Annotated in this window: 789 protein-coding genes, 14 tRNA genes, 1 other RNA gene, 24 pseudogenes and 4 riboswitches (2 of these 832 running past the window's edge); of the genes and pseudogenes, 382 read left to right on the forward strand and 446 right to left on the reverse strand. The window is 70.2% G+C overall.

Annotated elements, in window-relative coordinates:
• The 6 genes from OG306_RS09435 to OG306_RS09460 all read right to left on the reverse strand — a co-directional run.
• On the reverse strand, positions 1-263 hold the 5' end (the start) of the coding sequence (locus OG306_RS09435) for a Na+/H+ antiporter (protein ID WP_266745644.1). The gene continues 1,324 nt to the left of window position 1, outside the view; only the first 263 of its 1,587 coding nucleotides appear in the window; its start codon is at positions 261-263; the stop codon falls past the left edge of the window.
• A 378-nt stretch (positions 264-641) separates the two neighbouring features.
• Positions 642-947, reverse strand: coding sequence for a hypothetical protein (locus OG306_RS09440; RefSeq protein ID WP_327349934.1), 306 nt, complete (start codon positions 945-947; stop codon positions 642-644).
• A gap of 103 nt (positions 948-1,050) precedes the next feature.
• Positions 1,051-1,527 (reverse strand): GNAT family N-acetyltransferase, encoded by a 477-nt coding sequence (locus tag OG306_RS09445; protein ID WP_266745646.1) that lies wholly within the window; start codon positions 1,525-1,527, stop codon positions 1,051-1,053.
• A complete protein-coding gene (locus tag OG306_RS09450) occupies positions 1,524-2,465 on the reverse strand; it encodes an RluA family pseudouridine synthase (RefSeq protein WP_266745647.1) in 942 nt (313 codons plus the stop codon). Before OG306_RS09450 ends, OG306_RS09445 begins: the two co-directional genes overlap by 4 nt.
• A 23-nt stretch (positions 2,466-2,488) precedes the next feature.
• Positions 2,489-3,079: a signal peptidase II gene (gene lspA, locus OG306_RS09455; protein WP_266745648.1), complete on the reverse strand. Its 591-nt coding sequence runs from the start codon at positions 3,077-3,079 to the stop codon at positions 2,489-2,491.
• A 58-nt stretch (positions 3,080-3,137) separates the two neighbouring features.
• Entirely contained in the window at positions 3,138-3,986 is an 849-nt protein-coding gene (locus tag OG306_RS09460) for a TraR/DksA family transcriptional regulator (RefSeq protein ID WP_327349933.1), read from the reverse strand.
• A 540-nt stretch (positions 3,987-4,526) separates the two neighbouring features.
• On the opposite strand from OG306_RS09460, the gene ileS reads away from it, so the two are divergent.
• Positions 4,527-7,676, forward strand: coding sequence for an isoleucine--tRNA ligase (ileS, locus tag OG306_RS09465; protein WP_327349932.1), 3,150 nt, complete (start codon positions 4,527-4,529; stop codon positions 7,674-7,676).
• A 204-nt stretch (positions 7,677-7,880) separates the two neighbouring features.
• Here ileS and OG306_RS09470 read toward each other — a convergent pair whose 3' ends face one another.
• The 16 genes from OG306_RS09470 to rsmH form a co-directional block, all read right to left on the reverse strand.
• The gene (locus OG306_RS09470) at positions 7,881-9,026 is read right to left on the reverse strand and encodes a DivIVA domain-containing protein (protein ID WP_266906948.1); all 1,146 of its coding nucleotides are present in this window, start codon (positions 9,024-9,026) and stop codon (positions 7,881-7,883) included.
• Between the two features lie 49 nt (positions 9,027-9,075).
• Positions 9,076-9,360, reverse strand: a complete 285-nt coding sequence (locus OG306_RS09475) for a YggT family protein (protein WP_266745652.1) — start codon at positions 9,358-9,360, stop codon at positions 9,076-9,078.
• 70 nt (positions 9,361-9,430) lie between these two features.
• Entirely contained in the window at positions 9,431-10,048 is a 618-nt protein-coding gene (locus tag OG306_RS09480) for a cell division protein SepF (protein WP_114244064.1), read from the reverse strand.
• A 126-nt stretch (positions 10,049-10,174) separates the two neighbouring features.
• Entirely contained in the window at positions 10,175-10,894 is a 720-nt protein-coding gene (locus tag OG306_RS09485; RefSeq protein ID WP_266745653.1) for a YggS family pyridoxal phosphate-dependent enzyme, read from the reverse strand.
• Between the two features lie 6 nt (positions 10,895-10,900).
• Entirely contained in the window at positions 10,901-11,662 is a 762-nt protein-coding gene (gene pgeF / locus OG306_RS09490; RefSeq protein ID WP_371665230.1) for a peptidoglycan editing factor PgeF, read from the reverse strand.
• Entirely contained in the window at positions 11,659-12,873 is a 1,215-nt protein-coding gene (ftsZ, locus tag OG306_RS09495) for a cell division protein FtsZ (RefSeq protein ID WP_266745655.1), read from the reverse strand. Before ftsZ ends, pgeF begins: the two co-directional genes overlap by 4 nt.
• A gap of 277 nt (positions 12,874-13,150) precedes the next feature.
• Positions 13,151-13,945 (reverse strand): cell division protein FtsQ/DivIB, encoded by a 795-nt coding sequence (locus OG306_RS09500; RefSeq protein WP_266745656.1) that lies wholly within the window; start codon positions 13,943-13,945, stop codon positions 13,151-13,153.
• A 50-nt stretch (positions 13,946-13,995) separates the two neighbouring features.
• Positions 13,996-15,090, reverse strand: a complete 1,095-nt coding sequence (murG, locus tag OG306_RS09505; protein WP_266745657.1) for an undecaprenyldiphospho-muramoylpentapeptide beta-N-acetylglucosaminyltransferase — start codon at positions 15,088-15,090, stop codon at positions 13,996-13,998.
• Between the two features lie 6 nt (positions 15,091-15,096).
• A complete protein-coding gene (gene ftsW / locus OG306_RS09510) occupies positions 15,097-16,545 on the reverse strand; it encodes a putative lipid II flippase FtsW (RefSeq protein ID WP_266745658.1) in 1,449 nt (482 codons plus the stop codon).
• Between the two features lie 113 nt (positions 16,546-16,658).
• Entirely contained in the window at positions 16,659-18,086 is a 1,428-nt protein-coding gene (gene murD, locus OG306_RS09515) for a UDP-N-acetylmuramoyl-L-alanine--D-glutamate ligase (protein WP_266752139.1), read from the reverse strand.
• Positions 18,083-19,153: a phospho-N-acetylmuramoyl-pentapeptide-transferase gene (gene mraY, locus OG306_RS09520; RefSeq protein WP_266745659.1), complete on the reverse strand. Its 1,071-nt coding sequence runs from the start codon at positions 19,151-19,153 to the stop codon at positions 18,083-18,085. Before mraY ends, murD begins: the two co-directional genes overlap by 4 nt.
• The gene (locus OG306_RS09525) at positions 19,150-20,556 is read right to left on the reverse strand and encodes a UDP-N-acetylmuramoyl-tripeptide--D-alanyl-D-alanine ligase (protein WP_266745660.1); all 1,407 of its coding nucleotides are present in this window, start codon (positions 20,554-20,556) and stop codon (positions 19,150-19,152) included. The genes mraY and OG306_RS09525 overlap by 4 nt, the downstream gene beginning before the upstream one ends.
• Before the next feature lie 4 nt (positions 20,557-20,560).
• Positions 20,561-22,282, reverse strand: a complete 1,722-nt coding sequence (locus OG306_RS09530; protein WP_266745661.1) for a UDP-N-acetylmuramoyl-L-alanyl-D-glutamate--2,6-diaminopimelate ligase — start codon at positions 22,280-22,282, stop codon at positions 20,561-20,563.
• Between the two features lie 18 nt (positions 22,283-22,300).
• Positions 22,301-24,283 carry a peptidoglycan D,D-transpeptidase FtsI family protein gene (locus OG306_RS09535; protein WP_266745662.1) on the reverse strand — a complete coding sequence of 661 codons (1,983 nt, stop codon included), beginning with the start codon at positions 24,281-24,283 and terminating at the stop codon, positions 22,301-22,303.
• A gap of 4 nt (positions 24,284-24,287) precedes the next feature.
• Positions 24,288-24,884 (reverse strand): FtsB family cell division protein, encoded by a 597-nt coding sequence (locus OG306_RS09540; protein ID WP_266745663.1) that lies wholly within the window; start codon positions 24,882-24,884, stop codon positions 24,288-24,290.
• A gap of 49 nt (positions 24,885-24,933) precedes the next feature.
• Positions 24,934-25,899, reverse strand: a complete 966-nt coding sequence (gene rsmH, locus OG306_RS09545) for a 16S rRNA (cytosine(1402)-N(4))-methyltransferase RsmH (protein ID WP_266745664.1) — start codon at positions 25,897-25,899, stop codon at positions 24,934-24,936.
• 379 nt (positions 25,900-26,278) lie between these two features.
• Here rsmH and OG306_RS09550 point away from each other — a divergent pair, with 379 nt between their 5' ends.
• From OG306_RS09550 to OG306_RS09565, 4 genes are all read left to right on the forward strand, one after another.
• A complete protein-coding gene (locus OG306_RS09550) occupies positions 26,279-26,848 on the forward strand; it encodes a beta-class carbonic anhydrase (RefSeq protein ID WP_266745665.1) in 570 nt (189 codons plus the stop codon).
• Between the two features lie 252 nt (positions 26,849-27,100).
• Positions 27,101-28,153 (forward strand): AAA family ATPase, encoded by a 1,053-nt coding sequence (locus tag OG306_RS09555; RefSeq protein ID WP_266745666.1) that lies wholly within the window; start codon positions 27,101-27,103, stop codon positions 28,151-28,153.
• Positions 28,153-29,547 carry a DUF58 domain-containing protein gene (locus OG306_RS09560; protein ID WP_266745667.1) on the forward strand — a complete coding sequence of 465 codons (1,395 nt, stop codon included), beginning with the start codon at positions 28,153-28,155 and terminating at the stop codon, positions 29,545-29,547. The genes OG306_RS09555 and OG306_RS09560 overlap by 1 nt, the downstream gene beginning before the upstream one ends.
• Positions 29,544-31,970 carry a DUF3488 and transglutaminase-like domain-containing protein gene (locus tag OG306_RS09565; RefSeq protein ID WP_266745668.1) on the forward strand — a complete coding sequence of 809 codons (2,427 nt, stop codon included), beginning with the start codon at positions 29,544-29,546 and terminating at the stop codon, positions 31,968-31,970. The genes OG306_RS09560 and OG306_RS09565 overlap by 4 nt, the downstream gene beginning before the upstream one ends.
• Before the next feature lie 170 nt (positions 31,971-32,140).
• Here the strand turns inward: OG306_RS09565 and OG306_RS09570 are convergent, their stop codons facing one another.
• From OG306_RS09570 to OG306_RS09580, 3 genes are all read right to left on the reverse strand, one after another.
• Positions 32,141-32,533 (reverse strand): DUF3040 domain-containing protein, encoded by a 393-nt coding sequence (locus OG306_RS09570; RefSeq protein ID WP_266745669.1) that lies wholly within the window; start codon positions 32,531-32,533, stop codon positions 32,141-32,143.
• A 320-nt stretch (positions 32,534-32,853) separates the two neighbouring features.
• Complete coding sequence (locus OG306_RS09575; protein ID WP_266745670.1) at positions 32,854-33,612, reverse strand: class I SAM-dependent methyltransferase; 759 nt, start codon at positions 33,610-33,612, stop codon at positions 32,854-32,856.
• A 102-nt stretch (positions 33,613-33,714) separates the two neighbouring features.
• Entirely contained in the window at positions 33,715-34,242 is a 528-nt protein-coding gene (locus OG306_RS09580; protein WP_266745671.1) for an SAV_6107 family HEPN domain-containing protein, read from the reverse strand.
• 167 nt (positions 34,243-34,409) lie between these two features.
• On the opposite strand from OG306_RS09580, the gene OG306_RS09585 reads away from it, so the two are divergent.
• From OG306_RS09585 to OG306_RS09605, 5 genes are all read left to right on the forward strand, one after another.
• Positions 34,410-35,198, forward strand: coding sequence for an ATP-binding cassette domain-containing protein (locus OG306_RS09585; RefSeq protein WP_266745672.1), 789 nt, complete (start codon positions 34,410-34,412; stop codon positions 35,196-35,198).
• A complete protein-coding gene (locus OG306_RS09590) occupies positions 35,170-37,257 on the forward strand; it encodes a YhgE/Pip domain-containing protein (RefSeq protein WP_266745673.1) in 2,088 nt (695 codons plus the stop codon). The genes OG306_RS09585 and OG306_RS09590 overlap by 29 nt, the downstream gene beginning before the upstream one ends.
• Before the next feature lie 29 nt (positions 37,258-37,286).
• Positions 37,287-37,898, forward strand: a complete 612-nt coding sequence (locus tag OG306_RS09595; protein ID WP_266745674.1) for a TetR/AcrR family transcriptional regulator — start codon at positions 37,287-37,289, stop codon at positions 37,896-37,898.
• 488 nt (positions 37,899-38,386) lie between these two features.
• Complete coding sequence (locus tag OG306_RS09600) at positions 38,387-39,004, forward strand: DUF4126 domain-containing protein (protein WP_266745675.1); 618 nt, start codon at positions 38,387-38,389, stop codon at positions 39,002-39,004.
• Positions 39,005-39,034: 30 nt separating this feature from the next.
• Positions 39,035-40,552, forward strand: coding sequence for a phytoene desaturase family protein (locus OG306_RS09605; RefSeq protein ID WP_266745676.1), 1,518 nt, complete (start codon positions 39,035-39,037; stop codon positions 40,550-40,552).
• A gap of 68 nt (positions 40,553-40,620) precedes the next feature.
• Here the strand turns inward: OG306_RS09605 and OG306_RS09610 are convergent, their stop codons facing one another.
• The 6 genes from OG306_RS09610 to OG306_RS09635 all read right to left on the reverse strand — a co-directional run bounded on the left by OG306_RS09610 (position 40,621) and on the right by OG306_RS09635 (position 46,987).
• A complete protein-coding gene (locus tag OG306_RS09610; protein WP_266745677.1) occupies positions 40,621-41,589 on the reverse strand; it encodes a hypothetical protein in 969 nt (322 codons plus the stop codon).
• 50 nt (positions 41,590-41,639) lie between these two features.
• Complete coding sequence (gene metF, locus OG306_RS09615; protein WP_266745678.1) at positions 41,640-42,557, reverse strand: methylenetetrahydrofolate reductase [NAD(P)H]; 918 nt, start codon at positions 42,555-42,557, stop codon at positions 41,640-41,642.
• A 141-nt stretch (positions 42,558-42,698) separates the two neighbouring features.
• Complete coding sequence (thiE, locus tag OG306_RS09620; RefSeq protein WP_266745679.1) at positions 42,699-43,352, reverse strand: thiamine phosphate synthase; 654 nt, start codon at positions 43,350-43,352, stop codon at positions 42,699-42,701.
• A gap of 104 nt (positions 43,353-43,456) precedes the next feature.
• Positions 43,457-43,822, reverse strand: a complete 366-nt coding sequence (locus OG306_RS09625; protein WP_266745680.1) for an Rv2175c family DNA-binding protein — start codon at positions 43,820-43,822, stop codon at positions 43,457-43,459.
• Between the two features lie 43 nt (positions 43,823-43,865).
• The gene (locus tag OG306_RS09630; protein ID WP_327259370.1) at positions 43,866-45,572 is read right to left on the reverse strand and encodes a peptide-N4-asparagine amidase; all 1,707 of its coding nucleotides are present in this window, start codon (positions 45,570-45,572) and stop codon (positions 43,866-43,868) included.
• A gap of 158 nt (positions 45,573-45,730) precedes the next feature.
• A complete protein-coding gene (locus OG306_RS09635; RefSeq protein WP_371665231.1) occupies positions 45,731-46,987 on the reverse strand; it encodes an NAD(P)/FAD-dependent oxidoreductase in 1,257 nt (418 codons plus the stop codon).
• A 458-nt stretch (positions 46,988-47,445) separates the two neighbouring features.
• Positions 47,446-47,560: riboswitch (TPP riboswitch) on the forward strand.
• Between OG306_RS09635 and thiO the strand changes: the two genes are divergently transcribed.
• The 5 genes from thiO (at position 47,556) to OG306_RS09660 (ending at position 52,749) form a co-directional block, all read left to right on the forward strand.
• Entirely contained in the window at positions 47,556-48,740 is a 1,185-nt protein-coding gene (gene thiO / locus OG306_RS09640) for a glycine oxidase ThiO (RefSeq protein ID WP_266745682.1), read from the forward strand. Its footprint overlaps the riboswitch before it by 5 nt.
• Before the next feature lie 104 nt (positions 48,741-48,844).
• Positions 48,845-49,033 (forward strand): sulfur carrier protein ThiS, encoded by a 189-nt coding sequence (thiS, locus tag OG306_RS09645; RefSeq protein WP_266752141.1) that lies wholly within the window; start codon positions 48,845-48,847, stop codon positions 49,031-49,033.
• Positions 49,034-49,035: 2 nt separating this feature from the next.
• A complete protein-coding gene (locus OG306_RS09650; protein WP_266745683.1) occupies positions 49,036-49,830 on the forward strand; it encodes a thiazole synthase in 795 nt (264 codons plus the stop codon).
• Between the two features lie 108 nt (positions 49,831-49,938).
• The gene (gene pknB, locus OG306_RS09655; RefSeq protein ID WP_266745684.1) at positions 49,939-51,852 is read left to right on the forward strand and encodes a Stk1 family PASTA domain-containing Ser/Thr kinase; all 1,914 of its coding nucleotides are present in this window, start codon (positions 49,939-49,941) and stop codon (positions 51,850-51,852) included.
• A gap of 6 nt (positions 51,853-51,858) precedes the next feature.
• On the forward strand, positions 51,859-52,749 hold the full coding sequence (locus tag OG306_RS09660) for a deoxyribonuclease IV (protein ID WP_266745685.1): 891 nt from the start codon (positions 51,859-51,861) through the stop codon (positions 52,747-52,749).
• Here the strand turns inward: OG306_RS09660 and OG306_RS09665 are convergent.
• A complete protein-coding gene (locus OG306_RS09665; RefSeq protein WP_266745686.1) occupies positions 52,716-53,348 on the reverse strand; it encodes a sulfite oxidase-like oxidoreductase in 633 nt (210 codons plus the stop codon). The genes OG306_RS09660 and OG306_RS09665 overlap by 34 nt on opposite strands.
• Positions 53,349-53,502: 154 nt before the next feature.
• Here OG306_RS09665 and bfr point away from each other — a divergent pair, with 154 nt between their 5' ends.
• On the forward strand, positions 53,503-53,982 hold the full coding sequence (bfr, locus tag OG306_RS09670) for a bacterioferritin (protein WP_266745687.1): 480 nt from the start codon (positions 53,503-53,505) through the stop codon (positions 53,980-53,982).
• 66 nt (positions 53,983-54,048) lie between these two features.
• On the opposite strand, the gene OG306_RS09675 is transcribed toward bfr, so the two are convergent.
• Entirely contained in the window at positions 54,049-54,357 is a 309-nt protein-coding gene (locus OG306_RS09675; protein ID WP_266745688.1) for a (2Fe-2S)-binding protein, read from the reverse strand.
• A gap of 169 nt (positions 54,358-54,526) precedes the next feature.
• The gene (locus OG306_RS09680; RefSeq protein ID WP_371665232.1) at positions 54,527-55,882 is read right to left on the reverse strand and encodes a class II 3-deoxy-7-phosphoheptulonate synthase; all 1,356 of its coding nucleotides are present in this window, start codon (positions 55,880-55,882) and stop codon (positions 54,527-54,529) included.
• Between the two features lie 214 nt (positions 55,883-56,096).
• Between OG306_RS09680 and OG306_RS09685 the strand changes: the two genes are divergently transcribed.
• Positions 56,097-56,153 carry a trp operon leader peptide gene (locus tag OG306_RS09685; protein ID WP_107408160.1) on the forward strand — a complete coding sequence of 19 codons (57 nt, stop codon included), beginning with the start codon at positions 56,097-56,099 and terminating at the stop codon, positions 56,151-56,153.
• A 94-nt stretch (positions 56,154-56,247) separates the two neighbouring features.
• Complete coding sequence (locus OG306_RS09690) at positions 56,248-58,257, forward strand: anthranilate synthase family protein (protein ID WP_266745689.1); 2,010 nt, start codon at positions 56,248-56,250, stop codon at positions 58,255-58,257.
• Positions 58,258-58,347: 90 nt separating this feature from the next.
• Here OG306_RS09690 and OG306_RS09695 read toward each other — a convergent pair whose 3' ends face one another.
• The 5 genes from OG306_RS09695 to OG306_RS09715 form a co-directional block, all read right to left on the reverse strand.
• Positions 58,348-59,346, reverse strand: a complete 999-nt coding sequence (locus OG306_RS09695; RefSeq protein WP_266745690.1) for a 2-hydroxyacid dehydrogenase — start codon at positions 59,344-59,346, stop codon at positions 58,348-58,350.
• A 125-nt stretch (positions 59,347-59,471) separates the two neighbouring features.
• Entirely contained in the window at positions 59,472-60,500 is a 1,029-nt protein-coding gene (locus OG306_RS09700; protein ID WP_371665233.1) for a 6-phosphofructokinase, read from the reverse strand.
• Positions 60,501-60,610: 110 nt separating this feature from the next.
• Complete coding sequence (locus tag OG306_RS09705; RefSeq protein ID WP_266745692.1) at positions 60,611-61,303, reverse strand: response regulator; 693 nt, start codon at positions 61,301-61,303, stop codon at positions 60,611-60,613.
• A gap of 96 nt (positions 61,304-61,399) precedes the next feature.
• Entirely contained in the window at positions 61,400-62,608 is a 1,209-nt protein-coding gene (gene macS / locus OG306_RS09710; protein ID WP_266745693.1) for a MacS family sensor histidine kinase, read from the reverse strand.
• A 61-nt stretch (positions 62,609-62,669) separates the two neighbouring features.
• Complete coding sequence (locus OG306_RS09715) at positions 62,670-63,413, reverse strand: lysophospholipid acyltransferase family protein (protein ID WP_266745694.1); 744 nt, start codon at positions 63,411-63,413, stop codon at positions 62,670-62,672.
• Between the two features lie 281 nt (positions 63,414-63,694).
• Here OG306_RS09715 and OG306_RS09720 point away from each other — a divergent pair, with 281 nt between their 5' ends.
• Both OG306_RS09720 and OG306_RS09725 read left to right on the forward strand, forming a co-directional pair.
• A complete protein-coding gene (locus tag OG306_RS09720; protein WP_266745695.1) occupies positions 63,695-64,474 on the forward strand; it encodes an alpha/beta hydrolase in 780 nt (259 codons plus the stop codon).
• The gene (locus tag OG306_RS09725; protein ID WP_266745696.1) at positions 64,467-65,180 is read left to right on the forward strand and encodes a hypothetical protein; all 714 of its coding nucleotides are present in this window, start codon (positions 64,467-64,469) and stop codon (positions 65,178-65,180) included. The genes OG306_RS09720 and OG306_RS09725 overlap by 8 nt, the downstream gene beginning before the upstream one ends.
• 51 nt (positions 65,181-65,231) lie before the next feature.
• Here OG306_RS09725 and OG306_RS09730 read toward each other — a convergent pair whose 3' ends face one another.
• From OG306_RS09730 to OG306_RS09755, 6 genes are all read right to left on the reverse strand, one after another.
• Entirely contained in the window at positions 65,232-65,990 is a 759-nt protein-coding gene (locus OG306_RS09730; RefSeq protein ID WP_266745697.1) for an endonuclease/exonuclease/phosphatase family protein, read from the reverse strand.
• A 79-nt stretch (positions 65,991-66,069) separates the two neighbouring features.
• Positions 66,070-67,011 (reverse strand): ROK family glucokinase, encoded by a 942-nt coding sequence (locus OG306_RS09735; RefSeq protein ID WP_266745698.1) that lies wholly within the window; start codon positions 67,009-67,011, stop codon positions 66,070-66,072.
• Positions 67,012-67,085: 74 nt separating this feature from the next.
• The gene (locus tag OG306_RS09740; protein WP_266745699.1) at positions 67,086-67,544 is read right to left on the reverse strand and encodes a DUF5304 domain-containing protein; all 459 of its coding nucleotides are present in this window, start codon (positions 67,542-67,544) and stop codon (positions 67,086-67,088) included.
• 83 nt (positions 67,545-67,627) lie between these two features.
• The gene (locus OG306_RS09745) at positions 67,628-68,944 is read right to left on the reverse strand and encodes an ArsA family ATPase (protein WP_266745700.1); all 1,317 of its coding nucleotides are present in this window, start codon (positions 68,942-68,944) and stop codon (positions 67,628-67,630) included.
• 4 nt (positions 68,945-68,948) lie between these two features.
• Entirely contained in the window at positions 68,949-69,398 is a 450-nt protein-coding gene (locus tag OG306_RS09750; protein ID WP_114244115.1) for an SRPBCC family protein, read from the reverse strand.
• A 107-nt stretch (positions 69,399-69,505) separates the two neighbouring features.
• The gene (locus tag OG306_RS09755; RefSeq protein ID WP_266745701.1) at positions 69,506-70,312 is read right to left on the reverse strand and encodes a metallophosphoesterase family protein; all 807 of its coding nucleotides are present in this window, start codon (positions 70,310-70,312) and stop codon (positions 69,506-69,508) included.
• Positions 70,313-70,592: 280 nt separating this feature from the next.
• On the opposite strand from OG306_RS09755, the gene OG306_RS09760 reads away from it, so the two are divergent.
• Positions 70,593-72,389 (forward strand): AMP-dependent synthetase/ligase, encoded by a 1,797-nt coding sequence (locus tag OG306_RS09760; protein WP_266745702.1) that lies wholly within the window; start codon positions 70,593-70,595, stop codon positions 72,387-72,389.
• Between the two features lie 90 nt (positions 72,390-72,479).
• Here OG306_RS09760 and OG306_RS09765 read toward each other — a convergent pair whose 3' ends face one another.
• Positions 72,480-73,622, reverse strand: coding sequence for a glycosyltransferase family 4 protein (locus tag OG306_RS09765; RefSeq protein WP_266745703.1), 1,143 nt, complete (start codon positions 73,620-73,622; stop codon positions 72,480-72,482).
• A 142-nt stretch (positions 73,623-73,764) separates the two neighbouring features.
• Here OG306_RS09765 and OG306_RS09770 point away from each other — a divergent pair, with 142 nt between their 5' ends.
• The gene (locus tag OG306_RS09770) at positions 73,765-75,015 is read left to right on the forward strand and encodes a glycosyltransferase family 87 protein (protein ID WP_266745704.1); all 1,251 of its coding nucleotides are present in this window, start codon (positions 73,765-73,767) and stop codon (positions 75,013-75,015) included.
• A gap of 55 nt (positions 75,016-75,070) precedes the next feature.
• Here OG306_RS09770 and OG306_RS09775 read toward each other — a convergent pair whose 3' ends face one another.
• The 5 genes from OG306_RS09775 to OG306_RS09795 form a co-directional block, all read right to left on the reverse strand.
• Entirely contained in the window at positions 75,071-76,327 is a 1,257-nt protein-coding gene (locus OG306_RS09775; protein WP_266745705.1) for a hypothetical protein, read from the reverse strand.
• A gap of 17 nt (positions 76,328-76,344) precedes the next feature.
• Positions 76,345-77,376 carry a C40 family peptidase gene (locus OG306_RS09780; protein WP_266745706.1) on the reverse strand — a complete coding sequence of 344 codons (1,032 nt, stop codon included), beginning with the start codon at positions 77,374-77,376 and terminating at the stop codon, positions 76,345-76,347.
• Positions 77,377-77,613: 237 nt separating this feature from the next.
• Entirely contained in the window at positions 77,614-78,642 is a 1,029-nt protein-coding gene (locus OG306_RS09785; protein WP_266745707.1) for a C40 family peptidase, read from the reverse strand.
• Between the two features lie 294 nt (positions 78,643-78,936).
• Positions 78,937-80,298, reverse strand: a complete 1,362-nt coding sequence (locus OG306_RS09790) for an NYN domain-containing protein (RefSeq protein ID WP_266752143.1) — start codon at positions 80,296-80,298, stop codon at positions 78,937-78,939.
• Positions 80,299-80,335: 37 nt separating this feature from the next.
• Positions 80,336-80,578, reverse strand: a complete 243-nt coding sequence (locus OG306_RS09795; protein WP_266745708.1) for a hypothetical protein — start codon at positions 80,576-80,578, stop codon at positions 80,336-80,338.
• 161 nt (positions 80,579-80,739) lie between these two features.
• On the opposite strand from OG306_RS09795, the gene OG306_RS09800 reads away from it, so the two are divergent.
• Together OG306_RS09800 and OG306_RS09805 are read left to right on the forward strand one after the other, a co-directional pair.
• The gene (locus tag OG306_RS09800) at positions 80,740-81,492 is read left to right on the forward strand and encodes a rhomboid family intramembrane serine protease (protein ID WP_266745709.1); all 753 of its coding nucleotides are present in this window, start codon (positions 80,740-80,742) and stop codon (positions 81,490-81,492) included.
• A complete protein-coding gene (locus tag OG306_RS09805; RefSeq protein WP_093543818.1) occupies positions 81,489-81,770 on the forward strand; it encodes an Lrp/AsnC family transcriptional regulator in 282 nt (93 codons plus the stop codon). The genes OG306_RS09800 and OG306_RS09805 overlap by 4 nt, the downstream gene beginning before the upstream one ends.
• A 73-nt stretch (positions 81,771-81,843) precedes the next feature.
• On the opposite strand, the gene OG306_RS09810 is transcribed toward OG306_RS09805, so the two are convergent.
• The 6 genes from OG306_RS09810 to ctaE form a co-directional block, all read right to left on the reverse strand.
• Positions 81,844-83,220 (reverse strand): aminotransferase class V-fold PLP-dependent enzyme, encoded by a 1,377-nt coding sequence (locus OG306_RS09810; protein ID WP_266745710.1) that lies wholly within the window; start codon positions 83,218-83,220, stop codon positions 81,844-81,846.
• A 175-nt stretch (positions 83,221-83,395) separates the two neighbouring features.
• Positions 83,396-83,513, reverse strand: a riboswitch (SAM riboswitch).
• A 123-nt stretch (positions 83,514-83,636) separates the two neighbouring features.
• Positions 83,637-84,701 carry an anthranilate phosphoribosyltransferase gene (gene trpD, locus OG306_RS09815; RefSeq protein WP_266745711.1) on the reverse strand — a complete coding sequence of 355 codons (1,065 nt, stop codon included), beginning with the start codon at positions 84,699-84,701 and terminating at the stop codon, positions 83,637-83,639.
• 124 nt (positions 84,702-84,825) lie between these two features.
• Positions 84,826-86,475: a cytochrome bc1 complex cytochrome b subunit gene (gene qcrB, locus OG306_RS09820; protein ID WP_266745712.1), complete on the reverse strand. Its 1,650-nt coding sequence runs from the start codon at positions 86,473-86,475 to the stop codon at positions 84,826-84,828.
• Entirely contained in the window at positions 86,472-87,524 is a 1,053-nt protein-coding gene (gene qcrA, locus OG306_RS09825; protein ID WP_266745713.1) for a cytochrome bc1 complex Rieske iron-sulfur subunit, read from the reverse strand. Before qcrA ends, qcrB begins: the two co-directional genes overlap by 4 nt.
• Entirely contained in the window at positions 87,521-88,330 is an 810-nt protein-coding gene (gene qcrC, locus OG306_RS09830) for a cytochrome bc1 complex diheme cytochrome c subunit (protein ID WP_266745714.1), read from the reverse strand. Before qcrC ends, qcrA begins: the two co-directional genes overlap by 4 nt.
• A gap of 62 nt (positions 88,331-88,392) precedes the next feature.
• On the reverse strand, positions 88,393-89,013 hold the full coding sequence (ctaE, locus tag OG306_RS09835; RefSeq protein WP_266745715.1) for an aa3-type cytochrome oxidase subunit III: 621 nt from the start codon (positions 89,011-89,013) through the stop codon (positions 88,393-88,395).
• Between the two features lie 187 nt (positions 89,014-89,200).
• On the opposite strand from ctaE, the gene OG306_RS09840 reads away from it, so the two are divergent.
• A complete protein-coding gene (locus OG306_RS09840; protein WP_266745716.1) occupies positions 89,201-89,602 on the forward strand; it encodes a hypothetical protein in 402 nt (133 codons plus the stop codon).
• Between the two features lie 57 nt (positions 89,603-89,659).
• On the opposite strand, the gene OG306_RS09845 is transcribed toward OG306_RS09840, so the two are convergent.
• From OG306_RS09845 to ctaC, 4 genes are all read right to left on the reverse strand, one after another.
• Complete coding sequence (locus OG306_RS09845) at positions 89,660-90,922, reverse strand: L,D-transpeptidase (RefSeq protein ID WP_266745717.1); 1,263 nt, start codon at positions 90,920-90,922, stop codon at positions 89,660-89,662.
• 118 nt (positions 90,923-91,040) lie between these two features.
• On the reverse strand, positions 91,041-91,439 hold the full coding sequence (locus tag OG306_RS09850; RefSeq protein ID WP_266745718.1) for a cytochrome c oxidase subunit 4: 399 nt from the start codon (positions 91,437-91,439) through the stop codon (positions 91,041-91,043).
• Entirely contained in the window at positions 91,436-93,172 is a 1,737-nt protein-coding gene (ctaD, locus tag OG306_RS09855; RefSeq protein ID WP_266745719.1) for an aa3-type cytochrome oxidase subunit I, read from the reverse strand. The genes OG306_RS09850 and ctaD overlap by 4 nt, the downstream gene beginning before the upstream one ends.
• Positions 93,169-94,131 (reverse strand): aa3-type cytochrome oxidase subunit II, encoded by a 963-nt coding sequence (ctaC, locus tag OG306_RS09860; RefSeq protein WP_266745720.1) that lies wholly within the window; start codon positions 94,129-94,131, stop codon positions 93,169-93,171. The genes ctaD and ctaC overlap by 4 nt, the downstream gene beginning before the upstream one ends.
• 270 nt (positions 94,132-94,401) lie before the next feature.
• Here ctaC and OG306_RS09865 point away from each other — a divergent pair, with 270 nt between their 5' ends.
• Positions 94,402-95,784, forward strand: coding sequence for a cysteine desulfurase/sulfurtransferase TusA family protein (locus tag OG306_RS09865; RefSeq protein ID WP_266745721.1), 1,383 nt, complete (start codon positions 94,402-94,404; stop codon positions 95,782-95,784).
• A 12-nt stretch (positions 95,785-95,796) separates the two neighbouring features.
• Here the strand turns inward: OG306_RS09865 and OG306_RS09870 are convergent, their stop codons facing one another.
• A complete protein-coding gene (locus OG306_RS09870) occupies positions 95,797-96,771 on the reverse strand; it encodes a carbohydrate kinase family protein (protein ID WP_266745722.1) in 975 nt (324 codons plus the stop codon).
• A gap of 159 nt (positions 96,772-96,930) precedes the next feature.
• Here OG306_RS09870 and OG306_RS09875 point away from each other — a divergent pair, with 159 nt between their 5' ends.
• Together OG306_RS09875 and OG306_RS09880 are read left to right on the forward strand one after the other, a co-directional pair.
• Positions 96,931-97,128 carry a hypothetical protein gene (locus OG306_RS09875; protein ID WP_266745723.1) on the forward strand — a complete coding sequence of 66 codons (198 nt, stop codon included), beginning with the start codon at positions 96,931-96,933 and terminating at the stop codon, positions 97,126-97,128.
• 142 nt (positions 97,129-97,270) lie between these two features.
• The gene (locus tag OG306_RS09880) at positions 97,271-98,746 is read left to right on the forward strand and encodes a hypothetical protein (protein ID WP_266745724.1); all 1,476 of its coding nucleotides are present in this window, start codon (positions 97,271-97,273) and stop codon (positions 98,744-98,746) included.
• A 79-nt stretch (positions 98,747-98,825) separates the two neighbouring features.
• Here the strand turns inward: OG306_RS09880 and OG306_RS09885 are convergent, their stop codons facing one another.
• Positions 98,826-99,182 carry a HesB/IscA family protein gene (locus tag OG306_RS09885; protein WP_107018256.1) on the reverse strand — a complete coding sequence of 119 codons (357 nt, stop codon included), beginning with the start codon at positions 99,180-99,182 and terminating at the stop codon, positions 98,826-98,828.
• Between the two features lie 222 nt (positions 99,183-99,404).
• On the opposite strand from OG306_RS09885, the gene nadA reads away from it, so the two are divergent.
• Positions 99,405-100,613 (forward strand): quinolinate synthase NadA, encoded by a 1,209-nt coding sequence (gene nadA / locus OG306_RS09890; protein WP_266745725.1) that lies wholly within the window; start codon positions 99,405-99,407, stop codon positions 100,611-100,613.
• 178 nt (positions 100,614-100,791) lie between these two features.
• On the opposite strand, the gene OG306_RS09895 is transcribed toward nadA, so the two are convergent.
• The 5 genes from OG306_RS09895 to OG306_RS09915 form a co-directional block, all read right to left on the reverse strand.
• Positions 100,792-103,947, reverse strand: a complete 3,156-nt coding sequence (locus OG306_RS09895) for an efflux RND transporter permease subunit (protein WP_266745726.1) — start codon at positions 103,945-103,947, stop codon at positions 100,792-100,794.
• A gap of 163 nt (positions 103,948-104,110) precedes the next feature.
• The gene (locus OG306_RS09900) at positions 104,111-104,806 is read right to left on the reverse strand and encodes a response regulator (protein WP_266745727.1); all 696 of its coding nucleotides are present in this window, start codon (positions 104,804-104,806) and stop codon (positions 104,111-104,113) included.
• Positions 104,803-106,062 (reverse strand): sensor histidine kinase, encoded by a 1,260-nt coding sequence (locus OG306_RS09905; protein ID WP_266745728.1) that lies wholly within the window; start codon positions 106,060-106,062, stop codon positions 104,803-104,805. Before OG306_RS09905 ends, OG306_RS09900 begins: the two co-directional genes overlap by 4 nt.
• Before the next feature lie 295 nt (positions 106,063-106,357).
• Entirely contained in the window at positions 106,358-106,636 is a 279-nt protein-coding gene (gene pspAA, locus OG306_RS09910) for a PspA-associated protein PspAA (RefSeq protein WP_266745729.1), read from the reverse strand.
• Positions 106,637-106,645: 9 nt separating this feature from the next.
• Complete coding sequence (locus OG306_RS09915; RefSeq protein WP_266745730.1) at positions 106,646-107,425, reverse strand: PspA/IM30 family protein; 780 nt, start codon at positions 107,423-107,425, stop codon at positions 106,646-106,648.
• Positions 107,426-107,721: 296 nt separating this feature from the next.
• On the opposite strand from OG306_RS09915, the gene OG306_RS09920 reads away from it, so the two are divergent.
• From OG306_RS09920 to OG306_RS09930, 3 genes are all read left to right on the forward strand, one after another.
• Positions 107,722-108,321: a DUF3043 domain-containing protein gene (locus OG306_RS09920; protein WP_266745731.1), complete on the forward strand. Its 600-nt coding sequence runs from the start codon at positions 107,722-107,724 to the stop codon at positions 108,319-108,321.
• 125 nt (positions 108,322-108,446) lie between these two features.
• Positions 108,447-109,181 carry a class I SAM-dependent methyltransferase gene (locus OG306_RS09925; protein ID WP_266752144.1) on the forward strand — a complete coding sequence of 245 codons (735 nt, stop codon included), beginning with the start codon at positions 108,447-108,449 and terminating at the stop codon, positions 109,179-109,181.
• Between the two features lie 96 nt (positions 109,182-109,277).
• A complete protein-coding gene (locus tag OG306_RS09930) occupies positions 109,278-110,354 on the forward strand; it encodes a S1C family serine protease (RefSeq protein WP_266745732.1) in 1,077 nt (358 codons plus the stop codon).
• Between the two features lie 290 nt (positions 110,355-110,644).
• Here the strand turns inward: OG306_RS09930 and OG306_RS09935 are convergent, their stop codons facing one another.
• Positions 110,645-110,854, reverse strand: coding sequence for a hypothetical protein (locus tag OG306_RS09935; protein ID WP_266745733.1), 210 nt, complete (start codon positions 110,852-110,854; stop codon positions 110,645-110,647).
• A gap of 128 nt (positions 110,855-110,982) precedes the next feature.
• Here OG306_RS09935 and OG306_RS09940 point away from each other — a divergent pair, with 128 nt between their 5' ends.
• From OG306_RS09940 to OG306_RS09960, 5 genes are all read left to right on the forward strand, one after another.
• Positions 110,983-112,185 (forward strand): bifunctional adenosylcobinamide kinase/adenosylcobinamide-phosphate guanylyltransferase, encoded by a 1,203-nt coding sequence (locus tag OG306_RS09940; protein ID WP_266745734.1) that lies wholly within the window; start codon positions 110,983-110,985, stop codon positions 112,183-112,185.
• 113 nt (positions 112,186-112,298) lie between these two features.
• Entirely contained in the window at positions 112,299-113,138 is an 840-nt protein-coding gene (locus tag OG306_RS09945; RefSeq protein WP_266745735.1) for a class I SAM-dependent methyltransferase, read from the forward strand.
• Positions 113,139-113,233: 95 nt separating this feature from the next.
• The gene (gene cobT, locus OG306_RS09950; protein ID WP_266745736.1) at positions 113,234-114,346 is read left to right on the forward strand and encodes a nicotinate-nucleotide--dimethylbenzimidazole phosphoribosyltransferase; all 1,113 of its coding nucleotides are present in this window, start codon (positions 113,234-113,236) and stop codon (positions 114,344-114,346) included.
• An 85-nt stretch (positions 114,347-114,431) separates the two neighbouring features.
• A complete protein-coding gene (locus OG306_RS09955; protein WP_266745737.1) occupies positions 114,432-116,321 on the forward strand; it encodes a phosphatidylglycerol lysyltransferase domain-containing protein in 1,890 nt (629 codons plus the stop codon).
• Positions 116,318-117,052: a hypothetical protein gene (locus OG306_RS09960; RefSeq protein ID WP_266745738.1), complete on the forward strand. Its 735-nt coding sequence runs from the start codon at positions 116,318-116,320 to the stop codon at positions 117,050-117,052. Before OG306_RS09955 ends, OG306_RS09960 begins: the two co-directional genes overlap by 4 nt.
• On the opposite strand, the gene OG306_RS09965 is transcribed toward OG306_RS09960, so the two are convergent.
• The gene (locus OG306_RS09965; protein ID WP_266745739.1) at positions 116,995-117,756 is read right to left on the reverse strand and encodes a hypothetical protein; all 762 of its coding nucleotides are present in this window, start codon (positions 117,754-117,756) and stop codon (positions 116,995-116,997) included. The genes OG306_RS09960 and OG306_RS09965 overlap by 58 nt on opposite strands.
• 88 nt (positions 117,757-117,844) lie before the next feature.
• Here OG306_RS09965 and OG306_RS09970 point away from each other — a divergent pair, with 88 nt between their 5' ends.
• Entirely contained in the window at positions 117,845-118,624 is a 780-nt protein-coding gene (locus OG306_RS09970; protein ID WP_266745740.1) for an adenosylcobinamide-GDP ribazoletransferase, read from the forward strand.
• Here OG306_RS09970 and OG306_RS09975 read toward each other — a convergent pair.
• Positions 118,621-119,493 (reverse strand): endo alpha-1,4 polygalactosaminidase, encoded by an 873-nt coding sequence (locus tag OG306_RS09975; protein WP_266745741.1) that lies wholly within the window; start codon positions 119,491-119,493, stop codon positions 118,621-118,623. The two genes, OG306_RS09970 and OG306_RS09975, sit on opposite strands and share 4 nt — an antisense overlap.
• 275 nt (positions 119,494-119,768) lie before the next feature.
• Here OG306_RS09975 and OG306_RS09980 point away from each other — a divergent pair, with 275 nt between their 5' ends.
• From OG306_RS09980 to OG306_RS10010, 7 genes are all read left to right on the forward strand, one after another.
• Entirely contained in the window at positions 119,769-121,313 is a 1,545-nt protein-coding gene (locus OG306_RS09980) for a leucyl aminopeptidase (protein WP_266745742.1), read from the forward strand.
• A gap of 380 nt (positions 121,314-121,693) precedes the next feature.
• Positions 121,694-123,082, forward strand: a complete 1,389-nt coding sequence (lpdA, locus tag OG306_RS09985; RefSeq protein ID WP_266745743.1) for a dihydrolipoyl dehydrogenase — start codon at positions 121,694-121,696, stop codon at positions 123,080-123,082.
• Between the two features lie 61 nt (positions 123,083-123,143).
• On the forward strand, positions 123,144-124,928 hold the full coding sequence (gene sucB, locus OG306_RS09990) for a 2-oxoglutarate dehydrogenase, E2 component, dihydrolipoamide succinyltransferase (protein ID WP_327259362.1): 1,785 nt from the start codon (positions 123,144-123,146) through the stop codon (positions 124,926-124,928).
• 146 nt (positions 124,929-125,074) lie between these two features.
• On the forward strand, positions 125,075-125,698 hold the full coding sequence (locus tag OG306_RS09995) for a GntR family transcriptional regulator (protein ID WP_266745745.1): 624 nt from the start codon (positions 125,075-125,077) through the stop codon (positions 125,696-125,698).
• A 352-nt stretch (positions 125,699-126,050) separates the two neighbouring features.
• The gene (gene aceE / locus OG306_RS10000; protein ID WP_266745746.1) at positions 126,051-128,720 is read left to right on the forward strand and encodes a pyruvate dehydrogenase (acetyl-transferring), homodimeric type; all 2,670 of its coding nucleotides are present in this window, start codon (positions 126,051-126,053) and stop codon (positions 128,718-128,720) included.
• Between the two features lie 104 nt (positions 128,721-128,824).
• On the forward strand, positions 128,825-129,796 hold the full coding sequence (locus OG306_RS10005) for a helix-turn-helix transcriptional regulator (protein ID WP_266745747.1): 972 nt from the start codon (positions 128,825-128,827) through the stop codon (positions 129,794-129,796).
• A gap of 61 nt (positions 129,797-129,857) precedes the next feature.
• Positions 129,858-130,379, forward strand: a complete 522-nt coding sequence (locus tag OG306_RS10010; RefSeq protein WP_266752145.1) for a DUF4240 domain-containing protein — start codon at positions 129,858-129,860, stop codon at positions 130,377-130,379.
• 87 nt (positions 130,380-130,466) lie between these two features.
• Here OG306_RS10010 and OG306_RS10015 read toward each other — a convergent pair whose 3' ends face one another.
• Positions 130,467-131,237 carry an SDR family NAD(P)-dependent oxidoreductase gene (locus tag OG306_RS10015; protein WP_266906906.1) on the reverse strand — a complete coding sequence of 257 codons (771 nt, stop codon included), beginning with the start codon at positions 131,235-131,237 and terminating at the stop codon, positions 130,467-130,469.
• A gap of 207 nt (positions 131,238-131,444) precedes the next feature.
• Here OG306_RS10015 and OG306_RS10020 point away from each other — a divergent pair, with 207 nt between their 5' ends.
• Positions 131,445-132,089 (forward strand): TetR/AcrR family transcriptional regulator, encoded by a 645-nt coding sequence (locus OG306_RS10020; RefSeq protein WP_266745749.1) that lies wholly within the window; start codon positions 131,445-131,447, stop codon positions 132,087-132,089.
• Positions 132,090-132,104: 15 nt separating this feature from the next.
• Here the strand turns inward: OG306_RS10020 and OG306_RS10025 are convergent, their stop codons facing one another.
• Entirely contained in the window at positions 132,105-132,641 is a 537-nt protein-coding gene (locus OG306_RS10025; protein ID WP_327259359.1) for a GNAT family N-acetyltransferase, read from the reverse strand.
• A gap of 484 nt (positions 132,642-133,125) precedes the next feature.
• On the opposite strand from OG306_RS10025, the gene OG306_RS10030 reads away from it, so the two are divergent.
• The 4 genes from OG306_RS10030 (at position 133,126) to OG306_RS10045 (ending at position 140,194) form a co-directional block, all read left to right on the forward strand.
• The gene (locus OG306_RS10030) at positions 133,126-134,025 is read left to right on the forward strand and encodes a TIGR01777 family oxidoreductase (RefSeq protein ID WP_266906902.1); all 900 of its coding nucleotides are present in this window, start codon (positions 133,126-133,128) and stop codon (positions 134,023-134,025) included.
• Between the two features lie 170 nt (positions 134,026-134,195).
• Complete coding sequence (locus OG306_RS10035; RefSeq protein WP_371665234.1) at positions 134,196-135,509, forward strand: NAD(P)/FAD-dependent oxidoreductase; 1,314 nt, start codon at positions 134,196-134,198, stop codon at positions 135,507-135,509.
• A gap of 193 nt (positions 135,510-135,702) precedes the next feature.
• Positions 135,703-137,931, forward strand: coding sequence for a family 20 glycosylhydrolase (locus OG306_RS10040; protein WP_327259358.1), 2,229 nt, complete (start codon positions 135,703-135,705; stop codon positions 137,929-137,931).
• A gap of 16 nt (positions 137,932-137,947) precedes the next feature.
• A complete protein-coding gene (locus OG306_RS10045; protein WP_266745754.1) occupies positions 137,948-140,194 on the forward strand; it encodes an alpha-L-fucosidase in 2,247 nt (748 codons plus the stop codon).
• A gap of 116 nt (positions 140,195-140,310) precedes the next feature.
• Here the strand turns inward: OG306_RS10045 and OG306_RS10050 are convergent, their stop codons facing one another.
• A complete protein-coding gene (locus OG306_RS10050; protein WP_266745755.1) occupies positions 140,311-142,101 on the reverse strand; it encodes a regulator in 1,791 nt (596 codons plus the stop codon).
• Positions 142,102-142,363: 262 nt separating this feature from the next.
• On the opposite strand from OG306_RS10050, the gene lipB reads away from it, so the two are divergent.
• The 4 genes from lipB to OG306_RS10070 all read left to right on the forward strand — a co-directional run bounded on the left by lipB (position 142,364) and on the right by OG306_RS10070 (position 145,531).
• A complete protein-coding gene (lipB, locus tag OG306_RS10055) occupies positions 142,364-143,176 on the forward strand; it encodes a lipoyl(octanoyl) transferase LipB (protein ID WP_266745756.1) in 813 nt (270 codons plus the stop codon).
• Between the two features lie 132 nt (positions 143,177-143,308).
• Entirely contained in the window at positions 143,309-144,274 is a 966-nt protein-coding gene (gene lipA, locus OG306_RS10060; protein ID WP_266745757.1) for a lipoyl synthase, read from the forward strand.
• A gap of 329 nt (positions 144,275-144,603) precedes the next feature.
• The gene (locus tag OG306_RS10065) at positions 144,604-144,804 is read left to right on the forward strand and encodes an SCO2195 family GlnR-regulated protein (RefSeq protein WP_266745758.1); all 201 of its coding nucleotides are present in this window, start codon (positions 144,604-144,606) and stop codon (positions 144,802-144,804) included.
• A gap of 19 nt (positions 144,805-144,823) precedes the next feature.
• Positions 144,824-145,531, forward strand: a complete 708-nt coding sequence (locus OG306_RS10070; protein WP_266745759.1) for a DUF4191 domain-containing protein — start codon at positions 144,824-144,826, stop codon at positions 145,529-145,531.
• A gap of 120 nt (positions 145,532-145,651) precedes the next feature.
• On the opposite strand, the gene OG306_RS10075 is transcribed toward OG306_RS10070, so the two are convergent.
• A complete protein-coding gene (locus tag OG306_RS10075; RefSeq protein ID WP_266745760.1) occupies positions 145,652-146,119 on the reverse strand; it encodes an RDD family protein in 468 nt (155 codons plus the stop codon).
• A 255-nt stretch (positions 146,120-146,374) separates the two neighbouring features.
• On the opposite strand from OG306_RS10075, the gene glnA (OG306_RS10080) reads away from it, so the two are divergent.
• Entirely contained in the window at positions 146,375-147,784 is a 1,410-nt protein-coding gene (gene glnA, locus OG306_RS10080; protein WP_266745761.1) for a type I glutamate--ammonia ligase, read from the forward strand.
• Between the two features lie 221 nt (positions 147,785-148,005).
• Here glnA (OG306_RS10080) and OG306_RS10085 read toward each other — a convergent pair whose 3' ends face one another.
• From OG306_RS10085 to OG306_RS10100, 4 genes are all read right to left on the reverse strand, one after another.
• Positions 148,006-148,797 carry an ABC transporter permease gene (locus OG306_RS10085; RefSeq protein ID WP_266745762.1) on the reverse strand — a complete coding sequence of 264 codons (792 nt, stop codon included), beginning with the start codon at positions 148,795-148,797 and terminating at the stop codon, positions 148,006-148,008.
• Positions 148,794-149,813 carry an ATP-binding cassette domain-containing protein gene (locus OG306_RS10090; RefSeq protein ID WP_266906896.1) on the reverse strand — a complete coding sequence of 340 codons (1,020 nt, stop codon included), beginning with the start codon at positions 149,811-149,813 and terminating at the stop codon, positions 148,794-148,796. The genes OG306_RS10085 and OG306_RS10090 overlap by 4 nt, the downstream gene beginning before the upstream one ends.
• 75 nt (positions 149,814-149,888) lie before the next feature.
• On the reverse strand, positions 149,889-150,731 hold the full coding sequence (locus OG306_RS10095) for a DUF4097 family beta strand repeat-containing protein (RefSeq protein WP_266745764.1): 843 nt from the start codon (positions 150,729-150,731) through the stop codon (positions 149,889-149,891).
• 126 nt (positions 150,732-150,857) lie between these two features.
• Complete coding sequence (locus tag OG306_RS10100; protein WP_266745765.1) at positions 150,858-151,376, reverse strand: toxin-antitoxin system HicB family antitoxin; 519 nt, start codon at positions 151,374-151,376, stop codon at positions 150,858-150,860.
• Positions 151,377-151,829: 453 nt separating this feature from the next.
• Here OG306_RS10100 and OG306_RS10105 point away from each other — a divergent pair, with 453 nt between their 5' ends.
• A complete protein-coding gene (locus OG306_RS10105; protein ID WP_266745766.1) occupies positions 151,830-152,573 on the forward strand; it encodes an SDR family NAD(P)-dependent oxidoreductase in 744 nt (247 codons plus the stop codon).
• Positions 152,574-152,688: 115 nt separating this feature from the next.
• Here the strand turns inward: OG306_RS10105 and OG306_RS10110 are convergent, their stop codons facing one another.
• Together OG306_RS10110 and OG306_RS10115 are read right to left on the reverse strand one after the other, a co-directional pair.
• Positions 152,689-153,171: a hypothetical protein gene (locus OG306_RS10110; RefSeq protein ID WP_266745767.1), complete on the reverse strand. Its 483-nt coding sequence runs from the start codon at positions 153,169-153,171 to the stop codon at positions 152,689-152,691.
• Between the two features lie 321 nt (positions 153,172-153,492).
• Positions 153,493-153,762, reverse strand: a complete 270-nt coding sequence (locus OG306_RS10115) for a hypothetical protein (RefSeq protein WP_266745768.1) — start codon at positions 153,760-153,762, stop codon at positions 153,493-153,495.
• 120 nt (positions 153,763-153,882) lie between these two features.
• Between OG306_RS10115 and OG306_RS10120 the strand changes: the two genes are divergently transcribed.
• The gene (locus tag OG306_RS10120; RefSeq protein WP_266745769.1) at positions 153,883-154,242 is read left to right on the forward strand and encodes an arsenate reductase family protein; all 360 of its coding nucleotides are present in this window, start codon (positions 153,883-153,885) and stop codon (positions 154,240-154,242) included.
• A 97-nt stretch (positions 154,243-154,339) separates the two neighbouring features.
• Here OG306_RS10120 and OG306_RS10125 read toward each other — a convergent pair whose 3' ends face one another.
• Complete coding sequence (locus tag OG306_RS10125; protein WP_266745770.1) at positions 154,340-155,251, reverse strand: Gfo/Idh/MocA family protein; 912 nt, start codon at positions 155,249-155,251, stop codon at positions 154,340-154,342.
• Positions 155,252-155,460: 209 nt separating this feature from the next.
• Here OG306_RS10125 and OG306_RS10130 point away from each other — a divergent pair, with 209 nt between their 5' ends.
• From OG306_RS10130 to OG306_RS10145, 4 genes and pseudogenes are all read left to right on the forward strand, one after another.
• A complete protein-coding gene (locus OG306_RS10130) occupies positions 155,461-156,948 on the forward strand; it encodes a hypothetical protein (protein WP_266745771.1) in 1,488 nt (495 codons plus the stop codon).
• On the forward strand, positions 156,945-158,081 hold the full coding sequence (locus OG306_RS10135; protein WP_266745772.1) for an ARPP-2 domain-containing protein: 1,137 nt from the start codon (positions 156,945-156,947) through the stop codon (positions 158,079-158,081). The genes OG306_RS10130 and OG306_RS10135 overlap by 4 nt, the downstream gene beginning before the upstream one ends.
• A 140-nt stretch (positions 158,082-158,221) precedes the next feature.
• Positions 158,222-159,264, forward strand: a pseudogene (gene glnII / locus OG306_RS10140) (glutamine synthetase).
• Between the two features lie 375 nt (positions 159,265-159,639).
• Positions 159,640-160,260 carry a winged helix-turn-helix domain-containing protein gene (locus tag OG306_RS10145; RefSeq protein ID WP_266745773.1) on the forward strand — a complete coding sequence of 207 codons (621 nt, stop codon included), beginning with the start codon at positions 159,640-159,642 and terminating at the stop codon, positions 160,258-160,260.
• 79 nt (positions 160,261-160,339) lie between these two features.
• Here the strand turns inward: OG306_RS10145 and OG306_RS10150 are convergent, their stop codons facing one another.
• A complete protein-coding gene (locus OG306_RS10150) occupies positions 160,340-162,496 on the reverse strand; it encodes an MMPL family transporter (RefSeq protein WP_266745774.1) in 2,157 nt (718 codons plus the stop codon).
• A gap of 266 nt (positions 162,497-162,762) precedes the next feature.
• On the opposite strand from OG306_RS10150, the gene OG306_RS10155 reads away from it, so the two are divergent.
• The 8 genes and pseudogenes from OG306_RS10155 to OG306_RS10190 form a co-directional block, all read left to right on the forward strand.
• Positions 162,763-164,031: a sensor histidine kinase gene (locus OG306_RS10155; protein ID WP_266745775.1), complete on the forward strand. Its 1,269-nt coding sequence runs from the start codon at positions 162,763-162,765 to the stop codon at positions 164,029-164,031.
• On the forward strand, positions 164,016-164,663 hold the full coding sequence (locus OG306_RS10160; RefSeq protein WP_266745776.1) for a LuxR C-terminal-related transcriptional regulator: 648 nt from the start codon (positions 164,016-164,018) through the stop codon (positions 164,661-164,663). The genes OG306_RS10155 and OG306_RS10160 overlap by 16 nt, the downstream gene beginning before the upstream one ends.
• Before the next feature lie 599 nt (positions 164,664-165,262).
• Entirely contained in the window at positions 165,263-167,128 is a 1,866-nt protein-coding gene (locus OG306_RS10165; protein WP_266745777.1) for a hypothetical protein, read from the forward strand.
• 136 nt (positions 167,129-167,264) lie between these two features.
• Positions 167,265-168,170 carry a metal-dependent hydrolase gene (locus OG306_RS10170; protein ID WP_266745778.1) on the forward strand — a complete coding sequence of 302 codons (906 nt, stop codon included), beginning with the start codon at positions 167,265-167,267 and terminating at the stop codon, positions 168,168-168,170.
• A 2-nt stretch (positions 168,171-168,172) separates the two neighbouring features.
• A complete protein-coding gene (locus OG306_RS10175; protein ID WP_266745779.1) occupies positions 168,173-169,255 on the forward strand; it encodes a PDR/VanB family oxidoreductase in 1,083 nt (360 codons plus the stop codon).
• Between the two features lie 66 nt (positions 169,256-169,321).
• Positions 169,322-169,414 (forward strand): annotated as a pseudogene (locus OG306_RS10180) (TetR family transcriptional regulator); the annotation flags it as partial.
• Between the two features lie 109 nt (positions 169,415-169,523).
• A complete protein-coding gene (locus OG306_RS10185; RefSeq protein WP_266745780.1) occupies positions 169,524-170,915 on the forward strand; it encodes an IS1380 family transposase in 1,392 nt (463 codons plus the stop codon).
• A 160-nt stretch (positions 170,916-171,075) separates the two neighbouring features.
• Positions 171,076-171,723 (forward strand): annotated as a pseudogene (locus tag OG306_RS10190) (TetR/AcrR family transcriptional regulator); the annotation flags it as partial.
• Positions 171,724-171,783: 60 nt separating this feature from the next.
• Here OG306_RS10190 and OG306_RS10195 read toward each other — a convergent pair.
• The 8 genes from OG306_RS10195 to OG306_RS10230 all read right to left on the reverse strand — a co-directional run bounded on the left by OG306_RS10195 (position 171,784) and on the right by OG306_RS10230 (position 187,704).
• On the reverse strand, positions 171,784-173,820 hold the full coding sequence (locus OG306_RS10195; RefSeq protein WP_371665235.1) for an ATP-binding protein: 2,037 nt from the start codon (positions 173,818-173,820) through the stop codon (positions 171,784-171,786).
• A gap of 120 nt (positions 173,821-173,940) precedes the next feature.
• Positions 173,941-179,253, reverse strand: coding sequence for a pullulanase-type alpha-1,6-glucosidase (gene pulA, locus OG306_RS10200; protein ID WP_266745782.1), 5,313 nt, complete (start codon positions 179,251-179,253; stop codon positions 173,941-173,943).
• Between the two features lie 291 nt (positions 179,254-179,544).
• Entirely contained in the window at positions 179,545-181,245 is a 1,701-nt protein-coding gene (locus OG306_RS10205) for a carbohydrate-binding module family 20 domain-containing protein (RefSeq protein WP_266745783.1), read from the reverse strand.
• Between the two features lie 431 nt (positions 181,246-181,676).
• Positions 181,677-182,735, reverse strand: a complete 1,059-nt coding sequence (locus tag OG306_RS10210; RefSeq protein ID WP_371665236.1) for a LacI family DNA-binding transcriptional regulator — start codon at positions 182,733-182,735, stop codon at positions 181,677-181,679.
• A complete protein-coding gene (locus OG306_RS10215; protein WP_371665237.1) occupies positions 182,720-184,396 on the reverse strand; it encodes a glycoside hydrolase family 13 protein in 1,677 nt (558 codons plus the stop codon). The genes OG306_RS10210 and OG306_RS10215 overlap by 16 nt, the downstream gene beginning before the upstream one ends.
• A gap of 101 nt (positions 184,397-184,497) precedes the next feature.
• A complete protein-coding gene (locus tag OG306_RS10220; RefSeq protein WP_266745786.1) occupies positions 184,498-185,391 on the reverse strand; it encodes a sugar ABC transporter permease in 894 nt (297 codons plus the stop codon).
• Positions 185,388-186,404: a carbohydrate ABC transporter permease gene (locus OG306_RS10225; protein ID WP_266745787.1), complete on the reverse strand. Its 1,017-nt coding sequence runs from the start codon at positions 186,402-186,404 to the stop codon at positions 185,388-185,390. Before OG306_RS10225 ends, OG306_RS10220 begins: the two co-directional genes overlap by 4 nt.
• Before the next feature lie 19 nt (positions 186,405-186,423).
• Positions 186,424-187,704 (reverse strand): extracellular solute-binding protein, encoded by a 1,281-nt coding sequence (locus OG306_RS10230; RefSeq protein WP_371665238.1) that lies wholly within the window; start codon positions 187,702-187,704, stop codon positions 186,424-186,426.
• A 357-nt stretch (positions 187,705-188,061) separates the two neighbouring features.
• On the opposite strand from OG306_RS10230, the gene OG306_RS10235 reads away from it, so the two are divergent.
• Positions 188,062-189,129, forward strand: a complete 1,068-nt coding sequence (locus OG306_RS10235) for a LacI family DNA-binding transcriptional regulator (RefSeq protein WP_266745789.1) — start codon at positions 188,062-188,064, stop codon at positions 189,127-189,129.
• A gap of 83 nt (positions 189,130-189,212) precedes the next feature.
• Positions 189,213-190,154, forward strand: a complete 942-nt coding sequence (locus OG306_RS10240) for a phosphatase PAP2 family protein (RefSeq protein ID WP_266745790.1) — start codon at positions 189,213-189,215, stop codon at positions 190,152-190,154.
• Between the two features lie 117 nt (positions 190,155-190,271).
• Here the strand turns inward: OG306_RS10240 and OG306_RS10245 are convergent, their stop codons facing one another.
• Positions 190,272-193,262 (reverse strand): bifunctional [glutamine synthetase] adenylyltransferase/[glutamine synthetase]-adenylyl-L-tyrosine phosphorylase, encoded by a 2,991-nt coding sequence (locus OG306_RS10245; protein ID WP_266906879.1) that lies wholly within the window; start codon positions 193,260-193,262, stop codon positions 190,272-190,274.
• Positions 193,263-193,396: 134 nt separating this feature from the next.
• Between OG306_RS10245 and OG306_RS10250 the strand changes: the two genes are divergently transcribed.
• Complete coding sequence (locus OG306_RS10250; RefSeq protein ID WP_266745792.1) at positions 193,397-193,909, forward strand: pyridoxamine 5'-phosphate oxidase family protein; 513 nt, start codon at positions 193,397-193,399, stop codon at positions 193,907-193,909.
• A gap of 108 nt (positions 193,910-194,017) precedes the next feature.
• On the forward strand, positions 194,018-194,314 hold the full coding sequence (locus OG306_RS10255) for a DUF6191 domain-containing protein (RefSeq protein ID WP_266745793.1): 297 nt from the start codon (positions 194,018-194,020) through the stop codon (positions 194,312-194,314).
• 34 nt (positions 194,315-194,348) lie between these two features.
• Here OG306_RS10255 and OG306_RS10260 read toward each other — a convergent pair whose 3' ends face one another.
• Both OG306_RS10260 and OG306_RS10265 read right to left on the reverse strand, forming a co-directional pair.
• Entirely contained in the window at positions 194,349-195,149 is an 801-nt protein-coding gene (locus tag OG306_RS10260; RefSeq protein WP_266745794.1) for a putative protein N(5)-glutamine methyltransferase, read from the reverse strand.
• 313 nt (positions 195,150-195,462) lie between these two features.
• Positions 195,463-196,962, reverse strand: a complete 1,500-nt coding sequence (locus OG306_RS10265; RefSeq protein WP_266752146.1) for an MDR family MFS transporter — start codon at positions 196,960-196,962, stop codon at positions 195,463-195,465.
• Positions 196,963-197,125: 163 nt separating this feature from the next.
• Between OG306_RS10265 and OG306_RS10270 the strand changes: the two genes are divergently transcribed.
• On the forward strand, positions 197,126-197,716 hold the full coding sequence (locus OG306_RS10270) for a TetR family transcriptional regulator (protein WP_266745795.1): 591 nt from the start codon (positions 197,126-197,128) through the stop codon (positions 197,714-197,716).
• A gap of 132 nt (positions 197,717-197,848) precedes the next feature.
• Here the strand turns inward: OG306_RS10270 and OG306_RS10275 are convergent.
• The 6 genes and pseudogenes from OG306_RS10275 to OG306_RS10300 all read right to left on the reverse strand — a co-directional run.
• Positions 197,849-198,379 (reverse strand): annotated as a pseudogene (locus OG306_RS10275) (SDR family NAD(P)-dependent oxidoreductase); the annotation flags it as partial.
• Positions 198,376-198,993, reverse strand: coding sequence for a carboxymuconolactone decarboxylase family protein (locus OG306_RS10280; protein ID WP_371665239.1), 618 nt, complete (start codon positions 198,991-198,993; stop codon positions 198,376-198,378). The pseudogene OG306_RS10275 and the gene OG306_RS10280, both read right to left, overlap by 4 nt.
• A 31-nt stretch (positions 198,994-199,024) precedes the next feature.
• Positions 199,025-199,999, reverse strand: a complete 975-nt coding sequence (locus OG306_RS10285; protein ID WP_371665240.1) for an isocitrate lyase/PEP mutase family protein — start codon at positions 199,997-199,999, stop codon at positions 199,025-199,027.
• Positions 200,000-200,178: 179 nt separating this feature from the next.
• Positions 200,179-200,340, reverse strand: a complete 162-nt coding sequence (locus tag OG306_RS10290; protein WP_266745798.1) for a hypothetical protein — start codon at positions 200,338-200,340, stop codon at positions 200,179-200,181.
• Between the two features lie 282 nt (positions 200,341-200,622).
• Positions 200,623-200,775: a hypothetical protein gene (locus OG306_RS10295; RefSeq protein ID WP_266745799.1), complete on the reverse strand. Its 153-nt coding sequence runs from the start codon at positions 200,773-200,775 to the stop codon at positions 200,623-200,625.
• Positions 200,776-200,920: 145 nt separating this feature from the next.
• A complete protein-coding gene (locus OG306_RS10300) occupies positions 200,921-201,442 on the reverse strand; it encodes a GAP family protein (protein ID WP_327259352.1) in 522 nt (173 codons plus the stop codon).
• Between the two features lie 422 nt (positions 201,443-201,864).
• Between OG306_RS10300 and OG306_RS10305 the strand changes: the two genes are divergently transcribed.
• From OG306_RS10305 to OG306_RS10315, 3 genes are all read left to right on the forward strand, one after another.
• Complete coding sequence (locus OG306_RS10305; RefSeq protein ID WP_266745801.1) at positions 201,865-202,455, forward strand: hypothetical protein; 591 nt, start codon at positions 201,865-201,867, stop codon at positions 202,453-202,455.
• A 115-nt stretch (positions 202,456-202,570) separates the two neighbouring features.
• Positions 202,571-203,923, forward strand: coding sequence for a Dyp-type peroxidase (locus OG306_RS10310; protein WP_266745802.1), 1,353 nt, complete (start codon positions 202,571-202,573; stop codon positions 203,921-203,923).
• A 53-nt stretch (positions 203,924-203,976) separates the two neighbouring features.
• Positions 203,977-205,107, forward strand: coding sequence for a catalase family protein (locus tag OG306_RS10315; RefSeq protein ID WP_266745803.1), 1,131 nt, complete (start codon positions 203,977-203,979; stop codon positions 205,105-205,107).
• 105 nt (positions 205,108-205,212) lie between these two features.
• On the opposite strand, the gene OG306_RS10320 is transcribed toward OG306_RS10315, so the two are convergent.
• Entirely contained in the window at positions 205,213-205,428 is a 216-nt protein-coding gene (locus OG306_RS10320; RefSeq protein ID WP_266745804.1) for a hypothetical protein, read from the reverse strand.
• A gap of 147 nt (positions 205,429-205,575) precedes the next feature.
• On the opposite strand from OG306_RS10320, the pseudogene OG306_RS10325 reads away from it, so the two are divergent.
• Positions 205,576-205,833 (forward strand): annotated as a pseudogene (locus tag OG306_RS10325) (tyrosine-type recombinase/integrase); the annotation flags it as partial.
• A gap of 84 nt (positions 205,834-205,917) precedes the next feature.
• Here the strand turns inward: OG306_RS10325 and glnA (OG306_RS10330) are convergent.
• Positions 205,918-207,279, reverse strand: a complete 1,362-nt coding sequence (gene glnA, locus OG306_RS10330) for a type I glutamate--ammonia ligase (RefSeq protein ID WP_072483343.1) — start codon at positions 207,277-207,279, stop codon at positions 205,918-205,920.
• 245 nt (positions 207,280-207,524) lie between these two features.
• On the opposite strand from glnA (OG306_RS10330), the gene OG306_RS10335 reads away from it, so the two are divergent.
• From OG306_RS10335 to OG306_RS10360, 6 genes are all read left to right on the forward strand, one after another.
• Positions 207,525-208,202, forward strand: a complete 678-nt coding sequence (locus OG306_RS10335) for a DUF3105 domain-containing protein (protein ID WP_266745805.1) — start codon at positions 207,525-207,527, stop codon at positions 208,200-208,202.
• A 2-nt stretch (positions 208,203-208,204) separates the two neighbouring features.
• On the forward strand, positions 208,205-208,933 hold the full coding sequence (locus tag OG306_RS10340; RefSeq protein ID WP_266752147.1) for a DUF305 domain-containing protein: 729 nt from the start codon (positions 208,205-208,207) through the stop codon (positions 208,931-208,933).
• Positions 208,934-209,060: 127 nt separating this feature from the next.
• Positions 209,061-209,489 carry a CBS domain-containing protein gene (locus OG306_RS10345; protein ID WP_266745806.1) on the forward strand — a complete coding sequence of 143 codons (429 nt, stop codon included), beginning with the start codon at positions 209,061-209,063 and terminating at the stop codon, positions 209,487-209,489.
• A 149-nt stretch (positions 209,490-209,638) separates the two neighbouring features.
• Entirely contained in the window at positions 209,639-209,809 is a 171-nt protein-coding gene (locus OG306_RS10350; RefSeq protein ID WP_266745807.1) for a hypothetical protein, read from the forward strand.
• A 64-nt stretch (positions 209,810-209,873) separates the two neighbouring features.
• Complete coding sequence (locus OG306_RS10355) at positions 209,874-211,640, forward strand: multicopper oxidase family protein (RefSeq protein WP_266906875.1); 1,767 nt, start codon at positions 209,874-209,876, stop codon at positions 211,638-211,640.
• Positions 211,641-211,717: 77 nt separating this feature from the next.
• The gene (locus OG306_RS10360) at positions 211,718-213,475 is read left to right on the forward strand and encodes an NAD+ synthase (protein ID WP_266745809.1); all 1,758 of its coding nucleotides are present in this window, start codon (positions 211,718-211,720) and stop codon (positions 213,473-213,475) included.
• A gap of 476 nt (positions 213,476-213,951) precedes the next feature.
• Here the strand turns inward: OG306_RS10360 and OG306_RS10365 are convergent, their stop codons facing one another.
• The 3 genes from OG306_RS10365 to OG306_RS10375 all read right to left on the reverse strand — a co-directional run bounded on the left by OG306_RS10365 (position 213,952) and on the right by OG306_RS10375 (position 217,711).
• A complete protein-coding gene (locus OG306_RS10365; RefSeq protein ID WP_371666224.1) occupies positions 213,952-214,902 on the reverse strand; it encodes an endonuclease/exonuclease/phosphatase family protein in 951 nt (316 codons plus the stop codon).
• 313 nt (positions 214,903-215,215) lie between these two features.
• Positions 215,216-215,953 (reverse strand): TetR/AcrR family transcriptional regulator, encoded by a 738-nt coding sequence (locus OG306_RS10370; RefSeq protein ID WP_371665241.1) that lies wholly within the window; start codon positions 215,951-215,953, stop codon positions 215,216-215,218.
• A 144-nt stretch (positions 215,954-216,097) separates the two neighbouring features.
• Positions 216,098-217,711 (reverse strand): MFS transporter, encoded by a 1,614-nt coding sequence (locus tag OG306_RS10375; protein WP_266745812.1) that lies wholly within the window; start codon positions 217,709-217,711, stop codon positions 216,098-216,100.
• Positions 217,712-217,885: 174 nt separating this feature from the next.
• On the opposite strand from OG306_RS10375, the gene panB reads away from it, so the two are divergent.
• The 3 genes from panB to OG306_RS10390 all read left to right on the forward strand — a co-directional run bounded on the left by panB (position 217,886) and on the right by OG306_RS10390 (position 220,806).
• Entirely contained in the window at positions 217,886-218,773 is an 888-nt protein-coding gene (gene panB / locus OG306_RS10380; RefSeq protein WP_266745813.1) for a 3-methyl-2-oxobutanoate hydroxymethyltransferase, read from the forward strand.
• Between the two features lie 165 nt (positions 218,774-218,938).
• Positions 218,939-219,961 (forward strand): ATP-binding cassette domain-containing protein, encoded by a 1,023-nt coding sequence (locus tag OG306_RS10385; RefSeq protein WP_266752148.1) that lies wholly within the window; start codon positions 218,939-218,941, stop codon positions 219,959-219,961.
• Positions 219,958-220,806, forward strand: a complete 849-nt coding sequence (locus OG306_RS10390; RefSeq protein ID WP_266745814.1) for an ABC transporter permease — start codon at positions 219,958-219,960, stop codon at positions 220,804-220,806. The genes OG306_RS10385 and OG306_RS10390 overlap by 4 nt, the downstream gene beginning before the upstream one ends.
• A 239-nt stretch (positions 220,807-221,045) precedes the next feature.
• On the opposite strand, the gene OG306_RS10395 is transcribed toward OG306_RS10390, so the two are convergent.
• On the reverse strand, positions 221,046-224,450 hold the full coding sequence (locus OG306_RS10395) for an AfsR/SARP family transcriptional regulator (RefSeq protein WP_266745815.1): 3,405 nt from the start codon (positions 224,448-224,450) through the stop codon (positions 221,046-221,048).
• 235 nt (positions 224,451-224,685) lie between these two features.
• On the opposite strand from OG306_RS10395, the gene OG306_RS10400 reads away from it, so the two are divergent.
• Positions 224,686-225,483 (forward strand): site-2 protease family protein, encoded by a 798-nt coding sequence (locus OG306_RS10400; protein WP_371665242.1) that lies wholly within the window; start codon positions 224,686-224,688, stop codon positions 225,481-225,483.
• A gap of 8 nt (positions 225,484-225,491) precedes the next feature.
• Here the strand turns inward: OG306_RS10400 and OG306_RS10405 are convergent, their stop codons facing one another.
• Together OG306_RS10405 and npdG are read right to left on the reverse strand one after the other, a co-directional pair.
• Positions 225,492-225,665, reverse strand: coding sequence for a hypothetical protein (locus tag OG306_RS10405; protein ID WP_266745817.1), 174 nt, complete (start codon positions 225,663-225,665; stop codon positions 225,492-225,494).
• A gap of 110 nt (positions 225,666-225,775) precedes the next feature.
• Positions 225,776-226,486, reverse strand: coding sequence for an NADPH-dependent F420 reductase (npdG, locus tag OG306_RS10410; protein ID WP_266745818.1), 711 nt, complete (start codon positions 226,484-226,486; stop codon positions 225,776-225,778).
• Between the two features lie 141 nt (positions 226,487-226,627).
• On the opposite strand from npdG, the gene OG306_RS10415 reads away from it, so the two are divergent.
• Both OG306_RS10415 and OG306_RS10420 read left to right on the forward strand, forming a co-directional pair.
• Positions 226,628-227,230 (forward strand): hypothetical protein, encoded by a 603-nt coding sequence (locus tag OG306_RS10415; RefSeq protein ID WP_266745819.1) that lies wholly within the window; start codon positions 226,628-226,630, stop codon positions 227,228-227,230.
• A gap of 118 nt (positions 227,231-227,348) precedes the next feature.
• A complete protein-coding gene (locus OG306_RS10420; protein WP_266745820.1) occupies positions 227,349-228,653 on the forward strand; it encodes an MFS transporter in 1,305 nt (434 codons plus the stop codon).
• A gap of 57 nt (positions 228,654-228,710) precedes the next feature.
• Here OG306_RS10420 and OG306_RS10425 read toward each other — a convergent pair whose 3' ends face one another.
• Complete coding sequence (locus OG306_RS10425) at positions 228,711-228,941, reverse strand: hypothetical protein (RefSeq protein ID WP_266745821.1); 231 nt, start codon at positions 228,939-228,941, stop codon at positions 228,711-228,713.
• A 58-nt stretch (positions 228,942-228,999) separates the two neighbouring features.
• On the opposite strand from OG306_RS10425, the gene map reads away from it, so the two are divergent.
• Together map and OG306_RS10435 are read left to right on the forward strand one after the other, a co-directional pair.
• A complete protein-coding gene (gene map, locus OG306_RS10430; RefSeq protein WP_266745822.1) occupies positions 229,000-229,857 on the forward strand; it encodes a type I methionyl aminopeptidase in 858 nt (285 codons plus the stop codon).
• A 280-nt stretch (positions 229,858-230,137) separates the two neighbouring features.
• The gene (locus OG306_RS10435; RefSeq protein ID WP_266745823.1) at positions 230,138-230,803 is read left to right on the forward strand and encodes a heme oxygenase (biliverdin-producing); all 666 of its coding nucleotides are present in this window, start codon (positions 230,138-230,140) and stop codon (positions 230,801-230,803) included.
• A gap of 302 nt (positions 230,804-231,105) precedes the next feature.
• On the opposite strand, the gene OG306_RS10440 is transcribed toward OG306_RS10435, so the two are convergent.
• Entirely contained in the window at positions 231,106-232,740 is a 1,635-nt protein-coding gene (locus OG306_RS10440; RefSeq protein ID WP_266745824.1) for an HtaA domain-containing protein, read from the reverse strand.
• Between the two features lie 64 nt (positions 232,741-232,804).
• Positions 232,805-234,232, reverse strand: a complete 1,428-nt coding sequence (locus OG306_RS10445) for an HtaA domain-containing protein (protein ID WP_266745825.1) — start codon at positions 234,230-234,232, stop codon at positions 232,805-232,807.
• A gap of 137 nt (positions 234,233-234,369) precedes the next feature.
• Here OG306_RS10445 and OG306_RS10450 point away from each other — a divergent pair, with 137 nt between their 5' ends.
• From OG306_RS10450 to OG306_RS10480, 7 genes are all read left to right on the forward strand, one after another.
• Entirely contained in the window at positions 234,370-235,464 is a 1,095-nt protein-coding gene (locus OG306_RS10450; RefSeq protein ID WP_266745826.1) for a heme/hemin ABC transporter substrate-binding protein, read from the forward strand.
• Positions 235,461-236,561 (forward strand): FecCD family ABC transporter permease, encoded by a 1,101-nt coding sequence (locus OG306_RS10455; protein WP_266745827.1) that lies wholly within the window; start codon positions 235,461-235,463, stop codon positions 236,559-236,561. The genes OG306_RS10450 and OG306_RS10455 overlap by 4 nt, the downstream gene beginning before the upstream one ends.
• Positions 236,558-237,397, forward strand: coding sequence for a heme ABC transporter ATP-binding protein (locus OG306_RS10460; protein WP_266745828.1), 840 nt, complete (start codon positions 236,558-236,560; stop codon positions 237,395-237,397). The genes OG306_RS10455 and OG306_RS10460 overlap by 4 nt, the downstream gene beginning before the upstream one ends.
• A 201-nt stretch (positions 237,398-237,598) precedes the next feature.
• Positions 237,599-238,735: an iron uptake system protein EfeO gene (efeO, locus tag OG306_RS10465; RefSeq protein WP_266745829.1), complete on the forward strand. Its 1,137-nt coding sequence runs from the start codon at positions 237,599-237,601 to the stop codon at positions 238,733-238,735.
• Positions 238,736-238,755: 20 nt separating this feature from the next.
• The gene (efeB, locus tag OG306_RS10470; RefSeq protein WP_266745830.1) at positions 238,756-240,033 is read left to right on the forward strand and encodes an iron uptake transporter deferrochelatase/peroxidase subunit; all 1,278 of its coding nucleotides are present in this window, start codon (positions 238,756-238,758) and stop codon (positions 240,031-240,033) included.
• Between the two features lie 30 nt (positions 240,034-240,063).
• Positions 240,064-241,038 (forward strand): iron uptake transporter permease EfeU, encoded by a 975-nt coding sequence (gene efeU, locus OG306_RS10475; RefSeq protein ID WP_266745831.1) that lies wholly within the window; start codon positions 240,064-240,066, stop codon positions 241,036-241,038.
• Positions 240,920-241,903: a hypothetical protein gene (locus tag OG306_RS10480; protein WP_266752149.1), complete on the forward strand. Its 984-nt coding sequence runs from the start codon at positions 240,920-240,922 to the stop codon at positions 241,901-241,903. Before efeU ends, OG306_RS10480 begins: the two co-directional genes overlap by 119 nt.
• 59 nt (positions 241,904-241,962) lie before the next feature.
• Here OG306_RS10480 and OG306_RS10485 read toward each other — a convergent pair whose 3' ends face one another.
• Positions 241,963-242,709 carry a bifunctional DNA primase/polymerase gene (locus tag OG306_RS10485; protein WP_266745832.1) on the reverse strand — a complete coding sequence of 249 codons (747 nt, stop codon included), beginning with the start codon at positions 242,707-242,709 and terminating at the stop codon, positions 241,963-241,965.
• Between the two features lie 259 nt (positions 242,710-242,968).
• Between OG306_RS10485 and ddaH the strand changes: the two genes are divergently transcribed.
• Entirely contained in the window at positions 242,969-243,856 is an 888-nt protein-coding gene (gene ddaH / locus OG306_RS10490; protein ID WP_353962460.1) for a dimethylargininase, read from the forward strand.
• Between the two features lie 15 nt (positions 243,857-243,871).
• Here the strand turns inward: ddaH and OG306_RS10495 are convergent, their stop codons facing one another.
• On the reverse strand, positions 243,872-244,867 hold the full coding sequence (locus OG306_RS10495) for a small ribosomal subunit Rsm22 family protein (RefSeq protein ID WP_266906859.1): 996 nt from the start codon (positions 244,865-244,867) through the stop codon (positions 243,872-243,874).
• Between the two features lie 141 nt (positions 244,868-245,008).
• On the opposite strand from OG306_RS10495, the gene OG306_RS10500 reads away from it, so the two are divergent.
• Positions 245,009-246,316 carry a hypothetical protein gene (locus tag OG306_RS10500; protein WP_266745835.1) on the forward strand — a complete coding sequence of 436 codons (1,308 nt, stop codon included), beginning with the start codon at positions 245,009-245,011 and terminating at the stop codon, positions 246,314-246,316.
• A gap of 98 nt (positions 246,317-246,414) precedes the next feature.
• Here the strand turns inward: OG306_RS10500 and OG306_RS10505 are convergent, their stop codons facing one another.
• Positions 246,415-247,752, reverse strand: a complete 1,338-nt coding sequence (locus OG306_RS10505; RefSeq protein ID WP_266745836.1) for a multidrug effflux MFS transporter — start codon at positions 247,750-247,752, stop codon at positions 246,415-246,417.
• Positions 247,753-247,838: 86 nt separating this feature from the next.
• Here OG306_RS10505 and OG306_RS10510 point away from each other — a divergent pair, with 86 nt between their 5' ends.
• The gene (locus tag OG306_RS10510) at positions 247,839-248,843 is read left to right on the forward strand and encodes a Gfo/Idh/MocA family protein (RefSeq protein WP_266752150.1); all 1,005 of its coding nucleotides are present in this window, start codon (positions 247,839-247,841) and stop codon (positions 248,841-248,843) included.
• A gap of 39 nt (positions 248,844-248,882) precedes the next feature.
• Here the strand turns inward: OG306_RS10510 and OG306_RS10515 are convergent, their stop codons facing one another.
• Positions 248,883-250,511 carry an alkaline phosphatase D family protein gene (locus OG306_RS10515; RefSeq protein WP_371665243.1) on the reverse strand — a complete coding sequence of 543 codons (1,629 nt, stop codon included), beginning with the start codon at positions 250,509-250,511 and terminating at the stop codon, positions 248,883-248,885.
• A gap of 262 nt (positions 250,512-250,773) precedes the next feature.
• Here OG306_RS10515 and OG306_RS10520 point away from each other — a divergent pair, with 262 nt between their 5' ends.
• The 3 genes from OG306_RS10520 (at position 250,774) to OG306_RS10530 (ending at position 253,213) form a co-directional block, all read left to right on the forward strand.
• A complete protein-coding gene (locus tag OG306_RS10520) occupies positions 250,774-251,547 on the forward strand; it encodes an SDR family oxidoreductase (RefSeq protein WP_266745838.1) in 774 nt (257 codons plus the stop codon).
• Between the two features lie 148 nt (positions 251,548-251,695).
• Positions 251,696-252,163, forward strand: a complete 468-nt coding sequence (locus tag OG306_RS10525; protein WP_266745839.1) for a lamin tail domain-containing protein — start codon at positions 251,696-251,698, stop codon at positions 252,161-252,163.
• Positions 252,164-252,286: 123 nt separating this feature from the next.
• On the forward strand, positions 252,287-253,213 hold the full coding sequence (locus tag OG306_RS10530) for a PhzF family phenazine biosynthesis protein (RefSeq protein ID WP_266745840.1): 927 nt from the start codon (positions 252,287-252,289) through the stop codon (positions 253,211-253,213).
• 132 nt (positions 253,214-253,345) lie between these two features.
• On the opposite strand, the gene OG306_RS10535 is transcribed toward OG306_RS10530, so the two are convergent.
• Both OG306_RS10535 and OG306_RS10540 read right to left on the reverse strand, forming a co-directional pair.
• Complete coding sequence (locus OG306_RS10535; protein WP_266745841.1) at positions 253,346-254,284, reverse strand: NAD-dependent epimerase/dehydratase family protein; 939 nt, start codon at positions 254,282-254,284, stop codon at positions 253,346-253,348.
• On the reverse strand, positions 254,281-255,312 hold the full coding sequence (locus OG306_RS10540) for a ScbA/BarX family gamma-butyrolactone biosynthesis protein (protein WP_266745842.1): 1,032 nt from the start codon (positions 255,310-255,312) through the stop codon (positions 254,281-254,283). Before OG306_RS10540 ends, OG306_RS10535 begins: the two co-directional genes overlap by 4 nt.
• A gap of 133 nt (positions 255,313-255,445) precedes the next feature.
• Here OG306_RS10540 and OG306_RS10545 point away from each other — a divergent pair, with 133 nt between their 5' ends.
• Complete coding sequence (locus tag OG306_RS10545; protein WP_266745843.1) at positions 255,446-256,108, forward strand: ScbR family autoregulator-binding transcription factor; 663 nt, start codon at positions 255,446-255,448, stop codon at positions 256,106-256,108.
• Between the two features lie 124 nt (positions 256,109-256,232).
• Here the strand turns inward: OG306_RS10545 and OG306_RS10550 are convergent, their stop codons facing one another.
• The gene (locus OG306_RS10550) at positions 256,233-257,138 is read right to left on the reverse strand and encodes a metallophosphoesterase family protein (RefSeq protein ID WP_266745844.1); all 906 of its coding nucleotides are present in this window, start codon (positions 257,136-257,138) and stop codon (positions 256,233-256,235) included.
• Positions 257,139-257,459: 321 nt separating this feature from the next.
• Positions 257,460-258,023, reverse strand: coding sequence for a hemerythrin domain-containing protein (locus OG306_RS10555; RefSeq protein WP_266745845.1), 564 nt, complete (start codon positions 258,021-258,023; stop codon positions 257,460-257,462).
• 250 nt (positions 258,024-258,273) lie between these two features.
• Between OG306_RS10555 and OG306_RS10560 the strand changes: the two genes are divergently transcribed.
• Positions 258,274-258,510: a hypothetical protein gene (locus tag OG306_RS10560; RefSeq protein WP_266745846.1), complete on the forward strand. Its 237-nt coding sequence runs from the start codon at positions 258,274-258,276 to the stop codon at positions 258,508-258,510.
• 22 nt (positions 258,511-258,532) lie between these two features.
• On the opposite strand, the pseudogene OG306_RS10565 reads toward OG306_RS10560, so the two are convergent.
• Together OG306_RS10565 and OG306_RS10570 are read right to left on the reverse strand one after the other, a co-directional pair.
• A pseudogene (locus OG306_RS10565) lies at positions 258,533-259,145 on the reverse strand (LysR family substrate-binding domain-containing protein); the annotation flags it as partial.
• Between the two features lie 176 nt (positions 259,146-259,321).
• Positions 259,322-259,855, reverse strand: a complete 534-nt coding sequence (locus OG306_RS10570; RefSeq protein ID WP_266752151.1) for a helix-turn-helix domain-containing protein — start codon at positions 259,853-259,855, stop codon at positions 259,322-259,324.
• Between the two features lie 197 nt (positions 259,856-260,052).
• Between OG306_RS10570 and OG306_RS10575 the strand changes: the two genes are divergently transcribed.
• The 5 genes from OG306_RS10575 to OG306_RS10595 are packed head-to-tail and all read left to right on the forward strand — an operon-like array spanning position 260,053 to position 265,428.
• Complete coding sequence (locus OG306_RS10575; RefSeq protein ID WP_266745847.1) at positions 260,053-261,510, forward strand: Na+/H+ antiporter NhaC family protein; 1,458 nt, start codon at positions 260,053-260,055, stop codon at positions 261,508-261,510.
• A gap of 52 nt (positions 261,511-261,562) precedes the next feature.
• Positions 261,563-262,501 carry a dihydrodipicolinate synthase family protein gene (locus OG306_RS10580; RefSeq protein ID WP_266745848.1) on the forward strand — a complete coding sequence of 313 codons (939 nt, stop codon included), beginning with the start codon at positions 261,563-261,565 and terminating at the stop codon, positions 262,499-262,501.
• Positions 262,494-263,696, forward strand: a complete 1,203-nt coding sequence (locus tag OG306_RS10585; RefSeq protein ID WP_266745849.1) for an NAD(P)/FAD-dependent oxidoreductase — start codon at positions 262,494-262,496, stop codon at positions 263,694-263,696. The genes OG306_RS10580 and OG306_RS10585 overlap by 8 nt, the downstream gene beginning before the upstream one ends.
• The gene (locus OG306_RS10590; protein ID WP_266745850.1) at positions 263,693-263,983 is read left to right on the forward strand and encodes a 2Fe-2S iron-sulfur cluster-binding protein; all 291 of its coding nucleotides are present in this window, start codon (positions 263,693-263,695) and stop codon (positions 263,981-263,983) included. The genes OG306_RS10585 and OG306_RS10590 overlap by 4 nt, the downstream gene beginning before the upstream one ends.
• On the forward strand, positions 263,983-265,428 hold the full coding sequence (locus tag OG306_RS10595; protein ID WP_266745851.1) for an NAD(P)/FAD-dependent oxidoreductase: 1,446 nt from the start codon (positions 263,983-263,985) through the stop codon (positions 265,426-265,428). Before OG306_RS10590 ends, OG306_RS10595 begins: the two co-directional genes overlap by 1 nt.
• Before the next feature lie 182 nt (positions 265,429-265,610).
• Here the strand turns inward: OG306_RS10595 and rnpB are convergent.
• The 3 genes from rnpB to OG306_RS10610 form a co-directional block, all read right to left on the reverse strand.
• Positions 265,611-266,012: RNase P RNA component class A (rnpB, locus tag OG306_RS10600), an RNA gene on the reverse strand.
• A gap of 54 nt (positions 266,013-266,066) precedes the next feature.
• Positions 266,067-266,636 carry a Uma2 family endonuclease gene (locus OG306_RS10605; RefSeq protein WP_266752152.1) on the reverse strand — a complete coding sequence of 190 codons (570 nt, stop codon included), beginning with the start codon at positions 266,634-266,636 and terminating at the stop codon, positions 266,067-266,069.
• Positions 266,637-266,838: 202 nt separating this feature from the next.
• Positions 266,839-268,281 carry an RNB domain-containing ribonuclease gene (locus OG306_RS10610; RefSeq protein ID WP_266745852.1) on the reverse strand — a complete coding sequence of 481 codons (1,443 nt, stop codon included), beginning with the start codon at positions 268,279-268,281 and terminating at the stop codon, positions 266,839-266,841.
• 179 nt (positions 268,282-268,460) lie between these two features.
• On the opposite strand from OG306_RS10610, the gene yaaA reads away from it, so the two are divergent.
• Together yaaA and eda are read left to right on the forward strand one after the other, a co-directional pair.
• Positions 268,461-269,261: a peroxide stress protein YaaA gene (gene yaaA, locus OG306_RS10615; protein WP_266745853.1), complete on the forward strand. Its 801-nt coding sequence runs from the start codon at positions 268,461-268,463 to the stop codon at positions 269,259-269,261.
• 125 nt (positions 269,262-269,386) lie between these two features.
• Positions 269,387-270,007, forward strand: a complete 621-nt coding sequence (eda, locus tag OG306_RS10620) for a bifunctional 4-hydroxy-2-oxoglutarate aldolase/2-dehydro-3-deoxy-phosphogluconate aldolase (RefSeq protein WP_266745854.1) — start codon at positions 269,387-269,389, stop codon at positions 270,005-270,007.
• A gap of 111 nt (positions 270,008-270,118) precedes the next feature.
• Here the strand turns inward: eda and OG306_RS10625 are convergent, their stop codons facing one another.
• From OG306_RS10625 to OG306_RS10640, 4 genes are all read right to left on the reverse strand, one after another.
• Positions 270,119-271,399 carry a bifunctional RNase H/acid phosphatase gene (locus tag OG306_RS10625; protein WP_266745855.1) on the reverse strand — a complete coding sequence of 427 codons (1,281 nt, stop codon included), beginning with the start codon at positions 271,397-271,399 and terminating at the stop codon, positions 270,119-270,121.
• Complete coding sequence (locus OG306_RS10630) at positions 271,399-272,142, reverse strand: zinc ribbon domain-containing protein (RefSeq protein WP_266752153.1); 744 nt, start codon at positions 272,140-272,142, stop codon at positions 271,399-271,401. The genes OG306_RS10625 and OG306_RS10630 overlap by 1 nt, the downstream gene beginning before the upstream one ends.
• Positions 272,139-272,981: a Nif3-like dinuclear metal center hexameric protein gene (locus OG306_RS10635; protein ID WP_266745856.1), complete on the reverse strand. Its 843-nt coding sequence runs from the start codon at positions 272,979-272,981 to the stop codon at positions 272,139-272,141. Before OG306_RS10635 ends, OG306_RS10630 begins: the two co-directional genes overlap by 4 nt.
• A 152-nt stretch (positions 272,982-273,133) precedes the next feature.
• A complete protein-coding gene (locus OG306_RS10640) occupies positions 273,134-274,171 on the reverse strand; it encodes an ABC transporter substrate-binding protein (RefSeq protein WP_266745857.1) in 1,038 nt (345 codons plus the stop codon).
• Between the two features lie 200 nt (positions 274,172-274,371).
• Here OG306_RS10640 and OG306_RS10645 point away from each other — a divergent pair, with 200 nt between their 5' ends.
• Entirely contained in the window at positions 274,372-275,661 is a 1,290-nt protein-coding gene (locus tag OG306_RS10645) for a hypothetical protein (RefSeq protein WP_266745858.1), read from the forward strand.
• A gap of 382 nt (positions 275,662-276,043) precedes the next feature.
• Here OG306_RS10645 and OG306_RS10650 read toward each other — a convergent pair whose 3' ends face one another.
• The 3 genes from OG306_RS10650 to OG306_RS10660 are packed head-to-tail and all read right to left on the reverse strand — an operon-like array spanning position 276,044 to position 279,038.
• Positions 276,044-276,997, reverse strand: coding sequence for a 3-oxoacyl-ACP reductase (locus OG306_RS10650; protein ID WP_266745859.1), 954 nt, complete (start codon positions 276,995-276,997; stop codon positions 276,044-276,046).
• 48 nt (positions 276,998-277,045) lie between these two features.
• Positions 277,046-278,122 carry a Zn-dependent alcohol dehydrogenase gene (locus OG306_RS10655; protein WP_266745860.1) on the reverse strand — a complete coding sequence of 359 codons (1,077 nt, stop codon included), beginning with the start codon at positions 278,120-278,122 and terminating at the stop codon, positions 277,046-277,048.
• Positions 278,123-278,165: 43 nt separating this feature from the next.
• Entirely contained in the window at positions 278,166-279,038 is an 873-nt protein-coding gene (locus tag OG306_RS10660; RefSeq protein WP_266745861.1) for a MaoC/PaaZ C-terminal domain-containing protein, read from the reverse strand.
• A 275-nt stretch (positions 279,039-279,313) separates the two neighbouring features.
• On the opposite strand from OG306_RS10660, the gene OG306_RS10665 reads away from it, so the two are divergent.
• From OG306_RS10665 to OG306_RS10685, 5 genes are all read left to right on the forward strand, one after another.
• Positions 279,314-280,300 (forward strand): ABC transporter ATP-binding protein, encoded by a 987-nt coding sequence (locus OG306_RS10665; protein WP_266745862.1) that lies wholly within the window; start codon positions 279,314-279,316, stop codon positions 280,298-280,300.
• Complete coding sequence (locus tag OG306_RS10670; RefSeq protein ID WP_266745863.1) at positions 280,300-281,022, forward strand: ABC transporter permease; 723 nt, start codon at positions 280,300-280,302, stop codon at positions 281,020-281,022. The genes OG306_RS10665 and OG306_RS10670 overlap by 1 nt, the downstream gene beginning before the upstream one ends.
• A gap of 65 nt (positions 281,023-281,087) precedes the next feature.
• Entirely contained in the window at positions 281,088-282,353 is a 1,266-nt protein-coding gene (locus tag OG306_RS10675; protein ID WP_371666225.1) for a sensor histidine kinase, read from the forward strand.
• A gap of 92 nt (positions 282,354-282,445) precedes the next feature.
• Positions 282,446-282,592, forward strand: coding sequence for a hypothetical protein (locus OG306_RS10680; RefSeq protein WP_266745865.1), 147 nt, complete (start codon positions 282,446-282,448; stop codon positions 282,590-282,592).
• A gap of 12 nt (positions 282,593-282,604) precedes the next feature.
• A complete protein-coding gene (locus OG306_RS10685; RefSeq protein ID WP_266745866.1) occupies positions 282,605-283,243 on the forward strand; it encodes a response regulator transcription factor in 639 nt (212 codons plus the stop codon).
• A 47-nt stretch (positions 283,244-283,290) separates the two neighbouring features.
• On the opposite strand, the gene OG306_RS10690 is transcribed toward OG306_RS10685, so the two are convergent.
• Together OG306_RS10690 and OG306_RS10695 are read right to left on the reverse strand one after the other, a co-directional pair.
• Positions 283,291-284,487 carry a lipid-transfer protein gene (locus OG306_RS10690; RefSeq protein WP_266752154.1) on the reverse strand — a complete coding sequence of 399 codons (1,197 nt, stop codon included), beginning with the start codon at positions 284,485-284,487 and terminating at the stop codon, positions 283,291-283,293.
• Positions 284,488-284,579: 92 nt separating this feature from the next.
• Positions 284,580-286,889, reverse strand: coding sequence for an acyl-CoA dehydrogenase (locus OG306_RS10695; protein ID WP_266745867.1), 2,310 nt, complete (start codon positions 286,887-286,889; stop codon positions 284,580-284,582).
• Positions 286,890-287,157: 268 nt separating this feature from the next.
• Between OG306_RS10695 and OG306_RS10700 the strand changes: the two genes are divergently transcribed.
• Positions 287,158-288,954 carry an MFS transporter gene (locus OG306_RS10700; RefSeq protein ID WP_371665244.1) on the forward strand — a complete coding sequence of 599 codons (1,797 nt, stop codon included), beginning with the start codon at positions 287,158-287,160 and terminating at the stop codon, positions 288,952-288,954.
• Here OG306_RS10700 and pepE read toward each other — a convergent pair.
• A complete protein-coding gene (gene pepE, locus OG306_RS10705; protein ID WP_266752155.1) occupies positions 288,917-289,645 on the reverse strand; it encodes a dipeptidase PepE in 729 nt (242 codons plus the stop codon). The genes OG306_RS10700 and pepE overlap by 38 nt on opposite strands.
• 29 nt (positions 289,646-289,674) lie before the next feature.
• A pseudogene (locus OG306_RS10710) lies at positions 289,675-289,995 on the reverse strand (IclR family transcriptional regulator domain-containing protein); the annotation flags it as partial.
• A 327-nt stretch (positions 289,996-290,322) separates the two neighbouring features.
• Between OG306_RS10710 and OG306_RS10715 the strand changes: the two are divergent.
• Positions 290,323-290,586, forward strand: coding sequence for a type II toxin-antitoxin system Phd/YefM family antitoxin (locus OG306_RS10715; protein WP_266745869.1), 264 nt, complete (start codon positions 290,323-290,325; stop codon positions 290,584-290,586).
• On the opposite strand, the pseudogene OG306_RS10720 reads toward OG306_RS10715, so the two are convergent.
• A pseudogene (locus OG306_RS10720) lies at positions 290,583-292,210 on the reverse strand (IS200/IS605 family accessory protein TnpB-related protein). The gene OG306_RS10715 and the pseudogene OG306_RS10720 overlap by 4 nt on opposite strands.
• 180 nt (positions 292,211-292,390) lie before the next feature.
• On the opposite strand from OG306_RS10720, the gene OG306_RS10725 reads away from it, so the two are divergent.
• A complete protein-coding gene (locus OG306_RS10725; RefSeq protein WP_266745871.1) occupies positions 292,391-292,849 on the forward strand; it encodes a type II toxin-antitoxin system VapC family toxin in 459 nt (152 codons plus the stop codon).
• Between the two features lie 303 nt (positions 292,850-293,152).
• Here OG306_RS10725 and OG306_RS10730 read toward each other — a convergent pair whose 3' ends face one another.
• Positions 293,153-294,085: a UTP--glucose-1-phosphate uridylyltransferase gene (locus OG306_RS10730; RefSeq protein ID WP_266745872.1), complete on the reverse strand. Its 933-nt coding sequence runs from the start codon at positions 294,083-294,085 to the stop codon at positions 293,153-293,155.
• Positions 294,086-294,444: 359 nt separating this feature from the next.
• Here OG306_RS10730 and OG306_RS10735 point away from each other — a divergent pair, with 359 nt between their 5' ends.
• From OG306_RS10735 to OG306_RS10750, 4 genes are all read left to right on the forward strand, one after another.
• Positions 294,445-295,032, forward strand: a complete 588-nt coding sequence (locus OG306_RS10735) for a class I SAM-dependent methyltransferase (protein ID WP_266752156.1) — start codon at positions 294,445-294,447, stop codon at positions 295,030-295,032.
• Positions 295,033-295,148: 116 nt separating this feature from the next.
• Positions 295,149-296,090 carry an N-acetylmuramoyl-L-alanine amidase gene (locus tag OG306_RS10740; RefSeq protein ID WP_266745873.1) on the forward strand — a complete coding sequence of 314 codons (942 nt, stop codon included), beginning with the start codon at positions 295,149-295,151 and terminating at the stop codon, positions 296,088-296,090.
• Between the two features lie 191 nt (positions 296,091-296,281).
• Positions 296,282-297,106 (forward strand): hypothetical protein, encoded by an 825-nt coding sequence (locus tag OG306_RS10745; RefSeq protein ID WP_266745874.1) that lies wholly within the window; start codon positions 296,282-296,284, stop codon positions 297,104-297,106.
• A 122-nt stretch (positions 297,107-297,228) separates the two neighbouring features.
• Positions 297,229-298,236 carry an LLM class F420-dependent oxidoreductase gene (locus OG306_RS10750; RefSeq protein WP_266745875.1) on the forward strand — a complete coding sequence of 336 codons (1,008 nt, stop codon included), beginning with the start codon at positions 297,229-297,231 and terminating at the stop codon, positions 298,234-298,236.
• 102 nt (positions 298,237-298,338) lie between these two features.
• On the opposite strand, the gene OG306_RS10755 is transcribed toward OG306_RS10750, so the two are convergent.
• Entirely contained in the window at positions 298,339-299,001 is a 663-nt protein-coding gene (locus OG306_RS10755; RefSeq protein WP_266745876.1) for a TetR/AcrR family transcriptional regulator, read from the reverse strand.
• A gap of 230 nt (positions 299,002-299,231) precedes the next feature.
• Between OG306_RS10755 and OG306_RS10760 the strand changes: the two genes are divergently transcribed.
• Positions 299,232-299,810 (forward strand): hypothetical protein, encoded by a 579-nt coding sequence (locus tag OG306_RS10760; protein WP_266745877.1) that lies wholly within the window; start codon positions 299,232-299,234, stop codon positions 299,808-299,810.
• A 72-nt stretch (positions 299,811-299,882) separates the two neighbouring features.
• Here OG306_RS10760 and OG306_RS10765 read toward each other — a convergent pair whose 3' ends face one another.
• The 6 genes from OG306_RS10765 to OG306_RS10790 form a co-directional block, all read right to left on the reverse strand.
• Positions 299,883-300,452: a VOC family protein gene (locus OG306_RS10765; protein ID WP_266745878.1), complete on the reverse strand. Its 570-nt coding sequence runs from the start codon at positions 300,450-300,452 to the stop codon at positions 299,883-299,885.
• Positions 300,453-300,456: 4 nt separating this feature from the next.
• A complete protein-coding gene (locus tag OG306_RS10770) occupies positions 300,457-301,536 on the reverse strand; it encodes a PHP domain-containing protein (RefSeq protein WP_266745879.1) in 1,080 nt (359 codons plus the stop codon).
• Between the two features lie 305 nt (positions 301,537-301,841).
• Positions 301,842-302,405: a hypothetical protein gene (locus OG306_RS10775; protein ID WP_266752157.1), complete on the reverse strand. Its 564-nt coding sequence runs from the start codon at positions 302,403-302,405 to the stop codon at positions 301,842-301,844.
• 161 nt (positions 302,406-302,566) lie between these two features.
• Positions 302,567-303,640, reverse strand: a complete 1,074-nt coding sequence (locus OG306_RS10780) for a prenyltransferase (RefSeq protein WP_266745880.1) — start codon at positions 303,638-303,640, stop codon at positions 302,567-302,569.
• On the reverse strand, positions 303,637-304,392 hold the full coding sequence (locus tag OG306_RS10785) for a class I SAM-dependent methyltransferase (protein WP_266745881.1): 756 nt from the start codon (positions 304,390-304,392) through the stop codon (positions 303,637-303,639). Before OG306_RS10785 ends, OG306_RS10780 begins: the two co-directional genes overlap by 4 nt.
• Positions 304,393-304,455: 63 nt before the next feature.
• On the reverse strand, positions 304,456-305,787 hold the full coding sequence (locus OG306_RS10790; protein ID WP_266745882.1) for a glycosyltransferase family 4 protein: 1,332 nt from the start codon (positions 305,785-305,787) through the stop codon (positions 304,456-304,458).
• A gap of 229 nt (positions 305,788-306,016) precedes the next feature.
• Between OG306_RS10790 and OG306_RS10795 the strand changes: the two genes are divergently transcribed.
• From OG306_RS10795 to OG306_RS10830, 8 genes are all read left to right on the forward strand, one after another.
• A complete protein-coding gene (locus tag OG306_RS10795) occupies positions 306,017-306,625 on the forward strand; it encodes a TetR family transcriptional regulator (RefSeq protein WP_266745883.1) in 609 nt (202 codons plus the stop codon).
• Between the two features lie 157 nt (positions 306,626-306,782).
• Positions 306,783-307,133, forward strand: coding sequence for a DUF4190 domain-containing protein (locus OG306_RS10800; RefSeq protein WP_327349892.1), 351 nt, complete (start codon positions 306,783-306,785; stop codon positions 307,131-307,133).
• Positions 307,134-307,358: 225 nt separating this feature from the next.
• Complete coding sequence (locus tag OG306_RS10805; RefSeq protein ID WP_371665246.1) at positions 307,359-308,606, forward strand: substrate-binding domain-containing protein; 1,248 nt, start codon at positions 307,359-307,361, stop codon at positions 308,604-308,606.
• Between the two features lie 3 nt (positions 308,607-308,609).
• Positions 308,610-309,410, forward strand: coding sequence for an ABC transporter ATP-binding protein (locus tag OG306_RS10810; RefSeq protein ID WP_266745886.1), 801 nt, complete (start codon positions 308,610-308,612; stop codon positions 309,408-309,410).
• Positions 309,407-310,150, forward strand: coding sequence for an ABC transporter ATP-binding protein (locus OG306_RS10815; RefSeq protein ID WP_266745887.1), 744 nt, complete (start codon positions 309,407-309,409; stop codon positions 310,148-310,150). Before OG306_RS10810 ends, OG306_RS10815 begins: the two co-directional genes overlap by 4 nt.
• A complete protein-coding gene (locus tag OG306_RS10820; RefSeq protein WP_266745888.1) occupies positions 310,150-311,037 on the forward strand; it encodes a branched-chain amino acid ABC transporter permease in 888 nt (295 codons plus the stop codon). The genes OG306_RS10815 and OG306_RS10820 overlap by 1 nt, the downstream gene beginning before the upstream one ends.
• Positions 311,034-312,179, forward strand: a complete 1,146-nt coding sequence (locus OG306_RS10825; protein WP_266745889.1) for a branched-chain amino acid ABC transporter permease — start codon at positions 311,034-311,036, stop codon at positions 312,177-312,179. The genes OG306_RS10820 and OG306_RS10825 overlap by 4 nt, the downstream gene beginning before the upstream one ends.
• A complete protein-coding gene (locus OG306_RS10830) occupies positions 312,176-313,081 on the forward strand; it encodes an alpha/beta hydrolase (RefSeq protein WP_266745890.1) in 906 nt (301 codons plus the stop codon). Before OG306_RS10825 ends, OG306_RS10830 begins: the two co-directional genes overlap by 4 nt.
• Before the next feature lie 107 nt (positions 313,082-313,188).
• Here the strand turns inward: OG306_RS10830 and OG306_RS10835 are convergent, their stop codons facing one another.
• The 5 genes from OG306_RS10835 to OG306_RS10855 all read right to left on the reverse strand — a co-directional run bounded on the left by OG306_RS10835 (position 313,189) and on the right by OG306_RS10855 (position 319,833).
• Positions 313,189-315,168 (reverse strand): helix-turn-helix domain-containing protein, encoded by a 1,980-nt coding sequence (locus OG306_RS10835; RefSeq protein ID WP_266745891.1) that lies wholly within the window; start codon positions 315,166-315,168, stop codon positions 313,189-313,191.
• Positions 315,169-315,198: 30 nt separating this feature from the next.
• Positions 315,199-316,041, reverse strand: a complete 843-nt coding sequence (locus OG306_RS10840) for a 3-hydroxybutyrate dehydrogenase (protein ID WP_266745892.1) — start codon at positions 316,039-316,041, stop codon at positions 315,199-315,201.
• A 272-nt stretch (positions 316,042-316,313) separates the two neighbouring features.
• Positions 316,314-317,069: a copper homeostasis protein CutC gene (locus OG306_RS10845; RefSeq protein WP_371665247.1), complete on the reverse strand. Its 756-nt coding sequence runs from the start codon at positions 317,067-317,069 to the stop codon at positions 316,314-316,316.
• Complete coding sequence (locus OG306_RS10850) at positions 317,066-318,589, reverse strand: M81 family metallopeptidase (protein ID WP_266745894.1); 1,524 nt, start codon at positions 318,587-318,589, stop codon at positions 317,066-317,068. Before OG306_RS10850 ends, OG306_RS10845 begins: the two co-directional genes overlap by 4 nt.
• A 23-nt stretch (positions 318,590-318,612) precedes the next feature.
• Entirely contained in the window at positions 318,613-319,833 is a 1,221-nt protein-coding gene (locus tag OG306_RS10855) for an ROK family transcriptional regulator (RefSeq protein ID WP_266745895.1), read from the reverse strand.
• A gap of 283 nt (positions 319,834-320,116) precedes the next feature.
• On the opposite strand from OG306_RS10855, the gene OG306_RS10860 reads away from it, so the two are divergent.
• The 6 genes from OG306_RS10860 to OG306_RS10885 all read left to right on the forward strand — a co-directional run bounded on the left by OG306_RS10860 (position 320,117) and on the right by OG306_RS10885 (position 328,165).
• Entirely contained in the window at positions 320,117-321,937 is a 1,821-nt protein-coding gene (locus tag OG306_RS10860) for a peptide ABC transporter substrate-binding protein (protein WP_327259341.1), read from the forward strand.
• A 50-nt stretch (positions 321,938-321,987) separates the two neighbouring features.
• Entirely contained in the window at positions 321,988-322,947 is a 960-nt protein-coding gene (locus tag OG306_RS10865) for an ABC transporter permease (protein WP_266745897.1), read from the forward strand.
• Positions 322,944-323,843: an ABC transporter permease gene (locus OG306_RS10870; protein WP_266745898.1), complete on the forward strand. Its 900-nt coding sequence runs from the start codon at positions 322,944-322,946 to the stop codon at positions 323,841-323,843. The genes OG306_RS10865 and OG306_RS10870 overlap by 4 nt, the downstream gene beginning before the upstream one ends.
• Positions 323,840-325,549, forward strand: coding sequence for a dipeptide ABC transporter ATP-binding protein (locus OG306_RS10875; protein WP_266906836.1), 1,710 nt, complete (start codon positions 323,840-323,842; stop codon positions 325,547-325,549). The genes OG306_RS10870 and OG306_RS10875 overlap by 4 nt, the downstream gene beginning before the upstream one ends.
• Positions 325,546-326,481 (forward strand): ROK family protein, encoded by a 936-nt coding sequence (locus OG306_RS10880; protein WP_327349889.1) that lies wholly within the window; start codon positions 325,546-325,548, stop codon positions 326,479-326,481. The genes OG306_RS10875 and OG306_RS10880 overlap by 4 nt, the downstream gene beginning before the upstream one ends.
• A gap of 208 nt (positions 326,482-326,689) precedes the next feature.
• Complete coding sequence (locus tag OG306_RS10885; RefSeq protein ID WP_371665248.1) at positions 326,690-328,165, forward strand: extracellular catalytic domain type 1 short-chain-length polyhydroxyalkanoate depolymerase; 1,476 nt, start codon at positions 326,690-326,692, stop codon at positions 328,163-328,165.
• Positions 328,166-328,339: 174 nt separating this feature from the next.
• On the opposite strand, the gene OG306_RS10890 is transcribed toward OG306_RS10885, so the two are convergent.
• Positions 328,340-329,038 carry a tectonin domain-containing protein gene (locus OG306_RS10890; protein WP_266745902.1) on the reverse strand — a complete coding sequence of 233 codons (699 nt, stop codon included), beginning with the start codon at positions 329,036-329,038 and terminating at the stop codon, positions 328,340-328,342.
• 363 nt (positions 329,039-329,401) lie between these two features.
• Here OG306_RS10890 and OG306_RS10895 point away from each other — a divergent pair, with 363 nt between their 5' ends.
• Positions 329,402-329,983 (forward strand): hypothetical protein, encoded by a 582-nt coding sequence (locus OG306_RS10895; RefSeq protein WP_371665249.1) that lies wholly within the window; start codon positions 329,402-329,404, stop codon positions 329,981-329,983.
• A gap of 58 nt (positions 329,984-330,041) precedes the next feature.
• Here the strand turns inward: OG306_RS10895 and OG306_RS10900 are convergent, their stop codons facing one another.
• A complete protein-coding gene (locus OG306_RS10900; protein ID WP_266745904.1) occupies positions 330,042-330,446 on the reverse strand; it encodes a nuclear transport factor 2 family protein in 405 nt (134 codons plus the stop codon).
• A 416-nt stretch (positions 330,447-330,862) separates the two neighbouring features.
• Here OG306_RS10900 and OG306_RS10905 point away from each other — a divergent pair.
• Positions 330,863-331,162 (forward strand): annotated as a pseudogene (locus OG306_RS10905) (glycosyltransferase family 2 protein); the annotation flags it as partial.
• A 449-nt stretch (positions 331,163-331,611) separates the two neighbouring features.
• Here the strand turns inward: OG306_RS10905 and OG306_RS10910 are convergent.
• Together OG306_RS10910 and OG306_RS10915 are read right to left on the reverse strand one after the other, a co-directional pair.
• Positions 331,612-331,845 carry a ferredoxin gene (locus tag OG306_RS10910; protein ID WP_266745905.1) on the reverse strand — a complete coding sequence of 78 codons (234 nt, stop codon included), beginning with the start codon at positions 331,843-331,845 and terminating at the stop codon, positions 331,612-331,614.
• Positions 331,845-333,305 (reverse strand): aldehyde dehydrogenase, encoded by a 1,461-nt coding sequence (locus OG306_RS10915; RefSeq protein ID WP_266745906.1) that lies wholly within the window; start codon positions 333,303-333,305, stop codon positions 331,845-331,847. The genes OG306_RS10910 and OG306_RS10915 overlap by 1 nt, the downstream gene beginning before the upstream one ends.
• 258 nt (positions 333,306-333,563) lie before the next feature.
• Between OG306_RS10915 and OG306_RS10920 the strand changes: the two genes are divergently transcribed.
• The 7 genes from OG306_RS10920 (at position 333,564) to OG306_RS10950 (ending at position 341,601) form a co-directional block, all read left to right on the forward strand.
• Complete coding sequence (locus OG306_RS10920; RefSeq protein WP_266745907.1) at positions 333,564-334,616, forward strand: MBL fold metallo-hydrolase; 1,053 nt, start codon at positions 333,564-333,566, stop codon at positions 334,614-334,616.
• Positions 334,617-334,799: 183 nt separating this feature from the next.
• Positions 334,800-334,873: riboswitch (cobalamin riboswitch) on the forward strand.
• 131 nt (positions 334,874-335,004) lie between these two features.
• Complete coding sequence (locus OG306_RS10925) at positions 335,005-336,279, forward strand: prenyltransferase/squalene oxidase repeat-containing protein (RefSeq protein WP_327259337.1); 1,275 nt, start codon at positions 335,005-335,007, stop codon at positions 336,277-336,279.
• Positions 336,276-337,019 carry an SCO2322 family protein gene (locus OG306_RS10930; protein ID WP_371665250.1) on the forward strand — a complete coding sequence of 248 codons (744 nt, stop codon included), beginning with the start codon at positions 336,276-336,278 and terminating at the stop codon, positions 337,017-337,019. The genes OG306_RS10925 and OG306_RS10930 overlap by 4 nt, the downstream gene beginning before the upstream one ends.
• Positions 337,016-338,170 carry an energy-coupling factor transporter transmembrane component T gene (locus tag OG306_RS10935; protein WP_327259680.1) on the forward strand — a complete coding sequence of 385 codons (1,155 nt, stop codon included), beginning with the start codon at positions 337,016-337,018 and terminating at the stop codon, positions 338,168-338,170. The genes OG306_RS10930 and OG306_RS10935 overlap by 4 nt, the downstream gene beginning before the upstream one ends.
• The gene (locus tag OG306_RS10940) at positions 338,167-339,897 is read left to right on the forward strand and encodes an ABC transporter ATP-binding protein (protein WP_327259336.1); all 1,731 of its coding nucleotides are present in this window, start codon (positions 338,167-338,169) and stop codon (positions 339,895-339,897) included. Before OG306_RS10935 ends, OG306_RS10940 begins: the two co-directional genes overlap by 4 nt.
• On the forward strand, positions 339,894-340,712 hold the full coding sequence (locus OG306_RS10945) for an ECF transporter S component (RefSeq protein WP_266745912.1): 819 nt from the start codon (positions 339,894-339,896) through the stop codon (positions 340,710-340,712). Before OG306_RS10940 ends, OG306_RS10945 begins: the two co-directional genes overlap by 4 nt.
• A 247-nt stretch (positions 340,713-340,959) precedes the next feature.
• On the forward strand, positions 340,960-341,601 hold the full coding sequence (locus tag OG306_RS10950; RefSeq protein ID WP_266745913.1) for a hypothetical protein: 642 nt from the start codon (positions 340,960-340,962) through the stop codon (positions 341,599-341,601).
• Positions 341,602-341,667: 66 nt separating this feature from the next.
• On the opposite strand, the gene OG306_RS10955 is transcribed toward OG306_RS10950, so the two are convergent.
• Positions 341,668-342,966: an alpha/beta hydrolase gene (locus OG306_RS10955; RefSeq protein ID WP_266752158.1), complete on the reverse strand. Its 1,299-nt coding sequence runs from the start codon at positions 342,964-342,966 to the stop codon at positions 341,668-341,670.
• 107 nt (positions 342,967-343,073) lie between these two features.
• Positions 343,074-344,243 (reverse strand): steroid 3-ketoacyl-CoA thiolase, encoded by a 1,170-nt coding sequence (locus OG306_RS10960; RefSeq protein ID WP_266745914.1) that lies wholly within the window; start codon positions 344,241-344,243, stop codon positions 343,074-343,076.
• A gap of 281 nt (positions 344,244-344,524) precedes the next feature.
• On the opposite strand from OG306_RS10960, the gene OG306_RS10965 reads away from it, so the two are divergent.
• Positions 344,525-345,784, forward strand: a complete 1,260-nt coding sequence (locus OG306_RS10965; RefSeq protein ID WP_327259335.1) for a cytochrome P450 — start codon at positions 344,525-344,527, stop codon at positions 345,782-345,784.
• 53 nt (positions 345,785-345,837) lie between these two features.
• Complete coding sequence (locus tag OG306_RS10970; protein WP_371665251.1) at positions 345,838-346,866, forward strand: AEC family transporter; 1,029 nt, start codon at positions 345,838-345,840, stop codon at positions 346,864-346,866.
• A 159-nt stretch (positions 346,867-347,025) separates the two neighbouring features.
• On the opposite strand, the gene OG306_RS10975 is transcribed toward OG306_RS10970, so the two are convergent.
• A complete protein-coding gene (locus tag OG306_RS10975) occupies positions 347,026-349,020 on the reverse strand; it encodes a bifunctional glycosyltransferase 87/phosphatase PAP2 family protein (RefSeq protein ID WP_371666226.1) in 1,995 nt (664 codons plus the stop codon).
• A gap of 428 nt (positions 349,021-349,448) precedes the next feature.
• On the opposite strand from OG306_RS10975, the gene OG306_RS10980 reads away from it, so the two are divergent.
• Complete coding sequence (locus OG306_RS10980; RefSeq protein ID WP_266745917.1) at positions 349,449-349,925, forward strand: GNAT family N-acetyltransferase; 477 nt, start codon at positions 349,449-349,451, stop codon at positions 349,923-349,925.
• 76 nt (positions 349,926-350,001) lie between these two features.
• Here the strand turns inward: OG306_RS10980 and OG306_RS10985 are convergent, their stop codons facing one another.
• Entirely contained in the window at positions 350,002-352,047 is a 2,046-nt protein-coding gene (locus tag OG306_RS10985; protein ID WP_266745918.1) for an MFS transporter, read from the reverse strand.
• Between the two features lie 338 nt (positions 352,048-352,385).
• Between OG306_RS10985 and OG306_RS10990 the strand changes: the two genes are divergently transcribed.
• Complete coding sequence (locus OG306_RS10990) at positions 352,386-353,048, forward strand: HAD-IA family hydrolase (protein WP_266745919.1); 663 nt, start codon at positions 352,386-352,388, stop codon at positions 353,046-353,048.
• 93 nt (positions 353,049-353,141) lie between these two features.
• Here the strand turns inward: OG306_RS10990 and OG306_RS10995 are convergent, their stop codons facing one another.
• Entirely contained in the window at positions 353,142-353,876 is a 735-nt protein-coding gene (locus OG306_RS10995; RefSeq protein ID WP_266745920.1) for an ABC transporter permease, read from the reverse strand.
• A gap of 267 nt (positions 353,877-354,143) precedes the next feature.
• On the opposite strand from OG306_RS10995, the gene OG306_RS11000 reads away from it, so the two are divergent.
• The 3 genes from OG306_RS11000 (at position 354,144) to OG306_RS11010 (ending at position 356,934) form a co-directional block, all read left to right on the forward strand.
• Positions 354,144-354,788, forward strand: a complete 645-nt coding sequence (locus OG306_RS11000) for an HNH endonuclease family protein (protein WP_266745921.1) — start codon at positions 354,144-354,146, stop codon at positions 354,786-354,788.
• 748 nt (positions 354,789-355,536) lie between these two features.
• Complete coding sequence (locus OG306_RS11005) at positions 355,537-355,926, forward strand: DoxX family protein (protein WP_266745922.1); 390 nt, start codon at positions 355,537-355,539, stop codon at positions 355,924-355,926.
• A 324-nt stretch (positions 355,927-356,250) separates the two neighbouring features.
• Complete coding sequence (locus OG306_RS11010) at positions 356,251-356,934, forward strand: DedA family protein (RefSeq protein ID WP_266745923.1); 684 nt, start codon at positions 356,251-356,253, stop codon at positions 356,932-356,934.
• Here OG306_RS11010 and OG306_RS11015 read toward each other — a convergent pair.
• The 4 genes from OG306_RS11015 to OG306_RS11030 form a co-directional block, all read right to left on the reverse strand.
• The gene (locus OG306_RS11015; protein ID WP_266745924.1) at positions 356,921-357,145 is read right to left on the reverse strand and encodes a DUF2277 domain-containing protein; all 225 of its coding nucleotides are present in this window, start codon (positions 357,143-357,145) and stop codon (positions 356,921-356,923) included. The genes OG306_RS11010 and OG306_RS11015 overlap by 14 nt on opposite strands.
• A gap of 61 nt (positions 357,146-357,206) precedes the next feature.
• A complete protein-coding gene (locus tag OG306_RS11020) occupies positions 357,207-358,559 on the reverse strand; it encodes a DUF1254 domain-containing protein (RefSeq protein ID WP_371665252.1) in 1,353 nt (450 codons plus the stop codon).
• 57 nt (positions 358,560-358,616) lie between these two features.
• Positions 358,617-359,051 carry a DUF7144 family membrane protein gene (locus OG306_RS11025; protein WP_266745926.1) on the reverse strand — a complete coding sequence of 145 codons (435 nt, stop codon included), beginning with the start codon at positions 359,049-359,051 and terminating at the stop codon, positions 358,617-358,619.
• A gap of 117 nt (positions 359,052-359,168) precedes the next feature.
• Positions 359,169-359,342: a hypothetical protein gene (locus OG306_RS11030; RefSeq protein WP_266745927.1), complete on the reverse strand. Its 174-nt coding sequence runs from the start codon at positions 359,340-359,342 to the stop codon at positions 359,169-359,171.
• Between the two features lie 206 nt (positions 359,343-359,548).
• Here OG306_RS11030 and OG306_RS11035 point away from each other — a divergent pair.
• From OG306_RS11035 to OG306_RS11045, 3 genes and pseudogenes are all read left to right on the forward strand, one after another.
• Positions 359,549-359,671, forward strand: a pseudogene (locus OG306_RS11035) (MerR family DNA-binding transcriptional regulator); the annotation flags it as partial.
• Positions 359,672-359,855: 184 nt separating this feature from the next.
• Positions 359,856-359,930, forward strand: a complete 75-nt coding sequence (locus tag OG306_RS11040; RefSeq protein WP_015034725.1) for a 50S ribosomal protein bL37 — start codon at positions 359,856-359,858, stop codon at positions 359,928-359,930.
• Between the two features lie 461 nt (positions 359,931-360,391).
• Positions 360,392-361,342, forward strand: coding sequence for an N-acetylmuramoyl-L-alanine amidase (locus OG306_RS11045; protein WP_266745928.1), 951 nt, complete (start codon positions 360,392-360,394; stop codon positions 361,340-361,342).
• 551 nt (positions 361,343-361,893) lie between these two features.
• Here OG306_RS11045 and OG306_RS11050 read toward each other — a convergent pair.
• On the reverse strand, positions 361,894-362,340 hold the full coding sequence (locus OG306_RS11050) for an SRPBCC family protein (RefSeq protein ID WP_266745929.1): 447 nt from the start codon (positions 362,338-362,340) through the stop codon (positions 361,894-361,896).
• Between the two features lie 567 nt (positions 362,341-362,907).
• Here OG306_RS11050 and OG306_RS11055 point away from each other — a divergent pair.
• The 5 genes and pseudogenes from OG306_RS11055 to OG306_RS40900 form a co-directional block, all read left to right on the forward strand.
• On the forward strand, positions 362,908-363,738 hold the full coding sequence (locus OG306_RS11055; RefSeq protein ID WP_266745930.1) for a hypothetical protein: 831 nt from the start codon (positions 362,908-362,910) through the stop codon (positions 363,736-363,738).
• Positions 363,735-364,097, forward strand: a complete 363-nt coding sequence (locus tag OG306_RS11060; RefSeq protein WP_266745931.1) for a transcriptional regulator — start codon at positions 363,735-363,737, stop codon at positions 364,095-364,097. The genes OG306_RS11055 and OG306_RS11060 overlap by 4 nt, the downstream gene beginning before the upstream one ends.
• Before the next feature lie 326 nt (positions 364,098-364,423).
• The gene (locus OG306_RS11065; RefSeq protein ID WP_327259333.1) at positions 364,424-364,897 is read left to right on the forward strand and encodes a hypothetical protein; all 474 of its coding nucleotides are present in this window, start codon (positions 364,424-364,426) and stop codon (positions 364,895-364,897) included.
• Between the two features lie 620 nt (positions 364,898-365,517).
• Entirely contained in the window at positions 365,518-365,814 is a 297-nt protein-coding gene (locus OG306_RS11070) for a GYD domain-containing protein (RefSeq protein ID WP_266745933.1), read from the forward strand.
• Positions 365,815-365,816: 2 nt separating this feature from the next.
• Positions 365,817-365,900 (forward strand): annotated as a pseudogene (locus tag OG306_RS40900) (tyrosine-type recombinase/integrase); the annotation flags it as partial.
• A gap of 1,227 nt (positions 365,901-367,127) precedes the next feature.
• Here OG306_RS40900 and OG306_RS11075 read toward each other — a convergent pair.
• Positions 367,128-367,202: transfer RNA gene (locus OG306_RS11075), tRNA-Val, on the reverse strand.
• Between the two features lie 265 nt (positions 367,203-367,467).
• Here OG306_RS11075 and OG306_RS11080 point away from each other — a divergent pair.
• The 4 genes from OG306_RS11080 to OG306_RS11095 all read left to right on the forward strand — a co-directional run bounded on the left by OG306_RS11080 (position 367,468) and on the right by OG306_RS11095 (position 370,809).
• On the forward strand, positions 367,468-368,232 hold the full coding sequence (locus OG306_RS11080; RefSeq protein WP_371665253.1) for a DUF4097 family beta strand repeat-containing protein: 765 nt from the start codon (positions 367,468-367,470) through the stop codon (positions 368,230-368,232).
• A gap of 71 nt (positions 368,233-368,303) precedes the next feature.
• Positions 368,304-369,725, forward strand: a complete 1,422-nt coding sequence (locus OG306_RS11085) for a hypothetical protein (protein ID WP_266746022.1) — start codon at positions 368,304-368,306, stop codon at positions 369,723-369,725.
• A 144-nt stretch (positions 369,726-369,869) separates the two neighbouring features.
• Positions 369,870-370,469 (forward strand): DUF4383 domain-containing protein, encoded by a 600-nt coding sequence (locus OG306_RS11090; RefSeq protein ID WP_266746023.1) that lies wholly within the window; start codon positions 369,870-369,872, stop codon positions 370,467-370,469.
• A 109-nt stretch (positions 370,470-370,578) separates the two neighbouring features.
• Positions 370,579-370,809, forward strand: a complete 231-nt coding sequence (locus tag OG306_RS11095; protein WP_266746024.1) for an FmdB family zinc ribbon protein — start codon at positions 370,579-370,581, stop codon at positions 370,807-370,809.
• 33 nt (positions 370,810-370,842) lie between these two features.
• Here the strand turns inward: OG306_RS11095 and OG306_RS11100 are convergent, their stop codons facing one another.
• The 4 genes from OG306_RS11100 to OG306_RS11115 form a co-directional block, all read right to left on the reverse strand.
• On the reverse strand, positions 370,843-371,502 hold the full coding sequence (locus OG306_RS11100) for an O-methyltransferase (RefSeq protein ID WP_266746025.1): 660 nt from the start codon (positions 371,500-371,502) through the stop codon (positions 370,843-370,845).
• Positions 371,503-371,583: 81 nt separating this feature from the next.
• Positions 371,584-372,462, reverse strand: a complete 879-nt coding sequence (locus OG306_RS11105; protein ID WP_266746026.1) for an HAD family hydrolase — start codon at positions 372,460-372,462, stop codon at positions 371,584-371,586.
• Entirely contained in the window at positions 372,459-375,092 is a 2,634-nt protein-coding gene (locus OG306_RS11110; RefSeq protein ID WP_327349880.1) for a phosphoribosyltransferase, read from the reverse strand. Before OG306_RS11110 ends, OG306_RS11105 begins: the two co-directional genes overlap by 4 nt.
• 178 nt (positions 375,093-375,270) lie before the next feature.
• Positions 375,271-376,434, reverse strand: a complete 1,164-nt coding sequence (locus tag OG306_RS11115; protein ID WP_266746028.1) for an HpcH/HpaI aldolase/citrate lyase family protein — start codon at positions 376,432-376,434, stop codon at positions 375,271-375,273.
• A gap of 219 nt (positions 376,435-376,653) precedes the next feature.
• On the opposite strand from OG306_RS11115, the gene OG306_RS11120 reads away from it, so the two are divergent.
• Positions 376,654-377,559: a TerD family protein gene (locus OG306_RS11120; RefSeq protein ID WP_266746029.1), complete on the forward strand. Its 906-nt coding sequence runs from the start codon at positions 376,654-376,656 to the stop codon at positions 377,557-377,559.
• 78 nt (positions 377,560-377,637) lie between these two features.
• Here the strand turns inward: OG306_RS11120 and OG306_RS11125 are convergent, their stop codons facing one another.
• The 6 genes from OG306_RS11125 to OG306_RS11150 all read right to left on the reverse strand — a co-directional run bounded on the left by OG306_RS11125 (position 377,638) and on the right by OG306_RS11150 (position 382,433).
• The gene (locus tag OG306_RS11125) at positions 377,638-378,372 is read right to left on the reverse strand and encodes a TerD family protein (protein WP_266746030.1); all 735 of its coding nucleotides are present in this window, start codon (positions 378,370-378,372) and stop codon (positions 377,638-377,640) included.
• Between the two features lie 177 nt (positions 378,373-378,549).
• Positions 378,550-379,695 carry a DUF475 domain-containing protein gene (locus OG306_RS11130; protein WP_266746031.1) on the reverse strand — a complete coding sequence of 382 codons (1,146 nt, stop codon included), beginning with the start codon at positions 379,693-379,695 and terminating at the stop codon, positions 378,550-378,552.
• Positions 379,696-379,765: 70 nt separating this feature from the next.
• The gene (locus tag OG306_RS11135; protein ID WP_266746032.1) at positions 379,766-380,341 is read right to left on the reverse strand and encodes a TerD family protein; all 576 of its coding nucleotides are present in this window, start codon (positions 380,339-380,341) and stop codon (positions 379,766-379,768) included.
• A 235-nt stretch (positions 380,342-380,576) separates the two neighbouring features.
• Positions 380,577-381,152, reverse strand: a complete 576-nt coding sequence (locus tag OG306_RS11140; RefSeq protein WP_266752161.1) for a TerD family protein — start codon at positions 381,150-381,152, stop codon at positions 380,577-380,579.
• Positions 381,153-381,340: 188 nt separating this feature from the next.
• Positions 381,341-381,799 (reverse strand): peroxiredoxin, encoded by a 459-nt coding sequence (locus tag OG306_RS11145; protein ID WP_093895495.1) that lies wholly within the window; start codon positions 381,797-381,799, stop codon positions 381,341-381,343.
• Positions 381,800-381,995: 196 nt separating this feature from the next.
• Positions 381,996-382,433 carry a DUF3052 domain-containing protein gene (locus OG306_RS11150; RefSeq protein WP_266746033.1) on the reverse strand — a complete coding sequence of 146 codons (438 nt, stop codon included), beginning with the start codon at positions 382,431-382,433 and terminating at the stop codon, positions 381,996-381,998.
• A gap of 467 nt (positions 382,434-382,900) precedes the next feature.
• Between OG306_RS11150 and aceE (OG306_RS11155) the strand changes: the two genes are divergently transcribed.
• Entirely contained in the window at positions 382,901-385,642 is a 2,742-nt protein-coding gene (gene aceE / locus OG306_RS11155; RefSeq protein WP_266746034.1) for a pyruvate dehydrogenase (acetyl-transferring), homodimeric type, read from the forward strand.
• Between the two features lie 66 nt (positions 385,643-385,708).
• On the opposite strand, the gene OG306_RS11160 is transcribed toward aceE (OG306_RS11155), so the two are convergent.
• Positions 385,709-386,098, reverse strand: coding sequence for a peptidase inhibitor family I36 protein (locus OG306_RS11160; RefSeq protein WP_266746035.1), 390 nt, complete (start codon positions 386,096-386,098; stop codon positions 385,709-385,711).
• Between the two features lie 176 nt (positions 386,099-386,274).
• Entirely contained in the window at positions 386,275-387,885 is a 1,611-nt protein-coding gene (locus tag OG306_RS11165; RefSeq protein ID WP_266746036.1) for an MFS transporter, read from the reverse strand.
• Between the two features lie 237 nt (positions 387,886-388,122).
• Between OG306_RS11165 and OG306_RS11170 the strand changes: the two genes are divergently transcribed.
• The 7 genes from OG306_RS11170 to OG306_RS11200 all read left to right on the forward strand — a co-directional run bounded on the left by OG306_RS11170 (position 388,123) and on the right by OG306_RS11200 (position 396,073).
• Positions 388,123-388,758, forward strand: a complete 636-nt coding sequence (locus tag OG306_RS11170; RefSeq protein WP_266752162.1) for a TetR family transcriptional regulator — start codon at positions 388,123-388,125, stop codon at positions 388,756-388,758.
• Between the two features lie 350 nt (positions 388,759-389,108).
• Entirely contained in the window at positions 389,109-390,329 is a 1,221-nt protein-coding gene (locus OG306_RS11175; RefSeq protein WP_266746037.1) for an alpha/beta hydrolase, read from the forward strand.
• A gap of 84 nt (positions 390,330-390,413) precedes the next feature.
• The gene (locus OG306_RS11180) at positions 390,414-391,424 is read left to right on the forward strand and encodes a DUF4429 domain-containing protein (protein ID WP_327259330.1); all 1,011 of its coding nucleotides are present in this window, start codon (positions 390,414-390,416) and stop codon (positions 391,422-391,424) included.
• Positions 391,425-391,571: 147 nt separating this feature from the next.
• Positions 391,572-392,957: a sensor histidine kinase gene (locus OG306_RS11185; RefSeq protein WP_327259329.1), complete on the forward strand. Its 1,386-nt coding sequence runs from the start codon at positions 391,572-391,574 to the stop codon at positions 392,955-392,957.
• On the forward strand, positions 392,954-393,637 hold the full coding sequence (locus OG306_RS11190) for a response regulator (protein WP_266746040.1): 684 nt from the start codon (positions 392,954-392,956) through the stop codon (positions 393,635-393,637). Before OG306_RS11185 ends, OG306_RS11190 begins: the two co-directional genes overlap by 4 nt.
• Positions 393,638-393,812: 175 nt before the next feature.
• Positions 393,813-394,859 carry an alpha/beta hydrolase gene (locus OG306_RS11195; protein ID WP_266906820.1) on the forward strand — a complete coding sequence of 349 codons (1,047 nt, stop codon included), beginning with the start codon at positions 393,813-393,815 and terminating at the stop codon, positions 394,857-394,859.
• Positions 394,856-396,073 carry an acyltransferase family protein gene (locus OG306_RS11200; protein WP_371665254.1) on the forward strand — a complete coding sequence of 406 codons (1,218 nt, stop codon included), beginning with the start codon at positions 394,856-394,858 and terminating at the stop codon, positions 396,071-396,073. The genes OG306_RS11195 and OG306_RS11200 overlap by 4 nt, the downstream gene beginning before the upstream one ends.
• A gap of 148 nt (positions 396,074-396,221) precedes the next feature.
• Here OG306_RS11200 and OG306_RS11205 read toward each other — a convergent pair whose 3' ends face one another.
• Both OG306_RS11205 and OG306_RS11210 read right to left on the reverse strand, forming a co-directional pair.
• Positions 396,222-397,238: an aldo/keto reductase gene (locus OG306_RS11205; RefSeq protein ID WP_266906818.1), complete on the reverse strand. Its 1,017-nt coding sequence runs from the start codon at positions 397,236-397,238 to the stop codon at positions 396,222-396,224.
• The gene (locus OG306_RS11210) at positions 397,238-397,699 is read right to left on the reverse strand and encodes a MerR family transcriptional regulator (protein WP_266746044.1); all 462 of its coding nucleotides are present in this window, start codon (positions 397,697-397,699) and stop codon (positions 397,238-397,240) included. Before OG306_RS11210 ends, OG306_RS11205 begins: the two co-directional genes overlap by 1 nt.
• 258 nt (positions 397,700-397,957) lie before the next feature.
• Here OG306_RS11210 and OG306_RS11215 point away from each other — a divergent pair, with 258 nt between their 5' ends.
• Together OG306_RS11215 and OG306_RS11220 are read left to right on the forward strand one after the other, a co-directional pair.
• Entirely contained in the window at positions 397,958-398,704 is a 747-nt protein-coding gene (locus OG306_RS11215) for a hypothetical protein (protein WP_266906816.1), read from the forward strand.
• A gap of 953 nt (positions 398,705-399,657) precedes the next feature.
• Positions 399,658-400,479, forward strand: a complete 822-nt coding sequence (locus OG306_RS11220; RefSeq protein ID WP_266746046.1) for a serine hydrolase domain-containing protein — start codon at positions 399,658-399,660, stop codon at positions 400,477-400,479.
• Here OG306_RS11220 and OG306_RS11225 read toward each other — a convergent pair.
• Complete coding sequence (locus tag OG306_RS11225) at positions 400,439-400,930, reverse strand: ATP-binding protein (RefSeq protein ID WP_371665256.1); 492 nt, start codon at positions 400,928-400,930, stop codon at positions 400,439-400,441. The genes OG306_RS11220 and OG306_RS11225 overlap by 41 nt on opposite strands.
• 87 nt (positions 400,931-401,017) lie before the next feature.
• Between OG306_RS11225 and OG306_RS11230 the strand changes: the two genes are divergently transcribed.
• From OG306_RS11230 to OG306_RS11240, 3 genes are all read left to right on the forward strand, one after another.
• On the forward strand, positions 401,018-401,866 hold the full coding sequence (locus OG306_RS11230; protein ID WP_266746048.1) for a helix-turn-helix domain-containing protein: 849 nt from the start codon (positions 401,018-401,020) through the stop codon (positions 401,864-401,866).
• Positions 401,826-402,092, forward strand: coding sequence for a DUF397 domain-containing protein (locus OG306_RS11235; RefSeq protein ID WP_266746049.1), 267 nt, complete (start codon positions 401,826-401,828; stop codon positions 402,090-402,092). Before OG306_RS11230 ends, OG306_RS11235 begins: the two co-directional genes overlap by 41 nt.
• Before the next feature lie 137 nt (positions 402,093-402,229).
• Complete coding sequence (locus OG306_RS11240; protein WP_371665257.1) at positions 402,230-402,820, forward strand: GNAT family N-acetyltransferase; 591 nt, start codon at positions 402,230-402,232, stop codon at positions 402,818-402,820.
• A gap of 26 nt (positions 402,821-402,846) precedes the next feature.
• On the opposite strand, the gene OG306_RS11245 is transcribed toward OG306_RS11240, so the two are convergent.
• Positions 402,847-403,512 (reverse strand): pirin family protein, encoded by a 666-nt coding sequence (locus OG306_RS11245; RefSeq protein WP_371665258.1) that lies wholly within the window; start codon positions 403,510-403,512, stop codon positions 402,847-402,849.
• 146 nt (positions 403,513-403,658) lie between these two features.
• On the opposite strand from OG306_RS11245, the gene OG306_RS11250 reads away from it, so the two are divergent.
• From OG306_RS11250 to fabF, 5 genes are all read left to right on the forward strand, one after another.
• On the forward strand, positions 403,659-404,858 hold the full coding sequence (locus OG306_RS11250) for a PucR family transcriptional regulator (protein ID WP_266746052.1): 1,200 nt from the start codon (positions 403,659-403,661) through the stop codon (positions 404,856-404,858).
• An 89-nt stretch (positions 404,859-404,947) separates the two neighbouring features.
• Positions 404,948-405,862, forward strand: a complete 915-nt coding sequence (locus tag OG306_RS11255) for an ACP S-malonyltransferase (protein WP_266752163.1) — start codon at positions 404,948-404,950, stop codon at positions 405,860-405,862.
• 13 nt (positions 405,863-405,875) lie between these two features.
• A complete protein-coding gene (locus tag OG306_RS11260; protein ID WP_266746053.1) occupies positions 405,876-406,877 on the forward strand; it encodes a ketoacyl-ACP synthase III in 1,002 nt (333 codons plus the stop codon).
• A 63-nt stretch (positions 406,878-406,940) separates the two neighbouring features.
• Complete coding sequence (locus OG306_RS11265) at positions 406,941-407,189, forward strand: acyl carrier protein (protein ID WP_014045780.1); 249 nt, start codon at positions 406,941-406,943, stop codon at positions 407,187-407,189.
• A 77-nt stretch (positions 407,190-407,266) separates the two neighbouring features.
• The gene (gene fabF, locus OG306_RS11270; protein WP_266906810.1) at positions 407,267-408,529 is read left to right on the forward strand and encodes a beta-ketoacyl-ACP synthase II; all 1,263 of its coding nucleotides are present in this window, start codon (positions 407,267-407,269) and stop codon (positions 408,527-408,529) included.
• Positions 408,530-408,712: 183 nt separating this feature from the next.
• Here the strand turns inward: fabF and OG306_RS11275 are convergent, their stop codons facing one another.
• Entirely contained in the window at positions 408,713-409,207 is a 495-nt protein-coding gene (locus OG306_RS11275; RefSeq protein ID WP_266746056.1) for a DUF3145 domain-containing protein, read from the reverse strand.
• 350 nt (positions 409,208-409,557) lie between these two features.
• Here OG306_RS11275 and OG306_RS11280 point away from each other — a divergent pair, with 350 nt between their 5' ends.
• Positions 409,558-410,475, forward strand: a complete 918-nt coding sequence (locus tag OG306_RS11280) for an SGNH/GDSL hydrolase family protein (protein WP_266746057.1) — start codon at positions 409,558-409,560, stop codon at positions 410,473-410,475.
• An 11-nt stretch (positions 410,476-410,486) separates the two neighbouring features.
• Entirely contained in the window at positions 410,487-411,485 is a 999-nt protein-coding gene (locus OG306_RS11285; RefSeq protein WP_266906808.1) for an aldose epimerase family protein, read from the forward strand.
• 80 nt (positions 411,486-411,565) lie between these two features.
• Here OG306_RS11285 and OG306_RS11290 read toward each other — a convergent pair whose 3' ends face one another.
• A complete protein-coding gene (locus tag OG306_RS11290) occupies positions 411,566-414,127 on the reverse strand; it encodes a beta-glucosidase family protein (RefSeq protein ID WP_327259324.1) in 2,562 nt (853 codons plus the stop codon).
• Positions 414,128-414,278: 151 nt separating this feature from the next.
• Here OG306_RS11290 and OG306_RS11295 point away from each other — a divergent pair, with 151 nt between their 5' ends.
• On the forward strand, positions 414,279-414,875 hold the full coding sequence (locus OG306_RS11295; protein ID WP_266746060.1) for a TetR/AcrR family transcriptional regulator: 597 nt from the start codon (positions 414,279-414,281) through the stop codon (positions 414,873-414,875).
• 118 nt (positions 414,876-414,993) lie between these two features.
• Entirely contained in the window at positions 414,994-416,952 is a 1,959-nt protein-coding gene (locus tag OG306_RS11300; RefSeq protein WP_266746061.1) for a flavin monoamine oxidase family protein, read from the forward strand.
• 21 nt (positions 416,953-416,973) lie between these two features.
• Here the strand turns inward: OG306_RS11300 and OG306_RS11305 are convergent, their stop codons facing one another.
• From OG306_RS11305 to OG306_RS11315, 3 genes are all read right to left on the reverse strand, one after another.
• Entirely contained in the window at positions 416,974-417,582 is a 609-nt protein-coding gene (locus OG306_RS11305) for a LysE family translocator (RefSeq protein WP_266746062.1), read from the reverse strand.
• 22 nt (positions 417,583-417,604) lie between these two features.
• Positions 417,605-418,396, reverse strand: a complete 792-nt coding sequence (locus OG306_RS11310; RefSeq protein WP_266746063.1) for an EI24 domain-containing protein — start codon at positions 418,394-418,396, stop codon at positions 417,605-417,607.
• 189 nt (positions 418,397-418,585) lie between these two features.
• The gene (locus OG306_RS11315) at positions 418,586-419,605 is read right to left on the reverse strand and encodes an NADP-dependent oxidoreductase (RefSeq protein WP_266746064.1); all 1,020 of its coding nucleotides are present in this window, start codon (positions 419,603-419,605) and stop codon (positions 418,586-418,588) included.
• 96 nt (positions 419,606-419,701) lie between these two features.
• Between OG306_RS11315 and OG306_RS11320 the strand changes: the two genes are divergently transcribed.
• Positions 419,702-420,145 carry a MarR family winged helix-turn-helix transcriptional regulator gene (locus OG306_RS11320; protein ID WP_266746065.1) on the forward strand — a complete coding sequence of 148 codons (444 nt, stop codon included), beginning with the start codon at positions 419,702-419,704 and terminating at the stop codon, positions 420,143-420,145.
• A gap of 143 nt (positions 420,146-420,288) precedes the next feature.
• On the opposite strand, the gene OG306_RS11325 is transcribed toward OG306_RS11320, so the two are convergent.
• The gene (locus tag OG306_RS11325; protein ID WP_266746066.1) at positions 420,289-421,089 is read right to left on the reverse strand and encodes an SCO2400 family protein; all 801 of its coding nucleotides are present in this window, start codon (positions 421,087-421,089) and stop codon (positions 420,289-420,291) included.
• A 78-nt stretch (positions 421,090-421,167) separates the two neighbouring features.
• Here OG306_RS11325 and OG306_RS11330 point away from each other — a divergent pair, with 78 nt between their 5' ends.
• From OG306_RS11330 to OG306_RS11340, 3 genes are all read left to right on the forward strand, one after another.
• A complete protein-coding gene (locus OG306_RS11330; protein ID WP_266746067.1) occupies positions 421,168-421,734 on the forward strand; it encodes a hypothetical protein in 567 nt (188 codons plus the stop codon).
• Between the two features lie 145 nt (positions 421,735-421,879).
• Positions 421,880-422,917, forward strand: coding sequence for a rod shape-determining protein (locus OG306_RS11335; protein WP_266746068.1), 1,038 nt, complete (start codon positions 421,880-421,882; stop codon positions 422,915-422,917).
• A 124-nt stretch (positions 422,918-423,041) separates the two neighbouring features.
• Positions 423,042-424,562: a sensor histidine kinase gene (locus OG306_RS11340; RefSeq protein WP_266752164.1), complete on the forward strand. Its 1,521-nt coding sequence runs from the start codon at positions 423,042-423,044 to the stop codon at positions 424,560-424,562.
• Between the two features lie 59 nt (positions 424,563-424,621).
• Here OG306_RS11340 and OG306_RS11345 read toward each other — a convergent pair whose 3' ends face one another.
• Positions 424,622-425,053, reverse strand: coding sequence for an Lrp/AsnC family transcriptional regulator (locus tag OG306_RS11345; RefSeq protein WP_266746069.1), 432 nt, complete (start codon positions 425,051-425,053; stop codon positions 424,622-424,624).
• Positions 425,054-425,213: 160 nt separating this feature from the next.
• Here OG306_RS11345 and OG306_RS11350 point away from each other — a divergent pair, with 160 nt between their 5' ends.
• The gene (locus OG306_RS11350) at positions 425,214-426,665 is read left to right on the forward strand and encodes an acyl-CoA synthetase (RefSeq protein ID WP_266746070.1); all 1,452 of its coding nucleotides are present in this window, start codon (positions 425,214-425,216) and stop codon (positions 426,663-426,665) included.
• Positions 426,666-426,785: 120 nt separating this feature from the next.
• Here the strand turns inward: OG306_RS11350 and OG306_RS11355 are convergent, their stop codons facing one another.
• The 4 genes from OG306_RS11355 to OG306_RS11370 form a co-directional block, all read right to left on the reverse strand.
• Positions 426,786-428,069 carry an MFS transporter gene (locus tag OG306_RS11355; RefSeq protein WP_371665259.1) on the reverse strand — a complete coding sequence of 428 codons (1,284 nt, stop codon included), beginning with the start codon at positions 428,067-428,069 and terminating at the stop codon, positions 426,786-426,788.
• A 114-nt stretch (positions 428,070-428,183) separates the two neighbouring features.
• Entirely contained in the window at positions 428,184-429,968 is a 1,785-nt protein-coding gene (locus tag OG306_RS11360; RefSeq protein ID WP_266752166.1) for an ABC transporter ATP-binding protein, read from the reverse strand.
• Positions 429,969-430,585: 617 nt separating this feature from the next.
• Positions 430,586-431,311, reverse strand: coding sequence for a DUF4328 domain-containing protein (locus OG306_RS11365; RefSeq protein WP_266746071.1), 726 nt, complete (start codon positions 431,309-431,311; stop codon positions 430,586-430,588).
• 94 nt (positions 431,312-431,405) lie between these two features.
• Positions 431,406-431,702 (reverse strand): SHOCT domain-containing protein, encoded by a 297-nt coding sequence (locus OG306_RS11370; protein ID WP_266746072.1) that lies wholly within the window; start codon positions 431,700-431,702, stop codon positions 431,406-431,408.
• Between the two features lie 197 nt (positions 431,703-431,899).
• On the opposite strand from OG306_RS11370, the gene OG306_RS11375 reads away from it, so the two are divergent.
• The 5 genes and pseudogenes from OG306_RS11375 to OG306_RS11395 all read left to right on the forward strand — a co-directional run bounded on the left by OG306_RS11375 (position 431,900) and on the right by OG306_RS11395 (position 436,219).
• On the forward strand, positions 431,900-432,325 hold the full coding sequence (locus OG306_RS11375; RefSeq protein ID WP_266746073.1) for a hypothetical protein: 426 nt from the start codon (positions 431,900-431,902) through the stop codon (positions 432,323-432,325).
• A 129-nt stretch (positions 432,326-432,454) separates the two neighbouring features.
• Entirely contained in the window at positions 432,455-433,627 is a 1,173-nt protein-coding gene (locus OG306_RS11380; RefSeq protein WP_266746074.1) for a PLP-dependent cysteine synthase family protein, read from the forward strand.
• Between the two features lie 50 nt (positions 433,628-433,677).
• Positions 433,678-434,895, forward strand: a complete 1,218-nt coding sequence (locus OG306_RS11385; RefSeq protein WP_371666227.1) for an MFS transporter — start codon at positions 433,678-433,680, stop codon at positions 434,893-434,895.
• Between the two features lie 185 nt (positions 434,896-435,080).
• Positions 435,081-435,224: pseudogene (locus OG306_RS11390) on the forward strand (MBL fold metallo-hydrolase); the annotation flags it as partial.
• A gap of 251 nt (positions 435,225-435,475) precedes the next feature.
• The gene (locus tag OG306_RS11395) at positions 435,476-436,219 is read left to right on the forward strand and encodes a sulfite exporter TauE/SafE family protein (RefSeq protein ID WP_266746076.1); all 744 of its coding nucleotides are present in this window, start codon (positions 435,476-435,478) and stop codon (positions 436,217-436,219) included.
• A gap of 34 nt (positions 436,220-436,253) precedes the next feature.
• Here OG306_RS11395 and OG306_RS11400 read toward each other — a convergent pair whose 3' ends face one another.
• The gene (locus tag OG306_RS11400; protein ID WP_266746077.1) at positions 436,254-436,532 is read right to left on the reverse strand and encodes a metal-sensitive transcriptional regulator; all 279 of its coding nucleotides are present in this window, start codon (positions 436,530-436,532) and stop codon (positions 436,254-436,256) included.
• Positions 436,533-436,613: 81 nt separating this feature from the next.
• Here OG306_RS11400 and OG306_RS11405 point away from each other — a divergent pair, with 81 nt between their 5' ends.
• Complete coding sequence (locus OG306_RS11405; RefSeq protein WP_266746078.1) at positions 436,614-437,186, forward strand: rhodanese-like domain-containing protein; 573 nt, start codon at positions 436,614-436,616, stop codon at positions 437,184-437,186.
• A 659-nt stretch (positions 437,187-437,845) separates the two neighbouring features.
• Here the strand turns inward: OG306_RS11405 and OG306_RS11410 are convergent.
• The 3 genes from OG306_RS11410 to OG306_RS11420 form a co-directional block, all read right to left on the reverse strand.
• A tRNA-Ile gene (locus OG306_RS11410) sits at positions 437,846-437,919 on the reverse strand.
• Positions 437,920-438,176: 257 nt separating this feature from the next.
• Positions 438,177-438,249, reverse strand: a tRNA-Asn gene (locus OG306_RS11415).
• 5 nt (positions 438,250-438,254) lie between these two features.
• Positions 438,255-438,327: transfer RNA gene (locus OG306_RS11420), tRNA-Asn, on the reverse strand.
• Positions 438,328-438,508: 181 nt separating this feature from the next.
• Between OG306_RS11420 and OG306_RS11425 the strand changes: the two genes are divergently transcribed.
• The 4 genes from OG306_RS11425 (at position 438,509) to OG306_RS11440 (ending at position 444,169) form a co-directional block, all read left to right on the forward strand.
• Positions 438,509-438,817 carry a YtxH domain-containing protein gene (locus OG306_RS11425; protein ID WP_266746079.1) on the forward strand — a complete coding sequence of 103 codons (309 nt, stop codon included), beginning with the start codon at positions 438,509-438,511 and terminating at the stop codon, positions 438,815-438,817.
• A 72-nt stretch (positions 438,818-438,889) separates the two neighbouring features.
• Complete coding sequence (locus OG306_RS11430; RefSeq protein ID WP_266746080.1) at positions 438,890-440,335, forward strand: FGGY family carbohydrate kinase; 1,446 nt, start codon at positions 438,890-438,892, stop codon at positions 440,333-440,335.
• A 169-nt stretch (positions 440,336-440,504) separates the two neighbouring features.
• A complete protein-coding gene (locus OG306_RS11435) occupies positions 440,505-442,238 on the forward strand; it encodes an ABC transporter ATP-binding protein (RefSeq protein WP_266746081.1) in 1,734 nt (577 codons plus the stop codon).
• Complete coding sequence (locus tag OG306_RS11440) at positions 442,238-444,169, forward strand: ABC transporter ATP-binding protein (RefSeq protein WP_266746082.1); 1,932 nt, start codon at positions 442,238-442,240, stop codon at positions 444,167-444,169. Before OG306_RS11435 ends, OG306_RS11440 begins: the two co-directional genes overlap by 1 nt.
• Before the next feature lie 67 nt (positions 444,170-444,236).
• Here OG306_RS11440 and OG306_RS11445 read toward each other — a convergent pair whose 3' ends face one another.
• The 4 genes from OG306_RS11445 to OG306_RS11460 form a co-directional block, all read right to left on the reverse strand.
• Entirely contained in the window at positions 444,237-445,331 is a 1,095-nt protein-coding gene (locus OG306_RS11445; RefSeq protein ID WP_266746083.1) for an RNA polymerase sigma factor, read from the reverse strand.
• A 349-nt stretch (positions 445,332-445,680) separates the two neighbouring features.
• Positions 445,681-447,588, reverse strand: a complete 1,908-nt coding sequence (gene dnaG, locus OG306_RS11450) for a DNA primase (RefSeq protein WP_266746084.1) — start codon at positions 447,586-447,588, stop codon at positions 445,681-445,683.
• A 113-nt stretch (positions 447,589-447,701) separates the two neighbouring features.
• Positions 447,702-448,961: an NAD(P)/FAD-dependent oxidoreductase gene (locus OG306_RS11455; protein ID WP_266746085.1), complete on the reverse strand. Its 1,260-nt coding sequence runs from the start codon at positions 448,959-448,961 to the stop codon at positions 447,702-447,704.
• Positions 448,962-449,161: 200 nt separating this feature from the next.
• Positions 449,162-450,508: a deoxyguanosinetriphosphate triphosphohydrolase gene (locus OG306_RS11460; RefSeq protein ID WP_266746086.1), complete on the reverse strand. Its 1,347-nt coding sequence runs from the start codon at positions 450,506-450,508 to the stop codon at positions 449,162-449,164.
• A 262-nt stretch (positions 450,509-450,770) separates the two neighbouring features.
• Here OG306_RS11460 and OG306_RS11465 point away from each other — a divergent pair, with 262 nt between their 5' ends.
• Positions 450,771-451,505: a SanA/YdcF family protein gene (locus OG306_RS11465; protein ID WP_266746087.1), complete on the forward strand. Its 735-nt coding sequence runs from the start codon at positions 450,771-450,773 to the stop codon at positions 451,503-451,505.
• A gap of 55 nt (positions 451,506-451,560) precedes the next feature.
• Here the strand turns inward: OG306_RS11465 and cutA are convergent, their stop codons facing one another.
• Both cutA and OG306_RS11475 read right to left on the reverse strand, forming a co-directional pair.
• The gene (gene cutA / locus OG306_RS11470) at positions 451,561-451,902 is read right to left on the reverse strand and encodes a divalent-cation tolerance protein CutA (protein ID WP_266746088.1); all 342 of its coding nucleotides are present in this window, start codon (positions 451,900-451,902) and stop codon (positions 451,561-451,563) included.
• Positions 451,903-451,986: 84 nt separating this feature from the next.
• Positions 451,987-452,604, reverse strand: coding sequence for an NADPH-dependent FMN reductase (locus OG306_RS11475; protein ID WP_371665260.1), 618 nt, complete (start codon positions 452,602-452,604; stop codon positions 451,987-451,989).
• Positions 452,605-452,692: 88 nt separating this feature from the next.
• On the opposite strand from OG306_RS11475, the gene OG306_RS11480 reads away from it, so the two are divergent.
• The 4 genes from OG306_RS11480 to OG306_RS11495 all read left to right on the forward strand — a co-directional run bounded on the left by OG306_RS11480 (position 452,693) and on the right by OG306_RS11495 (position 455,936).
• Positions 452,693-453,493, forward strand: a complete 801-nt coding sequence (locus OG306_RS11480) for an aminotransferase class IV family protein (RefSeq protein WP_266746090.1) — start codon at positions 452,693-452,695, stop codon at positions 453,491-453,493.
• Positions 453,494-453,612: 119 nt separating this feature from the next.
• The gene (locus tag OG306_RS11485; RefSeq protein ID WP_266746091.1) at positions 453,613-454,092 is read left to right on the forward strand and encodes a DUF5990 family protein; all 480 of its coding nucleotides are present in this window, start codon (positions 453,613-453,615) and stop codon (positions 454,090-454,092) included.
• Between the two features lie 402 nt (positions 454,093-454,494).
• The gene (locus OG306_RS11490; RefSeq protein WP_266746092.1) at positions 454,495-455,184 is read left to right on the forward strand and encodes a hypothetical protein; all 690 of its coding nucleotides are present in this window, start codon (positions 454,495-454,497) and stop codon (positions 455,182-455,184) included.
• A 128-nt stretch (positions 455,185-455,312) separates the two neighbouring features.
• On the forward strand, positions 455,313-455,936 hold the full coding sequence (locus tag OG306_RS11495; RefSeq protein ID WP_266746093.1) for a class F sortase: 624 nt from the start codon (positions 455,313-455,315) through the stop codon (positions 455,934-455,936).
• Positions 455,937-455,961: 25 nt separating this feature from the next.
• On the opposite strand, the gene OG306_RS11500 is transcribed toward OG306_RS11495, so the two are convergent.
• Complete coding sequence (locus OG306_RS11500) at positions 455,962-456,750, reverse strand: sulfite exporter TauE/SafE family protein (protein WP_266746094.1); 789 nt, start codon at positions 456,748-456,750, stop codon at positions 455,962-455,964.
• A gap of 90 nt (positions 456,751-456,840) precedes the next feature.
• Between OG306_RS11500 and OG306_RS11505 the strand changes: the two genes are divergently transcribed.
• Positions 456,841-457,770 carry an oxidoreductase gene (locus OG306_RS11505; protein ID WP_266746095.1) on the forward strand — a complete coding sequence of 310 codons (930 nt, stop codon included), beginning with the start codon at positions 456,841-456,843 and terminating at the stop codon, positions 457,768-457,770.
• A gap of 34 nt (positions 457,771-457,804) precedes the next feature.
• Here the strand turns inward: OG306_RS11505 and OG306_RS11510 are convergent, their stop codons facing one another.
• The 4 genes from OG306_RS11510 to dusB form a co-directional block, all read right to left on the reverse strand.
• A complete protein-coding gene (locus OG306_RS11510; protein WP_266746096.1) occupies positions 457,805-458,218 on the reverse strand; it encodes a VOC family protein in 414 nt (137 codons plus the stop codon).
• 103 nt (positions 458,219-458,321) lie between these two features.
• Positions 458,322-459,296, reverse strand: coding sequence for an ArsR/SmtB family transcription factor (locus tag OG306_RS11515; protein ID WP_266746097.1), 975 nt, complete (start codon positions 459,294-459,296; stop codon positions 458,322-458,324).
• A gap of 524 nt (positions 459,297-459,820) precedes the next feature.
• Positions 459,821-462,568, reverse strand: a complete 2,748-nt coding sequence (gene ppdK, locus OG306_RS11520; RefSeq protein ID WP_266746098.1) for a pyruvate, phosphate dikinase — start codon at positions 462,566-462,568, stop codon at positions 459,821-459,823.
• A 686-nt stretch (positions 462,569-463,254) separates the two neighbouring features.
• Positions 463,255-464,403, reverse strand: a complete 1,149-nt coding sequence (gene dusB, locus OG306_RS11525) for a tRNA dihydrouridine synthase DusB (RefSeq protein ID WP_266746099.1) — start codon at positions 464,401-464,403, stop codon at positions 463,255-463,257.
• 70 nt (positions 464,404-464,473) lie between these two features.
• Between dusB and OG306_RS11530 the strand changes: the two genes are divergently transcribed.
• Positions 464,474-465,958 carry an MFS transporter gene (locus OG306_RS11530; RefSeq protein ID WP_266746100.1) on the forward strand — a complete coding sequence of 495 codons (1,485 nt, stop codon included), beginning with the start codon at positions 464,474-464,476 and terminating at the stop codon, positions 465,956-465,958.
• Between the two features lie 125 nt (positions 465,959-466,083).
• Here the strand turns inward: OG306_RS11530 and OG306_RS11535 are convergent, their stop codons facing one another.
• The 3 genes from OG306_RS11535 to OG306_RS11545 all read right to left on the reverse strand — a co-directional run bounded on the left by OG306_RS11535 (position 466,084) and on the right by OG306_RS11545 (position 468,240).
• A complete protein-coding gene (locus OG306_RS11535) occupies positions 466,084-466,350 on the reverse strand; it encodes a DUF6243 family protein (RefSeq protein ID WP_266746101.1) in 267 nt (88 codons plus the stop codon).
• A gap of 187 nt (positions 466,351-466,537) precedes the next feature.
• Positions 466,538-466,741, reverse strand: coding sequence for a hypothetical protein (locus tag OG306_RS11540; protein ID WP_266746102.1), 204 nt, complete (start codon positions 466,739-466,741; stop codon positions 466,538-466,540).
• 116 nt (positions 466,742-466,857) lie between these two features.
• The gene (locus OG306_RS11545) at positions 466,858-468,240 is read right to left on the reverse strand and encodes a glycine--tRNA ligase (protein WP_266746103.1); all 1,383 of its coding nucleotides are present in this window, start codon (positions 468,238-468,240) and stop codon (positions 466,858-466,860) included.
• A gap of 208 nt (positions 468,241-468,448) precedes the next feature.
• Between OG306_RS11545 and OG306_RS11550 the strand changes: the two genes are divergently transcribed.
• The 4 genes from OG306_RS11550 to OG306_RS11565 all read left to right on the forward strand — a co-directional run bounded on the left by OG306_RS11550 (position 468,449) and on the right by OG306_RS11565 (position 471,619).
• The gene (locus OG306_RS11550) at positions 468,449-469,402 is read left to right on the forward strand and encodes a metal ABC transporter substrate-binding protein (RefSeq protein ID WP_266906782.1); all 954 of its coding nucleotides are present in this window, start codon (positions 468,449-468,451) and stop codon (positions 469,400-469,402) included.
• A gap of 38 nt (positions 469,403-469,440) precedes the next feature.
• Positions 469,441-470,223, forward strand: a complete 783-nt coding sequence (locus OG306_RS11555) for a metal ABC transporter ATP-binding protein (RefSeq protein WP_266746105.1) — start codon at positions 469,441-469,443, stop codon at positions 470,221-470,223.
• 2 nt (positions 470,224-470,225) lie between these two features.
• A complete protein-coding gene (locus tag OG306_RS11560) occupies positions 470,226-471,119 on the forward strand; it encodes a metal ABC transporter permease (RefSeq protein ID WP_266906780.1) in 894 nt (297 codons plus the stop codon).
• A gap of 65 nt (positions 471,120-471,184) precedes the next feature.
• Complete coding sequence (locus OG306_RS11565) at positions 471,185-471,619, forward strand: Fur family transcriptional regulator (protein ID WP_266746107.1); 435 nt, start codon at positions 471,185-471,187, stop codon at positions 471,617-471,619.
• Between the two features lie 72 nt (positions 471,620-471,691).
• Here OG306_RS11565 and OG306_RS11570 read toward each other — a convergent pair whose 3' ends face one another.
• The 8 genes from OG306_RS11570 to leuA form a co-directional block, all read right to left on the reverse strand.
• The gene (locus tag OG306_RS11570) at positions 471,692-472,246 is read right to left on the reverse strand and encodes a YcxB family protein (RefSeq protein ID WP_266746108.1); all 555 of its coding nucleotides are present in this window, start codon (positions 472,244-472,246) and stop codon (positions 471,692-471,694) included.
• 44 nt (positions 472,247-472,290) lie between these two features.
• Positions 472,291-473,115 (reverse strand): isoprenyl transferase, encoded by an 825-nt coding sequence (locus OG306_RS11575; RefSeq protein WP_266906779.1) that lies wholly within the window; start codon positions 473,113-473,115, stop codon positions 472,291-472,293.
• 35 nt (positions 473,116-473,150) lie between these two features.
• Positions 473,151-473,897: a DNA repair protein RecO gene (gene recO, locus OG306_RS11580; protein ID WP_266906777.1), complete on the reverse strand. Its 747-nt coding sequence runs from the start codon at positions 473,895-473,897 to the stop codon at positions 473,151-473,153.
• A 58-nt stretch (positions 473,898-473,955) separates the two neighbouring features.
• Positions 473,956-474,639 carry a response regulator gene (locus OG306_RS11585; RefSeq protein WP_266906775.1) on the reverse strand — a complete coding sequence of 228 codons (684 nt, stop codon included), beginning with the start codon at positions 474,637-474,639 and terminating at the stop codon, positions 473,956-473,958.
• Complete coding sequence (locus tag OG306_RS11590) at positions 474,636-475,817, reverse strand: sensor histidine kinase (RefSeq protein WP_266907722.1); 1,182 nt, start codon at positions 475,815-475,817, stop codon at positions 474,636-474,638. The genes OG306_RS11585 and OG306_RS11590 overlap by 4 nt, the downstream gene beginning before the upstream one ends.
• An 89-nt stretch (positions 475,818-475,906) precedes the next feature.
• Positions 475,907-478,009 (reverse strand): MMPL family transporter, encoded by a 2,103-nt coding sequence (locus tag OG306_RS11595; protein ID WP_266906773.1) that lies wholly within the window; start codon positions 478,007-478,009, stop codon positions 475,907-475,909.
• Between the two features lie 181 nt (positions 478,010-478,190).
• Positions 478,191-478,868: a TerB family tellurite resistance protein gene (locus OG306_RS11600; protein WP_266752168.1), complete on the reverse strand. Its 678-nt coding sequence runs from the start codon at positions 478,866-478,868 to the stop codon at positions 478,191-478,193.
• A gap of 206 nt (positions 478,869-479,074) precedes the next feature.
• On the reverse strand, positions 479,075-480,871 hold the full coding sequence (gene leuA, locus OG306_RS11605; protein WP_266746113.1) for a 2-isopropylmalate synthase: 1,797 nt from the start codon (positions 480,869-480,871) through the stop codon (positions 479,075-479,077).
• Between the two features lie 295 nt (positions 480,872-481,166).
• On the opposite strand from leuA, the gene OG306_RS11610 reads away from it, so the two are divergent.
• Together OG306_RS11610 and OG306_RS11615 are read left to right on the forward strand one after the other, a co-directional pair.
• Positions 481,167-482,243, forward strand: coding sequence for a M4 family metallopeptidase (locus tag OG306_RS11610; protein ID WP_327259317.1), 1,077 nt, complete (start codon positions 481,167-481,169; stop codon positions 482,241-482,243).
• Positions 482,244-482,291: 48 nt separating this feature from the next.
• On the forward strand, positions 482,292-482,558 hold the full coding sequence (locus tag OG306_RS11615; protein WP_266746115.1) for a protealysin inhibitor emfourin: 267 nt from the start codon (positions 482,292-482,294) through the stop codon (positions 482,556-482,558).
• Between the two features lie 266 nt (positions 482,559-482,824).
• Here OG306_RS11615 and OG306_RS11620 read toward each other — a convergent pair whose 3' ends face one another.
• The 9 genes from OG306_RS11620 to OG306_RS11660 all read right to left on the reverse strand — a co-directional run bounded on the left by OG306_RS11620 (position 482,825) and on the right by OG306_RS11660 (position 491,404).
• Positions 482,825-483,853, reverse strand: coding sequence for a GTPase Era (locus OG306_RS11620; RefSeq protein WP_371665261.1), 1,029 nt, complete (start codon positions 483,851-483,853; stop codon positions 482,825-482,827).
• Positions 483,854-483,915: 62 nt separating this feature from the next.
• Positions 483,916-484,860, reverse strand: a complete 945-nt coding sequence (locus tag OG306_RS11625) for a WxL protein peptidoglycan domain-containing protein (protein WP_371665262.1) — start codon at positions 484,858-484,860, stop codon at positions 483,916-483,918.
• Between the two features lie 92 nt (positions 484,861-484,952).
• Positions 484,953-486,335 (reverse strand): beta-xylosidase, encoded by a 1,383-nt coding sequence (locus OG306_RS11630; RefSeq protein ID WP_371665263.1) that lies wholly within the window; start codon positions 486,333-486,335, stop codon positions 484,953-484,955.
• A gap of 216 nt (positions 486,336-486,551) precedes the next feature.
• Positions 486,552-486,905, reverse strand: coding sequence for a cytidine deaminase (locus OG306_RS11635; RefSeq protein ID WP_266746118.1), 354 nt, complete (start codon positions 486,903-486,905; stop codon positions 486,552-486,554).
• Between the two features lie 57 nt (positions 486,906-486,962).
• Positions 486,963-487,316: an MmcQ/YjbR family DNA-binding protein gene (locus tag OG306_RS11640; RefSeq protein WP_266906769.1), complete on the reverse strand. Its 354-nt coding sequence runs from the start codon at positions 487,314-487,316 to the stop codon at positions 486,963-486,965.
• Complete coding sequence (locus tag OG306_RS11645; protein WP_266746120.1) at positions 487,313-488,605, reverse strand: hemolysin family protein; 1,293 nt, start codon at positions 488,603-488,605, stop codon at positions 487,313-487,315. The genes OG306_RS11640 and OG306_RS11645 overlap by 4 nt, the downstream gene beginning before the upstream one ends.
• On the reverse strand, positions 488,602-489,099 hold the full coding sequence (gene ybeY / locus OG306_RS11650; RefSeq protein WP_266746121.1) for an rRNA maturation RNase YbeY: 498 nt from the start codon (positions 489,097-489,099) through the stop codon (positions 488,602-488,604). Before ybeY ends, OG306_RS11645 begins: the two co-directional genes overlap by 4 nt.
• A gap of 12 nt (positions 489,100-489,111) precedes the next feature.
• A complete protein-coding gene (locus OG306_RS11655) occupies positions 489,112-490,140 on the reverse strand; it encodes a PhoH family protein (protein WP_371665264.1) in 1,029 nt (342 codons plus the stop codon).
• A gap of 139 nt (positions 490,141-490,279) precedes the next feature.
• Positions 490,280-491,404, reverse strand: a complete 1,125-nt coding sequence (locus tag OG306_RS11660; RefSeq protein ID WP_371665265.1) for a carbohydrate kinase family protein — start codon at positions 491,402-491,404, stop codon at positions 490,280-490,282.
• Between the two features lie 363 nt (positions 491,405-491,767).
• Between OG306_RS11660 and OG306_RS11665 the strand changes: the two genes are divergently transcribed.
• Positions 491,768-493,123, forward strand: coding sequence for an MFS transporter (locus OG306_RS11665; protein ID WP_371665266.1), 1,356 nt, complete (start codon positions 491,768-491,770; stop codon positions 493,121-493,123).
• On the opposite strand, the gene OG306_RS11670 is transcribed toward OG306_RS11665, so the two are convergent.
• From OG306_RS11670 to hrcA, 9 genes are all read right to left on the reverse strand, one after another.
• Positions 493,087-494,079 (reverse strand): adenosine deaminase, encoded by a 993-nt coding sequence (locus OG306_RS11670; protein ID WP_266746125.1) that lies wholly within the window; start codon positions 494,077-494,079, stop codon positions 493,087-493,089. The genes OG306_RS11665 and OG306_RS11670 overlap by 37 nt on opposite strands.
• A gap of 38 nt (positions 494,080-494,117) precedes the next feature.
• The gene (locus OG306_RS11675) at positions 494,118-495,026 is read right to left on the reverse strand and encodes a ribonuclease Z (RefSeq protein WP_266746126.1); all 909 of its coding nucleotides are present in this window, start codon (positions 495,024-495,026) and stop codon (positions 494,118-494,120) included.
• 18 nt (positions 495,027-495,044) lie between these two features.
• Positions 495,045-495,404 carry a histidine triad nucleotide-binding protein gene (locus OG306_RS11680; RefSeq protein ID WP_266746127.1) on the reverse strand — a complete coding sequence of 120 codons (360 nt, stop codon included), beginning with the start codon at positions 495,402-495,404 and terminating at the stop codon, positions 495,045-495,047.
• A gap of 262 nt (positions 495,405-495,666) precedes the next feature.
• Entirely contained in the window at positions 495,667-498,900 is a 3,234-nt protein-coding gene (locus OG306_RS11685) for a S41 family peptidase (RefSeq protein WP_266746128.1), read from the reverse strand.
• A gap of 80 nt (positions 498,901-498,980) precedes the next feature.
• Entirely contained in the window at positions 498,981-499,514 is a 534-nt protein-coding gene (locus tag OG306_RS11690) for a hypothetical protein (RefSeq protein ID WP_266746129.1), read from the reverse strand.
• Between the two features lie 84 nt (positions 499,515-499,598).
• On the reverse strand, positions 499,599-500,345 hold the full coding sequence (locus tag OG306_RS11695) for a 16S rRNA (uracil(1498)-N(3))-methyltransferase (RefSeq protein WP_371665267.1): 747 nt from the start codon (positions 500,343-500,345) through the stop codon (positions 499,599-499,601).
• Positions 500,342-501,415, reverse strand: a complete 1,074-nt coding sequence (locus OG306_RS11700) for a nitronate monooxygenase (protein WP_327259314.1) — start codon at positions 501,413-501,415, stop codon at positions 500,342-500,344. Before OG306_RS11700 ends, OG306_RS11695 begins: the two co-directional genes overlap by 4 nt.
• A 172-nt stretch (positions 501,416-501,587) precedes the next feature.
• Positions 501,588-502,724, reverse strand: a complete 1,137-nt coding sequence (dnaJ, locus tag OG306_RS11705; RefSeq protein WP_266746132.1) for a molecular chaperone DnaJ — start codon at positions 502,722-502,724, stop codon at positions 501,588-501,590.
• Positions 502,725-503,741, reverse strand: coding sequence for a heat-inducible transcriptional repressor HrcA (gene hrcA / locus OG306_RS11710; protein ID WP_266746133.1), 1,017 nt, complete (start codon positions 503,739-503,741; stop codon positions 502,725-502,727).
• 196 nt (positions 503,742-503,937) lie between these two features.
• On the opposite strand from hrcA, the gene OG306_RS11715 reads away from it, so the two are divergent.
• Both OG306_RS11715 and OG306_RS11720 read left to right on the forward strand, forming a co-directional pair.
• Positions 503,938-504,660, forward strand: coding sequence for an MBL fold metallo-hydrolase (locus tag OG306_RS11715; protein WP_266906767.1), 723 nt, complete (start codon positions 503,938-503,940; stop codon positions 504,658-504,660).
• A gap of 25 nt (positions 504,661-504,685) precedes the next feature.
• The gene (locus tag OG306_RS11720) at positions 504,686-505,522 is read left to right on the forward strand and encodes a DUF3097 domain-containing protein (RefSeq protein ID WP_266746135.1); all 837 of its coding nucleotides are present in this window, start codon (positions 504,686-504,688) and stop codon (positions 505,520-505,522) included.
• A gap of 45 nt (positions 505,523-505,567) precedes the next feature.
• Here the strand turns inward: OG306_RS11720 and hemW are convergent, their stop codons facing one another.
• The 4 genes from hemW to lepA form a co-directional block, all read right to left on the reverse strand.
• Positions 505,568-506,809 (reverse strand): radical SAM family heme chaperone HemW, encoded by a 1,242-nt coding sequence (hemW, locus tag OG306_RS11725; protein WP_266746136.1) that lies wholly within the window; start codon positions 506,807-506,809, stop codon positions 505,568-505,570.
• Between the two features lie 111 nt (positions 506,810-506,920).
• Complete coding sequence (locus OG306_RS11730) at positions 506,921-508,846, reverse strand: ATP-binding SpoIIE family protein phosphatase (protein ID WP_266907720.1); 1,926 nt, start codon at positions 508,844-508,846, stop codon at positions 506,921-506,923.
• A 210-nt stretch (positions 508,847-509,056) separates the two neighbouring features.
• Positions 509,057-510,946, reverse strand: coding sequence for an AMP-dependent synthetase/ligase (locus tag OG306_RS11735; RefSeq protein ID WP_266746137.1), 1,890 nt, complete (start codon positions 510,944-510,946; stop codon positions 509,057-509,059).
• Positions 510,947-511,354: 408 nt separating this feature from the next.
• Positions 511,355-513,229, reverse strand: a complete 1,875-nt coding sequence (gene lepA / locus OG306_RS11740; protein WP_266746138.1) for a translation elongation factor 4 — start codon at positions 513,227-513,229, stop codon at positions 511,355-511,357.
• A 215-nt stretch (positions 513,230-513,444) separates the two neighbouring features.
• Here lepA and rpsT point away from each other — a divergent pair, with 215 nt between their 5' ends.
• Positions 513,445-513,711, forward strand: a complete 267-nt coding sequence (gene rpsT, locus OG306_RS11745) for a 30S ribosomal protein S20 (protein ID WP_124717766.1) — start codon at positions 513,445-513,447, stop codon at positions 513,709-513,711.
• Positions 513,712-514,038: 327 nt separating this feature from the next.
• Here rpsT and holA read toward each other — a convergent pair whose 3' ends face one another.
• Positions 514,039-515,025: a DNA polymerase III subunit delta gene (gene holA / locus OG306_RS11750; protein WP_266746139.1), complete on the reverse strand. Its 987-nt coding sequence runs from the start codon at positions 515,023-515,025 to the stop codon at positions 514,039-514,041.
• 339 nt (positions 515,026-515,364) lie between these two features.
• Here holA and OG306_RS11755 point away from each other — a divergent pair.
• Positions 515,365-516,283, forward strand: a pseudogene (locus tag OG306_RS11755) (aldo/keto reductase); the annotation flags it as partial.
• An 83-nt stretch (positions 516,284-516,366) separates the two neighbouring features.
• Positions 516,367-516,612, forward strand: a complete 246-nt coding sequence (locus OG306_RS11760) for a hypothetical protein (RefSeq protein WP_266746140.1) — start codon at positions 516,367-516,369, stop codon at positions 516,610-516,612.
• Positions 516,613-516,636: 24 nt separating this feature from the next.
• Here the strand turns inward: OG306_RS11760 and OG306_RS11765 are convergent, their stop codons facing one another.
• The 9 genes from OG306_RS11765 to OG306_RS11805 all read right to left on the reverse strand — a co-directional run bounded on the left by OG306_RS11765 (position 516,637) and on the right by OG306_RS11805 (position 528,889).
• Entirely contained in the window at positions 516,637-517,521 is an 885-nt protein-coding gene (locus OG306_RS11765; protein WP_266746141.1) for a YceI family protein, read from the reverse strand.
• A 210-nt stretch (positions 517,522-517,731) separates the two neighbouring features.
• Positions 517,732-520,335 (reverse strand): ComEC/Rec2 family competence protein, encoded by a 2,604-nt coding sequence (locus tag OG306_RS11770; protein WP_266746142.1) that lies wholly within the window; start codon positions 520,333-520,335, stop codon positions 517,732-517,734.
• A complete protein-coding gene (locus tag OG306_RS11775; protein ID WP_323183848.1) occupies positions 520,332-520,766 on the reverse strand; it encodes a ComEA family DNA-binding protein in 435 nt (144 codons plus the stop codon). Before OG306_RS11775 ends, OG306_RS11770 begins: the two co-directional genes overlap by 4 nt.
• A gap of 857 nt (positions 520,767-521,623) precedes the next feature.
• Positions 521,624-522,469 (reverse strand): DegV family protein, encoded by an 846-nt coding sequence (locus OG306_RS11780; RefSeq protein ID WP_266746144.1) that lies wholly within the window; start codon positions 522,467-522,469, stop codon positions 521,624-521,626.
• 108 nt (positions 522,470-522,577) lie between these two features.
• A complete protein-coding gene (locus OG306_RS11785; RefSeq protein WP_266746145.1) occupies positions 522,578-523,333 on the reverse strand; it encodes a hypothetical protein in 756 nt (251 codons plus the stop codon).
• A 175-nt stretch (positions 523,334-523,508) separates the two neighbouring features.
• A complete protein-coding gene (gene leuS, locus OG306_RS11790) occupies positions 523,509-526,382 on the reverse strand; it encodes a leucine--tRNA ligase (RefSeq protein WP_266906765.1) in 2,874 nt (957 codons plus the stop codon).
• A 289-nt stretch (positions 526,383-526,671) separates the two neighbouring features.
• Positions 526,672-526,744, reverse strand: a tRNA-Ala gene (locus OG306_RS11795).
• A 200-nt stretch (positions 526,745-526,944) separates the two neighbouring features.
• Positions 526,945-527,178: a hypothetical protein gene (locus OG306_RS11800; RefSeq protein WP_015608461.1), complete on the reverse strand. Its 234-nt coding sequence runs from the start codon at positions 527,176-527,178 to the stop codon at positions 526,945-526,947.
• Positions 527,179-527,437: 259 nt separating this feature from the next.
• Complete coding sequence (locus tag OG306_RS11805; protein ID WP_266906763.1) at positions 527,438-528,889, reverse strand: MFS transporter; 1,452 nt, start codon at positions 528,887-528,889, stop codon at positions 527,438-527,440.
• A gap of 102 nt (positions 528,890-528,991) precedes the next feature.
• Between OG306_RS11805 and OG306_RS11810 the strand changes: the two genes are divergently transcribed.
• Positions 528,992-529,855: a helix-turn-helix transcriptional regulator gene (locus OG306_RS11810; RefSeq protein WP_266906761.1), complete on the forward strand. Its 864-nt coding sequence runs from the start codon at positions 528,992-528,994 to the stop codon at positions 529,853-529,855.
• A gap of 150 nt (positions 529,856-530,005) precedes the next feature.
• On the opposite strand, the gene OG306_RS11815 is transcribed toward OG306_RS11810, so the two are convergent.
• From OG306_RS11815 to OG306_RS11845, 7 genes are all read right to left on the reverse strand, one after another.
• Positions 530,006-530,078: transfer RNA gene (locus OG306_RS11815), tRNA-Ala, on the reverse strand.
• A 160-nt stretch (positions 530,079-530,238) separates the two neighbouring features.
• Positions 530,239-530,892 carry a histidine phosphatase family protein gene (locus OG306_RS11820; RefSeq protein WP_266907718.1) on the reverse strand — a complete coding sequence of 218 codons (654 nt, stop codon included), beginning with the start codon at positions 530,890-530,892 and terminating at the stop codon, positions 530,239-530,241.
• Positions 530,889-531,320 (reverse strand): ribosome silencing factor, encoded by a 432-nt coding sequence (rsfS, locus tag OG306_RS11825; protein WP_266746149.1) that lies wholly within the window; start codon positions 531,318-531,320, stop codon positions 530,889-530,891. The genes OG306_RS11820 and rsfS overlap by 4 nt, the downstream gene beginning before the upstream one ends.
• Positions 531,321-531,434: 114 nt before the next feature.
• Positions 531,435-533,213, reverse strand: a complete 1,779-nt coding sequence (locus OG306_RS11830) for an LCP family protein (RefSeq protein WP_371665269.1) — start codon at positions 533,211-533,213, stop codon at positions 531,435-531,437.
• A 19-nt stretch (positions 533,214-533,232) separates the two neighbouring features.
• Positions 533,233-533,850, reverse strand: coding sequence for a nicotinate-nucleotide adenylyltransferase (gene nadD, locus OG306_RS11835; RefSeq protein WP_266746151.1), 618 nt, complete (start codon positions 533,848-533,850; stop codon positions 533,233-533,235).
• A 38-nt stretch (positions 533,851-533,888) separates the two neighbouring features.
• The gene (locus OG306_RS11840) at positions 533,889-534,053 is read right to left on the reverse strand and encodes a hypothetical protein (protein WP_266746152.1); all 165 of its coding nucleotides are present in this window, start codon (positions 534,051-534,053) and stop codon (positions 533,889-533,891) included.
• A gap of 84 nt (positions 534,054-534,137) precedes the next feature.
• Positions 534,138-534,290 carry a hypothetical protein gene (locus tag OG306_RS11845; RefSeq protein WP_266746153.1) on the reverse strand — a complete coding sequence of 51 codons (153 nt, stop codon included), beginning with the start codon at positions 534,288-534,290 and terminating at the stop codon, positions 534,138-534,140.
• 110 nt (positions 534,291-534,400) lie between these two features.
• Here OG306_RS11845 and OG306_RS11850 point away from each other — a divergent pair, with 110 nt between their 5' ends.
• Positions 534,401-535,567, forward strand: coding sequence for a M48 family metallopeptidase (locus OG306_RS11850; RefSeq protein ID WP_266746154.1), 1,167 nt, complete (start codon positions 534,401-534,403; stop codon positions 535,565-535,567).
• Here OG306_RS11850 and OG306_RS11855 read toward each other — a convergent pair.
• The 17 genes from OG306_RS11855 to rplU all read right to left on the reverse strand — a co-directional run bounded on the left by OG306_RS11855 (position 535,479) and on the right by rplU (position 555,583).
• Positions 535,479-536,621 (reverse strand): hypothetical protein, encoded by a 1,143-nt coding sequence (locus OG306_RS11855; RefSeq protein ID WP_266746155.1) that lies wholly within the window; start codon positions 536,619-536,621, stop codon positions 535,479-535,481. The genes OG306_RS11850 and OG306_RS11855 overlap by 89 nt on opposite strands.
• A 448-nt stretch (positions 536,622-537,069) precedes the next feature.
• Complete coding sequence (locus tag OG306_RS11860) at positions 537,070-537,672, reverse strand: hypothetical protein (protein WP_266746156.1); 603 nt, start codon at positions 537,670-537,672, stop codon at positions 537,070-537,072.
• Positions 537,673-537,739: 67 nt separating this feature from the next.
• Positions 537,740-539,023 carry a glutamate-5-semialdehyde dehydrogenase gene (locus tag OG306_RS11865; RefSeq protein WP_266746157.1) on the reverse strand — a complete coding sequence of 428 codons (1,284 nt, stop codon included), beginning with the start codon at positions 539,021-539,023 and terminating at the stop codon, positions 537,740-537,742.
• 175 nt (positions 539,024-539,198) lie between these two features.
• Positions 539,199-539,714 (reverse strand): hypothetical protein, encoded by a 516-nt coding sequence (locus tag OG306_RS11870; protein WP_266746158.1) that lies wholly within the window; start codon positions 539,712-539,714, stop codon positions 539,199-539,201.
• Positions 539,715-539,859: 145 nt separating this feature from the next.
• A complete protein-coding gene (gene proB, locus OG306_RS11875) occupies positions 539,860-540,945 on the reverse strand; it encodes a glutamate 5-kinase (RefSeq protein WP_266752172.1) in 1,086 nt (361 codons plus the stop codon).
• Positions 540,946-541,110: 165 nt separating this feature from the next.
• On the reverse strand, positions 541,111-541,707 hold the full coding sequence (gene rfbC / locus OG306_RS11880; RefSeq protein ID WP_266746159.1) for a dTDP-4-dehydrorhamnose 3,5-epimerase: 597 nt from the start codon (positions 541,705-541,707) through the stop codon (positions 541,111-541,113).
• Between the two features lie 138 nt (positions 541,708-541,845).
• Complete coding sequence (locus OG306_RS11885; protein WP_266746160.1) at positions 541,846-543,828, reverse strand: glycosyltransferase family 2 protein; 1,983 nt, start codon at positions 543,826-543,828, stop codon at positions 541,846-541,848.
• A 136-nt stretch (positions 543,829-543,964) separates the two neighbouring features.
• On the reverse strand, positions 543,965-544,759 hold the full coding sequence (locus tag OG306_RS11890) for a class I SAM-dependent methyltransferase (protein ID WP_266746161.1): 795 nt from the start codon (positions 544,757-544,759) through the stop codon (positions 543,965-543,967).
• A 156-nt stretch (positions 544,760-544,915) separates the two neighbouring features.
• On the reverse strand, positions 544,916-545,800 hold the full coding sequence (rfbD, locus tag OG306_RS11895; RefSeq protein WP_266746162.1) for a dTDP-4-dehydrorhamnose reductase: 885 nt from the start codon (positions 545,798-545,800) through the stop codon (positions 544,916-544,918).
• A complete protein-coding gene (gene rfbB, locus OG306_RS11900) occupies positions 545,797-546,783 on the reverse strand; it encodes a dTDP-glucose 4,6-dehydratase (RefSeq protein WP_266746163.1) in 987 nt (328 codons plus the stop codon). Before rfbB ends, rfbD begins: the two co-directional genes overlap by 4 nt.
• Complete coding sequence (locus OG306_RS11905; RefSeq protein WP_266746164.1) at positions 546,780-547,850, reverse strand: glucose-1-phosphate thymidylyltransferase; 1,071 nt, start codon at positions 547,848-547,850, stop codon at positions 546,780-546,782. The genes rfbB and OG306_RS11905 overlap by 4 nt, the downstream gene beginning before the upstream one ends.
• 147 nt (positions 547,851-547,997) lie before the next feature.
• Positions 547,998-549,224 (reverse strand): glycosyltransferase family 2 protein, encoded by a 1,227-nt coding sequence (locus OG306_RS11910; RefSeq protein ID WP_266746165.1) that lies wholly within the window; start codon positions 549,222-549,224, stop codon positions 547,998-548,000.
• A 141-nt stretch (positions 549,225-549,365) separates the two neighbouring features.
• Complete coding sequence (locus tag OG306_RS11915; RefSeq protein WP_266746166.1) at positions 549,366-551,390, reverse strand: hypothetical protein; 2,025 nt, start codon at positions 551,388-551,390, stop codon at positions 549,366-549,368.
• A 153-nt stretch (positions 551,391-551,543) separates the two neighbouring features.
• The gene (locus OG306_RS11920; protein WP_266746167.1) at positions 551,544-553,043 is read right to left on the reverse strand and encodes a bifunctional cytidylyltransferase/SDR family oxidoreductase; all 1,500 of its coding nucleotides are present in this window, start codon (positions 553,041-553,043) and stop codon (positions 551,544-551,546) included.
• A 349-nt stretch (positions 553,044-553,392) separates the two neighbouring features.
• Positions 553,393-554,829 (reverse strand): GTPase ObgE, encoded by a 1,437-nt coding sequence (gene obgE, locus OG306_RS11925; protein ID WP_266746168.1) that lies wholly within the window; start codon positions 554,827-554,829, stop codon positions 553,393-553,395.
• A 161-nt stretch (positions 554,830-554,990) separates the two neighbouring features.
• On the reverse strand, positions 554,991-555,248 hold the full coding sequence (gene rpmA, locus OG306_RS11930) for a 50S ribosomal protein L27 (protein WP_018103204.1): 258 nt from the start codon (positions 555,246-555,248) through the stop codon (positions 554,991-554,993).
• Positions 555,249-555,262: 14 nt separating this feature from the next.
• The gene (gene rplU / locus OG306_RS11935) at positions 555,263-555,583 is read right to left on the reverse strand and encodes a 50S ribosomal protein L21 (protein ID WP_030921216.1); all 321 of its coding nucleotides are present in this window, start codon (positions 555,581-555,583) and stop codon (positions 555,263-555,265) included.
• 243 nt (positions 555,584-555,826) lie between these two features.
• Between rplU and OG306_RS11940 the strand changes: the two genes are divergently transcribed.
• Entirely contained in the window at positions 555,827-556,096 is a 270-nt protein-coding gene (locus tag OG306_RS11940) for a hypothetical protein (protein ID WP_266746169.1), read from the forward strand.
• Positions 556,097-556,443: 347 nt separating this feature from the next.
• Here OG306_RS11940 and OG306_RS11945 read toward each other — a convergent pair whose 3' ends face one another.
• The 14 genes from OG306_RS11945 to OG306_RS12010 form a co-directional block, all read right to left on the reverse strand.
• On the reverse strand, positions 556,444-560,577 hold the full coding sequence (locus OG306_RS11945; protein WP_266746170.1) for an Rne/Rng family ribonuclease: 4,134 nt from the start codon (positions 560,575-560,577) through the stop codon (positions 556,444-556,446).
• 232 nt (positions 560,578-560,809) lie between these two features.
• Positions 560,810-561,592, reverse strand: coding sequence for a TIGR03936 family radical SAM-associated protein (locus tag OG306_RS11950; RefSeq protein ID WP_266746171.1), 783 nt, complete (start codon positions 561,590-561,592; stop codon positions 560,810-560,812).
• Between the two features lie 122 nt (positions 561,593-561,714).
• The gene (locus OG306_RS11955; RefSeq protein WP_266746172.1) at positions 561,715-562,905 is read right to left on the reverse strand and encodes a hypothetical protein; all 1,191 of its coding nucleotides are present in this window, start codon (positions 562,903-562,905) and stop codon (positions 561,715-561,717) included.
• An 89-nt stretch (positions 562,906-562,994) separates the two neighbouring features.
• Positions 562,995-564,920 (reverse strand): TIGR03960 family B12-binding radical SAM protein, encoded by a 1,926-nt coding sequence (locus tag OG306_RS11960; RefSeq protein ID WP_266746173.1) that lies wholly within the window; start codon positions 564,918-564,920, stop codon positions 562,995-562,997.
• 50 nt (positions 564,921-564,970) lie between these two features.
• Positions 564,971-566,491 carry a CYTH and CHAD domain-containing protein gene (locus OG306_RS11965; protein ID WP_266906750.1) on the reverse strand — a complete coding sequence of 507 codons (1,521 nt, stop codon included), beginning with the start codon at positions 566,489-566,491 and terminating at the stop codon, positions 564,971-564,973.
• A 51-nt stretch (positions 566,492-566,542) separates the two neighbouring features.
• Complete coding sequence (rodA, locus tag OG306_RS11970; RefSeq protein ID WP_266746175.1) at positions 566,543-567,733, reverse strand: rod shape-determining protein RodA; 1,191 nt, start codon at positions 567,731-567,733, stop codon at positions 566,543-566,545.
• Complete coding sequence (gene mrdA, locus OG306_RS11975; RefSeq protein WP_266746176.1) at positions 567,733-569,907, reverse strand: penicillin-binding protein 2; 2,175 nt, start codon at positions 569,905-569,907, stop codon at positions 567,733-567,735. The genes rodA and mrdA overlap by 1 nt, the downstream gene beginning before the upstream one ends.
• Before the next feature lie 61 nt (positions 569,908-569,968).
• Entirely contained in the window at positions 569,969-570,628 is a 660-nt protein-coding gene (gene mreD, locus OG306_RS11980) for a rod shape-determining protein MreD (protein ID WP_266746177.1), read from the reverse strand.
• A gap of 11 nt (positions 570,629-570,639) precedes the next feature.
• On the reverse strand, positions 570,640-571,680 hold the full coding sequence (gene mreC / locus OG306_RS11985; RefSeq protein ID WP_371665270.1) for a rod shape-determining protein MreC: 1,041 nt from the start codon (positions 571,678-571,680) through the stop codon (positions 570,640-570,642).
• A 124-nt stretch (positions 571,681-571,804) separates the two neighbouring features.
• Entirely contained in the window at positions 571,805-572,824 is a 1,020-nt protein-coding gene (locus tag OG306_RS11990; protein ID WP_266746179.1) for a rod shape-determining protein, read from the reverse strand.
• Positions 572,825-573,114: 290 nt separating this feature from the next.
• Complete coding sequence (gene ndk, locus OG306_RS11995; protein ID WP_266746180.1) at positions 573,115-573,528, reverse strand: nucleoside-diphosphate kinase; 414 nt, start codon at positions 573,526-573,528, stop codon at positions 573,115-573,117.
• Between the two features lie 96 nt (positions 573,529-573,624).
• Positions 573,625-573,984 (reverse strand): DUF4233 domain-containing protein, encoded by a 360-nt coding sequence (locus OG306_RS12000; protein WP_266746181.1) that lies wholly within the window; start codon positions 573,982-573,984, stop codon positions 573,625-573,627.
• A gap of 5 nt (positions 573,985-573,989) precedes the next feature.
• Positions 573,990-575,513, reverse strand: a complete 1,524-nt coding sequence (folC, locus tag OG306_RS12005; RefSeq protein ID WP_266746182.1) for a bifunctional tetrahydrofolate synthase/dihydrofolate synthase — start codon at positions 575,511-575,513, stop codon at positions 573,990-573,992.
• 140 nt (positions 575,514-575,653) lie between these two features.
• Positions 575,654-578,302 (reverse strand): valine--tRNA ligase, encoded by a 2,649-nt coding sequence (locus tag OG306_RS12010; RefSeq protein WP_266746183.1) that lies wholly within the window; start codon positions 578,300-578,302, stop codon positions 575,654-575,656.
• 153 nt (positions 578,303-578,455) lie between these two features.
• Between OG306_RS12010 and OG306_RS12015 the strand changes: the two genes are divergently transcribed.
• On the forward strand, positions 578,456-579,469 hold the full coding sequence (locus OG306_RS12015; protein ID WP_371666228.1) for a hypothetical protein: 1,014 nt from the start codon (positions 578,456-578,458) through the stop codon (positions 579,467-579,469).
• Between the two features lie 80 nt (positions 579,470-579,549).
• Here OG306_RS12015 and clpX read toward each other — a convergent pair whose 3' ends face one another.
• The 5 genes from clpX to OG306_RS12040 form a co-directional block, all read right to left on the reverse strand.
• A complete protein-coding gene (gene clpX / locus OG306_RS12020) occupies positions 579,550-580,848 on the reverse strand; it encodes an ATP-dependent Clp protease ATP-binding subunit ClpX (protein ID WP_266746184.1) in 1,299 nt (432 codons plus the stop codon).
• Positions 580,849-581,005: 157 nt separating this feature from the next.
• Positions 581,006-581,686 carry an ATP-dependent Clp protease proteolytic subunit gene (locus OG306_RS12025; protein WP_323183850.1) on the reverse strand — a complete coding sequence of 227 codons (681 nt, stop codon included), beginning with the start codon at positions 581,684-581,686 and terminating at the stop codon, positions 581,006-581,008.
• 81 nt (positions 581,687-581,767) lie between these two features.
• Positions 581,768-582,376, reverse strand: coding sequence for an ATP-dependent Clp protease proteolytic subunit (locus OG306_RS12030; protein ID WP_266752174.1), 609 nt, complete (start codon positions 582,374-582,376; stop codon positions 581,768-581,770).
• Positions 582,377-582,639: 263 nt separating this feature from the next.
• The gene (gene tig / locus OG306_RS12035) at positions 582,640-584,055 is read right to left on the reverse strand and encodes a trigger factor (RefSeq protein ID WP_266746186.1); all 1,416 of its coding nucleotides are present in this window, start codon (positions 584,053-584,055) and stop codon (positions 582,640-582,642) included.
• A 169-nt stretch (positions 584,056-584,224) separates the two neighbouring features.
• Positions 584,225-584,301, reverse strand: a tRNA-Pro gene (locus tag OG306_RS12040).
• 166 nt (positions 584,302-584,467) lie between these two features.
• On the opposite strand from OG306_RS12040, the gene OG306_RS12045 reads away from it, so the two are divergent.
• Positions 584,468-584,541, forward strand: a tRNA-Gly gene (locus tag OG306_RS12045).
• Between the two features lie 126 nt (positions 584,542-584,667).
• On the opposite strand, the gene OG306_RS12050 is transcribed toward OG306_RS12045, so the two are convergent.
• Entirely contained in the window at positions 584,668-584,862 is a 195-nt protein-coding gene (locus OG306_RS12050) for a hypothetical protein (RefSeq protein WP_266746187.1), read from the reverse strand.
• A 479-nt stretch (positions 584,863-585,341) separates the two neighbouring features.
• Between OG306_RS12050 and OG306_RS12055 the strand changes: the two genes are divergently transcribed.
• A complete protein-coding gene (locus tag OG306_RS12055) occupies positions 585,342-586,496 on the forward strand; it encodes an acyltransferase family protein (protein WP_266746188.1) in 1,155 nt (384 codons plus the stop codon).
• Positions 586,497-586,506: 10 nt separating this feature from the next.
• Here OG306_RS12055 and OG306_RS12060 read toward each other — a convergent pair whose 3' ends face one another.
• Genes OG306_RS12060 through OG306_RS12070 form a run of 3 tightly spaced genes read right to left on the reverse strand, consistent with a single transcriptional unit; the run spans position 586,507 to position 590,363 of the window.
• Complete coding sequence (locus tag OG306_RS12060; protein ID WP_266746189.1) at positions 586,507-587,013, reverse strand: HD domain-containing protein; 507 nt, start codon at positions 587,011-587,013, stop codon at positions 586,507-586,509.
• A 9-nt stretch (positions 587,014-587,022) separates the two neighbouring features.
• A complete protein-coding gene (locus OG306_RS12065) occupies positions 587,023-589,503 on the reverse strand; it encodes an ABC transporter permease (protein WP_266746190.1) in 2,481 nt (826 codons plus the stop codon).
• On the reverse strand, positions 589,503-590,363 hold the full coding sequence (locus tag OG306_RS12070) for an ABC transporter ATP-binding protein (protein ID WP_266746191.1): 861 nt from the start codon (positions 590,361-590,363) through the stop codon (positions 589,503-589,505). The genes OG306_RS12065 and OG306_RS12070 overlap by 1 nt, the downstream gene beginning before the upstream one ends.
• Positions 590,364-590,608: 245 nt before the next feature.
• Here OG306_RS12070 and OG306_RS12075 point away from each other — a divergent pair, with 245 nt between their 5' ends.
• Positions 590,609-591,811, forward strand: a complete 1,203-nt coding sequence (locus tag OG306_RS12075; RefSeq protein WP_266906738.1) for a cation:proton antiporter — start codon at positions 590,609-590,611, stop codon at positions 591,809-591,811.
• Positions 591,812-591,944: 133 nt separating this feature from the next.
• On the opposite strand, the gene OG306_RS12080 is transcribed toward OG306_RS12075, so the two are convergent.
• Complete coding sequence (locus OG306_RS12080; protein ID WP_266746193.1) at positions 591,945-593,090, reverse strand: PP2C family protein-serine/threonine phosphatase; 1,146 nt, start codon at positions 593,088-593,090, stop codon at positions 591,945-591,947.
• Positions 593,091-593,194: 104 nt separating this feature from the next.
• On the opposite strand from OG306_RS12080, the gene OG306_RS12085 reads away from it, so the two are divergent.
• Entirely contained in the window at positions 593,195-594,427 is a 1,233-nt protein-coding gene (locus tag OG306_RS12085) for a GNAT family N-acetyltransferase (RefSeq protein ID WP_266746194.1), read from the forward strand.
• A gap of 82 nt (positions 594,428-594,509) precedes the next feature.
• Here OG306_RS12085 and OG306_RS12090 read toward each other — a convergent pair whose 3' ends face one another.
• Together OG306_RS12090 and OG306_RS12095 are read right to left on the reverse strand one after the other, a co-directional pair.
• A complete protein-coding gene (locus OG306_RS12090; RefSeq protein ID WP_266746195.1) occupies positions 594,510-595,319 on the reverse strand; it encodes an Fpg/Nei family DNA glycosylase in 810 nt (269 codons plus the stop codon).
• A 97-nt stretch (positions 595,320-595,416) separates the two neighbouring features.
• Entirely contained in the window at positions 595,417-595,905 is a 489-nt protein-coding gene (locus OG306_RS12095) for a ribose-5-phosphate isomerase (RefSeq protein ID WP_266746196.1), read from the reverse strand.
• A gap of 256 nt (positions 595,906-596,161) precedes the next feature.
• Here OG306_RS12095 and OG306_RS12100 point away from each other — a divergent pair, with 256 nt between their 5' ends.
• Positions 596,162-597,613: an amino acid permease gene (locus tag OG306_RS12100; RefSeq protein ID WP_266746197.1), complete on the forward strand. Its 1,452-nt coding sequence runs from the start codon at positions 596,162-596,164 to the stop codon at positions 597,611-597,613.
• Positions 597,614-597,717: 104 nt separating this feature from the next.
• On the opposite strand, the gene OG306_RS12105 is transcribed toward OG306_RS12100, so the two are convergent.
• On the reverse strand, positions 597,718-598,314 hold the full coding sequence (locus OG306_RS12105) for a biotin transporter BioY (RefSeq protein ID WP_266746198.1): 597 nt from the start codon (positions 598,312-598,314) through the stop codon (positions 597,718-597,720).
• Positions 598,315-598,768: 454 nt separating this feature from the next.
• Between OG306_RS12105 and OG306_RS12110 the strand changes: the two genes are divergently transcribed.
• A complete protein-coding gene (locus OG306_RS12110) occupies positions 598,769-600,196 on the forward strand; it encodes an amino acid permease (protein WP_266746199.1) in 1,428 nt (475 codons plus the stop codon).
• A 149-nt stretch (positions 600,197-600,345) separates the two neighbouring features.
• A complete protein-coding gene (locus OG306_RS12115) occupies positions 600,346-600,987 on the forward strand; it encodes a superoxide dismutase (RefSeq protein WP_266746200.1) in 642 nt (213 codons plus the stop codon).
• 131 nt (positions 600,988-601,118) lie between these two features.
• Here the strand turns inward: OG306_RS12115 and OG306_RS12120 are convergent, their stop codons facing one another.
• Positions 601,119-601,991 carry an alpha/beta fold hydrolase gene (locus tag OG306_RS12120; RefSeq protein WP_266746201.1) on the reverse strand — a complete coding sequence of 291 codons (873 nt, stop codon included), beginning with the start codon at positions 601,989-601,991 and terminating at the stop codon, positions 601,119-601,121.
• A 58-nt stretch (positions 601,992-602,049) separates the two neighbouring features.
• Entirely contained in the window at positions 602,050-602,718 is a 669-nt protein-coding gene (locus OG306_RS12125) for an O-methyltransferase (RefSeq protein ID WP_266752175.1), read from the reverse strand.
• A gap of 82 nt (positions 602,719-602,800) precedes the next feature.
• On the opposite strand from OG306_RS12125, the gene OG306_RS12130 reads away from it, so the two are divergent.
• Both OG306_RS12130 and OG306_RS12135 read left to right on the forward strand, forming a co-directional pair.
• Positions 602,801-603,451 (forward strand): CatB-related O-acetyltransferase, encoded by a 651-nt coding sequence (locus OG306_RS12130; protein WP_266746202.1) that lies wholly within the window; start codon positions 602,801-602,803, stop codon positions 603,449-603,451.
• Positions 603,448-604,287, forward strand: coding sequence for an MOSC domain-containing protein (locus tag OG306_RS12135; RefSeq protein WP_266746203.1), 840 nt, complete (start codon positions 603,448-603,450; stop codon positions 604,285-604,287). The genes OG306_RS12130 and OG306_RS12135 overlap by 4 nt, the downstream gene beginning before the upstream one ends.
• Here OG306_RS12135 and OG306_RS12140 read toward each other — a convergent pair.
• Both OG306_RS12140 and OG306_RS12145 read right to left on the reverse strand, forming a co-directional pair.
• The gene (locus OG306_RS12140; RefSeq protein ID WP_266746204.1) at positions 604,277-604,486 is read right to left on the reverse strand and encodes a DUF397 domain-containing protein; all 210 of its coding nucleotides are present in this window, start codon (positions 604,484-604,486) and stop codon (positions 604,277-604,279) included. The genes OG306_RS12135 and OG306_RS12140 overlap by 11 nt on opposite strands.
• Complete coding sequence (locus OG306_RS12145; RefSeq protein WP_266746205.1) at positions 604,483-605,340, reverse strand: helix-turn-helix domain-containing protein; 858 nt, start codon at positions 605,338-605,340, stop codon at positions 604,483-604,485. The genes OG306_RS12140 and OG306_RS12145 overlap by 4 nt, the downstream gene beginning before the upstream one ends.
• A 236-nt stretch (positions 605,341-605,576) precedes the next feature.
• Here OG306_RS12145 and OG306_RS12150 point away from each other — a divergent pair, with 236 nt between their 5' ends.
• Both OG306_RS12150 and OG306_RS12155 read left to right on the forward strand, forming a co-directional pair.
• The gene (locus OG306_RS12150; RefSeq protein WP_266746206.1) at positions 605,577-605,981 is read left to right on the forward strand and encodes an ATP-binding protein; all 405 of its coding nucleotides are present in this window, start codon (positions 605,577-605,579) and stop codon (positions 605,979-605,981) included.
• The gene (locus tag OG306_RS12155) at positions 605,978-606,322 is read left to right on the forward strand and encodes a hypothetical protein (protein ID WP_266746207.1); all 345 of its coding nucleotides are present in this window, start codon (positions 605,978-605,980) and stop codon (positions 606,320-606,322) included. The genes OG306_RS12150 and OG306_RS12155 overlap by 4 nt, the downstream gene beginning before the upstream one ends.
• Here the strand turns inward: OG306_RS12155 and OG306_RS12160 are convergent.
• Together OG306_RS12160 and OG306_RS12165 are read right to left on the reverse strand one after the other, a co-directional pair.
• Positions 606,279-607,250: a hypothetical protein gene (locus tag OG306_RS12160; RefSeq protein ID WP_327259307.1), complete on the reverse strand. Its 972-nt coding sequence runs from the start codon at positions 607,248-607,250 to the stop codon at positions 606,279-606,281. The two genes, OG306_RS12155 and OG306_RS12160, sit on opposite strands and share 44 nt — an antisense overlap.
• Positions 607,251-607,292: 42 nt before the next feature.
• Positions 607,293-608,288, reverse strand: a complete 996-nt coding sequence (locus tag OG306_RS12165; RefSeq protein ID WP_266746209.1) for an ArsR/SmtB family transcription factor — start codon at positions 608,286-608,288, stop codon at positions 607,293-607,295.
• A gap of 61 nt (positions 608,289-608,349) precedes the next feature.
• On the opposite strand from OG306_RS12165, the gene OG306_RS12170 reads away from it, so the two are divergent.
• Together OG306_RS12170 and OG306_RS12175 are read left to right on the forward strand one after the other, a co-directional pair.
• Positions 608,350-609,564, forward strand: coding sequence for an MFS transporter (locus OG306_RS12170; protein ID WP_266746210.1), 1,215 nt, complete (start codon positions 608,350-608,352; stop codon positions 609,562-609,564).
• Positions 609,565-609,638: 74 nt separating this feature from the next.
• Positions 609,639-610,565: an NADP-dependent oxidoreductase gene (locus OG306_RS12175; RefSeq protein ID WP_266746211.1), complete on the forward strand. Its 927-nt coding sequence runs from the start codon at positions 609,639-609,641 to the stop codon at positions 610,563-610,565.
• Between the two features lie 53 nt (positions 610,566-610,618).
• Here the strand turns inward: OG306_RS12175 and OG306_RS12180 are convergent, their stop codons facing one another.
• Together OG306_RS12180 and OG306_RS12185 are read right to left on the reverse strand one after the other, a co-directional pair.
• Positions 610,619-611,077 (reverse strand): GNAT family N-acetyltransferase, encoded by a 459-nt coding sequence (locus OG306_RS12180; RefSeq protein ID WP_266746212.1) that lies wholly within the window; start codon positions 611,075-611,077, stop codon positions 610,619-610,621.
• Between the two features lie 114 nt (positions 611,078-611,191).
• The gene (locus tag OG306_RS12185; protein ID WP_371665271.1) at positions 611,192-611,842 is read right to left on the reverse strand and encodes a DsbA family oxidoreductase; all 651 of its coding nucleotides are present in this window, start codon (positions 611,840-611,842) and stop codon (positions 611,192-611,194) included.
• A gap of 132 nt (positions 611,843-611,974) precedes the next feature.
• Here OG306_RS12185 and pepN (OG306_RS12190) point away from each other — a divergent pair, with 132 nt between their 5' ends.
• The 5 genes from pepN (OG306_RS12190) (at position 611,975) to pepN (OG306_RS12210) (ending at position 623,406) form a co-directional block, all read left to right on the forward strand.
• Entirely contained in the window at positions 611,975-614,590 is a 2,616-nt protein-coding gene (pepN, locus tag OG306_RS12190; RefSeq protein WP_266746214.1) for an aminopeptidase N, read from the forward strand.
• Positions 614,591-614,872: 282 nt separating this feature from the next.
• On the forward strand, positions 614,873-615,931 hold the full coding sequence (locus OG306_RS12195; RefSeq protein WP_266746215.1) for a hypothetical protein: 1,059 nt from the start codon (positions 614,873-614,875) through the stop codon (positions 615,929-615,931).
• Positions 615,932-616,111: 180 nt separating this feature from the next.
• On the forward strand, positions 616,112-619,423 hold the full coding sequence (locus tag OG306_RS12200) for a S8 family serine peptidase (protein WP_266746216.1): 3,312 nt from the start codon (positions 616,112-616,114) through the stop codon (positions 619,421-619,423).
• A 229-nt stretch (positions 619,424-619,652) separates the two neighbouring features.
• The gene (locus OG306_RS12205) at positions 619,653-620,681 is read left to right on the forward strand and encodes an aspartate-semialdehyde dehydrogenase (RefSeq protein WP_266746217.1); all 1,029 of its coding nucleotides are present in this window, start codon (positions 619,653-619,655) and stop codon (positions 620,679-620,681) included.
• A 160-nt stretch (positions 620,682-620,841) separates the two neighbouring features.
• Positions 620,842-623,406 (forward strand): aminopeptidase N, encoded by a 2,565-nt coding sequence (gene pepN, locus OG306_RS12210; protein ID WP_266746218.1) that lies wholly within the window; start codon positions 620,842-620,844, stop codon positions 623,404-623,406.
• 302 nt (positions 623,407-623,708) lie between these two features.
• Here the strand turns inward: pepN (OG306_RS12210) and OG306_RS12215 are convergent, their stop codons facing one another.
• Positions 623,709-626,885: a DNRLRE domain-containing protein gene (locus OG306_RS12215; protein ID WP_266746219.1), complete on the reverse strand. Its 3,177-nt coding sequence runs from the start codon at positions 626,883-626,885 to the stop codon at positions 623,709-623,711.
• Positions 626,886-627,383: 498 nt separating this feature from the next.
• On the opposite strand from OG306_RS12215, the gene OG306_RS12220 reads away from it, so the two are divergent.
• Positions 627,384-635,228 carry a polymorphic toxin-type HINT domain-containing protein gene (locus OG306_RS12220; RefSeq protein ID WP_371665272.1) on the forward strand — a complete coding sequence of 2,615 codons (7,845 nt, stop codon included), beginning with the start codon at positions 627,384-627,386 and terminating at the stop codon, positions 635,226-635,228.
• 84 nt (positions 635,229-635,312) lie between these two features.
• Entirely contained in the window at positions 635,313-636,065 is a 753-nt protein-coding gene (locus OG306_RS12225) for a hypothetical protein (RefSeq protein WP_371665273.1), read from the forward strand.
• A 502-nt stretch (positions 636,066-636,567) separates the two neighbouring features.
• On the opposite strand, the gene alc is transcribed toward OG306_RS12225, so the two are convergent.
• The 5 genes from alc to OG306_RS12250 all read right to left on the reverse strand — a co-directional run bounded on the left by alc (position 636,568) and on the right by OG306_RS12250 (position 641,688).
• Positions 636,568-637,707: an allantoicase gene (gene alc / locus OG306_RS12230; protein ID WP_266746221.1), complete on the reverse strand. Its 1,140-nt coding sequence runs from the start codon at positions 637,705-637,707 to the stop codon at positions 636,568-636,570.
• A 55-nt stretch (positions 637,708-637,762) separates the two neighbouring features.
• Positions 637,763-638,686, reverse strand: coding sequence for a LysR family transcriptional regulator (locus tag OG306_RS12235; RefSeq protein ID WP_266746222.1), 924 nt, complete (start codon positions 638,684-638,686; stop codon positions 637,763-637,765).
• A 108-nt stretch (positions 638,687-638,794) separates the two neighbouring features.
• The gene (locus OG306_RS12240; protein WP_266746223.1) at positions 638,795-639,025 is read right to left on the reverse strand and encodes a hypothetical protein; all 231 of its coding nucleotides are present in this window, start codon (positions 639,023-639,025) and stop codon (positions 638,795-638,797) included.
• Between the two features lie 56 nt (positions 639,026-639,081).
• On the reverse strand, positions 639,082-641,415 hold the full coding sequence (gene malQ / locus OG306_RS12245; RefSeq protein WP_371665274.1) for a 4-alpha-glucanotransferase: 2,334 nt from the start codon (positions 641,413-641,415) through the stop codon (positions 639,082-639,084).
• Positions 641,416-641,688: a hypothetical protein gene (locus OG306_RS12250; RefSeq protein ID WP_266746225.1), complete on the reverse strand. Its 273-nt coding sequence runs from the start codon at positions 641,686-641,688 to the stop codon at positions 641,416-641,418.
• Positions 641,689-642,000: 312 nt separating this feature from the next.
• Here OG306_RS12250 and OG306_RS12255 point away from each other — a divergent pair, with 312 nt between their 5' ends.
• From OG306_RS12255 to OG306_RS12270, 4 genes are all read left to right on the forward strand, one after another.
• Positions 642,001-645,069 carry a beta-N-acetylglucosaminidase domain-containing protein gene (locus OG306_RS12255; RefSeq protein ID WP_266746226.1) on the forward strand — a complete coding sequence of 1,023 codons (3,069 nt, stop codon included), beginning with the start codon at positions 642,001-642,003 and terminating at the stop codon, positions 645,067-645,069.
• A gap of 119 nt (positions 645,070-645,188) precedes the next feature.
• Positions 645,189-645,746 carry a PadR family transcriptional regulator gene (locus OG306_RS12260; protein ID WP_266746227.1) on the forward strand — a complete coding sequence of 186 codons (558 nt, stop codon included), beginning with the start codon at positions 645,189-645,191 and terminating at the stop codon, positions 645,744-645,746.
• Entirely contained in the window at positions 645,743-646,543 is an 801-nt protein-coding gene (locus tag OG306_RS12265; protein WP_266746228.1) for an ABC transporter ATP-binding protein, read from the forward strand. Before OG306_RS12260 ends, OG306_RS12265 begins: the two co-directional genes overlap by 4 nt.
• Positions 646,533-647,876, forward strand: a complete 1,344-nt coding sequence (locus tag OG306_RS12270; RefSeq protein WP_266746229.1) for an FtsX-like permease family protein — start codon at positions 646,533-646,535, stop codon at positions 647,874-647,876. The genes OG306_RS12265 and OG306_RS12270 overlap by 11 nt, the downstream gene beginning before the upstream one ends.
• Positions 647,877-647,930: 54 nt before the next feature.
• Here OG306_RS12270 and OG306_RS12275 read toward each other — a convergent pair whose 3' ends face one another.
• Positions 647,931-648,467, reverse strand: a complete 537-nt coding sequence (locus OG306_RS12275) for an HNH endonuclease (RefSeq protein ID WP_266746230.1) — start codon at positions 648,465-648,467, stop codon at positions 647,931-647,933.
• Between the two features lie 365 nt (positions 648,468-648,832).
• Here OG306_RS12275 and OG306_RS12280 point away from each other — a divergent pair, with 365 nt between their 5' ends.
• From OG306_RS12280 to OG306_RS12325, 10 genes are all read left to right on the forward strand, one after another.
• On the forward strand, positions 648,833-649,900 hold the full coding sequence (locus tag OG306_RS12280) for a mechanosensitive ion channel family protein (RefSeq protein ID WP_266746231.1): 1,068 nt from the start codon (positions 648,833-648,835) through the stop codon (positions 649,898-649,900).
• A gap of 278 nt (positions 649,901-650,178) precedes the next feature.
• A complete protein-coding gene (locus tag OG306_RS12285) occupies positions 650,179-651,402 on the forward strand; it encodes an ROK family transcriptional regulator (RefSeq protein WP_266746232.1) in 1,224 nt (407 codons plus the stop codon).
• A 54-nt stretch (positions 651,403-651,456) separates the two neighbouring features.
• Positions 651,457-652,794, forward strand: a complete 1,338-nt coding sequence (locus OG306_RS12290; protein WP_266746233.1) for an ABC transporter substrate-binding protein — start codon at positions 651,457-651,459, stop codon at positions 652,792-652,794.
• Between the two features lie 103 nt (positions 652,795-652,897).
• Positions 652,898-653,779: a carbohydrate ABC transporter permease gene (locus OG306_RS12295; RefSeq protein ID WP_266752177.1), complete on the forward strand. Its 882-nt coding sequence runs from the start codon at positions 652,898-652,900 to the stop codon at positions 653,777-653,779.
• Between the two features lies 1 nt (position 653,780).
• A complete protein-coding gene (locus OG306_RS12300; RefSeq protein ID WP_266746234.1) occupies positions 653,781-654,683 on the forward strand; it encodes a carbohydrate ABC transporter permease in 903 nt (300 codons plus the stop codon).
• A 3-nt stretch (positions 654,684-654,686) separates the two neighbouring features.
• Entirely contained in the window at positions 654,687-655,976 is a 1,290-nt protein-coding gene (locus OG306_RS12305; RefSeq protein ID WP_266746235.1) for a 6-phospho-beta-glucosidase, read from the forward strand.
• Positions 655,967-656,941: an N-acetylglucosamine kinase gene (locus OG306_RS12310; RefSeq protein WP_266746236.1), complete on the forward strand. Its 975-nt coding sequence runs from the start codon at positions 655,967-655,969 to the stop codon at positions 656,939-656,941. Before OG306_RS12305 ends, OG306_RS12310 begins: the two co-directional genes overlap by 10 nt.
• A gap of 353 nt (positions 656,942-657,294) precedes the next feature.
• The gene (locus tag OG306_RS12315) at positions 657,295-658,686 is read left to right on the forward strand and encodes a hypothetical protein (protein WP_371665275.1); all 1,392 of its coding nucleotides are present in this window, start codon (positions 657,295-657,297) and stop codon (positions 658,684-658,686) included.
• An 11-nt stretch (positions 658,687-658,697) separates the two neighbouring features.
• Positions 658,698-659,753 (forward strand): glutamate ABC transporter substrate-binding protein, encoded by a 1,056-nt coding sequence (locus tag OG306_RS12320; RefSeq protein ID WP_266746237.1) that lies wholly within the window; start codon positions 658,698-658,700, stop codon positions 659,751-659,753.
• A 103-nt stretch (positions 659,754-659,856) separates the two neighbouring features.
• The gene (locus OG306_RS12325) at positions 659,857-661,182 is read left to right on the forward strand and encodes a hypothetical protein (RefSeq protein ID WP_266746238.1); all 1,326 of its coding nucleotides are present in this window, start codon (positions 659,857-659,859) and stop codon (positions 661,180-661,182) included.
• A 99-nt stretch (positions 661,183-661,281) separates the two neighbouring features.
• Here OG306_RS12325 and OG306_RS40905 read toward each other — a convergent pair whose 3' ends face one another.
• Complete coding sequence (locus OG306_RS40905) at positions 661,282-661,632, reverse strand: hypothetical protein (RefSeq protein WP_432762231.1); 351 nt, start codon at positions 661,630-661,632, stop codon at positions 661,282-661,284.
• On the opposite strand from OG306_RS40905, the gene OG306_RS12330 reads away from it, so the two are divergent.
• From OG306_RS12330 to OG306_RS12345, 4 genes are all read left to right on the forward strand, one after another.
• The gene (locus tag OG306_RS12330) at positions 661,610-664,126 is read left to right on the forward strand and encodes a tetratricopeptide repeat protein (RefSeq protein WP_432762232.1); all 2,517 of its coding nucleotides are present in this window, start codon (positions 661,610-661,612) and stop codon (positions 664,124-664,126) included. The two genes, OG306_RS40905 and OG306_RS12330, sit on opposite strands and share 23 nt — an antisense overlap.
• Entirely contained in the window at positions 664,123-665,505 is a 1,383-nt protein-coding gene (locus tag OG306_RS12335; RefSeq protein ID WP_371665277.1) for a protein phosphatase 2C domain-containing protein, read from the forward strand. Before OG306_RS12330 ends, OG306_RS12335 begins: the two co-directional genes overlap by 4 nt.
• A 108-nt stretch (positions 665,506-665,613) precedes the next feature.
• Positions 665,614-666,972: a vWA domain-containing protein gene (locus tag OG306_RS12340; protein WP_266746241.1), complete on the forward strand. Its 1,359-nt coding sequence runs from the start codon at positions 665,614-665,616 to the stop codon at positions 666,970-666,972.
• 107 nt (positions 666,973-667,079) lie between these two features.
• Positions 667,080-668,216, forward strand: coding sequence for an FHA domain-containing protein (locus OG306_RS12345; protein ID WP_266746242.1), 1,137 nt, complete (start codon positions 667,080-667,082; stop codon positions 668,214-668,216).
• Between the two features lie 50 nt (positions 668,217-668,266).
• Here the strand turns inward: OG306_RS12345 and OG306_RS12350 are convergent, their stop codons facing one another.
• Entirely contained in the window at positions 668,267-669,250 is a 984-nt protein-coding gene (locus OG306_RS12350; protein WP_266746243.1) for a methyltransferase domain-containing protein, read from the reverse strand.
• 166 nt (positions 669,251-669,416) lie between these two features.
• Here OG306_RS12350 and OG306_RS12355 point away from each other — a divergent pair, with 166 nt between their 5' ends.
• Positions 669,417-669,821, forward strand: coding sequence for a globin (locus OG306_RS12355; protein ID WP_266746244.1), 405 nt, complete (start codon positions 669,417-669,419; stop codon positions 669,819-669,821).
• A gap of 109 nt (positions 669,822-669,930) precedes the next feature.
• Here OG306_RS12355 and OG306_RS12360 read toward each other — a convergent pair whose 3' ends face one another.
• The 7 genes and pseudogenes from OG306_RS12360 to OG306_RS12390 all read right to left on the reverse strand — a co-directional run bounded on the left by OG306_RS12360 (position 669,931) and on the right by OG306_RS12390 (position 679,060).
• Positions 669,931-670,623 carry a hypothetical protein gene (locus OG306_RS12360; RefSeq protein WP_266746245.1) on the reverse strand — a complete coding sequence of 231 codons (693 nt, stop codon included), beginning with the start codon at positions 670,621-670,623 and terminating at the stop codon, positions 669,931-669,933.
• Positions 670,620-671,042: an acyl-CoA thioesterase gene (locus OG306_RS12365; protein ID WP_266746246.1), complete on the reverse strand. Its 423-nt coding sequence runs from the start codon at positions 671,040-671,042 to the stop codon at positions 670,620-670,622. Before OG306_RS12365 ends, OG306_RS12360 begins: the two co-directional genes overlap by 4 nt.
• Positions 671,043-671,047: 5 nt before the next feature.
• Positions 671,048-672,712 carry an energy-dependent translational throttle protein EttA gene (gene ettA, locus OG306_RS12370; RefSeq protein WP_266746247.1) on the reverse strand — a complete coding sequence of 555 codons (1,665 nt, stop codon included), beginning with the start codon at positions 672,710-672,712 and terminating at the stop codon, positions 671,048-671,050.
• A gap of 247 nt (positions 672,713-672,959) precedes the next feature.
• Positions 672,960-674,381 (reverse strand): LAETG motif-containing sortase-dependent surface protein, encoded by a 1,422-nt coding sequence (locus OG306_RS12375; protein ID WP_266746248.1) that lies wholly within the window; start codon positions 674,379-674,381, stop codon positions 672,960-672,962.
• A gap of 563 nt (positions 674,382-674,944) precedes the next feature.
• A pseudogene (locus OG306_RS12380) lies at positions 674,945-675,337 on the reverse strand (single-stranded DNA-binding protein); the annotation flags it as partial.
• A 100-nt stretch (positions 675,338-675,437) separates the two neighbouring features.
• Positions 675,438-677,411 (reverse strand): GTPase, encoded by a 1,974-nt coding sequence (locus OG306_RS12385; RefSeq protein ID WP_266906700.1) that lies wholly within the window; start codon positions 677,409-677,411, stop codon positions 675,438-675,440.
• Positions 677,408-679,060 (reverse strand): ATP-binding protein, encoded by a 1,653-nt coding sequence (locus OG306_RS12390; RefSeq protein WP_266752179.1) that lies wholly within the window; start codon positions 679,058-679,060, stop codon positions 677,408-677,410. Before OG306_RS12390 ends, OG306_RS12385 begins: the two co-directional genes overlap by 4 nt.
• A gap of 329 nt (positions 679,061-679,389) precedes the next feature.
• Between OG306_RS12390 and OG306_RS12395 the strand changes: the two genes are divergently transcribed.
• Positions 679,390-679,462 (forward strand) — tRNA-Arg (locus tag OG306_RS12395).
• 167 nt (positions 679,463-679,629) lie between these two features.
• On the forward strand, positions 679,630-680,025 hold the full coding sequence (locus OG306_RS12400; RefSeq protein WP_266746251.1) for a TOBE domain-containing protein: 396 nt from the start codon (positions 679,630-679,632) through the stop codon (positions 680,023-680,025).
• 316 nt (positions 680,026-680,341) lie between these two features.
• On the opposite strand, the gene OG306_RS12405 is transcribed toward OG306_RS12400, so the two are convergent.
• A complete protein-coding gene (locus OG306_RS12405) occupies positions 680,342-680,812 on the reverse strand; it encodes a molybdopterin-dependent oxidoreductase (RefSeq protein ID WP_266746252.1) in 471 nt (156 codons plus the stop codon).
• Positions 680,813-680,950: 138 nt separating this feature from the next.
• Here OG306_RS12405 and OG306_RS12410 point away from each other — a divergent pair, with 138 nt between their 5' ends.
• Genes OG306_RS12410 through OG306_RS12425 form a run of 4 tightly spaced genes read left to right on the forward strand, consistent with a single transcriptional unit; the run spans position 680,951 to position 684,121 of the window.
• On the forward strand, positions 680,951-681,337 hold the full coding sequence (locus tag OG306_RS12410) for a TOBE domain-containing protein (RefSeq protein WP_266746253.1): 387 nt from the start codon (positions 680,951-680,953) through the stop codon (positions 681,335-681,337).
• A 35-nt stretch (positions 681,338-681,372) separates the two neighbouring features.
• On the forward strand, positions 681,373-682,191 hold the full coding sequence (gene modA / locus OG306_RS12415; RefSeq protein WP_266752180.1) for a molybdate ABC transporter substrate-binding protein: 819 nt from the start codon (positions 681,373-681,375) through the stop codon (positions 682,189-682,191).
• The gene (gene modB, locus OG306_RS12420) at positions 682,188-683,048 is read left to right on the forward strand and encodes a molybdate ABC transporter permease subunit (RefSeq protein WP_266746254.1); all 861 of its coding nucleotides are present in this window, start codon (positions 682,188-682,190) and stop codon (positions 683,046-683,048) included. Before modA ends, modB begins: the two co-directional genes overlap by 4 nt.
• Positions 683,045-684,121, forward strand: coding sequence for an ABC transporter ATP-binding protein (locus OG306_RS12425; protein WP_266746255.1), 1,077 nt, complete (start codon positions 683,045-683,047; stop codon positions 684,119-684,121). The genes modB and OG306_RS12425 overlap by 4 nt, the downstream gene beginning before the upstream one ends.
• A gap of 334 nt (positions 684,122-684,455) precedes the next feature.
• Here the strand turns inward: OG306_RS12425 and OG306_RS12430 are convergent, their stop codons facing one another.
• Entirely contained in the window at positions 684,456-685,961 is a 1,506-nt protein-coding gene (locus OG306_RS12430) for an FG-GAP and VCBS repeat-containing protein (protein ID WP_371665278.1), read from the reverse strand.
• 294 nt (positions 685,962-686,255) lie between these two features.
• On the opposite strand from OG306_RS12430, the gene OG306_RS12435 reads away from it, so the two are divergent.
• Both OG306_RS12435 and OG306_RS12440 read left to right on the forward strand, forming a co-directional pair.
• On the forward strand, positions 686,256-686,570 hold the full coding sequence (locus OG306_RS12435; RefSeq protein ID WP_266746257.1) for a hypothetical protein: 315 nt from the start codon (positions 686,256-686,258) through the stop codon (positions 686,568-686,570).
• A gap of 33 nt (positions 686,571-686,603) precedes the next feature.
• A pseudogene (locus tag OG306_RS12440) lies at positions 686,604-686,840 on the forward strand (rhamnose ABC transporter substrate-binding protein); the annotation flags it as partial.
• 106 nt (positions 686,841-686,946) lie between these two features.
• On the opposite strand, the gene OG306_RS12445 reads toward OG306_RS12440, so the two are convergent.
• From OG306_RS12445 to OG306_RS12475, 7 genes and pseudogenes are all read right to left on the reverse strand, one after another.
• Positions 686,947-687,405, reverse strand: coding sequence for a DUF1772 domain-containing protein (locus tag OG306_RS12445; protein ID WP_266746258.1), 459 nt, complete (start codon positions 687,403-687,405; stop codon positions 686,947-686,949).
• A 183-nt stretch (positions 687,406-687,588) separates the two neighbouring features.
• A complete protein-coding gene (locus OG306_RS12450; protein ID WP_266746259.1) occupies positions 687,589-689,181 on the reverse strand; it encodes a vWA domain-containing protein in 1,593 nt (530 codons plus the stop codon).
• A gap of 132 nt (positions 689,182-689,313) precedes the next feature.
• Complete coding sequence (locus tag OG306_RS12455) at positions 689,314-690,189, reverse strand: ABC transporter permease (RefSeq protein ID WP_266746260.1); 876 nt, start codon at positions 690,187-690,189, stop codon at positions 689,314-689,316.
• A complete protein-coding gene (locus tag OG306_RS12460; protein ID WP_266746261.1) occupies positions 690,186-692,894 on the reverse strand; it encodes an alpha/beta fold hydrolase in 2,709 nt (902 codons plus the stop codon). The genes OG306_RS12455 and OG306_RS12460 overlap by 4 nt, the downstream gene beginning before the upstream one ends.
• A gap of 150 nt (positions 692,895-693,044) precedes the next feature.
• The gene (locus tag OG306_RS12465) at positions 693,045-693,767 is read right to left on the reverse strand and encodes a DUF981 family protein (protein WP_371665279.1); all 723 of its coding nucleotides are present in this window, start codon (positions 693,765-693,767) and stop codon (positions 693,045-693,047) included.
• Positions 693,768-693,894: 127 nt separating this feature from the next.
• Positions 693,895-694,329 (reverse strand): annotated as a pseudogene (locus OG306_RS12470) (DUF4291 domain-containing protein); the annotation flags it as partial.
• A gap of 119 nt (positions 694,330-694,448) precedes the next feature.
• Positions 694,449-694,949: a hypothetical protein gene (locus OG306_RS12475; RefSeq protein WP_371665280.1), complete on the reverse strand. Its 501-nt coding sequence runs from the start codon at positions 694,947-694,949 to the stop codon at positions 694,449-694,451.
• 380 nt (positions 694,950-695,329) lie between these two features.
• Between OG306_RS12475 and OG306_RS12480 the strand changes: the two genes are divergently transcribed.
• Complete coding sequence (locus OG306_RS12480) at positions 695,330-696,250, forward strand: phosphotransferase enzyme family protein (protein WP_371666229.1); 921 nt, start codon at positions 695,330-695,332, stop codon at positions 696,248-696,250.
• A 6-nt stretch (positions 696,251-696,256) separates the two neighbouring features.
• On the opposite strand, the gene OG306_RS12485 is transcribed toward OG306_RS12480, so the two are convergent.
• The gene (locus OG306_RS12485; RefSeq protein ID WP_371665281.1) at positions 696,257-697,630 is read right to left on the reverse strand and encodes a sporulation protein; all 1,374 of its coding nucleotides are present in this window, start codon (positions 697,628-697,630) and stop codon (positions 696,257-696,259) included.
• A 523-nt stretch (positions 697,631-698,153) separates the two neighbouring features.
• Between OG306_RS12485 and OG306_RS12490 the strand changes: the two genes are divergently transcribed.
• From OG306_RS12490 to OG306_RS12500, 3 genes are all read left to right on the forward strand, one after another.
• Positions 698,154-698,498 carry a hypothetical protein gene (locus OG306_RS12490; RefSeq protein WP_371665282.1) on the forward strand — a complete coding sequence of 115 codons (345 nt, stop codon included), beginning with the start codon at positions 698,154-698,156 and terminating at the stop codon, positions 698,496-698,498.
• Positions 698,495-698,767: a hypothetical protein gene (locus tag OG306_RS12495; RefSeq protein WP_371665283.1), complete on the forward strand. Its 273-nt coding sequence runs from the start codon at positions 698,495-698,497 to the stop codon at positions 698,765-698,767. Before OG306_RS12490 ends, OG306_RS12495 begins: the two co-directional genes overlap by 4 nt.
• 225 nt (positions 698,768-698,992) lie before the next feature.
• Entirely contained in the window at positions 698,993-699,283 is a 291-nt protein-coding gene (locus OG306_RS12500) for a hypothetical protein (RefSeq protein ID WP_371665284.1), read from the forward strand.
• A gap of 182 nt (positions 699,284-699,465) precedes the next feature.
• Here OG306_RS12500 and OG306_RS40910 read toward each other — a convergent pair whose 3' ends face one another.
• From OG306_RS40910 to OG306_RS12510, 3 genes are all read right to left on the reverse strand, one after another.
• Positions 699,466-699,627, reverse strand: coding sequence for an Imm32 family immunity protein (locus tag OG306_RS40910; RefSeq protein ID WP_432762252.1), 162 nt, complete (start codon positions 699,625-699,627; stop codon positions 699,466-699,468).
• Between the two features lie 7 nt (positions 699,628-699,634).
• Positions 699,635-699,760: a hypothetical protein gene (locus tag OG306_RS12505; protein ID WP_371665285.1), complete on the reverse strand. Its 126-nt coding sequence runs from the start codon at positions 699,758-699,760 to the stop codon at positions 699,635-699,637.
• A gap of 179 nt (positions 699,761-699,939) precedes the next feature.
• Positions 699,940-700,368 (reverse strand): hypothetical protein, encoded by a 429-nt coding sequence (locus tag OG306_RS12510; protein ID WP_371665286.1) that lies wholly within the window; start codon positions 700,366-700,368, stop codon positions 699,940-699,942.
• A 106-nt stretch (positions 700,369-700,474) separates the two neighbouring features.
• Here OG306_RS12510 and OG306_RS12515 point away from each other — a divergent pair, with 106 nt between their 5' ends.
• The 4 genes from OG306_RS12515 (at position 700,475) to OG306_RS12530 (ending at position 707,218) form a co-directional block, all read left to right on the forward strand.
• Entirely contained in the window at positions 700,475-702,571 is a 2,097-nt protein-coding gene (locus OG306_RS12515) for a site-specific DNA-methyltransferase (RefSeq protein WP_371665287.1), read from the forward strand.
• A complete protein-coding gene (locus OG306_RS12520; RefSeq protein WP_371665288.1) occupies positions 702,571-705,123 on the forward strand; it encodes a DEAD/DEAH box helicase family protein in 2,553 nt (850 codons plus the stop codon). The genes OG306_RS12515 and OG306_RS12520 overlap by 1 nt, the downstream gene beginning before the upstream one ends.
• A gap of 531 nt (positions 705,124-705,654) precedes the next feature.
• A complete protein-coding gene (locus OG306_RS12525; RefSeq protein WP_371665289.1) occupies positions 705,655-706,215 on the forward strand; it encodes a flavoprotein in 561 nt (186 codons plus the stop codon).
• A 61-nt stretch (positions 706,216-706,276) separates the two neighbouring features.
• Positions 706,277-707,218 carry a hypothetical protein gene (locus OG306_RS12530; RefSeq protein ID WP_371665290.1) on the forward strand — a complete coding sequence of 314 codons (942 nt, stop codon included), beginning with the start codon at positions 706,277-706,279 and terminating at the stop codon, positions 707,216-707,218.
• Between the two features lie 402 nt (positions 707,219-707,620).
• Here OG306_RS12530 and OG306_RS12535 read toward each other — a convergent pair whose 3' ends face one another.
• Positions 707,621-708,394 (reverse strand): GntR family transcriptional regulator, encoded by a 774-nt coding sequence (locus OG306_RS12535; protein ID WP_371665291.1) that lies wholly within the window; start codon positions 708,392-708,394, stop codon positions 707,621-707,623.
• A gap of 167 nt (positions 708,395-708,561) precedes the next feature.
• Between OG306_RS12535 and OG306_RS12540 the strand changes: the two genes are divergently transcribed.
• From OG306_RS12540 to OG306_RS12560, 5 genes are all read left to right on the forward strand, one after another.
• Complete coding sequence (locus OG306_RS12540) at positions 708,562-708,924, forward strand: hypothetical protein (protein WP_371665292.1); 363 nt, start codon at positions 708,562-708,564, stop codon at positions 708,922-708,924.
• Positions 708,924-710,228, forward strand: a complete 1,305-nt coding sequence (locus OG306_RS12545) for an FtsK/SpoIIIE domain-containing protein (protein WP_371665293.1) — start codon at positions 708,924-708,926, stop codon at positions 710,226-710,228. Before OG306_RS12540 ends, OG306_RS12545 begins: the two co-directional genes overlap by 1 nt.
• Positions 710,221-710,415 carry a hypothetical protein gene (locus tag OG306_RS12550; RefSeq protein WP_371665294.1) on the forward strand — a complete coding sequence of 65 codons (195 nt, stop codon included), beginning with the start codon at positions 710,221-710,223 and terminating at the stop codon, positions 710,413-710,415. Before OG306_RS12545 ends, OG306_RS12550 begins: the two co-directional genes overlap by 8 nt.
• Positions 710,416-710,702: 287 nt before the next feature.
• The gene (locus OG306_RS12555) at positions 710,703-712,112 is read left to right on the forward strand and encodes a replication initiator (RefSeq protein ID WP_371665295.1); all 1,410 of its coding nucleotides are present in this window, start codon (positions 710,703-710,705) and stop codon (positions 712,110-712,112) included.
• The gene (locus OG306_RS12560; protein WP_371665296.1) at positions 712,109-712,249 is read left to right on the forward strand and encodes a hypothetical protein; all 141 of its coding nucleotides are present in this window, start codon (positions 712,109-712,111) and stop codon (positions 712,247-712,249) included. Before OG306_RS12555 ends, OG306_RS12560 begins: the two co-directional genes overlap by 4 nt.
• A 46-nt stretch (positions 712,250-712,295) precedes the next feature.
• Here the strand turns inward: OG306_RS12560 and OG306_RS12565 are convergent, their stop codons facing one another.
• The 3 genes and pseudogenes from OG306_RS12565 to OG306_RS12575 all read right to left on the reverse strand — a co-directional run bounded on the left by OG306_RS12565 (position 712,296) and on the right by OG306_RS12575 (position 714,656).
• The gene (locus tag OG306_RS12565) at positions 712,296-713,804 is read right to left on the reverse strand and encodes a recombinase family protein (RefSeq protein ID WP_371665297.1); all 1,509 of its coding nucleotides are present in this window, start codon (positions 713,802-713,804) and stop codon (positions 712,296-712,298) included.
• An 18-nt stretch (positions 713,805-713,822) separates the two neighbouring features.
• Positions 713,823-713,984 (reverse strand): annotated as a pseudogene (locus tag OG306_RS12570) (DUF4291 family protein); the annotation flags it as partial.
• Between the two features lie 201 nt (positions 713,985-714,185).
• Positions 714,186-714,656: a transglycosylase SLT domain-containing protein gene (locus tag OG306_RS12575; RefSeq protein ID WP_266746264.1), complete on the reverse strand. Its 471-nt coding sequence runs from the start codon at positions 714,654-714,656 to the stop codon at positions 714,186-714,188.
• Between the two features lie 486 nt (positions 714,657-715,142).
• Between OG306_RS12575 and OG306_RS12580 the strand changes: the two genes are divergently transcribed.
• Positions 715,143-715,562, forward strand: coding sequence for a hypothetical protein (locus OG306_RS12580; RefSeq protein WP_327259270.1), 420 nt, complete (start codon positions 715,143-715,145; stop codon positions 715,560-715,562).
• An 88-nt stretch (positions 715,563-715,650) separates the two neighbouring features.
• Here OG306_RS12580 and OG306_RS12585 read toward each other — a convergent pair whose 3' ends face one another.
• Genes OG306_RS12585 through iolC form a run of 5 tightly spaced genes read right to left on the reverse strand, consistent with a single transcriptional unit; the run spans position 715,651 to position 721,867 of the window.
• On the reverse strand, positions 715,651-717,150 hold the full coding sequence (locus tag OG306_RS12585; protein ID WP_266746266.1) for a CoA-acylating methylmalonate-semialdehyde dehydrogenase: 1,500 nt from the start codon (positions 717,148-717,150) through the stop codon (positions 715,651-715,653).
• A 24-nt stretch (positions 717,151-717,174) separates the two neighbouring features.
• Positions 717,175-719,055 carry a 3D-(3,5/4)-trihydroxycyclohexane-1,2-dione acylhydrolase (decyclizing) gene (gene iolD, locus OG306_RS12590; protein WP_266906696.1) on the reverse strand — a complete coding sequence of 627 codons (1,881 nt, stop codon included), beginning with the start codon at positions 719,053-719,055 and terminating at the stop codon, positions 717,175-717,177.
• Positions 719,052-719,933, reverse strand: coding sequence for a 5-deoxy-glucuronate isomerase (gene iolB, locus OG306_RS12595; RefSeq protein WP_266746268.1), 882 nt, complete (start codon positions 719,931-719,933; stop codon positions 719,052-719,054). The genes iolD and iolB overlap by 4 nt, the downstream gene beginning before the upstream one ends.
• Positions 719,934-719,942: 9 nt before the next feature.
• Positions 719,943-720,872, reverse strand: a complete 930-nt coding sequence (locus OG306_RS12600) for a Cgl0159 family (beta/alpha)8-fold protein (protein WP_371665298.1) — start codon at positions 720,870-720,872, stop codon at positions 719,943-719,945.
• Positions 720,869-721,867 carry a 5-dehydro-2-deoxygluconokinase gene (gene iolC / locus OG306_RS12605; protein WP_371665299.1) on the reverse strand — a complete coding sequence of 333 codons (999 nt, stop codon included), beginning with the start codon at positions 721,865-721,867 and terminating at the stop codon, positions 720,869-720,871. Before iolC ends, OG306_RS12600 begins: the two co-directional genes overlap by 4 nt.
• Positions 721,868-721,998: 131 nt before the next feature.
• Between iolC and OG306_RS12610 the strand changes: the two genes are divergently transcribed.
• The 5 genes from OG306_RS12610 (at position 721,999) to OG306_RS12630 (ending at position 727,311) form a co-directional block, all read left to right on the forward strand.
• Entirely contained in the window at positions 721,999-722,949 is a 951-nt protein-coding gene (locus OG306_RS12610; RefSeq protein ID WP_371665300.1) for a sugar phosphate isomerase/epimerase family protein, read from the forward strand.
• Between the two features lie 92 nt (positions 722,950-723,041).
• Positions 723,042-723,461 (forward strand): peptidoglycan-binding domain-containing protein, encoded by a 420-nt coding sequence (locus OG306_RS12615; protein ID WP_371665301.1) that lies wholly within the window; start codon positions 723,042-723,044, stop codon positions 723,459-723,461.
• Positions 723,462-723,677: 216 nt separating this feature from the next.
• On the forward strand, positions 723,678-723,875 hold the full coding sequence (locus OG306_RS12620) for a helix-turn-helix transcriptional regulator (RefSeq protein ID WP_266746273.1): 198 nt from the start codon (positions 723,678-723,680) through the stop codon (positions 723,873-723,875).
• 588 nt (positions 723,876-724,463) lie between these two features.
• The gene (locus tag OG306_RS12625; protein ID WP_266746274.1) at positions 724,464-724,772 is read left to right on the forward strand and encodes a heavy-metal-associated domain-containing protein; all 309 of its coding nucleotides are present in this window, start codon (positions 724,464-724,466) and stop codon (positions 724,770-724,772) included.
• Between the two features lie 130 nt (positions 724,773-724,902).
• Positions 724,903-727,311, forward strand: coding sequence for a heavy metal translocating P-type ATPase (locus tag OG306_RS12630; RefSeq protein WP_371665302.1), 2,409 nt, complete (start codon positions 724,903-724,905; stop codon positions 727,309-727,311).
• A gap of 482 nt (positions 727,312-727,793) precedes the next feature.
• On the opposite strand, the gene OG306_RS12635 is transcribed toward OG306_RS12630, so the two are convergent.
• The 5 genes and pseudogenes from OG306_RS12635 to OG306_RS12655 form a co-directional block, all read right to left on the reverse strand.
• The gene (locus OG306_RS12635) at positions 727,794-729,092 is read right to left on the reverse strand and encodes a citrate synthase (RefSeq protein ID WP_266746276.1); all 1,299 of its coding nucleotides are present in this window, start codon (positions 729,090-729,092) and stop codon (positions 727,794-727,796) included.
• A 129-nt stretch (positions 729,093-729,221) separates the two neighbouring features.
• Positions 729,222-731,522: an SF1B family DNA helicase RecD2 gene (gene recD2 / locus OG306_RS12640; protein WP_371665303.1), complete on the reverse strand. Its 2,301-nt coding sequence runs from the start codon at positions 731,520-731,522 to the stop codon at positions 729,222-729,224.
• 193 nt (positions 731,523-731,715) lie between these two features.
• Complete coding sequence (locus OG306_RS12645) at positions 731,716-732,099, reverse strand: 2'-5' RNA ligase family protein (protein ID WP_266746278.1); 384 nt, start codon at positions 732,097-732,099, stop codon at positions 731,716-731,718.
• A 5-nt stretch (positions 732,100-732,104) separates the two neighbouring features.
• A pseudogene (locus OG306_RS12650) lies at positions 732,105-733,730 on the reverse strand (IS200/IS605 family accessory protein TnpB-related protein).
• A 197-nt stretch (positions 733,731-733,927) separates the two neighbouring features.
• On the reverse strand, positions 733,928-734,371 hold the full coding sequence (locus tag OG306_RS12655; protein WP_266746280.1) for a hypothetical protein: 444 nt from the start codon (positions 734,369-734,371) through the stop codon (positions 733,928-733,930).
• Between the two features lie 175 nt (positions 734,372-734,546).
• On the opposite strand from OG306_RS12655, the gene OG306_RS12660 reads away from it, so the two are divergent.
• On the forward strand, positions 734,547-735,053 hold the full coding sequence (locus OG306_RS12660) for a DUF6584 family protein (protein WP_327349830.1): 507 nt from the start codon (positions 734,547-734,549) through the stop codon (positions 735,051-735,053).
• Between the two features lie 192 nt (positions 735,054-735,245).
• On the opposite strand, the gene OG306_RS12665 is transcribed toward OG306_RS12660, so the two are convergent.
• The 3 genes from OG306_RS12665 to OG306_RS12675 all read right to left on the reverse strand — a co-directional run bounded on the left by OG306_RS12665 (position 735,246) and on the right by OG306_RS12675 (position 736,627).
• Positions 735,246-735,899, reverse strand: a complete 654-nt coding sequence (locus tag OG306_RS12665; RefSeq protein WP_266746282.1) for a hypothetical protein — start codon at positions 735,897-735,899, stop codon at positions 735,246-735,248.
• A gap of 87 nt (positions 735,900-735,986) precedes the next feature.
• Complete coding sequence (locus tag OG306_RS12670) at positions 735,987-736,340, reverse strand: hypothetical protein (RefSeq protein ID WP_266746283.1); 354 nt, start codon at positions 736,338-736,340, stop codon at positions 735,987-735,989.
• Positions 736,337-736,627 (reverse strand): hypothetical protein, encoded by a 291-nt coding sequence (locus OG306_RS12675; protein ID WP_266746284.1) that lies wholly within the window; start codon positions 736,625-736,627, stop codon positions 736,337-736,339. The genes OG306_RS12670 and OG306_RS12675 overlap by 4 nt, the downstream gene beginning before the upstream one ends.
• Positions 736,628-736,767: 140 nt before the next feature.
• On the opposite strand from OG306_RS12675, the gene OG306_RS12680 reads away from it, so the two are divergent.
• Positions 736,768-737,592 carry a helix-turn-helix domain-containing protein gene (locus OG306_RS12680; protein ID WP_266906688.1) on the forward strand — a complete coding sequence of 275 codons (825 nt, stop codon included), beginning with the start codon at positions 736,768-736,770 and terminating at the stop codon, positions 737,590-737,592.
• The gene (locus OG306_RS12685; protein WP_266746285.1) at positions 737,579-737,803 is read left to right on the forward strand and encodes a DUF397 domain-containing protein; all 225 of its coding nucleotides are present in this window, start codon (positions 737,579-737,581) and stop codon (positions 737,801-737,803) included. Before OG306_RS12680 ends, OG306_RS12685 begins: the two co-directional genes overlap by 14 nt.
• Before the next feature lie 53 nt (positions 737,804-737,856).
• Here OG306_RS12685 and OG306_RS12690 read toward each other — a convergent pair whose 3' ends face one another.
• On the reverse strand, positions 737,857-738,063 hold the full coding sequence (locus tag OG306_RS12690; RefSeq protein ID WP_266746286.1) for a hypothetical protein: 207 nt from the start codon (positions 738,061-738,063) through the stop codon (positions 737,857-737,859).
• A gap of 136 nt (positions 738,064-738,199) precedes the next feature.
• On the opposite strand from OG306_RS12690, the pseudogene OG306_RS12695 reads away from it, so the two are divergent.
• Positions 738,200-738,361, forward strand: a pseudogene (locus tag OG306_RS12695) (alpha/beta fold hydrolase); the annotation flags it as partial.
• Between the two features lie 238 nt (positions 738,362-738,599).
• Positions 738,600-739,310 carry a hypothetical protein gene (locus tag OG306_RS12700; protein ID WP_266746287.1) on the forward strand — a complete coding sequence of 237 codons (711 nt, stop codon included), beginning with the start codon at positions 738,600-738,602 and terminating at the stop codon, positions 739,308-739,310.
• Between the two features lie 160 nt (positions 739,311-739,470).
• Here OG306_RS12700 and OG306_RS12705 read toward each other — a convergent pair whose 3' ends face one another.
• Positions 739,471-740,013 carry an HNH endonuclease gene (locus OG306_RS12705; RefSeq protein ID WP_266746288.1) on the reverse strand — a complete coding sequence of 181 codons (543 nt, stop codon included), beginning with the start codon at positions 740,011-740,013 and terminating at the stop codon, positions 739,471-739,473.
• A 396-nt stretch (positions 740,014-740,409) separates the two neighbouring features.
• Here OG306_RS12705 and OG306_RS12710 point away from each other — a divergent pair, with 396 nt between their 5' ends.
• Positions 740,410-740,880: a transglycosylase SLT domain-containing protein gene (locus tag OG306_RS12710; RefSeq protein WP_266746289.1), complete on the forward strand. Its 471-nt coding sequence runs from the start codon at positions 740,410-740,412 to the stop codon at positions 740,878-740,880.
• A gap of 218 nt (positions 740,881-741,098) precedes the next feature.
• On the opposite strand, the gene OG306_RS12715 is transcribed toward OG306_RS12710, so the two are convergent.
• The 3 genes from OG306_RS12715 to OG306_RS12725 all read right to left on the reverse strand — a co-directional run bounded on the left by OG306_RS12715 (position 741,099) and on the right by OG306_RS12725 (position 744,336).
• Positions 741,099-741,926, reverse strand: a complete 828-nt coding sequence (locus OG306_RS12715) for a sugar phosphate isomerase/epimerase family protein (RefSeq protein WP_266746290.1) — start codon at positions 741,924-741,926, stop codon at positions 741,099-741,101.
• The gene (locus OG306_RS12720; protein ID WP_266906686.1) at positions 741,923-743,071 is read right to left on the reverse strand and encodes a dihydrodipicolinate synthase family protein; all 1,149 of its coding nucleotides are present in this window, start codon (positions 743,069-743,071) and stop codon (positions 741,923-741,925) included. The genes OG306_RS12715 and OG306_RS12720 overlap by 4 nt, the downstream gene beginning before the upstream one ends.
• A gap of 113 nt (positions 743,072-743,184) precedes the next feature.
• Positions 743,185-744,336 (reverse strand): Gfo/Idh/MocA family protein, encoded by a 1,152-nt coding sequence (locus tag OG306_RS12725; protein ID WP_371665305.1) that lies wholly within the window; start codon positions 744,334-744,336, stop codon positions 743,185-743,187.
• 130 nt (positions 744,337-744,466) lie between these two features.
• Between OG306_RS12725 and OG306_RS12730 the strand changes: the two genes are divergently transcribed.
• Together OG306_RS12730 and OG306_RS12735 are read left to right on the forward strand one after the other, a co-directional pair.
• Entirely contained in the window at positions 744,467-745,546 is a 1,080-nt protein-coding gene (locus tag OG306_RS12730; protein WP_266906682.1) for a LacI family DNA-binding transcriptional regulator, read from the forward strand.
• A 673-nt stretch (positions 745,547-746,219) separates the two neighbouring features.
• Positions 746,220-748,997: a CDP-glycerol glycerophosphotransferase family protein gene (locus OG306_RS12735; RefSeq protein ID WP_266746294.1), complete on the forward strand. Its 2,778-nt coding sequence runs from the start codon at positions 746,220-746,222 to the stop codon at positions 748,995-748,997.
• Positions 748,998-749,081: 84 nt separating this feature from the next.
• Here the strand turns inward: OG306_RS12735 and OG306_RS12740 are convergent.
• Positions 749,082-749,561, reverse strand: a pseudogene (locus tag OG306_RS12740) (RNA-guided endonuclease TnpB family protein); the annotation flags it as partial.
• Between OG306_RS12740 and tnpA the strand changes: the two are divergent.
• Both tnpA and OG306_RS12750 read left to right on the forward strand, forming a co-directional pair.
• Positions 749,551-749,874, forward strand: a pseudogene (tnpA, locus tag OG306_RS12745) (IS200/IS605 family transposase); the annotation flags it as partial. The pseudogenes OG306_RS12740 and tnpA overlap by 11 nt on opposite strands.
• A gap of 102 nt (positions 749,875-749,976) precedes the next feature.
• Complete coding sequence (locus OG306_RS12750) at positions 749,977-750,765, forward strand: sugar phosphate isomerase/epimerase family protein (protein WP_266746295.1); 789 nt, start codon at positions 749,977-749,979, stop codon at positions 750,763-750,765.
• A gap of 10 nt (positions 750,766-750,775) precedes the next feature.
• Here the strand turns inward: OG306_RS12750 and OG306_RS12755 are convergent, their stop codons facing one another.
• Complete coding sequence (locus tag OG306_RS12755; RefSeq protein WP_266746296.1) at positions 750,776-751,735, reverse strand: EamA family transporter; 960 nt, start codon at positions 751,733-751,735, stop codon at positions 750,776-750,778.
• Between the two features lie 99 nt (positions 751,736-751,834).
• Here OG306_RS12755 and OG306_RS12760 point away from each other — a divergent pair, with 99 nt between their 5' ends.
• Complete coding sequence (locus OG306_RS12760) at positions 751,835-752,746, forward strand: LysR family transcriptional regulator (RefSeq protein WP_266746297.1); 912 nt, start codon at positions 751,835-751,837, stop codon at positions 752,744-752,746.
• A gap of 248 nt (positions 752,747-752,994) precedes the next feature.
• Positions 752,995-754,860 carry a glycoside hydrolase family 3 protein gene (locus tag OG306_RS12765; protein WP_266746298.1) on the forward strand — a complete coding sequence of 622 codons (1,866 nt, stop codon included), beginning with the start codon at positions 752,995-752,997 and terminating at the stop codon, positions 754,858-754,860.
• 82 nt (positions 754,861-754,942) lie between these two features.
• Here the strand turns inward: OG306_RS12765 and OG306_RS12770 are convergent, their stop codons facing one another.
• Positions 754,943-756,412 (reverse strand): S28 family serine protease, encoded by a 1,470-nt coding sequence (locus tag OG306_RS12770; protein WP_266746299.1) that lies wholly within the window; start codon positions 756,410-756,412, stop codon positions 754,943-754,945.
• A gap of 99 nt (positions 756,413-756,511) precedes the next feature.
• Positions 756,512-757,012 carry a hypothetical protein gene (locus OG306_RS12775; RefSeq protein ID WP_327259263.1) on the reverse strand — a complete coding sequence of 167 codons (501 nt, stop codon included), beginning with the start codon at positions 757,010-757,012 and terminating at the stop codon, positions 756,512-756,514.
• Positions 757,013-757,176: 164 nt separating this feature from the next.
• Between OG306_RS12775 and OG306_RS12780 the strand changes: the two genes are divergently transcribed.
• Positions 757,177-757,683, forward strand: coding sequence for a hypothetical protein (locus tag OG306_RS12780; protein WP_266746300.1), 507 nt, complete (start codon positions 757,177-757,179; stop codon positions 757,681-757,683).
• A gap of 21 nt (positions 757,684-757,704) precedes the next feature.
• Here OG306_RS12780 and OG306_RS12785 read toward each other — a convergent pair whose 3' ends face one another.
• From OG306_RS12785 to OG306_RS12805, 5 genes are all read right to left on the reverse strand, one after another.
• Positions 757,705-761,478 (reverse strand): ABC transporter ATP-binding protein, encoded by a 3,774-nt coding sequence (locus tag OG306_RS12785; protein WP_371665306.1) that lies wholly within the window; start codon positions 761,476-761,478, stop codon positions 757,705-757,707.
• 210 nt (positions 761,479-761,688) lie between these two features.
• The gene (locus OG306_RS12790) at positions 761,689-762,672 is read right to left on the reverse strand and encodes a serine hydrolase (protein WP_266746302.1); all 984 of its coding nucleotides are present in this window, start codon (positions 762,670-762,672) and stop codon (positions 761,689-761,691) included.
• Positions 762,673-762,916: 244 nt separating this feature from the next.
• Positions 762,917-764,602 (reverse strand): thiamine pyrophosphate-binding protein, encoded by a 1,686-nt coding sequence (locus OG306_RS12795; RefSeq protein ID WP_266746303.1) that lies wholly within the window; start codon positions 764,600-764,602, stop codon positions 762,917-762,919.
• Complete coding sequence (gene speB, locus OG306_RS12800; RefSeq protein WP_266746304.1) at positions 764,599-765,567, reverse strand: agmatinase; 969 nt, start codon at positions 765,565-765,567, stop codon at positions 764,599-764,601. Before speB ends, OG306_RS12795 begins: the two co-directional genes overlap by 4 nt.
• Before the next feature lie 195 nt (positions 765,568-765,762).
• Positions 765,763-767,241 (reverse strand): sodium:solute symporter, encoded by a 1,479-nt coding sequence (locus tag OG306_RS12805; RefSeq protein WP_371665307.1) that lies wholly within the window; start codon positions 767,239-767,241, stop codon positions 765,763-765,765.
• Between the two features lie 123 nt (positions 767,242-767,364).
• Here OG306_RS12805 and OG306_RS12810 point away from each other — a divergent pair, with 123 nt between their 5' ends.
• From OG306_RS12810 to OG306_RS12845, 8 genes are all read left to right on the forward strand, one after another.
• Positions 767,365-768,882 carry a PucR family transcriptional regulator gene (locus OG306_RS12810; RefSeq protein WP_266906678.1) on the forward strand — a complete coding sequence of 506 codons (1,518 nt, stop codon included), beginning with the start codon at positions 767,365-767,367 and terminating at the stop codon, positions 768,880-768,882.
• A gap of 121 nt (positions 768,883-769,003) precedes the next feature.
• Complete coding sequence (locus tag OG306_RS12815) at positions 769,004-769,384, forward strand: hypothetical protein (RefSeq protein ID WP_266746307.1); 381 nt, start codon at positions 769,004-769,006, stop codon at positions 769,382-769,384.
• A 204-nt stretch (positions 769,385-769,588) separates the two neighbouring features.
• Positions 769,589-770,005 (forward strand): peptidase inhibitor family I36 protein, encoded by a 417-nt coding sequence (locus OG306_RS12820; RefSeq protein ID WP_371665308.1) that lies wholly within the window; start codon positions 769,589-769,591, stop codon positions 770,003-770,005.
• Between the two features lie 482 nt (positions 770,006-770,487).
• Positions 770,488-771,627: a Dyp-type peroxidase gene (locus OG306_RS12825; protein ID WP_371665309.1), complete on the forward strand. Its 1,140-nt coding sequence runs from the start codon at positions 770,488-770,490 to the stop codon at positions 771,625-771,627.
• A 163-nt stretch (positions 771,628-771,790) separates the two neighbouring features.
• Positions 771,791-772,756, forward strand: coding sequence for a cytochrome D1 domain-containing protein (locus OG306_RS12830; RefSeq protein ID WP_371666230.1), 966 nt, complete (start codon positions 771,791-771,793; stop codon positions 772,754-772,756).
• Positions 772,757-773,013: 257 nt separating this feature from the next.
• Positions 773,014-773,850, forward strand: coding sequence for an alpha/beta fold hydrolase (locus OG306_RS12835; protein WP_266906674.1), 837 nt, complete (start codon positions 773,014-773,016; stop codon positions 773,848-773,850).
• A 296-nt stretch (positions 773,851-774,146) separates the two neighbouring features.
• Positions 774,147-775,304, forward strand: coding sequence for an acyl-CoA dehydrogenase family protein (locus tag OG306_RS12840; RefSeq protein WP_266906672.1), 1,158 nt, complete (start codon positions 774,147-774,149; stop codon positions 775,302-775,304).
• Positions 775,305-775,323: 19 nt separating this feature from the next.
• Entirely contained in the window at positions 775,324-776,238 is a 915-nt protein-coding gene (locus OG306_RS12845) for an acyl-CoA thioesterase (protein ID WP_266746312.1), read from the forward strand.
• 46 nt (positions 776,239-776,284) lie between these two features.
• On the opposite strand, the gene OG306_RS12850 is transcribed toward OG306_RS12845, so the two are convergent.
• The 4 genes from OG306_RS12850 to OG306_RS12865 form a co-directional block, all read right to left on the reverse strand.
• Positions 776,285-777,064 carry a phosphatase gene (locus tag OG306_RS12850; RefSeq protein WP_266746313.1) on the reverse strand — a complete coding sequence of 260 codons (780 nt, stop codon included), beginning with the start codon at positions 777,062-777,064 and terminating at the stop codon, positions 776,285-776,287.
• Positions 777,065-777,139: 75 nt separating this feature from the next.
• The gene (locus tag OG306_RS12855) at positions 777,140-778,681 is read right to left on the reverse strand and encodes a DUF6056 family protein (protein WP_266746314.1); all 1,542 of its coding nucleotides are present in this window, start codon (positions 778,679-778,681) and stop codon (positions 777,140-777,142) included.
• Positions 778,682-778,758: 77 nt separating this feature from the next.
• Positions 778,759-780,228 carry a glycosyltransferase gene (locus OG306_RS12860; RefSeq protein ID WP_266746315.1) on the reverse strand — a complete coding sequence of 490 codons (1,470 nt, stop codon included), beginning with the start codon at positions 780,226-780,228 and terminating at the stop codon, positions 778,759-778,761.
• A 193-nt stretch (positions 780,229-780,421) separates the two neighbouring features.
• Complete coding sequence (locus OG306_RS12865; protein ID WP_266746316.1) at positions 780,422-781,030, reverse strand: SACE_7040 family transcriptional regulator; 609 nt, start codon at positions 781,028-781,030, stop codon at positions 780,422-780,424.
• A 97-nt stretch (positions 781,031-781,127) separates the two neighbouring features.
• Here OG306_RS12865 and OG306_RS12870 point away from each other — a divergent pair, with 97 nt between their 5' ends.
• The 4 genes from OG306_RS12870 to OG306_RS12885 are packed head-to-tail and all read left to right on the forward strand — an operon-like array spanning position 781,128 to position 786,985.
• Positions 781,128-782,750, forward strand: a complete 1,623-nt coding sequence (locus OG306_RS12870; RefSeq protein WP_327259258.1) for a carboxyl transferase domain-containing protein — start codon at positions 781,128-781,130, stop codon at positions 782,748-782,750.
• A gap of 7 nt (positions 782,751-782,757) precedes the next feature.
• On the forward strand, positions 782,758-784,851 hold the full coding sequence (locus tag OG306_RS12875) for an acetyl-CoA carboxylase biotin carboxylase subunit (protein ID WP_266746318.1): 2,094 nt from the start codon (positions 782,758-782,760) through the stop codon (positions 784,849-784,851).
• Complete coding sequence (locus OG306_RS12880; protein ID WP_266746319.1) at positions 784,848-785,789, forward strand: hydroxymethylglutaryl-CoA lyase; 942 nt, start codon at positions 784,848-784,850, stop codon at positions 785,787-785,789. The genes OG306_RS12875 and OG306_RS12880 overlap by 4 nt, the downstream gene beginning before the upstream one ends.
• A gap of 29 nt (positions 785,790-785,818) precedes the next feature.
• Positions 785,819-786,985: an acyl-CoA dehydrogenase family protein gene (locus OG306_RS12885; protein ID WP_266746320.1), complete on the forward strand. Its 1,167-nt coding sequence runs from the start codon at positions 785,819-785,821 to the stop codon at positions 786,983-786,985.
• A gap of 33 nt (positions 786,986-787,018) precedes the next feature.
• On the opposite strand, the gene OG306_RS12890 is transcribed toward OG306_RS12885, so the two are convergent.
• From OG306_RS12890 to OG306_RS12900, 3 genes are all read right to left on the reverse strand, one after another.
• Positions 787,019-787,570, reverse strand: coding sequence for a GNAT family N-acetyltransferase (locus OG306_RS12890; RefSeq protein WP_266906666.1), 552 nt, complete (start codon positions 787,568-787,570; stop codon positions 787,019-787,021).
• A 189-nt stretch (positions 787,571-787,759) separates the two neighbouring features.
• Entirely contained in the window at positions 787,760-788,770 is a 1,011-nt protein-coding gene (locus tag OG306_RS12895; RefSeq protein WP_266746322.1) for a 1-aminocyclopropane-1-carboxylate deaminase, read from the reverse strand.
• A gap of 93 nt (positions 788,771-788,863) precedes the next feature.
• Positions 788,864-789,547 carry a GntR family transcriptional regulator gene (locus OG306_RS12900; protein WP_371665311.1) on the reverse strand — a complete coding sequence of 228 codons (684 nt, stop codon included), beginning with the start codon at positions 789,545-789,547 and terminating at the stop codon, positions 788,864-788,866.
• A 477-nt stretch (positions 789,548-790,024) separates the two neighbouring features.
• Here OG306_RS12900 and OG306_RS12905 point away from each other — a divergent pair.
• From OG306_RS12905 to OG306_RS12940, 8 genes and pseudogenes are all read left to right on the forward strand, one after another.
• A pseudogene (locus tag OG306_RS12905) lies at positions 790,025-790,396 on the forward strand (YdcF family protein); the annotation flags it as partial.
• Positions 790,397-790,618: 222 nt separating this feature from the next.
• Positions 790,619-792,592 carry an Ig-like domain repeat protein gene (locus OG306_RS12910; RefSeq protein ID WP_266906664.1) on the forward strand — a complete coding sequence of 658 codons (1,974 nt, stop codon included), beginning with the start codon at positions 790,619-790,621 and terminating at the stop codon, positions 792,590-792,592.
• Between the two features lie 113 nt (positions 792,593-792,705).
• Positions 792,706-793,116: pseudogene (locus tag OG306_RS12915) on the forward strand (GNAT family N-acetyltransferase); the annotation flags it as partial.
• 137 nt (positions 793,117-793,253) lie between these two features.
• Positions 793,254-794,105 (forward strand): siderophore-interacting protein, encoded by an 852-nt coding sequence (locus OG306_RS12920; RefSeq protein WP_266746326.1) that lies wholly within the window; start codon positions 793,254-793,256, stop codon positions 794,103-794,105.
• Positions 794,106-794,301: 196 nt separating this feature from the next.
• Positions 794,302-795,750, forward strand: coding sequence for a pyridoxal phosphate-dependent decarboxylase family protein (locus tag OG306_RS12925; protein WP_266752183.1), 1,449 nt, complete (start codon positions 794,302-794,304; stop codon positions 795,748-795,750).
• Positions 795,734-797,029, forward strand: a complete 1,296-nt coding sequence (locus tag OG306_RS12930; RefSeq protein ID WP_266906662.1) for a lysine N(6)-hydroxylase/L-ornithine N(5)-oxygenase family protein — start codon at positions 795,734-795,736, stop codon at positions 797,027-797,029. The genes OG306_RS12925 and OG306_RS12930 overlap by 17 nt, the downstream gene beginning before the upstream one ends.
• On the forward strand, positions 797,026-797,571 hold the full coding sequence (locus OG306_RS12935; RefSeq protein ID WP_266746328.1) for a GNAT family N-acetyltransferase: 546 nt from the start codon (positions 797,026-797,028) through the stop codon (positions 797,569-797,571). Before OG306_RS12930 ends, OG306_RS12935 begins: the two co-directional genes overlap by 4 nt.
• Complete coding sequence (locus OG306_RS12940; RefSeq protein WP_371665312.1) at positions 797,571-799,349, forward strand: IucA/IucC family protein; 1,779 nt, start codon at positions 797,571-797,573, stop codon at positions 799,347-799,349. The genes OG306_RS12935 and OG306_RS12940 overlap by 1 nt, the downstream gene beginning before the upstream one ends.
• A gap of 56 nt (positions 799,350-799,405) precedes the next feature.
• Here the strand turns inward: OG306_RS12940 and OG306_RS12945 are convergent, their stop codons facing one another.
• A complete protein-coding gene (locus tag OG306_RS12945; RefSeq protein ID WP_266746330.1) occupies positions 799,406-801,040 on the reverse strand; it encodes a beta-N-acetylhexosaminidase in 1,635 nt (544 codons plus the stop codon).
• Between the two features lie 422 nt (positions 801,041-801,462).
• Here OG306_RS12945 and OG306_RS12950 point away from each other — a divergent pair, with 422 nt between their 5' ends.
• Both OG306_RS12950 and glmS read left to right on the forward strand, forming a co-directional pair.
• Positions 801,463-801,738 carry a hypothetical protein gene (locus tag OG306_RS12950; RefSeq protein ID WP_266746331.1) on the forward strand — a complete coding sequence of 92 codons (276 nt, stop codon included), beginning with the start codon at positions 801,463-801,465 and terminating at the stop codon, positions 801,736-801,738.
• 43 nt (positions 801,739-801,781) lie between these two features.
• On the forward strand, positions 801,782-803,611 hold the full coding sequence (gene glmS, locus OG306_RS12955; protein WP_266746332.1) for a glutamine--fructose-6-phosphate transaminase (isomerizing): 1,830 nt from the start codon (positions 801,782-801,784) through the stop codon (positions 803,609-803,611).
• Between the two features lie 116 nt (positions 803,612-803,727).
• On the opposite strand, the gene OG306_RS12960 is transcribed toward glmS, so the two are convergent.
• Positions 803,728-804,300, reverse strand: coding sequence for an acetate uptake transporter (locus OG306_RS12960; RefSeq protein WP_327349819.1), 573 nt, complete (start codon positions 804,298-804,300; stop codon positions 803,728-803,730).
• A 186-nt stretch (positions 804,301-804,486) separates the two neighbouring features.
• Positions 804,487-805,008 carry a universal stress protein gene (locus OG306_RS12965; protein ID WP_266746334.1) on the reverse strand — a complete coding sequence of 174 codons (522 nt, stop codon included), beginning with the start codon at positions 805,006-805,008 and terminating at the stop codon, positions 804,487-804,489.
• A gap of 932 nt (positions 805,009-805,940) precedes the next feature.
• Here OG306_RS12965 and OG306_RS12970 point away from each other — a divergent pair.
• From OG306_RS12970 to OG306_RS12990, 5 genes are all read left to right on the forward strand, one after another.
• Entirely contained in the window at positions 805,941-807,176 is a 1,236-nt protein-coding gene (locus tag OG306_RS12970) for a helix-turn-helix domain-containing protein (protein WP_327349818.1), read from the forward strand.
• A 10-nt stretch (positions 807,177-807,186) separates the two neighbouring features.
• Entirely contained in the window at positions 807,187-807,789 is a 603-nt protein-coding gene (orn, locus tag OG306_RS12975; protein WP_327349817.1) for an oligoribonuclease, read from the forward strand.
• A 126-nt stretch (positions 807,790-807,915) separates the two neighbouring features.
• A tRNA-His gene (locus tag OG306_RS12980) sits at positions 807,916-807,988 on the forward strand.
• Between the two features lie 143 nt (positions 807,989-808,131).
• Positions 808,132-808,362, forward strand: a complete 231-nt coding sequence (locus OG306_RS12985) for a hypothetical protein (RefSeq protein WP_327349816.1) — start codon at positions 808,132-808,134, stop codon at positions 808,360-808,362.
• Between the two features lie 697 nt (positions 808,363-809,059).
• Positions 809,060-810,232: an RNA-guided endonuclease InsQ/TnpB family protein gene (locus OG306_RS12990; RefSeq protein WP_266752184.1), complete on the forward strand. Its 1,173-nt coding sequence runs from the start codon at positions 809,060-809,062 to the stop codon at positions 810,230-810,232.
• A 60-nt stretch (positions 810,233-810,292) separates the two neighbouring features.
• On the opposite strand, the gene OG306_RS12995 is transcribed toward OG306_RS12990, so the two are convergent.
• The 10 genes from OG306_RS12995 to OG306_RS13040 all read right to left on the reverse strand — a co-directional run bounded on the left by OG306_RS12995 (position 810,293) and on the right by OG306_RS13040 (position 822,129).
• Positions 810,293-811,039, reverse strand: coding sequence for an SDR family oxidoreductase (locus OG306_RS12995; RefSeq protein ID WP_266746338.1), 747 nt, complete (start codon positions 811,037-811,039; stop codon positions 810,293-810,295).
• A 96-nt stretch (positions 811,040-811,135) separates the two neighbouring features.
• Entirely contained in the window at positions 811,136-812,047 is a 912-nt protein-coding gene (locus tag OG306_RS13000; protein ID WP_266746339.1) for an ABC transporter substrate-binding protein, read from the reverse strand.
• A 157-nt stretch (positions 812,048-812,204) separates the two neighbouring features.
• Positions 812,205-812,963: an SDR family NAD(P)-dependent oxidoreductase gene (locus tag OG306_RS13005; RefSeq protein WP_266746340.1), complete on the reverse strand. Its 759-nt coding sequence runs from the start codon at positions 812,961-812,963 to the stop codon at positions 812,205-812,207.
• A gap of 593 nt (positions 812,964-813,556) precedes the next feature.
• Positions 813,557-814,588, reverse strand: coding sequence for a LacI family DNA-binding transcriptional regulator (locus OG306_RS13010; RefSeq protein ID WP_266746341.1), 1,032 nt, complete (start codon positions 814,586-814,588; stop codon positions 813,557-813,559).
• Positions 814,589-814,882: 294 nt separating this feature from the next.
• A complete protein-coding gene (locus OG306_RS13015; RefSeq protein WP_266906650.1) occupies positions 814,883-816,346 on the reverse strand; it encodes a GH1 family beta-glucosidase in 1,464 nt (487 codons plus the stop codon).
• A gap of 121 nt (positions 816,347-816,467) precedes the next feature.
• Positions 816,468-817,385, reverse strand: coding sequence for a carbohydrate ABC transporter permease (locus OG306_RS13020; RefSeq protein ID WP_371665313.1), 918 nt, complete (start codon positions 817,383-817,385; stop codon positions 816,468-816,470).
• A 15-nt stretch (positions 817,386-817,400) separates the two neighbouring features.
• Entirely contained in the window at positions 817,401-818,399 is a 999-nt protein-coding gene (locus tag OG306_RS13025; protein ID WP_266746344.1) for a carbohydrate ABC transporter permease, read from the reverse strand.
• A gap of 147 nt (positions 818,400-818,546) precedes the next feature.
• The gene (locus tag OG306_RS13030; protein ID WP_266746345.1) at positions 818,547-819,875 is read right to left on the reverse strand and encodes an ABC transporter substrate-binding protein; all 1,329 of its coding nucleotides are present in this window, start codon (positions 819,873-819,875) and stop codon (positions 818,547-818,549) included.
• A gap of 752 nt (positions 819,876-820,627) precedes the next feature.
• Positions 820,628-821,569 carry a spermidine synthase gene (locus tag OG306_RS13035; RefSeq protein ID WP_266746346.1) on the reverse strand — a complete coding sequence of 314 codons (942 nt, stop codon included), beginning with the start codon at positions 821,567-821,569 and terminating at the stop codon, positions 820,628-820,630.
• A 110-nt stretch (positions 821,570-821,679) separates the two neighbouring features.
• Positions 821,680-822,129: a hypothetical protein gene (locus OG306_RS13040; RefSeq protein WP_266746347.1), complete on the reverse strand. Its 450-nt coding sequence runs from the start codon at positions 822,127-822,129 to the stop codon at positions 821,680-821,682.
• Between the two features lie 242 nt (positions 822,130-822,371).
• On the opposite strand from OG306_RS13040, the gene OG306_RS13045 reads away from it, so the two are divergent.
• Positions 822,372-823,721, forward strand: a complete 1,350-nt coding sequence (locus OG306_RS13045; protein WP_266746348.1) for a tetratricopeptide repeat protein — start codon at positions 822,372-822,374, stop codon at positions 823,719-823,721.
• Positions 823,722-823,868: 147 nt separating this feature from the next.
• On the opposite strand, the gene OG306_RS13050 is transcribed toward OG306_RS13045, so the two are convergent.
• Entirely contained in the window at positions 823,869-824,465 is a 597-nt protein-coding gene (locus OG306_RS13050; protein ID WP_266746349.1) for a histidine phosphatase family protein, read from the reverse strand.
• A 252-nt stretch (positions 824,466-824,717) separates the two neighbouring features.
• Between OG306_RS13050 and OG306_RS13055 the strand changes: the two genes are divergently transcribed.
• From OG306_RS13055 to OG306_RS13085, 7 genes are all read left to right on the forward strand, one after another.
• Complete coding sequence (locus tag OG306_RS13055) at positions 824,718-825,710, forward strand: phosphatase PAP2 family protein (RefSeq protein ID WP_371665314.1); 993 nt, start codon at positions 824,718-824,720, stop codon at positions 825,708-825,710.
• Complete coding sequence (locus tag OG306_RS13060; RefSeq protein WP_266746350.1) at positions 825,595-826,782, forward strand: hypothetical protein; 1,188 nt, start codon at positions 825,595-825,597, stop codon at positions 826,780-826,782. Before OG306_RS13055 ends, OG306_RS13060 begins: the two co-directional genes overlap by 116 nt.
• A complete protein-coding gene (locus tag OG306_RS13065; RefSeq protein ID WP_371665315.1) occupies positions 826,773-828,386 on the forward strand; it encodes a hypothetical protein in 1,614 nt (537 codons plus the stop codon). Before OG306_RS13060 ends, OG306_RS13065 begins: the two co-directional genes overlap by 10 nt.
• Positions 828,383-829,717 (forward strand): AAA domain-containing protein, encoded by a 1,335-nt coding sequence (locus tag OG306_RS13070; protein WP_266746352.1) that lies wholly within the window; start codon positions 828,383-828,385, stop codon positions 829,715-829,717. Before OG306_RS13065 ends, OG306_RS13070 begins: the two co-directional genes overlap by 4 nt.
• Before the next feature lie 92 nt (positions 829,718-829,809).
• Positions 829,810-830,151 carry a hypothetical protein gene (locus OG306_RS13075; protein ID WP_266746353.1) on the forward strand — a complete coding sequence of 114 codons (342 nt, stop codon included), beginning with the start codon at positions 829,810-829,812 and terminating at the stop codon, positions 830,149-830,151.
• 211 nt (positions 830,152-830,362) lie between these two features.
• Complete coding sequence (locus OG306_RS13080; protein WP_266746354.1) at positions 830,363-831,070, forward strand: bifunctional DNA primase/polymerase; 708 nt, start codon at positions 830,363-830,365, stop codon at positions 831,068-831,070.
• Positions 831,061-831,134, forward strand: a tRNA-Lys gene (locus OG306_RS13085). Before OG306_RS13080 ends, OG306_RS13085 begins: the two co-directional genes overlap by 10 nt.
• A 117-nt stretch (positions 831,135-831,251) precedes the next feature.
• On the opposite strand, the gene OG306_RS13090 is transcribed toward OG306_RS13085, so the two are convergent.
• A complete protein-coding gene (locus OG306_RS13090) occupies positions 831,252-832,418 on the reverse strand; it encodes a M6 family metalloprotease domain-containing protein (protein ID WP_266746355.1) in 1,167 nt (388 codons plus the stop codon).
• 457 nt (positions 832,419-832,875) lie between these two features.
• On the opposite strand from OG306_RS13090, the gene OG306_RS13095 reads away from it, so the two are divergent.
• Positions 832,876-834,753 carry a putative bifunctional diguanylate cyclase/phosphodiesterase gene (locus tag OG306_RS13095; RefSeq protein ID WP_266746356.1) on the forward strand — a complete coding sequence of 626 codons (1,878 nt, stop codon included), beginning with the start codon at positions 832,876-832,878 and terminating at the stop codon, positions 834,751-834,753.
• A 64-nt stretch (positions 834,754-834,817) separates the two neighbouring features.
• Here the strand turns inward: OG306_RS13095 and OG306_RS13100 are convergent, their stop codons facing one another.
• Both OG306_RS13100 and OG306_RS13105 read right to left on the reverse strand, forming a co-directional pair.
• Positions 834,818-835,930 (reverse strand): LLM class flavin-dependent oxidoreductase, encoded by a 1,113-nt coding sequence (locus tag OG306_RS13100; RefSeq protein ID WP_371666231.1) that lies wholly within the window; start codon positions 835,928-835,930, stop codon positions 834,818-834,820.
• A gap of 75 nt (positions 835,931-836,005) precedes the next feature.
• Positions 836,006-836,812 carry a maleate cis-trans isomerase family protein gene (locus OG306_RS13105; protein WP_266906640.1) on the reverse strand — a complete coding sequence of 269 codons (807 nt, stop codon included), beginning with the start codon at positions 836,810-836,812 and terminating at the stop codon, positions 836,006-836,008.
• A gap of 211 nt (positions 836,813-837,023) precedes the next feature.
• On the opposite strand from OG306_RS13105, the gene OG306_RS13110 reads away from it, so the two are divergent.
• The 8 genes from OG306_RS13110 to OG306_RS13145 all read left to right on the forward strand — a co-directional run bounded on the left by OG306_RS13110 (position 837,024) and on the right by OG306_RS13145 (position 844,213).
• Complete coding sequence (locus OG306_RS13110) at positions 837,024-837,983, forward strand: D-2-hydroxyacid dehydrogenase (RefSeq protein WP_266746359.1); 960 nt, start codon at positions 837,024-837,026, stop codon at positions 837,981-837,983.
• Between the two features lie 256 nt (positions 837,984-838,239).
• On the forward strand, positions 838,240-839,142 hold the full coding sequence (gene ehuB / locus OG306_RS13115) for an ectoine/hydroxyectoine ABC transporter substrate-binding protein EhuB (RefSeq protein WP_266746360.1): 903 nt from the start codon (positions 838,240-838,242) through the stop codon (positions 839,140-839,142).
• An 18-nt stretch (positions 839,143-839,160) separates the two neighbouring features.
• Positions 839,161-839,904, forward strand: coding sequence for an ectoine/hydroxyectoine ABC transporter permease subunit EhuC (ehuC, locus tag OG306_RS13120; protein ID WP_266906636.1), 744 nt, complete (start codon positions 839,161-839,163; stop codon positions 839,902-839,904).
• A complete protein-coding gene (gene ehuD, locus OG306_RS13125; protein WP_327349809.1) occupies positions 839,901-840,542 on the forward strand; it encodes an ectoine/hydroxyectoine ABC transporter permease subunit EhuD in 642 nt (213 codons plus the stop codon). The genes ehuC and ehuD overlap by 4 nt, the downstream gene beginning before the upstream one ends.
• Entirely contained in the window at positions 840,532-841,380 is an 849-nt protein-coding gene (ehuA, locus tag OG306_RS13130) for an ectoine/hydroxyectoine ABC transporter ATP-binding protein EhuA (RefSeq protein ID WP_266746363.1), read from the forward strand. Before ehuD ends, ehuA begins: the two co-directional genes overlap by 11 nt.
• Positions 841,381-841,545: 165 nt before the next feature.
• Positions 841,546-842,304, forward strand: coding sequence for an IclR family transcriptional regulator domain-containing protein (locus tag OG306_RS13135; protein WP_266746364.1), 759 nt, complete (start codon positions 841,546-841,548; stop codon positions 842,302-842,304).
• 186 nt (positions 842,305-842,490) lie between these two features.
• Positions 842,491-842,564: transfer RNA gene (locus tag OG306_RS13140), tRNA-Lys, on the forward strand.
• Between the two features lie 131 nt (positions 842,565-842,695).
• Positions 842,696-844,213: an MFS transporter gene (locus OG306_RS13145; protein ID WP_266746365.1), complete on the forward strand. Its 1,518-nt coding sequence runs from the start codon at positions 842,696-842,698 to the stop codon at positions 844,211-844,213.
• A 305-nt stretch (positions 844,214-844,518) separates the two neighbouring features.
• Here the strand turns inward: OG306_RS13145 and OG306_RS13150 are convergent, their stop codons facing one another.
• From OG306_RS13150 to OG306_RS13160, 3 genes are all read right to left on the reverse strand, one after another.
• Positions 844,519-845,109 carry a lytic polysaccharide monooxygenase auxiliary activity family 9 protein gene (locus OG306_RS13150; RefSeq protein WP_266746366.1) on the reverse strand — a complete coding sequence of 197 codons (591 nt, stop codon included), beginning with the start codon at positions 845,107-845,109 and terminating at the stop codon, positions 844,519-844,521.
• Positions 845,110-845,268: 159 nt separating this feature from the next.
• Entirely contained in the window at positions 845,269-846,675 is a 1,407-nt protein-coding gene (locus OG306_RS13155; protein WP_432762233.1) for an SPFH domain-containing protein, read from the reverse strand.
• Between the two features lie 371 nt (positions 846,676-847,046).
• Positions 847,047-848,489 carry a peptidoglycan-binding protein gene (locus tag OG306_RS13160; protein ID WP_371665316.1) on the reverse strand — a complete coding sequence of 481 codons (1,443 nt, stop codon included), beginning with the start codon at positions 848,487-848,489 and terminating at the stop codon, positions 847,047-847,049.
• Positions 848,490-848,671: 182 nt separating this feature from the next.
• Here OG306_RS13160 and OG306_RS13165 point away from each other — a divergent pair.
• From OG306_RS13165 to OG306_RS13175, 3 genes are all read left to right on the forward strand, one after another.
• Positions 848,672-848,745, forward strand: a tRNA-Lys gene (locus OG306_RS13165).
• A gap of 556 nt (positions 848,746-849,301) precedes the next feature.
• Positions 849,302-851,236: a glycosyltransferase family 2 protein gene (locus tag OG306_RS13170; RefSeq protein ID WP_266746369.1), complete on the forward strand. Its 1,935-nt coding sequence runs from the start codon at positions 849,302-849,304 to the stop codon at positions 851,234-851,236.
• Positions 851,233-853,170, forward strand: a complete 1,938-nt coding sequence (locus OG306_RS13175; protein WP_327349807.1) for a galactose oxidase-like domain-containing protein — start codon at positions 851,233-851,235, stop codon at positions 853,168-853,170. The genes OG306_RS13170 and OG306_RS13175 overlap by 4 nt, the downstream gene beginning before the upstream one ends.
• Before the next feature lie 147 nt (positions 853,171-853,317).
• Here the strand turns inward: OG306_RS13175 and OG306_RS13180 are convergent, their stop codons facing one another.
• The 3 genes from OG306_RS13180 to OG306_RS13190 form a co-directional block, all read right to left on the reverse strand.
• Positions 853,318-854,370 carry a glycoside hydrolase family 6 protein gene (locus tag OG306_RS13180; RefSeq protein ID WP_266752186.1) on the reverse strand — a complete coding sequence of 351 codons (1,053 nt, stop codon included), beginning with the start codon at positions 854,368-854,370 and terminating at the stop codon, positions 853,318-853,320.
• A gap of 288 nt (positions 854,371-854,658) precedes the next feature.
• Positions 854,659-855,342 carry a class F sortase gene (locus tag OG306_RS13185; RefSeq protein WP_266906630.1) on the reverse strand — a complete coding sequence of 228 codons (684 nt, stop codon included), beginning with the start codon at positions 855,340-855,342 and terminating at the stop codon, positions 854,659-854,661.
• 1 nt (position 855,343) lies between these two features.
• Entirely contained in the window at positions 855,344-855,913 is a 570-nt protein-coding gene (locus OG306_RS13190; protein WP_266746372.1) for a hypothetical protein, read from the reverse strand.
• Between the two features lie 254 nt (positions 855,914-856,167).
• Here OG306_RS13190 and OG306_RS13195 point away from each other — a divergent pair, with 254 nt between their 5' ends.
• Positions 856,168-856,947 (forward strand): HAD-IIA family hydrolase, encoded by a 780-nt coding sequence (locus tag OG306_RS13195; protein ID WP_266906628.1) that lies wholly within the window; start codon positions 856,168-856,170, stop codon positions 856,945-856,947.
• An 88-nt stretch (positions 856,948-857,035) separates the two neighbouring features.
• Here the strand turns inward: OG306_RS13195 and OG306_RS13200 are convergent, their stop codons facing one another.
• The 9 genes from OG306_RS13200 to OG306_RS13240 form a co-directional block, all read right to left on the reverse strand.
• The gene (locus OG306_RS13200) at positions 857,036-858,097 is read right to left on the reverse strand and encodes a 2-aminoethylphosphonate ABC transporter substrate-binding protein (RefSeq protein ID WP_266746374.1); all 1,062 of its coding nucleotides are present in this window, start codon (positions 858,095-858,097) and stop codon (positions 857,036-857,038) included.
• A gap of 174 nt (positions 858,098-858,271) precedes the next feature.
• On the reverse strand, positions 858,272-859,069 hold the full coding sequence (locus tag OG306_RS13205) for an ABC transporter permease (RefSeq protein WP_266746375.1): 798 nt from the start codon (positions 859,067-859,069) through the stop codon (positions 858,272-858,274).
• Positions 859,056-860,081, reverse strand: a complete 1,026-nt coding sequence (locus tag OG306_RS13210) for a 2-aminoethylphosphonate ABC transporter permease subunit (RefSeq protein WP_266906626.1) — start codon at positions 860,079-860,081, stop codon at positions 859,056-859,058. The genes OG306_RS13205 and OG306_RS13210 overlap by 14 nt, the downstream gene beginning before the upstream one ends.
• Before the next feature lie 85 nt (positions 860,082-860,166).
• The gene (locus OG306_RS13215; protein WP_266746377.1) at positions 860,167-861,294 is read right to left on the reverse strand and encodes an ABC transporter ATP-binding protein; all 1,128 of its coding nucleotides are present in this window, start codon (positions 861,292-861,294) and stop codon (positions 860,167-860,169) included.
• Positions 861,291-862,007 (reverse strand): phosphonatase-like hydrolase, encoded by a 717-nt coding sequence (locus tag OG306_RS13220; protein ID WP_371665317.1) that lies wholly within the window; start codon positions 862,005-862,007, stop codon positions 861,291-861,293. Before OG306_RS13220 ends, OG306_RS13215 begins: the two co-directional genes overlap by 4 nt.
• Positions 862,004-863,128: a TIGR03364 family FAD-dependent oxidoreductase gene (locus tag OG306_RS13225; RefSeq protein WP_266746378.1), complete on the reverse strand. Its 1,125-nt coding sequence runs from the start codon at positions 863,126-863,128 to the stop codon at positions 862,004-862,006. The genes OG306_RS13220 and OG306_RS13225 overlap by 4 nt, the downstream gene beginning before the upstream one ends.
• A gap of 219 nt (positions 863,129-863,347) precedes the next feature.
• Positions 863,348-864,118, reverse strand: coding sequence for a GntR family transcriptional regulator (locus tag OG306_RS13230; protein WP_266746379.1), 771 nt, complete (start codon positions 864,116-864,118; stop codon positions 863,348-863,350).
• A gap of 45 nt (positions 864,119-864,163) precedes the next feature.
• Complete coding sequence (locus OG306_RS13235) at positions 864,164-865,567, reverse strand: hypothetical protein (protein WP_371665318.1); 1,404 nt, start codon at positions 865,565-865,567, stop codon at positions 864,164-864,166.
• 369 nt (positions 865,568-865,936) lie between these two features.
• Positions 865,937-867,103 (reverse strand): ROK family protein, encoded by a 1,167-nt coding sequence (locus OG306_RS13240; RefSeq protein WP_371665319.1) that lies wholly within the window; start codon positions 867,101-867,103, stop codon positions 865,937-865,939.
• 56 nt (positions 867,104-867,159) lie between these two features.
• Between OG306_RS13240 and OG306_RS13245 the strand changes: the two genes are divergently transcribed.
• Positions 867,160-868,356 carry a Gfo/Idh/MocA family protein gene (locus OG306_RS13245; RefSeq protein ID WP_371665320.1) on the forward strand — a complete coding sequence of 399 codons (1,197 nt, stop codon included), beginning with the start codon at positions 867,160-867,162 and terminating at the stop codon, positions 868,354-868,356.
• Entirely contained in the window at positions 868,353-868,832 is a 480-nt protein-coding gene (locus OG306_RS13250; RefSeq protein WP_266746383.1) for a heme-degrading domain-containing protein, read from the forward strand. Before OG306_RS13245 ends, OG306_RS13250 begins: the two co-directional genes overlap by 4 nt.
• Before the next feature lie 241 nt (positions 868,833-869,073).
• Here OG306_RS13250 and OG306_RS13255 read toward each other — a convergent pair whose 3' ends face one another.
• The 6 genes from OG306_RS13255 to OG306_RS13280 all read right to left on the reverse strand — a co-directional run bounded on the left by OG306_RS13255 (position 869,074) and on the right by OG306_RS13280 (position 874,049).
• Positions 869,074-869,934, reverse strand: a complete 861-nt coding sequence (locus OG306_RS13255) for a fumarylacetoacetate hydrolase family protein (RefSeq protein WP_266746384.1) — start codon at positions 869,932-869,934, stop codon at positions 869,074-869,076.
• A gap of 136 nt (positions 869,935-870,070) precedes the next feature.
• A complete protein-coding gene (locus OG306_RS13260) occupies positions 870,071-870,841 on the reverse strand; it encodes a YidC/Oxa1 family membrane protein insertase (protein ID WP_266746385.1) in 771 nt (256 codons plus the stop codon).
• 224 nt (positions 870,842-871,065) lie between these two features.
• A complete protein-coding gene (locus OG306_RS13265; RefSeq protein WP_371665321.1) occupies positions 871,066-871,398 on the reverse strand; it encodes a DUF6412 domain-containing protein in 333 nt (110 codons plus the stop codon).
• Between the two features lie 140 nt (positions 871,399-871,538).
• Complete coding sequence (locus OG306_RS13270; protein ID WP_371665322.1) at positions 871,539-873,095, reverse strand: sodium:solute symporter family protein; 1,557 nt, start codon at positions 873,093-873,095, stop codon at positions 871,539-871,541.
• Positions 873,092-873,250, reverse strand: coding sequence for a DUF3311 domain-containing protein (locus tag OG306_RS13275; protein WP_323184045.1), 159 nt, complete (start codon positions 873,248-873,250; stop codon positions 873,092-873,094). Before OG306_RS13275 ends, OG306_RS13270 begins: the two co-directional genes overlap by 4 nt.
• Before the next feature lie 55 nt (positions 873,251-873,305).
• On the reverse strand, positions 873,306-874,049 hold the full coding sequence (locus OG306_RS13280; RefSeq protein WP_371666232.1) for a class E sortase: 744 nt from the start codon (positions 874,047-874,049) through the stop codon (positions 873,306-873,308).
• A 138-nt stretch (positions 874,050-874,187) separates the two neighbouring features.
• Between OG306_RS13280 and OG306_RS13285 the strand changes: the two genes are divergently transcribed.
• Entirely contained in the window at positions 874,188-875,189 is a 1,002-nt protein-coding gene (locus tag OG306_RS13285; RefSeq protein WP_371665323.1) for an SEC-C metal-binding domain-containing protein, read from the forward strand.
• Between the two features lie 174 nt (positions 875,190-875,363).
• Here OG306_RS13285 and OG306_RS13290 read toward each other — a convergent pair whose 3' ends face one another.
• Both OG306_RS13290 and OG306_RS13295 read right to left on the reverse strand, forming a co-directional pair.
• On the reverse strand, positions 875,364-876,176 hold the full coding sequence (locus OG306_RS13290) for a hypothetical protein (protein ID WP_371665324.1): 813 nt from the start codon (positions 876,174-876,176) through the stop codon (positions 875,364-875,366).
• Positions 876,173-876,724: a SigE family RNA polymerase sigma factor gene (locus tag OG306_RS13295; RefSeq protein WP_266906610.1), complete on the reverse strand. Its 552-nt coding sequence runs from the start codon at positions 876,722-876,724 to the stop codon at positions 876,173-876,175. Before OG306_RS13295 ends, OG306_RS13290 begins: the two co-directional genes overlap by 4 nt.
• A 577-nt stretch (positions 876,725-877,301) precedes the next feature.
• On the opposite strand from OG306_RS13295, the gene OG306_RS13300 reads away from it, so the two are divergent.
• The gene (locus tag OG306_RS13300; protein WP_371665325.1) at positions 877,302-880,442 is read left to right on the forward strand and encodes a DUF3427 domain-containing protein; all 3,141 of its coding nucleotides are present in this window, start codon (positions 877,302-877,304) and stop codon (positions 880,440-880,442) included.
• Here the strand turns inward: OG306_RS13300 and OG306_RS13305 are convergent.
• The 3 genes from OG306_RS13305 to OG306_RS13315 form a co-directional block, all read right to left on the reverse strand.
• Positions 880,439-881,422, reverse strand: coding sequence for a YDG/SRA domain-containing protein (locus OG306_RS13305; RefSeq protein ID WP_371665326.1), 984 nt, complete (start codon positions 881,420-881,422; stop codon positions 880,439-880,441). The two genes, OG306_RS13300 and OG306_RS13305, sit on opposite strands and share 4 nt — an antisense overlap.
• Positions 881,423-881,598: 176 nt before the next feature.
• On the reverse strand, positions 881,599-881,973 hold the full coding sequence (locus OG306_RS13310) for a hypothetical protein (protein WP_371665327.1): 375 nt from the start codon (positions 881,971-881,973) through the stop codon (positions 881,599-881,601).
• On the reverse strand, positions 881,970-882,626 hold the full coding sequence (locus OG306_RS13315; RefSeq protein ID WP_371665329.1) for an ATP-binding protein: 657 nt from the start codon (positions 882,624-882,626) through the stop codon (positions 881,970-881,972). Before OG306_RS13315 ends, OG306_RS13310 begins: the two co-directional genes overlap by 4 nt.
• A 201-nt stretch (positions 882,627-882,827) precedes the next feature.
• Here OG306_RS13315 and OG306_RS13320 point away from each other — a divergent pair, with 201 nt between their 5' ends.
• Complete coding sequence (locus tag OG306_RS13320; protein ID WP_371665330.1) at positions 882,828-883,673, forward strand: helix-turn-helix domain-containing protein; 846 nt, start codon at positions 882,828-882,830, stop codon at positions 883,671-883,673.
• Positions 883,673-883,858 (forward strand): DUF397 domain-containing protein, encoded by a 186-nt coding sequence (locus OG306_RS13325; RefSeq protein WP_371665331.1) that lies wholly within the window; start codon positions 883,673-883,675, stop codon positions 883,856-883,858. Before OG306_RS13320 ends, OG306_RS13325 begins: the two co-directional genes overlap by 1 nt.
• Positions 883,859-883,886: 28 nt before the next feature.
• Here the strand turns inward: OG306_RS13325 and OG306_RS13330 are convergent, their stop codons facing one another.
• Positions 883,887-884,774 (reverse strand): helix-turn-helix domain-containing protein, encoded by an 888-nt coding sequence (locus OG306_RS13330; RefSeq protein ID WP_371665332.1) that lies wholly within the window; start codon positions 884,772-884,774, stop codon positions 883,887-883,889.
• 129 nt (positions 884,775-884,903) lie between these two features.
• On the opposite strand from OG306_RS13330, the gene OG306_RS13335 reads away from it, so the two are divergent.
• Positions 884,904-885,884: an MBL fold metallo-hydrolase gene (locus OG306_RS13335; protein WP_371665333.1), complete on the forward strand. Its 981-nt coding sequence runs from the start codon at positions 884,904-884,906 to the stop codon at positions 885,882-885,884.
• A 272-nt stretch (positions 885,885-886,156) separates the two neighbouring features.
• Here OG306_RS13335 and OG306_RS13340 read toward each other — a convergent pair whose 3' ends face one another.
• Positions 886,157-886,549, reverse strand: a complete 393-nt coding sequence (locus OG306_RS13340) for a winged helix-turn-helix transcriptional regulator (protein ID WP_371666233.1) — start codon at positions 886,547-886,549, stop codon at positions 886,157-886,159.
• Positions 886,550-886,669: 120 nt separating this feature from the next.
• Between OG306_RS13340 and OG306_RS13345 the strand changes: the two genes are divergently transcribed.
• The gene (locus tag OG306_RS13345; RefSeq protein ID WP_266906575.1) at positions 886,670-886,849 is read left to right on the forward strand and encodes a hypothetical protein; all 180 of its coding nucleotides are present in this window, start codon (positions 886,670-886,672) and stop codon (positions 886,847-886,849) included.
• 154 nt (positions 886,850-887,003) lie between these two features.
• On the opposite strand, the gene OG306_RS13350 is transcribed toward OG306_RS13345, so the two are convergent.
• Positions 887,004-887,453, reverse strand: coding sequence for a DUF2871 domain-containing protein (locus OG306_RS13350; RefSeq protein WP_266746399.1), 450 nt, complete (start codon positions 887,451-887,453; stop codon positions 887,004-887,006).
• 970 nt (positions 887,454-888,423) lie between these two features.
• Here OG306_RS13350 and OG306_RS13355 point away from each other — a divergent pair.
• The gene (locus OG306_RS13355) at positions 888,424-889,395 is read left to right on the forward strand and encodes an NADP-dependent oxidoreductase (protein WP_371665334.1); all 972 of its coding nucleotides are present in this window, start codon (positions 888,424-888,426) and stop codon (positions 889,393-889,395) included.
• Between the two features lie 521 nt (positions 889,396-889,916).
• Here the strand turns inward: OG306_RS13355 and OG306_RS13360 are convergent.
• Complete coding sequence (locus OG306_RS13360) at positions 889,917-891,260, reverse strand: endonuclease domain-containing protein (RefSeq protein WP_371665335.1); 1,344 nt, start codon at positions 891,258-891,260, stop codon at positions 889,917-889,919.
• 309 nt (positions 891,261-891,569) lie between these two features.
• Complete coding sequence (locus tag OG306_RS13365; RefSeq protein WP_266906569.1) at positions 891,570-892,388, reverse strand: LPXTG cell wall anchor domain-containing protein; 819 nt, start codon at positions 892,386-892,388, stop codon at positions 891,570-891,572.
• Positions 892,389-892,644: 256 nt separating this feature from the next.
• Here OG306_RS13365 and OG306_RS13370 point away from each other — a divergent pair, with 256 nt between their 5' ends.
• The 3 genes from OG306_RS13370 (at position 892,645) to OG306_RS13380 (ending at position 895,412) form a co-directional block, all read left to right on the forward strand.
• Entirely contained in the window at positions 892,645-892,956 is a 312-nt protein-coding gene (locus OG306_RS13370; protein ID WP_266746404.1) for an ArsR/SmtB family transcription factor, read from the forward strand.
• Positions 892,957-893,102: 146 nt separating this feature from the next.
• A complete protein-coding gene (locus OG306_RS13375) occupies positions 893,103-894,329 on the forward strand; it encodes an MFS transporter (RefSeq protein ID WP_266746405.1) in 1,227 nt (408 codons plus the stop codon).
• A gap of 228 nt (positions 894,330-894,557) precedes the next feature.
• Positions 894,558-895,412 carry a hypothetical protein gene (locus OG306_RS13380; RefSeq protein ID WP_266746406.1) on the forward strand — a complete coding sequence of 285 codons (855 nt, stop codon included), beginning with the start codon at positions 894,558-894,560 and terminating at the stop codon, positions 895,410-895,412.
• A 176-nt stretch (positions 895,413-895,588) separates the two neighbouring features.
• Here the strand turns inward: OG306_RS13380 and cpt are convergent, their stop codons facing one another.
• From cpt to OG306_RS13395, 3 genes and pseudogenes are all read right to left on the reverse strand, one after another.
• Complete coding sequence (gene cpt / locus OG306_RS13385; RefSeq protein WP_266746407.1) at positions 895,589-896,122, reverse strand: chloramphenicol phosphotransferase CPT; 534 nt, start codon at positions 896,120-896,122, stop codon at positions 895,589-895,591.
• Between the two features lie 9 nt (positions 896,123-896,131).
• Positions 896,132-896,476: a hypothetical protein gene (locus OG306_RS13390; RefSeq protein ID WP_266746408.1), complete on the reverse strand. Its 345-nt coding sequence runs from the start codon at positions 896,474-896,476 to the stop codon at positions 896,132-896,134.
• Between the two features lie 146 nt (positions 896,477-896,622).
• Positions 896,623-896,787, reverse strand: a pseudogene (locus tag OG306_RS13395) (alpha/beta hydrolase-fold protein); the annotation flags it as partial.
• Between the two features lie 170 nt (positions 896,788-896,957).
• Here OG306_RS13395 and OG306_RS13400 point away from each other — a divergent pair.
• Entirely contained in the window at positions 896,958-897,305 is a 348-nt protein-coding gene (locus tag OG306_RS13400; protein WP_266746409.1) for a hypothetical protein, read from the forward strand.
• A gap of 153 nt (positions 897,306-897,458) precedes the next feature.
• A complete protein-coding gene (locus OG306_RS13405; RefSeq protein ID WP_266746410.1) occupies positions 897,459-898,013 on the forward strand; it encodes an NADPH-dependent FMN reductase in 555 nt (184 codons plus the stop codon).
• Between the two features lie 89 nt (positions 898,014-898,102).
• Here OG306_RS13405 and OG306_RS13410 read toward each other — a convergent pair whose 3' ends face one another.
• From OG306_RS13410 to OG306_RS13420, 3 genes are read right to left on the reverse strand one after another with little or no spacing between them, the layout of a single operon-like run.
• Positions 898,103-898,591 (reverse strand): hypothetical protein, encoded by a 489-nt coding sequence (locus OG306_RS13410; protein ID WP_371665336.1) that lies wholly within the window; start codon positions 898,589-898,591, stop codon positions 898,103-898,105.
• Between the two features lie 60 nt (positions 898,592-898,651).
• On the reverse strand, positions 898,652-899,260 hold the full coding sequence (locus OG306_RS13415) for a TetR/AcrR family transcriptional regulator (protein WP_371665337.1): 609 nt from the start codon (positions 899,258-899,260) through the stop codon (positions 898,652-898,654).
• A complete protein-coding gene (locus OG306_RS13420; protein WP_266746413.1) occupies positions 899,257-900,831 on the reverse strand; it encodes an MFS transporter in 1,575 nt (524 codons plus the stop codon). The genes OG306_RS13415 and OG306_RS13420 overlap by 4 nt, the downstream gene beginning before the upstream one ends.
• Positions 900,832-901,034: 203 nt before the next feature.
• On the opposite strand from OG306_RS13420, the gene OG306_RS13425 reads away from it, so the two are divergent.
• On the forward strand, positions 901,035-901,337 hold the full coding sequence (locus OG306_RS13425; RefSeq protein WP_266746414.1) for a hypothetical protein: 303 nt from the start codon (positions 901,035-901,037) through the stop codon (positions 901,335-901,337).
• Between the two features lie 105 nt (positions 901,338-901,442).
• On the opposite strand, the gene OG306_RS13430 is transcribed toward OG306_RS13425, so the two are convergent.
• Positions 901,443-902,825 (reverse strand): DUF445 domain-containing protein, encoded by a 1,383-nt coding sequence (locus OG306_RS13430; RefSeq protein WP_266746415.1) that lies wholly within the window; start codon positions 902,823-902,825, stop codon positions 901,443-901,445.
• Between the two features lie 146 nt (positions 902,826-902,971).
• Between OG306_RS13430 and OG306_RS13435 the strand changes: the two genes are divergently transcribed.
• Positions 902,972-904,222 carry an SGNH/GDSL hydrolase family protein gene (locus OG306_RS13435; protein ID WP_266746416.1) on the forward strand — a complete coding sequence of 417 codons (1,251 nt, stop codon included), beginning with the start codon at positions 902,972-902,974 and terminating at the stop codon, positions 904,220-904,222.
• A gap of 35 nt (positions 904,223-904,257) precedes the next feature.
• Here OG306_RS13435 and OG306_RS13440 read toward each other — a convergent pair whose 3' ends face one another.
• The 4 genes from OG306_RS13440 to OG306_RS13455 form a co-directional block, all read right to left on the reverse strand.
• Positions 904,258-904,953, reverse strand: a complete 696-nt coding sequence (locus tag OG306_RS13440; RefSeq protein ID WP_266752190.1) for a DUF1707 SHOCT-like domain-containing protein — start codon at positions 904,951-904,953, stop codon at positions 904,258-904,260.
• 60 nt (positions 904,954-905,013) lie between these two features.
• Positions 905,014-906,012, reverse strand: a complete 999-nt coding sequence (locus OG306_RS13445; protein WP_371665338.1) for an ABC transporter ATP-binding protein — start codon at positions 906,010-906,012, stop codon at positions 905,014-905,016.
• Positions 906,013-906,074: 62 nt separating this feature from the next.
• Positions 906,075-906,920 (reverse strand): ABC transporter permease, encoded by an 846-nt coding sequence (locus tag OG306_RS13450; protein ID WP_266752191.1) that lies wholly within the window; start codon positions 906,918-906,920, stop codon positions 906,075-906,077.
• Positions 906,921-906,966: 46 nt separating this feature from the next.
• Positions 906,967-907,767 (reverse strand): ABC transporter permease, encoded by an 801-nt coding sequence (locus OG306_RS13455; protein WP_266746418.1) that lies wholly within the window; start codon positions 907,765-907,767, stop codon positions 906,967-906,969.
• A 169-nt stretch (positions 907,768-907,936) separates the two neighbouring features.
• Here OG306_RS13455 and OG306_RS13460 point away from each other — a divergent pair, with 169 nt between their 5' ends.
• Positions 907,937-910,495: a transglycosylase domain-containing protein gene (locus OG306_RS13460; protein ID WP_266906555.1), complete on the forward strand. Its 2,559-nt coding sequence runs from the start codon at positions 907,937-907,939 to the stop codon at positions 910,493-910,495.
• Here the strand turns inward: OG306_RS13460 and OG306_RS13465 are convergent.
• From OG306_RS13465 to OG306_RS13475, 3 genes are all read right to left on the reverse strand, one after another.
• Positions 910,492-910,812 carry a DMT family transporter gene (locus OG306_RS13465; RefSeq protein ID WP_266746420.1) on the reverse strand — a complete coding sequence of 107 codons (321 nt, stop codon included), beginning with the start codon at positions 910,810-910,812 and terminating at the stop codon, positions 910,492-910,494. The two genes, OG306_RS13460 and OG306_RS13465, sit on opposite strands and share 4 nt — an antisense overlap.
• A gap of 36 nt (positions 910,813-910,848) precedes the next feature.
• Positions 910,849-910,909: riboswitch (guanidine-III (ykkC-III) riboswitch) on the reverse strand.
• A gap of 125 nt (positions 910,910-911,034) precedes the next feature.
• Positions 911,035-911,373: a GroES family chaperonin gene (locus OG306_RS13470; protein WP_030923137.1), complete on the reverse strand. Its 339-nt coding sequence runs from the start codon at positions 911,371-911,373 to the stop codon at positions 911,035-911,037.
• Positions 911,374-911,449: 76 nt separating this feature from the next.
• Entirely contained in the window at positions 911,450-911,770 is a 321-nt protein-coding gene (locus OG306_RS13475) for a DUF3618 domain-containing protein (protein ID WP_327259205.1), read from the reverse strand.
• 130 nt (positions 911,771-911,900) lie between these two features.
• Between OG306_RS13475 and bcp the strand changes: the two genes are divergently transcribed.
• The 4 genes from bcp to OG306_RS13495 all read left to right on the forward strand — a co-directional run bounded on the left by bcp (position 911,901) and on the right by OG306_RS13495 (position 913,887).
• On the forward strand, positions 911,901-912,368 hold the full coding sequence (bcp, locus tag OG306_RS13480; RefSeq protein WP_266746422.1) for a thioredoxin-dependent thiol peroxidase: 468 nt from the start codon (positions 911,901-911,903) through the stop codon (positions 912,366-912,368).
• A 372-nt stretch (positions 912,369-912,740) separates the two neighbouring features.
• Positions 912,741-913,046 (forward strand): hypothetical protein, encoded by a 306-nt coding sequence (locus OG306_RS13485; RefSeq protein ID WP_266906553.1) that lies wholly within the window; start codon positions 912,741-912,743, stop codon positions 913,044-913,046.
• Between the two features lie 47 nt (positions 913,047-913,093).
• Positions 913,094-913,759 (forward strand): HNH endonuclease, encoded by a 666-nt coding sequence (locus tag OG306_RS13490; protein ID WP_266906551.1) that lies wholly within the window; start codon positions 913,094-913,096, stop codon positions 913,757-913,759.
• 44 nt (positions 913,760-913,803) lie between these two features.
• Positions 913,804-913,887, forward strand: a tRNA-Leu gene (locus OG306_RS13495).
• A 64-nt stretch (positions 913,888-913,951) separates the two neighbouring features.
• Here the strand turns inward: OG306_RS13495 and rdgB are convergent.
• The 4 genes from rdgB to OG306_RS13515 form a co-directional block, all read right to left on the reverse strand.
• On the reverse strand, positions 913,952-914,554 hold the full coding sequence (rdgB, locus tag OG306_RS13500) for an RdgB/HAM1 family non-canonical purine NTP pyrophosphatase (RefSeq protein WP_266906549.1): 603 nt from the start codon (positions 914,552-914,554) through the stop codon (positions 913,952-913,954).
• A gap of 21 nt (positions 914,555-914,575) precedes the next feature.
• Positions 914,576-914,974, reverse strand: a complete 399-nt coding sequence (locus OG306_RS13505; protein WP_266746425.1) for a hypothetical protein — start codon at positions 914,972-914,974, stop codon at positions 914,576-914,578.
• A 102-nt stretch (positions 914,975-915,076) separates the two neighbouring features.
• Positions 915,077-915,814 (reverse strand): ribonuclease PH, encoded by a 738-nt coding sequence (gene rph / locus OG306_RS13510; RefSeq protein WP_266746426.1) that lies wholly within the window; start codon positions 915,812-915,814, stop codon positions 915,077-915,079.
• A 204-nt stretch (positions 915,815-916,018) separates the two neighbouring features.
• Positions 916,019-916,276, reverse strand: coding sequence for a PTS glucose/sucrose transporter subunit IIB (locus OG306_RS13515; RefSeq protein WP_266746427.1), 258 nt, complete (start codon positions 916,274-916,276; stop codon positions 916,019-916,021).
• A 198-nt stretch (positions 916,277-916,474) separates the two neighbouring features.
• On the opposite strand from OG306_RS13515, the gene OG306_RS13520 reads away from it, so the two are divergent.
• Together OG306_RS13520 and OG306_RS13525 are read left to right on the forward strand one after the other, a co-directional pair.
• Complete coding sequence (locus tag OG306_RS13520) at positions 916,475-917,785, forward strand: PTS transporter subunit EIIC (RefSeq protein WP_266746428.1); 1,311 nt, start codon at positions 916,475-916,477, stop codon at positions 917,783-917,785.
• A 260-nt stretch (positions 917,786-918,045) separates the two neighbouring features.
• Positions 918,046-919,311 (forward strand): PTS transporter subunit EIIC, encoded by a 1,266-nt coding sequence (locus tag OG306_RS13525; RefSeq protein WP_266746429.1) that lies wholly within the window; start codon positions 918,046-918,048, stop codon positions 919,309-919,311.
• Between the two features lie 93 nt (positions 919,312-919,404).
• On the opposite strand, the gene OG306_RS13530 is transcribed toward OG306_RS13525, so the two are convergent.
• The gene (locus tag OG306_RS13530; protein WP_266746430.1) at positions 919,405-920,157 is read right to left on the reverse strand and encodes an MBL fold metallo-hydrolase; all 753 of its coding nucleotides are present in this window, start codon (positions 920,155-920,157) and stop codon (positions 919,405-919,407) included.
• A 177-nt stretch (positions 920,158-920,334) separates the two neighbouring features.
• On the opposite strand from OG306_RS13530, the gene OG306_RS13535 reads away from it, so the two are divergent.
• Positions 920,335-920,841 carry a type II toxin-antitoxin system PemK/MazF family toxin gene (locus OG306_RS13535; protein ID WP_266746431.1) on the forward strand — a complete coding sequence of 169 codons (507 nt, stop codon included), beginning with the start codon at positions 920,335-920,337 and terminating at the stop codon, positions 920,839-920,841.
• A gap of 105 nt (positions 920,842-920,946) precedes the next feature.
• Here OG306_RS13535 and OG306_RS13540 read toward each other — a convergent pair whose 3' ends face one another.
• The 4 genes from OG306_RS13540 to OG306_RS13555 form a co-directional block, all read right to left on the reverse strand.
• Positions 920,947-921,897, reverse strand: coding sequence for a PLP-dependent cysteine synthase family protein (locus OG306_RS13540; protein WP_327349782.1), 951 nt, complete (start codon positions 921,895-921,897; stop codon positions 920,947-920,949).
• Complete coding sequence (locus OG306_RS13545) at positions 921,897-922,175, reverse strand: MoaD/ThiS family protein (protein WP_327349781.1); 279 nt, start codon at positions 922,173-922,175, stop codon at positions 921,897-921,899. The genes OG306_RS13540 and OG306_RS13545 overlap by 1 nt, the downstream gene beginning before the upstream one ends.
• A 117-nt stretch (positions 922,176-922,292) precedes the next feature.
• Positions 922,293-922,418 (reverse strand): putative leader peptide, encoded by a 126-nt coding sequence (locus OG306_RS13550; RefSeq protein ID WP_266752738.1) that lies wholly within the window; start codon positions 922,416-922,418, stop codon positions 922,293-922,295.
• Positions 922,419-922,575: 157 nt separating this feature from the next.
• A protein-coding gene (locus tag OG306_RS13555) for a M67 family metallopeptidase (RefSeq protein WP_266746434.1) crosses the window boundary here: on the reverse strand, positions 922,576-922,746 show its end. The gene runs 261 nt beyond the window's last position; the window shows 171 of its 432 coding nt (coding positions 262-432); its start codon lies off the right edge, out of view; the stop codon is at positions 922,576-922,578.

A 922,746-nucleotide genomic window follows, 5' to 3' on the forward strand; every position in this document is an offset into this window, starting at 1 on the left:
ACGGCCAGCAGAAAGATCGGTCGTTTATTGGCGGCGAACTGCCGCCAGGAGGTGCGCTGTACCGAGGCGTAGAGCAGTGGCGGCAGCAGCGCGGGAAGAATGATCTCGGGCGGGATGTTCACATTCGGCACGAAGCTGAGGAACGCCATGCCGACTCCGGCCAGCGTCATCAGCACCGGCGCGGGCAGTCCGAGACGCTCCCCCAGTGGCACCGTGACCACGGCTCCGAGCAACAGCAGGAGGAGCAGCGCCATTTGGTCCACGAGGTGCCTTCCGGAACACGGTGAGCCGACCTCTTTGGTCGGCCGACCTGGACTTCAAGCCTGCCACGTAAGGCCCGCAATCCAGACAACACCCCCTCTGCATCGCCTCCCTGAGCGACCATTCCTCCGATGTTTATGCGGTCAGCCCCCTTCCGCACCCTCCCCGCGGCAGGCAGTATGCGGCGTGCGTCATTCAGGGAGGACTACACGCCCAACCCGGACCCGCGCGTCGGCGGCGGGTTCGGCGAGCAGCCGCTGCTCGCGGGCGGCGGCTGGACCACCGCCTGGCGCGAGCGGCGCGAAGGCGCCGGCCGACTGCTCGCCGCACGCCTCGTGTTCCGCTTCCCCGGCCAGGATTCCAGGGCGACGACCGACGCGCTACGAGCCGTGGACCGCACCCTCGCCACCGCCCCGGACCGGCTGGCGGACGCGTCGATCGCGTCGCTGCGCGTCCAGGGCGCCTTCCTCGTGGACGCGGATCGCTCCGGCGGTGCCACGCGCTGGGTACGGGTGCACAGCGAGGCGGGCGTCCCGCTGACCCCGGACCACTCCATCACGGGCGGGATCGACGTACAGGACGCGCACGGGCGCCCGCTGCCCCGGCGGGTTACCGATCCCGCCCGGATCACGGTCGCTCTGCCGCGCGGTGGCACGGCGGTGGTCACCCCGCACGGCACGCGCCATCCGGGGACGGGCCCGCGCGACGTGCCGTCGAACGGGACGTGGACGCGCCAGGGTCTGTCGGACTGGAACCGGTCCGCCCGGCTCCACGGGTACGGGCCGTCGGCTACAGGGCGCGCCGCATCGCCCGGTGGGCGATCCCCGCGTCCGGGAACTCGGGGCCGTACGCCGCATACCCGAGCCGCTCGTAGAAGCCGAGCGCATGGGTCTGGGCGTGCAGGTCGACGGCCGCCAGGCCGAGGTCCCGGGCCGCGTCCTCGATGGCCCGGACCAGCGCCACGCCGACGCCCAGACCGCGCGCCCGCTTGATCACCGCCAGCCGGCCGAGCGAGCCGACGGTGGGATCGCCGCCGGTCCTGTCGGCTGCGGCGGGGCCGTGCAGCAGCCGTCCGGTGCCGAGCGGCGAACCGTCCGCCGCGACGGCGATCACATGCACCGCGTCCGCGTCGTGGGCGTCGTACTCGATCTCCTCGGGCACGTTCTGCTCACCGACGAAGACGTCCTTGCGGACCTGGAAACAGGCGGCGCGGTCCTGCTCGTCGACGACGGTACGGGTGGTGTACGAACCGGGCGTGCCGGTCATTCGCTCTCCGCCGCGATCGTGTCCAGGGCGTGCCGGAGATCGTCCGGGTACACGCTGGCGAACTCCACCCAGCTGCCGTCGGACGGGTGCTCGAAGCCGAGCCGGACGGCGTGCAGCCACTGCCGCGTCAGGCCGAGCCGCTTGGCGATCGTCGGGTCGGCGCCGTAGGTGAGGTCACCGACGCAGGGGTGCCGGTGCGCGGACATGTGCACCCGGATCTGGTGCGTGCGGCCCGTCTCCAGCTTGATGTCCAGGAGGCTGGCGGAGCGGTAGGCCTCGATGAGGTCGTAGTGCGTCACGGAGGGCTTGCCCTCGGCCGTGACGGCCCACTTGTAGTCGTGTTGGGGGTGGCGCCCGATGGGGGCGTCGATGGTGCCGCTCATCGGGTCCGGGTGGCCCTGCACCAGCGCGTGGTACTTCTTCTCGACGACCCGGTCGCGGAACTGCGCCTTCAGCAGGGTGTAGGCCCGCTCGGACTTGGCGACGACCATCAGGCCGGAGGTGCCGACGTCGAGGCGGTGGACGATGCCCTGGCGCTCGGCGGCGCCGGACGTCGAGATCCGGTACCCGGCCGCGGCGAGACCGCCGATGACGGTCGTGCCGGTCCAGCCGGGGCTCGGGTGGGCGGCGACCCCGACCGGCTTCATGATCACGACGATGTCGTCGTCGTCGTGCACGATCTCCATGCCCTCGACGGGCTCGGCGACGATCTGCACCGGAGCGGCCGCCTGCGGCATCTCGACTTCCAGCCAGGCACCACCCCGTACCCGCTCGGACTTTCCGACCACCGCACCGTCCACCTGTACCTTCCCGGCAGCGGCCAGGTCGGCGGCCTTGGTGCGGGAGAAACCGAACATCCGGGAAATGGCGGCGTCGACACGCTCGCCTTCCAGACCGTCGGGTACGGGCAGGGTGCGGACCTCGGGATACGTACTCACCTGTCGAGTATGCCTTGCGCCCGCTAGTCCTTGTGCACGGTGCCGTCGGGGTCCAGGCCCTTGAAGGAAAGGATCACGATCAGGATGCCGCCGCAGACGATCGCGGAGTCGGCGAGGTTGAAGACTGCGAAGTGCGCGGGCGCGATGAAGTCCACCACCGCGCCCTGGAAGGTGCCGGGAGCGCGGAAGATGCGGTCGGTGAGGTTGCCGAGCGCACCGCCCAGCAGCAGGCCGAGCGCGATGGCCCACGGCAGGCTGTAGAGCTTGCGGGCGAGACGTGCGATCACCACGATGACCGTCGCCGCGATGAAGGTGAAGATGATCGTGTAGGCCTCGCCGATTCCGAACGCGGCGCCCGCGTTACGGATCGCGTCGAGCCTCAGCCAGTCGCCGATGATCTCGACCGGCGGATGGTGCTCCAGCTTCGCGACCACGATCATCTTGCTGATCAGGTCGAGCAGATAGGCGAAGACGGCCACGCCGAAGAGCACCATGATCTTCCGCTTGCCCCTGCTCGGGGCCGTCTCCTCGCCCCGGCCCTCGACCTCGTCCCCTTCGGTCCCCTCAGCATCGGGGATGTCCGGCGTACCGATGATGCGCTCCGCCTCTGCCACGTGAATCCCTCAACCTAGGTTCCTGACTGAGGACGAGGGTACGACACACGGCCCCGGATCAACCGCGGCGCTCCTGCTTCTGTTTGTCCTCGACACAGAGCGTCGCCCGGGGGAACGCCTGCATCCGTGCCTTGCCGATCGGATTGCCGCAGACCTCGCACAGTCCGTACGTCCCGGCGTCGAGGCGGGCCAGCGCCCGCTCGGTCTGGTCGAGCATCTCCTGGGCGTTGGCGGCGAGCGACATCTCGTGCTCGCGGGTGATGTTCTTGGTGCCGGTGTCCGCCTCGTCGTCACCCGCCCCGTCGCCGGAGTCACGCATCAGCCCGGCGAGCGCGGCACCCGCTGCCTCCAGCTCACTGCGCAGCCGCGTGATCTCGCTGCTCAGCAGGGCCCGGGCTTCCTCGACCTCCTGCGGCGTCCAGGGATCCTCGCCCGGCCGGACCGCCAGCTCGCCGGGGGCTGTCGTGACGACTCCACGGGCCGGGGGCACGGGCGCCGCGCCCTTGCCGGCCGTGCGGGTCCGGGCCGCGCTCTTCTTGGCTACCACCGTGTGGGCTCCCGTCTGCTCGGCGGCCTCGGCCGCCACCATGGCCGCCGCGGCGGCCTTCTTGGCCGCGGTCTTCTTCGCAGCTGTCTTCTTGGCCGGCGCCGTGTGCCCGGCGCCCACGTGTGCGGCGGGCACCGCCTTCTTCCTGGCTGCGGTCTTCTTCTCCGCGTCCTTGCCGGCCGGGGCCTTCCTTGCCGGCACCTTCTTCTCAGCCACTTTCTTCACAACAGCCCTCTTCACAGCAGCCTTCTTCGCCGCCTTCTTCACGGCCGTTTCCGTCACGGCCGTCTTCTTTCCGGCCGCCGCACCCGTGGATTCCGCCGACGCCGACTTCTTCTCGGCAGTCTTCTTCACCACCATGGCCGCGGCCCCTTCACATATTGTGATCTTGCACGCGAATCGTGCTGGGACGATAAATCGACTCCAGCGCCGCGGCAACGGGGCACGCCGCCGGATCGCCCCTCCCCGTGCCCGATGCCGACGCGCCTGAATCCGTTGTGCCCAGCTCCGCGCCGGGTAATCCGCCTCCCGGCCGCCCGCCCGGAGTCCGTACGTACGCGTCTGCCCAATCGGGTCACGACCCGCCCCACGGGTTAAACCGGTCGGCCGTCGCCCGTACGGGCCCGTACACTGGCCTGAGCGAGAGGCGTGGATGGGACGAGTAGCGTCGTACGCAGCCAGGAGCGACCCGGGGACGGTGGGAGCCCGGGGGCGAGCGCGTCGTGAAGATCACCCGGAGCCGTCGGAAGAACGCCGCAGGGCAAGTAGAACCGGCATCGCGACCCCAATGAGGGGGTCACGGGCGCACGCCCGGGGCCAAGGAGGGTGGTACCGCGGGAGTCGATGAGGCTCTCGTCCCTCCGACGGAAGTGGAAAACGTCCGCCGGAGGAAGTCCGCCCATGACATCGCCGCAGTACCGCCAGGTACCCGCCCAGGTCGACCTGCCCGCGCTGGAGCACGCCGTGCTCGATTTCTGGCGCGAGAGCAAGGTCTTCGCCAAGAGCCTCGAACAGTCCGAGGGCCGCCCCGAGTGGGTCTTCTACGAGGGCCCGCCCACCGCCAACGGCATGCCCGGCGCCCACCACATCGAAGCCCGCGTCTTCAAGGACGTCTTCCCCCGCTTCCGCACCATGCAGGGCTACCACGTCGGCCGCAAGGCCGGCTGGGACTGCCACGGACTGCCGGTCGAGCTCGCGGTCGAGAAGGAGCTGGGCTTCAACGGCAAGAAGGACATCGAGGCGTACGGCATCGCCGAGTTCAACGCCAAGTGCCGCGAGTCCGTGACCCGGCACACCGACGCGTTCACCGAGCTCACGACCCGGATGGGCTACTGGGTCGACCTCGACGACGCGTACCGCACGATGGACCCCGAGTACGTCGAGTCGGTGTGGTGGTCGCTGAAGGAGATCTTCAACAAGGGCCTGCTGGTCCAGGACCACCGCGTCGCCCCCTGGTGCCCCCGCTGCGGCACCGGCCTCTCCGACCACGAGCTGGCGCAGGGGTACGAGACGGTCGTCGACCCGTCGGTCTTCGTCCGCTTCCCCCTCACCTCGGGCCCGCTGGCCGGTGACGCCTCGCTCCTCGTCTGGACGACCACACCCTGGACCCTGGTCTCCAACACCGCCGTCGCCGCGCACCCTGACGTCACCTATGTCGTCGCGACGAACGGCGAGGAGAAGCTCGTCGTTGCGCAGCCGCTCGTCGAGAAGGCGCTGGGCGAGGGCTGGGAGCCCACCGGCCAGACCTTCACCGGCCGCGAGATGGAGCGCTGGACGTACGAGCGCCCGTTCACCCTCGTGGACTTCCCGGCCGAGGCGCACTACGTCGTCAACGCCGAGTACGTGACGACCGAGGACGGTACGGGTCTGGTCCACCAGTCCCCCGCCTTCGGCGCCGACGACCTCGTCGTCTGCAAGGCGTACGGCCTGCCGGTCGTGAACCCGGTCCGCCCCGACGGCACCTTCGAGGAGGACCTGCCGCTGGTCGGCGGCGTCTTCTTCAAGAAGGCCGACGAGGCGCTCACCGAGGACCTGGCCGCCCGCGGCAAGCTCTTCCGGCACGTCCCGTACGAGCACAGCTACCCGCACTGCTGGCGCTGCCACACCGCGCTCCTCTACTACGCGCAGCCGTCCTGGTACATCCGTACGACCGCCATCAAGGGCCGGCTCCTCGAAGAGAACGAGAAGACGAACTGGTTCCCGGACTCGGTCAAGCACGGCCGCTTCGGTGACTGGCTGAACAACAACGTCGACTGGGCGCTGTCCCGCAACCGCTACTGGGGCACCCCGCTGCCGATCTGGCGCTGCGAGGACAGCCACCTCACCTGCGTCGGCTCGCGCGCCGAGCTGAGCGGGCTCACCGGCACCGACCTCTCCGGTCTCGACCCGCACCGCCCGTTCATCGACGAGATCACGTTCACGTGCTCGCACGAGAACTGCCAGCTGGAGGCGTACCGCGTCCCCGAGGTCATCGACGCCTGGTACGACTCGGGCTCGATGCCGTTCGCGCAGTGGGGCTACCCGTACAAGAACAAGGAGATCTTCGAGAGCCGCTACCCGGCGCAGTTCATCTCGGAGGCCATCGACCAGACCCGCGGCTGGTTCTACACGCTGATGGCGGTCGGCACGCTGGTCTTCGACAAGTCGTCGTACGAGAACGTGGTCTGCCTGGGCCACATCCTCGCCGAGGACGGCCGCAAGATGTCCAAGCACCTCGGGAACATCCTGCAGCCGATCCCCCTCATGGATCAGCACGGCGCGGACGCGGTGCGCTGGTTCATGGCGGCGGGCGGCTCCCCGTGGGCGGCGCGCCGCGTCGGCCACACCACGATCCAGGAGGTCGTCCGCAAGACCCTCCTGACGTACTGGAACACGGTCGCCTTCCAGGCCCTGTACGCCCGTACGTCCGGCTGGGCGCCGTCCGCGGCCGATCCGGCCCCGGCGGACCGCACGGTCCTGGACCGCTGGCTGCTGAGCGAGCTGAACGCCCTGGTGGACCAGGTCACGCAGGCTCTGGAGGGGTACGACACCCAGCGCGCCGGCAAGCTGCTGTCGTCGTTCGTCGACGACCTGTCCAACTGGTACGTACGCCGCTCGCGCCGCCGCTTCTGGCAGGGCGACAAAGCGGCGCTGCGCACGCTGCACGAGGTCGTCGAGACGGTGACCCGGCTGATGGCCCCGCTCACCCCGTTCATCACCGAGCGGGTCTGGCAGGACCTGGTCGTTCCGGTCGCTCCGGACGCCCCCGAGTCGGTCCACCTCTCCGGCTGGCCCAAGGCCGACCTCGCGGCGATCGACCCGGCGCTCTCCACCCGGATGGCGCTGGTGCGCCGCCTGGTCGAGCTGGGCCGGGCCACCCGTGCCGAGTCCGGCGTCAAGACCCGTCAGCCGCTGTCCCGCGCCCTGGTCGCGGCGGCGGGCTTCGAGTCCCTCTCCCCCGAGCTGCACGCCCAGATCACGGAGGAGCTGAACGTCTCCTCGCTGGCCTCGCTCTCCGAAGTCGGCGGCTCGCTGGTCGACACGACCGCGAAGGCGAACTTCCGGGCGCTCGGCAAGCGGTTCGGCAAGGGTGTCCAGGCGGTGGCCAAGGCGGTCGCGGACGCCGACGCGGCGGCCCTGTCGCTGGCCCTGCGCGAGGGCACGGCGTCGGTCGAGGTGGATGGCGAGACGGTCACCCTCTCCCCCGACGAGGTGATCATCACCGAGACGCCGCGCGAGGGCTGGTCGGTGGCGTCCGACTCGGGCGCGACGGTCGCCCTGGACCTGGAGATCACCCCGGAGCTGCGCCGTGCGGGCCTCGCCCGTGACGCGATCCGCCTCATCCAGGAGGCCCGCAAGAACAGCGGCCTGGACGTCGCGGACCGCATCGCCGTCCGCTGGACGTCGGCCTCCCCCGCCACGGTGGAGGCCCTGACCGAGCACGCGACCCTGATCGCGGACGAGGTCCTGGCCCTGGACTACGCACAGGGCGAGGCGGACGCGGCGTACGGCGCCCCGTTCGAGGACGAGGGCCTGGCCCTGACGTTCCGCCTGCGCAAGACGGAGCAGTAGCCCAAGCCCATCGGAGGCCCGCCCGGAACCCACGTTCCGGGCGGGCCTCCGGCACATCCGAGCCCCTCCGGCGATGGAAACGGTCCCGCCGCAGGCGCGCGCCACGCCCACACCCACCCACGGCAAAAGGGCCGGGCCCCGGGGAAACCCCGGGGCCCGGCCCTCAGCCTGCCGACGGCTACGCGCTCACCGCGCGCACGCGTCTCAGTTGTCGTCCTCGTCGATCAGGAACCCGCGCATCGGCGAAGGAGCCTGCTGCATCGGCTGCGGCGCCTGCGGCCGCACCGGCGCCATCGGCTGGGTCATCGCCGGCGACATCTGCTGCTGGCCACCGTACGAGGGGCCACCGCCCATCGACGGGTTGCCGCCCATCGGCTGGCTGCCGTGACCTCCGTGGTTGCCGCCGCCCATGGTGTGACCCATGGCACCCGCACCGGCCGGAGCCAGCGAGGGCGACGGCGGCAGGGAAGCGGTCGCCGGGGTCCGCGGCGGGGCCAGCGAGTCGTCGGCCTGGGTCTCCAGCTGACGCAGCTGGCTCTCCAGGTAGGACTTCAGCCTGGTCCGGTACTCGCGCTCGAAGCCGCGCAGGTCCTCGACCTTGCGCTCCAGCGTCGCGCGGGCCGACTCCAGCGAGCCCATCGCCACGCGGTGCTTCTCCTGCGCGTCCCGCTCCAGCGCGTCCGCCTTGGCACGTGCGTCGCGCTCCAGGCCCTCGGCACGGCTGCGCGCCTCGCCGACGATCTTGTTGGCCTCGGAACGGGCCTCCGCGATCGCCTGGTCGGCGGTCTGCTGCGCGAGCGAGAGGACACGGGCGGCGCTGTCGCCGCCGGGGCCCTGACCGGGCTGCTGCATCTGCGGCGGCTGCTGCATCTGCTGCATCTGCTGCTGCGGGGCGTGACCGCCCATCGGGCCGCCCATCGGGCCACCCATGGGACCGCCCTGCATCGGACCGGGGCCGTGCGGGCCCTGCGGACCGGGGCCGTGCTGACCCTGGGGACCGGGACCATGACCGCTGGGACCGGCGGGCAGCTGCGGAGCACCACCAGGCAGCTGGGGCGGACCCATCTGCGGGGGCTGCTGCTGGACCGGCGGACCCGATATGGCGGCGGGCACAGGCGCCCCGGGCCGGTCCTGCGGCTCCGGCTTGCGCATCCCCTGCTGCTGGTTCTGCGCGGCTGCACGCGTGGCGGCGGCCAGCTTGGCGCGCAGGTCCTCGTTCTCACGGAGCAGGCGGGTCAGCTCGGACTCGACCTCGTCGAGGAAGGCATCGACCTCGTCCTCGTCATAGCCTTCTCGGAGGCGGACGGTCGTGAACTGCTTGTTCCGCACGTCCTCGGGGGTCAGCGGCATCTCTTCTTCACCTCTACGTAGTCGTCGGCAGTCGGCAAGACCGTATCGCTCACAGCCTGGTCACAATGCTGATCAGGATGTAGACGATGATCATCAGAACGAAGAAGGACAGGTCGAGTGCCACGCCCCCGAGACGCAGCGGCGGGATGAACCGCCGCAGAAGCTTGAGCGGTGGATCCGTGACAGTGTAGGTGGCCTCAAGTATGACCACCATCGGCTTGCCGGGCTGCCATGAACGTGCGAACTGGAAGACGTAGTCCATGACCAGCCGGAAGATCAGCACGATGAGGAAACACATCAACGCGATATAGACAACTTGCAGTACGACGCCCATTTCGCGCTTCCCTCTCCCCTGACTCTCGTAGCTCCGGCCTTACGGCCGGGTTGTTCCCGGTGTCGCGTTCTCAGCTCTGGTTGAAGAATCCGCCCTCAGCGATGCGGGCCTTGTCCTCCGCCGTGACATCGACGTTAGCAGGCGACAACAGGAACACCTTCTGCGTCACGCGCTCAATGCTGCCATGGAGACCGAAGACGAGTCCCGCGGCAAAGTCGACAAGTCGCTTCGCGTCCGTATCGTCCATCTCCGTGAGATTCATGATCACCGGAGTGCCCTCACGGAAGTGTTCCCCGATGGTACGGGCCTCGTTGTAGGTCCTGGGGTGCAGCGTGGTGATGCGGTAGGGCTCCCGCTCGGACACAACCTTGGGCATGATCACCGGCGCGTTCTTCTCCATGTTCGGGCGTTCAGGTGTGATGGATGCCACGGGGGCGATTCGGGCGGGTCGCTCCCTTTCCGCCGGGATCTGAACCGGTTCCCGCTGCGCGGGAGGCTGCACCACTCGTACCGGTTCGTCCCGTTCCCGGTCCCGCTCCACCTGATGCGCGGGCTGGTGCCGCCGCCGGTCGCGCTCGGGCTCCGGCTCGGGTTCGAATTCGTCGTCGGGGTCGAACCCCGGACCGTCGTACCCATCGTCCTCCACGAGGCCGAGGTAGACCGCCATCTTGCGCATCGCGCCGGCCATGCTCTGAGTCCTCCGCTCTGTGGTGGATCGGCATCTGTCACCAAGTGCCCCGCGATCCACTGAGGCCTGCCCGCCATAGGCGGGAATGACCATATTTTCTGCTGTGGTCCGACCTGCTTGGCGACGTTACCCGAGCCTCGGTCGGACTCCGAGTACCGCCGTACCGACGCGCACATGTGTCGCTCCGGCCGCAACGGCATCCTCGAGGTCCGTGCTCATCCCCGCGGAGACCATGTTCGCAGCCGGATGGTTCCCGCGCAGGCGGGATGAGAATTCCATCAGCCGGTCGAAGGCGGCGCGTTGCCGTCCCGCATACGGTCCGGCGAGCGGCGCGACGGTCATCAGACCGCCGAGCCGCAGTCCGGGCGCGGCTTCGACCGCCGCGGCCAACTCCTCGATCCCGTCCGGCGCGACGCCGCCCCGGTCACCCCGCTCACCGCTCTCCGCGTCGAGCGCGACCTGGACGAGACAGCCGAGTTCGCGCCCTTCGCGCACGGCCGCCGCCGAGAGAGCCGTGACCAATTTGGTCCGATCCACCGACTGTACGACGTTTGCGTAACTCGCCACAGAGCGAACCTTATTGGTCTGCAACTGACCGACAAAGTGCCAGGTGAGCGACAGATCCGCACATTCGGCTGCTTTGGGCGCCGCGTCCTGGTCACGATTCTCTGCGACATGACGCACACCGAGTTCATGCAGAATCCGCACATCGCTCGCGGGATAGGTCTTGGTGACCACGATGAGGGTCACTTCTTCCCGATTGCGGCCGGCGGCGATACAGGCGGAAGCAATGCGTTCTTCCACCTGTGCCAGATTTTCGGCGAGTTGAGTCTTACGGTCCGTCATGCCCTATCAGTCCAACCAGACATATCCGGCGAGCCGCCCGGTGATGCGGTCGCGGCGGTACGAGAAGTGGTCGCCCGATTCGAGAGTGCAGACCGGCGATGCGAGCCGGTCCTCGACCCCGAGGGCTTCGAGTTGCGCGTGGACCCCCGCGGTGACGTCCACGGCCGGGGTGCCCCAACTGGTCTCGGACCAGGAGGCCGGGACGCTCTCGGCGACCTCGGCACGCATCCGGGACGGGACTTCGTAGCACCGTCCGCAGACCGCCGGTCCGGTACGGGCGACGATCCGGGAGGGTTCGGCGCCCAGTCCGGTCATGGCCTCGACCGTGGCCGGAACGATTCCGGCGACGAGGCCGGGACGGCCCGCGTGCGCGGCCGCCGCGACCCCGGCGACCGGGTCGGCGAGGAGTACGGGGGTGCAGTCGGCGGTGAGCACGGCGAGCGGGAGTCCGCGCCGCGCGGTCACCACCGCGTCCACCGCGGGGATCTCCGAAGCGTCTCCCCACGGGCCGTCGACGACCGCGACGTCCCGCCCGTGCACCTGGTTCATCCAGACGACCTGCGCCGGGTCGAGACCGAGGGCCCCGGCGGCCCGCTCCCGATTGGCCAGAACGGCGGCGAGGTCGTCTCCGACCGCGCCGCCGAGGTTGAGCTCCTCGTACGGAGCGGCGCTCACCCCGCCCCACCTGTCGGTGAAGGCGAAGTGCGCGCCGCGGCCCCCCGAGGTTACTGAGGACACTGCGGGAACTGCGTGATGCCGACCTATCACTTCAAGAAGTCCGGAACATCCAGTTCCTCGGCCTGGGAGTCCTGGTAGGGACGGGCCGGCGGGATGTGCGGCGGAGTGACCGGCGGCAGGTGGCTCTCGCCGACCGCCGATACGGGCTCGGCCTGGACCGGGGGCTCCTCGCGCGGGATCACGGAGCCCAGTCCGCCGCTCTGGCGCACGGGCTCGGCGGTCCGGACCGGCGGAGCCGGCTCCTCGCGCTTGGTGGAGTTCGCGCCCAGGACGTTCTCGCGCCGGGCCGGCGGCTGTCCGCCGTCGAAACCCGCCGCGATCACGGTGACGCGGACCTCGTCGCCCAGTGCGTCGTCGATGACCGCACCGAAGATGATGTTCGCCTCGGGGTGAGCCGCCTCGCTCACCAGCTGGGCGGCCTCGTTGATCTCGAAGAGACCGAGGTCGCTGCCGCCGGAGATGGAGAGCAGGACACCGCGGGCGCCGTCGATGGACGCCTCCAGGAGCGGCGAGGAGATCGCCATCTCCGCGGCGGCCACGGCGCGGTCGTCGCCGCGGGCCGAGCCGATGCCCATGAGTGCCGATCCGGCCTCGGACATGACCGACTTGACGTCGGCAAAGTCGAGGTTGATCAGGCCCGGGGTCGTGATGAGGTCGGTGATGCCCTGGACGCCCGAGAGCAGCACCTGGTCGGCCGACTTGAACGCGTCGAGCACGCTGACCTGGCGGTCCGAGATGGACAGCAGTCGGTCGTTGGGAATGACGATGAGGGTGTCGACCTCTTCGCGGAGCTCGGCGATGCCGTCCTCCGCCTGGTTCGCGCGCCGCCGGCCCTCGAAGGTGAACGGGCGGGTGACCACGCCGATCGTGAGGGCGCCGAGCGAGCGTGCGATGTTGGCGACGACGGGTGCGCCGCCGGTGCCGGTGCCGCCGCCCTCTCCGGCGGTGACGAAGACCATGTCGGCCCCCTTGAGGACCTCCTCGATCTCCTCACGGTGGTCCTCTGCCGCTTTGCGACCGACGGCCGGGTTGGCCCCGGCGCCGAGGCCGCGGGTGAGTTCGCGGCCGACGTCGAGCTTGACGTCGGCGTCGCTCATCAACAGGGCTTGCGCATCCGTGTTGATCGCGATGAACTCGACGCCCTTGAGACCGACCTCGATCATTCGGTTGATGGCATTGACACCACCGCCGCCGACACCGATGACCTTGATGACTGCGAGGTAGTTCTGCGGTGCTGCCACGTCGAAGGCCTCTCGCCTCGAGTTACGTGTCGTCGCTGTGCGGGGGTCCCGCCGCGACGACGGATGCCGATTGGGACGGTCCGAAACGCCGACCCAAACCCTAACGTTGAAGTTTAGGGTTACCAGTGTGTCTGTTTCATGGACTCTTCCGAACAGGACACTAAGTCGACAAGTGGCGCACGTTCAACGAACACGCCGAACCTCCCGTTTTTCTTTTCACCCTATGTGATCACCCGTAGCGCTGACCAACCAGGGTGCTGGCCAGGCCAAATGTGCGTCAACTACCGGACACGGCAGGGGCGGTGGGTGCACTCACGTCGAAGTGTCCCGCTTTGGGAGCGGCTTTCATGAGAGCGGTGAGGACTTTCGCCTTCGCCGGCCCGTCTTTGCCACTGCCCCAGATCACCGTGCGACCACGGGTGAGTTCCAGGGAGATCGAGTCGTACGAGGTGACCCGTACGACCTGGGTGTCCTTGGCGACGCCCACCGGAAGCCCGCCCGCGACCCGGACCGCTTCCCGCACCAGCCGGGCGCTGCCGAAGCGGCGCAGACTTGCCGACCGACCGGGCGCCAATTCAAGCAGAGGTACCTGCCCGGGTGATTTGTCCACCGTCGCGAAACGCACTCCTTTCGCGTCCACTTCGGTAAACTTTGTACCCTTTTTCATCAACAGGACCGGCTGCCGTTCGGTCACCTCGAGTCCGATTCCATGCGGCCATGACCGTACGACATCCACCGAGTCGATCCGTGGCAGCTTCCGGCGCAACCGGTCGGCGATGGCATCGGTGTCCACGGAGATCAGGGGAGCACCGATCGGTACGGCCGCGGCGGCCTTCACCTCGGCCGGTGTCAGCACGTCGAGGCCGGTGATCCTGACCTGTTCGGCCCGGAGCCAGGAGGAGCCGTAGAGCGCCCACACGGCGCCGGAGCCGAGCAGGAGCACCAGCGCGCCGATGACGATCAGCTGTCCGCGGCTGGGCCGCCTGCGGCCTTCGGGGTGCGGGCGCGGCGGGCGGGCCGGGGAGTCCTCCTGCTGCGCTGCACCGCGCTGGGCGGTCGTCGGTCCGGCCACGCTCGCTCCTTACGCCGGGTCCGGGGGCATCGCCCCCGGACCCGTCCGCCTCACGCGCCTCGGCGTGCGGCAATCGCCTCGTACACCATGCCGACGAGCAGATCGTCGGCGTCCCTGCGGCCGAACTCGGCGGCGGCGCGGGACATCTCGTACAACCGGTGCGGATCCGCGAGCACCGGCAGGACGTTGCCCTGCACCCACTCGGGGGTGAGCGCCGCGTCATCCACCAGCAGACCGCCGCCGGCGTTGACCACCGGCTGGGCGTTGAGCCGCTGTTCGCCGTTGCCGATGGGCAGCGGTACGTAGGCGGCGGGGAGCCCGACGGCGGAGAGTTCGGCGACGGTCATCGCGCCCGCACGGCAGAGCATCATGTCGGCCGCAGCGTACGCGAGGTCCATCCGGTCCACGTACGGTACCGGGATATAGGGCGGCATACCGGGCATGTTGTCGATGCGCGGCAATTCGTTCTTCGGGCCGACCACGTGCAGGATCTGGATCCCGGAGCGCTGCAGCAGCGGGGCGACCCGCTGGACCACCTCGTTGAGATGGCGGGCGCCCTGCGAGCCGCCGGAGACCAGCAGCGTCGGCAGGTTGGGGTCGAGGCCGAAGGCCGCACGCGCCTCGGGACGGACCCGGGCCCGGTCCAGGGTGGCGATGGTCCGGCGCAGCGGGATGCCGATGTAGCGGGCACCGCGCAGCTTGCTGTCGGGGGTGGAGACGGCGACCCCGTGGGCGTACCGGGAACCGATCTTGTTGGCCAGGCCCGGCCGGGCGTTGGCCTCATGGACGACGATCGGCACACCGGCCCGCTTGGCGGCGAGGTAGCCGGGCAGGGCGACGTAGCCGCCGAAGCCGACGACGCAGTCCGCCTTGGTGCGCTCCAGGATCTGCTCGGCGGCCTTGATGGTGCCGCGCAGCCGTCCCGGGACGGTGATCAGTTCCGGGGTGGGCTTGCGTGGCAGCGGCACGGCCGGGATCAGGGCGAGTTCGTACCCCCGCTCGGGTACGAGCCTGGTCTCGAGTCCGCGCTCCGTGCCGAGGGCAGTGATTCCCACGCTCGGGTCCTGCCTGCGCAGGGCGTCCGCGAGGGCAAGCGCGGGCTCGATGTGGCCGGCGGTCCCCCCACCGGCGAGTACGACATGCACCGAAATTCACCGCTCTCCGGACGGACGCTTCTTGACGCGCCGTCTCATCGTCTTCCATCTCACCCCGGGCCTCCGCATGGCCAGGGCCGCCTTCGCGGCGGGATCCTCTCGCGCGAACGCGATCAGCAGCCCGACAGCGAACATGGTCGGCAGCAGGGCCGATCCTCCGTAGGAGAACAGCGGGAGCGGGACACCGGCGATCGGCAGCAGGCCGAGCACCGCACCGATGTTGATCACGGTCTGCACCATGATCCAGGTGGTCACACCTCCCGCGGCGTACCTCACGAAGGGGTCCTCCGTGCGTCCGGCCACGCGGATACCCGCATAGCCTAGAGCCGCGAAGAGGGCGAGTACCGACAGCGTCCCCGCCAACCCCAGTTCCTCCCCGGTGATGGCGAAGATGAAGTCCGTGTGCGGTTCGGGTAGTTGACCCCATTTTTCCACACTCGCGCCGATCCCGGAACCGAACCATCCGCCGGACGCCAGGGCGTAGATTCCGTGCACGGCCTGCCAGCAGGAGTCCCCGGGCCCGGGATCGCTGGCGCCGACGCAGGCGAGCCTGGACATCCGGTTCGGGCTGGTCTTGATCAGCACGAAGGCGATCACCCCGGCGAAACCGAGCACCCCGGCGAAGAGCCGGGTGGGGGCCCCGGCCAGCCAGAGCAGTCCGAACAGGATCGCCGTGAGAATGATCGCAGTGCCCATGTCGCCGCCGAGCATGATCAGCCCGAGGAGCAGGAAGGCGACCGGGACGAGCGGCACGAGCATGTGTTTCCACTGCGTCAGCAGCTGTTTGTCCTGTTTGCGGGCGAGCAGGTCCGCGCTCCACAGAACCAGGGCCAGTTTCCCGAACTCACTGGGCTGGAGAAGGAAGGGACCGCCCAGGGAGAGCCAGTTCTGGTTGCCGTTGATCGACATTCCGATCCCCGGCACCTGAACCAGCACCATCAGGAAGACGGTCCCCGCGAGCAGCGGGTAGGCGAACGCCCGGTGCAGTTTGGTGGGCATACGGGCGGCGATCGCCATCAGTCCGCCGCCGATCACGGCGGCGAGGAGCTGTTTGCGGAAGAAGTAGGTGCCGGGTTTATCCAGCTCCAGGGCCTTGATCATCGAGGCGGAGTAGACCATCACCAGGCCGAGCACGGTGATCAGCAGGCCGGCGCCCAGGATCAGGTAGTACGCGGTCAGAGGGCGGTCCCAGGTCCGGCGTGCCTGCTCGTACATCCGGCGCGCGCCGCCGCCGCGCGGGGCACGGGGGGTGCCGGTGGAACGCCCCTTGGAACGGGGCACGGAGGGGCGCCGGGAGCCGGTGACCGGCCGGACACGCAGGGCGGGGCCCAGCGGCGCCGGGACGGCCGCGCCGGCGAGGAGGGGCCGTGCGAACGCCCGGCTGATCGCCACGGTGGCCCGTGAGCGGTCCTCACGGGGTGCGGCGGAGCTCTCTTCGGCCGGCATTGTCGCTGTCCCCTCCACTGCTCGTGCCCGGGGCCGCAGCCGAGGGCCGCGGCCCGTGGCGCGGCCGCCCGCACCCGGTCGTCCGGGACGGTACGCTGCGGAGGCCGGGCCCGTCAGGCGCTCTCGGCGGCGAGTGCGCGGACCGCGTCCGCGAACGCCTCGCCCCGCTTGTTGTAATTGGCGAACATGTCCATCGAGGCGCAGGCCGGGGCCATCAGTACGGTGTCTCCCGGCCGGGCGAGCCGTGCCGCCTCGCGGACCGCCTCGGACATCGCCCCAGTGTCGGTCCGGTCGAGGTCGACCACCGGGACTTCGGGGGCGTGTCGCGCGAGGGCTTCGCGGATCAGGGCCCGGTCCCGGCCGATCAGTACGACGCCCCGCAGCCGCCCGGCGGCCCCGGTCACCAGCTCGTCGAACGTGGCGCCCTTGGCGAGGCCACCGGCGATCCAGACGATCGGATCGTAGGCCGCGAGGGAGGCCTCGGCGGCATGGGTGTTGGTGGCCTTGGAGTCGTCGATGTACGCGACCTGGTCGATGTCCTCGACGTGCTCGATGCGGTGCGGGTCGGGGCAAAAGGCCCGCAGTCCGTCCCGTACGGCCGCGGGCTCGACACCGAAGGCGCGGGCCAGGGCCGCGGCCGCCAGGGCGTTGGCGATGTTGTGCGGGGCCGGCGGGTTGACGTCGGTGACCTCGGCGAGCTCCTGGGCCTGCTTCTGCCGGTTCGTCACGAAGGCGCGGTCGACGAGGATGCCGTCGACGACGCCCAGTTGGGACGGGCCCGGTGTGCCCAGGGTGAAGCCGATGGCGCGGCAGCCCTCCTCGACGTCGGCCGCGCGGACCAGGTCCTCGGTCGCCTTCTCGGCCGCGTTGTAGACGCAGGCGACGCGATTGCCCTCGTAGATCCGGCCCTTGTCCGCGACGTACGCCTCCATGGAGCCGTGCCAGTCGAGGTGGTCGGGGGCCAGGTTGAGGACGGCCGCGGAGTGGGCGCGCAGCGAGGGCGCCCAGTGCAGCTGGTAACTGGACAGTTCGACGGCGAGTACGTCGTACTCCTCGTCGCCGAGGACGGCGTCGAGGAGGGAGACGCCGATGTTGCCGACCGCGGCGGTGCGCAGCCCGGCCGCCTCCAGGATGGCGGCGAGCATCCGTACGGTCGTGGTCTTGCCGTTGGTGCCGGTGACCGCGAGCCAGGGCGCCGGTTCCCTGCCGCCGTGGCCGCGCAGCCGCCAGGCGAGTTCGACGTCGCCCCAGACCGGGACGCCCGCCTCGGCGGCTGCGGTGAAGAGCGGCTTGTCGGGCTTCCAGCCCGGGGTGGTGACGATGAGCTCGGTGGACTCGGGCAGGGTCGCCCCGTCGCCGAGGCGCACGGTGATGCCCTGCGCCTCCAGCTCCGCGGCCTGCGTACGGGAACGCTCGTCGTCCCCGTCGTTGACCACCGTGACGACGGCGCCCAGGCCGTGCAGCACCGTGGCCGCCGGGATTCCGGAGACTCCGAGTCCCGCGACGGTGACGTGCTTGCCCTGCCAGTCCTGGTTGCTCACTTCTCGGCTGCCCATCCCGCGTAGAAGAGACCGAGTCCGACGATCACGCACATGCCCTGGATGATCCAGAAGCGGACCACGACAAGGACCTCGGACCACCCCTTGAGTTCGAAGTGGTGCTGGAGCGGCGCCATCCGGAAGACTCGCTTACCGGTCATCTTGAAGGAGCCGACCTGGATGACCACGGACATGGTGATCATCACGAAGAGTCCGCCGAGGACGGCCATCAGGAACTCCGTGCGGGAGCAGATGGCCAGACCCGCGAGGGCGCCGCCGAGGGCGAGCGAGCCGGTGTCGCCCATGAAGATCTTGGCGGGCGAGGTGTTCCACCACAGGAAGCCGAAGCAGGCGCCCATCAGCGCGGAGGCGACGACCGCCAGGTCGAGTGGATCTCGTACCTCGAAACAGGCGTTGGGGTTGGTCAGGGTCGTCGCGTTGGCGCAGGACTCCTGGAACTGCCACAGCCCGATGAAGGTGTACGCGCCGAAGACCATCACCGACGCGCCGGTGGCCAGGCCGTCCAGACCGTCCGTCAGGTTCACGCCGTTGGACATGGCGAGGATCATGAACAGCGCCCAGACGACGAACAGCACCGGGCCGATCGACCAGCCGAAGTCCGCGACGAACGACAGCTTGGTGGAGGCAGGGGTGTTGCCACGGGCGTCGGCGAACTGGAGCGAGAGCACCGCGAAGGCGATACCCACGATCAGCTGGCCCGCCATCTTCGCCTTGGCCCGCAGACCCAGCGAGCGCTGCTTGACGATCTTGATGTAGTCGTCGAGGAAGCCGACGAGACCCATGCCGGTCATCAGGAAGAGCACCAGCACACCGGAGAAGCGCATCTCCTCACCGGTGATCACCTTCGCCAGGACGTACGCGATGATCGTCGCCAGAATGAAGGCAATACCGCCCATGGTGGGCGTGCCCTTCTTGGACCCGTGGGTACGCGGGCCGTCGTCCCGGATGAACTGCCCGTATCCCTTGCGGGCCAGCAGTTTGATCAGCAGCGGAGTTCCGACCAGGGTCAGGAAGAGCCCGATGGCCCCCGCGAAGAGGATCTGCCTCATCGGCCGGCGACCTCGCCCTCGGACGCGTTCTCCAGCAGTGCCATGGCGACCTGCTCCAGGCCGACCGACCGGGACGCCTTCACCAGCACGACGTCTCCCGGGCGCAGTTCACTGCGCAACAGGTCGACGGCAGCCTGCGCGTCGGACACGTGCACCGACTCCTCACCCCACGAACCCTCGTTGTATGCGCCCAGTTGCAGCCAGGAGGCCTCTCTGCCCCCGACCGCGACGAGCTTGCTGACGTTGAGCCGGACAGCGAGCCGTCCGACCGCGTCGTGCTCGGCGAGCGAGGCGTCTCCGAGCTCGGCCATGGGGCCGAGCACCGCCCACGTACGCCGGCCCTTCCCCATGGCGGCCAGCGCGCGCAGCGCTGCCTTCATGGATTCGGGGTTCGCGTTGTAGGCGTCATTGACGAACGTCACGCCGTCCGGACGCTCGGTGACCTCCATGCGCCAGCGGGAGAGGGTGCCCGCCTCGGAGAGCCCTTCGGCGATCTCGTCTGCGGACAGGCCCAACTCATGGGCGACGGCGGCCGCGGCGAGCGCGTTCGACACGTGGTGCTCACCGTACAGGCGCATGGTCACGTCGCTGCACCCGGTGGGTGTGTGGAGCGTGAAAGCGGGACGGCCGTCGTCGGTGAGACGGACGTTCTCTCCCCGTACGTCCGCTTCCGCGGCTTCACCGAAGAGCAGCACCCGGGCTTTCGTACGGGAGGTCATGGCGCGCACGAGCGGGTCGTCGGCGTTGAGCACGGCGAGGCCGTCCTGTGGCAGCGACTCGACCATCTCGCCCTTGGCCTTGGCGATTTGCTCGCGGCCGCCGAACTCGCCGATGTGGGCGGTGCCGACGTTGAGGACGAGACCGATCCGGGGCGGGACGAGGCCGGTGAGGTAACAGATGTCGCCGACGTAGCGTGCGCCCATTTCGAGGACGAGGTGCTGGGTGTCCTCGGTGGCGCGCAGGGCGGTGAGCGGCAGCCCGATCTCGTTGTTGAGGTTGCCCGCCGGGTAGACCGTGGGCCCCTTGCGTTCGAGGAGCTGGGCGATGAGGTCCTTGGTGGAGGTCTTGCCCGCGGAGCCGGTGAGGGCGACGACGGTGGTGCCGAGGCGGCCCACGACGGCGCGGGCGAGCGCGCCGAGGGCGGCCACGACGTCATCGACGACGATCGCCGGAACACCGACGGGGCGGGCGGCCAGCACGGCTGCCGCGCCCGCCTCGACGGCGCGCTGCGCGTAGTCGTGGCCGTCGACCCGCTCCCCGGCGAAGGCGACGAACAGGCTGCCTTTCTTCACCTCTCGGGAGTCGATGACGACGGGACCGCTGACGGTTGCTGCCGGATCGGGTATGTCGTACGACTGCCCGCCGACGATTTCGGCGATCTCGGCGAGGGAAAGGGCGATCACTTGGTCATCCCTGACTGTTCTCGTGGGTGTGGGCGTGGGCGGTGTTGTCGGTACGGCTGTGCCCCAGGGAGCGTTCGATGGCCGCGCGCAGAACCACGCGGTCGTCGAAGGGGCGTACCACGCCGTGGATGTCCTGGCCCTGCTCGTGGCCCTTGCCGGCGATGAGCACGGTGTCACCGGGCTCGGCGCGGGCGACCACGGCGGCGATGGCGGCGGCCCGGTCGGCGTCGACCAGGACGTCGCCCCGCTCGTGGACGGGCACCTCGGCGGCGCCCGCGAGCATGGCGGCGAGGATTCCGAGGGGGTCCTCGGAACGGGGGTTGTCGGAGGTCAGTACGGCGGTGTCGGCGAGGCGGGCCGCCGCGGCGCCCATCGGGCCGCGTTTGGTGGTGTCGCGGTCGCCGCCGCAGCCGAGGACGACGTGCAGCCGGCCTTGGGTGACCTTCCGCAGGGAGCGCAGCACGGATTCGACGGCGTCGGTCTTGTGCGCGTAGTCGACGACCGCGAGGTACGGCTGTCCGGCGTCGACGCGTTCCAGCCGGCCGGGGACGCCCGGAACGGCGGCGACGCCATCGGCGGCGGTCTGCGGGTCGAGGCCCGCGACGGCGAGGGTGACGATCGCGGCGAGGGTGTTGGCGACGTTGAACGGGCCGGGCAGCGGGGCCCTGGCGGCGATCCGCTCGTTCTTGGGGCCGACGACGGTGAAGGTGGAGCCCTGCGGTCCGACTTCGACGTCCTCGGCGCGCCAGTCGGCGTCCGGGTGGCCCTCGGCGGAGAAGGTGACGACGGGGACACTCGCCTGCGCGATCAGCCTGCGGCCGTACTCGTCGTCGAAGTTGACGACGCCCTGCCGGCTGCGCCGGGGGGTGAAGAGCTGTGCCTTGGCCTGGAAGTAGTCCTCCATCCCGGTGTGGAACTCCATGTGCTCCGGGCTGAGGTTGTTGAAGACCGCGACGTCGAAGACGCAGCCGTCGACCCGGCCGAGCACCAGGGCGTGGCTGGAGACCTCCATGGTCACCGAGTCGACCCCGCGTTCGCGCATGACGGCGAACAGGGCCTGCAGATCGGTGGCTTCGGGGGTGGTGCGCTCGGACTTGATGCGCTCGTCGCCGATCCGTGTCTCCACGGTGCCGATCAGCCCGGTGGCGCGCCCGGCGCCGCGGAAGCCGCCCTCGATGAGGTACGCGGTGGTGGTCTTCCCGGAGGTTCCGGTGATGCCGATCTGGAGAAGGTCACCGCCGGGCCGTCCGTAGATCTCGGCGGCGAGTTCGCCCATCCGGCCGCGCGGGTCCTCGGTGACCAGCACCGGCAGTCCGGTGGCGGCGGCGCGCTCGGCGCCCGCCGGGTCGGTGAGGACGGCGGCCGCGCCGAGGCCGGCCGCCTGGGCTGCGAAGTCGGCGCCGTGGAAGCGGGCACCCGGCAGGGCCGCGTACAGGTCGCCGGGGCGGATCGCCCGCGAGTCGTGGGTGATGCCGGTGACCTCGCCGGTTCCCGGCGGTTCGACTCCCAGCCGGGCTGCCAGATCGCCGAGGGGCGTCGGTCCGATCCGGTCCGGGCGGGGCGCTCCCGGGTAGTTCACAGGCGCGTCCTTCTGGGTGGTTTGGAACTGATCAGCGTGGGGCACGGCGGTGAGCGTACCGGGCGCACCCGGCCTCTCGCGAAGTGAGGGGGCGGCGTTCCGGTGGTTCCCGTTCCGGTTCCCGGGATCGGGGGTGATGGTTGTCACTGGTCGGTCTCCCCGTGTTCACTCGCCGGGCTGGAAGGACACCGGCAGCCGGGCTGGCTCGCTGCCGGACGGTGGGGTCTGGAGGGTCTTCAGCGCGAACTCCATGACCCGTTTGTAGATCGGTCCACAGATCTGACCGCCGAAGTAGCTGCCCTTGGTGGGGTTCTGGATCGCGCAGTAGACGGTGATCTGCGGGTCGTCGGCGGGTGCGAAGCCCGCGAAGGACGCGGTGTAGCCGTGGTAGCCGCCGCGTACGGGGTCGACCCGGTTGGCGGTACCGGTCTTGCCCGCCACCCGGTAGCCCGGGATCTTGGCCTTCGTTCCGGTGCCCTCATCGTCTCCGACCACCGATTCCAGCATCGTGGCGAGCGTCTTGGCGGTCTTCTCGCTGACCACCCGGCTCCGTTCGGGAGCGGGGGCGGCCTTGAAGTGGCCGTCGGGGCCCTTGGTGCCGCGTACCAGCGTGGGTGCGATGCGCACCCCGCCGTTGGCGATCGTCGAGTAGATGGAGGCGGCCTGCATGGCGTTGAGCGAGAGGCCCTGGCCGAACGGGATCGTGTACTGCTGCGAAGTCGACCAGCTCTCGGGCTTGGCCAGGATGCCGGGGGTCTCGCCCGGGTAGCCGAGGCCGGTCGGCGAGCCGATCCCGAACTTGCGCAGGTAGGAGTAGAGGACCTTGTTGGCCTGGGGTTGGGTCCTGCCCAGTTCCCCGGTGGCCAGGATGGTGCCGATGTTGCTGGACTTGGCGAGTACGCCGTTGAGCGTCAGGTACCAGGTGGGGTGGTCGATGTCGTCCTTGAAGAGCCGGTCGCCGCGGTGCAGCAGGTTGGGGACGGTCACATGGGTGCCGGGGGTGGCGACGCCCTCCTCCAGCACTGCGGCCATGGACATGACCTTGCTGGTGGAGCCGGGCTCGTACGCGTCCTGGAGCGCCGCGTTGCCCAGCGACGCCGCGTCGGCCTGCGAGAGGTCGTTGGGGTCGAAGCCGGGCGCGTTGGCCATGGCGAGGACCTCGCCGGTCCTGGTGTTCTGCACGACCACGTAACCGCGGTCCGCCTTGGACTTCTTCACCTGGTCGGTGATGGCCTGCTGGGCGGCCCACTGGATGTCGCGGTCGATGGTCAGCTCGATGTCGGACCCGGCGACGGCCGGGACCTCCTTGGTGCCCGCGGTGGGCACCCGCCGGCCGCCGGACTGGGCGTACTTGATCTTGCCGTCCTCGCCCGCGAGCTCCTTGTCCAGCTGCGATTCGAGGCCGCCCGCGCCCTTGCCTTCGGCGTTGACATAACCGAGTATCCCGGCGGCGAGCCCTCCGTTGGGGTAGACCCGTTTGGTGGTCGCCTCCTGGAAGACCCCGGCCAGCACGTTGGCTCCGGGACCGCCGGCCGCCTTGTCCTTCGCCGCCTTCCTGGCGAAGACGGACTTGAGGTCCCTGATCTGATTCCAGACCTGCGGGGTCTGCCGGCGGGCCAGGACCGTGTAACGGCCCTCCTTGGAAAGTTTCGCGGTGAGCTCGGCGGTGTCGGCGCCGAGGATCGGGGCGAGGAGCGCCGCCGCCTGCCGTGGCGCGTCGGGGGCCTTGCTGAATTCGGGCGTGAACATCGACGGGTCGGCGGTGATGTCGTACGCGTCGACGCTGGTGGCCAGCGCGATACCGCTGCGGTCGGTGATCTCGCCGCGCTCGGCGGAGATCGTGTAGCTGAGGTAGCGGTTCTCCTTGGCCTTGGCCGCGTACGCGTTGGCATCGACGGCCTGGACCTGGAGCAGCCGGACGACGAACACCAGCATGACGAGCGTCAGGGCGACGCCGACCAGGCGGAGCCGGGGGCGCGGGCTGCCGAGACGGAGGGGGCGCGCGGGCCGGTTGCGGGGCGCGCGGGCGCGTGGCGCCGGGGACGGCCGGCGGCGGGCGGCGGGCCGGGGGCGCCCCTGGCCGCCTACGGCGTTGCGGGGGCGCGCGGGGCCGGGGACCCGGCGGCGCGGTGGTTCCTTGGGAGACACTGCGTCACCTGCCGGGGCTCGTCGAAGGCTGGACTGCCGGAGTACGCGGCCCGGCATGCGGGGCCGCGGAGGTGCTGGGCTTCACGGCGGCGCCCGAAAGAGTGGCCGGGGGAGAGGGAGAGGGCAGGTTCGAGGGCGGACCGGTTGCCGGCGCCGGGGCGCCGGTGGACGGGGCGGTCGCGGGGGGCTTCTCGGGGGTGCCGGGCTTCCGCGGCGGCGCGGGGGCCGGCTCGGCGGTGGACTGTGCGGGGACGCCGCGGACCTTGCCGTCCAGGTCCAGGAAGGCGGGGCTGCCCCCGGGCACCATGCCCAGTTTGCGGGCGCGCCGCTCCAGGGCGTTCGGCTCGGAGTAGCTGTCGACGTCACGCTGGAGGGCCTGCTGCTCGTCGGTGAGCTCGGTGGTCCGCTTCTTCAGCTCGCTCAGCCTGAACGATCCTTCATTGAGGGCCGAGTTGAGCACCAGGAGCGTGATCAGGCCGCCACCGAGGAGCAGCACGACCAGCAGGACGAAGGGGGTACGGGCCGCGTTGCTGGGCCCGGCGGGCATCAGCCGGGCAAGCCGCGCCGCCCGCCCCTTCAACTGCCCGGCCGCTTTGCTCACCGCGCCGCCCCGGGCGTCGCCGGTGTCCGCGTTCCCGGAGACCCGACGCTCATCGTTCCTCCTCGCGGATCCGCTGGGCGCCGCGCAGCCGGGCGGGAGCGGCACGCCGGTTCTCGGCGACCTCTTCCTCCGTGGGCAGCTCCGCGCCGCGGGTCAGCAGCTTCAGCCGGGGCTGATAGCGCTCGGGGACGACCGGCAGTCCGGGCGGCGCCGTGTTCGCTGCGCCTGCTGCGAAGACCTGCTTGACCAGCCGGTCCTCCAGCGAGTGGTACGAAAGGACGGCGATACGGCCGCCGACCGCGAGGCTCTGCACGGCGGCCGGAATCGCCCGCTCCAGGACGGCGAGCTCGCCGTTGACCTCGATGCGCAGCGCCTGGAACGTGCGCTTGGCGGGGTTGCCGCCGGTGCGCTTGGCGGCCTGCGGCAGCGAGTCGCGGATCAGCTCGACAAGCCGGGCGCTGTTGCTGAACGGCTCCTTCTCGCGCTCGCGCACGATCGCGGAGACGATCCGCTTGGCCTGCTTCTCCTCGCCGTACGCCCGCAGGATCCGTACCAGTTCGCCCGGCGGATAGGTGTTGAGCACCTCGGCCGCGCTGATACCGGCCGTCTGGTCCATGCGCATGTCGAGGGGGGCGTCCTGGGCGTACGCGAATCCGCGCTCGGCCTCGTCCAGTTGCATGGAGGAGACGCCGAGGTCGAAGAGGATGCCCTGGACCTTCGGGATGCCGAGCCGGGCGAGCACCTCGGGCAGTTCGTCGTAGACCGCGTGCACCAGGGTGGCCCGGTCGCCGTACGGGGCGAGCCGCTCGCCGGAGAGCCTCAGCGCCTCCTTGTCGCGGTCCAGCGCGATGAGCCGCACGGAGGGGAAGGCGGAGAGCAGCGCCTCGCTGTGTCCACCGAGGCCCAGGGTGCAGTCGACGACCACGGGCTGCTGCGGGCCCGGCGCCTCCAGAGCCGGGGCCAACAGGTCCAGGCACCGCTGGAGCATCACCGGGACGTGTCGGGTCTGGCTCATGCGCCCTCTCAGGCTCAGGTCCCGTGCGGTGGCACGTACGGCCTGGTCCCCGCCCGCTCAGAAGGGGAGGGCGGCCGGCGCCGGAGAAGAGGCGTCGGCCGACCGGCGAGCGGGAGAGGGCCGGACCGTACGTACGCCGCACACGGGGGAAATCTACGGAATGTGCAGGGTGTCGGTAACTTCCCGTCACTTTAGTCCACCCTGCCATTCGATCGATTCCCGATCAATCAACAGGGCAGCGCGTCGCCCCGCCCCCTGTGCGCCCGGCCGAATGAACAAGGTGTGAGGCTTGTGGGTTACCTCACAACAAGCATCGTTGACGTTCTTTGTCCCTTCTCACAGCGCGACGCGACCACTGCCGAGAGCTAACGTCATAACCATGTCGACTTCCGCACACTCCCCCGCCGGGCCTTCCGCGCCCTCTGCCGACCGGGCCCGCACCGGGGGCACGGTCACCGACCGCCTCGTCGAGGCGAATATCCGGTACGCCGCCGGATTCGAGGACCCGGGCATGGACGCCAAGCCGGTGCTGCGCGTCGCCGTGGTCGCCTGCATGGACGCCCGGCTCGACCTGCACGACGCTCTCGGTCTGTCGCTCGGCGACTGCCACACCATCCGTAACGCGGGCGGCGTGGTCACCGATGACGTGATCCGTTCGCTGACCATCAGCCAGCGGGCCCTGGGCACCCGCAGCGTCATACTCATTCATCACACGAACTGCGGCCTGGAATCGATCACGGAGGAATTCCGCCAGGAGCTGGAGGTCGAGGTCGGCCAGCGTCCGGTCTGGGCCGTCGAGGCGTACAAGGACGCGGACCAGGACGTACGGCAGTCGATGCAGCGCGTGCGCACCTCGCCGTTCCTGCTGCACACCGATGACGTCCGCGGCTTCGTCTTCGATGTGACCAGCGGCTTGCTGCGCGAGATCTTTTCCGCCTCCGCGTCCTGACCGTCGGCCCGGACGGCGCCCACCGGGAGCCGATATACCCACCGAACCCGACATATCGCCGCGACTTATCCACAGGCGAGTGACACGAAGCGGTAACGGCAACAAGAATGCGCATGTGGCATCTCGCCGGACGTTTCGCTTCCGGCAGAGTGTCCGTGTTTCGGGGTGGGCCGGGCCGCTGCGCGCGCGTCGGTCCGTGACTGGGGAATCCCCTGCTCCTGGTGAGCGTGGGGCAGGGCCGAGGAGGGCCGGGTGACGACCTATGACGATCGAGCGAGCCTCACAGATCTGACCACGACTGCGGAGCGGGTGCGCAGGTCGGTGGAGAGCGTGATCGAGGGCAAGCCCGAGGTCGTACGGCTTTCGCTGACCGTGCTGCTGGCGGAGGGGCATCTCCTCATCGAGGATGTCCCCGGCGTCGGCAAGACAATGCTGGCCAAAACGCTGGCGCGGTCGATCGACTGCTCGGTGCGGCGTATTCAGTTCACGCCGGACCTGCTGCCCTCGGACATCACCGGTGTGTCCATCTTCGACCAGCAGCGGCGCGACTTCGAGTTCAAGCCGGGCGCGATCTTCGCCCAGATCGTGATCGGCGACGAGATCAATCGGGCCTCGCCGAAGACCCAGTCGGCGCTGCTGGAGTCGATGGAGGAGCGCCAGGTCACCATCGACGGGCACACGTACGAGCTGCCCGACCCGTTCATGGTGGTGGCCACCCAGAACCCGGTGGAGATGGAGGGCACCTATCCGCTGCCCGAGGCCCAGCGGGACCGGTTCATGGCGCGGGTGTCGATCGGCTATCCGAACGCGGAGGCCGAGCTGCGGATGCTCGATGTGCACGGCGGGATCTCGCCGCTCGACGATCTTCAGCCGGTGGCGCACGCCCACGACATCGTGAAGCTGATCGAGGCGGTACGGACGGTCCATGTGGCCGACGCCGTGCGGCGGTACGCGGTGGAGCTCGTCGGGGCCACCCGCAGCCATCCCGATCTCAGACTCGGCGCCTCGCCGCGGGCCACCCTGCACCTGCTGCGCGCGGCGAAGGCCTCCGCGGCACTGAGCGGCCGGGACTACTGTCTGCCGGACGACGTGCAGGCGCTGGCGGTGCCGGTGCTCGCGCACCGGCTGCTGCCGACGGCCCAGGCCCAGCTGAACCGCCGTACGGCCGAGCAGGTCGTGCTGGAGATCCTCCAGCAGACACCGGTGCCGACGGCCGACGGCGGTGGCGTCCCACGGGTGCAGCCCCAGCATCAGCCGGGCCGTCCGGTGTACGGCCGGCAGCAGCCCGGCGTACGGCGGGTGTGATGAGCCCCGGGGGGCCGGCCTCGTTGGACAACGGCGACGGCAAGGGCGCGCTGCGGGCCGCTCTGAGCGGACTGACCACGCGTGGGCGGTCCTTCCTCGCGGCCGGTGTCGCCGCGGCGGTCTGCGCCTATGTGCTGGGGCAGGCGGATCTGCTGCGGGTCGGGCTGCTGCTCGCCGCGCTGCCACTGGTCTGTGTGGTGGCGCTCGTCCGCACCCGTTACCGGGTCACGGGCACCCGGCGGCTCTCGCCCTCCCGGGTGTCCTCGGGCACGGAGGCACGGGTTCATCTGCGGATGGAGAACGTGTCCCGGCTGCCGACCGGGCTGCTGATGCTGCAGGACCGGGTGCCTTACGTGCTCGGGCCGCGGCCCCGGTTCGTGCTGGACCGGGTGGAGGCGGGGGGGCGTCGCGAGGTGTCCTACCGGGTGCGGTCGGATTTGCGCGGGCGTTATCCGCTGGGGCCGCTGCAATTGCGGCTGAGCGATCCGTTCGGGATGTGTGAGCTGACGCGTTCGTTCAGCGCGTACGACACCCTCGTCGTCATTCCGCGGACCGAGCCGCTGCCGCCCGTACGGCTGGCGGGCGAGGCCTCGGGGTACGGCGAGGGACGGCAGCGTTCGCTGGCGCTGGCCGGTGACGACGACGTGATTCCGCGCGGTTACCGGCACGGCGACGATCTGCGCCGGGTCCACTGGCGCTCCACCGCGCGGTACGGCGAGTTGATGGTGCGCCGTGAGGAGCAGCCGCAGCGGGCCAGATGCACGGTGCTGCTGGACACCCGGCGGATCGCCTATCAGGGGTCGGGGCCCGACTCCGCCTTCGAGTGGGCGGTGTCGGGGGCCGCGTCCACGCTGGTGCACATGCTGGAGCGCGGCTTCGCGGTCCGGCTGCTGACCGACGACGGGAACGCGGTGCCGGGCGAGGGTGAGGGCGGCTTCGCCGGGTCGACGCAGGAGTCCGCCGACTCCGCAGGGCTGATGATGGACACCCTGGCGGTGGTCGACCACTCCGAGGGGGGCGGTCTGTCGCGCGCGTACGACGTACTGCGTGGCGGCAACGAGGGGCTGCTGATCGCGTTCTTCGGCGATCTGGACGAGGATCAGGCGGCGGTGGCGGCCCGGATGCGGCAGCGCAGTGGCGGCGCCGTCGCGTTCGTACTGGACAGCACTGCCTGGGGACTTGACGACGTCCCGTCCGCGGGGGCGGACGCGGCGTTCGAGCGGCGGCTTCGGCTGATGCGCGAATCGGGCTGGACGGCGGTGGCCGTGGCGCCCGGGACCGGTCTCGCCCGTTATTGGCAGCAGGCGGCGGGACACCCGGGTGTGACGACGCGGTCGGCTGCCGTCGGCGGCACCACAGGTGGCACGACAGGTTTCTCCGGGGGATGGTCATGAGTGGTCGCGGTCGGCTGACGCTGTGCGCCTTTGCGGCGACGCTCATGGCGGCGGGCTCGATGCTGCCGCTGGTCGAGCCGGCCGGGTGGATCCTGCAAGCCGCGTTCCTGCTGGCGGTCCAGAGCGGGATGGGCATGCTCGCCCGCCGGACGCCCATGCCCCGGCTACTGGTCGTCGTGGCGCAGACGCTGGTCACCCTCGTCCTGCTGACGGTCGTCTTCGCCAGGGGGCAGGCTCTGGTCGGGGTCCTGCCGGGCCCGGAGGCCGTCCAGCGGCTCGCTGATCTGCTGATGTCGGGTGCTGACGATGTCGGAAGGTACGCCGCTCCGGCGCCCGTGACGGACGGCATTCGGCTGATGCTGATCGGCGGTGTCCTGCTGGTCGGCCTGGTCGTGGACGCCCTCGCTGTGACGTTTCGCAGCGCGGCCCCGGCCGGTCTGCCGCTCCTCGCGCTGTACTCGGTCGCCGCGGGGCTGTCCGAGGGCGGAACGGACTGGCTCTGGTTCCTGCTCGCGGCCGGCGGCTATCTGCTCCTTCTGCTGGCCGAGGGCCGGGACCGGCTCTCCCAGTGGGGGCGGGTCTTCAGCGGCGCGGCCGGATCCCGGGGCGGTGCGACAGCCGGTGCGGCATTCTCCGCTGCCCGTCCGACGGCACCGGTCCGCACCGGCCGCCGCATCGGCGCGCTGGCGCTGGGAATTTCGCTGTTCGTACCGGCGGCACTGCCCGCGCTCGACAGCGGACTGCTGGCCGGTACGGGGAGCGGGAACGGCAAGGGAAACAGCGGCGGGGGCACCATCTCGGCGGTGAACCCGCTGGTCTCGCTGCAGAACAACCTGAACCAGCCGGAGAACCGGGAGGTGATGTCCTACCGCACCAATTCCACCGACCTGCAGGGCTTCTACCTGCGGATCCTGGCCCTGGACCAGTTCACCGGGAACGAGTGGCGGCCCTCCACGCGCCGCCTGGAGGGTGTGCCGAAGCGGCTCCCGGCCCCGGAAGGTCTCGGGCCGGACGTCATGTCCACGGAGATCATCACGAACATCTCCGCGTCGAGCTCCTACCAGCAGACCTATCTGCCGCTCCCCTTTCCCGCGACCGAGGTCAGGATCGGCGGACGCTGGCGGTACGAGCCGATGGGACGGACCCTCGTCGGTGACGGCGGGGAGACGACCCGCGGTGCGCAATACCAGGTCTCCAGTCTGGTGGTCCAGCCGACCGCCGATCAGCTGGCCGTGGCGGGTCCCGCGCCGGTCGCTCTGCAGCGCGAGTACACCCGTGTTCCCGACTCCCTGCCGAAGGTGGTCGGGCAGACCGCGGACCGGGTGACGAAGGGTGCGAGCAACGATTACGAGCGGGCGGTGAAGCTGCAGGACTTCTTCGCCTCGGACGGTGGCTTCAGCTACGACACCTCGGTGAACTCGGGCACCGGGAGCGCGGCGATCAGCCGGTTCCTGAAGGAGAAGCGGGGCTTCTGCGTCCACTTCTCGTTCACGATGGCCGCGATGGCGCGCACGCTGGGCATTCCGGCCCGGGTCGCGGTGGGCTTCACTCCCGGCACCACTCAGTCGAACGGTTCGGTATCGGTGGGACTGCGCGATGCGCATGCCTGGCCGGAGCTGTACTTCGAGGGTGTCGGGTGGACCCGTTTCGAGCCGACCCCGACGCGGGGCACCGCCCCGTCCTACACCCAGCCGGACGCCCCGTCGGGCGGCACGTCCGACCCGGCCCGGCCGGAGAAGGGCGCCTCGGCCGCTCCGACGGTCGCACCGTCCGTCGCGGAAAGCTGCCCGGTCCAGCTGCGCAAACAGGGCGAGTGCGGCAGCTCGGCGGCGCCGGGAGTGGTGGCCCCGACGGATTCCGGAACGCCCACGGGCACCGTCCTCGGCGTGGTGCTGGGCGCGTTGGTGATCCTGGTGCTGCCGTTGCTGCCGATGCTCTGGCGGTTTCGGGCCCGCAAGCACAGGCTGAGATTCTCCGCGGGACGTACACCGGCGGACGCGACGGCGAGAACGCTGGCGGCCTGGCGGGAGATCATCGACACCGCGTGGGATCACGGCATCGAGCCGGACGATTCCCGGACCCCGCGCACGACGGCGGCCAGGGTGGTGCGGCTGGGACAACTCGAACCCGACGGGGCCGCCGCTGTCCACCGAGCGGCGGGGGCGGTGGAGCACGTGCTCTACGCCCCGGAGCCCCGGTCGGGTACCGGGCTCGCAGAGGACGTGGAGGCGGTACGGGCGGGTCTGCGGGCGTCGTCCGGCCGGTTCGCCAGGGCCCGCGCGATCGTGGCACCGCGCTCGGCCGTTCGGGTGATCTGGGCGGCGTCCGACCGCTGGGCCGCGTTCACCGGCACGTGGGCGGCGCGGTGTGGCCGGGACCGGTGGACGGGGTGGCTGCGGCGACCGTCCCGCCAGCAGGGGTGAACGGGCGGGACGTGAGCGAGCCAGACCTGAGCGGGCGGGACGTGAGCGGGATGCCCGCAAGCATGGTGCGCTCCGGCTCCGGCGCGGTCGTCCGAACGGTCCGGCCCGGGCACGCGTGAGGGGCGGCCGCGTAAACGCGGCCGCCCCTCACCCGAAGACTGTCCGGGGGCCTATTGGCCCTGCTCGTCACGGCGGCGCTGCCACCGTTGCTCGATCCGGTTCATCACGGTCCGGCGCTGCCTGGGCCGACGGCTGTCACCGCCGCCTCCGACTGCCGGCCGTTCGCCCGGTTTGGGCGCCTTGCGCCAACCAGTGACCGCAAGGACCGCACAGCCGAGCATGACGAGGAACCCCACCACGCTGATCCAGATCTGCTGGGCGACCATTCCGGCCATGAGGAGCGCGATACCCACCAGGAAGCCTGCGACCGCCTGGTAGACCCGTCGCCGGGTGTACGTACGCAGCCCGCTTCCCTCGAGCGCTGTCGCGAACTTGGGATCTTCGGCGTACAGCGCTCGCTCCATCTGCTCGAGCATTCGCTGCTCGTGCTCCGAGAGCGGCACGGAGTCCTCCTCGTCGTCGGCCGCGGGGGGCGGCCGGTATGCGGCCCTTCCAGGATAGGCAGGGATTCGCCCCCGTGAAACCCGCCCTCTTTGCCAATCAGCCAGTCCGGGCCGCCACGACGGCTCAGCTGCTGAGGCGTTGATTCCCCAACCTCCGATCCGTCATGCCGGATGGTGTCCCCCGATCATACGGGGCGAAGCCCCCGATCGGGGGTCTCGGGGCGTACTCCATCTGCGGCTGCGTCCCTGATCAGCCGCGCTACAGCCGCGCTACCAACGGCACCCGGCCACGCACGGCCGCGCTTCGCACCCAGAACGTCTCAGGCGCGCTTCGTGCCCAGTACGTGCAGCTGCGTCGCGACCGAGTGGAAGGCGGGCAGTTCGGCCGCGGCCGCCTCCAGCTTGAGCAGGGCCTCCATGGCGCCGGGCTCGGTGTCCACCAGGGCGCCCGGTACGAGGTCGGCGAAGACCCGTACGCCGTGGACCGCGCCGACCTCGACGTCCGCTGCGGAGACCAGCTCGGTGAGTTGCTCCGCGGTGTAGCGCCGGGGTACCGGGTCCCCCTCGCCCCAGCGGCCCGCCGGGTCGCCGAGCGCCTGCCGGGCCTCGGTGAAATGACCGGCGAGCGCCCGGGCCAGGACGGCACCGCCGAGCCCGGCGGCAAGCAGGCTGAGCGCACCGGCCGGACGGAGCGCCTCGACCGCGTTGCGCACACCCTCGGCGGGGTCGTCCACGTACTCCAGGACTCCGTGGCACAGCACCGCGTCGTAACCACCGCGCTCGACCACCTCGAACAGGCCGTGGATGTCGCCCTGAACGCCGCTGACCCGGTCGGCGACCCCGGCCTCGGCGGCGCGGCGCTCCAGGGCGAAGAGCGCGTTGGGGCTGGGGTCGACGACGGTGACCCGGTGGCCGAGACGGGCCACCGGCACCGCGAAGTTGCCGGTGCCGCCGCCGGTGTCCAGGACATCCAGGGCGTCCCGGCCGGTCGCCTTGACCCGGTGGTCGAGGGCGTCCTTCAGGACCTCCCAGACCACAGCGGTACGGAGGGAGGCGCGGGGGCGCAGCTGGTCCGACACGGCAGATGACTCCTCGACACGGTGCCGCCACTGACGGCGGAGCGTGAACAGTGCAGGTGGTACACGTGCTGTCCACCCTATTGCCTCGCGCCACCGTCTCCGTCATCCCGCGTCGGGCCGCTCCTTCCGGGCCTGTGGGAGCACCGGCTGAAGCACCAGCAGCCGCTCGACCATGCGCAGGAACATCTCCGCGTCACGCAGCAGGTCGTCGGCGTCCCGTCGGCTGGCCGCACCCGGTATGCCGGCTTCCGCGCGGGCCCTGCGGCGGGCGCCGGAGGCGAACAGCGCACTCCATTCGGTCAGCTCGGGGGCTATTTCCGGGAGGACCTCCCAGGCGCTGCGGATCCGCTCCCGGCGCCGCTTGGAGGTCTCGGGGCGGGCCCGGGCGGCGAGCACGGCGGCGGCGGTGCGCAGTGCGGCGAGGTGGGCGGTGGCATACCGCTCGTTCGGCACATCGAGAACGGCGGCCTCGTCGAGGCCGGTGCGGGCCTGGGCGAGCAGATCGAGGGCGGCGGGCGGCGCCGTGGTGCGGCGCGGAACGGGATGGACATCGCTTGCCGGGCCGGTCAGTGAGGGGGCAGGGCCGTCTGCGCGGCGCCGGGGTGCGGCTGCTGCGGACGAGTGGGCCATGACGAAACCTCCTGTCTCGTGTAACGGCTCCGTGGCCGTATGTATCCATCGTGGCGGGCGCCACTGACAATCGACCCCACCTCCACCCTGACCTGCGCCTTTGCTTCGATCGCGAGTTCGGACTAGATTTTTGAACTGACCAGTCAGTTCAAAACGAGGGAGAGTCTGTGGACAGCCCGCACGGGGCAGCCGTCACCGCCGAGGATTTCGGGCTCAGGGGACCGCGCGGCTGGGCCTTCCGGGGCGTGCGCATCGAGGCCGGGCCCGGCTCGCTGGTGGCGATCGAGGGCCCCTCCGGTTCCGGCCGGACCTGCCTGCTGCTCGCGCTCACCGGCCGGATGCGCCCCACCGAGGGCCTGGCGGAGATCGGCGGACTGCGTCTGCCGCGCAAGATGGCCGCCGTACGCCGCATCAGCGCACTGGGCCCGGTGCCCGGGGTCAACGAGCTCGACCCGGCCTTCACCGTCGCGGAGCACCTGCGCGAGCGGGCTCTGCTGCAGCGCCGCTTCGGCGGTTCGCTGCGCGCTCTGCTGCGTCCGCGCGCCGAGCGCGTCGCCGCCGCGCGGGGACGGATCGACGCCGCGCTGGATGCCGCCGGACTCGACCTCGCCACCCTGCCCAAGGCCGAGCGGACCTCCGTACGGGATCTGGAACGGCTGGAGGCGCTGCGGCTGGCCATCGCCCTCGCGCTGCTCGGCCGGCCGCGGCTGCTCGCGGTGGACGACGCCGATCTCAAGCTCTCCGACGCCGAACGCGCCGAGGCCTGGGAGCTGCTGCGCTCCGTCGCCGACAGCGGCACGACCGTGCTCGCCGTGTGCAGCCAGGCGCCCGAGGGCGCCATCACCGTACGTACCGACACCACGGCCGCACCGGCGGACACGCGGGATGCCGCGGCCGAGGAGACCACGACCGAGGAGGGACCGGCCGATGCGTTCGCCGAGACTGGCCGCGCTTGAGCTGAAGCGTTTCGGCAGGGGAAAGCTGCCGGTCGCCGCGCTGATCGCGCTCCTGCTGCTGCCGCTGCTCTACGGCGCCCTGTATCTGTGCTCCTTCTGGGACCCGTACGGCCGCCTCGACAAGATCCCGGTGGCCCTGGTCAACAACGACAAGGGCGCCACCGCCGCCGGGAAGCGGATCACGGCAGGCGACGAGATCACCGGCAAGCTGCTCGACTCCAAGACCTTCGAGTGGCACGAGGTGAGTTCCGCCGAGGCGCACAAGGGCGTCGAGGACGGTACGTACTACCTCTCGCTCACCATGCCGTCGGACTTCAGCCGGCGGATCGCGTCCAGTTCGGGCGACTCCCCCGAGACCGGCGCGCTCCAGGTGCGGACCAACGACGCGAACAACTACATCGTCGGGCAGATCTCCCGCTCGGTGTTCTCCGAGGTGCGCACCGCCGCGTCGACCAACGCCTCACGCGGCTTCCTCGACCGGATCTTCATCAACTTCTCCGACCTCCATGACGCCACCGCGAAGGCGGCCAAGGGTGCCGACGACCTCAAGGGCGGTATCGGCAAGGCGAAGAAGGGGTCGCAGGATCTCGCGGACGGGCTGAAGGACGCCAAGGACGGCAGCAGCAGTCTGGCCGGTGGGATCGTCAAGCTGAACAAGGGCGCGGGTGACCTCGAAACCGGCTCCCGGCAGGTCGCCGACGGCACTCAGCTGCTCGCCGACAAGGTCAACGGGGTGGCGGCCGACGTCCGCCCGTTCCTGAAGGACAACGGCACGTCCATCGGCGACACCGCCCGGCTGGTCGCCGACTCCTCGCAGACCGTGCGGGACAACCTCGACCTGATGGTGAAGACGGCGCCCACCGCGGCCACCGCCGCCCACACGGCCTCCGGCGAGCTGACCGAGGTCTACCGCACCCGTTGCACGGAGCAGCCGCCCGCCGACCCCACCGTCTGCCCGCCGCTGAAGCGCGCGGAGACCGCTGCGGCCGATGTCGCGAAGGTCGCCGACGATGTGAACATGCTGGTCACCAACCAGAACGGGGATCTGAGGAAGCTGCGCGACCGGCTGACCACGCTGCAGCGGCAGGCCGATGACCTGGCCAAGAACGCGCCGCACCTGGACGAGGACCTGAAGTCCGCCGTGGAGAAGGTCAACGCGCTGAACACCGGCGCCCACAAGGTCGCCGAGGGAGCGAACGAACTGCACACCGGCCTGGCCACGGCCAGGACGGGCTCCGCGAACCTGGACACGGGCGTGAGCGATCTCAAGAAGGGCGCGACCGACCTGGACGGCGGGCTGATCCGGCTCGGCGACGGCTCGGCGACCCTCGCCGAGGGACTCAACGACGGTGTCGGCAAGATCCCCGACTACGACAAGAAGGACCGCGACGCGCGTACGGAGGTCATGTCCGACCCGGTGCGGCTGGCCTCCGAGTCGCTGCACGCGGCCCCCAACTACGGCACCGGCTTCGCCCCATACTTCATCCCGCTCTCCCTCTGGGTCGGCGCGATGGTGGCGTACATGCTGATCCAGCCGCTCAACCGGCGCGCACTCGCCGCCGGGGCCTCCGCCTGGCGGATCGCCTTCGCGGGCTGGCTGCCGGTCGCCGCGCTCGGACTGCTCCAGGTGGCCGCCCTGATGTCCGTACTGCACTGGGGGCTCGGGCTGCAGATGGCCCGCGCCGCCGGGACGATCGGCTTCCTCGCGCTGACGACCTGCTGCTTCGCAGCGATCGTGCAGTGGCTCAACGCCCGGTTCGGGGCCTCGGGTCGCATCCTCGTGCTGGCCGTGCTGATGCTCCAGCTGACCTCGGCCGGGGGCACGTATCCCGTACAGACCAGCCCCGGGTTCTTCAACGCGATCCACCCCTACCTGCCGATGAGTTACATCGTCGAGGGTCTGCGCCGGCTGATCACGGGCGGCGGCCTCGGCCCGGTGTGGCAGGGGAGTGCGGTGCTGCTGGCGTTCACGGCGGGGGCGCTCGCCCTGACCGCGGTCGCCGCGCGCCGCAAGCAGGTGTGGACCCTGGAGCGGCTGCATCCGGAGCTGAGCCTGTGAGCGCGCCCGGACCTGTGAGAATCAGGGGCATGGAAAGCAGTAGCACCACGCGCCGCCAGGCCACCCGGCAGAAGCTCTACGAGTCGGCCGTGACACTCATCGCCGAGAAGGGCTTCTCGGCGACCACGGTGGACGAGATCGCCGAGCGCGCCGGGGTCGCCAAGGGCACGGTCTACTACAACTTCAAGAGCAAGACCGAACTCTTCGAGGAGTTGCTGCGCCACGGCGTCGGGCTGCTCACGGCATCGCTGCGCTCCGCGGCCGAGGACACCGAGGAACGCGGCGGCACCCGGGTCGAGGCCCTGGACGCGATGATCAGGGCCGGTCTGGTCTTCATCGACCGCTACCCGGCCTTCACCCAGCTGTACGTGGCGGAGCTGTGGCGCACCAACCGGGCCTGGCAGTCGACCCTCCTGGTGGTGCGTCAGGAGGCCGTCGCCGTGGTCGAGGGGGTGTTGCGCGAGGGAGTGAAGAACGGCGAGCTCAGCGAGGAGATCGATGTCCAGCTGACGGCCGCGGCCCTGGTCGGCATGGTGCTCGTGGCCGCGCTGGACTGGCAGGCGTTCCAGCCGGAGCGGTCGATCGACGATGTGCACTCGGCGCTCTCGCTCCTGCTGCACGGCCGGGTCAGCGGGCGCTGACCGGGCGGCGTGGGCCGACCCGGCGGGCGGCGTCGGCCGACCCGGTGGCAGGGGCTGACCTCGGCGGGCGGCGTCGGCTGAGCCCGGCGGCGTCGGCTGAGCCACGCTGCCGGACTGCCCCTGAGCCGGAACGGCCCGACGTACGGACACGCGAAGACGCCGGTCCGGTGAGGCTCGATCCCCCCGAGCCTGCGCCGGACCGGCGTCTCCTGCGCTGTCGGAGAGCCTTCCCCCGTGACCCCTGTTTCCCCCGTGGCCCCCGGGCTCTCCGCCGTACTCCCCCATTCCGGAAAGAGTTGCCGCACCCGCTCCGCCGCCCCGTGTCGGCGGTGCCGGTGCCGCGCCTCTCCCCGTGGGCTCCACTCTCCCGTCCGCGCAGGTCGGAGCCCATCCGCGCATCTACTCATCTCATCGCCTAGGTACGGATACTCAGGGCTGCGCACCGATCCCCACCCCGGGTCCTGCTCCATCTGGTTACGATCGCATCCGTGTCCGTACTCCCCCTGGTGTTCACAAGCGGCTGGGCGAGCGGGATCAACGCCTATGCGGTGGTCCTGTTGCTCGGTGTCTTCGGCGCGACCGGTCTCAGCGACGAGGTGCCCGCGTCGCTGCAGCGCACCGATGTCCTCGTCGTGGCCGGCGTGCTCTTCCTGTGCGAGGTGGTGGCGGACAAGATCCCGTACGTGGACTCGGTCTGGGACTCGGCGCACACCGTCATCAGGCCGGTCGCCGGGGCCGTCGTGGCGGCGCTGCTGGCCGGCGGGAGCGGTTCGCTGCCGGAACTCGCGGCCGGGGCCGTCGGCGGTTCCACCGCTCTGATGAGTCATCTGGTGAAGGCGGGCACCCGGATGGCGGTCAACACCTCCCCCGAGCCGTTCAGCAATATCGCGATGAGCACGGCCGAGGACCTGGGCGTCGCGGGAATCGTCACCTTCGCGATATTCCATCCGCTGGTGGCCGCGTCCATCGCCGGGACCCTGCTGCTGCTCGGCATGGTGGTACTGGTCTTCCTGGCCTCCCGGATCCGCCGGTTCCTGCGCCGCAGGGCGCAGCGCCGCGCGGAGAAACGCCTGGTGGGAGCCGGTTCGCCCTGGCCGCCGGGCTGAGTGTCAGAGGTGGCCGTTAAGGTCACTGACATGGCACGTATTGCGGTGATCGGCGCCGGGATGGGCGCGATGGCGGCGGCCGCCCGGCTCGCCGTGGCAGGCCACCGGGTGACGGTGTACGAGCGGTCGGACACCTTCGGCGGCTCGGTCGGCCGGTACGCCCATGACGGCTTCGCCTTCGACACCGGTCCCACGCTGCTGCATCTGCCCGCGGTCTACCGTGACTTGTTCGTGAAGACGGGCAAGGAGCCGCTGGAGCGGTGCGTCACGATGACCCAGGTCGATCCGGCGAGCCGCCACGTCTTCGCGGACGGCACGGCGGTCTCGCTGCCGAATGCGTCACGGGCCGGGGTCGTCGCCGCTCTGGACACGGCGCTCGGGGGCGGCGCGGGCGCGGCCTGGGGCGAGTTCCTCGACCGGGCGCGCGACGCCTGGGACCGGTCCCGGCGTCCGCTCCTGGAGGAGCCGTTGCGCTCCGACTGGCAGGTGCTCGGCCGGGATCCGTATCCGGCGCTCCGGCGGCGCCGCCTGTTGCGCCCGGCCCGTCGGGCGGACACGGTGGCGGAGATCGGCGCGTGGGAGCTGCCGGACCCCCGGCTGGCCGCGCTTCTCGACGGGTACGCCCTGTCGTACGGGCTCGACCCGCTGCGCGCCCCGGCGGCCGCCGCCCTGCTGCCGTACATGGAGGAGACCTTCGGCAGTTGGTACGTCTCCGGCGGGATCCGGGCCCTGGCGCGGGCGGTGTACGAGCGGTGCCTGGCCCGGAAGGTGGAGTTCGTCTTCGGCGGCGAGGTGGCCCGGGTCGTGGAGAAGGACGGCCGGGCGGCAGGTGTCGAGCTCGTGGACGGGACGGTCGCCGAGGCCGCCCATGTGGTGCTGGGCGCCCGTCCGCATTCGGGCCTGGTGCCCGGTCAGGAGCTGTGGCGGGACGGCGATGTGGCGGTTCAGCCGCGGCCGGGGCACGGGGTGGTGCCGGGCCGGTTCCTGGTCCTGCTGTCGCTGCGCGGCGCCCGGCCGGGGGACGCCGTGCACCGGACCCTGGTCCACCCGGCGGACGGCGCGGCGGAGCGCGCGGCGGTGTTCGGCGGCCGGCTCGCCGACCGTCCCACGGTGACGGTGCTGCGCCCGGACGACCCGTCGACCCGCCCCGACGACGCCCACGAGGCGGTGACGCTGATGGCGACGGTCGCCCCGCACGGTGCGGTCGACTGGACGGACCAGGTGTTGCGCGAGCGGTGTGCCGACGCGCTGATCGAGGCGGCCGGCGCGGCCGTGCCCGGCCTGCGGGAGCGGCTGCTCCACGCCGAGGTGCGGACCCCGGCCGAGACGGCGGACGACACCGGCGCAGAGGGCGGTTCGGTGCCCGCGCCCGCGCTGGCCGGAGCACAGGGCGCGTATCTGCATCCGGGCAATCGCACCCGGCTGCCGGGGCTCTACGCCGCGGGCGGCTGGTCGCACCCGGGCGGCGGGCTCGCCCACGCGGGGATGTCGGGGGCGCTGGTCGCCGGGCTGATCGTGGAGGGGGACGGGTTCCGGGGCTCGCAGTGATCCCAGAAGCCGCCGGCCGGGCCCGTCGTCAGTAGAAGCTGTCTGCCCCGACTGCCGGGCCCGTGTCGTCAGTAGCGGTACTGCTGTTCGTCGTAGCCGTTGCCGTTGGCGTAGCCGTTCGGGTACGGGGCGGGCTGCGCGGGCTGCTCCGGAGGCGTGGGCGGGTACTGCTCGCCCTCTCGCTGCTGCGGCACCCAGACACCGCCGGGCGGGGTCTCGGGGGCGTACTGCTGGGCGTACGGGTCCGCGGTGTACTGCTGCTGGCCGCCGTAGCTGTCATAGCCGTTGCCATAGCTGTCGTACGCGGCGTACTGCGTGGAACCGCCGGTGGTGCCGGTCCCGATGTACGGGTCGGAGTACGCGGCGTACTGCTGCTGACCGGTGCCGTAGTCGTACTGCCCCTGCCCGGCGAAGGAGTCCTGGCCGGCGAAGGAATCCTGGCCCGCATACGGATCCTGGCCCGGCGTGCTGTGCGTGGAGTGGCCGGCGTAGGGGTCGTACGCGGCGTACTGCGGCTGCTGTTCCGCCTGCCTGCCCTGGCCCTGCTGCGGCTGCTGGTGATCGCTGTAGATGCCGTACTGCCCGGTGTCGTCGGGCAGCGGCTCCGGCTCGTAGACCGCGGTCCGCTGCTCCGGAGTCCCCGGTGCCGCGGACGACGCCGCCGCGGCGTCCGCCTGCGCCGGGACCCGCTCGCCGTGCTCCAGCTCCGGGTCCGACACTTCGAGCGTGGGCTCGCGGCCGTCCCGGTCGCCGCCGCCCCGGCGGCGACGGCTCTCACCGGGGCTGCCCCCTATCGCCCAACCGGTGGAGAAGCCGCGCCGGAAGGACAGCGTGACGTACGTCTGACCGGTCGCGAACGCGATGGCGCCGACGGCGATGACGAACACGGACGGCATCAGCACGCCGACGACCACGCAGCCGAAGCCCGCGAAGGCGAGCAGCCGCCAGCGAAGGCGTGCCTTGTACTGCAGGAGCACCTCACCGAGCAGCCACAGCGCGACGATTCCGAACGCGATGTAGAGGACCGTCCAGCCCATGCCCGCCCCCTCCTACGGCCACCGCCCCGGGTCGTGGCGGGTACGGCCGGTCACGACTGCTTGTGCAGTCCGAGATTCTCGTAGATTTCGAGCGTCGCCGTCGAGTTGTTGAGCGTGATGAAGTGCAGTCCGGGCACACCCTCGGACCGCAGCCTCGCGCAGAACTGCGTTGCGAAGTCGATACCAATGGAGCGTACAGCGGCGGGATCATCCTTGGCGGCGAGGATGCGTTCTTTCAGGGAGGAAGGAAAAGACGCGTTGCTGAGCTGCGCAAACCGTTCCAACTGCTTGACACTGGTCAGCGGCATGACCTCGGGGATGATCGGGGTTTCGCAACCCGCAGCGACCACCCGGTCACGCATCCGCAAATAGTCCTCCGGATTGAAGAACATCTGCGTGATCGCATAGTCGGCACCGGCGCGGCACTTGTCCACGAAATGCCGGATGTCGGTGTCCCAGTCGCTCGAGCGCGGGTGCATCTCGGGAAATGCCGCGACGCCGACACAGAAATCTCCGGATTCCTTGATGAGCCGGACGAGATCTGCGGCGTACCGCACGCCCTGCGGGTGCTTGACCCACTCGCCCATCGGGTCGCCGGGCGGGTCTCCGCGCACGGCGAGGATGTTGCGGATTCCGGCGTCGGCGTACTGCCCGATCATGTTGCGCAGCTCGGCGACGGAGTGGTTGACCGCCGTGAGGTGCGCGACCGGAGTGAGGGTGGAATCGGCGGCGATCTGCTCGGCGACCCTGACCGTACCCGCCCGGGTGGAACCACCCGCTCCGTACGTCACGGAGACGAAGCTCGGCCTCACCGCCTCGACGCGGCGCAGCGCATTCCAGACGTTCCGCTCGCCCTTCTCGGTCTTGGGCGCCCAGAACTCGAACGAATACGAAGTCTTGCCGGTCGCGAGGAACTCACGCACCGTGTGTGCGTGATCCGTCCTGGTAGATGGTGTGCCAAGAGCCATACCGGCAGGTTAACCAGAGCACGACGACCCCCGGACCAGACCAACAGCAATTGTCCGAATTGACCGGTTGTTTGTCCATCCTTCGGACAGCCGGCTTCGGACAGCAGGCATCGGGCGCCCGGCTTCGGGTGCCCGGTCGGATCACGTCCCGGCGCGCGCCCGGATTCGCTCGGCCAGCCCGGCGGTGGCGGCGGCCGGGTCGGTGGCCTCGGTGATCGCCCGTACGACGACCACCCGGCGCGCTCCGGCATCCAGCACCTCGTCGAGATTGCCCGCGTCGACCCCGCCGATGGCGAACCACGGGCGTCGGGTGCCGAGCGAGGCGGCGTACCGCACGAGGTCCAGGCCCGGGGCGTGCCGACCGGGCTTGGTCGGGGTGGGCCAGCACGGGCCGGTGCAGAAGTAGTCCACCCCGGGCTCGGCCACGGCCGCGTCGACCTCGGACTCGGCGTGGGTGGAGCGGCCGATCACCACGTCCTCACCGATGACGGCGCGGGCGGCGGGGACCGGCAGGTCGCCCTGGCCGAGGTGCAGTACGTCGGAGCCGATGGCGTGGGCGACATCGGCCCGGTCGTTCACCGCGAGGAGCCTGCCGTGGCGCCTGCAGGCTTCGGCGAAGACCGCCAGGTGTTCGAGCTCCTCGGCGGCTTCCATGCCCTTGTCGCGCAGCTGGACGATGTCCACCCCACTGGAGAGGACGGCGTCGAGGAAGGCGGGGAGGTCACCCTGTCGCCTGCGGGCGTCCGTGCACAGATACAGCCGGGCATCGGACAGCAGCGCGCGAGGCGTGGACATGGCGCGGTTCCCCCCTGGAAAGCGTTGCGGAACGGTTGTCGGTACGGCGCGGGGGTGCGGGCCGCGCACTGCTGCGCGGCCCGCCCCTCACATACGGCCTGCGGTCAGACGGCCAGCGCCTGGGCGCGACGCTTCACCTCCGTGCCGCGATTCTCGCTCAGTGCCTGGGCAGGGGTGCCCGGCAGGGTCGGGTCGGGGGTGAAGAGCCATTCCAGCATCTCTTCGTCGGTGTAGCCGTCGTCCCTCAGGAGCGTCAGGGTGCCGGAGAGGCCCTTGACCACCTTGTCGCCGTCGATGAAGGCGGCAGGCACCTGGAGCGCCCGGTTCTCACCACGTCGCACGGCAATGAGCTGGCCCTCCTTGACCAGCTGCCGTACGCGCGTCACCTCGACACCGAGCATTTCGGCGATGTCGGGGAGGTAGAGCCAGGCGGGGACGAGAGCATCGATCTTTGCGTCAATCTCGGTCACGGGGACAAGCCTGCCATCCCGGACTGACAGCCGATACCCGGACTCAGCCCTTCAGGGCGTCGCGGACCACGTCCGCGACGCGGCAGTGGCTCTGCTGGTCGCCGGTGACCCAGCCGTGCGCGGTCGTCAGGGAGCGCGAGTAGCAGGCTCCGGTGTCCGTGGTGCCCCGGTACGTCTCGGTCGAGGCTCCGTCGGCGGACTGGACGACACCGTTCGTGCGGGCGATGCTGCCGGTCGAGTCCACGGTGTCGTCCGTGACCGCGTCCGTGTGCCACGCGTGTGCGGAGCCCTTGCGGGACGTGTCGACGAGCACCCGGCGCTGGGTGACGGCGGCCTTCATGTCGTAGTTGTTGTAATCGCCGTACAGCGGGATGTCCATGTCCACGTCGATGGGGTAGGACCAGGTGTGCCGCTGCGCGTCCGTGCGCCCGTGGAGCTGGGTCGTCACCGTGGTGGAACCGTGGTCACGCTGGTGCATCACCTGGTGGCTGCCCGTGCGGGAGACGTTGTCCGTGTTGGTGTACGCGAACTCCTGCTCGACGGTGGTGGTGACCCGGCCCTTCGAGGTCTCGACATAGCCCGAGATCTTCCAGGAGCGGCCGGTCGACACGGAGACGTCCGTGGAGCCGTCCTTGCCCGGGGTCTGGACGGTCTTCACGACCGGGGTGTGGCTGAGCGTGTTGGCGGTCACCTTGCCGCTCGTGCGGGACGCGTGCGCGTCCGTGTCGAGGAAGAGCGAACCATCGACGTTCCAGCCGTCGGCCGCGCCGTACGGGGTGATGCTGATGGCGTGCGGCTTGCCGTCGGCCAGCAGACCCGCGAAGGGGGTGAGGTCGATGTCGTACGCCTCGGTCTTGAACTGGTCGATGGCCGGGATCGGACGCCACAGGGTCGGCACGATGCCGCCGGAGTACACCACGGGGTACGGCTGGGCGAGGCCGGCGGGCTGTCCGTCGACCGCGACCTGCACCTCACGGTAGGGGCCGCCGCCGCAGAGGTAGTCGGGGGCGGTTTCCGCCAGGTCGCTGGGGACCGCGTCGAACCACTGCTCGTCGCAGCCGCTCCCGCGCGCGTAGACCTCCAGCCGCGCCTTGGTCAGATTGCGCGGGAAGGTGACCTCGGTGCGGGTGGAGCCGCCCTTGCCGATGTCCATCCAGGGGGCGCCGGTGGAGCCGGTGTTACCGAGCGGGACGATGCGGTCGGCCGTGGCGGCGGCCGGGTGACGCTTGTCGGCCTGGTAGTACGTGATCTTCAGGTTGATCCTGTACACGCCGGTGTACGTGTCGTTGACGACATTGCCCAGTTCGAGCTGGAGCTTCTGCGGGTCCTTGAGGAGCGGCGCGAAGTCGGTGATGTCCTTGGCGACGTGCCAGCTGATGCCGTCGTCGTCGGGCTCGGCGGTGCTGGTGCGGAAGACCTCCGCGCCACCGATGAAGACCGCGGCGAGGCGGTCGTACTGACGCCCCTTCACGCTGCCCGACCAGTCGAGGACGACCTTGTTCCACGGACCCTTGCACTTCTCGGGCGGGGTGAGCGTGGTGGTGTACGGCGGTCCGCCGAGGGTGTAGCCGAAGTCGTGGTCGACGGCCGTCACCGAGCAGCTCTTGGTGTCCGGGCGGGAGACCGGCGGCAGCGCGTCGATCGGATCCTGGTAGTCGACAGCCGGGTTGGAGCCGGGCTTGGGAGCGGCGCCCGCGTACGCCGGGGCGGCGAGTGCGCCTCCGACGAGGGCAATCGACGCCGAAGCCATGGAGATTCCGCGCAGCGCGCGAGCCCATCTGTGTCGAAACATGCGCATCCTTCGAAGAGTATGAAATGAGCACTCTAAAAGATGCACAGTGCACTAACTTCTACCTCCCCCCAAGGGGTTGTCCACATAGCGGACACCAACGTCCGTTGCCTGTACGCCTACTGACGAGTCGCCGACTTCAGCGGTACGGAGGGGTCGGCGGCCCGTGCCGGATCGAGCCGCACCCCCGCCTCGATGAGCTTGCGCCCCTGCGCCAGATCGCGTGGCCGGCCGACGGCGAGGACCGCGACCAGGACGCCGTCGCGCAGCCAGCACACCGACCAGGCGGGGCCGGCGGGGTCGCCGCGCCACAGCAGGGTGTCGGCGCTCCCGTGGTGGCCCGCGTACTGCACGAACCGGTCGAACTGCTCGGACCAGAAGTACGGCACGGGGTCGTACGTCAGAGGCGCGGATTCACCGTCGGCAGCGGCGGCGATGATGTTGGCGGCGGCGGTCCGCGGGCCCTGGAGGGCGTTGTCCCAGTGGTGGACGAGAAGGCGTTCGCCGTACCGGGCGGAGGGGAACGAGGCGCAGTCGCCGACCGCGTACACATCGGGCTGCGAGGTGCGCAGCGCCCCGTCGGCGGTCACCGATCCGTCGGGGCCGAGCGCGATGCCGGAGCCGGCCAGCCAGTCGGTGGCGGGCCGTGCGCCGATTCCGACGACGACCGCTCCGGCCGGGATCGTGCGGCCGTCCGCGAGGATCACCCGGCCCGGCTCGATGCGGGCGACCCGGGCTCCGGTGAGGAGTTCGGCGCCGCTCTCGGCGTACCAGGCGGCCATCGGGGCGGCGACCTCGGCGGGCATCGCTCCCGCGAGGGGCCGGTCGGCGGCCTCGACGACGGTGACCTCGCAACCCGCGGCGCGGGCCGCGGTGGCGAACTCGGCGCCGATCCAGCCCGCGCCGACGACCACGACGCCGTGCCGCTCGTCGAGAACGGGACGCAGCCGCGCCGCGTCGTCGAGGGTGCGCAGCAGATGGACGCCGGGCACTCCCTCGGCGCCGGGCAGGACGACCGGTTCGGCACCGGTCGCGATCACCAGCACGTCGTAGGGCACGGGTCCCGACGGGGTGTCCAACTCATGCGCGCCGGGGCGCACGCTGGTGACTTCGCGGCCCAGTTGCAGATCGATGTCCAGCGCATCGAAATCGACGTCGAAGGCGGAGTCCTCGGCCTTGCCGAGCAGCACCGCCTTGGACAGCGGGGGCCGGTCGTAGGGCTGGTGCGGTTCGGCGCCGATCAGGGCGACGGAGCCGGTGAAGCCCTGTTCCCGCAGGGCCACCGCCGTCTGCACACCGGCCATGCCCGCGCCGACGATGACGACGCGGCGCCCCGCGTGCCGGTCCGGCTGCTCTGACTGCTGCTGCTCGCTCACCCGTACACCTTAAGCATCTGACGACCCATCAGGAAAGCGGGATCTCTTCCACCGTGCTCGCCCCGCTGCCCTCCTGCAACTGGGCACACAACTGCTCTGCCAGTACCCTGATTTGGCGAACATGGGCACGATTGAGTGAACGGCGTGACGTTCTGTGGGTATGCCTGGTGAGGTGTGCGTATCGCATGTAAAGCGATCTGGGACGCCGCGTGTGGTGTCAGCAGTCGGGGCCCCCGTTCTACCGGAGTGATGGTTCGGAGCCTCCGCGTCGCCTCTGGCCACACCCACATGGCCAGGTCGCAGGGATTCCGCCCACGTGGAACGCACCCATACGTGATATGCGTCGCCGCCCAGGAGGCGAAAGCGGAGGACCAGTGCGCCCAAGACCGTTCGGGGCGTACCGGTGAGACAGGACCCGTTCCTGCTCACTGCCCAGGAACGGTTTAGGGTGGCCAACGTAAAACACTCGCGGGAGTCCGGACGCACCGGGCTGAGAGGGAGGCTGGGGCGGCCTCCGACCGTACGAACCTGATCCGGGTCATGCCGGCGAAGGGAGGGGTTGGCACCCATGCGTTCTTCTCGGAACGGAAAAGGATCCGACGTCCTCGTCATCGGGGGCGGGATCATCGGTCTGGTGACCGCCTGGCGGGCCGCGCAGCGCGGACTGCGCATCGCGGTCGCCGACCCCGAACCGGGCGGCGGGGCCGCCCAGGTGGCGGCCGGCATGCTGGCCGCCGTCACCGAACTCCACTACGGCGAACAGATGCTGCTGGCCCTCAATGTCGCCTCGGCCGCCCGCTATCCGGCCTTCGCGGCCGAACTGGAAGCGGTGAGCGGGCGGGAGACCGGCTTCCGCGCCTGCGGCACCCTGGCCGTCGCCCTGGACTCCGACGACCGCGCCCATCTGCGGGAACTGCACGCCCTGCAGCAGCGTTCGGGCCTGGAGTCGGAGTGGCTCACGGGCCGCGAATGCCGCCGTCTGGAGCCGATGCTCGCGCCCGGCGTCCGCGGCGGTCTGCGGGTCGACGGCGACCACCAGATCGATCCGCGCCGGCTGGCCGCCGCGCTGCTGACCGCCTGCGAGCGGGCCGGGGTGGTCTTCCACCGCGACCGGGTGGAGCGCCTGACGGTCGTACGCGACCGGGCCGCCGGAGCCGTGCTCGCCGCGGGCACGCAGCTCGGCGCCGACCAGGTCGTGCTCGCCGCGGGCAGCCTCAGTGGCCGGCTGCCGGGGCTGCCGGACGAGGTCGTGCCGCCGATCCGGCCGGTGAAGGGGCAGGTGCTGCGGCTGACCGTGCCCGCCGCGTACGCCCCCTTCCTCACCCGGACGGTCCGGGCCATGGTCCGGGGCAGCCACGTCTATCTCGTACCGCGCGAGAACGGCGAACTGGTCGTCGGCGCCACCAGCGAGGAAATGGGCTGGGACACCACTGTCACCGCGGGCGGCGTCTACGAGCTGCTGCGGGACGCCCACGAGCTGGTGCCCGGCATCACCGAGCTGCCGCTCACCGAGACCCGCGCCGGTCTGCGCCCCGCCTCCCCCGACAACGCCCCGCTGCTCGGCCCCACCGCCCTGCCCGGTCTCCACCTCGCCGTCGGCCACCACCGCAACGGAGTGCTGCTCACCCCCGTCACCGGCGACGTCATGGCGGCGCTGCTGGCCGACGGCGAGCTGCCCGAGCCGGCCCGCCCCTTCACCCCGCACCGCTTCCCGCCCGCCGCCGCCCCCGTACGTCAGGAGCAGCCCGCATGACCGAGCCCGCAGCCCTCTCCGAGCCCGCGCCCCACCCCCGGCCCGCATCGCCCTCCGAGCCCGCACACCTCTCCGCACACGTCCCCGTACCCGTCTCCGTCTCCGTGAACGGCGAGGTCCGTCTCCTCGCCGCGGGCACCACCCTGGACGCCCTTGCCGCCACCCTGACCACGGCACACTCCGGCGTCGCCGCCGCCCTCAACGAGACCGTCGTCCCGCGCGGCCGGTGGTCCGCCACCGTGCTCGGCGACGGTGACCGCGTCGAGGTCCTGACCGCGGTCCAGGGAGGCTGACGGTGGCCGACGACCTCTTCGCCCTCGGCGACACCTCCTTCGGCTCCCGGCTGATCATGGGAACGGGCGGGGCACCCGGCCTCGACGTGCTGGAGCGTGCCCTGACCGCCTCCGGCACCGAGCTGACCACCGTCGCGATGCGCCGCCTCGACCCGACCGTGCAGGGCTCGGTGCTCTCCGTCCTCCAGCGGCTCTCCATCCGCGTCCTGCCGAACACGGCGGGCTGTTTCACCGCGGGCGAGGCCGTGCTGACCGCCCGGCTGGCCCGCGAGGCGCTCGGCACCGACTGGATCAAGCTGGAGGTGGTGGCCGACGAGCGGACCCTGCTGCCCGATCCGATCGAGCTGCTGGACGCCGCGGAGACCCTGGTGGACGACGGCTTCACCGTGCTGCCGTACACCAATGACGACCCGGTGCTGGCCCGCAGGCTCCAGGACGTGGGGTGCGCGGCGGTCATGCCGCTCGGCTCCCCCATCGGCTCCGGCCTCGGCATCCGCAATCCGCACAACTTCCAGCTGATCGTCGAGCAGGCCCGGGTTCCGGTGATTCTCGACGCGGGCGCCGGGACGGCCTCGGACGCGGCGCTCGCGATGGAGCTGGGGTGCGCGGCGGTGATGCTGGCGTCCGCGGTGACCCGGGCCCAGGAGCCGGAGCTGATGGCCGCGGCGATGCGGCACGCGGTGGAGGGCGGGCGGCTGGCGTACCGCGCGGGCCGGATCCCGCGCCGCCACTTCGCCGAGGCCTCGTCGCCGGTGGAGGGGCGTGCGGCGCTGGACCCGGAGCGCCCGGCCTTCTGACCCGCCGGGACGCCGTGGACCGCATGTTCCTGTCACGGCTCGGCTGCAGTACGGCCCCGGGACCGCTCCGGCCCGTGGGAGTCCATGGCGGCTCGTAGACTCGCATGCGTGGATACGACCCTCCAGGACCCTCTTGTCGGGCAGCTGCTCGACGGCCGCTACCGCGTCGATGCCCGCATCGCCGTGGGCGGCATGGCCACGGTCTACCGGGCCGTGGACACCCGGCTCGACCGGGTGCTCGCCCTCAAGGTGATGCACCCGGCGCTCGCCACCGACGCCTCGTTCGTCGAGCGCTTCATCCGCGAGGCGAAGTCCGTGGCCCGGCTCGCGCACCCCAATGTGGTCGCGGTATTCGACCAGGGCGCCCAGGGCCAGTACGTGTACCTCGCGATGGAGTACGTCGCGGGCTGCACCCTGCGTGACGTGCTGCGCGACCGCGGCGCCCTGCAGCCGAGAGCCGCGCTGGACATTCTGGAGCCGGTCCTCGCCGCCCTCGGTGCCGCGCACCGGGCGGGCTTCGTGCACCGCGACATGAAGCCGGAGAACGTCCTCATAGGGGACGACGGCCGGGTCAAGGTCGCCGACTTCGGTCTCGTACGGGCGGTGGGCGCCGTCACCAGCACCACCGGGTCGGTCCTGGGCACCGTCTCCTATCTCGCCCCCGAGCAGATAGAGCACGGCACGGCGGACACCCGTACCGATGTGTACGCCTGCGGTGTCGTCCTGTACGAAATGCTGACCGGCGCCAAGCCGCGCGCCGGAGACACCCCCGCCCAGGTCATCTACCAGCACCTCAACGAGGACGTCCCGGCCCCCTCGGCCGTCGTCCCGGGGCTTCCCGTCGCGCTCGACGACCTGGTGGCGAGCGCCACCGCCCGCAATCCCGAGGTCCGTCCGTTCGACGCGGTGGCGCTGCTCGCCGAGGCCCGTGAGGCCCGCTCCGGCCTGACCGACGCCCAGCTGGACGCCGTACCGCCGCAGGCCCTCGCCGAGGCGCACGACGCCGCCGAGGACCTTACGAGCGTGATCCCCCGGCTGATCCCGGCCGATCCGGGCGTCGCCCATCACACCAGCCGGCTGGAGATGCCCGCGCCGATGCCGCCGCCCGCGCCGCGCGGACCGTGGCGCTTCGGTCCGCGGCGCTCCGTCATGGCCGCGGTCCTCGCCGTGCTGCTGGTGCTGGGCGTCGGCACCGGTGTCTGGTACATCAACTCCGGGCAGTTCACCCGGGTGCCCTCACTGCTCGGCCAGACCGAGAAGACCGCCCAGCAGCGGCTCTCGGACGCAGGTCTGGAGCTCAAGGGCGTCAAGCGGTCCTACAGCGACACCGTGGAACGCGGCAAGGTCATCAGCAGCGACCCCGAGTCCCGTGCCCGCATCCGGAGGAACGACGCGGTGACGCTGGTCGTCTCGCGCGGCCCCGAGATCGTGAAGGTGCCCGATCTGCAGGGCCTCTCGGTCGCCGATGCCAGCCGTGCGCTGAAGAAGGTTGGCCTGGTGCCCGGCATGGTCACCAAGGAGTTCAGCGAGGAGACGGTACGGGGCGACGTGATCCGTACGGACCCCGCGGCCGGCGCCGAGCGCCACCCGGACTCCGCGGTCGCCCTGGTCGTCAGCAAGGGCGCCCCGGTCGACGTCCCCGATGTCACCGGGCTGTCCGTCGTGGACGCCACCGCCGCGCTGGACGAGCAGGGCCTGAAGGCCAAGGTGCTGCCCGACCGGGTCAACTCCCCCGAGGTCGCGGGCGACATCGCCCATCAGTCACCGGCCCGGGGCAGCCAGGCCGCCGAGGGCGACACCATCACGCTCACGGTCTCCAAGGGACCGCGGATGATCGACGTCCCGGACGTCACCGGCAAGGACGTCGACGCCGCCAGGAGCGAACTGGAGAACGCGGGTTTCGAGGTCAAGGTCGACCGCCCGTTCCTCTCCTTCAGCAACACCATCGCGCGCCAGTCCGTCGATGGCGGAAAACAGGCCCCCGAGGGCAGCACCATCACCATCAGGACCAAGGGGCTCTAGATCCATATGCGCAACCCCGTCGGCGGCCATGTTCCCGTGGCCGGAGGCCTCGCCAAGGTCGGCCTCCCGTACGCCCGCGAGATGGCGGCGGAGGCCGTCCAGGTCTTCGTCGCCAACCCGCGCGGCTGGGCGACGCCCGTCGGCAACCCGGCCCAGGACGAACAGTTCCGCGCCGAGTGCGCCGCCGAGTCCATACCGGCGTACGTCCATGCCCCGTACCTGATCAACTTCGGCTCGCACACCGGGGCCACCGTCGAGAAGTCCGTGGACTCACTGCGCCACTCACTGCGCCGGGCCCGCGAGATCGGCGCCCTGGGCGTCGTGGTGCACACCGGATCGGCGACCGGCGGCCGCCCGCGCGAGCAGGCCCTCGCGCAGGTCCGCACGCACATGCGGCCGCTCCTGGACGAGCTGACGCACGACGACGACCCGTATCTGCTGCTGGAGTCGACCGCCGGACAGGGCTCCTCGCTCTGCTCACGGACCTGGGACTTCGGCCCGTACTTCGAGGCGCTCGACGCCCACCCCAAGCTCGGCATCTGTCTCGACACCTGCCACATCTACGCGGCGGGCCACGATCTGACCGGCCCGGCGGGCATGCGCCGAACCCTGGACCTCCTGGTGGACACGGTCGGCGGGGGACGGCTGAAACTGATCCATGCCAACGATTCCAAGGACGTGGTGGGCGCCCACAAGGACCGCCACGAGAACATCGGCGCCGGGCACATCGGCGAGGAACCGTTCCGGGAACTGTTCGCCCACCCGGCCACCGCCGGCGTGCCGCTGATCATCGAGACGCCGGGCGGCAAGGACGGCCACGCGGCGGACGTGGCGCGGCTGAAAGGGCTGCGCGGGCGCCAGGGTCAGAGCTCGGGGCCGTCCCCCGGCTCCTCCTGATACGAGTAGCGCTGCTCGCGCCACGGATCGCCGATGTTGTGATAGCCGCGCTCCTCCCAGAAGCCGCGGCGGTCGGCCGTCATGTACTCGACGCCGCGGACCCACTTGGGCCCCTTCCAGGCGTAGAGGTGCGGCACGATGAGCCGCAGCGGGAAGCCGTGCTCGGCGGTGAGCAGCTCGCCACCTTTGTGAGTGGCGAAAAGTGTTCGGTCCGAGGCGAAGTCGGAGAGCCGCAGGTTCGAGCTGAACCCGTACTCGGCCCAGACCATCACATGGGTGACGTTCGGCGCGGGCGGTGCGAGTTCCAGGATCGTACGGGCGAGCACGCCGCCCCATTCGGCGCCGAGCATGCTGAATTTGGTGACGCAGTGCAGGTCGGCGACCACCGAGGTGAACGGCAGCACCGAGAATTCCTCGTGGTTCCAGCAGTGCTTCTCGCCGTCCGCCGTGGCACCGAAGACCCGGAACTCCCAGCGGTCGGGCTTGAACTTGGGCACGGGCCCGTAGTGGGTAACCGGCCAACCACGCTGGAGTCGCTGTCCCGGCGGAAGCTCGGACTGCTCTGACGCGCGGTTTTCCCGGCTTTCCGGCTGACCCATGACTCCATGGTGACAGACAGGCAGGGGTGGTACCGACCAGGGCCCGGGCAATTCGGACAACTCGTACTAAGCATGTACTTACTGGACGAGCACCGGGTGCGGTGCGAGGATGCGGCCAACTTGACCAGTTCACCGGTTGGAAGGAGCCTCTGCGATGCAGGGCGACCCCGAGGTCCTTGAGTTCCTGAACGAGCAGCTGACCGCCGAATTGACTGCCATCAACCAGTATTTCCTGCATGCAAAGATGCAGGACAACTTCGGCTGGACGAAGCTCGCGAAGTACACCCGCTCCGAGTCGTTCGACGAGATGAAGCACGCGGAGATCCTCACGGACCGCATCCTCTTCCTCGATGGACTTCCCAACTACCAGCGGTTGTTCCATGTACGGGTGGGCCAGACCGTCACCGAGATGTTCCAGGCGGACCGTCAGGTCGAGGCGGAGGCGATCGACCGCCTCAAGCGCGGGATCGAGCTGATGCGCGGCAAGGGTGACATCACGTCCGCAAACATCTTTGAGTCGATCCTGGAGGACGAGGAGCACCACATCGACTACCTCGACACCCAGCTGGAACTGGTCGAGAAACTCGGAGAGGCGCTCTACATCGCCCAGCAGATCGAACAGCCGGACAGCTAGGAGGGTGCTCGATCCATGCGGACCAGACGGATCAGGCCGGTCCGGACCGGATCGTGCCGGGTCGGATCAGGCCGCTTCGGAGAGCCGGATGCCCGGGGTCACGCCCGGGACGTCGCCGGGATCGATACCCGGAGCGGCCTCGGGGGCGCTGCCCGTCCCGGCGTCGCCCGTGGTGCGGGGTGTCCGCTTCCGGTCGAGCAGTTCGCGGCGCGGACAGGCGCCCCGGCCGAGCACGGCCTGGATGGCGCGGACGCAGCCGCCGCAGTCCGTCCCCGCCTTGCAGGCGGAGGCTATCTGCCGGGGTGTACACGCCCCGGCGTCCGCATGTTCCTTGACCTGCTTCTCCGTGATGCCGAAGCACGAGCAGACGTACACGCGGTTCACCTCCCGGCGGGATCGGTCGTTGCTGCCACCCCGTTGATCGGTGAGGCTAACCTAACCTTACCCGGCGCCGTGGGCCCTTGAAAGCCTCCGAACGCCCTGTGGGGCACGGATCACATCGATCCGTGCCCCACAGTCATACGCGTACCACCTGCGGTGATGCCTACTGGTCCCGGTACATCTCGGCGACCAGGAACGCCAGGTCGAGGGACTGGCTGCGGTTGAGCCGCGGGTCGCAGGCCGTCTCGTAGCGCTGGTGCAGATCGTCGACGAAGATCTCGTGTCCGCCACCGACGCACTCGGTGACATCGTCACCGGTGAGCTCGACGTGGATGCCGCCCGGGTGCGTACCGAGGCCCTTGTGGACCTCGAAGAAGCCCTTGACCTCGTCCAGGACGTCGTCGAAGCGACGGGTCTTGTGACCGGAGGCGGCCTCGAAGGTGTTGCCGTGCATCGGGTCGGTCACCCACGCCACGGTGGCGCCGGAGGCGGTGACCTTCTCGACCAGGTCGGGCAGCTTGTCGCGGACCTTGTCGGCGCCCATGCGGACGATGAAGGTCAGCCGGCCGGGCTCGCGCTCGGGGTCGAGGCGTTCGATGTAGCCGAGTGCCTCGTCGACGGTGGTCGTCGGGCCGAGCTTGATGCCGATCGGGTTGCGGATCTTCGAGGCGAACTCGATGTGCGCGCCGTCCATCTGGCGGGTGCGCTCACCGATCCAGACCATGTGGCCGGAGGTGTCGTACAACTGGCCGGTGCGCGAGTCGGTACGGGTCAGCGCCGACTCGTAGTCCAGCAGCAGGCCCTCGTGCGAGGAGTAGAACTCGACCGCCTTGAACTCGGCCGGGTCCGTACCGCACGCCTTCATGAAGTTCAGCGCGTTGTCGATCTCGCGGGCGAGCGCCTCGTAGCGCTGGCCGGACGGCGACGACTTCACGAAGTCCTGGTTCCAGGCGTGCACCTGGCGCAGGTCGGCGTAACCGCCGGTGGTGAAGGCGCGGACCAGGTTCAGCGTGGAAGCGGATGCGTGGTACATCTGCTTCAGCCGCTCCGGGTCCGGGACGCGGGACTCCTCGGTGAAGGCGAAGCCGTTGACGGAGTCGCCGCGGTAGGTCGGCAGGGTGACGCCGTCGCGGGTCTCGGTCGGCTTGGAGCGCGGCTTGGAGTACTGGCCGGCGATCCGGCCCACCTTGACGACGGGCACGGAGGCCGCGTAGGTCAGGACGGCGCTCATCTGGAGCAGCGTCTTCAGCTTGGCCCGGATGTGCTCGGCGGACACGGCGTCGAATGCCTCGGCGCAGTCGCCGCCCTGCAGCAGGAACGCCTCGCCCTTGGCGACGGCTCCCATGCGGGCACGCAGCTGGTCGCACTCGCCCGCGAAGACGAGCGGCGGATACGACGCGAGGTCCGCGAGCACATCGCGCAGAGCCTCGGCATCGGGGTACTCGGGCTGCTGCGCCGCGGGAAGGTCTCGCCAGGTCGCCTTGCCGGCGACACTCTGGGATTCAGCGTTCACGATCACGTCAGCAAGAATACGGGGTCGGCGCTCCCCTACCGGTACTCGACCGCCTGGTGAGACGGACCCATCGGCCTTGTCTCACCGGACGACCCCTCGGCGGCGGGGAACAAAGTGGCCGCGTCCGCGAGAAGGCCCCGGCACCGCAGCAGCGGGGAACACCCCCTGTCGACGGACTCGCGCCCCGCCGGTCACGCTGCCATGCGCTACGATCCACGGCATGTTCGCGCAGACAAACCAGAACTGGTGGTGGACCGCTCATCCGGCGGCCCACTGATCGATCGCGCGCTACAGACCACGCGAAGGCCGCCCGAGGGGCGGCCTTCTCTGCGTTTCGGGAGCCGTTCCTCCATTCCGGAAGGAATACCCCCATGTCTCAGCCGCACCGCACCGACCTCGTCATCGAGCGGCTGCTCCGTGCCGACAGCCCGCCGTTCGCGCTGCTGCGCAGGCGCACTCCCGGCCGCGATCAGGACACCGTCGAGGTACTGATCGGCCGGGTACGGGAAGTGGACCGGCTCGCCGGTCTCCCGGTCGGCGAGCTGCCGTCGCTCGCCCTGGTGCCGTTCCGGCAGATCGCCGAGCGCGGCTTCGACGTGCGCGACGACGGGACGCCGCTGTCCGTGCTGGTCGCCGAGGAGACGTACGAGCTGCCGCTCGCCGAGGTGCTGGACCACTTGCCGGTCCATGACGTGCAGGTCGAGGGCGGCCGGTTCGACGTTCCGGACGAGGAGTACGCCGGGATCGTGCGGCGGATCGTCGAGGACGAGATCGGGCGGGGCGAGGGCGCGAACTTCGTCGTCCGGCGGACCTTCCGGGGCGAGATCCCGGGCTTCGGGCGGGCGGACGCGCTGGCCCTCTTCCGGCGGCTGCTGGCCGGTGAGCGGGGCGCTTACTGGACGTTCGTCGTCCACACGGGGGACAGCGGGCCCGAAGGGCCTTCCTTCTCGGGGCGGCGGCGGGCGACGGGGGACAGCGGGGCCGCAGGCCCCTCCTTCTCGGGGCGGCGGCGGGCGACGGGTGGGCGGACCCTCGTCGGGGCGAGTCCCGAGGTGCATGTGCGGATGTCGGGCGGCACGGTCGTGATGAACCCGATCAGTGGCACGTACCGCTACCCCGCCGAGGGCCCGGGCGTCGAGGGGCTGCTGGCCTTCCTCGCCGACCACAAGGAGCGGGACGAGCTCTCCATGGTGGTCGACGAGGAACTCAAGATGATGTGCACCGTTGGCGACATGGGCGGGGTGGTGGTCGGGCCGCGGCTCAAGGAGATGGCCCATCTCGCGCACACGGAGTACGAGCTGCGCGGGCACTCCTCGCTGGATGTGCGCGAGGTGCTGAGGGAGACCATGTTCGCGGCGACGGTCACCGGTTCCCCCGTGCAGAACGCCTGCCGGGTCATCAAGCGGTACGAGCCCGGCGGGCGCGGCTACTACGCGGGCGCGCTGGCGCTGCTGCGGCAGGAGCCGGGCGGGGCGCAGTCCCTGGACTCGCCGATCCTGATCCGTACCGCCGACATCGCGGCCGACGGACGGTTGCGGGTGCCGGTCGGGGCGACGCTGGTACGCCACTCCGACCCGGACAGCGAGGTCGCCGAGACCCACGCGAAGGCGGCCGGAGTGCTGGCCGCGCTGGGGGTGCGGCCGGGCCGCCCGCGCGACCGCGCGATGCGTCCGCAGCCGGCCGGCGATCCGCGGGTGCAGGCGGCGCTGGACGCCCGGCGGGACGGTCTGGCGCCGTTCTGGCTGCGGATGCAGGAGCGTACGCACGAGCTCTCCGGCCATGCGCTGGTGGTCGACGGGGAGGACACCTTCACCGCGATGCTGGCGCATCTGCTGCGCTCATCGGGTCTGGACGTGTCGGTGCACCGCTACGACGAGCCGGGCCTGCGCGAGCGCGTACGGGCGCACGCGGGCCCGGTCGTGCTGGGCCCCGGGCCCGGGGATCCGGGCGACACGGCCGATCCGAAGATGCGGCTGCTGCGCGAGTTCGCCGCCGAGCTGGTCCGTGACCACCGGCACGGGCTGCTGGGGGTCTGTCTCGGCCATGAGCTGATCGCGGCGGAGCTGGGTCTGGAGATCGTCCGCAAGACCGTGCCGCATCAGGGCGCGCAGACCCGGATCGAGCTGTTCGGGCGCCCCGAGACGGTCGGCTTCTACAACAGCTTCACCGCGCGCTGCGACGACGGTGCGGTCACCGAACTGGCGGCGCACGGTGTCGAGACGAGCCTGGACGCGGCGACCGGGGAGCTGCACGCGCTGCGCGGGCCGGGCTTCGCCTCGGTGCAGTTCCACCCGGAGTCGGTGCTGACCCTGCGCGGCGCGACGATCGTGGCCGAGCTGCTGGCGGGGCTGCCGCTCGCCGGCCGAGAGGCAGTCGGGTGACCTACGACAGGGCGTGGCTGCCCGGCCGGAGGTCACCCGACTGCCTCTGAAGGGGCGGCGGGACCCCGGAGGGGATCCGGGGTCTCAGCCCTACGGGAGCGCCGGGACGAGGACGTTCTCGCTGCGGCGGCCCGCCAGGTAGTCGGCGACGTTCCGGACGGTGGCGTCGATGATCTGGGCCACGGCCTCCTGGGTGTAGTACGCCTGGTGCGAGGTCACGATGACGTTCGGGAAGGTGACGAGCCGGGCGAGGGTGTCGTCGTCGATGCCCTCCAGGGACTTGTCGAGGAAGAACAGCCCGGCCTCCGCCTCGTACACATCGAGCCCGACGCCCAGGAGGCGGCCCGCGCGGAGTTCGGCGACCAGTGCCGTCGCGTCGATGAGCCCGCCGCGGCTGGAGTTGATCAGGATCGCGTCGTCCTTCATCCTCGCCAGGGCGTCCGCGCCGATGATGTGGCGGGTCGCGGGCAGCAGCGGGACGTGCAGGCTGACCAGGTCGGACTCGACGAGGAGCCGCTCCTTGTCGACGTACTCCATGCCGAGGCCGACGCAGGCGGGATTCTCGGCGACGTCCCAGCCGAGCAGCTTCATGCCGAATCCGTGGGCGATACGGGTGAAGGCCTCGCCGATCTTGCCCGTACCGATCACACCGGCCGTGCGGCCGTGCATGTCCCGGCCGAGGAGGCCGTCGAGCCGGAAGTCGAAGTCACGGGTACGGCTCGCGGCCCGGATGATGCGGCGGTTGACCGCCATCGCGAGGGTCCAGGCGAATTCCGCGACCGAGTACGGCGAGTAGGACGAGACCCGGGCGACCCGCAGGGCGAGCCGTTCCGCGACGTCGAGGTCGATGTTGTTGAAGCCGGTGGAGCGCTGGGCGATCATCTGCGTGCCGCCCGCCGCGAGGGTCTGCAGGACGCCGCTGCCCAGGTCGGCGTTGACGCTGGTCGAGATGACCTCGTATCCCGTGGCGATGGCGGCGGTGTCCTTGGTGAGGAAGACGTCCAGGCAACGGACCTCGTGCTCTTCGGCGAAGGCCTTCTCGATCAGCGGCTTCTCGTCGGACTGCACACCGAATGCCAGGATTTCCACGACGTCTCCAGCCTTCTTGATGCGCGTTTCCTGATGTGCGCGAAAAGCGGCGTTATGTACCGGATGTTCGCGAATATACGGCCCGCGCCCCTGGCCCGCCGCTCGGCCGAAGAGGGCTGCGCCGCTCAGCCGAAGAAGACACCGGCCTCCGCGTAGAGGGCCGGATCGACCGTCTTGAGGCGAGCGGTCGCCTCCGCGATCGGCACCCGCACGATGTCGGTGCCCTGCAGGGCGACCATCATGCCGAAGTCGCCTTCCCGCACGGCGTCGATGGCGTGCAGGCCGAAGCGGGTGGCCAGCCAGCGGTCGAAGGCGCTGGGAGTACCGCCGCGCTGGACATGGCCGAGGACGGTCGTTCTGGCTTCCTTGCCGGTGCGGCTCTCGATCTGCTTGGCCAGCCATTCACCGACGCCGGAGAGCCGGACATGGCCGAAGGAGTCGTGCGAGCCGTCCTTGAGGATCAGCTCACCCTGTGTGGGCATGGCCCCTTCGGCGACCACCACGATCGGTGCGTAACTGGCCCCGAAACGGGAGGTGACCCAGGAGCAGACCTGGTCGATGTCGAAGCGCTGTTCCGGGATGAGGATGACGTTCGCACCGCCGGCCAGCCCCGAGTGGAGCGCGATCCAGCCCGCGTGGCGGCCCATCACCTCGACGACGAGGACCCGCATATGGGATTCGGCCGTGGTGTGCAGGCGGTCGATCGCCTCGGTCGCGATGGAGACGGCCGTGTCGAAGCCGAAGGTGTAGTCCGTGGCGGAGAGGTCGTTGTCGATGGTCTTGGGTACGCCGACGCACTTGATGCCGTGCTCGTCGGACAGGGTCGCCGCTACCCCGAGGGTGTCCTCGCCGCCGATCGCGATGAGCGCATCGACCTCGTACGCGGCGAGACTGTCCCTGATCCGGCGGACGCCGTTTCCCGCGCCGAGCGGATTGGTGCGCGAGGAACCGAGGATGGTGCCGCCGCGCGGCAGGATGCCACGCACCGCCGGGATGGAGAGCGGCACCGTCTCGCCCTCCAGCGGGCCGCGCCAGCCGTCCCGGAATCCGATGAAGTCGTAGCCGTACTCCTGCACGCCCTTGCGGACGACGGCGCGGATGACCGCATTGAGTCCGGGGCAGTCGCCGCCCCCGGTCAGTACCCCGACCCGCATGGACGCATCCCTTCGCCGACGTGAGCCCGCCATCGACCACGCTAAGGGTGATCCAGGTCACTCAGGAATGGGTCGGATGGTCAAACTCCGTGCAAATCGGGCGGGTTGAGTCAGGCGTCGTCGAGACCGCGCTCGATCGCGTACCGCACGAGCTCCACCCTGTTGTGCAACTGGAGCTTGCCCAGGGTGTTCTGGACGTGGTTCTGGACAGTGCGGTGCGAGATGACCAGGCGCTCGGCGATCTGCTTGTACGAGAGCCCCTTGGCGACCAGCCGCAGCACCTCGGTCTCGCGCTCGGTGAGCTGCGGGGCCTTGGGTTCGTGGGACGCGACGGGGGTGGGGTCCGAGGCGAGCCTGCGGTACTCGCCGAGGACCAGTCCGGCCAGGCCCGGGGTGAAGACGGGGTCGCCGACGGCAGTGGACCGCACGGCCTCGGTCAGCTCCTGCGTACTGGCCGACTTGAGCAGATAGCCGGTGGCGCCGGACTTGACCGCCTCCAGTACGTCGGCGTGCTCGCCGCTCGCGGAGAGGACCAGCACCCGCAGCCCCGGGTGGGAGCCGACGAGCTCCTTGCAGACCTGTACGCCGGGCATGCCGGGCAGGTTGAGATCGAGTACGAGGACGTCGGGGGTGGCGGCCCTGGCCCGGCGCACGGCCTGCGGTCCGTCACCCGCCGTCGCCACGACCTCGAAACCGGACTCGGAAAGATCGCGGGCCACCGCGTCGCGCCACATCGGGTGGTCGTCGACCACCATCACCCTGATGGCCCGCTCCTCGGCGCCCCGGGTGTTCTCCGTGCTCATCTGCCTGATCCTGCCTTCCCCCGCGAACCTACAAATCCTGTGAAGCGTTGAAGCGTTGAAGCGTTGAAGCGTTTGAAACCTACGGGACTTACGGGACTACGCGACCTTCGGGACCTTCAACTCGACCTCGGTGCCCTGGCCGGGCACCGAAATCAACTCCGCTGTGCCGCCCAGGTCACGCAGCCGCCCCCGGATCGACAGGGCGACCCCCATGCGTCCCTCCCCCTCCGCCTGGGCGAGCCGCCCTTCCGGGATGCCCGGGCCGTCGTCCCGGACCGTCACGATCACCTCGTCCGGCCAGTCCTCGACGAGGATCCAGGCCTGGGCGGTCTCCCCCGCGTGCACCCTCACATTGTCCAGGGCAGCACTGACAGCGGCCGCCAGCTCCTTCGCGGCCGCGGGAGCGAGCAACACCGGAGCGCCGGGCTCCGCGAAGCTGATCCGGGAGCCGGCGTGCGGGGCGAGCAGGGAGCGCAGATCGCAGCCGGCCCGCCCGGACGATCCGTCCTCCTCGTCGTCCACCTCGACGCTGCGGACCACGGCGCCCTCGGCGGCGTCCTCGGAGACCCGGGTGGTGGGCACGAGCCCGCTGGAGACCAGGGTGCGCAGGGCGACTTCCTGCTCCCCGGCCATCCGGCCCAGTTCGGCGGCCTCACCGCCCAGCGCGGTGCCGCGGCGCTGCACCATCGCTAGGACCTGGAGCACGCTGTCGTGGATGTCGCGGGCCAGCCGTTCCCGCTCGCGGGTGGCGGCCTCGATCTCCAGCGCGCGGGCGAGGGTGCGCTCACTGGCCCTGGCCACCTCGACGACGTAACCGATGGCGATGGAAGCCACCCAGACCAGCAGGACGTTGTGGAAGGTGTCCCGGCTGGGCTCGCCGCGCTCGATGATGTTGGCGACGGCGACGAAGGTGGAGGCGAAGGCCGCCCAGCGCCAGCCGCCCTTGATCGCGAAGGCCAGCACGGAACCCGCGGTCCAGATCGACGGCAGCGTCGGACCGTCGATCTGCTGGGCCTCGAAGTCGGCGAGCGGAGTGAGGAGGATACCGGCGAGGGCGACCGCCAGGTCGGCGCCGAGGAAGCGCCTGGTGCAGGCGACGGCGCCCGCAACCTTCGGGAGAGTGGCGAGCGTCCAGGCCGACATCACCACCAGGAAGGCCACGGCCACCCACGGCCGGTCGTACCTGTCCCGGCCGAAGACGGCGAGCAGCACCGCGTAGAGCATCGTCAGAATGCGGTACGCCGTCAGCGCACGCCACAGCGGCTGCTCCACCGACATCCGTACGACCCGCTCACGCTTGGCCATGTCCCCACCCCCCGGACGGAAACGACGCGGTTACGCGCCGAACCGTTCCGTCACTCCTGCGTCACTCCTGCGTTCCGGACTCTCTGGCCGCGCGCTTCTCCTCCTCGGCGCGGCGCTTCGCCTCGTCCGCGATCTGCCGCTTGGCGGCGGTCGCGTAGATGTCGACGTACTCCTGGCCGGAGAGCTTCATGATCTCGTACATCACCTCGTCGGTGACCGAGCGCAGGATGAAGCGGTCCCCCTCCATGCCGTGATAGCGGCTGAAGTCGAGCGGTTTGCCGATCCTGATCCCGGGACGCATCAGTTTGGGCATCACCCGACCGGGCGGCTGGATCTTCTCCGTGTCGATCATCGCGACGGGGATGACGGGCGCTCCGGTGGCCAGCGCCACCCGGGCGAGCCCGCCGGGCTTGCCGCGGTAGAGACGGCCGTCGGGCGAGCGGGTGCCCTCCGGATAGATGCCGAAGAGTCCGCCGCTCTCGATGACCTCGATGCCCGCCTTGATGGCCGCCTCACCGGCGCCGCGGGCACCCGAGCGGTCCACCGGGAGCTGGCCCACGCCCTTGAAGAAGGCGGCGGTCAGCCTGCCCTTCACCCCGGGTGCGGTGAAGTACTCGGACTTGGCGATGAAGGTGACCTTGCGGTCCAGGACGGCCGGGAGGAAGAAGGAGTCGGAGAACGACAGATGGTTGCTCGCGAGGATCGCCGGTCCCTGCGCGGGGATGTTCTCCAGGCCCTCCACCCACGGCCGGAAGGCGAGCTTCAGACCCCCGCCGATGGAGAACTTCATTGCGCCGTAGATCAACTCGGGTGCCTCCTGTGTCCTGTCGCAACGACCTTAACCCGTGTGGCCGTCCGCGCTCCCGCCCGGCGTGGACCGGAAACGGCGGACGCGGCCACGCCCATGGCGGCTGCCGGTGTCGGCCACCCGGCCGGTCTCGCTGACCGCCCCGCCCGGTCTCGGTGACCGCCCCGGCCGGTGTCAGTGACGACCCTGGTCGGTGTCAGTCCGGTCGCGTACGGTGAAGTAATCCTTCCGCGCTCCCCCTTTCGCTCCCCTGCGAGCCTCACGAACAGGAGACCCCGGTGCCGGTCCTGCCTGGAGCCGAGCCGTTCCGCCACGAGGGCGGAGAGGTCGGCGTCCTTCTCTGTCACGGATTTACCGGTTCCCCGCAGTCGCTGCGCCCCTGGGCCGACCATCTGGCGGAGCGCGGGCTCACCGTGTCACTGCCGCTGCTGCCCGGGCACGGCACCCGCTGGGAGGACATGCAGCTCACGGGCTGGCAGGACTGGTACGCGGAGGTGGACCGGGAACTGCGCGCCCTGCTGGAACGGTGCCGTCAGGTCTTCGTCTTCGGCCTCTCCATGGGAGGTGCGCTGACGCTGCGGCTGGCGGCGAAGCACGGGGACGCGATCAGTGGTCTGGTCCTCGTCAATCCGGCGAACAAGGTGCACGGCCTGTCGGCGTACGCGCTGCCGGTGGCCCGCCATCTGGTGCGGACGACGAAGGGGCTGGCGAGCGACATCGCCCTGCCGGGCTCCGCCGAGGTGGGGTACGACCGGGTGCCGCTGCACGCGGCGCATTCGCTGCGGAATTTCTTCCGCCTGGTCGATGCCGAGCTGCCGCAGGTCACCCAGCCGATCGTCCTGCTGCACAGCCCGCAGGACCATGTGGTGCCGCCCGCGGACTCGGCCCGGATCCTCAGCCGGGTGTCCTCGACGGACGTCGAGGAGATCCTGCTGGAACAGAGCTACCACGTGGCGACGTTGGACCACGATGCGGAGCGGATCTTCGACGAGAGCTACCGGTTCATCGGCCGCCTCGCTCCGAGCGTCGGAATGAAGGGGAGCACGTCAGGTGGCTGAGCACGACGCGGAGCGCGCGGGCAGTGAAGAGGGGCGCGAGCCCCTTCCCGCGGAGGGAACGGCCGTTCCCGAGGACGGTACGGGTACCGGTGCGGGCACGGGCCCGCAGGACGCCGCTGCCGCCCGGACGGCGCCACAGGGCGGCGACGGCGGCGACGAGGGCGACGGATCCGACCGGTCGATCGACGAGAAAGCCGCCTGGGAGGCGATCGTCGCGGGGTACGGCGAGGAGCCGGCGGACCCGCCGGGCGCCAGGCCGTTCAGGTCGATCGAGGATCTCGCCCTGCTGGAGGACGATCAGTCGGGCGTCCTGGACCCGGACAAGGGGGTCGGGAAGAAGTCCCCGAAGCCGCCGGAGAAGCCGCTCGGCAGCTCGATCGTGTTCGCGCCCGGCGTCGCCGGCCCGCGCGACTACGAGGTCGCGGAGCCGAAGGACGACGACCTCGACGACAGCGACGAGGGGCATTTCGTTCCCCCGGAGCCGCCCCCGTTGCCGGAGGCCGATGTCACGGCGAAGTTTGCCTGGCTCGCGGTCGTCGGCGGCCCGGTGCTGATGCTGATCGCGGTGCTGCTGCGGTGGGACATGACCTGGTGGCTCACGACGATCTGTGTCGGCGGCTTCCTGGGCGGCTTCGTCACGCTGGTGGCGCGCATGCAGGACGACGACGAGGACGGCGACGACCCGGGCCGCGGCGCGGTGGTCTGAGACCGGTCCGGCGGGGGTACCCCTGATGCCCTGAGCCGCTGCCGCCGCGGCTCAGGGCCTGGTCGCGGGCACCCGTAGCGCTGCCAGCACCGGCAGGTGGTCCGTGGCCGCTCGCAGGTCCGCGTCGGTGACACCGGGCAGCCCCGCCGGGACACCGCAGCCGAGCACCTCGATCCCGCTCGTCGCGAAGACCGCGTCGATGCGCCGCCGCGGCTCGTCCGGCGTGAAGGTGTGTTCGCCGCCCCACGGCCGGACGGCCCAGCAGTCCTGGAGACGCCCGGCCAGCCGCCTGAAAGCGGCCCCGGTCGGTACGTCGTTGAGGTCGCCCGCCACGATGGTGTGCTCGACACCCATCGCGTCCAGCCGGTCCAGCAACATGTCGGCCTGGGCCAGGCGTTCGTCGCGCCGCAGGCTCAGGTGGAAGCTCAGCAGACCGATCCGGGTGCCCGCGATCCGTACCACCGATGTGGCGAAACCCCGGCGGTGCAGTCCGGGGGTGAGCGGCAGCAGGACGTCCTCCGTGCGCTCCACCGTGGCCCGCAACGAGCAGAGCAGCAGCGGACCGGCCGCCGTGGCGCCGCCGCCGAGGACGACGAGGTCGGTGCGGGCCGCGAGCCAGGCGGCGCGCTTGCGCCACCGGAAGAAGCGCGGGGCCTCCTGGATGAGGACGAGGTCGGGGGCGCAGGCGCTGATGACGCGGGCCAGCGCCGCGCAGTCGTCGCGCATCGAGCGGATGTTGTAGCCGAGCACTCTGATGACGGCCGAACCATCCGGCTCGGTACGGGAGTCGGGCAGTGGCGTCAGGACCATGCGTCTCACGATACGACGGACGCCCGCCGCACCCCACAGGGGCGCGACGGGCGTCCGGTTCTGTCCGGTTCCGGCCGGCTCAGCCCTGGCGGGCCAGGTCCGCCGCGCCCACCAGCCCTGCCTTGCCGCCCAGTTGGGCCGCGAGCACCTGGGCGTGCGGGCGCCACTCGCCGCCGATCAGCCAGCGCCGGAACGACTTGCGGATCGGGTCGAGGACGAGCTCGCCCTCGTCCGACACGCCACCGCCGACGATGAACGCGGACGGGTCGAACAGCGAGGCGAGGTCGGCGAGTCCGGCGCCGGCCCAGCGGGCCAGCTCGTGGAACGAGTCGATCGCCACCGGGTCGCCCTGCCGGGCGGCCACGCTGATGTGCTTGCCCTCGATGCCATCCACCGTGCCGTCGCCGAGGGACAGCAGGATCGTGGCGTTCTCGGGGGTGGCGTTGGCGCGCTGCTTCGCGTACCGGACAAGTGCGCGCCCGGAGGCGTACTGCTCCCAGCAGCCCTGGCTGCCGCAGCCGCAGAGGAGGCCGTCCGGGACGACCCGGATGTGGCCGAACTCGGCGGCCACGCCGAAGCGGCCGCGGCGCAGCTTGTTGCCGATGATGATGCCGCCGCCGAGACCGGTGCCGAGCGTGATGCAGATGACGTCGTCATGCCCCTGCCCGGCGCCGAAGCGGTACTCGCCCCAGGCCGCGGCGTTGGCGTCGTTCTCGACGACGACCGGAAGGCCGACGCGCTGTTCGACCTTGTCCTTCAGCGGCTCGTACCGCCAGTTGATGTTGGGCGCGAACAGCACGGTGGCGCGCTTGTCGTCGACGTATCCGGCAGCGCCGATGCCGACGGCCTCGATCTGGTGGCCCTCGCTCGCGCCGGACACCGCCGACGCGATCGCGTCCACGATGCCGTCGGCCGTCGGCGGGGTCGGCACCTTGAACGTCGAGAGGATCCGGCCCTCTTCGTCGACCACTCCAGCTGCGATCTTCGTGCCGCCGATATCGACGCCGATGGTGAGTCCCATGAATCCCTCAGTTTCGGTCGAGCCCCGCTGTGGCCAACGGTACCCGAGCCGGGGGCCCGGCCCCTCCGTGCCGGTCAGTCCAGGTCGATGTGCTCGCCTGCGGCGGGGCCCTCGTCGCGGGGGTCGGTGGGGTCGTCGGCCTTCTTTTCGGTGCCCGCGGGGTCCCCGGCTCCCCGGGTCCAGCGGCGTTCCTGGCCTTCCACCGCGGAGCGGTAGGCGGCGAGCAGTTCACTTCCGGCCGCGGCGATGTGGTCGAACACGTCCGGATTACGTTCGATGACGGGCTCGACGGCGGACTTCGCCTGCTTGATGATCTGCCGCACGGTGCCCTGGGCCGCCGCGCCGAGGAGCGGCGTCTGGAGGGAGGAGATCTTGTCGGCCACGGCGTCGACCAGCTTGCGCAGCTCGTCGGCGGCGGCGCCGGGCGGCGGGCCGTGCTGGGCGCGGCGGCGGGCCTGCTCCGCTTCGAGGTCCTCGGCGCAGGCCTTCGCCCACGCGTCGTCGTCGGCGGGACGATCGGTGGCTTCGCTCATGGCGGACTCCTGCGACGTGGTGTGCCTGCGGTGCGTATCAGGGGGTACGCACTACCGACGTTACCGGAACCGTGACGCGCCGTTCAGCTCGTCCGGGGCCACAGCCCGGGGTCCGGCGTGAACCTGACGCGGAGCACCCCGTCGGTGAGGGCGGCGCCGGATACGGTGCAGCGGCGCAGCCCGGACTCCAGGGGAACGATCCGGTGGAACGGGCCCACGGTGAGGAGCAGTTCGTCGCCGCGGCGCACCAGTTGGAGGTCCGTCTTGACGGCGCCGGGCAGGGGCAGGCACCAGACGAGCACCGGGTCGCCCTCGCCGGACCGCGGGGCGGTCACGATCCGGGAGCCGGGCAGCAGTCTGTCCAGGCCGTCCGGGGCGTCCGGGTCCTCGATCCACCAGGGGTCGTCGGCGCGGCCCGGCCCGCGGTCGTCCAGTTCCGCGGCGAGTCCGTCGCCCTCGAAGAGGCCGCCGCCGGTGCCCGCCACCTCGAAGACGGTGCTGCTGGCGCCGGTGTCGAGGAGGATGAGGTCGTCCGGGCCGCGCGGGTCGCGGCCGAGGTGGGGCACTTCGCACAGGGCCGCCGCGGGCACCCATTCCACGTACCAGTGGTCGATGGTCTTCTCCTGCTGCGCGGCGAGGGCCGCGAACCAGGGGTCGCCGGAGTGCCTGGGCAGCACCCGGTTCACCACCAGGGTGTCGACGCGCAGTCCGTGCAGGGCGAATCCGGTGCGGGCGGTGCGCAGGGCGTCCTCGGCGGCGGGGCCGGGCTCGGCGACCAGCCGGAGCGTGGTGTTGCGGTCCTCGATCAGTGCCTGGACGGCGGCCAGCTCGGCGTCCTTGCGGGCGGCGGCCTCGTACAGCCACTGGGCGGGCATGGGTACGCCGGCGAGCTGGGCGAGCATCGGGCGCAGGGCGCGGGCGGCCTGGCGTTCCTGGGGCAGCAGCCGGCGCAGATAGCGGCGCAGCTGTTCGGGCAGGGCGAGCACGGCGAGCGCTTCGCGCAGCGGCGGCAGGTCGACGACGAGGAGTTCGTAGCCCTCGTGCGACCAGTCGCCCTCGGCGGCGCGGCGCAGGGCGTGCAGGAGGGCGAGCTGGGCGCTGCCGGGGAGTTCGGTGAGTTCCTCGGCGTCCAGCCGGTTCCCGCCGAGCAGGTCGAGCACGCCGGAGGCCCGCTCCTGGAGGGTGAGGAGTTCGCCGCGGAAGTGCTCGCCGGAGTCGATGCGGGCGGACCACAGGTTGTCGGTGACCTCGGTGGGTTCCGTGCCCGCGGGGAATCCGGGTATCGCGTCGGGGGAGAGCAGCAGGGTGCGGCGGCCCCGGCGGGCCGCGGCCAGGGCGGTCGCCGCCGCGACGGTGGTACGGCCCGCGCCGCCGGGGCCGGTGACGAGAACCGTCCGCACCGGGTCAGGCCTTCGGGACGGACTCGACGCGCTTCTTCAGACCGGCCAGGGCGCGGTCGATGATGACCTTCTCCGCCTTGCGCTTGATCATGCCGAGCATCGGGATCTTGACGTCGACGGTCAGCCGGTAGGTGACCTCGGTGCGGTCGCCGTCGCCGAGCGGGGCCAGTGCGTAGGAGCCGTCGATGGCGCGCAGCATCTGGGACTTGACGAGGGTCCAGCTGACCTCGTAGTCGCCGATCCAGGTGTACGCGAGGGTGTGGTCGTCCTTGATCGCTCCGGCGTCGAGGACGAGGCGGACCTTCTCGGCGCGGCCGCGGTCGTCGGTGGAGAGGACCTCGGCCTCCTTGACCTCGCCGGTCCACTCCGGGTAGCGGGCGAAGTCGGCGATCACTCCCATGACGTCGGCCGGCGCCGCCTCGATCGTGATGCTCGAGCTGGTGTGTTCAGCCATCGCCGTGGCTCCTCCAGTGCGGTGTACCGGTGCGTCGGCAGATGCCTGCCGTCAGAAGGCTATCGCGTGCGCGTGGCGCCCCGGTCCAGGGTCCGGCGCCGGTGCGGTCACCATTCCAGGGCCCAGGGCCTGCCGGTGGACGCGAAGTGGCCGACGTTCACGCACTCGGTGACACCGATCCGCATCCGGCGCACCAGGGGCTGGTGGACATGGCCGAACAGCGCGTACCGGGGACGGTTCCTGCGGATGGCGTCGAGCAGGGCCCGGCTGCCGCGTTCGAAGCGGCGCGCGACCGTGTCGTATGTCAGTTCCGGCACGTCGGGCGGGATGTGCGTGCACAGGACGTCGACCGGGCCGATCGCGTCGATCTTGGCGGCGTACTCCTCGTCGCTGATCTCGTACGGGGTGTTCATCGGGGTCTTCAGCCCGCCGCCGACGAAGCCGATCACCCGGCCGCCGATCTCGACGCGCTCGCCGTCCAGGACGGTGGTGCCCGGGCGTGCGTATTCGGGCCACAGGTGGGGGATGTCGACGTTGCCGTAGGTGGCGTACGTCGGGGTGGGGAACGCGGCGAAGAGCTCGGCGTACTGCTTGCGCACCGCCGAGACGATCGCGGCGTTGCGGTCCTTGCCCGCCCACAGGCCGCGGCCGAACTCCCGGGCCTCTTCGAAGCGGCGCGCGGTGCGCAGCGCGACGATCCGGTCGGCGTTCTCCACCCCGAAGAGGTCGGGGAAGATGCCGCGCGAGTGATCGGCGTAATCGAGGAAGAGCACCAGGTCACCGAGGCAGATCAGGGCGTCGGCGCCGTCCCCGGCGCGGGCCAGGGCCTCGGTGTTGCCGTGCACGTCACTGACCACATGAACGCGGGTGCGCCGCGAGGTCGGGGTTCCTTCGCTATTCGGTCCGGCTGGCATGACGATCACCCTAGGACCCCGCCGTGCACCTGGGTAGAGGCCGCCGGACCTGCTATTACCTCCGGGCGGTAACGGTGGTGGACTACTGTGCGCCCAAGGATCACGGTTGTATGTGACGCATAAGACATCTGGCCGGAACCCCCTATCGGGAACCGAGTACCGGTGGGTAACGTCCGGGCAGTCCAGTCGTGCTCACCCCACTGAGCATCAGCCATTCTCGGACCGCAGCCGGTGCGTCACACAGAGCCGTGGCACCGGAGCCCGATGAGGAGCAGCAGTCTTGCGCGAGTTCAGCCTTCCGGCCCTGTACGAGGTCCCTTCGGACGGCAACCTGACGGATCTCATCCGCCGCAACGCCGCTCAGCATCCCGATGTCGCGGTGATGAGCCGCAAGGTGGCCGGGGTGTGGACCGATGTCGACGCCACACAGTTCCTGGCCGAGGTCAGAGGCGTCGCCAAGGGTCTGGTCGCTGCGGGTGTCGAGGCCGGCGACCGGGTGGCCCTGCTCTCCCGTACCCGCTACGAGTGGGTGCTGCTCGACTTCGCGATCTGGAGTGCGGGCGCGGTCACCGTCCCGGTGTACGAGACGAGTTCGCCCGAGCAGATCCAGTGGATCCTCGGGGACTCCGGCGCCACGCTGTGCATCGTGGAGTCCCAGGCGCATCAGGACTCCGTGGCCTCGGTCCAGGCGGATCTGCCGGACCTGAAGGGCATCTGGCAGATCGAGGACCGGGCGGTCCCCCGGCTGACGGCGATCGGCGAGGACGTCTCGGACGAGATCCTCGACCTGCGGATGGCGTCCGCCAAGGCCGACGACCCGGCCACCATCGTCTACACCTCGGGCACCACCGGCCGCCCCAAGGGCTGTGTGCTCACGCACCGCAGCTTCTTCGCGGAGTGCGGCAATGTGGTGGAGCGGCTGAAGCCCCTCTTCCGTACCGGTGAGTGCTCGGTGCTGCTCTTCCTGCCCACCGCGCATGTCTTCGGACGACTGGTCGAGGTGGCCTCGGTGATGGCCCCGATCAAGCTCGGATGCGTACCGGACATCAAGCTCCTCACCGATGAACTGGCCTCGTTCCGGCCGACGTTGATCCTCGGTGTGCCGCGGGTCTTCGAGAAGGTCTACAACGCGGCGCGCGCCAAGGCGCAGGCCGACGGCAAGGGCAGGATCTTCGACAAGGCCGCGAACACGGCGATCGCGTACAGCCGCGCGCTGGGTACCGCTCAGGGCCCGTCCATGGGCCTGAAGTTCAAGCACAAGGTCTTCGACCGGCTGGTCTACGGCAAGCTGCGGGCGGTACTCGGCGGCCGCGGCGAGTACGCGATCTCCGGCGGCGCACCGCTGGGCGAGCGGCTCGGCCACTTCTACCGCGGCATCGGCTTCACCGTCCTGGAGGGCTACGGCCTCACCGAGACGTGCGCGGCCACCGCCTTCAATCCGTGGGACCGGCAGAAGATCGGTACGGTCGGCCAGCCGCTGCCCGGCTCGGTCGTCCGGATCGCCGACGACGGAGAGGTGCTGCTGCACGGCGAGCACCTGTTCACCGGCTACTGGAACAACGAGGCGGCGTCGGCCGAGGCGCTGGCCCACGGCTGGTTCCACACGGGCGACATCGGCACGCTCGACGAGGACGGCTATCTCGCGATCACCGGTCGCAAGAAGGAGATCATCGTCACGGCGGGCGGCAAGAACGTCGCTCCCGCGGTGATCGAGGACCGTATCCGCGGGCACGCCCTGGTCGCCGAGTGCATGGTGGTCGGCGACGGGCGGCCGTTCGTGGGCGCGCTGATCACGGTGGACGAGGAGTTCCTGGGCCGCTGGGCACAGGAGCACGGCAAGCCGGCCGGCTCGACGGCCGCGTCGCTGCGCGAGGACCCGGAGCTGGTGGCCGAGGTACAGCGGGCGGTGGACGACGGGAACGCCGCGGTGTCCAAGGCCGAGTCGGTACGCAAGTTCCGCATCCTGTCCTCCCAGTTCACCGAGGAGGCGGGCCACATCACGCCGTCGCTGAAGCTGAAGCGGAATGTGGTGGCGAAGGACTTCGCGGACGAGATCGAGGCGATCTACCGGGGCTGACGGACGTCGGCCGGGGGCCGTTGGCCGGCTACCGGAACCGACCGACGGCCGCCGGAACCCGGCCCGGCCCCGGCGGCGCTCCGGGCCGGTTCAGAGCAGCGCCTTGAGCCTCTCGGCCAGCAGGTCCCAGCGCCACTTCTCCTCGACCCAGGCCCGGCCCCGCTCCCCCATCCGCTGCCGCAGCTCCGGGTCGCGGAGCAGGGTGACGATCCGGTCGGCCGTCTCCTGCGCCGAGCCGCCGCGCACCACCCACCCGGTCTCGCCGTCGAGCACGGCGTCCGGCGCGCCGCCCGAGTCGCCCGCCACCACCGGCAGTCCGGTCGCGGACGCCTCCAGGAAGACGATGCCGAGGCCCTCCACGTCGAGGCCGCCCCGACGGGTCCGGCACGGCATGGCGAAGACGTCGCCGGCGCCGCAGTGGCCGGGCAGCTCGTCCCACGGCACCGGCCCCGTGAAATGCACCGAGCCGGCGACCCCGGTCCGTACGGCCAGTTGCTCCAGCTCCTTGCGGTACGGCCCGCCGCCCACGATCAGCAGCACCGCGTCCGGCACCCGCTCCAGGATCGCGGGCATCGCGAGGATCAGCGTGTCCTGGCCCTTGCGTGGCACGAGACGTGACACGCAGACGACGACGGGCCGGTCCGAGAGCCCGAGCCGGGCCCTTATCAGGTCCCCGCCGGAGTCCGGGTGGAAGGTCTTCTCGTCGACGCCGGGCGGCAGTTGGACCATGCGGTCCGCAGCCTCGGGGGTGAGTACGGCGGCGATCCGGGAGCGGGTGTACTCCCCCAGGTAGGTGATCGTGTCCGTGGTCTCGCCGATCCGGCCCAGCAGCTGCCGGGCCGCGGGCAGCTGGGCCCAGCCCGCCTCGTGACCGTGCGTGGTGGCGACCAGCCGCCGGGCGCCGGCCCTGCGCAGCGCCGGTGCCATCAGCGCGAGCGGGGCCGCGGCGCCGAACCACACGGACGTGCAGCCGTGTATGCGCAGCAGCTGCGTGGCACGCCGGGTGACCCGAGGGGTCGGCAGCAGCATCGTCGTCCGGTCGCGGACGACGGTGAAGGGCTGCTCGGCGTCGAAGGCGGCGGTGGCCGCGATGCCTTCGGGGCTGCGCTTCCAGGTGGAGGCGTATACGACGATCTGTCCGGGGTCCAGGCGCAGTGCCATGTTGTGCAGAAACGCCTGGATACCGCCGGGGCGGGGCGGGAAGTCGTTGGTCACGATCAGGGTCTTGTCCATCCCGGCCGACAGTACCGGGCGGCCGAATGGCTCCCGCACAGGCCGGGCGGGCATCATGGCTCCCCGTACCACCGGCTGCGCCGGTGGGTACCCCACCGGCGTACCCACCGGCGTACCCACTGACGAAACGGATGAGGCGGTCATGACCGGATCGACCGGCACGCGGCTCGCTCTCGCGGTCTGGGCCCTCACCAGGGTCGCGCTGCTGCTCTGCGTCACCAAGGTGATCACCCTGTCCGGACCGGACGTGACCAGCGATGTCTCGGTGATCTACCACGGCTGGTCCGAGGTCCTGAAGACCGGTACGTACCCGCGGTCCGACGTCACCTGGCAGTACCCGCCCCTCGCCGCGCTCGCCGTCCTCTCCCCCGCCCTGCTGCCGTTCCTGGACTACGCCTCGGCCTTCTTCGTCCTCGCATTCCTGTGCGACGGGCTGGTACTGGGGCTCCTGCTGTACGCGAGCCGCGGGACCGGCCGGTGGACGGCGGGCGCCTGGGTGTGGGTGGCCGGCGTGCCGCTGCTCGGTACGACCGCGTACGCCCGTTACGACGTGATGGTGACGGCGGCGGCGGTGGCGGCGCTGCTGGCGGGCGTGCGGCATCCGCGGGTGCTGGGCGCGCTGGCCGCCGTCGGTGCGCTGCTGAAGGTGTGGCCGGCGCTGATCCTGGCCGGTACCGCGCGCGGGCCGTGGACGCGCCGGGCCTGGACGGCCGCGGCGGTGACGGCGGCCGGGCTGCTGGTGGTGTGCACCATGGCGATGCCGGGTGCGCTGGCCTTTCTCGGCTTTCAGCGGGACCGCGGCATCGAGGTCGAGTCGCTGGGAGCGCTGGTCTTCCACGTGTGGCGGAATTTCGGCTGGCAGGGCCGGGTGGAGCTGCACTACGGCTCCCTGGAGTTCCTGGGTCCGCATGTGCCCCTGGTGAGCACGCTCTCCCTCGGTCTGTCCGTCGTCGCGTTCGGCTGGCTGCTGGTGTGGCGGCTGCGGGCCCGCGACTTCCGGGTGAGCACCCCGGCCGACGCGGCGTTCACGGCGGTGCTGCTGTTCACGACCACGAGCCGGGTGATCAGCCCCCAGTACATGCTCTGGCTGGTCGGCCTGGCGGCGGTCTGCCTGGTCTTCCGCGAGAGCCGGATGGTGCTCCCGGCCGCTCTGGTGCTGCTCGCCACGGGCATCACGCAGGCGGAGTTCCCGTTCGGGTTCGTCCACGTGGTGAGCAGTGACGCGACGGGCGTGACGCTGATGTTCCTGCGCAACGGCCTGCTGGTCGCGGCGACGTTCATCGCCTGTCGGCGGCTGTGGCGGCAGCCGGTGTCCGGTGCGCCGCGCGACGGCGCCGAGCCCTCGGCCGCCGAATCCGACGCCGGCCGTGCGGCGGAACCGGTCGGTTCCTGAACCACGCGCTGCGCTCAGCAGCCGTGTGGCGGGCGCGGCGGGCAGCGCGCCGCGGTCAGCCGAGCCGGGAGCGCAGATACTCCCTCCAGAGCGCGGTGAACTCCTGCGGAGTCGTGCCGAGCACCTCCTGCAGGGCCTGCTCCACCGCCCCGTCCCGCCCCGAATACCCTCCGACGGCCCGGTAGAAGGCGAACAGCTTCTTCTCGCCCCAGTGGTCGGCGATCAGCTCGCAGGCCATCCAGCCGCCCTCGTACGCCTTCGCCAGGCGCGCCGAGTCGCCGGCGAAACCGAAGTCCTCGTCCGTGGGGAGTCCGGCGGGCAGTTCGCCGTGCGCGACGGTGTCGGCCAGTTCGGGCGCGGCCCGGGCGGCGGTACGGTCCTCGGCGCGGTAGGCCGCCCAGTCGGCGAAGCCCTCGGAGAGCCAGGTGGGGGTGGCGGCGGATGTGCGGGCGCGGGTGGCGACATGGGCGATCTCATGGGTGAGGACGATGCGCTGCCCGAGGGTGCTGAGCACGTCGTACGCCTGCGGGTTGACGATCACCCGGTCCGCGGGCGCCCGGTCGAGGCCGCCGGTCCGCCCGGTGGTCACGGCCGCCATGCCCCGGTAGTTCGCCGCCGGTGACCCCAGCAGCCCCGCCATGTCCTCCACGGTGCGCGGTACGAGCACCAGCACGCGGCCGGCCCAGCGTTCCGGCCAGGCTCCGGAGACGGCGGGCACCGCCCGGTCCGCGGCCCTGGCGATCCCGCGCAGCTCCTGCTGCGTGCGGCCGACCCCGAGGACGAGGCTGTGCTCTCCGCGTACCACCCGCACGTCGCCCTGCTGCCAGAGCTGTCCGGCGCCGTCCTTGCCCGCCCGGTCGCCGATGAGGTACCAGCGGCCGTCCGCCCGGTACCGTCGCAGATCGAGCACCCGGTCCACGGAGACCGGGGCGGCGTCGTACCCCTTGATCGCGTAGCGCAGCTGGACATCGGCGGTGGCCCGGTCGGTGCCCTGCGCGGTCACGTCCGTCAGCCGGTACGTCCACGAGCTCAGCGGTACGTCCGCGAGGTTGTCCAGTTCCCGGCGCTGGGCCGTGCGCAGCCCGGTGGCCCGCGGGTCCACGACGGCCAGGTAGGCGTCCGTGTCGTGGGCCGGGACGGCGGCCGCACGGCGCTCCAGGGTGGCCCGGACACCGCGGGTGGTGGAGGCCGGGACGGCGTCGTCGTCGGGGGCCGCGCAGCCGGAGACCAGCAGCAGCCCGGCGAGCAGCACGCCGGCCGCGCGCCGTCCTCCGTCACATCCCCGCCGTGCGGTACGCCGTCTGTGGGTCACCCGGTCGAGCGTACGGGTCAGACGCGGGTGACCGACGAGACGGGCATCATGCCGACGGGGTCGTAGCGCACCGGGGCGCCCGGGTACGGGGCGTGGACGACCTGGCCGTTGCCGACGTACATGGCGATGTGGCCGGCGTCCGCGCGGTAGGCGACCAGGTCGCCGGGCCGGGCCTCGGAGAGCGGCACCATGCGTCCCGCGTACCGCTGGGCCTGCGAGGTGCGCGGCAGGCTGACCCCGGCCCGGGCGTACGCCCACTGCATCAGCCCGGAACAGTCGAATCCGGCGGGTCCGTTGGCCCCCCAGATGTACGGGCGGCCCAGTGCCTGGCGAACCGCCGCCACGGCCGCGGCCGCCCGTGCGGAGCCGGCCGGGAGGTCGGCCGTCGCCGGGAACACGTCGTAGCCGCCGGAGCGCGAAACCTGCTCGAAGTCCGCCCGGTCGGCGGCGGGCAGCGCCGCCAGCACCTGCTTGGCCTGGGCGAGCTTGCGCTCGACGGTCCGTTTATGACGGGTGGCGGCCGCCCGGTTGCGCTCCAGCTCGGCCAGCGCCCGGGCGGCCTCCGCGCGGATCTGCGCGAGTCCGCGCTGCGTCTGCTGGAGTTCCCGCAGCTCGTCGCTCCGGCGCTCGGTCTGACGGTCCAGGGTGGCCGCCCGGTCGAGGTAGGTGTCCGGGTCGGAGGAGAGCAGCAGGGCGAGTGAGGGGTCCAGGCCGCCCGAGCGGTACTGCGCGCTCACCACCGAACCGAGAGCCGTACGCAGCCGGTTGAGGTGTTCCTGGCCGCGGGCCGCCCGGTCCCGGGCCCGGTTCACCTCGCCGCGCAGCCGGCCGGCGTTCTCGCCGGCCGCGTTGTACTGCTCGATGGCCCGCTCGGCCTCGCCGTACAGCCGGTCGACCCGGGCCTTGGCGTTCCGGGAGGTGTCCTGCGGGTCGGCGTTCGCCGTGGCCGCCCCGAGAGTGGCGGCCGCGGTGGCCGCCGCGGCCGACAGAACGGTGATCCGGGCACCCCGGTTGAGTCCGGGCTGTGTGGAACGGCGATGGGACACCACAGGACGCCGTACTCCCTTCCGCTGTACGCAGATGTGCGCAGCCCCTGCCGCCCGGGGCGGGCGGACCGACGACCGGGAGCTGCACAGCAGGCAGACAGTAGTCGGACGGTCACGGAGCGGCCAAAGGCCGCGCCGGGCAAAAGGGAGGCCCGAACGGCAGCGCCCCGCCGGTGACCTGTGGTCTCCGGCGGGGCGGACTGTCTGCGCGGGCGCGGGAATTCGCCCGTTCGGGCGTCGTCAGCCGACGCGCACGCCGAACTGGAAGCTGCCGATGGTGTTCATCGACTCGTAGCGCACCACCGCACCCGGCTTCGGGGCGTGCAGCACGGTGTTGTTGCCCGCGTAAAGGGCCACGTGCGAGGTGTTGTTGAAGAAGACCAGGTCGCCCGGCTTCAGCTGGCTGCGCCCGATCCGGGTGCCGTCGTTGATCTGGGTGTACGTGGTGCGGGTGATGTGCACGTTGGCCTGGGCGTAGGACCACTGGGTCAGGCCCGAGCAGTCGAAGGAGTTGGGGCCGGTGCCGCCGGAGACGTATGGCTTGCCCAGCTGGGTGGCGCCGGCCCGGAGGGCCGCGGCGCCCCAGGCGGACGCGGGGACCTCGTTGCCCAGGTCGACCCGGTCGCCGGCGTCGCGGCTGGCGCGGATGTCGTCCTGCCGCATCTTCTCGCGCTCGGCGGCGGTCAGCGTGTTGAGCAACTGCCGCGCGTCGGCGAGCTTGCCCTGGAACTTCTGCTTCTTCTCGCCGAGCGTCTTGCGGACGTCCGCGAGGTCGCCGAGCTTGTCCTGGGCCTCCTTGCGCTCCTGCGCGAGGACCCGCTGCTTCTCCTGGATCTTCGCCAGGGAATCGGTCTGCTTGGCCGTCAGCTGGTCGAGGGCCGAGGCCTCGTCGAGGAAGCTGTCGGGGTTCGAGGCGAGGAAGAGCTGCACCGACGGGTCGATGCCTCCGGAGCGGTACTGCGCGGCGGCGAGCGAACCGAGGCCGGAGCGGAGCGTGTTGATCTCCTGCTGACCGCGGGCCACCTTGTCCTGCAGGGCGCTGACTTCCTTCTCCAGCTTCTCCTGCTTCTCCTTGGCCCCGTTGTACTGCTCGGTGGCCGCCTCCGCCTCGTGGTAGAGCTTGTCGACCTTCGCCTTGACCTCGCTCTTGGAGGGCTTGGGGTCGGCCTGGGCCGCCTGGGAGGTCAGGGCCACGGCCGCAGCGGCGGTCGCGGTGAGCACGGTCACGCGGGCGCGGCTCGGCTGCTTGGGACGACGGTGGGACGCCACGAAGGCGAGCTCCTTCTTCCTCCAGCCGCCTACCGGGCTGTGGGGGAGACGAATCCCCGGCTCCGTGCACGTCACGGACTCGGCGGTGCCTTCGCCGTCACCCCGGATGGGTGATCAACCGTGCGAAGGTTCGAGGCCCGACCCTAGTGACCAACTTGTGATCAGTTCAAATCCTCATCAGAAAAATCTCGTCACAGGAGGTACTTCTTTGCCCACAGCACACAGGGCGTAGCAGCGGCTTGACGGTCCGTTCCCTGATTTCCGCCGAGTTCCGCCGAGTTCCGACAAGCGTCACTAGACGCGCGAAAGGCGCTTCAGGAGCAAGACGGACGCAACGGGCCTGGCGCCCGCCTTCGCCACTCCATCGGCGACTTCACGGTCGGTGGAGACCACCACGACCGGCCGACCCGGCGGTTCGGCGCGCGCCAGCTGGCGAATGAGTTCGTCCGCGGTCACACCGGGCTTGCTGAACAGCACCCGGACCCCGCGCGGCGGTGCGAGCAGTACCGGGGCGGCCAGTTCGGCCCCGTCGAAGACGCAGGTCATCTCCGCGCCGGTCTGTGCCGCGAGCACCGCGAGACCGCCCAGCAGCCGCAACCGCTGCTTCTCCAGCGGCAGCTGCGGATAGCCGGTCTTGGTGACGTTGTAGCCGTCCACGATCAGATGCGCCTGCGGCAGCGCGAGCAACTGGTCGAGCAGGGCCGGATCGGTCTCCGAAAGCGCCCTGACCGCAATGTCCTTGGGCGACATCCGGCCGGGCTCGACCGCGTCGACACTGTCCGCGGGGCGGATCGATGAGGGGGGCAGGGCCAGTTCGCGACGGAGCCCACGGGCCGCGTCGAGCACCGTGTCCAGCAGCAGCCGCAACCGCATGTCCTCGACCGAACGGCCTTCCCTGGCGGCCCTGCGCCCCGCCTCGACGGCCGCCTCGGCCTCACCGAGCCGCGCCTTGAGCCGACGGGTCTCGCTCTCGGCCGCAGAGACCTGGGCCGCCGCCTCGGCCCGCGCGGCATCGGACTCGGCCCGGCTGCGGCGCAGCGCGGCCTCGCCGCGCTTGACCTCGTTGACGGCGCTGCGCAGTTTGCGCTGGAGGGAATCGGCCTCCTTGCGGACCGCGTCCAGCTCGCCGCGGAGCCGTTCGGTCTCGCTCTTCGTCTGGGCGCGGGCGTGCGCGAGTTCCTCGCGCAGCCGTTCCAGTTCGCGGCGGCTCTCCTCGTCGGCACGCTCCGCGTCGGCCCGATGGGCCTCCTCGCCCGCGGCGGCGACCAGCTTCACCCAGCCGGCCGGGCGCAGCACGTAGGCCGCGGCGGCCACATCGACGGGGTCGGCGGCGGCAGGCGGCGAACCCGCCTCCAGCGCGGCGGTCAGCTCCGGCTGCCCCTCCTTGAGCCGTTCACCGATCCGCTGACGGAACAGCGCGTCGCCCTCCAGGGCGGCCGCCATCGCGTTCCCGGCGAACTTGGCGCGCCGGGTCGGGGTGAAGCGGGCGTACTGTCTCAGCTGGGCCGGGAGTTCGGTGATCGTCAGGCCACCGAACGCGTCCGATACCAGCGCGACAACCCGTCGCCGTACAGCTTCGGGCAGCGGGCGGTCGAGCGCCTCGACGGCTTCGCCGGCCGCCTCGGCCGGTTCTGCGCCGCTAGCGGGCTGCTCCACCATCCGTCACCCCAAATTGTCTGTACGCACGCCTCCGTCAGGAGTCGGCACCCGGCCTGGCCACCAGTTCGATCTGATCCACCGCGTTGCACCAACGGCAGCGAACCGACTCGATGGTCTCACTGACCACCTCGCGCTCCTCGACGGTGGACTCCCCGGCCAGGTCGAGATGGACGTACTCGACGACCTTGGACGAGCGCGTCACGTCGAAGCGCGTGAGATTTCCGCAGAGCGTGCAACGCCAGCGGGTCCCGTCGGTCGGCTGGGGAACCGTCGTCATCGTGCGTCCTCTTTCGTCGAGCCTCGTGCCGTCTGCTTCAAGGATCTCGCGGTGCGCCGTCGAACTGCGGATGTCCTGCCGTAACCCTACGGCCTCGGTGCGTCCCCCGGACACGGCGAGGCGGTCTGTCCCGTTCCCTCCGCTTGCGTCATGCTCTGTTCATGATCGATCGGCGTGCCGCGGCCGGCAGACTGACCAGTGGACTCCTGCGGACTGTCACCTCGGGCGGACCGTCCGTGACCCACGCCCTGATCGCCCTGTGCTGCCTGGTCTTCCTGATCAGTCCGCTCTCCGGCTTCAATCCGTCCTACGGCAACGCCGACGCCCTGCTCGCCGCCCAGGCGGGGTACTTCGAACAATGGGGCGTGATCCCGAGCGAGCTGTGGGACGGCTCCGGACGCGCCCTGCTCACCCCGCTCACCGCCCTCTTCGTGCACGGCAGCTGGCTGCATCTGCTCGGCAACATGCTCTTCCTGTACGTGTTCGGGGTGATGACCGAGGAACGCATGGGCCGTACCGAGTTCACCTTCTTCTACGTCGCCTGCGGCTACCTCGCCCTGGTCGCCTACGCCGCCGCGCACGCCACGTCCGACGAGACGCTCGTCGGCGCGTCGGGGGCGATCTCGGCGGTGCTCGGGGCGTTCCTCTACCTGTTCCCCAGGGCCCGGGTCACGAGCCTGTTCCCGTTCCTCTTCTTCCTGCCGCTGCGCTTCCCCGCCTGGATCGTGCTGATCTTCTGGTTCGCCCTGCAGTGGCTGGCGGTCCAGCGCGCGGGCAGCGGAGGGCCGGGGGTGGCGTATCTGGCCCATGTGGTCGGCTTCGCCCTCGGCTTTCTCTACGCCTGGGGGCGTTACCGGCGTACGGATAGAGTGAAGTCACCAGCCAGGGCCACCGAGGGAGAAAGTCAGCCGTGATCACCGCGATCGTGCTCATCAAAACCAGCGTGGACCGGATTCCCGAGATCGCCGAAGCCATCGCCGCGCTGGACAGCGTCAGCGAGGTCTTCTCGGTCACTGGTACCTACGACCTGATCGCCATGGTCCGGGTGGCCAAGCACGACGACCTGGCGGACGTCATCCCGGGCCGGATCAGCAAGATCCCCGGCGTCGAGGCCACCGATACGCATGTGGCGTTCCGTACGTACTCGCAGCATGACCTGGAGGCCGCCTTCGCCATCGGCCTCGACGCGTAGGTGCGCCCCGCGTTACGGCGTAACACTTCGGAGGGGGACGGGCTCGGACGCCCGTCCCCCTCCTAGGTGCCCGTCAGAGCTTCGCTGCGCCCCGGTCCGGGACGCATCGGCCGTCCTCGGTGCGGTACTTCCACTGGGCGCCCTCGCTCACCAGCTCCTTGACCGCGCGGACGAAGCGCTCGATGTGCTCGTCCGGCGTACCGGCCCCGAAGCTCACGCGGATCGCGTTCAGTGACCGCTCGCCCGGCCCGGCCTCCGGCGCGCCGCACTCGCCGGCCTCCTGCGGGTCGCTGCCCAGCAGGGTGCGGACCAGCGGGTGTGCGCAGAACAGTCCGTCGCGGACCCCGATGCCGTACTCGGCGGAGAGCGCGGCGGCGAAGTGCGAGCTGTTCCAGCCCTCCACCACGAAGGAGATGACGCCGACCCGCGGGGCGTCGTCGCCGAACAGCGAGAGCACCTTGACCTCGGGGACCTCGGCGAGACCGGTCCGGACCGCGGTGACGAGGTGCTGCTCCCGGGCGACCAGGTTGTCGAAGCCGGCCTCGGTGAGCGCCTTGCAGGCGGAGGCGATGGAGTACACGCCGATGACGTTGGGGGAACCGGCCTCGTGCCGGGCCGCGGTGGTGTGCCACTCGACGTCCACACCGCCGTCGCCGCGCCGGGCGACCCTGCGCGAGGCGCCGCCGCCGGCCAGGTACGGCTCGGCGTCCCGCAGCCAGTCGGCCCGGCCCGCGAGCACGCCGGAGCCGAACGGCGCGTACAGCTTGTGCCCGGAGAAGGCGATCCAGTCGACGTCCAGGTCCGTGATGTCGACGGGGTGGTGCGGGGCGAGCTGCGCGGCATCCAGCACGATCCGGGCACCGTGCGCGTGCGCGGCAGCCGCCAGCTCCTTGACCGGCCACAGCTCACCGGTGACGTTGGAGGCCCCGGTGACACAGACCAGCGCGGGGCCGTAGGGGTCGCGGTCGGCGAGCGCCCGCTCCAGCGTCTCGACGGCCTGGGCCGGGGTGCGCGGGGCGTTCAGGTAGGTCACCTGGGCGTCGCGCCAGGGCAGCAGCGAGGCGTGGTGCTCAGTCTCGTACACGAAGACCTGGCAGTCGGCGGGGACGACGGCGGCCAGCAGGTTCAGGGAGTCGGTGGTCGACCGGGTGAAGATCACCTGGTCCTCGGCGCGGCATCCGAGGAACTCCGCGACCGTCGCGCGGCTGTTCTCGAAGAGGTCCGTGGAGAGCTGCGAAAGGTACCCGGCACCGCGGTGGACGCTGCCGTAGTACGGGGCGTACGCGGCGACGTCGTCCCAGACCCGCTGCAACGCCGGGGCGCTGGCGGCGTAGTCGAGAGCGGCGTACGTGACCTCGCCACCCGTGACGAGCGGAACCGATACATCCTTACCCAGAACCGGCAGAGGGGTACAAAGCGACTGGTCGGCGGCAGCGGCGAAGACAGACATGGCGAACTCCCGTAACAGGCAGGCGAATCGCGTACGCCGGCGGATACGCGGCAGCGCAGCGGAAAGAGAAAAAGGGGGTGCGGAGGAGGGCCGAGAAGCCCTATCGCATTCGCTTGCTCACAAGAGACTCCCTAGGGACCAGGACCCCGGGGGCTGGCATTCACAGATGCCGAGGGGCCCGCGCTTGCCGCAGACCTCGCTGCCTACGGCCTGGTCTTCACCCGGGGCACCCCGCCACGGACGGAGGGTTGCCGGACAGCGGGCCGGGGCCGTAGTCGCTGTCACTCATGACCTGCGCAGCATCTTGCCATACGTCCGTCGGCGCGCAAGGCGCGGTCCAGGATCCGGACCGCACCCCGCGTCACCTTCCGTCCGTTCAGAGGCTGTCGGGCGACCGGAGGTCGTCCGACAGCCTCTCAGGCGTTGCTGACCGCCACCCAGCGCTCCAGTGCCTGCCGGGCCGCTCCCGAGTCGATGGACTCGGCGGCCTTCTCGATCCCGGCGGCGATCTGCTCGTTGAGCCTGCCGTCCGTCGGGTCCAGGGCCACCAGTGCCGCCGCGGAGTTGAGCAGCACGGCCTCCCGCGCCGGCCCGTGCTCGCCCGCCAGCACCCGGCGGGCCACGTCCGCGTTGTACGAGGGGTCGCCACCGCGCAGCGCCTGTGGCGGCACCAGTTCCAGACCGACGTCGCGCGGGTCGAACGCCTCCTCGCGCACCGATCCGTCCCGGACCACCCAGACGCGTGACGTCGCGGTCGTCGTCAGCTCGTCCAGGCCGTCGTCACCGCGGAAGACCAGCGCCGAATTGCCGCGCTCGGCGAGGACACCGGCGACGATGGGCGCCATCCGCAGATCGGCGACGCCGATGGCCTGCGAGCGCACCTTCGCCGGGTTGGTGAGCGGCCCCAGGATGTTGAACGTCGTCGGGGCACCGAGTTCCTTGCGGGCCCTGGCCACGTAGCGCAGAGCGGGGTGGAACTTCACCGCGAAGCAGAGGGTGATGCCCGCTTCCTCGGCGACTTCGACGACCCGCTGCGCACTGAGCTCCAGGTTGACGCCGAGTCTCTCCAGCACGTCGGAGGAACCGCTCGCCGACGAGGAGGCGCGGTTGCCGTGCTTGACGACCTTGGCGCCGGTGCCCGCGATGACGATCGCCGACATCGTGGAGATGTTGACCGTCTTGGCGAGGTCGCCGCCGGTGCCGACGATGTCGACGGTACGACCGGGTACGTGGATGGTGTGGGCGTGCTCGTACATCGCGCGCACCAGGCCGGACACCTCGCCGACCGTCTCGCCCTTGGCCCGCAGGGCCACCGCGAAACCGGCGATCTGCACATCGCTCGCCTCACCGCTCATGATGCGGTCCATCGCCCACGCGGTGTCGTCCGCGGTCAGGTTCTCGCCACGCAGCAGCGGGTTCAGCAGGCCGGGCCAGGAACGGTCCGCCACGCTGTCGCCGCCGACCGGGGTCACAACGTTCATGGTCCGCTCCTGGGGTCCACAGCCGATAAAGGGGATAGCCCCCACCCTATCGAGGGCCGGGGACAGCGAAGAGCCCCGTCCATCGGATGGACGGGGCTCCTGCTGTGGCGATCAGTTCAGGCGATCAGTGGTGACCGTGGCCGCTGGTGATCTCCTTGTACTCCTCGACGGTGGGCTTGGCGATCTGGTTGTCCTCGCCGTAGTACCCCTTGCTGAGCTTGGCACGCAGCTTCTGCAGGGCGGACACCTTGCGCTCGACACCGTTCTCGTCGACCGTCGGGCCGATCTCGACCGGCTTGTACTGCTCGTGCGCGGTGAGCGTGTGCAGCTGCTCGGGGCCGAGCGGCTCGTGGATCTCGACGAACTCACCGTGCGGCAGGCGCTTGATCATGCCGGACTCACGCCCGTGCAGCACCTTCTCCTTGTCACGGCGCTGGAGGCCGAGGCAGATCCGCCGAGTGGCGATGAACGCGAGGACCGGTCCCACGAAGATGAAGATCCGGATGAACCAGGAGATGGCGTTCAGCGACAGGTGGAAGTGCGTGGCCCACAGGTCGTTGCCACCGCCGATGAAGACGATGACGTACTCGGTGATCCAGGCGACGCCGAAGGCCGTCCGGGTCGGGGCGTTGCGCGGGCGGTCCAGGATGTGGTGCTCGCGCTTGTCCCCGCTGATCCAGGACTCGATGAACGGGTAGACCGCGATGACCGCGAGCACCAGCCCGAAGACCATCAGCGGGATGAACACACCCAGGACGAGCGTGTGACCCCAGAGGTTGATCTCCCAGCCGGGCATCACTCGGATCAGACCCTCGGCGAAGCCCATGTACCAGTCGGGCTGGGCGCCGGTGGACACCTGGTCCGGGCGGTACGGGCCGATGGCCCAGATCGGGTTGATCGAGGCGATGGCCGCGATGATGGCGATGATGCCGAAGACCAGGAAGAAGAAGCCACCGGCCTTCGCCATGTACACCGGCAGCAGCGGCATGCCGACGACGTTCTTGTTGGTGCGGCCGGGACCCGCGAACTGCGTGTGCTTGTGGTAGAAGACCAGGATCAGGTGCGCCACCAGCAGGCCGAGCATGATGCCCGGCAGCAGCAGGATGTGGATCGAGTAGAACCGGGCGACGAAGTCGTGGCCGGGGAACTCGCCGCCGAACAGGAACATCGAGATGTACGTGCCGACGACCGGCATCGACAGGATCGCGCCCTGGGTGAAGCGGACACCCGTACCGGACAGCAGGTCGTCCGGGAGCGAGTAGCCGGTGAAGCCGGTGAACATACCCAGCACGAACAGCAGGAAGCCGAACAGCCAGTTGATCTCACGCGGCTTGCGGAACGCACCCGTGAAGAAGACGCGCATCATGTGCACGAACATGCCGGCCAGGAAGATCAGCGCGGCCCAGTGGTGGATCTGGCGAACCAGCAGGCCACCGCGGACGTCGAAGCTGATGTCCAGTGTCGAGGCGTAGGCCTCGGACATCTTGATGCCCTGCATCGGCTCGTACGAGCCGTGGTACACGACCTCGTTCATGCTCGGGTGGAAGAACAGCGTCAGATACACACCCGTGAGGATGATGATGATGAAGCTGTAGAGGGCGATCTCACCGAGCATGAAGGACCAGTGGTCCGGGAAGATCTTGCGCATGTTGGCCTTGGCCAGGGAGTAGATCCCGAGCCGGCCGTCCGCCCAGTCGGCCACCCGCTCGCCGGCGGGCGCCTTGCGATTGCCCGGTGCGGCGGCACCGGGTGTGTTCGTGGTCGCAGTACTCATCCGCGCTCCCAGAATGCAGGACCGACGGGCTCTTCGAAGTCACCGAGCGCCTCGAGGTTGCCCTCGCTGTTCACGCCGATCCGCAGCTGCGGAAGGGCATGACCGGCCGGACCGAAGATGACGCGGGCGCCGTCGGAGAGGTCGAAGGTGGACTGGTGGCACGGGCAGAGCACGTGGTGCGTCTGCTGCTCGTACAGGCTGATCGGGCAGCCGACGTGGGTGCAGATCTTGGAGAAGGCCACGATGCCCTCGTGGGCCCACTCGCGCTCGCGCTTGTCCTTGATGTTCTTCGGCTCGATGCGGATGATCATCAGCGCGGCCTTGGCGATCTGGTTCTGGAAGTCCTCCGCTTCCTCCGTCAGCCCCTCGGGCATGGCGAAGGTCAGCGAACCGACGGCGACGTCCTCGGGACGCAGCGGCAGCATCGTGTTCATGTTGATGAGCTGCTTGCCCTTGGCCCACAGGGTGTTGCGGAGCTTCTTCTCCGGCAGCGGACCGAGGTCGCGCAGCAGCACCACACCGGAGAGCGGCACCAGGGCCAGCGCGCCGAACATGGTGTTGCGGATCAGCTTGCGCCGACCGAGCGCGGACTCCTGGGCACCTGCCGCGAAGTCGGCGAGAACCTTCGCCTTGACCTCGGGCTCGGCCTGGATGGCGTGCCGGTCGTCGGCGACCTCCACGTCGGACATCAGGGTGCGCGCCCAGTGGACGGCACCTGCGCCGATCGCGAAGAGGGCCACGCCCAGGGTCAGACCCAGGGAGAAGTTGAGCGCGCTCACATGGCCGAAGGGCCAGATGTACACGATCTTGTCGACCGGGAAGATGACGTAGGAGGCGATGAAGCCGACCGTCGCCAGCATGGACAGCGTGAACATGAGCGCGACGGTGCGCTCGGAGCGCTTCGCGGCACGTTCGTCGATGTCCTGGATGCGCGGCTTGTGGGCCGGCAGCCCCGGGTCGGCGAACGGGTCGTCCGCGACCGCTACCGCGCCGTGCGCGTGGTCCTGCTCAGCGGGCAGGTTCTCGTCTGGAATCTCTTGGCTACTCATGACTTCTTGGCCTTAGCGGTGTGGGCCGCGACCCAAATGGCAAGTGCGATCAGGGCGCCGAGCCCGAAGATCCAGGCGAACAAGCCTTCGCTGACCGGCCCCAGGCCGCCCAGCGAGAGACCGCCCGGGTTCTCGGTCTGGCCGCTGTTCACGGTCTGGACGTAGGCGATGATGTCGCGCTTCTGCTGCTCGGGCATCGTCGTGTCCGGGAAGGACGGCATGGCCTGCGGGCCGGTCTGCATGGCCTCGTACATGTGCTTCGGGTCCACGCCTTCGAGGCTGGGCGCGTACTTGCCGTTCGTCAGCGCACCGCCCTGACCGGTGAAGTTGTGGCACTGCGCGCAGTTGGTACGGAACAGTTCGCCACCCTTGGCGATGTCCGCGCCGGCAGGGTTGACCTGGCTCTTGGTCGGAACGATCGGACCGGCGCCGAGCGACGCGACGTACGCCGCGAGCTGGTCGATCTCGGCCTGGCTGTAGATGACCTTCTTCTTCGGTACCTGGGCACCCGGCTGCTGCGCCGGCATGCGGCCCGTGCCGACCTGGAAGTCCACGGCGGCAGAGCCCACGCCCACCAGGCTCGGCCCGTCGGTGGTGCCCTGACCGCCGATTCCGTGGCAGCTGGCGCAACCGACGGAGTACAGCTTCTTGCCCTCGTCGATGGCGAGGGACTGGGCGGTTTCGTCGGCCTGCGCCTTACTCGCGGGCGCAAACGCGGCGTACAGCCCCCCGGTAGCCGCCAGCGCGAGGAGTAGTACGACGACCGCCGCCAACGGATGGCGTCGTCGTGCGGAGAGCTTTTTCACGGATTACCCCGGTGTCAGGATCTTCTGCGTCGATGCTGGATGTGGTTCGGGTTCGAGCCCGGTTACTTGATCATGTAGATCGTGGCGAAGAGGCCGATCCACACGACATCGACGAAGTGCCAGTAATAGGACACGACGATGGCTGCGGTGGCCTGTTCGTGGGTGAACCTCTTGGCTGCGTATGTCCTGCCCAGAACGAGCAGGAAGGCGATGAGACCGCCTGTCACGTGCAGCCCGTGGAAGCCGGTCGTCAGGTAGAACACCGAGCCGTACGGGTCGGAGGACAACGAGAGGCCGTCCACCTTCACCAGCTCGGTGTACTCGAAGATCTGGCCTCCGATGAAGATCGCACCCATCACGAAAGTGATCACGAACCAAGTACGGAGCTTCTTCACATCGCCCCGCTCCGCGGCAAAGACGCCGAGCTGGCAGGTGAGTGAGGAGAGCACCAGGATCGTGGTGTTCGTCGCAGAGAACGGGAAGTTCAGGGCCGAAGCCATTTCCTTCCAGTGCGCTGGTCCCATCACCGATCGCAGGGTGAAGTACATCGCGAAGAGGGCCGCGAAGAACATCAGCTCGGAACTCAACCAGATGATGGTTCCGACGCTGGTGAGGTTCGGTCGATTGACCGACGGGTGCGCGTGCCCGGTTTCTACTGTCGTTGCTGTCGCCACGCTCGACATTATGTCGGTCCCTTATCCCGCCCTCACCCCGGGGGGTGCTGTTCGGTGTGTCAACAGGGTGTGCCTTCCCCGAACGGCCCATGAATCCGCTGTCCCGGGCGGTGCTGACAGCCCATCGGGCGGAGTACGATCCGCGCATCGGTTCATGCCCGGCAAGCCCCGAAGACACAGATGTCACGGAGGAACAATGCAGCCGACCGCCACGGTCCTGGTCTACAGCGACGACGCCAACACCCGTGAGCAGGTGAGGCTGGCAGCCGGGCGCAGGCCCGCGGCCGATGTGCCACCGGTGGAGTTCCTGGAGTGCGCCACGCTGCCCGCCGTCCTGGAGGCGCTGGACAACGGCGGCATCGATGTCTGCGTCCTGGACGGCGAGACCGCCCCGGCGGGCGGCATGGGCGTCTGCCGGCAGATCAAGGACGAGATCTTCCAGTGCCCGCCGGTACTGCTGCTCATGGGACGCCCCCAGGACGCCTGGCTGGCCACCTGGAGCGGCGCGGACGCCGCGGTGACCCTTCCGGTCGAACCGGTCGAGTTCGCCGCCGCCCTGGCCGCCCTGCTGCGCAGCAGGGACTGCGTGGACGCCTGACGCGCGCCGCGGCCCTGTCCGCGGTTGTGCCGAGGGGCAGCGCACTCCCGGGGCCGGTCAGACCTCGGGGCGCAGTCGCGCCGCCTGGATCGTCTCCGTGCGGTCCGGCGCGTCGCTCTTCTGCAGGGCGCTGCCCTTCTGCCATTTCGCCCAGGACAGGTTCCAGTCGCCGAAGCCGTTGTCGAACGGCGTCATCGTCTCGCCCTGGCTGCCGACGACCTGGACGATGTCGCCCGTGTGCACGGTGTTGAAGAACCACTCGGCCAGGCTGGTGCTCATGCCCGTGCAGCCGTGGCTGACGTTCGCGTACCCCTGCGATCCGGTGGACCAGGGGGCCGCGTGCACGTACTCGCCGCTCCAGGTGACCCGGGTCGCGTAGTAGACCATCAGGTCGTACCCGTCGGACGAGTCCTGCGAGATGCCGATCGTCTCACCGCGCATGCGTACGGCGTACTCCTTGCTCAGCACGACCTTGACGCCGTTTCTGGTGGCGAAGCCGGGCTTGCCGGTGGTCACCGGAATGGTGTTGATCACTTTCCCGTTGCGCTTGACCGTCATCGTGTGCGCGGCGGCGTTGGTGATGGCCTCGATGCGGTCGCCCGTGGTGAGCTTCAGCGCCTTCGCGGGTGCTCCGTACAGGTTGTCGCTGACCTTGATGCCTTCCAGGCCGCTGGTGACCTGGATGGTGGCTCCGGCGGGCCAGTAGTCCTTGGGGCGGTAGTGCAGCGTCTTGTCGTCGACCCAGTACCAGGAACCGGTCACGGCGGGCTTGGAGCGGACGGTCAGGGCGCGCTCCACGGTGGCCCTGGACGCCTTGTCCTTGACCGGAGCGCTGAGTTGCGCCGTGATGGGCTGTCCTACGCCGTAGGTGCCCGACTGAGGGCCGAACTCGACCTTCAGGAGCTTCTTGGCCCGGACGGAGGCGGTCTCGAACGAGAGCGTACGGCCGCCCGGGTCGCCGTCGCCGTCCTCCATGCTGACCTGGACGGTGTAGCGGGTGCCGGCGGCGAGCGGGGAGGTGGAGTGCCAGCGTCTCCCGTCGGCGTCCAGTTCGCCCGCCAGATGGCGTCCGGTCGTGTCCGTGGCCGTCACGTCCGTGATCCGGCCGTCGTCGTCCTCGACGTTGACTTCGAGCGGCTTGTCGGGGTCGGTCTTCTCGTCCCCCGCGGGAACGTTGGCGGAGATCTCGTCCGTCGCGTCGTACGGTTTCGCCGCGAGCGGGTGGCCGTCGGACCCCCCACAGGCGGTCACACCTGCGACCAGGGTCATGACCAGCAGGGTGCTGCTGACTACGGGGCTGAAGCGCGGTGTGTGGCTCATGAACACACGCTAAGGAAGTTCATCCTTATAAGCGCGCGATGTGACTGCAAACGGGGGACCCGTACTTCTTTTGGTGGAGAAGTACGGGCCCCCCGTCAGGTGGAGCGGTGACGCGAGGTCACTGGGTGCGGTTCTCACCGCGGTAGTACTCGAAGACCCAGCCGAACAGGCCGATCAGGATCGCCGGGATCGCGTAGTAGAACAGCCACCAGCCGAAGACGATGCCCAGGAAGGCGAGGGCGCCGCCGAGGGCCAGTGAGAGCGGCTGCCAGCTGTGCGGGGAGAAGAACCCCACCTCGCCGGCCTCGTCCGCGACGTCGGCTTCCTTGTTGTCCTGAGCCATGGCGTCGACCCGCTGCGCCGTGAAGGCCAGGTAGAAGCCGATCATGACGCTCAGGCCGAAGGCCAGGAAGAGCGCGGTGGTACCGACCGGCTCCTTCGACCACACGCCGTACGTGACGGCCAGGGCGACGAAGAAAACGCTCAGCCAGAGGAACAGCTTGCCCTGGATCTTCACTTGCCGGCCTCCTTGCCACCAGTGAGCGCCTTGTCAGCCTCGGAGTGGGGCTCCAGCAGCTCGAGCGCCGCGATCTCCGGGTGATGCAGGTCGAACGCCGGGGATTCGGAACGGATCCGCGGCAGGGTGAGGAAGTTGTGCCGCGGCGGCGGGCAGGACGTCGCCCACTCCAGCGAACGGCCGTAGCCCCACGGGTCGTCGACCTCGATCTTCTTGCCGTACTTGGCGGTCTTCCACACGTTGTAGAAGAACGGCAGCATCGACAGGCCGAGCAGGAACGAGGAGATCGTCGAGATCGTGTTCAGCGCGGTGAAGCCGTCCGCGGCGAGGTAGTCCGCGTAACGACGCGGCATGCCCTCGGCACCCAGCCAGTGCTGCACCAGGAACGTGCCGTGGAATCCCACGAACAGCGTCCAGAACGTGATCTTGCCGAGCCGCTCGTCCAGCATCTTGCCGGTGAACTTCGGCCACCAGAAGTGGAACCCGGAGAACATCGCGAAGACCACGGTGCCGAAGACGACGTAGTGGAAGTGCGCGACGACGAAGTACGAGTCCGAGACGTGGAAGTCCATCGGGGGCGACGCCAGGATGACACCGGTCAGACCACCGAAGGTGAAGGTGATCAGGAAGCCGACGGCCCAGAGCATCGGTGTCTCGAAGGACAACGACCCCTTCCACATCGTGCCGATCCAGTTGAAGAACTTCACACCGGTCGGTACCGCGATGAGGAAGGTCATGAACGAGAAGAACGGCAACAGCACACCGCCGGTGACGTACATGTGGTGCGCCCACACGGTCACGGAGAGGCCTGCGATGGCGATCGTCGCGGCGATCAGACCGATGTAGCCGAACATCGGCTTGCGGCTGAACACCGGAATCACTTCGGAAATGATTCCGAAGAATGGCAAGGCGATGATGTACACCTCTGGATGGCCGAAGAACCAGAAGAGGTGTTGCCAGAGCAAGGCGCCGCCATTGGCCGCGTCGAACACATGCGCACCGAACTTGCGGTCGACCTCCAGCGCGAAGAGCGCGGCGGCGAGGACCGGGAAGGCCAGCAGGACCAGTACAGCGGTCAGCAGTACGTTCCAGACGAAGATCGGCATGCGGAACATCGTCATGCCGGGGGCGCGCATGCAGATGATCGTGGTGATGAAGTTGACCGAACCGAGGATCGTGCCGAAGCCGGAGAAGGCCAGACCCATGATCCACATGTCGGCGCCGATGCCCGGCGAACGGACCGCGTCGGTCAGCGGGGAGTAGGCGAACCAGCCGAAGTCCGCCGCGCCCTGCGGGGTGAGAAAGCCTGCCACCGCGATGAGCGAACCGAAGAGGTACAGCCAGTACGCGAACATGTTCAGCCGCGGGAACGCCACATCGGGCGCGCCGATCTGCAGCGGCATGATCCAGTTCGCGAATCCGGCGAACAGCGGCGTCGCGAACATCAGCAGCATGATCGTGCCGTGCATCGTGAACGCCTGGTTGAACTGCTCGTTCGACATGATCTGCGTGCCGGGACGGGCCAGTTCGGCGCGCATGATGAGCGCCATCAGACCGCCGATGCAGAAGAACGCGAACGATGTGACCAGGTACATCGTGCCGATCGTCTTGTGGTCAGTGGTGGTCAGCCACTTGATGACGACGTTTCCCGGCTGCTTGCGCCGGACCGGCAGCTCGTCCTCGTACGAGTCGTCTGCTGCCGCGGCACCCTGAGGTTCGTTGAGGATGCTCACAGTTTGTTCGTCTCCGCATTCCTGGCCGGGTCAGTCTGCGCGATGCCGGCCGGCACGTAGCCCGTCTGGCCCTTCTTCGCCAGCTCCTTGAGGTGCGCCTGGTAGCGCTCCGGGGAGACGACCTTGACGTTGAAGAGCATCCGGGAGTGGTCGACGCCGCAGAGCTCGGCGCACTTGCCCATGAAGGTGCCCTCCTGGTTGGGAGTCACCTCGAAGGCGTTGGTGTGGCCCGGAATGACGTCCTGCTTCATGAGGAACGGCACCACCCAGAAGGAGTGGATGACGTCACGGGAAGTCAGAACGAAGCGGACCTTCTCGCCCTTCGGCAGCCACAGGGTCGGACCCGGGTTGCCGTTCTGCGGGTTCCGGGTTCCCGGAATGCCGAAGTCGTAGACGCCCTCCGCACCCTTGGGGAAGTCATCCCGGAACCTGTCCGGGATGGCGTCCAGTTCCTTGGGGATCTTGCTGCCCGTGGCGGCGTTGCCGTCCACGTTCTCGATGTAGTTGAACCCCCAGCTCCACTGGTAGCCGACCACATTGATGGTGTGGGCGGGCTTCGGGGAGAGCGAGAGGAGCTTCGATTCATCGCGCGCGGTGAAGTAGAACAACACCGAGACGATGATCAGAGGGACCACGGTGTACAGCGCCTCGATGGGCATGTTGTACCTGGTCTGCGGAGGAACCTGGACCTTGGTGCGGCTGCGCCGGTGGAAGATGACGCTCCACAGGATCAGGCCCCAGACCAGCACGCCCGTGGCGAGCGCTGCCGCCCACGAGCCCTGCCAGAGGGAAAGGATCCGTGGTGCCTCTTCCGTTACCGGCGTAGGCATACCAAGGCGGGGGAAGTCCTTATATGTGCAACCGGTTGCGGTCGCCAGGATCAGGCCCGCAGTCAGCACCTGCGGCAGCTTCCGCCGCATCGGGCGCCGCGACGAGCGGTCGGAGCCGTTGGGACTCACGTAGCGCCTTCCCGAGAGTCTCGCCCGCGCGGTCGGCGCGGCCGTGTCTCTGGTCGGTCGCCGCCCTGACGCGGGCAGGGGTTTGGATGTTTATGCGGACCAAACCCTACTGGACGCCATTTGGGGCCGCGCGGGGAGGGTGCCCAACGCGCCGTCCGACTCCCCGAAGGGGTGGAATACGGGCCTCCGGCCGCCATCTGACGCCCCCTCTCCTGCCTGTGCGGGCGGCCCGTCCACAGGCCCGGGCCCCGGGCGGGCTAGCGTGGATGTGTGCCCTACTTCGACGCCGCTTCCTCCGCTCCCCTGCACCCCGTCGCCCGTCAGGCGCTGCTTGCCGCGCTGGACGAGGGGTGGGCCGACCCGGCCAGGCTCTACCGCGAGGGGCGGCGGGCCCGCCTCTTGCTGGACGCGGCCCGGGAGGCCGCCGCGGAGGCCGTCGGGTGCCGTCCGGACGAGCTCACATTCACTCCTTCGGGGACATGGGCGGTGCACTCCGGAATTTCCGGAGCTCTCGCGGGGCGTCGGCGTGTCGGCCGCCACCTGGCCGTCTCCGCGGTCGAGCACTCGTCGGTACTCCATGCGGCGGCCGCCCATGAGGCGCAGGGCGGATCGGTCTCAAAGGTCGCGGTGGACCGGTCGGGGGCGGTGAGCGCGGCGGGGTACGCGGACGCGCTGCGCGAGGACACCGCGCTGGCCTGTCTGCAGTCCGCCAATCACGAGGTCGGCACCGAGCAGCCGGTGGCCGAGGTGGCGGAGGTCTGCCGGGCGGCGGGGGTGCCGCTGCTGGTGGATGCCGCGCAGTCGCTGGGCTGGGGGCCGGTGCCGGACGGCTGGTCGCTGCTGGCGGCCAGCGCGCACAAGTGGGGCGGGCCCTCGGGGGTCGGGCTGCTGGCGGTACGCAAGGGGGTGCGGTTCGCGGTTCAAGGACCGGCCGACGACCGGGAGTCCGGGCGGGCCGCGGGGTTCGAGAACCTTCCGGCGATCGTGGCCGCGGCGGCATCGCTGCGGGCGGTGCGGGCACAGGCGGCGGCCGAGTCCGTACGGCTGCGGGCCCTGGTGGACCGCATCAGGGCCCGGGTGCCCGAGCTGGTGCCGGATGTGGAGGTGGTCGGCGATCCGGTGCGGCGGCTGCCGCATCTGGTGACCTTCTCCTGTCTCTATGTCGATGGGGAGACACTGCTCCATGAGCTGGACCGGGCGGAATTCTCCGTCTCGTCCGGTTCCTCCTGCACCAGCAGCACGCTGATTCCGAGCCATGTGCTCAAGGCGATGGGGGTGCTGTCGGAGGGGAACGTACGGGTGTCGCTGCCGGCCGGCACGGCGGACGAGGACGTCGACCGCTTCCTGGACGTGCTGCCCCGGGTGGTGGCGGAGGTACGGGAGAGGCTGGGCGCGCCCGTACCGGCACCGCCCTCGCCCGTCGCGGCCGCGTCCCTGGTGGTCGATGCCCTCGGGAAGCGGTGCCCGATCCCGGTGATCGAGCTCGCGAAGGTGATCGGGGAGGTGCCGCCGGGCGGGACGGTGACCGTGCTCTCCGACGACGAGGCGGCCCGGCTGGACATTCCGGCCTGGTGCGCGATGCGTGAGCAGGAGTACGTGGGCGAGGAGCCGGCGGACCGCGGCTCGGCCTATGTGGTCCGCCGGCTGACCTGAGGTGCCGCGGGATCAGCCCAGGTGCGCGCGGACCTCGGCGGCGGCGTCGTGGCCGTACGCCTTGGTGAAGCGGTCCATGAAGTGAGCGCGGCGCAGGGTGTACTCCTGGGTGCCGACGGTCTCGATGACCAGCGTGGCGAGCATGCAGCCGACCTGGGCGGCGCGCTCCAGGCCGACGCCCCAGGCGAGACCGGAGAGGAATCCGGCGCGGAAGGCGTCGCCGACACCGGTCGGGTCGGCCTTGAGCTCCTCCTCCGGGCAGCCGACCTCGATCGGTTCCTGGCCGACCCGCTCGATCCGGACACCGCGGGCACCGAGCGTGGTGACCCGGTGGCCGACCTTGGCCAGGATCTCCTCGTCGGTCCAGCCGGTCTTGGACTCGATGAGCCCCTTCTCGTACTCGTTGGAGAAGAGGTACATGGCGCCGTCGAGGAGGATCCGGATCTCGTCGCCGTCCATCCGGGCGATCTGCTGCGAGAAGTCCGCGGCGAACGGGATGCCCCGGGTGCGGCACTCCTCGGTGTGGCGGAGCATCCCCTCGGGGTCGTCGGCGCCGATCGAGACGAGGTCGAGGCCGCCGACCCGGTCGGCGACGGCCTTCAGCTCGATGAGGCGGGCCTCACTCATCGCACCCGTGTAGAAGGAGCCGATCTGGTTGTGGTCGGCGTCCGTCGTGCAGACGAAGCGGGCGGTGTGCAGGACCTCGGAGATCCGGACCGATCCCGTGTCGACGCCGTGGCGGTCGAGCCAGGCGCGATACTCGTCGAAATCGGCGCCCGCGGCACCGACCAGGATCGGGCTGGTGCCCAGCAGGCCCATGCCGAAGCAGATATTGGCGGCAACACCGCCCCGGCGCACGTCGAGATTGTCGACCAGGAAGGAGAGCGAGACCGTGTGCAGCTGATCCGCGACCAGCTGGTCGGCGAAACGGCCGGGGAAGGTCATGAGGTGGTCGGTGGCGATGGAGCCGGTGACTGCGATTCGCACGGGGAGACTGCTCCTGCGGAGATCGAAGGGAACGGGTGACTGTGTTCCCTGGGCGGCGTGACAGTCCACGCTACCTCTCCCCGCACTCACCCCGAAGGGGTGAAAACTACCCGATAGTAGGTCTTTCTTCCCGGGGTGCGTGGTGCCTACGGTGCCGTTATGTCGAACCACAGCGCTACGCGCGAGTCCGAGATCAGCCTGGCCGAGCTGCGCGGTGACTGCGCGCGGATGGCTCCGCACTGGGTGGTCCCCGCGAAATCCGCCCCCGCTCGCATCGCGCCGTCCCTGATCCACGGTGTGACGGTGCCGGCCGCCTCCGCCCGGCTGATCGACGCCATGTCCGAGTACGGCGACTGAGAACGGCACCGATCGCCTCCGGCGCCCCCTGAAGGGAACCGAGCGCTCCTGTGCCCCGTCCCACGGTTGTCCCCGAACCTGTGGGACGGACGGCAGGCCGGGTGAGGCCTGTGACGGCAACGCAGGCAAAGGAGCGGATCCGGTGAGCACCGAGCGACCCGACAACGACGTGACGAGCCCCCGGCGGCGTTCTCCGCTCGCCGTGGCTTCGGTGGTGGCTGCCGTCCTGCTGGCCGGGGGCGGCGGCGCGTACTGGGCCGCGACCGCGGCGGACGGCGACGGCAGGAGCGGCGACAGTACGGCGGGCAGCGGGAAGCCCGCCCCTCCCCCACTGGCCCTGGACGGGCGCGTGGACGGCCCGGCGACGCCCGGCGGGTCCTCGTCGGACGGCGCACCGGGCATCGCGCCGGGCGAACCCGACCCGAACGGCGGCCGGACGGTCTACCGCGCGTCCGGCGAGCTGCCCGAGGGGCCGCGTACGGCGGCAGTGCAGCGCGCGGAGGGGACCGTTTCCGCGGCGCAGGTGGCCCGGCTGGCGAAGGCGCTGGGCCTGGAGGGCACGCCGCGGACGGAGGGCACGTCCTGGAAGGTGGGGTCCGACGGGGACGGCTCGGGCCCGGTCCTGCGGGTGAACAAGCAGGCTCCCGGCACCTGGAGTTTCGCCCGGTACGGCTCCGGCGGTACGGACAACTGCGAGGGCATCGCGGCCTGTTCGGACCGGAAGGCGGACCCGGACGGCAGCGGCTCCCCGGCGAGCGAGAGCGCCGCCAGGGCTGCCGCGACGCCGGTCCTGAAGGCGGTGGGCCAGGACGACGCCGCGCTCGACGCCCGCCAACTCATGGGTTCGGTACGGGTGGTGAACGCCGACCCGCAGGTGGACGGCCTTCCCACCTACGGCTGGTCGACCGGCATCCAGATCGGTCCGGACGGTGAAGTGGTCGGCGGCAGCGGCCAGTTGAAGGCACCGGCGGAGGGGGACAGCTATCCGGTGATCAGTGCGGGGGAGGCGCTGAAGCAGCTGAACGGGTCGGCGTCCCGGACGGACGGGCGCGCGGACATCGGTGGCTGCGCCGATCCCGTACCGCTGCAGGATGGCTTGAAATCGCCTGGGGTCCACTGCGGGACGCGGACCGGCGCGGAGCCGACGACGACCACCGTAACGGTCGACAAGGCGGTGTTCGGACTGACGAGTCAGTACGTGGCGGGCAAGCGGACGCTCGTACCGTCCTGGCTCTTCTCGGTGCGGCCGGCCGCGCCCGGCGTGGGCAGCACCGTGTCGCAGGTCGCCGTGGACCCCGCGTACCTGACGAAGGACGCACCGTCGACGACCCCGCCCCCAGGGGACGCGGAGAAGTCCTCGCGGCAGGTCCTGTCGTACAGCACCGACGGACGGATCCTGTCGGTGACGTTCTGGGGCGGGGTGTGCAGCACGTACGCGGCGAGCACGACCGAGGACGGGAATTCGGTGCGGGTGACGGTGACGGAGTCGAAGCAGGCCGGCAAGAAGGTCTGCATCATGATCGCCAAGGAGCTGACCCGGACGGTGACGCTGGACGCGCCGCTCGGTGACCGGAGGGTGGTCGACGCGGCGTCGGGCGGCACCGTGCCCCGCGCCTGACGCGCGCCCGCGCATACGACGACGGTGGCGGTCCCGGATTCCGGGCCGCCACCGTTCGTTCTGCCGGTTCCGTCAGGTTTTAGCTGAAGGAGTCGCCGCAGGCGCAGGAGCCCGTGGCATTCGGGTTGTCGATCGTGAAGCCCTGCTTCTCGATGGTGTCGACGAAGTCGATGGAGGCGCCGCCCAGGTACGGAGCGCTCATCCGGTCGGTGACGACCTTGACGCCGCCGAAGTCCTTCACGACGTCACCGTCGAGGGAACGCTCATCGAAGAAGAGCTGGTAGCGCAGGCCCGAACAGCCGCCGGGCTGGACGGCGACGCGCAGCGCCAGGTCATCACGGCCTTCCTGCTCCAGCAGGCCCTTGACCTTGGCTGCGGCGGCGTCGGACAGGAGGATGCCGTCGCTCACGGTGGTGGTCTCGTCCGATACGGACATCTGCTTCTCTCCCGGGTTGTACGGAGACTGCTTGCCGACGTTGCAACCGACGGGACCGCGGATTCATTCCGGGCCGAGCGCTTGCCTGTTCCATTCATGCTCGCACACCGGCCACCCGGCGGTATGCGTCACATCGACACTATGGACATCGTCAAAGTGACGTGAACCGGATATGATAGATAACGTCAATTCGACGAAAAGGCTTTCCGCAGAAAAGAAAGGGTGCGTGACGTGACCACGGCCCACCCCGTCCAGGATCTCGACGTCCAGCCGACGCCCCTCGCCCTCCTCCTGCTCGGCCGCGAGGCCGACCCGAAGAGCGAGCGCGGCGTCGAGTGTCCCGGCGACCTGCCCTCCCCGTCCGACCCGGACCTGGTGGAGCGCGCCCGCGCGGCCAAGGAGAAGCTCGGGGACAAGGTATTCGTCCTCGGCCACCACTACCAGCGCGACGAGGTCATCCAGTTCGCGGACGTCACCGGCGACTCCTTCAAGCTCGCCCGGGAAGCGGCGGCGCGCCCGGAGGCGGAGTACATCGTCTTCTGCGGCGTGCACTTCATGGCCGAGTCCGCGGACATCCTGACCACCGACGACCAGAAGGTCGTGCTGCCGGACCTGGCGGCGGGCTGCTCGATGGCCGACATGGCCACCGCCGAGCAGGTCGCCGAGTGCTGGGACGTGCTGACCGACGCCGGGGTCGCCGAGCAGGTCGTCCCCGTCTCGTACATGAACTCCTCCGCCGACATCAAGGCTTTCACCGGCCGGCACGGCGGCACGATCTGCACCTCGTCCAACGCGAAGCGGGCGCTGGAGTGGGCGTTCGAGCAGCGGGAGCCCTCTGCGGGCAAGGTGCTCTTCCTGCCCGACCAGCACCTGGGCCGGAACACCGCGGTCCGGGACATGGGGATGACCCTGGAGGACTGCGTCCTCTACAACCCGCACAAGCCGAACGGCGGCCTCACCGCCGAGGAGCTGCGCAACGCCAAGATGATCCTGTGGCGCGGGCACTGCTCGGTGCACGGGCGCTTCTCGGTCGACTCCGTCAATGAGGTGCGCGAGCGCATTCCGGGCGTCAATGTGCTGGTGCACCCGGAGTGCAAGCACGAGGTCGTGGCGGCGGCGGACTACGTCGGCTCGACGGAGTACATCATCAAGGCCCTGGAGGCGGCGCCGGCCGGCTCGAAGTGGGCGATCGGCACCGAGCTGAACCTGGTACGCCGCCTGGCGAACCGGTTCGCGGCCGAGGACAAGGAGATCGTCTTCCTCGACAAGACGGTGTGCTTCTGCTCGACGATGAACCGGATCGACCTGCCGCACCTGGTGTGGGCCCTGGAGTCGCTGGCCGAGGGGAACCTGGTCAACCGGATCGAGGTCGATCCGGAGACGGAGAAGTACGCGAAGCTGGCGCTGGAGCGGATGCTGGCGCTGCCGTAGGGGGTTCGGCGGGGGCGGTGGTGGGGCGCCTGCGGCGGGCCTGTTCCCCGCCCCGTCCCTTCCCGTAACGGGGGCTCAGCCCCGGCCCCCGCGCCTCGAACGCCGACGGGCTGAGCAGCGGACCAACGGAGAAGGCCCCGGCACCGAACCACGGTGCCGGGGCCTTCCGTCTGCCGGGTCAGGCCTTTGCGGGCTCCGGCTCCTCGACGGTGGCGTCCACCGCCTCGTCCGGCGTCGGCATACCCGCCTTCTTCGCCCGCTTGATGGCCTTCTTCTTCGCGCGGCGCTCCTTGCGGAGCTCCACCATCGCGTAGAGCGTCGGCACGAGCAGCAGGGTCAGCAGGGTCGAGGTGACCAGGCCGCCGATCACCACGACGGCGAGCGGCTGCGAGATGAAGCCGCCCTCGCCGGTGACGCCGAGCGCCATCGGGAGCAGCGCGAAGATCGTCGCCAGGGCGGTCATCAGGATCGGGCGGAGCCGGTGACGGCCGCCCTCGATGACCGCTTCGACGACTCCCATGCCCTGCGTCCGGTACTGGTTGATCAGGTCGATCAGCACGATCGCGTTGGTGACCACGATGCCGATCAGCATCAGCATGCCGATCATCGCCGGTACGCCCATCGGCGTGCCGGTGACCAGGAGCAGACCGAGCGCGCCGGTTGCCGCGAACGGGATGGAGACCAGCAGGATCAGCGGCTGGATCAGCGACCGGAAGGTCGCCACCAGCAGCATGAAGACGATCGCGATCGCGGCCAGCATGGCCAGGCCGAGCTTCAGGAACGCGTCGTTCTGGTCCTCGGAGACACCGCCGATGGTGGCGGTGGCGCCGTCCGGGAGCTTCAGGGCGTTGATCTTCGTCTGCAGCGCGGCGCTGACCGCACCGGTGTTGTCACCGGTGGGCCTGGCGGTGATGGTCGCGGCGCGCTGACCGTCGATCCGGGTCATCGAGACCGGTCCGGGGACCAGCTCGACGTCGGCGATCGAGCCGAGCTTGACCGGGCCGAGCGAGAGGTCCTTCAGCTCGGCCATCGTGGTCGCCGGGTGGGCGGACTTGATGACGACGTCACGCTCGGTGTCGTCCATGATCGCCTTGCCGGACGGGGTGCCGTGCACCGCTCCGGCGACGGCCGCGCCGAGCGTGGCCTGGTCGAAGCCGGCGTCCGCGGCCTTGGCGTTGGCCTTGACCGAGATCCGCGGGATGCTCTGCGCCAGGTCGCTCTGGACGTCGGTGACATCCTTCAGCTTGGCCACCTCGGCCCGCACCTCTTCGGACGCCTTCTTCAGGACGTCCGCGTCAGCGGCCTTGACCACGACGCTGAGGTCCTGGCTGCCGAAACCGCCGCCCGCGGAGATGGTGGTGTCACCGATGTCGTCGAGCTTGCCGAACTCCGCTTCGAGGCGCTTCTGCACGGCCTCGGAATCACCCGCGTCCTTCAGGGTGATCTGGTACGAGGCCTGGTTGGAGCCCGTACCGCCGCCGAAGGCCGCCATGAAGCCGGAGGAGCCGACGGTGACCTGGTAGTCCTTGACACCCTTGTCGCCGACGAGGACCTTCTCGACCTTCTTGGCCGCCTCGTCGGCGGCCGCCAGGCTGGTGCCGGGGGTCAGCTCCTGCTTGACGGAGAGGACTTCCTGCTCGCCCTGGTCGAAGAAGTTGGTCTTCAGCAGCGGGGCCATGCCGAAGGTGCCGAGCAGCACCACGACGGCGATGACGATGCTGGTGATCCTGCGCCGGGTCGCGAAGCGCAGCACCGGAACGTACAGCCGCTGGAGCCGGCTGCGGGCCTCCTTCTCCTCGGCCTTGCGACGGGCCTCGTCCGGGTTCTCCGCGCTGCCCTTCGGGGCGCGCAGGAACCAGTACGACAGGACGGGCACGACGGTCAGCGAGACCAGCAGGGAGGCCAGCAGGGCCGCGGTGATGGTCAGCGAGAACGAGCCGAAGAGCTCGCCGACCATGCCGCCGACGAGGCCGATCGGCAGGAAGACGGCGACCGTGGTGAGGGTCGAGGAGGTGACCGCGCCGGCCACTTCCTTCACCGCGGTGATGATCGCCGACTGGCGCTCCTCGCCGTAACCGAGGTGCCGCTTGATGTTCTCCAGGACGACGATCGAGTCGTCGACGACGCGGCCGATCGCGATGGTCAGCGCGCCGAGCGTGAGCATGTTGAGCGACAGGTCGCGGGTCCAGAGCACGATCAGCGCGAGGACCACGGAGAGCGGGATGGAGACCGCGGTGACCAGGGTCGAGCGCAGCGAGGCGAGGAAGACCAGGATCACGATGACCGCGAAGAGCAGACCCAGCGCACCCTCGGTGGTCAGACCGGAGATCGCCTTGGAGACGGCGGGGCCCTGGTCGGAGACGACGGTCAGTTCGGCGCCGGCGCCGAGGTCCTTGCGGAGGTCGGGGAGCTTGTCCTTGACCGCGTTCGAGATGGCGACGGCACTGCCGTCCTTGTCCATCGTGGCCATCACGGCGAGGCTCGGCTTGCCGTTGGTACGGGTGATGGAGACCGCGGTGGACGGCTCCTGCTTCACCGTGGCGACGTCACCGATCCGGACCGGCTTGCCGGTCTTGCCCGTCGCCGGGTCCTTCGCGGCGACCCGCAGGTCCTCGATCTGCTTCAGCGAGGTGAAAGCGCCACCGACCTGGACGGTGCGGCTCTTGCCCGACTCGGAGAAGGAACCGGCGGGGACGGTCGCGCCGCCCGACTTGAGCGCCTCGGAGAGCGTCATGGTGTTCAGGCCGGCCGCGGCGAGCTTCTTGTCGTCGGGCGTGATGGAGACCTGGAGGTCCTGCACGCCGTTGACGGAGACCTGGCCGACGCCGTCGATGTCCTCCAGTGCGGGGACGACGGTGCGGTCCAGCTGGTCGGCCAGCGCCTGCTGGTCCTTGTCGGAGGTGACGGCGAGGACGACGGTCGGCATGTCGTCCGTCGAGCCGGCGACGACCTGCGGGTCCACGCCGTCGGGAAGCTGGACGCGGGCGCGGTTCACCGCCTGCTGGATGTCGGCGACGAGCTGCTTGGTGCCCTCGCTGCCGAAGTCGAAGGACGCCATGATGACGGCGTTGCCCTCGCTGGCGGTCGAGGTGACGCCGGTGACCCCGTCGACGGCCTTGATGGAGTTTTCGAGCGGCTCGACGACCTGCTTCTCCACCACATCGGGCGACGCACCCTGGTAGGGGGCGAGCACCGACACCATCGGGAGTTCGATGGTGGGCAGCAGCTGCTGCTTGAGCTGCGGGATCGCGATCGCTCCGAATACGAGGGCGACGATCGAGATCAGTCCGATCAGGGCCCTTTGCGCGAGGCTGAATCTGGACAGCCAGGACATGGGTGGGTCTCTCTTCTGTGGCTTAAGCGGCAGATGGGCGGGTAGCTGGGGACAGACCCGGCCCAGCTATACGATCACCCATCCGCAAGGCCGGAAGCGTCGGCCCAAGGTCGCTTTCTTACGCCGCGCATACCGCAGGTGGAGTACGCCGAATCTCCACCCGTCACTCCACCCTGGGGCGCACCAGGCCCGATTCGTACGCAATGACCACCAATTGCGCCCGGTCCCGCGCGCCGAGCTTCGCCATCGCCCTGTTCACATGCGTCTTGACGGTGAGCGGGCTGACGGCGAGCCGTTCGGCGATCTCGTCGTTGGAGTGGCCGCCCGCGACCAGGACCAGCACCTCGCGCTCGCGGCCGGTGAGCGCGTCGAGCCGCGCGGAGTGCTCGGCGGCGCCCAGCCCGGCGCCGCCCGAACTGCCGCCCTGCGCAAGGAAGGTGGCGATCAGCCCCTTGGTCGCGGCGGGCGAGAGCAGCGCCTCGCCGCCCGCGGCGATCCGGATGGCGTTGAGGAGTTCCTCCGGTTCCGCCCCTTTTCCGAGGAAGCCGGACGCCCCGGCCCGCAACGACTGCACCACGTACTCGTCCACCTCGAAGGTGGTGAGCATGACGACCCGCACGTCCGCCAGTTCGGGATCGGCGCTGATCATGCGGGTCGCGGCAAGTCCATCCGTACCGGGCATCCGGATGTCCATCAGCACCACGTCGGCGCGGGTCGACCGGGCGAGCTCCACGGCCTGTGCGCCGTCCGCCGCCTCGCCGACCACCTCCATGTCGGCCTCCGAGTCGACCAGCACCCGGAACGCGCTGCGCAGCAGCGCCTGGTCGTCGACGAGCAGCACCTTGATGGGCGGTGTCATGCGTTCTCCCCCGTCCGGTCCGCCGCGCCCGGCTCCTCGGGCTCTGCCGTACGGGCCTTGACGGGCAGGATCGCATGGACCCGGAACCCGCCCCCGTAGCGGGGGCCCGCGGTGAGGGAGCCGCCGAGTGCGGTGACGCGTTCGCGCATGCCGAGGAGGCCGTGGCCGCCGCCGTCCCCGTTGTGGCCGCCCCCGCCCGAGCCGTTGTCGATGACGGTGATCTCGGCGGTGGCCCCGACCCGTACGACGCTCACTTCGGCCTTCGCGCCGGGGCCCGCGTGCTTGCGCACATTGGTCAGCGCCTCCTGGATCACCCGGTACGCGGCCAGGTCGACGGCCGCGGGCAACGGGGGCCGCCGGTCGGTGCAGGCCACCTCGACCGGGAGCCCGGCCCGCCGGACGGTGTCCACCAGTTCGTCGAGGACGGCGAGCCCCGGCGCCGGTTCGGTCGGCGCCTCCGGGTCGCCGGACTGGCGCAACAGCCCAACGGTGGCCCGCAGTTCGTTGAGCGCGGAGCGGCTGGCCTCCCGGACGTGGGCCAGTGCCTCCTTGGCCTGGTCGGGGCGCTTGTCCATGACGTGGGCGGCCACCCCAGCCTGGACGTTGACCAGGGCGATGTGGTGGGCGACGACATCGTGCAGATCGCGGGCGATCCGCAGCCGCTCCTCGGCGACCCGGCGCCGGGCCTCCTCGTCGCGGGTGCGCTCGGCCCGTTCGGCGCGCTCCCTGATCGCGTCGACGAAGGCGCGCCTGGAGCGGACGGCGTCCCCCGCCGCGCCGGCCATGCCGGTCCAGGCGAAGACGCCGAAGTTCTCCTGGCTGTACCAGGGCGCCCAACCGAAGAACATCGCGGCGGCCGTCAGCACGGCCATGGTCAGCAGCCCGACCCGCCAGGTGGTGGACCGGTCGGTGCGGGCGGCGACCGTGTAGAGCGCGATGACGGTGCTCATCACCACGGGCGCGGGCGGGTCGAATCCCACCAGCTCGACGACCGTCAGCCCGGCGGTGGCCGCGAGCACCGCCATGGGATTGCGCCGCCGCCAGATGAGCGCCACGGCACCGAGCACCATCAGGAGCACGCTGCCCGCCTCGGGAGCGCGGGTACCGAAGGAGGGCCCGTTCGGCACGCCCGGGTGGACGAACGAACCGATCGTCATGGCCACGAGTACGGCCAGGGCGAGCGCGGAATCCAGCGCGAGGGGATGGTCGCGCAGCCAGTGCCGGACGCGCAGAACCCCGGTTCCGAGGGTGGTCACGTCAAGCTACGTTACGGCGTGTCGCGCGGCAATCGGTCCGAGTCGTACGGAGAAATCGGTCGTAGCGGTCGTACCGGCAGTACTAGCCGTGCCGGCAGGACCGGCAGGACCAGCAGGACCAGCAGGACCGGCCGCACCGGTCGCACCGGTGACTCGGAGAAGCGCTCAAGCGCGGGGACACGGCTGTGCCCCGTGACCGGCGGACCGGTCACGGGGCACAGGGGCACGGACGCGTGCGAGTGCTCGCGGGTGCGTGCAGGTGCTGGAGTGCGGGCGGCGTCGACCGGGAATGGCGTCAGCCGGGGATCAGCCCGTCGTCCCGGAGCATGGCGCGCACCTCTTCGAGGGTCGCGTCGGACGACGGCAGGATCAGCTCGGACGGCTCCAGGGAGTCGTCCGGCAAGGGTTCACCGAGCTCGCGCACCCTGGCGAGGAGCGCGTGGAGAGTGGAGCGGAAGCCGGGGCCGTCGCCGCTCTCCATCTCGGCGAGCAGTTCGTCGTCGAGCTTGTTGAGCTCGGCGAGATGGCTGTCGGCCAGGGCGACCTGGCCCTCCCCCATGATCCGTACGATCATGACGCCGCCTTAACTCTTGTCGAACTTGTGCGGGGACTGGGACGACTGCTGCTGCGCCGCGTCCTGCGGGCCGCCCTCGATCGCCTGCTGGGTGGGGCCGCCGGCCAGCTCGGCCTTCATGCGCTGCAGCTCCAGCTCCACGTCCGAACCACCGGAGATCCGGTCGAGCTCGGCGGCGATGTCGTCCTTGGCCGTACCCGTCGGGTCGTCCAGGGCGCCGGAGGCGAGCAGCTCGTCGATCGCGCCGGCCCGGGCCTGCAGCTGCTGGGTCTTGTCCTCGGCCCGCTGGATCGCCAGGCCGACATCGCCCATCTCCTCCGAGATCCCGGAGAAGGCCTCGCCGATCCGGGTCTGCGCCTGGGCGGCGGTGTAGGTGGCCTTGATGGTCTCCTTCTTGGTACGGAAGGCGTCGACCTTGGCCTGGAGCCGCTGGGCCGCGAGAGTGAGTTTCTCCTCCTCGCCCTGCAGCGTGGTGTGCTGCGTCTCCAGGTCGGTGACCTGCTGCTGGAGTGCGGCGCGCCGGGACAGCGCCTCGCGGGCCAGGTCCTCGCGGCCGAGCGCGAGCGCCTTGCGGCCCTGGTCCTCCAGCTTGGACGACTGGCCCTGCAGCTGATTCAGCTGCAGCTCCAGCCGCTTGCGCGAGGTCGCCACATCGGCGACACCGCGGCGTACCTTCTGAAGCAGCTCCAGCTGCTTCTGGTACGAGTAATCGAGGGTCTCGCGCGGATCCTCGGCCCGGTCAAGGGCCTTGTTTGCCTTCGCGCGGAAGATCATCCCCATACGCTTCATGACACCGCTCATGGGCTTCGCGCGCCCCCTTCTGACGGACTGAACTCCAGCACTCCAACAGAACCCACAGTACGGGCCCTGCCTCTATTACCGCACTGTTCGCGCACAGATGTGCTCCTCCCCAAGGACGACTGCACCCGGTCACCACTCCGGCCCAGGGAGTAGGTGGCGGTCGGGGAGACCTGCGGCGTCCACCGTGCGCAACACCCGGGGACACCTGCGAGGACGCGGGCCGTTGCCGGATCGTTCCCGACCGGCCTGGGGTCGCGGGAAACGAACCCGTACCCTTGGGCCTTGTGTTCCGTAGCCGTTCGAAGGAAGAGAAGGCGTCCACCGGCAAGGTGACGGCCGACCTCTCCAAGCAGCCCCGCGACCCGCAGGCACCCAAAGGTCGCCCCACCCCCAAGCGCAGCGATGCCCAGTCGCAGCGCCGTCGCGCCTCCAGTGGCGCGCCGCTCGATCGCAAGGAGGCCATGAAGCGGCAACGCGAAGCGCGCCGTGTGGACATGGCCAAGCAGCGTGAGGCGCTCGCCAGTGGCGACGAGCGCTATCTGCCGGTGCGCGACAAGGGCCCCGTGCGGCGCTTCGTCCGCGACTTCGTGGACTCGCGCTTCTGCATCGCGGAGTTCTTCCTGCCGCTGGCCGTGATCATTCTGATTCTCAGCGTGATCCAGGTGCAGAACATCCAGACCATCTCGCTGCTGCTCTGGCTGATCGTGATCGTGCTGATCGTCATCGACTCGATCGGTCTCGCGTTCCGCCTGAAGAAGCAGCTGAACGCGCGCTTCCCTGATACGCCGAAGCGTGGCGCGGTCGCCTACGGCCTGATGCGTACGCTTCAGATGCGTCGGCTCCGGCTGCCGAAGCCGCAGGTCAAGCGCGGAGAGCGGCCCTGAGCACGGATGTCTCCGGCTCGGTCGGCGGTCCGTCCGCCGACCGGCCGGGCCGCACTGCCCCTGTCGCCGCTCCCGTCACTGGATTCTCGGGAGCCTCTTCGGCGTGGCTGAAGGGGCTCGGCGGGCTGCGCAACACGGTCCGCCAGGAGCTGGTCGCGCGCCAGCTCGACGAGCAGATCGCCGCCCGCTTCCCGGTCGGGCAGCGGCTGCGCGTCCTCGATGTCGGCATGGGCCAGGGCACCCAGGCGCTGCGTCTGGCCAGGGCCGGGCACTCCGTGACGGGCCTGGAGTCCGACGCGGAGATGCTGCGGGTGGCCCGTGAGTCGCTCGGCGCCGAGCCCGCGGGCATCCGCGAGCGGGTCCGGCTGATCGAGGGCAACGGCCTGGACACGGGGGTGCACTTCCTGCCCGGCAGCTTCGACGTCGTGCTCTGCCACGGTGTGCTGATGTATGTCCGGGAGCCGGACGCGATGGTGGCCGGTCTGGCCCGGATGCTGGCCCCGGGCGGGCTGCTCTCGCTGCTCGTACGGAACGCCGACGCGCTGGCGATGCGGCCCGGGACGGCCGGGGACTGGGACGCGACGTCGGCCGCCTTCGACACGGACACGTACACGAACCGGCTGGGCCTCACGGTGCGGGCCGACCGGCTGGACGCCCTGACGGCCACGCTCGCCGGGATCGCGGCGCCCCTGCACGCCTGGTACGGGGTGCGCGTCTTCACGGACAACGTGAGCAACGACGTGGAACTGCCGGCCGCCTCCGAACTGGAACGACTGCTGGCCGCGGAGGACCGGGCCGGGCGGACTGATCCGTACCGCCGGGTGGCCGCCCTGCTGCATCTGTGCGGGGTGCGGGGCTAGGAGGCTGCTGAAGATCTCGGCCGGAGCCGTCCGGCGGCTTACCCGATCGGCCGCATCCAGCGGGCCACCGGATGCCGCGAAAGCAACAATCCGGACATGGATGCATTCCACTCCCCCAGCCACATACGCCGGCTGCTGCTGCCTCTGACCGCGGGTTTCTGTGCGGTCGCCCTGGTGAGCGGCTGTTCGGGCGCGGCCCCCGCTTCGCCCAAGACCGGCCCCACCGCGTCGCCCTCCACCGCCCAGGCCGCGGGCGATCTGCAGAGCGAATACCAGGCCGTGATCAAGAACGTGCTGCCGTCGGTCGTTCAGATCGAGACCTCCAGCGGTCTGGGCTCCGGTGTCGTCTACGACGCCAAGGGCCATATCGTCACCAACGCTCATGTGGTCGGCAGTGACACGACGTTCAAGGTCACCGTCGCCACCGGCGAGAAGGTGCTGAAGGCCTCGCTGGTCGCCTCCTATCCGGAACAGGATCTGGCCGTCCTCAAGCTCGACACCCCCCCGGACGGGCTGAAGCCCGCGAAGTTCGGCAACTCGGAAAAGGTCGAGGTGGGACAGATCGTGCTGGCGATGGGCTCGCCGCTCGGACTGTCCTCCAGCGTCACCCAGGGCATCGTCTCGGCGCTCGGCCGGACCGTCAGCGAGAGCCAGGCGGGCGGCGGCACGGGCGCGACGATCGCGAACATGGTGCAGACCTCGGCGGCGATCAACCCGGGCAACAGCGGCGGTGCGCTGGTCAACCTGGACAGCGAGGTGATCGGTATCCCGACGCTGGCGGCGATCGACACGCAGATGGGTGACACAGCGGCGCCCGGCATCGGGTTCGCGATCCCCGTCTCGATAGTGAAGACAATCGCCGATCAGATCATCAAGAGCGGCAAGGTCACGGACTCGGGCCGGGCGGCGCTGAACATCACCGGGCGCACGGTCGTCGACCAGAACTACCAGCCGGCCGGGGTGGCGCTGGTCAGCGTGACGAAGGGCGGTGCCGCACAGAAGGCGGGGCTGCGGGCCGGCGACATCATCACCAGGATCGGCGATCAGCCGGTCACGACGATCACGTCCCTGTCGGAGGCGCTGGCCTCGGACAAGCCCGGCCAGAAGGTCACTGTGACGTATCTGCGCAATGGGGCGGAGAAGACGGTGCAGGTAACCCTGAGTGAGATCTAGGGTGAGATTCCGGGTGAGGTCCGGGGTCCGTCCGGCCCTGATCCGCCGGACAGTCCCAGGGCCGTGGCCGGCGACGGTTACCGGTCACGGCCCTGCTTCCTGCCCGTACGGGCGAAGGCATCGGCGTACGGGCCGGGGCCTCAGCCGCACGGGCCCTGTGCCCGGACCCTGAGCCCGTACCGCTGACGCGCGCATGGACAGGGGTATCAGCCCTCGCCCGGCCCGTGCGGGGACACCGGTGCGGGGACGTGGAGATCAGCCCTCGTCCGACGCGTGCAGGAACGCGGAATTCAGGCCTCGTCGGCCTGAAGGCTCATCGGGCCGTAGATCTTGGTCGTGTCCTCGAAGAGCGTCACCTGGTCCGCCCCGCCGTCGAGGAGTTCCTTCCAGTACTCGCCGATCCAGGACTCCGCGTCACCCTGTGTAGTGAATTCCTCCGGCTGCAGGGCCGGCTCCGTCTCCGTACCGTCGGACTTCTCGAACCGCCACGTCCATGCCATGTCCGCCTCCTGGGTCGCTTCGCTGTCCGCAGCCTAGTGCCTACGGCCAGTGCCGGTACGGGCCCTGCGCCTGCCCGGACGCCCCCCAAGTCGCGCACCGGTTGCGCGGACGCGGGAGGATCGGAGGCGTGGAACTGACTCTGCTCGGCACCGGAGCCCCCGACGGGCTGCCGCGCCCCGAATGTCCCTGCGCCGCCTGCGCCGCCGCCCGCGGAACGGCCTCGCGGGCCGCGACCGCGTTGCTGGTGGACGACGCGCTGCTGCTCGATCTCACCCCGGGCGCCGTATTCGCCGCGGCCCGCGCGGGGCACTCGCTCACCGGCGTACGGCAGGTGCTGCTCACCCATCCGCACGACGGGCCCGCCGTGGAGCTGCCCCCCGGGCTGCCTTCGGCGGGGCGCGTACCGGACGGCCAGGAGCTGACCCTGATCAGCGGGCACCGGGTGCGGGCGGTGGCGATGGACGCGCCGGGCACGGGCTACGAGGTGACCTCGCCGGAGGGCGTACACCTGCTCTACCTGCCGCCGGGTGCCGCGCCCTCCGGTCTCGCGGACCGGGCACCGCGGCCGTACGACATGGTGGTCGGCGACGTGGTCGGGCGGCCGGACGCGGTGGCGCGGCTGCGGGCCGTCGAGGCGATCGGACCCACCACCGAGATCATCGCCGTCCACCTGGACCATGACGCACCGCCCGCCGCCGAGCTGGGCCGGCGGCTCGCGGCGGCCGGCGCGCGGACCGTGCCGGACGGGACGACGCTGGTGGTGGGCGAGTACCGCGCGGTGCCGGAGGTACCCCGGCGCACGCTGGTGACGGGCGGTGCCAGGTCGGGGAAGTCGGTGGAGGCCGAGCGGCGCCTGGAGACGTTCCCCGAGGTGGTGTACGTGGCGACCGGTGGCGGCAGGGAAGAGGACGCGGAGTGGGCGGCCAGGATCGGGCTGCACCGGGAGCGCAGGCCCGCCGCCTGGCGCACCGAGGAGACCTGTGAGCTGGTGGAGCTGCTGGAGTCGGACGGGCCCGCGCTGCTGATCGACTGTCTGTCGCTGTGGCTGACGGACGCGATGGACCGGGTGCACGCCTGGGACGACGCGGCGTGGGCGGGCGGCGGCGAGAGCGCGCTGCGCGAGCGGACCGCCGAGCTGGTCGCCGCGGTGCGCGGGACGCGGCGCACGATCGTCGCCGTGACCAACGAGACCGGCTCGGGCGTGGTTCCCGCGACGGCTGCCGGGCGACGGTTCCGGGACGAACTGGGCCGGTTGAACACCGCGTTCGCCGACGAGTGCGAACGGGTGCTGCTGGTGGTGGCCGGACAGGTGCTGACGCTGCGCGGCTGACCGGTCCTCGCGAACGACGGCGCGGGAACGACGACGCGGGAACGACGACGCGGGAACGACGACGCGGGAACGGAACACGGCAGGAACGCGATGCGGGATCAGGAGGAGCGGGCATGGCACGCAGGCGACCGATGTTGAGCGGGGTTCCCGAGACCCTGCTGTGGACGCTCTACAACCGGGCGTACGAGGCGGGGCAGCGCTATCCGGTGCTGGACGATCCCATGGCGCTCCGGCTGATGGAGGATCTGGACTACCCCTTCGAGGAGCGGCTCGGGCAGCCGAACGCGTTCCATTCGCAGGCTCAGGGGCTGCGCTCGCGCTGCTTCGACGTGGCCGTGCAGGAGTATCTCGCCGACCGTCCGCAGGCCACCGTGGTCGCGCTCGGCGACGGCCTGGAGACCGGTTTCTGGCGGGTCGACAACGGCCGGCTGAACTGGCTGAGCGTGGAACTTCCGGAGGTCGCCGAGCTGCGGCGGGCACTCCTGCCCGCCTCCGGGCGGCTGCGCACCCTGTCCTGTTCGGCGACCGATCTGTCCTGGCTGGACGAGATCGAGGACCCGGAGGACCGCGGCGTGGTCGTCACAGCGCAGGGGCTGCTGATGTACCTGCCCCCCGCGGAGGTACGGAGGATCCTGGCGGCCTGCGCCGAACGGCTGCCCGGCGGCGTCCTCATCCTGGACACGATGGCGCGCTGGCTGGCCAGGGGCACAATGGCCGGCACGTCGAAGGCCGGCGGGATGACCATTCCGCCGATGCGCTGGGCGATGAACCCCGGCGAGCGGCACAAGCTGCGCACCGCGCACCCGGCGATCACCGAGGTGCGGGCGCTCCGGCTGCCGCGCGGGCGGGGTGCGATGGGCGAGCTGATCCGGCTCCAGTCGCTGCTGCCGGGGCTGCGGACCCTGACGCCCGCGATGACGCAGCTGCGGTTCGGGTACGGATCCCCGCACTGACCGGGTGTCAGAAACGCTGCGGGTACTGTTCCGCAGTGAGCCCGCCGCCGGGCTCGCCGGCCCATTCCACGTATCGACCCGCGAGGCAGACCCCCGTGAATCTGGACGACTTCTCCGACCTGATCGAACGCCCCGACGGCGGCGTGCGGCGCGACGCCGAGGAACGCCGGGAGCGCCTGGTCGTTCCTCCGGGCGCCCTCGGCCGCCTGGACGAGCTGGGCGAATGGCTCTCGGCCGCTCAGCAGTCCGTACCGGTCAAGGCGATCACGCAGCCGCGCGTGGTGCTTTTCGCCGGTGATCACGGGGTTGCCGAACTGGGGGTTTCCGGGCGCGCACCCGGGAGCGCGTACGAGCTGGTGCGGGCCACGCTGGACGGCGCGACTCCGCTCTCCGTGCTGGCCCGTCAGTTCTCCGTACCGGTACGGATCGTCGACGCCGGACTGGACTGCGACCCGGAGCTGCTGCCGGAGCCGGTGGTACGTCACCGGGTGCGGCGCGGCAGTGGCCGGATCGACATCGAGGACGCGCTGACGGCCGAGGAGGCCGAGCAGGCGGTACGCCTGGGGATGGCGATCGCCGACGAGGAGGCCGACTCGGGCACCGATCTGGTGGTGCTCGGCGATCTGAGCGTCGGCGGTACGACGGCCGCGGCCACGCTGATCGCGGCGCTGTGCGGCACCGACGCGTCGGTGGTGACCGGGCGCGGTGGCGGGGGGATCGACGATCTGGCGTGGATGCGCAAGTGTGCGGCGATCCGGGACGCGCTGCGCCGGGCCCGGCCGGTCCTCGGTGATCAGCTGGAGCTGCTGGCCACGGTGGGCGGCGCGGATCTGGCGGCGACGACGGGGTTCCTGCTGCAGTGCGCGGTGCGCAGGCTGCCGGTGATCCTGGACGGCGTGGTCTCGGCGGCCTGTGCGCTGGTGGGTCAGCGCGCGGCCTTCCGGGCGCCGGACTGGTGGCTGGCGGGACAGGCGAGCGGCGAACCGGCGCAGGCCAAGGCACTGGACCGGATGGCACTCAACCCCTTGCTGGACCACGGCGTCATCGTGGGAGAAGGAAGTGGGGCATTGCTCGCGCTTCCGCTCGTTCGGGCCGCTGCCGCGCTGGCGGCGGAGCTGCCGGAGCGCCCACCCCTCGTCGACGGGAAGGACGACGTCGGCGAACCGGCCGAGGACGGCGACGCGGACGGCGACGCGACCGACGGCTGACGGACCCGGCACGACTGCGGCCCGCCGGACATCGGCCGCAGCACGGCCCCCTCATGGGGCGCGATGCACCATATGATCGCTTTTTATGGGAGAGGTCCGATTGGCCACCGAGGAATCCGGGCGGGGCGGCACCCGGGCACCGAGCACCGCCCGGTCACGCCGTTGTGCCGCGTTCGCCATCTGGTACCTGCGTGTCGTGTCGTTCATCAATTTCCTGAGTGCCGTCTGGGTCACTCTCGGCAACGACCTGCGCCGCCACAACACCGCGAACTACTTCACCCCGTACCTGCTCACCGCGGGCTTCTCCTCCGGGGTGGTCGCGCTCTTCCTCGCGATCACCATGCGCCGCCGCAAGCGGGCCGCCTGGATCGTGAACATGGCGGTGAGCAGTCTGCTGCTGCTGCTCTTCGTCCTGGTGATCCCGTTCCCGGAGGTCCGGCAGTACCCGCAGAACTGGATCTCGCTGACACTGACCGCCGCCTTCGTCCTGGCGCTGGCTCTCGGCCGGCGTGAGTTCTACGCGAAGGGCGACCGGTCCAATCCGAAGCTGGCCGCGGTCGTCGCGGTCGGCGGGCTGCTGGCCACCTCGCTGATCGCCGCGGGCCTGGTCACCCTCACCAACACCGCGCACGACGAATTCCGCTCGACCTTCCTGGACCGCTGGCGCTACGGCACCCTGCGGCTGATCTCGATCACCGACAACGACACCAACTACCCCGGGATCACCACGCCGGGCTGGGTCAACGTCAGCATCAACATCCTCTCCACCCTGCTGCTGATCGCCGTCGTGTACGCGGCGTTCCGGGCCCGCCGGGCCGTCGACCCGATCACCCCCGAGGACGAGGCCCGGCTGCGCGTGCTGCTCGACAAGCACGGTGAGCGGGACTCGCTCGGCTACTTCGCGCTGCGCCGGGAGAAGAGCGTCATCTGGTCGCCGACCGGGAAGGCCGCCGTCGCCTATCGGGTGGTCGGCGGGGTCTCCCTCGCCTCCGGTGATCCCATCGGCGACCCGGAGGCGTGGCCCGGGGCGATCGAGCCGTGGCTGGCCGAGGCCCGCGAGCACGGCTGGATCCCGGCGGCGATGGGGGTGAGCGAGGAGGGCGGCACCGTCTACGCGCGGCACGGCCTCGACGCCCTGGAGCTGGGCGACGAGGCGATCGTGGAGACCGCCGACTTCACCCTCGAAGGACGGGCGATGCGGACCGTCCGCCAGGCGTACAACCGGATCAGGCGCGCCGGGTACGAGGTGACCGTGCGCCGGCACGCCGACATTCCGGACGACGAGATGGCCGAACTGGTGCGGTGCGCCGACGACTGGCGCGACGGGGCGACCGAGCGCGGCTTCTCCATGGCGCTGGGCCGGCTCGGCGACCCGGCCGACGGCCAGTGCGTGATGCTCGAATGCCGCAATGCGCCCACCGGGAAGACCGGTGCGCCCGCCGAAGAGGGCGCCGTGACCGCCGAGAGCGGTGCCGAGGTCGCCGGAACAGGAAGCACCCCTGTCGCGAAGGGCACCGCGCCGGGCGAGTTGCGCGCCGTACTCAGCTTTGTGCCGTGGGGGCCCAACGGCCTCTCGCTGGACCTGATGCGCCGTGACCGCGACTCCGAGAACGGCCTCATGGAGTTCATGGTCATCGAACTCCTGCAGCGCGCCGAGGAGATCGGGATCACCCAGGTCTCGCTGAACTTCGCGATGTTCCGGTCCGTCTTCGAGCGGGGTTCACGGCTCGGCGCCGGACCGGTGCTGAGGCTGTGGCGCTCCATGCTCAGTTTCTTCTCGCGCTGGTGGCAGATCGAGTCGCTCTACCGCGCCAACGCCAAGTACCGGCCGATCTGGGAGCCACGCTTCATGCTCTTCGAGAAGAGCTCCGACCTGCTGCGCATCGGCCTCGCCGCGGGCCGCGCCGAAGGGTTCCTGGAGGCTCCCGGTCTGCCCAAGTGGCTGCACCGCTCGCAGCTCGGGGCCGGTGGATGAGTTTCGTACGCGTGCTGAGCGGGGCGGCCCGCCGCGAATGGGGTCCGCTCTTCACCACCGTACGCGCGGGGCTCACCGCCTCCTGGCTGCGGGCGGTCCCCCTGACACTCGCCGCGGTCTGTCTGACGGCGCTGCTCCACGCGGTGCAGAACCAGTCGTGGGGGGCCGGAGCGGTGCGCGCGCTCGGAGCGGTGCGGGCCGAGGATCCGTTGTGGCAGGCCCTGCTGCGTACCCCGTTGTCGCTGTTCGTCCCGGCGCCGGACCTGCCGGTTTGGGGGGCGCTGGTGCAGGTCCTGGTGGTGTTCGGGACAGCCGAGATCTGTCTGGGCCGGTGGCGCACGCTCCTCATCGCGTACGTCGCGACGCTGGCCGGGACGCTGTGCGCGCGGATCGGTGTCGCGCTCGGCCCGGACGGGCTGTTCGGGCTGCCCGCCTCCGACGCGCGGATCGTCGACACCGGCCCGTCGGCGGCGGTGGTCGGTCTCGCCGTCTACGTGTGCTGCCTCTACCGGGCCTGGTTCACCGGTGCGCTGGTGATCGCGGCCATGGTGGTCGAGGTGATCGCCGAGAACAACCTGGCCGGCAAGGAGCACCTGGCGGCGATCGCCGCGGTGCTTGTGCTGTGCGCCGTCACGGTCGGCCGGAACCGGCGCCGGTATGCGCGCCGCCGCGATCAGGGCTTGCGTCCGGGGGCCGGGACCCGGTCCGGCGCCCCGCCGATGAGGTCCTGAAATCTGCGGCGCGGGCCCGCCCAGCGCACATCGTGGTGGTAGGCGCGCAGCATCGCCCGGGCACGGGCACGGTGCCGCTTGCGGTAGAAGCGCTTCGCCCACATCGAGGTCGGCCGGGCCAGCCGGATCGCCCCGATCAGCGCGACGAACGGGACGAGGGTGCCGACGACCGCGAGCCGCGCCTTGCCCTTGAACAGGGCGATCAGCACGAAGCAGAAGTTGACGATCAGGGTCAGGACGACCCCGAGCCTGCTCTGCTGTTCGTCGCTGCTCAGCTCGTTCACACCGAACGGCGAGAATCCGGCCAGGACCAGCAGCACCAGCGCCGCGGTGAGGACGACGACCTCCACGCTCTGCCGGCCCTCCTCGGTCCAGTACACGTCGTCGAGATGGAGGATCAGGGCGAACTCGTCCAGCACCAGACCCGCACCCATGCCGAAGATCACCGCGCAGACCGCCGCGGTGACACCGTGGTGCCCGCTGGCGACCGCCCCGAAGCCGCCGATGACGCTCAGCACCACGCCGGGCACCACGTGGTGGACGTGCACTCCGCCGGGCGTGATGTTGCGGAACGGCCCCTTCCCCGCCCTGATCATCCGGGTGATGAACCGGGTGACGGCGAAGGTGAGCACGAAGGCGGCCAGGGCCAGGAGCAACGGCAGCTTCCCCGGCTCGACGATGTTCACCTCGAACCAGTGACCCATGCCACCCACTCCCGATAAGCCGCTTTCGTCATGGTCCATCGCACTATGACCAATCTATCGGCTCGTCACAGCGATTAGCCTGCGCGCCGTGAACTCCCTGAACCTCCACGGCCTGCGTTTCGCCTTCGGCACCCTGACCGTGCTTCCCGTCCGCGTCACCCGCTGGGACCGCGGTACCGCCCGCGCCGGGATGCTGTGCGCGCCGCTGGCCGGTCTCGTCGTGGGGCTCCTCGCGGCGGTGCCCGGTGGCCTGTTGCTGCTGCTCGGCTCCGGTCCGCTGCTCGCCGCGGTCGCCTCCGCCGCCGTGCCCGCGGTACTCACCCGGGGTCTGCATCTCGACGGTCTCGCGGACACCGCGGACGGCCTGGGCAGCGGCAGGCCCGCCGATGACGCCCTGCGGATCATGAAGCAGTCGGACATCGGGCCGTTCGGGGTGATCACCCTGCTGTTCGTGCTGCTGGCCCAGGTCGCGGTCCTCGACCAGTTGTACGGGCAGAGCTGGGCGCGCGGCGCGGTGGCGGCGGCCGTCGCAGCGGTCACCGCCCGGCTCGCGCTCACCCTGGCGTCCCGTCAGGGCATCCCTGCGGCCCGTCCGGAAGGGCTGGGTGCGGCGGTGGCGGGGACGGTCACGGTCCGGGCCGCGATGGCGGCCGGGGCGGTCGGGGTCGCGGCCTGCGCGGGTGCCGGTGCGCTCTTCGGCGGCTACGGGGCGCTGCACCACGCCCTCGCCGCACTGCTCGCCCTCGGCGCCGCCCAACTCCTGCTGCGGCACTGCGTGCGCCGCTTCGGCGGGGTGACCGGCGATGTCTTCGGCGCATTGGCGGAGACGGCGGCGACGGCGGCTCTGGTGGTGCTGGCGCTCGGTTAGGGGCTTTCGGCTTCGGAGCCCGATCCGCCCGTACCGTTCCGGAAGCGCGCCTTCGGGCACTCCTGGCGCCACACGCCCAGTTCGTACTTCTTCCGCAGCGAGCTGAGCCCCAGCTGCTTCGACGCGGCGCAGAACCGGGCGACCGGCAGCTCGTACTCCACGTGGAAGACGGCCTTGCCCTCCTTCACGAACGGAGTGAGGGCCTCGCACTCCTCGTACTGCGCGCACTGCTCGTTGACCGCGAAGTCGAAGTCGGGCTCCAGCTCCGGTATCTGGCCGAGATCGTTCTTCAGGCCGACGGCGAGTCCATGACGGTGGGCGATACGGGCGACGAGCCGGTTGTAACGCAACTGGTCGGCGGCGGTCAGCGGGAAGCCCGTACGGTTGCGGTAGCCGTCCATGTTGTCGGGCTCGACCGCGTCGAAGCCCTTCTTCGCGCACATCGCGATCCGGCGTTCCATCAGCGGCTCCAGGACGTCCGTGCGGCGGATGTCGAGCCAGTACTCCCCCTCCCAGCCGTTGCTCCTCCCCCGTATCGCGGCGGGGAACTTCCCGGCGTCCGGACGGAAGTCCTCCCAGGCGCCGGTGGAGAGGTAGCAGATCACCTTGCGGCCCCGGCGGTGCAGATCGGCGACGGCCGAGGCCCGGTGGCCGAAGCCGTCGATGTCGTACACCGGGACGTCCACCGTGGGGTCCAGCCGGCCGGAGAGCTGCCACTGCCAGCCGATGCCCGGCTCCGGCCGCCACCGGCCCTTCGAGTCGGGCTCCGCAGCCGTGGTGCAGCCGCTCAGCAGGGCCAGCAGCATCAGTACAGTCACGGGCAGCGCCCGGTCCGTTCCCCGCACGCGTGCGGCCCCGCGGGCGCGCATGGTCTTCTCCCCCTGTTGGTCCGGTACCACCAACGACCCTACGTCCACGGCGCGTTCCGGCCGCACGGACCCGGTCCCGGGCCGCTCCCGGGCCGCTCCCGGCCCGTGGCCCGGGCCCCCGCAACAGGCCATCGACGGCCCGCCGCCGTGATACCGCAGCAAAGGCGCGCGTAGGCTCATTCCCGGCACATTGCGGCGGCGTCTACGATGCGCCGGGCACGGTCGGCCCACCCATCGACCGACAACGAACTCAACGGAAGCGAGATTTCACCACCGTGACTGCTCTCACTCTCAGCACTGCCGGTGCGGCGACGCTGCGCGCCGACGCACTCGTCGTCGGCGTCGCCAAGGGAGCCAAGGGGCCGGTCCTCGCACCGGGCTCCGAGGCCGTGGACAAGGCGTTCGACGGAAAGCTCGCCACCGTCCTGGAGGCCCTGGGCGCCGCGGGTGCCGAGGGCGAGGTGACCAAGCTCCCCGCGCCCGACGGCCTCAAGGTCCCGGTCGTCATCGCGGTCGGCCTCGGCTCCGTCCCGGAGAAGGACGAGGCGTACGACGCCGAGGCGCTGCGCAGGGCCGCGGGCTCCGCCGCGCGCGCCCTGGCCGGTTCGAAGAAGGCCGGCTTCGCACTGCCCATCGCCTCCGTCGAGGACGCCGGGGCGATCGCCGAGGGCGCGCTCCTCGGTGCGTACGCCTTCACCGCGTACCAGGGCGGCGAGAACAAGCTGGCGCCCAAGGACAAGAAGAACGGCAACGGCCCGAAGCAGCCGCTCGCCGAGGTCGCCCTGCTCGGCACCAAGCCGCGCGACAAGGCGTTCAAGGCGGCCGCGGACCGCGCGCTCGCGATCGTCGAGGAGATCAACCGCGCCCGCGACCTGATCAACACCCCGCCGAACGACCTGTACCCCGAGTCCTTCGCCGCCGTGGCCACCGCCGCGGGCAAGGAGCACGGCATCAAGGTGCAGGTCCTCGACGAGAAGGCCCTCGTCAAGGGCGGCTTCGGCGGCCTGCTGGGCGTCGGCCAGGGCTCGACCCACGGCCCGCGCCTGGTGAAGCTCGCCTACACGCACCCGAAGGCGGAGAAGACCCTGGCCCTCGTCGGCAAGGGCATCACCTACGACTCGGGCGGCATCTCGCTGAAGCCGGCCGGCCACAACGAGACGATGAAGTGCGACATGAGCGGCGCCGCCGCCGTGTTCGCGAGCGTCGTCGCGGCCGCCCGTCTGGGCCTGCGGGTCAATGTCACCGGCTGGCTGGCGCTCGCCGAGAACATGCCGTCGGGCAACGCCACCCGCCCCGGTGACGTGCTGCGCATGTACAGCGGCAAGACCGTCGAGGTCCTCAACACGGACGCCGAGGGCCGGCTCGTCCTCGCCGACGCGCTGACCCGCGCCTCCGAGGAGAACCCGGACGCGATCGTCGACGTGGCGACCCTGACCGGCGCCATGGTGCTGGCGCTGGGCAACCGCACCTTCGGCATCATGGCCAACGACGACGCCTTCCGTACCTCCATCCACGAGATCGCCGAGGAGGTCGGCGAGGCCTCCTGGCCGATGCCGCTCCCCGCCGACCTGCGCAAGGGCATGGACTCCCCGACCGCCGACATCGCCAACATGGGCGAGCGGATGGGCGGCGGCCTGGTGGCCGGTCTGTTCCTGCAGGAGTTCGTGGGCGAGGGCATCGCCTGGGCGCACCTGGACATCGCGGGCCCGGCCTTCCACGAGGGCGCGCCGTACGGCTACACGCCGAAGGGCGGCACCGGTTCCGCGGTCCGCACGCTGGTGAAGCTGGCGGAGCGCACCGCGGCCGGAGACCTCGGCTGACGTCGCAACTGCCGTACGGCCCCGGGCATACGTCCGGGGCCGTACGTGTCCCCCCGTGGCATCGCGGCACGGATCCAGCAGGTTTCGCTCTCAACGAAATCAGTAGGCCCTCCCGTCTCCCACCACCACCCTTCCGACGCCGCGCTGCGCGCCTATCCTTTTTTTCTACGCAGCGGTAACCACCCGGGACGAATGATCATCCGTCTCGGACCCGGGCCCCGCGTCCCGCCCGCCGTCAACAAGTGCGAAGATGGGTTCTCGGCAGGACAGGGCCCCCACCACAGGGCCGAATAACAAAAGCGGCCGAACACCAGCCGACCGGCCGGTCATCCCCCAGCGACGGGGCCCGGCATACGGCGCACATGCATGGAGGACGTGACGTGGCGAACGACGCCAGCACCGTTTTCGACCTAGTGATCCTCGGCGGTGGTAGCGGCGGTTACGCCGCGGCCCTGCGCGGAGCGCAGCTGGGCCTGGACGTCGCTCTGATCGAGAAGGGCAAGGTCGGCGGCACCTGCCTGCACAACGGCTGTATCCCCACGAAGGCCCTGCTGCACGCCGGCGAGATTGCCGACCAGGCGCGCGAGGCCGACCAGTTCGGCGTCAAGGCCACCTTCGAGGGCATCGACATCCAGGCCGTCCACAAGTACAAGGACGACGTGATCTCGGGCCTGTACAAGGGTCTGCAGGGTCTCATCGCCTCGCGCAAGGTCACCTACATCGAGGGTGAGGGACGACTCTCCTCCCCCACCTCGGTGGACGTGAACGGCCGGCGCGTCCAGGGCCGTCACGTGCTGCTCGCGACCGGCTCCGTGCCGAAGTCGCTGCCGGGCCTGGAGATCGACGGCAACCGCATCATCTCCTCGGACCACGCACTGAAGCTGGACCGCGTCCCGAAGTCCGCGATCGTGCTGGGCGGCGGCGTCATCGGCGTCGAGTTCGCCTCGGCGTGGACCTCCTTCGGCACCGACGTCACGATCATCGAGGGCCTGAAGCACCTCGTCCCGGTCGAGGACGAGAACAGCTCGAAGCTTCTTGAGCGCGCCTTCCGCAAGCGCGGCATCAAGTTCAACCTCGGTACGTTCTTCAAGAGCGCCGAGTACACGCAGGACGGCGTCCGCGTGACCCTCGCCGACGGCAAGACCTTCGAGGCGGAGGTCCTGCTGGTCGCCATCGGCCGCGGCCCGGTCTCGCAGGGCCTGGGCTACGAGGAGGCCGGCGTCGCGATGGACCGCGGCTACGTCCTCGTCGACGAGTACATGCAGACCAACGTTCCGACCATCTCGGCCGTGGGCGACCTGGCCCCGACGCTCCAGCTCGCCCACGTCGGCTTCGCCGAGGGCATCCTGGTGGCGGAGCGGCTGGCCGGTCTGAAGACCGTTCCGATCGACTACGACGGTGTTCCCCGGGTGACGTACTGCCACCCCGAGGTCGCCTCCGTGGGCATCACCGAGGCCAAGGCCAAGGAGCTCTACGGCGCGGACAAGGTCGTCGCTCTGAAGTACAACCTCGCGGGCAACGGCAAGAGCAAGATCCTCAAGACCGCCGGTGAGATCAAGCTCGTCCAGGTCAAGGACGGTGCCGTGGTCGGCGTCCACATGGTCGGTGACCGTATGGGCGAGCAGGTCGGCGAAGCCCAGCTGATCTACAACTGGGAGGCGCTGCCCGCCGAGGTCGCGCAGCTCATCCACGCCCACCCGACCCAGAGCGAGGCGCTCGGCGAGGCCCACCTGGCCCTGGCCGGCAAGCCGCTGCACTCCCACGACTGATCAGTCGACCGGGCGCGACGACCGACCTACTTCCGCACTTTCGTAAGGAGCAACTGAAACCATGTCGGTTTCCGTAACCCTTCCGGCGCTCGGCGAGAGCGTCACCGAGGGCACTGTCACCCGCTGGCTGAAGGCCGAGGGCGAGCGAGTCGAGGCCGACGAGCCGTTGCTCGAGGTTTCGACCGACAAGGTCGACACCGAGATCCCGGCCCCCGCGGCCGGCATCCTCTCGGCCATCAAGGTCGCCGAGGACGAGACCGTCGAGGTCGGCGCCGAGCTGGCCGTCATCGACGACGGCACGGGTGCGCCCGCTGCCGCCGCGGCTCCGGCCGCCGAGCCCGCAGCCGCCCCGGCGCCGGCGCCGGTCGCCGAGGCCCCCGCCGCCGCTGCTCCGGCCCCCGTGGCCGAGGCTCCGGCCGCCGCCCCGGCCGGTGGCGCCGCCGGTACCGACGTCACCCTCCCGGCGCTCGGCGAGAGCGTCACCGAGGGCACCGTCACCCGCTGGCTGAAGGAGGTCGGCGAGGAGGTCACGGAGGACGAGCCCCTCCTGGAGGTCTCCACGGACAAGGTCGACACCGAGATCCCGGCCCCGGTTTCCGGTGTGCTGCTGGAGATCGTCGTCGCCGAGGACGAGACCGCCGAGGTCGGCGCCAAGCTCGCCGTCATCGGTGCCGCGGGTGCCGCTCCGGCGGCTGCCCCGGCTCCGGCCGCTCCGGCGCCCGCCGCCGCCCCGGCCGCCCCCGCACCGGCTCCGGCTGTTCCGGTCGCCCCGGCACCGGCTCCGGCCCCGGTGGCGCCCGCCGCCCCGGTCGCCGCTCCGGCTCCGGTGGCTCCGGCCGCTCCGGCCCCCGTGGCCCCGGCCGCTCCGGCCCCCGTGGCCGCTCCGGCTCCGGTCTCCCCGACGGCCCCCGTCGACGAGGGCGCGTACGTCACGCCACTGGTGCGCAAGCTCGCCTCCGAGAGCGGTGTCGACCTGAGCACCGTCAAGGGCACCGGCGTCGGTGGCCGGATCCGCAAGCAGGACGTCGCCGCCGCCGCGGAGGCCGCCAGGGCCGCCGCCGCTGCCCCGGCCCCCGCCGCCGCGCCCGCCGCCGCCAAGGCGCCGAAGCTGGAGGCCTCCCCGCTGCGCGGTCAGACGGTCAAGATGACCCGCATGCGCAAGGTCATCGGCGACAACATGATGAAGGCGCTGCACTCGCAGGCCCAGCTGACCTCGGTCGTCGAGGTCGACATCACCAAGCTGATGAAGCTGCGCAACCAGGCGAAGGCCGCATTCGCCGCCCGTGAGGGCGTCAAGCTGTCCCCGATGCCGTTCTTCGTGAAGGCGGCGGCCCAGGCGCTGAAGGCCCACCCGGTCGTCAACGCCCGGATCAACGAGGACGAGGGCACCATCACGTACTTCGACTCGGAGAACATCGGCATCGCCGTGGACGCCGAGAAGGGTCTGATGACACCGGTCATCAAGGGTGCGGGCGACCTGAACATCGCCGGTATCTCGAAGAAGACCGCCGAGCTGGCCGGCAAGGCCCGCGGTGGCGGCCTGACGCCGGACGACATGTCCGGTGCCACCTTCACCGTCAGCAACACCGGCTCGCGCGGTGCGCTGTTCGACACCGTCATCGTGCCTCCGAACCAGGCAGCCATCCTGGGCATCGGTGCCACGGTCCGCCGCCCGGTGGTCATCGACCACCCGGACCTCGGCGAGACGATCGCGGTGCGCGACATGACGTACCTCTCGCTCTCCTACGACCACCGTCTGGTGGACGGCGCGGACGCCGCCCGTTACCTGACCTCGGTCAAGGCGATCCTGGAGGCCGGTGAGTTCGAGGTCGAGCTCGGCCTCTGAGCACCACGGTTGTAACCAGCCTCACCAGCGGCGCCCCCGTCCGGACCACTTCCGGGCGGGGGCGCCGCCGTATTGTCTAGTCACCACCGGTCGCCGCTTCGGCGTCGACCGGAACGGCAGCGCCGGTTTCTCCGAAGGAGCCCCTCATGACCCCGCCCGTCGTCCACTCGCTGCGCGAACAGATCCGCGAGCACATCGTGGACGGGATCGTCAGCGGGCGCTGGAAGCCGGGCGAGCGGATCGTGGAGCGGCGGATCGCCACCGAGCTGGAAGTCAGCCAGACGCCCGTACGCGAGGCGCTGCGGGAACTGGAGACGCTCCGGCTGATCGAGTCGGCGCCCAACAAGGGCGTACGCGTACGGAACCTGACGGCGGCCGACCTGGAGGAGTCCTATCCGGTACGGGCCGGTCTGGAGCAGATCGCCGCGGAACTGGCGGCTCCGGCGCTCGGCGAGGACTGCTCACGGCTGTCGCCGCACGTAGCGGCGCTCTACGAGGCCGACCGGCTGGCCGACGGCGAGGCGCAGGTGCGGTACACGGTGGCGTTCCACCGGGAAATGGTGCGGGCGGCCGGGAACGCCGTACTGCTGCACACCTGGGAAGGGCTGGGCATCGAGGTGTTCACCGCCCTGTCGATCCGGTGGCTGGGCACGGTGCAGAAGTCGTACGCGGAGGAGCACGAGGCCCTCATCGAAGCCTTCCTGCGGAAGGACCCGGACATCGGGATCCTGGTCAAGGCCCACGTCCTCGGCTGCGCGCCCCGCGCCTGAGTCCGCACGCGTCACGCGCCCGAGCGGCGTGCGCATCGCCGTCCGAGACGCGCAGGCGCATCCGCCGCCGCGGACGCGTACGCGACTCCGCCCGAGCAGCGTACTCACCTGTCGCAACACGCGCTCACACGTGCAAGCGGGCGCCCCTTTTGTGCGTTAAATCCCGTCACTCCGTGCCCGGCTTTACGGCACCGAATGCCACTTTCTTCATATCGAGAAGTTTTGCCGTTCATCCTTTGATCGATCATCGATCGGCGGCTTAGAGTTCACTCCGCGGGCCCACCGGCCCCATCGCCCTGTCCTGCCAGTCAGGGCCTTTCTCCACCCCCCTCCACTCCGGAAGGCGGCGATCATGACCGACCCCGTAGGAAAGCTTCCGAGCGAGCTCGATCAGCTCCCGGACCGTGACCCCGAGGAGACCGCCGAATGGGCGGCCTCCCTGGATGCCGTCACCAAGGCCGCGGGCCCGCACCGCGCCGCGTACCTGATGCGCCGCTCGCTCCAGCATGCCGAGGGCGCCGGTCTCGCGCTGCCCAAGCTGCTGGAGACCGATTACGTCAACTCCATCCCGACCGCCGCCGAGCCCGCGTTCGACGGCGACCTGGAGATGGAGTCCCGGATCACCGCCTGGAACCGCTGGAACGCGGCGGCGATGGTCACCCGTGGCTCCCGGTTCGGCGTCGGCGGCCACATCGCCACCTTCGCCTCGGCGGCCTGGCTGTACGAGACCGGCTTCAACCACTTCTTCCGCGGCAAGGAGGGGGACGGCTCCGGCGACCAGCTCTACATCCAGGGCCACGCCTCCCCCGGCATCTACGCCCGCGCGTTCCTCGACGGCCGGCTCAGCGAGCAGCAGCTCGACAACTTCCGCCAGGAGGCGGGCGGCGACGGTCTGCCGTCCTACCCGCACCCGCGGCGGCTGCCCTGGCTGTGGGAGTTCCCCACCGTGTCGATGGGCCTCGGCCCGCTGTCGGCGATCTACCAGGCGCGCTTCAACCGCTACCTGGCCAACCGCAACATCAAGGACACGTCGAACTCGCACGTCTGGGCCTTCCTCGGCGACGGCGAGATGGACGAGCCCGAGTCGACCGCGGCCCTCGCCCTCGCGGCGCGTGAGCGGCTCGACAACCTGACCTTCGTCATCAACTGCAACCTGCAGCGCCTCGACGGCCCGGTCCGCGCCAACTTCCGCGTGGTCCAGGAGCTGGAGGGCGCGTTCCGCGGCGCCGGCTGGAACGTCATCAAGACGCTCTGGGGCAACGCCTGGGACGAGCTGTTCCAGCTGGACACCACCGGTGCGCTGGTCCGCCGACTCCGGGAGGTCCCGGACGCGCAGTTCCAGACGTACGCCACCCGCGATGCCGCGTACATCCGTGAGCACTTCTTCGGCGCCGAGCCCGCGCTCGCCGAGCTGGCGAAGCTGCTCACCGACGCGAAGATCGCCGAGTGCTTCTACAACTCGCGCGGCGGCCACGAGGCCCGCAAGGTGTACGCGGCGTACAAGGCCGCCGTCGAGCACAAGGGCGCGCCGACCGTGATCCTCGCGCAGACGGTGAAGGGCTACACGCTCGGCAAGGGCTTCGAGTCCAAGAACGCCAACCACCAGATGAAGAAGCTGACGATCGACGAGTTCAAGGGCATGCGCGAGCTGCTCGGACTCCCGATCCCGGACAGCGCCTTCGCCGACGGCCTGGTGCCGTACGGCCACCCGGGCGCCGACTCCCCCGAGGTCCGCTACCTCCAGGAGCGCCGCGCCGCCCTCGGCGGCCCCGCACCGGCCCGCCGGGTGCACGCGGTGGCGCTGCCCGAGCCCGAGGAGCGCGCGTTCAAGGCCCTGTACAAGGGGTCCGGCAAGCAGGAGATGGCCACCACCATGGCGTTCGTACGCCTGGCCAAGGACCTGATGCGGGACAAGGAGACCGGTAGGCGCTGGGTGCCGATCGTCCCGGACGAGGCGCGCACGTTCGGCATGGAGTCCCTGTTCCCGTCGGCCGGTATCTACTCGCCGCTGGGCCAGACGTACGAGCCGGTCGACCGCGACCAGCTGATGTACTACAAGGAAGCCAAGGACGGCCAGATCCTCAACGAGGGGATCACCGAGGCCGGGGCCATGGCCGACTTCATCGCCGCCTCGACGTCGTACGCGACGCATGGCGAGACGATGATCCCCTTCTACATCTTCTACTCGATGTTCGGCTGGCAGCGGACCGGCGACCAGATGTGGCAGCTCGCCGACCAGCTCGGCAAGGGCTTCATCGTCGGTGCCACCGCGGGCCGTACGACGCTGACCGGTGAGGGCCTCCAGCACGCGGACGGTCACTCGCACCTGATCGCCGCCACGAACCCCGCGTCGCTCAACTACGACCCGGCGTTCGCGTACGAGATCGCGGTGATCGTCAAGGACGGTCTGCGCCGGATGTACGGCCCCGACGCCGAGAACGTCTTCTACTACCTGACGGTCTACAACGAGCCGAAGCCGCAGCCCGCGATGCCGGAAGGCGTCGAGGACGGCATCATCAAGGGCCTCTACCGCTTCAAGGAGGGCGCGCCCGGGGCGGCGGACGCCCCGCAGATCCAGCTGCTGGCCTCCGGTACGGCGATCCACTGGGCCCTGGAGGCCCAGGAGCTGCTGGCCGCGGACTGGGGTGTCCGGGCCGACGTCTGGTCCGCCACGTCGTGGGGCGAGCTGCGCCGCGAGGCGCTGGAGTGCGACGAGGCGCTGCTCCGCGGTGAGCAGCGGGTGCCGTACGTGACCCGTGCGCTGGAGGGCGCACCGGGTCCGGTCCTCGCGGTCAGCGACTGGATGCGACAGGTCCCGGACCAGATCAGCCAGTGGGTGGAGCAGGACTGGTCCTCGCTCGGCACGGACGGCTTCGGCCTCTCCGACACCCGCGACGCGGCCCGCCGCCACTTCGGCGTCGACGCCCGGTCGATCACGGTCGCGGCCCTGGCCCAGCTGGCCCGCCGGGGCGAGGTGTCCGCGTCCGCGGTCAAGGACGCCCGGGAGCGGTACGGGCTGTGACCTGACGAGGAGGCGGCCGGGTACGCCCCGGCCGCCGGAGCGCGGGCCCGGGATCGCTCCCGGCCCGCGATCGGGGGCAGCACGCATCCGGCCACAATGGCCGCATGCGTGCTGCTCGTCTCATCAAAATGGTGCTGTTGCTGCAGTCCCGTCCCGCCATGACCGCCGCCGAGCTCGCCCAGGAGCTGGAGGTGTCCGAGCGGACCGTCACCCGGGACGCCCAGGCGCTCTCCGAGGCGGGTGTCCCGGTGTACGCGGACCGGGGCCGGGCCGGAGGCTACCGGCTGGTCGGCGGGTACCGTACGCGCCTCACCGGGCTCGCCCGCAACGAGGCCGAGGCGCTCTTCCTCTCCGGGCTGCCGTCCGCCCTGCGCGAGATGGGCCTTCAGGACGTCGCGTCCGCGGCCCGGCTCAAGGTGTCGGCGGCGCTGCTCCCGTCCCTGCGGGACGCCTCGGCAAGTGCCGCCCGGCGCTTCCACCTGGACGCTCCCGGCTGGTACCAGGATCCGGTCACTCCCGAGCTGCTGCCCGCCGTCGCGGAGGCGGTCTGGGACGACCGGATCGTCCACGCCCGCTACCGCCGCAGTGGCCGGGACGAGGAGGTGGAGCGGGAGCTGGCCCCGTACGGGCTCGTCCTGAAGGCCGGGGTCTGGTACCTCTGCGCCCGGGTGGCGGCGGACTTCCGGGTGTACCGGATCGACCGGTTCTCGGCCGTCGCGGTGTCGGACGAGCGGTTCGCGCGCGACGAGCGGTTCGATCTGCCGGGGTTCTGGGACGAGCGGGCCGCGCAGTTCGCCCGCTCGTTGCTGCGTACCGAGGTGACGGTACGGGTGTCGCAGGAGGGGGTACGCCGACTGCCGTACGCACTGGACCGTTCGGCGGTCCACGACGCACTGGACGCGGCGGGACCGGCTGACGCGCGGGGGTGGCTGACGGTCACTCTGCCGGTCGAGTCCCTCGATATCGCGTACAGCCAACTGCTCGCCCTCGGACCGGAGTTGGAAGTCCTCGAGCCGGCCGCCCTGCGGACCCGGTTCGCCGCGGCCGCCGAACGCCTGCGCGACCTCTATCGCTGAGGGGTCCTTTCCGCCGCGTCCGCGTGCATCGCAGGCCGCCAAGGCCGATGCTTGAGCCGTGATGGACGAGACGGAGTTCTGGGAGATCGTCGACAGCACCCGCGAGGCCGCCGAGGGCGACCCCGAGGACCAGGCCGATCTGCTCGTCGAACGGCTGGTGCTGCTCGATCCCGAAGCCGTGCTGGATTTCGCCAGGCACTTCGAGGCCCGTTTCAACCGCGCGTACCGCTGGGATCTGTGGGGCGCCGCCGCCGTACTGCTGGGCGGCGCGAGCGACGACGCCTTCGACTTCTTCCGCTGCTGGCTGATCGGGCAGGGCCGGGAGGTCTTCGAGGGCGCGCTGCACGATCCGGACGGCCTCGCCGACCTCCTCGACGACTTCGACCCGGAGGTCGACGGGGAGGCCGAGGACCTCGGCTACGCCGCCGACGAGGCGTACGAACAGCTCACCGGCGTGGTCACCCCGGACCTCGGCCTGCCGCCCCAGACCGCCGAGCCGGCGGGCACCCCGTTCGGCCTTGAGGACGAAGAGGTGCTGGCGGAACGCTTTCCCGCGCTCTGGGAGCGGTTCGGCGCCGACTGACCCCGCCGGGGTCCTGCCGTCGCGCCATCAAGCCGGCACTCCGTCACGCCGTCACGCCATCACGCGGAAGCGGGTTCTGTCGCCGCGTCAGAAGTGCGTTCCGCCGTCGATCCGGATCTCCGTACCCGTGATGAACGCCCCGTCCTGCGATCCGAGCATCGCGACGACGCCCGCGACGGTGTCCGGGCTGGCGAAGCCCTCGCCGAGCGCCGGGGACAGCTTCGCGAAGAGCGACATGTCGGCATCGGCGGGCAGCCCGGGGCCGTTGCCGCTGGTCATGTCGGAGGAGATCGAGCCGGGCGCGACGGCGACGAACCGCAGCCCCTGCTTGCTGTACTCGCTCGCCAGCGCGTGCGTCATCGACTGGATGCCGCCCTTGCTCGCCGCGTACGCCGACATGTAGGGGTGCGCAAAGGCCGCCGAGGTGGAGGAGAAGTTCACGACGGCCGGCTTGTCGCCCGCCAGCAGGGCCGGTATCGCCTCGCGGATCATCAGGAACGTACCCGTGAGGTTGACCGCGAGGATCTTGTTGAAGAACTCCAGCGTCGTCTTGTGCGTGTGCTCGGAGCGCAGGATTCCGGCCGCGTTGACCAGTACGTCGAGGCCGCCGAGGGTGGCCACGGCGGAGGCGACGCCCGCCCGGACCGCGGACTCGTCCGAGATGTCGAGGACGAGGGTGGTGAGGCGGTCGGCGGTGCCGTTCGCCACGGCGGTCCCGTACGTGGCCTTCAGCCCGTCCTCGTTGACATCGGCCGCGACGACGCGGCCGCCCTCGGCGAGGAGGCGGTGGACGGTGGCCTGTCCGATGCCGGAGCCACCACCGGTGATGAGTGCGCGACGGCCTTCGTAACGGTTCATTTCTGTTCTCTCCCGATCCCGGTGACTGCAATGACTGCTGTGACTGCTGTCCCGAAGCGTTCTCGAAGCTCTCTCGGAGCTCTGTCGCGACGGTCTCGAAGGTTCTCGATTCCATCTCGACAGAATTCCACCGTACGCCTAAGTGGCACGTTTTGCCATGACGTCATTTTGCGCACACCTCTTCCCTGCCGGGGTAATCTCCTGGGAATGAGCCCCAAGCCGAGTCGGCCGTCGCAGCCGTCCCTCACCGAACGACGTAAGGCCGCGACCCAGCTGGACATCGCGCGCGCCGCCGCCGCGCTCTTCGCCGAGCGCGGGCCCGAGGGCACCACGGCGGAGGACATCGCGCATCGGGCGGGCGTCGCGCTGCGCACCTTCTACCGGTACTTCCGCTCCAAGCAGGACGCGGTGGGCCCGCTGCTCTCCGGCGGCGCCGAGCGCTGGCGGGCGCTGCTCGAAGCGGCCGAGCCCGGGGACGCGCTCGCCGTGGTCCTGGAGCGGGCGGTCACCGAGGCGCTCCGGGTGCCGGACGCAGGCGCCGCCGAGCAGCTCGGCTGGACGCGCGGGCTGCTGCGGGCGGCGGTGGCGGACCCGGCACTGCGTGCCGTCTGGTACCGGGTCAATCAGGATTCGGAGGAACGGCTGCTGCCGGTGCTGACCCGGCTGGCCGGCGAGGGGGCGGACCCGCTGGAGGTCCGGCTCGCCGCAGCGGCCGCCACGGACGCGGTACGCGTAGCGCTGGAGGCCTGGGCGCAGACGGACGCGCCGACGAGCGGGCCCGGCTCACCCGCCGATCTGGCGGTCCGCTGTCTGCACGAACTCATGGGCGGCATGCGGCTGTTCAAGGGCTGAGCGGGAACCGAACGGTCAGGGGGCGAGCGAGCGGCCCATCATCACGTCGTCGACGTAACGCCCGCCCAGGAAGAACTCCCCGGGCTGCACGCCCTCGACGACGAACCCCTCCGACTCGTAGAGGGCCCGCGCGGGCGCGTTGTGCCCGAGCACCCGCAGCGTGATCCGGTTCGCCCCGTCGCTCCGCGCGGCCGCGAACGCGGCCCGCAGCAGGGTCCTGGCGACTCCACGGCCGCGCGCCGAGTCGGCCACGGCGAGGCCCTGTATCTGCCGGACATGGGCGTTGGCGGCCAGCGGGGTCGGCAGGACCAGCCGGACGTACCCGACGATGGACACCTCCCCCGCCGCGTCCTGCGCCTCGGCGACGAGGAACTCCTCGGGCCTGTGGCGGTCGTCGAAGAACGGCGCGTACGGCGGCTGCGGCTTCGGCATGACCGCGTGGAGCGTGGACCACGTGGAACGGTCGAGTTCACCGAGAGCGGCTTCGTCGGCGAGGACCGCGGGGCGGACGGAGCGGATGGGGCTGACCGGGTGCGGGTGTATCTCGGGCATGCGTGCCACTGTGTCACGCCGCACCGTGCCCGGTCAGCCCGTTTTCGGCTCAGCGCATATCGGCGGGGCGCTCGGCCGAGTCGAACGGGAAGCGGCGGCGGAAATCGTCGGCCGCGTCCTCCAGGGTGCAGAAGCTCGCCGTACGTGTGGAGGAGTTCGGTGGTCTACGCGGACATCTCCCACCAGGGCGCCACATAGCCGCGCGAATTGCGCCCGGTGTACTCCTCGATCAGTTCGACGCAGCGGGCGAGTACGCCCTCCTCCTGCTGCCGGATCATCGCGATGGGGTTCTCGTGCGAGTGGCCGTGCGCGCCGATCTCGACTGCTGTCCGCCGCCATCACCGCGGCGGACAGCGAGACGGCGGCGGTCTGCGGCATGTGCGCCACTACCGGGATATCGCCCTACAACTGCTGTTCGAGTGATTTGGGCGTGACGGGTGATACGGGCGAGGCGCCCCCTGCGCCGCTGCGGCAGGATGGGGCCATGGTGTACTCCCGTATCGCTGTCACCGGATCCACCGGACTCATCGGAGCCGCGCTGGTGCGCTCGCTGCGGGCCGACGGGCACGAGGTCGTGCGCCTGGTCCGGCACCCGGCGCGCGCCGGGGACGAGGTCGAGTGGGACCCGAAGCGGGGTTACGTCGACGGGGCCGGCCTGGTCGGCTGCGACGCCGTCGTCCATCTCGCCGGCGCCGGGGTCGGCGACCACCGCTGGACGAAGGAGTACAAGCGGGAGATCCGGGACAGCCGGGTGCTGGGCACAGCGGCGATCGCCGAGGCGGTGGCCTCCCTCGGTGTACCTCCGAAGGTGCTGCTGTGCGGGTCGGCCATCGGCTACTACGGCGACACCGGGGACCGCGCGGTCGACGAGAGCGCGCCGCACGGCACGGGCTTCCTGCCGTCCGTCTGCGTGGACTGGGAGGCTGCCGCGGCCCCGGCGGAAGCGGCAGGCATCCGGACGGTGTACGCGCGCACGGGTCTGGTCGTCGCCCGGGAGGGCGGGGCCTGGGGGCGGCTGTTCCCACTGTTCCGGGCGGGGCTCGGCGGGCGGCTCGGCAACGGGCGCCAGTACTGGAGCTTCATCGCGCTGCACGACCACATCGCGGCCCTGCGGCACCTCCTCGACACGCAGTCGCTGTCCGGACCGGTGAACCTGACCGGCCCCGACCCCGTGACCAACGGCGAGGTGACAGCCGCGGTGGGGCGCGTGCTGCACCGTCCGACGCTGTTCACCGTCCCGGCACCCGCGCTCCGGATCGTCCTCGGGGACTTCGCGGAGGACGTGCTGGGCAGCCAACGGGTGCTGCCCGCACGGCTGCTGGACTCGGGGTTCACCTTCGCCTTCCCCGGCATCGACGGCGCCATTCGCGCGGCGCTGCGCTGACCGCGAACGGTCGAATCACACGGATGTGCGACCCCGTGCAACGGTGCCCCGGGCCGCGCGCGACTGTGCCCGAACCGGCACCCCTCCTAGCCTCGTGGCGAACTCACGCATTCTGGGGGCCTGTTGGGGGCAAGAGCCTCCCAGCAGTTGCGCCGACTCGGGGAGGGCACGTGCTCAGCACGGCACACCACGCGGACGTCGTCATCATCGGTGCCGGGATCGCCGGCCTGTCAGCAGCCCATCAATTGACCAGTGCAGGGGTCAGCGTCAGCGTCCTGGAGGCCGGCCCACGCGTCGGCGGCCGGATGACCACCGAGGAGGTGGACGGGTTCCGGCTCGACCACCTCGGCCCGCTTCTCAGCACCTCGTATCCGGAACTGCGCACGACGTCAGGTCTCGAAGGGCTCGTGCTGAGGAACTTCGCACCGGGGGTCCTCGTCCACAGCGAGGGCCGCCAGTACCGGACCGGCGACGTACGGCACACGCGGAGCGCACGGGGCGCACTCAAGGCGGCACGCGCCCTGGCGAGCGCCCCCCGCCCGCCGATGGGCGGGCCGATCGACCAGGCCCGGCTCGGCGCCGCCCTGGCCCGGCTCGCCACCACCCCGGCGTCCCGCATCCTGGCCCGGCCGGAACAGACCGCGCTCGCCGCCCTGTCCAGCCGCGGCCTGCCGTCCCGTACGGTCAACGGCTTTCTGCGCCCGCTGCTCACCGCGCTGCTCAGCGACCCCGGGCTCACCACATCGAGCCGCTGCGCCGATCTCGCCCTGCGCGGCTACGCGCGCGGCCGGCTGTGCGTACCGTCCGGCGGCTCGGCCACGCTGCCCGACCTGCTGGCGGCAGCCCTGCCACCCGGCACTGTACGCACGGGCGTGCATGTCACGGCAGCCGACATCACCTCGGTCCGCACCAAGGAACACGGTGAACTGGGCTGCCGCTCCCTGCTGTTGGCGACCGGCGCGGGCGCCGCCGCCGAGCTGCTGCCCGGCCTGCGGGTGCCGCCCTTCCACCCGGTGACGGTCCTTCACCACACCGCCCCCGCTCCCCCGCCGACCGGTGCCTCGCTGCTGCTGGACGCCGACCGCTCGGGCCCGGTCGCGCACACCGCGGTGATGAGCGCGGTCGACCCGTCGCGCGCCCCGCACAGCCGGACCCTGATCAGCTCGACGGTGCTCGGCGCCCCGCCGGCGGATCTGGACCGCACGGTCCGCGCCCATCTGGCCGCCCTGTACGCCACCCCCACCGACGACTGGGAGCTGCTGGCCGCGCACCACGACCCCGAGGCGGTTCCGGCGATGCCCGCCCCGCACGATCTGCGCCGCCCGGTCCGGCTGCTCACCGGGCTGTATGTGTGCGGCGACCACCGCGATACGAGCACGGTCCAGGGCGCCCTGTTCTCAGGCCGCCGCGCGGCGCACGCCATCCTCGGCGATCTGGGCATCCGACCCTGCCACCTGGAGGCGGAGCTGCGCGAAGCGGCCTGAGTCCGCCCGCGCGCATCCTGCCCCGGTCAGGCCGATCCCAACCCCCAACGCTCCTTACAGATCGGATCTCTCGCTCCGCCTCCCATTTTCGGGAGTGGTCCACACCACTCCCGCAAACACCCTTGTCGTGCAACACATATACCGCTACGGTCCTGGCGAAACCGGACTTCAGGAGACCGTAGTGCGCCGAGTCATGCCTGTTCTGCCGCTCCTCATAGCTCTAGTCATCGGATCTATCTCCCCTGTCGCAGTGGCAAACGAGCCTCCGGACGAACCCGCGTCGAGCACAAGCGCCACAACGGCCGCCCCAGGGCCTCCCGTTGTTCCCAGACCGACCCAGTGGACCGGCCTCGGCGGCCACACACAACTGTCGGCAAAGACCCGCATCCTGGTGGACCCCCGGTCCCGGTCCAGGACCGCACTCCCAGCCGGACGGGCCGAACTCCCGGGCCCCGCACGGCAGTCCGTGCAGGACCTGGCCAATCAGCTGCGTACGGAAGTGGCCCAGGTCAGCGGGGTCACTCCGACCGTCAGCAGCGACATCCGGCACGCGCGGACCGGCGACATCGTGCTGAGGCTCACCGAGTACGGCGCACTCGGCGCGGAGGGCTACCGGTTCGGGAGCACGGACGCCGTCCGCATCGAAGCCGCCTCCACCCACGGCCTGTTCTACGGGACGCGTACGCTCCTGCAGCTGCTGCGCACCGCTCCCGGTCACCTGACCGTGCCGAAGGCCCGCTCCACCGACCGTCCCGCCCAGCCGGTCCGGATGACCATGCTCGACGCGGGCCGCAAGTACTGGCAGCCGGAGTACCTGGAGAAGCTGGTCCGCCGGATGGCCGACCAGAAACTCAACACCCTGTTCCTGCAGTTCTCCGACTCCGAGGGCTTCCGCCTCTTCAGCCCGAAGTTCCCTGGACTCGCGGACCCCGCGCACAGCTACGACCGCGCAGACATCGAGCGACTGAAGCGCGTCGCCGCCCGCTATCACGTGCAGGTGATGCCCGGTATCGACGTGCCCGGACACGCGACCGTGATCACCGACGCCTTCGGCATCGGCTTCGGCGACGGCCCCGACCCGTGCACCCAGGCGCACACCCACTCGCACCTGACGCCGAACTGGATGGTCGACCTCACCAGCGAGAAGGCGGTCGCGACGACCCGCCGGATCGTCGACGAGTTCGCCGGCTGGTTCGACGCCCCGCTGTTCAGCATCGGCGCCGACGAGCTGCCCGGCCAGCTCGCCGACTGCCCCCGCGTCAAGAACCATCTCGCCGCCGATCCGGACACCAGCACCCTCGGTGACCTGCTGAACGGCTACATCAACACCCTCGACGACGTCGTCGCCGAGCACGGCAAGCGCACCGCGATCTACAACGGCTCCGAGCACCTCGCCGCACCCCAGCAGCAGGTCCACGCGCCCGTGGTCTTCCTGACCTGGGAGGGGACCGGCACCGGGCCCGTCATCCCCGGCCACGACGAGATCGCCATCGGCCCGTTCTACGACACGCCGAACAACTATCACCACCTGTACCCCGACGAGCCGTGGATGTACGACTCCTGGGTGCCCAGCACCGCGCCCGATCTCCTCGGATCCGGCCTGATGAACTGGGCCGACTACAACTTCTGGGCCGACGACGGCTACTTCGAGCAGCAGATGGCCACCGCCCGCGCGATCATGGCGGACCGCTCCTGGAACGCCTCCGCCACCCCGGACACCGTGCAGGACTTCCGGACGCTGGTTGCCCGGCTCGGCGACCCGTCCGGCCTGCGGCCCGATCCGGTGACACCCCGGGTCGACGACGGCCGCCCGAGCCACCACTGGACCTTCGACCAGGCCTCGTACCCGAGCGGCTGGACGTGGGCCGGCAGCCCCGGCAACACGATCTTCGCCGAAGACACCGCGGGGAACCTGCCCGGCACCTCGTACATCATCAACAACCCCACTCCGGTACCGGACGGGGTGCGCGGCCAGGCCTGGCGCTTCGGCAGCGACCGCGACGGAGTGGGCTTCGGCGGCCTCGACCTGGCCGAACCGTGGACCGTCTCCGGCTGGGTCAGGACGACCGGCAGGACCAGTGACCAAGTGCTGCTCAGCTCGAAGGCCGGTGCGCTCAAACTCCAGCAGTGGGGCACCGGCAAGGTCGGCTTCACCCACTACGGCGCGGCCGACCACAGCTTCGACTACACCCTGCCGCTGAACCAGTGGGTCCAGCTGACCTGGGTCACCGAGCCGGGCCACACCACCCTGTACGCGAACGGCGAGCGCGTCGGCACGGTCGACGCGTCCATTCCGCTCCCGCTGCGCTCGATCGGCACCGAGAAGGCCGGGCTGCGCGGAGATCTCGACGAAGTCACCGCCTGGGACGAGGCGTTGAGCCCCGAACAGGTCCGGGCCGACTACGCCCACTACGACCGTTGACCGGAAGGAACCCGCAGTGACCCGCACCCATGCCCGTACCCGCACCAGACTCGTCGGAGCGACGGCCCTGGCGGCCCTCGCCGGCCTCCTGACCACCCCGGCCTCCGCCGCGCCCGAACCCCCGTCGAAGGACTACGAGCCGACGGTGGAGTCCCTCGACAGCCACCCCACGCCGACATGGTTCAACGACGACAAATTCGGCATCTTCATCCACTGGGGCGCCTATTCGGTGCCCGCCTGGGGCCCGCGCGGCAGCTACGCCGAGTGGTACTGGAACTACATGAACAGCAAGGGCAGCGCCACCAACACCCACCAGAAGGACACCTACGGCACGGCCGCGAACTACGACGACTTCATCGGCCAGTGGAAGGCCGAGAAGTACGACCCGGATGCCTGGGTGAAGCTGTTCAAGAACGCCGGTGCCAAATACTTCGTGCTGACCTCCAAGCACCATGAAGGCGTCGCACTGTTCGACAGCAAGGTCAGTGGCCGCGACACCGTGGACCTCGGCCCGAAGCGCGACCTGGCGGGCGACCTGTTCAAGGCGGCGCGCAAGGACACCAAGGGCGGGCAGCTGAAGGCGGGCTTCTACTACTCGTTGTACGAGTGGTACAACCCGTCGTACACCGGCAGCCCGGTCCGCAATCCGTACACCGGCGCCGAAGTCCCGTACACCGGCGCCCCGTCGGTCAAGGACTACGTCGGCGACTACATGGTCCCGCAACTGAACGAGCTGGTCGATCAGTACGATCCCGACATCATCTGGTGCGACGGACAGTGGGACAAACCCGCCTCGTACTGGAAGACCGCGCCCGTCATCGCCGACTACTACAACCGCGCGAAGAACCGGGCGCACCCGAAGGAAGTCGCGGTCGCCAACCGCTGCAAGATCGAGACCGGTGCGCTGGACAGCAAGGAACTCGACTTCCAGACCCCCGAGTACACGGTCAAGCCGGACATCGACCCGAACAAGTGGGAGGCGAGCCGGGGCATCGCACACTCCTACGGCTACAACCAGAACGAGCCCGAGGAGGACCACCTCACCTCCGACCAGCTGATCGACTCGCTCACCGACATCGTCAGCAAGAACGGCAACCTGCTGCTCGACATCGGCCCGCGCGCCGACGGCACCATCCCCGAGATCCAGCAGCAGCGACTGCTCGACATCGGCGCCTGGCTGAAGATCAACGGCGAGGCGATCTACGGGACGACCTACTGGCACCACGCCGAGGAGCCGTCCAGCGACGACAAGATCCGCTACACGGTGAAGGACGGCACGTTGTACGCGACCGCGCTGGAGTGGCCCGGCGCCGAACTCACCCTCGGTGCCGACACACCCGTCGCCGCCGACTCCCGTATCACTCTGCTCGGTTCGGACGGCAGCGCACTGCCCTGGCACAAGGACTCCGCAGGCCGCGTGATCGTCGAGACGCCGAAGAACGGGGCGTCGGCCACCAGGAGCACGAGCGCGTACGTCTTCAAGGTAACCACCCCGGGCGTGAACACCCTCGTCCGCACGAGGACCGACCTGCCGAAGGAGCTCAACCCCAAACGCGCCGCCGACGGCACGCTGACCCTCACCAACACCGCCCGCAAGCACGCACCCGGGACCAGGATCGGGCTGTCCGGACCCGAGGGCTGGACCGTCACCCCGGCCGCCACCCGGGTGAACCCGCTGGCACCGGGCGCGGACGCGAAGGTCCCGTTCACCCTGACGCCGCCCGCTTCCGCGGCCCCCGGTACGTACACACTGAACATCACCCTGCGCCACGGCCGTCTCACGACCACCACGGCGGTCAAGGTCACGGTCGCCCTGGAGAACCTCGCCCGGAACAAGCCGGCCACCCAGAAGAGCACCGCGTGGGACGCCCCTGCCTCCCGCGCCGTCGACGGGAACACCGACGGCTCCTTCGGGTCGGGCTCGGTGACCCACACCGCCGAACCCTCGTCGCAGGCATGGTGGCAGGTCGACCTGGGCGCCTCGAAGTCACTGTCCGCAGTCGACATCTGGAACCGCACCGACTGCTGCTCCGACCGGCTCAAGGACTTCTGGGTCCTGACCTCGGACACCCCGATCACGGCCGACGGACTTGATGACGCACGGACCGCCCCCGGTGTGACGGCGGTGCATGTCACCGGCCAGGCCGGACGGCCGTCCACCGTGCAGCTCCCGGCGGGCACCTCCGGCAGGTACGTCCGCGTACAGCTGGCGTCCGGCACCAACCCGCTGTCGCTGGCGGAGGTCGAGGTACGCGGGCACTGAGAGAGCCCTGCCGAACGGGTGGTGGCCCGGACCGATCGCTCCCGGCCCGGGCCACCACCCGTGCTGCCGCGCGGAAGAGTCACGCGGAGGAGTCACCCGTGGTCACGCCGGAGAGATCACCCGAGGGCCGCGACCCGTTCGCGGTACCCGCGCACCGCGGCCGCGTCCCCGTACGGCTCCAGGCGGCGCTCGAAGTCCTGTACGTACTCCGTCGCCCGCACCGACCGCATCTCGGCCGCCTGCTGGGCGGCCTCGGCACCGAGCAGGCACGCCTGGTCGAGCTCACCGAGCCCGAGCCGCGCAGTGGCCAGCACCACCCGGCAGAACAGCCTGCTGCGGGCGTACGCCGGGGCGCGCAGATGGAGGGAGCGCTCCGCGTGCTGTGCCGCGGCCTTGTACTGCTGCAGATCCCGGTGGCAGTGGCCCAACTCGTCGGCGAGCTGGGCCTCGTCGAAGTACCGCACCCAGTGCGGCACCTCGTCCCCGGGGCGGGCGGCCTCCAGCGCGCGTTCCGCCCGTGCCAGCGAGGCGGTGCAGGGCCTGGCCTCGCCGAGCACCCCGTGCCCGCGGGCCTCGACGGCGTGCAGCAGCGCCTGGACGACCGGCGGCGCCGACGAACCGATGCCCTGCTGGGCGACGCGGGCCAGCTGCACGGCTTCCCTGCCGTGCCCGAGGTAGACCGCCTGACGACTCATGGTGATCAGGACGTAGGCACCGTACGCGCGGTCTCCGGCGGCCTGGGCGAGCCGCAGCGCCTGGACGAAGTACCGCTGAGCCAGGCCGTGGGCCGCGATGTCGTACGAGGTCCAGCCCGCCAGCCGGGTCAGCTCGGCCGCGGCGGAGAAGAGCCGGCGCCCGGTGGCCTCCCCGTACGTTCCGCGCAGCATCGGTTCCGCCTCGTGCTCCAGATACCGGACGAGGGCCTGCCGGGCGTGGCCGCCCCCGTAGGCGTTGTCGAGGGTGCGGAAGAGTTCGGCGACGGAGTGCAGGGCGGCGACGTCACCGACGCCGACCCGCTGGCCGGAGCCGCGCTCGGACTGCCGCTGCCGGGGGACACCGGGGGCGCCCGCCTGTCCTGTTCCCGGGGCGGCGGGAGCGGTCGGGGGTGTGGGGGATCCGGGAGGTGCGGACGGTCCGGAAGGCCGGGAGGGAGCGGGCCCCCGGGCCCCACTGCGGCGGCCGGTGCCGGCCGCCCCCGTACCGCCGTGCGTGCTGCCTCCGGGCCAGTGCGCGCCGTGTAACCCCTGCGCTCCGATCCCGCGCGCCCCGCCGGGCCCACCAGCCTGTCCCGCACCACCGACCTCAATGGCCCCCGTGGCCCCAGCAGCCCCGGGGGACCCGCCGAGCCCACCAGCCGCACGAGGATCACCAACCGTATGAGCACCACCCGCCGCACGGGCACCACCACCGGCCGCAGCAGCCCCGCCCGGCACCGGTGGCGCGGACTCGGTCCCCCGTCCCACCCACTCGTCGGCCCGGCCGATCAGCCAGTCCCGGCTGGGGACGACGAGTCCGGCCGGGGTGAAGGCGATCTTGCGCAGCTCCGCATGACTGCCCGAGTCCTTGCGCCACAGTCCGCTGACGATGTCGATCGCCTCGGCCGGCGTGGCCGCGAACTCCAGGCCCGCGTAGACGGGGGCGCACGCGTCGAGGCCCAGGTCCTGCGCGGAGAGGCGGCGCCCGAGCCGCCGGGTGAAGACCTCGGCGATCAGCGCGGGGGTCGTCCCGCGCGGCTGCTGGCCGCGCAGCCAACGGGTCACGGACGTCTTGTCGTACCGGAGGTCGAGGCCGTGCTCCAGGCCGAGTTGGTCCACTCTGCGGGCGAGGCCGGCGTTGGAGAAGCCGGCTTCGGAGATGAGCGAGGCGAGTCGGCGGTTGGGGGTGCGCTGCGGAGGTCGTTCCGACATCAGCTGTACGGTCTCCTGCCTTCGGGGCCGGGCGGGCAGCCCTAATGGAACGGCGCGAATTTAGCGGCCTCTGCCGCACGCTCAGCCGCCTTCGCTTCACTTTCATCCGATCGTGTGAGGATTGAGGGTGGCGCTGACGGGATCGACCTGCTGGGCCGCCGACCGGGGCCCGGTCGTACAGTGGCCGGGCGTGATTCAGTGCATGGTGGCGCGGCTCCGGGCACCCCCGGCTCCCGGCACCGCGAGTAGGGAGGCATCTGTCGTGACCGAGCTTCGGTTCGTCCGGCTGGGATTCGGCGAGGAAGCCGTCGACTACCAGGAGGCCTGGCAGAAGCAGCGCGAGGTGCACGCGGCCAGATTCGAGGACGCCGTCCCGGACACCTGTCTGCTGCTGGAACACCCGCCCGTCTACACGGCAGGGCGGCGCACGACCGACAGTGAGCGCCCGCTGGACGGCACCCCGGTCATCGATGTGGACCGCGGCGGCAAGATCACCTGGCACGGCCCCGGACAGCTGGTCGGCTACCCGATCCAGAAGCTGCCCCGGCCGGTGGATGTCGTCGCACACGTCCGTCGGCTGGAGGACGCGCTGATCCGTACCGCCGCCGAGTTCGGCCTGGAGACCTCCCGGGTCGAGGGCCGCAGCGGGGTCTGGGTGCTCGGCGACCCGGTCGAGGAGCGCCCGGCGATCGGCGGCCTCTCCCTCGACTTCGACCCGCGGCTGCAGGACGAGGAGTTCGACCCGCGGCTGAACGGCCCCGAGTACGCCCCGTCCAACGCCGGCCAGCGCCGCGAGGACCGCAAGCTGGCCGCGATCGGCATCCGGGTGGCCAAGGGCGTGACCATGCACGGCTTCTCGTTCAACGTGAACCCGGACAACACCTGGTTCGACCGCATCGTGCCGTGCGGCATCCGGGACGCGGGCGTCACGTCACTCGCGTACGAACTGGGCCGCGACATCACCGTCGAGGACGTGCTCCCGATCGTGGAGAAGCACCTGAAGGACGTCCTGGAGAACGCGGAGCTCGCCCCGCGCACCATCGAACGTCCGACGGATGCCGTGGCCACGGCATGACAGATTGAGTACCGGGCCGGGAATAGGCCCTGTCGGCCACAGGTTGGCCGGACGTAAAGCCGTTTGAACTACGGGCGTACCCTGGTGTTCGCCGAAGAATCCAATGCAGCGAAAGCAAAGGGGAGTGCCGGAGTGTCCGCTGTCGCACCCGACGGGCGCAAGATGCTGCGCCTCGAGGTCCGGAACAGCCAGACCCCCATCGAGCGCAAGCCCGAGTGGATCAAGACCCGGGCGAAGATGGGCCCCGAGTACAACCAGCTGCAGAAGCTCGTGAAGAGCGAGGGCCTGCACACGGTGTGCCAGGAGGCCGGCTGCCCCAACATCTTCGAGTGCTGGGAGGACCGCGAGGCCACGTTCCTCATCGGCGGCGACCAGTGCACCCGGCGCTGTGACTTCTGCCAGATCGACACGGGCAAGCCGCAGGCGCTGGACCGGGACGAGCCCCGCAGGGTCGGTGAGTCCGTCGTCACGATGGACCTGAACTACGCCACGATCACGGGCGTCGCGCGCGACGATCTGGAGGACGGCGGTGCCTGGCTGTACGCGGAGACCGTCCGCCAGATCCACGCGCTGACCGCCCAGCGGGAGGCCGGCCGTACCAAGGTCGAGCTGCTGATCCCCGACTTCAACGCGGTGCCCGAGCAGCTCGCCGAGGTCTTCTCCTCGCGCCCCGAGGTGCTCGCGCACAACGTCGAGACGGTGCCGCGGATCTTCAAGCGGATCCGCCCCGGTTTCCGTTACGAGCGTTCCCTGGAGGTCATCACGCGGGCCCGCGAGGCCGGTCTGGTGACCAAGTCCAACCTGATCCTGGGCATGGGCGAGACCCGCGAGGAAGTCAGCGAGGCGCTCCAGGACCTGTACGACGCGGGATGCGAGCTCATCACGATCACGCAGTACCTGCGGCCGTCCGTGCGCCACCACCCGGTCGAGCGCTGGGTGAAGCCGCACGAGTTCGTGGAGCTGAAGGAGGAGGCCGACGAGATCGGCTACTCCGGCGTGATGTCCGGGCCGCTGGTCCGGTCCTCGTACCGCGCGGGCCGCCTCTTCCAGCAGGCGATCGAGCGGCGCGGCGCCGTCGCGGCGACGCCCGCCGTGTGAATCCCCGCACAACAAGCTACCGGTCGGTAATGACTGATTCGACGCGGCTCATACGCTCCCCGCAGGTCGGGGGCGCGTATGGGCCGCGTCGGCGTGCGCTCGGCCCATATCAAGGTTTCATTGGTGTTTGACCGACCGGTCATGCGCTGGTAACACCGAGCAGTGACGCTGGGTGCTCACGGCGCAGTGGCTCTCCGGGCCGCTGCCACCGCCGCTTCCCGCACCCAGCCCACGCCACCCACTTCGCGCAACGCAGTCCCGGGCAGCCGGCCCGGGCAACTGAGTCCACGTCACTCAGTCCGCACATCCGCTCCGAGGAGATTTCCACGATGCAGGCCGTGCCGGTACGCGCCACCGCCATCCCTTCCGTCACCCATGCCCTCCGTGCCGTCGAGTCGCTGCTGCTGAGCAGCGGCCAGCGCACGGCCCGCCGCAATGCCTGGACGGCCGTCCTGGAGGACCGGCGCCGGGCCAAGGACCGGGTCGAGGCCGAGCACGTACTGGAGGCCGCGGCCGACCGCCGTTCCTAGGCCACGTAAACTTCGGTACATGGCGAGGAAGGCAAACACTGAAGGCGCGGACAGCGCCGAGAACGCGGGGCGGCTCAAGCAGATCGCCCTGACCTACAAGATGACCAGGCGGACCGACTCCAAGATCGGTCTTGTCGTCGCGGGTGTGGGAATCGTCACCTTCGGTGTCCTTCTCGCGGTCGGTTTCCTGATCGGCCACCCGATCTATCTGGGCATCCTGGGCTTCGTGCTGGGCCTCCTCGCGATGGCGATCGTCTTCGGACGGCGTGCCGAGCGTGCGGCCTTCGGGCAGATGGAGGGACAGCCGGGCGCTGCGGCGGCGGTACTGGACCGGGTGGGCCGGGGCTGGACCACGACACCCGCGGTGGCGATGAACCGCAGCCAGGACGTCGTCCACCGTGCCGTGGGCAAGGCGGGCGTCGTGCTGGTCGGCGAGGGCAACCCGAACCGGGTGAAGGTGCTGCTCGCGGCCGAGAAGAAGAAGATGGCGCGCATCCTGGTCGACGTACCGGTGCACGACATCATCGTCGGCAACGACGAGGGCCAGGTGCCGCTCAAGAAGGTGCGCACGAAGATGCTGAAGCTGCCGCGCATCCTTACCGGCCCGCAGGTGACGGCCGCCAACGACCGGCTGCGCGCGATGGGCGACCTGATGAGCAACATGCCCCTGCCCAAGGGTCCGATGCCGAAGGGCATGCGGATGCCACGCGGCGGAAAGATGCGCTGACGCTTCCGCCGGACGCGTGAAGAGGGCGGGTCGCGAACCGAACCGGTTCGCGACCCGCCCTCTTCGTCGTTCTCTTCGACGTTCTTCCTCGTTGTTCGGGCTTCCTCGTTCCGGCCTCGCTCAGATGCGGACCTGGACCGCGCGGGCCAGCCGGTCGTGCAGGCCGCGGCCGTCGCGGTCCCAGACCAGGGCCGGGATCGCCAGGCACAGCAGCACGCTGCGGACGACCGCCCGCCCGAACGTGAGCCGGCCGCCGCTCTCGGCGACGACCCGGAGGCCCAGGACGCGCTTGCCGGGCGTGCAGCCGATGGTCCCCACGGTGAGCACGCCCAGTACGAGAAAGACGCCGAGCGCCCAGTTTCCCGCCGCCTGCTGGTCACCGCGAGCGAACAGCCCGTATGCGATCAGCAGGCACAGGGCCCAGTCGATGAAGAGCGCGCCGAGGCGCCGGCCGAACGGCGCCACGGATCCCGGCCCGTGCTCGGGCAGACCGAGCCGCTTGCCCCGATGGCCGAACTCGACGCCCATGTCCTCGGCGGTCGCGCGCGGCCCCGAGAGCCACGATCCGATTGCTTGCCTGGTGTCCACCCGAACACGGTACTGCGCCGCGCCCCGCCGGCCGCCGGGCGGGGTGGCAGCCACGGGCTTCCGAGCGGGCCGGACGCGGGATCGGAACAGGTTTCGACGTGCCGCGCGTGCCCGGCTCGGTTAACTTCTGCGAAACAAATGGGTCATGCTTGAGAAATCCGGCCTGTCTAGGGTCGGCCCCAGCGTGTGCCACCGCACTGGCCGCACCACGAGCTGCAACCCCGTCCCTCCCGGGCCGGGAGTAGGAGGAGTTGGATGTTCCAGAACGCCGAGGACGCGAAGAAGTTCATCGCCGACGAAGACGTCAAGTTCATCGATGTCCGGTTCTGTGACCTGCCCGGTGTGATGCAGCACGTCACGGTACCGGCGGCGACCTTCGACCCGACCGAGGAGCTTGCCTTCGACGGCTCGTCGATCCGCGGTTTCCAGGCCATCCACGAGTCCGACATGGCGCTGCGCGCGGACCTGTCGACCGCCCGTGTCGACCCCTTCCGCCGCGACAAGACCGTCAACATCAACTTCTTCATCCACGACCCGATCACCGGCGAGCAGTACAGCCGTGACCCGCGGAACGTGGCCAAGAAGGCCGAGGCGTACCTCGCCTCCACCGGCATCGCCGACACCGCGTACTTCGGTCCCGAGGCCGAGTTCTACGTCTTCGACAGCGTCCGCTTCCAGACAGCGTCGAACGAGAGCTTCTACCACATCGACTCGGAGGCAGGTGCCTGGAACACCGGTGCCCGCGAGGACAACCGTGGGTACAAGGTCCGCTACAAGGGCGGCTACTTCCCGGTCCCGCCGGTCGACCACTTCGCCGACCTGCGGGCCGAGATGTCCCTGGAGCTGGAGAAGAGCGGTCTCCAGATCGAGCGCCAGCACCACGAGGTCGGCACCGCCGGCCAGGCGGAGATCAACTACAAGTTCAACACGCTGCTCGCCGCGGCCGACGACCTGATGCTCTTCAAGTACATCGTGAAGAACGTCGCCTGGCGCAACAACAAGACCGCGACGTTCATGCCGAAGCCGATCTTCGGCGACAACGGCTCGGGCATGCACGTCCACCAGTCCCTGTGGGCCGGCGGCGACCCGCTGTTCTACGACGAGCAGGGCTACGCGGGCCTCTCGGACATGGCCCGCTACTACATCGGCGGCATCCTCAAGCACGCTCCGTCGCTGCTGGCCTTCACCAACCCGACGGTGAACTCGTACCACCGCCTGGTCCCCGGCTTCGAGGCCCCGGTCAACATGGTGTACTCGCAGCGCAATCGTTCCGCCGCGATGCGTATCCCGATCACGGGCTCCAACCCGAAGGCCAAGCGCGTCGAGTTCCGCGCCCCGGACCCGTCGTCCAACCCGTACCTCGCCTTCTCCGCTCTGCTGATGGCAGGCCTCGACGGCATCAAGAACAAGATCGAGCCCGCCGAGCCGATCGACAAGGACCTGTACGAGCTGGCTCCCGAGGAGCACGCGACCGTCCAGCAGGTCCCGACCTCCCTCCCGGCCGTCCTGGAGGCGCTGGAGGCGGACAACGAGTACCTGCAGGCCGGCGGCGTCTTCACGTCCGACCTGATCGAGACGTGGATCGACTACAAGCGCACCAACGAGATCGCCCCGATCCAGCTGCGCCCGCACCCGCACGAGTTCGAGCTGTACTTCGACCTCTAAACCGCGGGGTCGGGAATCGGCCCTCCTGTGCACCAGGTGTGTACCGGCCGGCCGATTCCCCGCCTTGATGTCAGAGACAACAGCGAGGGCTGCTTCCCCCTGGTCGGGGGAAGCAGCCCTCGCTGGTTCTCGCCGTACGGCTGATCGCACCGGCCGGGTGTCGGAGTACGCCGCCCTCGGGCGGGACGAGCTGCGGGAGACGGCCCGCGCGGTCGTCCCGGCTACTTCGGATCGCGGTTGAAAGCCGCCTTCGACCAGAAGTAGCCGAGCACGGTGAGGCCCAGGCACCAGGCGACCGCGAGCCATCCGTTGTGGCCGATCTCCGTGCCGAGCAGCAGCCCGCGCAGGGTCTCGATGGCCGGTGTGAACGGCTGGTACTCGGCGATCGGCTGGAACCAGCCCGGCATCGCGTCGACCGGGACGAAGGCGCTGGAGATGAGCGGGAGGAAGATCAGCGGCATCGCGTTGTTGCTGGCCGCCTCGACGTTCGGGCTGACCATGCCCATCCCGACCGCGATCCAGGTGAGCGCCAGGGCGAACAGTGTGAGCAGCCCGAACGCCGCGATCCACTCCAGGGCCGTGGCGTCCGTGGACCGGAAGCCGATGGCCACCGCGACGGCGCCCACGAGGACCACGCTCACGACCGACTGCAGCACGCTGCCGACGACGTGCCCGACGAGGACGGACCCGCGGTGGATCGCCATCGTACGGAAGCGGGCGATGATGCCCTCGGTCATGTCGTTGGAGACGGACACCGCGGTGCCGATCGTGGTGCTGCCGATGGTCATCAGCAGGAGGCCCGGCACGAGGTAGGCGATGTACGCGGAGCGGTCCGCGCCGCCGCCGCCGATGCCCGCGCTCATCACGTCGCCGAAGACGTAGACGAAGAGCAGCAACAGGACGATCGGCGTGAGCAGGAGGTTCAGGGTGAGGGACGGGTAGCGCCGCGCGTGCAGGAGATTGCGGCGCAGCATCGTGGACGAGTCGCGCACGGCGAGGGAGAGGGAGCTCATCGGACGGCCTCCTTGGGGGGCTGGTTGGTGCCGCTGGTCAGGGCGAAGAACACGTCGTCGAGGTCGGGGGTGTGCACGGTCAGCTCGTCCGCCTCGATGCCGGCCGAGTCCAGCCAGTCGAGGATGGAGCGGAGCTCGCGCTGGGTGCCGTCGCTGGGGATCTGCAGCGTGAGGGAGTCGTCGAGGGGGGTACCCCCTGCTCGAGCGGAGCCGAGAGCTTGGGGGAGGGTGCCCTCGCGCAGTGCGAAAGCGGCGGACCGGTACGCGGACGGGTCGGAGAAGCGGAGCCGGACATGGCCGCCGGGAATCAGCCGCTTCAGCTCTTCCGCGGTGCCCTGGGCGGCGATCCTGCCGTCGTTGAGCACCGCGATACGGTCGGCGAGCTGGTCGGCCTCGTCCAGGTACTGGGTGGTGAGGAAGACGGTGACGCCGTCGGAGACGAGCTCGCGGATGATCTGCCACATGTTGTGCCGGGACCGGGGGTCGAGGCCGGTCGTCGGCTCGTCGAGGAAGATGATGCGCGGGTCGCCGACGAGCGTCATGGCGATGTCGAGGCGGCGCTTCATGCCGCCGGAGTAGGTGGAGGCGGGCTTCTTCGCGGCGTCGGTGAGGTCGAACCGCTCCAGCAGCTCGCCGGCGATCCGCCGCCCCTCGCGCTTGGACAAGTGGTGCAGGTCCGCCATGAGGAGCATGTTCTCCTCGCCGGTGATCAGCCCGTCGACGGCGGAGAACTGCCCGGTGACCCCGATCGCGGCACGCACCGCCTGCGGGTCGGTGGCCAGGTCGTGGCCGCCGACGTGCAGTTCGCCGGCGTCGGCGGTGATGAGGGTGGAGAGGATTTTGACGGCGGTGGTCTTGCCGGCGCCGTTGGGCCCGAGCAGCGCGAACACGGACCCGGCCGGGATACGCAGATCGATGCCGTCGAGCACGGTCTTGTCGCCGTACGACTTGCGCAGACCGACGGCCAGGACGGCGGCGGGCGGCTGCGGACCGTTGCCCCGCCTAGATGTGGGCATGACAGAAGAAGGCATGGAGCCCTCCCTTTCGAAGGCTGAAGCGACTGGGGAGCGGGCGAGTCGGCGGGGCCGGTGTCAGACCCGGGCGCGGCGCACGTCGATGTTGCCGTAGCGGGTCCGGGCGCGGACCTCGACGGTGCCCTCGGTCTTCTCCGGGGTCTCGGAGGCGGCGAGTGTGTTGCGCACCTGCCCGTGGCCGGAGCTGACGTCGAGCCAGGCGGCGATGCCCTCGCGGATGCCGATCTCGATAGCGCCGTAGGCGGTCTCCAACTGGACGGTTCCGCCGGCAACTTCGGCGACACGCAGGGTTCCGTGGGCGGTGGTGGCGACGACCGAGCCCTCGGCGCGCGCGATGTCGATGTCACCGTTGGAGCCGCTCACCCGCAGGTCGCCGGTCGCGGCGCCGACGGTCGTGGTGCCGTGCGAGTTCTTCAGGACGGCGGGACCGTCGACGTGGCCGACGCGCAGGCTTCCGGAGCTGGTGGCGATCTCGGCCACGCCCTCGACCCGGTCCACGGTGATCGAGCCGTGGGAGGCGGTCAGCTGTAGCGGGCCGGTCGTGTCGAGGCGGATATCACCGCCCGAGGTCTTCACGCGGACCTCGCCGAGCCGGCCCTCGCCGAGCACCTGGGCCCAGGAGCCGGTCATCTCGATGCGTGAGCCCGTGGGCAGTTCGACTGTCACGTCGACGAGGCCGCTGGGCCCGACCATGCGGCGCTCCCTCGTCCTGACGGCCAGGACGCCGCTTGCGTAGGTGACCTCGGTCTGCTCGGCGGCCCGCACGTCCTTGTCCCGCTTCGGGTCGCGGGGTCGCACCTCCACGATGGTGTCGGGGCGGTCGCCCGCGCTGAACCGGATGGAGCCGGCGCCCACGTGGGCGGTGACGGAGATCGGTTCGGGAGTGTCGAAAGAAGGCATGGCTGTCCCGTCCTCTTGAGTCTTGTGGGCGTCCCCGCTGGTGGGACGTGGTGTTGGGTGAAGTGGTGCGGGGCGTCGGGTGAAGTGGTGCGGGATGTCGGGTGAAGTGGTGCGGGCGGGGAGCGGCTAGCGCACCCAGCCCGTGTAGCCCTGTCCGATGGTCCGGGTCTTCTCCGTCGTACGCGGCCGGGTGCCGCCGTCGACCGCGGCCGACACGGCGCGCACCAGCCACGCGTTGACCGACAGGCCCTCGCGGCTCGCGGCCTCCTCGGCGCGGGCCTTGAGGTGGGCCGGCAGGCGCAGGTTGACGCGGGCGGTGCCGCCCTCGTCGCCGTCGGCCGGGACCGGGGTCTTGAGCGGTCCGACGGGCGCGACGGGCTCCGCGGGGGCGCCACCGCCGGTGGGCGGCAGTGTCACCACGAAGTCGGGGTCGAGCCCGCGCAGCCGTACGTCGACCGAGCCGGGGGCGAGTTCGCGGGTGATCTCGTCCATCGCGGCGGAGAGCACGTTGAGCATGGTCAGCCGGGTCGCCGACTCCAGGGGAGCGGTGAGCCTCTCGGCCAGCTCGCGGGCTTCGTCGCCGCCGGCTTCGGCAGCCACCGCAAGTTCGCGGCGGAGGGTGTCGACATACGGGGTGAGGTCCATGACGCCATGATGGCACCACATTGGCGCCACGCGCAAGCCCGAATGGCACCTCGCGTGCGGCGAACTCCAGGGCGACCGCCCTGAACTGCGGAAACACGAAGAGGGGCGACCCGATTAATCATGGCGCCACGCACGCCATGCACTTCCGGAAGCATGGAATGGCGCCAGGCGACGCCACATGGCGCCAGGTGGTGCCAGGTGGTGCCAGGTGGTGCCATCCGGCGCGAAGGTGGCGCTTTGCTGCCATGGTCGACCAGGTCGAGGGCCTCGCTGAACTCCCGCCGTGGGGAGGCTTTACGTGCACCCGTTGGGCACCGGCCCACCTCGGCGGTGCGGAATTTTTGCTGTTCAGGGACGTGGCAGGGACAGTGGAGGGTAGGAACCAGGGGCCGCGCACCGCGATTCACCCGCCTGTCGGGGGGCGCTGCCGCGGCCGGCCGAAAGGTGGATCCCATGGCCGCAAAGAGCGCAAACGCCGACCCGTCCCCCCTCATTGCCCTGGTCACCGGGGCCACCTCCGGCATCGGCCGGGCGGTTGCCAAGCGGCTGGCCGCCGACGGAATGTCCGTCGTCGTGACCGGCCGCAACGCCCGGCGCGGCGCCGAGACCGTCGACGAGATCACCACAGTCGGCGGCCACGCCCGATTCGTCGCGGCGGACCTGGAGGACCCGGCCGGCATCGACCGGCTCGCCGCGGAGGTCGGCGAGATCGACGTCCTGGTCAACAACGCCGGGCATGCCGTCTGGGCGCCGACCGAGGAGATGAAGGTCTCCGACTACGACGCGATGTTCGCCGGCAACGTCCGCGCGGCGTTCTTCCTCGTGGCCGCGTTCGTCCCGGCGATGGCGGCGAAGAGATCAGGAAGTGTGATCAACATCGGCAGCATGGCCGGCAGTCTCGGCCTGGCCAACGGTGCCGCGTACGGCGCGACCAAGGCCGCGCTGGCATCGTTGACGCAGAGCTGGACGGCTGAGTACAGCGGCCGTGGTGTCCGCTTCAACACCGTTGCCCCCGGCCCGGTCTACACCCGGGGCGCGGACCGCGAGCTGTTCGACGCGATCGCCGAAACCACAGCGATGAAGCGCGCGGCCGAGCCGGCCGAGATCGCCGAGGTCGTCGCCTTCCTCGCCTCGTCGAAGGCCGGCTACGTCACCGGCGCGACCGTCGCCGTCGATGGCGGCCGCACCGCCATCTGAACCCCGGCTCGCACACGGGGCGGCCCCGCCGACGCCCCTGTCGTGCGTCGGCCGGTGGGCGTCGCTCCCGGCAGCTCAAGGGGGCCGAGCACGGCACCGACCGGTGAGTGACCGGTCAGTGCCGCAGGGCCGTTCCCACCTCGGCCTTGGTCCGGCCCGACAGTTTGCGGTTGCTGCGGGCCGCGGCTTCCTTGGCCGCCCGGGCAGCGACGTCGTCGACCGTCACCACCACCACGTCGAGCAGATTGCCTTGCGGGTCACGGAAGTTGACCTGCACGATGTACGACTTCTTCGCGTCGGTGCTGTTCTTCACGGTGACCTTCGCGGTGGCGCGGCCGTCGTGGTCGGTGACCGGCGCGGACAGCTTGACGTCGTTCTTGGCGTCCACGCCGTTCTTGAAGTTGTGGATCTTCTCGCTCGCTGCGGCCGCCGCCGAGGCCACCACGTCCGCGCCCCTGGATGCGACCGACGCCGCGGCGGACGCGGCCTCGGACGCCGTGCTGGAGGCGTTGCCGCCGCCGGAGCAGGCAGCGGCCGTCGGCAGCACGGCCGCCGTCAGCAGTGCGGCGCACAGTCCTCGCGCGGCTTTCCTCGTCATCGTGCCTCCCAGCACTTGCCGGTCACCCGTCGCCCCAGTCAAAGCGGCTGCGGCTGGCGCCGCATGCCGTGTACGCCGGACGGGTTACGGGCCGGGTCGGTGCGACCGGGCCTCGGAGTCGCGGCGCGTGCGAGCGCGGCCGAGGCTGGGGCATGAGCGAGTCGGAGCCGGTCGGCGGCGGGGCCGCGGGCGGTGGCCCTGGGTGGTGCTGATCGACGTGCTCGTGCCGGCCGCCGGCGGTATGAACGCGCGCACGCACCCGAAGCCTGTGCGCGGGCACAGGCTTCGGGTCTTCAGCAGGCGACGGTCAACGGTCAGAGGTCAGCGGCCGTATCGGATCAGAGCGCGGACCATGCGGCAGGTCGTGTCGGACGGCGGGTGGATGCCGATGCGTTCGGCGATCGTGCGTATCTTGTCGTTGGTCGCGGTCGACGGGTAGTAGACGCCCGTGTCGAGCAGGGCGATCGCCAGGCGCATGGCCTTCAGGCGGCGGTTGTGGGTGACGTACCACTCGCGGGGCCGGCCCGCGGGGAGCGGCTTCTTCCGCAGGGGCTTGTGGAGCGGCTCGGTCGTGACTGTGGCAACGGCCATGGGCAACCTCCTGGCACGGTCGTGGAACCCTCACGAACTCCCTCTATTTTACGGCCCACCACTGACAATCGTCGCTGGCCGGCGGGGCTTTCGGGACGTCCTTCCCGTACCGTTGGCCCCATGGAGATCTGGATCAATCCCGCCTGTTCCAAGTGCCGCGGCGCGGTGGAACTGCTCGACGCGGAGGGTGCCGAATACACCGTCCGCCGCTACCTGGAAGACGTGCCGTCGCCGGACGAGATCCGGGCGGTGCTCGACCGGCTCGGGCTGGAGCCGTGGGACATCACGCGGATGCAGGAGGCAGAGGCGAAGGAGCTCGGGCTCAAGGAGTGGCCGCGCGAAGCCGGTTCGCGGGAGCGATGGATCTCGGCGCTCGCCGAACACCCGAAGCTGATCCAGCGGCCGATCATCACGGCCGACGACGGGACCGCCGTCGTGGCACGCACGGACGAGGCGGTACGGGACGCCATGGGGCGCTGAACACGTCGACAGGGCACGCGCGCGCATACGCCGCTTCCGTACGCGTGCGTCCTGGCGCCCGTCCGCAAGACGGCGCACGCGCGTGCCTCCCTCGGGTCTACTCCCCCGCCTGCTCCTCCGCCTCGGCCAGCAGCTCCGTCAGGCGCAGGCCGAACCGCACGTCGCAGGGGTGCGGCTCCCCCGTGCGTACCGAGTCGATCAGGGCGTCCACCGCTGACCGGAAGGAGCCGACCGGATCGCTCCACCGTGGCAGTGCGACGGTTCCTTCCTCGCCCCTGAGCTCGATCTCCGTGCCCACCGCGCCGACCGGGGCGCCCAGCGCGAGCGTCACCGTGCTGGAGGCGCCGGAGGTGTGGCGGAGGATCAGGTGGGTGGCGTCGGAGGGGCCGCGGGCCGCGGTCAGTTGTGTGACGTCGCCCAGGACCGGGATCAGGACCGACAGGACGTGCGGGCCGACGTCCCACAGGCCGCCCTTCTCGCGGCGCCAGGGCGAGGCCGCGTACTCGTTGGTCGCGCCGGGGGCGAACAGCGCCGCGATCCACTCGGCGCGGGCGGTGAACCAGCCGTCCACGGCGGCCTGTTCGGTGACCCAGTCGGATGTCTCGGCCGCGAAGCGCAGGGTGCAGAAGACGATGGACGCGGCCCCCGTCTGCTCCGTGGCCCGGGCGACCTCGCGGGCTGCCGTCACGGTGGTCGCGACCGGCTTGTCCAGCAGCAGATGACGGCCGGTGGCGGCGGCGCGGGCGGCGAGCGGGGCCTGGACGTCCGGCGGCACGGCGAACGCGATCGCGTCGCTGGCCGCGAAGAGCTCGTCGATGCCCGCCTCGCCGGTGTACGCCGTGGTGCCGTGGGCGGCGGCCAGCGCTTTCGCGGCTTCGGGTCGCCGGCCCCACACGCCGCTCAGTGCGACGCCGGGGTGGGCTGCGAGGGCGGGGGCCTGGGTGTTCCGGGCCCAGGGGCCCGCGCCGACGAGGCCGATGCGCAGGGGGGTCGCGGGAAGTGTCGTCATGGGGTCAGTCTGCCGGGTTCGCCGGACGACTCCCGTATTGAGCTGGCGGAGAGTGAGCTTCAATGGCTACGTTTGCGGTGCCGGCCGCGGGACTCCGGCGCGACTTCCGGGACTTGCCTCTGAAGCACTGATTTCGCTGTTCGCGCCCCCATTCCCCGGCCGGCGTTCCGCCCCTTCGCACCGGGGCGCGCGACACCACGGGGGAAACCATGACGACCAGCGGCGAGACCGCGCGCGCCGGGGCCGGTTCCGGCCTCGTCGCCGCCGAGGACGTGCTCCTCTTCGTCAACGCGGCGATCACCGCGACCGGACAGCGCGAGTTCCGTACGACCGCGAATCAGCAGCAACTCTCGCTGGACTTCCTCCATGAGTACGTACGGGTCAACTACCGCCGCGTGTACGCTGCCGCGCTCGCCCTCGACATCAACGACCACAACGCCGCGCGCATCGTCCAGGGGCTGCTGGAGACCGCCGCCGACGCGACCGCCGAGGAGAAGCGCACCGAGGGCCGGCTGATCGCCGCCCGGCTGGCGAAGCTGCCGCCGCAGCGCGTCTACCGGCTGTTCCGCGCGCTGCGCGGGGCGAAGGTGAACAACCGGCGGACCCGCGCGATCATGCGCGACTGGCTGGCCGCCCGGCCGGACAAGGCGCACGACGCGGTGAAGTACCGCTCCGGTCTGAAGACGGCCGCGCGCCATGTCCACCTTCGGTTCGACGGGCCGGACGAGCCGGACGAGATAGGGGACTTCCTGTTCCGGCCGGGGCGTCGGCCGCGCTACCGGCACCGGCTGCTCGACGCGTGGCGGCGCGCCCACTACGAGCAGGGGGCCGTCGACGAGCTTCCCTTCACCGTCGCGGAGGGCTTCGCCGCCCGGCACGGGATGAAGCGCAAGGTGTTCCTTGAGCGGGCGGTGCCGAGGATGACCCGGCTGGAGCGGCTGCGGAGCCTGGGGCAGCGCACGGCCGGGGACGAGGCTCCGCTGCCCCAGGGCGTCGACCTGACCGTGATGCCGCTGACCCGGCTCGCCCTGTACGTCCTGTCGCTCGGCTTCGGGGCACGCCGGCTCCACCGCGAGGAGCTGACCCATGCCCTGCGGGCCGCCGCCCGCCGTACGGCGGGACCGCATGCCGGGAGCTGGGGCCGGGTCGCCGCCGTGCTGGACGACAGCTACTCGTCGTCCGGGTCGGGCGTGAAGCGGCGCCGTCCGCTCGCCGTGGCGCTGGCCTGCCACTTCCTGCTGGAGGCGCTGGCCGCGCCGGGTGCGTACATCCCGCTGTGGACCTCGGGCGGCACAGATCCGCTGCTGGTCAGGCCCTGGGGACCGACCCCACTCGGCATCCGGGTACTGGACGCCCTGGAGCACGGTCCGGACCGGCTGGTCATCGTCTCGGACGGCTGGGACAACGCGCCGCCCGGACTCGCGGGCGAGGTGCTGCGGGTGTGGCGGACCCGGCTCGATCCGGACCGGCGCACGGCGGTGGTGCACGTGAACCCCGTATACGACGCGGACGGATTCGACGTGCGTCACCTCGCGCCGGGCGTCCCCACCGCCGGTATCCGGGACGCGGAGGATCTGCCCGCGCTGGTGGAGATCGCGCAGTTCGCCGAGGGGCGTACGGGAACGGCGGCCCTGTACGCCTACCTGGACCGCCAGGTCGCACGTTTCACCGGTGAGCAGAGAGGGGCAGCGGCGTGAACAGGCTCGAACTGTCCGGGCTCGCCGCTCGCCCCGCCCAGGTGTGGGGCGGCATCCGGCTGGTGCCGCTGGTGCGCGAGCAGCCGGTCGAGAGGCTTCGGCTGCACCGGGAGATCTACACGGGATACGGGAGCGGTGTCGTGGACGTCGGTCCGCGCACGCGCTACACCTCGTACATCCCGCACGGCTTCGTCGCCGACTGGTCCGGCGAGGGCGCACAGTCCGCCGCGTACGGTACGCAGCTCGGCGCCGGACCTGGCGCCCCGGCCGGGAACCCGCCGCCCCGGACCGCCCGGCTCCAGCGCCACCACCACCGGATGGCCAAGCGGCAGCCGGGCGACCGGCTGCGCTTCCTGCCGCTGCACCTCGCGCTGGAGGGCTATCTCGCCCTGCACTTCGGTGGCCCCGTCGTCGCCTGGGAGGAGTGGTCGCGCCAGGCGCTGCGCGACGGGCTCTCGCCGCGCGCCGAGGACGCGTACCTGGGGTGGTCGGTGCGCGGGCTCGGTGACGCGCTGCGGGCCTTCGAGATCCATCCCGGCCAGTGCGGGGTGATGGTGTACGCGGCCGACGCGCTCGCCGCCGCCTTCGTGACGCCGCATCCGGACGACTACCGTCTGCTGCACCCTTCGCTGATCGAGGATCTGTACGGGGAACTGGTCCACCAGTACGCGCTGTACGGTGCGCCCGTCCCGGAGTTCGCGGCGCGTATTCCCGACGGTCCGCGGCTGGGGACGCTCGCCGGTCTGCGGGCGGCGGCGCTGGCGCAGGAACGGGAGTGGGCCGAGGCGCACGACACGCTGTTCGCGCGTGAGCTGCTGGACACCTCGTACACCTTCGACCGGGTGTACCGGATGGGTTCGTTCACGCTGTGGCGGTTCCTGCCGCCGTTCCTGCGCAATGGGGAGGGCCGGCACATCGGTGAGACGATCACCGATCACAAGGGGCAGGTCGCGTATCTGAAGACATTCCGGCTGTCCGAGGCCCAGATCAGGCGTGGACATCTGCTGCACCGGCTCTCCGACGCCGACTGGCGGCTCGCGCGGGCGGCCGAGGCGCTGGGCACCACCGAGGAGGAACTGGTGCGCCGGATCCGTGCCGCCGGTTTCGAGTCGCTGCTCAAGGCCCGCGCATGAGGGGTCGCTGCTCAGGGCCCGCGTACAACGCAGGAAACCTCGGTGACACGGGGTTCACATTGGGGCAACGGACGGGAAATCGCGTCTTGCGAAGCTGCGCTGCAGAGACCGGACCGCAGCACCCGCAAAGGATGGCTTCCGTGACGTTCAAGGCTGAGTACATCTGGATCGACGGCACCGAGCCGACCGCCAAGCTCCGTTCGAAGACGAAGATCATGGCCGGGAGTCCGTCGCAGGATGTGGCGGAGCTGCCGATCTGGGGCTTCGACGGTTCGAGCACCAACCAGGCCGTGGGCCACGCCTCCGACCGGGTACTGAAGCCGGTCTTCACGTGTCCGGACCCGATCCGCGGCGGCGACGACATCCTCGTCCTGTGTGAGGTCTTCGACATCGACATGACGCCGCACGAGTCCAACACCCGTGCCGAGCTGCGTCCGCTCGCCGAACGGTTCGCCGGCCAGGAGCGATCTTCGGCATCGAGCAGGAGTACACCTTCTTCGACGGCCACCGCCCGCTCGGCTTCCCCGAGGGCGGCTTCCCGGCCGCGCAGGGCGGCTACTACTGCGGGGTCGGCGCCGACGAGATCTTCGGTCGCGAGATCGTCGAGAAGCACCTCGACAACTGCCTGGAGGCGGGCCTCGGCATCTGCGGCATCAACGCCGAGGTCATGCCCGGCCAGTGGGAGTTCCAGGTCGGCCCGCTGTCCCCGCTGGAGGTCTCCGACCAGCTGTGGATCGCCCGCTGGCTGCTGTACCGCACCGCCGAGGACTTCAACGTCTCCGCGACCCTCGACCCGAAGCCGGTCAGGGGCGACTGGAACGGCGCGGGTGCGCACACCAACTTCTCCACCAAGGCGATGCGCGAAGGACCTGAGGGCTATGCCGCGATCATCACCGCGTGCGAGTCGCTGGGCGAGGGCTCGAAGCCGATGGACCACGTCAAGAACTACGGCGCGGGCATCGACGACCGTCTGACCGGTCTGCACGAGACCGCCCCGTGGAACGAGTACAGCTACGGCGTCTCCAACCGCGGCGCGTCGGTCCGCATCCCGTGGCAGGTCGAGGAGGACCAGAAGGGCTACATCGAGGACCGCCGCCCGAACGCCAACGTCGACCCCTACGTCGTCACGCGGCTGATCGTCGACACCTGCTGCACCGCGCTGGAGAAGGCCGACCAGGTCTGATCCTCGACCGCCGTCAGCACGAGGGGGCGTCCACCCGGCCGGGTGGGCGCCCCCTCGGCTCCTCCGTCGCCCCGCGGGCCCGCCTGGCATGCAGGTGAGGAACGTAACGCCAAGGGCCCGTATCGACGGCTGAGAGAGGCCTGCTGCGCCGTCACGTTCTCTGGTTCAATGGGGGCATGGTCGGCATCCAGTACACCTCGACAGGTCGCAACGACCTCCAACCGTTCTGGCCGTCCCGTCAGCATCACGACTTCGACCGGGTGTGTTGCCGCGCGTTGAACGCGCAGGCCCTCTAAAGCCGCTCACCCCGGCCTTCGGCCCGCGCGCCGGCAAGTCCGTCCCTCGACGACTCCTTCGCGCGAAAGAGCTGACCCCATGGCGAACACTCGTACCTTCTCCGCCGCTGCCTCTGCCGGCGCGGCAGCTCCGACGACTGCTGCGGCCACCACCTCCGCCCGCCCGCTCCCGCCCAACCGCCACCGGCTGCGTGCCGTCGACCCCGGTGAGGTCGTCCAGCCGGCCGCTGTGGCCGAGTTCCTGCCGCCGGGTGCCACCTGGCTGCCCGCACCCCAGCACACCGTTCCGGCGCTGCCGGGCCACCCGCCGATGATCGGCTACCTGGTGCTCGTACCGGCCGATCAGCAGCCGGCCGTCACCGCGGCCGCCGCCGCGGCCACCCAGTACGTGGTGCCGTCGCCGGTGGCGGACCCGGGCGCGGGTCCGGTGCGCATCGACCCCGTACAGCGCGTCGCCGCGGTCGACGGGAACACGCTCGACCTCACCTTCCTGGAGTTCGAGCTGCTCGCCCACCTCGTCGCGCACCCGCACCGGGTGCACACCCGCGATCAGCTGGTGACCACGGTCTGGGGCTACGGACACGTGGGCGACGGACGCACCGTGGACGTCCATGTCGCCCGGCTGCGCCGCAAGCTGGGCGCCGAGCACCGCCGGACGATCCAGACCGTGCGGCGCGTCGGCTACAAGTACACCCCCTGAGAGGCCTGTTGCCGTACGCGGGAGAGCGGCCCCGGTCCGGTACGTACCGGACCGGGGCCGCTGTCACGTGCCCGGTCGGTCAGCCTCGCGCCCCGGACCGCACCGGGACCCCGGCCGTCCCCGTGCCCGCATCCGGCTCCGGTTCGCCGTGCTCCAGGCCCGGCAGTCGGCTCAGTCCGCGCGGGGTCCGCCAGTTCCGCTCGCCCAGCAGCGCCATCACGGAGGGCAGCAGGACCATCCGTACGACCGTGGCGTCCAGCAGTACCGCCACGGCGAGGCCGACGCCCATCTGCTGCATGTCCTGCATCGACAGCGTCCCGAAGACCGCGAAGACCGCGACCATGATCACGGCCGCTCCGGTCACCGCGCCCGCGGTCCGCCGGATACCCTCGTCGATCGCGGCCCGGGTGGACAGTCCGCGGTCGCGGGCCTCGCGGATCCGGGAGACCACGAACACGTGGTAGTCCATGGAGAGTCCGAACAGGACGACCAGGACGAACAGCGGAATCCACGCCTCGATCGCGCCGACGCCCTCGGAGCCGATCAACGAGGCCCCCCAGCCGTGCTGGAAGACGGCGACCATCACCCCGTACGCGGCGGCCACGGACAGCAGGTTGAGCAGGATCGACGTCACCGCGATGACGTACGAGCGGAAGCAGAACAGCATCAGCAGGAACGTCACCGCCGTGATGAAGGCGAAGACGGGGACGATGCCTCGCTTCAGCTGGTCGCTGAAGTCGACGGACCCGGCGGTCTCCCCGGTCACGTACACCTGGGCCCCCGTTCCTTCGAACGCGGCAGGCAGCCGCTTCTCGCGCAGCTCGGCAAGGCCGGCCGCGCCGCCGGGGAGCGGCACCTCGATCTCCGCGACGTTCTGCGCCCGGTGGACGGTCACCTCTTCGAAGCCGGCGAACGCCTTGCGCAGTGCGGGTGCCTCGATGTTGTCGGCCTTGACGACGACCCGTGCCGGAGCGGGGCCGCCGGGGAAAGCTTCGTCGATCTGCCGGTAGGCGACCGAGAGCTGCGAGTCGGAGCCGAACTGCTTCTCCAGGCCCAGCTGTTCGGTCTTCATGCCGAGGGCGGGCGCGGCCAGCGCGAGCAGTACGGCGACCGAGGCGACCGCGAAGATCTTCGGCCTGGCCAGGACCGGCTTCAGCACCGTCCCGGCGGTATCGCCACCGGTGCCTGCGCGCCTGCCACCACGCCGGCTCCCTCGCCGGCCGATGAAGGGGACACGTCCCGCGTCGATCCGGTCGCCCAGCCAGGACAGCAGCGCGGGCAGCACCGTCACCGAGCCCAGCATCGCGATGAAGACCACGGTGATCGTGGCGAGGGCGAAGCCCTTGAACAACATCAGTCCGGACAGGAACATGCCGGCCATCGCGACCATCACCGTGAGCCCGGAGACGAGCACGGCCCGGCCGCTGGTCGCCGCCGCGATCCGCAGGGCCGTCTCGGCATCGCGTCCCGCCGCCCGCTCGTCGCGTTCGCGCCGCAGATAGAAGAGGCAGTAGTCGACGCCGACGGCGAAGCCCATCAGGAACATCACGGAGTACGTGGTCTGGAACAGGTGCAGTTGGTGGCTGGCGAGCGAGAGCAAGCCGAAGGCGGCCATGCACGCGGTCAGTGCGAGACCGACCGGGAGCAGCGCCGCGACGACGGCCCCGAAGGCGACCAGCAGAATGCCGAGGGCCAGGGGCACGGCGGTGAACTCGGCCTTCTTGAAGTCCTCGGAGAGCAGGTCGCCGAGCCACTTCCCGGCGCTGGCCTCGCCGAACTGGTGGATGGTGACGTCGGGGTGGTCCGCCCGGGCGGCGGCCACGGCGTCGAGGACGGGCTGCACCCGGTCCGGAGCCGTCGCCGCGTCGCCCTTCAGGTCGAAGGTGATCAGCGCGTCCTTGCCGTCCTCGGAGGGGACGGGCGCCGCGAGGTTCGTCACCTCACCGGTCCGCCCGATGGCCGCGGCGAGGTCGCGGGCGGGGCCCCGCCAGTCCCCCGCCTTCGTGGCGGAGACCATGACCAGTTCGCCGGCGGGCCGCCCGAGTCCGGCGTCGTCGAGGATCTGTTCGGCCCGCGCCGAATCACCCGCGGCGTTCTCCGCGTCGGTCATCTCGACCAGGCCGGATGCGCCGCCGATGCCCGTGGCGAGCACGACGAAGAGCAGCCAGCCGAGAATGGCGGTTTTGCGGTGGTGTGCGCTCCACACACCGATACGTGCCGCGAGGTTGCGCCTCATGGCGTGTTCGCCCCCAGAAGGTTCGGACGGAAGTGGAAGAGATGGAAGAGACGCGGGAAGTGCGTCGTCGATGAATCTAGGAACGGGGCGCCTGCCGCCCCAGCCGTCGAAACCCCCACTCGCGGAGCCGTAGGGCGAGGGCGGCGGGGTGGTGCTGGATACACCCCGTCCGGGTGGCGAAACGGCTGACATCGGGGGCGCCCGGCAGGTGAGACTGTCCGGGCCGGGCCTGCCACGGGGCCCGGCAAGGAGAGGACGGGACCGGGATGAACGCGATACGGACACGGATACGGGGCGCGCTGTCGGCCGCCGGGCGCGGATTCGTGCTGTCGCTCGCCGGCCTGGCCGGGTCGCTCACCCTCTTCGTGTGGGCCGTGCTCTCGATCGCCTTCATCCCGCTGGGCGTCGGCCTGTTCACCACCCCCCATGTCCTGGAGCTGGTCCGCAAGCACGCCAACCGGCGCCGGCTGCTCGCGGTCACCTGGTCCGGCATACGCATCCCGGTCCCGTACCGCCCCTTCCCGAAGGATCTGCGCACCGGCTTCACGGGGCAGGTGGAGCGGACCACGCTGATGCTGAAGGACCCGGCGACCTGGCGGGACCTCCGCTGGCTGCTGGTCGACATGACCGCGGGCTATGTCGTGGCGTCCCTGGCGACGGTGCTGATGATCTACCCGCTGGAGGGGTTCGTCCTGGCGGCGGGCCTGTGGCGGGTCTTCACCGACGACCGGTACTGGTACGGATTCGTGCCGGTCGACAGCCAGGCGTCGGGGCTTGCCGCCGCCGCGCTCGGCCTGGCGATCCTCGCGACCGGTGTGCTGGTCGGTGACCGGCTGGTGCGGCTGCACTTCGTGATCACCCAGGCGATGCTGGCCCCCACCCAGGAGCAGGAGCTGGCCCGGCGCGTCGACCGGCTGACCGAGACCCGGCACGAGGCCGTGGACACCGCCGCCTCCGAACTGCGGCGCATCGAGCGCGATCTGCACGACGGCGCGCAGGCCCGGCTGGTCGCCATGGGCATGAATCTGGGCACCGTGGAAGCGCTCATCGAGAAGGACCCGGCGCAAGCGAAGAAGCTCCTCGCCATGGCCCGCGAGTCCTCCGCGGAGGCGCTCACGGAGCTGCGCGATCTGGTCCGGGGCATCCACCCGCCGGTCCTCGCCGAACGCGGACTCGGGGACGCGGTCCGGGCGTTGGCGCTGCGGCTGCCCATCGAGTCGGAGGTCCGGGTGGAGCTGGACGGGCGGGCGGACGCGGCGGTCGAGTCGGCCGCGTACTTCGCGGTGAGCGAGACGCTGACGAACGCCGCCAAGCATTCGGGGGCCGACCGCGTCTGGGTGGACGTCCACCACGCGGACGCCATGCTGCGGGTCTCCGTCACCGACAACGGCCGGGGTGGTGCGGCGGTCGGATCCGGCTCGGGGCTGAGCGGAATCGAACGCCGACTCGGTACATTCGACGGCATCATGGCCGTCAGCAGCCCCGCGGGCGGTCCCACCATGGTGACCATGGAGATCCCTTGCGAGTTGTCCTAGCCGAAGATCTTTTCCTGCTGCGTGACGGCCTGGTCCGGCTCCTGGAGGCGTACGACTTCGAGATCGCGGCGGCCGTCGAGACGGGACCGGAACTGACGTGTGCGCTGGCCGAGTTGACGCCGGACGTCGCGGTGGTCGACGTCCGGCTGCCGCCGTCCCACACGGACGAGGGCCTGCAGTGCGCGCTGGCGGCCCGGCAGGCCAGGCCAGGGCTTCCGGTGCTCGTGCTCTCGCAGCACGTGGAGCAGTTGTACGCGCGCGAGCTGCTGGCGGACGGCAACGGCGGCATCGGCTATCTGCTCAAGGACCGGGTCTTCGACGCCGAGCAGTTCATCGACGCGGTGCGCAGGGTCGCCGCGGGCGGCACGGCGATGGACCCGCAGGTGATCTCGCAGTTGCTGTCGCGGCGCTCGCAGGACAAGCCGATGGGCGGGCTGACGCCGCGGGAGCGGGAGGTCATGGAGCTGATGGCGCAGGGCCGTTCGAACGCGGCGATCGCCTCGCAGATGGTGATCACGGAGCGGGCGGTGGCCAAGCACACCTCGAACATCTTCGGGAAGCTGGGCCTGCCGCCGTCCGACGACGACAACCGCCGCGTTCTCGCGGTCCTCGCCTACCTGGACCACGGCTGAGCCGGAACTTCGTCGTGGCCGCGCGACCCCGGCGGGTCGCGCAAGCCGGCGGGGTGCGCGGTCACGGGGGCACGGCGTGGCTGCTTCTTGCGGATCGTGTCGACCCACTGTGCGCGCCAGGCATGCGGGAGTTCAGCACGCCGGAGGGCGAGAGAGATAGAGCCCGACCTCGGGCCCGCCTTGCGGCGGACTTCACGTAGGCGTCGCCACATAGGCGTCGCCGCTGCCCCAAGAACCGTTCGCTCACAGTGACCACACCACTACAGTTAGCCCATATCGCCGCGCTGGAACCCGAATCCCGGCGTGTGCAAAGGCCGCCACGTCGTCCACATCCTGCACGCCCACTTGGTCTTCGCCAGGCTCCGGCCGCTGGTCGACGGACTGTTGCGCGATGCCCTGTACGGGGACGAGGGCGGCAGCCGCAGCCAGTGCGAGCGCACTGAGCACACGGGTACGTCGTGCCATGGACCCCTTCCGTTCCCGACCAGTACAGCGGGTGGCAGTCGGCGTGAGGGGCGCGCGCGGAGGGAAGCGCGGCGCATCGCACGACATGGATGCGCCGGGGTGACCATCGCACCATTTCGCTCGTTCTGCTGATCGTGCGACCACTGCCAGAGGTACCTTCCGCAGCCGCCCCGGCCGATGGGGAGCAGGCCGGGGCCGCGCTCGTCGAGCACTATCCGCGCCTGGCCCGCCTCGGCTATCTCGTCCTGCCGCCGTCCCTCGGCAGCCACCGCCGCGTTCTGGCGGCGCACGCCCTGGCCCAGCGGTGCCTGCTGTCGGGGCGCCGGACAGGGTATGCGTACGTCCGCGTGCGGTTGCTGCGCGCGGCGCTGGAGACGGGCCGTCCACGGCTTCGCGGGCTGCCGCCCCTCCTCCCGCTGGTGTGGGGGCTGCGGCTGTTCCCGCACTCCGGCGGAGCGGAGGAACTCGCCCTGGAGCAGGCCCTGTCGGCGCTCTCCGGTCCGGGGCGCGCCGCGTACGTCCTGCGCGGTCTGGAGCGGCTGACCGATGCGGAGGTGCGGCGGGTGCTCGCCGCTGCCGGGGTGGCTGATCCGCATGCGGCGCTCGCGGCGGCGGAGGGCGTGTCGGCGCCGTACGAGCTCCTCGGGTCCCCGGAGTTCGATCCCTGTTCGCTCCAGGCCCGGCCGCCGGATCTGCTGCGCCGCCGTCGGTACGCGAAGGCGGCGGTGGCGGCCGTCGCGGCGCTGCTGGTGTGCGGGGCGCTGCTGGGGCTGCCGGGCCACGGCTGGGGGCGCGGCGCCCCGCCCGTAACGCCGTACGCCCACAACGCCGCCGCCGAACAGGCCCTGGATCCGGACGGGTTGACCCGTGTTCCGGTGGCGTTCTGGCGGCGCTCGCCCCGTACCGACTTCACCACCTGGCCCACCCGTGGCGACCGCGCCGGGGACCTCCGGCTGCTGCGCCGCGCGCTCACCGTGTGGGCGCACCCGGACGGCGCGGCGCGCCTGTCGGCGACGCCCGGGACGCCGGCCGGGCCGCCGATGGGGGCGCCGCAGCTGCTGTACGCGGGCGGGGTGGACCGGGCGACGGTGGTGCTGTTCTACGACGGGCTGCGCGTCGTACGGTACGCGGAACCCCGGGACGCCGTACCGGAGCGGGGCGTGGCGCTCGACTTCGCCCGGGTCGACAGTGCCGACAGGGCCTCGTCCGGCGCCCTGATCGTGGGCCGCACGGGCGGCCGGGTCCGCTATCTCACCGCGCCCTGGGTGCGTGCCGTGTCCGTACGGGATCTGCTCGCCCCGGGCGGCGCCCCGCGGCCGTTGCACCGCACCGCCGACGGGGTGACAGCCGCGCTGAACAGCCCGGCGACGGCCCGGAGTTGCCACTCCTGGGAGGCGATCGAGCTGCGCGACGGTCCGGTGGTCCGGCTGATGACGGACCTCGGCGAGCTGCCCCCCGCCCGGCTGACGTCGGGCCCGCCGGCCGCGCCGCACGACGTCTCCGGGCGGGCGGAGCGGGACAGTTGGGCGCGGACCGCCTGCCTGCTGCCCGCAGTCCGTTCGCACGGCGTGCGGTCGGTGAACTCCTGGCAGTACGCCGAGCAGCCGCTGCCCGAGGACAACGGCTCGGCGCGCTGGCTCTGCACCCGGGCGGAGACCTGGCGGGGCACCGGAAGCCGGGTCCTCGCCCAGTTCCAGGCCCCGTCGGCGCCGTCCGTCGCGACCGGCGGCCCGCCCGGGGCGGTCGCGGCCCGGGCCGAGGACTCACCGGCCTGCGGGATGCGTGATCCGCGGGTGCTGGCCGGGGTGCTGTGGAAGTCGCACGGCGGACGCTGGTACGTACTGGCGGCAGGCAGCGAGCAGTTCGCCTCGCTGACCACGTCGGGCGGGGTGGAGGGATGGTCCGAGAGCCGGCTCCTCACTGTGCCGGCCAGGGCGGGCGACCGGGCACGGCTGAACGGGACGCTGGCGGACGGCAGTCGGGTGGGCGCCCTGCGCTGACGCCCGGCGCCCCGGAGGCGGGGAAACGGGAGCCGGGGAAACGGGAGCCGGGGAAACGGAAGGCGGGGAAACCGAAGGCGGGGAAATTCGCCGCACGCCTCTGTTCCCCCGCCTTACCCATCAGTACATTGACAATATGTCTAACACGCAGCCGGCGCCGGTCGCGTCGGAACGGACGCGGCTCAAGGCCCGCAAGGTCTCCTTCGCCTGGGAGAAGACACCCCTGCACTGGGTACCGGACGACCCGTTCACCACGCACACCATCAACGTGCTCCATCTGCTGCTGCCCGCCGGGGAGCGCTGGTTCATCCGCGTGTACCGCCAGGTGCTGCCGTACATCCACGACGAGCAGCTGCGCCAGGACGTCATCGGCTTCATCGGCCAGGAGGCCGTGCACGCGCAGGCCCACGACGACGTCCTGCCCCGCCTCAAGGAGCTCGGTCTCGATCCGACGCCGTACACCGCGCAGGTCGACTGGTTCTTCGAGAAGCTGCTGGGCGACCGGACGCTGCCGCCGGGCCGGGCGCGCACGTGGTGGCTGATGGAGCGGGTGGCGACGATCGCGGCGATCGAGCACTACACCGCGTTCCTCGGCGACTGGGTGCTGAACGCCGACGAGCTGGACCGGCGCGGCGCCGATCCGACGATGCTGGATCTGCTGCGCTGGCACGGTGCGGAGGAGGTCGAGCACCGCTCCGTCGCGTTCGACGTGTTCATGCATGTCGACGGCGGCTACCGGCGCCGGGTACGGACCTGGGCCACGGCCTTCACCGCGCTTCTCTTCCTCTGGCAGCGCGGCACGCGTTTCTTCATGGAGAACGACCCGAGCCTGCTCCACGGCAGGGCGTCGTTCAAGGAGTTCTACACCAGCGGCCGGCGCGGCACCCTGCCCGCGACCGGTGATCTGCTCCGCTCCATACCGCGCTATCTGAGTCACGCCTACCACCCCTCGCAGGAGGGCAGCACCGCCCAGGCCGTCGACTATCTCGCCCACTCGCCCGCGGCCACGGCCGCCGAGGCCCGTATGACGGGAACCAGCTGACCATGCCGCTCCCCCTGCCCCGCCTGCGCACCGCCGTCCTCGTCACCGGTGTCGCGCTGCTCGCCAAGCGGGCCATGCGCCGCCGCATCCAGGACTCCCCGCTGTGGCCGCTGCCGGCCCTGGAGAACCCGGTCTCGGGCCACTCCGAGCGCCGCTCCACCACCACCCGCCGCCTGCTGGTCACCGAGCGGACCGTACCCGCCGAGGGCGTGGTCCAACTCCGTCTGGAGGGGCCCGGCCTGCCCGCATGGCAGCCCGGCGCGCACCTGGATCTCCTGCTGCCGTCGGGTCTGGTCCGCCAGTACTCCCTGTGCGGGGACCCGGCGGATCCCGGCACGTACACGATCGCGACCCGTCTGGTGGCGGACGGCCGGGGCGGCTCCCGCGAGGTCCACGCGCAGCTCCACGAGGGAGCGGAGGTCGAGGTCCGGGCCCCGCGCAACCGCTTCCCCCTCGCCGGGGCCCCCGCGTACCTCTTCGTCGCGGGCGGCATCGGCATCACGCCGATCCTGCCGATGGTGCGGTCCGTCGCGGCCTCGGGTGCCGACTGGCGGCTGCTGTACGGCGGACGCTCGCGGGCCTCGATGCCGTTCCTGGACGAGATCGAGAAGCTGGGTGCGCAGGGCGACCGGGTGACCGTCGTCGCGCAGGACGAGGCGGGCCGCCCGGACACGGCCGCGGCCCTGGCGGACACGGCCCCGGGCACGGCCGTCTACTGCTGCGGCCCCGAGCCCCTGATGGACGCGGTCGCCGCCGCGCTCCCGCCCGGCCGCACCCTGCACCTGGAACGCTTCACCGCGGCGACCACGACATCGTCCGGTTCCGGTCCCTTCGAGGTCGAACTGCGCCGCTCCGGCCGCACGGTCCACGTACCGGCCGGCCGGTCGGTGCTGGCCGCGGTGCGCGAGGAGCTCCCGTACGTCTCGTACTCCTGCGAGCAGGGCTTCTGCGGTACGTGCCAACAGCGCGTCCTGGAGGGCGAGGTCGAGCACCGCGACGAACTCCTGACGGGCGCGGAGCGGGACGACTCGATGCTGATCTGCGTGTCGCGGTGCCGGGGCGAGCGGCTGGTGCTGGATCTGTAGCGATGCGGGGTGGTGGCCGATGCCCACCGCCCCTTCTCCGGCAGGCCACTCGGTACCCTGTCCACCATGACGACCGGGGTACGGCGCAGGATGGGCGTCGAGGAGCGCAGACAGCAGTTGATCGGTGTCGCGCTGGAGTTGTTCAGCCCGGATCCACCGGCTCGATGCCTGTGGATAGCCTCTCCGGAAACGAGGAAGTGCCCTGTGACCTGCGATGATGGGAGTTCTTCACGCTTCCAGCACGCACAACCACGAGGGCACTTCCGAGATGCAATCTTCCCATGCCGCAGCGAGGGTCTCCGCACGGTTTGATGATCCGAATCTGGTCGGCTACGGCGGGCTGGCCCCGGTGGTGCGGCTGGCCGAGCGGTGCGGACTGCCCGCACTCGTCGACGAGCACGTCCGGCTGCCGGCCTCGACGGACGGCACCGGGGCCTTCCCCGCGGCGAAGCTGATGTCGCTGGTCGGCGGCATGGTCGCCGGGGCGGACAGCATCGATGACATGGACCGGCTGCGGCACGGTGGGCTGCCGCGGCTGTTCAGCGGGGTGCGGGCGCCGTCCACGCTGGGCTCGTACCTGCGCTCCTTCAGCCACGGACACGTGAAGCAACTGCACGCGGTGGCCCGCCGGTTCCTACCCGAACTGGCCGCGCACACCCCGCTGCTGCCCGGCGCCGACCAAGTGGCCTACGTGGACATCGACGACACGATCCGTCGCACCTACGGCTACGCCAAGCAGGGCGCCGGCTACGGATACAGCAAGGTCAAGGGCTTGAACGCGCTGATCGGGATCGTCTCCACCCCGCTGGCCGCTCCGGTGATCGTCGCCACCCGCCTGCGCAAGGGACCGTCCAACTCCGCCCGAGGTGCGGCCGCGTTCGTCGCCGAATCGATCCGCACCGCAAGAGCGTGCGGCGCGAGCGGGCTGCTGGTCGTGCGGGCCGACTCCGCGTTCTACGGCGCCAATATCGTGAACGCCTGCCGGGCCCTGGGCGTCCGGTTCTCGGTCACCGTGCGGATGAACGCCTCGGTCAAGGCCGCGATCGCGGGCATCGACGAAGCCGCGTGGAAGGCGATCAAGTACCCCAAGGCCGTGTGGGACGAGGAGGGGCAGTGCTGGATCTCGGACGCCGAGATAGCCGAGACCACCTACACCGCCTTCACCTCCAAGCCGAAGAAGCAGCAGGCCACCGCCCGTCTGATCGTGCGCCGCGTCAAACGGCTCAACCCGGCAGCGGTGCCCGAGGGACAGGGCGCACTCTTCGATACCTGGCGCTACCACGCCGCGTTCACCGACTCTCCGCTCTCCCTGTCCGATGCCGAACGTGAGCACAGGCGGCACGCTGTCGTGGAACAGGTGATCGCGGACTTGAAGAACGGCCCGTTCGCCCACGCCCCCTCCGGGCACTTCCAGGCGAACGCCGCCTGGCTCGCGCTGGCCGCTCTCGCGCACAATCTGACCCGCGCCGCCGGCGCCCTGGCGTCCGCCTTCCACGCCAAGGCCACCACCGCAACGATCCGCGACCACCTGATCAACGTGCCCGCCCGCCCGGCCCGCTCCGCCCGGCGCCTCACCCTCCACCTGCCCGAACACTGGCCCTGGGCCGACGACTTCACCCAGCTCTTCGACCTCGTGCACGCGCCACCACCCACAGCCTGAGAAGCCCTGACCACCCCGCCCGCAAGGGCCCGAGACCGCCGAACACGTGGAAGAGCTGGACAGACCAGCGGCTACTCCCTGCCCGAACAGCCAGATCATCTCGCCAACCGCCAAGACAACCCCGAAACGATCACTCCGGAATCAAGCCGGTGGATCCGGGTTCAGTCACCGTGCCCCGGACGAGGTGTCGATCGACGAGATCGCGGCTGCGGCCGGGATCTCGCGCCCGTTGGTCTATCACTACTTCCCGGGGAAGCAGAACCTGTACGAGGCGGCGCTGCGGCGGGCGGCCGACGAGCTGGCGGCGCGGTTCGTAGAGCCGCGTGAAGGACCGCTCGGGGCACGGCTGTTGAGGGTGATGGGGCGGTTCTTCGACTTCGTCGACGAGCACGGTCCGGGGTTCTCGGCGCTGATGCGGGGCGGGCCGGCGGTCGGCTCGTCGACGGCGAACGCGTTGATCGACGGGGTGCGGCAGGCGGCGTACGAGCAGATCCTGGCGCATCTGGGTGTCGACGACCCCCCGGCACGGCTGGAGTTGGTCGTGCGGTCGTGGGTCTCGCTGGCCGAGTCGACGGCGCTGATCTGGCTGGACGGGCGGCGGATTCCGCGCGCGGAGCTGGAGACGCAGCTGGTGCACGACTTCGCGGCGCTGGCCGCGGTGAGTGCCGCGTACGACACGGAAGTGGCGGGCGTCGTGCTGCCGGTCCTCGCGCAGGAGCCGACGGACGGGCCGTTCGGCGAGCTGTTGAACCGCCTCTCCGCACTGGCGCCCGCCGTTCCGGCCGTTCCCGCACAGCGGCTGCCGTGAACGACGATACGGATCAGCTCACCAGCCCCGCACAGCGGCTGCCCTGAACGGCGATACGGGTCAGCTGAGCAGTTCGCCCTGGAGCGCGGCCGCCAGGCCCACTTCCGCGTTGTCCGCCCGGCCCCGTTCGAAAGCGCGCTGGTAGGCGGCGTCGCCGACGGCCGCGCGGGCCTGGCGTTCGCAGGCCTCGCGCAGCGGGCCCAGTTCCGGGGTGCCGCGTTGCGGGTGGCCGACCATGCGCCAGTAGACCTGCCCCGTGCCATAGACCCGGGCGGCGCGGGCGCCCGCGCCCTGGGCGGCGATCGCCGCGGCCAGGATGTCCAGTCCGAGCGCGATGCCGAAGCTGTCGCGCATGCGGCGCTTGCCCACGAGCATCGAGCGGGCGTGGGCGGCGGACGACTCGGCGTCGCCCTGGAGCAGGGCGATCAGGGCGAGTTGGTAGTCGACGTAGCTACGGGTCCAGCACTCGTCCTGGGCGGCGCAGACCGCGCGCAGGGCGCCGGCGGCCTGCGCCGCCTCGTCCAGCCGTCCCAGGCTGGTCAGGGCGAAGAGCGTGATGAGGTGGCAGCGCAGCCGGTAGGCCGACTCCAGCGGGGTGTCGGCTCCGGTGCTGCGCAGCACCCGGTCGACCAGGCGGAGGCTCGCCTCGGGGCGGCCGGTCATCAGATGGGTGAGGCCGCACAGATAGGCGGCGGCGAGAATCCCTTCGTCGGCGCCGTCGCGGGCCGCGGCCCTGGTGCACTCCCTGCCCAGGCGCCGGGCGGCCGGGTAGTCGCCCTGGAGCACGACGATGATGCCCAGCACCCACAGGGCGCGGGTGCGGTGGGGGCCCTCGGCCGGTCCGGCGTCCAGCGCGCGCTGCGCGTACTCGCGGGTCTGCGGCAGATGACCGCAGCAGCACCAGAAGAAGCCGATCCGGCCCGCCATCTCCTGGGCGGCCACGGTGTCATGGGCCAGCAGATAGTCGAGGGCGGCGCACAGGTCGGCGTGCGACTCGGCGATGCGGTGGTACCAGAAGATCTGGTCGTCCCCGGTCCAGCCGGCGTGGGCGTGGCGGGCCAGGCCGAGGAAACAGGCGGCGTGCCGGTCGGCGGAGGACCGTTCCTCGCCGAGTTCGGCGAGCCACATCCGTCCGTACTCACGGATGGTGTCGAGCATGCGGTGCCGTACGCCGTCCCGTCCGACGACGGACTTGGCGACCAGGCCGCGCAGCGCCTCGGTCACACCGTCCTCGGTGAGCGGCCCCTCGGCGCAGACCTGGCGGGCCACGGTCTCGTCGAAGCCGCCGCGCAGGACGGTCAGCCGCGCCCAGAGCAGCCGTTCCAGCGGGGTGCACAGCTCGTGGCTCCAGCCGATGGCGGTGCGCAGGGTGCGGTGGCGCCGGGGCCGGAGCGAGTCGTCGGACGGTACGTCGAAGCGGGAGCCGATCCGCAGGGCGACCTGTTCGACGGTGTCCCGGCCGAGGGCTGCCGCCGCGAGTTCGATGGCGAGCGGAATGCCTTCGAGGCGGCGGCAGATCTCGGCGGCGGCCTCGGCGTTGCCCGGCGCGTCGAGGGGGAGTTCCGGTGCCGTCGCGGCTGCCCGGTCCCGGAACAGGGTCAGTGCGTCGCCTGCGCCCTCGACGGGCAGCGGAGGCACTTCGACGAGTTGCTCGCCCTTGATGCCCAGGGGCTGCCGGCTGGTGGCGAGCACGGTGAGGCCGGGTGAGGTGGTGAGGATCTCGCCGAGCAGGTGCGCGCACGCGGAACGCAGATGCTCGCACGAGTCGAGGACGAGCAGCAGCTCCTTGTCGACGAGCCATTCGCACAGCGCGTCGATGGGCATGCGCAGCGTGTGGTCACGGAGCCCGACCGCGTTGGAGACGGTCGCGATGAGCAGTCCGTCGTCGTGGAGCGGCGACAGGTCCGCCCACCAGGTCCCGTCACGGTGTCCGGGGGCCGCCTGCCGGGCCGCACGGACGGCGAGCCGGGTCTTGCCGACACCGCCGCTGCCGGTGAGGGTGGTCAGCCGGTGCGTGGCGAGGGTGTGTTCGAGCCGGGCGAGTTCCGCTTTCCGTCCGACAAAGCTCGTTGTCTCCTCGGGAATGTTGCTCGCCATGGTCACCGTCGCCGAAACAGGTGGACCGGCCGGTCCCGGCCCGTGGAAGGGCACGCCGGGGATGCCGTGCTGCGGCACTCCCCGGCGGCTTGCTGCCTCTCAACGTAGCCCTGTCGGCACTCAGTTCAGGGAAAACACCGCCACCGTACGCCCCGGGACGGTGAAGCTTCCCGAACTCCTCTCGTACGTGGCCTTCTTGACGGTAGAATCCGCGCCCGCAGCCTGGACGGGATGCAGGGCGTACCGCTTCCCCGCCAGTGCGGCGATCTGCTGGGTCGTGGTGGCGGGGGTCGCGTTGAGGACGACCACCAGCTTTCCGAGCCGCATGGTGATCACCCCCGGTGTCTCGTCCTTCCCGGAGAGCGGGAAGGACAGGGCGGACTGCACCTGCCCGGTGGTGGCGAGGTCGAAGTCCTTCTCCGTGGACCGGATGGTGAGCAGGTCCCGGTACGCGGCAGAAGCGCCGTCGATCTCGGCGCAGCCGGGGCTGAGCGCGGCGTCGGCCAGCAGGGGCTTCGCGTAGGACCACTTGGACCGGTTGTCTGCGGCCGGCGGGAGTCCGCGGCCGAAGCCGTTGCCGTCGCGGCAGTCCCAGTGGAGCGCGTTGAACCAGTCGCCGCTGTCGTACGAGTTGCGGTCCAGGGACTTGGAGCGCAGCAGGTCGCTGCCGGCCTGGGAGAGCGAGGGCCCCTGCGAGAGGGTGGCCGTCGCCATCGCCAGGATCTGCATGCGGGCCCGGTCCGCCGCCGATGTGCGCGCCGGGAGCTTGAAGGCGAGCGCGTCGTACAGCGACTCGTTGTCGTGGGCGTCCGCGTAGGCGAGGGCGTCACCGGGGGCCGCGGCGTATCCGGCGGGAGCGCCGTTGTAGTCGACGCCGGAGCCCTTGACCGTGCGGCCGGAGGAGTCGGTGAAGGTGTAGTCGGCGAGGTTGCCGGTGAGGCCGACCTTGATCAGGTCCTGGTAGTGGAGCAGCCGGGCCTTCTGTTCGGCCTTCGTTCCGTTGGCGGTCGAGGTGTTGGGGTCGGTGTAGAGGCCGGTGGCGAAGCCCTGCACGCCCGGGTCCTCGTCGAAGGGGCTGCCGCCGCGGACGGCGTCGCGGGACCGGTCGGAGAAGGTGGCGATGCCGGTGCCGGCCATGTTCTTCTGGGTGGCCTGGACGAAGCGGGCGTCGTCGGCGATCTCGCCGAAGTTCCAGCCCTCCCCGTACAGGATGATCTTCTTGCCGTCGACGCCGTCCTTGGCCGTGGTCAGCGCGTCGAGCGCCTTGCGGACGGCGAGGATGTTGGCCTTGGGGTGGTGGCCCATCAGGTCGAAGCGGAAGCCGTCGACCTTGTACTCCTTGGCCCAGGTGACGACCGAGTCCACGACGAGCTTGCCCATCATGGTGTTCTCGGGCGCGGTGTTGGCGCAGCAGGTGGAGGTGGCGACGGTGCCGTCGTCCAGCAGCCGCTGGTAGTAGCCGGGCACGATCCGGTCGAGCACCGACTTGTCGTCCTGGCCGGAGGCCACGGTGTGGTTGTAGACGACGTCCATGACGGTCCGCAGACCCGCGCCGTTCAGCCCCTGCACCATCTGCCGGAACTCGACGGTCCGTCGCGTGCCGTTCGGGTCGGAGGCGTACGAACCTTCCGGGACGGTGTAGTGCAGCGGGTCGTAACCCCAGTTGAACCCGTCCTGCGCCGCGGCCTTCGCCACGCAGGCCTGCTGCTCCTCGGAGTCGGGGGCGTACACGGAAAGATCGCAGGCCGGCTTCTGCTGGGCCGACTTCTTCTCCGGAATGGTGCCGATGTCGAAGGCGGGCAGCAGATGGACGTAACCGGTACCGGAATCCGCGAGCTGCTTGAGGTGTTTCATCCCGTCGGAGCGGGTGTCGGTGAAGGCGAGGTATTCGCCGGGGTGCTTCGAGGTGCGGTCCGCGATCGAGAAGTCGCGGATGTGCAGCTCCTGGATCTGCGCGTCACGCAGGGGGACGGCGGCGGGCTTCCGCAGGCCTGACCAGCCGTGCGGCGCCAGCTCCGGATCGTCGAGGTCGACGACGAGGCTGCGGGCGGAGTCGGTGGTCAGGGCGGTGGAGTACGGGTCCGTGACCTTGTTGGTGACCATCTTCCGGACGGTGGGCGCCCAGACGTTCACGGCGTACCGGTAGGGCTTGCCGTTCCAGCTCTTCGGTCCGGTGACCGACCAGACGCCCGTGCGGTCGTCGCGGTGCATGGGGACGGTCCTGCCGTCGAGTTCGAGGGCGACGGTACGGGCCGTGGGTGCCCAGACGGACAGGGTGGGGCGGCCGTGGTCGAAGACCGGGCCGAGGGAGGCGGTGGCCGCGTTCTTCCCGTAGAGGTCGTCGAGCACCCCCGCGCTCTGTACGCCGGTGGCGGCGAGCAGTGCACCGTTGGCGGCGCGCTGGGTGGCGATCAGCTGGCCGCGCAGCGCCTCGCGCACCCTGTCCCGGTCCCGGACGTCTACGGTGAACGCCGGGTAGTCCTTGAGGTGCGGGTACTTCGTCCTCTGGGCGTCGCTCAGCGCGGACGGTGCGAGCCGCAGCCACTGCCCCTCGTCGGACAGCGCCCCGTCGACGACGGAGATGCCGCCGTTCTTGGCGTAGACGAGTTGCTGGCTGGTGGCAGCGGTGGCCTTCACCTTCCATACGACGGTGTCGGCGTCGATCCACTGCGCCTCGGACTTGGTGAGGTCGGGGGTGGGGACGCCGCCGGTCTGCGGCAGCAGGTAGCCGGGCGTGGAGCCGAGCATCCAGACCTCGTGGCCGTAGGTGGCGAGGTCGAGCGACTGGTCGCTGGACAGGTCCTTCTCGTCGCCCTTGTGCAGGATGTAGCTGAGCGAGGTCGCGCCGTCGGTGAGCGGCACCTCGAAGGTGGCGCCGGAGGCGTCCTTCTTCACCGGCTGGAGCGGCTTGGCCCAGTCGGTGGGGTCCTTGGCGCCGGTCCAGGTGTGCAGCCCCCAGCCGTCGTAGTCGCCGTCGGCCCGGTAGTAGTGCAGGACGGCCTTGGTGGTGTCCTGCGGCGGGTAGACGCCGTCGGGGGCCTCGTCGGTCTGACCGTCGTTGCCCTGCTCGATCCAGACCTGTCCGGTCCTCGCGAGGTCGACGGTGCGCTCCGGACCGTCGGCCGTGCCGTCCTTCTCGACGGTGTACGGGAGGGAGGAGGCACCCTCGTCGAGCTTGATCCAGGCGAAGGCGCCATAGGCGTCGCGCCCGGTGAACGCGGCCGATGTGCCGCCCGCCTTGAGCTGCCGGCCGTCGTAGTCGCCGTCCGCACGCCGGTAGTGGACGACGGCGTAGTCGCGCTCGACGGCTACGGGCTTCTCGGCGGCGGGTGCCTGTCCCGCGGTGGACGAGGCGAGGGCACTCGCGGTGCGGCCGGCGGCGTCGACGACAACCGCCTTGTACCGCAGGGGCGTTCCGGCTGCCACCTGATCGTCCAGGTGCTGGGTGACCTGGTACGGGGCGTGGTCGGCGGAACCGAGCGTGACCCACTTCCCGTTGCCGGTCTGTGCGGCGAACACGACGCGGTTCAGGGATCCGCCGTCGACGTCCGCGGAGATCTCGACGGTGCCGGTGGCTCCGGCGCTGGGCGCCTTCAGGGTGATCGAGGGCTTGGCGGTGGGGCCGTCCAGGGGCTTTTCCGCGCGCAGCACGACGGTGGAGAGGGCAGGCACGGTGACGGTGATCTTCTTATTCGCCGCGCTGCGAACATCGACCGAATTACCGTACAGCGCACGGAAGTTCATACCGGCGGTCGCGGTGGGCAGCTCGACGGTCCTGGGTCCGGTGCCGTTGTTGGTGGCGACGACGTACTCGGTCGGCTTCTTCGGGTCCGTGCGGGAGAAGGCGTACACGGACCCTTCGGCGTAGCGCTCGGTCTGGACGCCGTCGCGCAGGGCCGGGTTCTTCCGGGTGAGCTCGGAGAGCGCGGCGATGTCCCGGTACAGGGGGTGGCTCGTGTCGTACGCGTCCGAGGCGTGGGTGCGGTCGGTGCCCAGTTCGTCGTCGTCGAGGTAGTCGGCTGTCCTGGACGCGAACATCGTCTGGCGGGCGTCCTTGTCACCGCCCGCGCCGGTGAAGCCCTGTTCGTCACCGTAGTAGACGACGGGGTTGCCCCGACTGAGGAACATCAGCTCATTGGCGAGCCGGACACGTTGGACGAGTTCCGCGTCGTCGGCCTTCGGGTTGTCCTGCTTGATGAACGACCCGATGCGTCCCATGTCGTGGTTGCCGAGGAAGGTGACCTGTTCGTAGGCGTTGGCCTTGTCGGTGGTGTAGCGGTAGTCGTCGGCGAACACCGCCGCGAGTTTCGCGGCCGGGGCGCCCTGCGAGGCGTACTGGCGTGCCGCTTCCTGGAAGGGGAAGTCGAGCGTCGCGTCGAGCCTGCCGCGGGTGACGTAGGGCGAGGTGATGGCGGTGTCGGCGGAGTAGACCTCGCCGAACATGAAGAAGTCCTTGCGCCCGTGCCTGGCCGCGTAGGTGTCCAGCGCTGTCGCCCACTGGGTCCAGAAGTCCAGGTCGACGTGTTTGACGGTGTCGATCCGGAAACCGTCGATGTCGAAGTCCCGGACCCACTTCTCGTAGATCTTCTCCATGCCGGAGACGACCTCGGGCCGCTCGGTCCACAGGTCGTCGAGCCCGGAGAAGTCGCCGTACGTGGTGGACTCGCCGGCGTAGGTCGAGTCGCCCCGGTTGTGGTACATCGTCGGATCGTTGAGCCAGGCCGGGATCTTGTCGCCGGTGTTCTTCGGGGTGTACGGGAACGAGTCCGCGTCGACCTTCGCCAGGCCCTTGCTGTCGTCGAACGGGCGGCCGTCCCTGTCGAGGTACGGGTAGGCGCCCTTGGGGCGGTAGCCGTACTGCTTCTCGGCGTAGTCGACGGTGTCCGCGGTGTGGTTGGTGATGACGTCGAAGAAGACCTTCATGCCCTTGTCGTGGGCCTTGTCGATCAGCTTGGACAGGTCGGCGTTGCTGCCGAAGTGCGGGTCGACCTGGGTGAAGTCGGTGATCCAGTAGCCGTGGTAGCCGGCCGATGCGTCCTTGCCGGTGCCCTGGACGGGGCGGTTCTTGAAGATCGGGGCGAGCCAGATGGCGGTGGTGCCGAGGCCCTTGATGTAGTCGAGCCGACGGGTCAGGCCCTTGAGGTCGCCGCCCTGGTAGAAGCCCTTGTCCGTGGGGTCGTAGCCGGTCTCCAGGCGTGAACCGGTGAGTCCGCCGCGGTCGTTGGAGGTGTCGCCGTTGGCGAACCGGTCGGGCATGACGAAGTAGAACTGTTCACGCGTCAGGTCGTGGCGTGCGGGTTCGGCGGCCAGCCGGGCGTCCGAGGGCGGGTCCGGCGGTCTCGGCGCGGCGGACGCGGATGCTGCCGGGACGACGGGAAGGAGCGCCGCGCAGAGTGCTGCTACGGCTCCCCGTCTGAGGGTGGAACGGGACACGGGCGGGGTCTCCTTGCGTGCGGGATGTGGTTCTCGGGGCGGGCGGACTTGCCGGGCACCGGGAGAGGGGCGGGCGCTCCTCCCCCGGTGCCGGACGCCCACGTGAAGGCGGCGGTGCGCCGGGAGGGGAGGTTTCGGGGTGATCCCCGCAGGGGTACGCGGTCATGAGGCGCTTCGCTCACGGTGACGGACGAGTCCGCGTCATCCGGGGAGACGCCCCGACGTGTCCCCGGACCCCGGGTCACCTGCCGGCCCGGGGCGCCGGGGTCGGCCCCGGACCGGTCACCGGTGTCAGCTGCGCCAGACGTCGCTCGTCAGCGTGACCTTCCCCGACGCCGGCACGGTGGCGGTACGGTTCGCGCCGCTCTCCCAGGTGACGTTGCCGCTCGCGTCCTTGCGGAGGTACTTGTACTCGAACGACGTACCGGCGGGCAGGTTCACATCGAGCTTCCAGACCGGGTACGTCGCCGGGTCGAGCTTCAGCGCGCTGCCGGTGTTCCAGTTGCCGAGCGCGCCGTGGCTGCCGGTGACGTAGATGTTCTGGCCGAGTTGGGTGGTGGCGTTGACTCCGAAGGTCGCTCCGGAGGTGCCGGGGTCCGTGGTGCCGCCGCCCGAGCAGGTACGGGCGCCCACCTGGAGCGCCAGGGCCGTGTTGGCTCCCAGCGTCGCGGTGAACCGGCCGGAGCCGTCGACGCTGACGCCGTTGCCGGACTGGATGTCGCAGTAGTCACCGGCGGGCAGCGACGTCTGGAACGTACGGGTCAGCGAGGAGCCCTCGTGATTGATCGCGACGTACGCCTTCGCCCCGCGGCCGAACGCGATCCGGTCGCCGCCGTTGTCCCACCAGTCGGTGACGGACTCGCCGCGTGCCGTGTTGCGGAAGCCGACCATGGAGGAGATCTCGCGCCAGGCGTGCTGGCACTTCCACCCGCCGCTGTAACAGGCGTTCACCGTACCGCCGTTGGGTGGCCCCGCGTCCTTGTCGGTCCATTCGTAGCCGGAGTGGACATCGGGCGATCCGTACGGCCAGGCCAGCATGAAGACACTGGCGAGGGTGTAGTTGGCGCCGTCCTTGTAGTTGAGTGTGTCGCCGCCGCGCTCGGTGTCGTGGTTGTCGACGAAGACCGCGGCCTTCGACGACGGCATGAAGCCCCAGCCCTCGCCGAAGTTCTTCAGGTAGGCGAGGTTCTCGTTGTTGAAGACCTGCTTGAGGCTGCGGGCGTAGCGGAATTCCTGGACGTCCCCGGTGCCGGTGTACTCGTCGGGCTGGACGGCCTCGCCCGCGCCGTAGATCGCCTCCTGCTTCCAGTAGACGTTCGGGTTGCTCAGCCGCGACTTGATGTTGGCCAGGTCCGCGGCGGGCATGTGCTTGGCGGCGTCGATGCGGAAGCCGTCGACGCCGAGGGAGAGGAGGTCGTCGAGGTAGGCGGCGATCCGGCCGCGGACGTATTCCTCACCGGTGTCCAGGTCGGCGAGGCCGACGAGTTCGCAGTTCTGGACGTTGGCCCGGTCCTGGTAGTTGCTGATCTGCGCGGTGCAGTCGTCCATGTCGGCCGCGGAGTACACGCCGGGGTAGTTGTACTTGGTGTACGAGGAGCCGCCGGTGCCGGTGCCCGATCCCGCCGACATGTGGTTGATGACGGAGTCGGCGACGACCTTGACTCCCGCGCTGTGGCAGGTGCCGACCATGGCGGCGAAGGAGGCGCGGTCGCCGAGCCGGCCGGCGATCTTGTAGCTGACCGGCTGGTACGAGGTCCACCACTGGCTGCCCTGGATGTGTTCCTGGGGCGGCGAGACCTGTACGTAGCCGTAGCCGGCCGGGCCGAGGGAGTCCGTGCAGGCCTTGGCCACGGAGTCGAATTTCCACTCGAAGAGGACGGCGGTGACGTCCTTGCCGCCCGGCGTGGAGGCCTGGGCGGTCGCGGTGGGGGCGATGAGAGCGGCGGCCCCTGCTATCAGGGCGAGCGCTGCAGACAGTGGTCTGCGTGCCATGTTTCCTCCTGCTGTGGGGGGAAATGCGGGTGACGGTGCAGCCTCACGTGACAACGCGCCCTGCCCTCAAGGCTCCTGAAGGTTCTTGCTGCAAGAATGCAAACCTTGCCGCGGTGGAGACCGTACGATCCTGCCCGGCCTCGGTCAACCCTTTGGACACCGCCCGCTCACATCCGCGAAATCCAGCAGTTTTCTTCCTGCAAGGACTTACGCAAAACATTGCAGCGCTGTTACGTTTCTCCCGACTCCGGTCCGGCCGGCCGGGGGTTCCGGTGATCCCGGACCCCACGCGCCCGGCCGGCCGGGCCGGTCACGGACAAGAGAGGCACCCGGAGTCACCCACTCCCCGCGGGCCCGTCAGGGCCGACTCCCGGGTGCCTCTCCTGTGCGCCGCGACGCCGGGGCGCACACCCGGACGCCGCGGCCCGGCCTCAGACGCCGCGGACCGCGGCCGTGGACCCCCGTACCACCAGCTCCGGCTGGAACACGTACTCCGTACGCTGCACCGGGCTGCCGCCGATCTCCTCCAGCAGGGCGCTCACCGCGGCGGCCGCCATCGCCTGCACGGGCTGACGCACCGTTGTCAGCGGCGGGTCGGTGAACGCGATCAGCTGTGAATCGTCGAAGCCCACCACCGACACGTCGCGCGGCACGCCGAGTCCGCGGCCCCGGGCCGCACGCACCACGCCGAGTGCCATCTGGTCACTGCCGCAGACGATGCCCGTGCACCCCTGGTCGAGCAGCGCACCGGCCGCGACCTGGCCGCCCTCGACACCGAACAGCGCGGAGCAGACCAGGAGTTCGGCATCGGTCCGGTCCAGGCCCAGGACGTTCACGGCGGCGTCGAGGAAACTCTCGCGCTTGCGGCGGGACGGCACGTAGCGCTGCGGCCCGATGGCCAGGCCGACCCTGCGGTGGCCGAGTTCGGCGAGGTGGCCGACGGCCATCCGTACGGCGGCGGAGTCGTCGGGCGAGACGAACGGGGCATTGATCCGTTCGTTGTAGCCATTGATCAGGACGAAGGGCACACCGCGTTCGGTGAGTGCGGCGTACCGGGCCGGGTCGGCCGACAGGTCGGCGTGCAGCCCGGACAGGAAGATGATCCCGCCGACACCCCGCTCGACGAGCTGCTCGACGAGTTCGTCCTCGGTGGCGCCGCCGGGTGTCTGGGTGCAGAGCACCGGGGTGTAGCCGTGCCCGGCCAGGGCCTGTTCGACGGCCTGCGCGAACGCCGGGAAGATCGGGTTGGTGAGCTCGGGCGTCACCAGCCCGATCAGCCCGGCGCTGCGCTGCCGCAGCCGCACGGGCCGTTCGTAGCCCAGGATGTCCAGCGCCGCGAGCACCCGCTGACGCGTGGTGTCCGCGACGCCCGGTTTCCCGTTGAGCACCCGGCTGACGGTCGCCTCGCTGACCGCTGCCTGGCCGGCGATGTCCGAGAGCCTCGGCGCACCACCGGTCCTGGGCAGAGGAACCGTCACACCGTCCACCACACCGTGGTGTCCGCGGGCAGCTCGATCTCGGCGCCGTCGGGGACGACCGGGGTGCTGGACAGCAGGACGGTGCCGCGCACGGGGATGCGTACCGGACGGCCCGTCGTGTTGACGGTGCAGATGAAACCGGGGCGGGCGAAGATCAACAGCCCCTCGGGGGCCTGGAGCCACTCCACCGCGGTCCCGGCGCCGAGCCCCGGGTGCGCCCGGCGGGCGGCGATCGCGGCCCGGTACAGCTCCAGCGTGGAGTTCGCGTCGCCGGTCTGCGCCTCGACGCTCAGCGCGCCCCAGCTGTCGGGCTGGGGCAGCCAGCTGCCGCCGCTGCCAAAGCCGTACGAGCTTCCCTCGCGGGTCCACGGGATCGGCACCCGGCAGCCGTCGCGGAAACCGTCCTGGCCCTCCGCGCGGAAGAACGACGGGTCCTGGCGGGCCTCGTCGGGCAGGTCGGTGACGTCGGGCAGGCCGAGCTCCTCGCCCTGGTAGACGTACGCGGAACCGGGCAGCGCCAGCATCAGCAGGGTGGCGGCGCGGGCCCGGCGCAGGCCCAGTACGGGGTCGCCGGCCGTGCGGATCTGGGTGCCGAGGCCGGGCGGGTTGGCGAACCGGGTGGCGTGCCGGGTCACGTCGTGGTTGGAGAGCACCCAGGTGGCGGGGGCACCGACCGGACGCATCGCGTCGAGCGAGGTGTCGATGACCTCGCGCAGCTCGGCGGCGTCCCAGGCGGTGGAAAGGTACTGGAAGTTGAACGCCTGGTGCATCTCGTCGGGGCGCACGTAGTTGGCGGTGCGCTCGACGGTCGGGGTCCAGGCCTCGGCGACGGCGATGCGGTCGCCGGGGTACTCGTCGAGGATGGTGCGCCAGGAGCGGTAGATCGCGTGGACCCCGTCCTGGTCGAAGAACGGCATGACGTCGTTGCCGAGCAGCTTCAGCTGGTCGTGCGTGCCGAGGTCGGGCAGGCCGGCGGCCTTGACGAGGCCGTGGGCGACGTCGACCCGGAAGCCGTCGACGCCCATGTCGAGCCAGAAGCGCAGGATCGAGCGGAACTCGTCGGCGACGGCCGGGTGTTCCCAGTTGAAGTCGGGCTGCTCGGGTGCGAAGAGGTGGAGGTACCAGTCGCCGGGGGTGCCGTCCGGGTCGGTGGTCCGGGTCCAGGCGGGGCCGCCGAAGATGGACTCCCAGTCGTTGGGCGGGAGTTCGCCGTCCGTGCCCTTGCCGGAGCGGAAGTGGTAGCGCTCGCGCAGCGGGGAGCCGGGTCCGTCCGCGAGGGCCCGCTTGAACCACTCGTGCTGGTCGGAGGAGTGGTTGGGCACCAGGTCCACGATGATCCGCAGGCCCAGGTCGTGGGCGTCCCGGATCAGCGCGTCGGCGTCCAGCAGGGTGCCGAACATGGGGTCGATGGCGCGGTAGTCGGCGACGTCGTAGCCCGCGTCGGCCTGCGGGGACGCGTAGAACGGGCTGAGCCAGACCGCGTCGACACCGAGGCCCTTGAGGTACGGGAGTCTGCCGCGTACGCCTGCGAGGTCGCCCATGCCGTCGCCGTTGCCGTCGGCGAAGCTCCGTGGATAGACCTGGTAGATCACCGCGTCCTGCCACCAGCCGGTCCGGTGGGCCGGAGCGTCGGCGGACGTGCCGGTGGAGGGGGCAGCGAGGTGCTGGGTCATGTCGTCCCTGGGGTGTCTGGGGTGGGGAGCGTCGCCGGACCGGGTCGGGATACCGGCGACGCCGTGACTTGGTGCGTGCGGGGCGTACGGGGCGGGCCGCGTCAGCCCTTGACGGCTCCGGCGGACATGCCGGTGACGAGGTGGCGCTGGGCGAAGAGGAAGACCAGGGCCGCGGGTATCGCGATCAGCACGGACGCGGCGGTCATCGCGCCCCACTGGGCTCCGTACCGGTTGACGAAGAGCTGCAGTCCGCCCGCGAGGGTGAGGTTGTCCTCGCCGACCATGAAGGCGGAGGCGTAGGCCACTTCGCCCCACGCGGTGATGAAGGAGTAGAACGCCGTGACAGCGAGGCCGGGCTTGGCGAGCGGCAGGATGAGCCGCCAGAACGTGCCGAACGGGGTGAGGCCGTCGACCTGGCCCGACTCGTCGATCTCGCGCGGGATGGTGTCGAAGAAGCCCTTCATCATCCAGGCACAGAACGGCACCGAGATGGTGAGGTAGGTGATGACGAGACCGGCGGGCTGATTCAGCAGCCCCATGCCGGCCATGATGTTGTAGATCGGCACGATGAGGACGGCGACCGGGAACATCTGGGTGATCAGCAGCGTCCACATCAGCCCGCGCTTGCCGGGGAAGCGGAAGCGGCTGACGGCGTAGCCGGTGGAGGCGGAGACGATGACGCCGAGGAGCGTGGTGAGCCCCGCGATGAGCAGGGAGTTGCCGAACCAGGTGAGGAATTTCGTGTTCTGGATGAGGTTCGTGTAGTTGGCGAACGTCGTCTCTTTGAAGAAGTCCGTGGTGGTCGCGTACGCGGCCGGCTTCAGCGAGGTCAGTACGACCCACAACACGGGGAAGACGGCGATCACGGATGCGACGATCAGTGTGAGGTGCAGCCCGACGGAGGCGATCGGTGAACGCTCGCCGCGCGGCCGGACCCTGCCCGTGGAGGATCGTGCGGGGGTTGCCGGGGCGGTGGTTGCGGGGGCGGTGGTCACCAGTCGTCTCCCTGGGTGCGGAGGACTCGCCGGTAGACGGCGGCGAAGAGCATCAGGAGTACGAGGATCAGCACGCCCCAGGTGGAGGACTGTGCGAAGTCGCGTGGGCTGATCTCGAAGGAGAACTTGTACGCCTGGGTGACCAGGATCTGGGTGGCGTCGCCGGGTCCGCCGCCGGTCAACAGGTAGATCACCGGGAACATGTTGAAGGTCCAGATGGTGGAGAGCAGGATCACCGTGGTGGAGACCGGTCGCAGTCCGGGCAGCGTGATGTGACGGAAGCGCTGCCAGGCGGTGGCACCGTCCATCTCGGCGGCCTCGTACTGCTCGCTGGGGATGGACTGCAGTCCGCCGAGCAGGGCGACCATCATGAACGGCACGCCGAGCCAGACGTTGACGGTGATGACGGCGACCTTCGCCCAGGTGGGGTCGTTGAGCCACGGGATGCCGTCGAATCCGGCGCCGGAGAGGATCTTGTTGAGCAGCCCGCGGTCCACGTTGTAGAGGAAGCGCCAGGCGAAGACGGAGACGAAGCCGGGGATGGCCCAGGGCAGGATGAGTGCCATCCGGTACGCGGAGCGTCCGGCGATCTTGCGGTTGAGGATGTTGGCGAGGGCCATACCGAGGGAGAAGGTGATGGCCACGCAGGAGACCGTCCACACCAGGGTCCAGCCGAGCGTGCCGAGGAACTGGTCGCCCGTGAGCGCCTCGGTGTAGTTGTCCACGCCCACGAACTTGTACGTGGCGGGCATGTGGTTGACACCGATGGAGCGGGCGACGTTGCGCTCGGTGGCGTCTGTCATCGACAGGTAGATGCCGCGGACCAGCGGATAGCCGATGATCACACCGATCACGATCACGACCGGGGCGACCATGGTCCACGCGTACCAGTGGGTCGACAGGGCCCGCCGGAGCCTGCTCGGCGGCGGGGGGTTGCCAGTACCGCGGCTCCGGCCGCGGGCGACGTCGTCGCCCGCGGCCTTCGCCACCGACTGGCTGGTGTGGACAGCCATCAGCCGGCCTGCCTTCCTGTTACTTCCAGCCCTTGAGGAGCTTGCGGTAGGAGTCGCCGGTCGTCTTGGCGCCCTTCTCCGGCGTGGTCTGGCCGGTGAGGACCTTGGTGTACTCGGTGACGAGCGGCGCGAAGAGGCTGCCGGTCTCCGGGATCCAGGGGCGCTCGACGGCGGTCTCGACGACGGGCTTGAAGAAGCCGACGATCTCGTTGTCGACGACGTCCTGCTTGGCGTAGGCGGAGGTACGGGTCGGCAGGAGGCTCAGCTCCTTGGTGACCTTGGCCTGGGTGTCCGCGGACGTCATGTAGTCGACGAACGCGTAGGAGGCGTCGAGGTTCTTGGAGCCGGCGTAGACGGCCAGGTTGTGACCGCCCTGCGGGGCGCCCTGCGCGGCGGAGCCGGCCGGGACCGGGGCGATGCCCAGGTTGGCCTTGTCCTTGAACTCCTTGCCGGCGTAGGTGTCGGCGACGGCCCACGGGCCGTTGATGATCATGGCGACCTTGCCGTCCTTGAAGGACGACTGCATGTTGTCCCAGCCGTCCGTCGCGTCGGTCTTGGCGGCACCGGTGTCGACGAGGTCCTTGACGACCTTCATCGCCTTGACGCCCGCGGGGTTGTCGATGGTGACGGACTTGCTGGAGGCGTCGACCATGTCGCCGCCCTCGCCGTAGAGGAAGGAGAGGAACCAGTACGCGTCGTCGCCGCGCAGGTACATGCCGGTCTTGCCGGTCTTGTCCTTGATCTTCTTGGAGACGGCCTTCAGCTCGTCGACGGTCTTGGGGACCTCGACGCCGGCCTCCTTGAAGATCTTCTTGTTGTAGAAGATGCCCATGGAGTCGATGACCTGCGGCACTGCGTACGTCTTGCCGTTGTACTTGGTGGACGCGGCGGCCTGCTTCAGGAAGTCGTCCGGGTTCTTCAGCGCGGCGGTGCCGTCGAGCGGGGCCAGGTAGCTGAGGTCCGCGAACTCGGGGGTCCAGGCCACCTCGGAGCGGATGACGTCAGGTGCGTCGGAGCCGGACTGGGCCGCGTTCTTGAACTTGTTCTGCGCGTCACCGAAGGGCACGTTGACGTACTTGATGTGGACCTTCGGGTGCTGCTTGGTGAAGTCCTCGGCGATCTTCTTGAAGACCTTGTCCTCGCTGCCCACGGTCGAGGTGTCCCACCACGTCACCGTGCCGGAGAGCTCGCCCGAGCTCTTGCTCTTGCCCTCGGACTCGCTGTCGCTGTCGCTGCCGCAGGCGGTCGCCGCGAGCGCCAGGGCCGCGACCAGGGCGGTGGCCGTTATGCCACGTCGCATCTGAACTCCTTCAACTGCCGTACCGCTCCGTCGCGGCGCCGGGTCGACGTGAACGTAACAAGGATGAAAGAACGCCGAAAGAGTTTGCGGAAGATTTCTGCAAGCCTCGACAATCGTTACTTTCGCGTGTCCTCACGGTTGCCGTCAAGCCTCTTGACGGGAGGTGTCAATTCCTGGCAGTGGCAGGCCACAGCCCGTAATTCAGAAGTACGACGATCCGACCGCGGCCCGCGAATCGGTCTCGCAAGTCCTTGCAAGATGTTGCCGCGACGGCACCCCGGACCACCTCGCAGGCGGTGGCGCCCGCTTCCTGCGGATGGTGGGCAATCCGACATACGCCCGGTACAGTCCACTTCCATGACCGCACGGCTTGCCGATATCGCAACTCAGGCGGGGGTCAGCGAAGCGACGGTCAGCCGTGTACTGAACGGCAAGCCCGGTGTTGCAGCGGCCACCCGTGAATCCGTCCTCGCCGCGCTCGACGTTCTCGGCTACGAGCGTCCCGTACGGCTGCGCAGGCGCAGCGCGGGACTGGTCGGGCTGATCACGCCCGAGCTGGAGAACCCCATCTTCCCGGCGCTGGCGCAGGTCATCGGCCAGGCGCTGACCCGGCAGGGCTACACCCCGGTGCTGGCGACCCAGACCCCCGGCGGCTCCACCGAGGACGAGCTGACCGAAATGCTGGTCGACCGCGGCGTCTCGGGCATCATCTTCGTCTCCGGACTGCACGCCGACACCTCGGCCGATATGCAGCGCTACGAGCAACTGCGTGCCCAGGGCGTCCCGTTCGTTCTGGTGAACGGCTTCTCGCCCAAGGTCCAGGCGCCGTTCATCTCGCCGGACGACCGGGCCGCGATGCGGCTCGCCGTGACGCACCTGGTGTCGCTCGGCCATCAGCGGATCGGCCTGGCGGTCGGGCCCAAGCGGTTCGTGCCGGTCCTGCGCAAGATCGAAGGCTTCCGCTCATGCGTGCAGGAGCAGTTGAACCTCGCTCCGGACGAGGTGGAGGGGCTGATCCAGCACTCGCTGTTCACCCTGGAGGGCGGGCAGGCCGCCGCGTCGGCGCTGATGGAGCGGGGGTGCACGGCGGTGGTGTGCGCGAGCGACATGATGGCGCTCGGTGCGATCAGGGCCGCCCGCCGGCTGTCCCTGGAGGTGCCGCGCGATCTGTCGGTGGTGGGTTTCGACGACTCGCCGCTCATAGCGTTCACCGATCCGCCGCTGACGACGATCCGGCAGCCGGTGACGGCGATGGGCCAGGCCGCCGTGCGCACCCTCCTCGAAGAGATCGGCGGCACACCCGCTCCGCACAGCGAGTTCGTCTTCATGCCCGAGCTGGTCGTTCGCGGTTCAACGGCTGCGGGCCCCGGGCCCGCTCCCGTCTCCGCGCCCGGACCTCTTCCCGGTTCGCACGCCCGCTCCTAGCGGTCCGGCAGACAGATGTGCGGCCCGGACCCGACCGGAGGATGATCGGGCGGGAAAGACATTTTCTGGCAGACTCTGTGCCTATGGGTGAATTGAGTGGGACATCACAGGAAGCCCGGTTGGGGGCCACCCCGTCACCCATCGTGGACGAGGCGGCCCCGACGGCGGACGCGGAGCAGAACGCCGGGCGGCGCGACGGCGGCCCGCCCGGACTTCGCTCCCCGCATCCCCTGCGCTCCTTGCGGTCCCCGCGCCGGCCACGCTTCTGGTTCGAAATCCTGCTGCTCGCGGCCAGTTACTGGGTGTACTCCCTGGTGCGCAACGCCGTCCCGGAACAGCGGGCCGAAGCGCTGCACAACGCCGGCCGGATCTGGTCGGTCGAGACCCACCTGGGCATCGCCGTCGAACAGGCCGTCAACCACGCGGTGAATTCCGTGACATGGCTGATCGTGTCGATGAACTACTACTACGCGACGCTGCACTTCGTCGTCACCGTCTGCGTGCTGGTGTGGCTGTTCCACCGTCACCCCGGCCGTTACGCGGCGGCCCGTCTGGCCCTGTTCGCCACCACGGCCGTGGCACTGCTCGGCTACTACCTGTACCCGCTGGCACCGCCCCGGCTGATGAGCGGCGGCCACTTCATCGACACCGTCGTGGTCCATCAGACCTGGGGTTCGATGGCCTCGGGCAACTTCAAGAACATGTCCAACCAGTACGCGGCCATGCCCTCGATGCACATCGGCTGGTCACTCTGGTGCGGCCTGACGCTCTACGCACTGGCCGCCGCGCCCTGGGTCCGCGTCCTGGGTCTGCTCTACCCGGCGGTCACCCTGCTCGTGATCGTGTCGACCGCCAACCACTTCTGGCTGGACGCGCTGGGCGGCATGCTGTGTCTGGCCGTCGGTTACGCGGCCTCCTACGCCTGGTACGGCTCGCTGCCGCACCACCTCGCGAAGCGGGTGCCGCTGTCGCTGGAGAGGCCGCGGCCCGTCGGCCTGTCCGCGGGCGCGGCGGGACACAACTGAGCGGACGCTCCTGCGTCCCGACGCCCCGGTGGGCGGATCAAGCCCGCCCGCCGTCTCGGACCGGGGTCCGGGTGGGCGCCTCGGAAGGCCCGCGCGGCTGCGTGAGGGGCGCGCCCCTCACGCCCCGTAGAACCGCTCCTCCACCACCGCCCGCGCCCGCCGCGTGATCCGCCGGTAGTCGTCCAGCATGTCCCCGACGTGCCCCGGCTCGTACCCCAGGTACCGCCCCACCGCGGTGAGTTCACGCGGCCCCGACGGGAACGTGTCGCCGGGCCGCCCCCGTACCAGCATCACCGCGTTGCGGACCCGTGTCGCCAGCACCCACGCCTCGTCCAGGGTCTGCGCGTCCTCGCCCGGGATCAGCTCCGCGGCACATGCCGCGGCCAGCGCCTCGCGGGTACGGGTCGTCCGCAGCCCCGGCTCCGCCCAGCCTTGCTGCATCTGCATCAGCTGGACCGTCCACTCGACATCGCTCAGCCCGCCGCGCCCCAGCTTGGTGTGGAGCGTCGGGTCCGCGCCGCGCGGCAGCCGTTCGGACTCCATCCGGGCCTTCAGACGGCGGATCTCACGGACCGCGTCCTCCCCGAGACCCTCCATCGGGTACCGCAGCGGATCGATCAACTCGATGAATTCACGGCCGAGTTCCTCATCGCCCGCCATCGGCTCGGCGCGCAGCAGCGCCTGGCTCTCCCAGACCAGCGACCAGCGCCGGTAGTAGGCCTCGTACGACTTCAGCGTACGCACCAGCGGCCCGCTCTTGCCCTCCGGCCGCAGATCCGCGTCGATCATCAACGGCGGGTCAGCGGTGGGCAGTTGCAGCAGTTTCCGCAGCTCGGAGACCACCTGGTTCGCGGCCTGCGCCGCCTCGTGGCCGTCGACGCCCTCGCGCGGTGAGTGGACGAACAGCACATCGGCGTCGGAGCCGTATCCGAGCTCGTGTCCGCCGAACCGGCCCATGCCGATGACCGCGAACCGGGTGGGCAGCATGTCCCCCCACTGTTCGCGTACGACGGCGCGCAGGGCGCCCGCGATCGTGACGGCGTTCAGATCGGTGACCGCGTTGCCGACCCGGTCGACGAGGGCCCCGGGATCCTGCTCGGCGGGGCGCTCCTCCGTACCGTACGAACCGATGAGGTCCGCAGCCGTGGTCCGGAAGAGCTCGCGCCGCCGCACCCCGCGCACCACGGCGACGGCGGATTCGGCGCCCTTCGCCCGTCCCACCGCGGCCAGCACCTCCTGTTCCAGGTGCTCCCGGCCGCGCGGCTTCAGGCCCTGCCGGTCGCCGAGTATCGCCACGGCCTCGGGCGCCCGGAGCAGCAGGTCGGGGGCGAGCCGGCCGGCCGAGAGCACCCGGGCGAGGTTCTCCGCGGCGGCGCCCTCGTCCCGCAGCAGCCGCAGGTACCAGGGGGTCTTACCGAGTGCGTCGGACACCTTGCGGAAGCCGAGCAGCCCGGCGTCGGGGTCGGCGGAGTCCGCGAACCAGCCGAGCAGCACCGGCAGCAGGGTGCGCTGGATGGCGGCCTTGCGGCTCACGCCGGACGACAGCGCCTCCAGGTGACGCAGCGCGGCGGCGGGATCGGCGTATCCGAGGGCTTCGAGCCGGTGCTCGGCCGCCTTCGCGCTGAGCCGGGACTCGCCGGGCGCGAGCTGGGCGACGGCGTCCAGCAGCGGCCGGTAGAACAGCTTCTCGTGCAGCCGCCGCACCACGGAGGCGTGCCGTTTCCACGCCTGGTTGAGTTCGGTGATCGGGTCCATGCGCATCCCGAGTGAGCGTCCGATGCGCCGCAGATCCGCCTCGCCCTCGGGGACCAGATGGGTGCGGCGCAGCCGGTAGAGCTGGATGCGGTGTTCCATGGCCCGCAGGAAGCGGTAGGCGTCGTCCAGCTGCGCGGCGTCCACCCGTCCCACGTAGCCGCCCGCGGCGAGCGCCCGCAGCGCGTCCAGCGTGGAGCCGCTGCGCAGGGTCGGGTCGTTGCGGCCGTGCACCAGCTGGAGCAGCTGTACGGCGAATTCGACGTCCCGCAGCCCGCCGGGGCCGAGCTTGATCTCACGGTCGACGCGGTCGGCGGGGATGTTGTCGACGACGCGGCGGCGCATCTTCTGCACGTCGGCGACGAAGTTCTCGCGGTCCGCGGCCTGCCACACGAGCGGCGAGACGGCCTCGACGTACTCCGCGCCCAGCTCGGGATCGCCCGCCACCGGCCGGGCCTTGAGGAGCGCCTGGAACTCCCAGGTCTTGGCCCAGCGCTGGTAGTACGCGAGATGCGAGGACAACGTCCGTACGAGGGGTCCGTTGCGGCCCTCGGGGCGGAGGTTGGCGTCGACGGGCCAGATGGTGCCCTCGACGGTCGTGTCGGAGCAGATCCGCATCATGTGCGCGGACAGCCGGGTGGCGGCCTGCACGCCCGCGCTCTCCTCGACGCCGTCGGCCGGTTCGGCGACGAAGATGACGTCGACGTCGGAGACGTAGTTCAGCTCGTGGCCGCCGCACTTGCCCATCGCGATGACGGCGAGCCGGCACTGCGCGGCGTCGGCGGGTGCGGCCGTACGGGCGATGGCGAGCGCCGCGCGCAGGGTCGCCGTGGCCAGATCGGCCAGTTCGGCGGCGGCCTCGGCGACGTCCGTCGTACCGCACACGTCGCGGGCCGCTATGGCCAGCAGGCACCGGCGATAGGCGACGCGCAGCGAGTCGGGGTCGTCGGCCCCGGCGAGCCCCTGCTCGAATTCGGGCACCCCGGGGTGCAGATCCGTGGCCTCGTAGGTGACGAGCGCCTGCCAGTCGCGGGGGTGGCGGGCCAGGTGGTCACCGAGCGCCTCGGACGCCCCGAGCACCCCGAGCAGCCGGTCCCGCAGCGGTTTGGCGGTGACGAGGGTGTCCAGCAGGATCTGCCGCTCGTCCGGCTCCTCGGCCTCCACGAGGCGGACGACCCCGCGCAGTGCCAGATCGGGGTCGGCGGTGGCCCCGAGGGCGTCGAGCAGCACCGGATCGGAGCGTACGGACGACAGCTCGGGCAGGTCGAGGAGCCGCTCCGCGGCGGACGGGTCGGTGAAACCGTGCCGCAGCAGTCGGGTGAACGTGCTGCTCCTGCGCCCCGGCACCGTCGTCATTCCGTGCTCTCCTGCTCGCCGCCCACACACCATCCAGCGTTCCGAGCCTAGCCCGGCGCCGATGAATTCGGCGCGGGTGCGCGGTCCACACTTCGCAGGCAGGATCACTTCGAGGACCGTACCGGGAGGACTGTATGTCTGGATTCGAACCCGTCGCCGAGCTGGATGCCCGCTACAGCGCCGAGGGCGCGGCAGCGGGCTCGTGGCCGGCGGCGGAGTCACTGCTGACCGGGGCGGAGATCTACTGGCTGAGCACGGTTCGCCCGGACGGCCGCCCGCATGTCACCCCGCTGATCGGGGTGTGGTCGCAGGGCGCGCTGTACTTCAGCACCGGGGCGTCGGAACGCAAGGGCCTGAATCTGGCCGCCAACCCGGAGGTAGTACTGACGACCGGCGCCAACACCCTTTCGGAGGGGCTCGACGTGGTGGTCGAGGGCCGGGCGGAACGGGTGACGGACGGGGACCGGCTGCACCGGCTGGCCGCGGTCTGGGAGTCGAAGTACGGCCCGCAGTGGCACTTCGACGTCCAGGACGGCACGTTCCGGCACGCGGGCCATGAGGCGCTGGTGTTCGAGGTGTCGCCGCGTACGGTCTTCGGCTTCGGCAAGGGCACCCTGTTCAGCCAGACGCGGTGGCGGTTCGGCTGAGCGGCGGGGCTGCGCGTACCCCGGCTCACCGTAGGGCGGCGGGAACGGCGGTCCGGCGCCTGGCGTTGGGACGGGCATGGTGATGATGTCGAGTCTCTTGGTGAGGCCGTGCTGGTGATAGTGCCGTTCCTGCTGGCCTCGGCCCGCTACGCCGTCGTCCGTACCGGCCGGCCCGACTGGTTACGACGTGTCCTCGCCGCCCGCACGCCTCGTCACGGGCTGGGTGTGGGGGCCTCGGTCGCCGATGAGCTGCACGCGTTCCTCAACTCGGCAAAGCGTGTGGAGATCGAGCACCGGGTGGAGGAACAGGTCCTGAAGGACGACGCGTTGGACGGCGCGCCGCCCCGCATGGGAGTCGACCTGGGCGCCGGGACGGCGGTGGTCCGGCGGAATCCGGAATCCTGAGCCCGGACCGGGCCGCCTCGGTGCCCGTCCGCGCTCAGTTCCCGGACGGCCCTGGCCGGGTCGCGACGACGACGGTCGCGTACAACTCGTCGGAGGTGACGACGCGCGGGATCAGGCCGCTGCGGGCGATGGTCTCCTCGGCCCGGGCCGCCTGCCGTTCGCTCGTCTCGACCAGCAGATGCCCGCCCGGTGCCAGCCACCGCGGTGCCTCGGCGGTGACCCGCCGCAGGACGTCGAGGCCGTCCCTTCCCCCGTCGAGCGCGACGCGCGGTTCGTGGATACGGGCTTCCGGGGGCAGCAGTTCGACGTCCTCCGTCGGTACGTACGGCACATTGGCGAGCAATATCTCCACCCGGCCGCGCAACGATCCGGGGAGCGGCTCGAAGAGGTCGCCCTCGTACACCCGGCCGGTGTCGGCGACATTGCGGCGGGCGCACCGTACGGCCGCGGGTTCGACGTCGGTGGCGTGCAGTTCGATGCCGTCCAGCGTCGCGGCGAGCGCGGCGCCGAGTGCGCCCGAGCCGCAGCAGAGGTCGACGACGACCGCCCCGGATCCGGCGAGGGCGGCGGCCTGCCGGACCAGGAACTCGGTGCGGCGGCGGGGTACGAAGACGCCGGGGTCCACGGCGATCCGCAGACCGCTGAACTCGGCCCAGCCGAGGACGTGTTCCAAGGGCAGACCGGCAGCCCGCCGTTCGACCATGGCGGCGAGTTCGGCGGGGCCGGTCGCCGTGGAGAGGATCAACTCCGCTTCCTCCTCGGCGAATACGCAGCCGGCGGCGCGGAGTGTGGTGACGATGGTGAAAACGGTGAGCGGTGAAGCGGGAACCGACACGAAGCGGAGCCTTTCGGGAAAGCCGATGGGCGCTCCGCGGTCGATTATGTCGGGTCGACCACGCGATCACGTGGGGTGAGCACCCAGTCTGATACAGCGGTAATGGGTCTCACCTCCTTGGTAGGTCCCCGGTGTGGGGATGCGTCACATTACCTCAGTCGCGGCATCGGGCGGTGCCCTCCGGCCGAGAGGGTTCGCGGCGTACGCGAGGGAGTGGTCCGGGACGCCGAGGGGCCGGCGGCTCCCTCGGTGTCCCGGGCCACGCCGTGTGCGGCGAACGCGGCCGCCGCACACGTACGAACGGCAGGACCTGCTAAAGGTCCACGCTGTCGCGCAGCTTCGTCGGCGTCAGGAACAGAGCGGCGATCACGCCGACCACCGCGATGGCGGCCGAGATCAGGAAGATGGTGCCGGTCGCGTCGCCGTACGCGGCGCGCACCACCTCCTGGATCTGTGGCGGCATCGCGTCGATGTTCAGGGTGGCGCCGCCCGAGGACGAGGCCGCCGGGTCGATGCCGAGCTTCGCCAGGCCGTGGGTGATCTTCGTGGCGACCTGGTTGGCGAGCACCGCCCCGAGCACGGAGACCCCGATCGTGCCGCCGAGCGAGCGGAAGAAGGTGATCGCGCCGCTGGCCGCGCCGAGTTCGCCGAGCGGGACCGTGTTCTGGAGGACGAGGACCAGGTTCTGCATCGACATGCCGACACCCGCACCGACCGCGAGCATGCCGAGGGAGACGAGGACCAGCGAGGTCTCGTGGTCGATGGCGGACAGGCCCAGGAAGCCCAGCGAGAGGACGACGACGCCGGTGATGATGTACGGCTTCACCTTGCCGGTCTTGGAGACCATGCGTCCGGCGACGGTCGAGGAGACCAGCACACCGAACATCAGCGGGATGGTGAGGAGTCCGGCCTCGGTCGGTGAGTAGCCGCGGCCGATCTGGAAGTACTGGCCGAGGAAGACCGCGCCACCGAACATCGCCATGCCGACCGCGAGGCTCGCGACGATGGCGAGCGCGGGGTCGCGGCGGCGTACGACATGGAGCGGGACGACCGGCTCCTTGACGCGGCTCTCGACCACGACGGCGGCGATCAGGATCAGGGCGCTGACACCGACCATGACGAAGGTCTGCCAGGACAGCCAGTCGAAGTCGTTGCCGACGAAAGTGACCCAGAGCAGCAGCAGGCTGACGCCCGCGGCGATCAGCGAGGCGCCCAGGTAGTCGACCTTCGTCTCCGGACGGCGGACCTCGGTGAGGTGCAGGGTGCGGGTGAGCATCACGAGGGCGAGCAGCGTGAACGGTACGGCGATGAAGAAGCACCAGCGCCAGCCGAGCCACGACGTGTCGGTGATGAAGCCGCCCAGCAGCGGACCGCCCACGGTGGCGACGGCCATGACGCCGCCCAGGTAACCGTTGTAGCGGCCGCGCTCCTTGGGGCTGATCATCGCCGCGATGATGACCTGGACGAGCACCTGCAGAGCGCCCATACCGAGGCCCTGCACGGCACGGAAGGTGATCAGCTGCCCGGTGGACTGGGCGAATCCGCAGGCGATCGACGAGACGACGAAGATGCCGATGGATATCTGGAGCAGCAGCTTCTTGCTGAACAGGTCGGCGAGCTTGCCCCAGATCGGGGTGGAGGCCGTGGAGGCCAGCAGGGACGCGGTGACGACCCAGGTGTACTGCGACTGGGTGCCGTCCAGCGACCCGATGATCTTCGGCAGAGCCACCGACACCACGGTACTGCTGATCATCGCCACGAACAGCACGATCAGCAGACCGCTCAGCGCCCGCAGTACATGACGGTGATCCATCGGCGCGACTTCGGTCGGCGCAGCCGTTTGTGCGCTCACGCGCAACCTCCGGGGGTTCGAAATGGGGGGCAGGAAAGGTTTCACCATACATGCCCAATGGGCAATTTTGCCCATTGTGCAATTATGCGCGGGCTGAGAGAACCGGCGGAGAGATACTGAACCCATGGAGAGCCCTGTGGGACTGCGAGAACGCAAGAAGGAAGCCACGCGCCAGGCCGTGCACGAGGCCACCTTGCGGCTGGCCATCGAGCACGGCTTCGACCACGTCACGGTGGAGGCCGTCGCGGACGCCGCCGGGATCTCCCGCAGAACGTTCTCCAACTACTTCACGGGCAAGGAGGACGCCCTCCTCTACGGGGAGGAGAAACAGGTCAGGGAGCTCGTCCGCGCCATGCGCGACCGGCCCGCCGAGGAGACCGCGTGGACGGCGCTGCGGGCGGCCGTGGCGCAGTTCACCGAACGGGTCGCGCCCCCGGAGCGCGAGTGGGCCCTACGGACCAGGCTGGCGATGCGGCACCCGTCACTGCTCGCCCGCCAACTCGCCAACCACGCAGCCCTGGAACGGGACTTGGCCGACGCCGTGGCGGTCCGCCAGGGCCCGACGGAGAGACCGGTCCGCCCGCAGGTCCTGGCCGCGGCGTTCCTCTCCTCGTTGCGGATCGCCATGCGCATGTGGATCGAGGAGGACCTGGCCCGCGAGCCCTCCGAGGTGATCGACGAGATCCTGGACGAGATGGCCTGCCGGTTCGACTGAATCCGTGAACGGCGCACGGGCACGGAGACAGGCACGGCGGAGGGCCGGCAGCATGACGGTCCCGGCCCTCCGCCGCGGACCCGAATCCGCTGCCGGCGATCTTGGTGCGGGGGCACCGGTACGGACCACCTTGATCCCGAAGCGGTCTACCTCGTGCCGCAGCGCGTCGCCGATCGCCTCCAGGGCGTGCTTGGTCGCTTGGTAGTAGCCCCGGCCGGGGGTCGCGAACTGCCCGAAGATCGAGGACATGATCACCACCCGCCCCCCGCCCTGAGCACGCATTCCCGGCAGAACGAGTTGGGTGAGCCTTGACAGACCGAACACGTTGGTCTCGAACTGTCGGCGTACCTCGTCCATCGGCGTCTCTCCGATGGTCCCGTTGAGGCTGTAGGCAGCGTTGTTGATGAGAGTGCCGACGCCGCCGTGCTCGGCTGTGATCTTGTCGACAGCGTCCACCATGGACTGCTCGTCGTTGACATCCAGGTACAGGACCTGGATGCCTTCGTCCGCCAGCTCGCCCAGCGCCTCGACGTTGCGCGCGGTTGCGTACACAGGCCAGCCGGCGCGGTGCAGACGCAATGCCGCGGCCCGTCCGGTACCGGACGACATACCGGTGCCGGAGGAAGCCCCGGTCAGAAGGACGGCCCTGGACGGCGTCGTCATCGGACCACGGCTTCCGTGTCGGTGTCGGGTTGCTGTGAGACCCGACTATGAGCCACCGACGCCCCCAGACCGAGCCCGTCGACGAGCCGGTTGATGAACGCAAACAGCGCCGATGTGAAGACGGCCTCCAACATCTCCTCGTTACTCCACCCAGCTTCAGCGACGCGAGCCCATTCTTCGTCCGTGATCTTGTACGCGGCCCGGCTCACCTGTGTGACCAACTGCATCAGCGCCAATGTCCGCGCATCGACCGGCAGTTCCTCCGGCTCGTTGGTCGCCGCTATCGCCTGCATGAGTTCCGCACTGCCTCCGAACTGCGAGAGGAACCAGTTGTGTGTTCCTACGCAGTAGGGGCAGCCATTGATCTTGGAGCTCCAGGCGGAAATCATCTCGCGCGTGGCGCGGGGCAGAACGCCTTCACCGAAGATCCCCGTGTATCCGGCAATGACAGCTTCCAAGAGATTCGGCTGCGCTGAGACCAGTCGAAACATGTCCGGCACGAATGGAAGGCCGGTGGTCTTCTTGATCTGCGCATAGAGATCCGCAGTCACGCCGGTCGCTTCTGATTCTTCGACCATTGGAACGCGAACAGTCGAAATCTGCTGGCCATCCATGAATGTGACTCCTTCTTCATGCACAACGTTGTTACGCCTCCAAAATGATGACAGGTGGGGCGGCTCCCGCTATCTCCGAAATTGCTCTTGGATTGATGAGGGGCGACTCGAGAATTCCAGACCAGAGAAGCGCCAGGGCTTGCGTACGTTCAGGCAGCGGGCCCAGGTCCGGCCCCACAACGCAGGAACGCCCCGCCCGGTGGATACCGGGCGGGGCGATCGGCTGTGGCGGCGGCTTCGCAGATGAGGGCAACAGCTTCTGGACGGTGGTCTTCAGGTCGGCCATGGCCATGCGGTGGAATCGGGGCCCGAAGGACACTCGCGCCACGCCCAGCTCCTTGAGTGTGGCCGGGTCCAGATGTTCACCGGTGTTGCCGTTGACCGGAGCGGCCAGTTCGGCGACGAGGGTGGCGATGTCGCTCTTCTGTCGCACGCCGATCGGGTAGAGGCAGTCGGCGCCGGCGTCCCGATAGAGGCGGCCCCGCCGGACCGTTTCCGCGACCCGGTCCGCTTCAGGTACTCCGCCTGCGGGGAGGAACGTGTCGACTCGGGCGTTGACGACGATCGGGACCTCGGCGTCGTCTGCCGCGGAGCGGACGTCCGCCAGCCATTGGGCGTGCGCACCGGCCTCGATCAGGCCGCCCGCCCGATGGTCGGTGTCCTCCAAATTGCAGCCGACGGCTCCGATCTCCAGCAACCGGTCCACCAGTTCACGTGGCTGCATGCCGTATCCCGCCTCGGCATCCACTGTGACCGGGACCGGCACGGCCCGGGCGATCCGTCCGGCAGCGGCGAACATCTCCTGCCACGGCGCACCCTCGCCATCGGGATAGCCGAGCATCGCCGCGATAGCGGCGCTGGTTGTGGCGACCGCGGGGAACCCTGCATCGACCACGGTCGTCGCGCTGGCCGCGTCCCACGCATTGGGCAGCACGAGCATCTCTTCGCCGTGCAGCTCGCGGAGCCTCTCGGCGCGATCCTTCAGGTCCGTCATGTCAGCGGCCATCGATATCCTCCACGTCATAAGGAAGGGCAGGTCATGGGGTGGCGTGCAAGCCATCAGGACTGTCTCGTCAGGGTCGGCGAACCCCTGCGAGTTGCCCTTGTAGGCGTGGCGGGGTCGCGCATGCGCGACCCCGCCACCGCCGCTCCAACGGGGGATTATGAAGCGGCGGGTCAGGGGGGTCAGGAGTTGGTCGGCTTGGGCGGCCGGGGCAGCTTCAGGCTGGTGAGGCCGGCGATCAGGATGAGGACGAGGCCGATCCCGAGGACCCACTCGAGCGACTGGGCATATCCGGCGACATCCCGCTGGTTCCCCAGGAAGGCCGCCGTCGCGCTCCTCCTCACCGCAGGAGGCGCAATCGGCTGGCGTGTGCAGCACGTCCAAGGTCCCTGGCCGGGGGTTCTGCCGGCGCTGGTGGTCGCGGTGCCCCTGGCCGTGTTGGTCGAGCGCGGCTGATCCGAGCGGAAACCTTGCTCCACGGCGGGGTGTGGCGGCTGGGCGACGCGATCGGCCCCACACCCAACCGCCACGCAGCGCAGAGCGTCTGCCTCGCCATCGGCCGGTTCAGCAACCGACGACAGTCTTGAATCGACTGTCCGATCGATTCGCCCAGGATCACGGCGAACTCAGCCGTTGGGCTCGTTCCCTGAGCGACGTGGCCGCCAATCGCCTTTCGCTTCCCTCATCTCGGCGATGCGCACCAGGAGTTGCTTCACACCGGCCTGTCCCTGAAGACCTGCCCGTTCGGCGATGCCGACGATGCGCATCAATGCCTGCATCTCCTGCAGATCTCAATGCAGCGACACGAAGCACTTGAGACTGCATCAGCATGACGAGTAGAAGGAGCCTCACACCGATGAGCGTGACGATCCGACCCGTGGAGAAGGCCGATGTCCGCGGACTGGCCGATCTCATCGAGGAGATCTATTCCTTGGTGACCTTGGCGTTGACACCCTCTTCACCACCCGCGAAGCCCTCGCCCCGCATACACCCGCCGGCCCAGGGGCCGAACTCGGACCTGCCTTCAGCCAATCCACGCACGCCCAGGGATTCCTCGGCCTCAGCTTGACGTTTAACGTCGTTGGTCACTCGGCCTGCTGAGATCGCCGGGTTCCCGGGGCACGTGAGACGGCCGTTCTTCACGCTTCGAGATGTCGAGTACCGAACTTGCCGGGCGCTGAAAAGGACGAGGAACAGGCCCAGGGCGAGCTCGAGGGCTCCCACCCAGGTGGCCGGGTGGTTGTCTGTGGAGGCACCTGCGGGGGAAGCGACCGCCGGTATCACCGCGCCCAGTGCCGAGAGTCCCCGGGTCCAGTCGACGGTGAAGAGGATTCCGTTGAGACGTCCCCGAGGCGTGGCGAGGATGAGGATGATGGCGATGATCGGGAGGGGGCTGACCGCGACGGCGGCCGCGAAACCCAGTACGTCACCGAGAACTGCGCCCATGGTTGCCCTCCGTGTGGGGTCCGGGGGGCGATCCAGTTGAGTAGGGCTTGGCGCGAGAGGGTGCCCCGGTCGCCTCGGCGGCGCAACGGGTCGGTGTGCGATCGGCTGTGCCACTGTCTTCACGGCCCTGCGGAAGTGGCTGCCCGAGAATTGGTGACGACTACGTACTCGTCACGTCCCACCGGTTCCATCTTCCTGCGCCCGGTCGGATCTGTCCTCGGAAGCTTCTCAGGACGGGAGGAATCAGGCTGGACCCCGCAGTGCCGGAGTTTCCCGGGAACCCACGTCAGGCGACCACAATGCCCAGGACCCGGAATGCGAGGCAGTGCATCCGCAGTGAGGATTGACATGTGAGGGCGACGGCGCCTCATGTTCGGGCGCCTGGCGACTCTCGGACCGATCCTGGGCAGGAGAATCTCACGATGACTGCGACGACAGGTGCAACCCAGTCAGCTCACCCCGAGCGCCCGGGCAGGTCGGATGGGGTCTGCAGCGAGTTCACCGTCTTCACCAAGATCAAGCCGGGCCATGCGGATGCGCTGCGTGAGGATCTCGCCATGCTCGCCAACGCGGCGGATGACGAGAGGGTCCATGCGGCGGTGCGCCAGATCGGCACCCTGCATGACGCACGGCACGTGATCTTCGACAACGACACCCGGTTCATGTTCGCCAGTGTTTTCGACGGCTCCTGGGACACCTACATCGACGACTTCGCCCAGACGGTAGTCGGGTCCCGCTTCGACAAGGTCTTCTCGCACAGCGAGGGGTTCCCCGGTGTCACCGATCCAGGGGTGAAGGACTGGTTCGTCGCCCACCAGGAGCCCGCGGGGGTCTTCGTCAGCGCCTATCCCGACCTGACCGTTCAGCAGATCTACAAGGACCATCGCGTGGACGACGCGTTCCAGGAGGTGCTGGACACCCCCGAGTTCCGGGCGGCGCTGGAGAACCCGGCCAACGCGGAGTTGGTGGCCACGCCGGCCTTCCAGAAGCTGCTGGAGGAAGCCTCGGCCTAGAACCCGGACACAGCCACCCCTCGGAGCCCACCCACCATCGGTGGACCGCGTCGGGGGGCAAGTCAGCCCCTGCAGGGCTGTCCAGGCAGAGACCGATGTGGAGGCACAAGCGACCATGAGCACAGCGGACAGCGGCAGCGCGGCCGGCGTGAGCGTCGAGATCGACGACGTTCAGAGCGGGGCACTGCGTCCGAGGCCCGTGCCGTACGAGGGAAAGTTCGTCTTCCTGCGCGTCGATGACCGCCATGCCGGGCGCGCCCTGCTGCGGCGGCTACTCCCGGTGACCTCGGGTGGTCTTCCGGGCGCGGACCGTAGCCATGATGCCTGGGTCGCTGTGGCGTTCACCTTTCAGGGACTGAGGGCCCTGGGGGTGCCCCAGGAGTCGCTGGACACCTTTCCGCGGGCGTTTCGTGAGGGCATGGCCGCTCGGGCGGAGCTGATCGGCGACGTGGGCGAGAGTGCGCCGGCCCACTGGGAGGCACCGTTCGGAACCGGTGATGTCCACATCGCGTTGAGCGCCCTCTCCTCCGATACGGCGCAGCTGGACAAGGAACTGGAGCGGGCCCGTGTCGCCTACGAGGACACACCCGGGGTCCAGGTGATCTGGCAGCAGGACGTCCATCAGCTCCCGACGGGGCGCACCACCTTCGGCTTCCGTGACGGCATCAGCCATCCGAACATCGAGGGCGTCGGACTGCCCGGCTCCAACCCGCAGGAAGCCCCCATCAAGGCGGGCGAGTTCATCCTCGGCTACCCCGACGAAACCGGCAGCCTGCCGCCCATGCCCAGCCCCGATATGTTGGGGCGCAACGGGACCTACGTGGCCGTTCGCAAGATCCACACCAACGTGGCTGCCTGGCGCCGGTACCTGCGCGCGAACAGCTCCAGCGCCGAGGAGGAGGCGCTCCTGGCGGCCAAGATGGTCGGGCGCTGGCCGAGCGGCGCGCCGCTGACGCTGACACCGGAGCATGACGATCCGGAGCTGGCGGCCGATCCGCACCGCGTCAACAACTTCCTGTACCGGGAGAACGACGACCGAGGGTACCGGTGTCCCGCCGGTGCGCACATCCGGCGCACCAACCCCCGCGATGCCACCATCATCGGCGACGCACGGATGCACCGCCTCATCCGCCGCGGGACGACCTACGGCCCGCCGCTGCCCGAGGGCGTGCTGGAGGACGACGGCGTCGACCGCGGCCTGGTCGGAGCGTTCATCGGGGCTCACCTGGAACGGCAGTTTGAGTTCATCAAGGCCGAATGGGTCAACGACGGCAACTTCATCGGCTACCCCGGCGAGAAGGACCCGGTAGCCGGGCATCACGGCGGAACCGGCAGCGTCACCATCCCGGAGAAGCCGGTCCGGCGCCGCCTGCAGAACCTGCCCAGCTTCGTGATCACCCGCGGCGGCGAGTACTGCTTCCTGCCGGGTCTGCGCGCCCTGCGCTGGCTCGCCGAACTGGAAGGCTGACAGCGATTCCCACCCTGATGTCCGGTCACGCTCTCCGAGGAGAGGTCGAAGTCATGGCAGCACAGTTCGTCCGCTACACGCCTGACGTCGAAAACGACGACCCGAACTTCGACCGCAGCGTGCAGACGGTGATCGAAAGAACCGAGAGCTACATCGCCGAGTCGGTCAACGCCGGAGGCACTGGACGGGCCCTCCGCGACGCCCACGCCAAGGGTTACGGGTTGGTCCGAGGGGAGGTGGAGATCCTGAACGGGCTGCCCCCCGAGTACGCCCAAGGCATCTACGCGACCCCGGGAACCCACGACGCGCTCATCCGCTTCTCCAACGGCTCGCCCCACGCCGGAGCCGACGCGCGACTGGGCGCCGCCACCGGACTGGCACTGAAGATGTTCGATATCCCCGGCCCCACCCTGCTGGAAGACGAACCCGACACAGGCACATTCGACTACGCCAACATCAACGGACCGATCTTCTTCTGCAACACAGTCGAGCACTACCTGTTCATCCAGGAGTTGTTCCTGAACGCCCCGGCCTACTTCTCCCAGGGCCGACCCGGCGCACATCGTTTCTTCACCGATTTCGTGACCGGAAAGGGAACGCTGGACCAGGACAACTGGGCGTGGGACGAGTTCCTGGCCTTCCTGCGCCTGTCAAAGACCCCTCCGGCAAACCTGCTGCTGTCGAGCTACTGGACCATGGGTGCGGTCCGGCACGGGGACTACATCGCCAAGGTGCGCATCACCCCCGACCCGACCTCCGCCGCCGCGGTAGTCCGGCGCACCATCGACCCGACCTCCGGGACGGAGGTCTTCCGACCGGCCCTGCAAGCCGAACTTCAGGAGCGGCCCTACGCCTTCGACATTCAGGTCCAGCTCTGCACCGACCTGGAGCGCATGCCGGTGGAGGACACCACCGTGGAGTGGCCCGAGCAGCTCTCGCCGTCCTTCACCGTGGCCAAACTGCGGCTGCCGCAGCAGGACATCTCCGAGCCGGAGAATCTGGAGAAGATGGACGCGCTGTCCTTCACGCCCTGGCGGGTCACCGCCGAACACGCGCCCCTGGGCAACATCATGCGGGCCCGCAAGGAGGTCTACCGGCGATCCTCCATTGAACGCCACAAACTCAACCAACAGCCGCGCACCGAGCCCCGCAGCGCCGACGAGGTACTTGGCCCGTCCCACTGATGAGTGCCTCGGCTGGCCCACACATGGCCCACTGGGGCTCTCATACGATCCGTTCGGGGAAGCCCAAGGTTGCAGCCCTCTCCCCTCCCGCGGTTGTCCGCGAGGTCAGTCACGGACGTCGGCGACCCCGGCCCCGCGCTGCCGACGTCGCCTGACCAGATCCCGCACCAGGCCCCAGGCGGTCCCAGCACCGATCACCAGCCACACCACACGCACCCACGCCGCACTGCTGCTACTGGCAGCTCCCCACACGGCCACGACGAGCCGCATCACCGTCCAGCCGTTGCTGTCGAGAAACGACCGTTCCCGCCCCTGCGGCACCACCTGCTCCCCCCTACGCCCAGCCGACGGGCGTACCCCTGAGACGGCGTGCGAACGCCAACCGTTGCCCCTCATCATCCAACACCCCCCTGAAACGCAAGAGGCCCCGGATCACTCCGGGGCCTCTCGGCAGGATTCGAACCTGCGGAACGGGAGGAGGGCGAACGGCACCAGGCCGCCCGCGAGCACGGGATGCATGCGCTGCGGCACTTCTACGCCTCGGTACTGCTGGACGCAGGGGAGAACATCAAGGCGTTCTCCACCTACCTGGGGCACTCTGACCCCGGCTTCACGCTCCGGACGTACACGCACCTGATGCCCAGCAGCGAGGGGCGCACCCGGAAGGCCGTGGACAGCATGTACGACGCCACCGCTTTCGCGCCTGACGGCCCACAGACGGCCCAGCACGTACGAACGGACTCCGGGCCAGAGGCGCACCGCCTCCGGCCCGGATCGTTGCTGCGTCGCCGCAGTGCGGCCGACCTGCGGTTACAGCACCGGCAGCAGGGCCTTCAGCTCGAAGGCCGTGACCTCGCTGCGGTACTCCTCCCACTCCTGCTTCTTGTTGCGCAGGAAGAAGTCGAAGACGTGCTCGCCGAGCGTCTCGGCGACCAGTTCGCTCTTCTCCATCAGGGCGATCGCCTCGCCCAGGTTCTGCGGCAGCGGCTCGATGCCCATCGCGCGGCGTTCCGCGTCGGACAGGGCCCAGACGTCGTCGTCGGCGCCGGCCGGGAGTTCGTAGCCCTCCTCTATGCCCTTGAGGCCCGCGGCGAGGAGCACCGCGTACGTCAGGTAGGGGTTGGCGCCGGAGTCGATGGAGCGGACCTCCACGCGGGCGGAGCCGGTCTTGCCGGGCTTGTACATGGGTACGCGGATGAGCGCGGAGCGGTTGTTGTGGCCCCAGCAGATGTACGAGGGGGCTTCGCCGCCGGCACCCGCTGCGCGGGAGGAGCCGCCCCAGATGCGCTTGTAGGAGTTGACCCACTGGTTGGTCACGGCGGAGATCTCCGCGGCGTGGGTGAGCAGGCCGGCGATGAAGGAGCGGCCGACCTTGGACAGCTGGTATTCGGCGCCCGATTCGTAGAAGGCATTGCGGTCGCCCTCGAAGAGGGACAGGTGGGTGTGCATGCCGGAGCCGGGGTACTCGGAGAACGGCTTCGGCATGAACGTCGCCTGCACGCCCTGCTCCAGCGCGACCTGCTTCATCACCAGGCGGAAGGTCATGATGTTGTCGGCGGTGGAGAGCGCGTCCGCGTACCGCAGGTCGATCTCCTGCTGGCCGGGGGCGCCCTCGTGGTGGCTGAACTCGACCGAGATGCCCATGGATTCGAGCATGGTGATCGCCTGGCGGCGGAAGTCCATGCCGACGTTCTGCGGGGTGTGGTCGAAGTAACCGGAGCTGTCGGCGGGGGTGGGGCGGCTGCCGTCGACCGGCTTGTCCTTCAGCAGGAAGAACTCGATCTCCGGGTGGGTGTAGAAGGTGAAGCCCAGGTCGGAGGTCTTGGCGAGGATGCGCTTGAGGACATAGCGCGGGTCGGCGAAGGACGGCGAGCCGTCGGGCATCAGGATGTCGCAGAACATCCGGGCCGTGCCGGGGGCCTCCGCGCGCCAGGGCAGGATCTGGAACGTGCCCGGGTCCGGCTTGGCGATCATGTCCGACTCGTACACCCGGGCGAAGCCCTCGATGGCGGAGCCGTCGAAGCCGATGCCCTCGTCAAACGCCTGTTCCAGCTCGGCGGGGGCCACGGCAACGGACTTGAGGTAGCCGAGGACATCGGTGAACCACAGCCGTACGAAGCGGATGTCGCGCTCCTCAAGTGTTCTGAGGACGAATTCCTGCTGCTTGTCCATAGCCACATCCTTGCAGTTCAGACGGTCCGTGCACCACCGCCCGGGGTGAGGGAGGAGTTCCAGTGTCACGACCCCGGATTTCACCCAGATTACGCACACGACGTGAGATGGAGCACTCGGCCACCCACTACGATCGGCGCCCATGGTGCGCAAGGGGTGGAGCGGTTTCGCGACGGCCCGGTGCGTACCTGTTCTTCCGACCGCTTCTTGTCCATCCTCTCCCCTTCGCAGAAGGACCTGACGACATGAGCTTCGACCGCAGAACCCGCATAGAGCACATGCGCAACGCCGACCGCGCGCGTGAGCGCCGCAATCGTGTGCTGGCCATAAGCCTGAGCGTCCTCGTCGTCGCGGGTCTGGTCGGTTTCGGCTCGTACCTGGTGCTGGACAAGTCCGAGGCCTCGGAGAAGAAGCGGGACGCCCAAGCGCAGGATGCCAAGGCACCCGGGACGGACCCGAAGAAGTCGGCCGACGGGCCGATCGCCGGGCTGAAGACGTGGGACGCGAAGACGCTGACCCGCAACCACGTCACCACGCCGGTCACGTACCCGATGAAACCCCCGGTCGGCGGCGACCACAACCCCGTGTGGATGAACTGCGACGGCGAGGTGTACAAGAAGGCGATCCCCGACGTGAACGCCGTGCACTCGCTGGAGCACGGATCGGTGTGGGTGACGTACACGGACCAGGCCTCGGACGCCGACGTGACGAGGCTCGCCGAGCGGGTCGGCAGAACGCCCTACACGCTGATGAGCCCGTACGAGGGCCAGGCCGGGACGATCACGCTGAGTGCCTGGGGCAATCAGGTGACGGTGGACGGTGCCGACGACCCGCGGGTCGACCGGTTCTTCGCCAAGTTCGTGCAGGGGTCGCAGACGCCCGAACCGGGTGCGGCGTGCACGGGTGGGCTGGGGGCCCAGTGACGGTGGTGACACGCGACCGGCGCGTCCAGTGGGTGGCGGGCTCCGCCGTCGCGCTCGCGCTGCTGCTCGCGGGGGTGGCGACGGTCGCCTCCGCGCGGGGCGGGGGCAAGGGTACGGACCGTGTCGCCGCGCCCGCCCCGCGCACGCCCGCGGTGGATTCCGCGGACGCCGGTTTCGCCCGCGACATGGCGGTCCACCATCAGCAGGCCGTGGAGATGTCGTTCCTCGTGCGTGACCGTACGGGCGACGAGGAGGTACGCCGCCTCGCGTACGACATCGCCAATACGCAGGCCAACCAGCGGGGCATGATGCTCGGCTGGCTGGACCTGTGGGAGCTGCCCAAGGCCACCGCTCAGGAGCCGATGGCCTGGATGGCGGGCGGGCACGAGGGCCACGACATGGCGGGCATGGACGGTATGGCGGGCATGGACGGGACGGCGGGGCCGGGGTCCCGGTACCGGGCCCATGACGGCTCCCTGATGCCCGGCATGGCCACCAGGACCGAGCTGGACCGGCTCCGCGCGGCGAGTGGCAGGAAGGCCGAGGTCCTGTACCTCCAGCTGATGACCGACCACCACAAGGGCGGCATCGCCATGGCCCGCGGCTGCGCCCGGCTGTGCACGGTGAAGGTGGAGAAGCGTCTCGCCCAGGGGATGGTCGAGGCCCAGCAGTCCGAGCTGGACGTGATGGCCGGAATGCTGGCGGCGCGAGGGGCGAAACCCCGGTCCTGAAAGATTCCCGCCGAGCCGCACATGCACCCGAACGGGTGATAGCGGTCGCGTACCCCGAACGGGCCCATGACGATGGGTTCGCTCGGGGTCGTACAGCATGCCCACCGGCACGCAGGAGGAGTCCCTCATGACCACCGCCAAGGACATCATGCACACCGGGGCCACCTGGATCCCCGCACACGAGACACTCGACCGCGCCGCACAGCTGATGCGCGACCACCATGTGGGCGCGCTGCCCATCTCCGCCGAAGGCGAGCAGGACCGGATGATCGGCATCCTCACGGACCGCGACATCGTGATCGGCTGTGTGGCGAGGGGGCACGACCCGTCGAAGATGACCGCGGGCGACCTCGCCCACGGCACCCCTCGCTGGATCGACTCGGGCGCGGACGTGGAGATGGTTCTGGAGGAGATGCAGACCCATCGGATCCGTCGGCTTCCGGTGGTCGAGAACAAGAAGCTGATCGGCATGATCAGCGAAGCCGACCTGGCGCAGCACCTCACCGACGAGCAGATCGCCTGCTGGGTGGAGAAGGTCTACGCCCCCAGCAGCTGACCGGCTCGCGAACACCCGGCTCGATGGCCCGGCACCCCTTGCACGAGGGGTACCGGGCCATCGTCCGATCCACCCCCGCAGGCCCCGGCAGAGATGCGGAGATACGTTTCCGCGCGCGCCCTATACCCAGCGGGGGTAGGGTGCTCGACATGACTCCGAGTAGATGCGCGACGTACGGACAGTTGTTCCTGTTCGTCGCGCTGCTCATCGGCATCGTCCACCTCCTCGGAGGTGGCGCGGCGCGAGTGTCGCCGGTGCCGGTGCCGGATTCCCGGCCGGGCCGCGGAGGCTGCGCCCTGTTGTCGGTGCTGCGCATATAGGAGGGGCACCTCCCCCTCCCCCAGCAGACCGAAATACCGACAACACCCCGAGGTGCTCTCCGTTATGCGCACTCCACCCACCCGACGCGCCGTGCTCGGCGCCGCTGTCACCACTGCCGGTACGGCAGTCCTGGCATCCTGCTCCGGCGATTCCGACACGGGCCGCAGCGGTACGAACTCCGGCAGCCCGAACGCCGGCGGTGCGAACCACGGGACCGCTCCCCGCGGGAAGTCCGGGGGCGAGTACGTCTCCCCCGACGGGGAGGAGGTCGCCGCGGCCGAGGCCAGGCGGACCTCCGGCCCCGTACGGAAGATCGGTCTCACGGCCACCCCGTCCCGCCTGGATCTGGGCGGCGGGCTCGTCGTCGGCTCCTGGGCCTACGAATCCCGGCTGCCCGGCCCGGAAATGCGGCTCACGGTGGGCGACGTCGTCGCGCTCAACCTCGCCAATCACCTTCCGGCGGCGACCACCCTGCACTGGCACGGGCTCAACGTGCGCAACGACATGGACGGCGTACCCGACCTGACCCAGAGGCCCATCAAGCCGGGCGCGGAATTCGCGTACCGCTTCAAGGTGCCGCACCCGGGGACGTACTGGTTCCATCCGCACACGGGCGTCCAGCAGGATCGTGGCCTGTACGCGCCGCTGATCGTCGAGGACCCGAAGGAGCCGCTCAAGTACGACAAGGAGTGGGTCGTCGTCCTCGACGACTGGGTCGACGGGGTGGGCGGCTCCACGCCCGACGAGGTGCTCGACGAACTCAGCGGGGGCAGGGGCGGCATGGACCACGGCGGTTCGAGCCACGACGGTTCCGGCCGCGACGGTTCCGGCCGCGACGGTTCCGGCCGCGACGGTTCGGACCACGACGAGATGGACGACAAGGGCGATCCGGGGGACAACGGCCACGGCGGGTCCCCCAGGGACCCCCGGACCCCCAAGTCCGCCAAGCGGCGCTCCGGCCCCTCGCGGATCATGAGGGATTCCTACAGCAAACTGCTCGAAAGCCACGGGGGCAATGTCGACTACCCCTACTACCTGATCAACGGCCGCGTGCCGAAGGCCCCCACGTCCTTCACCGCCAAGCCCGGCGACCGTATCCGGCTGCGCATCATCAACGCGGGCGGGGACACCGCTTTCCGTGTCGCGCTCGGCGGTCACCGGATGACGATCACGCACACCGACGGCTACCCCGTCCGGCACACCACGACGGACGCCCTGCTGCTGGGCATGGGCGAACGGTACGACGTGGTGGTGACCGCCGGGGACGGGGTGTTCCCGCTGACCGCGCTCGCCGAGGGCAAGCGGGCGTCGGCGCTGGCCCTGCTCCGTACCGGAAAGGGCACGGCGCCCACCGCCTCCGTACGGCCGAAGGAGCTGGACGGAAAGCTGGTGGAGGCGTTCGACCTGTCGCCGGACGAATCCGTGGCGCTGTCCGTCCGCAAGGCCGACCGGACCTTGCGGTTCAAGCTGACCGGCAGCATGAGAGCGTACGACTGGGCCTTCGACCGCAAGCCGTACAACCCCGGACAGCGCCATCCGGTCAGGGCGGGCGAGCGGGTCAGGCTGGAGTTCTACAACGTCACGTCGATGTGGCACCCCGTTCATCTGCACGGGCACTCGTTCGGCCTGGTGGGACCCGCCGGGCCGGAGCACCGGGCCTCCCGGCGGGGGCAGGCCGCGTGGGCGCGCAAGGACACCGTGATCGTCCGGCCGCACAGCTCGATGGCCGTCGAGTTCGACGCGGACAACCCGGGTCTGTGGATGCTCCACTGCCACAACATCTACCACTCGGACGTGGGCATGATGACGGTCGTCGGCTACCGCCGCTGACCCGTTCCTGGCGGGCGGCCGGACGATCGCGCCGCCCGCCAGGACATCGCGTCAGTCAGACGATTACACTGGTCCGCGTGCCTCAACTACGCCTCGCACTGAATCAGATCGACTCGACCGTCGGTGATCTTCCCGGCAACGCCGAGGCGATCGTCCACTGGACCCGGCACTCCGCCGAACAGGGTGCCCATCTGGTGGCGTTCCCCGAGATGATGCTGACCGGCTACCCCGTCGAGGACCTGGCCCTGCGGTCGTCCTTCGTCGAGGCCTCGCGTCAGGCGCTGCGCGCGCTCGCCGCCCGTCTCGACGCGGAGGGCTTCGGGGAGCTGCCGGTCGTCGTCGGCTTCCTCGACCGTTCCGAGACGGCCCAGCCGCGCTACGGACAGCCCGCCGGCGCCCCGCAGAACGCCGCCGCGGTGCTGCACCGCGGGCAGGTCGCGCTGACCTTCGCCAAGCACCACCTCCCCAATTACGGCGTGTTCGACGAGTTCCGGTACTTCGTACCGGGCGACTCGATGCCGGTCATCCGGGTCCACGGCGTCGACGTGGCGCTCGCGATCTGCGAGGACCTCTGGCAGGACGGCGGCCGGGTGCCGGCCGCGCGGGCGGCCGGTGCCGGGCTGCTGCTGTCGATCAACGCCTCGCCGTACGAGCGGGACAAGGACGACACCCGGCTGGAACTGGTCCGCAAGCGCGCCCAGGAGGCCGGCTGCACCACCGCGTACCTGGCGATGATCGGCGGCCAGGACGAGCTGGTCTTCGACGGCGACTCGATCGTCGTCGACCGGGACGGCGAAGTGATCGCCCGCGCCCCGCAGTTCGCCGAGGGCTGCGTCGTCCTCGACCTGGACCTGCCGGCCGCCTCGGCCGTGGCCCCGTCCGGTGTCGTCAACGACAGGCTGCGGATCGACCGCGTGGTGCTCTCCGGGGAGCCCCTGCCGGCGTACGAGGCGGAGCTGGCCGGCGGTTACGCGGAGCGGCTCGACGACGACGAGGAGCTGTACTCGGCGCTGGTCGTGGGCCTGCGCGCGTACGCCGCCAAGAACGGCTTCAGCAGTGTGCTGATCGGGCTCTCCGGCGGGATCGACTCGGCGCTGGTCGCGGCCATCGCCTGCGACGCGCTGGGGGCACAGAACGTGTACGGCATCTCGATGCCGTCGAAGTACTCCTCGGACCACTCCAAGGACGACGCGGCCGAGCTGGCCCGTCGTACCGGGCTCAATTTCCGCACCGTACCGATCGAGCCGATGTTCGACGCGTACATGGGCTCGCTGGGGCTCACGGGCCTCGCCGAGGAGAACCTCCAGTCGCGGCTGCGCGGCACGACGCTGATGGCCGTCTCCAACCAGGAGGGCCAGATCGTCCTCGCCCCGGGCAACAAGTCCGAACTGGCGGTCGGCTACTCGACGCTGTACGGCGACTCGGTCGGGGCGTACGGGCCGATCAAGGACGTCTACAAGACGTCGATCTTCCGCCTCGCGAAGTGGCGCAACCGCGCCGCCGAGCAGCGCGGGCAGACCCCGCCGATCCCGGAGGCGTCCATCACCAAGCCGCCCAGCGCCGAGCTGCGCCCGGGACAGGTCGACACCGACTCGCTGCCCGACTACGACGTACTGGACCGGATCCTGGAGCTGTACGTCGACCGGGACCAGGGGCTGGACGAGATCGTCGCGGCCGGGTTCGACGCGGCGCTGGTGGCGAAGACGCTGCGGATGGTGGACACGGCGGAGTACAAGCGGCGGCAGTACCCGCCGGGCACGAAGATCTCCCCGAAGGGCTTCGGCAAGGACCGCCGGCTGCCGATCACCAATCGGTGGCGCGAGTCGGCCCGATGAGCGGACACCGGTGGCGCGCGTCGGCCCGATGAGCGGACACCGGTGGCGCGCGTCAGCCCGATGAGCCGATATCGGTGGCGCGCGTCGGCCTGAGCGGTCGGTCACCGGGGGCGTCCGGTGGCCGGTTCGTCCCCGGCCGCCGGACGGGCTCGCTGCGGCCGGTCGCCGCGTGGAACGGAAGCGCCGGAGGGGCTTGACCATCAAGTCCCTCCGGCGCTTCGCGCTTCCGTGCGCGTCCACCCGGGTCTCGTCACGCGCGGGCCGCGCATCCGCCGGGCCACCACCCTCGACGCCCCCGGCGCGCGCTCCCGGTCCAGTACGCCCGCCGTGACCGCCACCGCGAGTCCGGTGACCGCCAGGACCGCGCCGACCAGGGCCGGGGACGTCCACCCCCGGCCCGCCGCGATCGCCGTGCCGCCCAGCCACGCACCGCCGGCGTTGGCGAGGTTGTTCCCGCGGGTGAGCGGACGGTTTCGTCAGAGTTCCACGCGCGCGGCGATCGGAAGGTGGTCGCTGTCCGTCGCCGGGAGTGTCCACGACGACATCGGTTCGACGCCCCTCACCATGATCTGGTCGATCCGCGCCATCGGGAACGAGGCCGGCCAGCTGAAGCCGAAGCCGTCGCCGGCCGCGCCCTGGGTGGACCGCATCTGCGAGGTGACCGCGTTGAGCGAGCGGTCGTTCATCGTGCCGTTGAGGTCACCGAGCAGGATCACCTTGCCGAGCCGTTCGCCGGCGATGGCCGTGCCCAGGGCGTCGGCGCTGTCGTCGCGCTGGTTGGCGGTGAATCCGGCGTGCAGTTTGACGCGTACGGACGGCAGGTGGGCCACGTAGACGGCGACGTCGCCCTCGGGTGTGCGCACCGTGGAGCGCATCGCCCGGGTCCAGCCCATCTTGATGTCGACCGGCCGGGTGCTGCTCATCGGGTACTTGCTCCACAGGCCGACGGTCCCCTGTACCGAGTGGTACGGGAAGTGGCCGGCGAGCGCCGCCTTGTACGTCGGCACCTGGTCGCTCGGGAGCTCCTGCAGGGCGACGATGTCGGCGCCGGAGCCCGCGACCTGCCGGGCGGTGCCCGCGGGGTCGGGGTTGTCCGCGTTGACGTTGTGGGTGGCCACGGTCAGGTCCCCGCCGCTGCCCGACTTGTCGGAGAACATCAGCCCGCCGAAGAGGTTGAGCCAGACCGCGACCGGCAGCAGCAGGGCGATCAGCGCGGTCGCCGAGCGGCGTACCAGGCCCAGGATCAGCAGCAGCGGGACGCATACGCCGATCCACGGCAGGAACGTCTCGGTGAGGCTGCCCAGGTTGCCGATGGTGTTCGGGATCTCCGCGTGGAAGACCATCACGAGGGTGAGGAGGACCGCGCAGACGGCGAGGACGATTCCGCGCCGCCAGATGTCCTTGTCGCGGATCCGTCTGTCGAGCAGGCCCCGGAAGCGGGATCCGGACCCGGCGCGCTGCGGCTCCGCACGGTCGTTTCCGGTGTCCGGTCCGTACGCCTGCACCATCGCGCTTCCTCACTGCCTTGCCTTGCGTGTCGCCGCGCCCTCGACCCTAGGCGATGGGCGGCGTGATTCCCGTCGTCCACGACGGCCGTACTGTCACGAGGACGACGGGCGGGGTCCGGAGAGTTCCGGCCGGGAGGGATCTGCGGCGGCTTGTGACAGAACGATCACACTCGGGCGGGCAGCCGCCCGTGGCGGGCCACGCAGGTCAGCCCTCCGTGGTGAGCCGGACAAGTCAGCCGTCCGTGGCGGCGGGGCGGGGGGCGAGGCCCTCCGTCAGTGCCTGGATGATGCGGTCCGCGAGGTCCTCGGGCAGCGGCGCGTCGGGGCGGTGGATGGTGCGTACGAGCATGGGCCCCAGGAACAGGTCGTCCATCAGTTCCACGTCCAGGTCCCCGCGGAGCTCGCCCGCGTCGACCGCCCGCTGTACGGCGGCCAGCATGGCGACGCGGCGGGGGGCGATGACGGTGCAGTGGTATTCGGTCCACAGCTTGGGGTGGCTCTTCATCTGCGCGAAGACGTTGTGGAGCAGGACGGAGGAGCGCTGGGCGAGGCCGCGCCGGCGCAACGACTCCAGCAGCAGCCGCAGGTCGTCGAGTCCAGCGGTGCCGGAGACGGCGGGTTCCGAGGGTTCGACGTCGCGCAGGACGTCGACGAAGAGCTCCTCCTTGCCGCTCCACCTCCGATAGATGGTCGCCTTGCCGACCCCGGCGGTCCGGGCAATGCGTTCGATGGACAGGCCGGCGAGGGGCTCACCGGCCTCCAGCAGTTCGACGACGGCGTCCAGGATCGCCCGCTCGGCCGCCGCGCTGCGCGGTCGGCCCCTGCGCGGTTCCGCATCTTGCCGGACCGGGCACTTCCGGTCCTGCGCCTGCGTCTCTGGCTGCGCTTCTGCCTGTGCCTCGACCGGTGCCGCTGCCGATGCCTCTGCCGCTGCCTCTGCCTCTGCCTCTGCCTCTGCCTCTGCCCGCACGTGAACCCACCTCTCGCCGCACCGCCCGCCGCCTCCACTTCGATTCTCGCCGACTGCCGCGGTACCTCTGTGGGCCGCCCCCGGGTCCGGGTCCCGGGGATCTGTCCGGCACCCGGGGCGGCGTGTTTCAGCTCGCCGGGGCCGTCACCGGTCCGCCCCGGCACGCACCGGCCGTTCGCTCTCGCCGGACTCCCCGGCCCCCCGTGCGGCAGGCACCTTCCCCGGCAGGAACAGCCCGACCACGATCATGCCCACCAGGGCAATGGCCGCCGAACCGATGGCGGTGACATGCATCGCCTTCAGGAACGCGTCGTGCGCGGCGGCGACCAGCGGGACACCCGCCGGCCCCAGCTTGTCCGCGATGCCGAGCGTGGCCTCGATCGACTCCCCCGCCGCCTCCCTGGCACCGGCCGGAACGGCACCGAGGTGCCCCTCCATGCTGCCGCGGTAGACGGTGGACAGCACCGAGCCGAGCACCGCGATCCCGAGCGCCCCGCCGACCTGCCGGAACGTGTTGTTGACCGCCGATCCGGAACCGGCCTTCTCCCTGGGCAGCGCCTGCATCACGGAAACCGTGACCGGCGTCATCACATGGGCCATGCCCGTGCCTTGGACGAAGAAGAGCACGCACAGCACCCAGACCGGTGTGGTGGCGTCGAACAGCGCGAACGCGGCCAGGCCGGCCGCGACCAGCAGCATCCCGACGGTGCAGACCGCACGGGCACCGAACCGGTCGACGACCAGCCGGGCACGCGGCGCGAAGATCATCTGGGCGGCGGCCAGCGGCAGGATCAGCAGACCGGACTGGAGCGCGCTCCAGCCGCGCACGCTCTGCATGTAGAAGGCGGAGAAGAAGGTCACGCCCATCAGCGCGAAGAAGACCAGCGCTATGGCGGCGACGGCCGCGGAGAACGACGGCTCCTTGAAGTACGAGATGTCGAGGGCCGGGTGGCTGCTGCGCTTCTCGTACGCGACGAACCCGGCCAGGACGACCAGGCCGCCGATGACCGAGGCCAGCACGGCGGGGTCGGCGAAGTCGGCGAGCTGGCCGCCGCGAATGATGCCGTACACCAGCAGGACCAGGCCGACGACGGACAGCAGGACACCGAGCGGGTCGATCCGGCCGGGGTTGGGATCCTTGGAGTCCGGCACCAGCGCCACCATCGCGATCAGCGCGACGATCACCACGGGCACATTGACCAGGAAGATCGAGCCCCACCAGAAGTGTTCGAGCAGCAGTCCGCCGGTGATCGGGCCGATCGCGATGGCGAGGCCGACGCTGCCGGCCCATATCCCGATGGCCTTGGGCTGCTCGTCGCGTTCGAAGACGTTCATCAGGACGGCGAGCGTGGCCGGCATGACGAACGCGGCGCCGAAGCCCATCACGGCACGCCAGGTGATCAGTTCCCCGGGCGAGTCGGACATGGCCGCCAGGGCGGAGCCGACACCGAAGAGCAGGATGCCGAAGAGCAGTACCTTCTTCCGGCCGACGCGGTCACCGAGCAGGCCCGCGGTGAAGAGGAGGCCCGCGAAGACGAGGGTGTAGGCGTTGATCGCCCATTCCAGCTCGCTCTGGGTGGCCCCCAGGCCGGTGGGTGCGGGGCTGGCGATGGTCTTGACCGCGACGTTCAGGATCGAGTTGTCCAGCACCACTATGAGCAGGCTGAACATCAGAACGACGAGGATCGCCCAACGGCGGCGGTGGACCGCATCAGGGACCCGGGGCAGGGCGGCTCGAGCGCCCGACGGTATTGACATGTCCGGAGCCTATACGATTTCGATACGATACCGTCTCGTATTGGCAAGTCTTTACCGGGTGCCGTCGGTGTGCGTGCGCGGGCCCACTTCCCGTGGACGGGCACGGGATGCCACCATGGAACCGGTCCGGGGACGCCGACAGGGCGCCTCGAGATGACGAAGGAGCCGTTGGCAATGTCGCTGCAGGCTGCGCAGAGCAAGTCCGCCGCATCCCCCGCGGGTGCCCCCACCGACAGCAGCAAGGCGCTGTACGGAGGCAAGAGCACCCGCCGTATCTCCATCCATGACATCGCCGCCGCCACCGAGCGCGGCGAGAAGTGGCCCATGCTCACCGCCTATGACGCGATGACCGCGTCCGTCTTCGACGAGGCCGGTATCCCGGTCATGCTCGTCGGCGACTCCATGGGTAACTGTCACCTCGGTTACGAGACCACCGTGCCCGTCACGATGGACGAGATCGCCATCCTCTCCGCCGCTGTCGTACGGGGCACCAAGCGCGCCCTGATCGTCGGCGACCTGCCCTTCGGGGCGTACCAGGAGGGGCCCGTCCAGGCCCTGCGCAACGCCACCCGGCTGGTCAAGGAGGCCGGTGTCGGTGCGGTCAAGCTGGAGGGCGGTGAGCGCAGCCACGAGCAGATCCGGCTGCTGGTCGACGCCGGTATTCCGGTCATGGCCCACATCGGTCTGACCCCGCAGTCCGTCAACGCGATGGGCTACCGGGTGCAGGGCCGCGGCGAGGAGGCCGCCCAGCAGCTGCTGCGCGACGCCAAGGCCGTGCAGGACGCGGGCGCGTTCGCCGTCGTCCTGGAGCTCGTACCGGCCGAGCTGGCCGCCGAGGTCACCCGCACCCTGCACATCCCGACCGTCGGCATCGGCGCCGGTCCCGACACGGACGCCCAGGTGCTGGTCTACACCGACATGGTCGGGCTGACCGGCGGCAAGGTGCCGCGCTTCACCAAGCAGTACGCGAACCTGCGCCAGGTGCTGGGTGACGCGGCGAAGGAGTTCGCGGAGGAGGTCGTGGGCGGCAGCTTCCCGGCCCCCGAGCACACCTTCCACTGATCCCCCCGGGGCCCGGCCGTCCGTACCGGCCCCGGCACGGACCACTGCCCGCACCACCGACAGCCCGCCGACATCCCCCATCGGCGGGCTGTCGGCCTGTTGTCGGTCCGTTTGTCGGCCCGTTGTCGGTCTGTTGTAGGTGGACTGTCGGTGGCGTCTGGTCCCATGGAGGGCATGACGCGAATCGACAAGAACCCCAGGAGCGGCACGAACGCCGTCGAGGTCCGGGGGCTGGTCAAGCACTACGGCTCGACCAAGGCTCTGGACGGCGTGGACCTCGATGTCCGCGAGGGCACCGTGCTCGGTGTGCTCGGCCCCAACGGCGCCGGCAAGACCACGCTCGTACGCTGCCTGTCCACGCTGATCCTGCCCGACGCCGGACACGCCACCGTGGCGGGCTACGACGTGGTGAAGCAGCCCCGGCAGCTGCGCCGCACCATCGGTCTGACCGGGCAGTACGCCTCGGTCGACGAGAAACTCTCCGGCTGGGAGAACCTCTACATGATCGGGCGGCTGCTCGATCTGCCGCGCAGGACCGCCCGGTCCCGGGCCGACCAGCTCCTGGAGCGGTTCTCGCTCAACGACGCGGCCAGGAAGGCCGCGATGGACTACTCCGGCGGCATGCGGCGCCGGCTCGACCTGGCCGCCTCGATGATCGGCAGCCCGGCCGTCCTCTACCTGGACGAGCCGACGACGGGGCTGGACCCCCGGACCCGTAACGAGGTCTGGGACGAGGTGCAGCGAATGGTCGCGGAGGGGGCGACCGTGCTGCTCACCACCCAGTACATGGAAGAGGCCGAGCAGCTCGCCAACGAGCTGACCGTCATCGACAGGGGCAAAATCATCGCCCGCGGCGGGGTGAACGAGCTGAAGGCCAAGGTCGGCGGCCGCACCCTGCAGATCCGGCCGTCGGACCCGGCGCAGCTGCCCGCGATGGCGCAGGCGATCCGGGAGGCCGGCCTGGACGGGGTCTCGGGCGCGCAGGCCGTCCCGGACGAGGGACTGCTGTACGTACCGATCCTCAGCGACGAGCAGCTGACCGCCGTCATCGGCCTGCTCGGCACCCGGGGCTTCTCCCTGGCGCACGTCGCCACCGCGCTGCCCAGCCTGGACGAGGTCTTCCTGGCCATCACCGGCGAGAAGTCCGCTTCCGCCGCCGCATCGATCCCCGAGGAGGTCGCGGCATGAGCACAGCGACTCTGACGCCCGCCCCCGCCGGGACCGCGCCGGCGAAGCCACTCCACGACGAGGGCCGAATCGGGCTGCGCAGCAATCTGCGCCACATCGGTGCGCTGGTTCGGCGCAATCTGCTCCAGATCAAGAAGGATCCGGAGTCGATGTTCGACGCGCTCCTGATGCCGGTCATCTTCACTCTGCTGTTCGTGTACGTATTCGGCGGTTCGGTCGGCGGCAGCATGGGCGGCGGCCGGCAGGAGTACCTGAACTATCTGATCCCCGGCCTGATGGCGATGATGGGCATGAACATCGCCATGGCGGTCGGCACCGGTGTCAACGACGACTTCCGCAAGGGCGTCATGGACCGGTTCCGGACGATGCCGATCGCCCGCTCCTCGGTGCTCATCGCCAAGATCGTGGTCGAGCTCGGCCGGATGATGGTCGCCACCCTGATCCTGCTGGGTATGGGCTTCGCGCTCGGTATGGAACTGCAGACCTCGGTTCTCGGGCTGATCGGGGCGATCGCGCTGTCGGCGGTGTTCGGTGCCGCCATCATGTGGATCTTCATCCTGCTCGGACTGACCATGAAGACGGCCCAGGCGGTTCAGGGGATCGGGATGCTCGTGCTGATGCCGCTCCAGTTCGGCTCCTCGATCTTCGCCCCGACCAGGACGATGCCCGGCTGGCTCCAGACGTTCACCGACTACAACCCGCTGTCCAACCTGGCGGACGCTGCGCGCGGACTGATGATGGGCGGACCGATCGCCCACTCGGTGTGGGTGACGCTCGGTTGGGCTGCGGTGATCACCGCAGTGATGGCGCCGCTCGCGGTCGCCAAGTTCCGCAAGAAGTCCTGAGACGCGGTCCGATGCCGGCCGGTGCCAGGTGCCCGTGCCGATGCCGATGCCGGCGTCGGCGTCGGCGTCGGTGCGCGGTCGGTGTCGGCGTCGGCGTCGGTGCGCGGTCGGCGTCGGCATCGGCGTCGGCGTCGGCGTCGGTGCGCGGTCGGCGTCGGCATCGGCATCGGCATCGGCGCGCGGTCGGCCGGTGGTCGGCGCCGGTACGTACGCGGCCGGCCGGCGGTCCGGGCCGCGGTTCACTCCCGGTACGCGTCGACGAGGGCGGTGGCCTCCTCCATAGTGAGGCCGCCGCCCTCGGCGTACGCGGCGTCGTACGCGGCCCGGCCGAGGACGGCGACGGCCTGTTCCTCCGCCTTCGCGTAGTCGTGCCGCTCCATCGATGTCGGCACATGCCCCCGGGGCAGCAGTGCCCGGCGGGCCCCCAGCAGCCGGGCCGCGACCATGGCCCGTCGCTCGCCGCCGATTCCGGCCAACGCCCGTGCGAGGGTGACGAGATGGATGACGGACATCTGGGGTGCCACCATCTGCGACAGCGGCTCGTGGGACCGCGCCAGCGCTTCCAGACCCCGGGACAGGGCCTCGGTGTACAGTCCGTCCTCGTTGTCGAGCCAGGCCAGCCCGCCCGTCACGAACCCCTCGAAGACCGCCATGGTCTCGGAGCGGAACTCCTCGCGCAGCACGGCCAGTTGATCGCGCGCCTCACTGGTACGGCCGCTGCGGCCCAGCCACAGCGCGAGCTGGAGCCTGGCCGCGGGCCTCGCCTCGTGCCCCGTCCCGTGCTCCTGGGCAATCACCTCGCGGAGGATCTTCTCGCCCTCGTCGCCACGGCCCATTTCGGTGAGGGCGGACGCGTATCTGGCACGCAGGACCGACACCTGGGACTGGGCGCCGAGCCGCTGCGCGTAGCCGATGGCCGACCGGTAGTCGTCGGCCGCGCGGGCGTAGTCGCCCCGTTTCTCGTTGGCCTCACCCCGGGAGGAGAGTGCTTCGGCGACGCCCCAGTCGTCGCCGAGCCGGCTGAAGATCTCCAGGCTCTCGTCCGCGTCCGCCCGGGCGTCGCCCGCCCACTCGACCCGGTTGGCCAGGACGTTCGCCCGCATCTGGAGGGCTCCGGCCAGCTCCCACTCGTAGCCGTACTCGCGGCTGGCGCGGACCGTTTCGTCCAGCAGTTCCCGCAGATCACCTGCCTCCCCGGTGAGCATGACGGCGAAGAACCAGAGCGACGCGGGGGTGCGGCAGGTCTGCGGCTGGCCCGCCCGGTAGGTGTCCGCGATGACGCGCAGCCGGGCCATGCCCTTCTTGTCGGCCCACACGTTCCTGGAGTGGTCCATGCTGACCAGTTGGACCAGGGCCACCTGGCGCCGCGCCTCCTGGAGCAGTTCGGGCGACATCGGCGGCGGCGCGTCGGTGCAGCGTTCATGGAGGGACGGCGCGGGCTCGGCGGGCGGTGCGAAGGGGTCGGGGCCCAGCGCGGCGGTCGCGTCGGCCCACTGCAGGGCATCGGTGCGCAGATCACGCATCTGCCAGTACCAGCAGAGCGACAGCACCATGCAGAGCGCCTCCTGCTCGTCGCGGGCGGCGACGGCGCGGCGCAGGGCGGTGCGGAAGTTCTCGTACTCGCGCTGGAGGAGGTCGATGGCGGACCGCTGTCCGGCGCCGCGGAGTTCGGGGTCCGTGGTACGGGCCAGCTCCCGGAAGTACACCAGGTGGCGGCGCTCCGCGGCATCGCGCTCCCCGGCCCCGTCGAGCCGTTCGGCGGCGTATTCACCGACGGTCTCCAGAAGCCGGTAGCGCATCTCGCCGTCATCGGCGGGCGCGGCGACGACGAGGGACTTGTCGACGAGCGAGCCGAGCAGCCCGGCGACCTCAAGCACGTCCTGTGGCGCGTCGGCGCAGACGGCCTCGGCAGCGGCCAGGGTGCAGCCGCCCGCGAAGACCGACAGGCGGCGCAGGACGGCGCGTTCGGCATCGTCGAGAAGGTCCCAGGACCAGTCGACGACGGCGCGCAGGGTCTGCTGTCGGGGCAGTACGGTACGGGCCCCGCTGGTCAAGAGGCGGAACCGGTCGTCGAGCCGGTCGGCGATCTGGCGCGGGGTGAGCATCCGCAGCCGGGCGGCGGCGAGTTCGATGGCGAGCGGCAGTCCGTCGAGGCGGCGGCAGATCTCGGTGGCGGCGGCCGCGGTCTCCTCGTCGGCGTCGATCCGGAAGCCGGGCCGCGCGGCGGCGCCGCGGTCGGCGAGCAGCCGGAGCGCCATCGGGTCGGGCAGCGGGTCGACGGGGCGGACGAACTCGCCCGGCACGCCGAGGGGTTCACGGCTGGTCGCGAGCACGGTGAGTTCCGGACAGTGGGCGAGCAGATGGTCCGCGAGGGCGGCGGCGGCCCCGACGAGGTGCTCGCAGTTGTCCAGGAGGAGCAGCATGCGGCGCCGGGAGCAGTGCTCGGTGAGGCGTACGAGGGGGTCGCCCGCGTTCCCTTCGACGACCCGGAGTTCCTCGGCGCCCGCTCCGCGCAGCACGGTCTCGCGGGCGCCGACGGCGGTCAGCACGGCCTCCGGTACGGCCTCGGGGTCGTCGACGGGGGCGAGTTCGGCCAGCCAGACGCCGTCCGGCCAGGCGGGCGCGACGGATTCGGCGGCCTCCTGGGAGAGCCGGGTCTTGCCCGCGCCGCCGGGGCCCAGGAGGGTGACCAGCCGGGCGTGCGCGAGGTCCTCGCGCAGGGTGTCGATGTCCCCCTCGCGCCCGACGAAGCTGGTGAGCCGGGCCCGGAGGTTTCCCTGTGGCGGGGCGGTGGGGGGCCGGTGCGGGTGGGCAGCCGTGGCGGGGTTTGTCGCGGTGGCGGGGGTGGCAGGCCCGGTCTCCGGGGCCTCAGTGGCCACCCCCACCGGGGCCACGCCACCCGCGGTACGCGCCGGTCCCGTCGACTCCTGGCTGAGCAATTCGGCGTGCAGGGCGCGCAGTTCGGGTCCGGGGTCGGTGCCGAGCCGGTCGGCGAGGACGGTGCGCACCTCGTCGTACGCGGCCAGCGCCTGTGCCGTACGCCCGGCGTCGCGCAGCGCCCGCAGCCGCAGCACCTGGAGCGGTTCGTCGATCGGGTGCTCGGCGCAGAGGGCGGCCAGTTCGGGCAGGGCCTCGTCGGCGCGGCCGAGCGCGAGGTCCGCGGCCAGCCTGCCGCGGCGGGCGTCCAGGCGCCGGGTCGCCCAGCGGGCCGCGAGGGCGCCGCGGTCGGGCAGGTCGGCCAGGGCCGGTCCGCGCCACAGGGCGAGCGCGCCGTCGAAGGCGGTCACGGCCTTCGCCGCGTCGCCCTCCTCCAGCGCCCGCGCCGCCTCCCCCGCGAGCCGCTCGAAGCGGTACAGGTCGACCGCGTCCGGCTCGGCGGCGAGCTTGTAGCCGCTCTCCGCCGAGGCGACCGCCGCATGGCCGAGGGCCCGCCGCAGCCGTCCGACGAGTGCCTGCAGGGCGCCCACCGCGTCGGCCGGCGGGTCGCCGTCCCACACCTCGTCGACGAGCACGGTGGCCGGGACGGTGCGGCCGGGGCGCAGGGCGAGGACGGTGAGCAGGGCGCGCAGCCGCGCCCCGCCGAGCGCGACGGCCGTGCCGTCGTCGCGGAGTACCTGGGTGGTGCCGAGGATGCAGTAGCGCACGCGCCTATTCTCCGTGACGGGGATCGGTCGGTGAATCGGACGGTGGACATACGTACGTCCGCACCCGCGTGCGGTATGTGCGCGGTGCGCACCGTGTGCCGGGGTCGTTCGTCATGGCCCCACCCTTTACGGAACCACCGCCCCGATGCGAGACGTTCACGACGTGTCGCCTGTACGGTCGCTCTCGCCGCGCACCGCCCCGTCCCCCTTCCGGCCAGCCACCAGGAGTTCGCCGATGACCACCGCAAGCGCCCGCAGCGACCGGCGGATCAGCCCGGTCTTCCTCGGGATCCTCGCCGTGATGGCGGTGTCGGGCTGGGCGGTGTGGACGGATTTCGCACAGCAGCCCGGGGCCGCGGTCTTCCTCTTCGTGACGGCGGCCTGGGTGGTGTCGCTCTGTCTCCACGAGTACGCCCACGCCCGCGCCGCGCTACACAGCGGCGACATCACCGTCACCGCCAAGGGCTATTTGACGCTCAATCCGTTCGCTTATACGCATGCACTGCTGAGCATCGTGCTGCCGGTGCTGTTCGTGATCATGGGCGGTATCGGTCTGCCCGGCGGTGCGGTCTTCATCGAGCGGGGCCGGATCAGCGGGCGCTGGAAGCACAGTCTGATCTCGGCTGCGGGCCCGCTGATGAATGTGCTGTTCGCCTTCGTCTGCACGGCGCCGTTCTGGCTGCACGCGCTGGACGGCGTCCCGGTCGTCTTCCAGTACGCGCTGGGATTCCTGGCACTGCTCCAGGTCACCGCGGCGATCCTCAACTTCGTCCCGGTGCCGGGGCTGGACGGCTACGGCGTGATCGAGCCCTGGCTCTCGTACCGGATCCGACGGCAGGTCGAGCCGTTCGCCCCGTTCGGGCTGATCGCGGTCTTCGGCATCCTGTGGATCCCCGAGGTCAACCACGTGTTCTTCCACGCGATCCATTCCCTGTTGCGGGCACTGGGCGTCAGCGACTTCACGACGTACTGCGGTTTCGACACCTACCGCTTCTGGCGGTCGGCCGACCCAGAGTGCGCGGCCGGCCTCTGATCCACCGCTCAGCCGGCGGTCTGTGCGCGCTGCCGGCGCAGGTAGAACCACGCCATGTTGGACGAGAGCCCGGCCAGCAGCACCCAGACGATCCCGAGCAGGCTGCCCTGGACGAACGAGATCACGGCCGCGACGACGGCCAGGACGCAGACGGCGATGGCGTAGAGAGCGAGGCGGGGCATGAGGAGCGACTCCTGTCCGGGGTGATGCGTGGTCCCGTCCAGTGTCCCTCATGCCCCTTTCCGCTCGCCGCAGGGTGCGCCGGGAACGCCCTCGGGCGCCGGAGGGCCCCTCAGACGTCGGTGGTGCGCAGACCGGCGTGCGCCTTGTAGCGGCGGTTGACGGAGATCAGGTTGGCGACCAGTGACTCGACCTGGTGGGCGTTGCGCAGCCGCCCGGCGAAGACGCCACGCATGCCGGGAATCCGGCCCGCCAGTGCCTGCACGAGGTCGGTGTCGGCGCGGGCCTCGCCGAGCACCAGCACATCGGTGTCGATCTCCTCGATGGCCTCGTCCTGCAACAGCACCGCCGAGAGGTGGTGGAAGGCCGCGGTGACCCGGGACTCCGGCAGCAGGGCGGCGGCCTGCTCGGCGGCGCTGCCCTCCTCGGGCTTCAGGGCGTAGGCGCCCTTCTTGTCGAAGCCGAGCGGGTTGACGCAGTCGATGACGAGCTTGCCCGTGAGTTCGTCGCGCAGCGACTGAAGGGTCTTGGCGTGGCCGTCCCACGGCACGGCGACGATCACGACGTCGCTGCGCCGTGCGCACTCCGCGTTGTCGGCGCCCTCGATGCCGTGGCCCAGCTCGTCGGCGGCGGTCTGCGCGCGGTCGGCGGCACGGGATCCGATGATCACCTTCTGCCCGGCGCGGGCGAACCGGTAGGCGAGCCCGCGGCCCTGCGGCCCGGTACCGCCGAGTACGCCGACGGTCAGCCCGGAGACGTCGGGGAGGTCCCAGGGGTCCTTGGCGGGGGGCTTGCCTGCGCTGCCCTTGTCATTCGTAGTCATGGCTGCGACATTACTGCTCGCCACGAACGGGGAGCAGGTCCACTCCCACTCAGGGATCCGTCGCTCCGTGACGGCCCTGTTCGGCTGGTTCGGAGCCGTTCTCCGGTACCGGACGGTGCTCCTGCGGCATGATGCCGGGCCATGGATGCCGTACGCGTCGCCCTGCTGCGTGAAGTGCTCGCCGGGACCGAGTGGCCCGCCGCGGCCCGGCGGTTCGCCGGGGCACTCAGGTCGTCCGTCGTCCCGCACGGCGGCGGGCTGCTGCTGGTGGGCACGGCGACGTACGAGCCGTGGCATCTGGCGGCCCATCTCGTCGACGAGTCCACCTGGTCCGGGCTGCCGGAGCTGACGCCCACCCTGGTACGCCACCGGGTCGAGCCGGGCGACCCGGTGCATCTGGCCGTCGGCCTGGGTCGGATCGAGGCGGCCGGGCGGGGCGAGACGCTGCTGCTGGTGGCCCCGGAGCGGCCCGGCGCCGGGCTGCTGGAGCGGGTCCACGACGCCCGCCGGGCCGGGGCGACGGTCCTCTCGCTGGACGGCGGCGATCCGGAAGTGCGGGGGCTCGCCCACGAGACGCTCGCGGTGACCGGCACCGACGACGTCGACCTGGACACCGTGCAGCATCTGGTGAGCGCGGCGGCCGGCGAGAACAGCGCCCCGGCCCCGCGCGGGAACCGCCGCTTCCGGGACCGGCTGTCCCGGCTCGCCGACCAGCTGACGGCCCCGCCACCGGCCCGCTGGTGAGCGTCCGGTGCCAACGACCGGAGCCGCCGCACTCCCCGGCCACCGGCTCCTTGGGGGCTCCCCGCCGCCGGGAAAATCTGTTGCACGGACCACCTACGGCGCCGGACCATGACCCCTCGTGACCTCAGCTCCCTCCCCGGCGGCGGGCCGGTTCTCCGCCCTGCTGCCCGATCTCTCCCCCCTGCGTTCGTCGGCCGACTTCCGGCTGCTCTGGGTCCAGGGTCTGGTGACGTACTTCGGCAGCTTCATGGCACTGATCGCGCTGCCGCTCCAGATCAAGGAGCTGACGGGTTCGCCGCTGGCCGTCGGTGCGATGGGCGCGGTCGAGCTGGTGCCGCTGGTGGTCTTCGGTCTGTACGGCGGGGCCCTCGCGGACTCCGCGGACCGCCGCAAGGTGATCCTGGGCACCGAGGCGGGGCTGGGGCTGCTGGCCCTCGTCCTCCTGGTGAACGCCGCACTGCCCGACCCGATGCTCTGGCCGCTCTACCTGGTGGCGGGCGGGGTCTCCGCGCTCGCCGGGCTCCAGCGGCCCGCGCTGGACTCCCTGATGGCACGGATCGTGCCGCACGACCAGCTGACCGCCGCCGCCGCGCTGAACTCGCTGCGCTGGCAGTTCGGCGCGATCACCGGCCCGGCGGTGGCGGGACTCGTGGTGGCCTACGCCGGGCACGCCACGGCGTACACGGTCACGGTGGTCACGTTCACCGTGTCCGTAGTGCTGTGTCTGCGGCTGACACCCGCGCCACCCGCCCTGGACAGCCCGAAGCCTTCGCTGCGCGGCATCGCCGAGGGGGCGAGGTACGCCTGGAGCCGGCCGGTGCTGCTGGGAACGTACGCGGTCGACCTGGCGGCGATGTTCTTCGCCTTCCCGAACACGATCTTCCCGTTCCTCGCGGACGAGCTGGATGCACCGTGGTCGCTGGGGCTGATGTATGCGGCGGGGTCGGTCGGCTCGCTGGTCCTGGGCCTGACCAGCGGCTGGACATCACGGGTACGACGGCACGGGCTGTTCGTGGTGTTCGGAGCGGCGGCCTGGGGGCTGGCGATCGCGGCTGCCGGGTGGTTCGGCGACGTGTGGCTGGTGCTGGTCTGCCTGGCGGTGGCGGGCGCGGGCGACATGCTCAGCGGTCTCGGCCGCTCCACGATCTGGAACCAGACCATCCCGGAGGAGCTGCGGGGCCGGCTCGCGGGCATCGAGGTGCTCTCGTACAGCGTCGGCCCGCAACTGGGTCAGGTGCGGGCCGGCGCGATGGCGGGCTGGACGGGGACCCGCTCCGCGGTCTGGAGCGGCGGTGTGGCGTGCGTGGCCTCGGTGGCACTGCTCACCGCGGCGCTGCCGAAGCTGCTGACGTACGACTCCGAGACCGACGAGGACGCGGTACGCAGGCGGCTGGCCAGAGCATCCAGCCCCTCAGCGGCCTGAGGAGCGGGGGCTTCACCCCCGGACCCCCGGACCTCGGTCGCCGGACGGGCTGGATCGTCACGCCTCCGGGTCGGGCGGTGTGTCCCGGTCGTGCCACTTGGGGTCCGTCTCCCATTCGAGATTCCGCTCCTGCGCCGTCTCCATCGCGTGCCGCGCCTCCTCGGGGGAGGCATACGGTCCGAAGCGGTCCTTGGCCGGGCACTCGGGGCCCTCCTCGACCTTCTGGTGCTGCAGGCAGTAGTACCACTCGCCCGGTTTGCCGACCGTGCGCTTCTTGAACAGGGCCATTTCCGGCTCCTTCCCTCGGGGCCATGCTGCCCCACGCACGCTGGTTAGACTCGCTGACATGTCTGGCCAGTCGCTGCTCGTACCCGGGGAGATCACTCCCATCCGTTCCGTGCCCGGAAACATCCGGCGCCCCGAATACGTGGGCAAGCCGGCCCCCACCCCGTACACCGGTCCGGAGATCCAGGACGCCGGCACCGTCGAGCGCATGCGCATCGCGGGGCGAATCGCCGCACAGGCGATGGCGGAGGCCGCCAAGCACATCGCCCCAGGTGTCACGACGGACGAACTCGACCGGGTCGCCCATGAGTTCATGTGTGATCACGGCGCCTACCCGTCGACGCTCGGCTACCGCGGATTCCCCAAGTCGCTCTGCTCCTCGCTCAACGAGGTGATCTGCCACGGCATCCCGGACTCCACGGTGCTGCGCGACGGCGACATCGTGAACCTCGACGTCACGGCGTACATCAACGGTGTGCACGGCGACAACAACGCCACGTACCTCTGCGGCGACGTGGACGAGGAGTCCCGGCTGCTCGTGGAGCGCACCGAGGAATCGCTGAACCGGGCCATCAAGGCGGTCCGGCCCGGGCGGCAGGTCAATGTGATCGGGCGGGTCATCGAGTCGTACGCGAAGCGCTTCGGGTACGGGGTGGTGCGGGACTTCACCGGGCACGGGATCAGTTCCTCGTTCCACTCCGGACTGATCATTCCGCACTACGACAGCCCGCACGCGACCACCGTGATGCAGCCCGGCATGACGTTCACCATCGAGCCGATGCTGACGCTGGGCACCCATGAGTACGACATGTGGGACGACGGCTGGACCGTGGTGACGAAGGACCGCAGGCGCACCGCCCAGTTCGAGCACACGCTGGTGGTGACGGAGACGGGCGCCGAGATCCTGACGCTCCCGTAACCACCGACGACACGGATCCTTGGGTTTCCCTGGGTTTCCCTGAGTTTCCTTCCGATTCCTTCGAAAGCGGCCATCTCCGGGTGGCCGCTTTCGCGTGCTCCCGCGCGGCGGCGGAATCAAGCGTATCGTTTTACCGACAGACCGTCGGGAAGTTATTGACTTAGGTAAGCCTAAGTAGGAAGATCGGAGTTGTCGACAGCAGCCGCCGTACGCGGTCGCTGCCGCCTTTTTTCCGTCTCTTCCCGGACATTCCCGTCCCCTCGGTCCCCGGAGGCCCGCCTTGGACGCAAACGCCGCCGCCACCCCCTTCTCGACACTCATCCGCACCGCGTCGCACGAACAGCACACCGAGGCGGAGACCTCGACCTTCATGAGCGATCTGCTGGGCGGGCGCCTGGGTGTGGACGCGTACGCGCGCTACACCGAACAGCTGTGGTTCGTGTACCGGGCACTGGAAGAGGGGGCGCAGGCGCTGCGGAGCGACCCGGTCGCCGGTCCGTTCATACAGTCCGAGCTGATGCGCACCGCCGAACTGGAGCGTGATCTGGCCCATCTGCGGGGTGCGGACTGGCAGGAGGGCCTGGAGCCGCTGCCCGCCACGGCCGCGTACGCCGCCCGGGTCGCCGAGTGCGCCCGTACCTGGCCCGCCGGTTACGTCGCGCACCACTACACGCGCTATCTGGGCGACCTCTCGGGCGGCCAGATCATCCGCGACAAGGCGGAGAAGACCTGGGGCTTCGCGCGCAAGGGTGACGGGGTCCGGTTCTATGTCTTCGAGGAGATCTCCAACCCCGCCTCGTTCAAGCGAGATTACCGCGAACTGCTGGACGCGGTGAACGCGGACGACCTGGAGAAGCAGCGCATCGTCGACGAGTGCAAGCGCGCGTTCGCGCTGAACACGGCGGTGTTCCGGGAGTTGGGCGAGGTGTTCCCGCTCAGCGCATAGGGCCCCGGCGGCGCGGCCGGCGGGGGTGACCGGAGTGCACCGGCCACCCCCGCCGGCCGCGCCGTCTTGTCCTCAGACGCCGGACGCGTTCGATCGAACAGCCGGCAGGACGCGGCCCCCGATGTCCACCGTGCCGTCCGGTGCGGGTGCGGTGAGGATCCGGGAGCCTCGTCCCGGCCTGATGTTGAGGGCGCGGCCCAGCTCAAGTCGCTGTCGTTCACCTGGGCGTTCAAGCACCGCCCGGGTGACGGCCCTGCGACCGGGCCGTCACCCGGGCGGTGTTGCCCGGTGGTGCGGGCGGATCAGACGGTACGGCGACGGCGGGCGGCGATCACCACTCCGGCGCCGGCCGCCACGACGACACCCGAGGCGGCGAACAGGGCGCCGGCCGGGATGCCGGAGCCGGTGGCGGCGAGGGAGCCCGAGCCGCCGACCGAGCCGCCGACCGACCCACCGCCCACGCTGCCGCCGCCCGCGAGGCTCGTGGAGCGGTTGGAGCCGGTGCTGCCCGTGCCGCCCGTGCTGCCCGTGCTGCCCGTGCTGCCCGTGCTGCCCGTGCTGCCCGTGCCGCCTGTGCCGCCCGAGAGTTCGGCGTCCTTGTCGAGGGCGACCGCGACGGTCAGTGCGTCGAGCGGCTCGCCCGCCGGGTACATGCCGCCGAAGGCCTTGGTTCCGTCGGCGGTGAGGGTCGCCGGCACGGAGGAGAGGGTCACCACGCCGTTCCTGGCCGCGAGTTCACCCTTCGGCAGCTTCAGGTCGGCGACGGCCAGACCGGTGTAGGTGGTGACCTTCTTGGTCTCGCGGTCCTTGGTGGAGACGTCCGCGATCAGTCTTCCCCTTGTCCCGTTCACCTGGATCTCCACGTGGGTCAGGGAGAGGTCGAGGGTGTACGCGCCGTTCTCCTCGTGGCCCAGGAAGCGGACCTTGCCGTCGAAGTCCGCGTCGAGGGTCTGCTTCCCCGCGTCGAAGTGGCCGGTGGCATCGGGGAATCGGTAGCCGTCGCCGGACACGGTGGCGCCGGCGGTCGTCTCGGCCTTGCCGTGGGCGATCGGGCCGGTGACGTACGTACGGAAGGACTTCTTGACGCCCCAGTCCAGGGTGCCGTCGACGATCGCGCCCTCGTCCGCGGCGGCCGGCTTGCCGGTGGCCGGGGCGGAGGAGGACGGGACGGACGGGGAGGGGGACGCGGTCGAGGTGGGACGTTCCGTGGGCTCGGTGGCCGGCTTCCCGGTGGGCTCCGTCGTGGGCTTCCCGGTCGGTTCGGTGGTCGGCTTCTGGGTCGGCTCCTCGGTCGGGGCCGTAGCCACGTTCACCGAGAGCGTGGCCGGGTCGAGCGGGTCGCCCTCCTTGTACTGGCCGTTGAACGCCTCGGAGCCCGCCTTCGTCAGCGTCGCCGGGATGTCCTTGAAGACCATCGCACCGTCCGTGCCCCGGCCCGGCTTCACCGCCGACAGGTCGAGGGCCGCGAACACCACGTCGTCGCGGGTGCCTTCCGGCGTCGTGACATCGACGGTGATCGCGCCGCCGGTACCGGTCGTGGCGAGCTTCACGTCCGAGAGCGTGATGTCGAGAACGCCGCCGTGGGCGTAGAAGCTGACGCCGCCCTCGAAGGCGGTGTCGGTGCCGTGCGTGGCCGTGTCGTAGGAGCCCTTGCCGTTGGCGAAGGCGAACACACCGTTGTCGGGTGCCTGGGTGGCGCCGTTCTTGACGGTGATCTTCCCGCCGGAGAACGAGGAGGCGAGGTACGTGCGGAAGGACTCCTTGACGCCCCACTCCAGCATGCCGTCCTGCAGTGCCAATGTCGGTGCGGCGGCTGCCGCGCCCGCGGGGGCGGTGCTGTCGGCGGCGAGCGCCGGAAGGGCGAACGCGGTGGCGCCGAGGGCGGCTGCCGTGGCGACGGCGGCGGCGAGAGCTATGGGGCGGCGGGGGGCTGCCATGGTCGGTGGTCTCCTCATGAAGTGACAGAAAGTGACAGGAAGTGAATCGAGGGGGGACGGGGGTCTAGTTGGTGCTCTGCCGGGCGCTGCGGCGACGGGCGACGTACAGCGCGCCCGCCGCGGCGGCGAGCACGCCCGCGCCACCGATGCCGGGATACAGCCCGGCGCGGGAACCGGAACCGGAGCCGGACTCCGACGCCGCGGTGGTGGCGGTCTTCTCCGTGAGCGCTTCGGACGGGTCCGGGGCGCTGCCCAGGTCGGGCAGGGCGGGCAGTTGGGCCTTGGCGTCGACGGCGACGGCCAGCGAGACGGGGTCCATCGCGGTGCCCGCACGGTAGAGCGAGCCGAACGCCTCGGCGCCGTCGGCGGTGAGGGTCGCGGGAGCTTCGGTGAGGACGGCGAGGCCGCCCTTCGGTGCGAAGTCCTTCGCGGTGAAGGTGACGAGCGGGACGGCCTTGCGCCGGTCGCCGCCGCTCAGCACGTCGGCCGAGAGCGTGCCCCTGCCCGCCTCCACCCGGACCGCGACCGCGGAGAGCCGCAGATCGAGCCCGTCGGCGCCCGTGAAGCGGACGCTGCCCGCGAAGCCGGCGTCCAGGGTCTGCCGCTTCGGGTCGTACGTGCCCTCGCCGCGCGGAAAGCGGAAGAGCGCCCCGCCGTCCTGGGCGCCGTCGGCAAGGGTCCACTTCCCCTTGCCGACGGCGCCCGTGACGTACTCGCGGAAGGTCCGGCGCACGCCCCAGTCGACGGCGGCGTCCTCGAAACGGCCCACGGCCTTCTCGGTCTTCTCGGTCTTCTCGGTCTTCTTCGGCTCCGCCGGCTTCTCGGGGGACCTGGTCGCGGCGGGCTTCCCGGCCGGTGCGGTGGTGTCCGCGGAGAGACTGATCGGGTCGAGCGGCGTGCCGGCCGTGTAGTAGCCGGCGAACGCCTTCGCGCCCTGCGCGGTCAGGGTCGCCGGGACGTTGCTGAGGACGATGGGGGTCGCACCGCCCCTCATATCGATCCCGGACAGCCCGAGCGTCGCGAGCGGCACCTGCGCGGCCGAGGTGACACGGCCGCTCCCCCGGTCCTTGCTGACCATGTCGGCGTACACGGTGCCGTTGCCGCCCGTGATGCGGACGGTGGGGCTGCTGACGGTCAGGTCCAGTTCATGGCTGCCGTCGGACTTCCGGTGGCCGATGAAGCGGACCCCGCCCGCGAAGCCCGAGCGGAAAGCGCCGGTCGCCGGGTCGTAGGAACCGGTGGCGGAGTGGAAGCGGAACTGGCTGCCACCGACCGTGGCGGCGCCGCCGGTCAGGCTCCAACTGCCGTTGGCGATGGGGCCGGTGACGTAGCTCTGGAAGGAGGACTTGATGCCCCAGTCCAGTCGGCCGCCCTGCACCGTGCGGCTCGCCGCATGCGCGGTGGTGGCCGGGAGCAGAGCTCCCAGCAGTGCCGCGAGAAGCGCGACAGTCAGGGCCTGTCCGGGCGTGCGGGCAGGTCTGGACGGCAGCATGGGGACCCCTCCGAGGTGTAGCGAGTCAGGTAAGGCTAACCTAAGTCATGCGCATTCCGTGGTGGGTACCCCCTTCCACCGCATTGCTCGCAATCCATTGCCAACTGCTCACCGCAGAAAGACAGGACGGTGCTCCCGTGCGCTTCTCACAGGACTTCGCCCCGCCGGGTCAGGACTTCCGGCGGCCGGGGCGCGGGCCGGTCAGGACCCGTGGACAGCTGGGCACCCTGACGGCCGTCGTCGCCCTGACCCTCCTCCTGACGGGCTGCGGCCGGGGTACGCATACGGGGACCCCCGCCGCCCATCGCAAGAACGTTCCGGCCGACCGCGTCGAGCCGCTGACCACTGCCCCGGAGCCGCACCTGCCGGTCACGGTGAAGTCGGCGGACGGCGCCGAGGTCACCGTCACCTCGGCGGAGCGGATCGTTCCGCTGACCGGCAGCCTGAGCGAGATCGTCTTTACGCTCGGCCTCGGCCGGCAGGTCGTGGCCCGCGACATCACCGCGACCTTCGAACAGGCGGCAGAACTCCCGGTGGTGACCCGCGCTCATGACGTTTCGGCGGAGAGCGTGCTGTCGCTGAAGCCGACCGTCGTCCTCGCCGACACCACGACCGGCCCCGGGGAGGCCATCGACCAGATCCGCGACGCGGGCATTGCGCTGGTCGTGGTCGAGCCGGCCAGGGAACTCGCCGATGTCGGCCCCCGGATCGACACCGTGGCGGCGGCCCTGGGCGTGCCGGACTCGGGCGCGGAACTGAACGCGCGCACCCGGTCCCGGATCGAAGCGGTACAGAAGTCCGCGCCCGCCCCGGCGGACGGAACTCCGCCGGGGCGCGAGAAGCCCCGGGTCGCCTTCCTCTATCTGCGCGGCTCGGCCTCCGTCTATCTGCTCGGCGGCCGCGACTCCGGCGCGAGTTCGCTCATCGAAGCGGCCGGAGCCGTCGACGCGGGCAAGGTGTCCGGGCTGAAGAAGGACTTCACCGCCATCACCAGCGAGGCCCTCGCCAAGGCCGCCCCCGACGCCATCCTGGTGATGAGCAAGGGGCTCGAATCGGTGGGCGGCGTCGACGGCCTGGTGAAGATCCCGGGTGTCGCCGAGACCCCGGCCGGGATGGACCGGCGGATCGTCTCCATCGACGACGGCGTGCTGCTGAACTACGGACCGCGCACGGACCGGGTGCTGAGCGAACTGATCGCGCAGCTCCACCCGAAGGACGAGGCGGCCAAGTGACCACCTCGTACGAGCAACACACCCGGCCGGCCACCACGACGGCCCCGGAACCGCGGGCGCCCGGGCCCCGCCGCTCCACCGCCTTCGCCCTGACCGCGGGGCTGCTCACCGCTCTCGTGGTGTGCTGCCTGTTCTCCGCCGGGCTCGGCGCGTACAGCATCCCGCTCGGCGATGTCCTCGGCTCCGTCCAGCACCGGCTCGGGCTCGGCGGAGCGGCGCTGGACCGGGTCGGTGAGAGCGTGCTGTGGAACGTACGGCTGCCGAGGGTCGTCCTCGCCCTGCTCGTCGGGGCGTCGCTGGGCTGTGCGGGCGCCCTGATGCAGGGCGTGTTCGGCAACCCGCTCGCCGAGCCGGGCGTGATCGGCATCTCCTCCGGTGCGGCGGTCGGCGCGGTCGCCTCGATCGCGCTCGGGCTGAATTTCTTCGGCAACTGGACCATCACCGTCTGCGCGTTCGCCGCCGGGCTCGCGACCGTGCTGCTGGTGTACGCGCTGTCGCGGTCGAACGGGCGGACCGAGATCGTGACGCTGATCCTCACCGGGATCGCGGTCAACGCCTTCGCGGGCGCGCTGATCGGGCTGTTCGTCTTCTTCGCCGACAACGCGCAGATCTCGCAGATCACGTTCTGGCAGCTGGGCTCGTTGACGCAGGCGACCTGGCCGAAGGTGCTCGCCGTGCTGCCGTGCGCGGCGTTCGGGCTGCTCGTCGCGCCGTTCTACGCCCGGAAGCTGGACCTCCTCGCGCTCGGCGAGCGGCCCGCCCGGCATCTGGGGGTCGATGTCGAGCGGCTGCGGATCGTGCTCGTCCTCGTGGTGGCGCTGCTGACCGCGGCCGCGGTGGCGGTCGCCGGGATCATCTCGTTCGTGGGGCTGCTCGTTCCGCATCTGCTGCGGATGGCGAACGGTCCCGGGCATCGCTTCCTCGTCCCCGCCAGCGCGCTCGGCGGCGCCCTGGTGCTGGTGGTGGGCGATCTCGCGGCCCGTACCGTCGCCGATCCCGCCGAGCTGCCGCTCGGTGTGCTGACCGCGCTCTTCGGCAGCCCATTCTTCTTCTGGCTGCTGCGCAGGACCCGTCGCAGGCAAGGTGGTTGGGCATGAGTGCCTTGAAGAACCCGTTCCGGGTACGGAGCCGGCGGCTGCCCGTCCCCGTCTCCCCCGGCTCCCCCGTCGCCGAGGCGCGCGGGCTGCGGGTGCGGCTGGGGCAGCGGCCGGTGCTCGACTCCATCGAACTGACCGCGCACGCGGGCGAGGTGCTGGCGCTCGTCGGGCCCAACGGGGCCGGGAAGTCGACGCTGCTGGCCGCGCTGGCCGCCGATCTGCCCGCCGAGAGCGGTGAGGTACGGATCGACGGGCGCCCGGTCGCCGACTGGTCGGCCGCCGAACTGGCCCTGCGCCGGGCGGTGCTGCCGCAGTCCGCCGCGCTGTCGTTCCCGTTCCCGGTGGCGGACGTCGTACGGATGGGGCGGGCGCCGTGGGCCGGGACGGAGCAGGCGGACGAGGACGATCGGGCGGTCGCCGCGGCGATGGCGGCCACCGAGGTCACCGAGTTCGCCGGGCGCCCGTTCTCCGCGCTGTCCGGCGGCGAACGGGCCCGGGTCGCGCTGGCCAGGGTGCTGGCGCAGCGCGCCCCGCTGCTGCTGCTCGACGAACCGACCGCCGCGCTCGATCTGCGCCACCAGGAACTGGTGCTGCGGATCTGCCGGGAACGGGCCGCCGCCGGGGACGCGGTCGTCGTCGTGCTGCACGATCTGGGGCTGGCCGCGGCGTACGCGGACCGGGCGGCCGTGCTGCGCGACGGGCGGATCGCGATGGCCGGCCCGCCCGCCGAGGTGTTCACGGGCGAGCTGCTCGGCGAGGTCTACCGGCAGCCGGTCGAGGTGTTCCCGCATCCGCGGACCGGGGCGCCCCTCGTCGTACCGACACGAGGGACTTGACTTCCGCTTGACCTTTCCGTGATGCCTTCATGAGGCAGTCGTGATCGACCCGTTCCCGTACCGCCGGGGTGAGAGGTGAATCACTGCACAGGTGGGTACCAGTCAGGTAAGCCTCGGTTAAGTTAGGTCTGCCTCACCTGCCTTTGTCCGACCGTCTTTGTCCCGTTCTCCTGCTTCTCCTTCATCTTCTGTGGAGCCCGTATGCGAGCCGTTCGTTTCTCCGTCGTCACCGCTGCCGCCACGGTGGCAGCCCTGACCGCCGTCACGGGCTGTGCACAGAAGAGCGACGGCAAGGGCGAAGGGGCTCTGCAGGTCGTCGCGAAGGACGACTCCTGCGAGGTCTCGAAGAAGAAGCTGCCCGCCGGTCACGTCGAAATGACCGTGCAGAACAAGGGCTCGAAGATCACCGAGGTCTACGTCCTGTTCCCGGACGACCGCATCGTCGCCGAGCGCGAGAACATCGGGCCCGGCACCAAGGCCACCATCACGGCCGAGATCAAGGCCGGTTCGTACGAGATCGCCTGCAAGCCGGGCATGAAGGGCAACGGCATCCGGCAGAAGATCGAGGTCACCGGTGGCAACGCGGCCGAGCGCAGCCCCGAGATGGACAAGGCCGTCGCCGAGTACCGCACCTACGTCCAGGCCCAGGCCGACGAGACGCTGCCGAAGGCCAAGAAGTTCACGGACGCCGTGGCGGCCGGGGACATCGAGGCCGCCAAGAAGATCTACGCGGATTCCCGGCTCGGCTGGGAGCGCACGGAGCCGGTCGCCGAGTCGTTCGGTGACATCGACCCGAAGGTCGACCTCCGCGAGGACGGCCTGGAGGCAGGCCAGAAGTGGACCGGCTGGCACCGTCTCGAAAAGGCGCTGTGGCACGACAAGAAGCTCGGCGCCGAGGAGAAGGCCCTCGCGCCGGTCCTCTACAAGGACCTGCTCGACTGGCAGAAGCGGGTCGGCACGGCGGACATCACCCCGACGTCGATGGCCAACGGTGCCAAGGAGCTCCTCGACGAGGTCGCGACCGGCAAGGTCACCGGCGAGGAGGAGCGCTACAGCCACACCGACCTGATCGACTTCAAGGGCAACGTCGAGGGCGCGCAGAAGTCCTACGAGCTGCTGAAGCCGGTCGCCTCGAAGAACGACCCGGCGCTGACGGCGTCCCTGGACAAGCAGTTCGCGGCGCTGAACACGCTGCTGGACAAGTACCGCAAGGACAAGAACTCCTACGAGTTCACCTCGTACGAGAAGGTCGGCAAGGCCGACCGCAAGGAGCTGTCGGACGCCGTCAACGCGCTGGCCGAGCCGCTGTCCCGGCTCGCCGCCGCGGTGACGAAGTAACGGGCGGGGAGAGACCGGTCATGTCCGATCAGAAGCAGGACTCCACCGAACCCGCGGCGGCCTCCGGCGGCCCCGCCCCGTCCCGTCGGGCGCTGCTCGGCTGGGGTGGCGCCGGGCTGGCGCTCGGCGCCGTCGCGGCCGGAGGCGCGGTCGCCGCGGTACGTCCGGGGAGCGACCCGGTGCCGGCCGCGGACAGCGGGGCGGCCGTGCCGTTCCACGGTGCGCACCAGGCCGGTATCGCCACCGCCGTACAGGACAGGCTGCACTTCGCCGCGTTCGACGTGACGACGAAGGACCGCGCCGAACTGGTCTCGCTGCTCAAGGAGTGGACCCGGGCGGCCGAGCGGATGACGGCCGGTCACGCGGTCGGCGACGGCGCGTACGGCGGTCTCGCCGCGGCCCCGCCGGACGACACGGGCGAGGCGCTGGGGCTCAAGCCGTCCCGGCTCACGCTCACCATCGGCTTCGGCCCCTCGCTCTTCGCCAAGGGCCGCTTCGGCCTGGAGGACAAGCGTCCCGAGGCGCTCGTCGATCTGCCGAAGTTCCCCGGTGACAATCTCGACGCGGCCCGCAGCGGCGGCGACCTCTGCATCCAGGCCTGCGCGGACGACCCGCAGGTCGCGGTGCACGCCATCCGCAACCTGGCCAGGATCGGCATGGGCCGCACCGCGATCCGCTGGTCCCAGCTGGGCTTCGGCAAGACGTCCTCGACGACGCCCGACGCCCAGACCCCGCGCAACATGTTCGGCTTCAAGGACGGCACCCGGAACATCTCCGGCACCGACACCGCCGCCCTGGACAAGCACGTGTGGGTGGGCGAGAAGGAGGATGCGGGCTGGATGACCGGGGGTTCGTACCTGGTGGCCCGGCGCATCCGGATGCACATCGAGACCTGGGACCGCACATCGCTCCAGGAGCAGGAGGACGTCTTCGGCCGCGACAAGGGCGAGGGAGCTGCGGTCGGCAAGCCCAAGGAGCACGACGAGCCGTTCCTGAAGGCGATGCTGCCGACCGCGCATGTGCGGCTCGCCCACCCGGACAGCAACGGCGGCGCGACGATCCTGCGCCGCGGTTACTCGTTCACCGACGGCACGGACGGCCTCGGCCGGCTCGACGCCGGGCTGTTCTTCCTCGCCTACCAGCGCGACTCCCGCAGGGCCTTCATCCCGTTGCAGCGGAGTCTCGCGGCGCACGACGCGCTCAACCAATACATCCAGCACGTGGGTTCGGCGCACTTCGCCGTCCCGCCGGGCGTCCGCGACAAGGACGACTGGTGGGGCCGGGCGCTGTTCTCGTAACGGGCCGAAGCAGAAAAGGAGAACCGGAACATGTTCAGCAACTTCCTGATCGGCCTGCGCGAGGGCCTTGAGGCCAGCCTGGTCGTCTGCATCCTCATCGCCTATCTGGTGAAGACCGGCAACAAGAACAAGCTGGTGCCGATCTGGATCGGTGTCGGTATCGCGATCGTCGTCAGCCTGGCGTTCGGCGCCGGCCTCGAATTCGGCTCGCAGGAGATGACGTTCAAGGCCCAGGAGGCGCTCGGCGGTTCGCTGTCGATCGTCTCGGTCGGCCTGGTCACCTGGATGGTGTTCTGGATGCGGCGCACCGCGCGGCACCTGAAGACGGAGCTGCACGGGAAGCTCGACGCGGCACTCGCGATGGGGACCGGCGCGCTGGTCGCCACGGCACTCCTCGCGGTGGGCCGGGAGGGCCTGGAAACCTCGCTGTTCGTGTGGCGCGCGGTGCACGCGGCGGACGACGGCTGGCACCCGATGATCGGTGCGTTCCTCGGGATCGGTGCCGCCGTCGTCCTGGGCTGGCTGTTCTACCGGGGTGCGCTGAAGATCAACCTGTCGAAGTTCTTCACCTGGACCGGCGGGATGCTGGTGATCGTCGCCGCGGGTGTGCTCGCGTACGGCGTCCACGACCTGCAGGAGGCCGAGTTCCTGGGCGGCATCCACAACCAGGCGTTCGACATCAGTGCCACGATTCCGCCGGACAGCTGGTACGGCACGCTGCTGAAGGGCACGTTCAACTTCCAGCCCGACCCGACCGTTCTCCAGATCACGGTGTGGGCGCTGTACCTGATCCCCACTCTCGCACTGTTCCTCGCCCCGGTAGGGTTCGGACGGTCAGGGGGGAAGACGACGGATCAGAAGGCGCGGAAAGCAGCGGATGAGAAGTCTGAGGCCGATTCGGCTGGCGACGGGGCTCGCGACGGCGACGGTGCTGGCCGTGACGGCGAGCGGGTGCGTGACGGTGCACGGCGAGCTGGAAGTGGTGCCGGCGGCAACCAGGTCTGAGGCCGCTCAGGCCCTGAAGGACTTCACCGCCGCGTACAACGCGGCGGACAAGGCGTACGACCCGGCTCTGGACGCGGACCGGGTCACCGGCTCGCTCGGCGCGATCAACCAGGCCGGGCTGAAGGCACGGCAGAAGAACAATCCGGACGGCAACGCGAATCACCAGCCGCTGGAGCTGACCGACGCCCGATACGTCATCCCGAAGAAGGCCGGCTGGCCGCGCTGGTTCCTCGCGGACACCGACTCCAACCGCGACGAGGACGGCGGGAAGCTGGACACCCGCTGGCTGCTCGTCTTCGTCAAGTCCGGGCCCGGCGCGGGGTGGAAGACGGCCTATCTGTCGGTCGTCGCACCGTCCAGGCTGCCCGCCCTCGCGAAGGACGGCGACGGCAGCGCCGATCCGGTCGTCGCGGACAGCGCGGAACTGGCCGTGGCACCGGAGGACTTGAGCACTCAGTACACGGACTACCTGCAGAAGGGCGCGCCGGACGTCTTCGCTCCCAGCAGCGCCACGTCGGGCTGGCGGGAGGCGCGCCGCACGACCCGGCGGGCGGGCTTCTCGTACCAGTACATCGACCAGCCGCTGGACAGCGGTACGTTCGCGCCGCTCGGCCTGGCGACGAAGGACGGCGGGGCGCTGGTCTTCTTCAGCAGCAAGCACTTCGAACGGCAGACGGCGGCAGAGGGGCTGCGCCCGCCGCTCAACCCGGATGTGGAGGCGCTGATGACCGGTGAGATGAAGTCCACCCTCACCAAGGAGCGGGTCTCCAGCCAGTTGGTGTACGTCCCGAAGAAGGGCGCGAAGGACGGCAAGGTGGTCATGCTGAACCGGCTGCCGGGCCTGACGGCGGCCAAGGGCTCGTGACCGGGGCGGCCGGACTCACCGAGCTGCCCCGTCACCCGTCACCCGTCACCCGTACCGGCTCAACGGCTCGGCGGCCACGCCACCGAACCGTGGTCGAGATCGCTCCGGTCCGCCGCGTCCGCGTACTGCGCGCACGCGTCGGTGAGTGTCTCCAGCAGTGTCAGCGGATCGGGCAGCGGGTTCTCCGGCCCCCGCACCCACCGCACGTCCAGCTCACCGGGAAGCCTGGCCGGCGGCAGGAGCACGTAGCTGCCGCGGCAGTGCCACCGCAGTCCCGGATGCTCGTCCATGGTCTCGGGGTGGCAGTCCAGCTCGCACGGCCACCACTCGTCCTCGTCCTCGGGGGTACCGCGGGTGGCGGTGAAGAAAAGCATCCGGTCGTCGCCGGACCGGGCGACGGGGCCGACGTCGATGCCCGCGGCGAGGAGCCGCTCCAGTGCCTGGCCGCCCGCGGACAGCGGCACGTCGAGAACGTCGTGGATCATGCCGGTCGCGGTGATGAAGTTGGCCTGCGGCTGGCTGCCGGCCCAGCGCTCGATCTGGGCGCGGTCGGTGGTGGACTGCGTCTGCCAGGCGAAGGAGATGGGGTGCCGGGCGGGGGTGGGACAGCCGATGCGTTCGCACGAACATCGGTAGCCGACCGGGTGGGCGGCGGGCGCGATCGGCATTCCGGCTTCGGCGACAGCCAGGAGCAGCGCCTCCCGGGCGGTGCCGTCGACCTCGCTCTGCTGCGGTTTGGGTCGGCGGCGAAGCCATTGGGAAAATCTGCTCTCTGAGCCGCGATAACGGCCGAAATCGGCGCCCATCTATCCCCTTACCTCTACGTTGCCCCTGCCCATGGTCCCACCATCCTGCGCCTCGGGTGGCCGGAGTCCCGAAGCGGGGTGGGCGAGACAGCGCCGTGAGCTGGGCACTATGCCACTTCTTGTCATGAAATGACGGGTGCGCCTCCTCGCCGTGCGGAACCACCCGATCGGATCACTGCGCAACCGGCCCCGGAGAGCGGACGATGGGCTCACGCACACACCCGTGCGAAGTCCCCTCGGCAGGCCACCCCTGCCCGCCATGCGTGAGGAGCCTTCATTGCCCACCCGTCTCCCGTCCGCCACCCCTCACGGAGGCGCGTCGCGCCGCACCTCTTGCCGTCGAGCCACACCCCGCCGATACCTGATGTGTCCTCCCGTCCACTTCAGGGTGACGTACTCCATCAATCCCTGGATGGACCCCAGCAAGCCCGTGGATCTCCCCCTGGCCCAGACCCAGTGGGAGGACCTGCGGGACCGCTACCGTGCCCTCGGGCACACCGTGGAGCTGCTCACGCCCCGGCCCGAGCTGCCCGACATGGTCTTCGCCGCCAACGGCGCCACGGTGGTCGACGGCCGGGTGCTGGGTGCCCGGTTCGCGTACCGGGAGCGGTACGCGGAGGCCGGGGCCCATCGCGAGTGGTTCCGGGCCAACGGCTTCACCGAGTTCCATGAGCCGGACCACGTCAACGAGGGCGAGGGCGACTTCGCGGTCACCGCGTCGTACCTCCTGGCCGGGCGGGGCTTCCGGTCCAGCCCGCTCTCGCACGACGAGGCGCAGGAGTTCTTCGGGCGCCCGGTGATCGGGCTCGATCTGATCGACCCGCGCTACTACCACCTGGACACGGCCCTGTCCGTGCTCGACGAGGCGGGCGACGAGATCATGTACTACCCGGGGGCGTTCTCGCCGGGGAGCCGGTCGGTGCTGGCGCGGCTCTTCCCCGACGCGCTGATCGCCGAGGAGGCGGACGCCGCCGCGCTCGGTCTGAACGCGGTGAGCGACGGGCTCCACGTACTGCTGCCGCAGGCCGCCACGGGGCTGTTCGATCCGTTGCGGGCGCGCGGCTTCGAGCCGGTGCCGATGGATCTGGGCGAGCTGCTGAAGGGCGGCGGCAGTGTGAAGTGCTGCACCCAGGAGCTGCGGGGGTGAGTGAGCGGGCCGCCCTCAGTTGTCCTCGCCGGGCGGCCACGCGTCGCCCCACGCGACGTCCCGGGCGGCCCGGTACAACTCGCCGTGCCGCTTGGTGACCGTGGCGCGCCGCAGGGCCTCGTCACGGGTGCACAGGTCGAGCAGCACCTGCCCCTTGCGGATCTGCGGCTTGCGGGTGACGCGCGCCGGGACGGGCTCCGTCTCGAAGCGGGTCGCCACGACGTAGCTGAACTTCTCGTCCTCGTACGGCAACGAGCCGCCCTTGACCTGCCGGTGCAGCGAAGAGCGGCTGACCCGGGCCGAGAAGTGGCACCAGTCCGTGCCCGGCTCGATGGGGCAGGCGTCGCTGTGCGGGCAGGGCGCGGCGACCTTCAGCCCGGCGGCGATCAGCCGGTCGCGGGCCTCGATGATCCGGGCGTAGCCGTCGGGGGTGCCGGGCTCGACGACCACGACCGCCTGTGCGGCGGCCGCCGCGGTGTCGACGAGCGCGGCACGGACGTCCGCCGTCAGTTCCTTGAGTACGTAGGAGACGGTGATCAGGTCCGTGGGCGCGAGTTCGAGGCCCGCGCCGATCCGGGCCCGGCGCCACTCGGCGGCGCGCAGGGCGGGGATGCCGGAGATCCCGGCCAGTTCGCGGCCCAGTGCGAGGGCGGGCTCGGCCCAGTCCAGGACGGTGGTCCGCGGCCCCTCCCAGGCACCGGCCACGGCCCAGCTCGCCGCTCCGGTGCCGCCGCCGATGTCGGTGTGCGTGGCGGGCGCCCAGTCGGGGGCGGCGTCCTGGAGTGCGGCGAGGGCGGACCGTACCGCTTCGAAGGTCGCGGGCATCCGGTACGCGGCGTAGGCGGCGACGTCGGATCGGTCGCGGAGCACCGGGGCGTCCGTGGGAGTGGTCCCCCGGTAGTTGGCGATGAGCCGGTCGACGGCCTGGACGGCCTGCCTGGGCGGCAGTCCGTCGAGCAGTGCGGCCAGCGCCGTGCGCAGGGCTTCCGCGGTGGGGAGGGTGGCGTTCACCGGCAAATTGTAGGCGGAGGCTGCCCGCCCGCTTCCGGCCCGGCACCGGCCGCGAACCGCAGAACAGGTGAACTGCCGGGGCCCTTGCGCCAGTTGCTACGCTGACCGCCGCGAGGTCGGGATCGCCCATCGAGGGAAGTCATGAGACAGAAGATCGTGCGCCTGGTTCTGGTCGGCGGAGTTCTCGTGCTGGCCATGCTTCTTCTGCTGGCCACCTGCGCGGGCGGTGAGAAGAGCTCCGGCGAGCCGAAGAAGCGGGCGGAGAAGGCCACGGTCCCGGTGACCCGGCTCACCGTCCCCTCCGTGTTCGAGACGAAGCGCGGCTGGGAGCTCATCGGTACCTCGCCCGACTACGCGCTGTCCCGGACGACGGGCACTCTCGCCTACCTCGTGCGAGTCTCGGACACCAGGTATCAGCTGCAGACCATCGACTCGGAGACCGGGGAGGCCGGCTGGCACGGGGAGAGCTGGCGGCCCCCGTCCGCGCAGCACTTCCCGAGGCTCCTCCTGGTCACCGCGGACGACCACGAGTACTACGTGACGTGGTCGTACGGGAAGGTCGGCGAGAACGCGCTGACCCCCGCCGACACGATCGTCTCGCTGGACTTCTACGACGTGCGGGACGGCTCCCGGCGGCGCGTCGAGGTGCCGTGGAACGCCGTGCCCACGGTCTCCGCCACCGGCCCCGGCGTCCTCATCAGTGACGGCCGGACGAACAGCGCCGTCATCGACCCGTCGACCGGCCGGGTGTCGCAGGTCACCGCCCCCGGACTCAAGTACCCGAAGGGCTGCACGACCTGCAAGCAGCTCACCGAGGTCCGCGGGCTGACGCAGAAGGGCCTGCTGGTCAGCGGGTCCAAGGAGTTCTGGGTGCAGGGCGGCTGGTTCAGCCGCGATGTCGCGCCCAAGGGCACCGACCGGCTCAGCGGGATCCCGACGTCGGTGCTCCCGGGGCTGATCCTGGCGAAGTGGCATCTCGCCAAGGGCGCGAAGCGCGCCGCCACCCATGACCTGTGGACGGTGCACGATCTGGAGACGGGCAAGCCGCTCGCCTCGGTGGAGTGCAGCAAGCCCGCGATAAAGCCCGGCCAGTACCCGCAGCTCGTCGCCGCGCCCTCGGGCAACTTCCTGGTGGCCGGGCCACTCGCCTTCGACCTGCTGACGAAGCGGGGCTTCTGCTTCGAGGGGGCGGACGGCACGAAGCCGCTGACGCTGGCGTCGGTGAACGACGAGGGCATCGCGTACGGCGCGGCGAACGCGCGCAACGCGGCGGACGCGCTGGCCGGCGGCGGCACCCCCGTCGCGGTCGCGGTCAGGAGCGGCACGACGGGCGCCCTGCCGTCGAACCAGCGGATTCCGGGCGCGGTGACGTCGGACGGTGTCGGCCTGTTCCGCTGGACGGACGAGAAGGACCGCCCGCATCTGATCGGCTACCCGAGCGCGCGCTGAGGTCCTCCGTCCGGATCATGCCGGGCTCGCGGGGTGCCGTGCACGAGGCCCGCTGTGGCCTTTCGCACGGCCCATGTGCCGCCCCTCGGGCTCCCCCGCTACGCCGCCACCCGCCGCCAGGGCCTGCACAGCCCCAGGAAGCAGGCCATCGCGCCCACCGCGCACACCAGTTGGACGACGGCCATCGGCACGGCCGTCCCCTCGCCCGCGATCCCGACGAGCGGCGAGGCGACGGCGCCGATGAGGAACGACGACGTGCCGAGCAGCGCGGACGCGGACCCGGCGGCGTGCTTCGTACGCATCAGGGCCTGCGCGTTCGTGTTCGGCATCGCGAGCCCCATCGCGGACATCAGCACGAAGAGCCCGGCCGCGACCGGGACCAGGCCCACGTCCCCGAAGACCCCGGTCGTCATCAGCAGCAGTGCGGCCGCGGCCAGCACGATGACCGAGAGGCCGAAGGCGAGCGCCTTGTCCAGGCTGATCCGGCCGACCAGCACCTTGCCGTTGATCTGGCCCACGATGATCAGGCCGACCGAGTTGACGCCGAAGAGCAGGCTGAAGGTCTGCGGCGAGGCCCCGTAGATCTCCTGCACGACGAACGGCGAGGCGCTCACGTACGCGAAGAGGGCGGCGAAGGCGAGGCTGCCCGCGATCATGTAGCCGGCGAAGATCCGGTCGGCGAGCAGCCCGCGCATGGTGCGCAGCGCGTCGCCGATGCCGCCGGTGTGCCGGTCCTGCGGTGGCAGGGTCTCGTGCAGCCACTTCCAGACGACCAGGGTGAGCAGCGCGCCGACGACGGTGAGGACGGCGAAGATCCCCCGCCAGTCGGTGAACCGCAGCACCTGTCCGCCGATCAGCGGCGCGACGACCGGTGCGACGCCCGAGATCAGCATCAGTGTGGAGAAGAACCTGGCCATCTCCACGCCGTCGTACATGTCGCGCACCACGGCGCGGGCGATGACGATCCCCGCCGCACCGGCCAGGCCCTGCAGGAGGCGGAAGCCGATGAGGAGTTCCGTGGTGGGGGCGAAGACGCAGATCGCGGTGGCGACGACGTAGATGATCATGCCGAGGAGCAGCGGCCTGCGCCTCCCCCACCGGTCGCTCATCGGTCCGACGACGACCTGGCCGAGCGCCATGCCGGTGAGGCAGGCGGTGAGGGTGAGCTGGACGGTCGCGGCGGGGGCGTGCAGGGACTCGGTGACCGCGGGGAGTGCCGGGAGGTACATGTCCATGGAGAGCGGCGGCAGTGCGGTGAGGCCGCCGAGGACCAGGGTGACGAGGAGTCCGGTGCGCCGGGCCGCTTCGGTGGCGGCGGGTTCTGCGAAAGGTGTGCCGGTGGCCGCGGGCTCCTCGGTCCCGGTCCCGTTCGCCGTCCCGGTGGTCGGTATGTGTGTACGTTCCTGCTGGGCCCGGCTCGCGCCGCTCTCCGGCATTCTCATCTCCATGTCGTTGAATCCGCATCTATGCTCTCAGCTCTGCCGGACCGGTCGAGACCTTTTGGGGAGCAGGCATGACAGGCATGAGCGGGGCATTGCGTTGGGGCGTACTGGCGACCGGCGGTATCGCCGCGACGTTCACCGAGGATCTGCGGGCGATGCCGGACGCGGAGGTGGTGGCCGTCGCCTCCCGTACGGACGCCTCGGCGAAGGCGTTCGCGCAGCGGTTCGGGATACCCCGGGCGTACGGCAGCTGGGCGGAGCTCGCCGCCGACGACGAGGTCGACGTGGTGTATGTGGCGACGCCGCACTCGGCGCACCGGGAGGCCGCCGCGCTCTGCCTGGAGGCCGGGAAGCACGTGCTGTGCGAGAAGGCGTTCACGCTCAACGCGCGGGAGGCGGAAGAGCTGGTGAAGCTCGCCCGGGACCGCGGCCTCTTCCTGATGGAGGCCATGTGGACGTACTGCAACCCGGTCATCCGGCGCATGACGGAGCTGGTGCGGGACGGCGCCATCGGCGATATCCGTACCGTGCAGGCCGACTTCGGGTTCGCGGGCGACTTCGGCCCCGAGCACCGGCTGCGCGACCCGGCGCTGGGCGGCGGCGCGCTGCTGGACCTCGGGGTCTATCCGGTGTCGTTCGCGCAGTTGCTGCTGGGCGAACCGGACCGGGTGCAGGCCGACGCGCTGCTCTCCCCGGAGGGGGTCGACCTGAACACGGCCATGCTGCTGAGCTGGTCGGGGGCGGGCGCCTCGGCGCTGCTGAACTGTTCGCTCGTCGGGGACACCCCGGTGACCGCGACGGTCACCGGGACGAAGGGGCGGATCGACTTTCCGCACGGCTTCTTCTATCCGGAGCGGTTCGTGCTGCACCGGCCGGGGCGCGACCCGGAGGAGTTCACCGCGGGGGCGGCGGGCGACGGGCTGCGCGGGATGCAGTTCGAGCAGGCCGAGGTGGCGCGGGCGCTGCGGGCCGGCGAGACGGAGTCGCCGCTGGTGCCGCTGGACGGTTCCCTCGCCGTGATGCGGACGCTCGACGCGGTACGTGACCGCATCGGCGTCCGCTACCCGGCCGACGACCTCGACTGACGGCCTCCGCTGACCGGCGCCCGTCCGTGGGGCGGGGCCCTACGCGGGCGTGAGGCCCTGGTTCCCCACCTCCGTGACGAACGATCCGGCCGTCGCGAGGGGCGCGCCGGGCGTGGTGACGGCGGACACCGTGCGGTAGTCCGCGCGCGCCCGCTGCGCGCCCAGTGTGATGACGGCGTAGCCGCGGCGGCCGTTGAAGAACTTCATGTGCGGGTTGGCCCGCATCTGGTTGTTCCATGCGGCCGGCTTGTCCGAGCCGTTCTTGCCGCTGGTGATGGAGGTGGCGACGATCTCCGTGCCGACGGTGCGGGAGGACGGGTCGTCGAAGTCCCGCTTCAGGTCGAAGCCGTAGCCGACGTGCACATCGCCGGTCAGCACCATCAGGTTGTCGATCCGGGCGGCCTCGGCTCCCTTCAGGACCCGTTCCCGGGAGGCGGGGTAGCCGTCCCAGGCGTCCATCGACAGCAGATAGGCGTCGGTGGGGACGTCGCGCCGCTGGGCGAAGGTGACCTGCTGCGGTACGACGTTCCAGGTGGCGTGCGAGGTGCGCCAGCCGTTGAGCAGCCAGCGCTCCTGGGTGGCTCCGGTGAGGGTGCGCGAGGGGTTCTCGGACTCCGGTCCGGGCTTCTGCCAGCCGTCGCCGTACGCCTGGTCGCTGCGGTACTGGCGGGTGTCGAGGATGTCGAACTGGGCGAGGCGGCCGAAGTGCAGGCGCCGGTAGAGCTTCATGTCCGGGCCGGTCGGCCGCTGCGGGGTGCGCAGCGGCTGGTTCTCCCAGTACGCCCGGTACGCTGCGGCGCGCCGCAGCAGGAATTCCGTCGGCGGTACGTCGTTCTCGGGGATCTCGCCCGCGTAGTTGTTCTCCGTCTCGTGGTCGTCCCAGGTGACGACGAAGGGGTGCGCTGCGTGGGCGGCGCGCAGATCGGGGTCGGACTTGTAGAGGCCGTAGCGCAGCCGGTAGTCCTCCAGCGTGACCGTCTCCCGGTTGAAATGGGCGGGGAGCGTGCGCCTGGTGTCGTTACGGGCTCCGCCCCTCGCGCTGACGGCGTACTCGTAGAGGTAGTCACCGAGGTGGAAGACAACGTCGACGTCCTCCTGGGCGAGGTGCTTGTACGCGGTGAAGTAGCCGTGGTGGTAGGCCTGGCAGGAGACGGCGGCCAGGGTCAGCGCGCTGTTGCGGGCGCCTCGGGCGGGCGCGGTGCGGGTCCGGCCGGTGGGGCTGGTCCAGTTCCCGGTACGAAAGCGGTAGTAGAAGACGCGGTCCGCTTCGAGGCCCTTGATCTCGACGTGGACGCTGTGGTCGAACTCCGGGTGGGCGGTGGCCGATCCGCGCCGGACGACGCGGGAGAAGCGCTCGTCGCGGGCGAGTTCCCAGCCCACCCGAACCCGGGCCCGGGGCAGTCCGCTGCCGGTCTCGTACGGGCGGGGCGCGAGTCTCGTCCACAGCAGGACCGAGTCGGGCAGCGGGTCGCCGGAGGCGACGCCGAGGGTGAACGGGTTCTCACCGATCTTCCGGGCGTCCAGCTCGGCGGCGCTCGCGGTACCCGCGGCCGGCAGGTTGACCGAGAAGGCGAGCGCGGCGGCGGCGCCGGTGACGGTGAGGAAGCGGCGGCGTCCGAGGTGCCTGGCGGCGTCGCGCAGCTCCTGCTGGTGCGATGAGTGCGTCATCTGTCCCTCCCCTGGCTGGTGGTGTACTCGGACGGTGCAGCGGGCCGGCACATCGAGCGGTTGTCGTGTTTGCGTCGCTCCGGCATCGCGCGGATGAGGAGTACGACGGGAATGGATGCCCACGACAAAGCACGCATATGCGACGGATGTCATGATCATCAAAATCGGCCCTCCGCAACGCGAACCCGCCGCCGTATACGCCGTCTTGCCCCCGCGTGGCCCCACGCGACCCGCTGGACGGGAAGGCGTACGCTGCGGCCCCATGAGCAGCAAACCGTTGAATTCCGACGCGAAGACGGCGGTCGTGACGGGCGCGGGCTCCGGAATCGGCCGCGCGGTGGCGCTCGCCCTGACCGGCGCGGGCTGGTCGGTGGCGCTCGCGGGCCGGCGCCCGGAGCCCCTCGCCGAGACCGCCGCGCTGGCCGGGAAGAACGTCCGGGTGATCACCGTCCCCGCCGATGTCTCACGCCCCGAGGACGTGGCCGCGCTCTTCTCCTCCGTACAGGAGTGCTTCGGCCGCCTGGACCTGCTCGTCAACAACGCGGGGACGTTCGGCCCGCGTTCCGTCCCCGTCGAGGATCTCTCGGTGGAGGACTGGCGCGTGGTGGTGGACGTGAACGTGACGGGCGCGTTCCTGTGCGCGCAGGCCGCGTACCGGCTGATGAAGGAACAGGACCCGCAGGGCGGCCGGATCATCAACAACGGCTCGATCTCCGCCCACGCGCCGCGCCCGCACTCGGTCGCCTACACCACGACCAAGCACGCCATGACGGGCCTGACGAAGTCGCTGTCGCTGGACGGCCGTCCGTACCGGATCGCCTGCGGGCAGATCGACATCGGCAACGCGGCCACGGACATGACCGAACAGATGCGGACAGGCATCCTTCAGGCCGATGGCCGGCTTGCGGTGGAGCCGGTGATGGCGGCGGCGGATGTGGCCCGGACGGTGCTCCACATGGCGGAGCTGCCCCTGGAGGCGAACATGCAGTTCGCGACGGTCCTGGCGACAGCCATGCCGTACGTGGGGCGCGGCTGACGGGTACGGCCCGAACCGGCGGCCGGGCGTGGCCGGTTGCCGCCCGGTCGACCACGGCCCGGCCGAAATGCGCACCTCCGTGCGGGGGCGGCGCATGTGGCCCTTATGCTCACAGTCCTTCACCAGAACTCCACGCGAGGATCACGGCATGCACATACGGACCACCGCACCGCTCGCCCTGGCCGCCGCCACCGCCCTGGCCGGCTCACTGCTCGTCACGGCCCCGGCCTCGGCCGCCACGCACCAGGGCGGACTGCACCTCGGCAAGATCCAGTACGACAGCCCCGGCAAGGACACCCGCACCAACACCTCCCTGAACGCCGAGTGGGTGGACATCCACAACAACAGCAAGTCGAAGCTTCAGCTCAAGGGCTACAAGCTCAAGGACAACACCGGGTACACGTACACCTTCCCCAGCTACACCATCGGCGCGGGCAAGACCGTCAAGGTCCACACGGGCAAGGGCAGGAACGCGTCGGGCCACGTCTACTGGAACCGCGGTTCGTACGTCTGGAACAACACCGGCGACAAGGCCCGGCTGATCAAGCCGAACGGCAAGCTCCAGGACTCCTGCTCCTGGACGAAGTCGGGCACGGGCACCAAGAACTGCCACTGAGCCGGGACACACGGCCCGGCCGGTGATCCGGTCCGCGGGGAATGCCGCGGGCCGGTGATCCGGTCCCGCCGGGAAGCCGCGGGCCGGGGAATGCACCGGCCCGCGGTTCGGTTGACCTGCGGCATGAGCCAGCATTCAGGTACCCGGGTCCTGCGTTACACCGCCTTCTCCGCCGACCCGGAGGGCGGCAATCCGGCGGGGGTCGTCCTTGACGCGTCCGGTCTCGACGACGCGGCGATGCTCGCCGTCGCGGCGGAGCTGGGGTACAGCGAATCGGCGTTCCTGACCGGACGGTCCGAGCCGGCCGAGGAACGACCGGGTGGTGAGCTGCCGGGTGGTGACCCGACGGGCGGCGAAGGGCCGTCGGCCGCCCGCGGGTACACGATCCGCTACTTCAGCCCGAGGGCCGAAGTCCCGTTCTGCGGCCACGCCACCGTGGCGACGGCCCTGGCGCTCGCCGAGCGCGACGGGCCCGGCGATCTGGTGTTCAGCACGCCCGCGGGTACGGTCCCGGTCACCGTCACCCGGGAGGGCGGCGAGCTCCGCGCCACGCTCACCAGCGTCGAGCCGGACGTGACGGACATCGCCCCGGACGACCTGACGGAGGCGCTGGCCGCCCTGGACTGGCCGGCCGGCGATCTCGACCCGGCCCTGCCGCCCCGGATCGCGTACGCGGGCGCCCGCCACCTCGTACTGGCCGCCGCGACCCGGGAGCGGCTCGCCGGCCTCGACTACGACTTCGCTCGCCTCGAAGCCCTGATGCACCGACTGGACCTGACCACCCTGCAATTGGTGTGGCGGGCATCGCCGGCCGTCTTCCACGTCCGCGACCCGTTCCCCGTCGGCGGCGTGGTGGAGGACCCCGCCACGGGCGCGGCGGCGGCCGCCTTCGGCGCCTATCTGCGCGCGCTGGGCCTCGTCCCGGACACCGCCGTCCTCACCCTCCACCAGGGCGAGGACATGGGCCGCCCCGGCACGCTCACGGTCGAGCTCCGGGCCGGCGACGCCCGGGTCCGGGTGAGCGGTACGGGTACCCGGATCGAGGCCTGACCCGACGGCGCCGGGGGCCGTCGGCGGCCGGGGTCGTCAGGGGCCGGGGCCGTCAGGGGCCGGGGCCGTCAGGGGCCGGGGCCGTCGGTGGCCGGGGTCGTCAGGGGCCGGGGCCGTCGGTGGCCGGGGTCGTCAGGGGCTCAGGCCGAGGTGCCGGCGGTACCACGGGGCGTGCCGGGCGAAGGCGGTCGTGAAGCCGTCGCCCGGCTCCCAGTCGAAGTCCTGGTCGACCCGTTCGTCGGTGAACCAGTGGTCCACGGCGAGCATGCCGAGGTGGTGCAGCGCGTACGGCACACCCGCGAGACGCTCACGGGCCGCGTCCACGTCGATTCCGGTGGCCCCCCAGGGCAGCCGCAGCTCGTCGACGACGGTGGACAGCAGCTGCGAAGAGCTCACCGGTTCGGGGTGGTTGACGTGGTAGACCCCGGCCGGTTCCTTCGGGGACAGTGCCGCGCCCAGCAGCGCCCGCCCCAGCGCCTGTACGTCGATCATCGAGTGCCGCGCCCCGCACCCGGCCGGCACGGCCGAGAGCTGCCGGAGCAGACCGACCAGCCCGGGCACGGCCCAGCGGTCCCCGGCCCCGTAGACGAGGTGCGGGCGCACCACGACGCCCCCCGCCGCGAGGATGTGCTGCTCGGCGGCGGCGCGGGTCAGGCTGGTGGCCGAGGCCGGGGCGGGTTCGGCCTGTCCGGGCCGCAGCCCGGTGAACGGGCCCCGGCCGTAGACGGATGCCGTGCTCAGGTAGACGATGCGGGTGACCCCGCAGCGGGCCGCCTCTTCGGTCAGAGCCCGAGTACCTTGAGCGTTCACGGACCGCGCGGTCGGTTCGTCACCACCGAGCCAGGAGGCGCAGTGGATCACCGCGTCGACGCCCTCGCAGCTGCCGCGCAGCGTCACCGGGTCGGCGAGGTCCCCGTACACCGTCTCGGCGCCGGGTGGTACGGCGGATGAGGGGAGGGCGGTCCGGTGGGTCATCAGGCGCGGCCGGAGACCGGGGACGGTCCGGGCCGCGGCCACCACGTGGCTGCCGATGAAGCCGGTCGCGCCGGTGATGAGTACACGCGTCGTCATGACTGCCCGACCTGTCGCTCGTTCGCCGCGACCTGCCGCGGGCCCGGGGATTCGAGGGTGCAGGCGAACACCGGCCGGTCGTCCTGTGTCGCCGAGACGTGCACGCCGGTCGTCGCGGGGTCGCCGGCCGGGACGGGCCGGGCCTCGATCCAGCAGGGGCGGTCGAGTTCCACGTACTGGAGGAAATCGGTCTTCACCGACGTGGGGAGGAAGCCATGACCGGGGGTGACGGCGACGGCTGCCTGGCGGGCCGCCTCCAGCAGCAGAATGCCCGGCACATGGTCGTTGGGCCGGGCGAACAGCGTCGGATGCCGGGTGTCGAGCCGCAGCTGCCAGACGTTGTGCCGCGGGCCCGGCGCCAGTACGACATCGAATTCATCGGTCCTGCCCACCACGGCCGGTGCAACGGCGGGCAGGAGGGGTATCGGGGCGCCGATCACGTCCTGCCGCCCGTCCCGGACCCTGCGGTACGCCTTGGCCGAGGTGCAGCTGATCCGGCCGCCGCCACGGGCGAGGACGGTGCCGAAGCGGTGCAGGAGCAGCTCGACGTGCATGGAGTTGATGCTCCGGACGCCCCGCCGGATCCGGGAGCAGGACACGTCCACCGTGATGTCCCAGGGCTCCTCTCCCAGGAGCAGCTGATCGGGCTCGGAGACGTATGCCAGTTCCCACATCACGAACTGATCCCCCATCGGGACACCGAACGCCGCGTGGCCCAGCAGCATCGTCGTCTGGCGCATGGTCTCCGCGATCAGCAGCGGGTCCTGGTGACGGCCCGATACGGGCGCGAAGAAGCGGTGCGCCCGCGGCCAACGGGCCGCTACCGAGAACTGGGTCTCGGTCTGCCGGGTCCAGCCGGTGGGGAAGACGTCCTCGGCGTCGGTCCGGTGGACCAGCTGCCCCAGGAAGTCCGCCTCCGGCTGTCTTCCCTCCGGCGTCGTACCGTCGGCTCCTGGACATTCGCTGAAATCTGCGGCCCCGACGCCTTCGATGGCGGCCGAAGCGCTGTGCGAGGTGAGCTGAACCATGAAAGTTCCTCCCAGAGGATCCATACCGGGAGGGCAGGCCGCCCCCGCAGTAAGATACTGACAGTCCGGTTTTCCTATCCAGCCATATCCCAGTGGCGCTGACCACGCCACGACCGAGAGAGACTCGTAGCTGATGGCACAGCAGGCGCGCGCGATCCAGACTCGACGGTCGATCCTGGTGGCGGCCGCCGCCGTTTTCGATGAACGTGGCTACAGCAGTGCCACCATCAGCGAAATCCTCGCGCGGGCCGGGGTGACAAAAGGTGCGCTCTACTTCCATTTCACCTCCAAGGAAGACCTGGCACTCGGGGTGATGGACGTACAGCTGGACAGCGATCCGCTCCCCCCGCAGCTGACGAAGCTTCAGGAGCTTGTCGACCAGGGCATGCTGCTCGCCCACCGGCTCCGTCACGAGCCGCTGGTACGCGCCAGCGTCGGACTGGCCATGGACCAGGCGGTGGAAGGACTCGACCGGGGCACCCCGTTCCGCGCCTGGATAGACCGGCTCGAACACCTGCTGGTCGCCGCGAAGAACCAGGGCGAGCTGCTGCCGCATGTCGATCCCCGCGAGACCGCCGAAATGCTGGCAGGTTCCTTCTCCGGCATCCAGGTGATGTCCCAAGCCCTGTGCAAGCGGGAGGACTTGGGCCGCCGGATCTCTGTACTTCTGCACTACGTGCTGCCGAGCATCTCGACCCCGTCCGTGCTGGCCACTCTCGACATGGCCGAGGACCGGGGCCGGCGCCTGGTCGGCACGCTCGAATCGGTCCCCAGCCAGGCCGGCACTCCCCGCTGAACCGGCCCGGCCGGTTAGTACGAGCCGCGGGTTGCCCTCGCCACCTTCTCCTGGTGCCGACCTTGGGCATCGCCGATTCCGCAGGCGATGACGTTCGGGGCGGTCGTTGTCCGCGTCCTGTCCGTCAGCCGCGTGTGCGGTCACCTACGGACAGACCCGGCCCGGTGCTGCCCCCGTTCCCGTCGTACGGCAGGATCCGCCGCAGCAGCCCCTTGGGGTGACCCCGCTCGCGCCATTCCCTGGGGTAGCCGATGGAGACCTCCTCGAAGCGCACCCCGTCGTACCAGGTCGTACGGGGAATGTGCAGATGCCCGTAGACCACGGCCGCCACATTGAAGCGCCGATGCCAGTCGGCGGTGAGCTCCGTGCCGCACCACTGGGCGAACTGCGGATACGTCAGGACGTCCATCGGTTCCCGGACCAGGGGCCAGTGACCGGCGATGACCAGCGGGATCTCCGCATCGTGTGCGGCGAGGCGTCGTTCCGTCTCCGCCACCCGAGCCCGGCACCAGGCGTCCCGGCTCGGGTACGGGTCGGGGTGCAGCAGGAACTCGTCGGTGCACACCACCCCCGTCTCGTGCGCGTACGCCAGGGACTCCTCCTTGGTCGTCGTGCCCGGGGCCCGGAAGCTGTAGTCGTACAGCAGGAACACGGGCGCGACGGCCACCGGCCCTTCGGGGCCGGGCCACAGCGGGTACGGGTCCTGTGGGGTGGACACCCCGAGGCTCCGGCACAGCTCGACCAGACGCTCGTACCGTTCCCGGCCCCGCAGTTGGACCGGGTCGTGCTTGGTCGTCCACAGCTCGTGGTTCCCGGGGGTCCAGACGACCCGGGAGAAACGGCCCGCGAGCAGTCGCAGCGCCCACTCCACGTCCTCGACCCGCTCGGCGACATCACCGGCGACGATGAGCCAGTCCTCGTCCAAATCGGGTCGCAGCGACTCGATGATGCGACGGTTGTCCGCCATCCCGACGTGAAGGTCGCTCACCGCGAGCAGAGACCCACGGTTTCCATCGGCGCGTTCGGACATGGAGAGCCTTTCCCGAGAAGTGACTGGACAAGATCGTGCCCCATGACCGGTCCCGGCACATCGGCTTCCGCTCGGAACGGCTGCGCACCGTGCACGCCCGCCGGCGTGCACTGCGGCAGTCGGCTGCGGCGCGGGTCGGCCGCGGGGAGGCCCTGTCGCCCGGCGGACTCCTGGATCAGCCGGCGGACGCCGTCACATGCCCTGCGCCGGTGAAGGTACGCGTCCGCTCCGGGAAGGTCGGCGGTCACTTCCATCAGTTGCCGCGGCTGGGGCTGCCGGCCCACGACGAGGACCTTCAGCCCCTGGCACTCCGCCCGTCGGTCAGCCCTTGGTTCTTCGGCCGTGCACCAGGTCACGTACCCGGTCCACCAGTCCTGCGCCGGGCACGAGCAGTTCATGGGCGGGCGGGGTGTCCGGGACGGTGAAGTGCGGACAGGTGCGGGCCGTCTGCTTGGTGTGGCGGGCCAGCCGGCCCAGTTCGTCCAGCTTCTCGGGGGAACAGGACGCCGCGAGCTTCGGGAACAGTTCCTGTTCCTCCTCGCGTACGTGGGAAGCGACCTCCAGTCTCAGCTTCGCGACGATGTCGTTGAACTGCGGATCGTCTACGTGCAGCTCTTCGAGGTCCCTGAGCAGCCGCTCGATCTTGACGTGTTCGGCGAGTTCCTTCTCCGCCAGCTCCTCCCCGTCGCGGACGTGTTTGCGAACCGTCGGACAGAGGTGCATCTCCTCGGCCACCGAGTGCCGCACCAGCTCCGCCGTCAGCCGGTTCGCCAGCACACGCCGTTGCGGATGATCGACCGGCTGCGCCTCGATCCGGGCGAAGAGCTCCTCCAGCTCACGATGATCGGCCGTGAACTCAGCGATCACGTTGCCGCCGTGTGCCATGACAGTCCCTTTCTCGAGTCGGGTTCGCTGTCCCGCGGCGCGGGGTGCGAGGTGCGGGCACCACCCAACAGGCCGGGGACGGACATCCCGCGCTGAGCGCGCGACGGCAGACTCCGCACTCACCTCTCCGGCCCATCCGCGCCCCGTGCGCGGACGGGCCGGGGACGCCGTCTTCGCTCAGCCGAGTGATCTAGGACCGTGCGGCCCTGCCGCCGGGCATACTGCCGCCGTCGGCGTGGAACATCCAGGCATGACCGAAAGTGCGAGCCCCCGTGTCTCAACGCCTCGGATCACTGTGCTGAATGTGCAGCCCGGTGATCCGCCCTTCCGCCTCGTGGAGATCGACGGGGAGGTCGTCGCCGAGGCGACATCGATGACGGACGTGCTCATCGTCGCCGCGGTCCTGGGCATCACGGTCCATGATCTCGACGACCCGGAAGTGATCCGGTGGGTGGGCGGCGGAAAATTTCACTGGAGACTGCGCTGAGAGCCGTCCCGCCACCCGCGACTCACGTGTCTTCGCGGTAGAGGTCGGCGAGCAGCGCGACGACGGCGTGCGTGGCGGGGTGCGGGTCGTGGTGGCGCCGGATGAGGTGGACGGGTACGGGGTCGGCGTCGCGCAGGGGGCGGTAGGTGATGCCGTCGCGGCGGTACTGGGTGGCGGTGGCCCGGGGCGTGATGCCGATGCAGCGGCCGGTGGCGATGGCGGCGAGCCAGTCGTCGATGTCGTGGGTGTATTCGACGGCGGGACGGGCGTCTTCGGGCCACAGGTCCAGGGTGGTGGTGCCGGTGCGGCGGTCCACCACCAGGGTGCGCCCCCGGGTCTCCTCCAGGCGGACGCTGCGGCGCTTGGCCCATGGGTCGTCGGAGGCGAGGGCGAGATAGCGGCGTTCGTGGCCGACGAGGGCGTGGGCGTAGCGGCGGGTGTTGATGGGGGGTGCGGACGACGGCGAGGTCGCAGAGGCCCTCGGCGAGACCGCCGGTGGGGGTGTTGTGGCGGATGAGGTGGAGTTCGACGTCGGGGTAGCGGTCGTGCCAGCGGCGCTGGAACTCGGCGGTGTGGCGGCCCATCGCGGACCAGACGTGGCCAATGCGCAGCCGGGTGTGGCCGGTGGTGGCCTGGTGGCGGATCGGGGTGAGTTGACGGATACGGCGTGGGCGCGGGTAGCACCGTGAGGTTCCCCCGCTGTGCGGGGGGGCACTAGCTGGTCAGGGCGGGTTGACGTGGTTTCAGGTTCACTGGTTCGGCTGCTGCCTTCCGGCGGACGTCGTGGCCCCGGGGTCTTCGCGGTATTTCGCTATGGCGTGGGTGGTGTCACCGACGTCAGGTAGGTCGCCGCCTCTCTTCCGTTGTTTGTGTAGCGGTGAGGCCGTGTGGCGTCGAAGGTCAGCGCCTCCCCCGCCTGCACTTCGAAAAGCTGGTCGGCAACGTACACCGTGACGGTGCCGGTGATGACGTAGGCGCATTCGACCGCGACATGGCTCCACTGCTCGTCGCTGGATGCCTGGCCCGGTTCGAGCGTGCCGAGCAGAACTTCGAGCTGGCCGTTGCTCGGGGTCAGGCGTTCGTACTGCACGAGGCCTTTCGGCATGAGCAGGCGGGAGCGTTCGTCGGGGCGGCTGTGGTGAGCTGTGAGCGGGGCTTGCTCATGGAACAGCGAGGCGGTCGATGAGCCGAAGACCGTGCTCAAGGCGCGGAGGGTCTTGAGGCTCGGCTCGCGGATACCTCGCTCCACCTGGCTGAGTAGGGTCGCCGACAGGCCGGTCTGCGCTGCGAGGTCGCGCAGGCTGAGCCCTGCCTCCGTCCGCAGCGTGCGTAGCTGATCTCCCATCACGACGTTCAGCCTAGCCCGAGCCGTGCGCACTATTGTGCACGCTTGCGTACGCGAACCACGCGACTCCTGCGGAGGTCAGCACATTATTGCCAAAGAGTCAATGGTTGACAGTCGAAGCTTCGTGCACTTTTGTGTACACACGTAAATAAGTGCACACCTGCGCTATCCCCAACGTTGTGGAGAGGTTCACCACCATGAGCGCCGACAAGCATCTGGCCTTCCGCGGAGGAAGGGCACTGGCGTTCTTGCCGGTCGTCGTGTTCCTCGCGTTCTGCGTCGTCTTCTTCGTCGTGTTCAAGACGTTCGACATGACCGCGCTCGCCGCCGGAGGTGTCCTTGCGCTGCTCGTCGGCGCGCTGTTCGCCAAGCCGTATTCGGCGTACTGGTCCGCCGTGACGAGGGGGATCGGATCGTCCACGGCAGTCACGATCGTGATGATCCTGTTCTGCGTGGGGCTGATGTCCGCCCTGATCAAGGAGACCAACGTCGCGGGCGGGTTCGTGTGGCTCGCCGAGCTACTCGGTGTCGATGGCGGCACCTTCACACTGTTCACGTTCGTCGCGGTGTGCATTATCTCGATGGCGACGGCGTCGTCCATCGGGACGATGTTCACGGCGTTTCCGATCTTCTACCCGGCCGGCGTGCTCCTCGGTGCTGAGCCGGCGTTCCTCGCCGCCGCGATCATCTCCGGCGCGATCTTCGGAGACAACGTCGCCCCGATCTCCGACACGACCGTCATCTCGTCGTCAACGCAGAGGTTCCGCAAGAAGACCGGCACCGCCGATATCGCCGGAGTCGTGCGGAACCGCGCTCGCTTCGCCTTCACCGCGGCAGGCCTCGCGGCCGTCGGGTTCTTCGTGCTGGGGTCGTCGGGCCGCTCGGGCGACTCTGCGCACTCGCAGGAGCTGCTGGAGCAGGCCGCCGACCCGCTCGCCCTCGTGATGCTCATACCCGTCGCACTTATGCTCACCGTGGCACTGCTCACCCGCGACATCTTCAAGGCGGTCACAGTCGGGCTCGCGGCCGGAATCGTCACCGGCCTCGCCTCGGGTCTGCTGACCCCTGGGGGCATCGTCGGCGTCACCGACGGGGCGCCGACCGGATTCCTGATCACCGGCATCGGCGACATGCTCGGCGTGATCGCTCTGGTGGTGACCGTGTTCGGCATTATGGGCGTACTCACCGAAGCGGGCATCCTCGACTGGCTCGTGAGCGCCCTCACCAGCAGCCGCCTGTCCCGCACCCCGCGCGGCGCGGAGTTCGCGATCGGCATCGGGATCTCGTTCACCACGCTGCTGTTCGGCGGCGTGAACTCGGCCGCGATGCTCACGTTCGGCCCGGTCGCCGATGAGATCGGCGACCGCGTCGGCCTGCACCCGTACCGCCGAGCGGTCGTCATGGACTGCTTCGCGATGGGGATCGCCGCCATCGTCCCCGTTCTCAGCGCCTATCTGTTCATCGGCGCGCAGCTCACGACCGGGATCAAGGGCGTTCCTGCCTTGGCCACGACGGAGATCTTCGTCGCGATGCTCTACCCGCTCGTCCTCACCGTCGTCATGGTCGTGGCGGCCGCGACCGGTTGGGGCCGCCGTTTCGAGGGCGCGGACGGCGTCGAGCTGAAGCGACCCGAGCCCGAGCCGGCCGCGGTCTGAGAAGCACACCCCAGGAAGAGCACCGCCGGGCAACCGGCGATTTGGAGCAAACATGGATCGCAACACCGTCAGCTGGCGCGGCTACATCCCCGCCATCACCACACCGTTCACCCGCGAGGGCGCGCTCGACATCGACGCGTTGCACCGGCAGATGGCTTGGCTCGTCGACGAGGGTATCCAGGGCGCGATCCTGGCCGGCACGAGCGGCGAGTGGTTCTCCCTGTCCACGAAGGAGCGCGGGGAGCTGTTCGCGGCGGGCGCCGAACACCGGAGCGACGCCTTCCCCGTCCTCGGCGCCTGCAACGCTTTCACCCCGCAAGAGGCGATCACGCACGCCCGCGCGGCAGAGGCGGCGGGCCTCGACGGCATCCTCCTTACCCCGCCCCCCTACATCGTGCCCAACGGGAAGGAGATCGTTGCGTTCTACCGGGCGGTGAGCGATGCCACCGACATCCCGATGACCGTGTACAACTGGCCGCGCGGCTGCGTCGTGGACATGGGCGTGGAACTGCTGGCCGAACTCGCGCAGATCGAGAATGTCGTCGCTGTCAAGAACTCGACGGGAGACTTCGCGAGCTTCCTCGCCGGGATGTACGCGCTGGAGGGCGAGGTGCGGTACTTCGGTCTGCCCACCAACGCGCTCGGCGCCGACCTTGCGATGCTCGGCCACGGCGACGGCCTGATGGGAACGGGCGGCATCCTCGGCCGCGACCAGGCCGACTTCTGGAACGCCGTCGACGCCGGGGACCGAGAGCGCGCGGTCCAACTGGGCAAGAGGGACCGCGTGTACATGGACGCGTGGTTCCGTCCCGACTACGGCGTGCAGTTCGGCAACCAGCAGGCGATCATCAAGACCGCACTGCGGCTGCGCGGCATCCCCGCGGGATTCGTGCGGGCGCCGCTCCTTGAGCTCACGCCGGACGAGGTCGCCCGCGTCGAGGCGACCCTGCACAAGCTCGGCATCGAGACGGTCCCCCTCGCCGATGACTGAGCGGTACGACGTCGTTGTCGTCGGCGGCGGCCTGCTCGGCTGCCTCACGGCGTGGATGGCCGCCCGCGACGGGGCGCACGTGCTCCTGGTCGACAAGGACCAGGTGAACCAGCACGCCTCGGGCCAGAACGCGGGGAGCCTGCACTTCCAGCTCGAATACCGGATGGTCGAGGCCGGCGAGGAGGCCGCGCGCGTCGCGGCGGAGGCGATGCCGCTGCACCTCGACGCTGCCGCGATGTGGGCGCGCATGGAGGATGAGATCGGAGAGCCACTCGGCGTGCGCCAGACGGGCGGACTCATGGTCGCCGAGAACTCCGACCAGGTCGGGATGCTCGAGTTCAAGGCGGAGCTGGAACGCTCCTGGGGCCTCGACGTGCGCACGCTCGATCGCACCGAGCTCGACGACGTCGCACCGTACCTTTCACGGGACATCGTCGCAGCCAACCTCAGCGCACTGGAAGGAAAGGCGGACGCCCGCATCGCCGCTCCCGCGGTCGGACGCGCGGCCATCGCGGCCGGCGCGACCGTGCGCGCGCGTTCCCGCCTGGTCGGCGCCCGTCGCGTGCCGACCGGATGGGAAGTCACCCTCCGGGAGACGGACCGCGCGGGAGACGAACGGGCCCGCACCGTCCAGACCGGAGCAGTCGTGCTCGCCGCCGGCGTATGGACGACCGAGCTCGGCCGGGTTTTCGACGCCGAGCTCCCCACCGTCCCGCTCGCCCTCACGATGACCGTCACCTCGAAGATTCCCAGGTTCATCCCCCACCTCGTCCAGCACGCGGGTGCGCGCCTGTCGCTCAAGCAGTCGCTCGACAACACGGTCCTCATCGGCGGCGGGTGGCCGGCGCGACTGATGAGGGACGCGCACGGCGCCCCGGCATTCGACCGCAAGCACCAGTTGATCCCGCAGTCGATCGCCGGCAACGCGCGCGCAGCCGTGAACACCGTTCCCGCGCTGGAGCGGGTCCCCGCCGTGCGCAGCTGGGTCGGCGCGACCACGGTGGCACCCGACCAGCTGCCGCTCGTCGGCGCGGTCAAGGGCGCGCCGGGGGTATTCGTTGCCACCGGCGGATCGGCGTTCACCCTCGGGCCGAGCTTCGCGCGGGTGCTGGCCGGCCTCATCGCCGGGCGCTCGCCCGATATCGACCTCGCACCCTACGACCCGGCCCGCTTCGCGGAAAGGAGCGCCCCATGACCACAGACGGATCCTGGCGTCGCACCGCGCAAGAGCGCGGCGACGCTGTGACAATCGCCGTAGACGGCGAGCCGGTTCGCGCTTGTAGGGGCGAGACGGTGGCCGCGGCAATGCTCGCCGCAGGGGCCGCGTTCGAACGAGACCGCATCGGAGCTCCGCGGGCGCCGCTGTGCAACATGGGGACGTGCTTCGAGTGCGCCGCCACCGTCGACGGTCGGCCGCTGACCCGCACCTGCCTCGTACCGGCGCGCGAGGGCCTGATCATCGAGACACCAGGGAGGCTGTGATGTTTGATCTCGCGATCATAGGCGCGGGCCCGGCGGGCATGTCGGCGGCTCTCACCGCAGCCGATCACGGCCTGACGGTCGTCGTCATCGACGAGCAGCAGCGAGCGGGCGGGCAGATCTTCCGTCAGCCACCCGAGACCTTCACCGGAAGCGTCCTGCACCCCACCGCGGGCTACGGCTGGGCCACCGAGCTCATCCGACGCTTCGAGGCGGACTCGCGACTGACGACGGAGTTCGGCTGGTCGGCGATCGGTGTCCTGCACGACGACGCAGAGCCGGACGGTCTGTGCGTGGCGATCAATCACCCGGAACACGGCACTCGCGTGATCGGCGCGCGTCGGCTGCTGATCGCCACGGGCGCCTACGACCTTCCCGTCGCCTTCCCCGGCTGGACGCTGCCCGGCGTCATGACCGCCGGCGGTGTCCAGACCCTCGTCAAGGCGCAGAAGATCGCACCCGTCGGCGACGTTGTGCTGGCCGGGGCGCATCCGCTGCTGCTGCTCGTGGCCGACTTGCTCGTCCGCGACGGCGTCCCCGTGCGCGAGATCGCGTTCGCGCAGAGCATCCCGACACCGATGGACATGCTCCGCGCCCTCGGCGCCCTGCCCGGTCATCTGCGGATGCTCGCAGAGACGGGCGCGATCCTGACGCGGCTGGTGCGCAAGGGCATCCGAGTCTCGCCCCGGACCATCGTGACGGCCGCCCACGGCACGGAACACGTCTCCCGGATCGAGCTCGCCAGGGTCGACCGGCGGTGGAAGGTGACAGGCGCACCCCGCGAGGTCGCCGCATCGCATCTCGTGCTCGGGTACGGCTTCTCCGCATCGACGGAGCTCGCCCGTCAGATCGGATGCGAACTCGCATTTGATTCGCCGCGGGGTGGCTGGGTGGTCACACACGACGAACGACTGCAGACATCCGTCCCCGGAGTGTTCGTCGCCGGCGAGCCCACGGGCATCGCCGGCGCCGACCAAGCCCGCGCCGAGGGTACGCTCGCGGGACTCGGGATCGCCGCGAGCCTCGGACGCGCCGTGTCAGCCGCGGCCTTCGCCGAAGCGGAACGTGGCATCCACACATCGACACGGTTCTCCGCTGTTGTGCAGAACATGTTCGAACCGGTCCGTGGCGCGCTCGGAGACCTGGCGACGCGAGAAACCACCGTCTGTCGATGCGAACTGGTCACACGCGGCGAACTCGACGACTTCCTCGAATCGTCACCGTTCGTCAGCAACGTCAACGCCGTCAAGCTCTCCTGCCGGACGGGCATGGGCCCCTGCCAGGGACGCTACTGCGAGAGCAGCGTCGGCACTGTCCTCGCATCGGCACGTGAGCAGACGATCGGGCTCGGCGGACGCTTCTCCGCCCACCTGCCGATCAAACCTGTGCCCGTCGGAGACCTACGAGACCTCGACGCGGCTGCCGAGCAGCCCGCATCGGACAACTAGGACACATGTCGCTCGGCGTCGTGATGGCCGGTGGACGCGAGACTCTCGGCGGGCGGCTCCCACTCGTACCGGCGGCGCCGTCATCCAGGTCGTTCGCCGCCCAGAGCGGCAAGCTACTGAAAGTCTGGAAAGGGCCTCCGACGCAGGTCAGAGGCCCTTCTCAAGGTAAAGTCACAGATAGGCAGACGAGTCGGGCTGTACGCCGGGTTCTGTCGCCCGGTCGCCTCGCGGCGGCCGGGGAGACGGCCATCCATCTAGGACCGGCATTGCTGCCGGCCTCGTGCGGTCTACCCGCGAACTCGGGCGGGCCGCCCTCGAATATTCGCGCAGGGCCGTCTCGCGACGGCCCCTCTTGACCTTGCTCCGGGTGGGGTTTACCTAGCCGCCTGAGTCACCTCAGGCGCTGGTGGTCTCTTACACCACCGTTTCACCCTTACCGAGAACCGAAGTCCCCGGCGGTCTGTTTTCTGTGGCACTGTCCCGCGGGTCACCCCGGGTGGCCGTTAGCCATCACCCTGCCCTGTGGAGCCCGGACGTTCCTCGGGGAGACCCGAAGATCCCCACGCGGCCGTCCGCCCGGCTCGTCTGCCGTGCCGACCATGCTACCCGCCTGGACGGGGCCGCCGGACGGGGCGGGCTCAGATGAATTCCTCGGTCTCCAGGTCGAAGGCGAATGGCGTCGGGAGAGTGAGCCGCTTACCGAACGGGATCGTGCAGTGCTGACGGTAGTCGTCCCCCTCCGGCTCGCTGAACAGCGTCACCGAGGACTGCTCACGGTCGACCAGGAGGTAGAGCGGGACGGGTCCGCGGGCGTAGCAGTGACGCTTGTCCGTGCGGTCGGCCCGGGGCTTGGACGAGGTGACCTCGACGACGAGAGCCACCCCCTCACACGGCATCCAGGGTTCGGCTCCCCGGTACAGACGCAGTTCGGTGGGGGCGAAGGTGCCGTCGGGAATGACGTGGTTCCTGGGACAGCGTCCGCCGCTCCTCAGCTTCAGTCCCTTGTTCCCGGAAAATCGCATCTTGGTGCGAGAGCGGGTGATCACTTGCTCCAGGATCACGCCGATGTAGTCCTCGTGGTCCCCGTCCGGCGGCGGCGTCACGACAATCTCCCCCTCGATCAGCTCGGCCCGGAAGCCCTCCGGCGTATCCAGCGCCAGGAAGCCCTCCAGCAGGACGTCCGCCTGCGTGAGCGGTTCGTGCGGCATGGCAGTCATGTCACGCCCCTTCCTCGGTCGCTCGCCAGATTGGGACATCGCTGGACCCGCCGTCCGTGAGATGGGAGTTCTTCCTTCGATCGTGGCACAGGAGGGGGCGGAGTTGTCAGATGCGGGCGGTTCGGCACCACCGCATCGGTCTGCTGCCCGGGCCCGGCAGGAGGCCGGGATCCGGGTGCCGTCGCCCCCGCGCTCACGCGGGGGCGAAGAGGACCTTCGCCGAGCCAGGGTCCGCCCGGGCGAGCCTGACCGGCAGCCGCTCCCCCAGGGGGAGCTTCGCCGTGCCGCCCTCGACGCGGGCGACGACGGCCGGGTCGTCGATGTGGATGGTGCCCGTGGTCGGCTCCTGCTCCGACACGTCGATCACGTACGCGTCGAAGACCTCACCGATCCGGTCCTTGAGGAGCGCGGCCTCGACCACGTCGACGCATTCGCGCTCCACCGTGTTGGCGCGCCTCGTTCCGTCCGCCATCTCCTTCGGCAGGCCGGGCAGCGCGGCGAGGACCCACTCGGGCGGGTCCTGTTCCGCGACGGCGGCGACGCACAGCTCGGCCGCGTACCGGTCGACGAGGCGGCGCAGCGGGGCGGTGCAGTGCGTGTAGAGGTCGGCGACGGCCGCGTGGACGGCGGGGGTGGGGAGTTCGCCGTGCGCGAAGACGGTGTAGCCGGCGCCGCGCAGGAGGGTGGTGCACTCCTGGAGGAACGCGGCGTGGGTGGTCCTCCTCGGGTCGAGGGAGCGGACGACCTCGGCGTACGGGACATGGTGCGGCCAGTCGACGTGCAGCGCCTCGGCCGAGCGCCGGAGCCGGGCCACGGCGCCGTCCGGGGCGACCGGGAGGGTCCGCAGGATGCCGGTACCGGTCTCCGTCATGAGGTGGGCGGCGGCCATGCCGGTCAGCAGGGAGATCTGGGCGTTCCAGCCGTAGGCAGGCAGCGGGGCGCGGTAGTCCAGGCCGTATGTGCCGTCGCGCGCGACGATCTCCTGCTCGGGCACATTGAGGGAGATTCCGCCACGGGCGACCTCCTGTTCCTCGCGGAGCCGTCCGATGTTCCGGAGCAGGGCCAGGGGCTCTTCGGCAGTGCCCGATTCGATCTGCCGCTGGACGCCCGCGTAGTCGAGTTTGGCGCGGCTGCGGACGAGGGCCCGGCGTACCGAGGTGGCGACGGTGGCGCCCTCGGCGTCGAGGTCGATCTGCCAGAGCAGGGCGGGGCGGGTCCGGCCGGGGAGGAGGCCGGCCGCGTCCTCGGAGAGCGAGGTGGGGTGGAGCGGCACCTGTCCGTCGGGGAAGTAGAGGGTCGTCACCCGGCGGTGGGCCTCGGTGTCGAGTGCGCCGCCGGGGTGTACGAAGGCGGCGACATCGGCGATGGCGCAGTGCACGCGGAAACCGTGACGGCGGCGTTCGAGGTGCATGGCCTGGTCGAGGTCGGTCGACGCGGGCGGGTCGATGGTGAAGAACGGCAGGTCCGTCGCGTCCCGATGGGCCGACACCGCCGGGGCGCCCGCCGCCTGTGCCGCTTCGGCGAGGACGTCGGGCGGGAAGCCGTCGGGCACGCCGAGTTCGGTACGCAGTTTGCGCAGGGCCGCCCTCAGCGGGGTGTCGGCCGGCCCGGTCATGTGGAGATGGCGGCGGGGCATGCACCGAGCGTATGGCGGGGCGGGGCGGGCGGCATCCTGGGTGGCGGCCGGGCGTGGGGCCGCTGTCCGGCCCCGATCCGCCGGGACCGGCCCCGATGGCGGTGCCGGCGGCCCCCGTACGCTGGTGCGCGGGCCTTCTCGGCCCGTCTGCCTGTGCGTACGTACGAAGGAGAACCGCCGTGCTCGTGCTGTTGCCGCCCTCCGAAGGAAAGGCCGCGTCGGGGCGCGGAGCACCCTTGAAGCCGGAGTCGCTGTCGCTGCCGGGGCTGGCCGCGGCGCGGGCCGCGGTCCTCGACGAGCTGGTCGAACTGTGCACGGCGGACGAGGAGAAGGCCCGTGAGGTGCTCGGGCTGAGCGAGGGGCTGCGCGGCGAGATCGCGAAGAACGTCGAGCTGCGGACGGCGGGGACGCGTCCGGCCGGGGAGATCTACACGGGAGTGCTGTACGACGCCCTCGGTCTGGCTTCGCTGGACGCGGCGGCCAAACGGCGGGCCGGAAAGGCGTTGCTGGTCTTCTCCGGGCTGTGGGGCGCCGTACGGGTGGGCGACCGGATTCCTTCGTACCGCTGCTCGATGGGGGTGAAGCTGCCGGGGCTCGGCGCGCTCGGCGCGTACTGGCGCGACCCGATGGCAGCGGTCCTGCCGGAGGCGGCCGGGGACGGACTGGTCCTGGACCTGCGGTCGTCCGCGTACACCGCGGCCTGGAAGCCGAAGGGTGAGGTGGCGGAGCGCACGGCGAGCGTGCGGGTGCTGCATGCCCAGATGGTGGACGGGGTCGAGAAGCGGTCCGTGGTCAGCCACTTCAACAAGGCGACGAAGGGTCGGATGGTCCGCGATCTGCTGCTGGCGGGCGCCCGGCCGAAGGGGCCCGCGGAGCTGGTGGAGACCTTGCGGGAGCTCGGGTACGTGGTGGAGGCCGAGGCTCCCGCGCGGGCCGGGCGGGCGTGGTCGGTCGATGTCGTGGTGACCGAGATCCACTGAGCCGGAGGGCTCGATTGTGTCGCGGCACGCTGCGGTCCGCTGCGGCAGGCTGCGGCACGCCACAGCGCGTTGCATCATACGCAACGGTCATTGCGTAGCGTGCTTGCGCGCGGCAAGATGAGCGCATGACCCCCTCTGTGCTGGACCTTGCCCCCGTCGTGCCCGTTGTCGTTCTGGAGGATGCCGCCGACGCGGTGCCGCTCGCCCGGGCCCTGGTCGCGGGCGGGCTCCCGGCCATCGAGGTGACACTGCGCACCGCCGCGGCACTGGACGCGATCAGGGCGATCGCGGCCGAGGTGCCGGACGCGGTGGTCGGCGCGGGCACGGTGATCTCCGTACGGAACGTCTCCGACACCGTCGCTGCGGGCGCCCGGTTCCTGGTGAGCCCCGGCTGGACGGAGACGCTGCTGGACGCGATGAAGGCATCGGGGGTGCCGTTCCTGCCGGGCGTCTCGACGACGTCCGAGGTGGTGGCGCTGCTGGAGCGCGGGGTCACCGAGATGAAATTCTTCCCGGCCGAGGCAGCGGGTGGCACGGCGTATCTGAAGGCGCTCTCCTCGCCGCTGCCGCAGGCCCGGTTCTGCCCGACCGGCGGCATCTCCCTCGCCTCCGCGCCGTCCTATCTCGCACTGCCCAACGTCGGCTGTGTGGGCGGCAGTTGGATGGTGCCGGCGGATGCGGTGGCGGCGAAGGACTGGGCACGGGTGGAGCAGTTGGCGCGCGAGGCCGCGGCGCTGCGCGGCTGACGGGGGCAGTTGGCGGGGCCTGCATGAGGTGCCGGACGCGACGGTTCCAGGCACCCGGTGCCAGCCCCACGCCAAGTGCCGGACGCGACGGTTCCAGGCCCCCGCCGCCCCCTACCTCAGATGCGACGTGTCATTCAGCAGCCTGAGTGACACGTTCCCGTCCGAGTAGTACGCGACCGCGGACACCGAGGCCGCCGAGAGTTCCATCCGGAACATGGCTTCCGGCGGGGCGCCGAGCGCCAGGCGGACCAGGGTCTTGATCGGCGTCACATGGGTGACCAGGAGAACCGTGCGGCCCGCGTAACGGGCGGTGAGGCGGTCGCGGGTGGCCGCGACGCGGCGGGCCACCTCGGCGAAGCTCTCGCCGCCGCCGGTGGGGGCCGCCTTCGCGGAGGCGAGCCAGGCGTCCAGGTCGGGGCCGTAACGCTCGCGCACCTCGGCGAACGTCAGCCCCTCCCAGGCGCCGAAGTCCGTCTCTCGCAGACCGTCCTCGATCCGGACCTCCAGACCGAGCCGGGCCGCCACCGCGGCCGCCGTTTCGCGGCAGCGGCGCAGTGGGGAGCTGACGATCTCCTCGATCGTGCCGCGGGCGGCCAGCGACCGGGCGATGCGTTCGGCCTGGTCACGGCCGGTCGCCGAGAGTTCGGGGTCACTGCCGCCACTGCCCGAGAAACGCTTCTCGGGGGTGAGGGCCGTCTCGCCGTGCCGAAGCAGTACGAAGGTGGCGGGCGCGCCGAGGTCGGGCGCCGCGGCCCAGCCCACCTGGGGCGCGGCCGTGACTGCGGCCGGTGCCGTGCCCGTGGCGGCTCCCGGGCGGGCGGACATCGCCGCGCGGGCCTTCGCCGCGCCCGCCGCCGCGTCACCGGGCGGCCCGGAGACCGGTGGCAGGACGGCGGTCGTCGAGGGACGGGGGGTGTCGAGGGCGGCCGTCGAGGACGACGGTTCCCACTGCCTGCCGCGCTTGCCCGCGTCCATCGCCTCGTTGGCGAGCCGGTCCGCGTGCTTGTTCTGCTCGCGCGGGATCCACTCGTACGTGACGGCGGAGGCCGGCAGGATCCTGGCGGCCTCCGCCGCGAGCGGCTTCATGTCGGGGTGCTTGATCTTCCAGCGGCCCGACATCTGTTCCACGACCAGCTTGGAGTCCATCCGGACCCGCACCCGGAGCGCGCCGTCCGCCGAGGCGTCCGGCAGCAGCGCCTTCGCCGCCTTCAGGCCGGCGATGAGGCCCTTGTACTCGGCGACGTTGTTCGTCGCGACGCCGATGTACTCGGCGGCCTCGGCAAGGGTCTCCCCCGTCACCGGGTCGATGACGACCGCACCGTAACCGGCGGGCCCCGGGTTGCCCCGGGAACCGCCGTCGGCCTCGATGACGAGCTGGCGCGACTGGGTCATTACAGGCCCGAATCCGCCGTACGGACCAGGATGCGGCGGCAGTTCTCGCAGCGCAGGACGGTGTCCGGGGAGGCTGCCTTCACATCGTTGACCTCGGTGATGTTCAGTTCGAGACGGCAGCCCTCGCAGCGGCGCTGGTAGAGGCGGGCCGCGCCGACCCCGCCCTGCTGGACGCGGAGCTTGTCGTACAGCTTCAGCAGGTCCGCGGGGACGGAACCGGCGACGAGCTCGCGCTCCCGGGTGACGGTCGCGGCCTCCTCGTCGAGCTCCTTGGTCGCGGCGTCGCGACGGGCAATCGCGTCGTCGGCCTTGGCCTGGACCGCGGAGACCCGGTCGGACAGCTCGGTGACGCGCTCCTGGGCGGACTCGCGGCGCTCCATCACTTCGAGGACGACGTCCTCCAGGTCGCCCTGGCGCTTGGCCAGCGAGGCGATCTCGCGCTGGAGGCTCTCCAGGTCCTTCGGCGAGGCGACCGCACCCGAGTCGAGGCGCTGCTGGTCACGGGCGGCGCGCTGGCGCACCTGGTCGACGTCCTGTTCCGCCTTGATCTGCTCGCGGGCGGTGTCGCTCTCCTCGGTCTGCGAGGCGACCAGCAGGTCGCGCAGTTGCGCGAGGTCGCTGGTGAGCGACTCGATCTCGGCGTGCTCGGGCAGCGACTTGCGGCGGTGCGCAAGCTGCGACAGACGTACGTCGAAGGCCTGGACATCGAGGAGTCGGATCTGGTCGGCGGGCGCGGCGTTCAGTTGGGGGCTCCAGAAGAGTGGTGGGTGGTGGTGGTCCAGGGGTCGGTGACCTGCTTCGAGACATGGACCCGCAGGCCCCATCCGTGGCGGTCGGAAATCGCGTCGAGCTGCGCCGCTGCCTGTTCGCACCAGGGCCACTCGGTGGCCCAGTGTGCGGCGTCGATCAGGCCGAGCGGGGAGTGCTGGATGGCTTCGGAGGCCGGGTGGTGGCGCAGGTCGGCGGTGAGGAAGGCATCGACGCCCGCGGCGCGCACCGCGTCGAAGAGGCTGTCGCCGGAGCCGCCGCTGACCGCGACGGTACGCACCGTCGCCGCGGGGTCGCCCGCGAGCCGGATGCCCTGCGCGGTGGCGGGCAGCCGGGCGGCGGCGCGGGCAGCAAAGTCGGCCAGGCTCTCGGGATGGTCGAGCGCACAGATCCGGCCAAGGCCGCGACGGCCCTTGGGGTCGGTGGGATCCGGTACGAGGGGCCCCTCGACGCGCAGGTCGAGCGCACCGGCGAGGGCGTCACAGACGCCGGGGTCGGCGGTGTCGGCGTTGGTGTGGGCGACGTGCAGCGCGACGTCGTGCCTGATGAGGGTGTGCACGACCCGGCCCTTGAAGGTGTCGGCCGCGACCGTCGTCGTACCCCGCAGATAGAGGGGGTGGTGGGTGACGATCAGCTGGGCGCCGAGCCTGAGTGCCTCGTCGACGATCTCGTGGACGGGGTCGACGGCGAAGAGGACCCGGTCGATGCGCGAGGCGGGGTCGCCGCAGACGGTACCGACCGCGTCCCAGCCCTCGGCCCGCTCGGGCGGCCAGAGAGCGTCGAGCTCGGCGATGACTTCGGACAGACGGGGCACAAGGAAAAGGCTACCTGCCCTTCGTGCCCCGTCGCCCATGGCTTCCGCGACCCGTACGGACGGGCCACGGTGTGCGAAGAATCGTTACGGCCTGATCCACTCGCCATCGTGCACCAGGTTGTCACTTCACGAGGTCGTTGACGACCGGATCGTTACTTCACGAGGTCGGCGCGGAGGTCGTCGAGGACCAGGTTCGCGGCCGTGACACCGAGGCCGAGGTACCAGGTCTCGTCGGAGACGTCCTTGGCCCGGCCGTCCTTGACCGCCTTGAGGTTCTTCCACAGCGGGTTGGACTGGGTGGTGTCGCGCTTGGTGGCCTTCACGTCGCCGTAGACGCCGGTGAAGATCCAGTCGGCGTCGGCCTCGTCGATCTTCTCCGGGCTGATCTCCGCGGCGAGGTCGTCGATCTGCTGGTTCTTGGGCCGCGGCAGGCCGACGTCCTCGAGGATGGTGCCGATGAAGGACGCCTTGGCGTAGAGGCGGATGCGGTCCGGGAGGTAGCGGACCATGGAGATGGTCGGCTTGTCCGGGCCGATGTCCTCACCGAGCTTCTTCGCCTTCGCCTCGTAGGCGTCGAGCTCGCTCTTCGCCTTGGCGGTCCTGTCCAGCGCCGCCGCGTTGAGGAGGTAGTTCTCCTTCCAGGTGAAGCCCGGGCGGATGGAGAACACGGTCGGTGCGATCTTGGAGAGGGCGTCGTACTTGTCGGCGGCGCGGAGCTGGCTGCCGAGGATCAGGTCGGGCTTCAGGCCGGCGATGGCTTCGAGGTTGAGGTTGTTGATCGTGCCGACGTTCTTGGGGTTGCCCGCGTCCTTCTTCAGGTACGAGGGGATGGCCGCGTCGCCCTCGGAGGGGGCGTAACCGACCGGCTTCACGCCGAGCGAGACGACGTTGTCGAACTCGCCGACGTCCAGCACGACGACGCGCTTGGGGGCAGACTTGATCTCCGTCTTGCCCATGGCGTGGGTGAGGGTACGGGGGAACTGGCCGGCCTTGGCGTCCGTCCCGTACGCCGCCGTCTTCTTCGCGGCGTCGCCGAAGTCCTTGCCGCCGGTCGCGACGGCCGCCTTCTTGTCGCCGCCGGACTTGGCCGAGTCGCCCGATCCTGCGTCATCGCTCCCGCAGGCGGAGAGGGAAAGGGCGGCGGCCACTGCCAGGCCGACTGCGGCGGTACCGCGGCGACGAAGGGACATCACTTGCTCCAGATCGAAGGTCACAACCAGGACTGCTTAGGACTGCCTAACCTTACCTATTCGGTTTCACGTCCAGCACAGGTACCCCCTCGCCCTCAGGCGAACCCCGGCATCACCACCCTTATGTGTGAAGTGACCGGTCTCGTGTTGTTCGGCAGGAAGTGCGAAAACTAGCTTCGGTTGCCGGAGGTGACCAGTCCATGACTGCCTGTGCTATCGAGAACGAGACCGTGGGGGCGGCCGGGGATGCCGGAGACGCCGGAACCGCCGGAACCGCCGGAGACACGGTCCTGGGGGACGACGAGCCGGATGCGCCGGGTGAACCGGGTGCGCCCGACCGGGCGGCCCTCGTGCCGCCCGCCTTCACGATCGCGGCGGACGGTTCGTACGCGGCCCGGCTCGCCCGGCGCGACATCGGCGCGGCGGGCGAGCCGTCGCACGAGGCCGGGCAGGCGTGGTTCGTGGAGCGCTGGACGCTCGACGGGCACGAGCCGTACGCCGTGCCGCTCCCCCTCGACCAGCCGGAGGAGCCGGACTCGGATGTGCTGCCGCTGGCCGACGGGCGCGTACTGATCCGGCGCCGGGTCGCGGACCGGCATGCGTTCTCGTTGCTGTACCCGACCGGTCCCGGAACTGGTGAACTGCCGCTCGGCGCCCTCGGATGCGCGGATCCGACCCTGCTGCCGCCGTCGCCGGACGGCCGGTGCGCGTACGCCCTGTCGGTCGGTGCGCGCTCCACCGCCGTCTGGCGAGTGGCGGGCGGCGCCTTCGGCCCCGAGCAGGTCGCCGAGGTGCCCGGGCGCTGCTCCGGCGGGGTCTGGCTGGACCGGGCGGGTCGGCTGCTGGCCCTGGACCGGGAGCTGCCGGGCGGCGGGCCGGTCAAGGCGGTCGCCGTGGACCTGGAGCGGGGCGGCGAGGTGACACCGCTGCTGCAGATCGCGCCGGGGAGCAACGACCGGCTGCTGCTCGCCGACGTGGACAGCGGTCTGCTGCTGATCCGCTCGGACGCGCCGGGGCACGACCGGCTCGGGTGGGGGGTGCTGGGCAGCTGTCTGCCGGTGCGTTTCCCGGAGTGTCTGCGTCCGGCGGATGTCGCGGTGACGCCGTTCGCCGTACAGCCGGGGCAGATGCTGATGCCGGAGAGCTGTGCGGTGGCCTTAAGGATCGACGGGGCGGCGGGCAGCTGGCTCGGGGTGTGGCGGCCGGCGGGGCGCCGGCTGCATCAACTCGCCGCCCCCGAGGGGTGGCAGGCCGGTCGCGGGGTATGGACCCGGGACGGGGTGCTCAGACTTCCGTACGCCAACGAGAACGTGGCGTGCGGGGTGGCACTGCTGGAGGCACCGGTGGACGGGGAACACGGCGATCGGCCGTCGGCGGATCCGGCCGCGGAAAGCGGTATGCAACCATCCGCTGCCGCTGCGCCTCTTCCAGTGTGCAAGCCGATTCCCCTGGGGCAGGCGCCTCTCATGGGGCGGCCGGTGCCTGGCTAGAATCCTGGGCCTGGGCTACGCAGCCGTACTTCTCGGTCGCTGTAGGTGACCGTGTGGTGTTGCGGTGGCGTGATCGGCCCTGGCGACACACACGTAAGCGATCACGACGGGGTGACTTCCCACATGTCTGAAGCCCGAACCGACACGACCCAGACGCGCCCGCCGGGGGCGGACGCGGAACGGGCCGAAGCCGGCGGCGCCGGAAAGCACCGAGGGGGTGTCGCGACGGACGACACCGCAGCACAGCCGCACGGCCGTCACCGACGCCCCCACGAAGGGGACAACCGGGCGGCCTGACCGCGCGGAACATCAACGAGGGACGGGTGGGCCCCGGCAGCCGATCGGCTGCCGGGGCCCACCGGTGTCCCTTTGCCCCTTGCGGTCAGCCCCGTTTCAGACCGAGCACCTCCGCCGCGGCGAACGTCTCGTTCGGCGGGCGGTCCTCGTAGTACGGGGAGATCAGCGCGTCGAGTTCGTCGAAGGAGAACGTCTCCTTCGACGAGTCGAACTTCGCGGCCACCCTGGGGCGTTCGACGATCGCGACCATCCCGCCGTGCACGACGAGCAGCTGCCCGTTGACCTTGGCGGCCGCCGGGGAGGCCAGGTAGCCGACCAGCGGCGAGACGTGCTCGGGGGCGAGCGCGTCGAGCCGGCCGTCCGCCGGTTCCTGGAAGCCGGCGAAGACGTCCTGGGTCATCCGGGTGCGGGCCCGCGGGCAGATGGCGTTGGCGGTCACGCCGTACTTGGCCAGGGCCAGGGCCGTGGAGGTGGTGAGGCCGACGATGCCGCCCTTGGCCGCCGCGTAGTTCGGCTGGCCCGCCGAGCCGGCCAGGAACGCCTCCGAGGAGGTGTTGACGATCCGCCCGTAGACCGGGCCGCCGGACTCCTTGGAGCGGGCCCGCCAGTGGGACGCGGCGAAGTGGGTGGTGTTGAAGTGGCCCTTGAGGTGGACCCTGATGACGGAGTCCCATTCGTCCTCGGTCATCGAGAACACCATCCGGTCGCGCAGGATGCCCGCGTTGTTGACCAGGATGTCGAGCTTTCCGTACGTGTCGACGGCCAGCTCCACCAGTTCGCGGGCCTGCGCGTGGTCGGAGACGTCGCCGAGGTGCGCGACCGCCCGGCCGCCCGCCGCCCGGATCTGCGCGGCGACCTCCTCGGCGGGGGTCGCGGACGCCTCGCCGGAGCCGTCGCGGCCCGGCTGCCCGTAGTCGTTGACGACGACGGACGCGCCGAGCCCCGCCAGTTCCAGCGCTTCGGCGCGTCCGAGGCCGCGGCCCGCGCCCGTGACGATCGCCGACATGCCGTCCAGGGGACGTGACAGGGGAAGTGACATCGGAATCTCGGAGCCTCTCAGGAGGGATCGGGGGCACGGGTGAGGCCGTCAGAGTTCGATGCAGGTGCGCAGCGACTCGCCGGTCCTCATCTGGTCGAGGGCGTCGTTGATGCCGTCGAGCCGCACCCGGTGGGTGATCATCGATTCGAGGTCGATGCGGCCGGCCCGCCAGAGCGCGATGGCCCGTTCGTACGAGCGGAGCACGTCCCCTCCCCCGTACATGGAGGGCAGGATCCGCTTCTCGTCGAAGAACAGCTCGAACATGTTGACCTGGAAGTTGTCGTCCATGGCGCCCGCACCGACGACGCAGAGGGTGCCGCCGCGCCGGGTGTTCTCGTACGCCGTGCGGGCGGTGGCCGACTTGCCGACGACCTCGAAGACGTAGTCGAAGCCCTCGCCCGCGGTGATCCGCTGCTTGGCGTCGGCGAACTCGTCCGGGGACACCGCCTCCGTCGCGCCGAACCGCAGGGCCGCCTCGCGCCGGGACGCGACCGGGTCCACGGCCACGATCTGCGCGGCGCCCTGCACCCTGGCGCCCTGGATGGTGGAGATGCCGACGCCGCCGCAGCCGATCACGGCGACCGACGAACCGGCTTCCACCTGTGCGGTGTTGATGGCCGCGCCGAGCCCGGTGGTCACCCCGCAGCCGATCAGCGCGGCGATCTCGAACGGCACGTCGTCGGGGATCGGCACGGCGCAGCCCGCGCCGACGACGACCTCCTCGGTGAAGGTGCCGGTGCCCGCGAAGCCGAAGACATCTCCCCCGGGGCGCTTGAAGTTGGGCGTGCCCGCGTTCATGAAGCCGGCCAGGCAGAGCTGGGTCTGGCCGCGTTTGCAGGACGGACAAGCCCCGCACGCGGGCAGCCAGCAGACCAGCACCCGGTCCCCCTCGCTCAGCCCGGTGACGCCGTCGCCGACGTCCAGGACCTCGCCCGCGCCCTCGTGCCCCGGGATGAACGGGGCGGGCTGCGGCAGTACGCCGCTCATCGCGGAGACGTCGGAGTGACACAGTCCGGTGGCCCGGATGCGAAGCTTGACCTTGCCGGGACCGAAGCCCACTGCCTCGACGTCGTCGAGGACTTCGAGCTTGTCCTGGCCTATCTCGTGCAGTACGGCTGCGCGCATGGTGCGGCTCCCCTCATGGGCCTGTGGACCTCTTGGAGTTGATTCAGGAGTGTTCGACGAAGGTGTCACCGAGGACCACGGCGTTGTCCCGCTCGACGGCCCTCACCTCGACCCGCACCTCGTCCCCGCCGGTCCACATCTCGATGCGGAGGGTCTCGCCGGGGAAGACGACCCCGACGAACCGGGTGCGGTAGGAGCGGATACGGGTCACATCGCCACCGAGCACCGTGTCGGTGACGGCCTTGAGTGTCATGCCGTAGGTGCACAGCCCGTGCAGGATCGGCCGGTCGAAGCCGGCGAGCCTGGCGAACTCGGGGTCGGCGTGGAGCGGGTTCCAGTCCCCGGAGAGGCGGTACAGCAGCGCCTGGTCCGGGCGGATCGGACGCTCCACGATGTGGTTGGGGGCGATGGCGGGATGGACCATCCGCCCGGACGGGCCGCGCTCACCGCCGAAACCGCCCTCGCCCCGGACGAAGATCTGGGCGTCGTTGGTCCACAGCGGACCCTCGTCGTCGGCGGCCTCGGTACGCAGCACCAGTACGGCCGCCTTGCCCTTGTCGTACACCGCGGCGACCTTCGAGGTCTGTACGGCGCTGCCCTTCACGGGGATCGGCCGGTGCACCCGTACGCTCTGCGCGCCGTGCAGGACGTTGGCGAGGTCGACGTCGACGCCCGGCGAGGAGAGGCCGCCGACGACGCCCATGCCCGCACCCGCGACGGTGGCGAAGGAGGGCAGCACCTGGAGCCGGGACTCCAGGGTGTAGCGCAGCTCTCCGGGGTCGGTGGCCGGGTCGGCCCGGACCGGATCGGCACCCGCGCCGATCCCCAGGTGGTAGAGCTGGACGTCCTTGTGGTCCCAGCTGATCCGGGTGGACCGGGGTTCGGCGGCAACAGCCTTTTCGGCATCAATGGGCATGGGGAAGCTGCTCCTTGATGGTGGGAAGACCTCGGCGCGGCCGTCCGCACCGTCGGCCGCACCGAGGTCGTGCGGGACCGGCCGCCACGCCCGTTCTAGAACGCGTTCTAGCCGATGACCCCATGTATAACGCAGCGCCCATCCGTTGTGAAGACCGCTGCTGACGCGGCGTCAGATCGGGCGTCCGGTCGGACCCCGGCCATGACATTTGTCATGGCGAAGTCCGTACACACACCTCTGCCGGAGTGCCGGGCGCCCTCCGTAGCGTCGTGGTCATGAAGCAGACAACGGGGAGTTCGGCCGCGGTGGTCCTCACCGCGGTGGTCAAGACCTTCGGCCGGGCGGGGCGGACCGTACGAGCCGTGGACGGGATCGATCTGTCCATCGGCCGCGGCGAGACCGTGGCCCTGCTGGGCCGCAACGGCGCGGGCAAGTCCACCGCCATCGGCCTCCTGCTGGGGCTGAACGAGCCGGACTCCGGCCGGGTGCGGGTGCTGGGCCGGACCCCCGGGCAGGCGGTCCGGGCCGGTCTGGTCGGCGCGATGCTCCAGGACGGGCGGCCCATCCAGCGCGTCACCGTCCGCGAACTGATCGCCTTCGTCGCCTCCACCTACCCGCGGCCGATGCCGGTGGCCGAGGCGCTCTCGCTGGCGGGCGTCTCCACGTACGCGAACCGGCGCATCGACAAGCTCTCCGGCGGCCAGACCCAGCGCGTCCGCTTCGCCGTCGCGCTGGCCGGCAACCCCGAGCTGATCGTCCTGGACGAGCCGACCGCCGCTCTGGACGTGGAGGCACGCCGCACGTTCTGGGACTCGATGCGGGCCTACGCCCGGCGCGGCAACACCGTCCTCTTCTCCACCCACTACCTGGAGGAGGCCGACGAGAACGCCGACCGGATCGTCGTCGTCGACCGGGGCCGGGTCGTCGCGGACGGCAGCGGGGACACGATCAGGGGCTCGGCCGGCAGCAGTCTCGTCTCCTTCGACCTGGCGGGCCGGCCGGCCGGGGGCCTGGAGCTGCTGCCCGGGGTCGTGACCGTCGAGGTGTCCGGGGACCGGGCGCTGCTGCACACGGACGACTCGGACGCCACCGTCATGGAGCTGGCCCGGCTGGGCGCGATCCGTGACCTCCAGGTCTCCCGGGCCACGCTGGAGGACGCGTTCCTCTCCTTGACCTCACCGGCCGCCGCAGTGCCCGTAAGCGACTCCGGGTCCAAGTCCGGGTCCGAGTCCGAGTCCGACTTCGAAGGGGAGACCGTGTGATGTACCGCTACATCGTGCTCGAAATCCGCCGGACCCTGCGCGACGGTTTCTTCCTGATCTTCGGGACCGGGATGCCGGTGATGATGTACCTGCTCTTCACCAACATCGGCGGGGGCGACGGCGTCGACGGCTGGAAGACCGCCTCGATGGTCGGCATGGCCGCGTACGGGGCACTGGGCTCCGCCATGTCGATCGGTACGGGGGTCGCCTCCGACAAGACGCTCGGCTGGCTCCAGCAGCTGCGGGTCACCCCCCTCGCCCCTTCGCAGGTGGTCGTGGGGCGGGCCATCAGCGGCTCGGTGACCGTCCTGCCGACGATCCTGACGGTGCTGCTGGCCGGTGGACTGCTCAACGGGGTGCGGCTGGACGCCTGGCAGTGGATCACGCTGGCGCTGCTGCTGTGGATCGGCGCGCTGCCGTTCACGCTGCTCGGCCTCGGCAACGGCTACCGGCTCACCCCGCAGGGCACCGGAGTGGTCAACGTGGCCTGCTTGATGGGCTTCGCGATCGTCGGCGGGCTGTGGTTCCCGCTGGAGCTGCTGCCAAAATGGCTGCGCTCCGTCGGCAGGTTCACCCCTGCCAACCGGTTCGCGGATCTGGGCTGGGCGACCACCGACGGGCACGCGCCCGGCACCGGAACGGTCGTGGTCCTCTGCGCATGGCTCCTGCTGTTCGGTACGTACGCCGTGATCTCCTACCGTCGGTCCGCGAGGACCGTATGACCAGAGAGGACCGTATGACCGGAGAGGACTGCATGACCGGAGAAGACCACCGGACAGAAATGGACATGGCCAGGAACCGGACGGACACGGGGGCGAATGCCCGCCCGGGGAGATGGCGGAACCGGCGCAGACGGCGCGACAACCGGCGCCCGGGACCGCCCGGACCGTACACCCTGCTGCCCTGGCTGCTGATGGGCCTGGGCTCCTTCTCCAACCTCTTCCAGGGAGAGGCCCCCAACCCGTGGCTCGGCGGCCTCGGGCTGCTCACCTTCAACTCCCTCTACGTCTCTGTGGTGTTCCGCGGCTTCCACAAGAAGAAGCGTGAAAGCCCGGTCACGTACTGGCTGCTCACCGCGATGGCCACCGTGACGTTCGCGCTGGCGATCGGCTACGGCGGCAGCTGGCTGCTGTTCTTCCCGCTGCTCTCGCTGGCCTGCGGCACCGTCCTGCGCCACCGGCAGCTCGCCGCCGGCCTGCTCTCGCTGGCCGTGGTCGCCACCCTCGTCGCGGTGTGGCGCGGCAACGGCGGCTCGGACCCGTGGACCATCGGCTACGGCACGTTCATCTCGGGCGCGGTGACGGCCGCGATCCTCACCCTCGCGGAGACCGTGATGGAACTGCGCGCCACCCGGCAGGAGTTGGCCCGTACGGCCGTCGAGAAGGAGCGGCTGCGGTTCTCCCGCGATCTGCACGACCTGCTGGGCCACACCCTCTCCGTGATCGTGGTCAAGTCGGAGGCCGCGCGCCGCCTCGCACCGCGCGACATGAACGCCGCGCTCACCCAGGTCGCCGACATAGAGTCCGTCGGCCGCCAGGCCCTCACCGAGATCCGGGAGGCCGTCACCGGCTATCGGGAGGGGAGCCTCGCGACCGAACTGGACCGGGCCCGGTCCGCGCTGACCGCCGCCGGGATCGAGCCGGTGCTCCGCCGCTCGGGACCGCCGCTCGCCCCGCAGTCGGAGGCGCTGCTGGGCTGGGTGGTGCGGGAGGCCGTCACCAACGTCGTACGCCACTCCCACGCCACCACCTGCTCGTTCGTGGTCGACGGCAACGCCGAACGGGTCCGGCTGACGGTCACGGACGACGGCCGCGGCCCCGGCGCACCGGCCACACCCGGCATCGGCGGCACCGGACTGACCGGCCTCACCGAGCGCCTCGCCGCGACGGGCGGCTCGCTGCGGGCGGGCCCGGGGCCGCAGGGCGGCTTCGTCCTCACCGCGGAACTCCCGGCGGAACTCCCGGCAAAACTCGCGGCGGACATGCCGGTCGGCATGCCGGACGAGGCCGCTTCCGGCGCAGCATCAGACCCCCCTCGCGCGCGGGAGAGGTGAACGGGGCCCGGAACACCGTACGACGCAGTCCGTTCGTGTGCTTCTCCCAGGAAGGCGCGCCTCTTCACCTCGCGGCATGTCACCGTATGCGCGTGATCACACTCAATCGGTCAGCAGTCGCCGCTACGGCGACAGCCGGCGGGCAGAAGACGGGCGTCATCACCACCCACGGCAAGGGCATGAACAAGTGCCCCGGCTTCGGGGCACGCGGCGGACGCTCGCAGGGGTGCCCGGTCTGAGAGGCTGACCGTATGACTGACATGCCCGGCGGGCGGCCCTCGAAGTGTGTACGTGTCCTGCTCGCCGAGGACCAGGGCATGATGCGCGGTGCGCTGGCCCTGCTGCTCGGTCTGGAGCCGGACATCGAGGTCGTCGCGCAGGTGGCCGCCGGGGACGAGATCGTGAACGCCGCCCTGCTGTCCCGCCCCGATGTGGCGCTGCTGGACATCGAGCTCCCGGGCCGCAGCGGTCTGGACGCCGCCGCCGAGCTGCGCGAGGAGGTGCCGGACTGCCGGGTGCTGATCCTGACCACGTTCGGCCGGCCCGGCTATCTGCGCCGGGCCATGGAGGCCGGGGCCGCGGGGTTCCTGGTCAAGGACGGCCCCGTCGAGGAACTCGCCACCGCGATCCGCCAGGTGCTCAGGGGCGAGACGGTGATCGACCCGGCGCTGGCCGCCGCCGCGCTCAGCGCCGGGCCGAGTCCGCTGACCGCGCGGGAACGGGACGCGCTGAACGCCTCCGTGGACGGGGCGACGGTCGCCGACATCGCGGCGAAGCTGCATCTGTCCGAGTCGACAGTGCGCAACTATCTGTCGTCGGCCATCGGTAAGACGGGCACCCGCAATCGCATGGAGGCGGTCCGGGCGGCGCGGCAACAGGGTTGGCTGTAGGGCCTCTCGTCCGGATCGCGCCGGGTTCGTCCGCCCCGGCCCCCGCACTACCGCCGCAGCAACGTCACCACCGCTGCCCCGCCGAGCCCGATGTTGTGCGCAAGGCCGATCCGGGCGTCCTTCACCTGCCGCCCCTGCGCCTCTCCCCTGAGCTGCCAGGTCAGTTCCGCGGCCTGGGCGATTCCGGTGGCGCCGAGCGGGTGTCCCTTGGAGATCAGTCCGCCGGACGGGTTGACCACCCATCGGCCGCCGTACGTGGTGGCCCCCGACTCGACGAGCTTGCCGGACTCCCCCTCGCCGCACAGGCCGAGCGCCTCGTAGGTGAGGAGTTCGTTGATGGAGAAGCAGTCGTGCAGCTCGATGACGTCGAGGTCGGCGGCCGAAAGCCCCGAGGCCTCGTACACCTGCCGGGCGGCGGCGCGCGACATCGGCTGTCCCACGGCGTCGACGCAGGTACCGGAGGCGAAGGAGTCGCCGGTGTCGGTGGTCATGGCCTGGGCGACGATCTCGACGGCCCGGTCGCCCAGACCGTGCTCCTCGACGAAGCGTTCCGATACGACGACGGCGGCGGCCGCCCCGTCGGAGGTGGGTGAGCACTGGAGTTTGGTCAGCGGGCGGTGGATGATCTTCGCGGCGAGGATCTCCTCGACCGTGTACGGGTCCTGGAACTGGGCGTACGGGTTGTTCACCGAGTGCCGGTGGTTCTTGGCGCCGACCGCGGCGAGCTGCGCCTCGGTCGTCCCGTAGCGTTCCATGTGCTCGCGGGCCGCGTTGCCGAATATCTGGGCGGTGGGCGGGCTCATCTCGAAACCGTGGGCGGCGGCCATGATCCCGTAGTGCCGGGCGACGGGTGATGTCTTGAAATCCGCGGCACCCCCGTCGGCACCACCGCCCCCGAGCGCGCCGCGCGTCATCTTCTCGAAGCCGAGCGCGAGGACGCAGTCGCTGCCGCCGCCCTCGACGAACTGCCGGGCCATCATCAGCGCCGTGGAGCCGGTGGCGCAGTTGTTGTTGACGTTGTAGACGGGCACTCCGGTCAGTCCGAGTTCGTACACGGCGCGCTGACCGGCGGTGGATGCCTGGAAGCAGTAGCCGACGACGGCCTGCTGGATCTGCTCGTACGCGAGGGAGGCATCGGCGAGCGCCGCCGTCCCGGCCTCCTTCGCCATGTCCCAGTACTGCCAGTCGCGGGTCTCGGGCTTCTCGAACTTCGTCATTCCGACACCGACGATGTACGCCTTCATGAGTTTCATGGGCTTCATGGGCTTGGACTTCATGGGCTTGGACTTCATGGGCTTCATGGGATTCACGGGCAAGTCCCTTCCGTTCCATCGCGTCAATCGCGCGGGAGGCCGAGGATGCGCTCGGCGACGACATTGAGCTGAACCTGCGTGGTGCCGCCCGCGATGGTCAGACAGCGGGACATCAGGAAGCCGTGCAGGGCCCGCTCCCCCGCCCCTTCGCCGACCGCGCCGGCCGGGCCGAGGAGTTCGAGGGCCAGTTCGGCGACCTTCTGCTGGTGGGCGGTCTGGACGAGCTTGCGTACGGAGGCTCCCGCGCCCGGTTCGAGTCCCGAGACCTGTTGCAGGGTGGTCCGCAGTCCGATGCAGGCGAGTGCGTGGGCCTCGGCCGCGAGTGCTCCGATCCGGGCCCGGTACGTGCCGTCGAGTTCGCCGGAGCGGGCGATCAGTGCTTCCAGGCCGGTGTCGAAGGTCATCTGGTCGGCCATGTGGACGCGTTCGTTGCCGAGGGTGTTGCGGGCGACCCGCCAGCCGTCGTCGATCTCGCCGACGACGGCGTCGGCGGGCAACAGGACGTCGTCGAAGTACACCTCGTTGAAGAGGGAGTCGCCGGTGATCTCCTTCAGCGGGCGGATGTCGATGCCCTCGGTGTTCTTCATGTCGACGAGGAAGTAGCTGAGGCCCTGGTGCTTGGGGGCGTCCGGGTCGGTCCTGGCCAGCAGGATTCCGTGGTCGGCCCACTGGGCGGCGCTCGTCCACACCTTCTGTCCGTTGATCCGCCAGCCTTCGCCGGTCCGCTCCGCCCTCGTCCGGAGCGAGGCGAGGTCGGAGCCCGCGCCGGGCTCGGAGAACAGTTGGCACCAGAGGAGCTCGCCGCGCAGGGTGGGCAGCAGATAGCGGTCCTGCTGTGCTGCCGTGCCGTGGGCGAGGAGCGAGGGGACGACCCAGGTGGCGATCCCGAGATCGCTCAGCTTCACGCCCTGTTCCTTCAACTCCTGTTGTACGACGAGTTGTTGGACGGGTCCGGCGCCGAGACCGTAGGGGTCGGGGAGGTAGGGGGCGGCGTATCCGGTCGGCGCGAGCGCGCGACGGGCGGCCTTCGGGTCGAGACCGCGGGCGACGGCTACGGCCTCGCGTGCCTCGGCCCGGTACGCCGCGGCCCCGGCGGGAAGTTCGAGGGCGAGTTCGCGGCGCGCCCCGCTCTCGGCCAGCCGGACGGCCCGCAGCCGGTGGGCGTCACCGGCCCCCAGCAGTTGCCGGGCCATCACGGTCCGGCGCAGATACAGGTGGGCGTCGTGCTCCCAGGTGAAGCCGATGCCGCCGAGGATCTGAATACAGTCCTTGGCGCAGCCGTACGCGGCGTCGAGGGCGTCCGACGCGGCGAGGGCGGCGACCATGGAGCGTACGTCCAAGGTCGCCTCCCCTTCAGCCTCTTCGGCGGCGCGGGCCGCGTCCCACACCAGCGCGCGGGCCCGCTCGACCCGTACGAGCATGTCGGCGCAGAGGTGCTTGATGCCCTGGAACTGCCCGATGGGGCGGCCGAACTGCTCGCGGACCTTGGCGTGTTCGGTTGCGGTGTGCAGCGCCTTGGCCGCGGTTCCGCACGCCTCGGCGGAGAAGAGGACGGCGGCGAGGTCGCGGACGCGCGCGGTGTCGGTCCGTACGACGCGTTCCGCGGGAACAAGTACGCCCTCGGCGCGGATCTCGGCCGTGGGGCGGGTCGGGTCGGCGCTGCGGTGCGGGCGGACGGTCAGCCCTTCGGCGTCGGCGTCGACGGCGAACCAGAGGGTGCCGGTGGCCGATTCGGCGGAGAGCAGGAGGAGGTCGGCGTCGGCGCCGGAGAGGACGGGCGGGGCGGTGCCGTCGAGCAGATGGCCGTCGCCGTGCTCGACGGCGGTGAGGGTGCCGGGGCCGAGCGCGACGGCGCCGACGCGTGCGCCGGCGGCAAGGCCGTGGATCAGGTCACGCACCGGCCCACCCACCGGTCCGCTTGCCGATTCGCGTACGGGTACATGTACTGGTTCGCCTGCCGGCTCGGGTACCGGTTCGCGTACCGGTTCGCCTGCCGGCTCTCTCGTCGGTTCGCCCGAGCCCGCCGTGTGCAGTACGGCGGAGGCGAGGACGCTCGCCAGATACGGGCCCGGAAGCGCGGCCCGGCCCGCCTCCTCCAGGACCACGGCCAGATCGAGGAGTTGGCCGCCCCCGCCTCCGCACTCCTCGGGCAGATGGATGGCGAGGAGGCCCTGCTCGGCCAGCCCGTCCCAGTACCCGGGGCGCACGCCGGGGGAATCGGGGGCGTCCGCGTCGAGGAGCTTGCGTATCTCCTCCGACGGCACGGCGCGCGCCAGCCACCCCCGTACGGCCTGTGCCAACTCCCTCTGCTCTTCGGTGATTCCGATGCCCATGCGGATCCTCGCCGGTCGCAGCCACTGGAACGGCGCAAGAGTAGAACACGTTCCATTCTGACGGAAGGTCAGATGGCCGTCGGATCGGCGCGCGCTCCGGTCCGAGTGCACAGTTGCGCCCCCATTCGTACCGCGTTCACCGGAATACCCCGGGCAGGTGGAAGGTTTCACCGTGCACACACTTGGCGGTCGGTGCTGCCCGCCCCGGACCCGAACCCCGTACTCGCCCTCGACAAACCCTCGATCACGCCGCCCGGAGGCCACGCGTATGCCACAGACGACGAACGGACAGCACGCCGGGGAACTCCACGATCCGCGGCCGCGCAAGGCGGGCGGCGGGGTCGTCCCCGTGCTCGCCTTCGCGGGCATCACCGTCGCGGTGATGCAGACCCTGCTCGTCCCCGTCATCAAGGATCTGCCCGCCCTTCTGCACACCGATCCGTCCAACGCCACCTGGGTGATGACCGCGACCCTGCTGGCGGGGGCCGTCTCGACGCCGATCATGGGGCGGCTCGGCGATCTCTACGGCAAGCGCAAGATGCTGCTCGCCAGTCTCGCCGTGATGGTGATCGGTTCTCTGATATGCGCCTTCACCGACGATCTCGTCGTCATGATCGGGGGGCGCGCGCTCCAGGGCTTCGCCATGGGCGCCATCCCGCTGGGCATCGGCATCATGCGTGACGAGCTGCCGCGCGAGAAGCTCGGCTCGGCGATGGCGCTGATGAGTTCGTCGATCGGGGTGGGCGGCGGACTCGCGCTGCCCGCCGCCGCGCTGGTCGCCCAGCACTCCGACTGGCACACCCTGTTCTTCGGCTCGGCCGGTCTCGGTGTGCTGTCGATGGCGCTGACCTTCCTCGCCGTCCCCGAGCCCACGCTGCGCGCGCCCGGCCGCTTCGATCTCATCGGCGCACTCGGGCTCTCGCTCGGGCTGGTCTGTCTGCTGCTGCCCATCACCAAGGGCAGTGACTGGGGCTGGACCTCGGGAACCACGCTCGGACTGATCGCCGCCGCCCTGGTGATTCTCGTCCTGTGGGGCCTCTTCGAGCTGCGCAGCCCGGCGCCGCTGGTCGACCTGCGGACCACGGCCCGGCGCGAGGTGCTGCTCACCAACCTCGCCTCGATCATGGTCGGGGTCGCGTTCTACGCCGTCTCGCTGGTCCTGCCGCAGCTGCTCCAGCTGCCGGTGTCGACGGGGTACGGACTCGGCCGGTCGATGGTGGTCGCGGGGCTGTGCGTGGCGCCGCTCGGTCTGACGATGATGTTCGTCGCCCCGCTGTACGCCCGGCTGTCCGCCCGCCGGGGCCCCAAGGTGTCGCTGATGCTCGGCATGCTGATCATCGCGATCGGTTACGGGGCGGGGCTCGGGCTGATGAGCGCCCCGTGGCAGACCGTGGTGATCGCGGTGGTGATCGGGGCCGGTATCGGACTCGCGTACTCCTCGCTGCCCGCGCTGATCATCGGGGCCGTCGATCCGTCCGAGACGGGTGCGGCCACCGGCCTGAACACCCTGATGCGGTCGATCGGTACGTCGGTGTCGAGCGCCGTGATCGGCATGGTGCTGGCCAACACCTCGGTGCGGACGGGCGGGGTGCCGCTGCCGTCGATGGAGGGGTTCCGCATCTCGTTCGGGATCGCGGCGGGTGCGGTGGTGATCGGGCTGGTGCTGGCCACGTTCCTGCCGTCGCAGCGCGACGCGATGCGCCCGGCGCTGCTGGCGAGCAGCGAGGACGACGCGTCGGCCCCCGCACTCTCCACGTCCCGTCCCGTGACCGGTTCGGGCGGCTTCCGCGGCCGGGTGCTGGACGCGGACGGTAAGCCGGTGGCCCGCGCCAACGTCACGCTGATCGACCACCGGGGCCGGCAGGCCGGGCTCACCGTGGCGGACGAGGACGGCCACTACCTGCTGGCCGCCCCGTCCCGCGGCGCCTACGTGCTGGCCGGGTCGGCCACCGGATACGCGCCGCGCGCCTACCCGGCGGCCTACCCCGGCGACGGGCTGCCGGTCGACGCCGATCTGGTGCTGGCGATCAGCGCACCGGAGCGTCGAACCGCGGTGTCGTCGTGAGCAGATGAGAGACGTCCGACCCGGCCGGCAGCTCCTGCGGCCCGGCGCCGCGGGTGAACAGCCGGGCGGGGCGGGCGCCCTGCACCCGGGCCTGGCGGCCGTTGACCCGCAGCCATGACCCTTCGCGCAGGCCGAGGACCGGCACGTCGTTCTCCTCCAGGAACTCGGTGAGCCGCTCCTCGCGGGTCTCGCCCTTGTGGGTGCTCTCCGGGTCCGGGTCCAGGTAGTGCGGGTTGATCTGGAACGGGACGAGGCCGAGCGTCTCGAAGGACGGCGGCTGCACGATGGGCATGTCGTTGGTGGTACGGAGGGTGGGCGCCGCCATGTTCGTACCGGCGCTGGCTCCCATGTACGGGAGCCCGCCCCGTACCGCTTCGGTCACGGCGTCCCGCAGGCCGGTCCGGTACAGGGCGCTCAGCAGCCGGAAGGAGTTTCCGCCACCGATGAACACGGCATCGGACGCGGCGAGTTCGGCGACCGGGTCGGCGTTCTCGTGGACCCCGCGGACAGTGATGCCGGACGGCTCGAGGGCATCGCGGACGCGTGCGGTGTACGCGGTGTAGTCGGCGAGCGCGTACGGCACGAAGGCCAGCCGGGCACCGGAGGGCAGGAACGCGGTGACGGTGTCGAGGGCGTGCTCCAGATAACCGCGGCCGTACTGGGTGGAATTGGAGAGCAGCAGCAGATTCACGGGGTTCCTCTTGGTTCTTTTCTGGATCATCAGGTAGTGGTGCGGGAGCGACGGGCGCGCGGCTTCGGGCGCTGCGGAGGCTGGGTGAGGCGCCTCTCCAGCAGCTGGGCCGCGTGGCGCAGGGCGTCGAGCCGGTCCTGCGGAGCCCCGCGGAAGAGCTCCTCGGCCCCGCCGAGGCTGAGGCTCCCGTACGGTTCGCGCCCGAGGAAGACCGGTACGGCGACGGTCGCGATGCCGGTGTCGTACTCGCCGGCCGTAAAGGCGTAACCCTGGGCGCGGACCTTGAGGAACTCCTCCTCCAGCCGGTCCGGATCGGTGACGGTCCGGTCGGTGAAGCGGGCCATCGGGCGAAGGCACCCTCCTCCCACACGAACCACACGGGCCGCACGGTCGGCCCGTCAGTCGCCACGCGGGCGGTGAGTGGCTGGCTGAGGAAAACATCAATGTCAAAGGGCGAAGACGTCACGCCTCCATGGTCGTTCTCCTGTCTGCGACCGGACACCCCGACCTTTGACCTACGGCCCTCAGGGCAAGCGGTGCCTGCCAACTCACTAGGATCGTCGCAACACACAGAGTGTTGCGACGATCCCTGGAATCCGCCATGCCGTCGGCGGGGCATACGCACTCTGCCGTGGCATCTGGTCGCACCCATAGCACCTCGCACTACCGTGGCTGCCATGACAGCGCAGCAGGAGATCACGCAACGCGACCTGCGCAACAGGTCCAAAGAAATCATGGACGCCGTCCAGGGCGGGCAGGCATTCACCCTCACGCGGGACGGACACCGCATCGGCGAGTTGATCCCGCTGCGCCGACGCAGGCGGTTCGTCCCGCGCGGCGAGTTCACCGCCATGTCCCGCACCGCTTCCGATATCTCGCTGGACGCCTTCCGAGCGGATCAGGACGCCACCGCCGAGCAGAGGCCGGACGACCGTTCCTAACCAGTGTGCATGAGTGGGTCCTGGACCCACTGATGTGTACTGGGCGCATCCCGAACGGTGTTGGATGCACTGGGTTGCCGCTTTCTCTTCCCGTTCGGTGGCACGTCTCTGGGGGCGTGGTCCGTTGCGGGTGGGCGGGTTCCCTCACGTCCTCGGGTGCCTGGCCCGGCCTGGGCGGTCCGATGCCCCGCACGATCACTCCGGTCGTGTGGGGGCGGTGCCGTCCGACGCCGGACCGGGTGTCCGAGGGCGCGTCGTCCGATCGCGATGCCGGCGGCATCATGACGGGACATCTTTCGCTTGGGGGTGGCCAGTGGTTTCTGCCAGTGCTGGGCACCCCACATCGAGGTGTAGGCGGGGTCGACCGCGACAACACTCAGGCCCTGTTCGGCGGCCATGGAGACCAGTCGGGCCTTGAGCCTTCCGGTCGGGATGCCGGAGATCAGCTGCCGGAACCTCTTCCTGCGGCCGTGTTTCTCGCGGGTCTTCTCGGTCGTGAAGTCGAGGTCTTCGATGCCGATCGCGGTCACGCTGCACCGCTTGGCCCAGTTGATCAGGCGGGTCAGGGCGTGGCGGATCTGTGCGTCGCGATGAGCGGTGGTGCCGGACAGGTCGTAGGGGAAGCGGCGCGGGTCGCCGATGGGGTTGCCGTGTGGGTCGAGGTGGTAGGCGGCGAAGTGGTCGGCGTTGGTGTCGACGCCGATCATGCCCCGGGCGCGGGCCGTCTCCAGCGGGATGGTCTGCACGGCGGGGCGTTGCCAGGACGCGGTGAGGTACCAGCGGCGACGGTCGGTGTCGAGGTAGATGCGGTAGGCCACGGACCGGTTCGCGGTGATGCGGTCGGCCCACTCCTGCCCCGGTGCGCGAACGCCACGGTCGAGGTGAGGATGTACCGGCCGTGCTTGGCGTTGGCCAGGTGGGCGAGCGGGGCGGGTAGTTTGATGCTGGCCTCGCCGTCCGGGGTGACGCGGATCGTTTCGTTCCCGAACCGCTTCCCGGACTCGCCGTCGGCGGCGATGAACCAGCGCTCCGCTTCCCAGCGTTCCCGCCACTGCTCCTCGGTCAGCCGGGCCTGGGTGAGGTGGTGGCGGGTGTTGAGGAGGCGTTTGCCGCCCCGCACGACCCGGACGCGTCCGGCCTGCCGGTCACGGACCGCAGCAGCGTGCCGCGCTTCCAGCGCCGCGAGACGGCGGGACTTGTGGAACCACTCGCCCTTGGAGCGGTAGCCACCGGCTGCCCGCTTGGTGCCCCTCGCGCCGACCGGGAGGGACAGGCGGTGCCGCAGCATCCCTATCCCGGCCTCCAGATTCCGGATGTGCGCCGCCTGACAACGGCGCGCCAGCGCCCACTGATCATGCGTGGCCTTGGTGATCGCCCCCGCGATCCGCGACGACGACACCCCGGTCAGGTCCCGCTTGCGCGACGCCCAGGTCTCCGCACCGTGCTCCAGGCCATCCGCACAACGGACCCTGAGGTCACGGGAAGCGAGCGCGCCTTGGTGCTCTCCGACCAGGCGGAGGACTTTCTCGTCCTGGGGTGTGAGGTGCTTGAGACGGTCCCGGACCGCCACCCCGCACGGCCCGGACACCACGAACGGCGCCGCCAACTCCCGCACACCACCCACCACAACACCCCCTCCCACGAGACCGGACACCCGCTACCCAGCCCAACGAGCACCAGCCGCCAAGGTCACCCATTCGGCCCCAGAACCCCCGTTCCCACCCCATGAAGCCGCCGACAGGACCCACTCCTGCTCACTAAAACTCACTTCAGCTCAGCAAACCGACAGCAGCTCACAACCCCTATGCCCGCTGAGTACCAACAGGGACTGCTCGACACCAACATCATGATTCTTCGCAGATGGGTGGATCCCCAGGAGCTCCCTGCCGAGGTGGCGATCAGCGCCATCACACTGGCCGAGCTTTCCGCCGGCCCCCACGAAGTACGGCGGAACGAAGAGCAGGACGACTACGACGAGTACGCCGAGCGGGCCCGTCGGCTGGACGTCCTTCAGCGTGCCGAGAACGAGTTCGACCCGATCCCCTTCGACGCGGAGGCGGCCCGCGTCTACGGCAGGGTCTGCGCTGCCGTGATCGGCGCCGGCCGCAAGCCGCGGCGCCGGGTGGCCGACTTGATGATCGCGTCCATCGCCATCGCCGAGGAGCTCCCCCTCTTCACTACGAACCCCGATGATTTCAAGGGACTGGACGACCTGCTCGCTGTTGTCCCCGTTACACGGCCGCAGGTGCTCCACGATCGGTAGGCCGCCGGGGACTCCCCGACCCGGGCTCACCCCACGTACGCCCCCGCCGATGCCGTCGGCGGGGGCGTACGGCATTTTGATCAGGATCTGGTCGAGCGTCTCGCCAGGGGCGGCGAGGACGGTGGACTTGGCGCGGGGAGGCCCAGGTCCTTCAGACAGCTGCAGGGGCAGCCCTGGACGGGGTTCACAGCCGGTCAAGTGTCGCGCTGGTCCACGCCACACGTTCGAAGACGCGCGGGGGTGCCATCGGTCGCTCCCTTCGGGCCGCTCGCCGAGTCCGGGCGGCCCGAAGGAAGCGGCGGATCAGCTCGTGACGGTGTCCCTGCCGGATACGGGGTGGTCGCCATCGCCGAGTTCGCGGGCGAGCCGGCGCAGGACGGGCCCGTACTCGGGGTGCGCGAGGGCGAAGGCCATCTGGGCGACGAGGTAGTCCGCCGGGTTGCCGGTGTCGTACCAACGACCGGAGATGACCTGCCCGTACACCGCGCGGTCCGCGGCGTAGGCGTTGATGGCGTCGGTCAGGTAGACCTCGCCCTCACGGTGCTCGTACCAGCGGTTGGTCTGCTCGCGCAGTTCGTCGATGATGCCGGGGGTGATGACGTAGCCGCCGATGGCGGCATACGCCGAGGGGGCGTCGGCCGGCTCGGGCTTTTCGACCAGGCCGGTGATACGCAGCAGGCCGTCGCCCAGGTCCTCCTTGACCACGGGCACGCCATAGCGCTGGGAGTCGGCGGGGCCCATCGGCATCAGGGCCAGTACCGGACAGTTGGTCACCTCATACGCGCGGATCAGCTGCTGGGCGCGGGGCACGTCGGCCACGAACACGTCGTCCGGCCAGAGCACCAGCATGGGTTCGTCACCGAAATTGCGGGCCGCGTTCAGCACCGGGGTGCCGTTGCCGTACGGACCGTGCTGGTCGAGGTAGGTGATGTGCCCTTGGCGGGCGAGTTCGGCGACCTCCTCCACAGCATCCGCATAGGCGGTCTTGCCGTCGGCGCGCAGCTGTTCGACCAGGGCGGGGTTGGGCCGGAAGTGGTCCTGAATCAGGGACTTGCCACCGGAGACGACGATGGTGATGTCCGTGATGCCGGACGCCACCAGTTCGCGCACGGTGTGCTCGATCACCGGCTTGTCGCCGACCGGCAGCATTTCCTTCGGGGTGGCCTTGGTCAGGGGCAGGAGGCGGGAGCCGAGTCCGGCGGCGGGGATCACAGCCCTGCGGATCCTCGGGGGCATCAGGTCTCTCTCGGTCGAACGGCAGGCCGTGCCGGCCGGCGCGGTGTGCTCCGACGCTACCAATGCGCCCGGCCGGCCGGGGACGTCAGCAACCCGGATCAGGTTCCCTTGTTCCTCCGCCCGCACCGGGCAACCGTCTCCCGCTTCTCCAGCACACCCACGCCCCGAAGCCACCGGCCGCCGCCACGTCGTCCAGAACGCCCCGCCGACGCCTTCGGCGGGGGCGTACGGCACCATGGGGCGCCGTCGAAACGCGCGCCCCGAAGACGCGTCCCCACCAGGAGGTACCCGTGCACGTCGAGTCCGTCGTCGAGCCCGAGCCCGAGATTCTCGCCGCCTTCCGGGCCGCCAAGGGCTTCATGCCGGTGGTCGAGGGGCTCGCGCTGTACCGGGCCGCCGCCGAGGCCGCCGCGCTGGGGCTGCCGGTCCTTGAGGTCGGGACGTACTGCGGGCGCTCCACCATCCTGCTCGCCGACGCCGCGCGGGCGGCCGGTGTGACGGCTCTCACCGTCGACCACCATCGCGGCAGCGAGGAACAGCAGCCCGGCTGGGAGTACCACGACCCGACCGTGGTGGACCCGGAGGTCGGCCGGATGGACACGTTGCCGACGTTCCGCAGGACCCTGCACGCGGCGGGTCTCGAAGACCATGTCGTGGCGCTGGTCGGACGGTCTGTGCGGGTCGCGGCCGTGTGGGGTGGGAAGCTCGGCCTGGTCTTCATCGACGGCGGTCACACCGACGAGCATGCGAACGGTGATTACGAGGGCTGGGCGCCGCACGTCGCGGAGGGCGGGCTGCTGGTGATCCACGATGTGTTCCCGGACCCCGCGCACGGGGGCCAGGCACCGTACCGGGTCTATCTGCGGGCGCTGGCCTCCGGTGCGTTCACCGAGGTCTCGGTGACGGATTCGCTGCGGGTGCTGCGGCGTACCGGAACGGGGATCTGAGTCCGGTCGGGCACGGAGCACGGAGCACGGGGACCCGAGTCGGGTCGAGTACGGGTACGGGACGGGGCACGGGCGTCCGGGCCGGTCGGCTGGGGGCGCCCCGATAGCATCGCGGGGTGCCGTACGACGAGAGCGTTCCCCCCACCCAGCGCCGCCGGCCCCTGCTCGCCGCCGCGCTCGCAGCCGTCTGTCTGACCGCCGTCGGCTGCGGCGCGGGCGATGACGGCGGCGGGGCGCAGGCCCGGCCCCGGCAGGGCGGCAGTGGCACCTCCGCCGCGCCGCCGCCGGCATCGCCGCCGCAGAGCGCTCCGGCGCCCGGGAAGACGTCCGCCTCCCCCGGCCCGTCCGCGAAGCCCTCGAAGTCCACGGGCGGCCGGGCCGGCGGGCCGCTGTCCGGGAAGACCGTCGTCATCGACCCCGGACACAACCCGAACAATTATCTGCACACCCGCGAGATCAACCGCCAGGTGGACATCGGCACCGGGCGCAAGGAATGCGACACCACCGGGACGTCGACCAACTCCGGTTACGCGGAGGCCCAATTCACCCTCGACGTGTCGCACCGGGTGCGCACGCTCCTGCGGGCGCAGGGCGCGAACGTCGTGCTGACGCAGGACGACGACCGCCCGTACGGGCCCTGTGTCGACGAGCGCGCCCGGATCGGCAACGAGGCCGGGGCCGACGCGGTGGTCTCGGTGCACGCGGACGGTTCCGCGGTCGGCAACCGCGGCTTCCATGTGATCCTTCCCGGGCTCGTACGGGGCGGTGAGGCGGACACGTCGAAGATCGTCGAACCGTCGCGTGATCTCGGCACCCGGATCGCCGGTCTCTTCGTCCGCGATACCGGAAGCGCGCCTTCCAATTACGTCGGTGGCAATAGCGGGTTGGACATCCGCAAGGATCTCGGCGGACTGAATTTGTCGACCGTGCCCAAAGTGTTCATCGAATGCGGCAATATGCGTGATCCGAAGGATGCGGCCCTGCTCACCAGTGAGGGCTGGCGACAGAAGGCGGCGCAGGGCATTGCCGATGGCATCAGCAGCTACCTGAACGGGTAGAACGAGGTAGTTCTGAGGCGAAATTGGGGGGAAGTGCGTTCAGCGTTCGGGCAAGGGCACAACCCGCCCAGGCAGACGATAGATTCATCCGTACGATGGGAAGCCGCTCCCGAGCTTCGTACGTGCCCGCCGTACCCGTACAAGCGGCAGCGACGACCGCCCCGACGAGACGACCTACTAAGGACCTTCACGTGAATATCCGCTCCCTCACTCGAGGCGACGGCGTGGTGATCGGAGCAGCGGTGGTGCTGTTCATCGCCTCTTTCCTCGACCTCTCCGGCTTCGACTGCCCTGCGGGCCTCAACTGCTCCAGCTACAACGCCCCGAACGCCTGGGACGCCCTCGGGGTCCTCATGAGCGTCTTCCTGGCCGGAATCATCGGTGGGGCGCTCGTCGTCGTGGGCCGTTCCATGCCGAACCGTAAGGTCGTCGGCCTCGACCTCGGTCAGTTCGGGGCCGCGTTCTGTGTCTTCGCGCTGTGGTCGGCGTTCTGGACGACGATCGACGCCACCAACGCGGGCGCCGGCATGATCCTCGGTCTGCTCGCGGCCATCGTGCTCGCGGGTGGCGCGATCGCCACTCCGCTGGTCCCCGCGCTCAAGGCTCCGCTGATGGGCGCCCCGCGTCCGCAGGCCGTGCAGCCGCCGTACGGCGGTCAGCCGCAGCCGGGCCAGGGATACGGCTACCCCGGCGCCCAGCAGCAGCCGTACGGTGCGCAGCCGGGTCAGCAGCAGCCGTACGGTGCGCAGCAGCCGCAGCCCGGTCAGCCGGAGCCGCAGAACGCCCAGGCGGCTTCGGCGGCCGGTGCGCCGGGCGGTGACTTCACGCCGTTCTGGTTCGCGGTGCCGGTGGCCCGCCCGCTGTACGGGGAGGACGGTTCGCCGTCGCCGATCGCCGAACTGGCGCCCGGCACCTGGTACCTCGCGGTGGAGCAGCGCGGTGCGGCGCTCATCGCCCAGACGCAGGACGGCCGTCGTGGTGTGCTCCAGGACACCACGGGCATCCAGCGCGGCTGAGCCCACGCTCCGGCGGTACGAACAGCGGCCTCTCGCCCCTTCCGGGCGGGGGGCCGCTGTCGTACTCTCCGTCCGTGCGCCGGATGCCTGACGCACCGTCAGATATGCTGGGAGGCAGCGGAATGCGACTCGGACTCGCCCTCGGCTACTGGGGCCGCGGCCCAAACCCCGCCCATCTGGAGCTCGCCCGGGAGGCGGAGGCGCTGGGGTACGCGTCGGTGTGGACGGCGGAGGCCTGGGGCTCCGACGCGTTCACCCCGCTGACCTGGATCGCCGCGCACACCTCCCGTATCCGGCTGGGTACCGGCATCGCGCAGATGGCGGCGCGCACCCCGACCGCGACCGCCATGCACGCCCTCACCCTCGACCATCTCTCCGGCGGCCGGATGATGCTCGGCCTCGGGCTGTCCGGGCCCCAGGTGGTGGAGGGCTGGTACGGGCGGCCGTTCCCCGGGAGCCCGCTGACCGCGACCCGCGAGTACGTCGACGTCATCCGCCAGGTGCTCGCCCGTGAAGCCCCCGTGGAGCTGGACGGGCGCTTCCACCCGCATCCGTACAACGGTCCGGACGGCACCGGCCTGGGCAAGCCGCTGAAGCCGATCACCCATCCGCTGCGGGCCCGGCTGCCCGTGCTGCTCGGGGCGGAGGGGCCGAAGAACATCGCGCAGACGACGCGGATCGCCGACGGCTGGCTGCCGTTGTACTGGTCACCGCTGCGCACCGAGGTGTACGAGGCCTCGCTCACGGACCTGCCGGACGGGTTCATGATCGCGCCGATGGTGCGGGCGCGGGTCTGTGACGATGTGGCCGAGGGACTGCTGCCGGTGAAGGCGATGCTCGGCTTCTACATCGGGGGCATGGGGCACGCGGCCCGTAACTTCCACGCCGATCTGATGGCGCGGATGGGTTTCGAGGAGGAGGCGCGGCGGATCCAGCGGCTCTTCCTCGAAGGGCGCAAGGAGGAGGCCGTGCTGGCCGTTCCGGACGCGTTCGCCGATGAGATCTCGCTCATCGGTCCGCGTCAACGCATCGCGGAACGGCTGGAGTTGTGGCGCAAGGGGCCGGTGACCGATCTGCTGGTGACGGCGCCGGACCCGCACACCTTGCGGGTGCTGGCGGAGCTCGGCTGAGGGCTGCCCCGTAAACCCTGGCGGGCTCCCGGTCATGCCGTCCCCTTGCCCGTCAGGCGCGGTTCGGCCGGTGGGACGATGCCCCGCCGGTGCGGCCCCGGTTCAGCGGTCCCGCGGCTCGTCGGGGAGGCGGAGCCCGTCCAGGAGGAGCGTCGTGATGCTGTCCGCCACGGCGCCGTGGTCGATGGGCCGGCCGCTGAGCCGTGCGGCCGTCGCGTGGAACCACGCCGCTCCGAAGGCGGACTGGACCACGAGCTCCGCGTCGAAGTCCCGGTGCCGCCATGACGACACGTTCAACGCGACCACGCGTTGGACCTCGGCGAGGAGGGGTGCGACCCGCTCGCGGTAGTACGTCGCAGCCGTCCCGGCGTCACCGAAGAGCATGACGCCCAGCAGAGGCGCCACCTCGTCCATGACCTGGAGAAGGTCCCTCATGTACTGGCGGGTGCGCTCGTGCATCGCGTTCCCGGTCTCGTCGAAGTCCGGGGGCGGGGTGCCCGAGACCCGTACGAGCCGGGCCACGGTCTTTTCGAGCGGCGCGACGACGGCGACCTCGAAGAGCTCCTCCTTCGACCGGAAATGCCGGTAGACCAGCGCCTCGTTGACGTCGGCCTCCGCCGCGATGTCGCGGGTCCGCGCTCCGGCGAACCCGTACTTCACGAACACCCCACGTGCAGCGGTGATGATCTGCGCCCGGCGTTCGTCGGCGGTGAGCCGCTGCCGTTGTGTGATCTCGGCGGAGTGGTGATCAGGCGCGGCCGTCATACGAAACCCCTTGCCCGGACAGGCATTCCCATGCCCCGACAGTACCGTCTGCGCCACCGCCGACCGATTACCGGCGCCGGGGCACCACGTGGCCCCGGCGAGAGGGCGAGGGTCGCCGCCCCCCTCTCGTGACCCACTTCGCGAAGCCGCTTCCCGGGCCTGCGCGAAGTCTTGACGTGACACACATCTCACCATAGTAAGTAATTACTTACACACAAGGGGGTGTGGCGATGCTTGTCAGCGCACGCGGAGTGCGGATCACCGAACGTGGTGCGGTGATCGGTGGCATCGAGTACGAGGTGGACTGCATCGTCTACGCGTCGGGCTTCGAGTACGGCACCGACTACACCCGACGGGCCGGGTTCGACATGGCCGGCCGGAACGGGGTGACGCTGTCGAAGGCCTGGGCGAACGGCATGCGCACGTTGCACGGCATGCACGTGCACGGCTTCCCGAACCTGTTCGTCGTCCAGCTGGCCCAAGGCGCCTTCCTCGGGTCGAACGTGCCGCACGGCTTCGCGGAGTCCGCCCAGACCATTGCCGCCGTGGTCCGGCACGCGGTGGCACATGACGCCCGCGAGGTGGAGGTGACGGAGGAGGCCCAGAACACCTGGGTCGACATGCTCCTCCGCGACGGCATTCCGTTCGGCGCCGCGGACTGCACGCCCGGCTACTACAACAACGAGGGGCAGGAGGCCGGACTGGCCGAGCGTCTCTCCGTGGGCTACCCACTGGGTGCCACGGCCTTCTTCTCGTTGATCGACGGCTGGCGCGCCTCCGGGCAGTTCGAGGGTCTGACCTTCCGCTGACGGCCCTGCCGACGGGGTCCGGCGCCGCAGCGGCGGACCCCCGTTCGCCGTGCGCCGCCGGGAGCCAGAACCCTAGGGTCTGGCCGGATCCGTCGGCCAGGTTCCGGTGCCGACCGGGGAGGGGCGCACGCGTCGGCGTGCCGCGGCGCGTTCCCAGGGCTGGGGGTCGGGATACGTGAGGAGTTCCAGGGTGCTGCCCCACGGGGTGCGCAGATACGCGAACCGGTTGCGCTCTCCCGCCTCGGGGCCCGGCAGCGGCTGCGCCTCGGCGAGCAGCGTGGCGCCCGCGTCGACACAGTTCCGTACGGCCGCGTCCAGGTCGTCGGCGTAGAGCGCGACGTGCTGCCAGCCGAAGTCGCAGGGCCGCGCCGGGGGTTCACGCCGGGGGCCCTCGAACTCGAACAGCTCGATGCCCGGGCCGTCGCCGGGGAGGGCCAGCATCCGGATCGCCAGCTGCCGGGTGCCCGCGGGGACGCCGAGCCGGCGCTCGACGTCCGGTCCGCCGAGCGGCCCGTCGTGGCGGCGCAGGGCGTCGTACAACACCTCGGCGCCGAACGCCCGGACGAGGAAGAGAGTCGCGGTCTCCAAATCCGGGACGGTGACCCCGATGTGGTCGATGCCTCGCACGCTTGTGGCCGTCATGGCTTCACCGCTCCTGTCCCGGGGCTGCGCCGACCGCCCCGTCCACCCCGGAGCGGGCCCGCTCCGGGATCGTGCCCCCGCTCGACCAGGCCAGCAGTTCGTCGGCCGGCCAGGTGGTAACGACGCGTTCCGCCGGTACGCGGCACTCCTCGGCGCGGGCGCAGCCGTGGATCTGCCAGTCGAGCTGTCCGGGCGCGTGGGCGTCGGTGTCGACGGCGAACAGGGTGCCCGCGTCGACGGCGCGGCGCAGGAGCCGGCGGGGCGGGTCGAGCCGTTCGGGCCGGCTGTTGATCTCGACCGCCGTGCCCGCCTCCGCGCACGCGGCGAAGACCTCGTCCGCGTCGAAGCGTGATTCCGGGCGGCCCCGGCCGGTGATCAGCCGCCCGGTGCAGTGTCCGAGGATGTTCGCCCGCGGATGGCGGACGGCCGTGAGCAGGCGCCTGGTCATCGGCGCGGGGTCCATCCGCAGCCCGGAGTGTGCGGAGACCACCACGACGTCCAGCTGTTCCAGCAGCTCCTCCTCCTGGTCGAGGGAGCCGTCGGGAAGGATGTCGCACTCGATGCCGGTGAGCAGCCGGAACGGCGCCCAGCCCGCGTTGAGCTCGGCGATCACCGCCAGCTGGTGGCGCAGCCGATCCGGGGAGAGCCCGTTCGCCACGGTCAGCCGGGGCGAGTGATCGGTGAGGACCGCCCATTCATGGCCCAGTTCCGCCGCGGTGCGGCCCATCTCCTCGATCGGGCTGCCGCCGTCCGACCAGTCGGAGTGCAGATGGCAGTCGCCGCGCATCAGGGAGAGCAGGCCCTCGCCGCCCTCGGGAGGCGGGGCCGCGGCGGCCTCTTGCTCCAGCCGCTCCAGGTACCCCGGCACCTCCCCGGCCACCGCCTCGCGGATCACCTGCGCGGTCTTCGGCCCGATGCCCCTGACCGACTCCAGCGAGCCGTCCGCGACCCGCTGTGCGGTCTCGCCGTCCGCCATCGCCGCGACTGCAGCGGCGGCCGTGCGGAACGCCTGGACGCGGTAGGTGTCGGCCCCGCCGCGTTCCAGCAGGAAGGCGATCCGTTTCAGGGCGCGGACTGGCTCCATCGGCACCTCCACCGGGCCGCCGGACACAACGGCCTGTCCATTCCAGCTTGGCTCAGCACCGCCGCGCCCGCACAGCGGACGGGAGAGCGGCGCCCGCACGGCAGCCTGTGCGGCTCAGCCGAACGCGGAGCGCTCGAGCCGGTGTGGCTCAGCCGAACGCGGAGCGCGCCAGCCAGATGTCCAGCAGCTCCGCGTCCCCCGGCACCTCGACACGGTCGCTGTCCGCCGGGAGGCGCCGGGTAGAGATCATGTCGGTGCGCTCATGACACGCACCCTGGTTCGGTCAAGGGCCACAACCGCATCGGTTATCCGCCGAGTTGCGCGGTGGTGGGCACCTTGTCCTTGACCTCGGCGCCCGCGCTCTTGCCCGCGTCCTTGATGTTGTTGATCACGCTCTCGAACGCGCCGATGTCGCCTGCGCCCGCCTCGCCCTTGCGGAGCTTGCTGCCAAGCCCCTTGAGCGATTCGATGCCCGCCGTGAGCGGCGCGACCGCCTTCGACAGCAGCGGATCGCCCTTGGCGTTGGCCACTGCGGCCTTCAGCCGGTTGTACGCGAAGCCGCCCGCGAGTCCGGCCTTGACGAGGGCGAACTTCCGCCCGTCCGCGCCCTTCTTGAACGTGCCCGCGCGGTACGGCTTCACGATCCACTGGTACGTCGCACCGGCCGCGAGCCCCGCGTTGGCGACGAACCGGGTCTTGGCGAACTTCTGCGCCTCGGCCGAGGACGTGGCGCTCGGGGACGCGGAGCCGCTCGCGGAGCTGCTCGCGCTGTTCTTGCCCCCGCCGCCGCACGCGGTGGCGCCCACCAGCACGGCGCAGCACAGCAGGAGCGGGACGAGCAGACGGCGCAGCGGCACGGAACCGGTCACGGCGGTACTGGGCACGGCGGTACTGGTCACGGCGGGCCTCCCTGGCCGGACACATCACGACGACCTCTACGGTGAGCGACGAATTCCGGCACTCTCCGTAAGGTTCGCCCCGCCCCGAGTGGTATGCCACTCGGGGCCGCCGTCCGGGTAGACGAGAGGGCCTAGCCGCAGCAGTCCGGTGCCAGTCCGTGCGGCAGGTGTTCGCCGCTGAAGACGGCGGTGGTCGCCTCGTCGCCGCCGAGCGCGGCCACGGCGAGCAGCAGCGAGCCGGCGGTCCAGGTGGTGAGCTCCTCCGGCCAGAACGCCCGGTCGCCCTCGAAGACGTACCCCGTCCAGTACATGCCGCCTTCGGCGCGCAGGTGCTGGATGGACTGGAGGATCTCCAGCGCCCGGTCGGATTCGCCCATCACCCAGAGTGCCAGGGCGAGTTCGCAGCTCTCACCGCCGGTCACCCAGGGGTTGGGCAGTACGCAGCGCACCCCGAGGCCGGGGACCACGAAGCGGTCCCAGCCCTCCTCGATCCGGTCCTTGGCGGCCGCTCCGGTGAGGGCCCCGCCGAGGACGGGGTAATACCAGTCCATCGAGTAGCGGCTCTTGTCGAGGAAGCGTTCCGGGTGACTGCGGATCGCGTGGGCCAGCGCGCCCGTCGCCAACTCCCAGTCGGGCTGCGGCTCTTCTCGTCGTTCGGCAATGGCGAGCGCGCAGCGCAGCGCCTGGTGGATGGAGGAGCAGCCGGTCAGCAGCGCGTCGTCGACGGGGGTTCCGTCGGCTTCGCGCTTCCAGCCGATCTGCCCGCCGGGCTGCTGGAGCCGCAGCACGCATTCGACGGCGGCGAAGACGGTCGGCCACATCCGGTCGACGAACGCGTCGTCGCCGGTGGCGAGGTAGTGGTGCCAGACGCCGACGGCCACGTACGCGCAGAAGTTGGTCTCCAGCCCGCGGTCGGTCGGCCGTTGCGGGTCGCCGTCGTCGTAGGCGGCGTACCAGGAGCCGTCCTCGTTCTGGTGCCGGGCCAGCCACTCGTAGGCGCGTTCCGCGGCGGCGTGCTCACCCGCCGCGTCGAGGGCCATGGCGGCCTCGGTGTGGTCCCACGGATCGAGGTGGTGGCCGCGGAACCAGGGCAGCGCGCCGTCGTCGCACTGCGCGGCGAGGAGGGCGGCGACGGTCTCGGTGGCCTGCTCGGCGGTGAGGACTCCGGGCAGGACGAGGTGTTCGGTCTGCTCGGGAGTGGTCACGCCTCGGCCTTGGAGAGGTCCTCGGCGGCGGCCGCGGGCAGGTGCGGCTTGGTCGCGTACGCCACGAAGCTCTTGCCGACGACGGGGTTGAGCAGCTGCTCGGCCACCCGGGTGGCCATCGGCTTCTTCATGATGTCCCAGACCAGCAGCTTGTGGTACGCGCGGACCGGCAGCGACTTGTCGTTGTCCACCCCGAACGCGCACTTGAGCCACCAGTACGGCGCGTGCAGGGCGTGGGCGTGGTGGGTGCCGTACGGCTTGAGGCCGGCGCCGCGGATCTTGCCGAGCAGTTCGTCGGCCTTGTAGATGCGGATGTGGCCGCCCTCGACCTCGTGGTACGCGTCGGAGAGCGCCCAGCAGACCTTCTCGGGGCCGTAGCGCGGCACGGTGATCGCGATCCGGCCGCCGGGCCTGAGCACCCGGACCATCTCGGCGAGCACGCCCTTGTCGTCGGGGATGTGCTCCATCACCTCGGAGATGATCACGACGTCGAAGGACTCGTCGGGGAACGGCAGGTTGAGCGCGTCACCCTCCATCGCGGTGGCGGTGGCGCCCTCGGGGGCCTCCCCGGCCTCCTTCATCGCGGCGAACCACTTCGCGACCTCGCGGATCTCCTCGCCGTTCCGGTCGAGGGCCACGACCTGGGCGCCGCGCCGGTAGCACTCGAAGGCATGGCGTCCGGCGCCGCAGCCCAGGTCGAGCACCCGGTCACCTGCGGCGAGCGGGAAGCGGGTGAAGTCCACGGTCAGCACGAATGCCTGCTTTCGCGGTCGAGGGGGGTCAGTTGGCTTGGACGACGGGGGAGGACGGCGGCGTCAACGACGCCCGCCGGAGCGCGCGGTGGCCGCGCGGGCGGCGATCGCCTCGCGGTAGAGGGCGGCGGTGCCGATGGCGGCCTGCTTCCAGGTGAACCGGGACAGCACCCGGGCGCGGCCCGCCGCGCCGAGCCGGGCGCGCAGTTCCGGGTCGCCGAGCAGCCGGGCGAGCGCGTCGGCCAGGGCCCCGGCGTCGGCGGGCGGCACGGCCAGACAGGTCTCGCCGTCCGGGCCCGCGACCTCGGGGATCGCGCCGCCGGTGGTGGCGACGAGCGGCGTGCCGGTGGCCATGGCCTCGGCGGCCGGCAGCGAGAAGCCCTCGTAGAGCGAGGGGACGCAGGCGATCTGGGCGCCGCGCACCAGGTCGACGAGTTCGGCGTCGCTGATGCCCTTGACGAACTCGACGGCGTCCTGGAGTCCGTGCCGCTCGATGGCCTGCGCGACCGGTCCGTCCTCGGCCCGTTTGCCGACGACCACGAGGTGCGCCCGCGGGTTCTCCGTACGGAGCTTGGCGAGCGCCTCGACGAGGTGGACGAGGCCCTTGAGCGGGACGTCGGCGCTGGAGGTGGTGACGATCCGTCCGGGGATCTCGGCGACCGACGGGTCGGGCGACCAGAGGTCGGTGTCCGCGCCGATGTGCACGACGTGGATACGGTCCTGGCGCACCCCGAGATGGTCGACGATCTCCTGCTGGGAGGAGCCGGAGACGGTGAGCACCGAGGGAAGCCGGCGCGCGACCCGCTTCTGCATGCGGGTGAAGGCGTACCAGCGGCGTACGGAGGCGCGGCGGCGACGGGTCTCGGCGGCGTCCAGGTCCAACTGCCGGTCGACGGTTACGGGGTGGTGGATCGTGGTGACGAGCGGGGCACCGAGATCCGCCAACAGGCCGTAGCCGAGGGTCTGGTTGTCGTGGATGACGTCGAACTCGCCGCGCCGGGCGGCGAGATGGCGTCGGGCCCGGAGGCTGAAGGTGAGCGGTTCCGGGAAACCGCCGGTCCACATGGTGGCGACCTCGGCGGCGTCGATCCAGTCCCGGTACTCACCGCGCTTCGGGGTGCGGAACGGGTCGGGCTGGCGGTACAGGTCCAGGCTCGGCAGCTCGGTGAGCGGGACGCCCTCGTCGAGCACCGGATAGGGCTGGGCGCCGATCACCTCGACGCTGTGGCCGAGGCGGGCGAGCTCGCGGCCGAGGTGGCGTACGTAGACGCCCTGGCCGCCGCAGAAAGGATTGCCCTTGTAGGTGAGGAGTGCTATGCGCAACGGACGGCCGTCGGGGCTGCCCGACGCGTCGCTGCCCGCGCGGGGGCCCGTCTCTATGGCCTCAGCGGTCACACTCGGCCCCCTTCTCACTGCGTGTTCGCCGGAGCGTAACCGCTCACGCTAATCTAGAACAAGTTTCAGACTGGATCGTTCAATGAGCTACGAATCTACCGGCAGGTAGCGTCGGTGCAACGGCCCGACCGGGTGATTCGCGCCACGACCGGCACCCTGGCATGCTGTGCGCCGCCGGGGGACCGAGCACCTCCCTCCGGTTGCGGACGGAAGCCATGGATGGGGACACATGACAGCGGAAGCCAAGCAGGCATCGCCGCCCCTGACGGAGCGGCAGGAAGCCCGTCGCCGTCGCATCCTGCACGCCAGCGCCCAGCTCGCCGGCCGGGGCGGGTTCGAGGCGGTGCAGATGCGTGAGGTCGCGGAGGCCGCCGAGGTCGCCCTGGGCACGCTGTACCGCTATTTCCCGTCCAAGATCCATCTGCTGGTCGCCACCATGCAGGACCAGCTCCAGCACCTGCACACGACGCTGCACAAGCGCCCGCCGGCCGGGGACGACGCGGCGCAACGGGTCGCCGAAACCCTGATGCGGACGTTCCGCGCGCTTCAGCGCGAGCCGCACCTGGCGGACGCGATGGTGCGGGCGCTGACCTTCGCGGACCGCAGTGTCAGCCCGGAGGTGGACACCGTCTCCCGGATCACGACGACGATCATCCTGGACGCGATGGGACTGGAGCATCCGACGCCGGAGCAGCTGTCCGCGGTCCGGGTCATCGAGCACACCTGGCACTCGGCGCTGATCACCTGGCTGTCGGGGCGGGCGTCGATCGCCCAGGTGAAGATAGACATCGAGACGGTGTGCCGGCTGATCGACGTGACGGCGCCGCGGGACGCGTAGGGCCCGTCCGGCCCCGGTAGCGGATCGAGATCTTTCGTCACACATCCCTCACCGCCTTGTTCGAAAGCGTTACAAGCCTCTCCTTAACATGGTCATGACCAGGGCCTGTCCGGCCCTGGTCCGCCGGGCAGGGCCCGGCACCGATGGAGAGGAAGACATGGCTGACCAGTCAGGCAGTACAGACGGCGCGACGGGGATGCAGGCCCCGGGCGGACCGGGTTACGGCATGCAGGCCCCGGCCAGCTACGGGTACCCCGGTGGCGCCCCGCTGCCCAGCGGCAAGGCGACGGCCTCGATGGTGCTCGGCATCGTCGGGCTGGTGCTGATCCCGATCATCCCGCCGATCATCGCACTGTGCCTCGGCGTCTCGGCCCGGCGCATGGCCGACCGGGGCGAGGGCGGCGGCCGCGGCATGGCGACCGCCGGCATGGTGATGGGCATCATCGGCATCGCGTTCGCCGCCTTCGGTGTGATCGCGGCCACGGTGCAGGCACTCGCCGCCATCTGACGGGCCATCACCGCCCACGGTTTTGGCACATCGGTGCCGTGGGCGGCCCGGGGACGGACGGCGCGGCTCCCCGCTCCGGCCCTCGGGGCGCGCCCCCGGCTTCGGCCCATGTGCGGCCCCCACATGCGCACCGCGTCAGGTGAGGTGTCCTGCACCATGTCGACGGCGGCACGGTGTTCATACGGTTCGGCGACATCACAGGTACACGCCGAGGAGCCGGTCACCATGCGTCGCAGAGCCCCAGGAACCGTCCGTCACCACAGATCCCTCGCCGCCGTCGCCACGCTCGCCTCGGCCGGCCTCCTGCTGGTCGGGTGCACCGCCGCCGGGAAGGCGGGCGAGGACGATTCCGCGTCCGGGAAGGGCGCGAAGGACCAGAGCGTGAAGGTGGGCCTCGTCTACTCCCGTACAGGACTGCTCGCGGACTACGGGAAGCAGTACCGCGACGGGTTCATGGCGGGCCTGGACTACGCGACGAAGGGCACCGGCAAGGTCGCCGGGCACCGTATCGAGGTCACCGAGCAGGACGACGCGGGCGACCCGGGCAAGGCGGTCGCCGCGGCCAAGAACCTGATCGGCAAGGGCTACAAGGTGCTGGCCGGCACCACGGATTCCGGGGTGGCCCTCCAGATGGCGCCGCTCGCCGCCCAGAACAAGGTGCTGTACATCAGCGGCCCGGCCGCCACCGACGCCGTGACCGGGATCAACGACTACACCTTCCGCTCGGGCCGGCAGTCCTACCAGGACATCCTGACGGCCGGGGCGATGCTCGGCGAGGCCAAGGGCAAGAAGGTCACGGTGCTGGCCCAGGACTCCACCTTCGGCCAGGCGAACGTCGCCGCGGTGAAGGCCGTCCTCGGCGCCAAGGGCGCGAAAGTGGGTTCCGTACTGGCTCCGCCGAGCGCCACGGACCTGACCCCGTTCGCCCGGCAGGTCAAGGCGGGCAAACCCGATCTCGTCTTCGTCGCCTGGGCCGGCTCCACCGCACCGGCGCTGTGGACGGCGCTGGACCAGCAGGGCGTGCTCGGGGCGGGCAAGGTCGTCACGGGACTCGCCGGAACCGCCTCGTACCCGGTGTTCGGGAACGCCGGCTCCAAGGTGTCGTTCCTGGCGCACTACTTCCCGGGCGCGGGCGGCGGCAACGCCGTGGAGAAGTCCATGATCGACTCCGTCACGAAGGCCGGCGGCACCCCGGACCTGTTCACCCCCGACGGCTTCACCGCGGCACAGATGGTCGTGCGCGCCGTCGAGGAGGGCGGCGCCACCGATTCCGCCGCCATGGTGAAGGCCCTGGAGGGTTGGAGCTTCGACGGGGTGAAGGGCAAGGAGCAGGTCCGCGCCGAGGACCACGCGCTGGTGCAGCCGATGTTCGTCGCCAAGCTCAAGGGGACGGGCCCCAGCGCGGTGCCGGAGCTGGTGAGCACCGAGCCGATGGACGAGGTGGCGCCGCCCGTCAAGCCCTCGGCGGGCTGACCCATGACCGTACCGGGCATACCGGACACCACCGCGGAACGCCCGGACGGGACGCGGACCACCGCACCGGTGCTTCAGCTGGAGGGGCTCGGCTGGGGTGTCGGCGGGGCGACGATCGTCGAGGACGTCACACTGAGCGTCCACGAGGGCGAGTTCCTCGCCTTCATCGGCCCCAACGGGGCCGGCAAGACCTCCCTGTTCAACCTGATCAGCGGGCTGACCACGGCCACGTCGGGCACGATCGCGCTCGACGGTACGGACATGACGGACCGCCCCGCGCACGCACGGGCGCGGCGCGGCATCGGCCGCACGTTCCAGACGTCCAGTCTCTGGCCGGGGATGACCGTGGCCGACCACGTCCGGCTCGCCGCGCAGGCGGCCGGGGGCGGTTCGTACCGGCTGTGGCGGCGCGCCTCCCCGTACACCGCGGAGGTGGCCGGCGTACTGGAGCGCACCGGTCTCGGCCACCGGGCCCGGGCGACGGCGTCCGAGCTGTCGCACGGCGAGAAGCGGAAGCTGGAGCTGGCGGTGCTGCTGGTGGGCGAGCCGCGGCTGATGCTGCTGGACGAGCCGATGGCCGGGGTGAGCGCGGAGGAGGTGCCCGCGCTGACCGAGCTGATCCGCACCCTGCACCGGGACGAGGGACGCACCGTCCTGATGGTCGAGCACCACATGGACGTCCTGCTGGGCCTGGCCGACCGGCTCGCCGTGATGCACCACGGCCGACTGCTGGCGCTGGACACCCCCGACGCCGTGACGGCCGACCCGACCGTGCAACAGGCCTACCTCGGGGAGGGGTTGTGACGACGGAACCTCTGCTCGCCGTGCGGGACCTGCGGGTCCTGATCGGCGGCCGGCACATCCTGCACGGCGTGGACCTGGACGTCGCCCCGCACGGGGTGACCGCGCTCCTCGGCCGCAACGGCGCCGGGAAGACCACGACCGTACGCGGCATCCTCGGCCTCGTCCCGCGCACCGGCAGCGTGCGGCTGGACGGCGAGGAGACCGTATCGATGCCCACCCACACCGTGGTGCGGCTGGGCATCGGCTACGCCCCCGAGGACCGGGGAATTTTCGCCGGACTGACCGTCGCGGAGAACCTGCGCCTGGCCGAGCGGCGCGGCGCGGGCGCGCCCGCGTACCCGCTCGTCCATGAACTCTTCCCCGAACTGAAGCTCCGGGAGCGGCAGTTGGCCGGGACATTGTCCGGCGGCCAGCAGCAGATGGTGGCCATCGGCCGCACGCTCCTCAACGGCAACCGGCTGATCATCGCCGACGAACCCACCAAGGGCCTGGCACCCAAGGTGGTCACCGAGGTCGCCCAGGTGCTGGAGCGGGCCGCCGAGGCGGTGCCGGTACTGCTCGTGGAGCAGAACCTCGCCGTCGTACGCCGCCTGGCCGAGCACTGCGCGGTGCTCGCCGACGGCCTGACGGCCCATCAAGGGCCGGCCGCCGAACTGCTGAGCGACGCGGAAGCGGCACGCAGGCTGCTCGGCGTGGGCCACGGCCCGCTCACTACGCACCCCGTGGAGGCGGATTCCTGATGTCCACCGTCGTCCTGCTCACCATGACCGGACTCGGTCTGGGAGCGCTCTACTTCCTGATCGCCTCGGGGCTCTCACTGATCTTCGGGCTGATGGACGTGCTCAACTTCGCGCACGGGGCTCTGCTCTCCATCGGCGCGTACGGCACCTGGTGGGCGGCGTCCGGCAATCTGCCCGGCGCCGGCCCGGGCGGTGCGGGCTTCGTCCTCGCGGTGCTGTTCGGTACGGCGGTGGGCACCGCGGCCGCCGTGCTGCTGGAGCTCGCCGTCGTCCGCCCGCTCTACACCCGGCCCCGCGAGCAGGTCCTCGCCACGGTCGGGGTGGGGCTCGCCGTCCCGGCGCTGCTGTCGGGGATCTGGGGCTCGGACGCCCGGACCTTCCCGGGGCCCGAGGCCCTGTCCGGCACCTTCGGGCTGCTCGGCGCGCGGGTCCCGGTCAACCGGCTGGTACTGGTCGCGGCAGCGGTCGTCGTACTCGTGGCACTGCGGCTCTTCCTCAGCCGTACCCGGCACGGTCTGGTGGTACGGGCCGGGGTCGAGGACCGGGCGATGGTCACCGCCCTCGGCATCGACGTACGCAGGGCGTTCACGCTCGTCTTCGCGATCGGCGGCTGCGCCGCCGCCCTCGGCGGGGCACTCGGCGGCCTGTACTTCGGCTCGGTCGACCCCCGTCAGGGCACCTCACTGCTGATCTTCGCGTTCGTCGTGGTCGTCACCGGGGGCATGGGCTCGGTGACCGGCGCCGCCGTGGCATCGGTCGTCATCGGCCTGGTCCAGCAGTTCGCCAACTACTACACCGCAGCGGGCCTCGGCGACCTGGCCGTCGTCGTCCTGCTCGCCGCGCTGCTGCTCATCCGGCCGCGCGGACTGACCGGGAGGCTCGCGTGAGCACCGTCACCGAGACACACGACCGCACCGGCGACGGGCCCGCCCTCGCACCGTCCCCCGGGAACACCGCCCGGCTGCTGCGCCGCTGGTGGCCCGCCGCCGCACTGCTGGTCCTCGCCGTCGCGCCGTACAGCGCACTTCCGCTGCCGGGCCTCCTGGACGGCCCGCTCGGCAGCCCGGGGAGTCTCCAACTCCTCGCCACCTGTCTGCTGTTCGGTGCGCTGGCGACCGGTTACGACCTGCTGCTCGGCCGCACCGGGCTGCTCTCCTTCGGGCATGCGCTCTACTTCGCCGCGGGCAGCTACGCCACCAATCTGTTCCTGCTGGAGGCGGGCCTCCCCTTCGCCGTGTCCGCGCTGCTCGGCCTCTGTTGCGGGATCGTGCTCGCGCTGGTGCTGGGGTCGGTGAGCCTGCGGGTCACCGGGATCGGCTTCTCCATGGTGACGCTGGCCTTCGCGCAGGCGGGCTCGATCCTGGTCTCCCGCAACCCGGGCGGTCTCACCGGCGGCGAGGAGGGCCGGGCCGCCCCCGCCGAGCTGCTGCCGTCCGGGCTCGTGGGCATCGAGAACACCGCGAACCTCTACTGGGTGGCGCTCGCCTATCTGGTCCTCACCCTCGCCGTCGTCCACTGGGCGGTCCGCTCCCCCACCGGACGGGTCTGGGAGGGCATCAAGGAGAACGAACGCCGCGTGGAGGTACTGGGGTTGAAGCCGTACGGCTTCAAGCTGACGGCGTTCGTCCTGGCGGGTGCGCTGGCCGCGCTCGGCGGCCTCGTCCACCTGCTGCTCACCGGCGGCTCGACCCCGCAGACGACCACCTCCGACTTCACCCTCTCCCTCCTGGTGATGGTGGTGCTGGGCGGATCCGGCACCCGCTGGGGCCCGATGGTCGGCGGCATCCTCTACACCTGGGCCGATCACCGGCTCGGCGATCTGGCCGGGTCGGGCGCGGTCGCCGAACTGCCCGCCGTGCTGCGGGTGCCGCTGTCCCAGCCGCTGTTCCTGCTCGGTGTGCTGTTCGTGGCCGTGGTACACCTGCTGCCCGGCGGCCTGGCCCGGCTGCCGTCCCGGCTGGTGCCGCGCCGCGGCCCCGCCGACGAAACACCCGCGAAGCGCGCCCGGAAGGAGAACGGACAGCCGTGATTCCGTACGAAGAGATTCAGGTCCCCGTGAACGGTGGCGAGTTGGCGGTACTGAGGTGGCCGGCCCGGGAGCCGGACGCCCCGGTCGTCGTCGCCCTGCACGGCATCACGGCCAACGCGCTGTCCTGGGGCCCGGTGGCCCGGCTGCTGGCCGGCCGCGTCACCTTGATCGCCCCGGATCTGCGCGGCAGGGCCGGGAGTTCCGCCCTGCCGGGACCGTACGGGATCGCCCGGCACGCCGATGACGTCGCCGCGCTGACGAAGGCCCTGGGCCTGGGCCGGGTGGTGCTGGCGGGCCATTCGATGGGCGCGTTCGTGACAGCGCTGGCCGCCGTACGCCACCCGGAACGGTTCGGGCCGCTGCTGCTCGTCGACGGCGGCATCGGCTTCCCCGCCCCCACGCACCTCTCCCCGGACGAGCTGCTGACCGCCGTGATCGGCCCGGCCATGGACCGGCTGTCGATGACCTTCCCGGACCGGGCCGCGTACCGCTCCTTCTGGCAGGCGCACCCCGCGTTCGCGGATGCCTGGTCGGCCGAGGTGGACGCGTACATCCAGCGCGATCTGACCGGGGAGGCACCGGCCATGCGCTCCACCTGCCGGATCGACGCGGTACGCACCGACGGTATCGGCCTCTTCGACGAGGAGGTGCTGACGGCGGTACGGAAGCTACCGGTCCCGGCGACGCTGCTGTGGGCGCAGCGGGGCCTGATGAACGAGGAGCAGGGCCTGTACGACGAGACCCGTCTGGCGGCGGCCGAACTCGGAGGGACCGGGGTGACGCCGGTACCGGTACGGGACGTCAACCACTACACGCTGCTGACGGGAGAAGCGGGCGGCAAGGTGATCGTGGACCACTTGCTGACGATGACCGGCACCCTGGGGCCGTCGTCCGGCGCTTGAGGACACCTTTTCAGCCGTCCGGCGCTTGAGAGCATCTTCGCGGCCCGTCCGGCGCTCGAGGACACGGGTAGCCGGCACAACCTGTCCCTCAAGCGGCCGGACGGCCCCTACCGCTCTTGCCGTTCGCCCGTCAACGCATTTAGCCGCAACGCGAGTTGCAGCTCCAGCGCCCGCCCGGGCTCGTTCCAGTCGCGCCCCAGCAGCACCTGCACCCGGTCCAGCCGTTGCACCACCGTGTTGACGTGCACGTGGAGTTCGTCCTTGGCGCGGATGAGGCTGCCCCCGGACCCGAAATAGGCGTCCAGCGTCCGCACGAGATGGGTGCCGCGCTGCGCGTCGTACTCCAGCAAGGGCCCCAGCGTCGCGGAGACGAAGCCGTCGACGTCCTGGGCGTCGCCCAACACGACGCCCAGGAAGCCGAGTTCTCCGACGCACGCGCCTTCCCCCGTACGCCCCAGGACCCGCATGGCGCGCAGGCAGCGGGCGGCCTCCCCGTACGCGGAGGCCAGCTCCCTGGCGCCGCGGGCCGGTCCGGTGGCGGCGACGGTGACGGGGGCCTGGATCAGCTGCCCGAGCTGCGCCGCCGCCACGCGCGCCGCGTCACCGGCGACCGGGCCGGGGTTACCGGCATCGATCAACAGCACCACGTTCCCGGCGTGTTCGGCGCTCACTCCGTGGATGTCACCGCCGAACAGATAGCGCATCGCGGCGGGGGCCAGCCGCTCCCTGGTGCCGCTCTCGGCCACCAGCAGCAGATGCGGGCGGTCGAGGTCGATGCCGAGGCGCCGGCCGCGTTCGGCGAGCCCGGCCGGGTCGCGGTCCGGGTCGCTGAGCAGGTCGCTGATCAGCTCGCCGCGGACCCGGTTCTCGGTCTCGGCGACCGTGCGCCGCAACAGCAGCAGGAGACCCGTGACCACCGAGGCCCGCTCGAACAGCCGACGGTCGGAGTCGTCGAGCGGTGCGCGGCGGTGCAGGACCAGGCCGGCCAGGAGTTCCTGCCCGGCGAGGACGGCGCAGATCACCCGCCCGTCGCGGTACACGGCGCGGGCTCCCGTACGGGACTCCTCGGCGGTCTCGGCCAGCCACCCGGCGTCCATGCTGTCGGCCGCGAAGTCCGCACCGTCGGGCCGGACGGCCGCCAGGGGCCGCCCGCCGGGGTCGTGGATGGTGAGCGGGGAGTCCAGCAGCCCCGCGACCGCCGCCGCGACGTCCTTGACGTCGCGGCCGCGCAGCACCAGATCGGTCAGCCGGTCGTGGGACTCCTCGGCCCGTTGCATGGCCGCCGAGTGGGCCCGTACGGCCGCGTTGGCCTCGGCCAGCTCGGCGTTCGCCCCGGCGAGTTCGTCCAGCGCGGACCGGGTGTCGGCGAGTGCGCGCGCGGTGTCGATGGCGATCGCGGCGTGCGCGGCGAGCGAGCACAGCAGGGCGACCTCGTCGGGGCTGAAGACGCGCGGCGCGCGGTCGGCGGCGAAGAGGACGCCGATGACCTTTCCCGTACCGCCGCGGCTGGAGCCCAGGAGCAGGGGCACGCCCAGGATGGCGACGAGCCCTTCGTCGAGCACCCCGGCGTTGATGTTGCGGGTGTGGTGGAAGCGCTCGTCGGTGCGGTAGTCGGGGGTCGCGTACGGGCTCGCGGTCTGCGCCACGAGACCGCCGAGCCCATGGCCGAGCTCCAGCCGCAGCCGCTGGAAGAGCACCGACACCGACCCGTCGGTGACCCGCATGTAGGTGTCCCCGGCCTCCTCGTCGGGGAGCGTGAGATACGCGGTGTCCGTGCCGAGCAGCATCCTGGCGCGGCGGACGATGGCGTTCAGCACGTCGTCCAGGTCGCGTGAGGCGGCCAGGTCGCCCGCCGTGTCGAAGAGTGCGGTGAGCTGGAGCTCGCGGCGCCGGTGCTGGCGCAGGGCGCCCCTGATCCGCAGGGCGGTGGCGGTGGCCCGCTCCACCTCCGCCAGATCGCCCGCGGGCACCCCGGCGGCCCGCGCCTGTGAGGAGACGGCGCCCAGCGCCTCGGCGGGGGCGCCGTCGGCCAGCAGGTCGAGGAGGCGCCGCAGATGGGGCGCGGCGGAGGCGGACGGTTCAGACATGGGCGACCGGCGTTCGTAGGGGGCGGGGGGTCAGTTGGCGGTCCAGCCGCCGTCCATGGAGAGGGAGGTGCCGGTGATGTGCCCGGTACGCGGCCCGCAGAGCCACAGCACGGCTTCGGCGACCTCATCGGTTTCGATCAGGCGCTTGATCGCGCTGCGTTCCAGCATGATCCGGCTCACGACCTCCTCCTCGGAGATGCCGTGCGCGCGGGCCTGGTCCGCGATCTGGTTCTCGACCAGGGGCGTGCGTACGTACCCGGGGTTGACGCAGTTGCTCGTCACCCCGTGCTCCGCCGCTTCGAGCGCGACCACCTTGCTGAGTCCCTCCAGTGCGTGCTTGGCCGTCACATAGGCCGATTTGTAGGGGCTGGCCCGCAGACCATGGACGGACGAGATGTTGACCACGCGCCCCCAGCCGCGTTCGTACATGCTCGGCAGGGTCCGGCGCAAGATGCGGAACGGGGCCTCCACCATGACCCGCTGGATCAGCGCGAAGCGGTCCGGCGGAAACGCGTGCACGGGGGCGACGTGCTGGAGCCCGGCGTTGTTGACCACGATGTCCGCGTCGGCGGGCAGCGTGTCGACCGCGTCGGGGACGGAGAGATCGAGGACCCACGCCGTCCCGCCGATCGCCCGGGCCAGGTCCTCGGCGGCGTCGGCGGCCTTGTCCACCACGTGGACGTGGGCGCCCGCAGCGGCCAGGGCCTGTGCGCAGGCCCGCCCGATCCCGCTCGCCGCCCCCGTGACCAGGGCGGTGCGTCCGGCGAGGAGCCGGTCCGTGGGCGACGGCGAGGGACCGGTGGCGAGCGGCGGGACGGTGGCCGGGGCGGTGTGCGGGGCGGGCCCGTGATCCGGGCTCTGGGGAGTCTCCATGGTCGTCACCGTAAGGAGGCCGGACCCCGCGTCACACGGGGTCGGTGCACACACCGTCGTACGTCGGCATGGTGGTGGCGTACATGGTGCGGGCCCTCGCCGGGGGCCGTGAGCGGGCAGCGTCCGGAGCGATCGGGGCGCGGGGTCCGGGGCTGTCACTGCGCCGCGTCCGGGGCGATCGGGGCGCCGCGTCCGGGCCGGTCAGTGGGCCGCGTCGAGACGGGGGCAGGGCAAGTCCGTCGCGTACCGCTGGTTCGTGCCCCGGTCCGAGGTCAGCCCGCCGCCTCCATCGCCCGTCGTGCCTCGGCCACCACTTCGGGGTCGGTGACGAAGTGGGTGTCCTGCTCGGCCGACGCGCCCCCGGCGCCGAGCGGTATCCACTTGCCGCCGCGCCGGGGCAGCGCCCTCGCCTTGGCGGAGAGGTGGACAGCGGCGACGCCGGCTGCGGTCAGGGCCGGGATGTCGGCGGGGCGCACGCCGCCGCCGGCCATCACCTGCACCCCGGGTGCGGCGGCGGCCATCGCGGCGATCGCCGCCAGCCCGTCGGCCGCGGCGGGAGCGCCGCCCGAGGTGAGGACCCGGGTAATACCGAGTGAGGGCAGCAGTGCGGCGGTGGCCACCGGGTCGGCGGACTGATCGATGGCGCGGTGCAGGGTGATGTCCACCGGGCGGCCCGGGGCGCGGGCCGCTTCGGCGAGCCGGGCGACCGCCACGGTGTCCAGCGCGCCGTCGACGGTCAGCGCGCCGATCACCACGCCGGAGGCACCGGAGGCGATGACGGACCGCACCTCGGCGGCCATGAGCGCGATCTCCTCCGCGTCATGGACGAAGTCGCCGGGCCGGCACCTGACCAGCACCTGCACCGGCAGCCCTTCCGCGGCGACCGCCTCCACCAGGGCTGCCGACGGGGTCAGGCCGCCCAGCTCCAGGGCGGTGCAGAGTTCGACCCGGTCGGCGCCGTGCTCCCGGGCGGTCCGGGCGCCGGCCGGTGAGGTGACGGCAATCTCCAGGGCGGGGCGCGTGATCACTCGTCGTCCCCGGTCAGCGGCTGGTCGGAGGCGGAGATGATGCGGGCCGACAGGTCCGGGTCGGCCATCTCGCGGTCGAAGGGGAACATCGGGCGGCGGATGCGGTGGTGGCCCAGGCGTACCAGGTCCTGGTCCACACCGCCGGGGGTGAGCGCCATCTTCCACCCGACCGACATGTCGAAGAGTTCGGGCTCCAGGTAGCCGATCTTCACGATCACGATGTCGGCGCCGCGCGGGTCGAGGTCCAGGTCGGTGAAGTCGTGCTCGTGGTGGTAGGGCTTGCGCAGCTTGGTGAGGATCGCGTAGACGCTGCCGACCCGGATGACGACCTCGGTCTCGGCGTCGCGGTCGCCTTGCCGGATGGCGTGCACCACACCGGTCAGGGTGACCGGGCCCGCGTGCCGGTCGTCCACCTCGGCACCGGCGGTGACCGTGACGGTGGCGCCGACACCGGCGGCGACGGCGGTCTCGACGGCGGCCGGTCCGGGCACCGAGGCGTAGATGACGGTCGGGCCGTCGTCCTTCTGGAACTCCGGGCGGGCCAGCAGCCGGGTCAGGCCCCAGGTCACGTCGCCGGCGCCGCCGGCGGTCGGGTTGTCCCCGGTGTCGCTGATGAAGTACGGGCGCCGGTCGGAGGCCAGGGCCTCGTCCAGGATGCCGTCGAAGGTGCCGGTCGGGGCGACGAAGTCGAAGTCGTCGCGGGCCTTCCAGAAGCCCTGGGCCAGGCGCTCGGCACCGGCCGACACGGCGCCCCGGTCGGTGCCGGTGACCATCACCACGGCGCGGTTGCGCGCTTCGTCGGCCCAGGCGTAGCCGACCCATATCGCGGCGTCGATCACGCCGTCCATGGCCTCGACCTCGTCCACGGCCGCGTACACGCTCCTGGCCGGCTCGATCCGGGTGGAGGTCTGCTCGCCGGCCAGCAGCACCGGCACCGGCACCCAGGCCTTGACCGGGCGGGGCGCTCCGGAGGCCAGCAGCTCCACCAGGTTGCGGACGGCCCGCTCCTTGGTCTCCATGTGGTCCTCGTGCGGGGCCATCCGGTAACACGTGATCAGGTCGCTGCCGTGGGCGAGTTCGCGGGAGACGTTGCCGTGCAGGTCCATCGAGGTGGAGATGATCACGTCGGGGCCGACGATGGCGCGGATGCGCTCCAGCAGCACCGCCTCGGCGTCGTCGATGCCCTCCACGGTCATCGCGCCGTGGATGTCGTACCAGAGGCCGTCCGGCTTGGGCAGCGCGGCGAGCCGTTCGATCAGCTCGTCGGTCAGCTCGGCCCACGCGGCGGCGGTGACGGTGCCGCCCGGCAGCGACTTGCCGACCAGGGCGCCGTGCCAGTCGGCCGCCTCGCGCAGTTCCTCACCGGCGGTCAGGAAGGGGTAGCGGTCCAGCACTTCGGCGCCGCGCGAGGGGTGGAAGGCGGCGGCCTGGGTGCGAGCGGGGGAGAAGGTGGACGACTCGATGCCGAGTCCGGCAATGGCTATGACCGGGCGGGCTGCGGCGGTGCGGGATTGCGACATGGCTCCTCGTAGGGGGTGGGGTGTCAGGCGTGGCGGGGCGCCGGGGCGCGGAACGGGTCGATGCCGCCGACCTCGCGCAGCGCGAGGGTCAGGGCACGCTGCAGGGCGAACTGCCCGGCGCCGACCAGCCCTGCGTCGGCGCCCAGGCTGGCCCGCTCGATGGTGAGGTGTTGGGTGACCAGCGGGTGGCAGCTCTCGTAGAGCTGGCTGCGTACGGCGGCGACGAACGGCTCCAGGGTGGAGAGAATGCCGCCGAGGTAAACCGCGTCCGGGTTGAAGAAGTTGACGTTGGCGGCGAGCACTTGGCCCAGGTAGTCGCCGGCCCTGCGGACCGCGCGGGTGGCCTCCGGGTCGGCGTCGACGGCCAGCCGGGCCACGTCCTCGGTGCTGCTGACGTCGGCCCCGCGCTCGCGCAGAATGCGGACCAGGGCGGCACCGGACGCCACGGTTTCCAGGCAGCCGGTGTTGCCGCAGGAGCAGGGGATGTCGGCGCCGGCGTCGATCCGGATGTGGGTGATGTCACCGGCCGCGCCGGTGGCGCCCCGGTAGAGACGTCCGTCGGCGATGACGCCGGCGCCGATCGCGGAGCCGATCTTCACCATGATCGCCTGCCGGTGCTCGGCGGGCCGTACGGTGTGCTCGCCGACCGCCATGCAGTTGGCGTCGTTGTCCACGGCGGCCGGGACACCGAAGCGTTCCTCCAGCCAGGCGGTGACCGGGAAACGGTTCCAGCCCGGCATCCGCGACGGCAGGACGACCGAGCCCGACGCGACGTCCACCGGCCCCGGCAGCGAGAGCCCGACCCCGCGCAGCCGGCCGCGGCCGCGCTGCTCGGCCAGCGCCTCCAGTGTCTCGGCGAGCCGGGGCAGAGCCGCCTCGGGGCCGTCGGCGATCACGAAGGGGACGGTCGAGACATCGGTCAGACCGCCGCCGGGCAGCACCACACCGATCCGGGCGTGCCGGCCGCCGAGGTCGGCGGCGACGGCGAACTCGTCGTTGCTTCCCAGTCTCAGCACTTTGCGAGGGCGCCCGCCTGTGGAGGACTGGGTGCCCTCCTCGGCGATCAGCCCGCGCTCCACCAGATGGGCCACGGTGAGAGAGATGGTGGAGGCTGCGGCCCCCAGCAGTCCGGCAAGTTCGGCGCGTGACGAGGCCTGGCCCGATGCGACGAGTTCCAGGACCCGCGCGGCGAGGGCCGGGGTGCCTTTCGCAGCCTTGCGGTCCCATGCACTTATTTCAGTCATGTACGAAGTTACTTCCGCAACGGTGTGTGTGGCGAAGACAATACGCCCGCGCCTGGCGCTGGGGGAACAGCTTCACGAAGGAAGTGAGCCACACCTGAAACCCATTTAATCCACCCAAATCAACCCAAAGAAGAGGAGGGATCGGAGCAAGTCGGCTTTTTTCAGAGGTGCAGTAACTTACTTTTTACTATTTCTTGTTTGTTTCTTCGGCGTGTCCGGCGTTAGCTGTCGTGAACGCAGTGCCGGTCCCGGACATACGGGTCCTTTCACCCTGAGGAGAGTCATGTTCCTTGCTCACACGGCGAACAGCCGCCGCTGGGCCCTCGTCGCGGGCGCCGCTGTCACCGCGGGTGCTCTGCTGACCGGTTGTTCCGGGGGCGGCACTTCGTCGTCGTCCGCCTCCGGCTCGTCGGACACCATCAACTACGCGCTGCCGGCCAACTTCACGCCGAACTGGATCCTCCCGGTCGGCACCGCCGCGCACCTGAACACCAACAACTCCTCCATATCCCAGTCCCTCTGGGAACCGCTGATCGCCTACGACGGCTCCACCGGCAAGGTCGGCTGGAACAAGGACAACTCGCTGGCCACCGCCGCAGACTTCGCCAAGGACAGCAAGAGCGTCACGATCACGCTCGGCGACCGGCACTGGAGCGACGGCAAGCAGATCACCTCCCGCGACGTGGAGTTCTGGTTCAACCTGGTCAAGGCCAACAAGGCCGACTGGGCGAGCTACAGCCCGGGCAAGGCGCCGGACAACTGGACCGCGCTGAAGGTCGTCGACGACACGCACTTCACCATCACCTTCGACCAGGCGTACAACCAGCAGTGGATGCTCGCCAACGAGTTGAGCATGATCCGCCCGATGCCGCAGCACGTCTGGGACAAGACCAGCGACTCGGGCACGGTGTCGGACCTCGACCGCACCGCCGCGGACGCCAAGAAGGTCTGGGCGTACCTGAACAACGCCGCCAAGAAGATCTCCGGTTACGCCACCGACCCGCTCTGGAAGACGGTCAGCGGCCCGTACACCATCAAGTCGTTCTCCACGGCCGGCAAGGTCCAGCTGGTGGCCAACGCCAAGTACGACGGCGGCGGCAAGGCCAACATCAAGACCGTGAACCTGCTGCCGTTCACCACCGCGGACGCCGAGGAGAACGCTCTGAGGGCAGGCACGGTCGACTACGGCTACATCAACGCCACCAACCTCAGCCAGGAGTCGTCCTTCGCCGCCAAGGGCTACACGGTGAAGCCGTGGTCCGGCTGGGCCATCACGTACATGCCCTACAACTTCAACAACCCCACCATGGGCGCGGTGTTCAAGCAGCTCTACGCCCGCCAGGCGATCCAGATGTCGGTGGATCAGACCACCCTCTCCAAGGTCGTCTTCAACGGCACCGCGGTCCCCACCTACGGCCCGATCCCGCAGGGCCAGAGCTCGTCCTTCGTCTCGTCGGAGCAGAAGAGCAACCCGTACCCGTTCTCCACCGCCAAGGCGAGGAAGCTGCTGACCAGCCACGGCTGGAGCGAGCAGAACGGCACCATGGTGTGCACCAGCCCGGGCACCGGCGACAGCCAGTGCGGCGCCGGCGTGGACAAGGGCACCAAGTTCTCGATGCAGGTGCTCTCGCAGTCCGGTTCGACCGTGACCGACAACATGATGAGCGCCCTGCAGTCTTCGTTCGCCAAGACCGGCATCGACTTCACCATCAAGACCGCCCCGGTCAACTCGGTCCTCTCGCAGGCCGGCCAGTGCAAGGCCGACCAGGCCGGCTGCAAGTGGCAGCTGTCGTTCTTCGGCACCGCGGGCAGCTGGTACTTCCCGGCCTACCCGAGCGGTGACTCGCTCTTCGCCACCGGCGGCGGCTCCAACTTCGGCAGCTATTCCAACCCGGCCGTGGACAAGCTGATCACCCAGACCACCACCTCCTCCTCCGACGAGGCGGTGCAGAAGTACAGCGCGGCCCTGGCCAAGGACCTCCCGGTCGTCTGGCTGCCGGAGCCGGACTACCAGGTCTCCATGGTCAAGAAGGGCCTGGACGGCTTCGCCCAGGACTCGCTCGCCAACTTCCACCCCGCCATGTGGAAGTGGACGACCAAGTGAGCCCGGCCGGTGACCCCGCGTACCACTGAGCCGAAGCGACCGGAAAGCACATGAGTACTTCCTCGTACCTGATCAGGCGAGTCCTCCAAGCCGTCGTGGTGATCGTCATCGTGACGATCGTGGTCTTCGGTCTGCTGCACGCCCTGCCCGGGGGTCCCGCTCGCGGGATCCTCGGCCCGCAGGCCACGGCGCAGCAGATCGCGTCCTTCAACCACGAGCAGGGCCTCGACAAGCCACTTCCCGTGCAGTACTTCTACTACCTGAACCAGCTGCTGCACGGCGACCTCGGCACCTCCTACACCCTCAATGAGCCGGTCTCCCAGCTCATCACCGAGCGGCTGGCCAAGACCCTGGTCCTCACCGCCCTGTCGGCGATCGTCGGCCTCGTGCTGGCCATCCCGCTGGGCATGTGGCAGGCCGTCCGGCGCAACAAGCCGATCGACTACGTCATCACCACGCTGAGCTTCATCGCCTACTCCACGCCCGTGTACTTCCTCGGGCTGATCCTGGTACTGGTGTTCAGCCAGGTGCTGCCTTGGTTCCCGTCCCAGGCCCCGCAGGGGGACACGCTCGCCCAGGTGTTCTCCGAACCGCAGGCGCTGGTGCTGCCGGTCATCGCCGGTGCCGCCTCGATGATCGCGGTGTTCAGCCGCTACATGCGGGCGGCCACCCTGGAGAACCTCTCCGAGGACTACGTCAGGACGGCACGGGCCGGCGGTTCCCGCTCCCGCGCCATCCTCTGGCGGCATGTGTTCCGCAACTCGCTGACGCCGGTGGTCGCCATGCTCGGCTACTACGTACCGGTGCTGTTCGGCGGCGCCCTGGTGGTCGAGCAGCTCTTCAACTACCCCGGTATGGGGCTGCTCTTCTGGACCGCCGCGCAGTCCTCCGACTACCCGGTGCTGCTGGGCTGCGTGCTGGTCATCGCGGCCGCCACGGTGGTCGGCACGCTGCTCGCCGACATCGTCCAGCGGATCATCGACCCCCGAGTGAAGGCAGGCCGGGCATGAGCGCCGTCATCCAGCCGGGCCAGGCGCCCGGCACGGCCACCGCCGCCGCCACGGCGTCCGGCGCCCGGCTCGCCGTCCGGCGCTTCCTGCGCAACCGGCTCGCCGTGGTCGGGCTCGGCGTCGTGGTCCTCTTCTTCCTGCTCTGCTTCGCCGGTCCGCTGGTGTACTCCACCGACCAGACCCACACGATGCTCCAGCAGGTCAACCTCGCCCCCAGCGGCTCGCACTGGCTCGGCACCGACGCGGTCGGCCACGACGAGCTGGGCCGGCTGATGTACGGCGGCAAGGTGTCGCTGATCGTCGGCCTCGCCGCAGGCATCCTGGCCACCGTGATCGGCACCCTGTGGGGCGCCGTCGCCGGCTACGCGGGCGGCTGGGTCGACGCGGTCATGATGCGGATCGTGGACGCGGGGATCGCCATCCCGGCGCTCTTCATCCTGCTGGTGGTCTCCGCCATCACCACCCCGGGCCTGACCGGACTGATCGTCCTCCTGGGCTTCGTCTCCTGGCTGGTGCCGTCCCGGCTGATCAGGGCCGAGACGCTCTCCCTGAAGAACCGCGACTACGTCCTGACCCTGCGGGCCATCGGCGGGACGCACGCCCGGGCGATCACCCGGCACATCCTGCCGAACTCGGTCTCGACCATCATCGTCGCGGCCACCTTCCAGATCGCCGACGCCATCCTGCTGGTCGCCTACGTCTCCTACCTGGGCCTGGGCGTCCAGCCGCCGGCCACCGACTGGGGCGGCATGCTCTCGGCCGGTCTCACCGCCGCCTACTCCGGCTACTGGTGGCTCATCCTGCCGCCGGGCCTGGCCATCATCCTGGTGGTGTGGGCGTTCAACGCGATCGGGGACGGACTCCGCGACGCATTCGATGTGAGGGGACGCGGATGACCGCCACCCAGGGCTCCGCCGCCCCGCAGGCCGGGCCGATTCTCGAACTCGACGACCTCGGTGTCGTCTTCACCACCGAGACCGGCGAGGTGCCGGCCGTCCGGGGTGTCTCCCTGCACGTCCGCCCCGGCGAGACGCTCGCCCTGGTCGGCGAGTCGGGTTCCGGCAAGTCCACCATCGCGCTGGCCGCGACGGGCCTGCTGGCCGGCAACGCCCGTGCCACCGGCAGCGCCACCATCGCCGGCCACCAGGTGGTCGGTGCCCGCGAGGCCGAGCTGGCGGCGCTGCGCGGCCGGACCGTCTCCATGGTGTTCCAGGAACCGGCCACCGCGCTCGACCCGCTGACCCGGATCGGCAGGCAGATCGCCGAGGTGATCCGCAACCACCGCAAGGTGTCCGCCAAGGAGGCCGCCGCCGAAGCCGTCGAACTCCTCCGCAAGGTCGGCATCCCGGAGCCGGAGAGGCGGGCCACCGCCTACCCCTTCCAGCTCTCCGGCGGACAGCGCCAGCGGGTGGTCATCGCCATGGCCATCGCCAACGAACCGGCCCTGCTGATCGCCGACGAGCCGACCACCGCGCTGGACGTCACGGTGCAGGCCGAGATCCTCGACCTGCTGCGCCGGCTCGCCGTCGAGACCGGCACCGGTGTCCTGCTGGTCACCCACAACATGGGCGTGGTCGCGGACTTCGCCGACCGGGTCGCCGTGATGTACCACGGCGAGATCGTGGAGACCGGACCGGTCGAGGACGTACTGCTCCGCCCGTCCCACGAGTACACCGAGCGGCTGCTCGCCGCCGTCCCCCGGCTGTCGGTCGCCGAGGAGGGCCGGCCGGCCGCACCGACTGCCGCCGCCCGCCCGGACACCGACCCGGTGGTCGAACTCCACGACATCTCCGTGGTGTTCGGCCATGGCAAGGGCGCCGTACGCGCCCTGGACGGGGTCTCGCTCGCCGTCCACGCCGGAGAGACCCTGGGCCTGGTGGGCGAGTCGGGCTCCGGAAAGTCCACCGCGTCCCGGGTCGCGCTCGGTCTGATCCCGCCGAGTTCCGGCACCGTCTCGCTGTTCGGCACCGACCTGGGCCGCACCCGGTCCCGGGCCCGCCGGGCGCTGCGGGCCGGTATCGGCGTGGTCCTCCAGGACCCGGTGGCCTCGCTGGACGCCCGGATGACGGTCGGCGAATGCGTCGCCGAGCCGCTCAGGGTGCACCGCCGCGAGCTCTCCGCCAAGGACCGCCAGAGCAAGGTCGCCGCCGTCCTCGAACGGGTCCGGCTGCCGCGTGAACTGGCCCGGCGCACCCCCCGGGAGCTGTCCGGAGGTCAGCGCCAGCGGGTCAGCCTGGCCCGCGCCCTGGTCCTGGAGCCCCGGCTGCTGGTCGCCGACGAGCCCACCAGCGCGCTCGACGTGAGCGTGCAGGAGGCGGTGCTCGAAGTGATCTCCGAGCTCCAGCACGAGCTGGGCTTCGCCTGTCTCTTCGTCTCCCACGACCTGGCCGTCGTACAGCACTTCGCGCAGCGCGTCGCGGTGATGCGGGCCGGCCGGATCGAGGAGCAGGGCCCCACCGGGGCAACCCTGCTGCACCCGGAGACCGACTACACCCGCCGGCTGCTGGCCGCCGTGCCGGTGCCCGACCCGGTGATCCAGCGCGGCCGCAGAGCCGAACGTCTGGCCACCCTCGCGGCCGGCCGGACGGAGGCCCAGGTATGAGCTTCCGTGACCGTACGCTCTTCGCCGGAGTGGACATCGGCGGCACCACGACCCAGGTGGTGGTCTGCGCCGAGGACCTGACCGTACTGGACCGCGCGGAGGTGGCTACCCCGGCGGCCGACGGCGGCCGGGCCATGATCGGCGCGGCCCTGGGCGCGCTGGCCCCGCTGCTGGAGCGCACCCCCGGCCGGCTCGTCGGCTGCGGGGTCGGCGCGGCCGGTTTGGTGGACTCCGCCACCGGCCGCATCCTGGTGGCCAGCGACTCCTTCGCCGGCTGGGCCGGCTTCGCGGTGACGGACGCCGTCGAGGAGGCGCTGGGCGTCCCGGCGTTCCTGGACAACGACGTCAACGCCTTCCTCTGCGGGGAGGTGTCCGGCGGCGCCGTGCGCGGCGAGTCGGACGTCCTCGGGATGACGCTGGGCACCGGGGTCGGCGGCGCGCTGTGGACCGGCGGCGCGCTGTTCGCCGGTCCGCACGGCGCGGCCGGCGAGATCGGGCACATCCCCGGCTTCGGTGATCTGCTCTGCTCGTGCGGCGGCCGGGGCCATCTGGAGACCCTGGCGTCCGGCCGTTCCATCGGCGCCCGTTACGCGGACCGCACCGGCCGCCGGCTGACCGCCCGCGAGGTCGCGCAGGCCGCCGACCACGGTGACCAGGACGCCCTCGCGGTGTACCGGGCCGCCGGTGCCGGGATCGCCCAGGCGATCGTGATGACAGCTGGCGTCGTGGACATCACCACGGTGGTGGTCGGCGGCGGGGTCAGCCGCGCCTGGCCCCTGTTGGAACCCCTCATCCTGACGTCACTGGCCGCCGACCCGCCGGTCAGCGGCCACCCTGTCCGGCTGGTCAGGGCCGCCCTGGGGGCCGACGCCGTACCGGTCGGCGCCGCGGCACGGGTGCGACAGGAACTCGCGACGAGGGGCGAAGTCTGAGGAGGCCGGGCGTAGCTGACCGGGAGTCTGCGTCTTCGAGCGCACTCGATGTCAACGCCGGCTGCCCACCGGTGCTCGCGGCGCAAGGGCGACGCCGCACATAGCGGGGCCCGAGGGATGTCAGCCCGCCCCATGGGCCGGGGCGGCCCGGACTCGTAGGTTCCGGCAACAGTCCGCACGCCCGCACGTTCCGAACAGGGAGGCCCCCGTGCGCTCATCGATCCTGCGACGCCTGTTCCGGCGCGTCGCCTCCACGGCCGCTCTCGCACTCGTCGCGGCGACGCTGAGCACCGTGGCGGCGGCGCGGCCGGCCGCTGCCGCCGGTGGCCTGGAGCAGGTGACCGGCTTCGGTACCAACCCGGGCAATCTGCAGATGTACGAGTACGCTCCCGCGGGTCTGCCCGCGAACGCGCCGCTGGTGATCGCCCTGCACGGCTGCACGCAGACCGCCGACGCCTACTACACCCATTCGGGCTGGCCGAAGTACGCCGATCTGTGGGGCTTCGCCGTGGTCTTCCCGCAGACCACGTCGGCCAACAACGCCCTGTCCTGCTTCGGCTGGTTCGACCCGGCCGAGGACACCAGGGGCAAGGGCGAGGCCGCCTCGATCGTGCAGATGGTGGAGTACGCGAGGCAGCAGTACGGCTCGGACGCGCGCCGGGTGTACGTCACCGGCCTGTCGGCGGGCGGCGGGATGACGGCCGACCTGCTGGCCGCGTACCCGGACGTGTTCGCGGGCGGCTCCGTGGCGTCGGGCCTGCCCGCCCAGTGCGCGACGAGCCAGTCGGCCGCGTCCGGCTGCCAGACGGGCCCGCAGAAGCTGACGGCCGCGCAGTGGGGCGACAAGGTGCGCGGCTCCTATCCCGGATACTCCGGCCCCTGGCCCCGCGTGGCGATCTGGCAGGGCACCTCCGACTACACCGTGTATCCCGCCAACGCCACGGCCCTGCGCGACCAGTGGACGGACGTCTGGGGCATCGGTCAGACCCCGTCGTCCACGGACACCCTCCCCGGGAACACGACCCGCAGCGTCTACAACGACGCCACCGGGAAGCCCGCCGTGGCGACGTACTCCATCTCCGGCATGGGCCACGGCCTCGCCGTCGGCCCCGGCTCCGGCACCGACCAGTGCGGGAGCACGGCGGCGTACTTCCTGAACACCATCTGCTCGACGTACTACACGGGCGTCTTCTGGGGCCTGGACCAGGGCCAGGGCACACCGGGCGGCGGTGACCAACTCCCCGCCCCGTCCGGCCTGCGGGTCACCGCCGTCACGGCGAACAGCGCCTCCCTGTCCTGGAACGCGGTCCCGGGCGCGGCCTCGTACACGGTCCACCGCAACGGTACGAAGGTCGCCTCCCCCTCCTCCACGACCTACACGGACACGGGCCTCACCGCCGGTACGGCCTACCAGTACACGGTGACGGCGGTCGACGGTTCGGGCACACCCGGAACGGCCTCGCCCCAGGTGACGGCGACCACGACCGGCGGTACGCCCGCCCAGTGCTTCACGGCGACCAACTACGCGCACGTCACGGCGGGGAGGGCGCACACCACGGGCGGATACACGTACGCGAACGGCTCGAACGAGAACATGGGCCTGTACAACGTCTTCGTCACCCACACGCTGCGGGAATCACCGGCGGGTCATTTCGTGATCGCGGACACCAGGTGCGCGACCTGAGCGGCGCCCGGTCCGCCGAGGGTCGACTCATTCGTCCTGCGCCGGAGTTCGGCACCCTTCGTCGCGCCCACCGGATCGGTGCCGTTCCGGACGGTGCGGTGTGACAGTGCCCGGTGGAAAGGAGGCGGGACCCATGCGATCCGGACATGGGCCCCTCGGAGCTGCTGTCCGAGCTCAGCTCGGCTGGTCTCCGGTGTAGCGGTAGATGGCTCCGTCGGAGTTGACGTGGTAGACGGTGCCGTCGGCGGCTACGCCGATGTCCACCGCCTTACCGGGGATGCCCACCCAGGGATTGGAGTCGTGCCCGGTGTACCGGTAGATCTGGCCCAGGGAATTCACACCCCAGACATGAGTCCTCGACCCGACGGAGATCCGGGTGAGACCACCGGAGACGGGAACCCAGTCCGTGGAACCCTGGTCCCCGGTGTAACGGTAGATGGCTCCGTCGGAGTTGACGTGGTAGACGGTGCCGTCGGCGGCTACGCCGATGTCCACCGCCTTACCGGGGATACCCACCCAGGGATTGGAGTCGTGCCCGGTGTACCGGTAGATCTGGCCCAGGGAGTTCACACCCCAGACATGAGTCCTCGACCCGACGGAGATCCGGGTGAGACCACCGGAGACGGGAACCCAGTCCGTGGAACCCTGGTCCCCGGTGTAACGATAGATGGCACCAGCGGAGTTGACGTGGTAGACGGTGCCATCGGCAGCTGCACCGATGTCCACCGCCCGGCCTGGGATACCCACCCAGGGATTGGAGTCGTGCCCGGTGTACCGGTAGATCTGGCCCAGGGAATTCACACCCCAGACATGAGTCCTGGACCCGACGGAGATCGTGGTGAGACCACCGGAGATGTTCTTCCAGTCAGCCATGTTCGTGTCCCCTTCACCTCGAACGTTGCAGAGGGAACTTGCTACTCGGCAGGGTCACCCAAACACCCAGATATACCGATTGGCTACAGAGATAATCCAAAAATCGCTGTTTGGGCATTTCCACCCCCTTGGTTCGCAAGGGAGGCGGCCCGCTCACCGCACAACCAGGAGGCCGGAATCGCCGTAACCCACAAGAGGCCGAGAACGACGTCCGGTTCACGTCCGAGCGCACATCGCCCTACTCCACGGTCGCAGCTCGAACAGCAGGGTCGCCGTCCGCCCCGGCAGGCTCTGGGAGCGAACCGGTTGCCCCTCACAGGCCGCGTGATGGAATAGCAGATCCTGAGCACGGTGGGGGAAGCAGTGACGGATCATAAGAGATCTCTTGTACGGGTAAGCGCGCTCCTGCTGGCGGCAGCTGTGGCCACAGGCTGCGCGGTCGGACCCGCCGCCGACGCGAAGGCCAAGCCCTCGAAGGCCCCCGAGATCGACACGGACACCGAGCCGCTGGCCACGCGCCTGCCGAAGCTCGGTCGGATCGTCTCGGCGCACTGGCAGCAAAAGGCCCCCGGCGCGGACAGTCGAGTGCCCGGCCCTACGGACCACCACGTCAGTGCCCTCATGAAGCTCGCCCCTGGCTCGGTGGCCGCCCTGACGGCGTCCACGCAGATGCAGCCGGCGGCCGTCGGGACCGAGCCCGAAAGCATCTCCATTCCCACCGAACTCACCGAGTTCGTACCGGCGGGGGCGCAGTGGGTGCACAGCAGAGTGCTCGACGAGAGCCTGGTGCGCGCCGACTCCGCAGAGCTCTACTTCGACCCGGCCTCGGACACCGTCTACCTCTCGGCCACCAACGTGCACCTGCCGAACGCCGTCACGGTCCACGTCGGCCCGGACGGCAACCAGGTAACCATCACGCCCACGCCGCCGGCACCTACGCCATGAACGACCTCCAGAGCCAGGCCACGTCCCGAGCCAGGACGTCGGCCACTTCGATGGTGGGTCAGGCCCTGGCGATATTCCTGCCCGGCATCGGCTCCGCGAGTGCTGTCCGCCATTCAGGCGCACCGAAGGCGTCCGCGAAGTACTGCGTCTCGTGCACCACGTGCCCGTGGGCAAATTCCATAATGCTCACCGAGTAGCTGGGCACCCCGTCGTACGTGATGACGCACTCGCTCACCCACAGATCCCCGCTGCCGACGATCCGTTGCACGGTGAAGTGCCGACTGGCCGGGTGCCCGCCACGTTGCGCCGAAATCGTCGCTCGGCCCCGGAATCGTTCACCTGACTGGGGGTAGTCGAGGATCGCGTCCGCAGCGTAGATGGCGTGCTCGGTTTCGGTATCCCCGCGTTCCGATGCCCGCCAGTGTTCCTCGAGTGCGGCCCTGGTCCGCGTATCAGGATCCATCGCATTGTTCCTTCTGCAGACGGCCGGAGCGATCCGGGGACCTGGGAACGCTTCGAGGCTTCCCCCCAGGATGCTGGGCCGTTGAACGTAAGTGGGCACCGGCGACAGCGCAGACCGCCCAACGCAGCGACCGGCTTCAGGACAGCTGCGGATCAAGATCGGACAACTCATGATGCATGGAAATGCTTGGTGCCCAGTCCGGCGACACGTTCAGGTGCGAACGCTTCCGCGGCGTGGGGCCGAGCGGTACCTTCTGCGCTGCTTGGCCTCGATCTTTCGTGACGGACCACCGGTTCACCTGGCGGCTCGTCACGAAGATTCGAGGTCAGGCTCGGCATCATGCCCAGGAAACCCCCCGTTTCCACAGCTCCCACGCTTGGCAATGTGATTCTCACGATGGGTGATCGCCCCGTCGATACCGGGCCGACCTGGTTCTCCGGCACCCCCGGACCTCCCCGGCCCGCCATGCGACCTACTACCGGAACGTTGCACGCAACCGGGTGTGGCTGGCCCGCCGGCACCTTCCCGCCGTTCTGGTTCCCGTCTATCCGGGGGTCTGGGCGCTGCTCACGATGGTGCGCCGCCCCCCGCTGTCCGGGCTCCGGGCATGGTGGGGCGGATCCTTCGAAGGCGTACGGACGCCGTGCCCGCCCCGGCGGCCGATGCACCGGCGCACGGTCTTGCGGACGACACGGCTGGGTCACCCACCCGTCATCCGACCGGATGGACGACCCGGGACCGGTCAGTTCAGGGTGGAATGCAGCGCACGCACGACCCTCATGACGTCATCGCCGGGTGGCAGGGCAGTGAACACTGCCGACCAGCGACACGGTCGGTGACCTGGAGAGGGCTGCATCTTCTAAGCGCCACGCAGGCAACTGCGCGGCAGGACCGGCTCTGGTTCCGGCTTCATCGGCTTTTGAGCAGGACGCAAGGCGGTCACCAACAGGACTGTTCCGGAGGGTGCGATCAGCATGGTCCAGACCGCGCTGACATGCATGGCGTGGATGAACGCGTCATCGGCAGCACGCGCCAGGGCGGGCTGGTGGGTCGTGGTGGCGGCATGCCGGGCCTGTTCCGCGGAGATCCCGCGCCTGGTCCTGCACCGGGCCGGCCGTCAGTGCATCGACTTCCGGCCCGTCGCCGCCCCCGTCCACTCCTGCGCCTACTCCTCCGGCGGGAAGACGGCCTCCCCCGAGCCGATCAGCGTGATCGTGATCGCCTCGACCGGGCACCCTTCGGCCGCGGCGAGGATCGTCTCGTTGGCGTCGGTCTCCGGGGCCGACGGGTGGGACTGCCGGGCGGAGTCCAGCGTGAATCCGCCCGGTGCCTGGTTCACGCACATCCCGGAGCCGATGCAGACCCCGCGGTCGACCTCGACGTTCCAGCGGTCCCCCATCACGCCCCCTCGTATCCGGCCGGCAGGTGGATCATCTTGTGCTCGAAGTACTCGGCGTATCCCTCGGGGCCGAACTCCCGTCCCAGGCCCGAGTTCTTGTAGCCGCCGAAGGGGCCGAGCATGTCGAGGCTGAAGGTGTTCACGCTGTACGTGCCCGTCCTGACCCGGCGGGCGACGTCGATGCCGCGCTCGGTGTCTGCGGTCCAGACGCTGCCGCTGAGGCCGTAGTCGGAGTCGTTGGCGATCCGTACGGCCTCGTCCTCGTCGCCGTACGGCAGGAGGCAGATGACCGGGCCGAAGATCTCCTCGCGGGCGACGCGCATGGAGTTGTCGACGTCGCCGAAGAGGGTCGGCTCGACGTACCAGCCCCGCTCCTGGGAGGCCGGACGGCCGCCGCCGGTAAGGATCTTGGCGCCCTCGTCCTGGCCGATCCGGATGTAGTCGAGCGAGCGCTGCTGCTGGCGTCGCGCGACGAGGGGGCCGAGTTCGGTGGCGGGGTCGAGCGGGTCGCCGACCTTCAGCGCACCCGCCGCGGCGGCGAACGCCTCGGCCGTCTCGTCGTAGCGGGAACGCGGCACGAGGATGCGGGTCTGGGCCACACACGCCTGGCCGTTGATCATCCAGGCGAAGGGGACGATGCCCGCGACGGCCGCGTCCAGGTCGGCGTCCGGGAGGATCACGGCGGCGGACTTGCCGCCCAGTTCCAGCGTGACGCGGGTGAGATTGCGGGAGGCGACCTCCATCACCCGGCGTCCCGCGGCCACGGACCCGGTGAACGACACCTTGTCGACGCCGGGATGCCCGACCAGGTACTCGCTGACCTCGCGGTCGGCCGGCAGGATCGACAGCACCCCCTCCGGCAGCCCCGCCTCGGCGACGATCTCGGCCAGGATGTAGGCGTCCAGGGGGGATTCGGGCGAGACCTTGAGCACGGCGGAGCAGCCGGCCAGCAGCGCGGGTGCGAGTTTGGCGGCGGCGGTGAACTGCGGGACGTTCCACGGCACCACGGCCGCGACCACCCCGACCGGCTCCCGGCGCACGAGCAGCGGCCCGAGCGCCCCGTTCCGGCGCTCCTCGTACGAGAAGCCGCGGGCGACGGTGATCGCCGCGTCCCACACCATCATCGCGGCGAGCGCCTGCACCATGACACTCGACGTGTACGGGGTGCCGTTCTCCGTACTGATGACCCGGGCGATCTCCTCGTACCGCGCGGCGAACGCGTCCTTGATCCGGGTGACCACCGCGATCCGCTCGTCCACGGTCATCCGCGGCCAGGGCCCCTCGTCGAACGCCCGTCGGGCGGCGGCGACGGCCCGGTCCACGTCCCCCTCGCAGGCATGCGGCACCCGGCCGATGACCTGTTCGGTGTGCGGGGAGATGACCTCGATGACATCCCGGCCCAGCGGATCGACCAACTCCCCGCCGATGAAAAGTTTTCCGTGTTCGACAAGCTCGGTCATGGCTGCTGCCTCCCGCGGCCCGGCACGTTACCCGACTCATTGTCTGACTCTGTGTCAGAACTGATACCAGTTCCAGTTCCAGGAGTCCACGGCCGTGACGAAGCCCGCCCGGGCACAACGGATCGCCCCTCACCGCCCCCGGCGCACGACGGGTGCGCACCGCCCGCGGACAGTCGACCGGCTACTACTGAAACAAGTTCTGGTTACAGTGGGCGCGGCGTACCACAACTGCACGCCGCCGAGAGAGAGATGGGGCCCATGACACAGGTGACCGCGCAGGTGACCGACCACGGCGGGGGCGTGCACAGCATCAAGGTCCCCATCCCGGACAATCCACTCGGCCACACCCTCGTGCACGTCCTCGACACCGATCGCGGGCCGGTCCTGATCGACACGGGCTGGGACGATCCGGAGGCGTGGGACACGCTCACCGCCGGGCTCGACGCCGTCGGGACGGGTGTCGGTGACATCCACGGGGTGGTCATCACCCACCACCACCCCGATCACCACGGGCTGTCCGGGCAGGTCCGTGAGGCGTCCGGGGCCTGGATCGCCATGCACGCGGCGGACGCGGCGATCGTGCGCCGGACCCGGGAGTCGGAACCGGGCACCTGGCTGAAGTACCTGGTGGCGAAGCTCACCGCGGTCGGTGCGCCCGAGGAGCATCTCGCGCCGTTGCGGGCCGCCGCGGCGGACGGGGGGCGGATGCGGACCCTGCCGGGGCTGCGGGCCGCGCTTCCGGACCGGGAGATCGTCCCCGGGGAGCTCCTCGATCTGGCGGGGCGCACGCTGCGGGCCATCTGGACGCCGGGGCACACGCCCGGCCATGTCTGTCTGCATCTGGAGGAGGAGCATCCGGGCAATCTGCCGGGGCGGGGGAGGCTCTTCTCGGGCGATCATCTGCTGCCGGGGATCAGCCCGCACATCGGGCTGTACGAGGACCCGGACGACACGACGGTCACCGACCCCCTCGGCGACTACCTCGACTCGCTGGAGCGCATCGGCGGGCTCGGGGCCGCGGAGGTGCTGCCCGCCCATCAGTACGCGTTCGCGGATTCCGCGGGGCGCGTACGGGAACTCCTGGACCACCACGAGGACCGGCTGACCGGGCTGCTCGCGCTGCTGGCCACACCGCTGACTCCGTGGGAGCTGGCCGAGCGGATGGAGTGGAACCGGCCCTGGGAGCAGATCCCGCACGGTTCGCGGAACATCGCCGTCTCGGAGGCCGAGGCGCACCTGCGGCGGCTGGTGAAGCTGGGGCGCGCGGAGGCGGTGGCGGGGAGCGAGCCGGTGACGTACATCGCGGTGTGACCACCCGGCGAAGGAAGTCCACCCCGTGACGTACGTCGCGGGGTGACCATCCGGCCACGAGGGCCCGCACCGGACGTACGTCACGGTGTGACCACCCGGCAGCGGGGGCCCGCGCCGCTACCGGCCCGGAGCCCGTCCGGAGCCGCCCGGTAGAGTGTGCGAGTCGTCATCATGCCCGTTCAGGGGGAAGCCGGTGCAAATCCGGCACTGACCACGCAGCCGTGAACCGTCGTCCAGGACGGTGAGTCGGAATGCCCTGTCTGCGGTCGTGACCGGCTCGCGGCCACCGGAACCCCGGTGGTCGGCACCGTCGAGGTATACGGGGCCGGAGCCTGGTGCGTGAGCGTGCCTGTGCCCGGATCCCCCCGCAGGAGAGGCCCCGCCCGCCATGACCGTACGCCGCAGAGCAGCAACGCTCGCCGCCACCGCCACCGTGCTCTGTGCGGCCGCTGCCCCGGTCGCGATCGCAGCGCCGTCCCCGTCGCCCTCGCCGTCCGCCGCCCTGCCGTCCGGGCTGTACGGCACGAAGGACCCCACCTACGACGGTGTCTGGCGGCAGTCGCTGGCCTTCCTCGCCCAGCGGGTCGAGGGCGTCACGCCCGCCGCGAAGGCGGTGGACTGGCTGATCGCCCAGCAGTGCTCCAACGGCGCCTACGCCGCGTACCGGCCCGACGTCTCCCAGCCGTGCACCGACAAGACCATGCTGGACACCAACGCCACCGCGGCCGCCGTCCAGGCGCTCGTCGAGGTGGGCGGGCACCGGGAGACCGTGAACGACTCGGTCCGCTGGCTGAAGTCCATGCAGAACGAGGACGGCGGCTGGGGCTACGCCGCGGGCGCGGCCAGCGACGCCAACTCCACCTCGCTGGTGATCGGCGCCCTCGCCCGGCAGGGCCAGCGGCTCGGTGACATCACCACCCCCGGCGGCAAGACCCCCTACGACCCGCTGCTGGCGCTCGCGATCCCGTGCGGCGGCAAGGACGGCGGTGCCTTCGCCTACCAGCCCGACAAGGCCGGGAAGCTCGCCGCCAACGCGGACGCCACCGCGGCCGCCGTGCTCGGCACGATGGGCAAGGCCCTGGCCGTCGGGAACAACACCTCGTCCAAGGCGCCCAGCTGCCATCCCGGCTCCGGTCTCACGCCCGAGCAGGCCGCCCAGAACGGCGCCCACTTCCTCGCAGGTGCCCTCGCCACCAGCGGTCACCTCGACCTGGCGCCGATGCCCGGCGCCCCCGACTCCACCCCGCAGCCCGACTTCGGCAACACCGCGGACGCGGTCGTCGCGCTGTCCGCCGCGGGCCACCAGGACGAAACCACCAAGGCCATGACCTGGCTGAAGAAGAACTCCGGGGCCTGGGCCGAGCAGGGCGGCCCCGCCGCCTACGCGCAGCTGATCCTGGCCGCGCACGCGGCCGGCGCCGACGCCCGCCACTTCGGCGGCGTCAACCTCGTCGACCGGCTGAACGCGACCGGTCCCGCGCCCGCGGCCATCACGACGCCCGACCCGGCCGCCGACACCGGGTACGTGGCGACGGAGAAGGACGCGGTCCACAGCGGCGACGACGTGATCGGCGGTGTGTGGTGGTACGTCGGCATCGGTCTCGTCGTCGGTGCGGGCGCCGGCTTCCTGATCAGCGGCCGCCGGAAGAACCAGCAGCTGTGAGGCGGGCGGGAAGGGCCGCCGCTCTCCTGGTGGTCCTGAGCGCCGTCCTGGCCGTGCTCGGCGCGGGGACGGCCCAGGCGGCGGGCTACCGGTACTGGTCGTTCTGGGAGGGCTCCGGCACCGGCTGGACGTACGCCACCCAGGGCCCGTCCCTGGTCCGGCCGGACGACGGCGCGGTGCAGGGCTTCCGCTTCGCGGTGAGCAAGGACTCCCAGGACGCGGCGAAACCGCGCCACTCCCCCGACTTCGCGAAGATCTGCGCGGACACCCCGGCCAAGGACGGCAGCAAGCGGGTCGCGCTGGTCGTCGACCCGGGCACGGCGGCGGACGCCCCGGCCGGCGAGACGCCGCCCGCGTCGCGTACCGCGTGCGCGCAGGTCGCCCCGGACGCCAGCACCGCGGAGGCGCTCGCCTCGGTGGCCAAGCCGCTGCGCTACAGCAGCGCCGCGCTGCTCTGCGCCATATCCGGCTATCCCGGCTCCGGCTGCGGCGAACAGGTCTCGGGCGACGGGCACGGGACGCCCGCCGCCTCCGGATCCGCGGCTCCCGCCGAGTCCGCCGGGTCCTCCGCTTCCGCCGGGTCCGCCGCGTCCTCCGCTTCCGCCGTCGGCGGCTCCAGCGGCTCCGGTGGATCCGGCGACTCCGGTGGCGGTCCGTCCGTCGGGGTGCTCCTCGGTGTCGGCGCCGTACTCGTCCTCGGCATAGCCGCGGTCGCACAGGCCCGCCGCCGCCGCGGATGACCGCCCCGACCACCGGCCCGGTCCGGCCGCGCCGCCCGCTGCGCGCCCCCGGGGCGACCCGTAGCAACGCGCTGCCCGCCGGGGCCTGGTGGCTGTGGGCGCTCGGCCTCGCCACCGCCGCGTCCCGGACCACCAATCCGCTGCTGCTCGGACTGCTGGTGGCGGTGGCGGGCTATGTGGTCGCGGCGCGGCGTACGGACGCGCCGTGGGCCCGTTCGTACGGGGCCTTCATCAAGATCGGGCTGTTCGTCGTCGGTGTGCGGCTGGTCTTCTCCGTCTTCCTCGGTTCGCCGATCCCCGGCACGCATCCGCTGTTCACCCTCCCCGAAGTGCCGCTGCCCGACTGGGCGAAGGGGGTCAGGATCGGTGGCCGGGTCACCGCCGAGCAGCTGCTCTTCGCGCTGTACGACGGTGCGAAGCTGGCGACCCTGCTGATCTGCGTCGGCGCCGCGAACTCGCTCGCCAACCCGGCCCGGCTGCTGAAGTCGCTGCCGGGTGCGCTGTACGAGGCGGGGGTCGCCGTCGTCGTCGCGATGACGTTCGCGCCGAACATGGTCGCCGATGTGGTGCGGCTGCGCACCGCACGGCGGCTGCGGGGCCGCCCGACCGGCGGTATCAAGGCGGTCCTCCAGATCGGACTGCCGGTCCTGGAGGGCGCGTTGGAGCGGTCCGTCGCGGTGGCGGCCTCGATGGACGCGCGCGGATACGGGCGCAGCGCCCAGGTCCCGCCCGCCGTCCGGCACACCACGAACGCCCTCACGCTCGGCGGGCTGCTCGGGGTGTGCGCGGGTACGTACGGGCTGCTGGCCGCGCAGGGCGCGGTGTACGGCCTGCCGCTGCTCGTCGCCGGGCTGGTCGCCGCGCTGGCCGGACTGCGGCTCGGCGGGGCCCGCTCGGTCCGTACCCGCTACCGGCCCGACCGGTGGGGTGCGCGGGCCTGGCTGGTGGCGGGTTCGGGAATCGCCGTGGCCGTGGCGATGATCTGGGCGGGCGGTGTCGACGCGGAGGCGCTGCACCCCGGCGTCGTACCGCTGACCGCGCCGGTGCTTCCGCTGTGGCCCGCGGCCGCGGTGCTGATCGGGCTGCTGCCCGCGGTGGTGGCGCCCGTGCCGCCGTCGCCGGGCGCCCCGCGTTCCAAGGAGATCGAGTGATCCGGTTCGAGCAGGTCTCGGTGCAGTACGAGGGGACGGAGCGGCCCACCCTCTGCGGGGTCGATCTGACCGTGCCCGAGGGCGAGTTGGTGCTGCTCGTCGGCCCGTCCGGGGTCGGCAAGTCGACGCTGCTGGGCGCCGTTTCCGGTCTCGTGCCGCACTTCACCGGCGGTACGCTGCGCGGCCGGGTCACGGTCGGCGGGCGCGACACCCGTACCCACAAACCACGTGAACTCGCCGATCTGGTCGGCACGGTGGGCCAGGACCCGCTGTCCCACTTCGTCACCGACACGGTCGAGGACGAGCTGGCGTACGGGATGGAGTCGCTGGGGCTGGCTCCCGGCGTGATGCGGCGGCGGGTCGAGGAGACCCTGGACCTGCTGGGTCTGGCCGGGCTGCGCGACCGGCCGATCGCCACGCTCTCGGGCGGCCAGCAGCAGCGGGTCGCGATCGGCTCGGTCCTCACCCCGCACCCGAAGGTCCTGGTCCTCGACGAGCCGACGTCCGCGCTGGACCCGGCGGCGGCCGAGGAGGTCCTCGCCGTGCTGCAGCGGCTGGTGCACGACCTGGGCACGACGGTCCTGATGGCGGAGCACCGGCTGGAGCGGGTGGTGCAGTACGCGGACCAGGTCGTCCTGCTGCCGTCGCCGGGCGCCGCCCCGGTCATGGGCGCGCCCGCGGACATCATGGCCGTCTCCCCGGTCCACCCGCCGGTCGTCGCACTGGGGCGGCTGGCGGGCTGGGAGCCCCTGCCGCTCTCGGTCCGCGACGCCCGACGCCGGGCGTCGGACCTGCGCGAGCGGCTGGCGCGGGCACAGCTGCCCGCCCCGTCACCCGTGCCGGCCGGGGCGGCCGTGACCCCGCTGCCCTCCGCCCCTGCCACCGCCGCCGTACGGCGCGGTGTGCTCGCCCGGCTGCTGGGCCGCGGCGCACCCACCACCACCGCTTCCGAGCCGGTCGTCGTCGATGCCCCGGCGCGGGTCGAGCGGCTCGGCGTACGGCGCGGGCGCGTCGAGGCGCTGCGCCGGGTGACGCTCGCCGTCGCGGCCGGCGAGACCGTCGCCCTGATGGGCCGCAACGGTGCGGGCAAATCCACCCTGCTGGCCACGCTCGTCGGCATGGTCGAGCCCACCACGGGCACCGTCCTCGTCGGCGGCCGGACCCCGCACCGTACGCCGCCGCGCGACATGGTGCGCCGGGTCGGGCTCGTACCGCAGGAACCACGCGACCTGTTGTACGCGGACACGGTCGCCGCCGAGTGCGCCGCGGCCGACGCCGACGCGGGCGCCGGCGCGGGCAGCTGCCGAGCCCTGGTCTCGGAGCTGCTGCCCGGCGTGCCGGACGACGCCCATCCCCGTGATCTTTCCGAGGGCCAGCGCCTCGCGCTCGCCCTGGCCGTCGTGCTGACCGCGAGGCCCCCGCTGCTGCTCCTGGACGAGCCGACCCGCGGCCTGGACTACGCGGCGAAGGCCCGGCTGGTCGGGGTGCTCCGCGGCCTCGCGGCCGAGGGCCATGCGATCGTCCTGGCCACGCACGACGTCGAGCTCGCCGCCGAGCTGGCGCACCGGGTGGTGATACTCGCCGACGGGGAGACCGTCGCGGACGGGGAGACCCGGCAGGTGGTGGTCTCCTCGCCGGCCTTCGCCCCGCAGACCGCGAAGATCCTCGCCCCGCAGGAGTGGCTGACCGTGGCGCAGGTGCGCGGCGCGCTGGGAGCCGCGTCGTGAGCGGGAACCGGACGCGGCCGGTACGGCTCGGGCCGCGCGCGATCGCCGCGCTCGTCCTCATCAGCGCGATCGGCGTGGTCGCGTTCGGCTGGCCGCTGCTGGCCGGTGCCGACTCCGGCCTGGCGCACTCCCAGGACGCGCCGTGGCTGTTCGCCGCGCTGCTGCCGCTGCTGGTCGGCGTGGTCGTCGCGATGATCGCGGACTCCGGCCTCGACGCGAAGGCCGTGGCGATGCTGGGGGTACTGGCCGCGGTCGGCGCCGCGCTGCGCCCGCTGGGCGCGGGCACGGCGGGGCTGGAACCGATGTTCTTCCTGATGGTGCTGAGCGGCCGGGTGCTGGGGCCCGGCTTCGGCTTCGTGCTGGGCTCGGTGACGATGTTCGCGTCCGCGCTGCTCACCGGTGGGGTGGGGCCGTGGATGCCGTTCCAGATGCTGTCGATGGGCTGGTTCGCGATGGGCGCGGGCCTGCTGCCGGGCCCGGACCGGCTGCGCGGACGGGCCGAGCTGCTGATGCTCGCGGTGTACGGGTTCGTGGCGGCGTTCGCGTACGGCACGGTGATGAACCTGTACGGCTGGACGATCGTGCCAGGACTCGGCTCGGGGATCTCCTTCCACCCGGGGGACCCGCTGCCGCAGAACCTCGTCCGCTTCCTCGCCTATTGCACGGCCACGTCGCTCGGCTGGGACCTCGGCCGGGCCGTGCTCACCGTGGTGCTGACCCTGACCATCGGCGCGACGCTGCTGAAGGCGCTGCGCCGGGCCACGCGCCGCGCCGCCTTCGAGGCCCGGGTCACATTCGACGCCCCCGGCGAGTGAGGACTCCCACAGGCCCTCGGTCCTCGACGAAGCGGGGTAGTAGTCGCCGGACCGGGTACCGGCCCCCAGCAAATGGACAATTTCATATAACTTGGCGATCTTAATTACTCGTTGGTCCATTTAGGCGCTTTTTGGCCCGCTGTCCGTGTCCGTCGGCCTCCGAAGCGTTGTCACGTACGTGGAACCTCGTGAATTCTGGGATCGGAACACTGTTCTGGCGGAAGCTTTTTGCGCCAGCGACGAACGCATGCGCCTGGCACAGGCGTTGCTCGACGAGGCGCAGGCAGAGCGGAGCAGGATGCTCGCGGCGTTCGCCGTCACGGTCGGCGACGACGGCTCGATCGCGGACTTGATGGGCCTGAACGAGCGCGAAGTGCGATTGGCACGACGTACGGTGGGCCGCGGTGACGCGCGGTCCCTCGCCGAGGAGCTCCTGAACCGGCCCGTTCAAGCGGTGCGGGCGGTGGCGGACGAACCCCCTTCCGTACCCGAGGCCCCCGTACCGCATCCGCGTGAAGAGGCGCCCGTCGCACCGCTCGTCGCCCCGCTCGCCGCATCACCGGATACGCCACCGGTCCCGGCCCCGGTCCCTCTCCCGGTGCCGCCCGCCGAGGTGGACAGCCCCGTCTTCTGGTCGCCCAGCATGGACTCCGTGCTGCTGTGGAGCTGGGAGTCCGGTCTCGACGTACAGACGGTCGCCGCCGAACTCGGCCTGGACGTACGGGCACTGCTGACGCGCGTCCAGGAGCTCGCCAACGACGGACGGCTCACGCTCTCGACCCCGGTCCCCGAGGTTCCCCGGTCCGGGCGCCATCGCCGCCAGCACGAAGAGGGATACGCCACCCTGTTCGGCCCCACCGCCACCTTTCCCACCCACGTGCCGTACTGAGCGGCACGTCCGCCCCTCGCCGCGGCGGCATGGATCCGACCGGCAGCGCCCTCGCCGCCCTCGGGTTCAGGACCGCGCGGCGACCGCGTCGAACCACCGCACGATCTGCGGCCCCGACTTCATGTACGTCGCGTTGTGGTCGGTCGAACCCTGGTCGACCACCGGTGCGGCGACGCCGTGCGCGGCCAGATCGGAGGCGCAGTCACGGGCGTTGGCGATCGGCACGTCGGCGTCGCCGGACGAGGAGTAGAGGCGTACGGGGACGTCCGGCTTCCAGGCACAAGTGCCGTCCTGGGCGCGTACCGCGGCCAGGAGAGCGCCGGTGGGGTGCTGGACCTGCCGGTAGTAGTCGTCGGTGAGCAGTTCCTTCAGCGTCGCGGGCAGCGCCGGGATGATCTGCTCCTCGGTGTGGTTGGTGTCGAAGAGGTCGTCGACGATTCCCGCGTACGGCTCCCGGAACGCCTCCGAGGGGTCCTTGTACAGCGGGTGGAGCCTGTTCTGCGCGGTGAGGAAGTAGGACATGTAGAAGATGCCGCTGATGTCGTTGACCCTGCCGTCGAACAGGGCGGGCATTTCGGCGTGCTCGATGTCGTACGGGCCCGAGACAGGCGCGAGGGCGCGGAGCCGGAAGTGCCGGTCGACGCCGTTGTCGAGGGCCCTGCCCAGCGCCATCGCGACCTGGCCGCCCTGGGAGAAGCCGCTGGCGTACACGTCGCCGGTGAGCGGGCGGTCCAGGCGCAGCGCGGCGGTGCGGGAGGCCCGCAGCATGTCGACGGAGGCGGTGACGGAGGACTTCGTGTCCATGTACGGGTGGCGGCCCGGGCCCTTGCCGAGGCCCAGGTAGTCGGGGGCGGCGACGGCGCGGCCCGCGGAGGCGTGGAGGTAGGGCGCGAAGCGGCCGAAGTCCTCGCCGACGGAGGGTGCGTAGTCGCGGTGGGCCATCGTGCCGTGGGTGTCGGAGACCAGGTCCAGGCGGTGCGGGCCGCCTTTGGGGAGCGCGAGGAGGCCGGTGGCGGTGGTGGGTGCGCCCTGGGGCGTGATGGTGCGGTAGGTGAGGCGGTAGGCGCGCAGGCCGTGCCGGACGGTGTCGGTGTCCATCCCTCCGGAGACCAGGAAGCGTGCGACATCGGCACGGTCGAGGTCGGCCACGGGGGTGATGTCCAGCAGGGTGCCTCTGCCGTGCGCCTCGGCCGAGCGGGACGACACTCCGGTGGCGTCGGCGGGCTGTTGGGCGGCGACCGGTGCGGTGCCGAGTGCGGCGAGGACCACCACGGCCGCGGCCGTCACCCTTCGGCGGGCGGTGCGGCGACGCTTGCGGGCTTCCCAAGTGGTGCTGTCTGTGCGGTTGGTGTTGTCCATGGCCATGACGCTATGCAGCCGCACGCGACGCCGGTACCGGCCTGGACACCCGGCCGGAGGTACACCTGGCAACACCTCCGGTCCGGGGCCCTGCCCGCCGGACGGGCCGCGCGTCACAGTCGCTGGATGATCGTCCCCGTCGCCAGCGCGCCGCCCGCGCACATCGTGATCAGTGCGAACTCCTTGTCGCGGCGCTCCAGTTCGTGCAGGGCCGTGGTGATTAACCGGGCCCCGGTGGCGCCCACCGGGTGGCCGAGCGCGATGGCGCCGCCGTTGACGTTGACCTTTTCGAGGTCCTGTCCGAAGACCTGGGTCCAGCTCAACACCACCGAGGCGAACGCCTCGTTGATCTCGACGATGTCGATGTCCTTGAGCGACATCCCTGCCTTGCCGAGCACCGCGCGGGTCGCGTCGACCGGTCCGTCGAGGTGAAAGTGCGGGTCGGCGCCGACCAGTGCCTGTGCGACGATCCGGGCGCGCGGCTTGAGCTTGAGCGCGCGCGCCATCCGTTTGGACGCCCACATGATCGCGCAGGCGCCGTCGGATATCTGCGAGGAGTTGCCCGCGGTGTGGACCGCGGTGGGCATGACCGGCTTGAGCCGGCCGAGCCCCTCCATCGTGGAGTCCCGCAGCCCCTCGTCCCGGTCGACCAGGCGCCACATGCCCTGTCCGGCCGCCTGTTCCTCCTCGGTGGTCGGCACCTGGACCGCGTACGTCTCCCGTTTGAACCGTTCCTCGGCCCAGGCGACGGCCGCGCGCTCCTGCGAGATCAGCCCGAGCGAGTCGACGTTCTCCCGGGTCAGTCCGCGTTTGCGGGCGATGCGTTCGGCGGCCTCGAACTGGTTGGGCAGGTCCACGTTCCACTCGTCGGGCCAGGGCTTGCCCGGTCCGTGCTTGGAGCCGCTGCCCAGCGGCACCCGTGACATGGCCTCGACGCCGCAGCTGATCCCGATGTCGATGACTCCGGCCGCGACCATGTTGGCGACCATGTGGGAGGCCTGCTGCGAAGAGCCGCACTGGCAGTCCACGGTGGTGGCGGCGGTCTCGTACGGAAGGCCCACGGCGAGCCAGGCGTTGCGGGCCGGGTTCATCGACTGTTCGCCGGCATGGGTGACCGTTCCGCCGACGATCTGTTCGACGCAGTCGGCGTGAATGCCGGTGCGGCCGAGGAGTTCTCGATAGGTCTCGCCCAGCAGATAGGCGGGATGCAGATTGGCGAGCGCGCCTCCGCGCTTGCCGATGGGCGTGCGTACGGCTTCGACGATGACGGGTTCCGCAGCCATGAGCTCGTCCTCTCCTCACACTTCCGCAGGGGCGTCCCGGCGCCCGCGGAAGGAACTAGTACGCGTTCTAGTTCTCCGTGCAGTCTTATGAGGCTTACCCCCGGTACGCAAGGGTCGTGCACGCACCTTGCGTCCACTTCATGCCTGCCTCACCCACTCTTCACGCAACAGATCGGGCCACCCCTCTTGCCAGTTGTAGAACTCGTTACTACCTTTCGGGCAACTTCTGATGGGTCGTCAGACATCTTTCGGGCGGCTCTCGGACCGACCTGGAGTTGCCGATGCCCTGCCCCCATCTGCCCGAAGGGTTCGACTTCACCGACCCCGATCTGCTCCAAGCCCGCATACCGCACCCCGAGTTCGCGCAGATGCGGCAGACCGCACCGGTCTGGTGGTGCACCCAGCCGGCCGGTATCTCCGGTTTCGACGACGAGGGCTACTGGGTCGTCACCCGGCACGCGGACGTCAAGTACGTCTCCACACACCCCGAGTTGTTCTCCTCGAACACCAACACCGCGGTCATCCGCTTCAACGAGTCGATCGACCGTGACCAGATCGAGGTCCAGAAACTGATCATGCTCAACATGGACCCGCCCGAGCACACCCGGGTCCGCCAGATCGTCCAACGGGGTTTCACCCCACGGGCGATCCGCTCCCTGGAGCAGGCCCTGCGCAGTCGCGCCCGCTCGATCGTCGAGACGGCGCTCACCGCGGCCGACGACGACGGCTCCTTCGACTTCGTCACGAACATCGCCGTCGAACTGCCGCTCCAGGCCATCGCCGAACTCATCGGCGTACCGCAGGAGGACCGGTCCAGGATCTTCGACTGGTCCAACAAGATGGCCGCGTACGACGATCCGGAGTACGCGATCACCGAGGAGGTCGGCACCGAGGCGGCCATGGAGATCGTCTCGTACTCGATGAACCTGGCGGCCGCCCGCAAGGAGTGCCCGGCCAAGGACATCGTCTCCCAGCTGGTCGCCGCGGAGGGGCAGGGGAACCTCTCCTCCGACGAGTTCGGCTTCTTCGTGATCCTGCTCGCCGTCGCCGGTAACGAGACCACCCGTAACGCCATCAGTCACGGCATGCACGCCTTCCTCACCCACCCCGACCAGTGGGAGCTCTACAAGAGGGAACGGCCGGACACGACCGCCGAGGAGATCGTCCGCTGGGCCACCCCCGTGGTCTCCTTCCAGCGGACCGCCACCCAGGACGTCGAACTGGGTGGGCAGCAGATCAAGAAGGGCGACCGGGTCGGGATGTTCTACTCCTCGGCCAATAACGACCCCGAGGTCTTCGAGAACCCGGAGACCTTCGACATCTCCCGTGATCCCAACCCGCACCTCGGCTTCGGAGGCGGCGGTCCGCACTTCTGCCTCGGCAAGTCCCTTGCCGTGATGGAGATCAACCTGATCTTCAACGCGATCGCCGATGTGATGCCGGACCTGCGGCTGGTCGGCGACCCGCGGCGGCTGCGCTCGGCATGGCTCAACGGGATCAAACAGCTCCAGGTCAGCACCGCCGTCGACGCCGTGCACTGACTGCGCACCCCGCCCGAACCCCCGGCGGGGAAGCGCACAACAGCGCGAGGATCATGGCGGGCATGCACGCCCTGCTCTCCGCCTTCGCCCCCATCTGGATACTCACTGCGATCGGCTACACGGTCGGCCGCAGTGGTCTCCTCGGGGAGCAGGCGGAGGCCGTGCTCGGCCGGTTCGTCTTCCATGTGGCCATGCCCGCCGCCCTGTTCAGCATGGTTTCCGGGGCGCGTCTCGACGCCTTCGCCAACTCCTCGATGGTGGCCTTCGCGGCAGGTACGGCGCTGGTCTGCGGTCTCGGCTTCGTGGTCTCGGGCCGGCTCTTCGGCCGGGGCACGGCCGACCGGGCGATCGGCGGCATGGCGTCCGGCTACGTCAACTCCGCCAACCTCGGTATTCCGGTGGCGGTACAGGTGCTCGGCGACGCGTCGTTCGTCGCTCAGATCATCCTGTTCCAGGTGCTGTTGGTCTCTCCGGTGATCCTGACACTGCTGGACACGGGGGCGGGCGCGTGGGCAGGGCCAGGCGCGGGCTCCGGGAAGGGATTGGTGTTCCGGCGGATGCTGACGATGCCGGTGCGCAACCCCGTCATCATGGCCTCGCTGCTGGGTGTCGTCGTCTCCGCGCTCGGACTGCGACTGCCGCACGCCCTCGCCCACTCCTGCGACGTCCTCGGCGCCGCCGCCGTACCGACGGCCCTGATCACGCTGGGGCTGTCCCTGAACGTCCGCCCGGCGACCGGTGTTCCGGCAACGCAGCGCGCGGAGCCCTGCAGTGAGCGTGCGGAGCCCGACGGGGCCGGGGTGCGTACGAAACGTGCGGAGGTCGTCGTGGCCGTCGCGCTCAAGACGCTGGTCCAGCCCCTGATCGCCTTCGCCGTCGGCGGCCCGCTGCTGGGTCTGCCGGACCATCAACTGCTGGCCGTCGTACTCTGCTCCACGCTGCCGACCGCTCAGAACGCCTTCATCTACGCCCAGCAGTACGGCCTGGACACCCGCCTGGCCCGCGACTCCGTGGTGGTCTCGACGGTGGTGTCCATGGCAACGCTGTCCCTCGCCACCTGGGCCCTGGGGACGTCCTCCTGAGCCGTTCGGCTCCGCTGAGCCGTTCGAGCGGCGGACCCGGGCCGATGGGCGGATGCTGGTCGGGCGGCGATCCATGCCGAAGGGGGACGGAACGACGGTTTCGTCCCGGCACTCCTTCGGCGTCTCAGGGCTTCGTGCGCCCTGCCGACTTCGTGCGCCCTACAGGCCCTGGCTCTGATGCTGCTTGCCGGCCACCGCGTCGCCCGTCGGTCTCGGTACCGGCACCGAAACGGCCAGGTCGTCGTGCGGTTTCTCCGCCGTCGGCACAGCCGGCAACCACAGTTTCCGGGGCCCCGACAGGACGTGGGTCAGCCCGAAGCCGAGCGCGACGACAGCCGCACCGCCCACCGCGTCCAGCACCCAGTGATTGGCCGTGGCGATGATCGCGGAGACCGTGAACAGAGGGTGCAGCAGCCCCAGCGCCTTCATCCACGGCTTCGGGGCCAGCATGACGACGACCACGCCGCACCAGAGCGACCAGCCGAAATGCAGCGAGGGCATCGCCGCGTACTGATTGGTCATCTCGGTCAGCGCTCCGTAGTCCGGCTTCGCGAAGTCCTGGACGCCATGGACCGTGTCGATGAAACCGAGCCCCGGCATCAACCGCGGCGGGGCCAGCGGGTAGAGCCAGAAGCCGACCAGTGCGAGAAGCGTGGCGAAGCCGATGGAGCTGCGGACCCAGCGGTAGTCGGCGGGGCGTCGTACGTACAGCACACCGAGAATCGCCAGCGGCACGATGAAGTGGAACGTCGAGTAGTAGTAGTCGAAGAAGGCCTTCAGCCAGCCGGCCTCGACGACCGCGTGGTTGGCCCAGTGCTCGATGTCGATGTGCAGCCACTGTTCGAGGGAGTGGATCTGACGGCCGTGGTGTTCGGCGGTGGCGCGGCCCGCCGTCGCCGCGAGCCTGACCTGCGCGTACGCGGAGTACACGACCCTGATCAGGAGCAGTTCCAGCAGCAGGTTGGGCCGGCTGAGCACCCGCCGCCAGAACGGCAGCAGCGGAACGCGGCGCCAGCGGGCCGGAACCGGGTCCGCGTAGTCGGTCGGGATCGGCCGCTGCCAGTACGGCGAGGTGCGCGGCAGGAACGGTGCCGCGCAGGCCGCGCCGAGTGCCACGATCAGCAGCACGTTGTCGCGCAGGGGGAAGACCGCGGCCATGTTCGGCAGCAGCATCTTCCCCGGCAGCGTGATCACGAGCACCACCACCACCGGCCACACCAGCCGGTCGGAGGCCCGCTTGCCGACCCGGCCGACCACGGCGAGCAGCACCCACAGCAATTGGTGCTGCCAGGCGGTCGGCGAGACCGCGACGGTGACGCAGCCGGTCACGGCGACGGCGAGCAGCAGCTGCCCGTCGCGGGCGTACCGTACGGCGCGACGCAGCCCGAGGTAGCAGACGGCGGCCGCCAGCACCACGAACAGCACGATTTCGAGCGGGCCCGCCAGACCGAACCGGAGCAGCGCACCGTGCAGGGACTGGTTGGCCAGGCTGTCCGGATTGTCACCGAGCCCGGCGCCCGCGACATGGTGCACCCAGTAGGTCCACGAGTCGCTCGGCATCGCGGCCCAGGCCAGGGCCGTGCAGGCGGCGAACGCGGTGCCGCCGGTCACCGCGGCCCGTCGGCGGCCGGTGAACCAGAGCAGGACCGCGAAGAGCAGTACGGTCGGCTGGAGCGCGGCCGCGATCCCGATCAGGAGGCCCGAGGCGCGTTCCCCGCGGACCGCGAAACAGGCCAGCAGCACCAGCAGGACCGGCAGGATGCTGGTCTGCCCGAGGTGGAACGTGTTACGGACCGGCAGGGACAGCATCAGCAGGCTGATCGCGACCGGGGCGGCCGGCAGTGAGGTACGACGGGCGACCGGGCCCGGCAGCGCGCGGGCGGCGACGACACCCAGGGCGGCGACGAGCAGCAGCGAACCGAAGGTCCAGGCGACGCCCAGGCTCTGTTCCGCCGTCCGGGTCAGTGGCTTCAGCACGAGTCCGGCGAACGGGGTGCCGGTGAACCGGTCGCTGGCGTACAGCGAGCCCGTCACATGCAGGACGCCGTTCTCACCGATCCAGGTCTCCAGATCGGTGAGCCGTTCCCCCGGCGGCTGTCGCAGCACCACCGCCATCTGCCGTACGGCCAGAGCGGCCACAACCAGCCAGAGCAGGGCCCGGGCGGCCCCGGTCCTCGCCCCCGTCGCCTCGTCTCCGCGCACACTGTGCTCCGCATTCGCCACGCTGAGCCGACCCTCCCGCCGTTTCTGTACTCGTCCCTCGACCTGGGCGTGCTGTGAAACCTTCGCATTGCGCTATGGGGTAGACACAATCAACCCCCTCTTCGCCTGACTGTCATCCTCCTTTTTCGAAAGAAAGACCGAAAGCCACTCATGCCGGGACGGTCCGGGCCAGTACGAGCCGGTCCCGGCCGACGCCCCCGGCCGGGACCGGAACCGAAACCGGAACCGGATCGGTGGTGTCCGCGTCCTTTCCCGTGCTGGTGCGGGTGGTGGTCCTGCGAATCCGACGGCACCGGCCGGTGGTGACCGCGAAACAATGGGATCGCTCCTGCGATCACGCTCAGGTCAGAATGACCGGCATGACCTGGACCATGACCCCCGAACCCTTCGACTCCCCCGATGCCGCGCTGCTGCGCCGGGACTACTACGCCGAGGTCGCCGGCCGCTACTGGGGGCGGCCCGCGACCGCCGAGGAGATCGACGAGGGGCTCACCGACGACGGCGCCGACCGGCTCGTTCCATCCACCGGCCAGTTCGTCGTCGGCCGGTTCGAGGGGAAACCGGCGGCCTGCGCCGGGCTGCTGGTGGTGGACGCGGACATCGCGGAGGTGACCCGGGTGTTCGTACGCCCCGCATACCGCGGTACGGGCGGCGGCGGGCTGCTCCTGACGGCCGTCGAGAGCGCGGCGCGCGCCTTCGGCATACGCGCGGTCAGGCTCGACACCCGCAATGACCTCGTCGAGGCACGGGGGCTGTACGCCAAGCACGGCTATCGGGAGGTCCCGGCGTTCCACCGGCGGCAGTACGCGGAGCACTGGTTCGCCAAGGAGCTCTAGGGTCTTTCGTTTGGATCACGCCGGCTCGCGTGGCGGGCACGATCCGAACGAAAGACCCCAGGTGTCTACGGACGACTCACGCGGGTCCGGCCGCGTGGTCCCGCTTCGGCTCGGGGCAGTGGGGCCGTTCCCTGGTCGACCCGCCCGTCTCTGCGGTCAGCTCCGCCACGAGCCGTACCAGGTCGGTCGGCCGCTCCGGCCCCCACCAGTCGCCCAGCAGCTCGGCCATCGAATCCTCACGGGCCTTCGCCAGCTCCACCACGGCTTCCTCGCCGGTCTCGGTGAGCACCAGCTGTATCCCCTCGCGCCGGACCAGTCCGCGCTCCTCCAGCTGACGCGCCGCCTCGCTGACCACCCGCAGCGGAACCGGGGCGACGTCGGCGAGCATGGCCGGTTCGACCGTGCCGTGCCGCCGTATCCGCAGCAGCATCCAGCTCGCCGCGGGCAGCAGGTCGTACCCCGCCCTCTTGGTGATCTTCACGTAGACCTCGCGGCGGCCTTCTCGGGTGGCGAGCACCGAGAGGGCCCGGGCGCATTCGTCGTACGAGGACCGCTCGACCGGGTTCGTCGCCAGGGTCTCGGTGGGCTCCGGCGCGGTCACCGAGCCGCGCAGCTTGTCCTCCTTGAGGAACCAGGCGAAGGCGAAGGCGACCACCACGACGGGGGCCGCGTACAGGAACACGTCGGTGATCGACGTCGAGAATGCGTGGAGCACCAACGGCCGTAGCGCGGGCGGCAGTTTGCCGATGGCGCGTGGGTCCGCGGCCAGCCCCTCGGCGCCGGCCCCGGAAGGCAGGGTGCGGCCGGCCAGCACCGCGGTCAGTTTGCCGATGAGCCGGTTGGTGAAGATCGTGCCGAAGACGGCGACACCGAACGAGGCGCCGATGGAGCGGAAGAAGGTGGCTCCGGAGGTGGCGACGCCGAGATCCTCGTACGTGACGGCGTTCTGCACGACCAGCACCAGGACCTGCATCACCAGACCGAGTCCGGCCCCGAAGACGAAGAAATAGACGCTCATCTCCAGGGTGCTGCTGGTCTCCGTGAGCCGGTGCAGGAGCTGCAGTCCGATCGCGGTGATACCGGTGCCCGCGATCGGGAAGACCTTCCAGCGGCCGGTGCGGCTGACGATCTGCCCGGACACGGTCGAGGTGAGGAGCAGACCGGCCACCATCGGGAGCATGTGCACACCGGACATCGTCGGCGTGATGCCGTGCACCACCTGCAGGAAGGTCGGCAGATAGGTCATCGCGCCGAACATCGCGAAACCGACCACGAAGCTGATGACGGCGACGAGGCTGAAGGTCCTGATCCGGAACAGTTTCGGCGGAATGACGGGCTCCGCGGCGCGGCGCTCCACCTGCACGAAGGCGATCAGCAGCAGCACGCTCAGCACGGCGAGACCGATGATCTGCGCCGAGCCCCAGGCCCAGGTGGTGCCGCCGAGCGAGGCCACGAGGACGAGGCAGGTGGCGACGGAGGCGATGAGGAAGGTGCCGAGGTAGTCGATGGTGTGCTTCGTACGGTGGACCGGGATGTGCAGGACTGCGGCGATCACGAGGAGCGCGACGACGCCGACCGGCAGGTTGATGTAGAAGACCCAGCGCCAGCTGAGGTGTTCGGTGAAGAAGCCGCCGAGGAGCGGCCCGAGGACGCTCGTCGCACCGAAGACCGCACCGAACAGGCCCTGGTACTTGCCGCGTTCGCGTGGCGCGACGATATCGCCGACGATCGCCATCGAGAGCACCATGAGGCCGCCGCCGCCGAGGCCCTGAAGTGCGCGGAAGCCGATGAGCTGCGGCATGTTCTGGGCAACGCCGCAGAGCGCCGAGCCGATGAGGAAGATGACGATGGCGGTCTGGAAGAGCTTCTTGCGCCCGTACTGGTCGCCGAGCTTGCCCCAGAGCGGGGTCGCGGCGGTCGACGCCAGCAGGTAGGCCGTGACCACCCAGGAGAGGTGTTCCAGGCCGCCGAGGTCGCTGACGATGGTCGGCAGCGCGGTGGAGACGATGGTCTGGTCGAGTGCGGCCAGAAGCATGCCGAGGAGCAGCGCACCGATGGCCACCATGACCGACCGCGTGGAGCGGCCCTCGCCGGGGGCCGGGGGGCTCGGATGCTGGGCCATGGAATATCTCCTCGGGTCCGCTACATCCCCATCCTGGCCGTTCCGCACGGTTATGGCCTGCCGAACGGGACCGGCGGGAGTCGGCTCGGGAGCCGCGGGAGGACCCGCGAGGGCTACGGCGACCTGCGGGCGGCATCCGGCCCGACGATCGCGATCCACCCGGATTGGCTTTCCCGGACAGGTTTTTGTATCGTGATGGAACAAAGTAGCCTCCGCCCGCCACCCCCTGACCGGCGGGCGAGGCTGCTTGTTTCTCTTTCCTGCGACATGTCCCCCTCGCCCCCTCCCCCTTGTTTCTGCGTTTCCCCCCACCCCGTTCCTCGCTCTGGAGCCCGCCCATGCCGGCCACCGTCCTCACAGCTCGCGCCCTCCTTCTGGACATGGATGGCACCCTCGTGAACTCCGACGCCGTCGTGGAGCGCTGCTGGCGACGTTGGGCGCTGCGGGAGGGGCTGGACCCGGAGGCCGCACTCAAGGTGGTTCACGGGCGGCAGGGGTACGCCACGATGGCGGTGCTCCTCCCGGACCGCCCCATGGAACAGAACTACGCGGACAACCGGGCGATGCTCGCCGAGGAGACCGCCGACACCGACGGCGTCGCGCCCGTCGCCGGCGCGCCCGCTTTCATGGACGCGATCGCGGCGCTCCCGCACGCCCTGGTCACCTCGGCCGACGCCGCGCTGGCCCGGACCCGGATGACCGCGTCCGGGCTGCGGATGCCCGCCACCCGCGTGACCGCCGAGAGCGTCGGCGCCAGCAAGCCGGACCCCGAGGGCTTCCTCAAGGGAGCCGCCGAGCTGGGCTTCGCCCCGGCGGACTGCGTCGTCTTCGAGGACTCGGAGGCGGGAATCGCGGCCGGCCGGGCGGCGGGCATGCGCGTCGTGGGTGTCGGCCCGCGGGCCGCGGCACTCTCCCCCGACGCGCACGTCGAGGACCTGACGCGCCTCCGGGTGGAAGCGGCGGCCGACGGTTCGATCCGGCTGCACATCAGCGCGCGATAGCCACCCTTCGGCAACCCGGCCCCAGCACCCCGAACTCCGGCCCCTGACCCCTGCCTCCTGGCCCCCGCCTCGGCGCGACCGGTCCCGCGGGCCTCAGTCCCGGTGCAGCCGCCCCCGTGCCACCAGTTCGAGCATGACGGCGACGGCCACCGCCTGTACGGCCATCAGCGCCACCAGTACGAACAACTGCACGGCCCCCGCCTGCACCGGTGAGGCACCGCCGAGCAGCATGCCCACGAAGGCGCCCGGCAACGTGACGAGCCCCACCGTCCGCGTCTGATCGAGCCCCGGCAACAGCGCGTCCGCCGCCACGGGCCGGGCGATCTCCAGCCTCGCGTCACGGTCGAGCAGCCCGAGCGCCATCCCCGCCTCCACCTCCCCCCGCCGGGTCGTCAACTCGTCCAGCGCCCGCCGCCCGCCGAGCACGGTCGCGGTCAGCGCACCCCCGATGAGGATGCCGGCCACCGGGATCAGCGCGATGCCCCGGACCTGGACGAGTCCGGTGAGCAGCAGCAGCACGACCACCGGCACGACTCCCGCCCCGATCGGCACGGCCGCCCACCACCAGGTGCGATTACGGGTGATCCGGCGGCCCGCGGTCCGCACCGCGACGGCGTACATCAGCGCCACGAACCCGAGCAGCGGCGGCAGCGAACGGACCACCCAGCCGATGAGCAGGGAGACCGCGGCGAGCTGGACCGCGGCCCGCAGCCCGGCCAGCAGAATCTCGCGCGACCGTCCCAGCGAGGCCAGCGCGGCGACGGCCACCGCCGCCACGAGCAGCAGGGCGAGGACGACCCCGAGCGTGATGTCGACCGGAAGCAGCACGCCGTAACTCTACGGCCGGCCCGACCCGGATCACGGGCACGAACCGACCCGCCCCAGAGGCGGATTGCCGCCGCATCAGCACGTACGCCCGCACAGATGGGGACGTACGCCCCCATGCTCCAGCCCGGTCGGTCAGAACCCTTGATGTGACGTGCCCATGTCGCCACCCTGTTACCTGGCGCCCACCCCACGGAAACCTGGCGCCGCCACGATGGCCGGGCTCTACGGGTCACCCGTCCAAGGTCCCCCCACGTCAAGGGAGTTCGCATGTCAGGTATCTACGCGCGTCGCATCGCTGTCGTCGCCGCATCCGCCGCCCTCGCCGCAACCACCGGGCTGCTCACCGCCCCCACTGCCCAGGCAGCCATGCCCACCCCGGTGTCGGCATCGACCGCCCGCACCTACCTGAGCCAGCTGACCGTCTCCGCGGAGGGCTCGTCGACCGGTTACAGCCGCGACAAGTTCCCGCACTGGATCACCCAGTCGGGCACCTGCAACACCCGCGAGGTCGTCCTCAAGCGCGACGGTACGAATGTGCAGCAGGACTCCAGCTGCGCGGCCGTCAGCGGCAGTTGGTACTCGGAGTACGACGGCGCCACCTGGACCGCCGCCTCCGATGTGGACATCGACCACATGGTCCCGCTCGCCGAAGCCTGGCGGTCGGGCGCCAGCAGCTGGACCACCGCCCAACGACAGGCGTACGCCAACGACTTGACCCGACCGCAGCTCATCGCGGTCACCGACAACGTCAACCAGTCCAAGGGTGACAAGGACCCGGCCGCCTGGCTGCCCCCGCGCACCGCGTACCGCTGCACGTACGTGCGCGCCTGGGTGCACGTGAAGCACTACTACAACCTCACGGTCGACTCGGCCGAGAAGAGCGCCCTGCAGTCCGTCCTCAACGGCTGCTGAACCCACCCGCCCCTCCCCCGTCGTTCCACACCGTACGGGGCCGTGCACACCGCACGGCTCCGTACGCGTATCCCGGGAGGGGCCCGGGGAGGGCCCCCTGGAGGGCGCGAGGACGGCGCGGGCTCGGAGCCACCGGCGCGTTTTCGGCCGAGTACGGCCACCGATGACGAAGACCCGCGCGCCCGGCACGCCCCGCGCACCCGCGGAGCGGCAGCGGCCAGGTCCTGGCGCGGGCGAGGCGCACCGGGCACCCCGGGAGCCCCTCACCCGGCCCGGAGCAGAGGCAGGCAGCACCGCATCGCGGGAGGGCCGCACATCCACCCGCGTCCTTCAGCTGACCTGCGCACCCCCGCGCGCCCGTTCACGAGGCCACCCCGGGTTTACGAGGCAGCCTCCGGGGCCTCCCGGAGCCGGCTTCCGCCGCGGCACCCCGCCCATGACACCCACCCCGACGTGGCCGGAAAGTTGCACCGCCATTGGTTCAGGCCAAAGCAGTGAAGGAATATGCGCAGTTGGAGGCGGTGCTGAGCCGAACCTTGACCAGCGAGAGCAGGGCGATTTTCAGCCGCTCGACAGAATGTTGAACTTGCAAGCATTGGTAAGGTTTTCCTAATCTTGAGCGCTCAATCGGTTCACGTCCCCACCAGACCGAAGGAGCCCTCCCCCCCATGCACGCACGCTTGAATCAAGCTCAGCCCTACGCCTGAATCAGGCTCAGCCCTACGCCCTCGCCCTGTTCCGGATCGTCGTGGGCCTGCTCTTCGCCTGCCACGGCGCCGCCTCGCTCTTCGGCGTCCTCGGTGGCGCGATGGGCGGCGGCTCCATACCCGCCGGCACCTGGCCCGGCTGGTACGCGGCGGTCATCCAGCTCGTCGGCGGCAGCCTGGTGGTGCTCGGTCTGGGCACCCGCGTCGCCGCCCTCGTCTGCTCCGGCTCCATGGCGTACGCGTACTTCAAGGTCCACCAGCCCGAGGCACTCTTCCCGCTGCAGAACGGCGGCGAGCCCTCGGCCGTCTTCTGCTGGGCCTTCCTCCTGCTGGTCTTCACCGGCCCCGGCGCGCCGGCCCTGACCGACTGTTCCGCCGGGGCGGCGCGAAACGCGTCGAGGACCGCGCACACGAGCAGGCACCGGCCGTGACGGTCTGACGGCCGCCATGGCCTGACCAGTGCAGGACCGGCCCGTCCGCCCACGGGCCGGTCCGGACATCACCCACGGTCCGGACCGCACATCACCTACACCGCTTGCACCGCACATCACCTACGCCACATACACCGCTTGCACTGCCCGCATCTCCCACGCCGGAACCCGGACTTCCCATTTGCGGGCTTACGTGAGCTTCCCAACATCATCCGTATTTATAGATCAACGCAAGAGTGTCAGGCGTACGCTGTAGAGCTGGCCCTGCCGCTCCTGCCGCTCCCCTGCGACGTCGCGGCGTTGTTCCTGATCGGGGAGTAGTAGGTGCTTGAGAGTATGGGTGCGCTGACCGGCAGCCCATGGATCTATGCCGTGGTCGCCCTCTCGGTGCTCCTGGACGTCTTTCTGCCCGTGCTGCCCAGCGGAGTCCTGGTGATCGCCGCAGCCACGGCGGTCGCCGCCGGTTCGACGACCGTCGCGGGGACCGCTTCCGCGACGAACGCCGCCGAGCAGGTGTCCCAGGTGCCCTCGCTCCTCACGCTGATCCTGTGCGCCGCCTCCGCGTCGGTCCTCGGCGACCTCGTCGCGTACCGGCTGGCCTGGCGCGGCGGCGAACGTCTGGACCGGGCCATCGCCCGTTCCCGCCGCCTCACCTCGGCACAGGAACGCCTCGGCGCCGCCCTCGCCCGGGGTGGCGGCATCCTCGTCATCATTGCCCGCTTCGCCCCGGCCGGCCGCTCGGTCGTCTCCCTGGGCGCGGGCGCGGCACATCGCAAGGTCAAGGAATTCCTGCCCTGGTCGGCGCTGGCGGGCGTGGCCTGGGCCGGCTACAGCGTGGGCCTCGGCTACTTCGGCGGCCAGTGGCTCGGCGCGACCTGGGTGGGTACGGCCGTCTCGGTCCTCGCCCTGTTCGCGGCGGGCGCCCTCGCCGCGTACGTCATGCGCCGCCCGGCAGCCGAGGCGGCCGCCCGGACGGCGGCGCCCGCGACGGCCACTACGGCGTCCTGACCGCACCCCGTATCTCCAGACCGTCCAGCAGTCCGGCGGTCGCCCCGGCGATCTCGTCGACGGCGCGGTCGAAGACTTCCTGATTGTGCGCGGCCGGGGTACGGAAGCCGGACACCTTGCGTACGAACTGCAGGGCGGCGGCCCGGATCTCCTCCTCGGTGGCCTCTTCGGGGAGGGCGGGCGGTCGAAGGGTCTTGATGCTGCGGCACATGACTCCAGTGTGACCCGTCCCACTGACAACGGCCGGAACCCGGCCCGTCACCTCTCGCCCCTCACCCCGCACCGCTCCGTTCGACGGCGGGGATCTCGTACGTACCGTCGAGGATCTCCTGCCCCGGTACATAGAGCCTCAGCACCATCCGGAACTCCCCGCCGGGCGCGGGCAGCCAGTTCGCCGCCGCGGCCGGGCCGGCCGGGCGCTCCCTCCCGATGTGCAGCGTCAGCGACCCGTCCTCCTCGTAGACGAGACCCGGGGTGCGATCACCGATCGAGGACCGGCCGGCCGGGTTCCCGGCGAGGCGGTGGCCCTGCGTGCCGTACGCGGCCAGGGACCAGAACGCCCCTACCGGCGGCTGCCGCTCGAAGCGCAGTACGTAGGAGTGGGCGCCGTTCAGCCGCTCACCGTCGGCGTCGCGGTACGCGCGGGCGTACACCGCCTCGTAGCCGTGACTCCCCCACAGCGCGTTCCGCGCCGCCACCGCCCTGGTCAGGTAGGAGGCCTCCCGGTCCGCGATCCGCCACTGCGGGGAGTCGATGGTCCCGACGCCGTACCGGTCGAGGTTGTAGTCGAAGAGATGCGGGTCCATCGCCCAGTCCCCGTCCGCCACCGGGGGCCGGCTCGCCTCCGCCACCCGTGCCCTGCCCCGTACCAGGCCCTCGGTCAGTGCGTGTACGAGTCCGGGGCCGACGGACACGTACGGCGACGGCCCCTCCTCCAGCAGCCCCAGCGGCTGGAACCGGTCCTGATACGCCTGGTCGGCCGCGGCCGGCGGGAAGTCGGCCATCCACACCCTGAGCTGCTCGAAGAAGCGCAGCGACTCCGGTACGTCGGGGTCGGGCGCGGGCAGGCCCGTGCGGTGAGTCCCGGGTTCGACGTGCGTGAGGGCGAGCCGGGCCTGAAGCGCGCGGACCCGCTCCCTGTCGTCCGGACCGTCGCAGGCGTCGCGTCCGATGACGGTGACGACGGAGGTCGGCGCGTCGATCACCCCGCGCACCCCGTCGGGCACATGGCCCGCCCAGCCGGGCGGCACGACGAGCCAGTCCCCGGCCTCCGTACCGGTGGCACGGCGGCCGACGTACGCGAAGTTGTTGGTCCAGGCGTCCACGAACTGCAGCACGTAGTACGCACCGTCCGTGTCGGGGACATGGAGGAGAACCGGACCGCCGGAGAGGTCGAGATGGGCGAGGGAGTGGATCGTGTGGTCATCACCGACCGACGCGAAGTGCGCGTCGGGGGCCACCGGCCGGCCGGCCTGCGCGAAGTGGTTGAAGGGAGCGGGCGGCAGCGCGCCGGAGCCCGTCTGCATGAAGTCCTCGACCGTCGACAGGTCGTGGACCAGCGCACAGCCGTAGACGTACGCCTCGGCGGCAAGAGCGACGTGTTCTTCCGCGTTCTCCTCCGGCATCGCAACCCTCTCCCTCTCCCGTTCCCCCATGGCCCGCTCCCTCACGCACCCGCTTCCTCAGATGACCGCCTTCGTGGTCGCCGTGCACAGGGCCCAGATCACGAACGCGTCGATGGCGATGGAGACGATCGCCCAGACCGGCTGGTACGGCAGCCAGATGAAGTTGACGATCAGGCTGACGGAGGCAAGCACCACACCCGTGGCACGAGCCCAGACGGCGCCCTTGAGAATGCCCCAGCCGACGCATCCGAGGACGATGCCGAGGACGAGGTGGATCCATCCCCATGTGGTCACATCGAACCTGAACGTGTAGTTACTGACGCGCGCGTAGACGTCGTCGGTGGCGATACCGGTGATGCCCTTGATCACTCCGAGGACGCCGTCGACGAGAAGCAGCACGCCGGCGAACATGACTCCGCCGGCTGCCCAGGGGTCCATTTCTCCCTGATCGACAGTACGGGCCGGGCCCGGCGTGGGCGCTGAGTGTGCCATGGAACCTCCTAGGCCGGAGCGGGACTGCGAGACAGAACCGACCCTGCGTGGCACCATTCCGGGCGTCCACCCGACGCACCCGAACGGGTGAGGCGCCGAGAGGCGCCTTCGGCCGGGCTACGGTGCCGGGTACCGCGACACCTTCGCGATCCGGCACGTGACCTTGCCCGGGAACTCCCCCGGCCCCTGCGCCTTTTCCAGCGACTTCTGCCCGACGTCCAGATCGGACGCCGACGCGAGCCCTTCGGCGTGGCGCCTACCGTCCCCGTCCACGAACTCCACGAACTCCACGAAGACGATGCAGGACGCCCGTGCACCGGAACGGTTGACGATCTCCGCCTCCGCCGCGGGTCACCGAATCACCGCGTCCAGCTCACAACCGGTGACGATGAGCCCGGTGCGGGACTCCCGCGCAGGCGGCGGGTGGCCGTAGGACATGAATCCCTCTACGGGACGGTGAAGTTGGTGCGGATGACAAGGGAGAAACGAGTGGGGGCATGAACGGCGAAGCGCTCTGCTCGATCGGTGACCTGGCCCGGTGCACCGGGCTGACGGTCAGGACCATCCGGTTCTACGCCGACCACGGAATCGTGCCGCCGACCGACCGCACCCCAGCCGGCTGCGGTACGCACAGCTGCTCGCGGTGATCAACGCCCGGCCTCCCCCGGACGATCCGATACCCTCCCTCGCCTGGTTCGCCGACGCGTTGCGCGCCCGGGCGGCCCGCACCTCTGATGCGGCTGCACCGGGTCGAACCTAAACTGACGAACGCCCGAAAAGTCCTGAATAAGGGAGATGTCCACCATGGCCAAACGAGGAAACAAGCGCCGCGCCCGCAAGAAGAAGAACGCCAATCACGGCAAGCGCCCCAACGCCTGATCCGACACAGAGCACGCCCCCTACCCCCATCGGCCGCACGAGCCACCCACCGAGCCGTCCAGGAGTCCCTGGCACGCGCGGGTGACCGTGCGGCCGACGCACGCGGCGCGGCCGAGGGGACGACGCCCCGGTACGGAACGACCCCCCGCCGGAACGGAGAGGTGCCCCCCTGCCAATCCTCGGGGTGCCGCGCCATTTCCCCGCAGAAGCGGGCGACCACCTGGCCCCACTGCCCGTCAGAACCTGCGCCCCCAGCGCGAATCCACGCTGTAAGCGGTCGCGGTCGGCAGTCGCTCCTTCGCAACGGCCGACGCCCGCACGGGCATGGGCGAACAATACGAAGTACATGGTTGCGGCAGCGAGTTCGACGCATGTGGCATGGTCGGTACTTCTGGGCAGAGAAGGCGAAGTGGGCACGTCCCGGAACGTCGCACACATCTCAGGGCGAAAGGAAGAACCACATGGCACAACCCCTGACTGCCGCACGGGTCATATCCGCTTTGCGGGCGGAAGGCGTACACATCGTAGAAGTCGGTAACTGGCGTACGCACAACCGGAATCCGAAGGGGCCGTGGGGTCCGGTCCACGGGTCGATCGTGCACCACACCGTCACCAAAGGCACCGCGTCCACGGTCCGCATCGTCCGCGACGGCTACGCGGATCTGCCGGGTCCTCTGTGCCACGGGATGATCGCGAAGGACGGCCGGGTACACATGGTCGGCTGGGGCCGCGCCAACCACGCCGGTGGCGGCGACCCGCGTGTGCTGGAGCAGGTCATCGCCGAGTCCTACGGCACCCGCCCGACCCCGCCCACGAAGGGCAACGCGAACGGAATCGACGGCAATGCGCGCTTCTACGGCTGGGAGTGCGAGAACCTCGGCGACGGCAAAGACCCCTGGCCCAAGGCGCAGTACCAGGCGATTGTCCGCGTCCAGGCCGCGCTGTGCCGGGCTCACGGCTGGTCGGCGAAGAGCGTGATCGGCCACCTGGAGTGGAGCGCGGACAAGGTCGACCCCCGCGGCTTCACGATGGTCCGGCTCCGGGCCGATGTAGCCGAGCGGCTGAAGCATCCCGCGAGCTGGGACCCCGGCTCCGACCAGGAGGAGGACCCCATGGCGGGGATCACCAAGAAGGACATCTTCGACGCCGTATGGAAGACGGACGCGATCGGCGGACCCGCCGACGCGGCGGACCACGAAACGAATCCGACGTGGCAACCGCAGAGCATCCTCAAGGACATGCAGGCCCGCATCCGGCGCATGGACAAGACCCTGGCCGCTCAGTCCGCCGCGATCACCGCACTCGCGGGCCAGGTCGGCACGGGTGCGGACACCAAGACCATCGTCGCCGCGGTCCAGGCCGCCATCAAGGACGCCGTGATCACCGTCGACATCCATTCGGAGGGGGCCTGACCAAGGCCCACGGCGGTGAGCAAGCCACGCGGCGGCCTCACCCGGCGGCCGTCCCGATGTTCACTGCCGCGTTCCGGCCCGCCACGGCGGAGCGCACCGCGGAGCGCACCCGTGCGTGCCGCCCGCAGACCCTGGTCACGGCGCTCCTGGCCGTACTGACTGCGATCAGCGCGCATTGCGACGCGACAACCGCTGCGCGCTGACCAGATCCGGTGTCACGCGAAGTCGCGTACGCCACCACCTCTGGCGCGGACTTCATCATCGACGGGGGAACGAAGCGCGCCGCTGTCCGGCCCGGGAGACCATGCCCCCTGGTCCTGCTACGGCCGGGGCAGGGGGCGGCTTCGTACGTCCGAGGTCAGCCAGACCACTGGCTCGGCCCCATCCGGCCGAGCGCGTCTCCACGGCGATCGTCGCCACGGTTCGAGCGATCCCCACCGCTCGAACCGGTTCACGCTCAGCCACCGCTGTCGCCTGCCGAGCTGTGTACCCCCCCCCCCCCCCCCCCCCCGCGGTCGCGACGGGGAGTCTCCGGGGTTCTGGAAGGTGCCTCAAGCGCTTCCACCGTGCTCGCGTGCCGCGATCCGGGCCAGCTTCGTCAGCATCATGCCGTTTCGGACCGCAACAACGTAATCGACAGGGAGCCCGTGCATCCGGGTGCCGGGACCCCGGAGGGGGTGCCAGTCGAGGGTGAACAGGGTGTTCTCGCCCCAGGGGACCAAGTTCATGGCGATGCGGGCTGCACCGAAGGGATCTGCCTTCGCTTCCAGTTCCAGGCGGTGTTGCGGTTCACAGATACGGACGACGCAGGTGTCGTCGAGGGTCAGAGGGCCGGCGCCGACTCGGACTTTCAGCCGGGCGCCTACTTCGGGCCAGTGCGGGTCCGCGGAAAGGATCTGCTGGGTTCCTGTCACCCACTCCCCGTAGCGGCGGCCATTGGCCAGCAGGCGCCAAACCTCGGACGGTGAGCTCAGGATCAGACGGCGGTTCCGGGCCACGCTGATCACGCTCCTTCTGGAATGGGGACGCAGGAGGCGCCGCCGATCTTTTGCGGCCGCCCATGGGCTCGCCCCCCAGCCTCTTGCGATCGCACCTCACGCACAGTCCGAAAGGTCCAGACGGGTGGTTCGAACTGCCCTTGGCGAGAGATCGGGGCCCGCACGCCGGCTGCGAATCGGACTGACTCCTCGCCTGCCTGCAATAGCCCGATGTGGGCCCCCATCTCCGAGACTCCCTGGTGGCAGAACTACGGGCGGAGTGGTCGCCGAGGCCTCTTCGGTCGGCCCCTCGGCTGCCTGGAGCTACCGAGGGTCGGGGGTGGTTGCGATGGTCGCTGTACGCCGCTGCTGTACCGCCTGTCTCGTAGTGATCGCAGGGTGTCCGAGCGGTTGGTTGCTGCCCTCTCCGACCGTGAATTGTCTTTCGGAGGAGGCGCTTTGGGTAGGACGGCGCGCCACGTGACTCTTGACTGCCATGTACTTTGCATTGCAAAGTTAATGTTCGGCGGACGGCCATCCGGTGGTTCGCCTCTCAGCGTTGCCGAAGCGCGACCACAGGGGGAAATCATGGGAACACCCGCACTGAGCGGCGCGGAGTCCGAACCGAGTGCGCACGCGGCCGGCCTGTTGGCAGCGACGGAAGGCCTGCGGGTCAGAACCCGCACGCAGCTGAACGGCTCTTGGGTCCCCCTCCTCGGCTTCGGCCTCCTCGCGCTGGCGGCCGCTCCGGTCGCCAGGTACGCCTTCAACTTTGGAGCCCACGGACGCAACATCGGGTCCTATCCAGCCTTCGCCTACGCCGAACTGACCGGCCTGTGTGTCGTCCATGAGCCGGGAACTCCCTGCTTGCAGGGCGAGTTCGACGGCGCCGTCCTGCGCTTCGCGGCCTGGGGCATGTGGTTCGCGCTCCTCCCCCTGGCGTGGTTCGTCTTCGCCCGTTGGTATCGCCTGCGTGGCGAGAATCGAGGCATCGTCCCCCGCCGCAGGGTGTGGATTGGTGTAACCGCAGCAACTACCGTGGCGATCGCGGCAGCACTGGCAATGCTGCTGTTCGGCAGGAACCAGCCATGGGAGGCCGAACTGTTGGAGAACAGTTACGCCTCCCCGTGGTACCTGGTCGGCATCGGATTCCTGGCCCTCGGCATGGCCGAACGCAGCTGGATCGCCGCAGCGGCCGGCACCACTCACGCATTGTTGCTCACTGGCTACCTGGGAGCTTCCTGGGGCACTGGGTGGCTCCCCTGGGCGCACCCCGCCCACCCCGGCTGGACCGACGGACCGCAGGCCAAGGCGCTCCTGCTCGCCGCCATCCTGCTCCTCGCCGGTCTGTCCGAGTGGACGACGGCCCAACGCCGAGCCGCGCCCGACGCCGCCGGTGCGCGTACGGTCATCTCGTGAGCGCCGCTACGCCGGACGACCAGCAAGGACTGCATCCGACTCAGGCGCTGGACGATACGGTCCACCAGCGCGTGCGGCTCGGCATCCTCACCGTCGCCCACGAAGCCGACCGGGTCGAGTTCGGCTTCCTGAAGAAGGAACTGGCCGTCACCGACGGAAACCTCTCCCGGCACCTGAAGGTGCTTGAGGACTCAGGCCTGATCACCATGGAGAAGGGCTACGCCGGTCGGCGCCCCCGAACATGGATCACCCTCAGCCGCAAAGGCGCGCAGGCCCTGGACACCGAACTTCGCGCCCTGCGGGCACTCGTCCTTCGCCTGGAAACTCCCCGCCCCGTGCCCGGCCCACCCGACATGTGATCACCACTTCAGGGGCGAGGCGGGGCGAGTTGGGGGCCGACCTGCCAGACACCGACTTCGGTGTTGCCGGCTGTGGCCCCTGCCGGGAGCCGCAGTTCCCCGTGAGTCCCCGCCGGAACACCGCACGCCGCCTCCTGCACGACGGCAATGAACGTACCCGGCTCTGGCCCACCGAAGCGAGGGCACAATGACGTGATGTTGGAGTTGTTGCCGGGGATCGGCGTGGCCCTGCCGGCCGGGGCCGGGACGTTCAGGTTCGGGATGCCCCTGATGAGGTCGGTGTGATGCTGGCGGCGGCGCCCAGGTGCCATTGGGGAATGCAGTGCATGTCGTTGACACGCGCCGACTACGCAGAACTCCGTCACGCCCACGACGCATGGCTCTCCGGAGTGCTCTTCGACCCCGCGTGGAACGCCATCGCCACCTTTGGCGACGTGGTGCTGACCGTCGCCGGAGGCGGGCCCGGTCGTACGGACGCCCTCACCGGTATCAGCATCGATGTCGGTACGTCCGTGGGTGCGCCGGCAGCGACTCCTGTGGTGTGGGACGGTGTCGACCTGTTCGGGCACCCGGCCCAGGACGTCGTGTCCGTGCTGCCGGAATCCAGCCGTCCGTCTTCTCCGACGGCTGCCGATGTGACGGCGGAACCGCTGGGGCTGTGGCTTCGCGGGCGGTCATCAGCCGTCGACCGGTGGTCGCAGCTGGTCCTGCTCAGCACGCCTACCGGGTGGGAACAGTGCTGTGCAAGCACTTTCACGTGTACGAAGGGAGGAAACGGCCTGGTGGGGATCATCCCCTAGCCAGAACGAGCTGCGCAACGCGGCACACATCCTGCCCCGGGCGTAGGACGGCCGTAATTATCTGTACAGGGCTGGGGACGTTCACGTGTACGCCGACACACGCCAGAGTTCCGCCAATACCGGCTCCGCGAACTACCCCGAGCCGCCTCGCTCGGACACCGCGTCAGCGATCCGGTCCGAGCACAGGCCAACCGCCTCGCCCGCGACCGCCTCGTCGCGGAGGACGCCGTCGGCACCGCCCACCGGCCCGGCATCCGCGTGATCGAAGTCGACGGTTCACGCGATGCCGATGCGATCGCAGAGATTGTCGCCGACCACTTCAGCCCCTACCTCCCGCGCCGACACCGCGAGGCTTGATCACCACAGGCATTCAGACAGTTCCCATACCCGACGTCACCATCTACACGTCGTCCAGAACATCCAGCGCGAGGCAGTGAGTCACCTGGACCGCATGCTCAAGCGGCGCCCCGGCCGTGAGTAACCGCCCCCGCTGATGTCAGCCTGCCCCTTGATGCCTGTGGTCGCTCGTATTGCCCGTTCGGGTGCGTATCTCGTGCAGGTTCTAGCCCAGATGTCCAGGCTTGGCCTCACAATGTGTCTCCTCGTGAAGGTGAAAGAGCATGCCGACGTACGTCACCTTGCTGAGCTGGACCGATCAAGGGGTCCGAAACTACAAGGACACCGCAAAGCGCGCCGAGGACTTCGGGGCAGCGGTACAGAAGCTCGGGGCGAAGCTTCTGAGCATCTACTGGACCGTCGGTCCATACGACCTCGTGGCCATCGTCGAGGCGCCCGACGACGAAACTGCCACGGCAGCACTCCTGCAGCTCGGTGGGGTGGGCAACGTCCATTCCACGACTCTGCGGGCCTTCGGCCCAGAGGAGATGGAGCGCATCATCGCCAGGGCGGCCGGCTGACGACCCACGTCGTCCAGGACACTCAGCGCGAGGCCGTGAGCTACCTGGACCGCATGCTGAAGCGGCAGCGTCCCGACCGTGGGTGACCGCAACCGTTGATGTCAAAAGTGGATGTCAAAGGCCCCCAACCATGATCGGTTGGGGGCCTTTGCACTGGTGGGCGCGGACGGTTTCGAACCGCCGACATCTGCTTTGTAGGCCTGGCGCCGATCACGAACGTGTCCTCGCTGGTCACCAACCGTCTGGGGCGCCTGAGCCTGCTAACGGGTATCCGCACCGCGACTCGCTCCAGTTGACCGCGGCTGACCGCTCGATCTGGCACGGATATGGCACGGTCACCTTCTGATCCGGAGCTCTAGCGAGATCGGCCAGCGACGGCCATTCCGGCCGCTACGAGGCCCCGGAGAGACGGTAGCGGACGGGGGCGGTTGCTGGGGTTGCGGTACGGCGCTGCTGGACTCCTACGGTGAGCTTTGAGCGGCCCGGCCTGCCACGTAGTCTCGTTCTCTCCACACGGCAAGGACGGGGGCGTTCACTCGATGGCGAAGCCGGTACGTGTTAGCACTGGGGGATGTCTGGCTCGAGTGCCTGGTCTGCCAGGGTGACCTGTTCCGAGAACGGGGTGTCCTGCTCAACAGCGCTGGGATGGAGTTCCTGAAGTTGGCCTGGGCTGACGAAAAAGCCACGGGCCTAATCTGCTGGCGGTGCGGATACGTGCACCTGTTCGTCAACAAGGACATCGAGTTCTACCGAGCGGATAAGTGACGGATATGCGCCCTTTTGGGTCGCTTCGTCGAGCTTCCATCCTCACCTCCACCCACCACTCTCCCCAGCTCCCATCCCGTCCGCCTTCGACCCACACACCGTGGAGCGGGCGTGGTTCAGGGCGTCAAGGTGGAGCGCGCCACTGTACGAACGACCTTGACGCCCTGGGCCACGATTGCTCGGCTCTGCCTGGGTCGAAGGTGGGCGGGATGGGAGCCCACGACGCTCGCCACGAATCCGCCGGCACTCGCGAACGGCCCCCCGTCCATCCCGGAGTTTGAGCGCCCCCGCCGGAGGCATGTCTTGAAGCCGCGGGCTTGGTTCTCGACTCAGGAGCCGTAGTTCGCTGCGGCCCCAGGGGCCCGGCCTGGGAGCCGAAGGCGCAGAGGGCCGGGCACAAGGGGCCGGCCCGCGCCTTGCGCGGGCACTTGAACCCGTCGAGAAGGTTTCTACTCACGCAGCCCACCGCTACCCGATGCGCATGAGGAACTGCCGTCAAGTACTACCGTCAACGCCCCCGCCGCGAGTCGCTGCGGGGGCGTTCTGACTGGTGGGCGCGGACGGTTTCGAACCGCCGACATCTGCTTTGTAAGAGCAGCGCTCTACCCCTGAGCTACGCACCCGTGGATGAAGCAACAGCGTACATGGACTACGGCCCACGGTCACAAACGGTGCCGGGACAGCAGTGGACGGCAGTGGACGGCAGGGGACGGCAGGGGACGGCAGTGACCACGGTGGCCGGGGACGTGGTGTGGCCGAGGTGTCGTGCGGGGGATATCCCCACCCCTCATACGGTAGCCGTCCGGATTCTGCCGGTGGGGCGGCGTACGTACGGTGAAGGGCACACCGTCGGGGACCACCCGCCGTACGACTTGGGGGAAGTTCATCGTGGCACTCCGTACCCGCACTCTCATCGCGTCCGCCGGAGCCGTGCTGCTCGGTTTCGGGCTCACCGGCTGTGGCGGGACGGATGCGAAGGACGCGCCCGCCGAGCACAAGTCGTTCGCGCTCAGTGGGAAGACGCTGACCATCCATTCCGGGCAGTCGACGCTGGAGCTCGTACCGGCCGATGTGCGGAAGGTCGAGGTGACCCGTCGTGTGGGCGGGTGGGTGGTTCTGGGGAACGGGCCCGATCCCCAGTGGAAGATGCGGGACGACACGCTCACGCTCAAGGTGAAGTGCAGCGCGATCATCAGCGACTGTGCCTCGGAGCACCAGGTGAAGGTGCCGCGTGGCGTGGCGGTGGTCGTCGACGGGGACAACGGGAAGATCGTCGCGTCCGGCTTCGACACTCCGCTCACCCTCCGCGCCGACAACGGGAAGGTGACCGTCCGGGACTCCAGTGGGCCGCTCAGGCTGGAGAGTGACAACGGGGGCATCGTCACCGAAAGGATTTCGGCCAAGTCCGTGTCTGCGCGGTCCGACAACGGCATGGTCCGGCTGGGGTTCGCCTCGGTGCCGGATCTCGTGGACACCGTCAGTGACAACGGAGGGATCACCATCGACCTGCCGACCGGCTCCGTGAGGTATGCGGTGGACGCCGTCGCCGACAACGGAAGAGTCTCGGTGGACGCGCCGCGCAGCGACGACAGCAGCCACGTGGTCAAGGCCCGGAGCGGCAATGGTCAAGTCACCGTCCGAAGCGTGAACTAACCGGCCCGTGTGTTCGTCCTTACCTGGTGGGAGAATGTACCGGGCAGGGCGAAACGGCACGGGAGAGGGATGTGACGGCGACACACGCGCGGCCGCAGGCGAGAGCGGGTGGGAGTTCCGCCGTCGAGGGTGTCCAGGGTGCCGGGCGTATCGGGGGCGCCAGGGCTGCCAGGGGCTTCGGGGATGTCCTCGTGCTGATGTTGCTGCCTGTGCCGCTGCTCGCCGCCGCGCTGCCCGCCGCTTTCGCCGGTGGCGGTACGCGGCGCTGGTTCGGCGGGCGCGGGGAGAGTCAGCGGGCGGACGCCCAGGCCGCGAAGGACGCCGCCGCTGCCGCCTTCTACGAGCTCGACACCGCCCAGCGCGATCTGCGGATCTCGATCGAGACGATCACCGCGGTGGACAGCTCGCCCGGTGCACGCAAGGCCGTGGACGATTTCGCCGCGCTCGGCCGGCGGATCGACGAGGCCAGCCATACGTACATCACCGCGGTCGACGCACACGACCTGGATCGGGACGATCTGGAGTCGGCCGTCGCAGCCCGTGCCAGGACCGAGCTGACCACCGCCAAGGACGAGCTGGTTCGCGTCAAGGGCGACCTGGACCGGTTCGCGCAGGGTCTGGGGCCGTTGCTGGGCAACGCGGAGACGCAGCTCGCCCGGCTCGCGCCAGCCGTGGAGCGGGCACGGCAGGCGCTCCTCGGCGCGAGCAATGCTCTCGATGCGGTGCGGGCGTCCGGACTGCGAGCGGATGATCTCGCCGCGCGACTGGCTGCCCTCGCGCCCGAGCTGACCAAGCTCAATCAGGGGGCCGGCCGCCATGGCGTTGCGGAGACCTTGCAGCGTGCCGATCGGGTGCTGCGCGACGCCGAGGCGGTGCGGGCCGAGGCGGTACGGCTGCCCGAGCGGGCCGCCGAGATCGACCACCGGCTGGTGTCGTTGCGTACGCGCGCCCAGGCGCTGACGACCCGGGCGGGCTCGGTGGAACCGGTGCTGAGCGAGCTGCGGCGGCGGTTCTCGGCCGCGTGCTGGCAGGACCTCCAGCCCGTGCCGGAGCAGGCGGCGAGCAACGTGCGGCAGGCGGAGGAGAAGCTGAAGGAAGCCGTCGCGGCGCGGGACGAGCAGCAATGGGCCGACGCGATCTCCCGGCTGAGCACGGTACGCGCCCTGCTGAACGCCACGGACGAGGCCGTGTCCGCCGCGGGCGACCGGCTGCACCGGCTGAACGACGTGGCCAAGGACCCGCAGGAGGAGATCCAGCGGACGCGGTTCGCGGTCCGGGATGCCCAGCGTCTGGCCATGGCCGGGCGCCACACGCCCGAACCGCGCCACGCCCGCCCGCTGGACGACGCCGTGGCCCGGCTGGATCGCGCCATCGCCGGACTGGAGGAACGCCATCCGGACTACTGGCACTTCCTGACCGAGACCGAAGCCGTACGGCAGACGGCCGCGCGGGTGGTCTCCGACATCCGTGAGGAGCGCGGGGCGGGCACCTGAGCTGTACGGGCTCGGTCACGGGCTCGGTCACGGGCTCCGAGCGACCCGAGGAAGGGGAGGGGGTAGGAACGGGCTTTCCGGTCTTCTGATGTGCGGCGGCAACACCGCGGGCGGATCCTGGTAGTACGCCCGAAGGAGACCGACATGGCCACCCATGTACTGCACGCCCCTGGACGGCCCACCCCGCGCCGCCATCGCAGGACCAGCCCGCTCGACAGGCACCTGCCCGTCGATCACCGGCTCAACCGCGTCTACCGGGTCGGCGCGGGGCTGATGGGACTGGTGCTGCTCGCCTTCGGAATCCTGGGGCTGATCGACGAGATCGGCTTCTTCAGTACCGGTGGAGCCACCGTCGCGGGTCTCAACACCAACGGCGCCCTCAGCGTTCTGTCCATCTGTGTCGGCCTGCTGCTGTTCATCGGGATGGTGATCGGCGGCAACATCGCCTCGACGCTCAACATAATTCTGGGCATCGCCTTCATCCTCAGCGGCTTCATCAATCTCGCCCTGCTCGATACCGGCTACAACTTTCTCGCCTTCCACCTCCAGAACGTGCTGTTCAGTTTCGTGGTCGGACTGATGCTGATGGTCTTCGGGATGTACGGGCGGGTCACCGGCGGCCTTCCGCACGACAATCCGTACTGGCGGACCCGCCACCCCGAGGAGGCCGAGCAGGAGCTGCGGAGGGTTCGGCGGGATACGGCAGGGGCAATGCCGGTCGTCCGTCGCCCTGACCACCCGTAGACGCGGGAGTCGTAGAGCCGTGCTCCGTAGACCCGTGATCCGTAACCCGGGACTCGTAACCCGTACTTCGTCCCGGTCCGTGCTGGACAGCCTCGGCTAGCCTGGGCGCATGCCTCGTTACGAGTACCGCTGCCGCTCCTGCGGAGACACGTTCGAACTCAGCCGCCCGATGGCCCAGTCGTCGGACCCGGCCTCCTGCCCCGCCGGGCACGCCGACACCGTGAAGCTGCTGTCCACCGTGGCCGTGGGCGGGACGTCGGCCAAGTCCGCGCCTGCCGCCCCGTCGGCCGGCGGTGGTGGGGGCGGGGGCGGCTGCTGCGGTGGGGGTTGCTGCGGCTGAGAGAGCGGGTGGCCGGGGCCGCCCCGCGAGGCCCTACCGCTTGCGGGAGAGCGTCAGGCCGTCGGACACGGTGAGCAGCACGCTGTCCATGCGCGGATCGGCGGCCACGTGGTCGTTGAATTCCTTGATCGCCGCCGCGCCGCCGGTCGCCTGCGGGTCGGTCACCCCGCCGTGGAAGAGCACGTTGTCCGTGACGACGAGGCCGCCCTGCCGCATCCGGGGCACCAGTTCTTCCCAGTACGGGATGTAGTTGCCCTTGTCCGCGTCGAGGTAGGCGAGGTCGATGTGCGGCTCGGCCGGCATCGCCCGCAGTGTGTCGAGCGCCGGGGCGATACGGAGTTCGATCCGGTCGGCGACGCCCGCCTTCTCCCAGGCCTCGCGCCCGTACGCGGTCCACTCCTCCGAGATGTCGCAGGCGATCAGCCGTCCGTCCGCGGGCAGCGCCTGGGCCATCGACAGGGCGGAGAAGCCGGTGAACGTCCCGACCTCCACGATGTACCGGGCTCCGGTCAGCCGGACGAGGAAGGCGAGCAGGGGCCCCTGCTCCTCGGCGGACTGCATGCCGGCGTACTCGGGCAGGCGGGCGTACGTGGTCTCGATGAGCTCGCGCTGCACCGCGTCCAACGGTGGATTGTGCGCCAGCATGTACGCGTACAGCTCGTCCGTGATCTTGGTTTCGTTGCCCTTGGACATCGCTGCTCCTCGTCGGTCGTACCGGACGGACGGGCCCGGGCTCTTCTCCGTTCCCGTCCCGGCCCCTGTCCTCACATACTGCTACCGCCTGCCGGACGAGGGCGTCAGCCCCGGGCCCGAGGCCCGCAGGAAGTGCCGCAGGATCTCCTCGCCCGCCGCCACGCCGCGCTCGGCCGTGACGTCGACGTGCGGGGCGCTCCAGCCGGTGTCGGCGAGTTCGCCGTGGGCCGGGCGCCAGGCATGGTCGGCGGCGAGGAGCAGGTCGGCGTCGAGGAGGCTGTCACCGGCGGCGAGAGTGAGCGTGGCGCCGGTGCGTCGGGCGACCTCGTCCATCGCGGCGCTCTTGGTGAGCGGGCCCGGCACGGCGTAGATCTTGCGGCCTTGGAGGGAGACCGTCCAGCCGCGGGTCTCCGCCCACTGTCCCAGCTCCTTGACCCAGCCCTCCGGCAGCAGTGAGCGTTCCACGACAAGGTAGGCGAAGAGGTCCTCGGCGACCCGTTCCTTGAGCAGCCACGCGGGGTCGGCCGCGGCCAGGAGATGGGCGCGGACCTCGGCGAGCGACGCGCATTCGTCGGCGAGCCGGCGGGCCACCCGTGTCTGCCAGTCGGGGTCGGACACCCCGTCGACCAGGAGGTGTCCCCCGTTGGCGCAGATCGCGAACCGCGGTGCGGGGCCGGGGAGATGGATGCGCCCGTACTGCTCGCGGGTGCGGGTGGTCGTGGGGACGAAGACCGTGGAGCGGGCGAGCTCGTCGAGCAGCGTCGCGGCCGTCTCGGTCAGGTAGGAGAGCGGCTTGTGTTCGTACACCTCTACGCAGAGCAGCCGGGGGGCCTCGGCGTCCGGCATGGGGAGCTGGAGCGCCGCAGCCGAGTAGATCAGGGTGCGGTCGAGGTCGCTGGCGACCAGCGTCACGGAGGCGGAAGAGGTGGTGGGAGCAGTGGAGGCGGCCGGGGTGGTCACTTCGACTCCACCGCCTTGCCGTCCGCGCCCGTCGCGCCCCTGGTGTACTTCGGGTGGATCAGCCCGACGCAGGTGTACGGGAGTTCGTCGACCTCCTCGATCGGTACGCCCCGCTGCTCGGCCAGCAGACGGATGTGGTCCAGGTCCGGGCCCGCGCCGCGCTTGGCGAGGATCTTCCACGGGACGCGGCGCAGCAGTACGCGGGTCGTCTCGCCGACGCCCGGCTTGACGAGGTTCACGTCGTGGATGCCGTGCTCCTCGCTGATGCGTTCCACCGCGGCCCAGCCTTCCCAGGTGGGCGCGCGGTCGGCCGCGAGCAGCTCCTTGACCTCGGCGTCCACCGCGTCGGCGACCTCGTCGAAGTGGGCGGCGACGGTGTCGAGGAAGTGGCCGGACACATCGGCGTCCGAAAGCTCCCGGTAGAACTTCGCACCGTGGAAGTCGTCCGGGCCGACCAGGTCGGAGCGCAGGACGGTCCGCGAAATCAGCCCGGAAACGGTTGAGTTGAGACAGGCGGACGGAATGAGGAAGTCCTCACGGGTGCCGTAGGTGCGGACGCAGCCACCCGGGTCGGCCAGGACCGCGATCTCGGGGTTGAAGCCGTCGAACTCGGCGAGCGCCACGGCAAGTTCGCGGGTGATCGCCCCCTTGCCGGTCCAGCCGTCGACGAAGACGACATCCGCCGGATTGTGGTGGGCGGCCAGCCAGCGCAGCGCGGTGGCGTCGATGCCGCGCCCGCGGACGATGGAGATGGCGTAGTGCGGCAGGTCGAGCCCGTGCCGGTGCCGGGCCCAGTGGCGCATGAGTACGCCGACGGGGGTGCCGGCCCTGGCGAGCGAGACCAGGACGGGACGCGGTGTCCGCTCGGCGAGAACCGTCTCGGTGACGGTTCCCACGGCACGGGCGACGCGGGCGGCCGACAGCTCCAGCGCGGCCTTGAAGAGGCCCTGGTACTGGGCGGACGGCTGGTATTCGACGGGCAGCGACTCGGCGTAGTGCGCGCCACCGCTCTGTATCGCCTCCTCGCGCTCCTCGGTGGGCGCCTCCAGCTCGGTGTCCGAGAGGTCCTGGAGCAGCCAGCCGACATCGTCCGGTGCGTAGGAGGAGAAGGCGGGGCCACGGAGGGGCTCGGGCAGCATGGGGGGTTCCTGCCGTTCGGAGACGTACGAGGGGAGGTCCGACGCGACGTGTACGGGAAGGCTTGACGCGACGTGTACAGGAAGGTCCGACGCCGCGTGCGCGGGAAGGTCCGGCCGGGCCTCCGACGGGACGTACGACGGAACGACCGCGAGCAGGACGTGGTCGGTGTGCGCGGCGAGTTGCGCCAACAGGCCGTCGGTGGCGTGGAGTTCGGGGGTGTCGGCGGTGGAGTCGACGGCCACGACCACGGCATCGAAACCGGCGCCCGCGACGTTGTACGCGTACCGGTCGCCGGGCCCGTCGGCCGGGTTGTCGTGGGCCGGGAAGACCAGCCGGCTGCGTATGGCGTAGCCGGGGTCGTCCACGGCGAGGACGGGGGAACGCGTGGTGGTGGAGTAGCGCACCTCCGCGTCGATGTGGTCCTCCAGGGCCGTGCCCAGGCGGAGGGGCGCGTACATGAGCTCCTCGAAACCGAGGATCAGTACGCGGCGGGCGTCGCCCAGTGCCGCGGCGACGCGGGCGGCCATGGCCGGGAGCGCCGGCTCCAGGGCGGCCCGGTGGGCGGGGGTGAAGCCGTGCCGTCCGCCGTCGGGCACATCGGCGGGCCACTGGAGATCCACCCGGGTGCACGGCCGGCGAACAGTCCGGGCGACCACTTCCGGGGCCGCGGAACCGGCCGCTTCCGGGCTCGCGGCGGCGGCGCTCTCCTGTGCGGCGACCAGCGCCCGGCCCTTCTCCAGGACGCCCTCGGGGAGGGCGACCGTGCCCGAGCTCCTCGCCACCAGGTCGACGCGCGCGCCGATCTCCGCGGCGAACTCGGTCAGCCGTCCCCGGTCGGCCGCGGAGCGCATGTCCACCAGGGCGACGATGACGTACCGGCTCCGCGGGTACCGCTCGTGCAGCGCCCGGATGGTGTTGAGCACGGTGTTGCCGGTGGAGAACTCGTCGTCCACCAGCACCAGGGGCGCGTCCGCCACGAGCGCGCCGGGGCCTGCCGGGTCACGCTCGCCCGCCAGCAGGTTCGGGTCCTCGGGGAGCAGCAGGTGCGACGTGGCGTGCGAGTGCGATTCCTCGAAGCCGCCCGCCCGCGCCACGCCGTCGACGGGGCGGCGCGTCGAGTGCAGGTACGGTGCCACGCCGAGCCCGTCGGCGACCGCGTGGCCGAGACCGGTGGCCGTCTCCGCGTAACCGAGCACGACCGCCCGGCGGGCCTCGGCGTCACCGAGGAGTGCGTGCACCCGCCGGCCGAGATCGAAGCCGGCGCCGTACACCACGGAAGGCTTCTGCGGCACGTGTTTGCCGAGCACGTTGGACACGAGCAGGTGGGCCCGCTTGGGGTTGCGGCGCAGGGCGAGGCCCAGCAGCTCTCTCAGCTCCCCGTCGCCGTCGGGCTTTCCGTCGCCGACGAGGTCGACACCCAGTCGCTCCGCCACCCAGCTGCCCGACCACACCACGTTCGCCGTCTCTTTCCTTGCCGCGCGCTCGCTCATCGAGACACGCTCGTTCCACGAGGCCCACGCCCACACCCACGTGCTTGCACGCGCACTCGCGATCGCACACGCACGCGCGCTCGCACTCGCGATCCACGAACCGCGCTGCCCCCACAGGGCCCATTGCCCCCACAGGCCCCGCCCGCCTCGGAATACCCGCCCGCGCCGAAACGCCCGCTCATTCGGCGACGCCCGCGGCCAGCAGATCCACGAAGCCGACATCTTCCCTCGCCACGCCGAAGACCTCGGCCCGTTGCAGGGTCCGCTCGGCCCAGGCGCGGTGCGGCTTCACTTCGTTCATCTTGTTCGTGTACACGGAGCGCAGGACGCCACCGCCGCCGCGTTCCGGCCGCAGGATGTCCTGGGCGTCGCTGAATTCCTCGTGGCTGACCACGGACAGCGCGTGCACGGGCGCGACGTGCGACGGGTGGATGCAGGTCTTGCCCAGCAGGCCGTTGGCCCGGTCGAGCTCGATCTCGCGCAGCAGCCCGTCCAGGTCGTGCTCGATCAGCGCCGTGCGCAGTTCCTCGGCCCGGCCCTCCAGGAAGGGGCTGCGGCGCAGCTGGGGTTTGAACATGCGCTCCTGGAGCCGGAAGTACTCCCACACCGGACCGGTGATCGTGAAGCCCGTGCCGTCCGCGCGGCCCAGCACATTGACCACGTCGGCGATGACGGCGCCGACGATCTGCACGTCGTACGCCGTCATGTCGGGCGCCCTGCGGAGCCCGTACGCCGAGCAGAAGTCGGTGACGCCGAGCCGCAGTGCGAGCACCCGCTCGCGGTACTTGTCGACGGTGCGGGCTATTCCCTGGAGTGTTTCCGCGCGGGTCTCCAGATGCAGCAGCTCGGGTGATTCGAGAACCGGCATCGCGAACAGCCGCTGCCCACACGCCTTTTCGGCTTTGACGAGCGCTTCCATGAAGGGCACGCCACGCTCTTCGGTGAACTTGGGAAGTACAAAACCAGACAACAAACGGACCGTGGAGCCGAGCCGCTGCACCAGATCCGTGATCTGGCCCGGTTCCCGGACCCGGATGAAGAGCAGGGGCGCCTCCGCGCCCCGCGCGGCGAGGTCGGCGAACTGCCTGACCAGGTTCTCCTCGGCGTCGACGACCTCGGAGTCGTCGATCGAATCCTCCAGGCACAGCACCATCGAGACGACCCCGCGTCCGGCCTGCTTGATGACGTCGTCAGCAAGTCTCGGCCTGGTGGCAGGGCTGTACAGGGTCGCTCCCAGGGCGGCCGAAAGCGTGCGGGCCGACGAGCCCGCGCCGAACTCGCACGGCTCCTGGAAGAACAGGCCCTCTCGCACAGCGGGCGCAATATGCCCGAAATGACGCATGTGATTCCCCCGAACTGCCTGATCGACCGGCAAACGTATGGCCGGTAATAGTACGTACGGGCGGGTGTCGACAGTTCCCCACGTGCGTGAATTCCGGGTAACTCGTCCATTTCCCGACGGGTCGGAGCCCTGCGGACTACGTGGTTCCGTCGCACTGCCGAGATATCCGGTGCGCCCCCGCGTTGTCCGCGCGGGCAGCCAGCAGGCAGGATGACGGGCATGACGCACGCGATGGTGAAGGGCTCGAACGTCCCTCTGGACGCCTTGGCCGTACGGGCCGTGCTGCGCTGGACCCCGGGCGCCGGGGTTCCGGATGTGGACGCCTCGGCCCTGCTCCTCGGAGCCGGTGGCCGCGTGCGCTCGGACGAGGACTTCGTCTTCTACAACCAGCCCCGCCACCCCTCCGGCCTGGTACGACGGCTGCCGAAGCGCAGCGTCCCCGAAGGGCTCACGGACAGCATCGAGGCCGACCTCGGCGCACTCGACCCCTCGGTCGACCAGGTGGTCGTCGCCGCATCCTCCGACGGAGCCGCCTTCGCCCAGGTGCCGGATCTGCGCATCCTGCTCTACGACGCGGCGGCGGCGGACGGGGACCCGCTCGCCGTCTTCGACGTGCGGCCGGAGACCGGCGAGGAGACGGCAATCATCTGCGGCGAGCTCTACCGGCGCGGTGATGGCTGGAAATTCCGGGCCGTGGGACAGGGCTATCCGACCGGTCTGGTGGGGCTGGCGACCGCCTTCGGCATTTCGGTGGACGAGGCGGAGGCCGCGGCGGAGCCCGATCCGGCGCCCTCACCCGTGGGCGCTTCTTCGCCTGCCATGACCCCCTCGCCCGCCCCCGTGACGGCGCCCGGCTTCCCGCCGCCCTCGCCCACGTTCCCGCCCGCGCCGACGCCCGGTCCGGACGCGCAGATCACGGTCCAGCACCAGCAGCCCGCATACGGCTACCCGCAGCCCGCGGTGGCCCAGCCGGCCCCCCCGCCCGTGCCCCAGCCCTCGTACGGATATCCGCAGCCCGCCGCCCAGCCCGCCTACGGCTATCCGCAGCCCGCCGCGGCGGCTGCGCCCGCCCCCGACCCGAAATTCGTCCTGCCGCCGCAGGGGCCGCAGTTCGTACGGTCCTGAGACTCGTACGGGCCTGATGCCCGTACCGTCCGGAGACTCGTACGGTGTCCTGAGACGTCCCGCGCCCCTTGGGACCTCTCAGGCGCGGGACTTGTAGCCGCGTCCCCACTGCATGCCCCAGCCGTACAGCCGGTCCAGTTCCGACTGGAACCCGTACACGAACTTCACCTCGCGCCGCACGATCATCTCGTCCTTGACGTTCTCCACCGTGAACACGGCGCAGGAGCGGGCCTCCGGGGCGTGCTCGTCGAGATCGATCTCGATCCGCGGGCCGTTGCCCGGGTAGAGCGTCACCTTGGCGTGCGTACGGTCGAAGGCCGGCGTCTGGTCGTAGATGTAGACGAAGAACAGCAGCCTCTTGATCTGGTCGCGCTGGTCGAGATTGACGTAGACGGTCTCGCCCGACGGTGCCCCGAAACGGTCGTCCCCGCTCAGCCGGATGTACGGCGGTGCGTTCAGGTCGCCCATGAGGTTGCCCAGCGGCTGGACCACTCCCTTGGTGCCGTCCTTCAGCTCGTACATGCAGCCCAGGTCCAGGTCGACATTGACCATGCCCTGGGTGTGCGCCTGGACCACATCGGGCTTGAAGAGCTTCATCGGCCGCAGCAGCCGGCCGCTCTGCCGCGACCTGCCCTCGATGTCGGACGTACGCATCCGCCAGGAGAGGTTGACCCGCAGATTGCCGGTCAGCGCACCCTGTTTGGTCAGTGAGACCGTGGCGTGCCGCTTGGAGAGCACGATGGAGTTGGTGGACGCGTTGCCCGACTCGAACTGCGCCTCTCTCCGTGGCCACAGGCTGTCCCAGAACGCCATCCCCAACCCCCACACGTATCGGTAGAAACACAAGTACCCCGGCCCGGCGGCCGCCCCGCGCGTCGCACCGGGCGCCCACATCACTGCGGGGCGGCCGCCGGGCCGGGCCCGGGTGTTCCCGGAGAACCGTCGCCGTACGGACCGCCCCGCTGAGAGCGTTCCTCAATCCCTACCGGGTCACACCCCGGACGGGACTTCTGCCTTGGAACCCTCGTCGTCGCCCCCGCCCGCGGCCTCCAGCGCCTTGTTGCGCCGCACGGAGGACCAGAAGGACCAGCCGATCAGCACGACACCGACAAGACCGGTGATGATCTCGTTGATCTCGTACTGGATGGTGACGAGGAGGATGACGGCCAGCGCGCCGATGGCGTAGTGGGCGCCGTGCTCCAGGTAGACGTAGTCGTCGAGGGTGCCCTGGCGGACCAGGTAGACCGTGAGCGAACGGACGTACATGGCGCCGATACCGAGGCCGAGGGCCATCAGCACGATGTTGTTGGTGATGGCGAAGGCACCGATGACGCCGTCGAACGAGAAGGACGCGTCGAGCACTTCCAGGTAGAGGAACATGAAGAACGCGGCCTTGCCGGAGAGCGCGATCGCGGAGATCTTCTTGCCGCTCTTCCTGGCCTCGTCCTCCGCCTCGTGCTCCCGCTCCTCCTCTTCCTCCAGCTTGTTCTCGAAGAAGCTGGAGAGTCCGCCGACGATGAGGTAGGTGATCAGGCCGGCGATTCCGGCGAGCAGGACGGTCTCCGCCTTGTCGGCGTGGCCGCCGCCGTGCTGGTGCGCGCTCGTCGCGAAGGTCATGGCCGAGATCAGCAGCACGACCAGTGCGATGCAGACCGACAGCATGTCGACCTTGCCGAGCTTGGCGAGCGGGCGCTCGATCCAGTGCAGCCACTGGATGTCACGGTCCTCGAAAATGAAGTCGAGGAAGATCATCAGCAGGAACATGCCACCGAACGCGGCAATCGCCGGGTGGGCGTCCGTGACCAGTTCCTGATAGCGCTCGGGCTGACTGAACGAGAGATCGACCGCTTTGATCGGGTCCAGCTTGGCGGTGATGGCCACGATCACGACGGGGAACACCAGCCGCATGCCGAAGACCGCGATGAGCACACCGACCGTGAGGAAGATCTTCTGCCAGAAGGCATTCATCTTCTTCAGGATTCCGGCGTTGACCACCGCGTTGTCGAAGGACAGCGAGATCTCGAGGACGGAAAGAATCGCGACCACGCCGAAGGCTTCCCACCCCCCGTAGATCACCGCTGCGACCAGGCCGAGCGCGGTAATCGCGAACGACCAGCCGAAGGTTTTCAGAAGCACTGGCTACCCCATCGTGTGTGTAACGGGTTCTCCCCCGGGTGCGTACGGGGCCCCCCGCGCGTGCGCGGCTTTACGAAACGTTGACCCCGAAGTCTAGAGCGATCCCGCGCAGTCCGGACGCGTACCCCTGCCCCACTGCACGGAACTTCCACTCACCGTTGTACCGATAGAGCTCGCCGAAGATCATCGCCGTTTCCGTCGAGGCGTCCTCGGTGAGGTCGTAGCGCGCGAGTTCCTGGCCGTCCGCCTGGTTCACTACGCGGATGAACGCGTTGCTGACCTGGCCGAAGGCCTGTCCTCGATTGTCCGCGTCATGGATCGAGACCGGAAAAATGATCTTGTCGCAGTGCGCGGGTACCTGAGTGAGATTCACGATGACCGACTCGTCGTCGCCCTCGCCCTCACCCGTGAGGTTGTCGCCGGTGTGCTCCACGGAACCGTCGGGGCTCTTGAGGTTGTTGTAGAACACGAACCATTCGTCGCCGAGCACTCGGCCCGACTGGCACAGCAGCGCGCTGGCGTCGAGGTCGAAGTCGGCGCCCGTGGTGGATCGTGCGTCCCAGCCGAGCCCGACCAGCACCTGGGTGAGGTTGGGTGCGGCCTTGGAGAGGGAGACGTTGCCTCCCTTGGCGAGTGTGACGCCCATGGTGTGTCCTCCCCGAGTCGATGAACCGATTTATTGAGCCGTCGAGCCATTGAGCTGTCGAGCGTCGAGTCTTCGCGCTACTAAGCCTTCGCGCGGTTAAGCCTTCGCGCTGTGGAACCTTCGAGCCGTTGACCCGTCCAGCGCGTCCGGCGCCGCACATCGTGCGGCGCCGGACGGAAATACATGTTGACGTCGGCCGGACGGAGCCGCGGCCGCTCCGACCGGTCTCGCCTTCTCAGACGTTGACGCCGAAGTCCTGCGCGATGCCGCGCAGCCCCGAGGCGTAACCCTGACCGATGGCACGGAACTTCCACTCCGCCCCGTTGCGGTACAGCTCGCCGAAGACCATGGCGGTCTCCGTCGAGGCGTCCTCGCTCAGGTCGTAGCGCGCCAGCTCGCTGTTGTCCGCCTGGTTGACCACGCGGATGTACGCGTTGCGCACCTGGCCGAAGCTCTGCTGCCGGGTCTCGGCCTCGTAGATCGAGACCGGGAAGACGATCTTGTCGACATCGGCCGGAACGCCGGCCAGGTTCACCTTGATGACCTCGTCGTCGCCCTCGCCCTCACCGGTGAGGTTGTCACCCGTGTGCTCCACGGAGCCGTCGGGGCTCTTGAGGTTGTTGAAGAAGACGAAGTTGCCGTCGCTGCCGACCTTGCCCTCGGCGTTCGTCAGCAGGGCGCTGGCGTCGAGGTCGAAGTCACCACCGGTGGTGGTACGAGCGTCCCAGCCCAGACCGACGGTGACCGCCGTCAGGTTGGGCGCGGCCTTGGTCAGCGAGACGTTGCCGCCCTTGCTGAGGCTGACTCCCACGAGTCCTCCCATTGGTTTCCTTGGGGGCCGGCAGGCGCCGGCGCCTCCACGTTGCGTTGGCATCCGATCAACGACTGGATCCTAGTAACCGGTTCCCGGCCAAAGCAGGCTTTTGGCCGGGTCGCCCGCAGATCCACCGGCCCGGGGCGAAGGCCCCGGAGCGAAGGCCCCGGACCGACGGTCCCGGATCAGAGCGTGTCGAGCGCCTTGATGTAGTCGTTGAGGTCGCGCGCGTCGGGCAGACCGTTGACGACGGTCCAGCGCACCACGCCCTCCTTGTCGATGATGAAGGTGCCGCGCACCGCACAGCCCTTCTCCTCGTCGAACACGCCGTAGGCCCGCGAGGTCTCACCGTGCGGCCAGAAGTCCGACACCAGCGGGTACTCCAGGCCTTCCTGCTCGGCGAAGACGCGCAGGGTGTGGATGGAGTCGTTGGAGACGGCCAGCAGCTGCGTGTCGTCGTTCTCGAACTTCGGCAGCTCGTCACGGAGCGCGCAGAGCTCACCCGTGCACACGCCGGTGAAGGCGAACGGGTAGAACAGCAGCACGACGTTCTTCTCGCCGCGGAAGTCGGAGAGCTTCACGGTCCGGCCGTGGTTGTCCTTCAGCTCGAAATCCGGGGCCTGGGTGCCGACCTCGATCGCCATGAAACGCGTCCCTTCGCTACGTTCACCGGGCTGGGCTGTCCGGGTGGCTCCCACCCTACGCAGAGCCCGCAGCAGGCCGTGCAGCGCCCGTAGCGGACCTGCGACGCCCACGCGGGGCACCCGGCGGCCGAGAAGGAAGACCCCCGGCGGTCCATGCCGTCGGGGGTCTTCGGGGCGAGTGCGCGGCGAACGCGGTTCAGCGCTTGGCTTTGGCCGCCTTCGGTGTGACCAGACGGCTGCCCGTCCAGTCCTTGCCCGCATTGATGCTCTTGGTCTGGGAGAGACCGGCGGTCTGTGCAGCCTCGTTGATGTCGCTCGGTTCGACGTATCCGTCACGGCCGGTCTTCGGCGTCATCAGCCAGACCGCGCCGCCGTCCTCGATCAGACCAATGGCATCCACCAGCGCGTCCGTAAGGTCGCCGTCCTCGTCGCGGAACCACAGCACGACGACGTCTGCGACGTCGTCGTAGTCCTCATCGACGAGATCCTGGCCGATTGTGGCCTCAATGCCCTCACGGAGCTCCTGCTCGACGTCGTCGTCGTAGCCGATCTCCTGGACCACCTGTCCGGGCTCGAACCCCAGGCGTGCTGCCGGGTTGGTCCGCTCCTCCGCGTGGTCCGCGGTCGCGCTCACGGGTTGCCTCCTGATCATGTTTCGGAAAATGCTTCAGCCACGCGCGTGCGCGGGGCGTTGGCCGTAGTCCACACGGGAGCGGCGGATCGCGCAAGTACCCAGCCTGCGAGACCGCCTAAACGGGGACGTTCCCTGCCACGTCGCCGCGCGGTCGGCAGCCCCTCGCGGGGCCGACGCCACCCTCCACACCCTTTACGTCCTTCCACAGCTTATGCCGTTTCGGTCCACCATTCGGAGTCGCACATCCTTTGGGAACACTTGGACGGGTTGGGCGTAAGGTTGCGGTTTGGACCAGCACATCCCCGCGTCGCGGACGTGATGTTCCACAACACGGCGGTTACCAATCGGTAGAGGTGACGTTTACGCCCCCGCGGTACACGATGGTGATGGCGTACATGCATACATCCCGGGGGCATGTTCTCCCGGACCAGGCCCCGTAGAGCAGCACCGAACAGCGAGGGAACAGCGTGGCTTCCGGATCCGATCGCAACCCGATCATCATTGGCGGCCTGCCGAGCCAGGTCCCGGACTTCGATCCCGAAGAGACCCAGGAATGGCTCGACTCGCTCGACGCAGCCGTCGACGAGCGAGGTCGTGAGCGGGCCCGTTACCTGATGCTCCGGCTCATCGAGCGTGCGCGCGAGAAGCGCGTCGCCGTGCCGGAGATGCGCAGTACGGACTACGTGAACACGATCGCCACGAAGGACGAGCCGTTCTTCCCCGGCGACGAGGAGATCGAGCGCAAGGTTCTCAACGCGACCCGCTGGAACGCGGCCGTGATGGTGTCGCGCGCCCAGCGTCCCGGCATCGGGGTCGGCGGCCACATCGCCACCTTCGCCTCCTCGGCCTCACTGTACGACGTGGGCTTCAACCACTTCTTCCGGGGCAAGGACGACGGCCTGGGCGGCGACCAGATCTTCTTCCAGGGACACGCGTCCCCGGGTATCTACGCCCGCGCCTTCCTGCTCGACCGGCTGAGCGAGGCGCAGCTCGACGCCTTCCGCCAGGAGAAGTCGAAGGCGCCGAACGGCCTGTCCAGCTACCCGCACCCGCGGCTGATGCCGGACTTCTGGGAGTTCCCGACCGTCTCGATGGGCCTCGGCCCGCTCGGCGCGATCTACCAGGCCCGGATGAACCGCTACATGGAGGCGCGCGGCATCGCCGACACCTCCCGGTCGCATGTGTGGGCGTACCTGGGCGACGGCGAGATGGACGAGCCCGAGTCGCTCGGTCAGCTCTCCATCGCCGCGCGCGAGGGCCTGGACAACCTGACCTTCGTGGTCAACTGCAACCTGCAGCGCCTCGACGGCCCGGTCCGCGGCAACGGCAAGATCATCCAGGAGCTGGAGTCGCAGTTCCGCGGCGCCGGATGGAACGTCATCAAGCTGGTCTGGGACCGCTCCTGGGACCCGCTGCTCGCGCAGGACCGCACGGGCATCCTGGTCAACAAGCTGAACACCACGCCGGACGGCCAGTTCCAGACGTATGCCACCGAGTCGGGCGCGTACATCCGTGAGCACTTCTTCGGGGACGACCCGCGGCTGCGCGACATGGTCAAGGACATGACCGACGACCAGATCCTGCACCTGGGCCGTGGCGGTCACGACCACCGGAAGGTCTACGCGGCCTACGCGGCGGCCAAGGCCCACAAGGGTCAGCCGACGGTGATCCTGGCGCAGACGGTCAAGGGCTGGACGCTGGGGCCGAACTTCGAGGGCCGCAACGCGACCCACCAGATGAAGAAGCTCACCGTCGAGGACCTCAAGCGGTTCCGCGACCGGCTCCACATCCCGATCACGGACAAGCAGCTGGACGAGGGCTACCCGCCCTACTACCACCCGGGCCGCGATTCCGAAGAGATCCAGTACATGCACGACCGCCGCAAGGGTCTGGGCGGTTATGTCCCGACCCGTGTGGTGCGCGCGAAGCCGCTGGTCCTCCCCGAGGACAAGACGTACGCGATCGCGAAGAAGGGCACGGGTCAGCAGTCGATCGCCACGACCATGGCGTTCGTCCGCATCCTGAAGGAACTCATGCGGGACAAGGAGATCGGTAAGCGCTTCGTACTGATCGCGCCTGACGAGTACCGCACCTTCGGCATGGACGCGTTCTTCCCGAGCGCGAAGATCTACAACCCGCTGGGTCAGCAGTACGAGGCGGTGGACCGGGATCTGCTGCTCGCGTACAAGGAGTCGCCGACCGGTCAGATGCTGCACGACGGCATCTCCGAGGCCGGCTGCACGGCGTCGCTGATCGCCGCCGGTTCGGCGTACGCCACGCACGGCGAGCCGCTGATCCCGGTGTACGTCTTCTACTCGATGTTCGGTTTCCAGCGCACCGGCGACCAGTTCTGGCAGATGGCCGACCAGCTCGCGCGCGGCTTCGTGCTGGGTGCGACCGCCGGTCGTACGACCCTGACCGGTGAGGGTCTCCAGCACGCGGACGGCCACTCGCAGCTGCTCGCCTCGACGAACCCGGGCTGCGTCGCGTACGACCCGGCGTTCAGCTACGAGATCGCGCACATCGTCAAGGACGGTCTGCGCCGGATGTACGGCGGGACCCCCGGCGAGAACGAGGACGTCTTCTACTACCTCACCGTCTACAACGAGCCGATCCAGCACCCGGCCGAGCCGGAGAACGTGGATGTCGAGGGCATCCTGAAGGGCGTGTACCGCTACAAGGCCGCCGAGCGGGGCGAGATCCCGGCCCAGATCATGGCGTCCGGTGTGGCGGTGCCGTGGGCGGTCGAGGCGCAGCGGATCCTCGCCGACGAGTGGAACGTCCGGGCGGACGTCTGGTCGGCGACCTCCTGGAACGAGCTGCGTCGCGAGGCCGTGGACGTGGAGCGGTACAACCTGCTGCACCCGGCGGAGGAGCAGCGCGTCCCGTACGTCACGCGGAAGCTCTCCGGCTCCGAGGGTCCGTTCGTGGCGGTCTCGGACTGGATGCGTTCCGTACCGGACCAGATCGCGCGCTGGGTGCCCGGTGCGTACCAGTCGCTGGGCGCGGACGGCTTCGGCTTCGCCGACACCCGTGGCGCGGCCCGCCGGTTCTTCCACATCGACGCGCAGTCGATCGTCCTCGCGGTGCTCACCGAGCTCGCGAAGCAGGGCCGGGTCGACCGTTCGCTGCTGAAGTCGGCGATCGACCGGTACGACCTGCTGGACGTGGCAGCGGCCCACCCGGGCGCGGCCGGCGGCGACGCGTAGGAACGGCGTATCACGGCCGAAGGGCGGCGGGACCTGCTGGTCCCGCCGTCCTTCGGCGTCCGCGGGTCAGTTCTCCCAGACCTTGAACGCCCTGACCTGGTACGGGGACTGGGGCACCCAGGTGCCGCCACCCGGATAGGTCTCGAATTCGCCGGTCTCGGCGCATTCCGCCGACTGGTACGTGGTGACCGGGCGGCCGGTGCGGTTGGCGAGCGACTGGACCTTGCTGCCGGCCGGCAGCGGGACGCAGCTCTCGATGTCGATCGTGGCCAGCTCGTGGATCTGCCGGGCGCCCGTGAAGTCCGGTTTCCCCCAGAGGCAGAGCTGGCCGCTTCCGCAGACCCCGGCCCGGACGGACCCGGGACGGACCGCGGAGTCGGCCACGGCCTGCGGGATCAACGCGGTGGCGGCCAGGGCGGTGGTGGCCAGGGCGGCGGCAAGGACGGTCGTACGCATGGAAATCAACCCCCGTGGTGATGCGAAATCAGTTGCCTGCACCCTGACCTGCGGAGCAACCCCCGGGGAAGGGGCCGCGGGCCACACCACCCTGATAGGCGACAGCCCCGCCGGAACGGTCCGGCGGGGCTGTCGTACGCGCTGTGTTGACGCCGCGCAGGCGTCATGACGATCCGTCAGATGTGACCGGCGCCCGCGCCCGCCTCAGCGTTCGCACCGCGCTTGGTGAGCGTGGCGACCAGCGCGGCGACCACCGCGACGATGCCGGCGACCATGAATGCCGTGCTCATGCCCGACACGAACGTGTCATGGGCGACGCCCGCGATCTTCGCCGCGACCTCCGGCGGAGTGTTGGCGTCCACCGGCGGGACGCCGACCTCGACGGCCGAGGACGCCGCGTCCAGCTGCTTCGGCGAGAGGGGCGGAAGCTGCGCGGCCGTCCAGTTGCCGGCCAGCTTCGAGTCGACCTGGGAGGCCATGATCGCGCCCAGTACCGCCGTACCGAGGCTGCCGCCGACCTGCATGGCGGCCTGCTGCAGACCGCCCGCGACGCCGGAGAGCTCCATCGGGGCGTTGCCGACGATGACCTCGGTGGCGCCGACCATCACCGGGGCGAGGCCGAGACCGAGCAGCCCGAACCAGATCGACATGGTCAGGGTGCTGGTGCCGATCTCCAGCTGGGACATGCCGAACATGGCGACCGCCGTGCACACCATGCCGCCGACCAGCGGAACCCGCGGGCCGAACTTCGTGATCATGGCGCCCGCGAGCGGCGAGGCGACGATCATCATGCCGGTCAGCGGCAGCAGGTGCAGACCGCTGTCGACGGGGCTCAGACCGTGCACGTTCTGCAGGTAGAAGGTGACGAAGAACAGCCCGCCCATGAAGGCGAAGGCCATCAGCACCATCAGGACCGTGCCCGCGGACAGCGGCACGGACCGGAACATCGCCAGCGGGATCAGCGGCTCCCTGACGTTCTTCTGGGAGAAGGCGAAGACCACGAACAGGGCCACGGCAGCGCCCAGGAAGCCGAGCGTCTTGTAGTCGCCCCAGCCCCACTCGGCGCCCTTGATGAGCGCCCAGATGAGGCAGAACATCGCCTGCGAGAGCAGCACGATGCCGCCGATGTCGAAGGAGCGCGGCGCGTTCTCGGCGCGGTGGTCCTTGAGGATCACCAGGCCCAGCACGAGCGCGATCACGCCGACCGGCACATTGATGAAGAAGACGGACTGCCAGCTGACGTGCTCGACGAGCACGCCGCCGAGGATCGGACCGCCCGCGGTCGAGGCGCCGATCACCATGCCCCAGATGCCGATCGCCATGTTCAGCTTCTCGGCCGGGAAGGTGGCGCGCAGCAGGCCGAGTGCGGCGGGCATCAGCAGGGCGCCGAAGAGGCCCTGGAGCACCCGGAACACGATCACCAGGGCGACGCTGTGCGAGAGGCCGATGGCCCCCGATGCCGCGGCGAAGCCCACGACACCCATCAGGAAGGTCTGGCGGTGGCCGAACCGGTCACCGAGCTTGCCCGCGGTGATCAGGGAGACCGCAAGGGCGAGCATGTAGCCGTTGGTGATCCACTGGACGTCGGCGAGCGAGGCGCCGAGATCCTGCTGGATGGCGGGGTTGGCGATCGCGACGATCGTGCCGTCGAGCGCGACCATCATCACGCCGATGGCCACGGAGAAGAGCGTCAGCCAGGGGTGGCCGCGCAGCCCCTTGGCAGGTGCGGGCACGGCGGTGTCCTGCGGCTCCCGCGACGCCTTTTCGACGGTGGTCTGACTATTCATGCCCGGGAGATTAGTGTCAGTCACTGACAGTTGACAAACCATTTCACAAGACAGTAACTGTCACGTAGCTCACAAGTACGCTGAGCTGGGAATCTCAGGAGAAAGAGGACCATTTCCGTGACCGATGGGCAGCGGGCCGTGTATCCGACCGGGCCGTGCGGACGTCCGACGGGGCAGAGCGGGGGTCCGGGCGGGCCGCACGAGCCTCCGCCCGCACCGCGCGGGCGTCCGACCGGGCTGCGCGAGCGGAAGAAGCGACGCACCCGGGACGCCCTGCTGCACGCCGCCCTCGGCCTTTTCACCACCCAGGGGTACGAGGAGACCACCGTCGACGAGATCGTCGACGCCGTCGAGGTCTCCCAGCGCACCTTCTTCCGCTACTTCGCCAGCAAGGAGGAGGCCGCCTTCGCCATCCAGGAGATGGTGGAGTCGCACTTCCTCTCGGAGCTGCGCCTGCGTCCCGCTTCGGAGACCCCGTTCGAGGCGCTGCGCCGCGCGGTCCTCTGCGCCTGGAACACCATCGGTGAGGCGATCGAGGCGATCGTCACGGTCGAACTCCACATGCGTACGTACCAGATGATCGAGTCGACGCCGTCGCTGCTCGCCGCCCACCTGCGACGCCACATCGATCTGGAGAACCAGATCGCGCTGCTGATCGCCGAGCGCGAGGGGCTCGACGTGGAGACCGACCCCCGGCCGAGGGTCGCCGTCGCCGCGTTCTCCGGGGTGATGCGGGTGACCGGGCAGCTCTGGGGGCAGGGGCGGGACGCCAGCATGGACTCGCTGCGCGCGCTGACCGAGACGTACCTGGACCAGCTCGGCCCGGCACTGGCCGGGAACTGGCGGACGGAGGCCGGCGCGGGGCTCGGGTAGCGCCATGAAAACTCCGTCCGGTGTGCGGTGGGCTCGGCGCGCACGCGTCGGCGCGCCGAGGTGTCGCTATGTCGAGCCGTCGAGCCGCCAAGCCGCCGAGCCGCCGAGCCGCTGATGTACCGACGCGCCGACGCGCAGATGTGCCGTACGCCGCATTGCCCCGACATGACCGACTTCACAACAGCCGTACCCCGGCGGCCATATGCGACGCTCCGGAGGCACTCCGCGCGCCTGAGCGTGCGCGTCGCACCAACACAGCGTGAAATGACCGGCCTTGAATTCCCGACAGCGGGGTGATGTGCGTCACCCTGTTCACGGCCGTCGTCCCGCGTCTCCTAATGTGGGCGGAAGTGACTTCCTTCGACACCTCCCCCACGCTCACCGCATGGCGCGCGCTGCTCGCCGTCGCGGTTGTGTTCGTGATGCTGGCGACCACGGGCTGGACCGCCGTACGTCACCAGCGCTCCGACGAGCCACGGACCCTCGCACTCGCCTCGTGGGCGCGCGGCAGCGTAGCCGGTCATGCGCTGCCGGACGCCGACGCTCCGCCGGGCCGGATGGCGCAGTTCTTCGCCACGCTCACGGCCGCGCAGCGCACCGCACTCGCGGACAAGTACCCCTTGGTCGTGGGCAATCTGAACGGCGCCCCGGTCACCCTGCGCTACCACGCCAACCAGCGGGCCCTGGTGCAGGCGCAGGCGGTCGAGCGGCAGCGCATGCACGACGAGAGGCTCTCCCCCGACGGCCGCGCCGAGGCGCTCCGGCGGATGAACCGCTTCCAGTCGATGCTGGAGAACGGCCGGCACATCCTCGCCTTCGACCCGTCCGGGAAGGGCCGCGCCGCCGAGGTGTTCGGTGATCTCGACCGGGCCGCGCGGGTCTCCGTGATCGTCCCCGGCGTCGACACCAATCTGCTGACGCTGGAGCGGACCGCCCCCATGGTGAACGCCGCCCCGGTCGGCATGGCGAAGTCGCTGTACGCGGCGGAGCGCGCCGCGCGTCCCGGTACCCGTACCGCCGTCATCGCCTGGGCCGACTACACGACACCGGCCGGGATCGGGGTGGACGCGGCGCTGGGGAACCTCGCCGAGCGCGGGGCGGTGCGGCTGAACGCCCTGGTGGGCGCGTTGCCCGGGGACGCCCCGGTCTCACTGTTCTGCCACAGCTACGGCTCGGTGCTGTGCGGTGTCGCCGCGCACGAACTGCCCTCCAGGGTCACCGACATCGCGGTCGCGGGCAGCCCCGGCATGCGGGTGGAGAACGCGGGGCAGCTGCACACCGCGGCCAGGGTGTGGGCGACGCGGGACCACGGCGACTGGATCGCGGACGTACCGAACCTGGAGCTCGGCGGGCTGGGCCACGGCGCCGACCCGGTCGACCCCGGCTTCGGCGCACGCATTGTCTCGGCGGGCGGAGCGGTCGGTCACAGCGGCTACTTCGAGCCCGGCACCGAGAGCCTCAGCAACTTCGCCGCCATCGGCGTCGGGGCCTACGCCTCCGTGAGCTGCGCGAGCTCCGACAGCACCTGTCACGACGGAGTCGCCACCGGCGGCCGGGGCCCGGGGATCTGACGGGCCCGACGAACGCAGCCGGCCGCAACATCGGGGCCGACACCGAGGGGGACGTGCGAGCAAGTGCCGCATACGATGAGGCACATGGGTGATGTGCTGGCCGGAATTCATGCCACCTGGGAGTTCGACACCGACTCCGTGCTCATCCGCTTCGAACGGGGTATACGCACACCGAAGCTCTTCCAGAGCCTGCGTGAGCGCCGCGTCCCGCACACGGCGCTGTCGTCGGTGACGCTGACCCCCGGCAAGCGGGGCACGGTGGTCCTGCACGCGGTGCCGAGACCCGGCGCCGACCCGTTGCTGGAGGCCGCGGCGGGGCAACTGAAGGCCGGCAGCGATCCGTACCGGCTGGTGCTTCCGGCCGAGCGCGAGATGCTCGCCGAGTACTACGCGGACGACCTGCGCGCCCGGCTCGGTTCCGATGCCGCGGAGCCCGCCGAGCGGTTCCTGGTCGCTGCCCCCGAGGCCCCGATGCAGTTCAAGGCGTACGACGGCCGGGCCAGCTTCGACGGTGACCGGATCTCCTTCCGCTGGTTCTGGACGGGCGCCTCCACGGCGAAGTGGAAGGCCGGCGACCAGACGTTTCCGGTGACGGAGCTGTGCGGGGTCGAGTGGCGCTCGCCGGAGGCCTTCGACGGCTATCTGCGGCTGGTGCCGAGGGGCCGGCAAGGCGCAGGGGCCGGACCGGGCGCTGGGGCCGGCCTCCGCATGAGCACCGCTTCCGGCCCGGGTGCGGGTGACGGTACCGGCACCGGTACGGAGCTGGGCACGGGGCTCGCCGCCGGCCTGCTGCCGAGCGCGCAGCCGATGGCGCCCCGCCCCACCCGGGCCGATCAGGACCCGGCCGCGGTGGTCTTCGGCCTCGGCTACGGCCCGGTGCACGAGTCGCTGCCGTTCGCCGCGGCCGTACTGGAATCCGTACGCAGGAAGCAGCCGTCGTCCGCCACGCCGGCAACCGTTCCGGCGGGCGTGGGGCGGCGCGATCCCGCGGACATCGCGGAGCGGATCCGGCACCTCGGGGAGCTGCACCAGGCGGGGCTGGTGACGGACGACGAGTTCAGCGCGAAGAAGGCGCAGCTGCTCGCCGACCTGTAGGCGTGCGGCGTGCGGTGGCCTGGTGTCCATGGCTGCCGGGTCGGCGGGCAAGCTCGACGGCAGTACCCACGTACGAGAAGGACGGCGGTGGACCGGAACCCCGGTATGACGTCACCGGGCCGGTCCACTGCCTACGCTGATCAAGCCATGTCCACTTCCCCGCCGCACAAGCCGCACAAGCCGCGCAAGCCGCCGACGCCGCCCGCGCCACCGACGCCGCCCTCATCTCCCCCGCCACCCGCCGTCGACGGCCTGCTGAGTGCCGCCCGGCGCAATCTGCGCGAGTTCGCGCACGGGCTCTCGCACCCGTCCCACCCCGCGACGCCGCTCCTCGCGAATGCTCCGAAGCGGTGGCAGCGACTGCTGCCGTACGTCGTCGTCCTCGCCCTCGTCGCCACCTTCATCCCGGTCACGATCAATGTCCTGACCGAGGGGTACGGCGTGAACGGAGGACTGGCGGGAGCCCTGGCCGTCGCGCAGGCGGCGCCGCTCCTGATGCTGGCGCACCGGCCACTGCAGGCGTGGTGGATCGTCTTCCCCGCGGACATCCTCGGTGCGGCCGCACTGCTCGGGTATCCGGTCGGCACGTTCGACATCTGGCCATGGCCCCCGCCCACCCTGGTCGGCTATCTCTTCGTGCTGCTCGCGCTGGCCCTGCGCGAGACCCGGCGGACCCTGATCTCGGTCTGGGTGGCGACGGGCGCGGCGAGCCTGTTTCTGCACCTGATCGCGCCGGAGCGCAGCAACGGCAGCGCGCTGCTGCTCGTGATCCTCGGTGCGGTGGTCCTGGTGATCGGCGCGGCGGTGCGGGAACGGGGTGACGCGCAGCGTCGGCTCGCCGAGCAGGAGACCATCAGCGAGGCCGAGCGGGCGCAGCGGACGCTGCTGGAGGAGCGCACCAGGATCGCCCGCGAGCTGCACGACGTGGTCGCGCACCACATGTCCGTGATCACGGTCCAGGCCGATTCGGCGCCCTACCGGATCAGCGGACTGCCCGAGGAGGCGCGCGAGGAGTTCGCCGCGATCGCGGCGAGCGCGCGGGAGTCGCTCACGGAGATGCGGCGGCTGCTGACGGTGCTGCGCAGCGAGGGCACGGAGGGCGAGCGGGCGCCGCAGCCGGGGCTCGACCGGGTGCAGCAGCTGGTGGAGGCGACGGTGCGGGCGGGGCTGCCGGCCGAGCTGTCACTGGCCGCCGATCTGCCGGACGTACCGCAGGCGGTGGATCTGTCGGCGTACCGGATCGTGCAGGAGGCCCTGGCGAACGTGGTCCGGCACGCGCCCGGCGCGCGGACCCGGGTGTCGATCACGTCGGACGGTGAGCACCTGACCGTGCTGGTGGTCAACGGCCGGGCGGAGCAGCCCGGTTCGCCGCTGGAGACGACCGGGACCGGACACGGCCTGGTCGGCATGCGGGAACGCGTACGGTTGACGGGCGGCACCCTGGACACCGGACCGCTGCCGGACGGCGGCTTCCGGGTCGCCGCGCGGCTGCCGCTCGCCGCCGCTTCGCCCCCGGCCTCGGAGGACTCTTGACCATCCGCGTGATCATCGTCGACGACCAGGCCATGGTGCGGGCGGGGTTCGCGGCACTGCTCGCGGCACAGAGCGACATCGACGTGGTCGGTGAGGCACCGGACGGGCGCCAGGGCATCGACGTCAGCCGGCGGGTCCACCCGGACGTGGTCCTGATGGACGTCCGGATGCCCGAGATGGACGGCCTGGCGGCGGCCCGTGAGCTGCTGAACCCGCCGGTGGGGGTGGTGCACCTGCCCAAGGTTCTGATGCTCACCACGTTCGACGTGGACGACTACGTGTACGAGGCGCTGCGCGCCGGGGCGTCCGGCTTCCTGCTGAAGGACGCGCCGCCGGCGGATCTGATCTCGGCGGTACGGGTGGTCGCGGCGGGCGAGGCGCTGCTGGCGCCGTCCGTGACCCGGCGCCTGATCGCGGACTTCGCCCGGCAGGGGCCGTCCGGCGCCGCCCGGAGCGGGCAGGCGCTGCGGCTGAACGGGCTGACTCCGCGCGAGAGGGAGGTGCTGGAGCTGATTGCGCGGGGGCTGTCCAACCAGGAGATCGCGGGCCGGCTGGTGCTGGCCGAGCAGACGGTGAAGACGCACATCGGGCGGGTACTGGCCAAGCTGGACCTGCGGGACCGCGCACAGGCGGTGATCTTCGCGTACGAGGCAGGGGTGGTGGTACCGGGAGAACAGTGACGGTGGTCTCCCCCCGCCCACCTCACCGGCAGGCCCCCCGTACACCCCCTACCCGGGTATCAATCCGCACTTGGCTCCTCGGTGCGACGCTTCCGCACCCACCCTCTTCCTACCTTCCTCTCCGTCGCGCCGAACGGCGTGCGGGAACCGGATCAGCCGGAGAGGGAGGGGCGGGATGCGCCGTTATGCAAGGAATCTGGTCGCGGTCGCGCTGGCCACCACCATGGTGGCGGGGACGGCCGGCTGGGCGTCCGGGAACGCGCAGCAGGCCCTGACCGGGCCACCTCCCGGAACCGCGGCGTGGCGCGCGGATCGGGTGCTGGGGCGTGAGCTGCCGGACCCGGGGCGGACCACCCCCGCCGAAGTGGGCCGCTTCTTCCGGGGGTTGACCGCCGCGCAGCAACAGGCCCTGGTCGTACGGCATCCACTCGTCGTCGGCAACCTGGACGGCGTACCCGTCGAACTGCGCTACCGGGCCAACGCCCGTTCCCTGCAAGCCGGTCACGACCCCAGGTACCGGCATCTCGTCGGGCCGGGACACCGGCAGATCCTCGCCTTCGACCCGCGCGGACGCGGTCAAGTGGCCGAGGTCTTCGGGGACTTGAACACCGCACGCCATGTGGCGGTCGTGGTGCCGGGCTCGGACATCGACGCCGGGACCTTCGACCGTACGAACGATGTGTACGGCACTCCGTCAGGCATGGCGAAGTCCCTGTACGCCCAGACCGGACGCGGCAGCGCCGTCATCGCCTGGGCCGGGTACACCACCCCCGTGGGCGTCGGCCTCGATGCCGCGACCGGGTCGCTCGCCAAGGCCGGGGCCGACCGGCTGACCCGGTTCGCGGCCGGGCTGGCCGCCGACGGCGTGCCGGCGCCCGCCGTGTTCTGCCACAGCTACGGCTCCGTCGTGTGCGGCCTCGCCGCGTCCCGGCTGCGTGCCGCGGACCTGGTCGTCCTCGGCTCGCCCGGGATGCGTGCCGACAACGTCGCCGATCTGCACACCACCGCAAGGGTATGGGCCGCCAAGGACGCCACTGACTGGATCGACGACGTACCGAACGTCGAGGTGGCGGGGCTCGGGCACGGCCCCGATCCGACCGGCCCGGGGTTCGGCGCACGCCGCGTCCCGGCTCACGACGCCCACGGGCACACCGGCTACTTCTCCCCCGGTACGGACTCGCTCCGCACCTTCGCCTCGATCGCGCGGGGAGAAGCCCGATGAGCCTCACCGCCCTCACCACCCTTGCGCGGCGCATCGACGCCCGTACGCCCGCCCATCGCGACCGGGCCATCGACGGCCTGCGCGCCCTCGCGCTGCTGGCCGTCCCGACCGGCCACTGGCTGCTCGGCGGTTTCGGCCTCGACAGCGACGGCGCGCTGCACAATGCCAGTCCGCTGTCGACGTTCGGCGGCCTCGCCCCGGTGAGCTGGGTGCTTCAGATGCTGGGCATCTTCTTTCTGGTCGGCGGGTACGCCTCTGTGCTCTCGTACCGCCGCAGGGAGTCCACTACCGGCGCCTGGCTGCGCGGACGCGTCGCCCGACTGGGCAGGCCGGTGATCGGGGTGACGGCCGTCTGGGCGGCGCTGATCCCGGTGCTGAGCGCGCTCGGCGTGCCCGGTGACACCCTGCGGACCGGGTCGACGCTGGTGATCCAGCCACTGTGGTTCGTCGGGGTGTACACCGTGGTCACGGCGCTCACCCCGTACTGTGTCAAGGCCGCGCGGAAACTGGGCGGCTGGGCCGCTGTGCCGTTGCTCGGGTCGGTCGCCGCCGTCGACTTCCTGCGGTACGGGCCGTTCGCCGACGCCATGCCGTCCTGGCTGAGCGTGCTGAACATCCTTCCGGGCTGGCTCTTCGCGTACCAGCTCGGGGTCTCCTGGGGCGAGGGCCGGATCGGCAGGCGGGGCGCCCGGCTGTTGCTGATCGGTGGGACGGTGTTGTTCGCCGCGCTGCTGCTCGTCCTCCACTACCCGGCGTCGATGGTCGGCGTCCCCGGCGAGGCGCGGACGAACTCGCACCCGCCGTCGCTGCTCGTCCTGGCGCTGGCCGCCGCTCAGAGCGGTGCGGCGATCCTGCTGCGGGACCGGATCGGCGGGCTGCTGCGCAGGCCACTGCTGTGGGCGCCGGTCGTCGTCATCAATCTGTCCGCGATGACGATCCTGTGCTGGCACCAGACGGCGATGCTGGCCGCGGCGGTCCCGGCGTCGTTCGCCGGTGCGGTGCCGGGGCTGACGACCGGGCCCGGGACGGTCGGCTGGATCCTGGCGCGGGTGGCGTGGCTGCCGGTGTTCGCGGGGCTGCTGGCGCTGATCGCCCGATACGCCCGACGCTTCGAGGCCCCGTGGCAGACCGGCACACACGCGGCGAACGCCCGCCGGGCGTTGGCGGGCCTGCTGGCGACGGGATTCGCGGTGTACGCGCTGGGGCTGGCGTAGGACGGTTGCCGGGCCGCCCGGCAACCAGGGGCATCCTCCGGCCCGGCACGGCACAACCCGGCCTGCCCGGCGCTTGAGGGCATCTTTCAAGGCCGTCCGGCGCTTGAGGGCACCACGATCGCCGGGCGCCCGGGCCCGCTGGGAACGACTACTCGCGCGCGGCGGACGTCGAGCTCATGTCCGGGTACCGGTCCCCCGCCACCTGCCCCGCGATCGGCTCCAGCAACACCAGCTCCTGGTCCGTCAGCGTGAGCCGGGTGGCGGCCACGTTCTCCAGCAGCCGGCTGCTCCTGCGGGTGCCCGGGATCGGCACCACGGTCAGCCCGTGCACCTGGGCCCGCTGCTGCACCCACGCGAGCGCCACCTGCGCGGCAGACACCCCGTGCGCCGCCGCGATCTTGTGGACGGGCTCCAGCAGCGCGGCGTTCGCCTTCGCGTTGTCGCCCGTGAAGCGCGGCTGGAACCGGCGGAAGTCGCCCTTCGAAAGGTCCTTGGCCGCGTCCGCGAACGCTCCGGTCAGAAAACCCCGGCCGAGCGGCGAGTACGGCACGACGGTCACCCCGAGCTCGACGGCGGCGGGCACGGCGCTGCGCTCGACGTCCCGGCTGAAGAGCGACCACTCGGACTGCAGGGCCGCGATCGGGTGCACCGCGTACGCCTCGCGCAGCTCAGCACCGGTCACCTCGCTCAGCCCGAGCTGCTTCACCTTGCCCTGCCGCACCAGCTCGGCCATCGCGCCGACGGACTCGGCGAGCGGGACGGCCGGGTCGCGGCGGTGCATGTAGTACAGGTCGATGACATCGGTGTTCAGCCGGCGCAGGCTGTCCTCGACGGCGCGGCGGATGTACGCGGGGTCGTTGCGCACGCCCCGGTAGTGCGGGTCGTCGTCCTTCCGCTCGATGGCGAACTTCGTGGCGAGCGTGATCTCGTCGCGGTGCGCCCCGACGAACGGGGCGAGGAACTCCTCGTTGGCGCCGCTCCCGTAGATGTCGGCGGTGTCGAAGAGGGTGACGCCCGCCGCCAGCGCCGTCTCCAGCGTCTCGCGGGCGGCGGACTCATCGGTGTCCCCGTAGAACTCGCTCATGCCCATGCAGCCGAGTCCCTGCACGCCGACCTGCGGGCCGCCGCTGCCGAGCTCCACGGTGGCGATCTTGTCGTCAGACATCAGGCACAGGGCCTTTCCGGCGCCCGTCGGGCACTCGCATAGAAGTCGATCTTGTGGTCGAGGACGGCGAGGGTGTCCTGGAGCTCCGCGATCCGCGTCCTCACGTCGCGGCGGGTCGCCTCCAGCAGCTCCTGCCGTTCCTCGAAGGTGTGCTCGCCCTCGCGCAGCAGCTCCGCGTACCGGACCATGTCGGCGACCGGCATCCCGGTCAGCCGCAGCTTGCCGACGAACGCCAGCCAGTCCAGGTCACGGTTGGTGAAGCGGCGCTGACCGGTGTGCGACCGGTCGACGTGCGGCATCAGCCCGATCCGCTCGTACCAGCGCAGGGTGTGCGCGGTGAGCCCGGTGAAGGCGACGACCTCACTGATGGTGTAGCGGTCCTGCCCCTCAGGACGCGGATGCGCCCGCGGGGCCGAGGCGCAGACATCCACTTTCACGGAAGTGCTCTCCATCACCGTCATGACCTCCACGCTAGAACCTTGGAGTGCACTCTAAGCAAGCGCAATCGGGGACGGAATCCGAGTGCGTCCCGTCTCGGGGCCACGCTAGGATCAAGAAATTTCGATGCGGGGGACATCATGGTGCGACAGTCCGGTCAGCGTGAACGCCTTCGGCGTGTGTCCGAACGACGCCGGGGCGCGGGACGGTCGGAATCCCATGGGAATGCCACTCGGACGGCGATCGTAGCGGCGGTTCTGACTGGTTTATCCGCGGTGATCGTGAGCGTCATCACCGGCCTGGGGTCATCACTTCAGGGATTCATCACCGACGCACTGTTCGACGAGAAGGGACCGGCCGCTTCGGCCCCGCCCCACTCGGACCCGTCGACGCCGATCAAAGTGGTGGTCCTGCCGGACGAAGGCGGCACCTATTTGGTTTCGGAGAAAAGGGTCGAAAGCGCCGAGGACAAGGCGGTATTGACCGGCAGTGCGACTCCGGAGACATGGAACCGCCTGCTCCGGAAAATTGGCGCAGTCACCCTCAACAGGACCGCCTACACGGTGACCGTCACCAACGCGTCCTCCTCGCCGGTCAGGGTGGTGAACATCGTCCCGGTGATCACACGACGCACCAAGGCGATCGACACCACGATGATCGTGCCCCTCGGGGGCATGGAATCGGACACCATCCCGGTCGAACTGAACCTGGACAACCGGTACCCCAAGTTCACACAGAACGGAAAGCCCTATTTCACCCGGAAATCACAGGTCCTCAAGCCCGGGGACGGTTTCGTCATGGCCGTGGAGTCGAAACTGCTGGGCAGGGAGTACGTCGAATACCACCTGAGGGTGGATTACATCGACAACAAAGGCAGTAAGCATTCTCTCCAGGTGAAGGAACCCGATACCACCGTGGGCAGGTTCCGCGTTTCCGGACGTGTCGACGACAAGGAATACACCGACTATTGGGGCTCCAACGAAGGGGGAACGGGGCGCAGGCTGTACAGCACGGGGGAAAGAAAGTAGCCGAGGCGGGGACCGAGGCGTTCGAACGTGCCCGTTACGCTCGTGCGCATGCAGAGCCTCTCCCGGGAGGCCAGACGGCCCTGATGCTCACCGACCGCACGCAGAACCTTCTCGTCCTGGGATGTGAGGTGCTTGAGGCGGTCCCGGATTGCCACCCCGAGCGTTGCTTCGAAGCGTGGTCGCATCAACACTGCCACCGAATCCGCAGCACCCGCTTCGGCAACGAGGATTCTGATCTTTACGAAGGTTGCCTCGGGAGCGACGATCCGGTCGTGAAACACCGCTTGAATGCATTACCGGAGAGGTCGAAAGCAGCCCGACCGCATCCTATCTAATTCCAATCCTCCAAGCATCCGCGGTCGGGCTCTTCTTGTAGAAGACGTTGGGCTGGATGGGTTCGCACGCGCCACAAGAACCTGGCCCGGCTGCAGCTCTATTTCCTTGCTGAACGATGTCCCTCTCCGCCCTCGGCGAGTCACTATGAATTCCAAATCATGCTTTCCGGGCCCGATTCCAACGAATTTCGGGAGCCTCTCGCTCTTACTGCGAGCGCAGAGGGATTCCCCATTTTCCTTGATCCATACAATGCTCCACTTGGGCGACATACTGCGCGGCGGGTCTCGAATGTCCGCATCGAGCAACACCCCCGTGCGTCCGCGACGGAGAGCTCGGCTCAGATAGATCTGAGCAACCCAAGGAATCTTTTCCGTGGCTTCCAGCTCGGTCACACTGAGCGGACTGCCCGACATTCTTCACCCGCCTTTTCCACTGACGTCGGTCCGCCCTATCTCCACCTGACGCCGATTCCGCGCTGGAACGTGCGCCCCCGACGGGCAGTTGCCTGCGTCGGGTAACCAACGGGCCAAGCCATCAGCCGACCCTTCAGTGCCGAAGCAGTGTGCCGTCGTCGGGCGGCCGGTGACTCGACATCCCTGCCCGTTACGCTCGTATGCATGCAGAGCCTGGCGATGATCGACAACTGGCCCGTCCCCACCGCGGCTGCGGCCGTCGTACGAGCGGATGGCACCGTCGTCGGTACGCACGGCCCGACCGCGCACCGCTTCCCGCTCGCCTCCGTCACCAAGCCGCTCGCGGCCTACGCGGCGCTCGTCGCGTACGAGGAGGGCGCGGTCGAGCTCGACGAGCCGGCCGGACCCGAGGGTTCCACCGTCCGGCATCTGCTCGCGCACACCAGCGGGCTCGCCTTCGACGAGCACCGGGTGACAGCAGCTCCGGGCACCCGGCGGCTCTACTCCAACGCGGGCTTCGAGGTGCTCGGCGACCACATCGCCAAGGCCACCGACATCCCGTTCCCGGAGTACGTGCGCCAGGCGGTGCTGGAGCCGCTGGGGATGACGGCGACGGCGGTAGACGGCTCGCCCGCCAAGGACGGTGTGTCGACCGTCGACGACCTGGTGCGGTTCGCCGCGGAGGTACAGGCCCCGCGGCTGCTCGACCCGCGTACGGTGCTCGCCGCGCAGACCGTCGTGCATCCCGGCCTGAAGGGTGTACTGCCCGGCTACGGCCACCAGAACCCCAACGACTGGGGGCTCGGCTTCGAGATCCGGAACCACAAGTCGCCTCACTGGACGGGCAGTTCATCGTCACCCGCGGCCTTCGGACACTTCGGACAGTCCGGCACGTTCCTGTGGATCGACCCGGTCGCGGGGGCGGCCTGCGTCGCCCTCACCGACCGGGCCTTCGGCCCGTGGGCGGTCGAGGTGTGGCCCGCGTTCACGGACGCGGTGCTCGCGGAGCTCCGTTCCGGCCGCTGAGCCACGCCTCGTCCGGTCCGTCCGCCGCCTTCCCGGACAGGCACTCGAACCACACCGTCTTGCCGGTGCCGTCGCGGCGCGGTTCCGCGCCCCAGCGGTCGGTGACGGCGTCGACGAGGACCAGCCCCCTCCCGCCCTCGTCGAGGGCATCACCCAGTACCGCGCGGGGCAGTTCCGGGCAACCGTCCGCGACCTCGACCCGCACGCCCCCGGCCGGGAGCAGGAAGATGAGCGTCTGGCAACGGCGGCCGGGGACGTGCCGTACGACATTGGCGATCAGTTCGGTGAGCGCCAGCTCCGCCGCGTCGGCCACGTCGAGAAGCCCCCAGCCGGTGAGGTAGAGGCGCAGGATGCGGCGCAGATGCCTGGCCGAGTGCTCGCCCAGCGCGAAGTCGGCGCGGTAGGTCGCCTCCAGCGAGTCGTCGGCCTGCGGATCAATTACGTGATTCATGTCACCAGAGTGCAGCGGCGCGATTACGCTCGGCTACGTACGGAAACGAACGCCGCGAGGCGTTGAACGCCGGAGGTGCCCCCCGCCGTGGCCAACATTCAGACTCTCGATCCCAGCGCCTCCCCGTTGGACTACTACGGCTGGGAGCTGCGCCGCCAGAGAGAGGCCCACAACCTCAAACAGGGGCAGCTCGGCGACATCATCTTCTGCACCGGCTCTCTGATCGGCCAGATCGAGACGACGAAGAAGATCCCCACCCGCGACTTCTCCGAGCGGGTGGACGCGGCACTCGGCACGGACGGCGTGTTCTCGCGCCTCGTCGGCCTGGTCCTGCGCAGCCAGCTGCCGACCTGGTTCCAGCCGTACGCGGACATGGAGGCCCGTGCGGCGTACATCTCCACGTACCAGGCGCAGTTGGTGTACGGGCTGTTGCAGACGGAGGAGTACGCGCGGGCGGTACTGGCCACCGGCATGCCGGACGACCTCGAAAACCTGGTGGCGGCCCGGATCGAGCGTCAGCGGATCCTGGAGCGGGAACGGCCGCCGCTCGCCTGGGCCATTCTCGACGAGGCGGTGCTGCACCGGCCGATAGGAGGCTGTGAGGTCATGCGGAACCAACTCGCTCGCCTGTTGGAGTACGTCGACCACCGGTGGATGCGGATCCAGGTGATGCCCTTCGCGGCCGGTCAACACGCAAGCCTGGACGGCGCGTTCAATCTCCTGCGCTTCGACGACGACCCCGACATCGTCTACACGGAGGACATCGTTTCCGGCCATATGACCGCCAATCCCGACACCCTCAGAGAGGCCTCACTCCGATACGCTCATTTGCAGGCCGCCGCCCTCTCTGTTGAGGACTCCGCGGCCCTGATCACCCGCGTGATGGAGGAGCGTTATGGAGACCGGTCCCGACCTGAAGAACGCGCGGTGGCGTAAGTCGAGTTACAGCGGAAGCACCGGCGGCGACTGCGTCGAGTGCACTGTGACCGGCAGCGCGGCCTGGCGTAAGTCAAGCTACAGCGGAAACACCGGCGGCGAATGCGTCGAGGTGGCCGACGGCCTCCCCTGCGCCGTCCCCGTCCGCGACAGCAAGAACCCGGACGGCCCCGTCATGACCGTCGGGGCCGACGCCTGGCAGAGCTTCGTGGACGGGCTCCGCTGACGTCACCGGAAGCCCTGTGCGACGGAGGGGGCCCGGGACGACCACCCATGGTCGTCCCGAGCCCCCTTCCTGTCCCCCGGGACAGGCGCCCCCGACGCCGTGCCCTCCGCCCCGGGGAACCGCTACGCTCTCCGGCCATGGCCGACATAGTCCGCGCCGCCGCCTCCGACGTCCCGGCGCTCGCTTCCGTGCTCGCCAGCGCCCATGCCGAGGACCCCGTCTGGTCCTGGCTGATGCCGCACGACCGGGACCGGAGGCTGCGGTTGCTGTTCACCGCGCATCTGGCGCAGCAGGTTCCGGCGGGCCGGGTGTGGACCGATCCGGACCGCACGGTGGCGGCGGTGTGGGCGGAGCCCGGGCAGTGGAAGCTGCCGGTGAGCTATCTGCTGCGCAACGCGGGCACGCTGCTGCGGGCGGGACGGGCCCAACTCCCTCGTACCGGAATGCGGTTGCTGGCCCTTGAGCACCGCCACCCGGCCGACCCCGCGCACTGGTACGTCGAGTACATCGGCACCCATGCGGACGCGCGCGGCACCGGGCGCGGGTCGCAGGTGCTGGGCGGGCTGCTGGAACAGGCGGACGCGGACGGACGGCCGGTGTTCCTGGAGTCGAGCAACCGCCGCAATCTGACGTTCTACCGGCGGCACGGCTTCGCGGTGCACGAGGAGATGACGTTTCGGGCAGGGCCGCCGATGTGGTCGATGTGGCGCCAGGACACCGGCCGGTAGCCGAGGCCGACAACCGGGCCGGTGATTCAGGCCGACAGCTCCCAGATCAGCACCTCGGCCGACGCGGCCGTCTCTGCCGCGACCAGCTCCAGGCCCTCCTCCCCCGTGATCCGCACCGAGTCGCCCGCCTCCAGTTCCTCGTCCCCGAGCCGTACGCCCCCGGCCGTCACGTGGACGTACACCCGCGCCGCGTCCGGCACCACCGTGCGTCCCCCCGCGGCCAGTCTGCGTACGTGCAGCATCGCACCGGCCGCCGGGAGGGCGTACGGGGTGGAGTCGTCGATGCCGGGAACGATCGTGTACGAGGGCTCGCCGCCCGGTTCGAGCGGTGCCAGCCACATCTGAAGGAACGTCAGTGGACTGTCCCCGTCGTTGCGTTCGACGTGGCGGACGCCCGACGCGGCGCCGAGGTGCTGGAGGTCCCCGGCGCGTACGACCGTGGCGTGTCCGGTCGAATCGCGGTGGGTCAGTTCGCCCTCGACCACCCAGGTGACGATCTCCGTATGGCTGTGGGGGTGTTCGTCGAAGGCCGCGCCGGGCTCCAGCCGCTCCTCGTTGCACGCCAGGATCGCGCCGAAGCGGAGGTTGTCCGGATCGTAGAAGGCACCGAACGAGAAGGCGTGCAGGGACTCGATGCCGGCGGCCTCGTCCCCGCCCGTGAAGCGGTCGTCGCAGCGCTGAACGGATATCACCCGTCCACGGTAGCCCGGCGCGGGCCGCCCGGGACCTCCCCCGCGGGCCTGCGCCCCCTCCTCGGCCCCCGCCCGCTACCCGGCGGTGCGACCCGCCACCGCCCCGGCCCTCCGTTCACGTGGCCCGATAAGGCAGTCTTGTGTTCGTGCCCCGACCCGATCCTGAGCAGCCCGCTGCGAACGCCGCCCACCTGCATGCCGCGACCCTGAAACGGCTGGAACAGTCCTCCGGCCGGCTCGCCGCCAACGCGATCGCCCGCATGGACGAGACACTCCCGTGGTATCGGGCGATGCCGCCGGAGAACCGGTCCTGGATCGGCCTGGTGGCCCAGGCCGGAATCGCGGCGTTCACCGAGTGGTTCCGGCATCCGGAGACCCCCCAGGCCATCTCCACCGATGTGTTCGGCACGGCTCCGCGCGAGCTGACCCGGGCGATCACCCTGCGGCAGACCGTCGAGATGGTGCGTACGACGATCGAGGTCATGGAGGCCGCGATCGAGGAGGTCGCCGCGCCCGGCGACGAGTCCGTACTGCGGGAGGCGCTGCTCGTCTACGCCCGGGAGATCGCCTTCGCCACCGCCCAGGTGTACGCGCAGGCCGCCGAGGCCCGGGGCGCCTGGGACGCCCGGCTGGAATCGCTCGTGGTGAACGCGGTGCTGTCCGGCGAGGCCGACGAGGGCGCCGTGTCGCGCGCCGCGGCGCTCGGCTGGAACTCCCCCGAGCACGTCTGCGTGGTGCTCGGTACGGCCCCGGACGGCGACAGCGAGCTGACCGTGGAGGCGATCCGGCGGGCCGCCCGGCACGCGAAGCTCCAGGTCCTGACCGGGGTGCTCGGCAACCGCCTCGTCGTCATCGCGGGCGGCAGCGACAACCCGCTTCAGGTCGCGAAGGCGCTGATCGGCCCGTACGCGGCAGGTCCCGTCGTCGCCGGGCCCGTGGTGCCCGACCTGCTGGCGGCCACCCGGTCCGCGCAGGCGGCGGCCGCCGGGCTCAAGGCGTGCAGCGCCTGGCAGGACGCCCCGCGGCCGGTGCTGGCCGACGATCTGCTGCCGGAGCGCGCGATGGCGGGCGACCCCGCCGCACGGGACCAGTTGGTGGAGGAGATCTACAGACCGCTGGAAGAAGCGGGTTCCGCGCTCCTGGAGACGCTGAGTGTGTATCTGGAGCAGGCGAGCAGCCTGGAGGGCGCGGCGAGGATGCTCTTCGTCCACCCCAACACCGTGCGCTACCGGCTCCGACGTGTGACTGACGTCACCGGCTGGTCACCTTCCGACGTCCGCTCGGCGTTCACTCTGCGAATCGCCCTGATTCTGGGGCGCTTGGCCGCCAGAGATCCCCAGTCCTAGACTTTTGTCGGACATCAACAATTCCCCATACGGTTCTTCGTCCCTGTCCCCACGGGTGTTCCGGACCGTTCACAAGAGAGAGTGTGAGGGTGCTCGTACTCGTCGCTCCCGGCCAAGGCGCTCAGACGCCCGGCTTCCTGACCCCCTGGCTCGACCTCCCCGGTGCCACCGACCGCGTCGCGGCCTGGTCCGATGCCATCGGGCTCGACCTCATCCACTACGGCACCGAGGCCGACGCGGAGGCAATCCGTGACACCGCGGTGGCGCAGCCGCTGCTGGTTGCCGCCGGTCTGCTGTCGGCCGCCGCGCTCGACGCGTCGCCCGACATCGTCGCAGGTCACAGCGTGGGTGAGATCACCGCAGCGGCCCTCGCCGGAGTCATCGACGACGAGGCGGCTCTCCGTCTCGTACGTACCCGTGGGCTCGCCATGGCCGACGCAGCGGCGGTCACCGAGACCGGCATGGCGGCGCTGCTCGGCGGCGATCCCGAGGTGACGGTCCCGCACCTTGAGAAGCTCGGGCTGACCCCGGCCAACGTCAACGGTGGCGGCCAGATCGTCGCCGCCGGCACCGCCGCGCAGATCACCGCGCTGACCGAGGACATGCCCGAGGGCGTACGCCGCGTGGTGCCCCTCAAGGTCGCCGGCGCCTTCCACACGCACCACATGGCGCCCGCCGTCGACCGGCTGCGCGAGGCCGCCCTGGCGGCGAAAATCGCCGACCCGACCGTGACATATGTCTCGAACGCCGACGGGCAGCCCGTGGCCATCGGCGAGGAGGTCATCTCGCGGCTGGTCGGTCAGGTGGCCAACCCGGTCCGCTGGGACCTGTGCATGGAGACCTTCAAGGAGATGGGCGTCACGGCTCTCATCGAGGCGTGCCCCGGCGGCACCCTCACGGGTCTCGCGAAGCGCGCGATGCCCGGTGTGCAGACCCTCGCGCTCAAGACCCCCGACGACCTCGACGCGGCCCGCGCGCTCATCTCCGAGCACGCGGGCGCCTAAGGAGCCCGAGAGCATGTCGAAGATCAAGCCCAGCCAGGGCGCCCCGTACGCACGGATCATGGGTGTCGGCGGCTACCGGCCGACCCGTGTCGTGCCGAACGAGGTGATCCTCGAAACGATCGACTCTTCCGACGAGTGGATCCGCTCGCGCTCCGGCATCGCCAGCCGCCACTGGGCCTCCGAGGAGGAGACCGTGGCCGCGATGTCCATCGAGGCGTCCGGGAAGGCCATCGCCGACGCCGGGATCATGCCCGAGCAGATCGGCGCCGTGATCGTCTCCACCGTCTCGCACTTCAAGCAGACCCCGGCCATCGCGACCGAGATCGCCCACAAGGTCGGTGCGGGCAAGCCCGCCGCCTTCGACATCTCGGCCGGCTGCGCGGGCTTCGGTTACGGGCTGACGCTCGCCAAGGGCATGATCGTCGAGGGTTCCGCGGAGTACGTCCTCGTCATCGGCGTGGAGCGGCTCAGCGACCTCACCGACCTGACGGACCGGGCGACGGCCTTCCTGTTCGGTGACGGCGCCGGTGCGGTCGTCGTCGGCCCGTCCAAGGTGCCGGCGATAGGACCGACGGTCTGGGGCTCCGAGGGCGACAAGTCCGAGACCATCAAGCAGACCGTGGCGTGGGACGAGTTCCACGCCGAGCGCCCGGAGAAGTTCCCGGCCATCACGCAGGAGGGCCAGGCGGTCTTCCGCTGGGCCGTCTTCGAGATGGCGAAGGTCGCCCAGCAGGCGCTGGACGCGGCCGGGATCGCCCCGGGAGACCTGGACGTCTTCATTCCGCACCAGGCCAACATGCGGATCATCGACTCGATGGTGAAGACCCTGAAGCTGCCGGAGAACGTTACGGTCGCCCGTGACGTGGAGACCACCGGCAACACGTCCGCCGCCTCGATTCCGCTCGCTATGGAGCGGCTTCTGGCGACCGGTCAGGCGAAGAGCGGCGACACCGCGCTCGTCATCGGCTTCGGGGCGGGTCTCGTCTACGCCGCGACGGTCGTTACCCTCCCCTAGGCACACCAGGCCTTTCGGCCCGGATGCCCGAACCCTGCAGATAAACACCGAAGGAGCGCCAACATGGCCGCCACTCAGGAAGAGATCGTCACCGGTCTCGCCGAGATCGTCAACGAGATCGCCGGTATCCCGGTCGAGGACGTCCAGCTGGACAAGTCCTTCACCGACGACCTGGACGTCGACTCGCTGTCCATGGTCGAGGTCGTCGTCGCCGCCGAGGAGCGCTTCGACGTCAAGATCCCCGACGAGGACGTCAAGAACCTCAAGACGGTCGGCGACGCTGCCGACTACATCCTCAAGCACCAGGGCTGATCAGCCCGGCTCCTGTGTCGCCACCCGGCGGTGGCGCCGCTGATTCACGACCCTCTACACGTGGAGAAGATTTTCCAGTGAACTCGACCAATCGCACCGTGGTCGTCACCGGTATCGGCGCAACCACTCCGCTGGGTGGCGACTCGGCGTCGACCTGGGAAGGCCTGATGGCCGGCCGGTCCGGCGTCAAGCCTCTCGAGGGCGAACGTTTCGCCGAACTGCCCGTCCGGATCGCCGCACTCGCGGCCGTCGACCCGGGCGACGTCCTGCCCCGCCCGCTCGCCCGCAAGCTGGACCGCTCGGCGCAGTTCGCGCTGATCGCGGCCCGTGAGGCGTGGGCGGACGCCGGTTTCACCGGCAAGGCCGGTGAGGACGAGACGATCCGGCCCGAGCGGCTGGGTACGGTCATCGCCTCCGGTATCGGCGGCGTGATCACCCTGCTCGACCAGTACGACGTGCTCAAGGAGAAGGGCGTACGCCGCGTCTCCCCGCACACCGTGCCCATGCTCATGCCCAACGGCCCGGCCGCCAACGTCGGCCTGGAGGTCAACGCCCAGGCCGGTGTGCACACTCCGGTCTCCGCCTGCGCCTCGGGCGCCGAGGCGATCGGGTACGCCGTCGAGATGATCCGCACCGGCCGTGCCGATGTGGTCCTCGCCGGTGGCACCGAGGCGGCGATCCACCCGCTGCCGATCGCGGCGTTCGCCAACATGATGGCGATGTCGAAGAGCAACGACGAGCCGGAGAAGGCCTCCCGTCCGTACGACACCGGCCGTGACGGCTTCGTACTCGGCGAGGGCGCCGGAGTCGTCGTCCTGGAGTCCGCCGAGCATGCCGCCGCGCGCGGCGCCAAGGTCTACTGCGAGGTGCTGGGGCAGGGGCTGTCCGCGGACGCCCACCACATCGCGCAGCCCGAGCCGACCGGCCGCGGCATCGCCGCCGCGATGCAGAACCTGCTGGAGCAGACGGACCTCAAGCCATCCGAGGTCGTCCACCTCAACGCGCATGCCACGTCGACGCCGCAGGGCGACGTCGCGGAGCTGAAGGCACTGCGCAAGGTGCTGGGCGACGACCTCGACCACGTCGCGATCTCCGCGACGAAGTCGATGACCGGTCACCTGCTGGGTGGTGCGGGCGGCATCGAGACCGTCGCGACGGTCCTGGCGCTGCACCACCGGATGGCGCCGCCGACCATCAACATCGACAACCTCGACGAGGCGGTCGAGGCGGACATCGTGCGCGATGAGCCGCGGCCGCTGCCGGAGGGTCCGATCGCCGCGATCAACAACTCGTTCGGGTTCGGCGGGCACAACGTGGTCCTCGCGTTCCGCAGCGTCTGACCTGCGGTCCGCAGCCCGCGGTCCGGTACGACGAAGCCCGCCTCCCCACTCGGGGAGGCGGGCTTCGTCCGCTGCGCGGGGCGTTTCGGGGGCTCTGCCCCCCCCCCGGACCCCGGACCCCCGCTCCTCAATCGCCGGAGGGGCTGGATTTCTCAGCCGCCGGAGGGGCTGGATTTCGCGCCCTCACACCACCTGGTGCAGCCACCGCACCGGCGCGCCCTCGCCCGCGTGACGGAAGGGTTCCAGTTCGTCGTCCCACGGCTTGCCGAGCAGCTTGGCGATCTCGGCCTCCAGGTCGGTCTCGTCCCGCACCGACCGTGCCAGCGCCGCACGCAGCCGGTCCTCGGGCACCAGGATGTCGCCGTGCATGCCGGTGACGGCGTGGAAGATGCCCAGCCGGGGCGTGGAGCTGTAGCGCTCGCCCTCCGACGTGGGGCTCGGCTCCGCCGTCACCTCGAAGCGCAGCAGATCCCAGCCGCGCAGCGCGGAGGCCAGCTTCGACGCCGTGCCGGGGCGGGCCTGCCAGGAGAACTCGGAACGCCAGGTGCCGGGCGCGGCCGGCTGTCTGATCCAGTCGAGCTGGACCCGCACACCGAGGACACCCGCCACCGCCCATTCGACATGGGGGCAGAGCGCGCGCGGTGCGGAGTGAACGTACAGAACTCCACGTGTCGTCACCGGGACCTCCAGTGTGGGACGAAGTTCGCCTTCCCCAGCGGCCTCGCGCCCGTACCGTCTCTTCTCAGCCGGCCCCCGAGGTTCTCGTCAGTAAACAGCATCGGGGTGAATCTCCTGAAAAGGGACAGTATGTGACGTGATGTGATTTACGGAAAGCCACCCGAGTGGAGCCGGGCGAGGCAACGCGCCGCTGGTTCGACGAGGAAAAGCTACCGCGCGGCGGCGGCCGAGGTGTGACGTACGGTCGGTCCTGGGCACATCATTCGCACAGCTTTCACCCTGTGGGGCACCCGGGCCCGCCGCCCGGTGCCGCGGGGGGTTGCCGGGGGCATAACCGAGGGGACCAACGGATGCAGAATCGTTTTGCCCGTCACCGTTCGCGCACCGCGGCGGCTGTCCTGGCGGCGGTCTCGTTGCTCGGCGCCGCCGCTCTGACCGGTTGCGACGCCGATGGGAACAGAACAACGAAGGGGGCGGCGGCCGAGCCGCGGGAGCCGTCCGCGAGGCCCGGACCGGTCTGGGACCGCAGTCCTGGGTCGGTGGCCGCCGTCGGTGACTCCATCACCCGCGGGTTCGACGCGTGTTCGGTGCTGGCGGACTGTCCGGAGGCGTCCTGGGCGACCGGCACGGACCGGGAGGTGCGCAGCCTCGCTGTGCGGCTGCTCGGTGAGTCGGGGGCCGCCGCGCGCAGTTGGAACCACGCCGAGACGGGGGCCAGGATCGCGCAGTTGCCGCAGCAGATGGCGTTGGCCGCGAAGGAGAAGCCGGATCTGGTGACGGTGATGATCGGCGCCAATGACGCCTGCCGGGACTCGGTGCGGCTGATGACGCCGGCGGCTGATTTCCGGGCGTCGTTCGAGGCTTCGATGCGTCAGTTGCGCGCCGGGGCACCGAAGGCGCAGGTGTACGTGTCGAGCGTGCCGGATCTCAAGCGGCTCTGGTCGACGGGGCGCGGCAACGCGCTGGGCAAGCAGATCTGGAAGCTGGGGATCTGTCAGTCGATGCTGGGGGACGCGGACGACATGGGGGTGCCCGCCGTGGCCCGGCGCGCCTCGGTGCAGGAGCGGGTCGTGGCGTACAACGAGGCGCTGCGGGACGTCTGCGCGAAGGACCGGCGCTGCCGCTACGACGGCGGGGCGGTCTTCGACTACGCGTTCACGGGCAAGCAGCTCAGCCAGTGGGACTGGTTCCATCCGGGGCGCAACGGGCAGGCGAGGCTGGCGGAGATCGCGTACCGCAATGTCACTTCGGCCAGGCCCCCGGCGTAGGCTTTGTGATCATGGACACAGGTTCGAGCGCGGTGATACGTGCGGAAGAGTTCGGTACCCTCGCGGACGGCGCCGTCGTGCACCGGTGGACGCTGGAGCGGGGCGGTACGCGGGTGCGCGTCCTGACGTACGGCGGCATCGTGCAGTCGGTCGAGGTGCCCGGCCGGGACGGAGCGCGGGCGGGTGTCGCGCTCGGGCTGCCGGACCTCGCCGGGTACGAGACGTTCACCGGCCCGTATTTCGGCGCGCTCGTCGGGCGGTACGCGAACCGGATCGGCGGGGCCTGTTTCGAACTGGACGGCCACACGCACCGGGTGACGCGGAACGAGGGGCGCAACCATGTGCACGGCGGGGCCCGGGGCTTCGACAAGCGCGTGTGGGAGGCTCGGGAGGTGGCGGACGGTGTCCGGCTGTCCCTGGTCTCCGAGGACGGCGAGGAGGGCTTCCCGGGGCGTCTGACGGTGTCGGCGACGTACTCGCTGGACGAGGACGGGGCGCTGCGGATCGCGTACCGGGCGACGACGGACGCCCCGACGGTGGTCAACCTCACCAATCACACGTACTGGAACCTCGCGGGCGCCGACAGCGGCAGCGCCCTCGGGCAGGTGCTGCGGATCGCGGCCGGGCGGATCACCCCGGCGGACGCCGAGTCGCTGCCGACGGGCGAGTTCCTGCCGGTGGACGGGACCAGGTTCGACTTCCGTGAGCCGCGGCCGGTCGGCCCGGACTACGACCACAACTTCGTGCTGGACGAGGCGGTGGCGGGTCCGGTGGCCGAGCTGTACGACGCGGGGTCGGGGCGCGTCCTGACCGTCAGCACGACGGAGCCGGGAATGCAGCTGTACACGGCGGACCACTTCGACGGGCGGCCGTTCGGGCCGTGCGGCGGGATCGCGCTGGAGACGCAGCACTTCCCGGACTCCCCGAACCGGCCGGAGTTCCCGAGCACGGTGCTGCGGCCGGGCGAGGAGTACGTCTCGTCGACGGTGTACGGATTCTCGGTGCGCTGACGCGCCGTCGCCACGGCAGGGGAGAGCCCCGGAGCGGTGCCGGCACCGCTCCGGGGCTCTCCCGCGCCGGGAGGGGCCGCTTACCCGGCGGTGTCCACGGCCTTGGTATCCACGGCCTTGGTATCCACGGCCTTGATATCCACGGCCTTGATATCCATGGCCTTGATGTCCACGGCCTTGATGTCCACGGCCGTCGTCAGGCGTACGTCGCCGAGCGAGCGGGCCGCCTGCACCTCGTAGGTGCCGGGAACGAGGGTCCAGTCGTACGCGCTCTCGTCCCAGATCTCGTACGCGCGCCGCTCCAGCGGGATCACCACCTCGGCACTCTCGCCGGGCGCCGCCTCGACCCGTGCGAAGCCGGCCAGCCAGCGGGCGGGGCGTTCGGCGCTGTCGTCCCGGGGCGCGAGGTAGAGCTGGACGGTCTCGGCGCCGGGGCGGGTGCCGGTGTTGCGGACGCGGACGGTGGCGCTGTCCGGGCCGGCCGTCAGGGTCTCGTACTCCCAGGTGGTGTAGCCGAGTCCGTGGCCGAAGGGGTACGCGGGCACGGTGCCCGCCTTCTCCCAGGCGCGGTAGCCGACGAAGACGCCCTCGTCGTAGGAGAGTTCGCCGTCGGTGGGGGTGGTGTTCGAGACCGGGACGTCGGCGAGCGCGACCGGCCAGGTGGTGGGGAGGCGGCCGCCCGGTTCCTCGGCGCCGAGCAGGACGTCGGCCAGGGCGTGGCCGGCCTCCTGGCCGGGGAACCAGCTGAGCAGGACCGCGGCGACCTCGTCGCGCCACGGGAGCTCCACCGGGGAGCCGGAGTTGACGATCACGACCGTGTTCGGGTTGACGGCGGCGACGGCCCTGACGAGGTCGTCCTGGTGGCCGGGGAGCTTCAGGTCGGTGCGGTCGAAGCCTTCGGACTCGACGCGTTCGGTGGTGCCGACGACGACGATCGCGGTGTCCGCGGCGCGGGCCGACTCGACGGCCTCGGCGATCAGTTCCCCGTGGTCGCGGCGCGGGCCGAGGTGGCAGAAGGAGAACGAGACGCCGAGGATCGCCGCGTCGTCGCCCAGGGTGTCAGGGATCTGCCGCAGCGAGACCTCGACGGCTTCGCCCGCGGTGAGGGTGATCCGGCCGCGCTCCAGGGGGTTGCCGAAGAACGCCTCGCCGGGGTCGGTGGAGTCGGTGACCCGGTGGACGTCGTCGTACAGGGTCTCGCCCGCGACGGTGAGGGTGAGCGCTCCGGTGCCGCGGGTGCCGAAGATGTGCTCGCCGCTGTCGCGCGGGACGAAGGTGCCGGTGATCTCGACGCTGTGCAGCGCCTCGCGGCTGACGCCCTCGGGTAGGTCGTCTGCGATCCACTGGAGGGTGCCGTTGTGCAGCGGGGCCGTGCCGATGACGGTGCCGGAGGCGTCGCAGCAGAGCGCCCTGAGTTCGAAGCCCTGCTCGGCGGGGGTGAGGTCGTCGTTCGGGTCGGCTCCGACGCGGTAGTCGACGGCGCCCTCGGGGAGGGCAGTGGTGAGGCCGTCCAGGGGCGAGACGATGTGGTGCGGGAAGACCTGTGCGGAGCCGCCGCCGAGGACCCGGGCGTCCCGGGCGAGCGCCCCGCTGAGCGCGACCTTGCGCACGGCCGCCGGGTCGACGGGGAGCACGGCGCGTTCGTTGCGTACGAGGACGAAGGAGCGGCGGGCGACCTCGCGGGCCAGTGCGTCGCCGTCGATCGTCTCCGGGTACGCGGCCCCGTCCACGACGGGCGGGGCGCCGTCCAGGATGCCGACGCGCGCGGCCAGCCGCAGCACGTTGCGTACGGCGCCGTCGACGACGGACTCCTCGACGTCACCGGCGCGCACGGCGTCCGCGAGCGCCTTCCCGTACACCGTTCCGGGGCCCGGCATGGCGACGTCGAGGCCGCCCTCCACGGCGGCGACGGTGGAGCGGGCGGCCAGCCAGTCGGAGACGACGTACCCGTCGAAGCCCCATTCGCCGCGCAGCACCGCGTTCTGCAGATAGCGGTGCTCGGTCATGGTCGATCCGTTGACCCGGTTGTAGGCGGCCATGATGCCCCACGGGTGGGCGTTCTTGACGATCCGTTCGAACGGGGCGAGGTAGATCTCGCGCAGGGTGCGCGGGGCGACGAGGTTGTCGACGGTGAAGCGGTCGGTCTCGGCGTCGTTGGCGACGAAGTGCTTGACGGTCGTGCCGACGCCGCCGTCCTGCACGCCCCGGACATAGCCGGTGCCGATCTCGCCGGTGAGGTACGGGTCCTCGCTGTACGCCTCGAAGTGGCGCCCGCCGAGCGGGGACCGGTGGAGGTTCACGGTCGGGGCGAGGAGGACGTGCACCCCCTTGCGGCGGGCCTCCTGGGCCAGCAGCCGGCCGGCCCGGCGGGCCAGGACCGGGTCCCACGTCGCGGCGAGCGCAGTGGGCGAGGGCAGGGCGACGGAGGGGTCGTCGGCGCTCCAGGCGACCCCGCGGACGCCGATCGGCCCGTCGGACATCACCAGGGAGCCCAGCCCGACGGCGGGAAGCGCGGGCAGCGACCACATGTCCTGGCCGGCCAGCAGCCGCGCCTTGTCGTCGAGGCCGAGTGCGGCCAGCGCCGCGTCGACCGCGGCCTCGCGGGCCGCATCGGGGTTGGTGGGTGTGGACGCGCCTGCCACGGCCGTACCTCCTCGTCGGTGTCCTGCACGGAATCGTCTCCATACTGACCTCCTTACCAGTAGAGCAGTAGGTTTCGTTACCATCTCGTGACTTTCGATGGCGTACGGTCCTCGGTGCGGGACCGATGAAGCACCGAAAGGGGCCGGGGCGATGGTGCGGGCCAGAAGCACGGAGCGGCGGGCGGAGATTCTGCGCGCCACGCTCGAAGTGATCGCCGAGCGCGGCTATCGCGGCGCCTCGCTGAGCGCCGTCGCCGAGCGGGTCGGCCTCAGTCAGCAGGGGCTCCTGCACTACTTCCCGACCAAGGAGGCGCTGCTCATCGCCGTACTGGAGGACCGCGACCGGTGGGACACCGGCGGCAGCCCCCGGAGCGACGGCACCTGGCGGACCGATCTGCTGGGCTCACTCGTCGAGTACAACGCGATGCGGCCCGGCATCGTCCAGACGTTCTCGGCACTGCTCGGCGAGAGCGTGACGGAGGGTCATCCCGCACGGGAGTTCTTCACCCACCGCTACACCCAGGTCCGCGCGAGCATGGCGGCGACGCTGCGCGCGGAGTACGGCGAGCGGCTGCCGGGCGGTCTGACTCCGGAGCGTGCGGCGCCCCTGCTGGTGGCGATCATGGACGGGCTCCAGTACCAGTGGCTCCTCGACCCGGATTCGGTGGACATGCCCGTGGCGTTCCAGGATTTCCTGGCGCTGTTGCGGTCGGCGGAACCGGAAGCTCCGGAGAACCCCCGATCATGACATGACCTGCTACGACGTCACTCCAACAAGATCGACGGTCCCCACCTGCGGGTGATTTCCGGGCGATCTACGCGCGTCCGGGCGAAGGGCACCTCCCGGGCGCCCCAAGGTGGGCCGCATGACTTCCAAGCCCACCGGAACCTCCTCCGGCCTGCCCTCCCGGCGCACCATGATCACGGGCGCCGCCGCCGGTGCCGCCGCCCTCGCCACGACCGCCGTCGGCTCCGCGAACGCCGCCACGCCCCACGCCGTCGGCGCCGCCGCCGCGTCCGGCACCGCGCTCGCCCCCACGGCCGCCCCCGGCTCGGACTGGAACGCCTGCCTGACCATCGCCCGCGCCATCCTCGTACGCGACGAACAGGACCAGCCGCTGGTCCCCGCGTACCGCGACATCCTGCTGTCCAAGGGCCTGCCGCGCAGCCGCAAGGCCCCCAAGAAGGTGCTGGTCGTCGGCGCGGGCCCGGCCGGGCTCACCGCCGCCCACCTGCTCCGCGGCGCCGGGCACGACGTCACCGTGATCGAGGCCAACGGCAACCGCGTCGGCGGCCGGATCAAGACCTTCCGCACGGGCGGCCACGAGCACGCGAAGGCGCCGTTCGCCGACCCGAAGCAGTACGCCGAGGCCGGCGCCATGCGGATCCCCGACAGCCACCCGCTCGTCACCGGGCTCATCGACAGCTTCGATCTGAAGCGCCGCCCCTTCTACCTGGTCGACGTCGACACCGAGGGCCGGCCGGTCAACCACACCTGGATCCATGTCAACGGCGTCCGGATGCGCAAGGCCGACTACGCGGCGAAGCCGCAGGCGATCAACCGCTCGTTCGGTGTTCCCGCCGAGTTCGAGAACAAGACCGCCGCGACGATCGTGCGGGATGCCTTCAAGCCCGTGCGGCAGGAGTTCGAGGGCAAGGAGGGCCGGGAGCTCGTCGAGGGCTGGGCTCGGGTCATCCAGCGGTACGGGCACTGGTCGATGTTCCGCTTCCTGACCGAGGCGGCCAAGCTCGACGAGCGCACCATCGACCTCATCGGCACGGTCGAGAACCTCACCTCGCGGCTCCATCTCGCCTTTGTGCACAGCTTCATCGGGGCCTCCCTGATCAGCCCGGACACCGCGTTCTTCGAACTGCCGGACGGCACGGCCACCCTGGCCGACGCGATGTACAAGCGGGTCCGGGACCTCGTGCGGCTGGACCGCCGGGCCACCAGGATCAGTCACGGCGCGAACAGCGTCCGGGTCGAGACGATCTCCGAGGGCCGCGACGGCAAGCCGCTGGTGCGCGAGACGTTCACCGGCGACCGGGCGATCATCACCGTGCCGTTCTCCGGGCTGCGCCACATCCCCGTCGCACCCCTGCTCTCGTACGGCAAGCGGCGCGCGATCACCGAGATCCACTACGACGCGGCGACCAAGGTGCTGCTCGAATTCAGCCGCCGCTGGTGGGAATTCGAGGAGAAGGACTGGAAGACCGAGCTGGACCGCATCAAGCCCGGCCTGTACGACGCCTACCGGCTGGGCAGGGCCCCGGCCGACGGTTCGCTGCTCGGCGCCCACCCCTCCGTACCGCCCGGTCAGCTGCCGCCCAACCAGCGGGTGCATTACGCGGCGTACCGGGCCACCGCGCGCAACCAGCCCGAGGCGGCGCACGTCATCGGCGGCGGATCGGTCACCGACAACCCCAACCGCTTCATGTTCCAGCCGTCCCACCCGGTCAAGGGCAGCGCGGGCGGTGTGGTCCTCGCCTCGTACAGCTGGGCCGACGACGCGCTGAAGTGGGACTCGCTGGACGACGACGAGCGCTATCCGCACGCCCTGGGCGGGGTGCAGGACGTGTACGGGCAGCGCGTCGAGGTCTTCTACACGGGCGTCGGCGCCACCCAGTCGTGGATGCGCGACCCGTACGCGTACGGCGAGGCGTCGGTGCTGCTGCCGGGGCAGCACACCGAGTTGTTCGCCGATGTGCGCTCGGTGGAGGGGCCGCTGCACTTCGCCGGCTGCCACACGTCGATCAAGCCGGCCTGGATCGAGGGGGCCCTGGAGTCGGCCGTCAGGTCCGCACTGGAGGTGCACACCAGCTGACCGGTGTCCGGCGGGCGTCGCTCAGCGGGCCAGGCCCAGGGTGACGCCCAGTCCGACGAGCACCGACCCGATGCCCCGGTTGAGGGCCTTCTGCCACTTCAGCATCGAGGTGCGCAGGCGCGAGCTCGAGAAGAACAGCGCGACCAGGGCGAACCAGCCGAAGTGGGCGGCGGACATGAACAGCCCGTAGCCGGCCTGCTGCCACACGCTGGTTCCGGGCCCGACGACCTGGGTGAAGGTCGACACGACGAAGAGCGTGGTCTTGGGGTTCAGCGCGTTGGTGAGGAAGCCGGTGCGCAGGGCCCCGAACCGCGTCAGCTGTGGCTTGGACTCCAGGTCGACGTCGAGATCGCCGCGGGCGAAGAAGGTGCGCAGCCCGATGTAGACGAGATAGGCGGCGCCGACCAGCTTGATCGCGGTGAACAGGGCGGTGGACGAGGCGATCAGCAGCCCGACGCCGAGCATCGTGTACGTGACGTGGACGAGTACGCCCGCGGCGACCCCGGCGGCGGCCATGAGCCCCGTCGTGCGGCCGTAGAGATAGCTGTTGCGGATGACCATCGCGAAGTCCGCGCCCGGACTGATGACGGCCAGGACGGTGATGACTGCGACGGCGATGAGCTCGGTCATGGGCGGATGATCTCCTCGGTCCTTAGCCCTTGTCGAGGGTGTACGGGGCGGGGGCGTCGTCCTCGCCCTCGTCCTCGTCCGTCGGCACCAGGTCGCGCACCAGCAGAGTCGCTCCGGCGACGGCACCCGGCATCAGGAACACGGCGACGAACGGAACGAGGAAGGCGAGCCCCAGCGGCACGCCGAAACCGAGGGTCAGCAGGCGACGCCCGCGCAGCAGGGCGAGCCGGTCCTTCAGGACCATGCCGCGGCGCTGGAGCGCGACGGCCGTGAGTTCCTCGGCGAGGAAGTAGCCGGTGACGCAGAAGCCGATCACGGGGACGACGGTCTGACCGACGACCGGAATGAACCCGAAACCGAAGAGCACCACCGAGTACAGCCCCACCCGCACCAGGATGCGAACGCTGTCACGGGCGGATATCCACAGCTCCCGCCAGAGCGGCAGCCCGGACTCGGGAACCTCGCCGCCCTCCGTACGGTCGACCTGCTCGGAGAGCGACTCGTAGAAGGGCTGGCCGACCAGCAGCGTCACGGCGGTGAACGTGATCACGGCGAGGAAGAGCCCGAGCCCGAAGACCAGCACGGTCAGGGTGGTGCGGAGCAGACCGGCCCAGGGCGACGACCAGTCGTCGGCGAAGGGGGTCGCCCAGGTCACCAGAGTGTCGGCGCCATAGCCGAGGCCGACCAGCGCTGCCGCGTACAGGACGAGGGTGATGAGCCCGGGCAGCAGCCCGAAGCCGAACCAGCGTCCGTGCCGGCCGACCCATCGCTGCCCCTTGACCAAGTAGCCGAAGCCCACCCCTAGATCACGCATTGCGTCAGGGTACTGGTGGGGGATGTGGCCCCTCCCGTCGCGGTGGCCCGGTGCACGGCCGAGGACCGCACCCCCTCGCGGGGATGCGGCCCTCGCGGGGATGCGGCCCTCGGCCGGTTGCGAGCGGTCAGGCAACCGACAGCTCTACCTTGATGTTGGATGAGACCAATGGGCGCCCCTGAGCGGCTTTCAGGCCAGGGAGACGATCATCTTCCCGGTGTTCTCGCCGCGCAGCAGACCGAGGAAGGCGTCGAAGCCGTTCTCGATGCCGTCGACGAAGGTCTCGCGGTACTTCAGCTCGCCCGAGGCCAGCCAGCCGGCCACGTCCTGGACGAACTGCGGCTGGAGCGCGGCGTGATCGCCGACGAGCATGCCCTGGATGCGCAGCCGCTTGCCGATGACGAGGGCGAGGTTGCGCGGGCCGGGGGTCGGCTCGGTCGCGTTGTACTGGGCGATCATTCCGCAGAGGGTGACGCGGCCGTGCACGTTGAGCGAGGAGATCGCGGCTTCGAGGTGTTCGCCGCCGACGTTGTCGAAGTAGACGTCGATGCCGTCGGGGGCGGCCTCGCGCAGCTGCTCGGCGACCGGGCCGTTCTTGTAGTTGAAGGCCGCGTCGAAGCCGTACTCCTCGACGAGGAGCTTGACCTTCTCGTCGGATCCGGCCGAGCCGATGACCCGTGAGGCGCCCTTGAGCTTCGCCATCTGGCCGACCTGGCTGCCGACCGCACCGGCCGCTCCGGAGACGAAGACGGCGTCGCCCGCCTTGAAGGAGGCGACCTCGAAGAGGCCCGCGTAGGCGGTGAGACCGGTCATGCCGAGCACGCCGAGATAGGCGGAGAGCGGGGCGAGCGACGGGTCGACCTTCACCACGCGCTCGGCCGGGACCTCGGCGTACTCGCGCCAGCCGAGGCCGTGCAGGACGTGGTCACCGACCGCGATACCCGCCGCGTTCGACGCGACGACCTCGCCGACCGCTCCGCCGTCCATGGGGTGATCGAGCTTGAAGGGCGGGGTGTACGACTTCACGTCGTTCATCCTTCCCCTCATGTACGGATCGACCGAGAAGTGCAGGTTACGGACGAGGACGCGCCCCTCGCCCGGAGCGGTGACCGGGGCCTCACGCAGTGCGAAATCCTCGGCCTTCGGCCAGCCGTGCGGGCGGGCCACGAGGTGCCATTCACGGCTGGACGCGGGAAGTGCTGCAGACATGGGCTCCGGGTCTCCTCAATGAAAATACTTCATGACGTGAAACAACCATGCTCCTGGATATTTCATATTGTCAAGTAACCGGTTATCGTGGGTGTCATGGCCACCACCCGTACAGACCCTCTGACCCTCGAAGTCGTCGAGCTCATCGGCACCGTCGTGGCGCGTTACTACGAGGAGTACGACGAGGCCGCGGCGGCCCACTCCCTCACCGGCGCCCAGGCGCGCGTTCTCGGGCTGCTCGCCCTGGAGCCGATACCCATGCGCAGGATCGCCCAGAAGCTGAAGTGCGAGCCGTCGAATGTCACCGGCATCGTCGACCGGCTGGAGACCCGCGGCCTGGTGGAGCGCAGGCCGGATCCGGCCGACCGGCGGGTGAAGCTGGCCGCCCCGACGGAGAAGGGCGCGCGGACGGCGCAGGAGCTGCGCGATTCGCTCACGTTCGCCCGGGAGCCGCTGGCCGAGCTGTCGGACGAGGACCGGGCGACGCTGCGGGACCTGCTGCGGCGCATGCTGGGAGAGTCGGGCCCGCGCCACAGCTGAGGGCAGGGCGTGGCCGGGGGCCGGGCGGGCTCGGGGGCCGGGCGGGCTCGGGGGCCGGGCGGACTCGGGGCAGAACGCTCAGGAACAGAACCAGGTCAGGGGCAGACCCGGGTCAGGAGCCACCCCGGGCAGGAGCAGAACGCTCAGGAGCAGAACCAGAGGAACCAGCACGTCTCGGAGCGGGTCGGCGTCGGCGTCGGCGTCGGGGTGGGCGACGCCGGGGGTGCCGGCCGCGTCGGTCCGCCGCCGGGCCGGGCCGGGTCCGACGGATCGCCGGGCGCCCCCTCGGTGGCGTCGGGGCCGGGCGCCAGGTCCGTGGGGGCGGAGGGCGCGGCGGATTCCGGTACCGGCGCGGCGGCGGAATCCTCGGGGCGGGGGCTGTCCGCGCCGGAATCCTCGGGGCGGGCGCTGCCCGTCGCCCCACCCGCACCCGTGGCACCGGCGGGATGCGCATCGGTGGCCGGGAGCACGGAGGGGCCGTCCACCGGGCCGGGCCGTTCGGCCGCGTCGCTCGCCGAGAGTGCCGGGGCCGGCTCGGTCGCATCCGGGACCGCTTCGCGTACGTAGTCCGAGGCGCGGTCGTCGCCGTTCGGCTCGATGGCCAGCTCGGCCAGGCTCAGCAGCCCCGCCGCGAGCACCACGCCGATTGCGACGAGCAGGGACGTCCGGCCCCGACGGCGGTGTGCACGCTTGCCACGCCGCTGCGCCCCGGCCCTCCGGTCCGGCCTGCGGGAACCGGAGGTGCCGCGCGCGGGGCGGGCAGCATCGCGCCCCCCGCGGCGTCCCGCGAGCCGGGGCGGTGCGGACGGTTCGCGCTCCGCATCCGGCTCGTGGCCGGCAAACGCGGGCGTGGCGTAGTGGCTCAGCGCCTCCGCGGGGGTTCCGCATCCGGCACAGGCCAGGGCGCCGTTGAGATGCCGTTGGCACGGGTGGCAGTAATCCATGGCGCCCGCAGATTAGATGCCAGTAGGACAACATAGATAGCCGCCCATGTGAGGATCCTGTGTGGAAATGTTGAAACCATGACCGCGCCCACGCCTTTCGGCCCTCGTGAGTTCCAGCTCGTCCTGCTGCGCCGGATGGCCGACCATCAGCCCGCCCTCGTCGACGAGGCCCGGCAGGAGCTGAGTGCCTCGCTCGCCGAGATGCGGGAGGCCAACCGGCGTTGGCAGGCCATGGTGCGGGCGCCACGGGGGCGGGGCGCCCTGCGGCGCTACCGTTCGGTGCTCGGCGAGCCCGAGTCGTCCGTACACCGCACGATCGGCGATCTGGAGTGCGACGCGCTGCTGTGGCCGGTGCCGCTCTGGCCGGATCTGCGGTTCGAGGTGATGATCGCGCCGGGCGGGGCCGTATGGAACGAATGGCTGGTGCGGGCGCCGGGAGCGCCGGGCCCCGAACTGCGTACCGTCCAGGATCTGCGCCCCTGGTCGGGCACGGTGGACGAGGTCGCCCGGGCCTTCGCCCCGGCCCGTCCGATGGAGGGCAGCCCGCCGACCCGGTGGGCGCTCGCGATCGACGCGCCCGACACGGGTGAATCGTATGTCGCCGAATTCACCTGGGGGCTGTTCCAGCGACTGCTGCCCGGCTGACCTCTGCGTACCGCGCGCCCTGTCACTCCGTCAGCCCGGACCCCCTACGGCTCATCCCGACGGGCGCGACGACTCCGAACGGCGCACGATGCGAAGAGAGCCGGCTGCCGCCGGAATCCCCTCAGTGCTCTCGGGAGAACCTGCCGTGACCGTCAGCCTTGAGCAGTTGCGCCGTTGCCATGTCGCCGTCGACCTCGGGGCCGCCCGGACCCGTGTGTACGTCAAGGGACTCGGGCTCGTCGTCGACGAGCCGAGCGCCGCCGCCGTGAACACCCGTACCGGCTCGCTCATCGCCGTCGGCGAACTCGCCGAAAAGATGACGGGCCGCACCCCCGACTACATCCGGGTGGTCCGCCCGGTCACCGGTGGAACCGTCATCGACATCGAGATGGCCCAGCGGATGCTCCGCCAGCTGCTCGGCGAGAAGCTCCGCCGCCAGCTGCGCCGCAAGCCCCGGCTGCGGGCCGCCGCCTGCACCCCGCACGACAGCGATCCGCTCGCCCAGCGGGCCACCGTCGAAACCCTGGTGGGGCTGGGCGCGCGGCGGGTCGAGCTGGTCGACACCCTGATCGCGGCGGCCGTCGGCTGCGGGCTCCCCGTCGAGCAGCCGACCGCGACCATGATCATGGTGTGCGGGGCGGCGACCACCCAGATCGCGGTGCTCTCGCTCGGCTCGATCGTGACCGCCGTACGTGTCCCGGTCGGCGGCGACGCCATCGACCACACGGTGATCCAGTATCTGCGCCAGCACCACGAGTTGATGCTGCCGAGCCAGTCCGTACGACCGCTGCAACTGGCGCTCAGCGGCAGCGGTCCGAGCTCGCACCGGCCCGTGACGACCAAGATCCACGGCCGGGACGTGGCGACCGGTCTGGCCCGCTCGGTGGAGGTCGACACCGCCGCCGTGCGGAAGGCGATCCACGCCCCGCTGACCGCCGTGCTCGACGGTCTCGGCAAGATCCTCCGCGACTGCCCGCCCGATCTGGTGGCCGACCTGGTCGACTGCGGGATCATGATGGTCGGCGGCAGCGCGCTGCTGCCCGGCCTCGACCAGATGCTGCGGGAGGCGACGGGCATGTCCGTGCACATCGCGGACCGGCCCGACGTGTGCTCCGTACTGGGGCTCGGTGCGATGCTGGACGGGAAGATCGAGCCGATGGTCCTCGACCCGCTCGCCTGCTGAGCCCCGCGGGGGTGCGCGCGTGTCCGACGAGACGGAGAACCGGGCGGCGGCGCACCCGCACGCGGGGCCCCCGGACGCGGAGCCGGCCGACGCGACCGGCCGTGCGCGGACGGCCCGGCTGCCGATGCTCCTGGAAGCGGTGCCGAGCGTCGGCACCACTCTCGAACTGCGGGCCACTCTCCAGCAGATCGTGGACACCGCCACCGCGCTGACGGAGGCCCGCTACGGCGCGCTCGGCGTACTCGACCCCGGGCGCGGCACGATCACCGAGCTGTTGACCTCGGGCCTCGGCGACGCCGAGCGGCAGCGCATCGGGCGGTTCCCGGGCGGGCACTCGGGGATGCTCGGCCTCCTCATCGCCGAACCGCAGCCGCTGCGCTCCGACGATCTGACCACCGACCCGCGCTCCTGCGGGGTACCGCCCGGCCATCCGCCGATGCACTCCTTCCTGGGGGCACCGATCCAGGTGCAGGACCAGGTGTTCGGCAATCTCTACCTCACCGAGAAGCGCACCGGCCGCTTCACCGATACGGACATGGCGCTGCTCAGGGTGCTGGCCTCGCAGGCCGGGATCGCGATCGGCAATGCCCGGCTGTACGAGTCGGCCCGGCAACGGGAGCGCTGGATCGAGGGGGCGGCCGCCGTCACCACCGCCCTGCTGGCGGGCGGGAACGCGGCCGACGCGCTGCTGACCGTCGCCGAGGGGGCCAGGGCACTCGCCGACGCCACCGCCGGGGTGATCCTCCAGCCGGACGAGAAGGGCGGCATGGAGATCGTCACCGCGTCCACGCTCGACGACCCGGCCGGGATCGTCGGTACGACCATCGAGGCCGGTTCCGCCGTGCTGGTCCAACTGCTGGGCGGGGAACCTGTGTTCATCGAGGACTCGGCCACCGATCCACGGATGACGACGCATGTGCGGTCGCGGTTCGGGCCCAGCATGATGCTGCCGCTGCAGAGCGGCGGGCGGCTGATCGGCACCCTCGCCCTGCCCCGGCGGCGCGGCGCCCGCCCGTACACGGCTGTGGACCGGCAGCTGGCCTCGCAGTTCGCCTCGCAGGCCGCGCTCGCCCTGGTCCTGGCGGACGCCCAGCACGACCGGGAACAGCTCGCGGTGTACGAGGACCGGGACAGGATCGCCCGCGATCTGCACGACCTCGTCGTCCAGCGGCTGTTCGCGACCGAGATGATGCTCGAGTCGACGCGTCGCAGGGCCGCCGCCCCGGAGACGGACGAGCTGCTCGGCAAGGCCGTCGACGAACTGGACTCCACCATTCAGGAGGTACGGACGGCGATCTTCGCCCTCCAGCAGCCGCCCGCCGAGGTCCCCGCCACCTTCCGCGGCCGGGTGCTGCGCGAGACCGGGGGCGCCGCCGCCGTGCTCGGCTTCCAGCCGTCGGTGCACTTCAACGGGGCGGTCGACACGCTGGTCCGGGAGCCCGTGGACGGCCGGCTGCTCGCGGCGCTGCGGGGCACGCTGGCCGCCGCGCACCGGCGGGCCGGGGTGTCGGCGATCGAGGTGGAGGTGGACGCGGCGGCCGTGGAGCCCGACGGGCGGGCCGCGGTCCGGCTGTCGGTCGCCGACGACGGCCGCGAGGAGGACGGCTCGCGTTCGCCGACCTTCATCTGGCAGGCGCCGCTCTGAAAGCCACCCACGCGACCGTCATCGGGCAGGCGCCGCTCTCAAAGCCACCCACGCGACCGTCATCGGGCAGGCGCCGCTCTGAGCGCGACGCGGGTGTTGGAGTGGGCGACACCGGCCTCCCGCTTGAGCCTGCGCAGCAGCCCGTCCAGGGCCGCGGTGTCGGCGACGGTGGCCCGTACGAGGTAGTCGTGGCCGCCGGTCACGTGCACCACCTCGGTGATGCCGGGCAGGGCGAGCACCGCCCGTTCGAACGCCTCGTTCGTCGTGTCGATACGCAGCGTCACGTCGATGAAGACGACGAGGCCCGTGCGGGTGTCGGCGGCCGGGTCGATGATCACGGTGAAGCCGCGGATGACGCCGTCGCGCCGCAGCCGGCGCACCCGGTCGGCCGCGGCGTTGGCGCTGAGCCCGACCCGCACGCCCAGATCGCGGTACGAGATCCGGGCGTCCTCCTGGAGAATGCCGAGAATCTCCCTGTCCAGACGGTCCATACCGTGATTGTCTCAGCTTTGTCCGGTTCGTGACCTCGCAAGGCGCACCGGGGCCGGGTTCGTGGCCGTTGCGCCACCGTCGGCTTCGGGCCGGCCTTCGGTGTACGCCTACGGGCGCATGCGGACCCGTCAGCGTGAGGAGGGCTCTAGGGTGCGGTGGGTGACTTCTCTTCTGTGTGTACCGGATGACGGTTCCGTCCGTGAGGCCATACGGTTCGGCGAGCACTCGCTGACGTACGACCGACTGGCCCTTGCCTCCACCGCGCTCGCCACGCGTCTCACCGGTGCCGGACGGGTCGCCGTCTGGGCCACGCCCACGCCCGGGACCGTGGTCGCCGTCGTGGCCGCGCTGCGGGCCGGGGTGTCGGCGGTGCCGCTCAATCCGAAGACGGGGACGCGCGAACTCGGGCACATCGTGGCCGACAGCGAACCGGGCGTGGTGCTGGCCGGGGCGGGCGACGTCCTCCCGCCGGTGCTGGACGCGCTGGAGCGTATCGATGTCGAAACGGCCCCGGACGGGGCGGCGTGCCCCACGCTCCCCGAGCCCTCCCCCGAGTCCCCCGCGCTGATCGTCTACACCTCCGGCACCACGGGCCCGCCCAAGGGCGCGGTCCTGCCGCGGCGGGCGATCGCCGCATCGCTGGACGCGCTGGAGGACGCCTGGCAGTGGACCGGCGACGACGTGCTCGTCCACGCCCTGCCGCTGTTCCATGTGCACGGTCTGATCCTGGGCGTGCTCGGGCCGCTGCGCCGGGGCGGATCGGTGCGGCACCTGGGCCGGTTCTCGACCGACGGGGTGGCGCGGGAGCTGTCGTCCGGCGGCACGATGCTTTTCGGCGTACCGACGATGTACCACCGGCTGGCCGAGGCCCTCGACGGCTCCGGCCCGGACGCGGCCGGGCTGGCGAAGGCGCTGGCCGGGGCCCGGCTGCTGGTGTCCGGGTCGGCCGCGCTACCGGTCCACGACCACGAACGGATCGCGGCGGCGACCGGCCGCCGGGTCATCGAGCGGTACGGCATGACGGAGACCCTGATGAACACCGGCGTCCGGGCCGACGGCGAACCGCGTCCCGGCGCGGTCGGCGGCCCCCTGCACGGCGTCGAACTCCGTCTCGTCGAGGAGGACGGCACCGTCCTCACCAGCCCCGACACCATCGGCGAGATCCAGGTGCGCGGCCCGAACCTCTTCACCGGCTATCTGAACCGCCCCGACGCCACGGCCGCCGCGTTCACCGAGGACGGCTGGTTCCGTACGGGGGACATGGCCACCCGCGACCCCGACGGCTACGTACGGATCGTCGGCCGCAAGGCCACCGACCTGATCAAGAGCGGCGGGTACAAGATCGGCGCCGGTGAGATCGAGAACGCGCTCCTCGACCACCCCGGCGTCCGCGAGGCCGCCGTCACCGGTGAACCGGACCCGGATCTGGGCGAGCGCATCGTCGCCTGGGTGGTGCCGGCCGACCCCGCCGCGCCCCCCGCGAAGGACGAGCTCGCGGACCATGTGGCCGCCCAGCTGGCCCCGCACAAGCGCCCGCGTACGGTCCGTTACCTGGCGGCGCTGCCCCGCAACGACCTGGGCAAAATCATGAAGCGGTCGCTGTCCGCCTGACGGGTGACGGGCAGGGCCTTCGCCTGGATCAGGACGGATCCGGATGGATCAGGCCGGATCAGGACGGATCCGGCCTGATCGACACATCCGGCCTGATCCAGGAGCCCCGGTGCCGAGCCGTCACGGCTGCGGGTTCTTCGCGTCGTACCGCACGAATCCGCGCCACCGCAGCCCCAGCAGCGACACGGCGACGACGCAGGCGATCCCGCCGCCGGTCACCGCCAGGCCAGGCGAGGTCAGGTCCGCGACCGATCCGGCGACGAAATCGCCGAGCCTCGGTCCGCCCGCCACGACGACGATGAACACGCCCTGCAGCCGCCCCCGCATCTCGTCCGGCACGGCCGCCTGGAGCATGGTGTTCCGGAAGACCATCGAGGTGGTGTCCGCGGCACCGGCGAGCGCCAGGAAGATCAGTCCGAGCCAGAGCTGACGGGTCAGGCCGAAGAGCGCGATGGCGGTGCCCCAGCAGACGACGGCGAGGAGCACGGCGAGGCCGTGGCGGCGGACGCGGCCCAGCCACCCGGAGAACACCCCGCCCAGCAGCGCCCCCAGCGCGGGGGCGGCGACCAGCAGTCCGGTGGTCTTCGCGTCACCGCCGAACCAGACCACGGCGACGACGGGGAACAGCGCCCGGGGATGGGCCAGCACCATGGCGCACATGTCGGTGAAGAAGGTCATCCGCAGATTGGGCCTGGTCCCCAGGAAGCGCAGCCCGTCCGCGACGGATGCCCGCTTGACGCCCCTGTCTCCCGCCCGCTCCGGCAGCATCGAGGGCAGCCGCCACATCGCGTACAGCGAGGCGGTGAAGGTGACGGCGTCGACGGTGTACGCGGCCCGGTAGCCCCACCAGCCGACGATCAGCCCGCCGAGCATCGGCCCGACCAGCGTGCCGGTGGTGCCGGTCATGGAGTTGAGGGCGTTGGCGGCGGGCAGCTGCTCGGCCGGCAGCAGCCGGGCGATCATCGAGGTGCGGGCCGGTGAGTTGAGCGCGAAGCAGGCCGCCTGCAGGGCGACGATCGCGTACAGCAGCCCCACCTGTTCCACCCCGGCGACGGTGGCGACGACCAGCGCGACAGAGAGGATGAACGACCCCGAGGAGCTGGCGAGCCCCAGCTTGCGCCGGTCGATGGTGTCCGCGACGGCGCCGCCGTACAGCCCGAAGACGACCAGGGGCAGGAACGAACAGAACCCGATGAGCCCGACCGAGAAGGCGGACCCCGTGATGTCGTAGACCTGGAGCGAGACCGCGAGCGCAGTCATCCCCTGCCCGATCCAGGAGACCGTGTTCCCGAACCAGAGCCGCCGGTAGTGCGGGGAGGTCCGCAGCGGCGTCAGGTCGGCGAATATCCGGGGGCGGCGTCCGGGCTCTTCGGCTGTTTCGGCTGTTTCGGCTGTTTCGGTCACAGCGGATGGTAGCGACCGGCGTGCGTCCGAAAGTCCGGTTGCGGCCCGTACACCTGCGGGCCGCCACGTCAGGAAGCGCAGCCGGCCAGGCAGTTGGATCCCGCGAGTGCCCACCTACCGCCAGTGGATTCCCGACGGACGGGCGGACGGGTACACGGCGCCGTTACAGGGTTGGGTACGGCGCTCGAACAGGGTGGCGTACAGACCGTTCCGGCCCAGGAGTTGCGTGTGCGTGCCCGACTCCACCAGGCGTCCCTCGTCCAGGACGAGGATGCGGTCGGCGTCCGCGGCAAGGGCCAGATCGTGTGTGATCACGATGGTGGTGCGCCCCTCGGCGAGGCGCCGCAGCGGTGCGAGGATGCGCCGTGCGGCCAGTCTGTCCAGCCCGGTGGTGGGCTCGTCGAGCAGCAGCACGGGCGCGTCGCGCAGCATGGCACGGGCGATCGCGATCCGCTGCAACTGCCCTCCGGAGAGCCGGGAGGTGCCCGTGGCAATGACAGTGTCATATCCCTCTGGCAAAGTCCGGATGAAGGCGTGGGCGTCGGCCGCACGTGCGGCCTCCACGACGTCACGGTGGGTCACATCGGCGCGTCCGCAACCGATGTTCTCCTCAATGGTGTCGTGCAGGACGAGCGTCTCCTGCGGCAACAGGGTGATGTTCCGGCGCAAGTAGGTCAGTGGCAGCCGATCCACGGACACGCCGTCCAGCCGGATGCTGCCGGCATCCGGGTCGTAGAACCTCAGCAGCAGAGCCGCCAGCGTCGACTTGCCGGCGCCGCTGGGGCCGGTGATGACGAGTAGTTCCCCGGGGCTCGCGGTGAACGAGAGGTCCCGGAGAACGGGCTCGCTGCTGTCCGGGTAGTGGAAGAGGACCTCGCGTGCCTCCACCTCGCCGAGCGCACGGCTCCGAGGAGGGGCGGGCACGGAGGCGGCCGGGTCGGTGACGGCGGGTCGGGCGTCCAGGATCTCCAGCAGCCGCTCGGCTCCCGCGGTCGCGGCCGTGGCCGTCAGACCGAGCTGGCCCAGGGAGCGGATCGGCGGGTAGAGGTAGCCGATGAAGGCGGCGAAGGCCAGGAGCTGCCCGAGAGTCATCCGGTCCGCGGAGATCTCCCACACCCCCAGGCCGATGACCGTCAGGACGCACAAGGTTTCGAGGACTTCGACGAGTTGCTCGTAGAACTCGGTGAGGCGGACGGCCCTCACCGCTGCCTTCAGCCGGATGCGTGCCTTGCCGAAGAGCCGCGCCTCCTCGTCGGGCTGCCTGTTGTACGCCTGCGTCATGACCACATTGACCAGCGTCTCCTCGACGACCGCCGTGATGGCGCCGTCGGCGGCGCGGCCACGCCGGGACACCGCGCGCAGGGGCTGGGTGAACCGCCTGGTCGTGAACCAGAAGAGCGGAACCATGAGAAAGGTGGCGAGGGCCAGGTCCCAGCGCAGCCACAGGGCCGCGGCGGCGTAGAAGAGCGTGCTGAACACGGCCGAGGCCGCCCCGACGATGCCGGACACCACGAGCGCCTCGATGGCCTCCACATCGCCGGTCAGCCGCTCCACCAGGTCACCGCGGCGATTGCGTTGGTAGAAGTGCGGCGGGAGGGTCTGGAGATGGCTGAAGACCCGCGCCCGCAGCCGCATCACGAAGCGTTCGGCGGTCCAGGCGGCGATCGAGTTGCCCAGATATCCCACCACCGCGCCGATGACGGCTACGGCGAGCCACTGGCCCGCCGGTTTCCAGAAGGCGCTGACGGAGCCGGTCTGCAGCGCCGAGTCGGTGAGTTCGGCGAACAGCAGCACGGTGATGGTCTCGGCGACGGCGGCGAGGACGGCGCACAGGAAGATGAGGACGAGCCAGCGCCGGTCTCCCGCGGTCATCGGCCAGAAGCGCCGGAACGCCACCATGATGCTGATGGGGTCGGTGCGGATCGGAATATCCGTCACCGAGTCCTGAGAAGTCTCTTCGGGGGGCGCTGGGCGCCGTGGTGAGCTGCGCAGGCGCATGGGCGTCACGTCACAGAGGTGCTCGGACTATGGAACATCTCCATAGGCGCGGGCCCCAAGACCACGAGACAAACTCGCGCCGAAGCGCGAGCCTGCCTCGCTTGGGGATGGAGTCAGGGATTTTCGGGTCAGTAACCCCCGCGGCCTCCGCGGCCTCCACGGCCTCCGCCGCCTCCGCGGCGGCCGAAGTCCCGGCCGAAGTCCCGTCCGCGTCCGCCGCGGTCGCCTCCACGACCCCGTCCGCCGCGTCCGTAGTCGCCGTAGTCCCTGTCCCTGTGGTCGAAGATGCTGCGTACCTTCATCTTCGCCTCCTTTGGAGGATGTCGCTGTGCCGCTCCTGACTCTTGCTGCGGCACTACCGACACTACGTCCGCCCTCTGCGGCCAACAACTCGTACAAGCCGTAATAAGAGGAAAACTCATGAAATACCGTAAATCTTCGGAGCGTTGTCATAAGTGACTCTCCGGAGGCTCCCGGAAGTACGCCCCCGTTGCCCCGGTCGAGTCCGTGGATCGCCCTCAGCCGACGGGTTCTCCGGACCGGGCGACCGGCCCGTGCATTCCCTTGACGTGTTGCATGTGCGTCAGGGTGCGGACCAGCCGGATGGCGAGGACGGCGCAGGCGATGTCGAGGAGGTCGGCGAGCATGAGCAGGCCGAGTCCCACGTTCGCCGTGCCGACTGATTGGGTCATGTCGTAGACCGCTCCGCCGACCAGGGCGACGAAGCCCTGAACGAGCCAGAAGCCCCACCAGAGATTGATCGGGCCACGGCCCGGCCGATCGGGTGCATACGGCCCCTCGGGACGGCTCGCGTTCCAGATGTCGAGGGTGATCCGACGCGGGAACCACAGGTTGACGACCGGGAGGAGCCAGCCCCAGGCGGTCCAGCTGCGGTGCCGTCGGTGAGTGCCGGGGGCGAAGACTTCGGCGTTGTCGCGCAACCGGTAGAGCCAGCACAGGTAAACGATTCCGGTGGTGATGTAGAGCAGGCTCTGGAGCAGGCCGAAGAGGTTGTAGACGAGTTGCCTTTTCTCGATCCCGGGAACCGAGAGCACGGCCGCCCCGGGGTCCGCCGCACCCCGCAGCAGACCGTACAGATATCCCCCCGAGACGAGTGACAGTACGTCCGCGACGATCACGGCGACGAGCAGAAGAGAAGTGGCCAGTCCCAGACCGACCGGTGAGCGCAGCACCGCGAAATAGGCGGGCGCGGGGGCGACGGCGTGCGTCGCGTTCGTATTCACACTCCGACCAGCGATTCCACCGCCCCGGGCGTCACACCCGTGTATGTGTCATGGTTCCGCCGAGCCGGGGTTCATGGTTCGGCCGAGCCCGGGGTCATGGTTCGGCCGAGCCCGGTGGGGAGCCGCGGAGGGTGGCCAGACGACGCCGATACTCGTCGTCATCGATCTCGCCACGTGCGTACCGCTCGGCAAGGATCCGCTCCGCGGACGACGAGCCGGGCCCGGGCCAACCGGGCGCGACAGGGGGCCGGCCGCCGACAGGACGGTTCCGGCCGAATGCACGGAAGAGCAGGGCGACGGCGATGATGATCAGCACCCAGAAGAGGATCATGCCGACCGACATCGCGAACCAGCCCCACGCACCCATGCCGTGGTCGTGCCAGTACATCATCGAAGATCACTCCCCCTTGCGTCCGGTGGGAGTGCGGGCCCTGCGCCCGCAGAGAGCCTTCGGTTCCATCCTCTCTCTCCCGAAGAGCACGGGCCCCTCTCTCCCGAAGAGCACGGGCCCTGAAGACCACGGACGGCAGCTACCGGGCGACCGAACCCAACAGCACTTTATGTAATCGGACAGGTACTGTATGTGATGTGCTCGTATTGCGGCGTCACTCCCGGTCGGCGGCCACAGCGGCCCTCGCCGCGGTGCTGGCAGCCCTCATGCACGTGCTGGCCTGCGCCCATGGGCCCGAGCTCGGCCGCGCGGCCGTGTCCGACTCGCTTCCGGTCGCGGCCGTGGCCGTGGGCATGACCGCTGTGCCTGCGTCGGGTCCGGTGTCCGCGCCGGTCGCCGGGGAGCGGGGGCTGCGGTTCGCCGAATGCGCGGGGAGCGATGACCCCGGTGTGCTGTCCCGGGACGTGTGCGTGGCACCGGCACCGGAGGTGATCGCGCCCGCGAGCGCGGTGGAGCCGGAGCCACTGGCGGTTGCCTGGCGCAGAGCGCCGGAGGCGGGGGCGCCCGGGGATCACGGCGAACAGCAACGGGTGCGGGCGGTGCTGGGGGTGTGGCGGACGTGATCGGGACCTGCCGCGCGGTGTGACGGGAGTGGCCGGATGGCCCCGTCGTGCCGTGGTGGCGTTCGCGTCCTGAACAGCCGTCACGATCACGCGGCCCGCCGAGGGCGGGGTCGCGGGAGACCACACGCCATGAATTCTCCGCACACCTGCACCGCTTCCGCCTCCGCTTCCGCCTCCGCCGGTTCGCCCGCCCGGTTGCTCGCGTCCGGACCAGCCGCGCAAACGCCGGCCGGACTCGTCGGCGATACCCCGCTGTTGTGGGTCGGTGAGCCGTTCACCACCGCCGGCCACGGGTTCTGGGCGAAACTCGAAGGACACAACCCCGGCGGAATCAAGGACCGGACCGCGCTGTACATGGTGGCCCGCGCGCGCGAACGCGGCGAACTGCTGCCGGGAGCGCCGATCGTGGAGTCCACTTCCGGCACCTTGGGCCTGGGCCTGGCGCTGGCCGGGGTGACGTTCGGGCATCCGGTGGCGGTGGTCACCGACCCCGGCATGGAGCCGCTGATGCGTGGCCTGCTCACCGCCTACGGCGCCGAACTGCATGTGGTGACCGAGCCGCATCCGGTGGGCGGCTGGCAGCAGGCCCGCCGCGAGGAGGTCGACCAGCTGCTGACGACCCGGCCGGACGCCTGGTGCCCGGATCAGTACCACAATCCCGACAACGTGGCCGCCTACGCCCCATTGGCCCATGAGCTGATCGCCCAGCTCGGCCGCATCGACACCCTGGTGGTGAGTGTGGGCACCGGCGGGCACTCGGCCGGTATCGGCCGGGTGTTGCGCGGCTTCTTCCCCGCCCTGCGGATCGTGGGGGTCGACACCTGCGGCTCCACCATCTTCGGTCAGCCCGCCGCACCGAGGCTGATGCGGGGGCTGGGTTCCAGCATCTACCCGCGCAACGTTGACTACGCCCTGTTCGACGAGGTGCACTGGGTCGCCGCCGGTGAGGCGGTCTGGTCGGCCCGCGCCCTGGCGAGGGCCCGGTACGCGACGGGCGGGTGGAGCGTGGGCGCGGTCGCGCTGGTCGCCCGCCGGCTTGCCGCCGCATCGGCGGCGGAGACACGGATCGCCGCGGTGTTCCCCGACGGCCCGCAGCGGTACGTGGGCACGGTCTTCGACGACGCCTGGTGCCGTACTCACCAATTGCTCGGCCAGGAACCCGCCGACGCGCCGGACGAGCTGGCGCATCCCGGTGAGCGGGTCGTCGCACGCTGGAGCCGCTGCGCGACGGTCCTCGACCCGCTGGCCGGGACCGTCCGCACGGCCGCCGAGGAGCGCGGGCTGGCGGGGGTGGCCCGGTGAAGACGCTGCTGGCGAAAACCCGGAGCTTCTCTCCGGCGGTGCGGCTGCTGATGGTGAACCAGTTCGCCATCAACCTCGCGTTCTACATGCTCATGCCCTATCTCGCCGCTCACCTCGCAGGGCAACTGGGGCTGGCGGCCTGGGCGGTGGGCCTCGTGCTGGGGGTACGGAACTTCTCCCAGCAGGGCATGTTCCTGATCGGCGGCACGATCGCCGACCGCTTCGGCTACAAGGCCCCGATCATGGTCGGCTGCCTGCTGCGCACCGGCGGGTTCGCTCTGCTGGGGTGGGTCGACAGCCTGCCCGCCCTGGTGGCCGCGTCGGCGGCCACCGGGTTCGCCGGGGCCCTGTTCAATCCGGCCGTGCGCGCCTACCTCGCCGCCGAGGCCGGCGAGCGGCGGGTGGACGCCTTCGCCGCGTTCAACGTCTACTACCAGGCCGGGATGCTGCTGGGCCCGCTGGTCGGACTCGCCCTGCTGGCAGCCGACTTCCGCCTGGTGTGCACCGTCGCGGCGGCCATTTTCGCCGCGCTCACCATGCTCCAGGGCCGCGCACTGCCCGCCCGCCACGCCACCGCCGCCAAGAACGGAGGGGATGCGGGCGGGGTGCTCGCGCAGTGGCGCCTGGTGGTGGCCAACCGGCCGTTCCTGCTGTTCTCACTCGCGATGATCGGCTCCTACGTACTGACCTTCCAGGTCTACCTGGCCCTGCCCATGGCCGCCGACGCCGCGCTCGGGACCGACGGCACGAAGGTCACGAGCGGCCTGTTCGTGCTCTCCGCCGCGGTGGCGGTCGCCGGACAGCTCAGGCTGACCGCCTGGGCGAAGGCGCGGTGGAGCCGTTCGCAGGCGCTCGTGCGCGGGCTGGCCGCGATGGGCCTGGCGTTCACCCCGCTCGCCCTCGCCCAGGCCGCCGGTACGGGGATGTGGCGGACCCCGGTCGAGCTGGCGGCCCTGACGGCGGCTGTCGTCCTGCTGGCGGCGGGCAGTGCGGTGGTCTACCCGCTGGAGATGGACACCGTCGTGGCACTCTCCGGCAACCGGCTGGTGGCCACGCACTACGGCCTCTACAACACCGTTTCCGGCCTCGGCATCACGCTGGGGAACCTCGCCACCGGCGCGCTGTGGGACTTCGCCGCCGCCCATCACGCGCTGTGGCTGACCTGGACGGCACTGACGGTGGCCGGACTAGGCTGTGCCGGTGCCGTGTCCGGGCTGGCGCGCACCGGCCGCATCGGCGCCCCGGCGCCCGTGCCGCTGGCCGTCTGAACCCGGCACCACAACGAGTACGACCCCCGGGGGCTGCGGGTCCATGGCGTGAACAGGCCGAGGCCGGGACCCGCAGCACCGCTGGGTGACCGGCGTCGCATCCGCTCCCGGAAATACCCCCCCTGGTATCTCTGTTACGGTAGATGACAGATACCCCGGGGGGTAAAATTTCGAGGGAGATTGCCGTGTTCTTTGCCGACGCCCTGGAGACCGGAGGTCTTGGCAACCGCAGCTACCCGGCCGAGGGAGCCCGGGCGGCCGTCCTCGTGGACCCGCCCCGGGACATCGACCGGGTGATCGCCGCCGCCGCGGAACGCGGTGTGCGGATCGTCTCCCGACGCGGTGGCTGCCGCCGCGCACCCGGAGCCGTGCACGCGCTCTTGCCGCGGCTGCTCGCCGAGCGCCCGGTGTCCTGCGCCGATGTGACGGATGGCACGAGGGCATGGAGCGCGGCAAGGCTCACGGCACGCGGCCTCGCGGGGACCGTACCCACCGCACGCCGCCTCGCAGGCGCCACGCTCACCGCACGCCGCCTCGCAGGCGCCACGCTCACCGCACGCCGCCTCGCGGGCGCCGCCATATGACCGCGTTCCTGCTGGCCCTGGCCGCCGGTGCGCTGGTGGGCCTGGCCCTTGGATCACTGGGGGCCGGCGGCAGCATCCTGACGGTCCCCGCGTTGATCTATCTGCTCGGCTTCAGCCCGGCAGAGGCGACCACAGCCAGCCTGATCATCGTCATCGTCACGTCGCTGACCGCCCTCGTGGCCCACGCGAGGACGGGAGCCGTGAACTGGCGTGCGGGACTGCTGTTCGCGGCGGCGGGACTCCTGCCCGCCGCGGCGGCGGGACTGCTGTCCGCGCACATCCCCGCCGCCGCGCTCACCCTGGCCTTCGCCGTGCTGGCCGCGATGGCCGCCCTGCGCATGCTGCGCCGCAGGGCCCCCACAGGCAGCGGTACGGTCTCGGCGGGGCGTGCGGCAGGGGCCGGCGCCGGACTGGGCGCGGTCACCGGGTTCCTGGGGGTCGGCGGCGGCTTCCTCGCCGTCCCGGCGCTGGTGGCCGTACTGGCCGTACCGATGAGCGCGGCCGTCGGCACGAGTCTGCTGGTCATCATCGCCAACGCGCTCGTGGCCCTGGCGGCCCGGACGGCCACCGATGTCACCCTGGACTGGGCCCTGATCATGCCGTTCATCGCGACGGCGGTTCTGGGCGCCTGGGACGGCAAACGCCTGACCGCCAAGGTCGCACCGGGCACACTCCAGCGCGTCTTCGGCATTCTGCTGCTGGCCGTCGCCGTGACGATGGCAGTGGGTGTCGTGCTGTGACACCCCACGGGGGCGTTCAGGCCGGTGACGGGAATCAGGCCAGCGACAGGAAGAGTTTCTCCAGCCGGGCCCGCATCTGCACCGAGTCCCGCACCTGCGGATCGTCGCTGGTCATGCACTGCTGCAGCCCCGTCGCGATGATCGAGAACCCGGCCCGGTCCAGGGCGCGGGAGACGGCGGCCAGCTGCGTGACGACATCCTCACAGTCCCGCCCCTCCTCGATCATCCTGATCACGCCGGCGAGCTGGCCCTGCGCACGCCGAAGCCGGTTCAGCGCCGATTTCAGCTCATCGGCCGTCATGTCGAGTTCCACATATCCTCCTCCATATATGCCCCTTATACCCCCGCGGGTATCGTACGTCGAGGGCAACCCATTTCCGAAAGGCTTTGTTCCGTGACCACCCCCATCTCCCTGACCTCCTCCCAGGCGTCCGCCCGTTACGCGGAATTCACCGTGATCGACGTCCGCACCCCCGGCGAGTACGCCGGCGGCCACCTTCCCGGCGCTCACAGCATCCCCCTGGACCGGCTGCACGAGGCCGTCGGAGCACTGAAGGACGCTTCGGCCCTCGCACCGCTGCTGATGGTGTGCGCCTCCGGCAACCGCTCGGCCAAGGCGTGCATCCAGCTGTCCGGCCTGGGGATCGAGGCCACCACCCTGGAGGGCGGGACCAGCGGCTGGGCGGCCGCGGGCCACCCCGTCGAGCGGCCAGCCGGAGCGCGCTCCGGCTGGCCGATGGACCGCCAGGTCCGGCTGGCCGCCGGGTCACTGGTCGTCGTCGGCTTCCTCGCGGGTTTCGCCTGGCAGCCGGCGCACTGGCTGTCGGGCGCGGTCGGCGCCGGCCTCGTGTTCTCCGGCGTGACCAACACCTGCGGGATGGCCGCGCTCCTGGCCAAGCTCCCCCACAACCGGCCCGCCAGGAACACCGCCTCCTTCCAGGACACGCTCACGCGCCTGGCCTCCTGATCGGCAAGCCGGGAAAGGCGCCGCGCGGACATCGCGATGGCGTCGCTCTTCTGCCGGCGGACGGGGCGCCCGGGTGCCATCGTCGACCGGAAAAAGTCGACATACAGACCCATCCGACGGGCCTAGAGGAGTCGGCCCGGAGCAGCGACGGCATCCACCTCAACGCCCGCGGCCAGGCCGTCCTCGGCACCGAGATCATCCGCGCCCTGAGCGCCCGACCGGGGAACGGCTGAGGGGGCGGGCACGGAGGACACGGGGGTCGACTCCGGAGCCGGGGCCATGCGTGTCGGTGCCTCAGATGCCCGTGGGCGGCGAGGTTGAGGCCGCAGGCGTAGTCAAGCGCTTCCCCGGGGCAAGCCCCTTGGGGTCATTCTGCCCGCCCGGCTCAAGGTCGACGACGAGGGCGAGCCCGGAGACGGAGTGCCGTCCCCGCCGACCTCCGCTGCTGGAGCTCCGCCTCGGGTAGTCCGGCGGCCACAACCGAGCACACGTACGCACGACCTCACCCCCCACGCGCTGCCATCACGCCACCAACCGCTTCGACACTTCGGGTGAGCATCGGGTGAGCCAATGATCTCGACGGCAACAAAAAGGCCCCCGCCGACACGGGGGCTCTCTGTTGTTGCTGGTCAAACGGGTGAACTGTTACAGCTCGACGGTGGGGCGGGTGGGACTCGAACCCACGGCCGACGGATTATGAGTCCGCTGCTCTAACCGGCTGAGCTACCGCCCCTTTTCGGCGTGGCGCGTACAAGTGTGCGCGCCGTCTGCCGCAGCATAGCCGGTCATACGATCTCTCGCTCCGGATGGTCGGCCACACATGACCACGAAGACCGTGCTGCGCCCTGCCCGGTTCCGGACGGTGCGAAGTGGACGCGAAAAAGTTACCTGAGCCCCACACGCACCACGCCGCGCACCCGGGTGCCGGACGGCCGTGGGCACCGCCACGGACACGCGAAAGAGGACCCCGCAGGGTCCTCTTCCGTTCCGCTCCCCCGACTGGACTCGAACCAGTAACCCTCCGGTTAACAGCCGAATGCTCTGCCAATTGAGCTACAGGGGATCGCGCTCCCCCGACTGGACTCGAACCAGTAACCTGCCGGTTAACAGCCGGCTGCTCTGCCAATTGAGCTACAGGGGATTGCTGCGTTCGCAACGGACTCCACCTACCTGGCTGCTGCCGGGCGGCGGACGTTCGCTGCGACACATACATTAGCGCAAGCAGGGGGGTGCTTTGCCAATCGGTATCGCCCGGGGTGATCTCGGGTGCCCGCGGGTAGGCGGGCAGCACACGTCGCACTGAGCAAGGAAGGGTGGCAGCCATGCGGTACCGGCTCACGTTCATCGCCGGACTGGCCCTCGGATACGTGATCGGCACGCGGGCCGGGCGCGAGCGCTACGAGCAGATGAAGAAGTCCGCACGTCAGTTCGCGCAGAATCCGGCCGTGCGCAATACCGCCGAGTCCGCGGCGCGCAGTGGCCGCGATTTGGCCGACAAGGCCTGCCACGTGGTCGGCGAGAAGGTCGGCGAGAAGGTACCCGCGTCGGTGGCCGGCCGGGTGCGCTCGCTGCGGGGCCGCAGGCGGAACGGTCAGAACGGCGAGGACGACTGGGGCACCACCAACACGTAGCCGGACGGGTCGCCCGCCCGCTGCCGCACCACCGGTACGGAAACGCTCCGGCGGTGCGGCAGAATCTTGGGCATGGGCATAGTCGCCGGCTTGGACAGTTCTTCCGCCTTCACGCACATCGTCGTCTGCGATACGGACACCGGTGCCGTGCTGCGCCGGGGATACGCCGCACATCCCGTCGAGGCGAAGGCCAGCGAGGTCGATCCGCAGGCGTGGCTGCTCTCACTCGGTGAGGCCGCCGACGGCGGGCTGCTCGAAGGTGTGCAGGCCATCGGGGTCTCCGCGCAGCAGCACGGCCTGGTGCCGCTGGACCACCAGGGCAATCTCGTGCGTCCGGCGCTGCTCGGCAATGACAAGCGTGCGCAGGCCGCCGCGGCCGATCTGGTCGAGGGGCTCGGCGGGCGGCAGGCCTGGGCCGAGGCGGTCGGGGCGGTGCCGCAGGCCGCGCAGCCGGTGTCGAAGCTGCGCTGGCTGGCGCGGACGGAGCCGGAGGCGGCCCGGCGCGTGGCCTCGGTGCTGCAGCCGCACGACTGGCTGGTGTGGCAGTTGCTGGGGCGGCCGTCCCGGCGGACCACCGACCGGGGCGCGGCGTCCGGCACCGGTTACTGGTCGGCGGACAGTGGTTCCTACCGGCCCGATCTGGTGGAGCTCGCGCTCGGGCACCAGGCCGCGCTGCCCGAGGTGCTCGGCCCCTCCGACGCGGCCGGGACGACGCCCGAGGGGCTGCTGATCTCCGCGGGGACCGGCGAGACGATGGCGGCGGCGTTCGGACTGGGGGTCGGGGTCGGCGACGCGGTCGTGTCGCTGGGCGCGTCGGGTTCGGTCATGGCCGTGCACCACGAGGCACTGTCCGATCCCAACGGAATGATCACCTCGTTCGCGGACGCGACGGGCATGCATCTGCCGGTGGTGTACACGTCGAACGCGGTGCGCGCGTTGCGCGGGAGCGCCGAGATGCTGGGCGTGGAGGGGCTGGAGGAGTTGTCCGCGCTGGCGCTGAAGTCGACAGCGGGCGCCTCCGGACTCGTACTCCTGCCGTATCTGGAGGGCGAGCGCACCCCGCATCTGCCGCACACGGCGGGGACGCTGTGCGGGCTGCGGCGCGAGTCGATGAAGCCGGAGCATCTGGCGCGGGCGGCGTTCGAGGGGATGCTGTGCTCGCTGGCCGACGCGCTCGATGTGCTGCGCGGCCGCGGGGTCGAGGTGCGGCGGGTGTTCCTGCTGGGCGCGGCGGCCGAACTGCCCGCCGTTCAGGGGCTCGCGCCCGCGCTGTTCGGTACGCAGGTGGTCGTGCCGCAGCCCGCGGAGTACGCGGCGCTGGGCGCGGCCCGGCAGGCGGCCTGGGCGCTGGGAGTCTCGCAGGGGACGGCGGATCCACTCGCTCCCCCGGCCTGGCAGGGTGCCGCGGCGCAAGTACTGGAGCCGGGCGAGGAGTTGGCGGTCGGGCAGGCGGTCCGCCAGCAGTACGTGGCGACGCGGGACCAGATCCATCCGGGAGCGTTCGACTCCGCGCTCTGAACCGCACACCCTGCGTGACATGACCGGGTACACCTGCTGGAGATCGATCTCCCACATGTGTACTCGGTCTGTTTTTTGACCTGGTCTTGAATAAAATCGTTCGCGGTCGCCCTCATAGGTACCGGAAAATGGGTCGACCCCCGACCTCTGCCGACTCCGAGAGACACGCGTGCTCATAAAACTCCTGCGGGCCTATCTCGGTCCGTACAAGAAACCCATCCTGCTGCTGGTCCTTCTCCAACTCCTGCAGACCTGCGCCAGCCTGTATCTGCCCACCCTGAACGCCGACATCATCGACAGCGGTGTCGTCAAGGGGGACACGGGCTACATCCTGGAGTTCGGCGGCATCATGATCGCCGTCAGCATCGGCCAGGTGGTCTGCAACATGGGGGCCGTCTTCTACGGCGCCCGCACCGCGTCCGCCCTCGGCCGTGATGTCCGGGCGTCGATCTTCGACCGGGTGCAGTCGTTCTCCGCACGTGAGGTCGGGCGGTTCGGCGCGCCCTCGCTGATCACGCGTACGACCAATGACGTCCAGCAGGTCCAGATGCTGGTGCTGATGACGTTCACCCTGATGGTTTCGGCGCCGATCATGTGCGTCGGCGGCATCATCATGGCGCTCGGCCAGGACGTCCCGCTGTCGGCGGTGCTGCTCGCGGTGGTGCCGGTGCTCGGCATCGCGGTGAGCCTGATCGTCAAGCGGATGCGGCCGCTGTTTCGCACCATGCAGGAGCGGGTCGACACCGTGAACCGGGTGCTGCGTGAGCAGATCACCGGCAACCGTGTCATCCGCGCCTTCGTCCGTGACCGTTACGAGGAGGAGCGCTTCCGCGGTGCCAACAACGAGCTGACCGATGTGGCGCTGTCCACGGGCCGGCTGATGGCGCTGATGTTCCCGACCGTGATGACGGTCGTGAACGTGTCCTCGATCGCCGTGGTCTGGTTCGGTGCCCACCGCATCGACAGCGGCGGCATGGAGATCGGCGCGCTGACCGCGTTCCTCGCCTATCTGATGCAGATCGTCATGTCGGTGATGATGGCCACCTTCATGTTCATGATGGTGCCGCGCGCCGAGGTCTGTGCCGAGCGCATCCAGGAGGTCCTGGAGACCGAGTCGAGCGTGATTCCGCCCGTCAAGCCGGTGCGCGAGCTGCTCGCCCACGGTCATCTGGAGGTCCGCGGGGCGGACTTCCGCTATCCGGGCGCCGAGGAGCCGGTGCTGCGGTCGGTGAATCTGGTGGCCCGCCCCGGCGAGACGACCGCGATCATCGGGTCGACGGGCAGCGGGAAGTCGACGCTGCTCGGGCTCGTACCACGGCTGTTCGACGTGACGGACGGCCAGGTGCTGGTCGACGGCACGGACGTACGGACGCTGGAGCCGACGCTGCTGGCGAAGACCGTGAGCCTCGTGCCGCAGAAGCCGTATCTGTTCTCCGGGACGGTCGCGACGAATCTGCGGTACGGGAACCCGGACGCCACCGACGAGGAGCTCTGGCACGCGCTGGAGGTCGCGCAGGCCAAGGAGTTCGTCGAGGCGCTGGAGCACGGCCTGAACGCGCCGATCGCGCAGGGCGGCACCAATGTCTCCGGCGGGCAGCGGCAGCGGCTGGCGATCGCCAGGACGCTGGTGCAGCGGCCGGAGATCTACCTCTTCGACGACTCGTTCTCCGCGCTCGACTACGCGACCGATGCCGCGCTGCGCGGGGCACTCGCGCAGGAGACGGCCGAGGCGACCGTGGTGATCGTGGCGCAACGGGTGTCCACCATCCGCGACGCCGACCGGATCCTGGTACTGGACGAGGGCCGGGTCGTCGGCTCCGGTACCCATCACGAACTGATGGACGGCAATGAAACGTACCGGGAGATCGTGCTCTCCCAGCTGACGGAAGCGGAGGCGGCGTAATGGCCGGTCCTGGCGGACGCATGATGGCGGGCGGGGCGCCGACCGACCGGTCCATGGACTTCAAGGGGTCCTCGAAGCGGCTCCTGAAGCGCTTCGCCCCGGAGAAGGCGCCGCTGTACGTGATGCTGGCGGCCTGCGTGGCGAGCGTCGGGCTGTCGGTGGTCGGGCCGAAGATCCTCGGCAAGGCGACCGACCTGGTGTTCGCCGGGGTCATCGGCCGGCAGATGCCCGACGGCACGACGAAGGAACAGGCCGTGGAGGGCCTGCGCAGGGCCAACAGCGGCCTCGCCGACATGCTGTCCGGGGTGGACTTCGTCCCCGGGCACGGCATCGACTTCGGTGCGGTGGCCGACGTACTGCTGGTGGCGCTGGCGGTCTATGTCGGTGCGGGGCTGCTCATGCTGGTGGCCACCCGACTGTCGATCCGGATCATCAACCGGGTCGTGTTCCAGCTGCGTGAGGACATTCAGACGAAGCTGTCGCGGCTGCCGCTGTCGTACTTCGACCAGGCCAAGCGCGGCGAGGTGCTCAGCCGGGCGACGAACGACATCGACAACATCTCCCAGACGATGCAGCAGACGATGGGTCAGCTCATCAGCTCCCTGCTCACCATCGTCGGCGTGCTGATCATGATGTTCTGGGTCTCGCCGCTGCTGGCGCTGGTCGCACTGGTGACGGTGCCGCTGTCGGTCGTCGTGGCCGCGAAGGTCGGCAAGCGGTCGCAGCCGCAGTTCGTGCAGCAGTGGAAGGTGACGGGCAAACTCAACGCCCACATCGAGGAGATGTACACCGGGCACACCCTGGTGAAGGTCTTCGGGCGGCAGGAGGAGTCCGCGCGGGACTTCGCCGAGCAGAACGAGGCGCTGTACGAGGCAGGCTTCAAGGCGCAGTTCAACAGCGGGATCATGCAGCCGCTGATGATGTTCGTCTCGAACCTGAACTATGTGCTGATCGCCGTCGTGGGTGGCCTGCGGGTCGCTTCGGGTTCGCTGTCGATCGGTGACGTGCAGGCGTTCATCCAGTACTCGCGGCAGTTCTCGATGCCGCTGACCCAGGTCGCCTCGATGGCGAACCTGGTGCAGTCGGGTGTCGCGTCGGCCGAGCGCATCTTCGAGCTGCTGGACGCCGAGGAGCAGAGCGCCGACCCCGCGCCCGGCACGGGCGAACGCCCGAAGGAGCTGCGAGGCAACGTCTCGCTGGAGAAGGTGTCGTTCCGTTACGACCCGGAGAAGCCGCTCATCGAGGACCTCTCGCTGAACGTCGAGCCGGGCCACACGGTCGCGATCGTCGGCCCGACCGGCGCGGGCAAGACCACGCTCGTCAATCTCCTGATGCGGTTCTACGAGGTGACGGGCGGGCGGATCACCCTCGACGGGGTCGACGTGGCGAAGATGTCGCGCGACGAGCTGCGGTCGGGAATCGGCATGGTCCTCCAGGACACCTGGCTGTTCGGCGGGTCGATAGCGGAGAACATCGCGTACGGCGCTTCGCGCGAGGTCACCCGGGAAGAGATCGAGGAGGCCGCGAGGGCCGCCCACGCCGACCGCTTCGTCCGCACCCTGCCGGACGGTTACGACACGGTGATCGACGACGAGGGCTCCGGCGTCAGCGCGGGCGAGAAGCAGCTGATCACCATCGCGCGGGCGTTCCTGTCCGACCCGGTGATCCTGGTGCTCGACGAAGCGACGAGTTCCGTCGACACCCGTACCGAGGTGCTGATCCAGAAGGCGATGGCGCGCCTGGCGCACGGTCGTACGAGCTTCGTGATCGCGCACCGGCTCTCCACCATCCGGGATGCCGACATCATCCTGGTGATGGAGAACGGCTCGATCGTCGAACAGGGCACGCACGACGAACTGCTGGCTGCCGAGGGGGCGTACGCCCGGCTGTATTCGGCGCAGTTCGCGCAGGCGGTCGCCGAAGTCGACTAGCGGGCACGGCCGCAGACGTGACGGGGCCCGTACCGCCGGCCGGCGGTACGGGCCCCGTCACGCGTGATCAGTCGAGGTAGCCGCGGAGTTGGTCGGCGTGGGCGTGGTCCCGCAGCTTGTTGAGGGTCTTGGACTCGATCTGGCGGATGCGTTCGCGGGTCACGCCGAAGATCCTGCCGATCTCCTCAAGGGTGCGGGGCCGCCCGTCGGCCAGCCCGTAGCGCAGCTGGACCACCTTCCGCTCACGCTCGTTGAGGGTGGAGAGCACCGCTTCCAGGTGCTCGCGCAGCAGCAGGAACGCGGCGGACTCGACCGGGGACGCGGCGTCGCCGTCCTCGATCAGGTCGCCGAGGGCGACGTCGTCCTCCTCGCCGACCGGGGCGTGCAGCGAGACGGGTTCCTGGGCGAGCCGCAGGACTTCGCCGACCCGCTCCGGGGTGAGGTCGAGCTGGTCGGCGACCTCCTCGGGCGTCGGCTCGTAGCCGCTCTCCTGGAGCATCCGGCGCTGGACGCGTACGACCCGGTTGATCAGCTCGACGACATGGACCGGGACCCGTATGGTCCGCGCCTGGTCGGCGAGGGCGCGGGACATGGCCTGACGGATCCACCAGGTCGCGTAGGTCGAGAACTTGTAGCCCCGGGCGTAGTCGAACTTCTCGACCGCCCTGATCAGTCCGAGGTTTCCCTCCTGGACGAGATCGAGCATGGTCAGTCCGCGGCCGACATAGCGTTTGGCGACGGAGACGACGAGGCGGAGGTTGGCCTCGATGAGACGGCGCTTCGCCATCCGCCCCATGACCACCAGCCGGTCGAGGTCGACGGCCAGCCGGGTGTCCGGGTCCGGGGTGCCCGCGAGCCGCTCCTCGGCGAAGAGTCCGGCCTCGACGCGGCGGGCGAGCTCCACCTCGTCGGCTGCGGTGAGGAGCGAGATCCGGCCGATCTCCCGCAGATACTGGCGGAAGAGGTCGGAGGACGGGCCGACGGTCTCGGGGCGGCCCCTCGGCTCCGGGGGTTCGGACACCTCCGGCGGCTCCTCCATGAGTGCCTCGGGCGGGTCGGAAGGTGTCTGCGGCTCCACCACGGCCTCCGGATGACGCACGGCCCGGTTCTGCGCGGGGATGGCCGAGACATGCTCGGTTTCGGTCACGGTCCGGGTCTGCACGGGGGCGACCTCCAGGTGATCGCTGCCGGATCGCGGGGATGGTGGACCACCGTCCGGTGGGCCGGCCGCGCTCCGATGACTCAGGCACCGCCCCCCAGTGTGGGGGAAGACACAGCGCCGCCACGAGGGGCGTGCGGGGACTTTCTGCGTCCGGTCCGTGACCGGCCGGTTACGGGGACGGGTGTGTCCTTCCGGCCCGCCCGGCGATCGGGACCCGTCCGGCGATCAAGGAGGAACGGCGATCGAGACCCTTCCGGCGATGGAGACCCTTCCGGCAACCAAGGACGCAACGGCGGCCGGCCGGCCCCGGCACGCCTGCACGGCCACGGGGCCGCGCGGAAGCCCGGGTTCAGAGCGCGTCGGCGCCGTTGTTGCGCAGGGACTGGGCGTACTGCTGGAGGACCCAGACCTCGTTCTGCGCGGCCGCCAGATGGTCCGGGGCGACATTGCTGCCGAGGCGGGCGAGGCTGCCCTGGACGTCGTTGATCCGGCGGTCGACGGCGCGCAGGCGGACCTTGACCAGATGCTCGCCCGCGTACGTCTCGTCGATGGACTTGCCGTGGAAGACCTCGACCGCCAGCTCGGTGACCAGCTTGCGCACCGTGTCGTTGGGGGTCGCGTCGAGCACCTGGACGAGGTACTCGCGGGTCTCGGGGACGCCCAGCTCCGCGCCGCCCGCCTCCGCGATGCACTGACGGACTGCGGCGTACGGCGGGGCGGTGAACTCGTCCACCCCGTAGGCGTCGAAGGCCGGGGCGACCAGGGCGGGCCGCTGCAGGGCGAGCTTGAGCAGCTCGCGCTCGGTGCGGTGCGCCGGGCTGCGGAGGTTGAGCGCGGGGCCGGAGGGGGCGGCGGGGGCCCGGACCTGCTGGGGCTGCGCGCCGGGGCGGGAGGAGGCCGGCTCCGGTCCTCGCCGGTCGCCCCGCCCACGGGCCCACTGGGCGAGCTGATTGACCCGGTGCACGACGTACTCCTGGTCCAGGATGCCGACGAAGCCGGCCAGCTGGACGGCGACCTCGCGCTGCACGCTGCCCGTCTTGATCTTGGCGACGACGGGCGCCGCCTCGTCGAGCGCGGCGGCGCGGCCCGCCGGGGTCTCCAGGTCGTACCGGCCGACGATCTGGCGGAGCGCGAACTCGAAGAGCGGCGTGCGGGGTTCGACCAGGTCGCGGACGGCCTCGTCGCCCTTGGCCAGGCGCAGATCGCACGGGTCCATGTTGTCCGGGGCGATCGCGATGTACGTCTCGGCGGCGAACTTCTGGTCGTCCTCGAAGGCACGCAGCGCGGCCTTCTGGCCGGCCGCGTCACCGTCGAACGTGAAGATCACCCGGGCGCTGCCGTTGTCCATCAGGAGGCGGCGCAGGATCTTGATGTGGTCGCCGCCGAAGGCCGTACCGCAGGTGGCGATCGCGGTGGTGACCCCGGCGAGATGGCAGGCCATCACGTCGGTGTAGCCCTCGACGACCACGGCCCGGCTGGCCTTCGCGATGTCCTTCTTCGCCAGGTCGATGCCGTAGAGCACCTGGGACTTCTTGTAGATCGCGGTCTCGGGGGTGTTGAGGTACTTCGGTCCGTTGTCGTCGTCGCGCAGCTTGCGGGCGCCGAAGCCGACGACCTCGCCGGAGGTGTCTCTGATCGGCCACATCAGCCGGCCGCGGAAACGGTCGATCGGGCCGCGCCTGCCGTCCTGGGAGAGGCCGGAGGCGATCAGCTCCTTGTCGCTGAAGCCCTTGCCGCGCAGATAGCGGGTGAGGTGGTCCCAGCCGGCCGGGCTGTAGCCGACGCCGAAATGGGCGGCCGCCGCCTGGTCGAAGCCGCGCTCGGCGAGGAACTTCCGGCCGATCTCGGCCTCGGGGCCGTCCAACTGCTCCACGTAGAACTGGGCGGCCACCTTGTGCGCCTCGACCAGCCGGATGCGCTCACCGCGCTGGTGGGAGGGGTTGTAGCCGCCCTCCTCGTACCGCAGGGTGATGCCCGCCTTGGCGGCGAGCCGCTCGACCGTCTCGGAGAACGAGAGATGGTCGATCTTCATCACGAAGGCGATCGTGTCGCCGCCCTCCTGGCAGCCGAAGCAGTGGAAGAGACCCTTGCTCGGGCTGACCTGGAAGGAGGGGGACTTCTCGTCGTGGAACGGGCAGAGGCCCTTGAGGTTGCCACCGCCCGCGTTGCGCAGCTGGAGATACTCGGAAACGACGGCGTCGATCGGGACCGCGTCCCGTACCGCCTTCACATCGTCGTCATTGATCCTGCCTGCCACGGGTGAAGTCTACGGGTGGGGTGCGACAGCCGTGCCCCGCGCCGATGTGATCCGTGGAACCCGGCGGGGCGCAGCCCGACCCGGCCCCGCCCGTCGGTGCGGCCCGGCTCCGTTCAGGTCAGGGAGGTCAGTGGTACCGACGGGTCCGCCAGTGCGTCCGGGTCGATCTGCCGGCCGGACCGGATCAGTTCCTGCACGGCGTCGGTGACATCCCACACGTTGACGTTCATCCCGGCCAGCACCTTGTGGTCCTTCAGCCAGAAGGCGATGAACTCGCGCTTCCCCGCGTCGCCGCGGATGACCACCTGGTCGTAACTGCCCGGCGGCGCCCAGCCCGAGTATTCGAGGCCGAGGTCGTACTGGTCGGAGAAGAAGTACGGCACCCGGTCGTAGCCGACCTCCTGGCCGAGCATGGCGCGGGCCGCGGCCGGGCCGCTGTTCAGCGCGTTCGCCCAGTGCTCCACGCGCAACCGGATGCCGAACAGCGGATGGGCCACGTTGGCGACGTCCCCGGCCGCGAAGATGTGCGGGTCGGAGGTGCGCAGCGAGGCGTCGACGGCGATGCCGCCGCCGTCCTTGCGCGCGGCCATGGCGAGCCCCGCGGCTTCGGCGAGACCGGTGCGGGGGGCGGCGCCGATCGCGGCGAGCACGTCGTGGGCGGGGTACTCCTCGCCGTCGTCGGTACGGACCGCGAGGACCAGGCCGTCCTGGCCGATGATCTCGGTGAGACGGACACCGAAGTGGAAGCGGACACCGTGGTCGCTGTGCAGATCGGTGAAGATCTGGCCCAGTTCGGGGCCGACGACATGGTGCAACGGGGTCGGCCCCGATTGGACGACGGTGACCTCGGCACCGTACTCGCGCGCCGCCGCCGCGACCTCCAGGCCGATCCAGCCGGCCCCGGCGATCACCAGGTGGCCGTTGTCGCGGCCGAGGGAGGTCAGCACGTTGCGCAGCCGGTCGGCGTGGGCGAGGCGGCGCAGATGGTGGACGCCGGCCAGGTCCGTACCCGGAATGGGGAGGCGGCGCGGCTCGGCCCCGGTGGCGAGCAGCAGCTTGTCGTAGTGGACGACAGTGCCGTCGCCGAGCTGTACGGAGCGGCCCGCCCGGTCGAGGACGGTGACGGGCTGGCCCAGGTGAAGCTCGATGTCGGCGCCCGCGTACCAGGCCGTCTCGTGGACGAAGACGCTGTCCCGTTCCTCCTTGCCCAACAGGTAGCCCTTGGAGAGCGGCGGCCGTTCGTACGGATGGTCGCGTTCATCGCCGAGAAGGATCACCCGGCCGCTGAAACCCTCCGTCCGGAGTGTCTCGGCCGCCTTCGCTCCTGCCAGTCCTCCGCCGACGATGACGAACGTCCGATGTGCGTCGACCACGTGATGCCTCCTCGGTGCTTACTGCGCGGGGCCCGACTGCGAGCGTCCCGCACGCAGCGTGATGGCGAAAGAGGGTGTACACCGATCAGGTCACACCCAGTGGTCATGGGCAAGCCCGCGGACGAGGCCGGGAGGCGGTGACCGCCGGGCGCACGCGGTCGTACGCGGTTGTGGTCCGGCCGCGTGGACGGGGCCTCCGGTCAGCGGCGGCGTGCGGTGAGGGATGCGTGCAGGGAACGCGCCGAGGCGTCGGTCAGGGCGGCGATCTGGTCGACGAGGACCCGCTTGCGGGCCCGGTCCCCGGCGGCGGCGTCGAACAGTGCCCGGAACTGCGGCTCCAGCCCCTCCGGAGCGCGTGCGGTCAGCGCGGCGGCCAGTTCCGCGATGACGATCCGCTGGTCGGCGCGGATCGCCTCCTGCTCGGCGCGCTGCATGACGTACCGGTCGGCGACCGCCTTGAGGACGGCGCACTCGTTGCGTGTCTCGCGGGGGACGACGAGCTCGGCCGCGTACCGGATCAGCCGGCCCGTCCCGTACCTCTGCCGGGTGCCGGTCTCGGCCGCGAGGCAGAACCGGCCGATCAGCTGGCTCGTGGCGTCCTTCAGCCGGGCCTGGGCGACGGCGGATCCGTCGTAGCCGTGCGGCCACCAGTCCTGGGCGATGAGCCGGTCCAGGGCGTCGGACAGCTCCTCGGGGTCGGTGTCCGCCGGGACGTAGCGGCCGATGGCGACCGCCCAGATCGCGTTCCGCTCGGGCTCGGCGTAGAGGCAGTTGGGGTCGATGTGCCCGGCGTGCAGCCCGTCCTCGAAGTCGTGCACGGAGTACGCGACGTCGTCGGACCAGTCCATGACCTGGGCCTCGAAGCACTTGCGGTCCTTCGGGGCGCCGTGCCGGGCCCACTCGAAGACGGGCAGGTCGTCCTCGTACACCCCGAATTTCGGCGAGCCGGGGTCGGTGGGGTGTCCGCCGCGCGGCCACGGGTATTTGGTGGCGGCGTCCAGCGCGGCGCGGGTCAGGTTGAGTCCGACGCTGACCAGCTCGCCGGTCCGGGTGTCGGGCACGAACCGCTTCGGTTCGAGCCGGGTCAGCAGGCGCAGCGACTGGGCGTTCCCCTCGAAGCCCCCGCAGTCCGACGCGAAGTCGTTGAGCGCCTGCTCCCCGTTGTGTCCGAACGGCGGGTGGCCCAGGTCGTGGGCCAGGCAGGCCGCCTCGACCAGATCGGGGTCGCAGCCGAGCGCGGCCCCGAGCTCGCGGCCGACCTGGGCGCATTCCAGGGAGTGGGTGAGCCGGGTCCGCGGGCTGGCGTCCCAGGCGTTGCTGCGGGTGCCGGGGGTGACGACCTGGGTCTTCCCGGCGAGCCGGCGCAGTGCGGCGGAGTGCAGGACCCGGGCGCGGTCACGCTGGAACGCGGTACGCCCGGGCCGTTTGTCCGGCTCGGTGTCCCAGCGCTCGGCGTCGGCGGCACGGTAGGGGGCCGTGCCGTGGTCCTGGGTGCCGTGGGTGCACTGGGTGCCGTGGGTGCACTGGGAATCCTGCGTACCGTCCATGGTTCCGACAGTAAACGGCCGGACCGACAGGACGGCTCAGCCGGTGCCGACTCCGTCATGCGTCAAGGACGCAGGGGGGAGGTTGCCGCACCGATGCGCGGGAGTGAGGGCCGCTCACCGGAGGCGTCACATCGAGCGAAGCGATCGGAAACGGTAACGAAATCAACGGAATAGGGAGACGGAGAACCCTTTCTCCCCGTCGGTCGTCCGATCATGTGGGACAGCGTGCCAAGGCGGGACGAGCGGGAACAGGGGAACACCCATGCGGGAGAAGCAGCCGGGACGGCTGAGAAGGCTCGGGCAGCTCGGGCGGTTTCGGCCGCGGTGGCCGCGGACGCGGCGCGGGCAGCGGCGGGCCGTACAGGGGGTGATGGTCGCCTGCGTGGTGGCGCTGGCACCCGCGACCTGGATGTACTCCGTCGCCGACGCCCGGGTCAGGACGACCGCGGACGCGCCCGCGCAGCAGGTCGCCGTGGTGTTCGGGGCCGGTCTCTGGCAGGGCAAGCCGTCGCCGTATCTCGCGAACCGGCTCAAGGCCGCCGCCGAGCTGTACCGGGGCGGGAAGGTGAAGGTCGTGCTCGTGACCGGTGACAACAGCCGCGAGGAGTACGACGAGCCGGACGCCATGCGCACGTATCTCAGGAAGCAGGGCGTGCCGGACGAGCGGATCGTGAGCGACTTCGCCGGGTTCGACACCTGGGACTCGTGCGTCCGGGCCAAGAAGATCTTCGGGGTCGACCGCGCGGTGCTGGTGACCCAGGGGTTCCACATCCGGCGGGCGATCGCGCTGTGCCGGACCGCGGGGATCGACGCGTACGGCGTCGGCGTCGACGCCGTACACGATGCGACCTGGTACTACGGCGGGACGCGGGAGGTGTTCGCGGCGGGGAAGGCGGCGCTGGACGCCGTGTTCAGGCCGGACCCGCACTTCCTGGGCCCAAAGGAGCCCGGGATCGGGGAGGCCCTCGGGAAGGCCCTGGCGGCGGACGAGCGGTGACGGCTCCGGGTGCCGGTCCCGCAGAATGCCGGGCCGGTTCTCAACAGCGCCGGTTCTACAGAGGGGTGACCGGGGCGGTCTCGGCCGCGACCCAGTCGAGGTAGCGGGCGCTGCCCCGTACCACCAGGATCGCGATGACCTCGGGGGTTTCGTAGTCGTGCGCCGCCAGGAGATGCGCCTCCAGTTCGTCGTAGCGCTCAGCCGTCGTCTTGAACAGCAGCTGCCACTCCTCGGTGGTCTCGATGGCGTTCTGCCAGCGGTAGACCGAGGTGACGGGCGCGGAGATCTGTACGCAGGCGGCGAGCCGCGCCTCCACCGCGCCCTGCGCCAGGGAATGGGCCTTCTCCTCGCTGTCGGTCGTGGTCAGTACGGTCAGCCATGCCGGCGGCGTCGTCACCTTCGGGCTCCTCGGTGTCGGTCACTGGGTCATCAGGTGCCCTTCGATTGTCGGGGGCGTCGCGGCGCGGCGCAGTGCCCGGTGTCAGACGCCGCACGGACGGACGGCCTTGGCGTCGCGCAGCGCACGTCCCCACCAGACCAGCTGGTCGAGCAGGGACTTGGCCGCCGCGTCGCTGCCCGACGGGTCCTTGTGCCTGCCCTCGCCGTCGAACAGGGCGCCCGCATTGTGGAACGACACGGTGTCGCGGACGCCGACGGCGTGCAGCTCCGCGAAGACCTGCCGGAGGTGCTCGACGGCGCGCAGGCCACCGGAGACTCCGCCGTACGAGACGAAGGCGACAGGTTTGGCCTGCCACTCGGCGTGGTGCCAGTCGATGAGGTTCTTCAGCGGCGCCGGGTACGAGTGGTTGTACTCGGGAGTGATGACGACGAAGGCATCGGCCGCCGCCAGCCTGGGTGACACGGCACCGAGTCGGGCCAGCGTTTCGACGTCGGGCCGGTAGGAGAGAGCGCTCGGGAGGTCGAGCTCGGCGATGTCGATCAGATCGGTCTCGATGCCGGGGTGGCCGGCGGCGCGCGAGAGGAACCAGCCGGAGACGACGGGGGCGAAGCGTCCCTCGCGATTGCTGGCGAGGACGACCGCGACCTTCAGGGGCGCGGCGGAGGCGGTGGTGGGTACGGGTGCTGTGGTGAGGTCCATGCGGAGAGGTTCATATGTCAACCATGGTTGAGGTCAAGCCCGGTCCGTCGGGGTACGTCGTCGCCCGTCGCGGCATACCGTGGGCCGCATGACCACTCCCCCTCCCGCGCCCTTCCCGTACGCCGAGTTCAACGGGCACCCGGCCACCGAGGCGGATCTGCGGATTCCCGCCTTCCTCGGCTACGGCCATTTCACGGCCATGCAGGTCAGGAACGGAAAGGTGCGCGGCCTCGCCCTGCATCTGGCCCGGCTGGACTCGGCGAACCAGGAGCTGTTCGAACGCCCGCTGGACGGGGAACGGATCCGCGAACTGATCCGGCACGCCCTGGACAGTGCGGGGGTACGGGACGCCTCGACCCGGGTGTACGGCTTTCTGCCGCCGGGCGATACGGAGACGACCGTCATGGTCACGGTGCGCGGGCCGGCCCGGAAGTCCACCGAGCCGCACGACCTGATGTCCGTCCCGTACGCCAGGACCGTGCCGCACATCAAGCGTCCCGGCGAGTTCGGCCAGACGTACCACGCGCGGCTCGCCGCTCGCGCGGGTTTCGACGAGGCCCTGCTGACCCTGCCGGACGGTACGGTGACGGAGGGGGCGATCACCAATGTCGGCTTCTGGGACGGCACTTCGGTCGTCTGGCCCGCTGCTCCCGCCCTGCTCGGCATCACCATGGCACTGCTGGAGCGGCAACTGCCCGGCGCGGGACTGGAGTCCGTACGGCGTCCGGTGACGCTGGACGGGCTGGCCGGGTACCGTTCGGCGTTCCTCACCAACTCGCAGGGCATCGCGCCGGTCCGGCGGATCGACGCCATCGAGTTCACGGTGGACGAGCAACTGATGAAGTACATCGGACAGGCGTACGACAGCGTGCCGTGGGAAACGGTCTGACGTCTCCCGGCGTCACGCGGGCCGCCCTCCGTCGGAAGTAACGGGATCCTGCTCCGCTGACCGAGCCCCCGGCGTCACGCGGGCCGACCGGTGCCCGAGAAAGGAAGGAGCATGGAGTCATGCTGATCCACATCGAAGGCTCTCGCCTCCCCGGCCTCACCTGCGGGCCCGACAGCGATTTCCCCGCCGCCCACAACATCCACGTGGCCGTGCAGCGCAAGGACAGGCCGGGCGAACTGCTCGGCCTGCACCGGGGTGACGCCCCGTCGGCCTCGTGGACCTTGAGCTGCACCGCGACCCCCACCGCGGACGGCGTCGAGGTGAAGGGGCCCTACGTGCAGAACCGGCTGGGCGGGCGCTTTGTCTACCTGTCCTGGGGCACGGTCGACGAGGACGGCGTCTTCAGCATGTTCCGGCGGGCCAAGCTGATGCTGGGCGACGTCGATCCGGCCGTGCTCGAAGCCGCCGTGCGCTCGGGGCATCTCACCGCTCGGCTGCCTCTCTCCGATGCCAAGGGACAGCCGCTCTGCGCCAGGGTGCGGCCGCCGGTCATCGAATGGTCCGCCACCGCGCCGTCCCGGGAGCGCCGCGCGTCCTGAAAGCGCCGCGCGGTTGCGGAAACGGCATGTCGCGGGGCGTCCGGCACGGAACCGCCCCCACCGGAGCCAGGGGGGATGGAGCCGGTGGGGGCGGCGGCCGGGGGCGGCCTGGTGCACCGTCCCGTGGGGGGCTTCAGACGTGTGCCCGACCCCCACGAAGTCATGCATGTGACGTACGTCACCCCCCTCCCGGAGGGCATCACCCGATCGGCACCGAACGGCGAGATGCCGGTCACACCCACTTCGATCACGGTCGTGACCTGCACATATGCATCTTGGCAAGGATGCCGCGCCGGGCCGTTCGGGTGAAAGCTGACCTGGTGTCAGCAGGCATGGGCGACGGCCGGCCCGTTAGCTCGTGGTCAGGACACACCTACTCGCGCCGTTGCCGGAGGAACCCCCATGCGTCCTGCTCGCCCAGTGACCGGTGCCGCGGCTTTCGCGGTCACCATAGCCTCGCTCTGCCTCTTCACCGCCGGGCAGCCCGCGTACGCGGGCGATTCCGGCACACCGCGGGCCGGCTCGGCGGCCGTACCACGGACCAACAGCGGCCCGCAGGCGCAGGGCGGCGACAACGACAACGGGGACAACCCGCCCGGGTCCGCGCGCGACACGCCCTTCGGCCTCAATGTCCCCTCGCTGCTCGACTCCGTCGGCGGGCTCAACGCCTTCTCCGGGCTCAGCACCCCCTCCAGGAACGAGGGCTCCAACGAGCGCGGGAACGGAAACCGGAACCCGTCCGAGGACCAGGGGGGCTCGGGCAGGCACGACAGCTCGTTCGGGCGCGACAACTCCTCGTCCGGACGCGACAACTCGTCCTCGGGCCGGGACAACTCCTCATCATCCGGACGCGACAACTCGTCCTCGGGTCGCGACAACTCCTCATCATCCGGACGCGACAACTCCTCGTCCGGACGCAACGACTCATCCGTGCCCACCGGTCCCAGCGGGCGCGTCAAAACAGGCGTCGGCGGCAGTGTCCGGTCCGACACCTCCCAGATCGCGGCGGGCGCCGGTGTACTCGCCGGTGCCGCCGTCGGCGGAGCCTGGCTCCTGCGTCGCCGGGCGAGCGGCACGCAGGAAGCCGGCTGACGGAGACGGATTCACGTCTCCGTACCGCCAGGTTCCCGTCCCGGTGGCCGCGCGGCCACCGGGACGGGACTGCTCCGTACCCGAACCCGTCCCCCTCCCGTCCGCGCTTCGTCACCCGGAGGACGACCGTGTCCCAGAAGGCCAAGGGCTGGCTGCTGGTCATCGCGGTGCTGGCCGGTGTCTGGCTGATCCGGCACGGCGCCGGCACCCAGTTGCTCCCGCCCCAGCCGACCACCGCGCAGGGCTTCGCCGCGGGCCCCGAGCCGCAGCCGGGGTCTCCCCTCGCCGAACCGCTGAAGCCCTCGGCACCCGTGCGCATCCGGATCCCGAGCATCCGGGTGGACGCCCCGATGATGCGGCTGGGGCTCGGGGCCGACGGCAGTCTCGACGTGCCGCCGGCCGGGAACCGCAACGTCGTCGGCTGGTACCGGGACGGCACTCCCCCGGGCTCCAAGGGCAGCGCCATCGTCGCCGGTCATGTCGACAACGCGCAGGGCCGGTCGGTCTTCTACGACCTGGGCACCCTGCAGAAGGGCAGCACGGTCGAGGTGGTCCGCCAGGACGGGCGCACCGCCGTCTTCTCCCTCGACGGGATCGAGGTCTACGAGAGCGACGACTTCCCCGACGAGCGGGTGTACGGTGCCTCGCCCTACGCCTCGCTGCGGCTGATCACCTGTGGCGGCGGATTCTCGAAGGCTACGGGCTACCGGGGCAATGTGGTGGCGTACGCGCACCTCACCGCGGTGCGGTGAACCGGGCGCGCCCGGAGCGCGTCGTTCACGCCGTCCACTGGTCGAACCCCAGCTTCGCGACCAGTGAGAGCACCACGACCAACAGGACGCCGCGGACGAACTCGCTGCCCTTCCGAAGCGCCATCCGCGCCCCGATCAGCCCGCCCGCCAGGTTGAATACCGCCATCAGCGCGGCCAGTTGCCACAGCACGCTGCCCTGGTACGCGAACATCGCCAGCGCCCCGCCGTTGGTGCAGACGTTGACGATCTTGGCGGTGGCCGAAGCCGTCACCAGATCGAGGTGGAGCACCGCGGTCAGCGCCAGGACGAGGAACGTTCCGGTGCCGGGGCCGAACAGCCCGTCGTAGAAGCCGATGCCGCCGCCGACGAGCACGATCGCGGTGACGGTGCGGGCCCGGGTGACCTGGCGCCTCGTACCGTCGTCCGCCGTGCTGCCGAACGAGGGTCGCAGCATCACGAACGCCGCCACCGCCAGCAGCACGACCATGATCACCGGGCGCAGCACCTCGCTGCTGATCCCGGCCGCGAAGAACGCCCCGGCCATCGAGCCGGCCAGCGCCGCGAGCCCGATCCGCAGGGCCGCCCCGACCCTGACCGGCGCCTTGCGTACGTACGTCACGGCGGCGCCCGTCGTACCGACGATCGCGACCGCCTTGTTGGTGCCCAGTACCTGCGCGGCCGGGACATGGGGCAGTCCCAGCAGCAGGGCGGGCAGCAGGAGCAGCCCGCCGCCGCCGACCACCGCGTCGATCCAGCCCGCCGCGGCTGCCGCGAGGCAGAGAACGACCAGTGTGGTGAGTGCTATATCAGGCATGATCGCGACCTTAAGGATGCGATACGTGCCTCGTCCAACCGGTTCCGCCCGGCCCGTTCTCGCCGCGCGCCGCGGCCGTACGCTGGGCCCATGAGCCAGGGCTGGAACGCGAGCGACATCCCCGACCAGAGCGGCCGTACGGCCGTGGTCACCGGAGCCAACAGCGGCATCGGGCTGATCACGGCGCGGGAACTGGCCCGGCACGGCGCGCGCGTACTGCTCGCCTGCCGTGACGAGTCGCGCGGCAAGGAGGCCGCGTCCCGCATCCGGACGGCCGTGACCGGCGCGGACGTGGAGTTCGTACCGCTCGATCTGGCCGATCTGGACTCCGTACGCGCGTGCGCGGCGAAGCACACGCCCGACCGGATCGATCTGCTGATCAACAACGCGGGTGTGATGGCCCTTCCTTACGGGAAGACGGCGGACGGCTTCGAGAGGCAGTTCGGCGTCAACCACCTGGGGCACTTCGCCCTCACCGGGCTGCTGCTCCCGAAGCTCCTCGGCACCCCCGGGGCGCGCGTGGTGAGCGTCTCCAGCGGTATGCACGCCCTGTCCGACATCGACATGGGAGATCTCAACAGCGAGCGGAACTACCGCCGTTGGATCGCCTACGGCCGCTCGAAGACCGCCAATCTGCTCTTCGTCCACGAGCTGGCGCGGCGCCTGACGGCCGCCGGTTGCGAGGTGGTGGCCGCCGCGGCGCACCCCGGTTACGCGGCGACCAATCTGCAGACGGCGGGCGTCCGGATGGAGAACCGCAAGGCTGCGGATCTGGTGTTCCGGCTCGGCAACCGGCTCGTCGCGCAGCCCGCGTCGTCCGGTGCGCTGCCCACCCTGTACGCGGCCACCGCGCCCGGCGTGCGGCCCGACTCGTTCATCGGCCCGAAGCTGCTGGGCTGGCGCGGCGCACCGGCCCCGTCCTGGCGGGCGGGCTGGACGCTGAACGATGTGGCGAGCGAGCGGCTCTGGGTGGCGTCCGAGCAGCTCACGGGGGTGACGTATCCGGTGCTCACGACCTGATGAGGACCGGATACGCCACCGCTGATCGGCGCGTTCAGGACTGCTGGCCTTCGACGGCGGCCGGGTCCATCCACATGACCTCCCAGATGTGGTGGTCCGGGTCCTGGAAGGAACGGCCGTACATGTGGCCGTAGTCCACCGGCTCGTTGGCGGGCGATCCCCCGGAGGCGAGGGCGGTGTCCACCAGCTCGTCCACCTTCTCGCGGCTCTCGGCGCTGAGCGCGAGGATGACCTCGGTGGACTTCGAGGAGTCGGCGATCTCCTTCTTCGTGAACTCCTTGAAGCGGGGCTCCGTGAGGAGCATGGCGAAGATGGTGTCGCTGATGACGAGACATGCGGTGTTCTCGTCGCTGAACTGCGGGTTGCTGGAGAAGCCGAGCTTGCCGAAGAAGGCCTTGGTGGTCTCAAGGTTCTTGACCGGCAGGTTCACGAAGATCATCTGAGGCATGGCCGTTCCGTTCTCTCTGGTGTTCGAACGTTTTACGACAGATAGACGGCGGGGCTGCGCGGAACTCATCGGTACCGGCGAGGAAATTTTCCGTCCCGCGGGGTCAGGACAGGGCGAGCGGCGCGCCGCCCCGGAGCAGCGATCCGCCCAGCGGGGTCAGCGTGTGCAGGACCGAGCTGCCGTGCCGCAGCGTGTGGATCAGGCCCGCCTCGCGCAGCACACAGGCGTGCTGGCTGGCCGAGGCGAGGGAGACTCCTGCCCGGCGGGCGAGTTCGCTGGTCGTGCAGCCGCTGCCGATGGCCCGCAGGACCGTCGAGCGGGTGTGGCCGAGGAGCCGGCCGAGCCAGGGGCCCGGTTCGGCGAAGACCGGGGCGCGGGAGTGGGTGACCGGGTAGACGAGGACCGGCGGGAGTCGCGGGTCGCGCTGGACGACCGGGGTGACGCGGCAGAAGAAGGACGGCTGGAGCAGTAATCCCCGGCCGTTGAGATGGAGTTCGCGGTCCACGGGGTAGTCCGCCTCCAACACGGGGGCCCGCCAGCGGATCATGGGCGGGAGGGAGGCGAGCAGTTCTTCCGCGCCGCCGTCCAGGAGGGCGCGGCCGCGAAGCGCACGGTCGGCCTCGACGCTGGCCTGGATGTGCGGCCAGTACGGTTCGATCGCGGCGCGGTGGTAGCTGCGCAGTGCGCCGACGAGCCGGTCGAGCGATTCGACGCGCCCGTCCTGGGTGCGGGCGCTCTCGCGGCGTCCGGCGGCCAGCAGGGCGAGTTCGGTGCGGATCCGCCCGGGCGGGGTGTCGCGCAGCGCCTGTATTCCGGCGTCGATGCCGTAGGGCTCGCCGCTTTCCTGAGATGGCGTCAGAAAGTCCGGGAAATAGCCGCGCGGTGGAATCACTGCGGACAACAGACGTACTTCACTATTCAACCGGGGCCGGGTTTCCGTACGCCATTTCCCGAACACCGCGGGACCGCGCCGGTCCCGCAGCCGATGGAAACTCAGAATGGTTTCCCACAGCGCATCGGGCCGGGTGGCCATCCGCACCTTGGAAAGGTCCACACCGGACAGGTGGATACGCAGCACCGAACCCCCATTTGTTGCACCTGCAATTACCCCCGCTCAAGGGTAGGTGATCCGTAACAGCACGTCACCACGGGGTTTCGGCCAGAGGTGAAACGTCTCGCCTCCACACCCCGGCACCCGAAAGGCTGTACGTCGTCGGGTGCGAATCCGGCGCCACCGGAAGAACGGGTGAAGGCCGTGGGGGGTTTTGCTCGTTCGGCGACGGTGCGCGACGGTGCGGCTCCGTGCCCGACGGGGGTAAGCCGGGTGCGGCCCATGGATGGGGATCCAGGGGCCGCACCCCGGTCCGTTCCGGGTTCGGCGCTCCGGCCCGCCCCGGTCCGGGTCTTTGCGCAGGGAACGAACTTTGCGCAGGGAACGAGAAAAGGCACAACGTCGAACAACGTGTTTCCCCAGAACGAAACGGAGGCGGCGGCACCCCGCGCGGGGTGCCGCCGCCTCCGGGAGTTCCGGAGCCGCCGCCGGCTCGGTGAGGGTACGAGTGGGCCGACGGCGGATCCGGGGTCAGGGGGCCGGGTGCCGGGTCAGCGGCTGTCGCTGCCGGACGAGTCCGCCGCCGCCCGGCCCGCCTCCAGGCGGGCGACGGGGATACGGAACGGGGAGCAGGACACGTAATCCAGGCCCACCTCGTGGAAGAAGTGCACCGACTCCGGGTCGCCGCCGTGCTCGCCGCAGACGCCGAGCTTCAGGTCCGGGCGGGTGGCCCGGCCGGCCGCGACGGCGCTGCGGACCAGCGAGCCGACGCCGTCCTTGTCGATCGTCTCGAACGGCGACACCCCGAAGATGCCCTTCTCCAGGTACGCGGTGAAGAACGAGGCCTCCACGTCGTCTCGGGAGAAGCCCCACACCGTCTGCGTCAGGTCGTTCGTGCCGAAGGAGAAGAACTGTGCGGCCTCGGCGATCTGACCGGCGGTCAGCGCGGCGCGCGGCAGCTCGATCATCGTGCCGATGCTCAGCTTCAGCCGGGTACCGGTGGCGGCCTCGACCTCGGCGATGACCTGGTCGGCCTCCTCGCGGACGATCTCCAGCTCCTGGACCGTGCCGACGAGCGGAATCATGATCTCGACGCGCGGATCGCCCTTGGCGTTCTTGCGCTCGGCCGCGGCCTCGGCGATCGCCCGTACCTGCATGGCGAACAGGCCGGGGATGACGAGGCCGAGACGGACCCCGCGCAGACCCAGCATCGGGTTCTGCTCGTGCAGCTTGTGCACGGCCTGGAGCAGGCGCAGGTCGTTCTCGTTGGCGTCCTTGCGGGACTCGGCGAGCGCGACCCGTACCGAGAGCTCGGTGATGTCGGGCAGGAACTCGTGCAGCGGCGGGTCGAGCAGCCGTACGGTGACGGGCAGTCCGTCCATCGCCTCGAACAGCTCGATGAAGTCGGCCTTCTGGAGCGGAAGCAGCTCCTCCAGCGCGGTCTCGCGCTCGGCGTCGGTGTCCGCGAGGATCAGCTTCTCGACCATCTCGCGGCGCTCGCCGAGGAACATGTGCTCGGTGCGGCACAGGCCGATGCCCTGGGCACCGAAGCGGCGCGCCCGCAGCGCGTCCTCGGCGTTGTCGGCGTTGGCCCGCACCCGCAGCCGGCGCACCCGGTCCGCGTACGCCATGATCCGGTGCACGGCGGCGACCAGCTCGTCGGCGTCGTCGGCGCCCGCGTGCATCCGGCCCTCGAAGTACTCGACGACCGGGGACGGCACGACGGGGACCTCGCCGAGGTACACCTTGCCGGTGGAGCCGTCGATGGAGACGACGTCACCCTCCTCGATGACCCGGCCGCCCACCGTCATCCGGCGGCGCTTGGTGTCGACTTCGAGCTCCTCGGCGCCGCAGACACAGGTCTTGCCCATGCCGCGGGCGACGACGGCGGCGTGCGAGGTCTTGCCGCCGCGCGAGGTCAGGATGCCCTCGGCCGCGATCATGCCGTCGAGGTCGTCGGGGTTGGTCTCGCGGCGGATGAGGATGACCTTCTCGCCGGACCGGGACCACTTCACCGCGGTGTACGAGTCGAAGACGGCCTTGCCGACCGCGGCGCCCGGTGAGGCTGCGATGCCGCGGCCGAGCAGTTCCGTTTTCGCTTCGTCGTCGAAGCGCGGGAACATCAGCTGTGCGAGCTGCGCCCCGTTGACCCGCTGGAGCGCCTCGGCCTCGTCGATCAGGCCCTGGTCGACGAGCTGGGTGGCGATCCGGAAGGCGGCACCGGCGGTGCGCTTGCCGACCCGGGTCTGGAGCATCCACAGCTGGCCGCGCTCGATGGTGAACTCGATGTCGCACAGGTCCTTGTAGTGCGTTTCGAGGGTTTCCATGATCTGCATCAGCTGGTCGTACGACTTCTTGTCGATCGACTCCAGCTCGGCGAGCGCCACGGTGTTGCGGATACCGGCGACGACGTCCTCACCCTGCGCGTTCTGCAGGTAGTCGCCGTAGACGCCCTGGTGCCCGCTGGCCGGGTCACGGGTGAAGGCGACGCCCGTACCGGAGTCGGGGCCGAGGTTGCCGAACACCATCGAGCAGACGTTGACGGCCGTGCCGAGGTCGCCGGGGATGCGCTCCTGGCGGCGGTAGAGCTTGGCCCGGTCGGTGTTCCACGAGTCGAAGACGGCCTTTATGGCCAGGTCCATCTGCTCGCGCGGGTCCTGCGGGAAGTCACGTCCGGCGTCCCGCGAGACGATCTTCTTGAACTGCTTGACCAGCTTCTTCAGGTCGGCCGCGTCGAGATCCACATCGACGGTGACGCCCTTGGCCTCCTTCGCCGCCTCCAGCGCCTCCTCGAAGAGGTCGCCGTCGACACCGAGGACGGTCTTGCCGAACATCTGGATGAGGCGGCGGTAGGAGTCCCACGCGAACCGCTCGTCGCCGGCCTGGACGGCGAGACCGGCCACCGACTCGTCGGACAGACCGATGTTGAGGACCGTGTCCATCATGCCGGGCATCGAGAACTTCGCCCCGGAGCGGACCGAGACCAGCAGCGGGTCGTCCGCCTGGCCGAGCTTCTTGCCCATCCGCGCCTCAAGGGCGTCGAGATGCGCGCTGACCTCGTCCCGGAGCTCCGCCGGCTCCTCGCCACTGCCGAGGTAGACCTTGCACGCCTCGGTGGTGATGGTGAAGCCCGGAGGAACGGGAAGCCCGAGATTGGTCATCTCGGCGAGGTTGGCACCCTTCCCACCGAGGAGGTCCTTCAGATCCTTGTTGCCCTCGGTGAAGTCATAAACGAACTTCTGGCCCTGGGCCTCCCGGGATTCCGGGGTGGATACGTGGGGATCTTTGTTTTCCGACACGGGTCTCGACTCCCTCGAGGACGCGGTGGCTGCCCTGACGGCGAGGAACATACCCAGATCGAAGGTGTCTGGGTACGTCCACTTGCGCGTCATGAGGCCTCAACCACCCGTCCGCCAGCAGATCGAAAGTGACATGGTCCATCCCTCGATCGAAGGAATGCCTTCACTTCTTGAATGAATAAGCACTCAGTGCCACCGGAATCCCGTTGATCGATCACACAGAGCACTGAGAACGTCGATCGATCAAAGTGGAGCCTACTGGCACCCAGTGCCACCATTTGAGAAGTGCAGCTCTCGAATTTGCGCTCATCTGAGCGTCTCGATTCTCAGGGTGGCGAGAATCACTCTACGAGTGGCGCTCAGATGTCACCATCCGGACGCGTGTACGGCGCCTGCCGGTCACGCGTTGATCATCGAGATGCAGCCGAGCGTGAACAGATGTGGCTGCGTGAGGTCCGATGGGGACCTATCGAGACTCACCCGTGGCCGGATGTCGCCGAACCCGGCCAAATATGTCGCTCAGATGAGCGGTACATATGAGGCGGCACGCGGTGCCTGTGCTGCGGTGAGCCTCCGACGGGGTCCGGAGGGCCGAAAGGGCCCTGGAAGGGCCGGAAGGGCACGAAAAGGGGCTCCCAGGAGCCTGTGCGGCTCTTGGGAGCCCCGGAAGAACCCGGGGGCAGCCGTCAGCCGCCCGAGGTGTCCAGCTCCGCGTCCGCGCTGACGCCCGCGCAGTCGTACGGGTCCTTCAGCCAGCCGTCCGGCAGGACCACCCGGTTGTTGCCCGAGGTGCGTCCGCGCGGCCCGTCCGCCCCGTCCGGCCACGGCTGGTCAAGGTCCAGCTCCCGCAACTGCCCGCCCAGCTCCTCCAGCGACGAGGTGATCGCCAGCTTCTTACGCATCTCCGAGCCGACCGAGAAGCCCTTGAGGTACCAGGCGACGTGCTTGCGGAAGTCGATCACGCCACGGGTCTCGTCGCCGATCCACTCCCCCAGCAGCGTCGCGTGCCGGAGCATCACGTCGGCAACCTTCCTGAGCCCCGGCGCCTGCCGCGTCTCCGTACCCTCGAAGGCGCTCACCAGGTCACCGAACAGCCAGGGGCGGCCCAGGCAGCCGCGCCCCACGACCACGCCGTCGCAGCCGGTCTCGCGCATCATCCTGCGGGCGTCGTCCGCGCACCAGATGTCGCCGTTGCCGAGGACGGGAATCTCCGGGACGTGCTCCTTGAGCCGGGCGATGGCGTCCCAGTCGGCGGTGCCGCCGTAGTGCTGGGCGGCCGTCCTGCCGTGCAGGGCGACGGCCGTGACGCCCTCCTCCACCGCGATCCGGCCCGCGTCGAGATAGGTGATGTGGTCGTCGTCGATGCCCTTGCGCATCTTGATCGTGACCGGCAGGTCACCCGCGTTGGAAACCGCCTGGTTGAGGATCGCGCGCAGCAGCGGCCGCTTGTACGGGAGCGCCGAACCGCCGCCCTTGCGGGTCACCTTGGGGACCGGGCAGCCGAAGTTCAGGTCGATGTGGTCGGCGAGGTTCTCGTCGACGATCATGCGGACGGCCTTGCCGACGGTGACCGGGTCCACTCCGTACAGCTGGATCGAGCGCGGGGTCTCGCTCGCGTCGAAGTGGATGAGCTGCATGGTCTTCTCGTTGCGCTCGACCAGCGCCCGGGTGGTGATCATCTCGCTGACGAACAGCCCCTTGCCGCCGGAGAACTCCCGGCACAGGGTGCGGAACGGGGCGTTGGTGATGCCGGCCATGGGGGCGAGCACCACCGGCGGCTGCACCGTGTGCGGGCCTATCCGGAGCTGCGGGAGCGAGGGGGCGAGCGTGGTCATTGCTCCATTGTCGCGTACGGCGCGGAGCGGCCTGCCAGCAGAGTTCGTTAGTTAACCGTACTATCCATGTATGCCCGAGCTGAGCCCCCGCCGACGGCAGCTGGTACTGGCGATCTGCTGTATGAGCCTGCTGATCGTCAGCCTCGACAACACCGTCCTCAATGTCGCCCTGCCGTCCATGCAGAAGGAACTGCACGCCACCGTGGCGGGCATGCAGTGGACGATCGACGCCTACACCCTCGTCCTCGCGTCGCTGCTGATGCTCGCGGGCTCCACCGCCGACCGGATCGGGCGCCGGAAGATCTTCAAGATCGGACTCGTCCTCTTCACCCTCGGCTCGGTCCTCTGCTCCCTGGCACCGAACCTTGAGTCGCTGGTGGCGTTCCGGATGGTGCAGGCGGTAGGCGGCTCGATGCTGAATCCCGTCGCGATGTCGATCATCACCAACACCTTCACCGAGCCGCGCGAGCGGGCCCGCGCCATCGGGGTGTGGGGCGGTGTCGTCGGCATCTCCATGGCGGCGGGCCCGGTGATCGGCGGTCTGCTGGTGGACTCGGTCGGCTGGCGGTCGATCTTCTGGATCAATCTGCCGGTCGGTCTCCTCGCGCTGCTGCTCACCTGGCGGTACGTCCCCGAGTCGCGCGCCCCGGAGCCGCGCCGCCCCGACCCCGTGGGGCAGCTGCTGGTGATCGCGCTGCTCGGTTCGCTGACGTACGCGATCATCGAGGCGCCCTCGGAGGGCTGGGACTCGCCGCGGATCCTGCTGTTCGCCGCGCTCGCCGGGTGCTCCCTGATCGGGCTGCTGCTGTACGAGCCGCGGCGTGCCGAGCCCCTGATCGATCTGCGCTTCTTCCGCAGCGCCCCGTTCAGCGGGGCCACCGTCATAGCGGTCTGCGCCTTCGCCGCGCTGAGCGGATTCCTCTTCCTCAACACCCTCTATCTGCAGAACGTGCGCGGACTGAGCGCCCTGCACGCCGGGCTCTACATGCTGCCGATGGCGGCCCTGACCTTTGTCTGCGCACCGCTGTCGGGGCGGCTCGTCGGCAGCCGGGGGCCGCGGCTCCCGCTGCTCGTGGCGGGGGTGGCCATGACGGCGTGCGGGCTGATGTTCGCCGCGCTCGACGCGGAGACGAACGACGTCCTGCTGTTCACCGGCTACGTGCTGTTCGGCCTCGGCTTCGGCATGGTGAACGCGCCGATCACCAACACGGCCGTCTCCGGGATGCCGCGCTCGCAGGCCGGTGTGGCGGCGGCGGTCGCCTCGACCAGCCGGCAGGTCGGCGGGACGCTCGGGGTCGCCGTGATCGGTGCGGTGCTGGCGGCGGGCGTGGCCGGTACGGGGTCCCCGCGTGGCGCCGCGTACGCGGCGGCCTTCGTGGACGCAAGCAAGCCCGCCTGGTGGATCCTCAGCGGGTGCGGGCTGTCCGTCCTGCTCGTGGGTGCGCTGACCAGCGGGCGCTGGGCGCGGAAGACGGCGCACCGGACCGCGGAGCGCCTGGAGGCGCCGACGGGCGCCGCTGCCGGGGATCAGGCGTCGGCGAGCTCCAGGGTGTGAAGACGGAGCGGCCGCCGCCGGGGCGCGGACAAGCGGGCGCGGACAAGCAGACAAGCGGACAAGGGCGTGGGCCCGGATCGCTTCAGGTGATCCGGGCCCACGGTCGTACGGGTGATCAGGAGGCGTCAGCTCCGCGCCGATTCGTCCTGCTCGGACGCGCTCGGCTGCGCGGTGCCGTCCGACGACGGCTCGGCCCGGGCAGAGCCGTCGTCGGAGTCGGAGGCTGATCCCGACTGCGCGCGCTCGCGCATCTTGCGCAGCAGTTCCTGCTTCTGGTCGGCGGCCGCCTTGCGGTCGGTGGTGCGGGCAGCGCCCACACCCTGCTGCTCGGCGCGGGACAGCTTCTTGCGCTGTCCGCCCACACCGAGGAGGTTGTTACGGCTCTTGGCCACGGCGTTCTCCCATTCGTGGTGAGAATTGAGGTCTGAGGCGACCTGGATCGGTCCGATGGGCGGCGGGTGGTCGGGCCCGCCGCACTCTCACTCGTAGATCTGGAAGAACGAAGACATGCCCGAACCGTACCCCGGCCGGAACGGGCTCAGCACCCGGTTTTCCACCGGGTCGGCGCCCGCAGCCCGCTCAGGCGGTCCGGTCGACCGTTGCCTGGTGCGCCTCGGCGAGATGTTCCTCGGCCTTGAGCCAGGGCAGGAACTGCACACCCTTGCGCCAGCCGCAGGTGTCGCAGTCCAACTGCCGCTGCATCCCCGGCTTCGTCACGTGGACGATGTGTTCACGGCCGTGCTGATCCCGTCTGCTGACCTTGCTCGTGGTCGTGGACGGCATACGGGCCTCCTGGTGACGCGTGGACGCAACTGTTCGGCGTGGACAGTCTGCAACGAAGCCCCCGGTTCCGTACGGGGTACGGGGAACCGGGGGCTTCGCCGGGAAACCGCGGTGCGTCAGCAGCCCAGCAGCCGGGCGCCGAGGTAGGCCTGGATCTGGTCCAGGGAGACGCGCTCCTGCTTCATGGTGTCGCGCTCGCGCACGGTCACCGCGTTGTCGTCGAGGGTGTCGAAGTCGACGGTGACGCAGAACGGCGTACCGATCTCGTCCTGACGGCGGTAACGGCGGCCGATGGCGCCCGCGTCGTCGAACTCGATGTTCCAGTTCTTCCGCAGGTCGGTGGCGAGGCCCTTGGCCTTCGGCGACAGCTGCGGGTTGCGGGACAGCGGCAGGACAGCGACCTTGACCGGCGCGAGGCGCGGGTCGAGACGCATCACGGTGCGCTTCTCCATGACGCCCTTGGCGTTGGGCGCCTCGTCCTCGATGTAGGCGTCGAGGAGGAAGGCGAGCATCGCGCGGCCGACACCGGCCGCCGGCTCGATGACGTACGGAGTCCAGCGCTCGCCGGCCTCCTGGTCGAAGAAGGACAGGTCCGTGCCCGAGGCCTTGGAGTGCGCCTTGAGGTCGTAGTCCGTGCGGTTGGCGACGCCCTCCAGCTCGCCCCACTCGCTGCCGCCGAAGCGGAAGCGGTACTCGATGTCGGCGGTGCGCTTGGAGTAGTGCGAGAGCTTCTCCGCCGGGTGGTCGTACCAGCGCATGTTCTCCTCGCGCATGCCGAGGTCCGTGTACCAGTTCCAGCGCTGGTCCATCCAGTACTGCTGCCACTCCTCGTCCTCGCCCGGCTTGACGAAGAACTCCATCTCCATCTGCTCGAACTCGCGGGTCCGGAAGATGAAGTTGCCCGGAGTGATCTCGTTCCGGAAGGACTTGCCCATCTGGGCGATACCGAACGGCGGCTTCTTGCGCGAAGTCTGCTGCACCTGGCCGAAGTTGGTGAAGATGCCCTGCGCGGTCTCGGGACGCAGGTAGGCGACGGAGCCGGAGTCCTGGGTCGGGCCGAGGTGCGTGGAGAGCAGACCCGAGAACTGCTTGGGCTCGGTGAAGGTGCCCTTGTTGCCGCAGTTGGGGCAGTTGAGCTCGGCCAGGCCGTTCGCGGGAGCGTGGCCGTGCTTCTCCTCGTACGCCTCCTCCAGGTGGTCGGCGCGGAAGCGCTTGTGGCAGGAGGTGCACTCGGTCAGCGGGTCGGTGAACGTGGCGACGTGGCCGGAGGCGGACCACACCTCGGGGGCCAGGATGACCGACGAGTCGAGACCGACCACGTCCTCGCGCGAGGTGACCATGTAGCGCCACCACTGGCGCTTGAGGTTCTCCTTCATCTCCACGCCCAGCGGCCCGTAGTCCCAGGCGGCGCGCTGACCACCGTAGATCTCACTGCAGGGATAGACGAAGCCACGGCGCTTGCTCAGGCTGACGATGGAGTCGATCTTGTCGGCGGCCACGGTGCTCTCTTCATTACGACGGCGAAATTGGACAAGGGTGGCGCGAAGCGCCTCGGTGGGGGGTGACGGTCGGGAGACGGGCGGGCGAATACCCAAGATTACCGGCGGGCACGCCCCTGGGATCAAATCGGTATCGGCACGGACTGCCGAGGAGTCATCTCATCAGTCTTGTTGACAATCGTTTCCAGTTTTGTTGAAAATGACTGTCATGAACGTAAGCCGCCTCATACCCACTGCCGCCGTCGCCGGAGCAGCCGTCCTCGGTCTCACCGCGCTCACCGCCTGCTCCTCCTCGGACGCCGCCGACCACAGATACGGTGGGAAGCTGAACGTGGTGGCCTCGTTCTATCCGATGCAGTTCCTGGCCGAGCAGATCGGCGGGAAGCACGTCTCGGTCACCACGCTGACCAAACCGGGCCAGGAGCCGCACGACCTGGAGCTCAGCCCGCGGCAGATCGGCGGGCTCACCGACGCCGGCTACATCCTCTACGTCAAGGGCATCCAGCCCGCCGTGGACGACGCGATCAAGCAGTCCGGGTCGAAGAACGTCATCGACGCCTCGACCCTCACCACGCTGGAGGACCACGGCACCGAGACCGGCGCCGACGAGCACGGCCACGAGCACCACGGCGACGAGGCCGGGGCCGACCCGCACATCTGGCTGGACCCGGTGAAGTACGCCGAGGTCGCCAAGGGTGTCGGGAAGTCGCTGGAGAAGACCGACCCCGACCACGCCGCGGACTACCGAAAGAACACGGAAGCGCTGGTCACCAAGCTCGACAGCCTGAACACGGCGTACGAGAACGGTCTGAAGAACACCGCGACCAAGACCTTCATCACCACGCACTCCGCCTTCGGCTACCTCGCCGAGCGCTACGGCCTGACCCAGGAGGGCATCGCCGGCGTCGACCCCGAGGCCGAGCCCAGCCCCGCCCGGATCAAGGAGATCCACACCATCGCGGAGAAGAACAAGGTCTCCACCGTATTCTTCGAGACGCTCGCCAGCGACAGGACCGCGAAGACCCTCGCCAAGGACACCGGCCTGAAGACCGACGTCCTGGACCCGCTGGAGGGAATCACGGACAAGTCCAAGGGCGCTGACTACATCGAAGTCATGCAGTCCAACCTCGCCGCCCTGCAGAAGGCGCTCGGCGCGAAGTGATCCACGCAACACCCGTCACAGCAGCATCGGAGTCGCTCATGCCCGAGCCCGGGAACACCACGACCGAACCCGTAATAGCCCTGCGCGGCGCCACGGCCACGCTCGGCGCGCGTCCGGTGCTGCGCGGCATCGACCTGACCGTCCACGGCGGCGAGGTCGTCGCCCTGCTCGGCGCCAACGGCTCGGGCAAGTCGACCGCCGTACGCTCCGTCATCGGTCAGGTCCCGCTCACCGGCGGCTCCGTCGAGCTGTTCGGCACCCCGCTGCGCCGCTTCCGCTCCTGGGCGCGCGTCGGATACGTACCCCAGCGCACCACGGCGGCCGGCGGTGTTCCCGCAACGATCCGTGAGGTCGTGACCTCGGGGCGCCTGTCCCGGACGAAGCTGGGTCTGCTCCGCAAGGCCGACCGGGCTGCCGTCGACCGGGCCATCGAGCTCGTCGGCCTCGCCGACCGGGCCAAGGACTCGGTGGACGCGCTCTCCGGCGGGCAGCACCAGCGGGTGCTGATCGCCCGGGCGCTGGCCGCCGAGCCGGAACTGCTGATCATGGACGAGCCGATGGCCGGCGTCGACCTGGCCAGCCAGGAGATCCTCGCCGCGACGCTCCGCGAGCAAGTCGCGGCCGGTACCACGGTCCTGCTGGTGCTGCATGAGCTCGGCCCGCTGGAACCGCTGATCGACCGCGCGATCGTGCTGCGCGACGGCTGTGTGATGCACGACGGGCCGCCCCCGAAGGCGCTGGGCCAGCACGCCCTGCCCGGACACGACCACGTACACCCCCACGCGGCCTCCGAGCCCGTCCGGACGGGACTGCTGAGCTGATCATGGAATTCCTCGACCCTCCGTTCATGCAGCGGGCCCTGCTCGCCGCCGTACTCGTCGGCGTCATCGCCCCCTCCGTCGGCGTCTACCTCGTCCAGCGCCGCCAGGCCCTGATGGGCGACGGCATCGGCCACATCGCGATGACCGGTGTCGGCCTCGGCTTCCTCCTCTCCACCAGCCCGGTATGGATGGCCACGGCGGTCGCCGTCGTCGGCGCCGTCGCGATGGAGCTGATCCGCTGGTACGGACGCACCCGCGGCGACATCGCGCTGGCCATGCTGTTCTACGGCGGCATGGCGGGCGGCGTCCTGCTGATCAACCTCTCCGACACCGGCTCCAACGCCAACCTCACCTCGTACCTCTTCGGCTCGCTGTCCACGGTCTCCACCGAGGACATCACCGCGATCTGCCTGCTGGCCGCCTTCGTGCTGCTGGTGACGCTGGGGCTGCGGCGGCAGCTGTTCGCGGTCAGCCAGGACGAGGAGTTCGCCCGGGTCACCGGACTGCCGGTGCGCGCGCTGAACCTGCTGGTCGCCGTGACGGCGGCGGTGACCGTCACCGTGGCGATGCGGGTCGTCGGGCTGCTGCTGGTCAGCGCGCTGATGGTGGTGCCGGTCGCGGCCGCGCAGCAGATCTCCCGGTCCTTCAAGGTGACGTTCGTGCTGTCGGCCGTCATCGGTACGGCGGTGACCCTGGCCGGCACCGTGACCTCGTACTACCAGGACGTCCCGCCCGGCGCGACGATCGTGCTGCTGGCCATCGTGGTCTTCGTCGGCCTGACGCTGCTCGCGACCCCGCTGGCCAGAAGGCGCGCCCGGCGCGACGAAGCCGCGTCCGAGGAGTGCACTCTGGAGGTACCGGCCTCCCGTCCGGCCCCGGACGGGCTCAGGGTTTGACCGTGGCGCCCGGGCGGGCTGGCACAATGGCCCGACACAGGTACGGGCGACACGAGGAGGCTGCTGTGGCGACGGCGCCGATCAGTGGAACGAACGCAGCTCCGGTACGCGGCCGCTCGACCCGGCAGCGGGCGGCGGTGGCGGCGGCGCTCGACGAGGTGGACGAGTTCCGCAGCGCCCAGGAGCTGCACGACGTGCTCAAGCACCGCGGTGACTCGGTGGGGCTGACCACCGTCTACCGCACCCTTCAGTCCCTCGCCGACGCGGGCGAGGTCGATGTACTGCGCACCACGGACGGCGAGTCCGTGTACCGGCGGTGCTCGACCGGCGATCACCATCACCATCTGGTGTGCCGGATGTGCGGCAAGGCCGTGGAGGTCGAGGGGCCCGCAGTGGAGCAGTGGGCGGAGACGATCGCCGCGCAGCACGGGTATGTGAACGTGGCACACACGGTGGAGATCTTCGGAACGTGCGCGGAGTGCGCGGCCGTGAAGGAGTGACGGTCCGGGGGCGTCGCCCCCGGGCCCCCGTTCCGCGCCCGCCGGAGAATCCCGGGCGCCGAGCAGGCCCGCTCAGAGCCTGCGCAGGTGGCGGTCGAGTACCGCGCGCAGCCGGTCGAGGTCGCCCGGATCGCGCAGACCGCGCTTGGGCAGCAGGGTGAGGCCGGTCGCCTGCTTGTCGTCGCTGAGCAGCACGAAGAGTTCCGGAGTCTCCCGGTAACAGGGCATGACCGACCAGCGGACGGTCATGGTGCTCTGCTCCGTGTCGATCCGTATGCCCGTCTCGTACACATGGGACCGGAACGTGCCCTGGAGCGCGGCGAATCTGTGCAGTTGCCGGCCCGTGAGCCGAAGCGTCAGGGGCAGTGCCACGACGACGGTCACGCACAACGCGCAGAGGAACAGCCACAGAACGTCCCCGTCGAGGACCGTCAGGGCTCCCGTCAGCACGGCCATGACCGCCAGGAGGGCCATCAGCACGCGTTGTCTGCGCCCGGCCGCACTGGCCCTCGCGCGGGCTTGCAGCGCGCCGGTGAAGTCGGCCCTGGTCGGCTGGTATTCCAGCTCGACCACGGCTTCCTCCCCGGCCACGGCCTCCGCCCCGCCGCCCCGCCCCTGAGTTGTCATGAGCAGGAGTCTAGGGGCGCTCCTTGCGGGTTCTGCCCGAGGGCTCAGACCGCCGGATCGGCGGTACCCGCCTCCACGGCGCCGCCGAAGCGCCGGTCCCGCTGGGCGTATTCCACGCAGGCCCGCCACAGGTCGCGGCGGTCGAAGTCCGGCCACAGCACGTCCTGGAAGACCATCTCGGCGTAGGCGCTCTGCCAGATCAGGTAGTTGGACGTGCGCTGCTCGCCGCTGGGGCGGACGAAGAGGTCGACGTCCGGCATGTCCGGGTAGTAGATGTACTTCGCGAACGTCTTCTCGTTGACCTTCGACGGATCCAGCTTCCCGGCCGCGACGTCCTGCGCGATGCGCTGCGCGGCGTCGGCGATCTCGGCCCGGCCGCCGTAGTTGACGCAGAAGTACAGCGTCATTTTGTCGTTGTCCTTCGTCTGCTCCTGGGCGACCTGGAGCTCCTGGACGACGGACTTCCACAGCTTGGGCATGCGTCCCACCCAGCGGATGCGGATGCCCAGTTCGTCCATCTCGTCGCGGCGGCGGCGGATGACGTCCCGGTTGAAGTCCATCAGGAACTTCACTTCCTCCGGGGACCGCTTCCAGTTCTCGGTGGAGAACGCGTACAGCGAGAGGTTCTTGACGCCCATCTCGATGCAGCCCTTGAGGACGTCCATGACGACGCCCTCGCCGACCTTGTGGCCCTCGGTGCGCGGGAGGCCACGCTCCTTGGCCCAGCGGCCGTTGCCGTCCATCACGACGGCGATGTGCTTGGGCACCAGCTCGCCGGGGAGCTTCGGGGGCGTGGCACCGGAAGGGTGCGGCTCCGGGGTCTTGTAGTCGCGCCGGTTACGGCCGCCGAGCATCCCGCGTACTGCCATGAACTGTCTCGCTCCCTGTGCCTGATCCGCCTGTGTCACTTCTCTACGTACCGCAGTGAGCGCAGTCCGCGCTCCAGATGCCAGTGCAGATATGCGGACACCAGTCCGCTCCCCTCCCTGACATGACGCGCCTCGCACGCGTCCGCCGTCTCCCAGTCACCGGTGAGCAGCGCGCTCAGCAGCGTGACGGCCTCAGCCGAGGGTACGACGCTGCCGGGCACCCGGCAGTCGCCGCATATGACGCCGCCCGCCGCGACGGAGAAGAAACGGTTCGGTCCGGGCATTCCGCACTTCGCGCAGTCCTCGAAGCTGGGTGCGTAGCCGTTGACGGCGAGCGAACGCAGCAGGAACGCGTCGAGGATGAGATGCGGCTCGTGTTCGCCGCGGGCGAGGGTGCGCAGCCCGCCGACGAGCAGCAGGTACTGCTGGACCGCGGGCTCGCCCTCATGGTCGGTGAACCGCTCGGCGGTCTCCAGCATCGCGGTGCCCGCGGTGTAGCGGGCGTAGTCGGTGACGATGCCGCCGCCGTAGGGGGCGATCGTCTCGCTCTGGGTGCAGAGCGGCAGTCCGCGGCCGATGAGTTCGCTGCCCCGGGCGAAGAACTGCACGTCGACGTGGGAGAAGGGTTCCAGCCGTGCCCCGAACTTGGACTTCGTGCGCCGCACCCCGCGCGCGACGGCCCGCACCCGGCCGTGGCCGCGGGTCAGGATCGTGATGATCCGGTCGGCCTCGCCCAGTTTCTGCGTGCGCAGCACCACGCCGTCGTCCCGGAACAAGCTCATGCGTCCATTGTCCGGTACGGGGACGGCTCATCGGGCCCGCCCCCGCGACCGGGGCCGCTCACCTGCCGTCCGCCTCGCCGGCGGCGGGCACGACCAGGCCCGATTCGTACGCGACGATCACCAGCTGGGCCCGGTCGCGGACACCGACCTTGCCCATGATCCGGCTGACATGGGTCTTCGCGGTGAGCGGGCTGAGGCCGAGGGCCCCGGCGATCTCGGCGTTGTTCAGCCCACGCCCGACCAGGCAGAGGACCTGACGCTCCCGGTCGGAGAGCCGGTCCGGACCGCCCGACGCCGGGGCGGGCGGGGTCCGGGGGCTGCTCAGCACCCGGGCGATGAGCCGGGCGGTCGGCCCGGGCGAGAGCAGGGACTCGCCCGCCGCCACGGTCCTGATCGCGGCCAGGAGTTCGGCGGGCCTGGTGTCCTTGACCAGGAAACCGGAGGCGCCCGCGCGCAGTGCCTCCACGACGTGCTCATCGGTGTCGTACGTGGTCAGGACCAGCACCTTCACCCCGGCGAGGCTCTCGTCGGCGGCGATGAGGCGGGTCGCCCCGATGCCGTCGAGGTCGGGCATCCGGATGTCCATGACGACGAGGTCGGGCCGGTGCGCGCGGGTCAGTTCGACGGCCTCGAGGCCGTTGCCCGCCTGACCGACGACCTCCATGTCCGGGTCCGATTCGACGAGCATCGCGAAGGCCGCCCGTACCAGGGTCTGGTCGTCGGCAAGCAGTACGCGGATCAAGGTGTGGGCTCCCCCTCCTGGAACGGCAGCAGCGCGGAGACCTCGAAGCCGCCGCCGGGGCGGGGTCCCGCGTCCAGCGTGCCGCCGGTGCTGCGGGCCCGTTCCCGCATGCCCACCATGCCGAACCCGGGAGTGGAGCCGTCCTTCGGGGGGCCTGTGCCGTCGTCGGTGACCGTGACCCGCAGCGCGCCGTCGCCGTCCGGTGCCACAGCGACGCTGACCTGTACCCCGGCTCCGCCGTGCCGTACCGCGTTGGTCAGCGACTCCTGCACGATGCGGTACACGGCCGCGCCGGTCGCCGGGGCGAGCCGGCCGGCCGGTGGGTGCACCGCGAGGTCGACCTGTGCGCCGGCCGCCTCGGCGGCCCGTACGAGACCGGGCAGCGCCGCCAGGCCGGGCAGCGGGTCTTCGGCGCCGGACCGGCCGTGGCCGCCGTCGTTCCCGCCGTCGCGCAGCACCTCCAGGGTGGTGCGCAGCTCAGCCCTGGCCCCCCGGCAGGTCTCGGCGATGTCCTCCAGTGCCGTGGCGATCGCGTACCGGTCGAGCCGGCCCGGGTCGGCGGTCAGGATGTGCGAGGCCACCGAGGTCTGCACACCGATGAGGGTGATGCTGTGGGCCAGCAGATCGTGCAGATCGCGGGCGATCCGCAGCCGCTCCTCGGCGACCCGCCGCCGGGCCTCCTCCTCGCGGGTGCGCTCCGCGCGTTCGGCGCGCTCCAGCACGGAGGCCATGTACTGGCGGTAGACACGCATGTCGACGCCGCAGAACAGCACGGCGACGACCCAGCCGGAGATGCGCAGCAGTTCCAGGCCCTGATGGGCGTTGATGGTGAGCACCACCGTCACCATGACGGACAGGACACCGATCCCGGTCAGCAGCGTGCGCAGCGGCCGGCCGGTCACCGCCACGGTGTAGAGCGCGATCCAGGTCTGCGGCATCGGTGCCGTGTGCGCGTTGTCGAGCGCGTGGTACGGGACGAGGAGCGGGATCATGGCGAGCAGCGCGAGCAGCGGGCTGCGCCGCCGCCAGGCGATCGGTACGGCGCTCGCGATCAGGAGCGCCCAGCCGAGCGCGTCGGGCGTGCGGGCGGGGTCGGTGAGCAGGGCGAGTACGGCGGAGAGCGCACCGGCGCCCCCGGCTATGAGGGCGTCGGTGCGCGTCTTGTGCGGCGCTTCCATGGGGTCGCGGTTGACGACGGCCAGGATGCGCTCGCGGCGGCGCGTGGTCGGGGACACGCTGTCATCCTCCGGTACGGGCGGGGGGACCGTCAGCCGGTCGTGAGGAGTTCTGCTTCGCGGGGGCCGTCGGGTACGGCGGGCCGTCTGCTGAGCGCGCCCGGCCACCAGATCTTCCGCTGGAGCGCCACGCTCGCCGAGGTGACCAGATAGGTGCGGACGAGGAAGGTGTCGAGGAGTACGCCGACGGCGACGACGAAGCCCATCTGGACCAGGCTCACGATCGGCATGTTCAGCAGGACCCCGAAGGTGGCCGCGAGGACCAGGCCCGCCGAGGCGATCACGCCGCCGGTGGTGCGCAGCGCGGTGAGCGCGGCGGTCGTCGGTGCCGCTCCGGAAAGAGTCTCCTCGCGCACCCGGTGCATCAGGAAGATGCCGTAGTCGACGCCGAGCGCCACCAGGAAGACGAAGCTCAGCAACGGCAGCCCGGGGTCGGTGCCCTTCATGCCGAAGAGCGGTCCGAAGAAGAGCCCGCCGATGCCGAGCGAGGCGCCCCACACGGCGACGACGGCGGCGACGAGCAGCAGCGGCGCGACGAGGCTGCGCAGCAGGGCGATCAGGATCAGCAGGACGGAGATCAGGACGAGCGGGACGACGGCCTTGAGGTCGCGGTCATTGGCCGTCTCCGCGTCCATCTGCTGGGCACTGGGCCCGCCGACATGGCTGCCGTCCAAGGAGTCGCGCAGGGCCTTGATGGTCGCCCGCTCCCCCGGTGATTCGGGCCGGTCGGTGGCGACGACGGACAGTTCGGTCCAGCCGCCGCCACTGCGGCCGCGTGCGACGGCGGCGACGCCCTCGGTGGCACGGGCCTTCGCCAGGGTCGCACCGGCCCGTTCGGTGGGGGTGATCACGGTGATCGGCTGGGTGGAGCGGCCTGGATAGGCGGCGGCAAGGGTCTGCATCGCCGCGATCGACTCCGGCTTGCTGGAGAAGGAGTCCTCCTGCTTGAGATCGCCGGGCAGCTTGAACGCGCCCAGCGCCAGCGCGCCCAGCAGCACGCCTCCGCAGGCGAGCACGGCCACCGGCCTGCGCCCGGCCGTACCGCCCATCGCGGCGAACAGCGAACGTCGCCGGGCGGGCACGCCGCCGTACGCGGGGACGAGCGGCCAGAACACCCGGCGGCCGAGCAGCACCAGCAGCGCCGGCAGCAGCGTCGTCATGGCGAGCAGCGCACAGAGCACCCCGACGGCGGCGATGGGGCCCATGCCCCGGCTGCTGGTGAGGTCGGCCGCAAGCAGGCACAGCAGACCGGTGGCGACGGTGCCCGAGGAGGCGACGACGGCGGGCCCGCAGCCGCGCAGGGCGGCGACCATGGCGTCGTACGGCCGGACGAAGCGGCCGAGTTCCTCCCGGTAGCGGGAGACGAGCAGCAGCGCGTAGTCGGTGCCCGCGCCGAAGACGAGGATGGTCATCACGGCGGAGCCCTGGCCGGTGACGGTGATATCGAAGCCACGGTTGAGCCCGTACATCACGGCCATGGACAGGACGTCGGCGACGCCCGCGACGACGAGCGGCACCAGCCACAGCAGCGGGCTGCGATAGATGAGGATCAGCAGGATCGCCACGACGGCGACGGTCGTGTAGAGCAGCGGTCCGCCGAGGGACGCGTAGACCTTCTTCGCGTCGGTGATCAGCGCCCCCGGCCCGCCGACGTCGACGCTCAGTCCGCCGCCGCCCTCGGCGACCGCGCGGATGTCGTCGACGAAGGCGTTCCTGGCGTCGTCGTCCTGTCCCGGGCCGGTGGAGGAGACCGGGTACATCAGCGTCGTGCCGTCCTCGGACGGGACGGCGCGCGGGGTCCCGGTGAGCGGGTGAGAGCTCGCGATCCGGGCGGTCTGCTCGGCGGCCAGGGCCCGGTCGGCGGCGGTCAGTCCGCCGTCGCGGTGGTAGACGAGCACGAGTTCGGTGGCCTCACCGCCGGGCAGCGCGTCCTGGACCTTCGCCACCTGGGTGGAGTCGGCGCTCGCCGGGAGGTAGTCGACGGCACGGTTGGTCTCTACGCCGCCGAGCTTGCCCGCCAACGGCCCGGCGAGCGCGATCGCGGCGACCCAGAGCGCCAGGATCGCCCAGGGCAGTACGCGCCGCCGGTTGCCCGGCCGCGACCTCGTACCACGTGATTCCACTGCGGCCCTCATGACGGGCCCCCTTCCGCCGGGTGTCTGGTTCCTGTCCAGACTCCCGGCGTGAAGCGGTCGGTACGTCGCGCCCGGGACCGACTTCGCGGCTACTGCCGTGGGGGGCGCGCGGGGTCCGATTACTCCCGCGGCAGTACGCGTTACTCCCGCGGGAGTACGCGCCCGGTGCGGACGGGTCCGTTCAGGACGGGGTACGCGCCGCCGCGGCGAGGAGCCGGGCCGTGTCCTCGGCGCGGAGTTGCAGCGCCCCGCCGACCGTGGTCAGCACCTCGCGCTCCGCCTGCCCGTACGGGCCGTCGGCGAGCGCGATCCTGGCGCCCTGCAGCAGGATCGATTCGCGCCCGGCGGGGGCCAGATGCGGGGCGAGGGGTTCCAGCGCCTCGTGCAGTTCGATGGCGAGGGCCGCTCCGCAGGCCTCGGCCGCCGGGTCGAAGGCGGAGCCGTGGCCGATGTCGGCGGAGAGCACCTCGACGACGGTGGCGAGCTGTTCCTCCGTGCAGTCGTCGAATCCGGCTTCGCGCACGGCGGTGGCCGCGGTCTCCAGGACCGTACGGGAGGCGGTGCCGCCGGCCGCGAGTACGCCGAGCGCGACCGTGTGGACGGCGTCGCGGAGCATCGCGGAGAACCGGGTGGTGGTGGGGTGGTCGAGCACGTCGGTGCCGAAGTGGGCCCGGCAGGCGGCGCATTCGACGACGGGGCCCGCGGTGCCGCGCCGCAGCGTCGGCACGCCGAGCACCGTGAAGCGCCGACGGCCGGTGAGGCGGCGATAGTTGCGGTCGCCGCCGCAGCCGGGGCAGAAGAACTCGCCGTCGTCGACGGTGTCCCAGATGGTGCGGATGCCGCAGATACGCAGCTTCATGGCGCGTTGTCCCAGGGCTGACCACACGTCGCACACCTCCGTAACACTCCGGCAACATTGCCGTGTCGACGTGATGTTAACCACAGTCGCGATGTGGCGTCAGTACCTCGATCGTCACAACCCCCGGAGATGGCCGAACCCCGCCCCCCGGAGGCGGGTGGGCGGGGTCTTCGACCGTGCGGCTTCAGGCCCTTTCGGGCGCCGGGTCAGCGGGTGGCGCGGTTGACGGCCGAGACGACCGCCTTCAGCGAGGCACGCGTGGTGTTGGCGTCGATGCCGATGCCCCACAGGACCTTTCCGTCGATCGCGCACTCGATGTACGAGGCGGCCTGGGAGCTGGCGCCCTCGCTCATGGTGTGTTCGGTGTAGTCCAGCAGACGGGCGTCGATGCCGATGGCCTGCAGCGCTTCGAAGAACGCGGAGATCGGGCCGTTGCCGGTGCCGGTCAGCACCGTGTCCGTACCGTCCACGGTCGCCTCGACGGTGATCGTGTCCCGGCCGTCGGAGCCGGTCGTGGTCTGGCCGGAGCGGATCTGTACGCGACCCCATTGAGCCGCAGCGTCGTCCGCGTTCGGCAGGTACTCGTCCTGGAACGTGGACCAGATCTGCGTCGGCGTGACCTCGCCGCCCTCGGCATCGGTCTTGGCCTGAATGATCCGGGAGAACTCGATCTGCATCCGGCGCGGCAGGTCCAGCTTGTGGTCGTTCTTCAGGACGTAGGCGATTCCGCCCTTGCCGGACTGCGAGTTGACCCGGATGACGGCCTCGTAACTGCGGCCGACGTCCTTCGGGTCGATCGGCAGGTACGGCACCGCCCACTCGAGGTCGTCGACGGTCTTGCCCTGGGCGGCCGCGTCGGCCTCCATGGCGTCGAAGCCCTTCTTGATGGCGTCCTGGTGGGAGCCGGAGAAGGCGGTGTAGACCAGGTCGCCCGCGTAGGGGTGGCGCGGGTGGACCTCCATCTGGTTGCAGTACTCGCTGGTGCGGCGGATCTCGTCGATCTGCGAGAAGTCGATCTGCGGGTCGACGCCCTGCGAGAACAGGTTCATGCCCAGCGTGACCAGGTCGACGTTGCCGGTGCGCTCGCCCTGGCCGAACAGGCAGCCCTCGATCCGGTCCGCACCGGCCATGATGGCCAGTTCGGCGGCGGCGACGGCGGTGCCGCGGTCGTTGTGCGGGTGGACCGACAGGCAGATGTGCTCGCGGCGCGACAGGTTGCGCGACATCCACTCGAACCGGTCCGCGTGCGTGGAAGGGGTCGAACGCTCCACGGTGGCGGGCAGGTTGAGGATGATCTCGCGGCCCTCCTCCGGCTGCCAGACGTCGCAGACCGCCTCGCAGACCTCCAGGGCGAAGTCCAGCTCGGTGTCGGTGAAGATCTCGGGGCTGTACTGGTAGCCGAAGATCGTCTCCGGACCCAGCAGCTTCTCCGCGTACTCCATGACCAGCCGGGTGCCGTCCACGGCGATCTGCTTGATGTCGTCCTTCGAGCCGCGGAAGACGACCCGGCGGAAGGTGGGCGCCGTCGCGTTGTACAGGTGCACGGTCGCGCGGTGGGCGCCGACGAGGGACTCCACGGTCCGCTCGATCAGGTCCTCGCGGGCCTGCGTCAGGACGGAGATCGTCACGTCCTCGGGGATCGCGCCCTCTTCGATGATGGAGCGGACGAACGCGAAGTCGGTCTCACCGGAGGACGGGAAGCCGACCTCGATCTCCTTGTAGCCCATGCGTACGAGCAGGTCGAACATCTCGCGCTTGCGGGCCGGCGACATCGGGTCGATCAGCGCCTGGTTGCCGTCGCGCAGGTCGGTGGAGAGCCAGCGGGGCGCGACGGTGATCCGGTTGTCCGGCCAGGTGCGGTCGGGGATCTCGACGGCCTCGTAGTGGCCGTACTTGTGGATCGGCATCCCGGACGGCTTCTGCAGCTGAGTGGCGTTGGTGATCGGCGTGGGGCGGCCGACAGCGGTGTCAGTAGCGGGCTGAGCGGGATTTACGACGGTCATTGCGCAGGGCTCCTCGGGGGTCCAACCAATGGGACGGCCGACTGTGTCGCTGCAACACCAGACTCCGCGGGGAGGGGGTCGGCCTACGACTACAGGCCCTCGCCGCGGCAGCTAAGAAGAAGCAGCCCGAAACGCATGATGCGAGGAGCGTAGCCGAGAGGCGTCCGATGCGTCCGTCCCGTATCAGTATGCGGGACCAGGCACCGGAAACACCCAAGAGTGATCAATCACTCCATTTCATCAATTCCGGTCGCAATCAGTGACATCGTGATTACCCGATGCCACAGTCGCAGGTATGCAGCCTCAGTCTCAGCACGGGTTCCGCCCCGTCTTCTGCACCATCGTGCCGCCCCATGTCCTCGACAAGCTGTCGCAGTCCGACAACCCCGATCTGGCGGGCCCCGCCCGCCGAACCCTGGAGAGCGACGCCGCCCGCCGCACCCGCCGCCAGATGGCCACGGTCGTCACCGTGCCCACCGCCCGCACGACCGAGGGGGAAGCCTCCGACAAGCCCGACCGGACCCTGTACGACTGCCGCCACCGCACCCGGCTGCCCGGCACCAAGGTCCGCGCGGAGGGCCAGGAGCCGACAAAGGACGCGAGCGTCAACCGCGCGTACGCGGGGCTCGGAGCCACCTTCGAACTGCTGCTCACGGCGTACGGCCGCCGTTCGATCGACGGCAACGGGCTGCCGCTGATCGGATCGGTGCACTATGACGACAAATACAACAACGCCTTCTTCGACGGCGAGCAGATGGTCTTCGGCGACGGGGACGGCGAGATCTTCCTGGACTTCACCGTCGCCATCGACGTGATCGCCCACGAGCTGACGCACGGCCTCACCCAGTACACGGCCAATCTGAGCTACTACGGCCAGTCCGGCGCGCTCAACGAATCGGTGTCCGACGTCTTCGGCTCCCTGGTCAAGCAGTACTCACTGGGCCAGAGCGCCGACCGGGCCGACTGGCTGATCGGCGCCGGACTGCTGGCACCCGGCGTCCAGGGCGATGCCCTGCGCTCCATGAAGGCGCCGGGAACCGCGTACGACGACGACGTGCTCGGCAAGGACCCGCAGCCCGCGAAGATGGAGGACTACGTCCACACCAGCGAGGACAACGGCGGGGTGCATCTCAATTCGGGCATCCCGAACCGCGCGTTCTATCTGCTGGCGACGGCACTCGGCGGCAATGCGTGGGAGCGGGCCGGGCAGCTCTGGTTCGATGTGCTCACAGGTGGTCAACTGGCCGTGGACGCGGACTTCGCCTCCTTCGCCCGGTTGACGGTGGCCGCGGCCCGCAGCCGCTTCGGGGAAGGCGACGAGGCGGAGGCGGTCCTGAAGGCATGGTCGGAGGTGGGCGTACCGACCGCGTAGCGCACACAGCGGGCATTCCCGGGCCCGTCCGGCGATGGAGGACACCACATGCGGATCCAGGTCAGCAGGACCGGCGGCTTCGCCGGCATCGCACGCCACCGCGAGGTCGACACCACCGGACGGGCCGACGCCGGGGAGTGGGAAGCCCTGGCCGAATCGGCGCTGGCCGCGGGCCACGACACCCCGCCCCCGGGCGTCCCGGACGGCTTCCAGTACCGGATCACGATCGGCGACCGCACGATCCACTGCGCGGACCCGAAGCTGACCGACGCCCAGCGCGCGCTGATCTCACGCGTCCTGAAGGAGGGCGCGTGAGCGGGGCGTACGCCGCCTGACTGCACGGGTCGGAACCCCGGCTCCGGGCCAAAAACCCCGGACCGGGGCAGCGGTCAGAACCCCGGCTTCCGCAGCTGCTTCGGGCGGCTGCACCGGCCGCCGGACCGGGGCCTGGGTCAGAACCCGAGTTTCCGCGGCTGCTTCGGGGCCCACCCGCACGGCCGCCCTCGCACCCTTCGGCCCCAGGGGGCCTCAGCGGCTTCGGGCGGCTGCACCGGCCTCCGGCCGCCGGACCACAGCCGGGGTCAGAACCCGAGTTTCCGCAGCTGCTTCGGGTCGCGCTGCCAGTCCTTGGCCACCTTCACGTGCAGGTCCAGGAAGACCGGCGTGCCGAGCAGGGCCTCGATGTGCTTGCGCGACTTGGTGCCGACGTCCTTCAGGCGCTTGCCCTTCGGGCCGATGATGATGCCCTTCTGGCTGGGGCGCTCGATGTAGACGTTGGCGTGGATGTCGAGCAGCGGCTTGTCCGCCGGACGGTTCTCGCGCGGCAGCATCTCCTCGACGACGACCGCGATGGAGTGCGGCAGCTCGTCCCGTACGCCTTCGAGCGCGGCCTCCCGGATCAGCTCCGCGACCATGACCATCTCGGGCTCGTCCGTGAGGTCGCCCTCCGGGTAGAGCGGCGGGCTCTCCGGGAGCAGCGGCGCGATCAGATCGGCCAGCAGGCTCACCTGGCCGGCCCCTCTCCCACCACCACCCTTGTTCGAGGGACTGCGTCCCGCCTCCTGCTCCGCCTTCACCGCGGAGACCGGAATGATCTCGGCCCACTCGAAGCCGAGCTCCTCGCCGAGGCGGGAGACGGCGAGCAGCTGTTCGGCGAGCTGCTTGGAGTCGACCAGGTCGGTCTTGGTGATGACGGCGATCTTCGGGGTCTTCTTGATGCCCGCGAGTTCCTTGACGATGTACTTGTCGCCGGGGCCGAGCTTCTGGTCGGCGGGCAGGCAGAAGCCGATGACGTCGACCTCGGCCCAGGTGGTCCGCACGACGTCGTTGAGACGCTCGCCCAGCAGCGTGCGCGGCTTGTGGAGGCCCGGGGTGTCGACCAGGATCAGCTGGGCGTCCTCGCGGTGCACGATGCCGCGCACGGTGTGCCGCGTGGTCTGGGGCCGGTTGGAGGTGATCGCCACCTTCTGGCCGACCAGAGCGTTCGTGAGGGTGGACTTGCCCGCGTTGGGGCGGCCCACGAAGCAGGCGAAGCCGGCCCGGTGGGGGGCGTTGTTCACAGCCTGCTGTGCAGCGGCTTCTGTGTCAGGTCGAACGCTCATGGCGCCCATTGTCCCCGATCCTGGCGGCCCCGCCGTACCAACCGCCTCGGCGGGGCCCCTGCCGCGCCGTCTCAGGCCCTACGGGTACGGCTCCGACGGGCCCGTATCCACATCCCCGCACCCCCGCCGACGATCACCAGCAGGACCCCGGCCACCAGCCAGGGCAGTGCGAAGTACGGGGCGGCGGCGGACTCGCGGGTGTCCCGGGCGCTCGCGGTCACCTTGATCTCGCCCCATTCCAGCTGCGGCGCGCCGGCCCACTGTTCGGTCAGCCGGACCCGCTGGCGGGGCAGCAGCTCGGAGGGGATCTTCTTCAGGTCGCGGGCGAGCAGGGTGCGGCCGAAGAGTCCCTCGGCCCTGAGAGCGACCTTGGGGTTGAGGGTGACATTGCCCCGGTTGTGGAGCGTGTACGAGATGACGGCCCGGCTCTTCCCAGTGCCCGGGACCAGCGGCTGGCTGTGCTCGACCCGGACGTCGTCCACGGAGAGCGCAGGCATGGTCGGCCCGTTCACCCGCAGATAGATCCGTGCGCCGACCGCCTTGCGGATGCCGACGGCGACGGCTCCCGCATCGGCCGGGTCGATGCGTTCGTCGAGGGCGACGAGCGCGCCGGGGTGGTCACCGGGCTCGGCGTCCTCGGGGACGGTGATGGTGAGCGGGACGGTGACGGAGCCGTGCGCCCGCACGGTGACGCGGTCGCGGTCGGTCCTCGCCCAGGCGCCGACCGAGCGCTGCTTCTCGTTCTGGGCGCGGACGGCGAAACCGCCGTCGCGTGCGGTGTTGTACGCGTCGGCCGCGTACAGCCGGAAGGTCTGCGGCCGGTCCGTCTTGTTGGTGACGGTGACCTTGTCGTCGAGTGTAGCGCCGGGGTCGGCGGAGAGGTAGAAGTACGGGCGCTGACCGGCCTGTGTGGTGGCCGGGTAGACCGACCAGCTGCCGTTGTCCGCGGCGTGGGCCGTGGGCGCGCCGGTCAGGAGGAGGACGCCGGCCAGGAGGAGTACGTACAGCTTGCGCACGGTGCGGGGCCTCCGGGTTGGTCGGTCGAGAGTCGGGACGGGCGGTCCGGGCGGGTGCGCGCCCGGTCCACCGGTCGGTCGGGGCAGCTCGGTCACGTGAGCGTGAGAGTGAGCACGCCGGAGTACGCGCCGGGGGCGGTGTACGCCGGTACGGTCAGCGCGAGCCGGGCGTCGACGGTGAACTCACCGCCGGTGAGGGTCCCGTTCGGTGCGGATGCCAGCGTGGCGCCCGCGCTGCCGACCGGGCCCTCGGAACCGGCCGCGCAGGTGCTGGCGCTGCCGGACTTCGTCGCGCAGACCGGGGTCCAGGCGAGAGCGGACGCACCGATCGTCGCGCCGCCGGGGCCCTTGAAGTCGGTGACCTTTCCGGTCAGGGACCAGCCGGCGGGTCCGCCGCGGTAGTCCTCGACCGTCACCGTCTGGAGGGAGCCGCGGGAGGCGCCGCCCTTCCCGAAGTCGACCGCCGACATCTCGACGGTGTCCCCGGCCTGGACCATGGAGAGCGTGCCCGCCTTGACGGACGTGTTGAGCCGCTGGCTGCCGTCCGGGGGCTCCCCGCCGCCACTCGTGACGGTGTAGGCCTGCGGGCCCGCCCCCTTGGCCGCGTCCCAGCCGGCGCCCTCGTAGGCGACGATGCCGGTGGTGGCCGGATCGCTGACGGTCAGCCGGCCGCTGAAGCCGCCGGAGCCGTCCGCCTTGACGGTGGCCGTGTCGGCGGTCTGCTGGTCGCCGGCCCGGCCCGCGAGCGTGACGTCCGCGCCCGGGGTGAACTTCGACCCGGTCACGGTGACCGCGTCACCGGCCTTGCCGGATGCGGCCCCGAGCTGGATGGCACGCTCGTTGACCTGGCCGCCGCCGTCCGTCGCGATGATCGTCTCGGAGACGGGAGCGGGCGGGTCCGTCACCGTGCACGGGGTGTCCAGCTCCATGATGTAGCTGGTGTGGATGTTGTAGTCGCCCGGCGACAGCGTGATCTGGCCGGGCGCGGTGACCGTGAAGGTGCCGGTCATCGAGAACGACGGGAAGTTGCCCTTGCCGGGGACCGGATCGTTCTTCTTCGGGCCAGCGACGGTGATGCTCGCGGACTGCGCGCCGCCGACGGTGACCTTGCCGGTCGGCGTCATGATGTCGGCGGGCAGCGCCAGATCGACCGGGTTGCTCGCGGCCGGTTCGACGACGGTGTACGTGACCGTGACCATGTCGCCCACCATCGGGGCGGCGTTGTCGACGGTGATCTCGGCCTTCGTCGTCCCGTCGATCGGCGGGATGCCCGCGATGGCCGGCGGGATGCAGTGCGTGGGGAAGTCCACCGGCGCGGAGGCCGTCATGGTGGCCTGCGCGGGGCTCGCGAGCCCCCCTCCCCCCGCGACGACGAGCGCACCCACACCCAGCGCGGCGGCCCAGCGGCGGCCGCGCGCGGGACGTGTTCGGGCACCGGATCTTCGCACGCTGATTCTTCGTACGGTCGGACGCATGGAGCCCCCTCCTGCCGGATACGGCGCAGCGGCTCTTCTGCGCCGACTGGGGGCCCATTGACGACTCCGGCCGAAAAGAAGTCAATGGCAGCGAAACGCACTGACTGATGGGCCATCAGATGCTGTCAAGATCCTCGTTCCCCTCACCTGGTGTGCGAACGCCCCGCGCCGGTGGGGTGCGGGGCGTTCGTACACGGTGTGTGGATTCGGTCGGCGTCAGCCCGCCGTCACGCTGACCCGCAGCGTGCCGTCGGGTCCGGCGAGCAGTACCGGTGTGTCCGGGCCGCCCAGGTCCCGTACCGCGGCGCGGTCCTCGTCCGACGGGGTCTGCGCCTCGGAGACGACTGCGGCCGCCTCCAGCGAGGTGGCGCCGCTGGCCACGGCCATCGCGACGGCGGTCTGGAGCGCGCTGAGCTTCAGCGACTCCAGCCGCACGGTGCCCGCGACGTACGTACGTCCGGTCTCGTCCCGTACGGCCGCGCCCTCCGGCACACCGTTACGGGCGCGGGCGCTGCGCGCCAGCGTGACGATCTTGCGGTCCTCGGGGCCGAGGTCGGTGCTCTCAGTCATGTGCCGAGCATACGAACCGGGGGGCTCGTTCCCCGCCCCGCCCCACCCCCGAGGGGCCTATGCCCGGTCGAGCCTCAGCCGCTCCGCCTTGGGCAGGCCCGCGACCACCAGGTCGTAGGAGTCCTCGATCAGCTCACGGAGCATCCGGTCCGGTACCCCGGACACCGTCACCGTGTTCCAGTGGCGCTTGTTCATGTGCCAGCCCGGCACCACCGCGTCGTACTCCTCCCGCAGCCGCACCGCCTCGTCCGGATCGCACTTGAGGTTCACCGACAGCGGACGCGCGTCCAGCGTGCTGAGCGCGAACATCTTGCCGAGCACCTTGAAGACGGACGTCTCCGGCCCGAACGGGAACTCCTCGACGCTCGCGTTGAACTCCAGGCAGAACGCCCTCAGCTGCTGCGGAGTCACTCCGCATCCACCCCCTCCTGCCCCACGGGCTCCACCAGCACCGTGACGATCTTGTTCCGGCGGCCCGCCGTGGACTCCGCCGTCAGCCGCAGCCGGCGGCCGTCCGGCAGATCGACGACCGCCGACGCCCCGGCGATCGGTACCCGGCCCAGCGCCTTCGCCAGCAGTCCGCCGACCGTTTCCACATCCTCGTCGTCGTACTCGTCGAGGTCGAACAGGTCTCCGAGGTCGCCGATGTCCAGGCGCGCGGTCACCCGGAAGCAGCCGTTCTCCAGCTCCTGGACGGGCGGGAGTTCACGGTCGTACTCGTCGGTGATCTCGCCGACGATCTCTTCGAGGATGTCCTCGATGGTGACGATGCCCGCCGTACCGCCGTACTCGTCGATCACGACGGCGACATGACTGCGCTCCTGCTGCATCTCGCGCAGCAGATCGCCGGCGTTCTTCGTGTCGGGAACGAACGCCGCCGACCGCATCGCCGTGGAGACGAGATCGGCCTCCGAATCCCGGTTGATGTGTGTCTTGCGGACCAGGTCCTTGAGATACACGATGCCGACGATGTCGTCCTCGTTCTCCCCGGTGACGGGGATCCGCGAGAAGCCGGAGCGCAGCGCCAGGGTCAGCGCCTGCCGGATCGTCTTGTACCGCTCGATGCAGACCAGGTCGGTCCGCGGCACCATGACCTCGCGTACGAGCGTGTCACCGAGCTCGAAGACGGAGTGCACCATGCGGCGCTCCTCGTCCTCGATCAGCGACTCCGCCTCGGCGAGGTCGACCATCGCCCGCAGTTCGGCCTCGCTGGCGAACGGCCCCTTGCGGAAACCCTTGCCCGGCGTCAGTGCGTTGCCGATGAGGATCAGCAGCTGCGGGACCGGGCCCATGACCCTGGCCAGCGGCAGCAGGACGTACGCCGCCGCCGTCGCCGTGTTCAGCGGGTGCTGACGGCCGATGGTGCGCGGCGACACACCGATGGCGACGTAGGAGACCAGGACCATCACGGCCATGGCGACGGCCAGGGCCTCCCAGGTCTCCGGGAACTCCTTCAGACAGGCATACGTGACGAGCACACCGGCCGACATCTCGCAGGCGACCCGCACCAGCAGGGCGACATTGAGATAGCGGGTCGGGTCCGCCGCGACCTGTTCCAGCTTCTGGCTGCCGCGCCGCCCGGAACGGACCGCCTCGGCGGCCCGGAAGCTCGACGTACGCGCGATGCCCGCCTCCGCGCAGGCCGCCAGCCAGCCACCGACGACCAGCAGCACGACACCCAGGACCAGAGGAACGCTCACGACACGGTGGGGGCGGGCGACGGACCGGTCAGGCCGCGCTCGGCACGCCAGCCGTCGACGATCGCGGCCTGGAGGCCGAACATCTCGGTCTTCTCGTCCGGCTCCTCGTGGTCGTACCCGAGGAGGTGCAGCACTCCGTGGACGGTGAGGAGCTGGAGCTCCTCGTCCATGGAGTGCTGCGTCGGCGCGTCCTCACCCTGCTGCTTGGCGACCTCGGGGCAGAGCACGATGTCACCGAGGAGCCCCTGCGGGGGCTCCTCGTCGTCCTTGGACGGCGGACGGAGTTCGTCCATCGGGAAGGACATGACGTCCGTGGGACCCGGCAGGTCCATCCACTGGATGTGGAGCTGCTCCATGGCGTCGGTGTCCACCACGATCACCGAGAGCTCGGAGAGGGGGTGGATCCGCATCCGCGCGAGCGCGTAGCGGGCGATGTCGAGGACCGCCTGCTCGTCGACCTCGGTTCCGGACTCGTTGTTGACGTCGATCGACATGGTGCGGCGCGACTACTTCCTGTTGTGGCTGTCTCGGTTGTCGTACTTCTCGTACGCGTCGACGATACGGCCGACGAGCTTGTGCCGGACGACATCCTGGGAGGTGAGCCGGGAGAAGTGCACGTCCTGGACGCCTTCGAGGATGTCCTGGACCTGACGCAGACCGCTCTTCGTCCCGTTCGGCAGGTCGACCTGCGTGACGTCACCGGTGACGACGATCTTCGAATCGAAGCCGAGCCGGGTCAGGAACATCTTCATCTGCTCGGCGCTGGTGTTCTGCGCCTCGTCGAGGATGATGAACGCGTCGTTGAGCGTCCTTCCCCGCATGTACGCCAGCGGCGCCACCTCGATCGTCCCCGCCGCCATCAGCCGCGGGATCGAGTCGGGGTCGAGCATGTCGTGCAGTGCGTCGTAGAGAGGGCGCAGATACGGGTCGATCTTCTCGTAGAGCGTGCCGGGCAGGAAGCCGAGCCGCTCGCCCGCCTCGACGGCGGGGCGGGTCAGGATGATCCGGTTGACCTGCTTGGACTGCAGGGCCTGGACCGCCTTCGCCATGGCGAGGTAGGTCTTGCCGGTGCCCGCAGGGCCGATGCCGAAGACGACGGTGTGCTTGTCGATCGCGTCGACGTACCGCTTCTGATTGAGCGTCTTGGGACGGATGGTGCGCCCGCGGCTGGAGAGGATGTTCTGGGTGAGTACCTCGGCCGGTGTCTCCGGACCGTCCCCCTTGCCGCTCTCGGTTGCCTTGAGCATGGCGATCGAGCGTTCCACTGCGTCCTCCGTCATCGGCTGACCGGTGCGGAGCACCAGCATCATCTCGGCGAACAGGCGCTGGATCAGAGCGACTTCCGTCGCGTCCCCGGCGGCGCTGACCTCGTTTCCCCGGACATGGATGTCGGCCGCCGGGAAGGCCGTTTCGATCACGCGCAGCAGCGAGTCGCCTGAACCCAGGACCGTCACCATCGGATGCTTGGCCGGTACGGTGAACTGGGCTCGCGCCTGGCCCCGCGCGGGGGTCTGGTCTGTGGATGTCTGAGTCATGGGCCGGCTCTGTGGCCTGCACATACCTCCCGTTGCAAGGTTCTCGCCGATCGACAACCTCTGGATAACCAAGCCTACGACTCCGCGCCGACAACACCGAGGGCTTTTCCATGCGCACTGCGAACGCGTGTGCCCCGGGTCATGCCGGGCGGCGGAAGCCGATCGTCGGGACGGCCCGGCGCAGCGGCCACGGCCGGGCGGCCGTGGGCAGCAGTTTCTCCAGGAACGCGTAGCGCTGGAGCGCGGCCGGGTCCTGGTCGGCGAAGGTGCGGACCTGCTGCCACCAGGCGGCGATCTCGTCCCAGTCGGGTGCCGACAGCGATCCCCCGAACTCCTGCACCGAGAGCGCCGCGGTCAGTCCGGCGAAGGCCAGCCGGTCGGCCAGCGGCCAGTCCGCCAGGGTGCCGGTGACGAATCCGGCGACGAAGACATCGCCCGCCCCGGTCGGGTCGAGGGCCTCGACCTCGATCGCGGGCACTTCGGCGCTCGCCCCGGTCGCCGCGTCCACCGCGTACGCGCCGTCCGCGCCGAGGGTGACCACGGCGAGGGGCACCCGCTCGGCCAGGGTGTGGGCGGCGGCGCGCGGGCAGTCGGTGCGGGTGTAGCGCATCGCTTCCTCGGCGTTGGGGAGGAATGCCTGGCAGTGTCGCAGGTCGGTGAGGGCGTCCAGGTCCCAGCGGCCGGTCTCGTCCCAGCCGACATCGGCGAAGATCCGGGCGCCGTTCCCGGCCGCCTTGGCGACCCAGGGCTCGCTGCGGCCCGGAACGAGCGAGGCGATGGCGGCGCGGGCGCGGGGCGGGCAGCGCGGGAACAGGGGTTCCTCGGCGGGGATCGCGGCGCCGGGGGTGCCCGCGGGGCCCGGGGCCTCGTGGCCGTGCGAAACCATCGTCCGCTCGCCCTCGTACGCCATCGAGACGGTCACCGGCGAGTGCCAGCCGGGGACGGTGTGCGACATGGACAGGTCGATGCCCTCGCCCTGCTCCAGGGCGTCCCAGCAGTACTCGCCGTAGTGGTCGTCGCCGAACGCCGCGGCGAGCGAGGTGTGCAGCCCCAGCCGGGCCAGCGCGGTGGCCATGTTGGCGACCCCGCCGGGGCTGGAGCCCATGCCGCGGGCCCAGGACTCGGTGCCGCGCACCGGGGCGCTGTCCAGGCCGGTGAAAATGATGTCGAGGAAGACCGTTCCGGTGAGGAAGACGTCGCAGTCGGGGTCCTGCGGGGCGCGCAGCCCGTCCAGTGGGTCGATGCCTGGAATGTCTGTTCTCACCTTGCACTCCCCGGTCGCGGCAGATCCGGCCAGTGTGCCCGACGCGCGCCGGTATCCGGAGGGTCCGCGCCGCCGCTTCCGAGGGGCATGCGCCGGACCCGCGCGCAGGGATGCTGACCTGCATAAACATGCGCTGCTACCCGTATGACCGAAGGGTAAACGCATATGTGATCCGGATCACACAGGGGCGCCTTTCGGTCGACTGGGTGCAGTTGATACAAATTGGGCCCGCGAGCCCCGTCTGCGACAGCTGCCGACGCGTGCACCGCCTTCCCCGTAGTTCTCGCATTCCCGCATTCCCGCATTGCCCTCGCCTGCCCTCCCTGTCTCCTTCGCCGCTTCGGCATGTCTTCAGGAACGCCCATGTCCTCGCGCCCTCGCGCCGCGTGGCCCCTGGTCGCCGTGTTCACCGCCGGTTACCTCGCCGCCTATCTGCTCCCCACCATCGTCGGGCGGCTCTCCGTCCATCTCGGTCTCAGTACGGCCCAGGCCGGTCTGGCGGGCAGTGCCCTGCTGCTGAGTTCGGCAACCGCCGGGTTCACACTGGCGGGCCGGGTCGAGGTGTACGGGCCGCGGAAACCGGCGCGGGTCGGGCTCGTGCTGGCCATGGCGGGGTACGGCTGCGCCGCGCTGGCGAGTTCCGTGCCGCTGGTCGTCATGGGCGCGGTGATCGGCGGTTTCGGCTCCGGTACGGCTACGGCGGTGGCCGCGGCGGGCATCGCCGCCCAGCGCGATCCGCACCGGACCTCGTCGCTCGGTCTGCTGAGCGTCTCCGCGACAGCGGGTGCCCTCTATCTGACGATCCCGCACCTCGGCGGCGGACACCGGCTGCCGTTCGCCTCGATCGCCCTGGTCGCGCTGCTCGTCTGGCCCGCCACGGCACGGCTCGGCCACGCCGGGAGCGGCAGCCCTGCCGCTCCCGTCTCGCGTCGGCTGCCGCACCGCCGCTCCGGCCTGGTGCTGGCGGGCGGCATGCTCGTCTGGTCCATGGCGCAGAACGCGCTGTGGGGCGTCAGCAGCCGGATCGGGGTGGCGCAGGTGGGACTCTCCGAGGTCACCATCGGCGCGGTGTTCGCCGCCGCGCTCGGTGCGGGGCTGCTCGGGGTGATGGGCGCCGGGATGCTCGGGGCCAGGCTCGGCCGGGCGGTGCCGATCGGTGTCGGCACACTGATCATCGCGGCGAGCATCGTGCTCAGCTCGTCCGCGCGGAGCCTCGGCTCGTTCGCGACCGCCGAGATCCTGTGGAACACCGTCTACCCGGTGGTCCTGTCGTACCTGATCGGCCTGGCCGCGTCCCTGGACGTACGCGGGCGCTGGGCGGTCCTCGCGGGCTCCGCGTCATCGGTCGGGGTGGCCTGCGGGCCGGTCCTCGGCAGCGTGCTGTCCGAACAGGCCGGGTACCCGGTCATGGGCCTGGTCCTGGGGGCCGTCACGCTCCTGGTCGCGGCCCCGGTCACGGCCGTCGCCCTGCACACCGGTGGCCGTCCGCTGGTGCCGGGATCGGTGCGCCGCCGGGGTGGCGCCCCGGCCGCGCTGCTCGCCGTCACCACCGGGGCGGTGCCCGGCGCCGTGCCCAGGCTGGGCGCGCCCGAGCAGGCCGTCACGGAGATCAGCCTGCCCGTGCGCCGCAGGCGCCCGGTCAGGAACGCGTTCCGGACAGCCGGCCCGTCGGGCGGGGCCGGTCAGTCGAACGCATACGCCTCGACCTCGGACAGGTAGCGCGCCCTGCGCTCCTCGTCGTGGTCGAGGAAGGCCGCCTCGAAGGAGTTACGGGCCAGCGTGCGCAGCTGCTCCCGGTCCAGGCCGAGCGCCTCGTGGACGGCGTGGAAGGTGTCTCCGACGTAGCCGCCGAAGTAGGCGGGGTCGTCGGAGTTCACCGTGCAGAGCAGTCCGGCGGCCATCATGTCCCGCAGCGGGTGCTGTTCCAGGGTGTCGATGGCGCGCAGCCGTACGTTGGACAGCGGGCAGAGGGTGAGCGGCACCCGGTCGGCGACCAGCCGCTTCACCAGGTCCGCGTCCTCCATGCAGCGCAGCCCGTGGTCGATGCGTTCGACACCGAGGACGTCCAGGGCCTCCCGGATGTACTCGGGCGGGCCCTCCTCGCCGGCGTGGGCGACCTTGCGCAGCCCGAGCGCTCCGGCGGCCTCGTACACCTCGCGGAATTTGACGGGCGGGTGCCCGACCTCCGCCGAGTCGAGGCCGACCGCGCTGATCCGGTGCAGGTACGGCTTCGCGGACTCCAGGGTGCGCAGCGCCGATTCGGCGGACTGGTCGCGCAGGAAGCACATGATCAGCTGGGTGGAGATGCCGTGCTTCTCCTCGCTGCGGTCCAGCGCCCGGCCGAGCCCCTCGACGACGGTGCCGATCGGGACGCCGCGTGCGGTGTGCGCCTGCGGGTCGAAGAAGATCTCGGCGTGCCGGACGCCCTGGGCGGCGGCGCGGGTGAGGTACGCGTCGGCGAGCTCCTCGAAGTCCTCCTCGGTCCGGAGCACGGCCATCAGCGCGTAGTACAGGTCGAGGAAGGTCTGCAGATCGTCGAAGAGATAGGCGGTGCGCAGCTCTTCGGTGTCCGCGTACGGGAGTTGCACGCCGTTGCGTGCGGCGAGCGCAAAGGCCAGCTCGGGTTCGAGGGTTCCCTCGATGTGGAGGTGGAGTTCGGCTTTGGGAAGGTGCACGGGAATTTCACGCTCACAAATGGTGGTACCGATGTGTGTCAGATGTGCCGGGTGGGCACGGGAACCCGGCCGAGGTCCCGGGCAACGGTCAGTTCGCCCTCGAACCCCGCGTTGCGGGCCTGGGTCTCGAAGACCGCCGGGTCGTCGTACCGCTGCGAGAAGTGGGTCAGTACGAGGTGCCGTACGCCCGCGTCCCTGGCCACCCGGGCGGCCTGGCCGGCGGTCAGATGGCCGTGGTCGGTGGCGAGCCGTTCGTCCTCGTCGAGGAAGGTCGATTCGATGACCAGCAGGTCGCATCCCTCGGCGAGCACGTGCACGCCGTCGCAGAGCCTCGTGTCCATGATGAACGCGAACCGCTGGCCACGCCTGCGCTCGGAGACGTCGTCGAGGGTGACGGCGCCGAGGGCGCCCTCGCGCTGGATCCGGCCGACGTCGGGGCCCCTGATGCCGTGTTCGGCGAGTTTCGCGGGGAGCATGCGGCGCGCGTCGGGTTCGACGAGCCGGTAGCCGTACGACTCGACGGGGTGCGAGAGCCGGTGGCTGCTGAGCGTGTACGCGTCCGTGGTGGCGAGCACCCCGTCGGCGGCGACCGGGGCCTCGGTCAGCTCGACGGACTCGCGGTAGGCGGTCGCGTACCGCAGCCGCTCGAAGAAACGCTGTCCGCTCGCCGGGTAGTGCGCGGTGACCGGGTGCGGGACCTGGTCGAGGTTGATCCGCTGGATGACCCCGGCCAGGCCGAGCGAGTGGTCGCCGTGGAAGTGCGTGACGCAGATCCGGTCGATGTCGTGCGCGGCGACGCCGGCCCGCAGCATCTGGCGCTGGGTGCCCTCACCCGGGTCGAAGAGGATGCCCTCGCCGTCCCAGCGCAGCAGATAGCCGTTGTGGTTGCGGTGCCTGGTCGGGACCTGGCTGGCAGTACCGAGGACCACGAGTTCGCGTACGGACACGGTGTGCGATCGACCGTCCTAGCCGGGGGGCCACTGGAGTCCGCGGCCGCCCAGGACGTGGGCGTGCGCGTGAAAGACGGTCTGCCCGGCGCCGGAGCCGGTGTTGAGGACGACCCGGTAGCCGGCGTCCACGATCTTCTCGTCGGCGGCGACGTTCCCGGTCTCGCGCAGTATGTCGGCGGCGATGGCCGGCTCGGCGGCGGCGAGGGCGGCGGCGTCCGGGTGGTGGACGCGGGGGATGACGAGTACGTGGGTGGGGGCCTGGGGGTTGATGTCCCGGAAGGCGACGGTGGTTTCGGTCTCCCGGACGATGGTTGCCGGGATCTCGCCCGAAACGATCTTGCAGAACAGGCAGTCGGGCTGCGGTTCTCCCGCCATGGGGCTGGCTCCTCGGTCGGTGGTGATCGTCGTACGGCATGGTATCGGGATGCCTGCGGCGGGCCTTGTCCCCCTGCCCACCCCTTCCCGCTGCGCCGGCGGGGCTGAAAACCAGCCTCGCCGACGATTGAGGCGCAGGGTCCGGGGCGGAGCCCCCGTTCGGGAAGGGGCGGGGAGGGGAGGGGAGGGGAGGGGAGGGGAGGGGAGGGGAGCAGGCCCGCCGCAAGGCGACCCGCACCCCCACCCCGCCCCGCACGCCCCCTTACGCCCCCGGCCGCTCCGGCGCCCGCTTCGCCGGGGTCTGCGCCAGCGAAGCGAGTGCGATCCGGATCGCCTCGTCCAGCTGCGGATCGCGCCCCGCCGCATGGTCCTGCGGCGCCATCACGACCTCGACGTCGGGATCGACCCCGTGGTTCTCCACGCCCCAGCCGTAACCCTCGAGCCAGAACGCGTACTTGGGCTGGGTGACCAGCGTCCCGTCCACGAGCCGGTAGCGGCTGTCGATGCCGATGACGCCGCCCCAGGTGCGCGTGCCGACCACCGGGCCGATGCGCAGCGCCTTGATCGCGGCGTTCACGATGTCGCCGTCCGAGCCGGAGAACTCGTTGGCGACGGCCACCACCGGGCCGCGCGGTGCATCGTCCGGGTAGCTGTAGGGCTGCATGCCGCGCGGCATGTCCCAGCCGACGATGCGCCGGGCGAGCTTCTCCACGATCAGCTGCGAGGTGTGGCCGCCGCGGTTCTCCCGGACGTCCACGACGAGCCCCTCGTGGGCCACTTCGAGCCGCAGATCGCGGTGGAGCTGCGCCCAGCCGGAGCCGACCATGTCGGGAACGTGGAGGTAGCCGAGGCGGCCTCCGGAGTGCTCGTGGACATAGGCCCGCCGGTCGGCGACCCACGCGTGGTAGCGCAGCGCCTCCTCGTCGGCGACCGGTACGACGACGACATGGCGCGGGTCGCCGCCGTCCACCGGTGAGACGGTCAGCTCGACCGGTTTCCCGGCGGAGCCGGTGAGCAGCGGTCCGGGCCCGGCCAGCGGGTCGACCGGGTGCCCGTCTACGGCGAGGATCGCGTCGCCGACGCGCACCGCCACGCCGGGTGCGGCGAGCGGCGAGCGGGCCGCCGGGTCGGAGGTCTCGGACGGCAGGATGCGGTCGATGCGCCAACGCCCCTCGTCCGTACGGGAGATGTCCGCGCCGAGCAGACCCTGCCGGGCGGAGTCGTCGCGCCAGCCGCCGGGCGGGGTCACATAGGCGTGGGAGGTGCCGAGCTCGCCCTGCACCTCCCACAGCAGGTCCATCAGGTCGTCGTGGGTGGCGACGCGCTCCAGCACCGGCCGGTAGCGGTCCAGGACGCCGTCCCAGTCGGTGCCGCCCATGTCGGGGCGCCAGAAGTTGTCCCGCATGATGCGCCCGGCCTCGTCGTACATCTGCCGCCACTCGGCGGCCGGTTCGAGGGTCCGGCGGATCCTGGAGAGGTCGACGGTGACGCTGCTGTCGCTGCCGCCGTCGTGGTCGTCGTCACCGGCCGGGACGCGGCTGTCGGACGATACGACGCGCAGCTTGCCCCGGGTCCGCAGGGCGATCCGCCGCCCGTCGCCGCTGACCTCGAACCCGCTGACGTCGGAGGTGAGTTCCTCGCAGCGCAGCTTCTCCAGGTCGTACCGTTCGAGGACGGTCTCGGGCCGACGGGCGTCCGGCGTGGCGCCGCTCGTGCCGAGCACTCCGGTCACCGGGTGGTTCAGCCACAGCAGTCCGTCCTTCGCGGCGCGCAGCGTGGAGTAGCTGGCGGCCTCGACGGGCAGCGGCACGATCCGGTCGGCGAGCCCTTCGAGGTCGATGCGGGTGACGGGCAGCGCGGTCGGGTTGTCCTCGCCGTCGCCGCTCTTCTCCTTCTCGGTCGGGCGGCCGTGGCGCTGCGGTCCGAACGGGGAGGGCGTGGTGGCGGCGAGCGTCAGCAGATGCGGACGGCAGGCGCCGATGAACGCCAGGTCGAAGACGTGGGCGTCGTAGACCGGGTCGAAGGACCGCTCGGAGAGGAACGCGAGGTGCTTGCCGTCGGTGGTGAACGCCGGGGAGAAGTCCCGGAAGCGCAGCGGGGTGGCCTCGGCGACCGACAGGTCGGCGACGTGGGCGAGCTTGAGCTGCCTGAGTGGCTCGGGCCCGGGATGCGACCAGGCGAGCCAGGAGGAGTCGGGCGAGAAGACGAGGCCGGAGGCGTCGCCGTGTTCGCTGCGGTCCACCTCGTGGACCTCGCCGCTCTCCCGCTCGACGATCAGCACCCGCCCGTCGTGCGTGGCGACGGCGAACCGGCTGCCGTCCGGGGCCGCGGCGAGGCCGAGGACCCTGCCGATGCGGCCCGCGGCGAGGCGGCGCGGCACGGAGCCCGGTGCGGTGCCGGTGGCGGGTGCGCACTCCAGGGCGTCGTCGCCCTCGGCGTCGGTGACCCAGACGACGTGCTGGTCGCCGTCGGCCTGGAAGGCGCGCGGCATGCGCGCCCGCACCCCCGGTTCGACGGCGAGCGCGCGGGCCGGGCCCTCGCGGTGGGTGACCCAGTGGACGGCGCCGCGCGTCCCGACCGCGCTGCCGCGGCCCGTGCGGTCCGGGGACGCGGCATCGAGGTGGCTGTCGGCGTGCACGGGATGGGGCTGGAGGTCGGCGCGCTGGCCGCCGAGCCGGATGTCGAGGCGGCGGGGCGCGGTGCCTTCGAGGTCGTCCAGCAGCCAGAGCTCACCGGCCGATGCGTAACAGACGCGGGTGCCGTCGGTGCTCGCGTGGCGGGCGTAGAAGCCGTCGGCCTCGGTGTGACGGCGCAGGTCCGAGCCGTCGGGGAGCGAGGAGTAGAGCGCGCCGGCCCCCTCGTGGTCGGAGAGGAACGCCACGCGGTCACCGACCCACATCGGGCATTCGATGTTCCCGTCGAGGTCCTCGTGGAGCCGGACGAACTCCGCCGGGCCGTCGGCCACGCCCTCCACCGCGATCCACAGCTTGCCCGCGGTGCCACCCCGGTAGCGTTTCCAGGCGGCGGCCTCGCGCCCCATGGTGGCCGAGAGCAGCAGGATCCGTCCGCCCGGCCCGTACGCGAGGGAGCCGACCGGCCCGTACGGCAGGGTCCGCGCGGGCCCGCCGTCGACCGGGACGGCCCTGGCCCAGCTGCGCCGCAGTGATACCTGCCCCTGGGTGCTGATGACGAGTACGTCGCCCTCGGGCGTCCAGCCACGTACGGAGGTCCGCGCGTCGCCCCAGTACGTGAGCCGCTCGGAGCGGCCGCCGTCGACCGGCGCGACGTGCACTTCGGGCGCCCCGTCCCGGGTGGATGTCCAGGCGATGCGGGTTCCGTCGGGCGATATCCGCGGGTTGGTGACAGGTCGGTTGTCGGCGCTGACGCGCCAGGCTCGGCCGCCGTCCAGCGGCGCCAGCCAGACATCGTCCTCGGCGGTGAAGGCGATCAAATCGCCCTGGACATGGGGGTATCTGAGGTAGGCAGGCTGCGTCACACCGATCACCCTAGGCCGCGGGCGTGCTCCGCGGAACCGAGTTGGCCGGAGTCCACGGGGTGGTTCGGTGCCCGCCACGCTCATTTGCCCTGGGGCGATTCGGTCACCGTGACCGTCACGGTGACGGTCGGCCGTGCAGTGCCGCTGCCGCCCCCCAGAGGCGGATTTGCCGCGCCGGTCGACGGTGCGGCGTCGCAGTTGCCCAGCACAGCTGCCCGGAAGACTGCCGTCCCGCCGACCTTCGCGGTCAGGTCGCCCCGCACGCACCGCCCGTCGAACTCCTGGGTCACGTTGCCGTTGATCGTGATGTCCTTGCCTTCCTTGGTCCTTCCGGTGCAGTCGACGTCCGCGGTCCGGCGCGCGGAGGCGGCGGGCGACGCGCCCCCGATCAGGCCCGCGCCGGTATCGGCCGTGCAGTTGAGCCACTGGACATGGACCCCGCGGCTCTCCAGGGCGCTGGTGGCGGTCCGGTCGGTGGTCACGGCGATGGATGCGGAGTTCGGCCCGCCCACGGGCTCACAGGCCACCACACCGGCGGCCGCCGTGCCCGCGAGCGTGAACGCGGCCAGAAAACGACGGGCCCTTCTCCGACCCCATGCCCTTGATGTCCCCATACGGGCAGCTTCTCACCGTTCCCCCACGAAATGGTAGACGGCTTGCGGCCATACCGGAGTTGGCGCCGGAGCGCGAGAGAGGGCTTACGACCAGCGGCCGGTGCGCCCCAGCAGCAGTGCCGTCGCCGCCGTGCCCGCCGTCGAGGTGCGCAGGACGGACATTCCGAGCCGGCAGGTGCGGGCGCCCGCCCCGGCGAAGACCGCCAGTTCGTCCGGCGACACACCACCCTCGGGGCCGACGACCAGCACGATCTCGCCCTGGGTGGGGAGTTGGACGGTGGCCAGCGGCTCGCTGTCGTGTCCCCGGTCCTCGTGCAGGGCGGCGGCGAAGTCCGCCGTGGCCAGCAGCGCGGCAACCTGCTTGGTCGTCATCGCGTCCGCCACCTCGGGAAACCGCACCCGGCGCGACTGCTTACCGGCCTCCCGGGCGGTGTTGCGCCATTTCGCGAGGGACTTGAGTCCACGGTCGCCCTTCCACTGCGTGATGCAGCGCGAGGCCTGCCAGGGCACGATCGCGTCGACACCGGTCTCCGTCATCGTCTCGACCGCGAGCTCGCCGCGGTCACCCTTGGGCAGGGCCTGGACGACGGTGATACGGGGCGTGGGCCGCGGCTCCTCGCGGACCTCCACCAGGTCCATGACCACGAGCCGGTCCTTGCCCTCGGCGGCCCTGACGACCCCTTGCGTCCACCGGCCGTGGCCATCCGTCAGTACGACGTCCTCGCCGGCGCGCAGCCGCTTGACCGATACGGCGTGCCGCCCCTCGGATCCTTCCAGGACGAACTCGGGCCCGCCCGGGACCTGTTCGACGACGAAGACCGGTGCGGTCACTGCGTACTCCCTGTGTTCACGGCCGTCCGTGCGGCGTCCAGTTCCTCGACGAGCAGTTCGATCAGCCGGCCGGCGGGCAGCTCGCGGGCCAGCCGGTGCCCCTGGCCCGCCCACAGCGCCATGCCCTGGGCGTCGCCGGCCTTGGCCGCCGCCTTGCGCAGACCGGCGGTCAGGTAGTGGACCTGCGGGTAGGCGGCGGGGGCGTACGGGCCGTGCTCGCGCATGAAGCGGTTGACCAGGCCGCGGGCCGGGCGGCCGGAGAAGGCCCGGGTCAGGGCGGTCCGTACGAACAGCGGGTTGGTCAGCGCCTGTTTGTGCAGCGGATTCGCCCCGGACTCGGGGCAGACGAGGAATGCCGTGCCGAGCTGCGCCGCCGCCGCGCCCGCGGCGAGCACCGCCGTGATCTGGGAGCCGCGCATCAGCCCGCCGGCGGCGATGATCGGCACCTGTACGGTCTCGCGGACCTGGGCCACCAGGGAGAGGACCCCGATCCCGGTGCCGTCGGTCTGCGGGTCGTCGCGATGGGTGGACTGGTGGCCGCCCGCCTCTATGCCCTGCACGCAGACCGCGTCGGCGCCCGCCCACTGGGCGGCCTGGGCCTCCTCGGGCGTGGTGACCGTCACGACGGTGTACGTGCCGACCCCGGCGAACGCGTCGAGGGTGTCCCGGGTCGGGCAGCCGAAGGTGAACGAGACGGCCGGGACCGGGTCCTCCAGGAGGATCGCGAGTTTGGCGTCGTAGTTGTCGTCGCCGCCGGAGTCCGGATCGCCGAGCGGCGTCTCGTACCAGGTGGCCTCACCGGCGAGTTGGTGCCGGTACACCTCGACGGCGCTCGGATCGGCGAGTGCGGGCTGCGGCATGAAGAGATTGACGCCGAAGGGCTGACCGGTCAGCCCGCGCAGCTGCTTGATCTCGTGGTACATGCCGTCCGCCGTCTTGTACCCGGCGGCGAGGAAACCAAGACCGCCCGCTTCGGCGACGGCCGCGACGAGCTCCGGACAGGAGACACCCCCTGCCATCGGGGCCTGCACGATCGGATACCGGCAGAGATCGGTCAACACGGATGACATGACCGCATCGTGTCACGTCCCGCTCACCTCGGCGTGCCCAGCCCCGGGTCCTCTTTGTCCTTAAATCTATCCTCGAACGCCGGACGGCTCGGCAAGCGAGCCCGTCCGGCGTTCAGGGACGGCGTTCAGGGACCGTACGCAGGACGGGCGCGCGGGCGATCCCCAGGGACCGTCAGCGGCCGTTGAAGGCGTCCTTCAGGCGGGAGAACAGCCCCTGCTGCCCGGGCTGGAACTGGCCGGTGGGCCGCTCCTCGCCGCGCAGCTTCGCGAAGTCCCGCAGCAGTCGCTCCTGCTCCGGGTCCAGCTTCGTCGGGGTCATGACCTCGACGTGCACGATGAGATCGCCGCGCCCGCCGCCCCGCAGATGCGTGATGCCGCGGCCGTGCAGCGGGACCGACTGGCCCGACTGCGTGCCGGGCCGGATGTCGACCTCCTCCAGGCCGTCGAGCGTCTCCAGCGGCACCTTGGTGCCGAGCGCGCCCGCCGTCATCGGGATGGTGACCGTGCAGTGCAGATCGTCGCCGCGGCGCTGGAACACCGAGTGCGGCAGCTCGTGGATCTCCACGTACAGGTCGCCGGCCGGGCCGCCGCCGGGGCCGACCTCGCCCTCGCCCGCGAGTTGGATGCGGGTGCCGTTGTCGACACCGGCGGGGATCTTCACGGTGAGCGTGCGCCTGGACCGGATGCGGCCGTCGCCGGCGCACTCCGGGCACGGCGTCGGCACGACCGTACCGAAGCCCTGACACTGCGGGCAGGGCCGCGAGGTCATGACCTGGCCGAGGAAGGACCGGGTGACCTGGGAGACCTCACCGCGGCCGCGGCACATGTCACAGGTCTGGGCGGAGGTGCCGGGAGCGGCGCCCTCGCCGTTGCAGGTCGCACAGACAACCGCCGTGTCGACCTGGATGTCCTTCGTGGTGCCGAACGCGGCCTCGGCGAGATCGATCTCCAGCCGGATCATCGCGTCCTGGCCGCGCCGGGTGCGCGAACGGGGCCCGCGCTGCGACGACGTACCGAAGAACGCGTCCATGATGTCGGAGAAGTTGCCGAAGCCACCCTGTCCGAATCCACCGGCGCCACCGCCGCCGGAGGCGGACAGCGGGTCGCCGCCGAGGTCGTAGACCTGCTTCTTCTGCGCGTCCGACAACACCTCGTAGGCGGCGTTGATCTCCTTGAACCGCTCCTGGGTCTTCGGATCGGGGTTCACATCCGGATGCAGCTCGCGAGCGAGCCGCCGGAATGCCTTCTTGATCTCGTCCTGAGATGCGTCGCGGCGCACGCCGAGTACGGCGTAGTAGTCCGTGGCCACTTACGACTCCGCCAGGATCTGTCCGACGTAACGTGCCACTGCGCGTACCGCTCCCATCGTTCCGGGGTAGTCCATGCGGGTCGGTCCGACCACGCCGAGTTTGGCGACTGCTTCGTCGCCCGAACCGTAGCCGACCGCGACGACGGACGTGGAGTTGAGCCCCTCGTGGGCGTTCTCGTGCCCGATTCGTACGGTCATGCCCGAGTCCTTGGCCTCGCCGAGCAGCTTCAGCAGCACGACCTGCTCCTCCAGTGCCTCCAGCACCGGCCGGATCATCACAGGGAAGTCGTGCCCGAAGCGGGTGAGGTTGGAGGTGCCGCCGATCATCAGCCGCTCCTCCGTCTCCTCGACGAGGGTTTCGAGCAGGGTGGAGAGCACGGTGGAGACCGTTCCCCGGTCCTCGCTCTCGAATGAGTCCGGCAGATCCTGCACCAGTTGCGGGACATCCGCGAAGCGGCGCCCGACGACCCGGCTGTTGAGCCGGGCCCGCAGATCGGCGAGCGACGTCTCACCGAACGGGGCGGGACAGTCGATCATGCGCTGTTCGACCCGGCCGGTGTCCGTGATCAGCACGAGCATCAGCCGGGCGGACGCCAGCGACAGCAGCTCCACATGCCGCACCGTGGACCGGGTCAGCGAGGGGTACTGCACGATGGCGACCTGCCGGGTCAGCTGCGCGAGCAGCCGTACGGTACGGCCCACGACGTCGTCGAGGTCGACCGCGCCGTCGAGGAAGTTGTGAATGGCACGGCGTTCCGGCGACGAGAGGGGCTTGACGCCCGCGAGCTTGTCGACGAAGAGCCGGTAGCCCTTGTCCGTCGGGATGCGTCCCGCACTGGTGTGGGGCTGGGCGATGAAGCCCTCGTCCTCCAGCACCGCCATGTCGTTGCGGACGGTGGCCGGGGAGACCCCCAGCTTGTGCCGCTCGGTGAGCGCCTTGGAACCCACGGGCTCCTCGGTGCCGACATAGTCCTGGACGATGGCGCGCAGCACTTCGAGTCTGCGTTCGCTGAGCATCGCGCACACCTCCAGCTGTGTTCCTCGTGGTTCTCGGGCCGTTCCTGGTTCATTCCCAGGAATCCGCCTGGCACTCTGTCGTCGCGAGTGCCAGCGACCCCCCGGCCAGTGTACGGCGGCCGAGTGGGGGCCTAGCAAGGGCGACCGGCACGCTACCCCGAGAGACCGCGCAGGTCGTTGCCGATAGCGTCGCTGTATGTATGTCTCTTGGGAAGAGTTCGGCTGGGAGCGACTCGGTCACGGAATGGGCCGTCGGCGCCTTCCCGGATGGGATGCGACCGTCGCACTGGTGGCCGGAGAGGAGGGAGTGCTGCTCTACGACACCGGATCGACACTCCGCGAAGGCGCCGAAGTACGGGCTCAGGCACAGGCCCTGCTCGGCCGCAAGGTGACGCATATCGCACTCAGCCACCCTCATTTCGACCATGTGCTGGGCACCGCGGCGTTCTCCGGCGCCCAGGTGTACGGGGCGGTCGGCATGGCGGGCCTGCTGACGTCCGGGGCGGACGCCCTGTACGCCTCCGCGGTACGCCACGGGGTGTCCGAGCACGACGCGGCGGAGGCCACCGGTGTCGTGGTGGCGCCGCACCACGAGGTGTGCGGTGAGTGGACGCTCGATCTGGGGGGCGGCCGCCAGGTGCTGCTGGCGAACGTGGGCCCCGCCCACAGCGGCCACGACCTGGCCGTGCTCGTGCCCGGCTCCCCCACGGTGGTGCTCTGCGGGGACCTGGTCGAGGAGTCCGGCGAACCGCAGGCGGGCCGGGACGCGGTCCCGTCGCGCTGGCCGGCCGCGCTGGACCGGCTGCTGGAACTCGGGGGCGAGGACGCGGTGTACGTGCCGGGGCACGGGGCGGTGGTGGACGCGGCGTTCGTCAGGGGGCAGCGGGACCGGCTGGCCGCCCTCTTCGGCGTGTCGTGACCGGTTCCCGTCCTATCGTCTTCCGATGCGCAGTTACCAGCCGGACCTGACCCCGCCGTGGAAGAGGTCCGCCCCCGTTCCCGAGGTCCCCGCCGAGCCCGATCTGGTCGTGGAGGAGGTCTCCACCGGATTCTGCGGTGCGGTGATCCGCTGCGAGAAGACGGCCCAGGGTCCGACGGTGACCCTGGAGGACCGTTTCGGCAAGCACCGGGTGTTCCCAATGGAACCGCGCGGCTTCCTGCTGGAGGGCCGGGTGGTCACGCTCGTACGGCCGTCGGCCACCGCGCCCGTGCGCCCGGCGCGCACGGCCTCGGGCTCGGTCGCGGTCCCCGGGGCGCGCGCCCGGGTCGCGCGGGCGGGCCGGATCTATGTGGAGGGCCGCCACGACGCGGAGCTGGTCGAGCGGGTCTGGGGCGACGATCTGCGGGTCGAGGGCGTGGTCGTCGAATACCTGGAGGGCATCGACGACCTCCCGGCTGTCGTGCGCGAATTCTCCCCCGGCCCGGACGCCAGGCTGGGCGTCCTGGTCGACCACCTGGTTCCCGGCTCCAAGGAGTCCCGGATCGCGGACCAGATCTCGGACGCGAACGTGCTGGTGGTCGGCCATCCCTACATCGACGTATGGGAGGCGGTGAAGCCGTCGTCCGTGGGGATCGACGCCTGGCCGGTGATCCCGCGCGGCCAGGACTGGAAGACGGGCGTGTGCCGCGCGCTGGGCTGGGAGGAGAACACGGGCGCGGCCTGGCAGCGGATCCTGTCCACGGTGCGCTCGTACCGGGATCTGGAGCCGGCCCTGCTGGGCTCCGTGGAACACCTGATCGACTTCGTGACGGCGCCGGACACAAGCCCCTCCGGCGTTTGAGGAGCGGGGGCGCGGGGGCACCCGCGCCCCCGCCTGCCCGCCCCCTCAGTCGACCAGGTCCCGCACCACCGCGTCCGCCAACAGCCGTCCCCGCAACGTGAGTACCGCCCGCCCCTCCCCGTACGGCGCCGGCTCCAGCAGCCCGTCCGCCACCGCCCGGCCCGCCGCGGCCAGCCCCGCCGGTGCCAGCAGCGACAACGGGCATCCGTCCACGAGCCGCAGCTCCAGCAGGATCCGCTCGACCCGCCGGTCCTCCGCGGAGAGGATCTCGCGCCCGGCCCCCGGCGACCGCCCCTCGGCCAGCGCCTGCGCGTACGCCCCCGGATGCTTCACGTTCCACCAGCGCACCCCGCCGACATGGCTGTGCGCCCCGGGACCGGCACCCCACCAGTCGGCGCCCCGCCAGTACAGCTCGTTGTGCAGGCACCGTCCCTCGGGCGTGCGGGACCAGTTCGACACCTCGTACCAGGAGAAGCCCGCCGCGGCCATCGCCTCGTCCGCGATCAGGTACCGGTCCGCGTGGGCGTCGTCATCGGTCATCGGGATCTCGCCGCGCCGGATCCGCCGGGCCAGCTGCGTGCCCTCCTCGACGATCAGCGCGTACGCCGACACGTGGTCCGGCCCCGCCCCGATCGCCGCGTCCAGCGAGGCCCGCCAGTCGTCGTCGGACTCCCCGGGCGTTCCGTAGATCAGATCGAGGTTGACGTGCTCGAAGCCCGCCTCCCGCGCCTCGGCGACACATGCCTCGGGCCGGCCCGGCGTGTGCGTGCGGTCCAGGATCTTCAGCACGTGCTGCCGCGCGCTCTGCATCCCGAACGAGACCCGGTTGAAGCCGCCCTCGCGCAGCTCGGCCAGATACGCCGGATCGACGGATTCCGGGTTGGCCTCGGTGGTGATCTCGGCATCGTCCGCGAGCCCGAACTCCGCACGGATCGCGCCCAGCATCCGTACCAGGTCCCCGGCGGCCAGCAGCGTCGGCGTGCCGCCGCCGACGAAGACCGTACGGACCGGACGCGGATCGTCGCCGAGGATCTTGCGGGCCTGGCGGACCTCGCCGATCAGATGGGCGGCGTAGTTGTCCCGGGAGGCCAGCGCACCGCCGGAGCCGCGCAGCTCGGTGGCGGTGTAGGTGTTGAAGTCGCAGTAGCCGCAGCGGGTCGCGCAGTAGGGCACATGCAGGTAGAAGCCGAGCGGCCGGTCGGCGGCGCCTTCCAGGGCATGGCGGGGCAGCGCCCCGTCGTCGGGTACGGGTTCACCATCGGGCAGTACGGAAGGCATACCGCCCATTGTCGCTCGCCGCCGGGGAACCCCGGGACACGTCCATGATCACGAAGGCCGCCCGTCCGTCGTCGGACGCGGGCCGGGTGAGGCCGGGCGCCCGTCCCCGGCCTCCTGGCCTCACCCCGCCTGCAGCACCAGCAGCGCCAGATCGTCGTCGGGCGGCCGCTCGGCGAATTCGTGCACAGCCCGCTTGATGCGGTCCGCGATCCCGTCCGCCGACAGCCCGGCGCAGTCGGCCAGCGCACGGGCCAGACCGTCCCCGTCATCGAACATCAGCGCCCCGGAGCGCCGCTCCGTCACGCCGTCCGTGACGCACAGCAGACTGTCGCCCGGTGCCAGGTCGAAGCTCTGGCTCTCGTACGCGACGTCGTCGAAGATCCCGAGCAGCATCTGCGGCTCGGCGGCCGGGCGCACCGAGCCGTCGGGCCGCAGATGCAGGGGCAGCGGGTGGCCGGCGCTGGCCACGGTGCAGCACACGCCGCCGTCGGGCAGCGGCACCAGTTCCCCATACAGCAGGGAGAGGAAGCGGGACTGCCCGGTGTCCGCCGTCTGCTGGCCGCCCGCCGCCGCCACCATGAGCGCGGCCGCCTCGGCGGCCTCCATCGCATCGTCCAGGAGCAGCCGGTTGAGCCGGTCCAGCACCTCGCCGACGCCGAAACCCTCACGGGCCAGCAGCCGCAGCCAGGGCCGGGCCAGACCGGTGACGACGGCGGCTTCGGGGCCGCTGCCCTGGACGTCGCCGAGAACGAAGCACCAGCGGTCGCCGGGGCACGGGAAGATGTCGTAGAAGTCTCCGCCGACGACCCCGTCGTCACTGGGTTCGTACACCAGTGAGCTGGTGACGCCGGGTATGTCGGCGACCTTGCCGGGCAGCAGTGCGCGTTGCAGGATGCGGCTGATGGTGGCCTGCCGGGTGTACGCGCGGGCGGCGCCGACGGCGAGGCCGACACGACGTACGAAGTCCTCGATCAGGGCGGTCACTTCGTCGGGGACGCGTGCGGTGCCCTCGCGGCCGAGGAATACGGCGCCGAGGGTCCGGCCGCCCGAGGTGATCCGGTAGGCGAGAGCGGACTCGGGGGGCTCGTCGACCTTCTCGCCGTCCTCCTCTCCCCCGGGCCAGGGCAGCGAGACGGGCCCGGTGCCCACCCGCTCGGGCAGCCGGATCGGGTCCTGCTCCAGCAGCGTACGCAGCTGCCCGGTCTCGGCCTCGTCGCGGTGCCAGACGCTGGCGAGCCGGGGCACTGCCGCGGGACCGCCGTTCTCGGGTTCCAGCCAGATCGCGCACCAGTCGGCGAGTCTGGGCACCAGTAACTGTCCGGCGAGCGCCGCCACGATGTCCTCGTCGAGCTGGCCGGCGAGCAGGTCCGAGGCCTCGGCGAGGAACGAGAGAGCGCCGCGGCCCGCCCAGTCCGCGCCGTCGCGCAGGGCCCGCCGGGCGCTGGGGGCGAGCAGTTCGGCGGCGCGCAGTCCCTGCTGGAATCCGGGCTCGGTGGACGGTTCGGGGAACGGGTTCCAGTCGTCGACGGGGAGCCGGGCCCAGACCGTCTTGAGGCCGGTGCGGTAGGTGATGCCCCAGCGCTCGGCCAGGGTACCGACGAGCTGGAGTCCACGGCCGTACTCGGCGGGATCGGCGGAGCCGGTGGTGGCCCCGCTCTCCGCCGCGTCGGCCGGGTCGCCGTCCTCCGGACGTTCGCTGCGCACGGCGCGGGCCGGGTGATGGTCGGAGACCTCCAACACCAGAGCCGCGGCCTCGTCCTCGGTGGCCTCCTCCAGCCGGCACAGCAGCTCGACGTTGGTCCCGGCGTGCACGACCGCGTTGGTGACCAGCTCGCTGACGACGACCGCCGCGTCGTCGGCCAGCCGCTCGCTGAAGCCCACGGCCGCCGGCAGTCCGAGCCCGCTCCATTCGGTGAGCGCCGCCTCGACGAACCGGCGGCCGGCGGAGGGTGCGAGGAGGTTTCCGGGCAGGGACGTACGGGCGACGGGCCGTGCGTCCGCATGGCCGACGGTGTTGCCGGGACGTTGAACGATGTCCCGCTGCAAGGGAATGGGCCCCACGGTGCAGCTCCTGACCTGTTCGCGCTCTGTCTGTTCTCGTTCTGTCTGTCTGTTCTCGCTGGGCGCCACTGACGACACCGACAGAGTGACAGATGGGCCATGCCCATAAGCGGCGAGTTGCCGAAGTGGGCGGAGAAAGTGAGCGGAGCGTGACAGGGGCGGCCGCACCGTACGGCCGCCGCCCGAGGAGCTGTGTTACGCCTCGCGGCTCCCCGCGTACATGTCGTCGATGAGGTCCTTGTACTCGCGCTCGACAACCGGCCGCTTCAGTTTGAGACTGGGCGTCAGCTCGCCGTGCTCGATGTCGAGATCGCGGGGCAGCAGCCGGAACTTCTTGATGGTCTGCCAGCGCTGCAGCCCCTCGTTGAGCCGCTTCACGTAGCCCTCGATGAGCACGACGGTCTGCGGGGCGGCCACCACGTCGGCGTACGGCTTCCCGCCCAGACCGTTCTCGGCGGCCCAGCCGAGGATGGTCGGCTCGTCGAGTGCGATCAGGGCGGTGCAGAAGTTACGGTCCGCGCCGTGCACGAGGATGTTGGAGACGAACGGGCAGACCGCCTTGAACTGTCCCTCGACCTCCGCCGGGGCGATGTACTTGCCGCCGGACGTCTTGATGAGGTCCTTCTTGCGGTCGGTGATCCGGAGGTAGCCGTCCACGGACAGCTCTCCGATGTCACCGGTGTGGAACCAGCCGTCCGCCTCCAGCACCTCGGCGGTCTTCTCCGGCAGACCCTGGTAGCCCTCCATCAGACCGGGACCGCGCAGCAGGATCTCGCCGTCGTCGGCGATCCGTACTTCGGTGCCGGGGAGCGGCTTGCCGACGGTGCCGGTGCGGTATGCCTCGCCCGGGTTGACGAAGGAGGCGGCGCTGGTCTCGGTGAGGCCGTAGCCCTCCAGGATGTGGATGCCGGCGCCCGCGAAGAAGTAGCCGATGTCGGGGGCGAGTGCCGCGGAGCCGGAGACACAGGCGCGCAGCCGGCCGCCGAAGGCCTCGCGGATCTTGGCGAAGACGAGGGTGTCGGCGACCTTGTGCTTGGCGCCGAGCGCGAACGGGACGGAGGCCGTGCCGGTGCGCCGGAAGTTGTCCTGCGAGACGGCCGCGTACTCGCGGGCGACCTTGGCCGCCCACTGGAAGATCTTGTACTTGGCCCCGCCACCGGCCCGTGCCTTGGCGGCGACACCGTTGTAGACCTTCTCGAAGATTCGGGGAACGGCGGCCATGTACGTCGGCTGGACCACCGGCAGATTCTCGATGATCTTGTCGACCCGGCCGTCGACAGCGGTGACGTGGCCGACCTCGATCTGGCCGGAGGTGAGGACCTTGCCGAAGACGTGCGCGAGCGGCAGCCAGAGGTACTGGACGTCGTCCTTGGTGATCAGGCCGGTCCCGACGGTGGCCTTGGCCATGTAGGACCAGTTGTCGTGCGGCAGGCGTACGCCCTTGGGGCGGCCGGTGGTGCCCGAGGTGTAGATCAGGGTGGCCAGCTGGTCGGACGTGATCGCGGACACCCGCTCCTCGACCGCGCCGGGGTTCTTCGCCAAGTGCTCTGCGCCGCGGGCCTCCAGGTCGGCGAGGGTGAGCACCCAGCCCTCGGGGTCGCCCTCGGCGGGCCCGGCGTCCTCGGGGTCGATGACGACGACATGGGCGAGGTTCGGCAGCTCGGCGCGGCGCTCGCGGGCCTTGGCCAGCTGGCCGGCGTCCTCGGCGATCAGCACCCGGCTCTCGGAGTCGGAGAGGATGAACGCCGACTCCTCGGCGTTGGTCGACGGGTAGATCGTGGTGGTGGCGGCGCCCGCGCACATCACACCGAGGTCGACGAGGATCCATTCCACGCGGGTACTGGCGGCGAGTGCGATCCGCTCCTCCGGCTGGACGCCCAGACCGATCAGCCCTGCCGCGATGGCGTACACGCGCTCGGCGGCCTGTGCCCAGCTCAGCGACTTCCACTCGTCGGGCCCCTCGCCGGCGGCCGACGGGACGGGGTAGCGGTAGGCCTCCCCGTCGGGGGTGGCCGCCACGCGGTCGACGAAGAGGTTCGCCACGGAGGGCGGTCGGTTATCGATCAGGGTCTGTGTGTCGCTCACGACGTCCTCCGGGCCTGCGGCGGTACTTCACGACCGGCTGCTTGTTCCTGCTGACTGTGCTTGTTCCTGTTGTTCCTGTGCGTGTCCTGCGTACGTCTGCGTTTCTGTCCTGCGGCACCTGGCCTGCGGTGGCCGGCCTGCGGTGCCCGATCCAGCTTGTTTAACTGGCGAGTAACTACGAAGCCGTGATCAGGGTAGAGCGCGCGCGTCCGCCGCGTAAGAGGCAACGGGCCGCCGCTTCATAACGAACGAGCCCCTGTGTCGCAGTGCGCTGCGACACAGGGGCCCGTTGGGCTACCACCGAGTAGGGGGCGGGACGGAACCGGACTGCGGGCCCGATCCGGAACCGGACTGCGGGCGCGATCCTGAACCGGAGCCGGGAGCCGGCCCTCGGCCTCGCGGCGGGGGCTACTTCTTGCCCTTGCCCTCCCCGCCCGACTCGTCCGTCGACAGCACGGCGATGAAGGCCTCCTGCGGCACCTCCACATTGCCGACCATCTTCATCCGCTTCTTGCCTTCCTTCTGCTTCTCCAGCAGCTTCCGCTTACGGGAGATGTCACCGCCGTAGCACTTGGCGAGGACGTCCTTGCGGATGGCACGGACCGTCTCACGGGCGATGACCCGGGAGCCGATGGCGGCCTGGATCGGCACCTCGAAGTTCTGCCGCGGGATCAGCTCGCGCAGCTTGGCGACGAGCCGCACGCCGTACGCGTACGCCTTGTCCTTGTGCGTGACCGCGGAGAACGCGTCGACCTTGTCGCCGTGCAGCAGGATGTCGACCTTGACGAGCTGGGCGGACTGCTCGCCGGTGGGCTCGTAGTCGAGGGAGGCGTAGCCCCGGGTCTTGGACTTCAGCTGGTCGAAGAAGTCGAAGACGATCTCGGCGAGCGGCAGGGTGTAGCGGATCTCGACCCGGTCCTCGGAGAGGTAGTCCATGCCGAGGAGGGTGCCGCGCCGGTTCTGGCAGAGCTCCATGATCGCGCCGATGAACTCGCTGGGGGCCAGGACCGTGGCGCGCACGACGGGCTCGTGCACCTTGTCGATCTTGCCCTCGGGGAATTCGCTCGGATTGGTGACGGTGTGCTCGGTGCCGTCCTCCATCTCGACGCGGTAGACCACGTTGGGGGCGGTGGCGATGAGTTCGAGGCCGAACTCGCGCTCCAGCCGCTCGCGGATCACGTCGAGGTGGAGCAGGCCGAGGAAGCCGACGCGGAAGCCGAAGCCGAGCGCGGCGGAGGTCTCCGGTTCGTACACCAGGGCGGCGTCGTTGAGCTGGAGCTTGTCGAGCGCCTCGCGCAGGTCCGGGTAGTCCGAACCGTCCAGCGGGTACAGGCCCGAGAACACCATCGGCTTGGGGTCCTTGTAGCCGCCCAGCGCCTCGGTCGCGCCCTTGTTCAGGGAGGTGATGGTGTCACCGACCTTGGACTGCCGGACGTCCTTCACACCGGTGATGATGTAGCCCACCTCGCCCACGCCGAGGCCGTCGGCCGGGGTCATCTCCGGGGAGGAGACCCCGATCTCCAGCAGCTCGTGGGTGGCGCCGGTGGACATCATCCTGATGCGCTCGCGCTTGTTGAGCTGACCGTCGACGACACGGACGTACGTGACGACACCGCGGTACGAGTCGTAGACCGAGTCGAAGATCATCGCGCGGGCGGGGGCATCGGCTTGGCCGACCGGGGCCGGTACGTCCTTGACCACACGGTCGAGCAGCGCTTCCACACCGAGGCCGGTCTTCGCCGAGACCTTGAGCACGTCCTCCGGCTGGCAGCCGATGAGGTTGGCCAGTTCCTCGGAGAACTTCTCCGGCTGCGCGGCCGGCAGGTCGATCTTGTTGAGGACCGGGACGATGGTGAGGTCGTTCTCCATCGCCAGGTAGAGGTTGGCCAGCGTCTGGGCCTCGATGCCCTGCGCGGCGTCGACCAGCAGGACCGTGCCCTCGCAGGCGGCGAGCGAGCGGGAGACCTCGTAGGTGAAGTCCACGTGGCCCGGGGTGTCGATCATGTTGAGGATATGGGTGCGGCCCTGGTCCTCACCCGTTTCGGGCGCCCAGGGCAGACGCACCGCCTGGGACTTGATGGTGATGCCACGCTCGCGCTCGATGTCCATCCGGTCGAGGTACTGAGCGCGCATCTGCCGCTGGTCGACCACGCCCGTCAGCTGAAGCATCCGGTCGGCAAGGGTCGACTTGCCGTGGTCGATGTGCGCGATGATGCAGAAGTTGCGGATCAGCGCCGGGTCGGTACGGCTCGGCTCGGGCACGTGGATAGGAGTCGCGGGCACGCAGGGTCCTGATTCTTGAGACGCCGAACGCCGTGTCTCGGGTCGATGTCGGTTCGGTCGGATCGATACGTAGCCTCCATCGTCCCATGGTTGCGGGGCGGAGACCGGTTTGGGCCGGTCGGAGCGGGGCTGGTACCGTTGACAGCTGTGCCTCGCGACCCTCTCGGGCCGTGCGGCGCACATCGAAGATCCAACGAACCTGAAAAGGCTCTTTCGTGGCGAACATCAAGTCCCAGATCAAGCGGAACAAGACGAACGAGAAGGCGCGCCTGCGCAACAAGGCCGTCAAGTCCTCGCTCAAGACCGCTATCCGCAAGGCCCGTGAGGCTGCCGCCGCCGGTGACGTCGAGAAGGCCACCACGGCCGCTCGCGACGCCTCCCGCGCGCTCGACAAGGCCGTCTCGAAGGGTGTCATCCACAAGAACGCCGCCGCCAACAAGAAGTCGGCGCTGGCCTCCAAGGTTGCCTCCCTCCAGGGCTGAGCTTTCTGAGTTACCGCCGGAACGGACCAGCGGGCCCTCTCTCCCGCCCCTGACCGGCCCCCGCGCCGCACACCGAACCTGCGTTCGCCACGCGGGTGCGGCGCACCGAGTGTGATCCGAAGGCCCTGGCCTCCGCTCTCCCCAGAGCGAGGCCGGGGCCTTCGGTGTACGCCCCGCTCGGGCCGCGCTGTGTTTTTTGCGGTCCGGCCACCGCTTTCCTGCCGCTTCTCGCGATCCGGTTACCGGCTTCCCACCGCTTCTCGCGATTCCGTTTCCGGCTTCCCTACCGCCCTTCGCGGTCCGGCCATCGCTTTCCCACCGTCCGGCCTACCGTCCGGACCGCGCTGCCCGCGCCACCGCGACCACGGCCTTCTCCAACGCGTACTCCGGGTCGTCGCCGCCGCCCTTGACTCCCGCGTCCGCATCCGCGACCGCCCGCAGCGCCACGGCCACGCCGTCCGGCGTCCACCCCCGCATCTGCTGACGCACCCGGTCGATCTTCCACGGCGGCATGCCCAGCTCACGGGCGAGGTCCGCGGGGCGCCCTCCGCGGGCCGAGGACAGCTTGCCGATGGCCCGTACGCCCTGCGCCAGCGCGCTGGTGATCAGCACGGGCGCCACTCCGGTCGACAGCGACCAACGCAGTGCCTCAAGCGCTTCCGCCGCCCGTCCTTCCACCGCGCGGTCGGCGACGGTGAAGCTCGACGCCTCGGCTCGACCCGTGTAGTAACGGGCGACGACCGCCTCGTCGATCGTGCCCTCGACATCCGCGACGAGCTGCGAGACCGCGCTCGCCAGCTCCCGCAGATCGCTGCCGATGGAATCGACCAGCGCCTGACACGCCTCGGGGGTCGCCGAGCGCCCCAGCGCCCGGAACTCCGACCGTACGAACGAGAGCCGCTCGGCCGGTTTGGTCGTCTTCGGACAGGCGACCTCCCGTGCCCCGGCCTTGCGCGCCGCGTCCAGCAGCCCCTTGCCCTTGGCGCCGCCCGCGTGCAGCAGAACGAGGGTGATCTCCTCGACCGGATCGCCGAGGTACGCCTTGACGTCCTTGATCGTGTCGGCGGAAAGGTCCTGCGCATTGCGCACGATCACCACCTTGCGCTCGGCGAAGAGCGACGGGCTCGTCAGCTCGGCGAGGGTGCCGGGCTGGAGCTGATCCGAGGTGAGGTCGCGGACGTCCGTGTCGGGGTCGGAGGCGCGGGCCGCCGCCACCACCTGTTGCACGGCGCGGTCGAGGAGCAGGTCCTCCTGGCCCACGGCGAGCGTGAGGGGGGCGAGCGAGTCGTCGGTGGAATTCCTTCTGGTGGCCATCGCCGTCCAGCATCCCACGCGCCACTGACAGTCGCCGGACTCCCCACCCGCCTCGTGCGGGCGCCGGGGCAGCCCCGCTGTCCGGCATGCGGGCGCCGGGGCAGCCCCGCTGTCCGGCGTGCTGACGCCAGGCATCCGATCACCGGGAGCCGTCGGATGCTGAAAATCTCCGCTCAACGGATCGGGAGATTCAGCCCGCTGGTACGGTCCCGGCCGCCGTATGAGATCCAGCGAGTACCAGGAGTAGCAGGAGGGGTTCCGAAATTGAACTCGCCAGCGATTCCTTATCGTCGACTCGGCAACACCGGTCTGAAAATCTCCGCCCTCGGGCTGGGATGCATGGGAATGAGCCAGACCTATGGAACACCGGACGACAGGGAATCCATCAGGACAATCCACCGCGCTCTCGAACTCGGCTGCACTTTCTTCGACACCGCGGAGTCGTACGGCCCGTTCGTCAACGAGGAACTCTTGGGCAGGGCGCTGCAGGGCCGCAGGGACGGCGCGGTGGTCGCGACGAAGTTCGGCTGGGAGTACGAGGGCACCCGGCGCGGCGCGCTCAACAGCCGGCCCGAGCGCATCCGGCGGGTGGTCGACGAGAGCCTGATACGGCTGGGTACGGACCGGATCGATGTCCTGTATCGGCACCGGGTGGACCTGGAGGTGCCGATCGCGGACGTGGCGGGTGCGGTCGGCGAACTCATCGCGGCCGGAAAGGTTCTGCACTTCGGCCTCTCGGAAGCCCGTCCGGGCACCATCCGGCGGGCTCACGACGTCCGTCCCGTCGCAGTTCTGCAGACCGAGTACTCCCTGTGGGAACGTCATCCGGAGCTGGAGATTCTGCCGGTGATCCGGGAGCTGGGTATCGGTCTCGTTCCCGATTCTCCGCTGAGTCGTGGATTCCTGACCGGCACGGCGGTCCGCGCGGAGGAATATCCGGAGAACGACTACCGCAGGCACGATCCGCAACGGAGCGATAATTTCAGGATCAATTCCGCAGCTGCCGACGTGGTCCGGAATGTCGCCCGTGAGCGCGGCGCGACCCCGGCGCAGATATCGCTCGCCTGGCTGCTGCACCAGGGCGACGACGTTTGTGCCGATCCCCGGCACGAAGCGCAGGGCGACTCTGGAGGAGAACCTTGCCGCGACGGAACTCACGCTCGGCCCGGACGACCTGCGACGCCTGACTGCGGCGCCGCCGCCGTCGGTGGTCGCCGGTAGCCGATATCCCGAGAGCGTCATGCACATGAACGATCGTCAGGCACTCGACGCCACTGGCTCGGCAGTCCGGTGCGGACCGGACCTGACCGCGCGGTGTACCCGGTACGGGAGAATGGGCAGGTGAGCGATGTGAGACATGTGCTGGTGCTGCCCGACCGCGACGCCGCGGAGGAGGTGGCCGGAGAGCTCGGCGACCGCTTCGGGGTCACCGAGGAGCCCCAGCTCGTACGCGACGCACTGGCCGGCGAGGACGACGCCGAGGACGCCCAGTGGCTGGTGGTCGTGGAGGACCCGGCAGCGCGGCTGGACTCCGCGGCGCTCGACGCGTTCGCCGCGGAGTACGACGGGTGGCTCGAAGCGCCCTGACGGGGCGCCTGGGGGCCTGCCGGCTCAGCTCTTGGGGACGATCTGGATGTCCATGTCGATGGCGATGCTGGAGCCGACGGCCGCGATGCCTCGGGCCAGCATGGTCTGCCAGGTGAGAGTGAAGTCCTCGCGGTGCAGTTCCGTGGTGGCCCGGCAGGCGGCGCGGGTCTCGCCCTCCAGGCCGCTGCCCAGGCCGAGGTACTGGGTGTCCAGCGTGACCGTACGGCTGACACCGTGCAGAGTGAGCGCGCCGGTCACGCCCCAGCGCGTGCCGCCGCGGTGGACGAAGCGGTCGCTGTAGAACTCCAGCGTCGGGTAGCGGCCCACGTCGAGGAAGTCGCTGGAACGCAGATGGTCGTCGCGCATCTGTACGTTCGTGTCGATCGAAGCGGCGTCGATGATCACGTGCATGGCGGAGCTCTCCATGCGGTCGGCGATCCGGACGGCACCGGCGAAGGTGTTGAACCGGCCATGGATGCGCGCCATACCGATGTGCCGGGCCGTGAAGCCGATCTGTGAGTGCATCGGCTCGACCTCCCACTCGCCCGGGGCGGGCAGCTGCGGGGGCGCAGACAGCTGCAGCGTCACATCACCGAGGCTCGCGTGGCCGCCCTCGACGACCGTGGCCGCGCCGTGGAACGGGGTGAAGCCCTCGGCCGTGACGGCCAGTCGGTACTCACCGGCCGGGACGGTGGCGAGGACGCTGCCGTACGGATCCGTCTCACCGCCGACGACCTTGCGGCCCGCGCTGTCCGTGACGACGAACTCGGCCTGCGGCACTATCTCGTTGACGGGATCGAGCACCCGGCAACTGAGCACTCCCGCGGTGCGTGGCACCTCGAAGCCGGCAAGAGCGTTGCCTCGCGCGGTATCCGTCGTTCTCTTGCTTCCCAGCCAACGGCCGAACATCTTCTACCTACCCTCGGGGGCGATTCACCTTGGGCCCTGACGGCTGGACGTCCTCGTCGGAGCAGCGGCCCACCGACGAGCATTCATTCGATCACCAATGTGGCGTTCGAGGCAAACGCAGCAGCTCGCAGGAGCTTGCGTAGAGGTGTTACCGATGGTCCGAATTGGCCACTTCGTTTGTGCGCCCGGCCGGCGCGCCGGAGCTCGGGCTCATGAGCTGCCCACCGCGCTCAGCCCCGTCCCGGCACCCGTCACGGCGATCGCGCCGTCCGTGTCCGTGCGCAGCACCACCGCGCCACCCGCTCGGAGCGCGTCGACGGTGCGCGGGGCCGGATGCCCGTACGGGTTGTCCCTGCCCACGCTCACCAGGGCGAGTCTCGGGCGCGCAGTGTGCAGCAGAGCGGGGTCCTGATGGGCGGAACCGTGATGGGCGACCTTGAGCACATCCACCGGCGGCAGCGCGGGATACCTGTGCAACAGCCCTTGCTGCGCCGGAGGTTCGAGGTCGCCCAGGAGCAGCAGGGACAGCCCGCCGGTCCGTACGTAGAGAGTGACGCTGGCATCATTCGGCTCCTGCGGTACGGGCCCCGACACGGCTCCCTGGTACCCCGGTGCGCCGCCCGCTCCCCTGCCTCCCGCCGGCCACAGGACTCGCCAGTCGAGGGGCCCGATCCTGCGCCGTTCACCGGGGACCGCCCGCACCATGGGGACGCCCGTCGCGGCGGCCGTTCTCCGGACGAACGCGACCTGGTCCAAAGGCTCGTCCAGGTTCGTCGCCTGGATCGCCCCGACCGCTCTGCCCCGCAGCACACCGGGCAACCCCCGTACATGGTCCGCGTGGAAATGCGTGAGGATCAGAAGCGGCACCTCGGTGATGCCCAGGTCGCGCAGACATCGATCGACGAGCCGCGGATCGGGACCGGCGTCGACGACCACCCCCCGGCCCTCCCCAGCGGCCAGTACCAGGGAGTCCCCCTGACCGACGTCGCACATCACGAACGCCCAGTCGGGCGGCGGCCATCCGGTCAGCACACGGGTGAGCGGAACCGGGCGCAGCACCGCGACGATCAGCAGCAGCGCGGCGGCCGAGCATACCCATGGATGGCGGACGATACGCCGGGCGGACAGCACCACCACTGCCGTCAGCACGGCGAGCAGTAACGCACCCTTCCCGCCGTCGGGCCAGTCGATTTCCGCCCCGGGCAGGGCTGCCCCGGTGCGGGCCACCGAAGCGATCCACCCGGCCGGCCACCCCGCGAGCCAGGCCAGCAGCTCCGCCACCGGTATGGCCACCGGCGCCAGGGCGAGCGCGGCGAACCCGAGGACCGTGGCCGGTGCCACCGCGAATTCGGCCAGCAGATTACACGGGATCGCCACCAGACTGACCCGGGAGGCGAGCAGGACGACGACCGGCGCGCACACGGCCTGCGCCGCGGCGGCCGCGGCCAGCGCCTCGGCGAGCCGGGACGGAATCCGGCGTCGTTGCAGCGCCTCGCTCCACTTCGGGGCGATGGTGAGCAGGGCACCGGTGGCCAGGACGGAGAGGACGAAGCCGTAACTGCGTGCCATCCACGGGTCGTACAGAACAAGCAGAAGGACCGCGGCGGCCAGCGCGGGGATCAGCGATCTGCGGCGCCCCGTGCCGATGGCGAGCAGGGTGATCAGCCCGCAGGCCGCGGAGCGCAGCACGCTCGGCTCCGGCCGGCAGACGACGACGAAGGCCAGCGTGAGCCCGCCGCCGAGCAATGCGGTCATCCGCAGCGACATTCCCAACCGGGGTGCCAGACCACGGCGTTCGACACGCACGGCCATGCCCGGTGGCCCGATCAGGAGAACGAGCAGGATCGCCAGGTTGGCTCCGGAGACCGCCATCAGGTGGGTGAGGTCGGCCGATTGGAAGGCATCGTGCAGTTCCGGAGTGACCCGTGAGGTGTCACCGACCACCAGGCCGGGCAGAAGCGCCCGCGCATCGGGATCGAGCCGCTCGGTCGCCTCCCGCAGACCGCCACGCAGAGCGCCGGCCAGCCGCTGGACCGCGGAAGGGGGCCCGGTGACGTGCGGCGGGCCCTTGCCCTCCGGCCGGAGTACGGCGGCGTTGTGCTCGCCTTCGTGCAGGGGTGGCGCCAGTCGGCCTCCGACGCGCAGTCGTGTGGAGGGGAGCAACTCCTGCCACCCGGCCGTCGATCCGCCGGGCGAGACGATCAGCAGCACCGGCGTGCGCAGCCGGGTGACCGCACCGTCGGGCCCGGTCAGCCGGGTGATCTCGGCATCCATGAGGAGGGAGGCGGGTGTGCTGTGGTCGCCGCGCACCCGGGGCGCGGTCTGCCTGGCATCGGACGTCACCGTCACCTCCGCGTCCACTCTCGCGAACCGCTGGGCCAGCTCGTGGACCGGACCCTGCCGTACGTCCGCGCTGTGCCAGCCGGCCGACGCGGCCCCGGCCGCCGCGCAGAGCAGTGCCGCAGCGGTTGCAGTTGCGGTGGTGTACGGCCGCTGCCGGTGGCGTACCACGCCCTCGTCATCTGCCGTCCCTCCCCCGGTACCGGCCGGCAGTCCTCGCATCGCGCGGGTCGCCGACATTCCGGACGTCGCCAGGAGCACCATGGCCGCGCCGACACAGAGCATCACGCCCGTCGTGGTCCACCTTCCCGGCACGCCGAGCGCGAGCGCCGCTCCGGCCCAGGCCGCCAAGGCCGGCGGGACCAGCCGAAGGTCTAGTGGGCCTTCCTGCCGCGGGTCGGAGGCACCCAGCCGCCGGCCCGAGGCCGCATGGACGTCCGAGTGGTTCTCCAAGTGGTTCTCCGAGTGGTTCATGGCACCACCAGAGGCTGGAGGTCGGCGAACCGGCGATCGCCGATCCCGTTGACTTCGCGGAGTTCGTCGACGGAACGGAAACCGCCGTGCTGGGTGCGATAGTCGACGATGCGCTGGGCGAGAACCGGACCGACGCCGGGCAGGGAGTCGAGTTGTTCGACGGTCGCCAGATTGAGGCTGACCGTTCCCGTTGTGGTGCCGCCGCTGCCGGTGCCGGTGCCGCCCGTGGCGGCACCTCCCGTCCCGCCCATGACCGGAGGGCCCGGTGGAGCGCCCACCACGATCTGCTCCCCGTCCATGAGCACCCGCGCCCGGTTGAGCCCGGCGAGGTCGACACCGGGCCGGGCTCCGCCCGCGGCCCGGATCGCGTCGGCGACCCGTGCGCCGGACGGCAGTTGATGGATCCCCGGCAGTCGCACCTTCCCGCTCACATCGACGACGATGTGCCCGCCCGACCCTGTCGCGGGTGGCGGCCCCGGTAACGGCTCCGGCGCTGCCGCCACCCCTGGCGACGGCTCCGATGTCCCGGCGTGCGCAGCTTCGTTGACCGGATCAGGAGCTCGTACGGAATGGGGGCGCGCGGACCAGAAATGCACTGCGGCGAAGACCGCGGTCGCGATCAGGACGACAGACAGCGCGGCAAGGGTCCTTGGCTCCAAACCGCATCTGAGCCGAAGCCACACCGGAATCCGCTCCCGCAGCGCGGGTGCCACCCTCGCCCGCAGCCCCGGAGCCGGCGCAGAAACCGGTGTCGAGGCCGGCGCAGAAACCGGTGTCGAGGCCGACGCAGAAGCCGTAGTCGTAGTCGTAGCCCTACCAGGAGCGGGACTTGGTGTCGGGCTCGGGGCAGGAGCCGGAGCAGAAACAGAACCAGGAGCAGGAGCAGGAGCAGGAGCCAACGCCGAAGCGGGAACGGGCGCCGGAGCCACTGCCACCCCGAGCGCGGGCCGCGCGACCCGTCCGCCGTGTGCCCCTCCCATGAGGGCGTCCGCCCGCTGCCGCGAAGCCGCCGCCACAGCGCCCGCACGTCCGCGCGAGGGCCGTCGTCGTCCGGGTCCGAGGCCGGGACCGCTACGGGCGCGGCCCGGGCCGGGGCCGCTGCCGCTGCCGCTGCCGCTGGTTGCACGATGTGATCGGGGAGCCATGCCTCACGACGGTAGGCACATCCGTCCGAGCCCGCTGAGCGGACCTGATTTCGGTGGACAACCGAGCAGTTGTGGATATCTCGGCCACCCCGAGGAGTGAAATCCGAGGGCCGATATCCAAGGAGCAGGGCCGCGAACCGGCTTCAGCGCGGCGAGACCACGGCCCCGAGCAGTCCGGGCCCGGTGTGCGCGCCGATCACCGCGCCCACCTCGCTGACATGCAGATCGACCAGGCCTGGCACCCGCTCGCGCAACCGCTCGGCAAGCCGCTCGGCCCGCTCGGGTGCCGCCAGGTGATGCACGGCGATGTCCACCCGGTCGCCGCCCGAGCGTTCCACGACGATCTCCTCCAGGCGCGCGATGGCCTTCGAGGCCGTCCGCACCTTCTCCAGCAGTTCGATGCGGCCACCATCCAGTTGGAGCAGCGGCTTCACGGCGAGCGCCGATCCCAGCAGCGCCTGCGCCGCACCGATACGACCGCCGCGACGCAGATAGTCCAGCGTGTCGACGTAGAAGTACGCGGAGGTACCCGCGGCCCGCTTCTCCGCGGCTGCGACGGCCTCGTCCAGGCTCCCGCCCGCCTCCGCCGTCTCCGCCGCCGCCAGGGCGCAGAATCCCAGGGCCATGGCGACCATCCCGGTGTCCACCACCCGCACCGGAACCGATGCGTCCTTCGCCGCGAGCAGGGCGGCATCGTATGTGCCCGAGATCTCGGCCGAGAGGTGCAGCGAGACGATGCCGCCGGCTCCGGCCTCGGCCGCCGCCCGGTACTCGGCGGCGAAAACCTCCGGGCTGGGCCGGGAAGTCGTCACGGGACGACGCTTCTGGAGCGCCAGTGCGAGGGAGCGGGCCGAGATCTCGGTGCCGTCCTCCAGCGCCTGATCACCGAGGACGACGGTCAGCGGCACCGCGGTGATGCCGTGCCGCTCCATCGCCTCGGGCGGCAGGTAGGCCGTGGAATCGGTGACGATCGCGACATGGCGGGACATGAGCGGGAGGTTACCTGGCGGGTCCTCGGCTCGGCAGTCCGACCCCGACCGAATGATCGCTCCGGACCGCTTCGGACCGCATCGGGTCACCGCCGGTCGTCGAACGTCTCAGTTCGTCGTTTCGGGCCGAGCCGCCTTCTGCCACGGGTACTCGGTCCGTCCTTGCGGGTCCGGAGCCGTGATCGCCTGCGCCGTACCGTCGGCGGCCCCTCGTTCCTGCCCCGGCCGGCTCGGCTGCCCTTGCCTCTGTCCTTGCCCCGTCCCCCACCCTTGTCCCTGGCCCTGTCCTTGGCCCTGGCCGTGGACCGGTTCGTCCGGCTCCACCGTCCAGTGCCGCAGCGCCCCGGCCTCGACATCGATCTGCGCATTCAGCGCGTCCAGATCGTCGTCGGCGAACTGTCGCGCCCGGTCCCGCGCGGCCCATCGCAGCGAATCCGCGGAGTGTGTGATCCGCTCCGTACGCTGCTTCAGGCCCGGCAGCATCGACGCGACGATCGCCCGGTCGGGCTCGCGCTCCAGCCTCTTCAGGTCGTCGTCCAGCTCACGCCCGTGCGTCCTCAGCCGCTGGAAGAGGCCCAGTGACTCCGAGAGCGAGGCGTCTTCGGCGCCCCCCGTCTGCAACGCCTCCTGCGTGGCCCGCATGGATGTGCGCAGCGCGAGCCGCAGCTGCGCCAGCTCTCCGCCCACGCCCGCCTGGCCGTAGCTCTTGGCCCGCAGCGTGGTGTCCTCGACGGTCCGGCGCGCCTGCGTGATCGTACGGTCCACACCACGCTTCGCCACGCCGATGGCCTTGACGCTCACATACACGCCCAGGGCCACGAACGCGAAAAAGAGCAATCCCAGGATGAGGATCACGGCTTCCATGAGCGCCCCTCGCATCTCGTTTCGGCTGCCGGATGCCGGCCCCTCCACCGTAAACGGAAAGGGCAGGCCGAGGGTTCCTTCGGAACCCCCAGCCTGCCCGTAGGGGAACGCCCCCACTCCGCGGCACAAAACCGGCGCATACTCGACAACCGTCACGCGGGGGCGACGACCGCCGTCATGCGGGGACGATATTGACCAGCTTCGGCGCCCGCACGATCACCTTGCGGATTCCCGCGCCGCCCAGCGCCGCGACCACGGCCGGATCGGCCAGGGCCAGCGCTTCCAGCTCCTCGTCCGTGATCGACGGGGAGATCTCCAGACGCGCCTTGACCTTGCCCTTTACCTGCACGACGCAGGTCACGGCCTCGTCCACGACATACGCCGGATCGGCAACCGGGAAGTCCTGGTGCACGACCGACTCGGTGTGGCCCAGCCGGTGCCACAGCTCCTCGGCGATGTGCGGGGCCAGCGGCGCCACCAGCAGCACCAGCGACTCGGCGACGCTCCGGGACAGCGGGCCGCCCGCCTTGGTCAGGTGGTTGTTCAGTTCGGTGACCTTGGCGATAGCGGTGTTGAAGCGCATCCCGGCCATGTCCTGGCCGGCCCCGTCGATCGCCTTGTGCAGCGCCCGCAGCGTCTCCTCGCCCGGCTCGGTGTCGACGACGGTGACCTCTCCGGTCTCCTCGTCGACGACGTTGCGCCACAGCCGCTGCAGCAGCCGGTACTGGCCGACGACGGCGCGCGTGTCCCACGGTCGCGATACGTCCAGGGGGCCCATGGCCATCTCGTACAGGCGCAGCGTGTCCGCACCGTACTCGGCGCAGATCTCGTCCGGCGTGACGGCGTTCTTCAGGGACTTGCCCATCTTGCCCAGGACGCGGCTGACCTTCTCGCCCTGGTAGTAGAACGTTCCGTCGCGCTCCTCGACCTCGGCCGCCGGGACCGCGATGCCGCGGCTGTCCCGGTATACGAACGCCTGGATCATTCCCTGGTTGTACAGCTTGTGGAACGGCTCGGCGGACGAGATGTGTCCCAGGTCGTGCAGCACCTTGGACCAGAAGCGTGCGTACAGCAGGTGCAGTACGGCGTGCTCGGCACCACCGACGTACAGGTCGACGCCACCGGTCGGCTGCCCCTCGCGCGGGCCCATCCAGTACTGCTCGATCGCCGGGTCGACCAGCTTCTCGTCGTTGTACGGGTCCAGGTAGCGCAGCTCGTACCAGCAGGAGCCCGCCCAGTTGGGCATGGTGTTGGTCTCGCGGCGGTACTTCCTCGGGCCGTTGCCGTCGCCCAGGTCCAGAGTGACGTTGACCCAGTCGGCGTTCCGGGACAGCGGGGTCTCGGGCTGGGTGTCGGCGTCCTCGGGGTCGAAGGTGCGCGGCGAGTAGTCGTCGACCTCCGGCAGCTCCAGGGGCAGCATCGACTCGGGCAGTGGGTGGGCGATGCCGTCCTCGTCGTAGACGATCGGGAAAGGCTCGCCCCAGTAGCGCTGACGGCTGAACAGCCAGTCACGCAGCCGGAAGTTGACGGTGCCCTCGCCGACGCCGCGCTCCTTCAGCCACTCGGTGATCTTTGCCTTGGCGTCGACGACGCCCAGACCGTTCAGCGAGATCTCGTCATTGGCGGAGTTGACCAGCTTCGCTTCGTACGAGGAGAAGGCGTCGTCCCATGCCGAGGGGTCCGTACCGCGGTCGTCCGACGGCTGGACCACACAGCGCATGGGCAGCTCGAAGGCGCGCGCGAAGGCGAAGTCGCGCGCGTCGTGCGCCGGTACGGCCATGATCGCGCCGGTGCCGTAACCCATCAGGACGTAGTCGGCGATGAAGACCGGCACCTTCTCGCCGCTGACCGGGTTGGTCGCGTACGCGCCGGTGAAGACACCGGTCTTGTCCTTGGCCTCGGCCTGCCGCTCGACGTCGGACTTGGCGGCGGCCAGCTTGCGGTACGCGGTGACGGCCTCGGCCGGGGACGCGTGCCCGCCGGTCCACACCGCGTGGGTGCCCTCCGGCCAGGCGGCCGGAATGATCCGCTCCACCAGCTCGTGCTCGGGCGCCAGCACCATGTAGGTGGCACCGAACAGGGTGTCCTGGCGGGTGGTGAAGACGGTGATGTCGCCCGCGCCGTCGACCGGGAAGTCGACGCGCGCGCCTTCGGAGCGCCCGATCCAGTTGCGCTGCTGCAGCTTGATGGCCTCGGGCCAGTCCAGCCCGTCCAGGTCGTTCAGCAGCCGGTCCGCGTAGGCCGTGATGCGCATGTTCCACTGGCGCAGCTTGGCCTTGAAGACCGGGAAGTTCCCGCGCTCGGACCGGCCGTCGGCCGTCACCTCTTCGTTGGCCAGTACGGTGCCCAGGCCCGGCGACCAGTTGACCGGGGCGTCGGAGGCGTACGCCAGGCGGTACCCGCTCAGGACGTCTGCGCGTTCGACGGAACTCAGGGCGCTCCAGTCACGGCCGTCCGGAGTGGGACGCGAACCGCTCTCGAACTGTGCGACCAGCTCGTCGATCGGGCGGGCCCGGTCGGCCTCGGTGTCGTACCAGGAGTTGAAGATCCGCAGGAAGATCCACTGGGTCCACTTGTAGTACTCCGACTCGATCGTGGCGAACGAGCGGCGCTTGTCGTGGCCCAGGCCCAGCCGGCGCAGCTGGGCCGTCATGTTCTCGATATTGGCCTCGGTGGAGACCCGCGGGTGCGTGCCGGTCTGCACGGCGTACTGCTCCGCGGGCAGGCCGAAGGCGTCGAAGCCCAGGGTGTGCAGCACGTTGTGCCCGGTCATCCGCTGGTGGCGGGCGAAGACATCGGTGGCGATGTAGCCCAGGGGGTGACCGACGTGCAGGCCCGCACCCGAGGGGTACGGAAACATGTCCATGATGAATTTCTTCGGCTTGGCGGCCAGTTCCGGATTGCCCGCCAGGTCACCGGACGGGTTCGGCGCCTCGTACGTGCCCTCGGCGTCCCAGAAGTCCTGCCAGCGTGCCTCGATGTCGGCGGCCATCGCCGCCGTGTAGCGGTGCGGCGCAACCGTCTCGGCTGCGGAATTCGTCTCGCTCATGATCCTCAAAGCTCCATCGATCGTCATCTGCCGGCGCCCACGTCTACGGACACGCGTCTACGGAAACGAAAAATCCCCTCGCACAGGAGGGGACGCCGCGCCGATTCCGACCAGGCATTCTCACCGGTCGGGACTGATCAGCGCGGCTCGCTAAGCAGAAGGCGTACGGCACGCATGGCGTCAGGGTACCGCACGGGCCCCGGACCGGTCCCGGCGCGACCGATCCATGGACACATGCACGAGAAGCGGGCCACCCTGTATGGATGACCCGCTTCTCATTTCTTCGCTGTGGAGCTAAGGAGAATTGAACTCCTGACCTCCTGCATGCCATGCAGGCGCTCTACCAACTGAGCTATAGCCCCGTGCTGCGTGCCGCCCGGCTCCGTTTGCCCCTGGCGACATCGAGAACATTACCGGTGAGCCCGCCGGTCCACCAAATCGTTTCCCGCCTACCCGGATTTGACCAATTTTGCGGCACCTCGGTCAGGGGACGAGGCGAGCGGAACGCGGGGACCCGCGAGGGGGCGCACACAGAAGGTGCACACAGCGGTACACAAAGGGCTCACGCGGTGGCGAAGGAGTAAAAACGCTTGAGAGTGCAGTGCTCCTCCAGCAGCCGCCCGTAGATCGGCTCCCCCTCGAGCTCCCGGTACGTCTCGATCGGGTCGCCCTTTATGATCAGCGCCCGCGCACACTCCTCGCACCAGTACTGGTACTCCGGATTGATCGGATCCATGTCCCTGACGATGGGCGTACCGCTGCCGCACCAGTCGCACTTCCGCCTGTGTGCACCCATGAGTCAGCTCCGGCTTTGGCCACGGGCAGTGCACACGCAGGAGATTCCGCCGTTCTCGCCGAGCATGTGGGCCGCGCGGGGCGGACCACCGGCAAGGCGACCGGTCCGGGCACGGCGTTCGGGGACAAGGAGCAGGTCCGGGACCTCGTGACGGCTCGCAGGCATCGCGCGCTCCCTCCCGTTCGGTCCGTCGCCCCCTCCGGCGGTCCGATTCTGCCATGACCCCGCAAGGGGGTCAGCCCGGCGGATATCCGGTCGGTCACCGACGCCGTACGAGACCCGCCGAGACGCCCACCAGAGCCGCCGCCGACAGTGCGAGAGCGCATGCCCACACCACGTGCCCCGGCCCTTGCATCCCTGACGTATCAAGGCGGTTGAGATAGAACGTGCCGAAGGCCGCGACACCGAGCAGCTGACCGAGCTGGGTGGCGGTCACCAGTACACCGCTCGCATCAGCCGCATCCTCCGGACGTACGTTCGCCAACGCCCCCGTAAGGGTGGGGCTGAAGCCCAGCGCCATGCCGCCGCCCATGAGCGCAAAGGCCGCATACAGCCAGAGACCGCCGTCGCCTCCGTCCCGCATCAACAGCCCGATGGCCACAGAGCCGATGGCCACCAGGGCGAACCCGCCCGGAACCAGCGCGCTTTGAAGCCGCGCCGGCCATCGGCGCCAGGTCAGCCCGATCGCGCCGAATACCAGCGCGGTCGGTGCGAACATCAGCCCCGTGCGCAGCGCCGAGTAGCCCAGGCCGCCCTGGATATGCAGCGTCATCGTGAAGAGGAAGCCCGCGTTGACCGCCATCACCACGAGAATGCGCAGCGCCGCCCGGGCGATACCCGGGATGCGCAGCACCCTGGGCGCGATCAGGGGCGCACCACCGCGCGCGGCAAGCCGTGACTCGTACCCGGCGAACCCGATGAAGAACCCCACGGAGGCAATCAGGCAGACCAGGGTCCAGACCGGCCAGTCCAACTCCTGCCCGAGCACCAGAGGGACGGTCAGCAGTGTGACGGCGGCGGCCAGCAGCACCAGCCCCGGCAGATCGAGCCCGCGCGCCCGCGCCTGGATCCTGGCAGCCCCGGTACGCGGTTCGCCGGGCAGCACGCGGAAGCCGAGCACCAGCAGGACCAGCCCGATCGGCACATTCACCAGAAAGACCGGCCGCCAGCCCGCGCCGAACAGATCGGCGCTGACCAGGACCCCGCCGACCACCTGCCCGGCGGCCGCGCCGGTGGCGAGCACCGCACTGTAGGCACCGAGCGCCCGGATCCGCGCCTCGCCGGTGAAGTGTCGCTGAATGAGGCTGAGCACCTGCGGAATCATCACCGCCGCACCCGCACCCTGGATCAGCCGGAAGGTGATCAACTGTCCGGTTCCTGCCGCGAGTCCGCAGGCCAGCGAGGCGGCGGTGAAGACGGCGAGTCCGGCCAGATGGGCCCGGCCGTGTCCGAGCAGTCCGCCGAGCCTGGCGCCGATGACGAGCAGTACGGCGTACGCGATCGTGTAACCGGCCACGATGAGCTGCAACCCGGCTCCGGAGGCGCCGAGTTCGCTTCTGATCGTCGGGGCGGCGACGTTGACGATGAAGGTGTCGAGCAGCGCCATGAACTGAGCCGCGAGGACCAGGGCGAGCACTCTCCCCCGGCGTTTGTCAGTGGTGACGTCTTTACTGGCTGGGGAACGTGGAGTTGTCGCGGCGGTCGTCGTCATGGCGTCGAGCCTGACTCCGGATGGATACGGGTAACGAGAGCCCGCTGATGCTGGTACCGACAGCACCTGGCAACTCCCGTACGAGGCAACGACGATGGGGGTGTGACCTCGGTGACGAAAGACCAGCAGGCCCGACACCGGAGGCGTCCGGAGCTCGCGGCCTTTCTGCGCAACCGCCGGGCGCGGGTGACGCCGGCCGATGTGGGCATGGCACCCGGGCTGCGTCGCCGCACCCCGGGCCTGCGCCGCGAGGAGGTCGCCCAGCTCTCCGGCATCGGTGTCACCTGGTACACCTGGCTGGAACAGGGCCGTCCGATCAACGCGTCACCGCAGGTCCTGGACGCCGTGGCGCGCACCCTGCGGCTGGACACCCCGGAGCGCGAACACCTCTACCACCTGGCGCAGGTGGCCTACGCCCCCGGCAGACAGACCGACACGATCGAGGTCGGGCCAGAAATCCAGGGCATCATCGACGCGCTCGATCCGCTCCCCGCCGTGGTCTACAACACGCGGTACGACGTCCTGGCCACCAACCCCGCCCACCTCGACCTGTTCGACATCCCCGAAATAGCGGGAACGGGCATACACAATGCGCTGTGGACGCTGTTCACGGTGCCCGAGGACGCCTGTCCCGTCGTCCACCGGCCCCAGGAGCTGCCGATCATGGTGGCGACGCTGCGGGGGGCTTACGGGCCGCATACGGGCGAGCCCGCCTGGGAATCGTTCGTCGAAAGCCTCTCGGCCGCCAGCCCGTACTTCGCCGAGCTGTGGCGCAGCGGGGATGTCGCCCCGCCGGGGCCGCGGGTGAAGACCTTCCGGCACTGGGCGGCCACCGCTGAGATACGGATGACTTCGGTGTCGCTGTCCGTCAATGGGCTGCCGGAGGGCCGGATCGTGGTCTACACCCCGGCCGATGAGGAGAGCGAGGAGCAGGTCGCGGCGCTGCGGCGACGCCGGGAGGCGTGACCGGACACATGGTCAGAGGGGCGGGCCGGGGCCACGGTCGGGCGAAACGGAACGGTCGGGGCAAACGGAACAGTCAGGGAGGCCGGTCCAGTGGAACGGTCAGGGACAACGCAAAGATCCCGTCCCCTATTGGGGACGGGATCCTGATTGTGGAGCTAAGGAGAATTGAACTCCTGACCTCCTGCATGCCATGCAGGCGCTCTACCAACTGAGCTATAGCCCCGCTGTTCGCTGTGTTTCCCTGCGTTTCCGCGCTGCGAACAAGAAGAACTTTAGCCTGTGACCAGCCAGAAAGTGAAATCCGGCCTACGCCGCCCCGAGGTAGCCTCCGAGCGCCGTCCGGGCCCGCCCCACGGGCAGCCCCCGGCCGGGTGTCGTCACTGCTACGTGTCGTCGCCGAGCACCGGCTCGGGCAGCGTGCCGGCGTTGTGCTCCATCAGGCGCCAGCCGCGCGCGCCCTCGCCCAGCACCGACCAGCAGCAGTTGGAGAGCCCGCCGAGCCCTTCCCAGTGGTGCGACTCCAGGCCCAGCAGCCGACCGATGGTGGTACGGATGGTGCCGCCGTGGCTGACGACGACGAGCGTGCCGCTGTCGGGCAGCTTGTCGGCGTGTTCGAGTACGACCGGGGCGGCCCGGTCGGCGACCTCGGTCTCCAGCTCACCACCACCGCGGCGCACGGGCTCACCGCGCTTCCACGCGGCGTACTGCTCGCCGTACTGCCCGACGATCTCCTCGTGGGTCAGGCCCTGCCAAGCACCGGCGTAGGTCTCGCGCAGTCCCGCGTCGTGCGCGACTTCGAGGCCGGTGATCGCGGCGAGCTCGGCAGCCGTGGCCGCCGCCCGCTGCAGATCGGAGGCGACGATCGCATCCGGCCTCAGCGAGGCGAGCAGCCGGGCGGCCCGCTGGGCCTGCCCGATGCCGGCCTCGGTGAGCGCGATGTCCGTCGAGCCCTGGAACCGGCGCTCCAGATTCCAGGCTGTCTGGCCGTGACGCCAGAGAACGATCCTGCGGCCCCTGCCGCTTCCGCTGACGTTCAGCTCTGCTCACCTTCCGTGCTGCCGGTGAGCTGGGCGTGCTCCTTGGCCTTGCCGCGGGTCTTGACGGCGTCCTCGGGGAGCGCGATCTCGGGGCAGTCCTTCCAGAGGCGCTCCAGCGCGTAGAAGACACGCTCCTCGCTGTGCTGGACGTGGATGACGATGTCGACGTAGTCGAGGAGGATCCAGCGCGCGTCACGGTCGCCCTCACGGCGTACCGGCTTGGCGCCGAGCTCCTTCTGGAGCCGCTCCTCGATCTCGTCGACGATCGACTTGACCTGGCGGTCGTTGGGGGCCGAGGCCAGCAGGAAGGCGTCCGTGATCGACAGCACATCGCTGACGTCGTACGCAATGATGTCGTGCGCGAGCCGGTCGGCGGCCGCCTGAGCGGCGGCGTTGATGAGCTCGATGGAGCGGTCCGTGGCGGTCACAAGAGGGCTTTCGTCGGCGGTCAGATCAACCCCTAGGGTCTCACGGACCGCCGACAGCCCACACAGCGAACGTTCGAAGGCCGAATCGACATCATCCGGCCGGCGCGGCCCCGGTCATTTGATCTTGTAGTTCTGACCGAGCACTACGGACACATCCGCGTTCGCGGCGGGCTTGCCCTGCTTCACCGCGCTTGTCGGCAGCCCCAGGGTCTTGGCGACCTGCGTCGCCTTTTCCTTGTCCGCCGCGGTCTGGTAAAGGATCTCGGACAGTGTCACGGCCTCGGTCGTGCCACCGCCGCCGACGAAGGCATAGCCACCGTTGACCAGCTTGATCCGGGCGGACTCGGTGCCGTCCTTGTCACCAGTGGCGTTCTTGACTCCGACCCGTACCGTCGCATCGGCGGACGGCGTCTTCACCGTGCCGCCCAGGATGTCCTTGACGACACTCTCGGTGGCCGCTTCGGTGAGTGTGCCGTCGGCCTGCGCCGGCAGCAGGGCCGTCTTGTAGTCGCCGATCTTGGCGCGCTGGGCGAGCTTCGCGAGGGAGGCTCCCAGGTCCTTCTCGGGGAGCGACGGGTCGAGGATCTGCGCCAGCGTCTGCACGGTGACCGTGGCGGCCTTCGGATCGTCCGAAATCTTCCGCAGAACACCCCTCAGCACGTCCCCGAACCGCGTGAGCTGCTTCGTCTCGGCCTCACCGGGCGCCCGGTAGGTGGCGTACGCGACGGCCATCTGACCGCTCAGGGTCTGCGCCTCGCCCTTCTTCACCAGGGGGGAAGCGCCCGCCTTCGTGTCGGGCACCTCGGTGTCGGTGTCGACCTCGATGTGGCCGACCAGATCGACGAGGGTTTCCAGATAGGGGGTGTCGAGCCGCCACGTACCGCTGATACTCGTACCGAGCAGCGTGTCGATGGAATCGCGGGTGCCGGTGGTGCCGTCGTCCTCGACGGACTTGCCGAGGGTGGTCGTGACGCCATCGTCGTCGGAGACCGCGAGCGAGTTGGGGAGCAGGACCGTGGTGCCCTGTTTGGTCGTCACATTGTCGACGAGCAGCGCCGTGGAGGTGCCGCCGTTCTTGGTGTTGCGCAGATGAACCACGATGACGTCCCGCTGCTGCGGGCCCGTCGATGCCGTGTTGCCCTTCTCCGAACCGGAGAGGCCGGGGATCTTTCCGGCGGACCAGAGGTAGCCCACACCGCCGACCACCATCAGGACCACCACGACTATCAGCGCGACCATGCGGTTACGGCCGCGGCGCCGCGCCTCCTCGCGCCGCTCACTGCGGCTCTCGGTGAACTTCAGCCAGTCGATGACGTCTTCGGAGTCCTCGTCGGGCTCCTCGATGAAGGAGAACTGCTCGGTGCGGTAATCGGCGCGGCGCTGCCCGGGAACGGCCGCATCCGGCCCGGCCCCGGCGTCGCGCTCCGGCCGGGGCTCCTGCGTGACCGGCGCCGGAGCGGGCGCAGGCAGGGGCTGTGCCGAGGGCTGCGCGGAGGCCTGCTGCGGGATGTTCCACTGCTGGGTGGTGTCGACCGCGGCGGGCTGCCGGCCGGTGTCGTAGCCGTAACCGTCGTAGCCGCCGTAGGTCTGCTGCTGAGGCGGCTGCGGTTGCTGAAGCTGCTGCGGTTGCTGGGGCGGCTGGGAGCCGTACGGGTCGTACGGCTGCGGCTGCGGCTGCGGCTGCTGGGGCTGGGCGTACGGGTCGTATCCGTACGCCTGTCCGCCCTCATACGGCTGCTGCTGAGGCTGTTGGGGCTGCTCGGGCTGTTGAGGCGCATACGGGTCGTACGCCTGCTGCCCGGCCTGCTGGTACACCGGCTGCCCGTACTCGTCGTAGCCGACGATCTGCGGCTGCTGGTAGTACGGGTCGTACGGGTTCTGTCGGTCGTTCACCGGTGCCCCTCTGCGTGGCTCATTCGCCGCGGTACAGCTGGCGCTTGTCGATGTAGCGGACCACACCGTCCGGCACCAAGTACCAGACCGGCTCCCCCTGCGCGACCCTCTGCCGGCAGTCCGTGGACGAGATCGCGAGCGCGGGTACCTCCACGAGGGAGACCCCGCCTTCCGGCAGTCCGGGGTCCGTGAGCACATGCCCCGGCCGCGTCACACCGATGAAGTGGGAGAGCGAGAAGAGTTCGTCGGCGTCCCGCCAGGTGAGGATCTGCGCGAGCGCGTCGGCGCCGGTGATGAAGAAGAGGTCCGCGTCACCGTGGACCGCACGCAGGTCCCGCAGCGTATCGATGGTGTACGTCGGCCCGCTGCGGTCGATGTCGCTCCGGCTGACCGAGAACTGGGGGTTGGACGCCGTCGCGATGACCGTCATCAGATAGCGGTCCTCGGCCGGGGAGACGTTTTTGTGGCTCTTCTGCCACGGCTGCCCGGTCGGAACGAAGATCACCTCGTCGAGGTGGAACTGGGCGGCCACTTCACTGGCCGCCACCAGGTGTCCATGATGAATCGGGTCAAATGTCCCGCCCATCACGCCGATTCGGCGCTTTCTGTGGCCGGTAGGCACTTCCTGCTCTCCCATGCGTGCAGAGCCTACTGGCACAGCTGTACGCCTCCGCCTCAGCGGTCGCGGTTGAAACGAGTGGTGATCCACAGCAGGAGCAGCAGCACGACGAACGCACCGCCTCCGGTGAGAAACGGGCTGAGGCTTTGGTGGTTGCCACCGTGTTCGCCGCCCTCGGCGGCGAGAGTGACCAGCTGGTGCGCGGTGCTCGTGAGGCTCATCTTCGGCAGGACCTATCGATCGGGAGTCGGAAGGAAGACGTCGCGCACATCGTATGCGGGCGTCCCGGGCACGCTCACGCCGACTCAGTCGTTGTTGTCGTCGTTGCGGTATCCGCGGAGCAGGAGCCAGCCGAGCAGGCCGGCTCCGACGAGCGAGGCGAGCAGCACGATGCGGAGCGTGTTGCCGGGCCCTTGATCCTCGGATGCGGCGGCGAGCAGAGCAACGGTTTGCGGCATGTCGGGCGTCTCCTCAGTTATCCACAGCCCCCCGCACACCGTAGCCCCAGCACCTAGGCTGGTATGTGTCAGGGGGCGAGCGACATCTCGTACGAACAGGGGGCCCATTCATGACCGAAAGTAGCCACGAGAACCGCGAGAACGTGCCGAGCAGGCAGCGCAGGCGCTTCGCAGGAATCTCGTCCCGGGCCTACGAACACCCGGCGGACCGCTCGGCTCTGGTGGCCCTGCGCAAGCTGAGCGGTTTCGATACCGTCTTCAAGACACTGAGCGGTCTGCTGCCCGAGCGGAGCCTGCGACTGCTCTTCCTCTCCGACTCCGTCCGGGTGAGCGACGCCCAGTTCGTCCATCTCAACGAGATGCTGCGGGACGCCTGTTACATCCTGGACCTGGAGAAGGTCCCGCCGATGTACGTCAATCAGGACCCACAGCCCAATGCCATGTGCATCGGTCTCGACGAGCCGATCATCGTGGTGACGACGGGGCTGGTGGAGCTGCTCGACGAGGAGGAGATGCGGGCCGTCATCGGCCACGAGGTGGGACACGCCCTTTCCGGCCACGCCGTGTACCGCACGATCCTGCTGTTCCTCACCAATATCGCGCTGAAGGTCGCCTGGATCCCGCTCGGCAATGTCGCGATCATGGCGATCGTTACGGCACTGCGGGAATGGTTCCGCAAGTCGGAACTGTCGGCCGACCGGGCGGGGCTGCTCGTCGGCCAGGATCTGCAGGCATCGATGCGCGGCCTGATGAAGATCGCGGGCGGCAATCATCTGCACGAGATGAATGTGGACGCCTTCCTCGCCCAGGCCGACGAGTACGAGAAGGGTGGCGATCTGCGCGATTCGGTGCTCAAGATCCTCAACCTGCTGCCCCGTTCGCACCCCTTCACCACGGTGCGTGCGGCCGAGCTGAAGAAGTGGTCCGAGACCCGCGACTACCAGCGGATCATGGACGGCCACTACCCGCGGCGCGACGAGGACAAGGACACCTCGGTGACGGATTCGTTCCGGGAGTCCGCGACGCATTACGCGGACGCGGTGCGCAGCAGCAAGGACCCGCTGATGAAGCTGGTCGGTGACATAGCGGGCGGTGCCGGAGACCTGGGCGGCAAGCTCCGTGACAAGTTCACCGGCCAGGGCGGCGGCACGGCCGGCAAGGACGGGGGCGGGGCCGGCAAGGACGGCGCTACGGACGGCTCCACGGGCTCTGCGAGGCCAAAGGAGTCTGGGGACCCTGACGGACCGGGGACTGCGCCGGGGCCTGCGGGGAGCTGACCGTCAGCGTTCCGCACAGTGCCGCCGTGGGCCGGCCCGTTGCATACGGGTCGGTTCCCGCAGGGCCGTGGGCGACGGCTCGCTGCCCGGCAAGCAGCGGCCGCAGCGTACCGGTGGTGTCCGTCGGGCATGCCTGCGGTCCGGCCTGGACGTAGCTGGTGCGGACCTCCAGCCGGTGCAGTCGCAGATCTTCGCGGTCGAAGCGGAAGACCAGCTCGCGCCGCACGGTGAAGAGCGAGGCGCCGTCCGCCCGTTGGGGTCCCGAGACGGCCGGGCGAAGCGTGTAGGTGAAGGTGTGGTCCGACACCACTTCCAGGGTGTCCGACCCCGTCTCGGTGTAGCTCAGGGTGCCCCGGACCCGGATGTCCGGACCGGCCAGCGCCACCTTCGCCGGGTCGAACCGCACCAGCCAGCCGGTCGGGGCATGCTGTCCGTCGTCGTCCGGCCGGTTCATGCTGCGGTCGAACTGGGCCGTCTGGTCCGGGTCGAGCAGCAGTTCCACCGGCCGCACCGCATGGCCGGTGAGGACGTCGGGGTCGAGCGAGGATGCCACCAGGTAGTCCTTGACCGTGGTCAGGGCCGCCGCCACCTGGCTGTCCGAGAAGTTGTCCGTCGCCCGGATCGCGGGGAGGTTGATGCCTCCGGCACCTTTTGCGAACTGCGCGGCGGGGCTCTTCGCAAGGAGATCCGCGGGTGTTCCGCCGGGCACGGCGGACCGGGGGGCCAGGGGTACGACGGTCGATCTGAGCGTCTCGGCTCTTCTGCCGACGGGCCCCTGGTAGGGATGGCGGAAGCCCATGTACACGGCCGTCGCGAAGGCCAGGGCGATCAGGAGGACCAGGGCGGCGGCGGCTCTGGAGCCGGCCCGGAGGCTCCGGGGCGGGAGGCTGCGTACGGCGCGGGCGTGGTCCCCCATGCGTTCCTCGGCGGAGAATTCCTTCAGCCGTGCAGCACGCACGAACGACTCGTCGAAAACGAGTGACCGGTACTCGTCCTCACCGCCGCCCGGCGCGTTCTCGGGCGGACCTTCTGGTGGTTCTCCACGGTCTGCCATGACTTCTCCCGACTCCACGTCACCGACCGGGGCCGAAACGCTTCGCTCTGCTTCGGCCGAGTGGCTTCGGACAGGGCCTGCCCGCCATGAGTTCGCATGACGTCGCATGACTGCGCATGTACGGACAAGTGAGAAGCCCCCTCGTAGAGAGGGGTCACACCTTCAGGGTAGGTCGATTACGACCGAGGTAAACGCCGAGCCGCCGGAGAACCCACCGGAGAGTTGCCCGGATGCCCGGAGAACTGCCCCCGGGATGGGCGCCGGACGTCCCCAGGGCCCGCGCGGGACGAGCTGAGGTCCCTTCGAGGGACGCTTTCCCAGGACATGCGCGGAAGCCCCTGGAACATGCGCCGGACGCCCTTGGAACCGGACGGGCGACGCGGGGACAGCAGGAGCGCAAGCGGGCGGGACACGGCGTACGCAGGGGGCCTCTGCCCGTCCGGTGGCGTCAGCCGGTGTGGGGGACCGCCGAGACCGTGGGGCGGGGATATCCGCCCGAGGCCGAGGGGAAGGCGTTGGGGGCGGGGCCAGGGGCACTGTCCACGCCCGTGGTGGCGGGCGGTGGGGCAGGGGCCTGGCGGTTGCCCGAGCTGTTGCGGTAAACGGCGCTGAAGGCCAGCGCGACCATTCCGATGCCCATCAGCACGGCCAGCAGCCAGGCCACCGGCCGGTGCCAGCGTGCAGCACCCCGGTACGGGCGCAGGGCTCCCCCGTGGCGCCCGTAGGGGCCGCTGCCGTACGCGTCGTCATCAGGGTCCAGCGCGTCGTCGTAGGCGCTCCCGCGGCCGTATGCGCCGCCCGGCCCGTATCCCTCGTCGGGGAGTTCGTCGTCCAACGGTCCGCCGCCGGCTCGCGCCCGGGACGCCTCCGCCTCGGCACGCGCCTGCGCAGCAGCCAGCAGCCGCTCGACGGCGGTGGGTTCATGGATCTCGGCTGCCCGTACGAAGTCCTCGTCGAACACCACGGAGGCGAAGTCCTCGTCCGCGCCCCCGCGGTCGTCGTCGGGCTCCCAGCCGTCCGGGAACGGCCTGCCCCCCACGTCGTCCGGCACCACTCCAGACTAGACCCGCCGGGTCGTTCTGGGCAGGGAGCCGGCAACATTCACCGGACGCGGACGGTCACCGCACGTGGCCGTCGCCCGTGACGATGTACTTCGTCGAGGTGAGCTCCGGCAGCCCCATCGGGCCTCTGGCGTGCAGTTTCTGGGTGGAGATGCCGATCTCGGCTCCGAAGCCGAACTGGCCGCCATCGGTGAACCGGGTGGACGCGTTCACGGCTACCGTCGTGGAATCCACCAGTTGAGTGAACCGGCGGGCGGCAGCCTGCGACGTGGTGACGATCGCCTCGGTGTGGCCGGAGGACCAGAGCCGGATGTGCGCGACGGCCGCGTCCAGCGACTCCACGACGGCGGCGGCGATGTCGTACGAGAGGTACTCGGTCTCCCAGTCCTCCGGCGTCGCCGCCACGACGGTGGCCTTGGACCCCTCGGCGTATTCGAGGACCCGCTCGTCGCCGTGCACGGTCACCCCGGCGTCGGCCAGCGCGTCCAGGGCGCGCGGCAGGAAGTCCGCGGCAACGTCCTTGTGGACCAGGAGCGTCTCGGCGGCGTTGCAGACGCTCGGACGCTGCGCCTTGGAGTTGATCAGGATGTCGACGGCCATGTCGAGGTCGGTCTGCGCGTCCACATACACATGGCAGTTGCCGGTGCCGGTCTCGATGACCGGAACGGTGGACTCCTCGACCACCGTGCGGATCAGCGAGGCGCCGCCGCGCGGAATGAGGACGTCGACGAGGCCGCGGGCCCGCATCAGTTCCCGCACCGAGTCGCGGTTCTCGCCCGGCACCAACTGCACCGCGTCGGCCGGCAGGCCGGAGCCCCCGACGGCGTCCCGCAGCACCCGTACCAGCGCGACGTTCGAGGAGTACGCGGAGGACGAGCCGCGCAGCAGGACGGCGTTGCCCGACTTCAGACAGAGGGCCGCGGCGTCGACCGTCACATTGGGCCGGGCCTCGTAGATGATCCCGACCACGCCGAGCGGCACCCGGACCTGTCGCAGATCGATGCCGTTGGGCAGGGTCGAGCCGCGGACGACCTCGCCGACCGGGTCGGGCAGCGCCGCCACGTCCCGCACGTCGGCGGCGATGGCGCGGATCCGCTCCGGCGTGAGGGTGAGCCGGTCGACGATCGACTCGCTGGTCCCGGCCTCGCGGGCGCGGGCGACGTCCTCGGCGTTGGCCGCGACGATCTCGCTCGTCCGCACCTCCAGCGCGTCCGCGATCGCCAGCAGCGCATCGTCCTTCGCCGCGCGCGGCAGCGGCGCGAGGTCGGCGGCGGCGGAGCGTGCCCGGTAGGCGGCCTGGGCGACCGGGGACATGTTGTCGTACGGCGAGAACGTGGTCATGCCCGCAGAGTAGTGCGCCCACTGCGGGCATCCCTCACGTATCCCGTGATGCGAGACAACTGCCCCGAGCCCGTTTCCGAGATGCGGGACGACCACCCCGAGGACGATCACCCCGAGGACGACCAGCCCCGAAGACAGCCGCCCGAAAACGACCGCCCCGGGGACGTCGCCGTGCTCAGTACGGGTGGACGCCGACCGGGGCGGCCGGAGGCGGTCCGTATCCCTCGGCGACGCGCTGGTGGTACGTCCCGCGGTCGATGACCTCCAGGCCGACGATCTCCCAGGGCGGAAGCTTGGCGGTGGAGCGGTGCTCTCCCCAGAGCCGCAGCGCGACGGCCGCCGCGTCGTGCAGATCGCGGGCCTCTTCCCAGTAGCGGATCTCCGCGTGGTCGTGGGCGTACCGGCTGGTCAGCAGGAAGGGGTGGTCGTGCGCGAGCTGTTCGAGCCCGCGTCTGACCTCCTCCAGCGGAATCGCGGTGCCCGAGACACTGAGCGTGATGTGCCAGAGTCTCGACGTGGTCCGTTCCTCCTCCGCTCCGGCCGGCTCGGACCGCGTGGTCCGGTCGTCCGCACGGTCCATGGACCGTCTCTCGTCGGACTGTCTCCCGTCGAAGCCGGCACCTGCTCCGACACTGGTCAGGGCCCGGCCACCCGTTCCTCGGGGCGGCGCCCCCGGGCGCGCTCGTCTCACCGGCGGCCTCCTGTGAATGCGTTTGCTGTGCTGTACCCCGCTGTGCCCCCCGTGACAAAGTTGACCAGTCCGCGGCCGAGGTTGGGGCGGTTTTCGTGAAGGTCTCCGCCCCGAGGCTGGACTTTCAGCCGTTTCAGGGCGTCTGTCAGGGGTGCAGGAGGACGAGATCGTCCCTGTGTACGACCTCGCGCTCATATGCCGGACCGAGCTCGCGCGCCAGGTCGCGGGTGGAGCGGCCGAGCAGCTGCGGGATCTCCTTGGCGTCGAAGTTGACGAGTCCGCGGGCCACGGGACGGCCTTCGAGGTCGCGCAGTTCTACCGGGTCGCCCGCGGTGAACTCGCCGTCGACCGCGGCGATTCCGGCGGGCAGTAGCGAGCTGTGCCGTTCGACGACCGCCTGTACGGCGCCGTCGTCGAGGGTCAGCGAGCCCTGCGGAGTGGAGGCGTGGGCGAGCCAGAGCAGCCGGTCCGCCGACCGTCGTCCGGTGCGGTGGAAGTACGTACCGGTGTCGCGTCCGGCCAGGGCGTCGGCGGCCCGGCTCGCCGAGGTGAGGACGACGGGGACGCCGGCAGCCGTGGCGATCCGGGCTGCCTCGACCTTGGTGACCATGCCGCCGGTGCCGACGCCTGCCTTCCCCGCGCTGCCGATGGTGACACCCGCGAGGTCCTCGGGCCCGGCCACTTCGGCGACCCGTGAGCTGCCCGGAGTGCTCGGATCACCGTCGTACAGCCCGTCCACGTCGGAGAGGAGGACCAGGAGATCGGCGCGGACGAGATGGGCGACGAGCGCGGCGAGCCGGTCGTTGTCGCCGAACCGGATCTCGTCGGTGGCGACGGTGTCGTTCTCGTTGACGATCGGGAGCGCGCCCATGTCCAGGAGCTGGTCGAGGGTGCGGTAGGCGTTGCGGTAGTGGGCGCGGCGGCTGGTGTCGTTGCTGGTGAGCAGCACCTGGCCGACGCGCACGCCGTACCGGGCGAAGGAGGCGGTGTAACGGGCGACGAGCAGCCCCTGGCCGACGCTGGCCGCGGCCTGCTGCCTGGCCAGGTCCTTGGGCCGGCGGAGCAGCCCGAGCGGGGCGAGTCCGGCCGCGATGGCGCCGCTGGAAACGAGGACGATCTCGCGCTCCCCGCCGCTCCTCACCCTGGCGAGCACGTCGACGAGCGCGTCGACGCGATCCGCGTCGAGGCCGCCGGCCGCGGTGGTGAGGGATGAGGAACCGACCTTGACCACGATCCTGCGGGCCTCTGCGACGCCCTGCCTTGCCCCTGACACGTACATCCCCAATGATTCGGCTCCGCCCGGCTCTGGCAATCTACGCCAGCGGCCGGGCGGTACGTCCGTCCGTTCCGCAGCGTGGGATGCGCGACCCGCGCCGCCGCGCATCCCGTACGCGGCTCAGCGTGCGCGCAGCTGCTCGCGGAAGGAGACGCAGTCTTCGTAGCGGGGCAGCAGCCCCTGCCGCTCGGCCTCGGCGAGCGTCGGCGCCTGCTCGTCCTTGGGGGAGAGCAACGGCTCGATGTCCTCGGGCCAGGCGATGGCCAGTTCGGGATCGAATGGATTGATGCCGTGCTCCCGCTCGGGCGCGTATGCCTCCGAGCAGAGATAGATCACGGTCGCGTCGTCGCTCAGGGCGAAGAAGCCGTGGCCGAGGCCTTCCGAGAGATACACCGCGTGGTGGTTCCGGTCGTCGAGGCGGACGATCTCCCACTGCTTGTAGGTCGGGGAACCGACCCTGATGTCGACGATGACGTCCAGGACGGCGCCGCGTACGCACTTGACGTACTTGGCCTGGCTGGGTGGCACATCGGCGAAGTGAAGACCGCGCAGGGTCCCTCGGCGGGACACCGAGCAGTTCGCCTGGACCAGGCTGAGGTCCTGGTCCGTGGCCGCACGGAAATCCGCGCCGCGGAACCACTCGTGGAAGCTGCCGCGGTCGTCGGGGAACACCTTCGGCTCGTGGACCCAGGCGCCTTCGATGGACAGAGGTCGCATGCTGTTCTGCTTTCTCACTGCAAGGTGATGCCGGTTTTTTCACTGCAAGGTGATGCCGGTTTTTTCACTGCAAGGTGATGCCGGTCTTCTCACTGCAAGGTGACGCCGGTCGTTGTCGTCGGCTGCTCAGCGGAGGGGCTACTTGAACAGGGTCCGCTTGATACGTCCGGCCACGCGCCGTACCAGGGACCTCTTCGGTGCGGGAGCAGGGGACTTCTTGGCCGCGGCGGCCGCCGTGGTCACGGATATCGTTGCGTCGGCGGCGACGGCGACGGCGATCGGAAGCTTGGCCCAGCGCGGCTTGCCGCGTCGAGCGGACGGCAGACCGATCTCGATGCTCCAGAAACGTCCGGTGCCCAGCCCGTCCGGGAGGTGTGCGGACAGGACCGCCGCGGTGGGGCCGGCCGTGAGAGTCGCGACGGTCTCGGCCGTGCTCCCGCCGGACAGGGTCTTGAAACGCAGCCAGGCGCTCTCGGTACCGACGGTGCCGTTCATCGCGAGGGGGACAGGCAGTTCGATCCGGCCGTCCGCCAGGACGGTGTCCTTCGGGGTGAGGCTCTTGAGGTCCCGGTCGAACCGGCTGGTGGCGAAGTCCACGTCGAGGGAGAGATTGCCGTGCGGCTCGGTCCAGTACGGCAGGACCAGCCGTCGGGGCTCACCGCTCAGGGCACCGCGTCGGCCGGTCTCCACACCCTCGGCACGGGCCGATCCGAGGCGAGTCTCCTTGGTCCAGCCGCACGAGCTGATCCGGATCAGGACGTCCCATATGCCGTCGCCCAGCGGTGCGCCGTTGGCCGCGGACTCCGGGTCGATCGTCGCCTCGGCCCGAAGCACCAGCCGGAACGTGGTCCCGTCGTCGGAGGGAATGCGCTCACGGGTGAACTCGACCGGCTGGAAGAACTCCGCGGCGGTGGTCCGTTCCCGTACGACCACATCGACCTTGGCCCTGGCGGCGGTCGCGAGAGGACTGGCGCCGAGAGCCACGACGGCGTCCAGGGCGTCCTGCGACAGCGGCAGGTTCAGCAGGTCCTCCTCGCCCTCGGTGCGGAAGGCCATCGGTTCGCCGTCGGTCTGGTACTCGGCGGTGAAGCCTGCCTCGAGCCGCCCGGCGTCCCACTTCAGGGACTCCAGGAAGCCGGTGGGCTTGATCCCGGCCTCCCAGCGGGCCAGTTCCTCGATGTCGGCGAGGCGGTCGGCCACGACGAGCGCGGCGACTATCTGCTGGGTGGGCTGCATCCCCCGCGCGACACCGGGTCCGAACCGTTCGGTGACGACGCCCCGGATCTCGGTGTACAGCTCCTGGCGGTAGTCCTCCGGCAACGCCAGCAGACGCTTGCCGCGAAGGCGCTCGACCATCTCGTTGCGCAGCCAGCGGCGGAACATGTTGTCGCGGAGCGTGCCGGGCTCCGTGTACTTCTCGACGATGTCGAGGGCTTCCCGGAGGTTGTTGTAGTAGCCGACCGGGTCGAAGCGCTGGAAACCGGCGTTCGAGGCGTCCTCACGCTTGATGTGGTAGTAGCACAGGTAGTCGCTGAGAACCGCGATGTTGGAGGCCCGAAGGTACGTCTCGACCACGAAGACGTGGTCCTCCAGACGCCGACGGCCCTCGCGGAAGCTGATGCCCTTGCTCTCCAGGAATTCCTTGCGGAACATCTTGTGCGGCGTGAGGCTGGTCATGAGCGGGGCGCTGGAGACGTCGGCGCGCGGATGGTTCACGCGGAAGAGCTCCACCGGCACCGGACGGCCCTTGCCGGCCATCTTGCCGATGACGACGTCGGCCTCGTTCTCGACGCCGTAGTTGTACATGCGCTCCAGCGCCTCGTCACCCAGCCAGTCGTCGTTGTCCACGTACATGACGAACTCGCCCTTGGCCGCGGCGGTGCCGACATTGCGGGGCTTGCCCGACCAGCCCGAGGATTCCTGGTGGATGACGTGCATGTGCGGGTACTTGGCGGCGATCTCGTCCAGCCGCGCCGGGGTGGCGTCGGTGGAGCCGTCGTCGACGAAGATGGCCTCGTACTCGTCGTTCGGAAGGCTCTGCCGAAGCAGTGAGGTGATGCAGTCCTCGATGTACTCACCCGGGTTGTACACCGGGATGACGACGCTGACCTTGACGGACATGCAGTTAGCCCCAACAAGAGGAGGAAGGCCCCGGCGTCTCATCGCCCTGGGAATATGTACGTATCAGATTATCGCGAGTGCGCGGGAGAGGCCCGACGCGATGTCGGGCCCCTGCATCCTCGTCCGGCCCCTCGGCTCAGCCGGTCAGCGCCTCGATCCGGCGGCGCAGCGGCGCGTAGGCCGAGCGTGGGCGGCGCAGGTTGCGGGCACGGACCAGCGAGGGCCAGAAGTCGGCTTCGAGCAACCCCTCGGCCTGTACGGCGTTCTTGCGTACCAGCAGCTCGTCGGGGACGTCCTGCGGGTCGGGTACGACGTATTCCTCGATGATCTCGTCGTACGCGTTCTTCAGCACCGTGCTGTCCGGGTCGGCGCCGAAGATCAGCGCGACACCGGTGGGTCGGGTGTCGACCTCGATCACCGTCAGGTCGGGGCGAAAGCGCCGCAGCACGGTGGCCACCTTGTAGACGTCTCCCGTCCAGGCGTCGGTGTGCCGGTCGCGGGCCGCTTCGTCGACATCGCGGGGCAGCATGTCGTCCAGCACGATCACGCTCGACCAGCGGGCGTGCTTCTCGACGTTCATGAAGTCGCGCAGGGCGTACTCGAAGAGGTGCATGCCGTCGATGAAGGCGAGCTCCAGCTTCGGGTCTCCGCCGAGCACATTGAGCGGATCACGGCGGGCCAGGGCGCGGAACGGGTTGCGGCCGTTGCGCAGGTGCAGCAGCGGGTCCTTGCGGGCGAAGAAGGCGTCGCTCGTCGCCTTGACCAGGTGGACGTCACAGCTGATGTCCGTCACGACACGGAAGGCGGGGTCGACAGCGACGGACGGCACTCGCGAGAGGGCCAGGCTCCTGCCGTCGTTGACCCCGATCTCCATATAGTTCCGAGGACGGTAGACGCGGTGCAATTGACGCAGAAAGTCATGGCGGTTCACGTGGAGCGGCCCTTCGGAAGAAACCAACTGGTCTGGTCCCCGGCGAAGTTACCGCATGAGCGCACCGTGATGTAAGCGTTCTCCCCCAGCTAAACCTTTGTTGTTCAGAACTTTTGAATTCGCCAGAATTTGACCACCGGGACGATCATTTGGTGATCACGGCCGCTCTGCCGCAAGGAGTGCCGGAAATGCCTCGTCCAGCGCTGCCCGCCAGTCCCGGATCGGTTCGATCCCGGCCGTCGCCCAGCGATCGTGCCCGAGCACGCTGAACGCGGGCCGGGGAGCCGGCCGTGGGAAGGCCTCGCTGGTCGTGGGGCGGACGCGTGCCGGGTCGGTGCCGAGCAGCCGGAAGATCTCCCGGGTGAAGCCGAACCAGGTCGTCTCGCCACCGCTGGTGCCGTGGTAGACGCCCGCGGGGGCGGTGCCCGCGAGGGCGGCCTGTCCGAGCCGGACCAGACGGTCCGCCAGATCGACGGTCCAGGTGGGCTGTCCGCGCTGGTCGTCCACCACGTCGAGGGTGTCCTTGACGCCCTCCAGCTTGATCATCGTACGGACAAAGTTTCCGCCGCCCGCGCCGTACAGCCAGGCGGTGCGGACCACGTAACCCGTGTCCGGCAGGGTGTCCAGCACGGCCCGCTCGCCGGCCAGTTTGGTGCGGCCGTAGGCGCTGCGCGGTCCGGTGGGGCCGTCCTCGGTGTAGGGCTTCTCGCCGTCCCCGGCGAACACGTAGTCGGTGGAGACCTGGAGGAGGACGGCACCGTGTTCGCGGCAGGCCGCGGCGAGGACGCCGGGGCCGGTGCCGTTGACCCGCAGCGCGGCCTCCTCCTGGGACTCGGCGTCGTCGACGGCAGTCCAGGCGGCGCAGTTCACCACGACGGCGGGGCGGTGCGCGTCGAAGCCGGCGCGCACCGAATCGGGGTCCGCGATGTCCATGGCCGCGCGGTCCGCAGCGACCACGGTGACGTCCTCACCGGCGAGCCGGGCCAGGACGTCCCGGCCCAGCATCCCCGCGGCTCCGGTGACCAGATAGACGGCGCTCACAGGGCGGCCCGGTCCTTCAGCGGCTCCCACCAGGCGCGGTTGTCGCGGTACCACTGCACGGTCTGGGCGAGGCCGGTGCGGAAGTCCGTGCGGGGCTCGTAACCGAGCTCCTCGCGGATCTTGGTGCAGTCGACGGAGTAGCGGCGATCGTGGCCCTTGCGGTCCTCGACGTAGGTGACGCTGGTGTCCCAGTCGGCGCCGCAGGCATCCAGCAGCAGGCCGGTGAGCTCCTTGTTGGAGAGCTCGGTGCCGCCGCCGATGTTGTAGACCTCGCCGGCCCGGCCCTTCGTGCGGACCAGTTCGATGCCCTGGACGTGGTCGTCGATGTGGAGCCAGTCGCGGACGTTGGCGCCGTCGCCGTACAGCGGGACCGTCTTGCCGTCCAGCAGATTGGTGACGAAGAGCGGGATGACCTTCTCGGGGAAGTGGTGGTGCCCGTAGTTGTTGGAGCAGCGGGTCACCCGCACGTCGAGGCCGTGGGTGCGGTGGTACGAGAGCGCGATCAGGTCGCTGGACGCCTTGGCCGCGGAGTAGGGCGAGTTGGGCGCGAGCGGGTCGGTCTCGGGCCAGGAGCCCTCGTCGATGGAGCCGTAGACCTCGTCGGTGGAGATGTGCACGAAGGTCTTGATGCCCGCCAGGTGCGCGGCGTGGATCAGGGTGTGGGTGCCCACGACGTTCGTACGGACGAATTCGGCGCCGCCGTCGATGGAGCGGTCCACATGGGACTCGGCGGCGAAGTGCACCACCTGGTCGTGCTCGGCCATCAGCTTGGTGACCAGCTCGGTGTCGCAGATGTCGCCCTGCACGAACGCGAAACCGGGATGGTCGCGCACCTCGTCGAGGTTGGCCGGGTTGCCCGCGTAGGTGAGGTTGTCGAGCACCGTGACGGCGATGTCGCCGGGGCCTTCGGGGCCGAGCACCGTACGGACGTAGTGCGAGCCGATGAAGCCGGCGCCGCCGGTCACCAGAATGTTGGTGGTCATGAAGAGATCTGCACCTTGCTGTGGTCGCCGAGCACGAGTCGGTGGGCGGACGGGGAACGGGGGGCGGGGGTCACCTCGACGTCACGGCCGATGAGCGACGCCTCCACGCGGCGGACACCGGCGACGGAGGCGCCCCGCAGAACGATGGAGTACTCGATCTCGCTGTCCACGATCCGACAGTCCTCCGAGACCGAGGTGAACGGGCCGATGTACGCGCCGCTGATCACCGACCGGGCGCCGATGATCACGGGTCCGACGATGCGGCTGCCACTGACCTTGGCGCCCGCCTCGATCCGCACCCGGCCGATGATCTCGCTCTCCTCGTCGACGTCGGCCTCCTCGTGGGACGGCTCGATGGTCTCCAGGACGGTCCGGTTGACCTCCAGCATGTCGGTGACGTTGCCGGTGTCCTTCCAGTACCCGCGGATCGTAGTGGAGCGGACGTCGCGCTTCTGGTCGATCAGCCACTGGATGGCGTGGGTGATCTCCAGTTCGCCGCGCCAGGAGGGCTCGATCGAGCGGACGGCCTCGTGGATGGCGGGGGTGAAGAGATAGACACCGACGAGCGCCAGATCGCTCTTGGGCTCCTTCGGCTTCTCCTCCAGCGCCGCCACCCGGCCCTCGGCATCGAGCTCCGCGACACCGAAGGAGGTGGGGTTGGGTACCTGGGTCAGCAGGATCTGCGCATCGGGCCGGTCCGTGCGGAACTCCTCCACCAGACCGGTGATCCCACCGACGATGAAGTTGTCGCCGAGGTACATGACGAAGTCGTCGTCCCCCAGGAAGTCACGGGCGATCAGCACCGCGTGGGCGAGGCCGAGCGGCTGGTCCTGCGGGATGTAGGTGACCTCGATGCCGAGCCGGGAACCGTCGCCGACGGCCTCGCGGATCTCCGGGGCGGTGTCGCCCACGATGATGCCGACCTCGGTGATCCCCGCTTCCGCGATGGCTTCCAGCCCGTAGAACAGCACGGGCTTGTTCGCCACGGGCACCAGTTGCTTGGCCGAGGTGTGTGTGATGGGCCGCAGGCGGGTACCGGCCCCTCCGGATAGTACGAGAGCCTTCACGTGACCAGTCCTCATGGGGGAGATATCGGTCTTGTCGCAGCTGCGACTATTGCCGATTTTACTGAAAATTGCTGCGCGATTCGTCGTACGTCAACTCTGTGAACGAGCCGGGGACACACGTCGGAAGCCGGGCCGGGACAGGCCCGCTCAGCCTGTGCTGAGCCGTGCCCTCCAGCGTCGTACAGCCCGCCGCATACGCCGGACGGCGCGCCGCGACAGTGACATCCTGCGGGCCGCCGCCACGGGGCTCTCGATGCGCTTGCCGCCGTGCCAGTCGGGCACGGTGACCTCGAAATCGGAGTCCGAGAGGCCGCTCGACCGGTCCCGGAAGTGCGGGTACGCGAGGAAGACCCGGTCGCCCTTGCCCGAACGGACCACGTCCGGAACGGACTTCTGCCGTAAGTACGTCAGCACGTCCACCAGCACGTCGGACCGGCCCCGCGCGACAGCGGCGAGCCGCAGCCTCTCGGCGACCTTGATCAGGCGTGCCACGCCATCGTTCCAGTACACGTCCATGAGCGGCGCCGCGAGCTCCATCTTGTCGCGCCGGATCTCTTCCGAGTCCCGGAGGAAGACGGGCCCGAACTGCTGGAGCATCCCGATCGTGAAGGGCCGGATCATCAGGATGTCGCGCTTCGGCCCGGCGGGCTCGAGCCGGTGGACGAGCGCCATCATGGCCAGCATGGAATCGAAGCGCCACAGATAGGTGCCACTCTTGGTGACGTGCTTTCCGTCGTCCCTGCCGACCAGGTGGTAGCAGGTGTAGTCGGAGATGACGGAGACTCCGGCGCCGCGCAGATACGCCTCCATGGTGAAGAGCGCGTCCTCGCCGGTCCTGAGTTCCTCGTCGAATCTCAGGCCGATTCGCTCCAGCAGTTCACGCCGGAAGAGTTTCTGCGCACTCAGCGTGTAAATAATCTTGGAGTTGTATATGTCGACCCGGCTCCTGGTGGCTGTCCACATCGACATGGGCGCTCCACGATTGACCCCGACCACCTTGCCGAGCACGACATCGGTATGCGCCCGGTCGGCCATCGCGACCATCCGCTCCAGGGCTTCGTCACCGAAATAGTCGTCCGCGTCGAGGAAGAAGACATAGCGGCCCCGGGCCAGACCGAGACCCACATTGCGCGGCCCGCTGGGGCCACCGGAGTTCGCTTGCCTGATCACCCGGGTCGCGACCGCGGACCGGGCCGCGAACTCCTCCAGGTACTCGCCGGTTCCGTCGGTCGAACCGTCGTCGACTGCCACCATCTCGATCCGGTCGGCACCGATGGTCTGTGCCTCCACCGATTCAAGACAACGGATCAGATAGGGCATCGCCTCGTATGCACCGATGATCACGGATACGTCAGGAATTGGCTTCTCGCTCACATCAACAGAAGACAGTCGACCTCGAACGTTGGTTGCCCGACACCACGCGCCTGAAGTGTGACCCTTATCGCAAAGGCCCGGCACAACCCTAAAAGGGCTGTGCCGGGCCTGATGAATTGCGTTAATGAACCAGCCGAATTCTCAGCCACCCACGCGTTCGCCGAGACTTCGCGCCAGGCCCGCGTTCCGGGCCTCCGACTTGACCGCGAGATCCTTCACCGCCATGTCGAACTGCACGATCGAGGTGGGCTCGTCCGGGCCGAGGAGGTACTCCTTCAGCTGGCGCCGGTCGGCCGCCAGGGTGTCCGCCGCGGGATCCACCACCGCCGCGAGCAGGGCGTCCAGCTCGGTCGCGGCATTGGACAGGACGACCGCGGCACGGACCGCGGTGTTCTGCCGGCGGAATTCGTCCTCGCCCAGCGCCGCCGAGTCGGTGACCGCGTACGGCTTGCCGCTCGCGATGAAGTCCGACACCACGCTGGAGATGTCCGAGACCATGGCATCCGACTCGTTGAAGCAGTCGTACAGCCGCATCCGGGCACCCGTCACGACCTTGTGCTCCCACCAGCCGAGCGCCCGCCACGAGGCCGCGTTCCACTCGTCCTTGAGCCGCACGATCTCGGCCTCGCGCGCCGGGTCGGCCAGCGAGTCGCGGGACATCTCGGCCTCGTCGCCCGCGACGTTGCCACCGCTCGACAGTGCCGTGAGCCGCGCCTCGATACGGGCCAGTTCGGTCCGCGCCTCGGCCTGCACCGCCTGGAGCGCCGCCGATTCCTTCGCCCAGCGGGGGTCGTCGGCACGCTCGGCGGCGGCCTTCTCGATCAGCGCGGTGATCCGCTGGTGCACGGCCTTGGCCCGGGCGCTGCGGGTTCCCGTGAAGGGGTGCGGCTTGTAGAGCAGCCGGACCGACTGCTCCGCGTTCAGCAGCCGCTTGACGATGTTCTCGCCGGCCAGCAGGAGCGAGGTGTTGCCGGGGTTGTCGTCCCAGCCTTCCCAGGTCGGGGCGTACAGCACGGTCGGGATCGGGTTCTTCGGCGCACCGGACCACGGCTGGATCGCCGCCAGCTGCGGGCGGCCCACTTCGACGATGTCCTCGTCGCGCACGCCGACGTCGGCCAGCGCGTAACGGTCCCGGCCGGCCCGGCCCGCGGTCCACACCTCGTCGTAGGCCTTGCTGTACGGGTTGACGCTGGCGAGCTTGTCGCTGTCGCCGTGCCCGATGAAGACATGCTTCATCGTCGGCACCCGGAGCAGGTGGATGTTCTTGCCGACGTTGGCCGCGTACAGCGCGACCCGTACCGACGAGAGGTTCATGTTCATCAGGTGCACGCCACCGGGCACACAGAGCACCGGCACCGACGTCGTGTTCAGCTGAGGCAGTATCGCGCGCTCACGCAGCAGGATCAGCGGGCGGCCGTCGAGCTGTGCCATGGTCTCCAGCCACATGTTGACCTGGTAGGCCGAATCCTTGGAGCCGGAGAAGTAGAGAACCACGTTCGGCTTGTACTCGCCCAGCCAGGTGTCCACGGCACTCAGCACCTGGGCCTCGGGCGCCACCAGCCGGCTCGGAAGTATGTACGGCAGGAGCGCCGCCAGGTAGCAGAGCGCGAGCAACAGCGTGACGGCCAGGCCCGTGTAGGCGAAGCCGGTCACTCCGGTCTCGATCGCGACCAGCACACCCACCATCGCGAAGGTGTCCAGATGGAGCATCTTCTCCGCGGGGCGGTTCAGCAGCAGCGACGGCGGAGCGTCCGGGATCCGTACCTGCTCCAGGCCGATGTTGCGCGTGACCACCGGGAGCTTGCGCCGGAGTCTGATGAGGGTGACCACCGCGCTCTGCGGTGCCTGCAGGCCGTAGAAGGCCAGCAGGCAGGCGACCGTCACGTAGAACAGCGTCTCCTCCCCGTACCCCATGCGGGAGAGCAGCAGGATCAGCAGCAGCTGGCGGACCAGGAAGCGGATCGACAGCCCTGCGCGGACCGCGGAGAGCCGGTTGATCAGATAGCTGCCGCAGTGATGCAGATAATGGTCGGCCAGATATGTCACCGCGGCGGCGCCGGCGAAGAACCAGAGATTGGGGAGTATCGCCGCGAGCATGATGCACGGGAATCCCAGAGCCATGAGGAGAGCGGCGGCCAGCTCCGAACCGCTGCCCACACGAGCCATGCGAATGGCTTTCGAAATCACGAAGTACCGCTCCCGGGGTGCCGACTGATTACCTTGCGAGGGAAATGTGAAGCCGGAGCTTCACGAATTCGGACCCCTGCAATTCGCTCGCGGGCGTCTACAGGGGTCCGAATAGTCGATTGTCAAGCAGTATTACACATCGGCCTGTCGGTCCAGGACGGCGGCCAGAGCCTGTTCGAAACCCGACGCCTCGGAAGCACCACGGGTCGGGTCCTGCTGGCGTACGTCGATGACATGGCCGGTCATCTCGGAGAGCAGGACATCGAGGGAGGTCCTGGCGACCGCCTCGGACGACAGCAGCGTACCCGCGGGCTCGTCCCCGAACGCCTTGGTGCGCATCGGCGTGGCGGTGCGCTCGGGGTTCACGCAGTTCACCCGCACGCCGTCGACCGCCCACTCGTCCGCGAGCGCCTGAGTGAGATTGACCATGGCGGCCTTGGTCGACGAGTACAGGCTGTACTCCGCGCGGCCCCGGGTGTAGCTGCTGGAGGTGTAGAGCAGCAGCTGCCCCTTGGTCTCGGCGAGGTACCTGTACGAGGCACGGGCGATCTGCACCGGCGCCAGGTAGTTGACGTTCAGCGCTTCCTGGATGGCCGCGTTGTCCGTCTCGGCCAGCTTGCCGATGCGGAGCACACCCGCGGTGTTGATCACGTAGTCGATGCGGCCGGTGTCCGCGTACGCCTTGGAGAGCGCCTCGTCGATGTGCTCCGGGTTCTCCACGTGCGTACCGGTGGTGGAGCGGCCCAGGGCGTAGACGGTGGCGCCGTAGGACTCGGCGAGGGTCGCGATGTCCGCGCCGATGCCGTACGAGCCGCCGAAGACGACGAGGGTCTTGCCGGTGAGCAGTTCGCGGTAGGCGGCGTCATCGGTCGGCTGCGGGACGGCCGTGGAGGCCAGCTGGAAGAGCTTGTCCGCGATGAAGACGTCGACGGGCTGGGTGACCTTCATGTTGTACTCGTCGCCCGCGACGACGTAGATCGGCACGTCGGGGAGGTACTTCAGGACGACCGAGCAGTCGTCGGTGGCCTGGAAGTTCGGGTCGTCCGCGGCGACCTCGTACGCCCGGCGGATCGTGGAGAGCTTGAAGGCCTGCGGCGTCTGACCGCGGCGCAGCCGGGAGCGGTCGGGCACATCGGTGATGAACTCGCCGTCGCCGCCGTGGGTGCGGGTCACGATGATCGTGTCCGCGGACGGGATGGCGACGTCGACCGCCTGGTAGCGCTCCAGGACGTCGACGCAGTCCTTGATGACGCGCTGCGACAGCAGCGGGCGCACGGCATCGTGGAACAGGACGTTGCGGTCCTCGCCCTCGGCCAGGCCCTCGCCGAGGGCTGCGATGGCGCGCTCGGTGGTCTCGTTGCGGGTGGAGCCGCCCTCGATCACCTTGGTGACCTTGGTGAGTCCGGCCTTGGCGACGATCTTCTCCACTTCAGGCACGTAGCCCGGCGCCATCAGCACGATGATGTCGTCGATGGAGTCGGCCTGCTGGAAGATCGACAGCGTGTGCTCGATGACAGCCTTGCCTGCGATCTTCAGCAGCTGCTTGGGGATGGAAAGCCCCACGCGCTGGCCGGTGCCGCCGGCGAGCACGACTGCTGTGGTTCGGTCTTTGGCTATGTGCTGAGCAGACACAAACGACCTACTTTGCGGGGGTTGGGAGACACAGCGATGGTTGCACTCTCCGTTTCCGTCTCGCAAGGTGGACATCGGCAACAGCATGCCGTACGGACACCTCGCTTTGCCCTGCGATCAGGGCAAATACCGGAATTGACACTCCCCGGACGGGTGACCGACGCCACACGATCGAGGGCATGAAATCACCCTTGAGTGAGTTCGGCTCCGCCGATCGGGTGACGTCGAGAGCATGCCGTACCGCCGGACGAGGTGACGGAACGGACCCGTCCGGCGGTACGGCTTCGAATTACTGGAAGCGCGGCTGCGGCTGCGGCTGCGGCTGCGGCTGCGGCTGCGGCCGAACGTCCTAGAACGGGTTGAAGTCGTCGAACTCGCGCTGTGCGTCGTCGCGTTCCGTCTCGCGGTCGCGGCGGCGCTGCGCCGCCGGGCGCGGCGCTTCGAGACGGTGGTCCTCGCCACGTCGGCCGAGCATCTCCGCGCCCGCCGCCATGGTCGGCTCCCAGTCGAAGACGACCGCGTTGTCCTCGGCGCCGATGGCCACGCCGTCGCCCGCCCGGGCGCCGGCCTTCATCAGCCCGTCCTCGACACCGAGACGGTTGAGCCGGTCCGCCAGGTAGCCGACGGCCTCGTCGTTGTTGAAGTCGGTCTGCCGGACCCAGCGCTCCGGCTTCTCGCCGCGCACCCGGTAGATGCCGTCCTCCTCCAGCGTGACGGTGAAGCCCGCGTCGTCGACGGCCTTCGGGCGGATGACGATACGGGTCGCCACCTCCACGGGCTTGGCCGCGCGCGCCTCGGCGATGACACCCGCGAGCGCGAAGGAGAGTTCCTTCAGGCCGGTGCGGGCGACGGCGGACGCCTCGAAGACGCGGTAGCCGCGCTCCTCCAGCTCCGGGCGGATCATGTCGGCGAGGTCCTGGCCGTCCGGGATGTCGATCTTGTTGAGAACGACGATGCGGGGCCGGTCCTCCAGGCCGCCGTACTGCTTCAGCTCCTCCTCGATCATGTCGAGGTCGGAGACCGGGTCGCGGTCGGACTCCAGCGTCGCGGTGTCCAGGACGTGCACGAGCACCGAGCAGCGCTCCACGTGCCGCAGGAACTCCAGGCCGAGGCCCCGGCCCTGGCTGGCGCCCGGGATGAGGCCCGGGACGTCGGCGATGGTGTACACGGTGCTGCCCGCGGTGACCACGCCAAGGTTCGGGACGAGGGTCGTGAACGGGTAGTCGGCGATCTTCGGCTTGGCCGCCGACAGGACGGAGATCAGCGAGGACTTTCCGGCACTCGGGTAGCCCACCAGCGCGACGTCGGCGACGGTCTTGAGCTCCAGGACGATGTCGCGGGCCTCACCGGGCTCGCCGAGCAGCGCGAAGCCGGGGGCCTTGCGGCGGGCGGAGGCCAGTGCGGCGTTGCCGAGGCCGCCGCGGCCGCCCTGTCCGGCGACGAACGTGGTGCCCTGGCCCACCAGGTCGGCCAGCACATTGCCGTTCCGGTCGAGCACGACCGTACCGTCGGGCACCGGCAGGACCAGGTCCTGCCCGTCCTTGCCGGAGCGGTGGTCGCCCGCGCCGGGCTGCCCGTTGGTGGCCTTGCGGTGGGGGCTGTGGTGATAGTCGAGGAGGGTGGTGACGGCCTGGTCGACGACCAGGGTCACATCGCCGCCGCGGCCGCCGTTGCCGCCGTCCGGACCGCCGAGCGGTTTGAACTTCTCACGGTGTACGGAGGCGCAGCCGTGGCCCCCGTTACCCGCGGCGACATGCAGCTCGACGCGGTCCACGAAGGTGGTCATGGTTGGAACCTCCAGTTACATACGTGCAGAAATGTCTCACTCGTGCCGTCCCGCATAGGAGAAAGCCGTCTCTCATGGGAGAAACACGCGAAAGGCGGACCCGCTTCCCGTACGGGAAGTGAGGTCCGCCTCCGCAGAAACCGCTCGACGAGCGCCGAAAATCAGCCGGCGATCGGAACGATGTTCACGACCTTGCGGCCACGGTGCGTGCCGAACTCGACCGCACCGGCGGCGAGTGCGAACAGCGTGTCGTCGCCACCACGGCCGACGCCCGTGCCCGGGTGGAAGTGGGTGCCACGCTGGCGGACCAGGATCTCACCGGCGTTGACGGCCTGACCGCCGAAGCGCTTCACGCCGAGCCGCTGAGCATTGGAATCGCGCCCGTTCCGGGTGGACGATGCGCCCTTCTTGTGTGCCATGTCTCCTCAGTCCCTTACTTCGCAGCCGCGGGGATACCGGTGACCTTGATCGCCGTGTACTGCTGACGGTGACCCTGGCGACGGCGGTAGCCGGTCTTGTTCTTGTAGCGAAGGATGTCGATCTTCGCGCCCTTGTGGTGGTCCACGACCTCGGCCTGAACCTTGATCCCGGCCAGCACCCACGGGTCGCTGGTCACGGCGTCGCCGTCGACCACGAGCAGGGTCGAGAGCTCGACCGTGTCGCCAACCTGGGCAGTGGAAATCTTGTCAACCTCAACGATGTCACCGACAGCAACCTTGTGCTGGCGGCCACCGCTGCGCACGATGGCGTACACGCGGATCTCTCTCTCGCTCGGAACGGATCCCCTGATGCCAGCCGCCCGCACAGGCCGAAGCCCGCGACGATCCGGAAGGATGAGCGGCCTCTCCTGGCGGACAGGTCCATCAGGAGGAATGTGCTCAGGGGTGGGCGCGCATGGAAACACGCCGAGAGTCAAGGTTACGGGGCAAGGAGGTAGGGGTCAAACCGGGGCCGACCGCGCGACTCCTCCGGATTGAAGCGCCTTGACGCTCATGGGTTGGCGCACCTCGACACTCTTCGCCCTGAGACGGACACGCCCGCGCTCTCTCCCACCGGCCGCCGCCGACTGCTCCTCCTGCTCGTGCCCGTCATCCACGTACTGCTGCAGCTCACGGCAGACTCCCGGCGGGCCCTGTTCCCGGACTCGTACCGCTGTGGGCGCCGAGGAGCAGTACCTGGGCTCCTCTCCCACGAGAAGGCGCACCACACCGCGCTCAGCGCTTTCTGTACGAGCCGGGCCGAGGCGGCGGCGAAGAAGGCCCATTGAGTTGCGGCCCGATCACGCCACCGGGTGGGCCGTGGTAAAGGCGGTGGCGGGAGAGTTCGGTATCGGTACGACCGAGACACTGCGGGCCCGCGGCCGTCAGGGCCAGGTCACCATGGCCACAAAGGCTGGTTGTCCTGTCTGAAGCGGGCCGGCACGCCGATCAGCATTCTCAGGAATGACATATCCGGCCGCGGCCGCGGCACATTATCAGGATTTTCATAGCGGATTTCGTTGAGATTACGGCTGAAGAGACGCGGCCCACACGTTCCACACCGGCGTCTGGCATGCAAAAGAGGTGCGGTACCCGCGAGGGAACCGCACCTCTCTCCTTGCTGTCTGACCGTTGGTCAGCTCTCGGTACCGGCTGAGACCGAGGGCTGCGGCGACTGTTCAGCGGCGACCGTCTTCTTCGCCGCCGCCTTCTTGGCCGTCGTCTTCTTCGCGACGGTCTTCTTGGCAGCCGTCTTCTTGGTGGCTGCCTTCTTGGCGGTGGCCTTCTTGGCCGTCTTGCGGGCCGTCTTCTTGGCCGGGGCCTCCGCCACCGGGGCTTCGGCGGGCTCGGCTTCGGACTTCGGCTCGGTGGAGCCGGTGACCACGACGACCTCTGCCGCGTCCGCGCCCGCGGGCGAGCCCGCGGGGGCGGTGACCTTGCGGGTCACCCGGCGGCGGGCACGCGGCGGAGCGGCCGCGGGGGCCGCTTCTTCGGGTGCTGCCTCGGGCTGCGGAGTCTCGATGGCGACCGGGGTCTCGATGACGACCGGGGCCTCGATGACGACCGGGGCCTCGATGACAACCGGGGCCACCGTGGCCGGGACCTCAGCAGCGGCCGGGGCTTCCTCGACGGCCGGGGCCGGAGGGCCGGCCGGAGCGGTCGCCTTCCGGGTCGCCCGGCGGCGCGTGCGGCCCTGGGGGGCCTCGGCGACGGGCTCCGGCTCCACCACCGGCTCGGGCTCCGCGGCCACGACCGGCTCCGGCTCGACGACCGGCTCCGGGGCAGGGGCTGCTTCGGCCTTCGGGGCGCCGACCGGAGCCGTTGCCTTACGGGTCGCGCGGCGCCGGCCACGGCCGCGCGAGGCTGCCGCCTCGGCCTCGGCCGCGCTGCTGTACAGCTCCTCGTCCGGAACGAACTCCGGCTCGGGCAGCGCCACCGGGGCGGCCACCTCGGCAGCCACCTCGGCCTCGGTCTCGACCTCGATGACGTGCTCGTGCTCGAGTTCCTGGCCCGCGCCGACCCGACCGCGCTTCTTGGCACGCTTGCCGCCGCCACCGACCGACGTCGGCTGCTCCATGTGCACGATCACGCCGCGCCCGTTGCAGTGGACGCAGGTCTCGGAGAAGGACTCCAGCAGCCCCTGGCCCACCCGCTTACGGGTCATCTGGACCAGGCCCAGCGAGGTGACCTCGGCGACCTGGTGCTTCGTACGGTCACGGCCCAGGCACTCCAGCAGACGCCGCAGCACCAGGTCCCGGTTGGACTCCAGCACCATGTCGATGAAGTCGACGACGACGATGCCACCGAGGTCGCGCAGCCGCAGCTGACGCACGATCTCCTCGGCCGCCTCCAGGTTGTTCTTGGTGACGGTCTCCTCGAGGTTGCCGCCCTGGCCGGTGAACTTGCCGGTGTTGACGTCGACGACGACCATCGCCTCGGTCTTGTCGATCACCAGCGAGCCGCCGCTCGGCAGATAGACCTTCCGGTCCAGCGCCTTCATGAGCTGCTCGTCGATCCGGTACGTCGCGAAGATGTCGACCTCGGAGGTCCAGCGCGACAGGCGGTCCGTCAGGTCGGGCGCCACCTGCGAGACGTAGCCGTGGATGGTCTCCCACGCGTCGTCGCCACTGACGATGACCTTGGAGAAGTCCTCGTTGAAGATGTCGCGGACGACCCGGACGGTCATGTCCGGCTCGCCGTAGAGCAGCGTCGGCGCGTTGGAACTGCCGGTACTCTTCGCCTTCTTCTGGATGTCCTCCCACTGCTGCTGCAGCCGCTCGACATCACGGCTCAGCTCGTCCTCGCTGGCGCCCTCCGCCGCGGTGCGGACGATGACGCCCGCGTCCTCGGGGACGATCTTCTTGAGGATGGTCTTCAGCCGGGCCCGCTCGGTGTCGGGCAGCTTGCGGCTGATGCCGGTCATCGAGCCCTCGGGCACATAGACCAGGTAGCGGCCGGGCAGCGAGACCTGGCTGGTCAGGCGGGCGCCCTTGTGGCCGATCGGGTCCTTGGTCACCTGGACGAGGACGGACTGGCCGGACTTGAGCGCGGTCTCGATACGGCGCGGCCCGTGGGCCATGCCGAGCGCCTCGAAGTTCACCTCACCCGCGTACAGGACGGCGTTGCGGCCCTTGCCGATGTCGACGAAGGCGGCCTCCATGGACGGCAGTACGTTCTGCACCTTGCCCAGGTAGACGTTGCCGACGTAGCTGGTGGCCTGCTCCTTGTTGACGTAGTGCTCGACGAGCACGTTGTCCTCAAGAACGCCGATCTGGGTGCGTTCGCCGTTCTGGCGGACGACCATGACCCGCTCGACGGCCTCACGGCGCGCCAGGAACTCGGCCTCGGTGATGATCGGGACGCGACGGCGGCCCTGCTCACGGCCCTCGCGGCGGCGCTGCTTCTTCGCCTCCATGCGGGTCGAGCCCTTGATGGACTGGACCTCGTCGAAGCCGGTGCCGGGCTCCCGCTCTTCCTTCTTACGGGGCTCGCGGACCCTGACGACCGTACGCTCCGGGTCGTCGACGCCGTTGTCGGCCTCGGACGGGACGTCGCCGCTGCGACGACGACGGCGACGACGGCGACGGCTGCTGCTGGATCCGGCGACGGACGCCTCGTGCTCCTCGTCCTCCTCCTCTTCGGACTCCTGAGCGCGCTCCTGGTCACCCTCGGCGGCGGCCTCGTCGCCGAACTGCTCCGCGGTCTCGTCGCCCTCGGCGCTCTCGCCACGACGGCGGCGACGGCCTCCACGACGGCGACGGCGCGAGGGCCGGTCCCCGTACTCGTCCGTCTCCTCGCCCTCGTGCTCGGCTTCGCTCTCGCCCTCCGGCTCGGGCTCCTCCTCGACGTGCTCCTCCACCTCGACGGCGGGAGCGGCGGCCTGCTCGGGCTCGGCGGCCTCACCGCGACGGCGGCGACGGCGGCGCGAACCGGCCTGCGGCGCGGCCTCGGCGGCCGGTGCCTCGATGGTGGCGGCCGGCTCCTCGACCGTCTCAGGCTCTTCCTCGACCTCTTCGTGACGCGAAGCGGCAGCGGCGGCGGCCGCGGTCTCCGGGGTCTGGAACATCGGCTCGGCGAAGACCGGTGCCTGGAACACGGCCACGGCGGGGCGCTCGGCGCGACGGCTCTTGCGTACGGGCTCCTCCTCCTTGGCGGTGAACTCGGGGCGGCCGGCGGCCGCGGTGGCGCGGCGCCGGGTGCGGCCACGCGGTGCGGCCTCCTCGACGGGCTCGGCGGCCGGCTCCTCGGCGGCGGCCTCGGCGGCCTGCGGCGCACCGGCCGGAGCGGTCGCCTTACGGACCGCGCGACGACGCCCGCGCGAGGCCTCGACGGCTTCTTCCTCCGCTTCCGCGGGCGCGGCGGGCTCGGCGACTGCGTCGGCGTGCTGCGGTGCACCGGCCGGAGCCGATGCCCTGCGCCGGGTACGGCCGCGCGGCGCGGCGGCCTCGGCGGCCTGCTCGGGCTCGGCAGCCGTCACGGGCGTCGCTTCCTCGACGATCTCGACGGCCTCGGCGGCCTGCGGCGCACCCGCCGGAGCGGTCGCCTTGCGAACGGCACGACGACGCGTACGCGCCGGCGGCGCCTCCACGACCTCGGCCTCGGCTTCGGCTTCGGCTTCGGCAACGGGCTCGGCGGCAGCCTCGACAACGGGTTCGGCAACGGCCTCGGCGGCCTGTGGCGCACCCGCCGGAGCGGTCGCCTTGCGAACGGCACGACGGCGCGCGCGGGCCGGCGGCGCCTCCATGACCTCGGCCTCGGCTTCGGCAACGGGCTCGGCGGCAGCCTCGACAACGGGTTCGGCAACGGCCTCGGCGGCCTGCGGCGCACCCGCCGGAGCGGTCGCCTTACGGACCGCACGACGACGCGTACGCGCCGGAGGCGCCTCTACGACCTCGGCTTCGACATCTGCCTCGGCTTCGACGACGGGCTCGGTGGTTTCGGCGCTCGCGGCGGGTGCCACGATCGCGGCGGCCTCGGCGGCCTGCGGCGCACCCGCCGGAGCGGTCGCCTTACGGACCGCGCGACGGCGCGTGCGGGCCGGCGGCGCGGCTTCTGCGGCCGGGGCGCTCCCGGCTTCGGTGGTGGTGCTGTCGGACACTGCGGCGTCAACGGCCGGTATGGCCGGAGCAGCGGTGCCCGGTGCCTCCGCCACCGGCGGGCCGGCGGGCCGGGACGCGGCGCGGCGCCTGCGGCGCGGCGGCAGCTTGTCGCCGGGTGCGTTGTTCTCTTCGGCGTTCCCGGTCGTGCCGGGTTCGTTGGACTGGGGCATGCGGGCGGTTCTCCCGTCAGGCTCCCGGGCGCCGCGTCTGGTTCCGGTCCAACACGGTCCGCGTGATGTACGCGGGACCGGCGTCCGGGGCGCGGGCGCCGCACGGGAACTCAATGTCTGGCTCGCCGGTTCCGTACGCGAGGTGCGTACGGCCTGGCGAAAGTCTTATGGGTCATCGCGCGGCCCGGCCCAGGTGGCTCCCGAGTCGGAGAGCTGCGCTGCAACGACCGCCTTACGCGGAACCTGCACCTTCCGGCGCCGTCGCGACGGCGGTCCCGGTGGCCGTGGATGGAGCGGCCGGGGCTGCCTCGCGGTCGGGCGCGAGCGGGTCGGTCACCGTGCCGGACTCCTCGTCGAAGAGCCCCTGCGCCAGCCTGGTCACCGCTGCGGGTACCGGCGGCGCCAGGTCGGCCACAACGCGGAGACCGGACAGGACGTCGTCAGGTCGCACGGCAGGTGTCACGTGCCGAACAACCAGCCGCAGTATCGCACAGGGCCTGTCCTCGGGCCTATCAGGCTGTGGATCAAGGGCCTCCAGGCCGACCACGGCGGCGCGGGCGTCGAAGGTCCGCATGCCGTTCTTCGCGCGGCGCTGGACCTCGACGGTCTGCGCCCCGTTGAAGGCGGCCACGGCCTTCGCCGCCTCCTCCACGGGGACTCCGTCGAGACGCAGTTCCCAGATGGAGGCGGTCAGCCGGTCGGCGAGACCCGAGGTGCGGGCCTCCACGGCGTCGGTGACGTCGAGACCGTCCGGCAGCGAGGCGTTGAGCAGCTCGCGCAGGACCGCCGGATCCCGGGCCTCGGTGAGGGCGATCTCCAGAAACTCGGCCTCACTGCCCGTGCCGGTGGGTGCGGCATTGGCGTACGAGACCTTCGGGTGCGGGGTGAAGCCCGCCGAGTAGGCCATGGGCACCTCGGAGCGGCGCAGTGCCCGCTCGAAGGCACGCTGGAAGTCGCGGTGGCTGGTGAACCGGAGGCGGCCGCGCTTGGTGTAGCGCAGTCGGATGCGCTGCACCGCCGGTGCGGGCGGCGGGCCTTCGGGCTGTCGCTTGCCCAGTGGTTCTTCTCCTCGGTGCGGGACGGACGCGGTGGCACGCCGCCCTCGAAATGCGGGTGGCCCGGGGTGTCCGGTCCGGCTCACCCCCGCTCGGCGTTTTTCTCTCCGAGCAGGGAGATCTCTGGTCCGGGCGCCGCGCTGGGCACAGTCGTTGTACTACCCAGAGTACGCGCAAGAGGGCTCCCCGGTTCCCGGGGCTCGGGCGCCGCCGGTCCGCCGACCAGTGCCCGCCAGGCATCACGGCGCGCCCGCGCCACGGTCTCGCGTGCCGTGCGCAGCGCCGACCGGGCCGCGCGTCCGGTCTCGACGGCGGCCCGCTTGGCGGGGGCCCAGACCGCGTCCCGTACGAAATGCCCCACCGGCGTGCACACCGCGCGGTAGGCCCAGGTCACCGGCGCCCCGACCAGATGCCACGCCAGCCAGGCGATGGCCCGGCCGACGGCCCGCGAGATGTAACCCGCGATCCGCCAGGCGACACCGAACGCGGCGGCGATCTCCCGGCCGACCGGAGCGAGGACCCGCCGGTACAGCAGTCCGAGCGGCGCGACGAGCAGCGTCAGGACCAGCCACTCCACCGCTGCCCACAGCCCGCTCCCGGCAGCCGCGATCCCACGTGCCAGCAGTTCGAGCAGCCAGGTGAGGCCGTGGCCGAGCGGGGTGAGCAGTTCGCGGTACGTCCAGGCCAGCGGCCGTACGACCAGGTGCTCCACCAGCCAGGCGGCGGCGAGCGCGAGCGGCACCAGGACGTACCGCCACAGGGCGGCCAGAGGCCAGACGAACAAGGCGGTGAGCACCCAGCCGATCGCGGCGGCGATCCCCCGCCCGGCAGGGACGAGCAACGCGCGGTACACCCGGCCCAGCCCGTGCCCGATCGGGGTGAGTACCGCCTCGTACAGCCACACCACCGGCACCACGAGCCCGTACCGCACCGCCGGCACCAGCACGTACCGCCAGAGCGCGACCCACGGCCATACGAAGACCGCCGCGGCCAGCCACCGCAGCGCATGGCCCAGCGGGGTGAGCACCCATGCGTACAGCCAGACCGCGGGGGCCGCCACCAGCGTCGCGAACAGCCAGGACAGGGCCCGGCCCAGGGGGCGCAGCAGGATGCGGTCGGCGGCACGGGCGGCGACCACCAGGACGTCCCAGACCATGCGTACGGGCAGGACGATCACCAGCACCACGATCCGTACCGGAATCCTGATGAGGGTGGTCAGACAGCCCTCGCCGGCCTCGTAGTGCGCGGGAGCCTGGTACTTGCCGTAGTCCATGCCGTACATGACGCGAAGGCCCGGTCCGGGGTTTCCCGGGCCGGGCCTTCGTCACCGAGCTGTCACCCGGACGGACGGGTCCGGGGCGGCTACTTCACGACCGACAGCGGCAGCAGCTTCTTGCCGGTCGGGCCGATCTGGATGCTGGTGTCCATCTGCGGGCAGACGCCGCAGTCGAAGCACGGGGTCCAGCGGCAGTCCTCGACCTCGGTCTCGTCGAGCGAGTCCTGCCAGTCCTCCCAGAGCCACTCCTTGTCGAGACCGGAGTCCAGGTGGTCCCAGGGCAGGACCTCTTCGTACGTCCGCTCCCGGGTGGTGTACCAGTCGACGTCCACGCCGTACTCGGGCAGCGTCTTCTCGGCGGCGGTCATCCAGCGGTCGTAGCTGAAGTGCTCGCGCCAGCCGTCGAAACGGCCGCCGGACTCGTAGACCGCGCGGATGACGGAGCCGACGCGGCGGTCGCCGCGCGAGAGCAGGCCCTCGACGATGCCGGGCTTGCCGTCGTGGTAGCGGAAGCCGATGGAGCGGCCGTACTTCTTGTCGCCGCGGATCTTGTCGCGGAGCTTGGTCAGCCGGGCGTCGGTCTCCTCGGCGCCGAGCTGCGGGGCCCACTGGAACGGCGTGTGCGGCTTGGGCACGAAGCCGCCGATGGAGACGGTGCAGCGGATGTCGTTCTGGCCGGAGACCTCGCGGCCCTTGGCGATCACGTTGACCGCCATGTCGCCGATCTGGAGGACGTCCTCGTCGGTCTCGGTGGGCAGACCGCACATGAAGTACAGCTTCACCTGGCGCCAGCCGTTGCCGTACGCGGTGGCGACGGTACGGATGAGGTCCTCTTCCGAGACCATCTTGTTGATGACCTTGCGCATCCGCTCGGAGCCGCCCTCGGGGGCGAAGGTGAGTCCGGAGCGACGGCCGTTGCGGGTCAGCTCGTTGGCCAGGTCCACGTTGAACGCGTCGACGCGGGTGGAGGGCAGCGAGAGGCCGATCTTGTCCTCGGTGTACCGGTCGGCGAGGCCCTTGGCGATCTCGCCGATCTCGGTGTGGTCCGCGGAGGAGAGCGAGAGCAGCCCGACCTCTTCGAAGCCGGTCGCCTTGAGACCCTTCTCGACCATCTCGCCGATGCCGGTGATGCTTCGCTCCCGCACGGGGCGCGTGATCATGCCGGCCTGGCAGAAACGGCAGCCGCGGGTGCAGCCGCGGAAGATCTCGACGGACATCCGCTCGTGGACGGTCTCGGCGAGGGGCACGAGGGGCTGCTTCGGGTACGGCCACTCGTCGAGGTCCATCACGGTGTGCTTGGACACCCGCCACGGCACGCCCGACTTGGTGGGCACGACACGGCCGATGCGCCCGTCCGGGAGGTACTCGACGTCGTAGAAGCCCGGGACGTAGACGCCGCCGGTCTTCGCGAGCCGGAACAGCACCTCTTCGCGGCCACCGGGGCGGCCCTCGGCCTTCCAGCCACGGATGATCTCGGTGATCTCCAGGACGGCCTGCTCGCCGTCGCCGATGACCGCGCAGTCGATGAACTCGGCGATCGGCTCGGGGTTGAACGCGGCGTGGCCGCCTGCCAGCACGATCGGGTCGTCGACGGTGCGGTCCGCGGCGTTCAGCGGGATGCCCGCGAGGTCCAGGGCGGTGAGCATGTTGGTGTAGCCGAGCTCGGTGGAGAAGCTCAGCCCGAAGACGTCGAAGGCACGGACGGGGCGGTGGCTGTCCACGGTGAACTGCGGGACCTTGTGCTCGCGCATCAACTCTTCGAGGTCCGGCCACACGCTGTAGGTGCGCTCGGCGAGGACGCCCTGGCGCTCGTTGAGTACCTCGTAGAGGATCATGACGCCCTGGTTGGGCAGTCCGACCTCGTACGCGTCCGGGTACATCAGTGCCCAGCGGACGTCGCATTCGTCCCACGGCTTGACGGTGGAGTTCAGCTCACCGCCGACGTACTGGATGGGCTTCTGCACATGCGGGAGCAGAGCTTCGAGCTGTGGGAAGACCGAATCGACAGACATCGCGAACTTTCGAGAGCCGGCAAGGGTGACCATCAAGCGTACCCCGGCACTCAGCTTTCCAGCGCCGACCGGATCCGGGGCCGCGACGCCCGCTTCCACACCTCGGGCAGCTCCCGTTCCCCGGCGGCGGCGGCCGCCTCCTCCCGCCCGTACAGCAGTCCCCAGGTGAATCCCGGCTCCCCCGCCGCGTGTGCCTGGACGGCCAGGGTGCGCAGGGCGTCGCGGGCCACGACGCTGTCCTGGTGGTCGCCGAGGAGGGTCTGGAGTGCCTTCATCCGTTTGGCGAACCGCTTGGCCGGCTTCCCGAGCGCGGGCCCGGCCGCCTCCGCCGCGTAGCGGGCGCGCTTGGCCGCCTTGCGGGCGTCGTGCATGGCGAGATCGCGGTCCTCGCCGGGCGGGAGTTCCAGGGCGTGGCCGACACGGGTCGCGAGGCGCTCGTACTCCTTCACTACGGCGCGGGGCAGTGCCCGGTCGGGGGCCTTGGACGCGGCGGGCAGCAGCGGCGGGGCGGCGAGCAGGGCGTCGAGGCCGTCCAGGAGTGCCAGGTAGCGGCTTCCGTCGAGTACGCCGACGGTCCGGCTCCGGGAGCCGCCCCGGCGGGCCACCGACCAGATCCGGAGCCTGCTGCGGACGGGGCCGAGGACCAGGGTGCGGGGCAGGCCGTCGAGGCGGGCGCGCAGCCGGGCGTCGAGGACTTCCTGGTCACGGTCGATACCGAGCTCGGCGGCCAGCCACTTCAGCTCGTCGCCGACCGGGTCGGTGACACCGCGGTCGAGGATCTTCCCGTAGGACCGCAGCGCGCTGCGGAGCCTGCGGGTGGCGACCCGCATCTGATGCACGGAGTCGGGGAGGTCACGGCGTACGGCGGGGTCCAGGGCGGTGATCGCCTCGGTCTGGTGACGGAGGTACGTGAGGACGTGGTCGCCCGCGGTGGGGTGCGCCCCCTTCCGGCCGGGGGCCTTCTTCGGCCTCGGCGCGGTCTCGGCGAGCGCCCTGGCCAGTTTCGACGGTGCCGCGGACGGGCGGATTCCGGCCTTGCGCAGCCTCCGTTCGACGGCGTCGAGGAAGGCGGGGTCGCCGTCGTCGGCGAGTTCGACCTCGATCTCCGTCCAGGCGGCCGTACCGCTGCCGCCGGTCAGCCGTTCGGCCCGCACGGTGTCGGTGCTGACCTCGGCGAGCAGCGCACCCCCGGCGTCGAGGAGGAGGTGGACGTCGCGGGCGGAGCGCAGCCGGACGACGGGGACGAGCTCCCGGTCCCGGACCCGGGAGCGGAGCAGCCCGGCGAGGGAGGGCGGCAGGGTGTCGGAGAGCGGCTCGCGCAGCTCGTCCCGGATGCCGGAGGCGACCGGGAATTTGAGGTGCCAGCCGGCGTCGCTCCCGCCGGTGCGGCGGCGCAGGGTGAGGGAGTCCGCCGCGAGCCGGAGGTCCTCGGTGTCGTAGTAGACGGCGTCCAGTTCGGTGACGCCGCGGTGGTTGACGGCCGAGACCCCGGCCACCCGGCTCAGGTCGGGGAGCCGGGTTTCCGCCGTGGCTTCGTACTTCCGCTCGATCTCACGCTTCGAGTCCGCCATGAACCGAATCTAGACGTGTTGTACGCGAATGGGCAGTGCTCCCGCACCGGCTCAGGCGCTTATCGGCCGTTGCACCCTGATCGACTGGAGCAGCCCGACGGCCACCCAGACGGCGAACATCGAGGATCCTCCGTACGACACGAACGGCAGCGGCAGCCCGGCGACCGGCATGATGCCGAGCGTCATCCCGATGTTCTCGAAGGACTGGAAGGCGAACCACGCGATGATTCCCGCGGCGACGATCGTGCCGTACAGCTCGGTCGTCTCGCGGGCGATCCGGCAGGCGCGCCACAGGACGATGCCGAGCAGGACGATGATCAGCCCGGCGCCGAGGAAGCCGAGCTCCTCGCCGGCGACGGTGAAGACGAAGTCGGTCTGCTGCTCGGGGACGAACTGGCCGGTGGTCTGGGTGCCCTGGAAGAGGCCCGTTCCGGTGAGGCCGCCGGAGCCGATCGCGATGCGGGCCTGGTTGGTGTTGTAGCCGACGCCCGCCGGGTCGAGCGCGGGGTTGGCGAAGGCGGCGAAGCGGGCGATCTGGTACTCGTCGAGCAGGCCGAGCTTCCAGATCGCGATCGCACCGGCCACGCCCGCGCCGAGCAGGCCGCAGATCCAGCGGTTCGACGCGCCGGAGGCGAGGAGCACGCCGAGCACGATGACGACCATGACCATGACGGAGCCGAGGTCCGGCATCCCCATGACGACAATCATCGGCACGGACGCCAGGCCCAGCGCCTTGGCGACGGTCCGGTGGTCGGGGTGGAGCTGGTCGCCCGCGTCGACGCGCTCGGCGAGCAGCATCGCCATGATCAGGATGATGGTGATCTTGGTGAACTCGGACGGCTGGAGCGAGAAGCCGCCGCCGATGATGATCCAGGCGTGGGCGCCGTTGACGGTGGCGCCGAGCGGGGTGAGGACCGCCAGTACGAGGATCACCGAGAGGCCGTAGAGGATCGGGACGGCGCCGCGCAGGGTGCGGTGGCCGAGCCAGATCGTGCCGATCATCAGGGCGAAGCCGATGCCGGTGTTGAGGGCGTGCCGGAAGAGGAAGTAGTACGGGTCGCCGTGGGTGAGCGCGTGGCGGCCCCGGGTCGCCGAGTAGACCAGCAGCGAGCCGATGAAGGAGAGCGCGATCGCGGACCCGAGCAGCGGCCAGTCGAGTTTGCGTACGACGGAGTCGCGGGCGATGAGTTTGCCCCAGGCGGACCGCTCGGGGGCGTAGCGCGAGACGGAGAAGCCGGCCATCAGTCACGCCTCCCCAGGATCGCGGCGAGGGTCTGTTCCTCCGGGGGCTTCTGCGAGTCGGGGTTGTACGGCTTGATCTCCGGGGCGTCGATCGAGCCGTCCCGCTGGATCTTCGGCAGGGACTTCTGCGGGGTGGGCAGCAGCGCCTTCTTCAGGTCCTGCTTGCCGGAGTCGTCGAGACCGTAGAGGGCGTCGTAGATGTTGCGCACGGCGGGCCCGGACGCACCGGAGCCCGTGCCGCCCTGAGAGATCGTCATGACGATCGAGTAGTCCCTGGTGTACGTGGCGAACCAGGAGGTCGTCTGCTTGCCGTAGACCTCGGCCGTACCCGTCTTGGCGTGCATCGGGATCTTGTCCTGCGGCCAGCCGCCGAACCGCCAGGCGGCGGTACCGCGGGTCGCGACGCCCGCCAGCGCCCCCTCCATCTGCTTCAGGGTCTTGGCGCTGACCGGCAGCTTGCCGTGCGAATGGGGCTCGATCACGCGGACGTGCTTGCTGTCGGGGCTGACGATCGCCTTGCCGACGGTCGGGTCGTAGAGCGTGCCGCCGTTGCTGATCGCGGCGTAGATGGTCGCCATCTGGATCGGGGTGACGAGGGTGTCGCCCTGGCCGATGGAGTAGTTGATCGCGTCATAGGCGTGCAGCTTCATGCCCTCGAGGCAGTTCTCGTGGGCGAGCACGGTGCCGAAGTCCTTCTTCTTGGGCCAATTCTTGCCCTGCTCGCACCAGGCGTCCTTGTTGGCCTTCCAGAAGTCCTTCTTCCACTGGCGGTCGGGGACACGGCCGGTGACCTCGCCGGGGAGGTCGATACCGGTCTCCTTGCCGAGGCCGAACTGGTGGGCGGTCTTGAAGAACCAGTCCTTGGCGTTCTTCTTGGGCTTCAGCCCGCCGTCCTTCTGCCACTGCTGGTGGCCGAGTCCGTAGAAGACGGTGTCGCAGGAGACCTCGAGCGCCTGGCCCAGGGTGATCGAGCCGTGGCCCTGCGATTCGAAGTTCTTGTAGACCTGGCCGTCGGCGCTGTAGGAGCTGGGGCAGGGGTAGTGGCCGTCGAACGCGTAGCCCGCCTGGACGGAGGCCGCGGTCGAGACGACCTTGAAGATCGAGCCCGGGGCGGCCTGGCCCTGGATGGCGCGGTTGAGCAGCGGATAGTTGGACTTCTTGCTGGTCATCCGGGCGTAGTCCTTGCCCGAGATGCCGCCGACCCAGGCGTTGGGGTCGTAGTTCGGCAGGGAGGCCATCGCGACGACCCGGCCGGTCTTGGCCTCCATGACGACGACGGCGCCGGAGTCGGCCTTGTAGTTCTCGCCGGTGATCTTGTCGAAGGACTGACGGGCCGTCTTCATGGCCTCGTTGAGCTCGTACTCGGCGACGGCCTGGACCCGGGCGTCGATGGAGGTGACGACGCTGGAGCCGGGCTCCGCCTCGTCGTTCTTCGCCTGGCCGATGACCCGGCCGAGGTTGTCGACCTCGTAGCGGGTGACACCGGCCTTGCCGCGCAGTTCCTTGTCGTAGGTGCGCTCCAGGCCGGAGCGGCCGACCTGGTCGGAGCGGAGGTACGGCGAGTCGGTGTTCTGGGCCTTGGTGATCTCCTCGTCGGTGACGGGCGAGAGATAGCCGAGGACCTGGGCGGAGTTGGCCTTGCCGGGTGCGGCGTAGCGGCGTACGGCGGTGGGTTCGGCGGTGATGCCGGGGAAGTCCTCGGCGCGTTCGCGGATCTGGAGGGCCTGCTGGGTGGTGGCCTCGTCGGTGACCGGGATCGGCTGGTACGGCGAGCCGTTCCAGCAGGGCTGCGGGGTCTTCGCGTCGCAGAGCCGGACCTTGTCGAAGACTTCCTTGGGCTGCATGCCGAGGACGTCGGCGAGCCGGGTCAGGACGCTCTTGCCGTCGTCCGCCATCTTCAACAGCTCGGTGCGGCTGGCGGAGACGACCAGACGGGTCTCGTTGTCGGCGAGGGGCACGCCGCGCGCGTCGAGGATGGAGCCGCGCACGGCGGGCTGGACGACCTGCTGGACGTGGTTGTTCTTCGCCTCGTCGCTGTACTCCTTGCCGTTACGGATCTGGAGGAACCAGAGGCGCCCGCCGAGGGTGAGCAGCAGCGAGAAGACGAGGACCTGGATGATGACGAGACGAATCTGGACCCGCTGGGTCCGGCCGGTCTCGGGGATGTTGCTCATGGGGCGCCCCCGGTGGTGGTCGGGCCGGAGACACGGGGAGTGTCCCCGCTGTGGTGCGGCCTCACAGTCGCTTGACTCCCTTGATCCGCCCGGCGCGTGCCGCGCGGTTACGGGCGGCCTTGACGCGCAGTCCGCCGCGCTGGCCGCCGATCCGCAGCCCGGTGCCGGAGGCCAGCCAGCCCGCGGCGACATCGCCGCCGGACGCGTCGGCGACCGGATCGTTCACCGTGCGTCTGGCGATCGCCATGACCAGCGGCACGACGAACGGCGCGAGGAGCAGGTCGTAGGCGGCGGCGGTGAACAGCAGGCTGCCCAGGCCCACATGACGGGCCGCCGTGTCCCCGACGAGCGCGCCGACGAGCGCGTACAGCAGGGTCGAGCCGATCGCCGCGGCGACGACTCCGATCATCGGGACGGCCGCCGACTTGAGCTGTCCGTTCTCCGGCTTGACCAGTCCGGCGAAGTAGCCGATGACGCAGAGGACCAGCGCGTAGCGCCCGGCGGCGTGGTCGGCGGGCGGTGCCAGGTCGGCGAGGAGTCCCGCGCCGAAGCCGATGAGGGCGCCGCTGACATGCCCGTACACGAAGGCGAGAGCGAGAACGACGAGGAGGAGCAGGTCGGGCACGGCGCCGGGGAGCTGGAGCCGGGCGAGGACGGAGACCTGGACGACGAGGGCGACGACGACCAGGAAGACGGAGAGCAGAGTCTGGTTCAAGCGCATGGGAATCAGCTCTACCTCTGCTCGTTTACCGCGTTGCCGGCGTTCGGACTGCTGCCGGGGACCGGGGATCCGCTCGGGTCCGGGCTCTCGTGGACGTTCCCGACGACGTTTCCTTCGGTGTCGACGATGTCGCCGTTGGGCGAGATCGTCACGGTGACGGTCGGGGTGGGCTTGGGCTTGGCGGCCTTGGCGGGCGCCTTGGGCAGGACCATGTCGCGGGGGTCCTCGCGCGGGGCCTGCACGACGATGCCGACGATGTCGAGCTTGGTGAACCCGACGAACGGACGGACGTAGACGGTACGGGTCAGGCCGCCGCCGGACGGGTCGACGCGGACGACCTCCCCCACCGGGACGCCGGGCACGAACGGCTTGTCCTTGCTGGAACCGAAGGTGACCAGGCGGTCGCCCTTGTTCACCTTGGCCTTGCCGTTGAGGAACTGGACGGACAGCGGCCGGGAACCCTGGCCGGTGGCGAAGCCCAGTTCGTCGGTCTTCTCCATACGGGTGCCGACGGTGAAGTCGGGGTCGTTGGCCAGGAGCACCGTGGCGGTGTCCGGGCCGACGGTGGTGACCCGGCCGACGAGCCCGTCACCGTTGATGACGGTCATGTCGCGCTTGATGCCGTCGTGGGAGCCGACATCGATGGTGACCGTCCAGGAGAAGCCCTGGGCCGCTCCTATGGCGACGACCTCGGCGGCCTTGATGCCGTACTGCCCGGCGGCCGACTTCTTCAGCATCCGGTCCAGTTCGCGGACCCGGTTGCGGTTCTGGTCGTCGCTGCCGAGCTTCGTCTTCAACGCGGCGTTCTGCTGCTCCAGTTCGGCGATCCGGTTGTGCCGGGTCCCGGAGTCGCGTACCGCTCCTATGGCGTTGCCCACCGGATCGACGGCCGCCGCCACACCGTTCTCGACCGGTCCGAAGACCGTGGCGGCGGCATGCCGGGCACCGTCCACCGGTGACTCCTCGCCGCCCCGGATGTCCACCGTGATCAATGCGAATGCGATGGCGATCAGCAGCACCAGGAGCAGCCGGCTCTCTCGTGTGTCCCTCACGTGCGGCGGCCGTGCCTTCCTCGTCGGAATGTTCGTGCCTGTATATCAACGATCGGCCGTACGGAGCGGCAGCGGTCCACGCGGCAGACCACTGTGTTGTCCGCCCGCGGACCGGGCCCGCCGTCTACCGGCGGGGCTGGGCGTCCAGCACCTGCTGGAGTGCCTCGAACTCCTCGACGCACTTGCCGGATCCGAGCGCCACCGAGTCCAGCGGGTCCTCGGCGATGTGGATCGGCATGCCGGTCTCGCGGCGCAGCCGCTCGTCCAGCCCGCGCAGCAGCGCGCCGCCACCGGTGAGGACGATGCCGCGGTCCATGACGTCGCCGGAGAGCTCCGGCGGGCACTTGTCGAGCGTGGTCTTCACCGCGTCGACGATCGCGTTGACCGGCTCCTCGATGGCCTTGCGGACCTCGCCGGCCGAGATGACCACGGTCTTGGGCAGCCCGGAAACCAGGTCACGGCCGCGGATCTCGGTGTGCTCGTCCTTGTCCAGGTCGTACGCCGAGCCGATCGTGATCTTGATCTGTTCGGCGGAACGCTCACCGAGAAGGAGCGAGTACTCCTTCTTGATGTGCTGGATGATCGCGTTGTCCAGTTCGTCACCGGCGACCCGGATCGACTGGGCAGTGACGATTCCGCCGAGCGAGATGACCGCGACCTCGGTCGTGCCGCCACCGATGTCGACGACCATGTTGCCGGTGGCCTCGTGGACCGGCAGCCCGGAGCCGATGGCCGCCGCCATGGGCTCCTCGATGATGTGCACCTGGCGCGCGCCGGCCTGCGTCGACGCCTCGATGACGGCGCGTCGCTCGACGCCGGTGATGCCGGAGGGCACGCAGACGACGACGCGCGGACGGGCCAGGTAGCGGCGCTTGTGGATCTTCAGGATGAAGTAGCGGAGCATCCGCTCGGTGATCTCGAAGTCGGCGATCACGCCGTCCTTCAGCGGCCGTACGGCAACGATGTTGCCCGGTGTACGCCCGATCATCTTCTTGGCCTCGGAGCCGACCGCCAGGATGCCACCGGTGTTGGTGTTGATGGCCACGACGGACGGCTCGTTCAGAACGATGCCGCGCCCCCTGACGTACACCAGCGTGTTGGCAGTCCCGAGGTCGATAGCCATGTCACGGCCGATGAACGACATTGAGTTCCCCTTGTTCCCCATGAGGATGCGTCGGGCCTTCCGAGAAAGCGATGATGGCTTGTTCTGGTCGGCAAGATGAGCGCTGCGGGCGTGGAAGATTCCATCGTAGTGCCGTGTGCACGGACACCGCGCGAGGGTCCTTCGCCTTTGTAGGCGGAACGGGTGGCCGTTCCAGTCATGGTGACGTTACGTCGGAGTGATGCGTTCCCGCGATCCGGGACCCTATGCCGAAGGGCGACCGAATTAATTCGGTCGCCCCAGGTCATGAGCGCTGTTCGGCTGATCCGAGGTCAGGAGAGTCCCGGAAAGAAAAGCTTCAGTTCTCGCTCTGCGGACTCCTCGGAGTCCGAGGCGTGGATGAGGTTCTCACGGGTGATCGTGCCGAAGTCACCACGGATGGAGCCGGGCGCGGCGGCGATCGGGTCGGTGGGGCCGGCCAGCGTGCGGATGCCCTCGATGACCCGCTCGCCCTCGGCGACCAGCGCCACGACCGGGCCGGACTGCATGAACTCGACGAGCGGCTCGTAGAAGGGGCGGCCGACGTGCTCGGCGTAGTGCTGCTCCAGCGTGGCGTGGTCGAGGGTGCGCAGCTCCAGCGCGGTGATCCGCCAGTCGGCCTTGCGCTCGATCCGCCCGACGATCTCGCCGACCAGTCCGCGCCGGACCGCGTCGGGCTTGAGCAGGACGAGGGTGCGCTGGGTCATGGTGTGCGGCTCCTTGCAGGCATGCGGGTGCGGTGAGGCGAGGCTACAGGGGTACGGGAACGGGCCTGCGGCCGGGTTTGGCCGCGGGGCACGGGGTCAGCCACCGGCCGGGGCGTCGGCGGCCTGTTCCGCGGCCGCCCAGCGGGCCTTCGCCTCGTCGATCTTGCGGCCGTAGTGCACCGAGGCCCACCACAGGGCGCCGAAGACCACGCCGAGAATGAACATCATCGGGACAACGAAACCGCTCAGCACCAGGGCGATCTGCAGCGCCCAGCCGAGCTGTATCCCGCCGGGGCGGGTGATCATCCCGCAGAGCAGCACGGAGAGCAGCATGCCGATGCCGCACACCGCCCAGACCGTGGTGTTCGAGAGGTCGTCGGATTTCATCGCGACGAGTCCGGCGAAGCCGATCACGAAGAATTCGCCGATCAGCGTTGATGCACAGAGCGTACGCACGTCGGTCAGTGCCTTCCCAGGAGCAGTCGGGCCTCGCCGACCGTGATCACGGAACCGGTCACCAGGACGCCGGCGCCCGCGTACTCGTCCTCCTCCTCGGCGAGGGTGATCGCCGCCTCCAGGGCGTCGTCGAGGCGGGGCTCGACCTGGACGCGGTCGCTGCCGAAGACCTCGACCGCGACGGCGGCCAGTTCGTCGGCGTCCATCGCGCGGCCGCTGGAGTTCTGGGTGATGACGACCTCGGCGAAGATCGGCTCGAAGGCTTCGAGGAGCCCCCTGACGTCCTTGTCGCCGCTCGCGCCGACCACACCGATCAGCCGGGAGAAACCGAACGCCTCGGAGAGCCCGTCGGCGCAGGCGCGGGCGCCCGCCGGGTTGTGGGCCGCGTCCAGGACGACGGTCGGGCTGGAGCGGACGACTTCGAGACGGCCCGGCGAGATCACCGCGGCGAAGGCCTGACGGACCGTGTCGATGTCGAGCGCGCCGGGCTGCTCGGCACCGATCCCGAAGAACGCCTCCACGGCACAGAGCGCCACCGCCGCGTTGTGCGCCTGGTGGGCGCCGTACAGCGGGAGGAAGACCTCCGTGTACTCGCCGCCGAGGCCGCGCAGCGTCAGCAGCTGGCCGCCGACGGCGATCTCGCGGGAGACGACGCCGAACTCCATGCCTTCGCGGGCGACCGTGGCGTCGACCTCGACGGCCTTCTTCAGCATGACCTGTGCGGCGTCGACGGGCTGCTGCGCCAGGATGACCGTGGCGTCCTGCTTGATGATTCCGGCCTTCTCACCGGCGATCTCGGCGGGCGTGGCACCGAGCCGGTCGGTGTGGTCCAGCGAGATGGGGGTGACGACGGCGACCGAGGCGTCGATGACGTTCGTCGCGTCCCAGCTGCCGCCCATGCCGACCTCCACGACGGCGACGTCGACCGGCGCGTCGGCGAACGCCGCGTACGCCATGCCCGTCAGCACCTCGAAGAAGGAGAGCCGGTACGGCTGCTGGGCGTCGACCATCTCCACGTACGGCTTGATGTCCTGGTACGCCTCGATGAACCGCTCGGGGTCCATCGGCGAGCCGTCCAGGCTGATCCGCTCGGTGATCGACTGGACGTGCGGCGAGGTGTAGCGGCCGGTACGCAGGTCGAAGGCGCCGAGCAGGGCCTCGATCATTCGGGCCGTGCTCGTCTTGCCGTTGGTCCCGGTGATGTGGATCGAGGGGTAGGCGCGCTGCGGCTCGCCGAGCACGTCCATCAGCGCGGCGATGCGCGTGACGGACGGCTCCAGCTTCGTCTCGCCCCAGCGCCCGGCGAGCTCCTGCTCCGCGGCGCGCAGCGCCTTGTCCACCTCGGGATCGGCGGGGCGGGCGGGGACGTCCTGGCCCTGCGGCGGCCCCGAGCGGGTGCGCAGCGTACGGCTCCCGGCCTCGATCACCGCCAGGTCGGGGTCGCGCTGGGTCGCCTCGTCGACGATCTCCGCGAAGGTGTCGTCGGGATCGGAGGCGTCGTGCCGGTCGGAAGGGCGGGGCTCACTCACGAGGCCAGTCTACGGATGGGCACGGACATCGTGCGCAGCGGCCGGTGACGCCCGGAGTCCGGCCCGGCCCGGGACGGGACGGGCGAAGCCCCCGTATCTCCCGGCAGCGGGGATACGGGGGCTTCGCCGTCGGCGGGTGATCAGCCCTGCGGCAGGTTCGCCAGCTGGTTGGTGATCCGCTCGATGTCCGCCTCGGCCTTGGCGAGCCGGCCGCGGATCTTGTCGACCACGTTGTCCGGTGCCTTGCCGAGGAACGCCTCGTTGGAGAGCTTGGCGCCCGCCTGGGCCTTCTCCTTCTCGGCGGCGCCCAGGTCCTTCGTCAGGCGCTTGCGTTCGGCCTCGACGTCGATCGTGCCGGACAGGTCGAGGGCGACCGTGGCCCCGGCGACCGGCAGCGACGCGGTGGCGTGGAAGCCGTCGCCGGCGGGCTGCAGGCGCAGCACCTGGCGAATGGCCGCCTCGTGCCGGGCGAGCGCGGTGCCGGTCAGGACAAGTTCGGCCGGGACCTTCTGGCCGGGCTGCAAACCCTGGTCGGAGCGGAACCGGCGGACCTCGGTGACGACCTGCTGGACGAGCGCGATCTCCTGCTCGGCGGCGTCGTCGCGGAAGCCGCCCGGGGCGTCAGCCCCAGGAACGGACACAGCGGCCGGCCAGTCGGCGATGACGACGGACTCCTTGCCGGTGAGCGTGGTCCAGAGCGTCTCGGTGACGAACGGGACGACCGGGTGCAGCAGACGCAGCATCACATCGAGGACCTCGCCGAGGACCCGGCCGGAGACCTTGGCCTGCTCACCGCCGGCGAAGAACGTGGTCTTGGACAGCTCGACGTACCAGTCGAAGACCTCGTCCCACGCGAAGTGGTAGAGCGCCTCGCTGAGCTTGGCGAACTGGAAGTCGTCGTAGAACGCGTCGACTTCGGCGACCGTCTTGTTGAGCCGCGACAGGATCCACCGGTCGGTCACCGACAGCTGCTCGACGGGCGGCAGTTCGCCCTCGACGGTGGCGCCGTTCATCAGCGCGAAGCGCGTCGCGTTCCAGATCTTGTTGGCGAAGTTCCGGGAACCCTGGACCCAGTCCTCGCCGATCGGGACGTCGACACCGGGGTTGGCGCCGCGCGCCAGCGTGAAGCGCAGCGCGTCGGAGCCGTACTTGTCCATCCAGTCCAGCGGGTTGACGACGTTGCCGAAGGACTTCGACATCTTCTTGCCGAACTCGTCACGGACCATGCCGTGCAGGACGATGGTGTGGAACGGCGGGACGCCGTCGTTGACGTACAGGCCGAACATCATCATCCGGGCGACCCAGAAGAAGAGGATGTCGTAGCCGGTGACCAGGACAGAGTTCGGGTAGAACTTCGCGAGGCTGTCGGTCCGCTCCGGCCAGCCGAGCGTGGAGAACGGCCACAGGCCGGAGGAGAACCAGGTGTCCAGGACATCGCTGTCCTGCGTCCAGCCTTCGCCCGTGGGGGCCTCGTCGTCCGGTCCGACGCAGACGACCTCGCCGTTCGGGCCGTACCAGACGGGGATCCGGTGGCCCCACCAGAGCTGGCGCGAGATCGTCCAGTCGTGGAGGTTGTCGACCCAGTCGAAGTAGCGCTTCTCCATCTCCTGCGGGTGGATCTTGACCTTGCCGTCGCGGACGGCGTCACCGGCCGCCTTGGCGAGCGGGGCGACCTTGACCCACCACTGGAGCGACAACCGGGGCTCGATGGTGGTCTTGCAGCGCGAGCAGTGGCCGACGGAGTGGAGGTACGGACGCTTCTCGGCGACGATCCGGCCCTCGGCGCGCAGTGCGCCGACGATCGCGGACCGGGCCTCCAGGCGGTCGAGTCCCTCGAACGGGCCGGGGACGGTGATGACGGCGCGCTCATCCATGACCGTGAGGAACGGCAGGTCGTGGCGCTTGCCGATCTCGAAGTCGTTCGGGTCGTGGGCGGGCGTGACCTTCACGGCGCCGGTGCCGAACTCCGGGTCGACGTGGTGGTCGGCGACGACGGGGATCGTGCGGTCGGTCAGCGGCAGCTTGATCTGCCTGCCGATCAGGTGCTTGTAGCGCTCGTCGTCGGGGTGGACGGCGACCGCGGTGTCACCGAGCATCGTCTCGGCGCGGGTGGTGGCGACGACGATCGTGTCGTCGCCGTCCCCGTACGTCATGGAGACGAGCTCGCCGTCGTCGTCCTGGTACTCGACCTCGATGTCCGAGATCGCGGTCAGGCAGCGCGGGCACCAGTTGATGATGCGTTCGGCGCGGTAGATCAGCCCGTCGTCGTACATCTGCTTGAAGACGGTCTGGACGGCGGTGGACAGGCCCTCGTCCATGGTGAAGCGCTCACGGGACCAGGCGACGCCCTCGCCGAGCCGGCGCATCTGGCCGGAGATCTGGCCGCCGGACTCGTTCTTCCACTGCCAGACACGCTCGACGAACGCCTCGCGGCCCAGGTCGTGGCGGGACTTGCCCTCCTTGCCGAGCTCGCGCTCGACGACGTTCTGGGTGGCGATTCCGGCGTGGTCCATGCCGGGCTGGTACAGCGCCTCGAAGCCTTGCATGCGCTTGCGTCGGACGAGGGCGTCGATCAGCGTGTGCTCGAAGGCATGCCCCAGGTGCAGGCTGCCTGTGACGTTCGGCGGCGGGATGACGATGGAGTACGGCGGCTTCTCGCTGTGTTCGTCGGCCTCGAAGTAACCACGTTCTACCCAGCGCTCATACAGCTTCCCCTCTACCTCGGCCGGTGCGTACTGGGTCGGTAGTTCGGAGTTGCTGGCTGGCGTCTGCTGAGTCTTCTCGGTCACGGGGGACAGTTTAGGGCCGTCTCAGTCCTGCACTGAAACCGGTTTGTTCAGTAACGGTGTGGCTCCCGGTGGTCCACGCGGGTGGACCTTCCGTCAGGATGTTCGGAACGCACAAGCCTTCCGATGAGCACTTCCGAACAGGGGACACCGCAGATGAGCTACAACCAGCCGGGCCCGTACGGTGGCCAGCCGCCCCAGGACCAGTCCGGACCGTACGGTGGCCAGCCGCCCCAGGGCCAGCCCGGACCGTACGGTGGCCAGCCGCCCCAGGGCCAGCCCGGCCCGTACGGTCAGCAGCCGGGACCGTACGGTCAGCAGCCGCCGCAGGGCCAGCCCGGTTACGGGTATCCGCAGCAGGCCCCGCAGGGTGTCCCGCCCCAGCAGCAGCCCCAGCCGGGCTACGGCTACCCCCAGGCCCAGCAGCCCGGCCCCTACGGCCAGCAGCCCCCCACTCCCCCGTACGGCGACCAGCAGGCCTACGGCACGCCTCCCGAGGCTCCGAAGAAGAAGACCGGCTTGATCATCGGCGGCGCGGTCGTGGCGTTGGCGGTCATCGCGGGCGGGGTGTACTTCCTGACGTCGGGCGGGGGCAGTTCGGTCGCCGACGACGGCAAGACGTACAAGCTGACGACGCCGGAGACGGTGCTCGACGGCACGTACAAGAGGAACCCGAGCGCGAGCAGCGACACCAAGATGACGTCGGATGACGTCAAGGAGTTCGAGAAGTGGGGGGTGGCGAACGCCAAGCAGGTCGCGGCCACCTACACATCCGGCGAAGCAGCCTCCCAGAAGATTCTGTCGTTCAGCGGGGTCTACGGCACGATCGACGATCCCGAGGCCGTCGTCGACGCCATGTTCGGCAAGATGAAGGAAGAGTCCGCCAAGGGCGACAAGAAGGACGGACAGCTGGTCGGCAGCCCGAAATCCTTCAGCCCGGCTGGATTCGAGAACGGCATCCTCAAGTGCCAGGAATCCAAGTCCCCAGCGGATGCCACCACCGGCAAGGCCACCAGCGTGCCGATCTGCATCTGGGGCGACCACAGCACCGTTTCCGTGGTCATCGACATGGATATGGCCGCGCTCATGGCCGGTAAGAGTGTGTCCTTGGACGACGCAGCCAACAACGCGGCCAAGCTCCGCAACGACGTCCGCGTCGAGGTCAAGTAGCGCACACGAAACGGCAGAAGGGGCGCCTCCAGTCCAACTGGCCGGGCGCCCCTTCCGTTTGCGTTCACATACCGCTGCCGCTACGCGGACTTCTCGTGCCGGCCGTCGTCGCCCTTGCCGATCGTGCGCGGTTCGCGCGGGACCAGCGTCGGGTTCACGTTGTTGCGGACGACGTCCGCCGTGATGACGACGCGGGCGACGTCCTTGCGGGACGGCACCTCGTACATCACGGACTGGAGGACCTCTTCCATGATGGCCCGCAGGCCACGCGCGCCGGTGCCGCGCAGGATCGCCTGGTCGGCGATGGCCTCCAGGGCCGGACGGTCGAAGTCCAGCTCGACGCCGTCGAGTTCGAACAGGCGTTGATACTGCTTCACCAGCGCGTTGCGCGGCTCGACGAGGATCTGCAGCAGTGCCTCGCGGTCCAGGTTGTGGACCGAGGTGAGGACGGGCAGCCGGCCGATGAACTCCGGGATCATCCCGAACTTCACCAGGTCCTCCGGCATGACCTCCTGGAACTGGTCGCTCGCCTCGATCTCGCGCTTCGAACGGATCGTCGCGCCGAAGCCGATGCCCTTGGCACCCGCCCGGGACTCGATAATTCGCTCCAGACCGGAGAAGGCACCGCCCACGATGAACAGCACATTCGTCGTGTCGATCTGGATGAACTCCTGGTGCGGGTGCTTCCGGCCGCCCTGCGGCGGTACGGAGGCGGTGGTGCCCTCCAGGATCTTCAACAGGGCCTGCTGGACGCCCTCGCCGGAGACATCGCGGGTGATCGACGGATTCTCGCTCTTGCGGGCGACCTTGTCGATCTCGTCGATGTAGATGATCCCGGTCTCGGCCTTCTTGACGTCGTAGTCCGCGGCCTGGATCAGCTTCAGCAGGATGTTCTCGACGTCCTCACCGACATAGCCGGCCTCCGTCAGCGCCGTCGCGTCGGCGATGGCGAACGGGACGTTGAGCATGCGGGCCAGGGTCTGCGCGAGAAGCGTCTTGCCGGAGCCCGTGGGGCCCAGCAGCAGGATGTTGGACTTGGCCAGCTCGATGCCGTCGTCCCGGCCCTGGGCGCCGCTGTTCTCGCCCGCCTGGACCCGCTTGTAGTGGTTGTACACAGCGACCGAGAGGGCCTTCTTCGCGGGCTCCTGCCCGACGACGTACCCCTCGAGGAACTCGTAGATCTCGCGCGGCTTGGGGAGTTCCTCCCACCGCACCTCGGAGGTCTCCGCGAGTTCCTCCTCGATGATCTCGTTGCAGAGATCGATGCACTCGTCGCAGATGTACACACCGGGTCCCGCGATGAGCTTCTTCACCTGCTTCTGGCTCTTTCCGCAGAACGAGCACTTGAGCAGATCGCCGCCATCACCGATGCGTGCCACGAGGTGCTTCCCCTTCGCCTGGGAGCAGCTTGGTTCAGCGGCTCCTGGTGCCTCTATCCGACGGTACCTTGCCTAGCCCCCCGTTCGGGCCCCCCTTGGCACGGTTCACACGGCCGAGACCGGGCGAACCCCTCGCGCCAAGGGGTGAAGGCCGATGTCAGGCGGCCGTGGCCGCGCTCTTGCGGGTCGACACGATCTGGTCGACGAGACCGTAGGCGAGGGCTTCCTCGGCGGTCAGGATCTTGTCGCGCTCGATGTCGTCGCGGATCTTCTCCAGCGGCGTGGTGGAGTGCTTGGCCAGCATCTCCTCCAGCTGGGTGCGCATCCGCAGGATCTCGTTGGCCGCGATCTCCAGGTCGGAGAGCTGCTCCCGGCCGGTCTGCGAGGACGGCTGGTGGATCAGGATACGGGCGTTGGGCAGCGCCATCCGCTTGCCGGGCGTACCCGCGGCGAGCAGCACGGCCGCGGCGGAGGCCGCCTGGCCCATGCAGACCGTCTGGATGTCCGGCTTCACGAACTGCATCGTGTCGTAGATCGCGGTGAGCGCGGTGAACGAGCCGCCGGGGCTGTTGATGTAGATCGAGATGTCCCGGTCCGGGTCCATCGACTCCAGGCACAGCAGCTGCGCCATGACGTCGTTGGCGGAGGCGTCGTCGATCTGCACGCCGAGGAAGATCACGCGCTCCTCGAAGAGCTTCGCGTACGGGTCGTACTCACGCACGCCCTGCGAGGTGCGCTCCACGAAGCGCGGCACAATGTATCGGTTGTCCACCTGCGGGCCGGTGTAGAGGCCGCTCGCGGAGGCGCCGGGGAAGTTGTTCATGTGGGTGTTCACCATCCTGGTGGCGTTCTGTGGCTGGGTGTCTCGGCGTACGAGAGGTGCGCGGGGCGGTGGAGCCGGATCCGGTGGGTGACCGGATCAGGCGCCGGTGCCGCCGCCGCCCGGAACGCCCGATGCGACCGTGATGATCTCGTCGATGAGGCCGTATTCCTTGGCCTCCTCCGCGGTGTACCAGCGGTCGCGGTCGCCGTCGCGAATGATCGTCTCGACCGTCTGGCCGGAGTGGCGGGCGGTGATCTCGGCCATCCGCTGCTTGGTGCGCAGCAGGTACTGGGCCTGGATCTTGATGTCCGAGGCCGTACCGCCGATGCCGGCCGAGCCCTGGTGCATGAGGATGTCGGTGTTCGGGAGCGCGAAGCGCTTGCCCGCGGTGCCGCCGGTCAGCAGGAACTGGCCCATCGAGGCCGCCATGCCCATACCGATGGTGACCACGTCGTTCGGGATGTACTGCATGGTGTCGTAGACCGCCATGCCGGCCGTCACCGAGCCGCCGGGGCTGTTGATGTAGAGGTAGATGTCCTTGTCCGGATCTGCGGCGAGGAGAAGCATCTGCGCCGTGATCTTGTTGGCGATCTCGTCGTCGACCTGCTGACCCAGGAAGATGATGCGCTCGCCGAGCAGTCGGCTGTAGACCTGGTCACCGAGGCCTCCACCGAAGGGGGACGGCTCTCCGGCGGAGTAAGGCATCAGATTCGTCACGTATCCACCTGCTCGTCTCTGACGGCTCCGGCCGTCTCAGCGTCTTCGTACCGGTGGGCGGGGGCTCCCCTGCCCTTCCTACTCATGGACCCTAACGCGCAGGTGGGACAACGCCATCCCGCTTCCGCAACTGTTCGCTGGGAGCGCAAGGTCCGCAGTCCGCACAAGGGTTGTGGGGCACCGTACGCCCTACGACGACGGGCTCCGGACGCACAGCGTCCGGAGCCCGTCGTACGGGTTCAGCGCGAGGCTCAGGCCTCGGTCTTCTCCTCGGTGGCCTTGGCGGCCTTGGCGGCCTCCTCGGCAACGGCCTCGGCGGAGCCGTCGGCGGCCTCGACCGTCTCGATGGCCTCCTCGTCGTCCTCCAGCTCGACGGGCTCACCGTTGGTGTCGATGACCTTGGCGGCCTCGACGACCACGGCCAGCGCCTTACCGCGGGCGACCTCGCCGACGAGCATCGGCACCTGGCCGCCCTCGACGACGGCCTGGGCGAACTGGTCCGGGCTCATGCCGGAGGAAGCGGCACGCCGCATGAGGTGCTCGGTGAGCTCCTCCTGGTTGACGTTCAGCTTCTCCTTGTTGACGATCTCGTCCAGGAGGAACTGGGTCTTGATGCCCTTGACCGCCTGCTCGGAGGTCTCGGCCTCGAACTCCTCGGCCGTCTTGCCCTGGATCTCCAGGTACTTGTCGAGGGTCAGACCCATCTGCCCGAGCTGGTGGTGCTCCAGGTTGTGCTTGCGGGTCTGGACCTCGTCCGCGAGCAGCTTCTCCGGGATCGGGACCTCGGCCAGCTTCAGCAGCTCGTCCAGGACGCGCTCCTGGGCCTGGGTGGCCTGCTCGTACTGCCTGGTGTCCTCAAGGCGCTTGCGGCTGTCCGCCTTCAGCTCGTCGAGGGTGTCGAACTCGCTGGCCATCTGGGCGAACTCGTCGTCCAGCTCGGGGAGCTCACGGGCGGCGACGGCGGTGACCTTGACGGTGACCTCGGCCTCCTTGCCCTCGGCCGAGCCGCCCTTCAGCTCAGAGGTGAAGGTGACCTCGCCACCCGCCTCCAGGCCGGTGACCGCGGCGTCGATGCCGTCGAGGAGTTCGCCGGAACCGATGGTGTACGAGACACCCTCGGCCACGCCGTCCTCCAGGACCTCGCCGTCGACCTTGGCCTGCAGGTCGATCGTGACGACGTCGCCCTCGGCGGCGGCGCGCTCGACCGGGTTGGTGGAGGCGAAGCGCTCGCGGAGCTGCTCCACGGCCTTCTCCACGTCCTCATCGCTGACCTCGAGGGCGTCGACGGTGACCTCGATGCCGGAGTAGTCCGGAATCTCGATCTCGGGGCGTACGTCAACCTCGGCGGTGAAGGCCAGCAGTTCGCCGTCCTTCAGCTCGGTGATGTCGACCTCGGGCTGGCCGAGGACGTTGAGCTCGCCCTCGTTGACAGCCTCGGTGTAGAACTTCGGGAGCGCGTCGTTGACGGCCTCCTCCAGCACCGCACCGCGGCCGAACCGCTGGTCGATGACCCGGGCGGGGATCTTGCCCTTGCGGAAGCCCTTCACCGTGACCTGCTGGTTGATCTTCTTGTACGCCGCGTCGAGGCTGTCCTTGAGCTCCTCGAAGGGCACCTCGACAGTGAGCCGAACCCGGGTCGGGTTCAGGGTCTCCACGGCGCTCTTCACGGTTCGGTCTCCTTGTGGCTGACTTCTTGGGGTTCTGCTCCGCCGCACGGTTGGCGGCTTCGCGGACCGAGCCCGGCAGATCAGACACACGGGCACGCATTTTGCATAGTAACGGCAAGGAGACGGACTCCCACAATGCGATCCCGTCGATGGTCTGCGATCTTGCCGATGGTCGGGGTGGCCGGATTCGAACCGACGACCTTCCGCTCCCAAAGCGGACGCGCTACCAAGCTGCGCCACACCCCGTCGGTGCGACACGTAGGGTACATGCAGACAGGCAGTGCATCCGCCGCTTCGCGCGGTCCGCACCGAACGCGACACCGGGTGACCGCAATCGGGTGTGCGGACAGCGCCCGCGACCCGCTACGATGCTTCTCGTGCCGCCGGTCCCCGGACCTGCGGTGCAGTGCTTGCGGGCGTAGCTCAATGGTAGAGCCCTAGTCTTCCAAACTAGCTACGCGGGTTCGATTCCCGTCGCCCGCTCCATGCTTGGGCCCGGTTCGACGAATTGCTCGTCGGACCGGGCCTTTTGCGTGCTGTTCGCGCCTCCTGCCCGCTGCGCGGCGGAGCGCGCGGCAGGCCGGGGAGGGGAGGAACCCGACCGGGACCGGATCAGAAGGTGATCTGGTTGATGCTCTCCGCTATCGAGTGCATGAACTTGCTGATCGACGGCGCCATGCCGGTCGATGCCAGGAAGAAGCCGAAGAGCACCGCGACGATCGCGGGTCCCGCCTTGATGGAGCCGCCTCGGATCAGGACCACCAGGATGATCGCCAACAGAAGCACCACAGACAGTGAAATGGCCACGACTGATCACACCCTTGGTCGGTCCGCCTTGCCGGCCCGGAGATGTGCGGCCGAGCACCTCTCCGTTCCGTCCATCGTGCCACCAACTCACCCTTGCTGACTGCCAGGTGACGGACCGAAGTGATGGGATCGCGCCATCCTTGCGCCCCGCGTGCGCCTGGGGGCTCACGGTCGCACAGGGGGCGTCATCGGTCCCAGCCCTTGCTCCGCACACCGGTGAGCGATCTGTGAATAAAACAATCACAACAACGTGCGACCGCGACGGTTTCCATATCCACACACTTCATTCACATGTAATTCCAAGGCCCCCGCGCAATGAAATTCACCCCACCCAGCCGCCCACCGTTATGTCCCATTCAATGGGGATGAACCCGGGCATAGCGGTCAGTTCTTGACGGTTTCGCTTTTGATTGAACGCGAACACGCAATATCCGGGCGTAGTTTTACGCAGGGCAATCGAGGCGTCTAAGGTGCTTTAGATGTTCCACGCTCCGAACGTGTTTCAGAGGGCCCCGCTCCCATCGGCGACCCGGGAGTCGGAGCCCAGACGCCAAGGGACGACGACCGCTACGGCGGCGCCCCCCGCACCGGTGGCGAACAAGCCTCCGGCGGGTGCGCAGGCGAAGCAGCGTGACGCCTACTTCGACAACGTCAAATATCTGGCCATCGTGCTCGTCGCGGTGGCGCACGCGTGGGAACCGGTGATGGACGGCAGCCGGACCGCCCGTGCGCTGTACATGGTGGCGTACACCTTTCACATGCCGGCGTTCGTCATCATCTCCGGCTATTTCTCCCGCTCGTTCGATCTGTCCGCCGCCAAGGTGAAACGCCTGGTCACCGGTGTCGCCGTGCCCTATGTGGTGTTCGAGACCGCGTATTCGCTGTTCAAGCGGTACGCGGACGGCTCGCCGAATCAGCCGATCAGCCTGCTCGACCCCTGGTATCTCACCTGGTTCCTGGCCGCGCTGTTCATCTGGCGGCTCACCACACCGCTGTGGCAGGTCCTGCGCCATCCGCTGCCGGTGGCACTCGTCATCGCCGTACTCGCCTCGTTCTCCCCGTCGATCGGCGATGATCTCGATCTCCAGCGGGTTCTGCAGTTCCTGCCGTTCTTCGTGCTGGGACTCCAGCTGAAACCCGAGCATTTCCAGCTGATCCGCCGGGGTGAGGTGCGGATGCTCGCGCTGCCGCTGTTCGCCGCGGCCCTGGTCTTCGCGTACTGGGCGGCGCCGCGGATGCAGCTGGGCTGGTTCTACCGCAACAACAGCGCGCAGGAGATGGGCGCTCCGTGGTGGTCCGGTGCCGTGATGACGACGGCCATGTTCGGCTGCGCGCTGCTGCTCACCATCGGGTTCCTTTCCTGGGTGCCGCGCCGCCCCATGTGGTTCACCGTGCTCGGTGCCGGGACGATCTGCGGCTATCTGCTGCACGGATTCCTGATCAAGGGCGCGGGATACGCCGGGGTGTTCGACAGCTACGACTGGCTCTCGGCGCCCGCCGGTCTGGTCCTCGTCTCCCTGGTCGCGGCCGCCGCGGTGACGCTGATGTGTACGCCACCGGTACGCAGAGTGCTGCGCGTGGTGACCGAACCGGAGATGAACTGGGCGTTCCGGCGGGACGCGGCCGGACGCTGATCCGGCTGGTTCAGTCCGTCGCCGTGTTGGCTTGAACCGATTGCTCGGCGGGCGATTCACCTGGGGTGAGCCCGAGCAACCTCCGTACCTGCGCATACTTCTCGGCCAGTCGGGTACGGGTCGCCGGTTCCAGTACGGCGAGGCGGGCCGGATCGGCGTTGTGTGCCAGGTCGGACTCCTTGATCAGCAGGGCGCCCGGGGTGTCGAGGATGCGCCGGGTGTACGAACCGAGGTCCTCGCCGTCACGTTTGGTGACGGCGAGGACCATGTCCTTGACCTGCTGCGGCAGCGCGGCGTCTGCCAGCCACCGTGCCGACAGCGCGTCGTCCTCGACGGCGTCGTGCAGCCAGGCCGCGGCGATCTGTTCGTCGCTGCCACCCCTGGCCCGTACGCCCTCGGCAACGGCGGCGAGGTGCTCGGTGTACGGGCGTCCCGCCTTGTCCCGCTGGTCGGCGTGGGCCTCGCGGGCGATCGCCGCTACTTCGGCCAGGGTCAGCTGCACGTGTGGAGTGGGCATGGCCCGACTCTACGGACGGGCGGCCGTCCGGCGCAGGGCCGCGCGGGCCGGGACCGTCGCGGCGGCGAGGCCGAGCCCGATGGTGGCGGCGACGAAGGAGCCGTACAACGCGGGTGGGATGTACGGCGATTCGCCCGTCAGCCCCTTCATCATCGGGAAGAGTGTGGCCAGTGCGATGGCGGTGCCGAGCGCGGCCCCGGCCACCGTGACGAGGAGCGCCTCCCAGCGGATCATGTCCATGACCTGGCGGCGGGTGGAGCCGACGAGGCGGAGCATGGTCAGTTCCCGGCGGCGGTCGAGGACGGTCATCACCAGGGTGTTGGCGGCGGCGACGGCGGCGAATCCGCCGAGGACCGCGGCCATGACGGTGTTGGCCCAGGCGTTGATCTCCCGGTCCTGGTCCCGCGCGGCGGCGTAGCCGGAGCGGTCGGTGACGGTGCCGAGCGCGGCGAGTTCCTGTGCGGCGGCGGGGGTGGCCCGTACCAGTACGTCGGAGGCGTACGGGGACGTGACATGGGTCTGCAGGTCGGTGGCGGGCAGGGTGACGAGGCTGGTGCCCAGGCCGCGGCCGTAGACGGCGACGATCTTCGGTGACGCCTCGGTGCCGTCCGAGAGGCGCAGGGTCAGCCGGTCGCCGGTGGCGCGCTTGGTGGAGTCGGCGAGGGTGGTGTCGATGGCGACGGTGCCGGGCCGCAGGCCGGTGAGTGATCCGGTGCGCACGTCGAGGTCCTGGACCTTGGCGAGGTCGGCGCCGGAGCCGATGACCCCCTGGGCGGAGGTGTTCTGGAGTATCCGGTCGCCGCCCGATCCGGTGGGCACCAGGACGGAGCCGCGGAGCAGGCCGACGGCGGTGGAGACGCCGGGGGTGGCCGCCGCCCGTGCGGTGGCGTCGGAGGCGAGGCCCGCCGGGGCGGAGACGATGTGGTCGGCGGTGACGGCGTCGCGCAGCTGGTGTGCGATCACCCGGTCCTCGCTGGTGTGCATGAAGACGAGCGTGGAGGAGAAGGCCATGGCGAGCACGATCGGAGTGATCGCGGAGGCCAGCCGGCGGGAGTTCGTAAGGGAGTTGGCGGCGGCCAGCGAACCGGACGCGCCTGCCACGCGCAGCGGGAGGCCGATGACGGCGGCGCAGATCCGGGCGATCAGCGGGCCGAGGAGGCCGACCGCGATCATGAAGAACATGACGACGCCGAGTGCGGCGTTCGCCGCGTCGTCGCCGCTCGTGGAGGCGGCGACGCCCGCGAAGAGTCCGCCGCCGATGAGGGCCGCGATGCCGAGCGGGGTGCGGATCCAGCCGTACGGGGGGCGTTCCACCGCGGACTGGGCGAGCGCCAGACCAGGCTTGATCTTCGACGGCCTGCGGGCGGCGAAGTATCCGGCGCTCAGCGCGGTGAGCATCGTGGTGGCCGTGGCGATGGTCAGCGGCAGCCAGGACACGTGCAGGTCGACGGGGCCGGGGATGGCTCCCTTGTCCTGGAGCTGCCCGAACCACCAGTGGGCCAGGGCGATTCCGGGCAGAGTGCCGAGCGCTCCGGCGAGCGGGGCGATGAGCAGGGACTCGGTGGCGATGGTGCGGCGCAGCTGGCGCGGGGTGGCGCCGATGGCGCGCAGCAGGGCGAATTCGCGGCTGCGCTGGCCGACGGAGAGGGCGACCGTGCCGGCGGCGGTGAAGACGGCGACCATGGCGGCGACGCCGCCGAAGGAACCGCCGAGGCCGACGAGGACTTCCTGGGCGCCCGCGAGGCCCGCGTCCTCGACGGCGCCCCGGCCGTCGCCGGTGTGGACCTGGGTGTGGGCGGTGTGGCCGACGGCCTTGCGCACCTGGTCGGCGAGGGCGTCGGTGGCGGTGCCCGGGGTGGCGAGCACGGCGATGGCGTCGATCCGGCCGGGGTGGCCGGAGAGCTGTAGGGCCTGCCGGTCGGCGAACCAGACCGTGGCGTCGGTGGCGGTGGTGCCCGCGACGCGGAACTCCCGCATGCCGACGGGTGTGTCGAGGGTGATGTTCTCGCCGGTGCGGTGCTCGGTGCCCGCGGGGACGACGACTTCGCCGGCCCGGGGCGCCTCTCCGGTGAGCAGCCGCGTGCCGGTGAGGGCGGTGGAGCCCCAGCCGTGCGCGGTGAGGGGGGTGCCGTCCTGTCGTACGGGGTAGCCGACGTCCCCGATCGCGGCCGCGGCGCCGGGGGCGGCGGCGGCCTTGGCCGCCAGGGTTGCGGGGAGGCGTGCGGTGTCGGGGACGGGGGTGGCGGCGTCGTACGCGCCCTCGCCGCTGCCGACCGTCATGTGGACCAGTTGGTCGGCGGCGACCACCACGGGTGCCTTCGCGTAGCGCTCCGCGGGTACGGAGGCACGCAGGCCGGTCTCCAGCAGGATGCCGCAGGCGGAGACGATCGCCGCGGCCAGCAGGAGCGCGACGAAGGTCCCGGCGAACGACGCGGGTTTGAAGCGGACGGCCGCGCGGGCGAGGCCGTTCGGGACGTGCGGGGTGAACATCAGGCTGCTGCTCCTGCGTGGGCGGAGGCGTGGGTGGGCGCGTGGGCGCGGGCGGTCAGCGCGGTCATCCGGGCCGCGATCTGTGCGGCCCCGGCGCGCGGCAGGCTGTCCGCGATCGCGCCGTCGGCGAGGAAGAGCACCCGGTCCGCGTAGGCGGCGGCCGCCGGGTCGTGGGTGACCATGACGACGGTGGCGCCGAGGGTGTCCACCGCGTGCCGGAGCAGGGTGAGGATCTCGGCGGCGGTGGTGGTGTCGAGGGCGCCGGTCGGTTCGTCGGCGAAGACCACGTCGGGCCGGGTGACCAGGGCGCGGGCGACGGCGACGCGCTGCTGCTGGCCGCCGGAGAGCTGGCCGGGGCGGCGGTCGCCCTTGTCGCCGAGGCCGACCCGGGCGAGCATCTCGGCGGCCTCGCGGCGGCCCCGGGCGGAGCCGGTGCGCTGTCCGGCCAGGCGCATGGGCAGGACGACATTCTGCTCGACCGTGAGGGACGGGAGCAGGTTGAAGGCCTGGAAGACGAAGCCGAGGCGGGTGCGGCGCAGTTCGGTGAGCCGGTTCTCGCTCATCCCGGTGATCTCGGTGCCGCCGAGGCGTACGGAGCCCTCGGTGGGGCGGTCGAGTCCGGCCGCGCACTGCAGGAAGGTCGACTTGCCGGAGCCGGACGGGCCCATGACGGCGGTGAAACTGGCGCGCGGCAGGGCGAGGTCGATGCCTCGCAGGGCGTGGACGGCGGAGCCGCCGCGGCCGTACTGCCGACGGACACCGCGCAGCTCGACGGCGAGGTCCGGGGAACCGGAGCCCGGTCGGGCGTCCGCCGTGTACTGCCTGTCCTGCGCGCCCTGCCTGCTGCGTCGCAGCCCCATGATGTCCGCCTTCCGTCGCTCGCCGGGCGGTTCTCCGGCCGGCCTCACGAACGTACGGATCACGGACGGGTCCGGACCATGGCGGCTGCTGGCGGATCTCGGGTGGGGCAAACCCCAGGGTGCGGCCGGGGGTGGCCATAGTTGCAACGTCAATCGTTCGGTAAACTAATTACTGACGATTCCTTGACGCTCTCTTGACCGACTGAAGGATCAAGCTCATCGGACACGCGGACACGCTCATCGCCATGGGCGGCGCCTTCCTCGCCGCCGCCGTTCTCGCCCGCGTCGGCAGCCGCATCGGACTGCCGACCATCCCCCTGTTCATCCTGGCCGGAATCCTGCTCGGCCCGCACACGCCCGGCATCGTGCTCGTCGCCGACCCGCACGACCTGGAGATGCTCTCCGCACTCGGCCTGGTGCTGCTGCTCTTCTACCTCGGCCTCGAATTCCATCTCGACGACCTCAAGGCCGGCGGCCGCAAGATGCTCGTCGCGGGCTCCGTGTATCTGGCACTGAACGTCGGCGCCGGGCTCGCCTTCGGCTTCGTGCTGGGCTGGGGCACCTCGGAGGCCCTCGTCCTGGCCGGGGTCATCGGCATCTCGTCGTCGGCCATCGTGACCAAGATCCTGGTCGACACGAAGCGCCTGGCCAGCCCCGAGACCAAAACGATCCTCGGCATCATCGTCGTCGACGACGTCTTCCTCGCCCTCTACCTCGCCGCCCTGCAGCCGATCCTGTCGCGCTCGGACAGCCTCGCCGCCGCGGTGCTCGACGGGGGCAAGGCGTTCGGCTTCCTGCTGCTGCTGGCGCTCACCGCCCGGTTCGGCACGAAGCTCATCAGCAAGCTGATCCACACCTCGGACGACGAGCTGCTCGTCATCTCCTTCCTCGGCACCGCCGTGTTCGTGGCGGGGGTCTCCGAGTGGTTCGGGGTCGCGGACGCGATCGGCGCCTTCATGGTGGGCCTGATGCTCGGCAGCACGACGTCGGGCGGGCGCATCCTCAAGCTGGTCCATCCGCTGCGCGATGCCTTCGGGGCGATCTTCTTCTTCGCCTTCGGGCTCTCCATCAACCCCGGCGACCTGCCGGGCGTGATGTGGCCGGTGCTGGCCGCCGTCGCACTGACCGCGGCGATGAACATCCTCTCCGGCATGGTCTCCGCACGGGTCTACGGCTTCGGCCCGCAGGCCGCGGCGAACATCTCCACCACCCTGACGGCCCGCGGCGAATTCGCGCTCATCCTCGCGACGATGGCCGCCGGCGCGGGACTGGACGAGCGGCTCCCGCCGTTCATCGCCGGCTACGTACTCGTCCTCGCGGTCCTGTCCCCGCTGGCGGCCGGGCGCTCGCACTGGCTGGCCCGCGTCCTGCCGGGCGGGCGGGGCCGGGACGGGGACAGTGACAGCGGCAGTGACAGTGGCGCCGGGAAACTCGCGGTGCCGGCCTGAGCCGGCGACCGGCATGTCCGGGGACGGGGTCCGCCGCAGCCGCACCCCGTCCCCGGACATACCGAAGACCTCGTTCCGGTGATGAACCGCTTCCCGTTGACGCCCGCCCGGTTCGAACCGGTTTGCGTACGGTTCAGGAGGTGCGCGACAACAGCAGCAGCGCCCGGTCGTCGTTGACGTCCTTGGCGCACGCCTCGATCAGATGCCAGGCCGCGCCCTCGAAACCGGTGGCGACATAGTGGTCGGCCTCACCGGTGAGCCGGTCGATGCCCTCGGCGATATCGCGGTCGGACGCCTCCACCAGACCGTCCGTGAACAGCATCAGTACGTCGCCGGGGGCCAGCGAGCCCTTCACCGCGTCGAACTGTGCCCCGTCGTACACCCCGAGCAGCGGGCCCTCCGCGGCCTTCTCCTCCCACTGGCCGCTGCCCGAGTGGAGCTGCAGGGCCGGCGGGTGACCCGCCGAGAAGAGTTCGTAGTCGCCCGAATCGAGGTCCAGGACCAGATGGATCGAGGTGGCGAAGCCCTCGTCCCAGTCCTGACGCAGCAGATAGCCGTTGGCCGCCGTGAGGAAGCCGTGCGGGGGCAGCGAGCCGAGGAGGCCGCCGAAGGCGCCGGAGAGCAGCAGAGCGCGGGAGCCCGCGTCCATGCCCTTGCCGGAGACATCGGTGAGTACGGCCTCCAGGGTCCGTCCGCCGTTGGTACAGGCGGCGACGACGAAGTCACCGGAGAAGGACTGGCCGCCCGCCGGGCGCAGCGCCATCTCCCGGTGCCAGCCCTGCGGCAGCCGGGGCAGAGCGCTCTGCACCCTGATGCGTTCGCGCAGGTCGAAGAGCATGGTGCCGCCACGCCGCCACGGCACGCCGACCCTGGCCCGGAACTGGGCGAGGATCAGCCCGAAGAAGCCGCAGGCCGCGACCACCAGGACGATGCCGGGCGTCACCCGGGCCGGGCCGTCCTCGTACGGTCCGAGGCCGAGCGACTCCACGATCAGGGCGGCGGCGGCGGTCGCGTACAGCCCCAGCAGGCTCGCGGGCCGCAGCAGCAGACCGCCGGCGACGATCGGCAGGACGAGCGCGGCAGGTGAGAACCACACCGGGTTGACCAGCGTGGCGCAGGTGATGGCCGGAATGGTGAGCAGCAGTCCGGCCAGCGCAATCCAGTCCGATCCGTCGCCGCGGAAGTAGTCGACACCGGACTTGCGCAGCGCGATGCGTGCCCGGTGCGCCGATTTCCGCAATCGGGCCGGGTACGAGTCTGCTCCTGCGCGTCGGGCCATTGCGGGGACCTTATCCACCCGATGGCCTCCGGTGCAGGGGGACCCCATGACAATGCGTTCGAAATCGGGTCGACCGGCCGTCGAGCCCCTGATAGGGATGACCCATGACTACAGAGCTTCGCGTGTTGCGTCCATCCGAATGGAACGAATGGTTCGAGTGTCTGGAGCTGGCGTTCGGCGGTGTCGCGGAGGCTCCCGAGCAGCGTGAACTGGACGAGCAACTGACCGAGCACGAGCGGTCGATGGGGATCTGGGACGGCGGCGATGTCGTCGCCACGGCCGGGGCGTTCAGCTTCCGGGTCGCCGTGCCGGGCGGGGCGCTGGTGCCGGCTGCCGGGGTCACGATGGTGAGCGTCGCGTCCACGCACCGCAGGCGCGGGCTGCTGACCTCGATGATGCGCCGGCAGCTCGACGACGTCCGGGCGCTGGGTGAGCCGATCGCCGTCCTGACGGCGTCGGAGCCGGTGATCTACGGCCGGTTCGGATACGGGACGGCCTCGCGGCAGATGTCCGTGACGATCGACACGGACCGGGTGCGGCTGACGGTGCCGGAGGGCACGGACGAGGTACGGCTGCGCCACGCGAAGCCGGACGAGGCGACGGCCGCGTGCGAGGGCGTGTACGAGCAGCTGGTGGCCGGCCGTCCCGGCACACCGGCCCACGCGCCCGGCTGGGAACGGAAGCCGATGGTCGACCCGGTGAGTGCGCGGCAGGGGGGGTCGGCGCAGCAGTGCGTGCTGGCGGAGCGGGACGGGGAGACCGTCGGCTATGTGACGTATCACATCAAGCCGGAGTGGGACCCGTCCGGGCCCAAGGGCAAGGTGTCGGTGAACGACCTCGCCGCGCTGGACCCGGCGGCGTACGCGGCGTTGTGGCGGTTCGTCTTCGAGATCGATCTGACGTCGACGGTCGAGGCACGCAACCGGCCGGTCGACGACGCCCTGCTGCACCTGGTGTCGGACGTGCGGCGGTGCAACATCCGGATCCGGGACTCGCTCCACCTGCGGCTGGTGGAGCTGGGGGCGGCGCTGGAGGCGCGGACGTACCGGGCGCCGCTGGATGTGGTGTTGGAGGTCGAGGACGCGTTCTGCCCCTGGAACGCGGGGCGTTGGCGGCTCACGGCCGACGCGAAGGGGGTGGCGTCGTGCCGGCGGACCGAAGAGGCGGCCGACCTCGCGCTGTCCGTACGGGAGTTGGGCTCGGTGTACCTGGGCGGCGAGTCCCTGGGCGCGTTGGCCCTGGCCGGTCGGGTGCGGGAGCTGCGGGCGGGCGCGCTGGCGGAGGCGTCGACGGCGTTCTCGTCGGACGCGGCGCCGTGGCTGCCCCGCGGGTTCTAACAGCGCCGTGTTCGTCCGGCGGCCGGGCTGGAATCTTCCGCCGGACGGGCGGGGATCGTCTGCCGGACGGGGGATGTGCCTCCTAGGCGCGCTGGCAGCCCGGGCACCAGAAGAGGTTGCGGGCGGCGAGGTCGGCGGTGCGGATCTCGCCGTCGCAGATGTGGCAGGCCTGCCGCGCCCTGCGGTACACGTACACCTCGCCGCCGTGGTCGTCGGCCCGCGGCGGGCGCCCCATCGCCTCCGGCGTGTGCTCGGGGCGGACCGTGTCGATCCGGTTGTTCCTTACGCCCTCGCGCATCAGCTCCGCCAGGTCGGCCCAGATCGCGTCCCACTGCGCGCGCGGGAGGTCCTTGCCGAGCCGGTACGGGTCGATGCCGTGCCGGAACAGCACCTCGGCACGGTAGACGTTGCCGACCCCCGCGATGACCTTCTGGTCCATCAGCAGGGCCGCGACGGTGATACGGCTGCGGGAGATCCGCCGCCATGCCCGCTCGCCGTCCTCGTCGGTCCGCAGCGGGTCCGGGCCGAGGCGGTCGTGTATCGCGAGCTTCTCGGGGTCGGTGATCAGCGCGCACGTGGTGGGGCCGCGCAGATCCGCGTGGTGGTCCTCGTTCACCAGGCGCAGCCGGACCGTGTCGGTGGGCGGTGGGGCCGGGGTCGTACCGAAGCCCAGCTTGCCGAAGAGGCCCAGGTGGATGTGGACCCAGCCGGTGTCCTCGAAACCGAGGAAGAGGTGCTTGCCGTGGGCGTCGACGCCGGTGAACGTCCGGCCGTCGAGCAGCGCGGCACTGTCGGAGAACTTGCCCTGCGGGCTGCTCACCCGCACCGGCCGCCCGGCGAACCTGTCCAGGTGGTCCGCCGCGAGGCGGTGGATCGTGTGTCCCTCGGGCACGACAGCGGCCCTCCTCGGTATACGGCGACGCGGCGGCGTGACGGCGGGGAAATGGCTGTGCCGCCGGGAGCACCGGCGGCACGGGGGCGGAAGTCGGTCAGCCCTGCTGCGGGTGGTGGGCCGGGATCGGGGGGAGCTCGCCGGTCGTCTCGTACGCCGTCAGCATCTCGATCCGGCGGGTGTGCCGCTCCTCGCCCGAGTACGGCGTGGCGAGGAAGATCTCGACGAACTTGGTGGATTCGTCCACCGAGTGCATCCGGCCACCGATGGCGACCACGTTGGCGTCGTTGTGCTCGCGGCCCAGCGCGGCGGTCTGCTCGCTCCAGGCGAGCGCGGCACGCACGCCCTTGACCTTGTTGGCGGCGATCTGCTCGCCGTTGCCGGAGCCGCCGATCACGATGCCGAGGCTGTCCGGGTCCGCGGCCGTCTTCTCGGCGGCACGCAGGCAGAACGGCGGGTAGTCGTCCTGGGCGTCGTAGATGTGGGGGCCACAGTCGACGGCCTCGTGGCCCTGGGCCGTGAGCCACTCGACGAGGTGGTTCTTGAGTTCATAGCCGGCATGGTCCGAGCCGAGGTACACGCGCATGTTCCGAGTGTGGCACGTGCGTCGCCGGGTAGCCGTCATCGGGGTCGGGACCCTCCGGCCCGACCCGCCCCGGCCCGGCGGCGACTGCGTGCGGGCTCGATGCGCAGGCCCTGTGTGCCCAACGTCACTGCCACGGATTCGGAATAAGGGGTTCCGCTTCTTCGGTTCGGCGGGCTTCAATGCATCACTCGCTGCCGCACCCCACTGCGGCAGCCTGGCACGCATCGCGTGTTCCGAGAACGTAAGGATTCGATCCATGACGTCGCAGACGACTCTGATCGGGCCGGGCCAGCAGCCCGGCAAGCCGGACCGGTCGAACGAACCGGGCACACCGAGTTCCTCCGACGGACTCCAGGCGGGCCTCAAGAACCGCCATCTCTCGATGATCGCCATCGGCGGTGTGATCGGCGCGGGCCTCTTCGTGGGCTCCGGCGCCGGTATCGCGGCCGCGGGACCGGCCATTCTCCTGTCGTACGCCCTGGTCGGCCTGATGGTCGTCTTCGTGATGCGGATGCTCGGCGAGATGGCCGCCGCCCGCCCCAGCTCGGGCTCCTTCTCCGCCTACGCCGACCAGGCGCTGGGCCGCTGGGCCGGTTTCTCGATCGGCTGGCTGTACTGGTTCTTCTGGGTCGTGGTGCTCGCCGTCGAAGCCACGGCGGGTGCCAAGATCCTGGAGGGCTGGATACCGGGCGTCCCGCAGTGGGCGTGGGCACTGATCGTGATGCTGGTCCTCACCGCGACGAACCTGGTCTCGGTCGGGTCGTACGGCGAGTTCGAGTTCTGGTTCGCCGGGATCAAGGTCGTGGCCATCGCGGCGTTCGTGATCGTCGGACTGCTCGCCGTCTTCGGGCTGCTGCCCGGCTCGGACAATCCGGGCGCGGGATTCGCGCATCTCACCGACACCGGCGGGTTCTTCCCCAAGGGACCCGGCGCCGTCCTCACCGGCGTACTGATGGTCGTCTTCTCCTTCATGGGCAGCGAGATCGTCACGTTGGCGGCCGGCGAGTCCGAGAACCCGCAGCGCGCCGTCCAGAAGGCCACCAACAGCGTGATCTGGCGGATCGCCGTCTTCTACCTGGGTTCGATCTTCGTCGTCCTCACCCTGCTGCCGTGGAACGACAAGTCGATCGTGCAGGAGGGCGGCAGCTACGTCGCCGCGCTCAACTCCATCGGCATTCCGCACGCCGGTCAGGTGATGAACGTCATCGTGCTCACCGCCGTGCTGTCCTGCCTCAACTCCGGCCTCTACACCGCCTCGCGGATGGCCTTCTCGCTCGGCGGCCGCGGGGACGCGCCGAAGGTGTTCGCCCGGGTGAACAAGCGCGGCGTGCCGCAGGCGGCCATCCTGTCGTCCGTCGTGTTCGGCTTCGTCGCCGTGTTCTTCAACTACCGGTGGCCCGACACCGTCTTCCAGTTCCTGCTGAACTCCTCCGGTGCGGTCGCCCTGTTCGTCTGGCTGGTCATCTGCTTCACGCAGTTGCGGATGCGGGGCATGATCCTGCGCGAGCAGCCGGAGAAGCTGGTCGTACGGATGTGGCTCTTCCCGTATCTGACCTGGGCGACCATCGCGATGATCTCGTTCGTTCTCGTCTACATGCTGACCGACGACGGCGGACGTCAGCAGGTGCTGCTCTCGCTGCTCGTCGCGGCGCTGGTGGTGGCGGTCTCGCTGGTGCGTGAGGTACGGCAGCGGAAGGTCCGCGCCTGATCGGGGCCATCGGCTGCCACGCGACGCGCGGACGCGGAAGAGGCTCGCCGGTCGGTGTCACGACCCGGCGAGCCTCTTCGGAAGTTGCGGCAGGAGCTACGGCATCAGCCGCGACGGCCGATGAGCTTCCAGGACGCGGGCAGCGCGCCCATCGCCAGCGCCGCCTTCAGCGCGTCACCGAGCAGGAACGGCACCAGTCCGGCCGCGATCGCGGCGCTCGCCGACATGCCGGTGGACAGCGCCAGGTACGGGACGCCGACCGCGTAGATGACCGCGGAGCCCAGCACCATCGTGCCCGCGGTACGCAGCACGGAGCGGTCGCCGCCGCGACGGGCGAGGCCGCCGACCACGGTGGCGGCGAGCAGCATCCCGAGGACGTAGCCGAACGAGGCGCCGCCCGCGCCGGAGCTGCCGCCCGCGAACCACGGCATGCCCGCCATGCCGATGAGCGCGTACACGGCGAGGGAGAGGAAGCCGCGACGGGCGCCGAGCGCGGTGCCGACGAGGAGCGCGGCGAACGTCTGGCCGGTGACGGGGACCGGGGAGCCGGGCACCGGGACGGCGATCTGGGCGGCGATGCCGGTGAGCGCGGCGCCACCGAGGACCAGGGCCGTGTCGACGGCGTAACGGTGCCTGGCGGCGGGCAGCAGGTCGGCGAGGACCGCTCCGGTACGGGCAGGGGCGGCGGCAGCAGTGCTCATCGGGACTCCGCGGGGTGAGGGCAGGCGAGGACAGGTGGGACGGACTCAGGCTGACGTTAGCCCAGGGGTTAACGCTCGATCACCATCAGTGGCCCACAAAGCGGCGACTGACGCATTGGTGGGGTTCACACAAAGAGGCTTACGCAATCGCGTGACGGCGTGACGCTTGTCACTGCGATGGGGCGGATGGGCTCACACTCTGCCTGGAGGCCCCACCGGGAGGGACTGTAGGTTTTCACCAAATCCGCACGGTGACCGACCGGCGATCACCCCGACCTCCGTGCCGTACCCGGGTGCGCACTTTGTGTGAGCGTCCTGCCCGTATAGCGGACAGCGGTTCCGTGTGAACGGGGCGCCTGCCCAGACTGTGCGCGCACGTACCCCCCACGTACCCCCACGTCCCCCGTACGTGCCGTACGTCCCCCTTGCCTCACCTACCGAACAGAGCTCGTCCATGTCTCGGATTTCCGCGTCTCCCCCCACCGGTTCCCCGGCCGCCGTCTCCGATGCCGGGGGCGATTCCGCGCTCACCCACGGACTCAAGCAACGCCATCTGTCGATGATCGCCCTCGGCGGCGTCATCGGCGCCGGGCTCTTCGTCGGCTCGGGTGCGGGTATCGCCGCAGCCGGCCCGTCGATCGTCATCGCGTACGCCGTCTCCGGACTGCTGGTCATGCTCGTGATGCGGATGCTCGGCGAGATGTCGGCCGCGAACCCGGCCTCCGGTTCCTTCTCCGTCCACGCGGAGCGGGCGATCGGGCCGTGGGCGGGCTTCACCGTGGGCTGGGCGTTCTGGGTGCTGCTCTGTGTCGCCGTCGGCCTGGAGGGCATCGGTGCCGCGAAGATCGTCATCGGCTGGCTGCCCGGTACGCCGGAGTGGGCCTGGGTCGCGCTGTTCATGGTGGTCTTCCTGGGCACGAACCTGGCCTCGGTGAAGAAGTTCGGCGAGTTCGAGTTCTGGTTCGCCGCCCTCAAGGTCGTGGCGATCTCGCTCTTCCTGGTCCTGGGTGTGCTGGCGATCCTCGGCGTGCTGCCCGGCACGGACTCCCCCGGCGCCGCCAACCTCAAGGGCGAGGGCGGCTTCATGCCGAACGGCGCCGAGGGTCTGGTGATCGGGCTGCTCGCCTCCGTCTTCGCGTACGGCGGTCTGGAGACCGTGACCATCGCCGCAGCCGAGTCCGAGAACCCGGTGCAGGGGGTCGCCAAGGCCGTGCGGACGGCGATGTGGCGGATCGCGCTCTTCTACGTCGGCTCGATGGCCGTCGTCGTCACGCTGGTCCCGTGGGACGACCCGAAGGTCGTGGAGGTCGGCCCGTTCTACGCGGCCCTGAACCACCTCGGCATCAGCGGCGCCGCCGAGATCATGAACGTGGTCATCCTGGTCGCCCTGCTCTCCGCGATGAACGCCAACATCTACGGCGCCTCGCGCATGGCCTGTTCGCTGGTCGCCCGCGGCCAGGGCCCGAAGCGGCTCGGCCGGATCTCCTCGGGCGTCCCGCGCCCCGCCGTGCTGGTCTCGTCCGTCTTCGGCTTCCTGTGCGTGCTGCTGAGCTACTGGCGCCCCGACGACGTGTTCCCGTGGCTACTCAACATGATCGGCGCGGTGATCCTGGTCGTCTGGATCTTCATCGCGCTCTCCCAGCTGATCCTGCGCGACCGGCTGGAGCGCGAGGCCCCGGAGAAGCTCGTCGTACGGATGTGGCTCTTCCCGGTCCTGACGGTGCTGGCGCTCCTGGCGATGGCCGGCATCTTCATCCTGATGCTGCTCCAGCCCGACACCCGTGACCAGTTGATGGCGACCGGTGTCCTGACCGTCGCCCTGGCGGCCATCGGTGTCGTACGGCAGCGGCGGGCCGTGGCCGTCAAGGGCGCCCAGGGCTGAGGCCGGGTACGCGGGGCCGTCGAGGCGTCCTGCCCGCAGGGCACGTCGAGGCCCGAAAGGCTGATCATTTTCGACGCCCTCCTGCTGCTAGCCTGCTTCTGCACATAGATTGCAATAACAACAGCACGGCATCTGGAGGGTTCGACCACATGGCCACGTACACGCTCCCGGAACTCCCGTACGACTACGCGGCGCTCGAACCGGTCATCAATCCGCAGATCATCGAGCTCCACCACGACAAGCACCACGCCGCCTATGTGAAGGGCGCGAACGACACCCTCGAGCAGCTGGAGGAAGCGCGCGACAAGGAGGCCTGGGGAGCGGTCAACGGACTCCAGAAGAACCTCGCGTTCCACCTCTCCGGCCACATCCTGCACTCGATCTACTGGCACAACATGACCGGCGACGGCGGCGGCGAGCCCCTCGCGGTGGACGGTGTCGGTGACCTCGCGGACGCGATCACGGAGTCGTTCGGCTCGTTCGTGGGGTTCAAGTCCCAGCTGACGAAAGCCGCGGCCACCACGCAGGGCTCCGGCTGGGGCGTCCTCGCGTACGAGCCGGTCAGCGGAAAACTGATCGTCGAGCAGGTCTACGACCACCAGGGCAATGTCGGCCAGGGCTCCGTTCCGATCCTGGTCTTCGACGCCTGGGAGCACGCCTTCTACCTTCAGTACAAGAACCAGAAGGTCGACTTCATCGAGGCCATGTGGCGCGTAGTCAACTGGCAGGACGTGGCGAAGCGTTATGCGGCCGCCAAGGAGCGCGCCGACGTACTGCTGCTCACCCCCTGAGCGGGCGGCGCATGAACGTCCTGCCTCGTGATCGTCTTCTCAGCCTTCGCCGGGCAGGCGGATGAAGGGGGGACCCTCGCCTGGACGTGACAGGTGGGGGTCCTTCTTCACGTTGCGCGGCAGGGGGTGGGTCAGGAGGCGGGTGCGTGCTTCAGCAGCGTGCGCAGCACCTGCTCGGCATGGGTCCAGAGCACCGCCCCACCGGCGTCCGGCACCAGGTGCCGGACCGCTCCCGGGATGCGCGAGGCCAGGCCGACGCCCCGGTCGGGCGAGTGGCTCTCGTCCAGTTCCCCGTACCAGAGGTCCACCGGCACGTCGATGTCCGACAGCTCGATCCCCCAGCGCCCCATGGCCAGAACGGTGTCCCGGGCATAGCCGTCGGCCCCCTGCGCGAAGGCCTCGTCGAGCGCGCGCCGGTAGGCGGCGGCGAACGCGGGCTGCCGATACACGGCGAGGTCGCACTCCGGGCTGTGGGACATGACCATGTCCCACATCGCCTGCGGGGTGAACCCGGCGAAGACCTTCTCCGCGGCGGCCGGGTCGGACACCGCCAGGTCGACGAGGCCCCGCAGTTCACCCGGAAGCGCGTCGGCGAACGACGGTGCGGCGATCTCGTCCGCACCGGAGACCACCGCGAGCGCGCCGACCACTCCGGCGGCGGCACAGCCGAGGGCGAAGGGCGCCCCCTGCGAGTTGCCCACCATCAAAGGCCGGTCCAGACCCCGCGCGGCGGTGAACGTACGGACGTCGTCGGCGAAATCGCCGAAAGTGCGGCCGGCCAGGGGCGAGGAGGCGCCGAGACCGGGACGGTCGAGCGAGATCAGCCGCACCCCGAGACCGTCCGCCGCCTCGCCGCCGAACCCGAGGTGCCTGCTGGTGGCCGCCCCCGGCGACAACAGCACCGGCACGCCGTCAGCCGGCCCCCACTCGGCCCACCCCAGCCGCCGCCCTCCCGGCAGCTGTTCCGTACCGATACGAACCGGATCATCCACGCGCAAACTCATGCCCCTCATCATGGCCGGTCCCGCCACCCGCGTCGAAGGATTTCCGCCCGCCCCGCGGCTACCGTCCGTCGGTGACGAGCGCCATCATCAGGCCGTCGTGCCCCTTGCTGCCGACGGTCTGCAGAGCGGTCGCGGTCAAGGTCGGTTCGGCCGCGACGAGTTCGGTGAACCGGCGTACGCCCTGCACCTTCGGGTCGTCACTGGCGCCGTCGACCACCTCTCCGTCGCGTACGACGTTGTCGGCGATGATCAGGCTGCCGGGCCGGGTCAGCTTCAGGGACCAGGCCAGGTAGTCGGGGTTGCTCGGCTTGTCGGCGTCGATGAACACGACGTCGAACGGCCCGTACCCCTCCTCCGCGAGCTCCGGCAGCGTGTCGAGGGCCCGGCCGACCCGGATCTCGACGACCTCCGCCAGGCCGGCGCGCTCGATGTTCCCACGCGCCACCTCGGCGCACTCCGGATCGGATTCGAGCGTCACGAGTTTGCCGCCCTCGGGCAGCGCGCGGGCCAGCCAGATGGTGCTGTAGCCACCCAGGGTGCCGATCTCCAGCACGGTGCGCGCCCCCTGGAGCCTGGCCAGCAGATGCAGCAGCTTGCCCTGGTTGGCGGCGACCTGGATCGCCGGGAGTCCAGCCTTGTCACTGGCCTCGACGGCCGCGTCCAGGGCTTCGTCCGAGCCCACCAGCAGGCCGTTGAAGTAGTCGTCGACCTCGGTCCATCGCGCCATCGTCACGGCATGCCCCTCTCAACACCTAGTAAGTTTTCAAAAGGAACTTACCCCATGCGAGGTGAATGCGATGATGGGCCCCATGAGCCTCGTCCCCGCCGACCCCACCGTCCTCCACCCGATGCCGGGCCAGCCCCGGGTCGTCCAGCTCAAGCCACTGGTGAAGTCCGAACTGATCGAAATCGGCGACTACTCGTACTACGACGATCCCGACGACGCGACGGCGTTCGAGACCCGCAACGTGCTGTACCACTACGGCCCCGAGAAGCTCGTCATCGGGAAGTTCTGCGCGCTGGGGACCGGGACGCGGTTCATCATGAACGGCGCCAACCACCGGATGGACGGGCCGTCCACCTTCCCGTTCCCCACCATGGGCGGCTCCTGGGCCGAACACTTCGACCTGCTGACCGGGCTGCCCGGCCGGGGTGACACGGTCGTCGGCAACGACGTCTGGTTCGGCTACGACTCCATGGTGATGCCGGGCGTACGGATCGGACACGGCGCGATCATCGGCGCCGGCGCAGTCGTCGTGGGTGACGTACCCGACTACGGCATCGTCGGCGGCAATCCGGCCCAGCTGATCCGTACCCGGTACGACGACGAGACCATCGCCCGGCTCCTCGCCGTCGCCTGGTGGGACTGGCCCGCCGAGCATCTCACCCGACACATCCGCACCATCATGTCCGGCAGCGTCGACGCCCTCGAAGCGGCCGCCCCGGAGGGGACATCATGACGATCACCGTTCGAGAACTCGCCTACTACCCCGTCAAGGGCTGCGCCGGGACGACGGTCGGTTCCGCCCAGGTCCTCGGCACCGGCCTCGAACACGACCGGACGTTCATGGTGGTGGACGCGGCGGACGGTGCGTTCCGCAGTCAGCGCAAGCACCCCTCGATGGCTGCGATCCGGGTGGAAGTCCTGGACGGTGGGGCGACGTTGACCCTTTCCGCCGAGGGCATCGAGCCGCTGCGTCTGGACGTCGACCGGGACGGCCCGCGTCGCGAGGTCAGCATGTTCGACCGCCCTCTCGGCGTAGCCGCCGACCAGGGGGACGAGATCGCGGACTGGTTCTCCGACGCACTCGGCGCAAAGTCCCGCCTGGTACGGGTGGCCCCCGGCTTCGACCGGGACGGCTGGGGCGACACCCCGGGCAAGGTCAATTTCGCCGACGCGCACGCCGTGCTGGTCACCTCGATGGCCTCCCTCGACGGCCTCAACGCCCGTATCGCCGCCCGGGGCGACGCCGAGGCCGTACCGATGGACCGCTTCCGCCCCAACATCGTCCTGACCGGCAACGACGAGCCCCACTTCGAGGACCGGATTCGCCGGATGACCATCGGCTCCGCGGAACTCGCCTACTCGGTACGGGCGACGCGGTGCAGCGTCCCCCTCGTCGACCAGCGCACCGGCCGCCGCGCGGGCCCGGAACCGGTCCGGACCCTGGCGACGTACCGGCGCGAGCCGGAGTACAAGAACCAGGTGAGCTTCGGCGCGAAGAACGCGGTGGTCTGCGAAGGCGTGCTGACCGTCGGCGACGCGGTCGAGGTCGCGGAGTGGCTCAGCCGGTGAAGGCCCCGGCCTTCACCCCTTCGATGAACGCGGACCACTCGTCGGGGGCGTAGAACTGAAGCCCGCCGTCACGGTTCTTGCTGTCCCGGACCGCCCTGCCGCCGTCGGCGGTGTGGGCGACCTCGATGCATTCGGAGCCCTGCCCTCCGGAGGAGTACGACGACTTCACGAAACGGGTGCTGATTATCTGGCTGCTCACGATTCCTCGTTCCCTGCGGTAATGCTGTTCATGATCGTCCGGATGAAGGCGACACTCTTGGTCGGTGTGAGAGCGGCAGACCTGAGCGCGTCAAAGGCGTGCACGTAGCCAGCCATGACGTCGTGATCTTCAAGGATGACGCAGTTGGACACCGTATCGAGAACAACGACCTCCGGGGACGTCTCGTTCGCGTACGAAAGCCCAACGAAGGATGGTGACGCCCTGGCCGCTGTCCACTCGTTGATGGGCAGCACCTGGATGGTCACGTTCGGCTGCTTGGCCATCCTGATGAGATGGGCCAACTGCTCCCGGTGGACCACCGGATTGGGCATCGGACCAGTGATCGCCGGCTCCCAGATGACAGCTGCGAACCGCGCGCCGTTTTCCTCAAAGATCCGACGCCGCTCCTGCCTCACCTTGACAACCAGGTCGGCCGCCGCGTCCTCGACGACGTCCGGACTGGCATCGGTCAGGGCTCGCGTGTAGTCCGGGGTCTGGAGCAAACCTGGCACCAGCAAGGGCTGCCAAGTGCGGATGTACGTGGCATCGGACTCCAGCGAAAGAAAGTCGCCCAGGATGTCGCGCATGGGCTGGTCGGTCTCGAAATCCAGCCACCAACCGCGTTTGTTGCTGTCCCGAGCCAGCTTCTCCAGCAGCTTGCGCTCCTCGGCGTCCTCCACCTCGTAGAGGTCGAGCAGCATGCGCACATCACCCACCCGCGCGCTGACCGCCCCGGACTCGATTCGGCTGATCTTGGCCGTTGAGCACGCCACCGCCTCAGCGGCATGTTCTTGGTCAAGTAGCGCGTTCAAGCGCAGGCGCTTCAGCGCCGCCCCCAACCGGCGACTGCGCACCGTGGGCTTCCCACCTGCGGGCATACGCCCCCCTCACTCTCCGGGCCAGTGTGCCCACTAACTGTTCGCAGACGCTAGCGAGTTGACCCTCACGAGTGAATGCAAGCTTGCATCTGTAAGCGACTTGCCTTCCGTTGAAGCCTACCTCTAGCGTGGCTTGCGTCACGCAACGCTCACCGCCGAGCACGACACGTGACCGCGATTCCGCCTGCCCACCCACCGACCTTGGGGAACCCATGTCCGGGCGCACACACATCAAGAGATTCCGGGCCCGCAGGGACTCCGTCCCCGCCGCCCGACGCCACGTCGGATACGTCCTGACCAAGTGGAGACTCGGCGAACTCATCGACGAAACCACCCTCCTCGCAAGCGAGTTGAGCACCAACGTGGTCAACCACGCCAAAGGGACAGGCGACTACTTCGAGCTGGGCTTACGCCGGCGCGACGGCACGCTCGTCCTGGAGGTCTCCGACTCATACCAGTGGCGGATGCCCGAACTCCGCGCCCCCACGCTCGACGACCTCTCCGGCCGGGGCCTGGTCATCGTGGACGCGATCGCCGCGAAGTGGGGCGTACGGCCGCGCGACCCCGGCAAGACCGTCTGGGTCCATCTCGCCATCGGGCGGGCGGAGTCGACGTGAGGCGACCCCTCAAGACCGCCTGGCGGTGCGAGGTCACCGTCGACGGACTTCTCGTACAGGCCGAGCAGGCCGCCACCCCCACGCAGGCGCTGATCGGGATGCGGGTCTCCGTACGGACCCTGCTCTCCGGGTTCGACACGGAGGACCGCGAGCGCACCTATCGCTGGCTCGACCACGGCCAGTGGGAGGCCGTCATACGGCTCAGGGCCGGCGAGCCGTACGCCTACACCGCACGGGCGGCGGCCACCGTGCTCGACTGGTCCGCGCGCCCGGTGCGGGCGTTGCCCGCAGGCACGGTCACCGCGATTCCGTGTCGAGGGAAGCCGCGATGTAGGACATGACGGACCAGATGATCGCCTTCCGGCACCGGCTCAGGCCCTTGGTCTCGATGTACAGAGTGTTGTCCCCGCCGACCCGGTAGTTCTCCCGACGGCCGTCCGCTTTGAGCTTGATGCCCTCCATGCGGCGCCGCAGGTGGGGAACGGTGATGCCGACCTGATGGTCTTCCACGGTCACCCGGGTGACCTCGTCCCAGGGGATCTCGTCGGAGGCGCCCTTGACGTACAGGTACGTATCGCCGATCTCGAAGGGTTCGTACTGGACCTTGCCGCCCTCGGTGGCCAGTTCGCGCAGGTCGTGCCGGACGCGCGCCTCGACGACGCGGTCGACGATCTCGCCGAACATCGGCGTTAGGTTGCCCGGGGAGCGCAGGAACGTGCGCAGGAGGCCCGCGCCGACTTCGGTCAGAAAGTAGTTGCCGGACAGTTCGCGGGCGCCCTGGCCGGTCGCCGTCCACAGGCGCGCGACGATCTTGTCCGAAATCGGCCGGGAGGACGGGCCGACGTACGTAGCCTCACGGGAGAGGACGACGTCGCGGAAGTCCTTCCAGCGGTGAGCCCACCGCACCTTGCGCCGGCCCCGGTAGACGATTCCGTCCTCGTGCAGGATCAGCCAGGAGGCGAGGGAGTGGGTCAGCTCGTACACGCCCCAGACGAACAGCAGGAGGCAGATGACGTCGAATATGAGGTGGCCGGTGCCCGGCATGGAGTCGGGTATGCCGCCGAACAACAGGAAGACGGCGACCGGGATGACGGTCAGGCCGAGCTTGCCCATCGTCGGCCGTTCCCGGTAGCGCGCGAGGACGGCCCCCAGCTCGGCCGCATCGGCCTTTCGCCGCCGCTCGTCGTTCCCGTTGCCCGAATCCGCCATGGCCCCCATCCCTGATCCTCCGCCGTATCCCGCTGATTCCAGGGCGAGTTCGATGCTCACCCAACCACGCTTCGGCGCACACCTCCGACACCGTGCCGCAGCCTAGTCCCGTCCACGACCGGACGGGCCACCCGCGGCGGCCCCCACCAGTACGTCGCCCACCTCCGTCCGGAAGTACAGCACCGACCGCCCGGCCCTTCGGCGGTCCGCCAGGCCCGCGTCGAGGAGGACCTTGAGGTGGCGGCCGACCGAGCCCAGGGCCTGGCCGGTCAGGGCCACCAGTTGGGTGGTGCTCTTCGGATCGGCGAGGAGGACGAGGACAGCCGCTCGCGCGGGGCCGAGGAGGCGGGCCAGGCTGTCCGGCACCCGTGCCCGTCCCGCGTCGGCCAGGGTGCCCGAGCAGGGATAGACGACCGCGTACCGCTGGGCTTCGTCGTCCCAGGAGACCCAGCCCGTGCGTTGGGTGACCGGGACGAACAGCAGGCGCACACCGGACAGTTGCTTCGGCGGATAGTCGTGCGCGTTGATCTGGAGCCGGCTGCCGCCGAGCCACCGCATACCCGGGCGCAGACGGCTCAGGGCGGCCGCCCAGCCGCCCTGGCTCAGCTGTCCGGTGCGCGCGACGATGTCCGCCTCGATGATCCGGCGGCGGCGCGGCCAGTCCGGCAGCACGGTCCGGTCCCAGACCCAGTGCAGGACGTCGGCGGCGCGCTGGGCCAGGTCGTCACGGTCCAGGAGCGCGGGGAGGGGGCCGCCGAGGGACACCTCCAGGTCCGCTCGGGCGCGGGCGGGCGTGGTCGCCCGGACGGGGGCCAGTTCCTCCTCGAAGGACGGTGTGCCCTCGCCCGTCGGTGTGGGCGTGATGAAGTCCGCGTTCCAACTGCTGCCGAGCGCCGCCGGTACGAGGCGGGCGGCGACCGGGTCGGCGGCCTGCCGGGCCCGGTAGGCGGGCAGATGGGCGTCGAGCCAGGCCCGTTCGCCGGGGTGCTCGGCGCGTCCCCGTTCCAGCGCGTTCAGGGCGGAGATCGTCTCGGCGAGCGGCGAGACGACGAACCGGCTCCCCGCGAGCGTGTCCGTGTTGATCTGCCACATGCCCATGACGTTTCGCCTCCGCGCGAAACTTTAACGATCGCCGGGGGCGGCCACCGAAACTCACCGCATGCGCACCTACCGGGAACTCTTCCGGGCGCCGCAGTTCGGACCGCTCTTCGCGACCAGTGCCGTGCAGGTGGCCGGGTCGACGATGAGCGGGCTGGCCCTCGGCACCCTCGTCTATGCCGCGACCGAATCGCCGCTGCTCGCCGCCCTGTCCATGTTCGGCTCCTCCCTCGCCCAGGTGATCGGGGCGACCGTGCTGATGTCGGCGGCGGACCGGTTGCCGCCTCGGGCCGCGATGACCGGCATGGCGCTCGCCTTCGGGCTGGCCACGGCCGTCCTCGCCGTTCCGGGACTTCCGTTGCCGGTCGTCTTCGCGATCGTCCTGGCCGAGGGTGTGGTCGCCGCGGTGGGCGGCGGCGTGCGGTACGGCCTGCTCAACGAGGTGCTGCCCAAGGACGGTTATCTGCTGGGGCGTTCCGTGCTGAACATGTGCGTCGGCCTCACGCAGATCGGCGGGTTCGCGCTCGGTGGGCTCCTGGTGACGACGCTGTCCGCGCGCGGCACGCTGCTGGTCGCCGCCGCCCTGTATCTGATGGGTGCGGCCGTCGCCCGGTTCGGGCTGGTACGCCGTCCGCCGCGCGCCGCCGGGCGGCCGTCGGCCGCCGAGACCTGGCGGATCAATGCCGTGCTGTGGTCCTCGGGTCCGCGCCGCCGGGTCTATCTCTCGCTCTGGGTGCCGAACGGGCTGATCGTCGGCTGCGAGTCGCTGTTCGTCCCGTACGCCCCCGGGTACGCGGGGCTGCTCTTCGCCTTCGCCGCGCTGGGGATGCTCATCGGGGACACGGTGGCGGGCCGGTTCGTCGCGCGGCGTTGGCGGGGGCGGCTGGGCACACCGATGCTGCTGCTTCTGGCCGCCCCGTATCTGTTCTTCGCCGCGCGTCCGGCGCTGCCGGTGGCGTTCGCTCTGGCCGTGCTCGCCTCGGTCGGGTTCTCGGCGAGTCTGCTGTTCCAGGAGCGGCTGATGGCCCTGACTCCGGACGAGATCACCGGTCAGGCGCTCGGGCTGCACTCCTCCGGCATGCTCACCATGCAGGGCGTCGCGGCCGCGCTCGCGGGCGCCATCGCCCAGCGGACCTCGCCGGGGACGGCGATGACCGTGATGGCGGCGGCCTCCCTCGCGGTCACTTTGGCCCTGGCCGTGGCGGGGCGGCGGGCCGCGGGAGCGGTGCACGGCGCGGCGCGTCTCGGGACTTCGGACGGTGTCAGCACTCGATAGTTTGGACGCGTGCCCCGGCGGGACTTCAGCGGTCCCGGCCGGTCCCGGTACACCTCACATGGCCGAAGGAGAACATGGTGAAGACGTACCGCGCAGTGCAGTTCACGGAGTACGGCGGACCCGAGGTTCTGCGGGTCGTGGAACGTGAGGTGCCGCGCCCTGGTCCGGGAAAGGTGCTGGTCGAGGTCCGGGCCGCCGGGGTGAACCCGCTGGACTGGAAGCTGCGCAGCGGGGCCGTCGCGGCCACGATGCCGGTGGAGTTTCCCGCGGTGCCGGGGGGCGACGTCGCCGGTGTCGTGCGGGACGTCGGCGACGGCGTGAGCGACTTCGTGGCGGGTGACGAGGTCTTCGGTTCGATCGGTGCGGGCGGCTACGCCGAGTTCGTGGTGGCGCCCGCGGCGCAGCTCGCGCGGAAGCCCGCAAGCATGTCCTGGGAGATCGCGGCCGGGCTGCCGGTGGCGGTCAACACGGCCTGCCAGGCGCTCGACGACCTCGGTGTGAAGGCCGGGGAGACGCTGGTCGTGGACGGTGCCGCCGGCGGTGTCGGGTCCGTGGCCGTGCAGATCGCCAGGCATCTCGGCGCGACCGTGATCGGTACCGCGAGCGCGCGCAACCACGCCTATCTGCGCTCGCTCGGCGCCGAGCCGGTGCCCTACGGGGAGGGGCTCGCCGAGCGGATCCGCGCCATCGCGCCGCACGGCGCGGACGCGGCATTCGACACCGCGGGAAAGGGCTCGCTGCCGGCCCTCGTCGAGGTGACCGGCGGGCCGGAGCGCGTGGTCACCATCGCCGACCACCGGGCGGAGGAACACGGCGTGCGCTTTGTGTTCGCCGGCTCCGGTGCGATCCGTGAGCGTCTTGAGCGTGCGTCCGCGCTGGCCGAGAACGGCGAACTCACCCTGTCGGTGGCTCGCACGTACACGCTGTCCGAGGCGGCCGACGCCCATCGGGAGAGCGAAGGCGGCCACGTACGCGGCAAGCTCGTCATCGTTCCGGGCTGACGCCGGCCGACCGGGGGCCGGTACGTACGCCCGTACCGGGCCCCGGCGGGAGGTCAGTGGGGCGTGAACGCGTACTCCAGCAACGGCAGTTCACGGCCGGGGATCGAGCCCGACGGGGTCGCACCGATCCGTACGGCACCCATGGCGAGGTAGAACGGCTCGGCGTTCGGGTCGGCGTCGATGGTGAGGCGTGCGAAGCCGAGGCGGCGGGCCTGCGTCATGGTGTGCTCGAACAGGAGCCGGCCGATGCCCCGGCCCAGAGCGTCCGGGGCGACGAACATCATCCCGAGGGCGCCCTCGGGCGGGGCGCCCTCCAGCGTCGTGAAGCCCAGGACGCGGCCGTCCTGCTCGGCGACCGTCGTGCGGCGGCGGTCGATGTCGGCCGGGTGCAGGGTGAGTTCGTCACGGCAGGCGGCGAGGAACGCCTCGTCGTAACCCCAGTGGGCCTTCGATGCCAGGGCCAGCTCGGTCAGCTCCCCCGCCTCGGACCGTCGTGCCGGTCGTACGTCCATGTCCGCCCCGTTCCCTTCGCTCGGCTCCTGCGGCAGCTCGCCGCACCCGTGTACGCGTGGGCCGCAAGGGTGCGGGGCCGGACCGCGGCCCGGCCCCGCACCCGGTCGCCCGGTTCAGTCGAAGATCGGGCCCTGCGTCCGAGTCCGCTTGATCTCGTAGAAGCCGGGGACCGACGCCACCAGCAGGGTGCCGTCCCACAGCTTCGCCGCTTCCTCGCCCTTGGGGGCGGGGGTGACGACCGGGCCGAAGAAGGCGATCTGCTCGCCGTCCGGGCCCGGGACGGCGATGACCGGGGTGCCGACGTCCTGGCCGACCTTGTCGATGCCCTCCTTGTGAGAGGCGCGCAGCTCGGCGTCGTAGGCGTCGGAGTCCACGTAGTCCGCCAGCTCGGCGGGCAGGCCGACGTCCTGGAGCGCGGCCGTGATCGTCTCGCGGGTGGCGTCCTCGCCCTGGTTGTGGAAGCGGGTGCCGAGCGCGGTGTACAGGGGGCCGACGATGTCGTCGCCGTGCTTCTGCTGGGCGGCGACGACGACGCGGACCGGGCCCCAGGCCGTGTTCTCCAGCATGTCGCGGTACTCGTCGGGCAGCTCGTCGAGCCTGTCCTCGTTGAGGACGGCGAGGCTCATCACGTGCCAGCGGACCTCGACGTCCCGGACCTTCTCCACCTCCAGCATCCAGCGGGAGGTCATCCAGGCCCAGGGGCAGAGCGGGTCGAACCAGAAATCGGCAGGGGTCTTGCCGGGCGCCGTGCTGTTGTCAGACATCTCTCTCCTCGTCAAGGGGTTCGTATCTGTGCGCGAGAACGCCTCCGGGCGCACCGGCCATTCCCGCATGCCCGGCCGAGTGGCGGCATGGGAGGATCAAAACTATTCGAACGTGACACAAAGGAGTGTGCCGTGCCCGGTGAGAACCTGTCCCGCGACGAGGCCCGTGAGCGGGCCGAGCTGCTGAGCGTCGACGGTTACGAGGTCGCTCTCGATCTGCGTTCCGCCGTCGGTGGGCCCGAAGGGGACGGCGACGGCGCCTCCTCCGGTCCGCGGACCTTCCGCTCGGTGACCACGATCCGGTTCCGGGCCGCGCGGGCGGGGGCCTCGACCTTCGCGGATCTGGTGGCGCCGAGCGTGAACGCGGTGACGCTGAACGGGCAGCCGCTCGACCCCGCCGCCGTCTTCGACGGGACGCGGGTGGCGCTGGAGGGGCTGCCGGAGGGCGACAACGTCCTGGTGGTCGACGCGCAGTGCGCGTACAGCCGGACCGGCGAGGGCATGCACCGGTTCGTCGACCCGGAGGACGGCGAGGTCTACCTCTACACGCAGTACGAGCCGGCCGACGCGCGGCGGGTCTTCGCGAACTTCGAGCAGCCCGACCTGAAGGCTCCCTTCCGCTTCGAGGTGACGGCGCCCGCGGACTGGACGGTCTGGAGCAACGGGGCGACGGAGTCGCGGGACGGCGAGGTGTGGCGGTTCGCCGGGACGAAGCCGATCTCGACGTACATCACGGCGATCGTGGCCGGTCCGTACCACTACGTGACGGACTCCTACAGCCGTACGTTCGACGACGGTACGACGCTGGAGATCCCGCTCGGCGCGATGTGCCGCAAGGGACTGGCCCGGCACTTCGACGCGGACGACGTCTTCCTCGTCACCAAGCAGGGGCTGGACTTCTTCCACGACAACTTCGACTACCCGTACCCGTTCGGGAAGTACGACCAGGCGTTCGTGCCGGAGTACAACCTCGGCGCCATGGAGAACCCGGGCTGTGTCACGTTCCGCGAGGAGTACATCTTCCGCGGCAAGGTGACGCAGGCGGCGTACGAGGGCCGGGCCAACGTCATCCTGCACGAGATGGCGCACATGTGGTTCGGCGATCTCGTCACCATGCAGTGGTGGGACGACCTGTGGCTGAAGGAGTCGTTCGCCGACTTCATGGGCGTCTTCGCGATGGTGGAGTCGACCCGCTTCGAGGACGGCTGGATCACCTTCGCCAACAACCGCAAGTCGTGGGCGTACCGGGCCGACCAGCTGCCGTCCACGCACCCGATCACGGCCGACATCCGTGACCTGGAGGACGCCAAGCTCAACTTCGACGGGATCACGTACGCCAAGGGCGCCTCGGTGCTGAAGCAGCTGGTGGCGTACGTGGGGCGGGAGGCGTTCCTGGAGGGCGCCCGGCGCTACTTCAAGAAGCACGCCTACGGCAACACGCAGCTGGGCGATCTGCTGTCGGTCCTGGCCGAGACGTCCGGGCGCGACATGACCGCCTGGTCGCGGTCGTGGCTGCAGACCGCGGGCGTCAACTCGCTGACCCCGGTGGTCACATACGACTCGGCGGACCGGATCACGGAGCTGGCGGTGCTCCAGGAGGCGGCCGAATCCCACCCGGAGCTGCGGCCGCACCGGGTCGCGGTCGGCCTGTACCGGCGGGCCGCCGACGGCGACCTGGTGCGGTACGCGCGCGCCGAGGTGGACGTGGCGGGGCCGCGCACGGTGGTCGGGGAGCTGGCGGGGGCCGAGCGGCCCGAGCTGATCCTGGTCAACGACGACGACCTCACGTACTGCAAGGTCCGCTTCGACGAGGTGTCCCTGGCCACGCTGCGGGCGCACCTCGGTGACATCACCGACCCGCTCGCGCGGGCACTGTGCTGGTCCGCGCTGTGGAACCTGACCCGGGACGGGCTGATGCCGGCCCGCGACTTCGTCTCCCTCGTGCTGGCCTTCTCCGGCCGGGAGTCCGACATCGGCGTGCTCCAGATGCTGCACACCTGGACGCGGACCGCGCTCACGCACTACGTGGCGCCCGGGTGGCGCGAGGAGGGCGGCCGGGCGCTGGCCGAGGCCGCGTTGCGGGAGCTGCGGGTCGCCGAGCCGGGCAGCGAGCACCAGTTGGCTTGGGCGCGGTTCTTCGCGTCGGTCGCCGACTCGGACTCCGACTTCCGGCTGCTGTCCGGGCTGCTGGACGGTTCGGCACGGATCGACGGTCTGGACGTCGACCAGGAACTGCGGTGGGCGTTCCTGTCCCCGCTGGCGGCGCACGGGGTGGCCGACGAGTCGGCGCTCGACGCCGAACTGGCCCGCGACGACACGGCGTCCGGAAAGCGGCACCAGGTGCGGTGCCTGGCCTCGCGGCCGTCGGCGGCGGTGAAGGCGCAGGCGTGGGCGGGGGTCGTGGAGTCGGACGCGCTGTCCAACGCGTTGGTGGAGGCGACGATCACGGGCTTCGAGCAGTCGTCGCAGCGGGAGTTGCTGGCGCCGTACGCGGACAAGTACTTCGCCGCGATCGAGCGGGTGTGGGCCGAGCGGTCGATCCAGATCGGCGTGATCGTGGTCAAGGGTCTGTTCCCGGCACTCCAGGACGATCCGTCGACGCTCGCGGCCACGGATGCGTGGCTGGCCGCGCACGCGGACGCGGCGCCGGCGCTGCGGAGGCTGGTGCTGGAGGCGCGGGACGATCTGGCCCGGGCGCTGCGGGCACAGGGGTGTGACGCAAGGGCGGCCGCGGGGGCCGGGATCTGACGGGTGCGCCGGGGCCCGGCGCCCCGGGTTTTGTCCTCGATCGCCGGACGGGCTTGATCTTCGGGCCCGTCCGGGGTGGGGGCCCCACGGTCACCCGGCAACCCGGCAGCGGTTCCGTCCTCGAACGCCGGACGGGCTGGAAGTGGCGGGGCGGGCCGGAAACGGGCCGGCAGGCTCTTTTCGTTTGTCGAACACGCGTACTTTAGGACGGCGTTGTCCTGAATTGTCGACGGGTGTGTAACAGGGGTTAGCGCCGCGACCGCGTGCGGGATACCCCGGAGCATGACCCAGAACACCCCACTCTCCCCCTGTCACCTCCGCATCGCCGACGAAGTCCCTCAACGGGTGCTGTCCGCAGCGCAGTTGAGGGCGCACGGCGTGTCCGTCGCGGAAGCCGCCGCGCAGTGCCGGACCGGTGGGCCGTGGCAGCAGCCGCTGCCCGGCGTGTACGTCCTGCACCCGGAGCCGCCCACCGGCGAGGAACTGCTGCGTGCCGCCCTGCTGTACGCCGGACGGCCACCGGCCCCCGGTGGCCGTCGGCGGGAGGCGGGCGCGGAGTCCGGGTACGGCGAGGCCATGGTCACCGGTCTCGCCGCGCTCGCCCTGTACGGGTTCGCCGCCGCTCCGCCGCCCGCGTCGGCAGCCAGGATCGACGTGCTGGTGCCGCGCACCCGGCGGCTGCGCTCGGTCCGGTACGTGCGTCTGGTGCGGGCCGCCGAACCGCCCTGCCCCGAGGAGGTGCACGGTCTGCCCGTGGCTCCGGTGGAGCGGGCGCTCGCCGACGCGGTCGCCGGGCTCGGGGACGCCTCGGCGGTACGCAGCCTGCTCACCGAGGCGGTCCGCGGCGGACATTGCGAACCGGCCGCCGTCGTAAGCGAGTTGAACCGGGCCAAACTGCTGGACCGCCCGCATGTGGCGGACGCCGTCGACGCGTTGCTCGCCGAGGGCCGGGCGCTGGCGGAGAACCGGCTGTACGGCCTGGTGCGTTCGCACGGCCTGCCGGAGCCGCTGTGGAACGTGGATCTGCGGCTGCCCGGCGGCCCGCACCTGGGCGGGGTGGACGCCTACTGGCCCGAGGAGGCGGTCGCCGTGATCCTCGACACCAGGGCACCCCTGCACAGCAGGCTCGGCGACGACCGGCGCCAGGAGGAGCACGACGCGCAGTGGGTCGCGTACACCACCGAGCGGGAGCATCTGGAACGGCTCGGCATCACGGTCGTCCATCTCTCGCCGAAAGGGCTCCGCAACGCGACGGAGCAGCAGGCGGTCGTGGTACGGACCGCGCTGATGGCGGCGGCCGATCGCGAACCGGCCGCGTACGTGATGATCCTGCCCCACTGAAAGCCGGGCCACACAGGCCGCTTATTCGCCATTTCATCCCTGATGGCACATCAGTCACAGTGGCGGGATTCTGCCATGTCACCATCTCGTGCACCCCAACTCTCCACAACCCCTGTCATTTACGAAAGGGTGAGCGGTCATCCGGTACCGAATTCCGGACTCTCTCTTTCACTTTCAGGGATGCTGATGACCTCCGAGTCCTCCAGTTCCATACCCGGGGCGAGACGCGCGGCCCGAGTCGCGGCCGCCGCCGGTCTGGTGGCCGCGCTGGCCGCCACCGGCGCCGCCCCGGTATTCGCCGCCGACGCCCCCGTCCCCTCTCCCGTCAAGTCCGCGGCGAAGGGCGCCACGAGCGACAAGCTCGGCGCGGCCGACGCCGACCTTCTGGCCAGGGCCAAGGCCAAGGGCGAGAAGAACGTCACCATGATGGTCGCCACCACTCCCGGTGCGACCGAGCAGGTCGCCCAGCAGCTGGACGCCGTCAAGGGCTCCGTGATGGGGCGTACGTACGACAAGCTCGGCTACGTACGGGCCACCGTGCCCACCGCGTCGGCCGACGCGGCCATCGAGGCGGCCGCCAAGCTGTCGTCCGTCCAGGGCATCGATCTCAAGCAGGAGATCAAGCTGGACGACCCGACGCCCGCCGCCGACCGGGCAGCCGGTTCCACGGCCGGGATCAAGTCGACCGGCAGCTACCCGGCGCCGGACGAGAAGACCCCGGCGAAGAACCCGTACAACCCGTCCTTCGAGACGGGCGCGGTCGACTTCGTCGCGCAGCACCCGAAGGCCGACGGCCGCGGCGTGACCATCGGCATCCTCGACTCGGGTGTCGACCTCGGTCACCCGGCGCTGCAGAAGACCACCACCGGCGCCCGCAAGATCGTCGACTGGGTGACCGCCACGGACCCGGTCAGCGACGGCGACGGCACCTGGCTGCGGATGACGGACGCCGTGTCCGGCCCGACGTTCACGTACCAGGGCCGTACGTACAAGGCGCCCGCCGGCGACTACCGGATCAAGATGTTCGCCGAGGCCGCCACCAAGGGCGGCGACATGGCGGGCGACCTGAACCGCGACGGTGACACCACCGACACGTGGGCCGTGCTCTACGACCCGGTCACCGGCACTACGCGCGTCGACCTGAACGACAACGGCGACTTCACCGACGACACCGTCCTGAAGCCGTACAAGGAGGACCACCAGGTCTCCTACTTCGGCACGGACGACCCGCGGACCGACGTCGTCGAGCGCATCCCGTTCGTCGTGGAGACGCGCAAGAACGTCGTCTACAACGCGGCCGGCGCCACGTCCGACTACGTGAACATCGGCGTCATCGAGAGCGAGCACGGCACCCACGTCGCGGGCATCACCGCCGCGAACGGCCTGTTCGGCGGCAAGATGAACGGTGCCGCGCCCGGCGCGCAGATCGTCTCCTCGCGCGCCTGCACCTGGTCCGGCGGCTGCACCAACATCGCGCTCACCGAGGGCATGATCGACCTCGTCGTGAACCGCGGTGTCGATGTCGTCAACATGTCGATCGGTGGCCTGCCGCCGCTCAACGACGGCGAGAACGCCCGCGCGCGGCTCTACAAGCGGCTCATCGACATGTACGGCGTCCAGCTGGTCATCTCGGCCGGGAACAACGGCCCGGGTGTCAACACCATCGGTGACCCCGGCCTCGCCGACCACGTGATCTCCGTCGGCGCGTCCATCTCCAAGGAGACGTGGGCCGCCAACTACGGCTCGAACGTCACCAAGAAGTACGACATGATGCCGTTCTCCTCGCGCGGCCCGCGTGAGGACGGCGGATTCACGCCGACCCTGACGGCCCCGGGTGCCGCGATCAACAGCACCCAGACCTGGCTGCCCGGCGGCCCGGTCAAGGAGGCGGGCTACAGCCTGCCGGCCGGTTACTCCATGCTGCAGGGCACCTCGATGGCGTCGCCGCAGGCCGCGGGTGCCACCGCGCTGCTGCTGTCGGCCGCGAAGCAGCAGCACATCGAGCTGCCGCCCGCCGATCTGCGCACCGCGCTGACCAGCAGCGCCACTCACATCAAGGATGTGCCCGCGCACGCCCAGGGCTCCGGTCTGATCGACATCGTCGGCGCCTGGAAGCTCATCGAGAAGCAGGGCGTCCCGGCGCACGAGTACACGGTGAAGGCCCCGGTCGACACGATCCTCTCCGACTACCTCAAGACCCCTGGCTTCGGCACCGGTCTGTACGACCGCGAGGGCGGCCTGAAGGTCGGCCAGACGAAGTCGTACGACGTCACGATCACCCGCACCACGGGTCCGGACAAGGACGTCAAGCACCAGCTGTCGTGGAAGAACAACGACGGCACGTTCAAGCTGGCCGGTCCCGGCAGCGTCTCCCTGCCGCTCGGCAAGCCCGTCACCGTCAAGGTCCAGGCGAAGCCGGGCAGCGTGGGCGTGCACAGCGCGATCCTGCTGGTGGACGACAACAAGACCGTCGGTGTGGACCAGCAGATCCTCGCCACGGTGATCGTCTCCGACAAGCTCGTGAAGCCCGACTACGCGTTCAAGGCGTCCGGCTCGGTGCAGCGCAACAGCACCATGTCGTACTTCGTGACCGTGCCGGAGGGTGCCAAGACCCTTGAGGTCGCGCTGAGCGCCCTGCGCTCGGGCAGCCAGACCCGCTTCATCTCCCTCCACCCGTACGGTGTGCAGATGGAGGACAGCTCCACGATCTTCTGCTACCCGAACTACGAGAACCCGACCAACACCTGCCGCCCCGACGTGCGCTCCTACAAGGACCCGCAGGCGGGCGTCTGGGAGATCGAGGTCGAGGCACGGCGTACGTCGCCGCTGCTGGACAACCCGTACAAGCTGGACGTCTCGCTGCTCGGCGCGACCTTCGACCCGGCGGTGCAGACCCTCCCCGAGGCGAAGATCGGCACGCCCGCCGCAGTGAGCTGGAAGGTCACCAACAACGCGGGCGACCTGGAGGGCACCCTCAAGGGCGGCTCGCTGGGCTCGGCCAAGGTCGCCACGCCGTCGATCAGGACGGGCGACGAGCAGGAGTTCGAGGTCACCATCGGTGAGGGCGTCGAGAAGCTGGACATCGCCATCGGCGGTACGTCGGACGCCAACGCGGACCTCGACCTGTACGTCTTCCGGGGCAACACCCAGGTCGGCAAGTCCACCACGGCCGGGTCCGAGGAGTCGGTCAGCCTGCTGAAGCCCGCCGCCGGTACGTACACCGTCGTGATCGACGGCTACTCCGTCCCGGCCGGGACGACCACGTACACCTACCGCGACGTGTACTACGCGCCGTCGCTCGGCACGATCAAGGTCGACGAGTCGAAGGCCGTGCACCTGGCCAACGGCGCCTCGGCCCAGGTCGGCGCCGAGGTCTCGGTCGCCGGGGCGGCCCCCGAGGGCCGGCAGTTCTTCGGCGAGGTCCACCTGGTGAACAGCCACGGGACCGCGGCGGGCACCGGCAACGTCGTGATCGAGAAGGTCACGCCGTAGCAGGTGGTGTCGCAGCGGTGACCTCGGTCGCCGTGTGATGCGTACGGCCGTGTGATGCGTACGACAGTGGGGCGGGTGCTCGATGGAGCTCCCGCCCCACTGCTGTGCCCGCCACCGGCCGGCGGGCGGGCACTGTCCGTACCGCGGACAATGGATTGGACAAGGAAGCCGTGGACAGACGCATCATGGAGCGGCAACCGTGCCAGTTCGTCCGTTTGAAGGAGTCCCTGTGAAGGTCGGAATCGTCGGCGCCACCGGTCAGGTCGGCACAGTCATGCGCAGGATCCTGGCCGAGCGGAAGTTCCCGGCCGACGAGCTGCGGCTGTTCGCCTCCGCGCGCTCCGCGGGCTCCACGATCGAATGGCAGGGCCGGGAGATCACCGTCGAGGACGCCTCGACGGCCGACTACTCCGGGCTGGACATCGTGCTGTTCTCGGCCGGTGGCGCGACGTCGAAGGCGCTCGCCGAGAAGGTCGCCGCGCAGGGCGCCGTCGTGATCGACAACTCCTCCGCCTGGCGCAAGGACCCCGAGGTCCCGCTGGTCGTCTCCGAGGTCAACACGCACGCGATCGCGAACCGGCCCAAGGGCATCATCGCCAACCCGAACTGCACCACGATGGCCGCCATGCCCGTGCTGCGCCCGCTGCACGACGAGGCCGGACTCCAGACGCTGACGGTCGCCACCTACCAGGCGGTGTCCGGCTCCGGGATGGCCGGTGTCGCCGAGCTGCACGGCCAGGCGTCCAAGGTCGTCGCCGAGGCCGACAAGCTCACCCACGACGGCGAGGCCCTCGACTTCCCCGAGCCCGGCGTCTACAAGCGTCCGATCGCCTTCAACGTGCTCCCGCTGGCCGGCTCGATCGTCGACGACGGCTCCTTCGAGACCGACGAGGAGCAGAAGCTCCGCAACGAGTCCCGCAAGATCCTGGAGATCCCGGAGCTGAAGGTGTCCGGCACCTGTGTCCGGGTGCCGGTCTTCTCCGGCCACTCGTTGCAGGTCAACGCGCGTTTCGCCCGTCCGATCAGCGTCGAGCGCGCCTACGAGCTGCTGAAGGACGCCCCGGGCGTCGAGATCTCCGAGATCCCCACCCCGCTCCAGGCCGCGGGCAAGGACGCCTCGTTCGTCGGCCGGATCCGGGTCGACGAGACCGTGGAGAACGGCCTCGCGCTCTTCGTCTCCAACGACAACCTGCGCAAGGGCGCGGCGCTGAACGCGGTCCAGATCGCGGAGCTGGTGGCGGCGGAGCTGAAGGGCTGACGCCGCACGCGTGAAGGGGCGGCCGCCAAGCACCGGTGGCCGCCCTTTCGTATCCGTCAAAGGCCACCCGAGGCCACTCCGCTCGGGCACAGGGCATAGGGCATGCGGCATGCGACGTGGAAGGATGACCGAAAACGTCGCATACCAAGGAGATGACCGCGTGCCTGGCACCAATCTGACCCGCGAAGAGGCACAGGAGCGGGCGCGCCTGCTGACCGTGGACGCGTACGAGATCGATCTCGACCTCTCCGGAGCGCAGGAGGGCGGGACCTACCGGTCCGTCACCACCGTGCGCTTCGACTCCGCCGAGGCCGGTGCGGAGACCTTCATCGACCTGGTCGCCCCGGCCGTGCACGAGGTCGAGCTGAACGGCCGCGCGCTGGACGTCGCGGCCGTGTTCCGCGATTCTCGCATCGCGCTCGCGCACCTGGTCGCGGGCTCCAACGAGCTGAAGGTCGTCGCCGACTGCTCGTACACCAACACGGGCGAGGGCCTGCACCGCTTCGTCGACCCGGTCGACGACCAGGCGTACCTCTACACCCAGTTCGAGGTGCCGGACGCGCGCCGCGTCTTCGCCAGCTTCGAGCAGCCCGACCTGAAGGCCACGTTCCGGTTCACCGTGAAGGCCCCGTCCGGCTGGACCGTGATCTCCAACTCGCCGACGCCCGAGCCGCAGGACGACGTCTGGTCCTTCGAGCCGACGCCGCGCATCTCGACGTACATCACGGCGCTGATCGCCGGCCCGTACCACGCGGTGCACAGCAGCTACGAGAAGGACGGCCAGTCCGTTCCGCTCGGCATCTACTGCCGCCCGTCGCTGGCCGAGTACCTCGACGCGGACGCGGTCTTCGACGTCACGCGGCAGGGCTTCGACTGGTTCCAGGAGAAGTTCGACTACGCCTACCCGTTCGCCAAGTACGACCAGCTCTTCGTCCCGGAGTTCAACGCGGGCGCGATGGAGAACGCGGGCGCTGTCACCATCCGCGACCAGTACGTGTTCCGTTCGAAGGTGACGGACGCGGCGTACGAGACGCGGGCCGAGACGATCCTGCACGAGCTGGCGCACATGTGGTTCGGCGACCTCGTCACCATGGAGTGGTGGAACGACCTGTGGCTGAACGAGTCGTTCGCCACGTACACGTCGATCGCCTGCCAGGCGTACGCCGAGGGCTCGAAGTGGCCGCACTCCTGGACCACGTTCGCCAACTCCATGAAGACGTGGGCGTACCGGCAGGACCAGCTGCCCTCCACGCACCCGATCATGGCGGACATCCGTGACCTGGACGACGTGCTGGTCAACTTCGACGGGATCACGTACGCCAAGGGCGCCTCGGTCCTGAAGCAGCTGGTCGCGTACGTCGGCATGGACGCGTTCTTCACGGGCGTCCAGGCGTACTTCAAGGCGCACGCGTACGGCAACACCCAGCTGTCCGACCTGCTGGGCGCGCTGGAGGAGACCTCCGGCCGCGACCTGAAGACCTGGTCGAAGGCGTGGCTGGAGACGGCGGGCATCAACATCCTGCGTCCGGAGATCGTCACGGACGAGAACGGCCACGTCACGTCCTTCACGGTCCTCCAGGAGGCCCCGGCCCTTCCCGCCGGCGCCAAGGGCGAGCCGACGCTGCGCCCGCACCGCATCGCGATCGGATGCTACGACCTCGACGGCTCCGGCAAGCTGGTCCGTACGAACCGGATCGAGCTGGACGTCGACGGCGCGCGCACGACCGTGCCGTTCCCGGCCGGCACCGCCCGCCCCGCCGTGATCCTGCTCAACGACGACGACCTGTCGTACGCGAAGGTCCGGCTCGACGAGGAGTCGCTGCGCGTCGTCACCGCACACCTCGGCGACTTCACCGAGTCCCTGCCGCGCGCCCTGTGCTGGGCCTCCGCGTGGGACATGACCCGTGACGGCGAGCTGGCGACCCGGGACTACCTCTCCCTGGTGCTCTCCGGCATCGGCAAGGAGTCGGACATCGGCGTCGTCCAGTCGCTGCACCGTCAGGTGAAGCTGGCGCTGGACCTGTACGCGGCGCCGCAGTGGCGCGAGGCCGGGCTGACGCAGTGGACCGAGGCCACGCTCGCGCACCTGCGTGCGGCGCAGCCGGGCAGCGACCACCAGCTGGCCTGGGCCCGCGCCTTCGCGGCCACGGCCCGCACCCCGCAGCAGACGGACCTGCTGCAGTCGCTGCTCGACGGCAAGGAGACGGTCGAGGGCCTGGCCGTCGACACGGAGCTGCGCTGGGCGTTCGTCGAGCGGCTCGCCGCGACCGGCGTGTTCGAAGAGGACGAGATCGCCGGCGAGTACGAGCGCGACAGGACGGCGGCGGGCGAGCGCCACGCGGCGACCGCGCGCGCGGCCCGCCCCACCGAGGAGGCGAAGGCGGAGGCGTGGGCCTCGGTCGTCGAGTCCGACAAGCTGCCGAACGCCGTCCAGGAGGCGGTCATCGCCGGCTTCGTCCAGACCGACCAGCGCGAGCTGCTCGCCCCGTACACGGAGAAGTTCTTCGCGGCGGTCAAGGGCGTCTGGGAGTCGCGCAGCCACGAGATGGCGCAGCAGATCGCGGTCGGCCTCTACCCGGCCGTCCAGGTCTCGCAGGCCACCCTGGACGCCACGGATGCCTGGCTGTCCTCGGCTGAGCCGTCCGCGGCCCTGCGCCGCCTGATGTCCGAGTCGCGTTCAGGCGTGGAACGCGCCCTGAAGGCCCAGGCGGCGGACGCGGCGTAACAGCGGAAAACGGAAAGCGGGGGCGTCCCGGACGGGGCGCTCCCGCTTTCCGCTGCCATGAGCGAAAGCGCGGCGCGCCGGATGCCCATCGGTCAGGTACTCGGGTGCCACCCGTGGTCGAGCCGCGGATCCTCGGCTCGGGTTCGGCCCGAGTGAGCGGGCCGCCTTCGCGCCGCCGCCCGGCCGAGCCGACGCGACGCGAGGCCGGGAGGGCGCGGCGGGAAGACCCGGTCCCCTGCGAAGAAGGGGTGAGCCCCGGCGTACAGGACGCCGGGGCTCACCCGGGGAACGGAATCCGGCCGTCAGCCGAAGGACTTGATCGCCTTCCAGTCCACGGAAAGGACGATCTTCGCGGCCGGGTTCGTGTTCGTTCGGGACGGATAGTAGATCCGCGTCTGGCCGTCGGTGGCGAAGATGGCCCAGATGTCGGGAATCTTGTCGTTGTTGACGTCCGGGATGCCGAGCGCGATGCGGATGTTGGTCTCCTGCCAGCTGGTGCCGTAGGAGACGTCGCCGTTGAGGGAGTTGGCGGCGACCATGAGCGAGTTGAGGTCGACGCTGCCGCTGCCGGAACCGGGCTTGCCGTGGCGGACGTACATGTTGCCGTTGTCGAGGTTGCGCCACAACAGGTCGGGGGTGCCGTCACCGTTGATGTCGGCGACGTTGACGATGTCGCGGCGGGCCCAGGCATCGGCGTTCATCCGCGTCGCCGTCTGGAAGGTCGCCCCGGTGTAGCCGGACAGCGCCCAGAACTCGGGACCGGCTCGCAGCACCAGGTCGGGCAGCTTGTCGCCGGTGATGTCGCCGACGGCCTTGATCTGCGTCCAGGTCGAGGGCGCCGGGACGCCTGCGGGCAGGCGGATCCGGAGCCGCTTGTCGACGTTGAAGCTGCCGTAGCCGTCACCGGGGTAGAGCCAGAAGTTGCCGTCCGGGGTGACGGCGAACAGGTCGGTGATGCCGTCGCCCGGGTAGGCGTCCGCGTAGTGGGTGATCAGCGCGGCCTTGCCGGTGGTCGGGTTGTACCAGTGGTTCTTCGGGTGCAGCTTGTTGTCCGAGGTGTACGAGGCGCCCAGGCACCCGTACAGCTCGCCGCCCTCGCTTCCGACGCAGTTCATCAACTTGCCGTCGGCGTCGACGATCAGCAGGTCGGGGATGCCGTCGCCACCCGTGTCACCGGGCTTGTCCTCCTTGTCCCGCGGCGGGACGTAGAAGGCGTAGTCCGAGCGCACGCTCTTGTTGCCGTACTGGTCCAGGGCGTAGACGTTCACCCAGGTCGGGCCGGCGTGCGGCGGCTGCAGGTTGGTGACGGTGGCCTTGCCGTTGGCGTCGGCCGCCAGGTCCTTGTAGTTCAGGCCCTCGAAGGCCCACTGGAACTTCTTCGCGCCCTGCGAGGTGAACGTCATCGAGCCGGTCCCGCCGAACTTGACCTTCGCCCAGGTCTGGCCGTCGGAGGTGGCCTGGGGGAAGTCGTCGCTCTCGATGGTGGGCTGCGGCGGAGCGGCCGCGTCGATGGTGATCCGGCAGGGCTCGGTGCCCGGCGGGAAGTACGTGGAGACCAGGCCGCCCGAGTCCTCGGAGCGCACGTCCCACGAGTAGGTGGCCTTGTCCTCCAGCGGGAACGTGGCGGGGATGGTCAGGGTGGCCGTTCCGCCGGCGTTCGGGGTGACCAGGGTGCCGGACGGGACGGTGCCGCCGGTCTTCCAGAAGCGGAAACGCAGCTTGCTCAGGTTGCCGTCGGGGTCCTTGCCGGTCGCCGACAGCACGACGTTGGTCTTGCCGATCGTCACACCGCTGCCCGGGCCGGGCTTGCAGGCGCCACCGGGAGAGGAGGTGCCGTTGGTGGGCTCGCTCGGCGGACGGTTGTAGACCACCTCCAGCGTCGCGGAGGTCGCTTTGAACTTGCGCCAGGTCTCCTTGTCCGACTCGCTGGTGGCCTTCATGCCGAGCGTGATGTTCGACCAGCCCTTGTCCGCGCCTTCCTGAGCGGCGGTCTTCACGTTGAACGCCTCATACGCGTCGGGGCAGGAGGTGGAGGACCAGCCGTGCGCGAACGACTTGCGCTGCAGTTCCTTGGACCAGCTCGGCTGCTTATTCCACGTCGTGCCGGAGGAGATCGCCCCCGTCAGCCAGAACTGGAACTCACGGGTGGTGCACGACCAGGAGTGGTTGTTGAGCACCTTGAAGGACGCGGAGGTGATCGTCGCGCCCTTCAGACTGGCGCTGTAGCCCATGCGCCAGAAGGAGCGGGCGGTGCCACCGGTTTCGGATTCGTGGCCGACGCGGGCGTCGACGGTGCCGGAGCCGAAGTTGGTGCCGTTCCAGTAGCTGGTGTTCGGGTACGGCTTGTACGCCGTCGTCCACGCCTGCCAGCCGCTGTTGAGCGTCGGGTCGACGAACACCGGGAAGCGGACGTCCTCGTCGGTGAACAGACCGGTCTCGGCGACCCGCAGGCCGAGCCGGGCCGTCCCGGTCCCGTCGCCGTCCAGACGCATCGGCAGCGGGGCCTGGTGCGCGCCGGGTTCGATGCCGCTCAGTCCGGACAGCTTCAGCACGTCGGCGGACGTCGCGACCGAGGTGCGGGGCGTGGACTCGCCGTCCGGAAGCTCGGGGTCACGGCCGGCCGAGTCCCAGGCGAAGGGCGTCGGGATGGAGCCGATCTCCTCGCCCGTCTTGTCGAGGACCAGGATCCGGGCGCCGTCTTCGTCGTTGTGGAACACGGCCGTCTTCGAGCGCAGCCCGTACGACACCGCCGCCAGCGCCTTGTTCTGTGCGGCCTCCTGGTTCTTGACGATCAGCAACTGCCCGAAGCCGCCCTCCTCGCGGGCGACGAGCAGCAGGTCGACGCCGGGCAGTACCTCCGGATAGAGGGCCCGGGGACCGTCGAGCACCGGCTCGGGCAGCGTGCCCGGCCAGGTGTAGGCGACGGTGTGGCCGTCGATGTCCACCTCGGCCAGCACCGTCTCCTTCGTGACCGGGTCCTCGGCCAGCGGCAGACGGGCGTACGAGCGGTCGGCGTGGGCGGCCTTGCCCGGCGTACCGCTCGAAAACCGCACCGGCACCGGGGGGTTGACCGGGCGGACGCCGAGGCCGCCGGCGGCGTCCTTCGTCCGCCGCAGCCGGTTGTCGACCGGCGCCCACTTACCCTCAGTGTTCTTCGCCCGCTGGGGCAGGGCGGTGATCCGGGTGTGCATCTCCCCGTCCGGCCGCGCCCAGGTCAGCGAGGTGGCGGTGGTCGCCGTGTCGACGAGCACCTCCTTGCGGGTGCGCCGGGCCTCGGCCGCGGCGGCGGTCTCGTCACGAGGACCGGTCGACGCCTGTTTCGCGCCGGTCGTCCCGTGGGCCTGCGGCACTGACGGATCGTCAGGTTGCCACCATGGCAGCAGTGCGGTGGTCAGGGCGGCCAGGACGAGGCCGAGTGTGAGAGTCAGTCTGGTGCGCGTGCGCACGAACGGGCTGAGAAAACGAGGCAGCGCGGACACGGCGGCGGTCTACTCCCATGTGGGCCAGTCGGATTGGGGCAGCACAGACGGCCCCGGACGGCAGACCGCGGGGCATTGAGACGCACACGATCACACGATCCGCACACCCGGTCCACATATGAAGATTTTATGAAGTTGTGACCAGCCGTTGAAAATCCCTTGAGCCCAGCAAAAGATGCCGGAAACTTTCACTTTTGACTGTCCATCATTTATTGATCAGCAGTGAATTTTCGCCGTATGCCTCATTGCCCACCAGGAGCGACGGCCTGCCACGAAATCCACCGTGACGCACATCACGGATGCCCTCCCCCGCGCTTTCGTAGCGATCTTGAAATATGTGGAGCTCATGACAGAGGGTGCAGACACGCACGCGCCTGGCAACAGGTGCGTGCTCTTTGGTGTTTCCGCACCTCATCTGTTGTTTGTATCGCCCGGTGGGAGTCGACGCGTATGCGAGGTCAAGGTCCGCTGTCATGGCTGGGGAGAGGACGCCTAGCCATGACAGAGTCACAACGACGACGCCGTCGGCATGGCCGCGTGGCGACCGTCCTTTTGTTGTCCTCGACGCTGACGGTGACGAGTCTGGGCGCGGAGGCGTGGGCGATACCCGGCCCCGGCATGAGCCGCGAGCGGTCGATCACCGAGGTCGACCTGCCCGATCTGCCGGAAAGCACCTCGATCGACGGGGACGAGGAGGCCGAGAAGAGCCTCACGACCGCGCCCGAGGTCCCCGTCGACCCGTACGCACCGACCGCCGTCACTCCCTGGACGGAGAACAGCGGCACCGCGACGCTGACCCCGGATGCCAAGCCCGGCACCACGGTCCCGGTCTCCAACAGCCTGCCGGTCGCGCTCGGCGTGCCCGACGGCACCGACCCGGCCTCGATCGCCGGTGAGTGGAAGGTCGACCTGGCCGCGCCGGCCGCGTCCCAGGACGCCGGCGTCTCCGGCCTGATCATGCAGGTCACCCCGCCGGCCACCGCCGAACCGGCCGCGCAGGTCGCACTCACCGTCGACACCACCGGCTTCGCCGACCTCTACGGCCCCCAGGCCGCCGACCGCTTCGGCCTCGTGCTGCTGCCCGAATGTGTTCTGACCTCCCCCGACAGCGGCGACTGCGCCGCCGACGGCGGCGTGCAGACCATGTCGGGCGGGGCGGACCACGACAGGGCCGAGCGACTGCGCAGCACGGTGGAGGTGGTGCCGGCGAACAAGGCACCCACCAAGTCCACCGCCGCGAAGAACGCACCCACCCGCAAGATCCTCTCCGGCTCGGTCCCCGTCGCCGGCCTGCTCGGCGGCGAGGCGGCCTCGAAGGCGACCGGCGCCTCCGTCCGTACCGCGGCCCTGCAGGCGGTGGACGCCTCCGGCCCGCAGGTCGTCGGCGCCATGGACACCGGCGCATCGGCCTCCGGTGACTTCACCGCGTCGCCGCTGCTGTCCTCGGGCTCGTGGTCGGCCGGCGCCTCCTCCGGCGCCTTCACCTACGCGTACCAGGCACAGGTGCCGGAGACGGCCGGCGGGCTGATCCCCAAGGTGGCGCTGAGCTACTCCTCGCAGTCGGTCGACGGACGCACCTCCGCCACCAACAACCAGGCCTCGTGGATCGGTGACGGCTGGGACTACAACCCGGGCTCCATCACCCGCACGTACGCCAACTGCCGCGAGGATTCGAAGAAGCCCGGGTCGAACAACGCCACACACCGCACGGCCGACCTGTGCTGGGGCTCGGACAACGCCACCCTCTCGCTCGGCGGCATGACCACCGAACTGGTGTGGGACAAGACCAAGAAAACGTGGTTCACCGCCAACGGCGACGGCTCCAAGATCGAGCAGATCAAGAACAACACCAGCGGCAACGGCGCCAAGGACGGCGAGTACTGGGTCGTCACCACCCGTGACGGCACCCGCTACCACTTCGGCCGGCACAAGCTGCCGGGCTGGAGTACCGGACAGCCGGTCACCGACTCCGTCCTGACCGTGCCGGTGTACGGCAACCACCCGGATGAGGACTGCTACAAGGCCGGCGACTGGGCCGGTTCGTGGTGCACCCAGGCCTGGCGCTGGGGACTCGACTACGTCGAGGACATCCACGGCAACGCCATGTCCCTGTGGTGGAAGCGCGACAAGAACTACTACGCCCGCAACTTCAACTTCAAGGCGCCGGTCGCCTACGACCGCGACGGCTACCTGGACCACATCGACTACGGGCAGCGCAAGGACAGCATCTTCTCCGAGACCGCCCCGGCCCGTGTCGGCTTCCAGGTCGACGAGCGCTGCCTGGGCGAAGGCACGCTGAAGTGCACGGAGGCGAACTTCACCGACAAGGACCCGGGCAAGTACCGCATCTGGTACGACACCCCGGCCGACCTGCGGTGCGAGTCCGGCAAGAAGTGCTGGAACGCCGGCCCGTCCTTCTGGAGCCGCAAGCGCCTGGTCTCGATCACCACCTCGGCGCAGCGGCGCACCGACACCACCGCGCGTCAGGTGGTGGACAAGTACACGCTCACGCAGAGCTTCCCGGTCCTGAGGACCGGTCCGAACACCGCCCTGTGGCTGGAGTCGATCCAGCGGACCGGATACGCGCGCCTCGGCAGCACGGACAAGAGCGTCACCCTCAACCCGGTGCGTTTCGAGTCCAACGCGGAGGACATGCCCAACCGGGTCATGCGGCCCAAGGACCCGCGCCCCGGCTTCTCCAGGCTGCGTGTCGCCCGTGTCATCAACGAGTACGGCGGCGAGACCGTCGCCACCTACAAGCCGGCCGTCGGTGACTGCGCCACCGGCACCAACCTGCCCGACAAGAAGGACACGGCGGCGCTGAAGGCCAACACGCGCCTGTGCTACCCGTCGTTCTGGCATCCGGACCCCGAGGTCGAGGACATCGACTGGTTCCACAAGTACGTGGTGGACACCATCGAGGAACTCCCCAACGTCGACGGCGCGTTCAGCACCAGGACGGCGTACTCGTACAAGAACGCCGGGTGGAAGCTGGCCGAGGCGGAGTTCACCAAGAAGTCCACGCGCACCTACGCGCAGTTCGCCGGGTTCGAACAGACCACGGTGCTCACGGGCGAGAACGAGCCGACCATCGGCAGCAAGAAGTCGAAGTCCGTCACCCGCTACTTCCGCGGTATGGGCGACACCGTCTCGGTGAAGGACATCACCGGCGCCGAGATCGCCAAGGACTCCGAGCCGTTCGCCGGCCGCATCGCCGAGGAGCTCAGCTACACGAGCGCGAGCGACGCGGACACCGACTGGCTGTCCCGCAGCGTCACCGTCCCGGCCGCCACCGAGCTGGCCAAGCGCGACCGAGACGACGGTCTGAGTCCGCTGCGCGCCTGGCGCGTCACGGAGCCCGTGGAGATCGCGTACACCAAGTCCTCCGGCACCGGTGACGACAAGGCCACCGAGCGGGTCGTGAAGACCGAGACGACCTACGAGGAGACGTACGGTCTGCCCACCCTCGTCGAGTCGTTCGGTGACACCGGAAAGTCCGGGGACGAGTCCTGCACCAAGCTGGAGTACGTCCACCAGACCGGCAAGAACATCATCGGCCTGACCAAGCAGGCGCTGGTCTCGCCGACCACGTGCGCGAAGGCCGACTTCGCCGACCTGACCACTCTGAGCGGTGCCAGCCGCACCGCGTACGACCACCAGGCCTACGGCACCGCGCTCGCCGACACCACACGCGGCCTGGCCACCGAGTCCTGGTCGCTGAACGGTGTGGGAACCGGATTCCAGAGCAACGGAACCACCGATTTCGACGCCATCGGCCGTGTGGTCAAGCAGACCGACCCGGACAACAAGTCCTCCACGATCACCTACACCCCGTCCTCCGGCCAGGTCTTCGAGGTCACCGAGACCAACGCCCGCGGCCACTCCCAGAAGCAGGAGCTGGAGCCGGGCCGTTCGACCACCCTCAAGACGACCGACACCAACGGCCATGTGAGCGAGGCGAAGTACGACCCGCTGGGCCGCCTCGACGAGGCCTGGGCCCCGGGCCGCACCCCGTCGGCCTCGTCCGTGCCGGACTTCAAGGCCGTCTACACGATCCCGACGTACAACCCGGAGAACCCGGACCGCAAGCCCCCGTTCGTCACCACCCGCACGCGCGGGTTCGAGGACCGCGTCGAGACCTCCGTCACCCTCTACGACGGCCTCGGCCGCGAGCGGCAGACGCAGGAGGAGGCCGACGGCGGCGGCCATCTGATCACCGACACGCTGTACAACAGCTCCGGTGAGGTCTGGCAGACGAACAACGCCTACCTGACCCACGAGGCCGAGCCGGGTCAGCTGTTCACCCCGCTCGCCGACACGGCCGTCCCCAACATCACCCGCTACACCTACGACGGTCTCGGCCGGGTGGCCGAGGAGATGCCGGTCCTCAAGGTCATGGACCCGAAGACCAAGGAGGCCACTTCCCAGCCGGTCCCGGAGCGGGCCACCCGATACAAGTACGGCCAGGACTGGTCGGAGGTCGTCAACCCGTCCGGCACCTCCTCCTACCGTGTCTACACCGACGCGCTCGGCCGCACGTCCCGGGTGGACACGTACAACTCGGCGGCTCCCGACGGCTTCACGTCGATGCGGTACGAGTACGACAAGCGGGGCCAGCTCGTGAAGGCGGTCAACTCCGCCGACACGACGCACCCGTGGACATGGACCTACGACCACCGCGGCCGGCAGGACTCCGCCACCGACCCGGACTCGGGCACCACGCGGACCTCCTACGACCGCTTCGACCGCCCGCTGACCACCACCAACGCGCGCGGCATCACCGTCTGGAACGGCTACGACGAGCTGTCGCGGCCGACCAAGCAGCGGCTGAACGACGAAAACGGCACGCTGCTGGCGGAGTTCGGCTACGACACCGCCCCCGGCGGCAAGGGCATGCCCGCCACCGCCACCCGCTACACCGACGGCCTGGCGTACACCCAGAAGATCAACGGCTACACCAAGGACTACCAGCCGACCTCGACCACGCTGAACCTGCCGCTGACGCTGGCCGCCACGTGGGGTCTTGCGACCTCGTACACGTACGGCTACACGTACAACGACACGGGCATGCTGGAGGAGGCCACGCTGCCGGCGGTCGGCAACTTCGCCGCCGAGAAGCTCGTCCCCCGCTACAACAAGGACGGCCTGCCCCTGTCGATCTCCGGCAAGGACTGGTACGGCTCCGAGACGGTGTACTCCTCCTACGGGCAGGTGCTGCGCTCGACCCTGGGCGCGCAGCCGTACCGGGTATGGGCGCAGAACTCGTACGACGAGTCGAGCGGCGAGCTCCAGGAGCAGTCGGTCTACCGCGAGCAGACCGGGGACAAGACCCTGGTCGACGGAAGTCTCGTGTCCAACCGGTCGTACACCTACGACCCGGCGGGCAACGTCACTTCGATCCAGGAGCACTCGGACGGGATCGCGGAGCGGCAGTGCTTCACCTACGACCCGCTGGGTCAGCTGAAGTCGGCCTGGACCTCCAAGGACCAGACCGGGTGCGCCGCTCCGAAGGGCAGCGACGGCACGCTCAATGTGACGGCGGGCAAGGACAGCTCCGGCTACTGGCAGGAGTACGAGTACGACCTGGTCGGCAACCGCAAGAAGCTGACCGAGAAGGACCTGACCGGCAACGCCGCGAAGGACGCCACCACCACCTACTCCTACGGCAAGGCCGACGGCACCCAGCCCCACACGCTGACCAAGGTGTCGAAGACCTACACCACCCCGCAGGGCGCGCAGGTCAAGTCCGAGGCGGAGCGCCTGTACGAGCTGACGGGCGAGACCAAGTCCGTCACCTCCCTCCAGAACGGCGACAAGCAGGATCTGACCTGGACGTATGACGGCCAGGTCGACCGGATCAGCGGTCAGGGCTCGGGCGGCAAGACCCCGTATGTGGGCCTGGCCGACAAGTGCCTCGACCTGAGCTCCGGCCTGGCGGCCGCCGGACAGGCCATCCAGCTGTACTCGTGCAACTCCACGGTGGCGCAGAGCTGGCGCTTCACCCCCACTCCGGGGACGGCGCAGGCCGACCGCGACCGGGGCGCGCTGAGCGTCCACGACGACTGGTGCGTGCAGCCGGCCGGGAACACGGCCGGATCGGCCCTCAAGCTGCAGAAGTGCGACGGTTCGGCCGGCCAGGAGCTGAAGCGCAACGCGTCGGGTCAGCTGACCCACGTCGACTCGAACCTGTGCCTTGCGGTGAAGGACGCGAGTTCGGCGAACTCGACCCCGATCGTGCTGGCCGTCTGTGACGGCACGAAGCCCGCGCAGCTGTGGGCGCCGCAGAACGACACCCGTCACATCTACGGACCCGACGGATCGCGTCTGCTGACGATCAAGGACAAGCAGGCCACCCTGTATCTGGGTGAGGCCGAGGTCACCGTGGGGCAGGACGGTGTCCTGATCAACACCCAGCGCACGTACGCGGCGCCCGGTGGCGCGGTCATGCGCTACGCGGCCGGCACGGGTGGTGACGCCCTGGTCGCCCTCACCGGCGATCACCAGGGCAGCACCTACGCGGAGGTGGCGCTCAGCGGCTCGATGGCGGTCCGGATCCGCAAGCAGGATCCGTTCGGCAACCAGCGCGGGAACGGCACGGTCGGCGTCAAACTGCAGACCCATACCGGGTTCCTGGGTGCCACCCGTGACGACGCCTCCGGCTACCAGCCGCTGGGCGCCCGTCTGTACGACCCGGTGGTCGGACGCTTCCTGTCCGTCGACCCGGTCCTGGACCTGAACGACGTACTGCAGTCCAACGGTTACGCCTACGCGCACAACAACCCGGTGACGATGTCCGACCCGACGGGTCTGGCCATCTCCCTGTCCGCTTCCGAGCGGGCCGCGGCCCTGGCGGGCGCGGGCCTGTCGGCGGCGCAGGTCGCGCAGGCCCAGGCGATGCAGGGCAAGTCCCTGTCCTCGGTGATCCTGGCCGTGGCGTGGGAAACGCTGAAGGACTTCGTCGGCATCAACGACGCCCTGTCCTGCTTCGGCGGTGACATGTGGTCCTGCGGCAGCCTGATCATCGGGGCGATCCCGTGGACCAAGCTCGGCAAGATCCCCTCCGTGATGAAGGCCGTCAACCGCACGATCAAGGCCATCGAGTCCTTCCGCGCGGCGAAGAAGGCGGCCGAGCTCGTCCTGAAGGCCGCGAAGGCCGCCGAGGCGGCCGCGCTGAAGGCCAAGAAACTGGCCATCGAGAAAGCCAAGAAGGAAGCCGCGCAACGAGCCAAGAAGAAAGCCGCCGAGGCAGCGAAGAGAACCACCGACAAGGCCGTCAGCCAGACCAAGAAGACCGGCAACCCGGTCCAGAAACAGGCCCAGGTCAAGGCGGCCCCGAAGGCCTCGTCGTCGTCCGGCGGCGGAGGAGGAGGAGGCAAGAGCAGCGGCTCCAAGCCCGGCGGCAACTCCGGCGGCTCCTCCCGCAACAGCGGCGGCTCCAGCGGCAGCGGCGGCTCCGGCAAGGCCGACGGCGGAGGGACGTGCAACAGCTTCGTCCCCGGCACCAAGGTCCTGATGGCCGACGGCTCCACCAAGCCGATCGAGGAGGTCAAGACCGGCGACAAGGTCGTCGCCACCGACCCGGAGACCGGCGAGCGGCGGATCGAGACCGTCACCGCCGAGATCAAGGGCCAGGGCCTCAAGCACCTCGTCAAGGTCACCATCGACACCGACGGCAAGAAGGGCACGAAGACCGCCCAGGTCACCGCGACCGACGGCCACCCCTTCTGGGTCCCCGAACTCGGCGAATGGATCAAGGCCACCGACCTCCACTCCGGCCAGTGGCTCCAGACCAGTGCCGGCACGTACGTCCAGATCACCGCGATCGAGCGCTGGACAGCCCAGACAGCGGCGGTCCACAACCTCACCGTCAGCGACCTGCACACGTACTATGTGCTGGCGGGGGCTTCCCCGGTCCTCGTTCACAACTGTGGGGATAAAGTCTGGGAGCCGTTCCGTGAGGGCGTAGACCACGCCGACCAGGGAACCCTTCCGACAAGTGCAGGAATTTCTCCGGGGTCCTCTCTCGGTGCGGGTGAGTATCACTTCATCGTCCGCCAGGATGGTTCTCTGCGCGCCATGCAGAACGAATCGATGTGGGATCTCAATCCGGGTGCCGGACATACATCCCTGGGTGACCGTCAAGGGGTGCTCATGGCAGGCACGTTCGACGTCGATGCAAGCGGTGCGATTTCCAGGATCGACAATTTCTCCGGTCATTACCGTCCAACGAATACCCCGGGGTCCACGTCGTTGCTGGACGTCACCCGCGGAGCCTTCAGGCGGCACGGTTGGGACTTCGCCGACAACGCCTGGGATTACTACGCTGGGCCGCCCGGTCGCTGAGGTGAAACATGTTCGCTGGGGGCGGTCTCGTGAGGCTGCCCCCAGCGGGCTTGAAACATCCGAACGGCTACTTCTGTCGATGCGGTGGTGCTGATGGACCTTCCGACCTACCCCGATCCCGGTGTGCTCCTGGCTCGTCTCGTGCGGAGTCAAGAAAACGGTCTTCCACACGACACCGGTGTTCCCGTGAGTGAGCTGTCTTCGATTCCCGCAGACCAACCCCCGACGGAGGAATTCCTCCACCGGCTTGCAGAGCGGCTTGGTATGCAGAGTCATGACCTCTTCCTCGTCGCGGGTCTGACCATTCCGGACGGCGCGTTGCTTTTCGACGAGGAAGCCGGTCGGGAGCTCCCCAAACTGGTGCAGCGTGCACTCCGCTTGCCTGCGTCCGGCAGGCAGCGGCTACGTGATTTTGCCCAGTCCCTGGCTGAGGTACCGCCGCAAACCATCCCGCCCAAGAGGCAGCGCCCTTATGAGCAGTACCCCCCGGGATTCGGTTCGCTCCTTGTGCGCATGCTTGCCCTCCGGAATCTGGGATGGTCCTCGGCGGCCAAGGTGATGTACCTGATGTCCGGGGTCTACCTGTCGGCTGCGACCATCGGCGCGGTAGGGCGTGGAGTTGAGGAGCTCGACGCTGAGCTCCTCAATGGCTTCGCAGCCGTGCTCGGCATTCCGGTCGCTGTCCTGGCATCCTTGACCGGTGTGCACCAAGCAGCAGCAGGTCGCAGAGGTTCGCCGGAGAGTGTCGACACGGCCGCCCTGCTCTGGGAGGTGAGGCATTTGACTGGGAGGCAGGTGCGGGAAGTGTCGCACTTGGCAGATGTTTTGGGTCGATGACGACGTGAAGCGGGCGTTGCGGACACTCCTTGTCAGGATCAGTTACAGGCGAGGTAATGCCTGAGGGCCGGCGGGACAGCCGCACGAAAATGCTTGCGAAGGGCAAGGTCTACCTCTGTATTTCTCGACCGTACGACCCCCCAGTTTCCGCGGGGCAAATTTGAGATAAATTGGTGGCTTTTATTTTCAGGGATGCTACAGGTGGAAGAATGGCTCCGTGATTCACTCCCCGACGGGGTGCGCCTGATCCAGAATTCGGGCCCCTTCGCGAGAATTCACAGGAGCCCAATTGGTCTTTGACGGCAGTAGTTGACGGCAACGTCAGCGCACGAGGGGTAAACAAGGCGGCGGATCGGCGCAGTCGTCTGCGAAAGCCGAACATGTGCGCCCACTTCCAGAGCTTGAGATCGGTGACGCCGATGTAGGCGTGGCCGAGGAGTTCCTTGATGACGACGGGCGCGACGCCCTCGGGGCAGAGGGGGCTGCGGGAGGGGGACAGAGGTTACGCGCCCGACTCCTCGTAGCGCCGGGCCAGTTCGGCCGCGCCGCTCTCCGTCAGGCTGCCGTGCAGGCGCATGCGGGCGACCCCGCCGTCCGGGAAGGCGTCGAGGCGGACGTGGGTGACGATCGCCTGGGCGCGCAGGGGGAAGCGGTGCAGGGTGTCGGGCTGGAGCCGGGTGCGGGGGATGATCTCGAACCATTCGCCTCTCTCGCCGTTGCGGCCCTGGAGCGCGATCCAGCCGGCCGCGTTGCCCTTGAGGTAGGCCGTGTCGATCTCGACCGCGCGGACCACGCCCTGGGCGGGGAGGCGGAAGCGGACCCAGTCGTTCGTGTCGCGGACCCGGCGGCGGCGGTTCTCCCAGCCGTCGTCCATCTTGCGGGAGGTGCCGGGCAGGATGATCTGGGTCGGCGAGGAGTAGAAGCGGTCGGAGGCGTCCTCGTAGCTCCCGCCGTTCAGGACCGAGATCAGGTCGAACGTGCCGAGCGTCGCGAGCCAGGACGGGTCGGGGAGGACCTCGCCGTGGACGCGGAGGCGGGCGATGCCGCCGTCGGGGTGCTGGCAGAGGCGGACGTGGGTGTAGCGGCGGCCGCCGGTGATCTCGAAGCCGTTGGCGGCGTGGCCGCGTACGGGGGTCGGCGGGACGATCTCCTCCCACTTCACGTCGTCCGCGAGGAGTTCGGCGGGGCTCGGCGAGCCCTCGACCGCCGTCGCCTGGATCGAGACGCGCTGCGGGTAGTTGCCGCGGAAGTGGGCCGTGTCGACGACGATGCCGCGGATGATGCCGGGGGCGCCGAGGCGGATCAGGGCCCAGTCGTGCTCCTCGGGGGCCGGGAACGGGTGGGCCGCGTCCGCGCCGCGTCGGCGGCGGGTCTCCCAGCCGTCCATGATCTTGCCCTTGTGGCCGAAGTGCTCGGGGTCGAAGACCGCGCGCTCCCGGACCAGGAGGTTCTCGCGCTGGGCGAAGAACTCGTCGTTGGCGGCGATCACGCCCGCGCCGAGGCGGCGGTCGGCGAGGTCGACGAGTTCGGTGAAGGGGAGGTCCGTGGTGCGGTAGTCGGCGTACGGGTCGCCACCGCCGTAGGGGGCCGCGTCGTTGGCGTGGGGGTCCTCGTGCTGGTTCTCATTCTGATCGGAGGTCATGCGTCCACTGTCGCGGCGAGCGACCCATGAGGTCCATCGGAAGTTTTTGCATCGTTTATTCAGTTGAAGTGAACGATGCCGCTGTTTCGGTGAGCGCCGCCAGGACCCGGGCCACCGCCGGACCTTGCTCGGCCCCCTGCCGTACCGCTGCCACCACGTGGCGGCGCGGCTGGTCGGCTTCGAGTGCGCGCATCACCACGCCGCCCCGGCTGTGCCGTTCCGCCGACGCCATGCGCGGAATCAGCGCGACCCCCATGCCCGCCTCGACCATGGCCAGGATCGCCGTCCAGCCGGAGGCGCTGTGCGCCTGCTCGGGTACGAATCCGGCGGCCTCGCACGCGGCCGTCGTGATCTGAGACCAGGGGCCCGAGCCGCCGAAGATCCAGGGGTCGCCGGAGAGGTCCGCGAGGCGGAGGGCGGGCGCCGCCGCGAGGTGGTGGTCCGCGGGGAGGGCCACGTCCAGGGGGTCGGCCAGCAGGGGCAGCACGACGAACCGGGGGTCGCGGGCCGTCGGGGCGTGCGCGGCGAGGGACAGGGCGAGGTCCACGTCACCGGCGACCAGGAGTTCGTAGGCCTGCGCGGCCTCCGCCTCCCGCACCCGTACGTCCGGGCCCGGACGGTCCTCGGCGCGCAGCCGCTGGATCGCGGGTACGACGAGGGCGGGCACCGCCGTGGAGAACGCCGCGATCCGTACCTGTCCGGCCTCGCCGCGCAGGTAGCCGGTCAGTTCGGCATCGGCGCGCTCCAGCTCGGCGAAGACGGCCTCGGCGCGGCGCAGCACGAGGTGTGCGGCGTCGGTGAGACGGACCCGTCGGCCCTGGGCCTCCAGAAGCGGTACGCCGAGCTGCTTGGCCAGGTTGGACAGCTGCTGCGAGACCGCGGACGGGGTCATCCGCAGGGCCTCGGCGGTCGCGGTGACCGTGCCCCGGTCGCGCAGGGTGCGCAGGATGCGGAGCTTCTTGACGTCCCACTCGATCATGGCCGCAACCTACCGGCCGCAACCCACTCGCCGGCCCTCCCGGCCCGGACATGCCTATGCGCCGCACGGTACGGGGTACCTGCGGCGCACGCGCGACGAGCGTAGGCGCTAGGCCGGCTTCTTGGACTTGTCGAAGATCATGACCAGGCCGGCGATGACCACGAACAGGGCGATGGGGGCCACCACGTACAGACCGACGGTCTCCATCACGCTCAGGCCCGGACCGGGGTCGTCACCGGCGTCGCGGGTGAGCGCGAGCGCGGGGGACGACATGAGCAGCATCATCAGCGTCGTTCCGGCCGCGACGGCGCCGGCGCGCATAGCGTTCTTCTTGTCCACGGTGCAAACGTAGCGAATGCCCGGGACGGGCGCGCGCCCGGGGGTGCCGTACGGGGTCACGGGTGCTCTTCGCGGGGTCCGAAGATCTCCATCAGCCGGTGCAGGCGGGGGGCCGCGGCCAGCTCCTCCAGGGTGACGGGATGCCCCTCCGCGTCGGCGACGGGCAGGCGCCAGTTGGGGTACTGGTCCCAGGTGCCGGGGAGGTTCTGCGGGCGGCGGTCGCCGAGCGTGTCGGGCAGCCAGACGCCGACCATGCGGGCGGGGGTGCGCAGCAGGAAGCCGTGCACGGCGCGGACGGCGCCCTCCTCGTCGTCCTCGCCCTCCGGGAGCAGGCCGAGCCTGGAGAGGTACCCCAGCCACTCGGTGGTGTCGGCCGCGTCCGCGGTCAGCTCCTCCGCCAGGCTCCGGGTGAGCAGGCCGAGGCGGTGGCGGAGCGTCACGTGGTCGCCGGTCAGCCGGGCGGCGGTGGACGGCAGATCGTGCGTGGTGACGGTGGCCAGGCAGCCCTCGCGCCACCCCTCGGGGGGCAGTGGGCGGCCGGTGCCCGCCCAGTCCCGTTCGAACCAGAGCACGGAGGTGCCGAGCACGCCGCGCCGGGCGAGCGCCTCGCGGACCCCCGGCTCGACGGTGCCGAGATCCTCCCCCATGACGACCGCGCCCGCCCGGTGCGCCTCCAGGACGAGGACGGCGAGCATCGCCTCGGCGTCGTGGCTGACGTAGGTTCCCTCGGTGGGCGGGCGCCCCTCGGGCACCCACCAGAGCCGGAACAGGCCCATGACGTGGTCGATGCGCAGCGCGCCCGCGTGGGCGAGGAGCCCGCGCAGCAGCCCGCGGTACGGGGCGTAGCCGGACGCGGCGAGGGCATCGGGGCGCCAGGGCGGCAGGCCCCAGTCCTGGCCTCGGGCGTTGAAGGCGTCCGGGGGTGCGCCGACGGACATGCCGTGGGCGAAGGCGTCCTGCTGGGCCCAGGTGTCGGCGCCGCCGGGGTGCACGCCGACGGCGAGGTCGTGGACGATGCCGACGGCCATCCCTGCGTCCAGGGCGGCGCGCTGGGCGGCGGCGAGCTGGTTGTCGGTCAGCCAGGCGAGCCGGCAGTGGAAGTCGACCCGGTCCAGCAGGGCGCGGCGGGCGCGGGCGGTCTCTGTGGAGCGGGGGTCGCGGAGCGCGGCCGGCCAGCTGTGCCAGTCGGAGCCGTGCACCTCGGCGAGGGCGCACCACAGGGCGTGGTCCTCCAGGGCCTGCCCCTGCTCGGCCAGGAAGTCGCAGTAGGCGGCGCGGCGGCCGGGGGTGAGGGGGACGCCCCGGACGAGTTCGAGGGCCTGGCGCTTGAGTTCCCAGACGGCGTCCCGGTCGATCAGGGCGCCCTTGTTCAGGACGGTGTCGCTGAGCGCCGCCGCGTCCTGGCGCAGATCGTCGAGGGTGGCCCGGTCCGGCACGTGCCCGTACTCGGGGACGGACTCGATGTGCAGATGGACGGGGTCGGGGAAGCGCCGTGACGACGGGCGGTACGGGGACGGGTCGGTGGGGTCGCCGAGCACGGCGGCGTGCAACGGATTGACCTGGACGAATCCGGCGCCGAGGGTCCGCCCGGACCAGGCGGCGAGGTCGGCGAGGTCCCCGAGGTCACCCATACCCCAGGAGCGGGCGGAGAGCAGGGAGTAGAGCTGGACGAGGAAACCGTGGCTGCGGGCGGTCGGCCGGGGCACGTGGGGTGGGGCGACGACGAGTGTGCAGCTCGCGCTCCGGCCGCCCGGAGCTCGTGCGGTCAGCCGGTGTACCCCGAGCGGCGGTTCGGCCCACCATGCGTGGGCCGGGGCCGCGGCCGTCGCGGTGTCACCTCCGGCGTCGGCCACCGCGCCCGCCACCGCGCCCGCCACCGCTCCCGCACCCGCATCCGTTCCCGCTCCCGCACCCGCATTCGTTCCCGCGCCTGCACCCGCGTCCGTTCCCGCGCCGGCCACCGCGCCCGCTCCTGCTTCCGCGCCCGCATCCGTTCCCGTGTCGGCCACCGCGCCCGTTCCCGCGTCGGCCGTCGCCCGCCCCGAAACGGCCGGATCAGGTCGGTCGGCCGGAACACACACCCTCGGGAGGGGGCGCGCCCCGGGGTCTTCGAGCCCGATGTCCAGCGTGGTGCCGGGCGGCAGTGCGGCCAGGGCCGGGGGCAGCGGCTCCCCGGTCCACACCACCAGCGTCGGCGGGAGCAGCCGGGAGCGGGCCGAGGACTCGGCGGCGGCGAGCGATTCCCGTACCGCTTCGGGCGTGGCGGCGTCCACACCGAGCGCGGCGAGCACCGCGACGACCGTGTCGTCGGCGACGGACACCGTGACGTCGGCGGACGGGGAGTAGGAGGTGGCGACGCCGTGCAGTGCGGCGAGCCGGGACAAGCCCATTCAGACTCCTGGGGACTCCATGCCCCATGCGGTGCCGGACGTGGCCGGCTCACTGGTCAGCGGGGCGTTGACGGCGAGCGGGGGTTCGCTGGTGAGCGGTGTGGCGTCGGCGAGCGGCGGCTCGCTGGTGAGCGGTATGGCATCGGCGAGCGGCGGCTCGCTCGTCAGCGGACCGGAGCCGGGCGCGGGGGCCGGAAGCACGCCGGGCACCGGGGCGGGACCGGGTTCCTGTTTGGAGAGGGCGGAGAGCAGGAGTTGCGCGGCAGCGGGCATGGTGGCCTCCTGGCCATGGCGGAACAGGACACAGCAGACCTACCCAGCGGGCACGACCGCAGACGTAGGCGTTACCACAACGAGTTCAACGTGCCCTGGGTCACATTCCGTTCCCCAAAGGGCGGTTCCCCGTAAGTCGTCCGCCGTTTTCGGCCATTCGGCGTCATCTTTGGCGTCCGGCGTCGATTGCCGACCCTTCCTCACCTCAGCCGCCACATCGGGCATTTGCGGCACAACAACCACTCGCATTGACACCCTGCGCGCGCGGGTGGTGGGCTCGGAGTCCACCGGCGCAAGCGAGGGAGACCAGCGATGCGGCTCAGGCGCAGAAAGCAGGCGACGGCCGTCGCGGTCGCCGTTCTCGGCGGGCTTCTCTCCACGGGCGCCCCGGCCGCCGTCGCGGCCCCTTCGGCGCCCGGTTCCACCGCCGTCACCACCCCCGACCGCACGGACGACGGCGCGGTGCCGGCCGTGTGGCCACGGCCCCAGTCCATCAAGGCGTCCGGGCCGTCCGTACCGCTCGTCGACTCCGGCTCCGCCGCCGCCGAGGTCACCCTCGTGGCCGACGCGCACGCGGATCCGTACGCCGTCGACGCGCTCCGGCAGATCCTGCGGGACGCGGGCGTACGGACCGTCCACGAGGCGTTGCCGGGCCGGGGCCCCGTCGTCCGGCTCGGCGGCGACGGCGCCCGGGACGCCCTGCGTACGCTGCACGCCCCCGACCGCGGCGACCTGCCCTCCGGCGGCTACCGGATCGCGGTCGGCCGGGTCGCCGGCCGGGACACCGTCGCCGTGGACGGCCTCGGCGAGGACGGCCTCTTCCACGGCGTGCAGACGCTGCGTCAGCTGATCCGGAACGGCAGCGTCGCCGGGGTCACCGTCAGGGACTGGCCGGGAACCGCCGTACGCGGGATGACCGAGGGCTTCTACGGGCAGCCGTGGACCCGGGCGGAGCGGCTGGCGCAGATCGGCTTCATGGGGCGTACGAAGCAGAACAGGTATCTGTACGCGGCGGGCGACGACCCGTACCGGCAGGCCCGTTGGCGCGACCCGTACCCCGCCGACCGGCGCGCCGACTTCCGGGCGCTGGCCGAGCGGGCCCGTGCCGAGCATGTGACCCTCGGCTGGGCCGTCGCCCCCGGCCAGGCCATGTGCATGTCGTCGGAGAACGACGTGAAGGCACTGACGAAGAAGCTCGACGCCATGTGGGCGCTGGGCGTGCGGGTTTTCCAGCTCCAGTTCCAGGACGTCAGCTACAGCGAGTGGCACTGCGACGACGACGTCGACACCTTCGGCAGAGGGCCAGTGGCGGCGGCCAGGGCCCAGGCGCGGGTGGCGAGCACGGTGGCCCGGCATCTCGCGGAGCGTCATCCGGGGGCGGAGCCGCTGTCGGTGATGCCGACGGAGTTCTACCAGGACGGGGCGACGGACTACCGCACGGCGCTCGCCGCGGAGCTGGACGACCGGGTCCAGATCGCCTGGACCGGGGTCGGGGTCGTACCGCGGACCATCACCGGCGGGGAACTGGCCGGTGCGCGTGCCGCGTTCCGGCACCCGCTGGTCACGATGGACAACTACCCGGTCAACGACTACGCGCAGGACCGTATCTTCCTCGGCCCGTACACCGGCCGGGACCCGGCGGTGGCGGTCGGTTCCGCGGCGCTGCTCGCCAATGCGATGGAGCAGCCGTCCGCGTCGCGCATACCGCTGTTCACCACTGCCGACTTCGCGTGGAACCCGAAGGGTTACCGGCCGCAGGAGTCCTGGCAGGCGGCGATCGACGATCTGGCGGGCGGCGACGCCCGCACCGGGGACGCGCTGCGCGCGCTGGCCGGGAACAGCTCGACGTCCGTGCTGGGCGGCGACGAGTCGGCATATCTGCGGCCGCTGCTGGACGCGTTCTGGAAGTCCCGTACGACGACCGACGCCACGGCGCAGGCCGACGCGGCGAGCAGGCTGCGCGCGGCGTTCACCGTGATGCGGGAGACCCCGCAGCGGCTGAAGGGCCTGGCCGACGGGCACCTGGACAACGAAGTACGGCCGTGGACCGAGCAGTTGTCCCGGTACGGCCGGGCGGGCGAGCTGGCCGTGGATCTGCTGCGGGCCCAGTCGCGCGGCGACGGCGCCGCCGCGTGGCAGGCTTCGCTGGCGCTGGAGCCGGTCCGCGAGGCCACGAAGGCGAGCGGCGCCACGGTCGGCAAGGGCGTCCTCGGCCCGTTCCTGGACCGGGTGCGCAGGGAGGCGGACGCCTGGACGGGCGCGGACCACGACGCCGGTACGGTGACGAAGGCTCCGGGCAGCTACACGGTCCGGCTGGGCCGGCCCCGTCCGGTGGAGACCGTGACGGCGATGACCGTGCCCGGCGGCGGCCCGGTGGCCGGTGCGACGCTGGAGGCCCATGTGCCCGGCGAGGGCTGGCACGGCCTCGGCCCGGTGTCGGCGACCGGCTGGACCCAGGCCCCGGCCAGGGGGCTGCGGGCCGACGCGATCCGGATCAGCTGGCCCACGGGCGGTCCGGCCACGCCCCCGGTGCTCACGGGCACGCTGCCGCCCATCGTTGCGCAGGGCCGGGCGGAGAACCGGCTGGGCGGCGGCACGGGAACCGGCGCCTCCGCCTCCGGGAGCGCATCGGAGGCGGCTTTGCGGGTGCGGGCGCTCGTGCCGTGGTTCGGCGACGAGCCCGCCGCCCGGCTCGATCTGGCACGCGGCGGGACGGACGCCGAGATCGGCGGTGGGCCGCAGCGGGTCGAGGCGCGGCTGACCGCCCGGCGCACCGCCGAGGTGCGGGGCAAGCTCAGCGCACGGGCTCCCCGGGGCATCGAGGTGAGCGTCCCGAAGCAGACGAGGGTGCCGCGCGGTTCGCGTATCGACGTCCCCGTCGAGATCACGGTCCCGGCGGGCACCCCGGCCGGTGAGTACGAGGTGCCGATCGGCTTCGGCGACGAGAGCAGCACACTCACGGTCCGGGCCTACCCGCGCACCGCGGGCCCCGATCTGGTGCCTGCCGCCACCGCCTCCTCGTCCGGCGACGAGACCCCGGACTTCCCGGCGACGGCGGCCTCCGACGGCGACCCGGAGACCCGCTGGTCCTCGCCGGCCGAGGACGGCGCCTGGTGGCAGGCGGAACTGCCGCAGCCGGCCCGGATCGGCCAGGTGGTGCTGCACTGGCAGGACGCGTACGCCTCCCGCTACCGCATCCAGGTCTCCGCCGACGGCCGTAACTGGCGCACGGCGGCGACCGTGCGGGACGGCAGGGGCGGGCGCGAATCGGTCCGGATGGACGCGAAGGACACCCGCTTCCTCAGGGTTCAGGGCGATGCCCGGGCCACCGAGTTCGGCTACTCCCTCTGGTCGGTGCAGGCGTACGCCGTCGCGGAGTAGCCGCACACGGGCACAAACCCCCCGAAACACCGCTCGATCACCGCTCCACAGCACTCTGGGGGCCGCCACCCATCGCCGAGTATTCACTCAGTACATATATCGAGTATATAGTCGTGTTCATGAGCACCCGCCATGTCCTTCTGGGACTGCTCGCCGGAGGTCCCAGCCACGGCTACGACCTCAAGCGGCGGTACGACGAACGCTTCCCGCAGGCTCGCCCGCTGGCCTACGGGCAGGTCTATATGACCCTGCAGCGCCTGGTGCGTGACGGTCTGGCCGCCATCGAGGGCACCGATTCCGACGGCGGACCCGAGCGCACCCTCTACCGCTCCACGGATGAGGGATCGCGCGAACTCGTCACGTGGACCGCGGAGATCACCCCGCCGGCCCTTTTCGTGACGAACGAGATATTCGCCAAGGTCGTGGTCTCGATCCTCGTAGCTGCGGCCGCCGACAGCGACCGTACCTCCGACGCGGCCGCGTATCTCCAAGCCCAGCGCACTGCCCATATGGCACGCATGCGCGAACTGACCGCACTGAAGACCGTGCCGGGCACCGATCTCAGCACGGTGCTCTCCGCCGACTACGCCATCGCCCATCTGGACGCCGACGTGCGGTGGATGACCACCACGGCGAGCCGACTCACCACCCTGACCGCGGAGGTCGACACAGCATGAGTACGCAAGCCGAGCAGCCCGCCCGGGCGACAGCGCCCCTACTCAGGGCCGTAGGCCTCAAGAAGTCGTACGGGAGGACCGAGGCGCTGCGCGGCGCGTCCGTCGATCTCCACGCAGGCGAGATCCTCGCCGTCACCGGCGCCAGCGGCAGCGGAAAGTCCACGCTGCTGCACTGCCTGGCGGGGATCGTCCGTCCCGACGAGGGTTCGGTCGATTACGCGCAGGAGCGGATCGACCGGTTGCCCGAGGCGCGGCTCAGCGAGCTGCGGCGCTCCGATTTCGGCGTGGTGTTCCAGTTCGGGCAGCTGATCCCAGAGCTCTCCGCACTCGACAACGTGGCACTGCCGCTGCTGCTCGCGGGGACGGCCCGCGCTGCGGCGCACGCGCGGGCGGACGAGTGGCTGGCGCGCTTCGGAGTGCGGAATCAGGCCGCTCTGCGCCCCGGCGAGTTGAGTGGCGGCCAGGGCCAACGGATCGCGTTGGCACGGGCGTTGGTTACCCGACCGAAGGCCGTCTTCGCGGATGAGCCGACCGGCGCGCTCGACTCGCTCGCCGGGGAACAGGTGATGACCTCTCTGCTGCACGCCGCCCGTGAGTCCGGCACCGCGGTGCTGTTGATCACCCATGACGCACAGATCGCCGCGTACGCGGACCGGGAGGTGTGGCTGCATGACGGAGTCGTCCACTCCGGCACGGCCCAGGTCAACGCTCAGGACGCCGTTCAGGGCGCCGACCGGGTCACCGCCCGGCAGATCGCCCGGGAAGTCCCCCAGGAGGCCGCGCACCATGAAGGCTGACGTCCACATCGCCTGGATACTGACCCGTGGCTCGGACCGCCGCGAGTGGTGGCGGATCTCGCTCACCGCGTTGGGCGCCCTGCTCGCCACGGGCTTCGCACTCGCGGCGGTCACGGTCGCTGCTGTCTCGGGTCAGGTATCGATCCCGTACGGGCACGGCCTGCTGAACCAGCCGGGCGAGCGCGCCGGTGTGGTCCTCACGCTGCTGCTCCTGCTCGTCCCCGTGCTCGGCTTCCTCGGTCAGTGCGCCCGCATCGGCGCCGTGCACCGCGACCGGCGGATGGCCGGGCTGCGGCTCGCGGGGGCGTCGCCCGCGCAGGTGCGGCGCATTTCGGCGCTGGAGTCCGCGTTCGCGTGCCTGGCGGGATCGGCCGGCGCGCTGGCCGTCTTCACCGCGGTCCTCGCCGGCGCCGGTCACATGCCGCCGCCGGCGGCATGGGCGGCCTTCATGCTGGTTGTCCTCGCCGTGCCGGTCGTGGCCGCGCTCGTGAGCGCACTCGCCCTGCGGCGGGTGGTCGCCTCGCCGCTCGGCTGGGTGCGCCGTGTCCGGCCGGACAGCGGACCCCGGACGTTGCTCGCGCTCCTGGTCCCGACGGCGCTGATCGCCGTGGCGCTCTTCGTCCTTGCCGACCGCAACAACCGTCCCGGCGGGGTGCCCGTCCCGTTCATGGTGTTCGCCGTGGTGCTTCTCACCGGAGCGGGTGCGGTCTGGCTGGCCGGAGCGACAGCTTCCTTCATGGGTCGGCGGCTGACCCTCCGCGCGAAGAGCCCCGCAGTGCTGATCGCCGCGGGCCGGCTCAAGGACGACCCGTGGGCCGCCGCGCGCACCCACGCCGCTCTGCTGCTGGTGACCGTCGTCGGGGTGGGTTTCGTTGGCGTGCGGCAGGTGCTGCTCGACGAGTTGCACCGGCGGAGCGGCTACACGGCGGAGGACCTCGACTTCTACACCACGGGGATCGACCTCGCCGGGACCGCAGTCCTGGTGGCTCTCGTCATCAGCCTCTTCGGCCTCGCGGTGGGCACCGCCGAATCCATCGCCACCCGGCGCCGGGGTCTCGCCGCCCAGACCGCGGCCGGGGTACCGCGCGTGGTGCTGGCAAGGACCCTCCTCCTGGAGACGGCACTCCCCATGGCCCCTGCGGTCCTGGTCGCGGGCATCGGTGGCATGGCGGTGCACGTCGCGTACGCCACCCTCGTCGCGCCCGGATCCGTCCCTTCGATGCTCCCGCTGCTCGTACCCGTGCTGGTGTACGCCGCCTGCCTGCTGGCCGCGGCGACGTCGCTGCCGCTGCTGCGGCGCACGGCGCACCCCGCAGAGCTGCGGTTCGCGTAGCAGGCGGCACTCCGCCGAGCCGCACCTCCCCGAGAGATGCGGAAGCCCGGATCGTCACGCTGAGATGCCATCGATCCGGGCCATCGCGTCGTCCGCGCCGAACGGTTGCAAGTACGGCAGCCAGCGCGGATCGCGGTGTCCCGTCCCGATGATGCGCCAGGCGAGGCCCGTCGGCGGGGCAGGCGTCTGATGCAGCCGCCAGCCGAGCTCCGGCAGGTGCCGGTCCGCCTTGACGTGGTTGCAGCGGCGGCAGGCCGCCACGACGTTGTCCCAGGCGTGCTGTCCGCCGCGGCTGCGCGGAATGACGTGGTCGACGCTGGTCGCGGCGGCGCCGCAGTACATGCAGCGGCCCCCGTCCCGGGCGAAGAGCGCCCTGCGGGTGAGCGGTACGGGCCCCCGGTAGGGGACCCGTACGAACCGCTTCAGGCGGACGACGCTGGGGGCCGGGACGGCCCGGGTGGCGCTGTGCATGAAGGCGCCCGACTCCTCAAGACAGATGGCCTTGTTTTCGAGCACGAGGACGAGCGCGCGGCGGAGCGGTACGACGCCGAGCGGCTCGTACGACGCGTTGAGAACCAGGACATGCGGCACGGTGGATGCCTCCTTGTACGCCGGCGGCGCGTGGCTCGCGCCGGGACGATCCGATCTCAGTTTCTCCTTACGCCTGGTCGAAGCGCCACCACGTGCGGGTAACGGGCCGGAAGGATTTTTCTCCGGTGTCGGCCGCCCGTGCCGCCGCAGCGGGCCGGAACAGGCGCTTCCGGGCCGCTGCCGCGCAGGCCGCGGCCTGATGTGCGATCGGACACATGACGCCCGTGCGGGCTCCGTCCCGTAACCTCCGCGCTTTCCCCGAATCCCCTCGTGAGGCGCGTCTCTCCCCCCGGTCACGGCAAGGGAACACTCCCGATGCCCCGTTAGTGTGGTGGGGCCGCCGTCGCCCACCTGGAGGTTCCACCGTGTTCCTGTCCGCCCTGTTGGCCGCAGCTCCGTCGCCCGGGCCGGGCGGCTCGCTGGACGAGGCCGCCGAACAGGCCGGCAACGCCGCGGGCTGGGTGCAGGAGAACTGGTCCACCTGGCTGAACACCGGTCTGCGCATCGTGCTCATCGCCGCGATCGCGATCGTGTTGCGCATCGCGATCCGCCGTGCTCTCACCAAGCTCATCGACCGGATGAACCGCAGCGCCCAGGCGGTGGAGGGCACCGCGCTGGGCGGGCTGCTGGTCAATGCGGAACGCCGCCGTCAGCGCTCCGAGGCGATCGGTTCCGTACTCCGCTCGGTCGCTTCGTTCCTGATCCTCGGCACGGCCGCGCTGATGATCCTGGGCGCGTTCCAGATCAATCTGGCCCCGCTGCTGGCCTCCGCCGGTGTGGCCGGTGTGGCGCTCGGTTTCGGTGCGCGCAACCTGGTCACCGACTTCCTCTCCGGCGTCTTCATGATCCTGGAGGATCAGTACGGCGTGGGCGACACCGTGGACGCGGGCGTCGCCTCCGGTGAGGTCATCGAGGTCGGTCTGCGGGTCACCAAGCTGCGCGGCGACAACGGCGAGATCTGGTACGTCCGCAACGGCGAGGTGAAGCGGATCGGCAACCTCAGCCAGGGCTGGTCGACGGCCGGCGTCGATGTGCCCGTGCGCCCCACGGAGGACCTGGACGAGGTCCGTACGGTGATCACCGAGGCCGCCACGGCGATGGCCAAGGAGGACCCGTGGAACGAGCGGCTGTGGGGTCCCGTGGAGATCCTGGGCCTGGACGCCGTGACGCTGGACTCGATGACGGTCCGGGTGACCGCGAAGACGATGCCGGGCAAGGCGCTGGGGGTGGAGCGCGAGCTGCGCTGGCGGATCAAGCGGGCCTTCGACGAGTCGGGCATCCGGATGATCGGCGCCGTCCCGCCCCAGGCGGACGAGCCGTCCGCGGCCGACCCGACGGCCGCCATGGCCGCCCCCTCGGCGTACGCGTCGGCGACGTCACCGCAGTCCCTGGCCGCGACACCGATCACCCCGCCGCCGAACATGTCGAAGTAGGACCGGCGGTACGAGTCCGCCGTTCGGGTGAGGGGCGCTCCGCGAAGTCGGCGGGGCGCCCCTCACGCATGTGCCGATGAAGCGAGTCGACGTGAACTCAACTCGGTTCCTCCGTAGCCTGATTGGGGATGCGTCGCCGAGAACCCCACGTTCCGGAGGCGGCCCAGGTAACGCTTTGGTTGCCACCGGGGCACCGCCCATTGACGCCCCGGTGACGCGCGCATACCGTCCTCTCACCGAATAGGAAACTTTCCTAACAGAGGGCAGGTGCAGTGCTCATGGCCGGAACCACACCGGGCACCCCCCGCGTTCTGCGGGCCATGAACGACCGGGCCGCCCTCGATCTGATGCTGGAGCACGGGCCCCTCTCCAGGACCCGGATCGGGAAGCTGACCGGCCTCTCCAAGCCCACCGCGTCGCAGCTGCTGGCGCGGCTGGAGGCGGCCGGGCTGGTCGTCGCGACCGGGACCGTGGCCGGGCGGCCGGGGCCCAACGCCCAGCTGTACGCGGTGAACGCGCGGGCCGCGCATGTCGCGGGGCTGGATGTGAACGCCCACCGGATCGTCGCCGCCGTCGCCGACGTGACGGGGGAGACGGTCGGGGAGTTCGAGCTGCGCACCCCGGGACGGCGCGCCGACTCCGTGGTACGGCAGGTGACGGAGGCACTGGACGGGGCGGTCAAGGACGCCGGGCTCACCCACGCCGATGTGCACCGGGTCGTCATCGGCACCCCGGGCGCCTTCGACCCCGGAACGGGGCGGCTGCGGTACGCCTCGCATCTGCCCGGCTGGCACTCCCCCACCCTGCTGGACGAGCTGGCCGCGTTCCTGTCGATGCCGGTCGAGTACGAGAACGACGTGAACCTGGTCGCGGTGGCCGAGCAGCGGCTCGGTGCGGCGCGCGGGCACGACGACTTCGTCCTGCTGTGGAACGAGGAGGGGCTCGGTGCCGCTCTCGTCATCAACGGGCGGCTGCACCGGGGCTTCACCGGTGGTGCCGGCGAGGTCGGCTTCCTGCCGGTGCCGGGCGCCCCGCTGGTCCGCCAGGTCACCAAGGCGAACTCCGGCGGCTTCCAGGAGCTGGCGGGCGCGCAGGTGCTGGCCCGGCTGGCCCGGGAGCTCGGCATCGACGACGCGCCGGTCCGCGGCCCGGGCACCCATCATGAGGTCGCGGCCGGCCTGATCAGCCGGGCCGCCGAGGCCGCGGAGTCGGGCGAGGACGGCCCGTACCCCCGGCTCCTCGATCTGTTCGCCACGGGCCTCGCGACCGGCCTCGCCTCGATGGTCGCCGTACTGGACCCGGAAATCGTCGTGCTGTCCGGCGAGCTGATCACGGCCGGCGGGGAACAGCTGCGCGGCCGGGTCGAGTCCGAGCTCGCCGAGCTGGCGGCCTCCCGGCCCCGGCTGATCGCCGGGGCTGTGACGCATCGCCCCGTCCTGCGCGGCGCGCTGGAGAGCGCACTCGCCACCACGCGTGACGAAGTCTTCGACACGTCACGCTGATCCCCTATTCCGCCGTCACCCTTCGCCCTTCATCCTCCAACGGGAGTCACCGCCATGTCCGGAAACCGCCGGAAGACGGCCGCCGCGCTCGCCGCGACCGCCGCGATATCGCTGTTCGCCTCCGCCTGTACGGGGCAGAGCAACTCCGGTGCCAGTGATGACGCGTCCAAGGACACGACCATCAACTTCTGGCACGGCTGGAGTGCCCCGAGCGAGGTCGCGGGAATCCAGGCCACGATCGACGCCTTCACCAAGGCGCACCCCAACATCCATGTGAAGGTCGTCGGCAACATGACCGACGACAAGATCAACCAGGCTCTGCGGGCGGGCGGTTCGAAGGCCCCGGACGTCGTCTCGTCGTTCACCACGAACAACGTCGGAAAGTTCTGCTCGTCGAAGGCCTTCGTCGATCTGAACCCCTTCCTGAAGAAGGACGGGATCGACCCGGACAAGACCTTCCCCAAGGCGATGAACGAGTACACGCAGTTCGACGGTGTGCGCTGCACCGTGCCGCTGCTCGGTGACGCGTACGGCCTCTACTACAACAAGGACGCCTTCAAGGCCGCCGGCATCACCGCTCCCCCGAAGACCTGGTCCGAATTCGCCGAGGACGCCAAGAAGCTGACGAAGACCAAGGGCGATTCGTACGAGCAGCTCGGTTTCATGCCGAACTACCACGGCTACGAGTCGACGGCCGAGCACTACCTCGGCAGCTGGAACCCGAAGTACTTCGACGCGGACGGCAAGTCGAACATCGCCAAGGACCCGGCGTTCGCCACCATGCTCACCGCCCAGAAGAAGCTGGTCGACGACCTGGGCGGCTACGCGAAGCTGGAGAAGTACCGTACGGCGTTCGGCGACGAGTGGGGCGCCAAGCACCCGTTCCACACGGGCCAGGTGGCCATGCAGCTGGACGGCGAGTGGCGGCTCGGGATGGCCGAGGAGACCAAGCCGAAGTTCGAGATCGGGGTGGCTCCGATGCCCGTCGCCGACGACGAGGCCGACACCTACGGCAAGGGCTATCTGACCGGCACCATCGCCGGCATCGCCGCCACCTCGAAGAAGCAGAACGCGGCCTGGGAACTGGTGAAGTTCATGACGACCGACACCGACGCGGTGGTCGACTTCGCCAACGCCATTCACAATGTGCCGTCCACGCTGGAGGCGCTGAAGTCGCCGCGGCTGAAGTACGACCCGCGGTTCAAGACGTTCCTGGACATCGCCGCGAACCCGGAGAGCACCACCACCCCGCCCTCGGTGAACGGCGGCGCGTACCTGGTGTCCCTGCAGAACCTCGGATTCGACATCGAGAAGGGCAAGCGGACGGACATCAAGGCGGGTCTGGAGAAGACCGCCGAGGAAATCGACGCCGCGATCGCGCAGGCGAAGTAGCACCGCGATGAGCACGAGCACGAGTACGCGTACGAGCACGGGTGCGGGCACGTACACACTCCGTTCGAAGCGCCGCCGGTCGGCGCTTCGGACGGCGGCCTTCATGTCGCCGTGGCTGATCGGGTTCTGCGTCTTCTTCGCCTACCCGCTGATCTCCACGCTCTATTTCTCCTTCACCAGCTACGACGGTTTCGCGGCCCCGGAATTCAGCGGGCTGAAGAACTGGTCGTTCGTCTTCACCGACTACCCGCTGTTCTGGCCCGCACTGCGCAACACACTCTGGCTGGTCGTCGTCATGGTGACCTGCCGGGTGGTGTTCGGCCTCGGGGTCGGACTGCTGATCACGAAGATCAAGACGGGCGCCGGGGTCTTCCGCACCCTGTTCTACCTGCCGTACCTGGCCCCGCCGGTCGCGGCGACCCTCGGCTTCGTCTTCCTGCTCAACCCGGGTACGGGGCCGGTCAATTCGATCCTCGGCGAGCTGGGACTGCCCACGCCGGGCTGGTTCACCGACGCCACCTGGTCCAAGCCGGCGCTGACCGCGCTCGCGGTGTGGGGGGTGGGCGACCTGATGGTGATCTTCATGGCCGCGCTGCTCGACGTACCGAAGGAGCAGTACGAGGCGGCGGCGCTGGACGGGGCGTCCTCGTTCCAGCGGTTCCGCTTCGTCACCCTGCCGAACATCTCGCCGATCGTGATGTTCGCCGTGGTCACCGGGATCATCCAGACCATGCAGTACTACACCCAGCCACTCGTGGCGGGGAAGGTCGCCTCGGGCGTGATGGGCGGCTCCGGGCAGCAGTTCGAACCGGGGTATCCCGACAAGTCGACACTGACGCTTCCGCAGCTCGTCTACAACCTCGGCTTCCAGCGCTTCGACTACGGCTCCGCCTGCGTGGTCGCGCTCGTTCTCTTCGTACTCGCCATGGCGTTCACCGCACTGCTGATGCGGCGCCGCAGCGGGCTGATCCAGGCAGGTGAGTGACGTGGCGCAGGGTCTCGACACCCTCAAGGCAGCCGACCGGGCGACCCGACCGGTCACCCCGGCCGAGCACACGGCACGCCGCAAGGCGCTGCTGCACTGGATCGCCGTGCATTCGCTCGGCGTCGCGGCCGCGCTCTTCTTCGTGCTGCCGTTCGTCTTCCTGCTGCTCACCTCGCTGATGAGCGACCAGCAGGCGCTGACCCGCGATCTGTGGCCGCACCCCTTCGAATGGAGCAACTACCGGAAGGTGTTCGACACCCCGGGCTTCCTGACCTGGTGGAAGAACACCCTGCTGTACGCGGGGCTCGGCACCGTCCTCACCGTCGTGTCGTCGCTGCCCGTGGCGTACGCGCTCGCCAAGTTCCGCTTCCGCGGCCGGCATCTGTCGCTGATGCTCGTCATCTCGATGATGATGCTGCCGCCGCAGGTCGTCGTCATCCCGATGTATCTGTTCTGGGCGAAGCAGCTGGACCTGTCCGGCACGCTCTGGCCGCTGATCATCCCGATGGCCTTCGGTGACGCGTTCTCCATCTTCCTGCTGCGGCAGTTCCTGCTGACCATTCCGAACGAGTACCTCGACGCGGCCAAGGTCGACGGCTGCAGTGAGTTCCGCACACTGCTGCGGGTCGTCGTGCCGATGGCCAAGCCGGGCATCGCCGCCGTCGCGCTCTTCCAGTTCTTCTACGCCTGGAACGACTACTTCGGCCCGCAGATCTACGCCTCCGAGAACCCGGCCGCCTGGACGCTCAGTTACGGCCTGGAATCCTTCAAGGGCGCACACCACACCGACTGGAACCTGACCATGGCCGCGACCGTACTGGTCATGGCCCCCGTGATCCTCGTCTTCTTCTTCGCTCAAAAGGCTTTCGTCGAGGGCGTCACACTGACCGGAGTAAAGGGCTGACCTATGAAGCTCGCAGTAGTTGGTGGCGGGTCCACCTACACACCTGAACTGATCGACGGCTTCGCCCGGCTGCGGGACACGCTGCCCATCGAAGAGCTCGTGCTCGTCGACCCGGCGGCCGACCGTCTCGAACTCGTCGGCGGCCTCGCCCGGCGGATCTTCGCCAAGCAGGACCACCCGGGAAGGATCGTCACCACCTCGGACCTCGACGCGGGCGTCGCCGACGCCGACGCGGTCCTGCTCCAGTTGCGCGTCGGCGGCCAGGCCGCCCGCAACCAGGACGAGACGTGGCCGCTGGAGTGCGGCTGCGTCGGCCAGGAGACCACCGGGGCCGGCGGCCTCGCCAAGGCGCTGCGCACCGTCCCGGTCGTCCTGGACATCGCCGAGCGGGTCCGCCGCACCAACCCGGACGCCTGGATCATCGACTTCACCAACCCGGTCGGCATCGTCACCCGGGCGCTGCTCCAGGCCGGGCACAAGGCCGTCGGCCTGTGCAACGTGGCGATCGGCTTCCAGCGGAAGTTCGCCCGGCTCCTCGACGTCACCCCCGGTGAGGTGCACCTCGACCATGTCGGGCTCAACCACCTGACCTGGGAGCTCGGGGTCCGCCTCGGCGGCCCGGACGGCGAGAACGTCCTGCCGCGGCTGCTCGCCGAGCACGGTGACACCATCGCGGCCGATCTGCGCATGCCCCGGGCGATCGTCGACCGGCTCGGCGTCGTCCCCTCGTACTACCTGCGTTACTTCTACGCGCACGACGAGGTCGTACGGGAGCTCGGCACCAAGCCGTCCCGGGCGGCCGAGGTCGCCGCGATGGAGAAGGAACTCCTCGCCATGTACGGCGACCCGGCGCTGGACGAGAAGCCCGCGCTGCTCGCCAAGCGCGGCGGCGCCTTCTACTCGGAGGCGGCGGTGGACCTGGCGTCCTCACTGCTCGGCTCGGGCGGCAGCCCGGTGCAGGTGGTCAACACGTACAACAGGGGGACGCTGCCGTTCCTGCCGGACGACGCGGTGATCGAGGTGCAGGCCAGGGTCGACGGGACGGGCGCGACACCGCTCGCCGTGCCGGAGCTGGACCCGCTGTACGCCGGTCTGATCGCCAACGTGACGGCGTACGAGGACCTCGCCCTGGAGGCCGCGCTTCGCGGGGGGCGGGACACCGGGCGGGCGGGCGGGAGAAACGCAGTGTTCAAGGCGCTGCTCGCGCATCCGTTGATCGGCCAGTTCGAGTATGCCGAGGCGCTCACCGACAAGCTGATCGCGCACAACCGGGAGCACCTGGCGTGGGCGTGAACGTTTCGGTCCTCGCGATCGATGCGGGGAACAGCAAGACCGATGTGGCGCTGATCGGTGAGGACGGAACAGTGCTGGCGACGGCCCGCGGCGGTGGTTTCCAGCCACCGGTCGTCGGCGTGGAGGCGGCGTTGGACGTCCTGGCCCCGCTGCTCGGACAGGCCCTGGCCAGGTCCGGGCGGAGCGTCGACGGCGTGGAGCATGTGTCGGCGTGCCTGGCGAACGTCGATCTTCCGGTGGAGGAGGCCGAGTTGACCGAGGCCCTGGTCCGCAGGGAGTGGGGCCGCACGGTCGAGGTGCGCAACGACACGTTCGCGATACTGCGCGCCGGGGTGGACGAGCCCCGGGGCGTGGCCGTGGTCTGCGGTGCGGGGATCAACTGTGTCGGCATGGTGCCGGACGGGCGGACCGCGCGCTTCCCCGCCATAGGCCGGATATCCGGTGACTGGGGCGGCGGTTCGGGGCTGGCCGAGGAGGCCATGTGGTTCGCCTCACGGGCCGAGGACGGCCGCGGTGAGCCGACCGAGCTGGCGCGCACGCTGCCCGCGCACTTCGGGCTCGACTCGATGTACGCGCTGATCGAGGCGCTGCACCTGGGCCGGGTCGGGTCCGAGCGCCGGCACGAGCTGACTCCGGTGCTCTTCGCGACCGCGGCGGCCGGGGACCCGGTGGCGGGCGCGCTGGTGGACCGGCTGGCGGAGGAGGTCGTCGCGATGGCGTCGGTCGCGCTGGGCAGGCTGGACCTGCTGGACGAGGAGGCGCCGGTGGTGCTGGGCGGCAGCGTGCTGGCGGCCCGGCACCCGCGGTTGGACGGCAGGATCGCCGAACTTCTCGCGGTACGCGCCCCGAAAGCGGTCGTCCGGGTGGTGACGGAGCCGCCGGTGCTGGGGGCCGCGCTGCTCGGCCTGGACCACATGGGGGCGGCGGCCGGGGTCCGCGAGAGGCTGCGTGCGCAGTACAGGTGATCCGGCCGGTCTCTTCCCTGGGGCGTCCCGCGGCGATTCGCGTCGCGGGATGCCCCTTGCGTACGGGAACCGATCAGTTGTCCCGAACGTGTTCACGGGTAGGGAGATCGGTCCGCTTCGGGGACTGGTCCGCCGATCGGCTTGATCGGCGGCTCAGGCCTTGATCGAATACGTGTGATCGCGTCCGGGTGCGTGTGCTCGCGTCCTCGTACGTGTGATCGCATCCGTGGATCGATGCAGGATCCGGGCGTTCGTGGTGTGGATGTCGGTCCCTGCGGCCATACTTCTGGCCGGGCACCATCCCCCGACCGGCCGGGGGCCGGGCCACCGTCAGTGACCGAGGGGGAGGTCGGGTGACACACCCGCCGAATGTACGCACCGCGCCGGAACACCCGCGGGCGCAGCCGCCCGTGCCCGCGACCGTGCCTGTTCCGCCGCAGCGCGGCGTCTGGTCCGTGACGGCGGAACGACTGCGGGCCGCGGCGACGACCGAACCGGGCAGGCTGCGGATCGTCGGGGCCGTACTGGCCCTGCTCGTCGTCGCGTTCGGGGCCGTGACGGCCTTCGAGATCGCCGACCGGGCGTCCGCCGCGGACGACGTGGTGGGCCGCAGTCAGCCGCTGAGCGCCGACGCGGCGGCCATCTACCGCTCGCTGGCGGACGCCGACACCACTGCGGCGAGCGGCTTCCTGGCCGGGGCGCAGGAGCCGCGCGATGTCCACGACCGGTACGACAGGGACATCAAGGAAGCGTCCCGCCTCCTGGTGAAGGCCGCGGCCAACACGGACACGTCGACCATGTCCGGGCACGAGATCACCACGCTCAACGAGGAACTCCCCCGGTACACCGGCCTGATCGAGCGGGCCCGCGCCAACAACCGGCAGGGCCTGCCGCTGGGCGGTGCCTATCTCCGGTACGCGAACCAGCAGATGACCAACGTCCTGCTGCCGGCCGCCGAGCGGCTGTACGCGGCGGAGACCGGCAGACTCGGCCGGGACAACGACGCGGCCAGGGCCTGGCCGTTCTTCTCGCTCGGGCTCGGAGTCGTGGCACTGGCCGCGCTGTTCTGGGCGCAGCGGCGCAACTACCGCCGGACGAACCGGGTGTTCAACCACGGTCTGCTCGTCGCGACGGCGGCGTCCACCGTGGTGCTGCTGTGGCTGGCCGTGGGGCACACGGTGGCGCGGTCCGAGCTGCATGCCGCCGATGTGAACGGGCAGCAGTCCCTCGATGTCCTCAACCACGCGCGGATCGACTCGCTGAAGGCGCGCGCAAATGAGAACCTCACTCTGGTCGCCCGAGGCGCGGTGCTCACCCCGGACGGCAAGAACGACAAGTACGAGACCGACTACACCACGGACATCAAGGCCCTCGGCGAGGAGCTGAGGAGAGCCGGGAAGCTTGCCGACGACGACCGGGGGAGCGAGCCGGTGACGAAGGCCGTCGACGCCGTCTCCGAGTGGCAGAGCCGCCACCGGACCGCCCGCACGGCCGACGACAGTGGCGACTACGAGGGTGCGCGGACGCAGATCATCGGGCCGAAGGACTCGACGGGTGAGTCCTTCGAGCGGGTGGACGACGCGCTGGAGCTGGCGCTCGCCCATGAACAGGACGAGTTCACCCGGGCCGCGAAGGACGGGCGCGGGGCGCTGGGCGGGCTGCCGACCGGGGCCGCGGCGCTGGCCGCACTGGCTGCCGTGGCCTCGATCGTCGGAGTCAACCGCAGGCTCTCGGAGTACCGGTGAGAGGGGGAGCGATGACCAGGAAGCGCACGGGCCGGTGGTCCACCCGCGGCGGGCTGCGCGGCTGGGGCGGGGTGACGGGCATGGCCGTGGCCTGCGCGGTGACGGCCTCGCTCACCCTGCTGCCGCTCTCCCACGGCGGCGCCGACGTCTTCGGCGGTGACGCCTCAGGGCTGGGTACGGCGCAGGCCGTGCAGACCAGGGCCGACGACTGCACGGACCCGGAGGCGAGCCTTCCGCCACGGTCCGACAGCGGTCCGGACATCGAGAAGATCAAGCGGCGCGGAAAGCTGATCGCGGGTGTCGACCAGAACAGTTTCAGCTGGGGATACCGCAATCCGGCGGCGGACAAGGACAAGGACCAGCTCGAAGGGTTCGACATCGATCTGGTGCGGGCCATCGCCGAGAACATCCTGGGCGACCGCGACGCGGTGATCTTCCGGGCCATCCCCACCAACCAGCGGATCGCCGCCCTGCAGAACGACAAGGTCGACGTCGTCGTCCGGACGATGACCATCAACTGCAGCCGGCTGAAGCAGGTCTCGTTCTCCACGGCCTATTTCCAGGCCGGGCAGCAGGTCCTCGCGCCGAAGGATTCGACGATCACCGGGTTCGACAAGTCCTTGGCCGGGAAGCGGATCTGCACCGCCGAGGGCTCCACCGCCTACGAGGCGCTGGAGAAGCAGTCGTTCGGCGCGGTCTTCAAGGACCCGCACGACGGAACGGCGGCCGACGAGGACCGGCTCACCGTCCCCAACCAGCTGGACTGCCTGGTGCGGCTGCAACTGGGCGAGGTCGACGCGATCGTCACGGACAACGCGCTGGCGGCCGGCCAGGCCGCCCAGGACCCGGCGGTCGAGCTCAAGGGCGACAAGCCGTTCACCACCGAGTACTACGGCGTGGCGACGAAGCTCGGCGCGAACGATCTGGTGGCCCGGGTCAACCAGGTACTGGTCGACTACCGCAGGGGTGGTAAGGACAGCCGCTGGATGCGGTCGTACCGGGACTGGCTGGAGGACGGTCTGCCGGGGATAACGGCGCCGCCGGCCCCCAAGTACCGGAGCAACTAGTGCCGGGTCGGCCGGGTGTGCGCGACGGCGCGGACCCGGCCGGCGAGGCAGTGGACCTGATCCTGCCGGGCCCGTCCCGGCAGGAGGAGCGGAGAGGTGATCGATGGGCGTTGCGGGCCCCTTCCCCGGCTACGCGGGGAGGCCCCCCGGCCCGGTCATGGACCGGGACGAGGTGGACCGTGCGCTGGCCCGGCTGGGCGCGGAGCACGAGGCGATCGAGACCTCGCTCCTCGCCCTGCAGGACCACGCGGGCCGCCGGCTCCTGGAGGGCGCCGATCTGACCGGTGTCACCAAGGAGCGCTGGGCCACCACCGAGCAGTCGATCACGCTGCTGTGGGGGTATTTCGACGCCTACGCGGGGGCGCTGGCCGAGGCCCGTACGGTGCGGGCGCGTCGGCGGTACCCCAACCGGGACGATCTGCTGGCCCTCACCGAACTGCTGCGCGGCCAGGGCATCACCGTGGCGCACGCGGCGGGCCGCCCCGATCCGTCGGTCACGGGCCCGGCCAAGCTCTCCGAGCGGTTCACGCTGGAGGAGCTGGTCGCCCGGATGAACGAGCTGTACGCCCGTTCGCTGGACATGGTCGTCGCGTCCGACGCCGTGTGGTCCGCGCTGCCCGCCCGGATAGACCTGCTCGCCGCCGAGCTGCACCGCACCCGCTCGCTGGCGCACTCCGTCGGCGTACGCCCGGGTGAGCACCCGGCGGGTGACGACCTGGCGGCGATCACCCATGAGCTGACCACGCTGCGGGTGCAGGTGATCTCCGATCCGCTCGCCTTCTGGCTGTCGGGTCCCGGGAGTTCGGCGCCCGGCGGCGGCCGCCCGGACACGACGCGCTACGACCGGGCGGCCCGCGCCCTGGACGACGTGCGCCGCGAGATCGAGGCCGTGCTCGCGGTCCGGCAGGACGCCGAGCAGCGGCTGGTCCAGCTGCGTGACGTCCTCTCCCGCGCGGACCGCACCCTGACCGAGGCCCGGTCGGCGCGCGGCGAGGTGCTGGCGAAGATCGCCGCGTCCGAGGTGCCCGCGGTGAGCGGTCCGGCGACCGCGCTCCAGGAGCGGCTGGCCACCGCTTCGGAGTACCGCAGGCATGCCCAGTGGCACCGGCTCTCCCCGCTCCTGGAGACCCTGGAGCGGGAGGCGGAGGAGGAATTGCTGCGGGCCCGTGCGGCGTTGACCGCGGTCACGGCCCCGCTGGCCGTACGGGCGGAGCTGCGCGGCAGGCTCGACGCGTACAAGGCGAAGGTCGCCCGGCACGGTCTGGCCGAGGACCCGCTGCTGATCGAGCGGTACGACGCGGCGCGCCGGATGCTGTGGAGCGCGCCGTGCGATCTGCGGGTCGCCGCGCAGGCCGTGCTGCGCTACCAGGAGACGGCGGCCGAACTGCTGTCCCAGCGCCAGGCGTCGGGTCCGGAGGACCGGCGATGAGCACGTCTACGTACACGGTGGAAGGGCCGCTGCGGCGGCGGGGCGAACAGGGGGACGGACCATGAGTACGCAGTGCCAGCGCCCCGAGTGCGAGGGCAGTTACGAGGACGTGGGCGGCGGTGAGCTGTACTGCGACACCTGTGGTCTGGCTCCGGTCGTCTCATCCGTGGGGTCTCCCCCGTTCGAGCGCGGCCGAGAACTTGGGGACGGCCTGGTGAGCTCGCCGCCCACCGGGATCGCGGGCGGCGGCAGGGCGAGCAGTCGGGGCACTGGGGGCAGCGCAGGCAGTCGGGGCAGCAGCAGCAGTTCGCGGGCCTCGTCCCGGGCCTCTTCGCGTTCCTCGTCCCGTTCGTCGACCTCGCGGCGTTCCGTTTCGGGGCGGCTCTCGCGCTCGCTGTCCGGTGGCGCCACGTCCCGTTCGGTTTCGGTGCGTTCCTCCGGTTCGTCCACGGGCGGGTCCGGCCGGGGCAGGCTGGGCGCGGGCCTGGTGCAGGTGCCGGACGTGCCGCGTCCGGACCCGCGCTCGGCGGTGATGGCGAACCCGGAGGTGCCGGAACGCAAGCGGTTCTGTTCGCGCTCCGACTGCGGGGCGCCGGTGGGCCGGGCCCGGGGCGAACGGGCGGGCCGTACGGAGGGGTTCTGCACCAAGTGCGGTCACCCGTACTCCTTCGTGCCCAAGCTCGGCGAGGGCGACATCGTGCACGGCCAGTACGAGGTCGCGGGCTGTCTGGCGCACGGCGGGCTCGGCTGGGTCTATCTCGCGGTCGACCGTGCGGTGTCGGACCGCTGGGTGGTCCTCAAGGGCCTGCTGGACACCGGTGACCAGGACGCCATGGCGGCCGCCATCTCGGAGCGCCGCTTCCTCGCCGAGATCGAGCACTCCAACATCGTCCGGATCTACAACTTCGTCGAGCACCTCGACCAGCGCACGGGCTCGCTCGACGGCTACATAGTGATGGAGTACGTCGGCGGCAAGGCGCTCAAGGAAATCGCGAACGAGCGCCGCACCCCGGCGGGGAAGCGTGATCCGCTGCCGGTCGAGCAGGCGTGCGCGTACGGCATCGAGGCGCTGGAGGCCCTCGGTCATCTGCACAGCCGCAACCTGCTGTACTGCGACTTCAAGGTCGACAACGCGATCCAGACCGAGGACCAGCTGAAGCTGATCGACATGGGCGCGGTCCGCAGGATGGACGACGACGAGTCGGCCATCTACGGCACGGTGGGGTATCAGGCGCCGGAGGTCGCGGAGACCGGTCCGTCGGTCGCCTCCGATCTGTACACGGTCGCCCGGACGCTCGCGGTGCTCACCTTCGACTTCCAGGGCTATACCAACGTCTTCGTGGACTCGCTCCCGGACCCGGACAACATCGAGGTGTTCCGGACCTACGAGTCGTTCTACCGGCTGCTGGTACGGGCCACCGACCCGGATCCGGCGCGGCGGTTCGCCTCGGCGGCGGAGATGGCGGAGCAGCTGACGGGCGTGCTGCGCGAGGTGGTGTCGCTGCAGACGGGGCGGCCGCGCCCGGCGCTGTCGACGCTGTTCGGCACGGAAGTGCGGGTCACGGACACGCAGTTGTTCGCCGAGCTGATGGACGATGTGTCCCGGCTGGGGGCACGGGCTGCCGCGTCGGCGCCGTCCGGGCGCTCCGGGCGGCGGCGGACCGGGGCGAGGGCCGCTGCCATGGGTTCGGCCCCGGTCCTGCCCGCGGTGCCGCCCGCCGGACCGGGGCCGGGCGCGCTGCCCGCGGGTGCGCCGGCCGCGGCCGGTTACGCCGCGCCGGGTGCCGGTCCGCTGACCGCACCGCCCACGCACGTCCGGGCCGGCGGCGCAACGGGACCGGGCGGCGCGGCTTTCCGCGGCGGCGCCCTCCAGAGCGGCGCGGCCTTCTCGTACGCGCAGACCCAGGCCGCGATTCCGGGCCCCCGGCTCCCGGTCGGCGATCCCGGCGCGCCGTCGGTTCCGTACGCCGCCGAAGGCCCCCGGCCGGCCGGGCTCGACGTGCCGTCCACCTCGCTCGCGCTGCCCGTGCCCCGGGTCGATGCGAGCGACCCCAACGCGGGCTTCCTCGCCGGCCTGATGACCACCGCACCCGCCGAACTGATCAGCGCGCTGCAGGCCGCACCCGCGCCGTCGCTGGAGACCCGGCTGCGGGAGCTGCGCGCCCGCCTGGAGATGCGCGAACTCGGCGCCGCGGGGCAGGCCCTGACGGAGCTGGAGATCACGTATCCGGACGACTGGCGGGTCGTCTGGTATCGCGGCGTCACCTCGCTGGTGACCGGCGACAACGAGAACGCGGCGCTCTCCTTCGACGCGGTGTACGACGCGTTCCCCGGTGAACCGGCGCCCAAGCTGGCGCTGGGGATCTGCGCGGAGGTCCTGGGCCAGCTGGACAACGCCGCCGAGTACTACCGGCTGGTGTGGACGACCGACCCGAGCTTCGTCAGCGCCGCGTTCGGCCTGGCCCGGGTACGAATCGCCGCCGGGGACCGGGCCGGGGCCGTCAGGGCGCTGGAGTCCGTGCCGGAGGCGTCGATCCACTACACGGCGGCCCGGGTCGCCGCGGTGCGGGCCCGGCTGCGTGAACGGGCGCCGGACGAGCCGCTGATCGCCGATCTGATGGCCGCCTCGGCCCAGGTGTCGGGGCTGGTCGGCTTCGGTCTGGACGCGGTGCGCCGGGAGCAGTTGTCCACAGAGGTGCTGGGGACGGCGCTCGACTGGGTACTCTCCGGTAGCCCCACGGCTTCGTCCTCGCACCCGCAGGCGCACGCGTCTGCCGGGGCGGACAGGCCGAAGACACTGCTCGGCAGTGAGTTGGACGAACGTGGCCTGCGTTTCGGGCTGGAGCGTTCGTACCGGATGCTCGCCCGGCTTGCGGAGCCCGGCGACGAGAGGATCGAACTGGTGGAGCGGGCCAACCGTTTCCGCCCCCGGACGTGGGTGTGAAAATGTCGCAGAAGCCCCAGGAGACGGCCTTGTCGAAGTGCCCCGGCTGCGAGGAGCCGCTGGAGCCGGGGGACCTGTTCTGCGGTGCGTGCGGGTACGACCTGTCGGCCGTGCCCGAACCGCCGCGGGACCGCCCGACGATCGCCATGGCCGCGCCTGCGGAGAACGGCGCGGCGTCCGCCGCCCGCACTCCGGCGGAACACCCGGCAGCGGTCCGGTTCGACGCACCGGGCGGATCGGGTGGACCAGCCGGGTCGGGGGGGTCGGGCGGACCGGGCGACTTCGAGCTGGCCGCGCCGGGGGCCGTGCCCGGAACCGGCCCCGGGGCCGCACAAGAGGCCACGTCCGGGGCCGCGCCCGCCGCCGCGCCGCCGGCCGGGGCATCGGCGCCCGCACCCGATCCCCGCACCCCCGCCGCGGAGCTGTCCGCCACGACGCCGGCCGGCACCAAGCTGTGTGTGGCCTGCCGGGCCGGCCGGGTCGACACCGACGGCTACTGCGAGAACTGCGGTCACGCCCAGCCGCGCGAGCGCGACCACATGGAGCAGGAGCTCGAATCGGTGGCCGTCGTCAGCGACCGGGGCCTGCGCCACCACCGCAATGAGGACTCGTTCGCGGTGTCGACCACCGCGCTGCCCGACGGCTCACCGGCCGTCGTCGCGATCGTCTGCGACGGTGTCTCCTCGGCGAGCCGCCCCGACGAGGCTTCGGCGGCCGCCGCGAGCGCCGCCAACGAAACGCTGCTGGAGTCGCTGTCGCGCGGCACCCATCCGCAGCAGGCGATGCACGAGGCGATCGTCGCCGCCGCCGAGTCGGTCAACTCCCTGGCCCAGGAACCCGGCAGGGCCATGGAGCACGATCTGCACCGCCACCAGAACGCCCCGGCGTGCACCCTGGTCGGCGCGGTCATGGCGGGCGGCCTGCTGGTCGTCGGCTGGGTCGGCGACAGCCGCGTCTACTGGGTGCCCGACGACCGCAGCAACCCGCCCGCCCGGCTGACCGAGGACGACTCCTGGGCCGCGCAGATGGTGGCGGCGGGCCTGATGAACGAGGCCGAGGCGTACGCCGACGACCGCGCCCACGCCATCACGGGGTGGCTCGGCGCCGACGCGTACGAGCTGGAGCCGCACACCGCGTCCTTCAAACCGGACCGGCCCGGTCTCGTGGTGGTGTGCACGGACGGCCTGTGGAATTACGCGGAGTCGGCGGCCGAGATGGCCGCGGCGGTGCCGGCCGACGCGCACCTGCGGCCGCTGCACGGCGCCCAGGTGCTGGTGGGTCACGCGCTCGACGGTGGGGGCCACGACAACGTAACAGTGGCTCTCCTGCCGTTCGCGGTACCGCCGCAGGGGGCAGGATCGGCGTGCGACGACACATGAGTTCCGTTCCGTAACGCTTGATTCCGATTCCAACTCAGCGCCTTCGCCCGCTTTTCTTCCCTCACAGCTGTCTTCATCCGACACCTGGAGTCTCAAGGAGCCGATCAGATGGCCAACTTCTCCAAGTCGCACGTGCCGCAGTTCTCCGTCGAGGTGTACCAGAACGAATACCTGCCGGAGGGCGGTCGCGAGGTCAACGCCATCGTCACGGTCACCTCGACCGGAGGAGGCACCACCGGCGGCGTCCCGCTGTCCGGCGCGGCCGCGGCGCCTTCGCGCGTGTCCGGGCAGGTGCCGGGGGCCGCCGTGGTGATCATGGTCGACTGCTCCGGTTCGATGGACTATCCGCCGACGAAGATGCGCCATGCCCGCGATGCGACGGCCGCCGCGATCGACACCCTGCGCGACGGCACCTCGTTCGCCGTGGTCGGCGGCACGCACGTCGCCAAGGAGGTCTACCCGGGCAACGGGCGGCTGGCCGTGGCCGACGCGCAGACGAAGGCCCGGGCGAAGGAGGCGCTGCGCGCGCTCAGCGCCGGCGGCGGTACGGCGATCGGCACCTGGCTGCGGCTGGCCGACCGACTGCTCGGCGCCGCCGATGTGGAGATCCGGCACGGCATCCTGCTCACCGACGGCCGCAACGAGCACGAGGCGCCGGAGGATCTGCGGGCCGCACTGGAATCCTGCGCGGGCCGCTTCACGTGTGACGCCCGCGGTGTCGGCACCGACTGGGAGGTGAAAGAGGTCACAGCCGTCGCCGCCGCGCTGCTCGGCACGGCCGACATCGTCGCCGACCCGGCGGGACTGGCCGCGGACTTCACGCAGATGATGGAGAACGCGATGGGCAAGGAGGTCGCGGATGTCGCGCTGCGGCTCTGGACGCCCGTCGGGGTCGAGATCAAGTTCGTGAAACAGGTCGCGCCGACGGTTGTCGATCTGACCGGCCGCCGCACCACGGCGGGCCCCCGCGCCGGTGACTACCCCACGGGTTCCTGGGGCGACGAGTCCCGCGACTACCACGTGTGTGTACAGGTGCCGGAGGCCGGGATCGGGCAGGAGATGCTGGCGTCCCGGGTCTCGCTGATCCTTCCCGACCCGTCGGGCGGCGCGCCGCAGACGCTTTCTCAGGGCCTGGTACGCGCGGTGTGGACGGAGGACATGGTGGCGTCCACCTCGATAAACCCGCAGGTCGCGCACTACACGGGGCAGGCGGAACTGGCACAAGTCATCCAGCAGGGGCTCGATGCCCGCAAGTCGGGAGACTTCGACGGAGCGACCGCGAAACTGGGCCGTGCGGTGCAGCTGGCATCGGCGTCCGGGAATGAGGAAACTGCAAAACTGCTTTCGAAGGTGGTGGACGTCGTCGACGCGGCGACCGGTACTGTGCGACTGAAGGCGAAGGTCGCGGAAGCGGACTCGATGACACTCGAAACCCGCTCCACCAAGACCGTGCGCGTCAAGAAATAGCCACACAGAGTCGAGCCGTCCGGCCGGAGCGATCCGGTGCCGGGTGGCGAAGTGCAGCAGAAATTAACGGCCCCCGGGGCCGGACGAGGAGAGGGGGAAGCGCCGACATGCCGACCTGCCCGAACGGACACCAGTCGGGTTCCGACGACTGGTGCGAGGTCTGCGGACATCGCATGACCGGGGCGGGCGCGCCTGCGGGTGCAGTCCCCCCGCCGCCTCCCCCGCCGCCCGCCCCCGGTTACGGCTACCAGCCGGGCCCCGGCCCGGACGCGACCCAGCAGGCCGAACTCTGCCCGCAGTGCCGCACGCCGCGCGAGGCGATGGCGCCGTTCTGCGAGGAGTGCCGCTGGAACTTCCTCACGAACACCGCGACGTCGTACACACCGCTGGCGCCGCACGGCGTTCCCGGCCCTCCGCCGGGTCTCAACCTGCCGCCGGGCTTCCAGGCGCAGCAGCCGCCGGGCCCCCAGCAGCAGCGCGACCCGTTCGAGTACCAGAGTTCGCGACCCTCGCAGGTGAACCGCCCGGCCGAGCCGCTCTCCCCCGACCAGGGCAGCCGCCCCGGGCCGCCCCCGCCCCCGGCTCCGGGGCCCCAGTCCCCGCAGCCGTTCCAGCAGCAGGGGCCGCCGCCGTCCTTCCAGCAGCAGCAGTCGGCGCCGCCCGCGTTCGGACGGCCCGGTCCGACCGCCCCGCCTGCGCCGCAGCAGTCGCAGCCGCCGCAGCCGCTCCGGTCCGGCGATGACGCCGACTGGATGCTGTCGCCGCCGTCGGCCCAGGCTCCGCAGCCGCCGGCCCCACAACAGCAACAACCGCAGTTCCCGGGCCAGAACCAGCCACCCGCGAGCTGGACCGCGGTCATCGCCCCGGACCGTGAGTACTTCCTGGCGATGATGCAGCGCAGCGGCCCCGAGGCGACCGGGCTCAACCTGCCCGCGTACTCACCGGAGCAGCAGCTTCCGCTGACGGGCAACCAGATCACCATCGGCCGCCGCAGGCAGAGCACCGGCGAGTCCCCGGACATCGATCTGTCCGTGCCGCCGGAGGACCCGGGCGTCTCGCACCAGCACGCGGTGCTGGTGCAGCAGCCGGACGGCAGCTGGGCCGTGGTCGACCAGAACTCCACCAACGGCACCACGCTCAACGGCGCCGAGGACCCGATCCAGCCGTACGTCCCCGTGCCGCTCCAGGACGGCGACCAGGTGCATGTCGGGGCGTGGACGACGATCACGATCCGCCGGGACTGACTTCGGACCGGCCGCAGACCGACCGGGGACCGGCCTCGCACCGGTCCGCGCTACCCGCTGGGCAGTGGCCAGACGTACGGTCCCTCGGGGTCGTCCAGCCAGGCCCACTGCCGCCCGTTCTGGACCGTGATGCCGAACCTCTCCCGTTCGGGACGGCGCTCGCGCTGCCACAGGGCGAGGGCCTCGCGCGGGTCGAGGGCGGCCCCGGTCAGCGTCAGCAGGAACCGGAAGAGCTGGTTCTCGCTGACGCGCCGGGGCAGGGTACCGAGGCGTGGGCGCCGCACGGGCCCCGGCAGTGTGCCGCGCAGCGGTACGAAGTACGCGGGCGTGTGCAGGAACCGGCCCTCGGCGTACCTGCCGTGTTCCCCTTCGCTCACCCGGAGCGCGATCAGTCCGGTGGCGAACGGTGCCAGTATCCGCGCGTCCGTCACGCACTGGTCCAGCCAGACCTGCGGTACGCACGGCAGGGTGCAGGTCACGATGATCCGGTGGTACGGGCCGCGCGGGGGCCAGCCCCGTGTCCCGTCCCCGGTGATCACCGCCGGGCGGTACCCGGCCGCCGCCAGATGCCGGCGGGCCGACTCGGTGATCTCCGGGTCGAGGTCGACGGTGGTCACGGCGTCGTCGCCGAGCCGGTGCGAGAGCAGTGCCGCGTTGTAGCCGCTGCCCGCGCCGATCTCCAGGACCCGCTGCCCGTCCCGTACGTCCAGCTCTTCGAGCATCCGCGCCATCAGCGACGGCTGGCTGCACGAAGAGATCAACTCCCCGTCCCGGATCCGGGTGGCCACGGCCCCGTCCGTGTACGCCCCGCGCAGCCACTGGGCCCGCCTGACCGGGTCGGGGTCCTCGCACCACAGGCGGTCCGCTCCGCCACCGGCGTAGTAGTACGGCACGAACAGATGCCGCGGCACCTCCTCGAACGCGGCCCGCCATGCCGGGTCGGTCAGCCCCCCGCCGGCCACGATCCCGCGCACCATCGCCCACCGCTCCTCGGCGGCGGCCGTGGCGAAGGGATCCGGGCGTGCGTCGTCCATACCTCCACCTTCCTGCGCCCCGGGCCCCGGGGCCAGGAACCGGGCCGGGTTCGGATGGCGAGTGTCCGGCAGTGGAGGTCCGGCGGCGGAGGTCCCGTGGCCGGAGTCCGCGGTCCGGGGTCCTAGGACTCAGGTCCTCGGCCGGTGCGTCTGCGACGATGGACGGGTGACTGAGATTCCGCACGACACGCTGCAGGAGCAGACCTTCTACGAGCAGGTCGGCGGCGAGGAGACTTTCCGGCGCCTGGTGCACCGCTTCTACCAGGGGGTTGCCGAGGACCCGCTGCTCCGGCCGATGTATCCGGAGGAGGATCTGGGCCCGGCCGAGGAGCGGTTCAGGCTGTTCCTCATACAGTACTGGGGCGGGCCCCGGACCTACAGCGAGCAGCGCGGACACCCGCGGCTGCGGATGCGGCACGTCCCGTTCCGGGTGGACCGGGCCGCGCACGACGCGTGGCTGAGCCACATGCGGGTCGCCCTCGAAGAGCTCGGCCTGAAGCCGGAGCACGAGCGGCAGTTGTGGGACTACCTCACGTATGCCGCCGCCTCGATGGTGAACACCGAGGGCTGAGGTCCGTTCCGGCCGCTCGCGGCACACGGTGCGGCGGGAGGCGGGCTGCCGGGGGCTGATCACGTCCCTGGCGGGCCGGCGGTTCGGCCGGCCCGGTGCGCGGTCCTGCTCAGCCCGCGCCGACCGACACGGCGAGCGTGCCGAGCCCGGTGCCCGGGCCGCGCAGGGCGATCGAGCCGTACGGGGTGCGCAGCCGCAGCCAGGATCCGGCCGTGAGCAGGGCGACCGGGAAGTCGGGCGACGGGCGGAGGAAGCCGAGGGACTGGGCGGCGTGGACGGCCCGCAACGGAAGTTCGGTGCGTCCGACCGCGCGTGACCAGATCTCGCGGCCGATCAGGTCCCTCTCCGCCCGGGTACGGCGCTCCTCGGGCAGCGCCTCGTCGCGGGAGCGGAACTCCGCCACCGCGGCGATGACCGCCGTGCGCAGAGTGACGGGACCGGGCAGGCCCGGCAGTTCGCGCCAGCCGCCGCGGGGCGGGAGGACACCCGTCCACGGCGGCCCGGTGACGGGTGCGGGCAGAGCACCCGAACCTGCTGCCACCGCGCCCTCGACATCGAGGGATTCGAGGAGTTCACCGGCGGACACCGTGACGTCGAACTCATGCGATCCGGTCAGCTGGGCCGCCCGGATCGCCAGGACCTCGAACGACGGCGGCCTGCCGAACACGGCCAGCGCACCGCCGCCCGCCTGCATCCGGACCGCCGCGGCCCGGTCGTAGTGGAGCAGCCGGCCGAGGAAGGCCGCGAGATCCGCGGCCTCCCTCGTGTCGGCGAACTCCAGCGACCGTACGGGCACCGTCATGCTGCGGCGGGCTCCTCGGCCAGGTACTGCTGGAGGAAGAGCTTCTCCTCGGCAGAGATCCGCCGGGGCCGCTCCTCGGCCAGGTCGTAGGGCACGACGACGGTCGAGGCCCGGACGTACACCTGTTCCGGGTCCTTGATCTCGTACGCGATCGTCAGCGACGCGGCGCCGATCTTCGTGACCCACGACTCGACGGTCACCGGCTCGTGCCGGTGGACCAGCGGACGCACGTAGTCGATCTCGTGCCGGGCCACGACGGACCCGCCCGAGAAGGATGGCGAGCCGTCCCCCGGCGCCAGCCGGAACATGAAGTCGATGCGCGCCTCCTCCAGATAGCGGAGGAAGACCACGTTGTTGACGTGGCCGAAGGCATCCATGTCCGACCAGCGCAGCGGGCAGCTGTAGATGTGACGTGCCAAGACGATCAGCCTCGCGTGAGCTTCTTGTACGTGGCACGGTGCGGGCGGGCCGCGTCGGCGCCGAGGCGGTCGACCTTGTTCTTCTCGTACGACTCGAAGTTGCCCTCGAACCAGTACCACTTGGAGTCGCCCTCGTACGCCAGGATGTGCGTGGCGACGCGGTCCAGGAACCAGCGGTCGTGGGAGATGACCACAGCGGCGCCCGGGAACTCCAGGAGGGCGTTCTCCAGCGAGGACAGGGTCTCGACGTCGAGGTCGTTGGTGGGCTCGTCGAGGAGCAGCAGGTTGCCGCCCTCCTTGAGCGTCAGCGCCAGGTTGAGGCGGTTGCGCTCACCACCGGACAGGACGCCGGCCGCCTTCTGCTGGTCCGGGCCCTTGAAGCCGAACGCGGAGACGTACGCCCGCGAGGGCATCTCGACCTGGCCGACGTTGATGTAGTCCAGCTCGTCCGAGACGACGGCCCAGAGGGACTTCTTCGGGTCGATGTTGGCGCGGGACTGGTCGACGTAGGAGATCTTGACCGTGTCACCGACCTTGACGGAGCCGGTGTCGGGGGTCTCCAGGCCCTGGATCATCTTGAACAGCGTGGTCTTGCCCGCGCCGTTCGGACCGATGACGCCGACGATGCCGTTGCGCGGCAGCGTGAACGACAGATCGTCGATGAGGACCTTGTCACCGAAGGCCTTCGAGAGGTTCTCGACCTCGACGACGATGGAACCGAGCCGCGGGCCCGGCGGAATCTGGATCTCCTCGAAGTCCAGCTTCCGCATCTTGTCCGCCTCGGCCGCCATCTCCTCGTAACGGGCGAGACGGGCCTTGGACTTGGTCTGCCGGCCCTTGGCGTTGGAGCGGACCCACTCCAGCTCTTCCTTGAGCCGCTTGGCGCGCTTCTCGTCCTTGCGGCCCTCGACCTTGAGGCGGGTGGCCTTCTTGTCGAGGTACGTGGAGTAGTTGCCTTCGTAGGGCAGGGCGCGGCCGCGGTCGAGCTCCAGGATCCACTCGGCGACGTTGTTCAGGAAGTAACGGTCGTGGGTGACCGCGACCACGGCGCCCGCGTACTTGGAGAGGTGCTGCTCCAGCCAGTTCACCGACTCGGCGTCGAGGTGGTTGGTGGGCTCGTCAAGGAGGAGCAGGTCCGGGGCCTCGATGAGGAGCTTGCAGAGCGCGACGCGGCGCTTCTCGCCACCGGAGAGGTTGACGACCGACCAGTCGCCGGGCGGGCAGCCCAGGGCGTCCATGGCCTGCTCCAGCTGTGCGTCCAGGTCCCACGCGTTGGCGTGGTCCAGGTCCTCCTGGAGCTTGCCCATCTCGTCCATCAGCGCGTCGGAGTAGTCGGTCGCCATGAGCTCGGCGACCTCGTTGAAGCGCTTGAGCTTGCCCATGATCTCGGCGGCGCCGTCCTGGACGTTCTCCAGGACCGTCTTCGACTCGTCGAGGTGCGGCTCCTGCATGAGGATGCCGACACTGAAACCGGGCGACAGGAACGCGTCACCGTTGGACGGCTGCTCCAGGCCCGCCATGATCTTCAGCACCGTGGACTTACCGGCGCCGTTGGGGCCCACGACACCGATCTTCGCGCCGGGCAGGAAGTTCAGGGTGACGTCATCGAGGATCACCTTGTCGCCGTGCGCTTTGCGCGTCTTGCGCATGGTGTAGATGTACTCAGCCAAGAGAAACCGTCCGGCTATCGATGTGTGGGCAGATACACCCCATCTTGCCTGACGTCCATCCCGGGACGGAAACCAGTCCGCTCCGCGGTACGCCCCGTCCCGGCCCCCGGCCACCGCGACCGGCGTCCTGCGGCATGCGACGGCCCCGGTACGCGGACGCGTACCGGGGCCGTCATCAGGCAGGCGTGACCGTCTGCCTGTCGTTCGTCACTCCACGATCACTGGCGTGATCCTGCCGCTCTCGCGACTACTGGGCGGAGGTCTGCGTCTGGCGCTTACGAAGGAGGAAGACCGCGCCGCCGCCGACGACGACGAGGGCGATCGCGACGCCCGCGATGACCGGGGTGGCGCTGGAGCCACCGGTCTCGGCGAGGTCACCCGAGCCGCCGGTCGAGCTGCCGCCGGTCGTGGCCGGGGCGGGCTTGTCACCGCCGGTCTGGGTGTCGGTGTCGGTGCCGCTGCCGCCGGTGCCGCTGCCGCTCGTCTTGCAGTCCAGGACGCCCTTGAACGTCTTGGTGAAGCCGCCAGGGCCGGTCACCGTGATGTCGTACGCCTGGTCCTCGGCGACCGGGACGGTCACGGTCTCGGACTTGCCCGCTTCGACGGTGTGCTCCGCCCCCGCCAGCTCGAAGGTGAACGCCTCGTCGCCCTGGTTGGCCGCGGTGACGTCCACGCCGCCCTTGGCGCAGTTCTTCTTCGCCGACACGGCCGGGATCGCACCCTGCTTGGCCCAGGTCGCGTTGGCGGTCGCGGAGACCGTGGACACGCTGGAGCCGGCCAGGATCATGGTCTGGCTCTTGGTCACCCCGGCGAAGACCCGGCCGACCGGCACCGACGTGGTGGCCTGGACGGTCAGCGAGGCCGAGTCGTCGGTGGCGCCCGCCGGCACGTCGAAGTAGAGCTCGGCGCCGTCGGCCGCGACGGTCACGGGCTTGCCGCTCTTGTCGGTGACCTTGACGCCGCTGGCGGCGTCGGCGGGCGGGGTCACGGAGGCCTGGCCCGCGTTGGTGTGGACGGTGACCGGACCGAGCCGCTCACCGGACTTGCCGGAGACCGCGGCCGGGTCCAGAGCGAGGGACGCCTTGGGCTCGGCCTGGTCGACGGCGTTGTGCTCCAGCCAGTCGGCGAGCTTCTCCGCCTGGCCGTCGGTCGCGTCGACATCCGCGTTGTCCGAGTAGCGCCAGATGGCGACCTGGGTGCCAGCCGCCGCGGTCTTCTCGGTGAGCGGTCCCGTGCCGGCCTGCTTGGCGAGCGCGGCGAGGTCGTCGACCTGCGGGTAGGAGTGCTCCAGGATCCAGCGGATCTTGCCCGCGTTCTTGTTGCTGCCGAGCGAGGTCTGGTCCCAGGGGGTCTCCAGGTACTTCGCCTGGTTCTGGGTGGGGTTGTTGATGTCGATGCAGTACGTCTTGAGCTTGCCGCCGCCGTCGACGGTCATCTCGAAGAGTCCGGCGGGCAGCGTCTGATTCCTGCCGCCCGCGTGGAGCACGGCGCGGTCGTAGGTCTTCAACCCGTCCAGGACCGCGGCCGCGCCACCTTGATGCTGCGGCGCCTCGTCGGCGACCGCACTGCCCGCGCCGACAAGGGCGCCTGCCATGACCAGACCGGATGCCATCACCGACGCGGCCAGCCGGGCCATGCCCCGCCGCCGTGGAGTACGGGTCGTCTCCATGGACGACGAAACGGTCGCTGAAGAAGCAGAAAACACAGAATTCCCCTCCGGGCGAGACCCTCCGCGCCTGATGCGCGTGTGGGGACTGTCTCGCCAGTCGACTCAAGTACCCCGTGAGTACGGGGGAATCCTAAGGAGGAAGAGATGAACAATCCCCCCTCATACCGTCGTACAACCATTCCGAATCGGAATCGTTATCGCCGGTATCGCGCGCGGCGCCTCGACACCGTCCCGATCCGACTTCCCGTCAGATCCGTCTCCTCGCTCTCGTCCGGTCACGACACCGACGCAAGTTCCTTACCGCGCTTCTGACGCACCGTCGGCCGCCGCACCCGCTGTCGACCGACCCGGTCGGCCTGTTCGGACTGCTCGGACTGCTCGACCCGCTCGGACTGTTCGCCCCCTCCTTCCCGCTCGTCCCCCTCGGCCCGTGCCGCTTCGCGCGAACCACCCGACCGCGCCTCGCTCACCTCCTGTGCTTCCCGCGTCTCCCGCGCCGGGCCACCCGACCAGTCCGGCTCGTCCGAGCGCCCCGGTCCGTCGCCCCGGTCCAACGCACCGTCCACACTCCCCCGGCGCGCCACCGACCTCGGATCGCCTTTCGTCACGCGCCGGAACGCCGCCGTTCCCCGGGTCAGATCGTGTCCCACCGCGACCGCCTCGATGTCCACGAACGTCCTGCGCAGGCCTTCCCGTTCCTCCTCGCGCACCTTCAACCTGCCGTGCACGACCAGGGGTTCTCCGATGGAGACGGAACCGGACAGATTCGTCGCCAGAGACCGCCAGGCCCACACCGTGTAGAAACTGGTGTGTCCGTCCGTCCAGAACTGTTTCTCGCGGTCCCATCGGCGCGGCGTCACCGCGAACCGGAATCGCGCCATTCCGCCGGTCGCGGTCTCCCTGAATTCCACGCCCGTCGCCGCGTTGCCCACCAGTGTCACCAAGGTGTCGTTCATGACTCCGCCTCCCCTTCGGACTGCGATTCCCGTGCCCGCACCCGCGCGGTCACAGATCCCAGGTTGAAGGAGAGGCGGAATTCCCGCTGAGGCCTGTGGACTACCGGACAGTTGTGGAAAACTCCGTCACCGCCACGTACCGCTCCCGCACTTCGCGGTACCGCACGAGCTCCGCCGCCACCGGATCGAGCACCCGCGCCCGGCCGCAGGCCGCCGCCGCCTCGCGCAACTGCCGCTCGGCCTCCTGCCCGTACCGTCGCGCCGGTCCCCGCGCCGCGGCCGCACACGACCACTCCACCAACGGCCCGCCGACGACCCCGGCCAGCATCACCAGGGCGGGCGTGAGGAATCCCGGTTCGAGCACGCCGACGATCTGGCCGACCAGCCAGAGCGCGCCGAAGATCTGCAGCAGCGTCATCGACGCCTGCGCCAGCACCGCGGCGGGCCACCACCGGGGCCGCGGTGGCTTCCCGCCCACGCGACCGCTGTGCGCCACACCGGAGGCCCCAGCCACCCGCGTCGCCATCACCGTCGAACCCCCCTGACCGATCCCCCCCTGCGCCGCGCCGCCGCCGGAACCGCCCGTACCGCCACCCGGGGAGGAGCTCGCCGGCCGCTCCCGTCCCTCGTCCCTGCCGGCCTTCTCCACCAGTTCGTCGAGCGCCTCCGGCAGCCCGTCCGCACCGTTCACCGCGGCCTCCCGGACGGCCTGCGCCCAGGGACCGGGCAGCCCGTCGGCGGCCTCGTCCGCCACGGTCCGTACCGCCTGTTCGACGCGTTGCCGGGCGGTCAGCTCCTCCTCGACGGGCGCGGGCAGCGCGGGGCACTCCAGGCTTCCCGGCCGCCGGGCGGACTCATACCAGCGCCACAGCCGCAGCCATGGCGTGCGGCATGCCCGTCCGGCGTTCCTGCGCCACTCGCGCTCGGCGGCCTGGCCCGCCGCGGCCGCTCCGACCGCTTCCGCGAGCCGGTCGGCGAACTCCTCTCGGGCCCGCTCGCCGAGTCCGGGCCGCCCCTCGGCGACGTACACGGGACGGAGCCGGGCGGCGGCGGCGTCCACATCCGCGGAGAGTCGGCGCGCGGCCGCCGTGCGCTCCTGGACGAAGCGGCCGAGCACCTCGCGCAGTTCGCCCACGCCGTCGCCGGTGAGCGCGGACAGGGACATGACGGTGGCGCCCGGTTCGCCGTGTTCGCCGAGCGCCATGCCGTCCTCGTCGAGCAGCCGGCGCAGATCGTCGAGTACCTGGTCGGCGGCGTCGCCGGGCAGCCGGTCGATCTGGTTGAGGACGACGAAGGTGACCTCGGCGTGCCCGGCGAGCGGCCTCAGGTAGCGCTCGTGCAGGGCCGCGTCCGCGTACTTCTCCGGGTCGACGACCCAGATCACCGCATCGACCAGTGCGAGCACCCGGTCGACCTGCTCACGGTGTCCGGGCGCCGCCGAGTCGTGGTCGGGCAGGTCGACGAGGACAAGGCCCTGGAGCGCCTCGTCGGCGTCCGTGCCGCCCTGCTGCGGCCTGCGCCTGAGCCGTCCGGGAATGGCGAGCCGGTCCAGGAGTCCGGCGGCCCCGTCGGTCCAGGAGCAGGCGATGGGAGCGGCGGTCGTCGGCCTGCGCAGCCCGGTCTCGGAGATCTGGACGCCCGCGAGAGAGTTGAAGAGGGCCGATTTTCCGCTGCCGGTCGCTCCGGCGATGGCGACGACGGTGTGCCGGGAGGAGAGCCGCCGACGGGCCGCCGCTTCGTCGAGCACGCGTCCTGCTTCGGCGAGGGTGGCCCCGTCGAGCCTGGCCCTGGACAGCCCGACGAGTTCACGCAGCGCGTCGAGCCGCGGCCGGAGCGGACCACCGGACGGTACGTACGCCTCGACCTGCGGCGTACGCACGTCGTCGTCCGCGGTCCCGGGCCCGGGATCCGCCTTCATGGCGGCGGCACGCCGGGCGATGAGCCCGTCGTTCCAGTCCCCGCCCGCCTCCGGCACGCGCGTCGGCCTGTCGGGCGTCCGGCCCGGGCGGTCGCTGTCCTCGTGAGGTGCGGGACTCTCGCCCCGGCCGGTCCCTTCGTCAATGACGGCAGTCATCGCTGCCACCTCTCCTTCTGCAGTACGGACAGAGCGGCGATGAGATCGGCCTGCGGCTCCGGGGCGACGTCAAGTGCGTCGAGCGGTGCGAGCCGCCGGTCGCGCTCGCCGTCCAGCACCCGGTCGAGGCAGTCGGTGAGCAGTTCGCCGCCCTTGTCACGCAGCCGCAGCGCGCCCTGGGCGCCGATCCGTTCGGCGAGCTGTTCTCCGGCGCCGCGGGTGCGGCGGCCGCCGAGCAGCGCGGCGGCCAGCAGCGCCGCCACCGTCTCGGTGTCGGGCGCGGCGTTGCGTTCGAGCCGGCGCACCTCTTCCTCCGCCAGTTCCTCCAGCACCCGCCACCACCGCCGTACGGCCATGGCGATCCGGCCCCGGATGTCCTCGGCGGGTCCCCATCCGCCGGCCTCCCGGCCGACGTCCTCGAAGCCGAACACCCCGGCCGCGGGTTCGCGCTGCCAGGTCGTGCGGATCTGTTCGTCGGCGGCGGCCACGGCGCACTGCAGGAGTGCGGCGAGACTCTCCACCAGCGCTTCGAGGAGTTCCTCGGAGGTGCTGTACAGCGGGTATCCGCGCCACCGGGTCCGGGCGTCCCCGGCGAGCACGCCGCCGTTTCGCAGCCGCCGCCGGACCCGGGCGCCCTCCGCGCAGTACGCGTCCTCGACGACACCGGTCAGCCGCACGGCCGCCGCGTACTGCGCCGCGACGGCCCCGGCCAGCGCGGGCATCCGTACGTTCAGCGAGTCGATGACCCCGGCCGCCGTACGCCCGACCGCCTGCTGGCGGGCCGCCGGGTCCTGGGCGCGGTGGCTGAGCCAGGCCCGCAGCGGGGCGACCGCGGTGGTGGGCAGCAGCCCGCTGCCGCCGCCGGCCGATTCGGGCAGCTCGGGAATGGTGAAGCGCGGCACCTCGCCGAGGCCCGCCTTGGTGAGCAGCGCTCCGTACTGCCGCGACACCTCGGCGATCACCTGGTGCGGCACCCGGTCGAGGACGGTGACGAGCGAGGCGTCGTACTCCTTGGCGGTACGCAGCAGATGCCACGGCACCGCGTCGGCGTACCGGGACGCCGTGGTCACCATCACCCACACGTCCGCGGCGCAGATCAACTCGGCGGCCAGCACCCGGTTCCGCACCAGGAGCGAGTCGATGTCGGGCGCGTCGAGCAGCGCGAGTCCGCGCGGCAGACCGGTCGCGGTCTCGACGCGCAGCGCGGTCCCGTCCTCCTCCCCGCTCCCGTCGAGCCCGTCGAGGTCGTCGCACCGGCCGGGTTCCCCGGAATCCTGGGGCGGCAGCCAGACCCTGGTGAGCTGCGGCAGTACGCGGCCCCCCGCGAACCAGTGGTGATCATCGGGGTGGCAGACGAGTACCGGCGTCCGGGTGGTCGGCCGCAGCACCCCGGCCTCGCTGACCAGCCGCCCCACGAGCGAATTGACGAGCGTCGACTTCCCGGCCCCGGTGGACCCACCGATCACCACGAGCAGCGGCGCTTCGGGGTCCCTGAGCCGGGGAAGCAGATAGTCGTCGAGCTGGGCGAGCAGCTCGCTCCGGGTCTGACGGGCCCGCGCGGCCCCCGGCAACGGAAGTGGAAGACGCACGGCAGCGACACGGTCGCGCAGGGCGGAAAGTGCGTCGATGAGCTGAGGCCGTACGTTCAAGGTCACCACATGCGAAGAATGCCCAATTTTGGCGCCTTTTTGAAGCGTATAGCCACCTCTGCGCGCCGGTTCTCCCCCTGGAAGGGAGTCGGGACAGAGGGGACGAGTGGGGCGCAGGCATAACGAGTGCACAACACCCGGGGCGCGAGGCGTCAAAAACGGTGCACGATCCCCACCCACCTGCGATTATCGGTTCGCTTCACCGAACCTCCACATCGTGCCACGCAGGTGAAGCAACCAGGACGAGGCGATCGGAGCCCTATCCTTGTCCCGGCAGGTCGCCGACCGGCCAGGCCCCAGGGCTCCAGGCCGGTCGAGGCCACCACCCGGCCCCCGTAGCTCAGTGGATAGAGCAGGCGCCTTCTAAGCGCTTGGCCGCAGGTTCGAGTCCTGCCGGGGGCGCACAGTCCGTACCCTCATGAGGCCCTCCGCATCGGAGGGCCTTTTCGCTGGCCGGGGGCACGTTGGCGAGCGCGCCGTAGAGACGGCGCAAGACCGGCGGATGCGCCGGCCCGGCCAGACCGGTGCGGTGGGCAGGGGCGTCTGTGGATGGGCCTATCTTGGCGCGTATGCAGTTCTACACAATCGGCCAGGCCGCCCGGCTCCTCGGTGTGAGCCCCGACACCGCGCGGCGCTGGGCCGACGCCGGCCGGGTGGTCACCCATCGGGACGAGGGCGGGCGACGGCTCATCGAGGGTAAGGACCTTGCCGTCTTCTCCGTGGAGCTGGCCAAGGGCGGTGGCGGTGAGGAGGACGCTTCGTACACCTCGGTCCGCAATGCCTTCCCTGGGATCGTCACCGCGGTGAAGCTCGGTGACGTCGCCGCCCAGGTGGAGATCCAGGCCGGCCCGCACCGGCTGGTGTCGCTGCTGACGCGGGAGGCCGTGGAGGAACTGGGGCTGGAGGTCGGGATGGAGGCCACTGCCCGGGTGAAGTCGACGAATGTGCACATCGACCGCGTCTGACCGGGAAACGGTGGCCTCCCCGGGCCTCACCCACGAGAGTCGGGCCAGGAGCAGCGCCGTCCGCGGCGGATGATCCGGGACGTCCGGCTCGTGCGTCGGCGACCGACGACAACGCGGCGAGGCGCGGTGCCGGGGCACGCGCGCCGGCCTGATCCGAACGAGAGGTGGGCCCCTCGGTGCCCAGTCGATGGGCGAGGCGGGCGTCCGGGTCGGGGGCGGACCCTCGTGCGGCACATGCCGGACGATCAGGACGCCCGTGGGTTCCGCCCGGCTCACAGGCCGCTCTTCGCCGTTGCCGTACGGGTATTGCCCGGTGTCACGCCCGCGGGGCGTAGCCACCGTCCACGCGAATCGCGTTGATGCCGCTGATGTGCCGGGCCCCGCAGCGGTCCTGGGGGAGGACGAGCTGCGCGCCGGCGCGGTCGAGCAAAGTGCCGTCGATCGTGGCGGCGAGCAGTACGCGCGCGCGGCCGAAGTCGGGGTCGATCTCCGCCCAGGACAGCAGGGCATGGTGGCCGTCCGCGCCGAACACCGCGATCAGGAAACGCAGGCGGTCCTTGCGGCGAGCGGGGTCGAAGACGGGACCGGCCGCCGACAGGACGTCGTGCAGGAGCGGCCCGGTGAAGCGGTGGTGCCGGATGCCGCTGGTGGCGCACTCGAAACTGACGTCGGCCTCGTGCTGCGGCCAGGCGAGCAGGTCGGGCACCGTCAGACGCGTCGGACGGATCAGATCGCCGGCGAGGGCGAATTCCGCCACCGTGTCCGCCACTACGGGGAACTGACTCACGGGCTACCACCTCCCGGATGCCCCTACCCGGATACCCATCCTGCACAAACGCACATGCCACCCCGGAAGATCAGAGATCCGGCTCATGCAAAGCAACAGAAGGCTTTCCCCTCGCATCTGCGGCAGTATGATCAGCGCATGCACACCTATCGGATCGGGGACGCGGCCGCCTTACTCGGCGTCAGTGCCGACACCGTGAGGCGTCTGGTCGACGGCGGGAAACTCACCGCCGAACGCGACGGGACCTGCCGCCGGATCATCCCCGGGCCGGCCCTCGCGGCCTACGCCCGGCGGTTGCACCGTACGGAGCGGGATTCCACCGGCTCCTCGGCCCGTCACCGCTTTTCCGGCATCGTCACCGACGTGACCCTCACAGACGTGTCGGCGCAGGTGGAAATCCAGGCCGGACCGTTCCGGGTGGTGGCGGTGGTCAGCCGCGAGTCGGCTGAGGAACTGAAGCCGGAGCCCGGCGTTCCGGCGGTTGCCGTGATCAAGCCGGCCAACGTGATCGTCGACAGACCGTAGATGTGTCCGTCAGGACCAGAGGGAGTGGACCCGTGATATCCCGTACCGCACGCCGGACCCTGCACATGACCGGTGCAGGCACCGCCGCGCTGCTGGCTCTGAGCGCCTGCTCCTCGTCCGACGATTCCTCGTCGGTGAAGTCGGACTCCTCCGCCTCGGCCGCCTCGTCGGACAAGCTGTCCGGCACGGTGACCGTGTTCGCCGCGGCCTCGCTGAAGGAGAGCTTCACGACCCTGGGCAAGGAGTTCGAGAAGCAACACCCGGGTACGAAGGTGACGTTCAGCTTCGGCGGCAGCGACTCTCTCGCCGCGAGCATCACCGGTGGCGCGCCGGCCGACGTCTTCGCCGCGGCCAGCCCCAAGACGATGAAGATCGTCACCGACGCGGGCGACGCCTCCGGCACGCCCGCCACCTTCGTTCGCAACCAGCTGGAGATCGCCACCCTGCCGGGCAACCCGGACAAGATCACCTCCCTCAAGGACCTCACCAAATCGAGCCTGAAGGTCGTGCTCTGCGACAAAGCGGTGCCGTGCGGCGCCGCCGCCCAGAAGGCCCTCGACGCCGGCAGCCTCAAGCTCACTCCGGTGTCGTACGAGCAGGACGTCAAGAGCGCCCTGACCAAGGTCGAGCTGAAGGAGGCCGACGCGGCGGTCGTGTACAGGACCGATGTGAAGGCGGCCGGTGACAAGGTGCAGGGCGTGGAGTTCCCCGAGTCGGCCGACGCGGTCAACGACTACCCGATCGCCCTGCTCAAGGACGCCCCCAACGCCGATGCCTCCAGGGCGTTCATCGCTCTGGTGCAGTCGGCCGAGGGCCAGAAGGTCCTGACCGGGGCCGGGTTCCTGAAGCCGTGACCTCGACCGTCAAGTCCGACGCCGCGCCCGGCGTCCTCGAGGGTGGGCCGCGGCGTCGGCGTGTCCGGGCGGGTGGCGGTCGCGGCGTACCGCTCCCGCTGCTCGTGCCCGCACTGATCGGCCTGGCGTTCCTGATCGTGCCGCTGATCGCCCTGCTCGTACGGGCCCCGTGGCGCAGCATGCCCGAGCAGCTGACCAGCGCCGAGGTGTGGCAGGCGCTCCAGCTGTCCCTGGTCTGCGCCACGGCGGCGACCGCGGTGAGTCTGGTCATCGGGGTGCCGCTGGCCTGGCTGCTGGCCCGGGTCGAGTTCCCCGGACGCGGCCTCGTCCGCGCTCTCGTCACACTCCCGCTCGTCCTGCCGCCGGTCGTTGGTGGCGTGGCGCTGCTGACGGCGCTCGGCCGCAACGGCATCGTCGGGCAGTGGCTGGACTCCTGGTTCGGCATCACCTTGCCGTTCACCACGGCGGGGGTCGTGGTCGCGGAGGCGTTCGTGGCCATGCCGTTCCTCGTCATCAGCGTCGAGGGCACCTTGCGGGCCGCCGACCCACGCTACGAGGAGGCGGCGACCACCCTGGGCGCGTCCCGCTTCACCGCGTTCCGCCGGGTCACACTCCCGCTGATCGCGCCGGGCATCGCGGCCGGCGCGGTCCTGGCGTGGGCCCGCGCGCTCGGCGAGTTCGGCGCGACCATCACCTTCGCCGGCAACTTCCCCGGCCGTACCCAGACCATGCCCCTCGCCGTCTACCTCGCCCTGCAGAGCGACCCGGAGGCGGCGATCGCCCTCAGCCTGGTGCTGCTGGCCGTGTCCATCGCGGTGCTGGCCGGACTGCGCGACCGTTGGATGACCGCCGGATGACCAGAACTCACGACCTTCGCACCGGCACGGCCCCGGACGGGCTCGACGCCCGCCTCGTGGTGGACCGCGGCGCCTTCCGCCTCGACGTGGCGCTGACCGTCGCGCCCGGCGAGGTGGTCGCCCTGCTCGGTCCGAACGGCGCCGGCAAGACCACGGCCCTGCGCGCGCTCGCCGGCCTGACACCGCTCACCGGCGGTCACCTACGGCTGGACGGCGCGACGCTGGAGCATACGCCGCCGGAGTCCCGCCCGGTCGGCGTCGTCTTCCAGGACTATCTGCTCTTCCCCCACCTGACCGCCCTGGACAACGTGGCGTTCGGGCCGCGCTGCCACGGGGCGACCAAGGCGGAGGCACGTGCGCAGGCCGCCGACTGGCTCGACCGCCTGGGTCTCACGGATCACGCCGGCGCCAAGCCTCGGCGGCTCTCCGGCGGCCAGGCGCAGCGCGTCGCCCTCGCCCGCGCCCTCGCCACCCACCCACGCCTGCTCCTCCTCGACGAGCCCCTCGCCGCCCTCGACGCCCGTACCCGCCTGGAGGTCCGCACCCAACTCCGGCGCCACCTGGCCGAGTTCGAAGCAGTCGCCGTACTCGTCACGCACGACCCGCTCGACGCCATGGTCCTCGCCGACCGCCTGGTCGTCGTCGAGCACGGCGAAGTCGTCCAGGAGGGCAGCCCGTCCGACATCGCCCGTCATCCCCGTACGGACTACATCGCGCAGCTCGTCGGCCTCAACCTCTACCGAGGTCACGCGGACGGCCACACGGTCCGCCTCGACACCGGTCCCGCCATCACCACCACGGAGGCCCTGTCCGGACCGGTCTTCATGGCGTTTCCCCCGAACGCGGTCACCCTCCACCGCAGCAGGCCCACCGGCTCCAGCGCCCGCAACCTCTGGCGCTGCGAGGTCGCCGGCCTGGAGACCCACGGCGACCGGATCCGCGCCGCCCTCACCGGCGATCTCCCCCTCGCCGCCGATCTCACCACGGTCGCCGCTGCCGAGCTCGACCTGCACCCGGGTGCGGAGGTCTGGGCGACGGTAAAGGCTACGCAGACCCACGCGTACCCCGCCTGAAGAACGCGCAGAATCCGGAGAGCGTCCACGACCTGCGAGGCGCCGCCTGCCTCATCCATCACAGATGCGATGGGTCCAACGCACGCCCCACCCGGTCCCGGCTACGGTGGGGCCACAGCAGGACCGAAACGTGACAACTCAACCCTTGTCTTCGTGAGGCGTTCCGCCATGAGCCTGAGCATTCCGGCTCCACGGTCGGCGTGGAGCCGGGCTTCTTCCGCCACCTGCCAGGGAGGACGGTCGGGCGCGCTGGGCCACGAGGGCGAGCACCTCGCGTTCTCCTACGCCGCAGGTGGCGCGTGCCCTGCCCTCCTGCCCCGGTATTCGGAACGGGTCAGCGGTTGAACGATGAACCCAGTTGTGCGTTCGTGCCCACCGTGCCCAGCGTTCCGTGGCTGAACGCGAACGAGCCCTTGGCCGTCACGCCGGAGGCCGTGGCCGGGAAGACCCACAGAGAACCTGCGTGGGTGTTCTCGCCGGGGGCGCCGACGGCCAGTTCGGTGCGGCCGTCACGGTTGGCGTCGACCAGCCTGACGGCGGCGCCGAACCTGTCGTTCGCCTCGGCCACCCCGGGGACGTTCGCCGTGTCCTGGTTGAAGCCCACCGTGCCCGTCCCGGTCGGGCCGGACGCGGTGCCGGGAAGGACCAGGACCGAACCCGCGTTCTTCGTCGTACCGAGGTCCTCGTAGGGCACGCCGACGGCGATGTCGCCGTAGCCGTCACCGTTCATGTCACCGATCGACAGCGACGCGCCGAATCCGTCGTGCACTTCGGCGACACCAGGGACACCGGCGCTGTCCTGGTTGAAGACCTTGGCCCGGTCGCCCCGCGGGCCGGTGGCACTGCCCGGTACGTAGGTGATCATGCCGCCCAGGGCGAGCGGATAGTCCAGATCGCTGTCGTAGCCCTCGATCGTGCGGCCCACGACGAGGTCGGCGTACTTGTCACCGTTGATGTGGCCGGCCGTGACGGTCTCGCCGCCCTGGAGGCGGTAGCCGTCCGCCCGTTTGACAACGGTGTACTTCTCGCTGAGGCCGGTGGCACCGCCGTTACGGACGAGGATGCGCCGGGCGTCGAGCTCGTAGTCGTCGTGGACGACGGCGGCCAGGTCGTCGCGGCCGTCGCCGTTGAAGTCGCCCGCCGCGAGGTCCAGGTACCGCAGATCGTCCATGTCGCGGATCACCCTGACGGCCGCCGCGCTGCCGTCGCGCTCGAACGGGCCGGACAGGATGTGCATACCGTTCATTCCGAGGGTGACGACGTCCATGGCTCCGTCGCCGTCGAAGTCTCCGACGGCTGCCTTGCCGCCGATCCCGTCATACAGTTGATTGCCCGTCAGGAGCGTCGCCCCACCCGACAGTCCGTGCGCGCCGCCCCAGATGACGGTGAGCGAACCGGCCGACTTGAATGAGCCGATCGCCTCCTTCGGCGCGCCGACCACGAGGTCGCTGTACCCGTCCCGGTCCAGATCGGCGGAGACCATCGAGCTGCCGAACGCGTCACCTGCCTCGGCGGTGTCCGGGATTCCGGGGGAGTCCTGGGTGAAGACCTGCCTGGTGGAGGTCTGCAGACCGCTCTTGGAGCCGTACACCACACCCGCGTACCCGGCCTTGGTCCTGCCCCCGGCGGTGGCACCGGGCGCGGTGAACGCCAGGTCCGGGTAGCCGTCCCCGTTGAAGTCGTCGCGTCGCGGGGTCGGGGCGGGCACGGCCCGCGTGGGGGTCGCGGAGGCTGTAGCGGGGGCGGACGTCGACGCCTGGGCGGCGGCGGGAAGGGTGATCACGGCGGTCGCCACGGTGATGGCAAGAACCACGGTGATTCCTGGAGTGCGGATTGCCACGTGGACTCCTTCGTTCGATCAGCGATGAGGGGGCGGTGCGGGACTCGGCGGGTTTCCGGGATGTACGGGAGTGCAGGGCCATGCGCCGCACCGGCACTTTGCAGACTCAGACCAGTGGTGCCGCCCGAGGGTTGCGTTCCCCCTGGACTGTCACAGCTCTTCCACCCCGAATCCCGGCGGAGGCCTGATCCGATCGTCCGTCACTTCGGCGCCCGGCACCCCGGCACTTCGGCACCCCGGCACCCCGGCACCCCGGCACCCCGGCACCCCGGCACCCGCGCCATGGTCGGAGCCATGCACGCCGACGAGGCGCAGCCCACCCGGCTCCTCCTGGACCGCTTCATCGTCGACGCCGGTCGCGCCGTGCCCCTGGAAGCGGTCTGGGCGCACGGCTCCCTCGCGCTGGGGGACTACCGGCCCGGCCGCAGCAACCTCGTCGCCCTCGTGAGCAGGGCCGTCACCGACGTACAGAGGCGGCAACTGAGCGTTGTCCACCGCGCGTTGACGGCAGACGTACCGATGGCCGCGAAGCTGCACTGCTCCTACGTCGTGCGGTCGGCCCGTCCGACGCCAGCGCCTCCTCGCAGGTCGGCTCCATCAACACACTGATCCAGCAACGCCAGGACGCGATCCTCGTCGCGGCGCAAGTACGTGAAGGACGGCACCGTCGAGCAGTTCTCGCTGTGGAACCCGGAGGAGCTCGGCCACCTCGGCGCGTACGCGGCCGCGGCGCCGGCGTCGGGGCAGATCAGCGGCGCGGAGGGCGAGAAGTTCAAGGCGGGCGAGCTGGGTGAGTACACGGTCGGCAAGGACGGCGAGGTCATCCTCGGCGAGCCGACCGTCTTCGACAGGAAGAACATCGACGGGTTCGACTTCTGAGCGAGCCCGGCATGATCCAATCGAAAGACCCCAGGAATTCCGCCTCATGCGACGCGTGGACGTACCCGCCCCCGCCGGTACGGGGGACGAGGCCGGGCCCGTTCGCCTACCCGGCCGCCACGGCCAGCAGGGCGAACGCGGCGAGGGACAGGGCCGTCCGGATCCGGTGGAGGGTGTTCCAGCGGGACTCGAACGCCTCGCGGGCCGCGCCGTCGTCACCGCCCTCGGACTCCGCGAGCGCCTTGTTCAGCGGGATGTTCCCGGCGATCGTGACCAGGTGGCTGCCGACCCCGCAGACCAGCGCCGCCACGGCGAGCGCCCGGACCGTACCGTCGTCGGCTCCGGCGACCGCGGCGGCCGGGAAGGCGATCACGCCGAGGAAGAGGGCCAGGAAGACCGGTCCCGGCACCTTCTCGTTGAAGCGGCGCATCGCGGCCGCGAACCGCTCGTCCGGCAGTGCGGCGATGCCGGGCATCACCGCTATCAGGAAGGTCAGCAGGAAGCCCGCGTAGAGGCCGGTCGTGATGACGCCGAGTGCGAGGAGCAGGGCGGGGAGAGAGGACATGGTGCACATCATGTCCTCGGCGGCCGGGCCGCACAGCCGGCTTTCGCAGGATCGCGCGGCCCGGTGGCGGAGGGTGGGCGGCGGGGCACGGACCGCAGGGCGGGGCACGGACCGCAGGGCGGGGCGCCCCGTTGCCCCTCCCCCGACCCCTCGGTCCCTCGGTCCCTCGGCCCCTCGGCCCCGTCAGTCGATCTCGCCCTCCGGCGCTCCCCCGGTCCCGTTGTCGCCCCCGCCGCCCTTGAGCCGGTTCGCCTGTCCGATCGCGGTCGCCAGCTTCCGTACCGAATCGTCCTCGGTCTGCGATGCCAACTTCTCGGCCCGCCTCGCGAGTTCGGCGAGGCCGGGCGCGCCCGGCAGCCGGCCGCCGCGCAACGCGTCGGCGAAGTAGGCGGCGACCACGGTCACTTGGAGCCGCTTGCTGTCGCCGCCCCACAACGGGCCGTCGATCGCGTTCGTCGCGACCGACCCCGTCCGCTCGTGCGGCGCCCGGGTCTTCGGGTCCAGCCAGCGTACGGTCGCGGTCGCCACATGCCCGGCGGCGCCGTCCTTGAGGTGGACGGCGTACAGCGCCGTCACCGTGTGCCCGGGCCCGACCTCGCCACCGTCGACGCGGTCGTTGCGGAAGTCCTCGTCGGCGACCTTGCGGTCCTCGTAACCGATCAGCTTGAACTGCTTGACGGTCTCGGGGTCGAAGGCGACCTGGGCCTTGGCGTCGCGCGCGGTGAGTTCGAGGTGTGCGGGCAGCTGGTCGACGAAGACCTTCCGGGCCTGGGTCTCGTCGGCGATGTACGTGGTGTGGCCGTCGCCCTTGTTGGTGAGCTGTTCCATCAGCGCGTCGCCGTAGTCGCTGCCGACGCCGACGCCGAAGAGGGTGATGCCGTATTCGCGGCGGGCGGAGCCGATGCGTTCGAGGATGGCTTCGGCGTCGGTCGCGCCGGTGTTGGCGAGGGCGTCGGAGAGCAGGACGACCCGGTTGTTGGCGCCCTCGACGCGGCCGTCGACCGCCTCGTCGTAGCCGCGCCGGATGCCCGCCTCCAGGTTGGTGGAGTCGGTGGGTTCCATGGAGTCGACCCGGTCGCGGATCGTGCCGCGGTGGTCCCGCAGCCGGGTCATCGGCAGCAGCGTCTTCGCCTTGTCGCTGAAGGTGACCAGGGAGACCGAGTCGTCGTCGCGGAGTTCGTCGGTGAGGATGCCCAGGGACTTCTTCACCAGGTCGAGGCGGCCCGGTTCGGCCATCGAGCCGGAGATGTCGACGACGAAGGTGAGCGCGGCGGACGGGCGTTCGTCGCGGGCGGGGGCGGCCCGGGTGGCCAGGCCGACCCGCACCAGCGACCAGCCGTCCGCCCCGGCGCGGGCCCCGTCGAGATTCACGGTGAAGCCGTTGCCGGCCGGGCGCCGGTAGCCCTGGCGGAAGCTGTTGACGAACTCCTCGGGCCGCACGGTGGCCGGCTCGGGCAGGTTGCCGTCGGCGAGGGTACGGCGCGCGTATCCGTACGAGGCGGTGTCGACGTCCAGCGCGAAGGTGGACAGATAGTCGGGCGGCGCGGACTCCCGGAGCCCGCCCTGCTTCTTCGCGCCCTTCGCGCCGTCGCCGTCCGCGACACCGCCCGCCGCGGGGGCGGGTCCGGGCGCACCCCCGCGGTCCATGGCGGAGTTCTCCTTGGTCGTCGTGGCCGAGCAACCGGTGAGCAGCACCCCGCCCGCCAGCAGCACCCCGAGTACCGCGTGCCATGTCCGTACGTACGTCGCTCCGTACTTTCCTGTCCGGCGTTCCATCCCCAGCCCCCAACGTCGTCGTGTCAGCACTTGTGACTGTGCCGTGCGAGATGGCGCCCAGGAGCAGACGAAGACGTTGCGGATGAATCTCGATGCGGCAACGGAGGCCGGGGAACGGGTGGGAGGCCGGGCTCAGGACACGATGTCCTTACGGCTGAACCCCCGGAAGGCGAAGGCGAACAGGACCAGGGCATAGGTCACCGAGATCGCGGCGCCCTTCACCATGCCGCCCCATTCCAGTTCGGGCTGGAGCGCGTCTGCCCAGGCGAACTGCCAGTGTGCAGGCAGGAATTCGCGCCAGGAACCGAGCGCGGTGACGGCGTCCAGCACATTGCCGACGATGGTCAGCCCGACCGCCCCGCCGACCGCGCCCAGCGGGGCGTCGGTCTTCGTCGACAGCCAGAACGCCAGCCCGGCGGTGACCAGTTGGGAGACGAAGACGAACGCGACGACGAGCGCCAGCCGGGGCACGGTGTCCGAGGTCGCCAGCGCCCCGCCGGTGGGGAGTTCGAGCGGCCCCCAGCCGTACGCGGCGGCTCCCGCGGCCAGTGCGACGAGCGGCAGCAGCACCATCGCGGCCAGGCTGAAGCCGAGCGCCACGACGAGCTTGCTCCACAGCAGCCTGGCCCGTGGCACGGGCGCCGCCAGCAGGTAGCGCAGCGAGGACCAACTGGCTTCGGAGGCGACGGTGTCCCCGCAGAACAGCGCCACCGGGACGACGAGCAGGAACCCGGCGGACACGAAGAGGCAGGTCGCGGCGAAGTTCGCGGCGGACGCGGTCGCGGTGTCCATCAGGGTGAGCCGGTCGCCGCCGCCCCGCGAGGACGGTGTGCCGCCGATCGCGAACGCGGCGATCAGGATGAACGGCAGCGCGGCCAGCACCCCGCCCATGAGCAGTGTGCGGCGCCTGCGTAGCTGGCGTACCGCCTCGACGCGCAGCGGCAGGGTGTGCCGGGCACGGTAGCCGGGGGCGCCGGCGGCTTCGGTGACATCGACTGCGGCACTCATGCGGAGCCTCCGGAGATCAGGGTGAGGAACGCGTCCTCCAGGCGGCGGTGCGGCCCGACACCGGTCAACGGCACGTCCAGCCGGACGAGTTCGGTGATCAGCTCGGGCGAGGTGGCGCCGTCGAGCCGGACGAGCAGGCCGCGGCCGTCGTCCGTACGGGCCGCCGAACCGATGCCCGGCAGTGCGGCGATCTTCTCCACGAGGGGTTCGGCCAGTTCGCGCGCGCTGGTGACGAGCAGCATGTCGCCGGAGCCGGTGATCTCGGCGACCGGGCCGGCCTGGACGAGCCGGCCGCGGTCCATGACCACGAGGTGGGTGCAGGACTGTTCGACCTCGGACAGGAGATGGCTGGAGACGATGACGGTCCGGCCGCCGGCCGCGTACCGGATCATCACGTCGCGCATCTCGCGGATCTGGGGCGGGTCGAGTCCGTTGGTCGGTTCGTCGAGGATGAGCAGGTCCGGCATGCCGAGCATGGCCTGGGCGATGGCGAGCCGTTGCCGCATGCCCTGCGAATACGTGCGGACGGCGCGGGCCAGTGCGTCACCGAGTCCGGCGATCTCCAGGGCCTCTTCGATGTGCGCGTCCTCGGCGGGGCGCCCGGTGGCCTGCCAGTACAGCTCCAGGTTGGATCGCCCGGACAGGTGCGGCAGGAAGCCTGCCCCTTCGACGAACGAGCCGACGCGGGAGAGCACGGGCGCGCCCGGCCGGACGGCCTGCCCGAAGACCCGGATCTCGCCGTCGTCGGGCGCGATGAGTCCCATCAGCATGCGCAGGGTCGTGGTCTTGCCCGCGCCGTTGGGTCCGAGGAGTCCGAGCACCTGCCCCTTCTCGACCCGGAAGGACAGTTCCCGGACGGCGAACGGGGTCTCCCCTGCTCGAACGAAGCTGAGAGCTTGGGGAAGACCGGCGGACTTTGCGTACTTCTTCGACAGGCCGGTGATCTGGAGGGGTACCTCGGCGAGCGCCGGATCGGGTGCGGGGGTCGCGGTTCGGCGGCGGGCGGTGAGAAGCAGCAGGGCGGTGATCACGACAGCGGCGGCCGGGAGCCCCCAGGTCCACCACGGCAGGGTGGCCGCGGCGGTCTTCAGTGCGGGGGCGGTGGGGACGGTCAGCGGCCCTGCGGCGGTCACGGTGTACGTCGCCGGCTCGGCCGGTGAGGCGTAGCCGAGGTCGGTGGCGGAGAGGACCAGACGGAGCCGGTGTCCCGCGTCGAATTGGTGGTCGATGGCGGGCAGGGTCAGCCGCACGTCCTTGCCCTGCCGGTCCGGGGTGATCCGGAAGGGTGCGACCAGTTGGGAAGGCAGCACCTGCTGCTTGCCGTCCGGCGAGACGTCGTACACCTTCCCGAACAGCACGGCGTCGCCCCGCTGCGCTTCGACGTCGACCCGCACGGTCGGTGAACCGGTGACGCGCAGGGACTCGTCCAGCGGCGCCGAGTCGAAGCGGGCGTACTGCCCCGGGAAGTCGACCGAGAGGCCGACACCGAGGGACGACAGCCGGGAGAGTCCGCCGCCGACGCCGGGAACGGCCGAGATGGCGGGCGGGTTGGCCCCGGCGGGGTTGTGGAACGTCTGAGTCCGGTGGCCGAGGCTGATCGATTCTCCTCCGCTGCTCAGCCCGGGGTACGTGTCACTGCTCGCACCGCGCGTGAGGGCGGCCCCGTCGGTGGAGTCGAAACCTCCGGTCCGGGTGACGCGGAAGCCGGGCCCGGTGTCGGCGCCCTTGTCGCCCTTCAGATACCGGTCGAACCAGCCGTTGATCCGCTGCTGCACCCGGTCGCTCTCCATGTCACCGCCGTCGTGCCCGCCGGCGATCCAGTCGATGGCGACCGGTGCGCCGTTGCCGCTGATCGCCTCGGCCATGGCGTCGGCCTGGCCGAGCGGGAAGAGGGAGTCGGTCTGGCCCTGCACGATGAGCGCGGGCACCTTGATGCGGTCGGCGACGGCGCTCGGAGAGCGCTCGGTGAGCAGCGCCCGCGCGGCGGCGTCCGGTTTCCCGCTGACGGCGACCCGTTCGTACATCGCGCAGATCTGCTTCTCGAACTTCTGGCAGCCGCCGCCGGTGGTGACGAAGATTCCGGCCCAGAGCTTCTTGAAGACCCCGTCGGGGAACAGTGCGTCGGCCAGGTTCCAGTAGGTGATCTGCGGCGCTATGGCGTCGACGCGCTTGTCGTACCCGGCGGCCAGGAGCGAGACGGCTCCGCCGTAGGAGGCCCCGGTGACCCCGACCCGGGGATCGCCCTCGGCGTCGAGCTCCACCTCGGGGCGGTCCGCCAGCCAGTCGATCAGCCGGGACACGTCCTTGACCTCGCGGTCGGGGGCGTTGAGCGAGATCTCCCCGCCCGACTTCCCGAACCCGCGGGCGGACCAGGTCAGTACGGCATACCCGGCACCGGCCAACTGCTCTGCCTGCGCCCGTACATCGTCCTTACTGCCACCGAATCCGTGCCCGATCAGCACGGCGGGCCGGCGTTCCGCGCCCCCGGTGGTGAAGTACGAGGTGTCGAGGGACACCCCGTCGATCCGCATCATCCGGTCCTGGCGGTGCACTGCGGGCACGCTGTCGTCGGCCGCGGCGGTCCAGGTACCCGCACCGGCCAGCACGGCGAGCGCCACGAGGCCCGCGGCCCACCGGCCGCGGCTGCGGGGCATACGGGGCAGCAGCCGCCGCCACCGGGACGTGCGCGCATCAGGGGTCTCCATGGTTCCCGACCCTAAGCGGACCATCGCGGCGTGCGGGCAGCCGCCGGGGGGAACTCTCCGGCCTCCTTTCGGCGTACGGCACTCACCCGCCGTACTCCGTACGCGGTATGCCGAGGATCCCGGGCCGGGCTCACCGGGATTCCGCGCGGGTCACATGGTGTTGACGATGAGACCGATGTGGGTGAAGTAGTTGAGCCCGCCGAAGAGCAGGAACGCCAGTCCGGCCAGGCCCCAGACGCCTCCGATGACCGGGCTCAGCCAACTCCTGGGCCGGCGCAGGGCGAACGGGAACAGGAGCGCGCCGATGCCCACGAGGACGTACAGCCCGGACATGAAGCTCGCTTCCAGAATCGGCCACTTCGCGAACTCGCCGGAGATGGGTTCCTCGGGCGGTGCCGCGAAGAGGGTGTACTTCCAGCCCGCGGCGGCGATCCCGAAGCAGGCGAGCCCGAGGCCGAAGACGAAGACGGAGATGGGTGCGGCAACCCGGGCCGAGTGAACGATGCGGTCGGCGCTGTTGAGTTCGGCACCGCGTTTCCAGAGGTAGCAGGATGCGGCAAGCAGGAAGACGCCGAAGGCCAGTGCCGGTTCGCCGAAGATGATGTTGTCGAACGGGAAGCCCTGTCCGGCGAGCGGCCAGGTCAGGGTCATGTGAAGGCCGGTGGTGACAAGCGTGAAGCCGACGGCACCGAACGCCAGCACCCAGCCTTCGGGGGTGATGGTGCGATCGGAAGCGAGGAGCAGGCGTCCCAGCGCCACCACGAGCAGCAGCCCGGCTCCGGCGGCCACCGCCATGATCGTGTTGTACGTCGGCATCCTGGCCCAGTCGATCTTCAGGCCGGATGCCGCCAGGAGGATGGCATGGTGAGTCATGCACGCACGGTAATGCCCCTTATGTTCATTATCGGGTAATTAATCCTTTTGCCCGAGTCGGGAGCGGCGGGGTGGCCGGTTCGGGGCCGAAGGGGCCGAGAGGCCGAGGGGGCCGAAGGGTCCGGGGTCACGTTCCCACGGGATACGGCGTCTCCCGCGGCAGGAGTTCCGCCGCTTCGTCGAGCCGTCCGGCCGACACCAGTTCGCGGATCCGCCGGGCGAGCGGGGTGACGTCACGGATCGAGACCGCCCACTCGTCCGCGTACCGCCGCGCCGCCTCGCCGGAGAGGCCGAGTTGCAGGGAGCGGTAGGTGAGCCGGTTCAGACGGAGGTCGCGCTCGGGGTCCCACTGGACGCGGGCCGGACTCCGGCGCAGGCGCTGCTGCCAGGTGCCGCGGTCGGGGTGAACTCCCCGTACGTAGTGGGAGAGTTCGGAGTTGGCCAGCGCCCAGTCGAAGCCCTCGCGAGCGATCTCGACGGCCAGGACGGTCTCCTGCCCCTCCTTCATGGCCCAGCCGCAGCGGTACATCATCCACAGGAAGCTCGGCTTGATCCATGTCAAGCCGCGTTCATAGCCCTTTTTCTCTCTGCTTGTCGCCACTCATCACTCCTCCGTACAGCCCCCACTCATCTGGGGTTGACAGCGCCCGGGGGTATCGGCTTTCTCTGGTGACGGCTCAGTCAGCTAGTGGTGTGCTCCGGGTCGGCTGCCTGGGCTTCGGCGAACGTGCCGTAGTCGATGGAGCGGTTGAGCAGGGTGAAGTCCATGTCCCCGGCGGTGAACCGGCTGGTGTAGTAGTGCCCAGTTGCTGCCCGAGGGTTCAGGCCCGCGACAGAGATGCGGCAGGCCCCTTCGTGTCGAGGGCTGCGGTGCTGGTGCTCCACGCGGGGCGTGTTGTCGTAGAGGAACCCGATCTCTGCGGTGCCGGAGTTCTCGGGGGAACTGATGGTGGCGTTGCTTGAACGGGAGGTGCTCTCTTCGGTGCGGAGCGTGGCGTGCAGGCTCCAGAAGGTCTGCTCGATCGTCAAGTATGTGGTGATCGGGCCCCGGTTTCCGCCTTCGGGTATGTGGCTGTCCGGGCTCGGGGACAGGATCACGCGCCAGGTGCCGGTGACCCAGGGCCGGCCGGTGAAACGGTGGATGCTGGGCCAGTGCCAGACCCACTTGTCGAAGACGACCACGCCGTATCCGACAGCGGCCGGGATGTAGGCGAACAGGTGGCGGAACTGCGATGGGTACAGGCCCAGCGATCTACGGCAGACACACCCGACCGAAGCTGCTCGTTGGTTCGGGGATGGCGACGTACGACCCGACTCTGCGGTCCGCTCCGAAGGCAGAGGGAGATGTCTCGCTGGCAGCCCCCCTTTTATGTTCCGCTGCTTACCGACCGATCAGGGGCTATCCCTGATGTCAGGCTGATCCACGTCCCGGAGGACGGCCAATCCCCGCGTCCCCGCGCCGTCTGCCCTCGCCACCCGTGGGTACCTTCGCCTTGACGTCTGTTGCCGACCTTGGCGTCCGCGATACCGGGTTGGCGGTGTTTGAAGGAGTGGATACGGGCATGCCATCTGATGCTGAGCAAAGTGTGGCAAAAGGGTTCACATCAGCCGGCGCTACGCGGGTGATGAACGTGGCGTGCCGGCGGGTTGGGCTGGATGGTGACGGGGCGTCTCTGATCCGGTTGGGTGAGAACGCGTTGTTCCGGCTGGCGGCTCATCCGGTGGTGGTGCGGATTGCGCGGTCGACGGAGTATCTGGACTCGGCGCGGGGTGAGGTTGAGGTGTCGCGCTGGTTGGTGGGTGAGGGCTTCCCAGTTACGCGGGTGGTCGACGACCTGGAACAACCCTTGGTGGTCGACGGCCACCCGGTGACTTTCTGGCATTTGATCGAGGAGAGTGACCGAAAGCCGACATACGGGGAGCTGGGCGCGGTCCTCCGGGACTTGCACTCGCTCACCCTGCCGGGCGGTCTGTCGCTTCCGCCTTACCCGGTTCTGGACCGGACGGAGCGGCGGATCAAAGCGGCGGTCGACATACCGGAGGATGACCGCGCGTTCCTGCGTAAGCGGGCGTGCGAACTGCGGGACCGGGTACGGGATCTTCGGTTCGAGTCTGTGAAAGGCCCTGTGCACGGGGATGCGCATGTGCAGAATCTCATGGTGGACCGGAGCGGTCAGGTCACTCTGATCGATCTGGAGCGGTTCAGCTTCGACTTTCCCGAGTGGGATCTGATGGTCACCGCCACGGAACACGACCGCCTGGGGTGGCAGACCAAAGAGGAGTACGACACCTTCGTCGGCGCGTACGGTCGGGATCTGCGGACCTGGGTGGGCTTCCCGACTCTCCGGGCTGTGCAGGAGTTCAACATGACGACGTGGATCATGCAGAACGTGGGCGAGAGCGCCGAGACGGCGGCCGAGTATGCCCGTCGTATTTCCTCGCTCCGGAACGAGAACGCGCCGCGCGACTGGAACCCGGGGTAATCCCGGCTACTCGTCGTCCATCCGCTTCATCGCGTCTCGTACATGTTCGTTGAACTGCTGAACGACGGGGTTCGTCGCGTGGACAGAGACTTCGCGCTGGAAGTCGCCCACGTACCGCTGGAACCGGGCGGACTGGAGAGCGTCTCCCGCTTCGACAGCGAGACCTGCGGTCGTCACGGCCTCTTCGAGGTCGCCGTTGAGTAGCTGACTCTGGGCGAGCACCATGCGGCAGAAGCCGAGCGTACGAGCGTACTTGGGGTCGGTAAGGGCGACGGCGCGTTCGGCGAATCGGACTGCTTCGGGGCCCTGCCCGAGGTCGCGGAAGCAGTGGCAGAATTCGCCGATCAGCTCGGCTTCGTCCATGTAGGAGAGCCATTCGGGGTCGTCGGCGCAGTCGGCTCGCTCGAAGAACCTTTCCGCCTCGTTCATCGCGCGGGCGGCGCCCTTATGGTCCTGTGCGGTGGACAGGGCACGCGCCTCGTGGGCGGAGAACAGCGCCATGGCACGGGGTGTGGAGCCGGCCTTGCCGCCCTCGACCGACGCGCGGGCCAGCATGAGGGCGCGGGGCGCCTGGCCCAGATAGTTGGCCTGGTGGCTCATGTTGCTCAGGATGCGCGCACCCATCATGCGGTCACCCACCACCTGTGTCAGCCGCAGCGTCGACATCATGTAGCGGTCGGAGAGTGCATGGTTTCCGCTGTCGTACGCGCTCCAGGCGAGAAGTTGTGACATCTCCGAGGCGGCCTTGAACAGCGCTTCGCCCACTCTGGCGCTGTAGCTCGCTCCGAGGAGCGGAAGCACGTCTTCGCGGAAGTAGTGCCGGAACGCCTTGTGCGCGTGGCCTCCGCCGAACTGGAAGTCGAGCTGCATGAAGAACCCGGCGGCGGTCCGGATTGCAGCGACATCGCGCATGCTCACGCGGCGGGTGGCGGGGGCGTCTACGGGCACACCATCGGGGCGGGAAACTAGCCAGGAAAGGGCAGCGGAGTGCACGTCGTCATCGGGAAGCGGGGGTTCATCCGACGGGCCGTCCTCTGGACGCTGGTGGGTGAGACCGTCGAGGGTTTTCAGCGTCTCGGTCAACGATCCGGCGTACCGCATGCGGACCGCGGGAACAGGTGACGACGGGACACCGGGAAAACCAAGGTCATTCGGTGTGATCCTCCGCCGTAACTTGTCGCTCAGTGCCTCGGCGACGAACGCGGCGGTCTGCCGCTGGATACCGCTCCCGTCCAGCCACCGCTGAACCGCGACGTGCGTGGTCCCCAGGTGTGCGCCGTGTCGCTGCGCGACCTCGCGAACCCGTTTGGCCAACCCCTTGTTCGATGCTCCGGCCTCCGCCATGACGGCGGCCAACTGATGGTTCGGCTCTTTGTTCACGTTCTGCTGGCACCCCCGGCGTCACGTCAATTACCCATTCTGTCACAGCAGTTCTAGCGGAGGGGGTTCATCATGAACCCCCTGACGCCCGCTTCCGAACCCCCAGTGTGCATGTGAACCCCCTTGTGAACGCTCCCTCATGACCGAAGACGGTCGTTGACTGTCGAGACAAGACACCCCGGCGGTGCGTGGCGGCACCCCGGGGCATGGCCAACCTGATGGAAGCAGGTCGACATGCGAAACCATATCGGCAGGATTTTCGAGTGGCTGCTGAACCTCTTACTGCCCGCGCCGGGCCACCACCGCGCGGCGGGAAACAACCCCGCCCGGGGATGTATGGACACGCCGACGATGAGCCTCCCGCGTATCCCGGACCCCTACGTCTGGCCCTCGATCCGCGGTGAAGACGTCCGCCTTGTCCGCCCGTACATCGTCGCGCACGAGCGCCGCACCCGGTCCCGTCTCGTCTCGTCTGCGGCTGCTTCACGGGCCTCGGCTGCACCGCCCACCGGACGGTGGTGACATGGTGAGCAGGAACCCCCGCCTTCTCCCCTGGCTCGGCCCGGCCGGCCAGCGCTCCTACCTCGTCACCGACCACGGCGGTCGAAGTCATCTTTCCCGGCTCGCTGACGAGATAGAGGCGATCCAGCTCCAGGCCGGCGACATCCTCCTCGGCCACGCCGCCGACATCCTCAAGGACGAGAACGTCAAGCCCTGGGAACTCCGCTACCTCAGCGCCCGACTCTACGAAGCGTTGCGTGACGCGCTCCGGGTCGCCGAGAGCAGGGGCAACCGGCTCCGCGAACCCGATGACGACGATGTCGAGCCGGACGACGACCCGGCACCCACCGACGGAACAGCCACATGAGCCGGAGCACGGGCGGGACACGGGAGTGGGAAATCGCACCGGCAGCGAGCAAAGCCGTGATCCGCGAACAAGACGGCCGGTTGACCCTGCCACTCCAGATCAACCGCCACGACGCCCCGGTCGCCACCGCCCGGCTGCTTCTGACAGTCGCTGAGGCGGAACAACTCCACGCCTCGCTCTGCCACGCGCTCGACAAGGAACCCGTACCCGACGGCGCACCGGCATGCCGCAAACCGATCCAGTACCCCGGCGGCCGACACCGATTCTGACCTCTGTCGGGCAAGCAACCGGCTGGGGCCACTCTCAACAAGCGCTGACATGACACCGGACCACCCCTCAAACCCTGGCAGGCGCGGGGTGGTCCGGCAGGGGACCGCTCATAAACGATCACGAACCCCGGTGCCGATGGTACCGGGGCTCTCGTCGTGTCCACATACGGCGCGGCCCAGCAAGGTCAGTGTTCAGCCAGCCTGCGGGGAAAGGGACTTAAGAGAATGGACGGCATCGGGGACGACGCATTCGACTCCCACGACCTGGACCCTGACGCGGCCTTGTGGGTACGCGGCGTCGACTACCTGGCCGGCTGGCAAGACGCAACCCAGGCAGCGACAGAACTCGGCAACGCGCTGACAGCGGCAGGCATAGACACGACGGGGAGCAAGCTACGCGCCACGGCCAGTGCGGACGGCTCGGCGCTGGTCAAACTCGAACTCTCAGCAGCCGCCGCGCGGGAGATTGCTACGATCACCCGGAGAGCTGGCGTCCAGGAGCGCAGGGCCGGCTGAGCGTGAGCAGATGCGAGCCCACTCGCTCTGGACGGGTGCTTAGAAGGCGCTTGGATGTTCGGGGCCACCAGGATGCGTGACCAGCACGCTCACGTCGAATGTGCCGCTGATCCGGCCTACTTCGACACACATTCGACAGACCGCCGCAACGAGGCATGTGTGCCAGCCACTGTTGGCTTGCCTCAATCCTCTTCGTCACACCGTTCCAGAACCAACCCGACGGACCTGTCCGCCAGACCGTTGCCGTCCTCCAGGTGTAGATGGCTCCCGTCGGGAACGCCGTCCTTCGCGAGAGTGAGCAGATGGCTGGCGAGCGTTCTGAGGCCTGCGGCATTCGCCTCGATGGCGACCTCACGACCGAAGGTTCCGTACCTCGATCCGTGCGTCCTCCTCCCAGGTGAAGACCTGTGCGACACCATCGGTCACGGTCGTGACTTGGGTGCTCTCGGCTGGCGCGCTGCTGGATTCGTAGGTCATGCAGACCATCCTCCTGCCTCACGCACACGGCTCCGGAGGGCCCTGCACTGTTCAGGATTCCCGCAGGTGCCGGGTCCCCCGTGGCCTGTTGAGTGATTCCCCGTCCACAGTTGGTCCGCAGCACGCCAGACGGTTGAGGGCGACTGCTGCCCCAAGTTGCCTGGTGGCTGCAGCGCCCGTTAGGGCAGGTCCTCCAAACGGGCGAGTAGCCCGGCAGCTGCCGCTACAGCGGCTGCTGCGTCCGCCAGCCACCAGGTGAAGTGTTCGGTGGTACGCGCGTCGTCGTGTTGGGCGCCGCTGAACAGCGCGTAGGCTTCCTGGATCAAGACCGCCCAACGCTCCGCCTGGCTCCGGTCGTTGGCTGGCTTCTTTGACGCCTCCCGGCAGACGGTCCAGGTCTTGCAAGCATCGCGCACCGCATCCAGCGCGGAACGGGCCTTGCCGACGGCCGCTTCGAACTCGCCGACCCCGACCAGCTCGCCACTGGCCGCAGCCCCCTCGCCGGCAAACCGCCTCGAAGGACGCCGATGAGCCTCAGAAACGTCCCGGTGAAGTCCGACCGCCGTACCTGAGCGCGGAGTCACGTTCGACGCGAGCAGGCAGGTCACTCGGATCAGCAGAACGGGGATCTTCGAGAGGACGCGATGATTCCTGTATACCCAACACGATCTTTACGTGAGGATGAGATCACGACTCGATCCTCAAGGACGCTGCATGACATCAAAATTGACGTCCCGTCATCACGGGCGACTTGAACTGACCTGGACGGACAAGGACAAGACTCTCCTGTCTACGGGTGACGGCAGGTATGACTACTCATTCGTCGACTCGTCGGACTACCGCGTCTCCGAGGTCCGGTTGCTCCACAAGGTCAGTCAGTTCGCGGCCGCCACACCCCAGGAGCGGCCGGCGGAGCTGCCGGAGCCGACCGAAGACAATCTCCTCGTCACCGGCGACGCCATGCACGCCCTCGACGCCCTGGCCAAGATCCCGGCCTACGCCGCCCGGTATCTCGGCAAGGTGAAGCTGGTCTACATCGATCCGCCGTTCAACACCGGTCAGGCGTTCTCGCAGTACGAGGACAGCATTGCGCACTCGATCTGGCTCACCCTTCTCAGAGATCGCATTCGCCAGATCAGGCCGCTGCTGACCGAGGACGGCTCCGTGTGGGTGCATCTGGACCACACGGAGTCTCACCGGTGCCGCGTGGTCTTGGACGAGGAGCTCGGTGAGCATAACTTCGTCGCCGAAGTCGCCTGGCAGAAGGCTGACTCGCCTCGGAACGACACCAAGGGGCTGTCGACGTCGCAGGACACCATCCTCGTCTATCGCAAGAGCGAGGCCTGGATCCCGAACCGCATGCCAAGGCTTGCGGTCTCGAACACGTCCCGCTACAAGTCGCGGGACGGCGACCCGGTTCCTTGGCGCGACGGTGATGCGACGGCAGGCGGCGCCGCTACGCACCAGCCCATGGTCTATGCGATCGAGCACCCGGTCACCGGGAAGAGGATGTATCCGCCGCCGGGCCGCTGCTGGGGCAAAGCGCAGTCGTGGATGCTCGAACAAATGTCCGAGTATGCCCCGTACGAGCTTCGCGACATCCACGACGAGGTCGAGCGGGCCCGGATATGCGGCACCACGCCAGACAAGGTGAAGCCCGGGGTGCCCGCGATCGCGCTGTCCGTTCCGCTCGAAGAAGCCGCCGCGAAAGCCCGGGCGCGCTTCGACGCCGGTCACTGGCCAGACCTCGTCATGCTCGGCCTTCGGGAGCAGATCCAGCGCAAGAAGCACCTCGAGGACAACGGCCGGGTACCGGAAACCTTGTGGCTGGGCAGCGAGGTCGGCGGCAATCTGCGCGGGAAGAACGAGATCAGGAATCTCTTCCCGGACGAGCACCCGTTCGCCACCCCCAAGCCGGAGCAGCTGATCGCCCGCATTGTTCATATCGGGTCGCTCCCAGGCGACATCGTTCTGGACTGCTTCGGTGGATCCGGCACGACAGCGGCGGTCGCCCACAAGATGGGACGCCGATGGGTGACCTGTGAACTGCTCTCCTCCAACGTGAGTCGATTCCTGCTTCCTCGCCTGACGAAGGTAGTCAACGGAGAGGACCCAGGAGGCGTCACCAGCATCACCGAGCGAATAGCCGCGGTCGCCGGTGACGACGAAGACGACATGGAGCTACCCGAGGGGGTCTCTCCGGAGAACGCGCAGGAGTTCAACCGGGTGCTCAGCAAAGTGGCCAAGGCGAACTTGGCCGACCTCGACGAGAAGACCATCAAGGCATTGAAGGCCGCTACCAAGACCAAGAACGTCACGACCCTGAACTGGCACGGGGGCGGCGGCTTCACGCACCTGCGCGTCGGGGAGTCCATGCTCGAGGAGGTCGCCGGCATCGTCGTGCTCGCCGACTGGGCAACTCAGGGGGCGCTCGCTGAGGCGATGTGCGCTCAACTGTCCGTGCCGTACGAACCCGACGACATCTTCGCTGGCCGCCAGGGCCGCACCCGCTATCTCGTGATCGACGGGATGGTCGGGAAAGGGACCATCGCGTCCGTCCTCGACCGGCTGCCCGAGGGCGAGGTCGTCGAGATCTGGGCGACCCAGATCGACAGCGACGCAACCGAGACACTGAGGGTTGACCGACCCGGCTCCAAGCTCGAACTGATCCCGGACAAGGTCCTGGACAACTACCGCCGTACGTCCGCCTCGAAGGCCCCGTTCGGGGCCGGCCGAACCGTACCGCCACCCCGTATCACCACGGAGACGAGCGACTCCGCCGCCGCAGGGGCCGAGAGGGAGAGTGTCTGATGGTGGAGCTGCGATTCCAGGCCGATTTCCTCGACGAGGTAGCACACCGTCTCGACCTGCGTGAACCCAACCGCAAGGCCATCGAGTCGGTGATCCTCCGCACCTCCGATCACTACGACGTCCAGGAGAGCTCCGACCCCTTCGAATGCATCGTCGACTCGGCGACCGGTGTCGGAAAGACCTATGTGATGGCCGGGCTCATGGAGTACCTGGCAGGCGCCGAGAGTCCGGCACGGAACTTCCTTCTGCTGGCACCCGGCCGCACCATCCGTGACAAGTCGGTACAGAACTTCACGCCCGGCAACCCCAAGTCACTGCGGCCCGTGATGCGCTCGGCCCCGTACGTCGTCACCGCCGACAATTTCAACGCGCCAGCCACCAGGGTCGCCATGGACGACGCGAGTGTCACCAAGCTATACATCTTCACCGTTCAGGCTCTGACCACGTCCACGGGCGAGGGCCGCGCCACCCATGTCCACTCCGAGAACCTAGGCGCCTCGTTCTTCGAACGCCTCGCCCGTCTCGACGACCTGGTGATCCTCGCCGATGAGCACCACTGCTACCGCGGACCGGCGTTCTCCCGGACCATCACCGACCTCAAGCCGGAACTCGTGGTCGGCCTGACCGCCACACCGGTCAGGGCCGACGAGGACCTGGTCGCATTTAGGTACCCGCTCGCTGCAGCCATCGCGGACGAACTGGTCAAGACCCCGGTGATGGTCGCGCGCCGTGACGACCGCACCGACACGGAGACCAAGCTCCTCGATGGCGTCAACCTTCTGCGGTACAAGGGCGCAGCGGCCGACGCGTACTGCACCGAGCATGAACTGCCGCGCGTCAACCCGGTCATGCTGGTCATCGCCGGGTCTATCGAAGAAGCGAGGGAGTACCAGGACGTCCTTGACTCCAGCTCCTTCGATGCTGGCGCCTGGGTCGGTACGACCTTGCTCGTGCACTCGAAGCTGAAAGGCGACGAAAAGGAGAGAGCCCTCGCTGACCTGCAGGCGGTGGAGGAACCCGACTCGCCCGTGCGGATCATCATCAGCATAGGGATGCTCAAGGAGGGTTGGGATGTCAAGAACGTCTACGTCATCGCATCCATGCGCGCCTCCGTCTCCGCGGTGCTCACCGAGCAAACCCTTGGCCGCGGCATGCGGCTCCCCTTCGGACGCTATACACAGGTGGAGTTCCTCGACACCCTTGAGGTCCTGGCCCACGAGAAGTACGGCGACCTGCTGAAGAAGCGCAGCGTCCTCAACGAGGCGTTCATCGACTACGGCACCTACGCGCATCTACGGCGAGCGGCCGACGGCAGCTTGGAGGTTCGCCAGACGGCCATCCCCGCGCCGGGCCTGGTCATCCCGGCTACACGGCCTTCCGCAACGGCCCAGACCGGAGATCCTGCGGCAAGTGAAGAGTTCTTGTTGTCGCCAGAGCCGGGCGACCTCAAGACAGCTCCGGCATCGACAGCCGCAGCTCCCATCGTCGGGATCGTGGACCAGGAGAGCCGGGCACGCCAGGCGAGGAAGGACGCGCAGTCCGGCACGATCATCGAGTATCCGGCGTTGCCGGACCGGGAGCCGATCGTGATCCCGCGACTCGTGTCCGTACCCCACCCGACAACGGTCAGCCTGAACGATATTGATCCGGAGGACTACGGACCGTTCCAGCGCCTCGGACGGGCATTGGTCACCGAGCACTCCGAGGAGCTGCGCCGCACCAAGCTGTCTGCGAGCCACAACTGGCAAAAGGCCCAGGTCCGCGCGGAGACTGCCCGAGACTCGATAAGGGCCGCTCTGCCTCTGGACATCCCGCTTCAGGAGACCCGCAAGGCACTCATCCGCCGCGTCATGTCGGCCAAGGACGTGCCGAACCGTAAGAACGAACTCGGGGCCGCAGAGAGGATCGTCGACTGCGTCATTGAGGCCATGGGCGACGAGGCTCAAGAGTGCCTGTCGGCCTTCCTCGAGGTATGCGGGCAGCGACTTGCCCGGCAGATCAGCAAGACACTGCGGGACTTCAACCCCACCCAGATCATGTACACCGACGATGTCGAATGGCTGGCAATCGACAAGACCCGTAAAGCGCAGCGGAAACAGGAAGCCGGACACGCAGACGGGACGTTCGACAAGAACCTGGCATTCAACGGATGGCAGAAGAACCTGTACAGCCACGCCTGGTTCGACAGCTCTCCCGAGTTCCAGACGGCCGGTCTGATCGATAGCAGCAGCTCCGTCGTGGTCTGGGCACGCCTTCACATCAACGACGTGCCGATCCAGTGGACCACGGACGGCCGGAACTACAACCCGGACTTCGTCGTCATCGAGGAGATCGAAGGGAAACGCTTCGGCTGGCTCGTAGAGACGAAGAGCGACAAAGACATGTCCGCTGCGGAAGTCCAGGCCAAACGGCGCGCAGCGAAGAAGTGGGCCAATACAGCCAACTCCTCCCCGCAAGTCCGAGGCGTCACGTGGAAGTACCTTCTCGCCGGTGAGCAGGACGTCGAGGACGCGGCTGGGCTGTGGGGGCGGCTGAAGGAGTTCTGCGGATAACTAATCGTTTCAGAACGAGCTGATCCGCAGGACTTGTGCTGAGCGATCTTGGTCGACAGGATGTCTGGGTGGCTACTGACCTCGATCTTTCGTGACGGCTCATCAGGTGAATTGGTGGGCCGTTTCGGGTTTTTCGGTGTGTGAGGGAAGGCCGGCGGCCCGGCTGTCGCGTCGGGTGGGCGCCGGGCTCCACGGCTCCTGTCGAGGGTGGTGCTGCTCGTAGGGCAAGGCGATGCTGCGTGGGGCGCCTCGCGTGGTCGATTGCGCTGACGCTTCCCCACGGGGCCTAAAGGTGGACACGCGGTCGGCGGAGTCCTAATGACCGAGTCAAGCCCGTCGCGCTCAGAACGGGCACGCAGCGGACACGGTGACCCCCTCGACGCGAACTATCGGCACGACGGCCGCTGAGGGCTGTCGGCCCGGCCACACGGGCTGTGGGGATCAGCCACGGTTATTGGTGGTCGGTGTGGTTGCTGTACTTCTCTGCTGTACTGCTGGCCCTGGGACAGACCGATACGGGGCGGTGGAACGATGAGCAGTCGCGGAGTGCTGGCGGTCGTGGGTGCGGCAGCTGATGGAGTCGAGACGCTGCGCACCGGACTGGTGGAGCCAGCCATGGCCCTTGGCTGGCAGGTAGCCGTGACCCTGACGCCCAATGCCGGCCGATGGCTGAGGGCGAACGGCGAGGTGGACCGACTGGAGACACTGACCGGCCTGCCGGTGCGGGATACACCCCGCCTTCCGACTGAGCCTCGCCCACACCCTGTCGCCGACTGCTACGTCGTCGCCCCGGCAAGTGCGAACTACGTCGCCAAGCTAGCGACGGGCATCGCCGACAGCCAAGCCCTGACACAGGTGGGCGAAGCGCTTGGCACGATCGGCGTTCCGGTGGTGGTGTTCCCTCGGATCAACGCTGCGCATGCGCGGCACCCGGCGTGGGAGCGGCACATCGAGACGCTGGGGAAAGCAGGCGTGGAGCTGATCTACGGGGCTGACATCTGGCCACTCGACGAACCGCGCCGGGGCCCAGCAGATCAAGAGCTTCCCTGGACCGCGATCTTGACGTCCGTACACCGGGTAATGGGGAATTGAACCTGCCCCACGAAGGCTGTCGAACGCTGACCACTGCTGTGATAATTCGACCATGCCTACGATGACTGATCTGGAAGAACGCGAGATCCGTGAGTACGTGACTTCCCAGACACCACCGGAGTCCGAGGACGGAGTCACCCTGGTGCAGAAGGTTGGCTGCCGAAGAGTAGCTGGTCGAAGTCATGATCTCTACGACGTCTGGATGTCGAGCGGACAGCGTTGGTGGGTCATTACGGACATGACCAATCTCTACTCACAGGATGACTTCAAGAGTCTCGATCAAGTATTCACCTACCATCTCGGCCTCAATACCATCCTCCATGAGCAGTTCAACGTACAACCGGATGAAGAACAGATTGAACATGTCAGCAAGCCATGGCGCCGCTATGCCGGAGCCGTCGATGCGATGGCGGCCGCACAGGAAGCTGAGGATTTTCAAGCTGTAGGCATACGCTGCCGTGAAGCCCTACTGGCATTGGTGCGCGAGAACATGAACGCTGAGTGGGTTCGCGTGCACGAAGAGACCCCACAAGTAGCCAACTTCAAGGCGTGGTTCGGGATCTTCGCAAACAGCCTCACGGCAAATAGCAAGCCGCGCGCCTACCTTAAAGCACTCGCGGTGAATACGTGGGACCTAACCGTATGGCTACAGCATTACGTCGACGCCTCTGAGCTGGACGCCGAGGTCGTGCTCGGCGCCACACAGCAACTCTTGAGAACCTTTACGTTGCTCCGTGTGCGCCACGATCAGCCAGTGGAACAGCGTTGCCCGAACTGCGACTCCTATCAGGTAGTAGAGGAAAGCAGTGAGCTAATTGAGCGAGATGCACAATTCGGCACACTACTGCACGACGAATGCGTGTCATGCGGGTGGAAGTCGGAGCAGAAGTTCACCCAGTGGCCTCTGGAACAGTTGAAGCGGCTGATCGACTACAAAACCGGTGCTTGGAGTCCACCCAAGAAATCGATGGAAGAGCTTGAGGTAAAGGACTCAGACAACTAGCCACGACCCTGAAGGTCGGCGGAGCGGCTTTGGCCGGTGTCCTGCCCGGTTTGGGGTCGAGCATGATCAGGGGGCCGTACGCTGGCTGGCAACTCGGGCAGGCTGTGATCCTGCCCGGAATTTGAACGAGTGGCCCCCTGGTCTTGCTCGACGCGGGACCCGAACCGGGGAGGTGGCTAAAGCCGTGGAGCCGACCGCCCCAGCCACAGCGGGTTTCCCCACCCTCGTGCCGGCCGTTTCTCTCGGGCTGGTGTCCGCGCTCGGTGCGCCGCCGCCCCGGCCGGGGGCAGCCGGGGCGGAGACAGAGGCAGCCCCCAGCCGGGGGGGCTGCGGCGCGCGCCGCGCTTGCGCGGCGCCTTGAGTAAGTGAAGACAGGTTTCGACAGTTACCTGGGACGCGGGTTCAGAGGGCGTGTAGTGCGCGGGGGCTGTCGGCGGTGATTCGGTAGGCGAGTTGGGTGCGGTCGGCGCCGGCGCGGAGTTCTTCGAGGATCAGCGGGCGTTGGTCTGTGCCGAGGGTGACGCGGGTGGCATGGACGATGGGGGTCGCGTCGGGGATCCGGAGCGTGACGCGCTCGTCGGGCAAGGGCATGCGGGCGCTGACGGTCTCGTCCCAGGTGAGTGTGTGACCAACTGCCGCGAGGATGGCGTAGATCTGTTCCGGCTCTGTGTCCGGGGCTTCGCCGAGCTGTTCGGCTTCGTTGGCCGCGGTGGCGAACGGGATGAGCACTCGGTGCAGCGCGCGGGTGTCGGTGCGCGGGTCGGACAGTAGGCGGTCAACCGCGAACAGGGCTTCGCCTTCTGCCAGTCCGAGGAGCGGGCCGGTGGTCGCCGTGGTCGTGGTGCGGTAGACCGACGGGGCCTCGACTTCCTGCCACGCTTGGTGGCCAGTGCGGAACGTCCTCCCGCTGCGGGTAATGGTCCGCTTGATGGTGACTGCCGGGGCGGGCATGGCTCGTACGTAGCTGCCCTTGCCATGGATGACCTCGATCAGCCCCTCCGCACGGAGGGCAGCAATGGCCTTGCGTACGGTCGGGCGGCTGACCTGGTAGCGATTGATGAGTTGGGCTTCCGAGGGGAGCGGGGCTCCGGGCTTGTACTCGCCCGTCGTGATGCCGCTGCGGATTTCGGCGGCGACCTGCTGGTACAGCGCGCCAGGACGCTGGATCTCTCCCATGCCGGGCCTCTCCTCATCACCTGTGGTGTCCGGTCCTGACGTGAGCTGACGTCACTCGTAAGCATAAGTGGTTGCGTTCTTCGGTCAAGACATGCAGACTCTCAACTCGTACGTACGAGTGACGTCACATGACGTCCTAGCGTTTCAGCGGCCGAGGAGACCCATCCATGCAGTCCATCCCTGTGGACACCTCCCGACTGGGCGTGCTTCGGTGCGCGGTCGGGCCTGAACCGAAGATCAGCGACTTCGAAACCAAGGAGGTCAAGAAGGACCGGGACGGCAACACCATCTACTCCGTAGCCGTGACGGTCCGCCAGGAAGGTCGTCGGGTCTCGGTGATCGAGATCGCCGTCACCGGAGAACCCAAGGGGGTGGTCGAGGGCGCGGAAGTGCGCGTGACAGGTCTCGACGCCTTCGCCTGGGCGATGGGCGACCGACACGGAATCAGCTTCCGCGCAGCGGCCATCACCCCCGTACCGACCGGCAACACAACCGCCACCGCACCCGCCGGCAAGACGGGGGGTGCCTGATGAATTCGATCCTGCTCGCGTTCGCCCTCGCCTTACTGGCGTGGTTGCTACTCGTCGGCAAGGAACTGCAACAGCGGCGGCCAGACTGGCACTGGTACGTCACCGGCTACCCCCGTACTGCTCTGCGCGTGGTGTTCACCTGGTCCAAGGTGGCTTACGTCAACGGCCTCACGGTCTCTCCCAAGCCCACCCGCCGTATCTTGGGGGACCTGGCAGTCAGGGGCGAGCCACTGCGGCCCCGGGCCCCGCGCTGCTCGTTCCCCCGGCTCACCCCGAACGGTCTGGAACTCCTGGTGCGGTTACGCGCCGGGCAGACCCCGACCCCGTTCGTGGCTGCGGCAGACGCATTCGCGCACGCCTGGCGCATGCACGCCGTACGGGTCGCCTCGCCGGAACGCGGTGTCGTACTGATCACAGCCACGGCCACCGATCCACTGGAACATCCCGGCCGTCCTGCTGTGCCGGAGTCCGCCGTACTGCTGTCGGTGGTCGTGGGTGCGCTGGAGACAGGTCGTGCATGGGTGATGGACTTCCGGCGTGTGCCGCACTGGCTGATCGTCGGTGCCACGCAGTCCGGTAAGTCCACGCTGATCGCGCGGCTGGTCACGCAGCTCGCCCCGCAACCGGTCGCCCTGGTCGGCATCGACTGCAAGGGCGGCATGGAACTCGGGCTGGTCGAACAACGGCTCTCCGCCCTGGCCACCTCCCGTAGTGATGCGGTCATCGTCCTCGGCGCGCTGGTCACCAACATGCAGGAGCGCATGAGGCTCTGCCGCGCTGCCGGTGCCCGGTCGATATGGGACCTGAACGAGAAAGTACGGCCGGTGCCGGTAGTCGTGATCGTTGATGAACTGGCAGAGCTGTACCTGACCAACGGCAGCAAGGAACAGCGAGCAGAGGCTGAGCAGTGCTCGACCTACCTCCTGAGGCTGGCACAGCTCGGCGCGGCCCTCGGCGTCCACCTGGTAGTGGCCGGCCAGCGGGTCGGCTCCGACCTCGGTCCCGGAGTCACCGCGCTCCCTGCCCAGTTGAGCGGCCGGATCTGCCACCGCGTCAACGATCCCGGGACCGCAGAAATGGCGCTCGGTGATCTCAACAAGGATGCCGTCGCGGTCGCTCAGTCGATCAGTGAGGCAGAACAAGGCGTCGCGGTGACCGTCGGCGACATGGGCAGCTGGGTCCGTGCCCGGTCACGGCTCACCACGTCCGACGAAGTGCAGGAAACAGCGACGGAGTGCGCGGAGCTGACTCCGTGCCTGCCGTACCTGGCGAACGCGGTGAAAAGCGTTCCGGCGCATGAGTGAGTCCGCAGCTCTTCCGCTGGCCCTGGTCTTCGGGCTGGCCACCGTGCTCCTCGTCCGCTCCCGCGAGGTGCGGTGGTGGGAAGCGGTACTGATCGCCCTGTTCGGCATGTACCTGGGACAGACACCGGTCATCTTCACCGCGGACGGCCTCGTGAACTGGTTCCTGTCCGGCTTCACCCACACCTGAGAGAAGCAGGGAGCGACCGAACCATGCCCATGCGCCGAGTCCGCTGCCCCATCTGCAAGGGCGAGCGCCACCCCAAGACCCACACCGGCCACCGGCGACGCTGCCGCTGCTGCCGGGGCACCGGCACCATCCGCTGACCCATCCCGCACAGCACTGTCAGCAACAACCCCGGGAGTGATCTCCATGGACGAATCCCACCCAGCCGAACCCATCCGTGCCGCTACGGCGGCCCATCCCGGGAGGTCCCCACCATCCCCGCCGAGAACCCCTCGGCTGACAGACGCGCCGTGCTCAACCGTACGGCGCGTCTGCGTCAGCTCTCCGAAGTCGACCAAGACCTGATCCGTCTCGTCCAGAATCCCCGCTTCGTCCGATGGCTGGAGCAGGTAAACGCCACCGGCGGCTGCGCGCACCCGATCCACCTCGCTGGCTCCACCACCACGCGCGACGCCACCAGCGGCGAAGTCCTGCACCAGTACGACACCAACGACGAACCCGGCGAACGCCTGCTCATCCGCTGCCGCAACCGCCGAGCCACCGTCTGCGCACCCTGCTCCCGCCTTCACGCGGGCGACACTTTCCATCTCGTCCGCGCCGGACTCGTCGGCGGGAAGTCCGTACCGACCGACGTGCGGGAGCGGCCCCGGCTGTTCGTCACCCTCACAGCGCCCTCATTCGGCGCCGTCCACCGCGCTACCGCCGACCGCGAACTATGCCGACCGCGACGCAACGCCGAACGGTGCGAACACGGCCGAACCCCCGGCTGTCCGGCCACCCACGACGCAACCGACCCCGCCGTCGGACAACCGCTCTGCCCCGGCTGCTACGACTACCCGACCCACATCCTGTGGCACGGGCACGCCGGACGGCTGTGGAAGGCGTTCAACGACAACCTCTACAACCACCTCGCCACCCGCACCGGGCACGCCCGCAGCGAACTGCGCCGGGCGGTACGCATCTCGTATGCCAAAGTCGCCGAGTACCAACGGCGCGCGGCCGTCCACGTGCACACGGTCGTCCGTCTCGACGGCGCGGGTGGCCCGGACGATCCGCCTCCGCCCTGGGCAACAGCCGACGTCCTAGCGGCTGTCGTCCCTACCGCCGCAGCAGCCGTGCACCTGCGCACCCCGTACAGCAGAGCACTGGGGGAACGAGAACTGCGCTGGGGTGCCCAACTCGACGCCCGGCCGCTCCGCGCCTTCGGAAGTGGTCACGACGGCCTGACCGACGACGCAGTTGCCGCGTACGTCGCCAAGTACGTCACCAAAGGCGCGGCCGACACCTCCGCCGGCCTCGACTACCGCGTCACGCACCCGGACGACATCACCGCGGCCCGGCTCTCGCCTCACGTACGCGCTCTCATGCGCACTTGCTGGCAACTCGGCGGCGTCCCGGAACTCGAACCCCTCCGGCTGCGCGCCTGGGCCCACACCCTCGGGTACCGGGGCCACATCCTCACCAAATCACGCGTCTACTCGACCACGTACACAGCCTTGCGCGCCGACCGAGCCGAACACGAACGAACCGCGTCCGACGCCACCGACGAACCCGGCACGATCACAGATGCCCGCTGGCGGTACGTCGGCTCCGGCCACTCCCCCGGCGCCACCCTCATCGCAGCAGGCATCGCCGAGGATCAAGCCCAGAACCGCGAGATCGCCCGCGCGGAGATCGGTCGGTCAAGGGCGGTCCGATGAACCAACGTGACCGGGATACAGAGATGGCCCGGCACTTGGACCGTGTGTGCCGGAAGTTCTCCACCAAGATCAGTCCGGAAGCTGCTCGCCGCCTGGCCCGGCTCCTGGAGCGCCAACCGGGCGGGAAGATCGAGTGAAAAGCGAGAGGGGCCCCAGCTGCGGGCCCCTCTTCGTTCGATGTGGTCAGAGCCAGATCGGGTTCTGCTCTATGTCGATCCTGCCGTAGTCGAACTGGCGGCCCTTCTTCGTCGCTTCTTTGATCTTGACGGCGGCGAACAGGAACCGCATCACGGCGTTCATGCGCTGGTAGTTCTCCGCCTCCTCAAGCGCCTTCCAACTCTCCCGAGCGTCAGGACCGACCAAGCCGTCCAGGACTTCCGCAGTCGGCCGGACAATCATCTTTCGTTCTACTTCCGCGATGCGGGCCTCGACCGTTTTCCGCATCTCGCGGTACTCCCGCGTCCTCAGTTCCTGGCTCTCCCACATGTCCTTCAGATCATCGAGTTCCTGCCGGTCCGCATCGATCGCCGCTTGGTCTTCTTCGGAGAGAGTTGAAGGCGCCGGGGCATCAGTGAGGTCAAGGCGCTCCAGCAGGTAGAGCGCGGCCTCGGTGACGAACTCCTCGACATTGGCGGCCTTGATCGCACGATGACAGCGGGGGATGTCGAGCCGTTGGGTGTGGTTGCAGATGTACTTCGTCGCCGCACCGCCCATCGGCTTGCCACATCCGGTACAGACCACGATGCCGCGCAGGAGGTGAGACCTGCCGGGCGTGCCCCTGGCTGCCCACACCGCCGCCCGGTAGGTGCGCCGCTCCTTGACCTCCAGCCACATGCCACGATCGATGATCGCCGGCCATTCGCCGTCGCCGATCTCTTCGCCTCGGAACACGCGAATGCCCGTGACATGGCGGTTGTCGAGGAGATCGCGTACCCGGGGCGCGTTCCAATTTCGTCCTTCGGCGGTCTTCTCTCCGCGCGCGTACAGCTCCTTCGCCAGCTGCATCGGGCCGTCCCCGTCCAGGTAGCGAGTGAAGATCTCCCGCACGATGGCAGCCTCTTCGGGGATGATCTCGGTGCCGGTCTTGTCGTAGCCGTAGCGGCGTCGGCCGGTGTGGGGCCTTCCGTCCTTGGCCCGGTCCACCATGGAATCGATGAGCCGACGCGAGGTGTCGTCGCTGGAGCGGCAGGAGTGGGCCACCTCGATCCGCAGGAAGAACCGGTCATCGGGGTCCGCCAGATCGCGCCGGTTCGCCTGGCCGTGAAGCGTGATGTCGTGATCGTCCGCGATCTGCAACAGCTCTTCCAGATCGCGCGGTTGACGCATGAGGCGGTCGGGGTGGTAGGTGAGGACGTGACGAACGCGTCCCAGCCTGGCCTCTTCGAGCAACGCATCCCATCCGGGGCGCTTACGCTTGCGCTGCCATGCCGAACGGTTGTTGTCCACGAAGACCTGGTGCTCGGCGACTGTGAGACCGAGCCGCTCGGCCACCTCGCGGCAGATTCCTTCCTGCCGGTCCACTCCGGTCTGGTCGTCGTCGCTGGCGTGGGAGATCCGGCAATAGATCGCCGCGGACTCTCCTGACCAGTCGGCGCGGCTGCTCCTGACCCGTTGGCTGCCGGCTGCCTGACTCGCGCGAATCGCTCGCCGTAAGCGAGCCTCGTCTTGTTGATCGGTGTCGTCTGTCGTCATGGAAAGAGACTACGAACGGGGCTTGATCCATGTCATGCGGTCGCGCTTCCAGGCGTCCGGGAAGCGCTCGTCGCGCACGGCGGGCAGCCCGATGGACGGGGCGTACGCCTGGTAGACGGTGAGGGTCGTGTCCGTGTGCTGGGCGCGGATCTCATGCTGTGGCCTGGTCGGGGCGGTCATGGCCCCATCACAGCACCGGTCCGGCCGGTGAGGCGACCGAGTTACCCGGAGAAGCAGCAGAAGCCGGGGAAACCGACGAGGCCGGAGAAACCGAAGAAGCCGATGAAGGGGAGCCACGACGGCTCCTATTCTTCGGCTTCTCTTCGGTCCCGGCTCGGGACGCCCCTGGCACGGTCATGCGACGTGGATACCCTGCCCCGCTCAGTAGGCGGAGTTGACGTTGTCGATGGAACCGTAGCGGTGCGCGGCGTAGTTGGAGGCAGCGGTGATGTTGGCGACGGGGTCGTAGATGTTCTTGGAGGTGCCGCTGACGTGGTACGCGTTGAAGGTGGGGTCGATGACCTGGAGCAGCCCCTTGGACGGGATGCCCTTGGCGGCGTTGGAGTCCCAGTTGTTGATGGCGTTCGGGTTGCCCGCGGACTCACGCATCAAGTTGCGATGGATACCTTCGTACGAGCCCGGGATGCCCTTCGCACGCATGACCTCCAGCGCCTGCTTGATCCAGACGTCCACGTTGCCGCCGGTGGCCTTGGCCGGGGTGGCGGCCGAGGCGCCCGGGGCGCCGGCGACGGTACCGGCCACGATCGCCGCACCGGCTGCGAGCATGCCCAGCGAAGCCTTCTTGGTGCGGGTCATACGGGCGAACTTCTTGGGCATCGAGGTGATCTGCATTCGGAATTCCTCTTTCGTCGGTGGGGTGATGCCAAGAATTGTTATGCCAAGAGGAAATCCAGGTCAATGATGGCCTTTTACTAAAAGCAATCGTATGTGGCGTCGGAAATGATCCAGCAATGCGCCACGGCAGCCGGAAACGACAGCCGGAACGACAGCACCGAACCTCTACTATTCCGCTTCATAGTGACGCCCGTCACGTGGCCCACCACACACGGCAAATGTGCCAAATCGCCACAAGAGTGGTGCGCGTCACGTGGTCTGCGCCACATAAAGAGCGGGCTATTGACTCACCGTAATGTGAAATAAGCACGCCGCATTGACTGCGAGCGGTGAGTCGCCTGCCCTGCGACGGTCTCCGCCGGGCGCGCTCGCCGGCCCGCCCCGGGCGGCCATGACCTCAGAGGTAATTGAGCGGATGCCGGGCCCGTCCTTACCGTTCGCATGACCAGAGCGACCGCATGACAACGACAGGAGGACCCAGTGATGTCGTCCCAGAACGCGAGTACGGTCCCGGCGACGGGCACCGCCCGCTCCGACGGCCTTCTCCGGGCTGCCCTCGTGGCAGATGTGATCCTCACCGGCGCGAACGGCATCGGCTATCTCGCGCTCGCCACCGTCCTGGACTCGTTCCTCGGCGTGCCGCTCCCCGTCCAGTACGCGGTGGGCATCTTCCTCACGGTGTACGCGCTGTGGGTGCTGACCGTCTCGCGGCAGCAGAACATCAGCCGCGGCGCGGTCACCGTCGTCATCACGCTGAACGCGGCCTGGGCCGTGGCCGGTGTCGTGACCGTCGTCCTGGACACGCTGACCGCCACGACGGCCGGCAACGGCTGGATCGTGTTCCAGGGGCTGGTCGTGGCGGCGATGGGCGCGGTCCAGTACGCGGGGCTGCGGCGCATGTGAGAGCGCGGTGCGACGGTCCGTACGGACACGGCGACGGCCCGTACGGACGGGGGATGCGTCCGTACGGGCCGTCGGCCGGGATGAGGGATCAGTGGTTGCGGGGGAAGCCCAGGTCCACGCCCGTCGGGGCGTCGGCCGGGTCCGGCCAGCGGGTGGTGACGACCTTGCCGCGGGTGTAGAAGTGCACGCCGTCGTTGCCGTAGATGTGGTGGTCGCCGAAGAGCGAGTCCTTCCAGCCACCGAAGGAGTGGTAGCCGACCGGCACCGGGATCGGCACGTTGACGCCGACCATGCCGGCCTCGATCTCCAGCTGGAAGCGGCGGGCGGCGCCGCCGTCACGGGTGAAGATCGCGGTGCCGTTGCCGAACGGCGAGGCGTTCATGAGGGCGACGCCCTCCTCGTACGTCTCGGCGCGCAGGACACACAGGACCGGGCCGAAGATCTCGTCCTTGTACGCGTCCGAGTCGGTGGACACGTTGTCGAGGAGGGAGAGGCCGATCCAATGGCCGCTCTCGAAGCCGTCGACCGTGTAGCCGGTGCCGTCGAGGACGACGTCGGCGCCCTGGGCGGCCGCGCCCGTGACGTAGGTGGCGACCTTGTCGCGGTGGGCGGCGGTGATCAGCGGGCCCATCTCGGACGTGGGGTCGTTGCCGGGGCCGATCTTGATCTTCTCGGCGCGCTCCTTGATCTTCGCGACGAGCTCGTCCGCGATGGAGCCGACCGCGACGACCGCGGAGATCGCCATGCAGCGCTCACCGGCGGAGCCGTACGCGGCGGAGACGGCGGCGTCGGCCGCGGCGTCGAGGTCCGCGTCCGGCAGCACCAGCATGTGGTTCTTCGCGCCGCCGAGCGCCTGGACGCGCTTGCCGTTGGCGGAGGCGGTGGCGTGGATGTACCGGGCGATCGGGGTGGAGCCCACGAAGGAGACCGCGGCCACGTCGGGGTGGTTCAGCAGCCCGTCGACGGCGACCTTGTCGCCGTGCAGAACGTTCAGCACGCCGTCCGGCAGACCCGCCTCGGAGGCCAGCTCGGCCAGCAGGTTGGCGGCCGACGGGTCCTTCTCGCTGGGCTTGAGCACAAAGGTGTTTCCGCAGGCGATGGCCAGCGGGAACATCCACATCGGGACCATGGCCGGGAAGTTGAACGGGGTGATCCCGGCGACGACACCGAGCGACTGGCGGATCGAGGAGACGTCGACCCGGCTGGAGACCTGGGTGGACAGCTCGCCCTTCAGCTGGGTCGTGATGCCGCACGCCAGCTCGACGATCTCCAGACCGCGGGCGACCTCGCCCAGCGCGTCCGAGTGCACCTTGCCGTGCTCGGCGGTGATCAGCGCGGCGATCTCGTCGCGGTGGGCGTCGAGCAGCGCACGGTAGCGGAAGAGGATCGCGGTACGGGTGGCCAGCGAGGACGTGCCCCAGGTGGCGTAGGCGTCCTTGGCGGCGGCCACCGCGGCGTCGACCTCTTCGAGGGAGGCGAGCGCGACCTGGGTGGTGACGGCGCCGGTGGCCGGGTCGGTGACCGGGCCGTAGTTGCCCGACGCGCCCTCGACGGTCTTGCCACCGATCCAGTGGTTGACGGTCTTCATGACAGAACTCCTTCAGTGGCGTCTTCAGAGGTGGCGGCGTCGTGCGGCGACGTGTCGGTCGTACTCTTCACGGGCTTTCACGGCCGACGGCCGGGTGGCCGTTTCGGCTACAGGAACATCCCACCACGCCTGCGCCGGAGGCGGGCCCGACACTGTGTCTGCCGTTTCGGTCTCGACGTAGACACAAGTGGGACGGTCCGCGGCGCGCGCCTCGGCAAGGCCTTCGCGCAGGTCACGCACGGTCTTGGCGCGCAGTACCCGCATCCCGAGCGAACCGGCGTTGGCCGCGAGATCGACGGGGAGCGGCGGGCCGGTGAACGTGCCGTCCGCGGCGCGGTGACGGTAGGCGGTGCCGAAGCGTTCGCCGCCGACCGTCTCGGAGAGAGAGCCGATGGACGCGTAGCCGTGGTTCTGGAGGACGACCAGCTTCACGGGGAGTTCCTGCTGCACCGCGGTGACGATCTCGGTGGGATTCATCAGATACGTGCCGTCGCCGACGAGGGCCCAGACGGGGCGGCCGGGGGCGGCCAGCTGGACCCCGATCGCGGCCGGGATCTCGTAGCCCATGCAGGAGTATCCGTACTCGACGTGGTACTGGTGCGGGGAACGGGTCCGCCAGAGTTTGTGCAGGTCGCCGGGGAGCGAACCGGCCGCGTTGATCAGGATGTCGTCCTCGGTGACGAGCGCGTCGAGCAGACCGAGGACCTGGGCCTGGGTGGGGCGGGCGTGCGGGTCGTCGGCGGTGAACGCGGCGGTGACACGCCGTTCCCATCCCTCCTTGGCCTCGGCGTACTCGGTCTCGTAGGACGGGTCGACGCGGTGGTTGCGGGCGGCGAGCGCGGCGGTGAGTGCTTCGAGGGCGGTACGGGCGTCGGCGACGAGCGGCAGCGCGCCGAGCTTGTGGGCGTCGAAGCCGGTGATGTTGACGTTGAGGAAGCGGACGGCCGGGTTCGAGAAGAGCGTGGCGGAGGCGGTGGTGAAGTCGGAGTAGCGGGTGCCGATGCCGATCACCAGGTCGGCGGTGCGGGCCAGTTCGTCGGCGGTCGCGGTGCCGGTGTGGCCGATGCCGCCGACGTCAGCGGGGTGGTCGTGGCGCAGGGAGCCCTTGCCCGCCTGGGTGGAGGCGACGGGGATACGGGTGGCGGCGGCGAACGCGGCGAGGGTCTCCTCGGCCGCGCTGTGGTGGACGCCGCCGCCCGCCACGATCAGCGGCCGGCGGGCGCCGCGCACGGCCCGTACCGCTCGGTCGAGCTCGTGCGGATCGGGGGCGGGGCGGCGTACGTACCAGACGCGCTCGGCGAAGAACTCCTCCGGCCAGTCGTACGCCTGGGCCTGTACGTCCTGCGGCAGTGCGAGGGTGACGGCGCCGGTCTCCGCCGGGTCGGCGAGGGTCCGCATCGCCTGGAGTGCGGCCGGGATCAGCGCCTCGGGGCGGGTGATCCGGTCGAAGTAGCGGGAGACGGGGCGCAGACAGTCGTTGACCGAGATGTCGCCCGCGGCCGGGACTTCGAGCTGCTGGAGCACGGGATCGGCGGGCCGGGTCGCGAAGGTGTCCCCGGGCAGGAGGAGGACGGGGAGGTGGTTGATCGTGGCGAGGGCCGCGCCGGTGACGAGGTTGGTGGCGCCCGGGCCGATGGACGTGGTGACCGCGTGCGCCGAGAGCCGGCCGCACTGGCGGGCGTAGCCGACGGCGGCGTGCACCATGGCCTGTTCGTTGCGGCCTTGGAGGTAGGGCATGGCGCGGCCGCACTCGACGAGCGCCTGGCCGATTCCGGCGACGTTGCCGTGGCCGAAGATGCCCCAGGTGGCACCGATCAGCCGCTGCCGTCGGCCGTCGCGCTCGGTGTACTGGCGGGTCAGGAAGGACACCAGGGCCTGGGCGGTGGTCAGGCGGCGGGTACTCATGCGGGTGCCTCCGTCCCGTACAGCGGGAGTCTGGGGTCCACCGGCTGGGTGGTCCAGGTGTCACGGATCCAGCTGTGGTCGGGGTGGTCGGTGATCAGCCACTCCCGCAGCTCCCCCGGGCCCGCCATCACGTTGAGGTAGTACAGGGTGCGGCCGGGGGAGGCGATGGACGGGCCGTGCCAGCCGTCGGGGATGAGGACCGCGTCGCCGCTGCGGACCTCGGCTAGGACGTCCGTACCGCCCGCCCGGGACGGCGACACCCGGTGGTAGCCGAGACCGTCGCCCGCCACCTCGAAGTAGTAGATCTCCTCCAGCACGGATTCGACGCCGGGGCGGTGCTCGTCGTGTTTGTGCGGCGGGTAGGACGACCAGTTGCCGCCGGGGGTGAGGACCTCGACGGCGATCAGCCGGTCGCACGCGAAGGTGTCGGCGGCGGCGAAGTTGTTGACCTGCCGGGAGCAGTTCCCGGATCCGCGCAGTTCGACGGGTACCTCCGGCGCGGGGCCGTAGCGAGCGGGGAGTCGTCGCTCGCACTTCGCTCCTGCCAGGGCGAAGCGGCCTCCTGCGCCGGAGGCGATCTGTGCATGGGCGTCACGCGGTACATAGGCGAAGTCGGATACCCCGCTGAACACGCTTTCCCGGCCCAGTAGTTCAAAGATCTCACCTGAGATGTGCACCGTACAGCCACCGGTCAACGGCAGAACGATCCACTCGCTCTCCCCAGTGACGAGTGTGTGAACTCCGCCCGGCTCCAGCTCCAGCACGCGCAGGCCCGACCGGTCCCATCCGGCGCGCTCCGGGCCGATGTCGAGGGCGTAGGGGCCGTGCGCCGTGGATCCCGCGCGGACGTGGTACCGCGGCTCTTCGTACGTCGTCATACCCATCCCCTACCCGATACCCGGCACCCGGTCCCCGCCCGTTCCTCTCGGCTCCAGCAGCGATACGGCCGTGTCGACGGCCGCGGCCACCTTCCCGTCGGCCGGGTAGAGCAGTGAACGCCCCACCACCAGGCCCTGGACCGTGGGCAGTCGCAGCGCCGTGCGCCACTTCTCGAACGCGCCGTCCAGGTCGTCGCCCACCTCGCCGCCCAGCAGCACGGCGGGCAGCGTCGAGGCCTCCATCACCCGGGCCATGTCGCCGGGGTGCTCGGTGACGGGCACCTTGAGCCAGGTGTACGCGGACGTCCCGGCCAGCCCCGAAGCGATGGCGATCGAGGTGGTGACCGCCTCCGCCCCGAGGTCGTTGCGGACGTGGCCGTCCATCCGGCGGCAGAGGAACGGCTCGACGAAGACCGGCAGCCGGTGCGCGGCCATGGCGTCGATGGCCCGGGCGGTTGCGTGCATGGTGTCGAGCGAGCCGGGGTCGTCGTAGTCGATGCGCAGGAGCAGCTTGCCCGCGTCGAAGCGGAGCCGGTCGAGGTCCTCGGGGCGGTGGCCGGTGAAGCGGTCGTCGAGTTCGAAGGCGGCGCCCGCGAGCCCGCCGCGGTTCATCGAGCCGATGACGACCTTGTTCTCCAACGCGCCGAGCAGCAGCAGGTCGTCGAGGATGTCGGCGGTGGCGAGGACGCCGTCGACGCCGGGGCGGGAGAGGGCGAGGCAGAGCCGTTCCAGGAGCTCGAAGCGGTTGGCCATGGCCAGTTCGCGGTCGCCGACGGCGAGGGAGCCGCGGGCCGGATGGTCCGCCGCGATGATCATCAGGCGTCCGCCGTCGCCGACGAGGGGACGTCTGCGGCGGTGCGCGGCGGCCTCGGCGACGGCCTCGGGGTGGCGCATGCGCAGCTGGACGAGTTCGGAGACCGAGGAGGCCGGGGGCGTCATGGGGTGGCTCCGGTGGGGCGGGAGGTGACGGCGCCCGCGGTCAGGGCCGCTTCGACTTCGTACGGGAACGGCATGGCGGACGAGCAGGCGAGCCGGGAGGCGACGATCGCGCCGGCGGCGTTGGCGTACCGCATGACGCGTTCGGTCTCCCAGCCGGCGAGGAGCCCGTGGCAGAGCGCCCCGCCGAAGGCGTCCCCGGCGCCGAGGCCGTTGACCACCTCGACCGGCAGCGGCGGCACATCGGCCACCGTGCCGTCGCGGTGGACGGCGAGGACGCCCTTGGGGCCCTGTTTGACGACGGCCAGTTCGACGCCCGCGGCGATCAGGGCACGGGCGGCCGCGTACGGTTCGCGCTCGCCGGTGGCGATCTCGCACTCGTCGAGGTTTCCGACGGCGACGGTGGCGTGGGCGAGGGCCTCGCGGTAGCGGGCCGTGGGGGTGGGGCGGGACACGGATTCTTGCGTGGTGTCCCAGAACATCGGACGCCAGTCGAGGTCGAAGACGGTGATGCCCTTCCGGTCGCGGGCGCGGAGTGCGGCAAGGGTCGACGCGCGGCTCGGTTCGGCGCACAGCCCGGTGCCCGTCATCCAGAAGACCCGGGCGGAGCGGACCGCGTCGAGGTCCAGCTCCGACTCATGGATCTCCAGGTCGGGGGCCTTGGGCTGCCGGTAGAAGTAGAGCGGGAAGTCGTCGGGCGGGAAGATCTCGCAGAAGGTGACCGGCGTCGGATACGCGTCGACGGGCGTCACCCAGCGGTCGTCCACCCCGAACTCCCGCAACTGCTGGTGGAGATACTCCCCGAACGCGTCCCCGCCGGTACGGGTCACCACTGCGGCCCGCCGGCCGAGCCGGGCCGCCGCGACGGCGACATTGGTGGGTGAGCCCCCGAGGAACTTCCCGAAGGTGTCGACCCGGGCCAGTGGCCGACCGGTCTGCAAGGGGTAGAGATCCACACCGATCCGGCCCATGGTGATCACGTCGTACAGCTCAGGCATCTGCGTCCCTTCGACCGGCGACCGGGCGGCTGCCCCCAGGTCTAGCCCTCCCCCGCACCCCTGTCAACGCTTTGTCCGGACATACGGACGAATCATTGACACGGTTCCCCGGGGCCGGGAGGCTGGGCGGCATGACCTCCTCCGCAGCGGCTCCGGCCCGTATCCGTATCGGTTCGGCACCCGACTCGTGGGGGGTGTGGTTCCCCGACGATCCGCGGCAAGTGCCCTGGCAGCGCTTCCTCGACGAGGTCTCCGCGGCGGGTTACGAGTGGATCGAGCTCGGTCCGTACGGTTACCTCCCGACCGACCCGGCCCGTCTCACCGACGAGACCCGCCGCCGCGGACTCACGGTCTCGGCCGGGACCGTCTTCACCGGATTGCACCACGGCGCCGGCGTCTGGGACCGGACCTGGGCGCATGTCGCCGATATCGCGGCACTCACCCGGGCGATGGGCGCCGGGCATCTGGTGGTCATCCCGTCGTTCTGGCGCGACGACAGGACGGGCGAGCTCCTGGAGGACCGGGAGCTGACCGCGGAGCAGTGGCGCGACCTCACCACCCTGACGGAGCGGCTGGGCCGCGAGGTGCGGGACCGGTTCGGGCTGCGCATCGTCGTCCATCCGCACGCCGACACCCATATCGACAGCGAGGAGAACGTCGCCCGCTTCCTCGACGCCACCGATCCCGAGCTGGTCTCGCTCTGCCTCGACACCGGCCACTACGCCTACTGCGGCGGCGACAGCGTCAAGCTGATCGAGACGTACGGGGAACGGATCGGCTATCTGCACCTCAAGCAGGTCGACCCGGAGATCCTGGCCCAAGTGGTGGCGGACGAGGTGCCGTTCGGGCCCGCCGTGGCGCGCGGCGTGATGTGCGAACCGCCGGGCGGGGTGCCCGCGCTGGAACCCGTGCTCGCCGCCGCCCGCGAGCTGGACGTCGATCTCTTCGCCATCGTCGAGCAGGACATGTACCCGTGCCCGCCCGACAAACCCCTCCCCATCGCCCGCCGCACCCGGGACTTCCTGCGCAGCTGCGGCGGCCCGCACCGGACCCCTGACACGCCGAGGCGCGCCGGGAAGTGACGTAGGGGCGGTACGCGGTGTTGTCCTCGACGAGAAGCCGGTGCGCGGCCCCGGCCGCGCACCCCACCACGCCGCACGAGGAGCAACTCACCATGATCCGGAAGATGCTGTCGCCCCGCGGGACGGCCGGGGCCCTGGCCGCGGTCGCTCTGGCCGCCGCCCTCGCCGCCGGCCTGGGCGGCTCGGCCGCCTCGGCCGCCGACGACTACAACCCGCCGCCACCGCCCGGCTCCAGCCCGGTCTGCGTCTTCTACGACGGCGACGGGCCGACCCTCTACGGCGAGCGGGGCGAGCGGGTCTCCCAGGTGCAGTGCATGCTGGCCAACCGCCACTATCTGCCGTGGTCCGCACTCGACGGAACGTTCGGACCGCAGACCCTCCTCGCCGTGCAGCGCTTCCAGGCGGACCACCCGCCGCTCAGGCCGGACGGCCTGGTCACCGCGGCGACCTGGTCGGCGCTCTGGCACGCGGGGCCGAGCCGCACGACCCCGCTCCCCTATCCGCCGGTGTGACCACGGCGCACACCACCCTCTCCCCGGTCTCCCGTAACCACTTCGTCACACATGTCCGCGTTACGCGGCTCTTCCGTCACAGGCGCACGACAGCCCCTCCCCGGGGCTCACTCCCTCTCGTTGCACCGAGCGCAGGCTGAGTGATCGTCAACGTCCGTGCCGCGGCTCCCTCGACGGCCTTCCCGGCTGCCGCCGCGGTGCAGAGAGGTGACACTTATGACGGACAGCAGACTCTGGTCCTACAAGGACATCGCGGCCCACATCCGGGTGCAGCCGGACACCGTCCGCTCGTACCGAAAGCACGGTCTCCTCCCGTCGCCGGACCATGTGGAGAACGGCAAGCCCTACTGGTACGCGGACACCATCCGCGCCTGGGTCGCCTCAAGACCCGGCAACCGAGGACGCAGGGACTGACCCCCCCTGGCAAACACAGCCCCGTACAGCGAGCGCGCCCAGAAGCCCGCCCGCCGTACGGGGCCTCCTCTTCCGCCGGATGTGCACCCTTCTGCTCGGCGAGGTGTGCACCCCTTCTGCGCAACGTGACACTTCCCCCTCCACCTGTCACGTTCACACCGCCCCCCCTGCCGCTGCCAACTAGCCCCGGCCACTGCTCCCCCCTCCGCACAACGTGACACTCACCCCCACATCTGTCACGTTACGTAACACCCCCTACGCGGAGCCGGGGCGAAACCGCCCGTTCGGGCACGGCTCCTGGACGGCGATCGCCGGTGGCGTCCCGCTCTCTTCTCCCGGAGGCCGAACGGGCGTTTCCACCCCGCCGCGCCCGCGATCGCCACCTGCCCCGGCATCGCCGTGCTGCACTCGCTCCGGGACTCGATGCCCGGCATCACGATCCGGCCGGCCGCCACCGACACCCGCCGGAACCACCGGTGCTCGCATTCATACCCCCTAGGGGTATAGTCTGATAAGCATCGAGGGGCACCGGAGCTTCCGGGGCCCCTGCCGCCACATCCTTCTGCGCTCATCGAAGAGGAGAACACCATGACCGCCGAGACCCAGCTCCCCCAGGCCACCGGCTCCTGCTGCTCGCCGAGTGGCTCCTGCCACGGAAGCACGGACAGCGGCGACGGGGCGGGCGCGGTGACCACCGTCTACCAGGTGTCCGGCATGACCTGCGGCCACTGCGAAGGTGCCGTCTCCGAGGAGATCTCCGGCATCGAGGGCGTCACCTCGGTGAAGGCCGTCGCCTCCACCGGCCAGGTGACCGTCGTCTCCCGGACCCCGCTGGCGGAGGACGCGGTGCGCGCCGCGGTGGACGAGGCCGGTTACGAACTCGTCGGCCGGGCCTGAACACCATCGGGACCCACCCGCCACACCCGGCAACACCGCATCACCCGCATCACCCCCCTTTGCCGCCGGGCCGGACCGACCAGCAGATACTGGTGGGGTACGGCCCGGCAGGCGTTTCAGGAGTACGGACATGCACAGCGCGACAGAGGCCGAGAGCCCGGCGGCGGAGAGTTCACGGGCGGAACTCACGATCGGCGGGATGACCTGCGCCTCCTGCGCCGCCCGCGTCGAGAAGAAGCTCAACCGGATGGACGGCGTCACCGCCAGCGTGAATTACGCGACCGAGAAGGCCCGCGTCTCCTTCGGCCCGGGTACCGGTCTGGCGGACCTGATCGCCACGGTCGAGAAGACTGGTTACACGGCGCAGCCGGTACGCCGCCCCGATCCCACACCGCTCGGCGGGGCGCGGGTCGCGACCGCCACACCCGTGGCCACCGCCGAAGGCGCCCCCGAGGCCGCCGCCGGATCCGGACCCGGCACCGGGACCGAACCCGCCGAACCCCGGACCGACGACGGCAGCACCGAACCCGGGACCGACGACGGCGATCCCGCCGAGCGGCGCGCCGCCCTCGCGCTCGCCTCGCTGCGTCAGCGCCTGATCGTCTCGGCCGTCCTCGCCGTGCCCGTCATCGTGCTCGCGATGGTCCCGGCGCTCCAGTTCGACAACTGGCAGTGGCTCTCCCTCACCCTCGCCGCCCCCGTCGTGGTCTGGGGCGGGCTGCCCTTCCATCGCGCCACCTGGGCCAACCTCCGGCACGGCGCGGCCACCATGGACACCCTGGTCTCGGTCGGCACCCTCGCCGCCTTCGGCTGGTCCCTGTGGGCGCTGTTCTTCGGCGACGCGGGCATGACCGGGATGCGGCACGGCTTCGACTTCACCGTCTCGCGCGACGGGGCCTCCTCCACCATCTATCTGGAAGTCGCCGCCGGCGTCGTCACCTTCATCCTGCTGGGCCGCTACCTGGAGGCGAAGTCCAAGCGGAAGGCCGGTTCCGCCCTGCGGGCGCTGATGCACCTGGGCGCGAAGGACGTCACCGTCCTCAGGGGCGGCACGGAGGTACGCGTCCCCGTCGGCCGGCTCACCGTCGGCGACCGCTTCGTCGTCCGCCCCGGCGAGAAGATCGCCACGGACGGCACCGTCGTGGCGGGCGCGTCGGCCGTGGACGCCTCCATGCTCACCGGCGAGTCCGTCCCCGTCGATGTGGGCGTGGGCGACTTGGTCACCGGGGCCACCATGAACGCCTCCGGCCGGCTCGTCGTCGAGGCGACCCGGGTCGGGGCCGACACCCAGCTGGCCCGGATGGCGAAGCTCGTCGAGGAGGCGCAGAGCGGCAAGGCCGAGGTGCAGCGCCTCGCCGACCGGATCTCCGCGGTCTTCGTCCCCGTGGTGCTGGTGCTGGCGCTGGCCACCCTGGTCGGGTGGCTGCTGGTCACGGACGACGTGACGGCCGCGTTCACCGCCGCCGTCGCCGTGCTGATCATCGCCTGCCCCTGCGCCCTGGGCCTCGCCACCCCGACCGCCCTCATGGTCGGCACGGGACGCGGCGCCCAGCTCGGCATCCTGATCAAGGGCCCCGAAGTCCTGGAGACCACCCGCCGCGTCGACACGATCGTCCTCGACAAGACCGGCACGGTCACCACCGGCCGGATGACCCTGCTGGACGTACACACCGCGGACGGCACCGACGAGAACGACGTACTGCGCCTCGCGGGCGCCCTGGAACACTCCTCCGAACACCCCATCGCCCGCGCTGTCGCCGCCGGAGCCGCCGAACGCACCGGCGCCGCCCTGCCCACCCCCGAGGACTTCACCAACGTCGCGGGCCTCGGCGTCCAGGGGACCGTCGAGGGCCACGCCGTCCTCGTCGGCCGTGAGCAGCTGCTCGCCGATGCCGGCATCACCGTCCCCGAGGCCCTGTCCGACGCAGTGGCGGACGCGGCGGCCCGGGGCCGTACGGCAATCGCCGTCGCCTGGGACGGCGAGGCGCGCGGCGTCCTCGCCGTCGCCGACGCGGTCAAGGAGTCCAGCGCGGCCGCCGTCGCCGAACTGCGCGCGCTCGGCCTCCACCCCGTCCTGCTGACCGGCGACAACCGAGCCGTGGCGGAGGCCGTGGCCCACGCCGTCGGGATCGACGAGGTCCACGCCGAGGTCCTGCCCGAGGAGAAGGTCCACGTCATCGAGCGGCTCCGGGCCCGGGGGCACTCCGTCGCCATGGTCGGTGACGGGGTCAACGACGCGGCCGCCCTGGCCACCGCCGACCTCGGCCTGGCGATGGGAACCGGTACGGATACCGCGATCGAGGCCGGCGATCTCACCCTCGTTCGTGGAGATCTCAAGGTGGCGGCTGATGCGATCAGGCTCTCCCGGCGCACCCTGACCACCATCAAGGGCAACCTCTTCTGGGCATTCGGCTATAACGTTGCTGCCCTACCCCTTGCGGCATTTGGCCTGCTCAACCCTATGATTGCCGGAGCGGCGATGGCGTTCTCATCGGTCTTCGTCGTGACGAACAGCCTGCGGTTGCGCTCCTTCACGTAACATCCACAAAGAGATTTAGATCACACCGGTTTCAGGGTAACCATTCGGTGGGTTCGCGAGTCTAAGAGTGCGATGCCAAGGATGTCTTGGGGGACGTCCATCGAAGTGTCTTGGGGGACGCTTCGGGCAAGCGTTGGCCGGGGCACGTGCACCGGGGAGCTTTGAGCGGCCCTCCCGTGCGTACGTACCCCGGCAGACCGCACCGGAAGTGCAAGAGAAGAAGCGCGCAGCGTGCCCAGGAGCTTCGGCTCCCACAGACGCCCGGCCGGATCCCGTGGGGGGAATCCGCTCCGGGACATGGGAAGCGCCTCGCTGTCGGCCCGTGGGGGGATCGATGGCGGGGCGCTTCTCGCTGCCCGCGCCCCTGGGGCCTTTCGTAGGGATGCAAATCGCCCCGGACACCGCGCTCTGTGCGAAAGCGCGGTACACGGGGCGAAGACAACCGGCCGGACGGCCGGGGTGGTACGGGGTGGGTTCGAGGCTCAGCGGCTCTCGACCGGGACGAAGTCGCGCAGGACCTCGCCGGTGTAGATCTGGCGCGGGCGGCCGATGCGGGAACCCGGCTCCTTGATCATCTCGTGCCACTGGGCGATCCAGCCGGGGAGCCGGCCGATCGCGAAGAGCACCGTGAACATCTCGGTCGGGAAGCCCATGGCCCGGTAGATCAGCCCCGTGTAGAAGTCCACGTTGGGGTAGAGGTTGCGGGAGACGAAGTACTCGTCGGAGAGCGCGTGCTCCTCCAGCTTCAGCGCGATGTCCAGCAGCTCGTCGGACTTGCCGAGCGCGGACAGCACGTCGTGCGCCGCGGCCTTGATGATCTTGGCGCGCGGGTCGAAGGACTTGTAGACGCGGTGGCCGAAGCCCATCAGCCGGACGCCGTCCTCCTTGTTCTTCACCTTGCGGATGAAGGAGTCGACATCGCCGCCGTTGGCCTGGATGCCTTCGAGCATCTCCAGCACCGACTGGTTGGCGCCTCCGTGCAGCGGGCCCCACAGCGCCGAGATACCGGCGGAGATCGAGGCGAACATGTTCGCCTGCGAGGAGCCGACCAGACGCACGGTGGAGGTCGAACAGTTCTGCTCGTGGTCCGCGTGCAGAATCAGCAGCTTCTCCAGCGCCGAGACGACGACCGGGTCCGGCACGTACTCCTGGGCGGGGACCGAGAAGGTCATGCGCAGGAAGTTCTCGACGTACCCGAGATCATTGCTCGGGTAGACGAACGGGTGGCCGATCGACTTCTTGTACGCGTACGCCGCGATCGTCGGCAGCTTGGCCAGCAGCCGGATCGTCGAGAGGTGACGCTGCTCCTCGTCGAACGGGTTGTGGCTGTCCTGGTAGAACGTGGACAGCGCGCTGACGACCGAGGACAGCATGGCCATCGGGTGGGCGTCGCGCGGGAAGCCGTCGAAGAACCGCTTGACGTCCTCGTGCAGCAGCGTGTGCTGAGTGATCTCGTTCTTGAAGGTCGACAGCTCGTCGGCCTTGGGAAGCTCACCGTTGATGAGCGTGTACGCGACCTCGAGGAACGTCGAGCGCTCGGCGAGCTGCTCGATGGGGTAGCCGCGGTAACGCAGGATGCCCTGCTCACCGTCGAGGTAGGTAATGGCGGATTTATAGGCGGCGGTGTTGCCATATCCGCTGTCCAGCGTCACCAGACCGGTATTGGCCCGGAGCTTCCCGATGTCGAAGCCCTTGTCGCCGACGGTGCTGTCGATCACCGGGTAGGTGTACTCGCCATCGCCGTACCGCAGTACTACAGCGTTGTTGGTGTGCTCGCTCACGTCATCCCTCACCGACGTAGTGCCTCTTCTTCGAGGTTCCCTGACTGTCTCCACCCTCCCCCATTTGGCTCAGGAGAGTGCACTCGGGGTCATCCATTGGACCTACTCGCGGCACTGAGTGCCGCGAGCTTACTCATCCTGCCCCCTCGGTTCCGGTTCCGGAAGGGCTCCGTGATGTTTGCCACCGATTTGATCGATCATTTTTTCGGGGGATCCTCCGCCCGGGCCCCCGGACAGCCGGTAATCCAGCGCCGTACAGCGTCTGCCTGCGGAAACTGTGCGGACCGCCTGGCCGATCGCCTGTCGCGAGCCGACCAGCACGACGAGCTTCTTGGCCCTGGTCACGGCGGTGTAGAGGAGGTTCCGCTGGAGCATCATCCAGGCGCTTTTGGTGACGGGGATGACGACGGCCGGGTACTCGCTGCCCTGGGAGCGGTGGATCGTCATGGCGTACGCGTGGGCCAGCTCGTCCAGCTCGTCGAAGTCGTAACCGATCTCCTCGTCCTCGTCCGTGAGGACGGTGAGCCGCTGTTCGTCCAGGTCGAGGGCGGTGACGACGCCGACCGTGCCGTTGAAGACGCCGTTCTCCCCCTTGTCGTAGTTGTTGCGGATCTGGGTGACCTTGTCGCCGACCCGGAAGACCCGGCCGCCCACCCGCTTCTCGGGGAGGTCGGGGCGGCCCGGGGTGATGGCCTGCTGGAGCAGCCCGTTGAGCGCGCCCGCGCCGGCCGGACCGCGGTGCATGGGGGCGAGGACCTGGACATCACGCCGGGGGTCGAGGCCGAACTTGGCCGGGATACGACGGGCGGCGACGTCCACCGCGAGAACGCCCGCCTGCTCCGTCTCGTCCTCGACGAAGAGGAAGAAGTCGTCCAGGCCCTGGGTGAGCGGCGGCGTACCGGTGTTGATGCGGTGGGCGTTGGTGACGACGCCGGACTTCTGGGCCTGCCGGAAGATCGTCGTCAGCCGGACCGCCGGAACGGGTCCGCCCTCGGCCAGCAGATCGCGCAGCACCTCCCCCGCGCCGACCGACGGCAACTGGTCGACGTCCCCGACGAGCAGCAGGTGGGCACCGGGTGCCACGGCCTTGAACAGCTTGTTGGCGAGCAGCAGATCGAGCATCGACGCCTCGTCGACGACGACCAGATCGGCGTCCAGCGGCCGGTCCCGGTCGTAGGCCGCGTCCCCGCCCGGCTTGAGTTCGAGCAGCCGGTGCACGGTGGACGCCTCGGCCCCGGTCAGCTCGGAGAGCCGCTTGGCCGCCCGCCCGGTGGGCGCGGCCAGCACGACCTTGGCGCGTTTGGCGCGGGCGAGTTCGACCACGGAGCGGACGGTGAACGACTTCCCGCAGCCGGGCCCACCGGTCAGCACGGCGACCTTGCGGCTGAGCGCGAGCCGGACGGCGGCCTCCTGCTCGGGGGCCAGCGTCGCCCCCGTACGGCCCGCGAGCCAGGTCAGCGCCTTGGCCCAGTCGACGTCCCTAAAGGCCGGCATCCGGTCCTCGGGCGTCCGCAGCAGCCGCTGCACCTGCGCGGCGAGCGCGACCTCGGCGCGGTGGAACGGCACGAGATACACGGCGGTGACCGGCTCGCCGCCCTCGGGCGACGGCACCTTCTCCCGTACGACGCCCTCCGGGTCCTCGGCCAGTTCGGCGAGGCACTCGATGACCAGCCCCGTATCGACCTGGAGGAGCTTCACGCCGTCGGCGATCAGCCGCTCCTCGGGGAGGAAGCAGTGCCCCTGGTCGGTGGATTGCGACAGTGCGTACTGCAGCCCGGCCTTGACCCGCTCCGGGCTGTCGTGCGGGATGCCGACCGCCTGGGCGATCTTGTCGGCGGTGAGGAAGCCGATGCCCCAGACGTCGGCGGCCAGCCGGTAGGGCTGGTTCTTCACGACGGAGATCGAGGCGTCCTCGTACTTCTTGTAGATACGGACGGCGATGGAGGTGGAGACCCCGACCCCCTGGAGGAAGACCATCACCTCCTTGATCGCCTTCTGTTCCTCCCAGGCGGTGGCGATCATCTTCGTCCGCTTCGGCCCGAGCCCCGGCACCTCGACCAGCCGCTTCGGCTCCTGCTCGATGATGTCGAGGGTGTCGACCCCGAAGTGGGTGGTGATCCGGTCCGCCATCACCGGGCCGATGCCCTTGATCAGTCCGGAGCCGAGATAGCGGCGGATGCCCTGGATGGTGGCGGGCAGCACGGTCGTGTAGTTCTCGACCGTGAACTGCTTTCCGTACTGCGAGTGCGAGCTCCAGCGCCCCTCCATCCGCAGCGACTCACCGACCTGCGCCCCGAGCAGCGACCCGACCACCGTGAGCAGATCACCCCCGCCCCGACCGGTGTCGACGCGGGCGACGGTGTATCCGTTCTCCTCGTTGGCGTAGGTGATGCGCTCAAGCACACCTTCGAGGACGGCCATGTTGGACATGTTCCGACCGTATCGGTTCCCACCGACAACTCATTCCCGGCCTCGGAGGCCGCCCGTTTCCTGTGGTGACGGCGCCTGAGCAGCGCTGCCCGGACCGCCGGGAACACAGCCGGGCCAGGGCCTGTTGCGCCCATGGGTCGGAGCGGCTGGGAAGCTGTTGTCCGGCGGCGCTTTGCCCCAGCTGGCCATGGCCTCATCTGTCGGTGATCCCGGAGAGCCATGCCGTGTCCTCCGGGCCCGGCGCTCCGAGGCCGGGCGCGGGCAGCCGGCGGACCTCGCCCGTTCGCAGGGCGACCGTGGCCCGTGGCCGCATCGGCCCGTCGCCCTTGCGTGAGAGCAGGACGAGTCCCCAGACTGTCGCCGCCATGGTGTCGAGCCGGGTGACACAGTCGGCGGTGACTCGCCGCGGATCCCGGGTCCGGCCCAGGGACAGATGTGGGGTGAAGTTCTTGGCGGGCCCACTGCAGCGCGGGAACCGCTGCTGCAGCAGGCGGTGCAGGTGGGCCCACGGCGCCTGGCCGGCTGCCGTCGGGTCGAGCCACACGGTGAAGTACGCCCTGTGCCGGAAGGTGCGCACCGTTCCTAGCCAGTGTGCATGAGTGAGTCCTGGACCCACCGATGTGTACTGGGCGCATCCCGAACGGTTTTGGATGCGCTGGGTTCCCGCTTTCTCGTCCCGTTCGGCGGCACGTCTCTGGGGGCGTGGTCCGTGGCGGGTGGGCGGGTTCCGTCACGTCCTCGGGTGCCTGGCCCGGCCTGGGCGGTCCGATGCCCCGCACGATCACTCCGGTCGTGTGGGGGCGGTGCCGTCCGACGCCGGACCGGGTGTCCGAGGGCGCGTCGTCCGATCGCGATGCCGGCGGCATCATGACGGGACATTCTGCGGTGCGGGGTGGCCAGTGGCTTCTGCCAGTGCTGGGCACCCCACATTGAGGTGTAGGCGGGGTCGACCGCGACAATGCTCAGGCCCTGTTCGGCGGCCATGGAGACCAGCCGGGCCTTGAGCTTCCCGGTCGGAATACCGGAGATCAGCTGCCGAAACCGTTTCCTGCGGCCGTGTTTCTCCCGCGTTTTCTCGGGTGAAGTCGAGGTCTTCGATGCCGATCGCGGCCACGCCGCACTGCTTGGCCCAGTGGAGCAGGCGGGTGAGGGCGTGGCGGATCTGGGCGTCGCGGTGCGTGGCGGTGCCGGACAGGTCGTAGGGGAAGCGGTGCGGGTCGCCGATGGGGTTGCCGTGTGCGTCGAGGTGGTAGGCGGCGAAGTGGTCGGCGTTGGTGTCGACACCGATTACGCCGAGGGCGCGTGCGGCCTCCAATGGGATGGTCTGGACGATGGGGCGTTGCCAGGACGCGGTGAGGTACCAGCGGCCACGGTCGGTGTCGAGGTGGATGCGGTAGGCCACGGCCCGGTTCGCGACGATGCGGTCGGCCCACTCCTGACCCCGGTGCGCAAACGCCGCGGTCGAGTTGAGGGTGTACCGGTCGTGCTTGGCGTTGGCCAGGTGTGCGAGCGGGGCAGGCAGTTTGATGCTGACCTCGCCGTCCGGGGTGACGCGGATGGTCTCGTTCCCGAACCGTTTCCCGGACTCGCCGTCGGCGGCGATGAACCAGCGTTCCGCTTCCCAGCGTTCCCGCCACTGCTCTTCGGTGAGCCGGGCCTGGGTGAGGTGGTGGCGGGTGTTGAGGAGGTGTCTGCCGCCCCGCACGACCCGGACGCGTCCGGCCTTCCGGTCACGGACCGCGGCATCGTGCCGGGCTTCCAGCGCTGCGAGGCGTCGGGACTTGTGGAACCACTCTCCTTTGGAGCGGTAGCCACCGGCCGCCCGCTTCGTTCCCGGCGCGCCGATGGGGAGGGACAGGCGGTGCCGCAGCGTCCTGATCCCGGCTTCCAGCGTCTGGATGTGCGCGGCCTGGCAACGGCGGGCCAGCGCCCACTGATCGTGCGTGGCTTTGGTGATCGCGCCGGCGATCCGCGACGACGACAGCGGCGTCAGGTCCCGCTTGCGCGACGCCCAGGTGTCCGCGCTGTGCTCCAGACCACCCGCACAGCGAGCCCTGAGATCACGGGAAGCCAGACGACCCTGATGCTCACCGACCGCACGCAGGACTATCTCGTCCTGGGGCGCGAGGTGCTTGAGACGGTCCGGACCGCCACCCCGCACGGCCCGGACACCACGAACGGCGCCGCCAACTCCCGCACACCACCCACCACAACACCCCCTCCCACGAGACCGGACAACCACTACCCAGCCCAACGAGCACCAGCCGCCAAGGTCACCTATTCGGCCCCAGAACTACCGTTCCCACTCGGTGAACCCGCGGCATGGCGCGGTCGGGAGTGCTCATGGGCGACAGCCTGGCACGAGGGTCTGACAGCGGCAGTGATCACCGGGGCTGCCGCCGCGCTCACACACGGCGGGGCTCGGGCTGGATGACTTCCTTCGTCAATGGCCACGGAGTCGCGGATGACCAGCCGACGACCGGCATGGTCTCGTCGTAGTGCGGCGCGAAGTCGGCGCACACCAGCGCGGGCATGCGGTAATCGGAGTCGCGGACGTGGGCCAGGAACGTTTCAGGCAGGGCAACGTGATGCGTCGCGAGGTAATGCGAGAAGTCCTGCCGCCACAGCCAGGACCCGTCCGTGACCAGCGACGAGCACCCTGCGGAATAGCGGTGCGGAAGCCCGGTGAGGACGTCCCGCCCGGCTTCCATCACGTCCAGCAGCACATGACCGGCATCCAAGTAGGTCACGATCTTGCCCTCGTCGGCCTCGCCGGCAGGACGCACGGCGTCACGCAGCCGGCCGTTCGGCCGCACCCCCGCGTCATTGAACTCGTCGTAGAAGCCCAACAGCCCCAGCACCGCACCGACCTCCCCCTACGCATGTGCGCCCACGTCGACGGACCGCCCTCTGCCGCATCGAGCGCACTCCCGACCACGCACAGAAGCTACAACCGGCTGGTCTCCGGGGCACCTTGAAATAATTCACTTACACATATCCGCGGGCACGCCTGATCATGTGCGCATGGCACTGAAGGAGACGCTGGAGCGCGTGGACGCGGACCTCGCCGAGGGACGTGTGCCCATGGCCCGCCAACGACTGCGCGGACTGGTCTCGTCCTACCCGCACTACCCGGCTCTGCGGCGACGCCTGGCCGACATCTACCGGATGTACGGCGACCCGGCCGAGGCCGGCCGTTGGACGTACCTCGAAGAGGACAGGCTCCCGGACGAGGCCGCCGCGTTCGAGAAGAGGTACGGCGACCCGGTGCGCCGGATGCGCGCCCTGGCCTGGCAAGGCCCGGAATCGGCGGCCGACTCCCCCTTTGTCGAGCAGCAGTTGGCGGCCGTGCGGACCGCCGCCTCCAAGGCCCTCGGCCACCCGGTCACCTGGGACACGCTCCCTGAGGTAAGGGGTGACGCGCCGGAGGCGGGTTCGTTCCGCCAGTCCTTGGCGGCCATGGGCTGCGCGCTCCTGGCGATCGTGTTCGTCGGGATCTGGGTGAACGGGTTCCTCGACCTCTTCCGCTGACAGCGAATGCCTCGAAGTCGCCCGCGGCTACGCCATTGTCTCTGTCCGCGACGCCGCCGTGCTCGGTGTCGACGCGGGCGACGGTGTACCCGTTCTCCTCGTTGACGTAGGTGCGCTCCAACACACCTACGAGGACGGCCATGTTGGACTTGATTCGACGGTACCGGGCGGGTACGGCACTCCTTCTCGGGCCTATGCGTCCAGCACGTGCGCCACAGCCAGGGCGATACGGTCGATCCAGTTGATCGCATCCGTGACGTCGGGCTCGGTGATGGGCCGTCGCTGCTTGAGGTCTCCGTCCACCAGGTCTGCGTCGTGCGCGATCTTGTTGCGGCGGTCCGTGATGGTGACGTACTGGGCCTTCAGCGTCTTGTCCGTGTACGCGGTGCGGTTGCCCTGCCAGGCATTGATCTGTGCGGCTGCGCCCTGCCAGATGTTCTTGTCGGTGACCAGCTTCAACGCGTCCGAGATCTTGCGCGGGTTCTGGAGCGAGGCGCTGCCCCACTTCTCCTTGACGTGCTCGACGACCGCCTCGGCCAACGTGACATCGCCTCGCTGCACGGCCTCGACCCGGTGCAGGGGGATCTCGTAGTTCTGGAGTTGCAGCGGCATGTCGGGGCTGTCCTTGGCGGCCAGTTCGGCGACGCGACGGAAGAGCTCCTCGTGGAACCAGTGGTCGATCGCGGCCACGGCCTGTACCCAGGCGGCCCGGTAGAAGTCGTCGACGTCGACCGTCGCCGGCTGGAAAGGGGCCAGATATCGCCCGGCGTCGACCATCTTGCGGGCGTAGGCGATGTTGGTGGTGAACGCCTCGAACTGGCTGGTGTGCGGCCTGGGAATGGCCATCGGTGAGCCCCCGTACTGTCACATGTTCTCTGCGCTGCGTGAACAGGTTTGGCGACAGTCCGGGAGCTCGTCAAGCGGCTTACCGACTCACCTGCTGTCGATGTCCGGTTCTCGGCGCCCCAGCCTGTCGTTGTCCGGAACAGGCCCACTCGCGTTCAGTCGCGAACCCCGGCTCTCCGCGACCCGCTTGACCTCCTGCAACGACTCGCTCAGCCGGCTGGCGAGGAAGTGGAGCTCCGCCCCGGTGACCCGTCGATCCGCCAGCAGGTCGGCGGCGTGGCCGAGCAGGTCGTCCGCCATGCCGAGTTGGATGCTCTCGATACCGTCGGCCATCCGTGACACGTAGCCGGTGCCGTCCCCCAGGACGTAACACGGCTTGCCCTCCGCCGCCGTCCAGGGCAGCAGCCTGAACGTGCGGCGTTCGCCCTGCTCCCCGTTCACGCGGCGGCCTCGGCTCGGCGAAGGTGCCGGGGCCCGGGCCTGATGTCCACAGCGTGCACGGCGATCCACAACGTGCGCGATCGCCGCCGCGCCTCGGTCAACTGCCGCTCGTGCGCCACGAGATAGGGACGCACCAGTGGGCCGTCCTCCCCGCGCAGCGCAGGCTCACCGATACGGCGGACGGTGGGGCCGGCCACGTATACACAGGAGTACGGATGGACGGTGATGGGGACTGGGCGCATCAGCCGCACCAGCGACTCGGTGAACCGGCGGACGAAATTCTTCATGTCGGTGCGCTCTCCCTCTGACTTACCCACGAACGGATGCGTTCTGTGGCGAACTCATCACAGAGTGGGGTCGGGCGTCGCTACGCTGCCAGGGGTTCGGGCTTGACGGCCCGCTGGTCAGAAAAGGGAGTTGGGGCTGCATGGCGATGAACCGGAAGCCGCGTACGCCGAGGGAGAAGTACGGGGAGGAGCTGAGGCTACGACGGACGGCAGCGGGGCTGACCCAGGAGGCCCTGGGCGATCAGGTCGTCTGCTCGCCGACGCTGATCAGTCATTACGAGGCGGGGCGGCGGCTGCCGAACCCGGATGACGCACAGCGGGTCGACCGCGCGCTTCAGACGGATGGGTTCTTCGCCCGATGGCTGGAGGACCTGGAGACGAAGTACGCCGATCACTTCGCCGTCATGGCGGAGTTGGAGCGGCAGGCAACACTGATCCAGCAGTTCGCCCTCTCTCTGGTGCCCGGCCTGCTCCAGACGGACGGTTACGCGCGTGCGCTGTTCCGCGCGTACCGGCCGAACCATCGGCAGGAGGACCTTGACAGAGATGTCGTCATCCGGACCGAGCGTGCCCACATCCTCGACGGACCGTTGAACCCTGTCCTGTGGACCATGCTGGACGAGGCCGTGCTCAGGCGTCAGGTCGGTGGGCCGCAGGTCATGGCGGAGCAACTGCGCAAGATCGCGGACATGGCCGAGGCCGGACGGCTGCGGCTGCATGTGCTGCCGTTCGGGGCGGGGGCACACTCGCTTCAGCAGAGCCTTCTTTCCCTGCTGGGCTTCGCGGACTCCGCGCCGGTGGCTTATGTCGAAGGGTTCCTGACTGGGCATCTGATGGACGATCCGGCTCTGGTGAGGTCCAGCCAGACGGCCTACGATCTTGCCTTGAGCGATGCGATGTCTCACCAGGAATCACTGGCCCTTGTGCGGGCAGCAGCAGAGGAACACGAACATGGTCAGCAGTAAGCGCAGCGTCTCCGACTCGTCCACGATCACGGGGTGGTTCAAGTCCAGCTACAGCGGTGGTGACCAGGGTGAGTGCCTTGAGGTCGCCGACGGCTACGCCGACATCCCCGTCCGCGACAGCAAGGACCCGAGTGGCCCCGCACTCGTCTTCTCCGCCGACGGGTGGTCGTCGTTCGTCGCAGCAGTCAAGGACGACAGCATCACGGTCTGACGCCTTCCGTGCCTCGTAATCGATCGACCTGGTCGATCGATTACGAGGCAATGTCATGCACCTTCGAGAAACCCCTTACGTACCGCCGGATCGCACAGCAGCGCCAGCACGTCGTCCTCACCGTCGAAAAGGCTCTCGGCGACCGGGAGGGCGGCCTGGTGGAACATCGCGGCCAGTACGTCCGCCAATGGGCGGCTCCAGGCGATGCGGACCACGTCCCGCGCCTTCTCGTCCTGCCCCTGTGCGTGGCATGCCGCCACTGGGCGAGGAAGAGGCCCGCAGTCCGCGTAGGGTCTCGCAGCGCGTGTCGGATGGCGTTCCGCTGACCTGGGCTTCTCCCGCAGTCTCACGATGCCTCGGACACTGGAGTCTCGACCACATGTCGGATTCTCAGCGCGACCCTCGTCCGCGGCCGACTACCGCGTCGTTCCGGGCGCGAAAGTCGAGTTGCTGCCCGGTGCCGGACACACACCCATTCTGGAGGATCCGCCGCGGACCGCCGCACTTCTCCTGTCCTTCGCCGAGATCCACACGGCTCGAGCGCCCAAGGCCACTTGACGATTTGGCCCAACACGGCAGGTCTGCGAATGATGGCCGCGACCTGCTGTCCCGTCCGATTCGAGTTGGCATCTGGTGGGGCGCTGACCTGTGAGGTTGCCAGGTGGTTCAAGAATGACGCCGGGCGCTGTTCCCAGACGAGTTGGCTCTCGCGGAAGGGGGCGCGCTACGGGCCGCCTCCCCGGAACGCCGGATAATCGTTCGGTCGCTTGTCAGTGAGGGCATGCAGAATGCGTCCGTGAGTCACGACTATCGGCCCGGTGACGTGCTGTTGCTGGAGTGCCCGTTCACTGAGACCGCCGTCACCGGGGTCACCCGTTACTACGTCTCCGTGTGGTGGCCGTGGTTGGAGGTGGACCCGCAGGCCGAAAACATCAGGTGGAACGGTCGGAGGGCGCTTCCAACGCCCGCGGCCCGCGAGTGGGAGATCTTCCGGACGGAACCGGCAGAGACCGCACTGAAGCCGGGCGATACCTGCCTGGTGGGAATCCCCGCGACCGTGGTGCATGTCCAGGCGGTCCACCGCTTCGATCCGCCCCTGGTCACCGGCATGCTGCCGCGGCCCGCGTCCTACGTCGAGGCCCTGCGGCAGGGTGAGACCCATGACCCTGACCTTGACGACCAGGGCTACACGATCGATCCGGCCGGTGGTGAACCGATACGCATCGAGCTGCTCTTCCGCCCGTACGCCTTCCTCGAACCGGGTGATGAGGTCGCCGACCGGAACGGGCGCGCCTGGCGGTTCGATGCGGCCTGGGACTGGCACCCCTTCGACGGTGAGCAGTCGGGTACTCCGGCCTGGCCGCTGACGCTGCTCTCCCGCCTTGGTGGGCCGACACCGAAGGAAGCCGCAGCGGTCGCCCGGGCGACGGCGATCGGCAGCCACGCGGACGAACTGGAGCGGTGGAGCGGACTCACTCTCGCGCGACCAGCCGCCCATCAGCAGTAGCCCTGCGGGACCGAACAAGATCAGGTGGGCGGCGCTGCCAGCAGTCAAGGTCGCTCGAAGAGTATTCACTCCACTGGGCGCGAAATGGTGAGAATCCGACAACACGGATGAGACCGAGTGGGAAACTGCCTGCTGCACTGCGACAGGACACCTGCGAGTCTCAGCTCCATTTCGCATCCGATTCCGATCCGACATCAGCTCGGAGATTCCGACACGAAGTTTGAGAACCTACAGCCCGGTACGCGTCAAGACGCCCCTTGAGCAGTGAGCCTCGATTGAGCCCGAACACGTCGTTGCCGGCGGTTTCTTGAGGACTCAGCGCCTCGTACCGGCCCACGCCCAGGATCAAGTGAAGGCGCTCCAGCGGGTCCTCGATCGTCGGATCCAGAAGCAGCGGGCGCCCGCCTTCATCGCGCGGGAAGATGTGCCGCTTGTAATGGCTGTTGCAGAGAGAGCAGGCCAGCAGGTGGTTCGGCCACGCGAACGTTCGTAACGGAGCCAGGGTGAGCGGCTCAAAGTGGTCGATGTCCGTGCCCTGGTTGTCGCCGCAGTACATGCAGCGCTCGTGTCCGGGCGCCATCTGTTCCAGTACGGATATGAGATCCGAGTGGGCCCCGTACCCGGCGAGCCGCAGCGTCCGCCGCCGTCGCCGCACCTCGGTCGACCGCCGCCCACGGCTGCACGCATCCGCGTTCGGAACCACGAAGATCCGTCCGTCCGCAGCGTGATGCCGGTCGTGCGCGGTGGGGACCGCGGGTTTCCCTCAGGTCACTTCAAATGGTCCGAACGCGCTCCAACTGCGCCGCGTATTTCATTCATTACACGGGACGAACAGAGGGCTTTTTTCGCTCGCCATGGACCATATAGCGGTGTCTGCTTTGGGCTGATTTAACACTTCTGTCGTGTGATGTGGCCGATATGGTGCACGTCACCATGATACGACTTAGTAGGGCAAAGAGCCCGCCTCATGGCCTGTTTGCGGCGATTTCGGAGGCCGTTGCCCGTTCCCTGTACGTATTCCGATAGTAAAGAGAGCCATTGACCGAAACTTGAACCCGGCTTAAGAATTCTCGGAATCCCACGGAAGAGGTGATTCCCGATGCAGATATCCGCGCTGCCCAAGCAGTTCGCCCGCATGACCCAGGCCAAGAAGATTTCGCTGGGCATGGCCGCCGCCGGGGCCGCAGTCGTTGCCGGTTCTCTCGCCGGTGCTCCGGCCGCCTCGGCCGCCACCCCCGCCCAGTCGAGCAGCGGCAGCGTCAGCCGCTGGATCAACGAATCACTGACGATCATGCGCGCGCAGGGCATCCCGGGCTCCTACAACGGGATCCACCGCAATCTGATGCGCGAGTCGAGTGGCAACCCGAATGCCATCAACAACTGGGACTCCAACGCCGCCAAGGGCATCCCGTCCAAGGGGCTGCTCCAGGTCATCGACCCGACCTTCAGGGCGTATCACGTGCCCGGCACCTCGTGGAACATCTACGACCCGGTCGCCAACATCACCGCCGCCTGCAACTACGCGGCACATCGCTACGGCTCGATCGACAACGTCAACTCGGCCTACTGATCAGCATGCGATGAAACGTCGGGAACTCGCGAGACGGTCCCGACGAGGCGAAACGGGGCCCGGTCGGAAGACCGGACCCCCCTCGCTTTCCCCCTCGTCAGGGCTTCCCGATCCCCCCGGATCCCCCCCGGAAGCGCCCGACGCCAGATATGACCCGGCAGGGTGCCGAACGGTTGCACGCCTTGGCGATCTCTTTACCCTGGCGGCAAAAAGCCCTCTCAGCAGGCGTGTTCGGCGTAGCGGGCCGCGACCTCGGCGAGGGCTTCGGCGCCGTCGCGGGCCCAGAGGGCCTCGTTGAAGATCTCCACCTCGATGGGGCCGTCGAAGCCGGTGGCCTCGACGTGTGAGCGGAACGCGCGGAAGTCCACGGCGCCGTCTCCGAGTTGGCCCCGGCCGAGCAGGACTCCGGCCGGAAGTGGGGTGATCCAGTCGGCGAGTTGGAAGGAGTGGATGCGGCCGGCCGCGCCCGCGCGGGCGATCTGGGCGGGCGCCTGGTCGTCCCACCAGATGTGGTACGTGTCGACGACCACCCCGACCTGGTCGGCGGGGAAGCGTTCCGCGATGTCCAGGGCCTGGGAGAGCGTGGAGACGACGCAGCGGTCCGAGGCGAACATCGGGTGCAGCGGTTCGATCGCGAGACGTACGCCGCGCTCCGCCGCGTACGGCGCAAGTTGCCCCAGGGCGTCCGCGATGCGTTCGCGGGCGCCGTGCAGATCCTTGCTGCCCGCCGGGAGGCCGCCGGAGACGAGGACCAGGGTGTCGGTGGACAGGGCCGCCGCCTCGTCGATCGCGGCGCGGTTGTCGTCCAGGGCGCGGGCCCGTTCCGCCGGGTCGAGCGCGGTGAAGAAGCCGCCCCGGCAGAGGCTGGTGACGGACAGGCCGGAGTCGGACAGGAGTTGAGCGGTGCGCTCGATGCCGTACTCCTGGACGGGGGCCCGCCACAGGCCGACCTTGTCGATGCCCGCCTTGACGCAGCCCTCGGCCAGCTCGGGCAGCGACCACTGCTTGATGGTCTCCTGGTTGATGGAGAGACGGCCGTCGCTCATCGGGTGCCTCCGTTGACCGTGAGCAGGGCGCGCATCCGGGATTCCGCCAGCTCCGGGTCGGGGAACAGGCCCAGCCGGTCCGCGAGTTCGTACGACTTCGCCAGGTGCGGCAGCGAGCGGGCGGACTGGAGGCCGCCGACCATCGTGAAGTGGTCCTGGTGGCCGGCCAGCCAGGCGAGGAACACCACGCCCGTCTTGTAGAAGCGGGTGGGCGCCCGGAAGAGGTGGCGGGCCAGCTCGACCGTCGGGTCGAGGAGGTCCCGGAAGCCCTGGACGTCCCCGGTGTCCAGGACCCGTACCGCGTGCGCGGCCAGCGGGCCGAGCGGGTCGAAGATGCCGAGCAGGGCGTGGCTGAAGCCCTGGTCGTCGCCCGCGATCAGCTCGGGGTAGTTGAAGTCGTCGCCGGTGTAGCAGCGGACCCCGCCGGGCAGACGGCGGCGTACGTCGATCTCGCGCTCGGCGTCCAGGAGCGAGATCTTGATCCCGTCGACCTTGTCCGGGTGCTCGGCGATGACCTTCAGGAACGTGTCGGTGGCGGCGTCGAGGTCCGGGGAGCCCCAGTAGCCCTCCAGCGCGGGGTCGAACATCGGGCCGAGCCAGTGCAGGACGACCGGTTCGGTGGCCTGGCGCAGCAGGTGTGCGTACGTCTCCAGGTAGTCCTCGGGGCCGTTCGCCGCGGCGGCGAGGGCGCGGGAGGCCATCAGGATGGCCTGGGCGCCGCTCTCCTCGACCAGGGCGAGCTGCTCCTCGTACGCGGACCGCACCTGCGCGAGCGTGGCGGGCCCGGCGGGCAGCTGGTCGGTGCCGACGCCGCACGCGATCCGGCCGCCGACCGCCTTCGCCTCGGCGGCGGAGCGGCGGATCAGCTCGGCCGCGCCGGCCCAGTCGAGGCCCATGCCGCGCTGGGCGGTGTCCATGGCCTCGGCGACGCCGAGGCCGTGCGACCAGAGGTGGCGGCGGAAGGCGAGGGTGGCGTCCCAGTCGACGGCCGCGGGGTCGTCGGGGCTGATGTCGGCGTACGGGTCGGCGACCACGTGGGCGGCGGAGAAGACCGTACGGGAGGCGAGCGGTGCCCCGCCGGGGGCGGCGAAGTCGAGCGGGGTGGTGCGGGGCTCGTACGGACCCTGCGGGAGGTGGATGGTCACTCAGATCAGCTCCGATGCGCCGTGCGCGGGGTGGATCGTCACGGGATCAGCTCCGGTGCCGTGCGCGGGGATCGCCATAGGACCGACTCCGGTGCCGTACGCGGGGTGGATCGTCACAGCGCCAGCTCCGGGACGTCGAAGCGGCGGCCCTCGGCGGACGACTTCAGGCCCAGCTCGGCGAGCTGGACCCCACGGGCACCCGCCATCAGGTCCCAGGTGTACGGCTCGTCGAGCACGATGTGGCGCAGGAAGAGCTCCCACTGGGCCTTGAAACCGTTGTCGAAGACGGCGTTGTCCGGGACTTCCTGCCACTGGTCGCGGAACGGCTCGGTGACCGGGAGGTCCGGGTTCCAGACCGGCTTGGGGGTGGCCGAGCGGTGCTGGACGCGGCAGTTGCGAAGGCCCGCGACGGCGGAGCCGTGGGTGCCGTCCACCTGGAACTCGACGAGCTCGTCGCGGTTGACGCGGACCGTCCAGGAGGAGTTGATCTGGGCGACGGCGCCGCTCTCCAGCTGGAAGGTGCCGTACGCGGCGTCGTCGGCGGTGGCGGCGTAGGGCTTGCCCTGCTCGTCCCAGCGCTGCGCGATGTGCGTCTGGACGTGCGCCTGGACGGTGGCGACCCGGCCGAACAGCTCGTGGAGCACGTACTCCCAGTGCGGGAACATGTCGACGACGATGCCGCCGCCGTCCTCGGCGCGGTAGTTCCAGGACGGGCGCTGGGCCTCCTGCCAGTCCCCCTCGAAGACCCAGTAGCCGAACTCGCCGCGCACGGAGAGGATCTCGCCGAAGAAGCCGCCGTCGATGAGGCGCTTCAGCTTCAGCAGACCCGGCAGGAAGATCTTGTCCTGGACGACGCCGTGCTTGATCCCGGCGTCGCGGGCCAGCCGGGCCAGCTCCAGGGCGCCGTCGACGTCCGTGGCGGACGGCTTCTCGGTGTAGATGTGCTTGCCCGCGGCGATCGCCTTCTTGATCGCCTCTACGCGGGCCGAGGTGACCTGGGCGTCGAAGTAGACGTCGATGGTCTCGTCCGCAAGGACCGCGTCGAGGTCGGTCGACCACTCGGTCAGGCCGTGCCGCGCGGCGAGCTCCTCCAGCGCGTGGGCGCGGCGGCCGACGAGGACCGGCTCGGGCCACAGCACGTCGCCGTCGCCGAGATCGAGGCCGCCCTGCTCCCGGATCGCGAGGATCGAGCGCACCAGGTGCTGCCGGTACCCCATGCGACCCGTGACGCCGTTCATGGCGATGCGCACTGTCCTGCGTGTCACGAAAGTTCCCTCCATACAGCTTTAGCAAGCGCTTTCTATGTCGTATGACGCTAACCTGCCGACAGCGGCCCGGACAAGAGGGGGCGCGCTGACAACTCCACTCACTCCTCATCACCCTCGGAGGAAAGCGATGACAGTCACCCTGGCCGACGTGGCGGCTCGCGCCCGGGTGTCCCCGGCCACCGTCTCCCGTGTGCTGAACGGCAACTACCCGGTGGCCGCGTCCACCCGGGAGCGGGTCCTGCGCGCGGTGGACGACCTCGACTACGTGCTCAACGGACCGGCCAGCTCGCTCGCGGCCGCCACGTCCGACCTGGTCGGCATCCTGGTCAACGACATCGCCGACCCGTTCTTCGGGATCATGGCGGGCGCGGCGCAGACGGAGATCGGCGGTCCGGGTGACGGCTCCGGGCGGGCCGGCGGCGAGAAGCTCGCCGTCATCTGCAATACCGGCGGCTCCCCCGAGCGCGAACTGACCTATCTCACCCTGCTCCAGCGCCAGCGTGCCGCCGCCGTCGTCCTCACCGGCGGCGCGGTGGAGGACCCGGGGCACCAGGCGGCGATCTCCGCCAAGCTGGCGAAGCTCGCGGACGCGGGCACCCGGGTGGTGCTGTGCGGGCGGCCCCCGCTGCCGGGCAGCGGGGCGGTCGTGGCCGCGCTCGCCTTCGACAACCGGGGCGGCGGGCGGCGGCTCACCGAACATCTGCTGTCGCTCGGCCACCGGCGGATCGGCTATGTCGCAGGCCCGTTGGAGCGGACGACGACCCGCCACCGGCTCGAAGGCCACCTCGACGCGATGAGGGCGGCGGGACTCGGCGACGGGGCGAGTGCCGGGGAGCAGGAACGCCTCACCGTCCATGGCCCCTACGACCGCCGCTCCGGCTACGAAGCCACCCTCGAACTCCTGCGCCGCGAACCGGAGGTGACGGCGATCGTCGCCGCCAACGACACCGTGGCCCTGGGTGCGGGCGCGGCGGTCCGGGACCGCGGTCTCCGCATCCCCGAGGACGTCTCGGTGGCGGGCTTCGACGATCTGCCGTTCTCCGTGGACGCGGTCCCGGCGCTGACGACCGTACGCCTGCCGCTCTTCGAGGCGGGGGCGCGGGCGGGGCGGCTGGCGATGGGCAAGGAGGCCCCGCCGCCGGGGGGCATCGCGACGATCGCGGCGGAGCTGATGGTGCGGGGGTCGACGGCGCCACCGCGGGTGTGACCCACGCGATATCGTGTAAATACCGGCATTCGGGAGGACCGGATGACGACCATGGGCACGGCGAGCGCCTGGGACGCGCTGGACGGTGTTCCGACGCTCCGGTATGGGCCTGCCGGGCCCTCGGCTTCCCGATCGACCCGCTGACCGGCACGGTGTCCGTCCCGCACCCCCACACCCTGCGCCGCCTGCTGGTCCAACTCGACGGTGATGCCCTGGACCACTACGACCGCGCCCGGGCCCACCACCGCCACGAGATCCGGCGCCTGAAGACCGCTGCCTTCGCCCACCTCGACTGCCCCGACGCCAAGCAGGCCCTCCAACTCGTGCGCTGGAGGCAGGACTTCACCACCGGCAAGCTCACCATCGAACGCGTCTACCTGATCACCAGCCTGCCGCCCGGCGCCGCGACCGGCGCCCAACTCGCCGCCTGGATCCGCGGCCAGTGGAAGATCGAAAATCTTCTCCACCACGTCCGGGACCGCACCTTCCGCGAAGACGACTCCAAGATCCGCACCGGCCGTCCTCCAGGCTGCTGTGGCACGTCCTGGCCTGGGCAGCGGATCCAAGCTGCATGTGCCCGCACTGTTATCACGCGAAGCGTGCGGCACACGAGTGACTCCGTTAACGTGCGATGGCTTAGATTTTACCGGCACGTTAAAGAAGGGCGTTGCTCATGGCGCAGTCTCTCGCCGATCTCACGTCGGCAAGAGTACGGAGGATCTTGCGATTCTTTCCCGAGAGCTCGCAGGCCGAGCGCGAGGAGTTGCGTGCCACGGCGCGGGAACTGCTCGAGATCCACGGCGAGGGGGTGCTCACTGACCTCCCTCCGCGCGAGCGCGTCATATGGTATCTCGCTGCCGAGGGGCGCGCCGAGGATCTTGTCAAGGTGGTCCGGCGCCAGCGCAGGGACCCGGGCGCCTTCCTCGTGGCAGGCGCCCGGCGCCCCCGGCTGGTGCTGCCGGGGCTGCGGGGCCTGGCGCTGCCTGAACGGATCGCCGCGCTCACGCATCGCGACTTGCCGGTGACGGCGCAGCTCACCTCGGTCGGCTGGCGCGGCGACGATCTGGTATGGGAAGGGTACGCGTTTGTCGCGAACCTGCCGCGTCCCTCGGGCCGCGTCATCGGCCGATTCGCGGTGCTGGAGGACGGCGAGACCGGCCGCCGCATCAGACTGCGCATGCGCCGCACCCGCAGCGAGCAGGCCACCGTCGCCTCCGGACAGGCCCTGCACTGCTACGACCACACGGGCTTCGAAGTCGTCGTCTCTGCTCGTCGGCTGCGCGAGCTCGCCGAGCACGGTGCCGGCCAGTGGTTTCTGTACGTCGGGATCCTGGGACCGGGCGGGACCTACGGCGCGCGGGTGCGCCAGCGCGACGCGGGCACGGCCGGGCACAACCAGGTTCGTCATCTGGCGGACGGCTCACGTCTCGTGGTCGGCTTCACCAAGAATGCCGTGAGCATCACGGTGCAGCAGCCCCCTGTCGAGGTCGAGTCCTGCACCGTCGCGGACGGCGAGCTGCGACTGGTCACCAGGGCGCGGAGCGGCGCCAAGGCCCCCACCGCCGTGAGCGTCGTCGTAGGCGACACCAGACTCGACAGCCCGCTCACTCCCCTGTCCGATTCCGCTGACGCGTTCCGGCGCTACCAGTCGGTCTTCAGTCTTGCCCGGCTGGCCGCGAACGACGTGCCGGGAACCAAGACCCGGGAATTCAAGGTGACCTTGAGGGGAGCCGACGACCGGGGCCAGGCGGCCCTCCTCGCCGAGGGCTTCACGACCGGCAGGCACCGGCTTGCCCCCGGCCGCGAGCTGGCCGTCCACCGCGACGGGCCCGGCAGGCTGGTGCTGGCAACGCGAGCCGTCCGACCCGTGGTCGACGCGATGACCGTGACGGGGTCGGGGGAGCTGGTGCTCGAGGGTACGTATCCCGGTGAGGAAGCGGCCGGGAAGAAGGTCATCCTGCGGCACGGGGTCCGCTTCGAGGAGAAGGAGCTGCCGGTCGAGCTTGCCGACGGGCGGTTCACGGTCCGGATCAAGCCCGAGGCGGCCCCGCAGGTGCACGGTCCCGAGCTGCCCCTGTGCCCCGGTCGCTGGTACCTGTTCTTCCGCGACGTGGACGCCTGGGACAAGTCCGGGGACGTCCCGGTGACCTTGCGTCCGGAGCAGGTGCAGGAGCTGCCCCTGTGCTTCAGTGGCCCGCAGCGTGCTTACACCGTGGACCGCCGCTACTTCGACCGCATCTTCATCGAGCCGGAACGGCTGCTCGGCCCCGGTGAGCACGGCGCCTACCGGCAGCGCATGCTGCGCGAGGTGTACTTCCGCGAGCAGCGCGAGCTCCCCTTGCGCGACGCGGTGCTCTACACGAGCCTCAGCGGCAAGCAGTTCTCGGACTCGCCGCGGGCGGTCTACGAGGAGCTGGTGCGCCGGGGGGTCGACGTCGAGCACATCTGGACCCAGGACGGGGGGCTGCCCGAGATGCCGCCGGGAGCGCGTGTGGTGGGCCAGGGCAGCCGCGAGTGGTACGAGGCACTGGCGCGCAGCCGCTACGTCGTCGTCAACACGGCGGTGGGCGATTGGTTCGTCACCCGCCCCGGGCAGCAGGTCGTGCAGACCTGGCACGGCACGCCGCTGAAGAAGATAGGCAAGGACCTCCTCGGCACTACCAAGTCGAGTCCCGCCTATATCGCCAGCCTGCCGCACAGCTACCGGCAGTTCGACTTCGTGGTGTCGCCGAACGCGTACACCACAGAGATCATGCGCAGGGCGTACAGCATCGAAGGCGACCTGTTCGAGAGCGGTTATCCGCGCAACGACGTCTTCCACGCCCCCGACCGCGACGCGCGGGCCGCGCGGGTCAGGGAGCGGCTCGGCCTGCCCGAGGGCAAGAAGGTGGTGCTCTACGCTCCTACCTGGCGGGAAGACCAGCGGCACGCGAGCAAGCTGTACAAACTCGATCTGCGGATCGACCTGGCCGCGGCCCAGGCCGAACTCGGTCACGACCATGTGCTGCTCTTCCGCAAGCACCCGAGGGTCCATGGCAGCCTACCGGGTGTCGGCCGGGGTTTCGTGTGGGACGTTACCCGCTACCCGGACATCGCCGATCTGTACCTCGTCGCCGATGTGCTGGTCACCGACTACTCCTCGGCGTTCTTCGACTTCGCGCACTCGGGTAAGCCGATGCTGTTCTTCACCTACGACCTGGAGCACTACCGGGACTCGCTGCGCGGCTTGTACTTCGACCTCACCACCCGGGCGCCCGGCCCGCTGCTGGAGACCTCCGAAGACCTGGTCAAGGCCCTGCTCGACGTCGATGCCGTCGAAGCGGAGTACCGGGAGAAGTACGCTCAGTTCATAAGGGACTTCTGCGAGCCCGGGGACGGTCTCGCGACAGCGCGGGTCGTAGACCGCATGCTCGTCGGCGGACCGCACGCCGCAGCCCCGACCGACGGCTGAGCGTGCCGCGCAGGGCCGGGCGGGACCGGCCCTGCGCGGATGGGACGCGCGGCGCGAGGGCGTGACGCGCATCTCTTGGGTCTTCAGGTCGATACCGGCGACGCTGCCCGTGGGCAGGAGCGGTTCGGGTCGGTCCTGCTCGGCGGTGAGCACGACGAACCACTTGCGGCCCTCGCGCTTGACGCTGACGGTCTTGACCTTGCCGACCACCACACGGTGCTGGTTGACCTTGACGTGCCCGACGCCCTGGAAACGGACCCGGGTAACGGGGTCGTGCGGGGTGGAGTTCCACCGGCAGCCGTCGCCGTCCTTGGGGAAATCCACAGTGTCGAACCAGTTCACCCCACGAAAGCGCGGGTAGCCGGGCGTCTCGCCGGCCTTGATCCGGCGGAAGAACGCACCGAACGCCTTGTCCAGGCGACGCAGCGTGGCCTGCTGCGAGGAGAAGGACCAGCGGCCCTGCCGCTTTGGGTCGAACGCCCGGATCTCCTTCAGCTGTGCTGACTGCACCCCGTACGTGATGCTCGTCCTCGGCACGTGCCGGAAGGCGTCACGGCGTTCCTGCTTCAACGACGCCATGCTGACGCGCTGCGAGGAGATCATGAGGAACGTCTGCACGGACTTCGGCGCGGAGCTGATCGAGTTCAACGGCGAAGAGGATCACGTGCATCTCCTGGTGCACTACCTGCCGAAGATCGCCCTGTCGGCCCTGGTGAACTCGCTCAAGGGCGTGTCCTCCCGCTATCTGCGACAGGAGTTCACCGGCCATGTCAACCGCTTCATCATGCACGGCCGTTTCTGGTCGGGCTCCTACTTCGCCGGGTCCTGCGGTGGCGCACCGTTGGATATCGTCAAGCAGTACATCGAGCAGCAATAACGTCCGCTTCAGCCTGACAGTTAGAGCAGTCCCGAGATCGGATTCCCTCCCCGCCCGAAGGCAGGGATTCCCTCCGAAGAGAGGGATGGAAGGAACACGCAAGTGAAGCTCGCTTTCTCGACCCTCGGAGTGCCGGGGATGCCGGTGGCCGATGTCGTCCGGCTCGCCGCGGAGCACGGTTATCAGGGGGTGGAGCTGCGCGCCCACGCCGAGGAACCGGTTCACCCGGGCATCTCGGCGCTCGAACGGGCCGATGTCGTCGAGGAGTTCAAGAAGGGCGGCGTCGAGATCCTGACCGTTGCCGGGTATGTCCGCGTCGCGGCCGAGGGGGACGACCGGGCCGCGCTGGACGAGCTCGCCGGGCTGATGGAGCTGGCCCACGACCTGGGGGCCCGGAACGTGCGGGTCTTCCCGGGCGGCGGCGGCCAGGACCCCGCCGTGGCCGACGCGATCGCCGCCCGCCGGCTGGGCGCCGCCGCTCCGCACGCCGCGGACCTGGGCGTACGCATCCTGCTGGAGACCCACGACTCGCACCGGGCGGGGGCCGACGTGGCCCGGGTGGTGGGGGCGGTGGGGCACGGCAGCATCGGTGCGCTGTGGGACGTCATGCACACCTGGCTGGCGGGCGAGGAGCCGGCCGCGAGCCAGGCGGTGCTGGCCCCGCACCTGGGGTACGTACAGGTGAAGGACATCGCGTCGGCCGAGGACACCACGCCGCTGGCACTGGGCGCGGGGGTGCTGCCACTGCGGGAGTGCCTGGACACCCTGGACGCGGACAGCTGGGTCTGCTGGGAGTACGAGAAGCGGTGGCACCCGGGGGCGGCGGAGCTGCCGGGGCTGCTGAGCGCGGGGCGGGAGCATCTGCTGCGGCTGGGTACGCCCAAGTCGTAGGCGGCTGCGCTCAGGTCCGCGCCGGCCGCGGTACCGGTTCCGGCGTCTCCGGCTCCGCAGGTCCCGCAGTCCCACCGGGCACGGGAGCCCGATCCGATGCCGCCCGGCCGGGCCGGCGCGCCCCCGCCAGCGAGGTGAGGGCCACCCCGCCGACCAGGAGAGCCGCCGCGCACCACCGCAGCGGGCTCACCGACTCGCCGAGGAACAGCGCGGCCGAGGACATCCCGAAGACCGGGACGAGCAGGGTGAACGGGGCCACCGACGAGGCCGGGTGGTGGCGCAGCAGGAAGCCCCAGGCCCCGAAGCCGAAGACGGTGGTGATCCACGCGACGTAGACGATGATTGCGGCCCCGCTCCAGTCGAGCGCGGCCAGGGCGTCGGCGTCGCGGTCCCAGCCCTCGAAGACGAGGGAGAGGCCGAGCAGCGGGAGCACGGGCACGGTCGATACCCACACCATGAAGTTGAGGGAGTCGGGCGGGGCGGCCTTGCGGGTCAACACGTTGGACACACCCCAGCAGGCCGCCGCCGCGATCACCAGGACGAAGGCGAGCACGGGCCCGCCCGCGCCCTCGTCGACCGCCGCCACCGCGATGCCCGCGAGAGCCACCCCCATCCCCAACACCCGTATTCTGCCCGGTCGTTCACCGAGGGCGAGCGCCGCGAAGAGAGCCGTGAAGACCGCCTGGACCTGGAGCACGAGGGAGGAGAGACCGGCGGGCATCCCGCGGTCCATGCCGATGAAGAGCAGCCCGAACTTCGCCACTCCGAGGACGAGCCCGACGCCGACGATCCACTTCCAGGCGACCTTGGGCCGGCCGACGAAGAAGACCGCGGGCAGCGCGGCGACCAGGAAGCGCAGGGCGGAGAAGAGCAGCGGCGGGAAGTGCCCGAGGCCGACCTCGATGACGACGAAATTGACACCCCAGACGGCGGCCACCAGGGCGGCCAGGGCGATGTGGAGGGGACGCATGCACCGAGGATCACCCGAGCCGACCATGTAGCACCAGCACGGATTCCTTCATGGTGGAATTGAGCGTTGCTAACCGATTACCAAGGGCCGGAGGTTCCGGTGCTCGATCTGTCCCGGCTGCGCGCACTGCACGCCGTCTCCGTCCATGGCTCCGTCGCGGGCGCCGCCGCCGCGCTCGGCTACACCCCGTCGGCGGTCTCGCAGCAGATCACGAAGCTGGAGCGGGAGACCCGTACGACCCTTCTCGAACGGCGCGGGCGCGGCGTCGCGCTGACCGAGGAGGCGCTCCATCTCGCCACCACCGCCCAGCAGTTGCTGGCGATCGTGGAGCGCGCGGAGACGACGCTGGAGGAGCGCAGGGGGCTGCCGACGGGGCGGCTGTCGATCGGCGCGTTCGCGTCCGCGGCGCGCGGGCTGCTGCCCGGTGTACTGGCCGGGCTGGACCGGGACCATCCGGCGCTGGAGGTCCGGCTGACCGAGGTCGATCCGCATCTCTCGGTCGATCTGGTGGCCAAGGGCGTGATCGATCTGGCGGTCGCGCACGACTGGGACATCGCCCCGCTGCCCGCCCCGGAGGGCGTGGCGCAGGCGGTGATCGGTGACGACCCGTGCGATCTGCTGGTGCCGGCAGGCCACCGGCTCGCCGGGCGGGAGGCGGTGCGGCGCGAGGAGCTGGCGAAGGAGCGATGGATCTGCCAGCCGCCCGGGACGGTCTGCCACGACTGGCTCGTACGGACGCTGCGCGCGGCGGGTTACGAGCCGGACATCCGGCACCAGGCGGAGGAGAACCACACGCAGCTGGCCCTGCTCGCCGCCGGCCTCGGGGTCGCGTTGATCCCGCGCCTGGGGCGGGGGCCGCTGCCGCCCGGGGTGGTCGCGGTGCCGCTCGCCCCCGTGCCGGTGCGCCGGCTGTACGCGCTGTGGCGTACGGAGGCGGCCCGGCGGCCCTCGATCACGGCGGCGGTGTCGGCGCTCCAGGCCCATGGGACCGCGGTGGGGCTGAGGACGTAACGGAACCCCGGCGCCGCGACCCCTGCCACCGAGCTCCTCCGGCGCCACGCTTCCGGCGCCGCGTCCCCCTGACGCCTCGCCCCGTGCACCACACTCCCGGCGCCGCGGCCCCGGGTACTGGACGGGCTCAAAACGGTCCGAGCCCTTGACCGGAAGTTATTTTCTGGATATCCGTGCTTCTTGGAAGTTACTTTCACCACCGTTTCTTTCACCACCTCTCGTCCCCGAGTACGGCCGAAGGAGCTCACGTGCACCACCGCACCTCCAGACGCACCCTCCTCACCGCCACCGCCGCGACCGCCGCGGCCGCCGTCACGGGCGGCGTCGTCGCCCCCGGCGCCGTCGCCGCCCAGCGGTCCGCGAGCAGCGGGCAGAGCAGCGGGCAGCAGAACTCAGCCGCCGCCACCAAGCGCCTCAAGGGGCTCATCTCCCGGATGAGCCTGGAGGAGAAGGTCGGGCAGCTCTTCGTGATGCGGGTGTACGGGCACTCCGCCACGGAACCCGACCAGGCCGACATCGACGCCAACCTGGCCGAGATCGGGGTCCGTACGGCCGCCGAGCTGATCGCGAAGTACCACGTCGGCGGGATCATCTACTTCGCCTGGGCACACAACACCCGCGACCCGCACCAGATCGCCGACCTGTCCAACGGCATCCAGCGCGCCGGTCTCGCCGGCCCCACTCCCCTGCCGCTCCTCGTCTCCACCGACCAGGAGCACGGCATCGTCTGCCGCGTCGGCGAGCCCGCCACCCTGATGCCGGGCGCGATGGCGCTGGGCGCGGGCGGCTCGCGCTCCGACGCCCGCCGGGCCGGGCAGATCGCGGGCGCCGAACTGGCCGCGCTCGGCATCAACCAGAACTACGCCCCGGACGCCGACGTCAACGTCAACCCGGCCAACCCGGTGATCGGCGTACGCTCCTTCGGCTCCGACCCGCAGTCCGTGGCCGGGATGGTCGCGGCGCAGGTGAAGGGGTATCAGAGCAGCGGCATCGCCTCGACGGCCAAGCACTTCCCGGGCCACGGCGACACCAGCACCGACAGCCACACCGGCCTGCCGGTCATCGGCCACACCCGGCAGCAGTGGGCGGAGCTGGACGAGCCGCCGTTCCGGGCCGCGATCGCCGCGGGCATCGACTCGATCATGACCGCGCACATCGTCGTCCCGGCGCTGGACCCGGCCGAGGACCCGGCGACGCTGTCCCGCCCGATCCTCACCGGCATCCTGCGCGAGGAACTCGGTTACGACGGTGTCGTGGTGACCGACTCGCTCGGCATGGAGGGCGTGCGGACGAAGTACGGCGACGAGCGCGTGCCGGTCCTCGCGCTCCTGGCGGGCGTCGACCAGCTGCTCAACCCGCCGGACCTGAACGTCTCCTGGAACGCCGTCCTGGCGGCCGTGAAGAGCGGTGAGATCAGCGAGGCCAGGATCGACGAATCGATCCTGCGGATCCTGCGGCTGAAGACGAAGCTCGGGCTGTTCGACGACCCGTTCGTCAGCCACGCGGGGGTGGACCGTACCGTCGGGACGCGGGCCCACCTCGCCGCCGCCGACCGGATCGCCGAGCGCACCACCACGCTGCTCGCCAACGACGGCGCGGTGCTGCCCTTCTCCCGCCGCTCCCACAAGAACCTCCTCGTGGTCGGCGCCGATCCGGCCTCGCCGTCCGGCACCACCGGACCGCCGACCACCACCCTGGCCACCGCCTTCGGTGAACTGGGCCACTCGGCAACGGCGTTGTCCACCGGCACCGCCCCCACCAAGGCGAAGATCGACGAGGCGGTGGCGGCCGTACGGGGCAAGGACGCGGTGATCGTGGCCACGTACAACGTCTCGGCGAGCAGTTCCCAGCGCACCCTGGTGAGCGCGCTGGCGGCGACCGGCGTCCCGGTGATCACGGTCGCGATCCGCAATCCGTACGACATCGCCCAGCTGGCCGGGACCGGGTTCGCGGCGAACCTGGCCACGTACTCCTGGACCGACGTCGAACTGCGGGCCGCCGCCCGGGTGATCGCGGGCCGCGCCGAACCGGAGGGCACCCTGCCGGTGCCGGTGCAGCGCGCGGACGATCCGGCGCGGGTGCTGTACCCGGTCGGGTACGGCCTGACGTACTAGAGATCCGGTGACCGGGAAGGGAGGGGCTGTGCAGGCGCACAGCCCCTCCCTTCTCCTTGGTACGGCTTCGTTCGAGGAACGGTTACGGCCGCAGCCCGCGCTCGTTCATCACGTCCCGCTTGTCGAGCCGTGCGTCGAACGCCGCGAGCGGCTTGGCCTTCGACGGGTCGTCCCGCACGGCGGCCGGGGCGACACCCGCCCAGCGCAGGATGGCCGCCGTGGCCTTCGCCTTGTCGTCGGCGGCGAGGCCGGCCACGTTCGAGCCGTGGTTGCCGCCCGCCACGGTCATGACATAGCTGTCCCGGGAGCCCGCACCGAGCCGGAAGCGCTCCGCGCCCCACGGGTCGTTCTCCCCGTACACGTACAGCATGTGGTTGGCGTGCTGCTTCACCCAGTTGTCGACGTCGCGCATCACCGACGGCTGGAACTTCATCGGGATGGAGCGCGGCACGTAGTTGCGCGGCGGCTGGTACCCGTACCGGCTGAGGTTGCCGAGCCACGGCTGCTTGATGTTCGGCGAACCGAGCTGGGTGCCCGCCTGGTAGTAGTACGGGGTGTACTTCTCCAGGCCCTGGTCGGCGTAGGCGGAGAAGCCGGAGATCGAGTCGATCGAGTCCCAGATCGCCTGGTCGGGGGCGTTCTTGGCGTCGGCCGGGATGGTGTCGCAGTCGGACAGCAGGCTGTACTGCCAGTACGCCCAGACGTAGTCCATGACGACGGCTTCGTACGCCCGGTCGAGCGAGCCGGTGGTCTCGAAGGTGTAGCCGTGCGCGGTGGCGTACTCCTGGTACTTCTGCTCCAGCGGCTCACGGCGGACCAGTGCCTCGCGCTGCACACCGTTCAGCCTGTCGCGGCACTCCTTGGTGCCGACGTGCTCGAAGAACCGGTCGTACGCCGAATCCTCCTTGTCGACCACGTCGTTGGGCGCGACGTACGCGACGACGCCGTCCATGTCCTCGGGGTAGAAGCGCTCGAAGTACGTGGCGGTCATGCCGCCCTTGGAGCCGCCGGTGGCCAGCCAGTTCTTGGTGTAGATCTGCTTCAGCGCGGTGAAGACGCGGTGCTGGTCGCTGGCGGCCTGCCAGATGTCGAGCTTGGACCAGTCGGCGGGCGACGGGCGGGACGGGGTGAAGAATCGGTACTCCAGAGAGACCTGATTGCCGTCGACGATCCGGGTCGGCTCGGAACGGCTGGGGTTCGTGGAGACGTTGTAGCCGCCGGTGAAGAAGACCGTCGGGCGGGACGTGTCCTTGTGCAGCAGGGTGATGCGCTGCTGGAAGGTGCCCTTGGACGGATGCCGGTGATCGATCGGCTGGGTGTACTCGAGGACGAAGTAGCGGTAGCCGTCGTACGGCTTCTCCTGGATGACACTCATTCCCGGGATGGCCAGGATGCGGTCCTTGATGTCCGTGCTCGTGCCGCTGTCACTGCCAACCGTGCTCCCGAACGCGGCCGGTTCCGCGGCGGTGGCCGCCCCGGCCGAGGCACCCGTCGCACTCACCGTGCCGATGAGCACCGCGAGCGACAGGAACCCTCTGAGCGCCTTACGCATACACCCTCCCCATGATTCACAACAGACGCCGTGAACCTAGCGGGGCAACACCTGCGCCGCCAGACCCCGTCGGCCCGGGAAAGTCACAGGCCGGGGCCGTCAGCAGAGAATCCAGCCCGTGGAACCGGAGTTTCCGGAGATCTTGGCCGAGGCCCGCACGCACCGGTTCAGCGCGTGGACCGTCACCGGGCCGGCCTGTCGGGTGTACCGGCCGCTGTCGACGACAGGGCTGCCGCCGCGCGGCTGGAGCGTCACGGACATCGTGCGGCGCGAGCCCGGCTTGTTGGCGACCGCGACGGCGCAGGCATAGGAGCGGCTCTTGAAGACGCGCAGCTCACCGGTCTTGAACGTGACCGTCTTCGCGGGGCGCCCGGCGCAGACCGTCGCGGCGTCGGCGCTGCTCGCCGCGGTACCGGTCAGCACCAGACCGACGACCGCCACCAACGGCAGGACGAACAGCCACGCAAGCCTCCGGCGTGATCCGCCCCGTCCATTCCGTCCCTCCCGTTCGCCCTGTCCCTCCCGTCCGCCCTGTCCCTCCCGTCCGGTCCGTCCGTACCCGCCGGCCTTTTCAGTCCCTCTGATCACCAGCAGTCCCATCGTCGGATCGAACACCTACGCCCACGCTCGACGCATGTGCGCACATGCGTACGACGCAGGGGGCCATTCGGAGGTTGCATCGGGCGCGCTCCGTCCACCGGGACAACCACATCGCCACAGCACGGGTCCAACAGGGCAGATCTACATGAAAGGCAGGAACTGTCATGCTCCAACTCCCGGGCGCCCAGGCCCCCCGCGGTCGGCGCGTCATCGGCCGGACGCTGTTCGCCACCGCTCTCCTCACCGCCGTCACCGCCGCCTCCGTGGTCCCCGCCGCCACGGCCGCCCCGCAGGCCCCGGTCGCCGCGGCGCCGGCCCGCAGCGACGCCGGCGCCCCGGCCTTCCAGCAGGTTGCCCACTTCTACGCCGCCTACATCGATGCCGTCACGGCGAAGGACGGCGGCAATCTCACCACCGCCCTGCGGTCGTTCTATCTGACCCCCCAGCTGCGCACCCAACTGGCCACCTGGGAGCGGCGCAACCACGCGGACGGCGTGCTCCGCGCCCAGAACACCCCGCTCGCCTTCCGGGTCACCTCGGGCGACAGCGGCGCGGGTCACACCTGGTCGACGGTGCGGCTCACCTGGAGCAAGGACAAGCACCCCAGGTACTCGTACTTGACCGTGCGGTCGGACCTGCGGACCTACAAGATCTCCGCCATCGGCGAGTGACACCGGGGGCGGGCCCGGCGCTCACACCCCGGCGGGCTCGTCCTCCCCGATGAAGGTGCGCCACAGCACGGCGTAGTGCCCTTCCCTGGCGAGGAGTTCGTCGTGCGTGCCGTCCTCGACGACCCGGCCGTGGTCCATCACCACGACCCGGTCGGCGCGGGCGGCCGTGGTCAGGCGGTGGGCGACGACCAGGGTGGTGCGGCGGCCGGTGAGCCTGTCGGTTGCCTGGTTGACCAGGGCCTCGCTGGCCAGGTCCAGGGAGGCGGTCGCCTCGTCGAGCAACAGGACGTCCGGGTCGACGAGTTCGGCGCGGGCGAGCGCGATCAGCTGGCGCTGGCCGGCCGAGAGGTTGCGGCCCCGCTCGGCCACCTCGTGCAGGTAGCCGCCGTCCAGCGTGGCGATCATGTCGTGGGCGCCGACCGCCCGCGCCGCCGCCTCCACCTCCGCATCGCCGGCCTCGGGCCGCCCGTACGCGATGGCGTCGCGGACCGTACCGGCGAAGAGGTACGCCTCCTGCGGTACGACCCCGAGCCGGTGCCGGTACGCGGTGAGGTCGAGGCGGCGCAGATCGGTGCCGTCCGCCGTGATCCGGCCGCCCGTCGGGTCGTAGTACCGGGCGACGAGCTTGACGAGGGTGGACTTCCCGGCACCCGTCTCGCCCACGAACGCGACCGTCTGGCCGGCCGGGATCCGCAGGTCGACACCGCTGAGGGCCTCCTCGGCGTCGTCGCCGCTCCCGTACGCGAAGGACACGTCCTCGAAGGCGATCTCGCCGCGCAGCGACAGCACGTCCAGCGGTTCGTCCGGGGCGTCGGTGGACGTCGGCTCCCGCAGCAGTTCCTGGATGCGGCCGAGGGAGACGGTGGCCTGCTGGTAGCCGTCGAAGACCTGGGAGAGCTGCTGCACCGGGGCGAAGAACAGGTCGATGTACAGGAGGTAGGCGACCAGCGCACCGGTGGTGAGCGTGCCGTTGTCGACCCGGCCCGCGCCGACGATCAGGACGGCCGCCGCCGCCACCGACGACAGCAGCTGCACGAACGGGAAGTACACCGAGATCAGCCACTGACCGCGGACCCTGGCCTCGCGGTAGTGGTCACTGCGCGCCGCGAAGCGGTCCGCGCCGTCACGCTCGCGGCGGAACGCCTGCACGATCCGCAGCCCGGAGACGGACTCCTGGAGGTCGGCGTTGACGGCGCTGATGCGCTCCCGGGCCAGTTCGTACGCCTGGACGCTCTTGCGGCGGAAGAAGAACGTACCGATGACCAGCACCGGCAGCGTCGCGAAGACGACGAGGGCCAGCTGCACGTCCAGGACGAGCAGCGCGACCATGATGCCGAAGAAGGTGACGACGGAGACGAAGGCCGTGACCAGGCCGGTCTGCAGGAACGTCGACAGCGCGTCCACGTCCGTCGTCATCCGGGTCATGATGCGGCCGGTCAGCTCACGCTCGTAGTAGTCCAGGCCGAGGCGCTGGAGCTGCGCGAAGATCTTCAGCCGCAGTGAGTACAGCACCCGCTCGCCGGTGCGGCCCGTCATCCGGGTCTCGCCGATCTGGGCGGCCCACTGCACGAGGACGACCACCAGGGCCAGCGCGGACGCCGCCCAGACCGCGCCGAGGGCGAGCTGCGAGACCCCCTTGTCGATGCCGTGCCGGATCAGTACGGGCAGCAGGAGCCCGCCGCCCGCGTCCACCGCCACCAGCGCCAGGCTCACCAGGAGCGGCAGCCCGAAGCCGCGCAGCAGCCTGCGCAGTCCGTAGGACTCCTCGGCGCCGACGGCCCGTGCCTCGTCGACGTCGGGTGTGTCGGTGGCCGGGGGCAGCGCCTCGACCTGGGCGAGCAGCTCGGGGGTGGCGGGCATGCCGGCCGTCCCGGTATCGCGCGGCTCCTCCTCGCGGACCCACAGGCGGGGGCTGATGCCGCGCTCGGCGTCGAACTCGGCGTCCAGTTCCTCCTGGAGCGCGCGGTCGTCCTCGGGGGTGGTGCCGGCGGTGGTGGTCGGCGGCTGGTGTCCGGGCGAGGTGCCGCCCAGCTCGTCGGGGTCGGTGAGCAGCCGCCGGTAGAGCGCGGAGCGGCGCTCCAGCTCCTCGTGCGTACCGATGTCGGCGAGCCTGCCATGTTCCAGGACGGCGATCCGGTCGGCGAGGCCGAGGGTGGAGCGGCGGTGGGCGACCAGGAGGGTCGTCCGCCCGGCCATCACCTGGCGCAGCGCCTCGTGGATCTCGTGCTCGACGCGGGCGTCGACGGCGGAGGTGGCGTCGTCGAGGAGGAGCAGCCGGGGGTCGGTGAGGATGGCGCGGGCGAGCGCGACGCGCTGGCGCTGGCCGCCGGAGAGGGTGAGTCCGTGCTCGCCGACCTTGGTGTCGTAGCCCTCGGGCAGGTCCGCGATGAACCGGTCGGCCTGGGCGGTGCGGGCCGCTTCCTCGATCTGTTCCCGGGTGGCGTCCGGGACGCCGTAGGCGATGTTGGCGCGGATGGTGTCGGAGAACAGGAAGCTGTCCTCCGGTACGAGGCCGATGGCGGCGCGCAGGGACTGCTGGGTCAGCTCGCGGACGTCGTGGCCACCGACCAGGACGGCGCCGTGGGTCACGTCGTAGAAGCGGGGCAGCAGCAGCGAGACGGTGGACTTGCCGCTGCCGGACGCGCCGACGACGGCGACGGTCTCACCGGGCTCGATGGTCAGCGAGAAGCCGTCGAGGACGGGGCGGTCGTCGGCGTAGCCGAACCGCACGTCGTCGAACTCGACGCTCGCGGGGGCGTCGGCCGGGAGTTCCTTGGTGCCGTCCTTCATGGTCGGCTCGGTGTCGATCAGTTCGAGTACGCGTTCGACGCCGGCCCGGGCCTGCTGTCCGACGGTGAGGACCATGGCGAGCATCCGGACCGGGCCGACGAGCTGGGCGAGGTAGGTGGAGAACGCGACGAACGTGCCGAGGGTGATCTCGCCGCGGGTGGCGAGCCAGCCGCCGAGGGCCAGCATCGCGACCTGGCCGAGCGCCGGGACGGCCTGGAGGGCGGGGGTGTAGCGGGCGTTCAGCCGGATCGTCCGCAGCCGCCCGGCGAAGAGCCTGCGCCCGACCTCGCGCAGCTTGCCGGTCTCCTGCTCCTCCTGCCCGAACCCCTTGACGACCCGGACCCCGGAGACGGCCCCGTCGACGACCCCGGCGACGGCGGCGGCCTGCCCCTGGGCGTACCAGGTGGCGGGGAAGAGCCGGGCGCGGGAGCGGCGGGCGATGTACCAGAGGGCGGGGGCGACGGCGACCGCGACCAGGGTGAGCAGGGGCGAGAGCCACGCCATGATCACCAGGGAGATGAGGAAGAGCAGCACGTTCCCGATGGTCATCGGGAGCATGAACAGCAGCCCTTGGATCAGCTGGAGGTCGCTGGTGGCGCGCCCGACGACCTGCCCGGTGGACAGCTCGTCCTGCCGCTTGCCGTCGAGGCGGGTGACCGTCCCGTACATCTCGGTACGGAGATCGTGCTGTACGTCGAGGGCGAGGCGGCCGCCGTAGTAGCGGCGGATGTACGTGGCCGCGTACACCAGCACGGCGGCGGCTACGAGGAGCCCGGTCCAGACGGCGAGGGACCGCGTGTGGTCGCCTACGACGTCGTCGATGATCACCTTGGTGATCAGCGGGACGAGGGCCATCACCGCCATGCCGGCGAGCGAGGAGCCGAGCGCCAGCAGCACATTGCGCCGGTAGCGCCACGCATAGCCGCTCAGCCGCCGAGCCCAGCCCGGCGCCCGTCCCGCGCCCGCCGTGCCTCTTGCGTCCACAGCGTCTTCTGCGTCCGTCACCGATGCCTCCCCGTTCGACCTGGTCTACCGGATGGCACCAACGCGGTGGGCAGCGGATTTCATCCCGCCGTTACGAAGACGGGTCCTTCGGCGTAGGCGGGTCCGTCATGGGTCCTACCCCATGTTCACTCATATGGTCGAATCCGGAGCGGAGGCGGATTCCCCCGCGAAGACGCAGGCCGGGGGCGAGGACGGCCCCGGCCGCGTCGGCTACGACTGCGGCGGCGCGGTGAGCATCCGCACCGCCGGAGCCTCCGGGACCGCGGGCACCGCTTCCTGCGGGGCGGCGGGCGGGGCGACGGTGGACTGGGTGGCGACGGCCGGATTGAGGTCCTTGTGCACGGCGCGGGCGACGGCCTGAATGGTGTTGATGCCGTCGTTCATCGTCTTGTTGTCCTGGGTGAGCACGGTGATCGCGTAGTCGTGCCCCTTGCCCGTGAACGCGCCGATGCTGTGCACCCGCCAGCCGTGGGTGGCACGCGGCAGCCAGCCGTTCTTGACCTGGACGGTCACTCCGGACGGCGCACCGGCGGGTGTGCCCCAGCGCTGGGAGGAGATGACCTTGCGCATCAGACCCAGTTCGTACGCCCGCGCGTTGTCGCTCAGCACGGAGTTCTTGGCGGTCAGCAGGGTCAGCAGCCGCAGCTCGTCCTGGGCGGTGATCTGCGTGAGACCCCAGTAGCCACCCGAGCCGGGCACGGTGTGCGTCATCCCGGCGGCCTTCAGGAACGCCTTGACCTTCGTCACCCCGAGCTGCTTCCACAGGCTGGTGGTCGCGTTGTTGTCGGACTTCGTGATCATGGCGGTGGCGAGGTTTATCTCACGCTGGGTGAGATAGCGGTTGTGCTTCTTGTTGTCCCACAGGAGCGTCGCCAGCACGGTCGCCTTCACGACACTGGCGGAGTCGTACTTCGTCGTGGCCCGCAGGGAGCAGTTCGTCCTGGTGGTCCGGTCGTAGAGCGCCACGGCCGTCGTGGACTTCCGTCCCTCGATCGCGGCGGCGATGTCCTTCGACAGCTTGGCGGCCAGTCCCGCCTTGCCGGATGTGCAGCTCACCGTCGGTGTCGCGGCGGCGGCGGGCGCGGCTCCGAACGCCACGGGGGCGATCACGCCTGCGGCGAGCGCGACGGAGAGTGCGGCCTGCGCGCGACGGGACACGTGCGGGCGACGGCCTGTACGAGACTGATCTTTCATGCGGCTTCTCCCCCTGGGCCGATCCGTACGGCGCGCCACGGCGCACCTGTCAGTAACGACTGCCGAACGGACGAAAAGTTGCCCGTGCCGGGCTGAGGAGTTGCTCGCCGGTCGCACCGGGTACCGACGGCCCCATGCGGTCCGGCACGGTGACAGGGGTGAACATGACGGCTGGTCAACCCGCCCGGAGAACGGGTCCGTCCCGTGCCCCGGCAGTCGGGGCACGGGACGGACGGACGCCGCCCTACAGATGCGTCGGCTCGAACATCCTCAGCAGGGCCGGGAGCACGACCACCGAAGGGCCCGGCTCCGCGAGGGACTTCGCCAGGTCGTCGGCGAGCGTCTCGGGGGTCGTACGGACCGCCGGGACACCGAAGGACTCGGCGAGGGCGACGAAGTCGGGGCGGGTCAGCTCGGTCGCCGTGGCCTCGCCGAAGGCGCCCGTCATGTACTCGCGCAGGATGCCGTAGCCGCCGTCGTCGACGATCAGCCAGGTGACCGGGAGGTCGTACTGGCGGGCCGTGGCCAGTTCCGCGATCGAGTACATCGCGCCGCCGTCGCCGGAGACCGCGAGGACCGGCTTCGTACGGTCGGCGGCCGCCGCGCCGAGGGCGGCCGGGAAGCCGTAGCCGAGGCCGCCCGCGCCCTGGGCCGAGTGCATCGTGTTCGGGCGGCGGGCGTCGAAGGCGGACCAGGCCCAGTAGGCGAGGATCGTCATGTCCCAGAAGCTGGGCGACGCGTCGGGCAGCGCCTCGCGGACCGCGGCGACGAGCTGCTGTTCCAGGGTGAGTTCCTGGCCGGCGATCCGGTCGCGTACCGCTTCGAGGACCGTACGGACCCGGTCCGGCGCCGACGGGTCCTCGCGGCGGTCGACCGCGTCGAGGAGGTCGGCCAGGGCCTCGCGGGCGTCGGCGTGGATGCCGAGCGCGGGGTGGTTGGACTCCAGCTTGCCGGCGTCGGCCTCGATCTGGACGACCCGGCCGCGCGGGGCGAACGTGTGGTAGTTCGAGGAGAGTTCACCGAGTCCGGAGCCGACGACCAGCAGCACGTCGGCGGACTCCAGGAAGTCCGTCGTGTAGCGGTCCTCCAGCCAGGACTGGAGCGAGAGCGGGTGTTCCCACGGGAAGGCGCCCTTGCCTCCGAACGTCGTGACGACCGGGGCGTCGATCTTCTCCGCGAGCGCGAGCAGCTTGCCCGACGCGTCGGACCGTACGACTCCGCCGCCCGCGATGATCGCCGGACGCTCGGCCTTCGACAGCAGATCGGCCGCGACGGCGATCAGTTCGGGACGGGCGTGCAGGATGCGCGGGGTGGCGTCCATCGCCGTGACGACGGGCAGGGTGGTCTCGGCCAGGAGCACGTCCTGCGGGATCTCGATCCAGACCGGGCCGTGCGGGGCGGTCAGCGCGGACTCCCAGGCGGCGGCGATCGCCGACGGGATCTGGGAGGCCGTACGGACGGTGTGGACGGACTTCACGACATCGCGGAACGATGCCTTCTGGTCCCGGAGTTCGTGCAGGTAGCCGTGGCGGCCACCGCCCAGGCCCGCGACCGGGATCTGGCTGGAGATGGCCAGCACGGGGGCGGACGCGGCCGCCGCCTCCTGGAGCGCGGCGAGCGAGGTGAGGGCGCCGGGTCCGGTGGACAGGAGCAGCGGGGCGACTTCGCCGGTGATGCGGCCGTACGCGTCGGCGGCGAAGCCCGCGTTGTTCTCGACGCGCAGGCCGATGTACGTCAGCGCCGAGCGGCGCAGCGCGTCGAACATGCCGAGCGCGTGCTGGCCGGGCAGGCCGAAGACGGTGGTCGCGCCGAGGCCCTGGAGGGTCTCGACGACGAGGTCGCCGCCGTTGCGCCCGGCCGGGGGGGTCAGAGCGGCCGCGATCTGCTCGGGGGTGAGCTGCGGCCGCTCGTCGTGGTGGTCGTGGCTCACTTCGTACGGGCCTCTGCGATCTGGCGGGACATGACCGTCGTCAGCTCGTACGCCGTGTGGGAGGCGGCGACGGAGGTGATCTCGGCGTGATCGTACGCGGGGGCGACCTCGACCAGGTCGGCGGAGACCAGGTTGCAGGAGGACAGCCCGCGGACGATTTCGAGCAGCTCGCGGGAGGTCAGTCCGCCGGCCTCGGGGGTGCCGGTGCCGGGCGCGTGCGCCGGGTCGAGGACGTCGATGTCGATGGAGATGTAGAGCGGCCGGTCGCCGATGCGCTGACGGAGCTGGTCGGTGACCTCGTCGACGCCGCGGCGCATGACGTCGGCGGAGGTGACGATGCCGAAGCCCATCTTCGCGTCGTCGTCCAGGTCCTGCTTGCCGTAGAGCGGGCCGCGGGTGCCGACGTGGGAGAGCGCGGAGGTGTCGAGGATGCCTTCCTCGACGGCGCGGCGGAACGGGGTGCCGTGGGTGTACTCGGCGCCGAAGTAGGTGTCCCAGGTGTCGAGGTGGGCGTCGAAGTGGAGCAGGGCGACCGGGCCGTGCTTCTTCGCGACGGAGCGCAGCAGCGGCAGCGCGATGGTGTGGTCGCCGCCGAGCGTCATCAGGCGGGCGCCGGTGGCCAGCAGGTCGTCGGCCGCGGCCTCGATCGTCTCGACGGCCTCGTTGATGTTGAACGGGTTCGCGGCGATGTCCCCGGCGTCGGCGACCTGCGCGAGGGCGAACGGCGAGGCGTCCTGCGCCGGGTTGTACGGGCGCAGCAGGCGCGACGCCTCACGGATCGCGTTGCCACCGAAGCGGGCGCCGGGCCGGTAGGAGACACCCGTGTCGAAGGGCACGCCGACGACGGCGACATCGGCGGTGCCGACCTCGTCGAGACGGGGCAGCCGGGCGAACGTCGCGGGTCCGGCGTACCGCGGGACGCGGGAGGAGTCGACGGGACCGCGCGGCGTTTCGTTGCTGCTCATGGTGGATGCCTTCCTTCGGGATTCGTACGGTGTTCAGTGTGCGGGGCCGGGTGCGGACCCCGTCTCGACGGTTTCGCCCTCAGTCGCCGGACGGGCTTGAAACCCGAGCCCGCCCGGCGACTGAGGACGAGATCAAGTCCGCCCAGCGATTGACGGCGAGATCAAGCCCGTCCGGCGTTTGAGGACAAAAGGCGGTTACGTCGTGGCCGGCTCACTCGTCGGCTCACTCGCCGGCTCCGCCGGCTCCGCACCCCGCCCCGCCAGGCGCTCGCGCCAGTTGGCCAGTACCGCCGCGTCGGTCGGCTTCGTCGCCAGGGAGACGACGATGTACACCGCGAGCGAGGCCAGCAGGCCGTAGTAGATGGGTTCGTTGGCGAGGATGCCGTACGCCGCCATCAGGCCGATCACGGAGAGCCCGCCGACCGACACCGCGGCCAGCGCGCCCACGACGGTGCCGCGGCGCCACAGCAGACCGCCCAGGATCGGCACCAGCAGACCGCCGACGAGCAGGTTGTACGCGGCGGTCAGGGCCTCGACCACGTTGTTGAGCGCGATGGCGATGGCGATGACGCCGACGCCCATGATGAGGATGAAGACCCGGTTGCCCTTCACCTCGTCGTGCTCCTCGCCGCCGCCCCGCGACACCGCGCCGCGCAGCCGGGACCAGATGTCGTTGTTGGCGACGGTGGCACAGGCGATCAGCGCTCCGGAGGACGTGGACATCACGGCGGCGAGTGCGGCGGCCAGCACCAGTCCTCGTACGCCGACGGGCAGTTCGTCCCTGACGATGGTCGCGAACGCGGCGTCCGCGCTGGGCAGGTTCGGGTACAGGACCTTCGCGGCGGTGCCGATGACGGCGCCCGCGATCGCGTAGACCAGACAGTACGTACCGGCGACCGTGCCGCCCCAGCGCGCCGTGCGGTCGCTCCTCGCCGTGAACACCCGCTGCCAGATGTCCTGGCCGATCAGCATGCCGAAGGTGTAGATCAGCACGTACGTGAAGATCGTCTCGCCGCCGATGCCCAGCGGGTCGAAGTACTCGGTGGGCAGCTTGGCCTTCATCTCGCTGAAGCCGCCGGCCTTGATCACCGCGATGGGCAGCAGGAGCAGCAGCACGCCGATCGTCTTGACGACGAACTGCACCATGTCGGTGATGGTGATCGACCACATGCCGCCGAGCGTCGAGTACGCGACGACGATGGCGCCGCCGAGGATGATCGCGACGGTCCGGTTCAGGTCGAAGAGGACGTCGAAGATGGTGGCGTACGCGATGGTCGAGGTGACCGCGAGCATCAGCGTGTACGCCCACATGACGACGCCGGAGATGAGGCCGGCCCGGCCGCCGTAGCGCAGGTCGAGCATCTCGGAAACGGTGTACACCTTCAGCCGGGCGATGCGCGCCGAGAAGAAGACGGACAGGGCGAGCAGTCCGAGGCCGATGGTGAAGACCATCCAGGCGCCGGAGAGTCCGTACTTGTAGCCGAGGCCGACACCGCCGATGGTGGAGGCGCCGCCGAGAACGATGGCGGCCATCGTGCCGGAGTACATCCAGGGGCCGAGGCGGCGGCCCGCCACCAGGAATTCGCTCTTGGACTTGGCGCGGCGCATGCCCCACCAACCCATGGCGAGCATGCCGGCCAGGTACACGATGATCACCGCGTAGTCGACAGCCATGGGCTTCCTCCGTTCCGGTTCAGGTGTACACGTACGTACACGGAGAAGACGGTAGGTGGCCCGCCAGCGGCACTGAAGTGTACGTTTCATCCATCATCACCGTCACCGATGGATGGACCATCCATGTCGGAAGCCCCGATCGGGCCCATCCCGCCCGCTCCCCCACCTGCCCCCACGCCCTCCGCCGCCCCGCCTGCCACTCCCACTCCCCCCACTCCGCCGATCCCGCTCACGGAGCTGCTCGCCCGGGAGGAGCTCGGGCTGCACCGGATCGCGGGTCCGGCCGAGGCGGAGGTGCTGTGGGTGCACACCTCGGAGATGGCCGACCCGTACCCGTATCTGCTCGGCGGTGAGCTGCTGCTGAGCGCCGGGCTGACGCTCAAGGACCCGGACACCTACGTGGCGCGGCTGGTCGAGGCGGGGGCGGCGGCGCTCGGTTTCGGGGTGACGCCGGTGTTCGACACGGTGCCGCGGGCGCTGATCGAGGCGTGCGACCGGCACGGTCTGCCCCTGGTGGAGGTGCCGCCCGAGACCCCGTTCACGACGATCGCCCGGGCCGTGTGGCGGCTGATGGCCGAGGCCCGCCACCGTGAGCTGCGCCGGGTGACCCGGGCGCAACAGGCCCTGGCCACGGCGGCGGCCCGGCCTGACCCGGTGCCCGCGGTGCTGCACCAGCTGGCGGCCCAGCTGGGGGGCCGGGCGGTGCTGCTCTCCGCGGACGGCAAGGAGCTGCACGCGGCGGGCCGCCGCCCGGCCCCCGACGTCGGGGCGGCGCTGGCCCGGCTCACCCGGGTGGTCTGCGCCGGGCCGCGCCCCGCGCCGACGTCCGCCACCGACACGGTGCAGGGCGCGCATCTGTCCGCGTACGCGCTGGGCGGCGGCCAGGGTCTCGTCCTGGCGCTCGGGACGGACCGGCGCGAGGGGGGCGACCACACGATCGCCGGGGTGGCGGTCGTCCTGCTCTCCCTGCTGGCCGCCCCGCACCAGGGCGCGGACGCGGCGGGCCGCTCGGCGGCCCTCGTACGGCTGCTGCTGGGCGCGGACCCGCAGGACGTCGCCCCGCTGCTCGGCGGTGCCGAGCAGTGGACGGTGGTGCACGCGCGCCGCAGCGGCGGCGCCGGTCCGGTCGACCCGCTGACCGCCGGCGCGCTGGGCGCGTCCCTGGGCTCCGCCCTGGTCGACGCGGGCCGGGGCCGCGACGCCGTCAGGGTGCTGGTCCCCGGCGACGACCGGATCACCCCGCAGCCCGGCTGGACGCTCGGCGCCTCCGCCCCCGCACCCATCACCGCGCTCGACCTCGCCGACGGCCAGGCGTCCCGCTCCCTGGGCCGCGCCGTGGCCACCCGCACCCCGCTGGCCCACCACCACTCCGGCCCCGGCTCCGGCCTGTCCGCCCTGATCCCCCCGGACCAGGCCGAGGCCCACGCCCGCGCCCTCCTCGCCCCGCTCACCGAGCCCCTGACCGAGACCCTGCGCTGCTGGCTGAGCCTGCACGGCAGCTGGGACCGCACGGCCACCGCCCTCCAGGTCCACCGCAACACGGTCCGCCAGCGCATCGCCCGCTGTGCGGCGCTCCTGGACGCGGACCTGGACGACATGGACGTACGGACGGAACTGTGGTTCGCGTTGCGGCGGGGGTGAGGCGGTGGCGGGGCGCGCGTACCGGCACCGGCACCGGCACCGATTCGGGTGTCGGTCATGTCAGTCCACCGCCCCGCCGTCGGCCAGGGCGTGGTGGTCGAGTCAGGCCGGCGCGAGCGCCGTGCGCGGCACGCAGTTGCTCGGTGTCCGCGAGGCGCGTGACGAGGTCGTCGGCGAAGTCCGGGAGCGAGCCGCGTTCCAGGATGCCGGCGAGCGCGATCTCGCGGCTTCGGCGTGTGCGTGCGTTGCGGTGCATGCGAACGGGACGCACCGGGTCCCGGCCACCGTGCTGGGCGCCGCCGCGAACGGACGCACACGTTCGGTGGCGGTCTCGGCATCCGTGGACGGTGGCACGTCGTGGACCCGGGTCCCGGTCGAGCGGGGTGCCGTCACGATCCACAACCCGCGCGCGGGCACCGGCGTCTCATTGCGTACCGCGCTGACCGACGCCGAGGGGAACACCCTCACCCGGACCGTCATCGACGCCTACCGCACGCAGTGACCCCGTGAAGCCTGCCCATGACCCCGTAATCCGGGCAGACGAAACGGCGACCGTGCGCGCCGGTGTACACAGGGGCATCCCGAGCCGTGACACACGCTTCGGGCGCCCCTCCTTCCGCCCTGGCTCCTGCGACAACAGCCGTGACACGGTGGCGTTCACCAAGAGTGCCTAACTCGTCACGCACGGGAATGAAGGGGATTCTCCATGAACCGCATCACCGCGCTCGCCGTCACCTCGCTCGCCTTGGCACTGGGACTCGGCAACGGGCCCGCCGCGGCCGGAGCCGCCGAAAACGCTGGTAGCGCCGCCGGTGCCGGGAGGGCCGCCGTCGGCAGCGCCCGGGCTTCGTACAGCTGCAGTCCCGGCTACTTCTGTATCTACAGCGACTGGAACGGAGGTGGCACCCGCTGCCAGTGGTCGGACAAGAAGCGGGCGAATACCGCCGACGACTGCTCCTTCATCCAGCGGGGCCAGAACGTCCGCTCTGTCTGGAACGCGACCGGGCATCGCGTGCAGTACTACACCCAGACCAACTACAACGCCCGGGTCGGATCCACCCCTGCCGGAAGCGGCGGCAACCTCCAGGGGAGCTACCAGATCCGGTCCTTCAAGCCCCAGTAACCCCGACCTCATCGAGCCGCAGGCTCTGCGCCAGACGGTGCGGGTGAGGCCCGCAGCAGGCACCCCCCGGTCGGCCGACCGGGGGGTGCCTCCACGCGCTTCTCCCCTCACCCCCTCCACCCTCACGCCTCACTTCCCGGTGGCGCGAGCAAGAATGTCGCATATATTCCATTTTGTGGGTGGTCATGCACCTGGTGTTCCTTCCAGCGCCGGTTGGGAACTGCCGCCCGAGGTCGTGCCATTCCCGGCCCGCCCGCTCACGGAATCCGATCGCGGCAAGAGCCGTACGGCTTGCCACCGGCTCCTGCTTGAGGGGAATCATGGCTGACGAGACGTTCGCGCCCCCGGGCGAAGTCTGGAGCGGCGAAGGATGTCCGGTAAGTGCGTTTGCTCGGCGGTCGTTTCTTCAGGGTGCCGCCGCGGGCCTGACCACAGCGGCGGGCGGGGCTGCCCTGGGAAGCGGTGCGGCGCTGGCCGACACCGTGGCTGTCCCCGAGGCACAACCGAAATCTCGCGCGGTCCCCTTCCACGGCTATCACCAGGCGGGCATCGCCACTGCGCCCCAGCAGGACGCGATTTTCGTCTCGTTCGACGTGACCGCCTCCGGCCGTACGGAACTCACCGACCTGTTCCGCACGCTGACCTCGCGAGCCCGCTTCCTCACGGCGGGCGGCAGGCCACCGGAGGTGCCCCCGACCGCAACGCCGACGGACAACGGCATCCTGGGGCCCACGGTCGTGGCGGATGGTCTCACCCTGACAGTCGGAGTGGGCGCGTCCCTCTTCGACGACCGCTACGGACTGAGCGCGCGCAAGCCGGTCCAGCTCGCCACGATGACTCCCTTCCGCCATGACGACCTGGACCCCGCGCTGAGCCAGGGTGACCTGCTGATCCAGATCTGCGCCGATCACCGCGACACGACGGTGCACGCGCTGATCGACATCCTGACCCACACCGGTTCCGCGATGAAGCTGCGCTGGCGCATCGACGGCCAGCGCAATCCGGAGCGTCCGGTCGGTGTCCGGCGCGACTGGTTCGGCTTCAAGGACGGCATCTCCAATCCATCCGTCTCCGACGACGCCCAGATGAATCAGGTGGTCTGGGTCCAGCCGAAGAACGCCGAACCGGCCTGGGCCGCGGGTGGCACGTACCACGTGGTGCGTATCGTGCACTTCTTCATCGAGGCGTGGCAGAAGGTGCCCGTCGCCCAACAAGAGCAGATCTTCGGCCGCCGCAAGGCGAGTGGCGCCCCCATGTACGCCGCGGGCGAGAACACCACGGATCTTCTCGATCCCATCTACACCAACGACCCGCAGGGCCTGATCACCCCGCTGAACTCCCACATCCGCCTTGCCAATCCCCAGACCCCGCAGACCGCGTCGACCAGCACCATCCTGCGTCGCAGCTACGACTACGACCGGAGCCCCAACCCGCCGGACCTCGACATGGGGCATGCGTTCGTCTGCTTCCAGCAAGAACTCAATACGTACATCGCCATGCAGACCCGGTTGGAAGACGAAGCACTGGTGCCGTTCATCAGCCCACGGGGCGGGGGCTACTTCTTCGCACTTCCGGGCGTCCGGGACGAGAAGGACCACTACGCCCGCGGGCTCCTGATCTGATCCGGACCCCGCTGCCGGGCAGCCGTCGGCGGGATGCCGCCCGGCCTCGGACCGAACCATCGCAACGCGCACAGGAGGCGAGATGCACTCTGCCCTGCGGACCCGAGCCGGCCGCAGCCGCCGGCAACCCGGCAGGACGCTTCGGCCGGCACTCGCCGCGACCATGGGGATCCTGTTGATCTCCTGTACGCCCGGCGTCGCAGCCAGAAAGGAACCCGCCCCTGCGTCGGCCGCGCCCAGTGCCGACGCCAGTAGCCGCGTGTATGTGACGAACCAGCAGGACAACACGCTCTCGGTGGTGGACGCCCGTACCTACAAGGTCCTCGCAACCGTACCGGCCGGCACGGCGCCCGAAGGTGTCGCGGTCACCAAGGACGGCAGGCACGTGTACATCGCCAACAGCGGCTCTGCCCGGGTCTCGGTCCTCGACACCCGGAACAACAAGATCGTCACAACCGTGCCGGTCGGGAAGAGCCCCACGGGTGTCGGCCTCAGCCCCGACGGCAGGTCCCTCTATGTCACCAACGGCAGTTCCAACACCGTCTCGGTGATCGACACCGGAACCAGCCGGGTGGCCGCGACCATCCCGGTCGGTACATCCCCGGTGAGCGTTGCGTTCAGTCGTGACGGTGGCAGGGCCTACGTGGCGAACGCCGGGTCGGGCGATCTGTCGGTCATCGACACCCGCACGCGCCGTGTCGCCCGGCAACTCCCCGCGGGGCACTCCCCGGTGGGCGTCGCCGTCACACCGGACGGCGAGTCGGCCTACGTCGCCGACGAAGCGGGAAAGCAGGTCCTTGCCATCGCAACCCGTACCGGCAAAGCGACTGCCGTGCACGTCGGCCAGGGCCCCTTTGACGTGGCCATCGGGCCCGACGGCCGCTTCGCGTATTCCGCCGATCTCGGCCCGGGCAACGTTTCCGTGATCGACACCAGCAGCCACCGCGTCTCGGCGGCCATTGCCCTGGGGCCTCCTGGCACCGACCCGTTCAACCTGGAAGTCACCAGCCGGGCCATCTACGTCACAAACCAAGGAGCGGGCACCCTCACCGTCATCGACCCGACATCCCACAAGGTCGTCGCGACTGTCACCCTCGGCGCCAGCCCTTACGGCGTGGCAGTGAGCTGAGCGTGCGCCGCACAAAGGGAAGTTCGCGCAGTGGCACGGCTTCTACGACGGGAAGCCCATCGAGCCAGTGCTTTACGCACGGCGCTGGGCGGTCATCGGAATGCGCACAGCTCACGCCGCAGGTTCTGCACACCCGTTGGCTCCCGCGTTCACGCCCATGGCCCACTTCTGTGACCCGGTCGGAGTACGTGGCCGTGCCCGCCGGTGCGGACGCGTGAACACTCGGTGCGGCAGATCCCACGGAAGGCGAGGACGACATGGCAGTACTTCAGGGCACCGGCTCGCGGCGCCGAATACGCCGCGAGCATGCCATGGCAGCCGGATGCGCCATGGTCATGTGCACGGCCGTGGCGGCCCCTGCCGTCACGGGCGGCGGCAGGACCCCGGCCAAACCCACCATCGTGCTGGTGCACGGGGCGTTCGCGGACGCCTCCAGTTGGAACGGGGTCGTCGAACGCCTCGAACACCGCGGCTACACCGTCATCGCCCCCGCCAACCCGCTGCGCGGGCTGTACAACGACTCCACCTACATCGCTTCCGTCCTGGACAGCGTCAAGGGGCCGATCGTGCTGGCGGGGCATTCGTACGGCGGCGCCGTGATCAGCTCGGCCGCCGCGGGCAACCCCCGGGTGAAGTCGCTGGTGTACGTGTCGGCGCTGATGCCCGACGTGGGCGAGAGCGGTATGTCCCTGGGCGCCAGGTTCCCCAGCGAACTCGGCACCGCCACCAGGTCCGTTCCCTACCGAGCCGGCGGCGGGGCCGTGGGGACCGACCTGTACCTCAAGCCCGACAGGCTCCATCAGGTCTTCGCCGCCGACCTGCCGGAGAGCACCGCGAGGGTCCTGGCGGTGACCCAACGGCCCGTGGCGACGACCGCGTTCTCGGAGAAGGCCAAGGTGGCCGCCTGGAAGCACATCCCCTCGTGGTTCCTCGTCGCGAAGCAGGACAAGACCGTCAACCCCGACCAGGAACGCTTCGAGGCGAAGCGCGCGGGTTCGCACACGGTGGAGATCGACTCGTCCCACGTGGCGATGATCTCCCACCCCGAAGCGGTCACCGACCTCGTCCTCCGAGCCGCCACGGCGGCCGACTGACACCCGGCCGGCGTCGGCCGCCACCGCGTCCACCGAAGACGCCCGGGCCGGGGGTGGAAAAGGATCAAGGAACCCCAGCAGAAAGCCTGATGAGCCCTTCCCGGCCGGCGGCCGGGAAGGGCTCTTGCGCGTATCCGGCCCAGCCGGACACGCGGGCGTGCTGAGCATCACCCTGGACAGCGCCGGTGACCGCCGGGTAACTTTTGACCAGAGCTGAGCAAGCGCTTAGCCAGCCTGGCCGAAGCTCGCCCGATGCCGGCCCGAAGCCGATCGAAGCTGACCAAGGAGGCACCTCCGTGCGCCGTACGGTATTCAACGAGGACCACGAGGCGTTCCGGGAGACCATCCGCGCCTTCATCGAGGCCGAGGTCGCCCCCGTCTACGACGAGTGGTTCGCGGCCGGCCAGGTGCCCCGCGACTTCTACTACAAGCTCGCCGAGCTGGGCATATTCGGCATCGAGGTGCCGGAGGAGTTCGGCGGCGCCGGGGTCGAGTCGTTCAAGTTCGAGGCGATCATCTCCGAGGAGTGCGCCCGCGCGGCCGTCAACTTCGGCGGCTCCGGCGTGCACGTCCTGCTCTGCCTGCCGTACATCAAGGCGTACGCCACCGAGGAGCAGAAGAAGCGCTGGCTGCCGGACTTCGTCAGCGGCAGGACGATGTACGCCATCGCCATGACCGAGCCGGGCACCGGTTCCGACCTGGCCGGCATGAAGACCACCGCCAAGCTCTCCGAGGACGGCACGCACTACGTCCTCAACGGCGCCAAGACGTTCATCACCGGCGGCGTCCACGCCGACCGGGTCATCGTCTGCGCCCGCACGGACGCGCCCAAGGCGGACGACCGGCGGCACGGCATCTCCCTCCTCGTCGTCGACACCAAGGCCGAGGGCTACTCGGTCGGCCGCAAGCTCGACAAGCTGGGGCTGCGCACCTCCGACACCGCCGAGCTGGCGTTCGTCGACGTCAAGGTGCCGGTCGAGGACCTCCTCGGCGAGGAGAACAAGGGCTTCTCCTACCTCGGCCAGAACCTGCCGCAGGAGCGCCTCGGCATCGCCGTCGGCGCGTACGCCCAGGCCAAGGCCGCCGTCCGGTTCGCCCAGAACTACGTGCAGGACCGCACCGTCTTCGGCAAGACCGTCGCGTCGTTCCAGAACACCAAGTTCGAACTGGCCGCCTGCCAGGCCGAGGTGGATGCCGCCGAGGCCGTCTGCGACCGCGCCATCGAGGCCCACGACGCCGGTGAGCTGACCGCCGCCGAGGCCGCCTCCGCGAAGCTGTTCTGCACCGAGGTGGCGCACCGGGTCATCGACCGCTGCCTCCAGCTGCACGGCGGCTACGGCTACATGAACGAGTACCCGATCGCCCGCCTGTACGCGGACAACCGGGTCAACCGCATCTACGGCGGCACGAGCGAGGTCATGAAGTCGATCATCGCCAAGTCCATGGGGCTGTGAGAGCGGCTACGTTCTCCCTATGAGCGCAGCACTTGATTCCCTGCTCGATCTGCTCGACCTGGAGCAGATCGAGCAGGACATCTTCCGGGGTACGAGCCGTTCGGCGATCGTGCCCCGCGTCTTCGGCGGCCAGGTCGCGGCCCAGGCCCTGGTCGCCGCGGGCCGTACCGTCCCCACCGGCCTTCCCCGGGCTCTCGGCCCCGCTCGAGCAGGGGAGACCCCCTCCGCCCACTCGCTGCACTCCTACTTCCTGCGGATGGGCGACCCGGGCGCGCCGATCGTCTACAGCGTCGACCGCATCCGCGACGGCCGCTCCTTCACCACCCGCCGGGTCGTCGCCGTCCAGCACGGCCAGCCGATCTTCCACCTCTCGGCGTCCTTCCAGACGCACGAGGAGGGGCTGGAGCACCAGGCGGCCATGCCGCCCGCCCCGGACCCCGAGACGCTGCCCACCGCCGCGCAGATGCTGCCCCGGTACGCGGACCGCTTCAGCGACCCGGGCATCGTGGACCGGATGATCGAGGCACGGGCCGCGGTCGACCTGCGGTACGTCGACGCGCCGCCCTTCGGCACGGTCGGCGAACCGCGCGAGCCCCGCTCCCAGGTGTGGTTCCGCACCAACGGCAAGCTCGCGGACGACCCGCTGCTGCACGTCTGCATGGCAACGTACGTCTCCGACATGACACTGCTCGACTCGGTGCTCCTCGCCCACGGGCGCGGCGGCTGGACGGTCGGCGACGTGGTCGGGGCGAGCCTGGACCACGCGATGTGGTTCCACCGGCCGTTCCGGGCCGACGAATGGCTGCTGTACGACCAGGAGTCGCCGTCCGCGTCCGGCGGGCGGGGGCTCGGCCAGGCCCGGATATACACGCAGGACGGGCGGCTGGCGATCACCGTGATCCAGGAGGGCGTGGTCCGCGTTCCCCGGGACTGACCCGTCGCCCCTTTCGAACGGACCGACACCCCCGCCCCCGTCGGCGTCAGATCAGCCCCGCCGCGTCCAGCAGATAGTCCGTCAGCGGGTCGTAGAACCGCGGGTCCAGCACGTGGTCGTCCAGCGGTACGGCCACCTGGAGCGTCCCCTCCGCCTCGGCGAGGAACAGCGCCGGGTCGTTGCAGTCCGCGTACCCCACCGCGTCCAGCCCGCGCTGCGCCGCGCACCCGGCCCATCCGTGGTCGGCGACCACCAGGTCCGGCAACGGCCGGCTCTCCCGCTCCAGACCGTCCAGGATCGCGGCCATCGGGGCGGGCGAGTGCGTGTGCCAGAGGGTCGCGCCGCGTTCCTGCACCGCGACGTCCGCGAACTGGAACACCATGCCCTCGTCGGCCACCAGCCCCGAGGGGATCCGTACGATCTCGCACCCGGCGGCCCGCAGCGCCTGCGCGGTCCGCCGGTGCACGTCGAGGAGTCCGCCCGGGTGCCCGGTCGCGAACAGCACGCGCTGCGCGCCCGCCGCCGCCTTGCGCAGCCGCGCCGCCATCCGCTCCAGGGCGTCGACCGTCAGCTCCGGGTCGATGGTGTCCTGCCCGAACCGGTGTTCCGGGTCGTCGCTGACCCCGCACCGCTCGGCCATCACGGCCAGCACGTCCTGCTCGTCGCGCCACCGGTCCCCGAGCTCCAGACCCAGCCAGAAGTGGCGCTCGCCGTTGGCGAGTTTGCGGTAGTGGGAGAGGTTGTTGTCGCGGGGGGTGGCGACGTCTCCGGCGATGCGCGTACGGACGAGATGTTCGACGAGGGCGGCACGGCTGGGTATCGGCATGAACCCATTGTGCCGTCAGGTGTGCGCAGTGTGCCGGGTGTCTTGCAGGACGGACCGCCCGGACGCGCCGTCCGGTCAGGGAAGCCTGGTCGAGTGGGTGATCTTCTTGAGGTGGTAGTACGTGGCGACGCACTGTCCCGGCCACAGCCTCTTGCCGTGGTCACCGAACGGCTCCAGCATGTTGCTGACCGACACCGGTGTGTACGGAAGCACCTGGGCGCCGCGGGCCGCCTGTTCCCTCAGCCACCGGTCCTGCCGGTCCCAGTTCTGGGCGCGCACGTCCATCTTCCGCTCCAGCTGGAACAGCGGGACGGCAAGCCCGGCGCAGACCCCGGCGCAGACGGCTCCGGCGGCCACCGCCGTCGCCGCGCGGATTCCCCACCGGACGGTGCGCAGCGCCCGCCCCAGCAAGGCGCCGACGCCGACCAGGAGCAGCACGTACAGCAGGAGGAAGTCGCCCCAGATGCGCGACGCGGTTGTCACGCTCGCCCCGAAGGCGGGGTGGGCGACGACGATGCAGAGGTAGCCGGAGACCAGGAAGGCGAGGAATCCGACGACGACCGGAAGGAAGGGCCGGCGGCGCAGGGACCCCTCCGGCGCGTCCTTTCCCTGCGGCCCGCCGCCGCGCACGAGCAGGCCCAGCAGTACGCCGACGGCGATCGCTCCCGCATACTGCCAGGTCGTGAAGATCGTCCCGAGGATGTGCGCGAACGCCCGCAGCGCCGTGGTCAGTGCCTCCGGCCCGAACATCGAAGCGCTGTCGGCGCCGAACCGTTCGCGCCGGGTGCGTGCGCCGGGCGACAGGTACAGGATGGCCGTCCCGACCGCGACTCCGGCGAAGGCGACGACGCACCAGATACGGGTGTGGGTGCGGCCGGGGCCGGGAAGGGCCCAACGACTGATCAGCAGGACGGCGGCGAGCAGCGTGAACGCGACGACCGACGTCTCCTCCGACAGGGTGCCGATGAAGATCCCGGCCAGGTACGCGACGCCCAGCGCGAGGGCGCGTCCCCGCCCGGTCCGTGCGCGCAGCAGGGGGATCAGGGCGGCGCAGGCCAGTACCGGTGAGACGGTGTGCGAGACGGAGTTGGCGGGCCAGTAGAACGCCTTGTACGGGTTGGGCGTCGCGAGAAAGAAGATCACCGCCGTCATCGCGCCCACCAGCAGCGCGAGCCCGCGCGGCGCGGTCAGCCCGGCTCTCTTGAGCACGGAGGCGATGAGCGCCCAGAGGATGCCCAGCATGAGCACCCCGCTGACCAGGGCGAACCACTGATGGCCCGCGACACCGAAGGCCCCGTACGCGATGACGAGCAGCGCGTTGGCGATGCGTCCGTTGTCGTGGAGGAAGAACTTCGCGATCATCCCGGAAGCGCCCTCGTCCCGTACGACCGGGAGGAAGCACCAGTCGTCCCCGCCCGGACGGACCAGGCGGCCGATCCAGAAGGCCGCGCCGAGCAGGGCGAGCGGCAGCAGGGTGAGGGCCGTCGTCCCGATCGTCGCCCACCGCCGCGCGGGGGCCGGGCGCGCTTGCGGCGGGTGGGAGTCCGCGCTCTGCGCCTGTGCGCCGGCGGCCTCCGGCGTATCGGCAGATGCGGATTTCGACGTGTCAGCGGTCATGTGCACTGGGTGTCCTCCGTACGGTGCTCGCGTCCTGCCCGCCGAGAGGTTCGGGCGGTGGGGTTCGCGGTGTGGTTTCACGGTGCGGTGTGTCCGGCACGGCTCTCGGCCGGACCGGCGCTCTGCCGGGCCAGGTCGGTGCCGGAGTCGATGGCCCAGCGGGCGAGGAGGAACGAGAAGGGGGTGGCGAGGATTCCCGCGGCCACGGCGGCGATGTTCTTGTCCATGCCCAGCCTGCTCACGCCGAGGTAGAGCAGAACGCCCGTGAGTACGAGATTGACGACGCTCGACAGGGGATACCGGACGAAGGCCTGCCAGGTCGGCTTCGTACGACAGGTGATGTACGAGTTGAGCAGGAAGGATCCCACGATGCTGACCGTGTATCCGATGACGTGCGCGGCCAGATAGGGAATCCAGGTATTCAGCGTGGCGTACACGGCCAGATATACCACCGTATTAATTACTCCGATCAGCCCGAAATCGACGAACTGGCGCAGGGTCCGGAACCGGGACGCCCCGAGCGCGGTCGATCCGGTACGCCCGGCCGGCGCTCTCCTGTCCCCGGGCGCGGACGGTCGCGGACGCACCTCTGCCGGAACATCGAACGGGAGGACCTGCGGAGATTCATTCGTTTCGCGCACCACGTAGTGCGGACGGCGTTTCACCTCGCTGTAGATGCGTCCCACGTATTCACCGATGACGCCGAGCGTGGCGAGCTGGATTCCGCCGAGCGCCACGATGGCGGTCAGCAGGGTGGTGTAGCCGGGTACGGCGACGCCGTGGAGCACGACGCCGGCGATGGTCCACAGGGCGTATGCCAGTGCCGCCAGCGCGAGCGCGAGGCCGCCGTGGATGGCCAGGCGCAGCGGGCGGCTGTTGAAGGAGATCAGCCCGTCGATCCCGTAGTTGAACAGGCGTCTGCCGCCCCACTTCGAACGTCCCGCCGCACGCTGGATGTTGCGGTACGTGAAGCTGACGGTCTCGAAACCGATCCAGGAGAAGATCCCCTTGGAGAACCGGTTGCTCTCGGGCAGCGCGAGCACGGCGTCCACGGCGGTGCGCGACAGCAGCCTGAAGTCGCCCTCCCCGTCGACGACCTCGACGTCCATGCACCGGCCCATGGCCCGGTAGTAGGCGGCGCTGAGAAAGGTGCGCAGGGCGCCCTCGCCGTCGCGGTCGCGCCGCGCGACGACCTGGTCGTAGCCGCGCTGCCGCAGCTCCAGCATGCGGGGCACCAGTTCGGGCGGGTGCTGGAGGTCGGCGTCCATGAGGACGACGGCGTCGCCGCGGGACATGCGCAGCCCCGCGAGTATGGCGGCCTCCTTGCCGAAATTGCGGCTGAAGGAGGTGTAGCGGACCCGCCGGTCCGCGGTGGCGAGTGAACCGATCCGGAGCCTGGTCCGGTCACTGCTGCCGTCGTCGACATAACAGATCTCGAAGGTCCGCCGAGTGGGTTCGAGGGCGGAGATCAGCGCACGGTGAAATGCCTCGATGACCTCGTCCTCATTGAAACACGGGACAACGATCGAAACCTGACATGTTTTCATTTAAATCCCCCATCAGGCGTGGGTGAGCCAGCTCAAACCATATGCCTGGGGGCGCCGCGAAACCCCGACCGACGGAGCTCGTCGGGGAAAAAGAAAGAGAATCCGAGGAACTCCCTGACTCCTCTCTCTTTAATTCATATATTCAAGGCCGCGTTGAATCGGGTGCCCTCCGCCGGGCACCGGCCCGCAGGCCTTACGGGCGGACCGCCGCCGCCTCGAACGCCCCGCGCGCCAGCCGGTGCAGCAGTGCCGCCGTGTCTGCGCGGTCCGGCTGCGCGCCGGGACGACCCAGGTGCGGGGTCGAGTTCAGCAGCCCGAAGACGGCGTGGACGGCGGCGCGGGCCTCGTGTTCGGGCAGGTCCGGATACACCTCGCGGACGACCTCCACCCACACCTCGACGTACTGCCGCTGGAGCTGGCGGACCCGCTTGCGGTCGGCGTCCCGGAGGCGGTCCAGCTCACGGTCGTGGAGGGTGATCAGGGGGCGGTCGTCGAGGGCGAAGTCGATGTGGCCCTCGATGAGCGCGTCGAGCAGGGCCTGCGGCGAGCCGTCGCCACAGGCGGCGTCCTCCGACACCCGCAGCCGTCCGCCCGCCAGCAGCCGCTCGCTGATGCCGACGAGCAGCTCGGCGAGCATCGCGTCCTTGCCGGGGAAGTGCCGGTAGAGACCGGGGCCGCTGATGCCGACCGCGGCACCTATCTCGTCGACGCCGACGCCGTGGAAGCCGCGCTCGGCGAAGAGGCGGGCGGCCTCCTTGAGGATCTGCTCGCGGCGGGTGGGGGCGTCCGTCCTGATGGTCATGGATTCGATTCTAGACAGCCGGGTTAGCGGTCGTTAACCTGAAGACATACGTTAACGCTCACTAACTACTGCGGTACGGGCAAGGGGGCTCGACAGGATGCAGCAGGCACCGGTTCTGGCGAGCGCGGCCGATCCCGCCTCCGAGGCCTGGCAGGCCAACGAGGCGGCGCATCACGCGCTCGCCGACGAGCTGCGCACGCGGCTCGCCACGGCCAGGCTCGGCGGGGGTGAGAAGGCGCGGGCCCGGCATGTGGCGCGCGGCAAACTGCTGCCCCGGGACCGGGTGGACACCCTGCTCGATCCGGGTTCCCCGTTCCTGGAGCTGGCCCCGCTGGCGGCCGAGGGGCTGTACGGGGGCGCCGCCCCGGCGGCCGGGGTGATCGCAGGGATCGGCCGGGTCAGCGGCCGGGAGTGCGTGATCGTCGCCAATGACGCGACCGTCAAGGGCGGCACGTACTACCCGATGACCGTGAAGAAGCACCTGCGCGCCCAGGAGGTGGCGCTGGAGAACCGGCTCCCCTGCCTGTATCTCGTCGACTCGGGCGGCGCGTTCCTGCCGATGCAGGACGAGGTCTTCCCGGACCGGGAGCACTTCGGGCGGATCTTCTACAACCAGGCCCGGATGTCGGGGGCCGGCATCCCGCAGATCGCGGCCGTGCTGGGGTCGTGCACGGCGGGTGGGGCGTACGTCCCCGCGATGAGCGACGAGGCCGTGATCGTACGGAACCAGGGCACGATCTTCCTGGGCGGTCCGCCGCTGGTGAAGGCCGCGACCGGCGAGGTCGTGACGGCCGAGGAGCTCGGCGGCGGCGAGGTGCACTCCCGTACGTCGGGGGTCACCGACCATCTCGCCGAGGACGACGCGCACGCGCTGCGGATCGTGCGGAACATCGTCGCCACGCTGCCGGAGCGCGGAGCACTGCCGTGGTCGGTGCGGCCGGCCGAGGAGCCGAAGGTCGATCCCGCCGGGCTGTACGGGGCCGTCCCGGTCGATTCCCGCACGCCGTACGACGTCCGGGAGGTGATCGCCCGGGTGGTGGACGGCTCACGGTTCGCCGAGTTCAAGGCGGAGTACGGTACGACGCTGATCACCGGTTTCGCCCGGATCCACGGCCACCCGGTCGGGATCGTCGCCAACAACGGCATCCTGTTCTCCGAGTCCGCCCAGAAGGGCGCCCACTTCATCGAGCTGTGCGACCAGCGCGGCATCCCGCTGGTCTTCCTGCAGAACATCTCGGGTTTCATGGTGGGGCGCGACTACGAGGCCGGTGGCATCGCCAAGCACGGCGCCAAGATGGTGACGGCGGTCGCCTGCACCCGCGTGCCGAAGCTGACGGTGGTCGTCGGCGGTTCGTACGGCGCGGGCAACTACTCGATGTGCGGCCGCGCCTACTCCCCCCGCTTCCTGTGGATGTGGCCCAACGCGAAGATCTCCGTCATGGGCGGCGAGCAGGCCGCGTCCGTCCTCGCGACGGTCAAGCGCGACCAACTGGGCGACGACTGGAGCGCGGCGGACGAGGAGGCGTTCAAGGCCCCGGTCCGCGAGCAGTACGAGACCCAGGGCAACGCCTACTACGCCACGGCCCGGCTCTGGGACGACGGCGTGATCGACCCGCTGGAGACCCGGCAGGTACTGGGGCTCGCCCTGACCGCGTGTGCCAACGCCCCGCTGCCCCAAAAGGACCACGCAGCGCCCGGCTTCGGCGTCTTCCGGATGTGAGGAACAGATGACGATGTTCGACACCGTTCTCGTCGCCAACCGAGGCGAGATCGCGGTACGTGTCATCCGTACGCTGCGCGAGCTCGGCGTCCGTTCGGTCGCCGTGTTCAGCGACGCGGACGCGGACGCCCGGCACGTACGGGAGGCCGACACGGCGGTACGGATCGGGCCCGCGCCCGCCGCCATGAGCTATCTGAGCGTGCCCGCGCTGCTGGACGCGGCCCGTCGCACCGGCGCGCAGGCCGTCCACCCCGGGTACGGGTTCCTCGCCGAGAACGCGGGCTTCGCGCGGGCGTGCGCGGCGGCGGGGCTGACCTTCATCGGCCCGCCCGCCGACGCCATCTCCCTGATGGGCGACAAGATCCGGGCCAAGGAGACGGTCGCAAAGGCCGGGGTCCCGGTGGTGCCCGGCTCCTCGGGGAGCGGGCTCACCGATACCCAACTGGGCGACGCGGCCCGCGAGATCGGCACGCCGGTGCTGCTGAAGCCCTCGGCGGGCGGCGGTGGCAAGGGCATGCGGCTGGTGCGCGACGAGACACTGCTCGCGGACGAGATCGCCGCCGCCCGGCGCGAGGCGCGGGCCTCGTTCGGCGACGACACGCTGCTGGTGGAGCGGTGGATCGACCGGCCCCGGCACATCGAGATCCAGGTCCTGGCGGACACCCACGGCAACGTGGTCCACCTCGGTGAGCGCGAATGCTCGCTCCAGCGCCGCCACCAGAAGATCATCGAGGAGGCGCCGTCCGTCCTGCTCGACGAGGAGACCCGGGCGGCGATGGGCGAGGCGGCCGTCCAGGCGGCCCGCTCCTGCGGATATGTCGGCGCGGGCACGGTGGAGTTCATCGTCCCGGGCAACGACCCCGCCTCGTACTACTTCATGGAGATGAACACCCGCCTCCAGGTCGAGCACCCGGTCACCGAGCTGATCACCGGCCTGGACCTGGTGGAGTGGCAGCTGAGGATCGCGGCGGGCGAGCAACTCCCGTACCAGCAGCAGGACATCCGGCTCACCGGCCATGCGATCGAGGCCCGGATCTGCGCCGAGGACCCGTCCCGCGGCTTCCTGCCGTCCGGCGGCACGGTCCTCGCACTGCACGAGCCGCGGGGCAACGGCGTACGGACGGACTCCGGGCTCGCCGCGGGCGGCGAGGTCGGCAGCCTGTACGACCCGATGCTGTCGAAGGTCATCGCGTACGGCCCCGACCGCGCCGCCGCCCTGCGCGGGCTGCGCGCGGCCCTCGCGGACACGGTGATCCTCGGCGTCCCGACGAACGCCGGCTTCCTGCGGCGGCTGCTCGCCCACCCCGGGGTGGTGGCGGGCGATCTGGACACCGGCCTGGTGGAGCGCGACGTGGCCGCACTGGTGCCGGAGGGGGTGCCGGAGGAGGTGTACGCGGCCGCGGCGCTGCTGCGGCAGTCCGCCCCACCGGCCGCCTCCCCCGCCGACGCCGCCGGCTGGGTGGACCCGTTCTCGGTGGCGAGCGGCTGGCGGCTGGGCGGCACCCCCGCCCGCACCGTGCTCGACTTCCGGCTGCCGGGCCACGACCCGGTGCAGGTGTCGCTGCGCTCCTTCCCGGCGGGCACCGAGCTGACGTTCGGCCATGTCGGGGAGGGCGCACAGCCACCGGAGCCCGCGACGGGCCCCTGCGGCCCGCTGGCCCCGCTGCCCGGCGGCACGGAGACGGCGAACACGGTCGAGCTGTCCGCGCACCGCATCGTCATCGAACTCGCCGGTGTCACCCACGCGTTCACCCACGCCGCGTCCCCGGACGGGACCTGGCTGGGCCGCGACGGCGACACCTGGCACGTACAGGACCACGACCCCGTGGAGGCGTCCCTGGCCGGCGCCGCGCGCTCCGGGGCGGACACGCTCGCCGCGCCCATGCCCGGCACCGTCACCGTCGTGAAGGTGGCGGTCGGGGACGAGGTCGTGGCCGGTCAGAGCCTGCTCGTCGTCGAGGCGATGAAGATGGAACACGTCATCTCCGCCCCGCACGCCGGAACCGTGACCGAGCTGGACGTCACCGCCGGCGCCACGGTCGCCATGGACCAGATCCTGGCCGTGGTGGCCCCCGCCGAGGCCCCCGGGGAGCAGGCATGACGACACCCCGCGCCCTGCCCATGACCGTGCCCGCCCAGGACCTGCCCCCACGGGTGCGCATCCACGAGGTCGGCGCCCGCGACGGGCTGCAGAACGAGAAGGCCGTCGTACCGACCGCGGTGAAGGCGGAGTTCATCCACCGCCTCGCCGCGTCGGGCCTGACCACCATCGAGGCGACCAGCTTCGTGCACCCCAAGTGGGTGCCCCAACTGGCCGACGCGGAGGACCTGTTCCCCCGTCTCGCCGACATCGCGGGCGTCGATCTGCCCGTGCTCGTACCGAACGAACGCGGCCTGGACCGGGCCCTGGCGCTCGGCGCCCGGCGGATCGCGGTGTTCGGCTCGGCGACCGAGACGTTCGCCGCCCGCAATCTCAACCGCACCGTCGACGAGTCCCTCGCCATGTTCGAGCCGGTCGTGGCCCGCGCCAAGGCCGACAAGGTGCACGTGCGCGGCTATCTGTCGATGTGCTTCGGCGATCCGTGGGAGGGACCCGTCCCCGTCCATCAGGTCGTCCGCGTGGCCAAGGCGCTGATGGACCTCGGCTGCGACGAGCTCTCCCTCGGCGACACCATCGGCGTCGCCACGCCCGGACATGTGCAGGACCTGCTCTCCGAACTGAACGAGGAAGGTGTGCGCACCGACGCCATCGGCGTGCACTTCCACGACACGTACGGACAGGCCCTGTCCAACACCCTCGCCGCGCTCCAGCACGGTGTGACCACCGTGGACGCCTCCGCGGGCGGACTCGGCGGCTGCCCGTACGCGAAGAGCGCGACCGGAAACCTCGCCACCGAAGACCTCGTGTGGATGCTCCAGGGCCTCGGCATCGAAACCGGGGTCGACCTCGACGCGCTCACCGCCACCAGCGTGTGGCTCGCCGAACAGCTGGGCCGACCCAGCCCGTCCCGTACCGTCCGCGCGCTCTCGGTGCGATAACCACCGTCCCACAAGGAGTGACACCTGCCATGCCCCTGGACCACCGGCTGACCGCCGAGCACGAGGAACTGCGTCGCACCGTCGAGGAGTTCGCGCACGATGTGATCGCCCCGAAGATCGGCGACTTCTACGAGCGCCATGAGTTCCCGTACGAGATCGTGCGGGAGATGGGACGGATGGGCCTGTTCGGGCTGCCGTTCCCCGAGGAGTACGGCGGCATGGGCGGCGACTACCTCGCCCTCGGGATCGCCCTGGAGGAACTGGCCCGGGTCGACTCCTCCGTGGCGATCACCCTGGAGGCCGGGGTCTCGCTCGGCGCGATGCCGGTCTTCCGCTTCGGTACGGAGGAGCAGAAGCGGCAGTGGCTGCCGAAGCTCTGCTCGGGCGAGGCGCTCGGCGCGTTCGGCCTGACCGAGCCGGACGCCGGTTCGGACGCGGGCGGCACCCGCACGACGGCGGTGCGCGACGAGGCGGCGGGCGAGTGGGTGATCAACGGATCGAAGTGCTTCATCACCAACTCCGGTACGGACATCACCGAACTGGTCACGGTCACGGCGGTGACCGGCCACAAGGCGAACGGCGCCCCGCTCATCTCCTGCATCATCGTGCCGTCCGGCACCCCCGGCTTCACGGTCGCCGCCCCGTACTCCAAGGTCGGCTGGAACGCCTCGGACACCCGCGAGCTGTCCTTCTGTGACGTCCGCGTCCCGCTGACGAACCTGCTGGGCGAGGAGGGCCGCGGCTACGCCCAGTTCCTGCGCATCCTGGACGAGGGCCGCATCGCCATCGCCGCCCTGTCCACCGGCCTGGCGCAGGGCTGCGTCGACGAGTCGGTGAAGTACGCCAAGGAGCGCCACGCCTTCGGCAAGCCCATCGGCGTCAACCAGGCGATCCAGTTCAAGATCGCGGACATGGAGACGCGCGCCCACATGGCCCGCGTCGGCTGGCGCGACGCGGCGTCGCGCCTGGTCGCGGGTGAACCCTTCAAGAAGGAGGCGGCGATCGCGAAGCTGTACTCGTCGACCGTCGCGGTCGACAACGCCCGCGAGGCGACGCAGATTCACGGCGGCTACGGCTTCATGAACGAATACCCGGTGGCCAGGATGTGGCGCGACTCCAAGATCCTGGAGATCGGCGAGGGCACCAGCGAGGTACAGCGGATGCTGATCGCGAGGGAGCTGGGCCTGCCGGCCTGACGGCCACCGGGCGTGGGCCGGGCGGGCGAGCGATCAGTTCGTCGCGCCCGGCCACTCCTCGCGCAGCATCCCGAACAGCACGGTGTCGTACCGCTTGCCCGCCACCGGCACGGTGCCCCGGCGTCGGCCCTCCTCGCGGAAGCCCGCCTTGGTGAAGGCGCGGACGGCCCGCTCGTTGCCGCTCCAGGTGTCGAGCTCGATCCGGTGCAGCCCGAAGGCCCCGAACAGGTGCCCCACCAGCAGGCGCAGCGCATCGGAGCCGTGGCCGCGGCCCCAGCGGTCCCGCTCGCCGATCGTGATGCCGACGGTGACCAGCCCGGCGAACGGATCCAGGTCCCGGTAGTCCGCCATGCCGATCACCGTGCCGTCGGTCAGGTCCTCGACCGTGAAGACGGCCGACTCCCTCGGGTTCAGCCGCAGCATCGTCTCGAAGCCGAGCCCGAGTGCCTCCGCCGTGACCGGCCCGAAGCACGGGTCGCCACCGGCGGCCCAGTGCACCACTTCCGAATCGTTGCGCCACCGGAGGTGATGCTCCGCGTCCTCCGCACGCAGTGCGCGGAGCCTTACCAACTCGCCTTTGATCATCCGGAGATCGTATGCCGCCCCGCCGGGCCGGATCACGGGGGGTTCCGGAGGTCCGAACCTTTCCGCGGTCCGGTCACCCGCCCCACCGAACCGACCGGTGCCTGCCGGCCGGCGAACACGAGCCGGTATCGCGGGACATCCAGTCCAGCCGGGTCGGCCGGGTCAGCCGGGTCAGCCGGGTCAGCCGGGTCAGCCGGTGAACAGTGCGCTGTACGCGTTCAGCGCGGGCTGGCCACCGAGGTGGGCGTAGAGCACGTTGGAGTCCTTGGGAATGTCGCCGCCCCGGACCAGATCGATCAGGCCGGCCATGGACTTGCCCTCGTAGACCGGGTCGAGGATGACGCCCTCCAGCCGGGCGGTGAGCCTCATCGCGTCGAGGGTGGACTGCACCGGGATGCCGTACAGGTCACCGGCCCATCCGGCAAGGACGGTGATCTCGTCGTCCTTCAGGTCCCGGCCGAGGCCGATCAGTTCGGCGGTGCTGCGGGCGATGCGCTCGACCTGGTCGCGGGTCTCGTCGATCTTGGCCGAGGCGTCGATGCCGATGACCCGGCGCGGACGGTCCTGCCCGGCGAAGCCCGCGATCATGCCGGCGTGGGTCGAACCGGTCACCGAACAGACCACGATGGTGTCGAAGAAGACGCCCAGCTCCTCCTCCTGCTGCTGCACCTCATACGCCCAGTTGGCGAAGCCCAGTCCGCCCAGCCTGTGGTCCGAGGCCCCCGCGGGGATCCCGTAGGGACGTCCACCGCGGCTGCGTACGTCCTCCAACGCCTGATTCCAGCTGTCCTTGAAGCCGATGCCGAAGTCGGCCGGGTCCAGGCGGACCTCCGCTCCCATCAGCCGGGACAACAGGATGTTCCCGACCCGGTCGTTGACGGTGTCCGGCCAGTCCACCCAGCGCTCCTGCACCAGCAGGGCCTTCAGCCCGAGCCTGGCCGCGAGCGCGGCCACCTGACGGGTGTGGTTGGACTGGTAGCCACCGATCGAGACGAGTGTGTCGGCACCCTCGGCCAGGATGTCGGGAACGATGTACTCCAGCTTGCGGGTCTTGTTGCCGCCGAACGCGAGACCGCTGTTGCAGTCTTCGCGCTTGGCCCAGAGCTTGGCGCCGCCCAGGTGCTCGCTCAGCCGCTCCAGCGGGTGTACCGGGCTGGGCCCGAACAGCAGCGGGTAGCGGGGGAAGTCCTGCACTGACATGACTGTTCTCCTCGGGCTTGAAAGGGGTGGGAGAGGGCGGACAAGCCGGCCGGGCCGGGCCGGCATGCCTGGTCGATCAGCCGGCCTGGTCGATCAGCCGGCCTCTTCGGTTTGCTCCGTGCCGGACATCTCCAGCAGCGGCTCCAGGGTCTGCCAGGTGTCGAAGGAGACGTCCGCGGCAGCCTCGGCATCACCGGCCGCGCACAAGTCGATGAGCTTGCGGTGCAGAGCCACCGACCCGCGACCGGTGACCGACGAGAAGCGGAGTCGCTCGACCCGGCGGAGCACCGGCGTGAACTGCTCCAGCACGGTCTTGATCGCGTCGTTTCCCGCGGCCTCGACGGTCACCGCGTGGAGCTCGTCGTCGGCCGCGAGCGCAGCATCGACGTCACCGCACCGGAGCGCGGCGTCGAATCGCTCGTTGGCGCTTCGCATTCGCGCGAAGTCCTCCTCGGTCATCTGACGCACGGCCTCGCGGACCGCGAGTCGATGCATGGCCGCGACCACCGACTGTGCGTTGCGGGTCGCGCGCACGTCCAGCGTGCTGACGGTGGTGGACCGGCCTGGTGCGGCGACAACCAGGCCGGCTTGGCCCAGACGCAGAAGTGCCTCGCGCACGGGGGTGCGACTGACGCCGAGCCAGCCGGCGAGCTCACCGTCGCGCAGCTGCTCGCCGGGCTCCAGCGTCCCGTCGACGATCGCATCGCGCAGCCGACGGAACACGTGGTCTCGCAACAGGTCACGGGGCGGCGAGGTCTCACCTTGAGGGATCGGCATGCAATATATTGCGTACTACGTATTGCCGCATGTCAATAGCCACGCAGTGCCGCGGCACACCGCATCGAACAGCCGGAGGACATCGAGGACTTCCTCGCCGAGTGCGGGCTGCTGCGCGGGCATACGGCGGAGCTCGCCGCGCACAGCGGTTACGGGGAGGACTACGTGACGGCCCGGCTCGCCAACGCCACCGCAGCCGATGCAGCGCGCCGATCGCCCGCAACTGCCGCCGCCCGTACGCAGCACCCGGCCGCGCAGGGGCCGAACGGCTCTGCCAGGTGAGGCCGGTGCGGCGCGACAACGTGACGATCGGGCCGGCGAATCCGTCCACCACCCCCACCATGTCGTGGGCTCGGCCGAAGACGACCATGCCCATGCAGAGCGCCGACGAGACCGGCCGGGGCGTCATGCCCCAGGCTCCGGCGGAACATAATCGGGGCACAGCGAGTGCCCGCATTCGCGCGGCGGCCGGCGAAGAGCGGCAAGAACATCCGCTTCTCCCGGGCATTGCTCGAAGAGGCAGACATCGACGTCTCATCCGTCCTGCTGATCAGCAAGCCCTACGAGGAGCGCCGCGCCCACGCCACGGCCCGCAAGCTGTGGCCAGGCGTCGAGTTCGTGAGTGCGTCGAGCCCGATGACCTCCGAGCAGTATGTGGCGTCCATCCAGGACGACCGACTGGTGATCGACATGCTCGTCGGCGCGCTGCAACGTCTGCTGATCCATCCGGCCCACGGCTTCATGGTCGCCGACGCCGTTCCCGACGAGGTGACGGCGGCGTACGAGCGGTTGTCCCGTGCGGGCTTCACGAGCCGGCTCGTCGCGGGCGGCACGGAGACGGGGCACTGAGTCCGGCGTCCCGGGAACAACGCGGCTCCGCCGCGGAGTTCGTCCGGCGCGGTTCCCCCGGCCCCGCGCGCATATCCGCTTCCGCCTGTCACTGCCATGACATACCCTTCACAACAACGGCCGCGCCCTGCACACCGTCTTCACGTATCGGTGTCCGGATGCCGCGCGGCCCGCCTCGTCACCCGGCCCATCCACCGGGTTTCACCGTGGGGGTACATCAACGTGCGCACGCGCACCGTGTCGACCGCGCTCGCGGTCCTCTTCAGCTCGACGGCGCTGGCCGTCGGCACCACGGGGTCGGCCATGGCCGACTCCAGCAAGGCCCTGCCGATCTCCTCGTACGGCGACATCGCCGTGGACGGTGTACACAAGCGGGTCTACATCAGCGATCCGAGCGGCAACAAGGTCGTCGTCACCGACTACGCGGGCAAGGTCGTGACGACCGTCCCGAATCTCCCTGGCGTACAGGATCTGGCGATCGCACCCGACTCCCGTTCCGTCTACGCGGCCGTCCCGGGCAGCGACGCCGTCGTGGCCATCGAGACGACCACCTCGACGGCCGCCGCGCAGTACAGCACCGGCGAGAACACCCGGCCCCAGACGCTGGCGGTGGCGGGCGGGCGGGTCTGGTTCATGTACGGCGAGCAGCCATCGCACCACCTGGGCTCGTTCGACCCCGCGCAGAGCAGCCCGGAGGTCGCCCTCGACCAGCTCCCCGGCATCGGCTGGTACGACGCCCCCGAGCTGGAGTCCACCGGGAACACCCTGGTGCTCGGCGTCCACGGCACCTGGTCCGGACTGGCCGTGTACGACGTGTCGACGAGCACCCCCGTCCTGCGCAAGCAGGGCATGCCGTCCGAGGCCGCGAACTACATGGACGACTTCGCACTCAGCGCCGACGGCAAGAAGATCGTCGCCGCCTCGGGCGAGTCCCCCTACGCGGCGACCGCGATCAACACCGACGACCTCACCCGTACCGGCGGCTATCCGACCAAGGCGGACCATCCCAACTCGGCCGCGATCGCCCCGGACGGCACGGTCGCCCTGTCCACCTACAGCTGGTACGACACGGACATCTACATCTACAAGCCCGGCGCGACGACGCCGTACCGCACGTACACGTACGACCAGGGCACGCCGGGCGGCGACACCATCACCTCGCAAGGACTGGCGTGGGCCCCCGACGGGACCAAGCTGTTCGCCCTCGCCAACGGCTACGGCGGGCCGTTCCTGCGGGTCCTCGACGACGCCACCCGCTACCCGGTCAAGGCCACCGTCTCCGCGCCCGCCAAGGCGACCCGCGCCAAGAAGCTCGACGTCACCGGCAAACTGACCTCCGGCAAGTCTTTCCCCTCGGGCTCCAAGGTCACCGTCACCCGGACCGATATCGACTCCCCCAAGGGCAAGTCGCTCGGCGCGAAGACGGTCGGTTCGTCCGGTGCGTTCTCCTTCAGCGACACCCCGCCCGCCGGCGGCAACGTCACCTACACGGCGACGTACGCGGGCGACGCCACGCACGCGCCCGCATCGGGCAAGGACACGGTCGCCGTCTCGCGCACCGCCACCGCCCTCACGCTCAACCGCAACGGCAGCACCTACTCCTACGGCGCCAAGGTCTCGTTCACCGCCCACCTCGGCAAGACGTACAAGAACCGCACCGTCGAGATCTGGGCCGATCCCTTCGGCGCCGACAAGCCCAAGAAGCTGCTGAAGAAGGGCAAGGTCAACTCCAAGGGCAACCTGTCGGTCACCGTGAGCATGACCCGTAACACCGCGGTCACCGCGGTCACCGCGGGCGATGCCCGCTCGGGTTCCAAGACCGTGAAGTCGACCGCGTATGCCAAGGTGAAGGTCTCCACCTCCGTCTCCAAGCAGTACAAAACAGGCAAGATCGGTTCCACGACGTACTACTGGTTCCACAAGAACACCGACCCGGTCCTCACCACGTCGATGACGTACTACAAGGGCCGCCAGCAGCGCTTCGGGCTCCAGGTCTACTACCAGGGCAAGTGGTACGACGCGGACCCCGAGTACTTCGCGCTGGGCACCACCGGCAAGTCCGTAGTCCGCCTCGAAGCCCCTGGCCAGTCCGGCATCCGCGCCCGGATGCGCTCCTCGTACGTCAAGGGCTCCTCGGGTGACAACGTGAACTCGACGACGCACGGCGCGTGGAAGTACCTGTACTTCACGAAGTAGGGAAACAGCACACCACTGCCGCGTGACGGAGAAGGGCCCCGGCGGGGGCCCTTCTGCACGGTCGGGGTGCACTTCGTTCGACAGCACGCAGCCCCTTTCGGCAGAGTCCGTACATGCAGCCGCACCACTGGCCCCTGTACGGGCTCCGCCTCCGCACACCGCGTCTGGAACTCCGGCTTCCGGACCTGGAGTTGCTGGACGACCTCGCGTCGGTGGCCGTCGACGGGGTGCACCCGCCGGCCGATATGCCGTTCACGGTCCCCTGGACCGACGCGTCGCCCGCCGAGCGTGGAAAGGCCGTGTTCCAGCATGTGCTGGCCACCGTCGCCCACTGGTCCGTACGGGACTGGGCGCTGAGCCTCGCCGTGCTGCACGAGGGCCGGGTGGTCGGGCGGCAGGACATGACGGCGAAGGACCTCGCCATCACCGGCGAGGTGAGCACCGGCTCGTGGCTGGGCCTCGCCCACCAAGGGCAGGGCATCGGCACCGAGATGCGGGCCGCCGCCCTGCATCCCGCCTTCGCCTGACTCGGGGCCCGGACCGTTCTGGTGAGCGGCCGGAGGGAACCCTCGAATGTTCGATGAGGTTAGGCTAACCTTCCTTCCGGCATGCCGGTGGCCTGTTCCCGGCCTCGCTTCCGGTTCCTGGGAGGACCCCCCGCATGACAACGTCCGTCGCACCCCCCATCACCCCCTTCCGGTTCTTCGATCTGACCGTTCTGCGGACCCGGCGACTGGGGCCCTCGATGCTCCGGGTCACCTTCGGCGGCCCGGAGCTCGACGGCTTCGCCGCCGGAGGACGCGACCAGAGCCTGTCGCTGTTCCTGCCGCACCCCGGCCAGCCGGAACCAGTCGTTCCGGTCGATGCGGACGGCAACTGGTTCGCCGCCTGGCGCGCACTTCCGGACAACGTGCGGGCCGTCATGCGCTCGTACACCGTGCGCGCCCAACGCCGTACACCCGACGGGGCGAGCGAGGTCGACATCGACTTCGCGCTGCACGGGGTCGGCGGGCCCGCCTGCCGCTGGGCCGCGGGCGCCTCCCCCGGCGACCGGCTCAAGGCGCTGGGCCCGGCCGTCGAGGACAACACCGCCGTCCGCTTCCGCCCTCCACAGGACACCGACTGGGTGCTGATCTGGGCCGATGAGACCGCACTGCCCGCCGCGTCCGCCGCCCTGGAGTGGCTGCCGGCCGGCACGGAGGCCCGGGTCTGGCTGGAGGTCCAGCACACCGAGGACCGCCAGGCCCTCAACACCGCGGCCAAGGCCCGGATCAGCTGGCTCGTACGCGACGAGGGCGCACCCACCGCCCTGGAGGCCGTCCGGGCGGCCGAGTTGCCCGAGGGGACGCCGTACGTCTGGATCGCGGGCGAGTCGTCACAGGTACGGGCGCTGCGCCGCCACCTCGTGCAGGAACGCCGGTTCGACCGCAGGCGCCTGACGTTCGCCGGGTACTGGCGGCGCGGGCTGAGCGAGGAGCAGGTGCGCGAGGCGGCGACGGGCTCGGACGCGTAGCCGGAAGCGGCGCCGGAGTGAGGGCCGCGCACGGCCCGACGGCAGGAAGCAGCCACCCCGTACGCGTGAATCGGACAAGCTCCGCACCTTCGCAGTGAAGTTAGGTTAGGCTAACCTAACTTCACCATCGGGCCCTCGCCCCCTCCTTCTGTCCCGAGGACCGATGAAGTTTCCCCGCATCCGGGAGGACCCCTTCATGCGTTCGCACCTGCTCAACGACACGACCGCGGAGCATTACCGGCGCTCCGTGACCGCAGGAGTCGCACGGGTCGCAGCCACACTCGCCGCCACAGACCGGCCGTTCACCGGAATCTCCGTCGACGAGCTCACTCCCGTCGTTGGCGCGATCGATCTGGACCGGCCGCTGGGCGACGCGTCCGCCGCCCTCGACGAGCTCGACAGCGTCTATCTCCGTGACGCCGTCTACTTCCACCACCCCCGCTACCTGGGCCACCTCAACTGCCCGGTCGTCATCCCCGCCGTCCTCGGCGAAGCCGTGCTCTCGGCCGTCAACTCCTCCCTGGACACCTGGGACCAGAGCGTCGGCGGCACCCTGATCGAGCGGCGCCTGATCGACTGGACCGCGGCCCGGATCGGCCTCGGACCGACCGCGGACGGCATCTTCACCAGCGGCGGTACGCAGTCCAATCTGCAGGCCCTGCTGCTCGCCCGGGAAGAGACCAAGACGCCGCCGCACCACTTCACCCGGCTGCGCGTCTTCACCTCGGAGTGCAGCCACTTCAGTGTCCAGAAGTCGGCGAAACTCCTCGGTCTGGGACCGGACTCGGTTATCGCCGTCCCCGTCGACCACAACAAGCGCATGCAGACCGTGGCGCTGGCCCGCGCCCTGGAGCAGTGCGTCGCCGAAGGCGCCGTACCGATGGCTGTCGTCGCCACCGCGGGCACCACCGACTTCGGTTCCATCGATCCGCTGCCCGAAATCGCCGCGCTCTGCCGGCAGTTCTCCACCTGGCTGCATGTCGACGCCGCGTACGGCTGCGGTCTGCTGGCCTCCCGTGAGCGCCGCCACCTCCTCGACGGCATCGAGCACGCCGACTCGGTCACCGTGGACTACCACAAGTCCTTCTTCCAGCCGGTCAGTTCCTCGGCCGTGCTGGTCCGGGACCGGGCGACGCTGCGCCACGCCACGTACCACGCGGAGTACCTCAACCCGCAGCGAATGGCCGCCGAACGCATTCCTAACCAGGTGGACAAGTCGCTGCAGACCACCCGCAGGTTCGACGCCCTGAAACTGTGGATGACGCTGCGCGTCATGGGCGCCGACGGCATCGGCGAGCTCTTCGACGAGGTCTGCGACCTTGCCGCCGAGGGCTGGCGGCTGCTCGCCGCCGACCCGCGGTTCGACGTCGTCGTCGAGCCCCAGCTGTCCACACTGGTGTTCCGCCACATCCCGTCCGGCGTCACCGCGCCCAGCGAGATCGACCGGGCCAATCTCCACGCCCGCAAGGCGCTCTTCGCCTCCGGCGAGGCCGTCGTCGCCGGTACGAGGGTCGGCGGCCGTCAATACCTGAAGTTCACCCTGCTCAACCCCGAAACGACCGCGCAGGACATCGCCGCGGTACTCGATCTGATCTCCGGCCACGCCGAGCAGTACCTGGGAGACTCCCTTGACCGCGCTTCCTGAACCCCGCGATCAGCGGGCCGCCCACGACTTCATCGGGATCGGGCTCGGCCCGTTCAATCTCGGGCTCGCCTGCCTGACCGAGCCGATCGACGAGCTGAACGGGGTGTTTCTGGAGTCGAAGCCGGACTTCGACTGGCACTCCGGGATGTTCCTCGAAGGGGCCCATCTCCAGACGCCGTTCATGTCGGACCTGGTCACGATGGCCGACCCGACCTCGCCGTACTCCTTTCTGAACTATCTGAAGGAACACGGGCGGCTGTACTCCTTCTACATCCGGGAGAACTTCTACCCGCTGCGGACCGAGTACAACGACTACTGCCGCTGGGCCGCCGCGAAGCTGAGCAGCGTCCGCTTCTGCGAGACCGTCGAATCGGTCACGTACGACGTGGGCACCGCGCTCTACACCGCCCGTACCGCCACCGGCGGCGCCTTCCGCGCCCCGCGGCTCGTGCTGGGCACCGGGACTCCCCCGCACATCCCGGATGCCTGCCAGGGCCTGGGTGGCGACTATCTGCACAACTCCCGTTATCTGGAAGGGAAAAAGGCTCTCCAGGCGAAGGACTCCATCACCCTCGTCGGCAGCGGGCAGAGCGCGGCCGAGATCTATTACGACCTGCTCTCCGAGATCGATGTGCACGGCTACCGGCTGAACTGGGTGACGCGCTCGCCGCGTTTCTTCCCGCTGGAGTACACCAAGCTGACGCTGGAGATGACCTCCCCGGAGTACATCGACTACTTCCACGCGCTGCCCGAGGAGACCCGCTACCGGCTGGAGTCCGGGCAGAAGGGCCTCTTCAAGGGCATCGACGGAGAGCTGATCGACGCGATCTTCGACCTGCTCTACCAGAAGAACCTGCCCGGCCCCGTCCCGACCCGGCTCCTCACCAACTCCTCTCTGACCAGCGCCCGTTACGAGGAGAGCAGCGGTACGTACACGCTGGGACTGCACCAGGACGAACAGGCCAAGGACTACACCCTCACCACCGAGGGCCTGATCCTCGCCACCGGTTACCGGTACATTGCGCCCGCCTTTCTGGAGCCGATCGCCGACCGGCTGCGCCACGACGGCCGGGGCCGCTTCGACGTGGCCCGCAACTACTCCATCGACACCACCGGGCACGGCGTCTTCCTGCAGAACGCGGGCACGCACACCCACTCGATCACCTCACCCGACCTGGGCATGGGTGCCTACCGCAACGCGTACATCATCGGCGAACTGCTCGGCCGTGAGCACTACCCGGTCGAGAAGTCCATAGCCTTCCAGGAGTTCGCCGTATGACCGCCGACCTCGGCACCTTCACCACCCGTCCGCTGGACCCCCTTGCCGACGCCGAACTGGTGCACGGCTGGGTCACCCACCCCAAGGCCGCCTTCTGGCTGATGGGCGACGCGGAACTCCAGGACGTCGAGCGGGAGTACCTGGCGATCGCCGCCCACCCGCACCACGACGCCTTCATCGGGCTGTACGACGGGGAGCCCGCCTTCCTGATGGAGCGGTACAACCCCGCCGAGGCCGAACTCAAGGGGCTGTACGAGGCCGAGCCCGGCGACATCGGGATGCACTTCCTGGTCGCCCCGGCCGACACCCCGCTGCACGGCTTCACGCTCGCCGTGATCACCACCGTGCTGGAGGCGCTGTTCGCCGACCCGGCCGTACGCCGGGTCGTCGTCGAACCCGACGTACGCAACACCGCGGTGCACGCGCTCAACAAGGCGGTCGGCTTCGAGGTGCTGGGCGAGATGGCCAAACCGGAGAAGAACGCCCTGCTCAGCGCCTGCACCCGGGAACAGTTCGCCGCGGCGACCGGGGGCAGTGCCTGATGTCCGCCACCATCGAAAGCGCCGCCCACCTCACCCCCGGCCACTGGGCCACCGCCAACCGGCTGCTGATCCGCAAGGCGCTCGCCGAGTTCAGCCACGAGCGGCTGCTGGTCCCGGCGCCGCTCGGCGACGACCGCTACGCGATGCGCGGCGACGACGCGTCGAACGAGTACCGCTTCACCGCCCGGCTCTTCGCCCTCGACCACTGGCAGGTCGAGGCCGACTCGATCACCCGCCACCGGCACGGCTGCGAACTCCCGCTGGACGCCGCCGAGTTCTTCGTGGAGCTGCGTTCCACGCTGGGCCTCTCGGCGGAGATCCTGCCCGTCTATCTGGAGGAGATCTCCGCCACCCTGGCCGGTACCGCGTTCAAGCTGACCAAGCCGCCCGTCACCTCCGCCGAGCTGGTCCGGGCCGGGTTCCAGGCCATCGAGACGGGCATGACCGAGGGCCACCCCTGCTTCGTCGCCAACAACGGGCGGCTCGGCTTCGGCGTGGACGAGTACCGGGCGTACGCCCCCGAGGCCGCTTCCGGGATCCGTCTGGTCTGGCTCGCCGCCCACCGCGACCGCGCCACCTTCACCGCGGGCGCCGGACTCGACTACGAGACCCTGATGGAAGGCGAGTTGTCCGAGGAGACCCGGACCCGGTTCGCGGCCACGATGAGCGGACTCGGGCTCGACCTCGACGACTACCTGCTGATCCCCGTCCACCCGTGGCAGTGGTGGAACAAGCTGGCCGTCACCTTCGCCGGGGAGCTCGCGCAGCGGCATCTGGTCTGCCTCGGAGAGGGCGAGGACACCTACCTCGCGCAGCAGTCCATCCGTACGTTCTTCAACACCAGCGCTCCGGACCGGCATTACGTCAAAACGGCGCTTTCCGTCCTCAACATGGGCTTCATGCGCGGCCTCTCCGCCGCGTACATGGAGGCGACGCCGGCGATCAACGACTGGCTGGCCGGGCTGATCGAGGGCGACGAGGTGCTGCGGGCGGCCCGCTTCTCGATCATCCGGGAGCGGGCGGCCGTCGGCTACCACCACGGGACGTACGAGGCGGCCACCGCCAAGGGCTCCCCGTACCTGAAGATGCTCGCGGCGCTGTGGCGGGAGAGCCCCGTCCCGGGCCTCGCCCCCGGCGAGCGGGCCGCGACCATGGCCTCGCTGCTCCACACCGACCACGAGGGCGGCTCCGTGGCCGCGGCGCTGATCGCCGAGTCGGGGCTGGAGCCCGCGGTGTGGCTGCGCCACTACCTGGACGCGTACCTGGTGCCGGTGCTGCACAGCTTCTACGCGTACGACCTGGTGTTCATGCCGCACGGTGAGAACGTCATCCTCGTCGTCGAGGACGGGGTCGTACGGCGCACGGTCTTCAAGGACATCGCCGAGGAGATCGCCGTCATGGACCCGGACACGGTGCTGCCGCCGCGGGTCGAGCGGATCCGGGCCGAGGTCCCCGAGGACATGAAGCTGCTCTCCGTCCTCACCGATGTCTTCGACTGCTTCCTGCGCTTCCTGGGCGCCGGCCTGGCGAGCGAGGGCGTCCTCGGAGAGGAGACGTTCTGGCGGACGGTCGCGGACTGCGTCACCGGGTACCAAACCTCGGTACCGCACCTCTCCGGGAAGTTCGAGCAGTACGACATGTTCACGGAGGAGTTCGCGCTGTCCTGCCTGAACCGGCTGCAACTGCGGAACAACGAGCAGATGGTCGATCTCACCGATCCGTCGGGGGCGCTGCAGCTGGTCGGCAGGCTGAAGAACCCGATCGCGGGGCGGGCCTGAGGCCGGGGCCGCCCCGCGACCGGGAACACCACGGTCGCGGGACGGCCCCGGTCAGCTCACTCCGCGGCCCAGGGAACCTGCGGCGCGCGGTAGTAGTTGATGCCGAGCGCGGAGAACCTCGGCCCCTGCGCGCCGAGCCGCACCTTGTACGCGTCCCAGTCGTGCGTGGCCGCGGGCGACCACCCGAGCTCCGCCACACCCGGCAGCCGCGGGAACGCCATCTGCTCGATCTCGTCGCTGTTGGTCAGGGTCTCCGACCAGAGCGGCGCCTCGACGCCGAGGACGGAGCCCGCCGGGGCGCCGTCCAGGTACGTCGCCGGGTTCCAGTCGTAACTGCGCTGGACGGAGACATAACCGGCCCAGGCCAGACCCAGCTCGGTGTCCTTGTCGTACTTCATGTCGAGGTAGCTCCGGTCGGCCGGGGACAGCACCAGCTTGGTGCCGTTCACGGCGGCGTCCGCCACCTGCTTGCGCTCGGCCGCGCCCGTCCGGTCGTAACCCCAGTACTGGGCGACCGCGCCCTCGACGGGCGTGGCCCCGGTCAGCTGGTGCCAGCCGATCACGGTCTTGCCGTGCTCGGCGACGACGGCCTGCGCCTTGTTCATGAAGGTCACATAGTCCGCGTGGCTGGTGGAGTGCGCCTCGTCGCCGCCGATGTGGAGGTACTTGCCGGGGGTGAGCTCGGCCAGCTCACGGACGACGTCGTCGACGAAGTCGTACGTGATGGCCTTCGGGACGCAGAGCGAGCTGAAGCCGACGGCGGTGCCGGTGTAGAGCGGCGGCGCGACGCCGTCGCAGTTCAGCTCCGCGTACGAGGCGAGCGCCGCGTTGGTGTGGCCGGGCATGTCGATCTCCGGCACGACCTCCAGATAGCGGGAGGAGGCGTAGCGGACGATCTCCCGGTAGTCGCTCTTCGTGTAGGAGCCGCCGGTGCCACCGCCGACCTCCGTCTGCCCGCCGTACGTGGCGAGGCGCGGCCAGGAGTCGATGGCGATGCGCCAGCCCTGGTCGTCGGAGAGATGCAGGTGGAGCTTGTTCATCTTGTAGAGGGCGAGCTGGTCGATGTAGCGCTTGACCTCGGTGACGGAGAAGAAGTGCCGGGACACGTCCAGCATGGCGCTGCGGTACGCGTAGCGGGGTGTGTCCTCGACCGTGCCGCCCGCGACCTTCCACGGGCCCTTCTGGCGGCTGTTCTTCTCCACATCCGCCGGGAGCAGCTGGCGGAGCGTCTGGACGCCGTGGAAGAGCCCTGCCGGGCCGCGCGCGGTGATGGTGACGGAGCCGGGGTTCGACTTCAGGGTGTAGCCCTCGGCGCCGGATCCGCTGTCGTGGGGGTCGAGCCGGAGCCGGATGCCGTCGCCGCCGCGGCCGGTGACCGGCAGGGCGTAGCCGGTGGAGGGGCGGAGCACGCCCGCCAGGTAGTCGCCGACCTGCCGGGCCTCGCGGGAGTCGCCCTCGACACGGATCCTGGTGTTCGCCGTGATGCTGTACGGGGCGCCGCCGGGCTTCGCCTCGGCGGGGGCGGGCAGTATCTGCCCGAGCGGGCGGGGCGAGGGGGCGGCGAACGGGCCGTGGCTCGCCGCGTTGCCGTCCGGCGCCGCGCCGATGCCGGCGATACCGGCCGCCGTGACGAGCAGCAGCGAGCCGAGCAGACGGGGAAGGGCGGTGCGCTGTGTCCTGTGCAGTCTCACAAGCCGGGTCCCTTTCGACGGGTTCACTCCTGTGGAATCTCCTGACCGAACCATCACCATGCGTATCGCCTGTCTCACACATGGTCAAGGTGTAGACCACTTCCCCTTATGCGGCTGAGGGAATCGTCCCGCTCCGGGCGCCGACGGACACCGCTTCCGAAAAGGGCGCCTCGGACCCGTACCAGCCGGCCGTGGAGAAGGACCGCAGTGGCGTAGCGGAGCACTTCGCCGAGGAGGAGCGCAGCGCGCTGCCGACCGAGCAGGTGCCCGACCGGGCCCGTGGACGGCTCCCTCGAACGCCTGTAGGCACACCCGCACCGACTGCCTCAACCGGACCCGACCGAGAGCCTCATCACACCCACTCCTGCCCGATATCGGGCAGAATTCTTGCATAAGCGCCCCATTCACAGCAATATCAACGAGTGCTCGAACGCCGCCCGTCTCATGACGACCTCATCGATCACCTGGTGCGCAGCACCGCGCTCCAGCGCGGTGAAGCCGCCCGGGTGATCCTCGACGTGCTGGCGTACTTCGACGAGACGACCGATGAATTCGTCCGCCGCCGCCACCGCGAACTGCAGTCCGGGGGCCTGGTGAACGCGGAGATCTTCGAGCGGATCGCGGCCGAACTGCCGCACCGGGCGGTCGCGCCGCCGGAGCTTTCGCTCCGCCAGCTGCGCCGCATCGTCTACGGCTGAGCAACGGGCACCACAGGTACGTCGATGGAGGGGCAGAGACTTTATGTGCGGAATCGTCGGATATATCGGGAAGCGTGATGTGGCTCCGCTGCTGCTGGAAGGGCTGCAGCGGCTGGAGTACCGGGGTTACGACTCCGCGGGCATCGTCATCACCGGCAAGGCGTCGGCCGGGAAGCCCGCCGCCCTGAAGATGGTCAAGGCGAAGGGCCGGGTCCGCGAGCTGGAGGCCCGCGTTCCCAAGCGTTTCACCGGCACCACCGGTATCGCCCACACCCGCTGGGCCACCCACGGCGCCCCGAGCGACGAGAACGCGCACCCGCACCTGGACGCCGACAACAAGGTCGCCGTCGTCCACAACGGCATCATCGACAACGCCTCCGAGCTCCGTGCGAAGCTCGTCGCCGACGGTGTCGTCTTCCTCTCCGAGACCGACACCGAGGTGCTGGTCCACCTGATCGCCCGCGCCCAGGCGGACACCCTGGAGGAGAAGGTCCGCGAGGCGCTGCGCTCGGTCGAGGGCACGTACGGCATCGCCGTTCTGCACGCCGACTTCAACGACCGCATCGTGGTCGCCCGCAACGGCTCCCCGGTCGTCCTCGGCATCGGCGAGAAGGAGATGTTCGTCGCCTCGGACGTCGCCGCGCTGGTCGCCCACACCCGCCAGGTCGTCACTCTGGACGACGGCGAGATGGCCACCCTCAAGGCCGACGAATTCCGCACGTACACGACGGAGGGCTCGTCCACGACGGCCACGCCGACCACCGTGGAGTGGGAGGCCGAGTCGTACGACATGGGCGGCCACGACACGTACATGCACAAGGAGATCTCCGAGCAGGCCGACGCCGTCGACCGGGTGCTGCGCGGCCGGATCGACGACCGGTTCGCCACCGTGCACCTGGGCGGCCTGAACCTGGACGCCCGCGAGGCGCGCGGAGTGCGCCGGATCAAGATCCTGGGCTGCGGCACCTCGTACCACGCGGGCCAGATCGGCGCGCAGCTGATCGAGGAGCTCGCCCGTATCCCCGCGGACGCCGAGCCCGCCTCCGAGTTCCGCTACCGCAACCCGGTCGTCGACCCGGACACCCTGTACGTCGCGGTCTCCCAGTCCGGTGAGACGTACGACGTGCTGGCCGCCGTCCAGGAGCTCAAGCGCAAGGGCGCCCGGGTGCTCGGCGTCGTCAACGTGGTGGGTTCGGCGATCGCCCGCGAGGCCGACGGCGGCACGTACGTCCACGCCGGCCCCGAGGTCTGCGTCGTCTCCACCAAGTGCTTCACCAACACGGTCGTCGCGTTCGCGCTGCTCGCCCTGCACCTGGGCCGGATCCGGGACCTGTCGGTCGCCGACGGCAAGCGGATCATCGAGGGGCTGCGCAGGCTGCCCGCCCAGATCAGCGAGATCCTGGCGAACGAGGACGAGATCAAAAAGATGGCCGCGGAGTACGCGGACGCCAAGTCGATGATGTTCATCGGCCGGGTGCGCGGCTACCCCGTCGCCCGTGAGGCCTCGCTGAAGCTCAAGGAGGTCTCGTACATCCACGCCGAGGCGTACCCCGCCTCCGAGTTGAAGCACGGTCCGCTGGCGCTGATCGAGCCCGCGATGCCGACGGTCGCGATCGTGCCGGACGACGATCTGCTGGAGAAGAACCGCGCCGCGATGGAGGAGATCAAGGCCCGCAGCGGCCGCATCCTCGCCGTCGCCCACCAGGTGCAGGAGAAGGCCGACCACACCATCGTCGTGCCGAAGAACGAGAACGAGCTGGACCCGATCCTGATGGGCATCCCGCTGCAACTCTTCGCGTACCACACGGCCCTGGCCATGGGCCGCGACATCGACAAGCCCCGCAACCTGGCGAAGTCCGTCACCGTCGAGTAGTCCCGGTCCGGCAGAACGGCCCCGTACCCACCGCCACCGCGGGTACGGGGCCGCTCCTGTGCCGGCCGGTGACCGCCCCGGGACACCGGCCCGGTCGCTGGACCTTCCGTGCCCGACTAGCCGGTGGCTGTCGCGCCCCGGCCGGCAGCGCGGCCCGGCAGTGCCGTGGGCCAGTTGGCCAGGGCCGCCGTGGCCCCGTACCAGGCGGCGAGCCCGGACGCGGCGGCGAACCAGCCGCCCGCCTTCGCCAGGCTCTCGCTGCCCGCGAACTGCCCGACGCCCAGGAGCAGGAGCGCCAGGAACAGCAGTCCGTACGTCCCCCGGCCGAGCAGACCGCCATCGGTCGCGCCGAGGGTCAGGCTGAGCGCGAACAGGGCCCAGAGCAGCAGGAACAGCCCTGCCGCATGGCTGGAGACGTGAGCGCCGGCGCCGGTGCCCCAGGTGAACCAGAAGGCGCCGAGCCCGGCGAAGGCCGTGCCGGTGAAGCCGCTGCCCGCGCGGAACTCCAGGAGTCCGGCGACGAACAGGGCGATACCGCCGACATAGAGCGCGAGCGAGACGGCGTCGGCCGCCGTCACGCCGTCCACGACCCCGGTGTGACCGATACCGAACGCCAACAGGGTGAGTCCCAGGGCGAGATGGCCGAGGGTCGCGGTGCTGATGTTTCCCGCAGAGACGTCATTGTCCACGGCGGGCTCCCTTCACATGCAGTGGTCCTGCTTCCCGATGACCCTTATGTACCCTTCACAAGCGCACAATCCACCTCTGCACACCAATGGATTGCCGGTTTCCACAGTCGAGTTGACGCCACGTCGGCTGCGGGAGCCCGCTGCCGTGACAGGGGTGACGGCAGGGGCCTTCGGGACGGGGAACGCTCAGGGGATGACGACGACCGGGCGCTGCGCGCGGCGCGCGAGACGCCCCGCCACCGAGCCGAAGATCCGACCGACGATGCCGTGCGTGGAGCCGACGACGATGGCGTCGGCCGAGTACTCCCGGCCGACCTCCTCCAACTCGTGGCAGATGTCCCCGCCGCGCTCGACGAGCACCCAGGGAATCTCGGTGAGGTAGTCCGCGCAAGCGAGCTCCAGGCCGAGCACCTCGGTGCGGTGATCGGGCACATCGACGAAGACGGGCGGCTCGCAGCCGGCCCAGACGGTGGTCGGCAGCCGATTGGCGACGTGGACGATGATCAGGCCCGAACCCGATCTTCGGGCCATGCCGATGGCATATGCGAGGGCACGCTCACTGGAGGTCGAGCCGTCGAAGCCGACGACGACCCCATGCCGGAAGGCGGGATCGCAGGAATGACGTGTTTCTTCGGCCGCCTGCGGGCCCGACAAGGGGTCGGCTACCTGCTTGCGGTCGGCGGGTTCGGGGATTTCGTGACCGGCCATCGGTGTCTCGGCGAAGAGAGTCCTCGTGAGGAGAGCGACGTGGGGAAGGTGCGTCAGCGGGCGGTGTTGCGGTGTCCGGGAATCATCTTCCCAACCCCTTACCCCCAAGGGTACGGCGCCACTCCTCCACTGCCCAGACCCACGCAAAGCGCGTGCGACGTTTCACGGAGCATGCCCGAGGCGGACCCGTATGGCAATGCCGGTTGCGCCGTACATCGACGTCGGCGGGACGGAACGACTCCGACGGGTGACCGGCCGGGCCGGATCCGTAACCCCCTGCGCCCGGCCGGGAACCGCCGCACCCCCGGAGGGATCACCACTCCGCCACCGATCGCCGGCCCGGCGATCCACCCCCGGGAGTCACGCCGCGTCCAACCCGGCCCGTCCGCCCCGCCCGGACCCCTTACCCGGGCGACGGGCCGATACCGACCCACCGGTCGGGATCCGGCTGCTGCCGCGGGCGCCGCGCCATTCCGTACGATCGGCCGTCCGACCTGCCCAGGGGGCGCAAAGAAGCGACCGCATATCGGGGTTGTGCGCCGGTCCAATGACCGAATCACGTATGCACAACCATCTATTTTCAGCCAACTTCATACCCCTGTCGCTTCCTTGCCGAATTGGCCGATCAACCCCCTTGCCACCAGGCAGGAAGAGACCGCGCGGTACGCTTCCACCCGACGGGGACGGGCCATCAAGGCGAGGCGCACTTCCCTGCACGGCCGCCGAGTGAAACCCTTCGTGATCGAATGCTTCCCGCCAAGTTGCCTTGTCGACATAACGCCGGTTGGTGAACTTGTCACGCCGGGACCACGGGACGCAGTAGATTCGATCTTGGGTAGACGGGGGTCTCATGCAGGACCGAGGGGAAACGTGCAGGAGCGACAGGCCCGTAAGGACCAGGGAGACGTGAACACCGAGGGGGGCTTAGCGTCATGAGCCAGGACTCCGCCGCCGCAACGGAGGCTGTACGGAAGCTCAGTGGACGACGACGACGAGAAGTCGTCGCCGTGCTGCTGTTCAGCGGCGGCCCCATCTTCGAGAGCTCGATCCCGCTCTCCGTGTTCGGAATCGACCGCCAGGACGCGGGAGTTCCGCGCTACCGACTCCTCGTCTGCGGCGGGGAAGAGGGACCGCTGCGGACCACCGGGGGACTCGAACTCACCGCGCCCTACGGGCTGGAGGCGATCAGCAGGGCCGGCACCGTCGTGGTGCCCGCCTGGCGTTCGATCACCTCCCCGCCGCCCGCGGAGGCACTGGACGCGCTGCGCCGCGCCCATGAAGAGGGGGCCCGCATCGTCGGGCTGTGCACCGGGGCGTTCGTACTCGCCGCTGCCGGTCTGCTGGACGGCCGCCCGGCGACCACGCACTGGATGTACGCACCGACGCTGGCCAAGCGCTATCCGTCGGTCCACGTCGATCCGCGCGAGCTCTTCGTCGACGACGGCGATGTGCTCACCTCGGCCGGAACAGCAGCCGGGATCGATCTCTGCCTGCACATAGTCCGCACGGACCACGGCACGGAGGCCGCCGGGGCACTGGCCCGCCGGCTCGTCGTGCCGCCGCGGCGCAGTGGCGGTCAGGAGCGCTACCTCGACAGGTCTTTACCTGAAGAGATCGGCTCCGACCCGCTCGCCGAGGTCGTGGCCTGGGCACTGGAGCATCTCCACGAGCAGTTCGACGTGGAGACGCTGGCGGCGCGCGCCTACATGAGCAGGCGGACCTTCGACCGCAGGTTCCGCTCGCTCACCGGCAGCGCACCGCTCCAGTGGCTGATCACCCAGCGCGTGCTGCAGGCGCAGCGGCTGCTGGAGACGTCCGAGTACTCGGTCGACGAGGTCGCGGGCCGCTGCGGCTTCCGCTCGCCGGTCGCGCTGCGCGGGCACTTCCGGCGGCAGCTGGGCTCCTCCCCCGCCGCGTACCGGGCCGCCTACCGGGCCCGTCGCCCGCAGGGCGGTGGCACGGAGGTCCTCGCGCCGGCGATCGAGCCGCTCGTGCCCGCCCAGGGCGCCTCGGCGGGCCGGCGGGCCACGCCCGCGGCCGCCCAGCCGGGTCCGCACGCCGTCACGCCGGCGACGGCCGGGGCGGGGCAGCCGGAGCACGGGAAACCGGGCCCCGACGCATACACCGCCGGGCGCCCGACCCTGCCGGGTCAACGGAGTGCCCCGTAGGCTGGGGTCCATGAACGACCGCATGGTATGGATCGACTGCGAGATGACCGGGCTCTCGTTGACGGAAGACGCACTCATCGAGGTGGCCGCGCTGGTCACCGACTCGGAGTTGAACGTGCTCGGCGAAGGGGTGGACATCGTGATCCGCCCGCCGGACGCGGCCCTGGAGACGATGCCCGAGGTGGTGCGCCAGATGCACACCGCCTCGGGCCTCCTCGACGAGCTGGCCGAGGGCACCACCCTGGCCGACGCCGAGGCCCAGGTGCTGGCCTACGTCCGCGAACACGTGAAGGAGCCCGGCAGGGCCCCGCTCTGCGGAAACTCGGTCTCCACCGACCGCGGCTTCCTGGCGCGCGACATGTCGGCCCTGGAGACGTACCTCCACTACCGGATCGTCGACGTGTCCTCGATCAAGGAGCTGGCGCGCCGCTGGTACCCGAAGGCGTACTTCAACAGTCCGGCCAAGAACGGCAACCACCGGGCGCTCGCGGACATCCGTGACTCGATCACGGAGCTGCGCTACTACCGCGAGGCAGTCTTCGTGCCGCAGCCCGGGCCCGACTCGGAGCAGGCCAGGACGATCGCGGCACGGGTCGCGCCGCCCGCGCCGTAGGAGTCTGTGAAGCCGCTGGTCATAGGCCTTTCGGGGGTTGGGATCAGCGGCTGAACAACGGGGGCGCGAGCACCCGCTCGGACCCTGTACACTTTTTCTCGGCCGGTCAGAAAAAGACCGGACGTGGTGGGTATAGCTCAGATGGTAGAGCACCTGGTTGTGGTCCAGGATGTCGCGGGTTCGAGTCCCGTTACTCACCCTGAATGATCAAGGGCTGACCTGTGAAAACGGGTCAGCCCTTCGTCATATCCTCGAACTTGGGAACATGACGGGAACACGGCTGTCGGTCCTGCGCCGAAGAAGACCCGGCTCCCCCGTGTCGACGATCACACCGACGAGGAAATGACGTTCCTGGAGCGGGACGAGTACCAGCGAATCGCCGCCGAGATCACCGAGCCGAACGCGCGTGCCCTCGCGGACTGGCTCGTCGGTACAACCAAGGACATCCGCGGCAACGTCGCCAACCACGAGACCCGGCTCCGAGCTCTGGAGGGCACTGTATGGCGGGCGGGCGGCGGCGCCGCAGTCCTGGGCGCCGGGGCCGGGGTTCTCGTACAGCTCCTCCTCCGCTGAACCACCACACCCCCTGCCCGGCTTCGGCCGGAGCAGGGGGCGGTTTCGTCACGCTGCTTCGTACCGGTGCGCCCGGCCGCCTTGAAGGCGTCAGCGGACGTCGAACGGGCGGGGTTCAAAGCGGCTACATTCCGCGTCCGATTGGTCACGCAGAATATGGCACTGGTTCGGAGGTCCCCCGCCAACGCACGGCAACGACGAGGGTGACTCGACTCGCTCGATCAGGCAGTCCCCAGCAGTGGCAATCGCCGCTCCAGGACTTTCGCCTGCGCGCCGGACCTGACGTTGCCCGGGCACGGGAGAGCAGTCGGCTGATCGCTGAGGGAGCGCGTTGAGCAGGGGACCGGCCCAGCGGCCCCGGGCGTCTCCGCGTGAACCGTCTCGAGGTACTGGGTGCGCTTCGGACGCCCCTGATCGCTGATCCGATGGCGCCCGATTCCGCTGAAGGGGGTGGTTCAGCGGATTCTCGCGAGGAACCCCGGGGCTTCAGCCGCGGGAAGAATCGCGTCCTTGGTGGGTGGCGCGGAGCGCCGCGGCGTCGCGTCTTCGGCCACGGAGTTGTCCGCATAGCCGCCCGGCGGAGCCGGGTAAGGCGGCGAGAGCCTGAAGCGAACGCGTGGGCGACAGGTCGCCGGTTCGGGCGGAAGGTGTGCAGGCCCGGCTGGTTTGTGCGACTGGCGTACTAAGTTCCGTAGTCATGAAGCTGGTGGTGCGGGTCAAGCTGCTGCCGACGCCGTTGCAGGCGTCGGTGCTTGAGGCGACCCTGACCGCCTGCAACGAGGCCGCTACCTGGGCCGCGCAGGTGGCCTTTGACAAGGGCGTGCGCAAGAACCTGCCGCTGCGCAGGCTGACGTACCAGGAGATCAAGTCCAGGTGGGGGCTTGGGGCGCAGGCCGCGCAGCATGTGATCAAGAGGACCTGCGACGCCTACACCACTCTGGCGGCGAACGTCCGGAATGGCCGTTACGGCAGGCCCGGTTCGAAGCGTCATACCCGGGTTTCGGGTAAGCCGGTCGTCTTCCGGCCCCGGGCGGCGCAGCCGTATGACGACCGGATGCTGTCCTGGCAGCACGGGCGGCGCACGGTGTCGATCTGGACCACCGGCGGGCGGATGAAGAACGTCGCCTTCACCGGACAGGCAGAACAGCTGGAGGTCCTGGCCCGGTACCGGCAGGGTGAGTCGGACCTGCTGTTTGAGGGCGGTCAGTGGTATCTGATCGCGACCTGCGAGATCCCCGAGGCCGAGCCGAACGGGCACCCGGTCTCCTTTATCGGTGTGGATCTCGGGATCGTGAACATCGCCGCCACCAGTGGCGGCGCCAGGTACTCCGGGCGCCGGATCAACCGCAGGCGGGCCAAGGACCGGACGCTGCGGGGCAAGCTGCAGAAGAAGGGCACCAAGTCCGCGAAGCGGCGGGCGAAGAAGTACGCCGGCCGCGAGGCCCGTCGTAACAAGGACATCAACCACAAAATTGCGAAGCGGATCGTGGTGGAGGCTGCACGCACCGGTCGCGGGATCGCCCTGGAGACTCTCACGGGCATTCGCGAGCGGGCCCGGCTGAGGAAGCCCCAACGCACCACGCTCCACTCCTGGCCGTTCGCCCAGCTCGGCGTCTTCATCGGCTACAAGGCCCAGCGGGCCGGGGTGCCGGTGGTGTATGTCGATCCGGCCTACACGAGCCAGGAATGCTCGCAGTGTCATCACGTCGAACGTGGCAACCGGCCTTCCCAGGCCGTTTTCGCCTGCCGGTCCTGCGGCTTCGTTGAGCATGCGGACCACAACTCGTCCCACAACATCGCCCACAGAGGGTGGTACGTGTGGGTCTGCGGGGTCGAGTCAACGGCCCCTGCTCTCACGCTGACCGCGTGAGAGCTGGACGCAGCCGGACCCATCGAAGCCATCGATGACCCGAGCAGCAAGCCCGGGACTTCAGTCCCGGGTCGTTGACGAAAGCCAGTCGGTGTAGTGGGTGGGGGCGATGCGGGCATCGTTTCGGGCGGTGAGGGCGTCGCCGTGGACGGCGGCGAACATGCCGGCGGCGTCATCGGTGACGACAGAGCGCCCGTCGCTCTTGGCGGTCAGGGTGAGTCGGCCGATTTCGTCGAGGGGGTAGACATCGGGACCTGCGATGTTGACGACGCCGTTCAGAGGGCTGCCTGCGGCGACTTCGGCGACGACGCCGGAGACATCCGCGGCGGCGATCGGCTGGATGGGCGTGCGTGGCAGGCGGACGGTGTCGCCGTCGGTGGTCATGGACAGGGTCGCGTCCATGAACTCCATGAACTGCGTGGCGCGGACAATGGAATAGGGGATCGGCCCGGCCTTGAGGATGTCTTCCTGAAGCACCTTCGCCCGGTAGTAGTCCAGTGCGGGCACTTGGTCCGCGCCGACGATCGAGAGGATGACGAAGTGCCCGACCCCGGCCTTCTCGCTCGCGGCGAGAAGGTTGTCCATCGAGGTCTGGAAGAAGGCGGGCGAGGCGTCGTCGAAGGTCGGGGAATTCGTCAGGTTGATGACGACGTCGGCGCCCGCCACGGCCGCCTCCAGCCCCTGGCCGGTGATGATGTCCACGCCTGTGGACAGGGAGTGCGGCACGGCCCGGTGTCCGGCCGCGTTCAGGTTCTCCACGACCCGTGACCCGATCAGCCCGGTTCCGCCGATGACTGCGAACTTCATGGATGCGCCTTCTTTCGATGATTGGTGCCCCATAAACACCTCATGAGGCTCTGCTTGCCTAGTGCCGCGACGGGGCGAAGCTTGCCGGGAGGGGCACTAGACGACGGTGGCGCCGGCGTCGCCGGGCTCCTGGGGTGTGGTGGTCGCGGTGCGGTAGAACTCGGCTGCGGTGACGGTGGCGGGGACGCCGAGTTCGGCGGCGACCGAGGTGATCGCGGTGGCGCCGACGGCGAGGTCGGCTTGGCCGGCGGTGGTGAAATACGGTGCGATGAACGTCTCGTAGTGGGCTCGGACTTCGTCTGTGGTGTGTCGGCCGAGGAACGTCTGCATGTGCCGCACCGTGGTGTCGGGTTCGTTGTGGATCACCCGCAGGGCACGCCGGTGGGCTCGTACGACGGCCTGGATCGCGGGGTCGTCCGGGCGGATGTGGGTGGGGTCGACGGCCACACCCACGGTGGGGATCCGGAAGTGGTCGCCGACCCAGGCCGGCACCTGCCAGCCGTGCTCGGCGGCCAACGCCTCCGGTGCCATGGTGCTGCCGACCAGGGCGGCGTCGATGCTGCCGTCGTGCAGCCGGCGCAGGTCCATGCCGTAGTCGCCGGGTGGGCGGACGATGGTGTGGATGTCGCGGTCCGGGTCGAGGCCGGCCCGGCGCAGTACGATCCGGGCGAAGCACCCGGGTGCGGTGTGGGGGGCGTGTACCGCCAGCCGGCGGCCGGCCAGGTCGGCCAGGGAGGTCAGGCCGGGGCGGGCGAGGAACCAGAACAGCGGGCGGCTGGTGTTGACGTGGAGTGCGACCCAGGGGACGCCATGGGCCAGCCGGGAAAGCAGTGCCCGGCCGAGCCCGATGGTGGCGCCGCGGCGCAGCCGCTCCTCGTTCCAGGAGCAGCCGTCGCGCAGCGCTACATGGACGCCCTCGTCGGCGTAGTAGCCCTGCTGGTCGGCGATGTAGGCGACCAGTTCCTCGTGCAGGCCCCGTCCGACGTAGGCGAGATCGATCGTGTACATGAACCTTTCTCCTTGATCGTGCCACCGCCATGCGCCCGCGCGTGCCGCGGGCCCGGCCGCTGCGGCCCGTGGTGATGAGGTCACGGTGTGCCGGATGCGGTCCAGCCATCGGCCGGACCGGGACGACATGGCCCCGTGTGCCCAGGACAGCGGGCCATCAGTACATGGACATCCCGCCGTTGACCGCGGCCGTGGTGCCGGTCATGAAGGCGTTGTCCTCGCTGGCGTAGAAGGCGACCGCTTGAGCGACGTCGCCCGGGTGTGCCAGGCGGCCCAGGGGGGTGGCGGCCACCTGCCGCTGCTTGTGCTCCTCGTCGAACACATCCGCCGCCATGCGGGTGTCGTCCACCGGGCCGGGCTCGACGACGTTGACCGTGATGCCCAGCGGGCCCAGTTCCTGGGCGAGGTAGCGGGCGAACTGGGTCAGTGCGGCCTTGGCCGTGCCCAGTGCGATCATGCCCTCCCGGGGCCGGCGGCTGAGGCCGGTGCCGAGATAGATGATGCGTCCCCAGCCCTGCTCGGTCATGGCGGGCAGGACGGCTTTGCTGACCGCGAACGCCGCACGCATCTCGTCGTCGAGCTTGCCACCCAGTTCTTCCCACGTCATGTCCTGGAACGGCTTGACCGCATACGGGGTGAGCGCGTTGTGCACGAGCACGTCGATGCCGCCCCATGCCGCCTGGACCTGCTCGATCATGCTCTCGACCGCCGCTGCCTCACGCACGTCGGCCTGCACGGCCATGGCCTGGCCGCCTGCGGCCTCGATGCCGGCCACCACGTCCTCGGCTGCCGGGCCGCTGCGGAGGTAGTTGACCACCACGCGCATACCTCGCGCGGCCAAAAGACGCGCGGTGGCTGCACCGATTCCGCTGCTGGCCCCTGTCACCAATGCCACCCTGCCGGTTGCCCCAGCCACAGGCCCAACTCCTGCTCATCGTCGTGGGCCGTCGGCATGACCGCCCGGAGTCGTTCGTCGTCAATGCCGGGGTGTGCTGGGGTGTGCTGGGCGGATCGCCCGGCTCCAGCACGCTCGTGCGGGGCGGCGGCTTCTTCCGCTTCGAGGGCACCGGGGAGGGCAGCGCCTTCGTCACCGTGTTCCGCGACACCTTGTGCCCCTGGGTCAACGCCCACCCGGCGCCGACGGACCCAACCGGTGATCCCGGCGGATCCGCTCACAGACCCACTCACTCGACCTGTACGCCCACGGACTCCGACACGAACGTGATCAACGCACACAGACTGACCCGCCCAAACGGATCAAAGCTCCGATTACGCCATCAGCGGCATGTCGCACACCATCAGGCAGGGCGGCTCTCGATCTCGTTGCCCGACAGGTTTCGGTTCACCGCCACCGGCAAGAACGGGTGTCGGCCGGGACCGGGCCGTGATGTCCGGTCGAGCGGCTCGGGACGCGGGACCACGGACGTCACGGACACCGGGCCACCTCCTGGGCTCGCGGCTCCACCGGGCAGGCTCGTAAAGGAACCGGGCGACTCCTCGTGACGGCCGTCACGAGGAGTCGCGGACGATCAGTTCCGTGGGGAGCACGATCTGCGGGCGCTCCTGGTTCTCGCCCGCGATCTCCTGCAGCAGTACGCGGGCCATCGTGCGGCCCATCTCCTCGATCGGCTGGCGCACGCTGGTGAGCGGCGGGTCCATGTGCCGGGCCACTGCCGAGTCGTCGAAGCCGATCAGGGCGACATCGTCCGGGACGCGCCGGCCCGCCTCACGGAGCACCTGGCGGGCACCCGCGGCCATGACGTCGGAGGCGGCGAAGACCGCGTCGACATCGGGGCGGCGTGCGAGCAGATCGCGCATGGCCTGCGCACCGCCCTCCTCGGAGAAGTCGGCGGGGGCGATCAGTTGCTCGTCCGGTCCCAGGCCGGCCGCGGAGACCGCCTTGCGGTAGCCGTCGAGGCGGCGTCGCGCCCCGTAGACATCGAGGCGCCCGGTGATCGTCGCGATGGAGCGGCGGCCCCGGGAGATCAGGTGGTCGACGGCGGCGCGGGCGCCCTCGAAGTTGTCGGAGTCGACCGAGGCGAGCGGTTCGGCGGCGGACCTGCGGCCGCTCATCACGGCCGGCATGCCGAGCTGCTCCAGCAGGTCGGGCAGCGGATCGTCGGCGTGGACGGAGACCAGCAGCACGCCGTCGACGCGGTGCGCGGTCAGATACTGCGCCAGCCGCCGGCGCTCGCGGTCACTGCCGACGAGGGTCAGCAGCAATTGCATGTCGGTGTCGGCGAGCGCCGCGCCGACACCGCGGACGATATCGGAGAAGTACGGCTCGGCGAAGAAGCGGGTCTCCGGCTCGGGCACGACCAGGGCTATGGCGTCGGTACGGTTGCCGGCGAGCGCGCGGGCCGCGCGATTGGGCACGTACCCCAGCTCGGCGACGGCCGCTTCCACCGCCTCGCGGGTGTGCGCGCTGACCCGCGGGGATCCGTTGATGACCCGCGAGGCCGTGCCCCGCCCCACCCCCGCCCGTGCCGCGACCTCTTCGAGCGTGGGCCGCCCCCCGCTCCGTACTCGCGCTGCCGTCATGGCTGCCTCCCGTTCGCGGTCAATTTCTCACAGTCGGATAACCGAACCAAGTCCCGGTGGGGGAATCCCTAGCCGCTCGACCGGGACCTGGCGGTCCGGGCCTCTCCGTATCATGGGAGCGCTCCCATGATACGCGTGCGCAGGCTGGGGGCCTCATGGACCCGGGGACGGGCGGAAACAACGGAGACCCGGCCGCCGGGCGGCCGGGTCTCGGGGGTGCTACGGGGTCGGGTCTCGGGGTGCTACGGAGTTCGGGTCTCGGGGTCGTACGGAGTCGGGTGACGCGGTACGGGGTCAGGCGAGGTCGGTGGCCGGGGGCAGTGCGTGGCGGCGGATGACGTCGGCGTACCAGTGGGCGCTCGCCTTGGGGATGCGGCGCTGGGTGGCGTAGTCGACGTAGACGGCGCCGAACCGCTTCGAGTACCCGTACGCCCACTCGAAGTTGTCCATCAGGGACCACAGGAAGTAGCCGCGGACGTCCGCGCCGGCGGCCACCGCCCGCTGTACGGCGTCGAGGTGGCCGCGCAGGTACTCGATCCGCTCGGGGTCCTCCACCAGGCCCTCGGGCGAGACGTAGTCGTCGAAGGCCGCGCCGTTCTCGGTGACCATCAGCGGCAGGCCCGGGTGGTCCCGGGAGACGTCGATGAGCAGGTTGTACAGCCCGTCGGGGTCGATCGCCCAGTTCATCGCGGTGCGCTTCTTGCCCTCGGCGAGGTGGAAGGCGACGTGCTCGGAGCCGGGCCACGGGGAGTGGTCGCTGTTGCCGTGGCCGTCGTCGCGCGAGTCGCCGGACCCGTCCTCGGGCGTGGAGACCAGCGTCGGCGTGTAGTAGTTGACGCCGAGGACGTCGATCGGACGGGAGATGGCGGCCAGGTCGCCGTCCTGGACCAGCTTCGACCAGTCCACCAGGTGCGAGGTGTCGGCGATCAGGTCCTCGGGGTACGCGCCGCGCAGCATCGGGCCGGTGAAGACCCGGTTGCCCACCGCGTCGATCCGGCGGGCGGCGTCCGCGTCGGCCGCGCTGCCGGTCAGCGGGCGGACCTGGTGGAGATTGAGGGTGACCGAGGTCTGCGCGGTAGCGGGGAGTCGGGTGCGCAGAACCTCGATCGCCCGGCCATGGGCGAGGTTGAGATGGTGGGCGGCCCGCAGCGCGGCAGCCGGCGCGGTGCGGCCGGGGGCGTGCACGCCGGAGCCGTAACCGAGGAAGGCCGAGCACCACGGCTCGTTGAAGGTCGTCCAGGTGTCGACCCGGTCACCGAGGGCGTCGGCCATGATGGCGGCGTAGTCGGCGAAGCGTTCGGCGGTCACCCGCTGGGGCCAGCCGCCGGCGTCCTCCAGGTCCTGCGGCAGGTCCCAGTGGTAGAGGGTGGCGACGGGTGCGATGCCCGCTTCGAGGAGTTCGTCGACGAGCCTGCGGTAGAAGTCCAGTCCGCGTTCGACGGCGGGGCCGCGGCCGGTGGGCTGCACCCGGGACCAGGAGACGGAGAAGCGGTAGGCCTTCAGGCCGAGCTGCTTCATCAGTGCCACGTCGTCGCGGTAGCGGTGGTAGTGGTCGGCGGCGATGTCTCCGGTGTCACCGTTGCGGACCTTGCCCGGAGTGCGGCTGAAGGTGTCCCAGATGGAAGGGGTGCGGCCGTCCTCGGCCGCGGCGCCCTCGACCTGGTAGGCGGCGGTGGCCGCCCCCCAGACGAAACCGGTCGGAAAGTCCGCCGCCTCGGGCGCCTGCTTCGGGGCGATGTCGGGTCGTACAGCAGTCATGCGGGAGCGCTCCCAGGAGTGGACGAACAGGGCAGGTAAGGGGTGGGGCTCCGGGCCCGTACGGCCCGCGGTCAGGGAAACAGGCCGTACGGGTGCCCGGGGAACGGCGGGTGACGCGCGGTCACCCCTTGACGGCGCCGGACATGATTCCGCCGACGATCTGCTTGCCGAAGATCACGAAGACCACGAGCAGCGGCAGGGTACTGATCAGCGCACCGGCCATCACGATGCTCTGGTCGGGGGTGTAGGAGGCACTCAGCTGGCCGAGGGCCACCTGGAGCGTGGGGTTCTGCTGATTGAGGGCGAGGTAGGGCCAGAAGAAGTCGTTCCAGGCCTGTACGAAGGTCAGCATGCCCAGCACCATCATCGCGGGGCGGGCCACCGGGAGCACCACGCTCCGCACGATGCGGAAGTTGTTCGCGCCGTCGATCTTAGCGGCCTCGATGAGTTCGTAGGGCAGCGCCTCGATGAGGTACTGCCGCATGAAGAACACCCCGAACGCGCTCACCAGGGTCGGGAAGATCACCGCCTCCAGCTTTCCGCCCCAGCCGATGTCGGACATCATCATGAACAGCGGGACGACGCTGAGTTGCGGCGGGATGGTGAGCGTGGCGATGACTCCGGTCATCAGCGCGCCGCGGCCGGTGAAGCGCATCTTGGCGAAGGCATAGCCGGCCAGGGTGCAGAAGAAGAGCGTCGCCGCCGTGATGCAGGAGGAGACGACGACGCTGTTGACGATCGCCTTGCCGAGGTGCGCCTGGTTCCAGGCCACGTCGAGGTTGTGCAGGAGCCGCCCGCCCGGCAGGAACGGCGGCGTGGTGGCGAGCACTTCGTCCTGGGTGTGGGACGCGGCCACGAGCGTCCAGTAGAGCGGCAGGAGCGAGCCGATGCCGACGACGGTCAGGGCGATGTAGGCGAACGGGCCGCCCTGCAACTGCTTGCCCGCGCCCGGCCTGAAGCGGGACGGGCGCCGCGCCGCCCGGTGGGGCGTGCTCGGGCGGCCGAGTTCCGGGGCTTTGATGGGGCTGGTCGTGGTCATGGAATTCGCTCCCGGTCAGACCGCGGATGTGCGTACGAAGCGGCCGATGAGCCAGTTGACCGCGGCGATGATCAGCAGGAGGGCGAGCATCGCCCAGGCCACTGCGGCGGCCGGACCGAGGTGCCCGAGATTCCAGCCGTAGTTGTAGAGGTAGACGCTGAGCGTCTCGTACTGATTCTCATTGCCACCCGTCGCTCCGAGCGTGCCGCCTTCCAGCAGCAGCGGCTCACCGAACAACTGCATGGAACCGATCGTGGAGATGACGATCGTGAAGAGGATCGTGGGCCGCAGCGAGGGAATGGTCACCTTGCGGAACTGCTGCCAGCGCGATGCGCCGTCCAGCGACGCCGCCTCGTACAGATCGGTCGGTACGGCCTGCATGGCGGCCAGATAGATCAGGGTGTTGTAGCCCGTCCAGCGCCAGATCACGATGACGGAGATCGCGATCTTCGACGTCCAGTGGCCGTTGACCCAGTTGGTGTCGCCGAGACCGACGAAGTGCAGCACCCAGTTCAGCAGGCCGCCGTCGGCCCGGAAGACCAGGGCGAAGACGAGGGCCGCGGAAGCCACCGAGGTGGCGTACGGGGTGAGGATGACCGTCCGCCAGAAGGTGCTGGCGCGCAGCCGGTAGTTCAGCAGATGGGCCAGGCCGAGCGCGACCAGCAGCTGCGGGACCGTCGACATGACCCCGATCAGGAAGGTGTTGCCGAGAGCCGTCCAGAACTCGGAGTCGTGCAGGATCTTGTCGAAGTTCCCCCAGCCGACCCACTCCATCTGGTTCAGGCCGGTCATCTCCACCCGGTGCAGGGCGATCCATCCGGTGTACAGCAACGGATAGAGGCCGAAGGCGCCGAAGACGAGGAAGAACGGGGCTATGTAGGCGTACGGCGACGCCTTGTCGTCGAACCGCCACAGCCGGCTCCGCCAGGTCTGCCGACGGGATCGCGCGGTTGTCTGCCGGGAACCGCCGGGTGGCGGGGCATATGCGTCCCGGGCGGGAGTCGAGGTGGCCACGGGCGGGAGTCCTTCCCTGGGTAACGGAGTTGGCGGTGCGTCGATCGCCCGGGTACGGGGCCGCGCGCGTGCGGGTGCGGGCGGCGCCTGGGAGCCGCGCGCGTGCCGGTGCGGGCGGCTCCTGGGGGCCGCCCGCACCGGCGACGGTCAGCCGATCACCTTTTCGATCGCGTTGGTCGCCGCCTTCCACGCGTCGTCCGGGCTGGTGCCGCGCTGCTCCATGTTGTTGATCTGGGTGGAGATGGTGTCCTTGATGATGCCGTCCTTCGGGCCGAGAACGGTCTCAGGGATGGACTTGGCCTCGTCGGCGTAGATCTGACCGATCGGCGCGTCGTTGAAGTACGGGAGTGTGGCGTTCTTCACGTCGGGCAGCTCGTACGCGCCCTTGTTGGACGGGAAGCTGCCGATCGCCTTGAAGACGGCGGCCTGCTGCTCGGGGGCGGTCAGCCACTTGACGAGCTCGGTGGCCTCGTCGACGTGCTTGCCCGACTTCGGCACCCCGAGGAACGAGCCGCCCCAGTTGGCGGCGGTCGAACCGGGTGCGGTGGTGATGTTCCACTTGCCCTTGTTGGCGTCACCGGCGTTGACCGAGATCTGACCGGCCATCCATGCGGGGCAGGCCACGGTGGCGATGGTGCCCTTGCGCAGGGCGGCCTTCCACGGGTCGTCGAACTGGGCGAGGCCCTGGGTCAGCTTCTTCGACGCGGCCTCGGCGGCCAGGTTCCAGCCCTGCTTGACGCTGGGGCTGTCCTTGTAGATCGGCCGGCCGCTCTCGTCGTAGTACTGCTTCGCGTTCGAACTCACCACGGCGTTGTACATCGCGCTCGCGGAGTCCATGAAGAAGGTGCCCGCGGGGGCATGCTTCTTGTACTCCTCGCCGAGCTTGAGGTAGTCCTCCCAGCCGCCGGCGACCTTCTTGGCAACCTCCTCACGGTCGGTCGGCAGACCGGCCTTGTTGAAGAGCTCGGTGTTGTAGCAGAGCGACATCGGACCGATGTCGGTGCCTGCACCGATCACCGCGCCGTCAGCCGTGGTGGCCTGCTTCTCCTTCCAGGACACCCAGTCGTCGACGTTGATCGCCTTGCTGAGGTCGACGAAGGAGGACGCCTTGGTGTCGGCGAGCTCCTTGATCCGGCCGACCTCGATGCCCTGGACGTCAGCGAGGCCGCTGCCCGAGTTCAACTGCTGGAGGAACTTGGGGTAGTAGACCTTCTCATCGGAGGTGACGTCTTCCTTGACCGTGATGTTCGGGTGCAGCTCGTGGTACTTGGCGAAGAGACCGGCTTCCTTGTAACCGAACTGCCCGAAGTCGGCGACGGTCAGCGTGATCTTCCCGTTCGCATCGGAGCCCGTGTTGTCCGATGAATCCGAATCGCTGCTGCAGCCGGTCAGCAACAGGGCCGATGCTGTCAGGCCCGTGGTGACCAGAACCGCGGCTCTGCGGCTCCGGCCGGCGACGGTGCGGGTGATGCGCATTCCACTACTCCTTGTTCCAGGGTGGGACTGGGGTTCTGACTGCGCGACATACGCGCTGGTGAGTGCGGGTGCCGGGTGGTTCAGGGGGGAGAACACGGGCAGTGCCGTTCGAGCGGGAAGTTCCCGCACGATGTGGGAGCGCTCCCATGCGTCGATGCCGGAAGGTTCCTGCCTTGAGGGGGTGGGTGTCAAGAGTTGAAGGCGCTTCCGTTGCCCGAGTGTGTCCTGCAAGTCACGAGACCGTGTCCCGCCGAAGTCTTGCCATAACCCGCGGGCGTCGGCCGGGAATCGGCCGCGAGATCAGGCAATTTCAAGAATGCACAGGTCAGGGCCGGGTCGATGGGGAGCCGCCGAGCCGGCCCTGCGGAGCTGTCACGACCGGGCCGCATTTCCGCCCGCCTCCGGGCGCGGCCCGCGTGATCCCCGGTTCACACCCGGCAGCTCGCCGGAAGGTGAACGGGGTATCGGGCGGTGGAGGGGGCCGGGGGCGTATCCGCGTTCTTTCCCCGAAGCCGAAAAAGTTGGGACGGGAGTGAACCGCCGGTAGGTGTGGCGACGATCCAGATGTGTGGTGAATGGAACAGACCGTGGATCACGCGTTTCTGCTGCGTGCTGCGGCGGACGGCAACCGAACGGCGTTCGAATCGCTCTACGCTTGCGGAACGATTCGCAAACCATTCCCGAGGCGAACAACGTGCCGTCGTCGACCGGGCGAACGTTGCCCGGTCCGCCACTCGCCGAAGGCCGGCGGCTCACCCGAAGGCCGACGGCGGCGGTGCCGGGGACGGTCTGGCGCCGGCGTCGCTCACCGGGGACGCGCCGCCGGTGAAGTCGGCGAGAGCGCGCCCGTGTTCGACGCGTCCGGGGTGCGGGTCGGTCGCGACCCGGCGGGTCAGTTCCGCGATCTTCGGCGGCAGGTCCGAGGCGAGCAGCACCGCGTTGCCGAAGCGGCGGCCGCGCCACACGGTCGGGTCGGCGGCGAGGGCCAGTTCGGGGAAGACCGTGGCCGCCGTGGCGATCTGGCCGCGCAGATGGGTCAGCGGCGGCCCGTCCGCGAGGTTGGCCACGTAACTCCCGCCGGGTTTCAGGACGCGGCGGACCTCGGCGAGGAACTCGGTGCTGGTGAGGTGCGCGGGGGTACGGGCCCCGCTGAAGACATCGGCGATGACGAGGTCGGCCCAGCCGTCCTGGATCTTGCCGAGCCCGGCGCGGGCATCCGTGGCGCGGACCCGGATCCTGGCCTGGGGGTCCAACGGCAGTTCGCGGCGGACCAGTTGGACGAGCGCGGCGTCCACCTCGACGATCTGCTGGGTGGAGCGGGGCCGGGTCGCGGCGATGTAGCGGGCGAGGGTGAACGCGCCGCCGCCGAGGTGCACCACGTGCAGGGGTTGCCCGGGCGGTGCGACGAGGTCGGCGATGTGGCCGATCCTGCGCTGGTACTCGAAGGACAGATACGTCGGGTCGTCGAGGTCCACATGGGACTGCGGGGCACCGTCGAGCGTCAGCGTCCAGGCGTGCGGGCGCTCCCGGTCGGGCACCAGCTCGGCGAGACCGCCGTCCACCGGTTCGGCGAGAGGCTCCGCCCGACGCCCGGATGCTCCGCGCCCGGCCGTACGTTCGACCCTTCCGTCGGTCTTGCGGTCGGACCGTTTACGGGCGCCCGCGCCTGCGCCCGACGCTCCTCGACGTGCCACTGCTGCTCGTGCCTGCTCACTGCTCATCGCTCCGGACCGGTACGGAACCGGCCGCGCCGGGGAATCCCGGCCACCGGCCCATTATGAGCGCGCGGGCGAGGGGGCCGTGGTCAGCTGCAGTTGTCGGCCGCCTCGATCAGTCGGGCCGCCTGGTCGAGAGCGGCCCGCAGCACGGCCGGGTCGGTGACCGGGGCGTCGTCCTCGGGCGGCAGCAGCCAGCCGCTGCCGGTGACCGGCGGCTCGGCGGGGATGCGGAGCCCGCGGCCGTCGGTCTGCGTACAGGCACTGCCCGGTACGTCCCAGGCCTCGGCGGTCCCCGGGGGCACCAGGAAGCCGAGGGTGTCGCAGGCGCCGTCGTGCAGGACCGGGCCGACGGCCTCCTGGTCGGCGCCGCGGCGCAGGATGTCCACGGCTTCCAGTCCCTGGCGGGCCGGGACGGTCACCAGGTCGCAGGGTTCGGTGCCGTGGTCCGCCGGGGGCGCGGTGGGCGCCGGTGCGCCCGTCGCGGCCTGGGTCGTCGCAGTCGTGCGCGAGCCGGTCTCCGTGCCGAGATGCAACAAGGGACCTCTCCTCTCATCGCCGGGCGGAGCCGGATTCCGTCTCCGCATGGACAACGCGCCGACTGCGTCAAGGGCTACGGTGCCACGCCGCCGCAAAGGATGGCAGTTCATGGCGGATCGCGGGCGAGATGCCCCCTTTTGCCGGAAAACGCTGCGTGTGTGGCTGGTCACAGCGGGTACGTTCTTGCTCCGCCGGGACACCGGAAGCAGGAACCCAGGCTGCAGAAGAGAGGGCCTATCCCATGGTGTCGACAGGGGCAGTTCCCAACCTCGCCTTCCGGCGGCTGCGCGGATCGCGTTCCGCCGGCGAGTTCGCTGCAGCGGTGCGCAGATCCGCCCGCGAGATCGGCGAACAGGTCGCGTGCGACGCCCGGTACATCGGACGCGTGGAGTCCGGCGAGATCCGCTGTCCCAACTACGCGTACGAGCGGGTCTTCCTGCACATGTTCCCCGGGACGACCCTGGCGGACCTGGGCTTCTCGCCGCGCGAAACCGTACGCGGCCGGGCGGCGCGGGCCACTGCCGAAACTCCACCGCCCCCTGCGCTCCACAGCGATACCCACGAGGAGAGCGACGTGCTGCGTCGCGTATTCATGACGAGCGGCACCACCGCGATGGCGGCCGCGACCCTGGGACTCGGCCTCGGCGGCACATCCGCCGCTGCCGCCACCCGGCCCGACCCACGCAGGGTCGGCGATGCCGAGGTGAGTGCCGTCGAGAAGGCCGTGCGGCAGATCCGGCTGCTCGACGACCGGCACGGCGGTGACGGCCTGTACCGCAGGGCGTCCCAGCCACTGCGGGCGGCATACGCGCTGCTCGACTCCGGGACCGCCACCAAGCGGTCCACCGCCGACCGGCTGCATGCCGGGGCCGGCGAACTGGCCATCTCGGTGGGCTGGCTGGCCCACGACTCGGGCCGGTTCGAGGACGCCCGCTCGCACTACGCGGAGGCGCTCGCCACGGCGCGCGTGGCGGGTGACGCGGGGCTGGAGGCGCACGCGTTCTGCAATACGTCGTTCCTGGCCAGGGACACGGGGCGGCCCCGCGAGTCCGTACGCGCGGCCGAGGCCGGGCAGCGAGTGGCGCAGCCGCTGGGTTCGCCGCGGCTGCTGGCGCTGCTCGCACTGCGGGAGGCGGGGGGCCGGGCGGGGCTCGGGGACCGTACGGGCTGTGAACGGGCGATCGGCCGGGCGCACACCGCATTCGGGTGCGGGCCGTCCGACGCCGACCCGGAGTGGATGACGTTCTTCCGGGAGGCGGAGCTGGAGATGCTGGAGGCGCAGTGCTGGTCGACACTGGGCGACTGGTCGCGGGCGGCCCGCCACGCGCTGCGGGCGACGCGGCTCCAGGATCCGCACTTCACCCGGAATCTGGCGCTGTACCGGGCCGAGCTGACCTGGGACCTCGCCCGGGCGGGCCGGGCCCCGGAGGCGGCGACGGCGGGCCACCAGGTCCTGGACCTGCTGGACCGGGTCCAGTCGTCCCGTATCCGGGCGATGCTGGCGGGCGCCGCGACGGTGCTGGCGCCGCAGCGGGGCGTGGCGGAGGTACGGGGTTTCCTGGAGCGGCACGGCGAGGCCGCGGGGGCGTAGCGGGGTACGGGAAGGCTCTGGCGGCGACCTGGCCGTACGACCGGTCCCGTCCTCAAAAAACGCCGGCCCCGTCCTCGAACGCCGGGCGGGCCCGCATGCGTGGCGGAACGCCGGGCGGGCCCGCATACGTGGCGCGGGCCGACGGGTCTACCGCTCCAGGTGGCCCGTGTCGTTCCAGCGTTCTATCGCGGGCGCCCCGTACGCCCACCCCAGCACCGACAGCGACGTCGGGTCGAGCCGGATGCGCGCCGCGAACGACACGTCCTCGCCGAGCCACCGCGCGCCCAGCGCCCGCAGGATGTGGCCGTGGGCGAAGACCAGGACGTCGCGGTCGGCCGAGCGGGCCCAGTCGACGATCTCGTCGGCTCGGGCGGACAGTTCGGCCAGGGTCTCCCCCTCCGGCACCCCGTCACGCCAGATGAACCAGTCGGGGCGGATCGCCTTGATCTGGGCCGGAGTCATCCCCTCGTACGCCCCGTAGTCCCACTCCAGCAGCGCGTCCCACGGCTCGGCCCGGTCCGCGAATCCCGCGATGTCGCAGGTCTCCTTGGCCCGCAGCAGCGGACTCGTGCGGACTTCGAGGCCCGGCAGGTCCGTCCACGGCCTGCGGTGCAGCCGCTCACCGAGGAGCTTGGCGCCCTCCCGGCCGGTGTCGAGCAGCGGGATGTCCGTCCTGCCGGTGTGGTTGCCCTTGACGGACCATTCCGTCCGACCGTGCCGGGCGAGCAGGATACGCGGTGCCATGACGGCTTCTCCCTGAACTGAGATCTGAGACCGGAGATCGAAAACAGGAAACAGATCGTCCGGTTTTCCCATCATCGCGCACGGGTCCGGGAGGCAACCTCCGGGGCCGGACCGGCGTCCCTCCCTGCGCGGAGAAATCCGTACACACGCGGGGGATCCGACCGGGACCCCCGGGGGGAATCGCGGCCGACCCGCACCGTACGGTTGAACGCCCGCCGTCGGTCGCATGAACACATGATGGAGAGCTTCCGCATGCAGCTTGCCAGCACCGCGCCTGTGGCGTGCCCGCGGCCCCGTTGGTGGACCGAGCTGCCGCTGCTGGCGCTCGTGTACGGAGCCTACTCGGCGGGCCGGCTGGTCGTGCGCGGCGATGTGTCCACGGCCGTCGACCACGGTCTGAGCATCCTGCACCTGGAGCAGATACTCCACATCAACTTCGAGCACCCGCTCAACCGGCTGCTGACCGCCCACTCCTCGATAGGCATACCCGCCGACTTCGCGTACGCCTCCCTGCACTACCTGGTCACCCCGGCCGTCCTGATCTGGCTCTTCCGCCGCCGCCAGGCCCTGTACCGCACGGCCCGCACCTGGTTGATGACCTCCACACTGCTCGGCCTGATCGGCTTCACGCTGATGCCGACCTGCCCGCCCCGCCTGCTGCACGCCAGTCACGGCTTCGTCGACACGATGGCGCAGTACAGCTCGTACGGGTGGTGGGGCACCGAGGCGAGTGCCCCGCGCGGCATGGGCGGAATGACGAACCAGTACGCGGCGATGCCGAGCCTGCACGTCGGCTGGGCGCTCTGGTGCGGAATCCTGCTGTGGCGGCACGGCCGGCACCCGCTCGTCCGCGCCGCGGGCATCGCGTACCCCCTCGTCACCACGTTCGTGGTGATGGGCACGGCGAACCACTACTTCCTCGATGCGGTCGCGGGCGCCGCCGTGATGGGCGCCGGAGCCCTGCTCACCCGGCCGGTGCTGCGTCTCGCCGACCAGGTCAGGGACCGGCTCGGAGCCCGCTTCCCGCGGTTCGCCGCAGGCGCGAAGTCCCCGGTTGTCAGTGCCGGATGCGAGACTTCGGCGGGTGAGCGAATCCCTGGCCAGCGGACCACCTCCGCAGACCCCACCGATGCCCCGGCACCGGTCGACGCAGACGCCTCGGCCGGCCGCGCACCCCGGGCCGATGCCACTGCCTCCGCAGGAGCGGGACGAGCGGGGGGCGACGCTCCGGCAGCGGCTCGCTGAGCTGCGCGGCCCGGCCGTCGCCCCGCGTCCGCTCGACGCCCGCGCGCTGGCCGCCCTCGCCGCCAATCCGGGCTGCCGGCGCCGCGCCCTGCTGGACGGCGCCGGGGTGGACAAGGCCGCGCTGGCCACGGCGCTCGGTTCGCCCGCCCCGTTCGGCCAGTCGCAGTTCGCTCTCGTCCGGGGCAACGCCTTCGAGGCCAAGGTCAAGGCCGACGGCGGTACGGAGCTGATGCGGCTGCTGTACGAGCACCTCGGCGGTGCCGCCGATGAGCCGCGCGGGGTCCTGGTGCCCGATCTCACGGCGGCCGGTCCCGAGGGCCGCGCCGCGCGCACGGCGCTCGCGCTGCGGGAGGCGACCGAGGCGGGCGGCTGGGCGCTGCTGGACCACCCGATGCTGGCCCTGGAGGTGGCGGGCTCCCCCGCCTATCTCGAGCCGGACGCGGTGGCGGTGCACCCCGACGGCACGTGGACGGTCGTCGAGATCAAGTCCTTCCCCATGATCGACGGTTCGGCCGACGCGGCGAAGGTCGGTGCGGCGGCCCGGCAGTCCGCCGTCTACGTCCTGGCACTGGAGCGGATCGCGGAGCTCACGGAGGGTGCGGAGGTCGGACACCGGGTGCTGCTGGTCTGCCCGAAGGACTTCTCCAATCTGCCCGCCGCCTCCGTCGTGGACGTACGCAAGCAGCGTGCGGTCACCCGGCGGCAGCTGACCAGGCTGGCCCGGGTCGAGGACATCGCGGCGGCGCTGCCCGGGGGCACCACCTTCGATCCGGGGTGCCCCCGGGAGCAGCTCGACGCCGCGGTCGAGTCGGTCGGCGCGGCGTACGCCCCGGAGTGCCTGGCGGCGTGCGAACTGGCCTTCCACTGTCGGGCGAAGGCCCGGGCGGCGGGTGCGGTGGAGGCGCTGGGGCGCAGTGTGCGCGGTGAGCTCGGCGGGCTGACGACCGTGGATGCGGTGCTGGCCGCAGCCGCGGGCAAGGTGGGCGACCCGGCGGATCCGACGGTCGCGGCGCTGCGACGGGCGGCGGCGCTGCGCGCCGAGGCTCTGGCGGGTGGTGCGGCATGTCGCTGATCAGCACCCTGGCCCGGCTGGAGGCCGTGGAGAGCGGCCGGGCGCAGCCGATGGCGACGGTCCTGCACCGCCGTCTCACCGACCGGCCGCTCGTCGTCGTACCGCTGACCACCGCCGGTGAGGCGGGTGCGCCGCTGGGGGCGCTCGTCGGGACGGACCGGGAGGCGCCCCGGCTGCTGGCGGTGTCGCAGCCGCGCGACCGGGATCTGCGGTTCGCGTTCCTCGCGGAGCTGGCCGAGGCGGTGCTGCCGCACATCGAGGCGTACGAGGATGTCGTCGAGCCCGCCGAGCGCAACGAGACCGATCCGACGACCGGCAAGAAGGTCAAGGTCGAGGTCGAACTGTGCGCGGACGCACCTCAGTTGATCGTGCCGAGCCGGGCCGGCATCGACTTCGTACGGCTGCTCGGCCGGTCCATGCGGTTCCGCCGCACCGCACAGGACGATCCCGACACCCCGTACCCCGCCCCGGCCCGTGTCCCGCTGCTGGGCCGCTGGCTGACGCACTACGGGGAGCGGGCCAGGGTGCCGGGCTCCTCGCTGCTGCTCGCCGCGACGGATCTGCTGAACCGGCACTGGGCGACCGGGCAGAGCAGCCTGGAGGATCAGCATCTGGGCGCGCTGCTTGCCTGGATCGACGCCCCGGCGGGCGAATCCGGGGCGTCGGCGGCGCTCCGCGCGGAGCTGGACCGGGACGGCGCGGGCCAGCTGGTGTGCCCGCCGGCCGGTCCGGCGACCGATCCGGCGTTCGACAACCGGCTGTTGGCGCCCGCCATCGAGAAGTACGACCGGGCGCGCACCTCGCTCGCCGCGGCCGAGGACGGCCTGGCGGCTGATGCCCGGCTTGCCGAACTGACCGGCGCCGAGCGGGAGATCAGGGCGCTGCTGGCCGCCGTGACCCGGCCGACCTGGGACGCGGTGTGGCGGGGGCTCGATCTGCTGAGGGAGCTGCCAGAAGGGGCCCGGGCCGAGGACCGGTGGACCAGGGACCGCTGGTCGTTCACCGGTCACCGGGACCGGGTGCGCTCCGGTGAGCCGCCGCAGCCGCGCCGGGACGACGCGGTGACGGCGGCGCAGAAGCTGGCCTCGCGCGAGACGGCGCAGGCGCAGCTGGAGGCTCAGGAGGCGTTGGACGATCCGCTGGTCCTGGCCGGGCGGCGGCTGGCCGGTGAGGCGTTCGTCGGCGAGGTGGCGGACGTGGTGATGGCGTACAGCGAGTCCAAGCGCCCGTCCCCCCGCCCGCTGGTCACCGTCCGCACGGACGAGCGCCCGCATCTCGGGGAACGCGCCAAGGTGTACCGCTCATTGGACGGCAGGCCGCAGACCGCCGAGTTCGTCCGGTACGCCGAGGAGTCGGCGGACGGCGGCGCGCCCGCGCTGGTACTGCGGATCACCGACCGGATGGGCCGGAGCAAGGAACCGGCCCCGGGTTCGGTGCCGGAGCCGGGCGACCGGATCTCCTGGACCCTGTTCGAGCACGACCAGCGCGGCGGTCCGAAGCTGCCGGACCCGGAGGAGACGCCGTGGACCCATGGCGGACCGCCGGGCGCGGCCGGTGAGCGCGCCGAGCATCCCGATCCCGTGACCGCGGAGGACCTTCTGTGACGGCCGTATGCGACCCGGGCGCCCAGGCCGCGCGGGCGACCGACGCGATCCTCGCCGACACCCTGAACGGTACGTCGCGCGGCATCGTGGTGGACTCCCCGCCGGGCGCGGGCAAGTCGACGCTCGTGGTGCGCGCGGCGCTCGAACTCGCGGCGGCCGGGCACCCGTTGATGGTGATCGCGCAGACCAACGCCCAGGTCGACGACCTGGTGGTGCGGCTGGCCGAGAAGGACCCGGGGCTGCCGGTCGGCCGCTTGCACAGCAATGACTCCGACCCGTACGACAAGGTGCTGGACGGTCTGGCCAACGTACGGAAGTCGGCGAAGGCGTCGGATCTCGCCGGGCTCGACGTCGTCATCTCGACGGCCGCGAAGTGGGCGCACGTGAAGAACGTCGAGCCGTGGGGCCACGCGATCGTCGACGAGGCGTATCAAATGCGTTCGGACGCGTTGCTGGCCGTCGCGGGCCTCTTCGAGCGGGCGTTGTTCGTCGGTGATCCGGGCCAGTTGGACCCGTTCTCGATCGTCGGCGCGGACCAGTGGGCGGGGCTGTCGTACGACCCGTCCGCGAGCGCGGTTTCCACGCTGCTCGCGCACAACCCCCGGCTGCCGCAGCACCGGCTGCCGGTGTCGTGGCGGCTGCCCGCGTCGGCCGCGCCGCTCGTCTCGGACGCGTTCTATCCGTACACCCCGTTCCGCAGCGGTACGGACCACGGCGACCGGCGGCTGTCGTTCGGCGCCCGGTCCGACGGCTCGGCGCCGGACCGGGTGCTGGACGAGGCCGCGGAGTCCGGCTGGGGTCTGCTGGAGCTCCCGGCCCGGCACACCCCGCGCACCGACCCGGAGGCGGTGCGGGCGGTGGCCCTGGTCGTCCGCCGGCTGCTCGACCGGGGCTGCGCGGCGACGAGCGAACGCTCCCCCGATCCGGTCCCGGTGACGGCGGACCGGGTCGCGGTCGGCACCGCCCATCGCGACCAGGCGGCGGCGGTACGGGCGGCGCTCGCCGAGCTGGGCGTGACGGGCGTGGCGGTGGACACGGCGAACCGGCTCCAGGGCCGCGAGTTCGATGTGACGGTGGTCCTGCACCCGCTGTCCGGCCGCCCGGACGCCACCGCGTTCCATCTGGAGACGGGCCGGCTGTGCGTACTGGCCTCGCGCCACCGGCACGCGTGCATCGTGGTGTGCCGGGCGGGCGTCGCGGAACTGCTGGACGAGCACCCGTCGACGGAGCCGGTGCAGCTGGGGGTCACGGTGAAGTTCCCGGACGGCTGGGAGGCGAACCACGCGGTGCTGGCGCATCTGGCCGAGCACCGGGTGCGATGGGGGGTGTGACGGCGCCCGATCACTGAACGCCGGACAGCCCCCTTGCGCGGCGTTGGACAATGGAGGGTGGCCGTCGGGCCCACCGAAGGAGGAAACATCACATGGCACAACCCGAGCGGAACGAGCAGCAGCGGCTGCGCCCCGCGCCCCTGCTCTTCGAGCCGTCGGCGGCGGTCGCCGATCCCGAGCACTTCTTCGATCTGGAGTCGATGGAGGATCCGAGGGAACTGCTGGCCCGCGCCACCGAGCTCACCCTGGCGTTCCGTGCCGCGACGGACCGCGCGGTCGAGTTCCAGGCCATCGCGGCCGCCCAGCTCGCCGATCCGCGCCGGTTCGACCGGCTGACGACCGCGGACATCGCGCAGCGTGCGGAGTGGACCGAGGACTACGCCAAGAAGATGGTCGAGTTCGGCCGGGGTCTGCTGGGCGGGTCCGCGCCCTGACGGCCGTACCGGCCTCGCCACGAGCACCGTGCCGGACCCACCACGACCACCGTCCCGGCCTCCGCCGTAGCCGCCGCCGGGTCCGTCGTCCCGCCTCCAGGTACCACCAGTGGCATATGCCCGAGCGCAAGGTACTCCTCCCCACCCCGGCCTGTCCCGATTTCCGGCAACTCTCGGAATCCACTTGATCACTCCCGGTAGACATGGGCGCATGAGTGCATGGCTGCCAGACGAAACGACCCTGCATCACGGCGACGACCCCCACTGCGGCGCCGACCTCTTCGCTCTCCTGCGGGACCGGGCCGCGAACCAGACGGCTCAGGTCACGGCGGCCGGTGCCGCCTGGCTCGCCGGCGCCTCGGCCTATCCGCGCAGCACGCTGGCGCAGTGGGAGGCCCACCCCTCCTCGCCCGGGGTGCTGCCGTGCGGTTCGGCCTTCGACGTGGTGAACGTGCCCACCCTCTTCGGCCGCCGGATGCTGGAGCACCTGTGGGCCGACGGCCCCGGCTCCGGCCCCGTCGCCACGCACCGCGGGCGGATGATGCTCTTCGCCTCCCCCGGTACCGCCCAGCGGCTGCCGTCGCTGCTCGACTGGGAGGAGTGGGGCAGCGGCCTCGAACCGCCGGCCGGGACGGACCCGCGGGGGCGGGACGGCGACGGCGCGAGGGTTCCGCCGCTGCTCTGCCACGGCCCCGGGGATGCGGTGACCGTCCCCGCGCTGACCTGCACGTCCGCCACCCCCGGGCCCCGCTGGGTGGTGGCGCCCGACACCCGTAGCCCCTGGCTGCCGGGCCCGGACGTACTGCTCTGGGCCTGTGTGCGGGTGACCAGGTCGACTTCCTCGTCGGCGGCCCGGAATTCGATTTTTCCTCCCGCCGATCAGGGTGCTAATGTCTACGACGTCAGCAGGCGCCGCTAGCTCAGTTGGTTAGAGCAGCTGACTCTTAATCAGCGGGTCCGGGGTTCGAGTCCCTGGCGGCGCACAGACGGAAGAAGCTCCCTCGTGAAAGCGAGGGGGCTTCTTCGTGCTCGCGTCTTCGTGTCACGCGCCACATGTCAGGCGTCGTCCCGTCCGTGGTCGCGGCAGGGCCGCCCGCGTTCTACGTGCCCGTCGTGATCCGGACCGTCCAGGCGCCCGACGGCGTCCGGTCGGCGACCTCGATCCTGGCGTGCGCGCCGGGGATGCTGAACGTCTCGCCGACCCGCATCGGAGCATCCGCGAGCGGCGCGTACACGGACCGGTCCCAGCAGGCGTCGGTGGTGGGGTGGGTGTCGATGACCTGGACGGGGCCGCCGCCGGACGGGGTTCCGTTGCGCACCCGGTAGAGCAGGACGCCCTCGGCGCAGGTCGTCCGGTCGTTGCCGGTGGCGCTGCGGGCCTCGATGGCCACGGCGCTGCCCTCGCCGGTCCTGATCACCGCGAGCCGGGTGCCGATGGAGGCGCCGGGCGCGGGCACGGCGGCCATCGGCTCCAGGGTGATGTCCCGGCTGCGCTGGACGCAGACCACCTGCCTGCGGTCCAGCCAGCCCAGCTTCCACTTGTGCCAGCCGAAGAGTTCCGGCGCGAGGCCGAACTGGCTGCCCATCACGTCCCAGTCGCCGACGTAGGTGTCCCAGTCGCCCTTGCCGTCGGACGGCCGGTGGTAGAGGTCCGGCAGGTCGAAGACGTGCCCGGTCTCGTGGGCCAGCACGTTGTGGTCCGGCGGGTGCTGCTCGAAGACGGTGACGACGCGCCGGATGTCCGCGCCGTCGGCGCGCACCGGCCGGTCGAAGTTGACGACCTTGGTGGCGTCGGAGTCGACCCCCGGGGCGTCCGGATCGGCGACCAGGTAGACGATGTCGAACCGGGAGAAATCGACCTTCGGGTCGGCCGCGGCGATGGCGTCGCGCAGATAGGCGCTGCGCCGCTCGCTGTTCCAGTCCCGCTGTATTCCGTACCAGACAGAGGCCTTGGGCATCTGGATCCACTGCCGCAGCGGGTGCGGGCGCAGGGTGAATTTTCCGTACGAGGCCCGCTGGAAGAACTGGGTGGTGGCGGGGAAGTAGTCGGCGGTGAGCTCCTTGGGGGTGGCACCGGGGTGGTGGTCCGGGAAGGAGAGGAAGATCATGACCGCGTCGAGGGAGTGGACGGGGCGGGGGTAGGCGTCGTTCCACTCGTCCACCCCGAGCGAGTGGTGGACCTCGGTACGGGGCAGCGCGCACGGACCCGCTTCGCCGGTGGCGGCCACCGCGGGCCCGGCGACGAGGGAGGTGGCGGCGAGCGCCATCAGGGAGGTCGCCGCGGCAGCCGCTCTGCGCAGTCTCGGCCTCTCGCCCCCCCCGGTTCTGTGCAGACGCGGCACAACTACCTCCGGGTGCGAGCTGCGGTCACCCACTCACCCTGTGATGATTGGAGGCTTTCGTCCTGTTGAGCTGCCCCAGTCGAGTCAGCGGCCCTCCGGAGCGCCAACCCTCACGGACAGTCACAATCAATCACGCGAAGGTCGCGAGAGAACGGAAACGCTCGGAAACGATCAATCGCGGGCAAACCGGATCAGCGGGCGACTGGCCCATGCGGGGCGAACGCGGGGCGCGGAGGGGTCGGGCGCTGGAACGGCCGACGCACCAGCCTCTATGCTTCACCAGGCCTTCCCGCGTGGTTTCCGCCTCCCACAGCGGCGCTCCGCGCGGCGGGCCAGTCCGGCCACACCTGTTCAGGACAGAACTGCACGGCGGGAGCGAACGGTGAGCGGAACCTCCGAAGGGGCGAGGCCCGCGGCGGTCACATCCCCCCACTCCGCAGGGCCGTCGGCCACGGAGTGTCACCCTCCGTGGTCCGCTGCCGGGGCCCGGGGATCGGAGCCGCACGGCTATCGGGCCGCTTTCCGGGCCGCCACGCTCCCGATGGCCGTCGTCGACCACGAGGGACTGGTCCTCGCCGCCAACGACGCGCTCGGCGGGCTCCTCGGCTTCTCCGCCGCGGCACTGACCACGCAGTCGGCGGCCGATCTCCTCGACCTCGCGGCGGACGGCCGCACCTGGCACGCGTACCGCGAGGTGCTGCACGGCCGGCGCTCACGGTTCTGCTGCACCCGCAGGCTCAAGCACCCCGACGGGCGCGCGCTGTGGGCGGAGATCACCGTCGTGCCGATGCCCGAACCGGAGGCGGGCCGGGCCGGCGCCCCGCGGCCCGGCACCGGCCGGGTGCTGCTCTCCGTCGCGGACGTCAGCGACCGGCGTGAGCTGCAGAAGCGGCTGCACCACCTCCAGATGCACGATCCGGTGACCCGGCTGCCCAACCGGGTGTTGTTCTTCGAACGGCTCTCGGCCGTCCTGGAGACCCCGCCGTACGAGGACGGCAGTGTCGGCGGAGGGGGCCGGATCGGGCTCTGCTATCTCGATCTCGACGGTTTCAAGGCCGTCAACGACACGATGGGCCACCGGATCGGCGACCGGCTGCTCGCCGCCGTCGCCGCACGGCTCACCGACTGCGCCGCCCAGGACCGCCCACACCGTCCCGGCGCCCATCTCGTGGCGCGCCTGGGCGGCGACGAGTTCGCGATCCTGGTCGAGGACTCCGCCGGTACGCAAGCGCTCACCGACCTGGCTCGCGCGGTCCTCGCCGCGCTGCAGAAGCCCTTCGACCTGGACGGGCAGCGGCTCTCCGTCTCGGCCTCGATCGGGGTGGTGGAACGGGCCGTGGCCGACACCTCGGCGACCGGTCTGATGCAGGCCGCCGACACCACGCTGTACTGGGCGAAGGCGGACGGCAAGGCCCGCTGGACGGTCTTCGACCCGGAGCGCAACGCCCACCGGATGACCCGGCAGACGCTCTCCTCCCATCTGCGGCCCGCCGTCGAGCGCGGCGAGTTCACCATCGAGTACCAGCCGCTGGTCGGCATGGCCGACGGAGTCGTACGCGGGGTGGAGGCCCTGGTCCGCTGGAACCACCCCCAGTTCGGCCTGCTCTCACCGAATCGGTTCGTCGCGATCGCCGAGGAGGACGGCTCGATCGTCCAGCTCGGCCGGTGGGTGCTGCGGTCCGCGTGCCGCCAGGCCCGGCGCTGGCAGCTCGACCACCCGGCCGAGCCACCGCTGTTCATCAGCGTCAATGTCGCGGTCCGGCAGGTCTGGGACTCCGACCTGGTCACCGATGTCGCGGAGATCCTCGCCGAGACCGGCCTCGATCCCGCGCTGCTGCAGCTGGAGCTGACCGAGTCGGCGGTGATGGGCTCGGCGGGCCGCCCGCTCCAGGCCCTCCAGTCGCTCAGCGACATGGGCGTGCGGATCGCGATCGACGACTTCGGCACCGGCTACTCGAACCTCGCCTATCTCAGCCGGCTGCCCGTTTCCGTGCTGAAGCTGGACGGTTCGTTCGTACGCGGCTTCCGCTACGACGACGGCGACCGCCCGAGCCCCGCCGACGAGACGATCGTCGAGGCGATGGTGCACCTGGCGCACCGGCTGGGCCTGACCGTCACCGCGGAGTGCGTGGAGACCGCGGGCCAGGCCGAACGGCTGCGCAGGATCGGCTGCGACACCGGGCAGGGCTGGCTGTACTCGCGCGCGGTGGCCCCGGAACGGATCGCCGAACTGATCGGCGGCCGGAAGCTGAACCTCTGACCCCGGGATGCGCGGCCCGGGGTCGGAGGGCCGGGGCCGATGTCAGAGGTCACCCGACAGCCTCTCAGGCCGTGGGCAGCCCGTACGCGTCCGCGATCAGCTCGTAGCTGCGCAGCCGGGCCTCGCCGCCGTGGGCGTTGGCGGTGATCATCAGTTCGTCGGCGCCGGTGCGCTTGGCCAGGTCGTCGAGGCCCGTACGGACCTCGTCCGCCGTGCCGTGGACGATGTTGACCAGCCAGCTGTCGACGAACTCGCGCTCCATGGGGCTGAAGGTGTACGCCTCCGCCTCCTCGGGTGTCGGGACCAGGCCGGGCCGGCCGGTGCGCAGGCGGACCATGGACAGGGCGCCGGAGAGAACCTGGCGGCGGGCCTCGCGCTCGTCGTCGGCGGCCAGGGCCGAGACACCGATCAGGGCGTACGGGGCGTCGAGCACCGCGGACGGCCGGAACGACTCCCGGTACAGGTCGAGGGCCGGCACGGTGTTCTGGGCCGAGAAGTGGTGGGCGAAGGCGAACGGCAGCCCGAGCACGCCGGCCAGCCGGGCGCTGAAGCCGGAGGAGCCGAGCAGCCAGATCGGCGGCCGGGCCGCCGACTGGACGCCGCCCTCGGCGGTGGCCTGGACCGGGCCGGGGACCGCGTGGATACGGGCGTAGTGGTGGCCGTCGGGGAAGTCGTCGTCCAGGAACCGGGTCAGCTCGGCGAGCTGCTGCGGAAAGTCTTCGGCGCCTTCGCCCAGCCGGTCCGTGCGGCGCAGGGCGGCCGCCGTCGCACCGTCGGTGCCGGGGGCGCGCCCGAGGCCGAGGTCGATGCGGCCGGGGGCCATGGCCTCCAGGGTGCCGAACTGTTCGGCGATGACGAGCGGTGCGTGGTTGGGCAGCATCACGCCGCCGGAACCGAGCCGGATGCGCTCGGTGTGCGCGGCGAGGTGGGCCAGGATCACGGCCGGTGAGGAGGAGGCGACGCCCGGCATGGAGTGGTGTTCGGCGACCCAGTAGCGGTGGAATCCGCGGCGCTCGGCGAGCCGGGCGATGTCCACGCTCGTGCGCAGGGCCTGGGTGGCGGTGCGGCCCTGGCCCACGGTCACCAGGTCCAGCACGGAGAGCGGAACGGTGGCCGTCCCCTCCGCCTTGCCTCGGATCTCGTCGCCTCGGATCTCGTCGGCTCGAATCTCGTCCACGTCCTGGCCCTCTCCGGTGATGCGCATGCGTGCGGCTCATACGTCCGGAACAGCCCAACAGGAGGTGGTCTCCGGTTATTCCCCCCAGCGGCCGGGCCGGCCCTTCTTTCCGCTCCGCGCCCACGCCCGGCCCTCGCCCCATTGGGCTACCGGGGCCGGGGGTGCCTCGCGCTCGGCGAAGATCTTGCCGAGCCTCGGGGACCAGGCCCGGCGGTCCGCCAGCCGCAGTCCTTCCCGGACCGTCACCTGGTTTCCGGTGAGGACCGGCTTGCCGAGGAGTTCCTCCAGCTCCGCCAGGTGCGTGACGGTGTGCAGGGCCGTGTCGGGCAGCAGCATCACTTCCGCCTCCGGGCGGTCCGCGGCCCGGACGAGTTCCCGCACCTCGTCCGGGCCCCAGGCGGCGGCCTCGGCGGCGGAGCCCAGGCGGGCGGCGTGGGTGGCGACGACCTCGATCCCCGCGGAGTGCAGGAAGGCGGTGAACAGTGCGGCGATGCCCTCGGGATAGGTCGCGGCGACCGCGACGCGGGTGGCGTCCAGCTCCCGCACCGCATGGACGAAGCCGAACGAGGTGCTGGAGGCGGGCACCCCGGCCGCCCGGGCCAGGGCGGCGGTCTGTTCGTGGGCGCCCTTCCACCCGTACAGGAAACTGCCGCTGCCGCTCGTCCAGACGACGGACTCGACACCGGCGCGTTGCAGCTCCGGTACCCCGGCGGCCAGCCGTTCGGGCACACCGCTGCGCGTCAGCGTGTCGATCTCGTAGACGTCCTCGTCGACGGCGGTGTGGTTCACGACCAGCCTGACGGCGTCGAGCAGGGTCTCCATCCGCGGGAAGTCGTCCTCCGCGAAGTGGCGGCCCGGGTAGAGAAAGCCGAGGGTCGTCATGTCCACCCTTCCTGTTCCTGCGGATGCCCTGTTCCTACTGATGCCCTGTTCCTACGGATGCCCCGCGTCCTGCGGACGCCCGTTTCACCCCGTTCCTCCCCAGTATTGCCCCATACGTCGCCGCTTCCACGGCGACCTGTTGACGAAGGCGGGCACGGGTGCGAGCGTGGTCGGGTCGCACATCTCAGACGCAGCGGAGCACCCGTCTCTCATGCCAGAGCCCACCCTGCTCGTCCTGGACACCGACCCGTCGCCGCGTCTCGGCCGGCTGACCGGCCGGGCCACCGTGCGGTACACCGACGAGGCCGGGCTCGCCGCGCGGCTCCCCGCAGCCGACGTGCTGCTGGTGTGGGACTTCACCTCCGACGCGGTACGGGCCGCCTGGCCCGGTGCCGGGCCGCGCCCGGCTTGGGTGCATACGGCGAGCGCGGGCGTGGACCGGCTGCTCTGCCCGGAGCTGGCGGCCTCCGACACGGTGGTGACCAACGCGCGGGGCATCTTCGAGCGGCCGATCGCCGAGTACGTGACGGGCCTGGTGCTGGCGTTCGCCAAGGATCTCCCCGGCACGCTGGAGCTCCAGCACCGGCGGCTGTGGCGCCACCGGGAGAGCGCCCAGGTGGCGGGCAGCCGCGCGGTGGTCGTGGGCGCGGGCCCGATCGGGCGGGAGATCACCCGGCTGCTGATCGCCCTCGGCGTCCAAGTGGCGCTCGTGGGGCGCAGGGCGCGGCGCACCGTCCACGGCGTGGCGGATCTGGACCGGCTGGCCGCCATGGCGGACTGGGTGATCTGCGCGGCGCCGCTGACGGAGTCGACCCGTGCCATGTTCGACGCGCGATTCTTCGGGCTGATGCAGCCGTCGGCCCGCTTCATCAACGTGGGGCGCGGTCCGCTGGTCGTCGAGGACGATCTGGTCGCCGCACTGCGCAAGCGCTGGATCGCGGGCGCGGCACTCGACGTATTCGAGCAGGAGCCGCTCGGGCCGCAGAGCCCGCTCTGGGACGTACCGGATCTGATCGTGTCACCGCACATGAGCGGCGACACGGCGGGTTGGCGGGACCGGCTGGGCGAGCAGTTCGTGGAGATGTTCGAACTCTGGGCAGCCGGGGCTCCGTTGCCGAACGTGGTGGACATACAGCGCGGCTACGCCCCTGCCCGGGGGCCGGGCGGCTGATCTCAACACGCCAGGAAAGAGGGTCACTTCATCCCCTCGTGCCGGATTTCTCGACATAACGCTCGATCATCTGCCGTTCGGTGCAGGGACATACGCACCGCGCATCCGTCGTCGCACTCCGCCCGCAATCGGACACGGGAAGGTCACCTTCCGGCCACTGTTCGGTCACAGGGAGCCGCTTCCTGCATAGACGTACGGGATCGGGCAGGCGCTCCCCCTGTCCGGACTGTTCGACCCCTCCAGGAGATTGCGAACCATGGCTGACTTCCCGAACCTGTCCCGCCGGGGCTTTCTCAACCGATCGGCGGCCGTGGGTGGCCTGCTCGTCGTTCCCGGGCTGCTCTCCGCGTGCAGCAGGACCGACGCCGGTTCCACGGATGGTGCGGGGGCGCTCGACAAGCTCCGCAAGCAGGGCTTCGTCCGGGTCGCGTACGCCAACGAGGCCCCGTACGGCTATCTGGAGGGCAAGCAGCTCAAGGGCGAGGCGCCCACCCTGCACCGGGAGATCTTCAAGGCGCTCGGCGTCGACGAACTGAAGCCCACGCTCTCCGAGTGGGACGGCCTGATCCCCGGGCTGCAGGCCGGAAAGTACGACGTGGTCAGCGCCGGCATGGCCATCACGCCGGAGCGCTGCGCGAACGCCCTCTTCTCCGAGCCCGAGTTCATCTCGCCCACCGCGCTGATGGTGAAGAAGGGCAACCCGAAGAAGGTCACCGACCTGGCGTCCGCGAAGGCCGCCGGGATCACCGTCGGCGTGATGTCGGGCGCCGTCGAGGGCGCGTACGCCGAAGGCGCGGGCATCCCCAAGGACAAGATCAAGACACTGCAGAAGCCGCAGGACGGCGCCGACGCGGTCAAGGGCGGCCGGGTCGACGCGTTCCTGCTCACCGGCATCTCGCTGCGCTGGCTGGCGAAGACGAACCCCGACACCGAGGTCACCGAGGCCTTCCTGCCGGAGCTCGACGGCACGAAGCAGTACAGCCCCGGCGGCGCCGTCTTCCGCAAGGGCAACGAGGACCTGCGGGACGCCTTCAACCGCGAGCTGAAGAAGATCGTCTCGGACCAGTCGCGCTATGTGGGCCTGCTCCAGGAGTACGGCTTCGGGGCCACCGAGCTCCCGCCGGCCACCCTGAAGACGGCCGACCTGTGCAAGGGCTGACGAGGACGGACGCACCGCATGAGTGATTTCTTCTCCGCCTTCTTCGACAATCTGCCGCAAGTGCGCGCGGGGCTGTGGGTGACCCTCCAGGCCACCGTCCTCGGCGCGCTGCTCGCCCTGCTCCTGTCGTTCGTCCTCGGCCTGATGTCGGTCAGCCGGCTGCTGGTGGCGCGTGGCGTGTCACGCGTGGTCGTGGAGTTCTTCCGCGGCACCTCGCTCTACATCCAGCTGTTCTGGCTCTACTACGCGATGCCGCCGCTGACGGGGTACGAACTGACGCCGCTGCTCTGCGGTGTCGTCGCCTTCGGTCTCAACTACGGCGCGTACGGCGCGGAGGTGGTGCGCGGCGCGGTCAACTCCGTACCGCGCGCCCAGTACGAGGCGGCCGTCGCGCTGAACATGACGCCGCTGCACCGGATGCGGAAGGTGATCCTTCCGCAGGCCTGGGTGCAGATGATCCCGTCCTTCACCAATCTGCTGATCCAGCTGCTGAAGTGCACCCCGCTGCTGTGGCTGATCTCCGCGGCCGACCTGATGACCGTGATCCAGCAGCTGCGCGACCGTACCGGCGAGACGCTCACCGCGTACGTGACCCTGCTGGTCCTCTACTTCGTCCTGGCCTACGCGCTGACCCTGCTGATGAATCTCCTGGAGCGCGGTGCCAAGCGGCGCCTCGGCCTGGCGACCGGCGCGGGCTCGCTGCTGCGCAGCCGCAGCGCCACGGAGGCCGTCGCGTCGGCGGCCGGAGGTGGTGTCCGGTGAACGGCTTCGACTGGAACGCCGCCGGGGACGTACTGCCCCTGGTGCTCAAGGGGTTCGAGGTCACGCTGCTCGCGACCGTGCTCGGCACGCTCGTCGCCGCGGTGCTCGGGCTCGCCATCGCGGTCGCCGGGCGGGCCCCGAGCAGGTGCGTGACGGTGCCGGTGCGGGCCGTGATGGAGTTCATCCGGTCCACCCCGCTGCTCGTCCAACTGGTCGGCGCGGCAGCCCTGTTCACCTCCGTGGAACCCCTGGTGATCGGCATCGTGGTGCTGGGCGTCCACTACGCGACGTACACCTCCGAGGTGTACCGCGCCGGGATCGACAGTGTGCCGAAGGGCCAGTGGGAGGCATGCCGGGCGCTCTCGCTCACCCCGCGGCGGACCTGGCAGGCGGTGATCCTGCCGCAGGCGGTGCGCAATGTGCTGCCCGCCCTCGGCAACTACGCGATCTCGATGTTCAAGGAGACCCCGTTCCTCGCCGTGATCACGGTGCAGGAGATGGTCTTCGAGGCCCGGCAGTACGGCGCCGCCCACTTCGCGTACACCGAGGCTTTCACGCTCGCCGGACTGGTCTTCCTGGTCGCGAGCTACCCCACCTCGCTGCTGATGAGAAAGCTGGAGAAGCGCCTTGGCCACTGAACCCCTCCCCCTCCAGAAGACCGCGCCCACGGCCCCCGCGGACGCCGTGCCGGCCGCCGTCGCGGCGACCGGCCATCCGCTGGTGCGCTTCGACGACGTCGTGAAGCGGTACGGCGACCACGTCGTCCTCGACCGGCTGGGCTTCTCCGTACGGCGCGGCGAGCACGTCACCCTGATCGGGCCCAGCGGCTCGGGCAAGACCACCATCCTGCGGCTGCTGATGACCCTCGAAAGGGTCAGCGACGGGGTCATCTGGGTGGACGGCGACCCGCTGTCCCACACCAGGGGACCCGACGGCTCGCTGAGGCCGGCGACCGAGAAGCATCTGCGCGAGGCCCGGAAGAAGATCGGCATGGTCTTCCAGCAGTTCAACCTCTTCCCCAACATGAAGGTGCTGCAGAACATCACCGAGGCCCCGGTCAACGTGCTGGGGATGGACCGCGACGAGGCGGAGAGCCGCGCCCGCGAGCTGCTCGACCTGGTCGGGCTCTCGACGAAGATCGACGCGCACCCCTCCCAGCTCTCCGGCGGCCAGCAGCAGCGGGTGGCGATCGCCCGCGCGCTGGCGATGCGGCCGGAGATCCTGCTGCTCGACGAGGTGACGTCGGCGCTCGACCCGGAGCTGGTGGCGGGCGTGCTGGAACTGCTGAGCGACATCGCCAGGAACACCGACATCACCATGCTCTGCGTGACCCACGAGATGAACTTCGCCCGCGACGTCTCGGAGACGGTACTGATGTTCGATGCTGGCCGTGTGGTCGAGTCCGGTTCGCCGGAAAAAATCTTCTCCGATCCCGAGCACGAACGCACACGCGAATTCCTCACCGCGGTGCTGTGACCTCGGAACTCGCCGTAAGCCCATGCTCCTGGCATATGCCGGGCGAATGCGCTCCAGCTGACGGAACCGGGCCGCTCCGCTTTCTCTTCAACAGCCGCCCCGGGAAAGGGTCTTGGCGGCTATCGTGGGGGCAGAGCTTGCGGTCACAACCTGGTGGGGGAAACCGTGACGTTGAAGCCCGAACCGACCGCACCGTTCCACTCGGTGCAGTACGCCCTTCGCGTTCTCGAAGCGGTCTCCGAACACGGCGACGGCGTGACGGACGCTCAGATCTCCCGGGAGACGGGGCTGCCTGTCGGGCATCTCACCTCCCTGCTGCTGACGCTGCGCCGCGAGGGGTACGTCGAGCAGATCGCCGACGGCGCGTACGTGATCGGCTCCTCGCTGCTGCTCCTCGGCTCCGGGGCGGCCCGCAGGCAGGCCCTGGAGACCAGGCTCCAGCAGTCGCTGGCGCAGCTGCGCGATTCGGTCGGCGCGGCGGTCTACATCAGCCGGTACGTCGACGGCGAGATCCGGGTCACGCAATACGCCGACGGCCCCCGCACCCCCGCGGTCAACGAGTGGGTGGACTTCCGGTCCTCCGCGCACGCCTCGGCGGTCGGCAAGTGCCTGCTGGCCCAGCTCGACCAGAACAGCCGCCGCGACCACCTCTCGCGCCACAAGACGGCCCGGCTCACCTCGCGGACGATCACCAACGAAAAGGTGCTCTTCTCCAAGCTGGACAGCCAGCCGGCGACGGTCCCGGTGCTCGACATCCAGGAGTACGCGGTCGGCACGGTGTGCGCGGCGGTGCCGCTGACCGCCGGGGCGTCGGCGGGGTGCCTGGCGCTGTCCCTGCCGATCGAGGACGCCCATCGCCTGCGCACGGCGGCGGACACACTGAACCGGCGGGCGGCTCCCGTGCTCTTGTCGCTGGCGCTCTAGGGGGGTGCCGATCGGCGAGGTCCACCGGGGTGCCCCCGGGGACAGCTCTGTCCTCAATCGCCGGACGGGAGGTTGCCGGACGGGCTTGAGGTTGCCGGACGGGCAACTTGAAGTTGCCCGATGTGCCCCGTTTGTTCGGCTGTCACCAGCACCCCTCCGGAGCGGGTATTATTTTCGAGTCAGCAGGCGCCGCTAGCTCAGTTGGTTAGAGCAGCTGACTCTTAATCAGCGGGTCCGGGGTTCGAGTCCCTGGCGGCGCACAGACAACGCACTGGGCGGTTCACGTACACACGTGAACCGCCCAGTGCGTTTTTTGCTGACCATCGAGATGTACGAACGTTTTACACATCCGTACTAGACAAGCGTTTTACACGCTCGTACATTTCCAGGTATGACGAACGCTACGCGCACCACCGCCGAGCGCGGCCCCCTCGCCGGTCGCCGGGAATGGACCGCCTTCGTGGTCCTGCTGCTTCCCCTCCTCCTCGTCTCGATGGACGTCTCCGTCCTCTTCTTCGCGATCCCGTCCATCGACCGGGACCTCGCACCCAGCGCCACCCAGCAGCTCTGGATCTTCGACGTGTATGCCTTCGCCCTGGCCGGCCTGCTCATCACGATGGGCTCGCTCGGCGACCGGATCGGCCGCCGGAAGCTGCTGCTCCTCGGCGCGTTCGCGTTCAGTGCCGCGTCCGTCGCCGCCGCGTACTCCACCAGCCCCGAGATGCTGATCGCGGCCCGCGCGCTGCTCGGGATCGGCGGTGCGACGCTGATGCCGTCGACGATGGGGCTCGTGCGCAACATGTTCCGCGACGAGCGACAGCGCGGCCGGGCCATCGGCATCTGGTCGGGCGCCATGGCCGGCGGGATCGCGCTCGGCTCGGTGCTCAGCGGGGTCATGCTGGAACACTTCTGGTGGGGCTCGGTCTTCCTGATCAATGTGCCGGCCATGGTGCTGCTGCTGGTCCTGGTGCCGGTGCTGGTACCGGAGTTCAAGGACCCGAACCCCGGCCGGTTCGACTTCCTGAGCGTGCCGCTGTCGATGGGCGCCGTGCTGCCCGTCGTCTACGGGGTCAAGGAGAGCGCCGCACACGGGCTCGATGTGCGGAACGCGCTGATCATCGCCGCCGGGCTCGTCGTCGGCCGGTTCTTCGTCCGCCGCCAGCGCGGCCACAAGGACGCGATGATCAGCCGGGAGCTCTTCCGCAACAGCGGCTTCGCGGCCGGGATCGGGCTGAACGCGCTGGCCACGTTCGCCATGATGGGGTCCTCGTTCTTCACCACGCAGTATCTGCAGTCGGTGCTCGGCATGGGCACGATGGAGGCCGCGCTGTGGAGCCTGGCCCCCTCACTGGCGGTGGGTGCCGCCGCTCCGGCGGCCACGGCGATCGCCCAGCGGACCGACCGTACGCGCGTCATCGGCGCCGGTTTCGTCATCGCCGCCGCCGGTTTCGCGATCCTCGCCCTGACGGGTACGGACTCGCTGTGGCTGCTGCTCGGCGGCTGCGCCGTGATGAGCTGCGGCATCGTCACGGTGATGGCGCTCGTCTCGGACCTGGCGCTGTCCACCGCCCCGCCGGAGAAGGCGAGTTCGGCGGCCTCGCTGCTGGAGACCGGGCAGGAGTTCGGCGGTGCGATGGGAATGGCCCTGCTCGGTGCGGTGGCCACGGCCGTCTTCACCGCCGACATGCCGGGCTCCGCGCCGGAGGAAGCCCGCAAGACGCTGGCGGGCGCGGTGGCCACGGGGGACGGCTCACTGATCTCGATCGGGCGGGAGGCCTTCGTGCACAGCATGCGGTACGCCTCGGTGGCGGGGGCCGCGCTGTTGCTGGCGGGCGCGGTGCTGGCCGTCACGCTGCTGCGACGGCGGACCGCGGCGGCGGACCCGGACGAACTGACCCTGACGAGCTAGTGCCGCGACCGGCAAGCTTTGACTCCACGGAGGTCCGCCGGGTGGCACGGCCGGCGGCTTCGAGGTGTCCTTCGGTCTGGGCGCCGGGCCGGCCGAAGCGCTCGGAGCGGGCCTGCTCATCTCGCTCTGCGTCACCTGGGGCCGGCCGGGCTGGTACCTCGCAGGAGCGCTGTTCAGCTTGACCGGCCTGGCGGCACCACTCGCGGCCCCCTGGGCACACCGTGCGCCGGGGACGGCGGCCCCGGCCGGGGCCGCCGTCGCTCGACCGGAGTGCACGCGAGGGGCACTGCCTGACGGACTACGCGTCAGAACTGCACGTCGGAGCAGGCGTAGAAGGCGTTCGCCGTGTCCGCGATGGTCCAGACGCTCAGGATGATGTGCTTCCCGGTCTTCTGGGTGGGGATGGTGCCCTGCTGAGTCAGGGTCGCCGGGGGCTGCTGGCCGCCGTACGGCACCGTCATGAAGGGCTGCGACTCCAGGTCGGCCCTGGTGAGCGGCTTGGTGGGGTCCCAGCCGTCCTTGGTGATGTAGTAGCGGAAGTCCGTCGTCGCGTGACGGGCGGTGAACTGCCACCGGAAGCTGAAGCCCTGACCGGCCGTCACCTTGGTGGCGGGCCAGCTGCCGCCGCGCGGGTCGTCGAGCTGGGCGAACTCGCCGTGCCCGCCGGAGCAGATCCTGCCGTCGGCCGGGCCCGCCGCCGGGAAGCCCTTCGGGCCCTCGACGCTCTGCGGCTCCCACTGGATGTTGCCGCAGTTCGTCACCGTGCCGTTGGCACAGAGCTTCTGGCGGCTGATGGGGTTGTCGGTGTAGCCATGGCTGCCGGCACTGCTCGTCGCGAGCACCGAGGCGCCCGCTATCGCCAGGCCGACTACGGCCGCGCTTGCCCTTTTACGCATTGCTGTCGCTCCTCAAGAACGTGGGGGAGGATTCATGAGCCCTGCTGCGCGCGCATCCTGCGGTCTAGACCAAGCCTTAGATTATTGACGGGGCATGAACATGTCCAGACCAATGGGAGTGGGATTCCGCTTCGCCGCAGCAGCACCCCCTGCGGGCCGTCAGGCGCCCTCCCCGCCACTGCGTCCGGTGTAGAAGGCCACCGTCAAGTCCTTGACCAGCGACTTCCGTTCGTAGTCGTCCAGTTCCACGAGCCCCCTTGCGGTCAGTCGGTTCACGGTGTCGTCCACCGCGTCAACCACCGAAGTCAGGACACTGTCGCGGTGTTTGGCGTCGATGGCGGCGATCCGACGGCGCTGCATGGCCGCGGCGACCTCCGGCGCGTACTCGATTCCGGTCGGCTGCGCCGAGTACACCTCGATGCCGACGGGTTCGCAGTCCGCCTTCAGCATCCGGGTCAGCGCGTCACCGACCGCCTCCGCGTTGCGCAGGGTGTGCGCGTCCTCGTGGAAGGCGTCGGCGGGCAGTTGCGAGAGGACCCGCGCCATCGCCGCCTCGACCTGCTCGCGCAGGTACGCCTCATGGTCCGCGACCCCGAGCGTCGCCCGCACGGTGTCCTTGATCCGCCACACGACGAGGACGACGACGCGCAGCGCCGTACCGTTGGCGTCCACGGCGGGGAGCGGTTCGCTGCGCCAGTGCCGCAGGCGTACGTCGACCCGGTGGCGGAGCAACAGCGGGCTGATCCACATCAGTCCGGTGCGCCGCACACTCCCCCGGTACTCGCCGAAGAGCGTCAGCACCGAGGCGTACCCGACCCGTCCGCGGCTCAGGCCGCCGAGCGCGAGGAGCACCGCCGCCCCCAGCGCGGCGAGCGCCGCCCAGGCGCCGAGCCCGATCCCGTCGTACGGACGCGAACCGATCCCGAGCCGGGTGAGCGGGGCGACGGGCAGCGCGCCGACCGACCAGAGGACCGCACCCCCGGCCGCGATCCCGGCCAGCCCGGCGAGCAGCGCCACCCAGCCGGGCAGCGCGGGCCCCGACCGTTCGGCAAGGCGTGGGTCGCCGACGGGCGCCGGGCGCGTCGAAGGCCGCACCTGCGGCCCCCTCGGCGCGGGCGGCCGCCGCAGCCCGGTGGTCGGCTGATGCCCGCCGGACCCGCGCCGCAGCACCCCGGCGGGAAGCGCGGCGGCATCGGTGGGCTCGGGGCCCTCGCGGAAGAGCAGGTGTACGGGGATGGACGCGGTCCGCTCGGCGGCGATGACCGCGTGCCGCCGCCCGGTCCCCGGTGCGGCGTCGCCGGACTGCTCGGCCCCGGGGGTGGTGCGGGCAGCACTCGACACCAGGTCCCCGGTGGGCGCGGTGACCGACGGGCGAAGGCCGACCAGGACCGGTACGGGGGTGGCGCTCGGCTCCGGGGCCTCGGCGGGCGCGGTGGGCGCGGTGGGCGACCCCATGGCCGGGACGGCTGCGGTGCTCCTGGCGGGGACCGATACCGAGGCCGAGGTCGCGCCGAGAGCGGAAACCTCGTCCTCACCGGGAACCAGGTCCAGTACGAGGTCGACCACGGAGTCCGGCCCGCCACGCGACGCCGCGCCCGGGGCGTAACCCCGCTCCGGTCCCGAGCCCGCGCCATCCGCCGAAACCGGACCGGGGGCCGAAACCGGAGCCGAGGCCTGACCCGAAGCCGAGGCCGAAACCGGAGCCGACCCCGAAACCGGAGCCGGACCCGAGGCCGGACCCGAGGCCGGACCTGAGACCGGACCTGAGACCGGACCCGAGGCCGGAGCCAAAGCCGCAGCCGTCCGCCCGCCCGAGCCCCCTACCCCTACCCGTTCCCGTTCCCGTTCCCGTTCCTGTGCGCTCCCGTTGTCCTGGGTTCCGGAACTGTCCGACACCGTGGCTCTCATTCCCGCCTCCGTGATGCATGTCCGTCTTGTCACGCGAAGAGTCGCCGCCAGGTCTCCGGACCGGGGTAGCCGTCAGCCGCTCCGCCCCGCCAGCCCTGGGCCTGCTGGAAGGCCTCGACATTGCGCCGGTCCGCCTCGGTCCACCGGGGCCCCGGTCCCGACAGGTAGTACTTGCCGTATCCCTTCTTCACCAACTGCTTGCCGAGCTGGTCGACATGGCTGTTGGACTGACCGGGGCGGAAATAGCCCCGGCCGGGGAACTTCGAGTCCGAGTTCGAATCACCCTGGCCGCCCCCGCCCCCGCTCCCGGAGGCGGGGATGTCGCGACCGGCCCGGCCGGTCAGGAGCCGCCAGGTGTCGGGGCCGGGAATGCCGTCGGCCTCCTTGCCCGTCCAGCCCTGGGCCTTCTGGAACGCCTCGGTCGCACGCCGGTCGGCCTCACCCCAGCCCGGCCCGGGGCCGATCTGGTAGAAGTGCTTGCCACCCCGCTCCACGAGCATCTGCCCGAGCTGGGTGACGTACGCGTTGCTGGCTCCGGGGCCGAACTTCAAGGCACCCGGGAACGTCTTCGTCGAGACGCTGCCGCCGCTTCCGCTGGGGAGGCCCTTGTAGCGGTACGGGACGTAGCTGCCGGAGTGGGACCAGTACGCCATGGGCGTCGTCTGCCTGCGGGTGTGCGGCTTCGTCTGCTCGTACGCCGTGTAGTGGGTGTGCGTGTAGTCGGTCCAGCCGCCGAAGATCGTGACGTGCGATCCCTTCGACGGGTCGGCCGGGTTGTGGAAGAGCAGGATGTCGCCGGGCTGCAGCTCCTTCCGCGTGATCCGCGTCCCGAACTTGTCGAGGCTGCCGGTCCACTCGTTGCCGGGCAGGTCCCAGGCCATCGAGACATAGCCGGAGCAGTCCTGCCGGTAACCGTCGGACCAGTACTTGCTCATGCTGTACGGGACCTTCGCGGACAGCCACTTCTTCGCGCGGTTGATGATGGCGGCCCGGCTGGTCTTGCGCAGCGGGGCCGAGGTCCCGGACGAGGGCGGGCCCGAGGTCCCTGTGCCCCGCACCGGACCCGGGGCGCCCTGCGGACTGTCCGAATCCATGTCGGCCCGGTCGAGCGGATCACCCTCGCCGTCGGGGTCCGGGCCCACCGGATCGGCCGGGCCCACCACGCCGGCCGCCTCTCCCGCCTCTGCCGCGCCCGGCGGGGTCGGCGACGGCGTCGCCGGCCCGTCCGCCCTGACCGCTCCGGCCGCTTCCGCCGCCCGGCCACCCGGCGCGCTCGCCGCCTCGGCCACGCCGGTGCTCAGCACCACTCCGGCCGCGGTGGCCAGCACCAGCGCACGACGCGCGCCGTGTGCGGCCGGATGACCTCCGTACCGCAGGGGCAGGGCACTCGCGGCGGCTCGCCGTTGCTCGGCGCACCCCGCACAGGCGCAGTCGATGGCGGGTACGTACTCCCCGAAGGCCGGCACAGTCATGCGATTCCCCTCCGCACTCGTCGAGATCTCCGGCGCATCTGCTCGGCGTCACCGTCTCAACTCTCCTGACATATCGCATTTTGACTGACAGACCAGACAAAACGACCATCCGACAGGCCGTTATGGGCGGGAAATGGTCAGGAGCACACCCCACATTCGGGTAGAGTTCTTCAGGTCAGCAGGCGCCGCTAGCTCAGTTGGTTAGAGCAGCTGACTCTTAATCAGCGGGTCCGGGGTTCGAGTCCCTGGCGGCGCACGCAGAGTCAAGGCCCCCTCACCACACGTGAGGGGGCCTTGTTCGTTCTCCGAAGCCGATCCCCGAACCCACCCCCCACACCTCCGCCTTCACGGGCGCACAGGCGACTCGTAACCAACACACAGTCACCAATCGATTACCCAGCGGCTCGAAAATCTCTCACATACGCCTCCGCGCGCCCCCTCTGCAAGGGCTTCGCAAATCGCACGTATGACCGGTAACCCACCCGTTTCACCCTTGCGAACGGGACCGTAGTCGGACAACCTGTCTAAAGGTCATCGGCACCAACCAGGCTGATGCGCCTTGCAGTTGGGGGATGCAGAGGGGAAGCAGGGGGAAGTTCCGGTTGTCCGCTACGCGGGGTGGGGCCCCGCTCGGGGACAGATGTCGGGAAGGCATCAGACAGCCGGAAGGGCGCTGTTCCGTGTCTGAGCGGAAGTCCGTGCCCGCCTTTGAGTCGTTCACGGCGACCGACGGGGGAATCGCCGTGGCCGAGACGACGACCAATCACACACTCACCATTCACGCGCTGACCACGCGTGCAGGGGGATGACCCATGACGTCGACGCCGACAGGCGCCTGGCAGCACAACGACGACCCGTCCCGGACCGCCCGGCTCCGGATACCGGCACAGCCGACGGCCGGGGAACAACGGAGGCACCCGGCCAACGCCGTGCCGCGCTACGACTACGAGCACTACAGCCGGCTCGCGGGCCCGCTGACCCGGCCCGGTCCGGACACGCCGTACCGGGTGCGGTACCGCTCGCTGCTCGCCCAGGAGCCGCACAGAATACGCGCGGCCCTCCTGCTGGGCGCCGCGCCTCTCGTCTCACTCGGGCTGTTCGCCTGGCTGATGCAGCCCGATCACTGGACGCGCCGCGACCCGAACCTCAAGAACAACACCCTGCTGGTCCTCGACATCGTGATGCTGGTCTCGATCGGCCTGATCGAGCTCTTCCGCACGCTGAACGTCCTGTCGAACGCACACGCGACGCTGGTCGCCCGCGACCCGGTCCCGGTCGTCCCGGAGACCGGCACCAGGGTCGCCTTCCTCACCTCCTTCGTCCCGGGCAAGGAGCCCCTGGAGATGGTGACGAGGACCCTCGAAGCGGCGGTCCGCGTCCGACATCGCGGGCTGCTGCACGTCTGGCTGCTCGACGAGGGCGACGACCCGGCGGTGAAGGAGGTCTGCGCCCGGCTGGGGGTGCACCACTTCTCCCGCAAGGGCGTACCGCACTGGAACCGGGCCGCGGGCCCGCACCGGGCGAAGACCAAGCACGGCAACTACAACGCCTGGCTGGACGCGCACGGCGACGCGTACGACTTCTTCGCCTCCGTCGACACCGATCACGTACCACTGCCCAACTACCTGGAGCGGATGCTCGGCTACTTCCGCGACCCGGACATCGGCTTCGTCATCGGCCCGCAGGTCTACGGCAACTACGACTCGTTCGTCACGAAGGCCGCCGAGTCCCAGCAGTTCCTCTTCCACGCGCTGATCCAGCGCGCGGGCAACCGCTACGGCGCCCCGATGTTCGTCGGCACCAGCAACGCGGTGCGGATCCGTGCCCTCAAACAGATCGGCGGTCTGTACGACTCGATCACCGAGGACATGGCGACCGGCTTCGAGATGCACCGCGCACGCAATCCGCGCACCGGCCGCAAGTGGCGCTCGGTCTACACCCCCGACGTGCTGGCCGTCGGCGAGGGCCCGACCGCGTGGACGGACTTCTTCACCCAGCAGCTGCGCTGGTCGCGGGGGACGTACGAGACGATCCTCAAGCAGTACTGGAAGGGCCTCTTCTCGCTCCCCGCGGGCAAGCTCCTCAACTACACCATGATGATCATCTTCTACCCGATGTCCGCACTGAACTGGATACTCGCGGCGCTGAGTTGTGCGCTGTTCCTGGGGATGGGCGCCTCGGGAGTGCAGATCGATCCGACGGTCTGGATGATGCTGTACGGCAACGCCTCGGCGCTCCAGATCGGCCTGTACGTCTGGAACCGGCGGCACAATGTCTCGCCGCACGAGCCCGAGGGCTCCGGTGGGCTGGCCGGCATGATGATGTCCGCGCTCTGCGCACCGGTCTACGCCCGCTCGCTGCTCGACGCGGTGCTGCGCCGCAGGAGCTCGTTCGTGGTGACTCCCAAGGGCGACTCCTCCAGTCCGGACACCCTCTTCGGCACCTTCCGGATCCACCTCTTCTTCATCCTGGTCTTCGGCGGTTCGATCGCCGCCTCCTTCGTTCTCCGGCACAGCCATCCGGCGATGCTCACCTGGGCCGCCATGGCGCTGCTGATCAGCGCGGCGCCGATCCTCTGCTGGCGGTACGCCGTCCGGGCGGAGAAGCGGAAACGCCGCATCGGGCCGCTCCCGCGGCCTGCCCACGTGCGGGCCGACGCCGAGCGGGCTGCTGCCGATCGGGTTGATGACGAGCGAGCCGGCGCCGAACAGACCATGCAGACCGCTCTTGGGGGACGTGAACGATGAAGACGTACCGTCCGAGCCTTCGTACCCGCCGCCTGGCGATCGGTACGGTGGCGATTCTGGCGCTCTCGGGAACGAACGGGCCGTGGATGTACCGCTTCGGCACCGAGCACTATCACACGTACAAGATCAACAAGCCGGGCTACAAAGCCGCGAACGGCCACTGGGACTTCCTGGACATCCCTTCCACGTACCGGATCAACACGATCCACGCGGCGCTGCTGCACACCGGCAAGGTGCTGCTCGTCGCGGGCTCCGGCAACAACCGGGAGAACTTCGACGCCAAGAGCTTCCGGTCGGTGCTGTGGGATCCGGGGACCAACAGGTTCACGAACATACCCACGCCCAAGGACATGTTCTGCTCGGGCCACACCCAGCTGCCCGACGGCAAGCTGCTCATAGCCGGCGGCACCAGACGTTACGAGAAGCTCAAGGGCGACGTCACCAAGGCCGGCGGCCTGATGATCGTCCACAACGAGGACCCCGACAAGCCCGTCACCCTGCCCGCGGGCACCCGGTTCAAGGGCCGTGCGAACGGCAGGACGTTCGTCTCCAAGGACCCGGTGCTGGTCGAGCGGGCCACCAAGGTCTTCGACCGGCGGACCGGCGCGTTCCTGCGCAACGACGCCGGCCTCGGCCGGATCTACGTCGAGGCGGAGAAATCCGGTACGCGGTACGAGACGGGCGCCGAGGACAACTACCGGATCGCGGGCCTGACCGGCTCCGACAGCCGGAACGTCTACGGAATCGCGCAGAAGCTCGCCCTCGACAAGAAGGACTTCCAGGGCATTCGGGAAGCCTTCGAGTTCGATCCGGTGGCGGAGAAGTACATCACCGTCGACCCGATGAACGAGGCACGCTGGTACCCGACGCTGACCACCCTGGCGGACGGCCGGGTCCTCGCCCTCTCCGGGCTGGACGAGATCGGGCAGATCGTCCCCGGCAAGGACGAGGTCTACGACCCGAAGACCAGGAAGTGGCAGTACACCGGCATCATCCGGAAGTTCCCCACGTACCCGGCCGTCTTCCTGCTGACCGACGGCAGGCTCTTCTACTCCGGTTCGAACGCCGGCTACGGCCCCGCCGATGTGGGCCGCGAGCCCGGCATCTGGGACCTGGCGACGAACAGCTTCCGGAAGATCCCCGGCCTGAGCGACGCCGACGCGATGGAGACCTCGGCAACGGTACGGCTGCCCCCGGCCCAGGACGAGAGGTTCATGGTCATCGGCGGTGGCGGGGTCGGCGAGTCCAGCCGGTCGAGCCCGAAGTCGCGCCTGGTCGACCTGTTGGAACCGGCCCCGAGATTCCGGGACGGCGCCGCCCTGACGGAAGGCACCCGTTACCCGAGCGCCTCCCTGCTCCCCGACGACTCGCTGCTGGTCACCGGGGGCTCCCGCGACTACCGGGGGCGCGGCGGGTCGAATGTGCTCCAGGCCCGGCTGTACGACCCGAGGACCGACACGTACCGGCGGGTCGCCGATCCGGCGGTGGGCCGCAACTACCACTCGGGGTCCGTACTCCTTCCCGACGGCCGGGTCATGATCTTCGGCTCGGACTCGCTCTACGCGGACCGCGCGAACACCCGGCCGGGCGTCTTCGAGCAGCGCATCGAGGTCTACACCCCGCCGTATCTCTACCGCGACGCGCGGCCGGAACTGACGGGCGGCCCGCAGAGCATCCGGCGCGGCGGTACGGGCGTGTTCACGACGGCGCGGGGACCGCGGATCACCTCGGCGAGGCTGATGCGGCCCAGTGCGGTCACCCATGTCACGGACACCGACCAGCGGTCGGTGGCGCTGAGCCTGAAGCGGACGGCGGGCGGGATCGCGGTGACGGTGCCGGGGAACCGGGCGTTGGTGCCGTCGGGGTGGTACATGCTGTTCGTGACGGACGACAGGGGGACGCCGTCCGAGGGGAAGTGGGTCGAGATTCCGTAGGTATGGGTCCCCGGGGAGGTGCGGGTCCCCGGTACGGGGGGTGCGGGTCCCCGGGGAGGTGCGGGTCCCCGGTACGGGGGGTGCGGGTCCCCGGGGAGGTGCGGGTCCCCGGTGCGGGGCGTCCGGTCGTTCCGGGCGCCCCGCACCCTATTTCGTCGCCCGGGCCAGGCCCAGCGCGTATGCGGGCCACCAGTCGCCCGCCTTCGGGCCGCCCTTGCAGTTGCCGTCGGATTCGCCGGGCCGCTTGACCCAGAGGTACGCGTCGACCCGTGCGTCGCCCGTGTCGGTCGTCGGCGTCTCGCCGAGCGCACGGCCGGGCGGGTTGCACCAGTTCTCCTCGGGCGCGCCTGCGTGGTACGGGCCGTTGCCGTTGCGGCTGGTGTCGATGACGAACGGCTTGTCGCCGACTTTCGCCGAGAGCCGCTTGCCGAAGTCCGTACTGGCCGCCGTGGTCTGGAAGTTGGCGACATTGACCGCGAAGCCGTCGGCCGCCCCGATGCCCGCCCGCCACAGCGGCCGGAAGAGCGCGTCGGGGGTGCGCCAGCCGGCGTTCCCCGCGTCCACGTAGACGCGGGTGTTCGGCTGCTGCTTCAGCCGCTCCACCGCCCCCTTCAGCAGGTCGTACCGCTCTTCGTGGAACTCCCGCGGCGTGCACCCGTCGACCATGTGCAGCAGCGCGTCCGGCTCCAGGATCACGGTGGCGCGCCGGTCGCCGATGCCCTTGGCGACGCCCTCCAGCCAGGTCCGGTACGCGTCGCCGTCGGCGGCGCCGCCCTTGGAGAACTGTCCGCAGTCGCGGTGCGGGATGTTGTAGAGGACGAGCAGCGCTTGCCGGTCCGCCTTCGCGGCGGCCTCCGTGAAGCCCTTCGCCTCGGCCTCGGGACGCTCCGGGCCGATCCACTCCCCGACGGGCTGCCGCGCGATCTTCTCGATCAGGCCGGCGGCCTTCCCGTCCCCGTCCGCGGTGTACGCGGCGACCTGGCGGGCCGCGTTGCCATCCGGATTGACCCAGTACGGGGCACCGGCCTTGGGATGCCGGCCGATGGCACCGTCCTTTCCCGCACCGTTGATTCCCGCACCGTTGGAGTCGGACGGGGAGGAACATCCCGTGAGCAGCAGCACGGCTCCGGCAACGGCTCCCACACCCACGCCCGCTCCTGCCCGCCTCATGCCCGACCGGCCGTTGCAACTGCCGTACATCCACTCCCCCTCGGGTGCGGCGGCGGTGCACTGCCGCGTCCCCTTCATCCTGGCACAGGGCTTCTGTCCACTTGGCCGGAAGCCGAGAGTGACCGGTTCTGGACGCTACGTCAGAAACCCTCTGGGCCAAGGCCGTTCATCGACCTAAAGTGGCGGGCACGGTCCGCCCTCCCCTACCTCCCGTGTCGGCGCCGGGCTACTCCCGCAGCCCCGCGTGCCGCGGTCGAGGACCGGTCCGGCCGGCACCCCGGGGGAAAGGGGTGCCGGCCGGACCGGATACCGACGGCGTCAGGCCCGGTCGCCGCTCCCGGACTTCTCGCCGGTCAGGTAGGCCGAGACGACCACGTTCGCGTCGTACGAGTGCGAGGCCCGGTCGTAGGTGCCGCCGCAGGTGATCAGGCGGAGTTCCGCGCGGCCGTTCCTGCGGGGGCCGTAGGCCTTGTCGGCGTTGAAGCGTTCCCGGGTGAAGACCTGGACGTCGTCGACGGTGAATTCGGCGACCGTGCCGTCCGCTCGGGTCACCTCGACCTTGGCGCCGGGGCGGGCCGCGCTCAGTGCGTAGAAGACGGCCGGCCTGGTCTCGGTGTCGACGTGGCCGACGAAGAGCGCGGGGCCCTTCGCGCCGGGCTCGGTGCCGTTTCCGTACCAGCCGACGGTCTGGGGCATGTCGAACGGCGGCGGTTCGATCGCCCCTTCCTTGTCCAGGCCGCGGGCGACCACCGGCGCCTTGATGCCGATCGACGGGATCTCGACCCGCTCCGGCACCGCGCCCTTGATCGGGTCGTGCGGCGCGGGCAGCGGAACGCCGAGGGGGCGCCCGACCGCGGCGATGTCGCCGGTGGTCGGGGCGGAGCTGGCGCCGGAGCCGTCGGTGATGTCGCGGCCCCAGAGCCACAGGCCCATCAGCAGGACGGCCCAGGCCACTCCGGTGAGCAGTCGGCCGTGGCCCTCGGGGCGGTCGGGGGTGGGCATGTCAGTCCGCGGCCGGACGGCGACGGCGCGCGCTGCGGAACCCTACGGCGACGGCCGCGACGGCGGCCAGGACCAGCCCGATCACCGCGTGCACGATGCCGGGGCCCTCCTGATGGGCTTCCCGGTCGGTGCGCGCGGCGGTGCCGCCGCCTCCCGCGCGGACCGGGGCGAGGGGCGAGGCCTGGCCTCGGCCGACGACCGTGACCGTGCCGGAAACCTTGGTGCCCTTGTCGTCCGTGCACACGACCTGGATCTCGTGATCGCCCGGGGAGGCGTCCGTGCCGATCCGGGCCTCCGCGAAGAGGCCCCCGTCCGCGGCGGGCGAGAAGCGCGCCTCGGAGACGAACGCGTCGGAGTTGCCCTTGGCCTCTTTGCCCCCGCAGCTGTCCAGCCGCAGATCCACCGCGCCGCCCGGGGCGAGGGAGGGCGGGGACACCGAGAGGGCGGTACGGGAGCCCGATCCCGTCCCCCGGTCGGTCCCGGTATCGGAGTCGGCGAGTGCGGCGGAAGCCGGCATCAGGGCCGCCGCGACGACCGCGGCGGCACAGAACGTGAGGGGTATGGAACGCATCGTGAACCTCCTCACTGTAGGTTCACGCCTCCTCGGACTTTTCGCATCCGCAGGAGCGCGGATGACGGCCCGGTCCCCCTGCCACGCCCCCTCGGACGGCGCGCTCCGCCGGGCTCGGCCCAGGTCGACGGAGACGGCCCACGTCGACGGAGACGGCCTACGGGATGTCCGGGCTACGAGACGTCCGGGCCGTGGATGTGGTGAGTGAATAGCATGGTCATCCAGTAAGTCCTCGTTCGGCAGGAGCCGCACCCATGACAGATCAGAAGCCCATCGAATCGTGGCTCACCGACATGGACGGCGTGCTGATGCATGAGGGTGTGCCGATCCCCGGTGCGGACGCCTTCATCAAGAAGCTCCGCGATTCCGGCAAGCCGTTCCTGGTGCTGACGAACAACTCGATCTACACCGCGCGGGACCTTCATGTGCGGCTCAACCGGATCGGTCTCGAAGTGCCGGTCGAGAACATCTGGACCTCGGCCCTGGCCACCGCCACGTTCTTGGACAATCAGCACCCCGGTGGCACCGCCTATGTGATCGGTGAGGCGGGGCTGACCACCGCCCTGCACGATGCCGGGTACGTTCTCACCGATCACGCGCCCGATTTCGTGATCCTGGGCGAGACCCGGACGTACTCGTTCGAGGCGCTGACGAAGGCCATCCGGCTGATCAACAACGGTGCCCGCTTCATTGCCACCAACCCCGACAACACCGGGCCCTCCCCCGAGGGGGCACTGCCGGCCACGGGCTCCGTCGCCGCGCTGATCACGAAGGCGACCGGCAAGGAGCCGTACTTCGTCGGCAAACCCAACCCGCTGATGATGCGCAGTGCGCTGAACACCCTGGGTGCGCACTCCGAGACGTCCGCCATGATCGGCGACCGGATGGACACGGATGTGCTGGCCGGGCTGGAGGCCGGGATGGAAACGTTCCTGGTGCTCACCGGGCTGACGAGCAGGGGTGAGATCGAGCGCTACCCGTACCGGCCGACCAACGTCGTGAACTCGATCGCGGACCTCGTCGACCTCGTCTGAGCGACGGCTGCCCGGCCGATGGCCCGGGACCGGTGGCCCGGCACTCCGCCCCGCGGTGGAGTGCCGGGCCACCGACGTGCGCCGCCCGTCAGCTGCCGGTGGCCGACTTCCAGGCTTCGACGTACGTGTTCAGGTTGGTGCCGATGTCCGACCAGTCGGGCTCGAAGACCTCGACGCCGTTCAGCAGCTGGGCCAGCGCGATGGCGTTGGCGTCGGTGGCCTCGATGTCCTTGCGGGCGGAGAAGCCGCCGCCGACCGCGCTGACGTCCTTCTGGGCCTGCTCGGAAAGCATGAAGTCGAGCAGCTTCTTTCCGTTGGCGCTGTGCGGGGCCTTGTCGACCAGACCGGCCGCGTACGGCAGGGCGAACGTGGTGGGCTTGCCGCCCTGCTTCGCGGGGAACCAGATGCCCAGGTTGGGCATGTCCTTGGACTGCGCGTAGTTCATCTGGACGTCGCCGTTGGCGGCGAGCAGTTCGCCCTTGTCGACCTTGGGGGCGAGCTTGCCGGTGGAGGCGGACGGTCCGACGTTGTTGGCCTGGAGCTTCTTCAGGTACTCCATCGCCGGCTCCTTGCCGCCGAAGTCGTGCATGGCCTTGATGAGGACGGCCGTGCCGTCACCGGCGACTCCGGGGGTGGAGTACTGGATCTTGTTCTTGAACTTTCCGTCGAGCAGCCCTTCCCAGGTGGTGGGCGCCGACTTCAGCTCCTTCTTGTTGTAGATGAAGCCGAAGTAGTTGTTGACGACCGAGGTCCACTTGGCGTCGGACGCCTTGTCGGCGCCGTCGACCTTGTCGGAGCCGGCCGGTGCGTACGCCGCCAGGAGGCCCTTGCTGTCCGCCTGCTGGATGAACGGGGGCAGGGTGACCAGCACATCGGCCTGGGTGTTGGACTTCTCGCGGACGGCGCGCTGCACCATCTCGCCGGAGCCGCCCTCGACGTACTTGACCTTGATGCCGGTCTTCTTCTCGAAGTCCTTGAACACCTTGTCGTACCAGCCGTCGCCGTTCTCGCCCTTGAGACCGTCGGCGCTGTAGACGGTGACGACCTTTTCGTCCGAGGCGGCCGAGGAGCCGCCGCAGGCGGAGAGGGTGGCGGCGAGGGCGAGGCAGCCGGTGACGGCGGCTATGGGCTTGAGGTGGTTCTTGCGCATGGCAGTCGTATCTCCTGGGTGTCGGCCGGGAGCCGGCCGGAGTCGGTACGGAGTCAGTACGGGGAGGGGGCGGGGGTGCCGACGGGGCAGCGGTACGAGACTTTGGTGTCAGCGGTGCTGGACCCTGGTGTCAGCTGTACGGGACCTTGGTGTCAGCTGTACGGGACCTTGGTGTCAGCGGTACGAGGCCCTGGTGCGGACGCGGGACACGCCGAGCAGCACGAGCAGCGTCGTTCCCATCAGGACCACGGCGACGGCTGCTCCGGTGAACAGTGAGCCGCGGTCGGTGGCCGCGAAGATCTGCACCGGGAGCGGTGTCCAGTCCGGCGGGTAGAGCATCATCGTGGCGCTCAACTCGCCCATGGACAGGGCGAAGCAGAGCCCCGCGGCCGCGGTGAGGGCCGGCAGCAGGAGCGGCAGCTTGATGCGCCACAGGACGTACGAGGGCCGGGCGCCGAGACTGGCCGCCGCCTGTTCGTACATCGGGTCGAGACGTACTATCGCCGCCGAAACCGACGCATAGGCGAACGCGGTGACAAGAATCGTGTGCGCCAGGATCACGATCCAGCGCGTCCCGTTCAGCAGCATCGGCGGCTTGCTGAACGCGACGAGCACGGCCAGGCCCACGACGACGGACGGCACGGCGACCGGCAGCATGAACAGCGCGTCGAGGAACCGCCTGCCGCGGCTGCGCAGCGAGGCGGCGGCGAGCGCGGCCCACGAGCCGACGGTGAGGGCGAGCAGGCTCGCGCTGACGGCGGTGATCAGGCTGGTGGTCAGGGCCTGGAGGGAGTCGCCGCCGGTCGCGGCCGCGTAGTGCCCGGTGGTCGGCCCGGAAGGGAAGGCGCCGGACCAGTTGGTGGTGAACGACGCGGCGAGGATGACCAGCAGCGGCACCGCGAACAGCGGGACGAAGAGCACGAAGAACACGGCCCAGGCGGCCCACTTCCCCGTACGGCTATGCACCAACACGACGGCTCACCATCCGATACAGGCTGTAGAGACCGACGGAGATCGCGATGTTGACGACGGCGACGACGCAGGCGGCCGGGTAGTCGGACTCCAGGATCGCCTTGCTGTAGACGAGCATCGGCAGGGTCGTGACTCCTTTCGCGCCGGTGAACAGCACGATGCCGAACTCGTTGAGACACATCACGAGGACGAGGCTGCCGCCCGCGGCGAGTGCGGGAAGCGCCTCGGGGAGGATCACCTGTCGCACGATCCGGGCCGGCTTCGCGCCCAGCGAGGACGCCACCTCCAGTTGTGCGCTGTCGAGTTGCGAGAACGCGGCGAGCAGCGGGCGCATGACGAACGGGGTGAAGTACGTGATCTCGGCGAGCAGTACGCCCCACGGGGTGGTGAGGAAGTCGAAGGGGCCGCTCGACGCTCCGGTGACGTCCGTCCAGAGGCCGTTGGCCATGCCGACGTTGCCGTAGATGAACAGCAGGGCGAGCGTGATCAGGAACGACGGGAAGGAGAGGAACACGTCGATGAACTTGGCGACCGCCTTGCCGCCGGGGAACGGTACGAACGCGATGACCATGGCCAGGATGAAGCCCAGCACCAGGCATCCGGCCGTGGAGCCGACCGCCAGCCATACGGTGGTCGTCAGCGCGGAGCGGAAGGAGTCGGAGGCGAACACGTCGCCGTACGGGGCGAGCGAGGTGCCGCCCTCGTCCGGGCTGACGGACTGCTGGACGACGAGGGCCAGCGGGTAGAGGAAGACCAGCGCGAGGAGCGCCACGGGCGGCAGCGCCCAGACGAAGCGGGGTACGCGGCGGCCCGCGCGGACCGGGGCCTGCGGGCCGCCCGCCGGCGGGGTCGTCGCGGAGGGCGGCCCCTCGCCCCCGGTGCGCGGACGCGGGGCCGTTGCGGTCCTGATGCCCGGGGTGACGGGGTGCGCGGTGCTAGGGCCTCTCGTTTGGATCACGCCGGGCTCGCGTGCCCCGGCACCGCGCCTCGCCGCGTTGTCGTCAGTCGCCATGGCTCCGCCATGCCTCTTTCCTCCGCCTTGCGATGCACTGCACCGGACCCCGCTCCCTGATCCGGCCTGATCCAAACGAAAGACCCTAACCATCGGCCTCTCCCCCGGCTCCCGGCGCCGTGCCCGCGGGCAGCAGCACCGCGTCCTCGGCCGCGAAGTGCAGCGTGACCTTGTCACCGAGGGCGGGGGTCTCGCGCAGTTCGCGGAGGTCGGCCTTGACCCGGTGCCCGTCGACGTCGACGTACAGCCGGTGCGTGGATCCGCGCCACTGGACCTCGGTGATGGTGCCGCTCAGCGCGTTGGGGCCGTCGCCGAGCCCGACGAGGTGGGGCCGGACGCAGAGGGTGGCGGTGGCGCCGCCGGCCACGTCGCCGGTCGGCACGTCGAGTGCGCGGCCCGCGAAGTCGACCGTGCCGGTGGTGCCGGTGGTGCCGGTGGTACCGGTGGTGCCGACGACGGTGACGGGGAGCAGGTTCGCGTTGCCGACGAACGACGCGGTGAACTCCGTACGCGGACGGCGGTACAGGTCCTGCGGGGTGCCGCAGTCCTGCAGCCGCGCCTTGTCCATGACGGCGATCCGGTCGGCGAGGGTGAGCGCCTCGACCTGGTCGTGGGTGACGTACAGGATGGAGACGTCCGGCAACTCCCGGTGCAGTCGCGCGAGTTCGGCGAGCATGCCGGAGCGCAGCTGGGCGTCGAGCGCGGAGAGCGGTTCGTCGAGCAGGAGGACGCCGGGGCGGATGGCGAGCGCGCGGGCGATGGCGACGCGCTGCTGCTGGCCGCCGGACAGTTCGCGCGGGTAGCGCGTGGCGTAGGCGGCCATGCCGACGAGTTCGAGGGCCTCGGCGACCCGCTCGGGGATCTCCGCCTTGGCCGCCTTGCGGGCCTTCAGCCCGAAGGCGACGTTGTCCTGGACCCGCATGTGCGGGAAGAGGGCGTACTGCTGGACGACCATGCCGATGCCGCGCTTGTGCGGCGGCAGCCCGGTGACGTCCCGGTCGCCCAGGTAGACCCGGCCCGAGGCGGGCTGCACGAATCCGGCGACGGCGCGCAGGGCGGTGGTCTTGCCGGACCCGGAGGGCCCGAGCAGCGCCATGACCTCGCCGGGTTCGACGGTCAGATCGAGCCGGTCGAGGACGGTGTTCCCGCCGTACGCGACGCTGACCCGGTCGAATCTGATCCCGCTGCGAACGGCCGCGGCCCCGCCCGTCATGCCTCTGCCCGCGCGATCAGATCCGGGAGTTCGGCGACCGAGCCGAGGACGTGCGTGGCGCCGTGGCGGGTCAACTGGTCCTTGTCGTGGGCGCCGGTGAGGACGCCCACGACGAGTCCGGCGCCGGAGCGTACGCCGCTGAGCATGTCGTACGAGGTGTCGCCCGCGACGACGGTCTGCTGGACGCCGTCGACGGCGCCGGTGCGCAGGAACGCGGCGAGGACCATGTCGGGGTAGGGGCGGCCCCGGCCGCCCGCGTCGGCCGGGCAGAGGGTCAGGGCGACCAGGTCCTGCCAGCCGAGCGCGGCCAGGATGGCGTCCTGGGTGGTGCGGGCGAAGCCGGTGGACAGGACCACGGTGCGGCCCTCGCCCTTGAGCCGCTCGATGGCCTCGCGGGCGCCGGGGATCGGCGCGATGCGGCCGCCGTCGACCAGCTCTCCGTACGCCCCCTCGAAGGCGGTGTTGGCCTGCTGGGCGCGGTCCTCGTCGCCGAAGAGGTGACGGAAGACGGAGATCTTGGACTCGCCCATGGTGGCGCGTACGTAGTCGAGCTTCTCCGCGTGGTCGGCGGAGCCGGGCTCCACGCCGAGGCGTTCGGCCGCGGCGGAGAACGCCTGCTCGACGAGGCCGCCGTCGGCGACGGTGGTGCCGGCCATGTCGAGGACGATCAGGCCGAGGCGGTTCTCGGGGTTCTGCGTGGTCAACTTCTTCACCAGCCCAGTTCGTTGGCGGTCGTTTCGGCGATGGCGGGCGAGCAGGTCATGCCCCGGCCGCCCGGTCCGGTGACCAGCCAGACGCCGTCTCGCACCTGCTGGCGGTGGACGACCCGGCTGGTGTCGGTGCACTGGGCGTAGACCCCGGCCCAGCGGTGGCGGATCCTCGGCAGCGGGCGGCCCAGGAAGGCTTCGACGACCCCGGTGAGGTGCTCGTACGGCTCCTCGACGGTGTCGAAGGAGAAGGGGTGCTCGTACTCGTGGGTGTCGCCGATGGTCAGTCCGCCGTCCCGGCGCTGCACCATCAGGAGCTGCATCTTGTGCTCTGCGGCGGTGGGCGCCTGCGCCTGCTCGGCGTTGAGCGTGTCCAGCGCCTCGCTCCGGTACGCCGGGTAGTAGCGGAAGCTGTCGCCGTCGGCGACGGAGGTGGTGAGCGGCTCGCCGAGCGGGTCGGTCTGCATCATCTGGAGGCGGACGCGGCGCACCGGCAGATCGGGGCCGGCCAGTTCGCGGACGAGTCCGCCGAGCCAGGCACCGGTGGCCAGGATCACGGCGTCACCGGTGTGCACATCGCCGTGGTCGTCGCGGACGGCGGCGGTGCCCACCACCTCGCGGACCTCGCGCCCGCCCAGGTACGTATAGCGCCCGGACTTCAACAACTCCTGCTTCAGCGCGAGTTGCGCGGTGCGCGGCTCGACCGCCGCGTCCCGCTCGCACCACAGCGCGGCGGCGAACTCGCCGCGCAGCGCGGGGTTGACCGCGCGGGCCTCGTCGGCGGTGAGCAGCTTGTAGCCGCGGGCCGCCGCGTCGGGGCGGGCGACGGCCGCCTCGGCGACGGCGGTCTCCAGCTCGGTACGGAGCGGAGTGAGCGAGCCGCAGGCCCGGAACCCGAGGCCGGGAACCCGGGCCCCGATGCCCTCCCACAGCTCACGGGCGCGCAGCGCGGTCTCCAGTTCCTCGCCACCGGCCCGGCCGCTGACCCATATCTGTCCGAAATTGCGGAGCGATGCCCCGCGCGCCTCGCTCTCGCGCTCGACCTGTACGACCTCGTGGCCGCGGTTCACTGCGTGCCAGGCGTGCATGGTTCCCACCACGCCGGCTCCTACGACGATGACTCTCACGACGGACACGCTCCTCGGGGCCGGTGACCCGTACGGATCGATACGGCAACGGGAGGGTGAACTGGACCCCAAGCTTGGACTAGACCCGTTACCTTCTCGTTATCGACCTGGGTGGGCCGACGACCGCGGTGACAGCAGTGTCTGCGGTGACCGCGGTGACCGCGGTGACAGCGGTGACAGCGGTGACCGCGGTGACCGCGGTGACCGCCGGAGAAGTGGTCAGCGTCCGTCCTGCGGACCCAGGTGCGCGGTGAAGGAGAACCGGTCCCCGCGGTACAGCGTCCGTACGCGCTCCAGCGGCTTCCCGTCCGTATCGCGCGAGATCCGGTGGATCAGCAGCATGGGCAGGGCGGGCGGCGTACCGATGAGCAGCGCCTCGCGCGGTGTCGCGAGCACGGTCTCGATCCGCTCGTCCGCATCGCCGAAGGGGATCGAGAGCCGGTCGCGCAGGTAGGCGTAGAAGGACGAGTCGGGGTCGAACTCCGTGTCCAGGTCCGGTACGCGGGCGACGGAGACGTACGTGCTCTCCAGGCCGACCCGGTCGTCGTCGGCGAGGAGCACCCGCTCCAGGTGCCAGACCGGTTCGCCGCGCCCCACCCCTACGTCGTCGGCGAGCGCCTCGGGGCAGGGGAACCGTTCCAGTCCGATGAGGTGACGGCCGGGGGTACGGCCCTGGCGGCGTACGCCCTCCGTATAGCTCGCCAGCGAGAGCGGCTGCTCCAGCTTCGGGCCCGCGACGACGGTGCCGCGCCCCTGGCGGGCGAGCCGCCCCTCCAGCAGGAGTTCGCGCAGGGCCTGGCGCACCGTCTCGCGCGAGACTTCGTAGCGCTCGGCGAGATCGCGTTCGGTGGGCAGCAGGCCCCCCTCGCCCAACTCGTCTATGAGGACGGCGACATGAGCCTTGACGGCGTAGTACTTGGGGATGCGGCCGTGCTCCGGGATGCCGGAGCGGATGGGTGCGCCAGGTGTCTGATCGTGCGGGTAGTCCACGGCCCGATGGTGGCAGACGGACATGAACACTCGTGGACGGACGGTTCAGCGGCCGGTCCCGGAGCGGGGGCGGCGCATGCGGCGGGACCGGATCACCAGGGCCCCGCCACCGATCAGGAACCCGGCGACGGTGATGCCCGGGTACGGAAGGGTGGCCGAGCCGGTATGGGCCAGTTCGGGGAGGTCGCCCCCTGTCTGGGTCCGGCCGGGTGCGAACGGGCGGGGGGTGTCGCCGGTGGCGGGGGCGTCGTGGCGGGTTTCGCCGGTCCCGTGGGTCTTGCCGGCGGTGGAGGTGTCACCGGTAATGGGGGTCTCGTTGGTGGCGGGGGCCTCATTCGTACCGGGAGTCTTGTTCGTACCGGGTGTCTCGTTGGTGCCGGGAGTCTTGTTCGTGCCGGGGGCCTCGTTCGTACCGGCAGTCTCGTTCGTACCGGGGGCCTCCTTCGTACCGGCAGTCTCGTTCGTGCTGGGGGCCTCGTTCGTGCTGGGAGTCTCGTTCGTACCGGGGGTCTCGCCGGTCCCACCGATGATTCCGGTCCCTTCGGTGTCTCCGGTCCCTCCGATGTCTCCCGTATCAGCTGTGTCGGCCGTCTCGTCGCTGTCACTGTCGCTGTCACCGGTGCTGTCCTCGACGACGGCGAACGGGTAGTCGTCGGACTCGCCGACCCAGGACCCGTCGTCCTTCCCCGCCCCGCCGCTCGCCGCGTGCCGGCGCTGGACGATCGCCGCGCTGGCGGTGATCCGGCCCGGGACGGCGTCGGAGGTGAACGCCATCCGGACCTCGACGGTGACGGTATGACCCGCTGGGACGGTGAAGCCTTCGAAGTCGTCGGCGCCGTCGCCGCCGAAGACGCCGATGTGTTCGTCCTGGTCGGTGGTCTCCCAGCTGACCCGGTGCTCCACATCGGGACGGGCGGGCTCGGCGAACTCCAGCTGGATCTGGCCGGAGGTCAGCTTCCGGTTCTCGTCGGTGAGGACCAGCACGGGGTGGATGGCCCGGCACGACTCGGTGGTGGTGTTGGTCAGGTCCAGGAACCAGGTTCCGTAGCCGCCGCCGGGTGCGTAGGTGTCGGGCCCGCCGCGGATGCGGGTGCTGATCGGGAAGTCGCTCGCCTCCGGATCACCACAGGCGGGCTGCTGGTCGGCGGTGGTGGCGTCCGGCTTCGAGACCGGGGTGACCGAAGGCGCCGCGGCGGATGCGGCGGAGGCGCCGCCGAGGACCACGGGGACCACGCTCGCCGCCGCCAGCCCGAGCGCGAGCCCGTGCCGCGTCCGGCCGGGAGGCGGAGACGAGGACGAGGACGGGTGCGGCGAGGGAGGAGGGGCGGGGGCGGCGGACACGGGAAGGGAGGCGGCGGCGGTCAGGGGGAGGGACGCGGGACCGGATGCGGGACTCGGCTCGGGGGTGGGTGCGGACGGCGTGGCCGACGGGGGTGGTGTCGGGGACATGCGGGGTCACCCTTCGCTGCTCGCGGGAACGGTCGGCTGGGAGGGTGTTGAAGACCTTGGCCGGACCGGAGGTCGGCGGTCGGCGCGTACAGCCACAAGGCGCAAGGGACGCGCGCGCCGGCCGCCACGGGTCCGGCCAAGATCTTCAGCACCCGCCCAGCCTGTGCGCCGGAGTTCACCGGTTTCTGCGCCGCGACGCTGCCACGCACGCGCGTGGCGCCCGGCACCGACATGCCGCAGGGCCGCCCGGTCGGCCGCCGGGAACCGCTCGCCCGGCCCAGTCCGCACCCCGCGGCCCGCGCCGTCGGCCGCGCACGCCGGACACCGGTAACACGAAGGAGAACCGGTATCCGGACCCGCCCACCCCGCTCATCCCCCGTCCGCGCCCGCGACCCGCCCGAACAGCGGGGCCAGGACCAGTTGCGCGGCCCCCTCCGCGACCGGCCGGTCCCCTCCCCCGGCGGCCGTCACCGGAACCGGCACGTCGACGCCGCCCAGCCGGGCGCGCTCGTCGATCACAGCGCGGACGCCTCGTACGTACGCGTCGGGATCGGCGGCGACGGTACGGCCGCCGAGCACCACCCGGTCGATGTCGAGCAGCCCGACGAGGTTGGCGGCGCCGGTTCCCAGCACCCGGGCGGCCTCCGCGACATCGCCGCGGGCGACGGCGGCGAGACAGAGCGCCTCGATGCAGCCGCGCCCCCCACAGCCGCACACCGGCCCGTCCAGCTGGACCGTCTGGTGCCCGAACTCACCGGCCCCGGTACGCGCCCCGCGGTGCACCTCCCCGCCCAGGACCAGCCCGGCACCGAGCCCCGTCCCGAGGTGCAGATACGCGAAGTCGCCCGCGCCCGCCACGCGCAGGGCGAGCCCGAGAGCGGCGGCATTGGTGTCCTTGTCGACGACGACGGGCAACCCGGTCCTCGCGGCGAGCGCGTCCCGCAACGGATAGCCGTCCCACTGCGGAAACCCGGTGACGCGGTGCAGCACCCCGCCCCGGTGGTCGAGCGGCCCGGGCACCGCGACGCCGACCCCGAGCACCGGCCGGCCGGCGAGCCGCGCGGCGGAGGCAGCCCCCGCGCCCCCGTCCCGCACGGACGAAACCGACCCCACACCCCCGCCCCGCACGGACGCGACCGCGTACGCCGCCGTTGCGAGCACCTCGTCCGCCGGGGCGCCGAAGTCCAGCGGGGCGGTGCGGCTCTCGGCGACCGTGCCGGCCAGGTCGACCAGGACCACCGTCAGCTCGTCGCGGTCCAGGTGCAGGCCGATCGCGTGACCGGCGTCCGGGACCAGCCGCAGCACGGTGCGCGGCTTGCCTCCGGTGGAGGCGCGGTGGCCCGCCTCGGTCGCCAGGCCCTCGGCCCGCAGCCGGGCGGTGATCTTGCTGACGGCCTGCGGCGTGAGCCCCGTGCGCTCGGCGAGTTCGAGCCTGCTGATGCCGCGCTCGCCCGCCACCCGCAACAGCTCCAGCACCAGCGCCGCGTTGTGGCTGCGCAGGGTCGGCAGGTTGGCGCCGCTATTACTCCTGTTCACCGCCTCATTGTCCCTGTTGCTTGCACTATGGCAACAGCGTTGCTTAAGTGTCAGCCATGACCACGACTGGCAACGCGACCCACGAGACGCACGGACTGTCCGAGGCCCCTCTGTCGTCGAAGACCCCTCGGCTGTCCGGGACCCCCCTGCGCGTCGGACTCGTCGGCTACGGCCTGGCGGGTTCCGTCTTCCACGCCCCGCTGATCGCCGCGACCGAGGGCCTCGTCCTCGACACGGTCGTCACATCGAGCGAGGAGCGGCGGGCGCAGGCGCGCGCCGAGTTCCCGGACGTACGGTTCGCCGGGTCGCCGGAGGAGCTGTGGGGGCGCGCGGACGAGCTCGATCTGATCGTGATCGCCTCGCCGAACAGGACCCATGTCCCGATCGCGACCGCCGCGATCGAGGCCGGTCTGCCGGTCGTCGTGGACAAGCCGATCGCCGGTACGGCCGCCGAGGCGCGGGAGCTCGCGGCCCTCGCCGAGGAGCGCGGGCTGCTGCTCTCGGTGTTCCAGAACCGCCGCTGGGACAACGACTTCCGCACCCTCGCCCGCCTGGTCGCGGACGGCGAGCTGGGGACCGTGCAGCGCTTCGAGTCCCGTTTCGAGCGGTGGCGCCCGCAGCCGAAGGGCGGCTGGCGCGAGTCGGGCGATCCGGGGGAGATCGGCGGGCTGCTGTACGACCTGGGCAGCCATGTCGTCGACCAGGCGCTCGTGCTGTTCGGACCGGCGGTGCGGGTGTACGCGGAGTCCGACGTACGCCGCCCCGGCGCCGCCGCCGACGACGACACGTTTCTCGCGATCACGCATGCCGGCGGGGTCCGCTCGCATCTTTTCGTCAGCGCCACCGCGGCCCAGCTCGGTCCGCGCTTCCGGGTGCTCGGCTCGACCGCCGGCTACGTGAAGTACGGCCTCGATCCGCAGGAGGCCGATCTGCGCGCGGGCGCACGCCCGGCGGCGGGCCGGCCGTGGGGCGAGGAGCCCGAGGAGCTGTGGGGCCGGATCGGTTCGGGCGAGTCCCCGCTGACGGGCGGCGGCGCCCCGGTTCCTACGCTGCCGGGCGACTATCCCGCGTACTACGCGGCGGTCACCGACGCGCTGCTCGGAAAGGGCGACAATCCAGTGACCGCCCTCCAGGCCGCAGCGGCCCTGGACGTACTGGAGGCCGCCCGCCGCTCGGCCCGCGAGGGGGTCACCGTGACCCTGCCCGCCGCACCCCCGTCCGTCTCCGCCGACACCGAGGAGCAGCCCGAATGAACCCCACCGCTCCGACCATCTCCGAGCTCATCGCCCAGGAGCGCCGACTGACGCTGCCGCATTTCAGCTACGACGACGCGTACGCGCTCGGCGGCCTGCTCGTCGCGATGGCCCGGGAGAGGCACGCCCCGATCGCGATCGACATCCGACGCGGCGCGCAGCAGCTGTTCCATGCCGCGCTGCCGGGATCGAGCGCGGACAACGACGCCTGGATCGACCGCAAGCGCCGGGTCGTGGAACGCTTCGGCGAGAGCTCGTACCTGGTCGGATCCCGGTTCCGGGCGAAGGGCACGACGTTCGACGACACCTCGCGCCTGGACCCGGACGCGTACGCCGCGCACGGGGGTTCGTTCCCGATCGCGGTCGAGGGCGCGGGGGTCATCGGCTCGGTGACGGTCTCGGGCCTGCCCCAGGCGGAGGACCACGCCCTGGTGGTCGAGGCGCTGGAACACTTCGCGACGACGATCGGCGCATGACGCGAAGGAGGGGGTGGGGCGCCGCTCACACAGCGCCCCACCCCTCCGACCTTTACTGCGGCATTCCGATGGGTCGCCCCAGGACCTCATCCTCGGGCCCACACCAGCCGATCAAGCCCACGCCGGCCAAATCCGGCCCGTCCGGCGATTGAGGACATCTTTCAGCCCGTCCGGCGATTGAGGACGAACCGGCCACCCGGACGCCCCGGGCAGACCGGCCCCGCCACCACCCCCGCCGCCGCTACGCGTCCTTCAGTTCCTGCCGCTGCCGCCCCAGCCCGACGATCTCCAGCTCCACGACATCCCCGGCCCGCAGGTACGGCTTGGGCTCGGGCCGCCCCAGGGCGACCCCGGCCGGCGTCCCGGTGTTGATCACATCGCCCGGGTACAGCGTCATGAAGTGGCTGAGATACCGGACCACCTCGCCCACCGGGAAGATCTGGTCGGCCGTCGTACCGTCCTGCTTCAGCTCACCGTTGACCCAGAGCTTCATCGGCAGCGCCTGCGGATCGGCGATCTCGTCCGCCGTCACCAGCCACGGCCCCAGCGGGTTGAACGTCTCGCAGTTCTTCCCCTTGTCCCAGGTGCCGCCGCGCTCGATCTGGAACTCGCGCTCGGAGACGTCGTGCGCCGTCGCGTAGCCGGCGACGTGCGCGAGCCCCTCCTCGGCGGACTCCAGGTACCGGGCGGTGCGCCCGATGACGACCGCGAGCTCGACCTCCCAGTCGGTCTTGACGCTGCCGCGCGGCACCAGCACCGTGTCTTCGGGCCCGATGACGGTGTCCGGCGCCTTGAAGAACAGGATCGGCTCGGCGGGGATCTGCGCGCCCGTCTCGGCGGCGTGGTCGTGGTAGTTCAGCCCGATGCACACGATCTTGCCGATCCCGGCGAGCGGCGGACCGACCCGCAGCCCGTCGGCGTCGAGCTCGGGCAGTTCGCCGGGCGCGGCCGCGGCGGCCCGTACCCGGGCGAGCGCGGACTCGTCGGCGAGCAGCGCACCGTCGATGTCGGTGACGATCCCCGACAGGTCACGCAGGGTTCCGTCCTCGTCCAGCAGCGCCGGTCGTTCCGCGCCGGCCGTACCCACACGAAGCAGCTTCAACGGTGTTTCTCCCCTTGATCGAGATCGGGCCCGTCGGATGGGTGGCGGCCATCGCAGGCTTGTCCGATCGTCCAAGACATCCGATCAATTCGCAAGGCCCTGTTCACACACTGGACCGGCGCACTCGCCGCCCCGGTTACACCGCGGTGGCCACGGCGGTGCCCGCGGCCGGCATGTCGCGGTAGAGGACGGCCCGTTCGATCGCGGTCCAGGTCGTGCTCGTGACGACGTACAGCGCGGCGGCGAGCGGTACGACGGACACGGTGAAGAGGGTGGCGAAGGACATCAGGGGCATGAGCTTCGTCATCGCGCCCATACCCGGGACCGGCTGCCCGTCGGGGCCGGTGGTCGGGGTGACGGGGTTGGCGGTCATCTGCCGCTTCGTACGCCGGAAGTTGAAGGTCGCCACGACGGCGACGATCGCGAACAGGCCGAGGTAGACCATGCCCTGCGCCCCGAACAGCCCGCCGTGCGCGAGCGCGTCGTGCCAGCGCTCGCCGAGCGGGGCGTCGAAGAGCTGGTGACCGAGGAGCGCGTTGGGGTCGCCGCCGATCTTCTGGCTGGAGAAGAGGTGGTAGAGGAGGAAGAAGGCGGGCATCTGCAGCAGGCTGGGCAGGCAGCCGGACAACGGTGAGACCTTCTCCTCCTTGTGCAGCTCCATGAGCGCCTTCTGCATGCGCTCGGGGTTCTTGCCGTGCTTCTTGCGCAGCTCGGCGATCTGCGGCTGGAGCCGGGTGCGGGCCTTCTGCCCGCGCGCCGCGGCCCGCGACAGGGGGTGCACGGCGAGCCGCACGAGCGCCGTGAACAGGACGATGGCGGCGGCCGTGGACGCGGTCTGGAAGAGCGGGTGCAGCACATCGGCCAGCGCGCCGACCAGGCCGGCGAATGCGGACATGAAGACGGACATGGGTGAGCCCTCCGGGGGTCTCGTCGTGCCGGGAAGTGAGGACGAACTCGGCATGACGAACCGCGAGGGGGTGCCTACGGGCAGAGGTGCCCACGGGCAGAGTGCCTACGGGCAGAGGTGCCCACGGGCAGAGTGCCTACGGGCAGAGGTGCCTACGGGCAGGGGCGCCCACAGGCAGAGGCGTCTACGGGTACTGAGGTGGACCCGGGGACTGCTGAGAACCCCTACGCGGCCGTCGGAAGGGCGCGGCCGGGAGCTCGGGGGCGTCTGCGGCCCTTGGCGTCCGGGTCTCGCTGGGGCAGGAACGCGGTGCGTTTCTCCCGGTCGCGCATGGCCGTACGGACCCGGGTGCGGGGTACGGGGACGGCGCAGCGGGCGCTGACGACCGAGGCGGCGACGAGCGCCGAGCCGGCGGCCGCGGTGGCGGCGAGCGCGACGGCGGCGGAAAGGCTGCCGCCTTCGGCGAGGAGGACCTCGGTCACGAGGAAGAACAGCAGTCCGGCGGGGCGGAGCAACCGGGCGAGGCCATCGCGCAGACGCGTCGTGTCACCGCTCATCGGCCCCTCCCCTCTCCCTGCGTTCGCGCGTTCGACTCTTCAGCCGTTATACACGATGGGTCCGACACGGCCATCGGCCTTGAGGAGCGTTCGGTCTCCGGCGGTCACGTCGGTCGCCCGACGGCGACCGACGGCAACGGTCAGCGTCCTGCCCCCGTGAGAGCGCCGCTGAGCCGCGTGTCCTCCCCGTCCGCCCCCGCGTCCTTGACCGGAGGACCGATCTCGTCCCGTGCGAGCACCTCGCTGTCCGGCCGTTCGTCATGCTCGCGCGGCCCCGCGTACGTCACGGCGAGCGCGACGACGAGGTTCGCGCCGAGCGCCACGATGCCCGCGTTCACGCCCCACACCGGATCGTTCTCCGTGAACACGAACCCGCACACCACGCCCACGCCGACGACCAGCCCGCTCATCGCACCGAGCAACGTCAGCCGCCGCCATATCAGCCCCAGCAGCACCATGGGGAGCAGCTGCGCCATCCCCTCGTACGAGATGAGCGAGAGCCGTACGAGAGTGTTCGGTGCGGTGTACGTGAGCACCAGAGCGATCACGCCCGCGGCCACCACGACGGTCTGCGCGACGCCCTTCTGCCGCCGCTCCCACCGCGGTACGAGCGACAGCACACTGCGCCCCCACATCGTGCCGATGACCAGCATGAAGACGGCCATCGGCACGATCGACGAGAGCGCCGCCGCCACGCCGATGACGCCGACCGCCCACGCGGGCAGCGAGTCCACGACGAGCTTGAAGAGCGCCAGGTTGGACTCGGCGCCGACGAGCCCGGGCACGACGAAGAGCGCCGCCATGCCGAGCAGCATCGGCACGAAGAGCAGCACGTTGTAGGCGGGCAGCCACATCGCGTTGCGGCGCAGTACGTCGGCGTTCTTCGCGCCGAGGTAGCCGGCGACGGTCGTCGGGAAGATCACCACGGTGAGGGAGTTGAGGAACGAGGTGGTGATGAACCACGCCTGCCCGAGCCCGCTGTTTCCGTGCCCGGGGAAGGTAAGCCAGTCGCTCTTCTCGGTGACGAGCCGGTCGAGGAAGGGCCCGTACCCGTCGAAGTAGTGCAGCGGTACGTAGAAGGCGAGGAACCCGAGTGTGGCGATGACGAGGACGTCCTTGAGTACGGACACCCACGCGCTGCCGCGCAGCCCGCTCACCACGACGAAACCGGTGGTGACGGCGAACGCTATGAAGTAGGCCCAGTTCAGGCTGATGGCACCGTAGGAGATCGTCGAGACGACCACGCCCATGCCGGTGATCTGGAGCTGGATGTACGGCAGCAGGAAGACGGTCGCGAGGACGGCGACCAGCGCACCGAGCCAGGGCCGGCCGAAGCGGTGCGCCACCATGTCGGTGATCCCCACGAGCCCGTGCTTGCGTGCGTACGCCCAGAGCGTCGGCCCGACGACGTAACCGAGGGCGTACCCGCAGGACATGTACGCCACCACGTACAGCACCGGCGCCCCGTAGTTGTAGCCCCATCCCGCCGCGCCCAGGTAGCTGAAGCTGGTGTAGCCCTCGCCGGCCATCAGCACCCAGATGAACACGGTCCCGAGACTGCGCCCGCCCACGGACCACTCGGCGAGCCCGCCGCCCGCTCCGTTCCCCTTTCGCCGCCCGCGCATCGCGAGCAGCCCGAGGGCGACGGTGGCGACCATGAAGATCCCGAAGACGGAGGTCGCGATCGCGGCGTTCACCGGCGGTCCCCCCGCCGGGTCAGCCATACGGCGACGGGTGTCAGCAGGGTCGCCCCGAGCAGCCATACGAAGAGGAACGGCAGTCCGAGAACGACGGGATGGACCCGGTTCACGAACGGCAGCACTCCCAGGTACAGCACATAGGGGACCAGCAACCACAACAACTGCGGACGTCGTCTGAGCACGTCAGGGAACCTTAGTGCGACCCGGCTACCGCGCCCGGACATCCGTCAGCCTCCCCCAGACAACAAGCCGGTACCGGGAGGTGAATTCGGGCGTGCACGTAGTGAGCGTCACATAGGAACCGGGCGTTCCGTACCCCGCGTACGGCTTCACGTTGCTGCGCGGGACGGCCGCGATGACACCGCTGTCGCGGGCGCTGGTCTGCCCGAGCGTCCGGTCGACGGTGTACGTGTAGACGGCGTCCCGGGTCTCGATGTCGATCCGGTCGCCGCGCCGCAGCCGGTTGATGTACCGGAAGGGCTCGCCGTGGGTGTTGCGGTGCCCGGCGAGCGCGAAGTTGCCCGGCCGGCCGGGCTGCGCGGTGCGCGGGTAATGCCCGACGTACCCCTTGTCGAGGACGCCGCGCTTGCTGATGCCCTGGGCGACGGGGGCGGTGAGCCCGAGCCGTGGGATACGGATGACGGCGTACGCCTGATCCCAGCGCGGCGCGGCGGATGGCGGCGCGGTATGGCCCGCGGACGAACGGCCGCCCGGGGCCCCGCTGTCCGCGGCACGCCCGCTCCCGGCCCGGCCTCCGCCTCTGCCCCCGCTTCCCCCGTCCTTGAGTCCTTGTGGCTCGCTCCACTCCCTCTCCAGGGCCTGAACCCGGTGTTCGGCGTCGGCGCGGGCCTGCCGGTTGGTCCACCACAGCTGATGAACAACGAGCAACAACAGGACGACCCCGAGGGTCACCACCACCTCTGCGCCCGTCCAGAGCCCGCGCGCGGCCATCCGCCGCCCCCGCGAGTTCCGCTGCACCACGACCGGTATCCGCTCCCGCACGGCCCGCACGATAAGGCCATGTCCCGTAACTCTCCAGGGCCGGAACAAGCCTCCGTCCGGATGCCGTACAGCAGTACGGTGTGGTTCATGCGCCCCGACACGCCTGCCGATCACACCACCGAAGCCGAGCGCCTGCTGCGCACCGCGGCGCAGTACCCCGAGGACCGTGAGCCGCTGTTCCTCCAGGCCGCTGCCCATCTGGAGCTCGCCGGTGACCGCGCCCGCGCCACCACCCTCTACGACGAGCTGCTCGGCTCCCCCGGCCTCGACCACCCGCACCTGGTCAAGGCCCTGAACGCGGCCAACCTGTGGGAGTACGGCCACGAGGCCGAGGCCCGCGCGATCCTCGACGGCATCCGCGCCGCGGGCCCGCTCGACCCGGCGCCCTGGGAGATCGCGGCCGAAACCCTCGAATCGCATGACGAGCTGGATGCGGCGCACGACTGCTTCACGGCCGCGCTGACGCTCCTCCTGACGCCGGGCGAGGAGGTTCCGTACGCCGTGCAGTCGCTGCTGATCGGCCGGCACCGGGTGCGCAGGCTGATGGGCGCCGACCACGACGCCTGGGACGAGCTGGCCGACACCGTGCACACGGCCGCCGTCCCGCTGGACGAGCTGCACGACCCGAAACGCCTGTGGGCGCTGGGCTCCTCGGACCCGGGCGAGCTCCGGGCCGAGATCACCCGCCTCCGCGCCGAGCTGGGCACGTACCGCACCGCGCTGTCCCGCCCGTTCCCGGTGGCGGTGCTGCACTGGCCGGCCGCCGAGTTCGACGAACTCCTCACCGCGTACCCGAACCTGCGCAGCGAGTACCCCTCCCGCCCCGACCACCTGGCCCGCCTGGAGGCCGCCCTCCGCGACCTCCACCAGGCCGGCACCCCGAACCTCGGCCTCGTGACCGGCACGGTCCCGTCGTACGAGGCCTTCGCCGCCTCGGAGGCCACGTCCCCCGCCGACCCGGACCTCCTCCCCCAGTACGCCACCACCCTCGCCGCCCGCGGCCGCGCCGTCCCCTGGCCCCCGGCCCGGACCGCCGCCTGCTGGTGCGGCTCGGGCCGGACGTACCAGGAGTGCCACGCCGCGGCGTGACGGCCCCGGCCGATCGGGGGCCCGGCCACAACAAGGCCCCCGACCCGGTGCCACGTCGTCGTTCTGCCGTCGGGCCGCCCGGCGGCGACGCGCCCCCGTTGCCTCCTGCCGGCGTAGCCCCGGGTCCCGCCCCGCACCGGCAGCGGCCGGGGCGGGGCGGGGCCATGCCGTAGGTCAGAACTTCCAGGCGGGGTCGTTCGCGATCTTCAGCAGTGCGGTGGTGTCCAGCTGCGGCTGTGACCGCGCGTTGCGCGCCCCCTTCGCGTCCGGCCGGCCGGTCCACTGCTGAAGGGTCACCGTTCGGCCGTCCTTGCGCAGCACCCGGACGTACCAGGACGGCTGTCCGTCCCGGGGCAACCGCAGCGTCACGGCCTCCGCCCGTGCGCCGTCGGCGAGTTCGACCACCTGGCAGTCGCTCGCCGGGGCGGTGTCGCGCGGAGCCGGGGCTCCCGGCCGGGGGGTGAACTTCGGCATCGTGATGCTCGCGCAGAGCGGCACCTTCGGGCCCTTGGCCGTGTATTCCGCTCCGCCGACGAACTCCACCGGGCCGGTGCCGCTGTCCCACTGCACGCGGTAGGTCCGGCCGGGGAAGTCTCCCTCCCGGATGGTCGTCTTCCCCGGCGGGAGCAGCCCGACCAGGGTGTCGCCGAGCTGCTTGCTGCTCCACCGGGTCGTGTGCTCGGTTCCCGGCCCGAAGGCGTCGGGCCGCAGGGTCTGCGGTGCCGCGCTGTCGGCCGCGGCGGGCACCAGCGGGCCGACGAGCGGGTCGGCCGCGGCCAACGAGGTCGCGCCCGGGTCGGCGCCGGGCGTGACCAGTGCCAGGGTGGCCACCGCCGCCCCCGCGGTCAGGCCCACTCCGGCAAGTGCTCCGCGGCGGCGGACACGGCTGCGTCGTCCGGCCGCGACGGCCGTGTCCACGCTGGTCCGCAGAGGCGGCTCGTCATGGAGCCCGGCCTCCAGAAGGGTCTTTACATCGTGGTTGTTCATCGCAGTACGACCTTCTCTCGAGTGGAATCGGCTGGAGGAGCGAACGCTCCGAACGAGTCGGAGTCCGCGTCGTCCCCCAGGAGGGAGCGCAGGCGGGCCAGTGCCCGCGCGGTGTGGCTCTTCACCGTGCCGATGGAGCAGCCCATGGCCGCGGCGGTCGCGGCGATGTCCAGATCGGCCCAGTAGCGCAGCACCACCACTGCCCGCTGCCGCGGCGGCAGGACGGCCAGCGCGGCGCGCACCTGGAGTCCCAGTGCCGGATCCGCACAGGGCTCGGCGCGGTCGGGCAGTACGCAGGAGGGCTGTTCGCGACGCCAGCGCCGCCGCATGTGGTCGACGCAGGCCCGGGTCAGTACGCGGTGGGCGTACGCCTCCATGTTCCGTATCTGACGCCGCCGCCCCCACACGGAGTACAGCTTCGCCAGTGCCGTCTGCGTGATGTCCTCGGCGTGGTGCCAGTCACCGCACATCAGGTAAGCGGCGCGGCGCAGGTGCACCAGCCGCTCCTGGGCGAAGCCGCGGAATTCCTCCACGTCACCGGTACGCAATGCGTGCCTCCTTTCGTCTCTGCCCCCTTCGACGGAGCGGACCGGGCACGGGGATGTCACGGGCCGTGAGATCTCTCCGAATAATTTTTTCTGACGCCCCGTGACCTCCCTGCACCCCGTCCGCTCCCTCGTTCCTGTCGAGACATGGGAGTAAGCGGCGCCCGCGTCCGGAGCGTCCGCCCCTGCGATGCGGGCGGGCGCTCCCGCGGGGCCGCGCGATCGAGAGGACACGTACGCGAGGCATACGTACGGCAGGCCCGCCGACGGCCGTCGTGCAACTACGCGCAGGGGCCCGGTACGGCAGGCAGCACGTCCAGCTGAAAGGTCGGCTCGGTGCTCAGGTCCGCAATGCTCCCATCCAGACCGGAGCGGGGAGAGCCGGGCGAGGACGCTTCGGTGGCATCGGGAACGACCGCCTCGGCTGCATCCTCGACGCCGATGGAAGTTACGTTGAGTTGATCAGGACACCCTCCTGAAGACCCTCCATCCAACACGGGCAGGCGCATGCGAGAGCGGCTTCGTCAGTCCTGCTTGATAGAACTGCATACATAGCTGACGAGATGAGGGGGACTCGGCGATGCCCAACGACTTTGCAGGCGACGCAGCTCCGGTTGCTGGGCTCTACGAGACGCTGATCACCCATCGTCTCGAAGAGCGTATGAAGCAACTCGACTCCACAGGCTGGCGCTCCATCGATGAAATAGTCGGCGCTGAATCTGCACCTCACGTGCTGTCACGCCACATCGGGAGCGTCGTGCGGCGGATCCTCCAGGGCCTCTCACCCGCGGAGCAGGTGGTCGCCGCCAACCACATCCTGGATTCGCTCAACACCATCGAAGGTGCGACCGAGTGGGTCGATCTCGTCATCGAGGGCCCCCGGCAATTGCTCGCAGTTGCGGAGCAAGAAGCTCCTGGCGTCTACGCGATTCGCCCGGCTACACCCCTCTCCGAGACGGCACTGATCACCAACTCGCCTGATGATCCGAGCCTGGGCTTTGAACTGCGGGCCGAGTTGGCCACGGCGGACCGTGTTGATCTCCTCTGCGCCTTTGTGAAGTGGCACGGACTGCGAGTCCTTGAGCAGTCGCTCTCCTCCGCACGCGATCGCGGCGTACCCATCCGCGTGTTGACAACGACCTACATCGGAGCCACGGAGCGTCGCGCGCTGGATCGTCTGGTCCGCGAGTTCGGTGCCGAGGTGAAGGTCAACTACGAGATCCGCTCAACACGCCTTCATGCCAAGGCCTGGCTCTTCCGTCGCGAGAGCGGCTTCGACACGGCGTACGTCGGCAGTTCGAACCTGTCCAAGGCCGCGCTTCTAGACGGGCTCGAATGGAACGTTCGGCTGTCGTCGGTCGCCACACCATCCGTCCTCCGCAAGTTCGAAGCAACATTCGACGCGTATTGGAGTGAGCGCTCCTTCGAGCCATACGACCCCGACAGCGACGCGCAGAGACTGGACGATGCGCTGTCTCACGCTGGCGGGTCCAGCCAAAACGGCGGCACCACCATCACGCTCTCCGGACTTGAAGTCCGCCCCTATCCGCACCAGCGCGACATGTTGGAACGTCTCGAAGCGGAGCGCACCGTCCACGGTCGGCACCGCAACCTCCTCGTTGCGGCGACCGGCACCGGCAAGACCGTGATGGCAGCTCTTGACTTCAAGCGCCTACGGCGGACGCTGGGCCATGACCCGCGGCTGCTCTTCGTAGCCCACCGCAAGGAGATCCTGGAACAGTCCCTGCGCGTCTACCAGAACGTGCTGATTGATGCGAACTTCGGCGAGCTCTTCGTCGGTGGGGAGATCCCCGACAACTGGACGCATGTGTTCGCCAGCGTCCAGTCCCTCAACTCACGTGTGCTGGACCGCTTCTCTCCAGACCACTTTGACGTCATCGTGATCGACGAGTTCCATCACGGCACGTCGCCCACATACCGGCGGATTCTGGATCATTTCGAGCCCAAGGAACTGCTGGGACTCACCGCTACCCCCGAACGCATGGATGGGCTGAACATCCAGGACGAGTTCTTTGAGGGCCGGATCGCCGCAGAGATGCGTCTCTGGGAAGCCCTGGAGAACGACCTACTCAGTCCCTTTCACTACTTCGGCGTCACCGACAACACCGACATGAGCGCCATCTCCTGGAAGCGGGGGTCGTACGACGCCGCGGACCTCAGTAATCTCTTCACTGGCAATGACGCACGAGCCAGGCTCGTCGTGCAGGCCGTGAAGGACAAGGTTGCCGACCCGGGCTCGATGCGTGCGTTGGGCTTCTGTGTGTCAGTTGCGCACGCAGTCTTCATGGCCGACTTTTTCCGTCGAGCCGGCCTCAACGCGATCGCACTGTCCGGCGACACCTCACGCCATGAGCGCAAGGAAGCCTTGGATCAGCTCAAAGCAGGGGCGCTCCAAGTCATCTTCTCTGTCGACCTGTTCAACGAGGGACTCGACATCCCCGACGTCGACACCCTGCTCCTCTTGCGCCCCACTTCCAGCGCCACGGTGTTCCTCCAGCAGCTGGGACGAGGCCTGCGTCGGACCGAAGAAAAGGCCGTCCTCACTGTCCTGGACTTCATCGGTCAGCACCGCAAGGAGTTCCGCTTCGAGGAACAGTTCCGCGCGCTGACCAACCTCACTCGCAATCGCCTGCTCGCCAACATCGAACACGACTTTCCGCAGCTGCCGTCTGGCTGCCAGATCATCCTTGAGTCGAAGGCCAAGGAGCTGATCATTGACAACATCCGCAGCCAGATCAGCGTCAACGTCACTCAACTTGCCCGCGAGGTCGCCAAGTACGCCGAGCCTCAGCTCGCCGTCTACCTCAAGGAGAGCGGTCGTGAGCTCAAGGAGCTCTACCGAGGCAACGGGAACTCATGGACGGGTCTACTCCGCCGAGCCAAGCTTCTCCCTGAGACCGGGCCGGAGGGTGAAGCATCGCTACTGAAGCGCCTATCGGGGTTCCTTCACGTCGATGACCCGCTCCGAGTCGCCGCGTACAGCAAGCTCCTCGCTGACGACGCCCCCACATACGATGACCTCAGCGAGCAGGAACAGGCGTACGCACGCATGTTCTTCTTCTCGCTGTGGCCGTTGGGCGGCGACTTCAACAGCTACCAGGCGGGCTTCAACACCCTTCGCCCTCAGCACGCCTTCCGCGACGAGCTCCGCCAGGTCCTCACCCACGTCCTAGATCAGGCCGACCACGTACCCGTCCCGCTGCTCGGCGGGCATGCAAGCCTGCCGCTGACAGTGCACTCCTCGTACAGCCGCGAAGAGATCCTCCCCGCCCTGGGGCAGTCCCACGTGGGCGGCTTCATGCCGGGACACTTCCGCGAAGGTGTGAAGTGGTGCGAAAACATCCAGACTGACGCGCTACTCATCACCCTCGAAAAGGACGAGAAGGACTTCTCACCAGAGACCCGCTACAAGGACTACGCCCTGAACGAGTCCCTGTTCCACTGGGAATCGCAGAACCAGACCTCCGAGGCATCCCCCACCGGCATCCGCTACCAGACCCACAAGGAGAAGGGCACCCACGTCCTACTCTTCGTCCGCCGCTACAAGAAGACGGACATCGGCGGGCCCCAGCCGTGGATGCTTCTCGGCCCCGCCGAGTACGTCGAACACAAGGGCAGCAAGCCCATGGGCATTATCTGGAAGCTCCGTCACGAGATTCCTGCTGATGTATGGACCTACTCAGCGATTGCTGCGGGTTAGCGATTCAGATCACTTATACGCCAGAAGCGGCGGTGCGCTCGCAGGAATCGCTTCCCAATGCGATGCTTTTCCATCGTCCTCAACGGGGCCGTTCGCGAAGTCGGGCCTTCTGCGTAACGATCCACAACATGAAAATCATCGGTCAGATAAAGGGCACCACGGTCAAGTCGAACATGGCAGTTAGGGCACAGACACAACACATTCCCTTCGACATCGGGACCCCCTGCCGAGCCCCCAAGCGCTTGTATGTGCGCCCCCTCGGCATAGCTCTTACCCTCAGCCCCAACTGTCAGCGCTAGACCACAGATCTGACACGTGTACTCGTGCCACCGCTTAACCCGGCGGACAACAGCCGTGTCGCGGACGATGCGTTCGACCGTGGTCGTCCGTCGCTGGGTAGTCACCTCAGGCGCGTCAGCACTGTTCTCGTCGGCCGCATCTTGGTCTTGCCGGTCTAGGATGTCTCGGACCTGCTGCTCAACGGGCGTAAGTTCCTGCGTTTCAGCTGGGAGGCGATGCAGCCTAAACCGGCAGATCTGAAAGCCGGCCTTACCGACTTCGGTCCACTCTTCGACAATCTGGTAGAGGCCGTCATACCGGTATCCACTTACAGGTGAATAATCTCGCTCACCTTCACTGCCTCGGATGACCCGTATGGGGTTGGCCAATATCCGACTTCTCCGGAGACCCGCGTTCCCACGGTTCTCCCAAGTCTGATCCTCTATCTGCCGACCAGTGTTGCGATCTCGACCACCAGCACCTGTGTAAACGACCTCATCCCACTTGTCGAGATCGTCTTCATAGCCCTGATTCAGCACGATCGCATCGGCAGCTCTCTCCCCGCTGGCATCAAGCCCCCACGAGATGCCTGCCTCGCGCTCTTTGTGAAGCTTGGCATCCTTGACGGCTTGCCGGGATTCGAAATGGACACCTGGAAGGCACTCATCCACATGCCCGAAGAAAGCTCTGTACGCAGCCATGCGAACATGCTTCCGGCCATTCGATCATTTTCGATCACTCGTGACGCCTTGTGAGGCTAAGTGGCCTGATTTCTCCTAAACTTGACCCGAAGGTGACCACTGGCTGGGCCCGATCCGGCGCCTCGTCGGGTCATGGCCGCGAGCACGGCCGATGGGGAGGTCGGCGATCGGTTTGGCTACTCATCGGGACGACTCGCAGCGTTCTCATGAAAGGCCACGTGCAAACTCGAGCACTCTTCGCCGATCCTCGCCAACAGATGGCCGATCGCCGCCGTCCCGGTACCCGGAGCTGGAGGTTCGATTTCACGCCAGTGAATGGGGGCTGTGGCCAACACGATCGTCGGCGTCACCTCAACAGTGATGAGGAAGAAGTCGTCCCGCCGACCGAGGGGCACGAGTTGGTGCACCGAAACTCCGGGCAAGAAGCCGCAATGCTGTGCAGCACACACGAGGCACCACAGGTTGTACGACTCCGCCCAGTCGCAGTCCCCCTCCAAGTCATCCAGCTCTTCGGCGATTTCGACGAGTTCCTCAGACGAAGGCTGCTTCACGCCGGATCAGCCACCTCGGCTTCGAAGTGCGTTTGCGCGCAGTCGAGGGCGTCGTCCGGATCGCAGCCGTGAGCACGGAGCCAATGGAGGAGGTCGACGATGAGATCGATCGCCATCTCCTTCCCCAAGGTCAGGCTCAGCCGTTCACGACGGGAGTTCACTGGGAGGCCGCCGAGCCCGCAAAGCTCCAGCAGTGCTTCCGCCTTCGCGACTTGGGGACCATCGACGTGATCGTTTGATGACCGGAGGCCGGTGGCCAGCTCGCACCAGGTGACCTTGGAGTCACCGCGCAGGATGACGCCCCAGCGATCTGCGAAACCGTTCACAAGGGCCATGCCCCGCCCCGTCGCACTCTCCCCCGCTGCCGTGATGAGCGTAGGAAGTGCTTGCAGATCAGGATCGCGCACCTCGATGCGAAGACGATCTCCGTTCATCGATACGGCGAGACACGACGGGGTGCCGGGGCCTACATGCCTCACCACATTTGAGACTAGCTCCGTGACGCAGACCTGCGCCGCGTAGACGACTCCGGGCAACCCCCAGAGCTCCAGGTGTAACCGCATCACTCGCCGCAGGCCGGCGAGCTCCTCTGCTTCTGCCAGAAACGCCAGATCCCAAGCTTTTCTGTCCACGCCGAAACGACACTCATCCAAGCCGACCACTCCTTCGCGACTCGGCGGTCACCGTGTGTGCCCGCCGTGTCTCATATGGTGGCGGCGGAACTCTCAAAATGGAACTCTCATGTAGAAGCAATGGGAGCACGCGAACTGGCGCGCGCCCCCGGAGTGCGCTGTCTTGCTAGACGTACCCCGCACGATGCACGCTCTTCGGGATCAACGCGAAGGACCACAGCCATGCCAGTCGGACCAACCACCCGTAGACGTCAACTCGGCGCAGATCTGCGCCGTTTCCGCGAACGCAAGGGCCTCACATTGGAGGAAGCCGGGGCTCGGGTCGGCATCTCCAAGGCGACCTTGAGCCGCTACGAGACGAAGGAGGGCACGGTCAAGTGGCCAGCAGTCGACGCCCTCTGCCGTGAGTACGGCGCCTCGGATCAGGAACGTGCGTCGCTGGTCGAACTGGCCAAGGGCGCACGGATCCAGGGATGGTGGCGGTCCCTCGCGGATCCAATCCCCGAGTCGATGAATCTGATGCTGACTCTTGAAGACGAAGTGGTCAGTGAGGACCATTACGCCTGTATGTACGTGCCTGGCCTGCTCCAGACACGCGCGTACGCAGAAGCGGTTCATCGCGCCTCAGAGATGCGGTGCACGGACCAGGAAATCCACCACATGGTGGACATCCGCATGAAACGGCAAGAGCTCCTCGCTCGGGTCGAACCTCCGCACATCTGGGCAGTGATTGACGAAGCAGTCATCCGGCGCATTGTGGGTGGCCGCGCCGTCATGCGCGAGCAGTTGAAGCATCTCTGCGCGCAGGCCACCCAGCCCCACATTACGGTTCAAATACTGCCGTTCGAAGCGGGCGCTCACGCCGCAGCGGTGGGCAGTTTCGTCGTCCTCGGCGGCCCCGCGCCCGAACTTGACGTCGTGTACGTGGACATCATCGGCGGCGGGCTCTTCATGGAGAAGCCGCAGGAACTCGCGCGCTATAAATTGGCGTTCGAGTACCTGCGTGCGCAGGCGTTGGATATCGACCTGTCTGCCGCGCTCCTGAATCAGGTCTGTGGGGAGCTTTGATGGATCACGAACGCGTGCACTGGTTCAAGTCGTCATACAGCGGTGGTAGCGGCACCGAGTGCGTCGAGGTCGCGGACCTGCACTCGGCTGTCGGCGTGCGGGACTCCAAGCGGCCTGGCGGGCCCCACATAGCCGTACGCCACAGCGCGTGGTCGGGGTTCGTCGCATTCCTGCGCGCCCAGTAGGTCAGGGTCCTGAGAACTTCCACCGAGGTCAGCTTCGGTTGCCACGCCCGTCGGTGATGACGTGCACATCCGCGACGGCGTGTACGCCCGCCTCGACTGCCGCCTCCGATGACGTCAGCAGGGTGCGCAGGCGCCCAGGAGGGAGCCCCGCCGTCCGGCGGACCGCACGGGTCATGTGGGACTGGTCGGTGTAACCAAGTTCCCGCGCCAGCCCCGCCAGGTCGCGTTCGCCCTCGCTGAGGCGGTCCAGGACCCGGGCGAGGCGCAGTCGGCCGCGATGGGCGGAGAGCGTGATCCCGGTGACGGCCGTGAAGACGCGGCTCAGATGGTGCGGTGACGCGCCCACGGTCCGGCCCAGCGCCTCCAGCCCGATCGTCGGTTCGGCGGCCAGCACGGCGCGCGCGTCGTCGGTGAGACGCCGACGGGCGGCGGCGGAGGCGGGGCGGCCCGAGGCGGCGCGGGCCGGGGCGAGCCGCGCGAAGACCGCGGCCGACAACCGGGCCGTGTACTCGCCGAGTTCGAAGGAATCAGCGCCCTGGCGGGCGCTGGAGAGCAGCATCCGGTGGGCGAGGGCCAGCTCCGGCGTCACCATGACCAGGCCCTCCGGAACGGTGGGGTCGCCGCCCAGCAGGTCCGCGACCCGGGGCTCGGACAAGACGATCTCGGTGAACGTGTCGGGCCCCTGCGGATGCGCGAACTGCTGCTCGGTGCCGGGGCGTTCGACGTACACGCTGGCGGCGTCCACCACGTGCTCGACGCCGTCGACGCGGCCGCGCAGCACCCCGTCCCGCAGGAGTACCAGGCCGAACACTGGAGCGGGCTGCAGCAGCGACCAGCCGCGCGTCGTGCTGCCGCAGCGCACATCGGTGAGGTGGACGTCGTCCTCGCGCAGGTACACCCGTCGGTCCCCGGCCATTCGTCCATCGTAGGGCGCGGTCCCCTTGCCCAGGCCCCTGTGAACCGGACACGAATGTACAAGCTCCGGCGTGCCCGGCCCCCACACGATGGTGGACACCACCAAAAACCGACTGCGCAGGGGGAGCCCATGACCCACCGTCCCGTTCCGTCCGACGCGCCGACGACGGACAACTCCACGAGCCGCCGCAGAGTCCTGCTGGGCGCCGCCACCGTGGGCATCGGCGCACTCACCGCGTGGGCCGGCACGGGCGGCACCCACACGGCGGCCGCATCCCAGCGCCGCACCGGCACCGCGCACATCGTCTCCCGCCGCACAGGCCCCTACGAGGTACTGGCGCTGTTGGACGCCCACGGGACCTTCCCCGGCAAGCGGCAGGACTGGTTCCCCGACGCCGGCGACACGGACTGGGCGCGCGCGGAGCGGCTCGACCCCGCCGCCTTCGGCCCGGGCGACACGTGGGAACTCGACTTCCGCTGCTACGCCGTCCGCAGGCCCGGCGGCCGCGTCACCCTCGTCGACAGCGGCATCGGTCCGGTCGGCAGCCCGGCATCGGGCTGGGCCCCGGTGCCGGGCCACCTGCCGGCGGTCCTCCGGCTCGCCGGCATCGAGCGGGACGATGTCGACACCGTCGTCCTGACCCACCTCCACGAGGACCACTACGGCTGGACGGTCGACACCACCGGCACTCCCTTGTTCCCCAACGCCCGACATGTGGTCCAGCGGGCGGAGATCGCGGCCCTTGCCGCCGACGACAGCGCCATGACCTACGTGGTCGAGCCCCTGCGCCGGGCCGGACTGCTGCACCGTATCGACGGGCGAGTCAGAGTGCAGGGCGGCCCGGGCCGCTCGTCACTGACCGCGATGCCGACGCCCGGCCACACCGCCGGACACCAGTCCGTGCTCGTCGACGGCGGCCGGGGGCGCATCATGATCACCGGCGACGTCCTCGTGCACGCTGTCCAGCTGGCCGCGCCGAGCGTCGCGTACCGGCTGGAGAGGGACCAGGCCACGGCCCGCCGCACCCGGCAGAATCTCCTCGCCGACGCCCGCGATCGCGGCCACCTCCTGGCCACCGTCCACCTGAACCACCCGTTCCTCCGCCCCTGAGGCCGAGTGTCTTTGGTGCGGCTGGGCCGCGGAGCCTTCCATGGACTCCGCGAGCGTTGACGTGGAGTGCATGAGCCACGCCGGGCGCAGCGGACACAAGAGCTTCCGGCGCGTCCGTACGTCGTTTGCCCTGGTCGTGCCGTGCGGTTGAGCTCTCGGGTCGCACTCCCGGTCGCTTGCGGGATCAGCCTTCGCTCGGCGGAGCCGCAGGCGTCCCGTTGATCTCCGTCGTCCCTGGCGACACGCCCGGCATGAGGCAACGGCGGTCCCTGTTACCGGATGTCGTGGTCGGGGTGGGTCCGGTCGTACTGGTGCCGCGCCTCGGCAATGACCGCGCGATGGACGAGAGACCAGTCGGCAAGTGATTTGACCAGGTGGGTCAGGCTGGCCCCGGTCTCCGTCAGGCGGTAGTCGACCTGGGCCGGGACGGTCGGGTACACGGTGCGGAGAACGAGTCCGTCACGCTCCAGCCTGCGCACGGTGAGGGTGAGCATGCGCTGGGAGATGCCGTCGATTGCGCGTTGCAGTTCACGGAACCGGCGCGGCCCGCCGGCGAGCTCGACGATCACGAGTACCGACCACTTGTCGCCGATGCGGTCCAGGACATCGCTCGTGCGGACCTCGCCGAGGCCGCGGCGATCACCGCAGCGGATCCGGTACAACACACCGGGCGCATCTACGACCTCGTCGGCACGCCGATCACGGCAGCGCAGGTAGCCGACCGGCTCGGAGTTCCGCACCGCACCATCGGCCTGGGTGAGTACCGGCGCAGGCTCCTCAACGAGATGCCGCAATTGCTACCGTTCCAGCCGCCCATGCTCGCCTCGATCGCCACCGGTATCCGGCACGGCTTCCTGGACAACACCGGCCCCGACCTCGCTGACATCCTCGACCGCCCAGTCCTCGACCCACTGACTACGGCTGTCGCAGCCGCCTCCGCCACGAGTCCGGGGGCAGCCGGATAGCGGCGGGCAGCACGCACCGACCGTCCGTTCGTCCGATCGGGGACGCTCTGCGGCCGGGCCTGCCGGTCACCCGGCCCTTCACCGGCAGGCCCCGGCCGTTCGGCGACAGCACCCGGTCCGCCTGCATGACAAGTGGCCTGCCGTCATGATCGGTTCAGGCTGTCGTCTTCGCAGGCTCCGACTCCGTTGGCTCGGTCGTCGCGGACTCGTTCAGGCGTTTGCCGAGCAGGACGAACAGCAGGACGAGCCCGACCGTGAGCAGGGTATGGCCCAGGCCTGCAATCCACGGGACGGCCTCGGGCACCTTGCTTCCGAGCACGGTCTCGGTGCCGTGAACGAACATCATGCCAACGGTGATCGCGATGCCCGCGTTGTAGAACCAGAAGAAGGAGGTGAAGAGTTTCGTCCCGGACAGCTGGAACTGCTTGTCGAGGGCGAGAACGATGAGGAAGCCCAACATACCCAGAGCCAGCAAGTGGGTATGTATGACGGCCAGTTGGGTGTCGCCGTCGAAATGATGGGCCTTGGTGAACTCTCGGTAGTACAGCCCGGAGATCACTCCCAGGATCATGTAGACATGTGCCGCGTAGTACGACTTCCGCATCCTCGTTCGCCCCCTGCTGAAACGAATACCGTCCTGTCGCGGGCCATTGAAGCACCGCGAACCTGTGTGGGGCAGGAACTTTCGGCCGAAGCCACAACGGGTGCAGCGGACACAGGAGTTTTCGACGCGTTTGTGCGTAGCTTGCCGTGGTCGTGCGGTGAGCCTTCCGCGTCACAGCCCCACCGCTTGCGGGATCAGCCCTCACCCGGTTGGGCCGCAAGCGTCCCGTTGATCCTCGCGATCCGTTCCCGCCACGGGATGCGGTCGAGCTCCGGCGCGGGGGCGCCGCTGGAGGTCCCGTGCCCGGGGACCGGCAGCACGGGGCGCATTCCGTCTCGTCGGCCAAGGGGCGGAACAGGCGCTTCTCGTCCGGCCCCTGGCACTCCAGCAGTTCACGGACGGGCGGGGGCCCGTACGGCTGGGGAGTCCGAGGCTCGGGCTCGGGGAGTTTCTGGATGAGGCGGTAGCGGAGGAAGCCGACCGCCGAGCGCACGCCGTCTCGCGGGCGTTCGGACAGCAGGGCCTGACGTAGGTCGGACTCGCTCAGGCCGCGCTCCAGCCACGTGACCGCTTCCGCTGCCAGGGCGTGTGCCTCGCTGACGCCCAACGCGCAGGCGGCCCGGGTCCGCAGGCACCCCGGCCGCCGGATCGGCGCACATCACGAGAACTCGATGACGAGCACGCCCGGGACAGCGGAGATTCAGACGTCGAAGCCCTGGCGCAAGTGTCCTACGAGTCGCGCGATCAACGCCCCCTGACTCACACCGCCTCGGCCGGCACCTCCACCCGGGCCTCTGCCTCGAAGTGCATCTGCGCCCGGTCCAACAGACTGTCGGGGTCACCACCCCCTGCGATCAAGGGGTGGCTCGCGCCTGCCCGTCCCAGGGGCGTTCTCGCGTATGCGAGCCACCGGCCATCCGAGTAGATTCGGGCGGGGAGTCCGTGTGATGTGAATCGGGAGTGATCCCTCATGAGCGCCACGATGCATGCCATACGTGCCCACGAGCGGGGCGGCCCCGAACGTTATGCGTACGAGTCCGCACCGCGCCCCGAGCCGGCGGCGGGCGAGGCGCTCGTCGCCGTGTGCGCCGCCTCCATCACAGCTGGTGAACTCGACTGGGACACCACCTGGACCGACAGCTTCGACGGAACGGGCAGGGACCGTACGCCTACCGTCCCCTCGCACGAGGTCTCGGGCGTCGTGGCCGCCTTGGGCAGCGGAGTGACCGACTTCGGGACCGGCGACGAGGTCTACGGGCTGATCCCGTTCACGCGTGACGGCGCGGCCGCCGAGTACGTCGCCGTCCCCGCCGACATACTCGCCACCAAGCCGGCCACGCTGAACCACGACCAGGCAGCGGCCGTCCCGCTCGCCGCGCTCACCGTGTGGCAGGCGCTCGTCGACCATGCCGCGCTGCAACGGGGACAGCACATCCTGATCCAGGGGGGCGCCGGGGGCGTCGGCACCTTCGCCGTGCAGATCGCCGCGGCACTCGGAGGGCGGGTGACCGCCACCGCGTCGGCAAGGGACAAGGACTTCGTCACCGGCCTCGGCGCACAGCAGGTCATCGATTACCGAAACGAACGCTTCGAAGACCTGGTGCACGACGCCGATGTCGTGCTCGATCTGGTCGGCGGCGAGACGCTGGACCGCTCCTGGGCAGTCGTGCGCCCTGGCGGAATCATCGTCAGCATCGTGCAGCCGCCGGACCAGGAGAAGGCCGCCGCCCGTGGCGCACGGGGCTTGTTCTTCATCGTCGAACCCGACCGGCCCGGGCTCATGGCCATCAGCGAACTGATCGACGCCGACAAGCTCAGGCCGGTGGTGGACCGCGTCGTACCGTTCACCGAGACGCGAGCGGCCTACGAGGCCCTCGCGACGGAACACCCGCGCGGCAAGGTCGTCCTGCATGTCGACCACGGGGGCGACGAAGCCGGATAGACGACGCATCCGCCCTGCCGCGTGGCCACCGGGTGACTACCAGGTGGTGCCGAAGCCGCCGTCGATCGTGATGTCGGATCCGGAAGGCGTACATTCCCGCCTGGACCAACGCATCGAGCCTGTGGGAGGAGTGCCGCGCGTGAGTGCGTCACGTCACCCAGTTGGTCGCGGGCGAGGTCAGGCCTCAGCAGGCAGGGGTGTTGGTGTGCCGTTGATTCGGGCGATGCGTTCGCGCCAGGAGATGGGTTCGGTTTCGGGGTGGGCGGCGGCGCGGCGGCAGGAGGGGCATTCGGATTCGCCGTACAGGGGGCGGAAGACGTGGGGGTCGCCGGGGCCGGTGCATTCGGTCAGTTCGGGCAGAGGTGGGCGTTCGTAGGGCTGGTGCTGGACCGGGGGTTCGGGGAGTTTCTGGATGAGGCGGTAGCGCAGGAAGCCGACTGCTGAGCGGACGCCGTTGTCGGGGCGTTCGGGGGCCAGCAGCTGCGAGGCGACGGTGGGGTGTCAGGTCTCCCGGTGCCCGCTCAAAACAGTTCCAGGTCCTCGCCGCTGGTGTCCGCGATGACTGGCCGGAACTGGGCAGGGAGGCCGTCCAGGCGGTCAGGACCGGCCGCGGCGGCCACGGCAGGGGCCGTCTCGACCAACCAGGCACGAAACCGCTCGGCGGCTTCGCGGTAGGGGACTCGCGCCAGGACACGGTGCTCGCCGGAGGGGCAGAAGTCGACGGCGACAGTGAGCAGGCAGGAACGGGGCGCGTTCTGGCTGCCCGTCCAGGACACGCGCAGGACACCGCAGGGCTTGCGCCCGCGGGGGGCGCGGTGGGTCGGGCGCAGCGATCGGCAGGCTATGTGGGCGGTCCATGCGGCGAGGTGCGGCAGGGGCAGGGTGGTGCGTGCGCGGCAGCCGGGGCAGCGGTGCCAGTGGCGGAGCCAGTCGTCGGTGTCGGTGTGGAAGAGGCGGGTGTAGCGGTTCGCCACGCGGATGTCGTTGCTGTACAGGTGGTCGGGGCGTTCCTGTGTGTTGCAGGACTGGCAGACAGGGGCGCGGACGTAGCCGTGTTCGTGGCAGTGGTCGAGCACGGTGGCGGGCGCGGTGCGGCAGACGGCGCACGCCCACCCGGCCACCTTGCGTGAGGTGCCGGGCTTCCTGCTGAGCACCGAGTACAGCTGGCCTTCCAGCTCTTTGTTGTACGGGCGCAGTGAGGCGGTGGGGCTCTCGGGGCTCGTCGTCTGCCGACCGCCGGCGTCTCGGGCCTGCCGGGGGTGGGAGGGCGGCTCGGTGACGACTGCGCTTGCCTGGCGGGTCCGCGCGGCTTGCACCCACTGCGTTTCGGCGTGCTCGGCCGCGTCCAGCAGCCTGACCACAGCGCGCGGCAGCCACCACGTGCGCTGCGTCCCGTCGCGGGTCTGCTCCACGAGTATCTGTCGCCAGTCGATCCCCGCCAGATGGGACGGCCGGCCGTCTTCGCGTCGTGCTGCCCGCTCGGGGCCGCCCAGCTCCTGCAGTTCCCCCGTGATGCGCCGGCGCCAACGCAGCGGCGTTTCCTCGTTGCACTCCTGCCTCGGCGCCCCACGAAACGGACCGATGCGGACCAGGTCCTGCCGATCCATCCGAACCGCGTTCAGTTCCGCGGCCGCCCGGCGCACCTCAGCCTCCGGAACACTCCATTGACCGTTGCTCGCCCTCACCGTCGCCACCACATGGCCGCCGAGCAGGACGTACCCCACCCGGGCACGGGCAAGAGAGCAGGTGAATGCCCCAGAAGCCGTCGGCACAGCACTGTCGGCCGTCAAATCGGCCCACAGAGCGTCCGCGGCAACCAGGGTGATCAGGCCGCCCGTGCGACCGGGCATGACACGCTCTGACATACCGACAGGCTAACGGCCTGCAACGCGGCAACGGGTCCCAAGCGCCTCGGTCAGCCGGGCCGCCGCCCGCAACTCCATATTCCTGAGCATCTGGTTCGCCAGCACCTCCCGTGCCCATAGCCTCACCACCAGAACGTCAAGAACCGGGCAACCCGCCCTCGCGTATCAGCGGTCCCGAGCCCAGACGAATTGAGCAGCAGAGTCCCCTGGAACCTCAAAACCCGTGGTCAGCCAAGAGGCTGACCACGGGCAGAGGTCGAACGTCGAGCTCACCGACTACGGAGCACGGGGGCTCCGATACGTATCAACTCAGTGCTGCTGAGCCTTGCGGCGGCGGATCACCAGGAAGCCGCCGGCCGCGACGAGCGCTGCGGCCACTGCGGACAGCAGGGCAACGGGCGCGCCGTTACCGGTCTCGGCGAGGTCGCCCTCACTGTGTGCGGACGGCGACGACGAGGAGGGGGCGGAGGCCGAAGCCGCAGCCGAGGGCGTCTCCGTGGCGCCCTCGGGGGCGGACGAGGCGGGCGCCTCGCCCGGCTGCGTCGGGGTGGACGGGGTGACGGAGCCCGGCTCGGTGGCCGAATCCGACGGGGTGACCTCGCCGGGCTTCTCTTCACCCGGCTTGTCACCGCCCGGCTTGTCATCGCCGGGCTTCTCCTCGCCGGGCTTGTCATCGCCCGGCTTCTCATCGCCCGGCTTGCCGCCGCCCGGCTTCGAGTCGCCCTTGCAGTCGACCCAGAAGACCTTGTGCTTGGCCTTGCCGTGCTCGCCGTCGAAGTTCCAGAACAGCTTGTAGTGGCCGTCGGGCAGGGACTGGTCCTCCGAACGGAGGTGTCCCTTGCCGTCGAGCTTCAGCGAACCGGTTTTCACGGTCTCGCCCTTGACGTGGGCGGTCGGGGCCCAGGATTCGATCCGCCAGTCGACGTTCTGGCCGGCATCGAAACCGAAGGCGTCGAGATAGAAGGTGCACACGTGAGGCTCGTTCTTACGAAGCTCCTCACCGGTCGCGGCATCGTGAATCTTCACGGTGCCGTTGTCGCCGGGTGCGGTGGCGTACGCCGTAGGGGCAAGCAGCAGGGCCGCGGTGACGGCGGCCGTGAGCGTGCCTGCGGAAGCAACTGTGCGCATGGGCAATCCAACGGTTGAATGAAAGGGCTGCCGTGGGGGGTGGATCGATCAGCTTCCTGTGATCACGCACGCCCCGTCAATGCGCTTCTGACCACTTGTGTCACATGGTGCATCACTTGCCCCATTAGTCCCGCATAACGATTGGACCTGCGGGTTCCGGGCGCACTCCCGGCACCACCTCCGGCGCGATTTGACTCGCCACTACATATCGCGAAAGCTAGATGCATTCCCTCGGAGGACATGGAGAGGCGGACCGGTGGACCCCCTGGCCGTACACAAGGCACTCGCCAACCCCGCACGCCTGCAGTTCATGCGGTGGCTGAAGGAACCGTCGAAGTACTTCGACGAGAACTCCTACCGGCAGCAGGGCCTCGGCTTCCATATCGGCGTGTGCGTCGGCGACATCCAGAAGCGTGCCGGGCTGGCACAGTCGGTGGTGTCCGGCTACCTGCAGACCTTGAAGGACGCGGGGCTACTCACCTCGGAACGCATCGGAAAGTGGACGTACTACCGCCGTAACGAGACGGTGATCGCCGAGTTCGCCGCGCACGTCCGCGACGAGCTGTAGCCCGACCGCAACCCACCCCACCCCACCCCACCCGGCACCTCGCCCGACACCTCGCCCGGCACCTCGCCCGACAGCCCGCCCGGCTCCCGCGCGCCTACCCGCAAGCGCATATATCTATTTTTCTAGATTTGACGAAAGGTCTCGCAATGAGAAAGGCATCCCTCACCGTCCTGGTGCTCGCCCTGGGCGTGTTCGGGATCATCACCACCGAGATGGGCATGGTCGGCGTGCTCCCCCGGGTCTCGGCGGAGCTCGGAGTCACGCCGTCCGCCGCGGGGTGGCTCGTCGGGGCCTTTGCCCTGGTCATTGCCGTGTCCGGGCCGTTCACCACATTGCTTGCCTCCGGCGTCGACCGCAAGAAGGTGCTTGCCGCCGCGATCGCGGTGTTCGCCGTCTCCAATGCCGTCTACGCACTCACCACGCGGTACGAGGTGATGCTGGCCTTCCGCGTCGTCCCCGCCCTCTTCCATCCGGTGTTCTTCGCTGTCGCGCTCGCGACCGCCGCGCGACTGGTGCCCGCCGAAGACGCGACCCGGGCCACGACGACCGTGTTCGGCGGAGTCACCGTCGGCTTCGCCTTTGGCGTGCCGCTGACCTCGTACCTGGCCGAGCACGTGTCCCTGGCGTCGGCGTTCTGGTTCGGTGCGCTCGTCAATCTGATCGCCTTCCTCGGCATCCTGCGGTTCGTGCCGTCGATGCCTGTCGGTCAACGGGTCTCCTACAGTGCGCAGTTGAGCGTTCTCAAGCGGTCCCGGATGTGGCTGACCATCGCGTCGGTGGTCCTCGTCTTCGCGGCGATGTTCTCGGTCTACGGCTACTTCGCCGAGTACCTGGGCCAGGTCACGCACATGGACGGCACCTGGGTCAGCGCCATGCTGATGGCGTTCGGCATCGTCATGGTCCTCGGGAACTTCGCCTTCGGTGGGCTGCTGCGGCGCAACCTGATTCGTACGGTGGTCGCCTACCCCGTCCTGTGTCTGCTCCTCTACGTGCTCCTGTACGCCGTCGGCCCGCTGTCCGCGCCGATGGTCCTGGCGGTGCCGGTCTGGGGCGCCGTGCACTCCGGCGGCCTCGTCGTGAGCCAGAGCTGGCTGGGGAGGGACGCCGTCGACGCGCCCGAGTTCGGCAACAGCCTCTTCATCTCGTTCTCGAACCTCGGCATCACCGTCGGAACCGCGGTCGGGGGCTGGGTCATGGCCGCGTACGGCGCACGCCAACTCCCCTGGGCAGGAGTGGGATTCGCATGCGCCGCTTTGGTTGCCACGGTGCTGCGGCTGGGACTGGACCGCTCCGGCGCTCCGGGCGGTGCCGGCACGACGGCGCGCATGGCGGAGGCCGCCTCGCATGGCGGTGCCGGGAAGCGCGGCGACTGACGGCGGCGAACGGGGGCTGACGGCGGCGACTGGACAGCAGGGGCCGAACGAGTGGCTCGCGACCGGTCTGCGGGACGCCCGGCGGGATGATTCAGGAGACTGGCCGTCGGTGCGGAAAGCGGCTCCGGGACGGTCGCACAGATGCGTCGATTTCCGGCCACAACACAACGCCCCTTACGCTGCAACACATCGGTCACCAACGGTCGGCCGAGAGAGAAGGGCGACAACATGACCTCCGAGACCAAGACTCTCGACACCATCGAAGCCACAACTGCCGTACTGCAGGCGGAACTTCCGCGTCTGGAGCAGCACCAGCAGACCCTCGAAAAGGAACTCGCGACAGTCACCGAGCGCCTGGAGTCGGTGCGTACCGCGCTGACGGCTCTGCGTGTGCTGTCCGCTGCTCCTGTTCCCTCCTCGAACACGGAGGCGGAGGACATCCGGGCCGAGGGCAACAAGGTCGCGGACGTCCCGTCGGAGGACGTCGAGGCTGAGGACGTCACGGCAGAGACCGAGGCCGGGGCGAAGAACGTTGTCGCTCCCCGGATTCCGCGTCAGGCGCAGGCGTCCATCGACACCGCGGTCCAGGCAGAAGCCCCGCAGGAGCAGGCAGCGGCGGCGGCCCCGGCGCGCCGCACCGCCCGTAAGGCGTCCGCGTCCAAGGCCGGCAAGCAGGCTCCTGCCAAGCCGAAGACCACGCGCGGCCAGACCAAGAAGGCCGTCGCCGTCAAGGACACCAAGGACACCAAGGACACCAAGACCGCCGCCAAGCCCGCCGCCAAGCCCGCTGTGGCCACCAAGGCCACCAAGGCCGCCACCAAACCCGTCAAGGCCAAGGCGCCGAAGAAGGCGGCGCCCGCAGCACCGGCCGTCGACGACAGCGGCAACCTCACCGAGATGGCCATGAAGGTGCTGGCGACGTTCGGCGACACCCCCGTCCGCGCCCGCGAAGTCACGAAGGCGCTGGGGCGTGAGCTCACCCCCAACAGCATCAACACGGTACGCAGCACCCTCGACCGGCTCGTCGCCACCTCCCGGGCCCACCGCGCCGGCCGGGGCCTCTACCAGGCACCTGCCAACTGACACCTCCCGCAAGGGGCATCAGAAGCAATCGCTGAGAACCGCCCCCGTCACGGCCCGCAGGCCGTCACGGGGGCGAAGGCCGTCACGGGGCGAAGGTTGTTACGGGCAGGGCTGTAACCCTTCGAACTGTAGTGCTGTGGCCGGAAACGATCAGTGGGGTGGTGAGCTGCGCCCGGTCACTCCATGTGGGCGGCGATGATCCTCGCGCACTCCATGGACTCGCTCCGCGTCGTGTCCACTTCCAGGTCGTAGGTCACGCCGCGGTGGACCACGTCCGCCTGTGCGGCCGCCATGCCGGGGACCCGGTCACCTCGCGCGATCTCCCGGGCCATTGCGACGGCGCTCTCGCACCGGACGCCGACCCACAGCACCCGCAGCCCCCCGAGGGCTTTCTGCCATCGCTGCTGGGAGGCCGCGCCGCCGAGGAACACCTCGTCGACGATGACTCCGGCTCCCATCCGCGCCATCGTGGCGACGCCCTCGATCCACGCCGTCTCCAACGTACGGAACTCGGGGCCGACGATGACCTCCCCGTCGGGAGCGAACTCGATGCCCGCGTCCGACGCGCGCATGGCCGCGGGCATCGCGTCGACCAGCGTGTCGACCCCGAAGGTCAGCCACGAGTCCGGCAACACCGCCTGAAGGCACCGGGCGATCCCGGACTTCCCCGAGCTGGAGCCTCCGTTGAGCACAATCATCTGCGTCTTCATCGGGCCACGCTAAGGCTTGTGGTCCGGCATTGGCTCGGGCAGTCCTGCGTACCAGCCCTGGACGGCCAGCCAGAATCCGGCCAGCACCATGGCGACGAGCGCGACGCGGCCTGCGTAGCCGGCAACGGACGGCCTGATCCCCCATCGCCTGGGCAGCAACCACGCTGCCAAAGCGGCTACCACTCCGACGAGAACGGTCAGCGGAAGCTCCGCGAACAGCACGCTCCAGTCCGGCCCTGCTTCGAATCCGGCGCGCGCCCGGAGTTCGGCATCCGCGGCCCATCCCAGCAGCCCTACAAACCCACCGGCCAGGGCCACCCCGGTACCACTCAGCGTTTCAACGTGTTCCCTCATGATCACTAGAGACGCCGGCTGCTCCGTGGAAGTTCCCGGCGAGCCGCACGATCGGGTCGAGGCCGTGCACCCGATCACATGTGAGGCTGCTGGGGCGGAAGACTCCTGCTGCTCCGCGAAACGATCGGATTCTGGAGTCGGGCGATGCCGCCGCCCAGGTCCAGGGCCGTGGAGGACGCGTTGGCCCAATGGGCGGCCAGGCCGAAATCGCGGCGCAGACCGTCCGGGCCAAAATGGGCGCTCACCGAGGCGAAGTGGCCGTAGTGCTTGGCCGCGTACTTCAGCGCGCCGAAGCCGCCCATCGACGGCCCCCGCCTCTCGGTGGTCAACTCCGCAGGTCACACGCATGACCTACATGGCCGTCGGCAGAACCGATTCAGCAGATCCCGTCCGGGTGAAGGCACCCCACATTCGGCATGAGCCGCAGGTCAGCAGCTCACACTTGGGCCGTTTCCGCTTCCCCCGCACAAGGAGTGCCCTCATGCGTCTTCGTTCCACCGTGGCTGCCGCCTTCGGCGCGCTCGCGCTCATCGTGGCCGTGCCGACCTCGGCCGGTGCGGCCTCCGGCGACTTCACGTACACGTACAGCGGTCTCGACGGCTCTCCGCGGCTCGGCTTCCTCATCGACCCGCCGAGCCGGATGTGCGTCACCCTGCCCGAGGTCGCCGACCCCGCTTCGTCGAACCCGGCGCACACCCCGTGGAACTTCACCGACTCCAGCGCGACGGTCTTCACCGGTGCCAACTGCCAGGGCGACTACTTCACTCTCCGGCCCTACGGCGGCCACGCCACCAGCCGGCTGAAGCTCCGCTCGGTCGTCTTCAGCTGATCCCCTCCCCCGATCCGTCCGCCCCGGTACGAGCCGCGCCACGCTCGTGCCGGGGCGGTGTCGTCCACGGGAACCGGGGCGGTGTCGTTCACCGGAACGGGTGGGGTGGTGTCGTTACGGGAATGAGTCCCGGTCGTCGCAGGTTGACCGGGTATGGCGACGCCACGTGTGATCCTTTTGCTGTCCGGAAGTCTGCGCAGCGGTTCCTCCAGCGAGACCGTGCTGCGCACCGCGCGGGCCGTGGCGCCCCCGGACGTACGGACCGTTCTCTACGGCGGACTCGCGACGCTCCCGCACTTCAATCCCGATGACGACGCCGATCCACTGCCGGGGCCGGTGGCGGAGCTGCGCGCGGCGATCGACGAGGCGGATGCCGTTCTGGTCTGTACGCCGGAGTACGCGGGGACCCTGCCCGGTTCGTTCAAGAATCTGCTGGACTGGACGGTCGGCTCCACCGAGATCTGCGACAAGCCGACCGCCTGGGTGAATGCCGCGGCCCCCGGCCGTGGCCAGGGCGCGGAGGCCACGCTGCGGACGGTGCTGCGCTACACGGGCGCCGACATCGTGGAGCCGGCCTGCGTACGGGTCGCCGTGGACCGGGACACGGTCGACGCGGACGGGATCATCACCGATCCGGGCGCCCGCGAGCGGCTGGGTCTGGCGCTCGGGCTGCTGACGGTGCGGGCCGCGGAAGCCGAGCAGGAGTAGAGCAGGAGTGGGGTCCTGGCTCCGCGTGGGCGGCCTCGCGGAGTCGGCGCCCTCGCCCCGTCGGCGCTCGACCGGTCGCCCGGTGGGCGTCAGCGGTAGTCCTCCGGGTGGCCCTGCATCCAGGTGTTGATGCGGTCGCGGGTGCCGATCAGTTCGGAGCGGTGCTTCTCCAGGTTGTCCGTGGAGGTGTCACCGTTCAGCGTCTTGCGCAGGTCGCTGATCCGGGCCAGCGGCTCCTTGAAGTGGGCGGGGCCCTGACCGTCCGCCTTCATCGCCTTCTCCAGGCGCACCAGTTCGTCGTTCACCCGGCCCAGGAAGTAGGCGCAGTTCGCCGATCCCGGGGTGCAGGTGTCGTTCAGCGTCGTCTGGAGGCCTGCGAAGGCGTCGCGTACGGCCTCCGGTCTGTCAGCAGCCGCGTCGGCCATGACCGACGCGTTCACGGACGGCGCCACGTTCGGAACGTCGTCACCCGGCCCCTGCGACGTGGTCGCGCCGGTGCAGCCCACCAGGGCCGCCCCGAGAACTGCTGCCGCGGCCATGGCCGTTGCGGTGGCGCGCACATGGGTGCGGATGGACATGAGGCCCCCCTCGTCCGGATGGCCCAGACCCTACATGCCCGGGCCGGCGTCGCCGGTTCCTCACCCCGTGATCAGGGCCTGCAACGCGGGCGCGTACAGGTCCGCGATGTGTTCGGGGGTGGCGTCCGCGCCCGCGCCCTCGCGGTGGAGGCTGAGGGTGGCGCCGAGGCCGAGGAGGTGTCCGGCGATCAGTTCGGCGCGCAGGGTGGATTCGGGGCCGGGGAGGCGGGCGGCCAGGGAGTCGGTGACCTGTTCGTGAAAACGGTCGCGCAGCAGGGAGCGTTCGTCGCGGTTGCCGAGCGAGAAGACGACCCGCAGCAGCGGGTCGGACTGCAGTTCGCGGCGGCTGCGCACCAGCGTCACCACCATGTGGCGGCCCAGCATGTCGAGGGGGGCGTCGAAGAGTTCGGCGGCGGCGGGGCCGAAGTCGGCGACGGTGTTGAAGAGTTCTTCCTTGCGGCCGAAGTGCTTCACGACGAGGGACGGGCTCACTCCGGCGTCGGCCGCTATGCCCCTGATGGTCACGTCGGCGTACGGACGCTGTGTGAACGCCCGGCGCGCGGCGCGCAGGATCGCGTCCCGGCCCGTGCCCGGATCGGCGGCGGTCGGTCCCGGCACCGGTCCTGGCGCCGGCGCCGGTCCCGGTACGGTGGCCTGGCCGCTGATCATGCGCCCTCCTGAGTCTCCCGGATCTCCCGGATCTCCCGGATCTCCCGGACCGGCATCGTCCGCACGCCGTCCTTCCGGTCGCCCGCGACGTTGCGGCTCCTCCCTTCGACCGTACCCGTACCCGCCTCCGTACCCGTACCCGTACCCACCGCCTCGGGTGCACGGCCGCCCGGCAGGCACAGCGCGACCAGCAGCGCCGCGAGTGCCGCGCCCGCCGCGATCAGGAAGACCACCTGGTAGGCGTGGAGCGTCGGGGCCGTCCTGCCGCCCACCACGAACGTGATGCCGGCGAGGACCGCGGCCACCGTCGCGCTGCAGAAGGCCTGCCCGATCGACCTCATCAAGGTGTTGAGGCCGTTGGCCGCGCCCGTCTCGCCGACCGGCACGCCGCGCATGACCAGCGCGGGCAGCGCCGAATACGCGATGGCCGTGCCGGAGGCGACGACCGTCGCACCCGCGATGATCAGCCAGAGGCTGTGGCTCGTGAAGTACCGCACCACGTATCCGGCCGCGATCACACCCGCCGCCAGCGCCAGGCTGACCTTCGGGCCGTACCTTCCGGAGATCCGCGCCGAGACCGGCGAGAGCGCCACCATCATCACGCCGCCCGGCAGCAGACACAGTCCGCTGACGACGATCGAGGCGCCGAGCCCGTATCCCGTCGCCTTCGGCTCCTGCACCATCTGCGCGGTGACCAGGGAGTTGGCGTAGAAGGCGAAGCCGATCAGCAGGGCGGCGACGTTGGTGAGCAGGACGGCCGGGCGGGCCGAGATCCGCAGGTCGACCATGGGCGTCGGGACGCGGAGCTCGTACGCCCCCCAGAGCAGCGCCACCACCACGGCGGCCGCCAGCAGACCCACCGTGCGGCCCGACGTCCAGCCCCAGTCGGCGCCCTGGGTGACCGCGAGCAGCAGACAGACCAGGGCCCCGGACAGCCCCAGCGCGCCGACGGCATCGAAGCGGCCACGGGTGCGGAGCCGGGATTCCGGTACGCACCACAGCACCAGCACGATGTCGATGACGCCGATCGCACCCGAGACCCAGAACATCGTGTGCCAGTCGAAGTTCTCGACGACGAGCGCCGCGACCGGCAGCCCGACCGCCGCGCCGATGCCGAGCGTCGAGCTCATCAGGGCCACGGCGGACAGCACCCGCTCGGGCGGGAGTTCGTCGCGCAGGATGCTGATGCCCAGCGGAACGACGGCGAGCGCCGCACCCTGCAGGGCGCGGCCGGTGATCAGTACGCCGATGTGGGAGCTGACCGCGCACAGGACCGAGCCCGCCACCAGCACCATGAGCGAGGCGATGAGCACCCGCCGCTTGCCGTACATGTCACCGACCCGGCCCAGGACGGGCGTGAACACGGCGCCGGTGAGCAGGGTGACGGTGACCAGCCAGCTGGCGGCGGCCGGGGTGGCGCCGGTCAGGGCCGGGATGTGCGGGAGCAGGGGTACGACGATCGTCTGCATCACCGCGACCACGACACCGCAGAAGGCCAGCACGCCGACGGCGAAGCGGGGGTGCGGGGCCTCGTCGGTGGCGGCGGGCGGGGCGGGTATGTCCGCGGGCATGGCTCTCCGTACGGTGCTCGGCGGCAAGGGTGCCGCGCGCGGGCGCCGCACGCGAGGGAACGACGCAGGGGTGTACATGCGTTCACCCCCAGGGTAAACGCATGTGCACCCCCTCGGCGACCGTTTGTCCGGCCGCCGCGTTAGCCTCGAAGACCCGGGCTCCGGGCCCGGACGACTCGGACAAGAAGGCGAAGGTGGCTGCGATGGCGAAGGTTCCGGCAGCGGCGGTGGCGGCGAGCGGACTGGTCGGCGGGTACGCCGTCGCACGATGGACCAAGAAACGGCCGCTGGGCGGGGTCGCCCTCGCCGCCGCGGGCACGGTCGCCGCGTACCAGTGGAACCGGCAGGCCGGACCGCGCGCGGCCGTCGGGCTGACCACCGCGTACGTCGCCGCGTTCGCCGGTTCGCACCCGCTGGCCAAGAAGGTCGGCGCCTGGCCCGCCGTGTTCACCGTCGCGGGAAGCATGGCCGCCGCGTCGTGGGCGGTCACCCGCCGGGCCGCCTGAATCCCGTACGGGCGTACGGAACAGGGCGGGCCGCCTGAATCACGTACGGGCGTACGGAACAGGGGCGGGGATTCCGAAGCCCCCGCCCCTGCTGTCCGAGCTCCCCTACGCCCCCAGCGCCCGCGACACCGTATAGATCAGCAGCCCCGCCAGCGCACCCACCACCGTGCCGTTGATCCGGATGAACTGCAGGTCACGGCCGATGTGCGCCTCGATCTTCTTCGACGTCTGGGCCGCGTCCCAGCCCGCGACCGTGTCGCTGATGAGCGAGGTGATCTCCGCGCGGTACGTCGTGACGACATAGACCGCCGCGTCCTCCAGCCAGCCCTCCAGCTTGGCCTGCATCCGCCCGTCCGTCGCCAGCCGCGCGCCGAACGTCAGCAACGAGGCCCGCGCCCGTAGCCGCAGCTCGCTCTGCTCGTCGTCCGCCGCCGCGATGACCATCGTGCGTACGGACGACCAGGCCGAAGCGATGACCTCCTGGACCTCACCGCGCCCCAGGATCTCCGACTTCAGCCGCTCCACCCGCGCCCGGGTGTCCTCGTCCGTCTGGAGATCGGCCGCGAAGTCCGTCAGGAACGTGTCGATCGACGCGCGCGCCGGGTGGCCCGGCATGTCCCGCATCTCCGTGACGAAGCGCAGCAACTCCTTGTAGACCCGCTCCCCCACCCGCTTGTCGACGAACCGCGGCGTCCAGCCCGGCGCTCCGCCCTGCACCGCGTTCATCACCGAATCGCCGTGCAGCACCAGCCAGTCGTGGGCGCGCACACAGATCAGGTCCACCACCCTGCGGTGGCCGCCGTCGGCGACGATCTTCTCCAGCATCTTGCCGAGCCCCGGAGCGATCTCCACCGCGTTGGCCCGCCGGGTGATCGCCTCACCCACCACGGCCTGCACATCGGAGTCCCGCAGCACCGTCAGCGCGCCGCGCAGCGCGGTCGACAGCTCAGCGGTGACCCGGTCGGCGTGGGCCGGCTCGGCCAGCCAGGCCCCGACCCGGCCACCGATACCGAGAGCGTGTATGCGGCTGCGTACGACATCGCCGGAGAGAAAATTCTCGCCGACGAAGGAACCCAGCGACGCTCCGAGCTGGTCCTTCTTGGTGGGAATGATGGCGGTGTGCGGGATCGGCAGGCCGAGCGGACGCTTGAACAGCGCCGTGACGGCGAACCAGTCGGCCAGCGCACCCACCATCCCCGCCTCGGCGGCCGCGGCGACGAAGCCCGGCCAGCCGCCCACACCCGCGTTCTTCGCCCAGGTGGCGAGGACGTACACCAGCGCGACCAGCAGGAGGAGGCCCGTGGCCGTGGTCTTCATCCTGCGAACGCCGCGCCGCTTCTCCTCGTCGGCAGCGGTGTACGCGAACGAGGCGAGGGAGGGCGGGCGGCCGCCGGTCACCGGACGGGCCGCACCCGCCACCCGCTCCCGGGCACGCCCCTGCTGCCCCGCACCCTGTTCCCCGGGTCCGGTCCGATCGATCCGTTCCATCCGCTCCACCCGTCCGCGTACACATCGCCCCCGGTGTCCCGTACGCATTGTCCCTGCCTGACCTACTCCCGGGCCGCACGTCGAGTTCCCGACGTCCTCCCTCATCATGGGATCACCCCGACCGACCGCTAGGAGAACCACCGCTCATGCCCAGGCGCCAGCAGTACGCCCTGCACATCGCCCTCGTGGCGGGCACCGCCGTGCTCGCCGCCGGTGTGGCGTTCGCCGGATCGCTGCTCTTCACCGGCTCCGCCACCCGGTCGCAGCGGATCGCCGCACCCGACCCGTGGGGCTTCACCCGTAAGCCCGCCGCACCGGCCCACTCCACCGGCCTGTGGTTCGGCACCTGGGCAGCGGCCCCCACCGCCGGGGTGACCGACACCTACCACGGCAACGACCTGAGCCGGCGCACCATACGTAACGTCGTGCACACCAGCATCGGCGGCGACGCGGCCCGCATCACCCTCTCCAACCTCTTCGGTACGTACCCGCTGGTCATCGACCACGCCACGGTGAACACCCGCCCCGTGACGTTCCGCGGCATGGGCGCCGTGACCGTCGCCGCGGGCGGACAGATCGTCAGCGACCCGGTCCTCGTCCCGGTCGCCGCCGACGCCGATCTCGTCGTCACCCTGCGCACCCCCACCGCCGAGGGCCCCGTCACCGTCCACGAGGGCACCCACCAGACGTCGTACGTGGAGGACGAACGGGGCACCTGGCGTACCACCAGCTGGCACTACCTCACCGCCGTCGACGTGCACAACGGGGCCGCCGCCGGAACGATCGCCGTGATCGGCGACTCGCTCACCTCGGGCTCCGGCTCCACCCTCGACGCGAACAGCCGCTGGCCCGACGTGCTCGCCGACCGGCTCGGCGGCCGGTACGGAGTGGTCAACGCGGGCATCGCGGGCAACCGCATCCTGCGCGACGGCCGCGGCGTACGGGCGAGCGCCCGCTTCGACCGCGACGTACTGGACGTCGCCGGGGTGAAGACGGTCGTCATCGCGCTCGGTATCAACGACGTGCAGCAGTTCCCGCAGGAAACCGACCCGCAGCGCATCGCCGACGCCCTGCACTCCCTGACCCGGCGCGCCCACGCACGCGGGCTGCGGGTCATCGGGGCGACGCTGATGCCGTACGAGGGGTACCGCACCTGGACCCCCGCGCGCAACGCCGTACGGGAAGGGGTCAACGAGCTGATCCGGGCGGGCGGGGTCTTCGACTCGTTCATCGACTTCGACGAGGCGGCCCGCGACCCGCTCCACCCGACCCGGCTGCTGCCCGCCTACGACAGCGGCGACCACCTCCACCTGAACGACACGGGCTACCGGTGGCTGGGTTCACGGGTGGACCTCGCGGCCCTGCACCACAGCGGGCCCGTCTCGGACCAGTTCTGACGGCGGGTCCGGGGCCGGCCACGGCGAAGCCCGCGTCAGCTCTCGCCCTTCTCCAGCCGGCCCCGCCCGCGCTCCCGCTCCCGCTCCAGCGCCCACGCCCGCTCCGCGTCCTTCAGCCGCCGCCTCTCCGCCTTGCTCCGCTTGCGCTCCACGCCGACGCCGCCCATCAGCGCGAACCCGGTGACCCGCACCCTCGGGGAGTCGGGGGACGGAACTCCCTCGTCCTTCGAGCGCTCGCCGAAACCGCCCATGATGCCGACGCCCCTGACCTCCACGTTCAGCTCGGGCGGGACCGTCACCTGCATACCGCCCATGATCGTGATGCAGCGGATGACCACCTCGCGGTCCTCGAAGTTGGCCTCGCGCAGGTCGATCTCACCGCCGCCCCACATCGCGAACGCGGTGAACTTCCGGCCCACCGTCCAGTTTCCCCGGCGGCCGAAACCGCCCCAGAAAGCGAAGGCGCCACCCGACGTGGCCGGCTTGCCGATACGGTCCGCCCAGCGCACCGCCGAACCCGTCGCCGCGGCTGCCGGGGCCGGACCCAACGGGGCCACCGCCGTGCCCGGCGCCGGGAGGTCACGTACGAGCGGTTCCAGCTCCCCGTGCGTACGCGCCTTGTAGGCCGCTTCGAGCCGGTGCTCGAACTCTTCCATCTCCAGCCGGCCCTCGGCCACCGCCTCGCGCAAGATCTCGGCGACTCGCTCGCGCTCGGCATCGGAAGCGCGCATGTCAGGGAGGTCACTTGTCATGCGCTCAGCCTATTGAACGCCCACACTCCCGTCACCGATCTACTGGGCGATGGCCGACACGTACATCTTCGCGATCACGGCCTCGATGTCCGGCTCCCGCACCGACAGGTCGACCAGGGGATACTCCGCGGCGATCCGGGCGACCAGCGGCGCGGCCGACTCCGAGGCCGGGAAGGCCAGCCACTGGCGCGGCCCCTCCACCTTCACCGTACGCACCGAGGGTGCCGACTCCAGCCGGATCGGCGGGAGTTGACGCTCCAGATCGACCACCAGCGTCCGCTCGCTCTCACCCACCTCGTGCAGCCCGGCGAGCGCACCGTCGTACATGAGCCGGCCGTGGTCGATCACCATCACACGCTTGCAGAGCTGCTCGATATCCGTCAGATCGTGGGTGGTGAGCAGCACGGTCGTACCGCAGTCGGCATTCAAGTCCCGCAGGAATCCACGGACTTTGGCCTTGGACACGACGTCCAGGCCGATCGTCGGTTCGTCCAGGTACAGCACCTCGGGATCGTGCAGCAGCGCCGCCGCGATGTCCCCGCGCATCCGCTGCCCGAGCGACAGCTGCCGCACGGGCACGTCCAACAGCTCGCCCAGGTCGAGGAGTTCGACGCAGCGGTCCAGGTTCTCGCGGTAGCGGGCGTCGGGAATCCGGTACATCCGGTGCATCAGCCGGTACGAGTCGCGCAGCGGCAGGTCCCACCAGAGCGTGGTGCGCTGGCCGAACACCACACCGATCCGGTGTGCCAGCCTCGTCCGCTCCCTGGACGGGTCGATGCCCGCCACCCGCAGCCGGCCACCGCTCGGGGTGAGAATGCCGGTCAGCATCTTGATCGTGGTCGACTTCCCGGCACCGTTCGGCCCGATGTAGCCGACCATCTCGCCGCGCGCGACGCGGAAGCTGATGGAGTCGACCGCCCGCACCTGGCGGCGTTCACCCCGCATGAAGCCGGTCCTGCGACGCACGTCGAAGACCTTTTCGACGTTGTCGAGCTGAATGAAGTCGGTGCCGCTGCCGGTGTCGACGTCGGTTTTCATGTCGTCCAGTACCCCTGCCGTTGTGTTCGCCCTGCCCTGCCCTGCCGCGCTTCGGTGTTTCATCAACTGCCCGTACTGCGGTACGCGCGCAGCCCCACGCGCCAGGCCAGGCCCGCGAGCAGCCAGCACAGGCCCGCCACCACCGGAGGCAGGAACGCCACCCAGTCCGGCAGGCCCAGCGGATAGTCCCGGCCCAGCACGTACAGCGCGGGCAGCCAGTTCACGAACGCCAGCGGCACCACGAACGTCACCCCGCGCACCAGGTCCTTCGCGAAGATCGACGGCGGGTACTGGAGCAGCGTGTTCCCTCCGTACGTGAACGAGTTCTGCACCTCCGAGGCGTCCTGGGCGAAGAACTGGAACGCCGCCCCGGCCACGAACACCGCCGCGAAGATCGCCGCCCCGCTCAGCAGCATCAGCGGGATCATCACCACCTTCAGCGGCGTCCACGCGATGTCCAGCGTCACCAGCGCGTACCCGAGCACCAGCCCGCCCTGGGTGATCCGCCCCAGCCTGCGCAGCGCGAACCGGTCCGCCGCGACCTGCGCGAGCACCGGCACCGGACGTACCAGCAGCGTGTCCAGCGTGCCGTCGCGCACCCGCCGCCCCAGCCGGTCCATCGACCCCAGCACCAGGTCGGCGAGGCCGAACGCGGTGCCCGCGGCCCCGTACAGCAACGCGACCTCCGGCAACGTGTAACCGCCCAGCGCGTCCACGTGCGAGAACATCAGCAAAATCGCCACGAAGTCGAAGGCGGTCGCCGCGAAGTTCCCGAACGCCGTCATCGCGAACGAGGCGCGGTACGCCATCGTCGAACGCAGCCACATCGCCGCGATCAGCCCGTACGCCCGAACTCCCTCGACCAGCCTCGACCGCTCGACGAACACCACTTCGGGCGCATCCGCCACCCCGGCCCCCGCCGCCGCCTCCGCCTCCACCGCACCGGCCGTCGTCTCAGCCACCCTGGACCACCACCCTCCTCGTCGCCACCGACTGCACCAGCCGGCCCACCAGCAGCAGCGTCAGCGCCCAGCCACCCTGGAAGGCGTACGCCTCCACCAGCCCCCAGCCCGTCCGCTTCCCGAGCAGCACATCGGCCGGCACCTGGAGCAGCGAGGACCACGGGAGCACCCGCGCCACGTCGCCCAGCACCCCGGGGAACAGCGTCAGCGGGAGCAGCATCCCGGAGAAGAACATCCCGGCCAGGGCCGTCATCTGCGACACCCCGGCCCCGTCCAGCAGCCAGAACGCGGAGAGCGCCACCAGATAGCGGATCGCGAAACTGACCACGACACCGAGCGTCACCGAGACGAGGAAGGCCAGCCAGATCCCCGGCGAGGCGGGCAGCGCCAGATCGAAAGCGAGCGAACCCAGCAGCATCGGCACGATGCCGCGGCCCAGCAGATGGAACGCAGCTCGCCCCAAGTCGCCCGCCATCCACCACAGTTGGAGGTCCACGGGACGGTAGAGGTCGACCGCGACATCGCCGGTGCGAATCCGCTCTATCAGCTCGTCCTCGAAACCGCCACCCATCATGGCGCAGGTCATCAGCAGCGCCTGCCCCAGCCACACATAGGTGAGCGCCTGAGACATGTCATAACCGCCGAGCTGCGGACGCTGGTCCCACAGCGCCACATAGGCGTACGCCATGATGAACCCGAAGACGGTGTTGGTGAAAACTCCCGCCGCCGTCGCCATCCGGTATGTGGCATAGCGCCGGAACCCTCCCGCCGCCACCACCGTATACAGCCGCACCGCATTCACCCCCTGCGCTCGGGCGCCCAACGGCGTTGGACACCAAAGCGCAAGACCCTAGTCCACCGGACGCAGCCGCCGCGACCGCTTTTGGCGGTCGATCCGGTGCTTATTCCACAGAAAAGGGCACTATGGGGGAACTGACCGCGGCCGAGGAGTCTGCACGGACATGAGCGACGAGCCACAGCAGCCGGGCGGGGAGAACGAACCCCGGGGCTGGGACCCCAGGGACCCGTCCGCCCACGGCAGCAACAGCGGCAACAGGGGCAGCAGGGGAGAACAAGGCGGTGAACAGGACGGTCGGCACGGCGGCCCACAGGACGGTCGGCACGGCGGCCCACAGGACGGTCAACAGGACGGCACCGCCAAGCAGCCCAAGCGCCCCAAGCGCCCCCGACGGCCCGAACGCACCGGCTGGCGCCGCGCCGTCCCCACCTGGCGGATGGTCCTCGGCGCCGTCCTCCTTCTCGTCCTGCTCCTGATCGGCGGCTTCATCGCCGGGTACGAACTCGTCGACATCCCGCCCGCCAACGCCAACGCCACCGCACAGTCGAACGTCTACCTCTACAAGGACGGCAGCGTCCTCGCCCGCTCCGGCGAAATCAACCGCGAGAACATCAAACTCGCCCAGGTCCCGCTCACCGTCCAGCACGCCGTACTCGCCGCAGAGGACCGCGACTTCTACTCCGAACGGGCGGTCGACGTCAAAGCCATGGCCCGAGCCGCCTGGAACACCCTCGCCGGCAAGGGCACCCAGGGCGGCTCGACCATCACCCAGCAGTACGTCAAGAACTACTACCTCGGCCAGGAACAGACCATCACCCGCAAGATCAAGGAGTTCTTCATCGCGGTCAAACTCAACCGCGAGGAATCCAAGAGCCAGATCTTCGAGGGCTACCTCAACACCAGCTACTTCGGCCGCAACGCCTACGGCATCCAGGCCGCCGCACAGGCCTACTACGGCAAGGACATCGGCAGCATCACCACCGCCGAAGGCGCCTACCTCGCCTCCCTCCTCAACGCCCCCAGCGCCTACGACGTCGTCGTCCACCCCGGGAACAAGGCCGCCGCCCTCGCACGCTGGAACTACGTACTCGACGGCATGGTCAAGGAGAAGTGGCTCGGCGCCCGCACCCGCGCCACCCTGAAGTTCCCCGTACCCGGCAAGGTCAACCCGCCCATCGGCCTCTCCGGACAACGCGGCTACATCATCCAGGCCGTCGAGGACTACCTCACCACCAACAAGGTCATCGACGAGAACACCCTGGCCACCGGCGGCTACCGGATCACCACCACACTGGAGAAGAAGAAACAGAACGCACTCGTCAAAGCCGTCGACGACAACGTCATGTCCCAGACGAGCAGCGACCGCACGGCCGACCGCAACGTCCGCGTCGGCGGCGCCTCCATCGACCCCGGCACCGGCCGCGTCGTCGCCATGTACGGCGGCGTCGACTACACCAAGCAGTACGTGAACAACGCGACCCGCCGCGACTACCAGGTCGGCTCCACCTTCAAACCGTTCGTCTTCACCTCCGCAGTCGCCAACGGCTCCACCACCCAGGACGGCCGGCGCATCACCCCCAACACCGTGTACGACGGCACCAACAAACGCATGGTCGAGGGCCCCAACGGACCCACCGGCTACTCCCCCGCCAACGAGGACGACATCAGCTACGGACCCATCACCGTCCGCGACGCCACCGACAAGTCCGTCAACGCCGTCTACGCCCAAATGGCCGAAGACGTCGGCCCCGCCAAGGTCGAGCAGACCGCCGTCGGCCTCGGCATCCCCCGGAACACCCCCGACCTCACCGCCTCTCCGTCCATCGCACTCGGCGTGGCCACCGCCAGCGTCCTCGACATGACCGAGGCGTACGCCACCCTCGCCAACCACGGAAGGCACGGCGCGTACGTCCTCGTCGACAAGGTCAGCAAGGGCGGCACGGACCTCGAACTCCCCAGCAGGAACACCAAGCAGGCTGTCAGCCGCGAAGCCGCCGACACCACCACCTCGATCCTCCGGAGCGTCGTCGAGAACGGCTCCGGCACCGCCGCCCAGGGCGCCGGCCGCCCCGCCGCCGGCAAGACCGGCACCGCCGAGGACGACAGGGCAGCCTGGTTCGCCGGCTACACCCCCGACCTCACCACCGTCATCGCCGTCATGGGCCAGGACCCCGAGACCGGCGTACAGAAATCCCTCTACGGAGCACTCGGACTGGCCCGCATCAACGGCGCCGGCGCCCCCGCCCAGACCTGGGCCCAGTACACCGAAGCCGCGCTGCGCGGCACCACGGTCGAGGAGTTCGACCTGACCCTCGAAAGCGGCGCCGACGAAACCACCTCACCCACCGGGGAGAGCACCGTCCCCGGCGAAACCGGGACACCGTCGGAGCAGCCCTCCGGCACGCCGCCGAGCAGCTTCGAAAGCATCGCACCCGGCAGTCCGCCGAGCCCCGGAAACAGCGAAGCCACCACCGGCGGCACGGACATGGGCGACTTGACCGGCGGCGGACCGCAGGACGGCAGATGGCACAACGGCGGATGGCACAACGGCGGACCGGACTACGGCGACGGCGGCGGCGACAACGGCGGCCCCCGCGACGAGGACGACGGCGACAGAGACCGCTACGACTTCCTCCCGGGCGCCCGAGGCACCCCGGCCCCCGCAACGCCCCCGCCGCCCACGGCTCCCACAGTTCCCCCGGCTCCCCCTGGCCCGCGTTAGTGACCCGAGGTCGCCTTCAGCCCCACGACAGCCACCAGCAACAGACAGACGAAGAAGATCCGGGCAGCGGTCGCCGGCTCGTTCAGCACCACCATGCCGAGCACCGCCGCCCCCGCCGCACCGATACCGACCCACACCCCGTACGCCGTCCCGATCGGCAGCGTCTTCGCCGCCTGGGACAGCAACATCATGCTCGCCACGATCCCGACACCCGTGAACACACTCGGCCACAGCCGGGTGAACCCCTCGGTGTACTTCATCCCTATCGACCAGCCCACTTCCAGCAGACCGGCGACAATCAGCAGAACCCACGCCATGACGGCACCTCCGACAAGACAGAACACGGAAAATACGGTGCGTCGTCTTTGCGAAACCCGGTACGGCGCGTCTCGTCGGGGGTCAGCCCACCATAGCAAAGAACAAGCAAAGGGCCTGGTGACACCGGTCACCAGGCCACACCCGCCACTGCTGCTGTCGCTACCGCCGACTACAGAAACCGATCACGGAACCGGTCATGGATACGGATCGACAGATACGGATCACAGATACAGCCCGGTGGAATCCACCGACCCCTCGAACCGGTCCGCCGCCACCGCATGCAGATCCCGCTCACGCATCAGCACATACGCCACACCGCGCACCTCGACCTCCGCACGGTCCTCGGGGTCGTACAGCACACGGTCACCCGGCTCCACCGTCCGCACGTTCTGGCCCACCGCGACCACCACGGCCCAGGCCAGCCGACGACCGACCGCAGCCGTCGCCGGAATCAGGATGCCGCCACCGGAACGCCGCTCGCCCTCAGGCGTATCGGACCGGACCAGCACGCGGTCATGCAACATGCGGATGGGCAGCTTGTCGTCGGTGTTCTCGCTCACGCCCCGCAACCTACCTGCCCACCACGGCTCCACACGCCTCCGGGGTACACACCTGCGGAGCACACGGCCCGCACCATCACTTGTTCCGGCGCCGCTTCGACACCGTCAGCAGACCCACGACACCCACCGCGAGCAACGCCGCCGGAACCACCCGCTCCAGACGCGGAGCACCGTCCGCGGACACGAACCGCGTCTTCACATCCGACACAGCCCGGTTCACCGCGACAAAAGCCCGACCGGCCGTCCGGTCCACGGCTTCGGCAGCCCTGGCCTTCGCATCACCCATGATCGTCTTCGGGTGCACCCGCACCCCGATCTCATCGAGCACCACCGCAAGCTGCTCACGCCTGCTGATGATGTCCGCCTCGATCTGCGCAGGGGTCCTGGCATCCGACACTGCGCCGCCTCCGTGGTCCTCGTCCGGTAAACCTTCATCGACAGTCTGTCAGCTCCACCGCCCACGTACCCGGCGGCACCCCTATTACGCTCGGTCCCATACACCCCTACGTGTCCAACTGAGGAGAACCATGAGCGAGCGACTCCAGCCCGGCGACACCGCCCCCGCCTTCACCCTCCCCGACGCCGACGGCAACGACATCTCGCTCGCCGACCACAAGGGCCGCAAGGTCATCGTCTACTTCTACCCGGCCGCCCTCACCCCCGGCTGCACCAAGCAGGCCTGCGACTTCACCGACAACCTGGAACTCCTCGCAGGCGCCGGATACGACGTCATCGGCGTCTCCCCCGACAAGCCCGAGAAGCTCGCCAAGTTCCGCGAAAAGGAAAACCTCAAGGTCACCCTGGTCGGGGACCCCTCCAAGAAGACCCTGGAGGCATACGGCGCCTTCGGCGAGAAGAAGCTCTACGGCAAAACGGTGACGGGCGTCATCCGCTCCACGATCGTCGTGGACGAGGACGGCAAGGTCGAGCGAGCCCTCTACAACGTCAAGGCCACCGGCCACGTAGCCAAAATCATCAAGGACCTCGGCGTCTGAACCCGGCCCATAGGCGCTGCCCCGCACGACTGAACGATGTGAGGGACATCCCACCGAGGAGGCAGCAGAACTGGTCGCGCCCCAGACACCGGACCCGAAGTTCTGACCCCGGGCCGCCGCGCCTCTTCGGCGCCCTCGTCGGAATGGCCCGCACTGCTTCAGCGTCGATTGAATCAGTGCGGGCCATTCCGCATCTTTTCGGATATCGGACGTAACTCTCCGATAAAAGGCTCGTTGATCCGTACGAAGCCGCGAACGCGCGGTCGGATTCGGAGGGGATCACGCCGGTTCGGTATACCCGCGAGCTACCGGAAGGTGTTGACCGCGACGTCGAACACCAACGCCTCGGTCCCGCTTGCACGAGGGGGAGAAATGTCTGACGTGTACGAGCGGGAGAAGCTCACCACCGCCGTCGCCGAGTCCAAGAACTGGACGGATCTGATGCGTCGGCTCGGACTCAAGAAGAGCGGCGGCCAGCGGCGCGTACTGCAGGAGAAGGTAGCCGGGCACGGGCTGGATACAGCCCACTTCAAGCAACGAAGTCCATGGCTGAAGTACCCGGACGCGGCCATTGAGGCCGCCGTTGCGTCCTCGTCGTCGCTGCGTCCTCGTCGTCGCTGCGCGAGGTCGTCACCAAACTCGGTGCACCACCGGCAAGCGGCACGCTTTCTCACATAAGCCGCCGCATCACGGCCGCGGGGATCGATGTCAGCCACTTTCCCGGCATGAACCGTCCGCAACTGGACCTGCTGTTCACCACCGAGGAGTTACGGACTGCCACGGCCGCGGCCGAGAGCATTCGCGGAGTGGCGCGAAGCCTTGGGATGGGCGACGACAGTCAGTCACGCTCTGCGCTGGCGAGCCTGCTGCGCAGGAGAGGGATCGATACCTCACATTTCCGGAAGGCGCGCCTTGCGATCCCGGAGGACACTCTGCGGAACGCCGTCCAGCGCGCTACCAGCTACGCGGACGTCATGCGGGCACTCGGCCTTGAGGTCAACGACACGAACCACCGCCGCGTGCGGCGCAAGGTCCTGCAGCTGCAGCTCGACACAAGCCACTTCACTCGCCGCTCCTGGGCTTCGATGCAGGTGCACGAGCCCAAAGCGATCGCACCGACGACCCTGGTTGTCAGGCCTCAAGGGTCAACACTCACAAACCGGGAAAGACTGCACCGCGCCCTTCAGGAGATCGGTGTCGCGTACCGCTGCGAATCCTGCGGCAACCCGGGAAAGTGGCTGGGGCAGTCCTTCACGCTCCAGATCGATCACATCAACGGTGAGTGGCTCGACAACCGGGCCGAGAACCTTCGCTACCTCTGCCCCAACTGCCACGCGCTCACTGACACATGGTGCCGGAACCGGCGCCCTGCTAAATCGGCCGCCGTATAGGTCTTCGGGTCTGTTGCAGCCTTCCCTTGTAGACTGCCGGAGACGCGCGAGTGCTGGAATTGGTGAGACAGGCTGGTTTTAGGTACCAGTGCCCTAGCGGCGTGAGGGTTCGAGTCCCTCCTCGCGCACCCCGGTGACAGGCCCGGCTCGCTTCTGCAGCGAGCCGGGCCTGTCACGTTCACCGAGAGACTGTCACCCCACCAACTCCCGCACCACCGGCACCAGCGCCCGGAACGCCTTGCCGCGGTGGCTGATCGCGTTCTTTTCCGCCGGGGTCAGTTCCGCGCAGGTGCGGGTGGAGCCGTCCGGCTGGAGGATCGGGTCGTAGCCGAAGCCGTTCGTGCCGGACGGGGTGTGGCGCAGGGTGCCCGTCAGGCGGCCCTCGACCACGCGTTCCGTGCCGTCGGGGAGGGCGAGGGCGGCCGCGCAGGCGAAGTGGGCCCGGCGGTGGGCGTCGTCGATGTCGGAAAGCTGGGCCAGGAGCAGGTCCAGGTTGGCCCGGTCGTCGCCGTGGGTGCCGGACCAGCGGGCGGAGAAGATGCCGGGGGCGCCGCCGAGTACGTCCACGCAGAGGCCGGAGTCGTCGGCGATGGCGGGGTGGCCGGTGGCCTTCGCGAGGGCGTGGGCCTTGAGCAGGGCGTTCTCGGCGAAGGTGACGCCGGTCTCCTTGACGTCGGGGATGTCCGGGTACGCGTCCGCGCCGACGAGTTCGTGGTCGAGGCCTGCGTCGGCGAGGATCGCGTGGAGTTCGGTGATCTTCCCGGCGTTGCGGGTGGCGAGGATGAGGCGGGTCATGTCACCCAGTATCGGGGGTGGTCAGGGGCTGCAGACCTTGCCGATTTCCTTGGCGGCGTCGGTGACCGGGGTGATGTCGGGGGTGGCGTCGCCCTTGTCGATCGAGTCGCGGACGTTGCCGACACCGGCCCGGAGGTGGTCGACGGCCTTGCCGAGGTCGGCGTTGTCGGTCTTGTCGCCGAGGTTGCCGAGTTCCTTCTCGATGTCGTCGAGGGCTTCGGATGCCTGGGTGGGGTCGTCGGACGCGGTGGAGACGGCCTGTTGGAGGTTGTCGACGCTGGTGGCGATGGCGTCGGCGGTTCGCACGCAGTCGAGTGCCTTGTCGACGGCGCCGCAGCCGGCTGTCGCGGTGAGGGCGAGGGTGAGGGTGGTCAGGGTCAGCGCGACGGTGGTGCGGCGGTGGCGGTCGGCCTTGGCCATGGTGCGGTTCCTCCCCGGGTGCGGATACGCGGACGGGCGCACGGTTCGACCCGTGCGCCCGTGCTCGTAACGACGCGTTGTGGTGCGTATGTGGTTGCTTCTTTACTCGGCCAGGGTGCGGGCGAGGGCCTCGTGCTGAATGACGGTGAGGTCTGCGCAGCCCGCGGTGGCGAGGTCGAGGAGGGCGCCGAGTTCCTTGCGGTCGAAGGGGGCGGCCTCGGCGGTGCCCTGGACTTCGACGAAGCGGCCGTCGCCGGTGCAGACGACGTTCATGTCGGTCTCGGCGCGGACGTCCTCCTCGTAGCAGAGGTCGAGGAGGGGGGCGCCGTCGACGATGCCGACGCTGACCGCGGCGACAGTGTCGGTCAGCGGCTTGCGGCCGTGCTTGACGAGCTTCTTGTGCTGGGCCCAGGTGACGGCGTCGGCGAGGGCGACGTAGGCGCCGGTGATGGCGGCGGTGCGGGTGCCGCCGTCGGCCTGGAGGACGTCGCAGTCGAGGACGATGGTGTTCTCGCCGAGGGCCTTGTAGTCGATGACGGCGCGCAGGGACCGGCCGATGAGCCGGCTGATCTCGTGGGTGCGGCCGCCGATCTTGCCACGTACGGATTCGCGGTCGCCGCGGGTGTTGGTGGCGCGGGGCAGCATGGAGTATTCGGCGGTGACCCAGCCTTCGCCGCTGCCTTTGCGCCAGCGGGGGACGCCTTCGGTGACGGAGGCGGTGCAGAAGACCTTGGTGTCGCCGAAGGAGATGAGTACGGAGCCTTCGGCGTGCTTGCTCCATCCGCGTTCGATGGTGACGGGGCGGAGCTGTTCGGGGGTGCGGCCGTCGATACGAGACATGGCATCGACCTTATCGGGTGCGGGGCCGGCACCCGTTCGGGTGCGATGCAGGCCCCGTCCGGGTGGGGCGGACGGGGCCTGCGGGGTGCTGGTGCTAGTGGGGGGGGTGGGGGTAGTGCTGGTGCCGGTGCCGAGTTGGTTTGCTCGGCTCAGCGGGATCCGGCGAGGCGCGGCGGGGAGGTCAGCCGGTGATTCGGCGGCCGGTCACATCATGTCTTCGATGTCGGCGGCGATGGGGTCGGCGTCGGTGCCGATGACGACCTGGATCGCGGTGCCCATCTTGACGACGCCGTGGGCTCCGGCGGCCTTGAGCGCGGCTTCGTCGACCTTGCTGGGGTCGTGGACCTCGGTGCGCAGGCGCGTGATGCAGCCTTCGATCTCGTCGATGTTGTCGATACCGCCGAGCCCGGCGACGATCTTCTCAGCCTTGCTGGCCATGGCCTTCTCCCTGGTTGTTCCCATGCATGCGACGGCCCACCATGGGTCCGTTTCGTCACCGTAACGCACGTTTGGCCCAGCTTCGCGGGCGAGTGACTGGACCGTCCCCAATGATGACGATCACCGATGCCCTGCCTTCCAGGCGGGTTACGCACCGTACCCCGACTGGTCTACACCATTGTGCAACGACCCCCGACCGTGCCTTGTTCCGGGAGGACGCCGATGAGCTCGAGCAGTGCCGCAGCACCACGGAAAACGTGGTGGAACGGCCTCTTCCAGGGCCTCCAGAAGATGGGCCGCAGCCTCCAGCTCCCGATCGCCGTGCTGCCGGCGGCCGGCATTCTCAACCGGCTGGGCCAGCCGGACGTATTCGGCGACGAGGGGCTGCACTGGGGCAATGTCGCCAAGGTGTTCGCGGCGGCGGGCGGCGCGCTGCTCGACTCGGGGTTCGGCCTTCCGCTGCTGTTCTGCATCGGTGTGGCGATCGGCATGGCGAAGAAGTCGGACGGTTCGACCGCGCTCGCCGCGGTGACCGGCTTTCTCGTCTATTACGCGGTACTGCATGCCTTCCCGGTGAACTGCGTCCCGGGAGCCAAGTTCATCGGCGCCGGAATGTGGTCGGGGGTCTGCGTCCTGTCGGACACCACGGTCACGCAGGCCGGTTACCAGAACCCCGGGGTGTTCGGCGGCATTGTGATGGGTCTGCTGGCCGCCTGGTTCTGGCGGCGGTACCACCGGGTCAAGCTGGTGGACTGGCTGGGCTTCTTCAACGGCCGCCGGCTCGTGCCGATCATCATGGCGTTCGTCGGTCTTCTCTTCGCGGCGCTGTGCGCGTGGGTGTGGCAGCCGGTCGGTGACGGTCTGACCAGCTTCTCCAAGTGGCTGGTGGACCTGGACTGGGCGGGCTCGGGCATCTTCGGTGTCGCCAACCGTGCACTGCTGGTCATCGGTCTGCACCAGTTCCTGAACACGTTCGTCTGGTTCCAGTTCGGTGACTTCACCAAGCCGGACGGCACGGTCGTGCACGGTGACATCAACCGGTTCCTGGCGGGTGACCCGACTGCCGGTCAGTTCACCTCGGGGTTCTTCCCGATCATGATGTTCGCCCTTCCGGCCGCGGCGCTGGCGATCTACCACTGCGCCAGGCCGCATCGGCGGAAGGCGGTCGGCGGCATGATGCTGTCGGTCGCCCTGACGTCGTTCGTGACGGGTATCACCGAGCCGATCGAGTACTCGTTCGTGTTCATCGCGCCGGTGCTGTACGCGATCCACGCGGTGCTCACCGGCGTCTCGATGGCGGTGACCTGGGCGCTCGGGGTCAAGGACGGCTTCAGTTTCTCCGCGGGCCTGATCGACTACGTCATCAACTGGGGTCTGGCGACGAAACCGTGGCTGATCATTCCGATCGGCCTGGTCTTCGCCGCCGTCTATTACGCGATCTTCCGGTTCGCAATCATCAAGTTCCATCTCCAGACTCCGGGCCGGGAGCCCGACGAGGTGGAGGAGGAGATCGAGAGGAACCTCACGAAGTAGCACTTCAGCAGGGCTTTCGGCCCGGCCGGAGCAGGCCCTCGGACCCTTGCGGTCCGGGGGCCCCTCGCCATGTCACCGAGCGTGGGTGATGGCTCATGCGAAGTAATCGCAAATTGCAGGTTCCTTATCCAACCCATACCGTGCTACAACTGGTCTACACCACTGAGTGGTCCAGACCGCGTGCGTTCTGCCGCGTTTCTCGAGTCGCCGCCTCCCCCCGTCAATGACCTCGGCGGCGCCTTGTCCAATGGAGGAAGTTGATGTCCACGGCAGACACCGCACCCGCGGTCACCAAGAAGAAGGGCGCCGGCGTGATGGCGGTCATGCAGCGCATCGGCCGCAGCCTCATGCTGCCGGTCGCGGTGCTGCCCGCGGCCGCGCTGCTGGTGCGTCTCGGCAACGCGGACATGCTCGGCCGCGACTCGTTCCCGACGTTCATCACGAAGTTCGCCGGCTACATGGCCGCGGGCGGCGGTGCCATTCTCGACAACATGGCGCTGCTGTTCGCCGTGGGTATCGCGATCGGCTTCGCCAAGAAGTCGGACGGTTCGACGGCCCTCGCCGCAGTCACCGGCTACCTGGTCTTCCAGAAGGTGCTCGCCACCTTCACCGACAGCAGCCTGCCCCAGGTCGCGAGCGTCGTGGACGGCAAGATCGTCATGAACGACGCACCGGTCAACGCCGGTGTGCTCGGCGGCGTCGTGATAGGCATCGTCGTGGCCCTGATCTACCAGCGGTTCTACCGGACGAAGCTGCCCGACTGGGCGGGCTTCTTCAGCGGCCGTCGCCTCGTCCCGATCCTGTCGGCCTTCGCGGGCCTGATCATCGGCATCATCTTCGGTCTGATCTGGCCGGTCCTCGGCACCGGTCTGCACAACTTCGGTGAGTGGCTGGTCGGTTCCGGCGCCGTCGGCGCGGGCATCTTCGGTGTCGCCAACCGTGCGCTGATCCCGGTCGGCATGCACCACCTGCTGAACTCGTTCCCGTGGTTCCAGGCGGGCGACTACAACGGCGCCCACGGAGACATCGCCCGGTTCCTGGCCGGTGACCCGCAGGCCGGACAGTTCATGACCGGCTTCTTCCCGATCATGATGTTCGCCCTTCCGGCGGCCTGCCTCGCGATCGTCCACTGTGCCCGTCCGGAGCGCCGCAAGGTCGTCGGCGGCATGATGTTCTCCCTCGCGCTCACCTCGTTCGTCACCGGTGTGACCGAGCCGATCGAGTTCACGTTCATGTTCATCGCCCCGGTGCTGTACGCGATCCACGCGGTCCTTACGGGCGTGTCCATGGCCCTGACCTGGGCGCTCGGCATCAAGGACGGCTTCGGCTTCTCGGCCGGCCTGGTCGACTTCGTCCTGAACCTCGGCATCGCGAGCAAGCCGTGGCTGCTGGTCCTGGTCGGCCTCTGCTTCGCGGTGGTCTACTACGTGGTCTTCCGCTTCGCGATCACCAGGTTCAACCTGCCGACTCCGGGCCGCGAGTCCGACGAGGAGCTTGCCGAGCTCCTCAAGGCCGAGGCGAAGTAGGCCTCACCGCGGGCCTCACCCCGGCGCACGACGAAGCCCTCACCTTCCCCTCGGGAGGTGAGGGCTTCGTCGTGCACGAGATGTGCGGGACGGCTAGATCTCGTAGACCGCGCCCGGTGCCGCCACTTCCACCGGTCCGCGGAAGAGCATGCGGGCGTCGGCCAGGTTGCGGTCGGCGTCGGTCCACGGCGGGATATGGGTGAGGACGAGCCGTCCCACTCCGGCACGGGCGGCGACCTCACCCGCTTCGCGGCCGTTGAGGTGGAGGTCCGGGATGTCCTCCTTGCCATGGACGAACGATGCTTCGCAGAGGAACAGGTCGGCTCCCTCGGCGATCTCGTCCAGGGCCTCGCAGGCGCCGGTGTCGCCGGAGTACGTGAGCGTGCGGCCGCCGTGCTCGATCCGGATGGCGAAGGAGTCGACGGGGTGGCAGACCTTCTCCGTACGGACCGAGAAGGGGCCGATCTCGAACGAGCCGGGCTTGAGGGTGTGGAAGTCGAAGACCTCGCTCATCGCCCGCTCGGACGGGGTGTCGCCGTGGGCGGTGGTCAGCCGCTCTTCGGTGCCGTCGGGGCCATAGACAGGGATGGGGCTGGGACGGCCCCCGTCGTGCCGGTAGTAACGGACGACGAAGTACGCGCACATGTCGATGCAGTGATCGACATGGAGGTGGCTGAGGAAGATGGCGTCGAGGTCGTAGAGACCGACATGGCGCTGCAGCTCGCCGAGGGCGCCGTTGCCCATGTCGAGGAGCAGCCTGAAGCCGTCGGCCTCTACGAGGTAGCTCGAACATGCCGATCCCGCGGACGGGAACGAGCCGGAGCAGCCGACGACGGTGAGCTTCATGGAGCGTGAACCTCCGAGACGTGGGAACGGGGAGGGTTCGTGCGGTCTGTTGAACGGTTTGTCGAGCGTAAGGCGCGAAACAGCCGGTCGCTCCTCCATGGCCGTCCGTTGTGGGGGAACTCACCTGCTCTGTCACCGGTTCGATGGAAGAGGCCGGGGCGCCGGTACGGTCGGGACATGAGCATGTCCTGGTGGTGGATCGCGTTTGCCGTTGTCGTGCTGCTCGCGCTCGTCGCGGCGGTTGCCGATGGGCGGGGGCGAGGCGGGCGGGGGCCGGGTGGGCGTCGCGGCGGGTCGGCGGGTGCGCGCTCGGGCGGGCGTCCGGGCGGGCGGACGCGTCCGCCCGCGGGGCCGGGGCGCGAGCCGGGACCGGAGCGGAGGCCGAGGCCGGGTGAGATCTGGTGGGCCGAGGTGCCGTACGAGGACGGGCCGGGGACGAAGGACCGGCCCTGTCTGGTGCTGTCGGTACGGGGTGACTCGGCGCTCGTCGCGAAGATCACCAGCAAGCACCACGAGGAGCGGCCGGGGGTGATCGCACTGCCCGCGGGGGCGGTGGGGGACGCGCGGGGGCGGGCGAGCTTCCTGGAGACGGATGAGCTGCGGGAGGTCGCCCTGCGGGGCTTCCGGCGGCTGGTGGGGGTGGTGGACGCGGGGGTCTGGGAGCGGGTGCGGAAGCTCGGGTGAGGTGGGGTGGGGCGAGGTGGGGCGGACCCGGGGCTCGAACGCCGGACGGGCCGGTGGTTCGGCTCGTCCGGCGTTCGAGCCCCGGGGTTCTGCCCGGAGCTGAGGTTATGCCCAGAGCTGACCGTGCAGGGTTTCGATGGCCTCTTCCGTCGTGGGGGCGGTGTAGACGCCCGTCGACAGGTACTTCCAGCCGCCGTCCGCGACGACGAAGACGATGTCGGCCTGCTCCCCCGCCTTGACGGCCTTGTTTCCGACGCCGATCGCGGCGTGGAGTGCGGCGCCGGTGGAGACGCCCGCGAAGATGCCCTCCTGCTGGAGGAGTTCGCGGGTGCGGGTGACGGCGTCCGCCGAACCGACGGAGAAGCGGGTGGTGAGGACCGAGGCGTCGTAGAGCTCGGGGACGAAGCCCTCGTCGAGGTTGCGGAGCCCGTAGACGAGGTCGTCGTAGCGGGGTTCGGCGGCGACGATCTTGACGTCCGGCTTGTGCTCGCGCAGGTAGCGGCCGACGCCCATGAGTGTGCCGGTGGTGCCGAGGCCGGCCACGAAGTGGGTGATGGACGGGAGGTCGGTGAGGATCTCCGGGCCGGTGGTGGCGTAGTGGGCACCCGCGTTGTCGGGGTTGCCGTACTGGTAGAGCATGACCCAGTCGGGGTGCTCGGCGGCCAGCTCCTTGGCGACGCGTACGGCGGTGTTGGAGCCGCCCGCCGCCGGGGAGGAGATGATCTCGGCGCCCCACATGGCGAGCAGGTCGCGCCGTTCCTGGGAGGTGTTCTCCGGCATGACGCACACGATGCGGTAGCCCTTGAGCTTGGCCGCCATGGCGAGCGAGATGCCGGTGTTGCCGCTGGTGGGTTCCAGGATGGTGCAGCCGGGGGTCAACCGGCCGTCCTTCTCGGCCTGTTCGACCATGTGGAGCGCGGGGCGGTCCTTGATCGAGCCGGTGGGGTTGCGGTCCTCCAGCTTGGCCCAGAGGCGGACGTCGTCCGACGGTGACAGCCGCGGCAGGCGGACGAGCGGGGTGTTGCCCACTGCGGCGAGCGGGCTGTCGTAGCGCATCAGTTCATGCCGCCGGCGACGGCCGGGAGGATGGTGACGCTGTCGCCGTCGCTGAGCTTGGTCGAGATGCCGTCGAGGAAGCGGACGTCCTCGTCGTTGAGGTAGACGTTCACGAAGCGGCGGAGTTCGTTCCCGTCGACGATGCGCTCACGGATGCCCTTGTGGCGGCTGTCCAGGTCCGTGAAGAGGTCGGCGAGGGTGTCTCCGTTGCCCTCGACGGCCTTGGCGCCGTCGGTGTAGGTGCGGAGGATGGTCGGGATGCGGACCTCGATGGCCATGGCGTGGGCTCCTGTCTCAAGCAGATCGAAGCGGGGAGGTGGCGTGGGCGCGCGGTTCTGCCCCCGCGCGGGGGTTGGTGCGTGGCGCATGGGTGTTCGCGGTGCCGCGAGCCCGGCTCAGGCCTTGTGGCCGGCGGGCAGGCGGCACGTACAGATCGCGCTGGAGAGCCTGCACAGGTCGACGTGCAGCCGCGCGACGAGCAGCGTGCCCGGCGTCCTGTCGCTCACGTCATGGGGAACCATGCGGTCATCGTATCGATTCCCGGTCCGCGATCTGGAGTGTGATCTCACCTGATGGATGATGGGCGTTCGGTGGGTGGACAGGGCCGTGGTGGACGGGACCTCGGTGCAGCCGGTCCCGTCCGGCCGGTGGCGTGCCGGGTCGGGCGATGTGACGAGGTCAGGCGGGTTCGTACGCCTCGACGACCTCGATGTCCTCCTCGGTGATCTCGCCGTCCACGATCCGGTAGGAGCGGAACTGGAAGGGGCCCGCGTCGTCGGTGTCCGCGGTGGAGACGAGGACGTAGTGGGCGCCGGGTTCGTTGGCGTAGGTGACGTCGGTGCGGGAGGG

Origin of the sequence: Streptomyces sp. NBC_01241 (genome assembly GCF_041435435.1) — a bacterium.
GTDB lineage: Bacteria > Actinomycetota > Actinomycetes > Streptomycetales > Streptomycetaceae > Streptomyces.

Excerpts from the sequence above, each read along its gene's own strand:
- OG306_RS09440 (WP_327349934.1), bottom strand. The coding sequence starts at position 947 with ATGGCGCGTGCCGTGCGGGGTGACCACCGCCGTGCCACCGCGCGGCAG.
- OG306_RS09445 (WP_266745646.1), bottom strand. The coding sequence starts at position 1,527 with ATGACCGGCACGCCCGGTTCGTACACCACCCGTACCGTCGTCGACGAG.
- OG306_RS09460 (WP_327349933.1), bottom strand. The coding sequence starts at position 3,986 with ATGGTGGTGAAGAAGACTGCCGAGAAGAAGTCGGCGTCGGCGGAATCC.
- ileS (WP_327349932.1), top strand. The coding sequence starts at position 4,527 with ATGACATCGCCGCAGTACCGCCAGGTACCCGCCCAGGTCGACCTGCCC.
- OG306_RS09470 (WP_266906948.1), bottom strand. The coding sequence starts at position 9,026 with ATGCCGCTGACCCCCGAGGACGTGCGGAACAAGCAGTTCACGACCGTC.
- OG306_RS09475 (WP_266745652.1), bottom strand. The coding sequence starts at position 9,360 with ATGGGCGTCGTACTGCAAGTTGTCTATATCGCGTTGATGTGTTTCCTC.
- OG306_RS09480 (WP_114244064.1), bottom strand. The coding sequence starts at position 10,048 with ATGGCCGGCGCGATGCGCAAGATGGCGGTCTACCTCGGCCTCGTGGAG.
- OG306_RS09485 (WP_266745653.1), bottom strand. The coding sequence starts at position 10,894 with ATGACGGACCGTAAGACTCAACTCGCCGAAAATCTGGCACAGGTGGAA.
- ftsW (WP_266745658.1), bottom strand. The coding sequence starts at position 16,545 with ATGCCGGCCGAAGAGAGCTCCGCCGCACCCCGTGAGGACCGCTCACGG.
- mraY (WP_266745659.1), bottom strand. The coding sequence starts at position 19,153 with ATGAGGCAGATCCTCTTCGCGGGGGCCATCGGGCTCTTCCTGACCCTG.
- rsmH (WP_266745664.1), bottom strand. The coding sequence starts at position 25,899 with ATGAGCCAGACCCGACACGTCCCGGTGATGCTCCAGCGGTGCCTGGAC.
- OG306_RS09550 (WP_266745665.1), top strand. The coding sequence starts at position 26,279 with ATGTCGACTTCCGCACACTCCCCCGCCGGGCCTTCCGCGCCCTCTGCC.
- OG306_RS09560 (WP_266745667.1), top strand. The coding sequence starts at position 28,153 with ATGAGCCCCGGGGGGCCGGCCTCGTTGGACAACGGCGACGGCAAGGGC.
- OG306_RS09565 (WP_266745668.1), top strand. The coding sequence starts at position 29,544 with ATGAGTGGTCGCGGTCGGCTGACGCTGTGCGCCTTTGCGGCGACGCTC.
- OG306_RS09580 (WP_266745671.1), bottom strand. The coding sequence starts at position 34,242 with ATGGCCCACTCGTCCGCAGCAGCCGCACCCCGGCGCCGCGCAGACGGC.
- OG306_RS09590 (WP_266745673.1), top strand. The coding sequence starts at position 35,170 with ATGCGTTCGCCGAGACTGGCCGCGCTTGAGCTGAAGCGTTTCGGCAGG.
- OG306_RS09595 (WP_266745674.1), top strand. The coding sequence starts at position 37,287 with ATGGAAAGCAGTAGCACCACGCGCCGCCAGGCCACCCGGCAGAAGCTC.
- OG306_RS09605 (WP_266745676.1), top strand. The coding sequence starts at position 39,035 with ATGGCACGTATTGCGGTGATCGGCGCCGGGATGGGCGCGATGGCGGCG.
- OG306_RS09610 (WP_266745677.1), bottom strand. The coding sequence starts at position 41,589 with ATGGGCTGGACGGTCCTCTACATCGCGTTCGGAATCGTCGCGCTGTGG.
- metF (WP_266745678.1), bottom strand. The coding sequence starts at position 42,557 with ATGGCTCTTGGCACACCATCTACCAGGACGGATCACGCACACACGGTG.
- thiE (WP_266745679.1), bottom strand. The coding sequence starts at position 43,352 with ATGTCCACGCCTCGCGCGCTGCTGTCCGATGCCCGGCTGTATCTGTGC.
- OG306_RS09630 (WP_327259370.1), bottom strand. The coding sequence starts at position 45,572 with ATGGCTTCGGCGTCGATTGCCCTCGTCGGAGGCGCACTCGCCGCCCCG.
- thiO (WP_266745682.1), top strand. The coding sequence starts at position 47,556 with ATGCGTTCTTCTCGGAACGGAAAAGGATCCGACGTCCTCGTCATCGGG.
- OG306_RS09660 (WP_266745685.1), top strand. The coding sequence starts at position 51,859 with ATGCGCAACCCCGTCGGCGGCCATGTTCCCGTGGCCGGAGGCCTCGCC.
- OG306_RS09665 (WP_266745686.1), bottom strand. The coding sequence starts at position 53,348 with ATGGGTCAGCCGGAAAGCCGGGAAAACCGCGCGTCAGAGCAGTCCGAG.
- bfr (WP_266745687.1), top strand. The coding sequence starts at position 53,503 with ATGCAGGGCGACCCCGAGGTCCTTGAGTTCCTGAACGAGCAGCTGACC.
- OG306_RS09690 (WP_266745689.1), top strand. The coding sequence starts at position 56,248 with ATGTCTCAGCCGCACCGCACCGACCTCGTCATCGAGCGGCTGCTCCGT.
- OG306_RS09700 (WP_371665233.1), bottom strand. The coding sequence starts at position 60,500 with ATGCGGGTCGGGGTACTGACCGGGGGCGGCGACTGCCCCGGACTCAAT.
- OG306_RS09705 (WP_266745692.1), bottom strand. The coding sequence starts at position 61,303 with ATGAGCACGGAGAACACCCGGGGCGCCGAGGAGCGGGCCATCAGGGTG.
- macS (WP_266745693.1), bottom strand. The coding sequence starts at position 62,608 with ATGGCCAAGCGTGAGCGGGTCGTACGGATGTCGGTGGAGCAGCCGCTG.
- OG306_RS09730 (WP_266745697.1), bottom strand. The coding sequence starts at position 65,990 with ATGGTCCTGACGCCACTGCCCGACTCCCGTACCGAGCCGGATGGTTCG.
- OG306_RS09735 (WP_266745698.1), bottom strand. The coding sequence starts at position 67,011 with ATGGGACTCACCATCGGCGTCGATATCGGCGGCACGAAGATCGCAGCT.
- OG306_RS09740 (WP_266745699.1), bottom strand. The coding sequence starts at position 67,544 with ATGAGCGAAGCCACCGATCGTCCCGCCGACGACGACGCGTGGGCGAAG.
- OG306_RS09750 (WP_114244115.1), bottom strand. The coding sequence starts at position 69,398 with ATGGCTGAACACACCAGCTCGAGCATCACGATCGAGGCGGCGCCGGCC.
- OG306_RS09755 (WP_266745701.1), bottom strand. The coding sequence starts at position 70,312 with ATGCCAGCCGGACCGAATAGCGAAGGAACCCCGACCTCGCGGCGCACC.
- OG306_RS09765 (WP_266745703.1), bottom strand. The coding sequence starts at position 73,622 with ATGGACAAGACCCTGATCGTGACCAACGACTTCCCGCCCCGCCCCGGC.
- OG306_RS09770 (WP_266745704.1), top strand. The coding sequence starts at position 73,765 with ATGACCGGATCGACCGGCACGCGGCTCGCTCTCGCGGTCTGGGCCCTC.
- OG306_RS09795 (WP_266745708.1), bottom strand. The coding sequence starts at position 80,578 with ATGACGACGGTTCCCCAGCCGACCGACGGGACCCGCTGGCGTTGCACG.
- OG306_RS09800 (WP_266745709.1), top strand. The coding sequence starts at position 80,740 with ATGATCGATCGGCGTGCCGCGGCCGGCAGACTGACCAGTGGACTCCTG.
- OG306_RS09810 (WP_266745710.1), bottom strand. The coding sequence starts at position 83,220 with ATGTCTGTCTTCGCCGCTGCCGCCGACCAGTCGCTTTGTACCCCTCTG.
- trpD (WP_266745711.1), bottom strand. The coding sequence starts at position 84,701 with ATGAACGTTGTGACCCCGGTCGGCGGCGACAGCGTGGCGGACCGTTCC.
- qcrB (WP_266745712.1), bottom strand. The coding sequence starts at position 86,475 with ATGAGTACTGCGACCACGAACACACCCGGTGCCGCCGCACCGGGCAAT.
- qcrA (WP_266745713.1), bottom strand. The coding sequence starts at position 87,524 with ATGAGTAGCCAAGAGATTCCAGACGAGAACCTGCCCGCTGAGCAGGAC.
- ctaE (WP_266745715.1), bottom strand. The coding sequence starts at position 89,013 with ATGTCGAGCGTGGCGACAGCAACGACAGTAGAAACCGGGCACGCGCAC.
- OG306_RS09840 (WP_266745716.1), top strand. The coding sequence starts at position 89,201 with ATGCAGCCGACCGCCACGGTCCTGGTCTACAGCGACGACGCCAACACC.
- OG306_RS09845 (WP_266745717.1), bottom strand. The coding sequence starts at position 90,922 with ATGAGCCACACACCGCGCTTCAGCCCCGTAGTCAGCAGCACCCTGCTG.
- OG306_RS09875 (WP_266745723.1), top strand. The coding sequence starts at position 96,931 with ATGTCGAACCACAGCGCTACGCGCGAGTCCGAGATCAGCCTGGCCGAG.
- OG306_RS09885 (WP_107018256.1), bottom strand. The coding sequence starts at position 99,182 with ATGTCCGTATCGGACGAGACCACCACCGTGAGCGACGGCATCCTCCTG.
- OG306_RS09895 (WP_266745726.1), bottom strand. The coding sequence starts at position 103,947 with ATGTCCTGGCTGTCCAGATTCAGCCTCGCGCAAAGGGCCCTGATCGGA.
- OG306_RS09900 (WP_266745727.1), bottom strand. The coding sequence starts at position 104,806 with ATGACACCGCCCATCAAGGTGCTGCTCGTCGACGACCAGGCGCTGCTG.
- pspAA (WP_266745729.1), bottom strand. The coding sequence starts at position 106,636 with ATGATCGTACGGATCATGGGGGAGGGCCAGGTCGCCCTGGCCGACAGC.
- OG306_RS09915 (WP_266745730.1), bottom strand. The coding sequence starts at position 107,425 with ATGAAGCGTATGGGGATGATCTTCCGCGCGAAGGCAAACAAGGCCCTT.
- OG306_RS09930 (WP_266745732.1), top strand. The coding sequence starts at position 109,278 with ATGGATGCATTCCACTCCCCCAGCCACATACGCCGGCTGCTGCTGCCT.
- OG306_RS09935 (WP_266745733.1), bottom strand. The coding sequence starts at position 110,854 with ATGGCATGGACGTGGCGGTTCGAGAAGTCCGACGGTACGGAGACGGAG.
- OG306_RS09945 (WP_266745735.1), top strand. The coding sequence starts at position 112,299 with ATGGCACGCAGGCGACCGATGTTGAGCGGGGTTCCCGAGACCCTGCTG.
- OG306_RS09955 (WP_266745737.1), top strand. The coding sequence starts at position 114,432 with ATGGGAGAGGTCCGATTGGCCACCGAGGAATCCGGGCGGGGCGGCACC.
- OG306_RS09960 (WP_266745738.1), top strand. The coding sequence starts at position 116,318 with ATGAGTTTCGTACGCGTGCTGAGCGGGGCGGCCCGCCGCGAATGGGGT.
- OG306_RS09965 (WP_266745739.1), bottom strand. The coding sequence starts at position 117,756 with ATGGGTCACTGGTTCGAGGTGAACATCGTCGAGCCGGGGAAGCTGCCG.
- OG306_RS09975 (WP_266745741.1), bottom strand. The coding sequence starts at position 119,493 with ATGCGCGCCCGCGGGGCCGCACGCGTGCGGGGAACGGACCGGGCGCTG.
- sucB (WP_327259362.1), top strand. The coding sequence starts at position 123,144 with ATGTCGGTTTCCGTAACCCTTCCGGCGCTCGGCGAGAGCGTCACCGAG.
- OG306_RS09995 (WP_266745745.1), top strand. The coding sequence starts at position 125,075 with ATGACCCCGCCCGTCGTCCACTCGCTGCGCGAACAGATCCGCGAGCAC.
- aceE (WP_266745746.1), top strand. The coding sequence starts at position 126,051 with ATGACCGACCCCGTAGGAAAGCTTCCGAGCGAGCTCGATCAGCTCCCG.
- OG306_RS10005 (WP_266745747.1), top strand. The coding sequence starts at position 128,825 with ATGCGTGCTGCTCGTCTCATCAAAATGGTGCTGTTGCTGCAGTCCCGT.
- OG306_RS10010 (WP_266752145.1), top strand. The coding sequence starts at position 129,858 with ATGGACGAGACGGAGTTCTGGGAGATCGTCGACAGCACCCGCGAGGCC.
- OG306_RS10015 (WP_266906906.1), bottom strand. The coding sequence starts at position 131,237 with ATGAACCGTTACGAAGGCCGTCGCGCACTCATCACCGGTGGTGGCTCC.
- OG306_RS10020 (WP_266745749.1), top strand. The coding sequence starts at position 131,445 with ATGAGCCCCAAGCCGAGTCGGCCGTCGCAGCCGTCCCTCACCGAACGA.
- OG306_RS10025 (WP_327259359.1), bottom strand. The coding sequence starts at position 132,641 with ATGCCCGAGATACACCCGCACCCGGTCAGCCCCATCCGCTCCGTCCGC.
- OG306_RS10030 (WP_266906902.1), top strand. The coding sequence starts at position 133,126 with ATGGTGTACTCCCGTATCGCTGTCACCGGATCCACCGGACTCATCGGA.
- OG306_RS10040 (WP_327259358.1), top strand. The coding sequence starts at position 135,703 with ATGCCTGTTCTGCCGCTCCTCATAGCTCTAGTCATCGGATCTATCTCC.
- OG306_RS10050 (WP_266745755.1), bottom strand. The coding sequence starts at position 142,101 with ATGTCGGAACGACCTCCGCAGCGCACCCCCAACCGCCGACTCGCCTCG.
- OG306_RS10065 (WP_266745758.1), top strand. The coding sequence starts at position 144,604 with ATGCAGGCCGTGCCGGTACGCGCCACCGCCATCCCTTCCGTCACCCAT.
- OG306_RS10070 (WP_266745759.1), top strand. The coding sequence starts at position 144,824 with ATGGCGAGGAAGGCAAACACTGAAGGCGCGGACAGCGCCGAGAACGCG.
- glnA (WP_266745761.1), top strand. The coding sequence starts at position 146,375 with ATGTTCCAGAACGCCGAGGACGCGAAGAAGTTCATCGCCGACGAAGAC.
- OG306_RS10085 (WP_266745762.1), bottom strand. The coding sequence starts at position 148,797 with ATGAGCTCCCTCTCCCTCGCCGTGCGCGACTCGTCCACGATGCTGCGC.
- OG306_RS10090 (WP_266906896.1), bottom strand. The coding sequence starts at position 149,813 with ATGCCCACATCTAGGCGGGGCAACGGTCCGCAGCCGCCCGCCGCCGTC.
- OG306_RS10095 (WP_266745764.1), bottom strand. The coding sequence starts at position 150,731 with ATGCCTTCTTTCGACACTCCCGAACCGATCTCCGTCACCGCCCACGTG.
- OG306_RS10100 (WP_266745765.1), bottom strand. The coding sequence starts at position 151,376 with ATGGACCTCACCCCGTATGTCGACACCCTCCGCCGCGAACTTGCGGTG.
- OG306_RS10105 (WP_266745766.1), top strand. The coding sequence starts at position 151,830 with ATGGCCGCAAAGAGCGCAAACGCCGACCCGTCCCCCCTCATTGCCCTG.
- OG306_RS10110 (WP_266745767.1), bottom strand. The coding sequence starts at position 153,171 with ATGACGAGGAAAGCCGCGCGAGGACTGTGCGCCGCACTGCTGACGGCG.
- OG306_RS10115 (WP_266745768.1), bottom strand. The coding sequence starts at position 153,762 with ATGGCCGTTGCCACAGTCACGACCGAGCCGCTCCACAAGCCCCTGCGG.
- OG306_RS10120 (WP_266745769.1), top strand. The coding sequence starts at position 153,883 with ATGGAGATCTGGATCAATCCCGCCTGTTCCAAGTGCCGCGGCGCGGTG.
- OG306_RS10125 (WP_266745770.1), bottom strand. The coding sequence starts at position 155,251 with ATGACGACACTTCCCGCGACCCCCCTGCGCATCGGCCTCGTCGGCGCG.
- OG306_RS10130 (WP_266745771.1), top strand. The coding sequence starts at position 155,461 with ATGACGACCAGCGGCGAGACCGCGCGCGCCGGGGCCGGTTCCGGCCTC.
- OG306_RS10145 (WP_266745773.1), top strand. The coding sequence starts at position 159,640 with ATGGCGAACACTCGTACCTTCTCCGCCGCTGCCTCTGCCGGCGCGGCA.
- OG306_RS10150 (WP_266745774.1), bottom strand. The coding sequence starts at position 162,496 with ATGAGGCGCAACCTCGCGGCACGTATCGGTGTGTGGAGCGCACACCAC.
- OG306_RS10155 (WP_266745775.1), top strand. The coding sequence starts at position 162,763 with ATGAACGCGATACGGACACGGATACGGGGCGCGCTGTCGGCCGCCGGG.
- OG306_RS10170 (WP_266745778.1), top strand. The coding sequence starts at position 167,265 with ATGTCTAACACGCAGCCGGCGCCGGTCGCGTCGGAACGGACGCGGCTC.
- OG306_RS10175 (WP_266745779.1), top strand. The coding sequence starts at position 168,173 with ATGCCGCTCCCCCTGCCCCGCCTGCGCACCGCCGTCCTCGTCACCGGT.
- OG306_RS10185 (WP_266745780.1), top strand. The coding sequence starts at position 169,524 with ATGCAATCTTCCCATGCCGCAGCGAGGGTCTCCGCACGGTTTGATGAT.
- OG306_RS10195 (WP_371665235.1), bottom strand. The coding sequence starts at position 173,820 with ATGGCGAGCAACATTCCCGAGGAGACAACGAGCTTTGTCGGACGGAAA.
- OG306_RS10205 (WP_266745783.1), bottom strand. The coding sequence starts at position 181,245 with ATGGCACGCAGACCACTGTCTGCAGCGCTCGCCCTGATAGCAGGGGCC.
- OG306_RS10215 (WP_371665237.1), bottom strand. The coding sequence starts at position 184,396 with ATGACCCAGCACCTCGCTGCCCCCTCCACCGGCACGTCCGCCGACGCT.
- OG306_RS10225 (WP_266745787.1), bottom strand. The coding sequence starts at position 186,404 with ATGGCTGTCCACACCAGCCAGTCGGTGGCGAAGGCCGCGGGCGACGAC.
- OG306_RS10230 (WP_371665238.1), bottom strand. The coding sequence starts at position 187,704 with ATGCGACGTGGCATAACGGCCACCGCCCTGGTCGCGGCCCTGGCGCTC.
- OG306_RS10235 (WP_266745789.1), top strand. The coding sequence starts at position 188,062 with ATGACCGCACGGCTTGCCGATATCGCAACTCAGGCGGGGGTCAGCGAA.
- OG306_RS10240 (WP_266745790.1), top strand. The coding sequence starts at position 189,213 with ATGGGTGAATTGAGTGGGACATCACAGGAAGCCCGGTTGGGGGCCACC.
- OG306_RS10245 (WP_266906879.1), bottom strand. The coding sequence starts at position 193,262 with ATGACGACGGTGCCGGGGCGCAGGAGCAGCACGTTCACCCGACTGCTG.
- OG306_RS10250 (WP_266745792.1), top strand. The coding sequence starts at position 193,397 with ATGTCTGGATTCGAACCCGTCGCCGAGCTGGATGCCCGCTACAGCGCC.
- OG306_RS10265 (WP_266752146.1), bottom strand. The coding sequence starts at position 196,962 with ATGGATCACCGTCATGTACTGCGGGCGCTGAGCGGTCTGCTGATCGTG.
- OG306_RS10270 (WP_266745795.1), top strand. The coding sequence starts at position 197,126 with ATGGAGAGCCCTGTGGGACTGCGAGAACGCAAGAAGGAAGCCACGCGC.
- OG306_RS10280 (WP_371665239.1), bottom strand. The coding sequence starts at position 198,993 with ATGGATGGCCAGCAGATTTCGACTGTTCGCGTTCCAATGGTCGAAGAA.
- OG306_RS10285 (WP_371665240.1), bottom strand. The coding sequence starts at position 199,999 with ATGGCCGCTGACATGACGGACCTGAAGGATCGCGCCGAGAGGCTCCGC.
- OG306_RS10295 (WP_266745799.1), bottom strand. The coding sequence starts at position 200,775 with ATGCAGGCATTGATGCGCATCGTCGGCATCGCCGAACGGGCAGGTCTT.
- OG306_RS10300 (WP_327259352.1), bottom strand. The coding sequence starts at position 201,442 with ATGGGCGCAGTTCTCGGTGACGTACTGGGTTTCGCGGCCGCCGTCGCG.
- OG306_RS10305 (WP_266745801.1), top strand. The coding sequence starts at position 201,865 with ATGACTGCGACGACAGGTGCAACCCAGTCAGCTCACCCCGAGCGCCCG.
- OG306_RS10310 (WP_266745802.1), top strand. The coding sequence starts at position 202,571 with ATGAGCACAGCGGACAGCGGCAGCGCGGCCGGCGTGAGCGTCGAGATC.
- OG306_RS10315 (WP_266745803.1), top strand. The coding sequence starts at position 203,977 with ATGGCAGCACAGTTCGTCCGCTACACGCCTGACGTCGAAAACGACGAC.
- glnA (WP_072483343.1), bottom strand. The coding sequence starts at position 207,279 with ATGGACAAGCAGCAGGAATTCGTCCTCAGAACACTTGAGGAGCGCGAC.
- OG306_RS10335 (WP_266745805.1), top strand. The coding sequence starts at position 207,525 with ATGAGCTTCGACCGCAGAACCCGCATAGAGCACATGCGCAACGCCGAC.
- OG306_RS10345 (WP_266745806.1), top strand. The coding sequence starts at position 209,061 with ATGACCACCGCCAAGGACATCATGCACACCGGGGCCACCTGGATCCCC.
- OG306_RS10350 (WP_266745807.1), top strand. The coding sequence starts at position 209,639 with ATGACTCCGAGTAGATGCGCGACGTACGGACAGTTGTTCCTGTTCGTC.
- OG306_RS10355 (WP_266906875.1), top strand. The coding sequence starts at position 209,874 with ATGCGCACTCCACCCACCCGACGCGCCGTGCTCGGCGCCGCTGTCACC.
- OG306_RS10375 (WP_266745812.1), bottom strand. The coding sequence starts at position 217,711 with ATGTCAATACCGTCGGGCGCTCGAGCCGCCCTGCCCCGGGTCCCTGAT.
- panB (WP_266745813.1), top strand. The coding sequence starts at position 217,886 with ATGTCGCTGCAGGCTGCGCAGAGCAAGTCCGCCGCATCCCCCGCGGGT.
- OG306_RS10385 (WP_266752148.1), top strand. The coding sequence starts at position 218,939 with ATGGAGGGCATGACGCGAATCGACAAGAACCCCAGGAGCGGCACGAAC.
- OG306_RS10390 (WP_266745814.1), top strand. The coding sequence starts at position 219,958 with ATGAGCACAGCGACTCTGACGCCCGCCCCCGCCGGGACCGCGCCGGCG.
- OG306_RS10400 (WP_371665242.1), top strand. The coding sequence starts at position 224,686 with ATGACCACCGCAAGCGCCCGCAGCGACCGGCGGATCAGCCCGGTCTTC.
- OG306_RS10405 (WP_266745817.1), bottom strand. The coding sequence starts at position 225,665 with ATGCCCCGCCTCGCTCTCTACGCCATCGCCGTCTGCGTCCTGGCCGTC.
- npdG (WP_266745818.1), bottom strand. The coding sequence starts at position 226,486 with ATGACTACGAATGACAAGGGCAGCGCAGGCAAGCCCCCCGCCAAGGAC.
- OG306_RS10415 (WP_266745819.1), top strand. The coding sequence starts at position 226,628 with ATGGATGCCGTACGCGTCGCCCTGCTGCGTGAAGTGCTCGCCGGGACC.
- OG306_RS10425 (WP_266745821.1), bottom strand. The coding sequence starts at position 228,941 with ATGGCCCTGTTCAAGAAGCGCACGGTCGGCAAACCGGGCGAGTGGTAC.
- map (WP_266745822.1), top strand. The coding sequence starts at position 229,000 with ATGTCTGGCCAGTCGCTGCTCGTACCCGGGGAGATCACTCCCATCCGT.
- OG306_RS10440 (WP_266745824.1), bottom strand. The coding sequence starts at position 232,740 with ATGGCAGCCCCCCGCCGCCCCATAGCTCTCGCCGCCGCCGTCGCCACG.
- OG306_RS10445 (WP_266745825.1), bottom strand. The coding sequence starts at position 234,232 with ATGCTGCCGTCCAGACCTGCCCGCACGCCCGGACAGGCCCTGACTGTC.
- OG306_RS10460 (WP_266745828.1), top strand. The coding sequence starts at position 236,558 with ATGAGTGCCTTGAAGAACCCGTTCCGGGTACGGAGCCGGCGGCTGCCC.
- efeO (WP_266745829.1), top strand. The coding sequence starts at position 237,599 with ATGCGAGCCGTTCGTTTCTCCGTCGTCACCGCTGCCGCCACGGTGGCA.
- efeB (WP_266745830.1), top strand. The coding sequence starts at position 238,756 with ATGTCCGATCAGAAGCAGGACTCCACCGAACCCGCGGCGGCCTCCGGC.
- efeU (WP_266745831.1), top strand. The coding sequence starts at position 240,064 with ATGTTCAGCAACTTCCTGATCGGCCTGCGCGAGGGCCTTGAGGCCAGC.
- OG306_RS10485 (WP_266745832.1), bottom strand. The coding sequence starts at position 242,709 with ATGGGCGCCGATTTCGGCCGTTATCGCGGCTCAGAGAGCAGATTTTCC.
- ddaH (WP_353962460.1), top strand. The coding sequence starts at position 242,969 with ATGCGTGAGGAGCCTTCATTGCCCACCCGTCTCCCGTCCGCCACCCCT.
- OG306_RS10500 (WP_266745835.1), top strand. The coding sequence starts at position 245,009 with ATGAGACAGAAGATCGTGCGCCTGGTTCTGGTCGGCGGAGTTCTCGTG.
- OG306_RS10505 (WP_266745836.1), bottom strand. The coding sequence starts at position 247,752 with ATGCCGGAGAGCGGCGCGAGCCGGGCCCAGCAGGAACGTACACACATA.
- OG306_RS10510 (WP_266752150.1), top strand. The coding sequence starts at position 247,839 with ATGAGCGGGGCATTGCGTTGGGGCGTACTGGCGACCGGCGGTATCGCC.
- OG306_RS10515 (WP_371665243.1), bottom strand. The coding sequence starts at position 250,511 with ATGACGCACTCATCGCACCAGCAGGAGCTGCGCGACGCCGCCAGGCAC.
- OG306_RS10520 (WP_266745838.1), top strand. The coding sequence starts at position 250,774 with ATGAGCAGCAAACCGTTGAATTCCGACGCGAAGACGGCGGTCGTGACG.
- OG306_RS10525 (WP_266745839.1), top strand. The coding sequence starts at position 251,696 with ATGCACATACGGACCACCGCACCGCTCGCCCTGGCCGCCGCCACCGCC.
- OG306_RS10530 (WP_266745840.1), top strand. The coding sequence starts at position 252,287 with ATGAGCCAGCATTCAGGTACCCGGGTCCTGCGTTACACCGCCTTCTCC.
- OG306_RS10535 (WP_266745841.1), bottom strand. The coding sequence starts at position 254,284 with ATGACGACGCGTGTACTCATCACCGGCGCGACCGGCTTCATCGGCAGC.
- OG306_RS10540 (WP_266745842.1), bottom strand. The coding sequence starts at position 255,312 with ATGGTTCAGCTCACCTCGCACAGCGCTTCGGCCGCCATCGAAGGCGTC.
- OG306_RS10545 (WP_266745843.1), top strand. The coding sequence starts at position 255,446 with ATGGCACAGCAGGCGCGCGCGATCCAGACTCGACGGTCGATCCTGGTG.
- OG306_RS10550 (WP_266745844.1), bottom strand. The coding sequence starts at position 257,138 with ATGTCCGAACGCGCCGATGGAAACCGTGGGTCTCTGCTCGCGGTGAGC.
- OG306_RS10555 (WP_266745845.1), bottom strand. The coding sequence starts at position 258,023 with ATGGCACACGGCGGCAACGTGATCGCTGAGTTCACGGCCGATCATCGT.
- OG306_RS10560 (WP_266745846.1), top strand. The coding sequence starts at position 258,274 with ATGACCGAAAGTGCGAGCCCCCGTGTCTCAACGCCTCGGATCACTGTG.
- OG306_RS10570 (WP_266752151.1), bottom strand. The coding sequence starts at position 259,855 with ATGGGAGATCAGCTACGCACGCTGCGGACGGAGGCAGGGCTCAGCCTG.
- OG306_RS10575 (WP_266745847.1), top strand. The coding sequence starts at position 260,053 with ATGAGCGCCGACAAGCATCTGGCCTTCCGCGGAGGAAGGGCACTGGCG.
- OG306_RS10580 (WP_266745848.1), top strand. The coding sequence starts at position 261,563 with ATGGATCGCAACACCGTCAGCTGGCGCGGCTACATCCCCGCCATCACC.
- OG306_RS10585 (WP_266745849.1), top strand. The coding sequence starts at position 262,494 with ATGACTGAGCGGTACGACGTCGTTGTCGTCGGCGGCGGCCTGCTCGGC.
- OG306_RS10590 (WP_266745850.1), top strand. The coding sequence starts at position 263,693 with ATGACCACAGACGGATCCTGGCGTCGCACCGCGCAAGAGCGCGGCGAC.
- OG306_RS10595 (WP_266745851.1), top strand. The coding sequence starts at position 263,983 with ATGTTTGATCTCGCGATCATAGGCGCGGGCCCGGCGGGCATGTCGGCG.
- OG306_RS10605 (WP_266752152.1), bottom strand. The coding sequence starts at position 266,636 with ATGCCGCACGAACCGCTCACGCAGGCGGACGTCCTGCTGGAGGGCTTC.
- OG306_RS10610 (WP_266745852.1), bottom strand. The coding sequence starts at position 268,281 with ATGCCCCGCCGCCATCTCCACATGACCGGGCCGGCCGACACCCCGCTG.
- eda (WP_266745854.1), top strand. The coding sequence starts at position 269,387 with ATGACCCCCTCTGTGCTGGACCTTGCCCCCGTCGTGCCCGTTGTCGTT.
- OG306_RS10625 (WP_266745855.1), bottom strand. The coding sequence starts at position 271,399 with ATGACCCAGTCGCGCCAGCTCGTCATCGAGGCCGACGGCGGTTCCCGG.
- OG306_RS10640 (WP_266745857.1), bottom strand. The coding sequence starts at position 274,171 with ATGTCCCTTCGTCGCCGCGGTACCGCCGCAGTCGGCCTGGCAGTGGCC.
- OG306_RS10645 (WP_266745858.1), top strand. The coding sequence starts at position 274,372 with ATGACTGCCTGTGCTATCGAGAACGAGACCGTGGGGGCGGCCGGGGAT.
- OG306_RS10650 (WP_266745859.1), bottom strand. The coding sequence starts at position 276,997 with ATGTCACTTCCCCTGTCACGTCCCCTGGACGGCATGTCGGCGATCGTC.
- OG306_RS10655 (WP_266745860.1), bottom strand. The coding sequence starts at position 278,122 with ATGCGCGCAGCCGTACTGCACGAGATAGGCCAGGACAAGCTCGAAGTC.
- OG306_RS10660 (WP_266745861.1), bottom strand. The coding sequence starts at position 279,038 with ATGCCCATTGATGCCGAAAAGGCTGTTGCCGCCGAACCCCGGTCCACC.
- OG306_RS10665 (WP_266745862.1), top strand. The coding sequence starts at position 279,314 with ATGAAGCAGACAACGGGGAGTTCGGCCGCGGTGGTCCTCACCGCGGTG.
- OG306_RS10670 (WP_266745863.1), top strand. The coding sequence starts at position 280,300 with ATGTACCGCTACATCGTGCTCGAAATCCGCCGGACCCTGCGCGACGGT.
- OG306_RS10675 (WP_371666225.1), top strand. The coding sequence starts at position 281,088 with ATGGCCAGGAACCGGACGGACACGGGGGCGAATGCCCGCCCGGGGAGA.
- OG306_RS10685 (WP_266745866.1), top strand. The coding sequence starts at position 282,605 with ATGACTGACATGCCCGGCGGGCGGCCCTCGAAGTGTGTACGTGTCCTG.
- OG306_RS10690 (WP_266752154.1), bottom strand. The coding sequence starts at position 284,487 with ATGAAGGCGTACATCGTCGGTGTCGGAATGACGAAGTTCGAGAAGCCC.
- OG306_RS10695 (WP_266745867.1), bottom strand. The coding sequence starts at position 286,889 with ATGGGCATCGGAATCACCGAAGAGCAGAGGGAGTTGGCACAGGCCGTA.
- OG306_RS10700 (WP_371665244.1), top strand. The coding sequence starts at position 287,158 with ATGCCACAGACGACGAACGGACAGCACGCCGGGGAACTCCACGATCCG.
- OG306_RS10715 (WP_266745869.1), top strand. The coding sequence starts at position 290,323 with ATGACAGCGCAGCAGGAGATCACGCAACGCGACCTGCGCAACAGGTCC.
- OG306_RS10725 (WP_266745871.1), top strand. The coding sequence starts at position 292,391 with ATGCCCGCTGAGTACCAACAGGGACTGCTCGACACCAACATCATGATT.
- OG306_RS10730 (WP_266745872.1), bottom strand. The coding sequence starts at position 294,085 with ATGCCCCCGAGGATCCGCAGGGCTGTGATCCCCGCCGCCGGACTCGGC.
- OG306_RS10735 (WP_266752156.1), top strand. The coding sequence starts at position 294,445 with ATGCCGGTGGTCGAGGGGCTCGCGCTGTACCGGGCCGCCGCCGAGGCC.
- OG306_RS10750 (WP_266745875.1), top strand. The coding sequence starts at position 297,229 with ATGCGACTCGGACTCGCCCTCGGCTACTGGGGCCGCGGCCCAAACCCC.
- OG306_RS10755 (WP_266745876.1), bottom strand. The coding sequence starts at position 299,001 with ATGACGGCCGCGCCTGATCACCACTCCGCCGAGATCACACAACGGCAG.
- OG306_RS10760 (WP_266745877.1), top strand. The coding sequence starts at position 299,232 with ATGCTTGTCAGCGCACGCGGAGTGCGGATCACCGAACGTGGTGCGGTG.
- OG306_RS10765 (WP_266745878.1), bottom strand. The coding sequence starts at position 300,452 with ATGACGGCCACAAGCGTGCGAGGCATCGACCACATCGGGGTCACCGTC.
- OG306_RS10770 (WP_266745879.1), bottom strand. The coding sequence starts at position 301,536 with ATGGAGCCAGTCCGCGCCCTGAAACGGATCGCCTTCCTGCTGGAACGC.
- OG306_RS10795 (WP_266745883.1), top strand. The coding sequence starts at position 306,017 with ATGACAGCGGAAGCCAAGCAGGCATCGCCGCCCCTGACGGAGCGGCAG.
- OG306_RS10800 (WP_327349892.1), top strand. The coding sequence starts at position 306,783 with ATGGCTGACCAGTCAGGCAGTACAGACGGCGCGACGGGGATGCAGGCC.
- OG306_RS10805 (WP_371665246.1), top strand. The coding sequence starts at position 307,359 with ATGCGTCGCAGAGCCCCAGGAACCGTCCGTCACCACAGATCCCTCGCC.
- OG306_RS10810 (WP_266745886.1), top strand. The coding sequence starts at position 308,610 with ATGACCGTACCGGGCATACCGGACACCACCGCGGAACGCCCGGACGGG.
- OG306_RS10820 (WP_266745888.1), top strand. The coding sequence starts at position 310,150 with ATGTCCACCGTCGTCCTGCTCACCATGACCGGACTCGGTCTGGGAGCG.
- OG306_RS10835 (WP_266745891.1), bottom strand. The coding sequence starts at position 315,168 with ATGTCTGAACCGTCCGCCTCCGCCGCGCCCCATCTGCGGCGCCTCCTC.
- OG306_RS10840 (WP_266745892.1), bottom strand. The coding sequence starts at position 316,041 with ATGGAGACTCCCCAGAGCCCGGATCACGGGCCCGCCCCGCACACCGCC.
- OG306_RS10850 (WP_266745894.1), bottom strand. The coding sequence starts at position 318,589 with ATGTCGCAATCCCGCACCGCCGCAGCCCGCCCGGTCATAGCCATTGCC.
- OG306_RS10855 (WP_266745895.1), bottom strand. The coding sequence starts at position 319,833 with ATGACTGAAATAAGTGCATGGGACCGCAAGGCTGCGAAAGGCACCCCG.
- OG306_RS10860 (WP_327259341.1), top strand. The coding sequence starts at position 320,117 with ATGTTCCTTGCTCACACGGCGAACAGCCGCCGCTGGGCCCTCGTCGCG.
- OG306_RS10865 (WP_266745897.1), top strand. The coding sequence starts at position 321,988 with ATGAGTACTTCCTCGTACCTGATCAGGCGAGTCCTCCAAGCCGTCGTG.
- OG306_RS10870 (WP_266745898.1), top strand. The coding sequence starts at position 322,944 with ATGAGCGCCGTCATCCAGCCGGGCCAGGCGCCCGGCACGGCCACCGCC.
- OG306_RS10875 (WP_266906836.1), top strand. The coding sequence starts at position 323,840 with ATGACCGCCACCCAGGGCTCCGCCGCCCCGCAGGCCGGGCCGATTCTC.
- OG306_RS10880 (WP_327349889.1), top strand. The coding sequence starts at position 325,546 with ATGAGCTTCCGTGACCGTACGCTCTTCGCCGGAGTGGACATCGGCGGC.
- OG306_RS10890 (WP_266745902.1), bottom strand. The coding sequence starts at position 329,038 with ATGGCTGACTGGAAGAACATCTCCGGTGGTCTCACCACGATCTCCGTC.
- OG306_RS10900 (WP_266745904.1), bottom strand. The coding sequence starts at position 330,446 with ATGGATCCTGATACGCGGACCAGGGCCGCACTCGAGGAACACTGGCGG.
- OG306_RS10910 (WP_266745905.1), bottom strand. The coding sequence starts at position 331,845 with ATGGGGGACCGCTGGAACGTCGAGGTCGACCGCGGGGTCTGCATCGGC.
- OG306_RS10915 (WP_266745906.1), bottom strand. The coding sequence starts at position 333,305 with ATGACCGAGCTTGTCGAACACGGAAAACTTTTCATCGGCGGGGAGTTG.
- OG306_RS10920 (WP_266745907.1), top strand. The coding sequence starts at position 333,564 with ATGACACAGGTGACCGCGCAGGTGACCGACCACGGCGGGGGCGTGCAC.
- OG306_RS10925 (WP_327259337.1), top strand. The coding sequence starts at position 335,005 with ATGACCGTACGCCGCAGAGCAGCAACGCTCGCCGCCACCGCCACCGTG.
- OG306_RS10935 (WP_327259680.1), top strand. The coding sequence starts at position 337,016 with ATGACCGCCCCGACCACCGGCCCGGTCCGGCCGCGCCGCCCGCTGCGC.
- OG306_RS10950 (WP_266745913.1), top strand. The coding sequence starts at position 340,960 with ATGCGCCTGGCACAGGCGTTGCTCGACGAGGCGCAGGCAGAGCGGAGC.
- OG306_RS10955 (WP_266752158.1), bottom strand. The coding sequence starts at position 342,966 with ATGGCCATGGACAACACCAACCGCACAGACAGCACCACTTGGGAAGCC.
- OG306_RS10960 (WP_266745914.1), bottom strand. The coding sequence starts at position 344,243 with ATGGCTGCGGAACCCGTCATCGTCGAAGCCGTACGCACGCCCATCGGC.
- OG306_RS10965 (WP_327259335.1), top strand. The coding sequence starts at position 344,525 with ATGCCCTGCCCCCATCTGCCCGAAGGGTTCGACTTCACCGACCCCGAT.
- OG306_RS10970 (WP_371665251.1), top strand. The coding sequence starts at position 345,838 with ATGGCGGGCATGCACGCCCTGCTCTCCGCCTTCGCCCCCATCTGGATA.
- OG306_RS10980 (WP_266745917.1), top strand. The coding sequence starts at position 349,449 with ATGACCTGGACCATGACCCCCGAACCCTTCGACTCCCCCGATGCCGCG.
- OG306_RS10985 (WP_266745918.1), bottom strand. The coding sequence starts at position 352,047 with ATGGCCCAGCATCCGAGCCCCCCGGCCCCCGGCGAGGGCCGCTCCACG.
- OG306_RS10990 (WP_266745919.1), top strand. The coding sequence starts at position 352,386 with ATGCCGGCCACCGTCCTCACAGCTCGCGCCCTCCTTCTGGACATGGAT.
- OG306_RS11000 (WP_266745921.1), top strand. The coding sequence starts at position 354,144 with ATGTCAGGTATCTACGCGCGTCGCATCGCTGTCGTCGCCGCATCCGCC.
- OG306_RS11015 (WP_266745924.1), bottom strand. The coding sequence starts at position 357,145 with ATGTGCCGCAGCATCAAGACCCTTCGACCGCCCGCCCTCCCCGAAGAG.
- OG306_RS11020 (WP_371665252.1), bottom strand. The coding sequence starts at position 358,559 with ATGCCGGAGGAGAACGCGGAAGAACACGTCGCTCTTGCCGCCGAGGCG.
- OG306_RS11025 (WP_266745926.1), bottom strand. The coding sequence starts at position 359,051 with ATGGCACACTCAGCGCCCACGCCGGGCCCGGCCCGTACTGTCGATCAG.
- OG306_RS11045 (WP_266745928.1), top strand. The coding sequence starts at position 360,392 with ATGGCACAACCCCTGACTGCCGCACGGGTCATATCCGCTTTGCGGGCG.
- OG306_RS11055 (WP_266745930.1), top strand. The coding sequence starts at position 362,908 with ATGGGAACACCCGCACTGAGCGGCGCGGAGTCCGAACCGAGTGCGCAC.
- OG306_RS11065 (WP_327259333.1), top strand. The coding sequence starts at position 364,424 with ATGTCGTTGACACGCGCCGACTACGCAGAACTCCGTCACGCCCACGAC.
- OG306_RS11070 (WP_266745933.1), top strand. The coding sequence starts at position 365,518 with ATGCCGACGTACGTCACCTTGCTGAGCTGGACCGATCAAGGGGTCCGA.
- OG306_RS11090 (WP_266746023.1), top strand. The coding sequence starts at position 369,870 with ATGGCCACCCATGTACTGCACGCCCCTGGACGGCCCACCCCGCGCCGC.
- OG306_RS11095 (WP_266746024.1), top strand. The coding sequence starts at position 370,579 with ATGCCTCGTTACGAGTACCGCTGCCGCTCCTGCGGAGACACGTTCGAA.
- OG306_RS11100 (WP_266746025.1), bottom strand. The coding sequence starts at position 371,502 with ATGTCCAAGGGCAACGAAACCAAGATCACGGACGAGCTGTACGCGTAC.
- OG306_RS11110 (WP_327349880.1), bottom strand. The coding sequence starts at position 375,092 with ATGAGCGAGCGCGCGGCAAGGAAAGAGACGGCGAACGTGGTGTGGTCG.
- OG306_RS11115 (WP_266746028.1), bottom strand. The coding sequence starts at position 376,434 with ATGCGTCATTTCGGGCATATTGCGCCCGCTGTGCGAGAGGGCCTGTTC.
- OG306_RS11120 (WP_266746029.1), top strand. The coding sequence starts at position 376,654 with ATGACGCACGCGATGGTGAAGGGCTCGAACGTCCCTCTGGACGCCTTG.
- OG306_RS11125 (WP_266746030.1), bottom strand. The coding sequence starts at position 378,372 with ATGGCGTTCTGGGACAGCCTGTGGCCACGGAGAGAGGCGCAGTTCGAG.
- OG306_RS11135 (WP_266746032.1), bottom strand. The coding sequence starts at position 380,341 with ATGGGCGTCACACTCGCCAAGGGAGGCAACGTCTCCCTCTCCAAGGCC.
- OG306_RS11145 (WP_093895495.1), bottom strand. The coding sequence starts at position 381,799 with ATGGCGATCGAGGTCGGCACCCAGGCCCCGGATTTCGAGCTGAAGGAC.
- OG306_RS11160 (WP_266746035.1), bottom strand. The coding sequence starts at position 386,098 with ATGCGTACGACCGTCCTTGCCGCCGCCCTGGCCACCACCGCCCTGGCC.
- OG306_RS11165 (WP_266746036.1), bottom strand. The coding sequence starts at position 387,885 with ATGAATAGTCAGACCACCGTCGAAAAGGCGTCGCGGGAGCCGCAGGAC.
- OG306_RS11180 (WP_327259330.1), top strand. The coding sequence starts at position 390,414 with ATGGGTGATGTGCTGGCCGGAATTCATGCCACCTGGGAGTTCGACACC.
- OG306_RS11185 (WP_327259329.1), top strand. The coding sequence starts at position 391,572 with ATGTCCACTTCCCCGCCGCACAAGCCGCACAAGCCGCGCAAGCCGCCG.
- OG306_RS11195 (WP_266906820.1), top strand. The coding sequence starts at position 393,813 with ATGCGCCGTTATGCAAGGAATCTGGTCGCGGTCGCGCTGGCCACCACC.
- OG306_RS11200 (WP_371665254.1), top strand. The coding sequence starts at position 394,856 with ATGAGCCTCACCGCCCTCACCACCCTTGCGCGGCGCATCGACGCCCGT.
- OG306_RS11205 (WP_266906818.1), bottom strand. The coding sequence starts at position 397,238 with ATGTCTGACGACAAGATCGCCACCGTGGAGCTCGGCAGCGGCGGCCCG.
- OG306_RS11210 (WP_266746044.1), bottom strand. The coding sequence starts at position 397,699 with ATGACGGTGATGGAGAGCACTTCCGTGAAAGTGGATGTCTGCGCCTCG.
- OG306_RS11220 (WP_266746046.1), top strand. The coding sequence starts at position 399,658 with ATGCAGAGCCTGGCGATGATCGACAACTGGCCCGTCCCCACCGCGGCT.
- OG306_RS11225 (WP_371665256.1), bottom strand. The coding sequence starts at position 400,930 with ATGAATCACGTAATTGATCCGCAGGCCGACGACTCGCTGGAGGCGACC.
- OG306_RS11235 (WP_266746049.1), top strand. The coding sequence starts at position 401,826 with ATGGAGACCGGTCCCGACCTGAAGAACGCGCGGTGGCGTAAGTCGAGT.
- OG306_RS11240 (WP_371665257.1), top strand. The coding sequence starts at position 402,230 with ATGGCCGACATAGTCCGCGCCGCCGCCTCCGACGTCCCGGCGCTCGCT.
- OG306_RS11260 (WP_266746053.1), top strand. The coding sequence starts at position 405,876 with ATGTCGAAGATCAAGCCCAGCCAGGGCGCCCCGTACGCACGGATCATG.
- OG306_RS11265 (WP_014045780.1), top strand. The coding sequence starts at position 406,941 with ATGGCCGCCACTCAGGAAGAGATCGTCACCGGTCTCGCCGAGATCGTC.
- OG306_RS11280 (WP_266746057.1), top strand. The coding sequence starts at position 409,558 with ATGCAGAATCGTTTTGCCCGTCACCGTTCGCGCACCGCGGCGGCTGTC.
- OG306_RS11285 (WP_266906808.1), top strand. The coding sequence starts at position 410,487 with ATGGACACAGGTTCGAGCGCGGTGATACGTGCGGAAGAGTTCGGTACC.
- OG306_RS11295 (WP_266746060.1), top strand. The coding sequence starts at position 414,279 with ATGGTGCGGGCCAGAAGCACGGAGCGGCGGGCGGAGATTCTGCGCGCC.
- OG306_RS11300 (WP_266746061.1), top strand. The coding sequence starts at position 414,994 with ATGACTTCCAAGCCCACCGGAACCTCCTCCGGCCTGCCCTCCCGGCGC.
- OG306_RS11305 (WP_266746062.1), bottom strand. The coding sequence starts at position 417,582 with ATGACCGAGCTCATCGCCGTCGCAGTCATCACCGTCCTGGCCGTCATC.
- OG306_RS11310 (WP_266746063.1), bottom strand. The coding sequence starts at position 418,396 with ATGCGTGATCTAGGGGTGGGCTTCGGCTACTTGGTCAAGGGGCAGCGA.
- OG306_RS11315 (WP_266746064.1), bottom strand. The coding sequence starts at position 419,605 with ATGTCTGCAGCACTTCCCGCGTCCAGCCGTGAATGGCACCTCGTGGCC.
- OG306_RS11320 (WP_266746065.1), top strand. The coding sequence starts at position 419,702 with ATGGCCACCACCCGTACAGACCCTCTGACCCTCGAAGTCGTCGAGCTC.
- OG306_RS11325 (WP_266746066.1), bottom strand. The coding sequence starts at position 421,089 with ATGGATTACTGCCACCCGTGCCAACGGCATCTCAACGGCGCCCTGGCC.
- OG306_RS11330 (WP_266746067.1), top strand. The coding sequence starts at position 421,168 with ATGACCGCGCCCACGCCTTTCGGCCCTCGTGAGTTCCAGCTCGTCCTG.
- OG306_RS11340 (WP_266752164.1), top strand. The coding sequence starts at position 423,042 with ATGCTCCTGGAAGCGGTGCCGAGCGTCGGCACCACTCTCGAACTGCGG.
- OG306_RS11345 (WP_266746069.1), bottom strand. The coding sequence starts at position 425,053 with ATGGACCGTCTGGACAGGGAGATTCTCGGCATTCTCCAGGAGGACGCC.
- OG306_RS11360 (WP_266752166.1), bottom strand. The coding sequence starts at position 429,968 with ATGGTGGCGTTCCGGCGCTTCTGGCCGATGACCGCGGGAGACCGGCGC.
- OG306_RS11370 (WP_266746072.1), bottom strand. The coding sequence starts at position 431,702 with ATGATGTACTGGCACGACCACGGCATGGGTGCGTGGGGCTGGTTCGCG.
- OG306_RS11380 (WP_266746074.1), top strand. The coding sequence starts at position 432,455 with ATGAATTCTCCGCACACCTGCACCGCTTCCGCCTCCGCTTCCGCCTCC.
- OG306_RS11385 (WP_371666227.1), top strand. The coding sequence starts at position 433,678 with ATGGTGAACCAGTTCGCCATCAACCTCGCGTTCTACATGCTCATGCCC.
- OG306_RS11395 (WP_266746076.1), top strand. The coding sequence starts at position 435,476 with ATGACCGCGTTCCTGCTGGCCCTGGCCGCCGGTGCGCTGGTGGGCCTG.
- OG306_RS11425 (WP_266746079.1), top strand. The coding sequence starts at position 438,509 with ATGCGGTACCGGCTCACGTTCATCGCCGGACTGGCCCTCGGATACGTG.
- OG306_RS11430 (WP_266746080.1), top strand. The coding sequence starts at position 438,890 with ATGGGCATAGTCGCCGGCTTGGACAGTTCTTCCGCCTTCACGCACATC.
- OG306_RS11440 (WP_266746082.1), top strand. The coding sequence starts at position 442,238 with ATGGCCGGTCCTGGCGGACGCATGATGGCGGGCGGGGCGCCGACCGAC.
- OG306_RS11460 (WP_266746086.1), bottom strand. The coding sequence starts at position 450,508 with ATGGACGGTACGCAGGATTCCCAGTGCACCCACGGCACCCAGTGCACC.
- OG306_RS11465 (WP_266746087.1), top strand. The coding sequence starts at position 450,771 with ATGCGGGAGAAGCAGCCGGGACGGCTGAGAAGGCTCGGGCAGCTCGGG.
- OG306_RS11475 (WP_371665260.1), bottom strand. The coding sequence starts at position 452,604 with ATGGACCTCACCACAGCACCCGTACCCACCACCGCCTCCGCCGCGCCC.
- OG306_RS11480 (WP_266746090.1), top strand. The coding sequence starts at position 452,693 with ATGACCACTCCCCCTCCCGCGCCCTTCCCGTACGCCGAGTTCAACGGG.
- OG306_RS11485 (WP_266746091.1), top strand. The coding sequence starts at position 453,613 with ATGCTGATCCACATCGAAGGCTCTCGCCTCCCCGGCCTCACCTGCGGG.
- OG306_RS11490 (WP_266746092.1), top strand. The coding sequence starts at position 454,495 with ATGCGTCCTGCTCGCCCAGTGACCGGTGCCGCGGCTTTCGCGGTCACC.
- OG306_RS11500 (WP_266746094.1), bottom strand. The coding sequence starts at position 456,750 with ATGCCTGATATAGCACTCACCACACTGGTCGTTCTCTGCCTCGCGGCA.
- OG306_RS11505 (WP_266746095.1), top strand. The coding sequence starts at position 456,841 with ATGAGCCAGGGCTGGAACGCGAGCGACATCCCCGACCAGAGCGGCCGT.
- OG306_RS11510 (WP_266746096.1), bottom strand. The coding sequence starts at position 458,218 with ATGCCTCAGATGATCTTCGTGAACCTGCCGGTCAAGAACCTTGAGACC.
- dusB (WP_266746099.1), bottom strand. The coding sequence starts at position 464,403 with ATGACCACGCTCGCCCCCTCGCTCCCGCAGCTCCGGATAGGCCCGCAC.
- OG306_RS11530 (WP_266746100.1), top strand. The coding sequence starts at position 464,474 with ATGCCCGAGCTGAGCCCCCGCCGACGGCAGCTGGTACTGGCGATCTGC.
- OG306_RS11540 (WP_266746102.1), bottom strand. The coding sequence starts at position 466,741 with ATGCCGTCCACGACCACGAGCAAGGTCAGCAGACGGGATCAGCACGGC.
- OG306_RS11550 (WP_266906782.1), top strand. The coding sequence starts at position 468,449 with ATGAACGTAAGCCGCCTCATACCCACTGCCGCCGTCGCCGGAGCAGCC.
- OG306_RS11555 (WP_266746105.1), top strand. The coding sequence starts at position 469,441 with ATGCCCGAGCCCGGGAACACCACGACCGAACCCGTAATAGCCCTGCGC.
- OG306_RS11560 (WP_266906780.1), top strand. The coding sequence starts at position 470,226 with ATGGAATTCCTCGACCCTCCGTTCATGCAGCGGGCCCTGCTCGCCGCC.
- OG306_RS11570 (WP_266746108.1), bottom strand. The coding sequence starts at position 472,246 with ATGACAACTCAGGGGCGGGGCGGCGGGGCGGAGGCCGTGGCCGGGGAG.
- OG306_RS11575 (WP_266906779.1), bottom strand. The coding sequence starts at position 473,115 with ATGGCAGTACGCGGGATGCTCGGCGGCCGTAACCGGCGCGACTACAAG.
- recO (WP_266906777.1), bottom strand. The coding sequence starts at position 473,897 with ATGAGCTTGTTCCGGGACGACGGCGTGGTGCTGCGCACGCAGAAACTG.
- OG306_RS11590 (WP_266907722.1), bottom strand. The coding sequence starts at position 475,817 with ATGGAAGCGCCGCACAAGACGCGCACCGACGCCCTCATAGCCGGGGGC.
- OG306_RS11595 (WP_266906773.1), bottom strand. The coding sequence starts at position 478,009 with ATGAGGGCCGCAGTGGAATCACGTGGTACGAGGTCGCGGCCGGGCAAC.
- OG306_RS11600 (WP_266752168.1), bottom strand. The coding sequence starts at position 478,868 with ATGAAGCTGCGTATCTGCGGCATCCGCACCATCTGGGACACCGTCGAC.
- leuA (WP_266746113.1), bottom strand. The coding sequence starts at position 480,871 with ATGACCGTCGTAAATCCCGCTCAGCCCGCTACTGACACCGCTGTCGGC.
- OG306_RS11610 (WP_327259317.1), top strand. The coding sequence starts at position 481,167 with ATGCAGCCTCAGTCTCAGCACGGGTTCCGCCCCGTCTTCTGCACCATC.
- OG306_RS11615 (WP_266746115.1), top strand. The coding sequence starts at position 482,292 with ATGCGGATCCAGGTCAGCAGGACCGGCGGCTTCGCCGGCATCGCACGC.
- OG306_RS11620 (WP_371665261.1), bottom strand. The coding sequence starts at position 483,853 with ATGGGCGCCATGAGCGTTCGACCTGACACAGAAGCCGCTGCACAGCAG.
- OG306_RS11630 (WP_371665263.1), bottom strand. The coding sequence starts at position 486,335 with ATGCGTCCGACCGTACGAAGAATCAGCGTGCGAAGATCCGGTGCCCGA.
- OG306_RS11635 (WP_266746118.1), bottom strand. The coding sequence starts at position 486,905 with ATGACTGAGAGCACCGACCTCGGCCCCGAGGACCGCAAGATCGTCACG.
- ybeY (WP_266746121.1), bottom strand. The coding sequence starts at position 489,099 with ATGTCGATCGACGTCAACAACGAGTCCGGAACCGAGGTCGACGAGCAG.
- OG306_RS11655 (WP_371665264.1), bottom strand. The coding sequence starts at position 490,140 with ATGACTCAGACATCCACAGACCAGACCCCCGCGCGGGGCCAGGCGCGA.
- OG306_RS11665 (WP_371665266.1), top strand. The coding sequence starts at position 491,768 with ATGTCCTCGCGCCCTCGCGCCGCGTGGCCCCTGGTCGCCGTGTTCACC.
- OG306_RS11680 (WP_266746127.1), bottom strand. The coding sequence starts at position 495,404 with ATGGCGGGAGAACCGCAGCCCGACTGCCTGTTCTGCAAGATCGTTTCG.
- OG306_RS11690 (WP_266746129.1), bottom strand. The coding sequence starts at position 499,514 with ATGGGGACATCAAGGGCATGGGGTCGGAGAAGGGCCCGTCGTTTTCTG.
- OG306_RS11700 (WP_327259314.1), bottom strand. The coding sequence starts at position 501,415 with ATGTCATCCGTGTTGACCGATCTCTGCCGGTATCCGATCGTGCAGGCC.
- hrcA (WP_266746133.1), bottom strand. The coding sequence starts at position 503,741 with ATGCTCAGCGAACGCAGACTCGAAGTGCTGCGCGCCATCGTCCAGGAC.
- OG306_RS11715 (WP_266906767.1), top strand. The coding sequence starts at position 503,938 with ATGTATGTCTCTTGGGAAGAGTTCGGCTGGGAGCGACTCGGTCACGGA.
- OG306_RS11720 (WP_266746135.1), top strand. The coding sequence starts at position 504,686 with ATGCGCAGTTACCAGCCGGACCTGACCCCGCCGTGGAAGAGGTCCGCC.
- hemW (WP_266746136.1), bottom strand. The coding sequence starts at position 506,809 with ATGGGCGGTATGCCTTCCGTACTGCCCGATGGTGAACCCGTACCCGAC.
- holA (WP_266746139.1), bottom strand. The coding sequence starts at position 515,025 with ATGGCCACCAGAAGGAATTCCACCGACGACTCGCTCGCCCCCCTCACG.
- OG306_RS11765 (WP_266746141.1), bottom strand. The coding sequence starts at position 517,521 with ATGTTCGGCCGTTGGCTGGGAAGCAAGAGAACGACGGATACCGCGCGA.
- OG306_RS11770 (WP_266746142.1), bottom strand. The coding sequence starts at position 520,335 with ATGAACCACTCGGAGAACCACTTGGAGAACCACTCGGACGTCCATGCG.
- OG306_RS11780 (WP_266746144.1), bottom strand. The coding sequence starts at position 522,469 with ATGTCCCGCCATGTCGCGATCGTCACCGATTCCACGGCCTACCTGCCG.
- OG306_RS11785 (WP_266746145.1), bottom strand. The coding sequence starts at position 523,333 with ATGGAAGCCGTGATCCTCATCCTGGGATTGCTCTTTTTCGCGTTCGTG.
- leuS (WP_266906765.1), bottom strand. The coding sequence starts at position 526,382 with ATGAGCGAGACGAATTCCGCAGCCGAGACGGTTGCGCCGCACCGCTAC.
- OG306_RS11800 (WP_015608461.1), bottom strand. The coding sequence starts at position 527,178 with ATGGGTGCACACAGGCGGAAGTGCGACTGGTGCGGCAGCGGTACGCCC.
- OG306_RS11805 (WP_266906763.1), bottom strand. The coding sequence starts at position 528,889 with ATGACGACGACCGCCGCGACAACTCCACGTTCCCCAGCCAGTAAAGAC.
- nadD (WP_266746151.1), bottom strand. The coding sequence starts at position 533,850 with ATGGGAGAGCAGGAAGTGCCTACCGGCCACAGAAAGCGCCGAATCGGC.
- OG306_RS11840 (WP_266746152.1), bottom strand. The coding sequence starts at position 534,053 with ATGAGCCTCACGAGCACCGCGCACCAGCTGGTCACTCTCGCCGCCGAG.
- OG306_RS11845 (WP_266746153.1), bottom strand. The coding sequence starts at position 534,290 with ATGCCGCAAACCGTTGCTCTGCTCGCCGCCGCATCCGAGGATCAAGGG.
- OG306_RS11850 (WP_266746154.1), top strand. The coding sequence starts at position 534,401 with ATGACCGAAAGTAGCCACGAGAACCGCGAGAACGTGCCGAGCAGGCAG.
- OG306_RS11855 (WP_266746155.1), bottom strand. The coding sequence starts at position 536,621 with ATGGCAGACCGTGGAGAACCACCAGAAGGTCCGCCCGAGAACGCGCCG.
- OG306_RS11865 (WP_266746157.1), bottom strand. The coding sequence starts at position 539,023 with ATGACCACGTTCTCGCCGTACGACAACATGTCCCCGGTCGCCCAGGCC.
- rfbC (WP_266746159.1), bottom strand. The coding sequence starts at position 541,707 with ATGCGACCTCTGTCCATCGAAGGCGCCTGGGTCCACGAGCCGAAGGTG.
- OG306_RS11885 (WP_266746160.1), bottom strand. The coding sequence starts at position 543,828 with ATGTCCGTCAAGGTCAGCGTCGTCATCCCGGTGTACAACCCGGGTGAG.
- rfbB (WP_266746163.1), bottom strand. The coding sequence starts at position 546,783 with ATGACCACCAACATTCTGGTGACCGGCGGCGCCGGCTTCATCGGCTCG.
- OG306_RS11915 (WP_266746166.1), bottom strand. The coding sequence starts at position 551,390 with ATGGCTCGTGTGGGCAGCGGTTCGGAGCTGGCCGCCGCTCTCCTCATG.
- obgE (WP_266746168.1), bottom strand. The coding sequence starts at position 554,829 with ATGACCACCTTCGTGGACCGCGTCGAGCTGCATGTCGCCGCGGGTAAC.
- rpmA (WP_018103204.1), bottom strand. The coding sequence starts at position 555,248 with ATGGCACACAAGAAGGGCGCATCGTCCACCCGGAACGGGCGCGATTCC.
- OG306_RS11945 (WP_266746170.1), bottom strand. The coding sequence starts at position 560,577 with ATGCCCCAGTCCAACGAACCCGGCACGACCGGGAACGCCGAAGAGAAC.
- OG306_RS11955 (WP_266746172.1), bottom strand. The coding sequence starts at position 562,905 with ATGGACTACGGCAAGTACCAGGCTCCCGCGCACTACGAGGCCGGCGAG.
- OG306_RS11960 (WP_266746173.1), bottom strand. The coding sequence starts at position 564,920 with ATGTCTGTCGATTCGGTCTTCCCACAGCTCGAAGCTCTGCTCCCGCAT.
- OG306_RS11965 (WP_266906750.1), bottom strand. The coding sequence starts at position 566,491 with ATGGCGGACTCGAAGCGTGAGATCGAGCGGAAGTACGAAGCCACGGCG.
- rodA (WP_266746175.1), bottom strand. The coding sequence starts at position 567,733 with ATGGCCGGCTTCTCCGTCTCGCGCTACGCCCCCGAGCGGTCCGCCTGG.
- mrdA (WP_266746176.1), bottom strand. The coding sequence starts at position 569,907 with ATGAGCAACATCCCCGAGACCGGCCGGACCCAGCGGGTCCAGATTCGT.
- mreD (WP_266746177.1), bottom strand. The coding sequence starts at position 570,628 with ATGCGCTTGAACCAGACTCTGCTCTCCGTCTTCCTGGTCGTCGTCGCC.
- OG306_RS11990 (WP_266746179.1), bottom strand. The coding sequence starts at position 572,824 with ATGTCGTTCATCGGCCGTGACATGGCTATCGACCTCGGGACTGCCAAC.
- ndk (WP_266746180.1), bottom strand. The coding sequence starts at position 573,528 with ATGACCCAGCGCACCCTCGTCCTGCTCAAGCCCGACGCGGTCCGGCGC.
- OG306_RS12015 (WP_371666228.1), top strand. The coding sequence starts at position 578,456 with ATGAGCTACAACCAGCCGGGCCCGTACGGTGGCCAGCCGCCCCAGGAC.
- OG306_RS12025 (WP_323183850.1), bottom strand. The coding sequence starts at position 581,686 with ATGGTGAACACCCACATGAACAACTTCCCCGGCGCCTCCGCGAGCGGC.
- OG306_RS12030 (WP_266752174.1), bottom strand. The coding sequence starts at position 582,376 with ATGCCTTACTCCGCCGGAGAGCCGTCCCCCTTCGGTGGAGGCCTCGGT.
- OG306_RS12055 (WP_266746188.1), top strand. The coding sequence starts at position 585,342 with ATGTTCCACGCTCCGAACGTGTTTCAGAGGGCCCCGCTCCCATCGGCG.
- OG306_RS12060 (WP_266746189.1), bottom strand. The coding sequence starts at position 587,013 with ATGCCCACTCCACACGTGCAGCTGACCCTGGCCGAAGTAGCGGCGATC.
- OG306_RS12065 (WP_266746190.1), bottom strand. The coding sequence starts at position 589,503 with ATGTTCACCCCGCACGTCCCGAACGGCCTCGCCCGCGCGGCCGTCCGC.
- OG306_RS12070 (WP_266746191.1), bottom strand. The coding sequence starts at position 590,363 with ATGGGGCTGCGACGCAGCAGGCAGGGCGCGCAGGACAGGCAGTACACG.
- OG306_RS12075 (WP_266906738.1), top strand. The coding sequence starts at position 590,609 with ATGGGCGGCGCCTTCCTCGCCGCCGCCGTTCTCGCCCGCGTCGGCAGC.
- OG306_RS12080 (WP_266746193.1), bottom strand. The coding sequence starts at position 593,090 with ATGGCCCGACGCGCAGGAGCAGACTCGTACCCGGCCCGATTGCGGAAA.
- OG306_RS12085 (WP_266746194.1), top strand. The coding sequence starts at position 593,195 with ATGACTACAGAGCTTCGCGTGTTGCGTCCATCCGAATGGAACGAATGG.
- OG306_RS12095 (WP_266746196.1), bottom strand. The coding sequence starts at position 595,905 with ATGCGCGTGTACCTCGGCTCGGACCATGCCGGCTATGAACTCAAGAAC.
- OG306_RS12100 (WP_266746197.1), top strand. The coding sequence starts at position 596,162 with ATGACGTCGCAGACGACTCTGATCGGGCCGGGCCAGCAGCCCGGCAAG.
- OG306_RS12105 (WP_266746198.1), bottom strand. The coding sequence starts at position 598,314 with ATGAGCACTGCTGCCGCCGCCCCTGCCCGTACCGGAGCGGTCCTCGCC.
- OG306_RS12110 (WP_266746199.1), top strand. The coding sequence starts at position 598,769 with ATGTCTCGGATTTCCGCGTCTCCCCCCACCGGTTCCCCGGCCGCCGTC.
- OG306_RS12115 (WP_266746200.1), top strand. The coding sequence starts at position 600,346 with ATGGCCACGTACACGCTCCCGGAACTCCCGTACGACTACGCGGCGCTC.
- OG306_RS12120 (WP_266746201.1), bottom strand. The coding sequence starts at position 601,991 with ATGAGTTTGCGCGTGGATGATCCGGTTCGTATCGGTACGGAACAGCTG.
- OG306_RS12125 (WP_266752175.1), bottom strand. The coding sequence starts at position 602,718 with ATGGCGCGATGGACCGAGGTCGACGACTACTTCAACGGCCTGCTGGTG.
- OG306_RS12130 (WP_266746202.1), top strand. The coding sequence starts at position 602,801 with ATGAGCCTCGTCCCCGCCGACCCCACCGTCCTCCACCCGATGCCGGGC.
- OG306_RS12135 (WP_266746203.1), top strand. The coding sequence starts at position 603,448 with ATGACGATCACCGTTCGAGAACTCGCCTACTACCCCGTCAAGGGCTGC.
- OG306_RS12150 (WP_266746206.1), top strand. The coding sequence starts at position 605,577 with ATGTCCGGGCGCACACACATCAAGAGATTCCGGGCCCGCAGGGACTCC.
- OG306_RS12165 (WP_266746209.1), bottom strand. The coding sequence starts at position 608,288 with ATGGGCATGTGGCAGATCAACACGGACACGCTCGCGGGGAGCCGGTTC.
- OG306_RS12170 (WP_266746210.1), top strand. The coding sequence starts at position 608,350 with ATGCGCACCTACCGGGAACTCTTCCGGGCGCCGCAGTTCGGACCGCTC.
- OG306_RS12175 (WP_266746211.1), top strand. The coding sequence starts at position 609,639 with ATGGTGAAGACGTACCGCGCAGTGCAGTTCACGGAGTACGGCGGACCC.
- OG306_RS12180 (WP_266746212.1), bottom strand. The coding sequence starts at position 611,077 with ATGGACGTACGACCGGCACGACGGTCCGAGGCGGGGGAGCTGACCGAG.
- OG306_RS12185 (WP_371665271.1), bottom strand. The coding sequence starts at position 611,842 with ATGTCTGACAACAGCACGGCGCCCGGCAAGACCCCTGCCGATTTCTGG.
- OG306_RS12195 (WP_266746215.1), top strand. The coding sequence starts at position 614,873 with ATGACCCAGAACACCCCACTCTCCCCCTGTCACCTCCGCATCGCCGAC.
- OG306_RS12200 (WP_266746216.1), top strand. The coding sequence starts at position 616,112 with ATGCTGATGACCTCCGAGTCCTCCAGTTCCATACCCGGGGCGAGACGC.
- OG306_RS12220 (WP_371665272.1), top strand. The coding sequence starts at position 627,384 with ATGACAGAGTCACAACGACGACGCCGTCGGCATGGCCGCGTGGCGACC.
- alc (WP_266746221.1), bottom strand. The coding sequence starts at position 637,707 with ATGACCTCCGATCAGAATGAGAACCAGCACGAGGACCCCCACGCCAAC.
- OG306_RS12235 (WP_266746222.1), bottom strand. The coding sequence starts at position 638,686 with ATGATCGAGTGGGACGTCAAGAAGCTCCGCATCCTGCGCACCCTGCGC.
- malQ (WP_371665274.1), bottom strand. The coding sequence starts at position 641,415 with ATGGGCTTGTCCCGGCTCGCCGCACTGCACGGCGTCGCCACCTCCTAC.
- OG306_RS12250 (WP_266746225.1), bottom strand. The coding sequence starts at position 641,688 with ATGCCCGCTGCCGCGCAACTCCTGCTCTCCGCCCTCTCCAAACAGGAA.
- OG306_RS12255 (WP_266746226.1), top strand. The coding sequence starts at position 642,001 with ATGCGGCTCAGGCGCAGAAAGCAGGCGACGGCCGTCGCGGTCGCCGTT.
- OG306_RS12260 (WP_266746227.1), top strand. The coding sequence starts at position 645,189 with ATGAGCACCCGCCATGTCCTTCTGGGACTGCTCGCCGGAGGTCCCAGC.
- OG306_RS12265 (WP_266746228.1), top strand. The coding sequence starts at position 645,743 with ATGAGTACGCAAGCCGAGCAGCCCGCCCGGGCGACAGCGCCCCTACTC.
- OG306_RS12270 (WP_266746229.1), top strand. The coding sequence starts at position 646,533 with ATGAAGGCTGACGTCCACATCGCCTGGATACTGACCCGTGGCTCGGAC.
- OG306_RS12285 (WP_266746232.1), top strand. The coding sequence starts at position 650,179 with ATGGCCGGAACCACACCGGGCACCCCCCGCGTTCTGCGGGCCATGAAC.
- OG306_RS12290 (WP_266746233.1), top strand. The coding sequence starts at position 651,457 with ATGTCCGGAAACCGCCGGAAGACGGCCGCCGCGCTCGCCGCGACCGCC.
- OG306_RS12295 (WP_266752177.1), top strand. The coding sequence starts at position 652,898 with ATGTCGCCGTGGCTGATCGGGTTCTGCGTCTTCTTCGCCTACCCGCTG.
- OG306_RS12305 (WP_266746235.1), top strand. The coding sequence starts at position 654,687 with ATGAAGCTCGCAGTAGTTGGTGGCGGGTCCACCTACACACCTGAACTG.
- OG306_RS12320 (WP_266746237.1), top strand. The coding sequence starts at position 658,698 with ATGACCAGGAAGCGCACGGGCCGGTGGTCCACCCGCGGCGGGCTGCGC.
- OG306_RS12325 (WP_266746238.1), top strand. The coding sequence starts at position 659,857 with ATGGGCGTTGCGGGCCCCTTCCCCGGCTACGCGGGGAGGCCCCCCGGC.
- OG306_RS12340 (WP_266746241.1), top strand. The coding sequence starts at position 665,614 with ATGGCCAACTTCTCCAAGTCGCACGTGCCGCAGTTCTCCGTCGAGGTG.
- OG306_RS12345 (WP_266746242.1), top strand. The coding sequence starts at position 667,080 with ATGCCGACCTGCCCGAACGGACACCAGTCGGGTTCCGACGACTGGTGC.
- OG306_RS12350 (WP_266746243.1), bottom strand. The coding sequence starts at position 669,250 with ATGGACGACGCACGCCCGGATCCCTTCGCCACGGCCGCCGCCGAGGAG.
- OG306_RS12360 (WP_266746245.1), bottom strand. The coding sequence starts at position 670,623 with ATGACGGTGCCCGTACGGTCGCTGGAGTTCGCCGACACGAGGGAGGCC.
- OG306_RS12375 (WP_266746248.1), bottom strand. The coding sequence starts at position 674,381 with ATGGAGACGACCCGTACTCCACGGCGGCGGGGCATGGCCCGGCTGGCC.
- OG306_RS12385 (WP_266906700.1), bottom strand. The coding sequence starts at position 677,411 with ATGACTGCCGTCATTGACGAAGGGACCGGCCGGGGCGAGAGTCCCGCA.
- OG306_RS12400 (WP_266746251.1), top strand. The coding sequence starts at position 679,630 with ATGCAGTTCTACACAATCGGCCAGGCCGCCCGGCTCCTCGGTGTGAGC.
- OG306_RS12410 (WP_266746253.1), top strand. The coding sequence starts at position 680,951 with ATGCACACCTATCGGATCGGGGACGCGGCCGCCTTACTCGGCGTCAGT.
- OG306_RS12425 (WP_266746255.1), top strand. The coding sequence starts at position 683,045 with ATGACCAGAACTCACGACCTTCGCACCGGCACGGCCCCGGACGGGCTC.
- OG306_RS12435 (WP_266746257.1), top strand. The coding sequence starts at position 686,256 with ATGCACGCCGACGAGGCGCAGCCCACCCGGCTCCTCCTGGACCGCTTC.
- OG306_RS12445 (WP_266746258.1), bottom strand. The coding sequence starts at position 687,405 with ATGTCCTCTCTCCCCGCCCTGCTCCTCGCACTCGGCGTCATCACGACC.
- OG306_RS12450 (WP_266746259.1), bottom strand. The coding sequence starts at position 689,181 with ATGGAACGCCGGACAGGAAAGTACGGAGCGACGTACGTACGGACATGG.
- OG306_RS12455 (WP_266746260.1), bottom strand. The coding sequence starts at position 690,189 with ATGAGTGCCGCAGTCGATGTCACCGAAGCCGCCGGCGCCCCCGGCTAC.
- OG306_RS12460 (WP_266746261.1), bottom strand. The coding sequence starts at position 692,894 with ATGGAGACCCCTGATGCGCGCACGTCCCGGTGGCGGCGGCTGCTGCCC.
- OG306_RS12465 (WP_371665279.1), bottom strand. The coding sequence starts at position 693,767 with ATGACTCACCATGCCATCCTCCTGGCGGCATCCGGCCTGAAGATCGAC.
- OG306_RS12480 (WP_371666229.1), top strand. The coding sequence starts at position 695,330 with ATGCCATCTGATGCTGAGCAAAGTGTGGCAAAAGGGTTCACATCAGCC.
- OG306_RS12490 (WP_371665282.1), top strand. The coding sequence starts at position 698,154 with ATGGTGAGCAGGAACCCCCGCCTTCTCCCCTGGCTCGGCCCGGCCGGC.
- OG306_RS12495 (WP_371665283.1), top strand. The coding sequence starts at position 698,495 with ATGAGCCGGAGCACGGGCGGGACACGGGAGTGGGAAATCGCACCGGCA.
- OG306_RS12500 (WP_371665284.1), top strand. The coding sequence starts at position 698,993 with ATGGACGGCATCGGGGACGACGCATTCGACTCCCACGACCTGGACCCT.
- OG306_RS12505 (WP_371665285.1), bottom strand. The coding sequence starts at position 699,760 with ATGACCTACGAATCCAGCAGCGCGCCAGCCGAGAGCACCCAAGTCACG.
- OG306_RS12515 (WP_371665287.1), top strand. The coding sequence starts at position 700,475 with ATGACATCAAAATTGACGTCCCGTCATCACGGGCGACTTGAACTGACC.
- OG306_RS12520 (WP_371665288.1), top strand. The coding sequence starts at position 702,571 with ATGGTGGAGCTGCGATTCCAGGCCGATTTCCTCGACGAGGTAGCACAC.
- OG306_RS12525 (WP_371665289.1), top strand. The coding sequence starts at position 705,655 with ATGAGCAGTCGCGGAGTGCTGGCGGTCGTGGGTGCGGCAGCTGATGGA.
- OG306_RS12530 (WP_371665290.1), top strand. The coding sequence starts at position 706,277 with ATGACTGATCTGGAAGAACGCGAGATCCGTGAGTACGTGACTTCCCAG.
- OG306_RS12535 (WP_371665291.1), bottom strand. The coding sequence starts at position 708,394 with ATGGGAGAGATCCAGCGTCCTGGCGCGCTGTACCAGCAGGTCGCCGCC.
- OG306_RS12540 (WP_371665292.1), top strand. The coding sequence starts at position 708,562 with ATGCAGTCCATCCCTGTGGACACCTCCCGACTGGGCGTGCTTCGGTGC.
- OG306_RS12545 (WP_371665293.1), top strand. The coding sequence starts at position 708,924 with ATGAATTCGATCCTGCTCGCGTTCGCCCTCGCCTTACTGGCGTGGTTG.
- OG306_RS12550 (WP_371665294.1), top strand. The coding sequence starts at position 710,221 with ATGAGTGAGTCCGCAGCTCTTCCGCTGGCCCTGGTCTTCGGGCTGGCC.
- OG306_RS12560 (WP_371665296.1), top strand. The coding sequence starts at position 712,109 with ATGAACCAACGTGACCGGGATACAGAGATGGCCCGGCACTTGGACCGT.
- OG306_RS12565 (WP_371665297.1), bottom strand. The coding sequence starts at position 713,804 with ATGACGACAGACGACACCGATCAACAAGACGAGGCTCGCTTACGGCGA.
- OG306_RS12575 (WP_266746264.1), bottom strand. The coding sequence starts at position 714,656 with ATGCAGATCACCTCGATGCCCAAGAAGTTCGCCCGTATGACCCGCACC.
- OG306_RS12580 (WP_327259270.1), top strand. The coding sequence starts at position 715,143 with ATGTCGTCCCAGAACGCGAGTACGGTCCCGGCGACGGGCACCGCCCGC.
- OG306_RS12585 (WP_266746266.1), bottom strand. The coding sequence starts at position 717,150 with ATGAAGACCGTCAACCACTGGATCGGTGGCAAGACCGTCGAGGGCGCG.
- iolD (WP_266906696.1), bottom strand. The coding sequence starts at position 719,055 with ATGAGTACCCGCCGCCTGACCACCGCCCAGGCCCTGGTGTCCTTCCTG.
- iolB (WP_266746268.1), bottom strand. The coding sequence starts at position 719,933 with ATGACGACGTACGAAGAGCCGCGGTACCACGTCCGCGCGGGATCCACG.
- OG306_RS12600 (WP_371665298.1), bottom strand. The coding sequence starts at position 720,872 with ATGACGCCCCCGGCCTCCTCGGTCTCCGAACTCGTCCAGCTGCGCATG.
- iolC (WP_371665299.1), bottom strand. The coding sequence starts at position 721,867 with ATGCCTGAGCTGTACGACGTGATCACCATGGGCCGGATCGGTGTGGAT.
- OG306_RS12610 (WP_371665300.1), top strand. The coding sequence starts at position 721,999 with ATGACCTCCTCCGCAGCGGCTCCGGCCCGTATCCGTATCGGTTCGGCA.
- OG306_RS12615 (WP_371665301.1), top strand. The coding sequence starts at position 723,042 with ATGATCCGGAAGATGCTGTCGCCCCGCGGGACGGCCGGGGCCCTGGCC.
- OG306_RS12620 (WP_266746273.1), top strand. The coding sequence starts at position 723,678 with ATGACGGACAGCAGACTCTGGTCCTACAAGGACATCGCGGCCCACATC.
- OG306_RS12625 (WP_266746274.1), top strand. The coding sequence starts at position 724,464 with ATGACCGCCGAGACCCAGCTCCCCCAGGCCACCGGCTCCTGCTGCTCG.
- OG306_RS12630 (WP_371665302.1), top strand. The coding sequence starts at position 724,903 with ATGCACAGCGCGACAGAGGCCGAGAGCCCGGCGGCGGAGAGTTCACGG.
- recD2 (WP_371665303.1), bottom strand. The coding sequence starts at position 731,522 with ATGTCCAACATGGCCGTCCTCGAAGGTGTGCTTGAGCGCATCACCTAC.
- OG306_RS12660 (WP_327349830.1), top strand. The coding sequence starts at position 734,547 with ATGGCACTGAAGGAGACGCTGGAGCGCGTGGACGCGGACCTCGCCGAG.
- OG306_RS12665 (WP_266746282.1), bottom strand. The coding sequence starts at position 735,899 with ATGGCCATTCCCAGGCCGCACACCAGCCAGTTCGAGGCGTTCACCACC.
- OG306_RS12675 (WP_266746284.1), bottom strand. The coding sequence starts at position 736,627 with ATGAAGAATTTCGTCCGCCGGTTCACCGAGTCGCTGGTGCGGCTGATG.
- OG306_RS12680 (WP_266906688.1), top strand. The coding sequence starts at position 736,768 with ATGGCGATGAACCGGAAGCCGCGTACGCCGAGGGAGAAGTACGGGGAG.
- OG306_RS12685 (WP_266746285.1), top strand. The coding sequence starts at position 737,579 with ATGGTCAGCAGTAAGCGCAGCGTCTCCGACTCGTCCACGATCACGGGG.
- OG306_RS12710 (WP_266746289.1), top strand. The coding sequence starts at position 740,410 with ATGCAGATATCCGCGCTGCCCAAGCAGTTCGCCCGCATGACCCAGGCC.
- OG306_RS12715 (WP_266746290.1), bottom strand. The coding sequence starts at position 741,926 with ATGAGCGACGGCCGTCTCTCCATCAACCAGGAGACCATCAAGCAGTGG.
- OG306_RS12730 (WP_266906682.1), top strand. The coding sequence starts at position 744,467 with ATGACAGTCACCCTGGCCGACGTGGCGGCTCGCGCCCGGGTGTCCCCG.
- OG306_RS12735 (WP_266746294.1), top strand. The coding sequence starts at position 746,220 with ATGGCGCAGTCTCTCGCCGATCTCACGTCGGCAAGAGTACGGAGGATC.
- OG306_RS12755 (WP_266746296.1), bottom strand. The coding sequence starts at position 751,735 with ATGCGTCCCCTCCACATCGCCCTGGCCGCCCTGGTGGCCGCCGTCTGG.
- OG306_RS12770 (WP_266746299.1), bottom strand. The coding sequence starts at position 756,412 with ATGCGTAAGGCGCTCAGAGGGTTCCTGTCGCTCGCGGTGCTCATCGGC.
- OG306_RS12775 (WP_327259263.1), bottom strand. The coding sequence starts at position 757,012 with ATGGGACTGCTGGTGATCAGAGGGACTGAAAAGGCCGGCGGGTACGGA.
- OG306_RS12780 (WP_266746300.1), top strand. The coding sequence starts at position 757,177 with ATGCTCCAACTCCCGGGCGCCCAGGCCCCCCGCGGTCGGCGCGTCATC.
- OG306_RS12790 (WP_266746302.1), bottom strand. The coding sequence starts at position 762,672 with ATGAAAGATCAGTCTCGTACAGGCCGTCGCCCGCACGTGTCCCGTCGC.
- speB (WP_266746304.1), bottom strand. The coding sequence starts at position 765,567 with ATGAGCAGCAACGAAACGCCGCGCGGTCCCGTCGACTCCTCCCGCGTC.
- OG306_RS12805 (WP_371665307.1), bottom strand. The coding sequence starts at position 767,241 with ATGGCTGTCGACTACGCGGTGATCATCGTGTACCTGGCCGGCATGCTC.
- OG306_RS12810 (WP_266906678.1), top strand. The coding sequence starts at position 767,365 with ATGTCGGAAGCCCCGATCGGGCCCATCCCGCCCGCTCCCCCACCTGCC.
- OG306_RS12820 (WP_371665308.1), top strand. The coding sequence starts at position 769,589 with ATGAACCGCATCACCGCGCTCGCCGTCACCTCGCTCGCCTTGGCACTG.
- OG306_RS12830 (WP_371666230.1), top strand. The coding sequence starts at position 771,791 with ATGGGGATCCTGTTGATCTCCTGTACGCCCGGCGTCGCAGCCAGAAAG.
- OG306_RS12835 (WP_266906674.1), top strand. The coding sequence starts at position 773,014 with ATGGCAGTACTTCAGGGCACCGGCTCGCGGCGCCGAATACGCCGCGAG.
- OG306_RS12845 (WP_266746312.1), top strand. The coding sequence starts at position 775,324 with ATGAGCGCAGCACTTGATTCCCTGCTCGATCTGCTCGACCTGGAGCAG.
- OG306_RS12850 (WP_266746313.1), bottom strand. The coding sequence starts at position 777,064 with ATGCCGATACCCAGCCGTGCCGCCCTCGTCGAACATCTCGTCCGTACG.
- OG306_RS12855 (WP_266746314.1), bottom strand. The coding sequence starts at position 778,681 with ATGACCGCTGACACGTCGAAATCCGCATCTGCCGATACGCCGGAGGCC.
- OG306_RS12860 (WP_266746315.1), bottom strand. The coding sequence starts at position 780,228 with ATGAAAACATGTCAGGTTTCGATCGTTGTCCCGTGTTTCAATGAGGAC.
- OG306_RS12865 (WP_266746316.1), bottom strand. The coding sequence starts at position 781,030 with ATGACCATCAGGACGGACGCCCCCACCCGCCGCGAGCAGATCCTCAAG.
- OG306_RS12870 (WP_327259258.1), top strand. The coding sequence starts at position 781,128 with ATGCAGCAGGCACCGGTTCTGGCGAGCGCGGCCGATCCCGCCTCCGAG.
- OG306_RS12875 (WP_266746318.1), top strand. The coding sequence starts at position 782,758 with ATGACGATGTTCGACACCGTTCTCGTCGCCAACCGAGGCGAGATCGCG.
- OG306_RS12880 (WP_266746319.1), top strand. The coding sequence starts at position 784,848 with ATGACGACACCCCGCGCCCTGCCCATGACCGTGCCCGCCCAGGACCTG.
- OG306_RS12885 (WP_266746320.1), top strand. The coding sequence starts at position 785,819 with ATGCCCCTGGACCACCGGCTGACCGCCGAGCACGAGGAACTGCGTCGC.
- OG306_RS12890 (WP_266906666.1), bottom strand. The coding sequence starts at position 787,570 with ATGATCAAAGGCGAGTTGGTAAGGCTCCGCGCACTGCGTGCGGAGGAC.
- OG306_RS12895 (WP_266746322.1), bottom strand. The coding sequence starts at position 788,770 with ATGTCAGTGCAGGACTTCCCCCGCTACCCGCTGCTGTTCGGGCCCAGC.
- OG306_RS12900 (WP_371665311.1), bottom strand. The coding sequence starts at position 789,547 with ATGCCGATCCCTCAAGGTGAGACCTCGCCGCCCCGTGACCTGTTGCGA.
- OG306_RS12920 (WP_266746326.1), top strand. The coding sequence starts at position 793,254 with ATGACAACGTCCGTCGCACCCCCCATCACCCCCTTCCGGTTCTTCGAT.
- OG306_RS12925 (WP_266752183.1), top strand. The coding sequence starts at position 794,302 with ATGCGTTCGCACCTGCTCAACGACACGACCGCGGAGCATTACCGGCGC.
- OG306_RS12935 (WP_266746328.1), top strand. The coding sequence starts at position 797,026 with ATGACCGCCGACCTCGGCACCTTCACCACCCGTCCGCTGGACCCCCTT.
- OG306_RS12940 (WP_371665312.1), top strand. The coding sequence starts at position 797,571 with ATGTCCGCCACCATCGAAAGCGCCGCCCACCTCACCCCCGGCCACTGG.
- glmS (WP_266746332.1), top strand. The coding sequence starts at position 801,782 with ATGTGCGGAATCGTCGGATATATCGGGAAGCGTGATGTGGCTCCGCTG.
- OG306_RS12965 (WP_266746334.1), bottom strand. The coding sequence starts at position 805,008 with ATGGCCGGTCACGAAATCCCCGAACCCGCCGACCGCAAGCAGGTAGCC.
- OG306_RS12970 (WP_327349818.1), top strand. The coding sequence starts at position 805,941 with ATGAGCCAGGACTCCGCCGCCGCAACGGAGGCTGTACGGAAGCTCAGT.
- orn (WP_327349817.1), top strand. The coding sequence starts at position 807,187 with ATGAACGACCGCATGGTATGGATCGACTGCGAGATGACCGGGCTCTCG.
- OG306_RS12985 (WP_327349816.1), top strand. The coding sequence starts at position 808,132 with ATGACGTTCCTGGAGCGGGACGAGTACCAGCGAATCGCCGCCGAGATC.
- OG306_RS12990 (WP_266752184.1), top strand. The coding sequence starts at position 809,060 with ATGAAGCTGGTGGTGCGGGTCAAGCTGCTGCCGACGCCGTTGCAGGCG.
- OG306_RS12995 (WP_266746338.1), bottom strand. The coding sequence starts at position 811,039 with ATGAAGTTCGCAGTCATCGGCGGAACCGGGCTGATCGGGTCACGGGTC.
- OG306_RS13000 (WP_266746339.1), bottom strand. The coding sequence starts at position 812,047 with ATGTACACGATCGATCTCGCCTACGTCGGACGGGGCCTGCACGAGGAA.
- OG306_RS13010 (WP_266746341.1), bottom strand. The coding sequence starts at position 814,588 with ATGACGGCAGCGCGAGTACGGAGCGGGGGGCGGCCCACGCTCGAAGAG.
- OG306_RS13015 (WP_266906650.1), bottom strand. The coding sequence starts at position 816,346 with ATGACTGCTGTACGACCCGACATCGCCCCGAAGCAGGCGCCCGAGGCG.
- OG306_RS13020 (WP_371665313.1), bottom strand. The coding sequence starts at position 817,385 with ATGACCACGACCAGCCCCATCAAAGCCCCGGAACTCGGCCGCCCGAGC.
- OG306_RS13030 (WP_266746345.1), bottom strand. The coding sequence starts at position 819,875 with ATGCGCATCACCCGCACCGTCGCCGGCCGGAGCCGCAGAGCCGCGGTT.
- OG306_RS13045 (WP_266746348.1), top strand. The coding sequence starts at position 822,372 with ATGGTGTCGACAGGGGCAGTTCCCAACCTCGCCTTCCGGCGGCTGCGC.
- OG306_RS13050 (WP_266746349.1), bottom strand. The coding sequence starts at position 824,465 with ATGGCACCGCGTATCCTGCTCGCCCGGCACGGTCGGACGGAATGGTCC.
- OG306_RS13055 (WP_371665314.1), top strand. The coding sequence starts at position 824,718 with ATGCAGCTTGCCAGCACCGCGCCTGTGGCGTGCCCGCGGCCCCGTTGG.
- OG306_RS13060 (WP_266746350.1), top strand. The coding sequence starts at position 825,595 with ATGCCCCGGCACCGGTCGACGCAGACGCCTCGGCCGGCCGCGCACCCC.
- OG306_RS13065 (WP_371665315.1), top strand. The coding sequence starts at position 826,773 with ATGTCGCTGATCAGCACCCTGGCCCGGCTGGAGGCCGTGGAGAGCGGC.
- OG306_RS13075 (WP_266746353.1), top strand. The coding sequence starts at position 829,810 with ATGGCACAACCCGAGCGGAACGAGCAGCAGCGGCTGCGCCCCGCGCCC.
- OG306_RS13080 (WP_266746354.1), top strand. The coding sequence starts at position 830,363 with ATGAGTGCATGGCTGCCAGACGAAACGACCCTGCATCACGGCGACGAC.
- OG306_RS13090 (WP_266746355.1), bottom strand. The coding sequence starts at position 832,418 with ATGGCGCTCGCCGCCACCTCCCTCGTCGCCGGGCCCGCGGTGGCCGCC.
- OG306_RS13105 (WP_266906640.1), bottom strand. The coding sequence starts at position 836,812 with ATGACGACCCTCGGCTTTCTCTACCCGGGCCGCCACTTCGCGGAGGAC.
- OG306_RS13110 (WP_266746359.1), top strand. The coding sequence starts at position 837,024 with ATGCCAGAGCCCACCCTGCTCGTCCTGGACACCGACCCGTCGCCGCGT.
- ehuB (WP_266746360.1), top strand. The coding sequence starts at position 838,240 with ATGGCTGACTTCCCGAACCTGTCCCGCCGGGGCTTTCTCAACCGATCG.
- ehuC (WP_266906636.1), top strand. The coding sequence starts at position 839,161 with ATGAGTGATTTCTTCTCCGCCTTCTTCGACAATCTGCCGCAAGTGCGC.
- OG306_RS13145 (WP_266746365.1), top strand. The coding sequence starts at position 842,696 with ATGACGAACGCTACGCGCACCACCGCCGAGCGCGGCCCCCTCGCCGGT.
- OG306_RS13150 (WP_266746366.1), bottom strand. The coding sequence starts at position 845,109 with ATGCGTAAAAGGGCAAGCGCGGCCGTAGTCGGCCTGGCGATAGCGGGC.
- OG306_RS13160 (WP_371665316.1), bottom strand. The coding sequence starts at position 848,489 with ATGACTGTGCCGGCCTTCGGGGAGTACGTACCCGCCATCGACTGCGCC.
- OG306_RS13170 (WP_266746369.1), top strand. The coding sequence starts at position 849,302 with ATGACGTCGACGCCGACAGGCGCCTGGCAGCACAACGACGACCCGTCC.
- OG306_RS13175 (WP_327349807.1), top strand. The coding sequence starts at position 851,233 with ATGAAGACGTACCGTCCGAGCCTTCGTACCCGCCGCCTGGCGATCGGT.
- OG306_RS13180 (WP_266752186.1), bottom strand. The coding sequence starts at position 854,370 with ATGTACGGCAGTTGCAACGGCCGGTCGGGCATGAGGCGGGCAGGAGCG.
- OG306_RS13185 (WP_266906630.1), bottom strand. The coding sequence starts at position 855,342 with ATGCCCACCCCCGACCGCCCCGAGGGCCACGGCCGACTGCTCACCGGA.
- OG306_RS13190 (WP_266746372.1), bottom strand. The coding sequence starts at position 855,913 with ATGCGTTCCATACCCCTCACGTTCTGTGCCGCCGCGGTCGTCGCGGCG.
- OG306_RS13195 (WP_266906628.1), top strand. The coding sequence starts at position 856,168 with ATGACAGATCAGAAGCCCATCGAATCGTGGCTCACCGACATGGACGGC.
- OG306_RS13200 (WP_266746374.1), bottom strand. The coding sequence starts at position 858,097 with ATGCGCAAGAACCACCTCAAGCCCATAGCCGCCGTCACCGGCTGCCTC.
- OG306_RS13210 (WP_266906626.1), bottom strand. The coding sequence starts at position 860,081 with ATGGCGACTGACGACAACGCGGCGAGGCGCGGTGCCGGGGCACGCGAG.
- OG306_RS13215 (WP_266746377.1), bottom strand. The coding sequence starts at position 861,294 with ATGACGGGCGGGGCCGCGGCCGTTCGCAGCGGGATCAGATTCGACCGG.
- OG306_RS13235 (WP_371665318.1), bottom strand. The coding sequence starts at position 865,567 with ATGTCCCCGACACCACCCCCGTCGGCCACGCCGTCCGCACCCACCCCC.
- OG306_RS13245 (WP_371665320.1), top strand. The coding sequence starts at position 867,160 with ATGACCACGACTGGCAACGCGACCCACGAGACGCACGGACTGTCCGAG.
- OG306_RS13250 (WP_266746383.1), top strand. The coding sequence starts at position 868,353 with ATGAACCCCACCGCTCCGACCATCTCCGAGCTCATCGCCCAGGAGCGC.
- OG306_RS13260 (WP_266746385.1), bottom strand. The coding sequence starts at position 870,841 with ATGTCCGTCTTCATGTCCGCATTCGCCGGCCTGGTCGGCGCGCTGGCC.
- OG306_RS13265 (WP_371665321.1), bottom strand. The coding sequence starts at position 871,398 with ATGAGCGGTGACACGACGCGTCTGCGCGATGGCCTCGCCCGGTTGCTC.
- OG306_RS13280 (WP_371666232.1), bottom strand. The coding sequence starts at position 874,049 with ATGGCCGCGCGCGGGCTCTGGACGGGCGCAGAGGTGGTGGTGACCCTC.
- OG306_RS13285 (WP_371665323.1), top strand. The coding sequence starts at position 874,188 with ATGCGCCCCGACACGCCTGCCGATCACACCACCGAAGCCGAGCGCCTG.
- OG306_RS13290 (WP_371665324.1), bottom strand. The coding sequence starts at position 876,176 with ATGAACAACCACGATGTAAAGACCCTTCTGGAGGCCGGGCTCCATGAC.
- OG306_RS13300 (WP_371665325.1), top strand. The coding sequence starts at position 877,302 with ATGCCCAACGACTTTGCAGGCGACGCAGCTCCGGTTGCTGGGCTCTAC.
- OG306_RS13305 (WP_371665326.1), bottom strand. The coding sequence starts at position 881,422 with ATGGCTGCGTACAGAGCTTTCTTCGGGCATGTGGATGAGTGCCTTCCA.
- OG306_RS13320 (WP_371665330.1), top strand. The coding sequence starts at position 882,828 with ATGCCAGTCGGACCAACCACCCGTAGACGTCAACTCGGCGCAGATCTG.
- OG306_RS13325 (WP_371665331.1), top strand. The coding sequence starts at position 883,673 with ATGGATCACGAACGCGTGCACTGGTTCAAGTCGTCATACAGCGGTGGT.
- OG306_RS13330 (WP_371665332.1), bottom strand. The coding sequence starts at position 884,774 with ATGGCCGGGGACCGACGGGTGTACCTGCGCGAGGACGACGTCCACCTC.
- OG306_RS13335 (WP_371665333.1), top strand. The coding sequence starts at position 884,904 with ATGACCCACCGTCCCGTTCCGTCCGACGCGCCGACGACGGACAACTCC.
- OG306_RS13345 (WP_266906575.1), top strand. The coding sequence starts at position 886,670 with ATGCCGCAATTGCTACCGTTCCAGCCGCCCATGCTCGCCTCGATCGCC.
- OG306_RS13350 (WP_266746399.1), bottom strand. The coding sequence starts at position 887,453 with ATGCGGAAGTCGTACTACGCGGCACATGTCTACATGATCCTGGGAGTG.
- OG306_RS13355 (WP_371665334.1), top strand. The coding sequence starts at position 888,424 with ATGAGCGCCACGATGCATGCCATACGTGCCCACGAGCGGGGCGGCCCC.
- OG306_RS13360 (WP_371665335.1), bottom strand. The coding sequence starts at position 891,260 with ATGTCAGAGCGTGTCATGCCCGGTCGCACGGGCGGCCTGATCACCCTG.
- OG306_RS13365 (WP_266906569.1), bottom strand. The coding sequence starts at position 892,388 with ATGCGCACAGTTGCTTCCGCAGGCACGCTCACGGCCGCCGTCACCGCG.
- OG306_RS13375 (WP_266746405.1), top strand. The coding sequence starts at position 893,103 with ATGAGAAAGGCATCCCTCACCGTCCTGGTGCTCGCCCTGGGCGTGTTC.
- OG306_RS13380 (WP_266746406.1), top strand. The coding sequence starts at position 894,558 with ATGACCTCCGAGACCAAGACTCTCGACACCATCGAAGCCACAACTGCC.
- cpt (WP_266746407.1), bottom strand. The coding sequence starts at position 896,122 with ATGAAGACGCAGATGATTGTGCTCAACGGAGGCTCCAGCTCGGGGAAG.
- OG306_RS13390 (WP_266746408.1), bottom strand. The coding sequence starts at position 896,476 with ATGAGGGAACACGTTGAAACGCTGAGTGGTACCGGGGTGGCCCTGGCC.
- OG306_RS13400 (WP_266746409.1), top strand. The coding sequence starts at position 896,958 with ATGCGTCTTCGTTCCACCGTGGCTGCCGCCTTCGGCGCGCTCGCGCTC.
- OG306_RS13405 (WP_266746410.1), top strand. The coding sequence starts at position 897,459 with ATGGCGACGCCACGTGTGATCCTTTTGCTGTCCGGAAGTCTGCGCAGC.
- OG306_RS13410 (WP_371665336.1), bottom strand. The coding sequence starts at position 898,591 with ATGTCCATCCGCACCCATGTGCGCGCCACCGCAACGGCCATGGCCGCG.
- OG306_RS13415 (WP_371665337.1), bottom strand. The coding sequence starts at position 899,260 with ATGATCAGCGGCCAGGCCACCGTACCGGGACCGGCGCCGGCGCCAGGA.
- OG306_RS13420 (WP_266746413.1), bottom strand. The coding sequence starts at position 900,831 with ATGCCCGCGGACATACCCGCCCCGCCCGCCGCCACCGACGAGGCCCCG.
- OG306_RS13425 (WP_266746414.1), top strand. The coding sequence starts at position 901,035 with ATGGCGAAGGTTCCGGCAGCGGCGGTGGCGGCGAGCGGACTGGTCGGC.
- OG306_RS13430 (WP_266746415.1), bottom strand. The coding sequence starts at position 902,825 with ATGGAACGGATCGATCGGACCGGACCCGGGGAACAGGGTGCGGGGCAG.
- OG306_RS13435 (WP_266746416.1), top strand. The coding sequence starts at position 902,972 with ATGCCCAGGCGCCAGCAGTACGCCCTGCACATCGCCCTCGTGGCGGGC.
- OG306_RS13440 (WP_266752190.1), bottom strand. The coding sequence starts at position 904,953 with ATGCGCGCTTCCGATGCCGAGCGCGAGCGAGTCGCCGAGATCTTGCGC.
- OG306_RS13445 (WP_371665338.1), bottom strand. The coding sequence starts at position 906,012 with ATGAAAACCGACGTCGACACCGGCAGCGGCACCGACTTCATTCAGCTC.
- OG306_RS13460 (WP_266906555.1), top strand. The coding sequence starts at position 907,937 with ATGAGCGACGAGCCACAGCAGCCGGGCGGGGAGAACGAACCCCGGGGC.
- OG306_RS13465 (WP_266746420.1), bottom strand. The coding sequence starts at position 910,812 with ATGGCGTGGGTTCTGCTGATTGTCGCCGGTCTGCTGGAAGTGGGCTGG.
- bcp (WP_266746422.1), top strand. The coding sequence starts at position 911,901 with ATGAGCGAGCGACTCCAGCCCGGCGACACCGCCCCCGCCTTCACCCTC.
- OG306_RS13485 (WP_266906553.1), top strand. The coding sequence starts at position 912,741 with ATGTCTGACGTGTACGAGCGGGAGAAGCTCACCACCGCCGTCGCCGAG.
- OG306_RS13490 (WP_266906551.1), top strand. The coding sequence starts at position 913,094 with ATGAACCGTCCGCAACTGGACCTGCTGTTCACCACCGAGGAGTTACGG.
- rdgB (WP_266906549.1), bottom strand. The coding sequence starts at position 914,554 with ATGACCCGCCTCATCCTCGCCACCCGCAACGCCGGGAAGATCACCGAA.
- OG306_RS13505 (WP_266746425.1), bottom strand. The coding sequence starts at position 914,974 with ATGGCCAAGGCCGACCGCCACCGCCGCACCACCGTCGCGCTGACCCTG.
- rph (WP_266746426.1), bottom strand. The coding sequence starts at position 915,814 with ATGTCTCGTATCGACGGCCGCACCCCCGAACAGCTCCGCCCCGTCACC.
- OG306_RS13515 (WP_266746427.1), bottom strand. The coding sequence starts at position 916,276 with ATGGGAACAACCAGGGAGAAGGCCATGGCCAGCAAGGCTGAGAAGATC.
- OG306_RS13520 (WP_266746428.1), top strand. The coding sequence starts at position 916,475 with ATGAGCTCGAGCAGTGCCGCAGCACCACGGAAAACGTGGTGGAACGGC.
- OG306_RS13525 (WP_266746429.1), top strand. The coding sequence starts at position 918,046 with ATGTCCACGGCAGACACCGCACCCGCGGTCACCAAGAAGAAGGGCGCC.
- OG306_RS13530 (WP_266746430.1), bottom strand. The coding sequence starts at position 920,157 with ATGAAGCTCACCGTCGTCGGCTGCTCCGGCTCGTTCCCGTCCGCGGGA.
- OG306_RS13535 (WP_266746431.1), top strand. The coding sequence starts at position 920,335 with ATGAGCATGTCCTGGTGGTGGATCGCGTTTGCCGTTGTCGTGCTGCTC.
- OG306_RS13540 (WP_327349782.1), bottom strand. The coding sequence starts at position 921,897 with ATGCGCTACGACAGCCCGCTCGCCGCAGTGGGCAACACCCCGCTCGTC.
- OG306_RS13545 (WP_327349781.1), bottom strand. The coding sequence starts at position 922,175 with ATGGCCATCGAGGTCCGCATCCCGACCATCCTCCGCACCTACACCGAC.
- OG306_RS13550 (WP_266752738.1), bottom strand. The coding sequence starts at position 922,418 with ATGGTTCCCCATGACGTGAGCGACAGGACGCCGGGCACGCTGCTCGTC.